Here is a 910,823-nt window from a genome sequence, read left to right as displayed (position 1 = left end):
CGATGCTCGACCCGCGCGTGCCCTGACGGACACCGAAGTTCCACACCAGATAGCCCACGGTGAGCACCGCGACCGCCCCGAGGAGCATGTCGGCCGCGCGGGAACTGGTCGCCGAACAACTCAGGCCGCCACCGTCGAAGGACACGCAGTCCCGGCCGGCGGTGCCCAGCGCCACGACCTCCCACAGCGTCCAGGCGATCACCACCGGGACCACGTCGATGACCCAGGCGACCGCGCGCACCGTCCAGGACGAGTAGGCGTTTCTCGACGAACTCCTCACGTGGCCTCCTGCGGACGACGACGGCACCGTACCGATGCGTGACGCCCGGTCGACCCGACCCGGGTCAGGTGCCCCGTGCAGAAGACCGCCCGCCCGCTGCTACGGCGTGGCCGGCGCGACGAGGCCGCCGTTCATCACCCGGTACGCGTACACCAGCAGCAGCGCCGTCACCGGCACGGTCACCAGGAGGCCGACACCGCACAGCACCGCGCCGACGAGCACCAGGACGACGGCCGCCAACCAGGTGAGCAGCACACCTCCGAAGTTCGCTTTGCCGGTCTGGAAACTGGACTTCAGCCCGTCCACCGGCGACATGTTGCGATCGAGCACGGCGATGATGGTGAACATCAGGAAGATGCTCGCAGCGAGCCCGGGCAGAATGCACAGCACGAAGCCGATCGTGGTGATGATGCCGACGAGCAGACCCGCGATGATGACGTTGCCGATGTTGCGGGGGCGGAAGAACGACCCGATGGACACCTCTTGCCCGTTGGCGATGTCGAGGACGCCGCCCAGGAACGCCGATTGAATCGCCGCCGTCACGATCAACGACAGGAACCATCCGATGATCGCGACCAGAACCCCGGCCGGGCCCGTCGCGGTGTAGGAGAACGAGAAGCCGTTGCTGTCGGACACATAGCTCGTGTCACCGGGTGAGACCAACGCCTGAACGACGTTGATCAGTGCCTGCAGGCCGATCACGATGAGCCCGAGCACCAGCGCGGCGACAATCAGCGGCACGGCGTTCTTGGTGAACTTGTTCCACGCCCAGCTGAGGCCGTCGCCCACGTTGTAGGACGGCGACTGGGGCGGGTAGCCCTGCGGTGAGGTCCCGAAGGCGCCCGGTTGCTGAGGCGCAAAACCGCCCGATTGCGGAGGCGCGTAACCACTCCCGGGCGGAGGGGGCGGCGGGTAGCCGCCCGGCGGAGGCGGTGGGTAACCCCCCGGAGGGGGCGGCGGGTATCCGCCCTGGGTGGGCTGCGATCCCGGCGGCGGAGGCGGGTAACCGCCCTGCGGTGGCTGGGAACCCGAAGGTGGAGGCGGGTAACCGCCCGGAGGGGGCGGCGGATAGCCGCCCTGCGGCGGCTGAGAACCCGACGGCGGCGGGGGGTAACCGCCCTGCGGCGGCTGCGACGCCCCTTCGGGCGGGTATCCGCCGGGCTGTGATGGGTTGTCCGACATCGGATCTCCTTCGCTCAGTGGGCGGTGGGAAGCGGTACACACACAGTTGACATGATCTTGTCCGCCACGGTCTGGCGCTTAGCATCCCACAGGGGATACAGCACTGCGACGAACCAGAGCAGTCCGCATGCCGCAAGCAGGAGCAGGTGACCGAACTCCCGGAGCAGCGACATGGCGAAACCAATTGGCCGGCCGTCCTTCTCGCCGATCAGCTGGAAACCCATGATCGACTTGCCGATGCTGCAACCGGTGACACCCTGCCGGTAGCCGAGGTTCCAGATCAGATAGGCCAGCGCCAGCACGGGAAACACCGCAAGCGCCGAAACTCTGCCGACGGTCGACGCATCGGCCCTGCAGAACTCGCCGAGATCGTATTCGTAGATGTCGGCGACGCACGTCGTCTCGCGGGTGGCCGTCAGCACCCCCCAGCCGATACCGATCAGCAGAGAGACGGGCAGGTAGTCGAGCAGCCAGGCGCACACGCGGGTCCGCCAGGGGATGAACGAGTCGGCAGAGGAACCCGCCGGCATGCCGGGCGTGGTCACGAAGCCAACCGACGCCGGCACGGGCCGGAGACCGCCGGGTGGCGGCGGCGGAGCGGTCATCGACGCCTTCCGTACGGGAACGAGCCTGCTCACACTACCTGAGAAAAACCTTAGAACCGGCGTTTCACGGCCGCGAGCCGATCAGGAGAACGCACGGGCCAGCGCGGCTATTGCCATCCGGCGCCGGTTGTCATATCGGGTCAACGGCGCACGTTGCCGTCGGACAGGAATCCCAGCAGGTCGTGCCGGGTCAGGACGCCCACCGGCTTTCCGTCCTCGACCACCATCACCGCATCGCAGTCCCGCAGCGTCTTGGCGGCGTTACTGACCAGTTCACCTGCGCCGACCAACGGCAGCGGTGGGCTCATGTGCTCGGCCACGGCGTCGGCGAGCTTGGCGCGGCCTTCGAACACGGCCGAGAGCAGCTCCCGCTCGGAGACGCTGCCGGCGACCTCCCCGGCCATCACCGGCGGCTCGGCGCCGACGACAGGCATCTGCGACACGCCGTACTCGCGCAGGATTCCGATCGCGTCACGCACCGTCTCAGACGGATGGGTGTGCACCAGATCGGGCAGCGCGCCGGACTTGCGCCGCAGCACGTCCCCGACGGTGGACTCTTCGACGGTGCCGTCCAGGCGGCTGCGCAGGAAGCCGTACGACGACATCCACTCGTCGCTGAAGATCTTCGACATGTAGCCCCGCCCGCCGTCGGGCAGCAGCACCACCACCAGCGAGTCCGGCCCGGCCCGCTCGGCGACCTGGACGGCGGCCACCACGGCCATCCCGCACGAGCCGCCGACCAGCAGCGCTTCTTCCCGGGCCAGGCGCCGTGTCATGTCGAACGAGTCCGCGTCGGACACCGCGATGATCTCGTCAGGGACCGACGGGTCGTAGGCCGAGGGCCAGAAATCCTCGCCGACACCTTCGACCAGGTAGGGCCGCCCGGTGCCGCCGGAGTACACCGAACCCTCCGGATCCACGCCGATGACCTTCACCCGACCGCCGGACACCTCCTTGAGATAGCGCCCGGCACCGGTGATCGTCCCTCCCGTGCCCACGCCGGCGACGAAGTGGGTGACCTTCCCGTCGGTGTCCTCCCAGATCTCGGGGCCGGTGGTCTCGTAGTGGCTGGCCGGGCCCATCGGGTTGGAGTACTGGTCGGGCTTCCAGGCCCCCTCGATCTCCTCCACCAGCCGGTTGGACACGCTGTAGTAGCTGTCGGGGTGGTCCGGCGGTACCGCGGTGGGGCACACCACGACGTCGGCCCCGTAGGCGCGCAGCACGTTCTGCTTGTCACCGCTGACCTTGTCCGGGCACACGAAGATGCACTTGTAGCCGCGCTGTTGGGCGACCAGCGCCAGACCGACTCCGGTGTTGCCCGAGGTGGGCTCGACGATGGTGCCACCCGGCCGCAACTCCCCGCTGGCCTCGGCGGCGTCGATCATCTTGATCGCGATGCGGTCCTTGGAACTGCCGCCCGGGTTGAGGTACTCGATCTTGGCCGCCACGGTGCCCGCCCCCGGTGTGACGACCGAGTTCAACTGCACGAGCGGGGTGTGGCCGATGAGCTCACTGATGTGCCGGGCGATGCGCATGGCTCTATCGTCCCAGGCCGGCTCCGCAGCTACCAGGTGGCCTCACGGATGTACTCGCCGATCTGCCGGATCGAGCGGGTCGCTTCCGACACCGCCGGCGCGCCCAACTGGAACACATGCATCTGACCTGGCCAGATCCGGATCTCGACCGGGACACCGGCCGCGGCGAGCAGACGCGCCGCTTTGCGCGCGTCACTGAGCAACACCTCCGATCCCGACACGTGGATCAGAGTGCGCGGTAAGCCGGGTTCGATGTGGTCGAGAGGCTCGTAGATCTGCTCGGGCGCGCCGTCGACGATGCGCTTGGCGGCCGCCTCTTCGATCAGCTCGACCAGCGCATGGAACGCCTTGTGCGGGAACATGGCGTCGCTGCGGACGTTGGGGTGATCCGCCCGGCCCTCGTTGTCGATCTCGAACAAGGGCGACATCGTGACCACGGCCGCCGGCGTCTCGCCTTCGTAGCCGTCGAGACCCTCGACGAGCAGGCGTTCCGCCAGCGCCAGCGACAGGTACCCGCCCGCGGAATCACCGGCCAGCACGATCTGATCAGGCTCGTAGCCCGTTTCGCGCAACCACCGGTAGGCATCGAAGCAGTCGTCGAGCGCCGTCCCCACCGAATGGTTCGGGATCATCCGGTAATTGACCACCAGGACCGGGCTGTCGGCGAACTTCGACAACGCCGCCACCAGCCGGCCGTGCGTGTTCACCCCGCAGGTCAGGAACGCCCCACCGTGCATGTACAAGATGACGCTGCGCTTGCCGTCGGCGGGCAGCACCCCGGACGCGCGGACCAGCTGCGCCGTGCAGTGCGGCAGGCCGATGGTCGCGCGCACCGTGCCGGCCGGCGGGCGCATGATGCGGGCGGCGAAATCAACCAGACCCCACGGCCAGGGCAGCCGGGGAGCGTAGCTGCCGACCATCAAGGTGGGCTTGATGGTCATCATCGCCGCCAGACTCATCAATCGACCGGCGAGACTGGGTCCGTCCTCGACCACTTCGACGGGAGCGCCGTCACTGACCGGAAACCGACGCGGTTTACGCGTCCTAGCTGGCCCAATGCCAACCCGGGCAGAGCCGGGAACCTTACTCGGTGCCGTCATCGCGACCACTTCCTACAGCGTCGTAGTGCCGGGATAAGCCGGGTTACTCAGACTAGCTCGTTACTTAGCTTGCCATTTGTAACCAGTATCACAATCGGTTAAACACTTTTGTTGCCGGACTCGATACCGCACTGTGATCGGCCACCCGCGGTGCATGGCGCTTTTCCGTCGCGTCGGGCCCTAAACTTGCGGTGTGGGCAGCACAGGCAATGCTTCTCGCTCCGGTCCTCGCAGGCCGCGCCGCTCCGCCATCGCGCTGGCAGCCGCGGCGACCCTGGCTTCGACGGGTTCGGCGTATCTCGGGGCCCGCAATCTGCTCAGCGGGCAGGCCGACCAGGCCCGACAGGTCATCCCGAAATCGTGGGACATCCCGCCGCGGGCGGACGGCGTCTACCGCCCCGGCGGCGGCCCGGTCGAGCGCTGGCATCGCGGCGTGCCCTTCGACCTGCATCTGATGATCTTCGGCGACTCCACCGCCACCGGCTACGGGTGCACCACCGCAGATGAGGTGCCCGGTGTGCTGCTGGCGCGGGGCCTGGCCGAGGAATCGGGCCGGCGCATCCGATTGAGCACCAAGGCGATCGTCGGCGCCACGTCGAAGGGACTGTCCGGACAGATCGACGCGATGTTCGTCGCCGGCCCGCCGCCCGATGCGGCGGTGATCATGATCGGCGCCAACGACATCACCAAGCCCAACGGCATCAGCCCGTCGGCGCGCCGCGTGGGCCGTGCGGTGCGCCGGTTGCGTGACAGCGGGGCGGTCGTCGTGGTCGGAACGTGCCCCGACTTCGGCGTCATCAAGGCCATCCCGCAGCCGCTGCGCTGGGTGGCGCGCAGCCGCGGCCTGCGGTTGGCCCGCGCCCAGGCCGGCGCGGTGCGGGCCGCAGGCGGGGTGGCGGTGCCGTTCTCCGATCTGCTCGCCCCGCACTTCTATCAGGCGCCCGAGGTGTTGTTCTCGTCGGACATGTTCCATCCCTCGGCGGCGGGCTACGCCCTGGCGGCCAAGCAGCTGCTGCCGGCCCTGTGCCATCAGCTGGGTGAGTTCGTGTGCGGTGAGCCGCCCGAGGAAGCCCTGGAATCCCGCACCGCCGACTCCGGTTCGCTGCTGTCACGGGTCACGGCGCTGAGCCGGTTGTGGCGGCGTTCCACCGGGGTGCCCGCTCCGATCGTGGTGAGCGCGGGCTAGGTTCGGTCACACGTTGTGAATCCGTTCCCGATCCCAGTCCCCGAGTTCTAGGAGCCCTCATGCCCGAAGCCGTCATCGTCGCCGCCACCCGATCCCCGATCGGTCGGGCCAACAAGGGCTCGCTCGTCTCGATGCGCCCCGACGACCTCGCCGCGCAGATGGTCCGCGCGGCCCTGGACAAGGTGCCCGCGCTGGATCCGCGCGACATCGACGACCTGATGATGGGCTGCGGCCAGCCCGCCGGGGAGTCCGGGTACAACATCGCCCGCGCCGTCGCTGTCGAACTCGGCTACGACTTCCTGCCGGGCACGACGGTCAACCGGTACTGCTCGTCGTCGCTGCAGACCACCCGGATGGCCTTCCACGCCATCAAGGCCGGCGAGGGCGACGCCTTCATCTCCGCCGGCGTGGAGACGGTGTCACGGTTCGCCAAGGGCATGGCCGACGGGGCGCCGGACACCAGGAACCCGATGTTCGACGACGCGGTCGCCCGCACCGAGCAGGCCGCCGCCGGCGCCACCGAGTGGCACGACCCCCGCGAGGACGGTGCGCTGCCCGACGTGTACATCGCGATGGGACAGACGGCTGAGAACGTCGCCGCATTCACCGGCATCAGCCGCGAGGACCAGGACCACTGGGGTGTGCGGTCGCAGAACCGCGCCGAGGAAGCGATCAACAGCGGCTTCTTCGCCCGCGAGATCGCCCCGGTGACGCTGCCCGACGGCACCGTCGTCAGCACCGACGACGGGCCCCGCGCCGGAACCACCTACGAGAAGATCAGCCAGCTCAAGCCGGTGTTCCGGCCCAACGGCACGATCACCGCCGGCAATGCCTGCCCGCTGAACGACGGCGCGGCCGCGGTGATCATCATGAGCGACACCAAGGCCAAGGAGCTCGGCCTGACGCCGCTGGCGCGCATCGTCTCCACGGGTGTCACCGGCCTGTCGCCGGAGATCATGGGGCTCGGCCCCATCGAGGCCGTCAAGAAGGCGCTGGCCAACGCGAAGATGTCGATCAGCGACATCGACCTGTACGAGATCAACGAGGCGTTCGCAGTCCAGGTGCTCGGCTCGGCCCGCGAACTCGGCATGGACGAGGACAAGCTCAACGTCTCCGGTGGTGCGATCGCGCTGGGACACCCGTTCGGCATGACCGGGGCACGCATCACCGCGACGCTGCTGAACAACCTCGCCTACCACGACAAGACCTTCGGCATCGAGACGATGTGCGTCGGTGGCGGCCAGGGCATGGCCATGGTGGTCGAGCGCCTGTCCTGAGGCCCTCTGGCGTTGAGACTGCAGTGAGAGCGGGAAAGTGCGAGTGACCACCGCGCCACACGCAGACGGTATGGGGGGGCTGGGGCCTCGCTCACATGTGAACGTGGGTTACCGACAGGGTGGTCCTGGCCGGTAGAGCCACAACCATGTGGGAGGCCCCAGTGTTACGTCAGCGTACGAGTGTTGGTTTGGATGTGCACGCACGATCGGTGATCGGGTGTGGATTTGATTGTGAGACCGGTGCGGTCGTCGAGCGGCGGCTATGTCCTGATCCTGGCGAGATCGGCGCCTGGGTGGCTACCTTGGCGGCGCCGGTGAAAGTGGTCTACGAGGCTGGCCCGACGGGGTACGGGTTGGCGCGACATCTGCTTGCTACCGGGATCGACTGCGTGGTCGCCGCGCCGTCCAAGTTGATCCGCCCCCAAGGTGATCGGGTCAAGACCGATGCCCGCGACGCACGTCATTTGGCTCGTCTGCTGTATCTGGGCGAGGTAGTCGCGGTGCAGATTCCGAGCCTCGAACAAGAAGCGGCACGCGATTTGGTGCGCGCCCGCGACGACTGCCGTGAAGACCTGATGGCGGCCCGTCATCGTCTGACCCACATATTGTTGCGGCGCGGCATCGTCTACTCCGGTGGGCACCCCTGGACCGGCAATCACGATGTGTGGTTACACCAACAGCGTTTTGACCATCCCGCCCAGCAACGCACCTTTGACGAAGCCCTGGATGCGGTGCTGGCCGCCACTGCCCGCCGGGATCGACTCGATGCCGCGATCACAGCGATGGCCGCCCACAGTGAATTCAGCCCGGTGATCACCCGCCTGGGGTGTCTGCGCGGCATCTCGACGTTGACTGCATTCGGAATGGCCGTCGAGATCGGCGACTGGCACCGACTCACGGGCCGCTCCATCGGCAACTACCTCGGGTTAGTGCCCACCGAGTGCTCCAGCGGGCCCAGCCGCCACCAAGGCGGAATCACGCGTACGGGCAACAAACACGTTCGTCGATTGCTGATCGAGGCCGCTTGGCAGCATCGCAAGCCCTACCGGCCTGGGGTGGGGTTGCGTCGCCGCTGGGCTGCTGCCTGCCCGGCCGCGCGAGCTCGTGGACAGGAAGGCAACTTTCGATTGCACCAGCGGTGGATCAACTTCGATCAGCGTAAGAAACGGCCGGTCATCGCCAACGCCGCCGTCGCGCGAGAACTGGCCGGCTGGTGCTGGTCGCTGGCGGTGATCGAGGACTGAACACCACCGGATAACACGTCCAGCACGGTATGGGATGAGGTGCCGGCGCGCGACGACACAAGTGACCCGCGATGAGACTGTTGAGCCACTCATGGATTTTGAACATCCGTGTTTGACGCTCGATGCGCAGACCAGCGGTCACTCATGCCGAAAGTCCCGTCCTGCGGTAACCAACCCGCGAATTTCAGACTTGACTCATCGCGTCGATCCACACCATCGATACGCCACACCTAAAACCACCACGTGCTGGCAACAGCGAAGCGGCGGCCGCAACGACGGTTACGGCCGCCGCTTCACCCTGCCTCTTGACAAACCTGCCCCCATATCAGTCTCAACGCCATAACGCCCACAGCGCAACGAAAAGGGCCGCCCACCGTGGTGGGCGGCCCTTCGCGCACAGGCTGCTAGTCCTGGTTGAAGTAACTCAGCAGGCGCAGGATCTCGACGTAGAGCCAGACCAGGGTGACGGTCAGACCCAGCGCGATGCCCCAGGCCGCCTTCTCCGGCGCGCCGGCGCGGACCATCTGGTCGGCGGCGTCGAAGTCGATCAGGAACGAGAACGCGGCGATGCCGATGACCACCAGCGAGAAGATGATCGCCAGCGGGCCGCCGCTGCGCAGGCCGAAGCCTTCACCGCCACCGACGCCGAAGAGCGCGAGCACGAGGTTGAGCAGCATCAGGGCCAGGGCACCGAACATGGCCGCCACGATGAAGCGGGTGAACTTCGGCGTGACCCGGATGGCGCCGGTCTTGTAGACGACGAGCATGCCGAAGAACACGCCGATGGTGCCGACGATCGCCTGGGCGATCATGCCGGGTCCGCCGGTGGAGATCATGTTGGCGAACACGAACGAGATCGCGCCGACGAACAGCCCTTCGAGGGCCGCGTAGCTCAGCACGATGGCCGGGTTGTCCTGCTTGCGGCCGAAGGTGGCCACCAGCACCAGCGCAAGTCCGCCGAAGGCGCCGACCAGCGTGAACGGCATGGCCAGTCCCAGGTTCTGGGACACCAGGAAGTAGGAGACGACCGCGACGGCGCTCAGCACGGCCAGCGTCATGCCGGTCTTGGTGACGACGTCGTCGATGGTCAGCGGGCGGGAGACACCGGTCTGCCGCTGGTCGGGGTACTGCTGGGTCGTGTAGGGGTCAGCCTGTACCGCTTGGGCACCGTAGCCGGCGGCTCCGGTACCGAACTGCGCGTATCCGCCCTGCCGCCCCTGGGGCAACGAACGGAATACCGGGTTGCTGCTCTCGCGCACCGTCGGTTCCTTTCCTGTGAATCCGAGTCGTGACGAACACTCAACGATCGAGTTTCCCGGTAGGTTCCCGCCGCGACCGAAGACCGCGCGATCCCTTCCCAGGTTCTTCCCAGGAAACCTTACCCGGGCCTGACCTGAGGCGGCAGACGATCTAGATTGCAGGGCGTGGACGAAAACGAGGATGTCCTAGTAAAGGTCGACGGTTCGGTCGGGCGCATCACGCTCAACCGGCCCAAGGCGATCAACTCGCTGACCCATCCGATGGTCACCCAGATCGGGGCGGCGTTGACGGCGTGGCAGGACGACGACGACGTGGCGTGCGTGATCGTCGACGGCGCCGGCGAACGCGGTCTGTGCGCCGGCGGCGACGTGGTGGCGATCTACCACAGCGCCAGGGGCGACGGCACCGAAGCCCGCCAGTTCTGGCACGACGAATATCTGGTCAACGCCCAGATCGGGCGCTACCCGAAGCCGTATGTGGCGATCATGGACGGCATCACGATGGGCGGTGGCGTCGGCATCAGCGCCCACGGCAGCGTCCGGATCGCGACCGACACCACGAAGATGGCGATGCCCGAGGTGGGCATCGGCTTCATCCCCGACGTCGGCGGCACCTATCTGCTGGCGCGCACCCCCGGCCTGCTCGGCCTGCATGCGGCACTCAGCGGCGCCCCGTTCACCGGCGCCGACGCGATCGCCATGGGCTTCGCCGATCATTTCGTTCCCCACGACCTACTCGAGGCATTCCTCGCCACGGCCACCGCCGACGGCCCAGCGGCGGCGGTGGCCGCTCATGCACAGGAGCCGCCACCCAGCCCCCTTCTGGCCCAGCGGGACTGGATCGACGAGTGCTACGCCGCCGACACCGTCTCCGACATCCTGGCGGCATTGGGCGACCGAGGCGGAGAGCCGGCCGCCAAAGCCGCCGAGCTGATCTCGTCGCGCTCCCCCGTCGCGCTGGCCGTCACGCTGGAGGCCGTCCGCAGAGCGGGCAGGCTCACCAGTCTGGAAGACGTGCTGCGCCAGGAGTTCCGCACCTCCTGCGCATCGCTGCGATCCCACGACCTGGTCGAGGGTATCCGTGCACAGTTGATCGACAAGGATCGCAACCCGAAGTGGTCACCTCGGTCGTCCGAGGCGGTCACTACTGCCGACGTCGACGCGTACTTCGCCCCGGCAGACCCAGACCTGAGCTTCGACTGACCCCTGAAAGGACGCCATGACATCTTTCGAGACCATCCTGGTCACCCGCACCGACCGAGTCGCCACCATCACCTTGAACCGGCCCAAGGCGCTCAACGCCCTCAACACTCAGGTGATGAACGAAGTGACCGGCGCCGCAGCCGAACTCGACGCCGACCCCGGCGTCGGTGCCATCATCCTGACCGGCAACGAGAAGGCCTTCGCCGCAGGCGCCGACATCAAGGAGATGGCCGAGCTGTCGTTCGCCGACGTGTTCGCCGCGGATTTCTTCGCCGCCTGGGGCAGGTTCGCCGCCACCCGGACCCCGACGATCGCCGCGGTCGCCGGCTACGCGCTGGGCGGCGGCTGCGAGCTGGCCATGATGTGCGACATCCTGATCGCCGCGGACACCGCGAAGTTCGGGCAGCCGGAGATCAAGCTGGGAGTGCTCCCCGGCATGGGCGGCTCGCAGCGGTTGACCCGCGCGATCGGCAAGGCCAAGGCGATGGATCTGATTCTGACCGGGCGCAACATGGACGCCGAGGAAGCCGAGCGCGCCGGGCTGGTGTCTCGGGTGGTGCCCGCCGACGCCCTGCTCGACGAGGCCAACAAGGTGGCGGCCACCATCGCCGGGATGTCGCTGTCGGCGGCGCGGATGGCCAAGGAGGCGGTCGACCGCTCCTTCGAGACCACGCTGTCCGAGGGCCTGCTCTACGAACGCCGCCTGTTCCACTCGGCGTTCGCCACCGACGATCAGACCGAAGGGATGGCCGCGTTCACCGAGAAACGCGCCGCGAACTTCACACACCGTTAAAGTGCCCTCGTGAGCGAACCAGGGACGGAGCAGAGGCCGCAGCAGCAGCCCGCGACGGGGTCTGACAGCGAGCCGTCCCCGGTCGCCACAGCGACGCCGTCAGCCACGGCCGGCCATCCCGAGTCCGAGCCGTCGACCTCCGACGAGCAGCGCACGCTGCCGTGGTGGCAGCGCCACTACACGTTCACCGGCAGCGCGGTTGGCCTGGTGTTCGTCTGGTTGTCGCTGACCCCGTCCCTGCTGCCGCGCGGCCCGCTGTTCCAGGGCCTCGTCAGCGGTGGCGCCGGCGCCGCGGGCTACCTGCTCGGGGTGTTCGGCGTGTGGCTGGTCCGCTACATGCGGGGCAAGGACAGCAGCCCCCCGGCCCCGCACTGGGCCTGGCTGGCGCTGCTGGTGGCCGGCCTGGCCAGCCTGGTGGGGATGGAGTTCTTCTTCCAGGTCTGGCAGAACGACGTACGTGACCTGATGGGCGTTCCGCATCTGCGTTGGTACAACTATCCGCAGGCCGCGGTGCTGGCGCTGATCGTCATGTTCGTGCTCGTGGAGCTCGGCCAGCTGATCCGCAAGCTGGTGCTGTTTCTGGTCCGCCAGCTCGAGCGGGTGGCGCCGCGGCGGGTTTCGGGGGTGGTGGCCGTCGGCCTGGTCCTCGCCCTGACCGTGGCTCTGCTCAACGGTGTGGTCGCCCGCGTCGCGATGGACTGGCTCAACAGCACCTTCGCCGCGGTCAACGACGAGGACTCGCCCAACTCTCCGACCCCGACGACGACGTTGCGGTCCGGCGGCCCCGGGTCGCTGGTGTCGTGGGCGTCGCTGGGGCACCAGGGGCGGATCTTCGTCGCCGGCGGGCCGACGGTGGCGGAGCTGACCGAGTTCAACGGTGCGCCCGCGACCGAGCCGATCCGCGCTTACGCAGGCAAGGACGCCGGCGACGACATCCGCGAGACCGCGCAGATCGCCGCTCAGGAGTTGTTGCGCACCGGTGGGCTGGACCGCGAGGTCGTCGCCGTGGCCACCACCACCGGCACCGGCTGGATCAACGAGGCCGAGGCCTCGGCGCTGGAGTACATGTTCAACGGCGACACCGCGATCGTGTCGATGCAGTATTCGTTCCTGCCGAGCTGGATCTCGTTCCTCGTCGACAAGGAGAACGCCCGCCAGGCCGGTCAGGCCCTGTTCGAGGCGGTGGACGAACTCGTCCGTGCCAGGCCCGAGGCGGACCGGCCCAGGCTGGTGGTGTTCGGCGAGAGCCTGGGTTCCTTCGGCGGCGAAGCGCCGTTCCTGAGCCTGGACAACCTGGTCGCCCGGACCGACGGGGCGTTGTTCTCGGGGCCGACGTTCAACAACACCATCTGGACCGACCTCACCGCCAACCGCGACCCCGGCTCACCGATGTGGCTACCGATCTACGACAAGGGTTACAACGCGCGGTTCGTGGCACGTCCCGACAATCTGGGCCGGCCCGCCGACCCGTGGGGTGAACCGCGGGTGGTCTACCTGCAGCACGCCTCCGATCCCATCGCCTGGTGGACGCCGGATCTGTTGTTCCGCGAACCGGACTGGCTCAAGGAGCGGCGTGGCTACGACGTGTCGCCGCGAATGGACTGGATGCCGGTCGTCACGTTCCTGCAGGTGTCCGCCGACATGGCGGTGGCGGTCAACGTCCCCGATGGGCACGGCCACGTGTACGTCCGCGACGTGGTCAACGGCTGGGCGGCGGTGCTACAGCCGCCGGGCTGGACGCCGGAGAAGACCGAACGCCTGCGCCCGCTCATGCACAGCGGCGAGAACTCCTAGACCACAACCCTTTTGAGGGCGTGGTAGCCGCCGATCACATCGGTGGCCCGGTGCAGGCCGAGATCCTTCAACGCGGCGGCGGCCAGGCTGGAGGTGTAGCCCTCAGAACACAGCACCACCCATTCGACGTCGTCACCGACCGCCTGGGGCAGTCGCGCGTCGCTGGTCGGGTCGCAGCGCCATTCCAGGACGTTGCGTTCGACGACCAGCGCGGCAGCCACCTCGCCTTCGGCGGCACGCTGAGCGGCGGGGCGGATGTCCACCAGCACTGCACCGCGGGCCAGGGCGGCGGGCACCTCCTCGGCCGGCATCCTGGTCAATCGGGTCCGCGCGGCGTCGAGCACCGCATCGATCCGGCTGGTCATCTAGCTGTCCTCCGGCGCATCGGTCAGCGTGGTCCGGGTGCGCCGCAACGTGTCCTGATCGGTGAGGTCGTAGTAGGACATCACCGTCAACGGCGGCGAATAGGCGTGCACGCTGAGAGTCGCTCGCCCCTCCGCATCGTCTTCGACATCGTGCACCCAGCCGAGCGGAAAGCCGGCCTGATCGCCGGCGACCAACGAGCGCTCCCGCAACCCTTCTCCGTCCCAGCGGGTTTCGCGCAGCGCACCGGACAGCACGGTGAGTGCGCCCAGTGAGCCGCCGTAGTCGTGCAGCTCGGTCGAGCGCTGGGGAACCCAGCTGATCAGCCAGACATCCAGTTCGTCGTCGCCGTGCAACCGGACGAACCAGCGCTCGTCACGAGGCAGGCCGTCGGCCGGGAAGAGATGGTCGTAGCGACCGCGCAGAACCTCGTCGGCGAACCGGTCGGTGGTGTGCAGCAGATCGGCCAACCGCAGACGGGTGGGCAGAACGGAGGTGGCAGACATGGGGGAACTCCAGGAACGGGACGAGGGAAATCGGGGTCGGCATCAGAGCCGACAACACTCCATCCACCAGGCCACGTCGTTCACGCCGACCAGTGTTGCATAGATTGACGGCATGCGCAGGTACCCCCAGTTCGCCGTGGGCGCTGTCGCGGTAACCGTGATATCGGTGAGCGGCTGTTCTCCGGACAGCGGTCCGGAAACGACGTCCCCGGTGCCGGATTCCCCGACATCGTCACCGCCGGGGACGACCACCGAGCAGGCCACACCGGCCCCGCCGCCGCCTGGCGAGGTCGCGATATCCCCAGGTGGGGTGACGACGGCGGTCGGCGCACCGGCGGAATCCACCGAGGATGACTACTTCCAGGCATGTATGGCCGCACGCACCTGGATGGAGCAGCGCGGCGATGACCTGCAGGCCCAGATCGAGCCCTATCTGGCGATGGTGCAGAGCACCCAGAACGCGGGTCCGGCGACATTCGGCGCACCGTGGTCGGAATTGTCTGCCGGCCAGCAATCCGCAGTGATCGTCGCAGTCGAGGCGGCCGCCGACAGGATGTGCGGCTAGCCCGGCTGGGCCGCGCACAATGAATCCCATGCGGGTGGCATTGGCGTTGGGCTCCGGCGGTGCCCGTGGTTACGCCCACATCGGCGTGATCAACGAGCTGCACGAGCGGGGCCACGAGATCGTCGGCATCGCCGGCTCGTCGATGGGTGCACTGGTCGGCGGCTTGGAGGCGGCCGGCAAGCTCGACGAATACGCGGTGTGGGCAAGCTCGTTGACACAGCGAGCGGTGCTGCGACTGCTGGATCCGTCGATCGCGGCGGCGGGTGTGCTGCGGGCCGAGAAGATCCTCGAGGCGGTGCGGGAGATCCTCGGCGAGGTGACGATCGAAGAGCTGCCGATCCCGTTCACCTCGGTGGCCACCGACTTGATCACGGGAAAGTCGGTGTGGATGCAACGCGGACCGGTCGACGACGCGATCCGGGCATCGATCGCCATCCCCGGCGTGATCACACCACATGTCCTCGACGGCCGGCTGCTCGCCGACGGCGGGATTCTCGACCCGATCCCAATGGCGCCGATCGCCGCGGCCCCGGCCGACGCGACGATCGCGGTGAGCCTGGGCGGTGACGACCCGGAGGTCTCACGAGGCGAACGGGAGACAAGGCCTTCCACCGACTGGCTGAACCGGATGTGGCGCAGCACGTCGTCGCTGTTGGACACCAAGACCGCGCGCAGCCTGCTCGACACGACCACCGGCCGTTCGGTACTGGGCCGCTTCGTCGACGCCGACGATCCCGACGACGCCGAGACCGTGGCCGCCACGAGCCTGCCGGTGGTGCCGCGGTTGGGCGGTTTCGAGGTGATGAACCGCACCATCGACATCGCGCAGGCCGCGCTGGCCCGCCACACGCTGGCGGCCTACCCGCCCGATCTGCTGATCGAGGTGCCGCGAACCGTATGCCGCAGCTTGGATTTCCACCGCGCCGACGAGGTCATCGAGATCGGCCAGGAACTCGCCAGCGTGGCGCTGAACAGCCTCGACGCCGGTGAGCCGGCGACTTAGCCGATCTGGTTCAGCGCGAAGCCGTAAGCCTCTTCGACCACATCGGTCTCCCCGCACACCATGTCCGGGCCCTGGGCCACGGTGCCGCGCAGCGTGGCGGCGTCCAAGGTCACGTGCCGGGTCCCGGGCGCGTCGGTGCCGTCTTCGCAGTCCCAGGCAGCGGGATGGGTGTAGGTGAACCGCCACTGCCCATCCACCAACTGCGCGTCAACGTTCACATAGCCTGTGTCGCTGACGACATGCGCGCATCCCGTCCCACAGGGAGTCACCACCCAGGTGGAGGTCGAACCGCCATCGGAGACGAAACGGAAGGTGCCGTTGAATACCGGGCCATCCGACCACGCCGGAGCGGAAAGCCCGAGTGTGCACCCGAAGCAGATGGCCGATACGGCGGTGACAGTGCTGAGCTTCACGTTCCCCCAAGGTCGTGTCGGTCGATGAGCGGATCATAGAGCGCTGCTGCACAACCTGTCTCGCCTACGGTGGGTGATGACCGGCACGTCACACGCCGAGGAACTCGGCCACTCGCTCCGCCTCTCGGCGCCCCTGCTCCCGGCCGGCCCGCGCCGACGGTGCCCGGCAGGCCGGGTCGAGGGGGTTGGGGCCGAAGGCCTGCACCGAGTCGGCGTCGGCGAAGATCGCCAGTGCCGCACCGGGAAAGGCATCGATCTCGTCGACCGCACCGCCGCCCCACGGGGACGGCGAATCGATGCCCGACGGCACGAGCGCGACGGCCGCGGCGCAGTCGCGCGCGGCGACCATGTTCACGGTGCTGCCGACGCCGCCGTCCATGAACCGGCGATCACCGATCGTCACCGTCGGCCAGACGCCGGGCACCGCACAGCTCGCCGCCACGGCATCGACGAGATCCACCCCGGATCCGTTGTCGAACACCACGAGTTCGCCGGTGTCGACGTCGATTCCGGTGACCCGCAGGACGCGTGACGGCCAATGGTGCGACGGCAGCCGGTGGGCGATGACCTCGCGGCGCACCGACTCGGCCACGGTATCGGTCTGCGCGGCGATCGCGCCGATCCTCTGCAGCTTCTGTACAGCGGTGGTGTCCGGAGCCAGCATGGCGCTCATGAACAGCTCGGTGATGGACTCCACCGACACACCGGGATGGAGCTCGTGCGCACCACCGGCGTCGGAGGTCTGCCGGTCGAAGAGCTCTTCGAGGCTCAGGCCGCTGCTGAGCTGGGCGGCGACCGTCGAACCCGCCGAGGTTCCGAGCAGCACATCACTGGCAAGCAGCGCCTCTCCCGCATCGGACCGCTCGTCACAGATGCCCTGCAACACCCCTGTCTCCCAGGCGATGCCGGCCAGACCTCCGCCGGCGAGGACCAAGGCACGGTCGAAGGTGGTCAGGCTGCTCTGCGCCACGGCAATCCTCTCGTTGTGTCGACCACGGCCGAAGGTCGGACGCTTCAGCCCAGCAGTTCCTCGGAGAGCTGCTCGAGAGCCTGCCGGGCATAGCCGCGCCACAGCACGGCGAACGCCGGCATCAGGGCCGTCGCGGCGCGCGTCTTCGGGTGGACCACCCAGTGCCAGGTCACCCGGGTGCCGGTGCCGACGGGAGCGAAACGCCACTGGCCCTCGATGTGGTCGACCAGTGGTGCCAGCGGACCGGTGATCCCGGAAAGCGTGTAGCCGAACCGGTTCGGCGGATCGAGCAGCGTGAGTTCTTCGCGCATGCTGCCGCCGCCGACCTGCACGACCGTGCGGGTCTGTCCGACGCTGTCCCACTCCCCGGTCTGGTCGCGGATCGCCTTGATCGGCGCGATCGGCCCGTACCAGCGGCGGAACAGCGTCGGCAGTGCTATCGGCAAGGTGCGATCGAAGGCTGTCGCGACGTCGACGGGAATCGCGCGCGAGTGCTCCATGACCTGGGGTGCGGGCATGGCAGCGATGCTAGATCAGCCGAGCCGGGGAGCGGCTCTGCCGCCGAGCAACGGCAGGTCCAGATAGGTGGCGATGCCCGGCGCGGCGGCACACACCGCGGGCACGGAGTTCACGCAGTGCGCGGCGGTCGCCACGATTCCGGACTCCGGGCCCTCGTCACCGAACTCCGACTGGAAGCCCTTGACCGACACGGTGAAGCTCGGGTCGCCGCGGACCTCCATCTCGTAGCGCTGACCTTCCGGACCGAAGTCCCAGGCGGGGTCGAGATCCCGTTCCCCCATGAGCCAGTTGACCGTCACACGCACGACGACGTCGTCGCCGACCAGCGCCTCCCAGTGGAACTTGCGGGCCGCGACCTGACCGGGCTCGATGACGCCCATCGGAGAGTCGATCGGCGCGGTGGCCACCGCGACTTCCTGCGAGGAACGCACCACCGGGTCGGCGGCGAACCCGATCTTGTCGACGATCATGCGCACCGACTGGATGAATCCGCCGTCGAGCAGCTTCTGCATGGGGCCGGTGAGCGCCTTCTCCGGGGTGTCGCCGAAGCCCATCACGTAGCGCAGCACATCCGGCGCCTCGTACGTGCGCAGGTCGGAGAATTCCTCGGCCCGGACGAACGTCACACCGGTCGACATCGCGGACAGCATCAGCGGGAACTTCTCGCTGATTCCGCCCGGGGCGATGCCCGTGCCGTGCAGCGTCGCGTTGCCCTCCAGCGCCGCGGCGCGCAACGGCGCCGCCTCCTTGTCCGACGGATAGAACCAGCCGACAGGGCTGACCACGTTCTTGCCCGAACGCAGCAGGGCGGCCACCTCGTCGGGGTTGGGCAGCAGGGGGGTGTAGACCACGGCGTCGGCGCCGAGGGCGAGGATCTCCTCGACGCTGTCGGTGGCGGCCACCCCCACCGGGTCGACGCCGGCGATCTCCCCGACGTCGCGCCCCGCCTTGTCCGGCGAGTGCACCCAGCAGCCGACCAACTCCAGCTCGGGGTGCTCGATGACGCCTCTGATCGCGGCGACGCCGACTCCGCCGGTGGCCCACTGCACGACCCGCAACGCCATGTCATCCTCCTGGTAGCCGCAAAACTAGAACACGTTCTACTAGTGGTCTACACCGATACTCGTCCAGGAGCACGCGAAACGGGCAACTGCGCATTAAGGTGACGGGGCTGGCACCACACACCGGAGGGAACCTCGATGAGCGACCCGAACCAGGGACCCCCCGGCGGCTCAGGGAACGACCGGGGCCAACCCGAGGACCAGGGCGCCACGCCCGGGCAGGGCTGGTCGCCGCCGACCCCGCAGCCGAGCTCGGCGTACCCTCCCCCGCCGCCGGGTCCGTCGTATCCCCCGCCGGGCGCGCCGCAGTATCCCGGCCCCGCCTATCCGCCGCCGGGTGGTGCGCACTACGGCGGCAACCCGGCTTATCCGCCACCGCAGGGGCCGCCCCCGGGCTGGCCCCAGCAAGGTCCGCCGCCCGGCGGGGGGCAGAACAAGGGCCCCATCATCGCGCTGATCGCCGCCGCCGTGGTGGGCCTGCTCGTCCTGGCCGGGGTCGGAATCTGGCTGGTCACGCGTTCGGATGACTCGGGGTCGGGCACCGCGGCCACCACGTCGCCCACCGCCGCACCGACCACCTCGGCGCGCGAGCCGACCCGGCGACCGAGGACCACCACTGCCGCGCCGTCGCCCGATGAGTCGCTCAACGCGCAACTGATGGGACTGTTGTCGGCGGGGCACGACGCGTCGAACTGCGAGCCGGTGTCGCCGGCGGGCACCGCTCTCGCCACGGTCGACTGCGGGCCGTCGAACTCGCCGGGCGGGCCGGCAAGCACGCGGTATTCGCTGTTCGGAGATCGGGCGACCCTCGACGCCGGGTTCGACCAGGCGATCGGCGTCAACGAGGAACTGCTCGAATGCCCGGGTAGCGGTCTCGAATCGCCGACGACCTGGCACTACACCGACACCCCTGACGACGTGGCCGGCAAGGTCGCCTGCGGCACCTACAACGGCAACCCGGACCTGGTGTGGACCAACGACGAGGAACTGCTGCTGGTCGACGCGCAGGGGCCCGACCTCGCCGAACTGCACGAGTGGTGGATCGAATTCGGCTGAGCGCGCTAAGTTCCCTTCGAGAACGCAACGCCGCGAAGGGAGGACGCTCATGAACCGCGTGTTCGTGGTGGGTGTCGGGATGACGAAGTTCGAGAAGCCTGGGCGGAAAGAGGGGTGGGACTACCCCCAGATGGCCCACGAGTCCGGCAGCAAGGCGCTGGCCGACGCCGGCATCGACTACACCGAGGTCGAGCAGGGCTACGTCGGCTACGTCGCCGGGGATTCCACGTGCGGCCAGCGTGCGCTCTACGAACTCGGCATGACCGGCATCCCGATCGTCAACGTGAACAACAACTGCTCGACGGGGTCGACCGCGCTGTACCTGGGCGCCCAGGCGATCCGCGGCGGGCTGGCCGACTGCGTGCTGGCGCTGGGCTTCGAGAAGATGCAGCCGGGCTCGCTGGGCGGCGGGGCCGACGACCGCGAGTCACCGATGAAGCGACACATCCTGGCGCTCAATGACATCGACGACATGCAGTTTCCGGTGGCGCCGTGGATGTTCGGGGCCGCGGGCCGTGAGCACATGCGCAAGTACGGCACCACCGCCGAACATTTCGCCAAGATCGGATTCAAGAACCACAAACATTCGGTCAACAATCCGTACGCGCAATTCCAGGACGAGTACAGCCTCGACGACATCCTCGGCGCCAAGATGATCTCCGACCCGCTGACCAAGCTGCAGTGCTCGCCGACCTCCGACGGGTCGGCCGCGGTGGTGCTCGCCAGTGAGGAGTTCGTCGCGCGTCACGAGCTGTCCGGTCAGGCCGTCGAGATCGTGGGTCAGGCGATGACCACCGATTTCGCGTCCACCTTCGACGGCAGTGCGGCCAACATCATCGGCTACGACATGAACGTGCAGGCCGCGCAGAAGGTGTACCAACAGTCGGGCCTCGGCCCGGAGGACTTCCAGGTCATCGAACTGCACGACTGCTTCTCGGCCAACGAACTGCTGCTCTACGAGGCGCTCGGGCTGTGCGCGCCGGGGGAAGCGCCGAAGCTGATCGACGACGAGCAGACCACCTACGGCGGACGGTGGGTGGTCAACCCGTCAGGCGGCCTGATCTCCAAGGGACACCCGCTGGGCGCCACCGGGCTGGCGCAGTGCAGCGAACTGACCTGGCAGTTGCGCGGCACCGCGGACAAGCGCCAGGTCGACGACGTCACCGCCGCGCTGCAGCACAACATCGGGCTGGGTGGGGCCGCGGTCGTCACCGCCTACCAGCGCGCGGAGCGCTGAAACGGCGGACCCTGCGTCAGCGATGTAACCGGCAGGTCGGGATCCTTCGGAGTTCCGTGGAGGTTCGACGATGCGCACGCTGGGAATCGTCGCAGTCGCGGTGGCGACACTGGTGAGTGCTGCCGCCGGTTTGGCCGCCGCCGACCCGCGCAATCCGCTCGACGTCATCGAGCAACTCGAGTTGGCGGGTTACACGGTCACTGTCGACCGCATCGGCAACGCACCGATCCAGGACTGTGTGGTGACCGGGGTGCGCAACCCGCAGCAGATCACCGTGCCCGCAGTGGTGATCGACGGCGCCGGCGGCCATGGCGGCCATGGCGGCCATGGCGGCCGTGACGACGGTGAGGTCGTCGATGTCGTCGTGCACCAGTCCATCTCGGTTTCGCTGGACTGCGCACGCTGATGCAGGGGGTGCCGTTGCGACAGTACGCATTGTGACGGATTTCGGCCCCGTTCGATCACAATGCGTACTGTCGCGGCACCCGAAGGCCGGCGACGCGCGAACGCGCGAAAAGGCCCGGCCGTCGGGGCCGGCCGGGCCTTCCCTTCGCGCGCCCTACACCGCCGCAGGGACTTTCGCCTGCGCCGGCTCGTCGACGTGCGAGGTCTGGGTGGCGTGGGAGTCGTCGAGCATGGTGATCTCGTCGAACGGATCACGGCCCGCCAGCACGGCATCCACCTTGGCCGTGTCGACAGTCTTGGTCCAGGAACCGACCAGCAGGGTCGCCACCGCGTTGCCCGAGAAGTTGGTCAGCGCACGTGCCTCGGACATGAATCGGTCGATCCCGACGATCAGCCCGACGCCGTCGAGCAGGTCGGGTCGGTGGGCCTGCAGCCCCCCGGCCAGCGTCGCCAGGCCGGCGCCTGTCACCCCTGCCGCGCCCTTGGACGCCACGATCATGAACACCAGCAGACCGATCTGCTCACCGACGGTCAGCGGGTCGCCGAGCGCGCCGGCGATGAACAACGACGCCATGGTCAGGTAGATCGCCGTGCCGTCGAGGTTGAACGAGTAGCCGGTGGGCACCACGACGCCGACGGTGGAGCGGTTCACGCCGAGATGCTCCATCTTCGCGATGAGCCGCGGCAGCGCGGATTCCGACGACGACGTGGACACGATGAGCAGGTATTCGCGGGCCAGGTAGCGCACCAGCTTGAAGATCGACACCCCGGACACCACGCGCAGCAGCGAGCCGAGCACGCCGAACACGAAGATCACGCAGGTCAGGTAGAAGCCCAGCATCAGTGCCATCAGCTGACCGACCGCGGCCCAGCCGGTCTGCCCGACCACGTTGGCGATCGCGCCGAACGCGCCGATGGGGGCCAGCCACAGGATCATCACCAACACCTTGAACACCAACTTCTGGAGGTGTTCGATCCCGCGCAGGATCGGCTGGCCCGCGGCGCCCAGGCCTTGCAGCGCGAAGCCGACCAGCAGCGCGACGAACAACGCCTGCAACACGCTGCCTTCGGTCAGCGACGAGAACAACGACGTCGGGATGATGCCCTGGACGAACTCCATCAGCCCGCCCGCTTCGTGCGCCTTGTCGGCGAGTTCGGCTCCCTTGCCGGCGTTCTCGGTCAGGTTCATTCCCGCACCCGGGTGCAGGAGGTTGCCGACGACCAGCCCGATGCCCAGCGCGAAGGTGGACATCACCAGGAAGTAGACGAATGCCAGCCCGCCGACCTTGCCGACCGTGGCGGCCTTGCGGACCGAGCCGATGCCCAACACGATCGTGCAGAAGATCACCGGCGCGATCATCATCTTTATCAACGCGACGAACATGGTGCCGAGCACGCCGACGCTCTTGCCGACCTCGGGGGCCATGATCCCGACCCCGACCCCGGCCAGCACGGCGACGATGACGGCGATGTAGAGCCAGTGCGTCCTGTCGCGTCGTTTGGGTGGCTGCGACGGCTGCGGCACCGTCGGCCGATCTGTCGTGGTCGTCATGATGGTGTCCTCCGGGCTCGGGTCGACAATGGGGTCTGCAAGGATGGTCGGCCAGGGCGTGAGCCAGGTCACGTTTTAGTTCATTGTTTTCACGTTTGCGGCGTACTTTCCCTACGTAATCCCAGGTGACCCACCACCGTCTTGGCCGCATTACGTGTAACTGGCGGCAGGCAGGCGTTACGCGCTGAGAAGGCCACCAGCAGGGGTGTGGGCTATGTCGTCCTCCATGGCGCGCCCTAGCTGAGGACACTTCGATCTGCTCCGGCGAATCGAAGAAGGTTAGGTCTCATCTTTAGTTCGCTATTGGTCCGCAATCCATCTCGGACTGAATGCGTAGCAGGGTAGGAAAGAGCAGCTCAAGACCCTAAAGTGGCGGCAGCGAGGCACCTGCCTCGGCTACCACAAGAGTTCGCTACAAGGAGCAAGCAATGTCCGAGACCGCTACCACCAAGACCGCCGCCAAGACACCGGCGAAGAAGATGGCAGCCCCCCAGGGGGTCAAGTTCGTCTACACCGCCACCGGGCGCGATGGCCGCGAGGCGCGACGCACAAGCGACAAGGTGTTCACCCACGCGGTGGACCTGGCCGACCCGGACGCCACCAGGGAGAGTGACCGCAAGGGCAAGATCGCGCGGTTCTTCCCGAATAAGGATCGCGCCGAGGCGTGGGCCGAGACCCAGCGGGCCGATGGCTACGACGCCAAGGTTGTGACGGCGCGGCCCGCCAACTGATGGATGCCTACTGGGTCAATTACGACCGCGGCCTGAACCGAGTCGCCTCTCACGGCGACTCGGTTCAGGCCGTCATCAGCATCTTGCGCGAGCACTTCGAGCCAAGCGCCGGTGATGCCTTCTTCCCCGACGGTGCTGATCGAACCCTGCTGGGGACGCTGTGTGATTCGGGCTGGACCGGAGTGTGGGTGCGCGCGTACTACCACTACGCCATCCGCGATCCGCACGGCAGCGTGCTCACTTACGTGGAGGGTGATGTGTACGGGGGGAATCACCCGTAGGCCAGCGAATACCAACCCCCCGCCGCGACACACAGCGGTGGGGGTTGTTTGTGCCTTTGACGCCGAGTTGCGGCTCCTCGCCGCCGTTCAAGCTTCGATCCGCGAGCAGGGTGGTCATCCATCCCCCGCACAAGTAGATGAGCTGCTAGACGAAAGGTCGGCAGCTTCCCGCCGCTAGCTCTTTCCGCGCAGGTCCTTGCGGGCGAGGTCAACGATCTCCGCGCAGAGCCGGTCGACCGCTTCGACATCTATTGCTGACAGCCGTCCGATTTCTCGCGCGACGCCAACTTCCTTCTGACGCCAATCCGCCGCCACTTCGAACTGCTTCTGAGCTATCGCCGCTTCCTTCTTTTCCTGGATGTCACTAAGCCGCTCCCTCTGTATCAGCAACTCGGGCATCCTCCTGAAACCGGCGTGAATGCCTTCCAACATCTTTGCCTTGCTGGTGACGATGTCCACTGCGTAGGCCAGCAGTGAGGACATGTCGAGATTGGGCCAAACTTCAATCACAGCCTCAACGACCGTGTACTGACGTATCTCGACGTCTTGGCCCACTGTGCGGCGGCTCGCTAGCCGAATAATCTCGCACGCACCGATTAGCCGCACGAGCGCGTCACTCTTGGACTCCCAAACCCGCTTCTCGAATTCAAGCGTCGAAGCGTGTTCTCGGTCGCCGCGCTTCGTCAAGGCGTTGATGATCAAACTCGCGACCGCCACCAGGCCGGACGACAACACCGCCGCCAAAGCAATCCAGTCCACCCTGGTTACACCCCCTCCCGAGGATTCTGCCTCACTCCACCTCCTACGCTGGGCTATGCCACACAAGCCAGCGGGGTAGGAAAAGCAATGCAACCTGAGCTTCGAGAAATTTACGACAACATTCGAAACATGGAACCGCCGGAGGCCCTGGCGACAGCGCGCGAGTTCCAGACATTCCTCCGCAATGCGGGCGACATCGACGGGGATGTCAAGGACCGGTTGATTGCGCTGTTGGTAAATCAGGTCATCCTTTTGGAAATACGCGTCGCAAAGCTGGAGTCTGCAGCGGGGGGCGCTTGACGCTCTCAGCGCAGTCCGCTAGCTCTCGCCACCGTCCGAGTTTTGGTTCTTCAGCTCGGCTGTCTGCGCGATGGCGGCAGCGATGATGGCGCGCATCTGTTCGGGTCGGTCCTTTTCGTCCAGCCTGCCAACCAGCCTTTCAGCACTCAGCAGATAGCTCTGCACCAGGGGTTGCTGGAAGTAATAGCGCATCTGCTCACGTGCGCCCTCTTGGACACGGATGAAGGTCGCGGCGATATAACCACCCGTCGCGGTACCCACAGCGGACACGATGGCCGCCGCGAACTTCGACGCGGCGGCGTCGGCAGTCACCGCGACGACGATGCCAGCGCCAACGGTGATGAGACCGAATATTGCAGCTCCGAGGGTCGCGCTATGAGCTGATGAAGCCTGCTTCTTGGCCATTGAGTCGTAAGCCTCCATCTGCTTCCGATTCAAATTCATCAGCCCCATCAGGTCATCCGGGCCGGTAACGCCATGTACCGCTTGGTCGACTTCGCCGCGTAACCTCTCGTCGAGCTCCCACGAACCTCCTCCGGGGAAAAATGCGACTATCATCGATAGTCCGAGCGTGAGGAATATCGCTGTGGCTAGCGCCATGTAGGTAAAACGCGGCTCATCTGGGGGGATTTTTTTCGCGAGCAACAGATAACCACCAGCAAGTCCGGCTAGGGAAGCCATGATTCCTGCTACCACCGGCACCGGGCTGTCTTCTAGTCTTCGCCAGAAAGATTTCCTCTGGTCATTCATCAGCTCGCACCCCTCCGTGAGATTACTGAGGTTATCGCGCGACTGCTGCTACCAACCGGGGGTTGTCACCCGCCACCGTTAGCTTGCCCTCATGGGTATCGGCAACATCGAGCGCCGCCGAGGCCAGTGGATCGTCACTGCACCCGACCGCTGCCCTCGTGGCCACCCGCTCGGCCCGAACCGGGTCCTCGTCGGCCACGTCACCTGCACCGGCCACCCTGTGGCGGCCACACCATCTGGCACTGCCGAACCTGCCCCGACGACGAGCAACCCGTGTATGGGCTGCACCTCACAGATGGCTGCTCAGTCCTCAACGGACCAGCGCGGGTCCGCAACAGCAACCGGCGCGCTATCCAGCCGCATGGTGAAATCTAGACGGCTACTTACAGGAGGTGACGGCTTTGGGGTTCCGACATATCTATCGCGAAGTACGCGACGCGTTGGCCAACCCCACTGTCGCCAACTGCCTCGCAGCGGCGGCCCTGATCTACACCGCCCTAACCTCCAAGCAGACTTCGGCCACAACCCGCCAAATCGAGACAGCGAATCGGTTAGCCGAGGAAGCCAATCGACTCGCCCGCGATGCGAACGACGTGGCCCGCGAACATGTTGCGACACAAGTCCGACAGACTAGACGTTCAGCTTGGTTGAAGGTCGGCCTGTTCCTCGGACTGGGAGCGATCTTGGGCTGTGCGACGTGGGTCGTATATCCACCCTTGGATAATCCGGGGCCGCTCTTAGCTCCCATAAAGGTCTCAATCGGGAATGAAATAGACAGTGCGCCAGACCGCTATGAATTGGACACGGCCTTCTTCGAGGAACGACATCTACGTGGAGGAGTCGCACTTGAGATAACTGTGTACTTCGCTCGCTACCCCGTGTACCCCGCTCGCCACCCCGCTGGCCACCCCGTCGGAGAAGTTCCCGTGACAATAGGCTTAGATTTGCCCTTCGGCGCGGGAACGATCAGCAGCTGTCACGGTGGACCCACAGACGATATGCGCGACGAGGTTAGCTGCCGCTTCTCAGAAGGCCATCCCGAGTACAACTTAAGCCCTCACTTATGGATTGACAGCGATATGTGGCCAGTATCTGGATTGGGATCTGAATGGGTCGGGTATGTGCGGGCAGATGTGTTCCTGGAGAACACAGTCGGAGTGGGTTGGAGAGAGACACGCTCAAGGGTTTTCGTCAATCTCCCGTCCTGCGGAGTCGTTGGTCCTAGGCCGCCGCTGCCAAACGACATCACCATCCCCCCGGCCTCGATGCACGCCACCTACGTCATTCCCGGAATGGAGAATCTCGCGTGGTCCGGAGTTCAACCCAGAACGTCGGACGGGAGGGACACAAACACGTGGCGATTCGACTGCAACAATCAACCACCAGGCCCCTTGATCGCCACACGACAAGGAGTGGACCAATTCGATTCGTTCCGCACCTTCGCCGCCGGTGCTTTGGTCGCTGTCGCCGCAGCCGCCTTGCTTGAAGCACTCGGCGAGGTCGTGGCCACCGTCGGCCGTCGCCGGGCGACTCGGCTCGTAAGCCAGCCGAAGCGCCGCCCCTAACCAACCCTTCCGGAAACCCTTCGCGCAACCCTTCGTCGAACCCTTCGCGAAGGGTTCAACAACCGAAAAACCGATCACCGCGATCCCTTTTGGGAGGGCTGTGGGCAGGCTTGATACCCCCTCTCTCAAGACCACGTGAGAAGCGACCGAACAAACGTCACCCACACTTGTTGTGGCCCTGAGAGAGGGGGTTGGTTCCTTCCGGTCGGGAGACGGTGTAGGAATCAACCCGCGCTATACGTATTACTTACCGAAGCGCCGGTCGCCGGGTATGTCCCGCTAGCTTCCCGAGGAGGCCATCCCCGTTAGGGGCCAGTTTGCATTCTCGGCATCGCTCTGCGCGTCTGGGGTTGGTGGGTCCGCCCTGAGTACCAACACCGAACTAGCGAGTTCTTGGGGCCGCAGTTGTCTTCTTCCATCCGGAGCAGCTAGCCGGGAGCCGTTGTGGTGCTTGCGCGTTGGCCGGGTCGACACTCCGGCTTCCACATCCGAGCGGTTAGGTCGGATTCGTATCTTCCAGGTGCTACGATAACCCTAGTTTGTTTCTGGTTGTGAACCCCTCGCCCTCCACGGGCGGGGGGTTCACTTTTTGTTTTACCGTCTACTCGGTCAGAAGTGTGGGACATCCCGTCACTGCGTGTTGGCAAAACTCACTACCCTGCAACATCTTTCGCAGCGTGCTACGCATTAGGTGGTGAGCCGACTACGGTCCAGCGTGGCTCATGGCTTCTCCCAAACTATGCCCATACATTGCAGCTACCAGTCAAAACGATCAAGCGGGAGAACGATGAGCGGCTACTACGGCCACACGACACCGACAGACACCGAGGAGCTTTGGGACGAAGTCCGCAAGCTGCGTCGGCGTGTTGAACAACTAGAGCGCGGGACTACCGGCGCGCCGCCCATATCGGCTCCACCTAGCGACGCGCGTTCTTATGTACCAGCTCGCGAGAGGCGTTGACCGTGGCTACTGATCAAGACCTGCGCCTGTGGACAGCGGCACACCGCAAGCTGCGCCGACTGGTGGGACCGGCAAGCCAGTATTCCTGTGTGGACTGTGGTGAGCAGGCGGCGGACTGGAGTTACCGCTACCGCACTGGCCAGCGGTATGCCCACAGCGCCGACCCTGCGGACTACGAGCCACGTTGCCGTCCATGTCACGGACGCCACGACGCGAAGCCTGTAACCGTCATCGACCGCGCCGTGGGGGCCACCATCCGCCACACCCGCGAGCGCCAGGGCATCACACAGGCGGCAATGGCGCGCCATATTGGCCGGTCATCGGGCCACTTGTCATCGGTGGAGGCTGGTCGCCGCCGCTTGGAGCCTGCATCTTTGGCCAAAGTTTGCAGTGCGCTTGGGATTAGCGGACTTGGCTACAGCGAGTCCGTGTTCACCGACCCATGCGCTTAAACGCAACGTCCACGTTAAACCCGTTGCTGTACAGAGCGACACGCGAGACTGCGCCCTACTTGCACACCCGCTCTGACGTGGGCATACTTCATGGTGTCGCGCCAGGAGTGTGTCTACACCACGATCTGGTCGGCAATCTCTCCCCTTTCGCTAGTTTGCTCAGAGGGGATTCTCCGTCTCATGGCCTGCGGCAACGCAGGAAGTTACGGGAAGCGGCTCGGTGCTCATCCCCGGCATCCTTCCCCTATGTCGGGTATGGCCCAGCGGCACTGCCTTGAGACTTCTGCGCAGAAGCGCAATCTCACACACTAGGGAGGCGTGATGCCTCGCAAGAATCTCGCCGAGCGTATGCGCGCCGCGCAGCTTGGCCTGGACCTGGCGCGTCACCGGCAGGACGAGGTTCTCGTCGGCTTCTACACCCGCGAGCTAGATCGGCTGCTGGACGCCCACCTCGACGGGGTTGAGCTTGAGGACATTCCGGTTCTCCCGACACCTCCGGTCCCCAGGACGCACAGGCTGAACGATGCCTAGCGCACCTCCAAGGGTCTGTGGCCGCTGCGGCGCTACCACCCCCAAGGGTGCTCGTTGTGGCTGTATCAAGCCCTGGGAGGGTGCTACGCGCCGCTCTGGTGGCGGTAGGTGGCGCAAGCTGCGCGCCGCCAAGCTCCGCGCCAACCCGATCTGTCAGTGGCCAGGCTGCCGCCGACCCGCGACCGAAGTAGACCACATCAAGCCGTTGGCTGAAGGTGGCCGCGAGTTCGACTGGGAGAACCTGCAATCTCTCTGCCACGAACACCATCTGGCCAAGACTGCGGCGGATGCACGTCGTGGCAAGTACCGGCCTCGTTAGGAGGCAACGTGGCTGACACCATGCTGGTTGAGGCGAGCGAGACGCACAGCGACGGCTCCGTCACCCTCTACGGGACGACCACCAGCGGAGAGCCGGTGGTCATCACCCTTCCCGGTGACGCAATGGTCTCGGTGGCGTGCTGCAAAGCCTGCGGGTCTCACCTGCGTCACCGCCGTTGTCCACAGTGTCACTAAGCGCAGCGTGCTACGCAATTGCAGTGTCCCACTGCATGTTACGTCCATTCCAATGGCGTTGACGGACGCGGAATAGGCACGCAAGCTTGTACTACGAAAGACCCGGGCGACCGCGCGAACGGCCCCCGGGGTTGGCCGAACTGACGAGGAGTTCGACACCATGAATGTTACTTCCGAAACCTGGCTTCCGATCCCCGGCTATCCCAACTACGAGGCATCGGACCAAGGCCGCATCCGCAGTCTCCCCCATGAGGTCCCGTCCCGTGGCGGTACCCGGATCTCCCCCGGTCGGGTCCTCAAGGCACGCAAGCGCGCAGACGACTACTGGCAAGTCGCGTTGTACATCGCGGGTAAGACCACCGTGAAGTACTTCCTGGTCCACGGTCTTGTTGCCGCCGCTCACATCGGTCCCCGGCCTGAGGGTTTCGACGTCTGCCACAACGACGGCGACCAGGACAACAACGCCGTGACCAACCTGCGCTACGCGCCGCACGGCCAGAACATTCGTGACCAGGTACGCCACGGCACCCACGCACAGGCCAGCCGGACCAAGTGCAAGTACGGCCACGAGTGGACCGAGGACAACATCTACCGTCATCCGACCAAAGGCCACCGGCTGTGCCGCGCCTGCCGTCGAGACCGCCGCAGGCAGAAGGTGGCAGCATGAGCACCCTCCTGGAGAGCCTGGTGGCTGAGCGCCGTCGCTGTGGTGGAGACAAGTGCAACGTCCGTCGCTGCAAGCGATGCCGCCGCTACCGGGAGTGGCTGGCCAAGGGCGGGAGGGCCGAAGCGTGATGCTGGCCAACCCTCTTGAGCTGCCGCCCAACCACCGGGTCATCCCCCATCTGCGCGTGGGTGAGCGGGTGGTGGCTGAGGTGGACGGTATCGAGTGCAGCCTCCTGGTGTCCCGCATTGACTTGGACGCCACTGATCGGCAAGGCGTCCCCGTGGTCGCCGTGTCCTACATCGCCCCCGTAGACCGACAGGAGAACGGCCCTCATGCGCATCAAAATTAACCAGAGCAACGTGGCCATCTTCACTGGTCCCGCAGTCACTGCCGGTGACTGGTTCATCTTCGACATCAACAACGGCGGTTACTACGGTGACGGCGAGCGCGAGGGTGTGGACAACTGGGTGGAGTTGGACGTGCCCGAGGACACAACGCCCACACCTGAACCTGAACCCGAGCCTGAGCCGGAGGGCGAACTCTGATGGCCGACACCCCTGAGCAGACCAGCGAGAAGAAGGCCAACAACAGTGCGCTCAAGGCGCGCGTCGAGACGCTGGAAGCCACGCTGAACCAAGTGGTCTGGCTGCACGCCGAACTGGCGCAGAAGCATGGGGAGCTGCTCAAGCTCATCACGCAGGCAGCGGCGCAGCAGATGGCAGCGCAGCTCCAACCTCAGGTGAACGAAGCCATTCAGCAACGCCTCCAAGAGCAGCTCGCTGGGGCGCTGACCAACGGCAACGCCGGACTCGCCAACCTTTTGACCTAAGCCCAACAACCCCGGAAGGCAACGCCCATGCCGACCAAGACCAAACCCTCGACAGACCGGACAGTCACGCTGTGGCTGTTAGCCGTCATCACACTTGCCTTCGTGGCAGGCGGATTGGCTGGCTGGTTCGTCTACGCGGTGGCGGACAACGCCCTTACGCTTATCACCGCCAGTTAGCTCGCAACGGTCTTAACCCCGGCGCGACCTTTAATCAGGACGGCGACGGAGTTTGCCGAGACGTGCTGCCACACCCGCTCTCAGTCTACTCAGCCTCGCACGCATGGCAGCGGTCATGAGTTCACGAAGCCCTAGTGCGGCTCCTACGACCACCCCGGCGATACCGACTGTCTTACCAATGGCCCCTTTGAGCGGTCCCGGCACTTCGCCGGTCAACAGCAATACGCTAGAGGCCAGGGCGAACACGCCGCCAATCACCAAGAGAACAAAGAGGCGACTGCGCGTGACAAGCGCCGCGACCATCAAGCCGTTGGCAATACACAAGAACAGGAAAGATAGACCTCCACGTCCTGACGGCGTAGCGATGTAGCCTGCGGCGACTGCGTAAACGTAGGCCACCAGCGCCACTACCCCAGTGGACAACGCCTGCGCTACAACATCCCGCCAGAAGGTGTGATCCCGAATCCACACCACCGGAGCCTCAACGGCTGACACGTCCTCCCGAGGGCGTGGCTTTATCCGCATCCGATCCGTCGGTCTCATGGGTCTGCGACGCGGTGCTGCCACACACCGAATGCTAAGCGACAAACCACAGCCCGCTATGTAACGACAAGCCGGGCTCACTACGACGAGACGAACTGCAACACCGTCCAAGTGAGAACCACCGTGAGGACGATGGGCAGGAACACCATGACCAGAATCAGGATGGTTGCTCGCCTTACATCTCGCCTGGGAGCCATGTCCCACCACAGCGGAGAGCGTCTCATTCGTGGATCTGGTCTCCAGAACTGAGCGACGATCAGCAGTGTCACGATCAATGAGGCGACGAAAGATACGCCCACGACGATGACGTTGAACACGAAGTTGTCGTTGGACGGCGGCGGTATTGTTCCCGCCGCCACGCCATACGTGTAACCGAGTCCAACGACGATGCCACCCGCAATGGTTTGCGTGGCCACGTCCCGCCAGAACTTCTCCTGGAACACCCAGCTGATGGGCGTGAAGAACATCAACATCACCCCCGCCAGGCGTCGGCCTGGTTCGTCAATGCGGCGCGCCCGCGCGATCTGCTCAGGGGTCGGCTCACGCCAACCATCCCCGTCCCCCTGAGGCTGCCCAGGTTCATCTGAGTTCGCCATGTCGGCCATCGTGCCGCATCTCAGGGGTAAGGGGGGTTCAAATCCCCAGCATCCGGCGGCCAGACCTGCGGGGCGGTGGCGTTCTTTTCGTGTCCACAAGTTTTGACCCAAGATTCCGGCCCAGCCCAGCCGGACGGCACTTTGACGACTCTGAAGGGGGTGACCCCATGGGAAAACGAGGACCTAGCGCGGCCCCCGCCCAGCTTCGGCTGCTGAAGGGCAACGGAATCGACAAGGACATCGCCGGTCGGCCAGTGAACACCGGCCCAAAGTTCCAGCGCGGCGCACCAGAACCCCCACAGTGGTTGTCTCGGCCTGCCCAGGAGGAGTGGGACCGCGCTGTTGCGGAGCTGGAGCCACTGGACCTGCTGAAGCCCGGTGACTACGCCGCGCTCGTAGTGCATTGCGAAACGTGGGCTACCTGGCTGCACAACATGGCCAAGGTCCGCAAGGAGGGGACGACGCTCGTCCACCCGAACGGCAAGGTCTACAAGAATCCCGCGCAGACTGTGGTGGAGACCGCCGCAGCCCAGTTGCGCAACAGCTGCCGAGAGTTCGGCCTGACCCCAGCGTCGGAGCAGAACCTGGTGGCTGGCCCGCCTGAGTCGGTCGATGACCGGACCGAAGACCCGTTCAGCGGGACAGGCTAAGCGCCGGTCTACAGCATGGGTCCGGGCCGACCTGGACAAGCTGAAGATCAGCCCAGAGGTGGCGTGGTACCTCGAAACCCGAGGTTTCAAGCCACCGACGTGCGTCCCTCTCATCAAGACGCCTGAGCCGAGCGCGGTTCGCGGCGCGGTGTTCGACCCAGACCGGGTGGACCGCGTGGTGAACGCCTTCATGCAGTTGCGCCACACCAAAGGCCGCTTTGCCGGTCAGCCGTTCCGGCCAGATAGCTGGCAGGTGGCCTATGTCCTCGCTCCGGTGTTCGGGTGGGTGGCCAAAAACAAGGACACCGGCCACTACAGCCGCATCATTACGACGCTCTGGGTGGAGCTGCCGCGTAAGAACGGCAAGACCACCCTGGCCAGCGGTATCGGCCTGTACCTCACCGGAGCCGATAAAGAGGCTGGCGCGCAGGTGATCTGCGCCGCCACGTCACGAGACCAAGCGAAGTTCGCCTTCGACCCGATGAAGCAGGTGGTGAAGGGGTCCCCACCGCTGCTCAAACACTTTGGGGCCTACCAGGGCAAGATCATCCACAAGCCCTCGAACTCCGTGTTCGAGCCGGTGGCGAATGTGGGTGACGCGCAACATGGCCGCGACCTCCACGGCGCGGTGATCGACGAGGTTCACCTCCACAAGACCAACGAGCTGATCGAAGCCATTGAGACCGGTACAGGCTCGCGGACGCAACCCCTGCTCGCCTTCATCACGACGGCGGACCAGGGGCGGCGGCATACCCCGTACGACCAGAAGCGTGAGCGGATCGAGAAGCTCGCGCGGCGGACGCTGAAGGACCCCACGACTTATGGCGTGGTGTTCGCGGCGGAGGCCACGGACGACCCGTTCGCCGAGTCCACCTGGAAGAAGGCGAACCCCGGCTACGGGGTGTCCCCCACCCGGCGCGGCATGAAGGAAGCGGCGACCAAGGCCAAGGACAGCCCGGCGGAGCTGGCCAGCTTCCAGCGCCTCCACCTGGGACTGCGGACCAAGCAGGAGTTCCGGTTCCTGGACATGGATGCCTGGGATGCCAACGCCTCCATCGTGAAGGTGGACACGCTCAAGGGCCGCAAGTGCTACGGCGGGCTCGACCTCGGCTCCACCTCCGACCTCACGGCCTTGGCGTGGGTGTTCCCAGACGGGGACGCCTTCGATGTCCTGCTGCGCTGCTGGGCACCGGAGGAGAGCCTGCCGATGCTCAACGACCGGACCGCCAAGGCGGCGACAACGTGGTGGAAGCAAGGGTGGCTCACCCTCACTCCCGGCAACGTCACCGACTACGACTTTATCGAGGGCCAGATCAACCGGGACACCGACGAGTTCGATGTTCAGGAGATCGCCTACGACCGCTGGAACGCGCAACAGCTGGTCAACAACCTGCTCACGGATGGCGCGCCGATGGTCACCATGGGCCAGGGCTACGCCTCCATGAGCGCGCCGACCAAAGACCTTCAACGGCTGCTGCTTCTTGGCACGCCGCAGGTCCCGATCATCCGCCACGGCGGCAACCCACTGCTCCGGTGGACGGTGGACAACTTCGCCGTAGCGATGGACGACGCCGGAAACGTCAAGCCGAGCAAGGCCAACGCCGCCGACAAGATCGACCCGGTAGTGGCCCTCATCATGGGCCTCTCTCGGGCCTTGGCGGCGCGCGCAACTGAATTCAGGTCTGCCTATGAAGACGGCGGCGGCCTGATGACCGTCTGAGAGGTCTGAGTGTTCAAACGTCATCCGGCCATCAGCCGCAAGGTCATGGTCTCGCTCTATAGCGGTACCGGCATCAGCGGCGTTCTCGTCCAGAAAGTCGGTCAGTGCCTGGTCCTCAAGGGCGCCACCGTCCATGAGCCAGGTACCGATCCGCAACCCGCTGACGGCGAAATCGTCATCGACACAGCGAACGTCGACTACCTCCAGGCGTTCTAAGGAGGCGTGAATGGGATTCGTCGTCTCTGAGGGATCGGTCCGCCAGCTCTCCCGGCTGGACCAGCCGCTGCCACCCCGCATGGTTCTCGGTGGCTACTCGCAGGACTACTTGGGTATCTGGCGGCGGCAGTACGCCGTTCGTACCACCGTCACCTTCCTGGCGCGCAACATCGCGCAGCTTGGCCTCCCGGTCTTCCGGCGCAAGGGAGACAACGACCGTGAGCGGCTCAACGGCCACCCGTTGGCCGAGTTGATCCGCCGTCCGAATCCGTGGACCAGCCGATACCGCTTCCTGGACAGCCTGGTCCACGACCTGGCCATCTTCGACGTGAGCTACTGGGTGAAGGCCAGAACGCCAGACGGCATGTCACTGCTGCGGTTGGACCCCGCGGCCACCCTCCCCAAGGGCAACGCCGGGTTCTACCCGGAGTGGTTCGAGTTCCGTGGGGTTCGGGGGATGCAGCAGTTCCCCGCTGACCAAATCTTGTTCTTCCGTGGCTACTGCGGCGGCTTGAGTGATGTCGGCGGGGTGCCGCCCATCGAGTCACTGCGCGCCGCGCTGGAGGAGGACTACTACGCCAGCAGCTCCCGCGCGCAGGTGGTCCGCAACGGCGCTCGCATCTCGGGCTACTTGAAGCGGCCAGCGGAGGCTACGTGGAGCGTTGAGGCGCGAAACCGCTTCCGGCAGCAGTGGCAAGCGCAGTACACCGGCAACGGACCGGAGGCGGGTGGCACGCCGATCCTTGAGGACGGCATGGAGTTCGTACCTGCCGCCATGACTCCGAAAGACCTGCAATACATCGAGAGCCGCAAGCTGCTCCGTGAAGAAGTGGCTTCGGCCTACTACATTCCGCCCCCCATGCTGGGTCTGCTGGAGAACGCCACCTTCTCCAACATCGTCCAGCAACACCGGATGTTGTATCAGGACACCCTCGGTCCCTGGCTCTCGATGATCCAAGACGAGATCGCACTCCAGCTGATACCGGACATGCCGGATAACGACGACCTCTACGTCGAGTTCAACCTGGCCGAGAAGATGCGCGGCGACTTCGAGCAGCGTCAGGCCGCCATCGTCCAGTCCGTTGGCGCGCCGTATCGAACCATCAACGAGGGCCGCGCGCTGGACAACCTGCCGCCCGTTGAAGGTGGCGACGAATTGATCAGGCCGCTCAACATCACCCAGCCGGGAGACCACAACCCCATCCCCGCTGAGGACGCGCCACTGATGACGCCCACTGAGTCCGACCCCGACGAAGACGACGACGAAGACGACGGCCTCAAGCATCTGCGCCACAACGGCTCGCTCGTCTCGATTGGACACAAGGAGGGCTGATGCTCACCAAGAACGCTGACATCAAGGTGAAGGCCGGTCCCGACGACGGTCTCGCAGAGGGCCAGTTCGTGGCCTACGCCAGCGTCTTCGGCAACCAGGACAGCTACGGCGACGTGGTGATGCCGGGGGCCTTCGCCGAGGACCTGGCGCGCTGGCAGAAGTCCGGGAATCCCATCCCGATCCTGTTCAGCCACAACATGAGCGACCCGGATTACAACCTGGGTCACGTCCTCTCCGCTGAGGAGGACGCGGTTGGCCTGAAGGTGACGGGTCAGCTGGACCTCGAAAACCCGAAGTCAGTTCAGGTGTACCGGCTGCTCAAGGGTCGGCGCATCAACCAGATGAGCTTTGCCTACGACGAGGTTGACTCCGGTCCCGCCACCCATGACGGCGCTGAGGTGTGGGAGCTGCGCAAGCTCAAGCTCTACGAGGTCTCGGTGGTCACCATCGGGGCGAACCAGGAGACCGAAATCCTGGCAGTCAAGCAGGTTCCCAACGTGGCGGAGCGCGCCATGCGGGACATCAAGGCAGGCCGCGTGCTGTCGGCCAAGAACGAGGGAGAACTCCGAGAGGCGCATGAGGCCATAGGCCGCGTCCTCTCTGCCCTCAACGGCACATCAGACGAGGAAAAGGCCAGCGGGGAAGGTCCGTCTCAGAAGGACAGCGTTGATCACGCTGCCGATGAGGCCAGCCAGAGCCCGTCCGTCGATACCTCGGCGCTGGAGTTGCTCAGCCTCGAAATCGAGCTGGGCGTCTAACCGAGAATCACAGATAGGAGCCACATCTCATGATGACGGCAACGAAGCTGGCCGACCTCCAGAAGGAAGGCCAGAAGCACATCAACGACGCTCGCGCCATCGCCGAGAAGGCAGGCGACGCGAGCAGCTGGGACGACCAGACCAAGGCGGATTACGACGCCGCCATGGCCAAGGGCCGCGAGACGCTGGAGAAGATCAAGGTCGCCAAGAGTGACCTGGCCGTGATGGGCGAGGCGAAGGCGCTGGCCGACGAGATCGGCGTACCGGACGCCAACAGCGAGAAGGACGTGCGCCAGCGCGCCAAGTCGCTGGGTCTCCAGATCGTGGAGTCACCGCAGTTCAAGAGCCTGATGGATGGGTTTGGTGGCCGCGTCCCCAGCGGCACGCGAGTCCAGTCCGCACCCATCCCGATCAAGTCGCTGATCACCGGCGCTTCATCCACCAGCGGCGGCGCATTCGTGGTCAATGAGCGCACAGACATCGTGGAGATGCTGGGGCGCAAGCAGCTCACCATCCGCGACCTGGTGTCGGTGCGCCGTACCGGCTCCGACGCTGTGGAGTACGTCCGCGAGACCAGCCACACCAACAACGCGGCAGTGGTGGCAGAGGCCACGAGTTCCGGCGCTCCGACTGCAGAGGCTGACACCGACACGGGCGCAGTCACCTTCACCAACGCCGTTGGTGGCGGCTACAAGCCGGAAGGCGCGTGGGCCTACGAGGTCGTGACGGCCAACGTCAAGACCATCGCGGAGTGGGTGCCGATCACCAAGCGGGCACTCGCGGATGTGGCGCAGCTGGAGGGTCTGATCAACGACGAGCTGGCGAAGGACGTGAAGGACGCTGAGGAGGCACAGATCCTCGTCGGTGACGGTTCCGGTGAGAACTTCACCGGCATCAACGGCACGTCGGGCGTCCAGACCCAGGCGTGGGCTACGGACTTCTTCACCACAACGCGCAAGGCGCTGACCAAGGCACGCACCGTGGGTCGCGTGAACCCGACTGCCTGGGTGCTGAACCCGGCAGACGCCGAGGCGCTGGACCTGCTGAAGGACGGCGAGAACCGCTACTACTTCGGCGGTCCCTACGGCGTTGGCCCCCGCACCCTGTGGGGTGTGCCGGTCGTGGAGTCGGAGAACCAGACCTCAGGCACGGGCCTGCTGGGCGACTTCTCCAAGGCCGTCATCTGGGACCGGGAGCAGACCTCGGTCACGATGTCGGACTCGCACGCGGACTTCTTCATCCGCAACATGATCGCGGTTCTGGCCGAGGAGCGGCTGGCGTTCGGCGTTACCCGCCCGACCGCCTTCGTCTCCGTGGACCTGACCGCGTAAGTGGCACTGATCGGAACGGGCGGGGGCTCACCATGGTCCCCGCCCGTTCCACCACAAGGAGGTCCCGTGAAGCGGTACGACGTGACGATCAACGGAGTGGAGACGACCCTCTTGCTCTCAGACGAGGACGCCAAGGCGCGCGGTCTCACTCCCACGGAGACCAAGAGCAAGGCTCCCGCCCACAAAGCCAAGGAGCCGCAGAACAAGAGCCGCACCACCGCAGACAAGCGGAAAGAAGCGGCTGACAAGTCGTTCCAGGCCAAGCGGAAAGCTGATGGCTGAACTGACCACACAGGACGTCCACGCCTATACCGGCGGACGGCTGGCCAGTAGCGCCGACGAGACGACGCGCCTACTCAACACGGCTCTAAATCTCGCTCGGCGGTACTGCGGCTGGCATGTCACCCCGGTACAGACGGAGACGGTAGTGATGGACGGACCAGGATCAACACTGCTGGTCCTCCCCACGCTGCAGCTGGAATCGCTGACCGCCATCGTTGAGGACGGCGTAACGGTGGACCTGGACTACGTGGGGCACTCCCCACGCGGCCTGCTGCTGAAGAAGCCTGGCTACGTCGGCGGCGGCAACGGCTACCGCTGGAGCAGCGCCTACAGCGGCATCTCCGTGACGATGACACACGGTTTTGAGGAAGCGCCAGAGTGGCAATCCGCCGTGCTGTCTTACGTGGACCGGACCTCGCTTGCCATCGGCAGCGTCGGCCAGCGCGAGAACGTGGGTCCATTCAGCTTCTCCGAGAAGCCAGCCGCAGCAGGCTCCGCCTTCACTGACGAAGAACGGATGCTGCTCGACCTCTACCGGCTGGAAGCGGCATGACCGAGACCGTCACCGTCACACCGAGCGGTGCCGGTCATTACGACAGTGACGGCAACCCCCTACCCACCGGGCAGCCGGTCACCCTCCCGACGCTGGGGATAGCGCCAGGCAACAGTGAACTCCGTTACGGCGTCGGCGGCGACCTGGACGACGTGCAGTTCACCGTCTACCTGGAATTGAACTCTCCCATCACCGACGACGACGAGATCACCGTGCGCGGCAAGCGTTGCCGAGCCCGCGTACAGGAGTGGCGAAGCCCCCGAACCAACCGAGGCGGTCTGGTTGTGCTCGCGCGCTCGACTACCGGAACGGAGGGCTGATGCCGAAGAAGGGTTTCACCCGAGACGCCAAGGTGATCGCCAGCATTCTCCACAACGACCCCGGTGGCCAGGCGGCGGTAGACGCGGCGGCAGAGCAGATCGCGGGCCGAATGAACGACGACGAAGCATTCGTCGACGAGCCGTACCACACCGACCGCTATGTCCGGCCAGTCCGCATTCCTGCTGACACGCAGGCCAAGTACGGAACGGGGACTCGCGCGGCCAATGGCTAGCAGCGATCCCGCCAAAATCGTCAAGGACGCGCTGGTTACGGCATGGACCGCAGCGCACCCAAGCTGGACCGCCACGCTGCGCGTGGACGACGACTACCTGCCTACTCAAGGCTCCCCCACCCTCCTGGTGGCCGATGACGGCGGTCCCGCCGTCCACAGCGGTCCCTGGATGGTGGGCAAGACACTGCGACGCATCACCATCCGCCTCACCGCCTTCGCCAAAGGCCGCGACGAGGCGCGCACGGTGGTGGACGCCGCAACCGACCACATCACCACATACCGCCCACCGGGCATTGCCCGGATAGAAGACGTCTCGGCACCTCTTGTCACGAGGGATCGAGCGACCGGCGCGTACCTCGCGTCGATCACGGTGCAGGTCATCGTGAGGCCAGTTACCGCATAGAGGATCGAAAGGACCTTTCATGCCTACTTTTGACACCACGAAGGTGCGGGTCTGGGAGACCGGTGACCTGTACATCTTCGACCCGGACGTGGACTACGTGGCAGCAACCCACGTGCCAGCGGACATCGACACCGCGCTGCACGCGGCGTGGCTGCCATGCGGCCTGATGCTGGGTGACCCCGGCGTGGAGATGCCGCGCGACATCGAGGAGTCCGACCTGAACGCTTGGCAGGCCAAGCGGTATCGGACCAAGTGGCGCAACGGCAAGATCGACGGCAACGCCACCCTCCTGGAGGACAACGATGTCGTCAACGACATCCTTGACCCGGAGAAGACGCCGCATCACGTAGCGCGCTACGTCGCCATGCTGTTCGTGGACAGCGACACCGGCTGGGTAGAACGTCGGTTCACCACCATGCGCGCCAACCTGTTCGCCGAGAACGATAACCACAACGAGGAGCCGGACGGCATTCCCATCCGCATCCGCTTCTACCCGGACAACACCAACAAGGTGTTCACCGTCCAGAAGGGGATTCCGGCGTGAGGCTCGTAGAAATCGAGTTCACCAAGGACACCTACGCGAAGGACGAGCACGGTCTCGAAGTCCCGCAGCGGCATAAGGGTCAGCGCGTTCGCGTTGACCCCATGTCCGCGAGGTCCTTTGTGGACGTCAAGAAGGTGGCCAAGCTCGTCGGCAAGCCGGAGGAGCGCAAGCAGGCCAAGGCGGCGGTGAAGGCAGTGCCGGAACCCGAGCCAGAGCCTGAGCAAGAACCGGCACCCGAGGGTGACAGCGCCTAACCCGGTAGAGGCTGAGGCCACCGGCCAGCAGTACATCACCGCTACCTATGAGGGGCGCGAGTACAAAGTGCTCCTCGACGTCGATGAGTGGCCGCTAGACCTGGTGGCCGTCAGCGTCGGCGTCACCGATGAGGGCCGACTGGTCCCCAGCTACTCGGTGCTCGCTATGGCGCTGCAACGGCTGCTGGGAGACCAGTGGCCTGACTTCATGCGGAACTTCCCCCGCCGCCGCGATCTCCTGCCTGCGTCACAGGCGTTTGCGGCGGCGGCGGGCTTCCCGTCAGAGCCGCGCGACCTTTCGTTCGGCTGCCTACCACGGCTTCTCGCTACCCTGGCCCACCGCCAAGACGCGGTGGAGGCCACGTTGGGTCAGATGGGCCTGGATTACCGAGATCGCTGGCGCTTCAACGCGGACGGCCAGCGCAAGCTCACCCTCCGCCAGATCAACGTCCGCCTCAGCTATGCCCTGCCCACCAGCCCGCTTGCCATCGCGCAAAACGACGGACGAATGCCCTTCACCAGTAGCGACCTGCTGCTGATGGACGTGTTTGAAGCACTGACGCACAGACCCCACCCCTCACGGCCCATGTCACCCGCCCAGAAGGCGGCGCGAGAAGCCGAATCGGCCAAGAAGAAGAAGGCGGTGGAGGACTACCGCCAGCGCCACCAGAACAGCCGCAAGAACACCGCTTTGGAGACCGCCAGAGCAAACGCCCAACAGTTAGGAAGGCACGCCCATGCCGACGCCCGCCAAGAAGGCCCCCGCCAAGACGGCCAAGCCCAAGGCCACGCTCCCCAACCCTGAGTTCGCCGAGATCACCTTTCGTGGCCACACCTTCGTGATCCCGCGCAATCGTGACAACTGGTCCACCGAGGGCCTGGCCTACCTGGCGGAGGAGAAGTACAACCTGTTCGTCAAGTACACGCTGGAGATCGCTAAGACTGGCCAGTGGGCCACCCTGTGCTCTCTGTGTCCGCGCCGCAAGGACTTCACCCAGTTCTTCGTCCTGTTCGGAAAGACCATCCAGGATGAGTGCGTCGGCTAACGCGCTGAACTCGGCGGTGGCTCATGCCTGACATTGGCTACTACACGCTCCCGGTAATCCTCTCCTTCGAGGGTGTCGACCGGCAGGTCAACAAGACCCTGGGCAAGTCCCTGGGTACTGCTGGGGAGCAAGGTGGCAAGGAATTCGCCGAAGGCGTCGCAGGCGGCATCAAGCGCGGCGAGCGCGATGTCGAACGCGCGCTAGGCAAGTACGAGCGGCTGTATGACAAGGTTGCCGACGCCACCGGCAGGGTTCGCACGGAGCAGGCCAAGCTCGACAGCGTAATGAACAGCGGGAACCAGGCCCGCATCATCGCCCAGACGGAGAAGCTGGAGAAGGCGCGCCGCGACGAAGCTCGCGCCATCAAGGACGCCGAGAAGGCATACAAAGGGTACGAATCCGCTGCCAAGGATGCCGCCAACGCCGGAGGCCAGGTAGAGGAAAGCACCCGTGGCATCGGCGTAGCCCTGAGTGGCAACCTGCGCAAAGCCGCATCCACGGCCAATGAGGCTGGACAGGAGGCGGGGAGTAACTTCATCGCTGGCTTCGCCCCTCCGCTTTCCAAACTCTCCGGCAAGGGCGGAATCATCGGCGCGGCAATCCTCGCCACCGTTGGTAGCTATTACGCCATCGGACGCCGCATTGCCGAGGAGACCTTCAAGGGCTTGGACGCGGAGCTGGCCCAGCGGCAGGTCCAGGCGCAGGTCGGCCTGGACGAGGACCAGATGGCCGTCGTCTCCGCAGCAGCAGGTAAGAGCTACGCCAACAACTTTGGTGAGTCGGTAGCGGACAACCTCAACCTCGGCGCGCTCGCCATCCAAGGCGGTTTGGTCAACGCAGACGCGAGCGAAGCTGAGATCAGCAGACTCATCAACCAAATCAACACCATCACCGCCCTGACGGGTGAGGACGCACAGGCCGTCGTCAGCGCCGCGTCTAAGGCGGTCAAGAACCAGCTCGTCCCTGATGTCGAGTCTGCCTTCGACCTGATCACCAAGGCGCAGCAGAACGGGCTAAACCTCGACTCTGACCTGCTCGACACCCTTACTGAATACTCCACGCAGTACGCCAAGCTGGGTATTGACGGGCCGCAGGCGCTCGGCCTCATCAACCAGCTGATGGAAGGCGGTGCCCGCAACACTGACCTCGCCGCTGACGCCATCAAAGAGTTCTCCCTGCGCGCCATCGACGGATCGGAACAGACCAAAGAGGCTTACGCAGACCTCAACCTCGACGCCGAGAAGACTGCTGCCACCATCGCCGCAGGCGGGCCAGCCGCCAACAAGATGGCAGACGAGGTTATCGACCGCCTGCTCGCCATCCAGGACCCACTGGAGCGCAACAGGATCGGCGTCGCGCTATTTGGCACGCAGTGGGAGGACCTGGGTGCATCCGTCAACAACCTGGACTTCTCCACCGCCACCCAATCCATCGGCGAGGTTACTGGGGCGACGGAGAAGGCCGCCGAGGTCATGGGTGGCGGTGCGGCCAACGCCATTGAGGGTGCGCGGCGCTCCATCGAGGTCTCAGCGCGGGGTATTCAGGCGTCCCTAGCTGAGTCGTTCGGTCCCCAGATCGAGGAGTGGGCCAACACCGTCAAGGAGCACGCGCCGGAGATCATCGGCTTCTTCGTCAAGCTAGCCGACGTTGGCCTTGCCGCGATGCAACAGATGGTCGAGGGCATCGGGCACGGCGTGGTCGCGCTGGGTGAGTTGGTCGGCGGCATCGGCAACACGCTCGGCGTACTTACGGAGGCCAACGCCCAGGTCCAAGACCTGCTCGGCCGCGATGAGATCGCCGAACAGCTCCGCAAGGACGCCCAAGAGTTCTATGGGATGGGCGAGGGCATCAAGGAAACCGGTCAGGGCATCCTGTCCTTCAGCGATGACCTCGCCGAAGGACGAGAGAACCTGCGCGAGAACGGGAAGATGGCGCAGGCCACCGCCGAGATGTACAACGCTCTCGGCGACAGCGTGAAGTGGCTGCCAGACGGCACAATCACCATTTCTGAGAACACTCCCGAGGTCAGGGAGAACCTCGCGGACCTCGGCCTGAAGGTTGAGGAACTGCCCGACGGATCGTTCAAGGTCGTCGCTGACACAGAGGAAGGCGAGCGACGCCTGAAGGAGTGGCGCGAGGCCGAGGAAGACGAAATTGTCGAGGTCAAGGTCGAACCGCAGATTGCGATGGACCCGGCCCAATTCAACGCTGAACTCCAAGAGTGGCTAGAGCGTGTACGCAGTGGCCAGGACCCCGGACCAATGCCCAACCTGCTGCCTGGCGCGGGCACTCCCTCGCCGCAGGTTGAGGACACCGGCGGCACCATCATGCCGTCCGCTGCGCGCGTGCAGGAGCAACTAAGGCAGCAGGACGCCAACTTAACCATTGGCAGCTACCGCGAGCCGGATGGGTACAACGAACACAGCTCCGGCACTGCTCTCGATGTGATGATTCCCAACTGGGATACGCCGCAAGGCAAGGCATACGGGGACAAGCTGCTTCAGCAGTACCTCCAGAACCCTGACGTCAAGTACATCATCTGGCGGCAGAAGAACTGGTATCCAGACGGCAAGACCTCTCCGAACGTGGTCGAGGGTGGCGACCCCACGCTCAACCACATGGACCACCTGCACATCAGGACGATCCAGAAGGGTGGCGGCGTCCCCGGAAGCCGCCGGGGCGATGTCATCCCCGCGCTGCTTGAAGGCGGCGAGCACGTCCTCACCCGCGACGACGTGAAGATGATGGGTGGCCAGCAAGAGGTCTACGCCTTCCGCCAGGGGTTGCGCAACGGGCTGCACTTCCAAAACGGTGGCGCGGTCCCCGATTGGGATGCCATCGCGCAGAAGGAGTCCAGCGGGAACTGGTCCATCAATACCGGCAACGGCTACTACGGCGGGCTGCAATTCGCGCAGTCCAGCTGGGAGGCGGCAGGTGGCCTTGAGTACGCGCCGCGCGCAGACCTGGCCACCCGCGAGCAGCAGATCGCCGTCGCCGAGAAGCTACTGGAGATGCAAGGCCCCGGTGCCTGGCCAAACACCTTCACCACCAAGGCAGCCACAGCCCCAGCCACCAATGGCTCCACCTACACCGGCCTACCCGGAAGCCCTAGCTTCGCAGGGACACCCGGCGTCGATCCGGAGACCGGTGAGCCCGGCTACTACGTCCCTGACCCTGACGAGATAGCCGATAAGGAGAATCAGCTCGCAGACGCGCGTGAACAGCTGCGCCGCGCTGAGTTTGCGCTCAATGAGGAGAAGCGCCAGCGCGCCGATGAAGAACTAAGCGCGACCGAGGAAGAAAAGCGCCAGCTAGACGAGCAGATACGCCAGGGCGAGTACGACCTGAACCGACAGAAGCGCGAGATCGCTGAGCTTGAAGGCGAGCTAGAGGAAACCCGGCGCGGCGAGTTCAAGACCGAGGAAGAACTAACGCCCAAGCAATACCAGAAGGACACTGCGACCGGCACGCGCGGTGGTAGTGACCCGCACTCCGAGTTCCTCGGCAACATGATCAAGACGGGCATCGGCGGCGTCCTCGAATCGTTCGGCATGGACGGAAGCTGGTTGCCAGACCTCTCCAGCCTCATGCCCGTTCAGATGGCCGGAAGTCTGCTGTCAGCTTTCGGCGGTCCCCTCCAAGGTGCCATTGATGGCCAGCTCGGCATCCAACAGCCAGGCTGGCGTCCCGGTATGCCCGTGGGGGACTTGCAGAACGACACCGGCATCGGTGACCCCCTCGTTCAGACCGGTGACTCGACCAGCATGTCGGCCTTCGGTCTGCCTAACGTGCAACTGCCACCTCAGGACGGCGCTCCCCACCTCACCGGTCCTGGCGGTGCGCCGACCGCGCCTGGTCCCACCATCAACATCGACCAGAGCCAGAACTTCAACAACAGTCCCCTCGGCTGGGACCCGAATCAGGTTGAGCGGCAGCGCCGCCGCACGCAAGAGCAGCGCGCCATCCCGCGTCTTGGGAGCTTCGGAGCGGGGGTAGGGAATTGACATATCCAGCACCAGGGACGCTGAAGTGGGGCGACCTGGACTACAACCTGCGCTGCGACCAGATCAACCTCAAGTGGATCGCCAACGACAAGCGTCCTGGCGACTGGCACATCGCCGGATTTATGGAGGGTGCGGAAGGCGCGGTGGCCACCGGTCCCATCCGGGGTCTCGTCCACGTTCCCTTCAAAGGCATCTGGCATGAACCGGCCTATGGTCCGCCGCGTTATGAGCGCAAGGTGGATGAGCGCCGCGAGGTGTCCATGCGCATCGCGCTGATGAGTGACAGCAAGTTCGGTTGGTTCGACACCGAGAGCCGTTGGTGGGACGGCATGGACGGAGAGAACCCCGGCTACCTGTCGGTCTTCACGCACCGCTACGGGGAGCTGTACATCCCCATGCAGCTCCTGGAGGCCAGCGAGACGCCGCTGGAGAACGACCCCACAGACGGTGACTACAACTGTCAAGAGTGGGACATCCTGCTAGCCGCAGACGGGGACCCGCGCTGGCGGCAGCCAGACCTGCGGCCACCGGATTGGGTTTACAAGCCTGGCACCGCTACGAGGATGATCAAGCGCGACGACGAGCTGCTCTCCCCAGAGATCGAAGTCGGGATAGGCAAGTTCAAGGTGGCCAACCGAGGCACCGAGCCGTCCTGGCCTATCTACACCGTTTCAGCGCCCGGTAGGTGCTGGCTCCCGAACGGCGACAACGCCGAGGGCGGCATGATCCGCATTCCCCGCCTTTTTCCGGGTGAGCACGTGGTCATCGACACCAACCCAGAGCACCGCATCGCCATCAGCGACAAAGACCCTAAGCCGACCTTCCTGAGCGAGACCATCGGTAACAGCGAGTTGCTGCGGCGGCTGTTCTCCGATGTAGCCGAGTCGGGCGAGACGATCCTTGAACGCTTCCACGGCCAGGGATTCAGCAGGCCGATAGCGCCGAACACGCTGGCCACCCTGCCGGTGTTCCACAGCGAACTTAACGCCCGAATCAGCGTGCGCCTGCCGCAACGGTTCGAGCGCGCCATCTCCTAACCACCTCTCCCCCTTACCGCCACTTGCCCAGCGAGTGGCGGGTACTTCGCGCTGCCTGAAGGGAGGTACGCACTGTGGCCATCCTGCAGGCTCCCGAGTTCAACACCATCGAGAGGCGACTGGCCGAGCGCCGCCACGCCTACCTCACCCAGCGGGTGAAGAAGCCGCTAATCCGACTGTGGAACAAGAACCACGACCAGATGGCGCAGATCACCATTCCCGAGACGTGGGACTGCGAGGAGATCGCGCACGACGACGGCATGGCGCGTATCGAGATCGTCGGCAAGGACAACGCCTGGATACGTGAAGCCATCTGCTTCGACACGGCAGCGGCAGAAGACCTGCACATCACCATCGACCCGGACCCGGACAAGCCCCACGACTGGAAGAACCGATGGGGCGGCAAGGTCACCACGATCAAGGACGTTGAGACCAAGGGCCAGGCCACAACGACCGAGATCACCGCCGTCTCCAACCGCCGCCACCTCTCCAAGATTCTCGTCGCTGCCACGCCACTGTTCCCCCACGCCGTTCAGCCAGTGAAGATGTTCCTGTGGGGCGGACCCTGCGTAACCACCTGCGCCACAACAGTTCTCATCAACCTATTCCGGCAGTACACCCTCAACGGCTACTGGCCCATCCCCCGCAACATCATGTCGCCCGAGACATGGCTGGAGAACCTGTCACCGCTGAACTGGCCGGTCCAGGTCATGCCGGTCAACCCCATCTTCGACCAGTCCCGCTGGGTCACCATCGGCGCGCGGTGGAAGGACGCCAAGACCGTCCTCACCCCCGTGATGAAAGACGCAGGCGTCATCTGCCACGCCTACACCTGGCTGCCCGGTGACCCGCCGCCGTACAGCCACGTCTTCGGTGAGGCGCTAGGTGAAATCCTCAAGCCCACCCGCGCCTGCGTCATCCTCAGCTTCGAGGACCAGTCGGGCGTCACCGGGCCAACCGGCACCGCAGTGGACGGCCTCGTCAACCTGTTCGCCGCCACAGCAGACGACCTGATCACCGAGCTGCTGTTCCCGGTCGACGGTGACGGCGACGGCGAGACCGACCCATTCATCCGCAAGATTCTGCAAGTCGCGCCCAAGCGACCACCATTCGTCTACCGCGACACCGGCTACGGCGGCGTGAACAGCCGAACCATGGTGATCCACAAGAGCCAGGCCACCGACATCGTGACGGGCGGCAAGAGCCCTCAGTGGGTCAACCAGGCCATCACCTTCGCCATCCGGTATGGCCTGAGCCAGTTGGCGCAGGTCATCAACTACGGCATCGGCGCATACCAGCAGTACGGCACAGAGGGTTTGGACAACCTCTACCAAGGCCAGCTTGATGACACCCTGCTCGCCTTCATCCCCTTCACCGACCCCCGGCGCTCAGCACAGGTTGGCCCCTACGCCTTCCGTGAGCACTTCGAGACGGGCAGCGGCAGCGCCTTCACCATCAACTCGACCTTCACGCTGCGCGAGGGCTGGTACAAGACACGGCCCTACACCTCGTTCAAGTTCGACGTGGGCGACGGAGCGCCCTACGTCCTGGGTGAGGACATCCGCCTCGGCTCCCGCGTGGCAGCGGAGCGCCGTGGCGTCGTCTACACGGACCAGATTCTCGCCATCCGCCGCAGCGGAGACCGCAATAGCAGCGGACGACCCGTCATCTCCTTCGGAGACGACAGCGCCGAGGAAGACCCGTTGGCGCGCGGAATCGCGACCATCGCCAACGTGGCCAACTTCGCCGCTCTACTCGCCGGTTCCGGCGACATGTTCTGAGCGCGCTACACATTGGCGCCCGTCACGCCGGGAGAACGGTCTCACAGCCGCTCTCCCGCCACCAGTAGCCGTACCCACCCCGCCACACCGGACTACCGCAGAACGCGGCGGTGTGGCGCGCCTGGACCCCTGACTTTTGCCCACCCCCCACGAAAGGCAACACGCCCATGCCTGAAGACTGCGAACACCTGAATCGGCGCATCCACTCCATCGGAGAGCCGGACTCCATCGGACGACGCACCGTAATCCTGGCCTGCAACGACTGCCACGCCGAGTTCCCGGTACTCACCACCCGTACCGACCAAGAACTGGCGGCAGAACAGTGACCGCCCCCGCGATCACGCCCGAGTCATTCCCCTACCGGCGCAAGTGGACCAAGGCGCAGATCGGCGAGATTCTCGCGCGGCATGAACGGTTGGCCGACGCCATGACAGACGCCGTGGGACCAGTGGGCCAGGCGCTGTACCTACCCCCGGACATGATCCACATTCTTGCGCTGCACCTGGCGCTGGCCGGTGGAGAGGTCCGAGACGAACTGGCCTACATCGTCAGCCGTCCCCTGCCGGTGGACCGAAACAAGCTCGCCTTCGCCGACGCCCGCGAATGGGTCCTCAAGCAGGAGTACGAGCCGGGACCCCCGGACCCCAATGAGACGGCGGCCAAAGCCAAAGCCGCAGCAGACCAGATCAAGCGGCAACTGACCCCAGAGGTCGCCCAGGCGCTCACCGCTCTCCTAGCCGAGCAGTTCAACCAGCACGCGCCGAAACCCGACACCCCGCAGGACATCGCGCAGGCACAGGCGATGGAGGCGGACATGCGTGAGGAGGAATCGTGACCATTCCTATCGAGCCGATCTACATTGGCGGCCACTCGGTTTACGTCAAGTTCTGGGCCATCGCGCGTAACCCCGGAGACCCGTCGCGCATCGAGGGCACCCTGACGCTGGTCGGCTCCGAAGGCAACCTCACACTCGATGCACTCGTGGGTCCGCAGGGTGTCCCCGGTACCCCCTCGCCGGTCATTCGACCCGAATGGGGTTCACCCGTCACCGATCCTGCCGACCTACCCCTGGTAGCCACGCTGGACGACTCAGACAACGGACGCGCCTGGTTCTTTGAGGACACCGGCAAGTGGTACGTCTACCACGAGGGCAACTACCACATTGTTGAAGGCTCGATCCCCGGCCCCAAGGGTGACACCCCCGACGTGTCGATCAGCGCCGAGGTGATCGAAGCCGAGGGTTCGGTCTACGGCGAAATCGAGGTCATCGAGTCCGGCACCACAGCTGCGCCCAACTTCCACTTCAAGATTCCCGGCGTCCCCGGCCCTGAAGGTCCGGCGTCGTCCATCGGCGAAGCGTCTGACTTCGATGACACCGACGCGCAACTGGGCAAGCTCGTCGGCGTCGTTGACAACGACCCCATCACCTACGGCCTGATCGAGCCGTCCATCCTGTACCCCAAGACCTACACCATCCCCCAGTCGTCGTTCATCGACTACAACGGCTCGGCGGGGCGGCAGCTCATCGCCTCCATCAACATTCCCGCGCAGAGCTTCGAGTGGTACCCCGACGTGGCAGGCCACGTCCGCATCCGCCGCAGCGGCCTGATCTCGACCGCTCAGCTGGAGATCGAGGTCCGCATCGGCAACACAGGCGTTGGCGCCGGAGAGTCAGAGCCACTGTGCGGCCTTGCGCCATACGACCCGACAACGCTGCTGTTCGACTCCGTCACCATCGCGCACATCCTGCCCCACTTCTCAGACGAAGGAGACCCACTGCGGTCCATCTCCCCTGATAGCTCCGTCGCCAGAGTCCCAGACGGACAGGCCAAGACGCTCTATGTATTCGTCCACAAGATCGGCGGCGTCGGCAACTACGAGTTCACCAACCCCGGCGCACAACTCCGGGTCAACCTGCTTCCGGTGGTGTAAGCGATGCCCCCACGCTTTGACAGGCGAGTGCCGGTTGACGACCACAACCCACTCGCCAACCTGCTCGACTTCAACGACATCGACAGCACCGCTGCCATCGCAGGCGACTCCATCCGCCTGTTCATCAACGGACTGCTCGACGGCGTAGTTGACTTCATCAATGACTTGACGGGTATCAACCTGGAGTCGTGGGACGCCTTTATCGCCTCGCTGTTCGACGGCAAGGGTATCGACCTAGGCTGGATCGCCACCGCGGTCAGCGATGTGGTCGACGACCTCTCCGACCTGATCTCAGATCTACTCACAAACCCTGTCGAGGTCATCGGCAACCTGGTCTCGTCCATGATTCCCGGTCTGGACGCCAGCAAGATCACTTCGGGCTCGTTCCCGCAGACCATGATCAACGGCCTTCTTGAGGCGCTGGCAAATCTGTTGCCATGGAACATCTTTCGCGGTACGCAGCGCAGCGGCGCGAGTATGCTGTTCGACCCGTCTGTCGAGGACGACTCGCTCGATGCAGAGCGTGCGCTGGGGTTCAATGGGTCAAGCGGTGTGTTCAGCCACTCGACTGAGCAGGCGCACACCGGCACGCGGTCGGTCAAGCATGTCGCGGCGGGTACGGGTTTCCCCTTTATCCGCATGACCCCAGGTCAGACCAACAACAACGACTTCGACAACTTCTTCTCGGTCCAGGCTGGGCGGCGCTACTTCATCTCGCAGTGGGTCTACTCGCCCGTCTCCAACGCGGGCACTGGCAACACCGCCCTCTATCTTGAGTTCCGGCTGTCGACCGATCCCAACAACGTCCGCACCTGGGTCGCAGCATCGTCCAGCAACCCGACTAAGGGGCAATGGGTCCAGCAGTCGGGGTACGTCACAGTCCCCGCTGGCTACGACCGGATGGGTGGTTACTTCGCCTCGGTGCGACCGGAGAACACCGCAGGCGACGTGTTCTACTTCGATGACTTTGAGATGTATGAGGTCACCGAAAGCCAGAACATCGTTCAGAGGATCTTCGGTGGTGTTGGGTCACTGGCCAGCACGATCCTCACAGCTGTCATCCCCGGCCTGGATACCTCGAAAATCACCTCGGGCACCTTCGCGCAGTCAATGATCAGCGGCCTTTCGACTGCCCTCTCGAACATCTGGGATGACATCACCGAGGGAGCCCAGAACTTCGCCCAGCTGGTTTCCGACCTGCTGAACAACCCGGTCGAGGTCATCAGCAACCTTGTCTCGTCCATGATCCCCGGCCTCGACGCGAGCAAGATCACCTCGGGCACTTTTGCTCAGACCATGATTAGTGGTCTGATCGACGCTCTGGCCAGCTTGTTGCCGTGGAACATCTTTAAGACGCGCGAGCGCGCCGGGACCAATCTTGTACCCGACCCAAGCATGGAGGACCCCGCTTTCGACGCCAACCGCACCTTCTCCAACACGAGCGGTGAAGCGGTTATGTCGACCGAGCAGGCCCACAGTGGCACACGGTCAGTCAAAATGACTTACCAGGACAGCTATCCCACCTTCTACCACACTCCATTTGAGAGTCTTGGCGGCACGATCTCGACCCACATGGCAGTGCAGCCGGGGCAGAAGTTCTACTGCTCGGCATGGGTCTACGGACATCCGGGTAACACTGGCAACAACCTTATCTACATCACGTCGGCGCGCACGTCACAGTCGGCGACTGGCAGCCATGTGGCATGGCTGAATGTGTCGGGTAACGCCATAGCTGGGCAGTGGACGAAGATCGAGGGGTACATCACGGTCCCGGCTGGAGCCGACAGGCTGCAATTGGGCACCAGTTTGCGGATCGGGATGAACCCCGGCGATGTCATCTATGTTGACGATCTAGAGGTCCGCGAGGTCACCGAGTCGCAGAACATCGTTCAGCGGATCTTTGGTGGCGTGGGCTCGACCGTCACCAGTATCCTCTCCGCCGTCATCCCTGGTCTCGACGCCAGCAAGATCACGAGCGGCGTGTTCCCGCAGGCCATGGTCAACATCACTACTATCGCGGCGAATGTGATCGAGGGTGTGCTGGACATCGCGCGCATCCCGGGACTGGCCGCATCCAAGATCATTAGCGGGCTGTTCGGCCCTGAGCGCATCGGCATCAGGGACTACGAGAATCTACTGGGGTCGGGTGGATTCGAAGATGATGCCCACGGTTGGGGTCTTACTGCGACCGAGGAGATTGCCACTGACCAAACCCACACAGGGGCGCGCTCGCTGAAGTTCTTGCCTGGGTCTGTCGGCATTTCCTGGGCCGGGGGTGCATCCGAGGCGTCTGGCACGATTGATGTACGCGAAGGCGAGCAGCTCTACTGCGAAGCCTGGGTGCGCAAGACTGCCGATTTCGCCGCCGCTGATGCCCGCCTCCGTATGGGAGCCAAGCAAAACGAGGTCGATGGCGGCATCAACATGTCCAACATGTTCTTCCGTCCAGGTGACATCCCCACGGCAGATGAGTGGCACAAGGTCACCTATACCAGCCCCGCCTACCCGGCTGGCACCATTGGCATCAACCCTCGCATCTTCATCAGCAACATGACAGCCGGTGCTCTCTGGGTCGACGACATCGTTATCCGCCGCGTCAAGAAAGAGTCCTGGATCGACAACCTGCCTGGCGGCAAGATCATCTCGACGCTGCTGTCGTCAGTCATCCCAGGTCTCGACGCCAGCAAGATTATCTCGGGTTCGTTTAGCCAGGCCATCGTCTCCGGCCTTGACGGGATCGTTAAGTGGTTGCGGGCGGGCTTCACCTCTGGACCGACGAATCTGGCTGCTGACTCCAGCTTTGAGTCAGATCTCTGGGGTGGCGTCAGGTCCAGTGAGCAGGCCCACAGCGGTATCTACTCACTCAAGCTAGTCGGTGCGGACAGCTACGTCACGGCGACCCTGACCCGCGACGAGAGCTTCGGCATCACCAATATCTCAGTCATTCCGGGCGACAAATATTACATCGAGGGCTGGATTTACCCGCATGTCGACAACGTTCAGACGACTGGCTCTGTTCAGAACACGGTGTTGCGATTCGAAGACTCTAGGGGTGTCAACTCCGTCACGTACATATCGGCTGGCGCGGGTGTCAATGGTCTGACCAAGGGTCAGTGGAACAAGGTCTCCACCTACGCCACGGTTCCCGCTGGGTATGACCTGATGCGCGCCTACGTTCAGGTGCCCAATAACATCCAGGCTGGCGAGGTCTTCTACTTCGACGATATCGTGATTCGTGAGGTCACCGAGTCGCAGAACATCGTCCAGCGCATCTTTGGGGCAATTGGCTCGACCGCCAACGCGATCCTCTCGGCGGTCATCCCCGGCCTCGACACCTCCAAGATCACCAGCGGCACATTCGCCCAGTCGATGATCTCGGGCCTGACGACGGCACTGTCAAACCTGCTGCCGTGGAACTGGTTCGTACACGACCGACGCGCTGGCACCAACCTTGTCTTCAGTCCAGACTTTGAAGACACCACCGTGGCCCGCCAGAAGTATTCGACCGGAACTGTGCTTGCGTACTCGACGGAGCAGGCGCACAGCGGGACGCGGAGCTTGAAGATTACCGCGCAGGCAAGCAACTGGGATGGCATTTCCCTGACGGCCCTTCCAGCTGACGCCCCAGGCTACTCCCGCTACTTCAAGGTGCAGGCAGGTGAAAAGTATCGCGTCAGCGCCTGGGTTCGTGCTCATGCGGGTAATAACAATTCGTCTGGCGGCAACGTCCGCCTGTTCTTGCGTTGGTCGTCCTCAAGCGGTACGCCGAGCGGGTACCTGGACTCTGGTGCGGCGGCAGGTGCCGATCACCTGGTGAACAATGACGAGCTAGCCGCTGGCGGCTGGTTCCAGATTCACAACGTGGGCACATGTCCAACAGATCGAGACCAGCTTGAGGTGATGCTCCTCAATGACACGTCGACACCCGCTGGCAACATCTACTACTTTGACGACGTTGAGGTTCGCGAGGTCACCGAGAGCCAGAACATCATCGAGAAGATCTTCGGCGGCATTGGCACCACGCTAAGCAACATCGTGGCGGCGGTAATCCCAGGTCTCGACGCCAGCAAGATCACGTCTGGCATCTTCCCGCAGTCGATGGTCAACATCACCGATGTTGCGGCTAGCGTCATCAGTGGTGTTCTCGACGTCGCCCGCATCCCCGGGCTCGCCGCATCGAAGATCGTTAGCGGCCTACTTGGCACCGCCCGCATTCCCGGCCTGGACGCCAGCAAGATCACGTCTGGCGTGTTCTCGCAGTCGATGGTGAACATCACCGACGTTGCCGCCAGCGTGATCTCGGGCGTCCTTGACGTCGCCCGCATCCCCGGTCTGGCTGCCTCCAAGATCATCAGCGGCATCTTCGGCAGCAGCCTGATTCCCGGCTTGGATGCCTCCAAGATTACTGGAGGCACCTTCAGCCAGAGCATGGTCAACGGCCTGACCACGGCCCTGTCGGATGCGGCGACAAACCTCCAGAGCTTGATCAACCAGATATGGACCGGCGTTTCTCGCCAGACGCTCGATGACGACAAGGACCTCCCAGACCTGTTCGACGTATTGGGCAACATCCCCGCCATCAGCGTCGGTGGCATCGGCGGCATGGCGAGCATCGCCGACACCATCACCGAGACGTGGACTCAGCTATGGGGTGGCCTGGCGAGGGAGATCGGTGAGGGCAAGTCCATCGCGGACGCGGCCAACGCTGCGGCAGTTGTTGCCGACAATGCTGACACCGCTGTGCAATTGGGTGAGTGGAACAACGCCATCCTTGGCATTCGCAACAACAACGGCTGGGGATCGGGCATGGACCCGACGGCGGTCGCCATGTTCCCGCTACCGGGATCAACGACTAACAACCTGAGCCAGAACCCTCAAGACTGCTACGCGAAGCCTGCCGAGGTGCCCATTGCCTTCTGGCTCGCAGAGGAAGACGCGTTGATCGGGTCGGTCTGCTGGTACGGGAAGGGAACCAGCGGGATCACCGCGTTCTACGTGGATGTCTACCGGATGAACTACGACACACAGACCATGGAGTTCCTCCACTCGTCCCACGACCTATACCCGCAGCTAACTAACGACTGGAAGTGCATCCGCTACAACATGGCCAGCGCAGACCGCGTCCAAGTCGCACACGGCGACGTTTTGGCAATTGCCTTCCGTCCGCAGGGTTCTGGTACGGCCTACCATTCAATGGCCTGCCAATGGGCAGGTTGGCTCCCTGCGGACACTAGCCAGGCCCCAGCTCGTCCATCTGCTCGGCGTACTGCAACGGTTGGTGACTTGGCGTTCAACGCCATCGACTACGCCGGGCACATCCCCTGGGCCGCGCTGGGCATCGTGGAGGGCGACGTTCCTCCGCCGTACTACGCGCCACGTACCGTAGAGATCACCTCGCAGGGCACCGGGATTGACTACGACATCCCCACGTGGGCTAACTACCTGGATGTTGTGATAATCGGCGGCGGCGGCGGCGGCAAGGGCGGCAATGGCGGTACGACGCAACCCGGCTACGGCGGCGAGGCTGGTACCTGGCAGACCGAGACCTTGGTGCGCGGCGTCGATTTCCCGGTTGGCGCGACGCAGATCATCTTCGATGTCGGGCCTGGTGGAGCGGGCGGGGCCAAGGAGCAGAACGGTTCTGCGGGAACGGCAACAGTGCGACGCGCCATCACGGGTGGCAAGGCAGCACTCTCCGCAGCCGGAGGCGCTGGCGCTACTCAGTACGGCTGGGGCAGCGACCCCATGCGGCAGGGTCGCTCCCCTGGAAATATGACCTACCAGGGCAGGAACTACGTGGGTGGCCTGGGCGGCAACGGCGGCGCGCCTGGCGAGGATGGATCGGCTCCGGGTGCCGGTGGCGGCGGCGGCAACGGCGGCATCTACACCATCGCCTATGCCGGTGGTGACGGTGCTCGTGGCCGCGCCTGGATCACGGCGAGGCAGAGCGCCTGACCGTTGTCCAGGTCGTAAGTGCTCGCCCTCCTGATGCTTGCAGTCGAGGTGCCAGCAGAGGGCGAGTCGCCAACTCACTGGGAAAACGTTGCACTCATCTGCGGCATCGTCGTGGCTCTGATGACGGCGATAGTCGCGCTGTACCGGGCTCGGCCTCAACGGGCATTAGACCAGGCGACCAAAGAGAAGATCGACGAGGAGGTCAAGCGCCTCCAATCCGCGCATGACCACCGGCGCACCATCCGCCTCCTGCGCCTTGAGCGCTATATCGACCGAGACATCCAATACCACCGCGAGATTGCCGAACTACTTGAAGTTGCCCAGGAGGAGGGGTTGCTTCCTCAGCACGTTCGGATTCCGAGCCCACCCGAACTGCCGCCATACGACGAGGACGACTAGAGACTCCCGTCCCGGTGCTGTTGAGCGACTGCCGCAATGGGCGGCGGCGGGACTCCGGCACCGGGACGGGCCACCAAAAAAGGCGTCCCCCGAGCGAATCTCGGGGGACGCCACCATGCCAGCCAAGTCCCAACCAGCCCTGCCAATCCGGACCTTAACTTGCCGCGACACGCCTGCCGCAACCTGCAATTGCTAACTTACCGCAGTTCATTACCCCATGTAGGAGAGTAATAATGCCCACCCTGACCTACTTCACAGCTAAGTTGAGGTATCAGGCCATCGTTGCTGATGAAGACTCAGACAGTGATGCCGACCCTGACACCAAAGGCTTCTTCGCGACCGTCATAGTCACCCCCTTCATCAAGGACGGTGACGGAACTGACGCTTCCGAGGTCCAGGCGGGCACGCTGAGTCCCGTCACCATGCTGGCGCTGGCACCCGTTAAGGCACGGCTAGACAACGGAATCCTCATGCTGCGAGTGGACCCGGACCGCGACGTGGACAACTACGCCAGCGCAAGCGCATTTCCCGCAACCGGCGTAGCAGACCAGCTGTACCGCGCCACGGATACCGGCCTCGTCTACGAATGGGATGGCGACTCCTACGAGCAGGTGGAGGACTACACCCCGGTGCGCCTCGTAGCGCAGACCGATGCTCTCGGCCTGCCTAATGGCGCAACGCTTAACTACCGCCTCAGCTTCGAGAACGTCGTCTACAACCAGCAGAACCAAGAGCTGGCCAGCTTCGCCTTCCAAGCACCCACTAGCGACGTGAAGCTCGACCTCGCTACGGTCCCGCGTGTCCAGGACGCGTGATGACCGCCTGACAGACGGCTAGCTGTCGACCATCCGTTTGAGGCAAGGAATCCGGCGCTCGCGGACCTTGGCATCCACACCAGGCCGCAACAGAGACACCCCGATCATGCAGCGCTCCCCCACTTGGGCACCGCAGTTGCGACACGGCTTGCCCAGTACGCGATCCCACACGCTGGCCGGAGGTGGACCCGTGACCCACTCCTCGCGGTCGCTCATGACGCTTCGGCTTCGCGGCCAAGTCGGTTCAGCAGGCGGTGGGAGGTGCCGTCACGCTCATTTATCGGCGCGCTGGTGAAATCACCAGGGACCAGCTGGCGGCCAAGTCGACCCTCTAGGCAACCAATACACAGGCAGCCGTGAGCCGGACCGTACTTGTTCCACAGGTCATCCTTGACGGAGTAGTACTCACCGATCTCCAACGTGTCGACGCCGCACCATATGCACTCGAAGCTTCCCAACCAGTCGAGCGCCTCGGCGCAGGCGTGGGACAGCTGGAGCTTGGTCACGGGGTCGTCCACCTCGGGGTCCCAACCCCAAGCGTGCTCCTCCAACGCCATCATGAGCAGCTGCAGGAACTCGTCGAGCTTGTAGCGGCGCGTGCTCATGACGCCTCCTGCGCAGCCTCGTCCTGCCACCGCAGTTGTCTGGCTTGGGACAAGCTGAACACACGCGGGTCCCTGTGCCGAATCTTGCGCTCCACAATCTGGCCTGCGTGAATCCAGCCCCGTGGTTGAAGACGGCCCTGGCGCAGCCACTTGTACAGGCGGTCGCGACTCACCGGCTCCTGCAACGTTTCCAACATCTCCAGCAGCATCCCCTCGGGCATGAGGTCGCGCGCCGTCTTAGCCGCCGCGCGGTTGCGCTCCACGTTGACGACCTGTTGGCAGCGCGGGCACTCCACCTCCTCCTGGTCGATGAGCGCGAATAGCGAAGTGGCGCACTCCACCGGAGCGCCGTGGCGGTCGTACCCCTTCACCGTGGGGCACGGCCCCGCGAAGGTCCGGTCCTTGCGGTCCAAGACCAGCGCGATGCGGCCACGGTGGGTATTGGGGCGGTCCGGGTCACCAACCCAACTCACCACCGCGTCATAGAACTGGCCAGCATCCTTGCGGACGGCCAAAGCGTTGAGGTGGTGGGTAAGCCATACGCACCGCTGAGCGGAGGAGGCGCTGTACCCCCTGGGGAGGCGTCGCCACCCGCGCAGCAGTGGCCCGATGAACCCTGTGGGTACGGACTGCGACGGCAGGAACTTAAGGCCCTGCTCTTTAGTCATCCGGTCGACCAAACTGGCCAGCTCATCGTCGATGTCACGGCGCAAGGACATCGCACCCACGTTGATCGCGTTGAGCGTCGAACCGTCCGACTTACCCACCGCGCCAACAGTCAGCCGGTCCTGACGACTGCGCGTCACATCCAACTCATTCAGCAAGTCCGGCAGCTCCTCCAGCATGTTGGCCAGCAGGCCACAGCACACTGAACACAGATACCGCTCCGACTTCGCCTTGCAATGCAGACAGCTAGCCATCACGCCTCCCCGGTCACTCGTCGCAGGAACTCTGCGTCGCGGCGCTCTTTGGCTAGTCGACGCCGCTGGCTCTGATTCATGCCGCCGAAGATTCCGTCCTTGAGGTCAGCGGCCAGCGCGTACTCCAGGCACTCGACCCGAACCTCGCAGTCCAGGCAGACCAGCAGGGCCTCAGCTGAACTCACTCGTCCCGGACCGATGTCGTCGGCGTGAAAGAAGATCGCCGGATCAACGCCGGTACCCGGACGGCAGGCGGCGCGATCCTTCCACCTCTCGTCGTGGGGTCCGTTCGCGATCCACTTCGCTATGACCTGCTCGATACGTAGACCCGCGCTCACGTTGCCTTTGGAACCCGCCACCCTCATGCCTTCTTCCGGCGGGCGGCTGCGCTCTTGTACGCCAGGCGCGCGAAGTACAGTTTGCGCGCGCTCTCGGCCTGCGCCAGTTGGTCCTTGGTCAGGTTGTCCACATCGAAGCCGAGCCGCTTGGCGTGCCACAAGACCTCGGCAGGCGATGCCTCACGAGGCGTCTGCATACGCCGCGTGCGGTCTGTCGTATTGGCCCAGCCGGTTAGGCCGCCGATGCTGGCAATGGCGCGCCGCTGTTGCGCTGAGAGGCCACGATGATCGACCTCATTGGTGGAATCCAACGTCGTTCTCCGGTGATGGTGAGAACCGCAGGAAGGCAGCAATTATCTGAATCGCTACCCGCCGTAATGCGGTCACCATCCCGGCGTAATGCCACTAGGGGGCCGGGGCGGTCTTGGCCGTGGGGGCTAGAAGCCCGAACGTGGCTAGGGTCCTCGCGCTGTACTTGCCACAGTACACCGCTCACGCCAGCGCGCTACGCGGGTTTCGTGCTGTGTCGCAACACTATTGCGTCGCGCGCTACAGATCCCCCAACCCCAAGGTGCGCGCCTCAGCTACTGCGCGCTCGCTGGCCGTCGCAGCCACATAGCGGTGCAGCATCTGTGGACTCTGCCACCCCATCACCGCCATAGCGCCGCCCTCCGAGCCGCCGCGTGACAGCCACCGCGTCGCCGCCGTGTGCCGCAGCCGGTGTAGCCGGAAGTTCTTGATCCCCGCCGCCTCAGCGCGGTCCATAATGGCGTCCCGCAGGCCGTGGTACGCGATGGTCCCCCGGTTGTTGTCCCCCAGCAGGAACGTCGGCGTGTGACCCAGCTTGTGCTTGCGCCGCATTCTCAAGTAGCGGTCGACCGCCTCACCCGTCTGCGGGCTGAACGGCGCGTACCTCCCCCGGCCAGTCTTCGTCTTGTGGATCATCACCAAGCCGCGTCCGGGGTCGAGGTCCTCCACCGTCAAACCCAGTACCTCACCAGCGCGCATCCCCGTCTCCACCAGGAGTCGCACAACCATCTCGTCCCGCCGGTCCCTGAATTCTTTACCGCTGCACGCCCTGAGCAGTAGCCGCAGCTCGTCATCGGTCAGCGCGTCGACCATCTTCACGTCTACCTTGGGTGCCTTCACCCCTAGCAGCGGGTTATCGTCCAGCTCACCCTCCTCGATCAGCCAGCGGGTGAACTGCTTGAGCGCCGAGAGGCGAAGCGTGGCGGTAGACGGAGCGACCCCACCCTCCATGATGTCCGCAACGAAACGTTGAACCAACTGTCGGTCAATCACGGGGGTGTGGCCATTGGCCTCACACCAACGGACGAACAGGCGCACGGCGATCTCGTACTGCTCAATTGTCGCCTTGCTCTTGCGCTGTGCGCGTAGCGTCAGGACCCAGCTCGGGGTCAGTTCGGCTAGGTCAGGTGTAGGAGGCGGGGATTTTGCTGACATGCCATTACGTTAGGTTGGCAGTAGCGTACTTGCCAGCTTCACGCCGAAATGCCGGTATAGTCCCAGGTGAGAGCGCAACACGACCTGATCAGCCAGGTAACTAAATAGTTCATTTCGTTCACGGTGGAAGGCGGTGCGGACGATGGCACCGACACCGCTCACCTCGGGCCGCCGCGGGTGGCCACGGTCGTTGGCGGGACAGGCGATCGCGCTGCAGGTCGTGGTGATCGCGCTGATCGTGGTGGCCGGCAGCGCGCTGGCGCTGATCGACGCCCGCGGCGACGGTGACGCCGCTGCGCGTCAGCAGGTGCTCGGCATCGCCACCGCGCTGGCCGACGCGCCGTCGACGGCCGAAGCGATCGAGTCCGGCCGCGCCACCGAGGTGCTCCAACCGGTGACCGAAGCGGTCCGCACCCACACCGACATCGCCTTCATCACGATCATGGCGCCCGACCGCACCCGTTTCACCCACACCGATCCCGACCAGATCGGTGGTGACTACATCGGGACCATCGCGCCGGCTCTGCGCGGTGAGACGTTCACCGAGGTCTACACCGGCACGTTGGGGCCGTCGATCCGCGCGGTCGCCCCGGTACGAAATGCGGCCGGCGACATCGTCGGCCTGGTCTCGGCGGGAATCCTGCAGCAGAGCCTGGCCGACCGCTGGCGGGCACAGTGGCCCGGCATCGCCGCCGTTGTCCTTGGCGCCGTTGCGGTTTCGGCCATCGGCCTGTGGGCGATCCGGCGTCGACTGCTCCGGCAGACCCACGGATTGCGTCCCGATGAGCTGCGCGTGATGTACGAACACCACGACGCGATCCTGCACTCGGTGTCCGAGGGGCTGATCGTGCTCGACGCAGACGGGGTGGCCTTGGTCAACGACGAGGCCCGGCGCCTGCTGGCGCTCCCGTCGGGAGCCGTGCGACGGGAGGACCTGCCCGAGTTCCTGCGATCGTTCAACCCGGGTGCCCGCGATGAGATCCACGTGACCGACGAGCGCGTGCTGGTGGTGAACCGGTCCCCTGTGCGGCTGCCCCGCCACCCGGAGTCGAGTCACGCCGAAGTGGTGACGATTCGCGACCGCACCGAATTGCAGGGAGCGCTGGGCGAACTCAACTCGTTGAAGGTGTTGACCGACTCGCTGCGATCGCAGGCACACGAGGCGGCCAACAAGCTGCACACCGTCGTGACGATGGTCGAGATGGGACGCCCGGATGAGGCCGTCACCTTCGCCACCGACGAGTTGGAACTGTCCCAGCGTCTCGTCGACCGACTCTCCGAGGCAGTGAGTGAGCCGGCGTTGGTTGCGTTGTTGCTCGGCAAGGCGGCTCAGGCGGATGAGCGGGGCATCGAGTTCACCGTCACCGAGGACACGCAGCTTCCGGCCGAGGCCGACGAACTGCTGCTGACGGGACAGGAGATGGTCACGGTGTTGGGCAACCTGATCGACAACGCCATGGATGCCTGCGACCGGGCCGAGCCGTGGGTGGAGGTGACCGTCCACCAGGATGCACACCGACTGCTGATCAGGGTGGCTGACAGCGGAGAAGGTATGGATGTCAACACCTTTGCCCAGGCGATGACGCGCGGCTACTCGACGAAGGTGGGTGAGGACGCTGACCGGCACGGGCTCGGTCTGGCGCTGGTGGCCCAGGTGGTCAACCGTCACGGCGGAACGCTGAGCGCCGACGTGACGTACGGCTCGGTGGTGACAGTGACGGTGCCCCGCTGATGATCTCGGTGCTGATCGTCGAGGACGAGGAGTTGATCGCGGAAGCGCACCGGTCCTACCTGGGCCGCCTGGAAGGCTTTTCGGTGCACGCGGTGGCGCACACGGCGCGTGACGCGATGCGCGCAGCCAGCGAGGCCGCCGCGGACGCGCGCGCCATCGACCTGGTGCTGCTCGACCTCGGACTTCCCGATGCAAGCGGAATCGCGCTGGCTTCAGCGTTATCCGGTCTGCGGCCGGCGCCGGACATCATCGCGATCACTTCGGAGCGCGACCTCGAGATGGTGCGAGCGGCGGTGGGGCACGGGGCGCTGGCCTACCTGCTCAAGCCGTTCACATTCGCCGCTTTCCGGGATCGCCTCGAGCGGTATCAGCGCTACCGGGAGGCGCTGCCGGCGGGCACCGACGCGGCCAGCCAGGCCGAAGTCGACCGTGCGCTGGCCGAATTACGCGTGAGCTCGGACCGGTCGACCGCGCCGAGATCGGGTGCGGCGTCGACGAACGACGACATCGCGCGCGCTGTCCGCGACAGCGGCGACGGCGGGATCACTGCCGACGAAGTGGCCAAACGTGTCGGGGTGTCGCGCGTGACGGCGTGGCGCTACCTCGAGCGCCTCGCCGACGAGGGAACGATGTCGCGCGCTACCGACTACGGGAGAGCCGGCCGTCCGAAAACCCGATACCAGTGGCGCTGACCGCACGCGAACATTGCGCGAGGTCCCAGGCGGGACGGGTCAGGCTGGGGCGGGCTGGAGTTCGCGGGCACGCGGGGCGCGCACGATGATCGGGTCGGTCGCCACGAACTGCGTGTACAGCTCCTCGATGGTCGAGGACACCGCGAAGACGCTCACCCCGCCGGCGTAATCAGCCGCATAGAGCCGAGAACCGTCGGCCGCCAACGCCACGCAGGACGGCCGCCCGGCGAGCGTCAACGACTCGACGATCTCGAGGCGCAGCGTGCACAGGACCGTCACGCGGTCGTAGTCGACGATGTAGGCGCGCGCCAGGTCGGGGCTCATGGCCAGCTGAGTGGGGGCTCCGCCCAGCGTCACCGTGTCGGTGACGGTGTAGGTGGACAGGTCGATGACCTGCACGGCACCTCCCACCGCGCGGTCAGAGGTCAACACGTAGACCGCGCTGCCGACGTGGGCGATGTCGCGGATCGGCGAACCGACCGGCACGACCCGGCGCACCCGTGCCGTCTCGGCGTCGACGATGATCAGCTGGCTGCCACGCTCGTCGGTGACGGCGGCGACCAACCGCTTGCCGGTGGGATCGACACGCAGCGCGTCGATGCCGGCGCCCGGACCGCTGCCGAGCTCGATGGTGCTGACACGCTCGGCGCCGGTGTCGATCACCGCGACCGCGACACGTCCTTCGTCGTCCTGGCCGGCGTACACACGCTGGCCGTCCGGGCCGACGGCGAGTGCGGTTGCCGGGCCGGCGAGTGGGAACGTGGCCGTGACGGTGCCGGTGGAGAGGTCGATCACCGACAACCGGTCCTCGTCCTCCGACGTCGTCGCCACGAACGCCTGGGCTTCGGATGCGACCGCGGCGACCGGTTCCCCGGCCACCAGGTGCGTGGCGAAGGACAGCGTCGCCGGATCGAGGATCGACACGGTGTCGTCACCGGGGTTGGTCACCAGAGCCCCGGCACTTCCCACGGCGAGATCGCCGATGGGGCCGCGGCCGATTGTGAGCTCACGCTCCCGAACGGCGGGATTCTGCCCAGCAGCCCCCAGCACCGCGCCAGTCACACCTGACGCAGATCTGCCATCGAGCACCATATGTCCCTTGGGCATCAAAATGTTTGCCATGTGTCGTGGTACCTCCACCGGCTGACCCAACGCCGGCCCTAGATTCCCTGTCGTTACGCCCGGATCGGGCGCGACCTGCACCGAGTGTAGCCACCGAAACCGACACTCCAATCGGGCGAATTCGCGGTCCGGCCCCGAAATCGCCACCCTTCTCAGGCCACGCTTAGAAATTTCTTCGTTATCGGCTCGTTATATTTCGCTAGCAATGGCGAAACACGACGTGAACAGCGCGGGAAGAATAGCGCGCTTCGCCTCTGATGGGCCGGTCTGTCAAACGTCGGATCACAGATTCTTAGCTTTCGCGCAAAAACTGAGCGCCAAATCACAAGGCGACATGCCGCAGTCGTCAGCGCCGGACGCTCCACCTGACGCCGACGCGTCACGGCGCCCGCCCCGGGGTACGCACGAGTTCGTCCCCCGATTAGCTGACATCCACGCGGGAGGACGGACCTAGGCGATCTCCGCCCCTCGTAGCGACGCGATGTGCGCCGAGGGAATCAGCCCCTCTGGATCACACAGCCCGAGCACGCGGGCGACCGCCGGGCTGGCCACGACGCACCATTCGACTCCGCCGCGGAGCAGATGCGCGTTGATGGCGTGCAGAGCCGACATCCCGTCGACGGCCATGAAACCCACCTCGGTGAGGTCGAGAACCAGGCCGGAGCAGCCGCAGGCGGCGCCACGAACCGTCGCGGCGAATTCTGCGGCGTTGACCGTGTCGATCTCGCCCGACACCGACACCGTGGTGTGCGAGGTGCGACCCCGCCCTCGGGTGCGGGAACCGACCTGCAGCGCCGTCGAACCGACCGAGAACTGGCGCCGGTCGGCGGTCCTGCTGCGGATGGAGGTGACTGTCATCGCCGTCCCACCACGCCTCAACCGCGCCAGGCTGTTCGGCGCTCCATGACGCGCACGCCCACTGTGTCTCGATCGAACTTCACGTTGTCCACGTCGGCGCTCCGCTCCACACCGTCAATCAGCCGAAGCGGACGTTCCCCGACGAAACGAAACTCAAACCTGCCACAGTCGGCGAATTATTCGGAGAAGCTCGTCAGGGCGACATCCAGCGACGAGAACACTTCGATGTAGTCGGCGATCCCGGTGATCTTGAGCGGTCGGCTGGTCGCCGGGCCATCGGCGACGACCGCGAATCGGGTGTTCTCGCCGAGGCGGTTGTGGGTCACCATCAGGACCTGCATCCCGGCAGAGGCGAGGAATTCGACATCGGTCATGTCGACGATCAGTCCTGCGGGCTTCCTCGCGGCGACGGTGTCGATGACGTCCTGGAGCTGCGGTGCGGTCAACATGTCCACGGCACCGGTCGCGGTGACGACGACGGTGGAGTCGGTGTCGCCGACTTGGCGTTGGCTGAATTGCTGCACGTGGCAAGCCTCATCTCTGGGTGTGCATCCGGAGGGGCAGGCTCCGGACGTGACGAGTGATCAAGACGATCTAGTGAGGCTTGACGTCTAAACCTGGCACCCAACCGCCTCCAGGTTATCGGAGACGCCGATCACGCGTGAGCGCTCGGCGGACGAAGTCGTCACCCGGCCTGAATGCCCAGAAGGCTACCGCAACAGCGTGGGCTGCCACCACCGCGTCAGGGGACGTGGGCCACCTGGGCGGCGCGCCGTTCCCGGATTCGTGGTAACGCGACGGATAGCATCCCCACAGACACTGCACAGGGAGGCCACATGCACGCCCGCTTCGCCCGTTTGTCGAGTGCGACCGCGGCGATCGCGGTGACGACCGTCGTGTTCGGTTCGCCGGTCGCGCAGGCCGCCGACGGCGACGCCGAGTTCCTGTCGACCCTGGCCGGCCTGGGCATCGAGTTCGCGACGCCCGACGAGGCCGTCGCCGCCGGCAACAACATCTGCGACATCGTCTCTGAGGGCAACGCCAACGGCATCGCACCGACCGAGATCCGTTCGGTGGTCGTCAACTCGATGGTCGGCGAGAGCCTCACCAGCGCCGAGGCCACCCAGGTGATGCTCAGCGCGGTGTCCGCCTACTGCCCCGAGTTCACCGCCGTCGTCGGCAGCTGACGGCGAGCGCCTCCGGCACTCGAGCGCATCGTCTCGCGATCTCCATCCAATCTCCAGACAACCTCCAAGCACCGGCCCGGCCCGGTCGAGACCATGGGTTCAGTCACATAACCCGTGGTCACGCCAGTGGCCCACCGATACAAGGAGTTCTGTCATGAAGAAGTTCATCGCCGCCACGATCCTGCCGGCCGGCGCCCTGCTGGCCTTGGCCACTCCGGCGACCGCTCAGCCCGGTTCGGCGGCCACCACCATCAACGGACTGGAAGCCCAGGGGTTCGACGTGCGCATCACCCGCGTGGGAAGCGCACCGCTGGACGCCTGCACAGTCACCGGTGTGCGCAATTCCGGGCGTCCGGCCCAACTCATCCCGTTCGACGACGACGACATCAACGTGTTCACCGTCCTGCCCAAACCGAAGGTCACCGTGTCGCTGAACTGCCAGGGTTGAGCGCCGCGACGTTCTTCAGGTGACGCCGACTCGACCATCGAGTTCGCCCGAGGGACGCGCTGCTGATCGCGCAGGCTTCATGAATCAGCGGCCGCTCACGCCGACGGCACGATGAGGCAGCCGTCGAACTCCTGTGCAGACCGTTGCCCGGCCGTTACCCGACTCATAGCGGGCACCCACCTTCGCCACACGCTGGGCCCATCAGGGCTTCCTACCGTCTGCAGCGCGGGAATTCGCCCGCGCACATCAACGGACAAGGAGAACACATGAACGTCACCGGCCTCGCGGCGAAAGCGTCGACCTTGGTGGGCGGTTTCGCGCTCGCCGGACTGTTGGGACTCGGACTCGGCAGCGCCGCTGCGGCCCCCGGGCAGCCGTGCGGCGCGCCGAACACACCTGCGTGCCAGGGCGCGCCTGGACCGGGTGGTTCTGGCAGCCCCGGTCAGGGTGGATGGCAGAACCGCGGCATGGACCAGGGGCGTGCGGACCACCAGCCGTTCAACTACAACGGCCAGCAGGTCCATCCGCTGCCCGCCGGGAACGGCGACGGGTGGGGGTTCTGGTTCCTGGGACGTTGGATCCGGCTGTAGCAATCGGCGCGTTTTGAGGCGTGTGGCCCGGCGCTCGACGGGCGCCGGCCCACCGCGCGCATCATCGGCGGCTCACCTCAGCCGATACGGCCGCCCACCGCGGGCGCATCGGCGGCTGACCGCGGGCGCATCGGCCGCGCGCGCCTCCCGGATGAGTCTCGACCTTCACTTTAGCCTTAGGGGCCGTGACCACTTTGCTCGAGCCTTCGCTCGCTGACCTGGACTTCGACCCGGAAATCCTGTGCAGCTGCCACAGGTTCTGCGGCCCACTCGCCCATCCGGCGACCTTCTGGGTCACTCTTTCCTGCGGATGCCCGTACCCGATGTGCCAGCGTGCGTTGCGGATGGCCAACGTGCGACTCAAGGTTCGAAGCCTGACCTGCCGGTTGTGCGAGACGGAGGAGATCGCCATCCGCTCGGTCGTCCGTATCTGACAATTACGTAAGGTTGCGCACAACCAAATCGTGGTAAACACGGGTCGTGGCCTCTCTTCGCATCGACGACCAGATGTGCTTTGCCCTGTACACCGCGTCGCGGACGATGACGGCGGCATACCGGCCTCTGCTCGCCGACCTCGGCATCACCTATCCGCAGTACCTGGTCATGCTCGCGCTGTGGGAGGACGGTCCGAGCAGCGTGGGCCAACTCTGCGAGCGCTTGAGCCTGGATTCGGGAACGCTGTCCCCGCTTCTGAAGCGTCTCGAAGCCACGGGTTACATCACCCGGCAGCGATCGATGGCCGACGAGCGACGCGTCGACATCGCGCTGACCCCTACCGGTAGCCGGCTACGCGAGCGGGCCGTCTGCATCCCCGAGCAGATGTTCGCCTCCATCGACATGTCGATGGAGGACGCGATGGGACTCAAAGACGCCCTGAAGCGGTTGACCACGGCGATTCTCGCCCATCAGAACAGCACCCCCCCGAGCGAAGGAGCGCACTGATGAAAACCCTGTACACCGCCGAGGCGCTGGCCACCGGCGAGGGACGCGACGGCCACGGGCGCACGTCGGACGGCAAAGTCGATGTGGCACTGAGCATCCCGAAGGAGATGGGCGGCGCAGGCACCGGGACGAACCCCGAGCAGTTGTTCGCCGTCGGTTACGCGGCGTGCTTCCATTCCGCGCTGCGACTGGTCGCCAGACAGGACGGCGCCGATGTCTCCGACTCCACCGTCGGCTCCCGGGTGTCGTTGGGCAGCAACGACACCGGCGGCTTCGTGCTGGCCGTCGAGCTGGAGATCACACTGCCGAACGTCGACCACGACACCGCCCAGGCGCTGGCCGAGAAAGCCCACCAGGTGTGCCCCTACTCCAACGCCACCCGGGGCAACATCGACGTCGTGCTGACCGTGACCGACGACTGAGAGTCCGGCTTCACGCGAAGTGTGACTTGTACACCTGCCCGTGGACGCCGACAGTCTTGTCGACGACCTGTGACACCGAGAAGTCTGCGGCGGCAGACAGGTACGCGTATGCGGTCGGGCGGTCCATGCCGCGATCGGTTTCCAGGAAGTCGAGGGCGTTGACGACCGCGCGCCGCATGGCCACGTCGAGATCCGTGCCGTTGCCGTTCAACGCTCCGTCAGGATCGGACAACCCGATCGGCACCCAGGCTTCCGCCGTCTCGGCGAACGGGTACCGGTAGGCCACCGACGGGGCATCACCGGAGCCCGGCTTGCAGACCGACAGACGGTAGCTGCCGCGCAACGAGCCCTCCATCGCGGTGAGGGCGACCTCGCCGTCACCCATCGCCATGTGCGGATCGCCGACATAGAACAGCGCGCCTTCGGCGAACACCGGCAGGTAGAACGTCGCACCTTCACCGAGGAGTCGGATGTCGATGTTGCCGCCACCGACAGTCGGCGGCACAGAATGCGCGGTCGCCGAAGTCGGGTCGGGATCCTGGGAGAACGCCACCCCCATCATCCCCATGAAGGGATTGAGCGGGAAGCGAACCTGCGCGTCGCCGTACTTCATGACGCCGTGGCCGTCGACGACCGTGGTGAAGGTCGAAACATTCCCGTAGAGCGCCGGATTCGAGTTGGACCGACCGTCGGTTCCGACCGGCGGCATCACCTCGCTCAGGGCTATCCCTGGCGGCGCGCCACCGTCGGACTGGCGGGCCAGCGCACCCTTGCCGTGCCGGCTCGACACGACGCCGTAGGGAACCCGCGGGGTCGCCTCCAGGATCTCGATCTTGAGCACGTCGCCGGGTTGCGCCCCCTCCACGAACACGGGTCCGGTGACCACATGAGGCCCGTCCTTGTCGAAGTTTCGCGGTGTGCGGGTGTAGTCCGCGGCGACTCCGATCGCATCATCGAGCACATCGGAGTCGGCGACGCCGTGAGCACCGAAGAACTCGACCGGGTCGCGGCCCTGGTCTTCGAGGACACCTTCGTGACTGACGGTGTCGATGGTGACCGTCTCGCCCGACGCCATCTGCATCGCCGGCGCGGTGTGCACATTCGGCACGTAGCCCCACAACACCTGATCCGGTGTGGACTGCAGGTAGTGATCACCGCTGGGCTCGCCCTGCCCGGGCTGCAGGATGGTGAAGCTGGAGGACGTGGCCGACGGTGCCGACGTCGAACCACCTGACGAGCAGGCCGACGCCACGCCGGCCACGCCGGCGCCGGCGCTGAGGGCCGCGACCGCGCGGACGAAATCGCGTCGGCCGAGCCCGGTCCACAACGATTCGGCCGCCTCGCGGGCAATCTCGCTCATCGCGGCCTCACCACCGGTAATCCAGGAACTTGCCGTCGAAGGTGACCACCACGCGGTCTCCGTCGGGATGTTCGCGACGGGCGATGTCGACCTTGAAGTTGATGGCACTCATGATGCCGTCACCGAACTCCTCGTGGATGAGCTCCTTGAGCGCCGGGCCGTAGACCGCCAGCGCCTCCTGGAAGCGGTAAATGGTCGGGTCGGCCAGCAGGGCCGGGTCGATACCGCGGGACGGCTGGCTCTGCAGGCTCTCCGCGACCGCGGAGTCGAGATCCAGCAGGGCACAGACCCGTTCGGCCTGCCCGGCCGGCATGGGGTGCTGGCCCAGCAGGGCCGCGACGCACCACACCAGCGGCGCATCGATCTCACCGGCGATGTCGGCCCAGCTCAGCTTCTTACGTATACGAGCTGCGATGATCAGTTCAGCAGCTTCCGACTTGGCCATGATCGGGGTCATGCGTTCGCTCCTTCGCGTTCCTTGGGCGTGGCGTCGAGGCCGTCGGGAACGAACAGCCGCGGCTTGCCGGTCCGGGCGTGGGTGGCGAACAGCGTCAGACCGACGAACGCCAGACCGCCCACCAGATTGCCGACCACAGTGGGGATTTCGTTCCAGATCAGGTAGTCGCCGATGGAGAAGTCACCACCGAGCATCAGACCCGACGGGAACAGGAACATGTTGACGATCGAGTGCTCGAAACCCATGTAGAAGAACAGCATGATGGGCATCCACATCGCGATCACCTTGCCCGACACACTCGTCGACATCATGGCCGCGACGACCCCGGTGGACACCATCCAGTTGCACAGAATGCCGCGGATGAAGAGGGTGAGCATGCCCGCCGCGCCGTGTTCGGCGTAGCCGACGGTTCGGCTGTGGCCGATCTCGCCGATCCGCTGGCCTACCTCGTTCGGGTCGACGCTGAACCCATAGGTGAAGACGATCGCCATCATGACGGCCACGGTGATCGCGCCGAGGAAATTGCCCACGAAAACCCAACCCCAGTTACGCAGCATCGAGCGGACCGTGACGCCGCGGCGCTTGTCCAGCAATGCCAGCGGCACCAGCGTGAAGACGCCGGTGAGCAGGTCGAAGCCGAGTAGATAGAGCAGACAGAACCCGACCGGGAACAGCACCGCACCGACCAGAGCGTTGCCGGTCTGCACCGTGATGGTCACGGCGAACGCGGCGGCCAGCGCCAGGATCGCCCCGGCCATGTACGCGCGGATCAGGGTGTCTCGGGTGGACATCGTGGCTTTGGCTGCGCCGGCATCGATCATCTTGCCGACGAAGTCCGAGGGACTCAGATAGGACATCAGGACACCTTCCGGGGAGTGGTCCCTCAGGTATTCCCTGGCCGTATTGCCGATCAGCAACGCCTCTTATACGTCCGTGTTGCCCCGTGTTGCCTGGTTATCACAGCGCGCGTTCTGCAGGTGTGAGGGTGGCACGTTTCACGTGCGCCCGATTTGACAACACTGCAGGCGTGGAGCAGATCAACGACCCGCCGGAAACGCCGAAAGACGCCACCCAGGCCACCGAGGGCCAGCGCGAGGAGCAGGACAAACTGGATCGCCAGGACGAAGACCCCGAGGGCCCCGCACGCAACCAGACCTACCGCGACATCCCCGACGAGAACTAGCGCGTCTTGTAGGCGACCGCGGCGCTCGACGGCCCATCCAGGGGGATGGTCTCAAACGACCGAAATCCTGCCGCGGTGCACCACTGCCGAAATTCAGCGGCTGTGTAATCGAACGCATCGCCGAACTCGATGAGCATGTTCAGCGACATCGTCAGGCCGAATGTGTTGGTGCGTCGCGCGTCATCGATCAGCGATTCGACGACGACGAAGGCCCCGCCGTCGGACAGCGCTGCATAGGCTTTGGCAATCAGTGCCCGCTTCTGGTCGAGGTTCCAGTCGTGCAGGATCATGCCCATCGTGATGACGTCGGCAGCAGGCACCGGGTCGGTGAGAAAGCTCCCCGCGACGGTGTCGATTCTGTCCGCCAGGCCACTGTCGGCGACTTTGCGGCGGGCGATATCGGTGACGGCAGGCAGGTCGAAGCTCACGCAGCGCAGATGCGGGTGTGCGGTGGCCACGATGCGGCTGAGCAACGCGTCCGCGCCACCGACGTCGCACAGTCGCACGTAACGATGAAACGGAAAGCGGGCAGCCAGCACCTCGAAATTGCGCCGCGAGGACGAGTCCATGGCGGCGATGAAGGTCTCGAGACGTTGCGGGTCGGCGTAGAGAGTCTCGAAGAACGGCCGACCCGAGTGCTTGACCTCGCTTTGCGCCCGGCCCGTCTTGAGAGCCTCCGTCAGGTCGGCCCAGTAGCGGTAGTTGCGCTCTTCCCAGATGTTGAGCAACCCACCCTGATACGCGGAACTGTTCTCGTCGAGGAAGTGGGCGCTCTCGGGGGTGTTCCGATACCGGGCGGCGGGGCCGTCACCGTCGCGGTCGAGTAGCTCCACCGACACCAGCGTGTCGAGGAAGTCGGTGGCGGGACGCAGCACCAGGCCGAGGCGTTCCGCGATCTCGCCTGCCGTCATCGCCTGGTCGCCGAGCACGGTGAACAGCCGCAGTCCCACGGCGGACAGCAACACCTTGGCGGTCGTGTATCCGCCACCGATGGCCATGATCCGGTCCGGCCGCAACTCGTCCATCGCCCGACCTCCGATCGGTGCTGTTCGACCCGTCAACCGTAACCGCATGCCCTCGCCGCGGGACCGGATGCGTCGAAGCCGTTGCTGCCGTGGCAATTCAGGCTTTCTCGGCGAGCGGCTCCTCCGGTGGCATCCGCTCGCGCAGGCTGTCGTAGATCGGCGGAGAACCGACCAGGTACGCGGTCAGCACCGCAGCCGCGGTGCCGGCCAGCATCGGGATCGCCGCCTCCGTCGTGGCCGTCATCTCGATGACGAGCACGATGGCGGTCACCGGGGCGCGCACTGTCGCGCCGAAGAACGCCGCCATGCCGACCAGCGCCATCGGGATCTGCAGACCGGTCAGGTCATGCGGCCACACCGCGTCGACGACGCCGACGAACAGCACCCCCCACAGCGCGCCGAGCGCCAGCAGAGGCGCGAACAGACCGCCGGGCACGGCGGCGGAGTAGGACAGCGGGCCGGCGACGAACCGCACGAGGAGATAACCGATCACCACCGGCAGCACGAAAGTCTGCCCGCCGAGGATCATCTCGGTGAGAGTGTCACCACCGCCGACGGCCAGCGGATAGACGAACATCGCCAGACCGACCAGAGCTCCGATGACGGCCGCCTTGACCGGCGCGGGCACCCGCCGGATCGCGCCGACGCGATCCAGGAACCACAGCACCAGCCGGTTGTACGCCGCTCCGAGAAGCCCGCACAGCACCCCGAACACCGCGAACAACCACAACCAGCGCAGCTGCGGGGTCGCCATCGGTTCGACCAGGAAGTCGGGCCGGTTCCCCAGCATCCAGCGCACCACGCCGACCGCGGTGGCCGCCGCGCACAACGTCGCCAGCACCGTTTTGACGCGGAACGACTTGGTGACCTCCTCGAGGGTGAACAGCGTGCCGCCGATCGGTGCGTTGAACGCGACCGCCAGCCCGGCACCGCCGAGGGCGGTCTGCATCATCCTGATCTCCGGAGCGGGCAGGCGGGCCCGCCGTGCCGCCTCGGCCCCCACCGCGGCACCCATGTGCACCGTCGGTCCCTCACGCCCCAGCACCAACCCCGAGCCGATGCCGAGCACGCCTCCGACGAACTTCGCGGGCACGAGCTTGATCAGAGGTGGGCGCGCCTCACCCCAGTAGACGGCCTCGACGTGCTGGATGCCGCTGCCGGCGGCCAGCGGCATCCACTTCACGATCAGCGAGGCGAGCGTCGCCCCGAGAGCCGCGGCGGCGATCGGGATCAACCAGTTGGGTCCGGCCAGCCCGTGTGCCCAGTCGACCATGTCGAGACGCAGCCGCTCAGCCTGGTCCAGGCACCAGCGGAACGCGCCTCCGACGACGCCGATCACGACCCCGGCCAGTACGGCGGTCAGGCAGATCAGGACCGCGCCGCGCATCGAGTCGTCGTACTCATGTGGACCGGGCCTCGACGTCGATTCGGTCATCGTGGAGTGTGAGTCCGTCCGTCGTGCTGCGGGATTCGCGGGTCGGTGCGCTGGGCCGCCTCAGTGTCGCACACCGTCGGCGTCGCGGCGATCGGCTCAGAGCACCGGCAGGAGGCGGCGCAGGATGGCGGCCGAACCCGCGGCGACCTCGTCGACGAACGCGGCGAAGTCGAAGCGGGACTCCCGACCGGCCAGGTCGGACAGGGCCCGGACGAGCAGCCAGGGGATACCGAACCCTTCGCACACCTGGGCGACCGCGGCGCCCTCCATGTCCACCGCGGAGCCGCCGAGTTCGGCGTGCAGCCGTCGACGGGCGGATTCGTCGTGCAGGAACTGGTCGCCGGTGAGCACCGTGCCGTAGGTGATGCGGGGTGGCTCGTCGCGCCCGCCTGCGCGGCGCGAGATCGCAGGAAGCGCATAACCCTCGAGGCGGTCGTGGACCCGCGCACGCAGCGCGGGGTCGAGGTCGTGGCCGAAGCAGTCGGTGGGGTTGATGAACGGCACGTGGCCGGCCTGATAGTGCGTCAGCCCGTCGGGTTCGATCACCCCGGCGTCATGCTGGACAGCCCGGTCGCCGATCACGATGTCACCGATCCCCAGCGCTGGGTCCAGCCCGCCGGCGACCCCGGAGAACGCGATTGCGCGGCAACCGAACCGGTCGGCCAGCAAGGTCGCGACGACGGCGGCGTTGACTTTGCCCATACCCGCCCCGACCAAGACCACCTCGTGGCCGTCGAGCAGACCCGCGTCGAAACGAGCGTGCGCGACCACGTCGCTTCGCGCCTGGTTCAGCTCGCGGGCCAGGTGCGCACGCTCCGGTTCGATCGCGCAGATCAATCCCACTGTCACGGAAACATCATCTCCCCCGCCAGCCCCAGCCATCCAGGTTGTGGACAGCATTTTCCCAGGATCGGTGACGGACGCCCCCGCCACGTTCGATAATCACCCGGTGACCGAACCGTCCCGCCCTCCTCGTTCACGCCGGCGCTTCCTGCGCCACCCTGCGACGATCGCCGGCCTCGTCGTGGTGGTCATCGTCGCCGGATTCGCCGCGTACTGGTTTCAGCCCTGGAAATTGTTCACCAGCACCACGGTCGACGAGGCCCCGCCCGCTGCCACCGCCGGGCAGGTTCCCGGCCCGCAGGTCACCGCCACCGGGGCCGCGGTCACCGAGGTGGTGGCCCAGGGCGATCTGGTCAGCCAGGAACACCCCACCAGCGGCACGGTGCAACTGCTGCGGTTGCCGGACGACTCACTGGTGGTGCGAATCGAGAATCTCGACACCAGCGACGGACCCGATCTGAAGGTGTGGCTGACCGACGCTGCGGTGTCGCCGGGCCTGGACGACGCGGGGGTTTTCGACGACGGTCGCTGGGTCGATCTCGGATCGCTCAAAGGCAACCGGGGCAGCGCCAACTATCCGGTGCCGTCGGACGCGGACGTCGACGGTCTGGACAGCGTCAGCATCTGGTGCGACCGATTCAACGTGTCGTTCGGCGCCGCCGAGTTGAATCCGCGCACCTGAACCGCATCCCGGTGACTTCCGGTCAGGTGGGCTGATCTCGTCGGTCAATGCTGTTGCGGTGCAGCGCTTTCCGTAGTGCGTTCGTTGCGGCTGGCCAGCCACTTGCTCAGCGGCACGGTCGACAGACCGTGCAGCACCACGGAAACCGCGATCGCAAACGAGACGTAGACGAAGACCCGCTCGTCACCCAATCGACTGGAGGCGTCCATCGCGTAGTACAACGCTGACACGCCGATAGGTCCGAACCAGCTCATGAATGCGAGCTCCTGGCGGGTGTGCAGGCTCCGGTATACGGGGCTGACCAGCCACACCGCCGCCAGGCGGCGCAGGAAGACCGCCGCCACCAGCCCAAGCAGCAGCACCGGACTCAGCGCCGCCCACTCCCCCACCGGCAGGAACACCCCCAGCAGCAGGAACAGCGGGATCATCAGCAGCCGCGTCAAGGCGTCGGCAACGGTGTCCTGCACCTCCTCGGCCGACTGCTGCACCACCTGACCGAACACCGCCGCGGTGATGAACACCCCGAGGATGCCGTCGGTTCCGATGAGTTTGAGCAGACCCAGCATGAACAGCCCGACCGGAATGGCGATGATGAGCAGGCTGCCCTGGTCGATGTAGCGGCGGTCTCGGCAGACGATGTAGGCCTTCCCGAACACCCAACCGGCCAGCGCCGCCAGCACGGCGGCGCCGAGCACCTTCCACAGCACCACCTCGAGCAGCCACTGGGTCCACGCCTGCCCCGTGGGTTGCACCGTCAACAGCAGCAGCGGCAACATCACGAACAGGAAGCCGAGGCCGTCGTTGACGCCACTCTCGCCGGAGAGGTTGAAGCGAACCCGATCCGGCACATATTTTTCGGCGTTGACGCCGGTGACGACCGGCGTGGTGGTGATCGGATCGGTCGGGGTCAACATCGCACCGACCAGCAGCGCAAGGGTCAACGGCAGTCCCACCGCGAGCAGGAGGCCGGCCGCCGTCAACCACATCACCGCCATGCCGGCGCCGATGATGCCGGCGATCCAGCGCCAGTTCTGTCTCCAATACCCGTGGGGCAGCCGTAACGCCACACCAACCAGCCCCACCCCGAGCGCGATGCGCGATCCTTCGGTCAGCAGCGGGTCGCGGTATTCGGCGAGCCGGTCGAAGGGAAGGGCGTCGAGGGCGTGTGGACCGATGGCCGCGCCGATCACGACCGCCAGCAGCGGCGCCGGCAGGCTCCAAGAGCTCAGCCGCTCCGAGAGCAGCACCAGTACCAGCACCACGCCTGCGCCCACCACGAGGGCGACATTCACCAAGTTCACGACTGCCTCAATCGTCGTTTGCTCACCAGCCCCTGCAGTCGTTTCCCGCTGTGTGACGATTAAACGCGACGGCGCTCACAGCAGCAGTCGGGACGCGACGGGCTGCTCGACGTCGACGGTGTGTGTCACGGCGGCCTCGATGGCCGCGGCGACGCCGGTGACCGCCGTGTCGACCGACATGCTGGGCATCCCGAGATTGCTTTCCAACGCTGCGACTTCGGGCAGCGCGGGCAGATGCAGCCAGGCGGCCCGGGACGGCGATCCGCTGGTCGCAAGGTGGTGCAGCATGCCGTACATGAGGTGGTTGCAGCCGAAGGTGCCGGCGGCGTCGGAGATGTCGGCGGGCACGCCGGCACGCCGCATCGCCAGCACCATCGCCTTCACCGGCGCAGTCGCGAGGTAGGCGACCGGGCCGCCGGGCACCGTCGGCGCACCGTCGAGAACACGGCCCGCATTGTCGGCCAGGCCGTAGCGGGCGCTGTCGTTGATGTTCTGCGCCACGCGTTCGACGGTGATCATCGACCGACCGCCGTATTCGCCGAGCATCACGATGAGGTCGGCGCCCACCTCATCGACAGCGGCGACCGCCGCGGTGATCGACTCCCAGAACACATTCGGCACGATCCGTCCGGTCACCGGAATACCCGCGATCACCTGACCGTCGAGGGCTTCGGTCACGAACTGGGCTGGATTGACCGGTGTGTTGCCGAACGGTCCGAAGCCGGTGACGAGCACAGCTGACATGGGTTTCGCTCCTTGGTCGGCGCTGCGTAATCCATTGTCGGCGATGTCGCGGCGTCGCGTCAGGCTTCAGTCCAGTTCGCCACCTCAGCCCACCGCCTCCAGCACATGGGGGCCCGGGCGCGACGTCGGCTTCGTCGTCGGCGCCGTCTTCTCCGACCAACCGGGCGGATTCAGCAGGTATCCCACGCGGCCGCGCCAGGTCTCGGCCCGCCACGCGTCGCCCACCATGGCGGCGAACTCGTGATAGTTCACCTTGACCGGATTGAACGTGTCGATGTTCGTGGTCAGACCGAACCGTACCGGCTCGACCTCCTCTGCGTAGCTGCCGAAGATCCGGTCCCAGACGATGAGAATGCCGCCGTAGTTCTTGTCCAGGTACGGGTTGTTGGCGCCATGGTGGACCCGGTGATGCGATGGGGTGTTGAAAACGAACTCCACGAGGCGAGGCAATCGGTCGACGCGCTCGGTGTGGATCGGGAACTGGTAGAGCAACACGATCGACTGCGCCAGAAAGATCATCCAGACCGGGATGCCGATCAGCGCCAAGGGCACATAGACGACGGACATCAGGAATGAGCCGGGGATCAGCCACGGCAGCCGAACAGCTGTCGACAAATTGAAGTACTGGCTGGAGTGATGCACGCTGTGGCCCGTCCAGAACAGTCGAACACGGTGCGACATCCGATGTTTGGCGTAGTAGGCCAGGTCGGCGAGGACCAGGGCGAGCGCCCAGACCCACCACTGCGAGGCCGACAGGGTCACCGGTGTCAGCGCCGCAGCGACGGCCACCACGGGCAGCTCGATGAATTTGTCCAGCGGCTTGACGACGCGGCCGATGCCATAGATCGACAGGCTCGTCGTGACATCACGCGCCGACACGCCGGCCTTGTTTCGGCCGCTTCTCGCCTCACCGACGGCATCGCGTCTCGGCTCACCGACGGCGTCGCGTCTCGGCTCACCGACGGCGTCGCGTCTCTCTCGGCGATAGGCGACAAACTCGACGGCCATCAGCACCAGGAAAGCCGGGATGGCGTAGACCGAAATCATCGAGATGTTCTGCAGATGATCCATCGATTCGCCTACTTCCGGCTCGCGCGGTCGGTGGCTTTGGGCATCCCGGCGATCTGCCAGGCCAGCGCCTGGCCGAACAAGTCCTCGGAGACCCTGCCGGGGTCGGTGCGTCGCTGCCGGACCAAGCCCTGGTACAGAGCGAGCACCACGACGGCGAACGATTCCGGCGTCACGCTGCGATCGACCCCGTGGTCCTCGAGCAGTTGCGCGAGGACGTCACGCAACATCGCGAGGGTCCGGTCGGTGCCGCGCGCGAGAATGTCCATGGTCTGCGGGTTGCGCACCGCGTGCAACCAGAACTCGGTCTGCAACGCGGCGGTCTCGATGTCCTTGTCCGCAGCCGCGATCAGCATCCGCCCGAGCACCGCCAGCGGGTCTTCACCCTGCTCGCGGGCATTGCCCATCGCCGCCACGATGGCCTCGACCCGCCCCGCGGCGCGCTGAGACATCAGCTCGCTGAACAGTTGCTCCTTGCCGGAGAAGTTCGAGTAGACCGCGCCGACGGAGAAGCCGGCCGACTCGGCGATCAGTTCCACCGAGGCCGCGCCGTAGCCCTTGCGCGCAAACACCTCTGCCGCGGCGTCGAGCAGGCGCTCTCTGGTCTGCGCCCTCGCCTCCGCCCGGGTCAGCCTGCGCAGTTTCCCATCAGATTCCATATCCAGATAGTAACCATTATTCGAATACGAATGGTTATGAACTGGCTGAGAGTTCGGGCCTCTGCGCTCGTGGGCCCTGTCAGCCCCCGACCACGCTGTTTGAATGCGCTGGTCAGTGGATAGACCGCTAGCAGCATGGATGAGAAAGCCGCGACTCGGGACGAGCTCCACCACGCCGCCAAGGCACTGGGGCTCGATCTGCCGGCCAAAGCCACCAAGGCTGAGGTTCTCGAGGCGCTGGCAAGCCCGGCGGCGCACAGAAACTCCGACGGTTACGAGGAAGACAGGCGTGACGGCGCCGACGACGGCGCAGAAGAGACGGACGCCGGCGGGCGGGTCTCGGCTCGCCCGGAGGATGCGTCCAGCCGCGACGGTAAGCCGCGGATCGCCTCGCAGATGGAGGCTTTTCGCGTCCTCGCCCAGGCGCGGGCCCAGGGTCAGATGGTGCCTCTGCCGCGCATGCTGACCGGAAACGACCGGCGCACCCACGTCCGCCAGACGATCCGTGAAGACCACCAGCTGCGGATCGCCCGGCACAACGAGGAAGCGTTCGGCAAGTTCGACAAGCTCGCGTCGTCGCGGTTCTCCTTTTTCCGGGGGACCGCACTGCTCTTCTACCGGGACATGGCCGGTGACGATTCGTGGATGCCGACGGTGCTGGCCGCCGGCGATGTCCATCCGGAGAACTTCGGCGTCATGCCCAACGCCGACAACGTCCCGATCTTCGGGATCAATGACTACGACGAGGTCTTCTACGCTCCCTTCACCTGGGACCTCAAACGCGGGGCGACAGGCTTCCTGATCGCGGCCGAGGAGATCGGCGACTACGGCAGCGGCAAGCGCCGCAAGATCGCACGGTCGTTCGTGCGTGGCTACGCCGACAAGGTCAACGTCTACGCCGCCGACAACACCGAGGAATCCGCCGACCTCCGCCGCGACAACGCGCCGGAGCTCATCGCCGATCTGTTCGACGACGCCACCTCCGGCGGCCGGGCCAAGTGGCTGACCAAGAAGTACTACAACGAAAACAAGACCGGCTTTCGCGCCAGCAAGAAGTTGGTGCCCATCACCAGCCGCCGCGACGAATTCCAGGAACTGATCGACCGTTACGTCGCCGAATCCGGGCTGGTGGTGCCGCCGCGCGCTGGGACGATGCGCGTCAAAGACGTCGCCGAGCGACGCGGCCAGGGCACAGCGTCGCTGGGGCTCGTGCGCTATTACGTGATGATCGAGGGGCCCCACGCCGACGCCTCCGACGATCTGCTGCTGGAGTTCAAACAGGCCCGTCGTTCTGCGCTGGACGGCCTGGTGCCGCACTCCGAGCACGTCGTCGACGGCAACGCCGACCGCGTCGTGCACGGCCAGCGCGTGCAGTTGGTCAGCGGGGACGTGTTCTACGGCAGCATCAAGCACCGCGGTATCAGCTTCCTGGTGCGGGAGCGGTCGTGGTTCCGCGACGACATCGATCTCGACGATCTGTCGTTCAAGAAGTGGTGTGAGTACGCCCGGATCTGCGGAGAGGTGCTCGCCCAGGCGCACGCGCTCTCCGACGAGGCCGGTCTGCTGGACCACGACGTCGAACCGGACATTGTCGATGCCATGGGGATCCCTGATCTTTTCGTCGACGACATCGTGCGCTACGCCGAGGAAGCCGACGAGAGATGCCGGCGCGACCACAACGGTTTCCGGGACGATCACGAGCTGGGCGCCTTCCGTCGCATCGATCTGGTCTACCGCTGAGGCTGGTGTTTGGGCCTCCGCTGCCCGAACTGGTCGTCGCCGTCACCGCTGTGCGCCGCGGGTCGCTGTCGTTGGCGGTCGGCGACATCCTCGGCGGCAACTCCTACGACCTGCTGATCTTGGTGGTGTTGGATGCCGTATACCGCGACGGCACAATCTATTCGGCGGTCGGGCCTGCGGAGATGGCCTGGGTGGTGTTGTCGATCGTGCTGGTGTCGACGCTGATTCTGGGTCTGCTCCGCCGCCAGAAGCATGGGGTGGGCAACGTCGGCTTCGAAACGGTCCTGATGCTCGCTGTGTACGCCGGCGGCGTCGGGGCCATCACGCTGTCCTGATCTCGCCGCATGCGTTGCGTGCGGTGAACGTCACTGCGAGCCGGCGGCGCACCCATCAGGCCGGCTTGCTCAAGCCGTCACGCTCACTCGATCTCGCCGCACTCCTCTTGCACCGAACTTCACCGTGAGCCGGCGGCGGCATGCCATGGTGGCACTCGTGCGCCCACCGAGTTTGCCCTCTCCTCCGTTGATGTCCCCGTTGTTCGGCGGCCTCTATGCCGCGGCGTACGGCGTCGGCGGTCAGCCGCTGGTACGCCGACTGGTGCAGAGCTACGGCCCGGTGATCGCGCTGCCGGTCCTCGGCTACGGCCGCGTCGTCGCCGTCGCAGACCCCGCCCTCGCCAAGCAGGTGTTCACCGCCAAACCCGATGTGCTGCTGGGCGGTGAAGGGGTAGGACCGGCCGCCGCGATCTACGGTCGGCGGTCGATGTTCGTGCTGGAGGAACCGGAACATCTTCGACGGCGCAAGCTGCTCACCCCACCGCTACACGGAGACATCCTGCGGAGCTACGTCCCGGCCATCAAGGCCGCTACTCACTCGGCGATGGCGTCCTGGCCGTCGGATTCACCCGTCCGGATGCTCGATGCCGGTCGCGACCTGACACTCGACGTGATCGTGCAGGTGATCTTCGGGGTGCATGCCGCCGAAGACATCGAACGGCTCGGAAAGCCGTTCGCGGACCTGCTGGACTTGGCACTGTCCACCGAGACCCCGGTTCGTTACGCGGCACGCCGGCTCGGCGCACTGCGTTCCTGGGGCACGCTGAGGGACGTCAATCGCAGGATCGACGAGATTGTGCTGCCCCTCATCGCCCGTCGGCGCGAGACCGCAGAGCGAGGTGGCGCCACCGACGTGCTGAGCATGTTGGTCGATGCACGCGGAGAAGATGGCGATCAGCTGTCGGACAACGAAATCCGCGCTGATGTCATCACGCTCATGCTCGCCGGACACGAGACGACGGCCACCACACTGGCGTGGCTGGTGGACCTGCTGGCGCATCACCCCGACGTGCAGCGGCGCGTACGCGCCGAGATCGGCACCGGACGTACCGATTACACCGAGGCGGTGATCAACGAGACCCTTCGCCTGCGGCCGCCCGCGCCGATTACCGGCAGGATGACCGCCGAGAAGTATCGATTGGGCGACTACACGCTGGCGGCCGGAACACGCATCGTCCTGCTGCTCGATGCCATCAACCGTGACCCGGAGACTTACCCCGACCCAGACACGTTCGATCCTGAGCGTTTCGTCGGGGCACGTCCGAACCCCTACGGCTGGGTGCCCTTCGGCGGAGGGATCAAGCGCTGTATCGGCGCCAGCTTCTCGATGTGTGAGCTGACCACGATCCTGCACACCATGCTCGCCCAAGCCGAACTCCGACCCGCGAACCGCCGACTGGAATCACCGGCCACACACGCCGCCCCGGTCATCGTCCCGCGCCACGGCTCCCAGGTGTACGTCAGTCCGCTGTCGCGTCCGGTCGAGGCGTCGGCCTGAGCCGTCATGCGGCGTCGCGGGTGCGAGGTTGATCGAGGTGTCGGCCGCGCCCGGTCATGCGGCGTCGCGGATGGCGAAGTCGATCAAGGCGTCGGCCGCGCTTCGCCCCGCGGCACCGGTCGACACGAGCTATGCGGCGTTGAAGGTGATGAGGTCGATGCTCAGGCCGTCTTCGATGATGCTGCGGCGGGTGACGGGGGTTCCGGGGGCGGGTGGGGCCAGGGAGTAGTAGGTCGCGCCGGTGGGGGTGGTGTAGGTGGCGCGGTGGATGCCGTTATGGTCGGTGGTGGTGACGGTCCAGCCGGGGGCGTTTTTGGCGTAGTTGCAGGTTTCACAGGTGCCCAGGCCGTTGCGCGCGCTGGTGGGCCCGCGGTCGCGGTCGGGGGTGGCAGCCTGAATGGTCCAGGTCGTGGTGGCGGATCGGGGCGTCGCAGTACGGGGTGCGGCAGGTGCGGTCGCGCAGGTCGATGAACCGGGCCAGCCCGGGTGGGAAGAACCGGGCCCGGGATTCCATCGCGACCAGTTGTCCGGAGGTGGGGTGGCGATACAGGCGGCGCAGGGTGGCTTGCGCGTTGGTTTGGGCGGCGGTCGCGGCGTCGGCGAGCAGATGACGGGCCACCGCCGCGGGTATCGGCCCGTAGCCCTGCACCCAGGCGGGGCTGGTGTCGGTACCGAACAGGGTGGTATCGGCCATGACCAGGTTCAGCGCCACCGACACCGGCGCGGTCGCGGAGTCGCCGGTGATGCGTTCGTAGAGGGTGTCGGCCATCACCTGCCCGCGCGAACGCCCATCACAGGTCACGTCGGCTTGGCGTTTGAGTGCGGCGTAGACGCCGACGCCCTGGGCCACGGGCAGCAGCGCGGTGACATAGACCATGGCATCAGGGGCCGGGCGGGTCCACACCGCCCGATCCGCCGGAGCCTTGCGGGCCCGCCCCACGACCGCGGCGGCATCCAACCGGGCGGCGATCGTCGCGGCTTCGGCGGCCACGCGCTGATTTCCCCAGCCGGTCAGCCGGGTCAGGTCGGCGCACAGCTCGGCGTCCAGTTCACGGCGGTGTTCGACACTCAGACAGGCCGACTCGCGCACGATCAGGGTGGCCCGCCGCTCCGAGAGCGCCCCGGCCTGCAGCGCGGCCAGGGTGTGGGGCATCTCGTGGGCCAGGGCCCGCGCGAACCCGAGGTGGCGGGCCCCGCATGCCGGGGCGTCGTGGCGGGCCAGGGCGACCTCGCTGGCCAGGCCCTGCCCCCGCCGCGCGGCCGGGATCCCGGCCGTCTTCTCGGCCGCCTCCCGTTTGGCCGCCCACAACGCGGTCGCGCGGGCCTGCGCGGCGGCCGCAGCCGATTTCAGGTGCTCGCAGCGCTCCACGACGGCGCGCAGCTCAGCCTCCGACGCGGCCGCATCGATATCGAACACACTTTCGAACACGAACCCGACGCTACACCCGGGCTCCGACAAGAATCGTTGAGCGGGTTCCGGGCGAGGATGGGCTCGTCCGTTCGACGCCGGTGATGACACCGCCGCCGACAAAAGCGGTGAGGCGACTCTTTCCTCCCAACCCGAAAGCGAGCATGATCGAGGGCACGACCCCCGGGAGGGCGTGATGCCAGACATCGCGTGGCCGCACAAATTCGACGCTGCGGCACTCGACGAAATCGCATGGGGTTTCCTGTGCTCCGAATATGCCGGGCATCAGGACTGGGACGCTCCCCTGGACCGCCGACTGGACACCTACCTTCGTCACCGAGGTCTCGAGCAGATTCTCAACGATGGCTCCGTGTACAACGCGGTGCTCGACCGTGTGATGGCGAACTTCCGGCGGGCCCGACGCAACGGCGTGCTCGAACCGCCCCATAGATGACCGGCGATGCCCGGGGCGGCCTGGTCTCATAGGCTCGAGGCGATGCTCTGGGAACGCGATCGGCGGCAACTGCAGGCACGGCTCACGAGACGCGCCCAAGCCGCCAAAACGAAACTCGAGCGTGAAGGCGCCGATCGCTTCGCGCAGCTGCCCCGCCCACTGCAGCAGGTCGCCAGGCTGATCTGGCATACAGGCCGCGGCGCGATCGACGACCGGGTGCCCGGCCTCGCGGCCGAGGCGGCACTGTTCACGCTGATCTCGCTTCCAGCGTTGCTGCTGGCCCTCATCGGATCACTGGGTTTCGTCGCCGCCACGCTGGGGCCTGAGGGCACGCAGGAATTCACCGAGCTGGTGCTCGGCATCCCGGAGTCTTTCCTGTCCGACCCGACCTATGCGGCGTACGAACGCGCGGTGAACACCGTGCTTGCCCAAACCCAAGGTCGGGTGGTCTCCATCAGCCTGGTGCTCAGCATCTGGACGGGGTCCCGGGCGATCAATCGCTATCTCGAGACCATCACCATCGCCTACGGTGTGCCTCCGCGCTCGGGCTGGCGGCGTCGACTGTTGGCGTTGGGCATGACCCTTGGAGCAATGGTCGGCGCGGTGGCGCTGCTGCCGCCGATGGTATTCGGACCGCGGCTTGTGGAATGGCTGGCCCCGGACGCTGTCGCGGATACCACGCTGCGTGTGCTGGATGTGATGTTCTGGCCCAGCGTCATCGTTCTTGTGCTGGCCGCTCTCGCCACGCTTTATCACGTCGGAGTCCCTTGGCAGACACCTTGGCGCCGAGACCTGCCGGGAGCCGTTCTGGCAGTTGTGCTGTGGCTGATCGCATCTGCAGGGTTGCGTGCGTACCTGACGATGAGCGCGAGCACGGACGCCGTGTTCAGTCAGCTCGCCGTACCGATCGCCGTGGTGTTATGGCTTTACCTCACTGCGTTCGCGGTGCTGCTGGGCGCCGAGTTCAACGCCGCCATCGAGCGGATGTGGCCGCACGACAGCTACCCGTGGCGGCTACGCCAGTTGCGGAGGCGGCTGATCACTCAGTCGAACGACGAGCAAGGAGAAGGACAGTGACGGACACCCCGCAGGACTACCCCCAGATGGCGGCCGCGCGGGGCCGCGTCGAGCCCTCGCCGCGGCGGGTCCGCGGATTTGTCGGCGACAAGCTGATCTTCGACACCATGTCGGCTCGTTACGTGTGGGAAGTGCCCTACTATCCGCAGTACTACATCCCGCTCGACGACGTCCAACCATCCGCTTTGCAGGACGACAACCACCCGCAGACAGTGCAGTTCGGCCCGTCGCGACTCTTCTCGGTGATCGGGCCGACGGCGACACACCAGTCGGCCGCCCGAGTGTTCGACGACGACGGCGGGCCGGTGAGCGGTCTTGTGCGCTTCGAGTGGTCAGCGCTGTCGTGGTTCGAAGAGGACGAACCGATCTACGGCCATCCACGCAATCCATACGCCCGTGTCGATGCGCTGCGCTCGCACCGGCACGTCACCGTGGCGGTCGACGGGGTTACTCTCGCAGAGACCCGCAGCCCCGTTCTGCTGTTCGAAACAGGTCTGCCGACAAGGTATTACATCGACCAGACCGACGTGACGTTCGAGCATCTGGAACCGACGAGCACCCAGACGCTGTGCCCGTACAAGGGCGTCACCTCCGCGTACTGGTCGGTGCGTGCGGGAGACGCCGTCCACACCGATCTGGCGTGGACGTACCACACGCCGTTGCCGGCGGTTGCCCCGATTGCGAACATGGTCGCGTTCTACAACGAGAAGGTCGACATCACGCTCGATGGGGTGCCGCTGCCGCGACCGCAGACACACTTCAGCTGACCGAGCGGCATAAACGCGTCGACGAGCGGGTACCCCGAGTCCATGCGAGGCGCCGCGTGGTGGGTGCCGACCACGATGGCCGTGGTCGCGGTTTCCGCATGCTCCGCGCCGCCTGCCGCTTTGGGAACTCGTACTGCTGAAGTCCGGATCGGCGACGGCTCAGCCGAGCGCTTCCCCGTCGTCTGCAATCAGTACCAGTGGCAGTGGATCATCGAGACGCCCGAGTCGGATCCAGGCTTCACCGCGATCGTGAACACCGGTGAAACCGTCACCGCCGAACTGGTGCATCTGCGCGGCGTGGACGGGTTTTCCGGCACGTTCGGCCGCGACGTCGTCGGCGAGGGCACAGCGCGCGTCGACAACGGCGTCTTCCACATCTCCGGCACCGCGTTCGGCGGGACGGAAGACGACCCGGCGGCGATGCTCGACCGAGATTTCAGCATCCGCACCGACTGCTGATCAAGCACTCAGACGCCTCCCAGCGCCAGCACCTCATCGAAACCTGCGCGCAGGCAGTCGTAGAAAAGGTCGGCGTCGGGGATCGCTCCGGTATCGACGTCGATTCCCAGCGCACAAGTATCGACGTAAGTCAGCAGGGTGACGTTGACCGCGGACCCGATCGTCGGACCGAAGGCATACTGCATCGTCACCGCAGCGCCGCCGAGAGACACCGGCACCGGAATACCCGGCACGTCACTGGCGAGAAAGTCGACGTGGCGCAGAATCGAACCGATGTACCACCGGGGCATCAGGTTCAACGCTCCGGCGATCAATTGTGTGTGCGGCAGCGACTTCTCGTGCCTCACCCGGTCGGTGCGGCCCCGGATCTCGCGGATCCGTTGGGCGGGATCGGTGATCCCGACCGGGATGTCGAAACGCATCAGCGTGATGTGGTTCCCACCCGGAGCGTCGCCGGCGACGCGCAGGCTGATCGGCATCGACAGATGCAACGCCCCGACGTTGACGTCGTGCTTCTCGTGATAGAGCCGCAAACCACCGGCCAGTCCGGCGACGAATGCGTCGTTGAGCGCGGCATCGCAGCGGTGCGCCGCGTCGCGCAGCTGCGGCATCGGCACCTCGAGCACGTCGAGACGACGGGTCAGGGTGCGGTTGGTCATCAACGGCGATCCGGTGTGATTGACCGGACGCACGGTGCGGTACACCGATGCGGCCAGTTCGGCCGCTGAACCCACGGAGCGTGCCGGGTTTCGGATCCCCTGCAAGACCAGCTTCGGAAGCGACGACAACGCGGCGGCCGTGCCGCCGAGGGCACTGACGCCGTACCGAGCAGCGTCGAGATACCCGTCCAGCGGAGACGGCGACGACGGTGCCGGCGGAGCCAGATCATCGGTGGACAGGTCGGACAGCCCGAACAGGGCCATCGCGATCTGCACTCCCCCGACACCGTCAGTGAGCGCGTGGTGGAAGGTGCACAGCACGGCCGCGCCACCGTCGGCCAACCCCTCGATCAACGTGATCTTCCACAACGGCCGCGCCCGGTCGAAGTCCTCCATCTGCGCCAGCCGGGCCATCTCGAGGACGTGGCCGAGGGAGCCCGGCGCGGGTGCGGCAATCCGGCGCATGTGGAAGTCCAGGTCGAACTCGGCGCACGGCTGCCAACGCGGCGGAGCCGACAACGGCGAGTTCACCACGCGCTGCCGCATCATCGGCAGTTCATAAGTGAGCCGCTCAACGCGGTCGCGCACCTCGGCCCAATCCGGCGATGCGTCCAGCAACAGGACCGTCACCACCGTCGACCGCAACCGCGGGTCGCTTTCCATGGACCAGGTGAATGCGTCACTGCTGCGCATGAATTCGTTCATCGTGTGCTCCTGCTCACACCTCACGGTAGGACGCGCGCCGAAGATTCGACAGGCTTTGCGCCCAGAGAGGACCTTGTGCCCTCGAGGTGACGACGCAAGTCCCGAAGAGTGCCACGGGGCAGCTTGCCAGAGCCGAAAGACCTCCAAGGCTGGGACGAAAGCCTCTTCGGCGTCGCGGGTGAGGCGGTGACAGTCAGAAAGCTGAGAGCGGCCCGGAACGAGGTGAACCGATGCGCCGATGCACCTGCTCCACCATCGCCGTCCTGACGGCGGTTGTGTCAGTGATCGGTCTGTGGACCGGCGCGATGGTCAACTCGGCGTTCGCTTGGTCGGCTACCGCGCTCATCATGGGCGGTAACTCCCACCCACTGAGTATCCCGCAGGACACGACGGAGTTCATCACTGACTACGTCGATTCAGCCGACACGTACTTCATCCGTCCGAGCGGTCTGTGTGACCGGCCGTGTGCCCTCGTGGCCGTCTACACCCCTGAAGAGTTCCGTTTCGTCACCGGCTTCTTCGACATGACCTTCGACCAATCGGTGGCCGTCGGACAAGCGAACCTCAATGAGTGCGTCAAAGGAAATCCGTGCACGGTGACGAGCGCGCCGTACGTCCACACCGACCTCCGCGCGCTGGCCGATAGCTCCTATGTGATCTACGGATACTCCGAAAGCGCCACGGTCGCGAGCAACCAGAAGCTGGACCTGATCGCGCACCCGACCTCGACTCCGGTGAGCTTTCTGCTGCTCGCGAACCCCAATCGGCCCAACGGCGGCATCCTCGAACGTTTCGTCGGGACGTACATCCCCATTCTGGGCGTGACGTTCAACGGGGCCACGCCGACGTTTTCGCCCCAGCCGGCGCCACTGACAACTGTCGACGTCGCCCGCCAGTACGACGGTTGGGCCGACTTCCCCACCAATCCGCTGAACTTGCTCGCAGACGTCAACGCCTTGCTCGGAACGGTTGTGCTGCACGGTAATTACTTCGGCACGACCGCTCCACAGTTACAGGGCCAGTATCGAGATACCACCTACTACCTGATCCCGACCGAGGTCGTCCCGTTGCTCGTACCGTTGACGTGGATCCCGTTGGTGGGCCGGCCGTTGGCGGTCGGCCTCGATCCTGCTCTGCGCGTTCTGATCGAGATGGGCTACGACCGCACCGTCAATCCGGGCGAGCCGACCCCGGCGCGATACTTGTACGTGCCGGATCTCGTGAAGGCCGTCGTCGACTTCCTCGTCGCGATTCCCACCGGCGTGGACAACGCGATCAGTGAGTTGACCGGAGATCCGAACTGCCGACCGTTGCACACCGAGATACCGAACAGCCCGTTCGGCGTGGGCGGGCCTCCGGTGTACACGGGTGCCGTCGACCCCTACGGCGAACCCGTGCCTTACGACACCATGCCGGCCGATACGGACACCGGTGGGGTCACCGCTGCCGACCATGCGCCGACCGTGCCTGGCGAAGCGCTGGAAGAGGACGCCACCGACGCATCTTTGCCTGGTGCAACCTCCAGCGGAGACTCGTTCGACCGGGGAGGAGACCAGCAGGTGCAGTCTGCTTCGGAAGTCAGCCTCACCGACACCGACACCGACACCGACACCGACACCGACACCGACACCGATGATGGGGTCGTGACGACTGAGGCGTGGACCTCCGAGATCCCCGTCTCCGAGAAACCCGCGCGTGAGGGCCCGCAGCCCGATATCTCTTCAGGCGAGGACAGCCGTGCGTCCAGCGATGATGATCAGGTCGCGGAGTCGTCGTTCGACCGCGTGTCTACCCCGCTGGATGACTCCGCCGAGGACGCCACGTCGTCGGACTCGGGCGGGGAGACCGCAGCCTGATCTTCCCCGCTTTCCTGCACGGCATCTGATAGCTGTGACTCATCCGTCTCGGTGAGCTCAGCAGCTTCTGGCTGTCCGGTGGCGAACGACGCCACAGCATCATCCGATGCGCTCTCCTCGCCGGGATCTTCCAAGTCGCGCGGCGCGGGACTCGGCCACGACCCCTCCGACTGTTCGTCGATCGCGCTTTCCACATCGCCTTCCAAGGCCGTGGGATCACTGCGATTGTCATTCGTTTCGGGCAGAGATCGGTCTGGCGCAGCGCCCGGGGCCTCTGGCTCCAGTACCGCCGACGAGTTCGGCTCGACGACTGCGACGCGCGGCTCGGCGGCAGCGGCGTTCACGGCGACCGAACTGGCGGCATAGGTGCCAATCCAGAACCGCCGGTAGGCCGAATCGATGATCGGCCTGAGCACGGCGTCGAAGAAGTCGATCAACCCTTGCGGCGCGCCCGATTCCACCAACGGCTGCAGCAGCGGCAGGACAGCAGTGGGGATGAGGACCGTAGTGGTGACGCCCCCTCGTGAGTTCGCGGTGCTGATGACATATTTCGCAGGCACTGTCTTGATGTCGTAGAAGGCGCTCGATACGTGGAGCTGCTCGGCGCCCATGACTGCATTGATCACCGCCAGCGGGTTCAGCCAGTTGTCCGGCCAGTCGGCAACCCCGTCATATTCGGCCTTGACCACGATGACGTCGTACGGAGTTTCGGGCACATCGTGGTAAGTGACGCCGGTGAGAAAGTAAAAGACAGGGCTGAGCGTTGCCAGGATGACCGCGTCCAGTTCGTCCGGTGATGGCGGATTCGGATCCTTTGCGAGTCGACGAAGAACCTCGATCACTACTGGAGCGCCCTCGGATACCCCTCCGATGGTTTTCGGGCCGGCGGTCGCATAGGTGGCAGCGTAGAGATTGTCGGTTCCTACCTCGAGGGAGTAGCTGAAGTCGTCCGGCAACCCGGGATAGGGAACGTTGACTCGCGTGTAATCAGCAAAGTGGCCGCCCATTGCCGATGCCATCTGTTCATCGGTGAGCGTGGCGTATTGCCCGGTGCCTCCGACAAGCAGCGCGGTCGCGGAGTTCGCGATAGCTGGACAGCTCGCCGCGAGGGAAAGACTGAGCAGAAGAGCCAATCGTCGCATGGTCGTTCCTTTTCGCCGCTGCGCTGGGGCGTTATACCTACCCAGGTATATTCACCCGCTTGTGACCACCGGGAAAAGGGACCTAAGTCCTCACTGATCTTGTTGCTTGAGTCGCCATCTGCGAATCACTTCGATATCGCGGCGGCAGTTACGCGAACCCCACGGGAAAGACCTTCCAGCACTAACGGCGGAGGCTGGGTCGACGTTTCCAAAGGCCTGCCGACACCACCCCGGCAGCCTTGTCGAAACCCAGCGTGCCGCAGAGCCTCCGGTCAGTTCCGCAGCACAGGATCCACTAGCAGCACCACTGCGTCGTGCGCCGGCTCGGGTGGCGCAGGTCGAGAGCGGCCGTTCGGCGCGACGGGCACGCCGTGCCGGATGGCGCTCGCGGTGTCGATTCCCCGCGCGAACTCGGCGGCAGCGTCGACGACGGACCTCATCCATGTAAGCATTTCCTCAGCCCTTTCATCTCACCGATCTGTGAAGTTCACGCCGTACGCTACTATACTGATCTGTGAAGTCAAGGGAAGGGGCCGACGGTGAAAAGCGATGAACTGCGGCTGACGCCCGGCGCGAGGCGCATCCTTGAGGTGGCGTCGCACCTGTTCTACCGCGACGGCATCCACGCGGTGGGCGTCGACACCATCGCCGCCGAATCCGGTGTCACGAAGCGAACGCTGTACGACCGGTTCGGCTCCAAGGACGCTCTGGTCGCGGCGTACCTGCGTCGGCGACACGAACTGTGGTGGCAGCAGTTCGAGCAACGTATCGCCGCAGCCGAATCACCGCGTGCGCTAGTGGTTTTCGATGCCTACCTCGACGACGCGACCATGGTCAGCCGCGGCTGCGCCTTCGTCAACGCCGCAGCTGAACTACCCCGCGATCACGCCGCCTACACCGCAATCCGCGAACACAAGCAGGCGGTGCGCGACCGGCTCGCCGAACTGGTGGCAGAGGACCGCCCTGACCCCGCCGAGGCGCGCCGGTTGGCCGAGCACGTCTTTCTCCTGGTGGAGGGTGCGATCGTGCACCGCGGGCTCGACGACAGCACCCAACCGATGGATACAGCGCGGGACATAGCCCGCGATCTGCTGAATCCGGAGCCGATAACGACCTAGTCGCTGAGTTGAAAACAACCAAGAAGACCGGACAACGTGAAAATATGGGCCTGTACCTCGACGAGGGGCGGTGCTGATGTCCGGGCACAACGAAACCAACCGCGGTCCGGTCTTCCTGCTGAGGGTGGCGGTCGCGGTCATCGGGCTGATCTTCATCCTCGGCGTGTATCCGTTGACGGTGGTGTGGCCGTCGGGCTGGGCGTGGGGACACGGATCGTCGCACTACCTGGCCATGATCATCGGCCTGTACGCCACGCTGGGCGTGTTCCTGCTGATGGCGACGCGTGATCCGCTCGCCAACCGAAGCCTGATCTGGTTCACGGCGGTATCCAGCGCGGTGCACGCCGTGATCATGGCCGTCCAAGCACTCGCGGATGCCGGCGAGCGGGGTCATCTTGTCGGTGACGTTCCCGCCTTGCTCATCGTCGCCATTGTTCTGGCGTTGTTGATGCGCCGCGCGGAAACCCCGCGCAGCATGACCAGCGCCCCGCACACACCGTGAAAGCCGCGATCGCCGCTGCGACGGCCGCGGTGCTGACGGGGTGTTCTGCACCGACCGCGGAAGCGGCCACGAGCCTCGACGGGACGACGTGGAGGCTGACTGAAATCCAATCCATGGACGACGCACAGGGCACCACCACAGTTCCGGCAGAGCAGCTGTACACCGTTGACTTCGGCGTCCGCGACGGCGAATCCGGCCGCGCCGCCTTCCAGATCGATTGCAACCGCGGCTCGTCGAGCTGGCAGGCCAGCGCCGATGACTCCGCCGACTCAGGACAGCTCGATTTCGGCCCGATCGCTGTCACCGAGATGGCCTGCCCGCCCGGATCGTTGGACCAGCGCGTGTCGCGGGCGCTGACGGCCGTGCGCAGCTACGTGCTCCAGGACGGGCGCTTGCACCTCTCCCTCTTCGCCGACTCAGGCATCCTGACCTGGGAGCCCACCGACTGAAACACGGCTCAGAAGCTGGCGTGCGGAGCGCCCATCCCAGGATCGATCTGGTGCGGACCCGACGCGGACGGGGCGATCGGGAAGTCGAAAATCGCAGTCGGAATATAGACGGTGGCACAGGAATTGGGGATGTCCACCACCCCGGACAGCCGGCCCTCGATCGGCGCCGAGCCCAGGAGCAGGTAGGCCTGCTCCGGGCTGTAGCCGAATTTCGTCAGATAGTCGATGGCGTGCAGGCACGCGCGCTGATAGGCCAGGTCGGAGTCCAGGTATTTCTGCTCGCCGTCGAGCGTCACCGACGTGCCGGAGAACGCGATCCACTCCGAGTACTGCGGATCGGTGTTGCCGGGCATGAAGATCGCATTCTCCGAAACCCCGTACGTCTGCATGCCGCCTTTGATGAGGTCGACATGCAGATCCAGGAAGCCACCCATCTCGATGGCGCCGCAGAAGGTGATCTCACCATCGCCCTGGGAGAAGTGCAGGTCGCCGAACGACAGATTCGCTCCCGGTACGAAAACCGGATAGAACACCCGCGTGCCCTTGGTGAGGTTCTTGATGTCCTGGTTGCCGCCGTTCTCCCGCGGCGGTGCGGTGCGGGCGGCTTCGGCGGCGACCCGTTCGAAGTCGTCACCGGTCAGCGAACCCAGTATGGCGTCCTGCGGTTCAGGCGGAAGAGCAAGGGGTGGAACGCGATCCGGGTCGGTCGCAATGAGGGCTCCCTCGCGGCGATTCCACTTCGCCAACAGCTCAGCCGACGGCGCGGTGCCCATCAGACCCGGGTGCACGATGCCGGTGTACTTCACCCCTGGGACGTGTCGAGACGTCGCGCTCTGCCCGGCGAAATCCCAGATCGCCTTGTATGCGTCGGGGAACTGATCGGTCAGGAATCCGCCGCCGTTCTGCTTGGCGAAGATTCCGGTGTAGCCCCAGCCCTGACCGGCCAGGGGTCCGGAATCCTCCTGAGGAATCGGGCCCACATCCAGGATGTCGACGATCAGCAGGTCTCCCGGTTCGGCTCCCTCCACCGCAAACGGCCCGGAAAGACAGTGCACACCTTTGAGTGGGGCATTGAGGATGTCGTCGGCCGAGTCGTCGTTGTGGATGGCGCCGTCGAACCACTCCCGGCAGTGCGCACGAAACGTGTCACCGGGTTTGACGGTGACCGCGGCCGGGATGTCCGGGTGCCACCGGTTGTGGCCGACGATCTGCTGATCAGTGAATTTCCTGCTGGAGTCAAGCGGATAGAGCAGTTCGGGCACGTCGTCCTCCACGGTCGGGTCTCCGAGCGGCTTACCCCTTCGAACCTAGACCTCTGTGAACGGTGTGGCCACAGCTCTCATCGTCTTATGGTGATATGTATGCCTTCGTATAGGTTTCGATGCCCGCAAGGGTGTCCCCCGTTCAGCGAACATCACCCGATCAGCGCACCACCGGAGACGGTGCCGTGCGCGGATTGCGGCCGGCCGGCGCGTCGGCTGATCGGATCACCGGCGCTGGGCGCGGGACGTAAGGCGGCCGTGCAGCTGCACGACGCCACCCGCGCGACAGCAGACATGCCGACGGTCGTCGACCGACTGCCGTCGAACACGCGGGCCACGCCCGTCAGCACCAATCCCCTCCATCGCAAATTGCCGCGGCCATGAGCGGGCCGCCAAGGCCGCACCACCCGATCTAGGGGCTGCCGAGGGCAGGACCGATGAAACGGCGGACCATCTCCACTTCGCTGTCGCGATCCCGCCCCGGCCACAACCACAGCCCCAACGTCGCCCGTATGAGCCACTGCGCGGCCGCCTCGTCAGGTCGACCGATGATCTCCTCGGCTATCGACGCGATCAGCCGCGAATCGGTGAGCCAGTCTCCTCCCAGACCGGGCACCACATTGTTCATGATCACGTGTCCCAGGGGTTGGGCACGAATGAGTTCGAGAGCGACCACAACCGCAGTCGCTACCCGTTCTGCCCCCTCGAGATCGACTATGGCCGCACGGACCGCGCCGACGACCTGCATCGAGAGCCGCAGGGTGACGGCCTCCATGATCTCGGTTTTACCTCCGACGTGCCGGTAGATCGTGGCCGGCGAGCAGTGCACCCGTTGTGCGAGCGCGCCGATGGTGAGTGCTTCGAACCCTTTCCGCAACACGATGTCTGACGCCGCTTGGTAGATCCGGTCCGCCGCGGCGGCGCTTCGGTCTCGCCCTACCAGCCAGTCGGTTCTCGCCATGCCCCATACAATCCCATGCTGCTAGCTCCGGTGGCTTTTCTTGCGGTTTGAGACAACATGACCCGCTTGTCGCAGTCGAAGGCGCTGGTGAGTGGCTTACGGTGAGACACAATCGGGTGTTGGACATGCGGTTGGCTTCGCAACATCAGCTCAGCCTATTGACCTTCGTCGCCTCGACTGGCCAGCCTGATGCCATGGACGGCAGGCGAGCACCGGCACTTCAGGCCGGGCACGAGTGCGCCCGGGCTCTGCCGAACCCTGACCGCAGGGTACGAGTTCAGACCGTCGCCCTGTTGGGGCCCTTCGGCACCAAGACGTGCAGCCGGACAAGACATGAGCGCTGAGGACTGTTCGAACGATGTCGTCGTCGCGCGGCTCTGAGCCAGCGAGCCCGGCATCCCGGCACCATGACGACGAGGTAGCGACGTCAGGGCCGCTCCTGTGAGTCGTCGTGGGGAAACGACGTCGCGGCCCCGGCGTCAGTATTCAGCGGTTCGGGTGGTTTCAGAGAGGACGTTTGCACAACGATGACGACAACTGACGACAGTGGGGGCGTTCTCACGTCCATACGCCCCTTCGGCACCGCGTTGCAGATGAATCTGGCAGCAGCACTGCGTACCAGACGGCTCGGGACCAGAGGTTGGCAAGGAGCCGTCAATACGGCGTACGACCCCCTCGACCCGGCCACGGCTGCCGACCCCTTCGCCGCCTACCGTGCCCTGCACAGCGGTGGCCGTCTCCACTACAACGCGAAGAGAGCAACCTGGGTCGTCTCCCGACTCGAAGACGTACGAGCTGCCCTGCGGGATACCGACAAGATCAACAGCAGTCAAGGTGTCACCCGCGTCCGCATGGCGGCCGACCTGGTCGTCCTCACCGACGGCCAGCAGCACAGCCGCCTGCGGAAGCAGGTGCAGCCCGCATTCACCAAGCGAGCTCTCGACAGCTGGCAAGCCATCACCGGTCGCCTCGCAACCGAACTCGTCGACAACATGCTCGCCAACCCAGGCTGCAACGTGGTCGAGGAACTCGCTATCCCCATGCCCTTGAGGGTGATTGCCGGCATCTTGGGCATTCCGGAAGCCGATATCGCTGACTTCCGCCGGTGGTCCGAGGGCGCGGTGCAGATGATCAACTTCACCCCGACGCCCAGCGGAATACTGGGTGGCGCGAGGTGCCTGGCGTCAGCTCTGGCGCTCCGCCGCTATTTCCTCAAGCAACTCGCCAGTGGCCACCTCAAGGGATCTGGCACCGTGTTGGGACGGTTGATCGAACACAGCACGGACGGCAACATGACCGATGAACAACTGTTCTTGATTTCGATCCTGCTTCTCATCGCCGGCAATGAGACCACCACAAACCTCCTCGGTGGGATGTTCGACGTCTTTGCTCGAAATCCCGAGGAATACGACAAGATCCGCGCCAATCCGGATCTCATTCCGATGGCCATCGAAGAGCTCCTGCGTTTCACCAGCCCGATCCAGAACCTGTACCGCTACACCTGCGCCGACTACGACATCGGTGATGTCACCATCCCCAATGGTTCACGGGTGCTGCTGTCCTTCGGCGCCGCCAACCGTGACCCGCTCGTCTTCGACGATCCCGACACCTTCATCGCCGACCGGAATCCGCGCATGCATGTCGCTTTCGGGTACGGCGCGCACATGTGCATCGGCGCACCGCTGGCCCGCATGGAAGCCGAAGCCGTGCTGCGCGAGCTTGTCGAGCGTGTCGAGCGGATCACGACGACGGGGCCTACCACCTGGTCGACCAACAGTTCGCTGCGGGGACCGACGGTGCTGCCGGTTCGCCTCCAGCAATGCTGACGAACACGAAGTCCCACTTGACGGGCCGCCGCGGGAAATGACGAGCCCACGACGCAGCGATCGAATTGGAGTCTTGCCGGATGGCGAAGAAGCACACGTGGGGGGAAAACGACGTTCCTGATCAATCCGGTCGGGTCGCGGTCGTAACGGGATCAAATACGGGCCTCGGGCTGGACACCGCACGGGTGCTGGCGAAGTGCGGAGCGCAGGTCGTGCTGGCCGTGCGCAATGTGGACAAGGGCACGGCGGCAGCTGACGAGATCCGCCGGTCAGTCCCGCGGGCGCAGGTCACGGTGCAGGAGCTCGACCTGGGGTCGCTCGCAGCAGTCCGCACCGCGTCGGCAGAACTGCGCGCCGCATACCCGCGGATCGACCTGCTCGTCAACAACGCCGCGGTGGCGTTCCCGCCGAAGACAACGACAGCCGACGGCTTCGAACTGCAATTCGCCACCAACCACCTCGGCCACTTCGCGCTGACGGGACTGCTGTTGGAGAACATGCTCGACATCGAGGGCGCCCGGGTGGTTGTGGTCGCAAGTTTGGACCACAAGCTCGGCGGTGCAATACATTTCGATGATCTGCAGTGGGAGCGCCGATACAGCGGCGCGCTTGCCTACGCCCAGTCCAAGCTCGCGAACTTGATGTTCTGTTACGAACTGCATCGACGATTGAGCAGAGCGGGGGCACCGCTCATCGCAGTCACCGCACACCCCGGATACACGAAATCTGATCTGTTCCGGAACATGTCGAAACCAGTCCATGCCTTGATGACGTTGTCCGGGCCGTTCCTCGGCCAGGATCCCGCGAACGGTGCATTGCCGCAGCTGTACGCCGCGACGATGCCCGACGTGCGCGGTGGTCAGTACTGGGGACCAGACGGATTTCTGGAGATGGCCGGTCGTCCCACACTGGTGCGGTCGAACAAGAAGTCCTATGACCAGCAGGCGCAAGAGCGGTTGTGGACCGTCTCCGAGGAGTTGAGTCGTGTCACGTATCCGATCTGACCACTACCACCCCGATCTGAGGGCCATCGCGCGCGTGCTCCCCCGTTCGCCGTTCAACAAGGTGACGCTGCCGGCGCTGCGGGCGTTGGCCAGACGCGCACCGTCGACCACCGAGGGCGTGGAGATCGTTGCCATCACGCGTAGTGCCAGTGTCCGGCTCTACCAACCCGAAGGCCCATGCTCGCACGGCGGCGCACTCCTGTGGATCCACGGCGGCGGATACGTTCTCGGAACGGCAGCCCAGGACCACACGCTGTGCCGACGGTTCGTCCGTCGCCTCGGCGTTCCGGTTGCGTCCGTCGACTACCGACTGGCTCCGAAAGATCCCTATCCGGCGGCCCTCGAGGATTGCTATTCGGCGCTGGCCTGGCTGGCGCGCCAACCCGGTGTGGTGCCCGGCCGGGTAGCGATCGGCGGCGCGAGCGCGGGTGGCGGTTTGGCAGCGGCGCTGGCTCTGCTGGCCCGCGATCGCGGCGACCCGACACCGTTGTTCCAGCTGCTGGTCTATCCGATGGTCGACGACCGACCGTCCAGTCGCCCCGGCCTCGCGTCTGCGCACCACCGGATGTGGAGTGAGAAGAGCGATCGGCTGGGCTGGCAGGCCTACCTCAAAGGCGCGGATCGCCGATCTGCCGTCCCGGCGCGGCACGACGACCTGTCCGGTCTTGCGCCGGCATGGATGGGCGTGGGAACGGTCGATCCGCTGTATGGCCAGGACGTGGAGTACGCACATCGGCTACGCGACGCGGGTGTGCCATGTCAGCTCGACGTGGTCGAGGGGGCATTCCACGGCTTCGACATCGTCGCCTCCAAGAAGCCAGTGGCGCAACGCTTTTTCGATCGGCAGTGCGACGCGCTGCACGCTGCGTTCGAACGCTGACTCGGGCAGGAGCCGAACCCCGACCTCAGCCGCGGACCGTCACTCGACGATGAAGACCGGAATCTGGCGGTCGGTCTTGGTCTGGTATTCGGCGTAGGGCGGATAGGCCTCCACCGCCAACTTCCACCAGTGCTCGCGCTCGTCGCCCTCGAGCTCGCGGGCCGTCATCTCCGACACCTCGGTGCCGTCTTGGACCGTCACCGCCGGGTTGGCCTTCACGTTGTGGTACCAGGCCGGGTGCTTCGGGTCGCCGCCCTTGGAGGCGACCATGGCATAGCGTCCGTTCTCCTCGACACGCATGAGGGGCACGTAGCGCTTCTGCCCGGACTTGACGCCGGTGGTGGTGAACAGGACGACGGGACGGTCGAAGACCTCGACGCCTTCGGTGGTGCCCTGTTCGAGGATGCGTTGCGTCTGCTCGCGAACCCAGTCGGTGGGGCTCAGCTCCGGTTGCTCAGTCACGCCCTGATTAAACGCGCTCGCGCGGGCCGCGTATTCCGGAACGGGTCTTTCAGTTCTTCGCCCACGCGGCGGCGGGGCCGGCGCGCAGATGCTGTGATGGAGTCATGACGACCTCGCTTCGACTGGTGGCGATGACCGTGGCCGCGCTGCTGCCCGGGGTGTGCGCGCCTCAGGCCGCTGCTCAACCCGATGCGGCCGCACCAGCGGACTTCGTCTCGCTGAGCGAGGTGGCGCCGTCCATCCTGCAGGACATTCGTTATGACACCGCGCACAACTTCACCGGTGAGCCCGTCGACGGCTACCAGGCGGCGATGTGCATCCTGACGCGCCCGGCGGCCGAGGCGCTGGCACGCGCCCAGGAGGTCTTCGTCGCGCAGGGCTATTCGCTGAAGGTCTACGACTGCTACCGCCCGCAGCAGGCCGTCGACGACTTCGTCGCCTGGGCCGCGGATCCGTCCGCACAACAGATGAAGGGCGAGTTCTACCCGTGGGTCGACAAGTCCCAGCTCTTCGCCGACGGCTACATCGCTGAACAGTCGGGGCACAGCCGCGGCAGCACTGTCGACCTCACCCTGGTCGCTCTGCCCGCGCAACCTCAACCGGCCTACGACCCCGGCGAGCCGTTGTCGGCGTGCACGGCGCCGGCACCTCGCCGGTTTCCCGACAACACCATCGACATGGGCACCGGCTACGACTGTTTCGACCCGTCGGCGCACACGTTGGCGGATGGAATCCAGGGTGAGCAGTTGACCAATCGACTACTGCTGAAGAAGGTTCTCGAGAGTCAGGGCCTCCAGAACTATCCCAACGAGTGGTGGCATTACACCTTCACACCCGAACCGTACCCGGACACCTACTTCGACTTCCCGGTCGCGCCGTCGTCCCTCGCCCGCTGAGACGCCAACGTCAAGCGGGGCGTTTAGCTGCACAGATGCCCGGGAATGCGACATGGCGAGCCCCGCCACGGGGGTTGAACAGATCTGCCCGGTGGGTGATGTCACCGGGCGGCGCCGTACGACCGATCGATACCGGAGGGCAGAAACCATGCCGATGACCAAGAAGAACGGCAAGCCGAAGAAGAGCGAATTGCCGAGCACACTGAAGAAGTCGGGCAAGAAGGCGCAGCGCACCTTCGCCAAGGCCCACGACGCAGCCGCCGAGGAGTACGGCGACGCCGAGCGCGCCCACCGCGTCGCGTACAGCACGCTGAAGCGCAAGTTCGAGAAGATCGGCGATCACTGGGAGAAGAAGGACAAGAAGGGTCCGTCGGATCAGCGTGCGCGCAGCGGCGGCCCGAACGCCAAGGGCAAGACCGCCGAGGGCGTGAACGCGAACGCGACCAAGAAGCACCTCACCGAGGTGGCCCGCCGACTCGACATCCCGGGCCGCTCCAAGATGGACAAGGGCGAGTTGGTGTCCGCGATCAAGAAGGCGAACCGGCGCCAGACCGCACAGTCTCGCTGAGGTCTGACGGCGAAATAGCCCGACCACCCGCTGACGAGTCCAGCGGCCAGAAGCCGTTGACCGGCGCGACCGCGAAATGCCGGTGAGGGCAGCGCCTGTCAGCGCAATTTGTGCTCGACAACGGTGGTGAGTCGTTGTTTGCGCACGGCCCCGGACACTTCCTCGAGCCGTACCCCGACTTCGTCGCCGGCGATCTCGAGGGTGCCGATCTGATTGCGGAAGTGCAGGCCAGTCGCCTCGCGCCACCGCAATCTCGGGGCGCTGATCCCGGCACTTCTGGCCAGTACCCGTCCCGCCGCCGCGGCAACGCGAGTGTGGCCCAGAACTTGCAGCAGCCGCTCGCCGAGCTGCAGATCTTTGCGCAGTCCCGAGCAGACCACCTGCCATACCGCTGTCGGGGACGTCGACGTGGCCTCGTCGGGTAACTGGACTTCGCTGACCCAACAGTGGTGGACGTCGCCACCGAGCAGCACGATCGATTGCGGTGGCGTGCCCCGCCGTCCGTGGGCGCTGTCGATCACCAGGGACTCCATGTCACGGAAGCTGCGCTGGAACACCGCCCAATGGTCGAGGTGGCCCTTCATGCGTGCCTGCTCGCCGAGGCCGCGCATCCGCTGCCCCCACGCTCCGTCGGCGACGGCTTCCGACCAGCCCTCGATGTCGTGGATGCCGTAGGGCATCAATACCGGCAACGACGAGGCGAGGATCAGGTGCCGGTAGTCGCCGTCGACTCGCGACGTGACCCAGTCCCACTCGTCGTCGGTGACCATCGAGCGTTGTCCTGGCTTCAGTTGCCGGCCGGTCCGTGAATCCACGACCACCAGGCGCGTGTCGCCGAAGTCGCGGCAATAGCTGAACCGGGAGCGGCCTTCGTCGCTCTCGGCGTCCTTGGCCATCTGGCGCAGCGCCGTGCTGCCATCGCGGGTGCGCCGGATCTCTTGGAAGGTTTCGTTGGCGGCGAGTTCTGCCGGCGTGAGGTTGCCCAGGTGCTGAAAGATCCAGTACGCCATCAGTCCCCCGGTGATCCGGGTCTCGTACCACGAGGTACGGCGCATCTCGGCCAACCACTGTGCCGAGATGTTCCAGCGGTCGTTGATTTCGTGGTCGTCGAAGATTGTCGAGGTCGGCAGCGTGGACAGGATCCAGCGCACCATCGGCTCGGTCCACGCGTCGCGATAGCCGATGCAGTATTCCTCGAAGTCTTCGAGGACGTCCACCGGTCCACCGGCGTGCACCTCACGATCGGCGACCTCTTCTTTGATGTCGTCGGGCACGTCGTCGGCGTAGAGCTGGTCACCCAGCATCAAGAGCGCGTCGGGCCACAGTGTGGAGGGCTGGTTGAGCATCCGGGCGCCGAACGCGCGCAGCGCATCGACTCCTTTCCCTTTGGGGTGCCAGAGGCCACGCCATGTGTAAGGCGCCCGTTGGGGCGCCGATGTCCGGCAGGACCCGAATGCCAGACGCACCGACCTGCCGGGCGGGATGAGCTTGATCTGCGGTTGAGGGAACGGGTAGTCGGGCGGTGGCCACGCCCGCTCGCCATCGAGGCGCACGTCGTACGGGTACTGCCGGTCGGGTTCGAGACCGTCGATGCGGACGATCGCGAAATGGTGGCCTTCGACCTCGAAAGTCTCGGCAGCACAACCGAGGATCTGCACCTCGCACGCCTCGTCGGTCTCCACCCAGACGGTGGCGTCGGTTTGACCGACATGACGCAGCATCGGGCCGACCCGGATTTCAGTCACGTCCCGCGGCTTCCCGGAGAACGGGATGACAAAACTCGCGGGTGGCGGGACGGCGGTGAAGGTCTTGGGCCCGCCCAGCTGAGGACTTTCCGCCCTGTCGAACCGCCGTGCATCCGAGAGACCATGACGCCCATGACCGAGCGGATGCTGATCGAATCGGTGATGCCGCGTGCCGACGCCCTCATCGCGGTGCACACCATGGTGGCCGCCGAGCCGGCCGCCACCTATCGCGCGGCGCGCGACCTCGACTTCCTCACGGTCCGCACACCGCTGCTGACGGCCGCCATGTGGTTGCGGGGCCTGCCGGGACGAGTGCGCGGCAACTCCGCTGCCCCGCCGGCGCGGCTGCAGCTGGATGACATGGCGGCCATGCCCGGCTGGCTCCTGGTCGGGGAACGACCCGGTGCCGAGATCGTGTTCGGCGCCGTCGGCCGATTCTGGCGACCGGTGATCGACTGGCTGCAGGTCGGCCCGGACGAGTTCGCGACGTTCGACGAGCCCGGGTGGGGCAAGATCGCCGCGAACTTCTCGGTGACCCCTTACGGCGAGCAGTACACGCTGCTGAGCTATCAGTGCCGCACCGTCACCACCGATCCCGACTCGCGGCGCCGGTTCCGGCGCTACTGGTGGCTGATCCGGCCGTTCGTCGGGCACATCATGCGGGCCAGCGTGGCAACCATCAAGGCCGACGCCGAGTCCGGCGGCTCGCCGGCGGCGCAAACCCCGGTCGTCGATGCCGTCACACCAGCGGGCAGGTTCGGCCCATGACCGCCGACACCGTCGCCTGCCCACACTGCGGGCAACGCAACCGGGTGCCGGCGGGCGGCCGCGGCAGGCCCCGCTGCGCGAAGTGCCGGCAGTGGTTGCCGTGGATCGTGTCGGCCGGGGACCGGGACTTCGCCGAGGCGGTCGAGAACGCGTCGGTGCCGGCGCTGGTGGACTTCTGGGCGACGTGGTGCGGCCCGTGCCGGATGGTCAGCCCGGCGCTGGAGCAGCTGGCCGGTGAGCGGGCGGGCTCGCTGAAGTTGGTCAAGGTCGACGTGGACACCGCGCCCGCGTTGTCGCAACGCTTCCAGGTGCAGGCCGTTCCGACGCTGCTGCTGATGGACGGCGGTCGTGTCCTGGCGCGCAAGTCTGGTGCGGCACCGATCGCAGCTCTGCGCAGCTGGGTCGACGAGGTCCTGTGACTCCACGGCCGGTGTCGGTACTCACAGTTGTTGCTGGCACGCAAACTGTTAGGGCACTATCAAGTCATGGCCACGACCGCGCGCGTCGACCCGCTGTCCCTGGAACAGCAGGTGTGTTTTGCATTGGCCGTCACCAACCGGGCGGTGCTTGCCGTTTACCGGCCGCTACTCGAGCCACTCGGCCTGACCCACCCGCAATACCTGGTGATGTTGGCGATGTGGGACCACCAGCGCTCCGCTGAAAGCGATACGCCGCTGTCGGTCAAGCAGATCGCCACGACGCTGCAGATCGACTCGGCCACCCTGTCGCCAATGCTCAAGCGCCTCGAGACGCTCGGGCTGATCATCCGCCGCCGCAACGCCGCCGACGAGCGCGCCACCGACGTCAGCCTCACCGACGCGGGCAGCGCGCTGCGGGCGCGCGCACTCGACATCCCGCCGGCCGTCGTCGCCCGGCTCGGCGTCGAGTTGACCGAGCTGGAGCATCTCCGCGACGCCTTGACCCGTATCAACGCCGCCGCGCTCACCGCCGGCGCATTGCAGTCCTGACCCGCCCACTGAAGGAGCCGACATGACCGCCAGCACCCCCAGCACGTGGCAGCGCCTCACCTATATCTATGGCCGGCGTCTGCCGAAGTCGATGCAACGGTGGGTCGCCGAGGACCTCGCCGGCCAGGGTGCCGTGCGCCGGCACATGATTCGCTACGCGATCCCCCCGCTGTTCGTGCTCGCGCCGTTCTGGCTGATTCCGGTCAATCTCTACATGCACCTGGAGATGACAGTGCCGATCTACGTGTGGGCGCTGTTGATGACGCTGGCGCTGAACAAGCCCTGGCGCCGGCATCGCCTCGCTGCGCACGGGCTGGATCCCAACCTGGTCGATGTGATCAAGCGCAAGCAGCAGGCCAGGATGCACGAGGACTACGAGCGCCGGTTCGGGCCACGCCCGCAAGAAGCCAAGTGGCAGTCCAACAGCAGCCCGTTCTGATGCGAGGGTGCGGCGTGGGCTCCGCCGACGCCGGTCGGCGACGCCGCGTACACATCCGCTGCTCCGAAGAAGTTGCCGACGGGGCCGCAGCGCTTCCCCGGAAACACGAGTCCCACAAGTAACAATGGCCACATGGGCGAACCCGCTGATACGCCACCAGTCGATGACGATGCGCACGCTTCAGCGGCGCCCGCGCCCGGGGTGACGCCACCATCACCGGCCCCGAAACAGACGCCGCCGCGCCCGAAGCGTCAGTGGGGCCGGACCGCCGCACGTCAGGCCGCCGCCGTCTCGTCGAAACTGGCCCCGGTCGTGCGCAGCGCAGGCGACCGGGTGGCCGCGGCGTCGGCCACCACACTCTTGCTGGGACTGCTCGGAGTGCTCCTGATCTCGAGCGTGGTCGCCGGATTGACCTCCGACGGCTCACTCGGCGTGGCCGCCACAGTCCTGTTCATCCCGATGCTGTCGGGGGTGATCGGCGCCATCGGCATGCGTTGTCTCGATGAGCGCCGCAGGACGCAGGCACAGCAGGACAACGAGCGCGAGGAGACGCGGACCCTGCAGCACATCGAGCACACCCTGGACTACGTCGATACCAAGCTCACCACCGCGTTGACCCAGTTCGGCACCGACCGCCACAACGAAGCGGTGATCGGCATGTTCCAGGCCAAGGCCGCCACCGAGCTGTATCTGGGCACCGATCGCCGGGCCGACGCCCGCTCCGCACCGGACTCCGAAGCCGAGGGCATCGACCTGGTGAGCCAGTACGGTCTCGCCGAGCTGCTGACCCCCCGCAGCGTCGGCAGCAAGTCGGACCGCACCTGCGCCTGAGGCGGTCGTTCGCCGTGGCCCCGGCTTCGTCTGTGCCGGCCGACGGGCACCACGTGGGTGTTCGCCGGTTCGGCAAACTCGGTGGCCGGCCGGTGGTCTGGTGCCACGGCGGGCTGAGCTCCGCGCTGGACGCCACGTTCTTCGATGCTGCCGGCAGGCAGCGCGGCGCCGAGGTGATCGCCATCGATCGGCCGGGCATCGGGCGCAGCGACTATCGTCACCTGTCGCACATCGGCCGATGGCCACACCTGATCGAAACGGTGGCTGACTCACTCGGCCTGGACCAATTCGCCGTCGCGGGTTGGTCCGCGGGCGGACCGTACGCCCTGGCGTGCGCCGCGATGATGCCCGAGCGTGTGCGCGCTGTCGCCACGTTGGCCGGGATGGCTCCTCTGGAGCACATCAGCCAGGCGTTCGAGTTGGGGCTGTGGGCAGACCGGGTTCTGATCCCCGCCGCACAGGTGTCGCCGGTTGTTGCCGCGACGCTGATCCGGGCGAGTCGTGCCGCGCCTGACCGCTACCTCGCCCGGGAGGTGCTTCGCACGGCGGGGCGCAGGGACGGGGCAGCGTTGAGCGGGAAGCCGCTGGGATGGGTGGTCGGCGCGGTGCGGGAAGCCACCGTCAACGGAGTGAGAGGTACCGCCGACGACTACCGCCGAATCGGCCGCGAGTGGGGATTCGAACTGGGGTCGGTCCGCCAGCACACCACGGTGTGGCAGGGCGACCAGGACGCCCTCGTTCCCGCGAAACATGCTCGCCGCCTGGCCAACTCGCTGCAAAACGGCACGTTGAGGATGGTGGAGTCCGCCGGCCACTACCTTCCCGCGCTGCTTGCCGACGCTGTCCTGCACGATCTGGCCCCGAGATAGGCGCCTGCCCTCGTCAACCGAGATCGGGCGCCCAGGCCACCCCGTTGATGTGGCTGCCGCCGTCGACGAACAGCGTGTTGCCGGTGACGTAACGGGATCCCTCGCCGGCGAGGAACACCGCGACCGGCGCGATGTCCTCGTAGGGGTCACCCATCCGGCCCATCGGGTTGGCCGCGTCGGCCAGTTCCTCCATGCCGGGATAGTCGGCCATGGCCCGCAAGAACGCCTGACTCTTGGCAGCGGGGCAGATGGCGTTGACGGTCACCCCGGTCGGCGCCCATTCGCGCGCAGCAGTTCGGGTCAGCGTGCGCAACGCCTCCTTGGCGGCGTTGTACTCCAGTGAGCCCATGTGCGCATTGACGCCGTTGAGGCTGCACATGTTGATTACTCGGCCCCAGCCGCGTCGTTTCATGGCGGGGTATGCCGCGCGCATCGCCCAGAACGGTCCGTAATAGCCGACCGCCATGCCGTGGGCCACCTGCTCGTCGGTTTTCGTCTCCACGCGGTTGAGCGCTCCCCCGCCCCACGCGTTGTTCACCAGGATGTCCAGCGCACCGTATTCGGCCAGCGCCGCGGCCACGGCGTCCTCGACCTGATCTCGTTGCGCCACATCGGTTTCGACGAACAGCCCACCGACCTCGTCGGCGACGGCGGCGCCTGCGAGGGCGTCGTATTCCGCCACCACCACCCGCGCGCCCTCGTGCGCGAAGCGCCGCGCGAGCCCGGCGCCGATACCCGCGCCGGCGCCGGTGATCAACGCGACCTTGCCGTGCAACGAGCCGGTCACCGGCCCCACCCGTTCAGCCCCACCGTAACCAGTTCGGCCGCCGCGCCGCTGCCGTCGAGTTGGCGCGCGGTGCGGTCGGTGATCTGCCAACGCTCGCCGTTCCGGCGCAGATTCACCAGATGCACCCCGGCGCGCAGGATCCGATAGCCGTGTTCGTCGCCTCGGACCACCAACACCGACTCACAGACCGCGACCGCGGTGTCACCGGTCACGGTGACCACCGGCGGCCCGAAGAAGTGGCAGCAGCCGCGGCGGATCAATCCTTGATGGGCCTCGGATTCCACCATCGCGGCGACGTCGGCGCGGCTGGACATCACCCAGTCGCCGACGTCGTAGGTGCCCTCGGGGGCCCAGAGGTCGGCCGCGGCTGCCGCGTCGCCGCTGTCGACCAGTGGTCCGTATGCGGCGATCATGCGGGTGATGGCGCGCTCGTCTTCCAGGGCCTGAAGTCGTTGTTCGAGTGCGTCGAGACGCTCTTTGCTCATATCGTCTCCTCGGTGATCTCGGCGGCCACTTCGCTGAGCGCGCCGAGTTGTTCGCAGTAGTGCTCGGCCGACTGCGCGGACACTGTGCAGGTGACGGCGGTGGCGCCGGCCGAGCGCAACGTGGTCAGTCGCTCCCGGGTGCCGGCGCGATCCCCCAGCGGGTCAACGGGCCGGCCGGTGGGCAGCACGACGTCGAAGGCTGCGGGGGCGTCCACCCGCGCGAGCATGTCGGGGATCTGCGCCGTGCGGAGTCCGAACGGCATCCAGCCGTCACCGAGCCGTACGGCGCGGCGCAGGGAGCGCAGCGTGCGTCCGCCGACCCAGATCGGCACTCGTGCCTGCTGGGCACAGGGGTGCACGGCGAAGCCGTCGAAGCGGTAGAACTCGCCGTCGAACCGGGGCCGGGTGGTCGACATCGACGCGCGCAGGGCCGCGATGGCCTCGTCGGCGCGCGCACCCCGCCGCGCGTAGTCGGCGCCGAGCAGGTCGAATTCGGCGGCCAGCGAACCCACCCCGACGCCGAGCACCAGTCGTCCGCCGCTGATGCGGTCGAGGGTCCCGTAGCGCTTCGCGATCTCCAGTGGATGGTGGTAGCCGAGCACCAGCACCGCGGTGACCAGCTTCAGCCGTCTGGTGTGCGCGGCCAGGAAACTCAACGTGGACAACGGATCCCAATACGTGACGCCGCGCCGTTCTACCTCATCCGCCGGTACGGCGACGTGTTCGGGGCAGGTCAGGTGGTCGAAGCCGTGCTCGTCGGCCGTGCGGGCGATGCGCGCGAGTTCCTCGGCGCCGGCGTGCTCCTCCCACGCGGAGGACACCCCGGGCAGCTGCATGACCACGGGCGTGGACAGTCCGATCCGCACGGTTTCGTTGTAGCCGTTCGGGTGGGCGGGTGGTGCTTGCGTCTCGGTGATCGGGACCGCTACCGTACCCGGGTAGAATCAATTCTCGTTTCTGGCGATGAGGTGGTGGATGACCGCAGCGCTGAGCGATCCCGCGCCGACCTCGATGCTGGACCGGTTCACCGTCATCATCGACTGCTTCGGCGGCGGCGCCCAGTTGTTGACACTCGACGAGATCGCCGGCCGCACAGGCCTCCCCCGATCGTCGGTGCATCGGATACTCGACCAGCTGGTGCGGCTGGGTTGGCTGACCCACTGCATTCGGGGTTACGGGTTGGGCGTGCGGGCGTCACCTTCCCCGGTCACAGCCGTCAGCGACCTGACGCTGCGCACCGCCGCCGCACCTTCACTGCACCGACTGCTGATGCGCACCGGGGCGGTGGTGCACCTCGGCGCGGTGGACCGTGGCGACATCGTCCACCTCGACAAACTCGGTGGGTCCGCGGCGGAACGGGTGCCCACCGCGGTAGGAGCACGGGCACCGGTCCACCGGGTTGCGCTCGGGATCGCCGCGCTGGCCGCAATGAGCCCGGAAGACGTCGAGACCGCACTCGAACAGGGGGGATCCGGTTTCCGGCCGGGACCGCGCTGGTGGGCTGAGTTGCACCGGGCCCGCGGCGGCGTGGTGGTCCGCGACGGCGACCACGGCGCCGGCATGGTGTCGGCCGCTGCCGGTGTCGGATTGGGCGCATCGGTCGGGATCGTCGTCGAGGCAACACGATTCACGCACCGGCACCGATCCCTCGTGGTCGAGGCCGCGGCGGGGATCAAGAAGGTTCTCGGGCGCGGTTAATCCGAGATACCGAGCAGTCGCTGCATCATCGTGTGTGTCCCCGCGACCACCCTGGCGCGGTCGGGATCGTTGCGCCGGATGACGTCCTCGGCGTTGCCGCCCGCGATGTGCACCGGCCCGTGGGGCAGCCGATCCAGTCCCTCCGCGGCGACCTCTGCCGGATCGGCGACCCGCAGGCCGGGAAGGTCGAAATTCAGACCCACCCGTTCCATGGCGGGCGTGCGGGTGACCCCGAGAACCAGTTCCAGCACGTCGACGTCGTAGTCACGCAGTTCCAGCCACAACCCCTCGGCGAAGATCCGCCCGAACGCCTTGACCCCGCCGTACACCGTGTGACGAACCGAGCCCAGATAACCGGCCATCGACCCGACCAGCAGGATGCCGCCACGGCGGCGGTCCCGCATCCCCCGGCCGTAGTGCTGCACCAACGCCATCATCGTCATGACGTTCAGGTCGACGACCCGGCCGAAGTCGGCCAGGTCCGCGTCGAGGAACTCCGCGCTGCAGGTGTTGGCTCCGGCGTTGTAGACGAGTAGACCGACCTCCAGACCGTCGGTGGCGGCCAATACCGAACCCACTGCCGCGGAGTCGGTCAGATCGACTGCCACGGTGCGTACTTCGACACCCAGCTCGCGGCAGGCCGCGGCGGTCGCCTCCAGCGGCGCGGGTTTGCGGGCGATGAGAACGAGATTCACCCGCGCCTGGGCCAGCAGCCGCGCGAATTCGGCGCCGACACCCTCCGAACCACCCGCGATCACCGCCCACGGACCGTACTTCGCATAGGACACGAGTTGATCGTGGCCGCGCGCGGCGCGTCTCGCCCGACCGGTCCCACTGATCGGTACCGCGTCGTCAGATCGCCGACCGAAATCCGATACTGGTGCGGTGGCGCGGATCGGTGACGGCCGGGCGCCCGCGCAGCCGGCCAGCGACGAGCAGCAGAGTCGGCGGGCAACCATCTTGACCGCGGCCATACGACTGGGCGCGGCAAAGCAACTCGACCGGATCCATGCACAGGAGATCGCCACCGAGGCCGGGGTTGCGTTGCGGACGCTGTACCGCTACTACCCGTCCAAGCACCATGTTTTCGCTGCAGTGCTCACCGAGAAGGTGTCTCTGTTCCGGCCGCCTGCACCGACCGGTGACACTGTCGACGACATCGCTGCGCTGATGGTCAAGGCCTGCGGCGATCTGCTGCGGCACAGACACCTTGCACACGCCATGGTCACCTCCACCCAACTCGTGCGGGCACACTCCGAGGACACGGACGACCCCACCCTGCGTGACCTCATCCTGCAGACTGCCGGCGCCGATGCTCCCACCGTCGAACAGGTACGCCGCGCACGGCTCATCCAACAGACCGCCTTCGGCATCATGACCTGGACTGTCGGTGGCGCACTGGCCGTCGAGGACGCGCTGGCCGACCTCGACACCGCCTGTCGACTACTGGCCTCCGGCGCGTTCTGAACACGTCACTTCCGACGAATCACATGAATGTTGTTTCACTGCGCACTCTGGTGGGAATCGCTGTGAGTGGAGGAACGACACATGACACTCAGCTCATCAACCACCGGTCGGCGACGTCGATATGCCGTGATCCACTCGGCGGCGATCATGGTCTCGGTTGTCTCGGGCACCTTCGCCCTGGTCGCGATGCTCGTCGGTTCACCACTCAGTTTCGGTCTCGCGTTGGCGCTGTGCGGTACAGGGTGGATCGTCACCCACTTCGTCGAGCGAATGGCCGAGCAGGACCGTCGGGCTGCACGCCGCCGGCATCGCCCGTTCGCGCATGACGGTCTCATGGAGGAAGGCTTCGTCGACGCGGACTTCGTCGACGCGGACTTCGTTGACGAGGATTTTCTCGACGAGGATGTCGTGGACGAGGACTTCCTGGACACGGACCTGGTCGACGAGGGCGTCGTGGACGACCGTTTTGCGCTCGAAGCCCGTCGCCGCACCCGATTCGCGGCGAGCCCACTAGAGGTCCGACGGTGCGAGGAGCTGCAGGACCGCCGGATTCTTCTGGTCTGACCGCCTAAACGGTTCAGCCGCCGATGAGCAGTCGGATCGCCGGTAACCGCGTGAACATCAACGAAGTCGCCGCCAGCGGTTGAAACTCAACGCTCGTAGGGGCGATCACGCTGCCGATCACCGCGCCGGTCGCCGGACCCTTGGGCGTCTCGATCGACACCGTCTGGCCGGGGGCGGCGTAGATGCCGGCGCAGTCCTCATCGTCGCAGAGGCCCGTCGTGGGATCGATTCGCCCGGCGAAGATGTCGTTGACCCACCCGGCGATGATGGTCTGCGCCGCCGCTTTGTTCTGCTCGGTCGGGAATCCCTGATACAGGTATGAGACGAGCTGGATGAGCCAGCTTCCGCCCTGCATCGAATCCAAGTGTTGGCCTTCGTCGAGGACGATCCCGTTGAAGCGTCCGGGCCGGTGGCCGTTGAGGGCCTCGTCCACTCGGCGGGAACCCTCCTCCCGAGGCGCACCGAGCTCGAGCACCGGGATGTCGACGCCCAAGCCGTCGAGTTTGTCCAGCGCCTGACCCAGCACATCTCCCGGCGGAGCCCCGTCGAGCAGGATGATGCCGGCGAGCCGGTTGGTCGCGCCGCTGGCGATCACCGCGTCGGCGTAGTACCCCGCCGCGCCCGCGGCCACTCCGGCACCCAGGGAGTGCCCGACCAAGGTGAATGTCTCCGGCAGCGCGGCGCCGGAGCCGTACTTCTTGGCGAAACCGGCGGCCACCGCACTGGCCGTCAGCGCCTCCCGGTCACCGAGAAGCAGATCGGCGGTGGCACGGTACACCTGGTCATCACCGAGCCAGAACCCATCTCGGACATACCGATTCGACGACAGTGTCGGCGCCACGACAATGCTGTTGGTGCGGTGTGCCAACCAGGACGCGGTGTAGCTGTACATCGGGCCGACACCGAGGTAGCCGTGCTGCAGGTAGATCAACCGCTGGGGCGGTTCGTCGGTGTCGGGGTAGTACCAGTCCGCGCGCACGTATCGGCCCTCGGTGATCTCCAGCCTCGAGCTGCGCACCGTCACGTCGGTGCCCGGTGCGGCGATCGGCGGTCCGGAGACGAAGCGGACGGCCACCCCGATGATGTCCATGACCAGGGACTGGATGACCTCTTGAAATGTTCGTGGCTGTGGCGCCGCCATCATCTGCGGGGCGCTCAGGGCCGACGACGTGCGTTGCGCGGCAACGGTATCGGCGGCCAACCGAGCCTCGGACGGGATCTTGGACACGGACTCCGGCTCAGCGGGTCCGGAGTCGCGGGGAGCGGCGGTGAGCGCGTCGGCCTTGCCGGGTTCGCCCTCGAGCACCTCTGGTTCGGCCTCAGGGACGACGGCGTCACCCTCGGACAGGTCGGCGGCTTGAGCCGTGTCGGTCACGTCGACAGTCGGCTGCGATGCGGAACCTGAACCGGACTCTCGGGTCTGCTCCTCGGCATCGTCGACCACATCGAGATCTTCGACGGCGTCGACGTCCTCGACTGCGCCGACCAGGTCCGACTCATCGTCCGCGTCCGAAGCATCGTCGGTGAGCTCTTCGGTGAGCTCCGTGTCGTCGGAGTCCTCGGCGTCGTCTTCGTCAGCGTCTTCCTCGCCGGCGTCAGAGGCTCCGACATCACCGGCCTGGTCGGTGTCGCTGGACTCGCCGTCCGAGTCATCGGCGGCCGCCGTGGTGGCGCTGTCGACGGAACTGGCGCTGCCGCCCGTGGTGTCGGTGTCCGCACTCGCGGTGTCAGCGCCCGCGATCAACGCCGCCGACATTCCGGCGGCCACCACGCCCGCACCCATCCAGACCGACAACTGCGCCATTGCACTCCCAATCTCGATAATTGACGGCCGAGTCAGCGGCCAGCCTCACGCTAGAACACCGCCGATCGCGAGTGAACACTTATGCCGAACATGTCATTTTTGTGCGCCGGCGCCGTGGAGTCCCGCAGCTGACCTCTGCTCGCAATGGGAGGCACGCCTCGTCGTTCTTCACGGCAACGCAGATCACGCAGTAGGCGCCCTAGCTCGTCAGCCGCAACACCGTGGCCCGACCCTCGCTCAGGAAGTCGATGACCGAGGTTGCGGCGCTTCGGGTTTGATCCTCGTCCGCGAGATCGGGGCCCAGTAGCGCGGCGACCGCCTGGCCCAGCACGCTCAACGGATCCCCGGCAGGACCCGGCCCCGGCTCGGGCCCCACCAGCGACAAGGCGGTACCGGTGATCAAGCTGTGCAGCGCGAACGCCTGATCGTCGGTGTCCCAGTCGGTCCGCGCCATCGCGTGGCGGCGCCAGACCGGGAGGACGGCGCTGATCACCGCGCCGGGGCCGAGCGTGTGATGCAGGGTGACCGAACGCGGGTGATCGGCGAGGATTCCGAGCAGGTCGTCGTCGTGGCGCTGAAGCGCAGCCAGCAGTGGTTGACTGGTCGCGGCCTCCAGCATCATCGGGCAGAACTGCGACGGCCGTGCGAGGTGGGGTTCGTCGGCGATCCGCCGAATCAGGTCGTCCAACAGCCCGAGGAAGCCGCGGCCGACGAGCCCGATGAGCAGATCTTCTTTGGTGGGCCAGTACAGGTAGACGGTGCCCTTGCCCACGTGCGCACGCTTGGCGACGTCGGCGACGGTGAAGCCGCGCGCACCACGGGACAGCAACAGTTCACTGGCCGACGCGAGCAGGCGGGCCGCCTTCGTCGACTGCTTCTCAGGCAGGTCCGCTGCCGGGGGGTTCACGGCGGTCAGTCTAGCGTCTGGAACAGGCTTTATGACTGTACTGACCAAAACGGTCGTTTGGTCAGTGGGTCAGGTATCGTGGCCTCAGCAGCCGGGGGGTGAAGGAGGAGCGATGATCGGCGAGCTTGTCGACAGACCGGCCAGGGTGCGATCCCTCGAGAAGGCGATCTTCACGTTCGCCGATGCGATAGCACCCGTCGTCGATATGTCCCGCATCTACGTCGACGGCCTCAGCGCCCTGCCACGAGACGGCCGATTCCTTCTCGTCGGCAATCACACGATGTCCGGTTGGGCCGAGGTGGTCCTGATCCCGTACTTCGTTCACCGCGAACTCGGCAGACGTGTGCGTGGACTGGCCACGCGGCAGCTGGCCGACGTGGGCGGCTTGACCCGCGACCTGCTGGAAGCGGCCGGAGCGGTGGTCGGTGACCCCGAAACCGGCGCTGAATTGATGCGCCGCGGTGAGACGGTGCTCGTCTTTCCCGGCGGCGGCCGCGACATGCTCAAGTTCAAAGGCGAGCAATACCAACTGTTGTGGCAAGGGCGAAGCGGCTTCGCCCGGCTGGCCATCGCCCACGAATACCCGATCATTCCGGTCGGGCTGATCGGCGGCGACGACGTCTACCACAGCGTCGTCGAACGCAACGGCACCTGGGAACGCGTGACCCGGAGGCTCGGCACCCGACTGCACGGGGTCAACAACGTCGGCATCCCCCTCATTCGAGGTGTGGGCCCCACACTCCTTCCCCGGCCGCAGCGAATGTACCTCCGTTTCGGATCCCCGATCGACACCACGACGCCCGCCCGGGCGAACGCCACCGAGTGGGAAGCCGCGGTCAAGCAGCGCACCCAGGCGTCCCTCGAGTCGATCCTCGGCCAGCTGCAGATCACGCGGTCGACAGATCCGTTTCGTCACCTCAACCCTTTCGCCTGGGCGCGAGCCGCGCGGGCCACGCCCTAGGGGCCGCGACCGGCAGTGGGCATCGCGCCGGTCGCCCCGTGGCAGTGCCGCCCGGCCGGGGGCCCGGTGACTAGTGCCGCACGGCCGGGAACCCGTTGACAGTGCCGCATAGCCGGGAACCCGTTGACAGTGCCGCATAGTGGGCGCCGGCCGCGGCTACCCTCGCGGGCATGGCACCAGCACGCGTCGCGGTCGTCGGAGCGGGACTGTCTGGGGCGGCGTGCGCGCAGGCCCTCAGGGAGCGCGGCATCGGCGTCGAAATCTTCGAGCGGGGCCGCGGCCCCGGCGGACGGATGGCCTCGCCGACCCTTCACGGCCGCCGGGTGGACATGGGGGCCGCGTACTTCACCGTCAACGATCCCGCGTTCGCCACCGTGGCCGAAGGGTGGGTCGGCCGCGGCATGGCCCATCGCTGGACCGACACCTTCGACGTGGTGTCCCCCGGTGGACGCGACTCCACCACAGGCCCCATGCGGTTCGCGACGTCTGACGGCTTGCGTTCGCTGGTGCGTGACCTCCTGCCTGACGACGTCCGCTTCGAACGGCCGATCGACTCTCTCGACGAGCTGTCTCACGACGCGGTGGTGTTGGCGATGCCCGACCCGCAGGCCGCCCGCCTGGCACCGGACGCCTGTGACTGGCTGGCGTTCGAGCCGGTGATCGCAGTGGCGGCCGGCTGGACCGAACGGCGTTGGGCTGTGGCCGATGCCGCGTTCGTCAACGACGACCCGGATGTGTCGTTCATCGCCGATGACGGTGCGCGTCGTGGCGACGGCGCACCAGTTCTCGTCGCACACGCCACCGCGGCACGTGCCCGCGCCCATCTCGACCGGCCTGAGGACGCGGTGGCGCCGGTGCTGGCTGCGCTGGACCGCACGCTCGGCGTCTCCGAGCAACCGGTGTGGACGCATGCGCACCGATGGACGTTCGCGAAGCCCGCGGGCACTCACGGCCAGGACGAGTTCGCGCTGATCGACGGTCCGCGGTTGGTAGGCGTCTGCGGTGATGCGTGGTGCCCGACCGGTGCCCCGCGCGTCGAATCAGCGTGGTTGTCGGGACAGCGGCTGGGGCGCGCGATTGCGGACGCGCTATCGGCGTGACGGCAACCTCCCGCGACGTCGGCATCCGGGCCGCCGCGAGTCCACGCTCCGGCTGGGCGCAGACCGTCCTTCCACGCATTTGCTGAAGAGCCCGTGCGGGCTGAGTCACCGGTGCGGTGGCGATGACCCTGCGGGCCAATCACGATGCGGTGACCGCGACGTCAACAGCCACCACGCCCGACACATGACCATGATTGGCGTGCGACTGTGCTGACTGGATTTTTTTCGAAGATGTAATATATTTTCCACAATGGCTTGTTTGCGGAAAATTACAGCAAGCAGATTCCGCGTTTACATGGTGTTATATCAACATAATGCGGGCTGAACCTCTGCAAAGTTGCGTTTGCCACACTCACGTAAATTAGAGAACTAATACTTTGCTCTATACGTGTCTGGATTACGCCCATATGCTTCCGATGCGCCGATCACGGCGAATCTCATCTTCTTCAGCAATCCAGGGGTATACATGCGTATCAACATGCGCAAAGCAGGCATCGCCTGCGGCACGGCATTTGCTTCGGTCGCGTTGGCCGTGTCCACAGCGACGGCCGGTTGGGGGGCCAGCTCAGCATTGGTGATCGGCGGGATTTCGACGCCGCAACTGTCGGACATGCTGATGTCACCGCTGCTCGGCGGCGCGCTGAAGAACCAAGAGCGTGTCAGCGTCAAGTGGCCCGCCGAGGCGGGCCCGTACACCGGACGCGGTGATCTCACGCTCGGCGCGTCGATCAACGTCGGGAAGGCGAATCTCGACGCCCAGATCGATGCGGCACTTGCTCGTCTCGCCAAGGATGCCAACGGCAATGTGCTCGGCGGTGAAAAGGTCACCGTCGTCGGCCTGTCGGCGGGGTCCCTCGTCGTCAACGAGGTGCTGCGCGAGATGGCTGCCGCTGACGACGCCCCCGACAAAGACCAGATCACGTTCATCGTGGTGGCCGATTCCAGCCGGCAGAAGCTGATCGACAAGGCGCGTTACAACAGCAAGTACGACTACACGTATCAGCCGGCTCCGGAGACCGCGTACGACATCGTCGTGGTCACCGGTGAATACGACGGGATGGCCGACTTCCCGGATCGCCCGTTCAACGTGCTGGCCATCGTCAACGCCATCGCCGGATCCATCTTCGTCCACGTCCCGGTGATGTATGCCGATCTGGCGAACGTGCCCGCCGAAAACATCACTGTGGACGTCAACGCCCAGGGCGGCACCACCACCCACTACCTGGTTCCGACCAAGAAACTTCCTCTGGTGCAACTGTTTCCGAGTCTGGCACCCCGGGAAGCGGAGCTGAAAGCCAAGATCGACAAGGCCTACAGCCGCAATGACGTGCCCGCCGTGGCGGCACGGTCGTTCGTCGCCGCTGCCCCCGTTCTGACGCAGGATGTCAACGACGTCCCCGAGGCACCGGTCGAGGGGTCCGGCGCCGACGTCACCGAGGACGAGGGCAGCGACGGCGCGACAACCGTCGACGCCACGGACGTGCAGGGGGATGACGAGGTCAGCCCCGTCATCGAGGACACCGACGAGAATGACGGTGCCGCCGATGACGAGGCCGCCACGGAGGCGACGCTGGCCGACGAGGCCGACGAGGCCGCCACGGAGGCGACGCTGGCCGACGAGGCCGACGAGGCCGACGAGGCCGACGAGGCCGACGGGAACGCTCGCGAGTCGGATTCCGAGTCGGACAACGACAGCGCCGCGGATTCATCCTCCGGTGGGGAGCAATCCTCGAGCGACGCCGGATCTGACTCGTCCGACTCCGCGGAGTAGATGCGGCGAATCCCGCAGCCCGAAGCCCCGGCATTACGCCGGGGCTTCGTGGCTTCTCGGCGACGCGATCGCCACGACGGCCGGTCGGATCTGGCCCAGCGCACGCAGGACAACCGGCGGCCGCCTGCGGCAGCGATTCGCCATTCTCGGCGAAGGGTATTTCCCCCTCATGACTGGAGCACAGGATCGCCCCGACAACGTCACCGTCGAGGTTGAGCACAATGACCGTGGGTGGATGGTCGTCCACATCGTCGATGGTGAACGCAAGCCCATCGAACCACCGCACCCCGACCGGGAATCCGCCGAGAAGGCGGCCGCCGTGCACGCCGCCAGCAGCGACCGGTGGACCGGCGCGGCGGAGGTCGTCTCGGCCGACGACCGTCCGACCGAGCTTCCCTAACCGCCACGACAACAGAGTGAGTCACCTTGAAACCCCTGTCGTCGACGCGGGGTCGCTTCACCACGGTGTGAGAACACCTCGCTGGTCCCCGCGACTTTCGATGTCGTATGTGGTTACCAACCCGGCCCTGACGTGTGTCCCCGACGCCTCCCGCGCTACCGCCGCTGCGATTGGCCGTGCTCGGCCGAGGGCCGTCCCAAGCAACCTCTCCCGCTGAAGCGGTGCGGGCCCAAACGGGAGAACCATCACAGCGCAATCCCAGTCGACCTACGGAAATCCCGAACCTGGTCGGGTGTGTTTCAGCTGGCAGATAGCTGGCGCCACGTGCGGACCAAGTGGCTGAATTCCTTCACCTGGACCAGCACGTGATCACGAGCGGCGTCCTCGGCGATCCCGGCGTCACCCCGGGAAATGGCGTCGGCGATGATTCGGTGCTCGGCCAGAGAGCGTCGCATGCGGTCGGGCACTCGGAGCTGTAAACGCCGGTACGGCTGCAGGACCCGCTTCAGCGCGTGGGCTTGCTGACGCAGGTAGTCGTTACCGCACGAGTCATAGACGACGCCGTGAAAACGGGCGTTGGCATAGTAGTAGGCGTCGGCATCGCCTTCGACCGCGTGGAGTTCACATTCCGCGAGGGCCGATTCGAGTTCCGCCAGGGCTGCCCGTTCGATACGGCCGGCGGAGAGCCTCGCCGCCATACCTTCCAGCTCGGCCATGACCTCGAAGCGTTCAGCCACTTCCGAGATGCTCAGCTCGGTGACGTACGTGCCCTGCTTGGGCCGGATCTGGACCAGCCCGGAGCGCTCCAGCGCCTGCAGCGCCTCCCGGATCGGAGTGCGTGAACAGCCGAACTCCTTCTCCAGCTGCGCCGGGTCCAGGCGTTCCCCGGGCCGATAGTGGCCGTCGAGGACGGCGTTCTCCAACGCATCCCGCACCCGCTGAGATTCCGGGATTCGAACCATTCGCCACCTCCTCGGCCCAGATTAACCAATCCCGGGGGTGGTGCAGCTCACTTTTATCCGTTATGGTCGATGTTATATATATCACGATCAAGAATGTATATGGGTTGCGTCACCTCGGCAGAGGTGCGAGCCGGACACCGGGGAAGGACCCACCATGAAATGCGTTGACAGCCGGTCACTGACCGGGCTGCTCGCGGCGTGCGAAACCCTGATGAGCGATGTCGGCGAAGCCTCCCTGCGGGCCATCGCGACAGCGGCGCTCAGCGCCTACGCCGACCTCGACGACGACGCCAAACTCCACTTCTTCAACCACATCAACACCGCCTACGACGTCGACGCCGAACGGGTTCGCACCGCGTTCCGGCAGTGGGACGATGTCCGCGAGACCGGCTCGCACGCCGGCGATGAGCTGATTGGGCTATTCAGCGCGGTCGAACCGGCCCGCCAACAGCTGCTCCGCCGGATGAACCACGCCCCGGGCGCGACACTGGCGCTGGTCGAGATGCGCTCGGACCTGCGTCGCCTGATGCACCGGCACCCCGGTCTGCGGCCCCTCGACCACGATTTCCACCATCTCCTCACATCCTGGTTCAACCGCGGATTCCTGCAGATGGCCGAGGTGACCTGGAACTCGCCGCCGCAGCTGCGCCAACACCTGCTGCGCTACGAAAGCGTCCACCCGATGGCCACCGACGCCGAACTTCGTCGACGCCTGCAACCCGATGATCGCCGCGTCTACGCGTTCTTTCACCCCGCGACCACAGACGTGCCACTGATCTTCGTCGAAGTCGCTCTCGTGTGCGGCATACCGGACCGAATCACTCCGCTGCTGGAACCGAATTCACCGCTCGACCCGTCGAACGCGGACACCGCAGCGCTGTACTCGATCAACAACGCGCTCGACGGGCTGGCGGGCGTGTCCTTCGGCAGCTTCCTGATCAAGCAGGTGATCGAGCAGGTCAGCGCAGAGCTCCCCCACCTTCGGCAGTTCGCCACCCTGTCACCGATCCCCGGCTTCCGGACCTGGCTCAACGCCAAGACCGAAACCAACCCCGAACTCCGGTCACTGTCCGACGAATTGGACGAGCTCCAGCCGGCCGACCTCAGCGCCGCCCGCGTCGCGAAGATCCACGACCGTCTGCTGTCCGCCCTGTACACCTACCTGGCCGTCGAGCGGCGCGAGGACGGACGCCCCGTCGACGCGGTCGCACGTTTCCACCTGGGCAACGGGGCCGCGGCGTGGCGGCTGAACTGGCCGGCAAATCCCAGTCCACGAGCTTGGCGGCAGTCCTACGGGGCGATGGTCAACTACCTCTACGAACCCGACCATCTCGAACGCCGCCATGAGGAATTCGTGCGTCGGCGCAGCGTCGCCGTCACGGGGCCTCTCCAGAGCCTCGCCGACGCACACCGCTGAACCACCACCAGAGAGGAACACCGCCGATGGCGCCCTACCCCACCATCTATCGAGCGTTCGCCGACCACGTTGCGCGCCAACCGAACAAAGCGCTCTTCGAACTACCCGACGGGCGAACCGTCAGCTACCGCGAGACCGCCGAGATCGCGCATCGCATCGCCGCCCGACTACTCGCCGACGGTGTCGCGCCGGGCGACCGCGTCGCGATGCAGGTGCCGAAATCACCCGAAGCCATCGCGCTGTATCTGGCCACCCTGCAGATCGGTGGGGTTTTCCTGCCGCTCAACACCGCCTACACCGGCGCCGAGATGCGGTATTTCCTCGGTGACGCGCAGCCCCGGGTCCTCGTCTGCGCGCCCGACCGTCATGGCGACTACGCCGATGTTCAGGAGGACCTCGTCGTCGAGACCCTCGGCGAGTCCGGCGACGGCACGCTGCTGCGCGACGAGGACCGCCACGAGGAGATCTTCGCCGCCGACGCGGCCGACCCGGCCGCCATCCTCTACACCTCCGGCACCACGGGACGGTCCAAGGGCGCGGTGCTCACTCACGGCAACCTGGCCGCCAACTGCGAAGCCCTCCTGGAGGCCTGGCAGTACACCGGCGACGACCGACTCATCCACGCCCTGCCGATCTTTCACATCCACGGCCTGTTCGTCGCGGCCAACATGACACTGGCGGCCGGCGCTTCGATGCACTACCTGCCCAAGTTCGACACCGAGGCCATCGTCGAGCTAATGCCGCACGCCACCGTGCTGATGGGCGTGCCCACCTTCTACACCCGCCTGCTGAAGAGCCCGCGGCTCACCGCCGAACACTGTGCGGCGATGCGGCTGTTCGTCTCGGGATCCGCGCCGCTGCTGGCCAGCGACCACGAGGCTTTCGCCGCCCGCACCGGCCACGCGATCCTGGAACGCTACGGAATGACCGAGACCGGTATGAACACGACCAACCCGTACGAGGGCGGTCCGCGCAAACCCGGAACCGTCGGCAAGTCCTTACCGGGCACCGAGATCCGAGTTGTCGACCGCGAGACCGGACAGTCACTACCCGACGGCGAGGTCGGCATCGTCGAGGTCCGTGGACCCAACGTGTTCTCCGGCTACTGGCAGATGCCGGAGAAGACGGCCGCCGAGTTCCGCCCGGACGGCTTCTTCATCACCGGCGACATGGGCCGCATCGACGATGACGGCTACCTCTGCATCGTCGGAAGAGACAAAGACCTGGTGATCTCGGGGGGATACAACATCTATCCCAAGGAGATCGAGGAACTGCTCGACAGCCACCCCAAGGTGCTGGAGTCCGCCGTGATCGGCGTGCCCCACCCGGAGTTCGGCGAGACCGTGGTGGCCGTTGTTGTCCCGACACCGGGCGAGCAGCCCCAGGACCGCGAGTTGCTGGACTACGTCGCCGGCGACCTCGCGCGGTTCAAACAACCCCGCGCGGTGCGCGTGGTGGATGCCCTACCCCGAAACGTCATGGGGAAGGTGCAAAAAGCCGAACTTCGCAAGCGTTACGCCAATCTGTTCGACGGCGTAGACGCCTGAAACCCTTCAACACAGGAGTACAAGATGGTTCTCTACGGAGTGGCAGCGTTGGCGCTCTGCATGCTCGCCGGCGCAGCGATCGGTGAACTGCTCGGCGTCGCGCTGGGTGTAGACGCCAATGTCGGCGGGGTCGGGTTCGCGATGATCATGCTGATCCTCGCCACCGACTGGTTGCGTCGAAAAGACAAGTTCCCCAAGGCAAGCGAACAGGGCGTGCTGTTCTGGAGCGCGATGTACATCCCGATCGTGATCGCGATGGCCTCCACGCAGAACGTCGCACAGGCAATCACCGGCGGTCCGATGGCGATCCTCGCAGGGCTCGCGGCGCTGGCCGCCGGTGCTGCGCTGGTTCCGGTGCTGGCCCGGATCGGCGAACCCGCCGAACCGCTGCCGCCACTGACCGAAGAAGAAAAGCAGGAGGCCTGAGATGGAACTTCTCAGTTCGGTATTCGAGAAAAACAACCTGCTGGTGGCCTTCGTGGTCGTCGGTGCCCTGATGCTGCTGTCGGGCTGGCTGTCGCGAACTCTGACCCGCGGCAGGCTGCACGGATCGGCCGTTGCGATCATCCTCGGACTGGCGCTGGCCTACTGGGGCGGCGTGGTGACCGGCGGTGAAGACGGGCTGGCCGACATCGCCATATTCTCCGGGCTCGGGCTCATGGGCGGAGCGATGCTGCGTGACCTCGCCATCGTGTCGACCGCCTACGGCGTCGATCTGAAAGAGATCAGGCGCTCCGGGGCAGCCGGCGCTCTGTCGATCGTGCTGGGCGTGGTGGTGTCGTTCATCGTCGGCGCTTGCGTCGCTGCGGCGTTCGGCTACCGCGACGCCGAATCGTTGGCGACCATCGGCGCCGGCGCCGCCACCTACATCGTGGGACCGGTAACCGGAACCGCGGTGGGCGCCAGCTCGGAGGTGATCGCGCTGTCGGTGGCTGCCGGGCTGGTGAAGTCCGTCGTCGTGATGGTCGGCACCCCGATGATCGCCCGGCTGATCGGACTGAACAACCCGAAGTCCGCCATGGCCTACGGCGGCTTGATGGGCACCACCTCCGGGGTGGCCGGCGGCCTCGCGGCCACCGACAAACGCCTGGTGCCCTACGGAGCGATGACCGCAACGTTCTACACCGGGATCGGCTGCCTGCTGGGTCCGTCGGTGTTCTACGTGGTGCTGAGGACCATCGTCGGCGGTTGAGACATCCAGTTCGCGGCGTCGTCGTCACCGACAGCCACCCGCACCCAGGAACGCGTCGTAGTGTCGCGCAGGGGGACGTGGTGAACCAAGCGGAAGGAGCGGCGGGTGTCTGCCCGAAACGACTACCGATACGTGGTGATCGGCGCCGGCGCGATCGGCGGCTGTGTGGGCGGGGTGCTGGCACGTGCCGGCGTACCCGTGGTAGTGGTGGCGCGGGGCCGAAACGCCGAGGTCCTGGCGACCGATGGGCTGACCCTGCGCACCCCCGACGGCGTCGTCCGCACGCCGATCGAGACGGCGTCCAGCCCTGATGGCCTGCACCTGACCGAGCGCGACGTGTTGGTGTTCGCCACCAAGACCCAACAGCTCGACGCCGCACTCGAGCAGTGGGTCGACCGTCCGGTGCACGCCTCCGATGGCACCGTGAGCACGGCGGGAGAACGCCTGCCCGTGTTGACCGCACTGAACGGAGTCGTCGCCGAAGAGAAGGCGCTGCGGTACTTCGCCCGGGTGTTCGGTGTCTGTGTCTGGTGCCCCGCGGTACATCTGGAGCCCGGCGAGGTGATCGCGCGGTCCTGGCCGGTGGTGGGCCAGTTTCACATCGCCCGCTGGCCGGCCTCGATCCGGACCTCGGCCGACGAGGAGTTTCTGGCCGACCTGGCGGCAACGTGGAGCACTGCGGGGATCGGTGTGCGCACGCCCGACGATGTTGCGCCGTGGAAGTACAACAAGCTGCTGATGAATCTCGGCAATGCCGTGGGGGCTCTCGCGCGCCAGGGCGCCGACGTGGGTGCGGTTGTCGGCGCAGCGGTTGCCGAAGGTGTGGACGTGCTGGGTCGCGCCGAGATCGACTTTGTGCCCTTCGAGACGTCGACCCTGGTCCGTTCCGAGGGGCCCACCCCCCGGCCGGTACCGGGGTTCGAGGACGCGCCGAACAACTCCACCTCCCAGTCGTTGAGCCGCCACACCGGCAACATCGAAACCGACTACCTCAACGGCGAGATCGTGCGCCTTGCGCACCGGTACGGCAGCGCGGCGCCGATCCACTCCGCGTTGACCCGCGCAGCGCGCGCAGCCTCGCGCGACGGGCACGGTCCGGGGCAGTATTCGCGAGAGCAACTCGCGGGCCTGGTGGGCCTCGATTCTCTCTCGGCGCAGCGGGGTTAGGCACCGCGCCTCGGCCTACCGCGGCAGGGAGGAGTAGTCGATCGGGTCGTCAGCGATCCCACGCTGCGTGCGGTGGGTGTCGTGACTCGCGTCGATACCGCCGGGCCCGGGCTCATGGGTGAAGCGATGCTGCGCGACCCCGCAGTCGTGGCCCGGCACGACACCGGTGCACCGGCCGTCTTCAGGGCAGTATCCCGAGAAAGGCATCGCCGACGCGAACCGAACCAAAGGACGAACGCCATGACGCCGAGTTGGGCGGTGAGGGGTGACGCGGTTCTCCTTCCGGTCGTGCGGCGGATCGTCACGAGCTTCCAGCGCGGGGACCGGGCGGTGAGCCTGCGCAGAAGACGACGTTCTGGACCGCTGCCGGAAACCGTGCGCCTCAGCTGGCGGCGCCGGGCTCGATGCTCGTCCACCGAAGGTACGTGTGGCCCACCGACCGCGCGTCGCAGCACGGGCCGTATGTTGTCGACCCGGCCGGCGGCGGCGGTGGCAGATCGTCGCCCGCATTGCACGTCAACTCTGTTGCCGTGCAATCCTATCGACGAGCATCACCGCAGAGCTATCGTGGTCACATGGCGCGCACCCGCCGGGCGGTGATCATCGCCGCGGCACTCGGACTGTCCTTCACCGCCGTGGGGGCCGGGCCGGCGTGGGCTGCGCCCGAACCGAACGATCCTGGCCCGCCGGTGATTCCGGCGCCCGTCCTACCCGAGCTGCCGTTGCCGGTGCTGCCTTTCCCGGCCGGGTTGCCGCCGTTTCCCTACCCCGCCGATGTCCCCGTCGTCGAGCTGCCTGCGGACATCCCGGCCGTCGAGTTCCCGTCCTCGGTGCCGCCGGTGCCGCTGCCCGCCCCCATTCCCGAGGTCGTCCTTCCGGCCGACATTCCCCCGATCCAGCTTCCGGCACCGATCCCGCGCGGTTTGTTGTAGTCCGGGCCGACCCTCTGAAGCAGTCTTTCTGACCACTTGCTCTCCCCGAGCGACGCGGCCCACCGCCGGCCCGGGCACCACACCACCCCACTCCCCTGACAGGCCACGTACCGTCGAGGACATGGTGCTGGCGCGGGAAGTGACGGCGATCAGGAGCGGCCTGGGCCGCGCGGTGTTCGGGATGGTCGCGGGCCCGGACGGGCCGGACAACCGGGCACGAATCCACGGCACGCCGGGTCCGCGGTGGTTCGCCGAGGACCGCCCGATCCGGCGCGTGCACGCCGACGCGTCGATGTTCGTCGGAGGATTGCGGGCGTTGCTGCTGCAGTCCCTGCACCCCTTGGCGATGGCCGGCGTCGCCGACCACTCCGACTACCGCGCCGATCCGTGGGGACGGCTGCAACGCACCAGCACGTTCCTCGCGGTCACGACCTTCGGACCCGACGCCGATGCGCAACGCGCCGTCGACAAGGTCCGCGGCATCCATCGCCGCGTCCGCGGGGTGACACCGGACGGCACTGCGTACGAAGCCGGCGATCCCCACCTTCTCGAATGGGTGCACATCGCCGAGATCGACAGTTTCCTGCTGGCCCACCAGCTCTACGGGGCCAGGCCGCTGGACCAGGCCGGCCGCGACGCCTACGTCGCCGACACCGCTCGCGTCGCAACCGCTTTGGGGGTGCTCGACCCGCCCCGGACCGAGGGCGAGTTGCGCGAACGGATCACCGCGTACCGGCCGGAGCTGCGCGGCACCCCTGCCGCCCGCGACGCCGCGCGCTTCTTGCTGCTGACGCCACCGTTGCCGCTGCCGGCACGCGCACCGTACGGGGTGCTGGCCGCCACCGCGGTGGCGATGTTGCCTGCGTGGGCGAGAAGACCGCTGTGGCTGCCGTACTTCCCGCCTCTGGAAGCAACGGCGGTGCGGGCGGCGGGTCGGGTGCTCGTCGGCGGCATCCGGTGGGTGATGACAGCCGGTCAGGACGAGCACACAGCGGGAAGTCCAGCTTCGGCAGCTCGGTGAGGTGACCCCGGTGCCCCGCTGTTGACCACGAGATCGGCACCGCTCGGAACATCCTCGGCCGCGCATCGCGTTGTCCGTCTCATGAAGGCGATCACCTACTCCGAAACCGGCGACTCCTCGGTTCTTCACCTACAGGACCGCGAGGTCCCCGAGCCGGACGCGGGGCAGGTGCGGGTCCGCATCGTGCTGTCCGGTGTCAACCCGACCGACTGGAAGCACAGGATGGGCACGAGCCCGGGCCAGCAGCTCGAGTTCCCCGAGGTGGTCCCCCACCACGACGGCGCCGGATTCGTCGACGCAGTGGGTGCCGACGTCACCGACCTCGCGGTAGGTGACCGGGTCTGGGTCTTCATGGCCCAGCATCAGCGCCCCGACGGTACAGCCCAGGAATACGTGGTGCTGCCCATCGCGTCGGTGGTTCCGCTGCCCGATGCCGTCGGTTTCGACGTGGGCGCGAGCCTCGGGGTGCCGGCGATCACCGCGCACCGGGCGCTGACGGTGGCTGAGAACTGGCCGTCGCGGCTGGCGCCCGGTGCCCTCGCGGGTGCGACGGTGCTCGTCGCGGGCGGTGCCGGGGCGGTCGGCCACGCCGCGATCCAGCTGGCCCGCTGGGCGGGCGCCCGCGTCATCACCACCGTCAGCACTCCCGAGAAGGAGGCGCTGGCGGCCTCGGCCGGGGCCCATCACGTCGTGAACTACAAAGCTGGGGACACCGCCGCGGCGATCCGCGAGATCGCGCCCGAGGGGGTCGACATCGTCGTCGAGGTCGCCCCCGGGACGAACGCGGCGCTCGACGCGGCCGTGGTGTCGAACCGGGCGACGATCTCGATCTACGCCAACGACGGCGGCGGCAGCGTGGAACTCCACATCCTGTCGAACATGTGGGTCAACGCTCGCTACCAGTTCCTGGTCCTCTACACCGTCGGTGACGACGCGCTGGCGAATGCGCGCGAGGACGTGGCCGCCGCGGTCCGCGACGGCGCCATGGGTGTCGGCGAGGCCAACGGGCTACCGGTGCATTACTTTCCGCTCGAGGACACTGCCGCTGCCCACGACGCGGTCGAGAGCGGAGTGACCGGCAAGGTCCTCATTCGGGTGAGTGAGTAACCGGTCGGGCCGTGCCGGCACGGCTGCGTATCCGCACTCGAGCGTTCCGCGCCAATAATCCATCCCGGCTGTCAGGCCGCAGCCCGTGGTCTAACGTCGGCGTCAGTGGCCGGCCGCGGTGGGGAGTGGAACTCGATGACGAAGAACCTCCGTCTGCAGGACAAGAGAATCGTCATCACCGGTGCGGCCTCCGGCATCGGGTACGCGGCAGCCGGCCTGATGGCCGCCGAAGGCGCCAGGGTGCTGATCGCCGACCTGAACGAAGACGCGGCCACCGCGGCGGCTGCCGACATCGGCAACGGTGCCGTCGGAGTGGCGGTCGACGTCCTCGACGAGGCTTCCATCCTGGCCATGATCGACCGTGCCGTTGCCGCGTTCGGCGGTATCGACGTGCTGTGCAACCACGTCGGCGGGAGCGACCCCCGTAAAGACCTCGACCTGTTGCGTCTCGATCTGGCCGAATGGGATCGCGCCATGGCACTCAACGCGCGCAGCACCGTCATCGCCTGCCGGTTGGCGATCCCGGTGATGATCGCCGAAGGGGGCGGCTCCATCGTCAACACGGTTTCGGTCGCCGGCCTGACCGGGGACACCCTGCAGTGCGCTTACGGTGCGGCCAAGGCCGCGGTCATCAGGCTCACCCAGTACATCGCGACGCAGTACGGCCCGAAAGGCGTGCGCTGCAACGCGGTCGCACCGGGCGCCGTCATGACACCGTCGCTGAGCGGCAACGTCTCCGCAGACGTGATCGACGAGATCCGCAGCCACAACGCCCTCGACATGATCGGCACACCCGAAGACATCGGCTGGGCCATGGTCTACCTGGCCTCGGACGAGTCGCGCTACATGACCGGGCAGACCCTGGTGCTCGACGGCGGTCTGACCGCTCAGAGTCCGATCGCGTCCAGTCGCCGGAAACTCCTCGATGACTGACCGCCGTCGGCGCCTCCTCGCCGGTCTCGTCGCGCTGTCACTCCCGACCGGATGCGCCGCGCAGAACACGGCACCTGAACTACGTCCGGGCCAACTCCTCACCGCACGTTCGCTGCTCACCACGGCAGCGCTGCCCAGCGGCGAGACCCAACTGATCACCTACGTCTCCGAGGACGCAGACGGTGAGCCGATCGTGGTGTCGGGCACCGTCACCCTCCCCTCGGCGCCGCCACCTGATGGCGGCTGGCCGGTGATCAGCTGGGCGCACGGCACCACGGGATACGCCGACACCTGCGCACCCTCGGCCGACACCGCTGATGGCCTGGTTCACGATTACGTCCGCGTCGTCCAGCCCATGCTGGACAGCTGGGTGAGCCGGGGTTACGCCGTCGTGCAGACGGACTACCAGGGGCTGGGCACACCCGGCGGACATCCCTACGTCGATGGCCTGAGCGAGGCTCACACCGTGATCGACATCGTGACAGCGGCGCGAGAGCTCGATTCCGATGTCGGCACAGATTGGGTGGCCGTCGGTCACAGCCAGGGAGGGCAGGCGGTGCTGTTCACCGCACAAGAAGCCGAGCAGCGCGACGGGGATCTCACCCTGAAGGGCGTGGTGTCGATTGCGCCGGGGGGCGTCGGGCTGAATCAGGCTGTCGACCTGATTCGCGAAGGAAGGCCGGAAGTGCAGTCAGCACAGAGGTTTCTTCCGCTGCTCGTGCTGGGAGGCGCGGTCATCGACCCGTCCATCGACCCCGACGAGGTGTTCTCCGATCAGGCTCGCGCCCTCCTGTCGACGGCGCGGACCGAGTGCGTCGCTCAGGTTCGCGCCCTGCCGCCCGTACCGCCGGGCCAGGTGTTCGCCCCCAGCGCTGACCTGACGCCGTTGCGGGCCTATCTCGACCAGCAGGACCCGATGCGCCTCACCCCCCGCGTCCTGGTGATGATGGTGCAGGGCACCGAGGACGCAGAAGTCGACCCGGCCGGCGTCGACGAGCTGGTGAAGACCCTGTGCAGCAGAGACGTCGCCGTCGACTACCGGGTGTACAACGGCCTCGACCACCGCGGCGTCATCGACCCAGCGGTGCCCGACATGCAGGGGTTCGTGGACGCCGTCACCAGCGGCGACCCAGTCGACACCTGCCGACGGTGAGCCGATCGACCCGTCCTCGGCCGTTCCGCGATTCCGGCGATGCGGCTCGCACGACCCGATGCCCCAGTCAGATTCGAACCGACAATGGCGGTATCGAGCCGCATCCTCGGCTGTTGAGTCCGACGCGGTACAGAGGTCAATTCACCGAGCCCGCATTCGTCATCAGCACGGCTGCCTCGTTGTAGGGAAACGCCCCGTAGAGCAGGCGAGAACGCGGTACGACGAGGTTCGCGGCTTCGGCCTTGCTCACCACCCGTGGGTTGACGAGCGCAATAGTCCGTCCACGCTTGCGCAGCACCGTCGGTCCGCCGGCCAGCACATTCTTCAACCAGTCCGTCTGCGGGCCGTAGCCGACGAGGACGGCGTAACCATCCTCGGTCTTGAATACCAGAAGGGGCGTCCGATATCGCTTACCCGACTTCCGCCCGACGTGCTCGAGAGTCCCGAGGTTGGGAAGCCAGGGTGTGATCGTGCGAGCCGCCGGATTGGTGACTCGCTTGTTGAACTCTGCGATTCGGCGAGGCACGCGCATTCTCGGAGTCTAGATATTTGTTGTGGTTCCTCGCTGCGCAGTGCTGACGCAGCAAGCGGCCACTGACAGAAATTGCTCACATGTTTGAGCCGCAGTCGCGCCTACCTGGGATTTTCCGGTGCCCCCAGTCGGACTCGAACCGACACTTGACGGATTTTAAGTCCGCTGCCTCTGCCAATTGGGCTATGGGGGCGTTGCAGTTCAGAGCCTAATTTAGGCCCTTTCCGCCTCGTCACGATGCTCTGAATACCGCAGTAATACCGCAGTGCTGTCGATAGCCTTCCCCAGGGCGTCCGCCACACCGCTCAAATCGTCATTGAGAAGATGGCCGTAGCGGTCGAGCGTCATCGCGGCGGTCGCGTGCCCAAGCAGTCTCTGCACGACCTTGACGTTAGCGCCTGCACTGATCGCCAGTGACGCCGTGGTGTGTCTCAGCCCGTGCGGTACCAGCCCGTCGATGCCGATATCAGCACACGCGTTGTCGAACGCCCAGCGGTATTCGCCAAGTGGAAGGAACCCGCCCTTTCGGCTGGGAAAGACCAGCGCGTTGGGGTCGGCGGGCAGCTCGGCCTTGAGCTTTTTCCAAACCGGTTCGGGCACAGGCACGTGACGATCCCGCTTCGTCTTAGTCGTTGACTCCACGATGCCCTTACCGGTGACGGCTGTTGCGGACGAGCGCACCGTCAGCATCCGATCCCCCACATGCCGGCGGCGCAACGCAACGGCTTCGCCGAACCTCAGTCCGCAGTACCCGAGAACGAGCGTCAGCGTCTCGAACCGATCAGCAGCCTTCGCCAGCATTAGCAGCTCGGCATGGGTCAGATAGCGCCGCTCACGCTCGCCTTGCTCGGGAAGATCTTCGTCCCGCTTGATCTCGAACGCGACGTTCTTCGCCACCTTGCCAGTCCGTTGGGCGTACTTCAGGACAGCGCCTACCAGCTGATGAGCTTGGGTGATCCGACTTGCCGACAGGCCGGTTCCGCGTTGCCCGCCGTCGACTGACAGCGCCCCTAGCCACGTTGAATATGATTCATAATTAATTCTTTTCAGCTGAACACTTTCCCACTTCGGCAGCACCACAGTGTCGAGCAACGAGCGATATCCGGCAACGGTTTTCGGCTTGCGGTGCTGTTTGGTGGCGAACCACTGCTCGGCCACCGATCCGAAAGTCTCCGCACTCTTCCGCGGATCGACATACTCGCCGCGCTGCACATCGGCGGTCAGCCCATTTAGGTAGGCCTGCGCATCCGGCTTACGCTGGAAACTCTTGGTGCGCTCGGCTCCACTGGCGTCAACCCACCTGACACGCCATCGCGACACCTTGCCATATACCGCAGACCGCTCAGTGCGCATCGCGCCGTCCGGCGCCTTGACTCGTTTGTGCCAGCGGTCGTCAATTCCCGCTCGCTCGTTTCGAGTCGTCATACGCTGAAAGTACCGCAGTACTCCGCTCCCCTCATCCGCTTCGTTGTCCGGAGGCCGGACCATGAGCCCGCCGAAGACGTCACGACCCCCGAGTCATTGAAAGGCTTTTCTTCAAGCGAATGTGGCTGTGGTCGTGGACAGACCGTCAAGTCACCAGTCACTGTTGGCTCAGGCGAACCGACCATAGCTGAGGAGTAATTTGATGGATTTGCTAGGAGCGAAGGAAGTTTCGGACATCACTGGAGTTCCGATGGGGACGCTGAGGTACTGGCGGCATTCGAATATTGGCCCGGCGAGTTTCACCTTGGGACGCCGAGTCGTTTATCGGAGGGCCGAGGTATTGCGCTGGATATCGGAGCGAGAGAGCGCAACCCGCCGCGGAGGCGGCGACGCCGCTTAGTGCCTGCGCACGAAAAAGACCTCGGGGACTAGCCGAGGCCTTCGTTCGAACCACCCGATCACGCCACACGGAAGTTCCTCATGAGAATAGCGCAGCATGCCCATAAGCGACAGCACCACGGGCAGGAAACCCTTTGAACGGCAGGGGGGAGGGGGACAAGAAGTCAGTCGCGGCACGCTTAGTCGATATGGCCCGGGAACGCTATGTTCTCGGAGTCTCAAAGGACGGCGAACCTTTTGGCGCCGAACGCAGTCGACCCCACCTCGCGATACTCCTGCGTGGTGGGAGGGCTGGCCTACGGGCAGATCTCGCCGCTCGCTACTTCACCGAGACCGGTGCGGTCGCCGGGGGCCAAGCACTTACCGACGCCACACTGATTTTGGAAGGTCTGGCGGCCACGCAGGCACCCGACAAGTTGAACCTACGCGTTGCCGACCACCACGGGACGATCTACATCGACACCGGAGATCCAAACGGTCAAGTAATCAAAGTCTGCGACGGAAGGTGGTCGATGGCTCCCACTGCGCCGGTGCGGTTCCTCCGAAATACGAAGCTGACGGGGGCGATGCCGGCACCAAGCTCCCGCGGGGATGTGACGAAGCTCTGGGAGTTCGTCAATGTCGCCGTTGAGGACCGCCCAGTTCTTCTCGCGTTCCTAGTAGCTGCTTTGGTTCAGTGCGACGTCCCGCATCCGGTACTAGCCCTGTTTGGCGAGCAAGGTAGCGCTAAAACGACATCGACACGGAGCTTGGTCGAACTCATCGATCCTTCGCCCGCCCCCTTTCGTCAGGCGCCGCGGGACGCGGACTCATGGGCGGTTGCCGCGTCTGGATCGTGGGTCGTTGCTCTGGACAACCTGTCGGCCATCCCGCCGTGGCTGTCGGACTCTTTATGCCGCGCTGCGACAGGCGACGCCATGGTGAAACGGTCTCTATATACCGATGCCGATCTGGCTGTCATCAAGTTTCGTCGATGCGTGATTATCAACGGAATCGACGTCGGCGCCATCCGACCCGATCTGGCAGAGCGGCTAGCGATCGTCGAGCTGCGACGCATCGACCCCAGAATGCGACAGTCAGAGGCCGAGATGCGACAGCGGTGGGAAACAGCTCTACCAGGTATTTTTGGCGGACTACTTGACTTGGCTGCCTCCGTTCACCATCGGTTGGATACCATCAAAGTTGAGGACTCGCCCAGGATGGCGGACTTCTGTCGCACGCTGGCGGCCGTGGACGAGATCTTGTCGACTAATGGCGTACGCCGGTACATGTCGCGCGCCAATCAGTTGTCTGAGGACAGTTTGTCCGTCGACCCGTTTATCGAACAGCTTCGCTCGCGGACATTAGAACCTGCTGTTGGTCAATCCGGCAGTGATTTGCTGATGCTGCTCACACCGGTCAACGACGACTGGCAACGACCGAGGGACTGGCCGAAGAACGGTCGCGACGTTTCTGGGCTGCTGCGTAGGCACGCACCCGCTCTACGCAACCTCGGATGGGTGATCGAAGATGATGGCGCGCGCAACCGCAGGAACGTACTGCTGTGGACAATCTATCCGCCGTACAAAGATGTTGTGGCTCAGCGAGCCTCGCAACCCTCGCGTCTCTCGCTTACGCAGATCAGCGAGAACGCGAACTTCGACCGGAGTCAGCAGAAAGTTTTGAATGCCGACGCGAAGGCTGGCGAGGGTCGCACGGCGGCAGCGTCGTGACCGTGCGCTGTGGTGCAGGGAATCAGGTGCCCAGATAGTTGATCGCATACCGTTTCGTCCGGTCTGATGATGCGTCAATACCGGCGAAGCGTCGACGTGTGGCAGCTCGCCTCGGTGGGTCGGCTTGGTCCTAGAGCTCATCCTGAATCGGCAGCAGCAGGGCGATGGCGTGACCATCCTCCGCCCGGATTTCGAATGAATCCCCTCGTTCGACGATCAAGAGCACTTCGTCGAAGTTCTCTAGGAGGTCCTGCATTGCAATGATCTTCACGATTGGTCCAAGGGTATGAGGTCACCGGTTACATGCCCGAGAGCAGTGAAGCACCGTGAGGCCAAAGACTGCCGCAGGCGCCACTCTCGCATTCGGCCTTGTATCAACTGGCGGAGCAGGTCAGGGCGTGGGAGGGCACCAAACTTCCTGGACTGCTCTGCAATCCGCGACAGCTTGCGGGTCTACGACCTCGATGTCACGAAGCACGGAATTACAATCACCCAAGGAGCACCCATGGTCGGTCAGTGCCTTCATCCAACTCACCAGCACGGTCATTGAACGAGTTCCATCCTCGGAAGATCCGGTAGCCCACGCACGACCAAACGTGGCGGCCGCACTGTCGAGAAACGCTCTGTGCACCACCCGATATGCTTTGTCGAACTCCGATCGAGCCATCCAACCGTACGCAACTAGTTGCGGCACACCGATTTCGCGTTCGATGACGCTTGGGCTCGCAAGGCGAAGGGCAGCGCTCCACTGTTCACGAGCGGTAGCCGGGTATCCGTGTGGCGAAGTGGGCTGAAGCATCAGCAGGTACCGACCGCCTTCCGAGTAATCGGCCCGTCGCCAATCTGGGTCTCGCCCGGGCACCGCTATAGCCGGGGGCGCATGCAGGGTCGTGCGGTCCCAGGTCGGCGGCGGAGGCTGTAGCGAAGCAATTGCGCACACTCTTTTTAGTGCTGAGCTGAGCTGTCTCAGCCTGTTCGCGTAGTCCAGCAGGGGATAACTCTTTAGTGAGGTGTAGTTGCAGCACAGCTCAACCTCAGTTTGAACGTGGAACTCGCGCGTCCAGGCACATGCTTGATCGACGACGTTCGCCAGATACGTATGCTGCCGCGCGAGCTCGGCGCGCCAAGCTTCACCATCTACCTCCTGAGGCAGCGAATCCATTGTCAGGATGAACCGCCTGCAGCGTCGAAAATTGCAGTGATCCAGCCGGTTTCCCGACTGTCGAGGTAGGCATGTGCTGCGGCGTAGATCATGTCTTCCAGCGGCAGGTCCGCCTGCATTGCCCCGCAGTTGTCGTCAGCTATCCACCCCAGGACCACCTCAAGCGCCCGGCAAATAAGCCATTGCCCCCTGTACTCTGCACAGACGGTGTCAGTGCGTTCATCTTCCCAACCCGGCTGCACCATTCCGATGCTGAACCATTGCTGCTGAACCGCTTCGGCGAAACGGGCGCGGTCCGAAGCGTCTACTCTGCCGTCTGCTGCAGCCGGCCATACCGAGTCGAAGTTCGGCGGAATTCGGGGGCCACCGTCGGCGACGATCGCAAGGCGCGCGTCGGAAACGATTGCTTCCGTGACCAGTTTGGCGGCTCGCTGGGTAAGCCCTCTGGCACGAAGTTGCGCTACACGCTCGAAAAGGTCGGGGTACTCCCGCTCCAATCGGTGCGGAGTATTCGCGTTGGCGATAGCGTCCCGTTTTCCGATTGAGGCGGGCATGGACATACCGGAGCAGGTGGCCCATTCAGCGCCCCAGCGTTGCGCGGCAGTCATGAGCGCTGTTACGTCAGACCAGGTGGTCGCTGCAGCGGCTAAGCGCCAGCCAGCCGGCTCCGCGGCCTTGACTTCTGCGAAGGCGATCAGTGTCGCAGCCGGATCGAGATTTCCGATCCATCGGCTACGAAAGCCCTCTCCAATAGCTTGGTCAGACCAGAGCATCCGCACGCCCTTCGGGACCACAATCCCCGCGGGGACGTAACCCGCACCGTGATGTGTCAGCGCCACAACATGCCGGTCGCCAGCCGCTGAATACATCAGGCCGACGGCCCACAGTGCGAAGGTTCGGCAGGATTCGGTGGCGTACAACAGTTCCCACGCCAACCGTTTAACCGTCTGTAGATCGCTCGACTCGTTGCGCCGCCGTTCCAAGTCCCGGGCCGCCGCGGCCGCTACCCGGGACGGCAGCGTCGCGGCGGGAGTTGTCAACGCTGCCGTCGCGACCGATGCGGCGGCAGGCGCCATTGAGGTGTGAGCGCCGCCAATCAATGGGACAGCACCGGCGGCCGGTGGAATTGCGGCCGGAACTGAAGGCGGCGGACCCAGCGGCCCCGGGGGCAGCAAGGGTGCTGAAACGGCTGGATAGGGATTAGTACTCGACACTACCTGCGGCCCGGCAATAGACGCTGGCACGGCACCCGTGGTCGCCCCTATTGACGGATGCCAGATTCCACTCGGAGATGCCGCCGGCTGCGCCGGTGTCGCAGTGGCTACGAAAGCAGGAATGCTAGTCGTCTGAGCGCCGGTGACCGATGACAGCGGCGCAGGACCACTTGCAGGCATGACCCCTTGCAGCGCGACAGCAGGAGACGGCGATGCAGATACTGCCGGTCGTACCGAACCCGACTGCGACATTCCTCCAGTGCCCGATCCCGGTAGCGGCGATGCCGAACTTCCGAACGCGGCCAACGAGCCTATGGAAGAGGAACGTCCTGGTCCGGCGAGGCCTACCCCACTGCTTCCGATGTCACCAACCGCGGCTACGGACGCAGGACTGGCGCTCTGCGCCGGGGGGTGCGGTGACAGCGATGAAGGACCAGGGGTAGGCCCGGTGCTGACTCGCGGCGCAGTGTTACCAGACCTGGATTCGGCATCAGACGGGTCTGGCACCGAAAGACGAGGCTGCGTATCACCGGTCTCCACTGCTGCCTCGGGCGGACGCTCAGGCGATTCGTCGGATCGCTTATCGGTCGACCGATCGTCATCGCCCGTACTAAACGGATCGCCATTCGGGGGTCCCTCCGGCAGAGGCGTAAATCCCTGGACGAATTGCACAGTTAAAGCGCGGATCTCATCGGCGGCCCCTACTGCGATTCCTCGCGCCCGCGCGGCAGCACTGGTAATGATGTTGATAGCCGTGGGACTTCTGCTCGGCACGTGTACCAGTTGTTGATGTGCCTCAGCATCAATCGTGTCAATCATCAGCTCAGCACTCATCTGGATCGCCGCAACACTCTGCATCAGATCAGCGGCAGCCTTATCCGCGTCAGCCTTATCGTCGGCCCGAACCTGAATACGCCTGTAGGCAGCGTGCATTGCTTCAAAACCATTTGACTGCGCCACACCGACAACCTGCAAGCCGTGCAAGGCGACCCGGTGAGCATCTACCGCAGCCGCAGTCGCCATCGCCAGACGACGTTGAGCAGCAGCCCGTCCTTCAGATTGCTCGCGGGTGACCGGCCATACATCGGGCGCCACGATGAAGCGTGAATAGCTACGAGCGGGTGGTGAAGCGGCCATTAGCCGACCCCCGTTGCTTCGCATGCACTTTCAGCGGCCCGCAGGGCACTCGAGTACTGATCAACCATGTCGTTGGAAACGGAGGCGGGTTCACGGCGCAAATCTGCGTCGACCACAGCCACGATCGAGCGCCGGACACCAGCGAGCGCATCAACAATTTCTCGTGGTACGCCTGGACCTAGCCGGGTGGCCATATAGTTCAACTCCGCACCCACCGCGCTGAAGTAGTAGCCCTGCACCCCCAGGCTTTGTGATGATTCCCAGTCATTGGCCCGGTCGACGCGATCGATGAAGGCGCCACGCGCAATCCCAACACCGCTCTTGAAGTTCCTCAGGCCAACACACGCCTCAATTGCTGCGTCGTGCTTTTCTGAGGGCTCCGCAGCAGACGTGGACGAGGTCGACGGCCTTATCGCGTGTTCAGTCTGCCCACGTGGGAAGATATTGAGACTCACAGCGAGTGACATGATGGCAACGACGGTGCTAACGACCGCGAGGTAGAACGCCAGCTTGCTCACAGTCACTCCACCACGGATTGAAGCTGTGTCGCGTTCAGTTCATCAACGACAACAAGGGAATTAACTGCTGCGGCCGCTGCAGTGCTCAACGCTTCAACACGCAGAAGAAGCCCCGCCGCGTGACCCTGCTGGGCAGCGACAGAAGTGAAGTCTGCGAGGCCGGCTGCGGCGTCGATGATGGACAGCCTGCCGCTAGCGATTGGACCGGCCGGTTCAACAGACGCGGCGTCTGAACCGGCCACGGCAGCTGCCGCAATTCCGCCCCATGCGGGCGCCGGCTGCAGATCTAGACGCTCCATGACTCATAAAGTACCGCTTCGCACAGACAGTTCACCACAGCTGAGCACACATTTGTTCAGCGGATAATCCCAGTTCAGTAGGCTGATCTGCAATTTCACGCAAACAGGGCACTGGCAGCCGCGTCATGTCCAAAACGTTTGATTCCAACCGAACTCTCATATGTCAGGATCAGTCACGCTGGGATTGACGCCGCCGCCTGTTTGCATGGCCAGCCATGCCTCATCAAGTGAAGGCGGAACACGACATGCTTCGCATCTGACGGGGTAGCGCCGAGCCAGGGTATGCGTTAACCCCTATTTGGATAGACCACTTTGGCGAGTTCTCGGGCGGCCTCAAATGTGCTGCGGTCCAACTCTTTACGCCGTGCCCGCTCAGCCACACTCGACAATAGTATCTTCATGGCATCCGCGTTTTGGAGCGCGAATTCTACCGCGTCGCATGCGGAACGAATTACCGGAGCGGTGGCGCCGTGTTGCTGTGTACTCGATGCACTTCGGACGGCAGCACGAGGAACCTCGACGATGCGAATCGGTTCTCCGTGCCGCTGTGCTGCTGTACGCGCCGCCGAGGCGTCTCTGCGGCACGTGTCAGAGCAATAGCGACGCGGACGCCCTCGCCGGGAAGTGACTTCGGGATCCAGCATGACCGCATCGCAACGGACGCACCGATTCGGATCGGATGTCGGGTAGTTGTCCGCTGCGATCGGTTGATGATGGTCAACGCCAATTGCGCTATGGCTCACCAAACTTGCGCCGTTTGCGCTTAGAGCCGCGGCGTTTCGAGACTCCGTTGCACGCTGCGCGCCGCCCTCGTCAGCACGCGCTCTGCGAAGGACATTTTGGAGGTCGCGAACCTCGACCTCCGCAAGAGTAGCGATCGACGCGATCGTCTGACCGCGGTCCCTCATCCGCCCGGTAACCGTTTGCAGGTTGACGAAGTGACTCACACGCTTGCGGGCTGCGTCCATGCGCACGTTTTCATTCACTTGATCGAGGCGCACACTCTCCCAAGCGTCAACGGCGCGCAGCCGCTGGAGCAGCACACGAACCGAGGCGGCATCGTCTACGTTGGCACGTTCAAGGTTCGCGCGTTTCTCGTTCGCCCTGCGCTGCGCTTCCACCGCACGCTTGCGCGCCCGCAACTTCTCACTTCCGCTCATAGACGCAAACGTAGGACGGGCCGCGCGCTATCGTCCACCACCACAGCCACATTCGCGAGCAACTAGGGCTGGCTGCTCGGAATCTCCGAACTGCCTACGATGCCACCGCGCCGTCTACGCAGGGAGAGTCGGTTAATACACCAGTCAGCGGCAAGCCGATTAACCGTCAGTCGTCGACGGTTGTTTCGCCCTCACGGCGGCTTATGTAGTTGCCGCGCGCCGCGCGCCTCTCTGCGTCGGCGACGTCAGCGTTGAACGTGGCGGCGAACTCTGTGTACTTGACGTCGAGCAGGCGCTCGTCAGGCGGCGCGGGTTGCACGGCGGCTGGAATTGTGAGGGCGTAGTAGGCGTAGCGGCTGTCGAGACGGTTTTCCGGCACCAAGGTGATTAGCCGTGGGGTGAGGCCGCACTCTGCCGCCAGGTTCCAAAACTCTTCGATGGTGAAGGTGGTGGTCGATGCGAGGTTTCGGTCGTAGGCTGTCCCGGCGAAGCCGCGGGTCCGACGATCGCTGGTGTGGTACTTGATTTGGACCAGCGCCGTGCCTCCGGGGGCCAACACGGTGCGGGCGATTTTAAGGATGGCCCGTACCGCGTTCGCGCCCGTCGTTAGCTCGATCACGTATAGACACAGGAAGACATCGCAGCTGCCCGCCAATCCGACGGTGGCTTGTTCGGGGCAGGCGAGGTCGATGCGCCGTGTCTCGACGGGTGTCGTGCAAGTTGCGCGGACTTGTCGGACGCATTCGTCGAGGTTTTCTTCGGAGATGTCGGCGGCGATGAAGCGCTGCGCATGGGGGGCGAAAGCCACGGCGTTGGCCCCGCCGCCGGCGCCCCACTCCATCACCGTGTTCGGGCTGGGCGAATTAAGGGCTCGGGCGAAGGTCTCATAGATCTTCCAATGGTCGTCACCAACCTCCAGCCAGGCTTGATCGCCGATTCCGTTGCGCCAGTGCGAGTTCGCTTCCCAGGCCGATCCTGTGGGCGCCGACCAGTAGCGGGCGGCTTGCCCGGCGATCCGGTTCCGGAATCGCCGACTTCCCGCTGCTGCCAGCGCTGCTGCCAGGATTCGCTCCCCTCGCACTGCCACGTCAATACCTCCGGTCAAAAACTTGTTTCCGGTTGCGCTGACAGTAACCGGCCTTACGTTGAAATGGCCGCCTTCGACGCCGGACCGACCCGGCCCGACGCGACGCCGCCCACTAACGACGCCAGTGATGAGCTGGGTGTCGGCGGCGAAGCATTTGCTGATTACAGATAGCGAAGGTGCTCCTGATTTCGGGCGCGGCGGGAAGAGTTGCAGACGGTTGACCGGCAAGTGGCGATGGTGCTTGACCGCGTGGCGACCTCTTCCGATTCAGCGGCGGGTGTCAACCGTCGCCATAGGAGCCCAGGGCAAGGCCATGTCGATCGGCTTCTGACATCATCTACTATCTCGGTACGTAGGTTGTAGACGCGAGGCGATTACTTTGCCGGGCCCCACGGTAGGGAGTAGATGTGCTCAAGTTCTGTTTGATGGCGGTATTGGCTGTGATGGCGCCGATGGCGGGACTGGGCTCGGCTGGGGCGGCGTCGGCGGCGGAGCACTGTTTGCACCGCTTTGGAGCGCATCAGCAGGTAGCGGACGGTGGTGGCATTCAGAGTTGGTCGGTCGCGGATCTGAAGAAAAGCGGTGATGTGCCTGACTTCCCGGTGGCCGGCCAGCTGTGGGAAGCGACCGCGACGGTGACGGCGATCTTGGGCACTTCGACACCGGTAATCCCCAACTTCGCCGCAACCTCTGTAGGCGCCCGCTACCCAGCGCTGTGGCAGATGGCCAGCCCGCGGGGAATTTCCCCGGCCACCTTGACTCAAGGGCAGACGGCCACCGGCAAGATCTACTTTGACGTCACCAGCGAGAACCCCATGGCGGTCACGTACACCGCCGGTGGCGCCAGGCCACTGATGTGGTGCTGCGGCGAGACGATGATGGCGATGCCGATGGACGCATGCCCTTGCTGCGCCAACATGAAGGAACCGTGCCCCTGCTGTGCGGGAAAGATGTAGGGACGAGCAGCCATTGTCTGGCGGCCGACCCGTGTGGCGGGCGGGCCAGACGGTGAAACCATGGGTCACGCGCTGCAGGTCTGCCAGGTTGCGATGAAAGCGAGCCAGGGATCTGATAAACCAGGCCGAATATTCTTAAGGGTCTTCTTTCCACGCCCTTGCCACGTGAGGCAACCGATGCCGTTCAGTAGATTCGAGACAGACGTCTATCCGCGCACCAAAGCCTGGTCAAGCGCTGTGGAGAGGTCTTCATAACTGCGCGGCTGGATGCGTTCGCCGTTGAGGAAGAAGGTCGGGGTTCCTTGCACGCCTAATGCGGTGCCGTCGGCGATGTCGAGCTGGATGCGTTCCAGGGTGGCCGGGTCGTTGTAAGTGTCGTCGAATGCGCTCATGTCCAGGCCGAGTTGCTGGGCGAAGCCGCGGAATACGTCGTCGGCGGGAGTCTGCTGCTCGCCCCATTCTGCTTGTGTCTCATACATTTTCCGGTACATGGGTTCGAGTTGGCCTTGTTGGGCGGCGGCCTCGACTGCGCGTGCGGCGCGCTCGGCGTTGAAGTGCGAGCGCAGCGGGAAGTAGCGCAGCACGAAGTTCACCCGGTCGCCGTATTCGGCGCGCAGCTGCTCAATGGCGGGATACACCGCGCGACAGCCCTCGCACTCGAAATCGAGGAATTCCACGAAGTAGACGTCGCTGTCGGGTACCGAGTTGAGCCGGTGACTGTTGTCCCGGACCGTCTGTCCGGCTGCCCCGTCGAGTTCGATCGGAGGTGCCGAGTCGGTGCCTCGGACCGAGAGGAACACCGCGGTCCCGATCGTTGCTAACGCGATAACGAAGACGGTCAGCAGAACGCGGGTGTTGGTCAGGATCGCTCCGAGACCTTTCATGTTCATATCGACGTACTTTAGTATATGGATATGAGTGAACCGGTGGATACCTGCGATCTGCTCTGCTTGGACCTGCCCCACGCGGAGTCCATTCGCGCCACGGTGCCCGATAGCGCCACCGTCCAGGCCGCCGCCGCGGCGGCGCGCGGCCTCAGCGATGCGACCCGGTTGTCCATTGCGGCCGCCCTGGCGGCCGGCGACGAATTGTGCGTGTGCGATATGGCCTGGGTGGTCGGATTGCCGCAGGGCTTGGTGTCCCACCATCTGCGCCAGCTCAAGAACGCGGCGCTGGTGTCGTCGCGCCGTCAGGGCAAGTTGGTCATGTATCAGCTGACCGAGCGCGGACGCGAGTTAACCGCAGCTGTTTTGCCGAGCGTGGCCGCAACTAGCGCTAAGGAAGCCAATCGTGTCTGATGCGTGCTGCGGGCCACGCAACGACGTCGAACCCGACGCGGGTCCCGAAAGGCTTTGGCAAATACGGGAATTGCAGTTCGCGGCGCTGGCCGCGGTGCTGCTCGCTGTGAGCTGGATTGCCGGGCGGGTCGGCTACGAGGGCATCGCACACGCCGTCGAGCTGGCTGCGGTCGCTGCCGGCGCGATCACGTTCGTGCCCGATGCGGTGCGCGGCCTGCGGCATGGCCGTATCGGGGTCGGCACGTTGATGACGATCGCCGCGATCGGCGCAGTCGCGTTGGGTCAGTTCGCCGAGGCCGCCTTGCTGGGCATCCTGTTCTCGATCGCCGAGGGCTTGGAGCACTACGCCGTCAGCCGGACCCGTCGCGGGCTGCGCTCCCTGTTGTCGCTGGTGCCGCCGAAGGCCTCGGTGCTGCGGGACGGCATCGAGACGACCGTTGCCCCCCAGGATCTCGTGATCGGTGACGTCATGGTGATCCGTCCCGGTGAACGGGCTGCCACCGATGGCACCATCCGAGCCGGTCAGACGAGCCTGGACCTGTCGGCGATCACCGGCGAATCGGTGCCCGTGGAAGCCGGGCCCGGCAGCGACGTGTTCGCCGGTGCCATCAACGGTGGCGGAGCGATCGAGGTCGAGGTCACCGCCCCGGCCGCCGACAGTTCCCTGGCGCGGATCGTGCACATCGTCGAGCAAGCCCAGGAACGCAAGGGCGCCGGGCAACGAATGGCGGATCGGATCGCCCGTCCGCTGGTGCCGGCGATCATGGCGTTGGCCGCGGTGATCGCCGCGGTGGGCGCGGTGTTGGGTGATCCGATGCTGTGGCTGGAACGGGCACTGGTGGTGCTCGTGGCCGCCTCACCGTGCGCACTGGCGATCGCGGTCCCGTTGACCGTGGTCGCGGCCATCGGGGCCGCCAGCCGCCACGGCGCCCTGATCAAGGGTGGCGCGGCGGTGGAAGAACTTGGCCGCATCACCGTCGTCGCCCTGGACAAGACCGGCACGCTCACCCGCAATCAGCCCCGCGTCGTCGAGGTGATCACCACCGATGACCTCAGCGACGCCGACGCCCTGCGGTGGGCAGCGGCCCTGGAGATGCGCAGCGAACACCCACTGGCCCAAGCGATCCTGACCGCCGCCGGCGACTCGCCGGCCGCCAGCGATGTGACCGCACTGGCTGGCCACGGTCTGCACGGTGACCTCGACGGCCACCGGTTGCGGCTGGGGAAACCCTCCTGGGTCGCCCCCGGACCACTCGCCGCTGACGTGGAGCGGTTGCAGGCCGCCGGCGCCACCGTGGTGGTGCTCGCCCGCGATGAACAGCCGGTCGCTGCCATCGCCGTGCGCGATGAACTTCGCCCCGAAGCCGCCGAAGCCGTCCGTCTGTTGAAGCGAATGGGCATCACGGTGGCCATGCTCACCGGCGACAACACCCGCACCGCGGACACGGTGGCCGCCGACGCCGGCATCACCACCGTGCACTCCGAGCTGCTACCCGAAGACAAGGCAGCCCTGCTGCCGACCCTCTCCACGGGCCGACCCATCGCCATGGTCGGCGACGGCATCAACGACGCCCCCGCGCTGGCCACCGCCGACATCGGCATCGCCATGGGCGCCATGGGCACCGACGTCGCCATCGAAACCGCCGACGTCGCCCTGATGGGCGAGGACCTTCGGCACCTACCCCAGGTGCTGGCCCACTCGCGCCACGCCCGCCGGATCATGGTGCAGAACATCGCGTTCTCGCTGGCCATCGTCGCCGTCCTGATACCGCTGGCCGCCTTCGGCGTCCTGGGCCTGGCCACCGTGGTCCTGATCCACGAAACCACCGAAATATTCGTCATCCTCAACGCCATCCGCTCCGCCCGCATCACCGCCCTTCCCGGCGTCACAGCGACAACCTTGCGAACCACAACCCACACCCTCGACATCGGCCCAGCACCCGTCCTCGACGACCCCTGCTGCAGCCCTCTACAGTCCGCGCAGACCCCCGCCACCAGCATCAGCCTTTCCCTGATCACCCCAGCCCCGGCACAGGATGAGCACGGGTGCGACTGCTGCGCCCCCACCGCATCTCCACCGGCCGTCAACGGCACGACCGCACCCACCAAGCGGACCAGCCGCCGATAGCCCCACCAAGCTCATCCCCACGACAGGAGCCAACTCAATGCCACGAATCAGTGAGCAGGCCCGCAAGGTCTACCGAGCGGAAATGACCGCCGCGAAACACGCCGCAGACCCCGCGACCCGGTGGCGACACTTAGAGCGGGCACACATCGCCTCCCAACCAAGTCCCTGGTTGCACACCTGCAACCACGCCGCCATGCTGGCGCTCGCACTTCGCCAACACGACCGCCGCGAAGCCATCGGCCAAGTCCTGCGCCTCATCGTCGCCGCCCCCGGCTCGATGACCGGCCGCTACCCGGTCGGCAACACCGGCCGCGTCAACGCGGGCCTCATGACACCCATGCCCATCCCAGACGACCTCGCCGCCGCCATCAAGCAACGGGTGAAGCCGAGACCCGTTCGAGACGACAGGGGTCTAATCTTCGTCTCGATGAATCAAGACAGGAACTGATTGGTCTCAAATTTTCAGAAACGAGACAGTCAACTAGTGACGTTCTTGCTCGGCGTCGTAGTAGTCGCGCGAAGCGGCCTCTCGATCGGAAGTGGCCGCTCTGCGATGACGTTGAGCTTTGGCCTTGTGCGCAGTGACGTCTCCGACGCCTGCTGACGGTGCTTGGTCGTGAACCTCGGCTGCCCGCTGATGTGCGTCGCCGGCGTGTTCGTGGAGATGGGCTGCGGACAGGTGGGCGTTTCGGCCCGCTGTTTCGCTTCCTCGGCGCGCTGTGTCGCGTGGTCGACGTCCTCAGAAGTGACCGAGTGTCCAGCTCCAAGATCGGCTCGCCGGTGGGCACGGCATCAACGCCAAGTGCGGCAGAAGAAACTCCATGCACTTTCGTCGATGTCGGCGGTCATCAGCGTCTTTGTCGACGTGAACCACGACGAAACCGGTGACCGGAAGGCCTGTCACGGCCGCGACCAGCTCGACACCTCAGCGCTGCTGCCGTGCCAACGCAGCTTCGCCTCACCGACACGCAGAGCGTCGCGGGGCCTGCTGTCCGGAACTAGACCAACGCCGACGAGCGTGACCGCCCGGCGCACCAATACGCCTCTGAGACACACCCGGGTAGCTGGCGACAAGCCACCCGTGCGATCAGTGGCCGCAGGGCGGTCGAAGAACACTACGGCAGAACTCGGACAACTATCTGAGCGCTGTTGGCGCTGCTAGCGGGCACGACACAGTACGGCGCCGAACCCGCGGTGGTGAACGCATCTGCAATGATCGAGCGAGCGCATTGCGCAAGGAGGGGCCACATGGCGAGGTCTGACCTAGTGATTGATCTGGTCGAGGCGCAGCTGGCGTTGGTCGTGGATGAGGGCGTCGTTTGTTCGTGAATGTTGACGTCAGGTTCGGCGGGTTCGGGTGTGGTGTGTTCGCGAATGTTGACGTCACTTGTCGGTGTTGTCGCGGCTGCGGAGTGTGTGGGCGAGGCGGTAGGAGTCGGTGCCGGTTTCGATAATGTTGCCGCCGAAGGTGAGCCTGTCGACGATGGCTGCGCAGAGTCGTGGGTCGGTGAAGGTCTTGGTCCATCCGCTGAAGGCTTCGTTGCTGGCGATGCCCACGGATGCTTTTTCTTCGCGTTCGGTGAGAACTTGGAAGAGCAGTTCGGCGCCGCGCTTGTCGAGGGCCATGTAGCCGAGTTCGTCGATGCACAGTAGGTCCACGCGGCCGTAGCGGGCGATCGTTTTGGTGAGCGTCATTTCGTCGGCGGCTTCGACGAGTTCGTTGACCAGTTTGGCGGCGAGGGTGTACTTCACCCGGAATCCTGCCATGGCCGCTTCGGTTCCTAGGGCGATGAGTAGGTGGCTCTTGCCGGTGCCGCTGTCGCCGATGAGGCAGAGGGGTTGGCCTTTGCGTACCCAGTCTGCGGTGGCCAGGGTGTTGATGACGGCGGGGTCGACGTTCGGGTTTGCGGTGTAGTCGAAAGTGCGAAGGGACTTTTCGCGTGGGAAGGCCGCGGCGCGGATGCGGCGTTCGGAGCGTCGGCGGGCACGGTCGTCACATTCGGCCAGGAGTAGTTCGGCGAGGAAGGCGCGGTAGGACTGCTGTTGGCGGGCGGCGGTGTCAGCGGTTTCGGGGAAGTGGGTTCGGATGGTGGGGAGGCGGAGCATGCGGCAGGCTTGGTCAATCGCGGCATCGGCGGCTTGTTCGGTGAGTCCGCGACGGGTGGGAGCGTTCATCGGCGGGGTCCTTTCGGTTGGCGTCTACTGTGTGCTCCGTCGGAGAAGCTGGTCATAGGCGGTGACTGAGGGCGGGGGCCGCGTGTCGATCGGCAGGTGGGTTAAGCGGCGCTGTGTCAGTGACGACACGGCTGGCATGTCGGTCGGCGGCGGGTCGGCGGTGGTGATGTCGCTGCCAGTCTCAGCGGCTTTGCGGGCTTCAAGGGCAACAGCGTCAGCGGTTAACGCTCCGGCTTGCAGGGCGGCGTTGATGCCGGCAATGACGTGGCGGTGGTCGGTATGTCGGTGCAGGAGAAGGACTTCGATGAGCGCGCGGGTGCCGGCGGTGTCGCCATGGGCTTTGCAGGCTGCAGCCCACCACGCGTCGTGGGCTGCGGTGAAGGTACCTGCTCGGCGGGCCTGCTCTAGTGCTGTCGCTCCGGGCAGGGCGCCGGGCTTGCGGACGAATGCTTCCAGGTAGTGGTCGAGGTCGAGGCGGGAGCCGCCTTTGGTGAGCAATCGCTCTGGCTGGCGACGAGTGTTCTGCCGTCGTAGACGGTGAGGTCTGATGCGTTGAGGAGTACTCGGGTTTGGCGGCCGATGAGCCGTGAGGGTACGGAGTATCGGTTGGTGCGGACGGTGATCTGGGAGTAGCGGTCCACGCGCGGTGTCACCCAGAGTCCTGTCTCGAACGTTTCTACGGGTAGCGGTTTGAGGAGTTGACGCTCGGCGTTGAAGGACTCGGCCACGGTGTGGGCGCGGTGGCCGATGCGCCGCAGATCGTCGGCCTGGTCGTAGCCGTCGATGAGTTCGTTGAGTTCGTGCAGTGACTCGACTTCCGGTACCGGCACGAGGTGATTGCGGCGGAACCGCCCGATGTCGCCTTCCACACCGCCCTTCTCGTGAGCGCCGGTGATACCTGGCTGGCAGTAGAAGGCGTCGATGTCGAAGTGCGAGCGAAACGCCACCCAGCGGTCTGTTTCGACGCGCTGGCGAGAGAAGCCGATTACCTGTGCCACAGCGGCTTTGAGATTGTCGTAGCGGATCTTACCGGCAGGCACTCCTCCGAGAACCTGGAACGCGTGCGCGTGGCCCTCGAAAAACGCCTCCTGACCTCCGGTTGCAGAGGCACGATGAACCGCTTTGCCCGAGTAGGACATCCGTAGGGAGAACAGGTGGCAGGTGGTGAGTTGACCACGTAACCGCACGCCGATCTCACCAAAGTCGACTTCGGCTTCGCGGCCGGGCAAATGGGTTTGCGGAACGAATACCCCGGGTGCGCCACGGCCGCATTCGATGCTGATCTCCGGTCGCCGTCTGGCCACGTATGCCCGCACTACGGGGTAGGACACGTCATCCATACCGAACTCAGTGCGCAGGCGGTCGACGATGCGGGTCACGGTGTGGCGTTGCTTGCGCGGCGCGTCGAGATCGGAACGCAGGATGTCGTCAATCGCAGGTTTGAACCCGTCGAGTTTGGAGGCTCTGGTGGGATAAGCAGCTCGCTGTTGGGGCCAGGCCGATGCGAGGGCGGATTGCACAGTGCGCCATCCGACGCCGTGTTTGCGTTGGATCTCTCGACCGGACAGGCCAGCGCGGGCATCGCGGCGTATCGCCGCGTGCAGCTCAACTCGTGAGTTCCGAGTCATCAGCGCCGGTGAACTCGGCCATCGCGTCGATCACTGCGGCCAGGTATGTGCTGATCTGCTGCTGACCAGCCACGTCGTGCCGGTCGCCGATCGAGTTGAGCGCCTCGACGAGTGGGCCGATGGCGGTTTGGGCACGCATGGCGGCCGTGTCGGTGACCTCAAGGATGACTCGGCGTCGATCGTGAGGGTCGCGATGACGCCGAACATAACCGGCACGTTCGAGTCGGTCAGCCAGCACCGTGGCCGAGGCCGACGACATTCCCAAACGCCGGCCCAGCTCGGCCGGTCCCGCGGGCGGTAGTCCCACGAGATGTTGCAACGCCGCCAAGTCGTTGAGGGGCAATCCGAGTTCACGGGCCATCAGTTGATTGATCGGCCCGGCGAGCCGGACGACGAGGGCAACCATGCTGGCCAGATCGATGCGGGTGGCGGTGGCGACAGGCATCGCGCGATCCTTCACTCTGTAAGGTGACTAGACATATCTAGCTAAATCTAGCGGAAACGGCGGCCATCTGATGCATATTCTCTTCACGACGCCACCGGCGCCGGGCCACGTCTATCCGACGTTGCCCCTAGTCGAGGAACTCGTCGACCGCGACCACCGTGTCACCTACATCAGCGCCGCATCGCTGGAAGCGGAGATCGTGCGAGCTGGTGCATTGTTCATCGATCTTGGATGGGAACCCGACACCACCACACTGGCCGCATCAGGATTTAGCGTTGACACTCTCAGCGCTGACCTGCGCGGGTTCCTGGCCGCCGCGCGCACGCTCACTCCCGGCCTGCTCAACGCGCTGGCCAACGATCCCCCCGACGTCGTATGCATCGACAATGTTCCGCTCGGCGGGTTCCTTGTCGAGCAGTTCGCGGCGTCAACGGTCTCTTTGATCGCGAACCTGGCCACCAACGAGGCGTTCCCACCCTCCGAACTGATCGACGGATTCACCCCGCATCACCCCGGTATGCAGCACTACTTCACCGAACTGGCCGACTGGTTCAGCACCCACGGTCTAGCCGTTCCCTTCGGCCCGAGCCGCGATAACGAGCCGGGACCGCCGTCGCTGGTGTTCATACCGCGGGAGTTTCAGATCGCCGGCAACAGCTTCGCCGAAAACGTCCACTTCATCGGCCCCTCGATGCCCAAGCGCGCCCGCCGCACCGCTTCCTGGGCGCCACCACACGATGACGCCCAGGTGCTGTTGGTCTCGTTGGGCACCGCCTTCAACAATCGACCCGAATTCTTCGCCTCCTGCGCAGAGGTATTCGCGGACAGCAGATTTCACGTCGTTCTCAGTCTTGGCACCCATATCGACCCCGCAGACATCGGAACGCTGCCACACAACATCGAGGCCCACCAAACGGTGCCCCAACTCGACGTGCTGCGCCACGCAACCGCATTCATCACCCACGCGGGAATGGGATCAACGATGGAAGCTCTGTACTACGAGGTGCCCACCATCGCCGTACCTCAGGTCCGCGAGCAATCAGTCAACGCCGCCCGCCTCGAATCACTCGGACTCGGAGTTCAACTCCCATCACCCACACCCGGCGACCTCCGCACCCTGACAGAAAAAGTAGCTGCAGACACGGTCATCCGGAGCGGCCTGGCGGAAATGAAAGAAGCGATCAACCGCGCCGGCGGTACAACCGCTGGAACCGGCATCATCGAAGCCGCCCGGCACCAACCGCCGTGACCCCGCGTGACGACCCAGTGACTCCAACATTCACGAACAACCAATCGGTCGCACAGAACGCGACGTCAACGTTCGCGAACAAACGACGTCGAGAAGTCCGCACAAAACCACGCAGCAGCGTGGCGACGTCGCCCGCTTTCGCATGCTGGTGGAGGCGATCATCGCCGAGGAGCGCAACAATCAGCACCATCTTGTGGCTGATCGTCTGTCCGAATTGATCACCACTGCCGGTGCTCGCAGCCTGCTCGCCCGTGATGACACCGCCCGCCAGGTCGCTGATCTGGTCACCGAAATTGTGCCTAAGCGGCGATTGTCAGAGGTGCATTTGGCGCCTGCCGTCACGGCGGCGGTGACCGAGATCATCGAGGAGCATCACCGTAGCGAGCTTCTCCGCAGCCACGGCCTGGAACCGCGTAACCGCATCCTTTTGGAAGGTCCGCCTGGTAACGGTAAAACCTCGCTTGCTGAAGCGTTGGCAGCGGAGTTGATGGTGCCGTTCTACGCCGTGCGTTACGAGGGAGTTGTATCTAGCTTTCTTGGAGAGACAACGAGTCGAATCGATCACGTTTTCGAGTTCGCAAGGACTCGGCGCTGCGTGCTCTTTTTCGACGAGTTCGACACCATCGCCAAGGAGCGCTCCGACGCGCACGAAACCGGCGAAATCAAGCGCGTCGTTTCGACGTTGCTACTACAGATCGATCGCTTGCCCTCCCATGTGGTCGCCGTCTGCGCGACCAATCATGGCGAACTGCTCGACCGCGCGGCATGGCGCCGCTTTCAGGTGCGGTTAATACTGCCTCCCCCGTCGCGCGTACAGGCCACGGCTTTTCTCGAGCAGCTGCGTATGCAGCTCGGCGGGAACCTCGGTATGGCGCCGCGCACCCTCGCCGACAAGCTCGCCGGCGCCAGCTACGCCGACATTGAGGAGTTCGCGCTGGATGTCATACGGCGCTATGTGTTGTCGCTACCCGATGGCCGTGTCGAGGATGTGGTGCGCGAACGGCTCAAGCAGCGCAACGCCATGAGGGAGATGTGACCTCTGTCCTCCGGCGCCCCGCACGGTGACGCGCGCTGTCCCGTCGACACTCTGAGCCGTTTCCGGACGCGAACAGCGACGTGCGCTACTGCCGCATCGGCGAGGTCTCAAGAGGAGCCGGTGTTGGTTATCGCCAAACGGCGGTGGTTGAGACTCGCAGACGAAGGGTCGCATCGAGCCATCTACGTAGGACGGCAGTAGTTGATGACGAATGAATCTCGGTCGTATTGAGATGTGGCCTCATGCAGCCAGTGTCGGGGGTGGCGCTGTCATCCTGGTTCGGTGGCGCCTAGGACAGCGAAGAAGACCGACAGCCGGTTAGCGGCTCGGCTTGCCGCGCTCGCCTCACTAGGTGCTTCTGTCATCCATTTCGCCGTCGTTCCCGCCCACTGGCAGGAATGGATGCCAGCGGGCCTGTTTTTCGCTGCCATCGCGCTGTTCCAACTGTTGTGGGCGCGGCTAGTACTCACCCGTACCACCACCCCGGTGCTAGCTCTTGGCATCTTGGTCAACCTTGCCGTTATTGCGCTTTGGTCCGTGTCGAGAACCGCGGGAGCGCCGCTCGGGCCCCACGCCGGTCAAGCCGAACTGATCCAAGCCGCGGACCTATGCGCGTTGCTGCTTCAGATCTATGTCGTCATGGGCGCTGGCTGGGTCTGGCACCGCGGCCTTCAAGGAGAACCGGTGCCCGCCTTCGGCAGTGCCATGGTGCTCCTGGGCGCGATTGGGATCGTCACGTTGGCGTCCACAGTGGGCGCTGCCTCTGGTCTACGGCACGGCCACCACGCCCCAGCCGGCGCTGAAGCAGGGGCTCATCACCACGGACCTGGTGCAGAGCAGACTGACGACCATCACAGCCATCCTGAACCATCCCCTGCAGCGCCCGCTGGGGAGCCCGCCTCCGATGATCACGGAACCGGTGCAGAACACGTCGACGACCATCACAATTACGATCCGGAGCCGACGTCTTCCCCGCCTGCCGTGCGCCCAGTCGAAGCTCCTGCACCAGGCGCTGGCTCTGGCGGCGCGCCTGAGCAGGCTACGCCCGTGCCCATCAGCGAGCCGCTTCCAGCGGCGACGCCGCTAGACGACCACCAAGACCACGACCATGTGCATTGACCTACGTCTGTATGGCCAATCCACGGCCTGACGGCTAGTTTCCGCCCGTCAGGTCTGCCCGCCCGATGGCGTCGCCCGGATGACGCACGATGTCGAGGGCCGACATTCCGATGCCGTAGGTGGATAACCATCGCCTCGGCCGGACTGCGATGAAGCACAGCTCAGCACTCTGAGAGACGATGCGCTCCTCGGCGGCGAGAATGCGACGGAGAAACCAGTCCGCGTGGAATGCCCCTCGCGCGTCGGCGTTTTCGTGGTTCAGTATTGTGGCCGACCCCGCAAACTGCACAGCTGCCGGCGGCATCATGGGGAGAAAGCGGTGCGGCACGGGAATGACGAAGGCTACCTGTGGGCGTCGTCGAATGTTTTTAACCTTGACGTTCGTAGTACGGGTCGTGATGTACAACGTCAGGTTTGTGCCTTCACCGGCCGCTGCGTACGTGACGGCCGTCGCGTGGGGGTTGCCGCTGCTATCGAGCGTCGACAGGGTGCCGAACGACCGTCGTCGAATCGAATTTTCGACAGTGGCGAGGTCGGTCACTGGTGCTCCTTCCTCCGCTTCCCCGGCTCCGATTGGGTGGCTTGTCGCTCAGCTACACGCCGTCTACGGCGCATCCGAAGGTACCGGCGGTCGACGGATAATTGAGAATTCGACCGGCGACTGCATTTGCTTTCTTCGTGCGAAGCTCCACATGGTTGGGAGCGGCGATTCGAACTTCACATGGTCGCCGGATGCTCCACATGGTGGGCCGTCCCCTAACGGTTGAGAACGGCGCGGGTGCTCGCCTCGGGCGTCAAATCGAGGCGGCGCAGAAGTTGCGCGTTGAGCGCGACGACGATCGTTGACAGTGACATGAGGATGGCGCCGACCGACATGGGCAGCACGATGCCGATGGGTGCCAGCACACCAGCAGCCAGGGGCACAGAGATGAGGTTGTACCCGGCGCCCCACCAGAGATTCTGTTTCATCTTGCGGTAGCTGGCGCGGGACAGCTCGATGACCGACAGCACCGAGCGGGGGTCGGAACTGGCCAGGATGACACCGGCGGAAGCGATGGCGACGTCAGTGCCGGCACCGATGGCGATGCCGACATCGGCCTGCGCCAAGGCGGGGGCATCGTTGACTCCATCGCCGACCATGGCAACCTTCTTGCCCTCGTGTTGCAGGGCAGCAACTTTCGACGCCTTGTCTTCGGGGCGCACCCCCGCGAACACCCGGTCGATGCCCAGCTGGTGGCCGACACTATTGGCGACGGCTTCGGCGTCGCCGGTGATCATGACGACTTGCACGCCAAGCTTGTGAAGCGCATCGACGGCTTCGCGGGATTCGGGGCGGATCTCGTCGGCCAAGCGCAGGCCGCCGAGCACCTCTCCGTCGCGGATGACGTGCAGAATGATGGCGCCTTCGCCGCGCCACGCGGTGGCCGCGGGGACCTCCTGGGCGCCGACTTCTTCGAGAAGTCGGGGGCCGCCCACTCGGATTTCGTGCCCGTCGACCGTCGCAGTCACACCGACGGCAGGAGAGGACGAGAAGCCGCTGGCGCGCGGCACCGTTAATCCCCTATCCTCGGCGGCTTTCACGATGGCCCGCGCCAGGGGGTGTTCACTGTCGGTCTCGGCGGCGGCGGCGAGCGCGAGCACGATGTCGCCGTCGTCGTCTCCGGTCGCCTCGACGGCGGTGACGGTGGGTTCGCCTTTCGTCAGGGTGCCGGTCTTGTCGAACAGCACGGCGTCGACAGTGCGCATACCTTCCAGGGCCAGCCGATCTTTGATCAAGACGCCGCCTCTGGCGGCGCGTTCGGTGGCGATGGACACGACCAGTGGTATCGCCAGGCCCAGCGCATGAGGGCAGGCGATGACCAGCACGGTGATCGCTCTTACCACCGAGGCATCGGGATTGCCGACGATTGTCCATGCCGCCGCGGTGATCGCGGCGGTGATCAGGGCGAACCAGAACAGCCAGCCGGCGGCCTTGTCAGCAAGGCGCTGGGCACGCGAGGACGAATTCTGCGCTTCGGTGACTAGGCGTTGGATGCCTGCTAGGGCGGTGTCGTCGCCGGTGGCGGTGATCTCGACCCGAAGCCCGGAATCGGTGGCGACGGTGCCGGCTGTGACGGGATCCCCGACGCCGCGGGTAACGGGCCGGGATTCGCCGGTCACCATGGACTCGTCCATGTCGGCGCGTCCGTCGACGATCTTGCCGTCGGCAGGGATGCTGCCGCCGGGTCGGACTACAACGACATCGCCGACGTGCAGGTCGGTCGGCGAGACGGTGACGGTGCGGTCGCCGTCGATCTTCTCGGCTTCGTCGGGAAGTAGTGCGGCCAGTGAGTCCAGCGCTGAGGTGGTCTGGGCCAGCGAGCGCATTTCTACCCAGTGGCCGAGCAGCATGATGACGATGAGAAGGGCGAGTTCCCACCAGAATTCCAGCTCGTGGTGGAGCAGGCCCAAGCTCGCGCCCCAGGACGCGAAAAAGGCGACGGTGATCGCCAGTCCGATCAGGAGCATCATTCCTGGTTTGCGGGAACGGACCTCGTTCAGCGCACCGGTGAGGAAGGGGCGGCCACCGACGACGTACATCACTGTCCCGAGCAGGGGCGCGATCCAGCGTGCGCCGGGGAAGTCGGGGACGTCGTAACCGAGCAGCATCGCGAACATGGTCGAGAACGCGACGACCGGTATGGCGATGATCAGGTTGATCCAGAAGAGCTTGCGGAATTGGGCCACGTGGTCACCGCCGTGGCCGCTATGGCCAGTGTGGCCGGTGTGATTGTCATGGCCGTGGTGTTCGCCGTGTGGGTGGGTGTCAGGGTGTGCGCTGGGGAATTGGTGGTGGGCGTGCCCGCCAGGGTGGGATGTTGCTACGCCGTGGTCATCGCGGTTTGTCATGTTCTTTCCTTAGGGGACTTCGCGTTTCAGTCGACGCGCATTGATGATGTGGGTGTTAGGAACGCACCAAGCGGGCGATGGCTTCAGAGGCTTCTGTGAGTTTGGCGTCAGCGGCCGGTCCGCCGGTGGCGGCGGCGTCACGGACGCAGTGGCGAAGATGGTCGTCAAGCAGTGCCAGCGCGACGCCTTGGAGGGCTTTGGTGAGCGCGTCTGTTTGGGTCAGGATGTCGATGCAGTACCGCTCCTCTTCGATCATTCTGCTGATGCCGCGGGCTTGGCCTTCGATGCGCTTCAACCGCTTGAGGTATTTGTCTTTATCGGTGATGTAGCCGTGGTGGGTGGTGCCTGTTGAGGGGCAGTGCCTGGTGTTGTCGGCGTGGGTCATGACGCTTTCCTTGTGCGTGGTGGTGACTAACTTCGGGTGCCCGGCGAGGAGTGCGCGACGAGGGTCGCGGTCATGCGGCGGAGGCATACTTGTCGGGGTCGCGGTCGAAACGTGGTCCGCATCCCTTGCAGCAGAACCAGTAACGCCGACCGCGATAGTCACGGAATAGTCCCGCCGCTTCGGCGACCGTCTTGTTCACCGGCGTGCCGGGCATCACGGGGCAGGTGGTCTCGTTCTGCGATCCGAGGTCAAGCAGGTTCCTCGCCGTAGGGTCGATGGGTGAGGTATCGATTTTGTCGGCTGCGCCGCTGCAGCAGCAGGCTGACGTGCGGTTCTGATTCTCGGACATTGGTTCTCCTCACAGGTGGCGGTGATTTAACTGGTGGTGTCGGCGGAAGTGGTTTTGAAGCGGCGCAGGCGCAGGCTGTTGCCCACCACGAAGACGCTGGAGAATGCCATTGCGGCTCCGGCCAGCATCGGATTGAGCATGCCCAGTGCTGCGACGGGGATCGCTGCGACGTTGTAGGCGAACGCCCAGAACAGGTTGGTTTTGATCGTCGACAGTGTTTCGCGGGACAGCCTGATCGCGTCAACGGCGCTGCGCAGATCACCGCGCACCAGGGTGATGTCGGAGGCCTCGATGGCGACGTCGGTGCCGGTGCCCATCGCCAGACCGAGGTCGGCTTGGGCGAGGGCGGGCGCGTCGTTGACTCCGTCGCCGACCATGGCGACCGTCTTGCCTTCGGCTTGGAGGCGTGCGATGACGTCAACCTTGCCTTCGGGCATGACTTCGGCGATGACGTCGTCGATGCCGACTTCGGCGGCGATCTGTCGAGCGACGGCTTGGTTGTCGCCGGTGAGCAACACGGGGGTCAGCCCAATGTCACGCATCTGCGAGATTGCCTGTGCGCTCGTCGATTTCACGGTGTCAGCGATGACGAGTACACCGCGCGCCTGCCCGTCCCACCCGACCGCTACCACGGTCTTTCCCTGGGCTTGCGCGCGGGCCTTGGCGTGGGACAGATCCGGGCTGAGGTGTTGCGCCCAGTCGGACAGCAGTGATTCGCGCCCAACGATGACGGCGTGTCCATCCACGATGCCGTGGACGCCTTTACCTTCGACATTCGCGAAGTCCTCCGGAACGGGCAGGGCCTGGAGTTCCTCGGCCGCCGCGGCGGCGACGGCTTGGGCGATGGGGTGCTCGGAGGCGTTCTCCAGGGCGCCGGCCAGTCGAAGCAGCTCCGCGCGTTCGGTTTCCGGCGCTGTGATGACATCGACCAGCGTCATTTTGCCGGTGGTGACGGTTCCGGTCTTATCCAGCACCACGGTGTCAACCTTGCGGGTGGATTCGAGCACCTCGGGACCTTTGATCAGCACGCCGATTTGTGCGCCGCGACCGGTGCCCACCAGCAGGGCGGTGGGCGTGGCCAGCCCGAGGGCGCAGGGGCAGGCGATGACGAGGACCGCGACCGCTGCGGTGAACGCGGCGGCGACTGAGAATCCCGCGCCCAGCCAGGCGCCGAGGGTGATCACGGCGATAGCGATGACGATCGGTACGAAGACGCCGGAAATGCGATCGGCCAGGCGTTGCACTTCGGCCTTGCCGGTCTGGGCGCGTTCGACCAGCTGGGCCATCTGCGCGAGCTGGGTGTCCGAGCCGACGCGAGTGGCCTGCACCACCAGCCGACCGCCGGCGTTGACGGTGGCACCGACCACGGTGTCGCCGGTAGCGACTTCCACGGGTACCGCTTCGCCGGTCAGCATCGAGGCGTCGACAGCCGAGGAACCGGACACCACCACGCCGTCGGTGGCGATCTTCTCCCCCGGGCGCACGATGAACTCGTCGCCAACCACGAGTTCTTCGATGGCGATCTTGGTTTCCGTCCCGTCGCGCAGGACGGATACGTCTTTGGCGCCTAGGTCGAGTAGGGCTCGTAGTGCCGCTCCGGCCTGCCGTTTGGACCGCTTCTCGAAGTAGCGTCCGGCCAGGATGAACGTGGTTACGCCGGCGGCGACTTCGAGGTAGATGTTGGCGGCGCCATGCGACGGCGCCAGGGTGAACGCGAAGGGATGCTTCATACCCGGCGTGCCGGCGCTGCCCAGAAACAGCGCATACAGCGACCACAGGAACGCTGACACGGTGCCCAGCGAAATGAGCGTATCCATGGTCGCGGTGCCGTGTCGCAGGTTGGCCCAGGCGGCCCGGTGGAATGGCCATGCTGCCCACACGACGACGGGGGCCGCCAGCGTGAGCGACGCCCACTGCCAGTACGTGAACTGCAGCGCCGGGATCATCGCCATCGCGACGACCGGCACCGTCAGGACGGCCGAGGCCCTCAGGCGGTGCCGCAGCGAGGCCAGTTCGGGGTCGGCGGTGTCCGCGGCGTGCGGGGTGTCACCGGATGCGTCGGAGGGCATCGGCGTGCGCGGTGTCGGGAGCGCGGCGGTGTAGCCCGTCTTCTCCACCTCGGCGATCAGCAGCGCCGGATCGTATCCGTCAGGCACCGTGACGGTGGCCTTTTCCGTCGCGTAATTGACTGTCGCGGCCACGCCGTCGAGCTTGTTGAGCTTGCGCTCGATGCGGTTGGCGCAGGAGGCGCAGGTCATTCCCCCGATGCGAAGTTCCACACTCGGGCCAGACACCGGTGTCGATGTCGTCATGAAGCCACTGCCTTTCAGTTTCTGATTCGGACGGGATAGCTCAGTGCCCGCCGGCATGGCCGGCGTCACGCGATGGCTCTGGCGCGGGCTCGTTGGTGCCACCGGGTGCGGCGTCGACGACGAAGCTGGCGGTGTGCACGGTGTCCTGGACTTTGAAGTCGAGGTAGAGCAGGTAGCGCCCCGCTGTGGGTGCGGTTGCCGCGAACGACACCGCAGGCCCACCGGTGCCGCCCGGTACCGGCTCGGCCCCCTCAGGGTGCACATGTAGATACGCCAGGTCTCCCTCACGCAAGGCGACGAGATGGCCGTAAGCCCCCAGGTAGGGCTGCAAGGTCATCACCGGCCGGCCGTCGCGCGTGACTGTCGCGGTGAGTTGGTGGGAGACGCCCGCGGTGAGTGCACCGTCCAGTTTCACGGTGTATCCGGCGATGTCATCCACGGTGCGTGTGGCACTCGCCACCGCCGGGACGAACGCGCCGGCCACCTGCACGGTTCGGGTGAGGGTGAGTTTGGCGCTGCCCGCCCCTGCGGGTTGGAAGTCGGCGAACACGCGGTAGGTGCCGGCGGCGTTCCACGTCCACGGCGTTGACCACGTGCCGGTGGCCGCGTCCAGCCTTGGGTGTACATGGGCGAAGTGCTGGCCGTCGGAACGGACCACGATGAGGTGCAGTTGCTTGTCGTGCACGGTCGCGTAGTCCAGCAGCGGCGTGCCGCCCGGGTCGACGATGGTGAAGCTCATCGTTCCCCGATCGTTGGGTGCGCTGGGGGACCGCACCGGGCTCAGGACGTATCCGTCTTCGGCCAACGACAACCCCGGCGGGTCGGCGAAGGGATCGACTGGCGACGCCTGCTCGGTCGGCGGCGCGCTGTGATCCGCTGCAGCATCGGAAGTTTGGGTCTGGGGAGATGTCGCCGCGGTATCAGGGACGACCGCTGCGGCGGTGACGTATGCAGCCGTGAACGCCACTGCCAGTCCGGCGCCAAACGCTGTCAATCGTCCCGCGGCGTTCATGCGACACGCACCGCCGAGTAGCCGGCCTCGTCGACGGCGTTGAGGATCTGCGCGTCGTCGACGGGACGGCTCGACGTCACGATCAGGGTGCCGGTTTTGGCGCTAACTTCGACGTCTTCAACTCCGGCGACCTCGCTGACCTCTTCGCGCACCGACAGCTCGCAATGTCCGCAAGTCATTCCTGTGACGGCGTACGTGCTCGTGCTCATCACCAATCTCCTATCCTCGACGGGTGTAGATACCCCTACCGGGTATACGTAAGAGAGCATATACCCCTTGGGGGTATGCTTCAAGGGTTACTTTCCGGGGTCATTGGTTTGGTGTCGACGCGCGTATCACTATCCCGGAACGACGGGAGGGATCAGTTGGTGGTGCGCGCGTTGCACGTCGGAGATGATGGCTGGCCCCTCATGGGGGAGGTCGTCGGGCGCGGCGAACTGATCATCATGCTTCATGGTGGGGGTCCGGATCACTACAGCATGCGACCGCTTGCTGACCGGCTCGCTGGCCGGTATCGCGTTGCGTTGCCTGACATTCGAGGGTACGGAGCATCGCGTTGTCCCGACCCGACGTTGCACCGATGGGATCAGTACGTCAGCGACGTCATTGCGATCGTTCACGCGCTCGATGACACCTGCGCCCACCTTGTCGGCGCCGGACTGGGCGGCACCATCGTTTTGCGGACGTGCCTCCAGCACCCCCGTATCGCCCGGTCGGCGGTGGTCATCAGTGCTGAAGCGATAGAGGACGATGCGGACAAAGCCGCAGACACCGATCTGATGGATCGTTTCGCCGAGCATGCCCGTTCCCGCGGTCTGCAGGCCGCCTGGGAATTGTTCATTCCTGATCTTCAGCCGCTGATCGCCAACCTGGTCGCTGAGGCTATTCCGCGCGCTGACGCCCACAGTGCGGCGGCCGCGGCGTCAATCGGTCATGACCGCGCCTTTGCAACGGTCGAGGACCTCCGGCGCATCGACACTGCGACGCTCGTCATCGCCGGCGACGACATCCGTCACCCCGAGTGCTTGGCCCACAGCCTCGCCGATGTCCTTCCACGAGGGGTCCTCGCCGAAGTTTCGATGTCCCGCCAATTCGTCAACGCTGAGGACATGGCACACGCTTTCGGCCCAGCGATCGAGAACTTCCTTCGCAGAACATCGGACCGGGACACTCGGGTCCATAAAGACTAGGCACTAAGGACGGCGGCAGCAGTGAGGGGCCTCACGCTCCGGCGGCAAGCCGCTCGGGGGCAGCCTGTCGCGGTGCTGTCAGCCGCAGCAGGACTTTCCCTCGCCGGCCTTGCCTGAGCGGCGCCCACTAGTGACACGACCCACCGCGCACAAAGCGATGCATTTGGCGATCGACCGTGCGGTCTGGCTTTGCACGAGCTGCCGAAATCTTTCTTGTACGCTCACCAGCGATACGCCTTCCAGTCGTCGGGCTACCCGCCCCGGGTGATACAACGAAGGTACCCCTGAGGGGTATACGGTACAAGGGCAGCCCGAGCTAGGCGCGGCGGTGGGTGACTGGCCCACGGCGCATATCCTGCATTACCCGTGGCGGCGGATGGCTCCACGCCTGATTCGATGTTCCCCGTTGCTGGCGCCGCGGTAAGTCGATTAATGGAAGGCCGTAGCATCGATTCGTGGCGATGATGCGGGATGGCGGTGGTATCACCGGTGAACCGCACTGGGGCGGGACTGCACTGCTGCGACCTGGGGTGTTGGCGTTCACCGGATCGATTGGCACCACCGACCTACACGCCCACCATGCCGTCCAGATTGTCACCGCAACAACACCTTTCACGATGCGTGACGAGCACGGCAACCAGCATCGCGGCACCAAGGTGGTCGTGCCCGCCGATGCGCCACACCGAGTCGAAGTCGGCGCGCCGGAGGGCACCGTAGTGTTCTTGGAACCGGAGTCTGCCCCAGGGCGCTCGGCGCACCTGCGCGCGCTTCGGTCCGGCTGGACTGTTGCTCCGGTGTTGACGTTCACCCGCCGACGTCCGTTGGCCGTCGTGGTCGACGAGCTGATCGATGTCCGTTCTCATTGAATCTGGGGCACATTTACTAGTCTGACCTGCATTGCCCCAGATTGGATGAGAATTTCGATCGCGACGTTTCTCATTGAATCTGGGGCTACCCTGCTTCCGCGCCCGGCTGCGAGCGCAGCAGGGTAGCCGGAATGGTCTCCTGTCGATTCCGTTGGCTCGGGTACGTCTTCGGTATAACTACTGTGATCGTGTCTCTCGTGACACACGATCATGATTCTGTGGTGCGCTCGCTCGTGTTGGTAGTTCGGGTGCCGGCTGCGGCCTTTGAGCACCTTGGCCACCGCCCGTTTTAGATTGTCATAGCGGATACGGGCCGGGACATCACCAAAGTGGTTGAACGCCAACACATGCCGATGCAGGAGCGCCTCCTGGCCCTGAGTGGTGAAGTTGCTCCGAGCTAGAGGGCGAACGCTCCGCCTTTGATGAGGATGAGGGCCCCGATTGTGATCAGTGCAACGGGCAGAACGATGTGGCCCCAGCGTGAGAGTGCTTTGGCGATGATCGGGTGGGAGGCGAAATATCGGCCGGCCGCGCACCAGATGGCCACACCGATGAGGAACACGATGATGTAAACACCGATGGTGGCGATCGTTGAGACGGCGAAGATCGGAACGTACACGCCGATGTTGTCGCCGCCGTTGGCGAAGGTGATGACTGCGACCTGCCAGGTGCCAGGCGTCAACAGTGTTGCGGGATCATCGGTCGGCGCCGGTTGGGTGCGGCGATCCCGCCAGGCCAGCCATGCCGCCCGCAGCCCCAACACGATGGGCAGCAGCCCGAAGTACGGCAGTGCGGCTGGAGGAAGCAGCGTGGCACCCAGGAGTGCGCCGCCGACCGAAACTGCCAAGATGGCGGTGAAGCCGAGGTACTGACCGGCGGTCACTCGGATGGCTGCGCCACGATGACCGGGCGCCTGGCCGAACATCACCGCGAGGACCACGATGTCGTCGATATTGGTGATGGCGAAGGTGGCGATCGCCTGAACGAGTGTGGCTGGGCTCAGCACGGCCAATGCGACCAGCTTCGAGTGAAATCCCACCGCATCGGGTGAGCCTACTGCTCAGCAGGCCCCGCGCTCCCGCGCACCAACGACCTCCAGTGGGGCGGAAATTCATGACGACTGCCGGGGTCAACGGACTTGACGAAATACATGCCTCCGGTGCCACGGAGGTGGCTCCTAGAGGTATCGACATACGTCATCGGCGCTGCATGATTCCGGGTCGACGCTTTCGGCGCCCTGCCGCAGCCGGGCGATGGTCTCGCGCAGTGCCACCAGTGCGCTGATCTGCTCGTCGAGGTCGGTCAGTCGGATGTCGAGCAGGTCGCGCACGTGCGTGCACGGCGCGTGGCCGCTGTCACGGATGTCGAGGATCTGCCGAATCTGGGCGAGGCTGAACCCGGCGGCCTGTCCCCGTCGGATGAAGCCGACCCGGGCGATCGTGTCGGCGGCATAGTCGCGATACCCCGCCGGGGAACGTTCGGCGGGCGGGAGCAGGCCTTCGTCTTCGTAGTAGCGCAGCGTCGCGGTGGTGGCCCCGGTCGCCTCGGCGAGCTTCCCGATTCTCACGATGTCTCCTCAGAACACTTGACCTTCAAGCCTACTTGAAGGTCAAGGATGGGTGCATGAGTCAGGGATTGGACCTCGCGGTCATCGGTTCCGGCGGCGCGGCGATGGCCGCGGCGATCCGCGCTACCGCGCTCGGCAAGTCCGTCGTCATGATCGAGCGCGGCATCTTCGGTGGCACGTGTGTCAACACCGGCTGCGTGCCGTCAAAGGCCCTGATCGCAGCGGCCGAGGCCCGGCATACCGCAGCCGACACTGCCCGGTTCCCGGGGATCGCCACCACGGCCGGCCCGGTGGACATGGCGGCCCTGATCGCCGGCACGCACGATCTGGTGGAGTCGCTGCGCTCAGAGAAGTACCTCAACGTGGCCGAATCGTATGGCTGGCAGCGCATTCAGGGCCAAGCGCGGTTCGCCGGAACCCCGGACGCGCCCGTCATCGAGGTCGGCGATGCCACCATCGAGGCCGAGCACTACCTGATCGCCACCGGCGCGAACCCAGTCATCCCGCCCGCATTCGAGGGCGTCGCCTACCTGACCTCGACCACCGCGATGGAAGTCACCGAGGTCCCGGAGTCGCTGCTGGTGATCGGCGGCGGCTACGTCGCGTTGGAGCAGGCGCAACTGTTCGCCCGGCTCGGGTCAACGGTGACGGTGCTGGTCCGCTCCACGCTGGCATCGAAGGAAGAGCCGGAAGTCGGCATGGCGCTGCTGGAGGTGTTCGCCGACGACGGCATCCGGGTGGTGCGCCGCGCCACGGTGAGCGAGGTCGAGCAGGCCGACGATCAGGTCACGGTCACCGCGACCATCACCGGCGGAACGCAGCAGTTCCGTGCCGCGAAAGTCCTCGTCGCCACCGGCCGCCGTCCGAACACCGACGGCCTGAATCTCGAAGCGGTGCAGGTCAAAACCGGCGAGAACAACGAGGTCGTGGTGAGCGACGGGCTGCAGTCGTCGAACCCACGGATCTGGGCGGCCGGCGACGTGACCGGGCACCGCGAGTTCGTCTACGTCGCCGCCCATCACGGCGCGATGGTCGCCGACAACATCTTCACCGACGCCGGCCGCAGGGTCGACTACCGCCATCTGCCCCGCGTGACGTTCACCAGCCCCGCGGTCGGTGCGGCCGGGACGACCGAGGCCGAGCTCCTCGCCGCCGGGACACGGTGCGACTGCCGGGTGCTGCCGCTAAAACATGTGCCGCGTGCGGTGGTCAACCGAGACACCCGCGGTTTCATCAAACTCGTCGCCGACGCCGGCACCGGCCGCATCCACGGCATCACCGCCGTCGCCAAGGATGCTGGCGAGATCGCCGCCGCCGCGGTCTACATCCTCGACGCCGCGATGACCGTCGACCAGGTCGCCGGGTCCTGGGCCCCGTATCTGACCATGGCCGAAGGCATCAAAATCGCCGCCCAGTCCTTCAGCGCCGATATGTCCCGACTGTCCTGCTGCGCATCCTGACGCATGGCTCACTCGAAAGGTTCCTGATGCCCAATTTCCTTGACCGCCTGACCATTCCGGAAGAGTCCGGGCTCGACCCGACGATGCTGGTGCCGTTGCTGCGGCTGCTCGCCGCCGGCGAGCCGGTCACCGTGGAGGCGCTCGCCGCGGCCGTCGGCCTCCCGGTTGACGAGGTGACCCGGCGTCTGGCCGCGGTACCCGACACCGAATACGACGAGCAGGGCCGCATCGTCGGCCAGGGCCTGACCCTGCGCCCGACCCGCCACCGATTCACCGTGGCCGGCCAAGAGCTCTACACCTGGTGCGCCCTGGACACCCTCATCTTTCCCACCATCCTGGACCGGCCCGCCAGCATCGAATCCGAATCACCCGTCAGCGGGCACCCGATCAGGGTCTCGGTCGGCGAAAACGGTGTCACCAGCGTGCAGCCCGAGACCGCGGTGGTCTCGCTGGTCAACCCCGACGACCTCACCTCGATCCGGTCCTCATTCTGCAACCAGGTGCACTACTTCACCTGCGCGCAGGACGCCGCGCCGTGGCTCGCCGAGCACCCCGAAGGTCAGATCGTCAGCGTCGCTGAGGCCCACCAACTCGGCGCAGCCCTGACCACACAAATCCTTACCCAGCTCCATACCCCGCCAACTGCCCACCCCGGCTGCTGCAGCTGACCAGCCGCACCCAACCTGATGAGGAGAAATCAATGAATCAACGTCCACGAAGAAATCCCGTGCTGCTGGGTGCGGCAGCGGTGCTGGTGACGGCCCTGTGTTGCGCCGCGCCAGTCCTGATCGCCGGCGGCGCGCTCGCCGCCGTGTGTGGACTGCTCGAGAATCCATGGGTCATCGGGGCAGCCGTCGCGCTGCTGCTGGCGGCTGTGGTCGCCTTCGCCCGCCGCGGTCAACGCGGCGATCACTGCTGTCCCGCCGACAGCCATTCACCCGCGACGCACACGCTCGACGACCTGACGAAAGGAAGCATCGACAATGTCTGAAACGCGTTCGTTTACACCCCACAGGTGGGCGGGCGTTACGGCTGTGATGCTGGCAGCGGGCGCGCTGACCGCGTGCGGCCAATCGGCCACAACCAGCAATCCGACCTCACCGCCACACGCCAACGCCACAACCCAGGCGACGGCGGCGACACTGACCACGGTGGACGGCAAAACCGTCGAACTGCCCGCTGCCGCCCCGACCGCGATCCTGTTCTTCTCCTACGGGTGCGGCGAATGCGTCGGCGGCGGTAAATCCCTGGCCGCTGCTCGGGCGGCCGTGGAGAAAGCCAGAGGCAGCGCCAAGTTCCTAGCCGTCGACATCGTCCCCACCGAGAAACCCGCCGATGTTCGCCACTTCCTGGACCAGATCGGCGGCACCAGCCTGCCCGCGGTCGTCGATACTAACGGGGCCCTGACCAGCCGCTACCAGGTGACCGCGCCGACCACCGCCCTCGTCATCGACCCGTCCGGGCAGATCAGCTACCGCGGCCACGCCCCGTCCCAGGATCAGATCCTGGCCGCCCTCGGCAGCAGCGCCGCACGGTGAACCTGCTCGCGCTCGCGTTTACCGCTGGCATGCTCGCCCCGGTCAACCCCTGCGGGTTCGCGCTGCTACCGGCGTGGATCACCGGCACCATCGCCACCGGCGGCACCGATGCGGTGCTCGTGCGGCTGGCCCGGGCACTGCGCACCGGGGCCGTCCTGACCATCGGGTTCACCGGCACCCTCACCCTCGCCGGTATCGCGATCAGTGCCGGTGCCCGGACCCTGGTGACGGCTGCTCCCTGGCTCGGGATCACGATCGGGCTCACCCTGGCCATCTTGGGCGGCTTCATGCTCACCGGCCGCACCATCGGTCTGCGTATGCCTGCCCGGACGCGTCATCGGCCGGACTCCCCAACAGCCGGTGGTGTGCTCGCGGCCGGAATCGGCTACGCCCTGGCGTCACTGTCCTGCACCTTCGGGGTACTGCTCGCGGTGATCGCCCAGGCCCAGGCCACCAGCGGATGGGGCGGTCTGCTGGCAGTGTTCACCGCATACACAGCCGGTGCCGCCACCATCTTGATGCTGGTCAGCGTCGGCACCGCCATCGCCGGCACGGCCCTGACCCGGCATCTGGGTATCCTCGCCCGCCACGGGACCCGCGTCACCGCCGTTGTCCTCATCGCCACCGGCGCCTACCTCGCGTGGTACTGGCTGCCCGCGGCCACCGGGCACACCGCCAGCGGCGGCAACCTGCTCACCGGCTGGTCGGCCACCGCGACCGGATGGCTGCAGGACCACGCCCTCCCGGCCAGCGTCATTGCCGCCTTCGCTGTGGTGGTCAGCGCGGTGGCCGCGTGCTGGACCACCCACCGCCGGCCAATCACCGGCAAGCAGCGCCGCCGGTGATGATTCACCGGCCGATACACCCAGCCAGATACCACTGTCCCTAACGATTAGAAAGCCGATAGATACAACCGTCGGACACAGTCAGATGCACACCACAAGTGCCTTACTGATAAGGCACATTCAAGACTGCCGACCCCTAAGCGCGACACGCCAGTTCTGCGCCGTCTGAGCGTGTCGTCAATACGGCAGTGGCGAATAGGCGTCGGTACTGCGCCCATTGCTCGACGGGGGTGGCGTCGGCATGGTGGGCGCCGGTGCGTTCGTTGATGCGGTCGAGCAGTAGCGTCGGCCAGGCGGGTTCCGTTGGCGTCCTGGGCTGTTCAACCCGAGGGCGAGCTGTGAGCAATGTTGCGGCTACGGCGATCACATCGGGGTAGGCCACCACGTGCGCTTCTAGGCCATTCTGCAGAATCCCCGCCGCCACGTGACGCTCTGCGTGAGCCCAGAAGACCAGGATGTGGCGGGCGTCGCCCAAGGCGTCATGAAGGTCGACCTCTGAATACTGACGGGCCAAGCGCCGATGCGTGCGCCCGGCACTGAGCACCGTGGGCCGGTCACGAAGATCCACCTGGTCGTCAAGAACGCGCGTTGGTGAACCGATCCAGCGTCGGTGACGGTGGCATACGGAGACATGTGCAGGCAGGTAGCAGTAGACGGGTTCGTGTATTCCCTTGCGTGCCATACATCTTTGACACAAAGGGCGGCGGAGATATTGCTTGAGCGCGGTGGGGTCGCCAGCAAGCCCGCAGAGACGGGACCGGATTACCTGCTCAGGTTGGCCGCTGACGACGGCCAACCAGTCCGGTCGCGGCCGGGCTGCGCATGATTCGGCGACATGGCCGCGCAGTGTGGAGACGCCGATATGGTTGGCGCGGGCCAGCCTGTCGATGTAGGACGATACGGCTTCCCAACGGAACGGTGCGATCGTTCGCGGGAGCCGCTGGTGTGGCACCGCTCATCCTGATCGGTCTGCCCGTCAACGTCGCCTCCCTGCTCGCAATCGCGGTGGCGATCCAGCTGCTGCTGCAGCACTCCAACGCCGACTACCGCGTGGGCCCCGCCAAGCACGTCTTGGCTCTCAACGAAGGCCACCGCTTCCATCACCTCAAGTGGGCCGGCATCGGCGACGTCAACTTCGGGCTGTTCACCCTGGTCTGGGACCACCTCATGCGCACCTACTCCTATAACCCCACCCGCCGATTCGACTCCACCCAGCTCGGCATGGCCGCACACCCCGACTACCCCACCGCGTACGGGCGGCAGCTGATACACCCCTTCACCCCCGCCGGAGGGTGCAGCCTCAAGTCCACCACCGCGACGAAGGACCCCACCGCGACGAGACCGACACCGGAGCAGGGCTGAGAGGGACCAGCGTCTAGCGCTCCCGGACCGTGATTGCCTCAAGCGTTCCCGATCAGCCCAGAACGCGTACTAGACCCATAGCCTTCTACGTGGCCTATTGCGCGCCACGGTCCGACGATCGACGAACAAAGGATCGGCAGCCCGTTCGGCGCCTGCCAGAGCTAGCCGGATGCCATGTCGGGCAGACCAGTGCGCAAGTCTGCGTCTTTACTGAATCTTCATCGAAGGACTAAGAAAGCCAAATGACGCATCAGCACACTTGAACCATATCCGTGAACGGTGCACCGCCGCCCGCGAACGGCTGTCGCGGCGCACGCAGTGCCCGCTCATCAGCGATGTCAACATTCGGATACGGAGACCACACTGATGCCGCAGGCGACTTGCCTCCCACCGTTTCGCAGGACGGCGCAGTGGCTGCGGACGGCCGTCCTGGCGATGGCGGTGCTGCTGATCGCGGCCGCGTGCAGCTCGTCGCCGGCCGCCGCGCCCCAGCCCGAGGTCATCACTGATAAAGGCACCCCGTTCGCCGACCTGCTAGTGCCCAAATTGCAGGCGTCGGTGACCGACGGAGCGATCGGTGTCGCGGTGGACTCCCCTGTTACCGTGTCCGCCGGTGACGGCGTTCTCGGCCAAGTCTCGTTGACCAACGAAGCCGGCGATCTCGTCGACGGACAGCTCAGCCCCGATGGCGTGTCCTGGTCGTCTGCCGAGCCGCTGGGCTACAACAAGCAGTACACCCTTCATGCCCAGGCCCTTGGACTGGGCGGCGCGACCACTACGACAGCGACCTTCGAAACCCACTCGCCCGACAACTTAACGATGCCCTACGTCCTGCCCAACGACGGCGAGACGGTTGGCGTGGGCCAACCCATCGCGATCCGCTTCGATGAAAACATCACCGACCGGATTGCGGCGCAGCAAGCGATCAACGTGACCACCACCCCCCCGGTCGAGGGAGCCTTCTACTGGCTCAATAATCGCGAAGTACGTTGGCGCCCAGCCGAATACTGGAAACCGGGAACAACAGTAGAGGTGGCGGTCAACGCCTACGGCGTCAACTTCGGTGACGGGCTACTCGGTCAGGATGACGTCACTACCCAGTTCACCATCGGTGACGAGGTCATCGCCACCGCCGATGACGCCACCAAAACGATGACTGTGCGGCGCAATGGTCAGACCGTCAAGACCATGCCCATCTCCATGGGCAAAGCCAAGACCCCGACCGATAACGGCGCCTACATCATCGGAGATCGTTACTCGTTTCTGGTGATGGATTCGTCCACCTACGGAGTTCCAGTCAACTCTCCCGACGGATACCGCACCGAGGTGGAGTGGGCGACCCAGATGTCCTACAGCGGGATCTACGTGCACTCTGCACCGTGGTCGGTGGGCAGCCAAGGCATCGCCAATGTCAGCCACGGATGCCTCAACGTCAATCCGGCCAACGCCCGATGGTTCTACGACAACACCCGACGCGGCGACATCGTTGAGGTCATCAACACCACCGGCCCCACGCTGTCGGGAACAGACGGTTTAGGTGACTGGAACATCCCTTGGGATCAGTGGAAAGTCGGCAACGCCAACCTCTGAAATCAGATCAGAAGCGGAGACTCACAACCGCCGCCTCCCAGTCACCTCGTGGCACCAGTTACGCGTGTCAGCAGGACGTTCGCATCCACCGAACCGGGTTTCGCATGCCGAGTGTCACCCAAGCATCGCGCGCCGTGGGGCCCACGCCGCACAGGTAGCGCAGCCCTTTCCGCTACGACACCTTTGGTTTGCCGCCCCCAGGTAACGGCGTTTTCACATGTCCGGACCACCGCTACTTCGTAGTCCCGCCATCGACGATCGACTCTTTCAGGCACCCATCGCAAAACACCATTCGCAATTTCAGCCGAAATTCCAGCATTGTAATTATGTTGCTGATGTTACTAATGAGGCATATGTGAGTTAGGCTGATCTACGTATTTGCTACGTATATCGTTGCTGCGCAGTATGGAACGCTCTGTTTCGCCTTTGTTGGCGAAACCAATCACCGGCGCTCCGACAGCCGAAAGAAAGAACGCCATATGGAACCGATGGCCCGATGCGTCCGCCCGGAGGAAGGCCGCGTATCTGCGTTCGGCTTTCGCCTGGCTGGGGTGATCGTTGCCGTCGTCGCGACGGTACTTCTGGCGTGCACGCCAGCAGCCTCCGCCGAGCCGACAGGCGGTCCGTGGGATCCACTCCTGCCCAAGATCCCGAGTGCGGGAGCGCCCGGCGATCCGGTTGCCATCGCCAACGCGTCCTTGCAGGCGACGGCCGTTGCCACCCAGACTGCGATGGATTTGGGGCGTAGCTTCCTGAGCAGTCTCGGACTCGTCAGTCCCGCGGCAAGCCCCCAAACGAGCGTCCGCGGCAACCGCCTCTACGGTGCCCAGGCGATCGAATACGTTATCCGCAGGGCAGGAACGCAGATCGGCGTTCCCTACTCCTGGGGAGGGGGCAGCCTCACCGGCCCTAGTCGCGGTGTCGACCAAGGCGCAGGCACCGTCGGTTTCGACTGCTCAGGACTGACACGATTCGCCTTCGCCGGCGTCGGAGTACTGTTGCCGCGATGGTCCGGCGACCAGTACAACGCTGGCCGCAAGGTACCTCCCGCGCAAGCTAAACGCGGTGACCTCCTGTTCTGGGGGCCCGGCGGAAGCCAACACGAAGCGATCTACCTGGGCAACGGAAAAATGATCGAAGCGCAACAAACCGGCGTTCCCATCAAGGTTTCACCGGTGCGTACCGCCGGGATGACACCCTACGTCGTACGGATTATCGAGACCTGACCGAACGCTTTCGCCACAGCTCCTCCCACCAAAAGCCTTGTCCGCACCGGGTAACGGTTCAGCCGGCCAGACAGTAGCCGATGCCGCGGACCGTCCGGACATAGCGCGGACAAGACGGGGCGTCACCGAGCTTGCGACGAAGATTGCCGATGTGCACACCCAGTGCCGACCGCCCGCCGGGCTGCGTTGCCCCCCAAAGGGCTTCCTGAAGTCGTCGGCACGTAACGGGCTCCCCTGGATCATCGGACAAAACCCGGAGGATCGCGAACTCCGTTCGAGTCAGCGATATGACGTTGCCGCGCTGATAGACCCGCCGGACCCCCACGTCGATCACCAGATCGTCGACGTGGCGTCGCTGCGCGCCGCCGTCCTCGCTGCGTTGGTGAGAATGCCTGAGTGTCCGCCGTATTCGCGTGCTGAGCATGTCGCGGGAGCCGATGGGAACCACTCCGACGCGCGATACCAGAGGCGCCACCTCTGTGTCGGCGAGCGCGACGACGCCGCACTGGGCAGCCTGGCGAACACGGTCAAGGACGACGGCGCCGTGCGCGGATGATCCCAGGCACACCACCACCACGTCGGGGTCATCGTCGCGCACCGCGGTGAGCGCTGCAGCGTGTGAGCGTGCGACGTCGACGGCGAACTCTTCGGCGCGCAGGGTGCGGGCCAACATGTCGGCGTAGATGCGCCGAGGTTCAACCAGCAGAACGCGAATGCGCCCAGCAGCTATCGCCGGAGAGGCAACGCTGCCCGAAGCGGGGTGCGGCTCGATGGTCGTGGCAGTCTCCTTGCCAGCGTGGGCCATTCACGGCGTGAAGGTGTTCGCGCGGATGCTGGAACCAGCATATCGCCATCTACGTAGTTATTACGTAGATGGCGATATGGGGTGTCGGGCATGTTCGCGTCTTCGGGTGTTCAGCGGGGGGTTTGCGGGCCAGAGGATGTCAGCTGTTCGGGTTGAAGTCGGCCGCGTCGGTCCAGCCGGAACAAGGCCGCTGCGGAGGCCAGCCCGATTGCCGACAGCAGAACCCACAGCAGCCAGGGTTGCCCGAGATCTCGGGCGGCCTGCATCAGCGAGCCGGTGGCCAGATTGCCGACAAGAATGCCGACTCCGACGATAGTGTTGTAGAAGCCATAGTGCGTTCCGATGAGACGGTTGTTGGCCAATGAGACGACGGTGTCCATCTCGAACGGGAAGACGGCCGCCGACCCGACCGCCAGCACCGCCGTGGCGACGAGTAGCGCGGTCGCGGCGGCGACTCTGCCTGCCCTGGTGTCATCGGGCAGCACGATCAGCGGCAAAAACGACGCCGCGAGGATCAGCATGCCGATCACCAGGGAGCGGCCGGCGCCCCAGCGGTGGGCGAACCATCGGGTGATCCGCATCTGGCCGAGGACGGCAACCAGACCCGAGACCACGAAGATCATGGCGGTGACAACGGAATCGTTGCGCGGAAACAGGTCTCGCGCCTGAAGCGGCAATGCCAGATAGACCTGGAATGACAAAACATACGACCCGATCATGGCCGCGGCGAAGAGCAGAAAGGAGCGGTTGGCCGCTACTGTTCGCCAGTCCTGCAGCACCGATGTCTTCTCATCAGGCGTCCCCGCGGCGCGGTGGGGCAATGCTAAGAGTTGGGCCACGGTCAGCGCTGCGAACACGACCGCTGCGGCGGCTGCTGTCATTCGGAAATCGACGAACATCAAGGCCAGCCCGACAAGGGGTCCGGCCAGGATGCCCGCCTGATAGAACACGTTGAACACCGCGAAGGCTTCCACGCGCCGTGGGCCCGCGTCGGCCGCCAGATAGGCGCGCACCGCAGGATTGAACAGGGCGCCGGCGAAGCCGGTTGCTGCCGAGGCGATCAGGACCGCCGGCAGCGATTCGGCGAAGACGAGCAGGCCGAATCCTGCTGTCCGTAGGACACATCCGCAAACGATGAGCGGTTTGTAGCCCAGCCGGTCTGCCAGAGTGCCGCCGATGAGAAACATGCCTTGCTGGGAGAAGTTACGTACACCCAGCACCAGGCCGATGGCCCACGCGGCCAGCCCCAACGGGCCGGCGAGGTAGCCGGCCAGGTAAGGCATGAGCATGTAGAAGCCCAGGTTGATGCCGAATTGGTTGATCATCAGCATCCGGCTGGGCCAACCAAAACTGCGGAAGGCTGACAGCAGGGTCATCGTGGCTGCACCTCGGTGGGGTCGACAACGGTGGTGCATCGCGTCCACGCCGTGACTGTCTGGGTCATCGGGTCCTCAATGGTGGCGGGATGCCGTGGGGGCGCTGCGTCGAGCAGGCCGTGGGCGCGGCAGTAGTCGTCGTTGTAGATGGTGTCGAAGTAGCGTTGCGGACCGTCCGGGAAGATCGCTGCGACAGTGGCTCCGGCAGGGCTATTGCGTGCGACCCAGCCTGCAACCAGGGCGACCGCACCGACGCTCCAGCCGCCACTGGCGTAGTGGGTGGCCGCCAGGGTGCGGCATGCCCACACCGACTCCGCGGGGGCAACCCAATGCACTTCGTTGAACGCTTGGTAGTCGACGTTGCCGGGATAGATGCTCGATCCCAGGCCGCGCATGAGCCGAGAAGCCGCGGGCTGGCCGAAGATCGTCGAGCCCACCGTGTCGACGCCGATCAGCCGCAGCTGCGGGTTGAATTCACGAAGGACGCGTGCGACGCCGGCCGAGTGGCCTCCGGTGCCCACCGAGCACACCAGGACATCAACGGCGCCGAGTTGTTCGTTCAGTTCCACTGCCAGGCCGCGGTAGGCCTCGACGTTATCGGGGTTGCTGTATTGATCGGGATGCCAGGCGCGTGGGTCGGTGGCCAAGATCTTCTGCACGCGGTCACGGCGGGCCTGCTGCCAGCCTCCCTGTGGGTGCGGTTCAGTGACCAATTCGATGTCGGCGCCGAACGCGGCGAGCATATTCTGGATGATCGGCTCCATCCCGGGGTCGGTGACCAACGTGACGGGGTGCCCGTAGACCGTTCCGGCTAGTGCGAGACCCAATCCCAGTGTGCCGCTCGTGGATTCGACGATGCGGGCGCCGGGGGCAAGTGCCCCGCGGGAGCGGGCGCGTTCGACCATGTGTAGCGCGGGTCGGTCTTTCATTCCTCCCGGGTTGAAGCCTTCGAGTTTGGCCCAAAAGCCCCGCTCTTCTGACGTGAACGGTGCGCTGATTCTCAAGACAGGGGTCTGGCCGACCATGGTGGCCGGCCGCTCGTTGCGGCCGCGTTGTGGCTGTGCCGATCGGGTGTGGGAAGTGCGTGCATGGCGGATTGGCAGGGCAGGATTCATCGATGAATGTCGCTTCTGTGAGGCCGCGACGATGCGCGGCGACTGACGGCAGGTAGCGGTCACCGGCCACCGTCGAAGACGACGGGGCCTGACGCTAGCCGATCAGCGGCGCGCGATACACAGGTGGGCGAGCACGTCGCGGCCGGTGCGCAGGGCGCGGGCGTTCCGTGGTGGACCGCGGATAGGCGCCTTCGCCGCCTGGCACCACAGCAGCGGAAGCACAGCCACGACGAGGCCCAACGCGAGCGCGATCAGGGAGACCGTTCCCCGCGGCAGGATCGCTTCGGCCAGGGTGTCGGGCGTGCACTCGGCGTCGGGTTGGGAGACGTGGGGGTGGTCGAGCTCGACAGACATCGGCGCGCCGACCGCACTGGCGGCCAGTGTGTGCGGTCCGTGCGCAGGTGCCGCATTCACGCCGGGCAGTGCCCACTCGGCTCCGACGATGACGGTCCAGAACGCGATCAACGCCGCGACGATGGCGCGGCGGCGTTGCTCAGAGTTCGCGTCGAAGTACTTCACGATGTTGCCGACTGTAGCAGCGGATCGGCGAATTCAGGCTCGGCCCCTGAGCCGATGCCGGGTTGTGATCAGACAGCGACCGCCGTTGCGCCGAGCCAACCGGCCGTTCCGTCGCATGATCGACTTCGCCCGATGCCCCTGCGAATACGCCCTTTTGAGGTTCCGCGAAGGAGATGCAATAGACCAGTGCGCTGCCTGTACCGCAGATCATCTACGGTTTTACTACGTAGATAATCTGCTCTCTATCGGCCCGCGCGCCAAGCGGTGTTTCCTTTGCTGACGGCCTACGCGCATTGGCTTCACCTGCGGAACGTGCGGCGGGCGTTGAGGCGCTAGTGGTGGCAGAGCACCTGAATGAGAGCGGGTGTGGCGAGCATGGCGGTGATCGCGGCTGTCAGGCAGATGCGGTGGCGCCATCGCACGTGCCGACGTGTCGGGGTGAGCAGGCGCTGCGCTCGCGCGATGACCGCTGTTCCCGCCGCGGCGAGGCCTTCCCGTGCAGGCGGGTGTTCTCCGGCCAGAGCAGATAATCCAGCCAACAGCGGATGCGTGCCGACGCGGCGCACGGCGGTGTCGTCAGCGCACATCTCCAGCAGTTCACCCACACGATGAGGGGCCGTCGCGAAAAGCGGAAGCCACGGCAGTGTGCCCCCCAAAGCGCGGAGCGCCATGAGGATGTGGTGGTGGCGCCCCGAGATGTGCGCGTTTTCATGCGCCAGAACCGCTTTGAGCTGTGATCGGTTCAACGACTTCATCGCCGCGGAGGTAACGATGATGGCGTTCGGGCGTCCGACCACGCAGTAGGCAGCAGGCCGGTCGGCCTCCACGACCACCACATTGGGATGGTCGGTGGGTCGGCCGACGATCCGCGCGGCATGCGCGTGCTCGTGACTTCGCGCCCGCAGCCGCGACAAGCAGCGACCGATCCGCATGACGACGAACCCTGATGTCAGGGTTCCTACCGCGATGAGAACAACAGAACCGATTCGTCCGGCCATGGGTGTGTGCTCGGAGAAGCCAAACAGCTCCAGGCACAGCGTCACGACCGCGCCCGTACGAATACTATCCGTCGTTGCGCCGATGACCAAGATCAGCGCGACGAGCCACGCCGCCAACGTCGCGGCGACGGTGGCCAGCCAGGCGGCCACTCCCATATGGGGGCTGATGCCGTGACTGGTCATCCGCCTCAGAACCGGTGGCGCCCACCAGGCCAGCGCGCTGCCATAGACGAGCAGCCACAGCGCGGCGGTCATCACCGACGCCCCTTGCGCAGAGCCGCCTTCAATTGAGCGGACTGCTCGGCGTTCATCTGCTCAACAAAGAAGGCCAGCACCGCATCGGTATCCCCGCCGGCGTCGAACGCGGCCTTCATCAAACGCGCGGAACGCTCCTCGCGGCTCATGGACGCCTGATACACGTACGCTTTCCCATCGCGCTGACGTTGCAACCAGCGCTTGCGGTACAGGTTGTCCATCGTCGACATCACGGTGGTGTACGCGATCTGGCGCCGTTGAGAGATCTCGTCGAAAACCTCACGCACCGTGACAGGCTCGGCGTAATCCCACACGCAATCCATGACCACCGCTTCGAGGTCGCCGAATCCTCGCTGTTCCATTTGCGCCTCTCCCGCTCTCCGCGACGAGCTGGCCTCCTCGCGCCCCGAGCCCCTTCAGCCCCCAATGTAGCCGCCGAGCTGGCAAAAGCCGCGATACGCCTCACCTCGACCGCATAGGCCAGCATCTCTGCACTACCGGCCGCGGCGCGTGAAACTAGCGCCCGTGGCGCACAGTCGTAACCGATCTGAGACTGTGACAGACGTTCCTCCTGATACCAAAGTGATGTACGTTCCGACTGAGTACTATCGTGCTACGTACTCAGCTCGATAGTAGAAGTGCCGCGGGCGCCGTTCGGCTTAGGTGCGCGGCTCGACAACGCTCACCCCAGCTGAGGAGATTCGATGCTGCGCCTCACTTCTTTTCTGAGTCTCTGCGCACTGACGCCGGCACTGGTAATCAGCGCCCCGGGTACCGCTGTTGCCGGTCACGACGGCACCCCCGACCGCGACGACGTTCCCTCATTGGTTGCAGCGGTCGCCGACGCGAACCAGCGGATGGCCGACGTCGGTAGCGACATTCAGATCAAGCAGGAGGGCGTCAACCGTGCCCTGGTCGAGGTCGCGGCCGCCCGCGACACCCTCGCGCAGGCCCGGCGCGACGTTGTTGCCAGCGACCAAGCCCTGACCGACAGCCAACACGCAATCGAGGCCGCGCAAGAGCGCTTCGACCGCTTCGCCGCGTCGACCTATATGAACGGGCCGTCGGGTGCGTTGCCGCTGGCGCAAAGTCCCGAGGAGATCCTGGCCGGGGCATCGACCCAGCAGACCCTCACTATCAGCTTTCAGCGGGTCCGCAACAACCTCCTGCGCCGGCAGACCGATCAGGCCAACAAGCTTTCTGCTGCGACGGCAGCGCGGGCGCGCGCCGAGAGCGCCGCCGCGGACGCCCAACGCCGCCAAGACGACGCGGTAGCCGCACTCCGGGACGCCCAACAGACGTTTACCGCACAGCAACGCGAGGTCGAACGGCTCGCTACCGAACGCGACTCCGCTCAAGCTCGACTGGAAGCCGCCCGACCGGTGGCGGCGACAGCCGCCGCGCCCAGTGCCGCGCAACCCGGCACTGTGCCGGCATCCGGTGCTCCGTGGGACCGCGGCACCACGTCGCCGGGGGGCGCCACCAAGGGGGGCCTGTGGGACACCACGTTGCCGATGGTGCCCAGCGCTAACGTGGCCGGCGACCCGGTGGCCATCATCAATGCCGTCCTCAAGATCATGGCGACCTCGGCGCAGCTGACGGCCGACATGGGCCGCAAGTTCCTCACCAAACTCGGCATTCTGTCTCCTGTCACCGCCGCCGCAGATCCCGGCATCACCAACGGACGCATCCCCCGCCTCTACGGCCGCCAGGCCTCAGAGTTCGTGATTCGCCGCGCCATGTCACAACTGGGGGTGCCTTACTCCTGGGGCGGCGGCAACGCCAACGGCCCGTCACGAGGCATCGACCAGGGCGCCAACACCGTGGGTTTCGACTGTTCGGGCCTGATGCTGTATGCCTTCGCCGGCGTCGGCATCAAACTCGACCACTACTCCGGGTCGCAATACAACGCAGGCCGCAAAATTCCCTCGTCACAGATGCAGCGCGGTGACCTTATCTTTTATGGCCCCAACGCCAGCCAGCACGAAGCGATGTATCTGGGCGACGGCATGATGATCGAAGCCCCCTACACCGGGTCGGTCGTCAAGATCTCGCCCGTGCGCACCTCCGGCATGACGCCCTACGTCACCCGCTTGATCGAATATTGACATCGCCGCGATGTCGAGCCGGTGGACCGGTCAGTGCGCCGCGGTGCGGCCGCTGCGGATCGGCCTCCTCGGGCACGTCAGGCCGCCCCGAACGACGCGGCCAGCGAGACGCATTGAATAGCGCCGTCGCGCCGGCGATCGCAGCCGCCCACAGCACCACGACCACGGCACACAGGATCAGCCACGCTTGCCACCCGAGACCGTTCGGGCACACGTCCATCAGCCAACGCATGTCAGGCCCTCCTCCACAGTGAGCCTCACCCCACCGCAGGAGGAAAACGGTATGAGTCCTGTGAAGATCTGCTGAAGATCGAGCCGCTCGGGCAGCCACGCCTCGTTACGGGCGCACCAGCAGGCACCATATGGGACATGCAGCACCACCACCTGGGCGCGCCTGAGAGCGCGAAGGGATACCGCGCGCTGGTCGTCGACGACGAACTCCCCCTAGCCGAAGTGGTAGCCAGCTACCTCGAACGCGAGCAGTTCGAAGCCGTCGTCGCCGGCAACGGTGTCGACGCAATCGCCGTCGCACGCGACCTGGATCCCGATGTCGTCATCCTCGACCTCGGCCTACCCGGCATCGACGGACTCGAGGTCTGCCGGCAATTGCGGACCTTCTCCGACGCCTACGTCGTCATGCTCACCGCCCGTGACACCGAACTCGATACCGTGCTCGGCCTCACCATCGGCGCCGACGACTACATCACCAAACCCTTCAGTCCCCGCGAGCTGGTAGCGCGCATCCGCGCCATGCTGCGGCGACCCCGCATCCTGCAAACAGCCGCCGCACCCGCCGAACGAGAGACAGCCCCGCCGCGCCGCTTCGGCGCACTGAGCATCGACGTCGCCGCCCGTGAGGTACATATCGACGACGAACTAATCCTGTTGACCCGCACCGAATTCGACATTCTCGAAGCCCTGTCCGCGCGGCCAGGAATCGTGCTGAGCCGCCGACAACTTCTCGAAATAATCCGCGACGAACCCTGGGTCGGCAACGAACACCTCGTCGACGTCCACATCGGACACTTACGACGCAAACTCGGCGACGACGCCGCACGCCCCCGCTACATCGCCACGGTTCGAGGTGTCGGATACCGGATGGGAACCGGACAGTGACTCCCCCACCTACGTCGACCCCTCGCCGGCGTCGACGGCCGGGCCGTCCCGGTATCGGCCTGCGACTCCTGGCGGCCCAAGCCATCGTGCTGGCGGCCGGAACGGCGACGACCGCGGTGGTCGCTGCCGTGGTCGGCCCACCGCTGTTCCGCGAACACCTCCACCGCGCCGGTGTCCCGATGGACTCCCTGGAAGAAGTCCACGCCGAAGAGGCCTACGGCTACGCAACGGTCATCTCCATCGGAGGCGCCCTAGCGGTGTCAGCACTGGCCGCCCTCGCGGTCAGCTTCTACGTCAGTCGACGCCTCCAACGCTCCGTCACCGAAGTCGCCGCCGCGGCCACCGATGTCGCTGAAGGGAACTACGACATCCGCGTGTCACCGCCGCGCCTCGGCGATGACTTCGACGCCCTCGCAACCGCATTCAACCAAATGGCCTCCCGGCTTCAAGCCGTCGATTCGACACGGCAGCAACTGTTCGGAGACCTCGCGCACGAGATCCGCACACCCGTGGCAGTACTCGAGGCCTACATCGAGGCACTCGAAGACGGTGTGCGCTCCTTGACACCCCAGACAGCAGCCATGCTGCGCGACCAAACCCGTCGGCTGGTGCGATTCTCCGATGACGTCGCCGCGCTGGCGAAGGCGGAGGAAAGTGCGGTGTCTATGTCCTACGCCTCCCTCGACGTGGACCGCCTAACCCGCCAGTGCGTCGCAGCAGCACAAGAACGCTATGACACCAAGGGGGTCAGACTGCACGTACACCTCCAGCAACCGCTGCCGCCGCTGTGGGCCGACGAACAACGACTGTCTCAAGTGTTGGGGAACCTGTTGGAGAACGCGCTACGGCACACACCGCCCGGCGGGTCGGTACACCTTCATTGTCTTCGTGACGGCGACCGAGTAAAAATCGCTGTCGCTGACACCGGAGAAGGGATCCCCGCCAAGCACGTCACCCGAGTGTTCGAACGGTTCTACCGGGCAGACACCGCCCGCGACCGCGAGCACGGCGGCGCCGGATTAGGTCTCGCCATCGCCAAAGCGCTCATCGAAGCCCACGGCGGATCCATCTCGGTAGCCAGCGCTGGACCCGGCGCCGGCGCAACATTCACCATCGCCCTGCCCATCACCCCGATACGCAGCGAGCACCACCCTGCGACGGCTGACTCAACGCGTCCCTGACGAGTGCCCCCTCCGCGCTACTTGTCCAACATTCCCTGCATCGTGTCGATCTCCGCTTGCTGAGAAGACACGATGTTGCGCGCCATCTCGACCGCCGCCGGGAACTTGCCGTTGTCAACTTCCTGCTGCGCCATCATGATCGCGCCCTTGTGATGCTCGATCATCTGCGTCAAAAAGAGTCGGCTTGCCTCAGCGCCTTGCGCGTTCTGAAGTGCAGCCATATCGGCCTCCGACATCATGCCCATACCCCCGCCGCTCATGCCCGGCATGTCACCCGCGTCTCCGCTGGGCATTTGATGGCCGGGCATGTCATGGCCGGGCATTGCGGCGGTGGTGGAAGCAGTTGTCGACGAGGAGGCTCCCCAGTCCTGCAGCCAGCCCTGCATCTGTTCGATCTCAGGACCCTGAGCGTTCTTAATCTCGTTGGCGAGTGACACTACGGCAGGATCAACTCCCTGCTTGCCGAGCAGCATGTCGCTCATCTCGATCGCCTGCTGATGGTGCGGGATCATGCCCTGAGCGAACGTCACGTCAGCATCGTTATGGGCAGCGTCGCGGCTAGCAGTACTGGGCGAAGCCGACGCCGACGCTGCTGCCGAGGTGCTGCTCATCGATGACGGAGACTCGTTTCCCGCATTCGAACAGCCGCTGATAAACAGGGCCGACACCGCAAGCGCCGCAACCCCGAATCCAAAACGCTTGTGCTGCATCGCACATCCTTCCTCGAACATCGTCGTGACACCGTGCCTCAACGGCACGCCCTCGCGCCGCCGCACTCAAGCGTCGGCAAGCCGGGTATGGGTCGGCTCGTGATCCGATGAAGATTTGATGAAGACGTTTCCAGCTGCGAAGAAGTGTTCGAGCTACCCACTGCCGCGTCACGCGGTAGCCGAAAACCGCCCCTCTATTATTGACTTACGTAGCCTGAACCTCGGGTTGTTACTGGAATGGTGCACATCCACGGCCTTGACATCAACCCGTCGAACGGCAGCTTTACGTGGCAACTCAATACTGCCCCTACACCCCTGAGCAAAATAAGGCGCCGCAGCTACTGCACCAGGCGGATCTTCCTCAATTACCGACAGACGGACGTCAGCGGGTCGACGGTCGTCATCCCTAGGAGGCTGCGCAGCGCCGGGCATGCTAGCTCTCTAAGCGTCGCGGCATCAGAAAGGTGTTCCACGGCATTCCCACGGTGGCGCGGACCAGCTGATCACGCGTGAACTGCATCCCGAGCTGGTTCTATTTAGAGAGTGCCTCCTTGATCGCGGTGCCGAGGTCTGCATAAGTTTGGATCTGCAGTTGCTCGCCGTTGAGGAAGAAGGTGGGTGTGCCCTGGACGCCGAGTGCCGTGCCGTCTGCGACATCCTCTTGGATCCGATCGAGCGTGGCCTGCGCGTTGTAGGCTTCGTCCCACGCGGCCATGTCGAGGCCGAGTTCCGTTGCGAATCCGCGAAATACGTCGTCAGCCGGTACCTGCTTCTCGCCCCACTGGTCTTGCGTCTCGAACATCTTCTTGTACATAGCCTCAAACTGGCCCTGCTGGGCGGCCGCCTCGACTGCGCGGGCTGCTCGCTCTCCGTTGAAATGGCCGGGCATCGGGAAGTAGCGCGCAACGAAGTTGACTTGCTGGCCATATTGGGTGCGCAGTTGTTCAACGGCAGGGAAGGCTGCGCGGCAGCCTTCACACTCGAAGTCGAGGAACTCGACAAACGTCACATCGCTGTCCGGAGCCGAGCTCAGGCGATGGCTATTCTCGCGGACCACCTGCGGCCCGCCTTCTGCCTGCGACGTCGGTGCAGATCCCCCGTCCCGGGTCGAGAAGTACACACCCGCGCCAATGGCGACCGTTATGGCGAGGAAGGCGGTCAGCAAAATTCGCGTCATTGGGTTCATGGTGCGTTTCCTTTCGCTCCGTAGCACTTCGCACGCGGAGCGATCTACGGTGTATCTACGTAGATAGTTCTACCATGGTGACGATCATCGGCGTCCGAGCGCCAGTCGCTTCATGCCCCACCAAGCGACCGGAGCAAGCACGATTACCGTCCACATGCCAGGAACATAGGCGAACACGCGATCGTTCAACCACGGAAAGACGAGGTAATGGGCCAACTCGGTGATGCCCATGGAAGTGAAGAACGTCCACGCGAGATAAGTTCCGAATGGGCTCTCGCGCTTCATCAACGGCGGGATCAATGACCACGCGCCGACCGAAACGATCACCAACGCAAGGACCGTCGGCGACAGTGTCGAAGGTTTGCTGGCCCCAGTGACATTCGATAGGAAGTCGAAGAAGCCGAACTGTTTCTCCTCGACGCGGTGGAGGACAAACAAGAACAACGCGATCCAGTATGGCGCCTTCACATCGGCCCAGTTTCCGTTGGATGGTGTCACCAGCCATAACACCAACCCGCCGGCGAATCCCACAGTGAAGATCAGCATGGTCAATGGTCCGAATGCCACCAAACCCAGCACCAGCGTTCCGGCACTGAGGCAGACCGCGAATAGAACCGAACTCAAAGACGCCTTACCTAACGGTTGCTTGGCGGCTCCAACGCCGTTGCCGGATGGCGGTTCGTCGCTCGTCCCGATAGTTCCGCCATCAGGTCGGGCGGAATCGCCATGGGAGTCATCAGGCCGACGGTGGCCCGGCCGGTGTTTCCCGGAGGATAGCGCCCGCTCAGCGAGCCTGGCGCCGCCACGGTCACCCGGAGCAGTTGTCCGAGTGCTTCGCGCCTATCCCGCTGGCACACCGCGAGATACAGCATCGCAGCGTGGTTGCGCGTGTGAAGCCAGGGGTAGGGCTGCGACACGATGTGAGCACGTTCTAGGTGCAGCCAGCGGTCATCGGTTGAAGCCGCTGCTCTGGCCGAGCCCATCTCTCGGTCATACAGTTCACGAACGTGAGCTGAGGGTCGAATCATGGTGTCTGCCGCCTTTCGGTGAAAGTCGCTTGCTTGCCATTCCTCTGTACGACTCAATTCATTCGCGGGTCGCGAAGTTCGGCGCGGACGATCTGAAACGGCACGGACCAGCTGCTGGCAGGGTGATGGTTAGTGACGACGAGGCGATGGTCGACGAACAGATCCGCAAGGCCGCTCCCCAGAACCTCTCGCGCATGCGCGCGCTCAATCAGTCCGATGTACGCCCGATAAGCCCGGCCAAGTTTGGGCGGCGCGTCGTGATCGATCGCGATAATGGCGCCACCGGGTCGAAGCACCCGAACGGACTCCTTGACTGCCTCGCGGCGGGTATCCGTGGGTAATTCATGCCAGCCGAAGACACTCATCACCACGTCGAAGGTGTTGTCGGGGAATGGGAGTATCGCAGCATCTCCTCGGTGAAGTGTGACGTTGCCAACTCCGCTGCGCCGCAGTTGAGAGCGGCCGACGGCGAGCATTTCCGGCGAGATGTCAATCGAATCAATTCTTGTATTGGGCCTGAGCTCGGCGACCAACCGTGACGCGTAGCCGGTACCGCCACAAAGCTCGAGCACTCTGCGCGGCCGCTCGGCCGCGACCTCCTGGGCGAGGCGCTGGTGCGGGCGACCGAGCATGAACCGATTGCCGGCCTCCAGCAATGGCCCGGCGAGGAGAAACTTCAGTCTGTTCCGCGTCCACCGTGACGACGTGCTCATGCTGTTTTGCCCTTCCGTGTTCACCACACCATACATAGTGACATTCGCATATGTCTATATGTTTCTACGTCAGCGAGCGTCGCTCAGCGACTGCAGGAGTGCGGGTATCCGCCGGCATGGCCGTCACCCGTTCCACGAGTCGATCGAATTCCTCGCCCCAGCCCGCGTTGTCGGTGCGCGCCAATCCCCCCATCTCGACCTCGGCGTGCTCCGAATCCAGTCCCTGCCGGATCTTGATCCACAATCGTCGGCGTCTGACGACCAGCGACACCAGAAGTCCCCCCATCATCGTGATGGCGAAGACCAGCACCCAAACCTGCGCCGGGTCGTAGGAGACCTGGAGGCTCACGAAATCTGTGACGGCGTCGAATCTGATGATGGTGCCATCGTCGAGTCGCGTTTGCTCTCCGAGACTCAGATTGACGCGCGCCATCCGGACGAGGCGGCCCTGGTCGATCATGCGTCTGTCGAGCGCGAAGATTGATTGCGGCCTACCGGTGTCGAGCCCCGTGTCACCTTTGTAAATGTCGATAGCCACTGCGGGGTCATTCGCGGCCGGGAATGCTGACGACAAGAGCGTGCCGTCGCGCTGCTGCGTAGGCGCGAGAAGCCCTTCAATCGCGATCTGGTTCTTGCGTCGCTCGCCAGGATCAGGGAACGTACCGGCCGGAGGATCGAATCTCAGTGCGCCCGCGGACAACAGCGTCTGCAGCTCTTCGGGCTGCCATTGCAATGTCTGGGTTCGTTCTTGCCCGTCGGGGAAGACGACCGTGAAGGTTGGCGCGTAGCCATGCCCCAGGAGGTAGACACGAACGTCGCCGACCCGAAGGGGGTAGTTGACCCGTAGCGGGTAGGACCGCCAGGTGCCGTTGATAAGGTCTTCGTCCGCCTGATACTCGACGTCCGCGGAAAATGAGGTCGCCTGACCGCTGGGTTGAAACTCGGCGTCGAAGTTGTTGACTCTCAGACAGATCGGATAGAGCGATGTGCCGTCAACGGTAGTTCCTGGCCGGAACGCGTCGAACGCGGCGGGCGACGCTGAGCACAACCCGGGCCGTCCGTCAGCGATCACGATGGCGTTTCCCTCGTAGGCAAAGAGTTTGCCCGCTGCCATCGCGACCAGGAGGCCGATCAGCGAGAAATGAAAGACGAGGTTCCCCGCTTCGCGCAGATAGCCGCGTTCCGCGGATAGCTCTAGAACATCGCCGTCTCTGCGTAAGACGGTGCGCCACCCGCGGAGTCGGCGCGACATCTCGTCGGCGACCGTCTGCGGATCCCCTATAACAGCGGGGTTCTGATGTTTGGGGAGTCGGCTGAGGTTGCGCGGAGCGCGCACGGGCGTGGCGCGAAGACTGCGCGCGTGATCGATTAACCGCGGCACCAGGCAGCCGATTAGCGATACGAAGAGCAGGACATAGATCGAGGTGAACCACACGCTGGAGAACACGTCGAAGATCTGCAAGCGGTCAAGCCATGGGGCGAGATTCGGATTGTCAGCGATGTAGCGGTCTACGGTCGTCGGGCTGACGGGGCGCTGCGGCCACAACGCCCCGGGAATCGCTGCAAGAGCCAACAAAAACAGCAGGGCCAGTGCGGTACCCATCGAGGTGAGTGTGCGCCACGTATTACGCACCAAGGCGCGAGCGCGTTTCATATCGGCAACGTCGTGTTCGTGACGAATGCGTCTCGGACCCACGTGACGAATTCATTCCACAGTCCGGTCACCAACGCGGCACCGACCGCGACGAGCATCACTCCCCCGACGATCTGGATGGTGCGCGTGTGGTCGCGCAGCCAACTCAGAGCGTGTATTGCACTCGCAGAACCCAAGGCGAGCAAGAGAAATGGGATGCCGAGCCCCATGCAGTAGGCGATGACGAGCACCATTCCGCGAGCAATGTTCGCGCCTTGGGTCGCCGACGCTACGGCGATGACACCGGTGAGCGTCGGCCCCAGACAGGGTGTCCACCCCAAACCGAAGACTGCTCCGAGCAGAGGGGCACCGCCGACCGTGGACAAGGATCGAGGGGTGAATCTGATGTCCCGTTGGAAAGTGGGGACGAACCCCATGAACACCAATCCCATGAGGATGGTGACGACGCCGCCGATACGTTGCAGCAGAATCTGATTGGCGATGACGGACGTCGTCAGCCCGAGAATCGCGATCGTTCCGAGCAGGAAGACGGCGGTGAATCCCGCAACGAACAGCGCGGCCGCCCCCGCCACGCGGAGTCGAGCGCTTCTGGACGCGCGGTCGGCCGACCGGTCATCGACGCCGACCACCGCGGCCAAGTACGAGAGGTAGCCCGGCACCAACGGCACGACACACGGCGATGCGAACGACACTAACCCCGCCAATACAGACACCAGGAGGGCGAGCGCCACCGGCCCAGTGGTGGCGATCTCGGTGAAATCGTTCACTGCCGCCTCCAACACGTCACGCCGTGACTGCGAACGCCCAAAGAGTGTCCTCACCAGAATGTCTACGTATCTACTACGTAGGTTAGTAACATTACGAACACTGGCAAGTTCTTGTCCAACACCGCAGTGCGACATCCCAGCGCAGACAGGTACCGTCTGTCCTACGTACTTCGTTAGTAGATTGCGATCGGGAGGCTGCAGCGTGGCCGATTCCACGTCCTCCGGCTTCGCCGCGCATGTTTGACGGCCTTGGCACGCTCCCGTTAGAGCCGCCCACACTCGGCACGTTGATCGGTTGGTACCCGACCGCCGTCCCGCTGTTCCCGGCGCTGGCCGCCCTGGCAGCCACCCTTTACCTTGTTGGTGTACTTCGCTTGCACAGGCTGGAGCGGCCGTGGCCCTGGCCGCGCACGGTGAGCTTCCTCTGCGGATGCCTCGCCCTGGCGGCGGTCACCGGGCTGGCGATCGAGGGATACGGATTTCGGCTTTTCAGCGCCTTCATGTTTCAGCACCTGACGCTGTCGATCCTGGTGCCGCCGCTGCTCGTGCTGGGCAGCCCGGGGGCCTTGCTGCTCAGGTCGACGCCCCATCACGGTGTTGGCCGGTTCGCACTCATCGTCGCCCTCGGCGCATTGCGCAGCCGAGCTGCGCGGATCCTGCTACACCCCGGCGTCACGATCCCGCTATTCCTGTTCAGCTACTACGGCCTGTACTTATCGAGCCTTTTCGACGTCGTGGCGTCGTCGTGGATCGGCCACACTGCCCTGGAAGCGTTCTTCCTCGCTTCCGGAATCTTGTTCATCGTGCCAATCCTGTCTGCGGATCCACTTCCGGTGCGGCAGTCGAACCTGGGCAGATTTTTCGACATCTTCCTGGAGATGCCGCTGCACGTGTTCATCGGCGTGATCTTGATGATGGCGCCACGGGCATTGACGACTACCTTCGCTTCGCCGCCTCCGGAATGGGGCATCGATCCCGTCGCAGACCAGGCCGTCGCCGGGGCCCTCGCCTGGTCATACGGGGAGCCCATCGCACTGTTGACGGTCCTGATCTTCGCCATTCGATGGCGGCGGGACGAGGAGAAGACGGCAGTGCGGCACGACATCGAAGGCGGAACCCATGATGAAGACCTGGCGGCGTACAACGCCTTTCTGCAACGTCTGCACAATCCTTCAGCCACTGACCCGGATTCCTCGTCGGACCGCACACCCTAGAAAGTCATTACAACGTCCGTTAGTATGTCGAGATGACCGAGTCAATGGACAGTTGCGATCTCCTCTGCCTCGATCTGCCTCACGCGGAATCAATCCGCGCATCACTCCCCAACCTGGCGGCGGTCGAGTCCGCCGCCGCGGCGTCCCGCGCCCTGGGCGATCCCACACGTCTGTCCATTGCGACCGCGTTGAGCAACGGGGACGAGCTGTGCGTCTGCGACATGGCATGGGTAGTCGGGTTGGCACAGAATCTCGTCTCCCACCATCTGAGGCAGTTGAAGATCGCCGGCCTGGTCTCCTCGCGGCGCAGCGGCAAGCTGGTGATGTACCGGCTGACCGAACGTGGCCGCCAGCTCGCCGCGGCAGTACTGGCTCCGATACGCGCCGAGGAGGTTGATCATGTCTGATGCATGCTGCGCGACCGACGTGAAGGATCCAGAGTCAGGGCCCGAACGGCTCTGGCGGGTCCGCGAACTGCAAATGTCAGCCGCCGCGGCGGCGCTGCTCGCCGTCGGCTGGCTGATCGGGCCCGCCGGCTATGAGCGCATAGCGTTGGCGACCGAGCTGATCGCCGCGGTCGTCGCGGCATCGACGTTTGTCCCCGACGCGATTCGAAACGCATGGCACCGCCGCATCGGGGTCGGGACACTGATGACCATTGCCGCGATCGGCGCCATTGCTCTCGGCCAGATTGCAGAAGCGGCCCTCTTGGGCATCTTGTTCTCGATCGCCGAGGGGCTGGAGCACTACGCCGTTACCCGTACCCGCCGGGGTCTTCGCGCGCTGTTGTCACTAGTGCCTCCGCAGGCCTCTGTCATCCGCGACGGTCACGAAGTGGTGGTGTCGCCGGAGGACCTCGTCGTTGGTGATGTCATGGTCCTGCGTCCGGGCGAACGCGCCGCCACCGACGGAACGATCACTACAGGCCGGACCAGCCTCGATCTGTCAGCCATCACCGGTGAATCCGTCCCTGTGGAGGCTGGCCCGGGCAGCGATGTCTACGCAGGTGCGATCAACGGAGGTGGAGCGATCGAGGTCAAGGTCACCGCCTTGGCCGCCGACAGTTCTCTTGCCCGCATCGTTCATATCGTCGAGGAAGCGCAGGAGCGCAAGGGCGTCGGGCAACGACTGGCGGATCGGATCGCACGCCCCCTGGTTCCGGCCATCATGGCGCTGGCCGCAGCCATCGCGGCCCTCGGGGCGCTACTGGGTGACCCGATGCTGTGGATCGAGCGGGCGCTGGTGGTTCTGGTCGCCGCCTCACCGTGTGCGCTCGCCATTGCGGTTCCTCTCACGGTGGTGGCGGCCATCGGTGCCGCCAGCCGCCAGGGGGCCCTTGTCAAGGGTGGCGCCGCGGTCGAAGAACTTGGGCGCATCAAAGTCGTCGCCCTGGACAAAACCGGGACGTTGACGCGGAACAAGCCTCAAGTGGTGGAGGTCGTCACCGTCGAAGGGACGACCGCATCGGAGGCTTTGCGGGCAGCTGCAGCCCTCGAATCACGCAGCGAACACCCTCTCGCACAAGCGATTTTGGCTGCCACAACCAACGTGCCGCCCGCTTCCGACGTCACCGCGATCGCCGGCCACGGCATCGAGGGCCGCATCGACGGAGCGCAACTGCGACTCGGTAAACCCAGCTGGGTAGCCCCGCTCTCCCTCGCCGATGACGTCGCCCGCATGCAGGGTGCCGGCGCGACCGTGGTGGTGCTCGAACGGGACGGCCGAACGCAGGCTGCGATCGCCGTACGCGACGAGCTTCGCCCCGAAGCTCCCGAGGCGGTGAGACTGCTGAGCAAGATCGGTATCGAGGTGGCGATGCTCACCGGCGACAATGCGCTGACCGCCAAGGCGCTTGCGAGGGATGCGGGGATCACGAGAGTCGAGTCTGAGCTCCTGCCGGAGGACAAGGCGCGAATGCTCGGCGAATTGTCGCGCGGTCGCCCCATCGCCATGGTCGGAGATGGCGTCAATGACGCCCCAGCTTTGGCCACTGCCGATATCGGGATCGCGATGGGGGCGATGGGCACTGACGTCGCCATCGAGACCGCTGATGTCGCGCTGATGGGTGAGGACCTGCGCCACCTCCCGCAGGTCCTGGCCCATTCCCGCCGTGCACGGCGAATCATGGTGCAGAACATCGGCTTTTCGATGGCAATCATCGGGTCTTTGATTCCGTTGGCGGCGTTCGGCGTGCTCGGACTAGCAACCGTGGTGTTCATCCATGAGGCTGCCGAAATTCTGGTGATCCTAAACGCAATTCGAGCTGCACGCACCCCATCATTGCCCGGGTTGACAGCGGCGCCCGTTAACAACTCGGCAGCGCATCACCTCAATATCGGTCAGGCGCCTACCCCCATTGACGCGTGCTGCGGTCCTGCCGTCGTCGCACCGCAACGCTCATCGCTGCCGTTGACCCTGATCGAACCTGCCCCTCAGGGCTCGCCAGATGACGGGTGTGACTGCTGCTCCGCGGTTGAATCCTCAGCGCCACAACAGCTAGAGATCAGCAACAGCGAACGGCGCGATCAGCGTTGACGAAAAAATGCCGACGTTGACGCCGTGAACGATCCCGACCCCGATCGCGCTAACCTTCCTTCCTCTGCGGCACTACCCGGCATCGGTGCGCGGACTGCGGCGGTCCTTGTATTCGCCTCGTCGGCCGCGGTGCTCGTCGTCGAGATCACCGCGCTGCGGTTGCTGGCGCCCTACCTGGGGCTGACGCTGGAGACCAGCACACTGGTTATCGGGATCGCTTTGGCAGCAATTGCTCTCGGCTCCTGGGCAGGAGGACGGCTTGCTGACCGCGGCGATCCTCGCCGCTACCTCGGGTTGTCTCTGGGAGTATCCGGCGCCGTGGTGGCGTTCACGCCGGCCGGAATTCGGATGGCGGCCGAATGGGCGCCTCCGACGCTGCTGCTCGTCGCTGCGCTGGCGATCCTGGTGCCCGGCGCTCTGCTGTCCGCGGTGACTCCGATGGTGACCAAGATGCGCCTGCTCACCCTGGCGCAGACCGGGACCGTCGTGGGACAACTCTCCGGACTAGGCACGATGGGCGCTATCGCGGGCACCGTCCTCACGGGGTTCGTGTTCATTTCGCGAGTGCCAGTCAGTGTCATTCTCATCGGGCTCGGCCTCCTGCTGGTTCTCGGTGGCATTCTCATCGAATGGCGCCTACGCCGCTGGAACACCAGGACCGCCATCGTGCTCACCATCGCTGTCTTCGGCGCCGGACTGGCCGGCTATACGGCTCCTGGCGGATGCGATGTGGAGACCAAATACCATTGCGCCCGGGTTCTTTCCGACTCCGAACGAAACACTGGCCGCACGCTCGTCCTCGACGGTGCGCGTCACTCCTACGTCGATGTACTGGACCCGACACTGTTGAAGTTCCTGTACATCCGCGCCTTCGCAGCGGTTGTCGACGGGGCCTTCCCGGCAGGCGAGCCGCTTCAGGCCCACCACCTCGGTGGGGGCGGGTTAACATTCCCGCGGTACCTCGCCGACTCACGGCCGGGAACCCAGAGCCTCGTCTCGGAAATCGACGGTGGTGTGGTGAACATCGATCGCGAACAGCTGGGATTGGTTTCCGACTCGGGTATTGAGGTCCGCGTCGAGGACGGTAGGCGCGGGCTGGCACAACTTGCCGACGACAGCCGCGATCTGATCGTCGGTGACGCCTTCGGCGGCGTCAGTGTGCCGTGGCATCTGACTACTGTGGAGGCGCTTGCCGACGTACGCCGGGTCCTCAAGCAGGATGGCATCTACGTCGCAAACCTTATCGACTACGGCAGCATGGCATTCGCCCGCGCTGAAGTTGCCACACTCACAGAGGTTTTCGACCATGTCGTCCTCAGCGGTGAACCCAACGACATCGGCATGAATTCGGCGGAACCCAACGGCGGGAATGTGGTCGTAGTGGCCTCTGATCGCCCCGTGGACCGTCGCGCGATACAGAGCATCTTGGACACCCGCCAGACGCAGTGGATCACGACAGCTGGTGCCGAACTCTCGACGTGGATCGGTAATGCCCGGGTGCTCACCGATGACTATGCGCCAGTAGACCAACTCCTTGATCCCTATCGGCGGGAACTGAGCGGGTCGTAGTCGGCGCTATGGCGGCGCCCGTCTGATCCGTTTAAAGACTCAAGAGAATTCGGCTGAGTTCGGTGGTCGTAGTGACCCCGTCCTCGTATCCGCCCTCGCCGCCGAGTGAGTTCATGATGGCCAACGTGTATCGCTGCTGTGGTCCGGCGAAGCCAACGGAGTTGACGACCCATCCACCTTCCTCCTGGGACCAGCCGTTCTTACTCCCGGGATTCATGGCCTTTCCCGCTCCCCACACTCCCCACTGCTGATCACCGACGACGCGTTGCATCTCGGCGACGACGGCGGCTGCGTTCGCCGGTGTGAGCTTGGTCAGGACGTAGTTCATCAGTCCGTCGAAATCGTCGGCAGTTGCCTTCTGATATCCCCAGTACGGATAGACATCACCAAAACCAGGCTGTGGTCGCACGTTTGGCATGCCATAGCGCGCGAAATTGGTGTTGAACACCTGTATCGAACCACCGTAGCGAGACCACAGCGCGTCAGCCGCAGCGTTATCAGAACTGCGCAGCATGTCGGCCATCTGCTGCCGGTCGGCGGCGGGCAGGCGAAGGGCACCAGCCTGTTCGCGCGAAAGAAGGTCAGCGACCATCGCAAGCTTGATCGTCGACGCGGTCCAGATCGGCGTGCCGGCCTCGGCATTGCGATATCGAGCCCCCGTCGCGCGATCCCGGAGGACAAATCCTACTGTTCCTGGCCGGGTGGCGATGTATCGCTCAGCGGCGGCGAAGCGATCACGCAACACACATTGGACATCAACGGAGGCACAGGACGAGCTCGTGTCGGGCTGAGCCTGGACACCGGCGGTCACGGTCAGGGATCCACTCACGGCGACGACGGTCGCCAACAACCTCCAGCAGAACGATTGAGCCACTACACCACTCGATTCCAGCCGCGACGCCACCGACCTGTCATCGCTTCTACTGCTTCAGTACGTAGGTAGGTGTAGCACGGACAACACCGTGAGCGGCGGCGCAACCGCGGTGTGTCGATAAGATCAGCGGTGTTTCAGCAACACGGAGATTCGGCGTTGTCACGCAGGGCCGAGACGGCAGCTCCCTCGGGCACATACGTTTGCGGCCGCCGGACAAACTGCTCAGCACAGAGCGGGGAACAGAACCAGTACAAGCGGTCCTCATGCGTCGCCGCTGAATGCCTGGCGTCAGCCGAAAGGTGTACGCGGCAGACCGGGTCGACGTGATCTTGGTGGCTGGACCCTGAGTCGATGATGACGACATCGACGGGCGCACGCACATTACGGATGGTGGTCGAGCCGATGTCCCTCACGAGGTCAGCAGGCACACAGGCACGCGAGGCGACGTCGCGTGTCGTCGCGACTTGTCCGCCGTGGGCGAGTCCAGCCAAGCGCGCTGCGGTATTCACCGTGGCACCAAAGATGTCACCGCGGCGCCAAATCACCGGGCCTTCGCTGAGGCCGGCACGTACCAACGGGAAGCCGGGAGTGCGACGGGCCGCCTCGCCGAGACGAGTGAGATAGGCAAGAGCCGCGTGGGCATCCGGCGCTGTCACCATGACGGCATCGCCGATGGTTTTGATGAGAGCATCGCCAGGGCCCAGGACTTCCGTCGCGATGGAGCCGAATTGATCTGCCAGTTCCGCAGCGCGGTGATCCCCATGGACCTCGGTTGAGTGCGGTGTAGCCTGACATGTCGGCGAAAATGACGACGGCCTTCGCGTCTGCATGCTCGAAGCCGCTCACCCGACACCTCCCGTCACGGTCACCGAACCCACAATACATGCATATATGCGCATATGTCTATGCGCTCGTTAGCGGGGCACACGCCTGTTTGTCCGACCCGGTCAGCTTCGGACTTCGACGTCGTCGATCCTCGTCACGTCGCCGTCTTCGGGTCCGTGGGCACGGCCGACGTGCGCTTCTCGACGCATCCGCTCGATCATGTGCGGGTAGTGCAGCTCAAATGCCGGACGCTCCGAACGGATCCGGGGCAGCTCGGTGAAGTTGTGCCGCGGCGGTGGGCAGCTGGTGGCCCACTCCAGCGAGTTGCCGAAGCCCCAGGGGTCGTCGACCGTGACGACCTCGCCGTAGCGCCAGCTCTTGAACACATTCCACAGGAACGGCAGCGTCGACGCACCCAGGATGAAAGCACCGATCGTCGAGATGATGTTCAGCGTGGTGAACCCATCGGTGGGCAGGTAGTCCGCATAGCGCCGGGGCATCCCCTCATTGCCGAGCCAGTGCTGCACCAGGAACGTGGTGTGGAAGCCGATGAACGTCAGCCAGAAGTGCACCTTGCCCAGGCGTTCGTCGAGCAGCCGGCCCGTCATCTTCGGGAACCAGAAGTAGATGCCCGCATAGGTGGCGAACACGATGGTGCCGAAGAGCACGTAATGAAAATGGGCCACAACGAAATACGAATCCGTCACCTGGAAATCCAACGGCGGACTCGCCAGCAGCACGCCGGACAGACCGCCCAACAAGAAGGTGATGATGAAGCCGACCGAGAACAGCATCGGTGTCTCGAACGTCAACTGCCCCTTCCACATCGTGCCTATCCAGTTAAAGAACTTGATACCCGTGGGCACGGCGATCAGGAACGTCATGAACGAAAAGAACGGCAACAGCACCGCACCGGTGGCGTACATGTGGTGCGCCCACACCGCCACCGACAGCGCCGCGATGCCCAGCGTCGCGTAGATCAGCGTCGTGTAGCCGAAGATCGGCTTGCGGCTGAACACCGGGAAGATCTCACTCACGATGCCGAAGAACGGCAACGCGATGATGTACACCTCGGGGTGCCCGAAGAACCAGAACAAGTGCTGCCACAACAGCACACCGCCATTGGCGGGGTCATAGACGTGGGCGCCGAGATGGCGGTCGGCGGCCAGGCCAAATAAGGCCGCCGTCAAGATGGGAAAGGCCAACAGCACCAGGATCGACGTCACCAGGATGTTCCAGGTGAAGATCGGCATCCGGAACATCGTCATACCGGGAGCCCGCATGCAGACCACGGTCGTGATCATGTTCACCGCCCCGAGGATGGTGCCCAGACCACCGACGGCCAGACCCATGATCCACAGGTCAGCACCCGCACCCGGCGAGTGGATCGCGTCCGTCAGCGGCGAGTAGGCGGTCCAGCCGAAGTCGGCAGCACCACCAGGGGTGACGAAGCCCGCGGTGGCGATCAACGCACCGAACAGGAACAGCCAGAACGAGAAGGCGTTCAGCCGCGGGAACGCCACGTCCGGAGCGCCGATCTGCAGCGGCAACACCAGGTTCGCGAACCCGAACACGATCGGGGTGGCATAGAACAGCAGCATCACCGTGCCGTGCATCGTGAACAACTGGTTGAACTGCTCGTTCGACAAGAACTGCAAGCCGGGAGAAGCGAGCTCCGTGCGCATGAACAGCGCCATCAACCCACCGATGAGGAAGAACGCAAAGCACGCGACGCAATACATCATGCCGATCAGCTTGTGATCGGTGGTCGTGATCAGCTTGTAGATCAAGTTGCCCTTGGGGCCGATCCGCGCCGGGAACGGACGCCGGGCCTCAAGCTCACCGATAGCGGAGACATCCAGTGCCACACCGACCTCCAGAGCTACGGGCCGGGTATTCACAGCCCGTCCATCTACTATCGAGCTTAGTAGATAAACGTCTGGGGTTGAAAGCCCCTATCGTCAGATGGATACAGGAGATGGATGCTCTCGCTTCCACGCCCATTCCGAACCCTCTTCGCCGCGGCTGTCACCACCGTGGTGCTTGCCGCGTGCACGGAGTCCGGACAGACATCGCCGGGTAGCGGAAGCTTCGACTTCGTCTCGCCCGGCGGAAAAACCGTGTTGTTCTACGACCCGCCGACGGACCGTGGATCCATTGGCGCAATGTCCGGTCCCGACTTGATGAACGACGCCACTGTCAGCGTGGCCGACTTCGCCGGCGACATCGTCGTGATCAACGTGTGGGGGTCGTGGTGCGCACCCTGCCGCACGGAGACACCGGAACTGGAGACCGTCCACGCCGAGTTCCAGAGACGTGGCGTTCAATTTCTCGGGATCAATGTTCGCGACAACCGTGAATCGGCACGCGATTTCGTCACCGATCGCAATGTGACGTACCCATCGATATTCGATCCCGAGATGCGCTCACTCATCGCGTTTGGGCGCCGCTATCCGACCAGCGTCGTGCCGACCACCGTCGTCCTCGACAGACAACATCGGGTGGCTGCGGTGTACTTGACGGCGGTACTTGCCGAGGATCTGCGGCCCTTACTCCAACGCCTCACCGCGGAGTCCTGAGTCGTCCGAAGATGGCCTGCGCCAGCCGTCGAGCAGATATCCAAATCCACTAGAAACGAGATCGGCGCGCAGTGCCGGACTTGGCCTGTGAGCACCAAGCCATTGACGTAAGACCTCTGCCTGCTTGCCGTGCGGCGCGTCCGCGGCGCCGGCGTCATCGAGGATGAAATAGCACAACGTTTCCCGCCCATAGCCCCCGAGTTCCATCGTGTAGTCGGCACAGCGCAGGTCCATTGCGGCCAGGTGGAGCTCCAACCACACGGGCATCCACGGGTCGCACGGATCCAATGGCGGCGAAGTAACGAACCACTCGTGAAACTCGTCAAATAGATTCCGCGGCAGCGGTATCCGACACCGCACCAAGGCGCGCACTGACGCGAGAATGACATGGACCGACTCCGAAGCGTTGAGTGCCACACACATCGTTGAACGCTCGGTATCCGATAGACATGAGTCAGCGACCTCCCACATCAATTCGGCGAGTGCAAACTCCTCGCGCATTCAGCCTCCGGCAGACCCGCTAGCACCAATGCCTTACTATCTCAGATAGTACTGAGTTAGTACGTAGATAAGCTGATCGAGCAAGAGGCGGACGATGGCAACTGGTACTGCGATCACCTCGCGGGTGCACTCGCTCAATCGTCCCAACATGGTGAGCATCGGCACCATCGTGTGGCTTTCGAGCGAGTTGATGTTCTTTGCCGGCTTGTTCGCGATGTACTTCACCGCCAGGGCTCAGGCCGAGGAGTGGCCACCGCCTCCGACTGAGTTGAACCTCACTCTGGCAGTGCCGGTGACTCTCGTTCTGATCGCCTCGTCGTTCACCTGTCAGATGGGGGTATTCGCAGCCGAGCGAGGCGACGTCTTCGGATTACGCCGGTGGTACACGGTCACATTCTTCATGGGCCTGTTCTTCGTGCTCGGCCAAGGCTACGAGTACTTCAAGCTCGTCGAAGAGGGCACGACAATCGCGAGCAGCGCCTACGGGTCAGTCTTTTATCTGACCACCGGTTTCCACGGTCTCCACGTCATCGGCGGTCTGATCGCCTTCGTCATGCTGCTGGCGCGCACCAAGATGAGCAAATTCACGCCCGCCCAGGCGACGTCAGCGATCGTCGTGTCCTACTACTGGCATTTCGTGGACGTCGTGTGGATCGCCCTTTTCGCTGTCATCTACTTCGTGAGATGAGATTCCAGCGTTGGCTGGCGGCCGCCGCCGCAGTCGCATGCCTAGCCATCAGCGTGCCATCAATCGCAGTAGCGCAGACCTCGCAGCCCGCCGCTCCGACAACTCATTCCTACGACGACTCCCATACGTCGGAGAACCGCAGCGAATCGCTGCCGGCGTTGTGGATCTTCGTCGGCGCCGTCGGGGGGCTCGCGCTCATCGCCACACTCCTCATTCGGCATAACGCCTCTGGCGGGCGCCATTCGACCACTCAGGAATGACAGATGACGGCGATGAGCACTGGGGCGAGGACCACCGCCGCCAGGGCTGAGATCGTTGCGATTCGCTCGCGCAGGAGGGCGCCGGCTACGGCCGGCACGGCGAGACGCTCAGCCCTGGCTAGCACGGCAGTGTCGGCCGCTCCGAGCGCGCCGTCTGCAGTTCGAGGGGCTCCCGCGAGAGCAATCAAGCCATCCAGAACAGTCTCACGTCCGTGACGGCGCGCCGCCGTATCGTCGGCACACATCTCGAGCAACCGACCTACCACTGCAACGGCGTTGGGAAGCAACGGGAATCTCGGCATCGAGGTTGCCAATGCTCGTAATGCCATCATGAGCTGAGGATGACGGCCCGCCAGGTGGGCACGCTCGTGGGCCAGCACTGCCGCCAGCTCTGCCTCGTTCAGTGTCGACATCGCTGCGCTGGTCACTACGATCGCGTCCGGACGTCCCACGACGCAATATGCGGCCGCGCTTCGCTCCTGGAGCACGACAACTCCCGGATGTGTCGACGGCGACCCGAGGATGTGCGCGGCGTGCGCATGCTCCCGGCTGCGCCGCCAGAATCGACGGACCGCGACCAGCGACCGGCGCGCCACCACTGACGTCGCGATCAATGCGGCAGCGCAGGCCACGATGATGGCAACGTGGCCGGCCCACCCCAGATGGTTGAGCGCCAGCAGTGCGTCCATGCAATAGCGCAAAGGGCCGGCGGGGTGGGGGCCAAAAACTTCAGCAAGCATGCCGACCGCGCCAACGAGCCACGCGGCAATAGCGATCACAATGGTCACCAACCACAGCACGACCGACAACCGAGGCGCTCCACCACCGCGTGACAGCCAGGAAAGAAGTCGCGGCCCCATCCACACCAGTGCTGCCCCATAGACCAGCAGGCAGAGTGCCGCGCTCATGATTTACGAGAGCGACGACTGACTTTGCGCAACGCCGCACGGAGTCGCTCCGACTCGTCGTCGTTCATCTGGCGCAGAAAGTAGCTCAAGACGACGTCGACGTCTCCCCCGTGCTGAAACGCGTCACGCATGAGTTGAGCGGACCGTTCTTCGCGGGTCATTGCCGCCCAGTAGCTATAAGCTTTGCCAACCCGTCGACGCTCCAACCAGCCTTTACGGTGGAGGTTGTCCATGGTGGACATCACGGTTGTGTAAGCGATATCCCGTTCAGCAGCCATGTCATCGAAGATCTCCCGTACGGTGACCTCTTCGCCGTAGCCCCACACGTGATCCATCACCGCCGACTCCAGGTCGCCGAATCCCCGCTGCTGCACCGCCCTGGCTCCTACCCGTCGGACAATATCTGCACCTTATGTTAGCTGCCAGCCTCGTCGAAGTGCGTCAAGCGACAAGCCGCCAAAGGCGGAGTCCCCGCGCATGCCAACGACCGAGCGCCTGATCCACCTGCACAACGCGGCTGCACGAGCGATCGATCCCCGACGGGAGCACCTTGCCCCGCCCACAGCATCATCTACTATCCGCCTACGTACTATTGTACTTAGTAGCCGGTGGCCTCGGCCACGACCCATTGCGCGCGGACATCAAGAGGAGACTTGCGGAGTGTCACTTTCGCATCGAATGCTCGGCAGCCAACCCGGACATCACGCGGGGATAATCCACAACCCACGCACGTACGAGATGCTCGCCAACCTGCAATTCCTCGGCAAGCGGCGACGGATATGGAGACAGTTCGCAACAGCATCTCGCGCCACCCTCGGCGAGAAAGTCATCGACATCGGTTGCGGGACCGGCTACTTCGCCGCGACACTCGCACCCATCGTGGGTAGCGGCGGTTTCGTCGTCGGTATTGATCCGTCCGCGCAGCTCATCCAGTACGCCGACGATCACACTCCCGTGAACTGCGGCTTCACCGTGACGGGCGCTGAGAATCTACCGTTCCCGGACGCAGCTTTCGACCTGGCCGTGTCAAGCCTCGCATTCCACCACATTCCCGAAGAACTCTGGCCCCAGGCCCTCAGTGAGATATTTCGCGTTCTACGACCAAGTGGCCGACTGTTCCTGGCCGACTACCGTCCGCCCGAGCGCCGCTGGGCGCAGAAGTTATTGAAATCTGTCGGAGGCGAGCAAGCCACGCACGACCCTCGGCCAGACCTCAAATCCGCGATTTTGACAGCCGCTTTCGCCATTTCCGACGTAGGCACATATCCTCGCATGCACCACATCGTGGCCTTCAAGACACAGACGGCTGCATGAGGTAGCACTCACGCCACCTCCACCCACCCACTTTCACGTTTGGCAGAGCGCGATGACCACGGCTGGTGCCGAGATGATGAGCGCCATCAATGCCAGCAGCACAACACGGTTGAGGGTTTCGCCGACTCCTCCGCCAGAGGTGCTGAGTCGGCTGGCACGCAAGGTAAACCCCTGGTCGGCGACTCCCAGAGCGCCGCCGGGCGACAGTCGATACGGCGCGGTGAAAACCAGCAGACTGTCCAACAGAGCATCGCGACCATGGCTACGGGCGGCGCGGTCGTCGGCACACATTTCGACCAAGAACTCGACGGTAGCCGCAGCAGCCCGGAATAGCGGTACTCGCGGCACTGATGACGCCAGTGCACGCAGAGTCATCTTGATTTGAGGGTGACGGCTCGATAGATGAGCACTTTCGTGAGCCAAGACAGCGGCAAGCTCGGTCTCCTTCAAACGCGCCACCGCGCCGGTGCTGACCACCACGGCATGCGGGGGCCCTGCTACGCAATATGCCGCGGGCTGATCGGCCTGGATGAGAAAGACTCCCGGATGCTCGGTTACTGATCCGAGAATCCTTGCTTCTCTAGAGATCTCACTGCTTCGCTCCCGAAATCGCCGTAACGTCAGGAAGACACGTTTGGCGATCAAGATGGACACTCCCAGGACAAGAAGCGCGGAAGCGACAAAGACGACGTGCCCACGCCAACCGAAGTGATTGAGCGCGAGAAACATATCCACACAGAGTTGCGCGGGCAGTGCCGCGTGTTTGATCAGGAGCTCGGCCATGACATTGACGCTGGCCGCCATCCAGGCGGCGAGGGCACAACCCACGGCAGTGAGCCAGACCGCCACGGACAGGCGCGGATTGCGTCCACTACGAGTCACCTTCTCAAGGACCGGCGGCAATAGCCAGGCCAGAACGAAGCCGTAGAGCAGAATGCAGAGGGCGAAATTCATGACGCCCGGTGCCGAGGCGCCTTGCGCACCGCAACCCGAAGTCGTTCCGACTCCTCGTCATTCATCTGACGCAGAAAGAAATTCAACACCTGATCGGCGTCGCCTCCGGAATGCAGCGCATGCGCCATCAGGTGAGCCGACCTCTCCTCGCGCGTCATCGTCGGCCAATAGCTATAGGCCTTCCCGATCCGCTTCCGCGCGAGCCACCCTTTCCGATGCAGGTTGTCCATCGTCGACATCACCGTGGTATACGCGATGTCTCGGCTCGCGACCAAATCATCGAACACTGTGCGGACCAACACGGGGCCCCCCGTTGCCCAGACCCGATCCATCACCGCCGACTCCAGGTCTCCAAAGCCCCGCTCCTGCACCGTCACTCCTACCGCGAATGTCGTCACAACGATGATTCCTTCAATATGCCCGCCGCTAACAAGTTAACCGCACGGGGACCACTTACGTACAGCGTCACCGCATTCAATTGGCCACTAAACCCCCGCGTCGAGGTCCCAGGTCTGTGACAAACGTGAATTGAGAGACCAAAGTGATATACGTTGCGTCCACGTACGTAGCTGCGTAGTAGATTGGCTCACCGCGGAGGCGAAAGGTATATCCCAATGGATCCGGCGCAAAGACCGGCACGATGGGTGCTAGCGCTGTCCATGGCTTCAAAGCTGGCGTTCAATTGGGTCGGCACCGCCACTGCAGAACCCGGCTCAGCGCAGGACAATTCCATCGCGCGACTGGGCGGAGATGTTGCGCGCGCCGATCAACGCCTCGCCGATCTGCAGGCCTCTGTCCACAGCCAGTCATGAGAGCGCTCGTCCAGGTCGAAAGCGCCCGCGCCGACAAGACTTCTGTCCAGACTGCCCGCAGCCGGGCCCAAGACGCCACCACCCGGATGGAAGACGCCCAGCGTCGGTCGACGAGTTCACCGCCACGCAGTACATGAGTGGACCCGCGGAGAACACGATCTGGGCCCCAAGCCGAGAAGAGGTCGTTTCCGTCGCGCGAACACAGCAGACGCTCGCGTTGGCCTTCACTCGAAGCCCGTAACGAGCTGAAAGCAGCGAGAACCGAACACACGAATCTCGAATCCGCGGCTCGTCGAGCTCAATCCGACGCGAGATCGCAGAACGTCTGGCGCAGAGTCGCTACGACGAAGCTGTCGACGCTGTGCGCGCCTCCGAGGATGCCTTTATCGCGCCACGGAGCGAAATCGACTCTGCCACCGACGAAGCGCGGACGGCGCGGGGGCGACTCGAGAAGGCCCGCAGTACCCCACCACCGTCCGAGCCGGGTAGCTGGGATTCTGCGCCCGACACCCAGGTCACTGGCACAGAGTGGGACACCGCCGTGCCGGCGGTTCCCGCCGCGGACCTCTCGGATCCGGTGGCGATTGTCAACTCGGTGCTGCAGATCTCGGCAGCGTCCGCACAAGTCACAGCCAGCCTCGGGCGGCAGTTCCTTGTCAAGCTTGGCTTGATAGCCGAACCCTCGCCCTCTGTTGCCGCCGTTCCTGGGCAGATTCCGCGCGTATACGGCCAGCAGGCAGTGGAATTCGTCATTCGCCGAGGCATGACCCAGCTCGGTGTCCCGTATTCCTGGGGCGGCGGGAACGCCAGCGGGGCCACCCGTGGCGTCGATCGAGGTGCTGGCACAGTCGGTTTCGACTGTTCCGGGCTCATGGTCTTCGCCTTTGCCGGGGTTGGCATCAGCCTTCCGAAATACTCTGGCGCGCAGTATGAAAAGGACCGCCGGGTGCCTGTGGGAGAAATGCGTCGAGGTGATCTGATTTTCTACGGCCCCAACGGCAGTCAGCACGTTGCGATCTATCTGGGTCAGGGCCAGATGCTGGAGTCACCGTTCACAGGCTCCCAAGTGCGGATCGCTCCTGTCCGCACCAGCGGGATGACCTCGCACGTCGTGCGACTCATCGACTACTGACAGTCGGTCAGCGCAGGGCGCTTCCGCTGATCCACTTCTCCCAAGGCACGGACCAGTCTCCGTTCTGCCACTGTTCCAGCGGTGCGCCGCCGGTATTGCGAATCTCCACCACGTCACCCGGGTTGGCAAACTCGTAGTACCACTCGGCGTTCTCTGCACTGAGATTCAGGCAGCCCGCTGACACGTTTGTGTTGCCCTGCGCCCAGACTGTTGCCTCACGCTCGTGGAGGTAGATGCCGTCGGGGCTGATCCGAACCGCGTGCGGGACGCTGATCTTGTATCCGGACGCGGAATCCACCGGTAGCCCGTACGTCGACGAGTCCATCAGGACGGGATTCTGCTTCTCCATCACGGTGTACACACCGGGTTGCGTCCAGAACGCAATAGTCTTGCCGCCGACGGTTTCCGTGCCGCCCCTGCCCATCGACGTCGGCATCGTCCGTATGAGGACGCCGTCTTCGTAGACGCTCACCTGCTTGGTGGTGTCGTCGGCGATCGCGATCCGCGATTGCCCGATCCGGAAACTGACCTGCTTGTCCTCTTCACCGAAAAGGCCATCCCCCAGGGGGGTGCCGTAGAGACCGGCCTTGACCGTCACTTCGGTGCCGGAGGGGAAGTATTCGCGCGGGCGCCAGTGTGCCTTTCGGTCGTTGATCCACGTCCAGGCACCCTCGATCTTGGGCGCCGTGGTGACCTGAAGTCGACGCTCGGCGGCAGCCTTGTCCGATATTGCCCTGTCGAATGTCGCCACGATGACAGTTCCGACGCCATAGACGCCGCCCTCCGAAAGGGAAGCGCCATTGGTCATCCCGAGTGTGACGCCGACTTGCGCCTGTGGCGAGACGGTGGAGAACTCCGAGACAGTGGTCACTGTGGTGGCGCCGCTGCCCTGGCCGGTTGCGCTGAGGGTGTATGTCCGTCCATACCCAAGCGGCTCGTCGGGCTGCCAGGCGCGGCCGCCCGCCGTCAACCGACCCGTGACTACTCGACCGTGTTCGTTCTGCATGCGCACGTCGGTCAGCGTGCCTGATGTCGCGGTCACCTTTACCGCGCCGACAGGCACAACATCGCTCGCGCCAGTTCGCGGAAGAATGTCGACCGCGGGCGGTTCGGGCACGGCCTTGGGCTTCTGTTCAGCCTCCAGAGCGCTGGGAGCCACCACTGCGTCAGACAGCCGAGACTTGAGCGCGCTTGTCTGCGATGCGGTCACAAGCACGCCGACCACGGCGAATACGCTCAGCGCAACTATCTTTCGGTGTCCAGCCAACACTTTCATCACAACTATCCGTCGGGGTGGTACCTCGTCAAATTACGTATCCACATAGTAGTTGGTCGATGCGGTGAAGGTGCGACGGCGCGACGACCAGCGGAACGAGTCGCCACACAGGTTCAGTACCGACGCGCGTTGTAGATCGGCGCCATCGTGATAGGGGCGACTTTGACAGGAGTCCCGTAGGTGGATGCGTGCACCATCATGCCGTCGCCGATGTAGATGCCGGCGTGGGAGGCGTCGCTGTAGAAGGTCACGATGTCGCCTGGAAGCAGGGCTTCCAGCGCCACAGGCTGGCCGCCACTGGCCAATGCCTGGCTGGAGCGGGGTAACGATTTGCCTTGCTGCAGGAATGACCACTTGATGAGTCCCGAGCAGTCGAATGCGTTGGGCCCATTCCCGCCCCACACATACGGGGAGCCCACTCGACTCAAGGCCGTCTGCACTACTGCAGCTCCGCCGCCGGTTCCTGCCGGCGGCCCCGGGACGGCGCCGTCAGGGTTCGGCATCGCGACGATATCGGACGGCGGTGGCGGTGCGGCCCCAGAAGGCGGGGGCGGTCCGGGCGCAGCGAGAACGGCGCGCTGCTCCGTGGTCAGAGCCGCATATTGTGCTTCGACACTTGAGATCTGAGTGCGCAGATCACCCTGCCGACGTTGAATGTCGGCGCGCACTTTCGCGGTGGCATCGGTCGCTGCACGCGCCTGCGCGGCAGCGACACGAGACTCGTCTTCGGCCGCGGCAGCACGGGTGCGCGCTGCGCTGAACTGAGTCATCGCGTCTCTCATCTGCCCGGACATCACTCGCTGCACAGACAGCCGGTCGAGCAGCTCCTGGGGTGAGCCGGCACCCAGCGTCGCAGAGATATTTCCGGAAGGTCCACTGACGTACTCGGCGACAGCGACGCGGTCAACAGCAGCTTGATAACTACGCAGATCCGCCGAGGCGGCCTCCGCTCGACCAAGATCCTCCGCCAGTTTCTCCTCAGCGGCTCGCTGCGCCTCGACTTTGAGGTCGAGATCCAATTCAGCCGAATACAACTCTTCGCTGGCTTGTTCGGCTTGTCGCGAGAGCTCCGCCATTCGCGCGAGCGCGTCCGCGGCAGGGTCTGCGCTGACCACGCCCGCGACGCTGGAGGCACCCACCGTCAAGACTGCAAGGGTAAGTAGAGCGATGACGCTTCGCAAAATCTGCGGCGGGCGCCCGTGTCTCAAAGCGACTGTCCTCCGGTGACCTTGATCTACGTAGTTGGTACGTAGATAACGGATCACACTAGAGAACGCTCACACTTTTGTCCAAACAATCAGCCCGCAGAGCATAGGCAAGGCCCGACCCGGGATGACTATGGCGGAATCCCCCGACAGGATTCCGCCATAGCGCCTTCGCCGGGATCAGCCCATACGCGGCGCCGCTCCCGACGTCTGGATAATCTACTATTCAACTTAGTAGATGGTTTGACGTTCTGCTTACGGACGCGTGATCCTCAACCGCCGAAGAGCAGGTACAACCCTGCGAACGTGTAGCCGACCATTGTCAGCATCATCGCCACTTGGCCGGTGATCTGATGATCCCGCGGCAACAGTCGCAGAGCGCGATCATGTGCAGACACCACCGCAACCATGTGTCCCACGACCACGCACGAGACCTTGATCGTCCAGAGCACCGAGGGATGCTGAGACAAGATGTAGCTGACGTCGTCCTGCGTAAGCCCGAGGAGCTGCCAGCCCAGCCCGAAAGGATCTGCTAGGCGCACGATCGTCTCTTGCCCGCGTTCAACGAGGTACGACAAGTAATGGGCGAAGATGTAGCCGACGACGATCGGAATAAGTGAATGCGCCAACTGTCCCGGAAGTTGCTGTCGCTGCTGTGGATTGATGCCCCCCGTCGCCCGAGCGGCGCCACAGAACGTCAGTCCGACGACGGCGACGAACACGAACAGTATCGCCGTCCGCAACGCTGTCGCGCCGCCGGCATCCCCCACGAGTGGAACTGCCGCCGCCGCGCGATCGACGAAGTTCCGAAATGTCGGGGACTGGGAGAAGCTGTCGAACGCCGTGGAGCCCAGCAATACCGCCAGAACTGCCACCGTTCCAGGTCGGACCGGCAGCGTCGGCAGGTGGTCGAGCGGATTGACCCACTCCACGCGTCCGGTGCCTCGGGCACGTCGGAAAGGCGACATCCGCGACACGGCCATGCTGTACACCTCGAAGGGGTCAGCGCGTGCGAACCACCGAGCGCCGAAGACCCAGGCACCGATCCCCACCACCGCCGCGTAGATCAATAGCCACAGCTTGATGGCCGTCAGCGAACCGGGGTCCGGGCTTGCTAGCTGTACTGACCACGGACGTTGGTGACGGCGTGGTGAGGTGACAAGACGAAGACCTCCGAGTGAAGTGCGAACTGCCTAGGAACGCACCAACTCACTTCGGAGGTCTTCGTGTCTCACCGTAATGCCCCTTTGTCCGAAACCGGTCGCCTGCGGCTGGCTCGTTGCGTCGTCGATGATGGCTGGTCTTTGCGTCGGGCTGCCGAACGTTTCCAGGTGTCGGTGTCCACGGCCTCGCGGTGGGCGGGCCGCTATCGCGAGCAGGGTGAGTCGGGGATGGCCGACCGCAGCTCACGCCCACACCACAGCCCCAATCGCACACCTACACGCACTGAGCGGCGCATCATTGGCGTGCGCGTCACCCGGCGGTGGGGGCCAGCCCGTATCGGCTATCTGCTCGGGATTCATCCCTCAACGGTGCATCGGGTGCTGAGCCGCTACCGGATCGCCAAGCTGCGCTGGCTCGACCGCGCGACCGGACGCGTCGTTCGCCGAATGGAGTCCGCAGGCTGCGGCGACCTGGTGCACGTCGATGTCAAGAAACTCGGCAAGATCCCCGCCGGCGGCGGCTGGCGCATGGTGGGCCGTACGAAGGGCAACCGCAACGCCAGGGCCGACAAGAGCAGCGGGGTGACCAACAAGTACGGCAACCCGGTCCGCGGTTACCACTTCATCCACACCGCCATCGACGCGCATTCGCGGCTGGCCTACTCCGAATTACTCGCCGACGAGGGCAAGGACACCGCCGCCGGCTTCTGGCGGCGTGCCAACGCGTGGTTCACCGATTGCGGCATCACCGTTCGAAAGGTGTTGACCGACAACGGGAACTGTTATCGATCGCACGTCTTCCGCGATGCCCTCGGCGATATCGAGCATCGTCGCACTCGGCCCTACCGGCCGCAGACCAACGGCAAGGTGGAGCGCTTCCATCGCACTCTGGCCGACGAGTGGGCCTATGCGCGGCTCTACACCAGCGACGCGCAACGCTGCGACGAATACCCGCGCTGGTTGCACACCTATAATCACCACCGCGGCCACACAGCACTCGGCGGTCAAGCACCAGCCAGCCGCGTACCTAACCTCTCAGGTCAGTACAGCTAGCTCGAGCCACACAAAGGCGAAGAGCCCCATAGCCGCCGGCCAGTAACCCCATCGTTGCGGATACGGGCGGGGTAGCGGTCCAAGGTCCCCTTTGCGGACGACTCCGCAGAACCGATACACGGTGCGCAGGGGAGACAGCAGGCGCCAGACGGGTCCGATGCACACCGACACCGCGACCAGCCCGACCCAGAGCAGGACGTAGAACGCGCCGGCCAGCGCATTGTCGCTGCCTTGTGGACCCCATAGGGCGGCCGCCGCCACCCAGAGGGCGAAAGTCAGTGCCGCTAGCGCAGCGATCCAACGCAGCACCGCGTTATCGACGGTCCGGGTTACCCACTCTGGTAACTCGCGGCCCGGCTTCGCCGGGTCGAAGCGCGGGTTCTTCCACGCGAGCGCGACGACGGCGAACGTCGCCGTAAGCGCCCACGCCGCGCCGATCAAGGCGAAAGACAGCGGTACAGGGAGATCTGTCGACCCGCCGACGCCATGGGCAAGGATGTCGACACGTGGGGTCACGGGCGAACTTGAATGGTGACGACAGTGCGGTTGACATCGTGGAGCTCGACGTCGACCTGACCAGGCACGTCGACGGTGAATTCGAAATTCTGGTCCGGGCGCGGTTCGACATTGAACGTGTGCTCAGGCACAGAATGCACGTGCAGCTGGTCGGCAACGTCGCTGGTCACCTGGAGCACGATCGGTTTCCCGATGGTCGCCTGGGTCTGCCCGTTTGTCGGGGTAACCGTGCCGCCGCTGATGGCGATTTCGACGATCGTGGCTTCTTCGGGAAGTGGCGCCTGATGAGCCCGCGGCGATTGGGTAGCGCCGGCCGCAGAAGGCGTGGGAGCCGCTGACGGACTGGTCGATGCCGAATCGGTCGTCGTCGAGCCGCAGCCGGCCAGCAGGACGAACAGCGCCACCGGGGCGAGGGTCACGACAGATCTGGCTGTTCAGTGGTCATGGGCGTTCGTTCCTCTCAACGACGGGATTCTCGGCGGAACCCGCATCTACAGCGGGTTCGCGACGACGATTTCGGCGCGCGATATAGAACACGACGCCGACAATGATCAGCGCGGGCGCAAACGCGGGCAGGGACATCCACAGCCCTACATCGGTTGCGAGATATGTGACTACGGGAGGCTTCATGATCTTCGAGCCGATTCCCTCGTCGCCGTGATCGCATCCCGATCAACCGCGGCGAACTTCAACATCTGCGACTCCCCACGACATGCATCAGCACCTACGTACTGTCTCCGTAATTCGCGTGGACGAAACATACCGGAACCTCCGGTACCGCGTACCGCTAGGTGAGTCGAACGCCTCGTCGGGCATCGATGGGTGCGAGGCCGAACATCTCGTGAAAAGCCCGGTTTGCATGGGAGCTGTCACTAAAGCCGGCGGCGTGTGCGGCATCGGTGATGGTTCCACCATCACGGGCCACCGCCATCGCACGAATGAGTCGACTCCACCGCACGTAGGCGGGAAACGACATACCGACCTCCTGCGCCATCAGCCGTCCGAGTCGGTCGGCGGACAGGTGCACCGCCTTGGCTACGTCGGTCAGCTTGACCGGGCCGCTGAGCATGTCGGGCAGCATGCCGACCACCGCTTCGACGCTGGGGTGCAGCGCGCCACTCGCCTGCTCCTTCGGCCCGACCAGTCGCGCAATCACGTCATCCGCAGCTGAGGAAAGAGGTTGTCTCGCATCGATGTTGAGGATGCCGGCACCGAGGCGCACCCATTCGTGGACATCAGGGCGGATAGTGCTGCCGAAGAGACGCGTCACTTGCCGGCCGACGACGCTCGTAGGTTCCAGGTACACCATCACTCCAGAGCCTGTGCCGGTGTCGATAGAGTGCGCAGCGCCCGCGGCGATCACCGCCGCAGACGCGGACAGCCTTTGGCCATCGGCGTCGGACAGGGATACCGCACCATCAGTGAGAGTCACAATCTGAAGGGCTGCGTGCGCGTGCTTGTGGGCCGAGCCGATCCGTCCCCGGAAAACGAGCCGCCCCGGCTCGATCAGCGCCTCGCCAGCCCACGTCACGTCCTTGAGTATGCCGTGTGCCGCCATCGCTAGGTTCAGATGCGCAATCCCGAGCGTCTCGGTATCGCCTACCGTGCGACTTCCTCGGGTGATACGGTCGCATCGTCGTTCATGGCACCGAATTTGCATGCGCCACTTGCCCGGAACGGTTCCGCCAGCTGCGCGAGATATCCCGCCGGGTAGTTGGGTTTTGCCGCCATGCCGAGATCATCCGAGCGAAAACGGCGGTCAGGATCGAAGGAGAACGTGCGCAAAGCGTGATCCCATGTCAACGTGAATAGTCCGAAGTTGACATCACCAATACCAGCCCACTTGAGGTGGTGGAAACGGTGGCCTTCGTTGAGTGCCAGCACTTTACGTAGAGGTCCGACGCGGTAATCGGCGTTGGAGTGCTGAAGCAGAAGCTGTACCGCGATCGCCACCGTGAGTACCTCTGCAACGGGTTTCGTCAACCCAAGGATCAGCAGGGGTGTGATGCCTGCCGCCAGTTCAAGTGCTCCGTGCAGCGGGTGCTTCATGAGGCCATTGAAGCCGTAGAAACGCTTGACACTGTGGTGGACAGCATGGAAGCGCCACAGCCACCCGACTCTGTGACTTGCCAGATGTACCAAAGTGACTCCAAGGTCGGTGACAAAGATTGCGATGACAACCTGAACAACAAACGGCAACGACGAAGGCCACCATGCACTGAATGGATTAAGCATCGCCAGGACGGGAACGACGAGCACAGTCAACAGCAACGACGTTTCGTTGATCAGAGCATGTGCGACATCGCGCCGACTGTCACTGATCGGCTCGTTCCAAACATCGCTGTAGGGCAACACCCGCTCAGCCGCGAACGACAAGCCGATCGCAATCAGAATGAGCCCCGCCATGCAGACCTCTGCCCACGCGGCGTGCGCCAACGCGATGGCTGCGCCGTTGACGCCTATCAACATGATCGGCGCATAGCCGTATCGGACGATCGTTGTAACCATGATTACAGCGTCGGCGCAGAAAGATGTCCACCGCTTGAACAGATCCGTTCAATCGCGAAGAGCTGGCGTTCAATGCTAATTAGACAACGAAGTAACGACAGCCAGCTGCTATAAGCCGTGCGGCGTCCCGCCACCTACCGGGGCGTGTTGTTATGCACGATAACGTTACGGTTTGGCGCCACGCTGACGCGCCTATAACGATATGAGAGTTAGCCTGATGCCCAAGCGCAGTCACCGGGAGCACACGACAGCGGGGATCGACTGCAAGGTGTTCGATCTTGTGCAATCCCTTGCAGAAGCGTGCTTATGCGGCAATGCGAGTATTTCATTGGGGTACCTTCGACGGCGAGACGCGGACGGCGACTGTCCAATACATAGGGTTCAGTGAAGATGTCCTCTTTCACGGGCGGCTGCATCGCCGAGGGGTGAGCATCACGGGGGATCGGCAAAGCTACAAATACATGACGGGCTTGCCGGTCCAGGCCTGCTCGGACCGATGCATTCCAGAACACCACCCGGCGGTTGGCACCATAGAGAAGCGTCGTGGATAACGACTGATATCCATAGCGCGGTTGACTTGTCCCCCACGACCCGATCGAGTCGATGCGACAATATGCGGGAATCGAATATGCAGGTTTACCGGTATTAGTCTGCTCATTGCATCCGGTGAATTTGGCATCCTCGCACGGTCAGGACAACAAACATTCCCCAGCCGAGCGAGCGTCCAACAAGAACGAGCTGCAAGACGCTCCCCTGGGGCGGGGAGCAGGCCGCCGCCCCTAGTTAAGGGTGCCGCAGTTCTCCGTAGCGGATAGGTGTCAGATCCTCGCTGTGGCTGACGTGGAGCTGACCGGGGCGGGTCCGTTGTTCGTAGGCGGTGATGACCAGCCAATTCCCCCGGCGGCAGGCACCAGTACGCCTTGCACATGCAGGAACCATGCGGCATGGCCCACCGCTTGGCACGCCGGCCAGTCGTCGCCATAGATGTCGTCGTCCTCGAGCCCCACCGCTTCGCGGGCGTCAGAGGTGATGAGATCCAGGACGGCCAGGTCGGTGGCCTCGATGGTGTGCAGTCGATACGAAGCTTCGAGCATCTTCTCGCGGGTCGTCGACGCCGCCCGCGCGGCGCGTTCTACTTCGACCATGCACGCTTGCGTGGAGTCGGCCAGATAGATCGCCGAGAAGAGTCCGGCAGGGTTTCCATCTTCCGCCGAATCTGCGCGCCCCTTCCCCGACAAGGGGTCACGGTGGGCGCCCCTGTAGCGAGCGCACGTGCCCGACCACCGGCTGGTGCCGCGCGCGTCGATGCGCTGCACCAGGTCCTCGTCGAGCGCATCGCTCACACGAAGATCCCTTCGGCCATGGCGTCGATGAGGGCCAAGACGCGCTGGTACTCGCCGTCACGCACCAGGTCGGCGGGCTTGGCGTGGGCCAGTAATCGATTCGGGGAGAACATCCAGACGTTGGCCTGGTCTCGGGGAAGCACTTCGGCCAGCGCGTCGGCGACGTAGGCCAGTTCGATGAGTCGTTGTTTGTTGAGTCGTTGTGGAACGACCTGTCCCGAGGTCCAGCGCGCCACCGAGCGCGCCGACGCGTCGACGATGTCGCCGACCTCTTCGTAGGTCAATCCCAAGCGCTCGATCGCACTCGACACGGTCGAGGCGAGCGCGTTAGCTCCCACATCGTCTGCCTGTCTTGCTTTTGTCTGCGTGTGTGTCATGCATTCTGTCATGAAACAACGCCCGAGGTCGAGAGGACGTTTTCACACGATGGGCATTCAGTTTCGGCTCGGACCCAACGACCACAAGCAGGTCGAAGATTTCCTGTCGCGTGAGCACGCTGGCACCGACGCCATCACCCTGGACACCAAAGCTGCACGTCACCAGGCCGCTGCGGCGGCAGCCGCCGTGGAGGCGGGCCTGCGGGTGTACTGGGAGCCCGCCGCTGAGCGGCTTGCCGACGAGGGCTTCGGCCTCGACAAGCTGCCGTGGACCGGCCGTCCCTACGGCATCAATGCCCTTGCCGAGGATCAATCGGCACGCCGCGCTGGTAGACCTGACGGTGCAGAAGCACCCGGAGCTCGTCACCCACGTCACGGCCCCGCACTTCTACGTCACCGACGAACGCACTGCACGACTGAACGTCGATCTCGCCGAACGCACCCGCCTGGCCGTCGGCAAGGACAAGCCCACCCGGGCCGTGATCGCCGTTCACGCTCAACGTCAAGTTCACCGACCTCAATAAGGAGTACGGCCTCACCGTCGAGAACGCGGTGCTGCACTACGCTCCCGAGCCGGTACCGAACGCCAACGCCAGCCTGACACTGCTAAAGCCACGCTGGACGATATTCAGCTGGGCACCATCACCCTTGACGACGCCAAGAAGCAGAACAAACTCACCATCGATGGCCAAGAAGCGTCGTTCAACGATTTCCTTGGCCTACTCGACACCTTCCCGTTCTGGTGCAACATCGTCACCCCATAGCCCGAAGCCGGCGTGGCCGTTCACCGAAGACTGACCTGAGATAAAACCGGCCCTAGCCATCGGCACCGATGGCACCTGTCCCAGATGTCGAGTCCGACACCGTGGGCCCGCACACCACATGGCGGTGAAACGCGCGATCTCCGAGGCGTGCGCCAGCCGGTCCACGATAACCTCGCCGCGCTCCTCAAGGACCGGTGAACCTAACAGCCGGCACCGACGTTCACCGCGGCCCGCGTATTCGGCCACCGCACCACGCCGCACGCCCCATCAGACAGCGTCCGCGTCGACACGACCGCGACCCCGCAGCCGCGCTGCGGCGACGCATCGCTCAGTGCGCCCAGCAGGCCGGCGGGAGTGCGGGATCGCGGCCCCGCGGCAGCGTCCCCGCGACGGCATCAACTTGCGCGCTGCCCTGCGCCGTCGCAACGCCGCGCCGAGCGCCCTTCTGTCGTCGGGTTCAGGACGTAGCGCACCCTTGAGACTTCCGTCGCCGCGCCACCGCCGAACCGTCACGCTGGCGCCGCTCCGGCCGGCGGTTCGCCCGCGTCCGGGCCGACCTCCCCGTCCGCCGCCGCCTCCCCCGTTCCGGACACATTCCGACCTAGTGCCTGCGAACCGTTCCGCGATACCGGATTTGCCGCTTTCGGCGCATGCCGTGCCATCACGCGAACGATTGCGATCCCGAGGTCGTGTTTGGTGGCGATCGTCGTCAGCGTCTCACCCCGCTCACGCATCCGTTCGACGGCCGCGCCCGCCGCTTCGCGATCGTCGCCTACCCGTTTAGCTTCTTCGCGCGCCAACTGCGCGTCGGCCTGCGCGCGCAGCTCCGCGCGCCGCTGCTTCTTCCACTCGCCAATCGCGTCGAGTTTGTCGATCGCGTGAAGCAGGATCGTCGCGTCCTTAAGGTTCGCCTTCTCCCGCGCCGCAAGCTCCTCGTTGGCGCGCCGAGCCGCTTCCACAGCCCGGCGCCGGGCCTCCGCCTTGGATGTTCTCGCTGCCGTCATGGTTGAGGACCTTAGAAGTGTTCGGGCCGTGCAGGCCACCACCACAGCCACATTCGTCGCCCACGACTTTTTTCGTCCGCCCTCCTGACCGCTTCACCGTCGCCACCCTCAACCCACCGTCACCCACCCCACTCGCCAACCACCGCACCCACCGCCAGCCGCCCACCTCACACCCCGTTTACAGCCCGCCGACAGACCACACACCTCTTGCACTATGGGTCGGAAGGTCGCGAATCAACCTGAAGTTGACGCGTATATCTGGCGCATGGGACCAGCGCCGGATGCGCTTCATTGAACCACTTTCGTGTTCCTCCTGGTAGACGGATTTCGCTCGCAGGTGTGGTAACTTGCGGTTGTCATTGACAACTCTAAGTTGACGATAGATGGAGGTTCTCTTGTGAGCGTTCCGGGGTCGGCGCACTTGGTTCTTGCCTCGGGCGTGGTTCACCTGGACGAGGCCAGCGCAGTCTTCGAAGCGATGCTGTCTGGGTGGGGTCGTCAACAGGCGTCTCGGCTACTCGCTGCTGAGGCCACGATCGAGCCGCGGCTGGCGTTGGTGCGGCGGTTCGCAGAGTTCGCCGGGGCGCCTCCGTGGGACTGGACTGCCGGCGATGTCGAAGACTTCACGGCCGCTTTGATGTCGGGCCCGGAACGCAAAGCACCGTCGACCATTCGCGGCTATCACATGTCGTTGCGGATGTTCTGCGACTACCTACTCGATAGCCGCTACGGTTGGATCGCGCAATGCGAGAACAGGTTCGGACGGATCCCATCGCAGGTCTGTCACGACTACAACACCGCCGCGCATCTGGTCGACTACGAGGGCAAGCCCGCGCGTCGCCCGTTCACCTACGACGAACTGGAAACATTGTTCGATTTCCTCGATGATCGCGTCGATGTTCTCGCTCGGTCCAGGAACAAAGGCGCGTTCGCGGCGCTGCGCGACGCACAGATGATCAAGACGGCCTACGCCTTCGGTTTACGCCGCCGCGAGCTGTGCTATCTCGATCTCGCCGACCTGCGTCCGAACTCGCGGATGCCGGCCTGGGGCACGTTCGGCGCCGTCCACGTTCGCTACGCCAAATCACGTCGCGGCAGCTCTCCCAGGCGTCGCACCGTGCTCGCCGTTCCGGAGTTCGACTGGGTGATCGACGGACTGCGCCAATGGGTCGACCACGGCCGCCCACTCCTCAGCCCCGGGAACCGTCAAGAGCTCTGGCTGACCGAGCGTCGACGGCGCGTGGCGACCAAGACCATGGATAGGCGATTCGCCGTCGCACGGGTGCAAGCGGGACTGCCTGCCGAGCTCACCTTGCACTGCCTGCGGCACTCCTATGTCACCCATCTGATCGAGTTCGGTTATCCGGAGCGGTTCGTCACCGAACAGGTGGGGCACTCGTATGCCTCGACCACCGCGATCTATACCTCGGTGTCCGACGACTTCAAGACCAAAACACTGCAGGCGGCGCTGCGCCGCGTCTACGGATCATCCACGACGACAGGTGAAGGCGGAGATGAGCACTAGGACCGTGCTGCGGTGGAACCTGCGTCAGCTGATGGCCCAGAACGGAATGTTCGCCACCACCGACCTTGTCGCACCGCTGCACGAGCGTGGCGTGGAGATCTCCCGACAGATGGTGCACCGGATCGCGACCAAGCCCCCGCAGCGCATCAATCTCGACCTGCTCGCCGCCCTCTGCGACATCTTGTCGTGCACGCCCAACGACCTGCTCGAGCTCGTCGCCGAACAAGTCCGTGAGGCGCCCGCGGTCAACGACAGCGGACCCGGCATCGGCGACCTGCGACCCATCCGCGCCACCATCCGCCGCCCCCACGACAACCAGTGACTCAGCGGGCCTGCTGGGAGTGTGCAAGCACCATCCGGCTAACCCCACTGACGCACGGGCGTCGCATCTGTGTCGCATGCCGTCGCAGACGGCACTATCACCCCGAGAAATGCCCGCGGTGTGAGACCGTGCGGCCACTGGCGTGGCAGCTCGACGATGCCATCGTGTGCGCCTCCTGCGCCGGTGTCGCATCGATCTTCACCTGCAGCGAATGCGGCCGCGAAGAACACCCCTACGGGTTCTACCGATGCGCCCGCTGCTTCCTACGCGAGCGCCTCACCGAGCTGCTCACCGACCCGATCAGCGGCACGATTCATCACCGACTACGGCCCGTGTTCGACGAACTGATCAACGCCGACCGCCCACAGACGGTGCTCTGGTGGCTGCGAAAGAAGCCCGGTACCGGCCCGCAGCTCCTTCGCGACATGGCCTGCGGAACGCGTGAAATCAGCCACGACACCTTCAGCGATCTTCCCTCGGACCGAGCCCACGATTACTTGCGCAGCCTCCTGGTCGCGGTCGGCGTTCTGGGCCCGATCGACATCCGCGTCGAACGGATGCTGCCCTGGATCGAGGACGTTGTAGCCGAGCTTCCGGCCGAAGACGCCGCCATCGTTCGCCGATTCGCGCATTGGCATGTACTGCGCCAGATGCGCAAGGCCTCCCACGAGAACCGGCTGACGAGATCGATGACCGATGCCTGCCGTCGTCGCGTCCGCGTGGCGATTCAGTTCATGGCGTTTCTGCACACCCACGACGCCACTCCGGCGACAGCGACACAGGAGATGCTGGAGCGCTACCAGGCGCTCCACCGGAGGCCGCTCACTGCCGAGTACGCCTTCCTCGTCTGGCTACGCCAATCCCGCATCAACACCACACTGAGGGTCATCGATCCGCCACGGTCACCTCCCTCGGTAACCGTCTCGGATTCCCAGCGGTGGGCCGCCGTCGGGCGGCTGCTGCACGACGACACAATCCGCCGCAAAACCCGCATCGCGGGACTGCTCACATTGTTGTTCGCCCAACCTCTTTCGCGCATCGTCGCCCTGCGATCAAGCCAAATCTCGATCTCCGACGATCACGCCGTGCATGTCGTCTTCGCCGCCATCCCCATCCAAATGCCTCCCCTACTCGACGACCTCATCCGCGAGCATCTGGAGCAGCAATGCGAAAGCCGCTACACCCCATCCCATACGGGCTGGCTGTTCCCCGGCCGACTTCCCGGCACCCACCTGTCCACCGAGAACATCCGCACCCAGCTCGTCGCGGTCGGGGTGAAACCCTACGAACATCGCAAAGCCGCGCTCTTCCAGCTCGCCAGCGACATGCCCGCACCCGTGCTGGCCGAACTGCTCGCGATCACCACCAAGAACGCAGCCGCCTGGGCCAAACTCGCCGCCCGCGACTGGACCGATTACGTCACCGAACGCGGCAGATCAATGCCGCATCGAAGGCGGAGCTAACTCGCAACAGCGATGTCGTAACCACTCCATGCCGCCGAGGCCACGATTCGCCTGCTCTCGTCAAAGTTGTTCTTTGTCAATCCTCCTCGCCACAAGTCAAGCAATCGAGAAACGGGTTCAAGCAGTTGCGCGCCCTCAAGCGTCTGAGACGCCGAACCGCGGGTGACCTGCACTTCGGGTAGCTCACTACCCTGCTGCGAGTCTCCGCACCTCGCTGTGGAACGGAAACCAGCGTACGGCCTCGCCGATGATGGCGACGAATGGTCCTTCGATGCCATCACCGACGCGATTTGCGAGAGGCGAAAAGGGCCCGAAGACCAGCCGGCTCGACATTGTGATTTCGTTGTGCCTAGCGAGCTGAGCGCGCCGGGCGGCCCGTCTTCTTGGTGGCGATGTTCGATTTTATGGCGTCGCTGTCGGTGTTGCGGTGGGCGGCGAGAAAGTCATCGACGATGTTCGCGCAGTCATTGTGAGTGATAGTGCGAAGCCCGGTCATTCGGGCGAAGGCGAGTGGTCCGACGAGTTGGCAAAGCGCCAGTTCCTGGTCGAAGTCGTTGAGTTCGGCTTGAGCTTTTGGGCTGGTGAGTACGGCGTCAAATGGTTGACGATATTGATCGACAACTCGGGTCCGTAGCGCCCCGGATGTGTGGCGGTCTTCCGCTTGGGCATTGGAGCCGGTGGGCCCCAATGAGAGCCACGCGAGTGTCGTGACATGCAGCGGTGCGTCGTTGAAAAGGGCGGCTTGGCGGCTGAGCAATTCGATCAGCTGCTCACGGAGGGGTCCGCTGGTCGGTGCCGGAGTGGTCACTTGTGGAAGTAGGCGTTCGAACGTGGCTGCCAGTAAATGCGACGAACTGTGGAAGTGGCGGTACAGCGTGGTTCGGGCCACTTTGGATGCTTTGGTGACGGCATCGATAGTGACCGCTTCCACCCCACCGGTGCTCAGTAGCGTTGCCGCAGCATCCAGCAGCCGGGTGCGTGACCGGATGAGCCGAGGGTCCACGTCGTCGTCAGGGACGGGCACTGCCTGACTGTCGCTCACTCGTTCACCTCGGCGGTCGATCTTCACGCGATGCTGTCACGGCAGTCTAGCAGTGTGGTACTAACGGTAGCGCAGCGAAACCGATCGTATTGGAGGGTGACGGTGCCCGAAAGCCTGTTGCCGCCCGAGCGGCTGCCCTCGCACACCACGACATGCATGGGTTGCGGCCCGGACAACCCCCACGGACTGCGGTTGGTGGTGCATCGTAGCGGCGACGCGGTGTACACCGATGTGACGTTCGATGAGCGCCATATCGGGGCCCCGGGCCTGGCCCATGGCGGGGCAGTGGCCGCGGCATGTGATGACGTCCTGGGCTTCACGTTGTGGATCGCCGGAACCCCGGCGGTGACCCGCACCCTGACGGTCGAATATTTGCGGCCGGTGCCGCTGCATCAGACCCACCGGATTACTGCCCACATCGTCTCTCGTGAAGGGCGGGCGCTGCATGTCACGGCGACAGGCACGGGTGAGGGTGGGATCGCCCGCTTCACCGCCAGTGCAGTGTTCATTGTCGTCAGCCCTGAGCACTTCGCCGCACACGGCGATGTCAGCGCTTTCGGCGATCTTCTGGAGCAGTTCTCGCGCCGCGGCGGCCTCGACCCGGAGCCGTCATGACTGTCCCTCAGGCGCGCAGCCACGGGAAAACCCCGCCTTCGGAAGCGAACTCGGTCGCTGCAGAGAAGCGAGCCGCTAACGCGTCGCGTTCACGCGCGTCCGCACGGCGCCGGGAGACCATTCTTGATGCAGCTTTGGTCGTGGCCGCGGCGGGTGGTTACGAGGCGGTTCAGATGCGGACAGTTGCCGAGCGGGTCGGCATCGCCGTCGGCACGCTTTACCGCTATTTCCCGGCGAAAACCCACTTGCTGGTGGCAGCGCTGACGCGCGAGTTCCGTCGACTCGACTCGGCCGGGGACTGGGCGAGTGGTGAGGGCACACCGCTGGAACGGCTCGAACGGCTCACCGCACATCTGCATGACCGCTGGCAGCGCGACCCATGGCTGACGACGGCCATGACACGGGCCTTCGCAGTCGCAGATACCCGCGCCGCCGCGGAACTCGACCGCGCGGCCGATGAGATCCAGATCCTGCTGGCCCGCACGCTCAGGGGCGGCGAGCCCACTCCTACCGATCTGCACGTGGCTGGGATCATCTCCGACATCTGGCTGGCCAACCTCGTGGCCTTCAGCGGCCACCGCGCGACAGCCGCCGACACCCGCGACCGCATTGACCGAGCCACCAGGCGCGTCGTGACCAGCGCTGCTAGGCCAGCCGTCTACCGGTAACGATACTGCTGGTATCGCAGCGATACTTTGCGTACTCTTTGGGGATACGGCTCAACGATGCGTCGAAAAGAGACTGCCATGTACACCCAATGGATCGAAAACCCTGTCGTACAACGCCTCTCGCTGCACGGCGGCCTGGTTCTGGATTTCGATGATTACAACGAAATCGTCATCTCCTGCCCCCTACTATTGACGCTTCCTGCCGTCGGCACCTACCCCATCGAGGCGGTGCGTATTGACCCCCTCAGGATCGCGACCCACGAACGCCCGCTGCTGAACCTCGCCGGCGCACTGTGCACCCAGGCCTGGTCCAGCGACGATGGAGGGCTACACCTGAGCTTCTCGCGCGGACATCGCATCGATGTCGATCCCGACGCTGAACAGACAGCGTGGGAGCTCTATGGCATGCGCCACGGCTACATGGCCTGTCTACCTCAAGGACGGGTACGCGTGGTCCGCCATGACCTCCCCGACACCGACGACGCCAACATCGTCAACAGCGTCAGGCAATCATCGGCGGGGTCGGCGCGGCAGACCCACTAATCCGGCCGCGGACACTGCGACGGGTCGACTTGGGCGGCAATACGTGGATCAGGTTGAACGTGGACAGGACCGCCCTGGCGACATCGAGGCGGGCGAGCATTCCCGGATGATGCTGTCGAGGTTTTGTTGCACGCGTTCGGCAGTGATGCCGACCGATGGTGAATACAGCATGATGTGGTCGAGGACGCCGTTGTACCGTCTCAATTGTTCACGGACCTCGTGCGCCGTCCCGGCGACACCCATGGCGTCGATCATCTCCTCGGACACAGCGGCGAACATCGCCGGGAAATCGCGCTGGGCGAATGCTTGCCGGATGGCTCGGCCTTCGCTGGCGAAGCCGTTCACATCGAGTACCGTCTCGTAGGATTTGACCGAGGAGTAGAACGCAATCTGCTGCGCCAGTTCGCGCCTGGCGACCTCGGCGTCGTCGTGGATGGCGCACATCACCATGGAAATGATTTCCACGTCATTGGGGTCGCGGCCGGTGTGCGCGGCGCCCCTGGCGATAGCGGGCCGGACGACCTCTTCGACGTAGGTGGTTGTGAACAGCGGATGTCCGGCTAGGCCGTCGGCCACCCGCCCGGCCGCCTCGCACATCCGGGGCCGGACACCGGCAGTGACGATCGGGATCGGCCTGCTGGAGGGTCCCACGTCGCCGGTCGGGGTGAGATTCATTCTGTAGAAACGGCCCTCGTGATGGATCGGGCCTTCATGCAGGTTCCATATCCGGCGCAGCAGCATCACGAGTTCTTCCATCCGCAGGGCGGGTGCGGAGGTGTCGGGCACGCCGTGCCAGTCGCCCATCATCCGTTTGGTGCCGTTGCCGATGCCGAGTACCAGTCGTCCGTTGGAGAGTTCGTCGAGGTCGCGCGCCTCGGTGGCCAGCACCAGGGGGCTTCGGCCGACGCCGTAGAGAATGGAGGAACCGATCCGACAGTTCTGGGTGCTGTTGGCCATCGCGGCCATGGAGATCGATCCGGACCGAGAATAGAACTCCGAGGCCCATACGGCGTCGAACCCGGCCGCATCAGCGGCCTGGGCGGTCTGGGCCAGTGACTTCAGATCCGCGCCGAGAACCGACAGGCCGTAGGTGCTCATGACTGGTCTCCTGTGCGCGGGCGCAGCCCGTCGAACATGACGGCGCTGAGGGTGCTGGCGACCACCGTCTCGTCGAGGTGGTTATCGGTGACCAGGTACATGAGTGCATTGATGGTGACCGCGCCGAACAGCGCAATCGACGTCGATCGCGCATCGGGCTGAGCGACGAGGGATCCGTCGCGGGCCCCTTCGATGAGCAGGGTTTCGACGGGTTGTTGGTAGGCGGTATTGATCATCTCGGCGATAGCCGGCATGCGGGCCGCTCGTCCCAATTCGCCGATGAGTGCACGGCATACCGCTGGCCGCTGCGCCATTGCCCGCAGTTGTGCGCGGATCACGAGTTCGAGGCGTTCGGCACCGGTGCCGCCGGTGTGCACGATCGCGGTCACAGCATCGAAGATGTCCTTGAGGAGGTCTTCGAGCAGGAAAGCAAGGATGTCCTCTTTACCGGCGAAGTAGTAGTACAGCGTCGCTTTCGGCACACCGGTCACCGCGGCGACGTCTTCGATCTTGGAGTCGTTGAGCCCCTTCTCGGCGAACAAGTCCGCCGCGGCGGGAAGCCGGTCAGAGATCTGACGTGGAATCTTGCGCATTGCCCCCCTGTCCCGTTCGGCCGGTTTAGACTGCGAGTCTAAACCGTCGTTACTTTGGTGGTCGGAGGTCTTGGTGGTCTCGGTGCAAATTCGTTACGACCCGTTCGACGCCTCGATTCTCAACGACCCCTATCCGACGTATCGGTCGTTGCGTGACACGGCTCCGGTGTACCGCGCCGAGGAATCCCATACCTGGGTGTTGAGCCGGCACGCCGACGTCCAGGCCGCAGCACTGGATCACGGCACGTACTCCTCGGTGGACGGCATCTTCCCCACCCCACCGGGATCGGACTTCATCGGCTCGTTCCTGCCGATGATGATCGTGATGGACCCTCCGCGCCACGACCAGTTGCGTGCCCTGGTGAGCCGGGCGTTCACTCCCCGGCGGGTGGCCGGGCTGCAGGGCGCCATCACACAGATGGCCGCGGAGTTGTTCGAGCGCCTCGACGAGGGCTCTGGTTCGGCGGACTTCGTGACCGACTTCGCCGCGATCCTGCCCGCCGCGGTGATCGCCGATCTACTGGGCATTCCCGCCACCGATCGTGATCAGTTCCGATTGTGGTCGAGCCAACTGGTCCAGGTCGACGTCAACCACGGACAAACCACCGACGCACTGACCGCCGCCACCTCGATCTACGCCTACTTCACCGACTTCCTCGCCGACCGCCGCCAAACCCCCCGCGAGGACATGATGTCGGCGTTGGCGAACGCCACAGTCGACGGGATCAGACTGACCGACGAGGAAGTCCTCGGCTTCTGCGCGCTGCTGCTCGTCGCGGGCTACGAGACCACCACCAATCTGCTGGGGAACTCCGCGGTCGTGCTGGCCCAGCATCGGCAGACCCGCCGACGCCTGGCCGCCGATCGAACACTATTGGGGCCGGCAGTTGAGGAGTTGCTGCGCTACGACTCACCGGCACAGGGACTTTCACGAACCCTGACCCGCGACGTCACACTGCACGACACGACCATGCGTCAAGGTGAGAAGGTGCTGCTGCTGTTCGGGTCGGCCAACCGCGACGAGCGCGCCTTCCCCGATCCTGACGTGTTCGACATCGAGCGCACCAGTGAGCACCAGGTCGCCTTCGGTCGCGGCATCCACTTCTGTCTGGGCGCGGCACTGGCGCGGATGGAGGCCCGCATCGCTCTGGATGCTCTGTTGGACAAGGTGCCCGACTGGGAGGTCGATCTTGAATCGGCGCGGCGGCTGCGGTCCGGACCGATCCGCGGCTACACATCGCTGCCCATCACTTGGACCACACCGGTCTAGCCCGTGCCCCTCCTCGACGACGCGTCGTGTGCATCACCGCGCGGCCAGGTTCTTCATCGCCGTCGATATCGAGCACTCCGCCGCGCACGGCGACCTCGGCGCATTCGGCGACATGCTCAAACGATTCGCGGGCTCGAACGGTGATCGACCCATGACCGGACAGGAGAAAGGGGCATGGTGGTGGCAGTGACATTCGCGCACTTCGATGAGCAGATCGCCGACCAGCTGCTCAGATCGCCGAACACAGCAGGTGGACTGTCGAGGTTTCTGAGCTTTCGGCACACCGAACTCGCCGCCGGTCGGCTGGTGGCAGAGATGGAAACCCGTGCCGAACTGCTCACACCCTTCGGCACCCTGCACGGCGGATGTCTATCGGCGATGGTCGACCACTGTCTCGGAGTCGTGTTCTACCCCGTCATTCCGGCCGGATCATGGGTCGCCACCACCGAATTCAAGCTAAACCTGCTGCGACCCGTGTCCACCGGTGTGTGTGTCGCCGTCACCGACATCGTGTCGCTGGGCAAGCGCAGTGGAGTGGCGCGCATCGACATTAGCAACGGCGACAAAGCCGTCTGCGTAGCCCAGGGCACGGTCACGATCGTGAACGCCGCGGGCAACGCACTATGAAGGCGCTTGCTGCCGGGCCCACGCTTCGGGCGGACGACGATCTCGCCAGGAAGGTGTCATGACCTCCGCCGTGCAGCATCGGGTCCGAACCCAGGACGGGATCGCCCTGGCTGCGGACTGCTACGGCCACGATGACGCCCGTCCCGTCGTGCTGCTCCTGCACGGCGGCGGCCAGAACCGGCACGCGTGGAGCACTTCAGCGCGTCGCCTCCACGCATGCGGATACACAGTCGTCGCCTACGACACCCGCGGTCACGGCGACAGCGACTGGGACCCAGCCGGCAGGTACGACATCGAGCGACTCGCGACCGATCTTCTCGCCGTGCGCGAGCACTTCAGCGCCTATACCGCCCCTGCGGTCGTAGGTGCATCCCTTGGGGGCATGACCGTGCTCGGCACGCATCTGTTGACATCCGGGGCGTCGTGGGCGGCGGTCGTCCTGGTCGACGTCACCCCGCGACTTGAATTCCAGGGCGCCCGTCGCGTGGTGACGTTCATGGCCGCACATCCCGATGGCTTTAGCACCCTCTCTGACGCCGCAGAGGTGATCGCCGCGTACAACCCCCATCGCTCGCGCCCGGCCAACGTCGACGGCCTGCGCAAGGTGCTACGGCAGCGTCACGACGGCCGCTGGATCTGGCGGTGGGACCCGGCATTCATTCACTCCAACTTCGACTTTCTCCGCGACGAATCGACCACGGGAACGGAGCAATTCGACGCAATCAGCCACCTGCTGATCGACGGAGCCCGACGGGTCAATGCCCCAACACTTCTCGTAAGGGGCCTCTTGTCCGACGTGGTCTCCCAAGCCACCGTCGACGAGTTCAAGCAACTGGTTCCCCACGCCGAGACCGTCGACGTATCCGGCACCGGACACATGATCGCCGGCGACGACAACGACGCCTTCGGCTGCGCCGTCACCGAGTTCCTCGGCCGGAACCTCCTGTAGGTCGCGACGTTGGTCGAGCACCATCGATCGGCCAGTAGTCAGAACCGATCTTGACTTCACAGCGCGCGAAGCGGAGCCCATGAAGTGTTCTTCGGTTAAGGCCGACTTTGAACTGTGCCGGGCTCTGGTCGAGCTAGACGCCACTACGCACTTGCTGGCCACCATCGGCGTCGAAGAGTTCCTTGGTCCAGCGTTCGAGGATTTCTGCGCTGTCCCAGTCGTCGGGATGAAATCCGGCGCGGGTGTAGGAGCGAAAGCGCGCAATTGCTGCTGGGCTGAATAGCGGGTTATGACGGAAGGCTCGAAGGCTGCGCAGCAAGCGCACCGGGTTGTAGGCGGAACGGTCACCAGCCAGAGAGCGGGTGGTCTGGATGACCAACTCGCTGAACAAGAGGAGGCTGGCGATCCGCATCCCCCAGACCCTGGTGCGTTCGCTTCCACCGACCGTCTCGTAGACATCGAAAGCAACGGCCTTATGCTCGCATTCTTCCAGTGCGTGCCAGAGCAGAATAGGCCGCACTTCGGTGTCGCCGATCAGTTCTTGAGCTTCGTCGCTGGTGAGAATGATCTCGGCGAATGTCGCCGTGTAGTGCTCGAGGGCGGCCGTCACAGCCAGGCGCATCTTGGGAGAAAAACGCTTCTCAAGTCGGCCAACCAGCTTCTTGACATGCCGATCGATCCCCTCGGTGGGATAGCCCATTGCTTGAAGCCGATCGTTGAGCAGCCGATGCTGGTGTCGGTGGGTGGCCTCTTGTGCGATAAACCCCTTGACCGCCTCCTTGAGGTCAGCGTCGCTGATGTGGTCCCGGTACTCGCGGACTGACCGGATAAAGAAGTCTTCGCCTTCGGGGAACGTGGCCGACAAGGTGGACACAAAGTGGCTCATCACCAAGTCGCCATCAACGAAGTGCTGCCGACTGGTCCCAGCAGGCATATCGAATCGAACACGGCGGGGCTTCGGGACGACCCGTGCGGTGGGCCGTGTGGACGAATCGTCGCTCATGTTGTTCTCCCATTCGCCAAGGACGCGCTGTCAATCTGACTCTAAGCCTTGTCAGAATTAGATGGCAAGCTATCCACGTGGTTTCGGCGCGGGTGTATAGCGGAATGTCCGCCGAGGAGCGTCACCGGAACCGGCGCACCCGTCTCATCGAGGCCGCAACGGAGTTGATCGGCACGCGCGGCGTTGCCGCCGCCACTGTGACTGCCGTCTGCGCTGAATCGGGTGTCACGTCACGGTACTTCTACCAGCACTTCTCCGACCGAGACGCACTCCTGCGGGCTGTCTACCAGCAGCTCTATGCCACCTTCCAGGAGGTGATAGTCGACGCGATCCCCGATGCCGGCGAGCCACCGGAGGTATTGGCGTACGCGCCAATCCGCAGGCTGGTCGGCATGATCGACAACGACCCGCGGCTGGGTCGGATCCTGTTCGTGGAATCTGCAACCGAGCCGCTGCTCCGAGAGCTACGCAGCGAACTAATGGCAGGTTTCACCGACCTTGTCTTGCGCGAAGCCAGACTTCACCTCGACATCGCCGACTCTGCCGTGGGGGTTGCCCATTTGGCTTCGACCTTGGGCGTGGGAGGGCTATTCGAAGTCTTGCGCCGCCGACTCGACGGAGAACTGGAATTCACCACAGATGAACTCGTTCAGCACTGCGCAGGTTTCCTGGGCAGCCTAGGCAATTACGTGCTGCTGCAGAACACGGGCCAGTCGGCCACAACCGAAGCGCAAACCTAGAGCTAGCGGCCCCGCTACGCGATGTGGCCGTGCGTGCGCCCGACGACCAACGTCCGAGAACAGCAACAGCAAGACCCTGAACGGCATCCAAGGCCAGTGTCGTCGACTTACAGCGTCAGCCCTGGCTTCCAGAAACCCACTGAGTGTTCGATCATTCCTCTGCCCACTGCGACCGTCGGCCCGGTCCCGACTCGATAGCGGTCGCCGGCCCCTTCGCCAGCCGCGCGCTTTGCGCGGCCTGGCGACGACGGCCCCGCCACCACTTGCACTACATGCGGTAGCGTAGCGATACCGATAGTATCGCTACGATTCGCTACTAGTGGAGGCCCAGTGACCGACGGCACTGCAGATTCCCCAGGCCAGGCCACGCGCCGTGGCCAGCGGGACAACGGATCCCCCAACCCGGCCGAAACCCGCGAGTACAGCGAACGGTTGGCAGCGCTAGCCCGATTCACCCTCCGCCACAAAGCGCTGGTCATCGGGGTATGGCTAGGCGCCGCGGTCGTCCTCGCGTTGCTGTTCCCCCAGCTAGAAACCGTGGTGCGCCAACAGTCGGTGGACCTCATCCCTCGCGATGCGCCGTCCTTGCAGACGGTTGACCGCATGAGCGCCGCTTTCGGCGAAGAAGGCTCAAAAACCATGGTGTTCGTCGCCATGGAAGACCCCAATGGCTTGACTCCGACTGCACGGCAGCGCTACGGCGAACTCGTGCGCCGGTTGCAGGGCGAAGGCAACCACGTCCTGCTGGTGCAGGACCTACTGTCCGATCCGATTACCGAAGCCCAGGCAGTCAGCGCCGACCGCAAAGCTTGGTACCTGCCCGTAGGTGTCACCGGCACCCTCGGAGACCCCACGGCCGCCGAATCGGTAAACGCGGTGCGCAACATCGCCGCCGAGGTCTTCACCGGCTCGACCACGACTGTGCAAGTGACGGGACCACCGGCAACCTTCAGCGACATGATCGCATCCGCCGAGCACGACCTGCTGCTGATCTCAATCGCTACCGCGGGCGTGATCGCCCTGATCCTGCTGATCGTCTACCGGTCGGTGTTCACCGCGCTGTTACCGCTGCTAGTAATCGGGTTGAGCCTGGCAGTCGGGCGCGGCGTGCTGTCCGCCCTCGGCGAGATGGGCATGCCCGTCTCCCAGTTCACCGTCGCCTTCATGACTGCGATCCTGCTCGGCGCGGGAACCGACTACACCGTATTTCTGATCAGCCGATACCACGAACAGCGCCGCGCCCAAGTACCCGCCGATCAGGCCGTCATCCACGCCACCGCCAGCATCGGGCGCGTCATCCTCGCCTCCGCCGCCACCGTCGCACTCGCGTTCCTGGCCATGGTCTTCGCGCGGCTCAGCGTCTTCGCCGCCCTTGGCCCCGCGTGTGCCATCGCCGTACTGTTCGGATTTCTGGCCACCGTAACCCTGCTGCCACCGGTGCTGTCGCTAGCCGCCAAACGCGGCATCGGTGAACCCAAACCCGATCGCACCCGCCGCTACTGGAACAGCGTCGCCGTCGCCGTGGTCCGCCGTCCCGTGCCACTACTCATCGTCAGCCTGGTCATCTTGCTCGCCCTGTCGGCAGCGGCAGCAACCATCAAAATCAGCTACGACGACCGCAAGGGCCAACCAGACACCACGGCCAGCAACCTGGGCTACCACCTGCTGGACCGCCACTTCCGCAAAGACGTCGTCATCAGCGAATTCCTCGTCGTGGAAAATCCGACCGACATGCGGACCGGCAAAGGACTGGCCGATCTTGACGAGATGGCCTCCCGCGTCTCCCAGATCCCCGGCGTCACCAAGGTTTCCGGAGTCACCCGCCCCACCGGAGAGCGCCTCGACCAAGCAGAACTGGCCTGGCAGAACGGCCAGATCGGCGACAAAATGGCCGGCGCCGTCGCCGAGGGCAACTCCCGCAAAGACGACCTCACCAAACTCACCGACGGCGCCGACCAGCTCGCCGACGGCCTCGCCCAACTCGACAGCACCGTGCGCACCGCCTTCACACCACTAGCCGGAATCCTCACCCAAGCCCAATCCGCAGGAACTCAGGTCAACCAATTCCGGCCGCTGCTGCAACAACTTTCCGCCACTGCCCCCGCCGTCGACCAAGCCATCCAATCCGGCCCAGGACTACGACCGCTGGCCAACCAAGCCCAAAACGCAATCACTCAACTCGACCCACTCGTCGGCGCCCTCAACACCTCACCCTGGTGCGCCACCACCCCACAATGCGCCCAAATCCGCAACCAGGTCCAGATCCTGGTCACTCTGCGCGACAACGGATTCTTCAACCAAATCGCCGACCTCGGGGACCGCTACGATCCCGCCACCAATGCCACCGTTGGTGGCACCCTCGCCAACGTCCAGAACGCAGTCGCCTCACTGGACAAGGCATTCGGAGCCCTGGGTGACCCCGCCGACCTGACCACAAATCTCCGCCGATTGCAGGACGGAATCGGACAGCTGACCTCCGGCGCCCAAGCACTCGCCACCGGCGTCCGCACCCTCGCCGACAGCAACATCGAAATGCTGTCCGGCATGAGCCAGATCGCCACCCAACTACAGAACTCCTCGCGCGCAGCGGCCGACTCCGACTCCTCGAGCGGTTTCTACCTGCCCGCCAACGCATTCGAGAACCGGCAATTCACCGACGTCGCCGAACAATTCCTCTCACCGGACGGCAAAACAGCGCGGTTCATGATCGAAAGCAGCCACGACCCATACAGCGTTGAAGCCATGGACCTCGCCAGCCGCATCACCGACACCGCCAACACCGCACGACCCAACACGTCACTCGCCGACGCCACCGTGTCCGTAGCCGGCTTCCCCGCCGTCAACTCCGATATCCAACGACTCCTCTGGGCCGACTTCGCACAACTAGCCATCGCCACCATCATCATCGTCGGCGTCATCCTGGTCCTACTACTGCGCGCACTCCTAGCACCGCTCTACCTACTAGGCACCGTCGTGCTCAACTACCTCGCATCACTCGGCATCGGCGTCGTAGTCTTCCAATGGGGACTGGGCCACGAAATCGCCTGGCCCGTACCGCTGCTGGCGTTCATCATCCTCGTCGCCGTCGGCGCCGACTACAACATGCTGCTCGTCTCACGGCTCCGCGAAGAATCCGGAACCAACATCCGCGTCGGCGTCCTGCGCACCGTGGCAAACACCGGAGCCGTCATCACCTCCGCTGGCCTCATATTCGCCGCCAGCATGTTCGGCCTCATGGTCGGCTCAGTCGCCATCATGATCCAAGCCGGCCTCATCATCGGCTTCGGGCTGCTGCTCGACACCTTCCTCGTGCGCACCCTCACCGTGCCCGCCATCGCCACACTCCTACGCGAAGCCAGCTGGTGGCCCACCAAAGCAACAAACCCGCGACCCGGTCAGACCAACCCAGGAGGCATTAAGGACGCACCTCACGTGCTGGTCCAGGAGAGGTGAAAAGCGAACAGAGCAATACCCGGCGCTACATGCCGACCAGCGTGAAGGCGTATTCACCCCGAATGAATACGACCCCTGCGCCGGTACAGCGGACCGCTTATCGACGGACGAAAACGGGTACGGCTGCCGATCGGCCCCCGGTGCTGCGAGGATGGCGAGGCTCGCTGACGTCCGACGTCTGCCGCGGCGACGCTCGTCGAAGGGCACGGATTGCATCTCGGAGGCCCCGATCATTAAGACCTGCGGAAAGCGGTTGAACGACCAGGCCAATGCAGAGAAGTCCGCGCTACCGTGCAGCAATGGCATCGACGGTCGGCGCTCTGTTCGCCGCGGCCGGTGTTCGGCGCCTCGGCGCCGTTCCGTGGCAGACAGCCGTGCCATCGGTGTGTCCGGGCGTTTACGTCGTGGCCAGAGTCTCCGACCCCGCCGGGCAGGTTTCAGGCGACGCGGACATCGACCTATCCGCGGTCAGACAGCTGTTGGAGATCCGCAAGGAGTTGACCCTAGACGGGCAGCGACCCTCGCCAGAAGCGCTGTCCGACCGGCTCATGTCAATGTGGCTACCAGACGAACCTGCGATCTACGTCGGGCTGGCTAGCTGTACTGACCTGAGAGGTTAGGTACGCGGCTGGCTGGTGCTTGACCGCCGAGTGCTGTGTGGCCGCGGTGGTGATTATAGGTGTGCAACCAGCGCGGGTATTCGTCGCAGCGTTGCGCGTCGCTGGTGTAGAGCCGCGCATAGGCCCACTCGTCGGCCAGAGTGCGATGGAAGCGCTCCACCTTGCCGTTGGTCTGCGGCCGGTAGGGCCGAGTGCGACGATGCTCGATATCGCCGAGGGCATCGCGGAAGACGTGCGATCGATAACAGTTCCCGTTGTCGGTCAACACCTTTCGAACGGTGATGCCGCAATCGGTGAACCACGCGTTGGCACGCCGCCAGAAGCCGGCGGCGGTGTCCTTGCCCTCGTCGGCGAGTAATTCGGAGTAGGCCAGCCGCGAATGCGCGTCGATGGCGGTGTGGATGAAGTGGTAACCGCGGACCGGGTTGCCGTACTTGTTGGTCACCCCGCTGCTCTTGTCGGCCCTGGCGTTGCGGTTGCCCTTCGTACGGCCCACCATGCGCCAGCCGCCGCCGGCGGGGATCTTGCCGAGTTTCTTGACATCGACGTGCACCAGGTCGCCGCAGCCTGCGGACTCCATTCGGCGAACGACGCGTCCGGTCGCGCGGTCGAGCCAGCGCAGCTTGGCGATCCGGTAGCGGCTCAGCACCCGATGCACCGTTGAGGGATGAATCCCGAGCAGATAGCCGATACGGGCTGGCCCCCACCGCCGGGTGACGCGCACGCCAATGATGCGCCGCTCAGTGCGTGTAGGTGTGCGATTGGGGCTGTGGTGTGGGCGTGAGCTGCGGTCGGCCATCCCCGACTCACCCTGCTCGCGATAGCGGCCCGCCCACCGCGAGGCCGTGGACACCGACACCTGGAAACGTTCGGCAGCCCGACGCAAAGACCAGCCATCATCGACGACGCAACGAGCCAGCCGCAGGCGACCGGTTTCGGACAAAGGGGCATTACGGTGAGACACGAAGACCTCCGAAGTGAGTTGGTGCGTTCCTAGGCAGTTCGCACTTCACTCGGAGGTCTTCGTCTTGTCACCTCACCACGCCGTCACCAACGTCCGTGGTCAGTACAGCTAGCACGTCTCTGCGGAATCGCGTGAGCCAGTTCTACCGGACACGCCTCGCCGCGAGGTCGCCGCACGCCGGAGGGTGGCCCCTCAAGTGCATCAAGGACTTGAGTACCGCCTGGGTGCACTTCGGTGAGTGCGCCAACGTGAAGGTCGCTGAGCGCAAGATGTTGGAATCTTTCATGTCAGCGTTGGGGCCTGTTGCGAGGGAACGCACGATCGATCCTGAACTTCCCTTGCCTTACGCGAATCTCGAGATCAAGGACTCCTCGAATCGCCGCCGAATCAAGCGACATGGAATCAGCGGTGCTAAAGCTACCCGCTGAAATGCAAGATACGAGACGCAAGCTGGCACCAATAGACCAGTGCCCAAACCCGTTCGGCCGGTTCAGTACGGATCCAGCGCCGATGCACATCCCGAGTCGGATCTTGGGCAGACAAAATCAGTTCGTCTCAGTCTCTTGCAGCTCACGAATGATTCTGCGACCGAATTCATTTACTCCGGTGATGCTGTAGTTCTCAGCTCGGGGGATGCTGTACAGGCCGCTGGATACAGGCTGTGAACCCACCAATACAAGTCCGGTTCTTACCAGAACCGCCTTCACCGCCGGTGGCTCGTTGCTAAGTGCGGTCTGCAGGGTTTCGTCGTTATTGCCGGGATCTTTTCGGTTCTCGTCATCGGCGGCTATGAGTCTGACAAGTGCGCGAACGTGCGGACCCTCAAGCTCGCGCAAGGCGGCCACGATGAACTGAGCGTCATCCATCTTCGTGTCGTCCGTTAGGGCATTCGCCACCACGCGCGCAAGATAGATGCGCTTACCGCTGTCTGCCGCCGACATCGCGGCTTGGATGCCATCCCAGAGCAGATTCTGGAGCCCCGGATCTGCCCGGACCTGTTCCAACAGTCGGTGTGCATCCACGAGATCGGCAACACCATCGACGAACTCTTCCGCACGACCTTGACGAGAATCGATCAGCCCCTGAACCACGGCGCCGGTTCCCGCGCCAACACCCGGCACACCAGCCTGCCAGCCGAGCACCTCCGCGCCGGAAGCAACCGCAGCTCGCACGACTATCTGTTTCCACGAAGGCACTTCTTCGTCGACCATGCGCCGATGCTATGCCGACGCTCGCGGCTGGAGCTGGCCTCGGCAGCGAATGCAGTCAGGCATGCGACCTGCAACCTCCCCGATCCAGTCGGCGCTAGCGGGTTGAATAGAGCGAGCGTAAGACGGCTCCCGACGGCGATAACGGCACGATCGGGGTTGGATCGAAGGAGTCAGCCATTGCCCGAAAGCCGGCACCGATACCTCTACGAACGCCTTGGCGATCACGATTTTCAGCAGCTCGTCAGCGCTCTGTTGGCAATACAGTTCCCCGACTACTGCCCGATGGCGCTGAGGCAGACCGACGGCGGTGTCGACGGTCTCCGCAACATCGATCCGGAGACATTACTGATCTATCAGGTCAAGTGGTCGGTCAGCGGCACGGAGAAGAACCCCGTCAGCTGGCTGGACGCGGTCGTGAAGAAGGAGCTAAACAACCTGCGCCAGCTAGCGAAGGACGGCATACGCAACTACGTCCTGGTGACCAATGTGGCAAGTACGGCCAAGCCAAAAACCGGCACGTTCTCCCAGCTAAACCGAAAGCTAAAGGAGCACGCCAAGAACGTCGGTTTTGACCAAATGACATGCATCTGGCGTGAGGCGCTTAATCCGTGGGTCGACAACGCTCCGGACTCGACAAAGTGGGCCTACGCCGACATGCTCGCAGGCTGGGATCTCATCCGATACTTGGTCGCTGAGCAGGTCGGCACCGCCAAGAACCAGGCAGACCGCAAGCTGATCCGCAAAATCGCCGCGGCGCAATGGGACGACGACCAGCGTGTCAAGTTCAGCCAGGCTGACGTCGACCGCGAAATGGTGGTGGACCTCTTCGTCGACGTCACCGCCGATCAGGTGCATTCCCCGACCGAAACCCGGATGCGATCAAGCGCGCCGACCCCACTCGGCGGAGCGGCCGCTCACCTGCTGCACTCACCAATACCGTTCACATTGGTGCGAGGCGCCCCCGGTCAAGGAAAATCCACTCTCAGCCAGTACATCTGCCAAGTGCACCGCAGCGCGTTCATCCCGGAATCGGAGCGGCCAGAATCGCTTCCAGAGCTGAAGAACCCTCGATTCCCGATCAGGCTGGACCTCAGCGACTACGCGCTCTGGCTCGCCGGCAACGACGTGTGGGACCACTCCGACGATCGCAGGCCGGCGACGAAGAAGCCACGCAAGGGTGAGCAGGCGGCCATCGAATGCTTCCTCGCCGACCTGTTGACCCATGACAGCGGCGGTATCACCACCACCGCGACAACCGTGCAGGACATATTCGAGCGAGTACCCAGCCTCGTCGTACTTGACGGTCTCGACGAAGTCGGCAGCGCCAGCATCCGGCGCAGGGTGGTCAACGAGATCGACGCGTTCGCCAGCCGGGCGAAGACTTACAGTGAGCCGCTGAAGGTAGTCGTCACCACGCGCCCCAGCGCCGGTGAGCTTGCGGAACCGTCGCCACACATGTTCGGGATCGTCACCTTAAACCAACTCACTGGTGACCAGCGGGCTGATTACCTACGCAAATGGTGCGCCGTCCGAGGGATCAAGAGCAAAGACGGTCGCGCGCTGCGCAGGAGCTTCCAAGAGAAGAGCCGCGAGCCCTACATTCATGAGCTCGCCGGTAACCCAATGCAGCTCACAATCCTGTTGGACCTTCTCCACCAGCAGGGGGCTGCCACCCCCACACAGCGGACCGACCTATACGACAAGTACGTTGACCTGCTCTTGGCCCGCGAAGCCAACAAGCACCCGAAGGCCGTCCGCGACCACAAGGAAGAGCTCCTCGAGATCATCCCGTTCCTCGGCTGGTACTTGCACGCACACACCGAAGAATCGCAGATCAACGGGCGCATGAGCATCGGCGATTTGAAAGCGGCGATGCGCCACTTCCAGCACACCTACGGCAACCGCGAGTCGATTGTCGATCAACTCTTCGAGGGCGCGAGCGACCGTTTGTGGGCTCTGACGAGCAAGGTGGATGGCACCTACGAGTTCGAGGTGTTGTCGCTGCGGGAGTACTTTGCTGCGCGGTTCCTCTACCGCACTTCAGGCGAGGACAACGCTGATTTCGACAGCACAACGGTGCTTCGGGAACTTCTGAGACGCCCGTACTGGCTCAACACCGCAAGGTTCTACGGAGGAAACGCTAAGGGCAGCGACGTTTACTCGTTGACCGCCGGGATCGAGCAGGAACTGGGGAAAACCTCAAATGCCCCGTCGTACCTCGCCGCGTGGGCGCTGCTCACCGATGGCGTCTTCCTGCGTCGTCCGCGTGAAGCTCGAAAGGTGCTGACCGCGCTTTGTTCGGACACCGGAAGCGCGATCTTGCTATCCGCGCTCGACCGCCGGGACATCGTTGCACTCCCTGAACTTCCCGACCTACCCGCCGACGACGGTGTCGACCCGACCTGGGCACGGCTGACGGCCCTAATCAGCAGGAATCCGAGCGATGTCGAGAACCCACAGCGTGTGCGAGTCCTGCGGGAACTGCTTAACCAATGCAGCGACTTTACGGCGTGGTGGTACCAGCAGCTCACTGCAGCGATTGGCACGACCCAGCAGAACGCGTGGCTCGCTGTCGGTGCCTGCTGTGAAGCTGGAGCCGGCATCACCTCGAAATTCGAGAACTTGGATCTGTCCAACGGCGCCGCCGAACTCTTCCTCAGTACCGGGCTAACCCCGGAGCGTGGAAGTTCGTTGGAGGCAGCTCTGCTCACCGCGGTGCTGGATGGGCAATGTCCCTGCGTCACGTCGACGCGCTCGATGCCTGCGCAGGTCGCGGTCGCCCTGGCGCCCGGAGAGTTCCTGACCAGCTCCACGACAGGCTTCATCTCCGGCGACGAGAGGGCGAAACGTCGCAGATCTGAGGCGATCAACCAGCTCAGAAGGGCCCGCTCACCGTGGGAGCAAGTCGGAAGGAAACGCACGTTTAGGTCCGGTTATAAGGCGAGCACATTTCCGTGGGCAGACACCGCCAAAGCGGTGTACGAGCAAGCCGGTCGTTGTTGGATCGCTACGGAGATCGCCATCATCGGCGCGGCCTCTCCGTTCGGACTCGCGTACAGGAAGTGCGCTGACGCTACGGCCTTTGGAACGATGAGCCACCCGACCGAGCTCCTTGCTCAGACCACCACGCACTCACGCAATCCCGGCTGGTGGCGGGAACAGCTGGAGGTCATCGACGACGGCGACCTAGGCCAAGCGGAATGGGCACTGGCCCTATGGTCCGTCGCATCAGGAGCCGTCGTCTCCGAACTCCTGCCGGAATTAACGCTCGTTCTCGGACAGCTCTCGGCGGGGCGACGACGTACGGTCCTCCGCGCGGCTGAACAGATCGCTCGCTTCGGCTGGCTGACAAACCGCCCCGTCACCGGCGACACGACCGACGCCGAATTGGCCGAACTCAATCGGCTCCGAGTGGCAGCACCACCGGCGGAGCGGCCAGGCAAGACCGAGGCTCTTGATCACACGACGATGCCTTCGCTCCTCAGCGTTGCCCGCGCCGAACGGTGGCTGAAGGTCGACAACGCGGCCGCCTACCGCTGAGGGTCCCCGCCCGCGCAACGACAGATACCGGCCGCGTACCGATCAGCACGCCCTTCACACTTGCGAGAGCGTTGCGATCCGCAATTGAACGTCACAGATGCTCCGTTTGATGCGAATGTTGCCCACCCCTCCTTTGGGCGTTTGCCAACACTAGCGCGTCAACCAGTACATTTCGGCCAACGGGTCACACGCTAGCCTGTTTGTGACGTAAGCAGCAGAACGCGTGCGCGCGACGAAAGGCGAGCTCCATGTCAGTCACAACGAAGATCCGCCGTCGACCTGCGCCGGCGATTGCTGTCGTTGGGTTCGGAGCCGCGGAGGCGTTCGCCATCAACAAGGTCACTTCGACGCCGGCCTGGTGGTGGTGGTTACTCCTCGTCGTCGCTCTCATTGGCGCAATCGGTTGTGCGGTGTTGGTGCAGCGCGCGCCTGAAAACGACGCTGGCCGCGATGACCCTAGCAACAAGGTGGAGGGCCCGGTGTCAGGCGGTAGCGCGATAACGCAGCAGTCAGCCGGTGACAAAGGACAGAATATTTCAGCCGACAACGGATCCTTCGCTGCAAACCGCGTGGACAAAATCGGCGACATCACGCTTGGAGGGCAGCGACCCACGGGCGACGATCCCAAGAACCGCTGACGTTTGTGACCTCCCCATCGGAAGGATCAGAAGCGCAGCAGCAAGGAGTGGCGGCCAACGACCACTCCGTCGCGATCGGCCAAGTGGGATCTCTCGGCACTCTGAATGTCGAAGCACGCACGGTGCATATGAATTTCCATGTGCCGGCCCCCAGCTCCTCCATTGCAGAGGCAGTTGGGCCGAGCCCCCTTGACACTGCAGATGCCGTATCACTCGGGCCTCTCGCCAGCACTGAAGCCCAGGGCCTGCTCGACAGAGCGAATCAGCTCGCTGCCGACGACCCACGTGCGGCGCTCGAGCTTTTCCGCGAGGTTCAAAGACGTTTAGTGGCTGCTGGTTTCCCGATTCACGCTGCAGAATTCGACCATCGGGTCGCGGCCCTGTGCGTCAGTACCGGGGAGGAAGACACCGCCGTCCGGCTGATGCTGCAATCGCTATGGGAAGCCGACATCTCTGGAAGCTCAATGCGCGCCGATCGGGTGCTCGGGGCGTTAAGGAATCTGGCGGGTTTTCCCGATTTCCCGAAAGGCTCAGAAGAACCCCTAACTGCGCGCCTGGGTGCTGCGGTCGAGATCGCCGAATTCGTCTCAGATCACCTGCAAACTCCTGTGCCGTTACCAATCGAAATCCCCTCCGAGGCAATATCACTGGTCGATGCGGAAGACCGTGCACGGACCGTCTTGTTCGCAGCAGAGAGCGCGCTAGGCGACGACAACCTGGCCTGGATCGTGAATAACCGCCAAGTGATCACGACGGCCGCGGACGAGATCGCGCATACCCTCCCGGAAATCGCGCTTCGTTTGAGACTGGCATCTGCGGATGCGACGGGAGAATGGGGCGACCTGCTCCACGCGTCAAGTTCTGGAATAGCGAGAAACCTCAAGGCATTGGTGCTCGCGCGACATGCGCGCCACAAGCTACTGCAGGCCGTGCCAATTGAAGCCGACCGGGACTGGCGCGCAGCAGTCAATGAGGCATGTCTGTCGGAGCGCTACACGGACGCTGCCGACTGGCTCTTGAGTCAGCGGTTCGTTGCGAACCGCTTCGGTGTGTTGGCCGACGACAAGTGGCACCCTCTCGCTCAGGCGCTGCTGAACATGCCATCCAAAGCCCGTATCGTGGCTGGGGCTGAGAGCGTTCGCGAACTTGGGCTAGCAGCTTTGCATTTCAATAGCCCGCGTATCGCCGCCATCAATCTAAGACGGCATCTACTTGAGGGAATACGGTCAGCGTCCTTCTTTGACGAAAGAGACGCTCGCGGGCTACTCGGAGCTCATTACCTCGCGTGCGGTGAGTTGCCCCTCGCTGCCTTCTACACCATCGGCGCCGGCAACTATAAGGAATCTCGGGACGTTGCCAAAGCTTTTGGCGACACCTACCACGATGTTACTGAGCTCATCAAGAGTCCACTATCGTGGGTGTGCGCATCCGCACTCGAATTCACAACTCAGCAAGCCGATCTCATCCCTGACAACGATCTCAATTCCGTCGTAGCGCAGGCGCTATCGACAATTGATGACGTCGCTTCGGGTGCACGGCTCGACTCTCCCGTCTTCAGTCCTCAGATGCGCCGATCTGCCTACGGCCTTCTGGCCGCCGTGTCTGAACGTCTTACCGCCTGTGACGCGGAAACCGTCCTCAAGCTGCTATCTGGGTTTGTCGAGTGCGAGAAGCACCACTACCGTCCCACTGACGAAAGCCACGTTCTCATCGCGGCCGGCATAGCTCAGACACACACCGGCGAGCTCCGTGGCGCCGCCGTTGAGCAACTAATCGGTCTCTACGGGAGGGCCTCTCACGCGTTTGGCGATTCGGCTCGCAGAGCGTTAGCGGCCAACTTCGACCAAGTCCGCGATCGACTCCATGAGATGGCGGAAGGTACCCACCTCGACGCTGCAGCTTTCCTCGCGTGGCAAGACCCCGCCGACACGACGACCGATGCTGCGCAAGCTGCTGCACAACGATTGTGTCAACCTGCGAAGAGCGGTCCAAATGGTTTTGGCGTCGGAACTGGGGCAGTCAACGACTCGCTGCTTGCCGCGTCCCTTTCTGAGCCAGAACGCATCAGCTGCATCGAGATGCTTTTTAAGAAGGCAGAGTCCTCGTGGGAACCGGCCACGAATCGCGACGATTACCTCCGCGCCGCCAGCAATCTCGTTAACGGAATTCCCGAGGATACCCGCCGCACATACTTCACGAAGGCGCTGTCGTTCGCTTCGGACATGCCTCATTCGAAGGCCGACGCTTTTCAAGCGTCCATGAGCAGTCCTTTGAGCGCAATGAGGGTCAATGACGGCAGTGACTGCAGACCGGCGGCGGTGTATCTAGCAGGCAGGCTCGCAGACACAGTCGAGGAGAAACAGCGGGTACGAGATGCAGCTCTCCGTCTCGTTGGTGTCGGAACGGACGAAGACTACAGAGTCACGAAAACCTTGCAGCTCGTCCAGTCTCAGCTTGACGGAAGTGTCGGCCTGCTTGCTCAGGGAAGTTGGACCCTGAAAAGTCTCGCGGCCATGTTGTGGGTCGAATCGACAACGTTGCCGGACGAGGTTGGTATTGCATTGAGCCGCGACCCCGATGTCCGAGTCAGAAAAGCTCTCGCCCGGGCCCTGAGTTCGTCACCGAACCGTGCCGACTCCATCGCGCGAATCACTCTTGCCCAAGACCCGCGGTGGTCAGTTCGCACACTGTCGAATAACCGCAGCACCGACAGATGAACAACGGCAGTAGCTCGCAAGGCGCTGAAATACGTGTCAATCAGCGTCATCGTATTACCCTCGGCAGCAACCGCCTACGGCGACCTCGAAGAGACACACAACAATTACCGGCGTCCACAGATACGACAGCAAGAATGCTGAAATTGAATACGCGAGGCAGACGGCACTCAGCGAAAATCCTACGGCCGGCGCAGCATTCCGATGCCGCCGAGCAGGTCGCCACCACCATCGTTGCAGCCGTTAGAACCACGCGGGGCGACCGCCGTGCTCAACGGAGCATCGCGCCGCTTGATCTCTTCACTGTTGCGTTCGCTCGCATAATCGAACGCGTCCCGCCCAACGTCCGCCGCCTGCCCGAACGCGGCGAATCTGCTCACAGGGTGTCGCACCCGACGTTCGATAACGTCAGCGCTGCAATTTTTACTCGGCTCGTTCGTAACTGCTTTTTCTCTGTGCCAGCTGACGGAGGACATGCTCAGGATCACGAACTTCTACCCCTCATACCGCAGTAGTTACCGCAGTGCTTTCGTTTAGACTCAGCTCCGGCCAACGCAGCCAACACCGTATCCGCAGCTAGAGGCATATCTCCCGACGGATTCCAGAACTGGCAAACACAACAAACGCCCAGTTCAGAGGATTTTAAGTCCGCTGCCTCTGCCAATTGGGCTATGGGGGCTGGCCGACGCTGATCCTATCGGCAACGTCAGCCGGCCCCGGAGCCCGAGTCAGCGCTTCGGGACTCCCGTCTACGACAGCGCACAGCCGACCAGCACCGGCCGGTGTCCCCTCCGAATCCATCACCCTTGTTGGCGGATCGGGCGAGGTTGCCGGGGACCACGGCGACAAGAGCGCGACGATCAACCGGACCGCCAGGACCGTGCCGCGGCGCAGCGCAAACCTGGCCGCGAGCAGGGTCTACGCCCCAGCCGGAAGCCCATCACCACCCGGTCGTCATACCGACTTGGGCACCTGCGCCCGGAACGTCTCGCGACCCCAGAACCCGTTGCTCAGCCCCGGTCCGGCGGTGTCATGGCATCAGCTCGTCGGCGGCTCGTAGGGAACTTCGGGATGTTCTCGGTGCCAATCCTTCTGACGGTCGTGGGTCTTGCGGTGATTCGTCACGACCCAGGTCATGCCGCCACCGATCAGCAGCACTGCCAGCACCACACTGATGGTGCCGAACATCGGCTCACCGGTGGCGAACGCGGCGAGACCGAAGAAGAACGCCACGACGCCGACGCCGGTTGCGATCAGACCCGGCGCGTTGACGCCGGCTTTCATGGTTTCACCCGCGTGTTGGCGGGCGGTGCGGGAATGATCGACCGGATCTAACGAATTGTCAGGCATGAGAGCTCCTTTCGCGGCCAAGCTAGTGCAGGGCGGATATTCCGTGTTCTTCAGCGTGCGGGCCCGATGCACCGCATTGCGCGCCACCGCAGCGGTGGCAACGGCCAAGGCCTCGGGCACCTCGTCGAGGTCGTCAGCGCCCTTGGAGTGCATGGGCTCACCGCTCCAATAGGTGCCGCCTCGAGCGGGGACGGTGGAACCGATGTCATTGACCGCCTGGAACACCTCGGCGGTGGTCTTGCGCGCAGTCCGCGGCATGGCCGCGCGCCGTCTCGAACAGGTGCTCGGCCATGAGTTGGCTACTCGACGGTGCCCGGCTCTTCTTCAGGCTGCATACCAGCCCCAGGGAGCGTATCGGTGTCGTCGCGGCAGTCACGCTCAGACGAGTACCCGAGCGATGCCCCGCAAAACGATCCGCGACACGGGGTCACAGGGACGCAACAATTCACCTCGCGCGGCGGGTCACCTGCTCGTCTTCCTCGAACGCCACCCGGTCATCGGGCCCGTCGCCGAAGAACCGGTAGCCGCCTGCGTGGGCATCCTCCATCAACTGGATTTCGTTGACAGTCAGCCACCGGTTGGCCGCCGGATCGGCGATGAGGTCGCCCTTGCGGATTTCGCTGGGCGCCACCGTCTCGACGTTGTCGTTGTCCACGCCGGCCTGCCTCAGTGGTCGCGCAGTTTGGAGATCAGCTTGTCCTTGGTCAGCCGCGAATAGCCATGCAGACCCAACTCTTTGGCCCGCTGCTTGAGATCACCGACGGTCCAGTAGTCGTAGGACTGTGACATGCCGCCGCGGCGTCCGACCGTGGTCGCACTCGTGCGGGCCGTGGCGTTGGCGACACGGGCCGCCTTCTGTTTGGAGTTTCCTTCGCGCCGAAGATCCTGGTAGAGCTTCTCGTTCTTGATCGATGAGTTCGGCATCGGCTCGCCCTCCTCTCGCTGTCACTGACTTCTAGGCTTCCCTCGCCAGCAGCGACCAAACACCGCCGCCTCAGGGCTGCAGGATGACCTTGACGGCGCCGTCCTGCTTCTTCTGGAAGATGTCGTAGGCGTGCGGTGCCTGCTCGAGCGGCACCGTATGCGTGGCGAAGGTGTCCACGCCCAGCGGGTCGTCGTCGGTGAGCAGCGGCATGATGTCGTCCACCCACCTCTTGACGTTCGCCTGCCCCATCCTGACCTGGATCTGCTTGTCGAACATCGTCATCAGCGGAAGCGGGTCGGCCATGCCGCCGTACACGCCGATCAGCGACACGGTGCCGCCCCGGCGGACGGTGTCGATGGCGGTGTACACGGCGTCGAGCCGGTCGATTCCTGCCGTCTTCATCATCGGCTTGGCGATCATGTCCGGCATGAACGCGGTCAGTGTCTGCGCCGCCTGGGCGACCCGTGAGCCGTGCGCCTCCATCCCGACGGCGTCGATCACCGAGTCGGTGCCACGCCCGTCGGTCATCGAGCGCACCGCATCCCCGACCGTCCCGTTGACCTGTTTGAGGTCGATGGTCTCGATGCCGCGGGTCGCGGCCCGCTGCAGCCGCTCGGGTACGCGGTCGACCGCGATCACCCGGAAACCGTGATGCTGGGCGATGCGCGCCGCCATGTCGCCGATCGGTCCGAGCCCGAGCACGGTCACCGATCCGCCCTTCGGCACGTCGGCGTACTCGACGGCCTGCCAGGCGGTGGGCAGCACGTCCGACAGGTAGACGAACCGCGAATCGGGCGGCCCGTCAGGAACTTTGATGTGGGTGAACTGGGCTTGCGGCACCCGCAGGTACTCGGCCTGCCCGCCGGGAACCGAACCGTAGAGCTCGGAATATCCGAACAGCGCGGCTCCGGTGCCCTGTTCACGCACCTGGGTGGTCTCGCACTGGGTGTAGAGCTTCTGATCGCACATGTAGCAGTGGCCGCACGAGATCTGGAACGGGATGACCACCCGGTCACCCACCGACAGCTCCGACACCTCGGAGCCAACCTCGGTCACCACACCCATCGGTTCGTGGCCGAGGATGTCGCCTTCGTTCATGAACGCGCCGAGCACCTCGTACAGATGCAGGTCGGACCCGCAGATGTTGGTGGAGGTGATCTCGATGATCGCATCGGTCGGCTGCTCGATCGTGGGATCTTTGACGGTGTCGACGCGGACGTCGCGGCGACCATGCCAGGTGACTGCCTTCATGACCTGCAGCGGTACCCGTCTCTTGGGCCGTGAAACCCCAGCCCGACAGGGCCAACGGCACGTTTCGAACGCGGCCTTAACGGCAACGCACACTGCCATGGTTGAAGCAGACGGCAGCGCCGCCTTCGACGATCTGGTCTCGCTGCTGGACTACCCGATGTTCATCGTGACCACTGCGTCCGACGGACACCCAGCCGGCTGCCTTGTCGGCTTCACATCCCAGACCAGCATCAACCCGCCGCGCTTTCTGGTGGGCTTGTCGCGCAAGAACCACACGTTCGGCGTCGCGCAGAGCGCCGACCATCTGGCCGTCCACGTCCTGCCCCGCGAGGAACTGCCGCTGGCCCGCCTGTTCGGTGGCACCACGGGCGACACCTCCGACAAGTTCGCCCAGTGTGATTGGCACACCGGTCCACAGGGCATGCCGATTCTGGACGCCGCACCGGCCTGGTTCGTCGGGCGCGTGCTGCGCCGATTCGACGTCGGTGACCACGTCGGCCACCTCGTCGAACCCGTCGCGGGCACCGCGCCTGAGACCCTCGGCGAGCTGATCTCGTTCTCCGACGTGCGTGATGTCAGCCCTGGACACAACGCATGACCAACCTGGCGACCGTGGCCCCCGGCACGGCTGTCGAGGACTACGGCTACCGTCCCGCGCCGGTGGGCGTGCGGGCGAACATGATCTTCAGCGCCGACGGGGCGGCTGGGTTCGCCGGGCGCGCCGGTCCGCTGTCCTGCCCGGCCGACCAGCAACTGCTGCTGGCGCTGCGGGCCTACGCCGACGTCGTTCTCGTCGGCGCGGGCACGGCACGCGCCGAGACGTACGGCCCGGTGAAACTCAGCGACGAACATCGCCGTCAGCGCGTGGAACTCGGCTTGGGGTCCGAGCCGCCGCCCCTGGCGGTGGTGTCACAGAGCGGGCGGCTGCCGGCGACGATGCTGAGCTCCTCACCGCAGCCGATCCTGCTCACCAGCGCCCGCGCCGCGCACACCGAACGCGTGGCCGAACTGCCCTGCGAGGTCATGGTGTGCGGTGAGGACAGTGTCAACATCACCGACGCGGTGGCCCAGCTGCGCAGCCGCGGCGACGGCCGCGTGCTGTGCGAGGGGGGTCCGACGCTGCTGGACGAGCTGGTCGCCGCCGATCTGGTGAACGAACTGTGCGTGACGATGGCGCCCGTCCTGGCCGGCTGCCAGCCCCTGGGCCAGGCCGCCGCGCCCATGGCTTCACCCACCCGGCTACAGCTCGATCAGACCTTGGTCGACGACGCGGGATACGTGTTCCTGCGGTACGGCCGCCCGTAACCCGGACTAATCAGGGCCGTGGTGCGGATATCCGGGATTCATCATGCCCGGGCCCCAACCACCGTCGTCCCAGTGCTCCGGACCCATCATGCCGGGCCCCCACGTCGGATGCGGTCCGCAGGCGACGTTCCAGCCGTCGGCGCCCCAACAGTTCGGATCGACCGGCCCCTGAACCGGCACATCGACGTGGCCGACCGGCAGCGCGTCCCCGGTGGCGACGGCAGGTGCGCCGGTGCTCAATGCGCCGATCAGTGTCGCGGCAGCGGCGACACCAACCGCAGTCCGCTTGGTGAACATGGCGTCTCACTCCCTCGCGTTTCAGCGCTGGTCCCGCAGAGCACTCATCCGGGCACGGAACTCGTCGCCGTCGATGTCGCCGCGGGCCAACCGTTCGGACAGAATGAGCTCCGGAGTCGGAGTCCGTGCCGCCTGTACTGCGCCGTCCTGCCGATCGCCGAGGTAACGCACCGCGAGCATGACCATCGTGACAACAAGCGCGACGAAGACGATCCCCACTATGGTGACGAAAAGCCATCCGGCCCAGCCGTATCCGCCGTGCCACATCCAGCTGTCGTGTTGGTGCCAGCCATCCATCGGGACGCTCCCCTCTCGCACGTGCGTTCCGGGTCAGTACAGAATGCGCCCGACGGTGGATGGCGTCACAGAGGCGAAGGTCCCTATCTGCTGACGCACCGCGGTATCGGCCGGGCAGGGTGACACCGCCGGCCAGCGCCGCAGACCCCTGACCGAGGGAAAACTACGGGGTCGGCGGCTCCGACTCCTGCGGTGCGGTCGGCTCCGTGCGCCGCATCGCCAACGGCAGCACCAACCAGAACCCGGCGAACACCACCAGCGCACTGGCACCGGCGACCATCGCGGGCAGCGTGCCCACCACGGTGTAGAAGATGATCATCGTCATCCCCGAGACCGCCAGGCCGAGCAGCAGCACACCGGCGTAGGCACTCTTGTGTGATGCCGACACCAGGCTGCGCAGCCGGTGCTGACGGAACAGCAAACGGTGCATCGCCACCGGCGCGACGAGCAGCGCGGTGGACAGCACCGCGGTGCAGACGGTCACCAGATACACCACCCGCATGGGTCCGCTGAGAATGTCGAACCGGCCCTGGAACGGCAGCGTCAGCAGAAAGCCGGTGAGCACCTGCACCCCGGTCTGCACCACGCGCAGCTCCTGCAGAAGGCTGTTCCAATTGCGGTCCAAGCGCTCCATCTCGGTTTCCCGGCGACCGCGGTAGAGCTGCTCGTCCTCGGTGCGGGGATCGCCAGCCATGGCCCGATCATGGCACGTCAACGGCCGCGCCAGCCAGGTTTGACCGGCAGGGGGCCCGGGTATGCGCCGAGTCGCCCGACGAAATCACACCTCTGTGGGAGCCGGCAATGAGCAAACTTTCCAGAAACCTCTACATCCCGTTGTCCACCGCCGCGAGCATCGGTGGTGGCTTGTTGGCCGGCAAGATCTTCAGCACCGTCTGGCAGCAGATCGACGACAACGACCCACCCGATCCGCAGGACCTCGAGCAACCCATGACCTCGGCCTTGGTGGCCGCAGCGCTGCAGGGCGTGGTGTGGGGTGTGGTTCGTGCCGTCGTGCAACGCGCCGGTGCGCACAGCTACCAGGCCATCACCGCGGAACGGCCGCCGACATAGCATCGTCACCCATCTCATAGCCGATCCACAGGTTCCGGTGAGCAGTCTCTAAGCCCCGTGTCGCACCGTGGGACCATGGCTCACACATCGCACGATCGGAATACCGCCACCCAGCGGATCTGGTGTGGCGCCCTCCTCGCACTCACCGGCAGCCTCGCGATCCTGTTGCTGGCCACGCCCGGAGCCGTGGCTCCGGCGCTCTACTGGGCGGTGTCGTCGGTCGCGTTACTGACCGCCCTGGCGGTGGTGGCCGCCGGCGAATGCGCCTGGGAGCGGATGGTCGCCAACGCCCGTGCCGCCGGCGTCGTAGCGCGCTGAGTCCCGGCGCTCGCCGCGGCGGTTCAGAAACCGAACGGTGAGCAGGATGCTGCCTGGAATCGCCAGGAGCACCAGCACTGCCAGCAGGTCGGCCATCGCGCACCTCTTCTCTCGTCGCGAATCGTCTGTCACGAACACCATCCCCATCTGTACGGGGCCCACGAACCGACCGACCGTCATCTCTGCGGATTCTTGACGCAGCACCCGCCCGTCCTGACGGCTCCTTGACGGCGCGCAAACAGACCGTCAAAACCCTCGCCGGGGCCGTCAAGAATCCGTCAAGGTCCAGCACTATCTGCAGTGACCGGGCATACGTTGGCCGCTGCCCCAGCACGGGGCGCGACAACGAACGCAGGAGTGCTGATACCCCGTGACGACCCTGATGTCGGCCGCCGGCTACCTCGCGCTGACAGTGGCGATCTTCGCCCTGTTCGGCCTGGCGCAGAAGGCGCTGGAAAAGTTGGAAAAGCTGTGAGCCAGAACATCATCGGCCTAGTGCTGGCCGCGCTGGCGACGGTGTTCCTGTTCGCGACGCTGCTGTTCCCCGAGCGCTTCTGATGAGCGCGATGTTCGTACTGTCGCTGGTCGTCGCGCTGGCCGCAGTCCATGTCCCGCTCGGCGACTACCTGCACCGCGTGTACACCACCAGCAGCGACTGGCGCGTCGAGACGACGGTCTACCGGCTGATCGGCGCCGACCCGAAGGCCGAACAGAACTGGGGGTCCTACGCGCGTAGCGTGCTCGCCTTCTCCGCGGTCGGGGTGCTGTTGCTGTTCACACTGCAACTCGTGCAGCACCGGCTGCCCTGGGCGCTGACCGACCCCGCCACCGAGATGACCCCAGCGCTGGCCTGGAACACCGCGGTCAGCTTCGTCACCAACACCAACTGGCAGGCCTATTCCGGCGAGTCCACACAGAGCCACCTGGTCCAGATGGCCGGACTCACCGTGCAGAACTTCGTCTCGGCCGCCGTCGGCATGGCGGTCGCGGTCGCGTTCATCCGGGGTCTGGCCCGCCGCGGCACCAGCGAACTCGGCAACTTCTGGGTCGACTTGGTGCGCGGCGCCTTCCGCGTCCTGCTGCCCCTCTCGGTGATCGGAGCCGTCGTCCTGCTCGCCGGTGGCGTCATCCAGAACTTCTCCGTCCACGAGCAGGTGGTGAACACCCTTGCGGGCAGCCAACAGACCATTCCCGGCGGGACCGTCGCCAGCCAGGAGGTCATCAAGGAGCTCGGCACCAACGGCGGCGGCTTCTTCAACGCGAATTCGGCACACCCGTTCGAGAACCCGACCGCCTGGACCAACTGGGTGGAGAACTTCCTGCTTCTGGTGATCGCGTTCTCGATGCCGCGGGTGTTCGGCCGGATGGTCGGCAGCCCCAAGCAGGGCTACGCCATCGTCGCGGTGATGGGCCTGATCGCCGCGGCGAGTGTCAGCCTCACCATGCTGGTGCAACTGCAGCACCACGGCACTGTCCCCACCGCGGTCGGCGCCGCCACCGAGGGTGTCGAACAACGCTTCGGCGTGGCGACGTCGGCGGTGTGGGCGGCCAGCACGACGCTGACCTCGACCGGTGCGGTGAACTCGTTCCACGACTCCTACACCAGCCTCGGCGGCCTGATGACGCTGTTCAACATGCAGCTCGGCGAAATCGCCCCCGGCGGAGTCGGTTCGGGCCTGTACGGGATGCTGATCCTGGCGATCATCACCGTCTTCGTCGCCGGCCTGATGGTAGGCCGCACCCCCGAGTATCTCGGGAAGAAGATCAGCCCGCGCGAGATCAAGCTGGCGGCAACGTATTTCCTCCTCACCCCGCTGATCGTGCTCACCGGTACCGCGGTCGCCATGGCGTCGCCCACCGCGCGCGCCGGCATGCTCAACACCGGCCCGCACGGCCTGTCTGAGGTGCTCTACGCGTTCACCTCCGCCGCCAACAACAACGGGTCGGCGTTCGCTGGACTCGGCGTCAACACCACCTGGTACAACACCGCCCTCGGAATCGCGATGCTGTGCGGGCGCTTCCTGCCGATCATCGTCGCGCTGGCCCTCGCCGGTGCGCTCGCACGGCAGGGCAGGGCCCCGGACTCGGTCGGCACACTGCCCACCCACCGACCGCAGTTCGTCGGCATGGTCACCGGCGTGACGGTGATCCTGGTCGGCCTGACCTTCCTGCCCATGCTCGCGTTGGGCCCCCTCGCCGAAGGACTGCACTGATGACACTGGCCACAGATCAATCCCCGACCCACTCCGGCACCGAACCGCAGTCGCGCGGCGCGCACCGCAGCGCCGTGCTCGACCCCCGTCTGCTGTGGGGATCGCTCCCGGATGCGGTACGTAAGCTGGACCCCCGCACGCTGTGGCGCAACCCGGTGATGTTCATCGTCGAGATCGGCGCGCTCTGGAGCACCGTGCTGGCCGTCATCGACCCGTCGTGGTTCGCGTGGCTGATCGTCGGATGGCTCTGGGCCACCGTGGTGTTCGCCAACCTCGCCGAAGCCGTCGCCGAAGGACGCGGCAAGGCCCAGGCCGAGAGCCTGCGGAAAACCAAGACCGCCACCACCGCCCGCCGCCTCACCGGCTGGGCGCCCGGGGTCGCCGGGGACGAAGAAGAGGTCGCCGCACCCCTGCTGCGGCAGGGCGACGTGGTCGTCGTCGAGGCCGGTCAGACCATCCCCGGCGACGGCGACGTCGTCGAAGGCATCGCCTCGGTGGACGAGTCGGCCATCACCGGCGAGTCCGCACCGGTCATCCGCGAATCCGGCGGAGACCGATCGGCGGTCACCGGAGGCACGACCGTGCTGTCCGACCGCATCGTCGTCACGATCACCCAGAAACCCGGTGAGAGCTTCATCGACCGGATGATCGGGCTCGTCGAGGGCGCCAACCGGCAGAAGACCCCCAACGAGATCGCCCTGAACATCCTGCTGTCGTCGCTGACGATCATCTTCGTGTTCGCCGTGGTCACGCTGCAGCCGCTGGCGATCTACTCGAAGGCGAACAACCCGGGCGTCCCGGACAGCCTGGCGCTCAACACCGACGGCGTCACCGGCATCGTCATGGTCGCACTGCTGGTGTGCCTGATCCCCACCACGATCGGGGCGCTGCTCAGCGCCATCGGCATCGCCGGAATGGACCGGTTGGTGCAGCGCAACGTGCTCGCCGTGTCCGGGCGCGCGGTCGAAGCCGCCGGTGACGTGAACACGCTGCTGCTCGACAAGACCGGAACCATCACGCTGGGCAACCGTCAGGCCGCCGAGTTCATTGCTTTGCAGGGGGTTTCACCGGAGGAACTGGCCGACGCCGCGCAGCTGTCCAGCCTGGCCGACGAGACGCCGGAGGGCCGCTCGGTCGTCGTGTTCGCCAAACAGCGCTACGGGCTGCGGGCACGTACGCCCGGAGAGCTGACCGGCGCGTCCTGGGTCGAGTTCTCGGCGACCACCCGCATGTCCGGCGTGGATGTCGACGGCCACTCGCTGCGCAAGGGTGCGGTAGCCGCTGTCGCGCAATGGGTGACGACCCACGGCGGTGACGTCGACGCGGAGGTGTCCGCGGTGGCCGACGAGGTCGCCGCCACCGGCGGCACGCCCCTGGCAGTCGGCGAGATCAGAGACGGTGCGGCGCGGGTCCTCGGCGTCATCGCGCTCAAGGACGTCGTCAAGCACGGCATGCGGGAACGGTTCGACGAGATGCGCCGGATGGGCATCCGCACCGTGATGATTACCGGCGACAACCCGTTGACCGCCAAGGCGATCGCCGACGAGGCCGGGGTGGACGACTTCCTGGCCGAGGCGACACCGGAAGACAAGATGGCGCTGATCAAGAAGGAGCAGGCCGGTGGCCGGCTCGTCGCCATGACCGGCGACGGCACCAACGACGCGCCCGCCCTGGCGCAGGCCGACGTCGGCGTGGCGATGAACTCCGGCACCTCGGCGGCCAAAGAGGCCGGCAACATGGTCGACCTCGACTCGGACCCGACCAAACTCATCGAGATCGTCGAGATCGGCAAGCAGCTGCTGATCACGCGCGGTGCGCTGACGACATTCTCGATGGCCAACGACATCGCGAAATATTTCGCGATCATCCCGGCGCTGTTCGTCGGGTTGTTCCCCGGGCTCGACCTGCTCAACATCATGCGGTTGCACAGCCCGCAGTCGGCGATCCTGTCCGCGGTGATCTTCAACGCGCTCGTCATCGTCGCCCTGATCCCGCTGGCGCTGCGCGGAGTTCGCTACACCCCCAGCAGCGCCTCGAAGCTGCTGAGCCGCAACCTGTCTCTGTTCGGGCTCGGCGGCATCATCGCGCCGTTCATCGGCATCAAGGCGATCGACCTCGTCATCCAACTCATCCCGGGAATGTGACCATGAAGCCGTCCAGCATCGTCCGCCAGCACTGGGCCGCCCTGCGCGCGCTGCTGGTGTTCACCGTCGTCCTCGGCCTCGCCTACCCCGCCCTGGTGTGGCTCATCGCCGCGCTCCCGGGGCTCTCCGAACGCGCCGGCGGCTCCGTGATCGAGGCCGACGGGCGCGTCGTGGGCAGCAGCCTGATCGGGCAGTCGTTCACCGACGCCGACGGCAACCCGTTGCCGCAGTACTTCCAGAGCCGACCGTCGGCCGCGGACTACGACGGGCTGTCGAGCGGGGCAAGCAACCTCGGCCCGGAAAGCGTCGTCGACACCCCCGAGGCGGCCAGCCTGTTGAGCACGGTGTGCACGCGCAGCGCCGAGATCGGCGAGCTCAACGGTGTCGACGGCTCGCGACCGTTCTGCACCGGCGGCGGTGTCGGGGCTGTGCTGTCGGTGCTCGGTCCCCGCGCCGCCGACGGCACCGTCACCGAACCGACCCGGGTCGTCAGCGTCAACGAACCCTGCACGACGACCCCGGCGCCGTTCGTCGCCACCTACGAGGGCGTGCGCGTCGAATGCGCCCGCGACGGTGAGGACTACAGCGCAGGTCAGATCGTGCCGATCCGCGGGTCCGCGCCCGCCGACCCCGCGGTGCCCGCCGACGCCGTCACCGCCAGCGGTAGCGGCCTGGACCCGCACATCTCGCCGGAGTACGCCGAACTGCAGGCCGGCAGGGTCGCCGCGGCGCGCGGGCTGGACGTCGACGACGTCCGCAGGTTGGTCACCGAGCACACCGAGGGCCGCACCCTGGGCTTCCTGGGTGAGCCCCGGGTGAACGTGCTGGAGCTCAACCTGGCGCTGGACCGGTTGAGCCGATGAGCGCGGTGCCTGCGGCGCCGCTTCGCGGTCGCGGTGGGCCCCGGCGTGGATGATGAGCATGTGACCTCGTCCGAGCGCCGCGACAAGCGCGGGGAGCTGCGCATCTACCTGGGTGCGGCACCCGGCGTCGGCAAGACCTACGCGATGCTCGGCGAGGCACACCGCCGGCTCGAGCGCGGCACCGATGTCGTCGCCGCGGTGGTCGAGACACACGGCCGCAAGAAGACCGCCGAACTGTTCGACGGCATCGAGACCGTCGCCCCCAAGCTGATCACCTACCGCGGGCGCGAATTCGCCGAACTCGACGTCGAGGCGGTGCTGGCGCGCCGACCGCAGGTGGTCCTGGTCGACGAGCTCGCCCACACCAACACCCCGGGCAGCCGGAACCCGAAGCGATGGCAGGACATCCGCGAGCTACTCGACGCCGGCATCACCGTCATCACCACCGTCAACGTCCAGCACCTGGAAAGCCTCAACGACGTGGTCACCCAGATCACCGGTATCGAGCAACAGGAAAAGGTGCCCGACGACATCGTGCGCGCCGCCGACCAGGTGGAGTTGGTCGACATCACCCCGGAAGCGTTGCGGCGCAGACTGGCCCACGGCAACGTCTACTCCCCCGACCGCATCGACGCCGCGCTGTCGAACTACTTCCGGCGCGGCAACCTGACCGCGCTGCGCGAGCTGGCGCTGCTGTGGCTGGCCGACCAGGTCGACGCCGCCCTGGAGAAGTACCGGGCCGACAACAAGATCACCGAAACCTGGGAGACCCGCGAACGCGTCGTCGTCGCCGTCACCGGCGGGCCCGAATCCGAGACGCTGGTGCGCAGGGCGTCTCGGATCGCCTCCAAGTCGTCGGCCGAGCTGATGGTCGTGCACGTGGCGCGCGGTGACGGGCTCTCCGGAGTCTCCGCCCCGCAGATGGGCCGCGTGCGGGAGCTGGCGACCTCGCTCGGCGCGTCGGTGCACACCGTGGTCGGAGACGACGTGCCCGCCGCCCTGCTGGACTTCGCCCGCGAGATCAACGCCACCCAGCTGGTGCTGGGCACCTCCCGACGGTCCCGGTGGGCACGGATCTTCGACCCGGGTATCGGCACCACCGTCGTGCAGCGCTCCGGCACCATCGACGTGCACATGGTGACGCACGAGCAGGCCGGCGGGCAGTCGGTGTGGGCACGGCTCACCCCGCGCGACCGGCACGTCACGTCGTGGCTCGCCGCGCTGGCGGTGCCCGCCGTGATCAGCGCGATCACGGTGCTGCTGCTGGACCGGTTCCTGGGCATCGGCGGGGAGAGCGCATTGTTCTTCATCGGCGTGCTGGTGGTGGCGCTGCTGGGAGGCGTTGCACCTGCGGCGCTTTCGGCGGTGCTGTCGGGCATGCTGCTGAACTTCCTGCTCACCGAGCCGCGGCACACGTTCACGATCGCCGACCCGGACAGCGCCATCACGATCGTGGTGCTGCTGGTGGTCGCGGTGGCGGTGGCCGCGCTGGTCGACGGCGCGGCCAACCGGGCCCGGGAGGCGTCCCGCGCCGCCCAGGAAGCCGAGCTGCTGGCACTGTTCGCCGGGTCGGTGCTGCGCGGCGCCGACCTGGACACGCTGCTGGAGCGGGTGCGGGAGGCGTACTCCCAGCGTTCGGTGAGCCTGGTGCGCGACACGACCGTCGTCGGCTGCGCGGGCAGCGACCCGTGCGTCACGGTCGACGACGCCGACACGGTCATCGACGTCGGCGCCGAGCACGAACCGGTGGACTTCCGCATGCTCATGGCCGGCCGCAAACTCGCCGCCCGCGACCGCCGGGTGCTTCTGGCGGTGGCCAATCAGGCGGCCGGGCTGGTCCGGCAGAAGGAGCTGGGCGAAGAAGCCGGCAAGGCCGTCGCGATCGCCCAGGCCGACGAACTGCGCCGCTCGCTGCTGTCGGCCGTCAGCCACGACCTGCGCACCCCGCTGGCCGCGGTCAAGGCCGCGGTGTCCAGCCTGCGCAGCGACGACGTCGGCTTCTCCCCCGAAGACACCGCCGAACTGCTGGCCACCGTAGAAGAATCCACCGACCAGCTGACCGCGCTGGTGGGCAACCTGCTGGACTCGTCACGGCTGGCCGCAGGCGTGGTGAGCCCGCAACTTCGCCGCGTCTATCTCGAAGAAGCGGTCCCCCGAGCGTTGCTGGGCATCGGCAGGGACACCCTGGACCGGGTGAAGGTGGACGTCGGCGACACCGTCGTCTACGCCGACAGCGGACTGTTGGAGCGGGTCCTGGCCAACGTGCTGGACAACGCGCTGCGCTACGCCCCGGATGCGCCGGTGCGGGTCACCGCGGGCCGGCTCGGCGACCGGGTGCTCATCGCCGTCGCCGACGAAGGCCCCGGCGTGCCCGGCGGCGCCGACCTGTTCGCCCCGTTCCAACGGCTCGGCGACCACGACACCCGCACCGGCGTCGGCCTGGGGTTGTCGGTGGCGCGTGGCTTCGTCGAAGCGATGGGCGGCACCATCACCTCCACCGACACCCCCGGCGGCGGGTTGACCATCGAGATAGACCTGCCCGCTCCCACCCCCGGGGCGCAGCCGTGACGCCCCCCAAGACCCGGGTGCTGGTCGTCGACGACGAACCGCAGATCCTGCGCGCATTGCGGATCAACCTGTCGGTGCGCGGCTACACCGTCGACGTCGCCGCCACCGGAACCGCGGCACTGCACATCGCCGCCGAACACAAACCCGACGTGGTGGTCCTCGATCTCGGCTTGCCCGACATGTCGGGCATCGAGGTGCTCGCCGGGCTGCGCGGCTGGCTCTCCGTCCCGGTGATCGTGCTGTCGGCGCGCAGCGACTCCTCCGACAAGGTCGAGGCCCTCGACGCCGGCGCCGACGACTACGTCACGAAACCCTTCGGCATGGACGAATTCCTGGCCCGGCTGCGGGCCGCCGTGCGCCGTGGCGCCAGCGGCACCGACACCGAGCAGCCCGTCGTGGAAACCGCGTCGTTCACCGTCGACCTGGCGGCGAAGAAGGTCGTCAAGAACGGCGCCGAGGTGCACCTCACCCCGACCGAGTGGGGCATGCTCGAGATGCTGGTGCGCAACCGCGGCAAGCTCGTCGGCCGCGAGGAATTGCTGAAAGAGGTGTGGGGCCCGGCCTATGCCAAGGAAACGCATTACCTACGCGTCTATCTGGCGCAGCTGCGCCGCAAGCTCGAAGACGACCCGTCACACCCGGTGCATCTGCTCACCGAGGCCGGCATGGGCTACCGTTTCCAGCCGTGACACCCGCGGCGCGTACGCCGCGGCTGCGCTCAACTGAGTCCGACGACTCGGTCGATGTCTTCGACACGGCCGCTGATCAGGATCAGGTCGTCGTACGCCAGCTCGGTTTCGGCTGTTGCATAGGTGAATTCACCACCCTTGGCCTTCACCGCCACGACGGTGACGTGATACTTCGACCGCAGCCGGGTCTCACTCAGCGGGGTACCGACAAAGGGATGCGGCGGACGCACCTTGGCGATGGCGAAATCGTCATCGACCTGCATGTAGTCCAGCAGCTGCCCCGACACCAGATGAGCGACCCGCTGGCCGGCCTCGCGCTCCGGGTAGACGACGTGCCCGGCACCGATGCGCTCGAGGATTCTGCCGTGATGGTCGCTGACCGCCTTGGCCCAGATGTCCTCGACCTCCATCTCCACCAGCATCGAGGTGATCAGGATGCTGGCCTCGATATCGGTGCCGACGGCGACCACGGCGCGATAGAACTCGTCGACGCCCAATTCGCGCAATGTGTCCAGATCGGTGCAGTCCGCGGCGACCACCCTCGTGAGATGCCCGGCCAGGCTCTGCACCAGCTTGGTCGACTGATCGATGGCCAGCACCTCGATGCCGCGACGGGTCAACTCCAGCGCTATCGCACTTCCGAAGCGCCCCAACCCGATCACCACAACCGGTTCCTTGTCGACGTCAGCCAACATTGATCCTTTCCATCGGGAGCTCGTAACGACGGCCGCGCTGTCGCAGCGCCAAGGCCGAAGCCAATGTGATCGGGCCGATGCGGCCGACGAACATCAGAACGATCAGCAGCAGTTGACCAGGTTGGGGCAGGTCCGCGGTGATCCCCGTCGACAAGCCGACCGTGCCGAACGCCGAGACCACCTCGAACAGCACTTCTTCGAACGCCAGCGACGTCTCGGCCAACAGCACGAAGGTCGACACCGCGACCAACAACACCGACACCAGCACCACCGCCAGCGCCTGACGCTGGTTGTCCGGCGGGATCTGCCGTGGACCGACATTCACCCGATCCTCGCCGCGTAGTTCCGCCCAGACCACCACGGCCAGCAGGCCGAATGTCGTCACCTTGATCCCCCCGGCGGTCCCCGCGGTGCCGCCGCCGATGAACATCAGGAAGTCCGTGAAGAACAGGCCCTCGGGTGTCATCGCACCGATGTCGATCGCGTTGAATCCGGCCGTGCGCGGCATCACCGCGGAGAAGAAGGCGGCCAGCAGCCGGGTGTTCGGCGGCAACGCACCCAACGTATCCGGGTTGTCGTGCTCGACGTAGGCAAGCGCGACCGTGCCGGCCACGAGCAGTGCCACCGTCACCCACACGGTGACCCGCGTGGTCACCGACCACGACTTCGGCTTGCGCCACGCCCTGGCCAGCTCGAAGATCACCGGAAACCCCAGACCGCCGACGATCACCGCACCTGCGACAGTGAGCATGATCCACGCGTCCCCGACGAAGCCGGTCAAGCTGTCTGAATACAGCCCGAAACCGGCGTTGTTAAACGCCGAAATAGCATGGAAAACACCATAATAGAGCGCCTCGCCGGAGGCCATGTCGGTGGTGCGCATGAACCGGACCGTGAGGACCGCCGCCACCACGAGCTCACTCGCGACGGCGAACAGGGTGACGTTGCGGACCACCCGGCCGATGTCGCGCACCGTCAACGCGTGAGTCTGCGCGGCGGCGATCAGCCGTGCACGCAGACCGAGCCGACGGGACAGCAGGACCAGGGTCAGCGAGGCGACGGTCATGATGCCCAGCCCGCCGATCTGGATCAGCACCAGGATGACGACCTCGCCGAACCCCGACCAGTACGTGGCGGTGTCGACGACGACGAGCCCGGTGACACACACCGCCGATGTGGAGGTGAACAGCGCCTCCATCACGCTGGCCCGCTCACCGGCTTCTGTGGCGATCGGCAGCGACAACAGCACGGCGCCCAGCGCGATGGCGGCGAGGAACGAGCCCGCGATCACCAGCCCGGGATGGCGGAATCGATCGTTGGTGGCCATCAGGCGCTGCCGGTCGCCGCGCCCCTAGCTCGCCGGCACCTCCGCGGCCAGCTTGATCAGCCGGTCGCGCACCAGATCCGGGCGCTCGTCGACGATGAAGTGCCCGCCGTCGATCAACTCCAGCGTGTAGTCGTCGGCGCGGGCCGTCTCGGCCGCGGCCAGTTCGGGCGCGATCGCGGCATCATTCTTGCCGAACAGCACCCGGGTCGGGACCGTCGACCGGCGCCGTTCACCGGATCGGGTCATCCGCGGAATCTCCCGGACCAGGAACGTGCGGTACGTGTCGCGGGCGGTGCGCGCCACCACCGGGTCGCGGAACCGATCGGAATACACCCGCGCCGTCTCCGCGTCGACCTCCGACACACGCCGGTAGGCGCGGTCCAGGAACCCGGTGTAGCGCTGCACCGGCACCCCGGCGATCGCGATCAGCGGCTGATACATCAGGAACCGCCAGGCGTGCCGCGCCATCACCTTCGGCGGCACCCACGGGTGCGCAATGTTCAACGCCAGGTAACCGTCGATGCGCTCGGGCACGCGCAGCGTGAGCAGGTGCCCAAGGAAACCGCCCCAGTCGTGCCCGACCAGCAACACATGCTCCAGACCGAGGGCATCCATCAACGCCACCAGGTCACTGACCACGTCCTCCTTGGCCCACTTGTGCGGCGCCGGGCCCGACCAGCCGTATCCGGGCAGGTCGGGGGCGATGATCCGCAACCCGGGGGGCGGGTCGGCCAGCAAATCCCGGTACACCCAGTGGTGCTGCGGCCAACCGTGCAGCGCCAGCACCGGACGACCGTCTTCCGGACCGGCCTCCGACACGTGGAATCGCACCCCACGCGCCTCCACGAAGCGCCGGCGTACTGCCCGAATGGATGGGGGTTGGCTCGTCATGACCCGAAGACTATCGGCAACGCGCTACGGTGCCGATATGCCCGGGTACCGCGACCTGTTCGACGCCAGCATCACCGACCCCGCCGGCTTCTGGGCCGACGCCGCCACGGCCGTCACCTGGACCCGCGAACCGCAGCGCATCCTCGACGACAGCAACCCTCCGTTCTACCGCTGGTTCCCCGACGCCGAGCTGAACACCTGCGCCAACGCCCTGGACCGCCACGTCGAATCGGGCCGCGCCGAACAGCCGGCGCTCATCTACGACTCCGCCGTCACCGACACCAAGCGCGTCTACACCTACGCCGAGCTGCTCGACGAGACCGCCCGCTTCGCCGGTGCCCTGCGCGGCCTGGGCGTCGGCAAGGGCGACCGGGTCGTCATCTACATGCCGATGATCCCCGAGGCCGTCATCGCGATGCTTGCGTGCGCGCGGCTGGGCGCGGTGCACTCCGTGGTGTTCGGCGGCTTCGCCCCACACGAACTGGCGGTGCGCATCGACGACGTGCGCCCGACGGTGATCGTGTCCGCCTCGTGTGGCATCGAACCCACCCGCGTGGTCGAGTACAAGCCGATGCTCGACGCCGCGATCGCCGCGGTTGAGCACCCGCCCACGCATTGCGTTGTGGTGCAACGTGACCGGCACCGCTGCAACCTCATCGAGGGCCGCGACGTGGAATGGGCCGACGTGATGGCTTCGGCTCAGCCGGTGGACCCGGTGCCCGTCGCCGCGACCGACCCGCTGTATGTGCTCTACACCTCGGGCACCACCGGCAAGCCCAAGGGCATCGTCCGCGACAACGGCGGCCACGCAGTAGCGCTGCTGTGGAGCATGCGCCACATCTACGACATCGCCCCCGGCGAGGTGTTCTGGGCCGCGTCCGACGTGGGCTGGGTCGTCGGCCACTCCTACATCGTCTACGCACCGCTGCTCCTGGGCGCCACCACCGTGCTCTACGAGGGCAAACCGGTCGGAACCCCCGACCCGGGCGCGTTCTGGCGGGTCGCCTCCGAGCACGGGGTGAAGGCGTTGTTCACCGCCCCGACCGCGATCCGCGCGATCCGCAAGGAAGATCCCGAAGCCAAGTACCTGGCCGACTACGACCTGTCGGGAATGAAATATCTGTTCCTGGCCGGCGAGCGCCTGGACCCCGACACCTACCACTGGGCCACCGACAACCTCGGCGTCCCGGTGATCGACCACTGGTGGCAGACCGAGACAGGATGGGCCATCGCCGCCAATCCGATGGGCGCCGAAGCACTTCCGATCAAAGCCGGCTCGCCGACCGTACCCATGCCCGGCTACGACATCCATGTGCTGCACGACGACGGCAACCGCTGCGAGGCGGGTGAGGAAGGCGCGATCTGTATCCGGCTGCCGCTGCCGCCGGGCACCCTGCCCACGCTGTGGAACGCCGAGGCGCGCTACGAGGCGTCGTATCTGTCCGAACACCCCGGCTACTACCTGACCGGCGACGGCGGCCGCTATGACGAAGACGGCTACCTGTTCGTCATGGGGCGCATCGACGACGTCATCAACGTCGCCGGACACCGGATGTCCACCGGCGCGATCGAGGAGGTACTCGCCACCCACCCGGCGGTGGCCGAGTGCGCGGTGATCGGCGTACCCGACGAGATCAAGGGGCAGGCGCCCCGCGGGTTGGTCGTCGTCAAGTCCGGCGCCTCCACCGACGGGCTGGCTGAGGAGCTGGTGCGGCTGGTGCGTGACGAGATCGGTGCCGTCGCGGCGTTCCGGTTGGTCGATGTCGTCCCGGCGCTGCCGAAGACCCGCTCGGGCAAGATCCTGCGCAAGACACTGCGCGGGATCGCCGCCGGCCGGGACGAACCGGTGCCGTCGACCATCGAGGACCCCGGCGTCCTGGACACCCTCGCCCCCATCCTGCGCTCCTGACCGGTTGCGCCGCAGGTGTTATCCGCGGCGCGAGGGTGGGTACCTCTTCCACACGATCGTCAATTTCGTCGACGTGGGAGGGAGGGTGGCTCGTGGCGTCACAACCCAAGTACATGGCGGTGCAAGGCGCGGCCCTGATCGTCGCGGCGGCGTTGACGTTGATCGGGCTGCTCGGCTTCATCCCGGGCGCCACCGCGAATGTCGGCGAGCTCGCATGGGCCGGGCAGCATTCGGGGGCAACGCTGTTCGGCGTGTTCGTGGTGTCGGTGCTGGTGAACGCGTTTCACCTGGTGCTCGGCGGTCTCGGGTTCGCGATGGCCCGGACGTATTCCGGTGCTCGCGCGTATCTGCTCCTCGGCGGGGTGCTCTACCTGGGCCTGTGGCTCTACGGGCTGCTGGTCGAGCGGGGCAGCGACGCCCACGTCGTCCCCCTGAACAACGCCGACAACTGGCTGCACCTCGGCATCGGCGCGATGATGCTGTTGCTGGCCGTCACCCTCGGCGGGCAGCGGGACCCGACGAAGCGGCGGATCCGGCGCCGTCCGCACCTCGGCGCGGCCGCCTGACCCGCGCCGGGGCACTGGGCCGTCGGCCCACCTAGGGACTCGCCGGGGCACTGGGCCGTCGGCCCACCTAGGGACTCGCCGGGGCACTGGGCCGTCGGCCCACCTAGGGACTCGCCGGTCAGACCTCTGCAGCGGGAGTACGGTTTCTGATGCAATTCGGGCTATTTCCATCACAATGCGTACTTTCGCGAGGCTCTCGCGGGCGATCGCGCGCTTCGCGGCGCTCGGGCGCTCGGGCGCTCCCGGGCGCGCTGCCCCACGGACAGGAAGTCGGTAAGCGGCGGCGAGAGCGGCACGAGCCGCAAGAGCCGCATCTCGGTCAGGCCTCTGCAGCGGGAGTACGGTTTCTGACGGAATTCGGGCTATTTCCATCACAATGCGTACCCTCGCGAGGCAAGCCCGGGTGCGCGAGACAGCTCAGCCGCTCGAAGCGCTCCCGGGTGCGCGAGACAGCTCAGCCGCTCAAGGCGCTCCCGGGTGCGCGAGACAGCTCAGCCGCTCAAGGCGCTCACCCAAGAGACAGCTCAACCGATCGACAGGGCGATGCCGTCGAGGATGTCGTGCTCGCTGACGACCAACTCGTCGATGCCGGTCCGCTCCTGCAGCGCCGCAGCCAACTCCTGCACCACGATCGCCCCGCCGCCGATGACGTCGACGCGGCCCTCATGCATCGGCCCCAGGGCGGCGCGCTGCTGACGGGTCATCACCAGCAGTTCCTCGCACACCGGCAGCAGCTCGTCGAACCCCACCCGGGACAGGTGAATGGCGTCGGAGTCATAGGTGGTCATCTTCAGCGCCAACGCGGCCAGCGTCGTCATCGTGCCTGCCACCCCCACCCAGGTGTGGGCCTGCTGCACCGGCACAACCCGCAGCGCCTCCTCGAGTGCCTCGCGCACCACGGCCCGCGCCGACTCGACCTCGTCGGCGGTAGGCGGATCGGAATGCAGGCAGCGCTCGGTCAGCCGCACGCACCCGATGTCGGCCGAATAGCCGGCCGCCACCTCCACCGAATCCGGGGAGCCCAGCACGACTTCGGTGGAACCGCCGCCGAGGTCCACCACCACGAAAGGCCCGGCGGCACTGTCGAGTTCACCGACCGCGCCGCGGAAGGACAGCTCGGCCTCCTCGGTACCGGTGATCACCTCGGCCACCGCGCCGGGCACCACCGCTCCCAGCACCTCGGCGGTCATCGCGAAGAACGCATCCCGGTTGGCCACATCGCGGGCCGCTGAGGTCGCCACCATGCGGACCGCCTCGACGCCGTGCTCGCGCATCATCTCGGCGTAGTCGACCAGAGCGAGCTGCGTGCGCAGCAGCGCGTCGGGCGCGAATTCGCCCGTCGCGTCCACCCCCTGGCCGAGCCGCACGATGCGCATCTCGCGGTGCAGGTCCGCCAGCCCGCCGCCGGAGACGTCGGCGATCAACAGCCGGATCGAGTTGGTGCCGCAGTCCACGGCCGCCACCCGCGTCACGTCCACACCGTCGGATCCAGGATCCCGGCCATCCCCGGTTCGGCGGCCAACACCGCCAACGCCTCGTCTCCGAATGGGTTCACTCCCGGTCCTTTCGCCAATGAGTGGGCAATCACGACGTGCAGGCACTTGACGCGATCCGGCATGCCGCCGCCGGAGAACGTCGTCCCCAGGGACTCGATCGCGTCCCGCTCGGCCAGATACGACTCGTGCGCGCGTCGATAGGCGGCGGCCAACTCCGCATCCTCCTCGAGGCGCTCCGTCATCTCCCGCATCAGACCCGCCGACTCCAACCGGCTCGCCGCGGCGGTCAGCGCCGGGTGGGTCAAGTAGTACAGCGTCGGAAACGGTGTTCCGTCAGGCAGTCTCGGCGCGGTCTTCACGACGGCTGGTTCGCCGTTGGGGCATCGATAGGCGATCTCGAGGACACCGCGGGGCTCTCGACCCAGCTGCCCGGCGACGGCGTCGAGATCGGCTTGCTCAACCACCGGGGGGCGGCGCGCCGGGCGCGGGTGGTTCGGGGGCAACGGGCGGCGGCGCACCGGGCGCACCCGGCGGAGTGGGCGGCGCCGTCGGAGGCGCGCCGTGAGGCTCGTCGGCGATGGTGTGCCACAGCGCGGTGTACCACGGGGCCCCGCTCGCGGCCTGCTGTGCCTGCTCGGCCGGCGACCCGGGCAGCTCCGCCTGCGGCGGCAGCTGCACCTGGTAGGGAATCTCGCCGGGCATCACGAACCCCAGCCGCTCACGGGCCTGCGCAGCGATGAACACCGGGTCGGCGAGCTTGTCCTTCTGCTGCTCGAGTTCGGCGATCTGGGCGCGCAACTGAGCTTCAGTGGCCTGCAGCTGCTTCATCTCCGTGCGCTGACCGAAATACGTGCGCACCGGGCCGGCGATCGTCAACGTCAGCACGCACACCACCGCGGCGAGGATCGCCGCCCGCCGCGCCGCCGACCCGAAGCGCTGCTCGGCGGCCTGCTCTGCCGATGTGGCGATGACCTCGCGCACCGAACCGGTCGCCGGCGCCTGGACGTCGTCCCCGCCGTGGGGTTCGACGGGCAAGACCTCCTTGCCCGTGCGTGGCGCGGCGTCCTTCGAAACGCCCGGTGCAGCGTCTTTCGGGACGCCGGCCGCCGCATCTTTCGCAGCGCGCGGCGCGGTACGGCGTGACGTCCCCCGCGGTTTACCCGGCCGGGACGCCGCACCCCGGCGCCTCGGGTCGGGCCGTTTCGCGTCGGGCACGGGCTATGTGGTCTCCGGCGTGTAGCGCGGGAAGGCCAGGTCCCCGGCGTAGCGTGCGGCGTCGCCGAGTTCCTCCTCGATGCGCAGCAGCTGGTTGTACTTGGCGACGCGCTCGCTGCGCGCCGGCGCACCGGTCTTGATCTGGCCGCTGCCGACCGCCACCGCCAGATCGGCGATCGTGGTGTCCTCGGTCTCGCCGCTGCGGTGGCTCATCATGGTCTTGTACCCGGCGTTGTGCGCCAGAGCGACCGCATCGAGCGTCTCGGTCAGCGTGCCGATCTGGTTGACCTTCACCAGCAGCGCGTTGGCCGCGCCCTTCTCGATGCCGTCCTCGAGCCGCTCGGGGTTGGTGACGAACAGGTCGTCGCCGACCAGCTGCACCTTGTCGCCGATCGCGGTGGTCAGCGTCACCCAGCCGTCCCAGTCGTCCTCGGACAGCGGATCCTCGATCGACACCAGCGGGTAGCCGCCCAGCAGATCCTCGTAGAACGCCGCCATCTGCTCGGCGTTGCGGGTCTCCCGCTCGAACGCGTAGCCGGTGCCGTCGGTGTAGAACTCGGTGGCCGCGACGTCGAGCGCGAGCGCGACGTCGGCGCCGACCTTCAACCCGGCGGCCTCGATCGCCGAGCCGATCAGATCCAGCGCGGCCTTGGTGCCGGGCAGATCGGGAGCGAAACCGCCCTCGTCGCCGAGTCCGGTCGCCAGACCCTGCTTCTTGAGCACCGACTTCAGCGCGTGGTACACCTCGGCGCCCCACCGCAGCGCCTCCTTGAAGGAGGGCGCGCCGATCGGGGCGATCATGAACTCCTGGACGTCGACGCCGGTGTCGGCGTGGGCGCCGCCGTTGATGATGTTCATCATCGGCACCGGCAGGATGTGCGCGTTGGGTCCGCCGATGTAGCGGAACAGGGGCAGCTCCGCGGCCTGCGCGGCCGCCTTGGACACCGCCAGCGACACCCCGAGGATCGCGTTGGCGCCCAGCCGGGACTTGTCCGGGGTGCCGTCGAGGTCGACCAGGGCCTGGTCGACCAGGCGCTGCTCGTCGGCGCCGAGACCGATCACCGCCGGGGCGATCTCGTCGAGCACCGCCTCCACGGCCTTCTGCACACCCTTGCCCAGGTAGCGCGGTCCGCCGTCGCGCAGCTCGACGGCCTCGTGCTCACCGGTGGAGGCACCCGAGGGCACCGCGGCGCGGGCGACCGTGCCGTCCAGCAGGCCGACCTCGACCTCGACGGTCGGGTTCCCCCGGGAATCGAGGATTTCGCGGGCTCCGACCTGCTCGATGATGGGCACTGGTGCCTCCTAGCTCTCGGGGACGTGACGGGTTGACGATCTCGGATCGGGAACGGCCTCGGCCATGAGCCTAGAGCGTGGCCGCTGCGCCGGCGTGCTCAGAGGGCATGTCCGTTCGCATAGGCCGTGGCCCAGTCACGGACGTTGCGCGCGTACTGGTCGGACAGGTTGTAGGCGCGCAGCGCATCCATCCAGCCCCGCGGGGTGGACAGATCCTTGCCGCGCCAGCACAGATAGCCCGCCGCCGACAGCGCGGCGTCGTCGATGTTGTCGGCGCTGATGTCGCCGTCGTTGTTGGCGTCCACCCCGTAGAGCCGCCACGTCTCGGGGATGAACTGCATCGGCCCCATCGCGCGGGCGTAGGGCTCGTCGCCTTTGTCCTCGACGGCCGGGTCGTGGCTGACGGAGTCGTGGTCGAGAATCTCCAGGTTGCCGCCGGTGCCGTCGAGCAGCACGCCTCGGATGGGGGGCGAGACGTCACCGTTGGCGGCGATGTCGGCCCCCCGGTAGGTGCCGTGATGGCTCTCCACCTGGCCGATACCCGCCAGCGTCGTCCACGCCAGGTTGCAGTCCGGATTCTCGACCTGAGCGACGCGGGCGGCGTAGGCGTACGCCTCCAGCGCCGTGACCGGGATGCCCAGCGCCGGGGCGCGCTCGGCGGCCCACTGATGCAGCTGGTCGGCGGGCCTGCCCGAGGCGTAGGTGTCGATCTGCGGAACCGGATCACCCGCCGGCGGCGGCACCCCCTCAGGGATGCGGCTGCCCATCTGCCACGAACAGCTGGCAGCCATGAGCAGCGCTGTCGCGCCGATCACGGCCACCGCCTGCAGCCACCGCACCCGCGTCACCGGTCTCCTCACAACCCACTCTGGTTGTCATCCATGTTCCCATGCAGTCAAGGAATTGCGGCTGACCTGCGCATGCAGGCGTGGGACGAGAAAAATCACGATCGCTGACGCCTCGGCGGCCGCGTCAGGTCAGGCACCTTTACGCGGGGTCACACGCTGGGCGGATCCGCCTCTTCTGTCCCCGGCCAGTGGGCGCGCCAGTCGTCGGCGCCGATCCCGGTCAGCGGGGCGCCGTCGAGTTCCTCGGCGACGTCGTCGCCGCGGCGGGCGGCGGCTGCGGCGCGTTCGGCGCTGCGTACGTCGTCCATGAACTCCAGCACCGCGGTGCGCAGCGCGTTCTCGGCGTCCACCTCCGCCGACACCGTCACCGAGGTCAGCTCCTCGGGAACCACATCGGCGGGCACCCCGGCCCCCTCGGCGCGGGCAAGCACCTTCTGGGCCAGCGCCAACGCCGGCTGGGCGGTGGGGATGTCGTCCATGCAGGATTCGCGCTTGGAGGTCTCCAGCGCTTTGCGCTGCTCCCACTGCGCCAGCTGGTCCTCCAGCGAGATCGACTCCCCCGCCAGCACCGCGGGCACCCGGTTGCCCAGCTTGCGGACCAGCGCGTCGGCGACGTCGTCGATGGTGAATGAATGCTCGGGGGCCTCTTCGGCGATGCGGGCGTGGAACAGCACCTGCAGCAGCACATCACCGAGCTCGTCGCGCAGTTCGCCGAGATCGCCGCCGTGCACCGCGTCGAAAAGCTCGTAGGTCTCCTCGAGCAGGTAACGCCGCAACGAATCGTGGGTCTGCTGGCTTTCCCACGGGCCGGCGGTGCGCAACCGGTCCATCAGAGCCACCGCGTCGACCAATCGCTCCCCGGAGGCCGCGGCCGGCGCCGCGATCACCCGCTCCCCGGCCGAGATTCGCGACAGCACCGAGGGGTGCTCGGCGTCGCTGGACAACAGCACCTCGGCGGGCTCACCGTCGTAGGCCGGACGCGCCGACGGCAGCGACCACGGCACCTTGATCGGCATCTCCTCGGTGTATTGCACGTCCCCGGACAGCAGCTCGATCGCCTCGACAGGGACCAGGGAGGGCCGGCGTGGATCCACCAGGACGACCGTCACCGCCGCTCACTCACGTGGTTCATCCGCCCGAGGCACCTCCGAACTTGGTTATATCAACTTCCTCGTCCGGTTTCCCGTCGTGGCCAGCAAAAACCCGGCCACGAACGCCACCAGGTCCAGGTCCCGGATCCGGGGCGAGCCCACCCCGCTGCCCGCCCGCGGAATCGGCACCTGCACCACCGAGGTGGTGGCCCGGTAGCTGGCGCCCGAGTAGAGCCGCTTGAGCCGCAGCTGCGCCGAATCGGCCAGGGTCATCGGCGAGATGCGCACCGTGGTCGCCGACGCCGCCCCGATCTCGGTGACACCGTGCGCGCGGGCCAGCAGCCGCAGCCGAGCCACGGCCACCAGGCGCTCGGCCGGCTCGGGCAGCGGACCGTAGCGGTCGACGAGCTCATCGACCACGGAGTCGATGGTCCGGTCGTCAGTGGCCGCCGCCAGCCGGCGGTAGGCCTCCAGCCGCAGCCGGTCGCTGTTGATGTAGTCCGGCGGCAGATGCGCGTCGACGGGTAGGTCGACCCGCACGTCCTTCGACTCCTCCGGTGTGGCAACGGTTTTCCCGTCCGCGGCGGCCCGGTACGCCTCGACGGCCTCACCGACCAGCCGCACGTACAGGTCGAAGCCGACGCCGGCGACGTGCCCGGATTGCTCGGCGCCCAGCACGTTTCCGGCGCCGCGGATTTCGAGGTCCTTCATCGCCACCGCCATACCGGCGCCGAGTTCGTTGTTCTGGGCGATGGTGGCCAGCCGGTCGTAGGCCGTCTCGGTCAGCGGCACCTCGGGCGGATACAGGAAGTAGGCGTAGCCCCGCTCACGCGAGCGGCCCACCCGCCCGCGCAGCTGGTGCAGCTGCGAGAGCCCGAAGGTGTCCGCGCGTTCCACGATCAGCGTGTTGGCGTTGGAGATGTCCAGGCCGGTCTCGACGATGGTGGTGCAGACCAGGATGTCGTACTCGCGGTTCCAGAAGCCCTCGACGGTCTTCTCCAGCTGTTCCTCGGGCATCTGCCCGTGCGCCACCACCACCCGCGCCTCGGGCACCATCTGCCGCACCCGCGCGGCCGCCTGGTCGATGGAGCGGACCCGGTTGTGGATGTAGAACGCCTGCCCGTCACGCAGCATCTCGCGGCGCAGCGCGGCGGCGACCTGCTTGTCGTCGTGCGGCCCCACATACGTCAACACCGGGTAGCGCTCCTCGGGCGGGGTGAGGATCGTCGACATCTCCCGGATGCCGGCCAAGCTCATCTCCAACGTCCGCGGGATCGGGGTGGCGCTCATGGTGAGCACGTCGACGTGGGTGCGCATCGATTTGATGTGCTCCTTGTGCTCCACACCGAAGCGCTGTTCCTCGTCGACGACGATGAGCCCCAGGTCTTTCCACGTCACCCCGGTCTGCAGCAGCCGGTGGGTGCCGATCACGATGTCGACGCTGCCGTCCTTCATCCCCTCCAGCGTGGCGCGGGATTCGGCGGGGTCGGTGAACCGCGACAGGCCCTTGACCGTCACCGGGAAGCCGGCGGTCCGCGCGGTGAACGTCTGCAGGTGCTGATCGGCCAGCAGCGTCGTCGGCACCAGCACCGCGACCTGCTTACCGTCCTGCACCGCCTTGAACGCCGCGCGCACCGCGATCTCGGTCTTGCCGTAGCCGACGTCACCGCAGATCACCCGGTCCATCGGAACCGGCTTTTCCATGTCGGACTTCACCTCGGTGATCGCGGTGAGCTGGTCGACGGTCTCGGTGAAGCCGAACGCGTCCTCCATCTCGACCTGCCACGGGGTGTCCGGGGCGAACGCGTGCCCCGGCGAGGCCTGCCGTTTGGCGTACAGCGCGACCAGCTCGGCGGCGATCTCGCGCACCGCGCGGCGGGCCTTGGTCTTGGTGTTGGCCCAGTCGCTGCCGCCGAGCTTGCTCAACGTGGGCGCCTCGCCGCCCACGTAGCGCGACAGCTGATCCAGCGAATCCATCGGCACATACAGCCGGTCGGCGGTCTGGCCTCGCTTAGTGGAGGCGTACTCCAGCACCAGATATTCGCGGCGTGCCCCGCCGACCACCCGCTCGGTCATCTCGACGAAGCGACCGATGCCGTGCTGATCGTGCACGACGAGATCGCCCGCCGTCAGCGCGAGTGGGTCAACGACGTTGCGCCGCTTGGCCGCCAGCTTCTTGCCCTCGGTGGCACCGGCGCGGTTGCCGGTCAGGTCGGTCTCGGTGATCACGACCAGGTTGGCGCCGGGCAGGACGACGCCGTCGTGCAGCGGGCCCTTGAGAACTCCGACGACGCCTTCCTTCAGCGGCGCCCCTGGCTCCAACAGCGTTGCCGGCGTGTCGGATTCGCCGAGTTGCTCGACGACACGCATGCACGTGCCCGCCCCGGGGGTGACGACGGCGGCGTGACCGCCGGTCATGACGTGAGCGCGCAGCATCGCGAAGATCTCGGCCAGGTTGTGCTGCTGACCGCGTGCCGACGGGGCGGGGCGGATGTCGAGCTGCAGCGCTTCCCCGGAGCCGCTGTCGAGCTGGCTGAGCGTCCACCAGGGATGCCCGCCGGTGCGGGCGTTGTCGCGTGCGTCGTCGAAGCCGAGGAACCCGGACGCGCCGAGGGCCTCGATGTCGATGGGCACGTCGCCGCCGACGGCGGCGGTCGACCAGGACGCCTCCAGGAACTCGCGGCCGGTCTTGATCAGATCAGCGGCGCGGGTGCGCACCTTCTCCGGATCGCAGATCAGCAGCGGGGCGCCGGCCGGAAGGTGGTCGGGCAGCGTCGCCAGCTCGGTCGGCTTGAGCAGCGGCAGCAGCGCCTCCATGCCGTCGACCGGGATGCCCTCGGCGAGCTTGGCCAGCATGTCGGGCACCGACCCCGGCACGCTGTTCTCGACGACCGGGTGCTCGGCGGCCAGAGCGGCGGCGCGGTCGCGGACGTCGTCGGTGAGCAGCAGCTCGCGGCAGGGCACCGCGATGACGACGTCGATGTCGATTTCGGGGATGGAGCGCTGGTCGGCGACCGAGAACATCCGCATCTCCGACACCTCGTCACCCCAGAACTCGACGCGCACCGGATGCTCGAGGGTCGGGGGGAACAGGTCGAGAATGCCGCCGCGGACGGCGAACTCGCCGCGCTTGCCGACCATGTCGACGCGGGTGTAGGCCAGCTCGACCAGCCGGTGCACGGTCGAGTCGAACGCGTCGGCCCCCGCGGCTCCGGCCGCGGTGTCGGGTTCCTCACCCACGGTCAGCGTCACCGGCTCGGTCCGGGCCAGGTCGGGGGCCATCGGCTGCAGCAGCGAGCGCGCGGTGGTGACGACGATGCGCACGGGTGGGCCCAGCCGCGCATCGTCGGGGTAGGCGAGGCGGCGCAGCAGCAGCATCCGCGCGCCGACCGTGTCGGTGCCCGGCGAGAGCCGCTCGTGCGGCAACGTCTCCCACGACGGGAACAGCGCGACGGAGTCGCCGAACACGCCGCGCAGCTCGGCGGTCAGGTCGTCGGCTTCCCGGCCGGTCGCGGTGACGACCAGCAGCGGGCCCGTCTGGGCGATCGCGGCAGCCGCGTAGACCCGGGCACTGGCCGGGCCGATGAGATCGAGATCGGCGGGCCGCTCGGCGGCACGGCGGGTCACCTCGTGCAGAGAGGGATCCCGTAGTGCCAGCTCGATGAGGCCCGCGATCGGGGTGTGGACATCGATGGTCCCCGATGCGGTCATGATGACTCCACTGTAAGCGTCTGCGACGACAGCCGTTCCTCCGGCATCCCACGTGGTGCGGGTCACGAAAGGAGGACGCGGCCCGCTTGTTTGACCGCTACTCCTGGTGCAGCACCGGGTCGGACTCCAGATGCGTCAGCCCGTTCCAGCACAGGTTCACCAGATGGGCGGCCACCACTTCCTTCTTCGGCTCCCGCACGTCGAGCCACCACTGCGCGGTCATCGACACCGACCCGACCAGCGCCTGCGCGTACAGCGGCGCGAGGTCAGGGTCCAGGCCGCGCCGGGAGAAGTCACCGGCCAGGATCGAGGCCACCTGGCTGACGGCGTCGTTGAGCAGGGTCGAATAGGTGCCCGAGGTGATGCTGGCCGGGGAATCACGGATCAGGATGCGGAAACCGTCCGTGTGCTGTTCGACGTAGGTCAGCAAGGCCAGCGCGACCCGTTCGACGCGTACCCGCGACCGGTTGTTGGTCAACGAGGACGTGATGCCGTCGAGCAGCGCGGACATCTCCCGGTCCACGACCACGGCGTACAGGCCCTCTTTGCCGCCGAAGTGCTCGTAGACGACCGGCTTGGAGACGTTGGCCCGCAGCGCGATCTCCTCGATCGAGGTGCCGTCGTAGCCCCGCTCGGCGAACAGCGACTTGGCGATCTCGATGAGCTGCTGGCGACGTTCACTACCGGTCATCCGGGCACGTGGAGCGCGCACCTCTTTCTCGGACCCAGCCACGGGCTCCAGGTTAGTTGCTTCGACTAGAGTCTCTGGGTGATCGGTCCGTCGTGGTGTAATCGGCAGCACCTCTGATTTTGGTTCAGATAGTTCAGGTTCGAGTCCTGGCGACGGAGCAGTGACCGCGGCGACCGTGCGCGGAATGCCGGCGCTGACCGGCGCGTCGAGGGGCAAACACGCACGCTCGCCGGGCGTGGACCGCGGGAAGGACTGTGATGAGTGAGGCCGCCGTCCTGATCCTCGCTGCAGGAGCGGGCACCCGGATGAAGTCCGACACCCCCAAGGTGCTGCACACCCTGGCCGGGCGCAGCATGCTGGCCCACTCGCTGCACGCGGTGACGAAGGTGGCGCCGCGCCATCTGGTGGTCGTCGTGGGACGCGACCGGGAACGCGTGGCGCCCGCCGCCCTCGACATCGGCAGGGATGTGGGCCGCGACGTGCAGATCGCCGTGCAGGAAGAGCAGCTGGGCACAGGTCACGCCGTGGTCTGCGGGCTCAGCGCGCTGCCCGAGGAGTTCACCGGGGTCGTCGTGGTGACCGCGGGGGACGTACCGCTGCTCGACGCCGCGACCCTGGCCGAGCTGGTCTCCACCCACAGCGCCGAAGCGGCGGTGGTCACCGTCCTGACCACCACCCTGCCCGACCCGACCGGCTACGGCCGGGTGCTGCGCACCCAGGACGGCGACGTCATCGGCATCGTCGAACAGGCCGACGCCACCCCATCGCAACAGGCGATCACCGAGGTCAACGCCGGGGTATACGCCTTCGACATCGCCGCGCTGCGCTCGGCGCTGAGCCGGCTGAGCTCCGACAACGCCCAGCACGAGCTGTACCTGACCGACGTCATCGCGATCGTGCGCGCCGACGGCCACGTGGTGCGCGCCCACCACGTCGACGACGCCTCGCTGGTCGCCGGCGTCAACGACCGCGTGCAGCTGTCCGAGTTGGGCGCCGAACTGAACCGGCGCCTGGTGGCGGCCCATCAGCGCAACGGGGTGACGGTCATCGACCCGGCCTCGACGTGGATCGACGTCGACGTCACGATCGGCCGCGACACCGTCATACGGCCCGGCACCCAGCTGCTCGGCAGCACCCGCATCGGGTCGCGATGCGAGATCGGCCCGGACACGACGCTGACGAACGTGACGGTCGGCGACGCCGCCGAGGTCGTGCGCACCCACGCCACGTCAGCTCAGATCGGTGACGAGGCCACCGTCGGCCCGTTCACCTACCTGCGCCCCGGCAGCAAGCTGGGCAGCGCCGGCAAGCTCGGCGCGTTCGTCGAGACCAAGAACGCCGCGATCGGCGCCGGCAGCAAGGTGCCGCACCTGACCTACGTCGGCGACGCCGACATCGGCGAGCACAGCAACATCGGCGCCTCCAGCGTCTTCGTCAACTACGACGGGGAGACGAAGTCGCGCACCACGATCGGCTCGCATGTGCGGACCGGCTCGGACACCATGTTCGTCGCCCCGGTCACGGTCGGCGACGGTGCCTACACCGGTGCGGGCACCGTGATCCGCGACGACGTGCCGCCCGGGGCGCTGGCCGTGTCGGCCGGCCCGCAACGCAACATCGAAGGCTGGGTACAGCGCAAACGTCCGGGCAGCGCCGCGGCCGAAGCCGCTCGACTGGCCGCCGAACGGCCCGCGGACACCGCCTCGTCCGATGACACCGCCTCGTCTGACGGCGGGAGCTAGCCGACCTCCTCCGGCGGCGAGAACTGGACGAACCCGTCCGGCGGCGAAGACTGGACGAACCCGTCCGACGGCGCGAGCTAGACGACCTCGGGACGGCGCCAGCGGCCGGCCAGCGCCTCCTCGGTGGCCAGCGCCAACCCCTCGAGCATCTCCCGCTCGGCAGGGTCGAAGTCCTGGCTGGCCACAGTGCGCCGCATCCGGGTCAGCTGGTTGTCGATGGCCGAGCGGTGCCGCGAGCCCGCACACCAGGCCAGATCACGCAGCAGCCGGGTGATCGCCGCGAGCACCGCCGCGTCCTCGGCACCGTAATGGCGCGGCTGGGTGACTGCCTCGTCGAGCAGGTCGGCCAGCCGCGGACCCTCGAGCACCACCCGCACCACGTCGTCGTCGTCGCAATACACCGAGGGGCCGAGCCGACGATCCGCCAGCCGGCACAGCAGCGCCGACAGGTGCCCGATGCCGTGCACCGCCGTCGTCGGATCGTTGATACCGGGCGAGAGCGCCTTGACCACCACGTCGGTCAGCTGCCGCACCGCGTAGCCGATGTCCTGCACCGGCGTGCGCTCGTCGCCGACCCGCACCGCCTCGGTCACGCAGTCGCGCACCGCCGAGAAGTCGTCGTCCTCGAGCCGTCCACCGCCGGCCGCCCACACCAGCGCCACCGGCGTGCCCTGGACCACCCAGTCCCCGGGCTTGCGTTGCAGCGCGACGACCGCCCCGGCGTCGGCCGCGGCACCGACCACGGGCTGGGCGTCAACCCCGGTGAGGAACCCTGTCCCGCTGCCGGCGACCGGCACCGCATCCCGCGGCGGGGCAGGCACCGAGTGCCCGTCAGACGATTCGTCCATCTGCTCGAGGCTGGCCTCCGCGTTGCGCAAGGCTTCGTTGAGCACCGAGCCGAGCAGCGTCTCCACCCGGATGAGCCGCACAAGATGCCCGAGGAACAGCACCAACGTGATCACGCTGATCACCGCGAGCAGAAAGCCGACCGTCACCGAGATCTGCGGCACGAACACCGTGCCGCCGTTGTCGCTGTCGCGCACGGTCCGCAGCACCGTCAACGCGTAGGCGAACGTCGCCACGAACAGCCCGAGCGTGCGCTGCACGAACCTGTCCCGGGCGAAGGTGCGCAACAGCCGCGGTGAGAACTGGCTGCTGGCCAGCTGCAACGTCACCAGAGTCAGCGAGAACGTCAGCGATGTCACCGTCATCACCGAGCCGGCGATGGCGGCGAGCAGGTCGCGCGCCGCCGCGGGGCCCCCGCCGAAGATCCACCTCGAGACCTCCGCGGGCATCGCACCGTCGAGCATCTGATCGAGCTCGGGCAGCAGCAGACCGGCCACGATGGCCACCGCGATGGCCATCGTCGGCACCGGCCACAGCCGGGTCCGGATCGCGTCGAGCATCCACGTTCTGCGGCGGTTGACCGCCGACCAGACGCGCACCTGCATCACCTCCGCGGGACCGTCGGACGTCGTCGTTCCCGTAGTGAGGCTACCGACTGGTAGCGTGCGGTCGCCGGATGTTGGCATTCCGGTAACCCGCCAGCGTATGGGTGTACGCGCTACGTACGATGGCCCCGTACAAATCACCGAGCCGAGGGCAGCCCGTGAGCCACGACTGGACTGACAACCGCAAGAACCTGATGCTGTTCTCGGGTCGCGCGCATCCCGAACTGGCCGAGCAGGTCGCCAAGGAACTCGACGTTCCGGTGACCGCGCAAACGGCCCGGGATTTCGCCAACGGCGAGATCTTCGTCCGCTTCGACGAGTCCGTGCGCGGCTGTGACGCGTTCGTGCTGCAGAGCCATCCCTGGCCGCTGAACCAGTGGCTGATGGAACAGCTGCTGATGATCGACGCACTCAAGCGCGGCAGCGCCAAACGCATCACCGCGATCCTGCCGTTCTACCCCTACGCCCGCCAGGACAAGAAGCACCGCGGCCGCGAACCGATCTCGGCGCGGCTGGTCGCCGACCTGCTCAAGACGGCCGGCGCCGACCGCATCGTGACCGTGGACCTGCACACCGACCAGATCCAGGGTTTCTTCGACGGCCCGGTCGACCATATGCGCGCCCAGAAACTGCTGACGGGCTACATCGCCGAGAACTACGCCGACCACGACATGGTCGTCGTCTCCCCCGACTCCGGCCGGGTGCGGGTGGCCGAGAAGTGGGCCGACTCGCTGGGCGGTGTGCCGCTGGCGTTCATCCACAAGACCCGCGATCCGCTGGTGCCCAACCAGGTCAAGTCCAACCGCGTCGTCGGCGACGTAGCGGGCAAGACGTGCATCCTGACCGACGACATGATCGACACCGGCGGCACGATCGCCGGGGCGGTGCGACTGCTCAAGGCCGACGGTGCGGCCGATGTGGTCATCGCCGCCACCCACGGGGTGCTGTCCGACCCGGCCCCGCAGCGCCTCGCCGACAGCGGCGCCCGCGAGGTCATCGTCACCAACACGCTGCCGATCAGCGAAGACAAGATGTTTCCGCAGCTCACGGTCCTGTCGATCGCACCACTGCTGGCCAACACGATTCGCGCGGTGTTCGAGAACGGTTCGGTGACAGGGCTTTTCGACGGATCGGCCTGACGAACCCGACGAGCGCTCGCGCGAGGAGACATGATGACGGCGCGGATCTACCACAACCCGAAGTGCTCGACGTCGCGCAAGACCCTGGAGTTGTTGCGCGACAACGGTGTCGAGCCCGAGGTCGTGCTGTATCTGAAGAACCCGCCGTCGCGGGCCGAGCTCGAGACACTGATCGCCGACGCCGGCATCGACGTGCGCACCGCGGTGCGTAAACGCGAATCGCTCTACAGCGAGCTCGGTCTGGCCGACGCGTCCGACGACCAGCTGCTCGACGCGATGGCCGAACACCCGATTCTCATCGAGCGCCCTTTCGTGGTGACCGACAACGGCACCCGGCTCGCCCGCCCGCTCGACAACGTCCGCGAGATCCTGTGACGCTGCGGAGGGCACTGGTGGCCGCGCTGGGGGCGCTGGTGGTCTCCGGATGCGCCACCGAAGCACCCGACTACCAGTCGGTGTGGTCGTCACCCAGCGCCACACCGGCGGCCCCGGCGCCCGATCTCGTTCCGCTGTCGAAGTTCCTCGAAGACTCCGGTGTCGTCGGGCAGCCGGTGTCCCCGGAGATGCTCGAGGACCTGACGGTGTCGATGCCGACCCCCGCAGGCTGGCAGCCCTACCAGGACAGCAGCCTTTCGCCGGGCACCCGGATGATCGCCAAGGGCAACACCTACCCGACGGCGATGCTGATGGTGTTCGAACTCGACGGGGAGTTCGACGTCGCCGAGGCGCTGACCCATGCCGACGACGACGCCCAGATGTCGCAGAACTTCCGGATGCTCAATTCCTCCACCAAGGACTTCGAGGGCTTCCCGTCGACGATGATCGAGGGCAGCTACGACCTGGCCAACAACCGGATGCACACCTACAACCGGGTCGTCATCGCCACCGGAGCACCGCCGGCGCGCAAGCGCTACCTGGTCCAGTTCACCGTCACCGGCTACGCCGAACAGGCCGTCGCGGACGCCCCCGACATGGAGAAGATCATCGAGGGCTTCACGGTCTCGGTGCCCGGCGCCGCACCCGCAACCCGGTGAGCCGCGCGTCCCGGCAGTAGCGTCCGCTGGACCGACCGGGGACGACGAGGGTGGACGTCGTCACCGTCGCTCGGGACGGTTCAACCATCCGACACGCCGCCCCGTCGGCTGCCCGGCCGGACGCACGACGGCCGACTTCACCGACCGGCGTTAGGGTGATGCCCATGACCGAGTGGACCGCCGCCGATCTGCCCTCTTTCGCCGGCCGCACCGTCATCGTCACCGGCGCGAACAGCGGCCTCGGGCTGATCACCGCCCGCGAACTCGCCCGCGTCGGCGCCCGGACCATTCTCGCGGTGCGCAACGTCGACAAGGGCACCGCGGCTGCCGCGGACATGTCCGGCGACGTCGAGGTCCGCCGGCTGGACCTGCAGGACCTGTCGTCGATCCGGGATTTCGCGGAAGGCTTCACGCTCTCCGGCGACCGGGTCGACGTGCTGGTCAACAATGCCGGCATCATGGCGGTGCCCTACGCCCTGACCGCCGACGGTTTCGAGAGCCAGATCGGCACCAACCACCTCGGTCACTTCGCGCTGACCAACATGCTGTTGCCCGTCATCACCGACCGCGTGGTCACTGTGTCGTCGATGATGCATCTGTTCGGCTACATCAGCCTGACCGACCTGAACTGGAAGTCGCGGCCTTACCTCGCCTGGCCTGCCTACGGTCAGTCCAAATTGGCGAACCTGCTGTTCACCAGCGAACTGCAGCGCCGACTCTCCGCGGCGGGGTCACCGCTGCAGGCGCATGCCGCCCATCCCGGCTATTCGGCGACGAATCTGCAGGGACACACCGGCAGCCGGTGGGGCTCCCGGGTCGCCGGCATCGGCAACAAGCTGATGGCCACCGACGCCGACTTCGGCGCCCGCCAGACGCTGTACGCGGTGTCCGCCGCGCTGCCGGGCGACAGCTTCATCGGCCCGAGGTTCGCGATGCGGGGACCGACCGGCCCGTCCCGACGCAGCCCGCTGGCCCGCAAGCAGTCCACGGCGCGGGCGCTGTGGACGCTGTCCGAGCAGCTCACCGCCACCGAATTTCCACTCTGAGCTCGCCGTGCGCTACCCTGGCTGGCGCGTCACGGCGAGGGTGGCCTGCTCAGCAGGGCCGCCGTTATCGACGGGATACCGCATCTTCGGTGCGCACCCTGGCCGTGCATGACCAATCGAGCAACGGCACGCTAGGAGAACCATGGCCACCAACAATCTGACCGCATCGGTCCGCACCGAGACCGGCAAGGGCGCCTCACGCCGCGCCCGCCGCGAAGGTCGCGTCCCCGCCGTGCTGTACGGCCACGGCACCGACCCCCGCCACCTCGAGTTGGACGGCCACGACTTCGCCGCCGTGCTGCGCAACGCCGGCACCAACGCCCTGCTCACCCTCGACATCGACGGCGAAGAGCAGCTCGCGCTGCCCAAGGCGCTCGACATCCACCCGATCCGCCGCACCATCACCCACGCCGACCTGATCGTGGTCCGCCGCGGCGAGAAGGTGACCGTCGAGGTCAACGTCGTCGTCGAGGGCGAAGCCGCACCCGGCACGCTGGTCACCCAGGACGCCAACACCATCGAGATCGAGGCCGACCCGACCTCGATTCCCCAGCAGTTCACCGTGTCGGTGGAAGGCGCCGAAGAGGGCACGCAGATCACCGCCGGTGACATCGCCCTGCCCGCGGGTGTGTCGCTGGTCTCCGACGCGGAGATGCTGGTCGTCAACGTCGTCGAGGCGCCGAGCGAAGAAGAGCTCGAGGCCGAGGGCGCCGGTGAGGAAGGCGAGGCTGCGGCCGAGGCCGACACCGAGACCGAGGGTGACGAGGCAGCCGAGGAATCGGCATCCGACTCCGAATAGTCCGGCGACGACAAACGCCTGAGATGGCCGATCCGCTTCTGGTGGTCGGCCTGGGCAACCCCGGGCCGAACTACGCCAAGACCCGGCACAACGTGGGGTTCATGGTGGCCGACATCCTGGCGGGCCGCCTCGGCGATGGCTTCAAGGTGCACAAGAAGTCGGGCGCCGAGGTGGCCACCGGGCGGCTCGCCGGCCGCTCGGTGGTGCTCGCCAAACCGCGGGTGTACATGAACGAATCAGGCCGACAGGTCGGCCCGCTGGCCAAGTTCTATTCGGTGTCCCCCGCCGACATCGTCGTCATCCACGACGAACTCGACATCGACTTCGGCCGGATCCGGCTCAAGCGCGGAGGCGGCGAAGGCGGCCACAACGGTCTGCGTTCGGTGGCGTCAGCGTTGGGCACCAAGGACTTTCAGCGGGTGCGCATCGGCATCGGCAGGCCCCCCGGACGTCAGGACCCGGCCGCCTATGTTCTGCAGCCGTTCAACACCGGGGAACGCGACGAGGTACCCACGATCTGCGAACAGGCCGCCGACGCGACCGAGCTGCTGATCGCCGAAGGACTGGAACCGGCCCAGAACACCGTGCACGCCTGGGGTTAACGCAGGTTCAGGCCACTGTCCACGGTCTTGACCGGCTTGTGGGGATAGCGTCTGCGCGCATGCCGCTCGGCGTCGGAATTCGGCAGGACGTACAGCGTTTCGACCTTGTCCTGCAAGGGTTTGAGAACCAGGTCCATGAATCCCTTGCGGTCATCGAGATACGGTTCGATGACGTCCTCGCCGGCCGGGCACACCGCCAGGCAGTACGCGGCCTTGTAGTTGGCCTTGAACGACAGACTCTGCCACATCGAGGCGTTTTCCGAATCCGTCACCCGGGAGCGGAAGTCCGCGGCGTCGGCACTGTCGGCGACCGTCTGGGCCCAGTCGGTGAAGCCGCCCATGAACTCGCGATAGTTGTGCACCGAGCAGGCCATGAAGTCGAAGTCGCCGTCCTTCTTGATCGCCCCGACCGGGCAGGCCGCCACACACAGCTTGCACTCCAGGCACGGCGAATAGTCCAGTGGCCGGCTGTATTCGGTGATCGGGGCGGCGACCAGGATGGTGCCGAGCAGCACGAAGTTGCCGAACCGCGGGTGGATGACGTTGCGGTGGATGCCCATCACGCCCATGCCGGCGGCCACGGCGACGGGCTTGTGCGCGATCACCCAGATCCGGCCCGGGAAGCGGTCCATCTCCATCGGGAACGTCGCCGAGGGATTGACCACGCGGTGCCCGGCATCCTGCAACACCCGGGTGATGCGGTGCGCCGCCTCGTTCATGATCTCGCCGCTGCGATGGAACTCCTGGTTGGCGACGCTGCGCGCGGTCGAGCGCACGTTGTCGCGATTCATCTTGACCACCAGCGACAGGTAGCTGAGCGCGCCCGGTAATGCCGCGTCGGCGTGGGCCCGTTCGTCGCCGAGCGCGGGGTCGTCGACCGCGGCGAAACCGACGTCGTCGACGCCGGCATCCAGGCACACCTGCCGAAGCCACGCGGCGTCCAGGGGACCCGGACGGGTCGTCGGACGGGCGCGCACAGCGCGCACCGTGGGGTGTTCGGCCAGTCGGGGCGGCAGCTTGGCGGTCATCAGCTGAGTATATATAGCTATACCCAGAGGCGGGCAACCCCTCGCGACGTATTCCTTGACAGGAATACGTCACGGTCTTAGCGTGGGCCCATGCACGCGACGGTGTTCGGAGCACTCGCCGAGCCGAGTCGGCTGCGAATCGTCGAATTGCTGCGCACCGGGCCACGATCGGTCGGCGAGATCGCCGAGTCACTCGAGATCCGGCAGCCGCAGGTGAGCAAACACCTTCGGGTGCTTGGCGATTCGGGGATCGTCGCGGTCGAGGCCATCGCCCGGCACCGCATCTACCACCTCGAGCGCGCACCGTTCGAGGAGATCGAGCGGTGGGCCGGCTCCTTCGAGCAGCTGTGGCACGCGCGCCTCGACTCCCTCGGCGCATTCCTCGAAACCCTCGATAATGCTGAGCACCAACAGGAATGACAAATCACACCCGCGAATCTGGAGACACCGCATGATCTTGCAGCTGTTCAAGAAGACCAAGCAACTCGACTTCGAGCGCACGTACCGCGCCCCGCGGGCGGCGGTGTGGCAGGCCTGGACCGATCCCGACATGCTGCGCCAATGGTGGGGACCGGAGAAGACGTTCATCCCCGAATGCCGGGTCGACCTGCGCGTCGGCGGTGAGCTGTATCTCGTCATGGAAGCCGGCGAGGCGATGGGCAAGTACGCCGGAACGCGCTGGCCGATGGCCGCCACCTTCACCCGGATCGAACCCACCGACCGGCTGACCTACGACGCCAGGTCGTGGACCGAGGGGGACGAGGAAGGCTCGACAATCCATCACACCAACGACGTGACCTTCACCGAATCCGACGGCACCACGACCGTCAGGCTGCACATCGCGATCACCCACATCGGTGCCAAGGCCAAGATGGCGGTCTTCGGCATGAAATTCGGCTACAAGGCGCAACTCGACAAGCTGGACAAGCTGCTCACCTCACGTTGAGACTGCGCTGGCCGCGACGAAATGCGAGTGCGTACCGCGCTGGCTGCAGTCCCAACGTGAGATCGGGCTCAGTCGGAGGTGCGGCGGCGGTAGGCATACAGCGCGAACGGCGCGAACACGGCCGTCAGCGCCAATGACCACAGCACCGTCGAGAGCACCGGATGGTGCAGCGGCAGCTGTGCGCTCGCCGGCGCTGGGCCGCCGTTGCCCCAGAGTTCACGCATGGCCTGCGCCAGCGAGGACACCGGGTTCCATTCGGCGATCACCCGCAGCCAGTGCGGCATCGGCTCGGTCGGCACGAACGTGTTGGCCAGGAACGTCATCGGGAACAGCGCGGTGAACATCACCCCGTTGACCGCCTCGACGGTCCGCATCAACGAGCCGATCAGGATGCCGAACCAGATGATCGCGAAGCCGAACAGCAACAGCAGCGCGAAGGCCAGCACCGCTTCACCCACGCTGTTGCGGATACGCCACCCGATCGCCAGCCCGGTCACCGCCATCACCACCACCCCCAACGAGGAATGGATCACGCTGGCGATGCTGCGCCCGATCAGCACCGAGGACCGCGAGATGGGCAATGCGCGGAACCGGTCGATGATGCCCTTCTCGACATCGGCGGTGATACCGGCCGCCACCACGAATGCGGAGAACACGATGGTCTGCGCCTGGATGCCGGGCAGCAGGAACTCCCGGTAGGACGCCCCACCGGTGTTGGTGATCGAGGCCCCGAAGACGAAGGCGAACAGCAACACGAACATGATCGGCTGCGCGGTGACGTCGCTGAGCATCTCCGGCATCCGCTTGGTGTGGATCATGTTGCGCTTGACCATGATCCACGACTGCTGTGCCAGGTTGGTACGGTGCGTCGGTACCGGACGCGGCGTCATCGGCGTCTGCGGCGTGGTCTGCAGCGCGGTCATGCGCCGACCTCCTCGGAGTCCTCGGTGCGATGCCCGGTCAGGGTCAGGAACACATCGTCGAGGCTGGGCCGAGACAACCCGATGTCGTCGACGCCGATGCCGCTGTCGCGCAGCCGGCCCGCCACCTGGATCATGTCGTCGATACCGTCGGCGGCCGCGGTCAACTGCCGGGCGGCGTGATCGACGAACACCTCGGCCCCGGTTCGGCGCAGCAGCGTCTCAGCGGCCGCCACGTCCGCGCCGGCGGTGACCGTCACGACCAGGCTGGCCCGGCCGGCCTGCTGCTTGAGTTCTCTCGGTGAACCCTCGGCGATGATCCGGCCGCGGTCGATGACGACGATGTTGTCGGCCAGCTGATCGGCCTCTTCCAGATACTGCGTGGTCAGCAGCAAGGTGGTGCCCTGGGCGACCAATCCGCGCAGTACGTCCCACAACTCGCTGCGGCTGCGCGGGTCCAGCCCCGTGGTCGGCTCGTCGAGGAACAACACCGGCGGCGATGCCAGCAGGCTGACCGCGAGATCCAGGCGGCGGCGCATCCCGCCGGAGTAGGACCTGACCGCCCGGTCACCGGCGTCGGTCAGCGAGAACTGCTCCAGCAACTGCTCACCGAGGAGGGCCAGATCACGGCGGCGGATGCCGTAGAGACCGCCGATCATGCGGATGTTCTCCCGGCCGGTCAGCAACTCGTCGACGGTGGCGACCTGACCGGTCAGCCCCATGTTGCGGCGCACCGCGTCAGGGTCGGTGCGCACGTCGTGGCCCGCGACGCGGGCGGTGCCGGCGGTCGGCTCGGTCAGCGTCGTCATCATCCGCACGGTGGTGGTCTTGCCGGCGCCGTTGGGGCCCAGCAAGCCCAATACCGTGCCGGCCGGCACGGCGAAGCTGACGCCGTCGACGGCGGTGTGGTCCCCGAACCGCTTCACCAGATCGATGGCTTCGATGGCCCACTGCATGGCGTCGACGGTATCCGCGCCGACCGACATCTGCCCAACCGTTTTCTTCTCCATCCCGTTCGAACCCTCGCCGCCCGGGTACCCGCCCAGCGTGGACGCGCAGTGGTTCAGCGCGCCGGAGTACTGGCTGGCCCGTGAGCTCGTGCAACGCGGCGTGGCCGCGATCTATCTGATCGCGTTCGTCGCGGCGGGCCGGCAGTTCCGCGCGCTCATCGGAGAACAGGGCATGCTCCCGGTCCCCCGGTTCGTGGAGCGCGTCCCGTTCCGCGCGGCGCCGAGCGTGTTCCAGCTGCACTACTCCGACCGGTTCTTCGCCGCGGTGTGCTGGTTCGGCGCCGCAGTCTCGGCGGGCGTCGTCGCGGGACTGATCGACGTCGTGCCGCTGTGGGCCGCGCTGGTGACCTGGCTGGTGCTGTGGGTGCTCTACCAGTCGATCGTCAACGTGGGGCAGCGCTGGTACGGCTTCGGCTGGGAATCGCTGCTGCTGGAAGCCGGATTCGTGGCGGCGTTCCTTGGCAATGACGACATCGCACCGCCGCTTCCCGCGTTGTGGCTGGTGCTGTGGCTGGTGTTCCGCGTCGAGTTCGGGGCCGGGCTGATCAAACTGCGCGGCGACGAATGCTGGCGCGACCTGTCCTGCCTGGACTACCACCACGAGACTCAGCCCATGCCCGGCCCGCTGAGCTGGTTCTTCCACCACCTGCCCAGACCGCTGCACCGGGTGGAAGTCGCCGGCAACCACTTCTCGCAGCTGGTGGTGCCGTTCGCGTTGTTCGCGCCGCAGCCGGTCGGTCCCGTCGCCGGCGTCGTCGTCATCGTCACCCAGTTGTGGCTGGTGGCGTCGGGGAACTTCGCCTGGCTGAACTGGCTGACGATCATCCTGGCCTTCGCCGCGCTCGATCACACGGCCTTCGCGTCGGTGCTGCCGCTGGGCGACCCGCCGCCGCAGGCCGGATCGCCGCTGTGGTTCGCGGCGCTCGTCGTCGCCGCTGCTGCGCTGACACTGGTGCTGAGCTACTGGCCGGTGCGCAACATGATCGGACGCGGCCAACGGATGAACGCGTCGTTCAACTCACTGCACCTGGTCAACACCTACGGTGCGTTCGGCAGCATCGGCCGGGTCCGCTACGAGGTCGTCCTGGAAGGCACCTCCGACGCGCTCGGTGAGGAGCCACTCTGGCGCGAGTACGGCTTCAAGGGCAAGCCCGGCGACCCGCGCCGGATGCCCCGCCAATGGGCGCCGTACCACCTGCGCCTGGACTGGATGATGTGGTTCGCCGCACTGTCGCCGAGCTTCGCGGCGGACTGGTTCCGCCCGCTGGTCACCCGGTTGCTGCGCAACGACGCGGCGACGCTGCGGTTGCTGCGGCACAACCCGTTTCCCGACGCGCCGCCGCGTTACGTGCGGGCGCGCCTGTACGAATACCGCTTCACCACCTGGCAGGAACTGCGCCGCGACGGGGCGTGGTGGCACCGCGAGCTGGTCGGTGAATACCTCCCGCCGGTATCCCTGGACCGGCAGCGGTGAGCGTCACCTGCGCGCGAGCGCTACCTGCCGTTCGAGGCTTCCGTCACTTCGGCGGTGGCGGCGGCGCGGGCGCGCCGTGCGGAGCCGGGATCTTCGGGTAGCTGCGCGCACCATTCACCGCGGTGTCGCCGGCCGAGGCCGACTCGGCGGAGCCGGAGCCGCCGGGCGCGGGGCGCCCCGGCGACGGATCCCAGCCGGTGTCGACGAGTTTGCGTTGCACGGCGATGGCCAGCCCCAGCAGGGTCGCGCCGATCAACAGCATCACCACCACGCCCCAGACCGTCCCCAGTTTGGCGGCGTTGCCCAGCAGGATCCCGTACCAGCCGAAGTCGGCGTCACCGAAGGTGGTGTTCTCTTCACCGAACGACCCGAGCACCCGCACCAGCAGCGCCGGCAGGAAGGTGATCAGCAGTCCGTTGACGAACCCGCCGGCGATCGCGCCCCGTCGCCCTCCAGTGGCGTTGCCGTAGACGCCCGCTGCGCCACCGGTGAAGAAGTGGGGAACCAACCCGGGCAGCACCAGCACCCAACCGAATGCCGGGCCGAGCCACAACGACAGCACGGCCAACCCGGCCAACCCGGCCACGAAGCTGGAGATGAAGCCGATCAGGACGGCGTTCTGCGCGAAGGGAAAGACGATCGGGGCGTCGAGGGCGGGTACCGCGCCTGGGACCATCCGCTCGGCGATGCCCTGGAACGCCGGGACCAGTTCACCGAGGATGGTCCGGACGCCGAACAGGATCACCGCGACCGCGACACCGAAGCTCAGCCCTTGCGTCACACCCATCATCAGGTAGTTGCCGACGCCGCTGGCCGCGCCGGCACCGGTGTCGTCGGCGAACGCCTGGAACGCCGTGTCCTGCCCGGCCCGGGCCAGATAGATCAGCGAGACGATCACATACATCAGCACCATCGACAACGCCGTCGCCACCATGGAGTCCCGCAGAAAGCGCAGGGATTCCGGCAGTTTGAGGTCTTCGGTGGATCGGCTCTTCGCACCGCCGACAAACCGACCGGTGATACCCGACGCGATGTAGCCGAGCGTGCCGAAGTGCCCGATGGCGATGCTGTCGTCGCCGGTGATGCGTTTCGTCCACGGCTGTGAGATGGCCGGCAGGGCGACCATGACGACGCCCAGCAGCACACCACCGACCACGACGACGGTGACCGCGGGCAGTCCCGAGGTCGCGAGCACGATGGTCAGCAGCGTGGCCATGAACAGCGTGTGGTGTCCGGTCAGGAACACGTAGTGCAGCGGGGTGAACCGCGCCAGCAACAGGCTGATGGCGAAGCCGAGGATCATCAACCAGGCGACCTGGCCGCCGAACTGGTCCTGGGCGATCCCGACGATGGCCTCGTTGGTGGGCACGACCCCCTTGGTTCCTGCGGCCCCCTGGATCATCACGCCCAGGGGTTGCAGCGACGACACGACCAGGGTGGCGCCCGCGCTGATGAGCAGAAAGCCCAACGTGGCCTTCAGCGCTCCGCCGATCACCTGGCCGGTGGACTTACGCAGCGCGATCAACCCGACAGCTGTGATGATGCCGATGAGATAGGCTGGTACAGAAAGTATTTCGTTGACGACGAACTCGGCGATGCTTACCAGCCAATTCACGATGAACTCCTTGGTGAGGTCAGACGTCGTAGGAGTCGCGCAGCGTGGAATCGATCTCGCGCGTGGAGGTGAAGTTCTCGATCACCTTGACGGGCACTCCCACATCGCCGAGGGTTCGGGCGATCTCGCCGGACGTCAGGATCAGGTCGGCTTCTTTGGCCCTGCCCTTGGCCGAGATGGTGTCGGTGGCCTCGACTTTGATGAACGGCGCCCACCCCCACGTGGACAGCACCTGCTCGAGTGTGTTCTTCAGGAAAAGGCTGGTGCCCAAGCCGTTTCCGCAGACTGTCAGGATCAGGTTCTTGGGCTGCGACGCACCGCTGGATGCGGGTGCCGACGCCGGCGCCGTGGAACCCAGCGCCGCGAGCAACTCGTCGGGGGTCGCCGCGGACTCCAGTGCAGCACGCCGGTCGGTGTCACCGAGTAGCTTGGCCAACTCGGCCATCGCGGTGTTGTGGGCTCCGGAGTCGGTGGCGGCCAGTGCGACGACCAGGGACACCGGGTCGTTGGTCTTGTGGCCGAAGGAAACTGGCTGGGCCAGTCGCACCCAGGACATACCGGTGTGGTGGACGGCAGGAGACGGTCGGGCGTGTGCAAAGGCGAAGCCCGGGGCCACCACGATGTAGGGGCCGTTGGTTTCGACGTTGTCGATCATCGACTGCGTGTAGGGGGCGTCGGCGATGCCGGCGTGTTCCAGTAATTCACCGGCCGCGACGATCGATTCCTGCCAGGTTTCCGCGGCCACGTCCAGCGCGATGCAGTTCGCAGACAGTAGCTCGAGCAGGTCGGCCATGGCCGAACCCTACCCAAACCCGTCGGCGCGGTTACCCGGTTTGCGCGCTCACCCGGCGACGAGCGCGCACGACCTGCCGGGAACAGCGACGCGCGGCTGCACAGACTCGCGCGTTCGCCGAACCTAGGTGACCAGGGAGACCGAGGTGGAGCGGCGCAGCTTGCCCGACGACGTCTTCGGGATGCTGCCCGGCCCGAGCACCACGACGTTGCGGGGGCGCACGTCCACCTCGGCGACGACCTCGTGGGCCACCTGATGCTCGATCCGGCGGACCTCGACCGGGTCCTGCCAGGCATTGGACTCGACCGCGACGGCGAAGGTCTCGCGGGAATGGCCGGCGTCCAGACGCACCGCCACCGCACACCCCGGACGCACCCCGTCCACCCGGCCGGCGGCGCGCTCGATGTCGGTCGGATAGATGTTGCGGCCGGCCATGATGATGACGTCCTTGACGCGACCGCAGACCACCACGTTGCCCTCTTCGGTCATGTAACCGAGGTCGCCGGTGTCGTACCAGCCGTGCTCGTCCTGCGCGGGGATGAACCCGCCCATGGTCATGTAGCCGGGCGTCACGCACTCGCCGCGCAGCTCGATCACCCCGACCCCGCGGGCCGGCATGACCTCACCGTGGTCGTCGATGACGCGGGCTTCGAGGTCGGTCAACAGCGGACCGAGTTCGGCAAGGCGCTTGGTGTGCCCCTTGGTCGCCGGGACCGCGCGGCGCAGCGCGGCCAGCAGGTCGGCATCGACCTCGTCCACGGTCAGACCCTGGCCGCACGGCGAGAACGACACCGCCAGCGTGGTCTCGGCCATGCCGTAGGCGGGCAGGATCGCACCCGGGTCCAGTCCGAACGGCTTACCGGCGTCCAGCAGATCCTCGACGTCGGCGGGCTCGACCGGCTCGGCGCCCGACAGTGCGAAGCGCAACGTCGACAGGTCGAACTCGCCGGGCTTGGCCTGGCGGCGCAACCGCTTGGCGAACAGCGCGTAGGCGAAGTTCGGCGCCGCGGTCATCGTGCCCTTGTACTTGTCGATCAGCTTGGCCCACAGCAGGGTGTCCCGCATGAAGTCCATCGGCGTGACCTTGACCAACTCGGCGCCGAAGTACATCGGGATGGTCAGGAAGCCGACCATGCCCATGTCGTGGAAACAGGGCAGCCAGCTGACCATGACGTCGGTCTCGACGTCGTACTGCGCGCCGATGAACATGGCCTCGGCGTTGGAGTAGATGTTGCGGTGGGTGATCTGGACGGCCTTCGGAGACCCGGTGGAGCCCGACGTCAGCTGCATCAGCGCCAGCTCGTCCTCGCCCACCTCGAGGGGGTCGACCGGATCGGCCGCCAGCAGGTCGTCCACCTTGAGGACGGTGATGCCCTTCTCCTCGAGCACCGGCACCGCCACCAGGAACGGTTCGGAGACGATGACGGCCTTGGCCTCGATCATCCCGATGACGGTCATCGTGTCCTCGGCCCACACCGCCAGGTCGGTGCGGGGGGTCGGCTGGTGCAGCATGGTCAGGCTGGCGCCACGCATCCACAGCCCCTGCGCGGTCGGGGCGATCTCGACCGGGAAACCCGCGAGCACGCCGACCGCGTCGCCGAGTCCGACGCCGGCCGCGGCGAGACCGCCGGCGATGCGCCGCGCTCGCTCGTGCACCTCACCCCAGGTGTGCCGAACCGGTTCGTACGGCTCGCCGGTCACCATTCCGCGGTTGCTGGTGCGGGCATTGCGGTACATCTTCTCGGTGAATCTGCTCACGACGACCTCCTCGCCGACATCTGCCCCGTCGAAAACGCGCTTTGTCCATGTTCCGCCTGTTGGGAGGCGTTTTCACGGAGGCGCGCACACATTTGGGGAGCGGTTGTGTCTCGAATCGGTGATGTCCCGAAGCCGCGATCAGATTCACCCAAGCACCCACCGAGAGTTCTCCCGGTGGGCAAGCTCGTTGCGTCCACTTCTCGACCGCTAGCTCTCACCGCCGATCATCTTAAGCAACTCTTAAGTAACTGCCAAACGATCGCGGCTTTTGAGGCATGAGTCACACCCGGCTGCGCCTCAGCTCGCCGGCGACGGCGTCGGCACGACGCGGGCACCGTGCACCGGCCCGCTGGCCACCCGGACCGTGCGGCACACCCCGGCGCCGGCGAGCTCGGTGCCGACGTCGAGCGCCGCTCCGGCCGACGCGCACAGGAACGCACACGTGGGGCCCGATCCGGACACCACGCCGGCCAGCGCGCCCGCCTCGAGCCCGGCGCGCAGTGTGCGGCGCAGCGAGGCATCGAGGCTCAGCGCGGCCGGCTGCAGGTCGTTGCCCAGCAGCGGCGCGAGCTCGGCGGGGTCACCCGAGGACAGCGCGGCCAGCAGCGGCTCCGGGCTCTCCAACCGGGGCGGCAGCGTGCGGCCACCCTCGGCGCGCAGCCGGTCGATCTCGGCGAAAACGGCCGGTGTCGACAGGCCTCCCGGCGAGAACGCGAGCACCCAGTGGAACGTGTGGCGGGTCAGCACGGTGGCGAGTTCCTCGCCGCGGCCGGTGCCCAGCGCGGTTCCGCCGTGCAGCGCGAACGGGACGTCACTGCCCAGCTGGGCGGCCAGGGCGTGCAGGTCCCGGCGGGGCACGCCGAGCTCCCACAGCTCGTTCATCGCGACCAGCACGGCCGCCGCGTCGGCACTGCCGCCCGCCATCCCGCCGGCGACGGGAATGGTCTTCTCGATCGAGATCGACACGTCCGGTGCGCGGCCGACGTGCTCGGCCATCAACTCCGCCGCCCGCCACGCCAGGTTGCGCTCGTCGGTGGGCAGCGAGTCGGCGCCCTCGCCGGTCAGCTCCAGCGACAACAGGTCGGCGGTGGTCACCGTGACCTCGTCGAGCAACGACACCGCGTGGAAGACCGTCGTGAGTTCGTGATAGCCGTCCGGGCGGCAATCACCCACATCGAGATAGAGGTTGACCTTGCCGGGGACCCGGACGGTCACCGAACCGGTGGGAACCCACTCCGGTGCCGTATTGCCGTCATGCGCGGACACCGATCGACAGTAACGCGCGCACTGCTACGCGTGAACTCCGGTCCGGTTCAGTGGACTTGGGTCTCTTCGTCCTCGACGAGTTCCCGGACGGGCTCGGGCTTGGGCACGACGTGCCAGTCCGAGGAGCGCTGCAGCAGCCGCACGAAGTCGTCGATGGCGAGCGTCTCCCCACGGCGCGACGGGTCGATGCTGGCGGCGAGCAGCCGGCTGGCCGACTCGTTGCCGGAGCCCGCCCACTCGGCGAACGCGTTGCGCGATGTCTTGCGCCGCTGCGCGAACGCGATGTCGATGAGGTCGAAGACCTGCTGCCGGAACTCGGGATCGGTCGGCCACTTGGACGTCTCGTAGCGGTCGATGCGCACCAGGCCGGAGTACACCCGCGGGATCGGCCAGAAGACGGTCGGTGAGACGCTGCCGTAGCGTCGCACGTTCCCGAAGAACCGCATCTTGGCGCTCGGCACGCCGTAGTCTTTGCCGCCCGGCTCGGCAGCAAGCCGCTCGGCGACCTCGGCCTGCACCATGACCATGACGGTGCGGATGCTGGGGAACTCGGCGAGCAGATGCAGCAGCGCGGGGACGGCGACGTTGTAGGGCAAATTTGCCACAACTGCAGTCGGCGGGTCTGGCATCTCGGATTGCTCAAAGGTCAAGATGTCCTGGTTGATGACCTTGAAGCGGTTCGCCTCGCTGTGCGAATGGTCGGCGATCGTGGTGGGCAGCTGACGTGCCAGCACCGGGTCGATCTCGACTGCGGTCACCCGTGCTCCGCGGTCCAGCAGCGCCAGGGTCAGCGATCCCAGGCCGGGACCCACCTCGAGCACATGATCAGACCTGTTGACGCCGGACGCGGACACGATGCGCCGCACCGTGTTGGCGTCGTGGACGAAGTTCTGACCGAACGACTTGCGTGGCCGGAAGTCAATCGACTTAGCCAGGTGTCGAATCTCGGTTCGCCCGAGGAGCCGAATTGTCATCGCGCACCGATCCTCCCGCTACAGGTCGGCCACGCTCCCCAACCTTGGCGCGCCCGAGTTACTTCAGCTATCGCGATCTGCTCTTCTCTCGTTGCCAGATCCGCTCGCTGAGCATACCTCAGACCACCGTTGCGCTCCCAGGTGTTTTGATCAAATTGAACGCCACCGAAATATCCGTTGCCCGTGTTGATCGCCCAATTACCTCCGGCTTCGCAACGAGCAAGGGCATCCCACGTCGCTCCATTGGACACCGCCGGCACTTCGGTGCCCGGTTTCGCGCCGACGCGGAGCACACCGTCGCGCGCAGGATTCACGACGACATTGGCTACTGGCAACCTGCCGGTCTCGACGCCGTTGACCGTGGAAACCGCGAAGGTGACGTCCTGGACGCCCGGCATCCCGGGGTCTTCGACGATCTGGCGGCTCATGTTCAGCGTCACGTCCTCGATGCGCTGGTTGTTCGGCGTGAGCGGCAGACGCTCGGTGACCTTCTCGATGCGCATCCGGGTGACGGTGATCTCCATGCCGTCGACGACGCGCGCCGACGGTGCCGGCACGACGATGTCGCTTTGCTGCAGCGGGGCACCCGCCGCCTCGAGCAGAGCCGCGACGTTGGGGGCGGCCAGATGCACGGTGCGCACCGCGCCGCCGTCGTCGAGCCGCACCGTTTTGGGGCTGACCACCGGCAACGCCATCCCACCCAGCGGGACGCGGGAGCCGCGCGAGGCGGCCAGCGGCGCCTTGTCGGTCATCCTCAGCTGCGCCAGCGCCTCGTCGACGGTGGCGGCGGTGGTCCACACCTGCTCGGTGCCGCCGCCGTCGGTGGAGATCTCCAACGGCCGGCTGCGGCGCAGGACGATGGTGTCGGACTGGTGCACGGGGCTGTCTGCGGCCGGGTAGAGGTCGTCGCGCTCGCCGACGTCGAACCCGTTCTCCTTGACGACGTCGATCACCCGGGACTTCATCGTCGGCACCGTCATCGAGGCGCCGTCGACGCTCAGCGTCACGGTCTTGTGTGCGGCGACGGCGGTGCCACCGGCAAAGACCAGCGCCAACAGCGTCGCGGCGACCAGCACCCGCAGCATGGGCGAGCGCGATTGATGGAGTTTGTTCACTGCATTCACGTCGTAAGACCCCGACTTAAGCACCATGGGCCGTCGGTAATCCGGCTCATGTTCGATCACAGAACGGTAACGAAAAGGCCTACGAGCGGCAACTTTCCCAGCCGTACACCCGATTCGCCGTCGCGGAGCTCTCCTCGGCGAGTTCCTCCGCAGGCCGGCCGACGAGTTCGGCCAACGCTCGCACAGTGTAGGGCAGACAGTAGGACTCGTTCGGCGCGCCTCGATACGGGTGCGGGGTCAGAAACGGCGCATCGGTCTCCACGAGCATCTGCCCGGCCGGGATCAGCGGGGCGGCTTCGCGCAGCTCACGGGCATTTCGGAAGCTCACGGTGCCCGACAGGCTGAGGATCCAGCCGGCGTCGACGCACGTGCGCGCCATCTCGGGACCCGACGAAAAACAGTGGAAGATCACGGTCTCGGGAGCGCCCTCGGCGCGCAGCACGTCGAGCACCTCGGCGTCGGCGTCGCGGTTGTGGATCATCAACGGCTTGCCCGTCCGCTTGGCCAGGTCGATGTGCCAGGCGAACGCCTCGCGCTGCTGCGCCGGTTCGGCGCACCCCTGCAGCCGGCCCGGCCAGTACAGGTCCAGTCCCGTCTCGCCGACCGCGACCACCCTTTCCCGGCCCGCCAGCTGCTCGAGCTCGGCCTTCGCGGCGTCGGTCAGCGCGTCCGCGCGGGTCGGGTGCAGCGCCACCGCGGCGTAGACCCGGGGATCCCAGTCGGCCGCCTGCGCGGCCCACCGGGCGGCGTCCAGGTCGTCGGCGATCGTCACGACGGCCGCCACCCCGGCCTGACCGGCCCGGTCGAGGATCACCCCCACGTCGGCGGCGTCGACGGCGCCGCACGCGTCGAGGTGGGTGTGCGCGTCGATCAGCCGACCGACGGGCTCCGGGATGGGAGGCGGCTCACGCCGCTCTTTCTGGGAGCTCACATCCGCCTACTTTAGGGTTGACCCTGACATGAGCCAGCCCTACTACGTCACCACGGCGATCGACTACCCCAACGGTGCGCCGCACATCGGCCACGCCTACGAGAAGGTCGCCACCGACGCCATCGCCCGGTTCAAGCGACTCGACGGCTTCGACGTGCGGTTCCTGACCGGCACCGACGTCCACGGCCAGAAGATGTCCGAGACCGCCGCCAAGCTCGGGGTGCCGACCGCCGAGCTGGCCCGCACCAACTCCGAGATGTTCCAGCGCATGCAGGAGCGCCTCGACGTCTCCTTCGACCGGTTCATCCGCACCAGCGACGACGACCATTTCCGCGCCTCCGAGGAGATCTGGCGGCGGATGAACGACGCCGGCGACATCTACCTGGGCACCTACGCGGGCTGGTACTCGGTGCGCGACGAGCGGTTCTTCGCCGAGGACGAGATCGAGGAACGCGACGGCGTGCGCGTCGCGATCGAGACCGGCACGCCGGTGACGTGGACCGAGGAGCAGACCTACTTCTTCCGGCTGTCGGCCTACGGCGACAAGCTGCTCGAGCACTACCGCACCCACCCGGACTTCATCGCACCCGACGTGCGGCGCAACGAGGTCGTCAGCTTCGTCTCGGGTGGCCTGCGCGATCTGTCGATCTCGCGGACGACCTTCGACTGGGGAGTGCCCGTCCCCGATCACCCCGACCACGTCATGTACGTGTGGGTCGACGCGTTGACGAACTACCTGACCGGGGTGGGTTTTCCGGACACCGAATCGGCGATGTTCACCCGCTACTGGCCGGCCGACCTGCACATGATCGGCAAGGACATCATCCGGTTCCACACGGTGTACTGGCCGGCGTTCCTGATGTCGGCCGGCATCGAGCTGCCCAAGCGGGTCTTCGCCCACGGGTTCATCAACGTCAAGGGCGAGAAGATGAGCAAGTCGGTGGGCAACGTGATCGATCCGCTGGCTCTCGTCGACGAGTTCGGCGTCGACCCGGTGCGTTTCTTCCTGCTGCGTGAGATCCCGTTCGGCCAGGACGGCAGCTACAGCGCGGAAGGAATCGTCGCCCGCATCAACGCCGATCTGGCCAACGAGTTCGGCAACCTCGCGCAGCGCTCGTTGTCGATGGTCGCCAAGAACCTCGATGCGACCGTCCCGCAACCCGGGGACTTCAGCGCCGCCGACCGCGAGCTGCTGGCCCTCGCGGATGAGCTGCTGGACAAGGTGCGCGGCCACTACGACGCGACCGCGATGCACCTGGCGCTCGAGGCCATCTGGTCGGTGCTGGGCGCCGCCAACCGGTACTTCTCCGCGCAGGAACCCTGGGTGCTGCGCAAGACCGACCCCGACCGGTTCGCCACCGTGCTCTACACGACGCTGGAGGTGGTGCGCATCGCCGCGCTGCTCAGTCAGCCGGTCATGCCGGCGTCGATGGCCACGCTGCTGAGCCTGTTGGGGCAACCCGAGGACCAACGGATGTTCTCCGCGATCGCGACGCGGTTGGCGCCGGGCACCGCGCTGCCCGCGCCCACGGGGGTGTTTCCCCGCTACCAGGCGGACTGAGTTCTTTCCTCTATATATGTGCGCTGGGTCACACCCGCTACCTGTGTGTGCTGGGTCACACCGTGTCACACTTCGGTCGTCCCCGGTGTCTCAAGGTCACCCCGGCTCGACAGGGAGCCGGCCGACCCGAGGAGTAGGCATGCCCACAAACCAGATCCACGTCGTCGTGCTCGGCGGCGGATACGCCGGAGTGATGGCCGCCAACCGACTCGAAACCCGCGACGACGTGGCCGTCACGCTGGTCAACCCGCGACCACACTTCGTCGAACGCATCCGCCTGCACCAGATGGTCGTCGACGGCGACCCGGCGACCCAGACCTTCACGACCGTGCTCAACCCGGGCGTGCACGTCGTCGTCGACAGCGCCGAGCACATCGACGCGGCGGCCCGGCGGGTGCGGCTGGCCTCCGGATCGGCGCTGGACTACGACTACCTGGTCTACGCCGTCGGCAGCACCTCCGCGACTCCGGCCGGGGTGCCGGGCGCCGCCGAGTTCGCCTACCCGATCAGCGAGTGGGAGCAGGCCCAGCGGCTACGCACCCGGCTGGCCGACCTCCCCCTGCAGGCGTCGGTCGTCGTCGTCGGAGCCGGGCTGACCGGTATCGAGGCCGCCGCCGAGTTCGCCGAGGCGGGCCGTGCCGTGACGCTGGTCAGCAGCATCATCGGTCCGTCGCTGAGCAAGCCCGCCCGCCGCTCGGTGACCAAACGGCTGCGCAAGCTCGGTGTCACGCTGATCGAGCAGAGGTCCGTCGCCGCGGTCGGTCCCGGCCACGTCGTGCTCGACGACGGCCGCACCCTGGCCAGCGAGGCGACGGTGTGGACCGCCGGGTTCGCAGTTCCGGCCCTGGCCGCCGCCAGCGGACTGACCACCGACGGCATCGGCCGTCTCGTCACCGACGAAACGCTGACCAGCGTCGACGACGAGCGCATCGTCGCCGCCGGCGACGCGTCGGCGCCGTCGGGACAGCCCTACCGGATGAGCTGCCAGGCCGGCCTGCCGCTGGGAGCGCAGGCGGCCGCGACGGTGCTGGCCCGCATCGCCGGCGACGTGCCCGCTGACGCCACCGTGCCGATGACCGGACAGTGCATCAGCTTGGGCCGGCGGGCCGGCACCGTGCAGCTGCAACGCCCCGACGACACCCCCGTCAATGTCTACCTCGGCGGACGCACCGGCGCGTTCGTCAAGGAGCAGGTGTGCCGCTACACGGTGAAGTGGCTGGCCGGCGAAGCCGCGAAGCCGGGGTCGTACAAGACGCTCAAAGGGCCCGCACGCACCACCGAACCCGCTGACGTCGCGGCGGCACCGTGACCGACGAGCACGCCGAGCGGTTCACCTCTCTGCGGCCTCTGCTGTTCACGATCGCCTACGAGATCCTCGGCAGCGCCACCGAATCCGACGACGTGCTGCAGGAGAGCTACCTGCGCTGGGCCGAGGTCGACCTGACCACGGTGCGCGACAGCAGGGCCTACCTGGCCCAGCTGGTCACCCGACAGGCCCTCAATGCGCTGCGCGCCCAGTCCCGGCGCCGCGAGCAGTACATCGGCCCGTGGCTGCCCGAGCCGCTGCTGACCGAGCCGGACCCGTCGGCGGACGTGGTGCTGGCCGAGTCGGTGTCGATGGCGATGCTGGTGGTGCTCGAGACGCTCAGCCCGGACGAACGCGCGGTGTTCGTGCTGCGGGAGGTGTTCGGCTTCGGCCATGACGAGATCGCCACCGCCGTGGGGCGGTCGGTGGCCGCGGTGCGGCAGATGGCCCACCGCGCCCGCGAACACGTCCAGTCCCGGCGCAAGCGGTTCGAACCCGTCGACCCGCAGGTCTCCGCCGAGATCACGGCGCGGTTCTTCACCGCGGCGGCCACCGGCGACCTGGACGGGCTGATGGCCATGCTGGCCCCCGACGTGGCGTGGACTGCCGACAGCGACGGCAAGGTCAGCGCGGCCCGCAGGCCGGTGCTGGGCGCCGACCGGGTGGCGCGGCTGGTGATGGGCTTCGCCCGGATGGCCGGCACGGATGGACGCGTCGAGCCGGCGGTCTACAACAGTGCCCCGGCGATGGTGCTGTACCTCGGCGAGCACCTCGAAGGGGTGGTGACGTTCGACGTCGAGGACGGCCGGATCACGAACTTCTATGCGATGCGCAACCCGGAGAAGCTGGCCTCGGTGATGGTGCCCCGTCAGATCGGCCGATGACCCCCACGCCGGCGGTATCTGTCGCGCTTGACGTCTGTCAGGCTTGACCGGTGCGTATCGAGCGGCTCGGCGACCTGGGCGACGGCCCGTCGGTGCTGCGGGCGCTGGCCACCGCGACCGGCCGGCTCGGCCTGCCGCCACCGGCCGCGCTGATCGGCGAGTGGTTCGGCTCTCGCGCGGTCATCGCCCCCAGCCTGAGCGCGTCGGCGGTGACACCGGGCGACGTCTTCGCCGCACCGCCGGGCGGTCGCTGTGACGGACCGGTCGGCGGCGGCTGGTTCGGCTACCTGTCGTACCCCGACGGCGGCGCCGACGGCCGCGGCCCGCGCATCCCGGAGGCCGCCGGCGGTTGGTCGGAGACGGTGCTGCGCTGCGACGCCGACGGCGTGTGGTGGCACGAAAGCCTCACCGGGACAGGGTGTCCGGGGTGGGTGCGCGACGCGTTGCATGCGCCGGCCGCGCGCCGGGACGCCTCCATCACCTGGGCCGGCGCCGACCGCGCCGCGCACCAGCACGGGGTACGGGAGTGCCTGGAGGCCATCGCGGCCGGCGAGGTCTATCAGGCGTGCGTGTGCACCCAGTTCACCGGCACGCTGCACGGCGACGCCGCTGATTTCTTCGTCGACGCGGTGACACGCACCTCGCCCGCCCGCGCCGCCTACCTGGCCGGTGACTGGGGTGCGGTGGCGTCGTTGTCCCCGGAGCTGTTTCTCAGCCGCTGTGGCGAAACCACGCGGTCGAGTCCGATCAAGGGCACCCTGCCCGCCGACGCCGACCCGGCCCAGCTGCGGGCCTCGGTCAAGGATGTCGCCGAGAACATCATGATCGTCGACCTGGTGCGCAACGATCTGGGCCGCGTCGCGCGGACCGGCTCGGTGACCGTGCCCGAACTGCTCGCCGTACGCCCGGCGCCGGGGGTGTGGCACCTGGTGTCGACGGTCGCCGCGCAGGTGCCCGTCGACGTGTCGATGTCCGATGTGCTGGCGGCGACGTTCCCGCCGGCGTCGGTCACCGGCACGCCAAAAGACCGGGCCCGCGAGCTGCTGCGCGCCTGGGAGCCCGGCCGCCGTGGCGTGTACTGCGGCACGGTCGGCCTGGCCTCACCGGTGGCCGGCTGTGAACTCAACGTCGCCATCCGCACCGTCGAGATCACCGCCGACGGCGCCGCGGTGCTGGGCGTCGGGGGCGGGATCACCGCCGACTCGGACCCCGGTCGGGAGTGGGAGGAGTGCCTGCACAAGGCGGCCCCGATCCTCGGCGAGGGTCAGCCGCGCGAGCGCAGGACGGCGTCGTAGAGCTCGCGCTTGGACGGGGCACCCGCGGTGGCCTCGACGACCTGCGCGCAGGCGTCCTTGACGCGCATGCCGGCACCGACGAGCCGGTTGACCTCCTCGACCAACGACTCGGGGTCCGCTGACGGGACCACTCCGGCCAGCACCACGCTGATCTCCCCCAGCACCCCGTCGGCCGCCCAGTCGGCGAGTTCGGCGAGCGTGCCGCGGACCACCTCCTCGTGCGTCTTGGTCAGCTCGCGGCACACCGCGGCGCGGCGGTCCGGCCCGAGAACGTCCACGGCGTCGCGCAGGCAGTCGCCCAGCCGCCGGGGTGACTCGAAGAACACGCAGGTGCGCTGCTCGCCGGCCAGCCCGGCCAGCCAGGTCTTGCGGGCGGACCGCTTGCGCGGGGCGAACCCCTCGAAACAGAACCGGTCGGCCGGCAGTCCGGCGACCGCCAGCGCCGTCGTCACCGCCGACGGTCCCGGCAGGCACTGCACCGGCAGCTGCGCCTCGACACAGGCCGTCACCAGCCGGTATCCCGGGTCGCTGATCATCGGCATGCCGGCGTCGCTGACCAGCAGCACCGTCGACCCGGCGCGGATGTCGTCGAGCAGCGCGGGCACCCGCGACGCCTCGTTCTGATCGAAGACGCTGACCACCCGGCCGGCGAGCCGGACCTCCAGCGCCTGGGCCAGCACCCGCACACGGCGGGTGTCCTCGGCGGCGATCACGTCGGCGCTGCCCAACGCGCGGACCAGCCGCGTCGAGGCGTCCGACGGCTGTCCGAGCGGCGTGGCGCCGATGAGCAGTCGACCGGCAGTCATGTCCGACAGCCTACGATCGCTGTCGTGACCGCCGCCCCGGCCGCAGAACGCGTTGCCAGCCCGCCCGCGGCTCCGGTGATCAGCCCGGGGCCGGTGACTCCGGTGGCCGACTTCGGACCGCTGGACCGGATGCAGGGCTGGGCCATGACCGCGGTGATCACCGCGCTGGCCGCGATCACCCGATTCCTCAACCTCGGCTCGCCCACGGATGCGGGCACCCCGATCTTCGACGAGAAGCACTACGCCCCGCAGGCCTGGCAGATGCTGGGTAACCACGGCGTCGAGGACAACCCCGGCTACGGCCTGGTGGTGCACCCGCCGGTCGGCAAGCAGCTCATCGCGATCGGGGAGGCCATCTTCGGCTACAACGGGCTGGGGTGGCGGTTCTCCGGCGCGGTGTGTGGTGTCGTGCTGGTGTTGCTGGTCGTGCGCATCGCGCGGCGCATCAGCCGGTCCACGCTCATCGGGGGCGTGGCGGGGCTGCTTCTGATCGCCGACGGCGTCAGCTTCGTCACCGCCCGCACCGCGCTGCTGGACGGTTTCCTGACGGTGTTCGTGGTCGCGGCGTTCGGCTGCCTGATCGTCGACCGCGACCAGATCCGCGACCGCATGCACAAGGCGCTGCTCGACGGGCGGATCGACGAAACCGTGTGGGGGCCACGGCTGGGCGTGCGGTGGTGGCGTTTCGGCGCGGGCGTGCTGCTGGGTCTGGCGTGCGCCACCAAGTGGTCCGGCCTGTATTTCGTGATGTTCTTCGGCCTGATGACGGTGGCCTTCGACGTCGCCGCCCGCAAGCAGTACCGGGTGCCGCGGCCGTGGCTGGGGACGTTCCGCCGCGATGTCGGACCGGCGCTCTACGCCCTGGTGCTGATCCCGTTCGGGGTGTACCTGGCCTCCTACGCGCCGTGGTTCGCCTCCGAGACCGCGATCGACCGCTACGAGGTGGGCCGCTCGATCGGGCCGGACAGCGTGCTGCCGATCCCCGACGCGCTGCGCTCGCTGTGGCACTACACCTACGGCGCGTACCGGTTCCATTCCGGTCTGACCAACGCCGACGGCAATCACCACCCCTGGGAGTCCAAGCCGTGGACGTGGCCGATGTCGCTGCGGCCGGTGCTGTATGCGATCGACTCCGAGAACGTGTCCGGCTGTGGGGCGCAGTCCTGCGTGAAGGCCGTCATGCTGGTCGGCACCCCGGCAATGTGGTTCCTGGCGGTGCCGGTGCTGGGGTGGGCGCTGTGGCGGGCGTTCGTGAAGCGGGATTGGCGCTATGCCGTGCTGCTGGTGGGCTACAGCGCCGGCTTCCTGCCCTGGTTCGCCGACATCGACCGGCAGATGTACTTCTTCTACGCCGCGACGATGGCGCCGTTCCTGGTGATGATCATCGCGCTGATCCTCGGCGACATCCTCTACAAGCCGGGCCAGAACGCCGAGCGACGAACGCTGGGCCTGCTGGTGGCGTGTTGCTATGTGGCGCTGGTGATCACGAACTTCGCGTGGCTGTATCCGATCCTGACGGGGCTGCCGATCTCGCAGCACACGTGGAACATGCAGATCTGGCTGCCATCCTGGCGATAGGTTTTCGCCGGACGTCACCACAGTGCTCGAACGGTAGCCGCGGAGGCGCCGACGCTACCGGGAATGCACGTTCGCGCACTCCCCCATGTCTAGAGCGGGTCGCGGGCGGCCGGGCACGACATGCAGCGTGGCCCACCGCGGCCGGTGCCGAGCTCGGAGGCGGCGATCGGCAGGACCTCGATGCCCGAATCGGCCAGCCGGGCATTGGTTTCGGTGTTGCGCTCGTAGGCCACCACCACCCCGGGCGCGAGCGCCAGCGTGTTGTTGCCGTCGTCCCACTGCTCGCGCTCGGCGGTCACCGGGTCCAGGCCGGTGTCGATGACGCGCAGCTTGCCGATGCCCATCGCGTCGGCCGCGGCGTCGACGAACGGCGCCGCGTTGTCGATCTTCACCCCCGAGCCGGTGCGCCGGATGGTGAACGCGGTCAACGTGTCCACGATGTTCGGGTACATCACCACCGCGTCGGTGTCGACCATGGTGCACACCGTGTCCAGATGCATCTGCGCGCGTTCCTGCGCAATCGGCACCGCCAACACGGTGTGGGCGAGGCCGTCGTCGAACAGGCTGCGGGCCAGCGCTTCTGCCCCCGCCGGTGTCGTGCGCTCCCCCACCCCGACCGCGAGGACGCCGGGCCCGAGCAGCAGTACGTCGCCGCCCTCCACCGGGGCCGAGCGCGATTCGTAGGCCCGCCTGGTGCCCAGGAAACGCGGATGGTGGGCGTAGATCAGGTCCGTCAGCGACGTCTCCCGGGCCCGGGCGGGCAGCGCGAGCGACGTGATCGCCACCCGCGGCCCGATCCAGACCGACGAGTCCCTGGCGAACAACAGGTTCGGCAACGGGTCGACGACGAAGTCGCCGCCGTGGTGCATCCGGCGCACCAGAGACAGCTCCCCCTCCCGGAAGGGCAACTCGTCGAACGTCATCCCGCCCGTCAGCACGTGGGCCAGCGACGGAGCGTCGAGGGTCCGCAGATACGCCGACAGTTCCTGGGCCAGCGGCACGCCGAGACGCCGCGAATTCACCGCCGCGGAGATGCCGTGCATACGGGCCGCACCGCTGTGGGCCAGCGCCTCGGTCAGCAGCTCACCGAGCAGCAGCACCTCGACCCCGCGGGAACGCAGCAGCCCGGCGAACGCGTCGTGTTCCTCCTGCGCCTTGGCCACCCACGGCAGACCGTCGAACAACAGTGTGTCGTTGTTGCGGGGGGTCAGCCGCTGCAACTCCGGACCCGGCCGGTGCAGGATCACCACCCGCAGCGTGCCGACCTCCGAATCACACCCCAGCGCAGCGCCTGTCACAGCTAGCACAGTAACCCCAAACCCCCACCTCAACTATGGTTTAGGTCATGGACCGGGCCCAGGAACTCACACCGGGCGAGATGGCGCTGCGCAGCGGGGTCGCGGTGTCCGCGCTGCACTTCTACGAGCGGGAGGGCCTGATCACCAGCAGGCGCACCAGCGGCAACCAACGCCGCTACAGCCGCGACATGCTGCGCCGGGTGGCGTTCATCCGGATGTCGCAGCGCTTGGGCATCCCGCTGGCCCGCATCCGGGAAGCGATGGCCACGCTGCCCGCAGACCGGACCCCCACCAGCAAGGATTGGGCGCGGTTGTCGGCGGCGTGGCGGGCCGACCTCGACGAGCGCATCGTCCATCTCCAGCGGTTGCGCGACAACCTGGCTGGATGCATCGGATGTGGTTGCCTGAGCCTGAAGGTCTGCGCGCTGGCCAACCCGGGCGACGCACTCGCCGAGGAGGGCCCAGGCGCCGTCCGCCTCTGAGATATCGAACGCCTGTGCGATAGACTGCCGGGCATGCAGCAGGCCCTGCAAAGCTCACTGTTCGACCACTCCGAGCGTCGCGAGCTCGGCCACGGCGCCTGGTTGGAGGTCCGGTCGGGTTGGCTCGCCCAGGACGGCGCGAGCGACGCTGTCGATGGAGCCCTGTTCGACGAGCTGCGCGACACCGTGCCCTGGCGCGCCGAGCGCCGGCAGATGTACGACCGGGTGCTCGATGTGCCGCGGCTGGTCAGCTTCGTGGATTTTCGCAATGATGCGGCGGATCCGCCCCCGCATCCTCGGCTCAAGCAGCTGCGGCGCCGCCTCAACGACGCCTACGCCGGTGAGCTCGGCGAGCCGTTCGTCACTGCGGGGCTGTGCCTGTACCGCGACGGTGAGGACAGCGTGGCCTGGCACGGCGACACGATCGGACGCAGCAGTACCGAGGACACCATGGTGGCCATCGTCGGCCTCGGCGCGACACGGGTTTTCGCGTTGCGTCCGCGCGGCGGCGGGCCGGCGCTACGGTTGCGGCACGGCCACGGCGACCTGCTGGTGATGGGTGGATCCTGTCAACGCACCTGGGAGCACTGCATTCCCAAGACGGCGCGGCCCACCGGACCCCGCATCAGCATCCAGTTCCGGCCGCACAACGTGCGTTAGCCCTTGACCAGCTCCACCGCGCGCGTCACCAGGTCGCGGGCCCGCCCGGTGTCGACCCTGGCGACCGGCTGGTCCGGCACGACCAGCGGATTGGCGGTGACGATGACGATGAAGGGCCCGAAGTTCGCCACGTAGTTGTACAGCTCACCGGTGCGCGGTCCGGCTTGGGTGGTGGTCTGCAGCACGCGGTGGGTTCCGACCGTTTCGGTGTCCTCGATCTGCGGGGCCTCGATGACCTCGACCAGTCCGCGGATGCCCGGTCCGGTGAAGGTGACCTTCTGGCACTGGTCGCTCGGGCGGTTGACCGGCACCGGCTCCGAGGTCTCCACGGCCATCACGATGTAGCGGACTCCGTCCCCTTCGGCGGTGGTCGCGGCCATGTTGCCCTGGACGTCGGGCGGCAGGGTCCGCTCGTTGGCGAGCTTGCCGCAGTCGGCCGGGTCGAACGTCAGCCCCTCGGGCAGCGTCTGCGGGCCCAGCAGCCGCGGGTCGATGGCCGCCGGGCCGACGGTGCTGGCCGTGAACGGCGGACCGAACGAGTCCTCGATGCCCGCGATGTTGGCGATGTCGGCGTCAGCCAGATCGGGTTGGCTTGCCGCGCACGAGGCCAGCAGCACCGCGCACGCGCTCAGGGCCGGCACGGTCAGCTTCGGGTTCGACATCGCCGCCAAATGTACCCGCGCGGAGCTGCTCAACTGCGCAGCGCCGACACGGTTTCCACCAGCAGGTCGGCCGCGAACGCCGCATCCAGGCGCGGGTACGCCGAGCCGGGATCGGTGACCAGCGCGACGAAGCAGACGAACTGTCCGAGGTGGGCGACGAAGGTGTCGGCCTCGGCGCGGGTCTCGGTTCCGCCTTCGACCACGGTGGTCGCCGCGGTGGCCATCCCGACGGTGTGGGCCGCCTCCAGGGCCGGGGCCGGCAGCTCGCGCACCGTTGCGCTGGTGTGTCCGGCCGTCGCCGTCCAGGACCGGCAGGCCGCCGCCTCGACGGGCGGGCCGGGCGCGTCGGTCACGGGCGGGCCGGGCGCGTCGGTGACGAGCGGACCGGGCGCGGCAGCGGCGACGACCGCGTAGATGATGCCGCCGGGCCCCGAAGCCGACCAGCCCTGCGCCGAGTCGGGACGCACGGGCGGGGCAGCCAGCTCGACGCACTGCGCGGGTTGCGCCTCGACCGGGCCGGCCAACCCCCACACCGCCAGCGGTGTCGGCGCGCCGGTGTAGGAGGCGACCTCGTAGCCCGGCGGGAGCGCGTGGCGGGCGCGGTCGATACGGGCAGGTTCGACGGTGAGGTCCCGCGCCGTCGTGTCCGCCGAGGGCGTGGGCTCCGGCGTTCCGGCACACCCGGCGCACACCATCCCGAGTGCAACCAGCGCAGCCGGCGGGGGCAGCCTCACAGGCCGTTGATATCACGGCGAACTCTGTGTGGCTGGCTGCAACACCGGCGTCGGTGCTGCGGCTATGCTGCGCTGACATGAGCACCTCCATGCGCGCCGGCGTCGTCGCCGCCGCTGCCGTCGCCCTCGCGGTCGGGTTGTCCGCCTGCGCGTCGGACACCGCGACCGAGGGTTCGGCCACCACCGAGCCGAGCACCGAAACCACCAGCGCAGCGCCGACCACGTCGGCCCAGGCCGCGGGCCCCGAATCCGGCCCGACGATGACGATCGACGAGTACGTCGCCCAGAACGACATCGTCCAGACTCCCGTCCTGCCCGACGACCCGGACGCACCGGCGGTGACGCTGCCCATCGCGCAGGGCTGGGAGGACATGGGCGACCAGAGCCCACCCGGGGCCTACCGCGCCATGGTGTTCACCGCAGACCCGGCGGCTGCCGCCGACCCGCCGACCCTGATCGCGACGATGTCGAAGCTGACCGGCGAGGTCGACCAGGCCAAGATCATGGAATACGCCCCCGCCGACGTCCAGAACATGCCGGAGTTCCAGGGGATGAACACCGGGCAGCCGAGCGACCTGGCCGGCTTCGACGCGACGTTGATCGGCGGGTTCTACACCAAGGACGGCACCACCCGGATGATCGCGCAGAAGACGGTGGTGATCCCGGCCGAGGACGGCGTCTACGTGCTCAACGTCAAGGCGGACGGCCCGGAGGCGCAGCAGGGAGCGCTGATCGAGGCGACGTCGTTGATCGACGAACAGGCCACCATCGTTCCCTGATCTCTCAGGCGCGCGAGATCCGTGACGCCTCGGCGATCTGCTCGGGCGTCGGCCGGACGCCGGTGTAGCGCTCGAACTGTTCGGCCGCCTGCAGGGCGATGACCTCGGCGCCGGTGATCACCGGGACACCGGCGGCGCGCGCGGCCGCGATCAGCGGCGTCTCCGAGGGCAGCGCGACGACGTCGAACACGGTGTGCGCGCCGGCAATGACGTCGTCGGCGAACGCCGTGTCGTGTTCTTCACTGCCCCCGGCCATGCCGATCGGCGTGACGTTGATCAGGATCTCGGCGCCGTGCCGACAGGGCCCGGAACTGTCGGCGGCGAATTCGTAACCGAGCCGCTCGGCCAGCGCCGGTCCGGCATGTCGGTTGCGCGCGACGACGGTGCCGGAACCGAAACCCCTGTCGGCGAACGCCGCTCCGACCGCGCTGGCCATCCCGCCGCTACCGCGGATCACCACCGTCTGTCCGGGATCGAGTCGACGGTCATCGATGAGTTGTTGCACCGCAAGGTAATCGGTGTTCGACGCGGTGAGCCTGCCGTCGTCGTTGACGATCGTGTTGACCGACCGCAACCTGGCAGCAGACGGCTCCACGGTGTCGACGAGACCGAGAACGTCTTCCTTGAACGGCATCGACACCGAGCATCCGCGAATGCCCAGGGCGCGCACCCCGCCGATCGCGGCGGCGATGTCGGTTGTGGTGAAAGCCTTGTAGAGGAAGTCCAACCCGAGCACCTCGTAGAGATGGTTGTGGAAACGGGTACCGATGTTGCTCGGCCGCCGGGCCAGCGAAATGCACAACCGGGTGTCCTTGCTCAGCGGCGGGCGGCTCATCCGACCGCCCGGATCACCTGGCGGGCCACGCCCCTCAGCTGGCCGACCAGCTCGGGGCTGAAGTCCAGATCGGCAGTCCGCGGTACGTCGATGACGGTGGTCACCACGCCGAGGTCATCGCGGTGCCATCGGGCGCCGAACTTGTCGAGGATGGCGCGCATCGGCTGGTTGTCGGCGAGCACTCGCGCGGTGAACCGCTGCACGCCGTCGTATTCCGCGGCCACCGAGATCGCGCCCATCAGGAACGTGCCGATCCCGCGGCCCTGGTAGTCGTCACCGACGATGAACGCGATCTCCGCCTCGGTCGGGTCGTCACCGCTACGGACGAACCGGGCGTCGGCCACCACCGGACCGTCGGGGCCGTCGGTCAACACGAACACGAAGTGTTCGAGGTAGTCGACCTCGAACAGATAAGCCATCAGCCGCTTCGACGGGGTGCGCACCGACTGGAAGCGCCGGTAGAGCGTCTCGCCGGAGAATTCGATCGGTCCGTTGATGGTGCGCTCGTTGTCGCCGGGCAGGACGGGGCGCAAATACAGCACGGTGCCGTCGCCGACCTGCACGGGGATGGGAGTGACGAACGCCGCGAGGCGCTGGCGGGCCGTGCGCACCAGCCGGTCCATCAGACCGGGAATTCCGAGCATCGTCGCGAATGCCTCGCGGCCGCCGACCCACCCGTGCAGCGGTTCGGTCGCGATGACGGTGGCGGTCCGGGGCGCGTCCCGGAGCAATGCGATCTCGCCGACGATCAGGCCGGGAGCGACCTCGACGACGGTGTCGTGCCCGTCGGCGCCGGTGTGGCTCACCTCGGCCCGGCCCGATCCGATCAACAGGAAGGACACCGCCAGCTCACCCTGCTGCATCAGCACCTGTCCTGCCGAGGCGGACAGCGGGCGCAACTCGGCGGCCAGCGGTATGAGCGCCTCGACTGGCACGCCGGCGAAAACACCCAGGCCGGCCAGGTCCTCCGCTCGGACAACGGTCAGGCCGGACACGATCCGAGGCTACGGCGGGATCACTGCGTCCGGCAAGGTAATCCGCAGGTCGCCGGCGACCCAACGTGACCTGCGTCGCGGATCGGTGCTCCGCGGTGCGTTTGCCCGCCCAGGCGATCGGCTACTTTTTCCGGTATGGACGGTCGCGAGTTGCTCGCCGACCGCTACGAGCTACGAGGAGTTCTCGGCCGCGGCGGGATGGCTGAGGTCCGCGACGGTTGGGACACCCGACTCGACCGCGCAGTCGCCATCAAGCTGCTGCACCCCACGCTCACCGAGCAGCCCGATCTGCGGCGCCGCTTCGACGACGAGGCCCGCGCAGCCGCCGGGCTCACCCACCCGAACATCGTGGCGGTGCACGACCGCGGCGAGCACGGCGGGATACCGTTCATCGTGATGGAGCGGCTGCCCGGCACGACCTTGGCCGACGTCATCGCCCGCGGACCGATGCCGCCGGCGCGGGTCCATGCGCTGCTCGACGAGGTGCTCGGGGCGCTGACGGTGGCTCACCGTGCCGGCGTGTTGCACCGCGACATCAAGCCCGGCAACATCCTGCTGTCCCCCGACGGCCAGACGGTCAAGGTGGCCGACTTCGGCATCGCCAAGACGCCGGGCTCCGCGCAAACCATGAATGGCCAGATCATCGGGACGATGGCCTACATGAGCCCGGAGCGGGTGGCGGGCGCTCCGGCTTCGGTTGCCGACGACCTGTACGCCGTGGCGGTGCTGGCCTACGAGGCGGTGCTGGGGCGGCGGGCGTTCCCGCACGACAACCCGGCGGCCCTGGCCCGCGCCATCATCGACACCCCGCCACCGCCGCTGGCGCGCCTGCGGCCGCAGCTCGGCCCCGCACTGACCGGCGTCATCGACCGGGCGATGGCGCGCGATCCTCGGCAGAGGTTCGCCACTGCCGAACAGATGCGCGCCGCCGCCGCCGGGGATGCCGCGGCACTGACGGCCGGTGCCCCGCCGGCACCGCCGGGCACGCGCCCGCTGACCACAGTGCAGCCTCCTCCTGGCACCGTCGCCGCACCGTCGGCCAGCTTCTACGTACCGCCACGTCGCCGTGGGCCGGCAACGACTCGCACGGCACTGCTGGCCGCCGCGGGCGTGGCGGTGGCACTGATGGTCTCGGTTCTCGCGCTGGTGCTCAATTCGGCGTCGCCCGCCACATCTCCCGCGGAACCGGCCGGCACCAGCACCCCGGTGGCCCCACCCCCGCCACCGTCCCCACAGACGGCGCCCGTCGTCGACCAGCCCCCGGTCGTCGACCAGCCCCAGAGGCCCGCGTTCACCGGCGAGGGGCCGGGCAAGAAGAACGAAAACGGCACGGGCAACGGAAACGGCAGCGGCCGGGGACACGGCAAGGGCAAGGACGACGACTGAACTCCGCGGCGTCGCTACGATCCGCAAGGACCGACGAGAGGACGACGCATGCGCACGGTGATCACCGGAGTCGACGGGGACGGCAGATCCTGCGTCGTCAGCGACGGTGAGCTGACGCTCGACCAGCTGGCCCCCGGATTCGCGATGGGCATCCCGTTCGCCACCGCCACCTGCCCGCCGCCGGCCCGAGCCGGCGGGTCGGCGCCGCTGATCGACCAGGGCATCGCGCCGGGTCTGGCGCGGTGGATGGTGGTCGAATTGGGCGCCGGTTCGGAAACCCCGATGCACCACACCGACACCCTCGACCTGCAGACGGTCCTCTCCGGCAGCGTCGAACTGGTGCTCGATGACGGTGCCCACCCGCTCGACGCCGGTGATCTCGTGGTGCTCGCCGGTGTGGATCACGCGTGGCGGGCCGGACCCGACGGGGCGCGGCTGAGCGCGGTGCTGATCGGCACTCCCCCGCCCGGCAGCGAGCCCTAGGCCGGAGCCGAGCCTGTCCACCACCGACGGCCTACCGGAGGCAGCGAATCCGGCGAGCGGGCTCGATCACATCGCCCGCGCGCAGAAGCGCACACTCACCGTCCTGGTCATCGCCCAGGTGTGCAGCGGAGCCGGCCTGGCCGCGGGGATCACCGTCGGCGCCCTGCTCGCCCAGGACATGCTCGACTCGACAGGGTGGTCCGGCCTACCCAGCGCGCTGTTCACGTTCGGGTCCGCCGGCGCGGCGCTGGCGGTGGGCCGGCTGTCGCAGCGGTGGGGCCGGCGCCCGGGGCTGGCGGCCGGCTACGCGGCCGGCGCGATCGGCAGTCTGGGCATCGTCGCGGCAGCGGTGCTCGACAACGTGGCGCTGCTGTTCGTGGCGCTGCTGGTGTACGGATCGGGCACCGCCACCAACCTGCAGGCCCGCTATGCCGGCGCTGACCTGGCGCAGCCCGATCATCGCGCCCGGGCCATCAGCACCGTGCTGGTGGCCACCACGGTCGGCGCGGTCGCCGGCCCGAATCTCGTCGGCGTGCTCGGTGACGTCGCCGCGGCGATCGATGTGCCGCGGCTGGCCGGGCCGTTCCTGCTCGCGGCGCTGGCCTACGGGTCGGCGGCGGCCGTCATCGCGACGTGGCTTCGTCCTGACCCGCTCACGTTGGCGGCGTCGCTGCCCGGGCCGGGCGTGGCCGGCGACGCGCCCGACCGGAAGGACGACGACGGGCCGACGTCCGTCAACCGCGCCGCCGTGGTCGCCGGCGCAGTGGTCATGGTGGTCACCCAGCTGGTGATGGTCGCCATCATGACCATGACCCCGGTGCACATGCAGCACCATCACCATGCCCTGTCCGCCGCCGGGCTGGTCATCTCGATCCATGTGGCAGCGATGTACCTGCCCGCGCCGATCTCCGGTGCGCTCGTCGACCGCTTCGGGGTGACGGTCGTCGGGATCCTCGCTGCGGCGGTGTTGGCGGCGGCCGGGGTGACCGCGGCTGTCGCCCCGCCGCAGTCGGTGCCGCTGCTCGCCGTCGCGCTGGCACTGCTGGGGTTCGGGTGGAGCCTCGGGTTGGTGGCCGGGACGACGGCGATCACGAACAACACCCCGGTGGCCACCCGCGCGCGCACCCAGGGCACCGTCGACGTGTTCATCGCCGTCGCGGGCGCCGGGGGCGGGCTCGCCTCCGGATTCATCGTTGCGGCAGCCGGTTTCACCTGGCTGGCCGCGCTCGGCGCAGTGATGGCGATGGTCATCGCGCCGGCCGTGCTGCTCAGGAAGCGCTGAGCGCCAAAAGATTTTGGTGAGAGCTGTGGCAGGTGACCGGCCCGGGCCCTGCGCGGCGATGCGGATCAGCCGTATGCCGGATAGCGGTCCTCCCAGATCGCCAGCTGCGCGGCGCGGTGCCCCCTGGCGGTACCGCTCTCAGGTCCCAAAAGCATCGTCGGCCCGCCGGCACCGTCGTAACGTTCCCAGGGCTCTCCGCCGCGGATGAACTCCAGCCACCGCTGCTGAATCGCCTCCGACATGCGGCGCGCCGCGTCGTCGGCGCCGGCCAACGCCGGCGCGGCGGCCAGGTTGCCGAAGACCAACGGCAGGCATGAGTCGTGGCAGGCTCCCAGTCCGGGCCGCGGCGACGGCCACTGAAGTTCGTAGCGAAACACCGCGTTGCCGCGCTGGGCATGTGCCCGCACGAATTGCTCGGTGGGCGCGGTGAAGTGGTAGTCGGTGACGAGTGCGCTGGCGAGGTCGCGCAGCGAGTTGTGGTCGGCGCGGTAGGCCGCCAGCACGGCGTCGACATCGTGGCCCTGCCCCGCGAGTGCCTGCGCTCGCTGCCGGACGTACCGCTCGGTGACGACATCCTGGTCCAGCGTCGCGTCGAAGATGCGCCACTCGTCGCGGGTCGTCCCTGCGAGCACGGGCATCGCCGGGATGGCACGCGTGCGGGCGACCACCAACGGATGTTCGGCGATGACGTCGCCGTCGATGCAGGGATGGAACGGGCCCTGCGGCGGCACGAATCCGGGGTCGATGCCGCCTTGCGCGGCAAGGATCTGCTCGACGCTCGGTTCGCCGGCGCGGCCGACGGCGCCGATGAACTGCTCGGCGACGGCTGAGGCGGCCGCGGTGGAGCGCACGCGTTCGAGGCCGCCGCTCTGCAGAATGGCCCGGTCGAACAGGTCGCACCCGCTCGCCATCAGGGTGGCCACCGCGATCGCGCCGGAGGACTGTCCCGCGGCGGTGACGGCATCGGGGTCACCGCCGAATGCGCCGATGTTCTCGCGTACCCACGACAGCGCGCATTTCTGGTCGCGCAGTGCCAGATTGGTGGAGCCGGACCCGTGCCAGTCGGGCGCGTAGAGGCAACCCAGCGCCCCGAGGCGGAAGTTCACCGTCACCACCACGACGTCCCCGCGCCGGGCCAGGCGCGATCCGTCGAGCAGGGCCGCGGACCCGTGCCCCTGGGTCTGCCCGCCGCCGTGCAGGAAGACCAGCACGGGGCGGCGGGCGTCGTCGACTGCGGGTGTCCAGATGTTGAGCGTCAGGCAGTCCTCGCTCATCGTCAGACCACGCTTGGCCAGCCGCTCGGGTGAGATGGCCTGCGGAGGGATGGGCCCGAATACCGTGGCATCCCGTATTCCCGCCCACCTCTCCGCGAGTTGCGCTGGACGCCAACGGCGCTCACCGGTCGGCGGGGCGGCGTAGGGCACGCCGCGGAACACGACGACGTCGTCGTTGATCTCGCCGCGCAGCGTCCCCTGCGCGGCGTGGGCCAGTGCCGTCACGAACGTTCCGTCAAGGGGTGCGCCCTGGCCATCTCACCGTTGAGCACCTGGCCGAGGAAATCGCGGCCCTTGAAGCTCACCACCTCCACGCGAAGTCCGCTGCGCGGGTCACGCAGGAACGCCACACCGGCACCGACGCGCTCCAGCTCCCAGCCGTCGTCCTGCAGGCGTGCGACGTCGTCGCGCCAGCGCTGGGCGTAGTAGCCGACGTGGTGCATCCCGCCGAGCTTCGGTGTGGCGAAGATCGAGTCTGCCGCATCGACGACCTCGATCAGCTCCAGGTACGGCGGGCCGGATGCCGAGAACGCGATGCGCACGGACTGGTCGTCGGCGGAGCCGTCTGGACGGGTGAAGCCGCTGCGCATCTCGAACGGCGGCGCCCAGGTGATCTGCATGGCGCCGGTGAGCGACTTCATCGCGGGCAGCAGATCGGGGACCAGGTGGCCGACGTGATAGACGTTGTCGAAAGCCGACGCGGCCAGCGTCTCGAGTGTGGGGTCCATGTCAGATCCTGTATCTGCGGCGGATGGCATCGAAGCGGGCCCGTAATTGCGCCGCCCGTTCGTCGGGCGTGACGCGGCAGGTGCCGGGCGGCAGGGCGCTGTCCACCTGCGCGCGTGGGACTACCGCGGTCCGCACCTCGGGCAGTTGCCGGCTTCCGATGACGCGCATGGTCAGATAACCCTCGGCGAACCGTTGGGTGTCGATCCAGTTGTGCACGCCGGGATCGTCGTGGGCCAACACCAGCCGCACCCGCCCGTCGGAGTCGACGACCGATCTGCTCGGCGTGTAGCTCACCGGCCGGTACAGATAGTCCATGCTGTTCCAGAACGCACCCATGTTGGTCAGCATCCAGAACTCGCCGTGGTCGGCGAACTCGACGATCAGCGCCTCGTCCGGCTCGAGCCGCCATGGCATCGTGACGATGAGCCGGCCGCGCCGTGCATCGCGTTGTTCTGCGGTACCCGAAAACCGTGCGCTGGGAAACACGTTGGGTTCGGGTTCGCCGAACAGTGAGCCGATCTGAAGTTCGCGGTCCGGCCAGTCCGTCATCGCCCCGGTCAGGAAGTCACCGGCCCAGCGCATCGAGGCGATGACGTCCTGCGGCGTCGGCACCGGGCGTGGCGTATCCATGTCGATGCGTTCGATGCTGAACTGCGCCGAGCGTTCCGCCCAGGAGTCGAAGCCCTGGCGCAGGAACAGCTTGCGCGAACCCGGGGTGGTGGGCAGCCAATTCGGTTCTCGCCGATCGCCTCCCACGTGCAGGACGAAGCTGCCGTCGGGTTCGGTGACCAGGTCGTCGCCGGTGAGGTTCGCCTCGGGGGTGTCGCCGAACGGCTCGTGCAGGTTCGGGTGATCGGCGCCGTAGTACACGTCCTTGTCGGGACGCGGCCCCTGCACGGTGAAGTTGATGAAGCGCGCCGTGCCGCGGTCGCCGGTGATCCGGTAGGTCGACGCACCGTCGATCCAGGCCTGCAGGTAGACGAAATCGGCGTTGTCGCCGCCGAGCTTGCGGCTCGGACCGCAGAACGGGTGGATCATCGGGTAGCGGGTGTTCCGGGTCTCCAGCGCGAGATCGTAGGCCTGACCGAGGTTCTGGGTCAGGTAGCGGAACGCATCAGCGCGTTGCAGGGCGTTGGCCGGCGAGGTGTCCTTGAAGGCGAGGTCGCCCGCCGCTTTGAGGCGGTCGCAGAAGTGGTGCCACGCCGCACGCAGCGCCTCGTCGTCTGTGTTGTCCCCGAAGGCCATCAGGGCCTCGCTGCGATGTCGATGCCGAACCGATCCCGGTAGCCGGCGAACTCCTTGTGCAGGTCGTGCACCGGTACGGGCAGGACGTCGGTGGAGTAACGGAACTTCCCATACCGATCGCCGCGGTTGGCGGCGAGGTAGTCGCGCATCCCCTTCTCGGTCGCGTCCGTGAACGGCACCCCGGCGAAGTCGTAGAAACCGCCGATGGTCGCGACCGGGTCGGCGACGAAGTCGCGGTAGCGGACGTGGTGGATACGCGGGTCGTCGACCAACGGGTCGGTGAGGTAGGCATGAAAGTTCGCCCGCGAGCCCTCGATCGTGGCCTGCGCGTACCGGCGCCAATCCAGTGTCCCGGCCAGGCTTTCGTTGATCTGGCCGAACGCCACGATCTGTGAGGCGAGCACCTGCACCGGGTCGCGGTGCACCCAGACGATGCGGGCATCCGGGTAGGTGTCGAACAGGGCTCGCAGACGGCGGCCGTGAAAACCCTTGAGTACCCAGCGCTTCGGCGGACGGGTGTATTGGATGTGCTGCAGCATCATGCGGTGCAGGGTGTATTGCGCGTGATGGTCCTGGGCGAAGTTCTGGATCGTGACCGGTACGCGCCACCACGCGCTGGGATTCATCGCGCGGAAGTCGAAGGCCCAGGTGCGTTCACACTCGGGCAGGCCGTCGCCGAGCAGATCGTTGTAGGGGTGGCTGACGATCCACGGGGGGATGCGGTCGAGGATCTCACGCCAGTCCGCGTCGGCCCGGGCCCGACGCGGGTCGTCGGCGTAGGCCGGTCCGGGTGGCGGCGAGGGGTACATGACCTCCCAGAACCGCAACGCGCGGGAATCCTTGTCCTCGGCAAGCAGGGCGTGCAGCAGCGTCGTCCCCGAACGTGGTTCACCGGTGGCGAACAACGGCGCGATGATCCGTTCTGCGGCAAGGGGCAGGCGGGAATGGTCGGCGATGAAACGCAGCCGGCTGGTCAGCAGTCCCGTGATCGTTTCCGTGGCCGCCTGCACGCCGGCGTCGTCGAGGCGGGCGCCGTTGATCCGGTCGACGACCAGCGCCACGCGCGCGGGTACGGTGTCGTCACCCAAGTCGCCGAGTCCGGTCTCGCGCTGCGCTGCGGCGACGAGGACGTCCGCGTCGAGGGTTGTCATCGGGCGCTTCCTGCGAGTCGCAGCAGTGCGTCCTCGACCTCGCGCACCTTGTTCGGCGATACAGCGGCGTAGGCCTGTCCGGCCATGGCGCTGTAGTCGAGCACCGAGACGACCCGTGCGCCCGCCTGGCCGAACGCCGCGATCTGTTCGGCGATCTGCTTGGGTGTGCCGTGCGGGACGACGGACAGGATCGCGGCGGGGTCGACCTCGTCGACGAGTCGCAGCAGTCTGTCGCGGGTCAGGGCACGCGGGTCGATGTCCTGGATGCCGCGCCAGCGCTGCCCCATCGGATGGTCATACCCGGCGGCCCGCAACGCATCGGCCGTCAGCTGCAACACCAGCGACTTCACCAGTGGGCGCTGCATGATCACGTCCAGTTCGTCGGGCTCACCGATGAGGCAGACCGCCATTTTCGCCGGGGTGATCGCATCGGGGTCCCGGCCCGCCTTTTCGGCGGCGTCCCGGATGCGCGCGAGTTGGGCGGCGAAAGTCTCCGGGCCGGCGCTGCCGGTGGGCCACCAGCCGTCGCCGAGTTCCCCGACGAGTCGCAGCATGCGCGGGCCGTTGGCCCCGATCCAGATCGGTGGCGGCCCGGTGTGGTGCGGCTCGGCGTCCAGCCGGGCGTGCTCGAGTGTGAAGAACTCACCCTCGAAATCGACCGGGCCCCCGGCACTCCACAGCAGCCGGATCAGCCGCACCGCCTCGGCGAATCGGCTCACCGTTTTCCGGTCGTCGAATCCGTAGGGGGCCAGGTTCTCTCGCTCGCCGGCACCCAGTCCCAGGACGAACCGGCCGTCGGAGAGGTGGCTCAGCGTCAGGGCAGATTGGGCAAGCATCACCGGGTGCCGGCGGACCGTGTCCACGACGCTGGTGGCCAACCGGGTCCGTGCGGTGCGCGCTGCGACGGCGCCGGCGAGGGGAAGGACGTCCAGATAGCGGTGCGGCGACGGCGACACCTCGGCGAGGTCGGTGAACTCTGGCGTCCAGATCGTGTCCGGCCAGAAGCTCACCAGGTGGTCGGGCATCCAGATGGAGTGGTAGCGGCCGTCATCGAGCTCGTCCAGAGCGCGGAGATCCAGCGGCAGAGTGGTCCGGAGGAACGCGGCCAGCTCCAGGGGCATGCAGCGCAAGCTACCGCAGGATGGGGGCTACGTCTGGCGAATGCTGTGCATATGCTCAGCAGCGCCGTGCGCGGCGAACGCCCAGCAACTGAAAGGGTCGACCGCCGACAGTGCGACTCGCAGGAAAAGTGTGCCCACCTAACAACGACTGGAGTTCGCCTTGCCGTGCCGGGTCAGAATTCACGTGCCGCTGAAAGTACTTGCGACGTATCCCGACTTCGAGGTCGACAGCACCCGAAGGTGCATAATCCACCAGAGCCGAGCAGCGAGCTCAACACGGCGGCGTTACCGATGGAGGGCCCCTTGAACTATCCGATGCCACCTTCGGGACCTCCTGAACTCGACTATCCGGGTCATCGGCCTCCACGGCGACGCGGGGCGCCGTGGCTGTGGCTGTTCCTGGCGATCGCCGTGGTGATCATCGTCGTGTTGTCCGTGATCGTGATCGCGCAGTTCACCAGCGACGATCCCACTCCACCGGCGTCGGCGCCGACGCAGTCAGCTCCTCCCGTTCAGCCGGCGCCTCAACCCAGCGTTGGGGCACCCGGGCCGAGCGTCGCCGGGACATCGATGACGTGTGATGGGTACACCGCCTCCGTTGACGAGACTTCACAACCCGGCTGGCACGCAACGATCAATCGGTTCGGCTTGGCCTATGCCGCTCCGCCCGATTGGACCGTCGCGGAATGCGGTGTCCGGACAGGCTGGGCCAAGCCCTGCCCCCAGGGCCAGTGCGTCGTTCGCGAGATCGGGGCAGTGTCCACGGTCGCCAACCCGGTATGCCCGAAACAGAATCTTGCGATGGCCGGTGTCACGGGTTCGGCGAACCAGGACATCACAGCCGCACTCGACGAGGAAGCGCAGACCGTACCGCTGATCTATTCCCAAGGCGACGTGGTGCCCGATGTGGAATTCGGGCCGGTACGCGAGTTCCTCATCGGGTCGTCTCCCGCGGTGCAGAGGGTGGCGACGGTGACCGGCATCGCAGCAGACGAATGCAATGGGTCGAGAGCATTTCACAGCATGGTTGTCACAACGGTGCCCGGAGTCGAGGGGTCCGTCGTCTTCCTCATCTCTCTGCGGGAGGGCGCTACCGCCTCCCCGAAGCCCGGAGTCATCGACGAGATGGTCAGGACGCTCCGAAGCCCGGCTTGACGGGCTGTTCCAGCCTGGCTTTGACGGGCTGAAAGACACGCCGACCGCTTAGCCGATCGACCCGGCGTCATCGCGGGAAACGCGCATCGACGCGATTTTCGCAAACATTGCCGTGGCGCAGTCCCACTGTCGCCAACTCGGTGAACGGGTGCTCACTGTGTCGGCACAAACTCCTGGTCATCGGGGATTTTTGCCCTTCGCAACGACCTCAGCGCCAGTGAACACTTGTTTGGATTTGTCCACTTACTCTCCGCGCCGGGGCGCTGTATTGCGATTTCTGATTCGCGAGTCATGCGTGTCCACTACACGTTGCTGAGCGATCAGCAAGCAGAAAACAGGCATTGAACTGTTCAAAAACCTCTAGGGCTACACCGCTTGCCATGTTATTGTTTCGATCGTCAAATTTTGCTAGACGCCAGCGTGGGTGTCGAGTTCGAGTCGTCACCTCGGAAATGCGTCGCCGCGAGACCAACGCCCTTGATGGGGCCTTGAGTGGTGGGAGAGGGACATTGGCTCATGGACGGCGTCACCCGGCCGAAGTTCGGACCAAGGCCCGTCACCGCAGGCAGAAGAATCCCAGCAAAGTTGAAGCCATCTTCCCAACCTTTCGAATCGGCGTCGACAGCGGTCTCCCGTCAAACCGGACCGCACCCAACGTCGCGGCGACCTACTCGCGGCACATCGGGCGCGTGGGCGCGCTGGCCGTCGCTCTCGGCGTCGGTGCGGCGATATCGACCGGGTACGGACTCGGAGTAGCGCGCGCCGACACCGATACCGACAGCGTTTCCAAGGACTCGCCGTCTGCCGACTCGTCACCGTCTGACGCGCCATCGAAGAATTCCGACAAGACCGAAACGGCGACTGATACATCCACCGAGCGTTCGGACTCGGACGAGGATGAAGAATCCGTATCGGAGGTGACCGATCCGGCGTACGCGGTCGACGATGACGATGACGATGACGTCGATGACGATGACGTCGACCTGGAGACCGATCACACCGAGACCGATCCTCCGTCCGAGGAGGGAGGCACCCTCGACGACACGGCGCCTTCGAGCATCCCGCCGGAAACAGGTTCGCCCGACTCGGCCGAGGCCCCCGGCACCGGAGAGCCCTCCGCGGTGCCGCAGGAATCTCCCGCGACGGCGCCGGAAGCCGAGAGCGTCTCCGACGCAGCCAGTTCAGGTGGTACGAGCCGGGACGAGCCCGCGCCGGCACCCTCATCTGCTACTGACATACAGGTCGACGCGGTGACATTGTCGCTCAGCGACGAGACAGAAACAGAAACCGCCTCGCTGCGCAACGACAGCGCACCGGAGGCCGGGATCGGTGGGCAATCAACGCCTCTCGATGGCCCGGCCGCTTCAGTGGCGGCAGGCTCCGTTGCGGGAGTCAATGTCCCGAGGGCGTTCGCTGCCACATCGCTCTCGCCGCTTCTCGTGCCGGAGCCGGTCAGTCCGTCCCGGCCGCAACTGTTGTTCGCGGTGCTCGGCTGGGTAGTTCGCGAGATACAGCGCACATTCTTCAATCGGGCCCCCGTCGTGCGCCCGCAGGAAACGACCCTCGTTCTTTCTCCGAACGAGACCAGCAGCCCGACACCGTTCCAGAGCTACGACCTCGACGATGACGGTCTTACCTACTTCGTGCCGGCACGGGGCGAAGTAGGCGGTCCCCTGCACGGGTGGGTCGAGGTGGATCAAGTCACAGGCACCTTCACCTATACCCGCGACGACGATTACGTCGGTCCGGATCAGTTCACCGTGACCGTGAGCGACGCCGGAAGCGGCCGCCACTTCCATGGGCTGCTCGGGTTTCTACGACCCGATCGGGGCCATACCGACACGGCGACGATCACACTCGACATCGTCGCCGCCAACAAGACGCCCGTAGTGAACAGCGACTCCTACACGACCGCGCAAGGCAGCTACGTGTTCGGCAACGTGCTGGACAACGACAGCGATCCCAGTGGTCAGACTCTCACTGCGTCAGTAGTTTCCGGGCCTGCCCACGGTGAACTGACGATGGCGCCCAACGGCGCGTTCCACTATTCGCCGGAACCGGGCTGGACCGGCGTCGACACGTTTGTCTACAGTGCGTCCAACGCCATGGTTGATGCCCGCGCCGTCGTCGGGATCACCGTCACCCCGGTCAACAGAGCGCCGGCAACCGCGGACGACTCGTACACCACGGACGAAGACACGACAGTCACCGGCAACGTGTTGGGCAACGACACCGATCCGGACGGGGACATGATCACTGCGACGGTGGTCCTGGCAGCGAATCACGGCGAGGTGCAACTCAGTTCCGACGGGTCTTTCACCTACACGCCGGATACCGATTTCAGCGGCACCGACACCTTCTCCTACGTCGCCTCCGATGGGTCGACGTCCAGCGCGCCCACCCTCGTCACAATCACGGTGACACCGGTCAACGACGTCCCCGTCGCTGAGGATGACAGCTTCACCATCAGTGAAGACAGCCGGTTGCACGGCAATGTTCTGTCGAACGATACTGACAGCGATCGAGATCTACTGACTGCTTCGCTTGCCTCGGGACCGGCTCACGGAAGCCTCACCTTGAACGCCGATGGGACCTTCTCCTACCTTCCCACGGCCAACTACACCGGGACGGACTCGTTCACCTACACCGTCAGCGACGGCACCTCCGCGGGCAACACGGCGACCGCCACCATCACGATCAGCCCGGTCAACGATGCCCCCGTCGCTAACAACGGTTCATTCAGCGTCAGTGAGGACTCGACCTACACGGGCAACCTGGACGTCATTGACGTGGACGGGGACACCGTCAGCACCGATGTCGTGACGGGCCCGGCACACGGCGCCCTGACGTTGAACGATGACGGCAGCTTCACCTACACCCCGGATGCCGACTACACCGGCGCCGACTCGTTCACCTACACCGGCACCGACGGGGTACGAACCACTTCGCCGGCCACTGTCACGATCACCGTGACCCCCATCGACGACGCTCCCACCGCTCGGGACGACACGTACTCCATGAGCGAGGACGGCATCTTGACCGGCAGCGTGCTGTACAACGACTCTGATGTCGATGGCGGCTCCCTGACCGCTGCATTGGTTTTCGCACCAATGCACGGCGCTCTCACCTTCAACGCCGACGGCTCGTTCACCTACACACCGCATGCCGACTATGCCGGGGCAGACAGCTTCGCCTACACCGCGTCGGACGGAACACTCACGAGCAACACTGCGATCGTGAGCATCACGATAGCCCCGACCAATGATGCGCCGGTCGCCGCCGACGACTTCTACAACATCGATGAAGACACCACCTTGACCGGCAGTCTGTTGACCAACGACTCTGACGTCGAGGGCGATTCGTTGACTGTGTCGATGATCGACGCCCCGCAGAACGGTGTGCTGGATCTCAACGCCGATGGCACTTTCAGCTACACGCCTTCGGCGAACTTCAACGGCGCTGATTGGTTCACCTACTCCACATCTGACGGCATCACCCCCAGCGCACCGGCGCTCGTCCTCATCGTCATCAACCCGGTCGACGACACGGTGGTGGCTACCGACGACACCTTCTCCATGACCGAGGACAGCTCACTGTCGGGCAACATCCTCTCCAATGACGTTGATATCGATGGTGATTCGTTGAGCGCCAGCCTCGTCGACGGACCCACCCACGGCGAACTGGTCCTCAACAACGACGGCACCTTCACCTACACCCCCGACGCCGACTACCACGGCACCGACAGCTTCACCTACTCCGCCACCGACGGCGTCGAAACCAGCACCGCCGCCACCGTGGCGATCACCGTCACCGCCGTCAACGACACCCCCGTCGCCACCGACGACGCCGTCACCACCAACGAAGATGCGTCCTTCTCGGGCGACGTGCTGTCCAACGATGTTGATGTCGACGGCGATTCACTGACCGCCACTCTTATCGACGGACCCGCCCACGGCGAACTGGTCCTCAACAACGACGGTACCTTCACCTACACCCCCGACGCCGACTACTACGGCACCGACTCGTTCACCTACACCGCCACCGACGGCACCGCCACCAGCACCGCCGCCACCGTCGCGATCACCGTCACCGCCGTCAACGACACCCCCGTCGCCACCGACGACACCGTCACCACCAACGAAGACACCCCACTCGCCGGCAACGTCCTGACCAACGACACCGACATCGACGGCGATTCACTCACCGCCACCCTCGTCGACGGACCCACCCACGGCGAACTAGTCCTCAACAACGACGGCACCTTCACCTACACCCCCGATACCGACTACTACGGCACCGACAGCTTCACCTACACCGCGAACGACGGCACGGCCACCAGCGCGGTGAGCACGGTCAGCATCACTGTCAGCGCCGTCAACGACGCCCCCGTCACGGCCGACGACACCGTCACCACCAACGAAGACGCGCCCCTCTCGGGTGATGTTCTGGCTAATGATGTTGATGTCGAGGGCGATTCACTGACCGCCAGCCTCGTCGACGGACCCGCCCACGGCGAACTAGTCCTCAACAACGACGGCACCTTCACCTACACCCCCGACGCCGACTACCACGGCACCGACAGCTTCACCTACACCGCGAACGACGGCACGGCCACCAGCGCGGTGAGCACGGTCAGCATCACTGTCAGCGCCGTCAACGACACCCCCGTCACGGCCGACGACGCCGTCACCACCAACGAAGACACCCCACTCGCCGGCAACGTCTTGACCAACGATGTTGACATCGACGGCGATTCACTCACCGCGGCCCTGGTCGGCGGACCCACCCACGGCAGCCTCGTCCTCAACGACGACGGCACCTTCACCTACACCCCCGATACCGACTACTACGGCACCGACTCCTTCACCTACACCGCCACCGACGGCACCGCCACGAGTGCGGTGAGCACGGTCAGCATCACCGTCACCGCCGTAAACGACACCCCAGTGGCCACCAACGACAGCGTCAACACCGACGAAGACGCGCCCCTCTCGGGCAACGTCTTGACCAACGATGTTGACATCGACGGCGATTCACTGACCGCCAGCCTCGTCGACGGACCCACCCACGGCAGCCTCGTCCTCAACAACGACGGCACCTTCACCTACACCCCCGACGCCGACTACCACGGCACCGACAGCTTCACCTACACCGCCACCGACGGCACCGCCACCAGCACCGCCGCCACCGTCGCGATCACAATCACCGCCGTCAACGACACCCCCGTCACAGCCGGAGATTCCTTCACCACCGACGAAGACACCCAGCTGGCCGGCAACGTCCTGACCAACGACAACGACATCGACGGCGATTCACTGACCGCCACCCTCGTCGACGGACCCACCCACGGCAGCCTCGTCCTCAACAACGACGGCACCTTCACCTACACCCCCGACGCCAACTACCACGGCACCGACAGCTTCACCTACACCGCCACCGACGGCACCGCCACCAGCACCGCCGCCACCGTCGCGATCACAATCACCGCCGTCAACGACACCCCCGTCACAGCCGGAGATTCCTTCACCACCGACGAAGACACCCAGCTAGCCGGCAACGTCCTGACCAACGACAACGACATCGACGGCGATTCACTGACCGCCACCCTCGTCGACGGACCCACCCACGGCAGCCTCGTCCTCAACAACGACGGCACCTTCACCTACACCCCCGACGCCAACTACGCCGGCACCGACAGCTTCACCTACACCGCCACCGACGGCACCGCCACCAGCACCGCCGCCACCGTCGCGATCACCGTCACCGCCGTCAACGACACCCCCGTCACAGCCGACGACGCCTACACCATCGACGAAGACTACCGATTGACGGCCAGCGTCCTCACCAACGATGTTGACGTCGAGGGCGATTCGTTGACCGCGGCCCTGGTCGACGGACCCACCCATGGTGAACTGGTCCTCAACGACGACGGCACTTTCACCTACACCCCCGACGCCGACTACCACGGCACCGACTCCTTCACCTACACCGCCACCGACGGCACCGCCACCAGCTCCCCCGCCACCGTCACCATCACCGTCAACCCCGTCAACGACGCTACTGTCGCCAACAACGATTCCTATTCGACCGGCGAGGACAGCAGTCTGCTGGGCAACGTGTTGACCAACGACGTCGACGTCGACGGCGACACCTTCACTGCCGCTTTGCTCTCCGGACCGGCTCACGGCACATTGGTCCTGAATCCCGACGGCAGCTTCTCCTACACACCCACCGCCGACTACAGCGGTGTCGACAGCTTCAGCTACCAGGTTTCTGATGGAACGGCAACGAGCAATACCGCCCTGGTGACGATCGCCGTGACCGCCATCAACGATGCTCCGAACGCAGTCGACGACAGCTACACCACAGACGAAGACATCCCGCTGTCCGGCAACGTGCTCGCCAACGACACCGACGCAGAAGGCGACAGCCTCTCCGCCACACTGGTTGCCGGACCTACTCATGGCACCCTGGTTCTGAACAGCGACGGCACTTTCACCTACACCCCCGACGCTGACTACACCGGCAACGACAGCTTCACCTACGCCGCCGGTGACGCAGCGCTGACGGATACCGCTCTGGTGACCGTTTCAATTACGTCGGTCAACGACGTGCCGGTGGCAACCGGCGACAGCTTCACCACCGACGAGGACACCCCACTCTCGGGCAACGTCCTCACCAACGACACTGATGTCGACGGGGATTCACTGACCCCCACACTTGTCGACGGACCCACCCACGGTGAACTGGTCCTCAACAACGACGGCACCTTCACCTACACCCCCGACGCCGACTACACCGGCGCGGACTCGTTCACCTACACCGCCACCGACGGCACCGCCACCAGCGCGGTAAGCACGGTCAGCATCACCGTCACCGCCGTCAACGACACCCCCGTCGCAACCGACGACAGCGTCACCACCAACGAAGACACCCAGCTGACCGGCAACGTCCTGACCAACGACACCGACACCGAGGGCAACACCCTCACCGCAACACTGGTCACCGGACCCAGCCACGGCGCCCTCACGCTCAACGCCGACGGCACCTTCACCTACACCCCCACCACCAACTACCACGGCACCGACAGTTTCACCTACACCGCCACCGACGGCACCACGACCAGCACCGCCGCGACCGTCACCGTGACCGTCAACGCCGTCAACGACATTCCCGTCGCCGTGAACAACAGCTACACCACCAACGAAAACACCCAGCTGACCGGAAACGTCCTGACCAACGACACCGACGCGGACGGGAACACCCTCACCGCAACACTGGTCACCGGACCGACCCGCGGCACCCTCACCCTCAACAGCGACGGCAGCTTCACCTACACCCCCACCACCAACTATCACGGCACCGACGTCTTCACCTACAAAGCCAACGACGGTATCGCCAACAGCACCACCGCAGTTGTCACGATCACCGTCACGTCAGTCAACGACGCCCCCTCCGCCGTGAACGACGCCTACACGACGAGTGAGGAGTCGGCCGTCAACGGCAACGTCCTGGCCAATGACACCGACGCCGACGCCGACACCCTCACCGCAGTGTTGGCCAGCGGACCCAGTCATGGCGCGCTGACCCTCAACAATGACGGCACCTTCACCTACACCCCGACCGCCAACTACAACGGCACCGACAGCTTCACCTACACCGCCACCGACGGCGCCGCCACCAGCAACACAGCTACCGTCAGCATCACCGTCAACCCGGTCAACGACGCTCCCACAGCTGCCAACGACGCGTTCACCGCCAACGAAGACACCCAACTCGCCGGCAATGTGCTGACCAACGACACCGATGTCGACGGCGACACGCTCACCGCAACTCTGGTCAACGGACCCAGCCACGGCGCCCTCACGCTGAACAGCAACGGCACCTTCACCTATACCCCGACCGCGAACTACAACGGCACCGACAGCTTCACCTACACCGCCACCGACGGCACCGCCACCAGCAACACAGCCACCGTCAGCATCACCGTCAACGCCGTCAACGATGCCCCAACCGCTGTCAACGACTCGGGTTCGACCAACCAGGGAATCGCGCTGAACGGGAATGTCCTGACCAACGACACCGACATCGACGGCAACACCCTCAGTGCAACCCTGGTGGCTGGACCCGCCCACGGCACCGTGGCGCTCAACAGCAACGGCAGCTTCACCTACACCCCCACCGCCAACTACAACGGCACCGACAGCTTCACCTACAAAGCCACCGACGGCACCGCCACCAGCAACACAGCCACCGTCAGCATCACCGTCATCGACAACGTCGCACCGACCGCGGTCGACATCCAGGCCACAAACGGCGGTGGACTGAACATCTCTGGGTACCTGGAGCAGGGGGACTCGATCACCTACACCTTCAGTGAGCCGATCAATCCCAATTCGATCCTTGCCGGATGGAACGGCACCACGACCAACGTGGTCGTGCGCGGCGACAACGGCGGCAGCAGCAACGACACGCTCCGGATCTACAACTCGAACAACACTGCCTTGCTGCCCCTGGGCACGATCGACTTGGGCCGAACCGACTTCATATACCAGATCGGCGGCAACGGCCCCATCACGTTCGGAGCCACCGGGACCGCCTCGACGATGACAATGAGCGGCAACACGATCACCATCGTGCTCGGCGATTACGACTCCCCAGCTTTCGGTGACTATCGGAACATCACCTTGGTTTTGACGAGCGGGTCGCTGAGGTGGTCGCCGTCGTCGGCAATCTCCGACCTCGCAGGCAACACGCTCTCGGGCGGCACGGCCAACGAGTCGGGGTCCTCCGACCGGGACTTCTGATGTCCAGGCCGCCAGATGTTTGCGCGGAGTGAGTGATTCACGATCACGACTCCCGTCGGGCCGATTCGCGACTCCTTGTCAGTCCGTCACCGGCCCCGTGTCGCCGTGCCCCATCCACTAACACCCCACCGAAAAAGGCCAGCAGCGCGTACGTCAAGTTCGTGGTAGGCGGCATCCGGTGCTTCCGCTGATGAGGGCGGCGACCTGCGTGCCGAAGCGCAGTGTGGTGCCTGTTTCACTGGTGAATTGCAGGTCGTGGTCATTGGGGTTGTCATTTAATAAGGTGGACCTCCACGCAGATGTCGAACCTTCTCATCGGTCCGGCAGTGCGCTCATGGGCATTCTCCGGCGTGCACCATGAAGCAGTCGGGACAAACCACTTCCTGCTTTTCCAGCCTGGCCGGATCATTCGCACCTAGCTGGACTTGTCCGAGCGGCGTCAGCAGGATTGTTGGGTCCAGGTTCCGCAGCTTGGCGAGCTTGGTGTTGATGTGTTGTGTCAGCTCTGGTGAGCGCCGGTAGTTCAAGAGCTCGCGGTAGAACCCAGCTTGCGAGGCGGCATCAGATGGTGCGGGCACTAGTTCGTCATCGAGTGACAGTCGCACCAGCCTGCGGACTGCAGCAACGCTCTCAGCATTGATCGGTTCCCGGCGTTAGTAGCTTCCTCGGCCATGTCGGCGTTGGTAAGCCCGCGCTTCATGCCGCGCAGCACCTTGGCGTAACGGGTTCGCGGATGGTCGATTAGGATCTGCTCGATTTCTGCCCTGATTGGATCGGCAGGGCTCCCGGCATGGGCGACTTCGCGCGGGACGCTGTCGGCGTGTTTGACGCCGGGCGAGTTGCGCTCTGCGATGACGCCCACCATGACCTGGTTTCCGGCTGCGGGGTCAACGGTCAGATGCATGCCCAACTCGGTGATCCTGCCGTCGCGTGGATGCCAGGCGCGGTCTGGGTAGGTGCGTCCTAGGAGTGGGTCGAGTGAGTCGATTGTCTGCTTCCAGAGGTTTAGCCAATTCCTACGTGGACCGACGACGAAGGCGAGTTCGAGCTTGACGGGTCCCAGGGGAAGCTCCCCCGCATCTGCGACGGCGGAGAAGATCTGCTCCTTGAAGGCGACGGTCGACGCTGAGGCGGTCGTTGTCGCGATCAGCACGTCTGTCGACGGCGGAGGGACTTCGCGAGCGGACTCGATCCGTGCGAAAGACCGCTCACTGTGTCGTTTGGTGCACCACACCGACACCAAGCCAGAGTCCTTCAAACGGTTGGCAAGTGGGTACGCATAGTTGTCGAGATCAGCCATGCCGAGAAGATCCCGTCCACGGGGAAGTCCCACATCAAGCCGGAGCGCCCACGGGCCATCAACTCGCAAATCGGTGAGCAGCGCTTCGGTGTCATCCAGGTAAGCCCTCAATCGCACCTGATCTGGATCATGGGCCTTATTCCACGACGCCAGCCGAGGCGCAACCCTCAGCTCATGGGCGTCGCCTTCCGGGCGGGCATACCAGCGCATCGCCACAACGTAACGGTGGACACCGACAGACGGTTCTAGGAATTTGGCGTGAAGCCGGTGACCCCGAACGCGCACAAGTGTCGTTCGACGGCGGCGGCGACGATCGCCTGGGCCTGGCTCAACGCCATGACGGCATCTTAGAACCATTCTGTTGACGTGAGTGTTGACGTCACCCAGAACCGAAGCGGTTTAGACCCCTTTGAACTGAACAAACTGTGGTGGAGCTAAGGGGAATCGAACCCCTGACCTACTCGATGCGAACGAGTCGCGCTACCAACTGCGCCATAGCCCCTGATGTCGCTAAGGAGGTTACCAGTCCCCCGCGCGGCTGCCGAAATCGCGCACTACTGCCCGGCCGCGCGGGGCAGGTCGTAGTGCCGCGCGAACGCGACGTGCTCGAGATGTTCGAACTCGGGGTCCTCGTCGTCGATCTCCAGGACCGCGGCACCGGGCCGGCGTAGCCGTGCCGGGGTGACGTCGAACTCCGGATCGGCGGTGTTCTCCACCCCCAGCCGGGACCGGGCGATGCGCTGCGCGCGACGGCGTCGCAGCTGCTCCTCGATGCGGGTCTGGCGGCGCAGATAGGCCAGGTAGAGCAGCGTCACGGTGGCTACCGCACCGAAGGTCCACCACATGGTCGACGACCAGGTGAACGCCGCGACTGCGCTGGCCAGCAGCAGCACCCCCATCACCGACAGGGTCCGCGCCCGGAAACGGTACTTGCGGGCCGTCACGGCTTCGGCGGTGCTGGATTCGTGCCGGCGCCGACGGGCCGCGCTGATCGAGTCGGCGATGCGCAGATCGCCGTCCGAGGGCGCTTCCAGACCGGAGGAGTCGTCGACGTACTCGTACTCGTCGTCCTCGGCGGAATCGGCGGAATCGGCGCGCGCCGCTTGAACCCCAGCGTCGTCGGAGACGTCGGCGTCCCGGGATTCATCGGTGTCGTCGGAGTCATCGAAAGCCAACTGGTCGGACTCGGCCGCCATCACGGGCTGCTCGACGGGCCTCGCCCGACCCGCGGGCAAGGCCTCCGAGTCCTCGACGACGTCGACGTCGAGATAGTCGGGCTCGTCCTGAGCCGCTTCGGCGGCCACCTTCACCACGGAGCGCTGCGGCGCCCGGGCGCCGTCGTCAGCACGAACATCGGCGCGAGCGTCCTCGAAGTCGGCATCGACATCGGCATCGATGTCCTCGTCGAGGTCGTCCTCGGACGGCCGCCAGTCCGGATCGCTGCGGTGCCCGGCCGCCGGTCCGCGCCGACGCAGCCGGACCGCGGTGCCGCTGTTGAGCACTCGGGTCGCCAGCGCGACGTCGCTGGTGCGTCGCACCGCGTCGCGCTTGCTGATCAGCATCGGCACCAGCACGAACAGCCAGAGCACGACGAGAGAAATCCAGAGAAGAGATTGGGGGATGCTTGGCATGGCGCCTGCTCCTTTCCCCATCAGGCTAGGTCTGTGACCAGCGCATCCGTGGGCGGCGCGCCGAGACAATTACACACCTGTAATTCACCGAGTACAAGCACCAACAGTCACATGTGTCACATCAGCAACAGAATCGACGTGGATCAGGTCCATGCGGCGCGACCGGCACGCACCAGCGTCGCCGCCACCGAGCCGTTCAACTCCTCGACCGTCAGCGCCACCAGCAGATGATCGCGCCAGGCGCCGTCGACTTCGAGGTAGCGCTTGAGCAGCCCTTCCTCCCGAAACCCCGCCTTTGCCAGCACCGCGCGGCTGGCGGCGTTCTCGGGTCTCACTGTGGCCTCGACCCGATGCAACATGACCGGCCCGAAACAGTGGTCGAGGCCCAGCGCCAACGCCGCCGTCGCGACTCCCCCGCCGGTGACGCCGCTGGCCACCCAATATCCGATCCATGCCGAGCGCAGCGCGCCGTGCGTGACGTTGCCGATCGTCAGCTGCCCGGCGAACTGACCGTCCAACTCGATCGCATACGGCAACATCCGTCCCCGCCGCGCCTCACCGCGCAGTCCCGAACACACCGACGGCCACGCGGAAACCGAATGCCGCACTTCCCAATCGAGCTCGGTGACCGGTTCCCACGGCTCGAGATGGGCCCGATCGGCAAGCCGTGCGCGGCTCCACTGCGCGGCGTCCCGAAGCCGTATCGGACGCAACTTCACCACCCCGGCCGCCACCCGCAGCGGGCCGGCGGGCAACGGCCATCCCGGATGCTGCGACCGCGAACTCCACAGGCTCATCACCACGCACCCGGCCGCGCGTCAGCCGCGCTGAGCCAGGAAGGCCACGTCGACGACCTCACCGGTACGGATCTGGTCGGCGTCGCTGGGCACCACCACCAGACAGTTAGCTTCAGCCAGCGTCGCCAGCAGGTGCGACGACGCACCCGGTGCGCCACCGAGCGCCTGAACCAGATATTCGCCGGTGTCCTGATCCCGCATCAGCTGCCCGCGCAGGAAACCCTTGCGGCCGGCCACCGACGTGATCGGCGACAGCGCCCGGGCCTGCACGATGCGACGCATCGGTTGCCGCTTGCCCAGGGACAACCTGATCAACGGCCGCACCATCATCTCGAACACCACCAGCGCGCTGACCGGATTGGCGGGCAGCAAGAAGACCGGCACACCGTCGGGACCGAGTTGACCGAATCCCTGCACCGAGCCGGGGTGCATCGCGATCCGAGCTACCTCCATGTCACCGAGCTCGCCGAGCACCGCGCGCACACCCTCGGCCGCGGCACCGCCGACCGCACCGGCGATCACGATGACCTCGGCGCGGTTGAGCTGGCCCTCGACGGTTTCGCGCAGTTGCTTGGGGTCGGTCGAGACGATGCCGACCCGGTTCACGTCGGCGCCGGCATCACGACCGGCGGCGGCGAGCGCGTAGGAGTTCACGTCGTAGACCTGACCGTTGCCCGGGGTACGGCTGATGTCGACGAGCTCACCGCCGACCGACATCACCGACAGGCGCGGCCGCGGGTGCACCAGTACGCGCTCCCGGCCGACCGCGGCGAGCAACCCGACCTGGGCGGCGCCGATGATCGTGCCGGCCCGGACCGCGACGTCACCGGGTTGAACGTCGTCGCCCGTGCGCCGCACATACGCCCCCGACCGCACGCCGCGCAGCACCCGGACCCGGGAGCTACCGCCGTCGGTCCAGCGCAGCGGCAGTACCGCGTCGGCGAGCGTCGGCATCGGCGCGCCGGTCTGGATCCGCGCCGCCTGACGGGGCTGCAGCCTGCTCGGGGTCCGCTCACCCGCCTCGATCAGACCCATCACCGGCAGGCTGATCTCGCCGTCGGCAGACGCCTGTTCATCCTCGTCGCCCTCGTCCTCCGGCGACCCGCGGAAACCGAGCACATCGACGCTGCGCACCGCGTAGCCGTCGATCGCAGCCTGATCGAAACCCGGCAGCGGACGCTCGGTGACCACCTCTTCGGCGCACATCAGGCCTTGGGCTTCGGCGATCGCCACCCGAACCGGGCGCGGTGCCACCGCAGCCGCGGCCACTCGAGCCTGCTGCTCCTCAACCGAACGCACAACATGCCTTTCTCACCTGAAGAGGCCCCTGGCCGGCGACGACCGGCCAGGGGCGGATGCGCTCGGCGCAGCAGCCGCTACTGCTCAGCCGACCCGGACGCGAGCCCCAGCCGTTCGATCAACCACCGGCGCAACTCCGGCCCGTAGTCGTCTCGTTCCAACGCAAAGTCAACCGCAGCCTTCAGGTACCCACCGGGATTTCCCAAATCGTGTCGAGATCCGCGGTGCACCACCACATGCACCGGGTGGCCCTCCTCGATCAGCAGCGCGATGGCATCGGTGAGCTGCAATTCGTTCCCCGCGCCGCGCGGAATCCGCCGCAACGCGTCGAAGATCGCCCGGTCGAGCACATATCGACCGGCCGCCGCATAGGGCGACGGCGCGTCCTCGGCCTTGGGCTTTTCCACCATGCCCTTGACCTTGAGGACATTGGGGTTGACCGCGTCGGGCACCGTCTCGACATCGAAGACGCCGTAGGCGCTGATGTCCTCGGGCGGAACCTCGATCGCGCACAGCACCGAACCGCCGCGCTTGGCGCGCACCTTGGACATGGTCTCGAGCACCCCGGTGGGGAGCACGAGATCGTCGGGCAACAGCACCGCGATCGCGTCCTCGTCGGGCGCGAGGCTGGCTTCGACACAGCTGACCGCATGGCCCAGGCCCAGCGGCTCGGCCTGCACGACGGACTCGACCTTGATCAGCGCGGGCGCGCGGCGCACCTTCTCGAGCATCGAATGCTTGCCGCGTGATTCCAGCGTCCCCTCGAGCACGAGGTCTTCGACGAAGTGCGCGACCACACCGTCCTTGCCCTCGGAGGTGATGACGATCAGCCGCTCAGCGCCGGCTTCGGCGGCTTCGGCGGCCACCAATTCGATACCGGGCGTGTCCACCACCGGCAGCAACTCTTTGGGCACCGTCTTGGTGGCGGGCAGGAAACGGGTTCCCAGCCCGGCAGCGGGCACGACCGCGGTGTGCGGAATAGGAACTTCAGGCCGATTCATCGTTCACACACTAACCTCTCTGCGTCTGTTGTTCTCTCCTTACCCGACCTGTCGAGGACTACGCAGTGCAAGCGACGAAATCACAGCTACGCAGCAGAATCGTGGCTGCCAGACGGCGGCTCGGCGCCGCTGAGCGCGAGCGGGAGGCGGGTGATCTGGCCCGGCACGCCGCGGAGTTGGTGCGGCCCGGCGAGACGGTGTGTGGCTATGTTCCGGTGGGGTCCGAACCGGGATCGCTGGCGCTGATCGACGTGCTGGTCGACCGCGGCGCCGTGGTGTTGTTGCCGGTGGCCCGCCGCGACGCCGGGAAGGTGCCGCAGCCGTTGACGTGGGGCCGCTACCGACGCGGCGAGCTGGTCGAGGCGCCCTTCGGCTTGCAGGAGCCCTCCCCGCCATGGCTGGCCGGCACCGCGGTGCGGGAGGCGACTGTGATCCTGGTGCCGGCGCTGGCGGTGGACCGGCGGGGCGCGCGACTTGGGCGGGGTGCCGGCTTCTACGACCGCACACTGGGACTGGCCGACCCGGCGGCCGCGTTGGTCGCGGTGGTCCGCGACGACGAGATCCTGGAGCGGTTGCCCGCCGAACCGCACGACGTGCCGATGACCCATGCGCTGACACCACGACGGGGGCTGGTGGAACTCGGGGAATCACCCGGCCCGCCTGGCGGTTCTAGCACTTAAGCAGGTAGAGTGCTAACAAGTTTGACTGTCTCGGAGGTTTTCGTGCCTACCTATTCCTATGCATGTACCGAATGCGACAACAAGTTCGATCAGGTGCAGGCCTTCACCGATGATGCGCTGACCGAATGCCCGCAGTGCAGCGGACGGCTGCGCAAGCTGTTCGGCAAGGTCGGCGTCGTGTTCAAGGGCAGCGGCTTCTACCGCACCGACAGCCGCGAAGACTCCAAGAAGAAGAGTTCCAGCAGCTCGGGCGGCAGCTCCTCCGAGTCGTCGACCTCCTCGTCGAGTTCGTCGGACTCGTCGTCGAGCAGTTCGTCCACCACGTCGGCGGGCAGCTCGTCGTCCAGCACGTCGTCGAGCAGCTCCTCGGCTCCCGCCGCAGCCGCATCCAGCTGACCCGAGTTATCCACAGCCGCTCCGTCGGGGGCAGACGCGATGAGGTATCGCGCTCTAGCGTGATGTCGTGGGCGACTCACTGGACCCGTCGCCGCTGCACCGCCTCAGTCGAGTGCTGCGGCCCGACTGGGTGCGCACCACAGCTGCCCGGCGGATGCTCGCGGCCGGTCTCGTCGTTCTGGCAGCGGTCGCAGCATTGCGTGACGATCCGGGCGGCCGGCAGAGCGATGTCCTCGTCGCCGGCCGGGATCTGACTCCGGGCACCGAGCTGACTGCGGCCGATGTCGTGGTCGAGAAGCGCAACGCGGACGAGATTCCCGACGGATCAGTCGCCGGCCTCGACGCGACCGCCGGGGCCACACTGGCCGGGCCGGTGCGTCGCGGCGAGGTGCTCACCGATGTGCGATTGCTCGGTCCACACCTGGCCGACGCCGCAGCGGGGCCTGACGCGCGGATCGTGCCGCTGACGTTGGCCGACGCCGCGGTGCTGGATCTTCTCCGGCCGGGCGACGTCATCGACGTGGTCGCCGCCGCACCGGAGGCCGGCACCGAGCCCAGACTGATCGCCACCGGCGCGATCGTCGTGCTGGTGTCGGCCGAGACGACCGGCCTGGTCGGCGGCAGCGGCAACCGGGTCGTGCTGGTGGCGTTGCCTGCTACGGCCGCCAGGACCGTGGCCGCCGCGGCCCTGGTCGACGCCATCGGGGTCACGTTGCACTGAGCAACAACACGGCACTGGGCAACAACACGGCACTGGGCAACAACAGCGAACTGAGCAAGAAATGGCACAGGGGAACAACACCGCACTGACGAAAATGGCGCACTGACGAAACCGTCCCAGACGAGAACGTGCACCGCCGAGAAACCCTGCACCGACGAAAAACCTTGCATCGACCAAAAACACTGCCGCCCCCGGCAATCCGGGGGCGGCAGTGGAAACTTCAGATCAGATCACCAGTCACCGATGGGCGGGCCGACCGGGTACTCGCCCTCGAACGCCGAGGCGGTGCCGCCGACCACGGCCTTGACGCTGTCGCGAACCTCGCCGAACGCGTTGAGGATGCCGGCGTCAGCCAGCCGCGCCTCCGAGATGCCGCGGGCAACCCCGAAGTCGTTGATCCGGATGACCGAGTTCTCCGAGGCCTGACGGCTCGTCACGACCGGGCTGGGACCGACCTCGTCGACCTCGGCGCTGGCCGTACCGCTGCCCAGGCCGACGATCGCGGCGGCGGCGGCGAAGGAGCCCAAGCCCACCAGACCCAGCTTCTTCGAACTGCGAGTGAGGGCTCTGGCGTATCCGGCCATCAGCGTTCCCCTTTTATCAGTGAGGACGCGCGCGTCCTCGTGGCATATTCAGGCTTCAACAGACTAGCAGTGAATTCACAGCGCCGCGCGGTTAGTTTGCGTTCCTCCAGATCGTCAAGACCCCAGTTCAACCGGTGTTAAGACACTGTTAAGCGGTGACGGCGCCCGGCCGGGTCGGCAGTGGCGAAACGGACGGCTCCCGCAGCCGGTTCAGCCGTGTTCTCGCCTGTGTCACCAAGCGTCGGCGACAAGGGTCGCCCGGCTTGACCGACTTCGTCGGTAACCGGATATGCAGGCGCTAACGTTCGAGATGTCCCGGCATCCCGGCCTGGCATTCACACGGACGAGAAGTGACACGGACGAGAAAGGCTCGCGCCATGCTGAAGGGCTTCAAGGAGTTCATCTCCCGCGGAAATGTGATCGATCTGGCCGTCGCGGTGGTCATCGGCGCGGCATTCACCGGCTTGGTCACCGCCTTCACCGAGAACGTGATCCAGCCACTGGTCGACCGGATCGGCGCCGGCCCGGAAGCGGAGTACGGCATCTTGCGGATCCCGTTGGGCGGCGAACAGTTCGTCGACCTGAACGCGGTGCTGTCGGCGGCCATCAATTTCCTCATCGTGGCAGCGGTCATCTATTTCGTGATCGTGGTGCCGTTCAAGAAGCTCAGGGAGCGTGACGTGAAGGTGGAGTCGACCGAGACCGAACTGACCCTGCTGACCGAGATCCGCGACCTGTTGCGCAACGGCGCCGACGGTGACGCCGCCGCGGCACTGCGCGGCGGAGAGTCGCCAGAGGCCCGGGAGGGCCGCCACGCCACACCCGAGTGACCGACCCGCCCACCGGTCATCTCATCGTCCACGCCTTGCCGTAGGTCGTGACACTGTCGCCGGCGGAGGAGACGAGCCGCGCGAAGGGACGCAGCACCACCCCGCCGGCCGCGCCGGTGATGGCGCCGTGCGCGTTGGAGATCGCCACGATTCCGCCCGGCCCGCCGACCTCGACCGAGATCGTCGCCGCTTCGAGGATCCCGGGCCCGTTGCCCAGGTCCACCGAGATCGACACGGCAGGGAGCAGCGGGGGCGTGTAGATGCGGTCGGCGAGGTTCTCGTCGATCCCCCAGCCGCCGAACGTGATGTTGGGTGAGGAGTACGCGAAGTCGACCGCGGTCCCCAGCGCCCACGGGAAGCCGACTTGGTAACCGAGCTCGAGGGTGCCGGTGAATTCGTGGGCGCCGTCGCCGATCACCAGGTACGCGGCGCGACCGGAGTGGAACCATTCGCGTGTCAGCCGGTTGCGATCCAGCGGGGACACCCCGTCGAGGAATGTGTCCCACTGTTGCACGGTCAGAGTCCGGCCGAGACCGTCGACCAGGCTGACGGCGTCGTCGAGCTCCGCGCGCGAGATACCCGAACCGGCGAACAGCGCCGCGCAGGCGCCGGCGATCGCCGTGAGGATCCGGGTGATCGCTCTCATGGAACAAAGAGCTTCTCAGATCTTCCGCGCTCGGCAGACACTCTTGCCGATCTTGTTCATCCCGACCGGCCGGCGTGGCCCATGGCCAAGTGTCAGTTCATGTTCCACGGTTCGCCGTAGGTGGTGACGCTGTCGCCGGCCGCCGAGATGAGCCGCGCGTAGGGGCGCAGCAGCACACCGCCGGCAGCGCCGGTGACGGTGCCGTGTGCGTTGGACACCGCGACAGATCCCCCGGGGCCGGTGACGTCGACGGAGAACGTCGCGACCTCCTGGATGCCGGGGCCGTTGCCCAGGTCGGCCGCGATGGACACCCCCGGCAGCAGAGGTGGGGTCACGATGCTGTCTCCCAGGCCGAGGAACGGGTCGTCATCTTGGGGTCCGAACCCGAAACCGTCATAGGCGATGTTCGGGGTGGTGTAGCTGAAGTTGATCCCCACCCCGAGCGACCACGGGAAGCCCACCTGGTAGCCCAGCTCCAGGGTGCCCTCGAAGTCCTCGGCGCCCTCACCGCTGACGGTGTAGGTCGCTTTTCCGGAGTGGAACCACTCCCGGGTCAGCCGGTTGCGGTCGAGCGGAAAGACACCGTTGAGGAAGGTGTCCCACTGCTGGATCGTCAACGTGCGTCCCTGCCCGTCGACCAAACTCAGCTGATTGTCGAGTCCGGCGTGGGACGTGCCTGCGCTCACGAACACCGCCGAGATGGCCAGTAGCAGCGCGGTCAATGCCCTACAGAATGTCTTCATTTCTCTCCAAGTGGTCACACAGCTTGTCCGGAAAATGGGCCCAGCCCCCGGCAGATGCCGAGGGCTGGTTCGGGTCGAGCGAGTGGTGCGGGGGAATCAGGGCGGACGGGTGGCGCCACTGCCACCGGACGGGGAGATCAGCCGCATGTCGCGGCGAACGGGGAGCCGCGGCGGGCACTCCAGGATGTCCTCATCACCTTGGAAGTGACCTCACAGTTTGTCCCCGAAAAGGCGTTAGCCCCCGGCAGGTGCCGAGGGCTAACGCGAAAGTGACTACGTGATCAGTTCATGTTCCACGGTTCGCCGTAGGTGGTGACGCTGTCACCGGTCGACGAGATCAGCCGTGCGAACGGACGCAGCAGCACACCGCCGGCAGCGCCGGTGACGGTGCCATGAGCGTTGGACACGGCGACCGAGCCACCGGGGCCCTCGACGTCCACGGAGAAGGTCGCGACCTCCTGGATGCCGGGGCCGTTGCCCAGGTCAGCCGAGATCGAGACGCCCGGGAACAGCGGCGGGGTCACGATGCTGTCGCCGAAGCCCAGCAGCGGGTCCGCGAAGTCCAGGCCGTAACCGTCGAACGCGATGTTGGGGGTGGTGTAGCTGAAGTTGATGCCGACGCCCAGCGACCACGGGAAGCCGACCTGGTAGCCGAGCTCCATGGTGCCCTCGAAGTCGTCCGCACCTTCACCAGCCACGATGTAGGTCGCCTTGCCGGAGTGGAACCACTCGCGGGTCAGGCGGTTGCGGTCGAGGGGAAAGACGCCATTGAGGAACGTGTCCCACTGCTGGATCGTCAACGTCCGACCCTGGCCGTCGACCAAGCTCAGCTCATTGTCCAGCCCGGCGTGAGAGGTGCCAGTGCTCACGAACAAAGCCGCGATGGATGCGACCATCGCGATCAGCACCCGACTGATTGCCTTCATGATCTCCCTTGTTGTCTAGGTCGGAACCCCCGGGCGGGGCACCGATTGTCCGTGCCTGGCTCTACCGCTACACCACACACTTCGCAAGGCGAACATGTGAGCGGAATTAGAAGACCCACATGCCGTTCTTACGAATCACTCATCGTTGACACGAGGAACATAACGGGGAGGCTTCGGACCGGCAACGCGTAGAGGCGGTGGTGTCGGACGACTCCACGAATTGCATGTCGTTTGCTGACGTCTCCCCGACAGCTGGCCGAACCCCCTCCACGCGACGACGGGGAGTGGCCGAAGAAACCGTCGCTGATCCTGACCCCGCATCTGGCTATTCGGAAACGAAGTCTCGAGTGTTACTGGAGATACTGACGAGGTTTTTTGCGAACTCACAGGTCAGTCATGGTGCGGCGGGACGTTGTCCCGCAGCCACCGCTCGTGACCGTCCTCGCCGTCCGGCGCCGCAGGGTCACGTTCGTCGCTCGTCGTCTCCGGCAGCGAATCCCCGAAGATGTTGTTAACTGCAATTCGCGAGTGCTTCGAAGGTTGCGACACGGCTCCACATTCCTGTGACGAACATCACAACGAGATCCAGATTGGAGTTCACCTGCTCGTAACTTCGCAGGTGAGGAAGTCAGCTTCCCAGCCCCTAGACAAACGGATGGGAGGAAGCCGACGCGGCTTCCTCCCACCATACCTTCAGCGAGTGGTACTCGATTAGATCTCCAAACTGGATAGCTGCGCGATGACCTGCGCGGCCAGCGGCCCCAGGGTGGCCATCCCGTCGCGCACCGCCGCACGTGAACCCGCGAGGTTCACGACCAGGGTGCTGCCGGAGATACCGGCCAGCCCGCGGGACACACCCGCGTCGACGATGCCCGCGGACAACCCGGACGCGCGCAGCGCTTCGGAGATGCCCAGCAACTCGCGGTCGAGAAGGTCGCGAGTGGCCTCGGGAGTGACGTCACGCGGGGTCACGCCCGTCCCCCCGACCGACACCACCAGGTCGACGCCGCCGATGACCGCGGTGTTCAAGGCATTGCGGATCTCGACCTCATCCGAGGAGACCACGACGACCCCATCGACCATGAACCCGGCCTCGCCGAGCAACTCCGTGACCAACGGACCACTGTGGTCCTCTTCATCACCGTGGGCGGTGCGGTCATCGACGACGATGACCAGGGCCCGGCCGACCAACGTATGAGCCTGTTCCATGGGCACAACCGTATAACTCGGCCCGGACAGCGGCGCAGCCACACGGAGCAGGCGGTCGGCCGGATCGGCGGACAGCGTCACTGGGCTGCCCTGCCGAGGGTGACCTGCACGGTCTGGGAGCGGCCGGACGGGTCGACGTAGGTCAGCGTCACGGTGTCACCGGGGGCCTTCGACCGCACCGCCGCGACCAACGCGTCGGCGCTGCCGATGACCCGGTCGTCGAGCTTGGTGACCACGACGCCGTTGGGCAGACCGGCCGCCGAGGCAGCGCCGCCGGAGGTGACCTCGACGATCTTCGCGCCGTCGATGCCGGCGTCATTGCCCACCTGCACACCCAGCGAGGCGCGCGAAGCCGTGCCGGTCTGGATCAGTTCGTCGGCGATCCGCTTGGCTTGGTCGACCGGGATGGCGAAGCCGAGCCCGATCGAGCCGCCCTGCGCACCGCCGGCGTCCGCACCCAGCGTGGCGATCGCCGAGTTGATGCCGACCAGTTCGCCGTTCATGTTGACCAGCGCGCCGCCGGAGTTGCCCGGGTTGATCGCGGCGTCGGTCTGGATGGCGTCGAGCACGGTGTTCTGGTTCTGCGCGTCACCGCCGGCGGCCACCGGACGGTTCAGGGCGCTGATGATGCCGGTGGTCACCGTGCCCTCCAACCCGAGAGGCGAACCGATGGCCACGACGTCCTGGCCCACCTTGAGCTCGGCCGAGGAGCCCACGGTGATGGGGGTCAGGCCGGACACGTTCTCGGCACGCACCACCGCGATGTCACTGCCGGGATCCGTTCCGACGACGGTGAACGGGGCGCTGCTGCCGTCGGCGAAGGTCACCTTGGTCTCCGCGCCGGACGACGCGGCCTGCGCGGCAGCCACCACGTGGTTGTTGGTCAGGATCAGACCGTCGGTCGACAGGATCACTCCGGAGCCTTCCTCGGACGCGCGACCACGATCCACCTCGAGCTTGACCACGCTCGGCACGACCTTCAGCGCAACCTGTTCGACCGACCCGGCGGGCACGCTGGCCGCAGGCACGCTGGGCGCTGCGCCCGTGGCACTGATGCCGGTGCTGTGGTCGGGGTGCACGAGCATCGCGACACCGCCGCCGACCCCGCCGGACAGCAGCGCCAGAGCGACGGCTCCGACGGCCAGACCCGTCCCGCGGGAGCGCTTGCGCGGTGTGTGCGGTGGTGTCGACCCGTCCGGACGCGGATACTGCCCGGGGCCCTGCGGCATCGGGGCGCCCCGGTAGGGGTCATTGCGGTAGGTGTCACTGCGGTAGGCGTCACTGCGGTAGGACTCGTACTGCGAGCGGAACGCCTGGCGCTGCTGCTCGGTCGCGTAACGCCAGTCGTAGGGCTGCTGGGGCCCGACCTGTCCGGGCGGCACTGATCCGTGCATACCGGGTCGCGGTCCCTGGTTCGGGTTCTGCGGGTACCTCGGGTATTCGGTCATGTCGCTGCGATGCTCTTCCTGAAGTAGGTGTCTTCGCCTGGATCAACGAAGGGATGACGCCTACAGTGCCCACCCGGGCTGAGAATCCACTTAGAGAACACTCGGCGCACCCCTAGACTTCTGCCCCACCATCCTCGCTGGTGACACGCGTCACGGAAGGGTCAGTGGCGGCGTGTCGTCACTTCGTCAGATGACAGTTCGGTATCGGCGGCCGCCGGCCGACCGGGCAGCACCACGTGCATCGCCGTGCCCGGCGGCTGCCCGCCCGGCACGGTGTCCTCGACCCGTAGCGAGCCGCCGTGCTTGAGCACCACCTGCTGCACGATCGCCAGTCCCAGACCGGATCCCGGCATCGCGCGCGCGGAGGCCGACCGGTAGAACCGCTCGAAGATCAACCCCCGCTCCATCGGCGGAATCCCCGGCCCCTGATCGGCGACGACCAGTTCGGCGTGCTGCGAATCGATCTGCCGGAGGCTGACCGCGACCCGCCCACCCGGTGGGCTCCACTTCGCCGCGTTGTCGAGCAGGTTGAGCACCGCGCGCGCCAACCCCGCGGCGTCCCCGTAGACCCGCCACGGGCTGGTCGTCACGTCGAACTCGATGTCGTTGCGGCGCCGACGAACCCGCTCGAGCGAACGGTCGATCACCTCAGACATCTCGACGATCTCGTGGATCACGCCTCCGGCGTCCTCGCGGGTGAGGTCCACCAGATCGCCCACCAGAGTGGACAGTTCCTCGATCTGGCCGAGTACGTCGGCGCGCAGATCGGCCATCTCATCCTCGGGCAGCCGGGGCCTGCCCGGCTCCATGGACACCATGAGCAACTCGACGTTGGTGCGCAACGACGTCAACGGCGTGCGCAATTCGTGCCCGGCGTCGGTGACCAGGCGGGCCTGCCGCTCGCGTGACTCGGCGAGCGCGCGCAACATCATGTTGAAAGCCTCGGTCAGACGGGCGAGTTCGTCGCTGCCGAACACTGGGATCGGACGCAGGTCGTCGGTCCTGGCCACTCGTTCGGCCGCCTGCGTCAGCCGGGCGACGGGCCGCAGCCCGGCACTGGCGACCATGCCGCCGGCGATGGCCGCCACCGCCACCCCGATCCCGCCGACGATCAGCAGCACCGTGGTCAGCCGTCGCAGGACCTGGTTGGTCGGTTCCAGACTCTTGGAGATGACCAGTGCCCTGTCGTTACTCAACCGGATGGCCAACACGCGCTGCTGGTCCACGGTGCGCAGCGACATCCGCAGCTTGCCGTCGATGACACCTTGCTCCGGAGGGCCCACCGGCAGCGTCTGACCCGTCTGGGTCGCGGTGTATCTCATCTGGCCGGGGATCACCAGCATGGCGTTGACGTCGGAGTAGGCCGTGCCTTCGATGGCCTTGCCCGGGTCGACCTCCAACGACCCGCTCTCGATCAGCAGCTTCACCCGGCTCTGCAACTGGTTGTCGAGGTCGTCGTAGAGGGCGCGCGCCACCACCGCATACACGGCGAAGGCCATCAACACCACCGCCATGACCACCATCGACATGGCGAGCAGCATCACGCGCCAGCGCAGTGACACCGAGCGGGTGACGGGCACCGGCGCCGGGGCGCCCGGCCAGGGGGTCATCGGCTGGCCGTTCGTCACGGGGGTGTCTCCCGGAGCACGTAACCCACCCCGCGCACGGTGTGTATCAGGCGCGGCTCGCCCTCGGCTTCGGTCTTGCGCCGCAGGTAGCCGACGTACACCTCCAGGGCGTTGCCCGAGGTCGGGAAGTCGAAGCCCCACACCTCCTCGAGGATGCGGCTGCGCGTCAGCACCCGGCGCGGGTTGGCGATCAGCATCTCCAACAGCGCGAACTCGGTGCGGGTCAGACTGATCGGCCGGTCGCCGCGCGTCACCTCGCGGGTCACCGGGTCCAGCGTCAGATCGGAGAACGTCAGCGCCGCCGACTCGACACCCTCGTCCGGGCCGGTCCGGCGTAGCAGGGCGCGCATCCGCGCGAGCAGTTCCTCCAGCGCGAAGGGCTTGGGGAGGTAGTCGTCGGCGCCCGCGTCGAGGCCGGCGACCCGCTCGGACACCGAGTCACGGGCGGTCAACACGAGGATCGGCAGATCGTCGCCCGTGCTGCGGAGCTGACGGCACACCTCGAGGCCGTCCAGGCGCGGCATCATCACATCGAGCACCAGGGCGTCCGGCCGATCACTGGCGATCAGATCGAGCGCCTCACGGCCGTCCTGCGCCAACTCCACGGAGTAACCGTTGAACGACAGGGACCTTCGGAGGGACTCGCGCACCGCGCGATCGTCATCAACGACAAGAATGCGCACCGCCACAGTGTCAACCCCGCGTCTGAGAGTGACCTGAGAGGCGCGCCGAGGGACTAGCGGCGGTCGAGATCAATCAGTCCCAGGCGGGCGGCCTTGAGCAGACGGCGCGGCACCTTGTGCTGCTGACCGGCGACAGTCACCGTGACCAGTCCGGTCGGCGTGGCCTTCCACTGCGCGCGCCGGCTACGGGTGTTCGCGCGCGACATCCTGCGCTTGGGCACAGCCATGATCAAGCTCTCCTCAGATATGGGGTGGCACTGCAGGCACGCCTGGACCTACCCGGCGCCGGCAATTGGTCACCAGGATAGCCGTTGGGCTGGGCGGGCTCCAAACTGCGGCGACGCAGGGACCGGACAGGGGCCGTCACCGGCGCAGACGTCGACACGGCCCCCTCTCGATGATCGAACGGATCAGCCGTCCATGCCGAGGCCGCCCGGAGGCATGCCGCAGCGGGCCCGGAAGTCGGTCATCGGCTGGCGAATGGCCTGCAGTTCAGCCTGGACCTGCGGGTTGGCCGACATGTAGTCCTGCATGTAGGCCGAACGCTCCTCACCGGACATATCGGTCATCGTGGACAGCTCGGCGTTGACCTCCGGATGGGTGAACAGATACGCCGACATCCCGGCGGACACACCGGAGAGGACCCCGGACATGTCGGCCAGGGTGCAGTTGGGCGGCTCGGCGGCTGCGGTCGCGGTGCTGCCCAGCAGCGCGGCACCGGCGATCGCCACGACGCCGGCAGAACGGACGATGAAGGACATACCCACTCCTCTTTCAGGTGTTCGAGTCATCTGTGTGCAGAATTGCAGAAAATTCAGTTGTCGGCGAGAGCCGGGTTGGGGGTCAGGAAGCCGCCGCCGAACTCGGGATCGTCGCGCTCGCTTCGTCCCGTGACCACGAGATCGAGACCGGTGTCGCAGTACGACATGAGGTCACACATCACGTCGGATTGCGGGAACGGCATCACCGGGCTCGCGCTGAGACCGCCGGGGACATCAGCGTTGGCCGCCGTCGCGGACAACAGTGCGGCGGCACATGCCCCCGCCACCACAATCGGCACTGCGCGGTGTAGGACCTTCCGCATCGTTCTCCCTCCTGACCGGTCGACATCATCGTTGGTCCGGATGTCGATCCCCCAAGAGGCCACACGCATCTCGAGATGGCTCCCCGAAATCGCAACGATCCGGCGCCGCGCCGGCCGGTGCGCGCACAACTGCGACTCCACCACCACGGCGAAATTTCGCTGTGCACTGACCGGGCGCGCGAGCGCAAGCCTACCCGAGTCCACGCCTCGGCGGGCCGAGACGATGCAGCCTTGCCGCGCAGGTCAGAGGCCATTGTTCTTCGCTGTCCGGATAGCCGCTCGGACAGTATTTGCCAAGGGGTTGACTCGGTACCGTCGGTACGAAGTAACCTACCGGTTGGTTGGGCGAGCATCCGGCCTGTGGGTTCACAAGGGAGTGCGCGTGGCGTCAGCGGTCCGCATCGGAAACTGTTCGGGCTTCTACGGCGACCGCCTGTCGGCCATGCACGAGATGCTGACCGGCGGCGAACTCGACTACCTCACAGGTGATTACCTGGCCGAGCTGACGATGCTGATCCTGGGCCGCGACCGGATGAAGAACCCGGAACGCGGCTACGCCAAGACGTTCCTGCGCCAGCTCGAAGAATGCCTCGGACTCGCGCGAGACCGCCAGGTGCGCATCGTCGCCAACGCGGGCGGCCTCAATCCGGCCGGATTAGCTGACGCGATCCGGACGCTGGCCGACACCCTGGGCGTTCCTGCCACCGTCGCGCACGTCGAAGGTGACGATCTGCTGCCCCGCGCCGACGAACTCGGTCTGGGCGCCCCGCTCACCGCCAACGCCTACCTCGGCGCGTGGGGCATCGTGGAGTGTCTCGACAGCGGCGCCGACGTCGTCGTGACCGGTCGGGTCACCGACGCCTCGGTCATCGTCGGTCCAGCCGCCGCACACTTCGGCTGGCAACCCGCCGACCATGACCGGATCGCCGGCGCCATCGCCGCCGGCCATGTCATCGAGTGCGGCACCCAGGCCACCGGCGGCAACTACGCGTTCTTCACCGAACTCGGCGACCTCACCCATCCCGGCTTCCCGATCGCCGAGATCCACGCCGACGGCTCGTCGGTGATCACCAAGCACCCCGGCACGGGCGGCGCCGTGACCATCGGCACCGTGACCGCGCAGCTGCTCTACGAGATCGCGGGGGCCCGCTACGCCAATCCTGACGCGACGCTGCGGGTGGACAGCATCACGTTGACCGACGACGGCGAGGACCGAGTGCGGCTCAGCGGGGTGCGCGGTGAGCCGCCGCCACCGACGGTGAAAGTGTCGCTCAACAGCCTGGGCGGCTTCCGCAACGAGGTGACGTTCGTGCTCACCGGTTTGGACATCGACGCCAAAGCCGCCCTGGTGCGGCGGCAGCTCGAGGCCGGCCTGACCGCCAAGCCGGCGGAACTGGAATGGACGCTGGCGCGCACCGACCACCCCGACGCGGACACCGAACAGACCGCGAGCGCGCTGTTGCGCTGCGTGGCCAGGGATCCCGACGCCGCGACGGTCGGCCGCCGCTTCTCGTCCGCGGCTGTCGAGCTGGCCCTGGCCAGCTATCCGGGATTCACCAGCACCGCCCCGCCCGGCGACGGTCAGGTCTACGGGGTGTTCACCGCGGCCTACGTGCCGGCCGACAAGCTCACCCACGTCGCCGTGCACGCCGATGGCACCCGCGTCGACATCCCAGCTACCACCGACACCCAGGAACTGGCACCGGTGCCGGAGCCGGCCGCGCCGCCCGCCCGGCCCGAAGGGAAGACCCGGCGGATGCCGCTGGGCCTCATCGCCGGAGCGCGCAGCGGCGACAAAGGGGGCAGCGCCAACGTCGGACTGTGGGTCCGCACCGACGAGCAGTGGGAGTGGCTGGCGAACACGCTCACGGTGGATGCGCTGCGCGGGCTATTACCCGAGGCAACCGACCTGCCGATCACCCGCTACCTGCTGCCCAACCTGCGCGCGGTGAACTTCGTCATCGACGACATCCTCGGCCAGGGCGTGGCGTACCAGGCCCGTTTCGATCCCCAGGCCAAGGGCCTGGGGGAATGGCTGCGCAGCCGATATGTCGACATCCCTGTCGACCTATGTGACACACCAGAGGAGTTGCTGCCGTGAGCATCTGGACCACACCCGAGCGCGACGACCTCCGGAAGACGGTGCGCGCCTTCGCTGAACGCGAGGTCCTCCCCCACGTCACCGAGTGGGAACACACCGGCGAGCTGCCGCGCGAGTTGCACCGTAAGGCCGCGGCGGCGGGGCTGCTCGGCGCCGGGTTCCCGGAATCGGTGGGCGGCGAGGGCGGGGACGGGGCCGACGCCGTGGTGATCTGCGAGGAGATGCACCAGGCAGGCGCCCCCGGTGGAGTGTTCGCGTCGCTGTTCACCTGCGGCATCGCGGTGCCCCACATGATCGCCTCCGGCGACGAGCACCTGATCGACACCTATGTGCGACCGACCCTGCGCGGGGAGAAGATCGGCTCGCTCGCGATCACCGAACCGGGCGGCGGATCCGACGTCGGGCACCTGACCACCCGAGCCGCCAAAGAGGGTGGCGAGTACATCCTCAACGGCGCCAAGACCTACATCACCTCCGGGGTGCGCGCCGACTACGTCGTCACCGCTGCGCGCACCGGCGGGCCGGGTGCCGCCGGGGTGTCACTGATCGTCGTCGACAAGGGCACCCCCGGATTCGAGGTCAGCCGCAAGCTCGACAAGATGGGCTGGCGGTCCTCCGACACCGCCGAACTGTCCTACACCGATGTGCGCGTGCCGTCCACCAATCTCGTAGGTGCCGAGAACACCGGTTTCCTCCAGATCGCCGCCGCCTTCGTCTCCGAGCGGGTCGGCCTTGCCGCACAAGCGTATTCGAGTGCGCAACGCTGCCTCGATCTGACCGTCGACTGGTGCCGCAACCGCGAGACGTTCGGCAAGCCGCTGATCGCGCGCCAGTCGGTACAGAACACGCTGGCCGAGATGGCGAGGCGCATCGACGTGGCCCGGGTCTACACCCGCAACGTCGTCGAGCGGCAGCTCAGCGGGGACGTGGATCTGATCACCGAGGTGTGCTTCGCCAAGAACACCGCCGTCGAAGCCGGCGAGTGGGTGGCCAACCAGGCGGTCCAGCTGTTCGGCGGGATGGGGTACATGGCCGAGTCGGAGATCGAGCGGCAGTACCGCGACATGCGAATACTCGGCATCGGCGGGGGCACAACGGAAATCCTCACCGGCCTGGCCGCCAAGACGCTGGGATACCAGGCATGACCGCACCGACCGGCGCAGCGGCCCTGCGGTCGACGATCGACCCGCGCTCGACGGCGTTCACCGAGGCCGCCGCGGCGATGACGGCCAAGATCGCCGAGTTGGAGGCCGAACACGCCAAGGCGCTCGACGGCGGCGGCGAGAAGTACGTCGCCCGACACCACGCCCGCGGCAAGATGACCGCCCGTGAACGCATCGAAGCGCTGGTGGATCCGGACTCGCCGTTTCTGGAGCTGAGCCCGTTGGCGGCGTGGGGCACCGATTTCACCGTCGGCGCCAGCGTCGTGGTCGGCATCGGGGCGGTCAGCGGCGTCGAATGTCTGCTGGTCGCCAACGACCCCACCGTCAAGGGCGGCACCTCCAATCCGTGGACACTGCGCAAGATCCTGCGGGCCAACCAGATCGCATTAGAGAACCGATTGCCGGTAATCTCGCTGGTGGAGTCCGGCGGCGCCGACCTACCCACCCAGAAGGAGATCTTCATCCCGGGTGGTCGGATGTTCCGGGACCTCACCCGGCTCTCGGCGGCCGGGATCCCGACCGTCGCCATCGTCTTCGGCAACTCGACCGCCGGCGGCGCCTACATTCCCGGCATGTCGGACCACGTGGTGATGATCAAGGAACGGTCGAAGGTGTTCCTGGCCGGACCGCCGCTGGTCAAGATGGCCACGGGTGAGGAATCCGATGACGAGTCCCTCGGCGGCGCCGAGATGCATGCCAGGACCTCCGGGCTGGGCGACTACTTCGCCGTCGACGAACTCGACGCGCTGCGCATCGGCCGACGCATCGTCGCCCGGTTGAACTGGCGCAAGGCGGGCCCGGCGCCAGGCCCGTTCACCGAGCCGCTGTTCGATCCCGCAGAGCTGATCGGCATCGTGCCGCCGGACCTGCGTATCCCGTTCGACCCGCGCGATGTGATCGCACGCATCGTCGACGGCTCGGAGTTCGACGAGTTCAAGCCTCTCTACGGCGGTTCGCTGGTGACCGGCTGGGCGACGCTGCACGGCTATCCGCTGGGCATCCTGGCCAATGCGCGCGGCGTGCTGTTCAGTGAGGAGTCCCAGAAGGCCACCCAGTTCATCCAGCTGGCCAACCGTTCCGACACCCCACTGTTGTTCCTGCACAACACGACCGGCTACATGGTCGGCAAGGCGTATGAGGAGGGCGGAATGATCAAGCACGGCTCGATGATGATCAACGCCGTCTCCAACTCGACGGTGCCGCACATCTCGCTGCTGATCGGGGCCTCCTATGGAGCCGGGCACTACGGCATGTGTGGACGCGCCTACGATCCCCGGTTCTTGTTCGCCTGGCCCAGCGCGAAGTCGGCGGTGATGGGCGGCACGCAGCTGGCCGGGGTGCTGTCCATCGTCAGCCGCGCGGCAGCCGAGGCCCGCGGCCAACAGGTCGACGAGGACGCCGACGCGGCGCTGAAAGCCGCGGTGGAGGCCCAGATCGAGGCCGAGTCGTTGCCGATGTTCTTGTCGGGCCGGCTCTACGACGACGGGGTCATCGACCCACGCGACACGCGCACCGTGCTCGGCATGTGCTTGTCGGCCATCGCCAACGCGCCGATCGAGGGGACGTCGAACTTCGGCGTCTTCCGGATGTGATGACCGTGAATCGGGCGCGCAACGCGACACTGAGGGTGCAGAAACGCGCCGAATTCGCCGGAGGAGAACGATGATCACCACGGTTCTGGTCGCCAACCGCGGCGAGATCGCCCGCCGGGTGTTCGCCACCTGCCGGCGCCTCGGCCTGCGGACGGTCGCGGTGTACACCGACCCGGACGCCGACGCACCCCACGTCGCCGAGGCGGACGCCCGGGTCCGCCTGGAAGGCACCCGCGGCTATCTGGACCACGCGCAACTCATCGCGGCCGCACACGCCGCCGGAGCCGACGCGGTTCACCCCGGTTACGGATTCCTCTCCGAGAACGCCGATTTCGCGGCCTCGGTGCAGAATGCCGGACTCACCTGGATCGGCCCGCCCGTGCCCGCCGTGGCGGCGATGGGCTCGAAGATCGAGGCCAAGAAGATCATGGCCGCCGCGGGCGTTCCGGTGCTCGACGAACTCGACCCGCACGCCGTGACCGCCGACATGTTGCCGGTGCTGATCAAGGCGTCCGCGGGCGGCGGCGGTCGCGGCATGCGGGTGGTGCGCGAGATCGCCGATCTCGCCGGCCAGGTCGAGGCCGCCCGTCGCGAAGCGCAGTCCGCCTTCGGCGACCCGACGGTGTTCTGCGAGCGCTACCTGGCGTCCGGTCACCACATCGAGGTGCAGGTGATGGCGGACACCCACGGCAGCGTGTGGGCGGTCGGTGAACGTGAATGCTCGATCCAGCGACGTCACCAGAAGATCATCGAAGAGGCACCGTCTCCCCTGGTCGAGCGCACCCCGGGGATGCGCGGGAAGCTCTTCGAAGCGGCCCGCCTGGCCGCCTCGGCCATCGGTTACACCGGAGCGGGCACCGTGGAGTTCATGGCCGACGACGAGGGCTCGTTCTTCTTCCTGGAGATGAACACCCGCCTGCAGGTCGAGCACCCCGTCACCGAACTCACCACCGGACTGGACCTGGTCGAGCTGCAGATCGCCGTCGCCGACGGTGCAGCGCTGGATCCCGAGCCGCCGCCGGCGCGCGGCCATTCCATCGAGGCCCGGCTCTACGCCGAGGACCCGGCGAAGGACTGGCAACCACAGGCGGGCGCAGTGCACCGGTTCGCCGTGCCGTCCGCCACGGTCCGCTTCGGCGGGATCGACCGCAGCGGCATCAGAGTCGATTCGGGCATCGAGGACAACTCGATCATCTCGGTGTTCTACGACCCGATGATCGCCAAGATCATCTCCTACGCGCCGACCCGCCGACAGGCCACGACCCTGCTCGCCGACGCGCTGGTGCGCACCCGCATGCACGGGGTCGACACCAACCGTGACCTGCTGGTCAACGTGCTGCGCCACCCCGCCTTCGTCGACGGTGCGACCGACACCGCGTTCTTCGACACGCACGGCTTGCCCGAGCTGGCCCGACCGGTTGCCGACGACCGCGCGGTCGGGCTGTCGGCCATCGCCGCTGCACTGGCCGATGCGGCTCACAACCATGACACGGCAACGGTTTTCGCCGGGTCCCCGAGCGGGTGGCGCAACCTCGGGTCGATCCCGCAACAGAAGAGCTACGACGACGCCGGCGGTCACACCCACGAGGTGCGATACCGCTTCCACCGCGACGGGGTGCGCATCCACGGGCACGACGACGTCACCGTCGTCTCGGCGTCGCGCGCGCGCATCGTGCTTGCCGACGGCAGCGTCGAGCGACCGTTCGACGTGTGCCGCTACGGAAGCGACGTCTTCGTCGACTCGCCGGCCGGCAGTGTGCGACTGACCGCCCTGCCGCGCTACCCGGATCCGGCCGCCGCGCTCGCCCAGGGATCGCTGGTGGCGCCGATGCCGGGGTCGGTGCTGCGCGTCGCCGCGACGGTCGGCGACGCGGTGACCGCCGGACAGCCGCTGATCTGGCTCGAGGCGATGAAGATGGAGCACACCATCACCGCCCCCACCGACGGTGTGCTGGTCGAACTCAACGTCGAGCCCGGCCGCCAGGTCGAGGTCGGCTCCATACTGGCCCGGGTCGACGCCGGGGACAACGAGAAGGAGATCCCGTGAGCGGTTTCATCGAGACCGAAGAACAGCAGGCCCTGCGCAAGGCGGTGGCCGCGATGGCCGCCAACTACGGCCAGGACTACTACCTGGAGAAGGCCCGCGCCGGTGAGCACACCGAGGAACTGTGGTCCGAAGCCGGCAAGCTCGGGTTCATCGGCGTCAACCTTCCCGAGGAGTACGGCGGCGGCGGAGCCGGCATGTACGAGCTGAGCCTGGTCATGGAGGAGATGGCCGCCGCCGGGTCGGCGCTTCTGATGATGGTCGTCTCACCGGCGATCAACGGCACCATCATCTCCAAGTTCGGCACCGAGGACCAGAAGAAGCGCTGGATTCCCGGCATCGCCGACGGTTCCATCACGATGGCGTTCGCGATCACCGAACCCGACGCCGGCTCCAACTCGCACAAGATCACCACCACCGCGCGTCGCGACGGCAGCGACTGGATCCTGTCGGGGCAGAAGGTCTACATCTCCGGTGTCGACCAGGCCCAGGCCGTCCTCGTGGTCGGGCGGACTGAAGATCACAAGACCGGCAACCTCAAGCCCGCACTGTTCGTGGTCCCCACCGATACACCGGGTTTGACCTACACCAAGATCCCGATGGAGATCGTCAGCCCGGAGTTCCAGTTCCAGCTGTTCCTCGACGAGGTGCGCCTGCCGGCCGACGCTCTGGTCGGTTCCGAGGACGCGGCCATCGCGCAGCTGTTCGCCGGACTGAACCCGGAACGCATCATGGGCGCGGCCAGCGCGGTGGGCATGGGCCGCTTCGCCATCGACAAGGCGGTCGACTACGTCAAACAACGGCAGGTGTGGAAAACCCCGATCGGCGCACACCAGGGCCTGTCACATCCGCTGGCGCAGAACCACATCGAGATCGAGCTGGCCAAGCTGATGATGCAGAAGGCGGCCTCCCTCTACGACGCCGGGGACGACGTGGCGGCTGCCGAGGCCGCGAACATGGCCAAGTACGCCGCCGGTGAGGCCTCGGTGCGCGCAGTCGATCAGGCGGTGCAGTCGCTGGGCGGCAACGGGTTGACCAAGGAGTACGGCATCGCGTCGGTGCTGACCGCTTCCCGGCTGGCCCGCATCGCACCGGTCAGCCGGGAGATGATCCTGAACTTCGTGGCGCAGACCTCGCTCGGCCTGCCCCGTTCGTACTGAGGGAGGCGTCCTGATGACCCAGCTGGTCCGGTTCGAGCGGGAGGGGCCGGTCGCACGGCTCACGTTGGATTCGCCGCACAACCGCAACGCCCTGTCGTCGGCGCTCGTCGAGCAGCTGCATGACGGGCTGACCCGCGCGACCGCGGAGCAGGGCGTGCGGGTGGTCGTGCTCGGGCACACCGGAGGGACGTTCTGCGCGGGCGCCGACCTGAGCGAGGCGTCGGCGTCGAGCAGTGATCCGGCCGAGCAGGCAGCCGCGCGGGCGCAGGAGATGACGCGGCTGTTGCGCCGGATCCTCGAGTTGCCGCTGCCGGTGATCGCCGAGGTCGACGGCCACGTACGCGCCGGCGGTATGGGCCTGGTCGGCGCGTGCGACATCGCGGTGGCGGGCCGGTCGAGCACCTTCGCCCTGACCGAGGCGCGGCTCGGAGTCGCGCCGTCGATCATCTCGCTCACCTTGCTGCCGAAGATGACGGCGCGAGCTGCCGGTCGCTACTTCGTCACCGGCGAGAAGTTCGGCGCCGACGTCGCCGCGGACATCGGCCTGATCACCGTCGCCAGTGACGACGTGGGGGCGACAGTGGCCGAGCTGACGGCCGCGATCGGACAGGGTTCACCGCAGGGGCTGGCCGCCTCGAAAGCACTGACGACCGCCGCCGTGCTGGACGACTTCGATCGGCGCGCAGAGAAATTGACGCAGCAGACCGCGACGCTGTTCGTCTCGGAGCAGGCCCGCGAGGGCATGCTGGCCTTCCTGCAGAAGCGTGCACCCGACTGGAGGTGACGACTCCTTACAGTTTGGTGAAGCCGCTTGCATGTCCCGACGTTCGTCGTAGGCTCGGGGTTGATGTCGAACTGTGCCCGCGCGACCCGCAGAAGGCTGCGATGACCCGGCCCGCTTCGCGGAACGGGTCGACGCGTGCTGCCGACACCGATCGCATCGAGGTCGCTCAGCTGCTGACCGATGCCGCCGCGTCCGGTGTGCTCGGACTGACCGAGTACGAGGACCGACTCGCCAAGGCTTACGCTGCCACGACGTACGACGAGCTCGACCGGCTGTCGAACGATCTGCCCGGTGCGGTGACTCGGGGCCGCAGGGGCCCGTGCCGGCCGGCCCCGTCGACGCTGCTGCTGGCGATCCTCAGTGGGTTCGAGCGCCGGGGCCGATGGAACGTGCCCAAGCGGATGACCACCTTCGCGTTGTGGGGTGGCGGCGTCATCGACATGCGCTACGCCGACTTCACCAGTCATGACGTCGAGATCCGGTCGTATTCGATCATGGGCGGGCAGACCATCCTGGTGCCGCCCGAGGTGAACCTCGACCTGCACGGCAAGGCGGTGATGGGCAGCTTCGAGCACGACGTCATCGGCGAGGGCTCGCCGGGCGCGCCGTGCGTGAAGATACGCGGCCTCTCGCTGTGGGGCAGCGTCGGCGTCAAACGCAAGAAGCGCAAACCCGCCTAACGGCGCCGTTTCGCACTGAGGTAATCGCCCACCACCGCGGCACCCAACCCGTCCAGATCGGGCACCACGACCCGACCGCCGACCCTGCGGGCGACCTGATCGATGAAGCGCGCCAGCCCCGGGTCGCTGCCGAGCCGGAAGATCGTCACCTGCGCACCCAGCCGGGCGACCTCGTCGAAACCGCGGACGGTATGCCCGATGGTGCGCGGGTGCGGCGGGTAATCGAAGAACACCGACGAACCCTCACCGCCGAAGTCCTCGAGGTGCGCCGTCGGTTCGCCGTCGGTGACGACGAGCACCACCGGCTGCGCGTTCGGGTGGCGCCGCAGGTGCCGGGTCGCCAGCGCCAACGCATGATGCAGGTTGGTGCCCTGTTCGTAGACGCCCTCCAACCCGGTCAGCTCGGCGGCGGTGACCGTGCGGGCGTAGCGGCCGAACGCGACGATCTGCAACGCATCGGAGCGGAACCTCGTGCTGACCAGGTGGTTGAGCGCCAGTGCGGTGCGCTTCATCGGCAGCCAGCGGTTCTCCATCACCATCGAGAACGACGTGTCCACCAGCAGCGCCACCGCCGCCTGGGTGCGCGTCTCGGTCTCGGAGATCTCGACGTCGTCGACCTCGATGCGCACCGGCACCGACCGGTTGAGCCGCTCCCCGGTCCCGGCCTGCCGCAACACCGCATTGGTCACGGTGCGGGTGACGTTCCACGGCTCGGTGTCGCCGAACTGCCAAGGCCGGGTGGCCCCGGTCAGTTCTCCCGCGGCGCCCGCGCGACGGGTGTCGCGCTCACCGTGACGGCCCGAGAGTTGTTGCGCGACATCACGCAACGCAGCCTGACCGAGTTGGCGCATCGCCTTGGGCGACAGCCTCCACTGGCCATCGGAGCCGCGGTCGAGGAACCCCTGGTTCATCAGGGCCCGTTCCAGTTCGGAGAGGGTACGGGCGTCCACAGCGGCGTCCTCGCCGAGCTGGCGGGCCAGCATGTCGAGGTCGACGTCGTCCATACTGGCACCGGAGTAGCTCTGCGACAGCTGCTCTGCGAGCTGCTCGAGTTCGGCGATGTCGGCCATCGCCTGTGCGCCCTCACCCATGCCCATCGGGTTGTCGCCGGAGAACCGCTGCGAGCCTTCCCAGTCTTCGCCGGGGCGGGCGGACTGCAGGTGCGCGTCGAGCCGGTTGAGCGCGTTCATCAACGACGGTGACCCGAAGGCCTGCTGCGCCAACTGATCCAGCTCAGCACGCTGCTGTTCGGACAGACTGTTGCGGAACCGCTGGGCGGCGGCAGCGCGCTGGGCCAGCGAGTCGAGCAGCTCGTCGATGTTGCGCGGGTTCTCCGGGAAGAACTCGCCGTGCTTGGCCATGAAATCCTGAAAGTCTTCCGGCGTGTCCTGGCCCTGAGCGTGCTTGTCCAGCAGGTTGTTCAGGTCGTCGAGCATCTCGTTGACCCGCTGGCGGTCCTCGTCGGTGGCGTTCTCGAGGGCCTGCTTCATGCCGGCGAAACGCTGATCGAGCATTTCGCGGCCGAGCAGATCCTTGATCTGCTCGTACTTCTCGCGGGCCTCCGCCGAGCGCCAGTCGTATTCGGAGAGCTCCTGCACTGCCTTGGCCGGGGACGGCGACAGCGCGTCCAGTTGCAGCTCGCCGAACCGGGCGTCGTCGTCGAGCGCGCGCGCCAACTCCTTGCGCTCGGCCAGCACCGCGTCATCGAGCAGCTGCTTGATCTCGGCCAGCGTTCCGTCGAGGTTGTTGCGCTGCAACAACTCCCGTCGGCGCCGGTTCGCCTCGGCGGCCAGCCGGTCGGCGCCGGGCATGTTCTTCGAACCGCGACGAAGCAGTTCAGACAGCGCCCGACGAGGCGAGGTGCCCTCCATGACGTCCTGCCCGATCGCCTCGAGCGCTTCGCGCAGGTCGACGGGCGGGGCCAGTGGGTCGGGCCCGCCGGTGTATCGCGAGTACCGCGATGTCCTCGATTGTTTAGACCCCACTGTCGCACTCCTCAACGCAGCTCGTACCTCGCTGCTTGGTCGTCGCGCTCCTAGCCATAGACCGTTTCGCCCTCGCCTGACACCTTGTCGATTCTCTTGGCCAGGTACAACGCCTCGAGGGCCAGTTCGATGGCCGCGGCGCGCTGGCCTTCGGTCTGCGCACCGAGGCGGCGCTGGATCTCGGCGACGGCGGGGACCTCGGGCAACGCGTCGAGCACCTCACGGGCGGACACCCGCTCGCCGGTGGTGACCGGCGATCCGCCTTCGACGGCCGTCACGATCGGCGCCACATCGATCCCACCGAGCAGCCGCTGAGCGGTCTCGGCGGTCGCCCGGCGCAACAGGTGCTCGAGCACGGCCTGCTCGCGGCCCTCCTCGCCGGATTCGAACTCCAGTTTCCCGCGCAGCACGTCGATGATGGTGCCGAGGTCCACGACGCGGGCCACCGGATCGGATTCGCCGAGCACCGCGCCGCGGTGCCGGGCCGACGCGGCGACTGTCTCGGCCGCGGCGATGGCGAATCGCGCCGACACCCCGGAACGTTGGTCGATCGACGTCGACTCGCGTAGCGCGCGGGCGAACCGCGCCAGGATCTGCAGCAGGTAATCCGGGACCTCGGCCGCCAGATGGGCCTCCTGGCTGATGACCCCGACCTCGGCGTCGAGTTCCTGCGGATAGTGGGTGCGGATCTCGGCGCCGAAGCGGTCCTTGAGCGGGGTGATGATGCGCCCGCGGTTGGTGTAGTCCTCGGGGTTGGCGCTGGCGACGACGAGGACGTCCAACGGCAGCCGCAGCGTGTAGCCGCGCACCTGGATGTCGCGCTCCTCCATCACGTTGAGCATGGCGACCTGGATGCGCTCGGCGAGGTCGGGCAGCTCGTTGACGGCGACGATGCCGCGGTGCGCCCGCGGGATCAGGCCGTAGGCGATGGTCTCGGGGTCGCCCAGGCTGCGGCCCTCGGCGACCTTGATCGGGTCGATGTCGCCGACCAGGTCGGCGACGCTGGTGTCCGGGGTGGCCAGCTTCTCGGTGTAGCGCTCGCTGCGGTGTTTCCAGGCCACTGGGAGGTCGTCGCCGGAATCGGCGGCCCGCTTGATCGACTCGGGGGTGATCGGGCTGTAGGGGTGCTCGCCGAGTTCGGCGCCGGCGATGACCGGGGTCCATTCGTCGAGCAGCCCGCTCAGGGCGCGCAACAGGCGCGTCTTGCCCTGGCCGCGCTCACCGAGCAGCACGATGTCGTGTTCGGCGATCAGGGCGCGCTCGAGCTGCGGGATGACGGTGTCCTCGAAGCCCAGGATCCCTGGCCACACCTCGGCGACGTCCACGCCCGCGCTGAGCTTGGCCAGCAGATTCTCGCGGAGCTCGGCCTTCACGCTGCGTTCGCGGTGTCCCGAGGCGCGCAGCTCACCGACGGTGCGGGGGAGATCGTTAGGTGAAGTCACCACTCCACGCTACGACTACATTCCGCGAGCTCGCGTGTCTGTCCCCGACACACCGCCACGAGCTGGCATTTTGTGCGCGCTGGACGGACACCTGCCGCACGCAGTCAGTGCCCGACGCGTCCGGGGACCCACTGCACGCCGTCAGTGCGCGAAGTGCCTGAGATCCATTGGACGCCGTCAGTGCGCGAAGTGCCTGGCGCCGGTCAGGTAGAGCGTGACGCCCGCCGCTTCGGCGGCCGCGGTCACCTCGTCGTCGCGCACGGATCCGCCCGGATGGACCACAGCCTTGACACCCGCGCGGGTGAGCGTCTCCAGACCGTCAGGGAACGGGAAGAACGCATCCGAGGCTGCGACCGCACCACCGGTGCGGTCCCCTGCCCGCTCCACCGCCAGCCGGGCCGCGTCCACGCGGTTCACCTGCCCCATGCCGACGCCCACCGTCGCGCCGTCGCGCGCGATGACGATCGCGTTCGATTTGACCGCCCGGCAGGTGCGCCACGCGAACACCAGGTCGGCAAGCGTCGTCGGATCGGCCGGCGACCCGGTGGCCAGCGTCCAGTTCAACGGGTCATCGCCGGCAGCATCCACCGCGTCGCGCTGCTGCATCAGCAGCCCGCCGCTGATCTGACGGAACTCGGTCCCACCGACCTGTGGCTCGGAGGCCACCAGCACGCGGATGTTCTTCTTCTTCGTCAGCACCTCGACCGCACCCGGTTCGTAGGCCGGGGCGACGATCACCTCGGTGAAGATGCCGGCGACCGTCTCGGCCATCTCGACGGTGACTTCGGCGTTGGCCGCGATCACGCCACCGAAGGCCGACAGCGGGTCACATTCGTGAGCCTTGCGGTGGGCGTCGGCCACCGACACCGAGGAGATCGCGATGCCACACGGGTTGGCGTGCTTGATGATCGCGACACAGATGTCTTCGTGGTCGAATGCCGCCCGCCATGCTGCGTCGGCGTCGGTGTAGTTGTTGTAGGACATCTCCTTGCCGTGCAGCTGTTCGGCCTGCGCGAGGCCCGGCCAGCCACCGTCGTCGCGGTAGAGTGCTGCGCCCTGGTGCGGGTTCTCCCCGTAACGCAGCACCGCGGTGCGCCGGAACGTCGCACCGAGCCACGGCGGCAACTGACCGGCCGTATCCGCTGCATCGGCACCCTGTTCCGGCGCCAGTACCGACTCCATCCACGAGGCCACCGCGACGTCGTACTCGGCGGTGTGCCGGAATGCCAACGCGGCCAGCTTCTTTCGTTCAGCCAGGGTGAACCCACCGGCCCGCACCGCAGCCAGCACCCCGTCGTAGCCCAGCGGATCCACCACGACGGCGACACTGGGATGATTCTTGGCCGCCGCCCGAACCATCGACGGCCCGCCGATGTCGATCTGCTCGACGCACTCGTCGACGTCGGCGCCGGAGTTGACGGTCTGGGTGAACGGGTACAGATTCACCACCACGAGCTCGAACGGGGCGACGCCCAAGTCGGCGAGCGCCGAAACGTGCTCGGATTTACGCTGATCGGCGAGCAGGCCGGCGTGCACATGTGGATGCAGCGTCTTGACCCGTCCGTCGAGCACCTCCGGGAACCCGGTGACGGTCTCCACTGGCGTCACCGGAACACCCGCGCCGGCAATGGTTTTGGCGGTCGAACCGGTGGACACGATGTCGACACCGGCGGCATGCAGCCCCTGCGCCAGCGGCACCAATCCAGTCTTGTCGTACACGCTGATCAGTGCGCGGCGGATGCGCCGCCGACCGTCCTCGCTCATCCTATGGTCGCCTTTCGTCCGGTCCAGGTCACGCCGCGGGTGGCCAGCGCTTCGAGAACATCCACCAGAAGTTGTCGCTCCACCACTTTGATCCGTTCGTGCAGGGTGGCTTCGTCGTCATCGTCGAGCACGGGCACGGCCTGCTGCGCCAGGATCGGCCCGGTGTCGGTGCCGGCATCGACCAGGTGCACACTGCAGCCGGTCACCTTGACCCCGTAGGCCAAGGCATCGGGAACCGCGTGGGCGCCGGGAAAAGCCGGCAGAAGCGCCGGGTGGGTGTTGACGACCCGGGCGGGGAATCGTGAAAGAAATTGCGCGCCAAGAATCTTCATGAACCCGGCGGATACCACCAGATCTGGTTCGTGAGCCGCGGTCGCCTCGGTGAGGGCAGCATCCCAGGAAACGCGGTCCGGGTGGTCGCCGAGACGCACCGTGAACGTCGGCACCGACGCGTCCGCAGCGACATCGAGGGCGCGGCACGCCCGGTCGGTCCCGACCGCGACAACCCGGGCCGGATAGTCGCCGACGGCGGACTTCAGCAGTGTCTCGAGCAACGAACCGGTGCCCGACGCCAGCACCACCAGCCGCGCCGGTGCGCTCGGGGGCACACGGACCTCTGGCTGCACGCCAGAGAGCCTAATAGGTGATCATTCGGTGCCGCGTCTGTGGTCGCCCGGTTCGTCGACGACGCCCCGGTCATCTGCTTCGTCTACCACGAAGTGCTCCTCGGGGTCCTCCATGACATCCCGGCCATCCGCTTCGTCCACGACACCCCGGCCATCCGCTTCGTCTACGACACCCCGGCCATCCGCTTCGTCTACGACACCCCGGCCATCCGCTTCGTCTACGACACCCCGGCCATCTGCTTCGTCTACGACACCCCGGCCATCCGCTTCGTCTACGACACCCCGGTCATCTGCTTCGTCTACGACACCCCGGCCATCTGCTTCGTCTACGACGAAGTGCTCCTCGGGGTCGATGTCCTCGAGATCCATCCCCTGGAGGTCCGGGCGGTGGGGCTTGCCCGTCAACACCGGCTCCCCGGCAGCGGCAGGTGACTCCGCTGAGGTGGCGTCCGCGCGTTCAGCGGGCGGGGACTCGACCTCCCCAACCTCATCGCTCGAGGGCTCCTCGGCATCAATGACGTCGCCGTCAGTCTCGGACTCGTCCCGCGGAGCCGGCTCCGGTTCGGTCTTCACAGCCGGCCGGCGCACCCGCGGCGCCAGGCCACCCGACATCGCCACGGTCAACCCGCCGATTCCGGCGAACCACAGAAATACCGCCGGCCCGAAGGTCGCCTGATCGACTCCGACCTCACCGAAATTGCCCAACGTCCCGCCGCCGGCATACCCCAGGAGTGCCATGGTCACCGCCGCCAGTGCCGCCGCCACCGCCACCTTCGCCAGCGCGGTCAGCGGGGGAAGCGGCCGGCGGGCACACTGCTGGCCGAGAGCGACTCCGGAAACGGCGGCGACGATCATCAGCGCAACCCAAACCGGGCCCAGAGGTGGGGTCGGCGCCGCGGCAAGTATCGGAAGCGCGGGGATGTCGCCGCCGAACACCGTGAACGAGCTGAACGTCGCCAGTCCCACATGCGCGCTGGACCCCACGGCCACCGCCGCCGCGCCCACCATGACGTTCGGTACGTACAGCACCGAAAGCACGGTCAGGCTGAACTGACCGAACACCGAGTCGGTGATCGCGTACAGCTCGTGCATCGTCGACCAGTGCACGACCAGCGACCCCGCGGTGATCACTCCGGACAGCCCCATCAGCGCCAACACGCCGGCTGCGGCAGCGCGAACCGCGTCGAACAACCAGCTCGGCAGCGGTGACGACCTCAGCATCCGCCGCCCGACCCGAGAACCGACCCCCACCACGGCGCCGATCGCGTGCACGACCAGCACCCCACCGAATGCGCGCAGTGCGTCGGGCGTCTGCAGGTCGGTCAGCACCGACGCGGCGTCATGGATGACCGCCAGACAGAGCGCCGCAATCAGAATCGGGCCGCCGACCGCCGAAGCCACCACCCAGCGCGTGACGAACCAGGATGCGCTCGTGGTGGCGGCGGCGGTGGTGCGCGCGGTGCCGTAGATCATCGCCAGCACCGGCAGCAGCGGCATCACCCCGAGCGCGCTGCCGGCGATCGAGACGGGAACCTGGTGGACGGCCAGCCACATGCTGGCGATCGCGCCGAACGCGCCGGTCATGTCGCTGTTGGCGATCAGCAGCTGAAGCAGCACCACCGCGGCGATGACGACCAGCGCCACGATCGACGGCCCGAAGGCGACCCGGAGCAGATCACGCGCCTGCCGGGTTCCGCCGGCCGGGCGGGGGGCGCCGCCCGGGTGCGGTCGTCTGGTCACGGGTGAAGTCGCTCCTCGCGAAAGCTCGGGCGCACGCCTCACGCGCACGCGCGGCTCAGACTACGACGACGACTGATCCGACTGCGGCGATGACGACTGGTGTTGCGCAGGAACTTGGGTCGTCGGCGCGTTGCTCGCCGGCGGCTGGCCGTACGTCGGGTATCCGGTCGGCGGAGTCGGAGGGCCCGACTGCGAGGACGGGCCGGACTGCGGTGCCGGCGCGGACCCCGAAGACGCCGGGAAGCCGCCGGTGGACGGGCCGGTGCTGGGGTAGCCGCCGTAGGGCGTCGGATAGCCGGGACGGCCCTGCTGCTGCGGCTGACCCTGGTGCTGTCCCTGCGGCTGACCGTAGTAGTGGCCGGGGTACTGACCGAAGTGCTGCGGCTGGTCGTAGCGCGGCCGCGGTGCGGGAGCGGTGAGGATGCCGGACTGGAACAGCACCACCACGACGGCGACCGCAGCCTGCAGCAGCGTGAACGCGATCACCAGGTACAGGCCCCAGTCGACGGTCGCTCCGCTGGGCTTCTTGATCACCTCGGCGATGACCAGCAGAAAGGCCAGCACCGCCCCGACAGCCGCGATCGGCGTGTAGTTCGGCTGCTTGGGCAGCAGGCTCAAACCCGAAAGCAGTCCCGCCAGCACCGCTGCGATGACCGCGAACAGCAAGCCCAGCGAGCTTCCGCTGAGCTGGCCCAGGCCCGGGAAATCCGACGCGGTGATGGTGAACTGCGGCGCGAACCCGGCCAGGTACACCAGCAGACCCAGCGCGGCGACGGCCCCGCTGAGGTATGCCGGCAGCTTGCTGGGGCCCTCAGCGCCAGGCCCGCTGTCGGGCACCCTGCTGAACTGCTGGGTCGGCGCGGCGAACTGGTTGGTCTGCGGCTGCGTGGGCTGGTAACCGGGGCCTCCGGGCGCGCCTTGGGGGTACGACATGGACTCTCCTGTGCGATACGGGCACCGCATCGTCGGTGACGGGCGGTGCCGACACGATCCGTCGGCGGGGCGACGGACAGCGTGGGCGATTCGGTCACCCACGCTAGCGCACCCCCGGAGCACCACTTCTGCACCTGGGCCCGCGCCCGGGACTCACAGCGAACTCACAAAATCACCGCCGGTGAGCGGCATTCGTCGCACATATCCGGTCTGCGCTGCGCAGCGCCCCCCTTGCGGTCCCGTATTGGAACACGTTCTAATTCTCCGCATGGACTTTGGACTGGTGCTGTTCACCTCCGATCGCGGGATCACGCCGGCGGCTGCGGCCAAGCTGGCCGACGATCACGGCTTCACCACGTTTTATGTGCCCGAACACACCCACATCCCGATCAAGCGCCAAGCTGCGCATCCCACGACCGGTGACGACTCACTGCCCGACGACCGGTACATGCGCACGCTGGACCCCTGGGTCTCGCTGGGCGCCGCGTGTGCGGTGACCTCCCGGGTTCGGCTGTCCACGGCGGTGGCGCTGCCCGTCGAACACGACCCGATCACGCTGGCCAAGTCGATCGCCACCCTCGATCATCTCTCCGGCGGCCGGGTCTCCCTGGGCGTCGGATTCGGCTGGAACACCGACGAACTGGCCGACCACAATGTGCCGCCCGGCCGGCGGCGCACGATGCTGCGTGAGTACCTGGAGGCGATGCGTGCGCTGTGGACCCAGGAGGAGGCCGAGTATCACGGCGAGTTCGTCGACTTCGGCCCGTCGTGGGCCTGGCCGAAACCCGTGCAGTCGCATGTCCCTGTCCTCGTCGGCGCCGCGGGCACCGAGAAGAACTTCAAGTGGATCGCCCGGTCGGCCGACGGTTGGATCACCACGCCCCGCGACTTCGACATCGACGCGCCCGTGAAACTGCTGCAGGACACCTGGGCCGGCGCCGGGCGCGAGGGCGCCCCGCAGGTGGTGGCGCTGGACTTCAAACCCGACCCGGACAAGCTGGCCCGCTGGCGCGACCTCGGGGTGACCGAGGTGCTGTTCGGGCTGCCCGACCGCAGCCCCGACGACGTCGCGGCCTACGTCGAACGCCTCGCCGGAAAGCTCACCGCCCTGGTCTGAGCGACAACGCACCGGTCCAGCGGGTAACGCCAACCCTGCGACGCCGCGATAATCCAGGTGTGACGACGACGTTGATCCGGCGGGGCGCCGCGGCCGCAGGTGCGGCCTTGGTCGCGCTGACGGTGGGCTGCGCCGACGCGGCCGCCGACCCGCCGCCGCAGATGCCCGACCTGTCGGGGTACCCGGCCGTCGACCCGGCGGAGTACATGCAGAGCTACCCCCGGTTCACCGGGTTCGACTTCGTCACGCCCGACGGACAGCTGTGCAGCCACAACACCATGAACTCACTCGACGACCCGAACCGGTTGACCTTGTCGTGCGAGGGGCCGCGACCGGACCTCGGGCCCGGGACCTGGCAGGTTCTGGTGGCAACCGACGAACCGGCGACCGTCGCTCCGTCGTATCCACCGCTGGACTCGGCCACGATCGCCGCCTCGGGCGTCAAGCAGCTGCCTTCGGGCCACAAGATCGTCTATCGCGACATCGAGTGCGGCGTCGACGATTCCGGCATGACGGCCTGCCGCGTGGGTCAGCACGGCTTCGTCCTGACCCCGACTGTGACGACGTTGTTCTGACGGTCCCGACTAGCGCAGCAAAGCGCGGTTGCCGTTGTCGGTGGACGTGACCGTGACTGCGGTGCCCAGCGGGTCGGCCTCGGCCAGGACCGCGACGAGGTCGGGGTCCTCGCTGGTCGCCATGAAGCGGGAGCCGTCCGCGTCGAGCCGCCCGACGATGATGCCGGTCCGCACGGGCCAGTCGTGGCGCACCGAATAGGTCTCGATCGTGCCCGTCCCGTCGGCGCGCTTGGTCACCGGCACCGTCGGCAGCGCGGCGACCTGCGCATTGAGCTCAGCGCTGCGGGACTGCCGCCACGGAGCCGGTTCGGTTGAGTAGACACCGGCCGAGTACTTGCTGGCGATCCCGCCGTTGGCGCCGACGAAGCCGAAACGACCCGGGGTGTCGCGCATCCGGGCGACGGTTTCGGCGATTGCGTGCAACGAATAGCTGTTGCCGGGGCCACCGAAGTACGGCAGTCCACCGGTGAGGGTCAGGCCACGGGGGTCCTCGGGCGCGAGACCCAGGGCGTCGCAGATCACGAACACCGGGAACGGGAAGCAGCTGTAGAGGTCGAAGGTGGCGACCTGATCGACATCGATGCCGGCCACCCGCAGCGCCTCGTGGGCCGCCATCGCCGATGCCGGGGCGGCACCGAGGTCCGCACGGTCGAGCAGGGGCTGCTCCACCAAATCGGAGTGGCCGTGCAGATAAACCCAGTTACGTTCCGGCACACCGAGTCTGCGTGCAGCGGCAACCGAGGTCACGATGGCGGCAGCACCCTGGTTGACGGTGTCGCGGGCCACCAGAAGACGAGGATAGGGATCGCAGATCATCCGGTTCTCGTCGGTGACGGTCTCGATCTCCTCCACCGACCGCTCCACCGGCGACGACGAGAAGGGGTTCTTCGCAGCGACTTTCGACATCGGCGCAAACAGTTCGGCCATTTCCCGGCGGTACCGGGCAACGCTGTGACCGAGACGGGCCCGCCGCGCGTTGTCGAGCAGCCCGTACTGCACCGGTGCGCCGGTCAGGCCGTGCTGGACGGTGTATTCGTCGATGTAGCTGAAGATCTGGTGGCCGCGGTCCTCCAGCTGGCCGTCGATGTTCTCGGTGAAGTCGGGTTTGTCGTCGCGGTCGGCGAAGTACTTGGCGGTGGAGCCGGCCTCGGAGCCCATGATCATCACTACGTCGGCCTCGCCGGCGACGATGGTGTTGCCCGCCTCTGTGACGAGCTTCTGCGGGCTCTGCCCGCCCACCGGTTCCAGCACCACCCGGGCCGGGTCACCGCCGATGCGTCGCATGACCGAACGGGGATAGTTGTTCGACTTCCCCAGCACGGCCGGCATCGGCCCGGAGATCTCGAACTGCCGCAGCCCGAACACCGTGTCGATGGCGGCGGCCACCTGCGCAGCGTCGGCGTCGGTGTCCTGCAGCGCCGCGCGGGCGGCGGCGGTGGCCAGCTCGACTGCGGACATGCCCCGGTAGTCGGGGTCGTCGATGCGTTCGGTGAACTGCCCCACGCCGATGATGACCGGTGTGCGCTCGTCAACTGCCATGTTCAGCTCCTCTTGAGTTACTTCGAGAGGCTAATAGAACGTGTTCCTGTCGGGCGACTCGGGGCGGCGGATCACAGCGTGTGCCGGTGCCTGAGACGCGTGCCCGTGCCTGAGACGGGTGGCCGGTACCTGAGACACGTGCCGGTACCTGAGACGTGCGCCCGTGCCTGAGACGCGTGCCGGTACCTGAAACGGGTGCCGGCCCCTGAGACGCGTGCCGGCCCCTGAAACGGGTGCCGGCCCCTGAGACGCGTGCCGGTACCTGAAACGGGTGCCGGTACCTGAAACGGGTGCCGGTGCCTGAAACGCGACATCGCACACGCGCGGAGACACGTGTGCGATGTCGGATGACGAAATCAGCGTCGCGACCGTACGGTTTGTGACGGGAAATCGAGGATTTTCGTCACAATCCGTACGCTCGCCGGACGCCTACTGCGATTCGAGGATCTCGCGGGCGAGCCTGGCCGTCTCCGACGGTGTCTTGCCCACCTTCACGCCGGCGGCCTCGAGGGCCTCCTTCTTGGCGGCAGCGGTGCCCGACGACCCCGACACGATGGCCCCCGCGTGGCCCATGGTCTTGCCCTCCGGCGCGGTGAAGCCCGCGACGTAGCCGACCACCGGCTTGGAGACGTTGGCCTTGACGTAGTCGGCGGCACGCTCCTCGGCGTCACCACCGATCTCGCCGATCATGACGATGACCTTGGTCTCGGGATCCTTCTCGAACGCCTCGATGGCGTCGATGTGGGTGGTGCCGATGACCGGGTCGCCGCCGATGCCGATGGCGGTGGAGAACCCGAGATCGCGCAGCTCGTACATCATCTGGTAGGTCAGCGTGCCCGACTTCGACACCAGACCGATCGGACCCTTGCCGGTGATGTTGTTCGGCGTGATGCCGACCAGCGACTCACCAGGGGTGATGATGCCCGGGCAGTTGGGGCCGATGATGCGGGTCTTCTGCCCCTTCTCGACGTTATAGGCCCACGCGTACGCGGTGTCCTGCACCGGGATGCCCTCGGTGATGACCACCAGCAGCGGGATCTCGGCGTCGATCGCCTCGATGATGGCGTCCTTGGCGAACTTCGGCGGCACGAACGCGATCGAGGTGTCGGCGCCGGTCTCCTTCATGGCCTCGGCGACGCTGCCGAACACCGGCAGTTCGATCTCCTTGCCGTCTTTGTCTTCATGCGTGACGGTCGTGCCGGCCTTGCGCGCGTTGACGCCGCCGACGATCTGGGTGCCGGCCTTGAGCATCAGCTTGGTGTGCTTGGTGCCCTCGCCGCCGGTGATGCCCTGGACGATGACCTTGGAGTCCTTGTTGAGGAAGATTGACATTCTGTTGCGCCCCTACTTGTTCGCCAGCTCGGCGGCCTTGTCGGCGCCGGAGTCCATGGTGTCGGCCTGGATGACCAGAGGATGGTTGGCCTCGGCCAGAATCCGGCGGCCCTCGTCGACGTTGTTGCCGTCGAGGCGCACCACGAGCGGCTTGTTGGCCTCGTCACCGAGGATCTTGAGCGCGTTGACGATGCCGTTGGCGACCGCGTCGCAGGCGGTGATGCCGCCGAACACGTTGACGAAGACGCTCTTGACCTGCTCGTCGCCCAGGATCACGTCCAACCCGTTGGCCATCACCTCGGCCGACGCGCCGCCGCCGATGTCGAGGAAGTTGGCGGGCTTGACCCCGTTGTGCTTCTCACCGGCGTAGGCGACGACGTCGAGGGTGGACATCACCAGCCCCGCGCCGTTGCCGATGATGCCGACCTCACCGTCGAGCTTGACGTAGTTGAGGTCGTTCTCCTTGGCCTTGAGCTCGAGTGGATCGGTGGCGTCGCGGTCCTCGAACTCGGCGTGCTCGGGGTGGCGGAAGTCGGCGTTGGCGTCGAGGGTGACCTTGCCGTCCAGCGCCAGGATCTGGTCGTCCGGCGTCCGGACCAGGGGGTTGACCTCGACCAGGGTGGCGTCCTCGGAGACGAACACCTCCCACAGCTTGGCGATCGTCACGGCCGCGGCGTCGAGCACCTCGGCGGGCAGGTGGCCCTTCTCGGCGATCTCCCGGGCGAACGCCTCGTCGACACCCTTGGTCGCGTCGACGGGGATGCGGGCCAGGCGGTCGGGCTTGGTGGCGGCGACCTCTTCGATCTCCACGCCACCCTCGACCGAGCACATCGCCAGGTAGGTGCGGTTCGCGCGGTCCAGCAGGAAGGAGATGTAGTACTCCTCGGCGATGTCGCTGGCCTCGGCGACCAGCAACTTCTTGACCACGTGACCCTTGATGTCCAGGCCCAGAATGTTGGACGCGTGGGTGAATGCGTCATCGGGGGTGGCGGCGTACTTCACGCCACCGGCTTTGCCGCGGCCACCGGTCTTGACCTGGGCCTTGACCATGACGGGCCGGCCGATCTCGGTGGCGATCGCCTTGGCGTCGTCGGCCGAGTCGGTCACCCGGCCCGGGGTGGTGGGAACGTTGTGCTTGGCGAACAGCTCTTTCGCCTGATACTCGAAGAGATCCATGGACTCCGGAACATCCCTGTCTGCGTCGACGGTAGAAAGTTTTGTGCCCGACGGGCTCCGGAGGAACTTTATCCACACGAGCGCGGCCGGTCGCCACCGCCCACCTCTCATGTGGTCGATCTCACCGGGCCCCCTGCGGTGATTCAGGTCACATTCGGCGAGGGACTATCGTCTCGGGTTGCCACAAGTATTGGGATTTGGTTAACGTCCCTGTGGTCTAGATAACGGTCCGATCACGACGGCCCATGCGGCTCACGACGAATTAAGGACTCCTCAGGTTGCCTCAGCATCGCGCGCGCCGGACAACTGCAGCCGTTGTGGCACCTGTTCCGTCCGAAAGCCCGTCCGAGGTCACGGACATCATCCCGTTCAATGAATTCGGGGATCTGGCCGAGCTCGACATGCTCTCGCAGGCCGCGTTCGACAAGGAATCGCAGGTCATCGCCGCCCCCGAGCTCGACGACCTGCATGACACCGACGATCTCGCGCCGCTGCAGCTGGCGGTCCCCTCGGAGTTCCGGGCCGAGCCGCGCGCCGAGCGCCGCACCCACGCCTACCGGGACAGCCACACCGACCTGAGCGACGGCACCGCCACCACCGACGTCATCGACATGCGCGGGCACCGCGCCGCGCACCGCAAGCCCGAGGTGCCGATCAAGGGCCGCCTGATGGTCGCGGCCATGGCAGTGGGGGCGACCGCCGCCGGCGCCTACACGATGTCCAACAGCACCCAGCAGAGCTCTGAGAGCACCGTGCTGGCCGCCGACCAGACGTCGACCGGCGGAGCGACCATCACCGGGTCCGTCGACGGCATGCAGGTGGTCACGGTGGCTCCCGCCGTCAACTCCGCGATACACGCCGAAGAGATCACCAAAGCCGCCGCCTACGCCCAGGAACGCGCCGAACGCGAAGCCCGCCTGATCCGCCCGCAGTTCGTGATGCCGACCCGCGGGGTGTGGACCTCCGGGTTCGGCTACCGCTGGGGCGTGCTGCACGCCGGCATCGACATCGCCAACGCCATCGGTACGCCGATTCTCGCCGCCGCCGACGGCGTCGTGATCTCGGCCGGCTACCAGGGCGGCTACGGCAACATGGTCAAGCTGCGCCACGCCGACGGAACTGTCACCCTGTACGGCCACAACAGCGCCGTTCTGGTCAACGTCGGGGAACGGGTCATGGCCGGCGACCAGATCGCCAAGATGGGCAACACCGGCAACTCGACCGGACCCCACTGTCACTTCGAGGTGCACCTCAACGGCACCGACCGGGTGGACCCGGTCGGCTGGCTGGCCAAGCACGGGCTCACGCCCGGCAGCTACGTTGGCTGAGTGGCCGACGGAGACACCTCACCGGACAGCGACGACAGCACCCGCATTCTGCGCCGCGCCCCGTCGAACACCGGGGCGCAACCGGCCGTCTCGCGACCACCGACCCAGTCGGACCCACCGACGTCGGACCCACCGACCGGATGGGTCCCAGCGCCGGGGCCGCAACCACCGATCAGGCCCGCTCCGCCCGCCGGAGCGGGACCGCCTACTGGACCGGAACCGCCCACCGGTCTGATCCGCCGACACCCCACCGGTGCCCAACCCGCCGTCGACGATCCTGCTACCCAGATCGTGCCCCGGGCCAAACCGATCGCCGTCGGTCCGTCCCGCGCGGCTCGGGCGGACCCGACCTCGGCGATCGCGACCTCGGTGGCCAGCATCGTCTCGGGATGGGCAACGGCCGTCATCGCCACCGATCTGATCACCGGCTGGTGGGCGACCGATCCGTTGTTCTGCGTCGCGGTGGGCTTCCTCACCACCATTTCCGCAGCAGCCACCATCGCCGGGGTCATCGCCCTGCTGTTACGCCAGCGCAACGGACGGCTGTTGGTGGTGGTGGGTGCGGTCATCGCACTGCTCATCTTCGCGAGCCTGTTCGTGGCGGGGGCGGCGCTGCCCGCGCTCGTCTACGCCATGCCGGTGCTGCCCCTGGCGTCGATCGTGGCCGCGCTGCTGCCCGCCACCGGCACCTGGAACCGGTCCGGCTGACTCGGAGCTACAGCTTGGCCACCGGCGCGTGGTTGTGCATCAGCTTCACCCGGCCCGCGCTGCCGAAGTCGATCAGCGACATCGCGGACTCACCGACGCCCGAGACCTCCTCGACCCGGCCCAGCCCGTACTTGTCGTGGGTGACGCGGTCGCCGGGTTCGAGCACCAGCAGCGGGCGTTTGGCGGCCGCCGGGCGCATCGGCGACGGGCGCGGCGTACCGAACCGGCCCGCGCCGCTCACCGGTGCCGACAGCGACGACGCCGGCTGCTCGGTGCGGCGCCAGTCGATGAGCTCCTGGGGGATCTCGCGCAGGAACCGCGACTCGGGGTTGAGCATCGGCTGCCCCCAGGACGAGCGCACCTTCGCCCGGCTCAGATACAGCCGCTGGCGGGCCCGGGTGATGCCGACGTAGGCCAGCCGCCGCTCCTCGGACAACTCCACCGGATCACCGAGCGCGCGCATGTGCGGGAACATGCCGTCCTCCCATCCGGTGACGAACACCACCGGGAACTCCAGTCCCTTGGCCGTGTGCAACGTCATCATCGTGACCACGCCTGCACCGTGCTCGGGGATGTCGTCGGCGTCGGCGACCAGCGAGACCCGTTCGAGGAACGCGGCGAGCACGCCGGTGTCCGGGATGTCCTCGTCCACCGGCTCCGCACCGTCCTCATCGGCCAGTGCTCGCGCGTTCGCGAGGTCGATGCTGAATTCGTGGGCGACGCTGACCAATTCGTTGAGGTTGTCCAGCCGCGCGAGGTCCTGCGGGTCGTTCGACGATTCGAGTTCGGCGCGATAGCCGGTGCGATCCAGCACCGCCTCGACGAGTTCGCCCAACTCCCCGTCCAGCATGCCCCGCAGTTCGTCGAGCAGCCCGACGAACCCCGCGATCGCCTTCTCTGCCCGCGTGTTGAGCATCGGCACCCGGCCCTCGGCGGCCGCAACCAGTGCGTCGTTGAAGTTCAGACCGGTGTTCTCGGCGTGCACGGCCACACAGGCCTCGGCCCGGTCGCCGATACCACGGCGCGGGGTGTTCAGGATGCGCCGCATGCTGACCGAATCGCCGGGGTTGTCCAGTACTCGCAGGTAGGCCACGATGTCGCGAATCTCGCGGCGCTCGTAGAAGCGCACTCCCCCGACGACCTTGTAAGGGATGCCGGCGCGGATGAACACCTCCTCGATCGCCCGGGAGGAGTTGTTGGTGCGGTAGAAGACCGCGACGTCGTTGTAGGAGAAGTCGCCGACGGAATCGGACAGGGCGTCGATCTCCTGCGCGACGAACCGGGCCTCGTCGTGTTCATTGTCGGCGACGTATCCGACGATCAGCTCACCCTGACCGGAGTCGGTCCACAGCCGCTTCTCGCGCCGACCGGTGTTGCGCGCGATGACGGAGTTGGCCGCGTTGAGGATCGTCTGGGTGGACCGGTAGTTCTGCTCGAGCAGAATCGTTGTCGCGTCGGGAAAGTCGCGTTCGAAGTCTTCGATGTTGCGGATCGTCGCACCGCGGAACGCGTAGATGGACTGATCGGCGTCGCCGACCACGCACAACTCGGCCGGCGGCACCGTGTCGGTGTCGGGCGCGCCCACTCCCACCAGTTCGCGCACCAGCACGTACTGGGCATGGTTGGTGTCCTGGTATTCGTCGACCAGGACGTGCCGGAATCGGCGCCGGTAGTACTGGGCGATCTGCGGGAAGGCCTGCAGCACCGCCACCGTCTCACCGATCAGGTCGTCGAAATCCAGCGCGTTGGCCGCCCGCAGCCGGCGCTGATACTCGGCGTACACCTCGGCGATGACGCGAGCCAGATCATCGGCCGCCTCGGATGCCTCGGCGGCGGCCTGCTCGGGCCCGATCAACTCGTTCTTCAGGTTCGAGATGCCGTTGGCCAGCAACCGAGGGGAATGGCGTTTGGTGTCCAGCCCCATGTCCTTGCCGATCATCAGCAGCAGGCGGCGTGAATCGTCGGCGTCGTAGATCGAGAAGTTCGAATTCAGCCCGGCCACCAGCGAGGCCTGGTTGCGCAGGATCCGCACACACGTCGAGTGGAACGTCGACACCCACATGCTGCGCGCCCGCGGACCCACCAGACCCACCACACGCTCGCGCATCTCCGCGGCGGCCTTGTTGGTGAACGTGATGGCCAGCACCTGCCCCACCCCCACGTCGCGAGCGGCCAGCAGGTAGGCGATGCGGCGGGTGAGCACCGCCGTCTTTCCCGAACCGGCGCCGGCGACGATCAACAACGGGCTCCCCTCGTGCAACACCGCCTGGCGCTGCTGCGGGTTCAACCCGTCCAGCAGCTGATCGGTGTCGCTCGCCGGGGACGTCATCGGAAAAGGTGCAGTCATATGCGGACAAACCTACCGCTGTGAACCGACACTCTTTGCGCTGGCACGGCAGGTAGTGGCACACTCGTTGGGTGCTCAACGCGCAGCCCGGCAACTCGCTCCTCACCCGAGGGGCTCAGCGCCGATTTTTCTACGGGTACCGGCCAGCGGTGCCCGTGGTCTAGCTGCTTCCCAGAGCCCCGCGGTCCGCTTCCGGATCCGGGGCTCGTTTCTTGTGTGAGGCCCGAAACCGGATGAGACCAGACCCTTCACACAACGGAAATTCGGAGAATCACGAGATGACGACGATGGAAACCGCTGCAGCCTCCTCGGACCCCTCCCAGGAGCTCGACGCCTCGGACATCGATGCCCTGCGCCAGGAGATCGACCGGCTCGACGCCGCGATCCTCGAGGCGGTGCAACGGCGGACCCAGGTCTCACAGCTGATCGGCAAGGCACGCATGGCCTCGGGCGGCACGCGGCTGGTGCACAGCCGGGAGATGAAGGTCATCGAGCGCTACAGCGTGCTCGGCGCGGAGGGCAAGAACCTCGCGATGCTGCTGCTGCGCCTGGGCCGCGGCCGCCTCGGGCACTGATCGCACACGCCGTCGGCGTGCTGCCTACGCGTCATCGCCGGTAGACGCACCGAGGCCACTCGAGCGTCACTTCGGCTGTATCGCCTCCACCAGCCACGGGGTGAGCCACTCCACCGCCTCCGGGGTGGGGTGCACCCCGTCGCTGCGCATCCGGATGCCGTCGACCTTGGTGGTGTAGTAGCCGTTGGGGCTCAGCTTCTCGTTCAGATCGGCCACGGTCACGTTGGGCCGGTCGTCGACGACACCGCGCAGCAGCTCGTTCCAGGTGTCGACCCGCTCCGGGTGGTCTTCGGGGTAGAGGCTGCCGTCGGGCTTCTCGGCGCGCCGGTTGTACGGCTCGGTGGTGACGACGATGCGCGCCCCGGTCGAGCCGAGGATGTCGAGCGCACGCCGGAGCTCGGCCCGCAGATACGAGTCATAGGCTTCGTCTCCGATGTGCGTCCAGCGTCCCTCGTTCATGCGGTCGACGATCTCCCACCGACCGACGATCAACAGCACCACGTCCGGGCGCTCGTAGGAGATCCGCTGACTCCACCGGCTGGGCCAGGCGTCACACTCCGGCTTCTGGTCGAGCTCTTGACCGACGTATTCGTACGGGCCGCCGCGGGCGATGCCGCAACCGATGGTCGTGTAATCGGCGAAATGCACGCCGGGCGTCGCCGGCAGATACCGCATCAGCGTCCACGCGATCGAGTCCCCGAACACCGCCACCCGCATGTCGCCGGGCGCGCCGGGACGCGGTGGCGGTGCGACCTCGACAGGGACCTCGGGCGCCACCAACGCCGCCGAATCGACCAGTGGTCCCGGCTCCGGTGTCTGGCGAGTCAGCTGCACCGGCACGATCGTCATCGCCACCATCGCCGCGGTCGCCGCCGAGGCGGCAGCCAGCGGCAGCATCGGCACGGAGACCGGCCGCCACTCCCGGATCGGCTGTTCGATCAGCCACCAGGAGATCGCGGCGACGGCGAGGGTCGCCGCACAGCGCAGCGCGAACAACTGCCAGCCCGTCACCCCGGTGCGCTCGCCGTTGACCAGCAGGAAGATCGGCCAGTGCCAGAGGTAGACCCCGTAGGAGATTGCGCCGAGGCCCACCAGCGGCCCGGTCGACAACAACCGCGCGACGGGGCCCTCCTGATCGAGCGCCACCGGCGCGATGACCAGCACAGCGGCCAACGCCACCGTGATCAGCAGGCCGTGCCGGAACTCCTCGGCGCTGCCGGTGGCACCGTGAGCGGCCAGCACGAGCACCACCAACCCGAGCGCGGGCAGCAGCCGGGCCGTCCAACGGGTCCAGCGGGAGCGCAGCACTGTGGCCCCGCTGGCCAGACCGCGCCAGTCCCGCACCAGCAGAGCCGCGGCGGCGGCGCCGACGAGCAACGCCTGAACGCGGGTGTCGGTGCCGAAGTACACGCGATTCAGCGACGCGTCCGCGGCCAGCATCATGCTGGCCGTCGCCGACGCGACCACCCCGGCGCAGGCGAGGACGAACACCGCCGTGCGCAGCGCGCGCGGGGTCAGTGGCGTGCCGCGACGGTAGGCCAGCGCCGCGAGTCCCGCGACCACAGCCGTCACCATCAGCGGCCACAGCAGGTAGTACTGCTCTTCGACGGCCAGCGACCACGTGTGCTGCAACGGCGACGGTGGCGCCCCGTGGCTGAAGTAGTCGGTGTGTTGGGCGACGAAGAGCCAGTTGGACATCCAGAACAGGGCGGCCACGGCTTCGTCGCGCACGTTGGCGGTGGCCTCTGCGGCGAACAGTTCGCGCGCGGTCACCACTGCCAGCACCATGACGATCAGCGCAGGCAGCAACCGCCGCGCCCGGCGAATCCAGAAGCCTTTCAAACCGATCCGGCCGGTGCGACCGACCTCGTCGAGCAGCAGCGAGGTGATCAAGAAACCACTCAGCACGAAAAACACGTCGACGCCGAGGAATCCGCCGGACATGCCCGGGACGCCGCCGTGGTCGGCGAGCACCAGCGCGACCGCGATGGCTCGGACACCGTCGAGCGCAGCGATGCCACGACCCGGGCTGACGTAGCGGTGCGGCCCCACGCGGATCGGCGCCGCACCCAGAGCAGTGCCGGTTTTGACGGCTCGGCCGTCGATCACGTTGAAGGGCCCTCCTTGCTGCTGTCGAGCAAGGAAGTTTATGTGTTCGCAAGGACCCGACCGGGGAGGCGCGCGGCTATCCGGTCCTGCCGGTTGGCCGGCTACGTGCTCCCGCCGGCGAGCCGACTATTTGGTCCCGTCGGCGAGCCGACTATTTGGTGAGGGCGATGTACTTGGTGTCGAGGTACTCCTCGATCCCCTCACTGCCGCCTTCTCTTCCGAAGCCGGACTCCTTGATGCCGCCGAAAGGCGCGGCCGCGTCGGAGATCACACCCCGGTTGACGCCCACCATGCCGGACTGCACACCTTCGGCGACGCGCAGCGCCCGGTCCAGCGATTGGGTGTAGACGTAGGCCGCCAACCCGTATTCGGTGTCGTTGGCCGCCGCGATGCCCTCCTCCTCGGTGTCGAACCCGGCGATCGGGGCCACCGGACCGAACACCTCCTCCTTGAGGATTCGGGCGTCGGCGGGCACGTCGGTCAGCACGGTGGCCGGGTAAAAATGTCCGGGTCCCCCGGGGGCGACGCCGCCGATGGCAACCGTCGCGCCGCGCGACACGGCATCGGAGACGAGTTCCGTCACCGTGTTGACCTGCTTGGCGTTGATGAGCGGACCGAGGGTGGCCGACTCGTCGAGCCCCTTGCCGAGGGTGAACTCGCTCATCCGTTTGACGAACTTCTCGGTGAACTCCTCGCGCACCGCGTTCGCCACGTGGAACCGGTTGGCTGCGGTGCACGCCTCACCGCCGTTGCGCATCTTGGCCAGGATCGCGCCGTCCACCGCGGCGTCGACGTCGGCGTCGTCGAACACCACGAAAGGTGCGTTGCCACCGAGCTCCATCGACGTCCGCAGCAGCTTGTCCGCCGACTGCTTGACCAGCGCCTTGCCCACGCCGGTCGATCCGGTGAAGGTGAGCTTGCGCAGCCGGCCGTCGTTGATCAGCGCTTCGGTGACCGCACCGGGATTGCTGGTCGGCAACACCGACAGCACGCCCTTGGGCAACCCGGCCTCGTCCATGAGCTTGGCCAGAAGCAACATCGTCAGCGGCGTCTCCTGGGCCGGCTTGACGATCATCGTGCAGCCCGCGGCGAACGCCGGGCCCATCTTGCGGGTGCCCATGGCGAGCGGGAAGTTCCACGGTGTGATCGCGTAGCAGGGACCCACCGGCTGCTTTGTGACCATGATGCGGCCGTTACCGGCAGGGCTCGGGGTGAACCGGCCGTCGATGCGTACCGCCTCCTCGGCGAACCAGCGGAAGAACTCGGCCCCGTAGGTGACCTCACCCTTGCTCTCGGCGACGACCTTGCCCATTTCGAGTGTCATCAGGGCGGCGATGTCGTCGGCGCGCTCGGTGATGGCCTCGAACACCGAGCGCAGAATCTCGCCCCGTTTGCGCGGCGGGGTCGCGGCCCACTCCGCCTGCACCTCACAGGCGGCGTCCAGTGCGGCAGCGGCGTCCTCCGCCGTGGCGTCGGCGACGGCGGTCAGCACCTGGTCGTCGGAGGGGTCGAGCACGTTGAACGTCGACGAGGACGCGCGTTCCTGCCCACCGATCCACAGCCCGGTCGGTACCGATTCCAGCAGTGCGGAAGTATCCATACCTCCATCATTTACCCCTTCGTCGGCTTGGCCGCACTAGGGTTCTGAACATGGGTTCTGACATCACTGCCACGACCGCATGGCAGGCACTGTCCCGCCATCACGCCGACGTCGCCACCACGAGCTTGCGTGAGCTTTTCGCCGAGGATTCCGCCCGCGGTTCCGAGTTGGCGTTGACCGTCGGCGACATGTACATCGACTACAGCAAGCACCGCGTCACCCGGGAGACGCTCGATCTGCTGATCGATCTGGCACGGGCAGCCGAACTGGAATCCAAGCGCGACGCGATGTTCTCCGGCTCGCATATCAACACCTCCGAAGACCGGGCGGTGCTGCACACCGCGCTGCGACTGCCCAGGGACGCGGCGTTGACCGTCGACGGGCAGGACGTGGTGTCGGACGTGCACGAGGTGCTCGACCGGATGGGTGAGTTCACCGACCGGCTGCGCAGCGGCGAGTGGCGCGGCGCGACCGGTGAGCGCATCACCACCGTGGTGAACATCGGCATCGGCGGTTCCGACCTCGGACCGGTCATGGTCTATCAGGCATTGCGTCACTACGTCGATGCCGGCATCTCGGCCCGGTTCGTCTCCAACGTCGACCCTGCCGACCTGGTCGCCAAGCTCCACGGGCTGGACCCGGCGACAACACTTTTCGTCATCGCCTCCAAGACGTTCTCGACGCTGGAGACGTTGACCAACGCGACGGCGGCACGCCGGTGGCTGATCGACGCGCTCGGTGACGCGGCCGTGGCCAAGCACTTCGTCGCGGTGTCGACGAACGCGAAGCTGGTCGACGAGTTCGGTATCGACACCGAGAACATGTTCGGTTTCTGGGATTGGGTCGGCGGGCGGTATTCGGTGGACTCGGCCATCGGCCTGTCGGTGATGGCCGCGATCGGCAAAGAGCGGTTCGCGGAGTTCCTGGCCGGCTTTCATCTGGTCGACGAGCACTTCCGGACCGCACCGCTGGACGCCAACGCTCCGGTGCTGCTGGGCCTGATCGGGCTCTGGTACAACAACTTCTTCGGTGCGGAAACCCGTGCGGTGCTGCCGTATTCGAACGACCTGGCCCGATTCGCCGCCTATCTGCAGCAGCTGACCATGGAGTCCAACGGTAAGTCGGTCCGCGCCGACGGCACCCCGGTGACCAGCGGCACCGGTGAGATCTTCTGGGGTGAGCCGGGCACCAACGGCCAGCACGCGTTCTATCAGCTGCTCCATCAGGGCACTCGGCTGATCCCGGCCGACTTCATCGGGTTCAGTGAGCCGACCGACGACCTGGCCACCGCGGACGGCGACGGCAGCATGCACGACCTGTTGATGAGTAACTTCTTCGCCCAGACCCAGGTGTTGGCGTTCGGCAAGACTGCCGACGAGATCGCTGCCGAGGGAACAGCTTCGGAGGTGGTGCCGCACAAGGTCATGCCCGGTAACCGGCCAAGCACCTCGATTCTGGCGACGAAGCTGACTCCGTCGGTGGTCGGCCAGTTGGTGGCGCTCTACGAGCATCAGGTCTTCGTCGAGGGCGTCATCTGGGGTATCGACTCATTCGACCAGTGGGGTGTGGAGCTGGGTAAGACCCAGGCCAAGGCCCTGCTGCCGGTGCTGACCGACGACGCATCGCCTGCCGAGCAGACTGATTCGTCCACCGACACCCTGGTGCGCCGCTATCGCACCGAGCGGGGCCGAACGGCATAATCTGCGCTAGCCAGAAGGTCCGCGAGCCGGCGCTCCCGCGAGCTGCGGCCCCGTCAGCCGGAAAGCCCGCGAGCGCGCGCGTCTGCACAGCGACGCGCCGCGTCCCATGGCATTTCGCGCGCGCTCGATCGGCGCCCGCTGTCACTCGTCGTCCGGGCGGGACCAGCCGAGGATCATCGCTGGGCTGCACCCTCCGACCAGCAGCACCGTCAGCGCCATCAAACCGCCGGCGTAGGCCATGTCGGTGTCGGTGCCGCCAGTGATGACGGAGCCGAAGATCAGGTAGAAGATCGGCACCAGCATCAGGTTCTGCGTGATCGTCAGCCCGATGGACCGGGCGTTGTTTCGCTGCGCCAACTCGTATTCATCGAGGGCGGCGTCGGGGGCGTCACCCTGTCGGCCGGAGACGATTTGCAGCATCAGCCACATCGGGAAGAACAGCGCGCAGGCGGGCAACCACAACAACGGAGCCCATTCGATACCGAATGCGCACATCACACTGACCGCGAACATGAACGCGAACGTGGCCCCCAACGCCGTCACCAGCAGGCGACGGCGGCTGCGCGTGCGCCATTTCGGCAGCGAATGGGCGTATGTCCGTTCACGTTTCGCAAATTGCCGGGTCCGGTAGTCCTGGTAGCGGTCGAGCAGGTTCGCGTCAGACATCGGTTTTCCCTCCGCGAGGTCGTAGATCTTTTCGGTAGAGCTCGGCGGACAGCGGCGTGAAGGGTTCCCGAGAGAAGACCGCTTCGACGGGCAGGTCGAACACCGCGCAGATCCGGAACGCCAGATCCAGACTCGGATAATGGTCGCCCCGCTCGAGCGCCCCCACGGTCTGGGGGTTGACGTCGATCAGCTCCGCGAGCTGCGCCCGGGTCATCGCCCGTTCGGCGCGCAGCACACCGATGCGGTTGTGGATGGGGAATGTTTCCCCGCGTCGTACCGGGCTCACCTAACTCATCATTGGGAAAACCCAACACTCTGTCAAGGTGTTCAAAGTTCGACTTGGCGATGCGACTGTCTTCACTGCGGCGCGTCGCTCACGATGGCATATCCCGAGTGTTCGCCGCCGACCGCACGCTGCACACGCGACACACCACACGGCAGCGTGCGGACACGCGCGTTCGCGAAGACAACTCCAGCTGGAGAAGCCGGTCAGGCGAAGCGCTTCGTGAGGCGTGGCGGCAGCAGCTTCATCACCTCGACCAGCGGCCACCACGGCCAGGCCGGAACGACGGCACGGCCCTTCTCCTTCTCGATGGCCTCCACCATCGCCTTCACGCCGGTCTCGTTGTCCACCATGAGCATGGTGGAGTTCGACTTCGCAGTCATCTCCGACTCGATGTAGCCCGGCTCCAACACCGTGACCTTGATCGGGCCAGACGACGGATACTCCGCACGCAACGACTGACCCAGCGACGTCACGCCGGCCTTGCTGGCCGAATACGCAGCCTTGACCCCGGGGACGCCGACATTGCCCAGCACCGAGGACACCAGCACCAGATGCCCGTGGCCCGACGCCTTGAACATCTCCAGCGCCGTCTCGATCTGCACCAGCGCGGCAACCAGATTGGTCTCGATCGTGGCCTTGTTGGCCCAGAGCTTGCCGCCGCCGAGTGGGTAACCCTTGCCGATACCGGCGTTGACGATGACGCAGTCGAGGCCGCCGATCTCCTCGGACAGCTCCGCGAAGACCTTGGGAACCTGATCGTGGTCGTTGACGTCGAGCGCCGCGATGGCCACCGTGATGTCGGGGTGGCGAGCCGTCAACTCGGCCTTGAGCTCGTCGAGGTTGTCCAGGCGCCGGGCGCACAGGGCCAGGTCCCGCCCCTTGGCCGCGAACTGGCGCGCCATCCCGGCGCCGAGTCCGCTGCTGGCGCCGGTGATCAGGATCTTCTGCCGAGTCATGCCAGCAGAATAACTTGGTTGAACAAGTCGCTCGGACGCCCTCTACGCTACTTCAGCAGTTTGGACATGCGCCGATCGGCGAGGATCTTGCCACCGGTCTGACAGGTCGGGCAGTACTGGAACGACTTGTCGGCAAACGACACCTCACGCACAGTGTCGCCGCACACCGGGCATGGCAGGCCGGTTCGGGCGTGCACGCGCAGGCCCGCACGCTTCTCCCCCTTCAGCGTGGCGGCCTGCTGACCCACGGACCTGGTCACCGCGTCGGTCAGCACCGAGATCATCGCGTCGTGCAGGGCCGCCAATTGCGCGTCGGTGAGCTTGTTGGCCGTCGCGAACGGCGAGAGCCGCGCCACGTGCAGGATTTCGTCGCTGTATGCGTTGCCGATCCCGGCGATCACCTTCTGATCAGTGATGACGGTCTTGATCCGGCCGGTGTTGCCGGTGAGCGCCTCGGCCAGACCCTGCGGGTCCAGCGTCAGCGCATCCGGGCCGAGGGCCGCGATCTGGGGCACGGCCATCGGATCGGTGACCAGCCAGACCGCGAGACGCTTCTGGGTGCCGGCCTCGGTCAGGTCGAAGCCGACCCCGCCAGTCCCGGCGTCGTCCCCGCCCGGCTTGCTCAGGTGCACCCGCAACGCAATCGGCCCCTTGCCCGGCTTGAGCGGCGCCGCGCTGAGCTTGTCCGACCAGCGCAACCATCCGGCCCGCGACAGGTGCGTGATGAGATGAAGCTCGCCGGCCTGCATACCGAGGTACTTGCCCCACCGGTTCGCCGCCGTGACCGGTTGACCGGCCAGCGCCGACACCGGCGGATCGAACGTCTTGAGCACGGACAGCGCTCCCACGTCGACGCGGCCGACGGTCAACCCGACCGCGTGGCGACGCAGGTGGTCGGCGAGCGCTTCGACCTCGGGCAGTTCAGGCATGAGTTCAGTCTGCCCTGACGACCAGCGACAGCACCCACGAGACGATCGACAGCACGATCGCGGCCCAGATCGCCGTCCACCAGAACTGGTCGATGGCCAACCCCCAGTGGGTCGTGTGCTCGGTGATCCACGCGGCGATCCAGAGCATGAACGCATTGATCACGACGTGGATGAGACCCAGTGTGAGGATGTACAGCGGGATCGACACGATCTGCACCACGGGTTTGATCACCGCATTGACCAGACCGAACACCACCGCGACGACGAAGATGACCCCCACCCGGGCGATCGTGGAGTCACCACCGACGAACGCGATGCCCGGCACGATGAGCGTCACCACCCACAGCGCGACCCCGGTGAGCGCGGCGCGCAACAGAAACGGACCCATGGCGGAAATACTGCCTTCCCGCGGCCGCGAACGTGCGCTGTTGCACGCCCGCGCCCCGGAGTGTCGGGCGCCAACACGCCCCCTCACCGACCGGGACGGCGTGCGCTCACGGACGAGGGTGCGGGTGCCAACTCGCCCGCTCACGGAACGGGACGGCATGCGGTAGGGGACGAACCCTCTCACCGGGCGTGCGGGACCGTTTGATCGAATGACGGTCATGTCCGTACTCGACTCCTTCCGCCTCGATGACAAGGTCGTCATCGTCACCGGCGCCTCTTCCGGGCTCGGCGTCTCGTTCGCACAGGCCTGCGCCGAAGCGGGCGCCGACCTTGTGCTCGCCGCCCGGCGGGTGGACAAGCTGCAGGAGACCTGCGAGCTGGTGCGCGCCGCCGGCCGCCGCGCCCTGGCTGTCGCCACCGACGTCTCCGAACCCGCCGACTGCCAGGCGATGGTCGACGCCGCGATGACGGAGTTCGGCCGCGTCGACGTCCTGGTCAACAATGCGGGCGTCGGCACCGCGGTACCGGCGACTCGGGAGACGCCCGAGGAGTTCAGGGCGGTCGTCGACATCAACCTCAACGGGTCGTACTGGGCGGCGCAGGCATGCGGACGGGTCATGCAGCCCGGCAGCTCGGTGATCAACATCTCGAGCGTCCTCGGCATCACGACCGCGGGTCTGCCGCAGGCGGCCTACAGCGCCAGCAAGGCCGCGATCGCCGGCCTCACCCGCGACCTCGCACAGCAGTGGGGAACGCGAAAGGGCATCCGGGTCAACGCGATTGCACCGGGCTTCTTCCAGTCCGAGATGACCGACCAGTACAAGCCGGGCTACCTGGAAAGCGTCATCGAACGGTCCGTCCTCGGGCGCACCGGCGACCCGGCCGAGCTGGCGGCCACCCTGGTGTGGCTGGCATCGCCGGCCGGGGGGTACGTCACCGGTCAGACGATCGTCGTCGACGGTGGGGTGAGCATCACCTAGCGGCCGATGTGTCGCCCCCAGCGCCAACCTGCCGCCCGCCTGCGCGACGGTTCCGCCCCCAGCGCCAACCTCCCGCCCGCCTGCGCCGCCGGATTCGCTCTGCCCGATCCCACCCCCGGGACTAGAACACGTTCTAATATCGGCTGTCATGCGATTCACCTACGCCGAGGCGATGACCGACCCGACGTTCTACATCCCGTTGGCCAAAGCCGCCGAGGCCGCCGGCTACCACGCCATGACGATTCCCGACAGCGTCGCCTATCCGTTCGAGTCCGACTCGACATACCCCTACACCCCCGACGGCAGCCGCGAGTTCCTCGAGAACAAGGCCTTCATCGAATCGTTCGTGCTGACTGCGGCGCTGTGCGCGGTCACGACACGACTGCACTTCAACCACTTCGTGCTCAAGCTGCCGATCCGGCCGCCCGCTCTGGTGGCCAAGCAGGCGGGGTCGCTGGCCGCGCTGTTCGACAACCGGCTGGGCCTGGGCGTCGGAACCAGCCCCTGGCCCGAGGACTACGAGTTGATGAACGTCCCCTACGCCCGCCGCGGCAAGCGGATGGACGAGTGCATCGACATCATCCGGGGACTCACCTCCGGGGAGTACTTCGAGTACCACGGCGACTTCTACGACATCCCCAAGACGAAGATGACACCCGCGCCCTCCCAGCCCGTTCCGATTCTGATCGGCGGGCACGCCGACGCCGCGCTGCGCCGGGCAGCGCGCAACGACGGCTGGATGCACGGTGGTGGAGACCCCGAGGAACTCGATGCGCTGCTGAAGAAGCTCGCCGTGTTCCGCGAGGAGGAGGGACGCACCGGGCCCTATCAGATCCATGTGATCTCGATCGATGCCTACACCCCCGACGGCATCAAGCGGTTGGAGGACAAGGGCGTCACCGACGTCATCGTCGGCTTCCGGATTCCCTACATCACCGGCCAGGACACCGAACCGCTCGACGACAAGATCCGCAATCTGGAGATGTTCGCCGAGAACGTCATCGCGAAGGTGTGACCATCGCGTCGACGGCGCGCGGCCCGAGCACGTGGTCGAGCACCGTCATGGCGGTTCCCAGCACCCCGCCTCGATCGCCGAGCGCTGACGGCGCGATGTGCAGAGACCGGGTGGCGAGCGCCGTTGCGTTGCCGTACAACGTTTCCCGCAGTCCGGCGACGAAGATGTCATAGGCGCCGGCGACATCACCGGCGACGATCAGCGTCGCCGGGTTGAGCATGTTGACCGCTGCGGCAAGCACTTCCCCCACATGCCGGCCTGCGTCGCGGATGAGTCTGCGCGCCACCGCGTCTCCACCGTGAGCCAGCTCGACGACGTCACGCAGATTGTGTACCGCCTGGCCGCTCTCTGTCAGCGTGCGAACCAGCGCCCATCCGCCGGCGACCGCCTCCAGACATCCGACATCACCGCAGCGACAGGCTTTCCCGGCAGCTGCGGTGGTCTTGTTGTGGCCGAACTCGCCCGCTGCCCTCATCGCGCCGCGCTGCAATGCACCGCCGGCGATGATGCCCGCGCCCAGGCCGGTCGAGGCCTTGATGACGAGCACATCGTCGGACCCACGCCCCGCCCCGGATCGCCATTCGGCGAGCGCGATGACGTTGGCATCGTTGTCGACGACCACCGGGGCTTCGGTCAGCGCACGGAGATAGGGCACCAGCGGCACCCCGTCCCACCCGCTCAGCACCGGGGAGTCGGCACTGCAACCGCGCCGCGGGTCGACCGTCCCGGGCAGGCTCAAGCCGACACCGAAGACCCGGGCCGGCGAGTACCCCGACTTCGCGAGAAGTTGGCCGAGGCGCGCGACGACGTCGGGCATGAGATCCTCGGGCCCGAAGCCGGGTTCCCGATCGATGTCGGCCGACGCGAGCGGCTCACCAGCCAGATCGCACGCCGCCAAGCGGACCCGACTTCCGCCGAGAGCCGCGGTCAACACGACACCGGCGGAGGCATTGAACGACACCAGCCCGGCCGGTCGCCCACCGGTCGACGGGGCTTGATCACCTTCGTTGACGAGCCCCAGCGCGGTGAGTTCCCTCACCCGCGCCGACACGGCCGTGCGGGACAACCCCGTGAGCTTTCCCAGCTCCGGCCTGCTGAGGCCCGCGTTACGCCTGATCAGCGCATACAACTCACCGACCGACCACGCGGACGACGATCGGTCGAGTCCCATGGCCGCACCCTAATCCACCCGACTTAGGCATTTCAAGTACATAAGTCGCGTTGAGAAGGACATTACTGAGTACTACATTAAGACAAATGAAGGAGCCCCGTTCGCTACTGGACCTCTCCACGGTGATGCCGGTCATCTCGCTGGCCGACGCCGCTGATGCGGTACCGGTCGCCCGTGCGATAGAACGGTCAGGGGTACCGCTGATCCTGGTCTCCCTGGACAACCCTGTCGGCTATGCAGCCATCGAGCGGATCGCCGCAGAGACACCGGAGATCATCGTCGGCGCAGCTGCGGTCACCGATCTGGATCAGCCTGCCCGGGCGCGCGACGCAGGTGCCGAATTCCTGGTCGCCGGTGTCGGGCACGCGCCGATGCGCGACGCGATGCGAGCCACGGAACTGCCGCACCTGCCGGGCGTCTCCAACGCCCTGCAGGCCATGGAATTGCTCGACGACGGCTACACCGACATGGTGTTGAACTCGGCCGGCGCCGCCGGGGGAATTCGCCAGCTCAAGACATTGGCCGCCTTCGCGCCGGCCGCGCGGTTCTGTGCGGCCGACGGGATCAGCCCCGGTGATCTGCCTCGCTACCTCAGCTCACCCAACGTGGGATGCGTTGCCGCGGACTGGGTGGCCCCCGTCGACGCCGTCCGGCGGCGGGACTGGGACCGAATCCAGCGGTTGGCCGAGGTTGCCCTGAAATTGTCCACGCCGACAGTCACCACCGTCCGCGCCCTGTGACCGCGACACTCGACCGGCCTGCGGGCTCCCTGTCGGTCGTCGCCCCCGACCCGGTGGTGCGCTGGCTGGCCGTCGTCGCACTGGCTCTGGGTGGATTCGGCATCGGCACCACCGAATTCGTGTCGATGGGCCTGCTGCCGGACATCGCCACAGGGTTGGGCGTCTCCGAACCCGTAGCCGGGCATGTGATCTCGGCGTACGCGCTCGGCGTGGTCGTCGGCGCACCGCTGATTGCGGCCCTGACCGCACGGATGCCGCGCCGCACGCTCCTGCTCGCGTTGATGGCGGTGTTCACGCTGGGCAACCTCGCCAGCGTCTTCGCACCCTCCTATGGCACTCTCATCGCCGCCCGTTTCCTCGCCGGACTTCCGCACGGTGCCTATTTCGGGGTCGCCGCACTGGTGGCTGCCCACCTGATGGGCCCCCAGAACCGAGCCAAAGCAGTCGCGCATGTGATGTCGGGTTTGACCATCGCGACCGTGCTCGGCGTGCCCACCGCGTCCTGGCTCGGCCAGGCCCTGGGCTGGCGTGCCGCGTTCGGCCTCGTCGTGGCAATTGGCGTGGTCACGCTGACCGCGTTGTGGTGTTGGTTGCCGCGGCACCTGCACACGATGCGCTCGACCAGCCCGCTCACCGAACTCGGCGCACTTCGGCGCCCTCAGGTGTGGCTGGCTCTGCTGGTGGGCATGATCGGCTTCGGCGGCATGTTCGCCGTGTACACCTACATCGCCACCACCATGACCGATGTGGCGGGACTGTCCCGCACGCTGGTTCCGGTCGCGCTCATGGTGTTCGGCCTGGGCATGGTCGTCGGCAATCTCGTCGGTGGTCGGCTCGCTGACGGGTCGGTCGTCCGCGCGCTGTACCTGTCGATGAGCGCGCTCGGTACCGCACTGGCGGTGTTCGTCTTCGCCGCACACAGTCCATGGACGGCGCTGCCGGTGCTGTTCGCCGTCGGCGCCGCGGGTTCGGCCGTGGCACCGGCACTGCAGACCCGGCTCATGGATGTCGCTCACGACGCGCAGACGCTGGCCGCGGCGCTGAACCATTCGGCTCTCAACATCGGCAATGCCACGGGTGCCTGGGTGGGCGGTCTCGTGATCGCCGCCGGGCTGGGATATACCGCCCCCGCCGCGGCAGGCGCGTTGCTCGCCCTGGCCGGCCTGATGGTGCTGACGGTTTCGGTGCTGCTGCAGCGGAGGACCTCCTCGTCCTAGAGTGGTCCGCACACCATGACCCTCACTATCGACGAGATCCAGGTCGCCGACGCACCAGATGCCTGGGCGCGAGCGGGCTTCACCGTCGATTCCGCCGGTGACGCCGTACCGTGCTGCCGAGTTGGCGGCGTCCGTATCCGACTGGTCGGCCCGCACCACGGCAGCGGAATCGTCGGCTGGTCGTTGGGCGGGCTGCCTGCCGGGTTCTCCGGCGAGCTCGACGGCATCGTCACCGTGCGTTCGGACGGCTGTGCGGCGGCGGTGAGCGCGTCAACGGATGTCAGCTCAGCGGCGCTGGCGGACGTCAACCCGGCGGCGGCAAGCACGCCCACGCACGCCCCTCGGGCGGCGCCTGCCGAGCATCCCAACGGTGTCACCGCGATCGACCATGTCGTGCTCCTGTCACCGGACCCCGATCGCACCGTGGCGGCCATGGAGGCTGTCGGCGAACGCCCTCGCCGGGAGCGCCACGGAGAACTCGGAGGACAGCCGATCCGACAGATCTTCTTTCGGCTCGGCGAGGTGATCGTCGAGGTCGTCGGCGCACCAGCTGCTGCCGGCGACGGCCCATCGACACTCTGGGGCATCACCTATGTCACCGCGGACATCGACGCCACCGCTGAGTTCTTCGGCGAGCACACCGCCGCGGTGAAGCCCGCGGTGCAACCGGGGCGGCGGATCACCACGGTGCGGCACCGCGAACTCGACATCTCGGTCCGCACGGCGATGATCTCGGCGAGGCACTGACCAACTGCCTGCTTACGTGTCTCCATTGCGTTGAGAATGCGCTGACGGCGACATCTTTTCGAACTTCGGCGCTGCTACCGCAGTCCCAACGCGGGGGTCGCCTATTCTCGGCGCATGCCTGCCCCCGCCGATGACGACGTCGTGGTCATTCACACCGACGGCGGGTGCCGCCCCAATCCCGGCCCCGGCGGCTGGGGCGCGGTGCTGCGTCAACGCCACCACGTCCGCGAGCTGTACGGCGGCGAGCCGGCGTCCACGAGCAACAACCGGATGGAATTGACCGCGCCGATCATGGCGCTGGAGGCACTCACGAGACCCGTCGTCGTGCACCTCTACACCGACAGCACCTACGTCCGGAACGGCATCACCAAATGGGTGCTGGGCTGGCAGCGCAACGGATGGGTGACCGCGTCGAAGCAACCGGTGAAGAACGTCGACCTCTGGCAGCGCCTTCAGACGGCCTGCGCGCGACACCGCGTCGAGTGGTTCTGGGTCAAGGGACACTCGGGTGTCGACGACAATGAGTTGGCCGACGCGTTGGCCACCCGCGGCTTGCGGGAGGCGCTGGAAGGATCAGCTGTAGCCGGCTGACCTTCGCGAGGGCCCAAACCTGCTTGGTGGTCGTGCCTGGTGGTCTTTTATGAATCGGCTATAGCAATTCGTATCAACCTTGACTTATATAAGTTGTGGCTGTAACTTCTGGTCCGTGCACGCGTTCGACGTCCTGGGCGACCCGGTGCGGCGGCGGATTCTGGAATTACTCGTCGATGGTGAGCAGTCGGCCGGTGCCATCACCGAGACGATTCGAGGCGAGTTCGACATCAGCCAGCCGGCTGTCTCTCAGCATCTGAAGGTGCTGCGGGACAACGGTTTCACTACGGTACGGCCCGAGGGGCAGCGGCGACTGTATGCCGTCGATCCATCGGCGCTGCAGCACGTCGATGAATGGTTGAACCGCTTCCGCAGGTTCTGGGCGCCCCGGCTGGACGCCCTGGATACCGAGGTCGCCCGCGGCAAGCGGCAGCGACGCATGGGTGAGCACATCAACGATCAAGGGAGACAGGACTGATGGACGTCAACCACCACGTCAACGCGGTGCAGCGTACGGTCGGCAGCCGGACCCTCGATGCCGGCGAGGCCCACGTCGTCACGCTGAGCCGCAGCTACTCCACCGACGCGGCCGACCTCTGGGATGCGTGCACCAACGCCGAAAGACTGCCGAGATGGTTTGCGCCGGTTCACGGTGACCTGAGCCTGGGAGGGAAGTACCAAGTCGAGGGCAATGCCTCCGGCACGATCCTCACCTGCGACCCGCCGCGCACCTTCACCGCCACATGGGAGTTCGGCGGCGGCGTCAGCTGGATCGAGTTGCGGATCGTCGAGGAGGGCCCCGAGCAGTCGCGAATGCAGCTGGACCACATTTCCTTGGTCGGTGACGAGATGTGGCCCCAGTACGGGCCCGGCGCCGTCGGCCTCGGGTGGGATCTGGCGCTGCTGGGCTTGGCCATTCACCTCGAGACCGGCGATTCGGTGCCCGACGACTTCAAGGAAGAGCAGTGGGCGACAACCGGAGCCGGCAGAGAGTACATCCGCGATGCCGGCGAAGGTTGGTACGCGGCGCAGGTGGCCTCGGGCGAGGATGCCCCGGTCGCGCGCCGCGCCGCCGACAACACCATCGCGTTCTATCGCGGTGACCCACCTCCGCAGCACAAGCGCTAGTGTCACTGCACTGCACTTTCCCGCGGCTGCCCGCCGCGGCTGCGGGAGAACCCGTACACCAGACAGGCTGCTCGGCGATGATGGGCATCGTCCAAAGACGAGTCCGCTTCCGCGGTTCGGCCTTGAAGCCTTGCGGCTGTTGGGCTCTCGAGCCGCGCGGTTATTCGGCCGTGCAGCGCTGGAACTGTCGGCGGTGAGGCACTACGGCGGTCAGGCGGCTTGCCCGTCGGGGGGTGCGGGTCCGCCGGGTTGGCCGGGGTTACTGGATTCGTCGGGTTTGTCAGGTTCGCCGGGGTCGCCTGGGCTGCTGGGTTCGTCGCGTTCTTCGGGTTCGCTGGGGTTGTCGCTCGGCGATGGTTCGGTCAGCTCGTAGTCGATCGGCGCGTCGGCCATCAGCGCGTCGTCGGTCAGCGCGTCGTCCATCGGCTTGTCGTCGATCGGCTGGTCGTCGATCGGCGCGTCGTTGATCGGCTGGCCGTTGATCGGTTCGTCGTCGATCGGTTCGTCGCCGATCAGCTCATAGTCGATCGGTTCGTCGTCGACCCGCGGGGTGTCGCCGGGCTGGTCGTGGTGACAGCTCGGGGTGGTTTCGGCGGCCCCGCCGTCGCTCTGCAGGCCGGCGTCTGGGCTGCAGGCCGGCTCCTGGTCGGGGGGTCGGAGGAGGCGTTCGGGGCGGTGGTAGGTGTTGATGCGGGTTTGGCCGGTGTCCAACGCTGGTGGGGGGATCCATTCGACTTCGCCGCGTTCGTTCATCCGGGTGCTCCAGCCCTCGGGGCCGACGGCGCGGTTGTCGGGTCCACAGGCCAGGCCGAGTTCGTCGACGTTGGTGTTGCCGCCGTCGGTCCAGTCGGCGACGACGTGATGGGCTTGGCTGCCGTAGGCGCCGACGGTGCAGCCGGGTTTGGTGCAGCCCCCGTCGCGGGCGATCAGCATGATCCGCTGGGCGGGGGAGGCGACCCGGCGGGCCCGAAACAACGCCAGCGCCGACCCGGTGGCCTTGTCGAACACCGCCAGGCTGTGATGGGCGTGGGCGGCCAGGCGGATCACCTCGGCGATCGGGAGGCGGGTGCCCCCACCGGTGACTCCGATCCCGGCCCGGGATTCCAGATCTTGCAGGGTGGTGCGGATGATCACCGACACCGGCAGCCCGTTGAGCTGGCCGAGTTGACCGCTCATCAGCGCGATCCGCAACACCGCGACCAGCGCATCATGCTGGCGCTGGGCCAGGCTGCGGTGGTCGTTGTCGATCTGGGCCTGCGAGGGCGTGCCGGAGGTGCAGGGTTGCGGGTCGTCGGGGTTACACATGCCCGGGGCGGCGTACTTGGCGAAGATCGCCTCCATCAGCGCCCACGCTTCGGGGGTCAGCTCCCCACTGATCGGGGTCATCGCATCGCCACGCTGCTTACCCTTGCTCAGTCCGCGGCGGCGGGCGCGTTCGGTGTCGTCGGGTTCGGGGCCGTCCTGATCGAGCAGGAACAACGCCAACTCCGCAGCATCGCTGACATCCTTGGGTCCGGCCCCGGCCGCCAGGCGCACCAGATCGGTTTCGAACTCCTCACGGGTGCCGGCGTCGACGAAACCGGGCAGCTTGGCCACCGCCTTGGCGATCACCACCACATGCTCAGCGTTGATCACACCCCGGGCCTGCGCGGCCGCGGTCGCCGGCAACACCGGCGGCAGAGCCTCCCCGGTCAACGCGTGTCGCGGCCCCAGCAGCGCCGCCTCACCCAACCGCCGCCCCGCCTCGGCGGTGGAGATCCGCCACCGCACCGCCAGCACCTGATTCCACGACTTGGCGCCCATCTCCTTCGCGGTGGTCTCGACCTGCAGACGGGCCAACAACCGATGCCGCAGGGCCGGCAGCTGACACCACACCGTTTCCAACTCATCCAGGGCGTCGACCAGATCCGCACGACCCAGCAGATCCACCCCAGCACCGGCCGCGGCGTCGACCGCGGCGCGCACCGCTGCGACCGCCTCCGACAACGCCGACCCTGACATGATTCGAACATACATTCGACGACTGACAAAAACGGGTGCCGGAGAATCCGATGTATCAGGACAGCGGTGACAGTTCTGTATCAGGACATCGGTGACAGTTGATGTGTCAGGACTTCGGTGACGGTTTGGGGCGTGGGCCGCGTGGTCGGCCGTTGCCGACGTATCTGACCCCAGGTGCGGGACGTGTGTGCTCGATGAGGACTTCGCCGTCGAGGTCGGCCACGGTGATGTGGTCGCCGTCGGTCACGACGAGGACTTCCTGGCAGGCGAGCCCTCCGTCGACTTTGTAGCGGACTCCGGCGAGCAAGAAGGTTCCGGCAGTGTTGAGCGTCATGACGCAGGTGCCCTGTGGAAGGGTTTCCGGCGCCGGCGAAGGCCGGCGTGGCTTCGCGGTGACGGTGAATAGGGGTCGGTCAGGCCTGGGGCGAGGAGGATCGACTCGGGGGGTGGCTTCCCATGCCGCCAGTGGCGTGATCCGCCCGGGTAGACCCTGATGGGGGCGTTCGGTGTTGTAGATGTGGTCGAAAGCGTTGATCTGGGCCTGCAGCTCGGCCAGTGTGCTGGCCAGCGGCTGCTTATCGAGGTAGCGGAACAATGTCTGATGGAAGCGTTCGTTCTTGCCCTGAGTTGTCGGCTTATCGGGCTTGCCGGTGATCGCTTCCACCCCCAGCCGCGAGATGTGTTTGACGAATCGGCCGAGGTATCCACGCCTGGAAGGGTTGAGTGCAATTCCGTTGTCGGACAGAAGCCTTTGGGGTACACCACAGGCGGCCACAGCCTTGTCGAACACGGCGATGGCCGCTTCGGCAGTCTCAGACCAGGCGGCATGGGAAGCGACCGCGTAGCGGGAATGGTCGTCGATGAGCTGAAAGATCACACACGTGCGCCCTGCGCTGAGCACGTACTGCGTGGCGTCGAGCTGCCAGCACGCATTCGGGGCCGGGTAAACGAACCGTCGCCATGCCGAGCGGGGTTTCTTCTTCGGCTCAAGACGAGCCACACCGGCCTCGCGGAAGATCCGTGCCAGCGCCGCCGTCGAGGGCACCTGCGGCAGGCCCATCGCGTGCATCTTGTCGTGCACGCTGATGGGGCCGTGGTCCAGGCCGGAGGCTTCCAGAGCGGCCCGCACTGCCACCGCCTGGGCTTGAGCTCATCGCTCAGTTTCGACGGGCTTGATCGAGGACGTCGCGTCCTGGGTTCGAGTACCGCGGCCTGCCCCTCGGTCTGCACTCGCGTGCGCAACGCATAGAACGACTTTCGGGAGATGCCATGCTCAATGCAGAACGTCGAGACCGCTCCGCGTGGCGCGTTACCGGGCCACTGCGAGATCGCCAGCCGGACGCGAGGATCGATGGGTTCATTGACAGCCACCTCCGCAGCCTCGACGTAGAAGTGTCACCACCAAGACCACCCAAACTGTCACCGATGTCCTGATGCAGAACTGTCACCGATGTCCTGAGAGATAACAACGGAGCTCCGATTCTGTTATGTCTCGAGACATCGGTGACAGTTCTGGTTGAGTCCCTTGAAGGCCTGATTGGTGAGAGGAGCCGCTGGAGGCACGTTGGTACAAGCCGCCCGCGATAAAAGACGCCATTCGGCGCCAATCACGACATGGACAAGATTCGACCAGCCGACGGACGCGCGTCAGAACCGGAACTACCGTGACTTCGGTCGGGTTCGGATAAGAGCGAGGGGTTCGGGTTCGACGTGCAAGACGGTGGATTCAAGAACGCAGACGCCCGGAGCCGATTTCTTCGCCAATACGAAGAAGTACGCGCGTTGAGCCCGGCACCCGATGCCGTCCACGACGTCAGAACCCGTTACGGAACTGTCCGGGTCTATCGACACGGCCCCGATCACGGCATCCTGCTCCTGTTCATTCCCGGCTTCTTTCTGACATCGGCGATGTGGTGGGCGCAGGTAGACGGCCTTGCGGGCGATTTCACCGTCTAAGCCATGGACCCGCTGGGTCAACCCGGGGCCAGCGTTCAGTCGAAAGCAATACGCACGCCCGAGGATTCCTCGCGGTGCCTCGACGCGACCCTCGACGGATTGGGGCTGAAACATGTCCACGTAGTTGGGCATTCGTATGGCGGCTGGCTGGCCACGCACACGGCGGCCCGGATGCCCGGTCGCTTGGCGACTTTGACCTTGGTTGATCCGGCCGCCACAGTCGCGCGGCTGTCAGCGCGGTTCTGGATGAGCCTAGCCCTCCAAGGGCGACCGAACACCCCGCGAGCCCGACGTGCAGCCCACTGGATCACTGGCCATCCCGCACTTGCGGAGCTGTTCGGAGCCGGATTCGCGCATTGCGCGCCACCGATACGGACACCGACGGCGCGTCTCATCAGCGATCGTGCGTTGCGCTCGGTCCACCTACCGGTCCAGGTTCTTCTGGCCGGCAATACTGTCCACGATTCGGCCACCGGCGTTCATCGAATAGGGTCCGTGGTCCCCGGCTGGCAATATCGCCTGTGGCCGTACAACTCTCATGCCCTGCCGATCGAACGTGCCAGCGAGATCAATGATTCGATACGTTGCTTCGTGGCAGAGAATCCCGTCTAGCTCACTCACTCCCCGACGCTGACGAAGGTGCAGGGACGAAGGTGCAGCGCGGGAGTACATCGCATTCCACGAGGTTGGAATGACCGCTGCGCAGACCAGCGCCCAGGACGCGGACCTCAGCGTGACGAATCGCCCGCGGGCAGCCACTTCCCCTCGACTACGCCGGGGGGTTCAGGGACTCGGCGATCCGATCGAGCAGTCGGATCAGCTGGCTTTGTTCCTCGCTGCTGAGGCAGCCGAAGACCTCCCCCGCGACGACGACGTAGTCACGCAGCCAGCTTCGCGCTTGCTCCTCCCCCGCGGCCGTGGTCGTCAGGCGTATCGCGCGCCGGTCGTTGTCGTCGACGCCGCGGGCGACCAGCCCATCGCGCACCAGGGCCTCCACCAGCGTCGACGCAGTACCCTGGCTGATTCCGACCTCCCTGGCCAGATCCGCGAGCCGCACCGGCTGCATGCGGGCCACTTCGGCAAGCAGTTTGGATCGCGGGGTCGAGACGCCGCGCTCCCCCAGGCGGTCATCGAATGCGCGCACCACCGATTTTCCTGCGCGTCCGAACACGTCGGCCAGGCGCCCAGCGCGCTGCGTCGACTCGCCTGACGCAGCGCGTCCACCCGTCGCCTCTTTCACGTTGACGACATACTATCAGTGCCCATATAGTTTGATATCAAATGATTTGACGTAGATTGAATGGAGACGCAGATGCAGATATTCGTCACGGGCGGCAGCGGATTCGTCGGCCAGCACCTGGTCAGGCGACTTGTCCGTGAGGGCCATGAGGTGCGCGCGCTCGCCCGCACAGACAGCGCCGCCGACCTCGTCGGCCGGCTCGGCGCTGAGCCGGTCCTCGGCGACCTGGCGGATCTGGTCAATGCCACACCGCCACAGTGGACGTCGGCGCTGCGTGGAGTAGACGCCGTCGTCCATGGCGCCGCCTACATGGCGTTCTGGGGCCGCGATGACGTGTTCCGCCGGGCCAACCTCGACCCCACCGTCGCTCTTCACCAGACCGCCGCCTCGGCTGCAGTGCCGAGATTCGTGTTGATCAGCGCCGCCAGCGTGTCCAGCGGCACCCAACGCGCGACGGTCGTCGACGAGCGCACCGACGAAGGTCGGCCGAACATCGCCTACAGTCGCATCAAGCTCGAAACCGAGCGCATTCTGCTCAGCGCGCTCACTCCGACGATGACGACAGTGGCCCTTCGGCCGCCGTTCATCTGGGGTGCGGGCATGTCGACCCTCGACGACTTCGTCGCAGCGGTGGAAGCCGGCCGATTCAGCTGGATCGACAACGGCAAGCACACGGTCGACTTCGTCCACGTCGACAACCTCACCGAGGCCGTCCACCTCGCCCTCACCGCCGGGCGGGCGGGCGGGGCCTATTACGTCACCGACGGCACACCCATGCCGGCCCGGGATTTCTTCACCCCGCTGCTGGCGACCCGGGGTGTCGACGTCAGCGCGGCCCCCAGTGTGCCTTTGGCGGTGGCGGCCCCTCTGGGAGCGCTCCTCGAAGCAGGGGCACGCTTGCTGCGTCAGCCGGAACCGCCGATGCTGACGAACTGGATCACCACGTTCATGGGCCGCGACCGTAGTTACGACATCACCGCTGCAAGAACAGAACTCGGCTACGCCCCGTCTGTCAGCCTCACTGATGGACTCGCAGAGATGGCAGACTCCCTCTCACGCTGACCTACTCCCACACGACATCGCCCGGTTCCTTGTCGGTTCGCAGCCCTCGCCAGCTCGGTTGCCGCAGCCGACCATCGGAGGTGCGCTCGCTGTAGCGCACCTCCCCGACCAGCTCCGGCCGCACGAACGTCACGCCGCGCCCGTCAGCCTTGGGAAGCGTGGCACTGAAGGGTGATTCGTCGGCACGCAGCGTCGCCAGCGTCTTCTTCAGCGACGCCAGTTCTTTGTCGGTGAACCCGGTCCCGACGCGGCCGACGAACTGCAGTCCGTCAGGACCAGGAACACCGAGCATCAGCGCGCCGATGCCACTGCTGCGCCCACCGTTGCCGACCCGCCAGCCGCCGATCACGACCTCCTGAGTGTTCCACAGTTTGTCCTTGATCCAGGACGATGACCGCCGCCCAGGCTGGTACGTCGAGTCACGCTTCTTGGCGATCACGCCCTCCCACCGTTTCGAGCGCGCCACCTCGAGAGCGTCGGGTCCGTTGTCGGCCTCGATCACCGCCGGCACGATCAGTCCACCCTGCTCGGCGAGGGCCTCGAGCACCCGGCGGCGATCAGAGTACTTGGCGCGCAACAAGGATCGCCCATCGAGTGCCAGGATGTCGAATGCCCAGAACTCGAGTCGGGTCGAGCGGGCGCGGTTCTGCATCTCGCGGAAACTCGGCACGCCGGATTCATCGAGGGCTACTGCCTCACCGTCGAGAATCACGTGGTGGTCGGCGAGGTCGGCGGCCAGTGCCTGCAGTTGCGGGTACTCACCGGTCACGTCCCGACCGCGACGCGAACGTAGCGAGAGCGAGCCGTGGTCGGCCTCGACCAACAACCGGTAGCCGTCCCACTTTCCCTCGAACGCCCACTGGCTCTTGGTGAGTCGTTCCACCGACCCTTCGGTGGCCAGCATCGGTGCCAGATCGGCGAAGGTGGGCCGGTTCTGCTCCTTCATGCGGTGCGCCAGCCAGTTCTTGCCGTCGGTCTGGATCAGCGCGTAACGACCCTCGATCTTCTGCCCGTGCAGCGTGACGATGACCTCACCGCCCTTGCCGGGCCCGTCCGGCGGATTGTCGCGGAACTTCTCCGCCTCATAGGTACCGGTGTCCCAGATGTAGACCTCGCCGCCGCCGTACTCACCCTTGGGGATCTCCCCGGCGAACGTCAGGTACTCCATCGGATGATCCTCCGTGTGCACCGCAAGGTGGTTGACCGACGGCGATTCGGGCAGGTTCTTCGGAACCGCCCAGCTGACCAGCACTCCGTCGCGCTCCAGCCGGAAGTCGTAGTGCAACCGCCGGGCATGATGCTCCTGGATGACGAACTTGTCGTTGCCGCCGACCGTCGGCGCCTCGGCGGGAACAGGCTCCGGGGTCTTGCCTCTGTCACGCATGCCGCGATAGGTCGTGAGTCGGTCGGGCACGGGCAACGCCTCATCGAGATCGGCGAGTAGATCGCCGTCGCGGTCCAGCCTGTCGAGAACCTCCTCGAACGTCAGGTGCCGCAGATCGGGATCGGACATCTCCGCCCAGGTACGTGGTGCCGCTACCGTCGGATGTTCGCGTCCCCGAAGCGAATACGGTGCGATCGTGGTTTTGTTCGCATTGTTCTGACTCCAGTCCACGAAGACCTTGCCGTGACGCAGGCTCTTGGTCATCGTGGCGGTGACCTGCTTGGGCATGGTCTGCTCCAGTTGCTGAGCCACGCGTTTGGCCAGCACCGAGGCGCCCTGCGAGCTGATCGGATCGTCCAGCGGAACGTAGAGATGCAGGCCCTTGCTGCCGCTGGTCAGCGGAAAGGTCCGCAAGCCGATGTCGTCGATGAGCCCCCGCACCTCGTGGGCGACCTGACACAGCTGCTGAAACGACACGCCCTCGCCGGGGTCGAGATCGAACACGATGCGCGTCGCCGGCCCCCTCTGTCCGTCGACGAACCGCCACTGCGGCACGTGCACCTCCAAGGCCGCCTGCTGTGCGATCCAGGCCAACCCCTCGACGGTGTCGATCACGGGATAGGTCGTGCTCCCCGACTTGTGCACGATCGTGGCGCGATCCAGCCAGTCCGGCGCCGAGGACGCCAGCTGCTTTTCGAAGAACGCCGCCTCGTCGACCCCGTTGGGCCAGCGCTTGCGCGTCACGGCACGGCCGGCGATGTGCGGCAGCATCGCTGCAGCGACGTCGACGTAATACTCGAAGACTTCTCGCTTCGTCGTCCCGGTTGCCGGGTACAGCACCTTGTCCGGGTTGGTCAGCTTCACCCGGTCATAACGGTCCACCACATCACGGTATTACCCGGTGGCGACGCGGTAGCGTCGAGAATGTGAGGGCACTGGTCATCGGAGAGGCGCTCATCGACGTCGTCATGCGAGACGGGCGGGTCGCGGGCGAACACGTCGGCGGCAGTCCGCTCAACGTCGCGGTCGGTCTGGCGCGGCTGGGGCGGGAGGTCGACTTCCTCACCCACATCGGCACCGACGACTACGGACACCGCGTCCGCGAGTTCGTCGAAACCGCGGGCGTGCACGTGGTTCCGGGCAGTGACACCGCTGAGCGGACCGCCACGGCGCGAGCGGTCCTCGACGAGGACCGCTCCGCGACGTACTCCTTCGATATCGACTGGCAGCTCAGCGGGACTGCACCTGTGCCACCCCCGTTGGTCCTGCACACCGGCTCGATCGCCACCGTGCTCGAACCGGGTTGCCTGGCCACCGCCGCGCTGGTGGACACCTATCACACCTCGGCCACCGTGACATTCGACCCGAACATCCGTTCGGCGTTGATCACCGACGCTGATGCTGCGCGGGACCGCATCGACCGGCTGCTGGAGAAGGCCGACGTGATCAAGGTCAGCGACGAGGATCTGCGCTGGATCGATCCCCGCCGCTCACCGGAACAGATCGGTGAGGCGTGGCTGGCGCTCGGCGCGTCGATCGTGGTGGTGACGCTCGGCGCCGAGGGTGCGCTGGCCATGTGTGCGGCCGGGAATGTGCGGGTACCAGCACCACGTGTGGAAGTGGTGGACACCGTGGGCGCCGGGGACGCGTTCATGACGGGCCTGGTCGACGCGCTGTGGTCGCGCGATCTGCTGGGCGCGCCGCGCAGGGCCGCCCTGGCCCGCCTCGACACCGACACCCTGACCGCCACCGTGCGCGCCGCAACCCTGTGCGCCGCCGTCACCGTCACCCGGGCCGGTGCCGACCTGCCGGATCGCGCTGCACTGGATACCGCCGGTTCATCGGAGATACTGGGCTGATGCGGTCCATCTGGAAGGGTTCGATCGCCTTCGGCCTGGTCAACGTGCCGGTCAAGGTCTACAGCGCCACTGAGGATCACGACATCAAGTTCCACCAGGTGCACGCCAAGGACAACGGGCGCATCCGGTACAAGCGGGTCTGCGAGGTGTGCGGCGAGGTCGTCGAGTACCGCGACATCGCCCGCGCCTACGACTCCGACGACGGCCAGACGGTCATCATCACCGACGACGACATCGCCAGCCTGCCCGAAGAACGCAGCCGCGAGATCGACGTGCTCGAGTTCGTGCCGGCCGGCGACATCGACCCGATGATGTACGACAAGTCGTATTTCTTGGAGCCGGACGGGAAATCGTCGAAATCCTATGTGCTGCTGGCCAAGACGCTGATGGAATCCGATCGCGTCGCGATCGTGAACTTCGCGCTGCGCAACAAGACGCGGCTGGCCGCACTGCGGGTCAAGGATTTCAGCAAGCGCGACGTGATGATGGTCCACACGCTGTTGTGGCCCGACGAGATCCGCGACCCGGACTTCCCGGTGCTGGACAAAGAGGTGGAGGTCAAGCCGGCCGAGCTGAAGATGGCCAGCCAGGTCGTCGACTCCATGACCGATGACTTCAATCCCGATCGTTATCACGACGACTATCAGGAACATCTGCACGAGCTCATCCAGGCCAAGCTCGAAGGCGGCGAGGCGTTCACCACCGAGGAAGAGCCGCAGGAGCTCGACGAGACCGAAGACGTCTCGGATCTGCTCGCCAAACTCGAGGCCAGCGTCAAGGCGCGCAAGGAGCAGGGCTCGGGCAAGGGCTCCGCCAAGAGCTCTGCCAAGGACTCCGGCCAGGACGACGCCGAAGACGATTCCGAGGACGACGGCAAGCCCGCGAAGAAAGCTCCCGCCAAGAAGGCCGCCGCCAAGAAGGCCCCGGCGAAGAAGTCGGCCGCCAAGAAGGCTCCGGCGAAGAAGTCCACGGCCAAGAAGGCCGCTGCCAAGAAATAGGTCACCGGAAGGCGATCACGCCGAATTCGCGCCAAACTAGAACAGGTTCTTGTTACGGTGACGCGCGTGATTCTCGACAGGTTCCGCCTCGACGATCGAGTAGCCGTGGTCACCGGCGCCGGGCGGGGCCTCGGCGCCGCCATGGCCCTCGCCTTCGCCGAAGCCGGCGCTGACGTGCTGATTGCCGCGCGCACGCAGGCCCAGCTCGAAGAGGTTGCCGAGCAGGTGCGCGGCGCAGGTCGGCGCGCGCACATCGTGGTCGCCGACCTCGCCCGGCCGGAGGACACCTCGTCGCTGGCCGCGCAGGCCGTCGAGGCGTTCGGCAAACTAGACATCGTCGTGAACAACGTCGGCGGGACGATGCCGGGCGCGCTGTTGGACACCACTGCCAAGGACATGCGCGATGCGTTCACGTTCAACGTCGCCACCGCCCACGCGCTGACCGCGGCGGCCGCCCCGCTGATGCTCGAGCATTCCGGTGGCGGCAGCATCATCAACGTCACCTCGACGATGAGCCGGGTCGCCGGGCGCGGGTTCGCCGCTTATGGCACCGCCAAGGCTGCGCTCGCCCACTACACCCGGTTGTCGGCGCTGGACCTGGCGCCACGCATCCGGGTCAATGCCATCGCACCGGGGTCGATCCTGACCTCCGCACTCGACATCGTCGCGAGCAACGAGGAACTGCGCACGCCGATGGAGCAGGCCACCCCGCTGCGTCGGCTCGGCGATCCTCTCGACATCGCCGCGGCGGCGGTGTACCTCGCCTCCCCGGCAGGTGGCTATCTGACCGGCAAGACACTCGAAGTGGACGGTGGCATCACCTTCCCCAACCTCGAGCTCCCGATTCCCGATCTGTGAGGACACCACCGTGGCCACTTCCAGCCCCAGCCCGATCCCCGTCGCCGCCGTCGGCACCGGAAACGTCGGTAAGCACGCGCTGACCCAGCTGATCAACGACGACCGCTTCGACCTCACCGCGGTGTGGGTCTCCTCAGAGGCCAAGGCCGGCAAGGACGCCGCCGAACTCGCCGGCCTCCCTGGGTCGACAGGAATTCTGGCGACGACCGACCTGGACGCCGTGATCGCCACCAAGCCCGCCTGCGTGGTCTACACCGCGCTGGCCGACAACCGGCTGATCGAAGCGCTGGAGGACTACCGCAAAATCCTGGCCGCCGGAATCAACGTGGTCGGTAGCAGCGCGGTGTTCCTGCAGTACCCGTGGCAGGTGATCCCCTCCGAGATGGTCACCCCCATCGAGGACGCCGCGAAGGAAGGTTCGTCGACGATCTTCGTCAACGGCATCGATCCGGGCTTCGCCAACGATCTACTGCCGCTGGCGCTGGCCGGCACGTGCCAGAGCGTGCAGCAGATCCGGTGCATGGAGATCATCAACTACGACACCTATGACAGCGCGCCGGTGATGTTCGACGTGATGGGATTCGGTGGCAGCCTCGACGAGACACCGATGCTGCTCCAACCCGGCGTGCTGAGCCTGGCCTGGGGCTCGGTGGTCCGCCAGCTCGCGGCCGGCCTGGGCATCGAGCTGGACGAGGTCACCGAGACTCACGTCCGGGTGCCGGCACCCGAGGACTTCGACATCGCGGCGGGTCCCATCGGCAAGGGCACGACCGCTGCGATCCGGTTCGAGGTGCGCGGCATGAAGGACGGCAATGTGGCCGTCGTGCTCGAACACGTCACCCGGCTGCGCGACGACCTTTGCCCGGACTGGCCACAGCCCTCCCAGCCCGGCGGGTCCTACCGGATCGAGGTCACCGGTGAACCCTCCTACGCTCTCGACCTGTGCCTGAGCAGCCCGAACGGCGACCACAACCACGCCGGCCTGGTCGCCACCGCGTCCCGGGTGATCAATGCGATCCCGGCGGTGATCGACGCGGCTCCCGGCATCGCCACGACGCTGGATCTGCCGCTGGTGACGGGGCACGGGCTATACGCTGGTTGACGAACCGAGCCGGAAGGACCGAGAAGATGACTGCGCGCTTCACCGCCCTGGCAACCCTGCTCGGAGCCGGCGTCACCGCCGCTGCGATCGCCGCCGCTCCGGCAGCCCTCGCCCAGCCGGCCTGCGACCAGACGAACCCCAGCGGCGCCGGGCAGACCGGCGGCGGGGAGGTGTGCCAGTCCCCCGGCAACGCCGAGATCGACGGCAAGCTGCCCACGGTCCAACCGCCCGGCTACCGCTACGGCGGAACCGGCGGGTTCCCGTGGGACGACAACATGTTCACCCTCTGATCGGCCCTTGATCGGCTCTGCGCCGGGCAATTTCGCGGGCGCCGGAGTGGCTTCCTGAACTGTGAAAGACCTGTAGGCTTGGCCCAACTCCGCTGGAAGGAAGAAGAAGATGAAGGCCCGCCTCACTGCTCTGTCCGCCCTTCTCGCCGGCGGCGGGGCCGCACTGGCCATCGCCGCCGCCCCCGCCGCACTCGCTCAGCCGAACTGTGAGCAGACCAGCTCCGGCGGTGGCGGCATGCAGGGTGGCGCGACCACCCTGTGCGAATCACCCGGCAACGCCCAGATCAGCTCGACTCCCCCGGAATACGCCCAGCCCTGGTACGGCGGCGGCATGTTCCCGTGGGACTACGGCATGTTCGTCCTCTGAGCGACAACCGGTCATGACACGAGCCACCCGCAGCGCGCTCGTCGCGCTGGCGGGAGTCGCGGTGGCCCTGGGTACCGCGCAGACCGCATCGGCCGCCCCGGAGTGCACGGATGTCGGCGAGACCGTGACGTTCTGTGAGACCAACGGCAGCACCCAGCTCATCACCACCCCGCCGCCCTGGAACTGGGGCGGCTGGCAGGGCATCGGTTTCTGGCCGTTGGTGGGCGGTTACGGGCTGGGCTTCGAGTAGCAGACGGGAGCTCTCGGCCCCGGCTCGGGACGGCTTGGTTGCCGGGCCCGTTACTCTTTTCTTCGTGACGCCGACCGAGCTGACCGTCCAAGGCTGAATGGCGGGCAAGCACAGCTACTTCGCGTACGGGTCGAACCTGTGCGTGCGACAGATGGCGCAACGATGCCCCGACGCCAGCGATCCGCGGCGCGCGATGCTGTCCGATCACGACTGGCTGATCAACGAGCGGGGCGTGGCCACCGTCGAGCGGTTCGCCGGCGCCGAGGTGCACGGTGTCATCTGGCAGCTGTCCGATCACGATCTGGCGACCCTGGACAGCGCCGAGGGAGTTCCGGTGCGATATCGGCGCGACGAGCTCACCGTGCACACCGACACCGGCCCGGCCACGGCGTGGGTCTACATCGACCACCGCGTGGAGGCGGGCCCTCCGCGACCGGGCTACCTGGAGCGGATCCTCGACGGCGCCCGCCACCACGGCCTGCCCCACCGCTGGATCGAGTTCCTCGAGCGGTGGGATCCCACCCGCTGGCCACAGCGCATTGCTGCACCGGATGCCGCTGCACCACAGTCCCTTTCGGAACTGCTGTGTGATTCCGCGATCCTCGAGCACAGCGTGTTGCGCTCGACGTTCGGCTTCCTTGCCATCCATGGCGGCGGTCTGGAACAGATGACTGATGTGATCGCCGAACGGGCGGCCGACGCCGCCGACGCCTCGCTCTACGTCGTGCGCCACCCCGACCACTACCCGCACCATCTGCCTTCGGCGCGTTACGACCCGGCGGAATCCGAGCGGCTGGCCGAGTTCCTCGACCACGTCGACGTCGCGGTCTCGCTGCACGGTTATGGCCGCGCGGGCCGCAGCACCCAGATCCTGGCCGGCGGCCGCCATCGCACGCTCGCCGCACACCTCGATCAGCACATCACGATCCCTGGCTATGAGGTCGTCACCGACCTCGACGCCATCCCCCGCGAGCTGCGCGGGCTGCACCCGGGCAACCCCGTGAACCGGCCCCGCGACGGCGGAACGCAGCTGGAACTGTCGGCGCGGGTACGCGGGGTCAGCCCCCGCAGCGGTTTGCCCAGCGACGACGGGCTGGCACCGGCGACGTCGGCGCTGGTGCAGGGGCTGGCGGCGGCAGCACGCTCCTGGCAGAGACGCTAGCCCCCGAATCACTGCGCTCGGCCACCCATCCACGGGGCGCACCGCTCCGAATGCCGGTATGTGGAACCCATCTACGCGGGGCAGCGACCAACGTCGATGACGACGAGGTCAGCGCCCTGGAATCCGCCGGATGCCGTGGCGGTGCCGACGTGACGACGGCCCTCTACCGCACCCGGATCACCCACCTGCGCCGTGCGCCGGTGCATCACTACTTCGAGCACCGCAGCTACAGCTGGTTCGTCGACGTCGACGCGCTGCCCCGGCTCCCCCGCTGGCTGCGTCCGTTTGCGACGTTCGACCCGCGCGACCATCTGTGGGGTTCCGATCAGGACACGTTACGCACCCGCGTCGAGTCGTTCCTGACCGACAAGGGCGTGGACCTGCCCGGTGGCAGGATCACAGCGCTGTTCCAGCCGCGGGTGCTGGGCTATGTCTTCAACCCCCTGAGCCTGTACTGGTGCCACGACGTGCGCGGAGTGCTGCGCCACGTCGTCGCCGAGGTCCAGAACCTCCGCGGCGAGCGCCACGCCTACCTTCTGCCCCCGTCCGGCGACCGGCCCGCGATGGTGGCCAAGAAGTTCCACACGTCCCCGTTCAACGATGTCAGCGGCCACTACCTGGTCCATGCACCCCAACCGGAAGACACGCTCGACGTCAGGATCTCGCTGCACCGCGACGACCACCCGGCCTTCGTCGCGACCATGCGCGGCGACCGGCGACGCGCGGGTGTCGGCCAGGTTCTGGCGCTGCAACTGGTGGCGCCGTGCGCCCCGCTGATGAACTCGATCGGCATGCGGGTGCAGGCCATCACGCTGCGGTTGCGGGGGGTGCCGCTGGCCTCACGCGGCGCCGAGAAACCCGAAAAAGCCGAGTCGCTGGTGCCCGTCGGCCGAGTTTCCATGAATAATGTTTGCGCACATTCCCTTTCACCACGGCTTGGCGGAAGCGGGGATTGACGTGACGACGTTGACGCAGGTGGCTAGGCTACCGCTCGTGACCGCCGAACTCGACGCATTGCTGCGCCAGGTGGCCCGTCGGGATGTCGACGCCTTCGCGGCGTTCTACGACCAGACCCGTTCCCGGGTGTTCGGCCTGGTCACCCGCGTTTTGCGGGACCCCGGATACAGCGAGGAATGCACCCAGGACATCTATCTGCAGGTGTGGCGCACCGCCGAGAACTACGACCCCGCCGCGGGAAGCCCGCTGGCCTGGCTGATGACGCTGGCCCATCGCCGCGCCGTGGACCGGGTGCGCTCGGAGCAGGCCGCCAGCACCCGGGAGTCGCGCTACGGCGCCGCCAGCATGGAGCCGCCCTCCGACCACGTCGCCGACACGGTCATCCTCAGCGACGAACGTCGCCAGGTCACCGAATGCCTCGCGTCGCTGACCGACACCCAACGCGAATGCATTCAACTCGCGTACTACGACGGGCTGACCTACGCGCAGGTGTCCGAGCGCCTGTCGGCGAACCTTGCCACCATCAAGTCCCGGATGCGTGATGCCATCCGAGGCCTGCGTCGATGCTTGGGGGCCGCGTGACCGGACCACATGCAGCTGAGCTGTTATCGCTGGCGACGCCCTACGCGTTGCACGCGCTCAGCGATGCCGAAGCCGCCGACGTCGAGCGGCTGCTCGACGATGCGCCGCCCGACGTCGCCGACGCCTTCCACACCGAGGTGCAGGCGGTGCGCGAAACGATGGCCGCGCTGGCGTCAGCCACCGCAGTGGAACCACCGCCGGAGCTCCGCGACCAGCTGCTGAGCCGCATCGCCGAGGAACCCGTGCCGCTGCGTCGTTCGTCGCAGGAACGCCGCTGGCCCCGCATGGTGCTGGCCGCGGCCGCGGTGGCGGTGGTCGGGCTGGGTGCTCTGGGTGTCGGCATGGCGCTGCGCCCGCCCACTGTGCCGTCGACCGCCGATCAGGTGTTCGCCGCGCCGGACGTGCGCACGGTGTCCGGGGAGATTCCCGGGGGCGGTACCGCGACGGTGGTGTTCTCTCGCGAACAGGGCTCCGGGGTGCTGGTGATGAACAACGTGCCGCCTCCGCAACCGGGAACGGTCTATCAGATGTGGCTGGTCGACGGGCAAGGGCCGCACTCGGCCGGCACCATGGGCCCGGACTCGGTCGCACCGTCGACGACCGCTGTGATCCCGGACCTGGGGTCCTCGCGGGCGCTCGCGTTCACCGTCGAACCACCGGGCGGATCGACCGAACCGACCAGCCCGGTGTTCGCCGAGTTACCGCTCAGCTAGGACTCTCCAGCGTCGCGGCGGCCGCCTCCGCCAGCACGTCGGACACCTCGTGGCTCCGCCGCCATGCCGCCTGCTGACGCATCGCGCCGTTGCCCCGTTCGGCCACCCCGGCCAACCCGGACGAGACCAGCTCGTAGTCGCCGACCTGCTCGAGCGCGGGGCGGACCCGCTCGATCAGCTGTTCCAGCAGCTGCCGGGTCGCCGCAAGGGCGTGCTCCTGCAGGTCGAGGCTGTCGCCGTCGAGACCATCGCGCGCGGCCTTCCAGTAGGCGGCCTTGAGGGCGAACGACGCCAACGGTTGCACCGGCTCGCCGCGTCGGTGCTCCTCGAGTGCGGTCATCACGCAGCCTCGGACCAGTGCGGCGAACGTAACCGACTCGGCGACCGTGGCGGGCACGTCGGCGACCCTGACCTCGATGGTGGGGAAGTTGCGGGAGGGCCGAACATCCCAATAGACCATGCCGTCGTCGCGGATCACCCCGGAATGGCACAGCATCTGGACCGCGGCGTCGTACTCGTCGGCCGAGTCGAACTGCGGCGGCGGGCCGGCGCTGGGCCAGCGCGCCCACAGCACACTGCGCCAGCTGGCGTGGCCGGTGTCGGCGTTGCGGTAGATCGCCGAGTTCGCGGTCAGCGCGAGCAGCAGCGGCAGCCAGGGCCGCAGCCGGTTGCTGACACCGATGGCCGCATCCCGGTCTGGGACGGCGACGTGCACGTGGCAGCCGCAGATGCCCTGCTCGTGGGCGATCATCCCGAAGCGCTCCCCGATGTCGCGGTAACGCGGGGTGTCGGTGACCGGGAACTGCGAGGGCAGGGTGGGCGGCAGGCCTACCGCCAGCAACTGCGCACCCGCGGCCTCGGCGGCGCCAGCCGCCACCGTGCGCAACCGCAGCAGCTCGTCGCGCAGGTCGGAGGTGTTCTCCACGACCGAGCTGGTGGTTTCGACCTGGCAACTGGTCAGTTCGAGTTGGAGATCGACGCCGTCGCGCGCCGCCCGGTCGGCCACCGCGCGGTTGAGCGCGACAGGGGCGCCCGACGTCGGGTCGACGAGCAGGAACTCTTCCTCGACGCCGAGCGTGGGTGTCGACCCCGTCGAAGACGCCACCGAAACTCCCTGGAAGAAATTTGATCCGGCCCGTCGGAGTGTGCACAACGGGCCGGATCATCGTGAAAAGTCGAAACCCTTTATGCCCAGCGCCCCTCGGGCTCAAACCTCAGGTCCTACGATCAATTTCGTGGCCAAGGGTTTCCGGTTCGGGGTCGGTGTCACGCGGGTGCGCTCGCTGGGCTCGCTGAGGGAGTCGGCGCGCCGCGCCGAGGATCTCGGGTTCGACGTGATGCACGTACCCGACCACCTCGGTGGCCCGGCGCCGTTCCCGGTCATGACGGCCATCGCGCTGGCCGCTCCGGCGCTGCGGGTCGGCACATTCGTCGTCAACTCGGCGTTCTACCGGCCGGCGCTGCTGGCGCGCGATGTCGGTGCGCTGCACGAGCTGTCCGAGGGCCGCTTCGAACTGGGGCTCGGGACGGGCTACGTCAAGGAAGAATTCGACGCGGCCGGTCTGCGGTTCCCCAGCGCGGGTGAACGGGTCGACCACCTGCGCGACACCTGCGAGTACATGGCCGAACACCTGCCCGACGTGCCGATCATGATCGCCGGCAACGGTGACCGGGTGCTGCGCATCGCGGCGCGCTGGGCCGACATCATCGGCTTGACCGGGGGTGACCGGCCCGCCGAACCCGGTGACGATCCACTGGCCGAGCGCATCGGATTCGTCCGGGACGCGGCCGGGGAACGATTCGACGAGTTGGAGCTCAACGTCGCCATCACCGCGATGCCGGTGGACGACTCCGGTGCGCCCGACCTGGCCATCGCCCGGCGGTCGCTGCCCGGCCTGACCGATGAGGAGCTGCTGCGCCACCCCGGTGTCCTGTCGGGCAGCACCGACGAGATCGCCGAACGTCTGCGCGGTTACCGCGACACCTACGGCATCAGCTACGTCATCGTGCAGGCGCGCCACGTCGAGGCGTTCGGCAAGGTCATCGCGCTTCTGAAGTAGTCCGTGCTGCTGAGGTGGCCCGGGCTTGTGAGGTAGTCACAGCCACAGGTAGAGCCCCGACAGCAGCGCCCACATCCCCACGCAGTACAGCTCGAACGCGGCGCGCAGCGGGATCGGCGCATGGCGCAGTTCCATGAAGTCCAGCCCGACCAGCCGAACCTTGACCGCGGCGATGGCCAGCACCACCACCCCCACCATCGAACCGGTGCCGTGTTCGGCCCCGACAGCCCACGACACGATCGTCGCGGCGACCAGGATCAGCCAGGTGACCCCGGCGCGGTTGCTCAGCAGCTTCAGCGCAGTCATTCAGCTCACCAGGTACAGCAGCGCGAACAGGACGATCCACAACAGGTCGACCAGGTGCCAGAAGCAGGCTGCACCTTCGACCAGCGCGGTACGGGTGACGCCGAGCTCGGCCCGCCGGGTCTGGGTGGCCATGAAGGCGAGTGCGCCGAGCCCCAGGCAGACATGGAACAGGTGGAGCCCGGTGAGGATGAAGTAATAGAGATAGAAGTGGTTGGCGCCGGGGCCGTGACCGGCGCCCGCGAGCGAGACGTATTCGAACGCCTTCAGCGCAATGAAGACCAGGCCGCACCCCATGGCTGCGACGACGGCGCGGGTGGCGAGGGTCCGCGCACCGGTGCGCGTCGCTGCCAGCGCGAGCACGACGAACAGCGAACTGGTCAGCAGCACCAGCGTGTTCAGCACGCCCACACCGAGGTGCAAGGTGGTGCGCGCGGCGTCGAACACGTCGGGTTCTTTCGCCCGCTCGACCAGGAAGGTGACGAAGAACGCGCCGAAGACGAGCATGTCGCCGAACAGGAACACCCAGGTGCCGCTCTCCCCGGGGATCCGGCGGGCCTGCCCAGGCGGCGCCGCCGTGGCGGTCTTGCCGGTCACGCCGGTGCCAGCGCTGCCTGCTCGGCTTTGATCGACTTCAGCATCACCGCCGTGGTGGAGAACAGCCAGATCACCAGCACCAGGCCGGGGATGTAGAAGGCGAACACGCCGTTCCAGGCCAGCGGACCGTCATTGAACACCACGACGACGCAGCCGGGCAGCGACAGGATGGCGACCCACAGGTTGAGGTAGCCGTACCAGCGCGGGAAGGTCGGCGGGTCACCCTGGTCGACGAACGCGGCGATGGCCAGCGTGACGTTCTGGACGATGATGGTGCCGACGATGCCGATGAACCAGAGCCAGAAGACGTCGTTGAGCGCCTGGGTCAGTTCGGCCGAGCGCTGTTCGGGGCGGTAGGCGGCCACTCCCAGGAAGAACTGCGGGAAGATCAACGCCGGGACGAACACCGTCGCGGCCATCAGCTGGGTCATCGACAGCATGCCGAAGCCGCCCTCGGCGCGGCGGATGCGCAGCACGATCGTCGCCAGGAACGGCAGCGCCAGCGCAGCGGAGAGCAGCGCGCCGGACACCCCGAAGCGCACCCAGAGCTTGTGGTCGGAGAAGAACGCGGCGATCTCATCGGCCGACGACACCGGCGACAGGGGTGGGAACAGCTGCGCGATGCCGGAGAAGCTGGTGCCGTAGAGAAGGATCATGATCGTGCCGGCCCACGCGCCGATTCGCTGCAGTGTCAGCTCCACGGCTGGCAGGCTACCGCCGCCGCTCCAAGTTTTGACACTTTTGCCATAACTCGGGATCGGCCGTTGTGGGCGCAACGCGTCGGCCGGGTAAGCTCCCAGCGGTCATGCCCTCGTAGCTCAGGGGATAGAGCACGGCTCTCCTAAAGCCGGTGTCGCAGGTTCGAATCCTGCCGGGGGCACTCTGTGATTTCGCAAGACTGTGATGTCGCAAGACATCGGAATAGCCGCGGACCTACTTCAGGTCCGCGGTTTTCCCGTTTGGGGCCGTTGGGGCTGCCGGTGGGGTGGTAGGCCCTGGCGGAGTCGCGAGTGACAGTCGCACACTCGTGGCATCTGGCAGATGGCCGTATCCCGATGCTCCGCGGCGACACACCGCTACACCGGGTCGATGTCTGAGCCGAATGAGTCAGGCATATAGCTGACGTCTGCGACCGACGAGCGCTCCCGCGAACAAACAACGCGCGTCACGACCGCGTGTCATGGCCACGGCCATCACCAGAACTGGTGCGAGCCAAAGCGGTGACGATCCCCAGCACCAGAAGGGCGATCCCCGCCGGAGCCCCGAATGCGACCAACGTGAGCCGCCCTTGAGGTGCTGTTGCGGTCAACTCCACCGCGGTGGTGACGATGGCGGCGAGAGCGGCACCGAATATGCCCAGCAGCAAGGCAAACCGTCCGTTCATCGACGGCCACCCGGGATCGCCTCCGGAGCGCCGGTCCCTTGCGGGGGCATCGTCAGCCACGTCGTGTCCCGGTACACCAGCCGCCCGGTGAACACCATCGACACCACGACGGCCGCCGTGAACAACCACGCGCTCAGAGCCAGTTGCACGCCGCCGCTGAGAGTGTGCCCACTGGTACATCCACCTGCCATCCGCGCACCGAAGAGCACCAGAAAGGAACCGGTGAAGGCAGCGAGTGCACGACGACAGGGCTGGTTCCGAACCGGTTACGCCAGGAAGGCGGTATCACGGAGCGGAAGGCGGTGAACCGCCCGCTGATGAATACCGACGTGATCATCGCGCCCACCATGACTCCGACGTCGGACAGCGGCTCCCACCCAATCCCACGAATCACCACAGTGGTGTAGTCGAAGTCCGGGAGCAGCACCGTACCGATCAGCCACGAGTACGTCGTCGACTGACCGAACACTTGGCGCAGGAACATCGAACCGACGACGACGAAAGCCACGGTCGCGGCGACGCCGAGAATCGCCCGCGCGTAGTAGTTGGTAAAGGGCACGGCCTCGGCGTTCACGCGCCGTTGCCGGGGGCCGACTCTTCGCCGTGCGACGTCGACGGCGCCTTCTGTCAGGAACGCCGTCGTGTCACGAATGAAGGCGCGGTCATGGTCGTCGACGCAGCCGGCGCCGAGGTGACGAAGGCAGCTGTGTGCTCCGCCTTTGTACCGCGGCAGGAAGTACAGGAGGGCGAGCACCACGGCGGCATAGCCCACGGCCACCGCCACCATCGGCCACGGTCGTATGTCGGCCACCGGCCCGGTCACCACCATGTCGCCGAAGTTCGCCGAGCTGATCAACCATTGACCCGGGGACGTCTGATAGAGCAACGTCCACGCGGCCGCACCCAGAAGCCCACCCGGAATTGCATAAAGCGCATCGCGGCGCCCCTCGCCAAGTGCAATCCACTCCGTGCCCGGGAAGTACCCGCCGATGGCGGCGCCCACCCCGAAGATCACCCCACCGAGTGCCACGCCATACACATACAGCGGCTTGGGATCGAAGTGCAGCGACAAGCCCTGAGCGTGCAGGCCGTAGAGCAACACCGCACCGAAAGCGGTGACGCTGGCGAAGCAGCCGATGAGCAATCGGTCGATCAGCCTGGCCGTGCGGATGACGGTCTCGGGATTACCGATTCCCCACAAGGACGCGGGGATGCCGAACGCGATCCCGACCGGAAGACCGACCCACAGCGGCGCGGTCACGCCTATGCCGGACACCGCGGACCCAACCACCGGCACCGGCGCGACCGGTGAGACACCAGAGCATCATCTGACTCATTCATTGGCCTGCCCTACTGAAGCCCGAATGACCGAACTGTACGCCCGGCCCGGTCACCCCTTGTCGTGGCGATACCAGAATGCTCAGCCGTCACCTCGGACTACCGTCGAGTGATCATGGACATCCTGCGCACCCCAGAATCCCGGTTCGCGAACCTGCCCGGCTACCCGTTCGCGCCGCACTACGTCGACGTCTCGGCAGCCGACACGACGCCGGTGCGGATGCACTACGTCGACGAAGGACCGCGCGACGGTGAGCCGGTCGTGCTGCTGCACGGCGAACCGACGTGGAGTTACCTGTACCGGACGATGATCCCGCCGCTGGTCGCCGCCGGCTACCGGGTGTTGGCACCCGATCTGATCGGGTTCGGCCGCTCCGACAAACCGACCCGCTTCGAGGACTACACCTATCTGCGGCACGTGCAGTGGGTGACGTCGTGGATCGAGACGCTGGATCTGACGGGAATCACCGCGTTCGTCCAGGACTGGGGCTCTCTGATCGGCCTGCGCATCGCCGGCGAGCAGGGCCAGCGGTTCTCCCGCCTCGTCGTCGGCAACGGTTTCCTGCCCATCGCCGACCGCCCCACCCCGCCGGCGTTCCAGGTCTGGCGCGCCTTCGCCAAGTACTCCCCCATTCTCCCGGCGGGGCGGTTGGTCGCGGTCGGGACCACCAGCAAGGTGCCCGCACCCGTGCGCGCCGCCTACGACGCACCGTTCCCCGACAAGCGCTACCAGGCCGGCGCGCGCGCGTTCCCGCAGCTGGTGCCGACCTCACCGGACAATCCGGCCATCCCGGCCAACCGGGCCGCGTGGGAGGCGCTCGGTCGTTGGGACAAGCCGTTCCTGGCGCTGTTCGGCAGCAAGGACCCGATCCTCGGTCGCGCCGATGCGCCGCTCATCCGGCACATTCCCGGTGCTGCCGGTCAGCCCCACGCGCGGCTGCACGGCTCCCACTTCGTGCAGGAGGACTGCGGACCCGAGCTGGCCGATCGGATGATCTCGTGGATGATGACCAAGACGTCATGATCATGTGATCCAGCTCACAGCGAGCGTACGCTGAAGGCATCTCTTCAGAAGAAAGGAGATGCCATGAAAGGCGCGCATCGCGACCCGGTGGACCACGCCCGCACCACGCAACCGCACGCCGGTGAGTCCTTCATCGACACGCTCTGGCTTCCCGGACTGATCCTCATCGGGATCGGCACCGTGCTGATCGCCGGCACCGTCGCCGCCACCGCATACGGCGAACGCGACGTGTCCATCGTGCTCGGTCTGATCGCCGGCGCACTGGTCACCGCCGGCGCCATCGCGATCACACTGGAACACCGGCGCGTCAAGCGGGTCGAGCGCCAGTGGCTGGCCGAACATCCCGAGCCTCACCGACACCTGCAGGCCAGTTAGTCAGCCGAGTTCCAGAACGCCGTCAGCGCCGCGTTGAACGCGGCGGGGTTTTCCCAGTGCGGAAAATGCGTGCCTCCGCTGAGGCCCTCGACCCGCGCGAAACGCGAGCCCGTGATCCGGTCTCGGATCCACTGTTGCGAGGCGATCGGCACGTTGACCGAGTCACCGGCGACGACCAATGTCGCCAGGTCTATCCGCGGAATGAGCGCGCGCCAGTCGTGCGTCGCGACATCGAAGATGAGGTCGGCGGCGTACCGCCGCTCGAACATCGCGACCTGATCGGACAGCCAGGCCAGCCGCTGGGCTGACACCCCGGGCGATGTCGTCTCGGCGAGGAAGCCGCTGCGCGGGTCGGGCCCCTCACCCCGAAGGAGGTCGGTGAAGGCGAACAGCGCGGCAGCGTCCATCGTGGCGCCGGCCTCGGCTGCCTGTGCATCGTTCCACGCGGGATTGCGCAGCGCGCAGGGCATCTGGTCGACGAACACCACAGAGCGCAGTCGATGGGTCCCGAACAGTTCCAGGTAGGACCAGATCACCGCGGCACCCATGGAGTGTCCCACCAGCCGAACGTCGTCGAGGTTGTGCGTGCTCAGCACCGCAGCGAGATCGGCTGCGAGGCGATGCAGGTGATAGCCGGCCGGCGGGGTGGACGATCGGCCGTGGCCGCGATGATCGATCGCCACCACCCGCCGCGACAGCGACAGCTCGGCCAGCTGAGCCGAGAACATCTGCGCGGTCAGCGACCACCCGGGCAGTAGAACCACGGCTGGGCCGGAACCGGCCTCCAGGTGGTGCAGCCGCACACCGTCACCGGTGATCGTCCACCCGGAGAGCGGACCGCTCACCGCAGAGACTCCAGAACGAACAGCGCCAGAAAACCAACGAAGAACTGCCTCGGCCGGGGTGGGCGCCACACCCCGAAGGCGCCCGCCAGCACCGGGAACACGACCAGCGAGGCCGCGGTTGTCACTGCACCGATGTCAGCCTCCTCTCAACGCCGACTCCTCATGAAGTGTGCGCTGGATCTACCGGCTTCGGCTCAGTTGTGGTGGAGGCGGTTACGTGCCCCGGGTCCGGATGACCTGCTCGGCGATCTCGGTCAGCTTGGTGTTGCCGTCCTGGGAGAGTCGGCGCAGCATGTCGAACGCTGCGACGTCGTCGATGTTGTAGCGCTCCATGATGATGCCCTTGGCCTGACCGATCCGGTCCCGCGTCGACAGCGCCGACTCCAGCTGTTCGCTCTGCCTACTGGCGATGATCGCCGCGGCGGCATGGGCGGCGAGAACCGCACCGATCGTCTCGGCCTCGGCGTCGAACGCGCCGGGCTCGAGCGCGAACAGGTTCAGGGCGCCCGCCGTCTGCGAGCTGGTGTACAGCTTGAACGACAACGCGCTGCGCACTCCCAGCGCCGCGGCCGCCGCCGAGTACATCGGCCAGCGTCGCTCGGTGCGCAGGTCGTCGCTGCGCACGATCAGCTCGTCGACCGCGGCCTCCACGCAAGGGCCTTCGCTGTATCTCATCTGCAGTTCGTCGAGCCGCTGCGGCAGCTCCGAGGTGACCCCGACCGATCGGAAACGACCGCCTTTGCCGATCAACAGGACTCCCGCGGCGTCGACCCCGGCGATCAGGTCCTTGGCCTCGGCGCTGACTTCGGTCAGCACCTCATCGACGCTGCGCGGCCCGGCGACGGTTCGGGCCAACTCGGCCATCCGCTGAGCCAGCTCGTGCTGGTTGGCATCAGTCATGAAAAACATTCCCTCCGGTGAGCAAGGTACACGGAGTCGGGTTTGCCGGAGGCCGCCGCGGGCAATGCACGGTCGAGGCAGAGGGGGCGGTCGACCGTTGCTTCTGCTCAGGTTCCGTCGGTTCAGACACGCAGCCGACGGAGCCGCCTCCTTTTAGTCACTCTGTTAGTTGTAGTACTGTTCGGCTGTGGCGTGGCCGGATGTCTGGGTGCTCGGCGGGTATCAGAGCGATTTCGCGCGCAACCTCCACCGTGAGGGGTGCGACTTCTCCGATCTGACGGACGAGATCGTGCACGGCACACTCGAGTCCGCCGCCATGGACGCGCAGGACGTCGAAACCGTGCACGTCGCCAACGCCTTCGGGGAGATGTTCGCCGGTCAGGGCCATCTCGGCGCCATGCCCGCCAGCGTCGACGACGGGCTGTGGGGCACGGCGGCGTCGCGCCACGAGGCGGCCTGCGCCTCAGGCAGCGTCGCGACCCTGGCGGCACTGAGCGAGTTGCGCTCGGGCGCCTGCCGGACCGCTCTGGTCGTCGGGATCGAACTGGAGAAGACCGTCCCCGGTGACGTGGCGACGACGATCTTGGGCGCGGCGGCATGGACCGGTCACGAAGGCGACGACGCCAAGTACATGTGGCCGCACATGTTCGATCGGGTGGCCGCCGAGTACGACCGCCGCTACGGACTCGACGAGGCGCACCTGCGGTCGATCGCGTCGCTGAACCTGGCCAACGCACGCGCCAACCCCCGCGCCCAGACCCGGGACTGGTCGGTTCCCGCCCCCCTCACCGATGACGACGTGATCAACCCCGTGGTCGAGGGGCGGCTGCGACGCTTCGACTGCAGCCAGATCACCGACGGCGGCGCCGGTGTCGTGCTGGTCACCGACGACTGGCTGCGGACCCACCCCAGCGCCCGTCCGCTGGCCAGGATCGCCGGGTGGGGCCACCGCACCGTCGGTCTCGGCCTGCAGCAGAAGCTGGACCGCTCGCGCGAGGACCCCTACGTCCTCCCCCACGTGCGGGCCACGGTGCTCGACGCGTTCGACCGTGCCCACGTCACCCTCGACGACGTCGACGGCTTCGAGGTACACGACTGCTTCACTCCCAGCGAGTACATGGCGCTCGACCACATCGGGTTGACCGGTCCCGGTGAGTCGTGGAAGGCCATCGAGAACGGCGAGATCGAGCGTGGCGGGCGGCTCCCGATCAACCCCAGTGGCGGTCTGATCGGCGGCGGGCATCCCGTCGGCGCATCGGGAATCCGGATGCTGCTCGACGCCACGCGACAGGTCAGCGGTACCGCCGGCGACTACCAGGTCGACGGTGCTGCGACGTTCGCGACCCTGAACTTCGGCGGCAGCACCTCCACCACCGTCAGCTTCGTCGTCAGGAGTGCGCCGTGACCCACGCCGAGATCGTCGGCAAGTTCCTGTCCACGCTGCCCGAGGACGACGACCATCCCTACCGGACCGGTCCGTGGCGGCCTCAGACGTGCGAGTGGGATTCCGACGACCTCACCGTGATCGCCGGACAGCTGCCGGCCGACCTCGACGGCGTGTATCTACGCAACACCGAGAACCCGCTGCACCCGGCGCTGAAGAACTACCACCCGTTCGACGGCGACGGCATGCTGCACATCGTGGGCTTTCGGGACGGGAAGGCTTTCTACCGCAACAGGTTCGTGCGCACCGACGGCTTCGACGCGGAGAACCGGGCCGGCGGGCCCCTGTGGCCGGGTATCGCCGAACCCGTCGAACTGGCCCGTGTCGACTACGGCTGGGGTGCAAGGACATTGATGAAGGATGCGTCGTCCACCGACGTGGTGGTGCACCGCGGGGTGGCGCTGACAAGCCACTATCAGTGCGGCGACCTGTACCGCACCGATCCCTGCACCGGCGCCGCGCTCGGCAAGGAGGCCTGGCAGGGTGGGTTTCCCTCGGACTGGGGGGTTTCGGCGCATCCCAAAGTCGATGAGCGCACCGGCGAGTTGCTGTACTTCAGCTACAGCAAGCAGGCGCCCTATCTGCGGTACGGGGTGGTCAGCGGTGACGGTGACGTCGTGCACCGCACCGATGTTCCGCTGCCCGGGCCGCGGTTGCCCCACGACATGGCCTTCACCGACAATTACGTGATCTTCAACGACTTCCCGCTGTTCTGGGATCCCGCGTTGCTCGAGCACAACATGCACCTCCCCCGTTTCCATCGCGACATCCCCTCCCGGTTCGCGGTGCTTCCCCGGCGCGGTGACACCTCCCAGATCCGCTGGTTCGAGGCCGACCCCACGTACGTCCTGCACTTCCCCAACGCGTTCGAAGACGGCGACGAGATCGTGCTCGACGGCTTCTACCAGGGTGATCCGGAGCCTGCCGACGACGGCGCAGGAACCAAGTGGCAGCGCGCCTTTCGTTTCCTGGCGCTCGACCGCATGCAGGCGCGGCTGCATCGCTGGCGCTTCAACCTCAGAACCGGTGCGGTACGCGAAGAACAGCTGACCGACACGATCTCCGAATTCGGGATGATCAACCCCGTCCACGCCGGCCGCCCCTACCGCTACGCCTACGCCGCCACCGCGATACCCGGGTGGTTCCTGTTCGACGGCCTGGTCCGCCACGACCTGCAGACCGGAGCGGAGGAGGCGTTCACCTTCGGTGACGGCGTCTACGGCAGTGAGACGGCGATGGCGCCCCGCCCCGGCGGCAATGCCGAGGACGACGGATACCTGGTGACCCTGACGACCGACATGACCGCGGACGCATCGTTCTGCCTGGTCTTCGACGCCGCCCGGGTGGGTGACGGGCCGGTGTGCACGATCGCGCTGCCCGAACGTATCTCGAGCGGCACCCACTCGACGTGGGTGGCCGGCGCCGAGCTGCGACGGTGGCGCGACACCGACACCGCGGCTGCCGCGATCGGACTCTGATTGCCCGACCAGCCCAATGCGGTCGCGAAGATGCTGGGCGTCCTCGGCGACGAGTGGACGCTGTTGATCATCCAACAGGCCCTGCTCGGCGGCCGCCGCTACGCCGAGTTCGCCGGGGCCTTGCCGATCTCGAGTGCGGTGCTGACCTCACGGCTGAAGTCGATGGTCGGCGACGATCTGCTGATCCGACGTGAGTATCAGACCCGCCCGTCGCGCTCGGAGTACCTGACCACGGCTCGCAGCCGCGCGCTGTGGCCGATGCTCACCTCGGTCTGGGCGTGGGAGCGTGCCTGGGTTCCCGACCACGCCCAGCCGCTACCGTCCATGCGGCACAGTCTGTGCCGGAGCAGCTTCGCACCGCGAGTGGCCTGCCGGGCCTGCGGTGAGGCCGTCGTCCACGGCGAGGTCAGCGCTCGGTGGGGGCCGACCGGATCGTGGCAGCGGTCGATCCCCGCGTCGGCCAACCGCCGCCGGTCACCACATCGGCGGTCGAGCGCGGGCGTGCTCTTCCCGCAGACCATGAGCGTGATCGGCGACCGGTGGGCCTTCGCTCTGCTGGTGGCGGCCTTCGTCGGTGTCAGCCGGTTCACCGACTTCCAGCAGCAGCTCGGCACGCCGCCGGGCACCATCGCAGCGCGGTTGTCGACGTTCACCGCAGAAGAAATTCTGGCCCGCCACGACGACGGTTACGCCCTGACAGAAAAGGGCCGAGCGTTCTTCCCGGTGTTGGTGTGCGCGCTGCACTGGGCGCAGAACGTCTTCGGCGATGCGCAGGGCCCCGCGGTCGTGCTGACCCACAACAGTTGTGGCCGGAGATTCGTTCCGGTGCTGGAATGCGACCGGTGCGGCGAACGTCTGCGCGGTCAGCACATCATCCCCGTGGCCGGGTGACAAGCATCGAAAACTACCGGCTTCAACCGCTGGCACTCTCGGGGTGCGAGTGCTAATCTCGCAGGTGCACAGTGATTTGGCTGCCCGCCGGGGTGGCGGGCTCTGACGTGACATAGGAGGTGGATTGCTGTGCTTCGCTTTGATCCGTTCAGTGACCTTGACGCTCTGACCCGGGGCTTGCTGACCAGCCAGACCGGATCGAATCGCTCCCCCCGGTTCATGCCCATGGACCTCTGCAAGATCGACGACCACTACGTCCTGACCGCCGACCTGCCCGGTGTCGACCCCGGCTCGGTGGACGTCAATGTCGACAACGGCACGTTGACGATCTCCGCGCACCGCACCGCCAGGTCTGACGAATCCGCGCAGTGGCTGGCCAACGAGAGGTTCTTCGGCACCTACCGGCGCCAACTCTCCCTGGGTGACGGCGTCGACTCCGCGGCGATATCGGCGACCTACGAGAACGGCGTGCTCACGGTGACGATTCCGGTGGCCGAGAAGGCCAAACCGCGCAAGGTCGAGGTCAGCCATTCCGGCAATCAGAAGTCCATCCAACCGACGACCGTCGAATCCGAGTAACCGGCCCGGTCAGCCGTTGCGGTCCAGCCGGAAGAGCAGGTTGGACCGCACGGCCGGCCATTCGATGTCCAGGATCGAATAGACCATCGTGTCGCGGCGCGATCCGTCGGGCAGCAGCTGGTGGCTGCGCAGCACGCCGTCCAGTTTGGCGCCCAACCGCTCGATGGCGGCACGGCTGGCCGCGTTGAAGAAATGGGTCCGGAATTCGACCGCGACACAACGCAATTCGTCGAACGCATGTCCCAGCATCAACAGCTTGGTCTCGGCGTTGACACCGGTTCGGCGCGCCGGCGAGACGTACCAGGTGTGACCGATCTCTAGGCGGCGGTTCGGCCCGTCGACATTCAGGTAACTCGACGAACCGATCAACGTGCCGCCCTTGTCGCGCACCACGAACGTCAGCCCGGTCGCCGGACTCTGCACCGTCAGCCGCGCATCGACCCAGTGCGCGGCCGAGCCGGCCTTGGGCGCGCCGGTGAACCACAGTCCGCCCAACTCGCCATCGGCAGCCACTGCGTCGATCTCCGGAAGATGCTCACGGCCAAGCGGTTCCAGACTCACCCAGCGCTGCCCGATCAGCGTCACCGGCTCGACCAGCATCGTCACGAGGCTCCGGGCACGGACGAGGGCGTCGACCGCCAGACCGCCAGCATCGTCCACACCGACAGCACCGCGGCAACCACGGCCACCGACCCGGCGACGTAGAGTCCGTAGGCGGCCGACACCGGCGGATAGACGTAGAGCCGGTAGTACCAGACGGCCAGGACCACGATCGCCACCGAAATGGTCAGCGCACCAGTGGAAGCCATTCGTGCTGAGATCCCGCGAGCCGCCATCGCCCCGGCAACGACCAGCGCCGCCGCCAGCAGGACGATCAGCTGACCGACGCCGAAGCCCGGCGGGGGCACCGGCATGACGCCGGCCACACCGCCGATGCCGTTGGCGCGTCCGCCGCCCGCGGCCGACGACCGCAGCCACGGCAACCATGCGCTGACGGCGACCACCAGCGCACACAGCGCGACCAGCCAACCCGGATACGCGCGAACCATGGGCAAAGACTACTAGGGTGAACCGATGAGCGATCTCCCCGAATGGGCGCGTCGGCTGGACCTTTCCCCGCACCCCGAGGGCGGCTGGTTCCGTGAGACCTGGCGCAGCGATCTGAGGATTCCGCAATCGGTGCTCCCGCCCGACTACACCGGTCCCCGCAACGCCGGAACCGCGATCCTGTTCCTGCTCATGCCCGGCCAACAGTCCGCCTGGCACACCGTTCGCAGCGCCGAGCTGTGGCTGTATCACTCCGGGGGTCCGCTACTGCTCGAGGTCGGCGCCGAGCAGCACGACGCGACGACGCACGTGCTGGGGGCCGACATCATGGCCGGTGAGAGCCCGCAGTACGTCGTGCCGCCCGGATATTGGCAGCGCGCCGTGCCACGCGGCGACGAGCCCTGCCTGGTCAGCTGCGTCGTCGTGCCCGGGTTCGATTTCGCCGACTTCGTCCTGGGCGCGTCTACCGACTGAGCAGCTCGACCGCGGCGGACACCAGCGCAGCGTTGTCCTCGGCGGTGGATCCGTCGGGCAGCCGCAGGGTGTCCTCCATGCCGATGCGGGTCTGCACTCCCCTCACTCCCGCGTGTTCGAGCAGTGGCCAACAACTTTCGTCGAGGCCATGCAGCAGAACCGGCGCCGGTGAGCCCGCCGCGCCCACCAGTGAGATCAGTTCGTCCGCCGTCGCCACGTCACCGTCGGGGCCCAGCTCGATCATCACCCGCATGCAGTGCGGGGCGATGTCCGACGCGGCCCACGACTCGGCGGCCTCGGCATGGAAGATGCCCACCTCGACACCCAGACCCCGGCCGAGGATGACCTCGGCGAGCTCGGGTGACCCGGGCTCGTGCCAGTTCAACGACGTGAAGTCGGGCAGCACGGTCCAGCTCTCGACGGCACGCAGCCGCTGCTGGGCATCGGGCAACGCCCAATACCCGGTCGTCACCCCCAGCGGCAGCCCCGGAGCGGCATGGCGCACCGCGGACACCGCCGCATCCACCTCAGCAGCCATCAGCGAGTCCACCCCGTCGGCGTTCTTGGGATGTATGTGCACCGCCAGCGCCCCCGCCCGGTGTGCCGCCACCGCTTCGGAGGCGAGCTGCTCGGGCGTGACGGGCAGGTGCGGATGCTGGTCCGGAGTGCGGGCACCGTTGATGCACGCCTTGACATAGATCTTGGGACTGGCCATCTCCCCATCTTCACCTCTACCCGCCGTCGCGCGCAGCGTGCCGGGCACGCTCTGGTAGCGATCGAGCGCCAAACACATGTTGTGGCCACCGAGGCCGAACGGATTGCGAGTCCGACGGCCTGGCCGTCGGGCTCGTCGTTCCAGGTGAGCGTCATGATGGGGGTGGGGACGTTCCGATACCGTGGCACGATGCCGACGACGCCTCCAGACCCGGTCCTGCAGGAGATGCGCGACGAGCACGCGCTGCGCAAATTGGTGCACGGATACTGCCGCGCCGTGGACCGTGGCGACAACGAGGCGCTGCGCGGGATGTACCACCCCGACGCGGTGGACGGGCACGGGGCTTTCTCGACGGGTTCGGTCGACGACTTCCTGGGCAGGCTCGCCGCGTCCCGTAAGCATCTGCGGTCGATGCAGCATCACATCACGACCGTGAACTTCGCGATCGACGGCGATCGCGCGGAGGGGGAGATCTACAGCATCGCCACCCACACTTTCGCCGCGAAACACGGTGAGACCGAGGTCATCGTCGGTGGGCGGTACCTCGACAAGTACCAGAAGCGCGACGGCACCTGGAGATTCCTCGAGCGGACCATCGTCACCGATTGGGCCCACGTGCACGACCCGTCGTCGGTGGACCTCGGTCACCCGATGGTCAGGGATTCTCCCAAAGGCAGTCTCGGCCCGGATGATCCGTCGTTCGCGTTGTTCTCGCTGCTGGGCGGCCGTGTGTGAGGTTCGCGTGGGCCGCCGTGACGTCGATCTCGGATCTACCCACCTTCACCTCTACCCGCCGTCGCGCAGCGTGCCAACTAGTAGCGACCGAACGCCAAACACACGTTGTGGCCACCGAAGCCGAACGAATTGCTCAGCGCATAGCGGTAGTTGCCCGGGCGCGGCGAACCGGCGACGACGTCCAGGTGCACGTCGGGGTCGAGGTTCTTCAGGTTGCGTGTCGCCGGCACCACCCCATGCCGCAGCGCCTGCAGCGTCAGCACCGCCTCCACCGCGCCCACCGCGCCTACGGAATGCCCGAGAGCGGCCTTGGGCGCGAACACTGCCGGGCGGTGCTCGCCCATCGCGTTGTTGATCGCCACCGACTCGGCCACGTCGCCGACCGTGGTGCCCGTGGCGTGGGCGTTGACGTGGTCGATGTCGCTGGGCTGCAGACCCGCCAGCTGCATCGCCCGGGTCATCGCGAACCCGGCCCGTCTGCCGTTGGGATCGGGGGCCACCATGTGGAACCCGTCGGAGGTGACACTGGCGCCCATCAGCCGCCCCAGTATCCGGGCGCCGCGAGCACGGGCGTGCTCCTCGGTTTCGATGACCAGCAGGGCGCCGCCCTCACCGAACACGAAACCGTCGCGGTCCCGGTCGAATGGCCGGCAGGCACCTGCGGGATCCTCGTTGTTGCGCGACAGCACGATCCGCATCTTGGCGAATCCGGCGATCGACACTGCTTCGATTCGCGACTCCACTCCGCCGCAGATCGCGACGTCGGCCTCACCGAGCACGATCTGGCGCCAGGCCGCCGCGATGCCCTCCGATCCCGACGCGCACGCCGACACCGGCGTGAAGACCCCGGCGCCCGCGTGCCGTTCCACCGCGACCGCGGTGGAGGCGCCGCTGGGCACATACATCGGCACCGTGTCGGGCGCCACCGCCTCGACACCGCCGGCGCGCAGGTCGTCGTAGGCGAACACGAGGCGCTCGACCCCGCCGGCACCGGTGCCGATCGACACCGCCAGCCGGCGGGTGTCGACATCGGGTTCGCCGGCGTCGCGCCACACCCTTCGCGACAGCACCATGGCCATCCGTTGCACGTAGGACAGGTGTTCGACCTCGTGCTCGGTCAACTGGTCGTCGAACGTCTCCAACAGATGTCCGCCGATCCGAACGGGCAGGTCATAGCGCGTGATGGACTCGTCCTCGAGCAGCCGGATCCCGCTTCGGCCGTCCAGCAGCGCCTGCCAGGTCGTGTCGACGTCGGTGCCCAGCGCGGTCGTCATCGCGACGCCGGTGACCACGACGTCGGGCAGCTTCCGTTGTGTCGCACTCGTCATCGCCATCTCACCCCCTGCCTATCTTGGCGCAGGGGCTACCCGCTACGTCAAGCCTTACTCATCCGTCAACGAACGACCGCAGCCGTCGAACCGGTGACCTGATCCGTCAAACGGGCAACCTCAGCAGCCTCGAGCAGCCACGAGCGACCTCAGCCGTCGACGAGCAGCCTCGGGCATGAGCAGGTCGCGTCACCGGTCGGCGAGCGATGTCAGGTTGAACCCGGCGCCGGTCGGATCGGCCACGGCCGCCAACCGCCCGTACGGGGTGTCCTCCGCGGCGCGCACAACGCTGCCACCCCGCTCGACGATCAGGTCGACGGTCTTGTCGACGTCGTCGGTGGCGAGGAACACCGACCACGTCGATGTGGTCTGCTCGGGCAGCACCGATCCATCCATCACACCCAGCAGCGCCTCACCGTCGAACAGGGCGGTGCTGTAGCGGAATTCGTCGGTGTCGGAGACGGTCTCGGTCTGCCACCCGAACACGTCGCAATAGAACTGCAGCGCCGCGCCGTAGTCACGGGTCGTGAGCTGGTGGTAGGCGGGCGCACCGGCTTCCCCGACCACCTCGAAGCCGCGGTGCCCACCGGGTTGCCACAGCCCGACCACCGCACCGGCGGGATCGACGAACACCGACATCCAGCCCTTGTCCTTGATCTCCATCGGCTCAGCGCCGCCCTCGGCGCACAGCACCGCGCCGGCCGCCGCGGCTTGCGTGAGGGTGGCCCGGATATCGGCGGTGTGCAGGTAGACGGTCCAGCCGTCCGGCATATCCCACTGCGGATCGTTGGCCATCATCCCGGCGACCGGCCGGCCATCGCACAGGGCGTTGAGGTAGCCGTGGTATCCGGGACCGTAGGACTCGAACGTCCAGCCGAAAACGGCGCCGTAGAACTCCTGCGCGGCGTCGAGGTCGGAGGTGGTGAGGTCGATCCAGATGGGTGCGCCGAGCGGGGCGGTTTCGCGGACGGGCATGACAGCTCCTCGAAAGTCAGGGATCACGACACCCGTGCTGACCGTCGCCGACCGGAAAACTCATCGACCCGTCGCGGCATCGCGGTGCCCCCGGTCGCGGATTTCCGCCCCGGGGCCGCCGCGATCGTGGGCTACGCCGGCGCGTAACCCAGCGTGGCTTTGGTCTCCAGGTACTCGTCGAACCCGAAGCTGCTCCACTCGCGGCCGTTACCGCTGCGCTTGTAGCCACCGAACGGGGCGTTCAGGTCGAAGCCGTGGTTGATCGCGACCGAACCGGCACGGATGCGCCGAGCCACCGCCCGGGCCGCGTCCAGATCAGCGCCCGAGACGTAGCCGGCCAGGCCGTACTCGGTGTCGTTGGCGATCTCGAGGGCCTGGTCGAGATCGTCGTAGCCGAGGATGCACAGCACCGGCCCGAAGATCTCCTCGCGCGCGATCGTCATGTCGTTGGTGACATCGGCGAACACCGTCGGTTTGACGTAGTAGCCCGTCTGCAGACCCTCCGGCCGGCCGGTGCCCCCGGCCACGACCGTGGCGCCGTCGTCGATGCCCTTCTGCAGCAACCCCTGGATCTTCTCGAACTGCGCCTGCGACGCCACGGGACCGATGGCCTTCTTGTCGGAGGGGTCACCGACCTTCACACCCTCGATGACGGTGCGGGCGATCTCCTTGGCCTCGTCCATCCGCGAGTTGGGCACCAGCATCCGCGAGGGCGCGTTGCAGCTCTGTCCGCTGTTGAGCATCATCGTGCTGACCCCGGCGGTCACGCTGTCGGCGAACGCGTCGTCGTCGAGCACGATGTTGGGACTCTTGCCGCCCAGCTCCTGCGTGACCCGTTTGACGGTGGGCGCCGCGTTGCGGGCGACCTCCACCCCGGCTCGAGTTGATCCGGTGAACGACACCATGTCGACGTCGGGGTGGCTGGACAGCGCCACGCCCACACCCGGCCCGTCGCCGTAGACCAGGTTGTAGACCCCGGCGGGAACGCCTGCGGCGTCGACGATCTCGGTGAAGATCTGCGCCGAGTACGGGGCGACCTCCGACGGCTTGAGCACCATCGTGCACCCGGTCGCCAACGCCGGGAACACCTTGCACGCGATCTGGTTGATCGGCCAGTTCCACGGCGTGATCAGCCCACACACGCCGATCGGCTCCTTGACCACGAGGGTGTTGCCGAGCTGCTCTTCGAACGAGAAGTTCTTCAGGACGTCGATGGCGGTCATGAGGTGACCGGCTCCCATCGCCACCTGAGGTCCGGCCGCCAGCGACGGCGGAGCGCCCATCTCCTCGCTCACCGCGTCTGCGAGGTCGCCCGACCGTTTCTGGTACTCGGCCTGGATCGCCTGCAGCACATCGAGGCGCTCCTCGCGGGTGGTCTGCGACCACGAGCCGAACGCCCTGCGGGCCGCCTGCACCGCGACGTCGACGTCGGCGGCCGATCCGATCGCGATGACGCCGGAGACCTGCTCGGTGGTGGGGTTGTCGACCTCGAGGGTGTTGGGCCGCACTGGATCGACCCAGGTGCCGTCGATGTAGAACTTCAGGTATTCGCGCATGACTCCACTCTCCCTCAGTCGGAACCGTTACTGGGTGCCTTCTGCATACCAGGTCCGGAAGCGGTCGTATTTGGGCATCTCTTCGGAGTTCGCCTTCGGGTCGATGCAGACGTGCACGACGGCCGGCTTGCCGCTGGCGTAGGCCCGCTGGATGGCGGGACCGATCTCGTCTTCTTTCTCGACGTATTCACCGTGGCAGCCGAAGCCCTCACCGATCTTGTCCATCCGGACGTCTTTGCTCCAGTGCACACCGGGCTGCGGTGAGGGTTGTTCGAAGGTGCGTTTGTACACGCCCACCTCCAGTCCCCACTGATGGTCCACCCCCACCACGCACACCAACGGAAGCTTCTCCCGCACCGCCGTTTCCAGCTCCGCGACATGGAACAGGAACGCCGAGTCGCTGGTGAGCAACATGACCGGCCTGCTGCGCCCCTCGGCCACCGAGGCGCCGACCGCGTAGGGCAGGCCGGTTCCGAGGTGACCGAAGTTCTGATTCCAGATCACGTCGCGGGGCTTGGTCTGCGAGTAGGTCCACTGGAAGATCACCGTGGCGCCGCCGTCGCGCACCATGATGCCGTCCTCGGCGAACTCGTCGAACGCCTTGGTGGCCTCCACGACGAAGCGCGCCGGGTGTACCGGCGTGCGTCCGCTCGGCGCCTCGTCGGCGACCCGCGCGAGCTCCGCGTCGTTCGCCTTGATCAACGTGTCGAGGCTGTCGGACGGAGAACGCGGGCTGTCTTTCAAGGCCTCGACGAGCTGGGGGACGACGCCGCGCAGGTCACCCACCAGCGGGACGTCGATCCGGCGGTTGACACCGATGGCCGTCGGGTCCTGCTCGACGAGCACCCATCTGCGATTCGCGTCGTTGTCTGCCCAATGCTGGGTGCGCCCGTAGTGCATGGGTTCACCGAGTTCGGTACCCAACGCGACACACAGATCGGACTCCTCCACCGCCTGGTTGGCCGCCGGCGAGAACAGATAGGGGAAGGTGCGGTCCTGCAGGCCGGGGATGAACGACGTTCCGCCCGAGGTCTGGACGACCGGGCAGGCCATCAACTCGGCCAGTTCCCTGACCTGTTGCTGGGTGCGCGAGGTGTGCACACCGTGGCCGACCAGCAGCACGGGGCTCTTGGCCGCGCGGATCAGCTCCACCGCCTCGGCCACCTCGCGGGCACCCGCGCCCTGGTTCACCAGCCGGTAGGCCGAGGGCTCGGGTGCGTCCCCGACACTGAGTTCCTCGAGGATCACGTGCGAGGGGAACTCCACATACGACGGGCCGGGGGTTCCGGACATCGACCGGCGAATCGCCTCGTGGATGATCTCATCGGTCTGGTCGGCGTACTCGATGGAGCTGCTGTACTTGACCGACGGCGCGAACAGGCCTTCCTGCTGCACGAACTGGATCCGGCCGCGGCGGACCCGGCGTTCGGTGACGCGGGCCCGCTGCCCGCCGAGGAAGATCACCGGCGAGTTCTCCACCAACGCGCACATCATGGCCCCGGCGATGTTGGCCACCCCCGGCCCCAGCGTCCCGATACACAGACCAGGCCTGCCCGTCATCCGGGAGGCCGCCTCGGCCATGAACCCGGCACTGAGCTCGTGGTGCGGCGCGACCACCGACCAGCCACGCGCGTGCGCCTCGGAGAACATGTGCACGAAGTTCGGGTCCGGAATGCCGAACAACGTGTTCACACCCTCGGCCTCGAACAGGTCGAGAATGCGTTGGTAGACAGGTACACCCATCGTCATTTCCTTTTCATCGGGTCGAGTAGCGCTGAGCGAGCTTCTTGCGTTGCGCGGCAGGGGAACCGAACAGTGAACGGTTCAGAGCGGCGCGTTTGAGGTAGGCGTGGATGCCGCTTTCCCAGGTGTAGCCGATGCCGCCGTGCAGCTGCAGCGCCTTGCCGGCGACGGCGACGGCCGTCGACGTGGCATGCGCCTTGGCCATGGCCGCCGCGATCTCGGTGTCCCCACCGGCGGCCACCAGCTCCACCGCGTCGGCGACGAGCCGGCGGGACACCTCGATGTCGACGAGCATGTCGGCACAGGCGTGTTTGACGGCCTGAAACGAGCCGATCGGGCGGCCGAACTGATGGCGCACCCGCACGTAATCGACTGTGGCGATGAGCATCTGCTCGGCGACGCCGAGGCTGTCGCAGGCGATCGCGACGGCGGCGCGGTCCAGCAGCGCGGCGACCCCCCGATCGTTGGCGAAGCCCAGCACGGTGGCCACCGGCGCGGCGTCGGCGGTGACGGTGGCCAGGTGGCGCGTCTCGTCGAGGACCGGTTGCGCCGCGACGGTCAGCTCCCCGCTGGGTACGACGGCCAGGCCGGTACCGGTGTCGGTGTCGGTGTCGGTGACGACGAGCAGGTGGTCGGCGCCGACGGCATCCGGGACGAACTCGGCGTGTCCGGACAGTCGGCTCCCGTCCAGCGCGAACTCGCCGAAGGCCAGCGCCATCCGGAGCTCGCCACGGGCCACCCGCCCGAGCAGAGCCTCGCTGTCGGGTCCTGTCGCCGCTGTCAACGCACCGACCGTCAGCACCCCGTTGCCCAGGTAGCCCGTGGCACCGGCGGCGCGACCGATCTGGTCGAGCAGTATCGCGGTTTCGGCGAAGGAGGCCCCGGCGCCGCCGAGGTCTTCGGGAACCTCGATGCCGACCCATCCGGCGTCGACCAGCTCCTGCCACCCCGGTTCGCGGTCTTTGGCCAGCAGGTCCCCGGCCACGGCGCGCAGCTCGTCATGGAATTCGGTGAAGTCGTCTGCCATCACGCCACACTCGGCTCCCGCGGCAAACCCAGACCGCGTTCGGCGATGATGCTGCGCTGGATCTCACTGGCCCCACCCGGAATCGTCCACTCCCACGATCCGACGAAATCCAGCACCCAGGAACCCGATTCCCAGCCACTGGACATCGGCTTGGTCAACGCGGTGTGCGCCTGCGGACCGCTGATCTCGGCGGCGAAATCGGTGAGGCGCTGCAGCAGCTCGCTGTAGTACAGCTTGACGATCGACGCGTCAGCCGGTCCACCGGCGACGCCTTCGACGACGCGCCGGCACATCCCGCGCAGACCCGTGATCTCGATCTCGAACTGCGCCAGCCGGTCTGCGACGACCGGGTCGTCGACGGGCGCGGTCTTCACCAGCCGACGGAACCCGGCATGGGCGAGACGCTCGGCCAGTTCCAGCATCGTCATCCCCCGCTCGGCGCCCAGTGTCGCCTGCGCGACCTGCCAGCCGGCGTTCTCGGCGCCGATCAGGTTGTCGGCGGGGATCACGACGTCGTCGAGGAAGATCTCGCAGAAGTGGGAGTCGCCGACCGCGTTGCGGATGGGCCGCACGTCGACGCCAGGCGTCGACATGTCCATCAGGAAGTACGAGATCCCCTTCCGCTTGGGGGCGTCGGGGTCGGTGCGGGCCAGCAACAGGCACCAGTCGGCGTGCCGAGCGCCGCTGGCCCAGAGCTTCTGGCCGTTGACGACGAAGCTGTCGCCGGTTCGGCGTGCGGTGGTGCGCAACGACGCGAGGTCGGAGCCGGCTTCGGGCTCGGAGAAGCCCTGGACCCAGATCTCCCCGTCGAGGATCGCCGGTAGATGCCGCCGACGCTGCTCCTCGGTGCCCGCCACCAGCAGCGTCGACGCCGCGTGGTGGATGCCGACGAACGCCAGCACCAGCCGCGGCGCGTCGTGGGCCGCCAATTCCTGGTAGAGCACCACCTGGTCCTCCACCGACATCACCGGATCGGCTCCTCGCGTGGCCGGCCCGCCGGCCCACTCCGCCGGCCAGTGCGGCACCGCGTACCCGGCACTGTGGAGTTCGGTGAACCAGGCCTTCTGAAACCGGACGAATTCTGCGTCGCCGACCCCGGATTGGGTCGAGCGCCAGTCACGCGGGATGTGGTCGCGGCACCATTGCCGGACCTCGCGCCGGAACCGGGCCTGTTGCGGTGAATCCGACGGATTGTTCGGCGTTTCTTCACCTTCGGCTGTGTTCATGCGAACAACCCCGCCAATCCTCGGCGGCCGGCGACATTCGTCAGCTCCTGACGCGTCGCCGAGAGCCCGAACGGCAGTCGCCGCAGCGGTTGGCTGTGCCGCGAAAGCCAGGACAGCGTGGTCTCGTCGCAGAAGCCGACCGCGCCGTGCAGCTGGTGGCACACCCGGAACACGACGTCGGCGGCCTCGATCGCCGCCAGCCGAAGCGCCAGCGCGTCCGCGACGGCGTCGGGACGGCCCCCGGCGGCGCTCCACAGCGTGTGCTTGGCCAGGATGTCCAGGCCGCTGCGCTCCACCTCGGCGTCGGTGAGCTGGAACTGCACCCCCTGGAACGACGCCAGCGGCTGGCCGAACTGCTTGCGCAGCGTGACGTGAGCGACGGTCAGTTCGATCGCGCGGTCGAGCATCCCGAGCAACGTCCAGCACGGCAACGTCAGCGCGAGGCCTACGTCGCCGGGGCCCGCGTCGTCGACTGACGACAGCTGCAGCTCGGTGATGAAGCCCGGCTGGATGTCACCGTGCCGGCTCACCATGGCACGATGTCCGGTCACGTCGACCGTCGCCCACCGCAGATCGAGCCCGGCCACCGCGGCGGCGGGGCGTTCACCGCCGACGACGATCAGACCGTCGGCGTCGAGGTCGGTCGGTGCGGCCAGGCGTTCGGCCAGCGGGTACGGCACGGCCCAGTATCCGGCGGCGCGGCACAGTGCCGCGGCGGCCTCGACTCCGTCGGTATCCGAACGCGGATCGAGTTCCCACGCGCCCAGGCCGGCGAGCACGGGGCCCACCAGGGATTCCCGCGCGCTGGGAGCTTTCTCGGCCTGGAGGACGAGCTCGTCACCGCCGGCGGCGTCGAAGGCATGCCGAGCCTGCCGACCGTATTCGAGCGCGTCATCGCTGAGGTCGAGGATCATGTCCGGCCCGCCAACATCGCCCGGGACAACAGGATCCGCTGCATCTCGATGCTTCCCGACGACACGGTGGACGCCTGCGAGTAGCGCCAGTGGTCCTCGACTTCGCCGAGGAACCACCCCGCCCGGGCGTCGGTGCGGCGGACCTCGGCGGCGATGTCCATCAACACCTCGGCGCTGTCCTGGTCCAGCTTCGTCACCGCGATGCGGTAGGCGGCGGCGTCACCCGGGGTGACTCGGCCGCTGTCCTGCAGCGCAACCACTCGATAGGCCAACAGCCGGGCCCGGCGGCAGTGCATGAGCATCCGTATCCACCGTCCCCGCAGCTCGTCCGACAGCTCGTCCCACCGCTCACCCAGCACCGCGGGCGCGGCGGCCAGCAGCCGTTCGCAGCGCGCGTAGCGGGCGATGCCGACCCGTTCGAACGACATCACGTCCTGCACGATCGACCAGCCCGCATCGACGGTGCCGAGTACGTCGGCCCCGGTCACCCGCAGGTCGTCGAAGAACACCTCGTTGAGGTGATGCGGCCCCAGCATGGTGCCGATCGGGCGGACCGTGATCGCGGGATCGTCCATCGGGACGAGGAAGATCGTCAGACCCTGTTGCTTCTTGGTGGTGGCGCCTTCCCCGATTCGGGAGGTGCGGGCCAGCAGGAAACACCACTGCGCCATCGTCGCGTAGGACGTCCAGATCTTCTGACCACTGACCAGCCAGCCGTCTCCGTCCGGGCGGGCGAAGGTGCGCAGCGACGCCAGATCCGAGCCGGCCTCGGGCTCGGAGAACCCCTGACACCAGATCACCTCGCCCGCGGCGATCGGCGGCAGATGCCTGCGCTGCTGCTCGGCGCTGCCGTGGCGCATGATGATCGGCCCGACCCAGTTGACGCCCATGTACTGCGCGCCTCGCGGCTCGTGGGCCGCCCACATCTCTTCGCGCACGACGGTCTGCTCCCACACCGATGCGTCCCCGCCGCCGAACTCCTGCGGCCACGCCAGACACAGCAGGTGCCGCTCGGCCAGGGTGCGGCAGAAGCGTTGCGCCGTCTCGAGATCGGCGGGGTCGTGCGTGAAGGCGCCCAAGAAGTGTTCCGGCACCTGCTCGGCCACCAGCTCGCGCAGCTCGCGGCGCAGGTCGCCGGCGCGCTTCCCCATGTCGAAATCCATCGCGTTCCCCTATCCCGAGCCGACCGTGTCGGGCGTGCCCAGACCCAGCTCGTCGAGGACGGCGGCGGTGTCGGCACCCAGTTCCGGTGCGGGTCCGCGTACCTTGCCGGGGGTGCGGGAGAACCACGTCGGCACACCTGGGAAGCGCACGGGGCCGTGCGGCGTGTCCACGGTTTCGAACAGGCCGACGGCGTTGAGGTGTTCGTCGTCGAACAAGGCGTCCGGGGTGTTCAACGGTGCCGCCGGAATCTCCAACTCCCGGAACAGCTTCAGCCATTCATCGGTGGTGCGCTCGGCCAAGGTCTGCGCGACCAAGCCGTAGACGGTGTCGATCTCGTTGGCCCGCGACTCCAGCGTGGCATACAGGTCGGTGGCCCACGGCGGCGCGACGGCGTCGATGAACGCGCTCCAGTGTTTGTCGTTGTAGATCAGCGCGGCGATGTAACCGTCCTTCGTCTGGTACGGCCGGCGGTTGGGCGCAACCGTCCGCGGGTAGACGGCCGGACCGAGCGGCGGGTCGAACATGGCGCCGTTGGCATGCTCGACCAGCATGAAAGAGGCCATGGTCTCGAACATCGCCACCTCGACCTCCTGGCCCTCGCCGGTGCGCTCGCGGTGGAAGAGCGCCATCGTCGTGGCGTACAGCGCGGTGAGCCCCGCGACCTTGTCGGCCATGATGGTGCCGACGTAGTCGGCCTCGCCGGTCAGCTGCTTCTGCACGGCGGGCAACCCGCACTCGGCCTGGATGGTGTCGTCGTAAGCCGGCCGGTCGCGATCGGGGCCGCGCCTGCCGTACCCGTAACAGTTGGTGTAGACGATCGACGGATTGATCGCCGCGACATCGTCGTAGCCGAACCCCAGCGTGGCGATCGCCTTGGACCGCATGGAGTGGATGAACACGTCGGCCCGCTCGATCAGCGCACGCATCGCGGTCTTGCCGCCCTCGGAGCGCAGATCCAGCACCACGCTGCGCTTGCCGCGGTTGACGTTGACGAACACGCCGCTCATCCCGGACACCGGGCCCACCGAGATGAATCGGGTGTTGTCCCCCTGAGGGGGTTCGACTTTGACGACCTCGGCACCCATGTCGGCCATGATCTGGGTGCAGTAGGGACCCATCACCATCGCGGTGAGGTCGACGACGCGTATTCCCGCCAGCGGTCCGGAGTCACCCATGCGTGACTCCGCGCGCAGCCATGCCGAAGCTGTACCGGATGTGTTCTGCGTGCCCGTCCGGCGCCGCCGGAAACATGACCGATCCTGCGGTGTCGCGGATCTGCGCCGCGTGGGTCTCGACGTCCTCGATGGTCCACGAAGGCCGGTAGACACCGGGGGTCTCGGCGATGTAGGCCCGAGCGATGCGCCCGGCGATGGCCACCAGCATCTCGCCGGTGATCGAACAGTGCTCGTGTGCCAGCCAGCCCACCGCGGGTGCGACGAGATCGGCCCCCATGGGCGGATAGGCGGAGGTGTCGAGCCCCTCGGCCATCCGGGTGACAGCTGCGGGAACGATGACATTGCATTTCACGTTCGACGGCGCGCCTTCGATCGCGGCGACGTTGGACAGGCCGATGATCCCCGCCTTGGCCACACCGTAGTTCGCCACGTCGTGGTTGCCGTAGAGGCCACCGATCGACGACGTCAGCACGATCCGTCCGTAATCGTTCGAGCACATCTGCGGGAACGCTTCGCGTACCACGTGGAAGGCTCCGCGAAGATGCACATCGAGAACGGCGTCGAAGTCGTGGTAGGACATCTGCGCAAGCGGGGAACGACGGACATTGCCCGCGTTGTGGATCAGGATGTCCAGGCGGCCGAAGTTGTCCAGCGCGGCACCGATGATGGCGCGTCCACCCGCCACCGTCGTCACCGAATCCGTGGAGACCACCGCGTGCCCGCCGGCAGCCCGGATCTCCCGGACGACGTCGGCCGCTGGTCGGTCATCGCGACCATCACCGCCCAGACCACCTCCGACATCGTTGACGACCACCTTCGCGCCGCGCGAGGCGAGCAGCAGGGCGTACTCGCGGCCCAGCCCGCGCCCGGCACCGGTCACGACCGCGACCCGGCCGTCGAACCGCAGGTCAGGCACGGAGTTCCAGCCCGTCCAGGTCGCCCTTGGCGCGCCACTCGGCGATCAGGTCGTCGAACGCATAGAAGCCCGGCGAGTAGAAGTCGCCGAGGAAGGATCCGTTACCCACGGCGCCGCCGCGGCCCTCGTTGTTGTAATAGCCGGGCGTGCAGGACAGTTCGAAGGCAGAGTTGTCGATCGCCAGTTCGCGCACCGTTGCCACCCACGCGTCCTGCCCCTCGCGGCTGGGTTCGACCGTGGTGGCGCCCCGGGTCTGCGCCTCGGCGATGATGTAGGCGATGTGCTGGGCCTGCTGTTCGAACATCGCCGTGGTGTTGGCCGATACACCGCCCTGGATGAAACCCATGAAGAACTGGTTCGGGAATCCGCGACTCGTCATCCCGTGCAGCGTCTGATACCTGTCTTTCCAGTACTCGAACAGCGACAACCCGTCGCGGCCGACGATGCTGTCGATCGCGTACCGGCGGCTGATCTCGGTGGAGATCTCGAAGCCACTGGCGAAGACCACGCAGTCGACGTCGTACTCGATGCCGTTGGCGACGATGCCGTTGGCAGTCAAACGCTCCACGCCTTTGGATTCCGAGACGTCGACCAGTGTCACGTTGGGTCGGTTGAACGTGGCCAGGTACTGCTCGCTCGAACACGGCCGCTTACACATGAACCGGTAGTAGGGCTTGAGCGCCTCGGCGGTGCCGGGATCGTCGACGATGGCCTCGATGCGGCGGCGCAGCCGCTCCATGATCTTGTAGTCCTCCTCTTCCCGGAAGGCCATGATCTGCTCGATGGTCACCGTGGTGGGGTCCTCACTGCCCGCGATGCGGGCGGTCAGGTTGCGGCCCAGCTCGGTCCAGAAGTCGCACACCAGGTCTGGCTCGCCGAACACCACGCCGACGAACGGTGACCAGTTGTGGAAGTTGCGCTTGCGTTCCTCCTGCCAGCCCGGCTGCAGCGTGGCCGCCCAGTCCGGGTCGGTGGCAGTGTTCGCCCGTTCGTCCACCGACGACGGCGTGCGCTGGAACACGAACAGCTCCTTGGCGTCGCGGCCCAGGTGCGGCACCAACTGGATGCCGGTCGCGCCGGTACCGACGAGTGCGACCCGCTTGTCGGCGAGCTTGTCCAGCCCGCCGTCGGCGTCACCACCGGTGTAGTCGTAATCCCAGCGTGCGGAATGGAACACGTGGCCGCCGGCGTCCCGGTACTCCTGGATGCCGGGGATACCGGGCAGCTTCGGCCGGTTGTAGGAGCCCTGCGCCATGACCACGAACCGGGCCGCGATCTCGTCGCCGCGGTCGGTGCTGATGCGCCAGCGCTTCGCCGAGTCGTCCCAGAGCAGCTCACGAACCTGGGTGGAGAACAGCGCACCGTCGTACAGGCCGAAATGCTTGCCCATGTTGCGGCAGTGCTGAAAGATCTCGGCGCCGTCGGCGAACTTCTTCGACGGCATGAAGCCGAGCTCTTCGAGCATCGGGATGTAGCAGTAGGCGTCGTTGTCGCACTGGATGCCGGGAAACCGGTTCCAGTACCAGACGCCGCCGAAGTCGCCGGCCATCTCGATGACCCGGATACCCTCGACCCCGGCCTTCTTCAGGTAGGCCCCCGCGAGCAGACCGGCGAATCCGCCGCCGAGGATGACGACCTCGGCGTTCTCGACGATCGGGTCGCGCGCGGTCACCGTGGTGTAGGGATCGGTCTCGTAGAACTCGGCGAACTCGCCCTCGAGTTCCAGATACTGGTCGGCCCCTTCCGGCCGTAGCCGCTTGGCGCGCTCCTGCGCGTACTTCTCGCGCAGCGCGTCGATGTCGATGTCGGCCGGGGTGTCGGTCGGCCCGCATGTCTCGGTCATGTGTTCTCCTCGTGCGAATTCGGCGCGCAAAGCGACGCTGAGGGTGCTTGCGCGCGCCGGATTCGCTAGATCTCGCGGGGCTCGCCGGTACCCATGTACTTGGACAGTTGGTGGTGCAGGTTCACTGTGCTGCGCTCCCGGTACGGATTGGGCAGCGTGCCCGGGAAGCCGGCCGACTTCATCCCCTGCTGCACGGCGGCCATGTTGGAGAAGTCCTGCGGCAGCACCGACAACCAGTTCGGGGAGTCCTTCGGGGTGTAGACCCACTCGGTCTGCGGCTCTCCGCCTTCGGGATACAGCTCGAACACCGCGACCTCGAAGATGCACTTGTCCGGGTTGTAACTCGGATCAGGGCGGGCGCTGTAGCACAGCGCGCTCGTCAGTCCCTGGCCCACCTGGAAGTTCGGGAAGAGCTGCCACGCGGTGCCGCTCTGCCCGAGGATGTCGGGCGGGATCGTCGGCCAGATCACCCCGCGGGCCTCGTCGTCGCGCCGCGCCGAGGCGAGCCAGTGCGCCAGGACCTGGTCGGCGGGGGTTCCTTCAGGCAATTCGTCGACCAACCGCTTGGCGGCGTTCACCAGCGTCTGCGTGGTGGTCGCGTTGGTCTCCTCCATCGTGTACACCTGCATCTCCGCAGTGGAGATACGCGGATCGCCCGTGCCGAGACGGATCTTGGACTTGGTCTCGTCCATGCCTTTCGGTGCGTCGTAGCCGATGTTGCTGTGCCGACCCTGCGCCTTGGCCCAGCCCTTGAACTCACCGAACTTGTTGAACTCCGGGTGGGTGGTGAACACGTGGTAGGTCTCGTTGAACGCCTCCATCGCGACTTTCCAGTTGCAGTCGAAATAGAGCCATTTGCGCCACTTGTAGCGCATGTTCTCCAGGCCGAACGGATCGAGGATCTTGTTGGCCGGGAACAGGTAGTCGGCCAGCGATTCACACTCGGGGTCCATGTTGACGAACAACCAGCCGCCCCAGGTGTCGACCTGCACGGGGGCGAGGTGGGTGTTCTCCCGCGTCAGCTTTCCGGCCCAGTCGTCCTGCTCACGGATGTGGGTGCAGGATCCGTCGAGACCGTAGGTCCAGCCGTGGAATCCGCAGACGAACGACTTTCGCGCCCGCCCGACGGCGTTCTTCGCACCGTCAGGGGTGTCGACCAGTTTGCGGCCGCGGTGCATGCACACGTTGTGATGTGCGGCAAACTCGTTGGGGCCCGTCCGTACCACGATGATCGAGTCGTCGAGGATGTCGTAGGTCAGGTAGCTGCCGACCTCGGGGATCTCCTCGACCCGCCCGACCTGCTGCCACACCTTGCGCCACAACTTGTCGCGCTCGGCACGCGCATAGCGCTCCGAGATGTACGCGTCGACGGAGATCGTGGTCGGCTCGGACAGGTCTTCCGCGATCTGACCCGTCGAATCATCCTCGGGCGCTTCGCTTTCGATGGCGGCGTCGAGGTCGGATTCGGTGTGCGTCACGTCATCTTCCTTTCAGAACCGGCTGATGGTGCTGCGGAACGACTCGTCCTTGAGGAACAGCGACGTGTTGTCCGCGCCGAGGTGGGTCCACTTCAGGTTCAGGCCGCCGTCGACCAGCAGGGTCTGCCCGGTGATGTAGCCCGACAGATCGGACAGCAGGAAAAGGATCGCGCCGGCCTGTTCCGCCGGGGTGCCCCGGCGGCCCATCGCGATGGCTGCGCGGTCGCGTTCGGGGTCGGCGTCGACGTAGGTCGCCGAGGCGGCGGTTGCGGTGACGCCGGGTGCGACGGCGTTGACCCTGATGCCGTCGAGGGCGAGTTCCACCGCCATGGTGCGGGTCATCGCCACCACCGCGGCCTTGGCCGTGCCGTACGCGATGTGGTACGGCGCGGTGTTCATACCGCTGATCGACGAAATCGATACGAGGGAACCGGGGTCGCCGTTGTTCCGGATCTCGGCCGCGACCGCCTGGCTCATGAAGAAGGCCGTCTCGAGGTTTGCCGCGAACAGTGCCCGCCAGTCGTCGCGGGTGACCCGGGTGGACGGCATCCAGGTGGCCGGCGCGGCGCCGCCCGCGACATTGACCAGGCCGTAGAGCCGGGCACCGGTGTTCGAGGCAGCGATGCGCACCTGATCGAGCACTGTGGCGACGCCGTCGTCGGTGGACACATCGGCGGACACGGAGACGACCGACAACCCCCGCGCGGCCAGCGGCCCGACGTGTTCGTCGAGGTTGGCCTTCGAGCGACTGACCGCGACGACGGTGGCGCCGGCCTCGGCGGCCATCCGTGTCACCGTCGTTCCGATGCCGCCGCCACCTGCGCCGGAGACCACCACGATGCGGTCGTCCAGCCTCAGCGCCGCTTCGGAGCCCACGTCACTTGTCCGGACAAAAAACGGTACTCTGCATAACGAAGAACACTATTCCGCAGCGGTTATGCAGCCGTCAAGGCTTGGCTGCTCAGCTCCCGTCCTATTGTCTGGACCAACTTCGGCTTGCTAACGTCCGGATGCATGAAGCCCCGGTACGCCGCGCCGAATCCCGTCACCGCCGAGGGTTGGCAGCTGCAGACGGTGACCGGCCCGAGCCGGCTGTTCGGCGCGAACGGGCTTCGCACCGGCCCGGACGATCGCGTCTACGTCGCCCAGGTGACCGGCAGTCAGATCAGCGCGCTCGACCTCGGGTCCGGGTCGCTGGAGGTCGTCAGCCCGAAGGGCGGCGACATCATCGCTCCCGACGACGTCGCGTTCGGCACCGACGGCACCCTCTATGCGACCGAGGTGATGGACGGGCGGGTCAGCGCCCGCGACCCCGCGGGGCACACCCGGGTACTGCGCGACGATCTGCCGTGCGCCAACGGCATCACCGTGCACGACGGGCGCCTGTTCGTCGGGGAGTGCCGCGACGGCGGACGGCTGATGGAGCTACCACTCGACGGTGGCGAGCCGCGCGTCCTGCTCGAGAACCTGCCCTCCCCGAACGCCATGGAAGTAGGCCCCGACGGGTTGCTGTACTACCCGTTGATGACCGCCAACGAGATCTGGCGCGTCGACCCGAACGGCGGCGAGCCGCAGCGCGTCGCCACCGAGCTCGGTGTGCCCGACGCGGTCAAGTTCGACTCGGCCGGATACCTGGTGTCGACTCAGGTGGCCAGCGGCCAGGTGCTGCGTATCGATCCCCGGTCGGGTGACAAAACGGTACTGGCACAGTTGAATCCGGGACTGGACAACCTCACCTTTGTCGGCGGCCGGTTGCTCACGTCGAACTTCACCGGCGAGATCACCGAGATCGGCTCCGACGGGCAGATATCGACGGTGCTGCCGGGCGGGCTGAACTGGCCCTTGGACCTCACCATCGCCGGCGGAACGCTCCACATCGCCGACGGCACGTACTTCTACCGAGTCGGCGCGAACGGCACCCTCGAGACGGTGGGCATGCTCTTCTCCCCGGGCTATCCGGGCTTCCTGCGCGGTGTCGACGCCGTCGGTACCGACGAGTTCGTCGTCACGACGTCCGGCGGCCAGGTGGCACGCTACCGGCCGGGCACCGGCGAAACCGAATTCCTCGCAACCGACTTCGATCAGCTCTACGGTGTCGCCGCCGCCCACGGCGCGATCGTGTTCGCCGAGCTCGGCACCGGAAAGGTGCACTGCCTGCAGTCGGGGCGGGCCGAGACGATCTGCTCGGGCCTGCACGAGCCGGTCGGGATCGCCTTCGACGATGACGGCGCGACGCTGGTGGCCGAATCCGGTGCCGGGCGGGTGGTTCGGCTCGGATCGGCGGGTCCGGACACCGTGGTGGACGGACTGCAGTGCCCGCAGGGCATCCATGTCCGCGACGGCCGGCTCTACATCGTCGACGCAGGCGCCAAGGAACTCGTCGAGTTCGACCTGGGCACCAAGGCGCGCACCACGATCGCCGGCGGACTGCCGGTCGGCGCTCCGCCCGGCGTCGAACCGAAACCGCTGAAAGGCATGCCGCCGTTCTCGGGTCCGCAGGGGCCCTTCGCCGGGGTGACCTGCGGGCCGGACGGCACTCTGTATGTGTCCGCCGACTCCGACGGTAGCGTCCTGGCGATCGGCCGGCGATGACGACGACCGCCGGCGATCATCGCTACCTCCAGGTCGCGCGTACCCTGCGCAAGGAGATCGTCGACGGCGTCTACCCGGTCGGCTCCCAACTGCCCACCGAACACGAGCTGTGCGAGCGGTTCGCCGTCAGCCGCTACACCGTTCGCGAGGCGCTGCGGCGGCTGCGCGACGACAACCTGGTCACCTCCAAACCGCGCGCGGGCACACTGGTGGTCCCCCGGCCGACGAACAACTCCTACGCCCAGGACGTCGTCTCGATCGAGGACCTGCTCGCCTTCGCCCAGGGTGCGAGGTTCGCCATCGACTCCAACGCCATGGTCACGGTGAATGCGGCACTGGCCGAACGCACCGGACTCGCATCTGGCACGCAATGGCTCGGAGTCGCCGGATATCGGCGCGTCGACGAGCACACCCCGCCGGCATGCCGCACCGAGTACTACATCAACCGCAACTTCGCGGCGGTCGGCCGGCTCCTGCAGCGTCACAGCGGGCCGATCTTCCCGTTGGTCGAGGACCTCTTCGGGGTCAGCATCAGCGAGGTGCACCAGGAGATCTCGGCGGTCGTGCTGGAGGCGGGTCTCGCCGAGCACCTCGAGGTCGGGCGCGGGACCGCCGCGCTGCAGATGCGGCGCACCTACATCACGTCCGACGGCGAGGTCGCCCAGGTCACCGTCAACATCCACCCGTCGTCGCGCTTCCGGCATTCGATGACCATGCGCCGAGTCCGGGACAACGGGTGAACGCCACACTAGCCGATGCGCTGCGCGCGAGCGCGCGTGACGCGCCGGGGCGGATCCTGGTGCGCGACGACGACAGTGTCGTGACGGCTGCTCAACTGCTGGACCGGGCAACCCTGCTCGCGCACGCCTTGACGCGGCGAATGCCCGTCGGCAGCATCGTCTCCTTCACGCTGCCCAACTGGCACGAGGCGGCGGTCATCTATCTGGGAACAACACTGGCCGGCATGATCGCCAACCCGATCCTGCCGTCGCTGCGCGATCACGAACTGTCGTTCATCCTCACCGATGCCAACAGTCGCGCGGTCTTCATTCCGCACGTCGTCGGTGGGCACGATTACGTCGCGATGCTCGATCGCGTCACCGCTGGGTTGCCCGACCCGCCCGAGGTGGTGGTGGTGCGCGGCGACGCCGGCGGCCACACCGCGTTCGCCGATCTGCTCGACGAACCCGCTGCCGGCACCCTGCCGGCTCTCGACCCGTCCGACATCCAGCTGGTTCTGTACACCTCGGGGACCACCGGCCGGCCCAAAGGCGTTCTTCACAGCCACGATTCACTCCACGCGCTGATCACCCAGCTCGGCCGGTCCTGGCGCATCGAGGCCGGCGACTCGTTCCTCGTGCCGTCCCCGGTCGCCCACATCGGCGGCTCGATCTACGCCTTCGAGTGCCCACTGCTGCTGGGCACGCAGGCAGTGTTGATGCAGCGCTGGGAGCCCGACCGTGCCGTCGCGCTGATGCTCGAGCACGGCTGCACGCACATGGCCGGTGCGACCCCGTTCCTGGAGGGACTCCTGGCGGCGGCCCAACGGGCCGATACCCGCCTGCCCGACCTGAAGGTGTTCATCTGCGGCGGCGCCTCGGTACCGCCGTCGCTGATCCGACGCGCCACGGAATACCTGGACAAGGCGGCCGTCAGCCGGGTGTACGGATCGACGGAGGTTCCGGTGACGACGGTGGGATCGCTCGATGACACCGAGCGGGCCGCCGACACCGACGGCCACCCCGGGATCGCCGAGGTCGCCATCGTCGACGGGGAGATCCGCTCCCGCGGACCGCAGATGTTCCGCGGGTACCTGCACTCCGAGGACAACGCCGCGGCCTTCGACGAGTTCGGCTACTTCCGAACCGGCGACCTCGGCCGGTTCACCGACGACGGGCACCTCGTGGTGACAGGCCGCGCCAAGGACATCATCATCCGCAACGGCGAGAACATCTCGCCCAAGGAAGTGGAGGACATCCTCGTCACGCATCCACAGATCGCCGAGATCGCGATCGTCGGTCTTCCCGATTCCCGCACCGGGGAGCGTGCCTGCGCGGCCATTGTCGCCTCCGGCGGCCGGGGCCCCGAGGTCGCCGACCTCCACGAGTTCCTGGTGGCGCACGGGGTGGCCAAGTTCAAGGTGCCCGAGCAGGTGCGGTTCGTCGACGCGCTGCCGAAGAACGACGCGGGCAAGGTGCTCAAGCACGTCCTCAAGGCCGAGCTGATCAAGGAGTCATGACATGCAGGTAGCGATCGTCACCGGTGCCAGCAGCGGCATCGGGTTCGGCTGCGCGACAACGCTGGCCGCGCAGGGGATGGCCGTGTTGGGCACCGGCCGGGACCCCGGCCGGTTGGCCGATCTCGAGAACGCGGACCCCGGGTCCGGCGAGATCGAGACGCTGTCGGTCGACCTGACCGCCGATGACGCACCGCAACGCATCGTGGCAGCGGCGCTGGACCGCTGGGGCCGCATCGACTTCCTGGTCAACAACGCCGGCATCGGCAGTCCCAAACCGCTGCACGAGACCGACGACGAGACGCTCGACCATTTTCTCGGCATCATGCTGCGGGCACCCTTCCGGCTGGCCCGCGACGTCATCGGGCACATGCAGCCCGGCTCGGCGATCATCAACGTCACGTCGACGTTCGCAGTCGTCGGTGGGCTGCGCGGCGGCGCCTACTCAGCGGCCAAGGGCGGGCTCACCGCGCTGACCACCCACATCGCCTGCCAGTACGGCCCGCTCGGAATCCGCTGCAACGCAGTGGCTCCCGGCGTCACCCTCACTCCGATGGTGGCCCACCGGCTGGAGGACGAACGGTTCCGCAAGATCAACACCGAGATGACCCCGCACCAGCGCCTCGGCCGAGTCGAGGACATCGCCTCGACCGTGGCGTTCCTCTGCTCCGAGGGCGGCAGCTTCATCAACGGCCAGACGATCGTCGTCGACGGTGGGTGGAGCTCGACGAAGTACCTGTCCGACTTCGCCCTCACCTCCGAATGGGTTCCCCGGGAGTCCGCCCGGTGAACCTGTTCGCGCTGCTCGACCAGGCCGCCACGCGCCACGGTGACCGGGGTGCGGTGTACCACGGTGATCAACAGGTTCACACCTGGTCTGCACTGCGGGAGCGGGCGCTGCGGCTGGCTGGATCACTGCAGGAGCTGGGACCGGGCGCCCGGGTCGCGGTGGCCGGCGAGAACAGCCCGCAGATCGTGGAGCTGATGTTCGCGATCTGGGCGGCCGAGTGTGTGTTCGTCCCGCTCAACTACAAGCTGCATCCGCGCGAGATGGACCAGATTCTCGATGATGCCGGCGCCGCAGTGGTTTTCGCTTCGGCCAAGATCGCGTCTGCGCTGTCCGACGTCACGTCGGTCCCGATCGAGACCATCGGGGCGGTCGAGTACCAAGAGCGTTGCACCTCGGACATGGCAGCCGTCCCCCGCACCACCGATCCGGCGGACCTGGCCTGGCTGTTCTACACCAGCGGGACCACGGGTCGCTCGAAGGGGGCGATGCTGTCCCATCGCAACCTGATGGCGATGACGCTGTCACACCTGGCCGACTTCGACTCCCCCGACGAGAATTCCAGCCTGATCCACGGGGCCCCGATGTCGCACGGCTCGGGCCTCTATGTGCCTCCGTACGTCCTGCGCGGCGCACGACAGGTGGTGCCGGCATCCGGCGCGTTCGACCCGGACGAGTTCCTCGACCTGTGCGACCTGCATCCCCGTTGCAGCGCATTCCTGGCGCCCACGATGGTGTCCCGGCTCGTCCAGACGGGTCGGCCCCGGCCGGCCAACCTCGAGACGATCGTCTACGGGGGCGGACCGATGTACGTCGACAGCCTCAAGAAGGCGCTGGCCGCGTTCGGCCCGATCTTCGTTCAGCTCTACGGTCAGGGCGAGGCGCCGATGACGATCACCGGCCTGCGCCGCGCCGACCACGTCACCGGCCAGGCCGACGGCGCCGGGTGGGCCCCCGACGAGGTGCTCGGCTCGGTCGGGTACGCCCGTTCCGGCGTCGACGTCGCGGTACTGGGGCCGGGCGGGACACCGGCAGGAGTCGGTGAGATCGGCGAGATCGTCTGCCGCGGAGACGTGGTGATGTCCGGCTACTGGAACAATCCGGCGGCGACGTTGGCGACGCTGCGCGACGGTTGGTTACACACCGGCGACCTGGGCTCCTTCGACGGCAACGGCGTGCTGACACTTCGGGACCGGTCCAAGGACGTGGTGATCAGCGGTGGCAGCAACATCTACCCGCGCGAGATCGAGGAGGTGCTGCTCGAACACCCCGGCGTGGTCGAAGCGGGCGTCGTCGGCGCGCCGGACGAGGAATGGGGCGAGGTCGTGGTCGCCTTCATCGTCGGCGACGCCACGCCCGAGGACCTGGACGCGCTGCTGTTGCAGCGAATCGCCCGGTTCAAGCGTCCGAAACGCTACGCGTTCGTCGACGAACTGCCCAAGAACAGCTACGGCAAAGTGCTCAAACGTCAGCTGCGGGATCAACTGAGCTGAGCGCAACTCGTCTGATCTGACCGGCGGCCGACCGAAACGCCGGTAGAGCGCATCAGGCGGCGGGTGCGCAGCTAACATGTTCGAGGTGGGGAGGGTGTCGGCCGTTCGGGCCGCGATCACACGCGCGCAGAAGTGGCCCGGTATTGCCCAGCCGGCGCTGTGGGCGCGCACCGCCGGGTCCAGTTTCGTGTTCGGCGGCGTGCTGGTGGCGCTGATCACCGCGCTGACCCCGACCTCGTTCGAGCACGCCGTCGTGCAGTACGCCAACGCCACGGCGGCCATGGCGATCGGGATCGCGGTCCTGCTCACCGGGCGGCGCGTCACGCTGGTGCAGTTTCACCTCCTGGTGGTCACCGCGATCCTGCAGATCACGCTCTCGGTCACGTTCGCAACCGGCGCGGCGGCGGTGTCCTTCGCGACGCTGTACGTGTTCGTCGGCTGCGCGGCGTTTTTCGTGGCGTGGCCCACCGCGGTGCTCTATCTGGGCCTCGCCATGCTGTGTTCGACCACTGCGCTGGCTGTGACCGGGTCCGTGCCGTGGTGGACGGGTCTCGTCACGGCCGCGACCACGGCCGCGGTCGGAGTGATCATCCTCGCCCTCGGGCAGGTGGTGGCGAAGGCAGAACTCGACGAGGTGACCGGTCTGCCCAACCGGCGCGGGTTCGATCGGATCCTCAGCGCCGAGGTCAGCAGGGCTTCATGGGAGAAGACCGGGCCGGCTGTGGTTCTGATCTGCGTGGACGCGCGCGCGGCGGTGCAGCAGGAGTTCGGCGATCGGGCCGCGGATGCGTTGATGCAGCAGTTGACGTCAGCCTGGCTCGGTGTGCTGGATCCCGGCCACGTGCTGGCACGGCGCAGTGACGGCGAACTCGCGTTGATGCTGCCGGCGACCACCGAGCACGACGCTTTCGCGCTGACCCTGCGACTCCGGCAGGAATGCACCAGAGAATTCTCTGCCGGGGTCAGCGCCTGGGCGGCCGGTGAATCCCCCACCCCGGTTCTCGAGCGCGCCGACGCGGCGCTTCGCCGCGCACGGTCCACCGGACGCAACCGCACGATGCTCGAGTCCTCCGAGCTGCCGCCGCTGGCCGTTCAGCTCAGAGAAGCGCTTGCCGCCGAAGACATCAGGGTCTGTTACCAGCCGGTGATGCGACTTGGTGACCCTGATGTCGTGATGGGTGTCGAGGCGCTGCTGCGGTGGTCGCCGGCGCTGGGGCCCGACCTGAATGCCGGTGAGGTGATCAGGGTCGCCGAGGACCACGATCTGATCGCGGCCCTCGATCAGTTCGTGCTGCGCCGGGCGTGCCTGGACGCCTGCTGGGTGCAGGGCCGATTCCCCGGCCTGCCACTGATGTTGAGCGTCAACGTGTCCGGCCTCGAACTGGTCAAGCGGGGCTATGCCGCCCGGGTCGTGGACACGCTGCGCGCCACCGGCTGGCCCGCCGACCAACTCGTGCTGGAGGTCACCGAGACGGTTCTCGACGTGGACCGGCCCTCGTCGATCAACGCCCTGCATGAGCTACGCCGCCACGGAATCCGCGTCGCCATCGACGACTTCGGCACCGGATACTCGTCGTTGAGCCGGCTGCACACGCTGCCGACCGACCTCCTCAAACTCGACGGTTCATTCGTGTCGTCGATCATCTCGCCGTCTGCTCCGCGCCTGCTGCAGGCGGTCGCGGGACTCGCCAATGCCCTTCATCTGCCCATCGTGGTCGAAGGCGTCGAGACCGCCCGCCAGGCGGCGGTGCTGCGCGACATGGGCTTCACGATGGCCCAGGGTTACCTTTTCAGTCGTCCGCAGAGCCGTGAAGACGTGGTCGAGATGATCAGACATCAAGCCACGGCCTCCGGGCCGGCGCTCGGCGGCTGAGTACACCACGCCGGACGCTCAGAATGCCCGCCAGGTCACCACGTTCAGTATCAGACCGTGACCGCTGTGGTCGTTCTTGACCCGCGCCCGGCCGGCTTCGTTGATGATCGTCCAGCCGTTGGCGGTGTACGTCTGGCCGACCCCCAGAGACATGGAGTCGGCGGCGGTGCCCGGAAGCGTTCCGGCCGCCCAGTAGGACTGTCCGGTGCCGTTCATGACCGCGAGGTTCAGCGGGGTGGAGCTACCGATCGAGTTGGGCGACGCCCCGAACGGGGCTCCGTTCGACATGCCACAGATGGCCATGGGTTGTCCCGCGGCGCCGTAGTGGGCGCTGACCAGACATCGCAGCCGCCCGTCCTGGACATCGACGAGTTGGTCGCCGTCAGCTGCGGTCGCCGACGGCGCCGGCAGACACGCACCGGCTGCGAGCATCATCAGCGCAGCCGCGGCCAGGTCACGAAGCATGCTGTCTCCAGAAAGAGCGAGATTCCGGTGTGTTCACCGATGCTGCCACGACCGTCTCGCTCGGCGCTCTCGTTTCGGGGTACTCACCCTTGCCCCAAGGGCGCGACACGCACAGCGATGTTGCCCTGCCGAGGCAGACCGGTGATCGGGTCGTAGTCGACCTCGGTGGACACCAACCGGCCGACGTTGGTTCCGCGCTCGCGGAACTCGTCGTCCTCATCCGGCAGGCCGCCGAAGGCGTGGTGCATCGCCACGACGTCGGGACGCACCGAGTCGTCGGATTCCAGCACGGCCGGCACGCTGTCGTGCCGGGAGGTGACCATGACCGAGCACCCGGATCGCAGGCCGAGCTCAGCCACTGCGTCGGGGTGCATGTACACCGGGTTGTAGGGCTTACCGCGATTCAGGGCGGCCAGCGCAGTGCCGGAGGAGTTCATGAAGTTGGGGTGCCGACGCGGGATGAGCCGAAACGGAAACGCCGAATCGGCTCTCGCGCCATCGACCTCCTCGTCGAGAACGGCGGCCAGTTCGGCCAGCATGTACGCGTTCCCGACGTCGAGCCTCGCGGTTGTGTCGGCATCACGCTCCTGCACCACCGCGTCGACGTCGAAGATCGCGCCGTGCGGGTGCCGCCGGACCTCGTCGAGCGGGATTCGCGCGGTCGCACACATCTGCTCGAAGAGCTCCTCGGTACTCAGCTCGGTCTCGCGGTTCATGGGTAGGACGATCGGCGCCGACTCCATGAACTTGCCACCGCCACCGCCGAAGAAGTTGACGAACCACAGCTCGAGATCCATCCGTTTGGTCAACCCGAGGAAGAACTTCCATTCCTCGATCAGGTCGGAGCCGGGCGGCGGGTCAACCACACGCGGGGTGTACTGCGCGTAGGCGGCAGGGATTCCGGTGCCGCTGGTGTAGTACTTGATCAGCTCGCTGCCCATCGTCATGGCGGGCGTTTCCATCTGCATCATCGGGGCGATCACGTAGTCGGCCAGCCGCGACGTCAGTGACATCTCCGTGTCGAGGGTGACCAGCAGTTCGAGGCTCTGTAGCGCCCGGTGCGTCTTGCGTTGGTCCGGCCAGGCCGCCATCGGATTGCCGCCGATGCAGATCAACGCCTTGACCTGACCGTCGCCCTCGAGCAGGATCTCGTCGGCCAGTGCGGCGGTCGGCATCCCGCACACGGCGTCGGTCAGGCCGCGTACGCGCAACTTCTCGCCGTAACCCCACCCCTCGTACGGAGGGTGCGCCTGCGCTTTGGCGGTGAACGCGGGCAACAACGCATTCGGGCGGGTCACCTTCTCACCGGCCCGTTGCCAACGTCCGCAGATGGTCGTCAGGCACAGGCACAGGTACTCGACCAGGTTTCCGTGCATCGCGAAGTTCGCCCCGGTGCCGGCGTTGACCATCCCGCGCTTCGTGCCGTAGGTCGCGAAGAGTTCTGCCGCTGCCAGAAGTTGCTCCAGCGGAATGTCCGCCCGTTCGGCCACGTAGTCCGGCGTGAAGTCGGAAACTGCGCGGGCCAGGTCTTCGAAACCTGCCACGTTCTCGTCGACGAAGGCGGCGTCGTGCCAGCCGTTGCCGATGATGATGTTGATCAGACCAGCAAGGATCGTCGCGTCTTCACCGGGTCGTGGCTGCAGATGGATCGCGGCGCGGGCGGCTGTCTGAGATCGACGCGGATCGATGACGATCAGCTTCATGCCGCGTGCGGTGGCCGCTCGCAGGTTCCGGGACGGATTCTGACCCGGGATGCCGATGGCCTTGGACACCAGCGGGTTCGTACCGATCAGCAGCCAGCTGTCGGCTTCGTGGAAGTCGACGTCGCCGCCCAGCCAGTGGCCGTGGGCGGCCAAGGCGATCTGTTTACCTGGTTGGTCGATCGTGTTGGCCGTGAAGAACATCGGCGACCCGATGCCGCGCATGAACGCGTTACCCATCAACGCCGACGCGGGATAGGGCAGGCCGTTGGTGCCCAGATACATCGCCACCGACCGCGGGCCGTGGGCAGCGAGGATTTCCCGAAGTTTCTCCGCAATCTCCTCCATGGCCTGCTCGGACCCGATCCGCGCGTAGGTGCCGTCGGTCTGGCGTTTCCGGCTGTGCAGGAGCCTTTTCGGATCGTTGTGAATTTCCGGCAGCGCCCGGCCCTTTGCGCAGGTGTAGCCCTGGAACATGGGGTTGTCCGGGTCGCCTGCGACCTTGGTCAACCGACCGTCGGTCACGGTGGCCAGGACACCGCAGTGAGCCGAACAGATGCGGCAGATACCCGGGTGGGTCGTTGTTTGTGGCATTGAGTCCGCACTTCCAGGGGCTGAGGCGTGGCTTCATCGCCATCGCCGAACCATGCTAAGCGACCGCTCAGCGCCGCGGAGGGTGTTCCGGCTGAACCGGGGCGGGCATCCACCAGATCAGGCCGCCGATCAGTGCCGGCGGCGGGATCCCCTCCAGTCCGATCGGGCCGCCGATCAGTGCCGGCGGCGGGATCCCCTCCAGTCCGATCGGGCGTCCGGGCCGCGGCACACCCAGTCGATTCCGTTCATCCGCCGCTGGACACACAGCCGGCCTCGGTGACTCAAGCGCCTCCATCCGGCGGATCTCGCCGAGGGCCGTTCAGGCGACGCAATCAGGTCTCACCGCGATGAACGCGTCGAGGTCGCCGGTCGCCGTGATGCCGGTGGAGAACTGCACTACCCTCCGCAGGAACGCCAACGCCTGGGATCCTGTTCGTCGGGTGGAATTCATCTGACGCGTAGCCCTGACTCGAGTCAACGTTGATCGGATGTCCCCGACGCCGCAAGAGGGCGGTTATTGTCTACGGATGGCCTCGTCGGACAAGCCTTCAGCTCGAGAGACCAAGCGACTCCAGACCCGCGAACGCCTGATGGGTGCCGCGGTGGCGGAATTCAAGAGATCGGGAATCGCCGCGGCCGACGTGGGTGCGATCGTGGCTGCGGCCGGTGTCGCGCACGGAACGTTCTTCTTCCACTTTCCGACCAAAGAACACGTCCTGCTGGAACTGGAACGCCGCGAAGAGGAACGCATCGCCAAACAACTCGCGCGTTTCGCCGCCGACAATCACGATCTTGCGCAGACATTCAGCGAGGCCATCCGCTTGATCGCGGGTTTGGAGCGACGACTCGGCGGGGTCCTGTTCAAAGACTTTCTCGCCCTGCACTTCTCTCAGACCCGCCCCCAGACCGATGGCGAGAACCAACATCCCGTGATCGTCGAGGTCGCCCGGGCGATCGAACGCGCCCGGAAACTGGGCGATGTCGACGGGGACGTCGATCCGTTCAACAGTGCCGTGTTCTTCCTGCTCGGGCTGTATGCGTTGCTCACCACCACGCACAACTGGCCCGAACAGAGCGCCATGATCGACGACTACCTACTCAGGAGTCTGCGCGGCATCGGCACGAAATAGTCGATTGACTACCCACTTACGCTGACTATAGTCAGCTTGCATGAACCTTCCCACGGCCCGCGAAAGTCGGCGTGGCGACAACGATGCACCGCATCGCCTCTCCACCAGCGGCCTGGACGAACACCTCGAGGCCTCACAGCGTGCGCAGCGCCAGGCGGACAAGTGGTTGATCTCCGGAAGTCTCCTCATCGGGACCGCCGCGTTGGGAATCTTCGGGCTACCGCTGTTCCTGCGCGGAGTGTGGCTTCTGCGCAAAGCCCAGCGCGACGGGCTGACGGTGCGGCCGATGCTGGTCACGCTCATCGGCTATCTCGTCATCATCGACGCAGCGATCAACACGGTCGGCTGGGCGCTCGACCTGGTCGCCAACCACACGATATTGGCCCGAGTTCTGTTGAACGGCTGGGGCAACATGTTCGATGCCGGGTACTTCTGGCACTACAACGAGTTGTGGATCGGTGGCGCCGCGGCCCCCGCAGAGAAGGCAATGGAAGTGGGGATGATCCTCACCGTCTTCACGATGCGCATCGCGGCCGCCATCGGCTTCCTGCAGATGAAGCGATGGGGACACCAGTGGATGATCATCACCTGCTGGATGGGTGTGCTGATCTGGTGCCTGTACGTGTTCAACATGACCATGTACGCCGACGTCCGCTTCGCCGGTGTCGTCCTGCCTGTGGTGGGGTGGTGGCTCTACGACATCTTCTACATCACACCTTTCCTCGCCATCCCCTATCTGCATTCGGTCAACCGCGAGGTCTTCTCCGACTGAACTCAATGACTTCACTCATTGACTTTGGTCAGCAATCAAACTACAAAAGGGAGCACGACGAGGGCTCGGGCGGGACGCGTCCACGCCAAGGAGGACTGACGATGGATTGGGTCTGGGAGATCCTGCGCTACGTGGCCGCGTGGGGCGGTACCGGCCTCATCATCTGGTTCTGGTACTGGATGTTCTCCAACCTCGGCACATTCTGAAAAGCTCTCGCCATCAACATGTCCGAGCTGACCGATGTCGCTGCCATGGCGATCGAACGGAGTTGTGCCCTGACCGCCGTGGCGCTGAGCGGCGGCCGTCGCGCCGGTGTACACCTGGTGACCGGACAGCATCGCCGCTTCGGCGTCAACGCGTCGCTCGACCTCGTCTACGTGCCCCATCCACCGACGGTCCGAGACTGGACCCGCAGAACCATGACATGTGGCGTGGCGCTGCAGTGTTCGCCGTCGAAAGAGGCTGTCGCCGGATACCGCCTCAACGAGCTGTCCGCCCGCGAATTACGGGCCCTCACGCTCGTCGAAGCCGGCGTCGCACTGGGCTGGATCACCGCGAACTGGCCGGGGCTGCTGCCTGAGATCGAGCGGATGATCCCCGGCCTACAGCCTCTACCCGCGGACATGGACGCTACCGCGATGTTCAACCGCGCGGTCGAGAGGGCACAAGCCGGACCGGTCCCCGACCCGGACCCGTTGCTCGGCAGACTTCCGCTGGCGTTGACATCGGCGCAGGGCCTCACCGACAAGATACGGCGAACGTTCGGCCGACTGCCCTGGACCACCGCACAGAAGAGGCTTCCGCGGGCACATTCCGTGCCGGCGGGTGGTGACGGCGGGGTACGTAACCCGAACCTCCCACCGCCCAGCAGACCGCACGACAACGACCTGGACATCACCCCCGACCACCGTCCCGGCATCCCCTATCCGGAGTGGAATGCGTGGACCGAGCGCTTCATGCCCGACCATGTCGCGGTCCTGGAACTGCCGCGCTCCGGCGGCACTCGTCCGCCCGGGACCGTCGCACCCGACATCAGGCGATGGTTCGAGAAGCACACCCACCGTGCCATGCACAGCCGTCTCGAGGACGGCTCGGACCTCGACGTCGACCAGTATGTCGCTCACTTCATCGACGTGACCACCGGCGAGGCGATCGAACCGCGAATATTCCGGGACCTACGACCGGCGAGCCGTGACGTCACCACCGCGCTCCTTCTCGATGGCAGCTCTTCTCTGGGCGTGCACGACGGCCGAATCTTCAAGCTGGAGCTGGCGTGCGCGGATGCTCTGTCGCGGGCGATGACCCTGGCGCGCGAACGACACGGCATCTTCACCTTCACCGGCAACACCCGCCACCGTGTCGAGATCAGCTGTCTCAAAGACTTCGCGGACCGAGGCTTCGTCCCCCCTGGTGAGCTCGGACTGTCGACTGGCGGGTATACCCGGCTCGGCGCTCCACTGCGCCACCTCACGAGCAGACTGCTCGACCAGCCGTCCGAGCGGCGGCTGATCATCGTGATCGGGGACGGCCTGATCTCCGACGAAGGCTACGAGGGCCGCTACGCCTGGGCCGACGCGGCGCACGCCGTGCAGGAGGCCCACGATGCAGGCGTCTCGATGTACTACGTCGGAGTCGGCCCCGTCACGGTAGACCCGCTTCCCGAAGTCTTCGGACCTCGTCGTTCTCAACGCATTCGGCGAATCGAGGACCTACCCCGCGTGCTCGCGCACGTTCATCGGGAGTTGGTGTCGGCATGACCACCTACGAGCAGCCACCCGAGGAGCAGATGACCGATCGATACCTGGCCAACGGTGACGAAGTCCAACTGTTCCAACGCGCATTCCAGCGCCGGCTGCCGGTGATGCTCACCGGCCCCACCGGCTGCGGCAAGACGCGATTGGTCGAGCACATGGGGGCGCAGCTGGGCCGACCTGTGGTGACGATCAGCTGCCACGACGACCTGACCAGCGCTGATCTCGTCGGGCGGTTCATGGTGACCGGCGGGGATGTGGCGTGGACCGACGGACCCCTGACCAGGGCGGTCAAAGCCGGCGCCATCTGCTACCTCGACGAAGTCGTCGAAGCCCGGCACGACTCTCTGGCTGTACTGCATTCGCTCACCGACCATCGCCGAACCCTCTATCTGGACCGGGCCGACGAGGTGGTGGCGGCACCCGAGACCTTCATGCTGGTCTGTTCCTACAACCCGGCGTACCGCAGCTCGCTCAAGGAACTCAAACCGTCGTTCCGCCAACGCTTCGTCACGCTACCGATGAGGTATCTGCCACCCGACCAGGAGTCCGCGGTCGTCGCGACCGAGACAGGTGTCGACGTGGCGACGGCCGATCGGTTGGTGCGGTGCGCCAACGCTATTCGCACCGCCGACGAAGCATTCCATTTCGAGCCCCCGTCGACCCGGGTTCTCGTCACCGCGGCGCACATGATCGCCGCGGGTGCCGCAGAGTTCGATGCCGCCGAAGCGTGCATCCTGGCGCCGTTGTCGGGCGACGGTGCCATCGCCGACGGTCTTCGCGAGATCACCGCCGCCAGCCTGGCCGACGCCACGAACACAGCCCGCTAGGGAGGGGAACGACACATGGTGGACCAGAAGGAACGCAAGCGCAAGAAGGCTTTGATCATCCTGCAGATCGTCATCTACGGCTATCTGTTCACGATGTTCTGCATCCAGCTGTACATGTCCTTCGCCAGAGGATGGTGGGACTTGTGAAACCCGTGACCGCACCGCCGGTCCCGGCGGGCGGCATCGAGCAGCATCACGAACAGTCCAGGCTGGCGCAGCGCCGGGCAGACAAGTGGATGATCACCGGCGCGGCACTCATGGGGATGTGGGCGCCGGGTCTGATCGGCTTCCTGATCTTCATGCGCGGGGTGTGGCTGCAGCGCCAGGCGCTGCAGGCGGGACTGTCCGTGCGCCCCATGATCGTCACGTTGATCGGCTACCTGGTGCTGATCGACGGCATGTTGAACAGTCTGGGCTGGGCCCTTGACCTCGTCGCCAACCACACGCTGATCAACCGCGTCCTGATGGTGGGCTGGGGCAACATGTTCGACGCCGGCTACTTCTGGCACTACAACGAACTGTGGGTCGGCGGAGCCGCGGGGCCCGGCGAGAAGTCGATGGTGTTCGGGATGATCGTCACGGTCTTCGCGATGCGCTGTGCAGCCGCGATCGGCTTCCTCCAGATGAAGCGGTGGGGACACCAGTGGATGATCATCACCTGCTGGATGGGCGTGCTGATCTGGTGCGTCTATGTGTTCAACATGACCATGTACGCCGATGTCCGGTTCGCCGGCGTCGTGTTCCCCGTCATCGGCTGGTGGCTCTACGACATCTTCTACATCACCCCCTTCCTCGCGATCCCCTATCTGCACACGGTCAACCGCGAGATCTTCTCGGACTGAGCCTCATTCAAGGAGCACGTTTGTGACCACCACTCCCGAAACCGACGCCGAGGCCAAGTCCGGGGACCTGCCTCCCGGGACCACGCCGTACTACGCGCGCATGCACCGCTACATCAAGCGCGCCGTGCTGGTCTGTCTTGTCGCGCTCGTCATCGAGGGAGCGTTCACGCTGCCGTTCATGGCCGTCTATTACGGGTACCCCACGCTGAGCCTCACCGAGATCTGCAGCGAGTTGCTCAAGGTGAGGTACTCCGACGACACCCTCGAATGCCAGGTCCCCTATCCGGCCTTCGGCCCGCCGGAAGGCGCCGAAGGCAAGGACACCGCCCGGGACGAGTGGGGGATCCAGCCTGTGCCGAAGTACCACCGCATCGGATTTCGTGAGTTGGTTCGCATTCATGAAGAGCGCGAAGCGCGACAAGCAGCCACCGAGCGCGAAGTGCGGCCAACAACACCAGACCAGCCATAGCGATGGCGCGATCAGCTGAGCACCACGCGCAGAACTGGGATCTGCGGCACGAGGACTTCAACGATCCGAATGCCCCGGACCTGCTGTACGACGTCTACGCGGTGATGCGGGAACGCTGCCCGTTCGCCCACACCGACACCCCCTTCCTCAGCGACGTCCCCGGCGGCGCCTGGGTGGCGACGCGATACGCCGACTGCCTGCGGATCGCCCAAGACTGGGAACACTTCTCCAGCAATCCGGCCGCCGGATCGGCCGACCACGTCGTCGGCGATCTGGTGGCATGGTGGACCCGCCGCGGCAGCAACAGTTGCGCAAGATCCTCAACCCGTACTTCTCCCCCGCGCGGATGAAGGCGCTGCGGTCCCAGATCGCCGCCGAAACCGACTTGCTCATCGACGGTTTCATTGCCGATGGCGCCGGCGATCTGGCTCACGTCGCCTGGCGTCAGCCGGGGATCGTGCTGTTCAAGTACCTGATCGGGATACCCACCGAGGAGATCGGAGTCTGTTTCGAGCTGACCGACACCGCGCTCAACGGTACGGCGGAACGAGAACGGATGGCGGCCTGGGCCGGCCTCTATCAACGTGTCGACGCGCTCGTCACGACGCGCTCCCGCGAGCCCGCCGGCGACGACATGATCGACGTACTGCTGCGCGGCGAGATCGACGGCGAAAGGCTCGCGCACGTCGATGTCGTCGGAAACGCGATGCTCCTCGTGCAGGCCGGACTCGAGACCACGGCCAACGCCATGTCTTTCGCCTTCCACCATCTGGCCACCCACCCCGGGGAGCGCGATCGGATGATCGCCGAACCCGACCTGGCGCCCCGCGCGGTGGAGGAGATGATCCGCTACGCCGGTTCGATCCACGGCCTGCATCGAACCGTCGTCAAGGACGTCGAGGTCAACGGCCACACCTTCCGTCGCGGCGAGACGGTGGTGGTGAACTTCGCCGCCGCCAACCGCGACGAGAGCGTTTTTCCCGGAGCCGACCGCTGCATCCTCGACCGTCGCGACAACCGACACCTCGGATTCGGCGCGGGCGTGCACCGATGTCTCGGCTCCAACCTGGCCCGCCTGGAATTCCAGGTCGGGGTGGAACGGGTCCTGCACCGGATACCGGACTTCGCCCTGCAGCCCGGCTCCGCACCCGAATTCCACGGGAACTCGATCACCCGCGGGTTCCGTTCGATTCCGGTCGTTTTCACGCCACCACGCCGTAGCGTCTGTGGCGTCGAATAGAGACGGGGAAGCAATGTCGGACAAGACCTACCGCGTGATCCAGTGGATGACCGGAGACGTCGGCCAGGCCGGCATCCGGCATTTCGCCGACTGCTCGACGTTCGAGCTCGTCGGCGTCCTGGTCCACAGCAAGGACAAGGTCGGCAAGGACGCCGGCGAGATCGCGGGGATCGAACCGATCGGCGTGATCGCCACCGATGACGTGGACGCGGTGGTCGCCACCGACGCCGACTGCGTGTTCTACACCCCGATCATCATGGACGTCGAGACGGTGTGCCGGCTACTTCGCTCCGGCAAGAACGTCGTCACCACCGCCGGGTTCTTCCATCCCACCGAGGACTTCCGCGCCGCCGGCGACCAGATCCGCGCGGCGTGTAGCGAAGGTGGCGCCTCGTTTCACGGCGGCGGGATCCATCCGGGGTACGCGGGAGACGTCCTGCCGCTCACCCTCGCCCGGGTCATGAGCAGGATCGACACCATCCACGTCTACGAGGTGGTCGAGGTGCTGAAGGACGCCCCGCTGGACCACATCGACTGGATGGGTTTCGGCAAGGACAAGGACGCCTTCCTGAGCGAACCGACGATTCTGGGGCTCGGCCTGCCGTTCTTCGCCCAGTCGATGCACATGCTGGCCGACGGGCTCGGAGTCACGATCGACGACGTCACCGCGGCCGAGGTCGACGTCGCGGTGGCGGTGGCGGACATCGCGCACGCCGAGGGAGCGATCGCCCGCGGAACGGTCGCCGCTCAGCGCCACGAGTGGACCGCGTGGGTGGACGGGCGGCCGCTGATCGTCTTCCACGCGATCTACGTCACCGGCGGTCCCGACCTGCTGGAACCGGCCTGGGATTGGGGCGACACCCGGTACCGGGTCGTCATCGACGGTGACCCGCCCACCGAGCTGACGATGCAGGGGGTGCGGCAACCCGACGGCACGATGGCCCACCCTGGTTACCCCTGGACCGCGATGGGTGCCATCAATGCGATTCCCGACGTGTGCGATGCGCCGGCAGGCTGGCTCACCCACTTCGACCTCGGACTGGTCAAGCCGCAGGGCCTGGTGCGCACGTGAGTCACCGCTTCGACCCCGATGTGCTGCAGAAGGTGGTCGAGGACGCCGCCGGCCTGCAGCTCGGCAGCCGCGAGCTGATACCCCGAACCGTGGAACTGCTCGCCGAGCAGTACCCCGACGTGATCGACCCGGCGCCGGGACGCTGGGTGGGCAGCAAAGCCGGCGGAGTCCTCGGCAAGGTGCGGTTCCTGTACTTCAGCACCCGCGAGTACTTGGTGATATTCGGCTCTCCGACTGGTACACAAGGCTTTTCCGGCCGCTACAAGCACGTGGACATCCACAAGTTCCTGCTCGCCGGCCGGATCGACTCCTACGACCTCGAGTCCGAGGACATCGAGCCCCTGCCTGCGGTGCTGCCCGGCGGACACACCTGCCTGCAGCGCGGACACGCGCGCGGTCTGACCATCCACCCCGGTTCCTGGCACCTCGAGTACGGCCGGGGCGCCGTCGTCACCACGCTGCCGTTCGCGATGGTAGACACGTTGGCGGTATCCCTGGAATTCGAATCGGTGCGTCGCTCGACGATCGAGTTCAGTCGGGTCATCGGGCGGCGCCGAAGGAGGTAGCTCATGCGGGTCGTCATCGCCGGTGGACACGGCAAGATCGCGGTGCTCACCGAGAGACTCCTGGCCGACCGCGGCGACTCGGTCGCCGGCTTCATCCGCAACCCCGACCACGCCGCCGACCTACAGCAGGCCGGCGCCGAACCGATCGTGGTGGACCTGGAGAGCAGCAGTGCCGACGAGGTCGCCGGACACCTGACCGGTGCCGATGCCGTCATCTTCGCCGCAGGCGCCGGGCCGGGGAGTGGAGCGGCGCGCAAACAGACCGTCGACCACGACGCGGCCGTGCTGCTGGCCGACGCCGCGGAAGCCGCCGGGGTGCGCCGCTACGTGATGGTCTCCGCGATGGCGGCCGACGCCGCAGCGCCCGATGACGCCGGCGACGAGGTGTTCGTCACCTACCTGCGGGCCAAGGGCGCCGCCGACGACAACATCCGGGCGCGGGCAGGGCTGCAGTCCACCATCGTGCGACCCGGCCGTCTCACCGACGACCCGGCCACGGGCAGGGTTGCCGCGGGAACGGACACCGGGTACGGCAGCATCCCGCGCGCCGACGTCGCCTCAGTGCTGGTCGCCGTGCTCGACGCCCCGCAGACGGCCGGCCTGACATTCGATGTCATCTCCGGGGACACCGGCATCACCGACGCCGTCGCCGGGCTGGGTGGCTAGGCCGCTGTCAATCGGTCAGGGCCGTCAGGCTGAGTCATCTGGCGGGGCCGTCAAGAAGCGCCGTCCGGCGGGCCTTCAGGTGGAGGGGGCGAAGACCGCCTTGAAGCGGTTCAACGACTCCTGGATGTCGCCCTTGAGCGCCCCGGCGACCACCATCCCGATCGGGCCGAACAACGCCGGGCCGCCGAGGTGCACGTCGAACGTCACCGTCGAGCCCTCCTCGCTCGGCTTGATCTTGCCCATCAGCTTGACCTTGACGCCGCCCTTACCATCGCCGTTGAGCGTCATCGACTCCGGCGGACGGTAGTGCACCACCGTCCAGCTCACCCGGTTCGGCATGCCCTTTACCTCGACGATCGAGTCGAGCTTGGTGCCCTTCTCGATCGTCTCGGGCAACGTCGACCGCCACACCCGGTGGATGGACAGCCACTCCCTGTACCGGGACAGATCCGACGCGCTCTCCCACGCCTGCTCAGGAGGCATCGGCACGTCGACGGAAACCGACAGTTTTGCCATGCGACGAATTGTGCCTAGGACGTCGGCGGGGCCGTCGGCGGGTCCTGCTTGCGGGGCGCAGCCGGTGGCGGCGAGGCAGGCGGCTCTTGACCGGAGTGCTGGTCGGGCGGCACCTGACCCTGCGCGGCGTTGTCGGCGACCGCCTTCTTGGCCGCGTCCTGCACCTTGTTCACGTGCGAGGCGTACTTGCCCTGCGTCCTTTTGTCGACAAGATCGCCCGCCTTGTCGATCGCGCTGTCCACTTTGTCGGAGTTCTTGGCGAGAAGATCCTTCGCCTTGTCCAGAAATCCCATGGTGCCAACCCTACCGCTGGCGGACCCGCCACAACCGGCGTTGTTCCCCCAGCACCGCGCCCTGGACCCACCAGATCACCTCCACGGCGATCGCGCCCAACAGACCGATGCCCAGCGCGGTCGACGTGATCGCCACATTCGACGGGTCGAGGATGAACAGCTCGCGGGCTGCCGGGATCGAGAAGATGACCACATACGCCAGGCCTGATCCCGCCACCAGCGCGATCCGCCACCATTCGTAGGGCCGCGCCACCACCGCCAGCACCCACAGCGCCGCGACCAGCAGCGTGATCAGCGCCGCCGTCGACGCCTGTGTCTGCTCGGTCTCGGTGGCCGCGCGCCCCTCGTAGGCCAGCAGGTACGACGTGAACGTCGCGGCACCGACGGCCAGCCCGGAAGGCAACGCGGCGGTCATCACCCGCCGGACGAAGCCGGGCCGGGCGCGTTCGTTGTTGGGGGCGAGGGAGAGGATGAAGGCGGGGATGCCGATGGTGAACCACGCCGCGATGGTGACGTGGATCGGCTGGAACGGGAACAGCAGCGGGTCGGAGCCGAACAGCTTGGCCGACAGGCCCGCGAGCCCGACCAGGATCGCGAGCAGCACCGAGTACACCGTCTTGGTCAGGAACAGATTCGACACGCGTTCGATGTTGCCGATCACCCGGCGCCCCTCGGCGACGACATAGGGAAGCGTGGCGAACCTGTTGTCCAGCAGGACGATCTGTGCGACCGCCCGCGACGCCGAACTTCCCGAACCCATTGCCACCCCGATGTCGGCGTCCTTGAGCGCCAGCACGTCGTTGACGCCGTCGCCGGTCATCGCCACCGTGTGGCCACGCGACTGCAGGGCGTGCACCATCGCGCGTTTCTGGTCGGGGCGTACGCGCCCGAACGTGGTGTGCGACTCCAGCTCATCGGCCAGCGCGGCCGGCTCCTCGGGCAGGTGGCGGGCGTCCATGCAGTCACCGTGCAGCCCCAGCGAGCCGGCCACCGCCCCGACCGATACCGCGTTGTCCCCGGAGATCACCTTGATCGAAACCTTCTGCGCGGCGAAGAAATCCAGTGTGTCGCGCGCGTCGGGCCGCACACGCTGCTCGAGAACCACCAGCGCCGCGGGTGTCACCGTGCCGGGGGCGCCGGGGTGGTCGACCGGCATATCCGAGGACCCGAGCAGCAGCACCCGCAGACCCTGCGCACCGATCCGCTCCGCCTCGGCGGCCGCCGCCGACCCGGGGTCGAGCAGCACGTCGGGTGCTCCGATCACCCAGTTGCCGTGCTCGCCGTAGGAGGCCCCACTCCACTTGGTCGCCGACTTGAACGGGGCGGTGGCGGTGGCCGTCCAGCCCGGCGGCATCCGGTAGGCCTCTGCGATGGCGGCGATGCTGGCGTTCGGCCGGGGATCGTCGGCGGCCAACTGCGCCAGGACGTCGGCGACGCCATCGCTGCCGATCTTCTCGACATCGCTGACCCGCATGCCGTTCTCGGTCAGCGTGCCGGTCTTGTCCGCGCACACCACGTCGACACGGGCAAGCCCTTCGATGGCCGGCAGCTCGTTGACCAGGCATTGCCGTCGGCCCAGCCGCACCACACCGACCGCGAAAGCGATCGAGGTCATCAGCACCAGCCCTTCGGGCACCATCGGCACCAGCGCCCCGACCATCCGGAGCACGGACTGCTGCCAGCCCGCATCGGTGGTGAACAACTGGGTGTAGATGGTCAGCAGCCCCGCCGGGATCAGCAGGTAGGTGATGAACTTCAGGATCTTGTTGATGCCGCTGCGCAGCTCGGAGCGCACCAGCGTGAACTTGCTGGCCTCCTCGGCGAGCTTCGCGGCGTACGCTTCCCTACCCACCTTGGTGGCGCGGTAGGCGCCGGTTCCGGCGACGACGAAACTGCCCGACATCACCGCATCGCCGGCATCCTTGGGGATCGGATCGGCTTCCCCGGTCAGCAGAGATTCGTCGACCTCGAGGTTGGCCTCCTCGAGGATCTCGCCGTCCACGACGATCTGGTCACCGGGGCCGAGCTCGATGACGTCGTCGAGCACCACCTCGCTGGGAAGTCGTGGCTGGGTTCCGGATCGCCGGCGCACCAGCGGTTTGGCCTGCCCGACGATGGCCAACCGGTCCAGGGTCTGTTTGGCGCGCAGCTCCTGGATGATGCCGATGGCGCTGTTGGCGATGATGAGCAGTCCGAACGCGCCGTTGATCACCGAGCCGGTGGACAACACGATGATCAGCAGCACACCCAGAATCGCGTTGATGCGGGTGAACACGTTGCCGCGGACGATCTCCGAGACGCTGCGCGCCGCCCGGGTCGGCACGTCGTTGGTCTTCCCCTGGGCGACCCGTGCGGCGACCTCGTCGTCGGACAGCCCGCCGGCCAGCGACAGGGTCACTTCACGAACACTCCGTTGTCGTCGTCGTCGAAATACTCCAGTGTCAGCAGGGGTCCGTCGAACGTCGCCCGCGACACCGTCCCCGGCGGCGCGTTCTCGCTGCTGATGTCGAACACGAAGACATCGCCGTCCCAGGGCTTCAACTCGTACACGCCCTTGGGGCCGAGCGTGAGCTCGAGCCTGCCGTCCCGTTGGGTGACCGTCGCCGGACCCCAGAAGTCATTTCGGTACGTGCCGGCGTAGGACGCCAGTGGCGCCGGCGGTTTCGGATCAGCGGGACGCTGCTTGCCGGCGAGCTCGCCCTCGGGTTTCTCCATCTGCTTGTAGAGCCCGGAGTACAGCGCGAACCAGTCCTGCCGCACGTCACCGAACTGCACGAGGTCGGCGAACGACGCGGTCAACGCCTCGGGCACGCCGATCGGGGTGGCGTTGGTCAGCACCACGATCCCAACGTCAGCCGAGGGCAGGATGACGAAGTTCGAGTTGGCACCGAGTTCGAAGGCACCGGAATGACTCAGCTCGGTGCGCGCACCCGACGTCGTGCCGACGTTGAAGCCGTATCCGTAGAAGCCCGACCGGGCCGCCGGCTCGTCACCCCGCGACGACACCACCTGGGGGGTGATCGCCGGCAGCAGCGCCTCGGGGTCGATCAGCTGTTTGCCGTCGTGCTGCCCGTCGGCCAGCACCATCGCCAGCCATTTGGTCAGGTCGTTGACCGATGAGCTGGCCCCACCGGCCGGGGACTGTTGCTGCGCGTCACGGACGTAGCGCGGGGTGTAGCCGCCGTCGAGGTGGATGTGGCCGACGGCCCGGTTGGGCCGGGCCACCCAGTCACTGAATTCGTAGCTGGTGGCCGTCATGCCGAGGGGACGCAGCAGCGCCTCTTCGGTGAGTTGCTCCCACGGTGTGCTCGCGCTGGCGGCGACGGCCTCCGCACCGGCTGTCAGCCCGAAGTTGGTGTAGGCGTAGGAGATGCGGAACGGGTCGAGCGGCAGCTGCCTCAGTCGCTCGAGCACATTGCGACGATCGTAACCAAGCTCCTCGAGCTGGTCGCCGGCATGGTCGGGCAGCCCCGACCGGTGGGAGAACATGTCGCCGACGGTGACCATCTGGGTGACGGAGGGATCCGAGAGCGCGAACCAGGGCAACTTCGACACCACCGGCGTATCCCAGTCGAGATCGTTCTTGCCGATCTGCTGAGCCACCACGGTGGCGCTCAGCGACTTCGACACCGACGCGATCTGGAACACCGTGTCGGCGTCGACGCGGTTGTCCTCCTCATTCGGCAACTCGTTGTTCTTGACCCCGAAACCTTTGGCGTACACCGTTTTTCCGTCATGCACCACAGCGACCGCCATCCCGGGGATGCCGGACTTCGCCATCAGGTCCTCGGCCATGCCGTCGAGGGCGCCCACCGCGTCGGCGACGGCGTTCTCCGGCAGGGGCATCGCCGGCATCAGCGGCGGCGGCACCGCGGACGTGGTCGGAGCCGCGGCCTGACCCGACGGAGCCGACTCGGGCGCCGACGCGGACGTCGTGGAATCACCGGAGTCCGTGGCGGCGCAGCCGCCCAGCAACGACACCGACACTGCGAACGCGACGAGGCGCGCCGGGGATCTCATGGTCGAAACGGTAGCGCGTCGCCGCGCCCTACATCTGCCACCACGGATCGAATTCCGACTCTGGGTCGACCCGGCCACCCGGGATGGGCACCGCGATCCGGACCTGTTCGATCTGGGAAGCGCCGAGCAGGCGATCTGCCGGTTCGCCCCACCGGTGCGGCGCCAACCGGAACGTCGCCCAGTGGATCGGCACCATCAGGCTGCGGTCGCGCTCCCCGAGGTCGAGATGGGCGCGCACCGCCTCCTCGGGATTCATGTGGATGTCGGAGAAGGCCGGGTGGTAGGCGCCGATGGGCAGCAACGTCAGGTCAAACGGCCCGAACTCTGCTCCGATCTCGGCGAAACTCTTCGTGTAGCCGGTGTCACCCCCGAAGAAGGCTTTGTTGGTCGGGCCGGTGATCACCCACGACGCCCACAGTGTGGTGTCGCGCGTGAACAGCCGTCCGGAGAAGTGGCGGGCGGGGGTGCACACCAGTGTCAGGTCGGCGATCCGGTGGGATTCGTTCCAGTCCAGTTCGACGATCCGGCTTTCCGGGATGCCCCATTTGCGCAGGTGGGCACCGATTCCGAGCGGCACGACGAACGGCGCGCGCTGCGTGCGGGCCAGCGCGATGACCGTGTCGATGTCCAGGTGGTCGTAGTGGTCGTGGCTGATCACCACCGCGTCGACCGCCGGCAGCGCCTCCAGCGGCACCGGCACCTCGTGCATCCGCTGCGGGCCCACCGCGCGTGACGGTGAGCAGCGCTCGCTCCATATCGGGTCGGCCAGCACCCGGTACCCGTCGACCTCGATCAGCACGCTGGAGTGTCCGAACCAGGTCGCGGCGGCCGCGGCGGGGACGATCTCGGCAGTCGGCGGTTCGGCCAGCGGGATCGGTTTCGGCGGTTTGCCGTGTGACCCCGCGTTGGCCAGGTCACGGATCAGTGCGCGCTGCACCTCACCGGTCGTCTCCGAGGGGGGCTCCAGGTTGACGAACTTGCCGTCGCGAAAGTTCGGCGAGTGGCGCGCCACCGGCGTGATCTCGGCCGGTCCGGCGCCCAACGAGGCGGGTGTGCCCTGCAACGCGCGCATCACCCAACCGCCGGCGAACAGCGACACGGTGCCGAAACCGAAGCGCAGCGCCGACCCCAGCACCGTCATGCTCCCCGGAAGTTCGGCGGACGCTTCTCGATGCGGGCGACCTGGGCTTCGATGATGTCCTGGCTGGCCCAGGCTCGGTCGAACAGCTCCTGGTGCGCCGGCCACGGATCCTCGTAGGCGCCGTCGTCGTTGAGGACACGTTTGGCGTGCTGCAAGGCCAGCGGCGCGTACCCGGCGATCTCCTGCGCCCACGCCTGCGCGTCGGCGAGGGTGCCGATGCGGTTGGCCATCCCGGTCTGCAACGCCGCGTCGGCGGTGAGCCGCTCAGCGGCCAGCAGCATGCCGCGGGCCCGCCCGGCGCCGACCAGCGACGTCAACCGCCGGATGCTCCAGTTGTCCAGGGCGATGCCGTACTTGGCGACGGGGAACTGGAAGTACGCCTCGGGGGCCACGACGCGGAGATCGCAGATCATCGACAGGATGACGCCGGCGCCGATCGCGGGGCCGTTGACCGCGCCGATGACCGGGATCAGCGCGGAGTCGATGGCGAGGTTCAGCGCGCGCGCCTTATCGGGCAGCTCATCGGCCACCCCCTGCCCGCCGGACAGATCCGCTCCGGAACTGAAGACGTGGCCGCCGCCGGTCAGGACGACCACCCGGACGTCCTCGGCGGCCGCCTTCTCGATCGCGTCCCGCAGGCCGTCGACCAACTCGGCGTTGAGCGCGTTGCGTCGTTCGGGACGCTGCATCTCCAGGGTCATCACGTGGCCGTCACGGGTCACTGAAATCATGTCCCCACACTATTAGCCTTTTCCTGTGAGCCGGATCGGTGCCCTGGAACTGCGCGACGCGCTGTTCGACGACGGGTCGTTCGTCAGCTGGGACGCCTCGGCCCTGGCCATCCCGATGTCGCAGTCCTATCGCGAAGAACTCGACGGCGCCGCCGCCCGCACCGGCCTCGACGAAGCCGTGGTGACCGGCGAAGGCCGGGTGTTCGGACGCCGAGTGGCGCTCGTCGCCTGCGAATTCGACTTCCTGGCCGGGTCGATCGGGGTGGCCGCGGCCGAACGCATCGTCACGGCCGTGCACCGGGCCACCGCCGAAGGACTGCCGCTGCTGGCGTCGCCGAGCTCCGGGGGCACCCGCATGCAGGAGGGCACCGTCGCCTTTCTGCAGATGGTCAAGATCGCCGCCGCCGTCGAACTGCACAAACAAGCCCACCTGCCCTACCTCGTCTACCTGCGACACCCCACCACCGGTGGGGTGTTCGCCTCCTGGGGTTCCCTGGGTCACGTCACCGCGGCCGAGCCCGGCGCCTTGATCGGCTTCCTCGGCCCCCGGGTCTACGAGCACCTCTACGGTGAACCGTTCCCGACGGGAGTGCAGACCGCGGAGAACCTGCAGCGCCACGGCGTGGTCGATGCGGTGCTGCCGCTGGCCACCCTGCGTGCCACCCTCGATCGCGCGCTCACAGTGGTGTCGGATCCTCCGGGCGAACCACCCGAGCTGCCGCACCCCGAGCCATTGCCCGACATACCGGCCTGGGAGTCGGTGGAGGCGTCGCGCCGACCCGACCGGCCCGGCATCAGCCATCTGCTGCGGCACGGGGCCACCGACCGCGTGCTGCTGTCGGGCACCGGATCGGGAGAGGCCGCGACCACGCTGTTGGCACTCGCACGCTTCGGCGGCCAGCCTGCCGTCGTCGTCGGCCAGCAACGGGTGGTCGGCGGCGTCGTCGGGCCGGCAGCACTGCGCGAGGCCCGTCGCGGCATGGCGCTGGCGGCGGGGCTGCGGCTGCCACTGGTCCTGGTCATCGACACCGCCGGGCCTGCGCTGTCCACCGAGGCCGAACAGGGCGGGCTGGCCGGTGAGATCGCGCACTGTCTCGCCGAGCTCGTCACGTTGGACACCCCTACGGTGTCGGTCCTGCTCGGGCAGGGCAGCGGCGGACCCGCACTGGCGATGGTGCCCGCCGACCGGGTGCTGGCCGCGCTGCACGGGTGGCTGGCACCACTGCCGCCCGAGGGAGCCAGCGCGATCGTCTACCGCGACCTCGAACACGCCCCGCAATTGGCCGGCGCGCAGGGCATCCGCTCGGCCGATCTGCTGCGCAACGGCATCGTGGACGCGATCGTGCCCGAGCATCCCGACGCGGCCGACGAGCCCAAGGCGTTCACTGCGCGGCTGTCGGCGACCATCGCCGTCGAGTTGCACCGGTTGCGTTCGGTGCCCGCCGAGCAGCGCCTGGCTGCCCGCCTGCAGCGCTACCGCCGCATCGGCCTGCCCTGAGTGATGTCGGTCTGGTCGCGAGGTGGCCCCACCACACCGGACGCACGAACCACGCGTGGATCCCCGCACTGGCGGGTACGGGCTGCGAAAGCCGCCTAGTCCACTGTGAGGTGACATCACATGCACGAGATGACCGATGGGCGCCCACCGACCGTCAAGTCAGCGCGAGCCGAGCAGCAGCCCACCACACGCACCGAGCGACGCGGGCTCGGCGCTGTGCTCAGTGATTTTCCCTGGGTTCATCTGGGCTTGGGGCTGTTCGGCAACACGCTGTTCGTCGTCGGCAGCGTCCTGTTCTTCTGGGAGAGTACAAAGACGCTCGGAGTCTGGCTGTTCGTGTTCGGCAGCTCCGGGATGCTGCTCGGGTCGGTCGGGGAACTGCTCGTGCGTATCGAGAAGAAGCGACGCCGTCACGAGGGCGGACAGGACAAGTGACCGGCGGTCGCAGCGCCCGGCGCCGGTATCCGGCCAGCGCTCATCCGAGCTGATCCAGGGCGAGCGCCAATACGAGGCCCATCGCGGCGGCGACGCCGGCCGACATGGACCCGTCCTTGAAGGCTTTCGGGAATACCTCAGTCGCCAGGGATGCCACCACCGCGCCGCCCGCCAGGCTCCTGATGAGCGCCAACACGACGTCCGGCACCCCGGCAAGCAGCAGGTTCCCTGCCAACGCGGCTGCTGCCAGGATGGCGGCAGTGCCAGCCCACAATGCGAGCACCTTGCCGTTGGATCGTCCACTGGCCGCCATCCCCTTCGCTCCCCCGGCAGCTTCCGGCAGATTCGACAGGAAGATGGAGCCGGACAGCGCCGCGACCTGCAGCGGACCTGCGCCGATGAGCGCCACCCCCAAGGCCAGATTCTCGGGTACACCGTCGAGCGTGATGGCCAGCAGGAGTCCGCCGCCGTTGTTGGATCCCTCCTTCTTGTCGACGAGGTGATCCAGCACGGTGAACACGGCGGCCCCCGTCAGGACCAGCAGAGCCACCGCCCACAGCGGGGCCTGTTCCGTCGCCGGCTCCACCAACTCCAAGATGACCGACACGATGAGCGCCCCGCCTGCCATCGCGACGATGAACCCTTCGAGCCCCTCAGGCAGAGACCCATAGATCCCCCACAACGCTCCGAGGATCAACGCCGCGGATACCACCACGATGACGGCGAGGGTCAGCATCAATTTTCTCCTCAGCGGCTTCGGTCAACGCCGAACGGGTCGTACGGTCTCTGCCCACCACCCGAGCGAGCCAGTGCCACACAATCATTGCCAGCCCGCGAGCGTTCAAACCTCGATGGGCGGGTGCAGCCGTTCCATCGTGTACTGCCGGTTGCGCCGGGCCGCCCAGGCGCTGGCGGCCAAAGATGCCACCATCAGCCCGGCCAGCACCGCGATCGCGACCCACAGCCGGGAATCCACCCCACCGACGGTCAACTGCCGTAACCCGTTGACCGCATAGGTCATCGGGTCGAACGGGTGCATGATCTGAAATGGTTTCGCGGTGGTCTCGACCGGATAGATGCCGCCGGCGGAAACCAGCTGCAACATCAGGAAGGCCAGTGTCACAACGCGGCCGACGGCCACGCCGAACAGGGCGTTGAACGCCTGGATGATCGCCAGGAACGTGCCGGCCACCAAAACCAGGAAAGCCACGGTCGCCAGCGGATATTCGGCGTTCAACCCGACGCCGAAGTGCACCACGACGTACATCACCGCGACCTGGCACACCGCCACCAGAAGACCGGGCCAATAGGACGCCAACACCACCCGCAGAGCGCCCAGACCGTTGACGATCGGCCGGGACTGCAACGGCGTCAACAACATCCAGATGATCAACGCCCCGATGAACAGCGCCAGTGGCATGAAGAACGGGGCGAACCCGGTGCCGAAGGTCGCCGCCGGGTTGGTGTTGACGATGTCCAGACCGACCGGTGCAGCCATCGTCTTGGCGACCTCGGTGCGTTGCTGCGGGGTCCACGACGGGATCAGCGTGGTGCCCTCTCGCAGTTTGGTCGCCAGCTCCTGCCCGCCGGCCTGCAGACGGTCGGCGCCGGCGGCGAGTCGGTTCGCCCCGGCCGCCAGTTCGTCGCCGCCGTCGGCCAACTGGACCAGCCCCGCGTTGAGCCGCTGGGCACCGGCGTTCAGCTCGTCCACCCCGTCGTGCAGTCGGGCGACGTCCGCGCGCAACCCCCCGTCGAGAGCTTTGGCGAGGAAGACCCGCAGCGAGCTGTTCGGGTCGCCGAGTTCGTGTTCGAGCTGGGCGGCGCTGTCGCGAAGCCGGGTCAGCCCCTCGTCGGTCGTGGGATCGATGCCCTGGGCGCGCAGCAGCCGCTGCGCACCGGCCAGCGCGTGGCCCGCGTCGCGGACGGCCGGATCAGGGTTGGCCTGAAGGAAACCCACGGCCTGGTCGACGATGGCGGCTGCCTGCGCACTGTTGACGTTCAGCGCGGCGACGCGCTCGGTGGTGGAACGAACCGCGCCCGAGAGGTGTTGGGCGGCGAGGGCGACGTCGGTGGGGTCCAGGTTCAGTTCGCCGACCCGATCCAGCACCTCGAGCAGCGGGCCGGTGGCGGTATCCACCGACGCGGCGAGTTGTTCGGTGCCGGCGGCCAATTGCGCCGAACCGGCACTTGCGGTGTCGAGACCGGTCGACAGCGCGTGCGCACCGTCGGCGAGACGTTGCGCTCCGTCGTTGGCGGTTCCCAGTCCGTCGGCGAGCTGCCGGGCCCCGTCGGCGGCCTGGTCGAGTCCCTCGCCGGCGTCGGTCAGGCCGGTCAGCACCGTCCCGACGGTCTGTTCACCGATTCGGGCGTTGACCTGATTGAGCACCTCGCGTGCGGCGTTCTGCCCGATCACCGAGGCGAGGTAGTTGTTCGCGTCGTTGAACGTGAACCGCAACTGGGCTTGCTGCGGCTGACCACCCGACGGCGAGGCCACGCGCTCGCTGAAGTCCGGTGGCAGCGTGATCGAGAAGTAGTAGTCGCCGTCGGCCACTCCTCGCGCCGCGTCCTGGGCGGACATTTCATGGAGGTCGAGCTGCCCGGAGTCCAGCAGCGCCCGGGCCACCTGGTCGCCGGCCCGCAGTGGCTGGCCCTGTGCCTGCGCCCCGCGATCTTCGTTGACCAACGCCACCGGCACCTTGTTCACCTCGGCGAACGGGTTCCAGAACGCCCACAGGTACATGGCCCCGTAGAGCAGCGGCATCACGATGATCGTGATCAGCGCGATGCGGGGCATCAGGCCGCGCGAGTAGCGCTTGAGATCGGTGCCCAGCGACATTCCGGCCAACATGATCACTCACCGCCGTTCTGCACGCCGGCCAGCTCGGTCCGCGATGCGTTGGGTACCTCGAGGTGGCGCACCGGACGGTCGGGGACGCCGTTGACGCTGGCGGTCACGACGGTCTGGGTGCGACCGAGTTCGACGAGACGGGTGACGAGTACGTCGCGGTGGCGGTCGCTGGTGACCTGTTCGAGGTTGCCGACGACCAGCAGGGGCGGCCGGCCGGTGTTGGCCAGCGCGATGCGCAGCAGCAGGCCGTCGAGTTCGCTGAGCTCCTCGACGTACTCGGTCAGCGGTGGCAGCGGCACGTCACCGAACACCGGTGCGCAGACTTCGGCGAGGTCGGCAGCGTCGGCCCGGCGCACGAGGCGGTACCACGGGGCATCCCAGCGCAACTGTTCGGTGATCAGGTCACGCACCGTGACCGACTCGGCGACGGTGTCGAGTTCGTCGACACCCGCGAGCGCCGCATGGGCGAAGATGTCGCGGACCCGGTTGCGGCCGAGGACGGTCAGCTCGCCGGATGCCGGGCGCATCCGGCCCGCCAGCGTCATCAACAGTGCGGTCCGCCCCGATCCGGGTGGGCACACCAAGACGGTGACCCCGCCGGACTCGACGTTCAGGTCGATCGGACCGTAGACCGGACCCCACGGTCCGCGCATCGTGATGGCCCGCGCGGTGATGGCCGGATCAGGGTGTGGCTCAGTCACCCCCTGATCCCACCACAGCCGCCTGGCGATTTCGGCGTGGTTGTCGTCGTTGATCGTCGACAACCACGCCGAAGTCACACCTCCGTCGACGGGCCGAACACGTCCAGCTCACGAATGACGGTGACGACGTCGGGAGCGTTCGTGACGTCGGTCAGCGTGAGGTAGAGCTTGCCGTCACGAATCGAGGTGCTTCCGATGCCGTCGCCGGTGAAGACCACCGCCGCCCCGCCGGCGCTGACGGCATACACGGTGGTTGTCGCAGAGTTGACTGTTCCCGTGGTGGTGTCGACCTCGTACGTCACGGCGTTCACATAGGCGCGGCCGTCGGGACCGAACACCGCGGAACTGACCTGCCCGCCGCCGAGGGGAATGTCGACCACGGAGGAGCCGATGAGCGCCACGGCCGATCCGACAGTTGCCCCGGTGTCGTAATCGGTGAGGGCAGAAGCGAAGACCGCCGAGTTGTCGGGTCCGGTCACCAATACGACGGTTCCCCCGCTGCCCACCGGAATCGGATCCGTGACCATACCAGTGGACAGGTTGACCAGCGCGGCCGTGTCGAAGTCTTCGTGCACCAGCACGCCGAACGGGGTGCCGTCCGCGCCGAACCGCAACCCACCGAGTGGGCCGTCGACCGGAATCACCCTCTCCACTCCCGCCGGACCGTAGACCCGCAGTTCGCCTTCGAACAGCACGTACGCGCGGTCATCCGGGCCGACCGCCACATAGGACTCCACGAGGGATTGCGGCTGCAGCACGTCGTAAATCCGCACCGGGTCACCCGCCAGGACGGTGCTGGACTGCGTTCCGTCAGCGGCGATCCTGATCAAAGAGGCGACGGTTCCGTCGCTGACGACCAGGTACGAGACGTGCTGACCGATGGCCGGCTTGCCGAGCGGCAGAGCATCAACGGCGAGTACCCGGCTGGTTCCATCCGACTCGACAACGAGCATCACCGCCCCCTCGGCGTAGGTGTTCACCGTCAACCGGGCGGTGCCGTCGGCGAGCGCTGCCGCAGCACCGTACGGCGAGCCCTGCACCACAGTCGACACGAACGAGTCGCCGCTCCGCGGGATCACCAGGATGCCGACCTGATCCAGACGATAGAACGCACTCGTGGGGTCGGTGGACGCCATGAACGCCTGATACGCGGTGCCGTCCGGGCCGACGACGATACTCGGCGAGGCCTGCGACGAGCCCGGCGGAATGTAGGCCGCAGCCGCGCCAAACCCCGTGTCATGGGTGGAGAATTGCCCCTCGGGGGTCACCCGGACCACGGACATTCTCGGTACCGGACCCGTCCCGTCACCCCGGTCGACGACGGTGAGCACCGTCAGGTATGCGGTGCCGTCCTGGCTGAACTGCGGTGCCGTGTAAGGGCTTCCCATGACTTGCTGGGTGGTCACCGACCCATCCGAGCGAACCAGCGAGATGTCCGTTTTCGCGGTGCCCGCCGCCAGCCCGGCGAGGTTGACGAGGAACAGATCGCCGCTGGGCCGCAGGATCGGTGCGCCGAAGGGAAGGGAGCCCGGGATGGGATCGGTCTCGAACGGCGCCCCCGCCGTCGGGATGATCACCACGGTCATGTCCAGCGACCCATCGGGGCTCTGGTTGAACAGCGTCAGGTAACCGGTGCCGTCCGCAGCGAACTGAACCGGTCCGGCTGCAGCTCCGGGGAACTGCGTCCCGTCGATCGTGAAGGCGGGGGCGACATCGACGGTCACCGACAACGCAGTGGCGCCGCCGTGGGCGTCGTCGACAGTGACGGTGAACGTGTCGACCTTGTCGGCCGCCGTGGCATCCGGTGCGGCCGCGGCGTCTCGCGCCGCCTGGGTCGGAACGTAGCTGAACTGACCCGTCGCAGTGTTCAGCGTGATGGCTCCGCCCTTGGCGGACGTGGCCGGCGCGCTGTAGGACAGCATGTCGCCGTCGGGGTCGGATCCGGAGACGATGCCGGCGACCACGCCGCTGCCCGTGTTCGGCTGCCCCGCAGTGTAGGTAGCGGCCGGCGCACTGTTGCTCGGGGCGATGGTGACGGTGACCGGGACCGCCAGCGTTCCGCCGCGGCCGTCGCTCACCGTCACATCGAAGCTGTCCTGCTTGTCCGACGGCGACGCGGCCGAGGCCGACGCCGCGTGCCGCGCCGCCTCGGTGGGTGTGTAGACGAAGCTGCCGTCGGCGGTGACCACCACCGATCCCTTCGTCGTCGTCGTGGACCCGCCGAAGGTCAAGGTGTCACCGTTGGCGTCGCTCGCCGACACCGTGCCGGTCACCACGCCTGCGTTTCCGGGTTGTCCGACGACGGCGTCCCCGTTGCTCGGAGCGCTGTTCGGTGCGGGCAGCACCGCTACCGACACCGTGACGGTGGCGGTGCCGCCGTGACCGTCGCTCGCGACGACGGCAAAGCTGTCGGTCTTGTCGGCCGCGGTCGCGCCCGCCATCGCGGCGGCATCGCGCGCCGCCGGAGTCGGGGTATAGCTGAACTGGCCCGTTGCACTGTTCAGCACGACCGTGCCCCCCTTGGCGGAGGTGACCGGTCCGGTGAAGGTCACCGTGTCGCCGTCAGGATCGGACCCGGACACCAATCCGGCGACCACGCCGTCAGCCGAATTCGGCTGTCCGGCAGCATAGGAAGCGGTCGGCGCGGCATTAGCAGGGCTCACGGCGACGGTGACAGCGACAACGAGGGTGCCACCGTTGCCGTCGACCACCGTGACATCAAAGCTGTCCTGCTTGTCGGCACTCGAGGCACCCGACGCCGCGGCATCGTGGCGGGCATCGGCGGTCGGGGTGTAGGTGAACGAACCATCGGGGTCGACGACCACCGACCCCTTGGCGGTCGACGTCGTCCCGCTGAAGGTCAGCGCGTCACCGTTGGGATCCGAGGCGGACACCACACCGGAGACGACGCCGTCGGAGTTCGGCGGGGACGCGGTGAACTCGCCATCGACCGGAGCGGCATTGCCGACCGCGGGCACGATGGTCACTGTGACACTGGCACTGTCCGTGCCGCCGTGTCCGTCGCTGACCGCGAAGGTCAACACGTCGGTCTTGGCAGCGTTCGGCGCATCCTCGGCGCCGGCGGCCATCCGCGCGGCCAGGGTGGGCGTGTAGGTGAACGTTCCGTCCCCGTGGTCGACCAGCGCGCCTTTGCCGGTCGAAGCCGGCGCACTGAAGGTCAGGGCATCACCGTCGAAGTCACGGGCAGTGAGCGTCACCGTCACTTCACCGCTGTTCTCATCCGGTGTGGTGGCGCGCACGCGGGTGATGCGTGGATCGCTGTTGCGCGGTGCGATGTTCACCGTTACGGGCACGATCAACGCGCCACCGAATCCGTCGGTGACGGTCACGTTGAAGCTGTCGGTGGTGGCCTCGGCGCCCGCGCCCTCGACCGCGGCGGCGTGGCGGGCTTCGGCAGTCGGGCGGTAGCTGAAGCGCCCCGACGAGTACACGACGACGCGGCCCTTGTCGGTCTCAGTCGACCCTGCGTAGGTGAGCCGATCGTTGTCGGCGTCGGTGGCGAGCACACGGCCGGTCACGGTCGCCGTCCAGCTGCTCGGCTCGCCCTGGACGACGTCATCGAGCTCGGGCCCCGCATTGTCGAGGGCGGCGATCTGCACCGTGAACCGCACGGTGTCGGTGCCGCCGTGCCCGTCGTCGACGGTGACGGCGAACGTGTCCCGTCGGTCCCACGACCATCCCGGCCGCTGACCCGCGTCCTCACGTGCCTGCGGAGTCGGGGTGTAGACGAAGCTGCCGTCGTCGCCGAACACCACGTCACCCTTGTCGACGCCGGTGACCCGGTAGCTGAGCACGTCCCCGTCGGCGTCGCGGGTGACGATCGTCCCCGTCACCGCGCCGGTGTCCATCGCGGGCAGCCCTACCGAGCCCGACGAGCGGGGACGGTCGTTGGCAGCACGGATCCGGACCGTGACTTCGACCCCGGTCACCCCGCCGTTGCCGTCGTCGATGGTGACCACGAACGAATCAGTCGTGTCCGCCTCGGCGGCTCCGTCCTTCGCCGCCGCGTGACGGGCGGCATCCGTCGGGGTGTAGGTGAAGCGACCGCGGGAATCGACCACCACGCTGCCTTTGGCGGTGTTCGTCGACCCTGAGTAGGTCACGCGGTCGAAGTCACGGTCGAAGCCGAGCACCTGTCCCGACACCTTGCCGGTGAACCACCCGGGGGAACCCACCCACGCCCACCCGGTGGGAGCGGTGTTGTCCTCGTCGACAGCAGTCGACGTGGCCGCGAATGTCCCTTCAGGCGCCGGCTGTTCGCGCTGTCCGAGCTGTCGACGCGCGAACGCCAACAAGCCCCACAGCAGTGGAGATTCGGACGGAACGTCCGTGTCGACCGCGTCGAACGGCGAGATCACCGGTGATGCGATTGATGCCAGCTCGGCCTGTTCGGTGCTCACCGCCGGAGACGCCGCCACGGGGCGCGGCTCTACGACAATGCCGGGATCGGTTGCTTCCGAACTGATTATCGGGTCATCCGCGTTGATCGGCTCGACGTCTCCAAGGTCGATGAGGACATCCGCGACGCCCTCACTGTCCGGTTCCGGACTTGGCGGAACTGCTTCGAAGTGCTGTACGGGCGCGCTCGAAGCACGATCGACCTCAGTGGCGTAGCGTTCGCTCTGATCCTCGACCGGTTCTGCGAGCTCCGCCTCGGGATCGTCGAAGCCGACGAGTTCCTCTGCAACGAAACCTTCTTCGCCTTCATCGGCAATGTCGATATCGGAGTCGAAGTCACCGTCACTGTCGCTGTCAACGTCGTCATCGAAGCCGGACTCGACACCGACACCAGCTGACTCGTCGCCATCAACCGACTGCGCATCGGCGGCGTCGAGGTCTGCGTCAGAATAATCCGAATCGTCCGCTCCAGCTGTCGTCCGTTCGACCGACGACGCGGCCGAGCCTGTTTCCGTTTCAGCGCAGGCGATTCCAGATGTCGACGCGACGGCCGTGCCGATTCCCAGCGCGATGGCCAAGGCACCCACCCGACCGACATAGCGTGAATAACCCATGATGTCCCCCCAAACAATCGTGGCAGTTTGCCAGGCTAGACGTATGGGGCGCGAAAACGGTAGCGAAACGACGAAACATCCGAAAATTTCCGCATATTTGAGGGCCGTCGCCCAGATGGAGTCACGTCAACGCGAGTGCGCTCAGCATTGCTGCGCAGGTCAGCACATGCAGCGGCAGCCGCAGCAAGCTCCGTCTTGTCCACCGCGTAGCTGCCGATTCGTTCACATCAGCAGGATCGGTTGTTTCGAACAGAACAGCTTTCGGGGTGAGGTCGACCGCCGAGAAGATTCGCAGCACGACCTGACCGGCCGCGGCCACCAGCAGCGCGGCGCGGACGTCGGGGGCGCCCCAGGCGGCCACCAGCGACACCGCGAGCAGCACTTCGAACGCGAGGTGCGCGGGCCGCCAGAAGCGCACCCGGGAGATCCCCCCGTTGCGGGCCTGCACGATGCCCGGCCGCTTGGGCCAGAACGGATCGACGACCAGCGCCTCGTAGACAGCTCCGCCCAGCACGATGCAGGCGGCCAGAGTCGTCATCGCGATCACCAGGACAGCAGGGGGCCACACGTCTCCCGATTATCCAAATGCCAGGATGTGGCATGGCCCACATCCAGCCCTTTCGCATCGACATCCCCGATGCCGACCTCGCCGACCTGCGACAGCGTCTCGCGCGCACCCGGTGGCCGGATCAGGAGTGCGTCGACGACTGGAGCCAGGGCATCCCGCTGGCCTACACCCGTGAGCTGGCCACGTACTGGGCCGATGAGTACGACTGGCGCTCACGCGAGGCCGCGCTGAACCGGTTCGACCAGTTCATCACGGACATCGACGGACTTCCCGTCCATTTCCTCCACCAGCGCGCGCCGCGGCATGACGCGTTCCCGTTGTTGATCACCCACGGCTGGCCCGGATCGGTCGTCGAGTTCCACAAAGTGGTCGAGCCGCTGAACGCCGCCGGGTTCCACGTGGTGTGCCCGTCGTTGCCCGGATATGGCTTCTCCGGCAAGCCGACGCACACCGGTTGGGGTGTGGAACGCATCGCGCAGGCGTGGGACGAGCTGATGGTACGGCTGGGTTATCAGCGCTACGGCGCGCAGGGCGGGGACTGGGGCGCCGCCGTGACCACCCAGATCGGTCGCAACCGTGGTCACTGTGTGGCCATCCACACCAACATGCCGCTGGGTCGGCCGCCCAAGGGTCTGCGTGACCCCAGCCCCGACGAATTGGCCGCCCTCGAGCGGCTTGACTACTACCAAAAGTGGGATTCGGGCTATTCGAAGCAGCAATCCACCCGGCCGCAGACGCTGGGCTACGGACTGGTGGACTCCCCTGTCGGGCAGATGGCGTGGATCGTGGAGAAGTTCTGGTCGTGGATGGACTGCGACGGCCACCCCGAGAACGTGCTCACCAAAGACGAGCTGCTCGACAACGTGATGCTGTACTGGCTGAACGGTTGCGGGGCGTCCTCGGCGCGGCTGTACTGGGAGAGCTTCGGCAGCTTCGGCGGCGGTGGCCCGGTGACGCTACCCACCGGGGTGGCCGCGTTCCCGAGGGAGGTGCTGCGCGCACCGCGGCACTGGTGCGAGGACAACTACACCATCACCCGGTGGACCACCATGCCGCGCGGCGGGCACTTCGCCGCGTTCGAGCAGCCCGAGCTGTTCGTCGACGACGTCGCCGCGTTCTTCAACGAACACCGCTGAGCTCACAACCCGAACAACCGGGCGCTCTCCTCGCGCATGTCCACCTTGCGGATCTTGCCGGTGACCGTCATCGGGAACTCATCGACCAGGTGTACATAGCGCGGAATCTTGTAGTGCGCCAACCGTCCCGAGGCGAAGGCACGTAGCGCTGCGGCATCCAGCGGCTCACGGTTCGCCTTCATCCGTATCCATGCGCACACCTCCTCGCCGTAGGTGTCGTCGGGCACCCCGATCACCTGGGCGTCCTCGATGTCGGGATGGGTGTAGAGGAACTCCTCGATCTCGCGGGGGTAGATGTTCTCTCCCCCGCGGATGATCATGTCTTTGATGCGCCCGACCACGTTGCAGTAGCCGTCGGGCCTCATGACCGCCAGATCCCCGGTGTGCATCCACCCGTCGGAATCGATGGCCTGGGCCGTCTTGTCGTCTTCGCGCCAGTAGCCGAGCATCACCGAGTACCCGCGGGTGCAGAACTCGCCGGGCTCACCCCGGTCGACGGTCTCGCCGGTATCCGGGTCGACGATCTTGATCTCTACGTGGGGGTGGGCCCGGCCGATGGATGCGGTCCGCCTCTCCAGGTCGTCGTCGATCAGGGTCTGGCAGGACACCGGTGACGTCTCGGTCATGCCGTACGCGATCGCCACCTCGGCCATGTGCATGTCCTCGATGCACCGCTTCATCACCTCGACCGGGCACACCGCGCCGGCCATGATGCCGGTGCGCAGTGACGACAGGTCACGGGCGGCGAAGTCGGGATGGTTCTGCATCGCGATGAACATCGTCGGGACACCGTAAACAGCTGTGCAGCTCTGCGATTCGATCGCAGCGAGCGTGTGCCCCGGATCGAACCCGGGAGCGGGGATCACGATCGTCGCGCCGTGCGTCGTGCAGCCCAGGTTGCCCATCACCATGCCGAAGCAGTGGTAGAACGGCACAGGGATGCACAGCCGGTCGCCGGGTCCGAGGCCGATCTGCCCGGTGACGAAGTAGCCGTTGTTGAGGATGTTGCGGTGCGACAGCGTCGCCCCCTTCGGGAAACCCGTTGTCCCCGAGGTGTACTGGATGTTGATCGGGTCGGTGTTGGACAGTCCCGCCTGGCGGGCCGCCAACTGCTCGACGCTGATTTGTGCCGCGGACTCTCGCAGTCGGTCCCAGTCGTCGGTACCCAGGAAGACCACCTGCTGCAGCGCCGAGGCCTCGGGCCTGATCTCCCCGACCATCGCCACGTAGTCCGAGGACTTGAACGACGTCGCCGAGACCAGCATTCGCAGACCCGACTGCTCGAGAACATAGGCCAACTCGTGGGTCCGGTATGCCGGGTTGATGTTGACCAGGATCGCCCCGATCTTCGCGGCGGCGAACTGGACGAGCACCCATTCGGCGCAATTGGGCGCCCAGATGCCGATCCGGTCCCCCACCGCCAGTCCCGCAGCCATCAAACCTCGCGCCAGCGTGTTGATTTCGTCGTCGAGTTCCGAGTACGTCCAGCAACGGCCGGTTGTGACCTCGACGAGGGCGTCGACGTGCGGATGCGCGGCGGCGGTGCGCTCGAAGTTCGCCCCGATCGTCTCCTCGAGGATCGGGATGTCGGTCGGGCCGGCATCGTAAGACTTCGTCGAGGTCATCACAGCAGCTCCTCGTAGCGGTACTCGGCAGGCAGCGGCGTGCCGGTGCGGTGCGCCTCCTCCTCGCGACGGCGCAGGTCCACACGACGGATCTTGCCCGAGATCGTCTTCGGAAGTTCGGCGAATTCGACACGCCGGACCTTCAGATACGGCGCGAGATGCTTGCGGCTGTGCAGCAGGATCTCCCGGGCCGTGTCGGCGTCGGGAGCCCAGCCCTCGGCCAGCGTCACATACGCCTTGGGTACCGACAGCCGCATGTCGTCGGGTTGGGGTACCACGGCCGCCTCCACCACCGCGGGGTGCTCGATCAACACGCTTTCCAGTTCGAACGGCGACACCTTGTAGTCCGACGATTTGAAGACGTCGTCGGTGCGGCCGATGTAGGTGATGTAGCCGTCCTCGTCCCGGCTGGCGACGTCGCCGGTGTGGTAGTAGCCGTCGCGCATGACGTGACCGTTGCGCTGCTCGTCGTCGACGTAACCGGTCATCAGGTTCAGCGGGCTGGCACACAGATCCAGGCAGATCTCGCCCTCGTCGGCCGCCCCGCCGGTCACCGGATCGATCAGCACCACCGGCACGCCGGGCATCGGTCGTCCCATGGAACCGGCCTTGACCGGCTGACCTGGCGTGTTGCCGATCTGCAGGGTGGTCTCGGTCTGGCCGAAGCCGTCGCGGATGGTCAACCCCCACGCGCGTTGTACCTGGGCGATGACATCGGGGTTCAGCGGTTCACCGGCGCCGAGGATCTCGCGCAGCTCCGGCGGCCGCTCCCCCAGCTCGGCCTGGATCAGCATCCGCCACACGGTCGGCGGGGCACAGAACGTACTGACGCCGGCGCGGCGGATCTGCTCGAGCAGGGCTGCGGCATCGAAGCGGGCGTAGTTGTACACGAAGATGGTGGCCTCGGCGATCCACGGGGCGAAGAAGCAGCTCCACGCGTGCTTGGCCCAGCCGGGCGAGCTGATGGCCAGGTGCACGTCCCCGGGGCGCACCCCGATCCACGCCATCGTCGACAGGTGCCCGACGGGATAGCTGACCTGGGAGTGCTGAACCAGCTTGGGGTGGCTGGTGGTCCCGGAGGTGAAGTAGACGAGCAGCGGGTCGTCGACCGCGGTGCCGGGTTCGAACGGGGCGGCGGACTCGACAGCCTCGGCGTCGGCGTAGGCACGCCAACCCGCGGCCGGACCCCCAACCGCGACGCCGGTGAACTCGGCGTCGAGGCCATCGAACTTGCCGATGTCCGACGCGTTGGCGATGACGAAACGGGCGCCGCCGCGGGCCAGGCGGTCGGCGATGTCGTCGGGGCCGAGCGCGGCCGTGGTCGGCAGGATCACCGCGCCCAGCTTCGACACCGCCAGCATCGACTCCCACAACTCCACCTGGTTGCCGAGCATCAAGATGACGCGGTCGCCCTTGCCGACCCCCAACCCCCGCAGCCACGTCGCGACCTGATCGGAGCGCCGCGCCATCTGCGCGAACGTCACCTTCTGCTCGGTACCGTCCTGCTCGACGATCCACAGCGCGGTGCGGTGGTTGCGGTAGCTGATGTCGCCGCCGGAGCGGTCTTGACCTGCGATCACGTCGAACCAGTCGGTCGCCCAGTTGAACTGCCCGGTGACTTCGGGCCACTGGAACGTGGCCACGGCCTTGTCGTAGTCGGTGATGAGGTCGACGAGCTGGTCGCGCGCGGTGCGATATCTGTCCGTGTTCGACATGGCTAATAGGATCTAGGTCACACCGGCCGGTCCACTACCCCCGAAAGTGGGTGAGCCCCGTGACCCCGACGCCTCGGTCCCTGCTGCGCCCCCGCGACGCCGACGCGCTGCGGGCGACGCTGCGCGCGGTGGCCACCGAGGGCGACGTTCCGGTGCTGTTCGGCGGTGAGGTCCACGGCGACACGCTGCTGCTCAGCGAGTTCGTCGGCACCCGCACCCAGAACCTGCGGGGTCTGGCGGTGCGGTCGAGTTCGGGGCTCGGTGGAGCCAGCATGGTGGCGGCCCGGCCGATGTCGGTGGCCGACTACCGACGCGCGGTCACCATCACCCACGACTACGACCGGCCGGTGCTCTCCGAAGGGATCCGCGCGGTACTCGCGGTGCCCGTGCTGGTGGACGGGCAGACCCGGGCCATGCTCTACGGCGCCTACCGCTCGTCGGCGCCGTTCAGCGGTCGTGCCGCCGACCTGATGATCACCTCGGCCCGCGCACTGGGCGACGAATTGCGCATCCGCGACGAGGTGGACCGACGACTGCGACTCGCCGACGCCCGGGCCCCGGCCGGCGCTCATCCGATCGGCGTGGAACAGATCCGTGAGGTCCATGCCGGGCTGCGCAGCCTCGCCGCCGACGCCACGCCCGCTCTGCAGCAACAGCTCCGCGACCTGGCCGGCCAACTCGCCGCTGCACTGGCCGGTGAGACCGCGCCGACCGGGGCGGTGTTGACCGTGCGCGAGCTCGACGTGCTGGCCGAGATCGCCCTCGGATGCACGAATGCCGAAGCAGCGCAGCGGCTGTCGCTGAAATCCGAGACGGTGAAGAGCTACCTGCGCAGCGCGGCGACCAAGCTCGGGGCACACACCCGCCATGAAGCGGTGTCCAAGGCGCGGCGTGCCGGGCTGCTGCCGTGAGGTAAACCGCCACTGGCCGAGATCCTTATCAGTTGTTCGCCCGGCGCCGCTGCATCAGGGCGGCACCCACCTGATAGAGCGGCACGCAGGCCCAGATGATCAGCAAAGAGATCATCAAACCCATTGGATAATCACGATCCAGGACGGTCGGGTTGTCAGGCTTGGCGCCGGGCGTGTCGAAGACCGGCACCGCAAGAAATATCAGGGTCGCCGAACACAGAGCAGCGACGGCGATGGGTGCCCACCAGCTCCCTTTGACCAGCCGGCGTCCCGTGTATCCGAGTACTGCACTGAGCGGCGCGAAGACGAAGTCGTGAACGATGACGCCGCCTCCCGCCCACACCGCGATCAACGCAATCGTTCTTCCCGGCAGATCAAGAACCAGCACGGCACCGTAGGCGGCCGCTGCGAGCCCCGCCACGACCAGCAGAATTCTGGAGGCGGTCACCGTCCCACCACCTCGATCCGAGAGAGCCACTTCGTCTGCAGAACGCCAGGGCGTGTCGGAGCGATGAGCCGGCATGGGTAGCCATGGTCGATGTCGAGGTCTTCGCCGTTGATCTGCAACGCGATCAGAGTTCTCGAGTCTCGAGCGTGCCGAGCCGGCAACACGGTCCGAGAGTAGGGCCCAGGTGGTTCCAGCGAGATCATCCGGACGTCGGCGTCCTCGGATCCGCCCACGGCAGCGACGAGATCGGCGAGAACGACGCCAGTCCATTCGGCATCGGCACTCCAACCTTCTACGCACGCAATAGGAAGTCGGTGAGTTGCCTGCGGCATGGCCTGCAGTTCGGCAAGCGTGAATTGCCGGGCTCTTTCACCGTTCACGACACTGAGCGTGTAGTCGGGGGCGCGTGCGGTCCGAAGCACCCCTGCGGCCGCAGCTGACCGATTGACCGGAACACCTTGCGGCCCTTCTCCTGACCTGGGAGCCAGGACCGCGAATCGACGCAGCCACGGGACCGTCTGACCCGCCGTGGCCAGGGTGGCGACACCGACGGCAAGACCCGCTCCCACCAGCACGGTCCTCCTTGACGGACCCACGGTCCCACCGTCGGCGACGTCTCCGATCGGTTCGCCGAGAGCACGTCTGATCACCGGGAGCTTCACGCCAATGTGGACGATCACTGCACCCGCAGCCACATAGGACATCGCGTAATGCGCCGTCGTGAAGAAGAACCCGAACACGTACCACTGCGCGATGTTGAGCAACCCGGTGACCAACTGGAAGATCAGTGCAGCGACGAGAACGAGGATCGACAACCGCTCCAACTGCCGGGCGGGGCCGCCGATCAGGGGGCGCTCGAACAGTTTCGGCCAGACCGACCAGAGTTTGACCACCAGAAGCGGTATCGCCGCGATACCGCTGATCACGTGAAGACCCTGAGTGAAGCGGTAGAGCCACACCGGCCGCGTCGGCCACCAGAACCACGGCTGCGGATGCTGGATGAAGTGACTGATCAACCCCGTCACGATGCACACCGCAACGGCGATGCCGAGCCACATGCCCACTCGGACCGTCACAGCCGTACTGCGAAGTTCAGAGAACCTGGGTTCGCGTACGGTCACCGCGGACCCGCCCCGGTGAACCGTGACGGCCGCGCGGGACGTGGATCGGTTCTCATTTCCATGTCGTTCTCCTGCAGTTCGAAAACTGCGTCAGCGGGACACCTCTCACGCAGCTGGCTTCGCACCTGATGCGAAATGTACCGATCAATACATTCTGTGTACTGTCTAGTACAGAAATGCCGCTTCGGCAAGGAATAAGGATCTACGTGAAAGTGGTCCATACAAGGGACCGCGGTCGGTCGAGGCCGTGTCGATCGAACGGACCACCGGTCCCCGCCGGCACGCACACCACCGTTCTATGGTTCTCCAGCCGAGCACGACTATGACCGCCGCCCGCGGCGTGCGATTCAAGCGTAGGCAGCCTAGTGTTCTGCTACGAGACCGGCGTCCCGATCTCAGCGCGCATTTCAGTCGGTGAACGTCGCAAGGGACTGCCGACGCCGGTCGACCACCAACCGGGTGACGTCGGGGCGCCCGTAGTGGCCGGCAGGGTCGAAATTCTGACGCTCGCGGCGCACTTCGCCGTGGTCGAGCGTCGCGACTGTCAAACCCTCCGTGGAGTCGATGGGGTCGATGACCCAGCTGCCATCCGGCGCAGCGATGCATGTTCCACCGGTACTGACCTGCTCGTCGCTGGCATCACGCATCATCTCGGCGCCTGGCATGGTGTCTGGTATGCCGTCTCGGCGCAGCACGCCCGACACCGAGATCACGTAGGAGCGCGACTCGAGCGCGATGAACCTGGTGATGTCCGCGGTGTCGTAGACGTCACCGGGCCACAACGCGATGTGGAGATTCTCGCCTTGGGCGTACAACGCTGTGCGCGACAACGGCATCCAGTTCTCCCAGCAGTTGAGAGTGCCAAAGGTGAACGGCGGCAGGTGGTGCGTCACAAGCCCGTTGCCGTCGCCGTTGGCCCAACTCAAGCGCTCTTCGTAGGTGGGGGTCAGCTTCCGGTGCACGGAGGCGATCTCACCGTTCGCGTTGACGGTCACCGCCGAGCAGTAGATGCTGTGACCTCCGCGATCCGCCGGCCGTTCAGCCACCCCGAGTACGACCGCGGTGCCGCCCCGCCGTGCTGCTTCGCGCACGCCGTCGAGATGGCCCGCTTCGATCTGAACGGCTTCCTGCAAGTAGAGCGAATGGATCTCTCGTTGCAGGTCGGAATTGAACTTGGCGCCGTCGGTGCGACCGAGCCAGAACGGATAGCCGGGTACGACAGTTTCGCCGAATACAACGAGTTTGCACCCTCGCGCGGCAGCCTCGTCTACGTACCCCTCGACCGTTGCCAGCGTCGCCGCGCGGTCCAGGAACGCAGGCGCCATCTGTACGGCACCGACGACCAGCGTCTGATCCCCATGGGCCATCGTCTTGCCTCTCGATCGATCCGTCGTTGACACGTCGCGCATCTCACTCCACATTCGCGGGCTCAGCGTAGACGGCCAGCCTGCGCGTGGCGGTGGCGCTGTGGGCGGCCATGCCCTCCGAGTCGGAGATGATCTGGACGGCTCGAGCCAGCGCGGGCGTCGCCGCGCGGGTGACCCGCTGGTAGGTGAGCGGCTTGAGATAACGCGACACCGAGAGACCGGCGCTGTGCTTTGCGCCGCCAGCCGTCGGGAGCACGTGATTGGTGCCCGCCATGCCCTTGTCGGAGTATGCGACGGTGCTCCACGGCCCCAGGAATATCGAACCGTAGTTGAGCAGCCGATTGTGGTACCAATCGTCTTCTGCGGTGATGACTTCGAGGTGTTCTGGCGCGAGGTCATCGATGAGCAACGCGGCGGTCTCTCGGTCTGCGGCAACCGTGACCATTCCGTAGTCCCGCCACGCGGGACCCGCGATCGGCGCGGTCGACAGGCCCTGCAACTGGCGTTCGACCGCTGCGACCACCGCGAGCCCATGAGCTTCGGATGTGGTGACGAGCGCAGCCGGTGAGTTCACGCCATGCTCAGCTTGACCGAGCAGGTCGGCGGCGACGAGCTCGGGGTCGGCGGTTTCGTCCGCGAGCACGGCCACCTCGGACGGCCCGGCGAGCAGGTCGATGGCGACCGTGCCGAACAGCTGACGCTTCGCCTCGGCGACATAGGCGTTGCCCGCACCGACGAGCATGTCGACGGGAAGCTCTCCGATCAGGCCAAATGCCATGGCCGCGAGGGCCTGCACGCCGCCGAGTACGAAAACCCGGTCGACGCCGGAGAGATGAGCGGCATAGACGACCGCGTTGTTGGCGCTTCCATCGCGCTGGGGCGGCGTGCAGGCGATGACTGTGGAGACATCGGCCGCCTTGGCCACCCCGACGGTCATGAAGGCTGACGCGGTCAGCGGGAAACGACCCGCGGGCAGATACGCCCCGACTCTGGCCACGGGAACGTAACGAGTCCCTGTGACCAGCCCCGGACACAGCTCGGTCTCGAAACCGACGAGATGGGAACGCTGTTCGTGAGCGAAGGCCTGGGTGCGCTCGGAACCGAGCTCGATGGCCTGCCGAAGGTCGGCAGGCAGTCGCTCGCCGCTCGCCGCAATGTCGCGGGCGGAGAGTTCGAAATCGTGTCGGTCGTCGTTGTCGAGTGCGCGACTGAAGTCGCGCACGGCATCGAGCCCCCTGCTCTCGATCTCACGGAGCATCGTGCTGACCGTATCGATCACCGCGGGGTCCCGCTGCGCGGCCGGGGCGTCTACCAGGGGCCGTTTGAGGTGGTGGAACTTGCCTTCTAAGCGCCCTAGGAGGAAAGGGGAATAACGCATGGGTTTGACAGTAGGGACCCGTCCTGTGCTGCACCAGAGAGTGATTCTCGGCGCGAAGCAGAGGTTTACGCTATGCCGAGCTCGCGACACACGGGCCCGGAAGTCCACTCGCGCGAATCCCCTGTAGGAGCGACCACTCTGGGAGGCAGCACCGCGGTGAACGTCGAGCAGCCGCGGCCACACCTCACTGATCGGCAGTGATCACGGCGCACTGTGTCACAACCCAACGGTCGGAATCCGCCCGCTACGGCACCGGTTCCAGAGTGCAACCGATCTGCCCCCAGCTGAACGACGTAGCGACCCCAGCAGCCCAATGGCTGTGTCGCCAAGGTGTGACGGGTCGCTGTGCGACCCGAATGTCGTCGGCAGCTCTCGTCTCCAGACTCGGTATGTGTCGAGCCACCGCCCCCCAGACCGGCGAAGGACGTCGACGACGACCGATTCGGGTCAGGCCTCGTGCGAAGAGCTGGTGCTCACCATCGCCCGCTGGGTGCGGCGAGAGAGTATCCCGAGGCGCCGATCTGTGAGACCCGACCGACACGGTCCGCCGACGTCAGGGGACGATGTCATCGCGGCGCTGCGCAGACACGCGCTCGCCGGTCGCAGAGTCCGCTGCGCTCCTGCGCGCGAGGGCGTATCTCGGACCCGCCTTCGATGCGGCGATACGTGTCCTCAAGATGAACACCCACCAGGCACCCGCCACCGCCATCGTCACGACAAAGACAATCGCGTTCGCCCGGAAGTCTGGGAGAAACAGCAGGGCCGACATGACGGATCCGAAGACAACCAGACCTGTCAGGTAAACCGGCACCCGGAATCGGCCGAGATCGAAGATCCCCGGCAGTCCTGCGGGAATCCGGTTGTGCGCATTCGCGAAGAGAAGTCCGCCGGTGGTGAGCAGGTAGACACAGAAGAATCCGAGAGCTGACATTCCGATGATGTACGAGAATGTCTGCTCGCTCGCGAGCGCCGACAGCAGGAGTGCAAAGGAGACCAGCCCGGTTGCCCACACCGCGTTTGTCGGCACCTTGTGCGTAGTCGACACTCGACGAAGCAGGTGCGACCCGGGCAGCATGTTGTCTCGGCCGAGGGCATACACCAGACGAGTGGCAACGAGCATGCTCGCGAGCACACACACCAGGATGTTCGTCAGCGCCAACGCGATCACGAATTTCGCGAACCAGGGCGAAACCTGTTGAGCGAACAGGTCGGTGATCGGCGATGCGCTGTCGGACAGTGTGGCGGGGTCCTTGATGACCAGGAGGAAGACGACATACATGAAGAACTCGACCGCAGACGCTGCCCCGAGGGCCAGGAACATGGTGCGCGGGATGGTGCGGCGCGCGTTCTTCGTCTCCTCTGCGACATCCGCTGCCGCCTCGACTCCGACCAATCCGAAGATGCAACCGAGGCTCGCTGTCAGCCAGACGATGACATAGGGCGATGTCGATCCAGCAGCTGCGCCGCCGGAGAAGAGGAAGTCGATGGCTTGGTGCTCGTCGGAGACGAAGAACGCGACGACTGCGATGAACGCAGTAGCACCGATCGTGACGACGAGTTCCAACGCAACACCGATGTTGTTCAGCATGGTGGCGAGTTTCACGCCGTAGACGTTGATTAGCACACACAGCAGCACCACGGCAATCGCGGTGAATATCTGCGCTTGAGTGGTCATCTCGATGCCCAAGAGGCTGCCGATGTATCCGGACATGACGAAGGCGACACCGGTGAAACCACTGATGAATCCGACGGCGCCCGCAAAACCGGTGAACCATCCGAGGCCGGGGTTGACGAGCCGGCTGGTCCATTGATACGCGTAGCCGGCCAGCGGAAGCTTGCCAACCAGATCCGCGGCGATCAGCGCCCACACGAAGAACACGGCAACTGCGAGCGGGAAAGTCCAGATGAAGGCCGGGCCGGCTGTGTTCAACCCGAACCCGAAGCCGGAGAACACCGCTGTGGTCGCGCTGATGACCGAGAAGCCCAAGAAGAACGACGAGACACCGCCCACCGACCGGCTCAATTTCTGGGTGTATCCCAACTCGCCGAGTTGGCGATCCTCCTCCGAGCTGTCCATCGCGGAATCTCCTCATCGTGCACGTCGCTGTAGTGGCTGGTCTTGGGTTTGAAGCCTAAAAAGGACATTGGGACAGGACAACCTTGTGAATTTCACCGACTGCTATCGTGTTGACCTATGGCTTTGTCGCTGATCCAGCTGCGTGTGTTCGTGACCGCCGCACGCAGCGGCTCCTTCACCGCCGCGGCCAAAGAGCTCTACATGTCCCAGCCAACCGTCTCGGAGACGATCAGAAGAGTCGAGCAGCACTACGGCACACCGCTTTTCGTACGGGGTGCGCGGCGGTTGATCCTGACTGCACCTGGCGAAGAGCTGATACCACTTGCAGAGCAGACACTGGCAGCCGCCGATGCGGCCGATCGCGCCTTGAAGGCAGTCACCGGGCTGCAGGGTGGCGTGGCATCGTTTGGGTTGCTACGCAACGCAAAACACTATGCGATGGCTGATCTGTTGACGTCATTTCACGGCCGCTACCCCAACGTCCGGCTCCGTGTCGTCGGCGTGAACTCCGCCGATGTCGCCGACATGGTTCGCGACGGCAGCCTCGAGGCCGGGCTCGTGGTACTGCCGGTGGACACTCACGAACTGCATGTGACACCGCTGTTCAAGGACGAGGTGATGTTCGCGACTTCTCAGGCCTGGCGCACTGATGCCGTCTCCATTGACGAACTCGCTGCCGCGAAGCTGATCCTGTACGACGCCCACGCGGGATGGCGCGACCCCACCCGCCGACAACTCGCCGAGCGCGCGCTGCTCCAAGGTCTCGAGCTGAATCCGACGATCGAAGTGGAGCAAGTCGACACGGCACTGGATCTCGTTGCCGCGGGAGCAGGAGAGACATTCGTCTCGAAGGCAGTGTCTGTCTCGCCGATCGCGCCGCCGGGCGTGAAGTACCTGCCGTTCTCAGAGCCGCTCTACGACACCGTCGCCCTGATCCAGAAAGAGTCGGCGATCCTGTCCCCCGCGACCAAGGAACTGGCACGGCTGGCGCGAGAAACCATCGCGAGCTTTCGTTCGGACGACATGCCGGAAGTGCGATACATCGAATCGCCGTAGGCCTGACCGCCCACCTCGGTGGGGCCGCCTGCAGCGCGTGGGCGCGTCAATCTTTCTCGCCGCTCGGGGACACAAGCGTGCGTGGCCACGCGCGGGTGCACTCCCTGGCGCTCGCAGCTCGCCGTGGCAACCCGGGTGCACTCTCGGCGTCAGGGTAGTGGGCAGCATCCGTCCCGCTCGTCATGCCAGCGCCTCCTGCCACGCCTGGTGCAGCTTCGCGTAACTGCCGTTCGCGGCGATCAACTCGGCGGGCGAGCCATCCTCGATGATGCGGCCGTGCTCGAGCACCAATACCCGGTCGGCGATCTGCACCGTCGACAACCGGTGCGCGATCACCAGCGCGGTCCGGTCGGCCAGCACCGTCTCCAGGGCCCGTTGCACCATCCGTTCGCTGGGAATGTCCAGCGACGATGTGGCCTCGTCGAGGATCAACACCGCAGGATCGGCCAGGAACGCCCGGGCGAACGCGACGAGCTGGCGCTGCCCTGCCGAGAGCCGTCCACCCCGCTTGGCGACATCGGTGGCGTAACCCTCCGGCAGGGCCTCGATGAAGGCGTCGGCGCCGACGGCCCGTGCCGCGTCGCGCACCTCGTCGTCGGTCGCGTCGGGACGGCCGAACCTGATGTTGTCGGCGATCGTCCCGCCGAACATGAAGTTCTCCTGGGTCACCATCACCACATGGTGACGCAGCTCAGCCTGTGCGACGTCGCGCAGATCCACTCCGTCGAGCGTCACCGACCCCGCCGTCGGGTCGTAAAAGCGCGTGACGAGTTTGGCGATCGTGGTCTTGCCGGCACCGGTCGTCCCCACCAGCGCCACCGTCTGCCCTGCCGGCACCGTCAGATCCAGGCCGGGCAACACCGGCCGGCCCGCGACGTACTCGAATCGCACATCCGCCAAGGCGATCTCACCGCGCACCGCGTCGAGCCGGCGGGGTTCGCGCGGGTCGTCGATGGCCGGCTGCTGCGCCAGCACACCCGCCAGTTTCTCCAGCGCGGATGCCGCCGACTGGAACGTGTTGAAAAACTGCGAGATCTCCTGCATGGGTTCGAAGAACATCCGCAGATACAGCAGGAACGCGGTCAACGTGCCGATCGTCATTTCGCCGTTCAACACCCGGTAGCCGCCGTAGAGCAGCACCACGCCGGTGGTGATGTTGCCGACCAGTTTGACGCCCGGCATGAACACCGCCAGCAGCCGGAACGTGCGCTCGTTGATCACCCGGTACCGGTCGGCGACGTCTTCGAAGATCTCCTGGTTGCGCGGTTCCCGCCGGTAGGCCTGCACAGCCTTGATGCCGGTCATCGTTTCGACGAACTGCACGATGACCAGCGCGGCGATCTCGCGCACCTCGCGGTAGGTCTTCGACGATTCGCGATGGAACCACGCCACCAGCACGACCAGCACCGGGAACGCGACCAGGCACATCAGCCCCAACTTCACGTCGAGGGTCAGCAACAGTATTGCCGTGCCGAACAGCGTCAGCACCGCGGTGATCAGACTGTCGAAGCCTGTTTCGAGCATGTCCTGGATGGCTTCGACGTCATTGGTCGAGCGGCTGACGACCCTCCCGGACGTGTAGCGATCGTGGAAGGCCACGTCGAGTCGGCCGAAATGCCGGAACAGCCGCCGGCGCAGCTCGAGCAGGACCTTCTGACCGGTTCGACCGGATCGACGCAGGAACACCATCCGGCTGGTGGCCTGCACGACGACCACGACCCCGAGTGCTGCGACGATGGTCAGCAGCGTGCGCGCCGAACCACCCTCGACCAGCGGCGGGATACCGTGATCGATGCCGCGCTGCACCAGGATCGGAACCGACAGCCGGGCAGCGTTTTCCACCACCACGATGACGGCCAGCAGCGCGACCGTCCACTTGTACGGTCGCAGCAGTGAACCCAGCAGCGCCCGCGCCTCCCGTCGACGGGGCTTCGTCTCGTCGATCGGAAGGTCGGCCTGCTCGGTGAACTTCCCGCGCCAGTCCGACACGTCGGTTCGCTCGTCGCGCGAACGTTTCTCACTGGTGGTCACGGCCGCCGCTCCAGGATCTCGTGCTCGAGCCGGTTGCCGTCGTCACCGTCGTCCGGCTCGAACATCCGCAGCCGGTCGATGCTGGTGCGGTCCTCGGGCCAGCGCTCGTCGGACCATTCGCAGTCGCGTTCGGCACCGTCGTCGAGTTCATCGTCCGCGGCCAACAGGTACCGGTATTCGGGTACCTGGGCGAGCAGTTCGGCGTGGGTGCCGACATGGGTGATGGTGCCGTGCTGCAGCAGCGCGACCCGGTCGGCGAGCAGCACCGTCGATGCGCGGTTGGCCACCACGACGCCGGTCACCGACTCCAGCACGCGCCGCAGCGCCGCCTCGACCACGGCCTCGGTGTGTACGTCCAACGCCGACAGCGTGTCGTCGAGTACGAGGATCTTGGGCGCCGCCAGAATCGCCCGCGCCAGCGAAAGGCGTTGCCGCTGACCGCCGGACAGGCTCATGCCCTGCTCCCCGATGCGGGTCTGCAGGCCGAACGGCAAGTCGTAGACGAATTGCGCCGCTGCGACCTCGATGGCTCGGCGCAGCTCGGCGTCGCCGGCATCGGGGCGGCCCAGCGCGAGGTTCTCGGCGACCGACATGGAGAACAACGTCGGGTCCTCGAAGGCGGTGGCCACCGTCTGCCGCAGCGCATCCAGCGTCAGCTCGCGGACGTCCGTGCCGTCGATGCGGATCTGGCCCTCGGAGACGTCGTAGAGGCGCGACATCAGCCCGACCAACACCGACTTCCCCGAACCGGTGGCGCCGACCAGGGCCAACGTCTCGCCCGGCTCGACGGTGAGGTTGACGTGGCGAAGGGCCCATTCCTGCGACGCGCCGCTATCACTGTCCGGCCCGCCGGACGGGGCCACACTGTCCGGCCCGCCGGACGGGGCCACACTGTCCGGCCCGCCGGACGGGGCCAACGGGGCGTCGTCAGGGAACCGGAAGCCCACGTCGACCAACTCCAGACGGCCCCCGCGCGGCGCCTGGTCACGCGGTCCGTCGGTGATGTCACGCGGCGCGTCGAAGATCTCGGCGATGCGGTTGGCCGCAGTGAACGACTCCTGGGTCATCGACAGCAGGAAACCCAGCGAGGCGATCGGCCACACCAGCGACAGCATCATCGTGATGAAGGCGACCAGCGTGCCCAGCGTGACAGAGCCGTTGCCGGCGGCGTATGCGCCGAAGCCGAGCACCACGATCAGTGTCAGGTTCGGGATGATCTCCAGCAGCGTCCAGAACTTCGCCGACACCGACACCCGGCCGAGCTGGGTTTCGTAGAGGTCGGTCAGCTGCCGGTCGAAACGGTCGTAGACGTAATCCTCGCGGCCGAACGACTTGATGACCCGCAGCCCGAGCGCAGACTCCTCGACGTGCGTGGCGACATGGCCCGCCTGGTCCTGCGCCTGCCGGGACAGGCGGGTGTACTCCTGCTGGAAGTGCAGCACCGTGAGCGTGATCGGCACGATGGACACCGCGACCACGACGCCCAGCGGCCAGTACATCACCAGCAGGATCGTGGTGATGACGGTGATCTGCAGGATGTTGAGCAACAGGAACGTCAGCCCGAAGGACATGAACCGGCGGATGGTGCCCAGGTCGTTCATGATCCGCGACAGCAGCTGCCCGGACTGCCAGCGACCGTGAAACGACATGGGCAGGATCTGCAGACGCGCGTACAGGTCTTTGCGGATGTCGGCCTCGACACCCATGGTGGCTCGCGACACCAGCCAGCGGCGGATGAACCACAACACCGCCTCGGTTATGCCCACCCCCATGGCGGCCGCGCCCAGCAACCACAGTCCCTGCTGGTCCTGATGGCGCACGGGGCCGTCGATGACGGCCTTGGTCATCAGCGGGATCGAGATCGTCGCGCCCAAGCTGGCAAGCGCGGTCAGCAACATCGCGATCCAGCGCACCCGGTAGGGCATCAGGTACGGCAGCATCCGCCACAGGTCGGAGCTGGAACGGGCTCGTCGCGGTGGCGGTGCGATCGCAGGCGCTTTGTTCAGCGCGGTCGGGCGGGCGTCAACCACTTAGAAGATCTTCCCATTGCCCGCAACTGGTTAACCCTTTCGCCGGAACGGAGTTGCGCGCGCAGTAGGCAGCGTGCGGACCGCGGGGAGCGCAGCTGCGGCGTTCGGTGCCGAACTGGGTGTGATAGAGCCCGGCGTAGCGACCGCCGCGTCCCAGCAGCTCCTGGTGGGTGCCGCGCTCGACGATGCGGCCGTCCTCGACCACCAGGATCATGTCCGCCGCGCGCACCGTGGACAGCCGGTGGGCGATGACGATCGACGTCCGGCCGCTGAGTGCCTCGGCCAACGCCTGCTGCACAGCGGCCTCAGATTCGGAGTCCAGCGACGCGGTGGCCTCGTCCAGGATCACGACCTGCGGGGACACCAGCAGCAGCCGGGCGATGGTCAGACGCTGCCGCTGCCCACCCGAGAGCCGGTAACCGCGCTCGCCGACGATCGTGTCCAACCCGTCGGGCATGTCGGCGACCACATCGGCCAACCGGGCCCGCCGCAGCGCCTCCCACAGCTGGTCGTCGGTTGCCGGCGGTCCGGACAGCTGCAGGTTGGCCCTGATCGACTCATGGAACAGGTGACCGTCCTGAGTGACCATGCCGACCGTGTCCTTCAGCGACGCGAACGTCACGTCGCGCACGTCCCGCCCGTTGAGCCGGACGGCGCCGCAGGCTCCGGTCTGATCGGACGGCCCGCCGTCCAGCGCCCGATCGGACGGCCCGCCGTCCACGTCGTACAGGCGGGCGATCAGCGCAGCGATCGTCGACTTGCCCGCTCCGGACGGACCGACCAGCGCCACCATCTGACCGGGCTCGGCGGTGAACGACACCCCGTGCAGCACCTCGTCGCCGCCCCGATCGTCGAGTTCGGCCACCTCCTCCAGCGACGCCAGAGAGACCTTGTCCGCCGACGGATACGAAAAGTGCACGTCATCGAACTGCACGGCGACCCCGCCGTCTGCCCGCCGGGGCACCTCGACCGCGTCGGGGGCCTCCCGGATCAGCGGCACCAGATCGAGCACCTCGAATACGCGCTCGAAGCTGACCAGCGCACTGGCGATCTCCACCCGCGCGTTGGCCAGCGCCGTCAACGGCGCATACAGCCGGGTCAGCAGCAACGCCAGCGCCACGATCGAGCCCGCCTGCAACTGTCCGCCCAGAGCCAGTGCGCCACCCAGGCCGTACACCAGCGCCAGCGCCAGCGCCGACATCAACGTCAGCGAGTTCATGAACGTCGACTGCAACATCGAGGTGCGGATCCCGATGTCGCGGACCCGTCCCGCACGGACCTCGAACTCGCGGGACTCCGCGCCGGGGTCACCGAACAGCTTGACCAGCGTCGCGCCGGGCGCCGAGAACCGCTCGGTCATCTGGGTGTTCATGGTCGCGTTGTGGATGGCCGCCTCCCGCGAGAGCCGCGCCATCGACGCGCCGATGCGACGGGCCGGGATCAGGAACAGCGGCATCAGGGCCAGCGACAGCAACGTGATCTCCCACGAGATGCTCAGCATCACCACCAACGTCAACGTGAGCGTGACCAGGTTGGACACCACTCCGGACAACGTGTCGGAGAACGCGCGCTGCGCCCCCAATACGTCATTGCCGAGCCGGCTGACCAGCGCACCGGTCCTGGTGCGGGTGAAGAACGCCACCGGCATGCGCTGGACGTGGTCGAACACCGCGGTGCGGAGATCAAGGATCAGGCCTTCGCCGATCGTCGCGGACAGCCAGCGGGTCACCAGTGCCACCCCCGCCTCGGCCACTGCCACGACGGCGATGACCACGGCCAGCATCACCACCACCGACGTGGTGCCCGGGCCGGTGATCTCGTCGACCACCCGCCCGGCCAGCAGCGGTGTGGCCACTGTGAGCAGGGCACTGACCACGCTGACAGCCAGGAAAACCGCCAGCTTGCCGTGATGCCGCTGGGCGAACCGCCAGATCCGGCTGAGCAGGCGTCGGTCGGCCAGCGAGCGCAACTCACCACCACCCGCCCGCGTCTGCCGGTACAGGGATTGCCGGGCAACCGTTTCCAAGCTCATGTTTTCACCGTAAAACCTGAACAAAGATTCAGGTCAAAGGCTTCCAGGCGTGCCGCGTGAGCCACAGCACGCCGCGGTCCGGAAACTGCGGGCCTTTCACACGGGCCGACGTGCCGAGGTCGGATTTCGTGCCGCACCGGCCGCCGGGCGTTGCCTCCGCCGGGCGATGGCCTTCATCGGGCAAGATGTCGGGCATGGACAGTGGTGTGAGCTCACCTCGCGTGCTCGTCGTCGACGACGATCCCGACGTCCTGGCTTCCCTGGAGCGGGGGCTGCGGCTGTCTGGGTTCGAGGTCTTCACCGCCGTCGACGGGGCAGAAGCGCTGCGCAGCGCCACCGAGACCAAACCGGACGCGATCGTGCTCGACATCAACATGCCGGTGCTCGACGGCGTGTCTGTGGTCACCGCACTGCGCGCGATGGACAACGACGTACCGGTCTGCGTGCTGTCCGCCCGGTCGTCGGTCGACGACCGGGTCTCCGGTCTGGAAGCCGGCGCCGACGACTACCTGGTCAAACCGTTCGTGCTGGCCGAGCTGGTCGCGCGGGTCAAGGCGCTGCTGCGTCGGCGCGGGTCGACCGCGACGTTCTCGTCGGAGACGATCACCGTCGGACCGCTGGAAGTCGACATCCCCGGCCGACGCGCCCGCGTCGACGGTGCCGACGTCGACCTGACCAAACGCGAGTTCGACCTGCTGGCGGTGCTCGCCGAACACAAAACGGCGGTGCTGTCCCGGGCGCAACTGCTCGAGCTGGTGTGGGGCTATGACTTCGCCGCCGACACCAACGTCGTCGACGTCTTCATCGGCTACCTGCGACGCAAATTGGAAGCCGGCGGCGCGCCCCGGCTACTGCACACCGTCCGCGGCGTGGGGTTCGTCCTCAGGCAGCAATAGGATCGGCCGCCGAACGACATGGTCGCGCTGTCCCGGATCTTTCGTCGCACACCGTCGCTGCGCACACGGGTCGCGTTTGCCACCGCTGTCGCCGCCGCGATCGTGGTCGGCATCGTCGGGACCGTCGTCTGGATCGGCATCACACAGGACCGCAAGGAGCGGCTGGACCGTCGCCTGGACGAGGCCGCCGGTTTCGCCATTCCATTTCTGCCGCTCGGCCTCGACGAAATTCCGCCGTCCCCGAACGACCAGGACGCCGTCATCACGGTGCGCCGCCCGGACGGGCAGGTCAGCTCCAATTCCAAAGTGGTCCTCCCCGAGCTGGACCCCGGCTACGCCGACACGTTCGTCGACGGGGTGCGCTACCGGGTCCGCACGGTCGAGCTGTCCGCGCCGGAGCCGATGTCGGTCGCCGTCGGCGCGACCTACGACGCGACGATCGCCGACACCAAGAACCTGCACCGTCGGGTCCTGATCATCTGCACACTCGCGGTGGCCGCCGGATCGTTCGGCGGCTGGCTGCTGGCGGCGTTCGCGGTCCGCCCGTTCAAGCGACTGGCCCAGCAGACCCGCCAGATCGACGCCGGCGACGAGCCTCCCGACATCGACATCCGTGGCGCCACCGAGGCCGTCGAGATCGCCGACGCCCTCAAAGGCACGTTGGAGCGCATCTGGGAAGAACAGGGCCGCACCAAGGCGGCATTGACCTCCGCGCGGGACTTCGCCTCGGTGTCGGCGCACGAGCTGCGCACCCCACTCACCGCGATGCGCACCAACCTCGAGGTGCTCGCAACGCTCGACCTGGGCGAAGAACAGCGCAAGGAAGTGGTCGGCGACGTGATCCGCACCCAGACCCGCATCGAGGCCACCCTCGGCGCGCTGGAGCGACTGGCGCAGGGCGAGTTGTCCACCGCCGACGACCACGTGCCGGTGGACATCACCGAGTTGCTCGACCGCGCAGCCCACGACGCGATGCGCGTCTATCCGGACCTGGACGTGTCGTTGGTTCCTGCGCCCACCGTCATCATCGTCGGGCTGCCGACCGGCCTGCGGTTGGCTGTGGACAATGCGATCGCCAACGCCGTCAAACACGGCGGCGCGACGCGGGTTCAGCTGTCGGCGGTCAGCTCCCGCGAGGGCGTCGAGATCGCCATCGACGACGACGGCGTCGGCGTGCCCGAGGAGGAACGCACCGTCGTGTTCGACCGGTTCTCCCGGGGGTCGACGGCGTCGCACTCGGGCTCGGGTCTCGGACTGGCGCTGGTGGCGCAACAAGCCGAGTTGCACGGAGGGACGGCGTCATTGGACGCCAGCCCGCTGGGCGGGGCCCGGCTGCTGCTGAAGCTGCCCCCGCCGACTTAGCGGGTGGCCAGCAGGTCGATGACGAATATGAGCGTCTTGCCCGACAACCGGTGCCCGCCACCGGCGGGGCCGTAAGCCTGCGCGGGCGGGATCGTCAGCTGGCGCCGGCCGCCGACCTTCATGCCGGGAATGCCGTCCTGCCAACCCTGGATGAGACCACGCAACGGAAATTCGATGGACTCGCCGCGATTCCAGGAGCTGTCGAACTCCTCACCGGTGTCGTACTCGACGCCCACGTAATGCACCTCGACGTTGGCGCCGGGGACAGCTTCCGCGCCGTCACCGACGATGATGTCCTCGATCACCAAGTCAGACGGTGGCGGGCCGTCGGGGAAATCGATCTCGGGTTTGGATGCCATGCCTCAGCCTAAACCGGAGCGCACCTCGTCGGGCTGCAGCCACTCGGTCGGCCTGAGCAAGACCACCTCCGGGATGATGCACGCAGCCGACAACCTGGTCGTCATCGCGACCACCTCGGCAACGTCACTCGGCGTGATCATCGTCGACGCGGCGACCTCCCCGCGGTAGCCGTCGGCCATCGGTGTGTCGACCAGGCCCGGGCAGACGGCGGTGGCCTTGATCCCCGACGGGGCCAGCTCGTCGTGCAGCGCTTCGGTGAAGCCGACGACGGCGGCCTTGGTCGCCGAATACGACGACAGGGTGGCCTCGCCGCGCTTACCGGCGTTGGATGCCGTGTTGACCACTTGCGCGCAGCCCCGTTGACGCACAGCCGCTTTGAGCAACGGCAGGGCTTTGTCGGTCAGCAGCACGACGGCGCGGATGTTGACTGCGAGCTGGTGGTCGAGGAAGTCGGCCGTGATGTCACCGACCAACCGGTGCCCGGATACCCCGGCATTGTTCACCAAGATGTCGAGTGCGCCGTGCCGGGCAGTGTGGAAGGCGACCACGTCGTCGAGGAAGGCTTCCTCGGTGACCGAGCCCGCCAGTTGCTGCACCGGTGGCCCGGACCCCTCGGCAACCTGACCCGCGGCGGCGGCGAGCTTGGCGGGGTCGCGGGCCACCATCGTGACGGCGAAGCCCTCCCGACGCAGCGCCCGGGTGACCGCCAGACCGATGCCGCTCGACGCTCCGGTGACCAGGGCGCTGCGCTCGTTCATGCGGCAATTACATCCTGTGCGGAGATCCGGCGCTCGGCGGGCCACCGACGGGGCACACTGGAGGCGTGGCCAAAGACGAAGACATCCTCAGCCAGGTCAACCAACTCGTCGCTCAGGAGCGCGAGCTCCGCGACAAGCTGCAACACCACGAGATCGACGAATCCGAGGAGCACCGCCAACTGAAGGCGATCGAGGTGCAACTCGACCAGTGCTGGGATCTGCTGCGCCAGCGCCGCGCGCTGCGGGAGACCGGTGGCGACCCGCAGTCGGCGCAGCTGCGCCCGGAAGGCGAGGTCGAAGGCTACCTCAGCTGAGGTCTCCTGCGAGCCGACATGCGTGACTTCGACGTCGTCATCGTCGGGGGCGGTCACAACGGTCTGGTGGCCGCCGCCTACCTGGCCCAGGCCGGTCGCCGCGTCCAGGTGCTCGAGAAGCTCGGCCACGTCGGAGGCGCTGCGGTGTCGGCGTACATCTTCGACGGCGTCGACGCCCGGCTGTCGCGTTACTCGTATCTGGTGAGCCTGCTGCCCCGCCGGATCATCGACGACGTCGGCGCCAGGATCCTGCTGGCCCGCCGGACGTACTCCTCGTACACGCCCAATCCCGCCGACGGAGGTCGCACCGGTCTGCTGATCGGGCCGCAGTCCACCTTCGGCGCGGTGGGCGCGGGGGCCGACGAGGCCGGCTTCACCGAGTTCTACCGTCGTTGCCGAGTCCTGACGACGCGGATGTGGCCGACGATGCTGGAACCGCTTCGCACCCGCGCGCAGATGTTCTCGATGGCGACCGACGCCGGACCCGACGCGAAGCGCACCTGGCGTTCACTCGTCGATCGTCCCATCGGCGAGGCGATCACCGAGGCAGTGGAGTCCGACCTCGTCCGCGGGGTGATGGCGACCGACGCGCTGATCGGGACGTTCGCTCACACCGGCGACGACACTCTGCTCCAGAACGTGTGTTTCCTCTACCATCTGATCGGCGGGGGCAGCGGGGACTGGGACGTCCCGGTCGGCGGGATGGGCGCGGTCACCGCGGCACTGTCAGTCGCCGCAACCCATGCAGGTGCCGAAATACTCACCGGCGCAGAGGTTCTCGACATCGATCCAGACGGACAGGTGCGCTACCGCCGCGACGACGACGAGTACTCGGTGACGTGCGAGCGGGTGTTGGCCAATGTGGGCCCAGCCGTGTTGGCCCGTCTGCTCGGCGACGACGATCCCGGCGTCACCCAGGGCGCGCAGGTCAAGCTGAACCTGATGTTGCGGCGGTTACCTCGCCTTCGTGACGACTCGGTCACCCCGGCACAGGCTTTCGGCGGCACCTTCCACATCAACGAGACCCACAGCCAACTCGACGACGCGTACCGCCGCGCCGTCGCAGGCGAAGTCCCCGACCCGCTGCCGTGTGAGATCTACTGCCATTCGTTGAGCGACCCGACGATCCTGTCGGAGCCGCTGCGTGCCTCCGGTGCGCAGACACTGACGGTTTTCGGGTTGCACACCCCGCACAGTCTCGTCTCCAGCTCGCCGCCCGACCTGCTCCGCGACACGCTGACCTCCGCGGCGCTGGCATCACTGAACTCGGTGCTGGACGAACCGATCCAGGATGTGGTGATCGAGGACCGCGCGGGGCGACCGTGTATCGAGACGAAGACAACCTGGGACTTGCAGAGCACGCTGGGAATGACGCACGGCAACATCTTTCACGGTGCGCTGCAGTGGCCGTTCGTTGACGCCGACGCACCGCTGCGGTCACCCGCGCAACGGTGGGGAGTGGCCACCGCCCACGATCGGATCCTGCTGTGCGGCTCCGGATCCCGTCGCGGAGGCGCGGTCTCGGGCATCGGCGGCCACAACGCGGCGATGGCGGTTCTCGGCCGCTGAGACGTGAGGGTCTCAGCCGGTCCAGGGCCCGGCGGCCGTATCGAGGATTCGTCGCAGCGCAACGAGATCGTCAGGGTCGAGCGACCTCAGAGACTGAGGCGCGGGGTCGTGAACCCCCTCGATGAGCCGCACCATGTCACGCCCGGCGTCGGTCAACGACACCACCTTGCATCGGCGGTTGTCCGGGTCCACCTCACGCACGACCAGACCGCGCTCCTCCAGATCGTTGACGGCGACGGTCGCCGCCGGAGCGTCGACGGTGGCCGCCGCGGCGATCTGCTTGACCGTCATCGGATGGCGATTGAGCCGCTTGAGGATTCGGATCCGGCTGAACGGCAACCCGGAGCGGTCGACGACCGCGCGGCGCCATCCGTCGCGGTTGTCGAGTACGAATGCGGACATCTCGCGCCACACCTGGTCGGCCAGGCCGTCACCGGACATCGGCGGCCTCCGTGGGTCGGTTCGTGCCCAGCACGAGTGGGGCCAGCCGATCGGCTGAGCGTTGGGCGCGTTCCGATGTCGAGTACAGGCCGGTGGCCAGGATCACCAGACCCAGGGCGATGCAGAAGAACCACAGCGGGTGGGCAGCCTTGGCGAATTCGGTGCCGCCGGTCGCCATCGCGGATCCCGCGATCGAACCGCACAGTGCCACCCCGATCGACACGCCGACCTGTCTGCTGGTGGACGTTACGGCCGAGGCCGCGCCGGCACGGTCCAGCGGCATCCCGCTGACCGCGGAATTGGTGATGGGAGCGTTGACCATCGAGAAACCGATGCCGAACACGGCGAAGACGATCAGCAACTCCCACACCGGTGTCGCCGCCGTGAGAAAGGTCAGCATCGTCGACGCCGCCGCGATCAGCGTCCCGGCCAGCACCAGCGAGGGGCGGGCCCCGTAGCGTCCGACCAACCGTCCCGACAGCGGCGAGAACATCAGCGCGCCCACCGCGATGGGCAGGTAGATCAGCCCGGTGTGCATCGCCGAGAAGCCCCGCTCGCCTTGCAGATACAGCGACATCATGAACAGGAAGGCACCCCAGGCGGCGAAGGCACAGATCGCGTTGATCACCGCGGAGGTGAACGGGATGCTGTTGAAGAATCGCAGATCGAGGAACGGGTCGGCGCGCCGCGACTCGTAGCGCAGGAACGCCACGAACGCGACCAGGGCGACCGCAGCGCTGACGACGACGCGCACGTTGCCCCATCCCAGCACGGGCCCTTCGATGAGGGCATAGACGACGCCGAACAAGAACAACACGGCCAGCAGCTGACCGATGGGGTCGACGGTGCGCATGGTGGCCGACTTGGATTCGGGCACGAACACCGCCGTCAGCACGATGGCAGCGGCACAGATGGGCAGGTTGATCCAGAACACCGACCGCCACGAGATGGTCTCGATCAGCAGGCCGCCGACGATCGGGCCCAGCGACATCGAGATGCCGACCACCGCGCCCCAGATGCCCAGGGCCCGGGCGCGTTCCACCTTGCCGGTGAAGATCTGCGAGATGATTGACAGCGCAACCGGATTCAGCATCGACCCGCCGATGCCCTGCAGTAAGCGGGCGGCGATGAGGGTCTCGATGGACGGCGCGAGGCTGCACGCCAGCGACCCGACCGCGAAGATGGCCAGGCCGGTCTGGAATACGCGTCTGCGGCCCAGTCGGTCGCCGGCCGCGCCGGCGAGCATCAGCAGCGAGGCGAGCACCAGCGTGTAGATGTCGACGACCCACTGCAGCTGCGCCGGAGTGGCCGACAGATCGGTGCGGATCGACGGGAGCGCGACGTTGACGATGGTGGCGTCCATCGACACGATGAGCAGGCTCAGGCAGCAGGAGACCAGGATGACGGCCTTGCGCCGCGGCGTCATCGCGCCGACAGTTTCATTCACACAACTATTGTGAAACTACAACCGTTCGGCTGGCAAGCGACGAGAGTGTGACGCTCGTGGCGATCGAGCGCCCGCAGAGCACCCGCTCATCGAGGCTGTGTCGGCGTGCAGACCCGCGCGCTCGCGGTGATTGGGCTAGCGGGAGTCGAGCGGCACGTACGGGCGCTCGGTGTAGCCGGTGTAGATCTGGCGCGGACGCCCGATCTTGTTCGGCTCGCCGTGCATCTCCCGCCAGTGCGCGATCCAGCCCGGCAGACGGCCCAGCGCGAACAGCACGGTGAACATCCGCGTCGGGAAACCCATCGCCCGGTAGATCACGCCCGTGTAGTAGTCCACGTTCGGATACAGCTTGCGCTCGACGAAGAAGTCGTCGGTCAGCGCGATCTCCTCGAGCGTCTTGGCGATGTCGAGGAGCTCGTCGTCACCGCCGAGCTTGCCGAGAATCTTGTCAGCCTGCTCCTTGACGATGCGCGCCCGCGGATCGTAGTTCTTGTAGACGCGGTGGCCGAAGCCCATCAGCTTGACGTTGTCCTCGCGGTTCTTGACCTTCTTGACGAAGGTCTTGACGTCGAAGTCGGCCTGACGGATCTTCTCGAGCATCTCGAGCACCGCCTGGTTGGCGCCACCGTGCAACGGACCCCACAGCGCGTTGATGCCGCCGGAGATCGACGTGAACAGGTTGGCCTGCGAGGAACCCACCAGCCGCACCGTCGAGGTCGAGCAGTTCTGCTCGTGGTCGGCGTGCAGGATGAACAGCATGTCCAGCGCGCGCACCATCTCCGGGTCGAGCTCGTAGGGCTCGGCCGGGAAGCCGAACGTCATGCGCAGGAAGTTCTCGACCAGCGTCAGCGAGTTGTCCGGGTACAGGAACGGCTGTCCCTCGGACTTCTTGTAGGCGTACGCCGCGATGGTCGGCAGCTTGGCCAGCAGCCGGATCGTCGACAGCTCGACCTGCTCGTCGTCGAACGGATCCAGCGAATCCTGGTAGTAGGCGCTCAACGCGTTCACGGCGCTGGACAGCACCGGCATCGGGTGTGCGTTGCGCGGGAAGCCGTCGAAGAAGCGCTTGAGGTCCTCGTGCAGCAGGGTGTGCCGCTGGATCTGCGTGGTGAACTTCTCCAGCTGCTCCTTCGACGGCAACTCACCGTAGATGAGCAGGTAGCTGACCTCGATGAACGTCGACTTCTCGGCGAGCTGCTCGATCGGCACGCCGCGGTAGCGCAGGATGCCGGCGTCACCGTCGATGTAGGTGATCGCCGACTTGGTCGAGGCGGTGTTGACGAAGCCACCGTCGAACGTCGTGTATCCCGTCTTGGCCAGCAACGAGCCCAGCGCGATGCCGTCGGCCCCCTCGGAGGCCTTGACGATGTCGAGCTCGAGCTCGCCACCGGGGTAATTGAGGATGGCGTGCTGCTCGGCTTCGGCGTTATCGGCCACTGGAATCCCTTCGCTGTCGATCAGGTCTATCCGGAGGTCACAAGTCTGTCTTCACGAGGCAGTCTGCCCACCACGAAACAACTCTGCCTACCAAAAGGTAGTCCCATTCCAGCAGTCACGCCCGCGGGGGGCACCGGCGGGGTCAGACGAGTTGCCGAAGCGGAGCGATCTGGCCGACGAAGTCGGTGTACGTCGCCTCGAAAGCGTCGATGAGGTCGTCGACGGTGATGCTGACGGCGTCGGTGAGGTCGCGCGTGGCGTCCTGCAGCGCGGTCATCAACAGGCCGCCCCAGACCGCGGCGACGAGCTTGACCCGACGGTCGTCGACGGTGGTGCCCATGCGCTGCGCGACGACGGCGTCGACCGGGTTGGCGCGGTACTCGATCGCGGCGTGCCGCAGCGCCGAGGAGGTGACGACGATCCGCAGGATCTGCAGCAGCCGCGCTGACGTGAAGCCGCCCACCGGAGCGGTCTTGGTGGCCTCGGCCATGCCGATGTAGGCGCGCCGCATCGCTTCGAAGTGGTCGATGTCGGCCGGTTGGCGGGCGAGTTGAGCCGCGGTGTGGTCGAGGATTTCGTCGATGAGCGCCAGCGCGATCGCGTCCTTGGTGGCGAAGTACCGGCTGAACGTGCGTGGTGACACGTCGGCGATGGCGGCGATCTGGTCGACGGTGGTCCCGTCGAGCCCCTGTCGTTCGCACAGACCGACCGCCGCGTCGATCAGGGTGGCGCGGGTGCGCAGTTTCTTGCGTTCGCGCAACCCCAGAACGGGCGCCCCCCTGTTGTCGGCCACCTCCACAATCTATCCCGCCTGACGTCGAGATAGATGGGAATCCGCTTTGCGCGAACTCCGGTGAACCGCTGTGGTCGACACCTACGGCTGCAGCCTCACCACCTGACCGCCGCTGAGCAGAACCCTGTTGTGCACCCGATTCTCGCGGCCCTGCCAGAACTCGACGACCTCGGGAGCTATCAGATAGCCACCCCAGTGCGGCGGCACGGGCACGTCCTCGAGGTCGGCGAACCGTTCGGTGACCTGGGCGAGCTGGCGCATCAGGTCCTCCCGCGACGCGATCGGGCGGCTCTGCGCCGACGCCCACGCCCCGAGCTGTGAGCCGCGGGGGCGGGTGGACCAGTACTCGGCGGTCTCCTGCGCCGACACCGTGACCACGGGGCCGCGCACGTGGACCTGGCGGCCCAGCTGATACCAGGGGAACGTTGCCGAGGCGTAGGGGTTCGCGGCAAGCTGCCGGCCCTTGTCGGACTCGTAGTTGGTGTAGAAGGTGATTCCTGTCTCGGACACGCTCTTGCACAGCACAGTCCTGGTCACCGGCCTGCCCTCGACGTCGACCGTGCCGACCACCATGGCGTTGGGCTCCGCGACACCGGCCTGGTGCGCTTCGGCCAGCCACGACTCCAGCAGCGAGACCCAACCAGAGGCTGGGTCGGCACCGAGCCAGGCCGGGTCCAGATCGGCGCTGCCGTCCTTCTCCGCCGATCCGTACTCCACCCGCATCCGCGCCAGATGATCAGAAGTGCTCACGTCACAACGTTACGTCGAGCGCTGCGGCGACAGCGGGGCCGACACCGGCGAGGACAGCGGAGCTCAGCCCCGGTGACGACAGCGGAGCTCAGCCCCGGTGACGAAGGCGGAGCTCAGCCCCGGTGACGAAACCCGACCTCGGCACCGCCCACGAAATTGGACCGTTGGCACCGCCGAAGAAGCCGGGTGCAAGAATCCACCCCATGACTGCGGTGCCGAAGGATTTCGCCCCCGGATTGGCGGGCGTGGTGGCGTTCGAAACCGAGATCGCCGAACCCGACAAAGACGGCGGCGCCCTGCGGTACCGCGGGGTGGACATCGAAGATCTCGTGGCCCATCGGGTCACGTTCGGCGATGTGTGGGCCCTGCTCGTCGACGGCCGTTTCGGCCACGGGCTGCCGCCGGCCGAGCCCTTCCCGCTGCCGATCCACAGCGGCGACGTGCGGGTGGACGTGCAGGCCGGATTGGCGATGCTCGCGCCGATCTGGGGCTATCCCCCGCTGCTCGACATCGACGACCAGACGGCCCGTGATCAGCTGGCCCGCGCATCGGTTATGGCGTTGTCCTATGTCGCGCAGTCAGCCCGCGGCATCTACCAGCCCGCGGTGCCGCAGCGCACCGTCGACGAGTGCGACACCGTCACCGCGCGGTTCATGACCCGTTGGCAAGGCGAGCCGGACCCCCGCCACATCGAGGCCATCGACGCCTACTGGGTCAGCGCCGCCGAGCACGGCATGAACGCCTCCACGTTCACCGCCCGGGTCATCGCCTCCACCGGTGCCGATGTGGCGGCCGCGCTGTCCGGCGCGATCGGTGCGATGAGCGGGCCGCTGCACGGCGGTGCGCCGGCCCGGGTGATCCCCATGATCGAAGAGGCCGAGAAGAACGGCGACGCCCGAGCCGTGGTCAAGGGGATCCTGGACCGCAGCGAAAAGCTGATGGGCTTCGGGCACCGCGTCTACCAGGCCGAGGATCCGCGGGCCCGCGTCCTGCGCGCCACCGCGAAGCGGCTCGCAGCGCCGCGCTACGAGGTCGCCGCAGCGCTGGAGCAAGCCGCGCTCACCGAGTTGCGGGAACGCCGTCCCGATCGGGCCATCGAAACCAACGTCGAGTTCTGGGCGGCGGTCATCCTGGACTTCGCTCAGGTTCCGCCGCAGATGATGCCGGCCATGTTCACCTGCGGACGCACCGCCGGATGGTGCGCGCACATCATGGAGCAGAAGCGGCTGGGCAAGCTGGTGCGCCCGTCGGCGATCTACGTCGGGCCGGGCCCGCGCAGCCCGGAGTCGGTTGACGGCTGGGATCAGCTCCACCGCTCATGACGACGCGCACCCGTGGCCGGCGCGGCGTGTTCGAAGCCGCAGCGGGTCACTTCGCCGATCTGGTCCGCTCCATCGCCGACGACCGCTGGGACGAGCCTGGACTGGGTGACTGGACGGTTCGCGACCTGGTCGGTCACACCTCGCGGTCACTGACCACGGTGAGCACGTACCTGCGTACCCAGGCCGTGAACGAGGATGTCTCGAGCGCGGTCGACTACTACGTCAGGATCCGCGACTACGCCGCCGGTATGGGTACCGACGCCATCGTCGAACGCGGCCGGCAGGCCGGCCGCGACCTCGGCGCCGACCCCGCCGTGGCGATCGATCACCTGCTCGCGCGCGTACTCGACGATCTCGATGGCGTCGACGATCCGCTGATCGCGGTGATCGGCGGGCTGGGCATCAAGCTGAGCAGCTATCTGCCCACCCGCACCTTCGAACTCGCCGTGCACGGCATCGACATCGCGCGGGCTGTCGGCGTCGACCGCGACCCGCCGGAAGAGGTGCTGGCCGACGCCGCTGCGCTGGCCGCTCGCATCGGCGTCGCGCTGGGCCAGGGACCGGCCGTGCTGCTGGGGTTGACCGGCCGAAGCGATCTGCCACCGGGGTTCTCGGTGGTCTGAGCCGAGGACCGGGTGCCCGGACCGCGATGACTTCTGGCGTCTTCTCCGGTCAACCTGTTCGGCCATGCCGACCACCGAACCGTAAGGAGAACCCATGGCGATCGACAACACCCCGATGCTCGTGCCGCACCTCGTCGTCGACGGCGCCGCTGCCGCGCTCGACTTCTACGCCAAGGCGTTCGGCGCCGAGGAGATGGCCCGGTTGCCCGGGCCCGGCGGCAAGCTCATGCACGCTGCGTTCCGGATCAACGGACACATGGTGTTCGTCAACGATGACTTCCCCGAGTTCTGCGACGGTCGGTCGAGCGCGCCGACGGCACTGGGTGGCACGCCGGTGACGGTGCACCTGCACGGTCCCGACGTCGACGCCAGGTTCCAGCGGGCGGTCGATGCCGGCGCCACTGTCGTCAGCCCACTCGAGGAGATGTTCTGGGGCGACCGCTATGGGGTCGTCCGGGACCCCTTCGGCCACCACTGGTCGCTGGCCGAGACCGTGCGTGAGGTGGACATGGACCAGGTCCTCGCGGAGATGAGCGCCGACGGTTAGTCGGGCAGGTACTGCTCGAGCAACCACCACGGCAGTGCGTTGGATTTCGTGATGCCGCTGAGCGCCGCGATGCTCGCCGGCTTCGGTGTCCGCTCGAACTCGGGGGTCTGCGGGTCGGATCCGTAGAGACCGAATTGGAGGTCGTAGCCGTCGGCCCACTCCAGGTTGTCGACGAACGACCAGTAGGTGTAGCCGCGGATGTCGGTTCCGTGGGCCACCAGATCCTGCACCACCACGATGTGGTTGACCAGGTAGGACGGTCGCTTGCTGTCGTCGTCGTCGGCGATGCCGTTCTCGGTGATCCACAACGGTTTGCCGTAGGACGCCGCGACCTCGAGGACCTCGCGGAATCCGCCCGGATCGGTCGGCTGGTTGAAGTCGCTGCAGGTCGGCGACTCCGCCGAGCAGCGGATGGGGAACCCGCGCAGGAACGGGAACCCCGGCACCGGAGCGACGCCGAAGCCGAACATCGGCTGCGACCCGTAGTACTGCACGCCCAGGAAGTCGACCTTGTCGGCCATGTGGGCGAAGAACTCGCCGTCGTCCCGGACGCCGTCGAAGTCGACGTCGACCCAGCCGTCGATGACCGCGTTGGGGAACCAGCCGTTGTAGTAGTGGTTCCAGGCGTCGGCGGCCTGCACGTCCAACCGGTTCGCCGCGTTGGCCGGCCGCGCCGGGATCATGTTGTGGGTGAACCCGACGAACGCCGCGGGCCCGTCAGCGGCGGCCACGGTGGTGTCCCAGGCGTGGATCGCGTCGTAGGCCGCGACGTGGCCGATGGCCTGGTTGACCAGGAACGTCGAGGCCAGGTCGGGGCGCAGGACCCCGGGCGGCCAGTTGGGCACCACCCACGGGATCGCCAGGAACTCGGTCAGCACCGGCGAGAAGGGTTCGTTGACCGTGGCCCAGTTGTCCACCTGGTCGCCGTACTTCCACGCGAGGTACGCCGCGTACTTCTCGAACTCCTGCGGCGTCGTCGACGACAGCCATCCGGCGGCCGGTGCCGGCAGCCCCAACTGGATCAACGGGCGGGCGACGATCGGGTCGTGCACCCACAGCGGCAGCGTGAAGTGGTTGACCGTCACCATCGGCTCGAGCCCGTGTGCGCGCAACGCGTCGAGCACCGCCCGGTAGTGGGCGACCTCGCCCTGATCGGCGAGCGCGTCGAGAGCCTGCAGGTCCGAGAGGCTGACGGTGCCGTTTTCGTCGGAGGTGTCGACGGCGGCGGTGGAGTTGGGGAAGATGCGGCTCCACTCGATGCCGATGCGGAAGGTGTTCATGCCGAGCTCGTCACGGGCCAGCGCCGCGTCATCCTCGTAGGACACGTAGGCTCCCGGCCCGTTCTCGGGGACGCCGCCCACGAGCCCGAGCAGCCGGTTCAGCGGGTCGTGCACCCAGCGGTACCAGTCCGATGCCGGGTCGACCGGGGAGCCCGGACCGCCCTCGGCCTGGAACCCCGAATGGGCGACACCCCAACGGAACTCGTCGGGGAACGTGAGATCGATGCCGGCGACGGGCTCGACGGTGACGGTGATGGTGCGCTCGATGCGGTCTCCGCCGCCGGGATAGAGAAGCTCACCGACGATCGGCACGAACTTCAGTAGCCCGAACAGACCGTGCACGTGCAGTCCGGCGTGCTCGTCGCTGACGAGCACGGTGAACGTGTCGGTTCCGCCCAGCGCGGCCGTCGCGTTCATCGGTCGGTAGACGAAACCCCCGTCGGCGTCGACGGTCACCGTGCCGCCGTTGAGAGGTCTTCCGATGACGGTGTAGGTCAGTTCGTCGCCGTCGGCGTCCTCGACGCCCACATTGCCGGTCACCACCACCTCACCGTCGACGGTGAGGCTCTGGGTGTACGGCAACGGGTTGGCCACGACACTGGGTGTGGAGTTGAAGAACTCCCGGCGCACCCAGGCGAGCAGTCCCCACGCCGCCGGGTCCGCCGAGGGGGCGGGCGGACCGGCGGTGAACGGCCGGAACACCGCGTCGACCACGCTGGTGATGAGGTCCTTGACGTAGGTCAGCCCGGTGCGCAGGTCGAACGCCGTGGGCCACGGCCGCCAGGAGGGCACCACGGGGTCGACCACGGCCGCTGCGGTGTCGGCGGTGTCGGCCATGGCGACCGTGGCGGAAGCGTGCCGCTCGCCGGCGATCGACGCGGCCGCCGTGTCACTCTCGATGGGCGCCGTCGGAACGAGGTCACTGTCGGTCACCGCGGCGCCGACCTCGTCGACGGGTGCGGTCTGCGCAGTGAGCCTGGCCGCGGCCGGCGATTCGTCGGTCCCGTCGATGTCGCCGGAGACGTCGCCGCCCCCGGGTTCGTCGGGTTCCTGGGCCTTTTCGACGTCCGGCGCATCCCCGCCGACGTCGGTCACGTCTTCGGCGAGCGGCCTCTCCTCGACGGTGCCGTCATCGTCGACGAGCTCGTCGTCATCGTCGACGAGCTCGTCGTCGACGGCGGGCACGGCCCCGCCGGCTGCATCGTGGCCGCTCGCGTCATCGACGCCGACGTCGATCTCCTCGTCGGGGATGTCCTCTTCGGCGAGGTGACCGTCGAAGTCGTCGGCGGTGCCGGTGTCTGCGGCGTCGATGTCGTTGGCCTCGCTGCCGGCGTCCCGCGGCGACCCCGTATCCGGGGGTGAGCCATCGCGGCCAGACGACGCGGACGTCGCCGGGGACTCCGCCGCGGCGGCCGGCCCGTCGGAATCCTCACTCGCCCATGCGACGCCGGTACCCGTGAGCACCGCGGCCCCGACACCCAGGGCCACCGCCAGGCTCCCGACCCGGCCGACGAACTGCGCAGCATTCATCCCCACTGCTTACCGCTGCCGGAGCCCTCGGGCAGGGCCTTTGGTGAAAGACGTTCAGCGGTGAAAGAGGTTCAGCGCAGCAGGCCGGCGAGCAGGCGCTGGTGCAGGGGCCGGCTCGGTGCGTCGGCGGCGGCGTCGAGCATGTCGGTCACCGCGGTGAACTTGTCCCGCGGGCGGGTGGCCCCGCCTCGGGTCCGCTCGGCGTCGTCGATCGCGGCCCAACCCCGGGCGTCGACCACGTCGGGTTTACGACCACGCACGAATCGGCCGATCGCCCCGGGCTTGTGGTGGGGGTCGCGCAGCCGACCCTCGTTGTAATCGGCCACCAGGTTGTGCACCGTCTCCGCGGCACACGACTTGTTGGTCCCGATGAAGCCCGTGGGCCCGCGCTTGATCCAGCCCGCCACGTACGTCCCGGCCACCGGCCGCTCCGACGCCGGTTCGAGTACCCGACCACCCGCGTTGGGCACCACGGCATTTTCGTCGTCGAACGGCAGCGCGGGGATGGCTTTGCCCCGGTAGCCGATGGAGGTCAACACCAAGCCGGCCGGCATCTGCTCGACCTGATCGGATCCAGTCACGGTGAACTCGACACCCGTGGCCTCGGTGTCGCCGAGCACCCGCGCGGGTGTCAGTCCGTAGGCGAGCCGGATGCGTGGCCGCGTGATCGGCGTGCTCGCCGATCCGAGCTTCGACAAGACCTCGAGCTTGTTGCGGGTCAACGCGTCGGTGGTGGCGGCCAGGTCGGCCAGAACGCGGTCGTGGTCGAGCGCATCGAGAACCACCTCGCAGGTAGAGGTCAGTCCGATCAGCTCTGGCAGCGTGAACGCCGAAGCCGCCGGCCCCCGGCGGGCCGCGATCACCACTTCCTGCACCTGCGACGCACGCAGCGCGGTCAGCGCGTGATCGGCGATGTCCGTGCACGCCAGCGTGTCCGGGTCGGCGGTCAGGATCCGCCCGACGTCCAGCGCGACGTTCCCGTTGCCGATGATGACGACGCGGTCACCGCTGAGGTTGACGGGGAGGTCGATGTAGTCGGGATGCCCGTTGTACCAGGCCACGACCTCGGTGGCAGTGGCTGTTCCGGGCAGGTCCATGCCCTCGACCTGAAGGCGCTTGTCGTTGGGTGCGCCGACCGCGTAGAGCACCGCGTGGTGGTGCTCGAGCAACTCATCGTGAGTGATGTCGGACCCCACCTCGACGTTCAGGTAAAACCCGAAACCGTCCTTGGCGGCGATCCTGTCGAACAGCCCGGTGACCCGTTTGGTGGTCTGATGATCGGGCGCGACACCGGCGCGGACCAGTCCGTAGGGAGTCGGCAGCTTCTCGAAGACGTTGACTTGCACGCCTTCCTGGGTCAGCAACTCATCGGCGGCGTACATGGCCGCCGGACCGGAGCCCACCACGGCCACCCGAAGTGGCCCACCGGGCCGTCGATACACCACCGGCGCGTCGAGCACCGGCGCCAGCTTCGACGTCGGTGGCAGCTTGCCCTCCCGCTTGGGGTAGAACGACGCGTTCAGCTCGATGAACGGCAACTGCTCGGGTGTCAGTTTCGTGTCGGGTGCGATGGCGCCGACCGGGCATGCGCTGACGCAGGCGCCGCAGTCCACACAGGCGGCCGGGTCGATGTAGAGCATCTCCGCGGTGGCGAAGCCCGGCTCGTCGGGTGACGGGTGGATGCAGTTCACCGGGCAGGCGTAGACGCACGACCCGTCGCTGCAACACGACTGGGTGATGACGTGTGGCATGAAGGAACCTCGGTGGGTCTTCCGGTTACGCGACCGGCGCCAGGTGCTGGCGCTGCGGCTCGCTGCGGTACCGGCTGGCCTTGCCGTCGATCCGGCAGATCCGCCACATCAACTTGGCCAGCGGGTTCATCAGGCCGGTGTCCTCGGCGAGCATGCGAACGTCACCGAACATGTCCCGCAACATCTTCCGCGAACCGGGCGACTTGAAGAAGATCTCCTTGCGCACTGAGCGCGGAATGTCGAATTCCTTCCAGAACGCGCGCGGCGGCACGATGATGGCCGAGCACAGCACGCGCATCACGACCGGGACGTACAGCGACAGCCAGAACCGCTTGCGGCGGGGCAGGTCGGGCACCCGCTTGCGCAGGTATTCGTGAGCGAACGAGATGTGGCGGGCTTCCTCGGCGACGTGGATCGCCATCACCCGCTCCATGATCGGATGCAGGGACTTGCCCTCGCGGAGCACGTTCTTCTGCGTGTGGTCGATCGGCTCCTCGCCGGCGAGGATGCCGAACCAGAACGGGATCGGCAGCGGCCCGGCTACCAACGGGATGGCCGGCTGGATCCACTTCAGCAGCCGCGGCATGCCCGGCACGTCGGCACCGATGTGGTTGACCATCTCCTGGAACATCATCGTGTGGTTGCACTCTTCGACCGCCTCGTGCAGGCAGTAGCGGTATTCCGGTGATCCGTTCGGGACCCAGAAGGCGTATTCCATCAGCCCGCGGATCAGGATCGATTCGAAGTGCAGGCCGACCTTGGCCACGTTGGCCTGCCGCCACATCCCGATCTCGATCTGCCGCTCGACCGGCTGCGACTGGTACCACGGGTGCTGGCCGATCGGATCCGTCGCAGGCAGGATCCAGCGTTCGTCGTTGGGGATGACGGCAAACTCGGGCGAATCCCAGTCGATGTCGGTGTAGGGGTTGAAATTGCGCCGCACCGACCCCTCGGACAGGGTGTTGAGCATGTCGACGTACTCGGTGTCGTCGAGGACGTCCATGTTCTTGCGCCAGCGCCGGATGACGCGCGTCCTTGCGGTCTTGACAGCCATTGCAGCCTCCCGTGCCGTTTTACATTCGTCTGCTCGCTGTCCAGTAACAGTACCCACGGTCCCAGGAATTAACCAGGCCCTTTTCCATGCTGTGCCCTAGCCGGGTTATCCACATCACATGTGTCCCAAATCACAGTAGTGGTCGTGGGGTGCCCGCATCCTGAGGGGTCGATGGCCGGTTCTAGGCTTGCAACCATGGCCGACGCCCCGACTTCGCTGACCATCCCGACCGAGCTCAAGCCCGCCGACGGTCGATTCGGGTGCGGACCGTCCAAGGTCCGCCCCGCACAGCTGCAGGCGCTGGCCGCGGCCGGTGACCTGTTCGGCACCTCACACCGCCAGGCGCCGGTCAAGAACCTCGTGGGCAGAGTCCGCGACGGCCTGCGTCAGCTCTTCTCCCTGCCCGACGGCTATGAGGTGATCCTCGGCAACGGTGGCTCGACAGCGTTCTGGGATGCCGCCGCGTTCGGTCTGATCGACACCCGCTCGCTGCACCTGACCTACGGGGAATTCAGCGCCAAGTTCGCCTCGGCGGTGGCCAAGAACCCGTTCGTCGGCGACCCGATCGTGGTCAAGGCCGACCCGGGCGGCGCACCCGATCCGGTCAGCGACCCGTCGGTCGACCTCATCGCCTGGGCGCACAACGAGACCTCGACCGGTGTCGCGGTGCCGGTGCACCGCCCGCAGGGGGCCGGCGACGCCCTGATCGCGATCGACGCGACGTCCGCGGCGGGTGGCCTGCCCGTCGACATCACCGAAGCCGACGCCTACTACTTCGCACCGCAGAAGAACTTCGCCGGCGACGGCGGGCTGTGGATCGCGCTGATGTCCCCCGCTGCGCTCGCCCGGGTGGAGAAGGTGGCCGCGGCGGGGCGCTGGGTGCCGGACTTCCTCTCGCTGCCCATCGCGATCGAGAACAGCGTCAAGAACCAGACCTACAACACCCCGGCCATCGCCACGCTGATCCTGCTCGCCGAGCAGATCGACTGGCTGCTCGGCAACGGCGGGCTGGAGTGGGCAACCAAACGCACCGCCGACTCTTCGGCGCGGCTCTACGCCTGGGCCGAGGCGACCGAGTACACGACCCCGTTCGTCGCCGATCCCGCGCTGCGCTCGCAGGTGGTCGGCACCGTCGACTTCGCCGACCACGTCGACGCGTCCGCGGTGGCCAAGGTCCTGCGCACCAACGGCATCGTCGACACCGAGCCCTACCGCAAGCTGGGCCGCAACCAGCTGCGCGTCGGCATGTTCCCCGCGGTGGAGCCCGACGACGTCAGCGCGCTGACTCAGTGCATCGACTGGGTTGTCCAGCGTTTGTAGCCGACCGCCGCGTGTCACCTCGGTTACGGACTGATAACACAGTAGGGTGACCAAAACATCGGGCCTGCGACAGCCCGGAGGAGGTCGACATGCGGGAGCTCAAGGTCGTCGGACTCGACGTCGACGGCAGGCGGATCATCTGCGAGACCGACGACTCCACCGAGAAGTTCGTGCTGCGCTCCGATGACCGGCTCAAGGCCGCGGTCCGTGGCGACAGAGTCGGCTCGAACCAAACCACGATCGATGTCGAGGTCCACAACGTGCTGCGCCCCAAGGACATTCAAGCCAGGATCCGCGCCGGAGCCTCCGTCGAGCAGATCGCCTCGGCCTCGGGCGCCGACATCGAGCGGGTGGAGCGCTTCGCGCATCCGGTGCTGTTGGAGCGCTCCCGCGCCGCGGAGCTGGCCACGGCCGCGCACCCGATCCTGGCCGACGGGCCGTCGGTGCTGACCCTGTTGGAGACGGTCACGACCGCACTCGTCGCGCGCGGGTTGAACCCGGACGACACCACGTGGGACGCCTGGCGCAACGAGGACGGCCGCTGGACGGTGCAGCTGGCGTGGAAGGCGGGGATGTCGGACAACGTCGCGCACTTCCGCTACGCCCCGGGCGCCCACGGTGGCACGGTGTCGGCCTTCGACGACGCCGCCTCGCAGCTCATCGACCCCGACTTCAGCCGGCCCCTGCGCCCCCTGGCGCCGGTTCCCCAGCTGGCGCTCGAAGAACCCGAGCAGCCCGCCCACCCACCGGTCGAGCAGCACATCGAGCCGGAGGAAGAGCCCCAGCCGGCGCCCAAGCCTGCGCGTGCGCGCAAGAGCAAGGCGCGCCCGGCCGTCCCCGCCTGGGAGGATGTGCTGCTAGGCGTTCGCTCCAGCGGCGGCGAGCGTTAACAGCACTATCCATCCGCCCGCGACACCGATCCCGGATCCCAGCACGAACCACCGCCACACCGGTATCGCCCGCCAGCCCCACACCGTCGGCGCCAACCCGCCCACCGCGATGAGGTTGAGCCCCACCGCGAGCAACGGGTGCACCCGGGCCAGACCGATGCTCAGCACCACGATCGCCGTCCCGATGACCGCGGCGACGAAGGCTGCGACCGTCAGTCCCGTCGCCCACGGCGTGGCCTCCTCACGTGTCCTCATCGGCCGGTCCTATCCCCGGTCCCGCTCGTAGAACGCCAACGCCGCGGCCGTGGCCACGTTGAGTGAGTCGGTCCCCCGCGCCATCGGGATACGCACTCGCACGTCACTGGCGCGCATGGTGTGCTCCTGCAGGCCAGGGCCCTCCGCGCCGACGAGGATCGCCACCTTGCGGTCGGCCAGACCGTCCATGGCCTCGGCCAGACGCGGCGCGCCCTCATCGGGCGTCATCGCCAGTAACCGGAAGCCCGCATCGCGCAACACCTGCAGGTCAGCCGGCCATCGTGCAGCCCGCGCGAACGGGACGAGCAACGCGTGCCCCATCGACACCCGCACAGCGCGCCGGTACAGCGGGTCGGCGCACCCGCCGCCGAAGACCACCGCGTCCACCCCGAGGCCGGCGGCATTGCGGAAGATCGAGCCGAGGTTCTCGTGGTCGTTGACCCCTTCGAGAACGGCGATCGTCCTGGCCCCGTCGAGCACCTGGGCGACGCTCAGCTCCGCGGCCCGCGACGCCGACGCGAGAACCCCGCGGTTGAGATGGAACCCGACCACCTCGGCCATCACGTCGGCCTCGACCCGGTAGTAGGGCGCCGACACCCCGGGTAGGTCAGCGCCGAGTTCGGCGAGTCGCCGGTCGGTGCCGAGCAGCGCGCGGGGAGTGAACCGCGACGCCAGCATCCGCTGGACGACCAGGACGCCCTCGGCGATCACCAGACCCTTGCCACTGGGCAGGTCGGGCCTGCGGTCGACACTGTTGAGGTCACGGAAGTCGTCGAGCCGCGGGTCGGCGGGGTCGGTGACGTCGACGACGTTCAACTCGGACACGTGGTGAGCCGTCATGCGGCGACGGTGTGACCAGCGGCTATCACAGCCCCGACACTACCCAGTCGGCGCCGCACCCCGTGGGTTAGGTTGACGGCATGACCGAGGAGACGCCGGGCGCGGCGGCGGAGAATCCGCAGCCACCCGAGCTGCCGGCCGCGTTGCTCGACCCGCGGCCGGTCATCGTGGCCATCGCATGCGGGTGGCTACTTGCGCTGGTCCTGTCGTTCACCGTCGAGTCGCTGCACACCTGGCGGCCGATCACCATCGCAGGGCTGGGTGTGGGCGTGCTTGGCACGTCGATATTTCTGTGGCAACGTCACGCCGTGCGCCGCGGGAGCCGCGGCGCCCAGCACGGCCTCACCTGAAGGAGAAGCTCATGGCAGCGCCGCTGTTGCAGGCACAGATCGACATCAACGCACCCGTCTCGCGAGTATGGGAACTGGTGTCGGATTTGGGCAACATGCCGCGGTGGAGCCCCCAGTGCCGCCTGATGAAGCCACTCGGCGGCATGCGCCAGGGCGCCCGCACCGTCAACGTCAACCGGCGCGGACTGCTGTTCTGGCCCACCACCAGCCGCATCACCGAGCTCGTCCCCGAGAAGAAGCTGGCCTTCCGTGTCAACGAGAACGGCACCGTGTGGAGCTATGAGCTGCAGCCCACAGAAGCCGGCACGCGGCTGGTCGAGACGCGCCACGCCGAGAACGGCGTGAAGCCGATCTCGAACACGTTGGTCAACTCGTTCATGGGCGGGGTGCCCAGCTTCGAGCAGGAACTGATCGAAGGCATGAACTCATCGCTGGCCCGCATCAAGGCCGCGGCGGAGAACTAGTCGGGCTGCTGCCCAGCCTCGTCGGCGGGTTGCTCCGCGGCTGCGTCGGCGGGTTGCTCTGCCGCCGTCTCGGCGGGTTGCTCTGCCGCGTCGGCGGGTCGCTCTGCCGCCGCGTCGAGGGGTCGCTCTGCCGCCGCGTCGACGGGCTGCTCGACGGCCTCCTCCGCGGGCTGCTGCACCGCCTCGTCGGCCGGCTCCTCCGGGGCCTCTTCGACAGGCTGCGCCGCGGCTTCCTCGGCCGCGCGCGCACCCTCGTCGGTGACGTCGAGGACACCGTCGTCGTACGGGTCGTGCAGCGGCGAACCAGTTCCCGCCGGCGCCGGAGTGTCCGAGTGTGCGCCGCAACCGAATTCGGCGTCGACCACGTGACCGTCGGAGGCGAACTCGTTGGCGCACACGCCGAACATCAGACCGAGCTCGCCGCCCAGCGGAACGTAGAAGCCGCAGTCGCGACAAACCCGCCGGGTGGCGCGCGCCATCGACGCCCCCGGGCCGTGGTCGCCGTCGTGCCATCGCTGTGCCGCGTCCCGGCGGCCCCACAGGCTCAACACCCGACGCCGGCCGAGTCCGACCTCGGTGGCCACCTCGTCGACCATCGGGTCACCGGTCGCCACGTAGCCGGGCACCAGGCGTGGGTCGTCGGGCGGCGGGGCCAACAGATCGCCTGGACTCAGATCCCCCGGCCGGATCCGTTCCTCCCACGGCACCCATTTCGGCGCCAGCAGCGCCGTCGGGCCCGGGACGAGCACGACTTCACTGATGGTTGCGTGCTCGGCGCCGGGGCACGCGGCCACCACGACGGCCCATTGCCAACCGCGATACCCGGGCAGCTCGGCGAGGAATCGGTGTGTCGCCGACGTCGGGTCCTCGAACTCGGCGCCGAGATACTCCCCCACGGTGCCCTCGCCGCTGTGTTCCTCGATCGCCGCACGCGCCGCGTCGACGGCGCCGGTCAGCACCGACTGCAGCCCGGGTGCGACGTCTCCGGACCACGGCGCGGTCACCGGCTCGGGGCCGGTGGCGCTCTGAGTCAGGTCCTGGTGAGAGGGTTCGGTCACGCTGTCCATTGCCCTCAATCTTGCCCGAAGGACACAACGACAAGCCACACCGGTTGCCCTTGCGCACCCTGTCGGCTCGATGAGGGAGAATCGACACGTGACCGGAGCGCGGCGTGATCCCCGGGACCCTGAGGGTCGGCAGGGTGGGCGCTACTACCCACCGCGCCCCCCGGCCGACGAGCACCCCGGCATGGCCAACTACCCCAGCGATCCCGGCCTGAACCCGGGTCTGCGCAGGCCGCGCCGCACCGGTCCGGATCGGCACAGCGACAATCGGTGGCTGCCGCCCCTCGATGAAAGCTCGCGCCATCGCGCCTCCGCGGAGGGCAGCTACGACGGCTCCGACGGCCGGTTGGGAACCGCCGACAAGATCACGGTGACGCGTGCCGCGGCCCATCGCAGCCGCGAGATGGGCTCGAAGATGTACGGCCTGGTGCACCGGGCCGCGACCGCCGACGGCGCCGACAAGTCGGGGCTGACGGCGCTGACCTGGCCCGTGGTCGCGAACTTCGCGGTGGACGCGGCGATGGCCGTCGCATTGGCGAACACGCTGTTCTTCGCCGCCGCCACCGGCGAGAGCAAGAGCCGCGTCGCGCTGTATCTGCTCATCACGATCGCGCCGTTCGCGGTCATCGCCCCGCTGATCGGACCGGCCCTCGACCGGCTGCAGCACGGCAGGCGGGTGGCGTTGGCGGGCTCGTTCGTGCTGCGCACGGTGCTGGCGGTGGTGCTGATCGCGAACTACGACGGGGCGACGGGCTCCTTCCCGTCCTGGGTGCTCTACCCGTGTGCGCTGGGCATGATGGTGCTGTCCAAATCCTTCTCGGTCCTACGTGGCGCGGTGGCGCCGCGCGTACTGCCGCCGACGATCGACCTCGTGCGGGTGAACTCGCGACTGACCATGTTCGGACTGCTGGGCGGCACGATGGCCGGCGGCGCGGTGGCGGCGGCCGCCGAATGGGGGTTCAACCTGTTCCAGATGCCCGGCGCCCTCTACGTGGTGGTGGCGGTCACCATGGCCGGCGCGCTGTTCTCCATGCGGATCCCCAAGTGGGTCGAGGTCACCGAAGGCGAGGTACCCGCCACGCTGGGCTATCACGGCGGTTCCGGTGAGTTCCTCCGCGAGAGCGCGCCGTCCCGCTTCGGCAAGGCCCGCCAGCCGCTGGGCCGCAACACCATCACCGCACTGTGGGGAAATTGCACCGTCAAGGTGATGGTCGGTTTCCTGTTCCTGTACCCGGCTTTCGTCGCCAAAGCCCACGACGCCGGCGGGTGGGAACAGCTGCGGATCCTCGGCTTGATCGGAGCGGCCGCGGCGATCGGCAACTTCATCGGCAATTTCACCGCTGCCCGCATGAAGCTCGGTCATCCGGCGCAGCTCGTGGTGCGCTGCGCGATCGCGGTGACGGCGGCGGCGCTGGCGACCGCGGTGACCGGCAGTCTGTTGGTGGCGGCCGCGGCCACGCTCATCACCTCGGGTGCCAGTGCGATCGCCAAGGCGTCACTCGACGCGTCACTGCAGGATGATCTGCCCGAGGAATCGCGCGCGTCGGCGTTCGGTCGTTCGGAGTCGCTTCTGCAACTGGCGTGGGTCGCCGGCGGCGCCACCGGTGTGCTGATCTACACCGATCTGTGGGTGGGTTTCACCACGATCACCGCGGTTCTGATCCTCGGGTTGGCCCAGACGGTGCTGAGTTACCGCGGCGAGTCCCTGGTGCCCGGCTTCGGCGGTAACCGCCCGGTGCTGGCGGCGAAAGAAGGTGTGCGCGACGACGCGACGATGGTGACCGGAGAATGAAGCGGGGAGTCGCCGCGCTCGCGGCTGTGGCGCTGCTGGCCTCGATCGGTACCGCCGTGCTGGTGTGGCGGCTGTCCAGCGACAGCGATCCGCACCTTCCCGAGATCTCGGCCTACTCCCACGGAGAGCTGACCAGGGTGGGGCCGTACCGCGTGTGCGAGGTGCTCGACCCGACCGATTGTGTGGTTCCCGCCTCGCAGGGCGAGTTACCGGTGAGCGGTCGTCACCCCGTCCAGTTGTCGGTGCCGCAGGAGGTGGCGAAAGCACCGTGGGTGCTGCTGCGCGCCTTCGAGGACGGCGACCGCGTCGAGGAGTTCCGGCCCGCCAGCAGACTCGCCGTGACGATCCCGACGGTTGACCCGCAGTTGGGCCGGCTGCGGGGCATCGCCGTGCAGCTGCCGACGTTGGTGCGCGACCAGGATGGCAACGAATTCCCGGTGCCGCACGCGGAATGGTCGGTGCGCACCACCTGGGATCAGCCCGCCGAGTGACCCTCGGGGACCCGCTCCCCTTCCCGCGTCGGCCCGGGAGGCGTTCCGTCACCGAAAGGCTTGCCGCCCAGCGCTTCCCGCCCGTGGGGCGTCAGCCAGTTGGACAGGTCGGGGCCCTTCGGGACCACACCTGTGGGGTTGATGTCGCTGTGCACGAGGTAGTAGTGCTGCTTGATCTGGACGAAATCGATCGTGTCGCCGAAGCCGGGGGTCTGGAACAGATCGCGGGCGTAGGCCCACAACGCGGGGAACTCGGCGAGCTTCTGGCGATTGGTCTTGAAATGGCCGTGATACACCGGATCGAAGCGGGCCAGCGTGGTGAACAGCCGCACGTCCGCCTCGGTGATCGTGTCGCCGACCAGGAACCGCTGCCCGCTCAGACGCTCTTCGAGCCAGTCCAAGGCGGTGAACAACCGGTCATAGGCGCGCTCGTACGCCCGCTGCGACCCGGCGAAGCCGCAGCGGTAGACACCGTTGTTGATCTCGGTGTAGACCCGCTCGGCCACCTCGTCGATCTCGGCACGCAACGGCTCGGGATACAGCTGCGGCGCGCCGCCGCGGTGGTGGGCCGACCACTCGGTGGAGAAGTCCAAGGTGATCTGGGCGTAGTCATTGGTGACCACCTGACCGCTCTCGATCTCCACCATCGCGGGGACGGTCACCCCCTTGGGATAGTCGGGAATCCGAGCGTTGTACGCATCACGCAGGTAGTGGATGCCCAGCACCGGGTCGACCTCACCCGGATCCAGATCGAACGTCCAGCTGCGTTCGTCGTGGGTGGGACCACAGAACCCGATCGACAGCACGTCTTCCAGGCCGAGGAGGCGGCGCACGATGATGGTTCGGTTGGCCCACGGGCACGCCCTGGCGACGATCAAGCGGTAGCGGCCGGGCTCGACGGGATAGCCGTCCCTGCCGTCGGCGGTGATACGGGTGTCGATGTAGTCGGTGTCCCGATTGAATTCGCCGTCGGAGCTCGACGGGTCGGCCACATAGCTCATGGGGTTCTTTCTACCCCCGCCGAGTCCGAACCAATTGCGCGCAGAGAGTCCGACTCTCCCGAGGTTCGGTCTCGCCGGCTCTCCCCGGCAGCCGCATCAGGCTCGCCGGACCCGCGTTTCAGGCGTCGAGCTCCCGAGCGACAGCCCGCACGACCTCGGAGACCCGGCGGGCCACCTTGCGGTCCGGGTAGCGGCCCTTGCGCAGTTCCGGCTGTACTGCACCCTCGAGCAGCGTGATCATGTCCTCGACCATGCCGTGCAGTTCGTCGGGGGTGTGCTTGTGCTCGGCGGCGGCCGCTTCGCGACGGGTCCGCGACAGGCTCGGGGGCGGGTCGATCAGCTTCAGGCTCAGCGCCTGGGGTCCGCGCCGCCCGGCGGCCACGCCGAACTCGACGCGCTGCCCCGCCTTCAGGGCCTCCACACCGGCGGGCAACGCCGAGGACCGCACGTAGACGTCCTCACCGTCCTCTTGCGAGAGGAACCCGAAGCCCTTCTCGGCGTCGTACCACTTCACCCGGCCGGTCGGCACTGGTCTCACCTGCTTGTCTGTCTGAAGCCATAAAGTAAGCGCCCCCGCCTGCGCCGGGACGCGTTCGGCCCTGATCCTACTCGGACGCCGCGGCGGCCAGCATCCCCTTATGTCGGTAGGCTGGCCGTCACCGCTGGAGGAAGACGATGCGACTGATACTCAATGTCATCTGGTTGATCTTCGGCGGCCTGTGGCTGGCTTTGGGCTACCTACTGGCGGCGCTGATCTGCTTCGTGCTGATCATCACCATCCCCTTCGGTTTCGCGTCGTTGCGGATCGCGTTGTACGCGCTGTGGCCCTTCGGGCGCACGGTCGTCGACAAACCCGGTCCGCGGCCAGGCGCGTTGGTCGGCAACGTCATCTGGATCATCGTGGCCGGTGTGTGGCTGGCGATCGGCCACATCACCACCGCCATCGCGATGGCCATCACCATCATCGGCATCCCGTTGGCCGTGGCCAACCTGAAGATGATCCCGATCTCGCTGTGGCCGCTGGGCAAGGAGATCGTGCCCGTGGACGAACGCCACACCCCCGCCGGAGCCGCCCCGTGAGCGTCGTCGCACTCGGGGTGCCCAGCGTGCACCGGCAGGCATCGGACCCGGCTCCGCCGTGTCCGACCGAAGGACCCCTGATCGACACCTTCGGCCGGGTGGCCACAGACCTGCGTGTCTCGCTGACAGACCTGTGCAATCTGCGCTGCACGTACTGCATGCCGGCAGAGGGGCTGGACTGGATGCCGGGCGAGCAGAAACTGCATGCCGACGAACTGATCCGGCTTCTTCGTCTTGCCGTGACCCGCCTCGGCATCACCAGCGTCCGGTTCACCGGTGGTGAGCCGCTGGTGGTGCCGCACCTCGAGGACGTCGTGCGCGCCACCGCTCGGCTTCGTCCACGCCCGGAAATCACGTTGACGACCAACGGTGTCGGGCTGGCCGCTCGCGCCGAGGCGCTGGCCCATGCCGGGCTCAATCGCATCAACGTCTCGTTGGACACCGTCGACCCGGCCCGCTTCAAGGCCATCACCCGCCGCGACCGGCTCGACGACGTGCTGGCCGGGCTGCGCGCAGCCAGAGCGGCGGGACTGGACCCGGTCAAAGTCAACGCGGTACTCGATCCGGTCACCGGCCTCGACGACGCGGTGGCACTGCTGGGCTTCTGCCTTGACGAGGGGCTGCAACTGCGCATCATCGAACAGATGCCGCTCGACGCGGGGCACTCGTGGCAACGCGACCGGGCGTTGTCGGCCGATGAGGTGCTCGCCGCACTGCGGACGCACTTCACGCTGACCGAGGACCCGGCACCGCGCGGATCCGCCCCGGCGCAACTCTGGCAGGTACACCGGCGCGGGCAGATGGCTGGACGGGTCGGCATCATCGCGTCGGTCTCGCAGGCGTTCTGTGCCGCCTGTGACCGCAGCAGGCTCACCGCCGACGGACAGGTGCGCAACTGCCTGTTCGCGCGTGAGGAGACCGACCTGCGCGCGCTGCTGCGCTCGGGCGCTGACGACGACGCACTCGAAGCCGCGTGGCGCGCTGCGATGTGGGCCAAGGCGGCGGGCCACGGCATCAACGACCCGGGCTTCGTCCAACCGGACCGGCCGATGAGCGCGATCGGAGGCTAGGCGGTGCGAGCCGAGACCACCGACGCCGAGGCGCGGGTCACCGTCCGCTATTTCGCGGCGGCGCGCGCCGCGGCCGGTGTCGAGGACGAGACGATCACCGTGCCCGCCGGGACGACGGTGGGCGAGCTGGTAGAGACGCTGCACAACCGGGGCGCGGGGCTGTCGGCGGTGCTGGCACGGTGTTCGTACCTGTGCGACGGAGTTGCGGTGCGCGACTTGCAGACTGCGCTCGGCGACACCCAGACGGTCGACGTTCTCCCCCCGTTCGCCGGGGGTTGACGGCCCGCCGGGGCCAACCTATTCCGTGATTTGCGTCACATAACGGAATGGTCACGGCATGGCTACGGAGCGGTTGAGGCAACCCGCACCTGCAGGAACAACAGGCCGTGCTGGGCATTTAGAGTTTTATTAGTATTTGCCCCGGTCAGAAACGCCGACGGCGTCAAAAGGTGACGGGATTCTGGTGACCGATTACCGTTCAGAACCAGGCCATCGACCCCCACATCGCGATGGCCCTGCCGCGTGACCAACTGCGCCTAACTCCATCCGTTGGCGCGCGGGGACAACGAGACACCACCTGGATGGAGGCGGGGGACCCATCGGTCCGCCCACACAACGGGACCCGGAGCCACTGGCTCCTTGGGGTGAAGCCGTCGCCGTTTCGGCGACGACGGCCGGGCTACCTCTCCAGCCCGAACCCGACAGCTGACCTCGCAGGCGCCGACGAGAGGACGACGCACACCCATGAGTGGACGGCACCGCAAGCCCGCTTCTTCATCCGTCAACGTCGCCAAGATCGCCTTCACCGGTGCGGTCATCGGCGGTGGCGGCCTCAGCCTCGCCGGAGCTGGCCACGCCGGCGCAGCGACCGACGGCGAATGGGATCAGGTTGCCCGTTGTGAGTCCGGCGGAAACTGGGCGATCAACACCGGCAACGGCTACCACGGTGGCCTGCAGTTCTCCCCCAGCACCTGGTCCGGCCACGGTGGTGGCGAGTTCGCCCCGGCGGCCTACCTCGCCACCAAGGAAGAGCAGATCGCCGTCGCCGAGCGCGTCCTGGCTTCCCAGGGCAAGGGCGCCTGGCCCTCGTGCGGCGGGCCGCTCTCCGCCGCAACGCCGCGCAACGTCGTCGACGAGCCGCAGCCGCTCGACGCGCCCGCCGTCAACGGCGAGCTTCCGCCGCCTCCGCCGCTGGATCCGTTCGCGCCGCCGCCCCCGCCGGCCCCGGCCCCGTTCGACGCGCTGGCCGCTCCCCTGCCCGCGCCGGCCCCCGACGCGATGCCCCCGGCCCCCGCGCCCGTGGACGCCCCGCCGCCCGCTCCGGAGCCGCTGCCGGCTCCCGCCCCGATCGATGCGCTGGCCGCGCCGCTGCCCGCGCCGGCACCCGACGCGATGCCCCCGGCCCCCGCGCCGGTGGACGCGCCGCCGCCGGGTCCGGTCGAGCCGCTGGCCGCACCGCTGCCGAAATCGCAGGGTCCGCTGATGCTGGACGTGCCGATGCCGGCGACATCGGCTCCCGCCCCGGCCGTGGAGGTCGCCGGTGTGACTCCGGCCGAGGCCCCGGCTGCCGATGCGGTGATCGCCGCCTCCAACTGGGACACCGCCCCCGCCCCGGCCGACCAGCCGCAGGTGTGGTCGCTCGGCGTCGACGCACCGCTGCAACCGGCACCCGCCGTCCCGCCGATGCCTGCTCCGGCACCCGCTCCGGCCGCGGCACCCGCTCCGGCTGCGGCACCCGCTCCGGCTGCGGCGCCCGCTCCGGCGGATCCGCTGGCACCTCTCGCGCCGCTGGCCGCCGCGCCCGTCCCCGCTGAGGCGTACGACATCGCCAATCAGGCGATCAGCGGCGACCTGCCGGTTCCGGCCGAGGTTCCTCATCTGGTGAGCCCGGAGAACCTTCCTCCTGGCACGACCGTCGACCCCACCCAGGTGGCCAACGACAGCGCGAACGTCACCTACCTGAAGGAGATCTGGCACGCGATCCAGACCCAGGAGATCTCCGGGCGGGATGCGCTGCTGGCCTTGACGCAGCGGCCGATGACGACGCCGGAACCGGGTGCCATGTCGCCACAGGCACCAGCCCCGATGCCGACCGATCCGGCTGCCGCTCCGGCGCCTGCTCCGGTTCTGCCGCCCGCCTGATCAGGTGACTCCGCGAGGCGGAGTTGACCCACTCGTCGGCGCCGAACAGGTGACTCCGCTATGCGGAGTTGACCCACTCGTCGGTGCCGTCGGCGAAGAACTGGTGTTTCCACACCGGTAGCGACTCTTTGACGCGGTCGACCAGTCGTGCGCACGTCTCGAACGCGGCGCCCCTGTGGTCGGCGGCAACGGCGGCCACCAGCGCGGCGTCACCGATGTGCAGGACGCCGACCCGATGGCTGACCGCGACGGCGCGCACGCCGGCTGACTGCGCGGCGACCTCGGCAACCACATCGGCCAGCGTCTGCCCCGCGGACGGGTGCGCCGAGTACTCCAGACGGGTCACCAATCGTCCCCCGTCGTGGTCACGCACCACTCCGGCGAAAGCCACCACCGCGCCTGCAGCAGCGTGGGCGACCAGCGCCTCGTGTTCGGCTGAGTCGATGGGCTCGTCGGTCAGCGCGGCGCGCAACACGGCGCTCACCGGGAGTGGTCCTTGCCGCGGAGCTGATCAAGCGCGTGGTCCAGGACGTCGGCGAGCACGCCCAGCCCGTCCTTGACGCCTCCGAGCGATCCGGGCAGGTTCACGAGCAAGGTACGGCCGGCGACACCGCACACCCCGCGGGAGAGCACCGAGGTGGGTACATGGGGCAGCCCGGACCGGCGGATCGCGTCGGCGAGTCCCGGTATCTCGTAGTCGAGCAGTGCGGCGGTGATCTGGGGAGTCGAGTCGGTCGGCGAGATGCCGGTCCCTCCGGAGGTGATGATCACGTCGTGTCCGTCGGCCAGCGCAGCACGAAGGGCCGCGTCAACAGGCTCACCGTCAGCGACCACAACGGGGCCGGGGGTCGTGATACCTCGGGCGATGAGCCAGTCGGCGATCACCGGGCCGCAGCGGTCCTCGTAGATCCCCGACGACGCCCGCGTCGAGGCGATCACCACAAGTCCCGAGCGGGTCACCGCTCCCACTTACCCGTCTTGCCGCCCTCTTTGTGCAAAACCCGGATGTCGTCGATCTCGGCGGCCCGATCGACCGCCTTGATCATGTCGTAGACCGTCAGCGCCGCGACACTGACGGCGGTCAGCGCTTCCATCTCGACACCGGTGCGGTCGGTGGTCCGTACGGTCGCGGTGATGGCCACCGCGGCGGGGTCATCGTCTGCACCGACGGTGAAGTCGATGTCGACACCGGTGATCGCGAGTGGATGGCACAGCGGCACCAACTCGCTGGTGCGCTTGGCGGCCAGGATGCCGGCCACCCTGGCTGTGGCGAGGGCGTCGCCCTTGGGCAGGCCGTTCGCGGTGATCATCGCGACCACATCGGGACGGGTTCGCACCACGCCGGCCGCCACGGCCACCCGCTTGGTGACGTCCTTGGCCGACACGTCGACCATGTGCGCGGCACCGGTCTCGTCGAGGTGCGACAGGCCGTCCGGCACCGTTACTTGTTGATGACGGTGGCCGACTGGATGAACGGCAGCTCGTCGGCCGGCAGCGGGAACGTCACGTCTCCGAACGGAGACAGGGCGCCTGTGCGATCGGCGGCCAGCTCGCTGACTGCGTGATCGTCAGGATCGCTCTTGGGCCAACCCGGGTCGACGTATCGGTTCTTCTTGTCATCAGCCACGGTGCCATTGTGGCAGGCCGATCACCGGCTGGCGAGGTCGGGAGGCTGCTTTACGCTGGTCGAGATGGGGGTTTGGACGAAGAGCAGACCGTGCCGATGAGGCCTTGGACGAAGAGCAGACAGTACTGATGAGCGCGAACAGCCCGGGCGTACCGCTGGGCGCCTGGTTGGCCGAGTTGGACGACGCGCGGCTGCTTCAGCTGCTGCGCCTCCGACCCGACCTCACCCAACCGCCGCCGGGCAGCATCGCGGCACTGGCGGCCCGCGCGGCGGCCCGTCAGTCGATCAAAGCCGCCACCGACGATCTCGATTTCCTGCATCTGTCCGTGCTCGATGCGCTGCTCACTCTGCACGCGGATACGACGGCCGTCACCACCGCCGACCTGACCGCGGCGTTCGGAGAGCGCGCCGACGGCCCGTCGGTGACCCACGCGCTCGAGAATCTGCTGGCACGGGCGCTGGTGTGGGGCGACACCTCCGGAGAGGGTGCGTTGCGCGTCGCCGCCGAGGTCGCCTCCAGCCTTCCGTGGTATCCGGGCCAGGCCACTGTCGAGAGCGCCATCCCGGAGACCGACCTGGCCGCGGCGCTCGAGAGTCTGGAAACCGATTCCCGGGAACTGCTGGACCGTCTGGTGGAAGGCTCCCCGGTGGGCCGCACCCGAGATGCCGCACCCGATGCTCCTGCGGATCGTCCCGTGCAGCGCCTGCTGTCGGCCGGCTTGCTGCGACGCCTCGACACCGACACGGTGATCCTGCCCCGCCTGGTCGGGCAGGTCTTACGGGGCGAAGCGCCGGGACCGGTCACGGCCACCCGACCCGATCCCACGGTGTCGTCGACGACGGCGGCCGACGTCGACGCGGTGGCCGCAGGAGCCGCCATCGACCTGCTGCGGGAAGCCGAGATCGTGCTGGAGACGCTCAGCGCGACGCCGATTCCGGAACTGCGCAGCGGCGGGCTGGGCGTGCGCGACGTCAAACGGCTCGCCAAGACCACCGGCATCGACGAAGACCGTCTGGGGTTGCTGTTGGAGATCACCGCCGGCGCCGGACTGCTGGCGCCCGGACTTCCCGACCCCGAACCTGCGGACCCGGCCGGACCGTACTGGGCTCCGACGGTCGCGACCGACCGGTTTCTGGAGTCGCCGACCGCCGTCAAATGGCATCTGCTGCTGTCGGCGTGGCTGGACCTGCCGGGTCGCCCGAGCCTGATCGGGCGGCGCAACCCCGAGGGCAAGCCGTACGCGGCGCTGGCCGATTCGTTGTTCTCCACCGCCGCGCCCCTGGACCGGCGGCTGCTGCTGCAGGTTCTCGCCGATCTGCCGCCCGGCGCGGGAGTCGACGCCGACAGTGCGTCGCGGGCGTTGGTGTGGCAGCGGCCGCGCTGGTCGGCACGACTGCAGCCGGAACCGGTGACTGACCTGCTCACCGAGGCCCACGCGGTGGGTGCGGTCGGTCGCGGCGCCGTGGCCACGCCCATGCGGCGCATGCTCGCCGGTGAACCCGAAGACGCGGTCGTCGCCGCGATGGACAAGATTCTTCCGGCGCCCATCGACCATTTTCTGGTGCAGGCCGATCTGACGGTGGTGGTGCCGGGCCCGTTGCAGCGCGACCTCGCCGACAGGCTGGCGGCCGTCGCAACGGTCGAGTCGGCGGGCGCGGCAATGGTGTATCGCGTCACCGAGGCCTCCGTGCGGCGCGCGCTGGACACGGGAAAGACCGCCGGCGAGTTGCATGCGCTGTTCACCAAGCATTCCAAGACCCCGGTCCCGCAGGCACTGACCTATCTGGTCGACGATGTCGCCCGCCGGCACGGTCAGCTGCGAGTGGGCATGGCTTCCTCGTTCGTGCGGTGCGAGGATCCGGCGCTGCTCGCCCAGGCCGTTGCGGCGCCGGCCGCCGAAGCGGTGGAGCTGCGGCAGCTCGCGCCCACCGTCGCGGTCTCCCAGGCGCCGATCTCCGAGGTTCTCGCTGCGCTGCGAACGGCCGGTTTCGCCCCGGCCGCCGAGGACTCGACCGGGGCGATCGTCGACCTGCGCAGCCGCGGCGCCCGGGTCCCGGCGCCGGGCCGACGCCGGACGTTCCGGCATCCGCCGGTGCCCACCGACCAGACCCTGTCGGCCATCGTCGCGGTGTTGCGCAAGGTGGCCTCGACCCCGCCCACCGGCATGCGTCTTGACCCGGCCGTGGCGATCTCGGAACTGCAGCAGGCCGCCCATCATCAGGAGTCGGTGGTGATCGGCTACGTCGACCCCGCCGGGGTGGCGACGCAGCGGGTGGTGGCGCCGATCAACGTGCGGGGCGGTCAGCTGACGGCCTTCGATCCGGCCTCCGGCCGGGTCCGCGAGTTCGCCATCCACCGTGTGACTTCGGTGGTGTCGGCGGAATCGGGATAATGGCTGGGATGACGTCCTACCGAGATCTCCCATGACTGACGGCCCGCTGATCGTGCAGTCCGACAAGACGGTGCTGCTCGAGGTCGATCATGAACTGGCCGGAGCGGCCCGCGCGGCGATCGCACCGTTCGCCGAGCTCGAGCGCGCTCCGGAACACATCCACACCTACCGCATCACCCCGCTGGCACTGTGGAACGCGCGCGCCGCCGGCCACGACGCCGAGCAGGTCGTCGACGCTTTGGTGTCCTATTCGCGATACGCGGTTCCACAGCCGCTTCTCGTCGACATCGTCGACACGATGGCGCGATACGGGCGCCTCCAGCTCGTCAAGCATCCCGCACACGGCCTGACGCTGGTCAGCCTCGACCGAGCGGTACTCGAAGAGGTGCTGCGCAACAAGAAGATCGCGCCGATGCTCGGTGCGCGCCTCGACGACGACACCGTCGTGGTGCACAACAGTGAGCGGGGCCGGGTCAAGCAGATGTTGCTCAAGATCGGGTGGCCGGCCGAGGACCTGGCCGGTTATGTCGATGGCGAAAAGCACCCGATAGCCCTCGACCAGGACGGCTGGGCGCTACGCGACTACCAGCAGATGGCGGCCGACTCGTTCTGGGACGGCGGCTCCGGTGTCGTCGTGCTGCCCTGCGGCGCCGGCAAGACGCTGGTCGGCGCGGCAGCCATGGCGAAAGCCGGCGCGACGACGCTGATCCTGGTGACCAACACCGTGGCCGGCCGGCAGTGGAAACGCGAGCTGATCGCCCGCACGTCGCTGACCGAAGAGGAGATCGGCGAATACTCCGGGGAGCGCAAAGAGATCCGGCCGGTGACCATCGCCACCTATCAGGTGATCACCCGGCGGACCAAGGGTGAGTACAAACACCTCGAGCTGTTCGACAGCCGGGACTGGGGCCTCATCGTCTACGACGAGGTGCATCTGCTGCCGGCGCCGGTGTTCCGGATGACCGCCGATCTGCAGTCCCGCCGGCGCCTGGGCCTGACCGCGACGTTGATCCGCGAAGACGGCCGCGAAGGTGACGTGTTCTCGCTGATCGGCCCCAAGCGGTACGACGCGCCGTGGAAGGACATCGAGGCGCAGGGCTGGATCGCACCGGCCGAGTGCATCGAGGTCCGGGTCACGATGACCGACAACGAGCGGATGCTCTACGCCACCGCCGAGCCCGACGAGCGCTACAAGCTGTGCGCCACCGCCCACACCAAGATCGCGGTGGTCAAGTCGATTCTGGAGCGCCACCCCGACGAGCCGACGCTGGTCATCGGGGCCTACCTCGATCAGCTCGACGAACTCGGCGCCGAACTGGATGCGCCGGTGATCCAGGGCTCGACGAAAACGGCCGAACGCGAAGCGCTGTTCGACGGGTTCCGCCGCGGCGAGATCCGCACACTGGTGGTGTCGAAGGTCGCCAACTTCTCGATCGACCTGCCGGAGGCGTCGGTCGCCGTGCAGGTGTCGGGAACCTTCGGCTCCCGGCAGGAGGAAGCTCAGCGTCTCGGACGGCTGCTACGGCCCAAGGCCGACGGTGGCGGGGCCGTCTTCTATTCGGTGGTGTCGCGCGACAGCCTCGACGCCGAGTACGCCGCGCATCGGCAGCGCTTCCTGGCTGAGCAAGGCTATGGATACATCATCAAGGACGCCGACGACCTGCTCGGACCGGCCATCTAGCGCCGGGATGTAACCAATGGCCTCCGACGTGCGAAATCATCGGTGGAGGACGCACGATGCGAGCTGACACGTTAGCCTCGACGCGAAGCCGACGGCCGCCTGGCGGTCACGACAGAAAGCACGGCACCGAAGTCATGATCGGACGACAGCGCTTCAGCGCACCGCGACCGACCCGGCTCGCCGGCGTGGCGGTCACCGCCGCCGCCCTGAGCATGGGCGCCCTCGGCCTGGCTGGGATGGCTTACGCCCAGCCCGCCCCGCCCGCGGAGCCGGGGGTTCCCCCGCCACCGGGGCAGCCGGTGTTCCAGCCCGTTGCAGGCGGTGACGCACCCCCGGTCGCTCCACCACCCGTCGGGCCGCCGATGGTCCCGGAGATCCAGAACCCGGGATACGGCCAGAACAGCAGCGGGGGCGGAGGCACCCTCGCCTTCCTGCGAGAAGCCTGGAACATGGCGCAGGACCCGTACGGATTCACCCAGATCCCGCCGGAAGGGTTGCCGACCTCGGCTCCGCCGCCGGGAGCCGGTCCGCCACCGCCGCTGCCGCCCGGCTATCAGTCGCTCAACGCGCCTGGTTCGGAGACCCCGCTGCCCGAGGCCGACCCGAGTGCCGTCGCACCTCCGCTGCCTCCCGGGTACTACCCGCTCAACGGCCCGCCACCGCCGGGATACTTCGATCCGCCGCCGCCGGACCCGATGAACCCGTTCGGTTCGGTGACGCCCATCCCGGCGCCCTAGCCTTCACAGACCTACTACACGCGCATGGGCCTGCTCGGTCGAACCGAGCAGGCCCATCGCCGTTCTAGATCGTCACGCCAAGCAGTACGGAAGCCGCCAGGCTCTTGACGTTGGAGTCGTCTGTCACCACCATCCTGATGGTCCGGATCTCCCCGGCATTGAGGAATCCGCCCGGCGTGGTGGCGTAGAACGTGACGGCCTTCAGCGCCGCTTCGTACTGCGCCTTGGTTGCCGTGCCCGACAGCGTCAAGGTGCGTGTACTGGCGTTCCAAGTGGCCGTGATCGGGTTGTTGGCCGGGGCGACGTAGCCAAGGACGTCACCATTGTTGTAGTTGTTCGAGATCTCCACGGTGGCGCCGAACATATAGTCCGAGTCAGCGTCGGCGATGTCCACTGCAGTGATCGGGTTGACCGGCGAGTTTCCTGCGCCATAGGCTAGAAGTCTGCCGATCGGCGTCACCAATGGCGGAAGCGGGTTGGCCACATTCGCCAGAACCGTTCCGGGCAGGACACTTTCGACACCGGTGTCGTCGACGACATTCACCGACACGGTCCGCACCAGCAAGGCCCCACCGGTCGCCGAGAAGGTCACCGCCTTCAGCGCCTCCTCGTACTGCGCCTTGGTGGCCACTCCCTGCAGCGTCAACGTCTTGCTCCCCGCATCCCAGCTGGCTGTGATCGGGTTACCGTTCGGCGCCACATAGCCGAGGGTGTCACCGGACTGCGCCATTAGGGTGATCTTCAGTGTGGCCTTGGACATGTAGTCGGAATCCAGATCGCCCACGTCGACAGCACTGATCAACCGGACCGGAGCCTTTCCGATGGTGTAGGTGGGTGCTCCGACCGGGGTAACGGTGGGCGCCAGCGAGTACCGTGCGCCGGCGAGCACCGAGGCAGGTATCAACGTGTTGACGCCCGTCTCATCGGTGAGGCTGATGGTGACCGATCGGACCGCGAGAATGCCTCCCGTGGCCGAGAACGTCACCGCTTCGATTGCCTGCTCGTACTGCGCTTTCGTCGCCACCCCGGACAACGTCAACGTCTTGCTTGCCGAGTCCCAGCTGGCTGTGATCGGATTTCCGTTCGGAGCCACATAGCCGAGCACGTCCCCGTCCTGCGCCAGCGTGGCGATCTTCAGGACGGCCTTCGACAACTGATCGGAGTCCAGATCGGTGATTGTCGCCGAGGAAACGAGTTTCACCGGCGCAGTCCCGATCGTGTGAATGGGAGCACCGAGAACGGCGATGCCCGGGGGAAGACCGATGACGGTCACCACCGCAGCCCCGGGCACCAGCGACGCCACCCCGGCGTCATCCACCAGCGACACCGAAATACCGCGAGCGATGCCACCTTCCGTGGTGGAGAACGTCACCGCCTTGAGCGCGTCCTCATACTGATCCTTGGTCGCCACCCCACTCAGCGTCAATGTCTGGGTGGCCGCATCCCAGGTCGCAGTGATCGGGTTGCCCTGAATTCCGCTGTAGCTCAGCACGTCGCTGCCCTTGCCGGCGGTCAGGATTTTCACCGTCGCCTCGGAAAGCTCGTCGGAATCCGCATCGGTGATCGTCACCGACGACAGCACCTTCACCGGAGACTTGCCCAACGTGAAGATGGACGTTCCCAACGTAGCGATGATCGGCGGCAACCCGATCACCGTCACCACCGCAGCGCCCGGCACCAGCGACGCCACCCCGGCATCATCCACCAACGACACCGACAGACCACGCGGCAGACCACCCTCAGTGGTCGAGAACGTCACCGCCTTGAGCGCATCCTCATACTGATCCTTGGTCGCCACCCCACTCAGCGTCAATGTCTGGGTGGCCGCATCCCAGGTCGCAGTGATCGGATTGCCCTGAATTCCGCTGTAGCTCAGCACGTCGCTGTCCTTGCCGGCGGTCAGGATTTTCACCGTCGCCTCGGACAGCTCGTCGGAATCCGCGTCGGTGATCGTCACCGACGACAGCACCTTCACCGGAGACTTGCCCAACGTGAAGATGGACGTTCCCAACGTAGCGATGATCGGCGGCAACCCGATCACCGTCACCACCGCAGCGCCCGGCACCAGCGACGCCACCCCGGCATCATCAACCAACGACACCGACAGACCACGCGGCAACCCACCCTCAGTGGTCGAGAACGTCACCGCCTTGAGCGCCTCCTCATACTGATCCTTGGTCGCCACCCCACTCAGCGTCAATGTCTGGGTGGCCGCATCCCAGGTCGCAGTGATCGGGTTGCCCTGAATTCCGCTGTAGCTCAGCACGTCGCTGCCCTTGCCGGCGGTCAGGATTTTCACCGTCGCCTCGGAAAGCTCGTCGGAATCCGCATCGGTGATCGTCACCGACGACAGCACCTTCACCGGAGACTTGCCCAACGTGAAGATGGACGTTCCCAACGTAGCGATGATCGGCGGCAACCCGATCACCGTCACCACCGCAGCGCCCGGCACCAGCGACGCCACCCCGGCATCATCAACCAACGACACCGACAGACCACCACGCGCAACCCACCCTCAGTGGTCGAGAACGTCACCGCCTTGAGCGCCTCCTCATACTGATCCTTGGTCGCCACCCCACTCAGCGTCAATGTCTGGGTGGCCGCATCCCAGGTCGCAGTGATCGGATTGCCCTGAATTCCGCTGTAGCTCAGCACGTCGCTACCCTTGCCGGCGGTCAGGATTTTCACCGTCGCCTCGGAAAGCTCGTCGGAATCCGCGTCGGTGATCGTCACCGACGACAGCACCTTCACCGGAGACTTGCCCAACGTGAAGATGGACGTTCCCAACGTAGCGATGATCGGCGGCAACCCGATCACCGTCACCACCGCAGCGCCCGGCACCAGCGACGCCACCCCGGCATCATCAACCAACGACACCGACAGACCACGCGGCAACCCACCCTCAGTGGTCGAGAACGTCACCGCCTTGAGCGCGTCCTCGTACTGATCCTTGGTCGCCACCCCACTCAGCGTCAGCGTCTGGGTGGCCGCATCCCAGCTCGCGGTGATCGGATTGCCCTGAATTCCGCTGTAGCTCAGCACGTCGCTGCCCTTGCCGGCGGTCAGGATTTTGACCGTCGCCTCGGACAGCTCATCAGAGTCCAGATCGGTGATCGTCACCGACGACAGCACCTTCACCGGAGACTTCCCCAACGTGAAAATCGGGGTACCCACCGTCAAAATCCCTGGGGGAAGACCGACGACGGTCACCACCGCAGCCCCGGGCACCAGCGACGCCACCCCGGCATCATCGACCAGCGACACCGACAGACCACGCGGCAACCCACCCTCAGTGGTCGAGAACGTCACCGCCTTGAGCGCGTCCTCGTACTGATCCTTGGTCGCCACACCACTCAGCGTCAGCGTCTGGGTGGCCGCATCCCAGCTCGCGGTGATCGGATTGCCCTGAATTCCGCTGTAGCTCAGCACGTCGCTGTCCTTGCCGGCGGTGAGGATTTTCACCGTCGCCTCGGAAAGCTCGTCGGAATCTGCATCGGTGATCGTCACCGACGACAGCACCTTCACCGGAGACTTGCCCAACGTAAAGATCGGGGTACCCACCGTCAAAATCCCTGGGGGAAGACCGATGACGGTCACCACCGCAGCGCCCGGCACCAGCGACGCCACCCCGGCATCATCGACCAACGACACCGACAGACCACGCGGCAGACCACCCTCAGTGGTCGAGAACGTCACCGCCTTGAGCGCCTGCTCGTACTGATCGACCGTCGCAGCCCCGGACAACGTCAGCGTGCGCGTCGCCGCATCCCAACTCGCGGTGATCGGATTACCGTCCGGCGCCACATAGTCGAGCACGTCGCTGCCCTTGCCGGCGGTCAGAATCTTGACCGTGGCCTCGGAAAGCTCGTCGGAATCCGCATCGGTGATCGTCACCGACGAGAACACCTTCACCGGAGACTTCCCCAACGTGAAAATCGGGGTACCCACCGTCAAAATCCCTGGGGGAAGACCGACGACGGTCACCACCGCGGCACCGGGCACCAGCGACGCCACCCCGGCATCATCGACCAACGCCACCGACAGACCACGCGGCAACCCACCCTCAGTGGTCGAGAACGTCACCGCCTTGAGCGCCTGCTCGTACTGATCGACCGTCGCAGCCCCGGACAACGTCAGCGTGCGCGTCGCCGCATCCCAGGTCGCGGTGATCGGATTACCGTCCGGCGCGACATAGCCGAGCACGTCGCTGCCCTTGCCGGCGGTCAGAATCTTGACCGTCGCCTCAGAAAGCTCATCGGAATCCAGATCGGTGATCGTCACCGACGAGAACACCTTCACCGGAGACTTCCCCAACGTGAAAATCGGCGTCCCCACCGTCAGGATCCCCGGCGGCAACCCGATCACCGTCACCACCGCAGCCCCGGGCACCAGCGACGCCACCCCGGCATCATCAACCAACGACACCGACAGACCACGCGGCAGACCACCCTCAGTGGTCGAGAACGTCACCGCCTTGAGCGCATCCTCATACTGATCCTTGGTCGCCACACCACTCAGCGTCAACGTCTGGGTGGCCGCATCCCAGGTCGCGGTGATCGGATTACCGTCCGGCGCCACATAGTCGAGCACGTCGGTCGACTTACCCGCAGTCAGAATCTTGACCGTGGCCTCAGAAAGCTCATCGGAATCCAGATCGGTGATCGTCACCGACGAGAACACCTTCACCGGAGACTTCCCCAACGTGAAAATCGGCGTCCCCACCGTCAGGATCCCCGGCGGCAACCCGATCACCGTCACCACCGCAGCCCCGGGCACCAGCGACGCCACCCCGGCATCATCAACCAGCGAGACCGACAGACCACGCGGCAACCCACCCTCAGTGGTCGAGAACGTCACCGCCTTGAGCGCCTGCTCGTATTGATCGACCGTCGCAGCCCCGGACAACGTCAGCGTGCGCGTCGCCGCATCCCAACTCGCGGTGATCGGATTACCGTCCGGCGCCACATAGTCGAGCACGTCGGTCGACTTACCCGCAGTCAGAATCTTGACCGTGGCCTCAGAAAGCTCATCAGAGTCCAGATCGGTGATCGTCACCGACGAGAACACCTTCACCGGAGACTTCCCCAACGTGAAAATCGGCGTCCCCACCGTCAGGATCCCCGGCGGCAACCCGATCACCGTCACCAGCGCGGCACCCGGCACCACACTTTGTATGTCGTGTTCGTCGGTGATGGATATCGAAATACCCCGCGGCAAGCCGCCCTCGGTGGTCGAGAACGTCACCGCCTTGAGCGCCTGCTCGTATTGATCCTTGGTCGCCAAGCCTGACAATGTCAGCGTGCGCGTCGCGGCATCCCACGACGCATTGATTGGACTACCCTCTGGCGCTTCGTAATCGAGAACGTCACCGGCTTTTCCGGCGGTGAGGATCTTGACGGTCGCTTCAGACAAGCGATCAGAGTCGGCATCGGTGATGGTGACCGAAGACACGACCTTCACCGGATCGCCGCCCAGACTGAAAATCGGTGCACCGACCGTCACGATCACCGGCGGCAACTGCACGATCGGATTGACGGTCACGGGGACCGTCACCGTCACCTCATCCGCCTCGGCCAGACCGAAAAGGCGAGCGATGCCGTGCAGGACCTTCTGGATAGCTCCGAGAGTGCCTGTGAGGTGCTCCGAGGAGTCGCTGATGACGACTTGAAAACTATCTGTAAGTGGGTCGCCCGCCACGATGCTCGTGGGGGTGTAGACGAACTTCCCGGTGATCAGTTCGCGGACGACCAGCCCATGCTCGGGCTGGATGATGGTGTACGTCAGTGGATCACCATTGGGGTCAGAAGCGTTGAGGTCGAACAAGACCTGTCCGGTCAAGATCTGTGACGACTCGATCGGGCCGAATACCGGCGACTTGTTGAAGAAGGTGTGCTCGATCTGTCGCCGCACCCACGCCAGCACCGCGTCCAACCACGGCGCCGGCGCCGGCGCCTCGGGGTCAGCGAATGGCGACACCACATTCGAGACAAGCGCGGAAACGACGTTGACGGTTTCGACGCTCTCCTCAGCCTCGGGAGCCGAGACAGCCAGCTCATCGGCGCTGTCACGGTTCACCGACTTCAGGGCCACAACGTCGGTTTGAGGGTCAGCGTCCCCGTCGGTCTCGTTGACCGGTTCGGACACCTCGTCGATCAGATCGTCCACTGGAACGCCGCTGTCCGGCTCGGCCGGTACCGGTTCGTCTACGGGCGAGTCAACTGAAGCGTCCTCGTCATCAACTTCCGCGGCGTCGTCGCCGCCATTGTCGATTACCGCTGGTGGCAGACCGGAGTCCCCGGCTTCGGATCCCGGCTCGTCGATGTCCTCGCCGTTCGTGTCGTCGGTGACGACGTCATCGTCGAGTTCTTCCTCGGCTGCGAGGTCCTCCTCGTCGTCGACATCCTCGGCGTCATCGATTGGGCTGTCATCGTCATCGCCGCCATCAGCCGGTTCGCCTGCGTTGGGATCGTCACCTTCCTCAGCCGCGTCCTCTCCGTCGTCGGACTGCTGATCAGCGGATGCGTCGCTACCCTGAGCATCCGAAGAGACCGAGGAGGATGTGTCAGCGTCGCTGTCGGCGTAGGCGACCCCGGCGGAGTTGGCGACGGCGAAGCCGACGCCCAGGGAGACGGCTAGTGCGCCGACCCTTCCGACGTGGAGAACATAGGTCGACGAGGTTTTGCGCACGTGCCTGGCGGCACCGCCCCCTCTGCTCGGGTCAACGAGGGATCGAGCCGACCAGAACCCCTGCATCGTTTCTTCCTCGCCCTGGAATCGGGCACGATGGCGTGCAGGGGTTGCGCACATTTACTGTCCTCCGTTTGGTGAGTCCGCAAGCCCCCCGGCTGTTGACGATCCATGACCCCCGCCCGCAGAAGTCCGACACTGGGCACCGCAACGGTCACCTCGGGTTGCGTCAGCACGCATCCACGTAGCATCGTCGCCGCTCCCAAAAACGGTCCTCTGTGCACACAACTGATGTGCTACACACCGCCCTGACGGGGCGAAGTAGTGCAGCCGCTCGTGAGCTTAAGTCAATATCGTGACTCGGATCACGATATTTGCCTGATATTTTGCGAAGGGAAACAATCAGTTACCACTCCGACAGGGATACGCCGACATATCTGCATTTCAATCGACCTTCGCCTACAGAACAGCAAACTATCACCGCCGCAAATATTGCCGCGGGCCGTGTAGTTCGAGGTCGCTAAAACCGCAGCACCTCGTCGGGCGACCGGCGGTGCACCGCCGCGTTTCCGCACAGTCCGAGCGCGCGTGACGTCCTCTCGTCATAGAAGTATCGTGACCTGCAACCTCGCGGTGGCGCTCGACTCTCCTTGCATGTCGGTGACCTCAAAGTCGATGTCCCGCGGCTGCAGGGCGCCGAAGGTCCCCCGGAACCGGAGCGTGTTGAGCACGCTCTGATACTCGGCGACGGTGCCCTGCCCGGTCAGTGAAAGCACTCCACCGGCATAGCCGGCCACGAGCGCCGAATCGGCGGTGTCGACGCTGAGACTGTCGTTCGAGCTCGGGTTGGTGATCGTGACACTCGCGCTCTGAAGGTACGAGGATGTGTCGACGATCAGCGGCACCGGAATGATCTGCAGCCCCAGCAACAGATTGCCGTAAGTGCCCACCAAGCTCAATGGTGTCAGAATCGGTGCGTTGTTTTCCTGAACGCTGACCGCAGCCGTGTCCTCGGCGCTGGTGCCGCCCTGGGTGTCCGTTACGGTGAAGGAGATCGTCCGAGTCGCGGTGGGAACATTTCCGTCTGCGGCGAACGTCACTGAGCGAAGCGCTTGTCGGTACTGGGCTACGGTCGCGGTCCCCGATAAGGTCAATGTCCCGGTTGCCTCGACGTACGTCCCCGAGATGGAGCTGCCCGAAGGGCTGGTGAATGCGAGTACATCGCCGTCTGTGAGGCCGTCGCTGATCTGAATCGTGGCTCCCTGCAACATGGTCGAGTCAAGGTCGATAATGGTGACGAGCGAGTCCACCACCACCGGATCGTTCCCAGCTGTGTACACCGGGCCCAGTAGAGATGTTGTCACCAACGGAGCCAGATTGACGGGAGCGGCAAGTACGGTGACCGCCACCGATCCTGGGAGGCTGGAACTGCCCTGAGCGTCGGTGACAACGATGGAGACTGTTCGAATTGTTGCGTCGGCCGACGAATCGGTCGAGAACGTCACTGAACGTATCGCCGCTTCATACTGAGCGACGGTTGCAGTTCCGTTGAGTGTCAACGTGCCGTTGTTGTACACGCCACTGATGCCGGACTGGGATGTGAATGACAATGTTTCGTCAGCATCGAGGTTGCCCCCTGTTATTGCGATAGTCGCTCCGCTCAGATTCTGCGAATCGACGTCGACCAGGTTCAGCAGGATGGCGATGTTCAGGGCGGGGTCCCCCGCGGTGTAGACCACGGCAGGGACAGTCGGCACCACAAGCGGTGGAACACTTTGGGGCACCGCAACAACCGTCACCGCGACCACACCGGGGAGGCTCTGTTGTGCCTGCGTATCGGTCACCCGGAACGAGATGGACCTGATTGCCGTCAGCGCTCCAGAACTCGTCTGGATGCTCACTGACCGGAGCAACTGTTGATAGTCCTCCAGCGATGCCTCCCCCGCGAACGTCAACACCCCATCGGTGAAGTTTGCGTCCACGTCCTGAGGAGGTGTTCCCCAGGTCAGTTCGTCGCCAAGTTCGAAATCACCAATCGTGACGGTGGCCGACTGAAGCGAGTCGGAGTCGAGATCGAGGATGATCAAATTGGCGTCGACTGGTACCGGGGTGCCGCCGGCCGAGTAGTTGACGTTGACCACGGATGCCAGAACCAACGGCGCAGCGCCCTCGGGTACGGCTGTCACGGTGACTGCGACGACGCCGGGAATGCTCTGGTTGTCTTGCCCATCGACCACTCGGAACGCGATTGTTCTGATCGCCGTCAGCGCCTCTGCCGTCGTCGCAATGTTCACCGAGCGCAACAACTGCTGATAATCGGCAACCGAGGCTGACCCCGTGAATGTCAACAATCCGTCGACGAGACTCGCTACCACGTTCTGCGGCAGGGTCCCCCATGTCAGCTCGTCGCCGGCTTGGTAACCACTGACAGTCACCGTGGCGGACTTCAAGTTCGCCGAGTCCACGTCAAGGATGATCAGATTGGCGTCGATCGGGATTGGCGTGCCGCCCGCCGAGTATCCGACGTTGACAATGGAGGCGACCACAACCGGCGAGACGTCCGTCGTCGGCGCCGCAAGCACAGTGACGAGTGTGGCCGTGGGAATCGCACTGGCAGTATCCGTCGAATCAGTGACGGCGAAGCTGACCGTCTTCACGCCAGCTGAAGCCGTCGAAATCGTCACCGATGACAGCAACTGCTGGTATGCGGTGACGGAGGCCAAACCAGTAAAGGTGAGGACTCCGTCGACAAAGTTGGCCTCGATACTCTCCGGCATCAGTTCAGTGGCGTAGTTGAGACTATCTCCGGCAGCGACGGCATCCTGGTCCAACGACACTGTTGCCGAGAGCAATTCCGAAGAATCCAGGTCGGTCACCATCACGACCGGGCTGACCACCACCGGTGAGCTCGTCGTGCCAGCCGCGACCGGCGAGGCCACCACCACCGGCGCCACCTCATTGCTCGGTGCACCCACCACAGTGACAAGGGTCGCTGCCGGCAGGACACTTTCGCTGCCAGCGTCATCGGTCACCGCGAACGACACCGTCTTCACCCCAGCAGTGTTCGAGGTCAACGTCACCGACGCCAACAACTGCTCATACTCAGCCACCGACGCCGCCCCGGTGAACGTCAACACCCCGTCGACGAACTCCCCCGCGACATTTTCGGGCAGGACGTCGAAGTCATAACCCAACACATCGTTGGCGTCATCGACGGTCACCGTCGCCGCCGACAGCACGTCCGAATCCAGATCCGTGATCACCACCACCGGACTGACAACAATCGGTGAGCTGGTAGTGCCCGCAGCCACCGGTGTCGCCACCACCACCGGTGCCACCACAGCACCCGGCACACCCACCACCGTCACCAACGTCGCCGCCGGCAAGATACTCTCGCTGCCAACGTCATCGGTCACCGCGAACGACACCGTCTTCACCCCAGCGCTATTCGAAGTCAACGTCACCGACGCCAACAACTGCTCATACACAGCCACCGACGCCGCCCCGGTAAACGACAACACCCCACCGGCAAATCCTGCAGACACCGTCCCCGGCAACAGACCGGCGTCATAACCCAACACATCGCCGACGTCATCAACCGTCACCGTCGCCGCCGACAACGAACCCGAATCCAGATCCGTGATCACCACCACCGGACTCACCACCACCGGCGAACCGGTGACGCCCGCAGCCACCGGCGAAGCCACCACCACCGGCGCCACCACAGCACCCGGCACACCCACCACCGTCACCAACGTCGCCGCCGGCAACGCACTGGTAGCACCCGAGCCGTCCACCACCTCAAAGGAAACGGCCTTCACCCCAGCAGTGTTCGAAGTCAACGTCACCGACCTCAACAACTGCTCATACACAGCCACCGACGCGGACCCGGTAAACGACAACACCCCGTCGACGAACTCCCCCGCGACATTTTCGGGCAGGACGTCGAAGTCATAACCCAACACATCGTTGGCGTCATCGACGGTCACCGTCGCCGCCGACAGCACGTCCGAATCCAGATCCGTGATCACCACCACCGGACTCACCACCACCGGCGAACCGGTGACGCCCGCAGCCACCGGTGTCGCCACCACCACCGGTGCCACCACAGCACCCGGCACACCCACCACCGTCACCAACGTCGCCGCCGGCAGGATACTTTCGTTGCCAAGCTCGTCCGCGACGACGAACGACACCGTCTTCACCCCAGCGCTGTTCGAAGTCAACGTCACCGACGCCAACAACTGCTCATACACAGCCACCGACGCCGCCCCGGTGAACGTCAAAACCCCGTCGACGAACTCCCCCGCGACATTTTCGGGCAGGACGTCGAAGTCATAACCCAACACATCGTTGGCGTCATCGACGGTCACCGTCGCCGACGACAGCACGTCCGAATCCAGATCCGTGATCACCACCACCGGACTGACAACAATCGGTGAGCTGGTAGTGCCCGCAGCCACCGGTGTCGCCACCACCACCGGCGCCACCACCGTACTCGGCGCACCCACCACCGTGACAAGGGTCGCTGCCGGCAAGATGCTTTCGTTGCCCTGCTGGTCAGCGACGACGAATCTCACCGTCTTTACCCCGGCTGCCGCAGAGGTCAACGTTACCGACGCCAACAGCTGCTCATACTCAGCCACCGACGCCGCCCCGGTGAACGTCAACACCCCGTCGACGAACTCCCCCGCGACATTTTCGGGCAGGACGTCGAAGTCATAACCCAACACATCGTTGGCGTCATCGACGGTCACCGTCGCCGCCGACAGCACGTTCGAATCCAGATCCGTGATGACCACCACCGGACTCACCATCACCGGCGAACCGGTGGCGCCCGCAGCCACCGGAGAAGCCACCACCACCGGCGCCACCACCATACTCGGCGCACCCACCACCGTGACGAGGGTCGCTGCCGGCAGGGCGCTTTCGCTGCCAGCGTCATCGGTCACCGCGAACGACACCGTCTTCACCCCAGCGCTGTTCGAGGTCAACGTCACCGACGCCAACAGCTGCTCATACTCAGCCACCGACGCCGCCCCGGTAAACGACAACACCCCACCGGCAAATCCTGCAGACACCGTCGCCGGCAACAGACCGGCGTCATAACCCAACACATCGCTGGCGTCATCAACCGTCACCGTCGCCGCCGACAACGAACCCGAATCCAGATCCGTGATCACCACCACCGGACTCACCACCACCGGCGAACCGGTGACGCCCGCAGCCACCGGCGAAGCCACCACCACCGGTGCCACCACAGCACCCGGCACACCCACCACCGTCACCAACGTCGCCGCCGGCAACGCACTGGTAGCACCCGAGCCGTCCACCACCTCAAAGGAAACGGCCTTCACCCCAGCAGTGTTCGAAGTCAACGTCACCGACCTCAACAACTGCTCATACTCAGCCACCGACGCGGACCCGGTAAACGACAGCACCCCACCGGCGAATCCCGCAGACACCGTCGCGGGCAACAGACCGGCGTCGAAGCCCAACACATCGCCGGCGTCATCGACGGTCACCGTCGCCGACGACAACGAACCCGAATCCAGATCCGTGATCACCACCACCGGACTCACCACCACCGGCGAACCGGTGACGCCCGCAGCCACCGGCGAAGCCACCACCACCGGCGCCACCACAGCACCCGGCACACCCACCACCGTCACCAACGTCGCCGCCGGCAAGATACTCTCGCTGCCAACGTCATCGGTCACCGCGAACGACACCGTCTTCACCCCAGCGCTATTCGAAGTCAACGTCACCGACGCCAACAACTGCTCATACTCAGCCACCGACGCCGCCCCGGTAAACGACAACACCCCACCGGCAAATCCTGCAGACACCGTCCCCGGCAACAGACCGGCGTCGAAGCCCAACACATCGCCGACGTCATCAACCGTCACCGTCGCCGCCGACAACGAACCCGAATCCAGATCCGTGATCACCACCACCGGACTCACCACCACCGGCGAACCGGTGACGCCCGCAGCCACCGGCGAAGCCACCACCACCGGCGCCACCTGAGTAGTCGGTGCACCCACCACCGTGACCAAGGTCTCCGCAGGAAGGGCGCTCGGACGCCCCTGGCCGTCAACGACGGCGAAGCCAACTGTCTTCACCCCTGCCGAATTGGAAGTGAGCGTGACTGAGGCGAGCAGCTGTTGATACCCAATCAAAGAAGCGGGCCCAGTGAATGTGAGTACTCCGTCGATATATTCGGCGGATACACCTTCGGGAAGTAGATCAGCATCGAAGCCAAGTACATCTCCGACGACCAGATCACTCTGGTCCAGAGACACAGTTGCCGAGGACAACTCAGTCGAATCAACATCAGTGATCAGAACAACCGGGCTGACGACAACCGGCGATCCGGCGGTACCCGCCGCTACCACTGCTGCGACCACGACCGGGGCGACCTGTGTAGCGGGCAGGCCGAGGACGGTAACCAGAGTCGCCGCCGGCAAGCCACTAGTGGTGCCCGAGGCATCGACGACGCCGAAGGAAACGGTCTTCACACCCGCATATGCGGCAGTGATGCTCACCGAAGCAAGCAGCTGCTGATAATTCGCGATCGATGCAACACCGGTAAACGTAAGAACGCCATTGGCGAAATTGGCAGCGACGCCCTGCGGTACCAGACCCGCGTCGAAGCCCAAAGTGTCACCGCCTGCTGCAGCATCTGCGTTCAAGGCAACAGTCGCTGAGGACAACTCGGTCGAGTCCACATCTGTGATTGCGATGACTGGACTCACCACGAGTGGCGTACCGGTCGTTCCGGCCGCGGCGGGTGCCGCCACAACCACGGGAGCAATTTGTGTCGCTGGGAAACCGAGGACTGTCACCAAGGTGAGCGCCGGGAGAGTGCTCGCCACACCTGATGCGTCAGCCACGGCGAAGAACACGGTCTTAACCTCGGCGGTGTCCGAGGTCAAGGTCACCGACGCCAACAACCTCTCATACTCAGCCACCGACGCCGCCCCAGTAAACGTCAAGACTCCTCCGGAGAAGCCAGCAGACACACTCCCGGGTAGCAGACCCGCGTCGTAGCCGAGGACATCACCAGCGTTGTCCACCGCTACCGTCGCCGAAGCCAACATGTCCGAGTCCAAGTCGGTAATGACGACGACTGAGCTCACCACGATCGCCGAATTCGTTGTTCCACCAGCCACTGGAGTGGCCACCACCACCGGAGCGACCGTCGCTGCGGGTAGGCCGATCACCGTCACGAGGGTGGATGCAGGTAATACGTTGGACGTATCGGTGGCATCTACGACGGCGAAACTGACCGACTTCAGTCCGGCCGTCTCTGAAGAAAGCGTGACCGATGACAAAAGCTGTTGATACTCCGACACCGAAGCAGCTCCGGTGAACGTCAACACCCCACCGACGAACTCAGCCGTGACGTCGTCAGGCAAGAAATCGACGTCAAAGCCCAGCAGGTCGTTAGCGTCATCGACCGTCACCGTGGCCGACGACAACGACTCCGAATCCAAATCCGTGATCACCACAACCGAGCTCACCACCACCGGCGAACCCACCACCCCGGCAGCCACCGGCGTGGCCACCACCACCGGCGCCACCACCGCACCCGGCACACCCACCACCGTCACCACCGTGGCCGCCGGCACCCCGTTCGGATTGCCTTGCGCGTCGGTCACCGCGAACGACACCGTCGACACGCCGGCTCCAGCAGCAGTCAACGTCACCGACGCCAACAACTGCCGATACTCCGACACCGAAGCCGACCCCGTGAACGTCAACACCCCACCGGAGAACTCAGCGGACACGTCCTCCGGCAGCAGTGATGTGTCATAGTCGAGCACACCACCCGAGTCAGGATCACCGATCGACACCGTCGCCGACGACAACGACTCCGAATCTAGATCCGTGATCACCAGGATCGGGCTCACCACCACCGGCGAACCCGCGACCCCGGCTGCCACCGGTGTCGCCACCACCACCGGCGCCACCACCGCACCCGGCACACCCACCACCGTCACCAACGTCGCCGCCGGCAACGCACTGGTAGCACCCGAGCTGTCCACCACCTCAAAGGAGACGGCCTTCACCCCAACGGTGTTCGAAGTCAACGTCACCGACCTCAACAACTGTTCGTACTCAGCCACCGACGCCGCGCCGGTAAACGTCAACAACCCGTCGGTGAATACCGCAGACACCGTCCCCGGCAGCAGACTGGCATCGTGGCCAAGCACATCGCCAGCATCGAAGTCGCCGATCGTCACCGTCGCCGAGGACAGCGATTCGGAATCCAGATCTGTGATGACCAGAGCGGGGCTCACCACCACCGGCGAACCCACCACCCCGGCAGCCACCGGTGTCGCCACCACCACCGGAGCCACCACCGCACCCGGCACACCCACCACCGTCACCACCGTCGCCGCGGGCAACGCGCTGGCATTACCCTGCGCATCAACAACCGCAAACGACACCGTCGACACACCGGCTCCAGCAGCAGTCAACGTCACCGACGCCAACAACTGCTGATACTCCGACACCGACGCCGAACCGGTGAACCTCAACACCCCACCGGAGAACTCAGCTGAAACGTCCTCAGGCAGAAGCGATGTGTCAAAGTCGAGCACATCGCTGGACTCAGAATCACCGATCGTCACCGTCGCTGACGACAACGCCTCCGAATCCAGATCTGTGATCACCAGGATCGGGCTCACCACCACCGGCGAACCCACCACCCCGGCAGCCACCGGTGTCGCCACCACCACCGGAGCCACCACCGCACCCGGCACACCCACCACCGTCACCACCGTCGCCGCGGGCAACGCGCTGGCATTACCCTGCGCATCAACAACCGCAAACGACACCGTCGACACACCGGCTCCAGCAGCAGTCAACGTCACCGACGCCAACAACTGCTGATACTGCACCACCGACGCCGAACCGGTGAACGTCAACATCCCACCGGAGAACTCGGCAGACACGTTCTCCGGCAGCAGTGATGTGTCAAAGTCGAGCACATCGCTGGACTCAGGATCACCGATCGTCACCGTCGCCGACGACAACGCCTCCGAATCCAGGTCAGTGATGACCACAACCGGGCTCACCACCACCGGCGAACCCACCACCCCGGCAGCCACCGGTGTCGCCACCACCACCGGAGCCACCACCGCACCCGGCACACCCACCACCGTCACCACCGTCGCCGCGGGCAACGCGCTGGCATTACCCTGCGCATCAACAACCGCAAACGACACCGTCGACACACCGGCTCCAGCAGCAGTCAACGTCACCGACGCCAACAACTGCTGATACTGCACCACCGACGCCGAACCGGTGAACGTCAACATCCCACCGGAGAACTCGGCAGACACGTTCTCCGGCAACAGATCAACGTCGTAACTCAAGACGTCGTCGGCGTCATCGACGGTCACCGTCGCTGAAGACAACGCCTCCGAATCCAGATCTGTGATCACCAGGATCGGGCTCACCACCACCGGCGAACCCACCACCCCGGCAGCCACCGGTGTCGCCACCACCACCGGAGCCACCACCGCACCCGGCACACCCACCACCGTCACCACCGTGGCCGCAGGCACCGCATTCGGATTGCCCTGCGCGTCAACAACCCTGAACGACACCGTCGTCACACCCGCAGAACCCGACGTGAGCGTGACCGACGCCAAAAGCTGCTGATACTCGGCCACCGAAGCCGAACCGGTGAACGTCAACACCCCACCGGAGAATTCAGCCGTGACGCCCGAGGGCACGAGATCGTCGTCATAGCCCAGCACATCGTCAGCGCCATCCACTGTCACCGTCGCCGACGACAACGCCTCCGAATCCAGGTCAGTAATCACCACAACCGGGCTCACCACCACCGGCGAACCCACCACCCCGGCAGCCACCGGTGTCGCCACCACCACCGGAGCCACCACCGCACCCGGCACACCCACCACCGTCACCACCGTGGCGGCAGGCACCGCATTCGGATTGCCCTGCGCGTCAACAACCCTGAATGACACTGTCTTTACGCCAGCTCCAGCAGCAGTCAACGTCACCGACGCCAACAACTGCTGATACTGCGCCACCGACGCCGACCCCGTGATCGTCAATACCCCGCCGGAGAACTCCGCGGACACGTCCTCCGGCAGCAGTGATGTGTCGTAGTCGAGCACATCACCGGAATCGGGATCACCGATCGTCACCGTCGCCGACGACAACGCCTCCGAATCCAGGTCAGTGGGGACTGTCGCAGTAAGGGTGTAAACGGCCTGATCGGCCCCGGTGTGTCGGGGCCGGAAAGGTCGCATGATGACCGAAACTGTCGTGGCTGTGGAGCTATCACAGAATCCCGATGATGAGGCCGCCGCAGCGGCCATTGCAGTCCCGGATAGCCGTGAGGTCGACGAGCTCGAGGTCGCCCGGGAGCTGGTGCGTCAGGCCCGCGAGGCCGGCGTATCGCTGACCGGTCCGGGTGGGTTGCTCAAGGCGATGACCAAGACGGTCATCGAGACCGCCCTGGACGAGGAATTGTCCGAGCATCTGGGCTATGACCGTCACGATCCGGCCGGGTACGGCTCGGGCAACTCCCGCAACGGAACCCGTGCTAAGACCGTGCTCACCGATGCGTGCGGGCAGATCGAGATCGATGTGCCGCGCGACCGGGCGGGCAGCTTCGAACCCGAGATCGTCAAGAAGCGTCAACGCCGCCTGACCGATGTTGATGAGGTGGTGTTGTCGTTGTATGCCCGCGGGCTGACCACCGGCGAGATCAGCGCCCATTTCGCCGACATCTACGGTGCGGCAGTCTCCAAGGACACGATCAGTCGGATCACTGACCGTGTGGTCGAGGAGATGACTGCCTGGCACACCCGCCCGCTGGAGCGCGTGTACGCCGCGGTGTTCATCGACGCCCTGCACGTCAAGATCCGCGACGGCCAGGTCGGCCCCCGCCCGGTCTACGCGGCAATCGGGGTGGATCTGGCCGGGCACCGCGACGTACTGGGGATGTGGGCCGGCGAGGGCGACGGGGAGTCGGCCAAGTACTGGCTGGCCGTGCTGACCGAGTTGAAGAACCGCGGGGTGGCCGACATCTTCTTCCTGGTCTGCGACGGACTCAAAGGGTTGCCGCAATCGGTAGGCGCGGCGTTTCCCGACACGGTCGTGCAGACGTGTGTCATCCATTTGATCCGCGGCACGTTCCGCTACGCCGGGCGCCAGCACCGCGACGCGATCGCCAAGGCGTTGCGACCGATCTACACCGCGGTCAACGCTGAGGCTGCAGCGGCGGCGCTGGACGCGTTCGAGGCCGAGTGGGGTAACCGATATCCGGCAGCAATTAGGTTGTGGCGCAACGCCTGGAGTGAATTCATACCGTTCCTGGACTACGACACCGAGATAAGGAAGGTGATCTGTTCGACCAACGCCATTGAATCGTTGAACGCCCGCTACCGGCGCGCTGTCCGGGCCCGCGGTCATTTCCCGACCGAGCAGGCAGCGCTGAAATGCCTATACTTGGTCACCCGGTCACTGGACCCGACCGGGACCGGACAGAAGCGATGGACCATGCGCTGGAAACCAGCACTGAACGCCTTCGCGATCACCTTCGCCGACCGCATGCCGGGCAGCGAAACCACCTAACCGAAGATGCCGCTTACACCGTTAATCTGACGGACCCGGTCAGTGATAACCAGAACGGGGCTGACGACGATCGGTTCGCCATTGAAGCCCAGAGCAGCAGGAGTGGCGACGATCACGGGTGGGACCTCGACGATCGGATTGACCGTCACGTTCACCATCAGCGCGACTTCATCAGGTTCGGCGAGACCGACGGCCCGCGCGAGGAAGTGGAATACGCCTTGTACCAGCCCGACCAAACCCTTGAGGTGCTCGCCCGAGTCGCTGATGACCACCTTGAAACTGTCGGTCAGAGGCTCACCGGTGACCACTGTCGTTGGCGTGTAGATGAACTCGCCGGACAATGGATCTCTGACCACAAGACCGTGCTCAGGTTGACTGATCTTGTAGGTCAACGGGTCCCCGTTGGGGTCGAATGCATTGAGGTCGAACAGCACCTGGCCGGTGACGACCTGACGGCCTTCGATCGGCCCCCATTCGGGACTTTCGTTGAAGAACGTGTGGGTGATCTGGCGGCGCACCCAGGCCAGCAGCGCATCGAACCACGGCGTCGGTGCGGGGGCCTCGGGATCCGCAAATGGCGACAGGACGCTCGACACCACCGTCGTGAGGACGTCGACCTCTTCGGTGGTTGCCTCTTCGGTTGTTGCGGCGGACGCCAATGGAATGGCGTTCTCGTCGGTTGCCGGTACTTCCACCTCGACCAGATCGCTGACCGTCTCAGCGGTGGTTTCCTCGACGGCGCCGGCGGCGACATCCTCATCGACCTCGGTCAGTTCCTCGACATCCGGCGCCGCACTCTCCGCATTGGCATCATCATCGACAACGACGTCACCCGACTGCTCCTCAACCGCGCCGTCGACGGACGCCGAAGACTCTTCACCAGCGGGCGGTGAAGTGGCGGTCTGATCCGCATCGACACCGCCATCGGCATCGGCCGGTTCTTCGACTTCGTCGACCACGGGGTCTTCTTCGTCGGCCTCGCCAGTGAGGTCCGAATCCTCGGATTCGTCATCCGTCGCGACTTCCCCGCCTACGGTTTCGTCGTCGAGGCCGGCATCGTCAGCCGGCTCTTCACCGCTCTCGTCACCATCGTCCGTGGCGTCGTCGCTCTGCTTTGAAGACTCACTGGTACCGGCAGACGACGAATCGGCGTCGTTCTCAGATCCAGGAGACGCCGACGGCTCCGACTCGCTGTCCGCGTGAGCGACCGCGGAGGAGTTCGCCACGGCGAAGCCCACCCCCAACGCCACAGCTAACGCGCCGACTCGACCGACATACCCGGCGAACCGGGACGAGTCTCGTCGCACGTGTCTCGGGGATCGCCCAGAACGATTTCGCTGCAGGGTGTCTTCAGCTAACCAGAAGGTGAGGTCGGGCGAGCTTTCCGACTTTTTTTGGGCACGACGATGACACGGCGTGGCACACATGGGTCCTCCGGTTGGTTTTTGCTGATAACCGGAGGCCGCATCCTCTGGGCAGCGCCCGGCATGAAGAAGTTGAGCCGAGCGCCCTTAGGGCGGTGTGCCGACTCGGTTCAGCCTCGTGAACCGCAGCGCCATTGCCGCTCCCCGACCTGTCCAGACCGGTGTCAACCGGTTTGCTGAAAGATGCGCCGACTGTTTGACGCGAACGTCACAGATCTGAGCCTAAGCGAACGGGGTGACGTACGTAACAATATTTGCGTCGGTCTTTGCGAAGAGAATCAGATAGTTGCATGTCAATGTATTTGCGAGACGCAAATACGCAGTTCAACAGTGGTTCAGGACGCGACCGACGAAACTATCGTTCGCGAAAATCGGTCAGTGACCTGATGCTTGGCCGATCGCTGCGATGACTTCGCGCTCGAACAGGTCGATGCCGGAGCGATCGTAGGCAGCCTCCGGGAAATAGCAGATGAGGTACTGGCATCCAAGGTTGCGGAGCCTTCCGATGGCCTCGACCAGCTGCTCTGGGGTGCCTGCGCCGGCTTGGGGGGTGCTCGTGGCGGCGATCATCGCGTCCGCCGCATCGTCCCCGGCCAGCTCGACCATCCGGGAGCGCACCCGCTGCAATCGTTCGCTGACCTCGGCCTCCGTGGCACCCACGACGACATTGATGTTCGCCGAACGCACGATGCGGTCGTAATCGGTGCCGACATCTCGACAATGGCCGGCCAGGATCTCCGACTTGTGCGCAAACCCTTCGGGCTCAGAAGTGAAGTTGGTGTATTGCGCGTACTTCGCCGCGATGCGCAACGTCACCTTTTCACCACCCCCGGCGATCCACAGCGGTATGCCGCCTTCCTGCAAAGGCTTGGGCTCGACGATGGCGCCGTCGACCTGGTAATGCTTGCCGTCGAAGCTGACGACGCCCTCGCGCCAGGCGTCGCGCATGATCTGGACACCTTCGTCCAACCGGCCCAACCGGACACCCGCAGTGGGAAAGCCGTAGCCGTAGGCCCGCCACTCGTGCTCGTACCAGCCGCCGCCGATGCCCATCTGCACGCGCCCACCAGAGATCAGGTCGGTGGTCGCGGCCACCTTGGCCAGGTACGCCGGATTGCGGTAGCTCATTGCCGTGCACATCTGACCGAGCTTGATCCGTGAGGTCGTGGCCGCGTATGCCGCCATCAACGACCACGCTTCATGCGTCGCCTCGTGGGTGGGGACCGGCACGGTGTGGAAGTGGTCGTACACCCACAGCGAATCCCACGCGTCCCTGCCGTCGACGTAGGTGGCGAGGTCGCGCATCACCGGCCACTGTTCACCCGGGTCGATACCGACCAGATCGAGTCGCCAACCCTGGGGAATGAACAATCCGAAGCGCATGGGTACGACAGTAGGCGCTCGCGCTGAAAGGCAGTGTCGGATGTCGACGCTACTGTCGCACCATGGCTCTTTCCAGAGATGAACGTGAGCAGTTCCTCGCTGAGCCGCACGTCGCGGCACTGTCGGTGAACGCCGGAGGTGACCGTGGGCCGCTGACGGTGCCGATCTGGTATCAGTACAGCCCTGGCGGCCAGCCGTGGGTGCTGACCGGGGCCGGCTCACGCAAACACCAACTCATCGAGGCCGCGGGATACTTGTCGCTGATGGTTGAACGGTCCGAGCCGACGGTGCGCTACGTCGCCGTGGACGGGCCGGTCAGCCGGATCGAGGCTGCCACCGACGACCAACTGGTCGAGATGACCGAGCGCTACCTGGCACCGGAAAAGGTCGACGGGTACCTCGACTACGCCCGCCGTGAGCTCGGTGAGAACGTGCTGATCGTGCTCGAGCCGCAGCACTGGCTCTCGGCTGATCTCGGAGCCGTGTAGCGCTACCCGCCCGGGTACAGCGCGGCGACGTCGCGCAGACTGACCTTGAGCGCCGGCGTGCGTGGCAGCTCCCCGACTACCACGACGGCGACGGGCACGTTGTAGACCGGAAGCGTCCGTCGCACCAGGTCTTTCAATTCCTCTGCCGAAGGCTCAGCGCCAGGGACCACCTCCACGGCGGCGAACGGCACCTGCCCCAAGCGGGCGTCGTCCACTCCGACCACGCATGCGTCTCGCACTCCGGGGTGCGAGATCAGCACGCGCCGAACGGTCTCCGGAAGAATCTTGAAGCCGCCGCGAATGATCGCGCCGTCAGCCCTTCCGTGCAGGGTGACGAACCCGTCGGAGTCGATGCTGGCGATGTCGGTGGTGCGTATCCAATTAGGCCCGATCGGCGCCACCTTGGCCTCCAACAGCCCGGGCTCCCCGGAGGCAACTTCGGCGCCCGTGTCGGGGTCGACGATCCGCAGTTGGGTGTCGGGCAGGGCCCGCCCCACGCTGTCACGCTTGGTCTGGGCGAACTCATCGAGCATCTCCGGCGTCCACGCGCACAACGATCCGGCGAATTCCGTTGCACCGTAGGCCAACCTGATGGGCACCTGGTAGCGCCGCTCGAACTCGTCGCGCGTCTCGGGATCCAGCGGCCCGGAGGCGCTGATCAAGAAATCCAGCGAGGCGAGATGGCTTTTGGGTACGTCGGCGTCGAGCAGCATGCGGATGACCGCCGGCTGCACCCCGGCGCGGACCACCCGGTGCCGGCGTACGACGTCGACCCAAGCCTCGACGGAGAACCGCTCGAGCATGGCGATCCGGCGCCCGTTGTACAGGCCTGCGATCAGCTGACACACCCCTATCCCACCGAACTGCCAGTACGCGAACTCCGGCGGCGCATCCGCTGGGGCGCGCTCACCGGCCGTCACGCTGAAGACGGTCCGCTCGAGCACGGCCGTGCGGATGGATTGCCGCTTGGGCGGCCCGGTGGTGCCGCTGGTCAGGATTTGTAGTGCCACACCGTCTTCGGCTTCGGCGTGCCGACGTGCCGAATCGCAGCGCTCGAGACCGGGTACCGGATCCACGGTCGGTTCTGTCTCAGAGAGCGCGAGTCCGGCGGACCCAGCCGATGACGCCGCACCTCTTACCGGGTCGGTCCAGTCCTCGCGGTCGGCCACCACCGCCGCAAGGGCCAGGTTCTCGATGTCGTGGGCGATGGCCTCGGCTGACTGGAACGAATAGATCATCGAGACGGCACGCCCCGCGGCCAGACATCCCGCGATCACCGCGGCGTGCTGGAGGCGGTTGCGAACCACCAGGCCCACCGGCGCGTCATCAGCCACCCCGGCGCGCCGAAGCGCCGAGGCGACAGCCCGACCATAGGCGGTGATGTAGTCGCCCGAGTACCAGCAACCTTCGAACTCGATGCACGGCTCCCCGCCGTAGCCCGCGAGCGCCGCCGCGAACCTTTCGGTAAACCCCTCCGGCACCGCTTCACCATACGCAACAGCCCCCGGCGTACCGGGGGCTGTTGGTCGATTCGGGTTAGGACAGCAGCGAATCCGGCGGGGTGAACCGCTCGCCGTACTTGGCGGCCAATTCCTTGGCGCGGGCGACGAACGCCGCCTTGCCGATTCCGCCGGCGCCCTGATAGCCGACGATGAACTGGGCCGAGCCACCGGTGTACGGCGGGAACCCGATGCCCATGATGGAGCCGATGTTGGCGTCAGCGGTCGAGGTGAGCACACCCTCGTCCAGGCATTTCTGGGTCTCCAGCGCCTCGGCGAACAGCATCCGGTCGATCATGTCCTGCAGCGGAATCTCTGCGCTGCCTGACTTGAAGGTGTCGGCCAGACCTTCCCACAGCCCGACCCGCTTGCCGTCGACGTACTCGTAGAACCCGGCGCCCTTGAGTCGCGACGGACGGCCGATCTCGATCATCTTGTCGACCACGGCTTCGGCCGGGTGCGGCTCGTAGGTGCCACCGGCCTCCTCGACACCCTGGCGGGTGGCGGTGGCGATCTTCTGCATCAGCTCCAGGTTCAGCTCGTCGGAGAGCTGCAGCGGCGGGGCCGGGTATCCGGCCTGAGAACCCGCCTGCTCGATGCTGGCTGCAGGTACGCCCTCACCCAGCATCGCCAGCGCCTCGTTGACGAAGGTGCCGATGACGCGGGAGGTGAAGAAGCCGCGGCTGTCGTTGACCACGATCGGCGTCTTACCGATGGCCAGCGTGTAGTCGAACACCCGGGCCAGCGCCTCATCGGAGGTCTTCTCCCCCTTGATGATCTCCACCAGCGGCATCTTGTCGACCGGGGAGAAGAAGTGGACGCCGATGAAGTCCTCCTGGCGCTTCACTCCGGTGGCCAGCCCGGTGATGGGAAGCGTGGAGGTGTTCGAACCCAGCACCGCGTTCGGCTCGACGATGTCTTCGATCTCCTGGAACACCTTGTGCTTGAGTTCCTGGTTCTCGAACACGGCCTCGATGACGAAATCGACACCCTTGAGGTCCTGCGGATCGGCGGTCGGGGTGATGCGGGCCAGCAGCGCGTCGGACTTCTCCTGGGTGGTCTTGCCCCGTTCGAGCGCCTTGGCTTCCAGCTTCTCCGAGTAACCCTTGCCCTTCTCGGCCGCCTCGATCGAGACGTCCTTGAGGACGACGTCGTAACCGGCCTTGGCCGAGACGTAGGCGATACCGGCGCCCATCATTCCGGCACCCAGCACGCCGATCTTGTTGATCTTGACCGGCTCGATGCCGTCCGGCCGTGAGCCGCCACCGTTGATGTGCTGCAGATCCAAGAAGAACGCCTGGATCATGTTCTTGGCGGTCTGGCCGGTGACCAGCGAGGTGAAGTAGCGGCTCTCGATGCGGGTGGCGGTGTCGAAGTCCACCTGCGCGCCCTCGACCGCAGCATCCAGGATGGCCCGGGGGGCGGGCATCGGCGCACCCTTGAGCTGCTTCTTCAGCAGCGCCGGGAACGACGGCAGGATCGAGGCGAGCGCCGGGTGCGAGGGGGTGCCGCCGGGCATCTTGTAGCCCTTCTGGTCCCACGGCTGGGTGTGCGCGTCCGGATTGGCTTTGATCCACGCCTTGGCGGCCGGGACCAGCTCGTCGACGCTGCCGACGAGTTCGTCGACCAGGCCGATCTCCTTGGCCTTACCGGGCTTGAACCGGGTGCCCTGGGAGAGCACCTCCATGAAGGCTTTCTGGATGCCGAACATCCGCACGGTGCGCGCAACGCCACCGCCGCCGGGCAGCAGGCCCAGCGTCACCTCGGGCAGGCCGATGACCACGCCCTTGACGTCGGCGGCGATGCGGTGGTGACACGCGAGCGCGATCTCCAGACCGCCGCCCAAAGCGGCGCCGTTGATGGCGGCGACCACCGGCTTGCCGAGGGTCTCCAGCGTGCGCAGGTCGGCCTTGATGAACTCGACCTCGGCGAAGGACTCGGCGGCGTTGTCGGGGCCGACGTTCATCATGCCCTTGAGGTCACCGCCGGCGAAGAAGGTCTTCTTCGCGCTGGCGATCACCACACCGGTGATCGAATCCTGCTCTGCCACAAGCCGCTCCACGGCGTTGTGCATGGATTCCTTGTAATGCTCGTTCATCACGTTGGCCGAACCGGTCGGGTCGTCCAGCGTCAGGGTGACGATGCCGTCGGCATCCTTGTCCCACTGAATGGTGTTCTCTGCCATTGTTGTTCGTTTCTCCTCGACGCCCGGATCAGACTCGCTCGATGATGGTCGCGACGCCCATGCCGCCGCCGATGCACAGCGTGATCAGCGCGCGCCGCGCGTTGCGCCGCTCGAGCTCGTCGACCATGGTGCCGGTGATCATGGCGCCGGTGGCGCCCAGCGGGTGGCCCATCGCGATGGCACCACCGTTGACGTTGAGCTTCTCGTCGGGGATGTTGAGATCCTTCTGGAACTTCAGCACCACCGAGGCGAATGCCTCGTTCAGCTCGAACAGGTCGATGTCGTCGACCGTGAGGCCGGCGCGGTCGAGCACCTTGCGGGTGGCCGGGGTCGGCCCGGTGAGCATGATGACCGGGTCGGCGCCGCTGGTCGCGGTGGCCACGACACGGGCGCGCGGGGTCAGGCCGGCGGCCTTGCCTGCGGACTCGGAACCGATCAGCACCAGCGCGGCGCCGTCGACGATGCCCGAGCTGTTGCCGCCGGTGTGGACGTGGTTGATCTTCTCCACGTAGTGGTACTTCTGCAGCGCCACATCGTCGAACCCGCCCATCGCGCCGACACCGTCGAACGCGGTCTTGAGCTTGGCCAGACCCTCCATCGTGGTGTCGGGGCGCATGTGCTCGTCATGGTCGAGCACGACCAGACCGTTCTGGTCCTTGACCGGCACCACGGACTTGGCGAAGTAGCCGCCGGACCAGGCCGCGGCGGCCTTCTGCTGGCTGCGCAGCGCGTAGGCGTCGACGTCGTCGCGGGAGAAGCCCTCGATCGTGGCGATCAGGTCGGCGCCGATGCCCTGCGGCACGAAGCCGATGCGGTAGTTGGTTTCGGGGTCGCTGGCCCACGCGCCGCCGTCGGAGCCCATCGGGACCCGGCTCATCGATTCGACGCCGCCGGTGATCACCAGGTCGTCCCAGCCGGAGCGCACCTTCTGCGCACCCAGGTTCACCGCTTCCAGCCCGGAGGCACAGAACCGGTTGAGCTGGAAGCCGCCGGTGGTCTCCGGAAGGCCCGCCACCAGGCCGGCAGTGCGGGCGATATCGCCGCCCTGGTCGCCGACGGGCGACACGCAGCCGAGGATGACGTCGCTGATCAGGGTCTCGTCCAGGTCGGGGTAACGCGACCGGATCTCGTCGATCAGACCGACGACGAGGTTGACCGGCTTGATCTCGTTGAGCGACCCGTTGCGTTGCTTGCCGCGAGGCGTGCGGATCGCCTCGTAGATGAAGGCTTCTTCGGACATGTGTGTCTCCAGGTCCTGTTCAGGGAACCGCGGACCTGTGGACAGCCCGGTCCGCGGGGAGGCTGCTCCTCTGCCCGCGATGCTAGCAGCCTCGCCCAACCCGTTGGTTGGGCCCCGGAGAGCCCGAACAGACGAACTCGCACGATCCCGGCGGGATCGTGCGAGTTCGGAAGATCCAGGGGCGGGCGTCGCCGCTAGTCCGGGCTGCCCTCGCTGTCGTCGAAGAAGGCCCACTCGCCGTCGTGCTGGACTTCGATGCGCCAGCCCAACTCGGAGTTGTCGGCCTTCTGGTCGACGAACCAGGCATGCGCGTCGTCCGCGCTCTCGATGTCCTTCGTGTCGACGACGTCACCTTTGGGGTTGAGCACTCGGTAGGTAGCCATGGCAGCGGTGTTCCCACGCGCGCGGTCTCGCACACCTGCCATCGGTCATGCTGACGGTGATGTCACCGATTCGGTGAGGGTGGGGTAATCGGTGTAGCCGTGCGGCCCGGCAGCATAGAACGTGGTCGCGTCCGGTTCGTTGAGCGGTGCGCCGGCGCGCAGCCGAAGCAGCAGATCCGGATTGGCGAGGAACGCCCGACCCACCACCGCGGCGCTGATGACGCCCCAGTCGGCCAGATTCTCCAGCTCGGCGAAATCGCTGTCGACGTCCCGCGGCGTGTTCAGCAGCAGCGTCCCGGCCCACTGGGTGCGCAACGTGGCAAACGCCGGCTGGGAAGGCTGGATGAGCAGGTGCAGGTAGGCGATGTCGAGCGAGGCGATCCGGCAGAGCAGCGCGTCGTAGGCGCTGACGTCGTCGATCTCACGCATGTCCCCCGCTCCGTTCCCGGGTGAGATCCGCAGCCCGACGCGCTGCGGGCCGATCTCCGCGGCGACCGCCTCGACGACCTCGGCGGTGAACCTGGCCCGGTTCTGCGCAGAGCCTCCGTACACGTCGGTGCGCTGATTGACGACGTCGGACAGGAATTCGTGGAGCAGATACCCGTTGGCCGAGTGGATCTCCACGCCATCCATTCCCGCGTCGATCGCGCGGCGCGCCGCGGCGCGGAAGTCGTCGACGATCGCGGCGATCTCGTCGGGAGTCAGCGCACGCGGGACCGGCAGTGGTTTCTTGCCCTCGGGGGTATGTGCGGACAGTTGAGCCGCGACCGGCGACGGACCCACCGTCTCCACGCCGCTGATGTCCGGGTGGGCCATCCGGCCGACGTGCCACAACTGCACGAACATGCGGCCACCTTCGGCGTGCACCGCGTTGGCGATCTCGGCCCAGCGCTGCTGGTGGCGATCGGTGTAGATGCCCGGGGTGTTGCCGTATGCACCGTTGGCCCCACGCGAGACAGCCGTCGCCTCACTGATGATCAGCCCGGCGGAGGCGCGCTGCGCGTAGTAGGTGGCGGCAAGTTCGGACGGGGTCGCGTCGGCCTCGGCGCGCGTTCTGGTCAACGGCGCCATGAAGATCCGGTTCGCGGCGACGGTATCTCCGACCTGAACGGGTTTGAGCAATGCCGAGTTCTCGCCGAGTTGAAACGTCATGACCCACTCAAGTGCACTCGGGCACGAATTCATTCCCGCGTGTCAGGCCAGTGCCCGATGGGTCGACGCGAGGTCGGCGAGCACGGACCCCGATACGAGCCCCCACGAGAGACTCTCTCCGGACGCAGCAAGGATGCGGCACGTTCCGTCTCTGACCTGTCGCGGACCGCGCCGAGGTATCACCCAGCACCCGCGGCTGGACGAGCTCTGGCGCGGCATGGGCGGACTTTCGTTTTGCCGCCGATTCAGACCGCAGTACCGCTGCCTGCCGGGAATCGCGCTCTGACCTGCTCGGCAGTTAATCCGTAGTCAGTGAGAAAGTAACGGTGCCTGGGCGCACCCGGGCCTTCTCTGCCCTGTGTAGCGGTCTGCTCGATGGCAAGCCTGGCCTCGTCCGTCAGCGGCAGTCCGAAGTGCCGATAAACGCTGTAGGCCGTCGCCACGGGGTCCGCCACGAATTCGAAGTAGTCGACATCGTAGAACTGATCGGGGTTGTGCGACGCGCGGGCCTGCCTGAATCTTTCGATTCCCCCGGACCAGGTGTCGAGGATGTCCTTGCCGATCTGCGGGCCGATGAAAGTGTTTGACCAACCTTCGGTGGAGTGTTGCGCTAGTGAACACATCGATGCGAGCAGAGTCTCTGGGGGACGGTGGCACTGCACGATCAGTGCGTCCGGGTAAACCGTCAGTATGGCGTCCAGCGAGAACAGATGACTGGGATTCTTGAGCACCCAGCGCTTCCCCACGTCGTTGACGCCGATCAGCTGCAGGTTGCGACGGTGCCTTCGATAAGAAGGCGTCCAGTCCTGCTTCTGCAGCCACTGTGCATAACTCGGGATGTGCGCCAGCGATTCGTACGACACGGAATGGATGGATTGGCGGAGCAGCTGCCAGCATTCTTCGAGAACATCCTCGGCAATGTAGTGCAGCCCCATGAAATCCGGATTCTCTCGGTTCGCCTTCGCGTAGTAGGCACGCAACCGGCGGTACTCGGGGTAGGCCTCCCACTCCTCGCGGGCAGGACGGGGTTGAGGATACTCGGCGAGCCAGAGTTCAAGTCCCTGGTGAGCGGGGTCTGCGCCGAGGAGTCGGTGGAGTGCGGTGGTGCCAGTGCGGGGCAAGCCGGTGACGAATATCGGACGCTCGATCGCAATGTTCGTCGAAGCCGGATAGTTTTTCCAGGCCGCCTCACTGAGCAGTCTCGCAACCAGCCCGCCGAGGAGATAGTGCCGCGTCATGGCAGCACCCAAGGGAGTGAAATCTGCCTCTTTGCGGTACGAGTCCAGCAGGACCTCCAAAGCGCCGCGAAAGTTGTCCTCATCGCTGCCGAAGTCGTCATGACCGGCTTTGTCGATCGCTTCGCCGCATAGGTCGTCCACCGTGCCGACGTCGGCTCTTGTTGTCACGATTTATACTCCCCACAGTTGACGTCGAGGGTTTGGCCGGTGATGCCAGAGGCCATTTCGCTGATGAAGAAGAGGATCGCCGAGGCGACGTCGTCTTCGGTCACCAACCGCTTCAGGTCGGAGCCTGCCGCGGCGGCGTTGTACACGTCGTCGATCGAGCAACCGGCGTCTCGGGCTTGTTGTGCGAAGTAGTCCTTGAGGACCTGGCCCCAGATGTATCCGGGAGCTACCGAATTGACTCGAACGCCCAACGGTCCGAGCTCGCTGGCCAGTGACTGAGACATCGCCAGCAGCGCCGACTTGGCCAACTTGTACGGACCGTATGTCGGGTCGGAATGTCGAATGACCATCGAGCTCAGATTGACTATCGAGCCGCCTGATTGGGCGAGCGCAGGTGTGAACGCCTGGGTCGTCCGCAACGCGCCGAGCACGGTCAGCTCGAGAGAATCTCTGAGGTGGGAGAAGTCGGTACCGGAAAACGGCTTCATCGACGGATACAAGAAGGCGTTGTTGATCAAGGCGTCGACCCTGCCGTACGTAGCGGTTGCGGTCTGGACCAGGTTTTCGACATCGGACTCTATGGTGATGTCGGTGGGCACGGCCAACGCCCGTCCTCCCGAGGCGATGATGTCTCGTGCCAACTCCTCGATGCGGGCGGCGGTCCGCGCGACGAGAACCAGGTTGGCACCCTCGTCGGCACATCGACGCGCAAGCGTGGTGCCCAACCCGGGGCCCACCCCGGTGATCACAACGACGGCGTCGCTCAGCAGCTCAGCCACGTTGTCAACCCAACATCCTCTGGCCGATTTGCCTCTGACGCAGCGCGATTCGCTCTAGCCAGTCGCCTTCGGAGATTTTGTTGCTCTCGTAGAAGGGGAGCGCGTCGGGAACCGCGGCGAATTCGACCACCTCGACCCTCGGACCGTCGGCCGCCGTCATCTCCCGCGCCAATCGCTGCCACCGGAACTGCAGATATCCGCGGGTATGGCCCAACGTTTCGACCCAGTTCGTTACTCCAGGGTTTTGGTCGGCGACGACGATCCTGATCATGCCGTCTGGATCAATCTGGGTCTGGGCGCCGTTGAGCGAAGTTTGGTGGTTGATGTAATCCAACGAGATGTACCACAAGCTACCCAGCTGAAAGCCCTGATAGGGGGCGTCATTCGCCGGCAACGAGATGACCAACGCCTGGTCCTCACTGATGTCATAATGGCCGGCAGAGGAGTACTGCGTGGTCAATCCACCGGGCGTGGAGCGGGGCGCCACCAACGTGTTGACCGGAAGGTTGAGATAGAACCACTTGGGAAATTGGAGCCAGGTCTGCACGCGGTTGATCAGTTCATCTGCAGCGCTATGGAATTGGTTCCGCACCTCATCCCGGGTCGGCCGCGGCGGCGCTGTACCGGCGGTGTCCGTCCGGTGCACCGCCAGCGATCCCCGCCTCTCGGACCAGTCGTTGTACACCTCGCGGATCACCAACTGCCCCGACCTCTTGGGTTCGAATCGCCATTCGAAACTTCCGTCCGGGGCAATGTCGAGTTCTCGGTCGTCGAAAGCCACTTCACTTTCGGGGACGGAGTCTGCGGTGTACTCGCCGGCGAGGTACTGAAAGCTGAGATCGGTGGTCGTCCCACGGGATCCGGTGACGACATACTCGCGTCCGCCTTTCATCCTGGTACCGAAGTACAGCGTGTCCGGGTTGTCGAGTCCCATCTTGGTGAACGGTCCGGTGCCCGTGAGCAGAAACGGGTGGTCCGGGTGCTGATTGAAGGCGAGGTGTGTGCAAGCGGAGATGCCGCCGGCCAAATACTGAAGACCCTCGAGCAGTTCAGCTTCGTCTTGTATGTGTGGTGCCGTTGCAACCAGTTCTTCGGCTGCGGCGATCGCGCGCGCCAGGGGATCAGACAGCATGTTTGCGATGCTAGGAGGAGTACCGATCGATCCGCTGTGGAGAAGTCCGCTCAGTGGCACGGTTTTTAGGTAAACATGGTCCTTTCACTGATGATTCAGCCTCCATCGGCAGATCAGCCCCCGGTACAACCGCTGACAGTGTTCGTCAACGGCAGCGGGCCACATCTAGTACTTCATCACGCCTCGGTCGATGGCGAGCTGCGAACCCGAGATGGTATTCGACGCGTCACTCGCAAGCCATGCGACCACATCGGAGACGTCCTCAGGTGCCATGAAGCCTGGACGGGCTTGCCCGGCAATTTGACTCGGCGGCTGAAAAGGCATGGGAGCGAAGCTGTGGAGAAAGCTCGGGTGGTTGGTGAACAGATCAGCCATCGCGCCGTGTTCGATCATCGGGGTGTCGACCGAGTAGGGATGAATCGAGTTGACACGAATGCCGAATTCCCCAACCTCCAAGGCGAGGGCATTGGTGAGTCCGACAATGCCGTGCTTGGACGCCGAGTAATGTCCGTTACCCGGTGTCGCCTTGAGGCCCGCCACCGAACTCACCATGACGATCGATCCCCCGTTGCCGGCCTCGATCATCGCCGGTACTGCTGCACGCACAGTTTTCCAGGCGCCCGACAAATTGACCTGAATTACGGTGTCCCACTGCTCTTCGGTCATCTCGAACAGGCGTCCCCAGCTCAGCACGCCGGCATTGACCACCAACACGTCGAGTCGTCCGAATTGCTCGATGCCCTCGGCGACCACCTGTTGTTGAGCGGCGAGATCGCGGACATCAGCTGTGCGCGCGAGGATCTTTCGACCGGTGGCTTCGACTTCGCGCACCGTCTCTGCAAGTTGCTCTGAGGTCGCTGGCGGGTAGGTGACGCTGTCGCAAACCGGCCCGCAGATGTCTGTCGCGATGATGTCGGCGCCATCGATTGCGAGGCGGAGCGCGTGTGCGCGTCCCTGAGCTCGCGCGGCGCCAGTCACCAACGCGACGCGCCCGTCCAACGGCTTGGCGGTGGTCATGAGTTCTGTCCTTCTACTCGGCGGGCAGCGCTTCTCCGCAGCCGCATCAGTTCATTGCAGGTGCACTGCGCCTAGGTTCTCGCTGTCTCAACTGGTGCGATCGGACCCCGCGCTGCCCGAAGTTCCTCGTTTGTGAGCAAGCGGCTATCGACCTGATAGCGGGCTCGATGCCGGGAGCCCGGCAAGTACGAGTTCGCTGCGGCGTTTGAGTGCAACTGCAGTGTCATCGAACGCGCATTTCACCCAATCGCCTGTTTCGGTCATGATGTCGCGAGCGAATTCACCGAGGAAGGCATCCGTGGAGTAGTACTGGCAATTCCCCTCGGCAGTGGGTTCGATGACTTGGTCCCGCCTTGCGGCATAGGGCGATTCAGGAGTTGCGCGGAGTTCCCAGGACAAGAGCCGTTCCGGTACGAACGCACACACATACTCGACGTTGATGAAAGTGCCGCCGGCGCCTGTGTAGTCGGCGAGCACCATCTCAACCGGTGCGCCCATTTCCAGAGTTGAAGTCGCCGACAGACAGAACGGATTCCACTCGGGGTACTGATCGAGATCTGTCAGGACATCCCACACCACCTTGCTGGGCGCAGCGATCTCGACCGTGACCGAGCGTACGAGTGTCGTCGAGTCATAGTCGGGTATGAACAGTTCGGACATTTGATACGGCCTCCACTTACTCGCCTCAAGGTCAGCTTGTCATGAGGCTGCGCGCGGATCGTCGTAGCGTACCGCTGAACGGGAAGTCCAGAGCCCCACGCACGGAGGAGTGCATGGCTGCCTGCGGGATGACCTCTCAGACAGCGTCATTCACTCGCGAACGCTGCGCCAACGGGGCCGTTGAGCATTGCTGTCTACGCGCCGGCCGTCTCTGTGGAGAGGTGCTCGCGTTTGATCTCCAGTGCGATGTCGATCAGCTGGTCCTCTTGGCCGCCGATCAGTTTGCGCTGCCCCGCGCGGTGCAGCAGCTGGTGGGCGGGCACCCCGTAGCGCTCGGACTGGCGGATGGCGTGCTTGAGGAAGCTCGAGTACACCCCCGAATACCCCATGATCAGCGCGTTGCGATCCAGCAGGCACTCGGCGGGCATCGCCGGAGCGACAACCTCCTCGGCGGCGTCGGCGATGTCGAAGAAGTCGATACCGGTCTTGACGCCGATCTTGTCGAACACCCCGATCAGCGCCTCGACCGGGGCGTTGCCGGCGCCGGCACCGAACCGGCGGCACGACCCGTCGATCTGCTTGGCGCCGGCGCGCACCGCCTCGATCGAGTTCGCCACCCCCAGGCCGAGATTCTCGTGGCCATGAAACCCGACCTGGGCGTCATCGCCGAGCTCGGCCACCAGCGCAGCCACCCGGTCGCGGACCCCCTCGAGCACCAACGCGCCCGCGGAGTCGACGACATAGACGCACTGGCAGCCGGCATCGGCCATGATGCGCGCCTGCGCGGCCAGTTTCTCCGGCGGGATGGTGTGGCTCATCATCAGAAAGCCGACCGTCTCCAAGCCGAGCTCGCGGGCCAGCCCGAAATGCTGGATCGACACGTCGGCCTCGGTGCAGTGGGTCGCGATGCGACAGATCGACCCGCCGTTGTTCTGCGCTTCCTTGATGTCTTCCTTGGTGCCCACTCCGGGCAGCATCAGGAAGGCGATCTTCGATTCCTTGGCGGTCTCGGCGGCCAGTTTGATCAGCTCCTGCTCCGGGGTCTTGGAGAACCCGTAGTTGAAGCTCGACCCGCCCAGCCCGTCGCCGTGGGTCACCTCGATGACCGGCACCCCGGCCGTGTCCAGCGCCGCGACGATGGCGCCGACCTCGTCCTTGGTGAACTGGTGGCGTTTGTGATGGCTGCCGTCACGCAGCGACGTGTCGGTCATCCGGATGTCCCACATGGGGTCGAAGTAGATGTCCTGCGTGCTCATGATTGGCCTCCTGTCGTGGAAAGGCTCGCTGCTGCCATCTTCTTGGCGACCTCCTCGCCGACCTTGGTGGCCGCGGCGGTCATGATGTCCAGGTTTCCCGCATACGGCGGCAGGTAGTCGCCCGCACCCTCCACCTCGATGAACGTGGTGACCACAGCCTGCCCTCCGGAGTTCATCGACGGATCGTCGAACTGCGGATCGTTGAGCAGCCGGTAGCCCGGAACGTAGGTCTGCACCTCTGCCACGACGTCGCGGATGGACTGTGCGATCGCATCGCGGTCGGCGTCCTCGGGGATCGCGCAGAAGATGGTGTCGCGCATGATCATCGGAGGATCGGCCGGGTTCAAGATGATGATGGCCTTGCCCCGCTTGGCGCCGCCGATGTTCTGCACCCCCGCACTGGTGGTCTTGGTGAACTCGTCGATGTTGGCCCGGGTACCCGGGCCGGCCGACGCCGAGGACACCGACGCGACGATCTCTCCGTAAGGCACCTCCACCACGCGCGACACAGCGTGCACGATCGGGATCGTGGCCTGGCCCCCGCAGGTCACCATGTTGACGTTGGGCGCATCCAGGTGCTCACCCAGATTCGCCGGCGGGATCACCCCCGGACCCACCGCCGCCGGGGTCAGGTCGATGGCCCGGATGCCGGCCTCGGCGTAGCGAGGCGCTGCGGCGCGATGCACGTAGGCACTGGTCGCCTCGAACACCATGTCAGGCTTCTCGGACTGGTTCAGCAACCAGTCCACTCCCTCGTGCGACGTCTCGAGCCCCAACTTGCGGGCCCGCGCCAGACCTTCGCTCTCTGGATCGATGCCGATCATCCAGCGTGGCTCCAGCCACTCCGAACGCAACAACTTGTACAGCAGGTCGGTGCTGATGTTGCCCGACCCCACAATCGCCACAGACTTCTTGTCAGTCATGAGCGGCTCCTTACTCGAAACTCAGTTGTACTGAACCCAACCCGCTGAACTCGGCCACGAAGTGGCTGCCCGGCGGGGCATCTATCGCACGGGTGCACGAACCCGGCAACACGATGTCGCCGGCCCGTAACCGCACCCCGAAGCTCTCCACCTTGCGGGCCAACCACGCCACCGCGGTGACCGGATTGCCCAGCACCGCGTCACTGCGCCCCTCGGCGACGACCTCCCCGTTGTTGGTCAGCACCGCGTCGATGGCCTTGATGTCGACGTCCTTGGGCGAGACCCGGGCTTCGCCGAGCACCCAGCCGGCCGACGAGGCGTTGTCGGCGATGGTGTCGCACAGCTTGATCTGCCAGTTGGTGATGCGCGTGTCGATGAGCTCGATGGCCGGGGCGAACGCCGCGGTGGCAGCGAGCACGTCGTCCTCGGTGCAACCGGCTCCTGGCAGGTCGTCGGCCAGGATGAATCCCACCTCGACCTCCACCCGCGGATACAGGTAGTTCGCACTCTGGACCGGCCGGTCCTCGAAGACCTGCATGTCGTCGAGCAGATGCCCGTAATCGGGCTCGTCGACGTTCATCATCTTCTGCATCGCCTCCGACGACAGGCCCACCTTGTGGCCGATCACCCGGGCCCCCTCAGCCACCCGCTGCCGGATGTTGATCAGCTGGATCTCGTAGGCATCCACCACGTCGATATCGGGCTGACCGTCGGTCAACGGCGAGATCGGAACCCTGCTGCGCTCAGCCTCAGCCAGCTCAGCAGCGAGCTTCTCGCGCACCTCGGCGGACAACATCGGGCCGCACCTCCTCAAATCCGTTGATCAACAGTCGTCTCCGCACACACCCCTCGGTGCACGGGCTCACCCGGAACTGGCGATTGCACGATTCTGCGGCTTTCGGCAGGAACGGGTAGTGGCGCGTCCACTGACCGGAAGTCGGCTGGCTCACACCCCCGCACGTCATCCCGCTCTGCGGCACCCAGGGGTGCGCTCCGTTGCGGCGATGAGGTGTTATCGCAAGATGACAGTCGACTACCGCGAAACGCGCCGTGAAGTCAGCACTCCGTCCGGAGTGCTGCGTTATCACGAGGCCGGTGACGGTCCTCCCCTCCTGCTGCTTCACGGGTCGGGCCCCGGCGTCTCCGGTTGGCGGAATTACCGTGGCAACCTCGGCGTCTTCGCAGAGCATTACCGCTGCCTTGTGCTGGAATTTCCGGGCTTTGGAGTCAGCGAGGACTTCGGTGGACACCCCATGCTCGACGCCCAGGATGCGGTGGTGAAGTTCATCGACGCGCTCAGCCTGGAAAGGGTGGACGTGATCGGCAATTCGATGGGTGGTGGTGTCGGCATCAACTTTGCCATCAACCACGGCGACCGCGTCAACAGGTTGGTGACCATCGGCGGCATCGGTACCAACATCTTCAGTCCCGGTCCGAGCGAGGGAATTCGGCTGCTTCAGGAGTTCACCGAGGAACCGACCCAGCAGCGGCTGATCGACTGGTTGCGCTCGATGGTCTATGACCAGGCCTTGGTGACCGACGAATTGATCGAGGAACGTTGGGAACTGGCCACCGATCCCGAGACGCTGACCTCGGCGCGACGAATGTACGGCAAGAAGGCCTTCGCAGCGATGACGGAGATGATGCGCAGCGCCGACTTCCCGATGCCTTGGGCGACGATGCATAAGGTTGCGGCTCCGACGCTGCTCACCTGGGGGCGAGACGACCGGGTCAGCCCACTGGACATGGCGCTGGTGCCGATGCGGACGATCCCGAACGCCGAACTGCACGTGTTCCCGAACTGCGGGCATTGGGTGATGATCGAAGCGAAGGCTGCCTTCGAACAAACCGTTCTGGCGTTTCTCAACGGCGCATAGCTCGGCGGAACCCGAGGAACCGCGCCCCGTACCGCGCCAGCCCGCGCGCGGGCAGCGGTGCGGGCCAGGAATCCGACCGAAAGTAGGCGTCCGATCCACCGTCGACGAAAAGTACACTTCCGCAGAGGAAGTCGGCCGAATCGGAGAGCATGAACACCATCCAATCCGCGAGATGGCCGGGGTCGCCGAACCCGCCGATCGGCACCGGGAACGCGTCGATGGCCTTGGCTTCCGTCGGGTCGGCCAACTGCTCGGCCAGCAATGGGGTCATCACGGCGCCGGGAGCGATCGCGTTGAGCCGGATCCCCAGGCCCGCCCACTCGCGCGAGACGGCCTGACGGCGTACCCATCGTGCGACCGCGATCTTCGAGGCGGCGTAGATCATCGGTGCCGACCGCTTCCCGAACCGACGAACCGCACGCAACGCCCGATCGGGATCGCTGGCCAGTAGCGCTCGGATTGCGCGCCGCGGCACCAGCGGAGTGACCGTGGTCGAGTTGCTGGCGACGACGACGACCTTCGCTGCGCCGGTCCGGCCGAGAGCAGGCCGCAGCGCGGTCAGCAGGTCGACGACACCGAAATAGTTGACCTGGGCGATCAGGTGATCTCGCCCCGGGACGGGACCGAGTCCGGCGGCCAGAACTGCCCCGTCGAGCGCCCCCGAGCATCGCTGCAGTACCGCCTCACTGGCGGCGCGGCGCCCCTGCGCGGTGGACAGATCGGCCCTCACATCGGCATCCTTGATGTCCACTCCGATCACCGAGTGTCCCACCAGGCGCAGCCGCTCGGCGGCCGCATGCCCCATTCCCGACGCCGAACCGGTGACCACATACGTTCCCATGCAGCATTCCTCCGTTCCCCGCGGCCTCGCGGATTGTTGGTATCCGTCGGGTTGCCGCTCAGCGCTACCCGCGTCCACGGGCAGCGCGGCGGCGGTGATGTAACCAGCTTCGTCGGAGGCCAGGAACAGACTGGCGTTGGCCACGTCCAGCGGGTCGACCGATTCCGATGATTTCGGCGCCCTCCTGAGCGAATCGCACCGCCTGGGCGCGACCGATACCCCTGGCAGCACCGGTGATCAACGCAACCTTTCCGCTGGGCCTGCCCACCGCTACGCCTTCTGGGTCAGGCCGGCGTCGACGACGATGCGCGTGCCGGTGATGTAGCGTGCCTCATCAGAGGCCAGAAAGCACACCGCGTTGGCGACATCGGCCGGCTCCACCCATGGCACCGGCAGCAGGTTGCGGCCGGCGAGCACTCGGGCGGCGTCAGCCTCTGACGGGTTCTCGATGTCGGGGCACAGCCGCCGGTAGGTCGCCTCGTTATGGACCATCGGGGTGGCCACCGCACCGGGATGCACCGTGTTGACACGGATCATGCGCGGACCCAGTTCGTTGGCCAGTGTGCGCGCCAAGCCCACGACGGCGTGCTTGCTGGCAGTGTAATGGGCTGTGTTGGCCGTGCCGCGAATTCCATTGGTGGAACTGATGATCACAATCGATCCGCCGTCAGGGCCGAAGTGCCGAACCGAGGCCTTGACGGTGAGCCAGACACCGGTGAGGTTGACGTCAAGAGTGTCTCGCCACGCCTGGGCACTCAGTTCCCAGGTCGGCGCACCGGGCGCATGGATGCCGGCGTTGGCGACGACGATATTCAGGCCGCCCAACTCGGCGACGCCGGTGGCCACCACACCCTCGAGCGCAGCCATGTCCCGGACATCGGCGACACCGGCGAAGCAACGACACCCTCGGCTGGTCACCGCCTCGGCGGTATCGGCCAGATCCGCTGGATCACCGACATCGACCGCGATCACGTCGGCACCGTTATCAGCGAGGCGTTCGCAGTGGGCGCGCCCGGTGCCGCGGGCCGCGCCGGTGACGACCGCTACTTTGCCGCCCAGCCTTGCCATTCACGAACCCTTGAGCAGACTGAATCCCTTGTAGCCGGCGTTGGCGACCTCCGCGCAGATGTCGAGGTATGCGGCAAAGCCGCCGATGAAGAGCATGAACACTCTCGGCTTGCCCGGCACGTTCGCACCCATGTACCAGGAGTTTGCTTTGGGGAACAGCGTCGCGTCGGCGCGCCTGTTACATTCGGCCACCCATTCGTCCACCGCGTCCGTGGTGGCCTCCATGGCGGCGAGGTCATGCTCGTCGAGGTAGTCGATCGCGTCAGCGATCCAGTTGATGTGAGCCTCGGCGTGCAACACCATGTTCGCCAGTACCGCGGGGGCACCTGGGCCGGACACGAGGAACAGATTGGGAAATCCGTCGACCCCGAGTCCGAGATAGGTGCGGGGTCCGTCCGACCAGTCGTCGACGAGCTTCTGTCCGCCCCTGCCGACGATGTCGATCTTGGCCAAGGTACCGGTCATCGCGTCGAAGCCCGTCGCCAACACGATCGCGTCGACGTCGAAATGCGTTCCTCCGACGACGATCCCGGTGGGATCGATCGACTCGATCGGCGTCTCTTTGACGCTGACCAGCTTCACGTTGGACCGGTTGAACGTCGTGAAGTAGTTGGTGTCGGTGCAGATTCGCTTCGTGCCGATGGGGTGATCATCGGGGATCAACAGCTCCGCGACCGCGGGGTCGTCGATCATCGCCCGCACCTTTTCCTCGTAGAACTTGCGGGCTTCCTCGTTGGCGTCGAGGTTGATCATTTGGTCGCTGAAGGTCTTCGAGAAGAGGACACCCCCCAGTTCCCAGCGCTTTTCGAAGGCAGCCCGCCGCTCCTGCGGGGACACCTCCATCGTCAGCTTCGGGTGCGCCACATGCGGGGAGCCTCCGCCGCTGCGCCACGACATCCGGCGCCGCTCGTCGTAGGTGGCCTTGGCGTGGGTGATCTCGTCGGCGCTCAGCGGCCGATTGCCGGCGGGCACGCTGTAGTTCGGCGTGCGCTGGAAGACGTAGAGCTGCGCCGCCTGTTCCGCGATGATCGGAATCGACTGGATGCCCGAGGAGCCGGTGCCGATGACGGCGACGCGCTTGCCTGTGAAGTCCACGCCCTCGTGGGGCCAGTGCGCAGTGTGATAGATGTCGCCGTTGAAAGTGTCGAGGCCGTTGATGTTCGGGGTCAGCGGTGCCGACAGCGGACCTGTCGCCATCACCACGAAGCGCGCCGAGACAGTCTCACCGCCGTCGGTGGTCACTGTCCAGAGCAGAGCTGCCTCGTCGAACACTGCCGAGACCACCCGGGTGTTGAACGTGATGCCGGTGCGGAGGTTCAGTTTGTCGGCGACCCAGTTGATGTACCGCAGGATCTCGCTCTGGGTGGCGTACTTCTCGGTCCACGTCCACTCCTGTTGTAGCTCATCGGAGAACGAGTAGCAGTAGTCGAGGCTCTCGACGTCACATCGGGCACCGGGGTACCTGTTGAAATACCACGTCCCACCCACCTCCGGCGCGGCCTCGAACACTCTTACCGACCGGCCTTGCTCCCGGAATTTGTGGAGGGCGTACAGACCGCCGAACCCGGCGCCAACCACGACGACATCGACCTGACTCTGATTCGCACTCACGCTGTGAAGGCTAGGACGTCCGCACGGAGCCCCCCGGAACGTCTCCCAGTGAATGGTCATCGGAAATTCGTCCCGTCCACTGGCAACCACCGCAGGATGGCTGGTCTGTTCTCGGTCACAATGCTGCGCATGAGCGACGTCGAAACGGGTAGCTGCGCCCTGGCTGCCCCCCGCGCGATACCCCTCACCGTCACCGAGGTGATCGAAGAGAGCCGGGATGCCCGATCGCTGGTATTCGCCGTACCCCGAGAAGACCGGGACAAGTTCGATTACCGGCCCGGACAGTTCTTGACCCTGCGCATTCCCAGTGACCAGACCGGATCGGTGGCGCGGTGCTATTCCCTGGCCAGCTCGCCCCACACCAGCGACGCGCCGAAGGTGACCGTGAAGCGCACCGACGGCGGATACGGCTCGAATTGGTTGTGTGACAATGTTTCCGTCGGCGACACCATCGAATCCCTGCCGCCGTCGGGAGTTTTCACCCCGTGCGATCTCGACGGCGACTTCCTGTTGTGGGCCGCGGGCAGTGGCATCACGCCGGTGATGTCGATATTGAAGTCCGTCCTCGTGGCAGGCTCGGGCCGTGTTGTGCTGTGCTATGCCAACCGCGACGAAGCATCGGTCATCTTTGCCTCCGAGCTGCGCGAACTGGCCGCACGCCATGCGAACCGACTCACCGTGCTGCATTGGTTGGAGTCAGTTCAAGGTCTGCCCAGCCGCGCGCAGCTGAGTAACTTCGCTGGGCTCTATTCCGGATATCAGTCCTTCATCTGCGGTCCGGCTCCGTTCATGGCGGTGGTCAAGGAGACACTGACCGAGGCGGGTATCCCACGCGACCACATCCACCTCGAGGTGTTCCAGTCCCTCGACGGGGACCCGTTCGCCGAAGTGGCTGTCGAGGCGGTTCTCGACGACGGCCAGGCGGCCGACGCGGAGGTTTCGATAGACGGACAGGTACACCACCTGCGTTGGCCGGTGGGCCGCAACCTCGTCGACACGATGGTGGCGGCCGGAATCGAAGTGCCCTACTCGTGCCGGGAGGGTAACTGCGGTTCCTGCGCAGCCACCGTCATCGACGGCCAGGTTGATCTCGGCAACAGCGGAATTCTTGAAGAAGAGGACATCGCCGACGGACTGTTCCTGGCCTGCCAGGCATGCCCGCTCTCCGACACCGTCAAGATCGAGTTCTAATGTGGCCTCGGCGCGTGATCGGCGTGGATTTTACCGAGTTTCGCCTCGATCGACCACGTGCAGGATGGTCGTGGGAGGCGGCTCATCGGCAGGACAAGTCAGGGAATCACTTCCGCTCACCGGGACAGCACCAGCGGGTATAACGCCTGCAAGGCCACCATTGTCGTCATGACACAACGGGTGATCGACAATCTCGCCGAGTTCGCCGAACAGATGCGTGGGCAAGCCGAGGAGGCCGAGAAGATCGGCAAGCTGACCGACGAGACGGTCAAGACGATGAAGCAGCTCGGCAACATCCGCCTGTTGCAACCCAAGAAGCACGGCGGGATGGAGGTCCACCCGCGCGAGTTCGCTGAGACGGTGATGGCCACCGCAGCCCTCGACCCGTCCGCCGGCTGGATCAACGGCGTGGTCGGTGTCCATCCCTATCAGCTCGCGTACGCCGACCCGCGCGTCGGTGCCGAGATCTGGGCCGACGACGTCGACACCTGGGTCGCCTCGCCCTACGCGCCCCAGGGCGTCGCGAAACCTGTCGACGGTGGCTACATCTTCAATGGTCGATGGCAGTTCAGCTCGGGCACCGATCACTGCGACTGGATCTTCCTGGGCGCGATGATCGGCGATGCCGAAGGCAAGCCGTTGATGCCGCCGCAGATGCTGCACATGATTCTGCCGCGCAAGGACTACGAGATCGTCGAAGACTCCTGGGACGTGGTCGGCCTGCGCGGGACCGGATCCAAGGATGTCATCGTCAAGGACGCGTTCGTACCGTCCTACCGGACGATGGACGCCATGAAAGTCATGGACGGCACCGCCCAACGCGAAGCCGGCATGACCGAGACGCTCTACCTGATGCCGTGGTCGACCATGTTCCCGTTGGGAATCTCCTCGGCCACGATCGGTATCGCCGAGGGTGCCCTGGCCGCCGCGTTGGACTACCAGCGCTCGCGGGTGAACTCCAGCGGCGTCGCGGTCAAGGACGACCCCTACGTGATGTACGCCATCGGTGAGGCGGCCGCCGACATCAACGCCGCCCGGCAGGAACTGCTGACCAACGCCGACCGCATCTACGACATGGTCGACGCAGGTAAGGACGTGTCGTTCGAGGACCGTGCGGCCGGTCGGCGCACTCAGGTCCGAGCCGTGTGGCGCGCCGTGTCGGCGGTGGACGAGATCTTCGCCCGCTGCGGCGGCAACGGCACCCGAATGGACAAACCGCTGCAGCGGTACTGGCGCGACGTTCACGTGGGTCAGGCCCACGCGATCCACGTCCCCGGCACGGTCTACCACGCATCGGCACTCAGTTCGCTCGGGGTGGATCCGCAAGGTCCGCTGCGGGCGATGATATAGGGAGGCGCGACAGATGAGTCTGATCAAGAGCCTCGGTTATGTCACCGTGCAGGCCACCGACATCCCGCGCTGGCGCCAGTTCGCCTTCGATGTCTTGGGCTTCGCCATCGGTACCGGACCTGATCCTCAATCGCTCTATTTGCGGATGGACGAGCGGGCCGCACGCGTCATCGTCACCCCCGGCGACACCGACAAGATCGTCACCGTCGGCTGGGAGGTGCGCGACTCGGCGGACCTCAATGAGGTCAAGCGCACGCTGGAAGCCGCCGGCACGCCCTACAAGGAGCTGTCGCTGGCCGAAGCCGACAGTCGTCGGGTCGAAGAGGTCATCGCCTTCGAGGATCCCGCCGGGACCTCGCTGGAGGTCTTCCACGGCGCCGTGCTCGACCACAGCCCCGTCGTCACCCCGTTCGGTGCCCGATTCGTGACAGGCGAGCAGGGCCTGGGCCACGTGGTGTTGCCGTCTTTGGACGTGCCCGCAATGTTCGACTTCTACACCGAGGTCATGGGATTCAAGTCCCGAGGCGCGTTCCGGGTGCCGGTGCCGCCGGAGTTCGGTCCCGTCCGGGTGCGCTTCCTCGGGGTCAATCAACGGCATCACAGCCTGGCCCTGTGCCCGGCGGCCACGCTGCGTGACCCCGGCGTGATCCACCTGATGGTCGAGGTCGACACCCTCGACGCGGTGGGTCAGGCGCTGGACCGCGTCAACAGGGACGGCTTCCAGCTGTCCTCGACGCTGGGCCGGCACACGAACGACAAGATGGTGTCCTTTTACGTTCGGGCGCCTGGCGACTGGGACATCGAGTTCGGCACCGAAGGAATGTGCGTCGACGAAAGCTACTACACCGCAGAGGAAATTACCGCGGACAGCTACTGGGGACACCAATGGGTCGATGACCTTCCTGCCGCGATGCGCCCATGACAGCTGACGTCGTCCCGGTCCCGGAATCCGAGATTCTGCGCTGGGATCACGAAGCGGATGTGGTCATAGCCGGCTACGGTGTCGCGGGTGCCGCGGCGGCGGTAGAAGCCGCGCGTGTCGGGGTCGATGTGCTGGTGCTCGAGCGAACCGGATCCTGGGGCGGTGCGGCGTCGATGGCCGGCGGGTTCATTTACCTCGGCGGTGGCACTTCGCTCCAGAAGGCCTGCGGCTTCACGGATTCGGTGGACAACATGGCCGCCTTCCTCAACGTGGCCATGGGTCCCGGCGCCGATGGGCGGCGGATCGCCGACTACTGCGAAGGCAGCGTCGCCCACTTCGACTGGCTCGTCGGCTGCGGTGTCCCCTTCAAGGAGGAATTCTTCGGGGAACCAGGCTGGGAGCCCATGGGCGATCAGGGCTTGATGTACTCCGGTGGCGAGAACTCGTTTCCGTTCAACACAATTGCCCAGCCCGCTCCGAGGGGCCACATCCCCCAGATGGCCGACAAGAAGCAGGGCGAGGCGTCGGCCGGGTTCATGCTGATGAAGCCACTGGTCGACACGGCGACGGCGGCGGGCGCACGCGCTCTCTACGACGTTCGTGTGCAACGACTTGTCGTCGCCTCTGACGGCCGCGTCGTCGGACTGGTGGCTCGCCAGTTCGCCAACGACGTCACAGTCCGCGCTCGCCGCGGCGTCGTGCTGGCCACCGGAAGCTTTGCCTACAACGAGGACATGGTGGCGCGGTACGCCCCGCGCATTGCGGGCCGGCCCGCGGCCTCGATCGAGCAGCACGACGGCCGGGCGATCCGCATGGCGCAGGCCCTCGGCGCCGACCTCGCGCACATGGACGCCACCGAGGTCGCCATTTTCGCCGACCCGCAGCAGCTGGCTCGCGGGATCTTGGTCAACGGCCGGGGACAACGGTATGTCGCCGAAGACACCTATGCGGGGCGGATCGGCCAGCTGACGCTCTATCACCAGGACAACACCGCATACCTGATCATCGACGGCGAGGCGCAGGACGAGGCGATGGCGTCGCTGTCGCCGAAACTGATGCTGCGTCCGCCCACGTGGGTGGCCGACACGGTCGCCGACCTGGAGGCCGAGATCGGCCTGGCTTCAGGAGCCCTGCAGGGCACCGTCGCCGCCTACAACGCGGGCGCTGCACGCGGTGAGGATCCGCTCCTGCACAAGAAGGCGCAGTGGCTCAAGCCGATCGGCTCCCCGGTCGGTGCGATCGACCTCCGAGAAAGCACGGGCGGCTTCACCCTCGGCGGCCTGGCCACCACGCTCGACGCGGAGGTCCTGCACGTCAGCGGCGATCCCATTCCCGGGCTTTTCGCCGCGGGACGCTGCTCGGCCGGCCTGGCGGCTTGGGGGTACGCCAGCGGTATCTCCCTCGGCGATGGCAGCTTCTACGGCCGCCGCGCCGGCCGCAGCGCCGCTGGGGCCTGACGACCTTCCGCGCCCCTCACCCCTCACCCCTCACCCTCAGGTGAGAGTTTGCCCAGTTCAGAGCGGTTGCCCAGTAGGGGCACCAAGCTTGGGCGATTCGGCACCCCTCCGAGATGGCGCATCTATGTGACAGCAGCCACAGCGATGTGATACTTCTATATTACCAATAGGCATATGCCTATTAGGCATTATCAGCCCACGGAGGATCCCGATGACCGTGACCATCGAAACCCCGGCGGCAGTCGCCGGGAAAGCAGCCGCCGAAACGCCCAGCGCCGTGATCGATCGGGTGTCGCTCGTGCTGGACGCCTTTGATGGACCTGGCCGGCTCACCCTCGCCCAGATCGTCCGCAAGACCGGGCTACCGCGGTCATCAGCGCACCGGATGCTTGAGCGGCTCGTGCAATTACGCTGGCTACGCCGCAGCGGCCGCGACTACGAATTAGGGATGCGGCTTGTCGAGCTCGGTTCGCTGGCCGTTCATCAAGACCGGCTCCACAAGGCGGCCATCCCGATGTTGCACGAGCTGCACGCTGCGACCGGACTCGTCGTCCATCTCGCAGTCCTCGACGGGCCCGACGTCGTCTACATGGAAAAGGTCGGCAACCGCATGGTCGCCGCCATCCCGACCCGAGTCGGTGGCCGCCAGCCGGCGCATTGTGCTGCCGTGGGTAAGGCGATACTTGCGTTCGCCGACAACCCGGACATCCTGACCTACGACAGCGATCTCCTGCCCCGCAGGACGAAGTACTCGATCTCGACCCCAGGTCAGTTGCGCACCGAGTTGCAGAAGGTCCAGGCACACGGCATCGCCTTCGACCGCGAGGAGTCGGTTCCTGGGTTCGGTTGTGTCGCAGCGCCTATCGGAGAACCGGGCGAAGCGGTTGCTGCCGTGTCGGTGTGCGGGCCCATGAACCAGATGAAGTTCGATCAGCAACTGGTCGCACCGGTTCGGATGGCGGCCCTGCGCATCTGGCGCGCCGTCGAAGGCGGCCCGATGCGCGTAGCGCCCACCTTGCAGCAGATCCGCCCGTTGCGTGGCGGCCCGATGCCGGTTCCGGCAGCCAAGACCAACCTGCGGCTCGTATGAGCGTCGACCCGCAGATCGCCACCATCCTGACGACACTCGACTCCGGTTTTCCGCCGGTTCACACGATGACAGGCGACGAGGCCCGCGCGGCGATCCGCTCGCGCTTCGTTCCCCCTGCCGAACCCGAGCCCGTCGCAGCGGTCGAGGAACGCACCGTCGCGGGCCCAGACGGATCAGTGACCGTGCGTATCTACCGCCCTGCCGCTGCGGCTGAAAAGGGCTGTCCCACATTGGTCTACGCGCACGGTGGCGGCTGGGTCTTCTGTGACCTGGACAGCCATGACGGGCTGTGCCGCGCATTCGCCAACGGCATGTCCGCCGTTGTCGTGTCTGTGCACTACCGCCGAGCGTCAGAAGAGGGCCAGTGGCCCGCCGCCGCCGAGGACGTATACGCCGTGACCGCGTGGGCGGCCGAGAACATCGGTGAGCTCGGCGGGGACTCATCGAACCTGCTCGTCGGCGGCGACAGCGCCGGGGGCAACCTCGCTGCCGTCACGGCGTTGATGGCGCGTGACCGTCGCGGCCCCGCCCTCGCCGGTCAAGTGCTGCTCTACCCGGTGATCGCCGCGGACTTCGACACCGAGTCCTATCGTCTCTTCGGCACGGGTTACTACAACCCCGTCACAGCCCTACGGTGGTATTGGGATCAATACGTGCCCGTGATCGCGGACCGGACCCACCCGTACGCGTCGCCGCTGGCCGCCCCCGACCTGTCCGGGCTACCGCCGGCGATCACTGTGGTCGCGGGGCACGACCCCCTGCGCGACGAGGGTCTGGCCTACGTCGAGGCGTTGGAGGCTGCCGGGGTGCCCAGCGTGTGCCGCTACTTCGAGGGCGGTGTGCACGGGTTCATGACCATGCCTAACTTTGACATCTGCCGCCAGGCCCGCGAACGGGTGTGCACCGACGTCACCGAGCTGGTGGGCAGTCCCGTCACGAATTGACGGCGCGGAGTCCAGGCACCTCGCTCGTCGCGGCCACTCCGTAGCGCTGCTGCGGGTCCAGCACGCAGTGAGTCCTACCGAACACGGTCACCATGCACCTGTTGTTGTGATTGCACCGGCTTCGCACGCTCGAGTCGGCGATCATCTTGTTGACCAGGTCGGGTTCCCGCAGCAGGGCACGTCCCATGGCGACGAAGTCGAAGCCCTCCCGCAAGCCGGTATCGATGTGGTCGCGGTTGGTGATCCCGCCGAGGAGAATCAGCTTGGTATTGCTGACGATCGGGACAAACTGCCGCGCGGCGGGAAGCATGTAGAGGTCTTGATAGGGGTAGCTTCCCATCACGCCCTTACCGAGGATCCGGACTCCTGGACGCAACATCGGCGGCATCACTTTCGCAAACTCCCGGACCGGGACATCGCCGCGGAAAAGGTACATCGGGCGGTACACCGAGGATCCCTGCGTCAGCTCGATGGCATCGAGCGCGGCGTCGGCGTCGAGAAGCTGAACTGTGCGCAGCGCCTCGTCGATCCAAATGCTGCCGGGCAAGCCGTCGTCCATGTCGAGCTTGGCGATCACCGCGATACGGTCACCGACGACGTCGCGGACCCGCCTCGCGATCTGACGGACCAGACGCGACCGGTTGTCGATGTCACCACCGTACTCGTCCTTGCGCCGGTTGATCAACGGGCTCAGGAAAGAGCTCGGCAGATACAGATGGCCGAAATGCAGTTCTACAGCGTCGAACCCGGATTCGACAGCGACCCGTGATGCGGCGGCGAACTGTTCGATTACCGACTCGATCTCGTCCCGCCGGATTTCACGGCAGTACGCGAACGATGTCGGGTTGACGAACCGACTCGGCGCCACCGCGGTGACCCCAGTCAGCTTTTTCGGCGCGACAACGCCGGCGTGGCCAAGCTGTGCCGAAATGGCGGCACCGGCATCGTGTACGGCGTCGGTAAGCTTGCGCAGGCCCGGCAGTGCATCACCGTTCATCACGATCTGTCCGGGGGCGCTGGCACCCTGAGGTGACACACAGCAGTAGGCGACAGTCGTCATACCGACCCCACCTTCGGCGAAGCTGCGGTGGAAATCGACCAGATCGTCGGTGACCCGACCATCCGGCGAACGGCCCTCTGAGGTCGCGGCTTTGATGACTCGATTACGAAGTAGGACAGACCCCAGCCGGACGGGGCTGAACGGATCCGTGCTGAGGTCGGCCATCAGAACACCGTCGATGTCAGGCGGCGATGCGTCAACACCCGTCTCCCGTTGGCCGGGATCACGGACCGCAGTAGATTGTCCGGTCCTTAATCTCGATGTCATGGCAGACGGTGAAGTCTTCGTCATCGACCGCGTGGTCAGCCGACCAGGGCGGGCCCGCGAGTTCATCGACAGATACCTGGCTGAGTATGCGCCAGGTGCCCGCGAACGCGGGATGACTCTGTGCACCGTTCTGGTATCACCGCCGATCTGGTACGCCACCGAGTCGAACACCATCACCATCACGTGGTCTCTACCCAGTGCTCGCGCATGGTGGGAGATGACGTGGAAGGGCCGTCCGGATCCTCAGGTGGGTGCGTGGTGGGACAGTGTGGAGGCGATGATCGCCGAAAGGGACCGCAGTGCCGCCTCAGCGTTCGAGGACGTCGAAAGACTCTGCGATGTATAGCGTCACCCGCCTCCTCGATGTCGCCGAAGCGGACTGTGCGCGGATACAGCAACTGGTTAACAAGCTCGCGCAGGAAAGCGGCGCCGCCCGGCATCTCGTCGCGCCCACGTTGCCGGGCAGCCGCAACGGCGGCGACGTCCTGGTTCACCTACGCTTCGATGACAGCGAACAGTGGGCCGCCGTGTCGGACGACTTCGATGCGGCGCTGGCCGATCCAGCGATCACTCGGGTCAACGGTGTCAGCTATCACGGCAGCCCCACCGTCATCGCCGACCGCGCACCCGGAACTGTGTACCGCACGCTGCTCCTGCGCGTGGAGCACGGTGTCTCGCCCGCAACCCAAAGCCGGTTCTGCGCAGATCTGGAACAGCTACCTGGCTATGTCTCCACGATCAGTGCATGGCAGCTGAGCCGGCCCGATCACGCCGTGGGCAACGCGTGGACTCACGTGTTCGACCAGGAGTTCAGCGACACCGACGGCATCATGGGCGCCTACCTCATGCATCCGATCCATTGGGCCGTCGTCGACCAGTGGTTCGACCCTGAATGCCCCAATGTCATCGTCCGCGAACGCGTGTGCCATAGCTTCTGCACAGACGGCGGCCGGGTCTTACGCTGACGCGCCTACAAACCCAGCGGCAGGATGTTCGGGTTCGCGGTGGCCGGTGGCTCCAGCGCCGGCAGCGTCGTGGTGCCGTCCAGGCTGCGCACCGTCATGCGGTGCGTCCAGGGGTAATGCAGGCTGAAAGCGATCAACCCGGTGCGCTCCACGGCGGGCCGATGGCACATCGCCAGCACCGTTTCGGCGAGATATTCCACCGGCTCGGTCGGGAACGTGTCCGGGATCAGGCTCGCCGCTCCGGGCGTCCGAACCGCACTCGAAGGCCCCACCACGTTGACGGCGATATTGGAATCGAGAAGTTCGGCGGCCACGCCCTGGGTGAACCGGTGCAACGCGGCTTTCATCGACGCGTACACGACATCACCGGAAGTTCTGTTGTACTCGCGGTAAGGGCGCACTGGTGCCAGCCCGGTGACAGAGCCTATGTTGACGATCCATCCCGCGCCCTGGCGCCGCATGTACGGAATCGCGTTCTGCGTCAACACGAACGGCGTGCGCACGTAGTGTTCGACCGTGCGGTCGAATGTCTCCAGTTCCATGTCTTCGACGATCGAGTAGTCGGCGTAGCCGGCGTTGTTGACCAGGATGTCCAGACGCCCTGTGTGGTCGACGACGTGATCGATCAGTGCCGCACGCTGCTGGGCATCCTCGAGGTCACACGCGACGCCGAACGCCTGGCCGCCCGCGGCCTCGATCAGCTCGATGGTCTCGCCGATGGTGCCGGGGATCTCGACACTATTTCCGGCCCGGGTGGACACTGACGGCTCATAGGAACGGGCGGTGACCGCTACCGTCGCGCCCTCGGCGGCCAGACGCTGGGCAATGGCCCGGCCGATGCCACGGCTGCTGCCGGTCACCAACGCTGTTCTACCGGTGAGGAGTGCAGTCACTGGAGACGAAGATCCTCTTCTTTGGGCGTGCGGTGGCTCCGCCAAACGTCGATCATGCGGAATGGAAAGGCTGTCACGATACGGCCGCCCCCGGAGCGGTAATAGGTATGCGCGGTGGGGGTGTGGCACCACACGGTCTCGGCCATCGCATCGTCGATCTCGCGGACGTAGGCTTCGAACGCCTCCGGTGTGACCTCCAGCGTCGCGGCGCCGCGCTCGGCCATCAACTGCAGGCACTCCATGACGTAATGCACCATGACCTCAACTCCGAAGTTGTGGCCGCCGCCGTGTCCGGGGCTGTAATTCGGTGCGGAAGAGATGAACATGTTCGGAAATCCCGGGACCAGTCCCCCGCGGTAGGCGCTGGGGCTGTCACCCCAAACCTCACGGAGTTCGACACCATCGCGGCCGCGGATGTCCACCGTGGACAGGAAGTCGAGGTAGTAGCCCGTGGCGTAGATGATCACGTCGAGGTCGATCTGGCGGCCGTCCTGGGTGACGATGCCGCGCTCGTTGACGCTGGCGGGTTCACTCGCTTCGACATCGACGTGCTCGCGGGTCAACGCCGCGTAGTAACCTCCGGGATCGCGGATGATGCGCTTACCGTATGGCGCGAAGTCGGGTGTGACCTTTTGTGCCAGTAGGGAGTCGGCACCGAAAACCCGGTCGATGTACTCGAGGCACATCTGCAGCAACACGTCGTTGGCCTTCGAGATGGACAGGTGCTCGGCCGCCCACTCGGGATCCCGGATGATGACGGGGTGGTTGTTGTCGGCGGTGCCCCAAAACGACTTCAGCCGTATCCAATTCGCATAGTACGGGATGTGCGCGTTGAGCCATCGGCGATGTTCCGGGACATCGTCGGTCAGCCGCTTCCTCGGTGCCACCCAGTGCGGCTGCCGCTGGAACACCGTCAGATGCTCGACCTCGTCGACGCAGGCGTCCACGATCTGGACAGAGGTGCATCCGGCGCCGATGATCGCCACCTTCTTGCCTTGCAGAGAAAGTTCGGGATCCCACTCGGCCGAATGGATGCTCACGCCGGCGAAATCCTCCCGGCCCGCAAGGTCGGGCCATCGGGGACGATTGAGGTAACCTGCGGCGGGCACAACGACGTTGGCGTACGACACATCCCGCGTTCCGTCGGCGTCGACGGTGTGGACCGCCCACATCGCGCGGTTCTCATCCCAGTGCAGCGCCACCACTTCGGTGCTGAACCGGGTTTTCTCACGCAGCCCATTCTTGTCGGCGACAGACTGCAGGTAGCGCTGATACTCAGCGCCCTGTGGGTAGTAACTCGTCCAGTCACCGTTGATGTCACGCGACAGGGAGTAGTAGGCCGACGGCGTGTCCACCCCGATACCCGGGTAGACGGCGGTGTACCACGTGCCGCCGACTTCATCGTTGCGGTCGATGATCTCGTAGTCGATGTCCGCAGCGGCGCATTCCAGCGCGGCCGCCATCCCCGCGATGCCGGCCCCGACGATGACCACCTTGAACCCCGCTGGCAGCTTTGCGTTCCGCGGCAGCACCGGCTGGGAAGGATGAAAGCCGCCCTGTTCCAGCAGCAGACCGACGTATTCCTCGCCGACCTCGGTACCCAGTGCCAGTGGGGCGATACGACTGAACAGGCCCGGATCATCGAACGCCACCGCGTCGCTGCGACGTGGCCCGGCCAGCGCGGCCGTCACCGCCTCCACAAGCGTCTCCAGTGTTTCCGGATCGGTGGTGCCGACCTGTTCGGGCGGATCCGGTGTGAAGGAGATCTTGGCCGCATACCGGTCCGCCACTCCCGGGTCGCCGGTCAGCTGAGCCAGTACCGCCACCAGTATCCCGGCGTCGGCTTTCCGCAGGTTGGCGCGCAGTTCCTCGGGGTCCACAGATTTCTCGGCGGAAGCCACGGTCACAGCGATCGTCATCGATCCTCCTAGGTCGTGGTTCGAGTATGGGATCGCCGCACGTGATTGGCTGCCGCGCTTTCTACTGAGCGGGACGTGGCTCGATCGCCAACCGACCCCGCCCCTACAGTCCGATTCATGGATGATCTTCATGCCGTCCTCGCCTCGGCACGAAGCCACGCGCTCGGCGACATTCCGCGCCGTTCGGCGCGCAGGAAGCCCGACAAGATCGCCATCATCGACGGTGACGTGGAGCTGACATTCGCCGAATTCGAGAATCTCGTCGACCGAGCAACCGCAGCGTTGAGCGACAACGGTTTCGATATGGGAGACCGCGTAGCGCTGTTGGCCCACAACTGCTGGCAGTACGCAGTCCTGGCGTTCGCGACCGCACGCGCCGGCGTGGTGCTTGTTCCGATCAACTTCATGCTCACCGCCCAGGAGATCTCCTTCATCCTCGACCACAGCCAGGCCACCGGCTTCATCGTCGAGGCCGACCTGATCCCGACGGCCGAGGCCGCGATGCAGCTCGCCGGGAAGGTCAAGACGACGAGCGCGCTCGTCCTGCCCGGCCAGCAGCTCCCGATGGGCTGGCAGGATTTCGCGCAGTGGTTGCAGACCGAGTCAGCAGCCCCGCACCCGCACATCGACGACGATCAGCTGATTCGGTTGATGTACACCAGCGGAACCGAATCACACCCCAAGGGTGCCAAACACTCCACCCGAAGTCTGATGGGCAACTTCATCAGTTCGATCATCGCCGGCTCCATGGAAGGTACGGACGTCGAGGTCCATACGTTGCCGCTGTACCACTGCGCCCAGCTCGACAACTTTCTCATCACAGACATCTATCTCGGAGCGACCAGCATCATCCTGCCGGGCGCTGATCCCGAAGCGGTGCTGCAAACCATCGAAAAATATCGGGTGACAAATTATTTCGCACCGCCCACGGTGTGGATATCGTTGCTGCGCTCACCCACCTTCGACCAAGTAGACCTGTCCAGCCTGCGCAAGGGCTACTACGGCGCCTCCGCGATGCCGGTCGAGATCCTGGCAGAGATGCGGGAGAGGCTGCCCAATCTGCGGTTGTGGAATTTCTACGGCCAGACGGAGATGGCCCCCCTGGCGTCGGCGTTGGGCCCCGACGAACAGGACGCTCACCCCGGTGCTGCGGGCCGGCCGGTGATCAATGTGGAGACGGCGATCCTCGACGACGACAACACCCCCGTCATGCAGGGCGTCGTCGGCGAAATCGCGCACCGTAGCCCCCATCTGATGCTCGGGTACCTCGATGACGATGCCAAGACCGCCGAGGCGTTCCGCGGAGGGTGGTTCCATTCCGGCGACCTGGGCTACTACGACGACCACGGCCTCCTGCACGTGGTGGACCGTAAGAAGGACATGATCAAAACGGGCGGCGAGAACGTCGCCAGCCGCGAGGTCGAAGAAGTCATCTACCGGCACCCCGCGGTCGAGGAGGCGGCCGTGTTCGGCGTGCCGCACCCGACATGGGTGGAGGCTGTGGTGGCTGCAGTGGTGACCCGCCGGGGCACGCAGCTGACCGAAGAAGAGGTGGTCCGGCACTGCAGAACACACCTCGCAGGGTTCAAGACACCCAAACAGGTCTACTTCGTCGACGCCCTCCCCAAGAATCCTAGCGGCAAGCTGCTCAAGCGACTCCTACGCGATCAATTCAGCAGCAGGTAGCCGGGGGCGTGTGACCGTCACCGCACCTGGTGGTGTCCGCTGGGCGGGAAGCACGACCTGCGCCGGACCCAGACGCCGATAACGTCCACGGCGATGCTTGGCGACGCGCAACGTCACCTAATGACTCAGCGCGTCGAACCGCTTTCTGAGCGAGAGGAATTCCGTCCATGACGCTGGCCCCGTTCAAGGGACGCATCGCCCGCTTCGACGAGCCGGGGCAGCCGTTCGCGATCGAGAACGTCACCCTGCCGGATGTCAACCCGGGCGAGATCCTGATCAAGGTGACGCGGGCCAACATCTGCGGTTCGGACGTCCACGCCTGGCATGGAACCTTTGCCACGCGAGGTCTGGGCGGACAGCTCCCCACCGTCCTCGGCCACGAGACGGTCGGCACGGTCGCGGCGATGGGTGCCGGGGTCGACACGGACTCGAACGGTAGGCACCTGGAAATCGGTACCCGCGTGGTATTCCCGTACTTCTTCAGCTGCCACTGTTGCCGAACCTGTTTGGCAGGTCGCCGGAATGCGTGCCTGAATCTCAGGATGGCAATGCTCGGGCGAGCCGACGAACCGCCCTACTTCGTCGGTGGCTACGCGGACTTCTTCGTGCTTCCCGCCGGCGCCGTGGTCTACACCGTCCCGGACACGGTCTCCGACGACATCGCCGCCGGCGCCAACTGTGCACTCGCCCAGGTCATGTACGGCCTCGAGCGGGTCGACCAGCAGCTCGGCGAGTACGTGGTGGTCCAGGGCGCAGGCGCACTGGGGTTGTACGCCGTCGCGGTCGCCAAAGCGCGAGGCGCGGCACAGGTCATCGCGATCGACGGAGTGCCCGAGCGGCTGGAATTGGCCACCGCGTTCGGCGCCGACACCGTCATCGACATCACCGAGGTGACGACCGAAAAGGAGCGGGCCAAGATCGTCCGAAAGCTCACCGACGGGCAGGGCGCTGATGTGGTGGTCGAGGTCGTCGGGCATCCCTCGGCCATCGACGAAGGCCTCAAGCTGCTCGGGCAGTTCGGCCGCTACGTCGAGATCGGCAACATCAACATCGGCAAGACCTTCGCGTTCGACCCGTCCCGGTTCGTGTTCGGCAACAAGACGATGGTCGGCGTATCCCTGTACGACCCGGCAGTGCTGTCACGCGCGCTGGCCTTCCTCGAGGAATACCAGCACCGGCTACCGTTCGAACGGCTCGCCACGGCGTGCTACTCCCTGGACGACATCAACGAGGCCTTCGCTGCCGCCGAGGACAGGCGCGACGTCCGTGCCAGCATCGTGCCCTGATCCCACCAACCCGGAGACACCAGAGTTGAGCAACCACACCTACAGCCGCACCGAGCTCTACATCGACGGTGCATGGGTGTCCCCCAGCGGGACCGACACCATCGACGTGATCAACCCCGCCACCGAGGAGGTCCTCGGCGCCGTACCCAGCGGCACCGACGCCGATGTGGATGCCGCCGTGGCCGCCGCGCGTAGAGCCTTCGACCCGACGATCGGGGTCTCCGAGCGGCGCGAACGCCTGGACGCGGTGATCACCTCGATGAACAAGCGGCTGCCCGATATCGCCGAGACCATCACCGCCGAAATGGGTGCGCCGATCCGCATCGCACAGTCCGTCCAGACCCAAGTGCCGCTCGCAGTGGCCCGCGGATTCGCCGATGCATTGGCCACGTTCGAGTTCGAGGAGCGCATCGGCAACTCGTTGGTCACCCGTGAACCCTACGGTGTCGTCGCGGCGATCACCCCGTGGAACTATCCGCTGTATCAGGTGGTGGCCAAGGTCATCCCTGCGATCGCGGCGGGATGCACGGTGGTGCTCAAACCGAGCAACGAGGCTCCGCTGTCGGTGTTCGAGTTCGTCGAAACACTGCACGACGCCGGCCTACCCCCAGGGGTGGTGAACCTGGTATCCGGGCCCGGGCGGGTCATCGGCGAGCGGCTCTCGGAGCACGAGGACGTCGACTTCGTCTCGTTCACCGGTTCCACCGGTGTCGGCAGCCGGGTCGGCGAACTGGCCGGCGGGACCATCAAGAAGGTGGCGCTGGAACTGGGTGGTAAGTCAGCCAACGTCATCCTCGACGGCGCCGACCTGAGCACCGCGGTGAAGGTCGGTGTCGGCAACGCGTTCCTCAACGGCGGCCAGACCTGCATGGCCTGGACCCGCATGCTGGTCCCGCTGTCGCGATACAGCGAGGCTCTCGACATCGTCGAGTCGGCCGTCGGCAAGTACACCGTGGGTGACCCGACCGATCCGGGTACCCGGATCGGTCCTTCGGCGTCGCAAAGCCAGCAGCAGACCGTGCTCGGCTTCATCGAACGGGCGTCGGGCGAGGGTGCGCGGCTGCTGACCGGTGGTGCCCAGAAAATCCGCGACGTCGGTTACTACGTTGCCCCGACGGTATTCGCCGACGTCGACCCTGCCTCGGAACTGGGGCAGGAGGAGGTGTTCGGCCCGGTCCTGGCGGTCATCCCGTTCCGCGATGCCGACGAAGCCCTGGAGATCGCCAACAGCACTGCGTATGGGCTCTCGGGTGCGGTGTGGGCGGCCGATGATGACACCGCGGTGGCTTTCGCCCGACAGGTGCAGACCGGCCAGCTCGACATCAACGGCGGTAAGTACAACCCGGCCGCACCGTTCGGCGGCTACAAGAAATCCGGTATCGGCCGCGAGCTCGGGCGCATCGGCTTCGAGGAGTACCTACAGGTCAAATCCCTGCAGCTGCCCTGACAACCGGCAGTCGTCCACTCACATAGCAGAAGCGAGCACCCTTGAGCACGTCACTCGACCCGCTGGTCGTCCAGACCGCTGATGCCGTCCAGACGTGGACGATCAACCTCCCGCGCGCCGGAAATGCCATCAGCGGGGGTGAATTCATCAGAGCATTTGAATCCGCAGTGGATGCGGCCAACACCAACACCGGGGTTCGGGCGATCATCCTCACCGGCGAGGGCAAGATCTTCTCCGCCGGCGGCAACGTCAGAGAGATGGCTGATCGGCAAGGCATGTTCGGGCTTGACTCGATCGCTCAGCGATTCGCCTACGTCGACGGTATTCAGCGGATCCCGCGAGCTTTGGCGCGGCTCGAAGTTCCCATCATCGCCGCAGTCAACGGACCGGCGATCGGCGCTGGTTGCGATCTCGCTGCGATGTGTGACCTGCGAGTGGCCTCCGATCGAGCTTCTTTCGCGGAGAGCTTCGTCCAGATCGGCATCGTGCCAGGAGACGGCGGCACGTGGTTCCTGCAGCGCGCGATCGGCTATGAACGCGCCGCCGAGATGACGTTGACCGGCGATAGAATCGACGCCGCCACCGCGTACGAATGGGGGTTGGTGAGCCGGGTGGTTCCCCACGGCGAATTGCTCATCGCAGCAAACGAACTCGCAACCCGCATAGCCAAAAACCCACCGCACACGCTACGAATGGCCAAGCGCCTACTGCAGGAGTCCCGAACGGGGCTGCTGGAGTCGACGCTGGGGATGGCGGCGGCCATGCAACCGCTGGCCCATCGAGACACCGAACACGAACAACGTATAGCTCGATGGCGGACATCCTGATGGCGCGCGCGCGACTCGTCCCCCCCGCCGGACTGGGCATCGCCGACACGGCCGCCCTACGCGCCGAGGTGCGCGCGTTCCTCGCCGACCAACGTGCCCAGCAGAACTTCACCCCGTCGGTCGATGCCTGGCTGTGTGGCTGGGACGAGGCTTTCACCAAAGCGCTCGCGGCGCACGGCTACCTCGGAATGACTGTTCCCAGAGAATACGGCGGGCAGGGCCGTTCGCATATCGAGCGATTCATCGTCACCGAGGAACTTCTGGCTGCCGGCGCCCCGGTGGCCGCGCACTGGATCGCCGACCGGCAGATCGTTCCCGCACTGCTCAAGAACGGCACCGAGGCTCAACGGCGCGAGTTCCTGCCCGGGATCGCCGCCGGCGAGTGTTTCTTCGGTATCGGGATGAGCGAACCGGATTCAGGGTCCGACCTGGCCAGCGTGCGCACCCGCGCCATCCGCACCGAAGGCGGATGGTCGCTGTCCGGCACCAAGGTATGGACCTCGGGCGCGCACCGCGCACATGCGTTCATCGTGCTCGCCCGGACCGCGCCGGCTGACCCCGCCCACCGCCACGACGGGCTGAGCCAGTTCATCGTGCGCTTCGACGGTCCGGGCGTCGAGGTGCGTCCGATCGTCTCGATGAACGGCAGCCATCACTTCAACGAGGTGATCCTCGATAACGCCTTCGTCGCCGACGACATGGTGTTCGGTGCGATCGGAGACGGGTGGCGCCAGGTCACGTCCGAGCTCAGTTTCGAGCGCAGCGGGCCCGAACGCGTGCTGTCCACCTTCACGGTGTTGGCCGAGACAACGGAGAACATGGCTGCGCAGAACATCCCGTACGACGCCGAGCTCGGCCGTCTGGTTGCCCGCGTCGCGGCATTGCACCACATGTCGACCGCGGTGGCCGGTGCGCTCGAACGCCATGAGCCCGCCGACGTGTCCGCGTCCGTGGTCAAGTTACTCGGGACCTCCACCGAAGGCGACATCGCCGACTTCGCCGATCTCCGCACCGGCGACGAGACCACCACCGGTGCCGGATTCCGCGACCTGATCGGCGTCGCCGTGGATCAGCGGCCGGGGTTCACGCTGCGCGGCGGAACGACCGAAGTACTGCGCGGCGTGATCGCGCGCGGGTTGGGGCTGCGATGACCACCTCGACGGATCCCAACGTGACGGTCGACACCGACCTGGTCGAGATGATGGATGGCGTTCTGGCCGCGTACCGCGACACTCACCCCCCGGTGGGCGCGGTGTTTCACGACTCCGAATTATGGAGCCAGCTGGATGAGCTGGGACTCGCGCGGCTGACTGGATCACCCGAAAACGGCGGCAGCGGAGCCGGCTGGGCCGAGTCCGCCGAGCTGATCTCGGCAGCGGCCCGACACGCAGTCCGGGTTCCGCTGGCCGAACACGACCTGTTGGCGTGCTGGGTTCTCGAGTCGGTGGGGCTGCCGGTCGACGACGCCGTCCGCACCGTGTGCCTGCTCAACGAATCCGGCACCGCCACCGGCGTCCCGTGGGCGGTATCCGCCCAGCGTGTCGTGACCATCTGGGCGGATGGCGAGGGCCACCGCGTGGCCGACCTTGATGCGGACGCCCTGCGAATCACAGCGGGCTGCAACGCGATTGGCGAGCCCCGCGACACCGTCGCCGCCGACCTGGCCGCGCTGGAGGCACAGGGCTCCGCCGTGTCGGATACGCTGGTGGCACAGCTGCGGCTGAAGGCCGCGCTGGTCCGCTCGATCCAGATCTGCGCGGCACTCGATTCTGCGCTGGATCTGACGATCGAGCACACCTCTTCCCGCGTGCAGTTCGGCCGCTCACTGTCGAAGTTCCAGGCTGTCCAGCACATGGTCGCCGACATCGCCGCTGAGGCGGCGCTGGCGCGAGCTGCCACCGAGGCCGCGTTGACGGTCGCGATAGCGAGCGACTGGGCGGCGGACAATCTCCCATTCTTGGTTGCGGTGGCACGTTCGTGCGCCGGGCATGCCACCTCGGTGGTCTCTCGCAACGCCCACCAGGCACACGGCGCCATCGGCACGACGATCGAGCATCGGCTCCACGAGTACACCCGCGCGGCGCTGGGCTGGCGTTCCGAGTACGGGTCGGTGCGGCATTGGGACGAGGTTCTGACTCGAGCCGCCCTGAGTGCGGGCGCATCTGGCCTGTGGCCGTTGATCGCCGACTGACTCCCCCGATTCGTGTTCCACTGACCGGTCAGCACCGTGTCGGGGATCACTGCTGCGCGGTTGACTCGTCGGCATGAGCAACCAGATCACGCTGCCCGAAATCCAGGAGTTCATCGCCAGCTTCTGGTACCACTACGACCAGGGTCAGTTCGACGTGCTCGGCAGCTACATCGCCGAGGAGATGACGTACCTGAGCCGCTCCGACTCCGGGAACTGTCCCTTTGAGGAGCTGTTGGCCGCCGAACTGAGCGGTGGCGCAGCAACTTTGGCGTGGCTGAGCAAGCACCGTGACGAGAACCCGTATCCGCTGCGGCACCACGCCACCAATATCTTCCGCACCGGTACGGATGGTCAGGTGACCAACGTCCGGTTCTACCTGTATGTCAACCAGGTCACCAACAACGTGCCCTTCGACGTGTCCTCCGGCGTTGTCGACGTCGGTATCCGGCGCGCCGGCGACAACCTGGTGCTGACGTCGATGACCGTCGTCCTCGACGCCGAGGACTCGATTCCGTTCGCCGAGCACCGAGCCAAGCTCGCCGCGGCCAACGCGTGACCGTGGGCACCGCCGACGCCCGCGAGACCTTCGGTGGCGGCATCGCCGTCATCACCGGGGCCGGCGCCGGCATCGGTGCCGGCCTCGCCCGTCACGCCCACTCCCTCGGGATGACCCTCGTACTCGTCGACGTCGACGAGCGAGCTGCCACCGCGCTGCGCGACGAACTGGTCGCCGACGGCGGTACCGCGCGTGTCGAAATCTGCGATGTCCGGGACGCCGAGTCCATGGTCACGCTGGCAGACCGCGTCTACCGCGAGATCGGCCCGGTGCGACTGCTGGTCAACAATGCCGGAGTCGAACAGTTCGGCTACCTGTGGGACACCCCGGTGGCGAACTGGGATCGTGTGATGGACATCAACATCAGCGGCGTGTTCCACGGGGTCCGCGCGTTCCTGCCGAAGATGATCGAGGCGGGCGTGCCCGCCTGGGTGTGGAATCTGTCGTCCATCGGCGGAGTGGCGGCCGTTCCGTTGCAAGCTCCCTACATCGTGAGCAAGCACGCCGTGCTCGCACTGACCGAATGCCTGCGACTGGAAGTCGAATTGGCCGGACACAGCGATGTCATCCGGGTACAGGCCGTGCTGCCCGGCGCGGTGAAGTCGAACATCTTCGAGGCCGCGGGCGGGGTGGACCCCGCCGCGGCAGGTGACTCGGTGGCCGCGGCCGAGTCACAACGCTCGGCGATGCTCGACATCAAAGCTGCTGCAATGGATCCCGTCGAAGCCGCCGCAGTGGTCTTCGAGCAGTCCGCGCAGGACGCGTTCTATCTGCTGACACAGCCCGAGTACGTGAGTTCGGCGATGGCCGAACGGGCCAACGTCCTGAGGACTCAGACACCGCCGCAGTTGCGCACGAAGCAGCGCTTCGACCCGGCCAGGCACTGAGGGCTCTCCGATGCAACATCGCCGTCGCCCGGTGCTCGATCCCGACGCCGCTGCCCGTGTCGCCGCATTCGGACCCCCGACGCCGATCCGGGAGCGCGGACTCCAAGCGGTGCGCGACTCGCTTGAAGCCGCCCCGCCCCCAGCCGATATGCCTGAGATGGCCGATATCACCGACGGTGCGGTCGCAGGGCCCGGTGGCCCCGTTCCGGTAAGGATCTACCGGCCGAAGAACGGCGTCACCCCGTCGCCGGTGGTCGTTCACCTGCACGGCGGAGGGCTCGTGATGGGTTCCAATCGGTCGTTCGAGCCGATGGCGAGGGAGCTGGCGGCGGCCAGCGGTGCCGCTGTGGTTGCCGTCGACTACCGACTGGCTCCCGAGAATCCACCACCTGCCCAATTGGAGGACGCCCTGGCGGTGACCCACTGGGTCGCCGAGCACGCCGAAGCGCAGGGGTTCGATCACCACAGGATCGTCATCTCCGGTGACAGCGCCGGCGGCGGCGTCGCCGCAGCGGTCACGCTGGCCGTCCGTTCAGGCGGCGGCCCCAAGCTCTTCGCTCAGGTGTTGATGTATCCCGGGGTGGACCGCGACATGGGGGCGGCTTCTGTGCTGGCAAACCTGGACGCGCCCATGCTTAGTCACGACGACATTGTCTATCTGCACGAGCTCGCCGACCTCGGCGCCGGCTCCGCGCACGACGCCCGACGCGTTCCGGCCTACGCCGCCGATCTGAGCGGACTGCCGCAGGCGATCGTGGTGACTGCAGAGCTGGATCCCATCCACGACTGGGGTGAGCGGTACGCCGCACGGTTGTGCGAGGCCGGCGTGCAGACAACGATGACCCGATACCCCGGCATCTACCACGGCTTCCTCATGCGCTCAGAGGCCACCGCACGCGGCAGATTGGCGATGGCCGAGATCGGTGCGCTGCTGCAGGCAAAGTTCGCCCACCCAGTGCTCTTCGAACCCGAGCTCTTCGAACCCGAGCCCTTCGAACCACCTCCCGGCGCCGATAAGGGTTGACTAACCTCCCGATGGCCGGACATCGCGGGTCCGGACATCGGTGAGCGCACTCACAATTGGCCATTGGACACAGCAACGGCGTGCATGTCGCCGGAACGACAGAGAAGGAGTGCTTGTGATGCTCACTGACGAGCGGCGAATGGAGTTGTCCGAAATCCTGCGTCCGGCGTCGCCGCCGCGCGAGATCGACAACGTGTACACCGAGGACCAGCGTGATCGCCTGCTCGACGTGGTACGCAAGGATGCGCCGTGGAACCTCATCATCGCCCAGCACTTTTCGTCGCCGGAAGAGTTGATCGCGACGATGAGCGGGAAGTTCCCGGAGGGATTCACCCCCACATTGGATCTGTTCCTGACGCCGACGTTCCGCGGTTTCCTGGCCAACTACGGCACCGTGCTGTACCCCGAAATCCACGACTGCTTCTACAACGCTCAATTCCTGGAGCAGGCCAAGTCCTACTGGGGTGCGGAGTACGCCAAGCCACAGATGATGCTGTTCAACATCAACGGCCCCTGCGCCAACCGCGACCCCGGCCACCTCGACTCCCCGAGTTTCCGCGGAGTGCGCTACGAGAACGCACCAACCTGGCTGGTCAGCGTCATGGGGAAGTCCGGGCTGTTCGCCGACTACATGATCAAGATGGCTCAGGTGATCACGTGGTTCTCTCACGATGAGGGCAGCGGCTTCACCTATTGGCCCGACGGCCCCCTCAAGGAGCCTCGCCGCGTCCTGCCGCCGGTCTACAACCGCGGTGTCGTGGTGCAGAACGAAATGCTGGTGCACCGCGGCGAGGCCAACGGTCCCCTGGACCAGCAAGTGCCGGCCGGCCTGGCTTTCCACACGGTGTTCGCCGGGGACCCGGACTCGCGTGACCACTGGCTGCTGCGCACCGACGACACGGTCATCGCGCGTCATCACACCGACGAACTGCGATTCCTGGTGCATTGGTCTGCGGAGGTGTTCGAGGACTACGACGAGCTCAAGAAGAACATGGACCATTCTGACGACCTGACCATCGACAAGGCGATCGACATGATGGTCGACGACCTGGCCAAGAAGGGCATCAAGCTCGACATCCCGAGTGCACCGTTGCACGATGCCGCCTTCATCGGCGCGCTCAACGCCGCCTACGACCTCGGCGGCCCGGCGATCTACCCCGAAGAGGCGCCGATCAGTGCCTTCCAGCTGGCCTGAGTCGTCATCGCGCTGCGCTGCGGTCCACACCCCTCGATGAGGCGGGGCTACATCGCAACGCACTGAACGCACCTGCCCGACAGGGACATCGGGTTCTCCTCAGATTCGTCGGTGTGGACCGGTGCGCAGTCACCCCGCACCGGTCCACACGACCGGCGCCGCTCGTTCATCACGTGGATGACGGCACCGGCATCAGCGGAATCTTCTTCATCGCACTCTCCCGTGGATCCGGTGCGGCGGCAGCTGCGGCGTGGTTCTCCTCGCCGCGTGTGTACGTCCACACGCAGAAGGGTTCTCCCTCGGCGAACGTGAAATCCTTGGGCGGCAGATTGATCGCCAACTTGCATCCCGGGAAGAATGGGGCCGAGATGCGTTGTTCGAAAGTGCAATTCATCCATGCCCGCTGCGGCGGATACAGGCCTTCGTCCAAGTACCGTTGCAGCACCTCGCAACGTCGCATGTTGAGAACGACGTGGTCCGGGTTGTAGACGATGTACTCACCTCCGTAGCCCAGCGTGCCGTCGATGCTGAGCACGGCCAGCTTGAGGAAGTCCACGACGTGCACGGGTTCGATATTGAGCACCTTCGCCAGCTTCGGGTACTGGTAGTCGATGATCATCTGGTACATGTCGGGGAGAGCGAGCCAGACCTCTTCTTCGGGGATGACCTTGACCCACTGGTCGATCAGGTAATTGTGACCCTTCAGGTATTGATCCCAGTAGGTTGTGATGAGGCGGATCAAAGCCGGCTTGGTCAGGTCTTCACTCTGAACGTCAAACGGAATGGCCTGGTATTGCGGGTTTTTCCAATCCCATCCGGGAGGCGCAATGAATCGGGCCATCGGCATCACCTGTCGCATCTCACCGCGTGACACGTCGGCGACGATGTCGATCGCCTTGTCGAGGCCGGCCTTGGGCGCATAGGTCTGAATATGGGCGTATGGCATGAAGACCAGCACATCCTCGAAGACGCGCGCGAGCTTGGCGAGGAATGCTTGTGAGAAATCTTGGATATTGCCCACTTTGCCCATGAAGTCGTGGGCGTAGTCGTCGTAGTTCAATTCGGCTTCTTCGCTTGCCGGCGCTGCTTCGTGGTGTGGTGGAGCGCCTTCGTCGGTCGCCATCTATGTCTCCTCATCGGGCTGGATGTTCGGTTGCCAAACCCGACTGCGTTGCGTCGCAGATCCGGGCCTGTCCGGGCTGGCAGCTTCTGCCTACTCGACAGATTCTGACACCGTGAGGTTAAGCACACCGCGGGACACCGGTACCCAAGTCATCCCGCTCAGTGGCACAGGTATGTGGGAGCACGCGTTCGGCGGTGCAGTGCCCGATAACATGACACCTGGCGGACGAGGCGACGATGCACCCGCGGAGATCGAGGAGTTCACGTGACGAGGCCCACGCTGACGGAACGGCGAGCCGACGAACTCCGCATGACGGTCGCGATGGCCGCCCGCGACATATTCCTGGCCGACGGCAACACGACAGCAACCGTCGAGCGAATCTGCGACGCAGCTCGCATCGCGCCGCGGACTTTTCACCGACACTTCGCGGCCAAAGAGGACGTGGTCCTGCCGCTGCTGAACAAATACGGCAGCCTGAGCATCCAGATGCTGCGTCAGGAGCCACTTTCCACCGATCCCCGCGAGGCCCTGGTGCGCGCGTTCAGCGGCGAAGTCTCCAAACGGGGTGAGTTCGATATCGACCGCAGATTCTTGGCGCTGATGATCAACGATCCGCAGTATCGCTTGCGCTGGCTCGACTGGGGTCAAGAATTCGTGCCGTCGATCACCGAATTCCTGTCCACCAGGTTCGAACTCGACGCTGATCCGTTCGGCCGAACCCTACCGGCGCACCTGGTGATCCAGATCTGTCGCCAGGCCTACATCCGTTGGGCCGACGAGGGTGATTTCGTGAATCTGGAAAGTACGTTACGGGTCGGCATGAACCTCGTCTTGCGCGGCCTCACGCCCTTACGTTCTGACTGAACGGCACCATCTGGCGGGCACCTGTCGCGTCATACGCCCGACCGGCGTGGGCAGCGACACCTTCGGCGGCGGAGGACAGCTACCGTGGCTCGTCGAGGACCGGCACTGCGCCCGTCCTCGCAGCGGCCTCTATCGAGGCGCGCAGCCTGGCGCACACCAGGAACAAGCCGGGTCGGGGCGTGACTGCGTCGGGATGCGCCATCGGCTGGCTACGTTCGCGGCACTGCGCCAACGCCACGGCGTCCCACTGCACGCTGGTCTGCTCCCAACTACTCTTGCGCACCAACACTTTCGCGCCACACGGTTGGCACGTGACCGGCGTCATCGGGGCATCACTGAGCCGGTTGTCCGGCCGGACGCTCATTTCGTCAGACCCACCAACCTCGGTAGCCGGTTGTTGGCGAGGTTATCCTCCACCTCTTTCATCCATGCTTCCCGCGGACGCGTGGTGTCGATCTCGAACTCGAAGCGGTCCACCATGTCCGGGGTCACGTCGGCGATGTCGACATAGAACTGTTCGTACCACCGACGCAACTGGTAGACGGGCCCGTCCTCCTCGCACAGGAGCGGATTGTCGATGCGGGCTTTGCGCCGCCAGATATGAACATCCTGCTCGAAGCCCATCTTGACGAAGTTTCCGAGTGCGACGGCCATCTGCGTGGCGGCCTCATCTGGAAGGTTCTCTGACTTTTCGACGATTATTCCGTACTGCAGCACAAAGGAATCCGCGTCGATCGGATAGTGGCAATTCAGCAGGATGGTGCGCTGATCGCCATGTTCGTAGTGGTACGTCAAATCATCGATCATGAACGACGGACCGTGATACGACGCGATGGACGTCGTACCGAGAATCTTGGCGCCCTCGCCGCTACCCAGGTCGGGGCGGGCGTCGCTCGTGTAGTACTGCGTGGCGACGTGGCCCTCGAAGATGTTCTTGAAGCCGGTGGGCAAACCGCCGTGAATGTAGAAGAAGTGCGCCATGTCGACGATGTTGTCGATGATCTCCCGGCAGTTGGTGTCGACGATCGTGGTGTACCAATGCCAGTCGGTCCAGTTGCTGCTGCCGACACCCTCGATGCGGGGAATGGTCACGTCGGCGGGCGGGGCTTTCTTCTCCGGATCGTTCCAGACGAACAGCATGCCGTCCTGCTCCATGGTCGGCCACGCCGCGGTGCGCGCGAGCTTGGGCACCCGCCGGCTGTACGGGATCTGCTTGCAGCGGCCGTCACCGCCCCAGCGCCAGTCGTGGAACGGGCAGGCGATCTCGTTGCCCTTGACCTCGCCGTCGGACAAGTCGCCGCCCATGTGCCTGCAGTATGCGTCGAGGACGTTGGTCTTTCCGTCCTCGCCGCGGAATACGACAAGCTTGGTGCCGAACGCGGTGATGGAGTGCGGCTTGCCGTCACCGAGCTCACGCATGAGACCCAGGCAATGCCATCCACGCGCGAATCTGGTCGGCGCGGCCTGAGCCTCGATCTGCCGAACGTCTGCGGCGCCGGCGGACTGCAACGATGTCATTCGGGCCATCCTCGCTGTTCAGTACGTACTTGGATGATCCTGTTGTAGCATCGGCACTCTCGCGGTAGTGGGTGCTGTTCCACTGACCGGGCACCGGGGGGATGCAAACGTCCCGCCACGGCCAGAATCGGGCGGTGACTGATCCGCAGAACATCACCGTCGATCTCCTCGTGGTCGGCTCCGGCACTGGAATGTCCGCAGCCCTGGCCGCCCACGAGCTGGGTATGTCCACTTTGATCGTGGAGAAGACGGCCTATGTCGGCGGGTCCACCGCCCGCTCCGGCGGAGCGTTCTGGTTGCCGGGAAGCTCGATTCTCGCCGACGCCGGTTCCGCGGACACTCCCGATAAGGCCCGCACCTATCTGGAGACGCTCGTCGGTGATGACGCCCCCGCCGAGCGTGCGCGCGCATTCGTGGACTTCGTGCCCGGCACCATCGACATGCTCAGCCGCACCACACCGATAAAGTTCATGTGGGCGAAGGGCTATTCGGATTACCACCCCGAGCAGCCCGGTGGTAGCGCTGTGGGCCGCACCTGCGAATGCAAGCCGTTCGACACGGCGGTTCTGGGAGCCGAACTCGCGCGGCTTCGCCCCGGGGTGATGAAGTCGTCGTTCCCGATGCCGGTGACCGGGGCCGACTACCGCTGGCTGAACCTGATGGCGCGCACGCCGGGCAAATCCTGGCCACGCATCATCCGGCGGGCAGCACAGGGCATCGGGGGGCTGGCGCTGCGCCGGCGTTACGCGGCCGGTGGCCAGGCGCTGGCGGCCGGGATGTTCGCCGGGGTCCTACGGGCCGGGATTCCGGTGTGGACAGATTCGCCGGTGACCGAGTTGTTCACCGACGACGGCCGAGTGAGCGGCGCGCTCGTGAATCGTCAGGGCACCGAGGTGACCGTCACGGCACGCCGCGGCGTCGTATTGGCCGCCGGCGGGTTCGACCACCTCATGAGCTGGCGGCACAAGTTCCAGTCTGAGCGGCTTGGTGAGCACCTGAGCCTGGGTTCTGAGGGCAACACCGGTGATGGCATCCGTTTGGCGCAAGATCAAGGCGCAGGCACCGCGCTGATGGACCAGGCGTGGTGGTTCCCCGCCTTTGCGCCACTGCCCGGCGGGGACCCGACCGTCATGCTGGCCGAGCGGTCCCTACCAGGGTGCCTGCTCGTCGATCAGACGGGGCAGCGCTTCATCAACGAAGCCACCGATTACATGTCTTTCGGCCAGGCTCTGCTTCGCCGCGAACAGGCGGGCAACCCGGTCGAGGTGATGTGGCTGGTCTTCGACCAGCAGTACCGGAACAGCTACCTGCTCGCCGCTGAGTTGTTCCCGCGTATGCCGATTCCGCAGAGCTGGTACGACGCTGGAATAGCCCATCGAGCCGACGATCTGAACACCTTGGCGCGCCAGATCGACGTCGACGAGCAGAAGTTCATTGCGACGATGGAACGCTTCAACGGCCTCGCCGACGCCGGCGTGGACTCCGATTTCACCAGGGGTGCGAGCGCGTATGACCGCTATTACGGCGATCCGACCGTCGTCCCCAACCCCAACCTTCGGCCGCTGACCTCAGGCCCGTTCTACGCCGTGCAGATCGTGCTCAGCGACCTCGGCACCTGCGGCGGCGTGCACACCGATGTCCATGCACGGGTGGTGCGGGAGGACGGATCGACCGTCGATGGTCTGTACGCGATCGGCAACACCGCGGCCAACACATTCGGCAAGACATACCCGGGTGCGGGCGCGACGATCGCACAGGGGCTCGTGTACGGCTACATCGCGGCGCAGCACGCGGCCGGTAGGCTCGCCTGAGCCGTTGCCGTTACTACGACGAACGACCTTCAGCATCCCGGACGTCGTCGGAATCCTCTGCAGCAATACGTCTCTCGAGTTCGTACCAATACTCGCGAACCGGGAACTGCACGCCCTCACCGCTCGCGCCGAATGTCTCTTCGACGGCGTCGAGGTCCTTGATGATCTGCAGCGCAAGTTCACGCTCGGCGGCGTAGTATTGCTCCGACCACTTCAGCGCCAAGCGGGCGTAGGACCACGCCGGCTGCTCACTGGTCCAACGAACCTCGGTGGCAGCAGCGCGCTGTAACTGTTCGGCGTAAGCCGCGTGCGCGGCAAGGACTTCGCGCAGGCGGCCTGGATTCAGCAGGTGACCGAGCATCACCCGCAACATCGGGTTGTGTTTGAGGGTGGGTGGCTCCACTGGATCCTCGTTGATCCATCGGGTGACGGCGGACAATCCGCTTTCGGTGATCTTGTACATCCGTCGGCTTCGAATGCCGGTGTCGACCCGCGAACTCACCAGACCCAGCTTTTCCAGGCGTTTGAGCTCGGAGTAGATCTGACTGTAAGCCGGGCTGGAGTAGAAGAAGCGAATCGCCCAATTGATCCACTTCTTGATGTCGTAGCCGGATAGTTCGGCTCCTCCAGAGAGCATACCGAGCAAAGCCCATCCAGTGGGCGACACCTTCAACCCATCCGCGGGCGCCTTGTCGGCTTCGTCCGTCATCGGGTAAGGCTAGCAGCGGCGATACCGCATCATCGCGGTCCTACCACTGACCGGGAGGACGCGTTGCGCATTTCGCGATCTTCAACGGAAAGTGACTACCGACGGACCAGCCCTACACCTCAAGGAGACCGATGACCGAGGAGCTGATGGAAGGCGGAAGGACCGCCCCGCTTGCTCCCGAAATGCGCCGGGTTCTCGGTCATTTCTGCACCGGGGTTGCCGTCATCACCGCATACGACGGCCGCAGACCGACAGGATTCACCTGCCAGTCGGTCACCAGCGTCTCCCTGGACCCGCCCTACATCTCGTTCTGCCCGGCGCAAACCTCGACGAGCTGGCCATCGATCCGTCAGATCGGCACGCTTTGTGTGAACATCCTCGCCGCTGATCAGAAGCATGTCTGCGCACGGTTCGCCACGCGAGGAAAGGACAAGTTCGCGGGCGTGGACTGGACTCCCGGCGTCAACGGTGCGCCGGCGCTCCTCGGGACATTGGCTTCTATCGAGGCTGATGTCGAATTCGAACACGCTGCCGGAGACCACTCGATCGTCGTGGCCAGGGTGACTGGCCTGTGGGCCCATGAGGAGCGCGAGCCACTGCTGTTCTACCGCGGCAGCTACGGCGGATTCGACGGCGCAGCGCATGCATGATTTCGAAGTCGAGCTCGACGTGTTGGTCGCAGGCTCGGGCGGCGGTATCGCAGGCGCGTACACCGCTGCACGCGAGGGGCTTTCGACTCTCCTGGTAGAGGCCACCAATCTGTACGGCGGTACCACGGCGTATTCAGGCGGCGGTGGAATGTGGTACCCCTGCAATCCCGTACTCGAGCGAGCAGGGACTGACGACACCATCGACGCAGCGCTGACCTACTTTCGCGCTGTCGTGGGCGACCGGACACCGGCCGAGTTGCAGGACACCTACGTCCGCGGTGGGGCGAAGCTCATCGAGTACCTGGAACAGGATCCCGCCTTCGAGTTCACGGTCTTGCCGTGGCCCGACTACTACGGCTCGGCGCCTGCAGCTCGCAACGACGGATACCGCCACACAATTCCGCTGCCGCTGCCCGATTCTGACCTCGGCCGCTACGCAGGTCTGGTACGCGGCCCCCTGGACACCGAGCGGCTGGGCACTCCAGCGCCCGGTCTGTTGATTGGAGGCCGTGCTCTGGTCGGCCGATTCCTTGCTGCGATGGACAAGCTGCCCAACTTCACCTGCTGGCGCAACGCACCGCTGATAGAGCTCATCACCGACGACAACCACGTGGTCGGCGCTATGGTCGATCACGACGGCAGCCCAGTGCGCATCAGGACGCGCCGCGGCGTGCTGCTGGCCAGCGGTGGGTTCGAACAGAACTCGGACATGCGCGCCCAGTACGGAGTGCCTGGACGTGCCGCCGACACGATGGGTGGGCCGGGCAGCACCGGCCTCGCGCACCGGGCAGCTATCGCCGCAGGAGCAGACACCGACTTGATGGACCAGGCGTGGTGGTCGCCTGGGATGACCCACCCGGACGGCCGCTCGGCGTTCGCGCTCTGGTTCACCGGCGGCATCTTCGTCAACCAGCAAGGCCACAGGTTCCTCAACGAGTCTGCCCCCTACGACCGCCTGGCCAGGGAGGTGCTTCGTCATATCGACGAGGGCTCAACAACTTTGCCGTTCTGGATGATCTACGACGACCGAGAAGGCGAGATACCTCCGGTCAAGGCCACCAACGTCTCGATGATGCACACCGACCGGTATCGTGAGGCAGGGCTCTGGCACACCGCCGACACGTTGGCCGGTCTCGCAGAGGCAATCGGCGTGCCGGCCGCGGAGCTGGAAGCCACTGTCGAGCGATACAACAAGATGGCCGCGGCCGGTGTCGATGACGATTTCCATCGCGGCGACGAGGCCTACGACCGAGCGTTCACCGGGGGCGAGTCACCGCTGGTTCCCGTCGACACACCGCCGTATCACGCGGCTGCGTTCGGACTGTCCGACCTCGGCACCAAGGGCGGACTGCGCACCGACACCCATGCCCGGGTCCTGACCGCCGACGGGACACCCATCGACGGTCTGTACGCGGCAGGAAACACGATGGCCGCTGTATCGGGCACCACTTATCCCGGGGGCGGAAACCCCATCGGGGCATCGATGTTGTTCAGTCATCTGGCGGCAATGGACATGGCGAGCCTGGGCGCCGCCCGGTGAGCGGGCCCCTCACCCCTGAAGAGGCCCAACGCGCCGAGGAACTGTACGGTCCGTTGACGCAGTCACTGCGCAAGCTCATCGACGTCGCAATCCGCAGCGAGGCCGACGAGCCCGACGTGACCAGAGCACATGAGTTGATCGAGCACGCTACCGAGCTGTTGAGCGCGCGCCTCGATCCCGAACCGTTCGGGGTACGCACGACGACCGAGGGCGGCACCCTCACCTGGGGCAACGTCGCCATCGGAGTGCGCAACGCCATCGCTCCCCCGCTGCAAGTGCGACAAGACGAAACAGGCAGAGCCACAGCGGAATTGACACTGGGCGCAGGGTACGAGGGCCCGCCCGGACGGGTGCACGGTGGTGTCTGCGCGCTGCTGCTCGACCACGTGCTGGGCGCTACCGCGCACCGGCCCGGCCGACCCGCAGTCACCGGCACCCTGACCATCCGATACCTCGCCCCCACCCCGCTCGGCCCGCTACGTGTCGAAGCATGGATCGACCGCGAAGAGGGATCGAAAACTTTCGCAGTAGGCCATATCACGAACACTGACGGCACTGCCAGCGTGCGGGCCGAAGGCGTGTTCATCCGACCGAAAGTGAGAGCATGAACGCACCACCGCAACCTGCGATCGACGGCTGGTTCGCCACTGACGGTGACGGCGGCGCCTACCTGATCGGCGGCAAGTGCAACACGTGTGGGACCTATGTCTTCCCGCCGCGCGCCAACAACTGCCCCAACCCGGCCTGCGACGGTGATGACCTGGCTCAGGTGCCGTTGTCGCGTCGCGGAAAGCTGTGGAGCTACACCGAGAACCGCTACGCCCCGCCCCCGCCGTATCCGTCCCCCGACCCGTTCGAACCCTTCGCCGTCGCCGCGGTCGAACTGGCCGACGAGGGCTTGATCGTGCTCGGCAAGGTCGTCGAGGGCACCCTGGCCGCCGACCTGAAGGTCGGCATGGACATGGAACTGACCACCATGCCGCTCTACGTCGACGACGACGGTGTGGAACGCATCGTCCACGCCTGGAAAATCGCAGGCGCATCGAGCACGGAAGGTGCAGCGCGATGACGACTCCCGAACCGGTGTACATCCTGGGTGCGGGCATGCACCCGTGGGGCAAATGGGGACGCGACTTCACCGAGTACGGCGTCGTGGCCGCCCGCGCCGCACTGGCCGAGGCCGGCCTGGACTGGCGCCAGATCCAGCTCGTCGCCGGCGCGGACACGATCCGCAACGGCTATCCCGGTTTCGTGGCCGGCGCGACCTTCGCCCAGAAACTGGGCTGGAACGGGGTCCCGGTCACCTCCAGCTACGCCGCGTGCGCCAGCGGATCACAAGCCCTGCAGAGCGCGCGCGCCCAGATCCTGGCCGGCCTCTGCGACGTCGCGCTGGTCATCGGCGCCGACACCACCCCCAAAGGCTTCTTCGCCCCCGTCGGCGGAGAACGCCGCAACGACCCCGACTGGCAGCGCTTCCACCTGATCGGCGCGACCAACACCGTCTACTTCGCACTGCTGGCGCGCCGCCGCATGGACCTCCACGGCGCCACGCTGGAGGACTTCGCCCAGGTCAAGGTCAAAAACGCCCGCCACGGCCTCAACAACCCCAACGCCCGCTACCGCAAGGAAGCCACCGTCGAAGACGTGCTGGCCAGCCCCGTCGTCTCCGACCCGCTGCGGCTGCTGGACATCTGCGCCACCTCCGACGGCGCGGCCGCGCTGATCGTGGCCAGCAAGAGCTTCGCCGAGAAGCACCTGGGCTCGGTCGCCGGCGTGCCGTCGGTGCGCGCGGTGAGCCTGCAGTCGCCGCAGTATCCCCAGCACCTGCCCGAACTGCCCGACATCGCCACCGATTCCACCGCCGTGGTCAACGCCCCCGAACGGGTCTTCAAAGACCAGATCCTCGATGCCGCCTACGCCGAGGCCGGCATCGGACCCGAAGACCTGAGCCTGGCCGAGGTCTATGACCTGTCCACCGCGCTGGAACTCGACTGGTACGAACACCTCGGCCTGTGCCCCAAGGGTGAAGCCGAGCAACTGCTGCGCAGCGGCGCCACCGCCGTGGGCGGCCGGATTCCGGTCAACCCCTCCGGCGGGCTGGCCTCGTTCGGCGAGGCGATTCCCGCCCAGGCCATCGCCCAGGTCTGCGAACTGACCTGGCAGCTCAAAGGCCAGGCCACCGGCCGCCAGGTCGACGGCGCCACCGTCGGCATCACCGCCAACCAGGGCCTGTTCGGACACGGCTCCTCGGTCGTGGTCGCGCGCTGAGCGCGCAATCGAGCCGAGGCGCGCTGAGCGCGCAATCAGACCGGGGCGCGCTGAGCTTCCCGCTTGACGCGAGCGTGCGTGTCAGCAGCAGACTCGCCGCGAGATACGCGGAGTTTGCGCACGCTCGCGCATTTGTCTACACACGCTCCCAGTGCGAGACGGCGATGGCGGCGGAGAACGTTTCATTCAGGTTGTCGGGCTACACCGGATCGAATGCCGAAATGAGCCATTCGCCGTCGACCTTGGCGAGGCTCACGATGACGCTGCTCGCGGTGTAGGCCGGTTCTGGACGGTCCCGGCTGACTGTTTCCTGATCGAGGAACACCAGCACCTTGGCTTCGGTGGGCCGGATTTCCATCACCGCCGCGTCGACTGCTCGCGCGCTGGCCTTGACGCCTCGGTCGCGGACCGCAGGAGCGACCACGTCTGTAGTGAACTTGCCGTAGTACGTGAGGAACTCGCCGGTCATCTGCGACTTGGCTGTCGCGAGGTCGGCGTCGATCGTATCGGGCGCATAGGACAGCAGCGCAACTGTCCTGCTGGAGGCTGCCGCAACTGCTGCCTGCTCAACGGCAGCGCCCGTTTGGCGCATTACCTGGTACTGGGTGAGATATACCGTCGTCAGCACCGCGGCCGAGCCGACCAGCACGACCAACACCAGCATCGAACACCAGCGCGACCTCGCCGTACTGAGAAAGGACCTCAGGGCGGAATGTTGTCGGCTCGCTTTCGGATCTGATGTCGGTGCGGTCTCGCCCAGGTCTTCGGACATCGTCAGTTCATCGACGGTCATGGGACGAACTCAACTTTGGACATCTTGATCTGATCGCCCTCCCGTTTCAGGTCGACGGTGAGTCGCCAACTCCGCGGCGCTTCCTGAGCACCTGCGGCGTTCGTCACCGTCGATGAGGCACTGACCAGGACGACGGCGGACTCGGCCGACGCCGTCTGCACAGCTGCGGCATTCGCTGTTGCCTTCGTGGTCACCTTGGCATCGGTGGCGACCTTGACGAAGTCGTCTGCGGCGCCCTCGAACTCGGCACGGAAGGGATCGACGGAGTTGTCGATGATGCGCTGTACGCCGGCCTGGGGGTCGTTGGAGTCGATCGACATCAATGTCACAACCGCCTGTTTGGCAGCCGCAGCGTATTCGGCGCGGGTGCGCTGCTCCTGTGTCACGGCATCATGTGCCCAGACGATGTAGCCACTGACCGCGAGCATCGCGACCGAGCACAGCAGCGCTAATCCGCAAGAAACTGTACGAATTCGTTGTCTACGCCGGCCTCCGTCAATCTTATGCAGCGCGGGGGCCAAATCCGGCTCCTCGGTGGCGTCGGCGACCGGGTCCGTCCCTGAACTCTGCTGCCCGGTTTTCGCATGCACCCGTACCGCCCGGGCCTTCGCTCGGGCGGCCACGGCCCGGGCCTCGGCTTTCGCGGCGTCGGCCTCGGCTTGCTCGAGAACGGCGATCAATTCTTCTGGGGTGAGTTCTTCGATGTCCGCATCGATTTCGCGGGTATCCCTGAGCTGTTGCTCCTCACCAACCGGTGACGTGGACTTCGACATACTCCAGCGTTCCCTTCATTGCCGACGCCGTGGGATGGCCCGACGACGGCACCCTAAATCGTGACGGCAGGCAGGTTCACCGAGGTTCCCACCCAGTGGGCCACGTCACATCCTGAGACGTCTACCAGTGTCGGATCGAGCACAGTGCCCCCTTGGGCCCGGCATCGGTCGATACCACCACGTCGTCGACGGACAACTCGCATCGGAAGCCCGGGCTCTGCGGCGACATCCCACTGGTCGCCGACACCATGGCCCAACGATTCGGGTCGAACAACGTCGCGTTGAGCACCCACGGCCGGTCGGGTCCGACCTCCACGGTGACCTTGGGGCTGAACATGTAGGGGTTGTGGCTGTAGTCCGCCCACGTCGGAGGGTCGACGTCGCGGAAGTAGATATCGGCGGACACCGGATGCGCGGTCGTGACTGTGTAGCTGATCAGGTGGGGCACAGGCTGCGCAAGAGCCGGCGGCACGGTCACCGCTCCCGTGACTACGGCGATCATCAGCACCCCCGACGCGGGTCTCACCCTATTCATCGTCACCCCGCCCCCAACGCGCGGCGCCATTATTCGATTGGCACATCAGAAAAAGTCCATCCAAGCCCTGCGCCACCCAGTTCTCGTAGCCCGTACAGCCGGTATTGAACTCCTTCACCCCGGCCATCGAGGGCGAACGGAAATACCGGGGCTCGTAACGGCGCGGCGAGCCGCAGAACACGAGCCGGCCCCAGGATGTCGTCCCGAACACGTAATAGGCGGTGTCCGAGCACGGAGCCCCCAGCACAACGCCCGGTTTGATCCCCGGCACGCACGAAGGACCGTCACACGATTGTGGCTGGGCGGCGGCAGGAGCCGCAGTGATCAGTCCCGCCGCGGCCGACGCGGCCGACGCGGCCACAACTACAGCTCCGATGCGCACGTCGATCACCGTGGCACGATCCGCGGCCGCCTGCCTCAGATTCGTCCGCTCAGTGGACATTCGATCGGCGGCTGCAGGCCTCCCGTGCTACTTTCCGAAGCTGCCGGGTTGTGTAGATCCACCGGTTTGAGGAGCAGGCGAAGATGCGTGGACCCGTTCGTGTCAGTAGCGTTGCCGCAGCCGTAGTCTGCAGCTCAGCCCTCCTTGCACCCACTGTTGCGGCGAACCCGCAATGGGGCCTCAACGGCACCTACACCGCGACCTCCAATGGCGAATGGGCACGCAAGAACGAGGTGTTCTACGAACAGGCGAGCTTGCGTAGCACCTGGACCATCGCCACTCAGTGCAGTTATCCAGGTGAGTGCACCGGCACCGTCGACAGCGAATGGGGCTGGAGTGCACCGATTTACCAGAAGAGTGGGGTCTGGTACGTCAAGCACACCGTTGAGAACTGGATCCCCTGTCAGGACGGCACGACGGCTCCCGGACTTCAAGTGTTCCGATTCAAGGCCATGACCCCTGAGGGGGGTATGGCCGATCCGACGTCCACAACGCTGGTCGGCGAAGATATCACCACCGGTCCCAGCGGGGCCTGTGGCGTGAACAAGGCTGTCTACATCAACATGCCGTTCAAGCTCGTCAAGGTCTCTTGACTTCGCGGTGACCATGCCGGGGTCACCGTCGTCACGGTACGTGTGCGCGCCTCCTTGTGACCACGCCGCCCGGATCCGGCGTCCGTGCCCATATCGGCTACTGAGGCAGAAGGTCTCGCCAACTTTGTGGCGCTCTGTCACCGAGATTGGTCTGCGTGAACACTTCGCCACCGGGTGTTGAGTACTGGCCGCTTTGCGGGTTGTAGGTCGCAACGGCGACCGGCGGGCCGTCCTCCCGTTGACCGAAGCTGCTCGGTGCCGCAGGCACAGCTCCTGGTCCCGGCGCCGGAGCGCGATTCGGCTGCTGCGGCGGTGGCGGGGTCCCTTGCAACGGCCCGAAGATCTGGTCACTGAAGTCGATGCGATCATCCGGCGGTACACCCTGGGCGAGGAGTCCCGGATCGATCGGGTACGGGCCCAGCACGTGCTGGCGCATCGCCAAGGGCTCGAAAGGCTTGTCACTCTCGCAGATTTCGACCGTGGGCGCGCGTTTGCCCGGCTGTTCCATGCAGGGAAAGTTGCGGGTTCCCCGCACCCCGATCGGCGAGTCCTGCGGCAGTTTGCAATACAGGCCGTCTGGCGTGTCCACATCGCTGAGGTCTGCCGGTGAGCGCCATGACGACGGCGGCAGGAATCCGACTGTGCACGCCGGTGGATCGCCCAGCGTCAGGGAGAACTCCGACAAGGCCATACCGGTGGGATTGTTCAGCGAGGAGCCGTACGACTGCGTCGCGGCCAGATACGGAGGGAGCAACACCAGCAGCTGCTCCAACGCCGGGTTGTACGTGACCCCGATCTGCCCCACCGTCGTCAGGTTCGCCAGGAGAACCGGCAACGTCGGCTTCACCTGAGTCAGCAGACGCGACGCTTCGTCCGCGGTTCCCGGGCCCGTCCGCAGGATGGTGCGAACCGCCGGGTCGTTGGCCTGGACCTGTTGGGTGATCCCAGCGAGGCTGCGAGCCCACGTGTCGATCGCATCGACGCTTTCTGCCTGTCCGTCGAGAAGCGGACGACCTTCCTCGACGAGAGTGCGCAACTGGTCACCGGTGACATTGGCGTCGGCCGCCAGCCGGGACGACGAATCAAACAACGCACCAAGGTCCTGGCCGGTTCCGTTCAATGCCCGGAACGATTCGTCCAGCAGTCCACTGAGCTTACCTTGCGGAATGCTCTCCACCAGGGCGCTCATCTGGTCGAGCATCGGTCCCACCGCGGGGGGGATCGAGTCGTTGTCTGCGGCGATCACCGAACCGTCTTCCAAATAGGGCCCGCTGTCGGACGCGGGGACGAGGTCGACGTACTGCTCGCCGACCGCCGAGACGCTACGCACGTTGGCTTGCAGGTCAGCCGGAATCCGCGGCGAGGTATCCAACGACATCGTGACCGTGACACCTTCACGCGTCGGACGAATATCGGTGACCTTGCCTACTTGGGTTCCTCGGTAGGTGACGTTGGAGAACTCGTAGAGCCCGCCGGTCGTGGGCAGTTGGAGCTTGACGCTGATGCGGCCGAACCCAAGCAATACCGGCGCCTGCAGGTAGACGAACACCATCGTGCCCACCCCGACCACAGAGGCAATCGTGAAGATCAAAAGCTGAATTCGAACAAACCGGGTCAGCATCAGTTACCTCCTCCGGTCAGGGCCGGAGCGGGGGTTGCGGGCTCGGCAGGCGCGGCGGCGCCTGCCGAAGGCGCGTCCATCAGCGGCGGTGGCGTCGCGACCTGCGCCGGAATCGGCGTCACCGGCGCTTGCAGCGGGTCCAGCGTGTACGACGAGTACCACGGGTCGCCCGGCGCAGGGACCATCGAGGCGTTCGCATCACCCCACCGGGTGCCCAGCAGGATGCCTCGCTTGAGCCTGGGGATCGTGAAGTCGAAGACAATGAACTGATTCATGTAGTCGCCGCGGATGCCACGGTCGATGAACTCCTGCGTGTACGGATAGGTCGGGAGGTACCCGAGGGCGGTCGCCAAGTCGGGTCCGATGTCGGCCAGCGCTTTGATGGTCGGCTCAAGGTTGGTCAGATTGCGCACGATGTCATCCTGCGAATCGTTGATCAACTGCGTCGCAGTAGAACTGAACACACCCAACTTCTCCATTGCCGTGGTGAAGCGCGGACGCTGCTGGTTGAGCACATCCAGGGCAGGCGGGATCCGCTCAAGAGCCTCGGTGAGCACTTCCCGCTGGCCGGCGAACGTCCTCGCCAGCCGATTCAACGCATCGATCGTCGCGACGATGTTGTCGCGCTGCGCGTCCAGCATTCCGACGACGTTGTTCATCCGGGTCAGCAGGTCTCTGATCTGGATCTGACGGCCGTCCAACGCGGCGTTGAAGTTTCCGATGATGTCACCGATCTGGGTCAGCCCTCCGCCGTTGACGACCAGCGACAGCGACAACAGGGTCTGCTCGGTGGATGGATACGTCGACGTCCTGTCGAGGACCACGGTCGCGCCAGGCTGGAGCCGGCCCGACGGCTCCTCCCCCACCGGCGGGTCGAGGGCGATGTGCATCGAACCCAACAGGCTGGTTTGGCCGACGGTCGCCACCGCGTTGGCGGGGACGACGACGTCAGGTTTGACCGACACGTCCACATCGGCGTGCCAGTCGTTCACGGTCATCGTACGCACCGCACCGACGACGACGTCGTTGAACAGGACCGGCGAATTCGACTCCAACGTACCGACGTTGGCGATCTGGAGATGATACGTCACTGCGCCTGCGCCGGTGCCTACGGTGCCGGGCAGCGGAAGTGAGTTGAGGCCGTCGAATGTGCAACCGGAGGTGGTCACGGCGACACAAACAGCGATCGCGGCCCATGTGCGCGCCGTACTGCGGGGATTGCGCGGCATCACGGGGCTCCTTGCTGCGCTGGGGCGGCTTCGGCGGGCAGCAACATCTCGTTGATGCTGCTGGGCCCGGGCGTCGCTGCGGGTGGCGGCGGTACGCCGGGCGGAATCGGCGCGCCCGGGTACAGGGCCGGCTGTGGGTTGGCGGGCAGCCCATGTGGCGCGTAGGCGCCAGGCGGGTGGGCGGGATCAGACCACCCCGGTGGCGGCGGAACGTCACCGATGCCGGTATAGGCCGACACCGCAGGCGGCACCTCGGCCGGCCCAGGCGCGGTTCCCCCGCCGCCGGGCGCGATCGCCGGATCAGAGTAGACGATGTTCTGCGGCGCCGGACCCAGATAGGCGTTGAACGGCAGCGGTAGGTAATTGAAGTTCATCAACCGCAACGCCGGTCCCAAGTACTGCGCGCACGCTTTCCCGGATTCTTCCGCCGTGACGTTCTCGACCGCGGCGATGGAGGAGCAGATCAATGTCACGGGATTGGCGAAGTTGTTCATCGCGAACGAACCGCGCGGGCCACCGGAATCCGGATTGTAGATGTTGTAGCCGTTGACGAGCGCGTTCGGCGCCGCGTGCAGGATGTTCTTCACGACCATGCTGTCGTCAGCGAGCACCTGCGTGACGTTGGCGAGGCGCTGAACCTGTTCGGCGGTCTGATCTCTCGAACCCTGGATGAAGCGCTGCACCTCACCGACGGCCTCCGAGAGCGTGGTGATGGCGGAGTCCAGTTCGGTGCGGCTTCCGTTGACCACGCTGGTCACGTCGGCGAGCCGGTCCTGAAACTGAACGATCTGAACATTGCTATCCCGCAACGCGGTAACAAAAACCTGCAGGTTCCTGATGACTTCCGCGATGTCACCGCTGCCCTCCCCGAGGACGCGGCCGACCCCCGAGAGCTGGCTGATGGTCTCCCGCAGCTTTTCGCCGTTACCGGCCATGGCGTCGGCAGTGGTGTCGATGAAGCGTCCCAGCGACGTCTCGGACAGGCCGGTGCCGGGGCCTAGCTCGGCTGCCAGTCGGGTGAGCTGTTCCTTGATCTCATCCCATTCCACCGGCACCGCGGTGCGGCTCTGGGGGATCTCGGCGCCGTCGCTCATAATCGGCCCACTCGTCTCAGGTGTGGCGCCCCAGGCGGGCGTCAGCTGGACGTAACGGGCCGATACCAGGTTCGGTGCCACGATGATTGCCTCGGCATCGACCGGGATCGGGATGTCGCGGTCCACGGCCAGCGTCAGCTTGGTCCGGGTCCCCTGCGGTTCGATGTCCTCGATGGTCCCGACCCGGACACCGACGACCCGGACCTCATCCCCGGCGTAGATGGCGGTAGCCGAACGGAAGTAGGCCGTGATAATTTTCGGGCCGAAGAACTGCTGATACGCCGCGAGTCCGGCCCCAATCACAGCCAACGCCACCAACATGACCGCCAGCAGCGGCCGGAGGCGTGACCGCCGCATCCGATCTACGCTCATCGTGAGCCTCCGGGGATTCCGTTGTACGGGAACGGGAACTCGGCACGCGGGCCGGCGTTGTCGGGAGGCTGCCCTGCGTCGGTACCTCGACGGAATCCGAGAGCGTAGTCGAGGAAAGGTTGGATCGCCGGGCCGGGGAGCAGGTTGGAGGCGAAACCGTTGTAGTAGAACCCGTTGTTGACCGCCTCCCCCTGGGTCACCTGATACTTCGCGAGGCCCTTGAGCGACGCCGAAATGTTGTCGCGGTTGCGTTCGAGCATCTCGGAGACGGTGTTGAGCTTCTCCAGGGTAGGGGCGAGCTCCTGTTCGTTGTCTGCCACCATGCCGGTTAGTTGTCGGGCCACTGCAGTTGTGCTGGCAAGCAGGTTCACGATGGCATAGCGGCGCTCCTGGAGGACCGCGAGCAGGTCGTTCGCGTTGAGGATCAGGGAGTTGACCTGGTTGCTGCGCTCCGAGAGCACGCCGGTGACGTCCGACGCGGCCCTGAGCAGGCTGCTCAACGATTCGTTGCGGGTGTTGAGCGATTTGGAGAGGCGGGTCACTCCGTCGAAGGTGGGCGCCAGCTGCGGCGCGATCCTCTCGATGGTGTCCGAGAGCGTATCCAGCGACTGGTTGATCGCGGCGGTGTCGGTGGCGGCGGTGTTGGAGGTGAACTCGCCGACGGCATCGGTCAAGGAATACGGAGATCCGGTTTGTGACAGCGGGATCACCCCTCCCGCACCGAGACTGCGACTACCGGCCGGTTCGAGGTCCAGGACCCGTTCACCCAGGACGGTGGCGATGCCGATGCTCGCCGTGGTGTCGCTGCCGATCGGTACCGCGCTGTTGACTGAGAACGTCACCATGGCCGCACCCCGCTCCAGGGTGATGTCGGAGACGGTACCGACGGTGACACCTGAGACCTTGACGTTGTTACCTGCGGACAATCCGCCGGCCTCGGCGAACACGGCTTGGTATCGGACTGAGGTCGCCATTGCCCACAGCTTCTGAGGTTGCAGACCCACCATGATGACCAGGGCGATGAGCACGACGCCGATGAAACCGGCCCGCACGAGTGAAGAACCACGATATTTCTGCATTACGGCTCGGCGCACCTTCCGGTGTTCTGGATGACCCACGGGAAATGGGCTGTGCGGCCCTGCAGATCCGATACCCGAATCGAAATGCCACAAAGATAGAGGTTCAACCAGCTGCCGTAGGAGCCGAGCCGAACCAGTTTGCGGTAGTTCTGCGGGGTCTTCTGCAACACGAGATCCAGCCGGGCCAAGTCGGTTTCGTTGGCGAGCAGCGGCGCTGTGCGGTTGATCTGATCGACCGTACCCGCCAGGGGTGGCCGCGCTTCGGTGAGCAGGCTGGCCAGCGAAGCCGTCCCGGCATCGAGGGCGTTGATCGACTCTCCGATGGGGTCGCGATCCTGGGCCAGGCCCGTTGCCAACCGTTCGAGCTGATCAACAGCTCCGGAGAACTTTTCGCCGTCCTTGGCCACGGTGGCGAGCGTGTCGTTGAGGGTGTCGATGAGCGCTTCGACGGTCTGACCGTTGTCGGCCAGGGTGTTGGTGAATGACGAGGTCCTGGCGAACAGGGACTCGAGGTTGCCGCCCTGCCCCTGCAGGACCTGGATCAGCGAACTGGTCAGTGCGTTGACGTCGTCGGGGTTCAACCCCTGGATGACGGGTTTGAGCCCGCCGAGCAACAGGTCGAGGTTCAGCGCCGGCTCGGTCCGGTTCTGGCCGATGCGCGAACCAGGTTCCTGGATTCGTGTGGAGCCGGGCTGGTCGAGCAGTTCGAGGTAGCGGTCTCCGACGAGGTTGAGGTAGCGCGCCGCGACCCGCGTGCTCTCGGTCAGCCTGACGTTGTCGTCTGCGTCGAACTCGACGATGACGGTGTTGTCGTCCTGCAGTTCGACACCTCGGACGGTTCCGATCCGAATTCCCGCCACCCGCACGGAATCTCCGGTCCGCAGACTGGAGGAATCGGTGAACACTGCCGAATACCGATTCGTCGAGCTCGACCGGTACTGCCCGAAGATGACGAACAGTCCAGCCGTCAACACCACCATGACGAGCCCGAAGATCCCGAACTTGATCGCCGATCTGCCCACGCTCGTCATCCCGGTTGTCCGATCTGTGGGGTGTTGCGAGGAGGTCCGTCGATCGGTCCGAAGAGAAGTTGCTTCAGGCCATCAGAGTTGAGCACGATTCCCTGGTTGCCGTACTGCGCTGGGTTGGCGCCCACGTCGGCGACAACGAACGGCGGGCTCTTCTGGAACGGAACCTTGGGCAGGTCGGTGCATTGTGGTCCACCGGAGGCAGCGACCTTGGGGAGGTTCTGTGGGTACCGGTATCGCTCCTGGCCGAGCACGATGGTCTGCAGGAGGAGACCGCCGGGCACCGGGGTACCGGGCGCTTTCGCGAGCTGAACTGCACCGCCCAGTCCGCAATTGAGGGCTTCGTGGTATTGATTCGTCAGGTCTGTGGTGGGCACTAGCAGGTCCATCACGGTCGTGATCGCCTGGCGATTGCCACCGATGACCTCATTGCCGTTGTCGGCCAACCCGATCACGCTGACGAGCAGCCTGTCCAGGTTGTCCTGTTCGTCGACGATCGACTGGCTGATTTGCGTCGTCGCCTCAATCGTGCTGACCAACTCGGGGGCGACGTCGGCGTAGATGTTGAGCACCTGCGGAGCCGTCGCGAGCTCGTGTTCCATGGAGGGAAGGCTCGGCTCGATCTTGGCGAGAAACCCGTCGAAGTCGGCCACCGTCTGACCGATTTGATCACCGCGGCCGCTGAAGGCGGTGGCCAATGCGCCCAGTGTCTCGTTGAGCTTTGCCGGTTCGATCTTGGCAAGCACCGTCGAGAGCTGCTCGAAGACTGTGTTGATCTCGACGGTGACATGGTCGGCGTCGAGCACCTGACCGGCCTGCAATGACTCCGACGACGGGTCGGCGGGTGGCACCAACTCGACGAACTTGGACCCGAAAACTGTCGATGAAGCGATGTCGACGTTGACATTGGACGGGATGATGTCCATGAAGGATGGGTTCATCGCGAGGCGGATGGCAGCCCGCCCGTCCGGTAGGGACTCGATCGAGTGCACCGAACCGACCTGCGCACCGTGAAGTTTGACCTTGGCGTCGGGATTCATCACCAGACCAGCCCGCTGGGACAGCACGGTGACAGGAACAGTGGTGGTGAAGCTGCCGCGGAACAGACCGACGGCGAGTCCGACGACAGCCGTGAGGGCGACCAGGGTCGCCACACCGATCAACGGCTTTCGCACGCTTGGTTGCATCGCCATCCGGTAGCCCCTACCCCGACAGGTTGAAGTTGCCGTTGGAGCCGTAGATCGATAGCGACACCAGCAGGGTCACCGAGATCACGACGATCAGAGAAGTCCGCACCGCGTTACCCACCGCTACCCCGACTCCGGACGGTCCACCGCTGGCAAAATAGCCAAAGTATGTGTGCACCAACAGGACTGCCATGGCCATCAAGATGGCCTGCAGGAACGACCACAGCAGGTCCTTCGGATTCAGGAATGTGGTGAAGTAGTGGTTGTACAGTCCAGCCGACTGCCCGAACAGGACAACGGTGGTCAGCTTGCTCGCTGCGAAGGACAGCATCACCGCGATCGAGTACAGCGGCGTGATCGCGATCATTCCGGCCACGATCCGGGTACTCACCAAGTATTCGACGGGGCGGATTCCCATCGTCTCCAGGGCATCGATTTCCTCGTTGATCCGCATAGCACCCAGTTGTGCAGTGACACCCGCTCCGAAGGTCGCGGCGAGTCCGATTCCGGCCACCACCGGTGCCGAGATGCGCACGTTGATGAACGCGGCGAGGAACCCCGTCAACGCTTCGATGCCGATGTCACCCAAGGAGCTGTAGCCCTGGACCGCGAGCGTGCCGCCGGCCGCCAGGGTCAAGAATCCGACGATGACGATCGTGCCACCGATCATGGCCAGGGTGCCTGCACCCATGCTGATTTCGGCTACGAGTCGGATGATCTCCTTGCGATAGTGAACGGCCGCGTGGGGAACCCCCGCGAGGGCCCTGCCATAGAACGAGGTGTGATCGCCGATGCGGCTCAGAGTGTCCACCGGACGTCGGATCTGCCGGCTCAGACGTGGATAAAGGGTGCGGGTCGCTGCCATGATCGCGGGCTACCCGGAGGTCATTCGGATGCCGATAGCGGTCACCACGACGTTGACGACGAAGAGTGCCATGAAGGCGTACACCACCGTTTCGTTGACGGCGTTGCCCACCGCCTTCGCGCCGCCGCCGCTGATACTCAACCCGCGGTAGCACGCGACGAGACCTGCGATCAAGCCGAAGAGTGCGGCCTTGACACACGAAATGATGACCTCGGGAACACCGGTCAACAACGTGATACCAGCTGCGAAGGCACCGGGGTTGACGCCTTGGATGAAGATCGAAAAGAAGTAGCCACCTAGGATTCCGATGATCACGACCAAGCTGTTGAGCAGCAAGGCGACCAGTCCGGACGCCAGCATCCGGGGCGTGACCAGACGCTGAACCGGGTTGATTCCCAGCACTTCGAGCGCGTCGATCTCCTCACGAATCGTGCGCGAACCCAGATCGGCGCACATCGCCGTCGCTCCTGCTCCCGCAACGATCAGCACGGTGACCATCGGCCCGACCTGGGTGACGGCGCCGAAGGCGGCGCCTGCGCCGGACAGGTCGGCGGCCCCCAACTCTCGCAACAAGATGTTCAAGGTGAAGCTGACAAGCACGGTGAACGGAATGGCCACCAGCAGGGTCGGCATGAGGGCGACGCGAGCAACGAACCAGGACTGCTCCAGGAACTCCTTGCCCTGGAACGGCCTCCGGAAGAGGAACTTCACGGCATCAGCCGACATGGACAGGAGCCCCCCGACCCCCTGCATCGGCGCCATCACACCAGAACCGAGTAAAGGGATCCCCGGGGACCAGCGGTCCGCGGCCTTGTTCGCCATGTGCCGCAGAACCTCCATCGATGACTCAACTGCAACTCCGCCGTTGCGGCCAGAGACACGTTGGCAGGTCGACATGACGTAGAACACATCGCGTCCCATCCACCGGGAACCGGGCCACGATGGGGCCGAATTGCACGTGAAGTTAGACAGCCGATGCCAGAGTCGGTGATCAATGCCGCAGAAATTCGACAGGAGCTGTGTTGTGACCGCTATGTCCGCGGAGTCGTCCCTCCCACTGCGCTACGCCGGACGACGGGTGCTCATCACCGGCGGCGGATCGGGGATCGGGCAAGCGTGCGCGCTGCGCATCCTCGCTGAAGGTGGCCACGTCGTTGCCGCCGACATCAGTAGTGAAGGGCTCGACGACACCTCCATCAAAGCGAGCACTCATGGCGACCGCCTGACGACTGTCGTCATGGATATCAGCGACGAGGATGCCGTTGCTGCGGGCGTAGCTGAGGCCCTCAACACGCTGGGTGGCTTGGACACGTTGGTCAATGCCGCCGGAATACTGCGCTCGGCGCACCTCGCACAGACGACGCTCGCCGACTTCGAGCAGGTTCTGCGTATCAATCTCATCGGGACGTTCCTCGTCACCCGAGAATGCATCGCGGCGCTGCACGAAGGCCGCCACGCCGCGGTGGTGAACTTCAGCTCCACCTCGGCGCAATTCGCCCACCCGTATATGGCCGCCTACGCGGCCTCCAAGGGAGGTGTGTTGTCGATGACACATTCTTGGGCCATGGAGTTCGCAAAGGCGGGTATCCGCTTCAATTCCGTACAGCCAGGGTCAATCTCGTCGGGCATGACTGATGGCACCGGGTCCTCGCGCCAAAGCGTCGGTCCGGGCCTGCCCGAGGACTCGGACTACGCCCTGTTCGGCAAGGTGGCGCCGATGCTGCCACTCGACGGAGGCGCGATCTTCGCCCGGCCGGATGCGGTGGCCGGCGTGGTGGCGATGCTGGGCAGCGATGACGCCTACTTCATCACGGGCACCGAGGTACGCATCGACGGTGGCTCGCACATGTGAGGCGGCGCGTCAGCAGGATCGGTGAGGTCAGCGGGGAGGCATGAAATGAAGGTCAGCACGTCGTTCTGGGTACTGCTCGTCGTCGCCGCGGCCCCGGTGTCCCTGGCATCGCCGTCGCACGCCGCTCCGTTCTTCGCCAACTATTCGCTCAACGTTCAGGGACGATACGACTTTCATACCTGGACGTGGGCGGTGAGCTACTGCATCCCGGACGTGCCGGACTGTCGACGCATCGACGCGATACCGATGCCCGTCGCAAAGGCATTTGAATATAGCGGCAACGCGCACCTCATCGACGGTCGCTACACGCTGGCTGTCGATGTCCCGGATGGTTTGCGTTGCGGCAACGTCTATTACGGACCGGTCATCGCGACTCACGACGTCTACACCTGGGACGCGACCACGCTGCAAGGGACGCTGAACTCCTCATTCGCCGCAGGCTGCGACGGGGCGCCGGGCGGCACGTTCACCTATCCCTTCTCGCTGGTGCGACTCTGAACTGTGCCTGCAGCAGTGAGTCCTTGGTCAATTCGAGGGGACTGGACGGGACGGGTGATACCCGATTCGAGACCCTCACGTAGACCGTCGACTACCGTGTCCTGACTCGCACCCTCAACCGACCCGGGCATCCACGACGTGTGGAGCACCGCGCCCGCTCTCGAGATCAGCGGCATGTGTCACGAGACGCGAACCATGCGGCAATTCGCCAGTTGAGTACGGCGACTCCGCATCTCAGATCAGGATTGCCAACGGATTTTCCATCCGCCGGACGAACGCCGCCATCCATCGCGCGGCGACAGCACCGTCGATGACACGGTGGTCGGCCGACAGGGTCACCGTCATCACGGTGCCGACGGCCAGTTCGCCGTCGAGCACCACGGGTTTCTGCGAGGCCGCTCCGACCGCGAGGATGCCCGAATGGGGCGGGTTCAGGATGGCTGAGAATGCGTTCACCCCGTACATGCCGAGGTTGGACACCGAGAAGCTGCCGCCCTCGAGTTCCTGTTGCTTGATCTTGCCGGTGCGGGCGCGCGCAGCAAGATCGGCCACCTGCGCCGAGACCGCCGACACGGACATCGTCTCGACTCCACGCAGCACCGGAGTGAGCAGACCACCCTCGACGGCGATGGCCACCGCGATGTCGACACCGTCGAACCGACGGATCGAGTCGGTGTTCCAGATCGCGTTCGCCTCGGGCACTTCGAGCATCGCCCCGGCCACCGCCTTGATCACGAAGTCATTGACCGAGATCTTGGTGGTACCGGCCGCGTTGACCGACGCCCGCAGCTCGAGTAACGCGTCGACCCGACAGTCCTGGGTGACGTAGAAGTGCGGCACCGTCGTCTTGCTCTCCGTGAGACGACGCGCGATCGCCTTGCGCATCCCCGTCAAGGGGATGTCGACATGGCCTGACGCAGCGGCCGCAGACGGGGCGGCCGCGGGCGCCTCCTCCGGCGGCACCGCGGTGGAGGACGGGGACGCCTGGCCGGCCGAAAGCCGCTCCACGTCACGGCGCACGATGCGGCCGCCCGGCCCGGTTCCGGTCAGCGTCTCGAGGTCGATCCCTCTTTCTCGGGCGATCTTGCGCACCAGAGGTGTCGCGAACAGACGGCGGCCGTTGGTGTTGACAGGGGCGTCGGTGACCGTTTCGATCACCGGCGCAGCGGATTCCGGATCTCGCGGCGACGCGGCGGTGACCGACGAGTCCGGGTTTCGCTCCGCCGCCTGGGTGGTTGAGGCCGGATCGAGGTCTGCAGCGTCCTCATCGGGCGCGGCCACCACAGCGATCGGCTCACCCACAGCGATGGTGGTTCCCGGTTCGGCGATCAGGCGCGCCAGAATGCCCTCGACCTCGGCGGCGTATTCGACCACCGCCTTCTCGGTCTCGATCTCGGCGATGGGGTCACCGATGCTGATCTGCTGTCCGACCGACACCAGCCACGTCTGGATGATCGCCTCACCGGTGTTGGCCAACACCTCCGGCATCCGCACCACGGTGGCCATCAGCGCTGCCCCATTCCGACGCGGACTCGTTCCAGACCGGCGACGATCTCCTCGGTCCCCGCGATGGCGGCTCGCTCGAGGACCTTGGAGATGCTCGGCGAGGCCTCCTCACCGCTGACCCGCTCGACGGGCTGGTCCAGCCAGTCGAACAGTCGGCGCTGGATCTCGTCGGCCAGCCAGCCGCCGTAGGAACTGCCCCGCGCCCCCTGTTCGACGATCAGCACGGCGTTCGTCTTGCGCACGCTCGCCTCGATGGTCTCCCAATCCAGAGACGCGCGGTCGAGCCAGCGCAAATCGATCAGCTCGGCGTCGAGGCCGGTCTGTTCGATCGCCTCGGCGCAGCGCGCCACCATCGACAGGTAGCTGATCACTGTGACGTCGGCACCGGCGCGCCGGATCGCCGCCCGCCCCGGCGGGATGATGTAGTCCAACTCGACGTCGGGCACCTTGTCGGCGATCGGATAGAGGTCGACGTGTTCGATCACCAGCACCGGATCCTGCAGCGCCAAGGCCGCGTTCATCAGACCGACGTAATCGGCCGCCGTCGACGGGGCGACGATCCGCCAGCCGGGACTGGTGGCGAAGATGCCGGCCGGGTCCATCAGGTGCTGCGACCCGTATCCGGATCCCATCGCCACTTTGGTGCGCAACACGAACGGCACCGGATTGTCGCCGCCGAACATGTGCCGAGCCTTGCCGATCTGGTTGAACACCTGGTCGGCGGCCACCCACATGAAGTCGGGGTACATGAATTCCACCACCGGCACGAAGCGGCCGTCGAGCGCCAGCCCACCGCCCAGGCCGGTGAAGGCGTTCTCACTGATCGGAGTTCCCACCAGCCTATGCTCGCCGTACTTGGCCAGCCCTTTGGTCGCACCGTTGGTACCGCCGCCCAGGCGGTGTACGTCCTCCCCGAAGATGACGATGCGCTCATCGGTCGCCATCCGGCGGTCCATCACCGCCGCCACCGCAGCGACGAATCGAGTGTCCCGCCAGTTGCCCTGGTAGCTGGTGGGTTCGAGAACCTCGAGCGAGTCCAATTCGCTGGCGTCGCCGCGCACCCCGACGTTGACGAAGCCCGGATCCGGCCATAGGTCAGGGCGGATCCGCCGCTTGCCCTCGGTTCCGGGATCGGGTTCGAGAAGGTGGGAGACCGCTTCGGCCATGGCCTGCTGACACTGCTTGCGCAGTGCGGCCACGCCGTCCTCGTCGATGTGGCCGAGCTTGATCATCTCGGCGGCCGTCCGGTCCAGCGGATCGCGGCTGCGCCATTGCGACTCTTCGGTCTTGTCGCGGTAACCGAAAGCGCTGCCCGGATAGGGACCGTTCTGGTGGAAGAACCGGTACACCTCGGCCTCGATCACCGCGGGCCCCTGGCCGCTGCGCATCCGTTCGGCCGCCTGCTCGGTGGCCAGGTGCACCGCGAGTGGATCCATTCCGTCCACCCGCCACCCAGGGATCCCGAAACCCTGGCCGCGCACCGACAGACGCGGGTCGGCAGTGATCTCGTCGACGCGGGTCGAGACCGCGTACAGGTTGTTCTCGATGAAGAAGCAGAACGGCAGCCGCCAGGCGGCCGCCAGGTTCATCGTTTCCAGCACCGACCCGATCTGACTCGAACCGTCACCGAAATAGCTGATCGTCAGATCCGTCGTGTCGCTGTGCTTTTGCGCCCACGCGTTGCCCGCCCCCATCGGCACCCCGCCACCGACGATCGCGTTGGTGCCCAGCGCCCCGGCTTCGAACCACTGCAGGTGCATCGATCCCCCGCGGCCGCGGCAGTAACCCTGCGCGAGGCCCAGAATCTCGGCGAGGGTGCGCTGCAACACCCGCTGGATCTTGGGGGTGATCGGCGCCGCGGGGTCGATGACTCCCCCGGCGACGTGAGTGAGGGCCTTGGCCAGGAACTGGTGGTGGCCGCGGTGGGATCCATTGACCGCATCGCTGGAACGCAGCCCGACGATGGATCCAACGGCGCCGCCCTCCTGCCCGATGCTCGAGTGCGCGGGCCCGTGCACCAGGCCCTCGCCCGCGAGTTCCAGCACGGTTTCCTCGAAGGCCCGGATCAGGTGCAGTTCGGCGAGCATCGTGCCCAGAAGCACCGGGTCAGCGGCTTTCCAGTCTTCTTCGGTGGTGGCGAGCTCGATCCATGGCGAACCCGTTTCCAGGCGGCTTTCGGTTGGCATGGCCCTCTTCTCCATCGACCGGACATCCACTGTCGCCAGATGTGACGTACGCCCCAACAGTAACGTTATTGGATCCACTTTGGCTACATCCGATCCAAAATCGCTTCATTAATCCCGCATCTAGGCGTATGGTCGGGACTATTGGATCCACTTAGGAGGACCGCAACGATGTCGCTGCCTGGACTGGTCGGTACCGACCACATCGGTTTCACCGTGCCCGACCTGGAGCAGGCCCACGATTTCCTGGTCCGGGTTCTGGGTTGCACGCACGTGTACACGCTGGGCCCGTACGCGCACGACGACGACTGGATGCAGGTGCACCTCAACGTCCATCCGCGCACGGTGATGCGCGAGCTCCGGTTCTACCGATGCGGCACCGGTGCCAATTTCGAGGTGTTCTCCTACGAACCCGCCGACGGACAGGCCCCGCAACCCCGCAACAGCGATGTCGGCGGACATCACCTGGCGTTCTACGTCCACGATCTCGACGAGGCCGTCGACTACCTGCGCGCTGAAGGAGTCCGCGTTCTGGGCGAGCCGACCGCCAGCGCAAACGCCAGCGAGGGGCAGCGCTGGGTGTATTTTCTGAGCCCGTGGGGCATGCAATTCGAACTGGTCAGCTTTCCCGGCGGCAAGGCCTACGAGGCCGAATCCGAAGTGTTGCTGTGGAATCCGAATCAGCCGGCGAGCTGACATGACACAGTCACCCGTGCGGGACGGGATCACCGGGACCCGCGTGGCCGACGAACTCCGTGAGGCGATCCTGCGCGGCACCTATCCGCCCGGCACCCGTCTGCGCCAGGAGGAGCTGGCCGGACAGTACGGCGCCAGCAGGGTGCCGGTGCGAGAGGCTCTGCGGCTACTCGAGTCCGAGGGCCTGGTGACCACGGTGGCCAATGCCGGTGCCTGGATCGCACGGCTGAGCATGCAGGAGTGTGTGGAGCTCTACCAGGTCCGCGAACGGATCGAACCATTGTTGTTGCGATACAGCATGCCCGAGCTCTCCGAGGGCCAGATCGACCGACTGGCCGAACTGGCCGACACGATGGCGCGCACGACCGATGTCGAACACTTCCTGGAACTGGACCGCGAGTTCCATCTGGGTAGTTACGCCGGCGCCGGCACCACGTTCCTGGGACCGACGGTGCAGCGGCTGTGGAACACCACCCAGCACTACCGCCGTGCCTTCACCCGGCTGCTCGACGACGAGAGCAACCGTATCGTCCACGACGAGCACCACATGCTGGTCGCAGCGATCCGCGAGCGTGACAGCGACGATGCCGAACGCGTTCTGCTGGGCCATATCCGTCGCACCCGGCGCCAATTGGCGCGCCACCCCGAAGTTTTCTCATGACCACCGATGAAGAGGAGTCGATATGGCGATCGCAACCGTGAATCCGGCCACTGGGCAGACCGTGGCGACCTTCGACGCACATGACAGTGCCGAGGTGGCACGCCGGATCGCGCAGGCCTTCGACGCCGCCCAGACGCTGCGCAGGACCACTTACACACAACGCGCCGAGTGGATGCACGCCACCGCCGACATTCTGGAAGCAGACGTCGAACGTGCCGCAGCGATGATCACGCTCGAGATGGGCAAGCCGATCGCCCAGTCCCGGGCCGAGGTTCTCAAATGCGCCAAGAACATCCGGTTCTATGCTGACAACGCCGAATCCTTCCTGGCGGCCGAGGATCTGGCCGATCCGGCCTCGGTCTCGGCATCGGCGGCCGGCACCGTATGGCAACCCCTCGGCGTGGTCTTGGCGGTCATGCCGTGGAACTACCCGCTCTGGCAGGTGATCCGCTTCGCCGCGCCGGCCCTGATGGCCGGCAACACCGGACTGCTCAAGCACGCGTCGAACGTACCCCAGTCGGCACTGTATCTCGACGAACTGTTCGAGAAGGGTGGCTTCCCGGCCGGTTCGTTCCGCACCCTGCTCATCGGCTCGCGCGAGGTCGCCGCGGTGCTCGAGGACAGCCGCGTCAAGGCCGTCACCCTCACCGGCTCCGAGCCGGCCGGTCGCTCCGTGGCAGCCACCGCGGGCCGCGAGATCAAGAAGGCCGTACTCGAACTCGGCGGCTCCGACCCGTTCATCGTGATGCCCAGCGCCGATCTGGACGCCGCCGCCACGGTCGCGGTCAAGGCACGCGTCTCCAACAACGGCCAATCGTGCATCGCCGGAAAGCGGTTCATCGTCCATGCCGACATCTACGACGCGTTCGTCGAGCAGTTCGTCGCCAAGATGAACGCGCTGACGCTGGGCGATCCGATGGACGAGGCCACCGACGTCGGCCCCTTGGCAACCGAATCCGGCCGCGCCGACGTCGCCGAGCTGGTCGACGACGCGGTGGCCAAGGGCGCGCAGGTGCTCACCGGCGGCAGCGCGCCGGATCGCCCAGGGTGGTACTACCCCCCGACCGTGCTGGCTGGGCTGAACGACGACATGCGGATCGTCATGGAGGAGACCTTCGGTCCGGTGGCCTCGGTGTACAAGGTGGCAGACCGCGAGGAGGCGGTGCGCATCGCCAACCAGACCACCTTCGGACTCAGCTCGTCGGTATGGAGCAACGATGCTGCCGAACAGGATTGGTTCATCGCCAACCTGGACGCCGGTGCGGTGTTCCTCAACGGCATGACGGTCTCCTACCCCGAACTGCCCTTCGGCGGTGTCAAGGATTCCGGCTATGGCCGCGAACTGGCTGCCGCGGGGATCCGCGAATTCTGCAACCTCAAGACCGTCTGGAAGGCCTGACCATGCCCCGCATCAGCTACGTCCGTCCCGAGAACGTCACCGAACCCGATCTGGCCGCGATCCTCGAGGAGTCGCGCACCTACGGCACCCCTAGACTGGAGAGCCAAGCCATCCGCGCCCACGTACCGGCGGTGCTGCGCACCTTCGCCGCAGCATGGCAGCAGACGTTCCGGGAAGGCGTTCTGGAGCATTCGGTCAAGGAACTGGCCCGGGTGTTCATCGCCAAGAGCCTGGAGTGCGGCTACTGCGCGGGGCAGCGGTCCCACCTGGGTGCCGAGGCCGGGCTGACCGAGCGCGAGTTCGACGACGTCATCGAGTTTCGTGACTCGACCGTGCTGGGCGCACGGGAGAAGGCGGCGCTCAAGTGGGCCGAAGCCATCGCCTGGGATCCCGGCCTCGCCGACGACGAGGTCTGGGCCGAGCTGCACACCCACTTCACCGAACCCGAACTGGTCGAGTTGGGCTATTTCATCGCGCTGACCATGGGGCAGCAGAAGTTCCTCAAGACCCTCGATCTGCGCCACGGCGATCTGGGCACCGACAGTCTGGCGGGACTCGCTCCAGCAGTGGCCGAATCACTGCAACCCTGACCGGCGCCCGACCCGACGACCCCTGACGCGACCGGGTGCGCCAGGGGCGAGGGCCCCTCGGCGCCGGTTCGATCGGGTGCGTACCGCCGTGTCGACGTGTGGGATCTCGACTTCCAGAACGAGGTGGCCGTGGACGAGTTGTCAAAATCGTTGCGGTGGTTGCGCAGTACTCGGCAAGCTCCCGGCCGTCCGCAGAGGACGGCCGGGAGCTTGTCCCTACCGGTTCGGGGTCAGTACTCGTTGGCGACGAACAGTTCCTGGGCGGGGAACTTGGTGAGGATCACCGGGCCGTCGTCGGTGACGACGACCTCCTCCTCGATGCGGGCCGCGGAGATGCCGTCGGAGGCCGGGGCGTAGGTCTCCATCGCGAACACCATGCCGGCCTGGATCTCCAGCGGGTTCTCCAGCGAGTTCAGCCGGGAGATGATCGGCCGCTCGTGCAGACCGAGACCCAGGCCGTGGGCGAACTGCAGCCCGAACGCCGCCATCTCGTTGTCGAACCCGAAGTCTTCCGCCTTGGGCAGAAGCCGCGCGATCTGATCCGACCCCACGCCGGGCCGAATCGCGTCGATCGACCGGTCCATCCACTCCCTGGCCTGCTTGTAGGCATCACGCTGGCTCTGCGTGGCGCTGCCGACCCCGAAGGTGCGGTAGTAGCAGGTCCGATACCCGTTGTAGGAGTGGATGATGTCGAAGAACGCCTGATCACCCGGACGGATGATGCGGTCGGTGAAGTTGTGCGGGTGTGGGTTGCACCGTTCACCGGAGATCGCGTTGACTGCCTCGACCTGATCAGAACCCATCTCGTAGAGCCGCTTGTTGGCCAGGGCCACGATCTCGTTCTCCCGCACGCCGGGCCGCAACGCGTCCACGATGTCCTGGTACACCCCGTCGACCATGGCCGCGGCCTGATTGAGCAGCATGATCTCGTCGGCGGACTTGATCACCCGCGCGTCGAGCATGCTCTGCTGGGCGTCGACCACGGTCAACCCCTGACGCTGCATCTCGAACAGGAACGGCGGCTCCACGATGTCCATCCCCACCGGGGCGCCGGCCAGACCCGCGTCGGCCAGGATGCCCTTGATCTCGGTGACCGCATCGCGCATCAAACCCGCATCCGGTGCCACCGCGCCGCGGAACCCGAGGAACCCCGGCCGCCAGTTCTCCTGCGGCAGCCACGGTGAATACAGCTTGTGATGGCGCACCGCCGACCCGAAGTCCCACAGGATCGGATCACCCTCGCGGGTGAGCAGGCAGTACCGGATCATCTTGTCGCCCAGCGCACCACCGATCCAGGTCTGCGTGGTGTAGCGGATGTTGTAGAAGTCGAACAGCAGGAACGCGCCGCACCCGCTGGCTTCCAGGGCGGCCTTGGCCCGACCGATCCGGTAGTCCCGCAGCCGGGCGAAGTCCACCCGCTGCTCGTAGTCCACCCCCATGTGGCCAGGTGCGCCGAGGGGACGCACCGCCACCGGTGGCGCCACCAACGCCGTCACGAATGCACCGCTGGGCTCAGACCGTCGTCGACGGCGACGTCCTCGGACTTCAGCTCGACCCCGGCTCCCCGAGCCACTTCGAGCAGCAGCGTGGCGAAATCCTCCTCCACGCCCACACCGGCGCCGGCGGCCTGCGCGATGATCTGGCGGGTCGCCGAGGCGATCGGCATCGGTGATTTCAGCTCGTCGGCGGCTGCCAGGCCGAGGTCGAAGTCCTTCTGCAACAGGCCCATGGTGAAGGTCGGGGTGAAGTCGAGGTTCACGAACGCCGGGGACTTGTACTGCGTGAACACCGAACCCATGACCGAGTCGTTGAGGAAGGCCAGGAAGTCCGCGCGACTCACGCCGCCCTTCTCCACGAGTACGGTGATCTCGGCCAGGCATTGGGTGACCACGCCCAGCATCAGATTGTGGGCGATCTTGACCAGCCGGGCCACTTCGCCCTCTCCGACATAGGTCACCCCACGGCCGAACACGCTCAATACGGGCTCGATCGACTCGAACACCTCGCGCGGTCCAGAGACCGCCACCGTGAGTTTGCCTGCGGCAATGACTTTCGGGTTCCCGCTGACCGGGGTCGCCAGGAAGTCGCAGCCGCGGGAGTTGGCCGCCTCCCGGATGCGTGCGCTGGCCTCGGCCGAGACGGTCGAGGAATCGGCGATCACCCGGGGTGACTGGGGGCCGGTCAGCAGCCCGCCGTCGCCGAGCATCACCTGCTCGAGGTCCTTCGAGGAGCTCACCATGGCGAACACCAGATCGCGATCGGCCAGGTCCACCGGCTGGGTGACCACCTTGGCGCCCTTGTCGGCCAGCGCGGCCGCCTTGGCCGCGGTGCGGTTGTAGACGGTGACGTCGTAGCCGGCATCCAGCAGCCGGGTGACGAGCTGGGCGCCCATACGGCCTGCACCGATCCAGCCGATCTTGATAGTTGAGGCAGACATGTTCGTTTTCCTTCTCTCGTTATGCCGTGGGCTGGGTTGCGGGGGTTTCGGTGGTACTGGGCGCGTGCACCGCACCCCCGAAGTAGAGATCGGCGATCTCCGGGTTGTTCAAGACGGTGGCCGCGGGCCCGGTGAGCAGCACCCGGCCGCTTTCCATCACGATGCCCGACGAGGCCATCCGCAGACCGAATCTGACGTTCTGCTCGACCATCAGCACGGCTTTGCCGGCTGAGCGCATGACCGCGACAGCTTCGTCGATCACGCCGAGCGACTTGGGATCCAGGCCCAGTGACGGTTCGTCGAGCAGCACCAGTTTCGGGTCGAGCATCAGCGAGCGGGCGAACTCCACCATGCGGCGCTGGCCGCCGGACAGGTTGCCGCACCGCACCCCGGTCTTGTCCCGAACCAGCGGGAACATGTCGAGCACCTGGTCGTAGCGCTGTCTGACCAGCGCGCGTTTCCTGCGGATGACGTAGGCACCCATCAGGATGTTCTCTTTCACGGTCAGCGTCGGGAACAATCCGTTGCTCTGCGGCACCTGGGTGACGCCGCATCCCAGCACCTCAGCGGGCGCCATCCCCGTGATGTCTCTGCCGTCCAGCAGGATTCGGCCTGCGCTCGGCTTGAGGATGCCGCTGACGGCGCGCAACACGGTGGACTTTCCGGCGCCGTTCGGTCCGACGATGCAGCCCAGGTCACCCGCCCCGACCTCGAGGTCGACGCCCTGGAGCACGTTCCCGCCGCCGTAGCCGGCGACCACGCCTTCGAGCCGGATCATGCTGGATTCCTCTCCACGACGGGAACGGTCGAACCCTTCGACGGCGCTTCCAGCAGGTAGTCGTCACCCAGATAGGCGTCGAGCACCAGCGGGTCCTTCTGGATCTGCTCGGGGCTGCCCTGCGCGATGACCGCGCCGCGGGCGAGCACCCGGATCGGGTCGCACAGATTCACCACGAAGGGCATGTTGTGCTCGACGAGCAGGAACGTCTTGCCGGAGGCGTTGAGCTCACGGATCAAGTCGCCCATACGCTCGATCAGCGTCGGGTTGATGCCGCCGGCGGGCTCGTCGAGCAGGATCAACTTCGGATCCAGCATCATGACCTGAGCGAGCTCGACGAGCTTCTGCTGTCCGTAGGACAGCGCCCCGGCGCGCGCGTCGCGGTAGGCCGCCATCCCGACGAAGTCGAGCAGCTCCTCAGCCCGGGCGGCCTCCGAGCCGCTGACCGCTCCGAGCCCCAACTGTCCGACCGAGAAGTCGCGCAGCGGAGCCACCACGTTCTCGAGCACGGTCATCTCGCGGAACAGCCGGGTGATCTGGAAGGTGCGACCCAAGCCGTGGTGAGCGCGCGACCAGGGGGAGATGTTGTCGATGCGCTGCCCGCCCAACAGGATTTCACCTCTGTCGGGGGTCATGGTGCCCGAGATCAGGTTGAAGACCGTGGTCTTTCCCGAACCGTTGGGGCCGATCAGCGCGGTGATGGACCCTTCTGGCACGGTGAAGCTGCAATCGTTGACGGCGTGGTTGCCGCCGAAACTCTTGTGCAGTCCGCGCACTTCGAGCAGGGTGCGTCCGGTGGGCTCCGGCTTGCGGATCTCGGCCCGCACCAGGGGTCGGTCCAGCGGGTTCAGCCGGGCGCCGGACAGGCCCACCGTCCCCTTCGTTCGCGCCTTCTCGATGTACGCCGCCAGCGTGGGCAGAATCCCCCGGGGCAGCAGGATGACCAGCAGCACCAGCAGGCCGCCGAACAGCACCAACCGGGCATTGCCACCGCCGAAGGCCTGGTTGGCGTAGATGTTGACCGGCTGGATGATGAACGCGCCGAGAACCGGTCCCCACAGGGTGCCCCGACCGCCGAGAATCACCGCGAGCACGATCAGCGCGCTGGTGATGATCGAGAACATGCCGATGGGGTCGACGAATGACAGGTAATACCCGTAGACCGAGCCGGCCATGCCGACGAACAGCGCGCTGAGCCCGAAGGCGAGCAATTTGTACACCGGAGCGTTGACACCGATGGTGCCGGCCTTGCCCTCATCCTCCCGAATCGCGATCAGACCCATGCCGAACTTGGTGCGCCGAATCCACCACGTCATCGCCAGCGACATCCCGAGCAAAACCACCAGCGCCAGGTGGAATGGCCAGTTTCCCCATGCCGCAGGCCAATCCGGCAGCGGCAGGGTCAGCCCGGCGGTCCCGTTGGTGACTCCCACCCATTCGATGGCGACGAACTGGATGAGGAACAGGAATGCCACGGTGATGATGACGAAAGCCGGGCCACGCGACCGGTAGGTGACCAGCCCCAGCAGCATCGCCACCACGGCTGCGACCACTCCGGCGATCGGCGCCCACAGCAGCGGTTGAACGTCGGGGAACCTGGTGGCCAGGATGGCCCCGACGTAGGCGCCGATCCCGATGAACGCACCCTGACTCAACGACAGGTACCCGGTGAATCCCGTGATGATGTTCAGCCCGCTGGCACCGATGGCCAGCACCAGCGACAGGATGACGATGTTCTGTGCGGACAGACTGGGCGACAGCGGGAACAACACGACCACCAGCCCAGCGGCGACGAGCACCGCACGGCTGACCCACTTGTGCAGTCCGGGATCCAGCAGACGAGACCTGTTGTCTCTCATGTCAGTATCACTCATGCGACCGCGTCCTCTCTGAGCCGGGTGCCGAGGATGCCCTGGGGCCGGGTGATCAGCACCACGATGATGACGAGGAACGGGACCGCGACCGGCCAGGCCGCCCCGATGTAGGCGGTGGCCGCCATCTCCCCCACGCCGATCACGAGTGCCCCGAGGATCGCGCCGGGCAGGCTGCCGAGCCCGCCGAGCACAACGATGGCCAGCAGACGGGCGATCCACTGGTAGTGCGTGCCGGGCAGGAACGGATAGATGGTGGACAGCATCGCCCCGCCGGCACCGAGGGTGGCGACCCCGATGGCGAAGGTGAGTGCGGCGATGGTGGCGACGCTGACACCGACCAGTAATGCACCGCCCTCGTTGGACGATGCGGCCCGGATCGCCCGCCCGGCCCAGGTGTGGTTGAGCAGCAGGTACAGCCCGCCCATCACCGCGACCGCGATGACCGCGGCGATGAGCATGGCTTGCGGGATGTAGATGGAGCCCAGCGTCAGTGAGGCGTCGGTGTAGGACACCACCACGGTGGTGGAGGTGTTGCCCCAGACGAATCCCATGATTCCCTCGAGCATCAACGCGATTCCGAACGTGGCCAGCACGGTCATCGTGACGTGGGCGCCGCGCACGTGCCGGATCACCAGCACGTACACCAGCCAGCCGAGACCGAACATCACCACCATCACGATCGGGATGGACAGCAGCGGGTCCAGGCCCAGGCTGCGCCACAGGGTGAAGGTGAGAAACGCCGCCAGCACCGCGAAGGCGCCGTGGGCGAGGTTGATCACCCGCATGACCCCGAAGATCAGGGTCAGACCCGACGCCATCAGCGCGTAGAGCGCTCCGACCAGCAGGCCGAGGATGAGCGTTTGGACAAGGGAAGTCATGGTTTACAGCTCCTCACTGGGGACGGACGCCCGACCGGCTCAGATGTCTCCGCCGTGCCAGCGCATGATCTTGTCCGAGGTGGCCACATCGGTCGGCAACACGACCTCCGACACCCCGCCCTGCCACTGTCCGACCAGGAAGTCGCCCCGCGGACTGCCGTCGGGATTCCAGCTGAGGTTCCCCAGCAGGGTCTCAACACTGTTGCCGCGCAGCCAGTCCGCCAGAGCCGCCTGGTCGTCCAGGGAACCGACAGCGGTGACGGCGGCGGCCAGCACCTGACCGGCCGCGAATCCGTCAGCGGCATCCTCGGGGGGCAGCTGGTCGAACTTGTCCTGGTAGCGCTTGACGAACTCGGCGTTGTCCGGGGTGTCGGCAAGTGGGCTGTAACTCATCGAGAAGAACACACCCTCGGCGTTCTGCGGTCCGACCGCGTCGAGGTACTGCTGACCGTAGGTGGGTGAGCTGCTCTGATAGAGGATGGAGGGCTCGTAGTTCGCCCGGTTCATCGACCGGATCATGTTGACCCCGTCTTCGAATTGTGCTCCCTGAACCACGATTTCAGCTCCGGCGTCGCGCATTGCGTTGACCACGGAGTCGAAGTTCTTCGTCGTCGCGGGGTACTGGTCCTTGTAGACGGTCTCGACTCCGGCGGCCGAGAGGATCTTCTCGGCACCCTCCACGACAGGTCCGGTGAACGGATCGTCGAGCGCGGGGTAGGCGGCGGTCTTGGGCCGCTGCTCCGGCGGTAGTGCGGCGATCCACTCAGCGAACACCTTGGCCTGATCGGTGGCGATGGCCTGCTGAGAGAAGAAGATGTAGGAGAAGCCGCGGTTGAACATGTCCGGCGACCCGCAGGACGGGCAGACGAACAGCATCTTGTTCTTCTCAGCGATTGCCGAGGCGGGGATGTTGAGCAGTGACGACTGACTACCCAGCAGCAGGTCGACCTTGTCCTGCGCGATCAGGTTGTTGTAGTTGCTGACCGCGGTCTCCTGCTGGGTGGCGTCGTCCTTGACGATGATCTCCACCGGCTTACCGAGCAGACCGCCGGCCTCGTTGGTCATCTCCACCCAGGTTTCGTATCCACGCTGGGTGTCCAGACCGCCCTGGCTGAACTCACCGGTCAGCGGCAACGAGGCCCCGATCCGGATGGTGTCGCCATCTCCGCCGCCGTCGGCAGAACATGCCGATGCGGTCAGCGCGATCGCCGCAGCTGCGGCGATCGCGCGAAAAGCAGTGGTGAAACGCATGTCCAACCTCTCTGTCAGACCGATTGCCCCGACGCGACCCTCACTGTAATGCAGGTCATATGCAATCGATTGCAGTGAATAGTCACACAGCAGGTATCCGGTGTCAACACCTTCATTCACAAGCACGCATGGGTCCGGTGGTCTAGCTGCAGGCGTTTTCCTGGAGAGGGTGTCAGCCCTGGTGGCCCGGGCTTCCCGGCCGCAGCCCTCGGCGCTATAGTCATTCGCAATCGATTGCAGCGCCGCGTCGGCCTGCCTGACAGTCACGGAGTGCTCATGACGATGATCGACAGCGCGACGGCCGACTCCACTTCCGCTTCTGCGACCCGCGCCGTATGGGGTGCGTTCATCGACGGTGCGTTCGTCGCGGCCGGGGACCTTCCCACGTTCGAGGTCACCGAACCCGCCACCGGCGCGCCGCTGGCCACGGTCGCCTCGGCCGACGATGCGCTCGTCCACCGGGCGGTCGAATCGGCCCGCGCCGCGCTCCCGGCCTGGCGCGCGCTGACCGGCCGGCAACGCGGGGCCTACCTCAAACAGGTCGCCGAACGCATCCGGGCGCACGCCGACGAACTGGCCGCGCTGGTGTCGCGGGAGAACGGCAAGCCCAAACGTGATGCCCTGGCCAACGACGTCGCGTTCAGTTCCAACTGCTTCGAGTTCTTCGCCGGACTCGGCGAAAGCCTGCCCGGCGAGATCATCGACCAGGGACCGATCGAGACGCGGGTGATCTACGAACCCTACGGCGTGGTGGCGGCCATCCTGCCGTTCAACTGGCCGCCCATCCACTTCGCCAAGAAGGGTGCTCCGGCGTTGATCACCGGCAACACCGTGGTGATCAAACCCGGCGAGCAGGCGCCGTTGACGGTGCTGCGCCTGGTCGAGATCGCCAACGAGGTGCTGCCCCCCGGCGTACTCAACGCGGTGGCCGGCCTGTCCGCCGGTGCCGCGCTCGCCGGCCACCCCGGGGTCGAGCGCATCAGTTTCACCGGCGCGACGGCCACCGGCCGCGCGGTGCTGCAGACCGCGGCGCAGAATCTGACCTACGCGACCATGGAGCTCGGCGGCAAGAACGCGCTGATCGTGTTCCCCGACGCCGACATCGATCTCGCCGTCACCGTCGCGATCGAGGCGATGTTCTACAACCAGGGCGAGGCGTGCACGTCGACCGCACGCATCCTGCTTCACGACGACATCTACGACCGCTTCGTCGAGCGCTTCGTCGCCGCGGCATGCGCGCTGGTCGTCGGCGACGGCCTGGACCCGCGCACCGATGTGGGCCCGATGGTCGACGCCAGACACCGGGACCGGGTGCTGGGTTATCTGCAGACCGCACTCGACGAGGGTGCCCGAATCGTCGGACAGGGAACGGTTCCCACCGAGGGGCGGTACCGGGACGGATACTGGGTGCCGCCCACTGTTCTGGTCGATGTGGCACCCGATTCCACTGCCGGACAGGAAGAGATCTTCGGACCGATTGCGCTCATCATGCGCTACGCGACGATCGACGAGGCCGTCGAGATTGCCAACGGCACCGACTACGGACTGACCGCGGCGATGATCACCCGGGACGAGGCGGCCGCGTGGCACATCGCGCAGCGACTCGAAGCCGGGATGATCTTCGTGAACAACTACATGCGCCGCTCGTTTCTGGGTTCCCCGTTCGGCGGCCAGAAGGGCAGCGGTTTCGGTCGGGAGAACGCCGCCGAGACCCTGCATGAGTTCGTCCGCTCCAAATCCGTGCGATTCCGCTCCGGACGCGCGGAGGTTCCGGTGTGGCCGCCTCGTGGATGACCTGGATCATTCCGGTGCGCCGCTGAGCACCCGGCGATGATTCTGGTCATCGCCGCGTTCGTGTCGATGATCGACCGCTCGGTGATGCCGCCGCTGGTGCCGGTGATCGCTGCCGACCTCGGATCCCCCGTCGACGGGATCGGCCTGTCCCTGACGGTGTATGCGATCAGCTACGCCGCGCTGCAACTGGGGTGGGCCACGCTGGCGGCCCGCTTCGGCCGGGTCCGGATTCTTCTGGCCTCCACGGTGATCGGCGGGATCGCGAACCTCGCTACGGCATTCGCCTACGACGCGCTGACCTACAGCGTGACCCGGGGACTGGCCGGGGCCGCCTTCTCGGCGACCATCACCACCGTGCTCATCTACTACGGCGACTCGCTGCCCATCAGGCAACGCGCGGTCGCCACCGCGAATCTCGCCGCCGCGATCTCGCTCGGCTTGGCGGCGGGAACCGTGGGGGCCGGCGCCATCGCCCAGTGGTGGGGCTGGCGGTGGGTGTACGTTGCGGTCGCGGTCGCCGCGTTGCTCCTGATCGCCGGTCTGGTCCGGCTCGAGGAACCCGCCGGCGCCGCCAGGGAGCGGCTCCTGCCCTCACTGCGCCGGCTCGCGCGCAACCGGTGGGCTATCGCGATCCTGGCCCTCACCGTCATCGAGGGCGCGCTGCTGATCGGGGTGTTCAACTACCTCGCCGTCGCACTGCAGGCGACCGGCGCCAGCGTGCTGGTCGCCGGTGCTGCCACGGCAGCCTTCGGCGCGGCGGTGGTCACGGTCAGCCAGCTGATGAGGTTGGTGCTGGGACGGTGGTCTGCCTGGATGCTCCTGCTGCTCGCCGGGCTGGCCATCATCGCCGCCTATATCGCTGTCGCCGTGCGCATCTCGCTGCCCACCGTGCTGGCTGCCGCGATCCTGCTCGGCCTGGCCTGGGCGCTGGGCCACACCACGATGCAGACCTGGATGACCGACGCGGTGGCCGACGGGCGGGCGATCGGGATGTCCTTTTTCTCCATCTCGTTGTTCGTCGGGGCGTCGCTGGGTGCAGGTGCGGGAAACCTGGCCGCCGGCACCCACCGATTCGAGCTGTTGTTCGCGCTGACGACGGTCGCGGCGGTGGGTTATGCGGCCGCAACCACCGTGGCCCGGTCGAGATACGTCCTGCGGGAATGACCGGGCGACACTCAGGCGACCAGCACCGCCGAGCGCACGATTTCGTCGAATCGTTGTGTCAGGCCGTCCAATTCAGCGACAGGCAGGAACCGTCTGCGCAGCTCGACCAGGGTCTCCAACGCCGAGGCCGGCACCGTGGCGTCGTCGACCAGGCCCCGATCCGGGTCACTCAGCACTGCCACGTGCTCGGCCGCGTCGGCGGGGTCCAGCCGGAGCAGCCGGGCTGCGGATTCACCGGCCCGCCCGGACAACTCGCCGGTGCGGATCGCTGCGGCCGTCTCGGCCAGCACCCCGGAGAGCCTGTCCACCGCGGCGGATCCCGGCGCCTGGCGCAGCCGTGCCAGCACCGTACCCAGGTAGGGGCCGAGCATCGTCACGTCGGCCAGCAGCACGGCTCCGTCGGAACGCGCCGCGAGCTCGTTGCCGGCGTTGAGCACGGTGAGTTCACAGTCACCGGCATTGAGCGCAGCGGCCCGCTTGGGGGTCGAGCCGAGCGCGACGACGTCGACGTCGTCGCGGTGCACCCCCAATTCTTCGAGCAGCGCGTAGGCGACGAACGCGAAGCCCGAGGTCGGGACGTCGACACCCAGCCGGCGCCCGCGGAGCCGTTCGGGTGCGCCGAACCCGGCACGGCTGGCGAGCACCAGACCCAGACCGCGGTCGACGCCGGCCACCACCTCCACATCGAGCAACTGCCCCAACGGGTTCGACGGCAGGAAGCGATAGGCGAGCGCGTTGTCGGGACTGGTGAACACTGCGTCGTAGGTTCCGCGGGCCAGGGCCTGGAACTGCGCCGGCGAGGACGGCACCGCGACATCGGTCACCGTCAAGCCTGCGGCCGCCAGTCGGCCCGTCGTCGTGGCGACGTCGAGCAGCACCGACGGACTGAACACGCCCAGGGTCAGATGGTCCACCGCACACCTTCGCAATCGATTGCAGCGATCCTAGCGGAACGGGCCGAACCGGGTTTCACCGGTCAGGTGCGGAAGGGACCCGTGGATCCCCGGACCACCAGCGACACCGGCAGGGTCAGCGTCGCCGCTTCCTGCTCGCCCACCTCGATGCCACGCAGCAACAGCCGGGCGGCCTCAGCGCCGATCTCCCGCAGCGGCATCCGCACCGTGGTCAGCGGGGGCCAGAAGTCACCGGCGAACGGCATGTCGTTGAAACCCACCACCGACACCTCGTCGGGGCAGCGCAGCCCCTGTACGCGCAACCGCCGAATCAGGCCCAGCGCCACCAGGTCATTGCCGGCGACCAGCGCGCTCGGCGCAACACCGTTGTCGGACAACAACTTTTCGGCCGCCTCGAAGCCGGCGTCTGTGCTCAGCGCAGTGGCATAGATGGTGTCGTGCTCGACGCCGGCCCGGGTAGCCGCCGCCTCGAACGCCTCGGCGCGGGTGCGGGTCGTGGAGAAGTTCGGCGGTCCGGCCACGTGGATGATCCGCGGGTGGCCCAGTTCGACGAGATGGGTGACCGCCAACTCGATTCCGCGGGCGTTGTCACCGGAGACCAGCGGGTAGCGCCCGACGCCCGAGTCGCGGTTGACCAGCACCACCGGAACATCGGCGGTGGCGGCCTCCTCGACCACCGGCTGGTCGTCGAGCCTGCCGGTGGCCAGGATGAATCCGTCGACCCTGCGCTGGAGAAGCGATTCGAAAGCCGACACTTCCACCTCGTCGTGCGAATCGGTGTTCGCGATGAGCACGGTGTAACCCTGCGCCTGCAACACGTGCTCGATACCGCGGATGATCGGCGGGAAGATCGGGTTCATCAGATCGGGGATGATCACGCCGATGGTCATCGACTTGCTGGTGCGCAGTCCGCGCGCCATCGCGTTGGGCACATAGCCGAGTTGACGGGCTGCCCGCTTGACCCGCTTGAGAGTTTCGGCGTTGACCTGGTCGCGGGTCTGGGCGTTGAGCGCCCGTGACACCGTCGCCTTGTGGACCTCGGCCAGGCGAGCCACGTCGTCGATGGTCACTCGTCGTGGCATGTACCGCGCTCCCCTGCCTCCCTGAAACGGCCCCCGAGCATTCGACTCCGGTTGACCGCCTGCCTTGAATGCTAGCGCCCAACCAATGCAATCGTTCGCAAGCGGGCGTCGCGACGGGGGTGACGCCGTCGGCCGCCCCCGAAAGCGTTGGCGGGTTTGCACCGGTCGGCGACTGGGCCCCACGGCGAAGCAATAGGCTCCGACTCATGACGGTCGAACGCCTGAAGCCCTACGCGGTGACCATTTTCGCCGAGATGTCGGCACTGGCGGCCCGGATAGGAGCGGTGAATCTCGGCCAGGGCTTCCCCGACGAAGACGGCCCCGCCGCCATGCTCAGCGCTGCTCAGCGCGCCATCGCCGACGGTGTGAACCAGTATCCGCCCGGCCTTGGTATCCCCGAACTGCGCCAGGCCATCGCCGAACAGCGCAGCCGGCGCTACGGCACGCAGTACGACCCGGACACCGAGGTGCTCGTCACGGTCGGCGCCACCGAGGCGATCGCGGCATCGGTGCTCGGCCTGGTCGAACCGGGCTCCGAGGTGTTGCTCGTCGAACCGTTCTACGACTCCTACTCACCGGTGATCGTCATGGCCGGATGCCACCGGCGTGCCGTTCCCATGCGCGCCGCCGGTGGCGGGTTCGCCATCGATGTCGAAGGCCTCCGGGCCGCGATCGGCCCCAAGACCCGGGCGCTGATCGTCAACTCGCCGCACAACCCCACCGGCATGGTCGCCGGCGACGACGAACTCCGCGCGCTGGCCGCCCTCGCCGTCGAGGCCGACCTTCTCGTCATCGCCGACGAGGTGTACGAACACCTCGTCTTCACCGATCCCCCGGGCCGTCGTCACCTTCCGCTGGCCAATTACCCGGGCATGGCCGAGCGGACCATCACCATCTCCAGCGCGGCGAAGATGTTCAACGTCACCGGCTGGAAGATCGGGTGGGCCTGCGGCCCAGCCGATCTCATCGCCGGTGTGCGCGCGGCCAAGCAGTATCTGAGTTACGTGGGCGGAGCGCCGTTCCAGCCTGCCGTGGCGCTGGCGCTCTCCACCGAGGACGCGTGGGTAGAGGCGTTGTGCGCGTCGCTGCAGACTCGACGAGACAGGCTGTCCGCCGCACTCACCGACATCGGGTTCGACGTGCACGACAGTTCCGGCACCTACTTCCTGTGTGCCGACCCGCGCCCGCTCGGCTACCACGACAGCACCGCGTTCTGCGCCGACCTTCCGCAGCGCGTCGGAGTCGCCGCGATCCCGATGACGGCGTTCTGCGATCCGGCCGCCGCCCATGCCGAGCAATGGAAACACCTGGTGCGCTTCGCATTCTGCAAACGCGACGACACCCTCGACGAAGCGATCCGACGACTGCAGGCCCTGCGCCCCGCAGGTTAGGCGGTGCCGCTGAGCACTCGCCGGCGCAGTTCCTCGAGCGCGACATCGAGCACCATCTTCTTGGCCTTCTTGACCAGAAAATGCGGTAGCGGCGCCGCCAGATCGAGGATGAGGTCGAACCGCACGCGGGTGCGGTCCTCCCCCTCCGGGGTCAGGTTGTACTCGCCGTGCTGGCCGCGCTGCTGGAAGGTCTGTTCGGCGTCCCACACCACCCACCGCTCACCCCAGTGGTATTCGAGGACTTCCTTGTCGGTGACGCCCATGATCTTCAACGTCGCCCGGACATGATGCGGTCTGCCGTCGGGATGGCGATCGAGCACCTCGGCGTCCTTGTGCAGCGTCGACCAGGACGACACCGCATCGATGTCGGCGAGCGCATCCAGGATCGCTTCCGGCGGGGCCTCGATCACCACTTCCCTGGATGCCCGAACCGCCATACCGGCAAATCCTAGCGATCGCGGCAGCCTCGCGCACCGGTTTGTGCAGCTAACCCCGATGCGCCGCTCACCACCCGATGGCGTCGGTGGGCGTCGCCTGTGCCGGCGGGGCACCCACCGCAGGGGCCGGGGTCCGGCCGAAGCGGGGCGCCGGAGCCGCCTGGTCGACACCGCCGCGGGTCACGATGGTGCCTCGTGCGCGCAGATGGTCGCCGGCGGCAGCCTCGGTCCAGGTGAGTACCGGCGTCACGCAGGCGTCACGCCCGGCGAAGATCGCGACCCACTCGTCGCGCGTTCGGGTCGCGATCCGACGCGCGAAGATCTCGTGCAGGGCCGGCCACGACGAACGGTCCATCTGCGGCGGCAGTCCGGCGTCGGCCAGCCCGAGGCCGTCGACGAGTTCGGCGTAGAACTGCGGTTCGATGGCGCCGACCGCGACATACCGGCCGTCGGCGGTCTCATAGGTTCGGTAGAACGGTGCCGCTCCGTCCAGCAGAAACGACTCGCGTTCGTCGGCCAGCGTCCCTAGGGCCTTCATCGTCCACGCGATCTGGGACAGGAGGCTGACACCGTCGACCATGGCGGCGTCGACGACCTGCCCCCGGCCGGAGCGTTCACGCTCGTAGAGCGCGGTCGTGATGCCGATCAACGCAAGCATCGAGCCGCCTCCGAAGTCGGCGACCAGGTTCAGCGGGGGAACCGGGGGGCGGTCGCGGTAACCGATGGCCGACAGTGCCCCGGTCATCGACAGGTAGTTGATGTCGTGGCCCGCCGAGCGCGCGAGCGGGCCGTGCTGTCCCCAGCCGGTGATGCGGGCGAAGATCAGCCTGGGGTTGACCGCCGCGCAGTCGTCGGGCCCGATGCCCAGCCGCTCGCAGGTGCCGGGTCGGAAACCGTCGATGAGGACGTCGGCCTTGCCGATCAGGTCGAGCAGTGTCGCGGCGGCGTCGGTCTTGAGATCGAGGTCGACGACGCGTTTTCCGCGGTGCAGCAGATCCGCGTCCTCGGCGGGCATCTGCAGGCCGCCCGGGCGACGGACCCGCACCACGTCGGCGCCCAGGTCGGCCAGCATCATGCCGGTGTGCGGCCCCGGCCCGATTCCGCCGAGCTCGATGACCCGGACGTCGGCCAGCGGACCCCGATTCACCCCTTGGCGACCTTGAGGACCTGCTTGCGAAGTCCCTCGGTGGCGGTCTCCACGCCACCTTTCATCGTGCGTTTCAGGATGAACCCAGGCATCGGCACCGACAGGTCGATCGCGATGTCGAAGCGCACGCGGGTCTTGTCGCCCTCCGGGGTCAACGTGTACCCGGCGTCCTGGGCCTTGAGCTGACTGGCGGATACGAGCGTCCAGGTGACCTCGTTGTCGCCCCAGGTGTACTCGATCACCTGTTCGTCGGTCAGCCCCGCCGCCTTGACGGTCATCTTCACCTGCTTGGGCCTGCCGTTGTCGTAGCTCTCGAGGATCTCCGCCTTCTGGTACTGCGGCGACCAGGTCGGGGTGGCCTCGACGTCGGCGATGACGTCGAGAATCTGTTCCGGTGACGCTTCGATCACGACCTCACGAGAATCCTTGGTTGCCATGGCGCGACGATAGACCACGGCGACATCGGTGTGGTTCGAGTTCACCCGACTGGGCGCCGTTGCGGCGATTACGCTTCGAATCGTGAGCCACGCGGTTGATCCCACGATCCCCCCGAGCGGCACGGGCTGTGTCGAATGCGAGGCCGCCGGCGGGTGGTGGGTGCACCTGCGGCGCTGCGCCGGGTGCGGTCACATCGGCTGTTGCGACGACTCGCCCTCACGGCACGCGCCCGCACACTGGCGCAGCACGGGGCATCCGGTCATCCGGTCCTTCGAACCGGGCGAGGACTGGTACTGGAACTACGACCGCGACGAGTACTACGTCCGACCCGACGGCACTGCCGACCTGGCGGCCCCACTGAGTCACCCGGCCGGACAGTCGGTGCCGGGGCCGCGGGAGCGGGTGCCCAAGGACTGGATGGCGCAGTTGCAGCGGCGCCGCGACTGAATGAACGGCGGCCCGCCGGGGTAATCCTGCGTCGTGACCAGAGACAAGCCCCAGACCACCGAGACCGACGCCGGCGCCACCGAGGCCGACGACGACGTGATCAGCGATCCCTCGAAGGGTGCCGAAGAAGGCGCCGACTGGGCCGACGAGGGCGGCGCCACCCCCAGCGGTCCGGCGACCTGACGTCAACAGCGCTCGGCCCCCTCGCCGGGCGAGGGGGCCGAGCGGTGTGCGTGAACTAGTCGGAGTCGCCCGATCCTCCATCGGACTCCGAACCGCTGCCGGTATCAGACCCGCCCGAGTCCGAACCAGTCGAATCCGCGTCGGCGTCCCCCGATTCACCGTCCTCCGAACCGGATTCATCGTCGCCGGCGTCACTGCCGCCCTCGTCGCCGGTGACGTCACCTTCGTCGGAGCCGTCCTCGGACGCCGCGGCATCAGCGTCGAGGTCCTCCTCCAATGCTGCGGCATCGTCGGAGCTCTCGGTCTCGTCGGCGAGGTCCTCGTCGGCCCCGGTCGACTCCGCAGAGCCTTCCGTCGGCTCGGCGGTACCTTCGCCACTCTCCTCGGACACCTCCTCGGTGCCGATCGCCGAAGATTCGTCCACGACCTCGCCCTGGGCGTCGGACGCCTCGCCCTCAGCGCCCGCGGCGACCTCTGCGGTCTCTTCGGTCACCGACGCGTTGACCGCGTCCACCGCGCCGCCGTCTCCGTCGGCGTCCTCCGAGGCGGCACCGGAATCAGCGGCCTGCTCGTCGTCTGTCTGCACGCTGGCCAACACCGCCGTGGGAACATCCGCCGGCCCGTTGGCCGCCGCTGCTGAGCCCTCCTCTTCGGGGGTGATGGCCGCCGCGATGGCCCTGGGCAGCGTCACGACGAGGGCATGGACCAGACCGTCTTCGGAGAACAGTCCGGGAAACACACTTCCCGCCAGATTCGTGTAGCCGTTGAGTACCGCACCGACGACGGCAGCAGGGATGTTGATGACCGCGTTGAGCGCCGCGCCGACGTCGCCGTCGCCCAGCGCATCGAAGGTCTCCTGGAGGCTGTCGCCGAATGCGTTGACCGGCGCCAACACCGTACCGAGCGCGCCCAGCGCGATGGGCAGCACGGTATTCGGATCGGTGACCGTCTTGACGACGTTCGCGAAGTTCTGCGCCATGGTGCCCGGGATGTCCAGCAGACCGCTTGACAGCACCGGGAAGGCGACGCTGATCACCGGCGCCAGGAACAGGGCCTGGGTCGCGGTTTCGATGGCACCGGCGATGTTGCCCGAGCTCAGTTGTTCGGCGGCGGTCTGGAGCTGGGCGCCCAACCCGAAGGCATTGTCCGGGGAGAGGTATTCCAGAAAGCCTCCGACGGCCCCGGTCGCCGCAGAGACCACCGCCTCACCGTTGCTGAGCTGGTTCAGGATGAACTGGCGGAGGATGGGTGCCGGATCTGACAACACCTCCTCGCCAAGCGAAGCCACGTTGCCATACGCAGAGGAGACCACCTCTGCCCACGCGGCGAGGGGGTTGACCGTGGTTGCGAGCTGCACGTTCGCGGTCGACACAGAAAACGCGGTATGGGTGTCCGTGCCGGGAGGGCTCAGCGGCGCGGCAACCATCGGCGAAATGGCGATGACGCTTGCTCCTGCCAGCGCAACACCCGAGGTGAGGTAGGACTTCGCAGCACGGTTCATCTTGTCTCCTTTACCCGAACGTGATCTGTGCCACGGCTGAACCTACTCCCGAGTAAGCCGATTTGTGATGGGAACGTCAATTTATTCTCGCGGTGCGTAAATCGAATAAATGCCTGCTCAGAGCCACTGATACGTAGGGCTAATTTGCTATCCAGATCTTTTGGATAGGCCGATTATTGGGTGTCGGCAATTTCGCGCCCCCAGGCCCTTTGTGCGTCACACCAACGCGGTCGCCCCGTAGGATTTAACTTCGCTGAAACATGGCGCGCACTGCCACTTTGTCGAGCGCACAGCTTTGAATACAACTTGCCGGACTTTGCCATTGGGGAGTGGCGCGCACGCCGAACGCTGTGCGCCCGGCGCGCGCGCACCGAAGCCGGGGCAAACCCTCACCAAGACCGGACAGGGGTTTGCTGGCTCCTCAGCGTGGCCGACCCGCAGAACCGCCGCATTCTTCACCGGTCGACAGAAGACTCGTGTCGTCGATATAGCTGACAATCTCCGCAACCCGGCGCTGCGGGCTCATCCAGGCGCTCAGCCGCGGTCGGCGAGCACCTGTTGGACGGCGTTGTAGCCAGGGATGAACGTGATGCCCGGGCCACCGTGGCACCCCGCGCTGCCCAGATAGAGCCCCTGCGTGGGTATCGGCTGATCGACATAACCCTTCGGCCCGGGCCGGTTCGGACCCATCTGCTCGGGGTGGATCAGACCGTGGCAGTAGTCGCCGCCGGGCGCACCGAACATCGTTCCCATGTGTTTGGGCGTGAAGGTGGTGTGCCGCAGGATCCGGCTCTCGAAGTCCGGTGCGAGCCGGGTGATCTTCTCGATGACCCGGCGCCCCATCTCGGACTTCATCTCGCCGTAGTTCAGGTCTCCCCCGATCGGAAACCAGAGCGAGAACGCCGACACCGCATGCTTTCCCGCGGGTGCGAGGCCGGGGTCATTGGCCGAGGGGATCTGTAGTGCAATCGCCGGATCGGCGGGCACCACACCGCGAGAGGAATCCTCCCACTGCTTCTGCAGATCCTCGGGTGTGGTGAAGATGCCGATCGCTGACTGGTAGTCGGGGTCGTTGAGCACCTCGTAGGGCTCGGCGAAGGTGGGGGGCCCGTCGAGGGCGAAGTGCATCTGCAGATAGCTACCGCGATGATCGATGTGGGAGAAGCGTTCCCGGATATCGCCGGGCACGGCGTTCGCGTCGATCAGACCATTGACGGTGAGGTCCGGGGCGACGGTGGAGACCACGATGGGAGCGCGCACCGTGGACCCGTCCTCGGTGCGCACCCCGGCGACTCGGCCGTCGGCGACCAGGATCTCCTCCACCTTGGTGCGCAGGCGCAGCTCGCCGCCGGCCGCGGTGAACATCTGCAGCAGGTGGTCGGTCACCGCGCCCATGCCGCCGTGGAACTTCTTGATCAGGGTCGCGTTCTCGTCGGGAACTGCGAGCCCGAACGCGAGCGCCGCAGCGCTGCCGGGGGTGGCCGGTCCGCGGTAGGTGGTGTTGACCGCCAGGAACGCCAGCATGCCGCGCAGCGCGCCGTGCTTCTCCTTGTCGGGCAGATACCGGTCGAGGACGTCGGTGACCGAGCCGAACAGCATGTCGGTGATGGCCTGGCGTTCGAATTCGTTTGTCGCGCAGGCATACATCTCGTCGAGCGACTTGGGCGGCTGCGCGGCGTCGAAGCGGCCCAGCGCCCGCGTGGGCGCCTGACACCAGGCCATCAGCCCGGCCATGCCGTTGACGGCGTCGGCGCCGTGTACCTCGTTGAGATGGTTGAGCAGCTTCATCGGGTCGGTGTAGTAGATCACCGGGTCGTCGCCGACTCCCCGCAACTGCACCGACATCACCTCGAGGTCGACGGTGGGCAGCTCCCCCAGTCCGAGCGCGTCGCTGACGACGGCCGAGGTGGGCACCTGCACCGAGCCGGCGATCTCGAAGCGGAACCCCTCGAACAACTCGACGGTGGAGGCCATTCCGCCGGCGTAGAGCTTGGCATCGAGACACAGGGTGCGCAGCCCGGCCTGCTGCAGCAACGCCGCGGCGGTCAGGCCGTTGTGCCCGGCACCCACGACGATGGCGTCGAAGTCCGTCATCGCCTGAGGCTGACACGGCGACGGATGTTTTGTCAATATTGACGAAACTTGCTCGGTGGGACCGGGCGGGGTCTAGAGGTGTTCGTCGATGCCGGTGCGCAGGAGTTGCAACGCGTGGCGGCAGAGGCGGTCGAGTTCGGGCAGCGAACGATCCTGACCGAGCATCCACACCTCCATCGCCCCGAACACCGCCGCGGCGATGCAGCGCGCGGTCACGGTGATGTGCATGCGCGCCCCGGTGCCGGGCGCGGGCGGATCGGCTCCGGCGAGGTGCTCTTCGATCGCCTCGGCGAAGTCGGCCTCGACCTGGCGGATGTGCCGGACGATACGGCCGGCGTCGAGTTCCCGCGCGCGCATCGCGGCGATCTCGGTGACTGCCCAGCCGTCGTAGGGCGACGCCATGATCGCCGACTGCACCGATTCGATGATCGACTCCTCGGGTGCCCGCGCCGCCAGCGCGGCCCGGAACCAGTGCAGGCCCGCGTCGTAGTCGGCGAACAGCAGATCGTGCTTGGACGCGAAGTGCCGGTAGAACGTGCGCAGTGACACGCCGGCATCGGCGGCGATCTGCTCGGCAGAGGTGTCCTCGACGCCTTGGGCCAGGAACCGCACCACCGCGGCCCGTCGCAGCGCCTCACGCGTGCGCTCGCTGCGCGCCGTCTGAGCAGGCCGGACCATGCTGCGTAAGGTACCGCCCTCAGTGGGGATGCGGACTCAGCAGCGCGATGGAGGCGTCGACGGCCTCCTCGGTGACGTCGCCCATCCGCCCGCCTTCCTCGACGGTGATGGCGGTCAACTCCCGCAAACCGCCCAGCAGCATGATGCTGCGCCGCCGCGACACCGGTCCGATGCCGGCGGCGCGGAACTCGTCGGTGGCACCGAGCGCGCCCACCATGTCGATGAAGTGGTCCATCGCGTCGCGTTGGAGTCCGCGTGCTGCCGCACCCAGCGCCGGCACGTCACGGATCCAGCTCAGCATCAGCGCCGAACGCGCCTCGGCGGACGAGATCCACGCCTCGACGGCCTGGCGGACCTGCTTCTGCCAGGGAGCGCTCGGATCGACCGCCCGCGAGATCTGGTTGATCTGATCGGCGTTGGCCTCGGAGAGCAGCGCGACGAAACACGCTTCCTTGCTATCGAAGTGTTCGTAGAAGGTGCGGCGCGAGGTTCTGGCCCGGCGCACGATGTCGGCGACGGTCGTCTTGGCATAGCCGTCGTCGGCGATGGACGCCTCCAGAGCATCGAGCAGGCGCTGGCGGAAGTCGTTCATGGCACGCCCATGATCCCACGCCTACGGGCAGTAGCTGCGGGTGGCGAAGCCCAGGGCCTGCCGGTAGAGATCGTCCAGGCCGCGGGCCTGGGCCACCGCGTCGGTGGCGGCGCTCAGATCGGCACGGCACGACGGAGCGTGCAAGGCGGGCCACTGCCCGGCCATCTCGGCGACCATCTCGCGGTTCAGCGCGTCGATCGTGGCACGCGAGGCTGCCAGATCGGGTGCGTCGGCGGGAGCCGTGGCCGGATCGAGCTTCCAGCCGGCGAGCCGGGCGTACTCCACAGCGACGGTCGCGTCGATCTGGTCACGGAACGCGGTGGTGACGTAGGCCGGGTCGATCCGCTGCGTGCGCGCCTCCTCGGCGACGGCGTCGAGCACCTGCTGCTCGCGCACCGGGTCCTGGATCAGTCCGCCGTCGTGCAGCTTGGCGGCCGCGACGGAGTCGGCGATCTGCAGGCGTTCGGCGGCGGCGTCCACCAGGGGGAGCAACGGATTCTGCGGCTGCGCTGCTGCGACCGGGGCAAGTAACAGAGCCAGGCCGAGGGCCAGGCTGGCGAGGGTGGAGACGATCCGCAGACTCATCGAGTGGCCAGGGCCGGGATCGAACCGGCGACCTTCCGCTTCTCGGTCGGCGATTCTCGACACGCTTCAGCCATTGCCAAAAGTCCTCACTACCAGCATGTTCGTCTACTGATTGACTGCCGTCCATTCTGGTCGATTCTCGGCGTGTCTCGGGTATATCCGACGAATAAGCGTCGGGATGGGCGGTCCGGCGCAGGATGCCGCTCTAGCCCACTCAACGGCCGTCGTGGCGACACCTTGCCCGTACAAGGAGGTTGCGAAAGGGACCGGGTTTGACGCCGGACCGCCCTGGTCTACATCGCCCGCACGCGGTAGCGGTTGAGGACCGCCTGCTCGGCCAGGGTCCAGCCGAACGTGCCCCGCAGGGTGAACTCGTACTCGACGTCGTCGACCTTCTTACGGGCCAACTGCTCACCGTTACCCGACAGCCGCGCGGCTGCGGTGGCGATGACGGCGGCGATCTCGTCGTTGGGTTCGTTATCGATGAAGCCGCGGCCGCGGGTGTATGCCTTCGCCAGGGTGGTGACGATGGGCAACACCACGGCCACGTCCCCGGATCTCAGGGACGTGACCGTGCCGGCGTCGGGGGCTGTCATCAGCTTCCGTCAGCGGTGAGAACGATGACGCCTTCGGGGTGCAGCAGCCCGAGGTCGTATCGGGTGACCACCCGGAGGCCGACCTGGTCGTACTCGGCGTACCGCTCGGTGAGGACGGTGACGCTGGGGGCGACGTCGCGGGCCACGGCCACCTGGGACATGTCCGCCAGGATCGCGGTGCCCTCGGGGAGCTTGTTCGTCACTGTGACGGGGATACCGAACAGCCGGTAGGTGGGGCCGGCGGTCATGTCGGCCTCGAGGAGATACTTCGAGCTGTCGGTGGCTTCTTTGAGCTTGCGCAGGGCGATGAAGTCGGCTCCGTTGACGAACCACCGGTTCGGCATGACCTCGGCGGCGACGGCCAGGCCGATCGCGTCGAGGAGGCTGTCGGCGTCGGTGACGTCGAGGGTTCCGGTCTGGACGTCGGCCTGTTCGATGATGCCGGTGATCGAGTCCGAGGCGCCCGTGCCCTTCAGCAGGGCGGTGTCGAGTGCGTCGGAGACGTCTTTGACGAGGCGGGCCTTGAGGGTGGCGTCGATGCCGATGACGGACTGGCGGACCAGTTCGTTGGTGTAGCGCAGGATCGTCTTGATGCTCTTGCGTTCGGTGGGCATCAGGGTCAGTTCGTCGAAGTCGACGTCAGCGTCGTCGGGGATGAGTCCGCCTTCGCCGATGAATCCGACGGTGGCGCCGGAGACGAGCTTGGGGATGCGCAGCACCCCGGAGGTGTCGAAGATGCGCGGCCCGGACGCCAGCACGACGCTGGCGGCTTCGAGGGGCTGTACGAGGAGCTGTGATACCTGGTCGGCGAGCAGCTCTGGATTGGTAGCAGTGGTTTCAGCCACGGGAATGTCCTAACGATGAAGGGGTTTCAGGTACCCACGTCGTCAGGACGTTGAAGGGGCCGCGCACCGGGCACGACCCCTTCAGCATACCCCACAGGGGTATCTATTCAAGTGGGCCGAGCGGAATCTCGTTATCCTCGGTCAGCTCTGCAACAAGCCCTACCTTGCTGACGGGCATGCTTAGAAACGCTTCGCCGCCACGAAAGAAGGTCACAAAGCCCTCTCCGATGTTGTAAGCGTCTGCCTCGATCACAATCTGGGGCCCCTGAACCTTGCGGAACCCCCACGGATCGGCATTCGTCGACATTGCCCCGATGGTGTACCTCTTCACCTTCGTATCCCTCCCTTTCATCCGGCTTTGCCGCGCAGGATTGCGGCGAGGTCCACGTTAGACCCGCGACCCGACACGACACCTTGGCCGATGTCACCAGTCGGGCGGCGGCTGGCCAGGTGCGGCTTGCGGTCGAGGAGATCATTGACCGCGGCAGTCAGCGCGTCGCGGTTGTCGAGGTGCGCCTCGTCGAACGGGAGATCAGTGGGGTCGGCGAGCTTGCCGGTGGCCCGCACCAACTCGGTATGCAGGCGTTGGGCGTAGGTGTCGCCCTTGGTGGCGCGCTCCCGGTAGCCGGCGGATTCGCGTCTCAGCCTCTCGACGTAGGAGCGAGGGAAGGTTTCCTCGGTGTCGGCTTCGGTTTCTTCGGCCGGCGTTTCCGCTTCAGTGTCGGTGTCATCTGCTACCTCTGAGGTTTCGGTTGAATCGCTGGTCTCGGTCACGGTGATGTCTTCGTCAGTGACTTCGGTGGGGGTGCCGTCATTCATTGGTGGTGTTCTCCTGTGCTCTGAGTCGGGTTACGGCGTCGGCCAGTTCTGTGGCCAGTTCGATGGCTTCGGCGGCGGTCATCATGTAGGTCAGTGCCCCGGTGCGTATTCGGACAGGGCGGCCTGTCTCCGGTGCGATAGTGACGGTGGGTTCTAGGTCTCGGGCGGCGAGCCGCATCAGGCCACCTCCGAGATCGCGCCTGCGGACCGGATCTTGGTGATCTCGTCGTCGCTGTAGCCGAGCTTGCTCAGCGCGTACGAGGCGGGTAGCAATCCCGCTTGGTAGAGCTTCACCACGGCGTCGGCTTCCTGGGCGACTGAGCGGGTGGCGGCGTCGGCCCACTGGACTCGGATGTCGTCGATCAGGTTGGGGTCGCGGCCATCCCGTACCGCGATCATGAGGCGGGCGACCTGTTCCCAAGCCCTCCCGAACTGTGCTTGGCGGGCCTCGGCGCGGGCCGTCAGGGAGGCTTCGGCGGCTCGCAGGGCGTCGGCTGAGGCGGGGTTGTCGGAGAACACCCCGACGTAGTGCGCCGGCAGCGTCGACACGGCCATGACCTGACCGAGCAGCACCCGCACGCTGGCTTCATACCCTGTGAGGTCGGCGGCGTTGAGCTGGCCGAACTTCGCTTCGTTGTTCTCCGAGATCATCGCCCGATGCCCCTCGGGGATGGGGTTGACTTCCCGCATCACCGGCTGCTCGTCGTCGTCGAGGACCGGGTTGCCGTCCTCATCGGTCACGGGTTCTTCGGTCAGCTCGATCCCGGTGGCCCAGCGGCGCGGCCGCCCAACGTATTCGGAAGTGACCATCATGTCGGCCAGGGACTTGTTCAAGGCGTCGACCAGCGGTCTGAGATCGTCGATCTCGGAGGAGCCGTAGTCGGTGACGATGCGGTCGGTGTTGCGCAGGTTCACCACGGGCACGACGCCGAGCGGGTTGGCGATCTCCTCGACGGTATTGAATCCTTGGGTGGTGGCGCCGGTCTGGTTGGCGCGTAGCCGCACGATCCGGTCGGGCAGGTACAGCGCGGCCTCGGTGGTGGTTTTCGTTTCCCACCGCTTCACCGCGGCCACGATCTGGCGGGTGCCGGGGTCCATCTGCGCGGCAACCTGACTGGCCGACTCGACAGTCACCTTGGGGCGGCCGAACTGGTCGGCCCACACGATCACATAGGAGTCGCCCAGCAGCAACGCTTCCCGGTGGGCGACACCGGAGGTTTGGTCGCAGTCGCAGCGCACCCAATCCGCCCACAGGCCAGCGTCTCCGGTGAATCCGGTGATGCGCAGCCGCTCGGCGAGGGCGGTGACGGCCAGGCGGGGAATGTTGGAAGCCATGATGCCGAACCGGTTGCCCAACGCGGTCTTGGCCTCCGGGGACAGGAACGCCAGGGGCTGTGTGCCGGTGTAGTAGCGGTTCAGCTCGGCGTAACGGGCCTGGGGTTCGTCGAGTCGCTGCATCAGCTCAATCAGCAGTTCGTCTTGGGTCATGAGGCAAAGCTCCTTACTCGTTTACGGGATTTGGTGGTGTGCCAGGCGGCACGGTCGAACGCCACAATGGCGGCGACGGCGGCGTCGATCTTGCGGGGCGACCCCTTCTTGTCCTTGGAGACGAGGTCGCCCTGCGGGGTGCGTTTCGCAACGCAGTGCGCAATGTGGGCTGCCATGCGCGGATCTCCGTCATGAGTCACGGTGTTCGTGACGACGGCTTGATACAGCCGGTCGGTGGCTGGGGCCATCCGGGCGGCGTTGGCGGTGTTCCACTCCAGCACCCGGCGTTCGCCGTGCCGCTTGGCCCACAGCTCGATCTCTGAGCGCCATCCCCACGGGTCGCAGGCCAGTTCGGCGACGTCGTACTTGGTGAAGGCGATATCGACGGCGCGGTCGACGTCCTCACGCGGCACACGCCAGCGCGGATCTCCGGGGTTCTCCCACAGACCCTCGACCCACAGGTGTCCGTCGAGGGTGCAGCCGACCAGGGCCGTGCTGTCGCCGGACGCGGAGCCGTCGAAGGCCAGGACGACACGTTCGCGGGGCTGAGTGCGCCTGTGGGCCTGGCAGGCGTCCCAGGCTCCCCACGGCAGCCACGCGTCCGCCCCGGTCACCCACTGGCCCAACCGGAGCTGCCGGAACACCGGCTCACGCAGCGTCCGCCGCGCGGCTTCGAGGCCGTCCTCGGCGAGGAACGGCTCCTCACACGCCAGAGCCGGATTGGCGGCACGCCATGCTTCCCGGTCGTCGGTGCGGCAGCCCTCCGGGGCACCGAACTCCTTGAGGTAGAACGCGGGGTCATCGCCCATGCGGCCGTGCTCCACGAGGCGCCACATGATGCAATCCGGCGACGACGAGGGCGTGCTGATCGCCAACGTCAGCGACTCCGGACGCTTCCCCGACACGCTCGTGACGGCTTCCCAGGTGGCCTCGGTGACGACATGCAACTCGTCCACGATCAGCAGCGACGGATCATGCCCATGCAGGGCACCCGGTTCGGCCGGCAGCGGCAACAACAGGCTGTCGTTGTGCGGGACGACGATCCGGTCCGCGAAGATCTGCGCCCGATCCTCGAGATCCGGGTTCAACTCGATCATCCGCCGCGCCATCCGCAGCGTAATATTGGCCTGACGCTGATCGGACGCAACCACCAACACCTCAGCCGACGGTGGACCGACGAACAACTCCGCGACCGCCAGCATCGCCGCCAAACCCGTCTTACCGTTAGCGCGGGCCACCGACACCAGACCCGTCCGAATACCCGGCGCGAACGCACCCGTGATGATGTCGGTCTGGAAGTCTCGCAGACGTACCGGCTTGCCAGCACCCACACCCTTCGGCACCAGCAGATAGTCCGCGATGAACGCCAGGCGGCGACCCGCTCGATCCTCGGGGAGCCCGGAGAAGTCCAGCGGCGCGGCCTTGATCTGGCCTTTTGGTCCGGCCTTCATGGGACACTCCCATCATGCCGTTCCGCGTGAAATTTCAGGACATCGTCCGCACCCACGAGCCCGTCTCCGTAGGGGATTACAAGCCCAAGCTCTACCGGGATGCCGGTGACTACTACGAGTTTCTTGATCACGGCACTCTCAAGGTGTTTGACGAGTCTGAGAACCAGACGATGTATTACGCAGCTGGCACGTGGGTCTACGTGGAGACCCTCGACGGGCAAGAACCCGGACCGCCGCCAGGAATCCACTGACATCAAGCCGCACCTCGCGGTGTGAGACGCAAACTTTGCCTGGGCCGGGGTCGCTGAGGGGGTACCCCCGGTGTCCCTCCCCTGGTGGCTGAGGGTCCGCGTGCGGCTCCGGCGGCGCGGTTGCATGGTCCGCAGCGGATGGCGATGTCCTGCAGCCTGATCGGCTTGCCGGCGGCTTTGCGTGCCCAGGCTTCGGGGCTGTGGTCGGCCTGTAGGTCTTCGGTGGTGCCGCAGTCGAGGCAGAACGGTTGGAGTCGTCTGGCGCGCTTGGAGAGTCGTTTCCAGTTGGCGTCGTAACCGCGTGCGGTGGCGTGGGTGGTGTGCTCGGTGCAGCGTGGGCCGTTGCAGGGTTGGCCGCAGTCGAGGCAGGTGGTGAGGGTCATCAGCTGGCCTGCCATTTCAGTTCGCATCGGATGTGGTGGTCGGTGGTGAGGTCGCGGACGGTGATGGCGGGGCCTTGCATTTCCCAGGTTCGGCCGTCGTGTCGGATGGCGTCGTTGGGGCCGATGTTCTTGGTGGCGGTGGTGGCTGGCAGGTAGGCGGTCGCGGTGAGGGTGACGACGTTCGTGGTGCCGTGGGTTTCGGTGGGGGTGTCGACTTGTAGTGAGCAGCCGGCCACGGTGGTGGTGGTCTCGGTGATGACGGGTGTGCCGAGTGGGCCGTACTCGCCTGTGGGTGTGCGGGTGATGACGTCGAGGGTGGTGTTGCCGATCATTGGTTGCCCTCGGCTTCCATGCCGGTGAGGCGTCGGATGCCGTTGTCGACGATGTGCATGCCGACGTCGGTGGACAGTCCAGGGACGAGGGAGATGTAGACGTCGATGAGGGCCAGGATGGTGGCGGTGAGTTCGTTCTGCTCTTGCAGGACGGCGGCGATGTCGTTGGTGTCTTGTCGGGCGTGGGCTGAGATGAGGCGTGCGGCTCGGCGCCATTCGTGGGGTACGAGGTTGTCGGGGTCGTAGTCGGGGTTGGTGTAGGTGTCGATGCCTTCGGCGAATGCGTGTTGCCCTGATTCGGTGAGGAGTTGGGCGGCGAGCGCGCTGAGGGTGGCGAGGACCGCGGCGATGAACTGGGCGGTTCGCCCGGTGTCGAGGGCTTCTTGGAGGGCGGCGTTGACGCCGTCGCGGTTGTTGTGGCAGCGCCATTTGAGGAAGACGCCTGCGCGTCGGTAGTCGCTGGCGTCGGCTGGGGTGGTCATGTCGATGTTCTCCTTGGGTGGGGTGGTCCAGTAGTCGTCGGGGACGAAAATCACGCGGCGGTTCATGAGGCGCGCTCGCTTGTTTGCTGTCGGCGGCGTTGGCGGCGTCTGCTGGTGATCAGCACAGGCGGCCGACCGCCTGCGGGCATGTCGGCGGGTGTAGGTCGTGATGAAACTGATGAATGTGATGAAATGGCTGGTAAAGGCTGGTTTTTGATTTCATCAGTTTCATCACTTTCATCACTCAGGGATTTGTCCGCTTTTTGCCCCTGACCAGTGTTTTCATCACTTTCATCAGTTTCATCAGTGGTATTTATGGGGACGTAGGCGCCGCGACCGGATTTGAGGATCAGACCCTTGTCGGCAAGGCGCCCGAGGGTGTTGCCAGCGATGACCGGACTGACGTCGAGGTAGGCGGCGAGATCCTTGGGGGTGGTCTCCTTCCTGGACTGGACGTACGCCAGCGCGGACAGTGAGCGATCAGCGAGTCGAGAGGTCTTCTTCTCGTGCGCGTCGGCGGCACGCTGGCGGGCAGCATTGGCTGCGGCGGCGAGATCTTCACCTTCGAGTGACCATCGGCAGTCGGTGACCGAGACGGCGTATTCGCCCTCGGCGATGTCCCGGCCGGTGACGCTGAGCGTGCCGCTGGGCGACTGACGATCGCGCGTGAGAGCGAGGGTGAAGTCAGCCGATCCGTTCACGCCCTGGGAACCGCTGATTGTGTCCATCCAGTCGTCGGCACCTTGCTTGCGGGTGTGGTGCACGGCCAACAGAGATGAGCCGGGGAAGGCGTCGGTGATGGCTTTGAAGTCGCGGCCGGCTTTGTAGTCGGCGAGGTATGGATTCTCACCGCGTGCCGGCTCCCGGCGGGCGACTGCGAACGTGTCGAGGATGACGAGACCGTTGGGATGCTCGGTCAGGAACTCGACGATCACTCCGGGGATGACGAGAGGCTGTACCTGGGTTGCGATGTGCAGGTTCTCCGTGGGTGTCCTGCCGAGTTGCGTCATTCGCGCTTTCAGGCGGCGGGGGCCGTCTTCGAGAGCAAGGAGGAAGACGGGGCGTTGCTCGACGGGGATTGACCCGAGTACGAATCCGCCTTCGGAGCACGCGAGGGCGATGTCCAGGGTCAACCACGACTTGCCGATCTTCGGCTTCCCTGCGATCAGGCCGAAGCCCTCGGTGATGAGTCCGGGGACGTGTTCGATCAGGTCGTCATAGACGGTCGTGTAGATGTCCAGCGCAGTCTTGGTGATGGACATCAGGGAGGGCGGACTGTCGGCGGCCCGCTTCTCGGCCGTGTGCCTGTCGCAGGACTCTTCCGGGTCGTGGAAGTCGTCACATCCGAGGCAGTACTTTTCCTGGCGGCGGCTCACGCGGACCTCCTGAGTTCGTCGATTTCTCTGCGCCGCTGGACCTGGCGGGCTACCTCGGTCCAGTTCTCGCCGCCGTGCACGTCCTCGGCGGCTTGGGCGCGTGCCTGTTGCCCGATCTCGACTTGCAGCACGTGGTGCTCGCCCGCGACGGCCAGCGCCAGCAGCTTTCGGGGGTCAGCGTCGTCGAGGGCGCGCCATGCTGGGGTGCCGGCCCACGGCAATGCGGTGTTGGCCTGAGATACGACGGCGGTGATGAATTCGTGGGTGGCCCACCAACTGACTTCCTGAGACGCGGGAGAACCCGCACCCCAATGGGTGCGGGTCTCCGCGTTGTGGGCTGCCGTCACCGCGTCAATCCCTGTTGGATGTCAGCGGCTCGGACAAGAGTGGCGGCGAGGGTTCTCGCGGCGTCGGAGCGAAGCCGGATGTTCTGCTCGACCCACTCCTCACCGATGCGCTTCTCGATGGTCAACTCGACACCGTCGTACCGTTGACCGTCCGGGGCGAGTTCACCTGACGTCATGGCGCTCGGGTGAGCGGTGGCCGTCGCGGTGACCCATATGCTCGGTTCGTGCCGGTCGTCGTCGAGCGGAATGGTCTTGACGCCGTGAATCATCCGCATGCAGTACGGAAAGTTGTCGTCGTGGGTCTCGCCGGTACCGCGGTGGTCGCACCACACGGCGTGGAAGTCGCTCCCCATCACCGCACCGCCTTGGTGTCGGCTTCCAGGGCGTCGGTGGCCTTGTCGATGAGGACAGAGGCGTTGCGCAGATTCCACAGCGCGTTGACGATGTCGACGAGGGCGAACATCGGGACGTCCTCGGGCATGTCGCGGATGACTGCGTTGATGTCTGCGCGGATCAGGTCGATCCGGTTGACGGCGTCGTCGAGAGGCTGGATGTGTGGTTTCATGGTGTTACCTGTTCTCTGGTGAGTGATGGGTTGTTGACGGCCTCGGGGTGGCAGCCTCGGGGTCGTCGTCTTTTCCGGGCCTGAGGTCCGGGGTCTTATCGGCCGCGGGATTGAGCCCGAGGTCGCAGTGCCATTCCTGAGGTCGCCTAAGCAGCATCGTGGCCGCCAAACTGCTCGTTCTCCCAGGCAATTAGGTCCGACAACCTGTAGCGGCAGTGCCGACCAAACCGGGCGTACTTGGGGCCTTTACCCTGCGATGCCCACTGCGCGAGCGTTTTCTCTGGCACCCGAAGTCGCTCGCCGACCTCCGGGCGCGTCAGCCAGTAGTCCTCGGATGAGGGCACTAGGGCCATCAGCTCCTCCTGTTGTGTTGATTTACTCAATTCGCAACCTTTCTTGCGTTGCTGCACGCAGCCTAACTCGGTCGCGTAGATTCCCGCAAGGGATGGACTAAGCTGCGTGCTATGCCACAGGGTTGGGAACCGGAGAATTGGGCAGAGGCGCAGGCGTCGAGGGTGGCCCGCGAGATCACTCGATTGCGCGGGTCGCGCTCTGCACAGTGGTTATCTGACCGCACAGAAGAGCTGACCGGCTGGCGGGTGAGTCGATCAGTAATCACCGACTTGGAGAATGGACGTCGTCGGCATGTAGGCGTGCACGAATTGGTGGTGTTGGCGTTGGCGCTATCGGTAGCGCCCCTCCAACTCCTCTACGGGTCTGACGATGGCGCTCAAATCGAGTATCGACCAGGTGAGATCGTTCCAAGGTTGTTGGCAGTACAGGAATTTTCCGGCATCACTGATCGGGCGATTGACGACTACGAGCGCCAAGTTGAGGCGCTTCGGGCCGCGGTCGAAGCTACAAACGCGGCAGCGCAAGAGATTGACAACATCCTTAAGGACAGGCTGAAGGGCGAGCGCCGTGGCCGGTAGACCACCTCTCCGTATTGGGCAGCACGGCAAGATCACCCGGGTGCAGGCCGCTCCGGGCGTGTGGGTGGCGCGTTGCCGGTACAGGGACCGGGACGGTGTGACGCGCCGTCTGGAGCGGATGACTCCCGCCGGGGTTGAGGACGAGTACGGTGCCGCAGCCGAAGAGGCATTGTGGAATGCGATTTTGGAGAGGCGGCCTCCAGGCACGGGGACGATCACTGGCAGCACGCTGGTCGGTGAACTCCTGGACCGCTATATCGAACGGTGCAAAGCGGATGGTGACCTCGCACCGAAGTCGGTCGACACGTACGAGGCCACCCTGAACACGGTCAAGTCGCGGTTCGTCGGCATCCGGGTCAGCGAAGCCGAACCCGGGCTGCTGGCCGACATCCTGAACGGCATTCGGCGCGACCACGGGGCCACGCGGCAGCGACACACGAAGGTGGCACTGAATGCGGTGCTGACTGACGCGGTGATGGCCGGTGCCCTGCAGACCAACCCGGTACGGGAGATTGTGGCCAGACGAAAGAAGAAGGCCGAGAAGAAGCGAGTGAAGGGTGCACCGGCCCTCGACGACGGCCAGGTGGAGACGCTCCTACACGCCATCGCGGAGTCCGAGGTGTGTCAGCAGAAGGATCTCCGTGACCCGGTGATCATGCTGGCAGGCACGGGACTGCGGCGCAGCGAGTTGCTCGCGCTGCGATGGGAGGACGTAGACCTCGACAATCGGGTGCTCACTGTGACGGGGTCGGTGGTGCGACTCAAGGGGCGGGGGCTGGAGCGTCAGGACACGACGAAGACGGGCGAGGACCGGTCGATGGCCCTCCCCCAGTTCGCCGTCGACATGCTGCACAGGCGCAAGGCTGGACGGCAAGGGCCGAACTCGGCTGGTGTGATTTTCCCGTCGTCGTCGGGCACGCTCCGAGATCCCGACAATTTCGGGAAGCAGTGGCGTGAGGTCCGTGACGATCTCGGACTACCTGAAGTGTCGAGCCATAGCTTTCGGAAGACGGTAGCGACGTTGATCGACGATCAGGGGTTATCGTCGCGCTTTGCCGCCGACCAGATGGGCCACGCACGGGTGTCCATGACGACCGACGTCTACATGGCCCGGAAGCAGGTGCATACGGAAGTGGCTGATGCTCTCGACCGCGTCATCGGTAAAAGAGGCGAATAAACGTCAGATTTTGAACGGGGACGAGGGGTAAACACCCTCTGAGGTGGCCAGGGCCGGGATCGAACCGGCGACCTTCCGCTTTTCAGGCGGACGCTCGTACCAACTGAGCTACCTGGCCGGACGGCACCGATCACTCGCTACCGAGTGCCTCGCCGCAATGGCGACCCTGACGGGACTCGAACCCGCGACCTCCGCCGTGACAGGGCGGCGCGCTAACCAACTGCGCCACAGGGCCTTACTGTGCGACTTCCGTCGAAACGGTCGCCACGCGTACCCCCTACGGGATTCGAACCCGCGCTACCGCCTTGAAAGGGCGGCGTCCTAGGCCGCTAGACGAAGGGGGCCAGCCGAATCTCTCCGGGGTACTCGCAACGTCGTTCCGTTGGGAGCTTCGATAGCTTAGGGTACCGAGCCCCAAATCCTCAAACGAGCAGCCCACCGCTATCCTTTTGCAGGACACCACGCCCCTATAGCTCAGTTGGTAGAGCTACGGACTTTTAATCCGCAGGTCCCAGGTTCGAGCCCTGGTGGGGGCACCAGCAGGAGCGCTGGCACCGCCGTCGCGGCGGTGTCAGCGGTAGTAGACCTCGTTACCGGAGGGGTATCCGCCGCCGGTGGTCGTGACGTGGACGTGGTCGTAGTGCCCGTATCCACCGGAGCGCGCGCCGCCGGGGGTGTAGTACACGCCGCGCCAGATGGCGTCCTGGATGCCGAAGCGCTCGGCGTTGTTCATCACGTAGGCCACGATCTGGTTGCCCAGCGCGATCCCCGTCTGCGAGCCCGGGTTGGGGATCATCACGTCGAGTGCGAGGCCGTCGGGATGCCAGCGCAGCGCGTCCTGGCGTACGCCGCCGATGTTGTTGATCTCGGGGAACACCGCACTGATGCTGCGGGCGGTGAGGATCGTGCGGACCTGCAGGCCGCGCTCGGGGGCGACGCCGGCGGGCAGGGTGCGGCTGACGACGCGCCAGCGGGAGGCTGCGAGGGCCGCTTCCTCCACGGGCGCACCCGCGTCGACGATGGTGACGGGGGCGGGCGGATGCGCGACAGGCGCGGCCACGATCTCGACGCAGCAGGGCGGCTCGGCGGCCGCAGCGTTGGGGTCGGCGGCCGGGGGGTTGGTGTCGGCGGCCGGCGGGGTGGCCTCCGCGACCGGCTGGGCGGCGATCTCGGCGACGGGACCCGGATCTCCCTTGCCGACCAAGAGGACGGCGGCCGGCGCGCACACCGAGGCCACATACACCGCCGGGTTGCGTCGCTTTTTGACTATCGAGTGACGACCCACGTCTAGCAAGATACGGAAAAAACCCGCAATGTACAGCACCGCGAGGCATTTCTGAATACGACGCGCGGATCGTTACCGGACCGGAATTGGCCGGTTAGCATCGCTCCATCCCAGGGTGGCACAGTGCGTCGTTCACGTCATTTCCCCAGGTCAGGCGCGCCGTTGGTCAGAGCGCCAGAAGCAGCGCGACAACTATGAGAACGGCCAGGACGGCTGCTGCGGCCGCCAACACCACACCGGTGCGTTGGACCCGCGCGACGGGCGGATCGAGGCTGGCGCGCATCTGCTGCGCGGTGGCGAAACGCCAGCGCGGATCCCGCGCCATCGCCCGTTCGATGGTGCTCACCAGAGCGGGGTCGATGTCCGGTCGCAGGGCACTGAGCGGCGGCAGCCGTCCGGCGTTGATGGCGTCGGCCAACGCGGCGAGGTTCTCCTGCGGATAGGCACGCCGGGCGGTGAGCGCCTCGTAGCCGACCACACCGAGGGCATAGAGGTCGTCACTGGCGGTGGCGGGCCGCCCGGCGATGCGGTCGGCAGGCAGATAGGCCATGGTCCCGAAGACCCGGTTCGTCAGCGTCTGCGGGGTGTCGGCGCTCTTGGCCACGCCGAAGTCGGCGATCTTCACTGCCCCGAACGGGGTGAACAGGATGTTGGCCGGCTTGATGTCGCGGTGCAGCACGCCGCTGGCGTGCGCCGCCTGCAACGCCGAGAGGACGTCGCGCAGGATGGCGCGGACGTGGTCGGCAGGGAGCGGCCCGGACTGCGCCAGGACGTCGGCCAGGCTCTGCCCGGGCAGGCGCTCCAGCACGATGTAGTGGCGGCCCTGGTGGACTCCGGTGTCGTGCACGGCGACCACGTGCGGATGGTTCACCACCGCGGCGGCCCGCGCTTCGGTGGCGAACCGGCGCCGGGTGTCGGGCTGGGTGCTCACGCCCGGGTAGAGCAGTTTGACCGCGACCGGGCGGCCGAGCTGGCGGTCCCATGCGTCCCGGACCTCGGCCATGCCGCCGCGGCCGAGCACGCCGCGCAGCTCGTAGCGTCCGCCGAGGACCTCCTGCTGCGCGTGCATGCTTTCCAAGCTAGCCAAACCCCGCGCTCGACAAACCTCACCACACCGCGTCGAGACTGCAGTCAGTGCGGGAAACTGCGAGTACACGGCGCAGCCGGCGCAGCACCGACGCAGGAGAATTCAGGCCGTCGGCGTAGGGCCGGTCAAGCCCACCCCGATGGTGATCTCGGGTTGGGCGGCGGGGTCGAGCCATTCCAGCACCGAGCGCATCTCCTCGCGCCCGATGGCCACGCATCCCCAGGTCGGTTCACCGTCGGACACGTGCAGGAATATGCCCGCCGACCTGCCCGGAATGCGCTCCGGGTTGTGGTCGATGAGCACGGCGTAGTCATAGATGCCGCCGGAGTCGTACAGGTTCTCGGCGTCGTCGGAGTCGATCTCGGCAGCGTGCACGTGGGTGTTGTAGGTCGGAGAGTCGACGTCCTCGTCCCACCAGTCCTCGTCGGTGGCCTGGAAATACGGCATCCGCGTGCCCGGGTTGGGTTCGCGACCGAAGGCCTGCCCGAGTGGGAACGTACCCACCGGGGTGCGGAACACATCGTCTTGCGGGGCACCGACACCGAGCTCACCCAGGTCGGCACGGACGGGCCCCAGCACCTCTCGCCAGTGCGCACCGTCGCGCTGGTAGGCCGTCAATGTGGCGACCGGCGAGTCGGCGGCCGGAGCGCTGACCACGATCAGCTGACGTGGCGCGGGCGGCTCTGCACCGGCGCCACCGGCCAGTGCTGTCGCGGCGACGAGAACCGCCATCGCAGAACCGAATCCCGCCCCCCGCGCCCAACGCATCGGCACACTGTAGCGGGAGCTCAGACCTCAGGGCTGTAGAAGTGTGGGTCGTCGCGGTATTCGACGGGCGGCAGGTTCCGGGCCGGCGTCTCCACCAACGGCGCATCCACCGGGAGTCGGCCGTGCGCGCGGTCCCAGGCCGAGCGTTTACGCGGGTGCATGAGCATGCGCTTGGGCAGCACCCGGGTCAGGCGGTAGATCGCGGTACCGAACGCGCGGTGCAGTTGCTCCAGCCGCGGCGACCAGGTGTAGCCCATCAGTTCGCGCACTGCGGGGTCGAACAGGCCGACGGTGGTGAAGTTGAAGAACTGTTGCATCGCGGCGACATTGAGCCGCCACATCCAGTCCGGCATCCATTCCAGCGACGGATGCTTGGGCATCGTCGACAGGTCGAGCACGGCCCGGGCGGCCCAGTTGTTCTCCAACACGTTGTGGCACATGTGGTCCCAGTACTGCTGGAAGTCTTCCCAGGACTTGGGCACGGGCCTCATGCTCATGCCGTACATCCGGTACCACTGCACGTGCTCGTCGAACAGTTGGCGCTTCTGTTCCTCGGTGAGGCCACCGCCCAGCCATTCCGCCGCCAGCAGCGTGGATTTGAAGAAGGTCGCGTGCGCCCAGTAGAAGACCTCGGGGTTGAGCGCGCTGTAGCGCCGGCCCTGATCGTCGACGCCCTTGATGCCGATGTGGTAATCGCGGACCTGCGCGCCCGTGGTGGGCGCCCGGTGACCGTCGAAGACGACGCCGCCGATGGGATACACGGACCGGAACAGGCGCGGCATCCGCTCCAGGAAGAAGATGGAGTGCTGCTGCACCGCGGCGCCCAGCTGGGGATGCATGTTCTGCATCGACCCCGCCCACGGCCCTTGCAGCATGCCGGTCCACTGGCCGAAGTACCGCCACGTCAGCGAGTCCGGACCCAACGGCTGCGGCGGAGCGTCGTAGCCGCCGCTGACCGGGCAGCCGGTCGCCAGGGGCTCGGGGTCATGGGCCGATCCCGTGGTCTCGGGGCCTGCCGCGGACGTATCTTGAGTCACTGGTCGAACTTCCCTCGAGAGGTCGGAGAGACGCGTACGCCTCACGAAATTTTGACTACATACGTTGTCATCGAGGAGCTTAGGAGAGCGGTGCCGTCCGGTCAACGACGCGGCAGGTGGTCGGGCGTCCCGCTGCGGGAGCGCCCCGCTCTTCGCCGCGACGAACTGCTCTCCGCCGGCATCACCCTGCTGGGCAGCCCCGGCGGCCCCGGCCTGACCGTTCGCGCGGTGTGCCGCGCCGCCGGACTGACCGAACGCTACTTCTACGAGAGCTTCACCGATCGCGACGAATTCGTCGCCGCGGCCTACGACGAGGTCTGCGCGACAGCCATGTCGACGCTGATGGAGTCCGACAGCCCGCGTAGCGCGGTCGAACGCTTCGTCGCCCTCATGGTGGACGACCCGGTGCGCGGCCGCGTGTTGCTGCTGGCACCCGAAGCCGAGCCGGTCCTCGCGCGCTCCGGCGCGCGGTGGATGCCCAACTTCATCGACCTGCTGCAGCGCAAGCTGACCCGGATCACCGACCCCACCGCGCAGGTCATGGTTGCGACCGGGCTGATCGGGGCACTCACTGCATTGTTCACGGCGTACCTCGACGGCAGGTTGCCCGCGACCCGCGAGCAGTTCATCGACCACTGCGTTGAGCTGTTGCTCAGCGCAGCCGGCCGCTGAAACCCCGCCCGACCTGGGTGCGCGCCGCCGCGTGGCGACTTGAATGTCACCGCCGTACACAGATATATTGACTGCAACCATCAGGTACAGATAACTGGGAGGTGTCGTGTCGAAAGACCTGACCGACCTACAGCTTTTGCGCGAACTCGAGCCCGTCGTCGAGCCCCTGGTCGACCGCCACATGCGGATGAAGAAGGACTGGAATCCGCACGACTTCATCCCCTGGTCGGACGGCAAGAACTACTACGCTCTCGGTGGCCAGGATTGGGACATCGAGCAGTCGAAGCTCTCCGAGGTGGCCCGGGTCGCGATGCTGACGAACCTGCTCACCGAGGACAACCTGCCGTCCTATCACCGCGAGATCGCGATGAACTTCAGCATGGACGGGCCGTGGGGTTTCTGGGTCAACCGATGGACCGCCGAGGAGAACCGGCACGGCATCGCGCTGCGCGACTACCTGGTCGTCACCCGCAACGTCGACCCCGTCGAGCTGGAGATGCTGCGCGTCGAGCAGATGACCCGCGGGTTCAGCCCGGGCCAGAACCAGCAGGGCGGACTCGAGTTGTTCGCCGAGAGCCTGTTCGACTCGGTGATCTATGTCACGTTCCAGGAGCTCGCCACCCGCGTGTCGCACCGCAACACCGGTAAGGCGTGCGAGGACCCCATCGCCGATCAGCTGCTGCAGCGCGTCTCGGCCGACGAGAACCTGCACATGATCTTCTACCGCGACGTCTCCGAAGCGGGCTTCGAGATCGCGCCGAACCAGGCGATGAAGTCGCTGCACAAGGTGCTGCGCAACTTCAAGATGCCCGGCTACACCATCCCGGATTTCCGCCGCCGCGCGGTGACGATCGCCTCCGGCGGGGTGTACGACCCGCGCATCCACCTCGACGACATCGTGATGCCGGTGCTCAAGAAGTGGCGCATCTTCGAGCGTGAGGACTTCAACGGCGAGAGCGCCCGGATGCGTGACGACCTCGGGGCGCTGGTCGAGGAACTACAGGAAGCGGTCGACAAGTTCGAGATCGCCAAGCAGCGTCGCGAGGAGCGGCTCGCTCAGATGGCCGAGAAGAAGGCCGCCAAGGAGCAACTGGTCGGCTCCTCCTCGGGACAGTGACGTCGGCGGCCCCGCCCACCCACGCACCGCTGTCGGCCCGATCCCCCTTGGAGATCGGGCCGATCGCGCTGCGGTCTCCTGTCGTGCTGGCCCCGATGGCCGGCGTGACGAACGTCGCCTTCCGCACCCTGTGCCGCGAACTCGAGTTGAGCCGCGCCAGCACCGTCAGCGGCATGTACGTCTGCGAGATGGTCACCGCACGCGCGCTCGTCGAGCGGCACCCGGTCACCATGCACATGACAACGTTCGCCCCTGACGAGTCACCGCGGTCGCTCCAGCTCTACAGCGTCGACCCGGCCAACACCTACGCCGCGGCGAAGATGATCGCCGACGAAGGCCTGGCCGATCACATCGACATGAACTTCGGCTGCCCGGTGCCCAAGGTGACCCGGCGCGGCGGGGGCGCCGCGCTGCCCTACAAGCGGCGTCTGTTCGGCGAGATCGTCCGCGCCGCGGTACGCGCCACCGAGGGCACCGACATTCCGGTGACCGTGAAGTTCCGCATCGGCATCGACGACGACCACCACACCCATCTGGATGCCGGCCGCATCGCGGCCGAAGAGGGCGCCGCCGCGGTGGCGCTGCACGCCCGCACCGCGGCTCAGCGCTATTCCGGTTCCGCCGACTGGGACCAGATCGCCGCGTTGAAGGCCCACGTCACGAATGTTCCGGTGCTGGGTAACGGTGATATCTTCGACGCTCGTGACGCGCTGGCCATGATGGCCGCGACAGGTTGCGACGGCGTGGTGATCGGCCGTGGCTGCCTAGGGCGGCCGTGGCTGTTCGCCGAGTTGTCCGCCGCGTTCACCGGGACTGCGCCCGCCGCCCCGCCGAACCTCGGCGAGGTTGCGCAGATCATTCGCAGACACGGCGAGTTGCTCGCTGCGCATTTCGGAGAGGACAAAGGCATGCGGGACATCCGCAAGCACGTCGCGTGGTACATGCACGGGTTCCCCGCAGGGGCGGACCTGCGGCGATCCCTGGCCCTGGTCAAGACCATCTCCGAGCTGGACGCGCTGCTCGACCAACTCGATCCGGAGGTGCCGTTCCCCGACGCGGCGAACGGGCCGCGCGGCCGCCAGGGGTCGCCGGCGTCGGTGTCGTTGCCCGAGGGCTGGCTCGACGATCCCGACGACTGCGCCGTGCCTGCCGGCGCCGAGGTGATGCACTCGGGGGGCTGACCCGTCGCAGCTCCGAGACGCTATCGAGACACTTCTGACGCCGGGCTTCGGCTGGCCCTCTCTCAGCATGTCTCAGTACGATGGACCTTTGATGTGCCTCGTCCCCGCGGCGGGGCTGTGACCAGTGCTTAACGACAGTAGGCAGGCAAGCGGCACCACGCGTGTCCGGTGCGCAACGGCGCGCACTCTTGCAGTCAGACGCCCACGGGAGCTGGAAGGCCGGTAGGAACATGAGTGACGGTGATCACGCCACTCCCGGCCGTCCGCCCTCCGGAGACGACCGGGTAGGCACCACGCCCGACGGTCACTGGACTACCGGACGCGGGTCGTCGACGCCAGACGACACGCCGCCGAACCGCCGAAACGATCCGGCCGCGAGCCCGGAGAAGTCCGCCCCACTGACCGTCGCCGAGCTGATCGCCAAGATCACCGGAGAGACAGCGTCCACCAATCCCCCGTTACAGCCCCGCACACGTCACCGCGCAGCCGCCGAGCCCGATCCAGAACCCGAGCCCGAGCCAGAACCCGAGCCCGAGCCAGAACCTGAGCCCTATCCGCTGCAGGACGAGCTCGACACCATGGTGCTGCCGGTCGCGGCGGCACCGTATGTCGACCTGCCCGACCTCACGGAACTGCGGGACCCGGCCGCACCGTCCGCCCCGTCCACCGCCGCGCCTGCACGGCGGCGTCACCCGCGCGCCGCGTTGGTGGGGCGGGCCGCCGCGGCACTGATCGCCGTACTCGCGCTGGCCCTCACCGGTGGGGCCTGGCAATGGCAGTCGTCCAAGAACAATTTGCTCAACCGCGTTTCGGCGCTGGACCCCGAATCCCGCGACATCGTCGACCCCAATGCCCAGTTCGGCGACGAGAACTTCCTGATCGTCGGCACCGACACCCGACTCGGGGAGAACGCCGACATGGGTGCGGGAACCATCGACGACGCCGCCGGCGCCCGGTCGGACACCGTCATGCTGGTGAACATCCCGGCCAACCGCGAGCGGGTGGTCGCCGTGTCGTTCCCCCGCGACCTCGAGATCGAACCGATGCTGTGCGAACCGTGGGACCCGCAGACCCGGGAGTACGGCCCGATAATGGACGAAGAGTCGCCCATGTACGGCAAGGACGAGGTCTACACCGAGTACAAGCTCAATTCGGCGTTCGCCGTCGGCGGTCCGAAATGCTTGGTGAAGGTGATCCAGAAACTCTCCGGCCTGCACGTGAACCGCTTCATGGCTGTCGACTTCGCCGGCTTCTCCAAGATGGTGGACGCGCTGGGCGGCATCGAGGTGTGCACCACCCAGCCGCTCGAGGACGGCATTCTGGGAACCGTGCTGGCCAACCCGGGCCGCCAGGTCGTCGACGGCCACACCGCGCTCAACTATGTCCGGGCGCGGCACGTGACCACCGAGGTCAACGGCGACTACGGCCGCATCAAACGCCAGCAACTGTTCCTGTCCTCGCTGCTGCGTTCGCTGATCTCCAGCGACACCTTCTTTTCGTTGTCGAAACTCAACAACGTGGTGAACATGTTCATCCACGACAGCTACGTCGACAACATGGACACCAAGGACCTCGTCGAACTCGGCCAGTCGATCCAGGGCGTCTCCGCGGGCCGTATTACGTTCGTGACGGTGCCCACGGTCGGCTATGCCGACGAGTGGGGCAACGAAGTTCCCCGTACCGACGACATGCGGGCGCTGTTCTCGGCGATCATCAACGACGACCCGCTCCCCGAAGAACGCAACGCGGACAACACCCCCGTCGAAGGCCCCGACTACCTGGCGAACTCGACCAACGGCGACCCCGCCACCGAGCACGGCGAGACGGTCGACGCCATCACCACCGACCCGTCCGCCGTCACCGTGCAGGTGTCGAACTCCACCTCCGAGAGCGGTCTGGCCAACAGCGCCGCCGACGAGCTCCAGAGCCACGGCTTCAACATCACCACACCCGACGACTACCCGGGCCCGCTGACGCGGACCACGGTGTTCTACTCCCCCGGCAACGAGAAAGCTGCTGCGACAGTGGCCTCGTCGTTTGCTGAACCCACCATCGAACGCGTGACCGGCATGGGAGACGTCGTGCAGGTGGTGTTGGGCAGTGACTTCAACGCGGTAGACGCACCCGCCCCGAGCGGCTCCTCCGTCCAGCTGCGGATCATCCACGGCGACGACGACACCCCCGTCTCGCTGCCCGAGGATCTGACGGTCACCAACGCTGCCGACACCAGCTGCGAGTAAGACCGACCAGTACGCTCGCGGCGGGTCTCCGACAGCATCCGGGCAGGTGGCATTCACCTTTCGTTCACCGGCCTAATCGTGACGACCAGCACGGTCAGCCCGTAGGCTTGGGTCATGCGTACCGCCTACCATGAGCAGTTGGATGCCCTGACCAACAGGCTGGCCGAGATGTGCGGACTTGCAGGGGTTGCCATGGAGCGCGCCACGCAGGCCCTCCTGCAGGCCGATCTGCCCCTGGCCGAACAGGTCATCACCGACCACGACCAGATCGCGACGCTGAGCGCACGCGCCGAGGAGGACGCCTTCGTGCTCCTGGCGCTGCAGGCTCCGGTCGCCGGCGATCTCCGCGCGGTGGTCAGCTCGATCCAGATCGTCGCCGATGTCGACCGGATGGGTGCGCTTGCGCTGCACGTTGCCAAGATCGCGCGGCGGCGTCACCCTCAGCCCGCGTTGCCTGAAGAGGTAAACGGCTATTTCGCCGAAATGGGACGTGTTGCGGTGGACCTGGGCCACAGCGCCCAGGAGGTGCTGTTGACCAAGGACCCGGAGAAAGCAGCCCGGATTCGCGAGGACGACGACGCGATGGACGACCTGCATCGACACCTCTTCACCGTGCTGATGGACCGCGACTGGAAGCACGGCGTCGCCGCGGCGGTGGACGTGACTCTGCTGGGCCGGTTCTACGAGCGCTTCGCCGACCACGCCGTCGAGGTGGCCCGCCGGGTGATCTTCCAGGTCACCGGCCACAACCCCGACGAGGAGCAACTTCCGGCAGCCCGCTGAAACCAGCCTGGAAAACACAAACCCCCGGGGAGCACCCCGGGGGTTTGTCGTTGCTCTGTTCGGCTCCGCCGTTTAACGCCGTTTAACCGAAGCGGCCCGAGATGTAGTCCTCGGTGGCCTTCTGCGACGGATTGGAGAAGATCTTCTCGGTGTCGTCGATCTCGATGAGCTTGCCCGGCTTGCCGGTGGCCTCGAGGTTGAAAAACGCCGTCTGATCGCTGACCCGGGCGGCCTGCTGCATGTTGTGCGTGACGATGACGATCGTGAAGTCCTGCTTGAGTTCCGAGATCAGGTCTTCGATCGCCAGGGTCGAGATCGGGTCCAGCGCGGAGCACGGCTCGTCCATGAGCAGCACGTCGGGCTGCACCGCGATGGCACGGGCGATGCACAGGCGCTGCTGCTGACCGCCGGACAGACCGCCGCCGGGCTTGTCCAGACGGTCCTTGACCTCGTTCCAGAGGTTGGCGCCCTTGAGTGACCGCTCGGCCGTCTCGTCGAGGGTCTTCTTGTTCCGAACCCCCTGCAACTTCAGGCCCGCCACGACGTTGTCGCGAATCGACATGGTGGGGAACGGGTTCGGCCGCTGAAACACCATGCCGATGGTCTTGCGCACACCGACCGGGTCGACACCGGCGCCGTAGATGTCGTCACCGTCGAGCAGCACCGAACCGGTGACATACGCCCCGGGGATGACCTCGTGCATGCGGTTGAGGGTGCGCAGCACCGTCGACTTGCCGCAGCCCGACGGACCGATGAACGCGGTCACACTGCGCGGCGGTACCGACATCGACACGTCGGCCACGGCGTGGAACGCGCCGTAGTAGATGTTGACGTCCTTGAGGTCCAGACGTTTTGCCATGGTGTCAGACTTCGCTTTCTCTAGACCTTCTTGGGGGCAAAGAATTTGGCGATGAACCGGGCGCCGACGTTCAGCAGCGCGATCAGCAGGACCAGGGTGAGGGCAGCGCCCCACAGGCGGTCCGTGGGCACCGGGTTGGCACCCGCGCCGGCCGACACCTGGTCGAACATCATGCCGGGTAGCGAGCCCTGGAAGCCGCCGAACATGTCGAAGTTGATGGACGTTGAGTAGCCCACCAGGATCAGCAGCGGCGCCGTCTCACCCATGACCCGCGCCAGCGACAGCAGGATTCCGGTGACGATGCCCGACAACGCGGTGGGGATCACGATCGCCGAAATCGTCTTCCACTTCGGCACGCCCAGTGCGTAGCTGGCCTCGCGCAGATCCATCGGCACGATCCGCAGCATCTCCTCGGTGGAGCGGACGATCACCGGAATCATCAGCAGCACCAACGCCAGTGACACCGCGAAGCCGGAGCGCTCGAAGCCCAAGGTGGCCACCCACAACGCGTAGATGAACAGTGCCGCGACGATCGAGGGCACACCGGTGAGGATGTCGACCATGAAGGTCGTCACCTTGCCCAGTCGGGTACCGCCGCCGTACTCGACGAGGAAGATACCGACGAACACGCCGACCGGGATCGAGATGACCGCACACACTGCGGCCTGCAGCAGCGAACCGACGATAGCGTGATAGGCACCGCCGCCGGGGGCGAACGCCGTCATACCCGACTGCGAGTTCAGCCACCAGGTGCTCGACAACACGATGCCGATGCCCTTGGCCACCACCGTATACAGCACCCAGGCCAACGGGACGAGGGCGACCACGACCGACGTCGTCACCAGCACGGTGGCCAGATTGTTGGAGAACTTCCGCCGGGCGCTGACACCCTGGAATGTGGGCGCCTTGACGGGCTGATCCAGTGTCGACGTCATGACGCGGACCTGTCCTTTCCGGCGACCGCGGCGCGGGCCAGCGAGTTCACCACGAACGTCAGGATGAACAGCACCAGACCGGCTGCGATGTAGGCACCCGCCTTGTACTGGTCGTTGAATTCCGATGCGGCAGAAGCGATCAAGCTGGCGAAGGTGTAGCCGGCATCGAACAGCGACCAGCCGAACGCCTCCTGGGTGCCGCGCAGGATGATCAACAGCGCGATGGTCTCGCCGAGCGCGCGGCCGAGACCGAGCATTGCGCCGCTGATGTATCCCGACATGCCGAACGGCAGCACGGTCGTCCGCACCACCTCCCAGCGCGTCGCGCCGAGCGCCAGCGCTGCTTCGATCTGACCGCGCGGGGTCTGCACGAACACTTCCCGCGTCACGGCGGTGATGATCGGCAGGATCATCACCGCCAGCACGATGCCGGCGGTGAAGATGGTGCCGCCACCGGCCACCGAGGCATTGCCGGTGGCGAACAGGAAGAACCAACCGCCGAGATTCTCGTTGAGCCACACCGCAACCGGCTTGAGCACCGGGGCCAGCACATACAGACCCCAGACGCCGTAGATGATCGAGGGCACCGCCGCCAGCAGGTCCACCATGTAGGCCAGCGGGCCCTTGACCCGGTTGGGTGCGTAATTGGTGAGGTAGATGGCGATGCCCAGGGCCACCGGCATCGCGAGGACCAGGGCGAACACCGAGACGAACACGGTGACCTGCAGCAGGTCGAGGATGCCGAACTGCATCGCCGACGTGTCCGTGGTGACCCAGTTACCGCCGTAGAGGAAGAAGTTCTCCTCGTTGCGGGCCAGTGCCGGGACCGCGCGCCACACCAGGAAGAACCCGATCGCGGCGATGAGCGCCACGATGAGGATGCCGGATCCCTCCGCCAATCCGCGGAAGATCCGGTCGCCGGGGCGGACCTTGGCGTGGCCACTGGGGTTGGTGGAAATGGGGTCCGGTTCGCCGAACGGCTCAGCCATCGCCGCCCCGGACCCCGCCTCCATCGGATTCGGTGTTGTCACGGATGTCGTTCCATCAGAAACCTTGTCGGTCATTCATCAACCTTGTGGGTCATTGTGTCAACACCATCCTCGCCGTTGCTCGGCTTCCGCGCTACGGAACTACGCAGACGAGCCGATGCCGTCGATCGCTTCCTGCAGGCGCTCGGTGAACCGCTCCGGCAGCGGCACGTAACCGGCCTCGGGCAGACCGGCCTGCCCCTGGTGCGAAGCGACCGTCAGGAACGACTTGACCGCCTCGGCGGTCTCGGCGGGATAGCCGTTGGAGCAGACCAGCGAGTAGGTGGCCAGCACCAGCGGGTAGGCACCCTCTTCGGTGGTGCCGTACAACGCCTGCAGGTCGAGCACCAGGTTGTTGCCCTCACCGGCGAAAGTTGCCGCATCGATGGCCTTGCCGGCCGACTCGTTGTTCAGCTCGACCGCGCCGCTGCCGTTGTCGATCTGGGCTGCGGGCAGACCGGCCTGGTCGGCGAAGCCCTTCTCGACGTACCCGATGGAGCCCGGGGTGGCCTGCACGGCCTGCACGACGCCGGACGACTTCTGCGCGCCCTCACCGGCGCCGCCCTGGAACTCACTGCCCGATCCCTTGGTCCAGGCTTCCGGTGCCGCCGCCTCGAGGTAGAGCTGGAAGTTGTCGGTGGTGCCCGACGAATCCGAGCGGTAGATCGGCGTGATGCCCTGATCGGGCAGCGTCTTGCCCTCGTTCAGTGCGGCGATGGCCGGGTCGTTCCAGTTGGTGATCCCGCCCTGGAAGATCTGGGCGATCACGTCGGCGTTGAGCACCAGGCCCTCGACGCCCTCGACGTTGTAGGCCATCGCGACGGGCCCGAAGACCAGCGGCAGGTTCCAGACCTCGTTGCCGTTGCAACGCTGCGTGGCCTGCTGGGCCTGCTCGTCCTTGATCGGGGAGTCCGAGCCACCGATGTCGACGTTACCGGCGACGAACTGCTCGCGACCGGCACCCGAACCGGTCGGGTTGTACGAGATGTTCTTGCCCTGGCAGACCTGGCCCCAGGTCTGGGCGAACACCGCCATGGCGTTCTGCTGGGCCGACGAGCCTTCAGCGGTCAGGGTGTCCTTGCCGCCGCACTCCTCGGCCGAACCCGCAGCCGCGGTCCCGGTATCGCCGCCGGTGTTCCCGGATGTGCCGGTGTTGTTGTCGCTACCGCACCCCGCGAGGGCCAGCGCGGCGATCGCAGCCGCCGAGACCGTCGTGCCGAACGTCTTGCCGATGCTGTTGAGCTTCACTTATCCCACTTTCGGTTGGCTCCAAACTCACGGGCAACGTATGCGCCCGTGGTGGACGGTTCGGGGATGCCAAGTGAACGCAAGGTGAACAGGTTTACCGACCTCACAGGTGAGCGGTCGGACCCGCGGCGTACGCGGCATCGGTGTTGGACACCTCGAAACCCAGCCGTCGATACGTCTTCACCGCGGCGGAGTTGTCGGCCTCCACATACAACATCACCGACGCGTCGTGCGGTCCGCCTGCAAGTTGGTCAGCGAGGTGATGCAGGCCGATCAGCGTCAGCACGTTGCCCAGACCCCGGCCCTGCGCCGCGGGGTCGACACCGACCACATAGACCTCACCCAACGACTCGGAATGCACCTTCGTCCAGTGGAATCCGAGTAGGGCGCCGTCGGCGTCGTCGTAGGCCAGAAAGAGCCCGGCCGGGTCGAACCACGCTTCTCCCCGACGCTCGGCGAGGTCGCTCTCGCTCCAGCCACCCTGCTCCGGATGCCAGGCAAAGGCTGCGTTGTTGACCCGCAACAGCTCGGCGTCGTCATCGGGACCGGAATAGGTGCTCACCCGCACCCCGGGGACAGCCGGCACGGCCGGCAGATCGTTCAGCGGGCGGCGCATCTGCAGCAGCTCGCGCGCCACCTCGAGTCCGAGCGCCGCGGCGGTGGCCCGCGCCGGCTCGAGGTTGCCGTGGGCCCACACCCGCGTGCCGGGCCCACCGGCGGGCAGCGCGGTGCGCAGCATCGTCGTCCCGACGCCGCGACGCCGCGCCGCCGGGTGCACGACCAGCTCCGCCATCGCCGGGCCGGCGTCGTCGGCGGGCGCGAGGTTGAGGTAAGCGGCCACCCGGTCACCGTCGGTGGCGAGCAGGTGCCGAGTTCGCTCGTGCGCGAGTTCGCGCAGGACCTGGTCACCGACCGGGGCCACTCCGTCTGCTGCTTCGGCCGCGGCGATCAGATCGCGAACCGACCGCTGGTCGGCGGCGGACAACCGTTCTCTCCAGCCGACCCGGGATGGCGCGGGATTCACTGACTACGCAACGCGTTGTCCAAGGCTTCGGGCACCCCGCCGTGGTCGAATCCGTCGATGCTGTCGGCACCGTCGTAGTCGTCGTCGGCCTCGGGATCGAGGTCGTCGTCGAGGTCCGATCCGGCGGCCGACGGGCGCCCCCGCGCGGGCCGGACCGCCTTGTAGCCGACGTTGCGGACGGTGCCGATCAGCGACTCGTATTCGGGGCCCAGCTTCGCGCGCAGCCGACGCACATGGACGTCGACGGTGCGGGTGCCGCCGAAGAAGTCGTAACCCCACACCTCCTGAAGCAGCTGTGCGCGCGTGAACACGCGGCCGGCGTGCTGAGCGAGGTATTTCAGGAGCTCGAACTCCTTGTAGGTCAGGTCCAGCGGACGACCGCGAAGCCTGGCGGTGTAGGTGCCCTCGTCGATGACCAGTTCACCCAGGCTGATCTTGCCGACGTTCTCCTGGCTGGCCATGCCGCCGCGGCGGCCCACCAGTAGCCGCAAGCGGGCGTCGATCTCGGCCGGGCCGGTCCCGGGAAGCAGGATCTCGTCGAGGCCCCATTCCACGTTGACGGCCACCAGGCCGCCTTCGTTGACCACCGCGACGACGGGCACCGACGTTCCGGTGGTGCCCAGCAGACGGCACAGACCGCGCGCAGCGGCCAGGTCGGTACGCGCGTCGACGATGGCCACGTCCGCGGTGCCGGCTTCCAGCAGCGACGACACCTCGGTCGGCGCGGTCCGCACGTTGTGGGCAAGCAGTGACAGTGAAGGCAGAACCGATTCGGGATGCGGGTCCACCGTCAGTAGGAGTAGGTCCAACTGGCCCTCCAACAGTCGTGGAGATCTCTCGCCGGGATCTCGCCGAGACGACCATGTCGCGGTGACTTCCCAGATTCATGCCTGACACACGGCCGTTACCCGGCCGATAGCTCTCTGAGGATAGCGCGCCACCTGCCGGTAAGCCGAGCCGAACCTGACTTGCGCATCCGGTGGGCGACAATGTCGGGGTGCGCAAGCTCGTGATCGGCATCTCCGCGGTCCTGGCCGCTGTCGTGGTCGGCGCCGTCGGCACGGACTTCGGAGCGGCGATCTATGCCGAATACCGCCTGGCCAGGAGCGTGCGCAGCGCGGCGGATCTGAACTCCGACCCGTCGGTGGCGATCCTGGGCTTTCCGTTCATCCCGCAGGCCATGGCCGAGCACTACGACGAGGTCGAGATCAAGGCCAGTGGTGTTGATCACCCCGTGGTGGGCAAAGCGTCACTGGAAGCCACGCTGCACTCGGTGGAGCTCGGCGATTCCTGGCTGGTGCCGCCCGACGCGACGCTGTCGGTCGAGAAACTGGAGAGCCGGATCATCATCGACTCGACACACCTGGGCCGGTTCATGGGTATCACCGACCTGCTGGTCGAAGCCCCGACCGACGAGGACGCCGCGAAAGTCACCGAATCCGGCATCTCCGCCCCGCGCGGGCTGGTGTTCACCGGAACCCCCGACAAGGCCGGCTTCGCCGACAGGGTGAGCGTCTCGGTGGACCTGTCGATGGCCGGGCCGGACCAGTCCACGCTGGTGTTCACGGCCACGGATGTGCTGACCGGCCCCGGCACCGCCGACCAGGACGTCCCGGAGGATCAGCTGCCCGCGGTGCTGGCCGCGTTCTCGGCCGGCCTGCCCGAGCAACAGCTGCCGTTCGGTGTGGCCCCGACCCACCAGGGCGCCCGGGGGTCCGACGTGATCATCGAGGGCATCACGGACGACAGGACCATCGACCTCGGCGAGTTCCGGTCGTCATGAGCTTCTCGTGGATCTTCGTCGTGGCGATCGTGATCGCCGTCGTCGGCATCGGGTTCGTCGTCAGTCAGCTGCTGCGTCTGCGCGCCGGGCTGAGCCGCGACGTTCCCGAAGCCACCGTCGTCGACCCGGCCGCTTTCGGGTTGTCACGCTCGGGGCCCACGATCGTGCATTTCACGGCTGAATGGTGTGGGCCCTGCGTCGCGTTGCGCCGCGTGGTCGAGGAGGTGTGCGCCGAGCTGCCGTCGGTCGCGCATGTCGAGATCGACATGGATGCCGATCCTGAGGCTGCGCGCCAACTTTCGGTGCTGTCGCTGCCGACGACGTTCGTCTTCGACAGCGAGGGCCGGCAACACTACCGCGCGTCCGGCGTGGCGACGGCAGCTGAGCTGCGGGGTGCAGTGGAGCCACTGTTGGCTTGATCACCCGGTCATTGGGTAAGCTGACTGCCGTGTCAGCCCGCCTCGAGCTCGTGCTCACGAAGCGCCGCGCAGTGGATCTGTGCCGCGTTGCGGGTTGTTTCTGTTGTTGTCGCAGCTGCTGAGTAGCCGCGCGCCTTCTTCTGCGTAGCGCTCTGCGAGCGGCCACGGCGATCTGCCGCGCCCAGCGATCTGACAACCCAACAGGAGCACAACCATGTGGCATATGCCGAACCCGATCATCAGCGCCGCTGTTGCGGTGACTGCTGGGCGCTCCCCCTCCGCACCACCCGATAACACCTGACCGGCAACCGAAAGGATTTCCTTCATGGCACGCTCCGACGTCCTGGTCACAGCAGACTGGGCCGAGAGCAATCTCGATGCGCCGAAGACCGTCTTCGTCGAGGTCGACGAGGACACCAGCGCCTACGACACCGGGCACATCCCGGGCGCCGTCAAGCTCGACTGGAAGACCGACCTGCAGGATCCCGTTCGGCGTGACTTCGTCGACGCGGCTCAGTTCTCCAAGCTGCTGTCGGAGCGCGGTATCGGCAACGACGACACCGTGGTCCTCTACGGCGGGAACAACAACTGGTTCGCGGCCTACGCCTACTGGTACTTCAAGCTCTACGGCCACCAGGACGTGAAGCTGCTCGACGGCGGCCGCAAGAAGTGGGAGCTCGACGCCCGCCCGCTGTCCACAGATGCGGTGACCCGCCCGGAGACCAGCTACACCGCCAAGGACCCGGACAACTCGATCCGCGCGTTCCGCGACGAGGTGATCGCGGCGATCGGCACCAAGAACCTGGTCGACGTGCGCTCCCCCGATGAGTTCTCCGGCAAGATTCTCGCCCCGGCACACCTGCCGCAGGAGCAGAGCCAACGTCCCGGGCATGTTCCCAGCGCCATCAACGTTCCCTGGAGCAAGGCGGCCAACGAGGACGGCACCTTCAAGTCCGACGAGGACCTGGCCAAGTTGTACGCCGACGCCGGGCTGGACGGTGAGAAGGAGACCATCGCGTACTGCCGTATCGGTGAGCGCTCCTCGCACACCTGGTTCGTGCTGCAGGAACTGCTGGGCCACAAGAACGTGAAGAACTACGACGGCAGTTGGACGGAATACGGCTCCCTGGTGGGCGCCCCGATCGAGTTGGGAAGTTAATCATGTGCTCTGCACCGAAACAAGGACAGGCGTTGCCCGCGGGCGTGGACCTGGAGAAGGAAACGGTGATCACCGGCCGCGTCGTCGACGGCTCGGGTCAGCCGGTGGGTGGGGCGTTCGTGCGTCTGCTCGACGGCTCTGACGAGTTCACCGCCGAGGTCGTCGCGTCGGCGACCGGCGACTTCCGCTTCTTCGCCGCGCCGGGCACCTGGACGCTACGCGCGCTGTCGAAGGTCGGCAACGGCGATGCCACCGTGGCGCCGACGGGCGCGGGGATCCACGAGGTCGACGTCAAGGTCGCGTGACGGAGTCACGCAAACCAGGCGCGGCGTGACGGAGTCACGCAAACCAGGCGCGGCGTGACGGAGTCACGCAAACCAGGCGAGGCGTGACGGAGTCACGCAAGGCGGCTGGAGCGTGACGGAGTCACGCAAACCCGCAGAGCCCGGTTTCACGTGCTGTCAATCGTGTGTTCCGTCGCTCTTGCTGGGAAAGTGCTGCGGATTCAGTGGTGGTCAGCGACGATATGGGGACTTCCCGCGCCGTTCGGCGCGGGTTGCCCCAGTCACCGCGCGGCCAGTCGCGCGTAGCGCAAGGACCCGAGAGATGAAGATCACGATCGCCTGGTTGTCCGCATCATTCGGGGCGGTTGCGCTGCTGGGCGCGCCGGCGGCGCTGGCCGCACCCGAGGACGATTTCCTCACCGTTATCTCCGGCGGTGGCATCACCTGGCCGGAGGACAAGACCCAGCAGGTCATCGAGACCGGATACGCCGTCTGCCAGGACTGGGCCAACGGGGCCACGTTCGAGCAGGAGGTCGCCGATCTGACCAGCGTCACCAGTTGGTCGGACTATCAGGCGGGCTACTTCATCGGCGCCGCGACCGGCTCGTTCTGCCCCGAGTACGAGTACAAGGTCAGCTGAGCAGCTGTGCTGACGGGTCGGCGCGGCCGGCAAGGCCGTAGCCGCCGGGAACGGTCAGCTGCGGGCGGCTAGACTTTTCTGCCGTGGTGCTGTTCTTCGAGATTCTGCTGGTCGTGGCGGTCGTGGTGATCACCTGGTTCGCCCTGTACGCGGTGTACCGCCTCATCACCGACGAGTCGTGAGTTCCGGCGACGAGGCGGTCGCCGCAGCCGCGGCACGCGCCAAGGAGACGGCCGCACGCAACATCCCGGCATTCGGTGACCTGCCGCTGCCGCCCGACACCGCCAACCTTCGCGAAGGTGCCGACCTGGACGATGCGCTGCTCGCACTGCTTCCGCTGGTCGGTGTCTGGCGCGGCGAGGGCGAGGGCCGCGGCAAGGACGGCGATTACCGGTTCGGCCAGCAGATCGTCGTCTCGCACGACGGTGGTGACTACCTGAACTGGGAGGCCCGGTCCTGGCGGCTGGACGAGTACGGCGAGTACGACAAGCCCGATCTGCGTGAGACCGGCTTCTGGCGATTCGTCACCGACCCCGCTGATCCGAACGAATCGCAGGCCATCGAGCTGCTGCTGGCCCATTCGGCGGGGTACATCGAGCTGTTCTACGGCCATCCGCTCAATCAGTCCTCGTGGGAACTGGTCACCGATGCGTTGGCCCGCAGCAAGTCGGGGCTGCTCGTCGGTGGCGCCAAACGCCTCTACGGCATCGTCGAGGGCGGCGACCTGGCCTACGTCGAGGAGCGGGTGGACGCCGACGGTGGCCTCGTGCCGCACCTGTCGGCCCGCCTGTCGAGGTTCATCGGCTAGTGCGGCGCATCAGAGTGTTGGCGGTGTTGGCCGCCGCAGCCACCGTGGCCGCTTGTTCGGGTTCGGCCGAACCGGCAGGTGAGCCCGGTTCCGAATCCACGCCGACGTCGGCGGTGCCCAGCGTGGGCCACGGCTCCCTCGCGTATTGCCTGCGCGAGCACGGCGTCTCGGCTGGTCCCGGCCCGATGCCCGGGCCCCCGCCCGGGGTGGACGTCCAGGTGTGGCACGAGGCGATGTCGGAGTGTTCGTCCCTGGCACCGGGTCCCGCGGGCTAGCAGCCCTCTCAGCTCAGCACTTTCTCGGCTCTGTCGGCAGACATGCAGCGCTCGGCTCTGTCGGCAGACATGGAGCGGCCCCCGAGCCGTGGTTCCTCGCCGGACAAGGCTGAGGGGCTCGGGGGCCGGGTGACTGCGGGGAATTCGCCAGCGCGCACAGGTGCGTCGAGCGCTTCCCGGCGCTGCTAGCTCGCAGCCACCTCACATGTCCATAAGTCACTCAATTTGTCGGACCACCTCCTTCCCTGTGTACAGGCGACCGTACCCGCGCTTCGCCACCGCGACAACCGATTTAATCTCTCAGCGATCGTGCAGGATCGCGGCGTCGATCAACGCGGCCATCTCGTCGGCCAGCCGGGCCGGCCGGAGCGGTTTGCCGTCGAGGGTGTGCACCCGCGCCGCCAACGTGATGCTGGACACCAGCCAAACCCCCTCTGCGGCATGGAGATCCGCAGGGGTCAACGCCTGGTAGTCGCAGTCGTAGCCCTTGGTGCGGGCGACCTCGAACAGCGCCTGCTGAGTGGTGCCCCGCAGGATCGGGTACCAGGGCGGCGGCGTGAGCAGGCAGCTGCGGCCCTCCTCCGAGGTCGTGGCGATCACCACGGTGGAGCGGGGCCCCTCGAGGATCTGGCCCTCGGCGCTGACGAACACCACGTCCCCTGCGCCGTGGCGTTCGGCATGGCGCAGCGCGGCCATGTTGACCGCGTACGACAGCGTCTTGGCGCCGGCGAGCAGCCACGGCATGCTGTCGACTCCGGCCGCGGGCAGTCCCCGCTCGAGCAGCACCGCTGCCAGCCCGTGGCGGCGCACCTGCGCCACCCGGTCGGGTACCGGGCCGATGGTCGCGTAGGAGGTGCCGGTCGGGTCGTGCTCACGACCGCGGCTGTAGACGAGTCTCAGCACGCCTTCACCGCCGCCGTCGGTGAGCCACCGCTCGGTCGCGATCTGCACCGCCGAGCGCCAGCTCGCCGGATCCGGGTCCGGGAGGTCGGCCATCCGGGCGGACTGCGCCAGCCGCGCCAGGTGAGCCTCGAGCAGGCAGGGAGCACCCTGGCGGATCAGCAGTGTCTCGAAGACCCCGTCGCCGCGGACCGCCGCCAGGTCGTCGGCGTGCAGCAGCGGCTGCTGTGGATCGTGCAGACGTCCGTCGAGGGTGACGACGACGCCCGGGGTATCGGCCATGAAGCAATCGTAGAGTTGAGGGATGTCTGCAGTTCCCGCTCCCGACCCCGGACCCGACGCCGGCGCGGTGTGGCATCACGGTGACCCGTTCGGCGAACAACGCGCCGCCGCCGACGGCGCGGTGGTCATCGACCGGTCGCATCGCACAGTGCTGTCGCTGACCGGCCCGGAACGTCAGTCATGGCTGCACAACATCTCCAGTCAGCACGTCAGTGCGCTGCCGGAGGGCTCGGTCACCCAGAACCTGAGCCTGGACGGGCAGGGCCGTGTCGAAGATCACTGGTGGCAGACCGAGCTGGCCGACCAAACCGTTCTCGACACCGAGGGATGGCGTGGTGAGGCCCTGCTCGGCTTCCTGCGCAAGATGATCTTCTGGTCCGACGTGACGGTCGAGCCGGCCGATCTGGCGGTGCTGACGCTGCTCGGTCCGGGGGTTGCCGAACCCGCCGTGCTCGCCGTGCTCGGTGTGACGACGTTGCCGGCAGAGGGCACCGCGGTCGCGCTGCCCGGCGGTGGCTTCGTGCGCCGTATCCCGGGCACCACCCCCGAGCTGGACGTCCTGGTCCCGGCTTCACAGGCCGCGGGCCTGCGCGAACGGCTGGTCGCCGCCGGGGTGCGCCCCGCCGGGGTGTGGGCCTATGAGGCGCATCGCGTCACCGAGCAGCGCCCGCGGCTGGGGGTCGACACCGACGAGCGGACGATTCCGCACGAAGCGGGCTGGATCGGCGGTCCCGGTGTCGGCGCGGTACATCTGGAGAAGGGCTGTTACCGCGGCCAGGAGACCGTGGCACGAGTCCACAACCTGGGCAAACCGCCGCGCATGCTGGTGCTGCTACACCTCGACGGTGCCGCCGACCGTCCAGCACCCGGCGATCCGCTACTGGCCGCCGGGCGCCCCGTGGGCCGGTTGGGCACCGTCGTCGACCACGTCGATCAGGGGCTGATCGCGTTGGCCCTGGTCAAGCGTGGCCTACCGGCGGATACCGAGCTGACCACCGGGGGCGAGTCCGCCGTCGCCGCCGCGATCGACCCGGACTCGGTGCCTCCCGCCGACGCGGTCGGCGCGGGCAGGCTGGCCGTCGAGCGGCTCCGCGGAACACGGTGAGCAGGACCACAGCACTCTGAGCACCCGGGCCTGCCAGCACCACGGCCTCCGGCACGGTAAGGTGTGGACAGGAAAATAAACACACTCAGATCGGAGCCGCCTGTTCATTGGGCCGCTCCGTTATTGCGCGAGGGGGTTCCCCCATGGGCCGCGGCCGGGCAAAGGCAAAGCAGACCAAGGTTGCTCGTGAGCTCAAATACAGCTCACCGCAGACCGATTTCGAGCGGCTTCAGCGCGAGCTGTCAGGCGCTTCCGACGATGACCGTTTCCACGGCAGCGACGGTGCACCCGACGAAGGCTGGGCAGACGAGGACGACTGGCGGCGCTGATCGAGCGCCGGTCGGCGCTTCGTTGTTCACAATCTGAGTTGTTCAGAGTCTGAGTCTGTTCAGAGTCTGGGTTGGTCAGAATCTGGGGTGTTGACCCACGAGCTCTGCGCGTGACCCGTCCTTGCTGCCCTTCATGACGGTTCCGAGGGGCCAACAGTTCAGGTGACGTGCGGTCAGCACGGCCAACGCGCGGTCGGTGTCCTCGGCGGCCACCACGGCGACCATCCCGACGCCCATGTTGAACGTCTTCTCCATCTCCGCACGTTCGATGCGCCCGCGCTGGGCGATCATGCCGAACACCGGTGCAGGCGTCCAGGTGCCCCGGTCCAGCTCGGCCACCAGGCCGTGCGGGATCACCCGCTCGAGGTTGCCGGCCAGCCCGCCTCCGGTGACGTGGCAGAAAGTTCGCACCTGCGTCTCGGCGGCCAGCGCCAGGCAGTCCTTGGTGTAGATGCGGGTGGGCTCGAGCAATTCCTCACCCAGGGTTCTACCGAACTCCTCGACGTGTCCGGCCAGATTCATGTGGTCGATCTCGAGCAGCACGTGGCGGGCCAGCGAGTATCCGTTGGAATGCAGCCCGGTCGAGGCCATCGCGATCAGTACGTCGCCGGGTTTGACCCGGTCAGGCCCCAGCACGTCGTCGGCCTCCACGACGCCGACCCCGGTCGCCGAGATGTCGTAGTGGTCCGGCGCCATCAGTCCGGGGTGTTCGGCGGTCTCCCCACCCAACAGCGCACACCCGGCGAGCACGCAGCCGTCGGCGATTCCGGAGACGATCTCGGCGACCCGTTCTGGCACGGTGCGCCCGACGGCGATGTAGTCCTGCAGGAACAGCGGCTCGGCTCCACACACCACGAGGTCGTCGACGACCATGGCGACCAGGTCGATGCCGACCGTGTCGTGCTTGTCCATGGCCTGTGCGACCGCCAGCTTGGTGCCCACGCCGTCCGTTGACGAGGCCAGCAGCGGCTCCCGGTAGTCGCCGCGGAGCGCGAACATGCCCGCGAAGCCGCCCAGGCCGCCGCGCACCTCGGGCCTGGTGGCCTTCTGGGCTAGCGGCTTGAAGAGTTCGACGGCGCGGTCACCGGCTTCGATGTCCACTCCTGCCGACGCATAGGAAATGCCGTGTTGTTCGGCGCGCTCGGTCATCGAGACAAAGGTTACCGTTCGGCGACTGCGGCCGGTATGCGCCGGTCGTCAGCCGACGTGACGGGCCAGCCATTCGTTGAGCGGCGCGGCCGCGCGCAGCGCGGTGACCACGCGATCCTTGGCCTTCCGGGTGCCCAGCCACGCACCGACGGGCCACGATTTCATCATCGCGAGGCCTTTGTGGCGCAGCAGCTCGATGCGCGGATGATCCTTGGGAAAGCCGCGGGGCGCTGTCTTGAGGACCTCGTGCGCCATCGTCTGATAGCCGGCCCGGTGCAGATCGGCGACGATGGACGCCAGCTCGGTTCCGGTGTCGTCGGCGTCCACGGCGGCGCGGAAGCGCGCCAACGCCGCCGGTTCGGGCATGTACAGCCCGCTGCCCACCGACAGGCCGTCGGCGGAGAACGCCACGTACCCCTTGCCGAGGGTAGCCGCGCAGGTGGTCTTGTAGGGCGTCTTGTCGGCGCTGAACCGCACGTCGCGATAGGGCCGAAACAGTTTGCCCTCGCCGAACTCGTCGGCCAGCTCGGCCAGCAGCTCTTCCATCGGCGCCTTGACCTGCTGTTCGTAGACCGCCTTGTGCTCCTGCCAGTACACCTTCGAGTTGTCGGCCTCGAGGCCCTCGTAGAACTCGACGGCTTCGATCGGCCATCCCCGGAACGCCATACCGATCATTGTGAGGTTCCGGCGCGGTTAGTCGGGTGGGGTTGCGGGCAATCCAGGTCCGCATCGGCAACGAAAGCCTCTACAGAGCATCTCGGCGACATCGACGGACGGAGCGGTAGTGACGGCTCAACTTCAGTGCCTGGTGACGGGCGCGACCGGCTACATCGGGGGCCGCCTGGTGCCCGAACTGCTCCGCCGCGGCCACAAGGTCCGGGCGATGGCGCGCAAACCCGCCAAACTCGACCGTGCCGACTGGCGCGACCAGGTCGAGGTGGTGCGCGGGGATCTGACCGAACCCGAATCCTTGACCGCGGCGTTTCAGGGCATGGACGTCGTCTACTACCTGGTCCATTCGATGGGCACATCGCGCGACTTCGTCGCCGAGGAGAGGCGTTCGGCGCAGAACGTGGCCGCCGCCGCCAAGGAGGCCGGAGTGCGCCGGGTGGTGTACCTCAGCGGGCTGCATCCGCCCGGCACATCTCTGTCGCGGCACCTCGCCTCGCGGGTCGAGGTCGGCGAGATCCTGATGGAATCGTCCGTGGAAACGGTCGTGCTGCAGGCCGGCATCGTCATCGGGTCGGGTTCGGCGTCGTTCGAGATGGTCCGTCACCTGACCGACCGGCTCCCGGTGATGACCACCCCGAAGTGGGTGCACAACATGATCCAGCCGATCGCCGTCGGCGACGTCCTGTACTACCTCGCCGAGGCGGCCACCGCGCAGGTGCCCGAGTCCCGCACCTGGGACATCGGCGGGCCGGACGCGATGGAGTACGGCGACGCGATGCAGGGATACGCCGACGTGGCCGGGCTCCGGCGGCGCGTGATGGTGGTGCTGCCGTTCCTGACGCCGACGATCGCGAGTTGGTGGGTGGGCCTGGTCACCCCGATCCCCTCGGGGCTGGCCCGTCCGCTGGTCGAATCGCTCGAATGCGACGCGGTGTGCCATGAGCACGACATCGACACCGTGATCCCGCGACCGCCGGGTGGTCTGACCGGCTATCTCGATTCGGTGCGCCAGGCGCTGAGCTCGGAGGGCTCCGGCGGCGACGGCGGTCGACGGCACCTGCTGCGGTTCAGTCCCACTGCACCTGAATGAGGGCCGGCGCTCAATCGATGACGCCGCTAGGGCCGGCTCTGGGTCGATGACGCCGCTAGGGCCGGCGCTGGGTCGATGACGCCGCTAGGGCCGGCGTAGTGCCGACGCGTTGTCGTTCTGGGCCTGGATCGGCACCCCGGTGCGTGCCGCGGTGGCCAGCATGTGCTCGATGACGTTCTTCCCCAGCGCGGTCTCGCCGGGCAGCTCGATCGGGTAGTTGCCGTCGAAGCAGGCCGAGCACAACCGGGATGCCGGCTGCTCGGTCGCGGCGATCATGCCCTGCTGGGAGATGTAGCTCAGTGAGTCGGCGCCGATGGCGTGCCGAACCGCTTCGAGCGTCTCGACCTCGTCGGAGTCCGCGTTGCCGGCGTTGGCGATGAGCTCCGCCGGGGTGGCGAAGTCGATGCCGTAGAAGCACGGCCACTTGACCGGCGGTGAGGCGATCCGCACATGCACCTCGACCGCACCGGCCTCGCGCAGCATGCGGATCAGCGCGCGCTGGGTGTTGCCGCGCACGATCGAATCGTCGACCACGATCAGTCGCTTGCCGCGGATCACCTCGCGCAGCGGGTTGAGCTTGAGCCGGATACCGAGCTGGCGGATCGTCTGTGACGGCTGGATGAAGGTCCGGCCGACGTAGGCGTTCTTCATCAGACCCTGGCCGTAGGGGATGCCGGATTCCTGCGCGTAACCTACTGCCGCCGGGGTCCCAGACTCGGGCACTCCGATCACCAGATCGGCGTCGACGGGCTTCTCCCGCGCCAGCCGCCTGCCGATGTCGACCCGGGTGCCGTGCACGGAGCGTCCGGCCAGCGTGCTGTCGGGGCGGGCGAGGTACACGTACTCGAACACACAGTTCTTGGGTGACGGGGGCGCGAAGCGGGTGGAGCGGACCCCGTCGGCGTCGATGGCCAGTAGCTCACCCGGTTCGATGTCCCGCACGAACGAGGCGCCGACGATGTCGAGTGCGGCGGTTTCGGAGGCCACCACCCAGCCGCGGTCCAGCCGGCCCAGCGCCAGCGGCCGCACCCCGTACGGGTCGCGGGCGGCATACAGGGTGTTTTCGTCCATGAACGTCAGGCAGAACGCGCCGCGCACCGTCGGCAGCAACTCCAGCGCGGCCTGCTCCAGCGACGAGTCCGCGGCGCCGTGGGCGAGCAACGCGCCCAGGATGTCCGAATCGGTGGTGGCGGTGGCGGCCCCGCGGCTGCCCATCAGCCCCTCTTCGCGGGCCCGGGCCGCCAACTCGGTGGTGTTGACCAGATTGCCGTTGTGGCCGAGCGCCACCCCGGTGCCCGCCGCGGTGTTGCGGAACACCGGCTGGGCGTTCTCCCACGTGGTGGATCCGGTGGTGGAGTACCGGCAGTGCCCGACGGCGACGTGCCCGTGCATGGCGGCCAAGGTCTGCTCGTCGAAGACCTGGCTGACCAGACCCAGATCCTTGAACACCAGGACCTGCGAACCGTCGGCGACCGCGATGCCCGCCGCTTCCTGCCCGCGGTGTTGCAGCGCATAGAGCCCGTAATAGGTGAGCTTCGCCACTTCCTCGCCGGGCGCCCAGACCCCGAAGACGCCGCATTCTTCTCTGGGCTCGTTGTCTACCTGCTCGGCGTGCTCAGCGGCCTCAGTCAACAGTGCTCCCTGGGGGCGGTGGGTGACGGGACCCAGTCTACGGTGAACAGCTGGAAAACGCGGAATCGACGGGTCGCGATTCCCGGAGTCGGATCCGGACTGCAGCCGGACTCCGTTGGCGGGATGTTGTTTTCGTCACTCACTCGGGCAGGCGGACCAGCGGCAGCGACGCCGCGATCTCGGTGGCTCGGGATCCCGACAGACTCAGCCGACCCGCGGCGCCGGCATCGGACACCGTCAGCAGGCCGGTGGCGAGCCGCAGCCAGGTGCGGGGATCGGTTTCGACCACGTTCGGCGGATTGCCCCGGGTGTGCCGAGGACCCTCGATGCACTGCACTGCCACGAACGGCGGGATACGGACTTCGACGGCAGCGCCCGGCGCCAGGGCCGCCAGGGTCCTGGCCGTGAGACGGACGGCGTCGGCGAGTTGCGCGCGGTCGGGGGCCGCGGCGGTGTCATCGCGCAGCCAGTCCGCCAGCGCAGCCACCGCGGCGCGAGTGGCGGCGGGGTCGACGTTACGAGGCACAGCCACAATCTAGGGAATTGGTCTCACGCGCGACCGCGACGGCGCTGAACTGCCAGCGCAGCAACCGCTCCGGCCTCGTTGACCGCCAGATGGGCCAGCATCGGCGCGGCGACGCTGGTGGACCTGCCGAACAGCCACCCGAAGATCCAGCCGGCCGTGCCGGTGGCCAGGACCGTGAGGATCACCGGCTGCCCGGTGGCCCGCGCGTCAGGTACGTGCGACAGCCCGAATGCGGCCGCAGCGAAGACACGGCCAGTGGGTTTGCCGAACACGTGGGCGGCCAGGATGCTCAGGCTCGCCCGGTACGCCACTTCTTCGGACCACACGGTGCCAACCGGAATGCGCACCAGCAGCCAGTGGCTGACCGGAGTCGGCAGCTTCTGCACCGCCATGCCCTCGCGCACGGCGGGGATCGCGGTGCCGACCGCGACCGCGAGCACCACCGGCGCCGCCGCCGAGGCGCCCCAGCGCAACCCCGACCACAACGCAGGCGGCCGCAGACCCAAGGGCGATGCACCGCTGAGCGCCCACACCGTGGTGCCGAACACCACGTGGGGCAGCGGATGCCAACGCGCCGGAATCCGCGCCGTCACGAACTTCCACCCGATCAGCGCAGCGGTCAGGGCACCCACACCCACCCATTGCCGCGTCATTCGCCGCCGATCATTCGCTGCTGCCGACGGGTTCGGTCGCGTCGAGTGCGGTGCGGATCCGCTCAGTGTCCGAGCGACTCCACCCGTCGGGCGCCGCGACGCCCGCCCATCCGTCGACGATGAAGTCGCCGTAGTTGTGGCCGTGTCCGCCGGGGACCGACACCGCGTTCGTCAGGTCGGCGGCGACCTGCCAGAACGTGACGATCGGGTACCACCGCATGGAGGCGGTGCGGTCCCGGCCCGCCGGCTCGGACAGCCAGTCGGGACGGGTGAACAGCAGGTCCTGCGACCACCAGACGATCGGATCGGAGGCGTGCTGCAGGAACAGCACGCGGGTGCCCTCCCAGGGGGGTGCGGTGTCCGCCGCGATCGCGCCCGCATCGTTGCCCTGCGAGAACCGCACGGTGCGACCGTCGTCGTAGCGGGGTTCGACCTCCGGCGTGCCCGGGTCGCGGCGCACCGTCAAGCCGTGCCACAGCGGGCTGGCGTTGGGCGGCCCCACCCACAGCACCGACGAGAAACCCATCCGGGAGATGTCGGGCAACCAGTCGAACGCGCCCTGCCCAGCCATCGATCCCAGGCTTTCGCCGTAGAGCAACAGCTTCGGGCGCTCGTCCTCGGGCAGCTGCACCCACCGGTCGTGGATGGCGTCGATCATCATCCGGCCCGCCTCCATCGACTTCTGTTGGTGGGCAAGGAAAGAGATCCAGCTCGGTAGATACGAGTACTGCGAACCGACGATGGCGGTGTCGCCGTTGTACATCATCTCGATCGCAGCGGCGGCGGTCGGGTTGATCCAACCGGTACCGGTGGTCGGCACGATGACGAGGACCTCCCGCTCGAACGCGCCGGTCCGCTCGAGTTCGCTCAGCAGCACGGCCATGCGCGCTTCGTCGGACTCGGCGGTCTGCAACCCGGCGTAGACGCGGATGGGCTCGGTGGCCGGGGCGCCGTTGAGCCGGGTCAGCTCGTCGGCGTGCGGCCCGGTGGCCACGAACGTGCGCCCCTGGTAGCCCAGTGTGTCCCACGGCGCGAAAGACTCTGGACTGCCTGACCTTTCGGCCTCCTGCGGTTGGACCACCCCGGCCTCGGTGGTGGCGTTCTGCGGCTGGAAGATGCGGTTGGCCCCGGCCAGGAAACCCCGCAGCAGCACACCGTTGACCAAAGTGATGACCAGCACCACGACGATGGCCGTGCCGATGAACAGCGCCAACTCGTCGCTGAGATGCCAGCGCCGGATGAAGAACCGCGCCATCGTCTTGATCAGGTCCAGCAGCAGCCGGGCTCCGGCGACGCAGAGGGCACCGACGGCCGCAGCGATCACCAGCGTGCGCAGATAGCTGAGCGTTCCCGGCCCCTGCATTCCCATCAGCGTCGACACCTGGCGCTGCCACGCGGCGGCGGGGATCACCATCAGCACGCAGGCTCCGACCGCCACGATCACCGTGGCCGCCTTGGCCGTTGCCGCGACGCGTGGCGGCGGTCGCCGCCAGCCGCGGCCGGCGATCAGGAATCGGCGGAACATCTTGACGACGAACACGCCGATGCCGTAGCCGATCGCGGCGTTGATGCCGCCGATGAGCCCGGCGAACAGCCAGTCGCGGGGCAGCAGGGACGGGGTGAGCGAAAGGCAGAAGAACAGAGCCGCGAACGCGATCCCGGTGAAATCCAGCCGCAGCAGCCGCCACGCCCACAGCAAGGCGGGGTGCTTGTCGGTCCGGTCGCGCTCCAGGACTGCCGTCACTCGACCAACCCGGTTACCCGAACAACCCGGGCAGCACGCCTTCCCACGTCCGCCGCAACTCAGCCAGGGTCACCGTGAACAGGTCCTGCACCTCGATCACCGGCTCGGCGGTTTCGGGGCCCTGGTCGACCACGCCCACACGGTTCGCGGGCAGGCCCCGCGCCTCGCACATCGCCGTGAACCGGCTCTCCTCGGTGCGCGGCACCGCGACCAGCACCCGTCCCGACGACTCGGAGAACAGTGTGACGAACGGGTCCCACCCGTCGGGAAGCACCAGCCGGCAACCGGTTTCACCGGCCAGGGCCGCTTCGACCACGGCCTGCATCAGGCCGCCTTCGGACAGATCGTGCGCGGCCGAGACGAGCCCGTCGCGCGACGCGGCGGTCAGCACATCGGCCAGCAGCCGCTCGCGTTCGAGATCGACCGCCGGCGGGCGGCCGCCCAGGTGATCGGCGGTGACCTGCGCCCAGATCGAGCCGTCGAACTCGTCGCGGGTGTCACCGAGCAGGATCAGCGTCTCCCCCGGCTCGTTGCCCAGCCCGGTGGGGATACGGCGGGTGACGTCGTCGATCACGCCGAGCACACCGACCACCGGGGTGGGCAGGATCGCGGTGGTCCCGGTCTGGTTGTAGAAACTGACGTTGCCCCCGGTGACCGGGATGCCCAGCGTCGCGGCGCCGTCGGCCAGCCCGCGGACAGCATGCGAGAACTGCCACATCACGCCCGGATCCTCCGGGGACCCGAAGTTCAGACAGTTGGTCACCGCGATCGGCGTGGCACCGGTGACCGCGACGTTGCGGTAGGCCTCGGCCAGCGCGAGCTGGGCGCCGGTGTAGGGGTCGAGCTTGGTGTAGCGGCCCGAGGCGTCGGTCGAGATCGCGATGCCGCGGCCGGTCTTCTCGTCGACGCGCAGCACGCCGCCGTCGGCGTGCTCGGCGAGCACCGTGTTGCCACGCACGTACCGGTCGTACTGCTCGGTGATGAAGGCCCGGCTGCACAGGTGCGGGCTGCCGATCATGGCCAGCAGCGTGGCCCGCAGCTCGTCGCCCGTGCTGGGCCGGGGCAGCGACGCCGACGTGTCGGCGATGAGCGCGTCCTGGGAGTCCGGCCGCTCGACGGGCCGCTCGTAGACGGGTCCCTCATGCGCGACGGTGCGCGGCGGCACGTCCACGACCGTCTCACCGTGCCAAGTGATTTCGAGCCGGTCTCCGTCGGTGACCTCACCGATCACGGTGGCCAGCACGTCCCATTTGCGGCAGACCGCGAGGAAGGCGTCGACGTTGTCCGGTGTCACCACCGCGCACATGCGCTCCTGCGATTCGCTGGACAGGACCTCCGCGGGGGTCATGTTGGCCGCGCGCAACGGCACCCGGTCCAGCTCGACCCTCATACCACCGTCTCCGGCGGAGGCGAGTTCCGATGTGGCACAAGATAATCCAGCGCCACCCAGGTCCTGGATGCCGACCACGAGGTCGTTGGCGTAGAGCTCGAGGCAGCACTCGATGAGAACCTTCTCGGTGAACGGATCACCGACCTGCACGCTCGGCAGCTTCTTGCGCCCCGAAGAACCGGACTCGTCGCCCCCGAACGTCTCCGACGCCAGCACCGACACCCCGCCGATGCCGTCGAGGCCGGTGCGCGCACCGAACAGGATGATCTTGTTGCCCGCACCGGACGCGAACGCCAGCTTGAGGTCCTCGGTCCGCAACACCCCGACACACAGTGCGTTGACCAGCGGGTTGCCGGCGTAGCAGGCGTCGAAGACCGTCTCGCCGCCGATGTTGGGCAGCCCCAGCGAGTTGCCGTAACCACCGACGCCGCGCACGACCCCGTCGACGACGCGGCGGGTGTCGGGGGCATCGGCGGCGCCGAAGCGCAGCTGGTCCATCACCGCGACCGGGCGCGCGCCCATCGCCATGATGTCGCGGACGATCCCGCCGACCCCGGTGGCCGCACCCTGGTACGGCTCGATGTAGGAGGGGTGGTTGTGCGATTCCACCTTGAAGGTGGCCGCCCACCCGTCGCCGATGTCGACCACGCCAGCGTTCTCACCGATGCCGGCGAGCATCGCAGAGCGCATCGCCTCGGTGGTGGTCTCGCCGAAATAGCGCAGGTGCACCTTCGAGGACTTGTAGGAGCAGTGTTCGCTCCACATCACCGAATACATCGCGAGTTCGGCGTCGGTGGGGCGACGCCCGAGGATCTGGCGGATCCGTTCGTACTCGTCGTCCTTGAGCCCGAGCTCACGGAAGGGCTGAGGCTGGTCAGGTGTGGCGGCGGCCCGTTCGACGGTATCCACCTCTTGGGTCAACCCAGACGTCACCGAGACAGTCTAGCCAGCGGGGCCACTCAGCCTCCGGCGACGCAGAAGGCGTTGCCTTCGGGGTCGGCCAGCACCACCCAGTCGAAGTCCTCGCCGAAGCTGTGCCGCCCGGTCTCCCGGGCGCCGAGACCGACCAGGCGTGCGACCTCGGCGTCCTTGTCGGCGGTGTGCAGATCCAGGTGCACCTTGTTCTTCCCGGGCGTCGGATCGGGCACGCGCTGGAAGCCCAACGCCGGACCGCCCTGGCGCACCACCATGACGAATTCTCCTGGCGCGACGGCATTCACCTCCCCCTCCACGACCTCGGACCACCACACGGCCAGGCCGTCGGGGTCAGCACAGTCGATGGTGATCATCGCCACATCCAGAGCCATGGGCTGACTGTAGGTCAGCCCGGTGACAGAAATGCGTGAAGCGCCGCGGAATAGTCGGCGACATCGGCGGCGCCCATCACCTCGCGCGCCGAATGCATGGCCAGCTGCGGCGCGCCGACGTCGACGGTCGGGATGCCGGTGCGGGCGGCGGTCATGGGGCCGATGGTGGACCCGCAGGGCAGGTCGGCGCGGTGCTCGTAGCGCTGCAGCGGCACCCCGGCCTGCGCGCATGCCAGCGCGAACGCGGCCGCGGTCCGTCCGTCGGTGGCGTAGCGCAGGTTGGGCTGCACCTTGAGCACCGGCCCGCCGTTGACCTCGATGAGGTGTCCGGGTTCGTGCCGGTCCGGGTAGTTGGGGTGGGTCGCGTGCGCCATGTCGCCGGAGGCCACCATCGACTCGGGCAGCCGGCGCAGGAAGTCCTCCCGGCCCCCGCCCGCGGCGAGGGTGATCCGCTCCAGCACGGTCAGCAGCAGTTCCGACTGCGCTCCGTGATCGGACTGGGAGCCGACCTCCTCGTGGTCGAAGAGCACCAGCACCGGCGTCACCGCGCCGCCGGCGGCAGCGGCCAGGAACGCCTGCAGGCCCGCGTAGCAGGTGGCCTGGTTGTCCAGCCTGGGGGCACTGACCAGCGCACCGTCGGCGCCTACCCGCCGGGAGGGGGCCAGGTCGTGGGTCATCAGGTCGAAGCCGAGCACCTCGCCGGCGTGGACGCCGGCCCGTTCGGCGACATGGCCGAGAAACGATCGGGTGCCCCCTCCCACGCCCCATACCGCGTTGACGTGGCGTTGCGGGTTGAGCTCGACCGCCTTGCGGTCCTCGGCGAGGTGGATGGCCAGCTGCGGCACCCGCAGCAACGGTTCGTCGATCCGGACCAACCGGTGCTCGACGGCATTGCCTGCCCGCACCGACAGCCGGCCGCTGACACCCAGCTCGCGGTCGAGCCACGAGTTCAGCCACGCACCGCCGTAGGGCTGCAGCGCCACCACCTGCCAGCCCGCCACGTAACGGTCCGGGTGCTGTTTGACCCGCAGGTTGGGGCTGTCGGTGTGGGCACCGACGACCCGAAACGGCCGGAACGCGCCGGCGTCGGCGGGTCCACCGGAGCGCCAGGCGATCAGCGAGCCGGCCCGCACGACGAAGTGATCTCCGACCGCAGGCCAGGGGTCACTCTCGGAGAGTTCGGTGAACCCGGCGGCCAGCAGCCGGTCGGCCGCGGTGCGGCACACGTGGAACGGCGAGGGGGACGCGTCGACGAAATCACAGAGTCCGTCGGCGGTCGCCGTGAGCGGAGAGAGCGCAGATTCAGCCATAGCAAGCTCATCCTTACCCCAAGAACAAGATCAAGTGCAGCTAGGGTGATCACGTGGTCCGCCCGCAGCCGGTTCTCACCCCGCTCAGTCCCGCGGCGATCTTCCTGGTGGCGACGATCAACGACATTCCGTCGGCGCCCGGGCGGGTCCGCGACGCCCTCGCAGAACTGTCCGGCCTGGTTCGCGCGGTCGGTTTCCGGGTGCCCGACGCGCAGTTGCGGCTGATCGCCGGCATCGGTTCGGCTGCCTGGGACCGGTTGTTCTGCGGCCCGCGACCGGCCCAGCTGCACGAGTTCGTGGAGCTCACCGGCGCCCGCCACCACGCCCCGTCCACCCCGGGTGATCTGCTGTTCCACATCAAGGGCGGCTCGCTGGACGTCTGCTTCGAGCTCGGCGGCCGGGTCCTCGCGGCGATGGGCGGCGCGGTGACCGTCGTCGACGAGGTGCACGGGTTCAAGTTCTTCGAGCAGCGCGACCTGCTGGGCTTCGTCGACGGCACCGAGAATCCGAACGGACCGGACGCGGTGGACGCGGTGCAGATCGGCGCCGAGGACCCCGAGTTCTCTGGGGCCAGCTACGTGCACGTCCAGCGCTACCGCCACGACATGGACGCATGGAACTCACTCAGCGTCACCGAGCAGGAACTGGTGATCGGCCGCACCAAACTCGAGGACATCGAACTCGACGACGCGGTCAAACCCACCAACTCGCACGTCGCACTGAATTCGATCGAGGACGAGGACGGCAACGAGCTGCAGGTCGTGCGCGCGAACATGCCGTTCGGCAGCCTCGGTGACGGCGAGTCGGGCACGTACTACATCGCCTACGCCGCGGATCCCGCCGTGACCGAGCGGATGCTGGTCAACATGTTCATCGGTGATCCGCCGGGCAACACCGACCGGATCCTCGACTTCTCCACCGCCGAGACCGGATCGCTGTTCTTCGTCCCCACCATCGACTTTCTCGACGATCCCCCGGAGCTCCCGGCAGAGAGCGCCGAGCTCGCGCCATCCCCCACGCCCCCTCCGCCCCCGGCATATCCGGGCTCGCTGGCGATCGGCAGTCTGAAAGGGCAACCGCAATGAACAACCTGTACCGAGAACTGGCACCGGTCACCGACGCCGCCTGGGCCGAGATCGAGCAGGAGGCCACCCGCACGTTCAAGCGGCACATCGCCGGCCGTCGCGTCGTCGACGTCAGCGAGCCGGGCGGTCCGGTGACCGCCGCGGTGAGCACCGGCCACCTGCTCGACGTGACCGCTCCCGGTGACGGTGTGATCGCCCACCTGCGGGATGCGCGGCCGCTGGTGCGGCTGCGGGTGCCGTTCACCGTCCTGCGTGCCGACATCGACGACGTCGAGCGGGGCTCACAGGATTCGGACTGGGACCCGGTCAAGGAGGCGGCCAAGAAGCTGGCCTTCGTCGAGGACCGGGCCATCTTCGAGGGCTACGAGGCGGCCCACATCGGTGGCGTGCGCAAGTGCAGCTCCAATCCGGCGCTGGCGCTGCCCGACGATCCGCGCGAGATTCCCGACGTGATCGCCCAGGCGCTCAGCGAGCTGCGGCTTGCCGGGGTGGACGGTCCCTACAGCGTGTTGCTGTCGGCCGACGTCTACACCAAGGTGGCCGAGACCACCGCGCACGGCTATCCGATCCTCGAGCACATCAACCGGCTGGTCGACGGTGACATCATCTGGGCGCCCGCCATCGACGGCGCGTTCGTGATGTCCACCCGCGGAGGCGATTTCGACCTCCAGCTGGGTACCGACGTGTCCATCGGCTACCTGTCCCACGACGCCGAGACGGTGCAGCTGTACCTGCAGGAGACCATGACGTTCCTGTGCTACACCGCCGAGGCGTCGGTCGCGCTGACGCCCTAAGCGGCCAGCACCGCGTCCAGCGCGGAGTAGAACAGGCCCAGCCCGTCGTCGGACGGTCCGGTGAGCGCTTCGGTGGCGTGCTCGGGGTGCGGCATCAACCCGACGACGCGACCGTTGGCGGAGCTGATGCCGGCGATGTCGCGCATCGAGCCGTTCAGGTTCTCGCGGTAGCGGAACACCACGCGTCCCTCGCCTTCGAGTTCGTCGAGCACGTTCTGGGCGGCGACGTAACGACCCTCGCCGGATTTCAGCGGCACCAGCAGGTCGGCGCCCTGCTCGTAGCGCGTCGTCCACGCCGTCGAGTTGGAGGCGACCTCCAGCCACACGTCGCGGCAGATGAAGTGCAGCCCGGCGTTGCGGGTCAGTGCACCAGGCAGCAGCCCCGCCTCGCAGAGCACCTGGAATCCGTTGCAGATACCCAGCACCGGCATGCCCCGCCCGGCGGCGGCGACCACTTCGCCCATCACCGGCGCGAACCGGGCGATGGCCCCGCACCGCAGGTAGTCACCGTAGGAGAAGCCGCCCGGAACGATGACCGCGTCGACACCCTTGAGGTCGGCGTCGGCGTGCCACAGGCTGACCGCCTCGCCGCCGGCGAGGCGCACCGCGCGGGCGGCGTCGATGTCGTCGAGGGTGCCGGGGAACGTGATGACGCCGACCCGGGTCATGCGCCGCTCTCCCTGCTGACCGTCCAGTCCTCGATCACGGTGTTGGCCAGCAGGGACTCGGCGATCTCGGCGAGCTTCTCGTCGTCGATGCCCTCGTCGACCTCCAGCTCGAATCGCTTCCCCTGCCGGACGTCGGAGACACCGTCGAAACCCAGCCTGCCCAGGGCGCCGACGATGGCCTGTCCCTGGGGGTCGAGGATCTCGGTCTTCGGCATGACGTGCACTACCACCTTTGCCACGGCGATCACTCTACCTGCGGCGACACCGCGTGCTCGCCCCACGCACGCCGAGGCGCCCGCAGCGGGTATGCATGAGGTCATGCAGCTCACACACTTCGGCCATTCCTGCCTGCTGGCGAGCTTCCCCGACGGGTCCGGCTCGCAGACCACGGTGCTGTTCGACCCCGGCACCTTCTCCCACGGCTTCGAGGGCATCACCGGTCTGTCGGCGATCCTGGTCACCCACCAGCATCCCGACCACGCCGACACCGAGCGGCTGCCGGCACTGATCGAGGCCAACCCGGACGCCGCGCTGTACGCCGATCCGCAGACCGCCGCCCAGCTCGGCGAGCCGTGGCAGGCCGTCAACGTCGGCGACCAGCTGTCGATCGGTCATCTCACCGTGCGCGGCACCGGCGGCACCCACGCCGTCATCCACCCCGAGCTACCCGTCATCGACAACATCTCCTACCTCGTCGGCGACGGCGAGCACGCTGCCAGGCTCATGCATCCCGGCGATGCGCTGTTCGTCCCCGACGAACCCGTCGACGTGCTGGCCACGCCGGCGGCGGCGCCATGGATGAAGATCTCCGAGGCGGTGGACTACCTGCGCGCGGTGGCGCCGACGCACGCCGTGCCCATTCATCAGGGCATCATCGACCCGGTCGCGCGACCGATCTTCTACGGCCGCCTCACCGAGATGACGGACACCGATTTCCAGGTTCTCGAACCCGAGAGCGGCACCGACTTCTGAGCGAATCGGGCGCGTTCGTGCACCGCCGATGTCGCGTTGCGCGCCGGATCCGCTAGGAAACCGCGCGGGCGGCGGCGCGCCCGGCGGCCCGCCCGGAGAACACGCACCCACCCAGGAACGTGCCCTCCAGCGACCGGTAGCCGTGCACGCCGCCCCCACCGAAACCGGCGGCCTCCCCCGCTGCGTACAGGCCCGGCAGCGCCTCGCCGTCGGCGCGCAGCACCTGCGAGTCCAGGTCGGTCTGCAGGCCGCCCAACGACTTGCGGGTCAGGATGTGCAGCTTCACCGCGATCAACGGCCCGGCTTTCGGGTCGGTCAGCCGGTGCGGGGCGACGACGCGGCTCACCCGGTCGGCCAGGTAGCCGCGCGCCGCGCGGATCGCGGTGATCTGGCTGTCCTTGGTGAAGCGGTTGGCCACTTCCCGGTCGCGGGCGGTGACCTCGGCCTCCACCGTGGCGAGGTCGAGCGGCTCGACATCGGGCACGGTGTTCATCGCGGCCACCAGGTCACGCAGCGAGTCGGCGGTCACGAAGTCGACGCCCTTGTCGACGAACGCGTGCACCGGCGCGGGCCCGTTGCGGGCCCGGTCGAGCACCGCGCGCAGGCTGCGGCCGGTCAGGTCGGGGTTCTGTTCCTGCCCGGACAGGCCGAATTCCTTGTCGATGATGCGCTTGTTGAGCACGAACCAGGTGTAGTCGTGCCCGGTGCGCGCGATGTGCTCGAGCGTGCCGAGGGTGTCGAAGCCCGGGTACAGCGGCGCAGGCAGCCGCTTGCCCGTGGCGTCCAGCCACAGCGACGAGGGCCCGGGCAGGATCCGGATGCCGTGCAAGGGCCAGATCGGGTCGTAGTTGGTGATGCCCTCGGTGTAGTGCCACATGCGGTCGCTGTTGATGACGTTGGCGCCGGCCGCCTCGGAGATGCCCAGCATGCGGCCGTCGACATGCGCGGGCACCCCGCTGAGCAGCTGTTCGGGTACGCGGCCCATCCGCGCCGGCCAGTTCTTGCGCACCAGGTCGTGGTTACCGCCGATGCCGCCGCTGGCCACCACGACGGCCTGCGCGCGGAACTCGAAGTCGCCGACGACCTGCCGGGACGACGCGACGCCGCGGGCAGCTGTGCAGGGCTCCAGCACCGCGCCACGCACCCCGACGACGGCACCGTCGTCGACGATCAGCTCGTCGACGCGGTGCCGGTAGGCGAACCGCACCCGGTCCCCGGTGAGCCGCCGCGCGAAGATGTCGACCAGAGCGGGGCCGGTCCCCCAGGTGATGTGGAAGCGGGGCACCGAGTTGCCGTGCCCGCGGGCGTCGTAACCGCCGCGTTCGGCCCAGCCCACCATCGCGAAGGTCTGTAGGCCCCGGTCACGCAGCCAGGCGCGCTTCTCCCCCGCCGCGAAGTCGACATAGGCATGTGCCCACTGCCGGGGCCAGTGGTCTTCGGGACGGTCGAAGCCTGCGGTGCCCAACCAGTCCTGCAGAGCCAGTTCGTGGCTGTCGCGGATGCCGAGCCGACGCTGTTCGGGGCTGTCGACGAAGAACAGCCCGCCGAACGACCAGTAGGCCTGGCCGCCGAGGTTGGCCGCATTCTCCTGGTCGACGATCAGGACGCGACGGCCGCGCTCGAGGAGTTCGCACGCCGCGACCAGACCCGCCAGCCCGGCGCCCACCACGATGACATCAGCTTGATCAGCCATGGCGCCAATCTAGCCAGTGCGGCCCCTCAGGCGGCGTCGGTCAGCACAGGTCGCTGCTGCTGCCAGGCGTACACCGTCGGTGCGCTGGCGTGCAGCAGCGCCAAGTCGACCGCGTCCAGCATGGCCTGGCGAGGTCCCGGACGGCGCAGGTGGCGGGCGGCGACACCGACGCGGACGATGCCGTCCCGGCGTGCGGTGCGCTCGGCCGAGAGCACCAGCGTGCGGCACCACCACGGCTCGGCCAGAAAACCCTCCCCGATGCCGAGAACCCGGGCGCGCACGGTGTCGTCACGGACCAGGTCGATGATGCCGCTCAGCCCGGCAACCAGACGGAAACCGTTTCGTGGCAATGCCTTCAGCGCTCCCTGCGAGACATTCCAGCCGGGCGCGGCGAACAGGCGGGTGCGCAGACCGAGGTGCTCGAGGATCCGGTCGGCGGCCATCAACCGCAGGTTGGCCTCGTGGGCCTGCAGGGTGGCGAACTCGCCGCGGCGGGCCTTGGTGGCGGCCTCGTCGTAACCGTGCAACACGATCGCGTCCCCACCGGCACGCCGATCCGCCAGCCAGCCGACCGTGTCGTCGTCGCGGTCGAGGCGGTAGCCGCCCTTCATCCGCGGCGCGACCAGGAACGACACCGGGACGCCGCGGTTGTCGAGGTGACCGCAGAACGCGGCGACGTCGTCGACGGTGCGGTCACTGATACCGGAGATCGAGACGATCAGTTGTCCTGCCACACCCGCAGTGTGGCAACTCCAGGTGTCCAGGCAGTGGACAACACGGCGACGGCGGGTGTCATCTTGCCGGCTCGCCTTCGCTGCCGACCGCTAGCGGGGCACGACCTCTTCGATCGCCGCGATGACCTCCGGGGCGTCGGGAGCGGTGCGCGGCCGGAAGCGCCTGACCACGGTGCCGTCCGGGGCGACCAGGAACTTCTCGAAGTTCCACTGCACGTCACCGGCTTCGCCCGAGTCGTCGGCCACCTTGGTGAGCGCGGCATACAGCGGGTGCTGACCGGGACCGTTGACTTCGGACTTGGCGAGCAGCGGGAACGTCACGCCGTAGGTGGTCGAGCAGAACGTCAGGATCTCGTCGGGGCTGCCGGGTTCCTGCCCCATGAACTGGTTGCACGGCACGCCGATGACGGTCAGCCCGCGCGCGGCGTAGTCCTTGGCGAGCCTCTCCAGCGCCTCGTACTGCGGGGTGAGCCCGCACTTGGACGCGACGTTCACCACCAGCGCGGCGCCGTCGGTCAGCTCGGCCAGCGTGGTGGGCCGGCCAGCGAGAGTCGTCAGGGGGATGTCATTCAGCGCTGAATCGGTCATGCACCCCGACGGTACCGGTGGCTCATTTCGTGAACAGCATCTGGGCCATCCGTTGCATCGTTGCCACGGCGTCGGCGTCCGTGTCGATCGCTTCGTTGAGCCACAGCATCGCGAACCCGTGCACCAGCGACCACGCCGCCAGCCCCGCGGCCTCGGGGTCGCCCTTGGCGCGGGGGTCGTCGAGCGTGGCCACACCGGCGGCCAGCTCCGAACCGGCGGCGGCCTGTGCGGCCACCAGTTCGGCGTCGTCGGGGTGGACCAGCGATCGGTCGAACATCACCTCGTAGTGACCCGGATGCTGCACCGCGAAGCGCACATAGGCCAATGCGGCGTGGGTGAACTCGGGTCTGGCGTCGGCCAGCGCCACCGCGAGCATGCGCCAACCCTGGGCGGCGAGTGCGGTGAACAATCCGCGGCGATCGGCGAAATGGTGGGCCGGAGCGGCATGCGACACCCCGGCCGCGCGGGCCAGCTCGCGCAGCGACAACCCGTCGGCCCCACGCTCGGCCACGAGGTCGGCGGCGTGCGCGAGGATCACGGCTTTCAAGTCGCCGTGGTGGTAGCTGTCCCGCTTCACCGCCCGATCATACCGAAATCTTGACAGTGCCTAGATTTCTTCTGCGCCGGCTTCACCCGTCTCGCCGGCTTCACCCGTCTCGCCGGCTGCGCCGGCTTCACCCGTCTCGCCGGCTGCGCCGGCGGTCTCCAGGAGCCAGGCGAACTGGAACGCCGTCTCTTTCCACCGCTCGTAGCGACCGCTGATGCCGCCGTGGCCGGCGTTCATCTCAGTCTTGAGCAGCACCCTGGCGCCTTCGGCCTCGGGATCTTGTTGCGCGTGCCGAAGTGCGGCGACCCATTTCGCCGGCTCGGTGTAGTAGACCCGGGTGTCGTTGAGCGACGTCATCGCCAGGATCGCCGGGTACTGGCGGGTCTCGACATTCTCGTACGGCGCATAGGACTTCATGTAGTGGTAGACGTCGGGATCCTCCAGCGGATTGCCCCATTCGTCCCATTCGGTGACGGTCAGCGGCAGCGACGGATCCAGGATCGTGGTCAACGGGTCGACGAACGGCACGCTGGCCAGGATCCCGGCGAACAGATCGGGCGCCATGTTGGCCACCGCACCCATCAGCAGGCCACCGGCGCTGCCGCCGTAGGCGACCATGTTCTCCGCTCGGGTGACGTCCGTGCCGACGAGATGGCTTGCCACGGAGATGAAATCGGTGAACGTGTTGCGCTTCTCCAGCATCTTGCCGTGTTCGTACCAGGGCCGGCCGAGCTCACCCCCGCCGCGGACGTGCGCGACGGCGAACGCCATGCCGCGGTCGAGCAGCGACAACCGGGCGATGGAGAAGCGGGGATCCTCGCACGCCTCGTAGGCACCGTAGCCGTACAGCAGCACCGGCGCCGGATACTGCAGACCCACCCGGTGCACGATCGAGATGGGCACCCGCGCCCCGTCGGAGGCGACCGCCCAATCGCGGCGCTCGACGTAATCCTGTGGGCGGTAGTCACCCAGCACGGGCTGCTCGCGAAGCAGGGTGCGCTCGCCGGAGGCCAGGTCCAGGTCGTAGATCTGCACCGGCGTGACGAATGACGTTGCGCCGATGCGCATCTTGGGCGCGCTCCAGTTCGGGTTCGCCGACAACCCCACCGACATCAACTCCGAGTCGAACGTGATGTCACTGGCCTGGCCGTATCCCGATTCGCCGACCGGCCACAGCTGGATGCGCGGCAGCGCGTCGGCACGGTAGCTGACCACGAGGTGCCCGTCGAACGCATCGACCGCATCGAGTCGCACATCTCCGCGGTGCTCGATGAGGGTGCGCAGGTCGGTCGGATCGCTGACGGGTGCGTCGACGAGCGTGAAGTTCTCCGCCCCGTCGTTGTGCAGGATGAGGAAGCGGTCCTCCCCGCCGACGACGGCGTGGTCGAGTGAGTACTCGATGCCGTCGCGGCGCGGCCACACCGTCTGGAAGGTGGCGTCGGGGTCGGCAGCGTCGGCGTAGCGCATCTCCGAGGTCACCGCGCTGCCCGCGGCGATCAGGACGTATTTGTTGCTGCGGGTGCGCCCGACCGCTACCCAGAAGCGTTCGTCGGGTTCGTGATACACCTGCTCGTCTGGGGCGTCCGAACCGAGTCGGTGCCGCCACACGGTGTCCGGCCGCCAGGCCTCGTCGACGGTCACGTAGTAGACGGTGTTGCCGTCCGCACCCCACGTCGCTCCGGCACCCACACCGGTGATCTCGTCGGCATACCGCTCGCCGGTGCGTAAGTCCTTGAACCGCAGCGTGTACCGCTCGTCACCCTTGACATCCACCGAGTAGGCCAGGATGTTGCCGTCGATGCTGACAGTGGCCGCACCCAGGGAGAAGAAGTCGTGGCCTTCGGCTTCGACGTTCTCGTCCAGCAACACCTGCTCGCCGGGGATCTCGGTGGCCTCGTCGAACTGGGGCGGCGTCCAGTCATCGGGATCGGTGACGGGGCAACGGCATTGCACACCGTACTGCTTGCCCTGGAAGCTGCGCCCGTAGTACCACCATGGTCCCCGCCGAGTCGGCACAGACAGGTCGGTCTCCTTGGTGCGCGCCTTGATCTCGTCGAAGATCTTCTGTCGCAACGGCGCCAGATCGGCTGTGACGTGTTCGGTGAAGGCGTTCTCCGCATCGAGGTAGTCGATGACCTCCTGGTCGGACTTGTCGCGCAGCCACTCGTACGGGTCGATGAAGACATCGCCGTGATGTTCGCGGCGGGTGTCGACCCGTTTGGCGACGGGTGGCTTCACGCGTTTCCTCCGATCCAGTCGTCGAAGCGCAGACCCGAAATACGTTCGTACGCTTCGATGTAGCGCGCCCTGGTGGCCGCCACGATGTCGGGTGGCAGCGGCGGCGGGGGTTGGTCCCCGTGCCGGTCCCAGCCCGATTCGGCTCCGGTGAGCCAGTTACGCACGAACTGCTTGTCGAAGCTCTGCTGCACCTGGCCCTCGGTGTAGTCGTCGGCGCGCCAGTAGCGCGATGAGTCCGGGGTGAACACCTCGTCGGCGAGCTTGAGCTCGCCGTGGGCGTCCACCCCGAACTCGAATTTGGTGTCGGCGACGATGATGCCCTTGGTCAGGGCGTGCTCGGCGCCCTGAGTGTAGGTGTGCAGGGTCCGGTCGCGGACTTCGGCGGCACGCTCGGCGCCGACGGCTGCGACCACGTCGTCGAAGGTGATGTTCTCGTCGTGCTGCCCGAACTCGGCCTTGCTGGCAGGGGTGAACAACGGTTCGGCGAAGCGGCTGGCCTCGGTCAATCCGGGCGGTAGCGCGATGCCGCACACTGCCCCTGTGTTCTGGTAGTCGATGAGCCCGGAACCGGTCAGGTATCCGCGGGCCACCGCTTCGACCGGAAGCATCTCGAGTTGTTCGACGACCAGAGCGCGGCCCAGCACGTCGGCCGGGATGCGTTCGTCGTCGGGCGGGCCGGCCAGGTGGTTCGGTGAGTCGACGAGGTCGAAGAAGAACACGCTCATGGCGGTCAGGATGCGGCCCTTGTCAGGAATCTCGGAGTCCAGGATGTGGTCGTAGGCCGAGATCCGGTCGCTGGCCACGAACAGCAGATGCCCGTCGTCGATGCGATAGAGCTCTCGGACCTTGCCGCTGGCCAGATGCTGGTAGTCGGACAGAGCGGGACGCATCGGGCCAGCCTAACGGTCGGCCCGAGCGCTTCCGTGTGCTGTGATCGATCCATGAGATCGCGGTGGGTTCCCTATGCCACAACGCCGGCACGCTTGATCCGGCAGGTGATCAGCGATGTCGTGGTCCTCACCTGGACCGTCATCTGGGTGATGGTCGGCACGGCGGTGCACTCGGCGGTGTCGGTGATCGCCGATTTCGGCTACCAGGTCCAGAGCGGCGCCAACGGGGTGGCCGGCAATCTGGATTCGGCGGGTGACAGCGCGGACGGGATCCCGCTGATCGGAGATGCGCTGGCCAGCCCGCTGACCGGGGCGGGTGACGCAGCGCGGGAGATCGCCGGCGCCGGTCAGACCCTGGGTGTCACGGCGGCGTGGCTGGCCTGGGTGCTCGCGCTGGCGGTGGCGGCGCCGCCGATCCTGGCGTTGATGATGCCGTGGCTTTTCCTCCGGGTGCGGTTCTTCCGGCGCAAGTGGACGGCGGTGACACTGGCTTCGACGGCCGCCGGTGAACAGCTCCTGGCGTTGCGCGCGCTGGCCAACCGCCCGCTGGCGAAGTTGGCCGCGGTCAGCGCCGACCCGGTCGGGGCTTGGCGCTACCAGGATCCGGTGGCGATCAGGGGTTTGGCGGCCCTGGAGCTGCGCGCCGCGGGCATCCGCGTCAAGGCGATCCCGAGCCCGGACTGAACGGGTCGATCACCCGAACATCCGCTTGAACGCGGTGCCGAACGGATGCCGTGCGGTCACCGAACCGAATCGGACGCGTCCGGTGACGACGACGTGCAGGTGCCGCGACGGCGGGCTGGTGGCCACCTTCACCGTGGTCGAGCCGCCGACCGTGGTGATCCCGTTGAGGTCGGCGGTCGCACCGTCGGGCAGCACCAGGTCGGTGGAGCTGAAGTAGTCGTCGACGTCGATGTGCACGACGGGGCTCTGCAGCACCGCGGAGGTGAAGTCGAGCGTCGTCGAGCACATCCGGGTGACCAGCCTCAGCCGAGGTGCGACAGTCCACTGGCCCTTGCGGGACACGCTCGACATCCAGCTACTCAGCACCTCCGGCGCCGCCGCGGCCGGCTCGCGGCGCACGTGAGGCAGATCGGCGATGACGGTGTCGAGCTCCGGACGGGTGCGCGCGGTCAGCACGACATCCAGCCGCTCGCTGTACTCGTCGAGCGACAGCATTCCCTGACCTACCGCATGTTCGAGGATCTTCGTCACCGCAGAGCGGTCGGCATCCGAAGCCCGCATCTGTGGTGATCGGTCGAAGTCGCCGGGGCCTGAACTCATGGGGTGAACTCGACGACGAGGTGGCGGATGCCGGTGTGCCGATTGCTGCGGGCCCACTCCACCGGAGCGGCGAGCCGCACCTCGGAATAACGTCCCAGGATCTCTTCGAACAACACCCGCAGCTCCAGGCGGGCGAGGTTCGCGCCGAGGCAGTAGTGCACGCCATGGCCGAAGCCCATGTGTGGGTTGGGCTTTCGCCGGATGTCGAAGAGTTCGGGGTCGGTGAAGACGGCGCCGTCGCGGTTGGCCGAACCCTCCCAGACGAGCACCTTCTGTCCCGGCTCCAGGGACTGCCCGCCGAGGGTGGCGGGTCTGGTGACGGTGCGCCGTTTGGACGGCGACGGGGCGGTCCAGCGGACCATCTCCTCGATCGCCGTCGGGAGCAGGGCGGGGTCGGCGCGCAGCTCGCGGTAGGCGTCAGGATGTTCGGCCAGTGCCAGCAGCCCGCCGGCGATCGCGTTGCGAGTGGTCTCGGCTCCAGCGCTGAACAGCAGGTTGAAGAACAGATAGCTCTCGATGTCCGACAGTTCGGGGTCGGCGGAGTTCACCACCACCGACAGCATGTCGTCGCTGGGCTGGGCCCGCTTGGCCGCGATCAGTTCCTGCCCGTAGGCATACATCCGGGAGCCGGCCTCTTCGACGGAGAGCCGGGTGATCGACGCCTTGCGCGATCCGCCGAAGTCGAAGCTCGGCTCGATCGCCTCGAACAGCCAATGGCGTTCGGACTCCGGCACTCCCAGCAGGATGCAGATCATCTGCATCGGCACTTCGGCGGCCACGTCGACCAGGAAGTCGAACGGTTCGCCGCGCGGTGCGTCGTCCAGCAGCCGGCACGCACGCTCACGCAGGTCGTCCTCCACGCGCCGAATCATGCGCGGGGTCAACCCCGAGCTGACCAGCCGGCGCACCGCGGCATGGCGCGGGTCGTCCATCATGTTCAACAGCTGCCCGGCGATCGGCAGGTCCTGCAGCAGGGTGCCGCCGAAGGGGCGCTCGCCGCCGGTCACCGACGAGTAGGTGTCCGGGTCACGCAGCACCGCAAGGGTTTCGGCGTGCGTGGCCACCGACCAGAAACCCTCCCCGTCGGGGGTGTTCTCGGTGGGTGGGTGCCAATACACCGGGGCCTGCTCACGGTGCAGCGCGAACAGGGCGTGGGGAAATCCTTCGGCGAAGTTGTCCAGGTCGGTGAAGTCGATCTGGGCAAGCTGCTGCGTCAGTGTCACAAGATGGCTCCCGAGGTGTACTTCGCGGCTTCGGGGTAGCGGCTCACGAGGTCGTCGACGGCGGCGACGACGCGGTCCACCTGATCGCTCGCCGCGCCGGTGAACGCCTGCTTGTCGGCCAGCGCGCCCTCGAGCGCGGCTCGGTCCAGCGGCAGTCGCGGGTCGGCGGCCAGGCGGTCGAGCAGGTCGGGCTCGGCGCCGCGTTCCCGCATCGCGAGCGCCACCGCGACGGCGTGCTCCTTGATGACCTCGTGGGCGGTCTCGCGCCCGACGCCGGCCCGCACCGCGGCGATCAGGATGCGGGTGGTGGCCAGGAACGGCAGATAACGGTCGAGTTCGCGCTGGATCACCGCCGGGTAGGCACCGAACTCGTCGAGCACCGTCAGGAACGTCTCGGTCTGCCCGTCGATCGCGAAGAACGCATCCGGCAGCGCCACCCGGCGCACCACCGAGCAGAACACGTCGCCTTCGTTCCACTGCGCACCGGCGAGCTCGCCGGCCATCGACGCGTATCCGCGCAGCACCACCTGCAACCCGTTGACCCGCTCGCAGCTGCGGGTGTTCATCTTGTGCGGCATCGCCGAGGAGCCGACCTGGCCGGGCGCGAAGCCTTCGGTGACCAGCTCGTGGCCGGCCATCAACCGGATGGTGTGCGCGAGCGAGGACGGACCGGCGCCGAGCTGCACGAGCGCCGACACGACGTCATGGTCGAGCGACCGGGGATAGACCTGACCGACGCTGGTGAGGATGTCGGTGAAGCCCAGAAAGGTCGCGACGCGGCTTTCCAGTTCGGCGAGGCGCTCGGTGTCGCCGTCGAACAGATCGAGCATGTCCTGCGCGGTACCCATCGGGCCCTTGATGCCGCGCAGCGGGTAGCGGTCGATGAGTTCACGCAGCCGTTGCAACGCCACCAGCATCTCCTGGGCGGCCGAGGCGAACCGCTTACCCAGCGTGGTCGCCTGGGCGGCGACGTTGTGGCTGCGCCCGGCCATCACCAACTCGCGGTAGAGGGCAGCCCGCTCGGCCAAGCGCGCGACGACCGCGACGCCGTGGGAGAACACCAACTCCAGTGAACGGCGGATCTGCATCTGCTCGACGTTCTCGGTGAGATCCCGGCTGGTCATGCCCTTGTGCACGTGCTCGTGGCCGGCCAGCGCGTTGAACTCCTCGATGCGCGCCTTGACGTCGTGGCGCAACACCCGCTCACGCGCGGCGATGGAGTCGAGGTCGACCGTCTCCAGCACTCGCTCGTAGTCGGCGAGCACGCCGTCGGGGACTCCCACACCCAGTTCAGCCTGCGCGCGCAGCACCGCCAACCACAGCCGGCGTTCGGCGACGATCTTGGCCTCCGGCGACCAGATCGCCACCATGTCCTCGCTGGCGTAACGGCTGGCCAACACGTTCGGGATACTCACGGACAAACAGCCTATCGGCCGTGCGGCACAGTAGAGCCGTGCACTTCGTCGGTCTGGACCTCGCCTGGGGTCAACGCAAACCCACCGGGGTGGCTGTCGTCGACGGCAGCGGCCGGCTCGTGTCTGCTTCTGCGGCCACCGATGACGCCAGCATCCGCGCCGCCGTAGGGACCTATACCGAGGGTGACTGTGTCGTCGGCATCGACGCGCCGATCGTCGTCACCAACCCGAGTGGGCAACGCCCTGCCGAACGCGCCCTGAACGCCGACTTCGCCCGCTTCCAGGCCGGCGCGCATCCGTCCAACACCGGGAAGCCCGAATTCGCGCACGGCACCCGGGCGGGGCGCCTGGCCGACGACCTGGAACTCGACATCGATCCGCACGGCGGCCGGCCGCGCCGTGCCATCGAGGTCTATCCCCACGCCGCCACGGTCGCGTTGTTCCGGCTGGGCCGCACCCTGAAGTACAAGGCCAAGCAGGGCCGCAGCGTGGCGCAGCTGCGCGCCGAACTGCTCCGGCTGATGGAGCACATCGAGGGGCTCGCCAGCGCCGACCCGCCGCTGCGCGTCGTCGACTGCGAGGACTGGGTCCAGTTGCGCGCCGCCGCCGAGAAGGCCGAACGCAAGAGCGAGCTGCGGCGCGTCGAGGACCCCGTCGATGCGGTGCTGTGCGCCTACGTCGCCTACTACTCCGAGCGCCGGCCCTCGGAGGTGACCGTGTACGGCGACGCGGCGACCGGCTTCATCGTGACGCCGACGCTGCCGTCGGATCTGGAACCGGCCCCGCCGGAACCCACGCCCGGGACCGTGCACGATGCCATCGCGACGTTCGCCGATCGTCGACCACAGCTGGCGCGGTCGACCGAGCACTACCTCTCGGTGGTCACCAGCCTGCTCGACGACGCCGGGATCAACTATCTGAGCGTCACGGCACGCACCAAGACGGTGGCGTCGTTCGCGGCGAAAGCCGACCGGCACCTCGACGGACGACGGCTCTACACCGACCCGCTCTCCGAGATCACCGACCAGATCGGGTTGCGGGTGATTACCTACCTGCGCGACGACGTCGCCGCCGTCGCCAATCTGCTTGGAGAGGAGATGCGACTGCTCGACGACCGCGACATGGGCGTCGAGACCGCCAGCGAGGGCAGGTGGGGGTACGCCAGCAGGCATCTGCTGGTGGCTGTCGAGGGCGAGCAACAGCCGGCGTCGGTGCAGGTCCGCACGATCTTGCAGCACGCCTGGGCGGAATTCGAGCACGACATTCGCTACAAAGGCTCGATTCCGGAGGAGGACGCACCCGATCTGGACCGCCGTTTCACGCTGGCGGCCGGTCTGCTGGAGTTGGCCGACCGTGAGTTTTCGGCCATCCGTGAGCGGCTGCGCTCCACCGGGCCTACGGAGCGCGCGCCGCTGGAGACGTCTGATCCGAGGATTCCGACGCCGGTGCTGGCGACCTACCTCGGCAACCGGTTCCCGGAGGCGGGTTGGTCGCGGACCGACCATTACGCCTGGATCGCCGGACTGTTGCTGGACCTCGGGATCGACTCGGTCGACGAGGTGGACGCCGTGCTGAACGGTGTGGACACCGACCGGGTGAACGCCTCGATGGGCTACCACTATCCGGCCGGCGCGGTGCGTCGTCTCGATGACGTGTTGCTGGCGGTGTTCGGTACCCGCTACATCGACCTGCCCGGCAATGCGCATCGTACGAAGCTGCTGCACAACAGGTTTGCCCGGATTTCCAGCATCGAATCCGGCAAGGCCGACTAGGTCCGGCTGGCTGGTGCGGGTGAAGGCCCAGTCAGAACGGGGGCGGCCTGTTGTGCTCGGCGGCTCTCTCCTCGTTGAGCTTGCGCTCCGCAGCGATGGCTCGGATCCTGTTCTGCGCGCGAGTTTGTCGACGCCGCGGCATCAGCGCGCCGCGCGCGTCACTGGAGTCGAGCTCCGGCGGGTCACCCGGCCACAGCTCGCCGGTGGGCCGGCACAACGAGGGAAACAGCAAGGCACTGCCCGGCTTTGTCGTGTAGACGTGCCCCGTTGGACTGGTCCAGATCACGGTGCCGTCGGGCAGCTGACGGTCGCGCCAACCGGTCGGCCCGCTCCAGAAGGTTTTCAGCAGATGATGAAAACGGCACAGGCACTTGAGGTTGGTGACAAGTCGTTAATACGTCCCAGTCCCGTGGGTTCGTTCGGACTGAAGGGGTTTCATCGGGAGCCCACGGTGTTTTGGTGTTGCGGGCCTGGCTATGGGGTGTGTTCGGGCAGTGTGAACCGTCTGTAAGTATTTGCATGGCTGGCCCTGTGCTGGCTGACAGGATCGCTGTCGCCCTCCTGATTGGGTGTGACTCGTGAATCGTCGGGCCCCCGTGAAGGGTGCTCTTCCGAGGATCTGTCCATCCGATCGGGGGCGGCAACGCCGGCCCGGTCCTGCTTCGGTGGCTTGATTGGAATCCTGCCCGACTCGTTGCCGCGGGTCGCACCCCTGTGTTACTAGTGAACGGCTGCTGGCCTCATCATCCGTTGTGTGACCTTCAGCATGACCCGTCTTGGCATAAAGCGGTAACAGCAGGCAAGTAAACTGTTCCGTGCACCCGATACAACGGTAGGGGTGGACTTAGAAACAGCACTAAGGGCAGCGTCTACAACTTGTTTTGGCGTCTGTCGCGCTTCCGACATGAACTGCTCACCCGAGCGTGCGAAAAACTCGGTCTCGGTTGGTCCCGGGCATACGGTCAACACACGGACGCCGGCTTCGCGGGTTTCCTGCCATAGAGCCTCGGTGAAAGAGAGGACAAACGCCTTCGTTGCTCCATACACCGCCATGCTGGGAGTTGGTTGGAACGCGGCGGTCGAAGCGATGTTGATGACAAGGTCGTGGCCTGCCTTCACCATTCCCGGAAGGAACCGCGCAGTCAGGTCTACTACAGTTATACTATTAAGTTGAATTTGCGCTAAATGCGTTTCAATATTCTGAGTCAAAAATCACCATGAATACCTGCGCCCGCGTTATTTATCAGAACATCGATATGCCGGTCGAGTAAGGCTACTTGCCGAGAAATCTCCGCTCCCGATTGAGGAGTCGACAAATCGGCTTCTATCAAATCAATACGGACGCGAGGTTTGCGCTTGTTGAGCACGTCGCGGACTTCAGCGAGCCTATCGGTATTACGTGCCACCAAGACGAGGTCGACCTCTCGATCAGCGAGCTGTGCTGCGAACTCTGCGCCTATGCCGCCGCTTGCTCCCGTAATTAGTGCAGTAGTTCCGGGTCGTATCATTTGCGTCTCCTTATATAACTAATGGCTTGCTTCTATTCGCCCGTGTCAACTTGTTGATGGCGCTCAGGATGATCAGCTCAGTGACTGCCACAACGAGCGGTAGGTCACGCGAGTCCCACCAGGCCAAGTTTCCTCAGGTCCGCTATCGTATTTCGCGACGAGGCCCGGAGTAATGTGCGGGATGGACGAGGTGCCATTACCCGATTCTCGGAGAGCTGTGGCAAATTTATCCGCCGGGACGGCTGAGCCGCTCAGCGCAGTTTGCGGTTGCCGGTAGCCGTCCATCAGTGTGTAGACGGAGTACTTCCGTAATGATTCTGGCAGTCCGCGGACAGCAGTATCGAACCGCATAAACCAATCACCATAGTGGTCGATGCGTCGGATCGGCTCGCCCGCTTCAATGAGCCAGTCGACGATGACATCCAACGATACGGCGTCTTCATGCGGGTTGACGACGTTGTACGAATGAAACCCTTCTTCGAACTGTGAGCCAAGTGCTGCAACTGCCGCAGCGACGAAATCTGCCGGCAGGCCGTCAAAGTGAGCGGTAATCCTGGATTCTGCGTTTTCGGCGGAATAGAAGGAGCGCGGTGCGATACCGGTCGCCAGGAGGCTCAAGATTAGCCGGGTAAAGGGGCTCTTCGCAGTTGAGGGTGTAGAGGTGATCGGCGCGTCGCTGCCGGATAGGGGTCGAGGTCTCTCGAAGATGAAGGTTCCTACACGCCTCATCCGAAAGACCTCGACGTGCCCAACGCTACCGGTCGAGCGGGCTTCGCCTGCGCTGACCTGACCACTTTCTGCCGCCTCGACGACCTCGGGTTGGAGGTGACCGGCCAGCAGGTCCACCCCGATCACGCGGTACTGGCGTGCCGAGTCACCGACGAGGACCGCTGGTCCGCCGCTGCGGCGAGGAAGGCCGTGCCCGTGACAGCCTCACCCGAGAACTGGCTCATGAGCCGTTCGGGCGCCCCACCACACTGCTGGTCACGATCCGTTGCTACCGCTGCGCCGGCTGTGCCCGTGTGTGGCGCCAAGACCTCAGCAACGCCGCCGAACCACGCGCCAAGCTATCCCGGAGCGCTCTGCAGTGGGCGCTCAAAGCCATTGTCTGCCAACACCTGACCGTCACCGGCGTCGCCGAAGCCTTGGCAGTATCGTGGAACACCGCCAACAACGCCGTCCTGGCCGAAGGCCAGCGAGTGCTGATCGCCGACCCGGCCCGCTTCGACGGCGTGCGCGTGATAAGGCAGCGTGAGATTCATCGACTTCACGCCAGCGCCGGTTCGGGCGCTTCAAAGCGATTCAGGCTGGTCATGTCGCCCCGACTAGGGAACTATGACGTCATGCCGACACTGATGGATGTGTGGGATTCCACACGGATGAGGTTGCTGATCGAACTGGATCGGGCTTCGAGCCTCTCCGCAGCGGCTGCTGCCATCGGAATCAGCCAGCCTTCGGCCAGCGAGCATTTACGTCTGTTGAACTCGGCAGCCGGCGAGCCCGTAGCCGAACGTTCTGGTCGGTCACTGGTACTGACCCCCGCGGGCCAGATCCTGGCACGCTGCGCTTCGCAGGCACTGGCCAGCCTCGCTGCAGGTGAATCAACGCTGGCCGCGCGCGCCGGATTGCGATCGGGAGTGTTATCCGTCGGCGCGTCGTCGGTGCCAGGTACTTACATCTTGCCCGCTGTCGTCGCGTCTTTCATCGCCCGCTGCCCAGACGTCGCCGTGAGGGTCTCCGTCGGTTCGACTGAAGCCGTGATGGAGTGGCTACACAAGGGGCGGATTACTCTTGCCATCATCTGCAGTGAGTCCAAGTTGCCCGGTCTTCGCTCCGAGAGCATCGGCGCTGACGAGATCGTCGGCATCTGCAGTCCCGGCGCAGTCGACATCTCCTCCGATGGCTGCGTTTCCCTCGACCAGTTGAAGTCTCGAACACTGTTGGTTCAGGAACATGGTTCGAGCACCCGTGCGCAAGCCCTGCGGCTGCACACGGCAGATCCGGGTTGGGGTGCGGTGTGGGAGATGGGCTCGATCGACGCGATCAAGCGCGTAGCTCGCCAGAGCACCGGAATCGGGTTCGTTTCCATTTATGCCATTACGGATGAGCGACGGCGCGGTGAGCTCGTCGACTTCACGGTCTCGGGGGTCGATTGGGGCCAGCGGGATGTCCGTGCGGTGACATTGCGGAACGTAGTCCAGGCACCCGCTGATCGATACTTCCAGGCGCTGCTCACCGAAGCGATCGCCAAGGGATCTGGAACCTGAGGCGTCGCCAGCCCGTAGCTGGCCACCGCTTCACCCTGCCCGCTGTGAATGTGCGCGTTGGCTACCGTCCACCTATTGGTAATTCCGAGGTCCGATCTCGGTCATATGCCATTTGCATATATACGACGCCGTTTCCTTGGCCTTTGATATCGGCTAATCCTATTCTTCGGTGGACGTCCAAATGGGCAGTGGGTGGACCAAGATTTAATCGAATGAGGTGCCAGATTGTCGTTGCGAGACAACGCTGTTGACGTCTTGATCATCGGCGCAGGGGTGGTGGGAACATCGATCGCGCGGGAGCTCTCGCTCCTCGACATCGACGTCGCCGTGGTTGAGCGATGGCACGACGTCGGAGAAGAGACGTCCAAAGCCAATAGTGGTGTGGCCAACTGCGGATGGTCGGCTGCCCCGGGCAGCCTGGAAGCGCAGCTGATCCTGGCTTCGGCGCCCCAGTGGGAGAAGATCGCGGAAGATCTCGGTGTCGCCTTCCGTCGTGTGGGAATCACGATGCTCGCATTGACCGAGGACGAGGTCAAAGAGTTGCCGAAGTGGGCCGAACGTGCCCAGAAAAACGGGGTCGACGCCCATCTCCTGACTGGGGACGAGGTGTCTCAGGAGGCACCGCACGCGTCCACCAAAACGCTCGCGGGCCTCCACATCCCCGACGAAGGCGTGGTCGACTCGGTGCGCCTATCGGTGGCCTATGCCGAGCAGGCTGCGCTCAACGGTGTCCGTTTCTACTTCTCGGAACCGGTCAAGAGCGCGAAGAACGACGACGGCCGGGTGTTGTCCGTCGAGACTTCACGACGAACCTTCCGGCCCAGGTTCGTGGTGAACGCCGCCGGGCTCGGTGCCGACCAGGTGTCGCGCGCACTCGGCGGCGAAGAGTTCACGGTCACGCCGCGACGCGGACAGTGGGCGTTGCTCGACCGCGAATTCGGCGCCCAGGTCCCGGGCATGCTGACCGGGGTCCCGGGGAAGCTTGGGCACGGCCCGATGGTGCTGCCCACCGCGCACGGCTCGGTGTTGTTGGGACCGACAGCCGAAGACCAAGACGACAAGCTCGACCGGTCAACGGATGAGGACGGGCTCGACGCCGTCCTGCGTCGGTGCATGGACATGATGCCGTCTATCGACTTGAGCTATGTGACCAAACGTTTTGCCGGCGTGCGCGCCAATTCCGATCCGACCTATCGCATCGGATGGTCGGAGTCTGCCGAGAATCTCTTGCAAGTCGCCGGAATTCGCTCCACTGGCGTCTCGGCTTCGCCGGGGATTGGCCCGTACGTGACCACCCTGCTCTGGGAACGAGGCCTTAGCACCCATGCGGCGCCGAATCCTGTTCGCACCCTGAGTTACTCTAGCCCGCTCTGGCAGGACCTGGATTGTGCACGCGCAGCCGCCGACCCGCTCGGGCGCACCGTCATCTGCGCGTGCGAGAAGGTCACTGCGGCTGATATTCACCAAGCGCTGTCATCGCCTTTGCCCGCGACGTCGATCGCCGGCGTCGCCCGCCGAACACACGCAACATGGGGCCGGTGCCAAGGTTCAGCGTGTCTGTCCGGTGTTTCGTTCATCACCTCGCTCTACACGGGCCATGAGCCCTGGCAGATCCCATATCACGAAGAAGGCTCCGACTTGGGGGTGGGAAACACCAATGACTGACGTGATGGTGGCCGGCGGTGGCCGCTGTGGACTTCACGCGTCCCGGATGCTGGCCGAACGAGGGTTGACGGTGACTCTGGTGGAACGACTCCCACAGGCCGGGGGGCAGGAGCCTGAGCGCGATGCGGCGACACTGGTCAAAGCGGCACAAGCCGCGGGTGTCAAGCTGGTCTTGGGCACGCTGGCAGTCGAATACCGTAACGGAAGCCTGTCGACACTGGGTATCGACGGCGCCACCAGCACCGCTATCACAGCGCTCGTTCTCGCGACTGGAACGCGACCCCGAACCCGAGCTGAGCTCAACATCGGTGGTGAGCGAGGAAGTGGCGTGTTGCCGGGATCAGCAGCCCTTCACTTTCTGGACGCCGGCTTACTGCCTGGCCGTCGACCCGTCGTTATCGGTGCCGGCGAGTTGGCGCATCACCTGAGCAGCAAGCTGCTGAGCAAGGGTGCTGAGCGAGTGACCGTGGTGACTGCCGGGCCGGGAACAGGTGTATGGCAAGCAGGCGTGCAGGTATACGACCAGGCGACTCCCAAAGCCGTGCTTGGCTTTCCGCGCCTTCACACTCTCGTGATCGAGACTGCGGACGGTCCTGTAGAGCTTCACGCGGACTCGGTGATCCTGGCCGCCGGGCGAATTCCTATGCGCAACATCGAGGGAGCCGTGTTCTCCGACGCTCCGACGGTCTACGAGTGCTTTTCAACGGCGGATCCAAAGACAGATCACGAGTCGCTGGCTGTGGCGACCGAAACCGTCCGTCAAATAGACAGCCGCCTCCGCTGAGGCACGAACACTGGAGAAGATCATGCAAGTCTTGTCGCCCGTAGGGAGATTCCCCGTAACCGTCGACGGTGTCCATATCCAAGACCGCCGTATTGTCGTGAAGGCCTCGCTGGGTGCGTGGCGATCCGAGGTCACGCTAGAGAGATCCGATCTACCACTGGTGTCCGTCGTTCTGGCAGTTCTGGGCGTTGTACCGCTGGCCGCCTTCGGTATCGGACGCTGGTCAACCTCCTCGAAACGGACGAAATAAATTGGCAAGCAACATTTTCAACGAGATCGTCAGTGCGGCGCTGGCCGGTCACTACGGCGTCCTGGGGCTCAATGTCTTTGATGAGTTGACATTGCGAACCGCCGTTGAGGCTGCAGAGGCAGAGAAAGCGCCGATCATCATCCAGACATCTGTGAAGACAGTGAAATCCATTGGCGCAAGGCGCCTATCGGATCATTTCAAGCTGGTATCCTCAGCTTCCGGATCGCCGGTGTCACTGCACCTGGACCACTGCCCGGACCGGGGTGTCATCTCAGAATGCATCCGCGAGGGCTGGGATTCGGTGTTGTTCGATGCATCCCACTTGTCGTTGGGCGAGGCGACTGCCCAGACCAAAGAGGTGGTGGAGGAAGCTCACGCCCGCGGGGTGAACGTCGAAGGCGAGGTCGAGGGAATCCAAGGCGTCGAGGACGGCATCGGCAGCGACGACGCTCCTACTCTGTACCCGCTCGAGAAGGTCATCGAGTTCATCAATGTCACCGGGATCGACTGTTTCGCACCAGCCATCGGAAACGCACACGGCCTCTATAAGCAAGAGCCCCAGCTGGATATCCAGCGGGTCCGGGATCTCGTCGCCGCCACAAACATCCCTATGGCCTTGCACGGCGGATCGGGACTCTCTGCAGAACAATTCGGCGAACTGATCGCCGCGGGGTGTGCAAAGGTCAACATTTCGACCGCATTGAAGCGTGCCTTTATCGAGGGATACCGAAATTATCTCACTGCGCACCCCTCGGCCGCGGAACCGCTGACAGTAATCGCGCAAGTACGGCAAGACCTTCAACAGATCGTGGTCCACTACATCCGACAGTTCGGCAGTGCCGGCTCGGTGTCGTCGTGAAAGCGCTTATTCTCGACTGCGATGGTGTTCTTGCCGACACCGAACGGGACGGCCATCGAGTCGCGTTCAATAGGGTTTTTGCGGAAAACAAAGTCGCATTCCAGTGGACCGACGAGACTTACCGGCAGGCTCTGCAGGTCGGCGGCGGCAAGGAGCGGCTACGCGCTCTCCTATCCCGAGAATTCCTCGAGCAACACGAACTCACCAATGGAATCGAACTCGAAACCCTGATCGCGACATGGCATCGGCGAAAGACCGAACTATATGTCGAATTGCTCGACTCTGGTGCAATTAAGGCTCGCTCCGGCGTTCGACGGTTGTCTCGCGAAGCGCTTCGACAAGGTTGGCTACTCGCAGTCGCGTCGACCTCTGCGCACGAATCAGTCCGTGCGGTCCTGAACAAGGTGATGGGAGCGGACCTGGCCGGCCACTTCACTGTGTGCGCGGGCGATGATGTTCAGCTGAAGAAGCCTGCACCGGACATTTATCTGCTTGCCCTCAATCGGTTGGGCGTCAAGGCCGGGGACGCAGTTGTTGTCGAGGACTCCGCGATAGGTGTACAGGCGGCGCTCACAGCCGGCATCACTGCTGTAATCGCGACACCAAGCACTTACACGATCCATGAAGATCTCAGCGCTGCAGCAGTGGTCGTCAGCGAGCTCGGAGACCCGGGCCAACCGATACAGAACGCTGGGAAAGGTTTGGACGAGAGCATGACTGACGGAGTAGTCGAATACAGACATCTATTAGAACTCCTGAACGTCAAGGCTCCGCATACAGAAGTGAGGGGTCATGCAAATAGTCAGTAACATAGTTCTCTACACCATGATGGCGTTCGTCCTCATCGGTGCTGCATTTGCGATACGTAACAGTGATTCCGGAATTGGGAAGGAATTTCTTCAAGGTATTCATTCCATCGGCCACTTGTTCGTCCCGGTAGCGGGGATCATGGCGTCCATCCCATACCTGACCACCGCGGTCGAGAAGGGCGCCGGGCCGATCTGGCAAGCATTGGGGGCCGACCCTTCGATCGCGGCAACCACATTCATCGCTTCCGATATGGGCGGGTATCAACTTGCCTTCGCTACGGCGGGTGATAGCGGAGCGTGGATCACGGCAATGGTGACAGGGTTCATGGCCGGTGCGACGATTGTGTTCACCGTCCCCGTTGGTCTCGCGATGCTACAGAAGACCGACCAGCGATACATGGCATTGGGCATCATGTCGGGCGTGCTCACAATCCCGATCGGGGTCTTGGTGACCATGGTGATCATAATGATCACGCGTCCGCTCATCCGTGGAGATGTGCGAACAACCGGGCCTTCGGAGACTGTGATTGACGGCCTCAACATTCAAGAGCTACTCGCCAATCTGCTCCCCCTGCTGCTGATCGTCGTAGCCATCGCCGCCGGACTGAAGTTCGCACCGGGATTTATGATCAAGGCGTTCATCATCTTTGGCCGCCTGATCGATGCGGCCGTGAAGATAATCCTCGCACTGTCGATCGTCGAGTACTTCACCGGTATCTTCACGAAGATGTTCGGAGCGTGGGGATTCGAGCCGATCATTGCCACGGCGGATGACCACTTCCGTGCCCTCGAGGTCGTCGGTGCGGTCGGAATCATGCTCGCAGGTGCGTTTCCCATGGTCTACGCGATCAACAAATTTCTCGCCGGGCCACTGAGCCGCCTGGGGAATCGGGTAGGAATCGGCGAAACCGGAGTCACCGGAATGCTCGGCGGTGCTGCAAATGCGCTCGCGCTCTTCCACGTCGTCAAGAACATGTCGCCGCGGGATAAGGTGATATCGATCGCGTTCGTGGTATGTGGTGGCTTCTTGCTGGGCGATCACCTGTCATTCACGGCCAACTTCCAGCCAAACTTGATCGGCGCTGTGCTCGTAGGAAAGCTGACTGCGGCCATTCTCGCCATCGTCCTGGCACGCTACATCGCGGTACCCACCGCTGAGCGATTGGCTCAGAAGGACGAACCGTTCCTCGACTCCGGCACACACGCGTAGCGGCCAGGGCGACCCATGACTAACTCAGATTCCACCGCACAGCGTGACTTGGAAACCGTCGTTCGAGCGCAATGGCCGAGCCGACCCTGGAAGTCGGTCGCGCTAGACGGCGGCATGACGAATCGTAATTGGCGGGTCACCGTCGAATCAGATTCCAGTGGCGCACAAGAGGATTTCGCCGTTCAACTGTTGCTCTCCAACGAGCTCGCAGCGCGTATCGGAATCAACCGCCACACTCAGAAGCAGGTAATGCCGATTGTCGAAGAACTGAAGCTGGGCCCGAAACTCGTGGCATGGCGACAAGGCGATCCATGTGCTCTGATCACTGACTTCCTCGAGAACGCCGGCGCATCCGGACCCGAAGACCGCTCGCGGGTAATCACCCTGGCTGCCGCCGCATTGTCTCGACTGCATAAGAACACCCGCGGGACTCGGTTGCGAAACTACATCTCGGACCCGTTCGATGGCGCTGAGTGGCTATTCCGGAGGGTCGAGGAATTGATCCCGCAGGCGTCCGCTCCCTTCACGTGGGCGATCGAATTGAGTAGGCGCTGCCAGCGGGCTCGAGGCACGTACGAACCCTGCTTGCTACACGCAGACCTTTCGGTTGGCAACGTGCTGGTCTCGCAGTCGGGCGTAAGCCTCATCGATTGGGAGTATGCGGGCGGCGGAGACAGGTTCTTCGATTGTGGTGATTTTGCCGAGAAGTGGGAGTTGAGTGCCGTCGAGGAACGCCAATTCGCCGACGAGTACAACTCGACGGGGGATTCACTCGAATATCTGCTCGCGGCTCTGCGAATGTATCGCTTCCACAGCCGCTTGCGCGAGGCGCTATGGGCGGCGGCGGCCAGCACCACGCACTTCACCGAGTTCGACCATTCCGCCTATAGCCGCGCCTGTATGACGCGCCTGGACGACATCGCCGCCAGCAAAGCGTTCCAAGACAGCCTAAGTCTGGTAAAAGCCACCACTGAGATAAAGGAAGTGCAGTGCTCGTAACATCCCTTCACCCAAACCTCGACTCCGCCACAGTGATCAGGGAACGACAGTTGCGGGTCGAGTCGGGGGCCTCGGAATACGTTCACGCAGTTCACCCCTCGATCCTGGCGCAGGTCGAGACTGGTTCGGCGGTGAATGTCTCTGCTCGCTTCCGCGAGGTTGTTGATCTGTTCGAGCCGAAGCGAGAATCCACACCAGCCGGTTTCCGTGTGGAGACCACCGGGACACACTCTGTCACCCTGGATCTCGTTCGCGATATCGGCTATGCCCGGGATGGGCAACGTAGGCCGACGTCATTGCTGTTCTCGGCAGACTCTGCCAACCCGTACGAAATCGCCGAATGTCGCGATCTGATTGCCAATGTGACCTGCAATCCGGGGATCGTCTACGACCTTTTTCTCAACAACCCGGAGGCCAACGTTGGCGGCCAATTCTCTGATCTCAACGAAGTGTTACAGGCAATAGGAGACGAGGTCGGCCCCGGGTGTGACATCTCCGTCGAACTCCACGATCCGTACGAACAGGACTTCGCCAAGATACTCGACGAGATTCAGATGTACGAGGATATCCTGTCGCGCTACCGCCTGGTGGTCAAAGTCCCTCATACAGGAGCGATCTCACCCTCAGCTTCGAGTCAGCTCCTGACTGGCGATGGTCTACTGAACAACCGATACTATGACGGATCTCCCGAGGATCTCCTACGCGGACATTCCTTGGCGCACAAGCTGCATGAGTTGGGTCACCGCGTCAACTTCACGCTTATGTTCGAGCCGTATCAGACACCTCTCGCATTGCAGATCCGGCCATATTTCATCAACGCTTTCATACGTAACCGGCTCAGTGCCACGCGTCGTATATCGGGGTTGCTGGCCGCATTCGAAGCCACTGAGGATTCCTGGTTCATCAGAGAACTTCGGCAGTACTTGATTGCGAACCACTACTTGGGTAAGGGCGACGCTGAACTCGACCTCCTTGAAACCCTGTCTCAGGCCAAGCGGATGGTGGCTTATCGCCACAATGAAAGCAGCGATGGCTTGGACAGCGCTCGTGCCTCAGTGCGCTGGCTGCGCGCATCAAATCTGCCTGATTCACGATTGATCGTCTGTTCTCTCGACGGAGACACGCTGTTCCCGATGGTGATGTCGATGCTGGTCGAGCCAGAGTTCATCGATCTCCAGGATCGCGTGTTACTCACGACTGATCCACGCTATTTGGCGCGCTGGGCGAGCAGCCCCCATGTCATCAGCTATCAACAGAGATTTTTGAAGGCGTGCGAAGGAAGTGTGTCACGAGTGCCTTCTTCCGCGAGTTGAGTGGCGAGAAGGGCGGGGTTTGACCCCGGGCACCGGATAGGTGTGGAGTCGTAAACAACTCTCCACGTGTTCCGCCGCGCTGCACTTTTCTGGGGAACCCCAGTTGGCTACGGGGCAGAACACCTGCCCGTCCGCTTGCGGCGTGCCCGGTGCCACTGGTCTTCGACACCTGACCTCACCGAATGTTTCATAGCCGGATCGTAAGCTGCCGTGCGTGGTCGCTGCGTAGCAGAGGGATTCAGCGTCCATATATCGCGTGGTGAATAGCGGTGGGACGAGTTGGCCTGTAAGCCGGATTCTGTACCTCGCCGGGATCTTCCGGCGAGGTGGCGACCATCCATCTGGACACACCGTCGCCGGGTGCCTCAAGCGGCCTACCCGCAAACTCGGGCGAGCAGCCCTTGAACGCTTGCGCAGCCACAACCAGGTTGCGGCCTTCTTGGCCTTGCTTCGGGTGGGGTTTACCTAGTGTCCTGAGTCATTAATTCGGGTGCAGTAGTTGGCGATGTTGGCCAGGATTTGGTCGGCGGTCTTGGTCCAGACGTAGGGCCGGGGGTTGTTGTTCCAGTGCTGGATCCAGGCGCGGATGTCGGCGTTGAGTTGGCGTACCGAGGTGTGGGTTCCGCGGCGCAGTTTCTTGGTAGTCAGTTCCGCGATCCAGCGTTCGACGAGGTTGAGCCAGCTGGAGCTTGTCGGTGTGAAGTGCAGGACGAACCGGGGATGGTTTGTCAGCCAACGCTTTACCGCCGGCGTCTTGTGGGTGGAGGCGTTGTCGAGGACGACGTGGCAGTCCAGATCGGCGGGGACTTCGGCGTCGATCTTTTTGAGGAAGGCCAGGAATTCCTGGCTACGGTGCCGGGCGTGAAGCGAGCCGATGACCTGGCCGGTGGCCAGATCCAACGCCGCGTACAGGCTCGACGTACCGTGACGGACGTAGTCGTGGCTGGCACGCGCCGGGGTGCCTGGCAGCATCGGGAACACCGGCGCGGTGCGATTGAGTGCCTGGATCTGGGTTTTCTCATCCACACACAGCACCACCGCGCGTTCGGGCGGGTCGAGGTAGAGCCCGACGACGTCACGGACCTTCTCCACGAACAAGGGATCTTTCGACAGCTTCCACGAGTCCTGTTTGTGCGGCGCCAATCCGAACGCCCGCCAGACACGGGAGACCATCGATTGACTCAACCCGAGATGCTCGGCCATCGACCGCGTCGACCAGTGCGTAGCGTCCTTGGGAGCAGACTCCAGCGTCTGGGTGATCAACGCCTTGATCTGCTCGTCACCCACGACCCGCGGCCGGCCTGGACGCGGTTCGTCGAGCAGGCCGTCACAGCGCAACTCCACGAACCGATTGCGCCACCGTTTCACCGTTGACCGCGAGACCCCCAGGTTGGCCGCCAACTCTGTGTTGGACCCGCCGTCGGCAGCCGCCAACACAATTCGCGACCGCAGTGCCAACCCCGCCGCACTGCTCCGACGCCGCGCCCACCCCTCCAACTCGGCACGTTCAGTATCGGTCAACACGATCGCAGCAGCCTGAGGAGTGGGCATGACCCAGTCTAACAACTGAGCCGTAATTAATGACTCAGGACACTAGCCATCCCGGTCACCCGGGATGCTGGTGCGCTCTTACCGCACCGTTTCACCCTTACCTCCCTTGCGGGTGGCGGTCTACTTTCTGTGGCACTGTCCCGCGGGTTTCCCCGGATTGCCGTTGACAAGCACACTGCTCTGTGACGTCCGGACTTTCCTCGATACCAGTAAAGAAAGTTCTCACATTGCAGGTCAGAGACGTTGGGTCCGTCAGATTAACGGTGTAAGCGGCATCTTCGGTTAGGTGGTTTCGCTGCCCGGCATGCGGTCGGCGAAGGTGATCGCGAAGGCGTTCAGTGCTGGTTTCCAGCGCATGGTCCATCGCTTCTGTCCGGTCCCGGTCGGGTCCAGTGACCGGGTGACCAAGTATAGGCATTTCAGCGCTGCCTGCTCGGTCGGGAAATGACCGCGGGCCCGGACAGCGCGCCGGTAGCGGGCGTTCAACGATTCAATGGCGTTGGTCGAACAGATCACCTTCCTTATCTCGGTGTCGTAGTCCAGGAACGGTATGAATTCACTCCAGGCGTTGCGCCACAACCTAATTGCTGCCGGATATCGGTTACCCCACTCGGCCTCGAACGCGTCCAGCGCCGCCGCTGCAGCCTCAGCGTTGACCGCGGTGTAGATCGGTCGCAACGCCTTGGCGATCGCGTCGCGGTGCTGGCGCCCGGCGTAGCGGAACGTGCCGCGGATCAAATGGATGACACACGTCTGCACGACCGTGTCGGGAAACGCCGCGCCTACCGATTGCGGCAACCCTTTGAGTCCGTCGCAGACCAGGAAGAAGATGTCGGCCACCCCGCGGTTCTTCAACTCGGTCAGCACGGCCAGCCAGTACTTGGCCGACTCCCCGTCGCCCTCGCCGGCCCACATCCCCAGTACGTCGCGGTGCCCGGCCAGATCCACCCCGATTGCCGCGTAGACCGGGCGGGGGCCGACCTGGCCGTCGCGGATCTTGACGTGCAGGGCGTCGATGAACACCGCGGCGTACACGCGCTCCAGCGGGCGGGTGTGCCAGGCAGTCATCTCCTCGACCACACGGTCAGTGATCCGACTGATCGTGTCCTTGGAGACTGCCGCACCGTAGATGTCGGCGAAATGGGCGCTGATCTCGCCGGTGGTCAGCCCGCGGGCATACAACGACAACACCACCTCATCAACATCGGTCAGGCGGCGTTGACGCTTCTTGACGATCTCGGGTTCGAAGCTGCCCGCCCGGTCGCGCGGCACATCGATCTCGATCTGCCCGCACGCATCGGTGAGCACGGTCTTAGCACGGGTTCCGTTGCGGGAGTTGCCCGAGCCGTACCCGGCCGGATCGTGACGGTCATAGCCCAGATGCTCGGACAATTCCTCGTCCAGGGCGGTCTCGATGACCGTCTTGGTCATCGCCTTGAGCAACCCACCCGGACCGGTCAGCGATACGCCGGCCTCGCGGGCCTGACGCACCAGCTCCCGGGCGACCTCGAGCTCGTCGACCTCACGGCTATCCGGGACTGCAATGGCCGCTGCGGCGGCCTCATCATCGGGATTCTGTGATAGCTCCACAGCCACGACAGTTTCGGTCATCATGCGACCTTTCCGGCCCCGACACACCGGGGCCGATCAGGCCGTTTACACCCTTACTGCGACAGTCCCGAGACGTTCTTTTATCCGCGACTTGATGGTTGGCGTCGGCTCGTGTTGCCACTGCCGGGCGGGCTGTCGACTGGGTTGCCGGTGGCGGTTGTCGTGCTGGCGGACGCGATGAGGCTGTGGATCGTCGCGGTGGCTGTTGATCTGCGGGCGTCGGATGATTGTCCTGGCTGCTTGGTCGTACGGGCGGCGGACGGAGGGTGAAGCGTAGCGACCGGCGCGGACGGGAGCGCCAGCGGACGGGAGCACAGGGAGCGAAGCGAAGCCCGCAGGGAGCCGCCAAAGTGACGGAACCGTGGTCAGAGATGAGGTGATGGCGTGCGTGGGCGACGACGTGCCAGTGCGGTGGTGGACACGACTGCCGAGAGCGTTCGGTGATTCGGCCCGGTGTCGGTGGCTGTGAGGTCGTCGGCACAGGTCCGTGCGCTGGCTGCGGTGTGTTGACGGCGCTGCCGTGGTGTGGGGATGCTGGTGGGTGATGAGTGCGGTGGCCGAGCAGACGCTACTGATGGAGATCACGGGCACGCTGGTGCAGGATTTTCCTGGCACTACCCGCGTGGACATTGATGCTGCGGTGCGGCGGGCGTATGCGCGGTTCGATGCGATGACCGCGCTCACTGAATTTCCCCACTGACGCTCATCGAAATTCCCCACCCGTGTGGCTCCGCCGAGAAGGGCGGGCCTCCCTCGAAGCTGCTGGTGTCTGACGCCAGTTGCTCCATCGAAGGAGGCCCGCTTTCTCATGCTCACATGGGAGGACGATGTGGAAGTACATGCCCTGCACAAACGTGGTTGGACGATCTCGGCGATCGCCCGCCACACCGGCTTCGACCGCAAGACGGTCCGCAAGTATCTGGCCGGTGACGGCACGCCCGGGGTCCGCGCCCGGCCCGACCCGGATCCATTCGATCCGTTCGTCGACTACATCACCGCGAGGCTGACCGAGGACCCGCACCTGTGGGCCCGCACCCTGTTCGACGAACTGGAGGACCTGGGGTTCGGGTTGTCGTATCAGAGCCTGACCCGCAACATCCGCGCCCGCAGCCTGCGCCCGGTCTGTGAGGCTTGCCGGACCGCCACGCAGCGCCCGAACGCGGTGATCCCGCACGAGCCCGGGGATGAAACCCAATGGGACTGGCTGGAATTGCCCGATCCACCGCAGTCGTGGGGCTGGGGCAAGACCGCGCACCTGCTGGTCGGCTCGCTGGCGCATTCCGGGAAGTGGCGCGGCTATCTGGCGCCCTCGGAGGATCAGCCGCATCTGGTCGCCGGCCTGGACCGCGTCACCCGCGGCCTCGGTGGACTCACGCGAGTGTGGCGCTTCGATCGGATGGCGACCGTGTGTGACCCCGGCTCGGGTCGGGTGACGGCATCGTTCGCCGGGGTGGCCAAGCACTACGGCGTCGCGGTGGCGATCTGCCCGGCCCGGCGCGGCAACCGCAAGGGCGTGGTGGAGAAGGTCAATCACACCGCCGCGCAACGCTGGTGGCGCACCCTGGCCGACGAGGCCACCGTGGAGGCGGCCCAGGCCAGCGTGGATCGCTTCGCCCGGGTCCGTGGTGACACCCGAATGCGGGCCACCGCTGACGGGCGGTCCTCGGTCGCTGTCGTGGCCAAGGCCGAACCGCTACACCCGGCGCCGGCGCAGGCGTATCCCGTCATCGTCTCCGAGCGTCGGACCGCGTCCCGGCAGGCATTGGTGCCCTACCGCGGCAATCGCTACTCGGTGCCCCCGGAACTGGCCGCCGCCCAGGTCGTGGTGTCCCATCCGGTCGGCGGCGAGTTCTGCGACATCGCCACCACGAGCGGGATCATCGTCGCTCGCCACCGGATGGCCGCCGACGGGCTTGGGGTGATGGTGCGTGACAGCGGGCATGTCATCGCCTTGGACACCGCGGCGATGGCCACCGCAGCCACCGGGCGTCCGCATCGCCGCAAGGAACGCATCCCACCGGGACCGGCCGCCAAAGCCGCTGCCGCGCAACTGCTTGCAATCAAGCGGCCATCCACCACCGCAATTGAAACATCGACTCCGTCAACCGATTCCACCGTCATCGACTTGTCCGCCTACGAGCGGGCCGCCCAGAACAGGACCATCCAATGACCGCCACGCCGCCCAACGCCACGACCACCACCACAACCGCCACCCAGGAGTCGCCGTCGGCGGCGGCGAGCCGCTATCAGCAGCTGCGCTCACACCTGGCCGAACTCAAACTCACCGCGGCCGCCGAAGCGCTGCCCGCGGTGCTCGACCAGGCCACCGCCGAAGGCCTGTCCCTGACCGTCGCATTGGAGCGGCTGCTGGCCGTGGAAGTCGAGGCCTCCACCGCCCGCCGACTGGCCGGCCGGTTGCGGTTCGCCTGCCTGCCCACACCGGCCACCCTGGCCGACTTCGACGTCGACTCCGCTGCCGGGATCGACCGCAAGCTCATCGACGAACTGGGCACCTGCCGCTACCTGGAATCGGCGACCAACATCCTGCTCATCGGGCCACCGGGCACCGGCAAGACGCATCTGTCCGTCGGATTGGCCCGCGCTGCAGCACACGCCGGCTACCGGACCTACTTCACCACCGCCGCCGACCTGGCCGCCCGGTGTCATCGCGCAGCGATCGAGGGGCGCTGGGCCACCACGATGCGGTTCTTCGCCGGTCCGACGCTGCTGGTGATCGATGAGCTGGGGTACTTGCCGTTGCCCGCCGAAGCCGCCTCGGCGTTGTTTCAGGTTGTCTCCCAACGGTATTTGAAGACCAGCATCGTCATCACCACCAACCGCGGGGTGGGAGCCTGGGGTGAGATCCTCGGCGACACCACCGTGGCCGCCGCCATGCTCGACCGCCTGCTGCACCGCTCGGTCGTCATCAACCTCGACGGCGAGTCCTACCGGCTACGCGACCATCACGCTGCCGCTGAAACCCTACGCCGGACCACCACCGGCACCCGCCAACAACTACACTGACCGCTGCTCACAGGTGAGGAATTTCGGCGAGCACAGCCGGGGATTTTCGATGAGCGCCGTCAGCGAGTCGGATCCGGGATTTCGTTCCGCTGTTTGTCGAGAAACGCGCGCGCCGCGATCCTCGGGAGCGGTGTTCGGCCGCTTTAGTCTGAGGCTTGTCTGAAGTCGCCCCCTGTCGTTAAGGCTGGGGGCGACGCCTCGTTTCGGGATACACCAGGGGCTGTTTCGGTTCGTGGCAGTGCTGTGTTCCGGCAGGTGGCGGGGGCCTTGCTGCGCTGCGGTGCCTAGGTTCGGCGCACCATGGTGAGGAGGTCGATGAGGGTGGCGGCGTGGCAGCCGAGGTGGTCGAGGGCGGCGTGCCCTTTGGCTTCGGTCGCCAGTGAGGGGTAGCCGATGACGCCGGTGGTGGTGTAGGCGCTGATGCCGAGGGTGGTCAGGTGGCGCCGGTCGGTGGCGGTGTGATCGGTCTGTGCCCAGCCGTCGCGCAGGTAGTCGGGGTGGCTGGCGAGGAGGATGGAGGTTTCGAGTTCGCCGGCGTGCATATCGTCGTGGTTGCTGCTGGTGATGGCGGCGGCAGTGCGGGCCTCGGTCCAGTCTTCACGACTCGGATACAGGCCCACGTTCAGCGGGCCGGCGGGCTGGTTGGCTTGCTGCACGACATTGGTGAGCACGGCGTTGCCGCCGTGCGCGTTCACCACAATCAACCCACGCATGCCCTGGCCGGTCAGGGACTGGCCGATATCGGCGATGATCGCGGCCAGGGTGGTGGCGCTGATACTGATGGTGCCGGGGTAGGCAGCGTGTTCATGTGAGCAGCCGAACGTGATCGGCGGCAGCGCTAGAACCTGGTGGTGCTCGGTGATGGCTGCGGTGATCGCGCAGGCGATCAGGGTGTCGGTGCCCAACGGTAGGTGGGGGCCGTGCTGCTCGAAGGCCCCCACCGGCAGCACCGCGACCGCGCTGGTCGCGGCGGGGTCGGTGGTGGTGAGGTCGGGGATGATGTCGTGGCTCACGACGGGTCTCCTTGGGTGGCGTTTCGGATGCGTGCACCGAGTGCTTGTAGCAGCGGGTCGGCGTCGTTGCGGCGGCGGTTACGCACGAGCGTGTGTGCCCGGGCAAGATGTCGGTGCGCGCGTTGTGAGGGTGCTGATTGGTAGGCGGGGATCGCGGTGTCGGCCAACACCAGCGCGAGGCGGTATTCGCGCACAGCGATGTAGGCGTGCAGCAGCCGCATATCGGCCACGGCGCGGTCGCGATGCTGCTGGGAGGTCCACTGCGCGTGATGACCGGTGAGCAGTTCCAGCGCCTTGTCGTTGTTGCCGAGCCGTAGATGCCCGGCGGCGATGTCGCTGGCCACATAGGCGGCGTGGGCATAGGGGGCCCGATCACCAGGCACCGGGTCGATATCACCGAGATCGAGTGCGGCGGCAGCGTGCCGGTAGAAACTGCGTTCATCACCATTGTGCAGCGCGGCCAGGGCCTGCTGGCGGGCAATGCTGGCCTTCAAGCGCCCCGCTTCGCGGCCCTCGACGAGTTCGGCGGCGTCGGCGGCCAGATCGACGGCCAGACTCGCCTCACTGTGGGCCAGAATGTTGGATTGGCGCATCAAGATCATCGCCTGCACCTCGGGGCTGGCCATCCGCAGGTGCAGAAACGCCTTATGCGTCAAAGTTTGGGCGGCGGCGTGATCACCGAGGTCTTGGGCGATCCAGCCGGCCACCTCGGCGATCGTTCCGGCCGCCTCAGTCACCGCGCGTTTGAGCCGTCGCGGCGCCGTTTTGATGAGGGCTTCGACGGTATCGAGATCACGTTCCACCAACGGGCGGGCGTGCTGCGGGCCGAGAGCATGTTCGGCCTCAATATGCGCCGAGCGTTGCGCCGTGATCACCGCCAGGATGTCCTCGTCGACAGGCAGCCGCAACAACAACGGGTGCGGCAGCGGTGAGGCGATCGGCACGCTGAACAATTCATCAGGCTCGCGGCCAAACACCGCGGCCAAATCGGCGCGCCACATGTCGCCGAACGCACCGCCACGCTCGATACTCAGAATCATCTGACGCAACGATTCCCGCTGCGGGATCTCGGTATCGCCGCGTAGCCGGCGAACGTTCTGCACCTCCACAGCCAGCTCATTGAGGCTGAACCCGTACTCGGCGCGCGCATCGCGAAGCCGCTGCGCGTTGCGCGCACGGTTCGGATCGGCGGCGGCCATCTTTCGATCATGCCTGACACATCAGCGCAGCTCAGCACTGCCGTGCGCGTGTCGGGGTGCTACCGGCTGTTACTGGCTGTCACTTCCGGCGACCACCACCCGAGGGCTGTCCTGGGATCGCGGCACACACGACCGCACACCACAACCCAGTAAAGGACAGCAGAACAATGCGTTTGAGAATCGATACCTCCGGGACACGGTTCATCGTCACCCGGGCGGCCGAGCCGCGACTCAACTTCGAGACGGGCAGCCCCAAAATCGACACCTCCACCGGCCTGCCCCAGCATTCGGTGCAGCTGCTGGCATTGGACGACACCGGCGGCGAAGTGTTGAACGTGACGGTAGCCGGAGACCCGAACGTCACGGTCACCCAACCGGTGTCGGTGACCAGCCTGGTCGCCATCCCCTGGGCGCAAGGTGATCGCAGCGGCGTGGCCTTCCGCGCCGATGCCATCACCGGCGCCACGACAGGTGAGCAGGGGTCGCGCACCCAGAAATAACACCCCGCGGCCGAGGCGCGGCACCAAGAGCGTGTCACGCCCGGCCCCGGGTCTGTCGTCGACCACTTCGCTCACGAAGGGCACCTGCAATGACTTCAAACAATAAGAACACCAACAACACTCAATCTGACAATGACGACTGGCTCGGGGATCTGGTCATGTCACTCTTCACCGCCGCGGGATACTTGCTGTGGTGGGCGGTGCTGTTCCCCGCCATCAGTCTCCCGATCATCGCCAGCCTGGCGCTCGGCATCACCCACGGACCCCGCGGCGGGATCGTCTGTGCGATCGTGTTCTGCGCCGGGTATGCGGGGTGGGCGTGGCTGGACCCGCGGTCGTTTCGCTCGTGGGTGACCGAACCGGTACGGCGCCGCTGGTTGACCTGGTCGCGCTACACCCGCGCCTGGGAATCGACATGCACCCTGCACGGACTGACCGCAAAACTCGGTGACCGCACCCTCACACCAACCCTGCGCACCGTAACGATCGGAAGAACCACCGATGTGCTGGCGGTGCGGATCGTCACCGGCCACTCCCCGACAGATTGGCACAAACAATCCGAGGCGCTGGCCGCGGCCTGGCGCGCCGACCGGATCACCATCACCGCCACCGCGCCCGGCGAACTGCGGATCACGCTGATGCGCGGGGATGTGCTGGCCGACCCGATCGCCCTACCGATGCCCACCCCGGCCACACCGGTGGATCTGGAGTCAGTGCGGGTCGGGATCACCGAAACCCGCCACCCCTGGCACATGCCGCTGTTGGGGCATCACCTCCTGGTCGCGGGCGCGACCGGCGCGGGTAAAGGCAGCGTGTTGTGGTCGCTGATCGCCGGGATCGCGCCCGGGATCAAGACCGGCCTGGTCCGGTTGTGTGTCATCGACCCCAAAGGCGGCATGGAACTGGGCGCCGGCGCACCCATGTTCACGGTATTCAGCCACGACGCCACCGACACCACCCTCGAACTCCTGCGCACGCTCGTCACGGTGATGCACGAGCGGGCCAATCGGCTGCGCGGCCACACCCGGCTGCACACCCCGACCCCATCTGAGCCGTTGTTTGTGGTGGTGATCGATGAGATCGCCGCACTCACCGCCTATGTGACCGACCGCAAGATCCGCACCGAAATCGAACAACTGCTCGGGCTACTGCTCTCCCAAGGCCGGGCGGTGGGGATTTCGGTGGTGGCCGCGGTGCAAGACCCCGCCAAAGACACTCTCCCGGTGCGGCAGCTGTTCACCGTCCGGATCGGGCTGCGGCTGACCGAAGCCACCCAAACCACCATGGTCCTCGGACAAGGCGCCCGCGATGCCGGGGCGGAATGCGACCGCATCTCCGACGCCACCCCGGGCGTGGGCTACATGCTCATCGACGGAACCACCCAACCCGTGCGGGTACGGGCCTTCCACGTCACCGACCACGACATCACCACCCTCGCCACACAGTTCCCGCGCCCCGCTCGGCGGCCGACACACAACCAGCGGCCACGCAGCACCGACAGCGGCCGGACGCCGAACGAGGGCACTGGTGAATAACCCCACACCACCACAACTCGCCCTGCCCGGCATTCCGGATACGGTCGACACCGCCACAGTGATCGATGAGATGGTGCGCCGCGCGGCCTCGATGGGGTACGAATCATGGTGGCGGCGTGCGGAATCGGTCGGCTTCTGCGCCCACCCCATCCAACTGGTCGGCGCCGATGAATACGGGCGGCAGCGGGTGGTATGGACGCGGTGCAACAACCGCCGCGCCCACATCTGCCCCTCCTGCTCGGACCTCTACGCCCGCGACACCTGGCAACTCGTGCACGCCGGTGCCGCCGGCGGCCACCACGACATGCCCATCACGGTGGCCGATCGCCCGCAAGTGTTCCTCACGCTGACCGCGCCCAGCTTCGGCCCCGTCCACACCACAGGCGATAGCGCGCACAAGCAGCGGGTGTGTCGGGACCACCATCGCACCGGTGGCTATCAGCGCTGCCGCCACGGAAAACCGTTGTGGTGCAGCACTGTCCATGACGATGATGACGACCAGGTCGGTCAGCCATTGTGTGCCGAATGCTATGACTATGTCGGGCACGTGCTGTTCACCTGGCACCTGCCCGAACTGTGGCGACGATTCACCATCGCCCTGCGCCGCGCACTCCGCAAGAACCTAAAAGCCGTCGGGGTCGACCCCGACTGGATCCGGGTGAGCTTCCTCAAAGTCGTTGAACTGCAAGCCCGCGCCATCCCACACATCCACACCCTGATCCGGCTGGACCCCCACGACGACAGTCAGCAGAGTGACTGGGAATCACCCGTGGGCGCAACCGAGCTCGCCGCGATCATCCAGCACGCCGCCCGCAGCGTCAGCCTGACCGTCAACGACCCCTGCGCGGACGATGGCGTGCGGGTGATCCTCTTCGGCGGCCAAATCGACACCCGCCCCATCACACCCACCGATCCGGTGAAGAAGGTGTCACCAGAGCAGGATTCGTCGACCGGTCGGTCACTGTCTGGCCGGCGGGTAGCGCGCTACCTCGCCAAATACGTCACCAAATCCCTAGCCGACCTCGGCATCAGCGCCCGCCGCCTGTCCACCGAAGCCATACCCGACCTGGACGTGTCCGAGCATGTGCGCGCAATCCTGACCACCATCAGCGATCTCGCCGACAGAGGACTCAGCGGCGTCAGGCGCTGGCTGCACACCCTCGGGTTCCGAGGTCACATCACCAGCAAATCCCGCCGCTACTCGACCACAATGACCGCACTACGCCAACATCGCGCCACCTGGACCCGCGAACAGAACGCGAAAAATACTGCACACCAGCACAACCCGGTCACCCAAGACGGGGACGGCGATGAACTGGTGGCGTGGGAGTTCGACCGCGCCGGCCACACCAGCCTCGGTGAGCGCACCCTGACCATCACCGCCGCACTACACCGCATCCAGCAACGACGCACTGCGTGCGAAGCGCTACAGAACCAGCGTCGTGACATGCAGGGCGAGGTGCCCGATGGCTAACCCACAGGCGCACGTGAGCAACCACCAAAGTGAAAAGTCCTACAGTCGTGAAGAATTCACCGCCTGGCTTGTGCAGTCTTGTGAGCGGCAACAGCTCGCGGTCACCATCACCAACCCGGCTGTTCTCGCCGATATCGCCACCCTGCTGCGCAGCACCTGACCGAACGTGGGCGAGCACTACCGATAGGTTGCCCGGTCAAGCATTGTTTTCGGTCTCTGGGCGCATCACGACACTTTGCGGTGGGCGGGGGCTGATGTCCAGGCCACAGCTGCAACGCGGGCGAACCCCGGTTCGCGCCTTGACGCCAGCCCCTGGCCGCCGCGCACCATCAGTCGCGGCCAGAAAACCCCCCGGCCAACGGCCCGCCGGCGACCGCATTGGTGTGGCGGTCGCTGGTGGGATTCCCTGCTCACGGTGTCCGAAGATCGCCACAACATGACCACGCGTCCCTTCGCTACGGCAGGACACGGCGCGTCGCACCCACGGTGGGCGCCGCACCGTCAGAATTGATCTCATGACTGGTTGGCATCGCCACGCAGCAGCAACGCTGCGCAGATTGTGGCAGCGCCCCGGCCGCACGGCCGACATCCACATGTGGCATCTCGACGCTGTCGCCACTTCCCGCGTCCAGGCGTTCCGCGACGAACGGGGACACGGCCTGGCACTGATCACCTTGCGCGACGGTGACCGCGGCGCCAGTCACGTTAACGCCGCCGAAGCCTACCGACGCACCATCTGGGCGGAGTTCTTCGGCAAGCACACAGCGCCGCCGACCCTCATCTTCAACCTGCTCAACCCGCGTCTTCGCTACAAGGGCTGGCCGAACGTCGTCGCGATCGACTACGACACCCAGGGTAGGTTCGCGCATTGCCGGGAGGTCGACGCCGAGGAACTGGCAACACTGCACCGTCTGGGCGCCCAGTGGGATCATGGCGGGGGATACGTCCCTTACACCCCGCCGCCTCCCACCCATGCCGTCGTGCTCCGGCGTATCCCGGTGCGTGAACTCCCCGGCAGCCAGCCGTTCCGAGACATGGGGCGTTACCTGGCCGTCGACTGGGCCGCAGCCAGCATCGCTGCCCTGCAGGGCAGCAGCGAACACGATCTGCCCGCGGACCTGCCGGCAGATATCGCTGAGGCCGCGCGGTCGTTGTGGTGGGACCCGATCAGCCTCATCCGCGAACCGGGCGAGCCCTTGAGGTTCATGAACGGTCAGCACCGCGCGGAGGCGATGCGCCAACAAGGCGCAGTCGAGACGATCGTCGAAGAACTGCGGCCGGTCGACGCCCGACCACTGCCGGGGGAGCTTCAGACAATCAGTGAGTGCTGAAGCCGCTTGGCTGATGCGGCATGGCGCCCTCTGGCCCAGCGAAGGCGTGCCGTTCACCTTCTTCACCCTGCCCCCACGAGCACGGCACCGTTTCCTCGGTCGGGATGGCTGTCCGACCCGGTCCTATGCGGGCCATATCGAGTGACAGCAAACCCGTCGACGCTGGCGAACAGTGTGGTGGTCAGGTGATACTGTGCTGGATAGCTATCTGTGGTCGAGGGGGATGTGGTGACAGATCGGCTGGCCGTTGACGCGGCGGGGCTCGATAAGGCTGCGGTCGGCAGTGCGGAGATCGCGCAAGGACTTGCCACCGACTCCGGTGGTAACGCAGGAGGGAGCCAGCCAAGCCATGCTGGTGTGGCGGCGCTGGACCGCGCGCTGGCCGCGCTGCGGGTTGGCCAATCCCGACGGGTCGCGGGCCAGGGCAGTGATCTGCGGACCGCGGCGACGGTGTACACCCACAGCGACGAGGCCGCCGCCGAGAACGTGACGAGGACTATATGAGCGCGGTGACAACACCAGTAGGTGCGCTACTGACGCGCTCACAGATCGAAACCTGGGACAGGACCCACCTTGAGCACGCGGCAGCGCGATGGCGAATATCAGCCAGTGAATCTGAGGAACTGTTCGAACAGCACCGCCGCAACATCGCCGCGCCCGGTGGCACCGACTGGGAAGGCACCGCCAAAGACGCCGCACTCGACCGGGTCACACAGGACACCAACGTCGTACGCGCGGCCGGTGACACCGTGCGCGCCGCTGCCGACCTAGCGCAGGCCGGCGCCGACGATCTGCGGGCGGCCCAGCGGGCTGCGCTGGAAGCGATCGCCGAAGCCGAAGCCGACGGGTTTCGGGTCGGCGACGACTTGAGCGTGACCGATACTCGGCGCCTCGATTTGTCGACCATCGCCGCCCGCCACACTGCCGCCGCCGAGCACACCGAGAACATCCGGTGGAACACTGAACAACTCGTAGCCACCGACACCCTAATCGGCCGGCGGATCACCGCCAAAGCCACCGAACTCGACGGAATCACCTTCGTCGAGGAGAACGGTGGCCACGACGGCACCGTCCAGCTCGTCGACAGCGAAACCCGCGATCGGGACGCCCGCCATCCCGACGGACGCGAACGCGATCCCGACGGCGAGTACGGGCGGCGGGTGCGCGACGATGGCTTGTTCCGGCGACCCGAAGGCGGAGACAGCGGCGGCGCTGACTGGCTCGACAGCGACTGGGCGGGACGGGCCATCCTCGATCGCTACCTGGTTGGCGGTGGCCGTGACTGGACCATCCAGGACAACCCCGAATGGTCGCAGTACATGATGGACCACAACGGGCTGGCCCGAGAACTCGACGGCCAGGTACGTGGCCAGGCGCAACAGTCACTCAACGAGTACTTGGCCGGCCACGGGGCGCAGCGTGACTACTCTGCGCAGTTCGCGGCGACAACGCAGAACGGCGAATCCATCACCGGATACCAGTACCTCAACGGCACCAACGATGACGCGGGCGGCTTCAGAATCAACGGGACAACCCACGTGGAACCGCTATCCGCCGGCACGTACAAGGTGACGGTCGACGGCGGCTATCAGTGGAACGACATCATCGATGCCAACGCTCAGTATGCGACGGACACGTTCAAAGACCGAATCGCCGAGATCATCACCCTCGGTCAGGCGCACCCTTACCAGATTCACATCGGCTGGCACAGTCAAACCGAGTTTGTCCTCGACCAAAGCGGAGCTTTGGTCACCGCGAAAGGCTACCCGTACCAATGACATTCCGAATCGTCACCACTGTGACGCTGGTACTCGCCGTAGCTGCGGCCGTTGTGGGCTGCGGCCTCTTCGGTCGCGACAGCGAGACCGATGAGCGCGCCGTGCGCCCCGGCGAACCGAAACCCTCGCCATCAGGGCTCTATACCGCCTACGCCGAGGACGGCGCTCCTCAGAACACCGTGAAAACGTTGGTCGATGTCATCCGCGACAAAGACGGCAACGAGGTCTACCGCGACGATGCCGCCTACAGCACCCGCCACGGCGTGCTGTTCACCTGGCTATCGACAGAACCTAATCAGCTGTGGATCCTGTCCAGCGACGTAGGAACCTTCCACGTCGCGCCCGACAACGACGGCACCTGGACAAAACAGCACGCAACCAACGTTCCCCCGGAGATCAAAGATCTACGTGGATACTGATCCCGAACGGGGGCGCACACCACCATCTCGCGCAGGCTGTCTATCGGCTAGGCACGCTGGCCGCCGCGTGCTTGCCTCGTGCGTCTGAGAACGGTCTCGGCGGATCACGTTCCGGCGTGAAGATGCCCAGCAACGCACCGTTCGCTGTGACCACGTCGCGACTGCTCGGGCAGACGGGGTCGTCCCCATTGCTAGTCCCGCCGCTGGCCGGGCAGACCCCTCGGTCGGCACACGGTTACCCGAGCGATGACGTCGTATCTGCCCCCGACGTTCGTCGGCCCCGACGCTCAACTGGTGGGCATCGGAACACCGACCTCATCAGGCATTTCGATGCATACGAACGGTCAACAGCGGGTAACCTCCCCGACATACTGTGATCTACAGTGGTGAACATCGCGATGCACGGGCAGTTTTCATTGTCGCCAAAGTCGTGTAGGTTGTAGTTAACAGACCCCGCCAGGGCTAGAGCGCAAGCTTCCCCAACCAGGCGGGGCTTTTTATTGGCTAGTATCCCCGGAATGGCCAAACCCGCACTGCCGATTGACAAGCAGATCGAGCTGCTGGTCCAACGAGGACTGCCCATCCCGCTGCCACCGGACGACGATTACGAGCAGCGCAAGGCCGAGTACCACGCAGCGGTACGCCTGCTGATCGACAACAACTACTACCGACTCTCGGGTTACTGGAGATACTTCCAGGTCCGGCCCGGACACGGGGACAACCGGTTCACCGCCGGCGGCACCGTGGCACAGATCACTGCGACCTACACTTTCGACCACGAACTTCGCTGCATCCTGATGGAGGGACTGTCGATCCTGGAAGTGACCTTCCGTTCGCGCTTTGCCTACTACATCGCAATGCATATGCCGGTGGATAGCTATCTGGAACCGGCGTCCTACATCGACAGGCGAGACCGCTACGGCAACGTTCTTCGCGATTTGCTGATCGCCGACATCCACGACGAACTCACCCGCTCAAAAGAGAAATTCGTGGCGCATCACACCGCAAAGAACGAGACGCCGCCGGTATGGGCAGCGGTGGAGGTGTTCAGCTTCGGAACACTGTCGAAGATGTATGGACTGCTCGATCAGCACACCGTGCGCACCGCCGTGTGCAAAACCTTCGGGTTTCCCCACTCCGGATTTACCGCATCACTCATGAGATCGATGGTCGTCCTGCGCAACATCTGCGCTCACCACTCACGTGTATGGCATCGCGTTCCCGACGTCCCGCCACCAGTACTCAACAAATTCAAGCACGTCGAGCCGCAGCTATATCAGACAGCCTCACCATGGGCATGGCTGGTGATGCTCGCCGACCTCGTCGACACCATCCGCAGGGACAAAACGTACTCGTCAAAGTTGTGGGCACACATCGACTCTCGGCCCGATCTCCGCGACGGGTACCAATATCCACGACACACCTGAAACGTTCGGCAAGCGGAGGGTTCCCAGTGGAGTGTTTCTGGGGCGCAAGCAAAGCCGCACGAGAAGCGCGTCGATACGTGTCAATCGTCGCCGACCTGGCCAGCCGCTCGCTCGGTGGGCGCGTCCCCGGGCGAACTGGCGATCGACCGACGCTGGCTCAAATCCGAGAAGCCAACGGCACGCCGAACGACATCTAGATGCGCCACGCTGGCTGGACGCGATTGATGTCGAGGCTGCGCGAGCCGGGGTTGCCGGGTGCGATGACGGCGTGATCGAGCACTGATTTGATGATGGCTTGTTGGCGGTCGATGTCGAGGTCGTCCCATTGGCCGCGCAGCACCTCGCCGCAGCCAGCCAGATCCACCACCGAGCTAGTGTCGGTAGCGTGCGCGATGTCGCGGCGAGCCTGGGCGATCCGCTCGGTGATGGGGTCGCGGGCGGCAATCCATTCCCGCGCAGACACCGCGCCGGCGGCATACAGTCCGGCAAGCTCATCCAAGCGGGCCTGGTCGGCTTCCAGCTGGGTCGCCAATGCGGCGACATCAGCATCCACACTGGACTTACCTGCCAATGCCTCCGCGAGCTGCGGGGAGTCCAACCGGGTCAACACAGCATCAGTGAGCAGTTCCTCGACCGGCGACGCCACCACCGTCAGACGGCCGCAGCCGCCGTGATCGGGGCCTTTCAAACACACGTAGCGGCGGACCCGGTTGTCTGGATTGCTGTGGCGTGCTTGGGAAAACAATCGATTCCCGCAGCGCCCGCAGCGCAACATGCCCGACAGAAGGTAGGTGCGTGGGGCGCGGGTTTTGGTCAGTGCCCGGGTCGCCATGCGGGCCAAGATGCGGTCGCGTTCGGCCGGAGTGATGATCGCTGTCCAGGTCGCGGGGCCGATCACCTCGCCGTGGTGCTCGCGCAGGCCAGCGATACGCCCGGAGGTAAGGATTTGGCGTACCGCGGAGGTCTGCCACGACTTCGCGACGGCCGGGGCAATGCCGGCATCGTTGAGCCAGATGGTCAATGACCGGATCGAGGCGCCGGCCAGGTAGCGGTCGACCATCTCGCGAATGACCTTGGCCTCAGCGTCGCGCAGGGTGATCTTGTCGGACTCGTACCCGAATGGGCGTACCGAGCCGTGCGGCAGTCCTTGTTCGGCGTTCTGCAACAGCTTGCGACGCACGCGGGCGGATTTGCGCCCGGATTCTTTGGCAGCAAACGCGGCAAAGATGCGGGCCATGAACAGCCCGTCATCATTACCCAGGTCAATGTCGGCGGTCACGGTAGCGACATCGCGCACGCCCGACGATTCACACAGCGTCACGAATTCTTCCAGTTCGACTGGCCGGCGGTGCAGCCGATCGAGGTTGTACACGATCACCGCATCCCGGGCACCGGATGTCAGGTCGGCCAACATGCGGGCATACTCGCGGCGCGGCTTACCGGAGTAGGCCGAAACGTCGTTGTCGACATATTCATCGCCGATCGGCCAGCCCCGATCGGCGGCGAGCTTGCGGCAATCTTCCAACTGCCGCGCCACCCCGAGCCCGGTGCCCTCCACATCCGCCGAAATTCGGGCATAGATCGCCACTGACCGCACCCCGACGCGCTGACCTGGACTCTTTACCTTCGCCATGAGGGTAGTTTACTAGCACCTAAGCTTCGACGGGTGAGTCGGTCCGATCGGATAAGGCACCGTGTGGTCGATGTCGGCCAGTGAGGCGGGCCGATCGCAGCCAGGGAACCGGCAGGTCAGGTCACGGCAGCGGACGAACGCGGCGGTGGCGGCAGATGGAGTGTAGCGGGGTTCGGGATCGGTGATCCCCGGGTGAAGCACCTCACGGAACCGGGCGCCGTCCATCACCTGAGCCAGGAGCCAGTTCGGAGTGACACCGGCACCAAATATGAAGGCCGGCAGAGCCTTCGGCGCCTTGCATTCAGCCGCGCCCGTCACGTCCGGCTCAGCTGCATCCGGACCAGCCACATCCGGTCCAGCCGCCCCAGTCATGTCAGCCGCGCCGGTCACATCCGGTCCAGCCGGCCCAGCCATGTCAGCCGACCCAGCCACGTCCGGTCCAGCCGACCCAGCCACGTCCGGTCCAGCCGACCCAGCCACGGCAGCCTCAGCCGGTCCAGCCGCCCTGTCGCGCGTCACTTCCTCGCAATCGCGCTGGGCATCGTCGTCGAGCCTGTGAGTGGAATCGGGATTTGAGGCATCTGCTGCTTCGGCTATGGCGGCCCGCTCGGCGATGACGTAGATGGTGGTGTCGCGGGCGGGCCGCCTGCCGGCCGCCTCGCAGCCCTCCGTGCCGCACTGACAAGGCAGGCTGTCCATCTCGAGACCGAGGGCCGCGAAGGCGTCGTTGCGTCGCTCGTCGAGGCTGCGCGGATCAGCCTCGCAGACGCTGTGAGCCAGGTCCTCCACCCGCGCTCTCATGGCTGCGGCGTCGGCGGCATTCATTCGCGCGTACAGGCTGGTGATGCCCGGAACGTCCTTCGGGCCGCCGAATTCCACCGTGCGTGACGAGCCCGATTCGCGGCTGCGTCGCAGCGCCCCCGGGTCGTGGCGGTCGACGATCGCGTCGATGGCACGTTCGACTTTGGGCGCCGACAGAGGTCCCCAGCCGGTGATCACCTCGGCGAGGTCTGCGTCCACGGCCGCCATCGCGGTCTCGTCGTCGATCAGGTAGGTGCGCCACACGATGGCGCGCACCAGGATGTCGTTGATCAGGCCGGCCTCGAACAGCGCCGCCACTCTGGGCAGCCGGTCACGCAATGCCACCCCACGGTGGGTCTGAGCCAACGCCAGCCCTTGCGTCAGATCGAGAGCGGCGGCCAGCTCGGCGGCCACCGCGGCATCCGGATCGACCCACCAGTCTTCTCGCTCCTCAGCAGCCAGACCGGTGCGGCGGGCGAAGAGTTCGGCCATCACCGCCAGCTTGCGCGCGCCCGCCGCGTTCTCCGCCCGCGCCCAGCCCCGCGCCGCGTCAACGAGCTCGCGCGCACTCAGTTTCCCCAGGGAGGGAATCTCCGGCAGCGATTCGTCGAACACGTGTTCGATTTTATGTCGACCCGCCGACATGCGGCCAACACAAGTTGGGCGCCCTGTGGATAAGTGTGATCACCTGTGATGGTCGGCGAGCCCTACTGAGGCACGCCGCCCCCGACGCGAGCCCCCCGAGCGCCAGACGGCACCCAGCGTCCGGCGCGAACTGTCGGCACTCGGAGTGACGGCGAGCGCCCGACTGCCGCTCAGTCCGGCCCGGACCCCAGGTGCGTCGGGTCGGTGATGTGGCCGTCGCGAATGCCGAGCTGCCGGTTGATCAACTGGGTGACGAAGAACAACACGATGCCGATGATCACCAACGCCCCGGCAACGAGGTACTGCTGCGCGGGTCGGCCCGACAGCGGCGTCACGAGATACAGCGAAACGAGGAAGCCGATGACCGGCAGCACCGTCGGGGTCTTGAAGTAGCCGCCGGCCTGCCGGACGTCGCGCCGGAGCACCAGCACGGCGACGTTGACAACCGCGAACACCGCCAGCAGCAGCAGGCTCGTGGTGCCGCCGAGCACCGAGATCGCGTTGTCGCTGGCGGCGGTCGAGACGTAGATGATCAGGCCGAACGCGATCACGGTGGTGAAGATGATGGCCGCCCAGGGCGAGCGACGGGTCGGATGCACCACCCCGAGTCCCGGTGGCAACACATGCTGGCGGGCCATCCCGTAGATCAAGCGGCTGGCCATCAACATGTTGATCAGCGCGGTGTTCGACACGGCGAACATGGTGATGAACGGGAAGATCTCGTCGATGGGCAGCCCAGGTGCGCCCGCTTTCACCACCTCGACAAGCGGGGTGTCGCTGGCCTGCAGTTCACCCACGGGCACGAGCGCCACGGCCACGATAGACACCAGGATGTAGACGATCCCGGCGATCGACAGACCTGACAGCAGGATCTTCGGGAACGTCTTGACGGGGTCTTTGGTCTCCTCGGCCATGTTTACCGAGTCCTCGAAGCCGACCATCGCGAAGAACGCCAACGACGTCGCTGCGGTGACGGCCATGAAGGTGTTCTTCTGGTCGGCGGTGTCGAACGCGACGACCCGCGAGAAGTCGACGTCACCGCCGCTGAACGCCCACATGCCGACCATGATCACGGCGACCAGACCGGTGATCTCGACGATGGTCAGCACCACGTTCAGCTTGATGCTCTCACCGACACCACGAAAGTTGATGGCTGCCAGCGCCGCCATGAAACCCAGTGCCAGCAGCGCCACCCCGAGCTTCGACGGCTCGGCCATGCCGATGCCCTCGAAGAAGTTCGCCGAGAAAGCACGCGATGCCGTTGAGGCCGAGGTGATTCCGGAGCACATGACCACGAACGCGACGAGGAACGTGACGAAATGGATGCCGAATGCCTTGTGCGCGTATAACGCTGCGCCCGCAGCCTGTGGGTACTTGGTCACCAGCTCCAGGTAGCTGAACGCGGTGACGGTGGCGACGGCGAAGGCGACCAGGAACGGGAGCCACGCCGCCCCACCGACTTCGCCCGCCACGTCGCCCACGAGCGCGTAGACGCCGGTACCGAGGATGTCACCGACGACGAACAACAGCAGCAGCCCCGGGCCCATCACACGCTTGAGCTCGGGGGTGTTCTCCTCGGTCTGCTGACCTGCGACCGACTCCGACATCGCGCCTCCCCCAGATGATCAGTTGTGCTCGGACACTACGTTGCGCTCGGTGCCGGTCAGCGCCGACACCTGGTTCAGAAAGGCAGCGGCGGCTCGCGGGTCCTGGTGCCGTTGCCAACCGAACGTCGTCGGCCGCTGCACGCGGTCGTGCCAGAAGTGACCCGGTTTCGACTCCGGACACGTCGCCACCAGCCACACCGCGGTGTCGGCTCCGTCCTCGGCGCCCCGCAGCAGCGGCTTGGTGACGCTACGAAACACCGGCAGGGCTTCGGCCACCCCCGGCGTCTCGACCCATCCCGGATGGGCACTGTAGACATGAACGCCGCTGCCCGTCATGGCCTTCGCCCATTCATCGGCGAGCACAACCTGCATCCGCTTCGTCCGGGCATAGGTCCGGACGCCGTTGTAGGGGCCGTCGCGGGATTCGAGTTCGTCAACCGACCAGCGTTGCAACGGTGCGGTGTACATCCCGCCAGAGGACATGAACACCACGGCAGCCCGGTCCGGTACCTGCAGCAGATCCAGCAGCTGCACAGTCATCAAGTGCGGACCCAGGACATGGCAGGCGAGCTGGATCTCATGCCCCTGCGGAGTTTCGTCGCGACGCTTGGGCATCAGGCCCGCGTTGTGCACCAACCCGTGCAGCGCGTCGACGCGGCCGGACAGATCAGTCGTCCAGCCCCGTACCGCGTCGAGGTCGGACACGTCGCAGACTTCTTCCACGACCTCCGCGTCGGGGACCGAGGCGCGGACCGCGCCTGCGCTACGGCTCACCCTGGCGGCGTCGCGGCCGAGCAGGTGCACGGTGGCGCCGAGTCGCGCGAAGCTACCGGCCATCGCCTCCCCGATACCCGACGTCGCGCCGGTGACCACCACCCGCTTGCCCGCCATGGCGTTCGTCGCCGGGTCAGCCGGCCACCACAGGCGGCGCACGCCGGAGCCGAGTTTGGTGTAACCCAGCACGACGGACCGGTCCAGCGCCGCGTCGACGACACCACCCAGGGATTTACCGATCGCCACGGACAGGGAAATAACCAAGCTGGTCACTTCGCAAACGAGACGATCGGCGCCAGCACGTCGATCACGCCGATCAACGTCGCTCTGGCCGTCTCGCGCGGACTCACTCCGTCACCGACGAGCGCGGCGACCACTGCTCCGTCGACCGCGCAGACGAGCGCGCTCACCAACTCGGGGCGCACACATCTGCCGGACCGCTCGATGATCTCGACGACGGCCTCGGTGCGCTGCTTGAGGATATGACGCTGCACATTGCGCAAACCCGGCTGCCGGGCACAGGCGATCAACCGCTCGTAGCGCGAGATGAGATATTCGCTGACCCGTTCGGGGCTGTCGCCGACGAGCAGGTCGACGAGGATGTCGGCGATGGACTCCGCACTGCGCCGGCGCCGGGACAGCATGGCGACCTTGTCGTGAAGCTGTTGCGTCTCCTGCGTTCCGACGTATTCGACCGCCTTGGCGATGAGATCGTCCAACGACGAGAAGTAGTACGTCGTCGACGCCAGCGGGAGCCCGGCCCGGCGCGCGACGGCTCGGTGGCGTACCGCGTCGAAGCCACCCTCGCAGAGAAGATCGGCAGCGGCGCTGACCAGCGCGCACCGCCGTCGTTCTCCCTTGGGAGTGACCGCAGCCGTCACTCTTTGCATGCTGCCAGTCACAGGGTTTGCGCATCGGCCTTTTGACCAATCACCAGCTAATCCTCAGCTCGGAGCGGTGGCATGATGGCGCGCATGTCTGCCATCAACCGCCGCGCGGCACTGCGCCTGGGGTTACGCACCGGCCTCGCGGCGCTGGGCGCCTGCACCGCGGGCTCCGCACTGGCGAGCACCCCCGCCGCAGCCGTACCGCCGGCACCTCTGGCACCACCGCGTCCGACGTACGAGTCGGGGTCGTTCAGCTCGGCGGCCCGCGGCGGTGCGTCGACCAACTGGATCATCGCGCGCCCGCCGGGGCAGACCGAGCCGCTGCGTCCAGTGATCCTTCTGCACGGCAAGGACTCCAATGCGCAGACGGTGATGTCGATGGGCGCCGAACGGTTTCTGGCTGACGCGGTGGCCGCCGGGGTGGCTCCGTTCGCGCTGGCTGCCGTCGACGGGGGGAACGGCTACTGGCATCGGCGCGCCTCCGGAGACGACTCGGGGGCGATGGTGCTCGACGAGTTCGTCCCGCTACTCGCCGACCACGGTGTGGACACGTCGCGGGTGGCCTTCCTCGGTTGGTCCATGGGCGGATACGGCGCGATGCTGCTGGGTTCCCGGCTCGGCGCGGCACGCACCGCAGCGATCTGCGCGGTCAGCCCGGCGCTGTGGACGAGTGCCGGTGCGGCCGCGCCGGGGGCGTTCGACGGGCCCGACGACTATGCCGCCAACAGCGTGTGGGGGCTGGCGTCGCTCGACGGCATTCCGTTGCGCATCGACTGCGGTGACGACGACCCATTTTCCGCGGCGACCCGGCAGTTCATCGCCCAGCTGCCGAATCCACCGGCGGGCGGCTTCACACCCGGTGGCCACAACGCCGCGTACTGGTCGTCGCAACTCAGCTCGGAATTGGTCTGGGCGGCGCCGTTGCTGACGGCCTAGACCGAGATCCGGCCCTCCTGAGCGGCGAGGCCGATGTCGCTGCGGAAGTGACTGCCGGGCAGGCGGATCGAGCCGATCCGGGCGTATGCGGCGTCACGCGCCGCGGCCAGGTCGTCACCGACGCCGACCACCGAAAGCACTCGGCCGCCGGAGGACACCACGGCCCCGTCGTCGCGCCGGGCGGTACCCGCATGCAGAACGCCGTCGCCGTCCGCGCCCTGGATGACGTCACCGACTCGCGGCCGGCCGGGGTAGTTCTCGGCGGCCAGCACTACCGCGACCGCCGCGCCGTCACGCCACTGCAGGGGCGGTTGGCCGGACAGTTCACCGGTGGCAGCGGCACGCAGCAGTTGACCGAGCGGGGACTCGAGCAGAGCCAGGACCGCCTGGGTCTCCGGATCGCCGAAGCGGCAATTGAATTCGACCACCGCGGGCCCCTGCGAGGTGACGGCCAGCCCGGCATAGAGCAGGCCTGAGAACGGGCAGCCGCGGCTGACCAGTTCCGCGGCAACGGGTTTGACGATCTCGTCGACGATGCTCGCCGTCACCTCACCGGGCAGCCACGGTAACGGGGTGTAGGCCCCCATGCCGCCGGTGTTGGGTCCGCTGTCCCCGTCACCGACCCGTTTGAAGTCCTGGGCGGGCAGCAACGGGACGACGACGTCGCCGTCCACGACGCAGAACAGCGACACCTCGGGCCCGTCGAGAAAGGACTCGAGCAGCACAGGATGACCGGCCTCGAGCAGGCTCGCGGCATGTGCGCGGGCAGCGTCGCGGTCAGCGGTGACGACCACGCCCTTACCGGCGGCCAGACCGTCGTCCTTGACCACCCAGGCCGCGAACCCGCCCGGGGGACCGAAGCGGTCCAGTGCGGTGTCGAGGTGGGCGGGGTTGTCGACGATCTCGCTGGTCGCCGTCCGTACGCCGGCAGCGGCCATGACGTCTTTGGCGAACGCTTTCGACCCCTCGATGCGGGCGGCCTCTCTGGTCGGGCCGAAGCAGTCGATTCCGGCCGCGCGCACCGCGTCGGCCACCCCGAGCACCAGCGGCACCTCGGGTCCTACGACCACCAGATCGGCGCCGATCCGGGTGGCCAGCGCGGTGACGTCCTCGCCGGACGTCACGTCGACCTCGTACTGGTCGGCCACGGCCGCGGTCCCGGCATTGCCGGGCGCGACCGACACCGTGTCGACCTCCGGGTCTCGGCGCAGCGCAAGCAGCAGCGCGTGTTCACGGGCTCCGGATCCGACCACCAGGACGTGCACAGGTCACCACCCTAATGCCCGCCCGCCAGGTGGGGCAGCCACCGCTCCCTCACTGACGCCGAGCGTCCCGGCACCGCGAACACCTTCGACGCCGATCGCTCGGCCATACAGTTTGTCGAGCTAGTGTATGGTCGTAGCGAAGTGTTGTACGTCACACAGGAGCGATCACCATGACCACCGCTGCGAGCTGCCCTTTTCTGCCCCGAGGCTATGACTTCACCGACCCCGACGTCCTCGTCGAAGGCATTCCCGTCGAGGAGTTCGCGCAGCTGCGCAAGACCGCGCCGGTCTGGTGGAACGAGCAGACCGACACGATCTTCGACGACGGCGGCTACTGGGTGATCACCCGTCACGCCGACATCAAGGACATCTCCCGCAACAGCGGACAGTGGTCGACCAACCGCAAGGGTGCGGTGATGCGGCTGCCCGACGGGGTCACCGCAGAACAGCTGGATCTGACCAAGGCGCTGCTGATCAACCACGACGCACCTGAACACACCCGGCTACGCAAGATCGTGTCGCGGCTGTTCACCCCGCGCGCCGTCGCCGCGCTCGAGGAGAAGCTGGCCGTCGCGTCCCGGGAAATCGTCGCCGCCGCGGCCGCCAAGAGCTCCGGTGACTTCGTTGCCGACGTCGCGATGAACCTGCCGCTACAGGCCATCGCGGATCTGATCGGAGTACCGGAGGCGGATCGCGAGCGGCTCTTCCATTGGACGAACTGCATCATGAACACCGACGACCCGGACTTCGACTCCGACCCGACCACCGCCAACGCAGAACTGATGGGCTACGCGTACACGATGGCTGAGGAACGGCGCCGCTGTCCTGCCGACGACATCGTGACGCGATTGGTCCAGGCCGACATCGATGGCGAGGCGATGGAGGACGTGGAGTTCGCGTTCTTCGTGATCCTGCTGGCGGTGGCCGGCAACGAGACCACCCGCAACGCGATGACCCACGGCATGAACGCGTTCTTCGACAATCCGGACCAGTGGGAGTTGTTCAAGCGGGAACGCCCCGACAGCGCAATCGACGAGATCATCCGGTGGGCCACTCCGGTGCACTGCTTTCAGCGCACCGCCCTGGAGGACGTCGAACTGGGCGGGGTGACGATCCGGGAGGGCCAGCGCGCGGGATTGTTCTACAGCTCAGCGAACTTCGACGAGGACGTCTTCGACCGGCCGTTCGAGTTCGACATCCTGCGTAATCCCAACCCGCACCTGGCATTCGGCGGCAACGGAGCGCACTACTGCATCGGGGCGAACCTGGCCCGCATGGAGATCAAACTGATCTTCGACGAGCTCGCCGACCAGGTTCCCGACATCGCCAAACTGGCAGAGCCGAAGCGGCTGCGCTCAGGGTGGATCAACGGCGTCAAGGAACTCGAGGTCTCCTACCGCTAGAACCTGCGTTGAGAGTGCATCCACGGCGGGAAAGTGCGAGTGACGCCCGCCGCCAGCGCAGCCTCAACGGTGAATGCCGGCGGTGGCTAGAGTGCATCCGTGCGCACCCACGGTTGGTCCGGAGCCAAGCCGGCCTCGGATGAGGAGGCCATCGCACGCATCCTGGACGCTGCCGGCAAGACCATCGAACTTCATGGCGCGGACTTCAGCATCAGCGACGTGGCCCGCACCGTCGGGGTGACCCGCCAAACCGTCTATCGCTATTTCGCCAGTACCGAGGCACTTCTGGTCGCCGCGGCGGTGCATGCGGTCGACGGATTCCTGGAGCGCTTGACCGAGCACGTCGCAGGGATCACCAGCCCACCCGAAGCGGTCACCGAAGCCGTGGCCGCTGCACTGGAGTGGCTACCCCGGGAGAAGTACATCGGAATGCTCATGGTGCCCGGCGGCTCCCAGCACGCCGAATCGGTCACCTCCGATGTGGCCCTGCGCTTCGCCCGCGACATGGTCCAGCGCCTCGACGTCGACTGGGCCGCGGCAGGTTACAGCGAGGCCGATCTCGAGGAACTGGCCGAGCACCTGCTGCGCATCATCCAGTCGTTCGTCATCGACCCGGGCCGACCGCCGCGCCGCGGTCAGGAGCTTCGCGCGTACCTACACCGGTGGGTCGGCAGGGCGCTGCGGCCGGGTTAAACCACCGTCAGCGGAAGCGACCTCCGGTCTTCGAAGACCCAGGATGCCCCACCCGAGACCTTGCACACCGAGACCTCGGAGAATTCCTCGGCAGCGGTGTCTGCGGTGACGACCCTTACTGTCCAATCGTTTTCGGTGCCGCTGAGTTCGGCCCGCAGGTGCGGGTCGACGGCCTGGACGATCGCCTGAACCGGCCGGTCGGCCGCGGGCGACACCAGTGAGATCCATGCTCCGTCGTCATGGGCCGGCGAGCGCCGCACATGCACGTACTCGGGATCGATGTCGGCGAAGACGTAGGCCGCCGGATTGAGTAGCGGGTGCAGCTCCAGCACCCGCAACGCGCCCTTGGCGTCGGAGGGAATTCCCAACGCTGCGCGAATACGGTCGGCGGCCACACCGGCGATACCGGTCAGCGCCTTGTATCGAATCGATTCCTCCAGCGCGACATCGCCGTTGGCGCGCGCACGGACCGCGAGATTGAATGACAGCACCAACAGGTGCATCTGCAGACACACTTCGTCGGCGATGCGCACCAACGCCGAATGGGAGAACGCACCGAAGTCCACGTCCGACAGCAGCGGCCCCGCATAATCGGCCAACCCGTCGTCGTCGCGATCGATCGGCTCGAGCACGGTGTTGTGCGCGTTGGTGGCCGCAACGATGTCGAGCTGCGGGATGAAGTCCACCTCGGGGTGGGAATCGTCGATGATCACCGTCCACGCGCAGTGCGGATGCCGGTCTGAGGGCGTGCGCGGCGGCCGGTGGATCGGACGCACCTGGCATCGACGATTGGTGGCGAGCGCGGTGGCGTCGAACGTCGGATCCTCGATGTCGTGGCACATCCCGCGCACGTAGTCCTCGCCCATCGGTTCCACGTCGAGCAGGGCGCCGCAGTGGTCGAGGTGGAACTCGCCGTGCCACCGGTCGTGCACGGTGTACCGAAAATCCATGAACTGCGGCGGCGCGCCGATGTCCAGCTGCAAACCCTTGAAAACGGTGACGATGTCGACGCCTTCGTAGTCGAGCGCCTTCTGCATCCGCTTGGTGTACAGCGGGCTGGCGCCGGCCCACTCCTCGATCGCGATCTGCAACATCTCCTCGCGGCCGAACGACGAGATGCACCAAGCCATTCCGGACCGGTCGATCAACTGACCGATGAGCAGCAACTCCGGGACGAGGACAGCGAGTTCCTCGCGGGAGAGCGCTGCGTACCTACTCATCACCGAGACGACCTCCCGAATGCATGTTCACCGCAGCGTTGACATTCGCCCGCTTGTCCTCGGCCTGCCCCTTCTCGGCAGCCTTCTTGCGCTGCTTGGCCACCTTGGAGACGACGCCGTCGAGCTTCGATCCGAGCGGAAAGCCCAGGTAGTGGGTCAGAAAGACCGCCATCTCCTTGAGCTCCTCGACGGTGAGCTCCCCGTTGGCCAGAGCGGCGTTGGCCTGGATCTCGGCCAGATCGGCATTGCCGACCGCGGTCACCACGGTCAGCGTCATCATCCGCTTCTCCCGCATCGACAGGCCCGGCCTGGTCCAGATGTTGGCGAAGAGGTGGTCGACGGTGAGGTCGAAGTACGGATCGCCCTCGACGTTGGGCATCTCCCAGCCGTACACCTCGTTCATCTTCTCCAGGCCTCTGCGGCGCGTCTCGTCCATCCGCGTTACTCCTTCACCGTCGAGGTCGTGTGTGGCACGCCGAGGCCGGCGGCCAGATCCCGCAGGGCGATTTCGGCCAGCGGAAGCTGCACTCCGTTGGCCTCACCGAGGCGCAAGGCCAGGCGCAGGTCCTTCTCCCCCAGCCCCCGGGTGTGGACGAACATGTCGTGAAGGAAGTGGTCCGGCGCCAGCGGGGTGGTGTCGTCGCGGTACATGATCGCGCCGGGCCCACCGCTCTGCTCGTCGCTGTGCCGCACCACCCGTCCGAGCTTCTGCAGATCGATGCCGGCCGCCTCCGCCAGGCGTTGCGCTTCGCACACGGCGGCGAAGCCGACGAAGGTCAGCATGTTGCGGGCCAGTTTCATCCGGGTGCCCGCACCTGGTTCGCCGGCCCGCACCACCATTGAAGCCCACTTCTTGAACACCGGCTTGACGATGTCGTAGGCCTCGTCGTCCGCACCGACCATGACGGCCAGTTCGCCCTTGTCTGCTGCACCGGCTCCACCGCTGACGGGGGCATCCACGACGTGGACACCCCTGCTGCGCAACTGGTCTGCCAGTTCAGGAGCGGTCTCCGGTTCGATCGTCGAGTGGATCGCGATGACGGTTCCGGCCTTGGCATGCTCACCGAGCTCGCCGACCACCTCGCGCACCTGATCGTCGTTGAGCACCGTCACGCTGATCACGTCGGCGGCGGCGACATCGGCGACACTGTCGGCCATCGTTGCCCCGAGCTCTGCCAGCGGCGTCATCGCGTCGCGGCGCACGTCGAACACCACGAGGCCGCCCGGCCAGTCGACCAGGCGCTTGGCCATCGGCGCACCCTGGTTGCCCAGGCCGATGTAGCCGAGCTTGGGTTCGCTCATGAGCGGATGATCTGTCCGCCGTCGACATTGAAGATCTGGCCGGTGATCCACTTGGCCTGATCCGAGAGCAGGAACAGGCACATGCCGACCAGGTCCTCGGGCTCGCCCATGCGCGACAGCGGCAGCTTCTTGACGATGTCCTCGACGATCTCCTGCGGAGTGGAGGTCCTGTTGGCCTCGGTGTCGATCGGGCCCGGGGCGATCGCGTTGACCCGGATGTTCTGGCCGCCGAGCTCGGTAGCCAGCTGCTGGGTCAGTCCGTTGACGCCGGCCTTGGCCAGGCCGTAGAAGTTCGAATACAGCCACGCCGCGGTCGAGGACTGGTTGACGATCGCGCCGCCGCCCCGCTTGGCCATCTTGCGGTACACGGCCCGGGTGCACACCAGCGCGCCGTCGAGGTTCACGCTCATGAACTTCTTGTAGTAGTCCCAGTCGACGGTGATGAGGAAGTCCAACTTCATCCCGCCGAAGATGGCGGCGTTGTTGACCAGGTAGTCGATGCCGCCGAACTCCGAGAGCGTCTGGGCTGCCATGTCTTTGGCGGAGTCGGGATCAGAGACATCGACCGGTACCGCCAAGGCCGTGCCGCCCTCACCCTTGATCCCGTCGACGACCTTCTGCGCCCCCTCGGTGTTGATGTCGGCGACGACCACCGCTGCGCCTTCGCGTGCCAACGCCTCGGCGTAGGCCTGGCCGATACCGCCGCCCGCCCCGGTGACGATCGCCACCTTCTCGTTGAACTGATCTCCGTAAAGTCCCACGGGTGCCTTCCTTGTCGGGTTCGATCCCTGTCGAGTTCGAGCGGAGTTACTGCGCTGCTGTGGCGATCGCCTTGATCTCGAGGTATTCCTCGAAGCCGGCCAGACCCATCTCCCTGCCGATGCCGGACTGCTTGTAGCCGCCGAACGGCATGTCCGCCGAGTACCAGACGCCGCCGTTGACGTTGACGGTGCCGACCCGCATCCGGGCGGCGATGCCGGCGGCCCGGTCGGCATCGGCCGAGAACACGGTGCCCGACAGCCCGTACGGCGAGTCGTTGGCGATGCGCACGGCGTCGTCGTCGCCGTCGTGTGCGATGACGGTCAAGACCGGACCGAAGATCTCCTCACGGGCCACCTTGGCGGTGTTGTCCAGCCCGGCGATCACCGTCGGTTCGATGAAGAAACCGGTGTCCCGGCTGGCGGGACGACCTCCGCCGCAGGCGAACCGGCCACCCTCGGCACTCGCCGAATCCAGGTAGCCCTGGACGCGGTCGCGCTGGCGCTCGGAGATCAGCGGGCCGCAGATCGTGCCCGGGTCGTTCGGGTCACCCGGCTTGAGACTACCCATGGTGGCGGCGGCGGCCTCCACGGCCTCGTCGTACCGGTCGCGCGGCACCACCAGGCGGGTGGTGATCGCGCAGCCCTGGCCGGCGTGCATCGAGGCGGTGAACGCCGCCATCGAACACGCTCCGGCGAGGTCGGCGTCGTCGAGCACGAGGAACGCCGACTTGCCGCCGAGTTCGAGGAACACCTTCTTCAACGTCGCCGCGCCGTCGGCCATCACGGCCCGGCCGGTGTTGGTCGACCCGGTGAACGACACCATGTCGACCCTCGGGTCCTTCGACAGCAACGCCCCGACACTGTGGTCGCTGGCCGTGACGATGTTGACGACACCGGCGGGGAAGTCGGTGTGCTCGGCGATCAGCTCGCCGAGCACCGCCGCAGCCCACGGCGTGTCGGGAGCGGGCTTGAGCACCAACGTGTTTCCCGCCGCCAGGGCCGGCCCGATTTTGGCGAGGTTGATCTGGTGCGGGAAGTTCCACGGCGTGATCGCGCCGACGACCCCGACGGCTTCGCGGGCGATCGTGCGGTGGGTCTTGATGCCCATCGGCGAGGCGATCCCGAGGTCACTGGTCCACTGGTAGGACTCGGCGGTGTCGGCGCAGAAGCTCAGGTCCTCCACAGGACCCTCGAGCTGGGCGGCCGAGGTCAGCATCCGGGGCGCGCCGACCTCGGCGATGGTCAGCTCCCGGAGGTCCTCGATGTGGTGACGCATGGCCTGCTGCAGCTGACGCAGGCAGCGCACCCGCAGCTCGGTGTTCGTCGACCAGTCCGTCTCGTCGAACGCCCGCCGCGCCGCCCCGATGGCCGCACCCATGTCCTCGGCACTCGCATCGGCCGCGACGCCCAGCGTTTCCTCGGTGGCGGGATTGACCGTGGGGAAGGTACCCGCACTGCCGGTGACGAGCTTGCCGTCGATGAGCAGCCGGCTCTCGCGATCGGCCAGGATTGCCATCCCACCTCCTGTGTCGTGAATCTGGACAACTGTCCGAGATAGTCGCTTCGAACGATAGACCCACACCATCGGACGAATCAAGGTCGGACGTCACGGAGACCAGCCGCATGCTGTTTCAACTGCATATTCACGCCGCTACTTGCCGGATGGCAGCAGGTTCCGATAGCTTGGACAAGTGTCCAGTGATGCTGTTGCTGCGCTCACAGATTCGACGCAGGGACCACCGCGCAACCGGCGGCAGGAAGAGACCTTCCGCAAGGTGCTCTCCGCCGGGATCGAGATGCTGCGCGAATCGTCCTACGCCGACCTGACGGTGCGCGCCGTGGCAGCCCGGGCGAAAGTGGCCCCGGCGACGGCGTACACGTACTTCTCGTCGAAGAACCACCTCATCGCCGAGGTCTACCTCGACCTGATCCGCAAGGTCGACTACTTCACGGATGTCAACGACACGACCAGCAGCCGGGTCGAGAAGACCCTGCGGGCGATGGCGCTGACGGTCGCCGACGAACCGGAGGTCGCCGCGGCGTGCACGACGGCACTGTTGTCCGGCAATGACGCAGCGGTGCGCGCGGTGCGGGAGCGCATCGGCAGCGAGATCCACCGCCGCATCCGGGCCGCGGTCGGCCCGGACCCCGACCCACGAACCCTGGCCGCGCTGGAGATGACGTTCTTCGGTGCGCTGGTCAATGCCGGCAGCGGCGCGTTCACCTACCACCAGATCGCCGACCGCCTGAGTTACGTGGTCGGTCTCATCGTCGGAGATGACAAATGAGACCCGTCGTCGGAGACGACAAATGAGACCCGTCGTCGGAGACGACAAGTGAGACCCAGCGTCGGAGAGGACCGATGACCATCAGCGACGTCAAGCTCGACCCGTACGACTACGACTTCCACGAGGATCCGTACCCGTACTACCAGCGGCTGCGCGACGAGGCGCCCTTGTACCGCAACGAGGAGCTGGGCTTCTGGGCGCTCTCGCGGCACCAGGATGTGCTGCAGGGTTTCCGTAACAGCACCACGTTGTCGAACAAGTTCGGCGTCTCACTGGACCCGGCGTCGCGCGGCCCGCATGCGTCCAAGACGATGTCCTTTCTGGCCATGGATGACCCGGACCATCTGCGACTGCGCACGCTGGTGTCCAAGGGGTTCACGCCGCGACGCATCCGCGAGCTGGAGCCGCGGGTGACCGAGATCGCGACCCGCCACCTGGACGCGATGTTGGAGAAGGTCCGCAGCAGCGACACCGTCGGCACCGTCGACTTCGTCGACGAGTTCGCCGGCAAGCTGCCGATGGACGTCATCTCCGAGTTGATGGGCGTGCCGGAGGCCGACCGGGTGCAGGTCCGGGCGTGGGCCGACGGGGTGATGCACCGCGAGGAGGGCGTCACCGACGTGCCCGCGGCGGCGGTGGAAGCGTCACTGAACCTGATCGTCTACTACCAGTCGATGGTGGCCGAACGGCGCAAACAGCTGACCGATGATCTGACCTCGGCACTGCTGGAGGCCGAGATCGACGGTGACCGCCTCACCGACGACGAGATTCTCGGGTTCATGTTCCTGATGGTGATCGCGGGAAACGAGACGACCACCAAACTCCTCGCCAACGCGGCGTTCTGGGGTCACCGCAACCCCGACCAGCTCACCGCTGTCTACGACGACCTGGACCGCGTCCCGCTGTGGGTCGAGGAGACCCTGCGCTATGACACGTCCAGCCAGATCCTTGCCCGCACCGTCGCCGGCGGACTGACGCTGTATGACACCACCATCCCGGACGGTGACGTCCTGCTGCTGCTCCCCGGTTCTGCGCACCGCGACGAGCGGGCGTTCGAGAACCCCGACGACTACGTGATCGGCCGGGAGATCGGCTCGAAGCTGATGAGTTTCGGTAGCGGAGCCCACTTCTGTCTCGGCGCGCACCTGGCCCGGATGGAGGCCCGGGTGGCGCTGGCCGAGTTGTTCAAGCGCATCAGCGGATACGAGGTGGACGAGGACAACGCCGTCCGCGTGCACTCGAGCAATGTCCGCGGATTCGCGCACCTTCCCATCGCTGTCCAGCTCCGCTGAAAGGTACTGGCAATGCCCCGTTTTGACCCGCTGCCCGACCGCCGACCCGCGCTGGTGGCCGGCGCCTCGTCCGGCATCGGTGCCGCCACCGCGATCGACCTCGCAGCCCGCGGCTTCCCGGTTGCGCTGGGTGCCCGCCGCGTGGAGAAGTGCCAGGGGATCGTCGAGACGATCCGCGCCGACGGCGGCGAGGCCATCGCGGTCCATCTCGATGTCACCGACCCCGACTCGGTGAAAGCGTGCGTCGAGCAGACCACCGCCGAACTGGGCGACATCGAGGTGCTCGTCGCCGGCGCCGGCGACACCTACTTCGGCAAGCTGGACGCGATCAGCACCGAACAGTTCGAGTCGCAGATTCAGATCCACCTGATCGGCGCAAACCGGGTTGCCACCGCGGTGCTGCCGGGCATGATCGAACGCCAGCGCGGCGACCTGATCTTCGTGGGTTCGGATGTGGCGCTGCGCCAGCGCCCGCACATGGGCGCCTACGGCGCGGCGAAGGCAGCTCTGGTGGCAATGGTCACGAACCTGCAGATGGAGCTGGAAGGCACCGGAGTGCGCGCGTCGATCGTGCATCCTGGTCCGACGAAGACGGGAATGGGCTGGAGCTTGCCCGCCGAGCTCATCGGGCCCGCTCTCGAGGACTGGGCCAAGTGGGGTCAGGCACGGCACGACTACTTCCTGCGCGCCTCGGATCTGGCGCGCGCCATCACCTTCGTCGCCGAAACCCCGCGCGGCGGCTTCATCGCCAACATGGAGCTGCAGCCCGAGGCGCCGCTGATCACGACAAGAGACCGTCAGAAGCTCAGGCTCGAAGAAGGAGGACTGGACTCATGACCACTGCAATAGTCCCCCGCGTCTCCGGTGGGGAAGACGAAGAGCACGGGCACCTGGAAGAGTTCCGCACCGATCCGATCGGGCTGATGAAGCGCCTCCGCGAGGAGTGCGGGGACGTGGGCTGGTTCCAGCTCGCCGGCAAGCAGGTCGTGATGCTCTCCGGCGCCGAGGCCAACGAGTTCTTCTTCCGCTCCAGCGACAGCGAGCTCAATCAGGCTGAGGCGTACCCGTTCATGACACCGATCTTCGGCGAGGGCGTGGTGTTCGACGCCGATCCCGAGCGCCGGGCGGAGATGCTGCACAACTCGGCGCTGCGCGGTGAACAGATGAAGGGCCACGCCGCGACGATCGAGAACGAGGTCAAGCGGATGATCGCCGACTGGGGCGACTCCGGCGAGATCGACCTCCTGGAGTTCTTCGCCGAGCTGACGATCTACACCTCGACGGCATGCCTGATCGGGCTGAAGTTCCGCAATCAGCTCGACTCGCGCTTCGCCAACTACTACCACCTGCTCGAACGCGGCACCGACCCGCTGTGCTACGTCGACCCGTACCTGCCGATCGAGAGCTTCCGCATCCGAGACGAAGCCCGCGCCGGACTGGTCGAGCTCGTGCAGGACGTGATGGACGGCCGAATCGCCAACCCGCCCAAGGACAAATCCGACCGGGACATGCTCGACGTGCTCGTCTCGATCAAGGACGACAACGGCAACCCCCGATTCTCGGCCAACGAGATCACCGGCATGTTCATCTCGTTGATGTTCGCCGGCCACCACACCAGCTCGGGTACGTCGAGCTGGACGCTGATCGAACTGCTGCGGCATCCCGACTACTACGCGCAGGTTCAACAGGAGCTCGACGACCTCTACGCCGACGGCCAGGAGGTGAGTTTCCATGCACTGCGTCAGATCCCGAAGCTCGACAACGCACTCAAGGAGACGCTGCGGCTGCACCCGCCGCTGATCATCCTCATGAGGGTGGCCCAGGACGAGTTCGAGGTGGCGGGGCACCCGATCCACAAAGGTCAGATGGTGGCCGCCTCGCCGGCCATCTCCAACCGGATTCCCGAGGATTTCCCGAATCCGGACAACTTCGATCCGGACCGCTACAACAAGCCGCGCCAGGAAGACCTGATCAACCGGTGGACGTGGATTCCGTTCGGGGCGGGAAAGCACCGCTGCGTCGGTGCGGCTTTCGCGCAGATGCAGATCAAGGCGATCTTCTCGGTCCTGTTGCGCGAGTACGAGTTCGAGATGGCCCAGCCCGCCGATTCGTACCGCAACGATCATTCCAAGATGGTGGTGCAGCTCGCGCGGCCCGCCACGGTCCGCTATCGCAGGCGAGTCAAGGACTAGGCCGATGGGCTGCTACCGAGTGGTGCTCGACGAGGACCTGTGCCAGGGACACGCCATGTGCGAGCTCGAGGCACCGGACGTGTTCCAGGTGCCCAAGCGCGGCGTCGTCGAGGTCGTCGATCCCGAGCCCCCCGACGAACTCCGCGATGCCGTGGAACTGGCCGTCGAGATGTGTCCGACCCGCGCACTGTCCATCGAAGAAAAGGAGTGAGAATGGCGTCACGCGAACAACTGGAGGACTGGGTCGAGCGGTGGCTGCAGGCCAACCGCGACGCCGAGGCGGCCGGTGACTGGAAACCCATGGCGGACTTCTACACCGACGACGCGACGTACGGGTGGAACATCGGTCCGAAGGAAGACGTCATGTGCGTCAACAAGGACGAGATCCGCGACGTCGCGCTCGGCTTGGAGATGGAGGGCCTGGAGAACTGGGTCTACGAGTACCAGAAGGTCCTGATCGACGAGAAGCAGAACGAGATCGTGGGCTTCTGGAAGCAGATCGCCCACAAGTCCGACGGAACCCGCGACGAAATCTACGGCATCGGCGGTAGCTGGTTCCGGCTGAACGAGCAGTTGCTGATCGAGTGGCAACGCGACTTCTTCGACTTCGGACATGTGCAGAAGGCGTTCATGAAGTTGATCGAATCCGGCGACCTCACACCGACGATGCAGAAGCGCATCGAGCGGTCGCTGGCCGGGGAGAAGTTGCCCGGTTACTACCCGCTGGGCGAGGCCCCCGTCCCGATTTGGTGAGCACACCACCAAGCAGTTGCTTGGGGGCGTTGTGATGTGGCTAACTAGAGCCTCTAGTCTGGAACCAAGAGCTCTAGCCGAAAGCAGGAGATATGAAGACCAAAGGCGCTCTGATCTGGGAGTTCAACCAGCCTTGGACCATCCAGGAGATCGAGATCGGCGACCCCGTCAAGGACGAGGTCAAGATCCAGATGGAAGCCGCGGGCATGTGCCACTCGGACCATCACCTGGTCACCGGCGACATCCCGATGGCCGGCTTCCCCGTGCTCGGCGGACATGAGGGCGCCGGGATCGTCACCGAGGTGGGCCCGGGCGTCGAGGGCCTCGAGCCGGGCGACCACGTGGTGCTGTCGTTCATCCCGTCGTGCGGCTCGTGTCCGTCATGCCAGGCCGGGATGCGCAACCTGTGCGACCTGGGTGCGATGCTGCTGCAGGGCACAGCGGTCTCCGACAACACCCACCGCATCCACGCCACCGACGGCACGCCCGTCATCCCGATGACGCTGCTGGGCACCTTCAGCCCGTACATGGTCGTGCACAAGAGCTCGGTCGTTAAGATCGACCCGTCCATCCCGTTCGAGGTGGCCTGCCTGGTTGGGTGCGGCGTCACCACCGGCTACGGCTCGGCGGTGCGCAGCGCCGACGTGCGGCCGGGCGACGACGTCGTCATCGCCGGCATCGGCGGTGTCGGCATGGGTGCGCTGCAGGGCGCGCTGAACGCCGGTGCCCGCAACATCTTCGCCGTCGACCCGGTCGAGTGGAAGCGCGACCAGGCACTGAAGTTCGGCGCGACCCACGCCTACCCCGACATCGTCAGCGCGATGATGGGCGTCGCCGAGATCACCGAGGGCCGGATGGCGTCCAAGACGATCATCACCACCGGTGAACTCAAGGGCGAGGAGATCGACAACTACCTCAACATCACCGCCAAGGGCGGTACCTGTGTGGTCACCGCGGTCGCCAACATGGCGAGCTCCGATGTCACGCTTAACCTGTCGATGCTGACGCTGCTGCAGAAGAACCTGCAGGGCACCATCTTCGGTGGCGGCAACCCGCACTTCGACATCCCACAGCTGCTGTCGATGTACAAGGCGGGCCGGTTGAACCTCGACGACATGGTGACCCGGCAGTACAAGCTCGAGCAGATCAACGAGGGTTACCGGGACATGCTCGAGGGCAAGAACATCCGCGGTGTGATCCGCTACACCGACGCCGATCGGTAGGTCCTCCGATGACCGACACCGCCACCCAGTCGCCCGTCGTCGCGGCGTCGCAGGGTTCGTGGCGCTGCGTGCAGACGGGCGACAAGGACGGCTGGCTGGCCCTGATGGCCGATGACGTCGTTCTCGAGGATCCGATCGGTGAGGCGGTCACCAACCCGGACGGCACCGGGGTGCGGGGCAAGGCCGCGGTGGCGGAGTTCTACGACACCAACATCGGGCCCAACCAGCTGCGCATCACCTGCGAGGAGACGTTTCCGTCCAGCAGCCCCACCGAGATCGCCTACATCCTGGTGCTCGAGACGACGTTCCCGAACGGGTTCGTCGCCACGGTGCGGGGTGTGTTCACCTACCGGGTGAACGACGCCGGGCTGATCACGAACCTGCGCGGCTACTGGAACATGGACGCGATGACGTTCACCCAACCGGAGGGTGCGGATTAGCGGGCTGCTGTCGGGCCGCGGCGCCGTCGTCGTCGGCGGCACGCGCGGCATCGGGCTCGCGGTGGCCGAACTGCTCGCGTCCCTGGGCGCGGGCGTCGTGGTCAACGGGCGCGACGACACGTCCGCCGACGACGCCGCGCGCCGCATCCCCGGCGCGGTCGCACTGGCCGGCTCCCCCGCCGACCCGTCCGTCGCCGATGCTCTCATCGCCACCTGCGCCGGCGAGTTCGACAGCGTCGACATCCTGGTCAACTGTGCCGGCACGGCCGAGCCACCCGGCTCGTCGATACTGGACATCACCAGCGCCCAGTTCCACGATCTGCTGGATGCGCATCTGGGCACCACGTTCGAGACGTGCCGCGCCGCCGCACCCCGGATGGTCGCGCAGGGCCGGGGCGCGATCGTCAACACGAGTTCGTTCGCCTTCCTCGGCGACTACGGCGGGACGGGCTACCCGGCGGGCAAAGGCGCAGTCAACTCACTGACGCTGGCGATCGCGGCCGAACTCAAGGAACACCGGGTGCGGGCCAACGTGGTGTGCCCGGGCGCGAAGACGCGGTTGTCCAGCGGCACAGAGTACGAGCAGCACATCACCGCGCTGAACCGGCGCGGCCTGCTCGACGACGTCAGCTTCGCGGGCGCCATGGATGCGGGTCCACCCGAGTACGTCGCTCCCACCTATGCCTATCTGGCCAGCGATCTGGCCGAGGACGTCAGCGGGCAGATCTTCATCGCCGCAGGAGGATTCGTCGGGAGGTTCGCGCGGCAGACGCCGGGCATCGTGGCCTACCGCGACCACCACGGCGAGCCGCCGTGGACGGTGCAGGAGATCGCGGCGCAGGTCAGGCCGTAGGCAACCGGTGATCCCGGAACTGCTTGCGCAGCTCCAGTTTGAGCACCTTTCCGGTCGCGGTGTGGGGCAGCTCGTCGAGGAACACCACGTCGTCGGGTAGCCACCACTTGGCGACCTGCCCGGCCAGATGCTCCAGGATGTCGTCCCTGGTAGGGCTTCTACCCTCGCGGGCGACGACCAGAAGAAGCGGGCGCTCCTGCCACTTGGGGTGTGGGACGGCGATGACCGCCGCCTCGGCGACGTCGGGGTGTCCCATCGCCGCGTTCTCCAGGTCGATCGAACTGACCCATTCGCCCCCGGATTTGATGACGTCCTTGGTGCGGTCCACCAACTGCAGGTAACCGTCCGCGTCGATGGTGGCGATGTCCCCGGTGGGGAAGAACCCTTCACCGTCGAGCCGCTCGCCGCCCTCGCCCTTGAAGTAGCCGCTGGCGATCCAGGGTCCGCGCACCCAGACCTCCCCGAAAGCCTGACCGTCCCAGGGCAATCGGTGTCCGTCCTCGTCGACGATCTTCAGTTCGACCCCGAACACGCCACGACCCTGCTTGAGTTTGACCTTCTGCTGTTCGCCGACAGGCAGACCCGCATGTTTGGGGAGCAGCCGGCCGACGACGCAGATCGGGCTGGTCTCGGTCATCCCCCATCCCTGTCCGCCCTCGGCGCCCAGATCGCGCTCGATGCGCTCGAGCATCGACTGCGACAGCGCGGAACCACCGATGCCGGCCCACTCCAGAACCAGTTCGCTCGGGTCGATCTCGGGATGCTGGTCGAGGTAGCCGAACAGCATCAACCACACCGTCGGAACGCCCTGCATGATGGTGACGCGCTCGTCTCTCATCAGCTCATAGACGCTCTCGCCGTCCAGATGCGGGCCCGGCAGCACCAGCTTGGCACCGACCATCGCCGCGGAATACGGGGTGCCCCAGGCGTTGGCGTGGAACATCGGGACCACCAGCAGCAGCGTCGCACCGCTGTGGATGTCGAAGGTGTCCCGCGACAGCGACAGCATCGCGTGCAGCACCGTCGACCGATGGGAGTACAGCACGCCTTTGGGGTTTCCGGTGGTGCCGGAGGTGTAGCACAGCGAGGACGCGCTGCGTTCGTCGAACTCGGGCCACTCGTAGTGGGTGGACTGCGCGGCGACGAACTCGTCGAAGCACAGCAGTCGCTCGGCGGGGATGCCGGGCAGGTCGGGCATGTGCTCGCGGTCGGTCATGACGACGTAGTGCTCGACGGTCTCCAGCTCGGGCGCCAGTTCAGTGACCAGAGCCGCGAAGGTGATGTCGAAGAACAGCACCCGATCTTCGGCATGGTTGATGATGTAGACGATCTGCTCGGCGAAGAGCCTCGGGTTGACGGTGTGCATCACCGCGCCGGAACCCGACACCCCGTAGTAGAGCGCGAGGTGACGGTCGCTGTTCCAGGCCAGTGTGGCCACCCGGTCCGCCGCCGAGATGCCCAGCTGGGCCAACGCGTTGGCCACCTGCTTGGACTGGTCCCTGATCTGCGACCAGGTGGTGCGTCGGACCGGCCCCTCGGGCAGGCGCGAGACGATCTCGGTGTCGGCGTGACATGCCGCGGCGTGCTCGATCAACGAGGAGATGAGCAGCGGGCGGTCCTGCATCAGTCCCAGCATGCGGTCAGGCTAGCCAGGACGGGCCGGGCATCGTCGCGCTTCGCCGGTTTCGCGAGGCCGCACCTGTTCAGGTCGACGGGCGGTTGCGCCAGCGACTCTGATAGGCCGCCTGCACCGCGGAGGCGGGTCGGCGCCTCGGCATGATCGCCTGTTCACGCTTGATCACCGATCGCATGGTCAGTGCGGTCAGCACCACCATGACGGCCGCGGGCACGGCGGACAGCGGCGAAGCCAGCAGTAGTTCGCTCAGTTCATTGGCATCCATGTGAGGTGTTCGTAGCCGGGATCGGGTGGGATGGGTCACACCCGACTTTTTCGTGTGCCGCCGCTCCTGGAATGCTCGTGGGATGGCCAGCATCTTCACCAAGATCATCAACGGCGAGATCCCGGGTCGGTTCGTCTACGAGAGCGAGGACGTCGTCGCGTTCCTGACGATCGAGCCGATGACCCAGGGGCACACCCTGGTGGTGCCGCGCGCCGAGATCGACCAGTGGCAGAACATCGAACCCGCGGTCTTCGCCCGGGTGATGGAGGTGTCCCAGCTCATCGGCAAGGCCGTGTGCAGCGCGTTCGACGCCGAGCGGGCCGGCGTCATCATCGCCGGCCTGGAAGTGCCGCATCTTCATGTGCACGTGTTCCCGGCTCGTGACCTGTCGGACTTCGGCTTCGCCAACGTCGACCGCAATCCGTCGCCGGAGTCCCTCGACGAGGCGCAGGCCAAGATCAAGGACGCGCTGGCTGACCTGGGCTGAGTACCGCCGCCTCGGCGATCCGGGGCAGGCTCACGCGGAAGCGGCAGCCCTGTCCCGGTGAGGTGGCCACCGCGACGCGCCCGCCGTGCGCGTAGACGAGCGAATCCACGATGGACAGGCCGAGGCCGGTGCCGCCGCTGGCCCGGGTCCGCGACGAGTCGGCGCGGTAGAACCGCTCGAACACCCGTTGGGCGTCTTCGGTCGACATCCCGGGGCCTTGATCGCACACCTCGATGACCGCGTCGGGTCCGTCGGTGCCCACCCGCACGGTCACCCCGGCCGTCTCGGGCGTGTGCTGCAGCGCGTTGGCCATCAAGTTGCTCAGCACCTGCCGCAGGCGGGCCTCGTCGCCGAGCACTTCGGGCGTCCCGGGGCCGTCGAACACCTCCATCCGGATACGCCGCTGCGGGGCGATGGACTGCGCGTCGTGGACGGCGTCGCTGGCCAGCGCCAGCAGATCCACCCGGTGATGTTCAAGTGGGCGTTGCGCGTCGAGGCGGGCCAGCAGCAGGAGGTCCTCGACCAGCAGCCCCATTCGGCGGGACTCGCTTTCGATGCGTCCCATCAGCATCTCCACATCCCGGGCGGCGCCCTGGCGGTAGAGCTCGGCGAAGCCGCGAATGGTGGTCAGCGGGGTGCGTAGTTCGTGGCTGGCGTCGGTGATGAAGCGCCGCATCCGGTCCTCGGATGTGCGGGCCTGCTCCGCGGACTGCTCCGAGGAGGCCAGCGCGCGCTGGATCTGGGCGAGCATGCCGTTGAGCGCGAGTGAGAGTCGACCGACCTCGGTGGCCGGGTCGCGTTCGGGGACGCGGCGGTCCAGTTGACCCGCGGCGATGGCCGCGGCCGTCTCCTCCACTTCGGTCAGCGGCCGCAGGCTGCGATGCACGACGGCGTAGCCGGCCACGCCGAGGACGATGAGCACGGCGGCGCCGATGCCGATCTGGGCGTAGATCAGCGCCCGCACCGTGGAGTTCACGTTGGACAGATCGATCGCGACGGTGGTGAGTTCACCGCTGAGACCGCGGACGGTCATCGCGCGCCACTGGGTGTCGGAGCCGTCGATGGAGCCGACGGTGACCGGCGCCGGCCCCACATCGTTGTCGGCGGGCAGACGCGGCTCGGTGTCCCGGTCGTTGACCGCCATCCAGATGAGGCCGTCGGGATCCATGCCGCGCACGTAGAAATCCGACGGCGGTCGCGCCGGGTTCGGCTCGACCGGTGAGGTGGGTATCCGCCTCGGCACCTGGGCCCAGCCCCTCGACGCGTCGAGCAGGGTGTCGTCCACGCGGTTCATCAGACTGTGCTGAAGCAGGGTCGTCACCGCGACGCCGGACGCCAACAGGCCCAGCGCCACCAGCACGAGCGTGGCGGCGACCAGTCCGACCCGAAGCGGGACGCCGCGCCTGACCTGAGCTGCCACGCCACTATTGTCCAGCGCGGCTACCTGGGTTCGCGCAGGACATAGCCGACACCGCGCAAGGTGTGCAGCAGACGCTTGTCGCCGGTGTCGATCTTGCGCCGCAGATAGGACACGTAGGACTCGACGACGTTGACGTCACCGCCGAAGTCGTAACGCCACACGTGGTCGAGGATCTTCGGCTTCGACAACACCGTGCCCGCGTTGATGATGAAGTACCGCAGCAGTGTGAACTCGGTCGGCGACAGCGACACGGGCTCACCGGCTTTCCACACTTCGTGGGTGTCCTCGTCGATCTCGATGTCGGCGAACGTGAGCCGCGAGGTCCGCGGTTCCTCGATGCCGCGGCCGGACCGGCGCAGGATGACCCGCAGCCGGGCCACGACCTCCTCGAGGCTGAACGGCTTGGTCACGTAGTCGTCGCCACCGAGGGTAAGGCCGGCGATCTTGTCCTGCAACGAGTCGCGCGCGGTCAGGAACAGCGCGGGGGCGTCGACACCGTCGGCACGCAGCCGGCGCAGCAGCCCGAAGCCGTCCATGCCCGGCATCATCACGTCGAGGATGATCGCGTCGGGGCGCACTTCGCGGGCCTTGTCCAACGCGGCCGGGCCGTTCGAGGCCGTGTGCACCTCGAAGCCCTGGAACTTCAGGCTCACCGACAGCAACTCGACGATGTTCGCCTCGTCATCGACCACCAGCACACGGGCCTCAGGGATGTTCTCGGGAACGGGCATGGCCATAGCTATCAATAATCGTCGGATCGCTTGGAAATGTGCTGCACGGTAACTGTGCAGTTCCTGTGAATCCGATGTTGCGTCGTCCCTAGACTGGGTAGATGAACCTCGCCAAATCCCTCACCGGGCTCGCGTTCGCGCCGGTGCGCGCCGGGCTGGCCGTCGCGGACGCCGGCATCACGGTGGCGACGGGTGCTCTGGACATCGCGCACCGCACGGTGGGCGAAGAGAAGGACGGGGTGCGGACGGGTCGCCCCACGTCGATGGCGCAGGTGCTCGGCATCGAGGACGCCGTCGAGCGAGCCAACCGGTTGGCCCGCCTGATGGACGAGGACCAGCCGCTGGGTCGCGCGCTGGCACCCGACGGCGCACTGGACCGGCTGCTGAAACCGGGCGGCGTCGTCGACCGGCTCACCGCCCCGGGCGGAGTGCTCGACCGGCTCACCCAGGACGACGGCGGGCTGATGCGGGCCATCGAGCCGGGCGGTCTGGTCGACCAGCTGCTGGACGAGGAAGGGCTGGTGGAACGCGTGCTGGCCGAGGACGGGCTGGCCGACCGCCTGCTGGCCGAGGGCGGGCTGATCGACAAGCTGACCGCCCGCAACGGTCCGCTCGAACAGCTCGCCGATGTCGCCGACACGCTGAACCGACTGGCTCCCGGGTTGGAGGCGCTGGAACCGACGATCGAGGCGCTGCGTGAGGCGGTGATCGTGCTCAGCCAGGTGGTCAACCCGCTGAGCAACATCGCCGATCGTATCCCGTTCCCCGGCAGGCGACCGCGCAGCCGGCCGGTCTCCCGCCCGGTGACCTCGCAACGGATTATCGACGCGGACTAGCGAGCCGATAGGCTTGGCCCCGCGCCTCCTTAGCTCAGTGGTAGAGCACTCGCCTTGTAAGCGAGCGGTCGTCAGTTCAATCCTGACAGGGGGCTCCAGACAGTAGCGTGTCCCCATGGCCGAGACCGGGTTGTGGATCGCATGGGGTGTGCCGACGCGCGGACGTGAGCGCAAGGCGCTCGACCTGCTAATCGAGACGCAGGAGTATCTCGGCGGCCTGCAGGCGCAGAACCGGATCGAGCGGTTCGACCGCGTGGTGCTCAAGCCGCAAAGCATCGAACTCGGTGGCTTCATCCTGATCCAGGGATCGGTCGAGCAGATCGACGCGCTGCGCCGCGACGGCGATTTCGAACTGTGGCTGCAGCGTGTGCAGTTGGTCGCCGACCAGGTCGGATTTGTCGACGCGTGGGTCGGTGACGGTATCGCCGACGCGGTCGACCTGTACGAGAAGGCGCTCGAACGGGTCGAGTGAGTGCGGCGAACGGGTTTGCCGGCTACCTCCCGATGCCCGCGGTGTTCCCCCGAACGCGCATGGTCACGGTAACGAAGTGAATGTTGTGACGTTTTGACTTTTTGCTGGCCGCCTCCGCGCGGATACGCTTCAATGGTCCCGACGACGGGGGTCGATCTGGGCTGGTTCGAAGGGGTTTCATGGGTGGCGCAGCATACGTCGGGCGGGTCGGCGGTCTAGCCGTCGCCCTGGGCGTCGGAACGGCAGTCTTCGCAGGCCAGGGAGTTGCCTGGGCCGATGACACGGATTCCCGCGGTTCTGCGGAGTCCTCGGAGTCCTCGTCAGCAACATCGGAGAACGCCGCCTCGGAGAGTTCGTCCTCGGGTTCGAGCGGCCCCACGGCCGGCACGTCCCGGGATGACAGTGGCGACGGCGATACGGACGGGTCCGACGCCGACGAGGCTGACGCCGGCGACGACGAGGCCGAGGACATCGATCTCGGCGTGGACGGTGACGACGCTGACGGCGGCTCCGATGACACCGCCGACGGCGACACGGCCGGGGACATCTCCGACGGTGAAGCCGCCGAGGAGCCCACCGACGAAGCGCCCCAGGGGGGCGCCGACGCGGAGGACCCCACGCAGGATGCAGACCCCGACGAGACGACCGAGCCTGATCCGGAGCCGTCCGCGGAGGCGGCCCACAAATCCGACCGCGGTACCGCCGAACCCGTCGACACCGCCACGAAGCAGCCTTCCGAGGCGGCCAGTGACACCGCCGCAGCCCAAGCGGAGACGACCGGCGCGGAATCCTCCTCCGCGGTCGACGATCCGGCCCAGGCACCCAAGGAGACCGGCAAGGTCGCGGTGTTCGCCAACGCCAGCACGCTGGCCGCCGCGACGACCACGACCACGACCAAGTCCCTGACCCAGCCGGTCGAACCGAAGAAGTACACCGTCGTCACCGCCGTGGTGAACGTGGTGAACAGCATGATCGACTGGGCCCGGCAACAGGCCGCGCCGGATCCCGGCAGCGCTCCGCAACCGCCGTTCATGTGGGCCCTGCTGTCGTTCGCGCGCCGCGAGTTGGAGACCCTGTTCGCCGCGCGCAGCGCCGATCAGCTCGCCCGCCGCGTTGCCGCGGCCCCCACCAGCCTGGCCCTGACCGCCGACCCGGCGGCCACCCTGGCGGCGGACCCCGCCGCAGCCGCCGCGCTGACCCCCTACTCGCCGTTCCTGAACCCTCAGCTCAGTGCGTCGACGAACTTCGTCAGCTGGGTCACCGGCCCCTACATCTACAGCGATTCGACCGAGGCCAACACCAACATCCGGTTCGACATCTACGGCACCGACGTCGGCACGATGTGGGACAACGGGATGGTCGACGATCCCAGCACCCCGTGGAACGAGCACCAGATCCTCATCGCCGTCGGCGACTCCTTCGGGAGCGCGAACATGACCGGTCGCCACATCTACAACTCGCTGTTCCGCAGCTCCGACGACGATCTCTCCGACGGCATGACCATCCCGGACGGGGAATGGTTCAACGGCAACATGTTCGGTGGCGCCCCGCTCGACGGTCCGACCCAGGCGCGGCCCATCATCAACCGGCCGTCGTGGCTGCCCAACTCGGTGACGCTGATCCCCACGGCGGGAGTCTCGCTGCCCACCGAGGTGACCGAGGAGACGCCGTTCGGCACCATCCAGTACGTCAGCTTCATGTCGGTGTCGAACTGGGGCTCGGCGGGCCGCTGGAGCACGAACTACTCCGCGATCGCCTACTCCACCGACAACGGCGAGAACTTCACCGTCGCCCCGGAAAGTGTCCGCTACAACTCGATCTTCAGCGGCAACAAGAACTTCCAGCAGTCGGCGTTCGTCAAGGGCGACGACGGCTACGTCTACATGTACGGCACGCCCAACGGCCGGCAGGGTGCGGCGTACCTGGCCCGGGTGACACCGGAGAACATCCTCGACGCCGACAAGTACGAGTACTACAAGAAGGCGTCGTCGGGCTGGTTCGGATCCAGCTCGGCCAAGTGGGTGAAGAACAGTCCGTCCTCGGCGTCGGCCATCATCGGCAAATCAGGCGGGGCGTGCGGGTCGACGAAACCGGGTTACACGGTCAGTGAGATGTCGGTGCAGTACAACGACTACCTGGAGAAGTACGTCGTCATGTACGGCGATCAGTTCAACAACGTGGTCATCCGCACATCCGACACCCCGCAGGGCGAGTGGTCGGACGCGACGGTGCTGATCACCCAGCAGTCCGGCGGTATCTACGCCCCGATGATGCATCCGTGGTCGCCGTCGACGGTCGGCACCGGCTCGGACCTGTACTGGAACCTGTCGCTGTGGTCGGACTACAACATCATGCTGATGCGTACCGACCTGACCAAGATCTGAGTGGCTCAGTCGGCGAACGATATCGACGCCGGCGAGCAGCCGACCACTTCGCTGTCCGGCGGGAACGTCGCCGGACGCGCCCCGGGGATGGTCGTCTGCCGATAGAACGCGTGACGGGTGTCCGCTGAGCATTCGAAGTTGGCGTTGAGCACCTCGAAGCTCGCCGGATCGGCACCCGCAATCACTTCGCCCATCCAGTAAACACGTTGCGAATCAACGGCATACGGCCCTTCGATCACCCGGAAGCTTGCCACGTCGGCATCGGTGATCTGCCGGTCGAAATAGAACGCGTGCTCGGCGTCTCGGGAGTAACCACCGGACAGCACCTCGAATGTCGACGGCGAGGCACCCCGGATGGGCCGGTTGTTCACGTACACCGAGCCGCCGTCTTCGGCGAACAGGTAGTCGTCCTCATCGGAGACGATCTCGAACTCGGCCGGGTCATGGGACAGCACCGCACCGTCGGGTGCGTAGACCCGCGAGCTGTCTTTGCTCAGGCCACCGGGGAGCAGTTCGAAATGCCCCGGGTCGGTGCTGATCGGCTGGTCGTGCTGGTAGACCCGCCGGCTGTCCTTGGCGAATCCGGGCCGCTCCAGCAGCTCGAACGACCTCGGCTGCGCCCCCGGCAGCGGATAGCCGTTGATGTAGACCTGGCCGCTGTCGCGCGCGTAGGTCCGGTCGATGATGTCGAAGGTGGCGGCGTCGGCATCGTCGATCTCGAAAGCCTTGCCGGGAAACGGATTCAGATAGTAGACGGCGTTGTCACGAACGTGGTACCCGGCTTCGTCGACGAGCGAGTCCGGCTCGTCGACGGTGCTGCATCCCCCCGACAACGCCACAGCCACCAGCACGGTCGCGGCGATGATTGTGCGCATCCCTCCATGGAAGCACTCAAATCACCGGAACATCGACGATCGGGCGCTGCACTGCGGCCCCGGGACCGTCGAAATGCCACCATTCGCCCGAGTACACGGTGAACCCGCCGGCTTCCATCGCCTCACGCAGGCGGGCCCGGTTGGCCCGGGCGACCGGGCTCACGCCGTCGCTGGCGTCGGCATGGCTGCGCGGCGTGAAGTCGTCGAAACCGGTGCCCATGTCGACCAGACCCGTCGCGTCGGCCAGCGTGACGTCCACCGACCGGCCCGTCTCGTGACTCTTCGAATAGGGGCCCGGGCGGGCCACCCAGGCGGGATTGGGGACCACCTCGAACATCGTCACCTGGACCGAATGCGGCCGGTAACAGTCCCAGAACACCAGCCGCTCGCCGCCCCGGCGCACCACCGCCGCGGCCGTGCGGAGTCCGGCGGCCAGCGATTCGTGCACCAGGCAGCGGGCCCCGGCCGGGTACAGCGGCGCCCCGACGAAGTTGGCGGAGGTGGCGTAGCGCAGATCGACGACCGCGTCGGGCACGACGCTGCGCACGTCGACGAACCCCACCGCGCGCGCAGCATCCGACACCGGCGGCACCTGGGCGGCCGACAGGGGCGCGGCCGCCAGCCCGCCAATAACCATGCCGCACAGCACAACGATGCGTCGCCCCAGGTTCATGAAGCCAGCCTAGGCATACACTGCGCAGGTGCGCGACGTACTCGACGAGCTGCTCGCCGTCTGGCGGGCCGGCGGCACGGCCGGGCTGTCGACCGTCGTGCGCACGATGAAATCGGCACCCCGACCGCCGGGAGCGGCGATGGTGGTGTCCCCGGACGGCACCGTCGCCGGCTCGGTGTCCGGCGGCTGTGTCGAGGCGGCGGTGTACGAACTCGCCGCCGACGTGGTCGCCAGTGGACGGCCCGAGTTGCAGCGCTACGGCGTCAGCGACGACGACGCGTTCGCAGTCGGGTTGACCTGTGGCGGCACCATCGACGTGTTCACCGAAGCGGTGTCGCGGGAGACGTTTCCTCACCTTCAGGCCGTCGCCGACGACATCGCCGCACACCGTGCGGTCGCGGTCGCCACGATCGTCGCCCATCCCGACTCCGCCCGGGTGGGTGCGCGGCTGGTGGTCGGCGCCGATTCGACCCTGGGCACCCTCGGGTCGGCGCGCGCCGACGCCGCAGTCGCCGACGACGCGCGCGGACTACTGGCCGCCGGCCGGTCGGCGGTGCTGACCTACGGCCCCGACGGCCAGCGCCAGGAGGCCGGCATGGAGGTCTTCGTCGCCAGCCACGCTCCCCCGCCGAGAATGCTCGTCTTCGGAGCCATCGACTTCGCCGCTGCGCTGGCCCGCCAAGCCGCGTTGCTGGGTTACCGGGTCACCGTCTGCGACGCCCGGCCGGTGTTCGCCACGGCCGCCCGATTCCCCGCCGCGGAAGAGGTCGTCGTCGACTGGCCCGACCGTTATCTGGCCGAACAGGCGCAACAGGGCTCGATCGACGACCGTACCGCGATCTGCGTGCTGACCCACGATCCCAAGTTCGACGTTCCCGTCCTGCAGGTCGCGCTGCGGCTACCCGACGTGGGCTACATCGGGGTGATGGGATCGCGGCGCACCCACCGGGACCGGCTGCGCCGACTGCGCGAAGCGGGACTGTCCGATGCCGAACTCGCCAGGCTGTCCAGCCCGATCGGGTTGGACCTCGGGGCGCGGACACCGGAGGAGACCGCGGTGTCGATCGCCGCCGAGATCATCGCGCGGCGCTGGGGCGGCGGTGGCCGACCGCTCACTGAGCTGGGCGGACGCATCCACCACGACGCCTGAACAGCGATGAGACATTCATGGTGGAAATGTCTCTCTCGAATACGATAACGTCACTCTCCAAGTGCAGAGGGGAGTGATCGAACTGACCGACACCGCCATCCACACCGACACCGGCACCATCACCGCGCGCTACGCCGGCCGACGGGTCGAGCGCGTCGAGGACAGCCGGCTTCTCACCGGTCACGGCTCGTTCGTCGACGACATCAGCCGTCCCGGCATGCTGCACGCCTGCTTCGTCCGCAGCCCGTTCGCCCGCGCCAGAATCCGCCGATTCGACGCCTCGGCCGCGCTGGCCCTGCCCGGCGTGCACGCGGTGTTCACCGCCGCCGACCTGAACCCCGACGTCCGGGAGGCGTGGCACGCGGTGGCCGGCAAGGACATCCCGGACACCCCGCGACCACCGCTGGCCGAGGACGAGGTCCGCTTCGTCGGCGACCCGCTGGCACTGGTGATCGCCGAGAGCCGCTACCTGGCCGAGGACGCCATCGAGCTCATCGACGTCGACTACGAACCGCTGCCCGCCGTCGCGGATTTCACCCGCGCCGTGGGCGGGTCCGCCGCCGGGGCGCCCGTCGTGCACGAGGCCTATCCGGACAACGTGGCCGGCGGAATGGGTGGGGCACCGCCGGACGAGGAGACCTTCTCCGGGGCCGCGCACGTCGCCTCGGCGCACATCTACCAGCAGATCCACGCGCCGGTCCCGATCGAGACCCGCGGGATGGTGGTGGACTGGCAGGCCGCTTCCGGTGATCTGACCGTCTGGGCGTCCACCCAGACCCCGCACGAGCTGCGTGCCTTCGCCGCGCGCCTGCTGGGTATCCCGGCCCAGCGGGTGCGGGTGATCATGCGCGACACCGGCGGCGGCTTCGGTCAGAAGGTCGTGCCGATGCGCGAGGACATGTGCGTGCTGCTGGCCGCCCGTCGCGTCTCGGCGCCACTGAAGTGGATCGAGGACCGCCGGGAGAACCTGATGACGGCCGGTCAGGCGCGCCACGTCGACGGCGACGTACGGATGGCGTTCGACGAGGACGGCACCATCCTCGCCGCCGACATCGACTTCCTCCAGGACGTCGGGGCCTACCCCACGCCGTATCCCGTTCTCACCACCGCGGCGATCGGGATGTTCTTCCCCGGCCCCTACCGGGTTCCGAAGGCCAGCTTCAACTACAAGACGGTGTTCTCCAACACCGCGGGCCTGGCGGCCTACCGGGGCCCGTGGCAGTACGAAACCCTCACGCGGGAAATCCTTCTCGACATCGCCGCCCGCCAGATGGGTCTGGACCCGCTCGAGTTGCGGCGCCGCAACATCCTGCGCGGCGACGAGATGCCCTATTTCAATCCGAACGGCATGCCCTACGACCACGTCGCGCCGGCGGACACCCTGGAGCAGGCGGTGAAGATCCTCGACCACGAGGGTTTCCGCGCGATGCAGGCCGAAGCGCTGGCCCAGGGCCGCTACCTCGGCCTGGGCTACTCGGCCTACATCGAGCCGACCGGCGCCGCCACCGGCCACCTCGCCTCCGAGGGCGCCACCATCCGGATGGAGTCGACGGGCAAGATCAACGTCTACGTCAACGGCGGTTCGACGGGCAACAGCATCGAGACGACGGTCGTGCAGTTGACCGCCGACGCGCTCGGTGCCGACATCCACGACGTCGCCACCATCCAGGGTGACACCGCCGTCACTCCGTACGGCGCGGGCACCCAGGGCAGTCGCAGCGGACCGATGACCGCCGGGGCGGTGCACGAAGCAGGCACGATCCTGCGCAGGCAGATCGTCGCGATGGCCGCGTCGAGGCTGGGCGTCGAGGAGTCCGCCGTGGAACTGTCCGGGTCCAGAGCACTTGTCCGCGAGGATCCCGGCACGTCAGTCAGCTTCGCCGACCTCGCCTACCGGGCCTATTACGAGCCCCAGCAGCTGCCGCCCGGGATGTCGGCGTCGCTGGAGGCGACAGCGCGGTTCACCTCTCCCCCCACCGCGCCGATCCACTGGGCCAACGCCACCCACGCGTGCACCTGCGAGGTCGACGTCGAGACCGGTCACGTGACGCTGACGCGCTATATCGTCAGCGAGGACGTCGGCCCCATGATCAATCCGAACGTGGTCGAGGGGCAGATCGCCGGCGGCACCGTACAGGGCATCGGCGGTGCGCTGCTGGAGCAGATGTCCTACGACGCTGACGGCAATCCGCTGTCGTCGACGTTCGTCGACTACCTGCTGCCCACCGCCACCGAGGTTCCGCCGATCGAGTACGGGCACGTTGAGATTCCCGGCCCGGGTGTCGGTGGCTACAAGGGCTGCGGCGAGGGCGGCGCGATCGGTTCCACACCCGCGGTGATCAACGCGATCAACGATGCGCTGGCGCCGCTGGGCGCGACGATCACCACCCTCCCGGCCTCCCCGGCAGCCATCGTCGAGGCCATCGAACAAGCGGCGAACTAGCGCCAGAGCGGAGTGATCATGGAGTTGGTCAACGAGTTTCGTGTCCCGGTTCCCTCCACGACCGCGTGGACGGTGCTGACCGACGTGAAGCGTGTCGCACCCTGCATCCCGGGCGCGCAGCTGCTGTCGGTCGATGGTGACGACTTCACCGGGGCGGTGAAGGTCAAGGTCGGCCCGATCACGGTGTCCTACCAGGGCGAGGCCACGTTCACCGAGAAGGACGAGTCCGCGCAACGGGTGGTCATCAGGGCGAACGGCAAAGAGACCCGGGGCAGCGGCAACGCCGCCGCGCTGGTCACCGCACAGCTGAAGGACGAAGGTGACGTCACCGGGGTGGTCATCACCACCGACCTGACGATCTCGGGCAAGGCGGCCCAGTTCGGCCGCGGCGTGCTCGCCGACGTCGCCGGCAATCTGATCGCGCAGTTCGCCAAGCGGCTGGAAGCCGACCTGCAGGACGGTGTCGCCGCGCCACAGTCGGCGACCACGGCCGCCACCGCGGAGCAGGCCACCGCTGCGGCCGCACCCAGCTCCGACGACTCGGTCGACCTGGTGAAAGTGGTGGCGCTGCCGATCGCCAAGAGGTACGCGCCCGTCGTCGCTGCGCTGGCCGGCGGCCTGGCCGCCGGCATCCTGATCGGCCGGCGCCGTCGCAGTCCCCACGTGCCACCCGCGATCGACGAGCTGCTGGCCGCGCTGTCGCGGCTCACCTCATGAAGGCCGCCCCGTTCGCCTACCACCGGCCCGAGTCGGTGAAGGAGGCCGCCGACATGCTCGCCGAATTCGGTGATGACGCCAAGGTGTTGGCCGGTGGCCAGAGCCTGGTACCGATGCTGGCGATGCGGTTGACGCACTTCGACGCTCTCATCGACATCTCCCGTCTCGACGAGCTGTGCGGCATCGATCTCGACGACGGCGCGGTGCGCGTCGGCGCGACCACCTCGCACGCGCTGGTCGGGATGGACGACGAGGTCGCCGACTCTGTCCCGCTGTTGACGATGGTCACCCCGCACATCGGACACTTCCAGATCCGCACCCGCGGCACGCTCGGTGGCGCGATCGCCCACGCCGACCCGGCTGCGGAATATGCCGCAGTGGCGCTGGCGCTCGACGCGGACATGGAGGCGCATTCCGCACGCGGCCCCCGGACCATCCCGGCTGCTGAGTTCTTCACCGGCTTGTGGGAGACCTCGCTGGCCTCCGACGAGATCCTCACCGCGGTCCGGTTCCCGGTGTGGGAGGCACGAAGCGGCTTCGCCGTACATGAATTCGCGCGCCGACACGGCGATTTCGCGATCGCCGGTGCCGTCGCGGCGATCCAGGTCGACGCTGACGACCGGGTGAGTCGGTGCGGGGTGGGTCTGCTCGGTCTGGGTTCGACGCCACTGCGCGGCACCGTCGCTGAAGACGCTCTCGTCGGCCGAACGGTGAGCGACCTCGACGGGGACGCCGCGCTCGAGATCGCCCGGTCGAGCATGGCGGCAATCCAGGACATTCCCGCCGATCTGCAGGGGTCCTCGGCCTACCGGGCCCGGGTCGGCGCGACGATGCTGGCGCGGGCGCTCTGCGAAGCCGTGGCAGCGGCGAGCGAGAAAGAGTGACGATGTACGAGACACCGGTCGAAATCGCCGTGAACGGCAAGCGGGTTCGCCACATCGTGGAACCGAGGCTGACACTGGCGGACTTCCTGCGCGAGAAGTGCGGTCTGACAGGAACCCACCTGGGCTGTGAACACGGCGCCTGCGGCGCCTGCACCGTGCTGCTCGACGGCCAGGCGGTGCGGGCATGCCTGATCTTCGCGGTACAGGCCGAGGGTCAGGACGTCACCACCGTCGAAGGGATCGCCGACGAATCCGGCGAGCTGTCGCCCGTGCAGTCCGCCCTGCGTGAATGCCACGGACTTCAATGCGGCTTCTGCACACCAGGATTCGTCACCAGTATCACCGCCCTGCTGCGCGACAATCCGTCTCCCACCGACGAGGAGATCCGCGAGGGCCTGTCCGGGAACTTCTGCCGGTGCACCGGCTATCAGGGCATCGTCAATGCGGTTCACCGTGCCTCTGAGATGACGGCAACGACTGCCACGGCTGAAATGACTGACCAGGCTATGAGCTGAGTGCCGGGGCCCGGTCCGTCCAGCCTGGCGCCTTCCCGCACCGGCTCACGGCCCGACCCCCTCAGACTGGCCCCCGCACGCGCGGGCCTCCTCTTGCCCTGGCTGCCCCCTCAGACTGGCCCCCGTCACCGCCCACCCCGGCTTCGTCTCGCCGACTGTGAATGCTCTGCGAAAAGTCCTGTAACTTCTCGCAATCAGTTCACGCTCGGCGACCGGCCGCTCCGGTACGGCACGCTCGGCGACGGGCCACTCCGGTACGGCACGCTCGGCGACGGGCCACTCCGGTACGGCATGCTGAGGACATGAGAATCGGATTCATCGGGCTGGGAAACATGGGCGCGGGCATGGCGGCCAACCTGCTGGCCGCCGGCCACGAGGTCACGGCGTACAACAGATCACCCGAGAAGGCTGCGGCACTCGTGGAGCGCGGCGCGACCGCGGTGACCACGATCGCCGACGCCTGCACTGGCGACGTCGTCATCTCGATGCTGGCCGATGACCCGGCCGTCGAATCAGTGGCGTTCGGCGAGGGTGACAAAGCCGGTATCCTCGCCGCGCTGCCGCAGGGCGCGATTCACGTCTCGTCGAGCACCATCAGCGTTGCGCTGGCAGACCGGTTGACCGCCGCGCATGCCGAGGCCGGCCAGCACTTCGTGTCCGCACCGGTGTTCGGCCGGCCCGAAGCGGCCGCCGCCGCGAAGCTGTTCGTGGTCGCTGCCGGAGACCCCGCTGTCGTGCAGGATCTCTCGCCGGTGTTCGACGCGGTGGGGCAACGCACGTTCGCCATCGCGCCGGACCCGAAGACAGCCAACCTCGTGAAGCTCTCCGGCAACTTCCTGATCGCGTCGGTCATCGAATCGCTCGGCGAGGCAATGGCTTTAGTAGGTAAGGCCGGCGTCGACAAGCAGCAGTATCTGGAGTTGCTGACCTCGACGCTCTTCGCGGCCCCGGCCTATCAGACCTACGGCGGGCTGCTGGCCCGACGGGAGTTCGAACCGGCGGGCTTCGCTGCGCACCTCGGGCTCAAAGACGTGCGTCTGGTCCTGGCCGCCGGTGAGCAACTCGAGGTGCCGCTACCGATCGGCAGCCTGTTGCGCGACCGCTTCCTGACTCTGCTGGCCGGCGGAGGCCGCGACCTGGACTGGTCGGCGCTGGGCGCGCTCGCCGAATGGGAGGCCGGCGGCGAGAAGCCGAGCCCGCGCTAGCCGGTCACGACTCCGCGCAATCCGTCGGCGCCGAACAGCGGCTCAAGCATCCCGGACAGGTCGGGCCCGCGGCGCAGCCCGTGCCCGCCGTCGACGTTGATGATCTGGCCGGTGATGAAACTGGCGGCGTCACTGAGCAGGAACACCGCCAGGTTGGCGATGTCCTCCACCTCCCCGACCCGCGGCAGCGGCGTGCACGCCCGGTAGTCGTCGCTGACCGCGGGCGACTCCATGATCGGGGCCACCATGTCGGTGCGTGTCAGACCCGGCCGGATTCCGTTCACCCGCACCGACGACGGACCGAGCTCGTCGGCGGCCACCATCATCAGGTGATCCAAGGCGGCCTTGCTGGGCCCGTAGGCGCCGAACCAGCGGTGGGTGTTGCTCGAGGCGATCGACGAGATCCCGATGAACGAGCCTCCCCCGCTTCGCACCATCTCGCGGGCGGCGTGCTTGAGCACGTACATCGTGCCGTTGATGTTCAGGTCGACGGTGTTACGCCACGCCGCCGAGTCGATCTGGGTGATCGGTCCGATTGTCTCCGAGCCACCGGCGCTGTGCACGACGCCGTCGAGCCGGCCGTGCCAGGCGGTCGCCGCTTCCACCAGGCGCGCCGCCTCGTCCTCGTTGGTCACGTCGGCGGGTTCGTAGATGACCTCGCCTGCGCCGTCTCCGGCCTGCCCGACGATCTCCTCGGCCGCGGCGGCCAGCTTGTCGGCGTTGCGCCCGGCCAGGACGGTGTTGCCACCCGAAGCGACGATGGCGGCCGCGGCACCCTTGCCGATTCCGCTGCCACCTCCGGTGACCAGATACGTCCGACCCGACAACGAAAGCAGCACGAGAACCCCTTCAGCCGTTCAACTGGAACAGGTTCTAGTTATACGTCACGGTTCGTCGCGGCGAGCGGGCTTCGGCGCTCCGAGGGTGCGCCAGTCCGGAACATCCGGCGGGAGGCCGATCGGATACCGGTTCTCGTTGTGGGCCGCCCAGTGGGCATGGCCGAGTTCGTGGATGTGGAACGCGTGGCGCAGCGCCTCGGTGAACCCCATCGCGTCGCTGGCGGCGTTCACCGAGTCCTTGACGAGCAGCGCCGCCATCGTCGGCCGCTCGGCGATGCGACGGGCGAAGTCGAGGGTCTTGTCCTCGAGTTCGGCACGCGGGAAGACCTTCGAGACCATTCCCAGCCGGTGGGCCTCGTCGGCCTCGATCGAATCCCCGGTCAGCAACAGCTCCTTGGCCTTGCGGGCCCCGAATTCCCAGGGGTGCGCGTAGTACTCGACACCCGGCATGCCCATGCGCACCGCCACCACGTCGCTGAACTTCGCGTCGTCGGCGGCCACGATGAGATCGCATGCCCAGATCAGCATCAACGCCGCCGAGATCGCGTTGCCCTGCACCTGGGCGATGGTGATCTTGCGCAGATCGCGCCACCGGCTCGTGTTCTCGAAGAAGTAGTGCCACTCCTGCAGATAGGTGCGCTCGGCCACCGCCGCGCGGGTGGCTCCGTTGATCCGGAAGCTGGGGTGCTGATCGGGGCCCGGTGCGCGCTCGGCGAGCGCGGCCTCCGAGCCCAGGTCGTGTCCTGCCGAGAAGTTCTTTCCGCGGGCGGCGAGGATGACCACCCGGACCTCGTCGTCGGCCTCGGCCCGGCCGAACGCCTCGTCGAGTTGGACCAACAGGGTGCGGGACTGCGCGTTCTGCGCCTCGGGCCGGTTGAGCCAGATCCGCGCGATGCGCCCGTCATCGAGGGTCTCGTAGGTGACCTGCTCATGGTTCGCCGATGCGGCACTCATGCTGTGCACACTACGTCCGAGCGGCTTGCTTACCAGCACTCACCTGCCGGTTGGCTACAGTTGTGCCATGCCTGCGAAATCTGATCCCGCCGACCTCGGCGACGTCGAGCCCATCGCCGACAGCACCGAGCGTCAGGCCCGCCGGGTGGTGGCCGCCTACGCCACCGACGCCGACGAATGCCGCGTCTTCTTGTCCATGCTCGGCATCGGTCCGGCGAAGCTCGACGCCTGATGACCGCCCAGAGCGGTCCCGAGGCCCGCTCCACGGGTGGCTCCCCTGCGCCGTCCACAGGGACGGCGGACTTCGTCGTGGTGGCCAACCGGCTGCCGATCGACATGATTCAGAAACCCGACGGCACCGTCGAGTGGAAGCGCAGCCCCGGCGGCCTCGTGACGGCTCTGGAGCCGCTGCTGCGCCGGCGCCACGGCGCGTGGATCGGCTGGCCCGGCGTACCCCAGGAGCCCGGCGATCCGAACGCCAGCGAGGAGCCCATCGAGCAGGATGGGATGTCGCTGGTCCGGGTCCGGCTCAGCGCCGACGACGTCGCCAAGTACTACGAGGGGTTCTCCAACGGCACCCTGTGGCCGCTGTACCACGACGTCATCGTCAAGCCGATCTACCACCGGGAATGGTGGGACCGCTACGTCGAGGTGAACCGGCGCTTCGCCGAGGCGACCGCGCGCGTCGCCGCCGAGGGAGCCACGGTGTGGGTGCAGGACTACCAGCTGCAGCTGGTGCCCAAGATGCTGCGCATGCTCAGGCCCGACCTGACGATCGGGTTCTTCCTGCACATCCCGTTCCCGCCCGTCGAGCTGTTCATGCAGATGCCGTGGCGTACCGAGATCACCGAGGGTCTGTTGGGCGCCGACCTGGTCGGGTTCCATCTGCCGGGCGGCGCGCAGAACTTCCTGATCCTGGCCCGCCGGTTGGTGGGCGCGAACACCTCCCGCGCGACGGTCGGGGTGCGGTCACGGTTCGGGGAGGTGCAGGTCGGGTTCCGCACCGTCAAGGTCGGTGCGTTCCCGATCTCGATCGACTCCACCGACCTGGACCAGAAGGCACGCAGCAAGAGCACCCGGCAGCGTGCCCGCGAGATTCGTCAGGAGTTGGGCAACCCCCGCAAGATCCTGCTGGGTGTGGACCGCCTGGACTACACCAAGGGCATCGATGTGCGGCTGGAGGCCTTCTCCGAGCTGCTCGCCGAGGAGCGGATCAACCGCGAGGACACCGTGCTGGTCCAGCTGGCCACCCCCAGCCGGGAGCGGGTGGAGAGCTACAAGGCCATGCGCGAGGGCATCGAGCGCCAGGTCGGCCACATCAACGGTGAATACGGCGAGGTCGGCCACCCGGTGGTGCACTATCTGCACCGGCCGGTGCCGCGCGAGGATCTGGTGGCGTTCTTCGTCGCCGCCGACGTCATGCTGGTCACCCCGCTGCGCGACGGCATGAACCTGGTGGCCAAGGAGTACGTGGCGTGCCGCAGCGACCTGGGCGGCGCTCTGGTGCTCAGTGAGTTCACCGGCGCGTCGGCCGAGCTGCGCCAGGCCTACCTGACCAACCCGCATCACCTGGAGGGCGTCAAGGACGCGATCGAGGCGGCGCTGAACCAGTCACCCGAAGAGGGCAGGCGGCGCATGCGAGCGCTTCGTCGCCAGGTCCTCGCGCACGACGTGGATCGCTGGGCGCGGTCGTTCCTCGATGCACTGGGCTCGGCGGGCAACGAGCGGGGTTCCGGTCAGATCGGGGTGATGTAGTCGATCAGCCACTTGCCGTCGACCTTCTTGTAGTCGACGCGTAAGCGGCTGCCGTCGTAGACGGGCTGGCGGGACTTGTCGGTCACGGTGCGGTTCATGAACACCATCACCGATCCCGAATTACGTTGCGCGTCCAGCACCCCCGCACCGACCACGTTGGCCTGGCTGACCAGTTGCCGCTCGCGAGCCTGCGGGATGATGTCCTCGGTGGCGCGTTCCTCGAACTCCTGGCGGTAGCTGGGGGTGAGCAACGGAAAGACGTCGAGGAGGCTGCGCTCGACGGTCTGGTAGTCGTAGCCGAACACCTTCGGGATCTGGTCGGTGGCCAGCGGTGCGAGTTCGCTGCGCGCTTCCTGCTCACCGGCGAGCTGGACCCCGTTCCAGTACAGTGCGCCACCGTAGGCCGCCAGCGCCACCACGCCCGCGGCGAGCACCACCGCGAGCGTCGACCAGAGCCGGACCGCCCTCATCAGTTACCGCCGTCGGGATACTTGAGGTCGTATCCGGTCATGTGACCGGCGTCGTCCTCGTGCACGATCACCCGCAGCCGGTACGGCTGGGAGGGCTTGTTGGTGCCCTCCATGTCCGTCACGGTCACCCGCACCGACACCAGGACCGCAGCGTTGTTCGTCACCTCGTCGATGTCCTCGAGCGCAGCGCCGTTGATCACGGCCTCCGAGCTGGCGTTGGTGTCGCGGAAGATCGCCTTGAGGTTCTCGACGTTGTTGTCCTGGCTGAGCATGTCCCGCAACGGCCCGCTGGTGCTGTTGACGAACCGGTCCACGCTGTCGTCGATGTTGTCCTGCGTGTAGCTGAACATGTTGACCACCAGCTGACGTGCGGTGTCGACGAAGCGCTGGTCACGGGCTTGCTCCGCCTGGGCCTCACGTTGGGAGGACAGCAGCAGCGCGGCGCCGGTCGCCAGGGCCGCGGCCACGACCGCCAGTGTCAGCATCGACACCAACGCCACCAGCCTGCGGTTGGCGGGGCGGCGCGGCGGCGGACCGGCGGGGCGGACCGGACGAACCTTGACCGTCGGGGTCGGTGCCAGCGCGACCGAACCTTCGGTGTCCGGTGACGCCGTGCCCGTGCCCGTGCCGGCCGGGCCCGCGGCCCGCGAGGCGCGCCGTCGCACCGGCCGGCCGGCCGACGCCGACACGTCGCGGGATTCCTCTTCGGACAAATTCGCCTTCTTCACGGCCCTTCCGGGCCTGGTCAGATCTGTTCGGGCGCCAGCATCAGGTCGACCCAGTTCTCAGCGGGCGCCAGTGCGTCGGTGCCGGGCGCGAAGATACCAGTCCCGCCTGAGGGATCGACGAACTCGCCGTTCTGGTCGTAGGTCGCGGTTGCCGGTCCGCTCGCCAGCGGCATCTCGGCGGGCAGCGGGCCCGGCGGCGCAGGCGCGGGTGCTGGCGCAGGCGCAGGCGCCCCGGGAGCCGGTCCGGGCGCCGGTGGGGTGCGGCCGTACGGCGGCACCACTTCGTCGGGCGGCGAGAAGTACGGCCAGGGCGGCGGCGGCGGCCCCACCTCGTTGGGCGGGTAGGGCAGCGGGAACGGCGCGTGCGGCGCAGGTCCCGGCCCCGGTGCCACCCCGGGCGGCAACTGCACCGACGGGGGGCCCGGATCCGGATCGACCTGTGGCGGGATCATCGGGAACTTGTTGGGCGGCAGGATGTTGCGGCCGTCCTCGATCGGTGTCCCGACCGGCACGGGCGGTCCGCGCCACGGATTGCTGCCGATCGGCACGTAGCCCTTGGGATCGCGGCACAGCTGGATGGTGGGCGCGCGCTTGCCCGGGAACTCCTGGCACGGATAGTTGCGCGCCCCGCGCACCACACTGGGATCGTTCTGCGGGGTCTTGCAGTACATGTCGGTCGGCAGTTCACGCAGCGTGGTGTCGGCCGGGGAGCGGATCTGAGTGGGCGGGATGAAGCCCACCGAGCACGGTGGCGCATCCCCCAGGTTGATCTTGAAGTCCAGCTTGCCGCCCTCGTCCGCCGGCAGCCCGGTGCCGACGGTGTTCAGCGCGGCGAGCAGGGCCGGGAAGACGACGAGGGAATGTTCCAGCGACTTGCGGTAGATGACGCCGATGCGGCCGAAGTTGGCCAGATTGGCGGCCAGCACCGGGAACGTCGGCCGGATACCTGCGAACGTTTCGTTGGCCACCTCGGTGGTACGGGGGACGGTCTGCAGCGTGGACCTCAGTTGCGGGTCGGCGTTGGCGACCTCGGTGGTCAACCGGGCCAACCCGTCGGCCATCGAGCGGATGTCGTCGCCGCTGCGCAGTTGCGCTTCCAGGAACGGGCCCGCCTGGTCGATCAACGACGAGGTTTGGTCGAAGTTGGCGTTGGCCTCGTCGACCAGCAGCCGCGCCGACTGGATCAGCCGGGCCAGTTCCGGCCCGGAGCCGTTGAACGCCTTGAACGTCTCGTCCAGAAGATCCTGCAACCGGGTATCACCGACGCTGCTGATCAGCGCGTCGGCCTCCTGCAGCATGCCGTAGATGTCCTGGCCGATCGCGGTGCGATCCACCGGGATCACCGCGCCGTTGCGCAGCGTGCCCGGCGCCGCCTGCTCCGGCGGGACCAGGTCGATGTACTGCTCGCCCACCGCCGAGACACTCTTGACGGTCGCGGTCACGTTCTCCGGAACCGGGGTGCCGCTGTCCAGTCGCATCTTGGCCACCACGCCGTCGTCGGTGAGCCCCACCGATTCGACCCGGCCGACGGTCACGCCGCGGTAGGTGACGTTGGCGTTCTGGTACAGCCCGCCGGCCGCGGTGAAGTTGGCGCTCACGTTGTAGGCGCCGATACCGACTGCCTCCGGGAGGCGCAGGTAGAAGATCGAGATGGCGCCGACGGTCAGCACCGTCACGATCGCGAAGATCGTGAGCTGGATCCGGGTCAGGCGATCGATCATTGCACCGGCCCGTCGTGCTGGGTCGCCGTGCCCGGCGGGATCTCGAACGGGTCCGCCGCCTGGCCGGACAGGTTCGAGTTGGCTCCGATCAGGAAGTCGGGCGTGTTGATGACATCGCTCATCCGTTTCATGTTCGGGTCCAGCCCCTTCGAGGTGGTGAACACGGTTTCACCGAGTCGGCGCAGCGTCAGATCGAACGTGACGAACACGTTGAGGTAGTCGCCGCGCACCGCCTTGCGGAGGTAGTCGTAGTGGAACGGGAACGTCGGCAGGAACTCGAGGCTCTTGATGAACTCGTCCGCATGGTCGTTGAGCGCCTTGATCACCGGGAACAGATCCTTGAAGTCCTCGGTGAAATCGTCCTTGGTCTGCTGCAGCACCCGGGACCCGACTTCGGCGAAGCTGCGCAGCGCGGCGAACGCGTCGACGATGTTGGCGCGGTTGCGGTTGAGCACCTCCAGCGCGTCGGGCAACGTGTCCAGCGTCCGTCCGAGGCTGTCCTGACTGCGTGCCAGGATCCCGGCGAAGCGGTTCAGGCCCTCAGCCGCGGCGATGATGTCCTCGGTCTGGCGGTCCAGTGAGGCGGTCAGCTCGGCAAGGCGTGGGATCAGTTCGGCGAAGGACCCCTGCCGGCCGGCGACGGCGTTGTAGGTCTCGTCCGTGATGTCCTGCAGCGCACCGAGATTGCCCTTGTTGACCACGACACCCAGTGAGGACAGCACCTCCTCGGTGGTGGGATAGCGACCGGTGCGGCTCATCGGGATCTCCGAGCCCTGCTTCAGCCGGCCCTCTCCGGGCTCGTCGACCGGTTCGGCCAACTCGATGTGCTGAGACCCGAGCAGCGACGTCTGCGCAACCCGCGCGATGGCGTTGGCCGGCAGGTTGACGCCCGGTTCGAGCGACAACTGCACGGCCGCATAGAAGGTCCCGTCGGGCCGCTGGACGGCGTCGATGCCGGAGACGCTGCCCACGGTGACGTCGTCGACCATGACCGGCGAGTTCTGCGGCAGGGTCGACACGTCGGGCAGTTCGACCTCGACCTGGAAAGAACCGGCACCGTGCCCGGCCGTGCCGGGCATGTCCAGTGAGTTGAGCCCGCCGAACTGGCAACCGGCCAACAGCACGGCCAACGAGGAGATGGTCAATGCTCGGCGCATCATCCGCCCGCTCCCGTCTGTGGCGCGGCGGGCTGCGGCACCGCCTGGTCGGGCCGCAGCGGACCCGGGATCGGCTGCGCCGGGACGGGCGCCGCCGGTGGGACAGGCGCTGCTGCTCCCGCTGCCGGTGGTGCGGCCGGAGCCGCTTCCGGCGCCGGTGGGGCCAGCAACGTCGACAGGTCGGCGTCCGGCGGAATCTCCGGCGGGGTGACGCCCGGGGCGTTCTGCCACTGCAGGTAAGGCACCGGCGTCTCGGCCTTGGCCTCGGTCTCCGGGGTGTCGTAGATGACCTGGCCCTTGTACGCCGTGATGCTGTTGATGGGGTGGAACAGCACCGGCGGGTAGTTCATCGTGATGCGCTTGAGCACCGGGCCCATCCGCTGGCGACAGATCTCGGCGCGCTTGTACTCGTCGGGGGTGGCCCCGATGTCGTAGGCGCCGCCGCAGATGAACTGCACCGGGTTGGCGAAGTTCGGCAGCGAGAGCAAGCCGGCGACGGTGCCCTGTGCCGGGTTGTAGATGTTGTAGAAGTTCGACAGACCGTTGGGCGTGATGTGCAGGACCTGCTCGATGTCGTCGCTGTGGTCGGTCAGGATCTGCGTGAAGTCGGCCAACTTGCCGACCTGGTCGATCAGCGCCTGGTTGTTCTCGCCGAGCAGCTCCCGGACGTCGGACAGCGCCTGGTTCAACGTGCCCAGGGTGTCGTCGAGGTTCGCCGAGCTGTCGGCCAGCACCTGCGACACCGACGCCACGTGATTGGTGAACTGCACGATCTGCTCGTTGCTGTTCGACAGCGCGTCGACGAGCACCTGCAGGTTACGCACCGTGCCGAACAGGTCGTTGCGCGAATCACCGAGGCGGCCTGCGGTCTGCGACAGCTCGCGCACCGCTTCCCGGAAGGAGTCGCCATTGCCGTCGAACGTCGTGGCGGCCTGGTCGATGACCTCGGCCAACGGGCCCTGTACCGAACCCTGCTGCGGACCCAGTTGGGCGCTGAGCTGGGTGAGCTGCTCCTTGACTTCGTCCCACTCCACCGGAACGGCGGTGCGGTCCAGACCGATCGCCGCTCCGTCGGCCATCGTCGGACCGCCGGTGTAGGCCGGGGTGAGCTGAATGAAGCGCGCCGCCACCAGATTCGGCGAGATGATGAGCGCCTTGGCGTTCTCCGGCACCTGCACGCCGTGGTCGACGCTCATCGTGATCTTGACGTCGTCGGCTCGTGGCTCGATGGAGTCGATCTCCCCCACCGGGACACCCACGATGCGGACCTCATCGCCGGGGTAGAGCCCGACCGCCGAGGTGAAATAGCCGACGATGGTGTGCCCCTTGCGGGTCGGCCAGACCAGGAAGACGCCGACCACCAGTGCGACGACCAATACGGCCGCCAAGCTCAGCCGCAGGGTGCGGTTGCGTGTCTTCGTCGTTGTCGATTCGCTCACGGTGACCTCGGCCTGATGATCAAGCGCTCGGCGATGAACCCGCGCAGGTAGTCGGCGAGGCTGTCGGGCAGCTTGCCGGGCTGGAAGTAGGTGTCGAGGAGTACCTCGGCCAGGCTGGCGGGGGGCAGACCGTAGAGGTTGATGTTGAACCCTGGGCCGTTGCCCACGACCTCGCCCAGCGCGGTGGCGTAGGGCGGTAGCCGCCGCAGCGCCTCCCCGATGTGTTCACGGCGTTCCAGCAGGTTGTCCATGACCAGGTTGAGGTTCTCCAACGCGGGTCCGAACTCCTGGCGGTTGTCGGCGACGAACCCCGAAAGCTGTTCGGACACATCGTCGATACCTGCGATCAACCGGCTCAACGCCTGACGGCGTTCGTCGAGCGCGGCGAAGAGCATGTTGCCGTCGACGATCAGCTGATTGACCTGACCGGCCCGCTGGGCCAGCGTCTCCGACACCCGCTGGGCGTGCCCGAGCAGCTGATCGAGAGCCGCATCGCGCTTGTTGAGGCTGCGGGACAGGTCGGCGACGCCGTCGAGCGCGCTGCGCAGCTGCGGCGTCGCATCTCGTAGCGAAGCGGTCAACGTCTGCAACGCCTGCTCGAACCTGGGCTTGTCCAGCTCGCTCGCGGTCTGCCCCAGGTCCTGCAACGCGGTGTTGAGCGTGTAGGGCGTGGTGGTGCGCCCCAACGGGATCGAGGTCACCGACCCGGCCCCTTTGGGGGTGACGGCAAGCGACTTCTCGCCGAGGACCGTGTCGGTCTTGATCGCCACCAGGGACTGGTCGCCGACCCGGACGTCACGGGACACGGTGAAGGTGACCTTGGCGCTGTCCCCGGCCAACTCGACACCGGTCACCCTGCCGACGTTGATTCCCGAGACGTTGACGTCGTTGCCGGGCGAGATGCCGCCGGCATCGCTGAAGAACGCCTCGTAGTTCTTGCCCTGCGGCATGAACGGCAGCCCGCTGTAGCCGAAGGACACCAGCACCAGGCAGGTGACCAGCACGATGCCGAATATCCCGGTGCGGAGCGGGTTCGCGCCGTCGGTCTTAGCCATTCTCGGAACACCTCCCCTTCGACGGGTCCGGCGGACCGCCGAACGGGATCAGGATGTCGCTGCCCGCGGGTCCGTTGATCTTCATCCGGATCGAGCAGTAATAGATGTTGAAGAACGCACCATAGGCGCCCAACGCGTTGAGCCGCAGGTAATTCTCGGCCAGCGGTTCGATCACCTTGTTGATGTCGGCCTTGCGCTCGTCCATGCGCTGCGCCAGCGGCCGGGCGTTCTCGATGACACCCTGGATCGGCCGGCGGGACTGCTCGAGCATCTCGGTCAGGTCGGTCTCCGCGGTGGCCAGCGGCCCGATCGCGCCGGCGATCGGATCGCGCCCCTCAGCCAGGCCGGTGAGCAGCTGCTGCAGCTGGTCGACGCTCGCGTCGAATTCGGCGCCCTTCTCGTCCACGGTGCCCAGCACGGTGTTGAGATTCGTGATGACGTCACCGATCAGCTGATCGCGAGCCGCCAGGTCCTGGGTGAAGGCACTCGTCGACGCCAGCATGTTGGACAACGCGCCGCCCTGGCCCTGCAGCAGTTCGATCACCGCGCTGCTGATCTCGTTGATCTTCTTGCCTTCCAGCCCTTTCAGGACCGGGCGCAGGCCGCCGAGCAGCGCATCGAGATCCAGCGCGGGCGCCGTGTTGTCCTTCGGAATCGTGGCGCCGGGTGCGAGCTTCACGAGATCGCCGGGCCCCGAGGTGATCTCCAGGTACCGGTCGCCGACCAGGTTCTCGTACCTCACCACTGCCCGGGTCGAGGTGTAGAGCTGGTAGCGGTCGGCGACGGTGAATGCCACGTCGACAGTGTTGTCCTCGTTGAGTGTCACGCCGTCGACGGTGCCCACCGGGACACCCGCGATCCGGACATCCTCACCGGATTTCAGCCGCGATGCGTCGGTGAACGTCGCGTGATACCCCTTGTCGGAACCGAAGCGGAACTCGCCGAAGACCACCACCAGCGATGTGGTCACCAGCAGCATGACCACGGTGAACACCGAGACGTTGATCAGCGTGCGATCGGCTCTCATCCTGCTCATCAGTAATCATCTCGCTCTGCGTACGCGCCGTTGAACAGGAACTGCAGCGTCGAAGGCGCGTCGAACTGCAATTCGGTGTTCGGCTGGAAGGGAACGTACGCGTTGTCGGTCACCAGGAACGGGGTGCGGTAGTAGGAACCGCCGTACTGCACGCCGGGCACGTTGGGCAGACCGCGGCAGTTCGGTCCGCCCGAGGCGTTCACGATCGGCAGGCTCTCCGGATACGTGTACGAGGGAGCGCCCGGGATGAAGCTCGACGACACGAACAGGCCCGGCCGGATACCGCCGATGATGGGCGCGAACGTGTCGATCGCCCTGGCGGTGCCGTCGATCGTGCAACCGATCACCGGCGAGTACTCGCTGGCGACGTCCAGCGGAGCCCGCAGCCGTTGGATCGCGGCGATGTAGTCGTCGGCGGCCGGCTCCAGGGTGGCCGTACCGTTGTTCGCCAGCCCGGTTGCCGCCAGTAGCGTCGCGTTCAGGTTGTCCTGCTCGTCGACCACCGTCTGAGCGATGGACGGAGCGTTGTCGAGGATGCGCGCGAGGTCGGGGCCGGCGTCGGCATAGATGTTCGCGACTCCGGCGGTGCGACGCAGGTCCTCCTGCAGCGCCGGCAGTTTCGGGTTGAACCGGCCCAGATAGGTGTTCAGCCCTGCCATCGTGGCACCCAGGTCGTCGCCGTTGCCGCGCAGCCCTTCGGCCAGCGCGGACAGCGTCGCGTTCAGGTTGATGGGGTCGATCTTGGTGAGCGTGTCGGTCAACGTCTGAAACAGCGTGTTGACTTCCAGCTGGACATCCTTGGCCTGGACCTCGGCGCCGGGCCGCAGCGACTTGCCCGAGGGGTCCTGCGGCGCGAGGAACTCGACGGCCTTGGCGCCGAAGATCGTGGTTCCCGCGATCCGCACCGGCGCGTTCGCCGGAACGTACTGCATCTCTGCGCTGCGGATCGCCAGCGTCAGTTTGGCCATGTCCCCGGCGTAGTCGATGGACTCGACCTCGCCGATCTGCACGCCCCGGTACTTGACCTTGGCTTTGGTCTCCATGACCAGGCCGGCCCGCGGCGAGAGCACCGTGACCTTGTCGGTCGGCGTGAACGCGGCGGTGTAGGAGAGGTAGGTGAACACGACCGCGGCGAGCACCACCGCGGCCAGGATGGCCGCAGCGATACGGACGTGGCTGCGCTTGGCGTCACCGTCTGCCATAAATCACCGACCTAACCCGACAGATTGAAGTTGCCGGACGCGCCGTAGACGGCGAGCGAGATCAGCAGGACGATGGTCACGACAGCGATCAGCGAGGTCCGCACCGCCTGGCCCACCGCGATGCCGACCCCGACCGGCCCACCGGAGGCGTTGTAGCCGTAATAGGTGTGGATCAGCATGACCGCCACAGCCATGACGATGGCCTGCAGGAAGGACCACAGCAGGTCGCTGGGTATCAGGAACGTATTGAAGTAGTGGTCGTAGAGACCCGCGGACTGACCGTTGATGTAGACGGTGGTGAACCGGGCGGCGAAGAACGCCGCCAGCACCGACAGCGCATACAGCGGCACGATCGCGATGAGGCCGGCGATCAGGCGGGTGGACACCAGATACGACACCGCATGCACCGCCATCGATTCCACGGCATCGATCTCCTCGGCGACACGCATCGCGCCCAGCTGCGCCGTGGCGCCCGCGCCGATGGTGGCGGCCAGCGCGATACCGGCGATCACCGGAGCCACGATGCGCACGTTCAGGAATGCCGACAGGAAGCCGGTGAGCGCCTCGATACCGATGTTGCCCAGCGACGAATAGCCCTGCACCGCGATGACGCCGCCGGACGCGAGCGTCATGAACGCGGCCACGCCGACGGTGCCACCGATCATCACCAGAGCCCCGGTGCCCATGGACATCTCGGCGATCAGCCGGATGGTCTCCTTGCGATACCGGGTGATCGCGTTGGGCACGTAGCGGAAGGTCTCGCCGTAGAACAGGGCCTGCTCACCCACGGTGTCGACAGCCCTGGGTACGCCGCGGAACAGGCGGCGGAAGCGCAGCGTGGCGTCATAACTCATCAGATTCGTCTCTTCTTCGCGCAAGCGCTCATCAGGGCACTCTGCTTCTTCGCGCAAGCGCTCATCAGGGCACTCTGCTTCTTCGCGCAAGCGCTCATCAGGGCACTCTGCTTCTTCGCGCAAGCGCTCATCAGGCCAGCACCCTTACTCCCACCGCCGTCATGATCACGTTGATCACGAACAGGCAGATGAAGGCGTAGACGACCGTCTCGTTCACCGCGTTGCCCACGCCCTTCGGGCCGCCCTGCACCGTCAACCCCCGATAGCAGCCCACCAGCCCGGCGACGACGCCGAACAGCAGCGCCTTGATCTCGGCGAGAATGAGCTCGGGAAGTCCGGTCAACACCGTCAGTCCGTTGATGAAGGAGCCCGGGTTCACCCCCTGCAGGAACACCGAGAACACGTAGCCGCCGGACAACCCGATCAGGCAGACCAGGCCGTTGAGCAGCAGGGCCACGAACGTCGAGGCCAGCACACGGGGCACCACCAGGCGCTGGATGGGGTCGATGCCCAGCACCCGCATCGCGTCGATCTCCTCGCGGATGGTGCGGGCGCCGAGGTCCGCGCAGATCGCCGTGGCACCCGCACCGGCCACCACGAGCACCGTCACGACCGGACCGAGCTGGGTGATCGTCCCGAACGCCGTGCCGGCGCCGGACAGGTCCGCCGCACCGATCTCGCGCAGCAGGATGTTGAGCGTGAAGGCGACCAGCACCGTGAACGGGATCGCGACCAGCAGGGTCGGCACCAACGAGACGCGGGCGATCATCCACGTCTGGTCGAGGAACTCCCGGAACTGGAACGGCCGGCGGAACGTCTTGACGAACGTCTCCAAGGACATTTCGACGAACCCACCCACGGCCCGCGCAGGCGCCGCAAGTTGTTCGATCACCTCGGCTCCGTTCTCCCAGCGGGCTCAGGTACATGCTGTGGCGAATAGTTCGACATCGGTCGCCGTAGACCTGAACCCACCCTGGTGTAAGCGCTCCACTTAGTGAGCCGGATCATACTAACTAGAACGTGTTCGCACTGTCAAAGTTCGGCAAAACCGCGCGAATCGTTATATTTCCCCAGCTCAAGGCATGGCAGGGCGATAGCTGCCTAGAACGTGTTCTAATGGGCGAGCCCGGTCGGTCATCGAGACTGTCAGTCTCGATCTCCGAGCCCCATCGCGGCCGAGAAACTCCGCTCCGGATCCCTGTCAGCAAAGTAGCTCCGCAACTCGTCGGACAACCGTGCCGGTTCCCAGATTTCTCCGTCGGCGCTGAACTGCCGCTCCGCGGTCGGAGCAGCAATGAGCGTCACCGTCGGACCATAGACGATGAACAGCTGTCCGTTGACCGCTTCGGAGGCGGGAGATGCCAGGAATCGGACCAGGTTGACCACATGTTCGGGCGACAACGGGTCGACGGCGCCGTCGGACAGTTCCGGCGCATCGCCGAACACCCCGGCCGTCATCGCCGTGCGGGCCCGCGGCGCGATCGCGTTGGCGCGCACGCCGAACCTCTCCAGTGCGCGCGCCGCCGACAGTGTCAGCGCGGTGATCCCCGCCTTGGCCGCCCCGTAATTGGGTTGTCCGACGGGTCCGGACAGACCCGCCTCCGAGGAAGTGTTGATGATGCGGCCGTACACCTGACCCGACCCGCCGTCACCGCCGGCCTTGGCTTTCGCCCGCCAGTAGGTCGCCGCATTGCGGGTGAGCAGAAAATGCCCCCGCAGGTGCACCGCGATGACTGCGTCCCATTCCTCGTCGGTCATGTTGAACAGGATCCGGTCGCGGGTGATGCCGGCGTTGTTGACGACGACGGCCAGCCCGCCCAGGCCGTCGGCCGTTTCCACCAGCTCGTCGGCGGTGGCGCGCTGGCTGATGTCACCGGCGACGGCAACGCCCTTCGACCCGACGGCGGCGATCTCGTCCATCACGTCGGACTTGTCCAGGGCCGGGGCCATGTCGTTGACGACGACGGTGGCGCCGGCCCTGGCCAGGCCGATGGCTTCGGCACGGCCGAGACCTGCCGCGGCGCCGGTGACGACCGCGACGCGTCCGGACAGATCGGTGTCGGAGGGAGAGTCAGCAGACTTGGGCGAAGACTGGGGAGAAGACAAAGTACGAATACCTCTAGTCGTGACGGATCAGGGCGGCGCGCGGGCACTCGGCGATGGCCTGCTCGGCCACCGCCTCCTCCCCCGGCGGCACGGGATCGGACTTCACCACGGCGTAGTCCTCGTCGTCGAGGTCGAACAGGTCGGGGGCTATTCCGACGCACACCGCGTTACCTTCGCAGCGGTCACGATCCACTTCCACTCGCATGAGAACCTCCTGTCGGTCCGGGCTGTTGGTCCGATGCCGTCGGGCAACCAGTGTGACACCACCCTGGACCCCAACACTAGAACGTGTTACAACCGGGGTAGCCCTGAGGTGCCACCAGGCATCCGAGAATGACATCTTTACCAAGGCTCGCAGACAAGTGAGGACGACGCGATGCGGATCGGCTACACGCCTGAACAGGAGGAGTTGCGCCGCGAACTGCGGGCGTACTTCACCAAGCTCATGACCCCGGAGCGAGCCGAGGCCTTGGCGGCCAGCGACGGCGAGATGGGCCGCGGCAACGTCTACCGCGAGACGGTGGCGCAGATGGGCAAGGACGGCTGGCTGACGCTGTCGTGGCCCGAAGAGTTCGGCGGACAGGCGCGTCCGCCGATGGACGGGCTGATCTTCAACGACGAAGCCGCGATTGCCAACGTCCCGGTGCCGTTCCTGACGATCAACAGCGTCGCGCCGACGATCATGCACTTCGGCTCCGACGAGCAGAAGCGGTTCTTCCTGCCCAAGATCGCCGCCGGCGACCTGCACTTCTCCATCGGCTATTCCGAGCCGGGTGCGGGCACCGACCTGGCGTCGCTGCGGACCACCGCCGTGCGCGACGGGGACGACTACGTCATCAACGGTCAGAAGATGTGGACGTCGCTGATCGCCTACGCCGACTACGTGTGGCTGGCGGCGCGCACCAATCCCGAGGCGAAGAAGCACCGCGGCATCTCGATGCTGATCGTGCCCACCACCGCCGAGGGCTTCTCGTGGACACCGGTGCACACCATGGCCGGCGTCGATACCAGCGCCACCTACTACCAGGATGTCCGGGTGCCGGTGACCAGCCTCGTCGGCGAGGAGAACGCCGGCTGGAAACTGGTGACCAATCAGCTCAACCACGAACGCGTCGCACTTGTGTCGGCACAACCGATCTTCGTCGCGCTCGGCGGTGTCCGCGAGTGGGCGCAGAACACCAAGGACGTGCACGGCAAACGCCTGATCGACGCGGAGTGGGTGCAGCTCAACCTGGCCCGGGTGCACGCCAAGGCCGAGGTGCTCAAGTTGATCAACTGGGAGTTGGCCTCGGCCACCGATTCCGCCCCGTCGCCGGCTGACGCGTCGGCGGCCAAGGTCTACGGCACCGAACTGGCCACCGAGGCGTACCGGCTGCTGATGGAGGTCCTCGGCTCCGCGGCGACGCTGCGCACCGATTCGGCGGGCGCGTTGCTGCGCGGCCGGATCGAACGGATGCACCGGTCCTGCCTCATCCTGACCTTCGGCGGCGGGACCAACGAGATCCAACGCGACATCATCGGCATGGTCGCCCTCGGGCTGCCCCGGGTGAACCGGTAGGAAAGGGCTGACACCACCATGGATTTCAACACGACCGAAGCCAGCGAGGACCTCGGCGGCCTGGTGCGCACCATCACCGAGTCGGTGTGCACGCCCGCACACCAGAAGGAGCTCGACGGTCTCGAGCAACGCTTCGACAGTGCGCTGTGGCGCAAGCTGATCGACGCCGACATTCTCTCCGCGGCCGCCCCGGAATCGCTGGGTGGCGGCGGGTTCGGATTACTCGAACAGGTGGCGGTGCTCGTGGCGCTCGGCAGGCAGATGTCGGCGGTGCCGTACCTCGAATCGGTGGTGGTCGCCGCGGCCGGGCTGGAGAAGTTCGGCGACGAGACCGTGCGCGAGCAGTGGGCGCGGCCGGCAGTGACCGGGGAGACGATCCTCACCGTCGCACTGGACGGCGACATGGGTGAAGGCCCCGTGCAGGCGCACTCCGCCGACGGCGGCTACCGGCTGACGGGCACCCGGACCCAGGTCAGTTACGGGCCCCTGGCTGACGCATTCCTGGTCCCCGCTGAAACCGACTCGGGTACAAAGGTTTTCCTCGTCGCCAAGGAAGACGCCGGTGTCACCGTCGAGGCGCTGAGCACGACGGGACGCGGCAGCATGGGCCATCTGGAACTGCGCGGGGTCGAGGTGGCCGGTGACCGGGTGGTCGGTGACGCCGAAGCGCTCGCCTGGCTGACGACGCTCGGCCGGTTGGGCCGCAGTGCGTTCCAGCTCGGCGTCGTCGAACGCGCGTTGGAGCTGACCGCGGTCTACGCCCGCGAGCGCGAACAGTTCGAGCGGCCGATCGGCAGCTTCCAGGCGGTCTCCGCGCGACTGGCCGACGGTTACATCGACGTCAAGGCTTTGCGGCTCACGCTGACCCAGGCGGCGTGGCGCCTCTCGGAGGGGTTGCCGGCGGACATCGACGTCAACACCGCTGCGTTCTGGGCCGCGGAGGCCGGGCACCGGGTCGCACACACGACCGTGCACGTGCACGGCGGCGTCGGCATCGACACCGACCATCCGGTGCACCGCTATTTCCTAGCCGCCAAGCAGACGGAGTTCGCGGTCGGTGGCGCCACCGGGGCGCTGCTGCACATCGGCCGCGAGCTGGCAGACACCCCAGCCTGATTCGCGCGTCACGGTGGACGAACCGACTGTCGCTTCCCTGCTGGAGCCGTTGACCGAGGTCGACGACCAGGGTGTGGCCGCGATAGGAGCCGGCGACACCGGTTCCGAGGCGGACACGGTGGTGTTCACCAGTTGGCGTGATCACATCCAAGCCGGCGCCGACCTCGCCGCAGCGCTGCGCGCCAGGCTGAACCCGGCCGAGCCACCCCACGTCGGGGTGCTGCTGGGCAACACACCGTTCTTCGGCACGGTGCTGGTGGCCGCCGCGCTGTCCGGGATCGTGCCCGTCGGGCTGAACCCCACCCGGCGTGGCGCGGCCCTGCAGCGTGACATCGCCCACGCCGACTGCCAACTCGTGCTGTCCGATGCCACCGGGCAGGACGTGGGCGTCGACGCGATTGATGTCGACTCTGCTGACTTCGCCGACGAACTGCGCGCCCACCGGGGCGCCGTCGTGAAGTTCCCGACGGTCGACCCCGACGATCTGTTCATGTTGATCTTCACCTCGGGAACCAGTGGCGACCCGAAAGCAGTGCGCTGCACCCATGAGAAAGTGGCGTTTCCCGGGGTGATGCTCGCAACGCGGTTCGGCCTCGGACCCACGGACACGTGTTACCTGTCCATGCCGCTGTTCCACAGCAACGCGATCATGGCCGGGTGGGCGCCCGCCGTCGCCGCGCAGGCGTCGATTGCGTTGCGGCGCAAATTCTCCGCATCCCAGTTCATCCCCGATACGCGGCGTTTCGGTGCGACGTATGCCAACTACGTCGGAAAGCCGCTGTCCTACATCCTCGCCACGCCGGAACGGCCGGACGACCGTGACAATCCGCTTCGGGTGGCCTACGGCAACGAAGGGGCACCGCGAGACCTGGCCCGGTTCCGGCACCGATTCGATGTCGACGTCGTCGACGGCTTCGGCTCCAGCGAGGGCGGGGTGTCGATCGCCCGCACGCCCGACACCCCGGAAGGCGCGTTGGGGCCGCTGGCCGCCGGTGTCGACATCGTCGACGTCGACACCGGCGAACCGTGCCCGACCGGTGTGATCGGCGAGCTCGTCAACACCACCGGCCGCGGCCAGTTCCGGGGCTACTACAAGGATCCCGACGCCGAAGCGCAACGCATGGCCGGCGGCGTCTACCACAGCGGTGACCTGGCCTACCGTGACGAGCACGGCTTCGCCCACTTCGCGGGGCGTCTGGGTGACTGGATGCGGGTCGACGGCGAGAACCTCGGCACCGCCCCGATCGAGCGGGTCCTGGCGCGCTACCCCGACGTCACCGAAGCGGTCGTGTACCCGATCCCGGATCCGAACGTGGGCGATCAGGTCATGGCAGCGCTGGTGCTGCCCGAGGGAATCGAGTTCGATCCCGGCGCCTTCGCCCGGTTCCTCACCGAGCAGGACGATCTCGGACCCAAGCAATGGCCCGCCTTCGTGCGGGTTGCCACTGCACTGCCCCGCACCGAGACGTTCAAGGTCATCAAGCGCACGCTCTCGGCCGAGGGCACCGATTGTGCCGACCCCGTCCACCAGATCCGGCGACCATGACCCCACCGACCCCGCGCCACACCGACATCGCCTCCATGCTGATGGACCGTGTCGGTGACACCCGGCCGGGGTTGCGCACCCACGAGCGCGACTGGAGCTGGGACGATGTGGTACGCGAGTCGGCGGCTCGTGCGGCACTGGCAACCGCGTTGCAGGACAGCCTCTTTCCGGACGCGCCCTGCCACATCGGCGTGCTGCTGGACAACGTCGCCGACTTCGTGTTCTGGCTCGGTGGTGCCGCATTGGCCGGCGCGACCGTCGTCGGGCTGAACCCGACGCGCGGATCGGCCGATCTGGCCGCCGACATCCGGCACGCCGACTGTGCACTGATCGTCACCGACCGCCGGGGATCAGAACGGCTGCGCGAGCTCGCGCACGGGCTGCCCGCCGAGCGTTTCCTGCTCGTCGACGAACCAGGCCATCAGCGCCGCGTCGACGCGCACCGCACCGACCCGGTCATCGCGCCCGCGGTGGACGGCACGCGCCTGATGCTGCTGTTGTTCACGTCTGGCACCACCGGTGCCTCCAAGGCGGTCCGGTGCAGCCAGGGCCGGCTGGCCCGCATCGCCTACGCCGCCGCCGAGAAGTACGGCCATCATCGCGGCGACGTCGACTACTGCTGCATGCCGCTGTTCCACGGCAACGCGATCATGGCGCTGTGGGCGCCCGCGCTGGCCGTGGGCGCGACGGTGTGCCTGACACCGACGTTCTCCGCCTCCCGCTTCCTGCCCGACGTCCGGTTCTTCGGCGCGACGTTCTTCACCTACGTCGGCAAGGCGATGGCCTACCTGCTGTCCACCCCGCAGCGCGACGACGACGCGGTCAACACCCTGACGCGCGGATTCGGCACCGAGGCCTCCCCGGAGGATCAGCAGGAGTTCCGCCGCCGGTTCGGCGCCGAACTCTTCGAGGGGTACGGCTCCAGCGAGGGCGGCGCGGTGGCGGTCGCAGACCCGGCTGCCCCGCCGGGCGCGCTCGGCCGTCCTGCGCACGCCGACGTGGTGATCGTCGACCCCGAGACGATGGCCGAGCGCCCGCGTGCGCTGCTCGACTCCGGCGGCCGCGTTCGCAACCCCGACGAGGCGATCGGTGAGATCGTCGACCGCCGCGGCGCGCGGGATTTCGAGGGCTACTACCGCAACGACACCGCCGACGCGGAGCGGGTGCGCAACGGCTGGTACTGGTCGGGTGATCTGGGCTACGTCGACGGCGACGGCTTCCTGTATTTCGCGGGGCGACGCGGCGATTGGATCCGGGTCGACGGCGAGAACACGTCGGCGGTGACGATCGAACGGGTGCTGCGCCGCCACCCCGCGGTGATCACCGCCGGAGCCTACGGTGTGCCCGACCCGCGTTCCGGTGATCAGGTGATGGCCGCCATCGAGGTCACCGATCCTGCCGTGTTCGACGCCGCCGGGTTCGCGGCGTTCCTGGCCGAGCAGGACGATCTGGGCCGCAAGGGCATGCCGCGACTGCTGCGGGTCTCAGCGGAGTTGCCCGCGACGGGCTCCAACAAGGTGCTCAAACGCGATCTGCAGGCCCAACGATGGCACACCGGAGACTCCGTGTACCGCTGGACGGGCCGCGGCTGTCCCGACTACCGCCTCATGTCGGACACCGACCGCCTCGACCTCGACGCCGAGTTCACCACGCACGGAAGGCAACACCATGTCTGAGTGGGACGACACCACCGATGTGCTGGTCGCCGGCTCGGGTGCGGGCGGTGTCACCGGGGCCTACACCGCTGCCCGCGAGGGGATGTCGGTCATCCTCGTCGAGGCCAGCGACCGGTTCGGCGGCACCACCGCGTATTCCGGTGGGGGCGGGATGTGGTTTCCCGGAAACCCCGTGGTCCGCCGCGCCGGCATCGAGGACGACGTCGACGACGCCGTGCAGTATTACGCGGCCGTGGTCGGTGACCGTACCCCGGCGGCGCTGCAGGAAACCTATGTCCGCGGGGGCGCGCCGCTCGTCGAATACCTGGAAGCCGAAGAGCGCCTGAAGTTCTCACTGCTGCCCTGGCCGGACTACTTCGGCGGCGCACCGAAGGCACGCGGTGACGGTATGCGCCACATCGCGGCCAAGCCGCTGAAGGTGGCCGCGGCCCCCGAGTTGCGCGAGCTGATCCGCGGACCGCTCGACACCGACCGGTTGGGGCAACCGGCGCCCGAGGATTACTTCATCGGCGGCCGTGCTCTGATCGCCCGATTCCTGCTGGCCACCCGGCAGTATCCGCATTCCTCCGCGCGCCTGGACACCGCGCTGACCGAGCTCGTCGTCGAGGACGGGCGGGTGGCCGGCGCAGTGGTGCAGACCCCGGAGGGCCGGCGCAGGATCCGGGCCCGTCGAGGCGTGCTGCTGGCCGCCGGTGGTTTCGAGCACAACGACGAGATGCGGGCCCGCTACGGCGTGCCCGGGCAGTCACGAGACAGCATGGGACCCTGGAGCAATCGGGGACTGGCCCACCTCGCGGGGATCGCCGTCGGCGCCGACACCGACCTGATGGATCAAGCCTGGTGGTCGCCCGGTCTGACCCACCCCGACGGGTCGTCGGCGTTCGCACTCTGGTTCACCGGCGGGATCTTCGTCGACGACGACGGCAGACGGTTCGTCAACGAGTCCGCCGCCTACGATCGGCTCGGCCGAGCGGTGCTGGCCGCGATGGCCGACGGCACGGTCACGCTGCCGTTCTGGATGGTCTACGACAGCAGTGGGGACGAGGAGGTCCCTGTCCCTCCGGTCAAGGCCACCAACGTGTCGATGGTCGAGCCGCAACGCTACGTGTCAGCGGGACTGTGGCGCAGCGCGGACACCCTCGAGTCGTTGGCCGAGGCGATCGGTGTGCCGCCGCAGAACCTGACCGACACCGTCGCCCGGTTCAACGAGTTCGCTGCGCACGGAACCGACGAGGACTTCGGCCGCGGGGACGAGCCGTATGACCGCGCGTTCTCCGGCGGCGCGTCGCCGCTGCACCCCATCGACCAGCCACCGTTCCACGCCGCCGCGTTCGGGGTGTCGGATCTGGGCACCAAAGGAGGTCTGCGCACCGACACGACGGCGCGAGTCCTCGACACGACCGGCCAGGTGATCCCGGGGCTGTACGCCGCGGGCAACACGATGGCCGCCCCCAGCGGCACCACCTACCCCGGCGGTGGCAACCCGATTGGAACCAGCATGGTCTTCAGCCATCTGGCTGTGCTGGACATGCTGAAAGGAAGCAGGCCATGAGCAGCGCAGAGATGCAGGGAGTTCGCGACATCGACCCCGGACAGGCCATGACCCGATTCGCCCGCGGGTGGCACTGTCTGGGATTGGCCGAGGACTTCAGAGACGGAAGCCCGCACGGCATCGACGCATTCGGCACCCGGCTGGTGGTGTTCGCCGACTCCGCCGGAAAGCTCAACGTGCTCGACGGCTACTGCCGGCACATGGGTGGGGACCTGTCCCGAGGCACCGTCAAAGGTGATGACGTCGCCTGTCCGTTCCACGACTGGCGCTGGGGCGGCAACGGTCGATGCTCACTGGTGCCCTACGCCAAGCGCACCCCGCGGCTGGCCCGTACCCGGGCCTGGCTGACCACCGAGGTGAACGGTCAGCTGCTGGTGTGGCACGACCCGGAGGGCAGCACTCCGGCGGCTGAGCTGGCCCCGCCGACGATCGAGGGGTTCGACGAGGGTCGGTGGTCACCGTGGCAGTGGAGCTCGATCCTCATCGAAGGAGCGCATTGCCGTGAAATCGTCGACAACAACGTCGACATGGCCCATTTCTTCTACATCCACCACGCCTATCCGACGTACTTCAAGAATGTGATCGAGGGGCACACCGCCAGCCAGTTCATGGAGTCCAAGCCGCGGCCCGACTACACCGCCGATCCGGACAAGCTCTGGGACGGAACCTATCTGCGTTCCGAAGCGACGTATTTCGGGCCTGCCTACATGATCAACTGGCTGCACAACGACCTCGCGCCGGAATTCACCGTCGAGGTCGCGTTGATCAACTGCCATTACCCGGTCACCCACAACTCGTTCATGCTGCAGTGGGGGGTGGCCGTGCAGGAGATGCCGGGCCTGCCCGGCGACAAGGCCGCCAAACTCGCCGCGGCCATGAACAAGAGCTTCGGCGAGGGCTTCCTCGAAGACGTCGAGATCTGGAAGAACAAGTCCCCGATCGAGAACCCGCTGCTGACCGAGGAAGACGGGCCGGTCTATCAGCACCGCCGGTGGTATCAGCAGTTCTATGTCGACGCCGCCGACGTCACGGCGGACATGACCGACCGTTACGAACAGGAAGTCGACACCACCCACGCCAACGGCCTCTGGCAGCAGGAGGTCGAGCAGAACATGGCCGCGCTGGCACGCAAGTTGAGTACTTCTACCCAATCCGGCTCGGCGGGTTCCTGACTTAGGCTTTCCGATGTGAAGCCCACCGCCCTGATCCGCTGCGCCGCGGCCGCCGTGGTGCTCGTGGCGACCGCCTGCGGCACGTCGGAAACCGAGTCCGGCACCCCCATCGCCGAATCGTCGGAAACGGCCACCACGACGACCACGACCAGCGCCGCGGCGGCACCGTCGCGGGAGCGCATCGCGCCGCGCGAGGAGTCCGCACCGGGCCCCGCCACGACGATCGCCGATTACATCGCCGAGCACGACATCCGCGAGACACCGGTGTTTCGTGGCGATCCCGGAGCCCCCACGGTCGACCTGCCGTTTCCCGAAGGCTGGGAGGACGCCGGTGCCGACACCCCGGAATGGGCCTACGGGGCGATCTACTATTCGGGCCCCGGCGCCGAGGAGTACACCCCGAGCATCGTCGCGCTGATGTCGCGGCTGACCGGGGACGTCGACCCCGACGCCATCATCGAGTACGCGGCGGGTGAATTGGCCAATCTGCCCGGTTGGGAACCACTCAGCCGGGGCCGGACGAGCACGCTGTCCGGCTTCCCCGCCTATCAGCTCGGCGGCACCTGGGTGCAGGACGGGGTGACCAAGGTGGTGGCCCAGAAGACGGCGGTGGTCCCCGGCAACGACGGGCTGTACGTGTTGCAGCTCAACGCCGATGGGCTGGAGAGCCAGCTCGACATCATCGGCCCGGCGACGGACATCATCGACGACCAGACCGTCATCACGCCCTGAGCATCGCCTCGATGAGGTGCGGACCGGGCTCGGTGAACGCCTCGCGCAGCGCCGCGGCCAGCTCCTCGGCGGTGTTCACCCGTCGGGCCGGAACACCCATGCCTTCGGCGAGCTTGACGAAGTCGAGGTCGGGATTGCCCAGGTCGAGCAGATCGGTGACCCGCCGGCCCCGGGAGTGCGGTTCGGCGACACCGACGTTCGCCAGCTCCCACCGCAGAATCTGATAGGCGCCGTTGTTGAGGACGATGGTGGTGATGTCCAGACTCTCCCGAGCCTGCGTCCACAGCGCCGAGATCGTGTACATCGCCGAACCGTCGGCCTGCAGCGACAACACCGGGCGGTCGGGCACGGCCACGGCCGCACCCACCGCGGCCGGCATGCCGTAACCGATGGCACCGCCGGTCAGGGTCAGCACGTCGTGCGCGGGCGCTCCCGCCGTGGCGTCGGGCACGGCGGCACCGGCGGTGTTGGACTCGTCGACGATCACGGCGTCCTCCGGCAACAGCGCGGCGACCGTCGCCGCCAACGACGCCGCGTCGAGTGCCCCGGTGGGCACCTCCGGCCGGGCGATGTCCGGCACCGGGGCGACGATCCCGGGCGCCAGCTCGTCGGCGAGTTGCTGCAGCGCCGCGGCCGCCCCGCGGGGGCCGGCCAGCGGGTGCACCGTGCAGCCCGCTGGAACCAGATCGCTGGGGCTGTCCGGATCGGGGTAGGCGAAGAACGACACCGGCGAGCGCGCGCCCGCCAGGATCAGGTGTGTGGCCCCGGCGAGCTGCTGCGCGGCGAACTTCGCGAAGTAGATCAGGCGTGGCACCGCAGGCACTCCGGCGCCGCGCTCCAGACGGGTGGGGAAGGTCTCGCAGAGCACCTCCGCGCCGGTGGCCTCGGCGAGACGGGCCGCCGCCGTCAAACCCGGCCGCCGCGTGGCATCGCCGCCGACCAGGATCACGGTCCGGCCGCCGGAACGCAGCGCCGCAGCCGCGGCCCGCACCGCGTCGGCGTCGACGACCGGATCGGGAAGCGGCGACACCGTGCCGGGCACGCCCCCGTCCGACCAGGACACATCGGCGGGCAGGATCAGCGTCGCGATCTCCCCACGACCGCTGGCGCGGATGGCGGCGGCTGCGTCGGCGCCGACATCGCCGGGGCGCATGCACCGGTGCACCCATCCCGACACCGTTGCCGCCACCGCGTCGATGTCGGATTCCAGCGGCGCGTCGAAACGCTTGTGGTGCGTGGCGTGATCACCGACCACCGTCACCATCGGGACGTGCGCGCGCTTGGCGTTGTGCAGGTTGGCCAACCCGTTGCCCAGGCCCGGCCCCAGATGCAGCAGCACCGCCGCGGGCCGTCCGGCCATGCGTGCGTAACCGTCAGCCGCGCCGGTGGCCACCCCCTCGAACAGCGCCAGGACCGCGCGCATGGAGGGGACGTCGTCCAGTGCCGCAACGAAGTGCATCTCGGACGTGCCGGGATTGGCGAAACAGACGTCGACCCCGTTGTCGACGAACGTGGTCAGCAGAGCCTGGGCACCGTTCACAGCCCAGGTATACCGCGGGCTCAGCCCTCGCGGATCGTGTCCAGCCGTTTCGTGGCTTCCTCGAAACCGGCCACCAGTTCGGCGATGATGTCGGCGACCGGCCGGATCTCGTTCATCCGGCCGACGATCTGACCGACCGGCATCGCCACGGCAGTGGGATCGGCCGACTCGCTCATCCGCTGATGCGCCTCACTGACGAGGATGTTCTGCAGCGGCATCGGCAGCGGCTCGGGAGCGTCGGGCGCATCCCAGGCATCGGTCCACCGGCTCTTGAGCAGTCGGGCGGGCTTGCCGGTGTAGATGCGGCGACGCACGGTGTCCGCGGAGGTGGCGCGCAGCATGGCCTCCTGGATCACCGAGCGACCCGAGTCCAGCCGCTCCCCGAGGTCGTATTCGGCCGACGTCAGGAACGCCGAGCCCATCCACACCCCTTGCGCGCCCAGCGCCAGTGCGGCCGCCACCTGCCGGCCGGTGCCGATCCCGCCCGCGGCGAGCACCGGAGCCTTGCCGTCGAGCGCGTCGACGATCTCGGGCCACAGCACCATCGAGCCGATCTCACCGGTGTGGCCACCGGCCTCGTGGCCCTGGGCGACGACGATGTCCACACCGTTCTCGGCATGGCGTAGCGCGTGTTTCGGCGAACCGGCGAGCGCGGCCACCGGTACCCCGGCCTCGTGCACCTGATCGATGACGTCCTTGGGCGGTGAGCCCAACGCATTGGCGATCAGCTTGATCGGATGCTTGAGCGCGACCTCGACATGGCTGCGGGCCACCGAATGCAGCCAGCCCAGCACGCCTTCGGATCGTGCCTCGTCCTCCGGAAGCGGAGGCACGCCCAGGTCGGCGAGCGTCTTGTCGACGAACTGGCGGTGCTCGGCCGGGATCAGTTTGTTGATGTCCACCGAGGTACCCTCGGTCGGGATCTTGGCGGGCATGACGATGTCGACGCCGTAGGGCTTGCCGTCGGTGTTCTCGTCCATCCAGCACAGCACGTTCTCGAGGTCGTCGGCGTCGTTGAACCGCACACAGCCCAGCACCCCGAGGCCGCCGGCCCGCGTCACCGCGGCCGCGACCTTCTCCGAGGGCGTGAAGACGAAGATCGGATAGTCGATGCCGAAGCGATCGCAGAGTTCGGTTCTCATGTTCATTCCTGCCTACGAGCTCGTTGCCGCGTGCTTCTCGTGCACTTCGTCAGCCGGCCGCTGCTCGGTGACGTCCTTGGCCCAGCGGTAGTCGGGCTTTCCTGCGGGCGAGCGCTTGACCTCGTCGACCAGCCACAGGCTGCGCGGCACCTTGTAGCCCGCGATCTCCTTGCGCACGAACGCATCCAGATCTCCCAGGCGCGGCTTGGCGCCCTCGCGGGGATGCACAACGGCCGCGACGTGCTGGCCGAAGCGCGGGTCGGGCACACCGACCACCAGCGCATCGAAGACATCGGGGTGGCCCTTGAGGGCGGCCTCGACCTCCTCTGGATAGATCTTTTCGCCGCCGGAGTTGATCGACACCGAACCGCGGCCCAACATCGTCACCGTCCCGTCGGCCTCCACCTCGGCGAAGTCACCCGGGATCGCGTAACGCACACCGTTGAACGTCTTGAACGTCTCGGCGGTCTTCTTCTCGTCCTTGAAGTAACCCACCGGGATGTGGCCGCACTTGGCGATGACACCGCGCTTGCCCGAACCCGGCTGGACCTCGTTGCCGTCCTCGTCGAGCACCTTGGTGTTCTTGTCGATGGTGACCCGCGGCCCGCCGGTGTGTGACTGCCCCTTGGCCACCACGCTCGAACCGCCGAAGCCGGTCTCCGACGATCCGATCGAATCGGTGATGATCCGATCCGGCAGCAGCTCGAGGAACTTCTCCTTCAGGCTGGTCGAGAACAGCGCCGCGGTGCTGGCCAGCAGGAACAGCGAACTCAGGTCGTAGGTGTTGCCCTCGTCCTGATGAGCCAGCAGTGCATCCAGCAGTGGCCGCGCCATCGCGTCACCGGTGAAGAACAACAGGTTGACCTTGTGCTCGTGGATGGTGCGCCACACCTTGTCGGCGTCGAATTCCGGCTCCAGCACGGTGGTCTGGCCCGAGAACAACGCCATCCAGGTAGCCGACTGGGTGGCCCCGTGGATCATCGGCGGGATGGGGTAGCGGACCATCGGCCCGCTCTCCTTGGCCTGGTTGGCCAGCCCGTATTCGTCGGCGATCGGTTCACCGGTTGCGAAGTCGGTGCCGCCGAACAGGACTCGGTAGATGTCCTCATGACGCCACATCACGCCCTTGGGGAACCCGGTGGTGCCGCCGGTGTAGAGCAGATAGATGTCGTCCTCGCTGCGGGGGCCGAAGTCGCGTTCCGGGGAGCCCTGCTCGAGTGCGGAGGAGAACTCGACGCCGCCGTAGCGCTGGAAATCTTCGTCGGTGCCGTCTTCGACCACGAGGATGGTCTTGACGTTCGGCGTCTCGGGCAGCACGTTGGCCACCCGGTCGGCATAGCGACGCTCGTGCACGAGAGCCACCATGTCCGAGTTGTCGAACAGGTACTTCAACTCGCCTTCGACGTAGCGGAAGTTGACGTTGACCAGGATCGCGCCGGCCTTGACGATGCCCAGCATCGCGATGACGATCTCGATGCGGTTGCGGCAGTAGAGCCCGACCTTGTCGTCCTTCTTGACGCCCTGGTCGATGAGGTAGTGCGCCAGACGATTGGCCCTCTCCTCCAACTCGGCGTAAGTCAGCGTCTCGTCACCCGAAATGAGGGCGACGCGGTCAGGCACGGCGTCGATGGCGTGCTCGGCGAGATCGGCGATATTCAGAGCCACAGCTCTAAACTAGAACGTGTTACATTTCGAGACAAGTCTGTGGCAACGACGCTGGAAGGCGGACATCTGTGAGCGACCCCGACAAGCAGGCCGACTGCCTCGTTGAGCAGCGCGGACACACCCTGATCGTCACCATGAACCGCCCCGAGGCGCGCAATGCGCTTTCCGGCGAGATGCTCTCGATCATGGTCGACTCCTGGGACCGCGTCGACGAAGATCCGGAGATCCGCAGCTGCATCCTCACCGGGGCGGGCGGCTACTTCTGCGCGGGCATGGACCTCAAGGCGGCCTCGGCCAAGCCGCCGGGCGACTCGTTCAAGGACGGCAGCTATGACCCGTCGCGCATCGACGGTCTGCTCAAGGGCCGCCGGCTGAAGAAGCCGCTGATCGCCGCTGTCGAAGGCCCGGCCATCGCCGGCGGAACCGAGATCCTGCAGGGCACCGACATCCGCATCGCCGGCGAGAGCGCGAAGTTCGGTATCTCCGAAGCGAAGTGGAGCCTGTACCCGATGGGCGGGTCCGCCGTGCGACTGGTGCGCCAGATCCCCTACACGATCGCCTGCGATCTGCTGCTGACCGGACGGCACATCACCGCCGCCGAAGCGCTGTCCTATGGGCTGATCGGTTACGTGGTGCCAGACGGCTCTGCCTTGGACAAGGCCATCGAGATCGCCGAGGTGATCAACAACAACGGTCCGTTGGCCGTGCAGGCGATCCTCAAGACCATCCGCGAGACCGAGGGCATGCACGAGAACGAGGCCTTCAAGCCCGACACCGCCAACGGCATCCCGGTGTTCCTGTCCGAGGACGCCAAGGAGGGCCCGCGGGCGTTCAAGGAGAAGCGGGCGCCGAACTTCCAGATGAAGTAGCCCGGGCCGTTTCGGCGGTCTTGGTTCGGTCGCGCCGGCTTCGACGGTCTGCTTTCCGGCCCGGCTGGTTCGGTCCGGGCGGGTCCGCTCGTTCGGTCCGGCCCACGACAACCAGCCCGCTCGCCCACCGTGAAGCCTCTGCGAAAATCCACGCGACTTTTCGCACTCACTTCACGCTCGGCGAACAGCTAGAGCACGGACGCGTGTCCGATCGGCTGATTCCGGCCCACGACAACCAGCCCGCTCGCCCGCCGTGAATCCTCTGCGAAAATCCACGCGAGTTTTCGCACTCACTTCACGCTCGACGAACAGCGAGAGTACGGACGCACGTCCGATCGGCTGGTTCCGGCCCGCGGCAGGTCCGGCCGGGCAGGTCCGGTCCGCCCCGCTCGCCCACCGTGAATCCTCTGCGAAAATCCACGCGACTTTTCGCACTCACTTCACGCTCGGCGCGCGGCGCTCGACGGACGGACGCACGGGCGGGGTCGTTCCGGCACCGGCGACGCAAGAGCGCACCGCCGAAGGGGCGCTACAGCACCCGGGCGGTAGGTGTGAACACGGCCGGCATGGATTCCAGCCCGCTGACGAAGTTCGCCGGTCGCAGTGGTAGCGCGGTGTCGTCGGCCAGCCGGAGATCGGGCAGCCGCGACAGCACCTTGGTCAGCATGATCTTCAACTCGAGCCGGGCCAGCTGGTTGCCCAGGCAGAAGTGGGTGCCGAAACCGAAAGCCAGGTGACTGTTCGGGTTGCGATCGATCCGGAAATTCTCGGGATCGCCGAACACCGACTCGTCGAAGTTCGCCGATTCGAACATCAGCATGATCTTCTCGCCGGCTTTCAGCGACGTGCCGTGGAACTCGGTGTCGGCGGTCAGCGTGCGGCACATGTTCTTCACCGGCGACGTCCAGCGCAGCATCTCCTCGATCGCCCCGGGCAGCAGATCAGGCTGCGCCACCAGCGCCTCCCACTGATCACGGTGACGCAGCAGCTGCTCGGTGCCGCCGGACAGCGTGTGGCGGGTGGTCTCGTCGCCGCCGATCAGGATCAGCAGCGTCTCGAACACGATCTCGTCATCCGACATGCGCTGGCCTTCGACCTCGGCGTTGACCAGCACCGAGAACAGGTCGTCGGTCGGGTTGGCGCGACGGTCGGCGATCACCTCCATCGTGAACGCGGTGTAGGCGGCGAACGTGTCCATCAGCTTCTGGATGGTCAGCTCGTCGACCGTCGAGGACAGTCCGCACACCAGGTCGTCGGACCACTGCAGCAACTTGTCACGCTCTTCGGGCAGCACGCCGAGCATGTCTCCGATGACGGCCATCGGCAGCGGCGCGGCGATGTCGCGGACGAAGTCGCACTCGCCGCGTTCACACACCGCGTCGATCAGCGCGTCGCACAGGTTCTCGATGGCCGGCACCTTGTCCATGACGCGCTTGCGGGTGAACCCGGAGTTGACGAGTTTGCGGCGCAGGATGTGCGCCGGATCGTCCATGTCGATCATGTACGGCATCCCCGGCTGGTCCGGCCGAATGCCGCCGGTGGACGAGAACAGCTCCGGGTTGCGCTCGGCGTCGAGCAGCGCCTGATAGGTCGTCGCCGCGGCCAGTCCGTTGCGGTCGCGGAACACCGGCTGGTTGGCCCGCATCCACTTGTAGGCCTCCCGTGCGTTGCGGTCGGCGTAGAAGTTGCCGTCGGCCAGATCGACGTCGAGGCCGGACAGTGTCGAGGTCATGACTTTCCTTTTCGTGGCTGCTTCGAGGTGCCGGGCTAGAAGACGCGAGAGTCGCCGAACGTCATGTCCACGTTGTCCGCCGAGCTGGACATCAACGCTCGCTTGGGCAGGCCGAGCGACGCGAGTTCGGCGGCGTAGGGATGGTCACCCAACCGCACCGTGACCCCGCCGGGCCGGTACCGCACCCCGGTCATCACCATCTCCCCCGGCGTCTCCCTGGTGACGCCGTCCAGATAGGAGTACGTCGAGTGCACCTGTTTGCGTCCGGTCAACGCCGCGGGCACCGGGAAGCCGGGCCGGAAGTCCATCCCGACGGCGAACTGCCCGTCGATCGTGACGTCGAAGCCGAACGACCGGCCCTGCCGGACTCCTGCTGAACCATCCGCTCCGCGAACCCCAGCCGAATCATCCGCTCCGCGAATGGTGAACTCCGACATCACCTTCGGGTAGCCCCAGATCGTGCGTCCGGCTTCCAGAGTGAAGGACTGATCGACCGGCAGATGGTGCACGAACGCGCCCGCCGACTGCAGCGCCGAGAACCCGCTTGCACGCGAGCCGGGCGGGTTGACCATGACGTTGGTGCCGTACTCGTAGTACGCACCCAGGTCGGTGTCCTCGTAGCGCATGAGCATCAGCACCACCATCGCCCGGTTGCGGGCGAACCGGCACACCTGCAGGCCGCTGTAGTCGATCATGGCCTGCGCGGCGTCGGCGTCCACGACGAACATCGCGGTGTGCTGGTGGGCGGTGCGCACCCGCACCGGCATGGTGAGCACCGTTCCGGCGATCGTGTGCGTGGACGCGTTCGTGGCTTCGGTCACACCGTCAATCTAGAACGTGTTCTAGACACACTGCAAGAAGTGTCTAGACCAGCGCGGCCAGATCCCGGATCTGTTCGGCCGAACGCGCGCCCACCACCATCATCGTCACCCCGGAGGCCTCCCACGCCTTGATCTGCTCCTGCACATACGCAAGGTCGCCCACAATGGCCGAATCGTCGACGAGTTCGTCGGGAATCACCTTGGCCGCCTCGTCCTTGCGGTCACTCCTGAAGAGGCGGGTGACCTCGTCGACGACATCGGCATAACCCATCCGCCGGTAGACGTCGGCGTGGAAGTTGGTGCCCTCGGCACCCATCCCGCCCACGTAGAGCGCCAGGTGCGGCTTCATCAGGTCCATGATCGCCGGCCGGTCGTCGGTGACGACCACCTGCGCGGTCGCGCAGATCTCGAACGTCTCGCGGGTGTGCCGCGCACCCGGGCGGGCGAAACCTTCGTCGAGCCACTCGTTGTACATGGTCGCGATGCGCGGGGAGTAGAAGATCGGCAACCAGCCGTCGGCGATCTCGGCGGCCAGTGCGACGTTCTTCGGCCCCTCGGCCCCGAGCATGATCGGGATGTCGGGACGTAGCGGGTGGGTGATCGGCTTGAGGTTCTTGCCCAGCCCGGTGGTCCCCTCCCCGGTCAGCGGCAACGGGTAGTGCGGTCCGTCGCTGTGCACCGGCGCTTCCCGGGCCCACACCTGCCGGATGATGTCGATGTACTCGCGGGTCCGTGCCAGCGGCTTGGGGAACTTCTGGCCGTACCAGCCTTCGACAACCTGCGGACCGGACACCCCGAGACCGAGGATGTGGCGGCCACCGGAGAGGTGGTCGAGGGTCAGCGCCGCCATCGCGCACGCGGTCGGGGTGCGCGCCGACAGCTGGATCACCGACGTGCCCAGCCGCATCCGCGTCGTCTCCCGGCCCCACCACGCCAGCGGTGTGTAGGCGTCCGAGCCCCAGGCCTCGGCGGTGAACACGGTGTCGAAGCCGACCTCTTCGGCGACGGACACCAGTTCGGCATGGTTGGTCGGAGGTTGCGCACCCCAATATCCGAGTTGCAGACCCAGTTTCATCCGATCCGCCTTTCCGGGAAGCCACAGCCGTCCCTTGAAACCATTCTTAGAACCTGTTCTACTCGATGCTGTGACCACCAGCCAAAGCAGCCCGGTGCAGATCGATCCGCATGAACCGCCACTTTCCGCTCCTCTGAAGCTGGCATTCGACTACACCCGTTCAGTCGGACCACTCCTCGGTCAGTTCTTCACCGCGCTACGCGAGCGGCGCATCGTCGGGGTGCGCGGTTCGGACGGACGCGTGTTGGTCCCGCCCGCTGAGTATGACCCCGTCACCTACGAGGCGTTGACCGAGGTCGTGCCCGTGGCCAGCGTGGGCACCGTCGTGTCGTGGACGTGGCAGTCCCACCCGTTGGAGGGGCAACCGCTGGATCGGCCCTTCGCGTGGGCGCTGATCCGCCTCGACGGCGCCGACACCCCGATGCTGCACGCCGTCGAGGCCGATGGACCCGACGCGATCAGCACCGGAGCCCGGGTACACGCCCACTGGGTCGACGAGCCGGCCGGCGCGATCACCGACATCGCCTACTTCTCGCTCGGCGACACCGCCGAAGACGTGCCGGAGCCGCCGGAGGGGCTGGACCCGGTGACGATGCTGGTCGTGCCCAGTTGGATCGAGATCCAGCACACCGCATCCCAGCCTGAGAGCGCGTTCCTGCGAGCGCTGGAACAGGGCAAGCTGCTGGGGGCCCGCACCGGCGCCGACGGCAAGGTGTACTTCCCGCCGAAAGAGGCCAACCCGGCTACCGGCCAGCCGCTCGACCAGTACATCGAACTGGCCGACACCGGCACGGTCACGACGTTCGCGATCATCAACATCCCGTTCGCCGGGCAGCGGATCAAGCCGCCCTACGTGGCGGCCTACGTGCTGCTCGACGGCGCCGACATCCCGGTGCTGCACCTCGTCGCCGACATCGAGGCCGACCAGGTGCGGATGGGGATGCGGGTGCAGGCGGTCTGGAAGCCCCGCGAGGAATGGGGCCTGGGCATCGACAACATCGAGTACTTCCGGCCGACGGGCGAACCCGACGCCGACTACGACACCTACAAGCATCACCTGTAAAGGGACTTTCGTGAGCAGAGAAGTTGCCGTCGTCGGGTTCTCGCACGCACCGCACGTGCGTCGCACCGACGGGACCACCAACGGTGTCGAGATGTTGATGCCGTGCTTCGCCGAGATCTACGACGACCTCGGCATCACCAAGGCCGACATCGGATTCTGGTGTTCCGGATCGTCGGACTACCTTGCCGGACGGGCGTTTTCGTTCATCTCAGCGATCGACTCCATCGGCGCGGTGCCGCCGATCAACGAGTCGCATGTCGAGATGGACGCGGCCTGGGCGCTCTACGAGGCCTACATCAAGATCCTCACCGGGGAGGTCGACACCGCGCTGGTCTACGGCTTCGGCAAGTCTTCGGCCGGGACGTTGCGGCGGGTGCTGGCGCTGCAGACCGACCCGTACACCGTCGCGCCGCTGTGGCCCGACTCGGTGAGCATGGCCGGGCTGCAGGCGCGCATGGGCCTCGACGCCGGCACATGGACCGAAGAGCAGATGGCCCAGGTCGCCCTGGACGCCCAGGCCGCCGGCCCGCGGGTGGACCGACTCGAATCGGGCGGAACCGTCGAGGAGTTGCTCGCCCAGCCGTTCTTCGCCGATCCGCTGCGTCGCCACGACATCGCACCGATCACCGACGGCGCGTCGGCGATCGTGCTCGCCGCCGACGACCGGGCCCGTGAGCTGCGCGAGCGCCCGGCGTGGATTTCGGGCATCGAGCACCGCATCGAGACGCCGGTACTCGGTGCCCGGGAGCTGACCACGTCGCCGTCGACGGCCGCATCGGCGGCCGCGGCCACCAACGGTGATACCTCCTCCATCGAGCTCGCCGAGATCTACGCTCCGTTCAGCCATCAGCAGCTCATCCTGACCGAGGCGATCGGACTGTCCGACAGCACGAAGATCAACCCGTCCGGTGGCGCGCTCGCCGCCAACCCGATGTTCTCGGCGGGCCTCGAGCGCATCGGCTTCGCCGCCCGCCACGTCTTCGCCGGCGAGGCATCCCGGGTACTCGCCCACGCAACGAGTGGGCCTGCGCTGCAGCAGAATCTGGTCGCGGTTTTGGAAGGGCGTTGAGACATGGCTGACGGAGCAAAGAAGAATCTCGCCGCCGTCCTGGGCACCGGGCAGACGAAGTACGTCGCCAAACGCAAGGACGTGTCGATGAACGGCCTGGTGCGCGAGGCCATCGACAAGGCTCTGGCCGACTCCGATTGCACGATGGACGACATCGATGCCGTCGTGGTGGGCAAGGCGCCGGACTTCTTCGAGGGCGTCATGATGCCGGAGCTGTTCATGGCCGACGCCACCGGCGCGACGAACAAACCGCTGATCCGCGTGCACACCGCGGGCTCGGTGGGCGGCTCGACCGCCATCGTGGCCGCGAGCCTGGTGCAGTCGGGCAAGTACCGGCGCGTGCTGACCATGGCGTGGGAGAAGCAGTCGGAGTCCAACGCCATGTGGGCGCTGAGCATCCCGGTGCCGTTCACCAAGCCGGTGGGCGCCGGCGCCGGCGGTTACTTCGCCCCGCACATCCGCGCCTACATCCGCCGCTCCGGAGCGCCGACGCACATCGGCGCCATGGTCGCGGTCAAGGATCGCCTCAACGGCGCGAAAAACCCACTGGCACATCTTCATCAGCCCGACATCACGCTGGAGAAGGTGCTCGAGTCGCCGATGCTGTGGGATCCGATCCGATACGACGAGACCTGCCCGTCCTCCGACGGCGCGGCCGCGTTGGTGATCGGTGACGAAGCCACCGCCGACGCGCGCGTCGCCGAGGGGCACCCGGTGGCATGGATCCACGCGACCGCGCTGCGCACCGAACCTCTCGCGTACGCGGGGCGCGACCAGGTCAACCCACAGGCCAGCCGCGACGCTGCCGCGGCGCTGTGGAAGGCGGCCGGCATCACCAGCCCCATCGACGAGATCGATGTCGGCGAGGTGTACGTGCCGTTCTCCTGGTACGAGCCGATGTGGCTGGAGAGCCTGGGCTTCGCCGCCGAGGGCGAGGGCTGGAAGCTCACCGAAGCCGGCGAGACCGCCATCGGCGGACGCATCCCGTTCAACCCGTCCGGCGGGGTGCTGTCGTCCAATCCGATCGGCGCGTCGGGCATGATCCGCTTCGCCGAGTCGGCCATCCAGGTGATGAACAAGGCCGGCGATCACCAGGTTCCCGGCGCCAAGAAGGCGCTCGGCCACGCCTACGGCGGTGGCGCCCAGTACTACTCGATGTGGGTTGTCGGCAGCGAGAAACCGGCCACCTCCGCCTCATGAGCCGAATGCAGTACACCTGCAGCGTCGCCATGGGCCCGGTCGACCAGCTCGTCGAGATCGCGCGCACCGCCGAGGAAGTCGGCTTCGATTCGATCGCGCTCCCCGACTCGCTGTTCTACATGGAAAAGCAGGCGGCCGATTACCCGTACACACCCGACGGGTCGCGGATGTGGAACGAGGACACCCCCTGGGTCGACCCGCTGATCGCCGCGGGTGCCATGGGCGCGGTGACCTCCACGCTGCGCTTCTACACCAACGTGATGAAGCTCGGCTCGCGCAATCCGTTGCTGCTGGCACGCCAGGTCGGCTCGGTGGCCAACCTGACGAACAACCGGTTCGGCTTCGGCGTCGGAATCGGTTGGGCACCCGAGGAGTTCGAATGGTGCGGGGTGCCCTACGCCAAGCGCGGCAAACGGGTCGACGAGATGATCGAGGTCATCAAGTTGGTGCTGGCCGGCGGCATGGTCGAGTTCCACGGTCAGTTCTACGACTTCGACCGCCTGCAGATGAGTCCGGCACCCAGCAAGCCGGTGCCGTTCTACGTCGGCGGACACACCGAGGTGGCGCTCAAGCGGGCCGCCCGGGTGGGTGACGGCTGGACCAGCGCGATGATGACGGGCGACCAGCTGGCCGAGACCATCGGCAAGCTCAACGCATTACGTGCCGAATACGGTCGTGCTGACGAACCATTCGAGTTCCAGGCGGTGTGTATCGACAAATTCGGCGTGGACGGTCATCGCGAGCTCGCCGAGGCCGGGGTCACCGACAACATCGTGATCCCGTGGGTGTTCGACGGTTTGGGTTTCGATGCCCCGATCGAGAAGAAGAAGGACTCGCTGAAGCGCTTCGCCGACACCTACATCCACTCGGGCTGGCAGGACAAGTAGAGCTCGTCGGACAATGGTTTCGGGTGTTGTGCCCGAGCTTGACGGATGTCGAGTTTCCCGTTGCCATCCGATGGGCTGTAGGCGTTGGTCGAGGACCTGTCGCCCGGTGCCAGCTCAACAGGATTCTCACCCCGGCGATTCCCATCCGGTCGTCCAGCGAGAGGACCTCATCGCGACAGCGACGTCAGCCGTGGATAGAGAATCGCGGGGCCGAGCCATCGTGTAACGAAGCGGCGTAGTGCGATGCCGTCGCGCTGTGTCCGTCCGGGATCAGTGAGAAGGGACTGAACTGTGCGCAACGTTATTTCGGCGAGTTCATCCAGCGCAGCGTCGTCGCAGAACCCGTGAAGTGCCCAATCAACGTCAAGACGGCGGAATACCGACAAGCAGAATGACATCGCGGTGTCGGAGGTGAGCGAGATGGCGGCTTCGCCCTCCGGTCGTCGCGTCAGGAGAGCTTCCAGCTGTGGATCGCCGGCGAGATTCTCGACGCCGAACGAGACGCTCTCGACAATCGCAGCGACCGGGTCGTTGAGGCCGTTGGCGCGTTCGATCACTTGGTCGATGAACCCGTTCACCGCACGCATCGCGCTGGCGATGAGAAGTGCGTCAGCATTCGGAAAGTAGCGGTACACCGTCTGGCGGGTGACACCGACCCTGCGGGCGACGTCGGCAAGGCGTATGGCCGACCCGTGCTGGGCGACCTCCGCGTCCACCGCATTCAGAATTCGCGAGATAGCCTCCTCGTCCGATGACGGTGTGACGCCCGCCCACCCACGACTACGCATGAGCGCCTACGAACTGTTCGCTGGTGAATTCGATCGGAAGCGTCGTTGGACCGGTCATACCCAGCAGAGACTTCCACGGTGCGGGACCGATGCGATGGGCGACGGGCAGACGCCGAGTCAGGACGACAAGCGCTTCGGCCAGTTCACGGCGTGCGAGGTTCGCCCCGAGGCAGTAGTGCGCGCCTCCGCCGAAGGTCATGATTGCCGGAACGTCCTTGCGCGAAATGTCGAAGCGATCCGCGTCGTCATAAATCGCCGGATCGCGGTTGGCAGCGAAGGTGTTCGCAAGGACAAAGGTCCCCTCCGGAAACAGGTAGCCGCCGAACTCGACATCCTCGACCGCAGCTCGTGGCGCGATACACGCTGCTGGTGAGTGGCGCATGGTCTCTTCGACCGCCTGCATGGCAAGCTCGGGGTGCTCACGCAGCTTCTGCCACTGATCTGGATGCTCGCAGAGAACCTGCACTGATGCCGCCAGTTGGTTTCGGGTCGTATCAGTCCCGGCCATCAAGAAGCCGGCCACCAACATCCGGAGTTCGTCGAGGTCGAGACGGTCACCTTCGCTTTCCGCGCGGATGAGCTCTGAGAGCAGATCGTCGGTCAGATTGGTTCGGCGGGCCGCGACCATGTCATCGACATACGCGTCGAGTTCGCGCCACGCGCCCATGATTGCCGCTTCGTCGAATGTGACGTCCGGCTGAAAGTTCAGCGCCTTGAATATCTCTTCTGTCCAGTCGGCGAACAGTTGCCAGTCCTCGGGAGGCGCACCGAGCACTGCGCACATCACCGGCGTGGGGTAGGGACGAGCGATATCGGTGACGACGTCGCACCGTCCTGCGTCTTCCACCCGATCGATCAGCGTATTCACCACGGCGCGGATCGTCTCATCCAGACGTGATGTTGCACGTGGGGTGAACGCCTTGGAGACCAGTTTGCGCAACCGGACGTGCGGTGGCCCATCGAGTCCCAAGAGGCTGTTGGCCATCTTGTCGTACAGCGGTCCCGACGTGATGCCTTGCGCCGCAAGCGTGATACCTGGCGGCAATTTGAACCTGTGGTCTCGCAGTATCTCGCGAACCAGGTGGTAAGACAGGATTTCCGGACCAAGGGGACCAATGGCGACAGGCGCTAGCGATTGCGCCTGCCGAGCAGCATCGACCACGTCGTGTGGCGTGGCAGCCAGGCTGTAGTCAAGGGTGGGCAGGCCAGCTTCAAAGACGTTAGGTGCGGTGCTGTGCGTGGCCATCCTGGCCTCACTTCCACTGAGACTATAAGACAGTTACGCAAGAAACGTATGACCAGACGGACGCTGCGGTCAATATCCAGTGATTAATCGCCTAAATATCGCGGCTCCAGGACCAGCGATCATACGTTTTGCCCATACACGTGCTACCAAGAGGAGTTGCTCCGACAGCGACCGTTCCCTTCGTGAACGGCGCCACCGGCTGGAACTCAACGCCGATGCCGGGCACCACCAAGGGCGGCTCGCAGGACCTATGGGCCGCTAGCCTTCCGAGTGGCCCGGCATCCACACCACACGGTGTTCACCAGGGCAGCCACTCCGGCGTCGTCCAGCGGCGCCATCCCCAGCATCAGCCGGTAGTACGGCGGCGACACCAGGGCGTCGACCGCGACCTCGACGTCGGTGCGGGCGGGCAGTTCCCCGGCCGCCACGGCGTCGCGCAGCGTCACGGCGACCGCCGCGCGACGCGGGGTGATCCACTGATCCATCAGGGCGCGCTCGATCGCCGGGTCGGATACCGAGGCGGCGATGACGTTACGCAGCAGCGGCCCCACCGCGGGATCGGCGACGAGGCCGAACAGCGCGCCGACGTGATGCTCCAACGCCTGCACCGTCGTGCTGCCGGGCGGACGCACGATCGTGTCCCGCACCGAGTCCAGCAGCCCTTCCAGCACAATCGCCGACGCGGACGGCCACCACTTGTAGATGGTTGTGCGACTCACCTCGGCACGTTTGGCGATGGCGTCCACCGTCGCCGCTCCCGGACCCCCGTCGAGCGCGAGGTCGGCCGCCGCGCGCACCACTTTCTCGCGGACGGCGGAGCTGCGGGGGCGACCGCGCCGGCTGACCATGCAGTCAGCTTATTGCCGCGGTTCTCCTGTTCCCGCAGACCACCGCGGTCAGGCAGCCGACCGCAGCGCACCCGCCCACCACGAACATCGTCGGATAGGACACCCCATGGGTTCCCGACAGGAACGCCAGGGCCGCCGGCACACCGAAGCCCAGATAGCAGAGGCTGTAGAACACGGCCGTCAGTCCCGCCAGATCGTCGGGACCCGCCATGTGCTGGACCTGCTGCAACCCGGCCAGAAGCGCGAGGCCGTAACCGGCGCCCAGCACGGCCGCCGCCGGCAGGGCCGCCCACACCGTCAGCACGGTGGCCGCCCAGGCGGCCATCGCCATCCCTGCGACCAGCAACACCAAGGCCGCCACCACACCGCCGATACCGTCGCCGACGACCCGCCGGCCCGCGTGCTGCACTCCGAAACCGACCCCGAGCGCGACCAGACACATCAGCGCCGAGAACGCAATGGGCGCCTGCGTGACGTGCTCGGACATCAGCGCAGGCAGCACGGCGTAGGCCGTCGCCCCGGCGCCGAACACCCAGGGTGCGATGGGTACGACGACGGTCAGGAACCGGCGCCTGACAGCGGCCGGCACCGCGAGATCGGTCCACCAGGCGCGCCCGGACCGGGTGGGGGTTCGGGTCTCCGGTGCGGTACCGAGCAGGACCGCGGCCGCGAGCGCCATCGCGATGTTGATCACGTAGGGCATCACCGCCGGCGCCGGTCCCCACTCGGCCAGGACACCCGCCGCCGCCGCACCGAGCCCGAACCCGGCCGTCAGGCTCATCGCGGCCCGGCGCGCACCCGATCCGCCGTCCCCGAATGGCGGGCTCGACAGCTCCTTGAGCCAGCTGCCACCGACCGCCATCGCCAGGCCCAGCGCGAGACCGCTGAACACCCTGCCCACAGCCAGGACCAGGGCCGAGTGCGCGCCGAGCGCCAGGATCAGCGAGCCGACAGCCGCCAGCACCGGCGCCGGCATCATCAGCGGTCTGCGGCCCAGGCGATCCGACAGCGCACCACCGACGAGCAGCGCAGGGACGATGCCCAGCACGTAGGCGAACAGCAGCAGGTCGACGGTCAGCGGGGAGAAGCCTGTGGTGTCGCGGTACATGACCAGCAGCGGGGTGAACTCGTTTCCGCCCCAGGCGATGGCGAAGGTGGCGGCGGCGACCGCCTGCCAGGGCCGGGGCCGTCGGTCGCCCTCGGCGCCGACGGCAGTCGGCGACGGGACCGCTGCATTAGTGAACACAGTGTCCACTATATCGACCTGATCGGCGCGGGACACACGGGTGTCGACCACGGGCCAGTGGGTACTCGGAGCCGAGAGGGTCTTTGGTCACTTTTTGCGCAGGTGAACGCCTATCGGATTGCGTCCACGCAGCGAAAAACTGTAACGTGTTCTAGTTAGAAGCCAACAACGGGAGGCCCGACGTGAGCACCGAGTCAACTGCGGGAGCCGCGACAATTCGCGAGATCGACACCGGCACGCTGCCCGATCGGTTCGCGCGGGGCTGGCACTGCCTGGGGCCGGTCAAGGACTTTCAGGACGGCAAGCCGCACGGCATCGAGATCTTCGGCACCATGCTGGTGGTCTTCGCCGATTCGCAGGGCGAGCTGAAGATCCTGGACGGTTACTGCCGGCACATGGGCGGCAATCTGGCACAGGGGACCATCAAGGGTGACGAGGTCGCCTGCCCCTTCCACGACTGGCGTTGGGGCGGCGACGGCAAGTGCAAGCTGGTGCCCTACGCCAAGCGCACGCCGCGCCTGGCCCGTACCCGCGCCTGGCACACCGATGTGCGGGGCGGTCTGTTGTTCGTCTGGCACGACCACGAAGGCAACCCACCGCAGGAAGAGGTCCGCATTCCGGACATCCCGGAGTGGGCCAGCGGTGAGTGGACCGACTGGAAGTGGAACACGATGCTGATCGAGGGCAGCAACTGCCGCGAGATCATCGACAACGTCACCGACATGGCGCACTTCTTCTACATCCACTTCGGGCTGCCGACGTACTTCAAGAACGTCTTCGAGGGGCACATCGCCAGTCAGTACCTGCACAACGTGGGCCGTCCCGACGTCAACGACATGGGCACCGCGTATGGGGACGCATCGCTGGACTCCGAGGCCAGCTACTTCGGCCCGTCGTTCATGATCAACTGGCTGCACAACACCTACGGCGACTTCAAGGCCGAGTCGATCCTGATCAACTGCCATTACCCGGTCACCCAGGATTCGTTCGTGCTGCAGTGGGGTGTCATCGTCGAGAAGCCCAAGGGACTCGACGACAAGACCACCGAGAAGCTGGCGACCGCCTTCACCGACGGCGTCAGCAAGGGCTTCCTGCAGGACGTGGAGATCTGGAAGCACAAGACCCGCATCGACAATCCGCTGCTGGTCGAAGAGGACGGCGCGGTCTATCAGATGCGACGCTGGTACCAGCAGTTCTACGTCGACGCCGCCGACGTCACTCCTGAGATGACCGACCGTTTCGAGATGGAGGTCGACACCACCATCGCCAACGAGAAGTGGCAGGTGGAGGTCGAGGAGAACCTGAAGGCCCGCAACGACGCTGCCGCAGAAGCCGAGCAACCCACCGAGGTCTCCTGATCATGGCTGCCGAGCAGCAGCCGCCCGACGTCGACCGGCTGGCCCGGTCCATGCTGTTGCTGCACGGCGGCCACGACGACGACCACGAGCACGGCCATGGTGGACACGACGGTGACAGTGGTGGGTCGTGGCGCAAGGCACCGGATTTCGCCTCCGACCCGGCGAGGGCGTCGGCGGTGGCCGAAAGCACCACACGGGACCGCGAGCGCTACCTCAACTCCGGTCTCGCGGAGGTGGATTGCCGACACTGCCATGTCTCGGTTCGGGTGAAGAAGCTCGGACCGGCGCACACGTCGGTGCAGTGGAGTTCCGCGGCCACGCAGCGCTGCGCCTATTTCACCGAGATCCGCGACTCCGGCGGCGACCCCGCCCGCGAGCGCGCATGCCCCCGGTTGTCGGACAGCATCCGGCATGCGGTGTCGGAGGGCTGCCTCGAGGAGTATTCCAGCGCCCCCTCCCCCGGCGACGGCTGAAGTCAAAGATCCCTGAAGCGTTCCGTGACCTGCTCCTCGGTCAACCCGTAGTCGGCAAGAGAGTAGGTGTGCTTGGGCGCCCGGGGGCCCTGCTTGCTCGCCTCATGGCTGGCCTGCATGGCCCCCCGGGCCTCGTCGGTCATGTCGATACCGAAGTGGCGATAGATCGCTTCGACCGTCGCCACCGGGTCAGCGATCAGGTCGAAGTAGTCCATGTCGTAGAACTGCGCCGGATCATGCTGGGCGCGAACAGTGTTGAACCTCTCCAACCCGCGCGACCAGGTCTCCAGCGAGTCCGCTCCGATGGTCTCCCCGACGAACTTCGTGGACCAGCCCTCCGTGGTGTGCTGCGCCAGCGAGCACATCGACGCCATGATGGTTTCCGCGGGCCGGTGGCACTGGATCACCAGCGCGTCGGGGTAGGTCGCCATCAGGGCGTCCAGCGCGAACAGGTGGCTCGGGTTCTTGAGCACCCACCGCTTCTCGACGTCGTTGAGGCCGATCAGCTGAAGATTGCGCCGATGCCGCCGATACGGCCGGCTCCAGTCCTGCTTGGCCAGCCACTGCGCGTAGGTCGGCACATGCGCCAGCGTCTCGTAGGACACCGAATGCAGCGACTGACGCAACAGCTGCCAGCACTCCTCGACTTCGTCGGCGGTCATGTAGTGCAGACCGGTGTAGTCCGGGTTCTCGTTGTGCGCCTTGGTGAACTGCGCGTCCAGCTGGGCGAAGACCGGGTTGTCCGCCCACGTTTCGCGCGGTGGACGCGGCTGCGGAAACTCGGCCAGCCACAGCTCGAGCCCTTGATGGCGGGGGTCGGCCGCCAACAGGCGATGCAACGCCGTCGTCCCCGTGCGAGGCAGCCCGGTGACGAAGATGGGCCGCTCGATCGCAACGTCGGCGTGCTCGGGGTACTGCTTGAACGCCGCCTCGGAGACCAGCCGGGCGACGAGTGCGTTGCGGACGAAGAACCGGTTCATCTTGCTACCGAACTCGGTCAGCGCAGCATCCCGGGCGAACGAGTCCAGCAACACCGCGAGTGCCTCGCGGTAGTTGTCGTCGTCGGCACCGAAATCGTCCAGGCCGCAGGCTTTGGTCGCCGAGGCGTGCAGGTCCTCGACGGTCCCCACATCGGTGCGCGCCATCAGGCCTTGTACTCCCCGCAGTTGACGTCGAGAGTCTGGCCGGTGATGCCGGAGGACAGGTCGCTGGCCATGAACAGGATCGCCGAGGCCACCTCGTTCTCGGTCGGCAGGCGCTTGAGGTCCGAGGCCGCCGCGGTGGCCTTGTAGATCTCGTCCACGGTGGTGCCGTACTTGCCGGCCTGGTGGTTGAAGTAACTTTCCAGCGTGCCACCCCAGATGTAGCCGGGCAGAACCGAGTTGACCCGAATCCCCTGCTCGCCGAGTTCGGTGGCCAGCGACTGCGACATGGCCAGCAGCGCTGACTTCGCCATCTTGTAGGCCCCGTACTTGGCCTGGGAATGGCGCACCACCATCGAGTTCACGTTCACCACCGACCCGTTGGCGTCGGCCAGGGCCGGTGTGAAGCCCTGGATCATCCGCAGCGCGCCGAACACCGTCAGTTCGATCGCCTCACGCATGTGCTCGAGCGTGGTGTTGGCCAGTGGCTTCATCGACGGGACCCGGAAGGCGTTGTTGATCAGCACGTCGACCTTGCCGTAGGCCTTGAGGGTCTCGGCGACCAGATTGTCGACCTGCGCGTCGTCGGTGATGTCCGTTCCCACCGACACCGCGCGCCGACCGAGATCGGTGATCTGCTTGGCGACGTCGTCGAGACGCTCGACCGTGCGCGCCGCCAGCACCAGGTCGGCACCCGCCTCCGCGCACCGCCGCGCCAGCGTGGTGCCCAGCGCGGGTCCGACACCGCTGATCACCACGACCTTGTCCTGCAGAAGCCCTTCGGATCCGGCCACCGTCAACCCACCATTCTCTCGCCGATCTGCCTCTGGCGTAACGCAATCCGCGCCCGCCAGTCTTCTTCTGAGATCTTGTTCGATTCGTAGTACGGCAGCGATTCCGCGACCTTGTCGGCCGCGACCAGCTCCACCGTCGGCCCGTCCTCGGCCGTCATCTCACGGGACACCCGCTGCCAGCGGAACTGCAGAAAGCCTTTGCGGTGCCCGAGCGTCTCCACCCAGTTGGTCACCCCGGGATTGCGCTCGGAGACCACGATCCGGATCTTTCCGTCCGGATCGGCTTGCGCCTGGGTGCCGTTCAGCGACGTCTGATGATTGATGTAGTCCAGTGAGATGTACCAGAGACTGCCCAGCTGGAAGCCGAGGTACGGCGCGTCGGTGACCGGCAGCGTGATCACCAGGGCCTGGTCGGGCGTCAGATCGAACTGGCCGGCCGACGAATACTGCGTGGCCAGGCCTCCGGGAGTCAGGCGAGGGGCCACCATGGTGTTGGGCTCGCTGTCGTTGTAGAACCACTGCGGAAACTGCAGCCACGTCTTCACGCGCTGCACCAGTTGCTTGCCCGCCACGGCGTAGCGCTTTTCGATGAGCTCGCGGGTCAGCGGAGGCGGCGCCGTGCCCGCAGTGTCGGTCCTGGCGATGGCGAAGGTCCCGCGCTGCGCGGACCAGTCGTTGTAGACCTCACGGATGACGAGCTGCGACGGCACCTCGGGGGTGAACCGCCATTCGAAGGTGCCGTCGGCGGCGATATCGAGCTTGCGGTCGTCGAACGCGGTTTCGCTGTCGGGCACGACTTCGTCGGTGTACTCACCGCCGAGCAGTTGGAAGCTCACGTCGGTGGTGGTGCCGCGCCGGCCGGTGACCACGTACTCGTGGCCGGGCTGCACGCGGGTGCCGAAATACATGGTGTCGGGGTTGTCCAGGCCCATCTTCGTGAAGGGCCCGGTGCCGCTGTGCAGGAACGGGTGGTCCCGGTCGTAGTCGAAGCCGACATGGGTACATGCGGCGATACAGCCCGCGAGGTACTGCAGCCCTTCGAGCAGGTCGGCTTCGGACTCGATGAACGGCGCGGCCGCCACGAGGCCCTCGGCCTCGGCGATGGCGTCGACCAGGGGCTGGGAATACATGCGGGAAGCGCCTCCACGGTTCAATATTGGACCGGACTGGTAGAGTTCTGATCCGAGATTAGAACGTGTTCTAGTTCGAGTCAACGTCGCTGGAGGGACGCATGGGTGGGCGAGCCTCGCCGCCGACGCAGCGCGTCGTCGATGTCCTCGATTTCCTGGCCCGGCATCCGCATGACCGGTTCGGCGTCTCCGAACTGGCCCGACGCGTCGGTCAGAGCAAGCCGACCTGCCTGGGCATCGTCATCACGCTGGCCGAATCCGGCTACCTGGTGCGCGACCCGGCCGACAAGACCTATCGGCTGGGCCCGTCGTTGATCTCGCTGGGGCACGTCGCACAGGAATCGATGCGGATCGGACCGCCGGCGCGTGACCAGCTGCGCCGGCTGTCCTCGGAGTTCGGCACCACCGCCGCGCTGGCGGCCGTCGTCGACGACCGCATCACGCTGCTGGAGTTGGTCGGCCCACCGGGTGCCGACGTCGGCGTGCAGGTGGGACAGAGTTACCCGTTCGCTCCCCCGGTCGGCCTGATGTTCGTGCTGTGGGACGACGACTCCTTGCGCGACTGGCTGGCCCGGGAACCCACCATTCCGCTGCGCACCGACACCGAGCGCCGCGACCGTGTGGTGGCCGACTGCCGACGCTCCGGCTATCTGGTGGAACGGCTCACGCCCGGCGGACGGCGGTTGTACGCGTTGATGGCCGGGGTGTCGGCCACCCTGCCCGACGAACTGCGCGCCCTGCTCGGCGAACTCGTCTCGGACATCGGTGAGCGCGTGTACCTGCGCGACACCGACGACGACGAGACCCGCCACGACATCAGCGTGATCTCGGCGCCGGTGTTCGACCACTACCGGCGGCAGGCCATGGTGGTGTCGATGCAGGTCGGGAAAGCGCTGACCGACAACGAGATCCGCGAGCGCGCGCGGGCGGTGGTGATGACAGCCGACGCCGTCACCGAGCAGCTCGGTGGCGCCAAGCCCGACGGGTGACCCGGTCGCTAGCTCGTCGCCGCGAGGGCGAAGGGCAGCACGGCGGGGGCGCCGGCCGCGCGTACGGCGCGGGCTGCCATCGTGAACGTCCATCCCGTGTCGGCCAGATCGTCGACCAGCAGTACCGGCCCGGCGAACGGACCATCCGGGGTGGACCAGGACCCCTGCAGGGCGGCCACCCGGTAGGCCGAGTTCACCGCGGTCACCGGCCGCCGCTGCGGGTGGTAGTGCAGCGTGCCGAGATCCGTCAGCCGACCGAGCTCGGCAAGCCGACGGGCCAGCGACGTGATCAGCTTCGGATGGGTGTCGGAGTCCAGGGCCATCACCGCGGTCGGCCTGGTGTCCCAGTCCCAGGCCGCCAGCACCTTGACCGCAGCCGCAACCACGTCGTCGGGCACCTCGGCGTCCTCCTCGGCGAGCAACCGGCGCAGCCGGGCGCCCCAACCCAGGTCGGTGAGCCGTCCGATGGCGCGGCCCGGGGCGGGGCCATCGGAGATCCGGCCGGACAGTTCGACGCCCAGCTTGGCCAGCCCGGTGGGCCACTGACGGCGGGGGGCGATCTCCACACCGGGGCGCATCAGCCGCTCGCGCGCATCGTCGGCGGCGGTGCTGTCGACGGCACCGTCGAACCGGGCCCCGGCACAGTTGTCGCAACGACCACACCGCTCCTGGGCCCCGAGTTCAGGGTCGTCGAGCTGGCGACGCAGGAAGGCCATCCGGCAACCGTCGGTGGACTGGTAATCGAGCATCGCCTGCTGCTCGCGCCCGCGGGCCTCCTCCAGAGTCCGATATCGCCGTTCGTCGTACTCCCACGACGTCCCGGTGGCCACCCAGCCACCCTTCACCCGGCGCACGGCGCCGTCGACGTCGAGCACCTTGAGCACCATCTCCAGGCGGGAACGGTTCAGATCGACCAACGGCTCCAGCGCGGGTGTCGACGTCGGACGATCCGGGTCGAGCGCGGCGATCACCGACCGCACCATGGCTTCCGACGGGAACGCGACCGACGAGAAGTAACGCCACACGTCCTGGTCTTCCCGCCCGGGCAGCAGCACCACCTCGGCGCTCGACGTCGACCTGCCCGCTCGTCCCACCTGCTGGTAGTACGCGATCGGCGAGGACGGCGCGCCGAGGTGGACAACGAACCCGAGATCGGGCTTGTCGAAGCCCATCCCCAGCGCCGACGTCGCGATCAGCGCCTTCACGCGGTTCTCCAGCAGGTCGGTCTCGAGCTGTTCGCGCTCGGCGGCCTCGGTGGCGCCGGTGTAGGCCGCGACCTGGTAACCGTGCTCACGCAGCAACGCCGCGACGTCGTGCGCCTGAGCGACGGTCAGGGTGTAGACGATCCCCGACCCGGGCAGCGCGTCGAGGTGGGTGGCCAGCCACGCCGCGCGTTGGGCGGGATTGCCCGCCTGCACCACCGACAGCCGCAGCGACTCGCGGTCCAGGCCGCCGCGCAGCACCAGCGTGTCGCGTCCCCCCACGCCGAGTTGCGCGGCGACATCTGCCACGACTCGGTCGTTGGCGGTGGCCGTGGTGGCCAATACCGGGATGTCGGCACCCAATTCGGCGACCAGCGTGCGGATGCGGCGGTAATCGGGCCGAAAGTCGTGTCCCCAGTCCGAGACGCAGTGGGCCTCGTCGACGACGACCAGCCCGGCATCGCGGGCCAGCGCCGGTAGCACCTCGTCGCGGAAATCGGGGTTGTTCAGCCGTTCCGGACTGACCAGAAGCACATCGAGGTCACCACCGCGCACCCGGGCGTGGATGTCCGACCAGTCCGCGACGTTGCTGGAGTTGATCGTCGCGGCGCGCACGCCGGCCCGGTCAGCTGCAGCGACCTGGTTGCGCATCAGCGCCAGCAGGGGCGACACGATGACGGTCGCGCCGAGCCCTGCCGCGCGCAACAGCTTCGCGGCGATGAAGTAGACGGCCGACTTGCCCCAACCGGTGCGCTGCACGACCAACGCACGGCGCCGCTGCACCACCAGCGCTTCGATCGCCGCCCACTGGTCGTCCCGCAGGACGGCCGTCGGGCCAGCGAGTTGTTCCAGGATCGCCTGCGCTTCGGCTCGAGTCGCCATGAGGCCCATCGTGCCGGGTGGCACCGACGAGCAAGTGCCGGGTGGCACCGACGAGCAAGTGCCGGGTGGCACCGACGAGCAAGCGCCGTGTGGCACCGACGAGTTGCGGTCTCCTCTGCCTAACGAACGACGAGCCAGATCGCTACGAAGTGACAGATCGCCGCTGCGGCGGTGAAGGCGTGAAAGAACTCATGGTGGCCGAAGGTCGACGGCCAGGGGTTGGGCCATCGTGCCCCATAGAGCAGGGCGCCGATGTTGTACAGAACACCGCCGGCGACGAGCAGCGCGACGACGGTGGTGCCCGCGCCCAGCACGAGTGTCTCGGCGAACCAGACCGCCACATATCCCAACACCAGGTAACAACACACGCCTGCCCACCGGGGAGCAGACGGCCAGCACATCTTGACGACCACACCTGCGCCGGCACCGATCCAGACGATCAGCAGCACATCCGCGCCGATGTCCGGCGGCATCGCAAGGATGGCCAGCGGTGTGTAGCTCGCCGCGATGAAGACGAAGATCGCGGAATGGTCCAGCCGCATCATCCACTTCTCCGCCACCGCGGATACCCATCGGACACGGTGGTAGGTGGCGCTGATGCCGAACATTGCAACAATTCCGACGACATACACCAGCACAGCGCCGACAGCGCGCGGAGTGGACGACACCCACGCGCTCAGTAGCAGTCCCCCGCCGGCCACAGCAGCTGCGACTGCGCTCACCAAATGTATGAGGCCGCGCGCACGCGGTGCAACGAGAAGAACGGTCAGTAGATCTCCGATGCAGTGGGTGCGCCGTCACCGGCAGCCGCAGAACCGCGGCACGTCGCGACCTTACCGCCGTGAACAGCCCAACCGGTTGCCGGTCCGATCAACGGCGAGTCAGTTCGAGTCGGTCTGTCCGCTCACACTGGTGGTGTACACATAGGCGGGCGCAGGCTCGAAGTTGGCCACCGGGGCAATGATGGCCGCTGACCCGAAGGCGAGCAGGCCACCGGCGAAAACGCCGAAGAGACTACGCCGCACGGTCCTGACAGACGCGGTCATGGAAGATCACTCCTCACGGTGTGCGAACAAGCTCGTACACCGTGCCTAGCCGATTCGGCTGCGCACCAAACTCCGACCAGGTCAGCGGGTCGGGAGCCAACTCCTCAGCCCGACGGAAGCGTCCTTGTCGTGACTGCCCGCCGCGGTCCTCAGCCGGTGTCTAGGACGGCGGCTCGACTCCTGCCGGAGTGCCTTCCTGGTTCTGGTTGAGGTTCGGGGTATCGACACCCGCCGCCGTCTGGGGCTGGGTCTGCCACACCGCGGCGGCCACCAGCGTCGGCGCCACATCGAACCCGCACTGCTCACTCAACGCACTCACCGGCTGGTGGATCGCCACCAGGTCATCTCTGACCTGGGGGTTCTGCTCGAAATACGCGTTGTAGGCGTCCTGGGCCTGATCCGGCGGCTGCGACGAGATGCTCGACAGCTGCGAGTTGGTCGGCGGGTTGGCGACCAGGTAGTCCCCCTCGGCCGCGGTGGCGGCGCTGACGGTGCGGGCCACGTTGGCTGCCGAGCAGTCGGGCGCGGGGTCGGGCTGCGCGGCGGCCGCCGGGGCCAGGATCGCCGCAGGGCCGAACACGAGTGCCCCGCCGGCAAGCACGCTGAACAGGCCACGGCGAACGGTCATCACGGACATGGTCATGAAATCCCCCACTATCGACGACGTTGTCGACGACCTGTCGGTCGCACGCGCCAGCGTATCCGCTCAGGTGGAACACCAGTCGAGAATCGGCGCACCAGGCGAACAAGGCCCCTGCGCCGGTGGGGGTGAGCGTGACCGGTCAGGCCGACGCCGAGTCCATCTCGCGTTTGATCTCCAGTGCGATGTCGATCAGCTGGTCCTCTTGGCCGCCGATCAGTTTGCGCTGTCCCGCGCGGTGCAGCAGCTGGTGGGCGGGCACCCCGTAGCGCTCGGACTGGCGGATGGCGTGCTTGAGGAAGCTCGAGTACACCCCCGAATACCCCATGATCAGCGCGTTGCGATCCAGCAGGCACTCGGCGGGCATCGCCGGAGCGACAACCTCCTCGGCGGCGTCGGCGATGTCGAAGAAGTCGATACCGGTCTTGACGCCGATCTTGTCGAACACCCCGATCAGCGCCTCGACCGGGGCGTTGCCGGCGCCGGCACCGAACCGGCGGCACGACCCGTCGATCTGCTTGGCGCCGGCGCGCACCGCCTCGATCGAGTTCGCCACCCCCAGGCCGAGATTCTCGTGGCCATGAAACCCGACCTGGGCGTCATCGCCGAGCTCGGCCACCAGCGCAGCCACCCGGTCGCGGACCCCCTCGAGCACCAACGCGCCCGCGAGTCGACGACATAGACGCACTGGCAGCCGGCATCGGCCATGATGCGCGCCTGCGCGGCCAGTTTCTCCGGCGGGATGGTGTGGCTCATCATCAGAAAGCCGACCGTCTCCAAGCCGAGCTCGCGGGCCAGCCCGAAATGCTGGATCGACACGTCGGCCTCGGTGCAGTGGGTCGCGATGCGACAGATCGACCCGCCGTTGTTCTGCGCTTCCTTGATGTCTTCCTTGGTGCCCACTCCGGGCAGCATCAGGAAGGCGATCTTCGATTCCTTGGCGGTCTCGGCGGCCAGTTTGATCAGCTCCTGCTCCGGGTCTTGGAGAACCCGTAGTTGAAGCTCGACCCGCCCAGCCCGTCGCCGTGGGTCACCTCGATGACCGGCACCCCGGCCGTGTCCAGCGCCGCGACGATGGCGCCGACCTCGTCCTTGGTGAACTGGTGGCGTTTGTGATGGCTGCCGTCACGCAGCGACGTGTCGGTCATCCGGATGTCCCACATGGGGTCGAAGTAGATGTCCTGCGTGCTCATGATTGGCCTCCTGTCGTGGAAAGGCTCGCTGCTGCCATCTTCTTGGCGACCTCCTCGCCGACCTTGGTGGCCGCGGCGGTCATGATGTCCAGGTTTCCCGCATACGGCGGCAGGTAGTCGCCCGCACCCTCCACCTCTATGAACGTCGTGACCAGCGCCTGGCCACCGGAGTTCATCGATGGGTCGTCGAACTGCGGATCGTTGAGCAACCGATATCCCGGCACGTAGGTCTGCACCTCGGCCACGACGTCACGGATCGACTGGGCGATCGCGTCGCGGTCGGCGTCCTCGGGGATCGCGCAGAAGATCGTGTCGCGCATGATCATCGGCGGATCGGCCGGGTTGAGGATGATGATCGCCTTACCGCGCTTGGCGCCGCCGATGTTCTGCACCCCCGCACTGGTGGTCTTGGTGAACTCGTCGATGTTGGCCCGGGTACCCGGGCCGGCCGACGCCGAGGACACCGACGCGACGATCTCGCCGTAAGGCACCTCGACGACGCGGCTGACGGCGTGCACGATCGGGATCGTGGCCTGGCCCCCGCAGGTCACCATGTTGACGTTGGGCGCATCCAGATGCTCACCCAGATTCGCCGGCGGGATCACCCCCGGACCCACCGCCGCCGGGGTCAGGTCGATGGCTCGGATACCGGCCTCGGCGTAACGAGGCGCCGCGGCGCGATGCACGTAGGCACTGGTCGCCTCGAACACCATGTCGGGCTTCTCGGACTGGCTCAACAACCAGTCCACGCCCTCGTGCGACGTCTCCAGCCCCAGCTTGCGGGCCCGGGCCAAGCCTTCGCTCTCTGGATCGATGCCGATCATCCAGCGTGGCTCCAGCCACTCCGAACGCAACAACTTGTACAGCAGGTCGGTGCTGATGTTGCCCGACCCCACGATCGCCACCGACTTCTTGTCAGCCATGAGCGGCTCCTTATTCGAAACTCAGATGTACTGAACCTAACCCGCTGAACTCGGCCACGAAGTGGCTGCCCGGCGGGGCATCTATCGCACGGGTGCACGAACCCGGCAACACGATGTCGCCGGCGCGTAACCGCACCCCGAAGCTCTCCACCTTGCGGGCCAACCAGGCCACCGCGGTGACCGGATTGCCCAGCACCGCGTCACTGCGCCCCTCAGCGACGACCTCCCCGTTGTTCGTCAGGACGGCGTCGATGGCCTTGATGTCGACGTCCTTGGGTGAGACCCGGGCTTCGCCGAGCACCCAGCCGGCCGACGAGGCGTTGTCGGCGATGGTGTCGCACAGCTTGATCTGCCAGTTGGTGATGCGCGTGTCGATGAGCTCGATGGCCGGGGCGAACGCCGCCGTGGCAGCCAGCACATCGTCCTCGGTGCAACCGGCTCCCGGCAGATCGTCGGCCAGGATGAATCCCACCTCCACCTCCACCCGCGGATACAGGTAGTTCGCACTCTGGACCGGCCGGTCCTCAAAGACCTGCATGTCGTCGAGCAGATGCCCGTAATCGGGCTCGTCGACATTCATCATCTTCTGCATCGCCTCCGACGACAGGCCTACCTTGTGCCCGATCACCCGGGCCCCCTCAGCCACCCGCTGCCGGATGTTGATCAACTGGATCTCGTAGGCATCCACCACGTCGATATCGGGCTGACCATCGGTCAACGGCGAGATCGGAACCCTGCTGCGTTCCGCCTGCGCGAGATCGGCGGCGAGTCGTTCCCGAACCTCGTCACGGAGCATTAGATGAATTCCCCTCGTTTTTCTGACCGGGCCAGTTGTTAGCTGGCCGGGCAATTCTATAACGTGTTCTACATGACTGGACAGGTGTATGACGTCGTCGTGGTCGGGAGCGGCGCCGCCGGCATGGTCGCCGCACTCACCGCCGCCCACCAGGGACTCTCGACAGTAGTCGTTGAGAAGGCCCCGCACTACGGTGGTTCCACTGCGCGGTCAGGTGGCGGAGTGTGGATCCCCAACAACGAGGTCCTGCAGCGCGACGGCGTCAAGGACACCACCGAGGCGGCGCGCACCTACCTGCACGCGATCATCGGAGACGTGGTGCCGGCCGACAAGATCGACACCTACCTCAAGCGCGGGCCGGAGATGCTGTCGTTCGTCCTGCGGCACTCCCCGCTGAAGCTGTGCTGGGTTCCCAACTACTCCGACTACTACCCCGAGACCCCGGGCGGCAAGGCCTCCGGGCGGTCGGTCGAACCCAAGCCGTTCGACGCCAAGAAGCTCGGCCCCGACCTCAAGGGCCTCGAACCCCCGTACGGCAAAGTGCCACTCAACGTGGTGGTGATGCAGCAGGACTACGTCCGACTCAACCAACTCAAGCGCCACCCCCGCGGCGTGTTGCGCAGCCTCAAGGTGGGCGTCCGCACGATGTGGGCCCAGGCCACGGGCAAGAACCTCGTCGGGATGGGGCGCGCCCTCATCGCCCCGCTGCGGATCGGTTTGCGTGACGCGGGAGTGCCGGTGCTGCTGAACACCGCCATGACCGACCTGTACATCGAAGACGGTGTCGTCGCCGGCATTCTGGTGCGCGACACCCAGGGGCCCGAAACAGCGGAACCGCAACTCATCCGGGCGCGTCGCGGTGTGATCCTGGGCAGTGGCGGGTTCGAACACAACGAGCAGATGCGGGTCAAGTACCAGCGCGCTCCGATCACCACCGAGTGGACGGTCGGGGCCGTGGCCAACACCGGCGACGGAATCCTGGCGGCCGAGAAGCTCGGCGCCGCACTGGATGTGATGGAGGACGCCTGGTGGGGCCCTACGGTGCCCCTGGTCGGTGCACCCTGGTTCGCGTTGTCCGAACGCAACTCGCCGGGATCGATCATCGTCAACATGGCCGGCAAGCGCTTCATGAACGAGTCGATGCCCTATGTCGAGGCGTGCCACCACATGTACGGCGGGCAGTACGGACAGGGCCCCGGACCCGGAGAGAACATCCCGGCTTGGCTGGTGTTCGACCAGCGGTATCGCGACCGCTACATTTTCGCCGGTCTTCAGCCGGGACAGCGGATCCCGTCGAAGTGGATGGAATCCGGCGTCATCGTCAGGGCCGACACCCTCGATGAACTCGCCGCCAAGACCGGCCTGCCGGCAGCAGAACTCACCGCCACGGTCGAGCGTTTCAACGGCTTCGCCCGCGACGGGGTCGATCAGGACTTCAAGCGGGGCGAGAGCGCCTACGACCGGTACTACGGCGACCCGACGAACAAGCCGAACCCCAACCTCGGCGAGATCAGCCAAGGCCCGTTCTACGCGGCGAAGATGGTTCCCGGTGACCTCGGCACCAAGGGCGGGGTGGTCACCGACAACGACGGCCGAGCACTGCGTGACGACGGCTCGGTGATCGAGGGCCTCTATGCTGCGGGCAACGTCAGCGCCCCGGTGATGGGCCACACCTACCCCGGCCCGGGCGGAACCATCGGGCCGGCGATGACGTTCGGCTATCTCGCGGCGCTGCACATCGCCGCGACCGGGCACCGGAAGGACTGAGCAATGCCCATCAACCTCGACGAGGCGATCGGCGCCGAGCTGGAACCGGTCGAATTCTCCTGGACCAGTAGCGATATCCAGCTCTACCATCTGGGTCTGGGTGCCGGCGCCGACCCGATGGACAAGCAGGAGCTGCGCTATCTGACCGACGACACACCGCAGGTGCTGCCGACGTTCGGCAACGTCGCGCAGAGTTTCCACATGACCGAGCCGCCTGCGGTGAAGTTTCCCGGCATCGACATCGAGCTGTCGAAGGTGTTGCACGCCAGCGAGGCGGTCGAGGTGCCCGGCCCGATACCGCCGGCAGGCACCGGTATCGCCGTCACCCGCTTCACCGAGATCTGGGACAAAGGCAAGGCGGCAGTGATCTGGTCTGAAACGACCGTCAACGATCCGGCGGGCACACTGCTGTGGAAGCAGAAGCGCTCCATCTTCGCCCGCGGCGAGGGCGGGTTCGGCGGCGACCGCGGACCGTCTACAAGCCAGGCCGCCCCGGAACGGGCCCCCGACTTCGAGCTGTCGGTGCCGACCTCGCCGTCGCAGGCTCTGCTCTACCGGATGTGCGGGGACCGCAACCCGCTGCACTCCGACCCGGACTTCGCTGCCGCTGCCGGGTTTCCCCGCCCCATCCTCCACGGCCTGTGCACCTACGGCATGACGTGCAAAGCCTTGGTGGACAACCTGCTTGACGGAGATGTCGACAGACTGAAATCCTTCGGCGCCCGGATGGCCGGAGTGGTTTTCCCCGGCGAGACACTGAAGGTAAGTGTCTGGAAGTCCGACGACTCCTACGCGGCAGTGGTGACTGCGCCGGACCGTGACGACGCGGTCGCGTTGGCGGGCGTGGAGTTCGTGCCCGCCTGACCCGTCACTGCTGACAGAGCTCGGAGATGCGCGCCGCGTCGTCTTGAGCGGCGTAGAGACGCTGAACCTGAGCGGGGTCATTGGCCGGCGAGCCCGCCAATTGGCCGATACCGATGTCCTGCAGGGTGGTCGCGAACGACCGCACGGATTCGGCAAGGTCGCTCGGCGTCGCGTCGCTCAGTTGCGTCAACAGATACTGCCCCCCGCCGAGGGTTGCCAGTCGGGCGTTCGCCGCGACCGCCTGCACGGCTACCGGGTCCGCACCCAGGTCAGCGTTCGTCTGCAACGAGACCGCGTTGCGCACGGTGTCGAAGGCGCCGCAGACGCGGGCGCCGGCTTCCTCGGAGGAGTCCTCGCCACCGGACGAGGCCTCATCGCCGGCGGAGGTCGCCTCGCCCGCGGACGGGGTGCTGAGCAGCGCCCAGATCGCCACAGCCAATGCGCCGACCGCGACGACGAGGGCCACCACGACGAGCCGGTCGGGACGGAGTGCAGAGGTTTCCGACATTGGGCGATCATAGCCTCACGTGAGTAGCGTCAAAGTCTGGTGCCGACAACCTTTTTGACAGCAGAGAGAGCGCCGGCCACAGCTGTGGCCGGCGCTCTTTCTGTCGTCGTCAGTATCGCTGGCGGTCAGGCGCTGTCGCCGCCGTCACTGTCACTGTCACTGTCACTGTCACTGTCGCTGCCACCGGATTCACCCGACGCACCGTCCTCGCCGCCGACGCCGCCCGAGCCCCCGGAGCCGGGGGTCGCGGTGCCGTTGGTCGATTCGGCGTCGCCGCCGTCACCGCCGTCGCCGGGGTAGCCGAAGAGTCCGCCGTTGCCGCCGTCGCCGCCGTCGCCGCCGGTGGCGTCTTCCTCGGCCTCGGCGTTGCCGCCGTTGCCGCCGTCGCCGCCGCCTTCGCCGAACACCCAGGTATGGCCGCCGTCGCCGCCACGCCCGCCGGTGGCTTCGCCGTCGGTGCTGAAACCGTTGCCGCCGTTGCCGCCTTCACCCGCGTTACCGACGCGGGAGCCGCCACCCTCGCCGCCGTCGCCGCCGACCGCGTCCGCGCCGCCGTAGCCGTTGGCGTCACCGCCGTCGCCGCCGAGGCCACCGTTGCCGGTGCCGGTCCATCCACCGGCACCGCCGGCGCCGCCAGTCGCGGTCTCACCGTCGGCATTGGCCTCGGCGTCACCCCCATCGCCGCCGTTACCGCCGAGGCCGCCGGTCATGGTGCCGGTGCCACCGCCGTCGCCACCCGCACCACCGGTCGCGCTTCCGTTGTCGGAGATGGCCGCTCCGCCTGCGCCACCGTGGCCGTCGGTGCCGACGAATCCGCCGGCCGCACCGCCGTCGCCACCCGCGCCGCCGATCACATCGTTCTGCAGTGACTCGTCGATCTCGGTGTCCGGATCATCGGCGATGTCATTCGTGTTCTGGTAGCTGCCGCCGGCGCCACCGTTGCCGCCCGTGCCGAAGCCCGCACCGCCCCGACCGCCGTCTCCGCCGGAGTACCCGACGTACACACCGGACGAGGTCTTGACGGCGCCGTCACCGGCGTCACCACCGTCACCGCCGAAGCCGAAGAAGTAGCCGCCGCTGCCGCCGTCGCCACCAGCAGAGGCCGCATAGCCCTCGCTCGCAAAGCCGTCACCGCCGTGGCCACCGTTGCCGAACCACCACCCGGCGTCACCGCCCTTGCCGCCGTGCAGGCCGTTACCGCCGTCACCGCCGAGCAGGCCGCCGTTGCCGCCGTTGCAGGCCGCGCCTTCACAGCCTTCCACCGCGTCCAGACCGTTGCCGATGAGCCAGCCGCCGTCGCCGAACATCGGTCGCAGCGCCGGGTTCGCGTCGGTCACCTCCTGGACCGCAAGCGCACGCTGCTCACGATCGCGGCGATCGCTGCCGCCGTTGAGCGACAGGAAGAGCGTGTCCTCCTCGTTCGACACCAGCTTGATGTCGTATTGCGTCGTCGCCGGAGTGGCGTCCTGAACCGCGAGGAACGCGCCGAGGCCCGCGAATGCGGCACCGGTGACTCCCGCGGTCACGTAGGCGCGAACCGCGGCCGGACGCGCGCGGTTCTTGGCATGCTTGGCCATGAAAACCCCCTAGACAGATATCGAGGTGCTGCCCATCTCCCCATTTGGCGGCAGCACCTGCATCTTTACAAAGATGTGATCAGAATTTATGGCTTTGCTGATATCCGTGTCAAGCGTTTCACGATCTTTGCCTAGTCAAGACTTTCGGCCGGTCCGGCCGCGAACAAAGTGCGCACGTCAACGCCGGTTTCTGACGTGCCGGCGTCCGGCAAGTGAACTCCTGGGTGCAGACAAATCGCAGATGAACCGGGGTAATGCTGCCGTGTCCACCTGACCCGATGTCGGCAACGGCGACGACCAGGCCGACGACGAGTCAGAACGCACGGTGAATACCCCGGTGGATATTCCTGGCGGCAGGATTTGCATCCAAAGCTTTTTCCATTTGCTGCCCGACACAGGCGTACCCACGAATGGCAATTAGCCGGTGCATGGGCCGCTGGCAAACAAAACGTAATTAGTGTGAATCCAGCCTGAAAAGCATCATCGACCTCCAGTGCGACCGCCGTCCACGTTTCCGGCTATTTCTCAGCCCCCTGCCCGTTGGTACCCGGAAAGGGGCAGAGCCGTGCTTACTCGGTGTGAACGCCTGCTACCTTGCTCGCGGGGGGATCACCTCGCTGCTCGATGTCACGAAAACAGGAGGACATGACGTGAAGATCAAGCCCGCTCTGGCGGCGATCACCACCGCAACCGCCGCGACTGTCGCTCTCGCGGGCGCGCCGACTGCAGCCGCTGACGCCGACATGCAATATCTCGGCGAACAGGGCGAACTGGTCAACGGCGACGTCGTGCAGGGCTGGACGGTTTCCGGCCTGAAGCCCAGCACCGACACGATCCCCTACCCGGTCGCCGGTACGTTGTGGGAGGCCACCGCCACCGACGAGGCCATCTCCGGCAGCGTCATCCCCATTGTGGCGAACCTGAACGCGCGCGCTGAGAGCGGACAGACCTATCGGGTGCTGTTCGGTGTCGCCACCCCGCAGGGAGTGAACCCCGCAACGTTGGCCCAAGGCGAATCCACCACGGGCAAGGTCTACTTCATTAGTGCCCTCAGTGCCTGAGTCACTTCCATCGGCGCTGCTCACAAAGTAGCGGACACGTTCGCGACACACCGCCGACAATTCTAAATGTTGTCGGTGGTGACCTCCATACTGATTGTCAGGATTTCCAGCTCTGTCGGAGTGGTGGCCCCGCGTCAACCAGCGGACCGCCGGGAATGTTGGTCGGTGTGCAGTAGGGAGATGTGGGATGCGGCTCATTCAAGCGCATGTAACGAAGTTCAAGAGCGTCGCAGACTCGACGCCGTTCAATATCGACAACGCCGTCACTGCGCTGGTCGGCAAGAACGAGTCGGGTAAGACCGCTGTTCTGGAGGCGATGTACCGAGCGAAACCGATATTCGGTGGGTATCCCACGGGCTTCGACGATCTCAGGGACTATCCTCGTCGGTTTCGAGCCCGCGACCGGAAGTCCATTTCGTCCACAAGCCCAGTGAAACTCCAGTTCGAGCTTGACGATGACGACCTCACAGTGATCCAGGACAAGTTCGGCCCGAGTGTTCTGACCAAACGAGCCGTAAGGGTCGGCCGGACCTATGGATCGTCGACCGCTGTCGTTGACGTCGACATTGATGAAGCGGCGGCACTCAAGCACATCATCGACGCGAGCGGCCTTGACGTGCAGAAGTACGCCAAGGATAGTCGCGAAGCAGTCGTGGCCGCACTCAAAGCAGACGAAGCAAGCGAGCCGGCTCTGCAATTGGCGACACAGCTCTCCGATCGTGACATCCGCGCCGAGATCCGTACCGCGGTATTCAAGAGGGTGCCGCGCTTTCAGTACTTCGACGAGTACAGCATCCTGCCAGGAGTGGTCAGCATCGAAAAGTTGCAGAGCACTGATGAAGACGACCTCGATGCCGGCGAGCGGACTGCGTTGGCATTGCTACGTCTCGCCGGTGTCGATACCGATGAGTTCACTGCCGAGAACTATGAGGAGCGGAAGGCTGCGCTGGAAGCTGCTGGGAACGAGCTCACCTCTGAGCTTTTCGAGTATTGGACCCAGAACGACAGCCTGCGTGTAGAACTTGATATCGAATTCCGGCCCGTGGATGGTGAGCCCACCCGACAGCCTGAGCCCTTCTTGCAGGTGCGTGTTCGTAATGACCGTCACCAGGTCACCTTGAATATGAGCCAGCGGTCGAAGGGCTTTATCTGGTTCTTTTCGTTCTTGGCAGCATTTTCCGAGTATGCCGACGAGGATAGACGCATCATCTTGCTTGATGAGCCAGGTCTGAATCTTCACGCGAAGGCGCAGGCAGATCTCCTGCGCTACATCGATGAGCGGCTGGCTCCCAGCCACCAGGTCATTTACAGTACCCACTCGCTGTTCATGATCTCGCCGACGAAGTTGGAGCGCTGTCGCACCGTTGAGGACTTGGACCCCACGGCGGGTTCAATTGTGAGTGAGGAGATTTGGAAAGCCAGGCCCGACACAGTTTTCCCGCTGCTAGGCGCGCTGGGTGTCGACATGGCGCAGACCTTGATTATCGGCTCCGACCAGCTGTTGGTGGAAGGTCCCGCTGATGTGGTCTACCTGACGATTCTGAGCGATCTCCTACGCTCTGAAGGCCGGACCGCACTAGATCCGCGATGGACTCTTACGCCAGTCGGTGGAATCGACAAGATCCCCACATTTATTTCGCTGCTCAATGGCACCGATCTCAATGTGACGGTTCTGATCGACGGTGCGGTTGGCGGCAACCAGCGGCTGAGCAGCTTTGTGGACCGCGGGCTGCTCGACAAGAGCAAGTTGATACCGTTGACGGAAATCACACAGACACGGCAAGCCGACATTGAGGATCTGTTCGACGTCGGCTGGTATCTGAAGCTGCTCGCCGCCGCTAAGGTCGGAAAGTTCGTCAAATCCAAACTCCCGCAAGGTGAACGGGTCGTCAAACAAGTTGAGGCGGAACTAGGTCACAAATTTGATCACTACCAGCCAGCCAATCATCTGTTGAGAAGGCCGGGAACCTTGGCCGATGAAATCGACGATGCAACGAAGGATCGGTTTGAAGCGTTGTTCGGTCGGTTGAACAACCTCTTGGTCTAACTTTGCTTGAGGCGGCGCTCTTTCGCCGCCACATGCCACCGCGGTTGATGGTGAGTCTGACGCGGCATGACCCGACCCGGATGGGAGTCGAATTGTTCCTCTATGGCGTGAGCTGGAATAGATTCATCAGATCTCCACCTTGTGTGAGCTTCTGGATCCGCTGCTGGAACTCAAGCCGTCGACGCGTAGCGTAGGTGTCTAGCGGCTCGCCGTTGATGGTCGCCCAAATCGCTGCGGTTACGGCTTGCCTAGCAAGTGTCGCGGCGAATCTCGCCACCGTACTGCAGGCTGCCTCCGACAGGGGCCCGCCGTGGATCGCCGCGTTTCGTGACCTTGTCAGGCGCTTCACCATGCCTTCGACGCGGTTGCGTTCGGCGTCGAATGCAGCCGCGAGCGCGGTTCCCGACGACAACGTGTCTTCGGTTTCGGCCAGCCGTCGCACGAGCCAGTGTTGGGCGTATACGCGTTTGAGCGTGGTGACGTGAGAGGCAACTTTGCGAATGTCGATACGTGTCCCCCATCCGGGAACGGTGATGTCCTTGCGTACAGTTTCCAACTCCGGGGGTGGTACTGCGCCGGGTGACCGGTCGGGTCGATGCGCCACAACTGCGGCGAACCCGTCATATCCCACGCGCCTCGCGAACGCGTTGACTGTATATTCATCGATCAGAAATTGGTTGATGTACTCGTTCCAGTGAAGCCTGTGGCCCGGCGCTGTCCAGGTGTTGCAGTGCTCGATGGCACGGACTGCCGCCAGCACTGTCGCTTCGGGATCAGACAGGGGTAGTTCGGTGAGAGCGGTGAAAAGCCGCAGCGCTGGTTGAAGATTCGTCGCAGCCTCTGCAGTGATCACCTTCCCCTTGGCATTCAGTTCCTCTAGATCCGTGGTGAAGTGATCGTTCTGATGGAAGACGGGATCAGGGCGCGGTTCCTTCAAACCCCATCGTGCCTCGGGGAAATAGGATGGCTCGCCGTCATAAAACAGGTAGCCGTCGAGGATCTTCCACATGCCGTCGTGGACGCCGACGACGGTCAGCACTGCAGCGAGGTATGTGCGTGCTGCATCAACTGCTCGATGGCGTTCGACGTTCGTGACGATGACTCGCGCGTAGACCAACTCAGGGTCGTACTCGAATCCGACACAGTCGTCGACCGAGTTGGAGACTTGGAGGTCGCGGATCTCGTCTGTAAGGAGTTCCTCGGGGACAACGTCAAGCATGTTCCTCGCCATGTCATGGTCGAGAAGTGCGCGTGCGAGGTCTATCGCGTCGTAGAACGTGATCCCTCCGTGCGTCACGCAAGCAACGTCCTTGATGAATCCTGGGGATAGGCGAAGCCACACGATGTAATTGCCTGTCGACGGGGGCAAGACGATGCAACGCTCCGCGAGGTCAGCGAGCTGTTGATCGGACAGTCGACTTCTAGCGTGCGGATTCGTGGTGGGTGCCTGAACGGCATCGCCAACCATTTCTTGTGCCAGCTCGACGCTGCTCGCCCCTCCGTGCAGGACGGACACAGCTGTCGAGATAGGGTTCCAATGGTTCAGGTCCTGGTTGCGATACTTGATCAGGCCCATCAGGGTGTCGCGAAGGAACGCAATCCGATCCGCCGGGAATCTGGTGTGGTCTAGCTTCCGGCACGCCGCGACAAGGTCCCGCCAGGCCGCCACCAGCAGCGCGTCACTGTCCAGCGCGCTGACGAGGACGCCGGCACGGATGCCGACAGCTGGGCGCTTCGTGTCGTCAAGTGTCGTTGTTCCCGCGGTGGTGACAAGCAGGCCACTGGTGATCGCCCCGACGACCGCCCTGCCGGCTATGGCGACCAAGGCTAGGAGCTCTGGTCCGATCCAGTCGAGACTGTCGGTGAGATCAGTAACCCTCGACTGCCAGTCGCGGATCTGTTGGCGGCCGTGGGGCCTCGCGTCGCTGCATGCAGCATCGATTTCTCGAACGATCGCATCCCAGGGCATGCGGCCGGACGTAGATGTCAACGACTCCTTCTCATCGGTGCACGCGCGCAGTTCCTCGAGCCAACGTTCACGCTGCTCGAACACTCGACCATCTCTCCTGTTCAGGCCAGGTCTACGTCCGACGGCTGTCGGTGCGACCCTATGCCCAGTAGCTGCACCCTGTGTCCCAGCTGCCCGCAGCTGACACTCAAGCGCCTCCCGTTCATCGCCAGTAGCGCACCGCACTCGCGGTTGCTAACCCGTTCCGGGCAGTCGCAGCAGGAGGCGTGCGCCACCCAAAGGGCTTGCCTCCAGCGATGCTGTTCCGCCGTGCAGCTCAGCCTGCTGGGCGACCAGTGCTAAACCTAGACCTGACCCGGAGCGCGAGGCAGTCGAGCCACGAGTAAACCGCTCGAAGACCGCAGCACGCTCCCGCTCGGGAACTCCATGGCCGTTGTCGTCTATGGCGATCTCCACGCCAGCAGTGGAACGGATTGCACTGAGCTGTATTTCGGTCGCGCGACCGTGCTTGACTGCGTTGGCGATGGCGTTGTCGATTACCAACCGCAGGCCCGCCGGCAAGCCCGACATACGTACCGGACCCGAGGGCAGTAACGATACCTGCAGGTCGGGATAGGTGTGCATGGCATCGTGCGCAGCGCGATCCAGCAACTCGCTGATATCGAATGGGACGTGGTCGCTGATTGTGGTCAGGTCGCCCTGAGCCAATCGTTCCAATGCCGTCAAGGTCGCCTCGATCCGGCTCTGGGTCCGGATGACGTCACCGAGAACTTCCTTACGTTGCTCGTCGGCCAGTTCTAGGGTGGACAGCACTTCTAGGTCAGTGCGCATAGCCGTCAGTGGGGTACGCAGTTCGTGAGAAGCGACAGCGGCGAAATCGCGCGCCGATTCCAGGGCTGCCTTTGTGCGTGCCAGCATGCCCTCGACGGCTTCGGCGATCTCCATTGCCTCCCACACGCCCCGAACCTGCACCTCGTCGGGATTGGATTGAGCGTTGATGGCGCGTGCCTGCTCGGCTAGCTGCCGGAACGGGTAGATCATGATCAGCCACATCACCCATCCGACAGAGACGGTTCCCAGCACGACTGCGCCGCAGATCAACAGCACGCGCATGTGCTGTTGGTAGATTTGACGTTGAGCTTCGGCGATCGGGGCAGCCACGGCGATCGAGGCCTGACCGGCCGTGAAGGTGTGAACTCGGTATTCAACCCCGTCGACGGTTCGTGTTTGTATACCCGGTGGGCAGCTTCGGCAAGACGATGTCATTGGGGATCGACGTGGTCGCGTCTCCGATGCGTGTGGTGCGTACAAGGCTGTCTGCTGGGATGTGCTGATCGGTGTTGGTGTTGTTCACCAGCGCGCCGATATCGCCGAGGCTGCTCACCGAGTCAAGCTGTTGGTCCAGCCGGCTGTACTGCTCGTTGGTGACACCGATCCATACCCAGGTGCCGATGGTGATGACGGCGACGATCACCAATAGCGCTGACGCGATCACGATGGTGCGAAGCGACAACCCTCTTGTGGGTAACCGGAGCAATCGATATACACGGTCGTTGAGGGTCACGGGGGTGCTCCTAGCATGAAGCCCACGCCGCTGACAGAGTGAATGACTCGTGGTGCGCCACCGGCTTCGAGCTTGTGGCGCAGATAGCCGATGAAATGGTCGACGACGTCAGTTTCTGCGGCGCAGTCGTAACCCCAGACCGACTTCAGCAGTTGGCTGCGCGACAACACCGTCGATTCGTGTTCAGCCAGCATCGCCAGCAGATCGAATTGCCGCCTGGTCAAGGCCACCTCGATGTCACTGACTCGTACGCATCTTCTTCGGAAGTCTATTTCCATAGGGCCCACTTCGATGCTTGGCAAGCAGCGCACTTCCGTGCTGCGGCTACGCAACATGGCTCGTAACCGGGCCACTAGCTGCGACAACGCGAAGGGCTTGATCAGATAATCGTCGGCGCCAACCTCCAGTCCAGCAATGCGATCATCCACCGAGTGGGGTGCCGACAGCACGCACACCGGAACCTCACCGTCTAGGTCTCGCATCGCGCCTAGGGCACGAATACCCGGCAGCACCGGCATCCCAATGTTCACCACGATCGCGTCGGGGCGGGCGTCGCTGACACTGCGTAGAGCGGCAGCGCCGTCACCGATCTTCGCAACGGCGAAACCCGACAGACTCAGTCCGCGTTCCAACGATTCACGTACATCGGCATCCTCGTCCACCAAGAGGACGCGCGGAGATCGCGGCCTATTGCCCATGCGCATATTCTGCCCGATCAGCTCTGACAAGCGACACCTCTGCTTCAGCGCATATAGCGAAATCGCATGGAACGCCGTGAGCCAGGTCGCCGGATTTCCAGACCGCCGCCACTTTCTTAGCATCCAGCACGCGCTGCGTTCGCGACGTCCGCGGCGAGCCTCCCGCCTGCCTCCGCGCGGCCGTGGTACTCCTGCGATCACGGGTTCCCAACGACACAGCAGGTGGGGTGGGCGTGGACGGTAATCGGTTCTCTGTTCGCAGGGTGCGGCATCGGGACGGTAGCCAGTCCTTCTGGATCTTCACTCCCGACTTGGAGGTTCACCGTCCAAGCCTGACGGTGTTGACGCGGTATGGGACATCGACCCAGCAGACCTATGCCTACAGCCTGGTCGATCATTTGAACTGGCTGCGGGCCAACGGCAAGACACCCGATGTCATCACCTTCGACGAGTTGCAGCGCTACATGAACGGCGTCACCGGCCAGGTCGACGGTGTCTACGGAGCGGCGTGGCGCCAGCCGACACGAAAGCCGATCGGCCCCTCGGCGGCTGGCAACGTGGCCACCGTAGTCAAGGCCTATTACCTTGCATTGGCGGCATCAGGCGGTGCCAGCCCAGAGTTGGCCGAGGCGCTGCGCTCCAACGCCGCTGCGCGACAGAGCAAGTCTGGGCGGCCGGGCCAGGGCAACCCGCTTGCACCGAAGGTGAACACACGGCGACCTCGATTCCTGCCGGACGAGACGGTCCAGGCGCTGTTCGAGCCCGGGGTGTTGACCTCAGCTCGCGATGTGATGGTCCTGACGTGGCTGCATGACGGGGGCCTCAGGGTGGGTGGCTTGTGCGGGCTCCGGTTCAGCGACCTTCACCTGCGCCGCAATCATGAGTGCGGTCAACGCGCCGATCCCCACATTCACGTGATCGGGCGCGACGACAACCCCAACGGTGCCCGCGCGAAAGCCTACGCGCCTACTGTCGCCGGCAGGGATGGCTCGGTCGTGGACGGCGTCATCCGGGCTGTCAGCCCGGACATGATCAGCACCTTTCACGCCTATCTGCTGGACGAGTTCCATCCGATCTCACACCTGGTCAATCACGAACAGGTTCTCGTGCACCTGGCCGGCCGAACTCCGGGTGCGGCGCTCGCTACGGCTGGTGTCCGCAAGATGCTGGCCAGAGCGTGCCGGAGGGCCGGACTGCTAGTGCAGGTGACCCCGCACGGCTTCCGGCACAAAGCGGCAGCGGCCTTGTACGCTGAATCGGACTTCAACGCCGAGTTAGTCGCCCAAGAGTTCGGCTGGACAAGCCCTCAGATGGTGACCGACCTGTACGGCAAATCCGCCAACCGCCATGCCATGCAGCATCTCCAGCAGGCCTGGGACGCAACAGCCCGGCCTCCGACCGAACCTTATCTCGAGCCGACGCCGGGATCAGAGGTCCCACAATGACTGCGGCGAAAGCGATCAAGGAAGCCGTAGCTCCGGCCACCGAGAGCGACTACCTCGGGCTGACTGTCGAACAACGCTATCACGTTGTCAGTCAACATTTCCCATCATGGTTGCTGACCGAACCGATCGAGTTTCCCCCGCACCACGAGACTTACGGGTGGGCATGCCGCGTCGAGGGCTGTGGCGGCCGCTTGTCACCAACGGAGACCCGCCTCATCTGCATTTCGCACGGACAAGAGTACCGACGTGTTCAGGACTCGGTCGGACTTGATGAGTTTGTGCGCACTGCCCAACCGGTGTCATCAAGCCGGACCGGATGGGCATTGTCACGCCGGCCCGATTGCGTGATCTGTGGCAGCAACCGTGAAACATGGAAGAGCGGCTACTGCAAGCATCACGGGGACCTCCTGGTAAAGGCGCGCCGAAGGGCCGGGCCTCAGAAACGAGCTCGTGACGAGTGGGTTAGCGAAGCCAGGTGGCGGCGACTCCAGCGCCCGATGCCCCCCTACGATCCGTGCTCGGTACCGCGCTGTGTCCACGACAGTGTGCGCAACATACATGTGGACGCCCAGGACCATCGGGTGTGTACCGGCCACATTGGGCAGTGGGACGACTGGCTGACCGCCGACGGCAAAGCACCAGGCCCGCACCGCTGGGCTGCGTTCGTTGCCTCTGCGGCGGTCCAAGAATCCGTGTCAGCAGCCAGCAGTCGCGGGCTGCTGACACTGGCAGCACTGCCCGACGGCTTGCAGAACGAGATCCGGTATGCCCTTCACCGTCACTCAAATAACCCTCGACGCACCGTATGGCGCCCCGCCGAGCTGCAGAAGGTTATTGACATCCTCGCCGCCAGTGGAGTGACGTCGCTAGGCGACTTCCGGATCGACGACCTCGCCGAGAAGTACGTCCGTAAGCTACAACGCCGGATCTGGTTGGACCTCCCGGCCGCAGCACGCAGCCTCATTGTTACCGAGGACATCGCCAAGGCTGCAGGATGGTTCGACCCGATCCTCGTCGGCAGCTCGCCGTTTTCAGCAACCACCAGCGGGGAGAACTCTCGCAGAGTCTTGGACCTGACCGATGTCTCGCAGGGCTGGCTGCGGGACGCGCTGTGGGAGTTCTTGCGCGACGAGGCGCTCAAGCCCACCGGGAAACGTCCCAGTCTCGGAACGGTTCGCAACCGGATCACCGGAATCGCCTTGCTCTCACAGATCCTATGGCAGAACCGCAACGACCATGGCGATGACCCGACCCGGCTGGGCAGGGTCGATGCCAAAGCAGTGAAGGACACCTGGGATCTGTGGTTCCGGGACCAAATCCCCATTCCTCGGCTGATGAAGCACAAGGGCAGAGGAACGAGCACCCTCACCGTCCTCACCCGCCACACCTACACGGTCAGCATGCGAACCGTCCTGCGGCACAGCCAGGAAATGCGCCGGACACCGCCGGGTATGGACTCCTTCATACTTGGCCTGCCGAGATACCCGCAGCCCGTCAATAGGCCGCGACCACGACCGCTGAGCGAGGACGACTTTCAGTTGCTGATCAGCGCTGAGAGCATCGCCGCTCTGGAAGCCCTCGACAGCAACGGTGTTGGGATTGCCGATATTTGGTTGACCCAGGCGTTTCAGGGTGGACGGATCAGTGAGACACTGAAGCTTCGGTTGGGCTGCGTTGGGCTCGTTGGCCGCGCCCAACCGTATATCTGGCGAGACATCAGCAAGGTCAACGTCGTGGACTGGGGAATGCCGTGTTACCTTCCTGTCTACGAACGGTTATTGCAGCGCCAGGAACTCACCCGGGCAAAGCTTCGTGCGCGCTATTCTACGGAACTCGCCGCGCTTGACGGACGTGGACGCGCTCAACTCGAAGCCTCGTGGGATCGCGACAAGCCGCTGTTTCCCGCAGCAATATCGAATCCCGACTTGACCTTTGAAGTGTCACAAACGGGGTTCCGCAATCCGTGGAGTCAGTGGTTTGAGGGTCTGGGCCTGAAGTGGGTTACGACGCATCAGACTCGATCTACTTTGGCGATGTCCCTGCTGGACAATGGCGCACCGCCGGCTTTGGTGCGCCAAGTGCTCGGGCACTTCTCCGAAGAATCCCTGGCGCACTACGCACGGTACAACGACGTGACCGTCAAGCGGCACCTGCAACAGGTGTGGGCCGCCGGGCCCGGCATGGACAAACCCGGCACCGTCTTGCTGCGCCCCAACGAGATCAACGCCGATGACTCTGCCGCCGCAGCTGCCCGCATCGACCTGACTATCGTCCCGGTTGAACATGGTCTGTGCCGGTACGGCCCGGTCGTCGGCGGCACCCAATGTCCGTGGCAGAAGAACTGCACTGACGGCCCCGATGGACCGTGCGAACATTTCGTGCTCACCGGCGCTGATCTGGCGTATTGGGAGCGCAAACGTGACCGCGACTACCACTTCGCCGAACGGGCGCCCACCGACGAGACACGTGACTACATCCTGAGCCGTTGGCATCCATGGGAACCCGTGCTCACCGGACTGCGTGAAGCACTCGACGAACTCGGCCTGCTTGAGGAAGCCGAGAAACTCGACCTGCGCGCGCCCGTGCATGACTACTTCGATCCGTTGTTTTCTGCCGGATTCTCCGTAACCGACCTGAACCGGCCCGCCAACAGCGACATGACGGCCCCGCCACCGCGAGTCAAGGGAGAATAAGATGGAAACCAGAACACGCCGTCGCCCCGTCGAAATGATCGAACGCCGTGCCGCCACGAGCGCCGAATGTGAACAGCGGGTACGCACAGCACTTACCAAACTCATCAAGACCGGCGCCCCGTTCACCGTCGAGAACGTCTGCGCCCTCGCGGGAGTGGGCAAGACGTTCATCTACGACAAGCGGCGCCGACAGCTGACCGAGGCCGTTCTGGCAGCTCGCGACGCATCACAGGCCAGCGCAATCGTGGCCGCCGATCAGAGACTCGAACAGGCTTCCGCGTCATGGCGCGAACGAGCACTGGATGCCGAAGCCCTCGCCAAGTCACTGCGCGCCGAGGTCAAGCGACGAGAAGCAAGGGTCAATGACCTGACCGGACAGCTTTATGACCCCGAAGGAAACCACCTCGCCGAAGAGAATGCCCGACTACGGGATGTAGTCAACAGTCAATCCATCAACCTTCACCAGGCTCAGAACGAAATCGCCATGCTTAGAAGGTCATTAGATGCTGCGAGGGCCAACGTCAAGCGAGAACGGGAGCGTAACGTCACACAGCTGTTCGCCCCCAATGGCCGCATGAGCTGACGCTTCAGGAGAGACCCATCCGGACCTGTTGGGTCGTCTGCGGCTCGATCACCTATTCGTCCAAAGGGGAATGAATCCCGTGGGCACCTCGACCGCGGCGGCTACCGCGGCTGGAGCCTGACCCACCGTTGAGCCGACTGGCACTGATCTTTCTGCGTGACATGTTGGTCTTCCGGCCGGCGCGGGGTGGGCACGAGGGACGTCTATTGGTGACAATGTGGCGATGGAAACGGAGTTGGTGGTCGCGGCGGCCCAGCCAAGAGTTGTCGACGATGACGTGGACGCAAACGTCGCCTCGCATGCTGAATCGATTGCGCGCGCTGAAGCCCGGTTGGTGGTGTTCCCTGAGCTGTCCCTGACGGGTTACTGGCTAAATTCGCTGCCGCTCGAATTCCATCGAGGCAGCCTAGGCTCTCTTGTAGATGCCTGTACAACAACGGATTCAGTGGCACTTGTCGGAGCTCCGGTGGTGACCGACCGCGGCCGCTGTATCGCGATGGTGCGCTTCGACCGTGACGGGGCGACCGTGGCCTACTGCAAGACGTTTCTGGGAGGCACCGAACACCAGCATTTCGGCCCCGGTGGTGGACCGCGGGTCATCGAAGTGGACGGCTGGCAGGTCGGTATGGGGATCTGCCGAGATACCGGAGTCGAGGAACACGTGCGTGGCACGGCCGCGCTTGGGGTGGATGTTTACGCCTGCGGTGTGGTCCACCACGAGACGGAACTGGCTGAGCAGCAACGCCGTGCACGCAGCATCGCCGAGACGTGTCAAGCACCGGTGGTGATGGCCAGCTTCGCCGGCCCCACCAGCGGTGGATACGCCAGGACCACTGGTCGCTCGGCTATCTGGTCGGCGGGCGCAGCCGTGCTGGCCGAAGCTGACAACCGCCCCGGCAGCATTGCCCGCGCCACGTTGACACGGTAACCATCCGTCGCATTTTCGCTGGCAGTGGGTCTAGGAGGGTTGGCGCGAGCGCGAGGACTCTGTTGCCGATTTCGACGATGTGAGCGTTGAAGGTGCCGTAGTCGTCGGAAGCCGGACGCCAGGTGTGTAGTCGGAGCGCGCGATTCCTCGCCTGCCGAGGCTCGACTTGGCGGGTCGCGGAATCTCGAGCTCGACACACTCTTACTGTTCGCTTAGTTTTCGAGTTTGCATCGTATCGTCGGCACGGTGTCCACCTTCAAACCACCAGTGCGGCGACTTAGGCGAACGCGTCTGAGTCAGCCGGGTCGACGGGTACACCGATGACGGGCCTGCTGCTGGCACTGCTTGGCCTGGCTTTCCTCGACTCCCTCAGTGTCCTCAATATCGGGGTGGTCTCAGCAGTTGTCTATGGCAGCCGCCTCAATCGGCAGTCCCCTTTACCCGGTGGTCTGAGCTTCATCGCAGGGGTCTTCGCCGTAACCTCCATCTTCGGCCTCTTTGCCGTACTCGGAATCGGTTTCGTGACCGACCTCACCAACTTCGAACTCACACCTACGGTCCGATACTGGGGTGAGCTGCTAATCGGGTTCGCGCTGATCTTGCTCGCCTTCTTCCCCCTGGTTGCACAAACTTCCGCTCCGGGCTGGGCCATGGCGGCCATGCGGCAACGCCCCTGGCTTCTTGGATTCCTCGGAATCGCAGTCGGTCTGGGCCAAGCGCCTACCGCGGTTCCGTATCTGGCTGGCCTAGCAATGCTTGCTGCCCAGCAGCCGCTACCACCAGCTTGGCCCGTGATCGTGGTTGCCTACTGCGCGATCGCGCTATTGCCCTGCATGCTCGTTCTGGCCCTATCGACGAGTCGAACCAGGCAAGCTGACCGGGTACAGCGTTGGCTAGTGCGCAATCTGACCCGATACGGTCCGATCGGAGTCCGCATTCTTTTCGTTGTTGCCGGTGTTGCTTTGGTCGCCGACGCGCTGATCCACCGCAACATGTGGTGAGCCTCAGCGGCCGTATCAATCCGGTATGCGACATCAGCGGTTTCTAGCGCGTCTGCCCCATTGCGCTTCACCGCGTATTGACCTTCACGGCAAGGCCAGAACGACAGTCGGGGTGTGCAGTTGGAGGGTCTTATCAGCCTCGCGAACGCGACCGATATCGGCCGTTCGTCACGCCAAGCAGAGGGCTCACGGCGAACGTGACGAACGTCAGTCACCCACGGCACTAAGTATTTCGACGTCACCGGTGAGGCACCCGACAGCGTCGTCTACAACGCCGGCGGCACCGACATGCTGGTGTGGGTCGAGGCTCCGCCCGCCCCGCCGGCGACCGGCCCCACCGGTGGAACCCCGGCCTCGACCGGCACGTACACCGCACCGGCCGAACCTGCCACCACGGAAACCCCGGCCCCCGAGGGCGATACCGACGAGGTTGCACCGGAGGGCGCCGAGGCGACGATGACGCCGGCACCGGCCGGCAGCTCCGGCACCCCGCTGCCCGAAGGCAGCTCGGGAACAACCCTGCCCGAGGGCAGCTCGGGAACGCCGCTGCCCGAAGGAAGTTCGGGAACGCCGTTGCCCGGCGAGGCCGCTCCGGCACCGGTTCCGGCCGCCGCCGATCCGGCGGCACCGGCCGGCAGTGCAGGAACGCCGCTGCCCGAAGGCGCCTCGGCCGCGCAGGCCCCGTCCGGCAGTTCGGGGACGCCGCTGCCCGAAGGCGAGCAGACCGCCCCCGCCGCCCCGGTCACCACGACGGTCGTGGCGCCGCCTCCGGCCTGACGGTTTCTCCGCGCCCTGCCGTCGGGTCAGGAGTGCGACGACCACCACGCGTAGAGCTGCACCATGTTCGGCCCCTGCGGGCCCGACTGGATCTCGCTCATCAGCAGCTGAGAGTCGGTCGTCCAGGCCACCGTTGAGGTGTTCTCGTCGAAGCCGCACACCAGGGTGCCCGCCACCTGTTGCGGGGTCGCGTTGCGCCGCCACGGACCCGGTGTTCACTCACCCATTCGACAATTGTCGAATGGGCGAAGGCGCATTGCGAAAACCGGGGGTGATCCCGCTGCTCACCACACCCGATAGTCGTGGGGTGGACCGGCCTCAAGTTCCACACCTCGGTCGACGGGCATGGTTGCCCACCTTCGGTGGTCGTCACTGGCGGGAAACGAACAACCAGGCAATGCTCGCCAAGGTACTCAGCGGGATCGTCGTGCGGCGTCACCGCAGTCACACGTGGGGGCGGCAGCGCCCGGGGCCTCCACCGACGCTCGACGAAATCCGCCACAAGCAAATTGATCTCGCCGAACGATCCTTCGCGCTACTGTCGCCTACCAGGGGTGATGGGACCACCTTCCCGCCGGCTGCAACACAACGACGACGCGCGAATCCGCACTGTATGCCGAATCAGAGTGATTTGGTCCCCCACCCGGCCTGCGGGTCACGATTGCTGATGGTTGCGGTCAGCGCGTTGATGGTCAGTGCGGGAGTCTGGTTGGAGTCGTCGACGAACCGAAGAACCATCGGCATAATGTATCCAGGACCACCGCGCAGTGCACCTTGCCATTATAGGTTCCGCGGATGGTAATGTCGTTGATTTACAACCGCTTTGGCACATCTCCTCGCACGGCTCGCGTCATATATTCAACGAGACGCGGCACTTTAGCGCACCAGACGTTCGGCGATGTCGGCGTACACCGCACCGAGTTTGTGCGGGGAGCTATGCTGCCGCGACGGGAACCAGCGGCAGACATCGACGCATAGCGACGAGATCGCAACCACGACATCGTCGCCACACTGTGCATGGAACTCGCCGGCGTCGATCCCGTCGGTGATGATGGCGCCGACATACGCCATGGTTTGGCGCCGCAGCGCGGCGATGGACCGGTAGTGCGACGGGGTCAGCCCGTGGAGTTCGTGGTGCACGACGCGCGCCTTCTTGCGGTTCTCCGCATGCCAGATCGTGAAGGTCGCTACCACCGCCTTGAGCCGTTCGGTGTGATTACCGGCCGCGGCCCTGGCCTGCGCATCGGCGCCCTTGATGGCCTGAAGCAAACTGCTGTGGCCGTCGAGGGCGATCGCGTAGAGCAGTTCTTCCTTCGACGCATAGTGGGGGTAGATCGCAGTGGCGCTCATGTTGAGCCGTTTAGTGATCTCCCGCGTCGAGCTGCCGCCGTATCCGGACTCGGCAAAGACCTCGATCGCCGCACACAGGATCCGCTCCGCGGCGGCGGACGAGGCGAGCCGGTCGGTGGTCATGGCGTGTGAAACTGTACCTCGTTCGTTGACAAGCCCGGCACATCATGCGACATTAACGCACGCTAAGAATATTAGCGCTCGCTAATGTTTTCGTTTCGCGAAAGGGTTCCCCGATGGCCGACTTCATCTCCCGGCGTGACGTCGACTTCCTGCTGTATGAGTGGCTCAACGTCGAAGAGCTGACCGAGCGCAGCCGCTACGCCGAGCATTCGCGCGACACGTTCGACGCGGTCTTGGACCTGTCCGCCGACATCGCCACCAAACGCTTTGCCCCGCACCGCAAGAAGGGCGATCAGGTCGAGCCCACCGTCGGCCCAGACGGCAAGGTCGTGCTCATCGACGAGATCAAGGATGCCCTGGACACCTTCGCTGAGTCCGGGCTGCTGGCCGGGTCGTTCGACGAGGCCGTCGGCGGTATGCAGCTGCCCGCGGTGGTCTCCGAGGCGGCCATGACGTTCTTCCGCGCCGCCAATCCCGCCACCACCTCCTACCTGTTCTTGACCATCGGCAACGCGAACCTGCTGGTCGAATACGGCACCCCCGAGCAGATCGACGCGTGGGTGCGCCCCATGCTCGAAGGGAAATTCTTCGGAACCATGTGCCTATCCGAACCCGAGGCGGGGTCGTCGCTGGCCGATATCACCACCAAGGCCGTGCCCGCCCGGGACGGCACCTACCGGATCGCCGGCACCAAGATGTGGATCACCGGCGGTGACCACGAGCTCACCGAGAACATCGTGCACTTGGTGCTAGCCAAGGCTCCCGGCGGTGGCCCCGGCGTGAAGGGCATCTCGCTGTTCGTCGTGCCGAAGTACCTCACCGACGGCACCCGCAACGACGTGGCGCTCGTCGGGCTCAATCACAAGATGGGCAATCACGGCACCACCAACGCCCTGCTCAACTTCGGCGACGGGACGCATCGACCCGCGGGCGATGCCGGCGCGGTCGGCTACCTGGTCGGCGAGGAGCACAAGGGCCTAGCGTATATGTTCCACATGATGAACGAGGCGCGGGTGGCCGTCGGGCTGCAGGCCACCGCCACAGGATACGCCGGGTACCTGGCCTCGGTCGAATACGCCAAGGCCCGCACCCAGGGCCGCCCGGTGAACGCCAAGGACCCGTCGTTGCCGCAGGTGGCCATCATCGAACACGCCGACGTGAAGCGAATGCTGCTGGCGCAGAAGGCCTATGTCGAAGGTGCGTTGGCGCTGGGCCTTTACTGCACCCGCCTGGTCGACGAGCAGCGTTCGGGCACCGAACCCGACAGCGCCCGCGCCCACCTGCTGCTGGAGGTGCTGACGCCGATCGCCAAGAGCTGGCCGTCGCAGTGGTGCCTGGAGGCCAACAGCCTGGCCATCCAGGTGCACGGCGGCTACGGCTACACCAAGGAGTTCGACGTCGAGCAGGCCTACCGAGACAACCGTCTCAACGCCATCCACGAAGGCGCACACGGCATCCACGGCCTGGACCTGCTGGGCCGCAAGGTGGTTATGCACGACGGCGCCGGGCTGACACTGCTGGCCGAGCGGATCACCGCGACCATCAACAAGGCCGAAACGCACGTCGGCACAAGGCAGCATGCCGATGCCCTGCGCGGTGCGCTTACCCGGCTGGTCGACATCACCGGCACACTGTGGGCTGCCGGTGATATCTCTGTGACACTGGCGAATTCGACGCTGTACCTGGAAGCGGCCGGCCATGTGGTGATGGCGTGGATCTGGCTGGAGCAGTTGCTGGCCGCCGCGGACGGCAACGGCGACTTCTACGACGGCAAGCGTGCCGCGGGCAGATTCTTCTTCACCTATGAACTGCCCAAGGTCGGCCCCCTGTTCGATCTGCTAGCCAGCCTAGATACCTCGACGGTGGATGCCGTACCAAGCTGGTTCTGATACCGCTACCCAGAAACCAGGGTCAGGTGGACTCAGTAACGGGGACTCGCCACCAACACCTCGGTCGAGCTGAACAGCTCATAGGGGGCGATCGCCACCTCCCGAACCCATCGGCGGCCCGCACCCGCGAACGGGACGCCGGCAGCCAACGACCGCCCAATGTCACCGAGGCGCGTTCCTGGCCGTGTCGCACCGCCCTGCGGGCCGCATCGTGGCGCCCGTCGGGCCGGCCAGCCGAGCACGTCGGCTTCCATCAGCTCCCACATGACCTGCAGTGTCCGGCATCCACCGCCATCGCAGCCGACCTTCCTGCACTTTCTCGGCGATCTCTGCCATCGCCACACTGATGGTCGGGTACGCGGCGACGGTCGCACCCACAGACGCCAACGATCAGGCGATGTTGACGGCGCGTCGCTGTCGCTGACGCGGTGATCGCGTGCGTGGTTGTGTCAGCGGCTTAGCTGCGATGGATGCTGCGCAATTGCCAGATCATCGTAGTCATCCTGCAAAGGGGGACGAAAATGGTCGCGCGTCAACGCTGCAGTTAGCAGTCACCGCACCGTGGTGATGCTGAGCTTGCCGTCCGCATGGTAGGCGCGCAGCAGCTTCTTGTCGAACTTCCCTACACTGGTGCGGGGAACCTGCTCGATGAACGTCCACTGTTCGGGAAGCCACCATCGTGGAACCTGTTGGGCCAGCCAGGATTTGATCTCTTGGGGCGCAATGTGGAGTCCATCCTGCAGCACGACCGCAGCGAGGGGGCGTTCTTGCCATTTTGGGTCGGGCACGCCGATTACCGCCGCCTCGAACACGGCTGGGTGCCCGGTCAGGATGTTCTCTAGTTGCACCGATGAAATCCATTCGCCGCCGGATTTGATGACATCCTTGGCACGGTCGGTCAAAGTCAGAAAGCCGTCGGCGTCGATGCGCCCGACATCCCCAGTGCGCAACCAGCCGTCGTGGAATTTGTCGTCGTCGGCACCCTGGTAGTACGCGCCTGTTACCCAGGGCCCGCGGACTTCCAGTTCCCCCACCGCTTGACCGTCGTGCGGCAGCACTGAACCGTCATCGGCGACGAGACGCATCTGGACTCCGCACACGGGGCGGCCTTGGGTCGTTCGCATCTCCTGTGCCCGCTCGGGCGGTGCCGTTGCCGACGGGCGTGCGATGGCGGCCAGCGGCGAGGTTTCGGTCATTCCCCAGGCCTGCAACACCGTGACGCCCAGGCGCTCCTCGAATGCCTCTATCAAGGCGCGCGGCACCGCGGAGCCGCCACAGACCACCAGCCGCAGCGATGAGAAGTCGCAGGTGCCGACGCGTCCCGTGTGGGAGAGGACGTCATTCCAGATTGTCGGTACGGCGCCCGCTATGGTCGGGCGCTGTTCGTGCACCATCCGGCTGATCGCCTCGGCCTGCAGGAATCGGTCGGGCATCAGCAGGTCGGCCCCTGCCATCAGCGCTGCGTAGGGCAGCCCCCATGCGTTGGCGTGAAACATCGGCACGATCGGCAAGACGCGATCGCCCTCGCCGATGCCCAGCCCGTTTGTGGTGCATGCGGCCATCGAATGCAGGTATAAGGATCGGTGGCTGTACACCACCCCTTTGGGGTCGCCGGTGGTGCCGCTGGTGTAACACATTGCCGCTGCGGAGGTTTCTTCGACTGCAGGCCAAGGGAACTCGTCACCCTCAGCGGCGAGCAGCTCGTCGTAATGGGCTACTTCGGGGCCGTTGCCCCGCAGCAGCTCGACAGCATCGCCGCCGCCAGTGACCACCACCGCCCGCACCGAGGGCGCATCCGCCAACAGCGGGGCCAGCAGTGGCGTCAGGGACGCGTCGACGATGATGACCGTGTCTTCGGCGTGGTTGACCACGTAGCGGATTTGATCGGCCGAGAGTCGGATATTGATCGTGTGCAGGACAGCACCCATGGCGGGTACCGCGCAATAGGCCTCCAGGTGTTCCTGGTTGTTCCACTGGAACGTGGCGACGCGGTCGTCGCCGGTCACACCGAGACGTCGCAGCGCCAAGGCCAGTTGGGCCGACCGCTGGCCGATCTGCCGGTAGCTTGCAGCGCGAAGGCCCTGTTCGGTGGCGCTGATCACCTGCTTGGCGCCGTGTACGCCGCTAGCATGCGCCAGGATCGAGGCGACCGACAGCGGAGCGGCCTGCATGGTGGAGTGCATCAGCGATTCCGCCCGCCACAAGCGATGTCGACCTTCACAGTTCGAGGTCGCTGCGGCCGTCGGCGGCCAGCATCGCGGTGTAGGTGGGAAAGAGCAGTTTGGCGGTGGGGACGAGCTTGATGACTTTCTGCACCGGGCCCTTGGCGCGGACCTGACCCTTGGCCATGGCCAGCGACAGGTTCACTTTGCCCTGCCAGAATCGGTTACCGGTGTCTGCCGACATGAACAACTCGACATCGGGTGTGATGTCGGTGGCGCCGGCGAGCACTGTTGCGTTGGGAAGGTCCACCGTCACAATCGCCTCGGGATCGGTGTAGTTGATTTGCAGCACAACACCCGAGGCGGACAGCTTGGGCCCGATGTCGGGATCTGCTAGGCCCTTCTCGAACACCCCGCCGATGTATTTGTGCACCTCTGCCTCGTCAGTGAAAACGCCCATGGCGGTGATCCTTTCGTGTCGTTGATCGCCAAAGCTGGAAGATCCGGGCTAGTCCAAGCCGATCCACACGGACTTGGTTTGGGTAAAGCCGAGCAGGGACTCCTCGCCAAGATCGCGCCCGTATCCGGACGCCTTGTAGCCACCGAACGGTGCCGCGGGGTCCAACACGTTGTACAAGTTGACCCACACAGTGCCAGCCTGAAGCTCCCTGGCCACTCGGTGCGCGCGTTTGAGGTCGTCGGTCCACACCCCCGCTGCCAGTCCGTACGCGCTGGCATTGGCCCGGCGCACCGCCTCGGCTTCGTCGTCGAAGGTCAACACCGACAACACCGGCCCGAAGATCTCCTCGGTGGCGATCGTCATGGCGTCGTCGACGTCGGTGAAGATGGCCGGCGTCAAGAAGTGGCCGTGACTCAGTGCGCCGCCGGGTCGCTGGCCGCCGCAGAGCAGGGTGGCGCCTTCCTGGGTGCCGGCGCGCAGGAAACCTTCAACGCGGTCGCGCTGGGTGGCTGAGACCAGGGGCCCCATCTCGGTGCTGTCATCGAGGCCGTGACCGAGCTCGATCGCCCGGGCCGCGGTCTCCAGCTCGGCGAGCAGTTCGTCACGCACGTCGCGGTGAACGAACAGGCGCGACCCTGCACAACACACCTGCCCTTGGTTGAGGAAGATGGCGGCCAGTGCCCCCTGGGCCGCGGCTTTGAGGTCGGCATCCGGGAAGACAATGTTGGCTGATTTGCCACCCAGTTCCAGGGTGAGTTTCTTGATGCTGGGTGCGCTGGCGGTGATTATCCGGCGACCGGTTTCCGTCGAGCCGGTGAACGACACTTTGGCCACCCGGGGGTCTTCGATGAGGGCCTGACCGGCGGAAGAACCGAGCCCGGTGACCATGTTGAGCACACCCGGAGGTAGTCCTGCCTCGAGAGCGATCTCGATCAGCCGCAATGCGGTCAGCGAGGTGTGCTCTGACGGCTTGAGCACGACCGTGTTGCCGGCGGCCAGGGCGGGCGCCACCTTCCACGACGCGATCAGCAGCGGAAAGTTCCACGGCACGATCGCGCCGATGACGCCCAGCGGTTCCCGTTGCGTATACACCAGTGCCTCGCCCACCGGCGGTGAGACGGGCAGGGTCTGGCCGCCAAGTTTGGTTGTCCAGCCACCGAAGTAGCGCCAGATTTGACTGACCAAGCCGATATCGATGTACAACGATTCCGTCAGCGGTTTGCCGTTGTCGAGCGTCTCGAGAGTGGCGAGTTCCTCGGCATGCGCCTCGATCGCGTCGGCGACGTCGAGCAGTATCCGGCCGCGGGCGGCCGGGCTCAGGCGACGCCAGTGTTCAAATGCCTCGCTCGCCGCGTCGACCGCCCGCGCCACGTCGATCGGACCACCCGCTGCGATGGTGGCCAATACGGCGCCGGTCGCCGGATCGGTGGTCACAGCCTCGGCTCCGTCGGCGGCCCCAAGCTTGTCAGCCCCGATGACGATGCTCGCCGACGCACCACGCAAAAACGTTTGCAGCGTCTCAGGTATGTCGATTGATAGCGTGGTCATCACAATTCCTTTGTTTGTCTGCATGTTTGTTGAACAGCGCGGCAAGCCCGCCGCGCTCTAGGTGGGCGCTCTGTGCAGTGTCCGGTGATGACTCACCGGACTCGGGTCTAACATGGTCACGGCCGGGATTGTCCGACTACGTTCCGTTCACCGGCAAAAGACGTCGATACGGCAGGTCTTGGTCACCGACTCTTCGCCAGCGGTGTCCATGTGGTGCGCATGAGTCTCCTGGAGCCGCTACGTTTCCCGGGCTCAGCGCGCGAACCATGCCCGAATCCTGGTCTCGCGAACGGCTAGGTGACCGTCCGAAGGCCCACTCAATAGCGGATGACGCCGCGGATATTTCTGCCCGACCGCATGTCCTCATAACCCTGATTGATGTCCTCCAGGTCGTACTCGGTGGTAATGAGTTCGTCGAGCTTCAATTGGCCGAGAGCGTAGAGCTCCAGCAACCGCGGAATATCGTGCTGGCCGTTGGATGAGCCGAATAGCGATCCACGGATCTGCTTTTCATATAAAGTCAGCTCGAGAAGGTTTGTCGTGATAGTGGTTTCCTCCGGGTGTCCGATCGCGGTGACCACGACGCGACCCCGCTTACCGATGAGACTCAGTTCTGGACCCACCTCGGCGCCCTCAGCGACACCGGTGGTGACGATGCAGACATCGGCAAGCCTGCCGCGGGTCAAGTCGCTGATCGCGTTCCACGCCTCATCGATCGATGAGGCGGTATGCGTGGCACCGAACTCATAAGACTTGGTGCGCTTGAACTCAACTGGGTCCACCACCATGATCATGCGGGCACCGGCGATGCGCGCTCCCTGGACCGCGTTCATGCCGATGCCGCCCGCCCCGATGACCACGACCGCGTCTCCCGCCCGCACCTCACCGGTACGCACTGCACTCCCGAAACCGGTGGTCACCCCGCACCCCACCAATGCAGCGGTATGCAGGGGAATATCGTCATCGATCTTGACCACCGACGCGGCAGGAACGACGGTGTACTCCGAAAACGTTCCGAGCAAACACATTTGACCGACGTCTTCGCCCCGCGCGTGAAAACGGTAGGTTCCGTCGAGTTGCGGTCCCAGCATCACCGCGGCGCCGGAGTCGCAGAGGTTCCCGATGCCGCGGGCACAGTAGGAGCATCGCCCGCAAGCGGGCAAGAACATCATCACGACGTGATCGCCCTCGGCGATATCGGCGACATTGGGTCCCACCGCTTCGACAACGCCAGCGCCCTCATGCCCGCCCACCAGAGGGTATGGAAAGGGAAGGTCGCCAGTAACGAGGTGCTCGTCGGAATGGCATAGACCGCTGGCGGCCAACTTGACGAGCACCTCGCCCTCACCGGGCGGATCCAAGTCGATTTGCTCCACCTGCCACTTCTCGTTCTGGCCCCACAGAACCGCAGCCTTCGTCTTCACTATTGATTCTTCCTCACATGTTTGATGTTGTGTGCCCATCGTCACAACGATGTGGCGCACACACCAGGGCCGCCCGTGCCATCAGTGGCCCACGAGTGCCACGCAGATCGAGCACGCCTCGCGCAGCCTTGCACGGCTCTCAGAGTCAGCTGCATGCGACCAGATTCGCGGCGCTCACTAACGCAACTAAAGTTTGGGCGAACGGGCCAGGCGCCGAGCCTGGTAATCGCTGATGTCTAGCAACCCGAACTTGCCCGCCAAGGCAGCAGCGCTGATCCGGTTGCTTACGCCAAGCTTATTTAGCAGCGTGGCCACCATGCGCTTGGCGGTTCGTTCCGAGACCAGCAATCGGTCGGCCATCTCCGCGTTCTCCAGCCCTGCCGCCAGCAACGTCCACAACTTCAGGTCCTGATCGGACAAATGCTCTAGCACTTCACTCGGGGGTCGGCGGGTCTGGGTCAGGAGGTCATCGAGGACGGCGCCATCGACAACCCGCATGCCTTCGGCGATCGTCCACAGAGGGCCTGCCAGCGCTTCGGGCCGTGCGGTCTTGGGCAGGAAGCCGTCGGCTCCGGCACGCAACGCTTCTTCGGCCAGGTCGAGATCATCGGTGCCCGACAGCGCGAGGATCCGGGTCGTGGGGCTACGGCCCTTGATGTGGCGGATCGCAGCCAGTCCTCCCAGCGGGGGCATGGTCAGATCAACGATCGCGACGTCAGCGGCGCAATCGGCGACGAGGTCGGCCGCCTCCTCGACATAGCTGGTTTGGCCCCCCACGGTGAAGATGTCCCCCCATTCGCGGGTGAGCAGCAAGGCTAGTCCCTGCGCAAACAGTTCGTGGTCATCGACGATAGCCACGACGATCCCTTTCCGGCCGCCGCTAGGCTTCATTGTGACGATGTTAGCCGCACCCCAGGATAAGGTCGATGAGACTGCATAACCGGGTCACCGCATTTGTCGACGGTGACGAATACGGACTGGCTCGCGTTGTGGTGGCAGTCCGGATGGCGGTAGTGGCGTCAGTCGGGGTGCTGGTGCTTGTGGGACCCGCCTGGGTTCGCCAGCACGTGCCCGCGGTTGTGGGCATTCTGATTGCGGCGACGGTGTACGCAGTGGTGCTGCTGGCCAACCCGAAATTCGAGGCGCGCCGCACCCGGTACTCCTGGGCGGTCGCCCTGGCTGACAGTGCCATCACCCTTGCCTGGATCGCCGTCACCGGTGGACCGCATAGCCCGGTGGTGGCGGTACTTCCCCTGGTCGTTATCGCATCGGCGGCCCGGCTGTCATTCATCGAGACTCTGCTGTTATCGACGCTTTTGGGTCTGGCGTACACCGCGGTGATCGTGCCCTCTTCATCGATGCCAGCAACGGCGCCCACCCCTTGGCTCCAGGCCAGCTGGTGGGCGTTGTATCTGTTGTTCGCGGCGGTTCTCACCGCGGGCCTGTCTACCTTGGCGGAGCGCGAACACCGCTCCAGACTGCGCGCTCTGGTCGAAGCCGAGACCCAGCACGCCGCGGCCGAGGAGGAACGCGATCTGCGTTCACGGCTGCTCACCTCTTACCAGTCCCAACAGGACGGGCTGCAGGTGCTGGTGCACGAGTTCCGCACCCCCATCGCCTCGCTGGAGGCACTTCTCGATGCACTGGCCGGCATCTCACCGATGACGGACGCCGACCGCAGCACCAGCCTGCAGCTGGCCAGCCGACACACTCGCCATGTCGTCGACATGCTCGACGCACTCTCCGACGTCGCGCTGAGCCGACGCCCCACCTTTTCTGGGGGCAGGGTACGCCAAGTCGACGTCGCGGACATCGTCACCGCAGCAGCCGATGCGGTAGGCCTCACTGCGCCACGCCTACAGCTTGCGATGACCGCCGACCTGACTGCTGTCGCGATCAACGCCCAGGGATTGCGTCGGGTGCTGACCAACCTGCTCGAAAACGCAGCCCGCCACGGCCGCGGCGCCCCGGTCGACGTCACGTGCAGTCGACACGGCAACGACCTCGTCATCGCCGTCGCCGACCGTGGCCCCGGAATCCCCGACGAGGATCTGGGAGAGCTGACAGCAAAGTACGTCAGTGCCGGCGGTCAGCGCGGCACCGCCGGTCTGGGACTATGGATCGTGCAGCAGATCACCGACGCAATGGGCGGTCGGGTGAATTTCGCCGCTCGCGCTGGTGGTGGGCTCGTCGCGACCTTCCGTGTTCCGCTGATCACCGCGCCGCAACCAGACCCGCCCCCCGCTCCGCGCTGGTAGTCCGGACAACTTTCCGCGGGCCTCGTCGGCCAGACGTCGGCGCCGCCAACGGCACGCAGCCCACTGGCCCACGCTGGCGTGATCATGGGAACGAAAGGGCGGCAGTCACCATCGCAATCACGATTCGCAACGTCCGGCGCAGCATGACGATCGGCTCCAGCCCGTCTGCGTGGGCACCGGATCGCCCCGGCAGCAACTTCGCCGATCGGCGGTAACTCGAATGTCCGGTGCGGCTCACGTCCGCATCCGGCCTCTTCCCGACGTGGCCCGCAGGGGTCATGACGTGGCCCGCGGGCCACTTGTCGTCGGCCTCGCCACTTATCACCCTTAATGGTGTTGAGGGTCACATTAAGCCGCGCGGGGTGCACGTCGAGGTGGAACAGCTCGGCGCGCACAACGGTTGGGGCGAGACATGTTTCCGCTCATGCGCCCATTTTTCTGTAGAGCACCAGGTTGAGAAGGGACCAACATGACCGAAATGACGGTGGCCGCCAACGACGCGACGAACGCGGCGTACGGGATGGCCTTGGAGGACATCGATGTGAGCAATCCCGTGCTGTTCCGGGACAACACCTGGCATCCCTATTTCAAACGCCTGCGCGAAGAGGATCCGGTTCACTACTGCAAGAGCAGCATGTTCGGCCCCTACTGGTCGGTGACCAAGTACCGCGACATCATGGCAGTCGAGACCAACCCGAAGGTGTTCTCGTCGGAGGCTAAAAGTGGCGGCATCACCATCATGGACGACAACGCCGCAGCATCGCTTCCCATGTTCATCGCCATGGATCCACCGAAACACGATGTCCAGCGAAAGACCGTGAGCCCCATCGTGGCGCCCGAAAACCTTGCCACCATGGAATCGGTGATTCGCCAGCGCACCGCGGACCTCCTCGACGGATTGCCGATCAATGAAGAGTTCGACTGGGTGCATCGGGTGTCGATCGACTTGACCACCAAGATGCTGGCGACGCTGTTCGATTTTCCCTGGGACGACCGCGCCAAGTTGACGCGCTGGTCGGACGTCACCACGGCGTTGCCCGGTGGCGGGATCATCGATTCTGAAGAACAGCGCATGGCCGAGCTGATGGAGTGCGCGACGTATTTCACCGAGCTGTGGAACCAGCGCGTGAATGCCGAACCCAAGAACGATCTCATCTCGATGATGGCCCATTCGGAGTCAACACGACACATGGCGCCCGAGGAATATCTCGGAAACATCGTGCTGCTGATCGTCGGCGGTAACGACACCACCCGCAACTCGATGACCGGCGGTGTGTTGGCCCTGAACGAATTTCCCGACGAATACCGCAAACTGTCCGCCAACCCGGCGTTGATCAGCTCTATGGTGTCGGAGATCATCCGGTGGCAAACACCTCTTTCGCACATGCGTCGGACGGCACTGGAAGACATCGAGTTCGGCGGCAAGCACATCCGCCAGGGCGACAAAGTCGTGATGTGGTATGTGTCCGGCAACCGGGACCCCGAGGCCATCGACAATCCCGACACGTTCATCATCGATCGCGCCAAGCCCCGCCAGCACTTGTCCTTCGGGTTCGGCATCCACCGCTGCGTCGGCAACAGACTCGCCGAACTACAGCTCAACATCCTGTGGGAAGAAATCCTTAAACGGTGGCCGGACCCACTGCAGATCCGGGTTCTTCAAGAACCGACCCGCGTGCTCTCACCCTTCGTCAAGGGCTACGAATCGCTGCCCGTGCGCATCAACGCCTGATGATCCACACCGGCGTGACCGAAGCCGTTGTGGTGGTCGGTGCCGGCCAGGCTGGCGCACAGACAGTCGCCAGCCTTCGACAAGGAGGGTTCGAGGGGCAGATCACCCTGCTCGGCGACGAGCCGGCGCTGCCCTATCAGCGCCCCCCACTGTCGAAGGCCTTCCTGGCCGGCACCCTCCCGCTGGACCGCCTGTACCTACGCCCTGCGGCGTTCTACCAGCAAGCCCACGTCGATGTCATGGTCGACACTGGGGTGAGCGAGCTCGACACCGAAAACAGACGCGTCCGGCTCACCGACGGCCGCGCTATCAGCTTCGATCACCTAGTGCTGGCCACCGGCGGCCGCCCCCGCCCGCTGGCCTGCCCTGGTGCCGATCACCCCCGCGTCCACTACCTTCGAACAGTGACCGACGTAGACAGGATCCGCTCCCAGTTCCATCCCGGGACACGGCTGGTCCTGGTGGGCGGCGGTTACATCGGCCTCGAAATCGCCGCGGTAGCCGCAGAACTCGGGTTGACCGTGACCGTCCTCGAAGCACAAACCACCGTCTTGGCACGGGTCACCTGTCCGACGGTGGCCCGCTTCTTCGAACACACCCACCGGCGAGCAGGAGTGACGATTCGGTGCGCAACCACAGTCACACGCATCCACGACAGCTCGTCCACCGCACGCATTGAACTCGATAGCGGCGAGTACATCGACGCAGACCTCGTCATAGTTGGGATAGGATTGCTCCCCAACGTCGACTTAGCCTCAGCAGCTGGGCTGACATGCGAAAGCGGCATCGTCGTGGACAGCCGTTGCCAGACAAGCGCACCTGGCATCTACGCAGCCGGTGACTGCACCCAGTACCCGAGCCCCATATACGGCCGACCACTTCACCTCGAGTCGGTGCACAACGCCATCGAACAGGCCAAAACGGCCGCCGCAGCGATCCTCGGCAGAGACGAGCCGTTCCGTCAAGTGCCCTGGTTCTGGTCAGACCAGTACAACATCAAACTACAGACGGCCGGCGTCAACGAAGGCTACGACGACGTGATCATCCGGGGTGATCCGGCCTCAGCATCGTTTGCAGCCTTCTACCTGCGCGCCGGGAAACTGCTGGCCGTCGATGCAATCAACCGGCCGCGCGAATTCATGGCGTCGAAAACCCTTGTCGCCGAACGCGCAGAGGTAGACCCGACGCAGCTCGCCGACGAGGGCCTCCCCCCCACAGCCCTTGCGGCGGCGGTAAGAGCCCCCACCCGCGCAACGTCCCCAACCTCCCTCTAACCCACTGATAAAGGAATCGAAATGCCAAAGATCACCTACATCGACTACACCGGTACGAGCCGCTGTGTTGACGCCGAAGACGACATGTCACTGATGGAAATCGCCGTCAATAACAACGTGCCAGGCATCGACGGGGACTGCGGCGGGGAGTGCGCGTGCGCGACATGCCATGTGCACGTCGATGCAGACTGGTTGGACAAACTGCCGCCCAGCAGCGACCAAGAGGTGTCAATGCTGGAATTCTGTGATGGCGTAGACCACACATCCCGACTCGGCTGCCAAATCAGAATCTGCCCGACTTTGGATGGCATCGTCGTACGGACACCAGCTGCACAACACTAGCTACCCCGACCCTGCGGGGGTTCTGCGGTGCCGCGGTCGTTGATGGCCGCGTTTGACTGTTGGTGGCGGGTGCCGGTGGTGGTTCGGCGCAGGGTGTCCGCGGCGGCCTGGTGGTCGCGTAGGCGGTAGGACTCGCCGTCGAGGTTGATGACGATCGAGCGGTGTAGTAGGCGGTCGAGCATGGCGGCTCCCACGGTGGTGTCGCCGAGGATCTCACCCCATGCAAAAGGCAGGTTGGAGGTCAAGATCAGCGAGGCGTGTTCGTAGCGGCTGGAGACGAGCTGGAAGAACAGGTTGGCGGCGTCTTGTTCGAAGGGGATGTAGCCGCCCTCGTCGACGACGAGCAGCCCGATGCGGCGCAGCTTGGCCAGCTCGACGGGCAGACGTCCGGCGTGGTGGGCGGTTTCGAGGCGGGCGACCCAGTCCACGGCGGTGGCGAACGCGACGCGGTGGCCGGCTTGAGCGGCCTTGATTGCCAGTCCGATCGCCAGATGTGTCTTGCCGGTTCCGGGAGTGAAGGCGAGAGACTGCAACAGTTGCGTGCGGTCTTGCCGTGTGAGGTGCGGGTGGTGGCCGAGACGCACCCGTTGTTCGGTCGGTTGCTGGCTGCGAAGTCGTTCAAGCGGTGGAACGGCGTGTTGTTGTTGGTGATCGATTTGCCCGACGGATCGCCGGGGACGATCCGCTGCGATGCCACTGACGTGTTGGGTGTCGTCGAGCTGGGCCTTCGGTCGGTGCTGGACCGTGCCGGACTGCGGGCGCTGCACCGGTTGGTGGTTCAGCTGGCGACGCGCGCCGAAGTCGGCGCGTCGACGGTAAACGCGCAAGTAGGTTCGCCTCGTCCCTGATCGCGGTCACGACTACACGAGAGTGAACCCACTTGCGCGCTATGAGAGTAGCTGTTCCACGCCAGCTTGCCCTTGGGCTGGCCGACTTACCCGTGCCGGCCTGCCGTTGGCAGACGCTTCCCGGAGACACCCGAACCCAGGTGCTGGCGTTGTTGGCCCGGCTGATCGCCCGCGGCGCCCTGGCCGAAGATCCGCACGCCCCGGCCGGTGACCGATGACGGGCCAGACGTCGGCGGGAGCATCGGTACCGACGCTGCTGTTGTCGACTGAGAAGGTCACCGCATCGCATCGTTCCCGAGACGCGTATGTGTATGTGCGCCAATCGACACCGTCACAGATGATCATCATGACGAATCCCTTGCCCGCCGATATGAGTTGCGTGAACGGGCTGTGATGCTGGGTTGACCCGCCCATCAGGTCGTGGTGATCGACGCCGATCTGGGCCGCTCCGGGGCGCAGACCGCGGGGCGGAACGGGTTCAAGGAGTTGGTCGCCGATGTCGGCCTGGCCCGCAACAACGCCGACTGGTATCAACTGCTGGACCTGTGCGCGATTACCGACACGCTGATCGCCGACGCCGACGGGGTGTATCACCCGGCCGATTTCAACGACCGCCTGGTGCTGGGGCTGAAGGGGACGATGTCGGAGGCCGAGCTGCACCTGATCCGGTCCCGGCTGACCGCAGGGTTCAAACACAAGGCGGCCAAAGGTGCACTGCGCCAGGGTCTTCCTGTTGGTTTGGACTACGACGAGGACGATAAGGTGGTGCTCTGCGCCGACGAGGCCGTACGAGAGGCGATCACCACGGTGTTCCGCCGCTTCGATGAACTGGGCTCCGCCCGCCAAGTGCTGATCCGGTTGCGTGAAGACGGTGTGCTGCTCCCGCGCCGGCGCAACGGTTCCAAGCGCATCTTCTGGGCCCAGGCCACCTATCCCGCGGTGCACGACTTGCTGACCAACCAGGCCTATGCCGGGGCGTTCGTGTTCGGCCGTACCCGCACTGAGAAGGGTCGACCCCGAGAGCGGGACCGTGCATTCTCGGGATCGGCTGGTGCCGCGCGCAATGGGAGGTCCTGATCCCCGATCACCATCGCGGGTTCATCACCTGGGAGACCTTCGAGGCCAACACCGCACGGCTGCGGGGCAACTGGCGCCGCCCCCGTGAGCTGGCCGGTGGCGCGGTGCGGGAGGGCCGTGCGCTGCTGCAGGGCTTGCTGCGCTGCGGGCGGTGCGGGCAGATCATGCAGACCAGCTATTCGGGCACCAAGGGCAACTGCCCACGGTATGTGTGCGCCCGCGCCAAACAGCTCTATGCCGGTGAACACGTCTGCCAGAGCATCGGTGGCGTCCGGCTGGAGAACACCATCCTCGATGAATTGTTCACCGTCCTGGAACCGGCCGCGCTGACCGCCACCGCCCAGGCATTGGCCGAGGCCGACACCCACCACCGGCGCGATCTCGCGGTGTTCGAGCTGGGAGTCGAACGAGCCCGCTACGAAGCCGACCGCGCGCAGCGTCAGTTCGACAACGTCGAGCCGGAGAACCGTTTGGTGGCAACGACATTGGAGAGCACACTGGAGACCAAGCTCGCAGCGGTCCGCGCCGCGGAGAACAACCTGGTCGCCCAACGCGCCCGGCGCCCGGTGGCGCTGACCGAACCGGAACTGGCCTGGATCACCACTGCTGGCGCCGACGTGCGGGCGGTGTCCGAGGCGCCCACCACCACGCTGCGCGAACGCAAACAACTCATCCGCGCGGTGATCGACGAGATCGCCATCACCGTGCGCGCCGAGCAACGCGTCGCGCAACTGCGGATCCTGTGGCAGGGCGGTGCCGACACCGAGGTATCGATGCCGATGACAAAGCCCGGCCAGCATTTACGGGTGACCGACGAGGCCACCGTGGCCCTGGTACGCCGCCTGGCCGAGCACTACGACGACCGCACCATCGCCGCGATCCTGGCCAAACAGAAACGCCGCACCGCCACTGGCCTACCGTTCACCCGAGCGCGGGTGGCGATCCTGCGCGCCGGCCACGACATCGCGGTCTACCAACCGCCGGTACCCGATGTCGGAGCCGACTGCGACGATGTCGTGGTGGTCACCATCACCGCCGCCGAACAGATCACCCCCGGCGCACCCTGGCGCATCCGCATCGACCAAGCCCTGCGTGATCGGATCTGACCCGAGGTGCCCGAGGGCTGGCTCGGCCTCGACGAGGCCGCCAAGACACTCGGCGTCGCCCGACAAACCGTGTTGCACAAGATCCAACGCGGCGAGTTGCAACCCGTCCACGTCAACCGCGGACGCCGCAAAGGGCTCCGTATCCAGGTCAAACCCGACCAACATGGACTGTTTGAACCGCCCTGGTCCTACTGGAGGCTCTGATGTGCCCTGGGTTCGGTGGTGTCGCCATACTTGGTTTTAGGCCACGGGTTGGGCGGATTGATGCAGCGGTTCAAACTCTATCGGAGTGCGCATGCCGAGGGCGGAATGGCGTCGTTGGCGGTTGTGGAAGATCTCGAGGTAGTCGAAGATCGCGTTGGCTAGTTCGATTCTGGTCTTCCAGCGTTTGCGGTTGAGTAGCTCGGTTTGCATTCTGCCCCAGAATGATTCGATCACCGCGTTGATGCTCCTATATCCGTCAAGCGGCGCATTCCATGGTCTGCGGGCTCACCCGTAGAGGGCGCATCAGGGACCAGATTTCGCGGGCGAGGAGTCGTTTGAGGCAGCGGATGATCTCGGCTTTGGTCTTGCCTTCGGCTGCGCGCCGAGCGACGTAGGCCTTGGCGGGTTCGTGATGCTGCATCCTGACGATGACGGTGCGGTAAAGCGCAGCGTTGGCCTGGCGGTGACCGCCACGGTTGAGCCGGTGGCGGGTCGTCATCCCCGAAGACGCGGGGATAGGTGCGACGCCGCAGAGTCGGGCCCAGGCCGGTTCGGAGCGGACCCGCTCTGGGTTATCGCCGGCGACGATGAGCATCTCGGCGGCAGTGTCGGCGCCAACACCGAACGCAGCCGAGAGCTGCGGTGCGATTGTAGTGGTGAGTTCGGCGAGCATCTTCTCGTGAGCGGTGATCTCGTCGTTGAGTTGTTGCCAGCGCCGCGCGATGGAACGAAGTGTGTGTTTGGTCGCCGCCTCCACTGTGGTCATCGAACCGGGTCGTAGTCCTGCGCAGCGGTGAATCAGTGCCATCTTTGATAGTGGCTGCAGTTGTTCGCGCAGACCCGCAGGAGCATTGACCAGGACTGCCTTGAGCGAGATCATCGCCGATGTCCGTGCTTTTACCGCAACGTCTTTCGCGACCTTGATGGTGCGGATCATTTCCACCACCCCGTCGGCGGTTTTGGGGATGGCGTCGGCGTGACCGGCCAGCACGGCGCGGGCTGCGTTCTCGGCGTCGAGGAAATCAGACTTGCCCCGCAATCGTCGGTCGCGGCGATCGGTGCGCATCACCTCCACGACACCGATATCACGGCGTCGGACCGCGGCGGTCAATCCGGCCCCGTAGGACCCGGTACCTTCGATGGCGAAGGTCAACAGATGCCCGTGGGTCATCGACCAGTCGATCAACTGGCCGTACCCGGCGGTGTCTGCGGTGAACTTCTCCTTGCCTAGGATTCCGCCGAAGTCGTCGAGGGCGACCGCGACGTGGATGTGCTTGTGGGTGTCGACGCCGATCACGACTCGACCGCGGCGCCGGTTGTGGTTCATGCTTGTCATTGCGACCTTCCAACGTGGGTTGTGACGCTGGCCGGTCGGGTGGACGGGACTGTGATGGGACCTGGTGAGGTCAGGCTCCTATGAGGTCACTGCCCGTCCGGCCAGCACCATGTGGTGCGGCCGCCTGGTGGACGACAGATCAACAGCCAGGACACCCAACCTCGGGGTCAGTCGAAAGCAAGAGTCAGGCCACCAGGCAGCCACGATCATTCTCACAGTCGAAGCTGTCCCCGACGGTACCGATGGAGGGCGCCGCGCCGATCTCGGCGAGCCGTTCACCATAGCGAATCGAGGTGTATTGCCTGGGTTCAACCGGTCCTTGCAACACCGGGTTATTGGAGTGAGCGTAGCTGCTCTTCGAACACCTCGGCAGGTGTCTTCCAGTCGAGGCTTTTGCGGGGTCGATTGTTCAGCGCGAGAGCGACCGCTTCGAGGTCTTCGGCGGACCACCGTGAGAGGTCGGTGCCCTTCGGGAAGTACTGGCGCAGCAACCCATTGGTGTTCTCGTTCGTCGGCCGCTGCCAGGGCGAGTGGGGGTCGGCGAAGAACACCTTCGTGCCCGTCTGGAGAGCGAACTGGGCGTGGCCGGAGAGCTCTTTGCCGCGGTCCCAGGTGAGCGTCTTTCGGAGCTGTTCGGGAAGCTTCGTCATTGACGCTACGAGCGCGTCGTTCATCGCGACCGCGCCGTAGCCGCCCAGCGCGGGACCGTTCTTGACCGGCGGTATCTCGCCATAGCCTTGCAGTCGCGGCAGGTGCACCAGCAGGGTCGAGCGGCTCTTGCGTTCGACGATCGTGCCGATCGCGGACCGGCCTGTGCCGATGATCAAGTCTCCTTCCCAGTGTCCGGGGACGGCGCGGTCTGCTGCTTCTGCGGGGCGCTGGGAGAATACGACGTCGGCGGTGACGTGTCCTTGCGGGCGGTTCTGCGTGCGAGCCCGTGGCTGGCGTAGTGCGCGGCCGGTTCGCAGGCAGGTGACGAGTTCGCGTGTGAGCGCACCACGGCCCTGGATGAACAGCGACTGGTAGATCGCCTCGTGGCTGATGCGCATGGACTCATCATCGGGGAAGTCGACCTTCAGCCGGTGCGCGATCTGCTCCGGGCTCCACGCAGTCGCCCACCGCCGGTCCTGGCGGTGGGGTTTGTTCAGCCCCTTCCATGCGGGCGGCTGCGGCCCGACAACGATGCTCCCGTCCGGGCGGCGTACGTTCCCGGCGAGCCGTTCCTGGACGTACTCGCGCAGCTTGTCGTTAGTCGCGAGCTTGGCCGTTTTCGGCCGTTTCGCCGTCTGCTGGGCCTTCCACTGCGCCACCAGCGCCCGGTACTCCTGCTTGCCGCTGCGCGTGGCCGCGTTGCGGCGCAGTTCGCGGGAGATCGTTGCCGGGTCGCGGCCGATCCTGCGCGCGATCTCGCGAACGCCGATCTGCTTGGCACGGAGCAGTGCGATCTCCTCGCGCTCCTCGAAGGACAAGTAGCGGCCGGTGGGCACGGCAAGCGAGATCGGTGGCATGCCGCCAGCGTGGCGAAACCAACGGGTTCCGACCGGCACGGACACGCCCACTTTCAGCGCCGCTTCGGCCGAGGTGATGCCCGTCGCGATCAGATGCCAAAACTGCCGCTGCACCGCCCGTGAGGGCTCGGGCCGCCCCGGCGAACGCATCGGCGGTCGCAACGCCCGATCCGAACGCCACTGCCGACGCGCACCCTCGGGCACATCGCTGGTCTTCGCCGCCCAGTCTTTCGTTGCCACTGCGCAACACCTCCACGGTCAAGGTGTTGCGACGACCAGTTGAATCCGCCCTGCACGCCGTGATCGCTGTGAACAACGATGCCGGCCTGCGGATCGCGATTAGCGATCGCCATGCCCAGGGCGTTGGTGACCAGGGCCGCGGTCTGGCTGGCGTCGATCGACCACCCGACGACTCGCCGGGAGAACGTATCGAGGACCACCGCGCAGTACACCTTGCCCTCATAGGTGCGGTGTTCGGTGATGTCGGTGACCCCAGCGGATTCGGCGCCTCCCTGGTGAACATCCGCTCGACCAGATCAGTCGCCGTCGGGGTCTCGTGTCGGCACCGAGGCCGCCGGTTGCCCGGCAGACCTTTGATGCCCGCGCGGGCCATCAGCCGTTCGACCTGATTGTGCCCAACGGCAAGGCCGAGCCCCAGCGTGAGCTCGGCATGCACCCGCCGGCCCCCGTAAGTGCCTCGCGAGGCGATGTGAACCGCCCGGATCTGCTCGGTCAGCCAAGCGTGACGCACTGCCCGCGCCGAAGGTGGTCGCGACCGCCATTCGTAGTAGCCGGACTCGGCCACAGACAGCAATCGACAGGCGGTCTGCACGGGCAGTCTCTCTGCGGCCATAGTGGCTATGGCCGCGTACCGCCTTTTGGGTCGTGCGGCTCCCGCAGCAGCTCACGGGCCCTTTTTAGGATCGCCACCTCAGTCTCGAGTTCCCGAATGCGCTTGTTGGCCGCGGCAAGCTCGGCCTGCTCGGCGCGGCTGAGACCCGGGAGCTGCCCGGTGTCGATCAGTTCCTGTTTGCGCCACCCGTAGATGGTCTGGTCACTGATACCCAGATCGGCGGCGATCTGGGCGATGGGGCGGCCAGCAGCCACCAGGTCGAGCACCTTGCGGCGGAATTCTTCGGGGTAACGCTTCGGCACGGACACGGCTCCTTCAACGGACGTCGTGACCCAAAGTCAAGCAAACCGACTCCGGACAACCCAGGGCACATCAGCATCCGTGATTTGCGCAGTGTCTCCGCCGTCATCCCCAACCGCTTCGACACCGCGGTGATCGCCGCCCACTCGCTCGGATAGTCCTCACGGTAATCCAGTACCAGCCGTACAGCCCTGGCTCGGGTCTCCGAGTCGTACTTGCTCGCCACGATATGCACCTTCCCAAGAAGAGAGGTGCGCATCAAACGCGGGAGGCTTCAATCACCCGGATGTGCGCGCTGCTGGAGCGTCTCGTTCGGGGTTCTACAAGTGGCGCACGGTGCAGGCGGCGGGGCCGTCGCCGGCCCAGCAGCGGCGCACCGAGTTGGATTCCAAGGTCGCGGCCTTCCGGACCGGGTCAGGACCTCTGACATCACCTACTTGCGCACCGGTGAGGGCTGGCTGTACCTGTGTGCGGTCCGTGACGGCTGCAGCCGGCGGGTGATCGGCTGGGCCATCGATGAGCACATGCGCACCGACCTGGTCGAGGCGGCTGTCGCGATGGCGGTGGCGATGCGCGGCGAGTTGGCCGAGCAGGTCGTGCTCCACGCTGACCGCGGCTGTCAGTTCACCAGCGCGCAGCTGGCCAGGTTCGCCCGCGATCACAACCTGGCCCGCTCAGTGGGCCGTACTGGGGCGTGCTGGGACAACGCCCAGCAGGAATCATTCTGGGGCACAATGAAAGTCGAGTTCTATGACCGCTACTTGTGGCCTACCAAGGCGGCCGCTAAGCTCGCCGTCGGCGACTGGATCGAACGGGTTTACAACCGCCGCCGGCGCCACTCGGCCATCGGAATGACCTCACCGGTCGACTGCGAGAACCGAATCACTCAGACGGCACAAGCCGCCTGACCCCGTGTCCACCAAACGGGGTCAAGCCCACTCCCTCGACTTTGCCGGTCGTCGTTGGTGAGCGTCGCTTAGTCAATCGGGCCGCGATGCCGTTGTCGCGCAGATCCGTTCGACGAGGACTTGAACCGGTAGTGGCCTGGTGAACGTGCCGGTGAACTATTTACCGCTGTCGGTCAGCACCTCGAACGGTGCTCCCCAGCGGGCGATCGCGGCGAGGAACGCATCACAGAGCAATGATCAGAACTTGTGGATGAGCCTCGGCGAGGGGGCGTGAAAGTGGGCGCACCTTCTCGAGGATGATCTGAATATCCGAGATCTGATCATTGCTCTACATCTGTGGCTCTACCGGCCGGGACCCATTTCCTGTCGGCAACCCACGTTCACATGCAGTGAGGCCCCAGCCTCCCATACGGTCTAGTCGATTGGTATGTCTGCGCAATGGGATGTGGTGGGTAACCCGTTGAAACGGTCGGCGATCCATCCCAGTGCGCGTTCGCCATCGACGAAGTAGGGCAGCAGGTGGTTGATCGCGAGTTTGTTGAGGAACGGCGGTTGGCGGTTGGTCCAGAATTCGACGTCGGAGTCTTTGGCGCACCAGTCCAGCGCGAGTTGACGTGAGCCTCCCCACGGGAAGAACGGGTCGAATCGGTTGGTGCTGATGAACACCGGTATCTCGGGCTTCAGTGTCCCGAGGCGTTGAGCGTTCAGAACGGTTCGCACTGCTTCTGAGCTGAACACCTCGGCGGGATCGACGGTGAAGTATTCGTTGAGGTGATGGAAGCTGAACGTCAGAACCCCTTCGACCACGCACATGGTTGACGAGCGGGTCAGCAGATCTTTGCCCTGATCGGATAGGGCCGGCAGAAGTAGCGGAGCGGCCTGCGGATACGCGGCGGCGATCCCGTTGAGGGCGTAGCCGAGCGCGACTAGGAAGATGCTGCCGTCGAGGAACGGCGGCAGTAGGGTCAGATCAGCCGGTGGGGCCCCGATCCACGCGCCGACCAGGTTCAGCTCGGGCGCATAGCTGGGTGCGAGTTCGGCCGCCGAGCCGGAGGCCTGCCCGCCCGAAGACCAGCCCCACAGCGCGACCGGCCCGTGCGGATCCAGCGTGGTGCCGGGCAGTTTCATCGCCGCGCGCGCGGCGTCGAGGAGGGCGGTGCCGGCGGCTTGTCGCATTAGGATCGGGACCGGGCCGGGGGTGCCCAGTCCGACGCCGTCGGTGACCACGACGGCGAATCCGCGCGCCACCATGGTGGCGATGAAGGTTTCCTCGTAGCCGAGGTGCAGGTCCAGGCCTGAGGAGAAGTGGATGCCCTGGTTGAACATCCGTGATGGGGCGCATTGATCACCCAGCCCGTACGGGCCGGTCGCGAAGGCGATCAGGGGCCGGGGTCCTTGGCCGGGCCAGGGGTTGTGCGGTTCGAAGTAGGTGCCCGTGACCGCGACCGGGTTGCCGCTGTTGTCGGTGCTGCGGTACACATGATCCGGGTGCCGTCGGCCACGTAGGCGCCCAGCTGGCCTGACGGTTCCAGCACCAGTGGTGAGGGCTCTGAGCGGATCAGATCGCCGGGCTTTGCGGCGGGCAGCGGGTCGGGGGGTGTAGAACGCAGCGTACCGGGACTCGTTGGATCCCCAGCAGTTGGGGTCGGGTTGGGGGCACTGCTGCTCGAACTGCGCCGGATCCGCGTTGACCGGTGCCGCTACACCCACCGACGGAATCACCATTACTAGCGTCGCCGCCAGCGCCGTCGCGGCACGTCGCAGCCAGCCCGGCCGGTCACCCACATGGTGGGACAGGAATCCGGGATTGGATTCGCTGGCGTTTGCCGCCACGCGATTTGCGGGATCGCGGGGGGTGGACGTCATCGACATTGTCAGGTGATTCCCTTCGTGAGCTGCATGAATCGGCGCTACTTCGCGGCAGTTGGGTCAGCGGCCGCACGCGACGTCGCCTCATTCTCGACGCGGGCGCAGGTGGGTGGGTGCGGTCAGCCCATGCTGCTTCCGCCGTTGACGCTGAGCACTTGTCCGGTGATGAAGCTGGCCTCCTCAGAGGCCAGGAACAGCACCGCGGCGGCGACTTCGTCGACGGTGGCCGGGCGTCGCATCGGGATGAGGCTGATGGCGATGTCGGTGATCGACCGGAATTCCTCGGGCAGGGTCCCGTCTGTCAGGCCGGCTTGGATCTCGGGTGTCAGAACGTAGGACGGCGCGACTGTGTTGACGGTGATGCCGCTGGTGGCGTATTCGCGGGCTAAACCGACGGCGAAGGCATGCACGCCGCCTTTGGCGGCGTTGTATATCGCGTGTCCGTTGAGGCCGTTGCGCACGGATTCGGCACCGATGTTGACCACGCGCCCATAGCCGGCGGCGAGCATGGGGGGAAGTACGGCCAGGGTGGAGTTGAGCGTGGTCCAGAGGTTATTGTCAATCGTGCGTCGAATCGTCTGCTCGGTGTGGTGATCGGTCGCGGTGATCACACCGCCGCCAGCGTTGTTGACCAGGATGTCGATCCCGCCCAGTTCCTCCAGCGCCGCGGTGACGAGCCGTTCACCGGCTCCCGACTGGCTTAGGTCCTCGACGTGGGCGGCCACGACGTGTGTGCCGTCGGCCGACAGTTGCGTCGTCGCATTTTTCATCGCCGTGTCGTCGGGTCCGGCCAGCAGCACCGCGGCCCCTTCGGCGAGGAATCGGCGGGCCACCCCGAATCCGATCCCGGTCGCGCCGCCGGTGATTACGGCGCGGCGGCCGGCGAGCCGACCGCCGCTCATAGGATGATGCTCACGGCGCCGGCGGGACGCAGCACCGTCATGTCCATCACCGCGCGCTTGTAACAGATCCGCAGGCCACCGTCGGCGCGGCGCAGCCGGTAGTCGTAGCGCCCGACAAAGTGATCGTCGCGGCCGTTGCGGAAGCGCCACACCGTGAAATAGGCGCTGACAGCGATCTCCTGGCCTGATTGGTCGAGGATGCGTACGTTGCTGACTTGGTGGCGGGTCGTGGCATGGGGGTATTCGCGGTGCGCTTTGCGGCTGTTGAGCCGGTCCACCCGGGCCAGTAGCCGGAACTTGTTGTCGTTGACCAGAACGAGGTCGCGATCCGGTTCCGGGTCGGGCAGATCGTTGGCCGGGATGATGTACTGTGCGTCGTCGGTGTAGAGCTGCGCCCATTCATCCAGGCGCCACTCGTCAAGCAGTTGCGCCTCCAGGTACAGCAGATCTTCCACGTCGCCGCGCTGCACCGCACCGCCCGCGGTCGCACCCGCCCCGGTCGGGGCGGTGGTGAGTTGTTCGATGGTCATGACACCGCCTCGCGCTGCGGGCTGACCTGCTCGCGCCACCGCCGCCAGAAGGCCCGCATCTGCTCCTCGTCGGTGGCTTTGGGCTCACGCGTCATGCCGCGGGAAATGTCATTCCATTCGACCCCGCCGCTGCCGAACCCGTCCTGACAGGACTCGAGGGCCTCGACGTCGTCGGGGGTGGCAAGCCCGCCGGGTCCCAAAAAGCTCAGGAAGCTTTCCAGCCGCAGCGCCCGCGCGTGCGGCGCTTCGGCTTTCGGGGCCAGATGCCAGGCGCTGACCTCCATGCGGTCGGCCGCGGTGGGCATGAAGGTGCGCACCGTGACCGCTTGGATGTCGTTGATGATCAGGTTGGGGTAGATGAACAGGTTACGGTTGTTCTCGGCCATCACCTCGGCGCGCTCAGCACCGTACAACTCGACGAGCCGGGAACGCATGTTCTCCATCTGCGGGCGCGCCTCTTCGCCGAACTGTTTTTCCCATTTCGCGATCGGCCGGCCCCACGGGGCTTTGTATTCCATCACGGCATGCCCCCGGCCTAAAGCCCGGCCCCGTCCGGCGAGCCCACCGGCCACCTCGATCCCCATGGAACTGAGGTACTTCATGTAGGTGTCGTGGGTGGGGGCGGCGTGGTAGCCGTCGATGCTGTTCTCGACGAGCAGCTTCCAGTTGGCGTTGATGGAATACTGGTTGGAACCCTTGACCACCGCCCAGTCAGACTCCGATTCGTCGACGAGCAGGTCGAGGTAGTCGCGGGCGCCTGCAAGATAGTCGACCAGACTCTCGGCGTCGGGGTCGAAGGTGACGAACACGAAACCGCGATACGACTCGACTGCGGCCACCGGCCGCAAGCCCATCTCCTCCATGCGAAACGCCGGCCCGTAGCCTTGTCGGTCGGGCACACCGACCAGGTCGCCGTCGGTGTTGAACGACCACGCGTGGTAAAAGCATTGAAACACTTTGCCATTACCCGAGTCGGTGCGGCACACCGTGGCGCCGCGGTGTGGGCAGGTGTTGTGCAACGCCCGGATCTGACCGGTCTTGGCGCTGCGCACGAAGATCAGCGGCCGCCCCGCCACCGAGCGGCGCACGAAGTCACCTGGGGCGGGGATCTCGGACTCATGCCCCAGGTACAGCCAGCACCGGTTGAACACGACCTCGCGCTCGGCTTCGAAAATCTGCGACGAGGTCAGCGCTGAACGATGAATACGGAACACCCCACCATCCGGGTCGTCGACAATGAGCTGCGTGGCAGCTGGTCCGATCACTTTCCTGTCCTTTCCTGACAGCCGCTGTGGTGCTGAAGGTTGTTCACGAGCCGGTCACCGCTCGCTGAAGTCACGCGTGGCGGGGCCGGTGTTCGCGGCTGGCCGCGAGGCCGGGGTATCGACCCATTGCGGCCAGCCGACCTGGGCGTTGGCGGCCATCGCCAGTTCTTTCTCGGCGGGGGAGGCGAACTGCTCATCCCAGTGCCGCAGCCGGGGCTTGGCGATCTTGGCTTCCCACAGCGGCGGAATGAGCGCGTAGACGAAGCACTTGAACGCGCTGGGCATCTGGGCACCCTCGGGCCGGGGCTTTAACTCGTGGTATTTGTAGCGGCTGTCGAAATGGTGCTCGATGTGGGTGGTGATCTCCATACCCAGCGGCCGGATGATCGCCCCGAGGTGGTTCCAGGCGTGATGCAGTTGGATCGGTGAGCCCGGCACCCGGACCATGCCGTAGTGCTGCAGATAGTTGAACCCCTCCGCCAACAGTTTCGAGAACACCATCGCCGTTGCGGCGACCGCCATTCCGATCAGCCCCGCGGCGGCGTACATCGCAGCGAACAGCGCAGTCAACAGGCCGACCTCGACATAGACGGCGTTTTTCGGGTGAAACACCGACATGTCGCGTTTGCGCAACGAGTTCACCGAGGTGACCACGCCGTCCTTCCACGCCCCATAGGACGCCTGCCACATGAACGCGTAGATGGTCTGCCCGCGCCGGGGTGTGTCGCTGTCGGCCTCGGTGCACAAGTCCAGATGGTGGGTCAGCTTGTGCCCAACATCGCGGTTGGGGTCCAGGAAGACGGTGCTGTACACCTTGGCGACGGCGCGTGGGAACAGCGAGCGCCGGTGCATCAACTCGTGCGCGATCGGCAGGTTGGGCACCGCGCCGATCCACCCGACCGAGAGCACCATGCCGACGACTTCGGCTGCGTTGACCGTCCCGCCCGGCAAAGGGACCGCAGTGTGCCCGGTCCAGGCGCCCAGCCGCAGCGCGAACAGGGTCCACACCGCGACCAGCAACGGCAGATGCAGATACAGCGGTACTTCGGCGAGCCAGGCCGCGCCCATGGTGCGGACCTTGTGGTCGGCGGGCAACACGATATCCAGCAGCATCAGGATCGGGAACGTCGCGATGCCGGCCCAGACCCAGCCACCGCCGAGCCACAAACCGGCCACGGTGACCCCGACGACCAGATTTACCAAGTAATAGCGTAAGGCGTCCATATTTTATACCTTTCTCATCGTCGGCGCATGTCAGGCTGTGGGTTAGTGGGGGTTAGTAGAGGACCACGGGTTTGATGGCGCGGCCGGCTTCGGTGTCCGCGATGGCGGTGTTGATCTCGGTAAACGGGTAGCGCTCGATGATCTTGTCGAAGGGGAAGCGTCCCCGCAGGAACAATTCGACCAGACGGGGGATGAACAGTCCCGGCACCGTGTCGCCCTCGATGATTCCCTTCACGGTGCGCCCGAACAGCAGGTGCATGAGGTCAAGGGACACCTCTTGCCCAAGGGCGTTGGCGCCGACCAGCCCGGCGGTGCCGCCGACGTTGAGCGCGGTAACGGCCTGCCGTAGGGTCGCTGGTAACCCGACGGCGTCCAGCGCGAAGTCTGCTCCTCCGCCGGTGATGGCGTGGATCTGCGCCTCGGCGTCGTCGGAGGCTTTCACGGCGTGGGTAGCGCCCAGTTCGACGGCCATATCGAGTCGCGACGCATTGAGGTCGACCGCGATGATCGGGTCGCAGCCGGCGATCACCGCACCCATGACCGCGGCCAGGCCGACCCCCCCTGCGCCGAACACCGCGATGCTGGCGCCCGCGGGCGGCGCCAGCGCGGTCAGCACCGCGCCGGCACCGGTTTGCAGACCGCAGCCCAACGGGCCCAGCAATTCCAGCGGCGCCCGCTCGGAGACTTTGACCGCGCCGCGCTCGGGGACGATCACGTGGTGGCTGAAGGAGGACTGGCCGAAGAAGTGGGCATTGAGTTCGGCGCCGTGACTGTCGCGGTAGGCCGTGGAACCGTCGGCGCGGCGGCCCCCAAAGTTCAGCGGTGTGAAGGCATCGCAATTCATCGGATGTCCGCTCACACAGTTGCGACACCTACTGCACGACACCGGCGCGAGCACCACATGATCGCCTGGGGCCAGCGAGCGCACCTCGGAGCCCACCGCCTCCACCACCCCGGCGCCCTCATGCCCGAGAATCGCCGGCGGACCGGGCGGCAGCACTTGGTCACGCACGATGATGTCGGTGTGGCAGATGCCGCTGGCCACGATGCGCACCCGCACCTCGTCGGCACGCGGCTCGCCGATTTGAACGTCTTCGATGTGGAAGGGCCCGCCCTTGCCTCGAACCACAGCCGCGGTACTAGTTATCGTCATCGAACGTCTCCTGGATGTCTCGATCAGTTACCGGATGCCGACGCGGCCAAATAGATGGACTTCTGCTGCTCGTAGGCGGCCAGCCCCTCCGGGCCCAGCTCGCGGCCCAGGCCGCTGGCCTTCACCCCGCCGAACGGGGCAGTGGGATCAGGTAGATAGTGGTTGATCCCGATCGTGCCGGTGTGCACGCGACGGGCCACCTCGACGGCACGCTCGGGATCGCTGGTCCAGATGGTGCCTCCCAGCCCGTAATCGGAGTCGTTGGCCATCCGCACCGCCTCGTCGACATCGGTGTACGGGATCAGCGACAGCACCGGGCCGAAGATCTCCTCCCGTGCCACTATGAAGCTGTTGTCCACGTCGGCAAATACCGTCGGCTCGACGAACCAGCCCTTGTCCAGCTGCGCGGGCCGGCCTCCGCCCGCGGTGACCCTCGCCCCCTCGGCACGCCCCTGGTCGATGAGCCCTTCCACACGCTGCCGGTGTTGGGCACTGGCCATCGGACCGATCTGCGTGTCAGGATCGAGCGCATCACCGACCGTCAACCCCTCCACAAAGCCGCTGAACACGTCCACGATCTGCGCGTAGCGGCTGCGCGGCACCAGAATCCGTGTGGAGAGATAACACGTCTGACCGTTGTTGAGCAGGGTCGCGCCGAACAGGTTCTGCACGCTGTTGGCCGAGTTCAGATCGGCGTCGTCGAGGATTATCGCCGCGGACTTGCCCCCCAGCTCCAAGGTGACCGGGCGCAGCATCCGCCCGCACGTCTCGGCGATCTGGCGGCCCGCACCGGTCGACCCCGTGAACGCGACCTTGTCGAGCCCGGGGTGCGAGACCAGATATGCGCCGACGTCGCGCCCACCGGTGACGATGTTGACGACGCCCGGCGGCAGCGCTGCCTCCTGCACGGCCTCGGCCAGCAGATAGCTGTCGAGCGCCGTCTCCGGTGAGGGCTTGATGACCACGGTGCAGCCGGCGGCTAGCGCCGGAGCGTATTTGAACGCGGCCAGCGTTTGCGGGAAGTTCCACGGCACAATCGCGCCGACCACGCCAACGGGCGTACGCCGCACCAGGGTGGTCCCACCGAACAACCCCGGACGGCGCTCCTCCGAGTCGCGGTCGCGCACCATGCCCGCGTAATAGCGCAACAGCGTCGCCGGGAACACCGCCTCCAGCTGGCGCGACACCGCGATCGGCATACCGTTCTGACTACTGACCCGATGCGCGATGTCCTCCCCCCGCTTGTCGAGCGCGTCGGCCAGCCTCTCCAACGCCTCGGCACGCCGCGCAGGCTCCCACCGCGACCAGCCCGCCGGGTCGTCGCACGCATCGCGCGCCGACGCGACCGCTGCGTCGACATCTGCCTCGGTGGCCTCCGGTACCTGTCCCAGCACCTCCTCGGTGCTCGCCGACACCACCGTGATGGGCGTGGCATCGCCCGAGGGAACCCATTCGCCGCCGATGAACAGCGAGTCGTACGCCAACGACATGTCGTCTCCTTTGACAAACAGACTGATGAACCGACTCACAACCTCAGAGCGGTGTGAAGCAGATCACGCACAGCCTAAAGGTTCCAACACGCGATAGTCAAGCCACATAACCAACTGGCCGCGTCCGGCCCGGCACGCGTTGCCCGACGGTCGTCTGTAAGCCGCCAGGACCTGGCCGGCCAGCGGCGGGTCGGGTAGATCCCATCGCGGCGGCCCACCGCGGTAGTACCGTGCGGCTGCTGCGGGGTCCTCGCGTTACACCAAACCGGTTGCTCAGGAATCGACGGGATCATCGCAGAGCGGGTCGGCTGGCCAGGCGGCGGTGCGAATTTCGTGGCGCCGATCACTCGTGGCGAAGTTTGCCGTCCGGGGAGTTTCCACTGCCGGGTGATGATGCCAGCAGGCGTTATGTTCGTTTACTTCTGGGCCGCGGCGAGTGCGTCGGCGATGCGGACGAACTTGGCACGCGGACGGGAGCTGTGGAGACCGCGTTGGCGTTCGGCGGCCTCGATCGCGCACCAGTCCTGCCAGGACAGCGGGTGGACACCACGTTCGGCCAGCAGGTCCGCCAGGGCGGTAGGCTCGCCGATGTCTCGGGTGAGCAGGCCATTGTCGAAGTCTGTCCATAGCCGTGTCACTGTTTGTTCGGCGCAGGCGCGGTTGGTCCCGATCACTCCTTGTGGTCCCCGTTTGATCCAGCCGGTGACATAGATTCCGGGTGTGGGTTTGCCGTCGTGGTCGTGCACGCGCCCGTTGCCGTGGGGGATCCGGCCGCTGGCCGGGTCGAACGGCACCCCGGGTATGGGGGTGCTGCGGTAGCCAATGGACCGCAGCAGCAGCGACGTTTCGATGACGACGGTGTGGCCACCTGGGCCCCGAACGTGCAGTGCCTCTACCCTGGTGTCACCGACGATCTCGACCGGTGTGGTGAGGAACCGGAACACGATTCGTTTGCGGGTGGGCGTCGGGGTCCGGTGGGCGAATTCACGGGCGATGTCGACCTTGAGCGCGGTTTCGGCGTCGTCGCCGGGAGTGTCTTCCAGATCGGCGTCCTCAATGACGACGTCGACACCGTCCAGATCGCCGAGGGCCAGGAACTCCCCGACCGAAAAAGCGGCGTCGCGGAGTCCGCGCCGCGCCAGGATGACGACCTCGCGGATCGCGCTGGTGGACAACCCGTCCACCGCGTGCTGGGCGATGTCGGTGCGTGCCAGCGCATCGGGCTCGGTCAGCATGATGCGGGCGATGTCTAACGCGACGTTGCCGTTGCCGATGATCACCGCCCGCTGGCCGGATAGATCGAATTTGGCGTCGGCGTGATCGGGATGGCCGTTGTACCAGCCGACGAACTCTGCGGCGGTGTGGCTGCCGGGCAGGTGTTCGCCGGGCAGCCCCAGGTCCCGGCTGGTGCTGGCGCCAGTTGCGTAGATCACCGCGTGATGGTGTGCGAGCAGCTCGTGGTGGGTGAGGTCGCGGCCAACCGCGACGTTGAGGTGGCACTGCAGGCGGGGATGAGACAGCGTGGTATCGAACAGGTCGGCGATGGCTTTGGTGTGTTGGTGGTCGGGTGCTACTCCGGCGCGCAGCAGCCCGTATGGCGTGGGGAGCCGCTCGAACATCGCCACCTGCACCCCGTCGATGCGGATCAGCTCGCCGGCGGCGTAGCAGCCTGCGGGTCCGGCGCCCACGATCGCCACGCGAAGCGACCCGGGCAGCACCGGGGCATGGTCGCGGCGCGGCGCCGGCGGGCCGGCCGCCGAGGGGTGGAGTTGGAAGTAGCGGGCGTTGATGTCAACGAACCGTTGCTGGCCGGGCGGCACTTCGTCTTGGTGGTAGATGGCGCCGACGGGACACTCTTGCACGCAAGCGCCGCAGTCGATGCACGCCGCCGGGTCGATGTAGAGCATCTCGGAGTCAGTGGAACCTCCCGGCGCGCCGATGGGCCCGATACAGTCCACCGGGCACACCGCCACGCAGCTGGCGTCCTTGCAGCAGCTCTGGGTGATCACATACGTCACGTGCGGCCTCTCAACAGCTCGTCGTTCTAGCGGGCTTGTGTGTCACAGCGGGCCTGCCGCGTTCGGCGAGTCGCGGCAGGCCCGCGGCAGGGCGCGCCAATCAGCGCAGGGCGACTGGTCGCGTTGATGTCTGGACGCCCTGGAGTGCGTCTCGCTCGCCGTTCGTCGCGGTCGGCGCCGGGGCCGGGGACGGGCACGCGGGGGCAGATTCGACCGAGCTCCGCAGCCGGTCCAGCAGCTGGGCCAGCTGTCGTAACTCCTCGCTGGACAACCCGCCGGTCAGCGTGTTGAGGTAACGCCAGTGGCGCGGCAGGAACCCCGCGAGCAGCGCTTCAGCGGCCGGGGTGATCTCGACCAGGAACGAGCGCCGGTCGTGAGGGTTGAGCACCCGCTGCACCAACGACCGCCGCGCCAGGGTGTCGATCAGGCCGGTGAGGTTGGCGCGCCGCACCGACAGCAACTCAGCCAGCTCGCCCATCGTGACCGGCTCCTGCACCCGGTGCAACACGCTAAGCGCCTGGAACTGGCCCAAGCTGAGTTTGTAGGGTGCCAGTTCCGCCGCGTGCGTGCGGTCCACCGCCGCGACCGCGCGGTAGAGCAACATCATCACGGTCAGCGACTCCGGGTCGAAATCATCGCCGGCCTCCTGTGCGCTGAGAGAAACTTGCTCGGGCACCGACAGCCCCGCTCGCCCGGCGGCGGCGTAGGCGGATCGATCGGCTGGCTGCATGCTCACCTGAGCTCCCTGTGCGAAGGACTTTGAGGACTCCGGCTGGAGTCTAGCAGCCAAAGCTTGTTGACCCAGATATTTATATCCCTGTACTATCTCGGTGGTCGAGGATCGTGTGTTACACACCACAGGAGGATGGTCATGGGTGACGTGCTGGGAATCGGGTTATCGCATTACCCGCCGCTGAGCGGCCGCGACGACGACATGGCCGCCCTGTTGCGTAAGGCTCTGGATGATCCGGGCATTCCCGCTGCGGAAAAGGATCCAGTGAATTGGCCCGAGTTGATGCGCCGGGAGTGGGGTTCTGACGAGGGGCGGTCGGCTGCCGCGGCTCATCGTGCCTGCCTGGTCGCCGGTTTCGAACGGGCCCGCAACGCCCTCGACGAGTTCGCTCCAGACGTCGTGCTGATCTGGGGTGATGACCAGTACGAGAATTTCCGAGAGGACATCATCCCTGCCTTCTCAGTGCAGGCCTACGATGACATGGAGGTCCGGCCGTGGGCGCACGCTGATCACTCCTCGGACATGGTTGACCGCCCCAATGTGTGGGGCGAGGCCGTTGACACGACGGTGTTCAAGGTGCGCGGCCGCCGAGACGTCGCCAAGCACCTGGTGAGTTCGTTGCTGGACCGCGGCATCGATGCCGCCTATGCGTATCAGCCGCTGCACCACCCGGGGCTGCCCCACGCGTTCCTCAATGCCATCCTCTATCTCGATTACCACCGCACGGGTTTCGACTATCCCGTCATCCCGTTTCCGATCAATTGTTATGGGCGGCGGGTCATCAGCTATCAGGGTTTTGCCAGCCGGGTCGATGACATCCGGGAACTCGATCCGCCCTCGCCGCATCCGGCGCGCATGGTGACCGTCGGCGCGGCAGTCGGCCAAATTATGGCCGAGTCGCCGTGGCGAGTCGCGCTGGTGGCGTCGTCGAGTTGGTCGCATGCCTTCTTGTGTGACAAGACCTGGCGGTTGCGGCCCGACACGGCCACCGACCGGTACCTGTACGACCGGCTTCTCGCCGGTGATGTTGACGCTTGGCGCGCGGTCTCGCTGACCGATCTGGAGGACTCGGGCCAGCAGGAACTGCTCAATTGGTTCCCGCTGCTGGGAGCCATGGAAGCACTCGGAACCCCGAGACCGTCTTGGACAGAGTTCATCGAGACCGACGTGTTCAACTCCAACAAGGTGTTCGCCCTCTACCAGCCCTGACCCGGGCTCACCATCCCTCCATGGGGTCGTAAAACAGTTTCGAGGTATCGAGTTTGATGGCACAGCCGACGGTGTGGTCGGAGCGGCTCGCGGGTCTGGCCCAGGGCAGGATCGATTTTCACACCCACGCGATCGACCCCGATCTGCCCGACGTCGGGGCGACGAACGCAGGGTGTTTTCCTCGGGTCGAGCGCACCGGTGAGCGCAGCGCCCAGATCGTCCTCGACGACCGGCTGTATCGCCGGATCGACGACACCTGCTGGTCGACTGCGGCGCGGATCTGCGATATGGATCGTGAAGGCATCGCCGTGCAGGTTCTTTCCCCGATCCCGGTGACGTTGTGCCATGAGCAGCCCGCGCCCGGTGCCGCGGAGTTGGCGCGCGCCCAGAACGACTTTCTGGCAGCCATGGTCGCCTCGGCGCCACACCGATTCTTGGCTCTGGGCGCGGTTGCGATGCAAGACCCAGCGCTGGCCGTCGCGGAATTGACCCGGTGCGTGACCGAGCTCGGATTCGTCGGCGTCGAGATCGGCACCCGCGTCGGAGCCCTCGAACTCACCGATGAACAGTTCGCGCCGTTCTTCGACGCCGCGTCGTCACTGTCTGCGGTGATCTTCATCCACCCGGTCGACCGCGACCTTGATCCGCGTATGAGTAACTTGGGATTAGGATTTGGCTTGGGCATGCCCACCGAAACCGCGGCCGCCGCCGCGCTGCTGTGTGCCGGCACCGTGCAGGCCGCACGCGCAGCGCGAATCGTCCTCGCGCACGGCGCAGGAGCGCTTCCGGCGCTGCTGCCACGCTTGGACCGCGGGCAACATCTCAGCACCGCCACCGCCACCGGGGAATCGTTCTCTCACGCAGCGCGCCGGTTGTGGTGCGATTCGTTGACCTACGACGATGCGAGTCTGCGACTCGCGGTGCAACGCTTCGGCGAAGACCACGTCGTGCTGGGCACCGACTACCCCTTCGCGGCGCGCGAACAACCCGCCGGCGCCGTCCTCACCCACCTCGAGCCACCTTTGCGGCAACGCATCGGCACCACCAACGCCTGCGCCCTGTGCGCGGGTGAGACAAGCCGACCTGTGACGGTCGGGACGTGACCGCGCTCGTCACCGCCCCTAACCGACACTCTGACTCCGGGCCTGGGAAAGGATTTTTACGATGACCACCAAAGTCGCGATCATCGGATCGGGCAACATCGGCACCGATCTGATGTTCAAGATCAAACGGACCTCAGCCGTTCTGGAAGTCGCCGCCCTCGTCGGCGTCGATCCGGACTCCGACGGTCTGGCACGGGCCCGCCGCCTGGGCATTGCCACCACGTCCGACGGGGTCGCTGGACTGATCGCGATGCCGCACTTCGCCGACATCGACATCGTCTTCGATGCGACGTCGGCCAAAGCGCACATCGCCAACGCCGAGGCGCTGGCGCCCTATGGCCGCCGGCTCATCGACCTCACTCCTGCGGCGATCGGTCCGTATACGGTGCCGCCGGTCAATCTCGAGCAGCACCTCGACGCCCCCAACGTCAACATGGTCACCTGCGGCGGGCAGGCCACCATCCCGATCGTGGCCGCCGTGGCCCGCGTCACCCCGGTGTGTTACGCCGAGATCGTGGCCTCCATTGCCTCGAAGTCGGCCGGGCCCGGCACGCGTGCCAACATCGATGAGTTCACCGAGACCACCTCCGCGGCGATCGAACACGTCGGCGGCGCGCAGCGGGGTAAAGCGATTATTATTCTCAACCCGGCCGAGCCACCGCTGATCATGCGGGACACCGTCTTATGCCTGACCGACCGTCTCGATGCGGGGATGTGCGACAAGATCCGCGCATCCATCGACGAGATGGTGGCCGAGGTCGCCGGCTACGTGCCCGGCTACCGGCTCAAACAAGAAGTGCAGTTCAGCGACCGGTCGGCATCCGATGATGTGCACACGCTCAATCCTGACCTGCAGCCGGCCGACCGCACCCAGGTCAGCGTCTTCCTGGAGGTGGAGGGCGCGGCCCATTACCTGCCCGCCTATGCCGGCAACCTCGACATCATGACTTCGGCCGCGCTGCGGGTGGCCGAACGCCTCGCCGCCGGCGAACCCACACACCGCACCCAGCCCACGGAAGGCCTCCGATGACAACACTCACCGACGAGGGCAGCGGGCCCCGGGTGTACATCCAGGACGTCACGCTGCGCGACGGCATGCACGCAGTGCGGCACCGCTACACCCTCGAGCAGGTCGGTGCCATCGCAGCGGCGCTGGACGCAGCCGGTGTGGACGCCATCGAAATCGGGCACGGCGACGGGCTCGCCGGCACCAGCCTGACCTACGGGCCCGCAGCCCACACCGACGCCGAGTGGATCGGCGCGGTGAGCAGCGTGGTCAAGCGGGCCCGCGTGACCACCCTGCTCGTCCCCGGCATCGGCACCATCAGCCAGCTCGAACGCGCCCACGACCTCGGCGTCACCTCGGTCCGGGTTGCCACCCACGCCACCGAGGGGGATGTCGCCGCCCAACACATCGCCAAAGCCCGCGAACTGGGCATGGACGTGTCAGGGTTTCTGATGATGAGCCACATGGCGCCACCGGATGCGCTGGCTGCGCAGGCCAAGCTGATGGAGTCCTACGGCGCCCACTGCGTCTATGTCACCGACTCCGGCGGGCGGCTGACCATGCACGGAGTCCGCGACCGGGTACGGGCCTACCGCGACATCTTGCAACCCGACACCGAACTGGGCATCCACGCCCACCAAAACCTGTCTTTGGCCGTGGCCAACTCGGTGACCGCCGTCGAAAACGGTGTCACCCGCGTGGACGCGTCCCTGGCCGGAATGGGTGCCGGCGCCGGCAACTGCCCCATCGAACCGTTGATCGCGGTGGCCAACATCTTGGGCTGGCAACACCACTGCGACCTGTTCGCTCTGCAGGATGCCGCCGACGATTTGGTGCGGCCCCTGCAGGACCGCCCCGTTCAAGTGGACCGCGAAACCCTCACCCTGGGTTACGCCGGGGTGTACTCCAGCTTCCTGCGTCACGCCGAACACGCCGCATCGACATACGACCTCGACACCCGCGACATCCTGCTCGAAGTGGGTCGCCGCGGACTCGTCGGCGGTCAGGAAGACATGATCGTCGACGTCGCCCTCGACCTCGCACGCCAGAACGGAAACCCCTGAGATGACCGCCAACACCGACACCACCAACCCCGCCATCGGCGCAACGGTTGACGCCGACGGAATCAGAACCAACTATCTGCATGCCGGCGACCCCGCCGCGGCACCGGTGGTGCTGTTGCACGGCTCCGGCCCGGGCGTGTCGGCCTACGCCAACTGGCGACTGACCATCCCCGCCCTGGCCGCCAGCCATCACGTCCTAGCACCCGACCTCGTCGGTTTCGGCTACACCCAACGCCCCGACGGGCACGACTACACTATGGACACCTGGATCGCCCACATCGAAGCGTTTCTCGACACGCTCGGACTCACGTCGTATTCGCTGGTGGGCAACAGCTTCGGTGGCGCGCTGGCATTGCGAATCGCCACCCGACATCCCGACCACGTCCAGCGTTTGGTGCTGATGGGCAGCGCCGGGGTGCCCTTCCCGGTCACCGAGGGCCTCGACGCGGTGTGGGGCTATCAGCCCTCGGTGCCGGCGATGCGCCGCGTGCTGGACTACTTCGCCTACAACCGCGACCTGATGACCGACGACCTGGCGACCGCGCGCTATCAAGCCAGCGTGCAACCAGGCTTCCACGAGTCCTACGCGGCGATGTTCCCCGCCCCCCGCCAGCGCTGGCTTGACGCGATGATCACCGTCGACGACGCCATCCGTCACATCCCATGTCCAACGTTGATTGTGCACGGCCGCGAAGACCAGGTCATACCACCTGACACCTCGCGGCGGCTGTTCGAGCTGATCCCCAACGCCGAACTGCACATGTTCGGACGGTGCGGGCACTGGACCCAAATCGAACACGCAGCGTCCTTCAACCGTCTGGTCGCGGCGTTTCTGGCCGACGAGCAATAACCCACCCGCCAGAGCCGAACCGGCCACCGCCCCGAGGACAACCCACCGTGAAACTCTTCTCCCGCAGCAAGAACCAGGGACCGCGCACCGCCACAATCATCGGCACCAACAAACAGTTCGAGGTGCCCGGCAAAGATTCCATCCTCAACGAGGCCTTGGCCGCCGGCATCGCGTTCCCGCACAGCTGCACCGTCGGCACGTGCGGCACCTGCAAATCCAAACTCCTCCACGGCAGAGTCCGCGAAATCGTCGACTCCGCCATCGCCTTGACCGCGCAAGAACTGCGCGACGGCTACATCCTGCCCTGCCAAAGCATCGCCCGCACCTCCATCGAACTCGACGTCGCCGGGCTCGCGGACATGCCCGAGCACCCCCTCGTCCACACCGGCGCGGTAATCAGCGCACACCGAGCCCTCACCCACGACATCGCCGAGATCACCGTCACACTTGAGCACGACCTGGAATACACCGCCGGCCAGTACGCCGAACTACGGATGGACGGCCTAACCGGCCCCCGGTCATATTCCTTCGCCACCGCCCCCGACGACGCCGACCGGCGCCGCGCCACTTTTTACGTCCGCCACGTACCCGGAGGGCAATTCAGCGACTGGCTGTTCGACACCAACAGGGAAGGCTCCCATCTACAACTAGCCGGCCCGTTCGGCGACCTCTGGCTACGCCCCGCCGAGCAGCCCCTACTCTGCGTCGCCGGCGGCAGCGGGCTGGCACCGATCAAGGCGCTACTCGAAGACGCCGCCCGCAGGGGCTGTGCGCGTCCCACGGTCCTGCTGTTCGGGGCACGGACACAGCGCGACCTATACTGCCTGGCCGAAATCGACGACCTACGCCGTGGCTGGAACGGTCAGTTCGAGTTCCGCGCCGTCCTGTCGGAAGAGCCACCGGAATCGGCCTGGACCGGTGCGCGTGGATTCGTCACCGACGCTATACACCAGCTCCCCACCCAGCTCCTGCACGACTGCCACATCTACACCTGCGGACCGCCGGCGATGATCGACGCACTCGAGGCCGCTATCGGCGAGACCCGCACCGACATCGAACATTTCTACGCCGACCGGTTCATCACCCGCTACCCCGGGGTCGCTCAAACACTGTGACCCGCGCCTACCAGCGCACAACACCAACAGGCGGCCAGCCCCGCCGAACCCACGACCACCACAAGCGAGGCACACGATGACGACCGAGGCGCGATCCCACGCGATCGACCTACTGCTAGCCGCGTATCGCAGCGGCGAGCCGATCGATCCGTTGACCGAACACTTTCCCGCCCTTGATGTCGACGACGCGTACGCGATCCAGGTGGGCCAGGTGCAGCGGTGGCTGGCCGAGGGCGCGGTGATCAAGGGGCACAAGGTGGGATTGAGTTCGGCAGTTATGCAGCGCCAGATCGGGGTGGATCAGCCCGACTTCGGTCACCTCACCGACACCATGTTCTTTCTGGAATCGCAGCCGATCGACTCGTCGACGTTTCTGGCGCCCAAGGTGGAGCCCGAGATCGCGTTCGTGCTCGGCAAGCCGCTGGCCGGGCCGGGAGTCACAGTCGCCGAGGCGATGGCCGCGGTGGCGTTCGTGACCCCGGCGCTGGAAATCATCGACTCGCGGATCCGGGACTGGAAGATCAAACTGGTCGACACCATCGCCGACAACGCGTCTTCGGGCGCGGTGGTGCTGGGCAGCACCGCCGTCCCGCTGACGCAGGTGGACGTCCGGCTGGTCGGCGGGGTGCTGCACCGCAATGGGGAGCTCGTGGGCAGCGGCGCCGGCGGCGCGGTGCTGGGCTCGCCGTTGAACGCGCTGGTCTGGTTGGCCAACACCCTCGGGCCCCGCGGGGTCGTACTCGAAGCCGGTCATGTGGTGCTGCCCGGCTCGGTCACGGCCGCGGTGCCGGTGACCGCGGGAGATGTGGTCACCGCGACGTTCGGCGGGCTGGGCTCGGTAACAGCCAGATTCACAGAACACAACAGAACTCGATGACACGCGCATCTTACGCAACCTATTGGTCGCGCACATCGCCGGCGCCCATCAGACCGGGCAATGCCGATACCGGCGCACTGGCCCAATCACAGCGACGCCTGCACATCCACGGCGACGACACGTCCGCGGTGGTTCGGGATTGCAGCGACCCGGCGCCGGCGGGTGAGGGCTGTCGCTTCGTGTCGGGCATCACGCTTGGCACCGACCCACCGCTCGATTCACCCGACGAAAGTTCCAACAGTCGCGTCCGGGTCGGAGTCTGGTTCTGGTTGAACGGAGCCGACCACTGCCCCGTCGGCGTCAATAACTGGGGCCGAGAACACGACCGCGACCGTGCGCGTGCCCGCACGCTCGCGGAAGACACGGAGGTGGCGATCCAATGACCGACCAATACGCAAGCCAGCAAACGGACGTGTGGGATGTCGCGCGGGCGGCGGCGGTGCTGATGGACGCGGAGGCGCAGCGTGTTGACCGCGGCCCGATCACGGCCGAGTGGGCTGGGCTGGACTTGGACACCGCCTATCGCGTGCAGGACGAGATCGTGTGTCGCAGGGTGGAGTCCGGTGAGCATATCGTCGGGGTCAAGCTCGGACTGACGTCACGGGCCAAGCAGCAGCGTATGAGGGTGGACTCGCCGTCGACCGCGTGGTTGACCGACCGGATGGTGTTGCCGGCGGGCGCGCCGCTGGTCGTCGAGCAGCTGATTCATCCGCGGGTGGAGCCCGAGATCGTGTTCGTCCTCGGCGAGCGGCTGTCTGGGCCCGGTGTCACCGCGGCGCGGGCGATGGAGGCAGTGTCGCATGTGTACGGCGGGTTGGAGGTCATTGACAGCCGCTACACCGATTTCACGTTCACCCTGCCCGATGTGGTGGCCGATAACGCCTCCTCGGCGCGGTTCGTGATCGGGGGTGTGGCTCGCAAACCCGACGAAATAGACCTCGCGCTGGAGGCGTGCCTGCTGTCGGTGAATGGTGAAGTCGTCGACTCCGCTACCGGCGCTGCGGTGCAGGGCCATCCCGGTGAGGCCCTGGCGTTGGCGGCCAACGCGCTGGCCACGCGGCAGCTGGCGTTGGAGCCGGGCTGGGTGGTGTTGACCGGCGGTCTGACTGATGCGGTGTTCGTCGAGCCGGGCAGCCAGGTCAGCGCCGAATTCTGTCATCTCGGCTCAGTGACATTGAGGTGTCAGTGATGCCACTGGTGGAAATCACTCTCACCGAAGGCCGCGACGCCCACCAGATCCGGGCGTTGCTGGCCGAGGTGCACGCCGCGGTGCACCGGGCGATCGGCGCCCCGGAGCCCAATATCCGGGTGGTGGTGCGGGAGGTCCCGGCCACCCACTGGTCGGCTGGCGGGATGACCCTGGCCGAACGCGCCACCACGACATCGACAACGACCACGGAGGCCTAACCGGGCATGGAGTTTTTCGGCCACATCATCGACGGCGATGAGGTCAAGTCGGCCTCGGATGCGACGTTTGCGTCTATTGATCCCTACACCCGCCAGCAGTGGGCCGAGGTCGCTTTGGGTGACACCACGGATGCCGCTCGCGCGGTGGCCGCGGCGCGACGCGCTTTTGACGAAGGGCCGTGGCCGCGCCTGGGATACGGCGAGCGGGGCCGAATCCTGCACCGGCTGGCCGATCTGATCGAGGCGCACGCCGATGAACTCGGCATGGCCGACACCCGCGACATGGGCAAACCGATCAGCCAAGCCCGCGGCAACGACGTCGCGCGTGCTGCGGCGAACTTCCGGTTTTTCGCCGACCATGCGCGGCTGGCCACCGCGGAAGTGCTGCCCATGGACAGCAGCCACCACGCCTACACCCGGTTTGAGCCGGCCGGGGTGGTGGCGGCCATCGCGCCGTGGAACTTCCCCCTGATGCTGGAGACCTGGAAGATCGCCCCGGCGCTGGCGTGGGGCAACACCGTGGTGCTCAAACCCGCCGAGGACACCCCCGCCTCGGCCACCATCCTGGGCAGGCTTGCCATCCAAGCCGGCATGCCCCCGGGCGCGCTCAACGTGGTGCACGGCTACGGGCCCGACTCTGCCGGGCAGGCGCTCACCGAGAACCCCGACGTCGACCGGATCACCTTCACCGGCGAATCGGGCACCGGCCGGATCATCGCCCGGGCAGCGGCGGGCAACCTGACACCGGTGAGCCTGGAGCTCGGCGGCAAAGGCGCCAACGTGGTGTTCGCCGACGCCGACCTTCACACCGCGGTGGAGTGGTCGGTCAAGGCGATCTTCACCAACACCGGCCAGGTGTGTCTGGCGGGGTCCCGGTTGTATGTGCAGCGCGACATCTACGACGAGTTCCTGCGCCGGTTCACCCAAGCGGCGCAGGCGATGGTGATCGGCGACCCCAAACAGGAAACCACCCAGATCGGCCCGCTGGCCTCTCAAGAGCACTACCGCAAGGTGCGCGGCTACGTCGAAACCATCGAGTCAGAAGGCGGTTCCATCGTCACCGGTGGGCTCGGCGAGGGCTGGGGTGTGTTGCCCACCGTCGTGACCGGACTGGGCCAGCAGGCCCGCTGCAGCCGCGAGGAGATCTTCGGCCCGGTGGCGGTGGTGATCCCGTTTGACACCGAGGCCGAGGCGATCCGGTTGGCCAACGACACCCGCTACGGCCTAAACGCGATGCTGTTCACCGAAAACCTGCACCGCGCCCACCGGGTCTCCGCCGCCCTGCGGGCCGGCACCGTGTGGGTCAACTGCTTTTTCGTCCGCGACCTGCGCGCACCCTTCGGCGGGGTCGGCGACTCCGGCATCGGCCGCGAAGGCGGCACCTTCAGCCGCGAATTCTTCACCGAACCCAAGGCCGTAGTCATGCAAATACAGCCAAGCTGACCCCGGCCGGGCCGCCCGCCGTGGCACACATAATCTGTTCTCCGTGTACTGAATAGTCGGCAGCGCCCTGTACCCGCCGCCACTCCAGCAGTGACGGTTCCTCGCAGACCCTCATCCCACCAAGAAAGCTGCACGCACGTTCATGGGTGAGCATCCGGAACCACTTTCGCCGCGGCGAAGCGCGCTGTCGCGCGAAGCGCCGTCCTGCCTCGGGTCGTCGGCGCCTCAGTCCATTCGTGCTGCGAGGCGCAACTCCCGGGAGAATCCCGCGTCGTGCTACTTCCCGGGCGCCAGCACCCTCATCCGGTCCAGAGATGACCTGTCGGTGGACCACTGTCGCGTCCAGGTCTATTGCGGCAGCGACCAGTGCGTCGCCCGAGGGTTGCCCTTAATCGGACAGTCCCCGTGGCATCGGAACAACGACGGTGGTCCCGGCGGCATCGTGGGTGAGTTCGGTGATCACCGCTGCAAGTGTTCTGATCTTGGCTTGTAGTTGAGTGTTCTCGGCGGCCAGTTGCTGATTGTGATCGCGGGCGTGTGCGAGTTGGCGTTGCACGGCCTCGATGCTCGGGGCAACGGGTCCGCACCCGACCGCCGCCTTGAACTCGTTGAGTAAATCGCTGTGATGTTCGTAGAGTCTTTGCCGTGGTACGCCCGATTCGACCGCCAGTGCCACGACGGTGCGTGCACCGGTGCTCCGCTCGGCATGGTTGTCTCGTAGGCGGCCGATGGCGGCCTGAACCAGTTGGCGTTCCTCCTCGTTTCGGGCGGCGCTAACGCGCACGGTGGTCATTCGTTGTCCCCGTCCTGGTCTGGGTTTGGCGTCGGGCGGCTGGATTCGTGGTCCGCGAGGGTCTTCAGGTGCTCGATCAAACGCGTCTGAATGCGTTGTCGCAGCGGTTCGGGCAGTCCGGGCGCCGCCATGTCCTGCTGGAGTGCGCCGACGTGCTCGCGAAGGTTGACGGCATCGCGGTCGGTGCGGGCGGCGTTGACGCAACCGAGCCGGCACCGGGTCCAGGAGGGTTCATCGGAACTATCGCTGGGTGGCAGGCAGGCCGCGGTGGCGCGTCGGAACACGCAGGTGAGGACCGCGCCGTGGTGGATCTGCAGGGCGGGGTTCGATAGCGCGGCGTTGACCTGACCGGTGGTGGTCACCGTCAGTCCCGCAAACGTGCGTGCCCGCGCGATGCGAGCCCGGTATTCCTCGGCGGCCGGACCAGAGACGTGTTCACCGGCCTCGAGGCGCTGGGCATCGTCGTGGATGGTCTCAGCGCGGTGCAGAAATCGTTCGAAGGTGATGTCGTCGGGAAATCCTGAATCAGCTCCACCGGCATAGCCGTGGATCATTTGTGTGTGCAGGTGGCCGTATTGCGTTGCGCCAGCGATGGTTCCGCCTGGCCGCCGGACGATGTGCCATGCCAGGGTCCGTCGCAGGCGCGGCACTTGAATGCTGCCGTACGGATCAGCAGGTATCAGCGGATGATCGACTACCGGAGCGACCTCTTGGTTGAACCAGTCGATGAAACGAGTGATGTCGGTGTTGATGGAGCCGGGTGTTCTCGTACGGGTGGCCCCGAAGAGGAACCGTTGCTGGGAGCACACGCTGAATGCCGGGAAGAGCAGGTCGCTGACCGTGATCTGTTCCAGGACGGTGACGGCGTGGGCGGTTTCGTCGGTGACGACCCACGGGATCGTGGCAGGTGACCGCTGTCGGCGCCCATCATCAGCCTTCAACTGCAGCCCGGACATGAACGTCAACTCCAGCGTGGGGTCGCGGCTGATGCATCCGCGCCGCAGGTTCAGGGCCTCGCCGGTCCGCACACCCGAGAGGTAGGCGATCACGAGGAAACAGGCAACCGTGACATGACGCAGCAGCCCGACGAGTTCTCGCGCATCGACTGGCTCGTCACGCCAGGGCTTGGTGCCGATGTGGTTGAATGTGTTGATACGCAACAGATTAACGTCTATCGGCAATCCGGATGCCGCCAACATGACCGGCGTCTCCTTCATGCGTTTCAGTTCGGTGTGGTGCATCCATCCGCCCACCGCCAGGCCCATCAGGTCGACACTGGTCACCTCACCGGTCCGGATCCCGGGAAGTGCGGCGTCGTTGCGGTCGAGTGCAGCGAGCATGCATTCGAGTTGGGCCTTGGTGGTCTCGAATACCGACACCGTGCGCGTGGGCGCCCGGCGGATGGCGGGGGCGATCTGGTGGGCAAGATGGCGCATCGCGAGCAGGTTGCGTGCGGCGGGAAGCAGGTCGGCTGCGATCGTGTGGGTGACCGCGATCGCCCCGGAGAGCAGCGGTTCCATCACATCCGGATGGATGCGGGGGGTGGTGTTGGGCTTGCCCCAAGAGGATTCGTAGTGGGCGAGTCCTCGTGCACTCGCACCGCCCCACAGCGGGCCCGCGGGGAGCCGGCACTGGGCGGGCAACTCCTCCCGATAGAGGTGTAGCCGTTTGATGGCTTGCAGCGCGCAGCGTTTGGTTCCGGCGCTCTCACCGGTGGCGTCGGTGACGTAATGCAGGTAATCGTCGAGGTGTTCGGTGCTGACCTGGTCGAACGATGTCACACCCGCGTCGCTCAGCCACGTCGTGAACCGCCGCAGCGGCACCAGCTCGCCCAAGATCGTCTTGACGTGCGGATGAAGCGATCGCGCACTGTCGAGCCGAGGTGCGTCATCAACGAGGTTGAGTAGAGCAAACAGGTAGAGCTTGCAAGCGTGGCGAAACGGCGCCGGGAACCGGCCCCAGTGCACGGCCTGCCGGGCGCTGTGCCGGTCTTTGATCGCCCCGGACAGATCCCACACCGGGTCACCGAATCGGCTCCGGACCCCCTCCACGTGCAGGGTGCGGTTCAGCAGCACCTCCGTTCCTGGGCCGATGCCGATACCGGCCACGACGTCGAGTGCTACAGCCGCGCGGGTCATGACGCTTCCAGGTGTCCGGCCAGCAAAAGATCCACTTTTCGATGATCGCCGTCGGTGATCTCGGCGCGCGCCGCCCTCAGCTGGGCCTGCTCGTACTCGGTGAAGATGTCGTCCAGTTGCGCGAGCGGACCCGCGTGATCGGCGATCCACTGCCCCAGCGGCATCTGCGTGCGCAGTTCGCGAAGCCGGTCGGCAACGACCAGTTGAACGGGCAGATGCCGCGGGAAGGCGCGGGCGTTGCTGCAGTCCAGACACGTCATGAACGACTGCCGGCACCGCTTCCCGTCGACCGGTGAGTGGTCAAAATCAGCGCAGGCGCCCAGCACCGCGTCGCGCCCGGATCCGTCGTCCTGGTTGTCTGGATGTGTCGTCATGGCACGGCGGGCCAGTGCTTGGGTGACCTGGGCATCGAGGGCCTCGCGAACGATCTGGAACCCCTCGTTGCGCACAGACTCCATACGCCCCAGATAACCGGCCAACGTCGCCGGGGTGTGCGCGATGGGCTGGCGGACCTGCTCCAGATAGGTCTTGCGCAGCCGATCCATACTGATCCCCAAGAGCAACTCGTCGTGTCCGGGATCGCCGGTCAGCCACGGCGTCATCCACCGCCGTCGCGCATCGAATCCGGAAGCGGTGCTGCTGATTCCGTAGCCGAACAGTTTCTGTTCGCAGTGGTCGGGCTGGGCACTGTAGTAGATGAACGCTTGCTGGTTTCCGGTCAGCGTGCGGGCCGGGTCGGTCAACTCCAGCAGCGACATGAACACCCCATAGGCCGTGGTGAGCGACGTGTTGGCCACTGCGGTGCGCCGATCCTGGCCAGCAAGCGGGCGCAGTTCGGGGCGCAGCGCGGTCACCGGCACCGTCATCACCGACCGCCTCCCACGGCGGGGCTTGTCGGCGCCGACGAACACGATGCCGGGTTCGGCAGGACTGCTGGCGTGTCGGTGCGGGGCAGCCAACGAGTCCAGCGTCGACAGGTTCAGCCCGGTCAAAGCCGCCAGCAGAACACCGAACGCCCATGCCTCACCGGGAGTCAGATGCAGCAACGACATCAGGCGGCATCCACCGGCTGCGGTCACCGCCCGCCGTGTCACGAACGCCCGGGCACCCGACGCGGTGCGGGGGAAGTCGCCCTCACGAGCGCAATGATCCAGCGCCTCGGCCAGACTGCGGCGCGGGTCGGCGCGGGGAAGGTGATCGAAACGCCCCCCACGATAATCGGCGACCATTGCCCAATGAGTCTCTAACCGGGTCCGCGCCCGCCGAACCATTCCCCGTGCCACCACGGTGATGCGGCGAAGCTCATCAGCGGAATACGGTTGTCGCGCCGTGTTCGTCTTTGGGTGACGCACGCGCGTGAACGCCTGACGCGTCGGCTGGGAGACAACAGGACTGCAGCGCAGCAGGGTCTTCAGGCCATGCAACGAGCCAGGGCCGCTGGGTACCCGACACGACAGAGCGAGAAGCCGGGCATCCGCAGCGGACATTTCAGCCAGCCCTCGTATGCCTGGCCGGTTGTCGGCCAGCCAGCAGCAGCCATGCCGGGCGGCCTGCCACAGCGCGCCGGCGCCCCGTAATCGCTTGGATGATCCCAGCACACCGGTGGCGTCCTCGAACGCAACCGCGAAATCGTGGCGGATTCCGTGGGTGCCCGGCATAGAGCCGAAGTCGAAGTCCTTGCGCTGCGTGCCGTCCTCGCTGACGAACGTCACGATCAGCCCGCGACGCCGCGATACCGGCCGCCACGACGGATCCGGCTGCGCCGCGGGGCGACCCGTCATGGTTGGACCGCCAACACGCGAGACTCGCCGATACCCACTGTTGCGACGAGACGTTCCAAGGCTTCTCGATCGTCGGCGTCCATCAGCGCGATGAGCTCCTCGACCTGCAATACCTGGAACGGTTCCAGGTAGACGCTGCGCGTTACTTCAGCGCTGCGATGTCCGAGGAGTGTCGCCAGGAGAAACCAGACGTCACCAAGCTGGTTGCGGAAGTCGCGCTGCTCCTCCCTGGTCAACATGTCGGTCCGGCGCCACGCGACGAACGTGGCGATGCAAAACCAGCGCAGCGCGAAGGAATGCCGCAGCATGTGGGGTCGACACCACAGCGGCGGACTTCCAGCTTCGGCAAGCGCTTTCGCGGCTCTGGTGTTCGCGCGGTCGAACGTCTTGTACCAGGAGTGTTTCCGCCGAGGTGTCCCGTCGTGATTGAGCCACAGCCACATCGGTTCCAGACCATCAGTGCCCCGGCGGAACAGTTTCATTCGCGTCGATGGCCCCAGTGCGTCCAGACGGACCCTACGAAGCGATCCATTCTCGGCGACGACCTCCAGTTGCCCGTCCCGCCGAACACGCTCAAGGACCCATCGGTCTGCGATGTGCTCATACCGACCGGCGTCCTGCGCGCGAGCGATAGCGGCTCTGCGACTACCTTCCTGCAGATAGAAGTGAACGTGCTGGACCACACGACGGCGCATCCAGAAGGTGCGACCGCTCCCATTCTTCGCGCAACGCGACGCGACGCGCGAACGCAGCAGTCCCTCAGATCCCGGCTGCGGCACCTCAATGGTCAACATTGCAGCCCACTCGCCAATTCGCAAACCCGTCCCGAACAACCCCTCCACGAACGCGACATCGCGATCCTCAGTTACTCCCCGCCAATCGTGGCGCGGCAAGCCTTCCACCGTGAACCCACGCAACCCCAGATTCCGCCATAACCGAAATGCCTGCGGCGTCAGCCATTTCACGTCGGATCTGCGCATCCCGGCGGGAGTGCTCTCCAGCGCGGCGTGACCCCCAATACCTCCAGACGTGGCGAGCGCGCGGGCTCGGACAGGGTTGTCGATTCCATGCTGCTCGGCCGCCCACCAGTAAAACCCGCGGATCGCCGCGCGATCGACGCAAAAAGTATCAGCGCTCACATGCTGTGGGTTCTCCCGCGCCGATAAACGCCACTCCTTGAAGGCAGCCAGTTCCGAGCGCGACGCCTGCCCCCATCCAACGCCCAGGACGTGCAGGAAATCCAGCCACACCTTCAACGACAAGGCATACCGACGCACCGTACCCGTCGCCCGTCCCCTCACCAGCGGGTCCCGCCAGTAGGCGTTCACCAGCGCATCCGCGCGGCCCCAGGGATCCAGAAAGAACGGGGTGCCGTCACGCGCACCGTTGCGCTTCGCCCACGCCGGGATATCGCCCAACCCAGGAACCACATCGTCCACGGGCGCAAACCGCTGCCGGAAATCGTAGAAATGAAGAGTCCAACCATCAGCCATGTCACCAGCCATCACCGGTTTTCCTCTCACCTCACGGGCGTTGCCCTCATCATCACCGACCCGAATCCCCGAACGCGTTCGACACGCCTGTCGGGCAGAGAACTGGTGACTGGATGTTGCCCGGGCAGTCGACCACCGCCAACGCGTCGACCACATCGGCGAACATCACTTCGAGCGCTTCTTCGTCGGTGGCCAGCGTGTACGTCGCCGACAGCGGGCCCCCCGGATCGTCGTTCTTCTGACACCTGACCGTCGCCGAGGCGCCGTCGCGCGGGGCCACCTCCTCGCAGGCACCTGGGGGGTAGCCGCGCGGAAGGATCCCGCGCAGGCGCTCGGCCGCCGCGTCGGACGCCTCCGTCTCCGGAACCTCGGAGCCCAACGGCGTCCCGGAGGCGATCGAACCGGTCGGCGTGTCCTCGGGGTCCGGCGCCGGCCAGAACAGCCACGCGAGCAAGCCGAGTGCCAGCACCGCGACCGTGGCCACGGCCACCAGCAGCACAGGGCGGCGGTCCTTGTGCACCGGCCGTGGATTCACCGACAGGGGGGCATCGAACCGGCGTTCCCCCGCACCGCCGGTCTGCGGCGCTCTGTTTTCGACCGGTAGCGGCCCGGTGTCGTCGTCGGGCGCCGGCTCGTCGGAGCTCATCGGGCCAAGCCTAGTTGGCCCCACAGTCCAGACGGGTGAGCCACACCTTCGTGGCGACCCCGGCTCAACCCAGGATCAGGCCGGAGGTGGGCACCCCGGTACCCGCGGTGACCAGAACATGCTCCACGTCCGGTACCGGGTTGACCGACGTGCCTCGCAGCTGACGGACCCCTTCGGCGATGCCGTTCATGCCGTGGATGTAGGCCTCACCGAGCTGCCCGCCGTGGGTGTTGATCGGCAACCTTCCGCCGATCTCGATCGCACCACCGCCGATGAAGTCCTTCGCCTCGCCCTTACCGCAGAAGCCGAGCTCCTCGAGTTGGATCAGCGTGTAGGGCGTGAAGTGGTCGTAGAGGACGGCGGTCTGGATGTCGTTGGGCGACAGACCGCTCTGCTCCCACAGCTGGCGGCCCACCAGGCCCATCTCGGGCAGGCCGAGCTCCTCGCGGTAGTACGAGTACATGGTGAACTGGTCGGCGCCGGCGGCCTGAGCAGCCGCTTCGATGGTCACCGGGCGGTGTTTGAGGTCCTTGGCCCGCTCCGGCGTGGTGACGACGATGGCGACACCACCGTCGGTCTCCTGGCAGCAGTCGAGCAGCCGCAGTGGTTCGGCGATCCACCGCGAGTTCTGGTGGTCCTCGATGGTGATCGGCTTGCCGTAGAAGTGCGCCTTCGGGTTGTTCGCGGCGTGCTTGCGGTCGGCGACCGACACTGCACCGAAATCCGCGCTGGTGGCCCCGTATTCGTGCATGTAGCGCTGCGCGATCATCGCCACCGACGCCGCCGGGGTGCTCAGACCATGCGGGTAGGACCAGCTGTACTCGACGCCGCGCGAATCGGCGTTGACGGTCAGACCCGTCATCACCTGTCCGAACCGGTGTTCCGAGCGCTCGTTGAAGGCCCGATAGGCCACCACCACTTCAGCGACTCCGGCGGCCACGGCCAGCGCCGCCTGCTGGACGGTGGCCGCCGCCGCACCACCGCCGTAACCGATCTGGCTGAAGAACGTCAGATCACCGATTCCGGTGGCCCGCGCCACCGCGGTTTCCAGGTTGGAGTCCATGGTGAAGGTGACCAGCCCGTCGACGTCCGACGGCGCGAGCCCAGCGTCGTCGAGCGCGTCGAGCACCGCCTCGGCCGCCAGGCGAAGCTCGCTGCGGCCGGAGTTCTTCGAGAAGTCGGTCGCGCCGATACCGGCGATCGCGGCCTTGCCGGAGAGCATCAGCGGTCCCCCAGTTCTTGTGATGAGCGCTCGCGCGAAGAACCGAGATCGAGCGTCGCCGTGGCGATGACGTGGTTGCCGAGGCTGTTGGCGCCGACGACCTTCACGGTGGCGACACCGCCGTCGACGGCGGTGACCTCACCGGTGAACATGATGGTGTCGTAGGCGTACCACGGCACCCCCAGGCGCAGCCCGATCGAGGTGATCCGTGCCGCCGGGCCCGCCCAGTCGGTGAGGTAACGCTGCACCAGACCGGTGTCGGTCAGGATGTTGACGAAGATGTCCTTGGAGCCCTTGGCCTGCGCCTTGTCCCGGTCGTGGTGCACGTCCTGGTAGTCGCGGGTCGCGATGGCCGTGGACACGATGAACGTCGGGTCGCCGTAGATCTTGAGTTCGGGCAGGGTGGCGCCCACCTCGAGAACCGGGGCCGCGCCGGGGGCGGTCATCGGGCGGCCTCCCAGGCGTACAGGGTCCACGCGGGGCTGATGTCGCTGTCGGGGAAATCGATATACGTTGCGCGCACCGGCATTCCGATCTGAACTTCGCTGGGGTCGACGCCACGTAGTTCGCCGAGCATCCGCACACCCTCGTCCAGCTCGACGAGGGCAATCACGAAGGGCAGGCTCCGGCCGGGCACCTTCGGCGCGTGATGCACCACATAGCTGTAGACCGTGCCGTTGCCCGAGGAGACGAGATAATCGGACGGCGCCACCCCTTCTTCGTGGTCCTTCCAGACCGCGGGCACCGGCGGATGCTGCAGGGAACCGTCTGGGCGTCGCTGGATCCGCAGCTCATGAGCGTTGACGCCGTCCCAGAAGAACTGGGTGTCTTTCGACGAGGCCGGCCGCATCAGCTTGTCCGGGTCCAGGTCCTCGGGGACGTCCGACTCCGCCTCGGCCCGAGGCTTGAACTTCATGATGCGCCAGTTCATCTCGGCGACGGTCTCGTCGTCGGTCGAACCGTTGGGCACTGTCCAGGTGATGAGCTGGTTGATGAAGAAGCCCTCGCCCAGCGCGGTCTGCTTGGGTCCCACCACATCGGTGATCTCGGCGTGAACGGTGAGTTGCTCACCTGGGGTCAGGTACCGGTGGTAGGTCTGCTCACAGTTGGTCGCCACCACTCCGACATAGCCGGCGTCGTCGAACAGGTTCATCATCTTCGAAAGCGGGTCGTCATCAGCGCGGCCCTGTCCGAGGCCGCCCATCGTCCACACCTGGATCATCGCCGGAGGCGCCACGATCCCGGCGTGCCCAGCCGCTTTGGCAGCCTCCTCGTCGACGTAGATCGGATTCTTGTCACCGATGGCGTCCACCCAGTGATGGATCATCGGCTGGTTCACCGGATCCCGGCCGGTACGCGGCTCGCTCTTACCGTCCGCCTTGATCGCGTCGATGCCCTGCTGCAGATCGGTGCTCACCGGATCACCCTCGGCACCTTCAGGCCCGAGGCGGAGATCATCTCCCGCATCACTTCGTTGACGCCGCCACCGAAGGTGATGACCAGATTGCGTTTGGTCATCTTGTCCAGCCAGTCGAGCAGTTCGGCAGTCTCGGTGTCGGCCGGGTTCCCGTAACCTCCGACGATCTCCTCGGCGAGCCGGCCCACTTCCTGGATCCGTTCGGTGGAAAAGACCTTGGTGGCCGCGGCGTCGGCCACGGCGATGGTCTCTCCGGAGGCGGCCACCTGCCAGTTCAGCAGTTCGTTGACCCGCCAGATCGCCTTGATCTGCGCCAGCAGGCGTTGCACCGCGGGCTGGTCGATCGGGGTCACCCCATCAGAACCTGGCTTCGAAGCCCACGTGTGCACCTGGTCGTAGATGCCGGCGATCCGTCCGGCCGGCCCCAGTCCGACCCGCTCGTGGTTGAGCTGGGTGGTGATCAGCTTCCAGCCGCCGTTCTCCTCACCGACCAGCATGTCGGCGGGCACCCGCACGTCGTTGTAGTAGGAGGCGTTGGTGTGGTGCGCCCCGTCCGACAGGATGATCGGCGTCCAGGAATAACCCGGATCCTTGGTGTCGACGATGAGGATCGAGATGCCCTTGTGTTTCGGCGCATCCGGGTCGGTGCGGCACGCCAGCCAGATGTAGTCGGCGTCGTGGGCGCCCGTGGTCCACATCTTCTGCCCGTTGACGATGAACTCGTCACCGTGACGAACGGCTGTGGTGCGCAGCGAGGCCAAGTCGGTGCCGGCCTCCGGCTCGGAGTATCCGATCGCGAAATGGATGTCGCCGGAGAGGATCCCGGGGAGGAACTTCTTCTTCTGCTCGTCGGTGCCGTACACCTGCAGCGTGGGTCCCACGGTCTGCAGTGTGACCAGAGGCAGCGGCACGTCGGCGCGGTTGGCCTCGTTGACGAAGATCTGCTGCTCGACCGGGCCGAAGCCCAGCCCGCCGTACTCCTTGGGCCAGCCGACGCCCAGCTTGCCGTCGGAACCCATCCGCTTGATGACCGTGCGGTAGGCCTCGTTGTGGCGGTCGGATTCCATCGCCGCGGCTTCGTCGGGCGTGATGAGCGTCGAAAAGTACTGACGCAGTTCAGCTTGCAGCTGGCGCTGTTCAGGGGTGAGTTCGATGTACATCAGGCTCCCACCAGATCGAGGCGATGCGTCGGACCACCCAGCAGCCGGGTGAGGTCCTTGATGGAGGAGTAGTAGCGGTCCATCGGGTAGGTGATGTCCATTCCCATGCCGCCATGCAGGTGGTGGCACAGCCGCATCGCCGGCGGCGCCTGCGACGTCAGCCAGTACCCGAGGATCGCGAGATCGTCGTCGGCGTCGAGCCCCTCGGACAGCCGCCACGCCACCGAGTCGGCGAGCAACGAGATCGTGCGCGAGGCGATGTACACCTCGGAGAGTTGCGCGGCCACGGTCTGGAAGGTCGACAGCGGCCTGCCGAACTGCTCACGGGTGGCGACGTAGTCGGCCGTCAGCCGCAACGCGCCGGCGACCAGACCGGCCGCAAGCGCTCCGGTGACGGCGAGCACGAGCTGGTTGACCCGCGTCACCGACGCGCCGGCGAGGACATCGGCTCCGTCGACGGCGACGCCGTCGAAGGTGACCACGTACTCGTCGGCGCCGTTGGACGCCGGCGTCTTCGCGGCGGTGACGCCGTCCGCTCCGGCGGGGACGACCACGACGCCGCTGTCGGTGGTGACGAGCAGCCACTCCGCCTGCTGCGCATACCCGACCGCGACCTTGGTGCCGGTGAGCTTGCCGTCAGCCAGCGCGACACCAGGGTGCTCGGGCAGGGCGCGCCCGGGTTCACTCAGCGCCAGCGACAACACCGCCCCCTTGCCCACGCCGGCCAGATAGCGGTCCTGCTGGGCGTCGTCGGCGAGATCCAGCAGCACCGCTGTCGCACCCAGCGTCATCAACGCCGGGCTGACGGTGCCGTGTCTGCCGATCTCGGTCAGCGCCGCCGTGATCTCGGCCAGACCGACGCCGTCACCACCCAGGCGTTCCGGGACGGCCAGTGCGGTGACCCCACCGCTGACCAGCGCGTCCCAGCTGTTGTCGCGACCGAGCACCGACGTCACCACGTCGGCGACCGCCTGCTGCCCTTCGTCTGGACTGAAGTCCACCCGAATCCTCCTTGATCCCGGGAAAGGTCAGTTACCTCGTCAGCTGGTGACCGGACATGTGCCGGTGAAGTCCACCTGCCAGTGCTTGATGCCGTTGAGCCACCCCGACCGTAGCCGCTCGGGCTCGCCGATCGGCTTCAGATCAGGCATGTGGTCGGCGACGGCGTTGAAGATCAGGTTGATCGTCATCCGGGCCAGGTTCGCGCCGATGCAGTAGTGGGCTCCGGTGCCGCCGAACCCGACGTGCGGATTCGGGTCGCGCAGGATGTTGAACGTGTGCGGATCGTCGAAGACCTCTTCGTCGAAGTTGGCCGAGCGGTAGGACATCACCACCCGCTCCCCCTTCTTGATCTGCACACCCGACAGCTCGGTGTCCTCCAGCGCGGTGCGCTGGAACGCCGATACCGGGGTGGCCCAGCGGATGATCTCGTCGGCGGTGGTCTCCGGACGGTCCTTCTTGTACAGCTCCCACTGCTGCGGGTTGTTCGCCAGCGCGACCATGCCGTGGGTGATCGAGTTGCGGGTCGTCTCGTTGCCGGCCACTGCCAGCATGATGACGAAGAACCCGAACTCGTCGTCGGAGAGCTTCTCGCCCTCGATGTCGGCCTCGATCAGCTTCGTGACGATGTCCTCGGTCGGATTCTTGCTCCGCTCCTCGGCCATCTTCATCGCGTAGGTGATCAACTCGAAGGACGACATGGCCGGGTCGATGTCGGCGTACTCCGGGTCCTCGCCGCCGGTCATCTCGTTGGACCAGCGGAAGAGCTTGTCGCGGTCATCCTGCGGGACGCCGAGCAGTTCGGCGATGGCCTGCAGCGGCAGCTCGCAGGAAACCCGCTCGACGAAGTCGCCCGTGCCCGCGGCCACAGCCTCGCGGGCGATGTTCTGAGCCCGTTCGTTCAGCTCATCCTTCAGGCGGCCGATGGCGCGTGGGGTGAAACCACGCGAGATGATCTTGCGCAGCCGCGTGTGCTGCGGCGCGTCCATGTTCAGCAACACGTTCTTCTGCAGGTCGATCGCGTCGCGGGTCATCTCCTGCGGCCACACCGGGATGGCGCCGTCGGGTGAACTGCCGAAGATGTCGCTGCGCTTGGACACCTCCTTGACGTCGGCGTGCTTGGTGACCAGCCAGTAGCCTTTGTCTCCGAAGCCACCCGTGCCACCGGGCACGTCAACCCAGTGGATGGGCTCGGACTTGCGCAGCTCGGCGAGTTCGGCGATGGGCAGGGCTTTGAGGTTGACGTCCGGATCGAGGAAGTCGAAGTCCGACGAGATCGGGCATGAGGACGGTCCTGGCATACGTGCGCACTCCTGTAGTTGCAACGTGTTCTAGTGCCAGTAAAACATGCCTCCACCGCAGATCAAAGGCGTGCGTGCATCGTCGCTTGTCAGAGTAATGAAACGTGTTCTAGCCTGGCGGAATGGGTAACCCTGTCATCGTCGAAGCCACCCGCAGCCCCATCGGCAAGCGCAACGGTTGGTTGTCAGGCCTGCATGCGACCGAATTGCTGGGCGCCGTGCAGAAAGCACTGGTCGAGAAGGCCGGCATCGACCCCGGCGCCGTCGAGCAGGTCATCGGCGGATGCGTCACGCAGTTCGGCGAACAGTCCAACAACATCACCCGGGTGGGATGGCTGGTGGCCGGGCTGCCCGACCACGTCGGCGCGGCCACCGTCGACTGCCAGTGCGGCAGCGGTCAACAGGCCAACGGCTTGATCGCCGGCTTGATCGCCACCGGCGCCATCGACGTCGGCATCGCCTGCGGCATCGAGGCGATGAGCCGGGTCGGTCTCGGCGCCAACGCCGGACCCGACCGCAGCATCATCCGGCCCTCGTCGTGGGACATCGACCTGCCCGACCAGTTCACCGCCGCCGAGCGGATCGCCAAGCGGCGCGGCATCACCCGCGAGGACATCGACCGCTTCGGCCTGGACTCGCAGCGCAAGGCCCAGCAGGCCTGGGCCGAGGGTCGATTCGACCGCGAGATCAGCCCCATCGAGGCCCCGGTGCTCGACGAGAACAAGCAGCCCACCGCCGAGCGGGCGCCGGTCACC

At 66.3% G+C, this 910,823-nt stretch carries 872 protein-coding genes, 9 tRNA genes, 1 other RNA gene, 27 pseudogenes and 1 riboswitch (2 of these 910 cut by a window edge); of the genes and pseudogenes, 439 read left to right on the top strand and 470 right to left on the bottom strand.

The features are described 5' to 3' along the window. The 5 genes from ACEWX3_RS07845 to ACEWX3_RS07825 all read right to left on the bottom strand — a co-directional run. Positions 1 to 280 carry the 5' portion of an RDD family protein gene (locus ACEWX3_RS07845; RefSeq protein WP_207069392.1) on the bottom strand. It extends 221 nt beyond the left edge of the window, so the window shows 280 of its 501 coding nt (coding positions 1-280); it begins with the start codon at positions 278 to 280; the stop codon falls past the left edge of the window. Between the two features lie 99 nt (positions 281 to 379). After that, on the bottom strand, positions 380 to 1,462 hold the full coding sequence (locus tag ACEWX3_RS07840) for a hypothetical protein (protein WP_374159116.1): 1,083 nt from the start codon (positions 1,460 to 1,462) through the stop codon (positions 380 to 382). A 14-nt stretch (positions 1,463 to 1,476) separates the two neighbouring features. Beyond that, positions 1,477 to 2,067, bottom strand: coding sequence for an RDD family protein (locus ACEWX3_RS07835; protein WP_374159115.1), 591 nt, complete (start codon positions 2,065 to 2,067; stop codon positions 1,477 to 1,479). A gap of 140 nt (positions 2,068 to 2,207) precedes the next feature. After that, a complete protein-coding gene (locus tag ACEWX3_RS07830; protein ID WP_207069251.1) occupies positions 2,208 to 3,602 on the bottom strand; it encodes a cystathionine beta-synthase in 1,395 nt (464 codons plus the stop codon). 29 nt (positions 3,603 to 3,631) lie between these two features. Further along, a complete protein-coding gene (locus ACEWX3_RS07825) occupies positions 3,632 to 4,702 on the bottom strand; it encodes an alpha/beta hydrolase (protein ID WP_374159114.1) in 1,071 nt (356 codons plus the stop codon). 193 nt (positions 4,703 to 4,895) lie between these two features. On the opposite strand from ACEWX3_RS07825, the gene ACEWX3_RS07820 reads away from it, so the two are divergent. The 3 genes from ACEWX3_RS07820 to ACEWX3_RS07810 all read left to right on the top strand — a co-directional run bounded on the left by ACEWX3_RS07820 (position 4,896) and on the right by ACEWX3_RS07810 (position 8,409). After that, positions 4,896 to 5,888 (top strand): SGNH/GDSL hydrolase family protein, encoded by a 993-nt coding sequence (locus ACEWX3_RS07820; RefSeq protein WP_221354955.1) that lies wholly within the window; start codon positions 4,896 to 4,898, stop codon positions 5,886 to 5,888. A gap of 59 nt (positions 5,889 to 5,947) precedes the next feature. Further along, on the top strand, positions 5,948 to 7,165 hold the full coding sequence (locus tag ACEWX3_RS07815; protein ID WP_207069254.1) for an acetyl-CoA C-acetyltransferase: 1,218 nt from the start codon (positions 5,948 to 5,950) through the stop codon (positions 7,163 to 7,165). 146 nt (positions 7,166 to 7,311) lie between these two features. Beyond that, the gene (locus tag ACEWX3_RS07810) at positions 7,312 to 8,409 is read left to right on the top strand and encodes an IS110 family transposase (protein WP_347221028.1); all 1,098 of its coding nucleotides are present in this window, start codon (positions 7,312 to 7,314) and stop codon (positions 8,407 to 8,409) included. A gap of 404 nt (positions 8,410 to 8,813) precedes the next feature. Here the strand turns inward: ACEWX3_RS07810 and ACEWX3_RS07805 are convergent, their stop codons facing one another. Next, positions 8,814 to 9,668 carry a Bax inhibitor-1/YccA family protein gene (locus ACEWX3_RS07805; RefSeq protein WP_152518351.1) on the bottom strand — a complete coding sequence of 285 codons (855 nt, stop codon included), beginning with the start codon at positions 9,666 to 9,668 and terminating at the stop codon, positions 8,814 to 8,816. Between the two features lie 165 nt (positions 9,669 to 9,833). Here ACEWX3_RS07805 and ACEWX3_RS07800 point away from each other — a divergent pair, with 165 nt between their 5' ends. From ACEWX3_RS07800 to ACEWX3_RS07790, 3 genes are read left to right on the top strand one after another with little or no spacing between them, the layout of a single operon-like run. Beyond that, entirely contained in the window at positions 9,834 to 10,871 is a 1,038-nt protein-coding gene (locus ACEWX3_RS07800) for an enoyl-CoA hydratase/isomerase family protein (protein ID WP_374159113.1), read from the top strand. A 16-nt stretch (positions 10,872 to 10,887) separates the two neighbouring features. Then, positions 10,888 to 11,664, top strand: a complete 777-nt coding sequence (locus ACEWX3_RS07795) for an enoyl-CoA hydratase (protein WP_207069256.1) — start codon at positions 10,888 to 10,890, stop codon at positions 11,662 to 11,664. Between the two features lie 9 nt (positions 11,665 to 11,673). Then, the gene (locus ACEWX3_RS07790; protein WP_221354948.1) at positions 11,674 to 13,458 is read left to right on the top strand and encodes an alpha/beta-hydrolase family protein; all 1,785 of its coding nucleotides are present in this window, start codon (positions 11,674 to 11,676) and stop codon (positions 13,456 to 13,458) included. Here ACEWX3_RS07790 and ACEWX3_RS07785 read toward each other — a convergent pair. Then, positions 13,455 to 13,823, bottom strand: a complete 369-nt coding sequence (locus ACEWX3_RS07785) for a rhodanese-like domain-containing protein (RefSeq protein ID WP_207069257.1) — start codon at positions 13,821 to 13,823, stop codon at positions 13,455 to 13,457. The two genes, ACEWX3_RS07790 and ACEWX3_RS07785, sit on opposite strands and share 4 nt — an antisense overlap. Then, positions 13,824 to 14,327 carry a cysteine dioxygenase family protein gene (locus tag ACEWX3_RS07780; RefSeq protein WP_374159112.1) on the bottom strand — a complete coding sequence of 168 codons (504 nt, stop codon included), beginning with the start codon at positions 14,325 to 14,327 and terminating at the stop codon, positions 13,824 to 13,826. 112 nt (positions 14,328 to 14,439) lie between these two features. Here ACEWX3_RS07780 and lpqV point away from each other — a divergent pair, with 112 nt between their 5' ends. Continuing rightward, positions 14,440 to 14,892, top strand: coding sequence for a lipoprotein LpqV (gene lpqV / locus ACEWX3_RS07775; protein ID WP_207069259.1), 453 nt, complete (start codon positions 14,440 to 14,442; stop codon positions 14,890 to 14,892). Between the two features lie 28 nt (positions 14,893 to 14,920). Next, positions 14,921 to 15,895 (top strand): patatin-like phospholipase family protein, encoded by a 975-nt coding sequence (locus ACEWX3_RS07770; RefSeq protein WP_374159111.1) that lies wholly within the window; start codon positions 14,921 to 14,923, stop codon positions 15,893 to 15,895. Here the strand turns inward: ACEWX3_RS07770 and ACEWX3_RS07765 are convergent. The 4 genes from ACEWX3_RS07765 to ACEWX3_RS07750 all read right to left on the bottom strand — a co-directional run bounded on the left by ACEWX3_RS07765 (position 15,892) and on the right by ACEWX3_RS07750 (position 18,861). Then, positions 15,892 to 16,308: a hypothetical protein gene (locus ACEWX3_RS07765; RefSeq protein WP_374159110.1), complete on the bottom strand. Its 417-nt coding sequence runs from the start codon at positions 16,306 to 16,308 to the stop codon at positions 15,892 to 15,894. The two genes, ACEWX3_RS07770 and ACEWX3_RS07765, sit on opposite strands and share 4 nt — an antisense overlap. 88 nt (positions 16,309 to 16,396) lie before the next feature. Then, on the bottom strand, positions 16,397 to 17,278 hold the full coding sequence (locus ACEWX3_RS07760; protein ID WP_374159109.1) for a patatin-like phospholipase family protein: 882 nt from the start codon (positions 17,276 to 17,278) through the stop codon (positions 16,397 to 16,399). Between the two features lie 44 nt (positions 17,279 to 17,322). After that, on the bottom strand, positions 17,323 to 17,796 hold the full coding sequence (locus ACEWX3_RS07755) for an SRPBCC family protein (protein WP_374159108.1): 474 nt from the start codon (positions 17,794 to 17,796) through the stop codon (positions 17,323 to 17,325). A gap of 15 nt (positions 17,797 to 17,811) precedes the next feature. After that, positions 17,812 to 18,861 carry a dihydrodipicolinate reductase gene (locus ACEWX3_RS07750; RefSeq protein WP_374159107.1) on the bottom strand — a complete coding sequence of 350 codons (1,050 nt, stop codon included), beginning with the start codon at positions 18,859 to 18,861 and terminating at the stop codon, positions 17,812 to 17,814. A 135-nt stretch (positions 18,862 to 18,996) separates the two neighbouring features. Here ACEWX3_RS07750 and ACEWX3_RS07745 point away from each other — a divergent pair, with 135 nt between their 5' ends. The 3 genes from ACEWX3_RS07745 (at position 18,997) to ACEWX3_RS07735 (ending at position 21,557) form a co-directional block, all read left to right on the top strand. Further along, complete coding sequence (locus ACEWX3_RS07745; RefSeq protein ID WP_374159106.1) at positions 18,997 to 19,914, top strand: hypothetical protein; 918 nt, start codon at positions 18,997 to 18,999, stop codon at positions 19,912 to 19,914. Between the two features lie 49 nt (positions 19,915 to 19,963). Then, positions 19,964 to 21,151: a lipid-transfer protein gene (locus ACEWX3_RS07740; protein WP_221354937.1), complete on the top strand. Its 1,188-nt coding sequence runs from the start codon at positions 19,964 to 19,966 to the stop codon at positions 21,149 to 21,151. A 70-nt stretch (positions 21,152 to 21,221) separates the two neighbouring features. Further along, the gene (locus ACEWX3_RS07735; protein WP_374159105.1) at positions 21,222 to 21,557 is read left to right on the top strand and encodes a hypothetical protein; all 336 of its coding nucleotides are present in this window, start codon (positions 21,222 to 21,224) and stop codon (positions 21,555 to 21,557) included. A 153-nt stretch (positions 21,558 to 21,710) separates the two neighbouring features. Here ACEWX3_RS07735 and ACEWX3_RS07730 read toward each other — a convergent pair whose 3' ends face one another. Continuing rightward, positions 21,711 to 23,108, bottom strand: a complete 1,398-nt coding sequence (locus ACEWX3_RS07730; protein WP_374159104.1) for a cation:dicarboxylate symporter family transporter — start codon at positions 23,106 to 23,108, stop codon at positions 21,711 to 21,713. A gap of 428 nt (positions 23,109 to 23,536) precedes the next feature. On the opposite strand from ACEWX3_RS07730, the gene ACEWX3_RS07725 reads away from it, so the two are divergent. Both ACEWX3_RS07725 and ACEWX3_RS07720 read left to right on the top strand, forming a co-directional pair. Further along, positions 23,537 to 23,839 carry a hypothetical protein gene (locus ACEWX3_RS07725; RefSeq protein WP_374159103.1) on the top strand — a complete coding sequence of 101 codons (303 nt, stop codon included), beginning with the start codon at positions 23,537 to 23,539 and terminating at the stop codon, positions 23,837 to 23,839. Continuing rightward, entirely contained in the window at positions 23,839 to 24,120 is a 282-nt protein-coding gene (locus tag ACEWX3_RS07720; protein WP_374159102.1) for a hypothetical protein, read from the top strand. The genes ACEWX3_RS07725 and ACEWX3_RS07720 overlap by 1 nt, the downstream gene beginning before the upstream one ends. 174 nt (positions 24,121 to 24,294) lie before the next feature. Here ACEWX3_RS07720 and ACEWX3_RS07715 read toward each other — a convergent pair whose 3' ends face one another. After that, positions 24,295 to 24,879 (bottom strand): hypothetical protein, encoded by a 585-nt coding sequence (locus tag ACEWX3_RS07715; protein ID WP_374159101.1) that lies wholly within the window; start codon positions 24,877 to 24,879, stop codon positions 24,295 to 24,297. 87 nt (positions 24,880 to 24,966) lie between these two features. Between ACEWX3_RS07715 and ACEWX3_RS07710 the strand changes: the two genes are divergently transcribed. Continuing rightward, positions 24,967 to 25,179 carry a hypothetical protein gene (locus tag ACEWX3_RS07710; protein ID WP_374159100.1) on the top strand — a complete coding sequence of 71 codons (213 nt, stop codon included), beginning with the start codon at positions 24,967 to 24,969 and terminating at the stop codon, positions 25,177 to 25,179. A gap of 18 nt (positions 25,180 to 25,197) precedes the next feature. On the opposite strand, the gene ACEWX3_RS07705 is transcribed toward ACEWX3_RS07710, so the two are convergent. Beyond that, positions 25,198 to 25,929: a hypothetical protein gene (locus ACEWX3_RS07705; RefSeq protein ID WP_374159099.1), complete on the bottom strand. Its 732-nt coding sequence runs from the start codon at positions 25,927 to 25,929 to the stop codon at positions 25,198 to 25,200. A gap of 2,528 nt (positions 25,930 to 28,457) precedes the next feature. Between ACEWX3_RS07705 and ACEWX3_RS07700 the strand changes: the two genes are divergently transcribed. From ACEWX3_RS07700 to ACEWX3_RS07665, 8 genes are all read left to right on the top strand, one after another. After that, entirely contained in the window at positions 28,458 to 28,907 is a 450-nt protein-coding gene (locus ACEWX3_RS07700; protein WP_374159098.1) for a helix-turn-helix domain-containing protein, read from the top strand. A gap of 321 nt (positions 28,908 to 29,228) precedes the next feature. After that, positions 29,229 to 29,438: a hypothetical protein gene (locus ACEWX3_RS07695; RefSeq protein ID WP_374159097.1), complete on the top strand. Its 210-nt coding sequence runs from the start codon at positions 29,229 to 29,231 to the stop codon at positions 29,436 to 29,438. After that, the gene (locus ACEWX3_RS07690) at positions 29,431 to 29,757 is read left to right on the top strand and encodes an HNH endonuclease (RefSeq protein WP_374159096.1); all 327 of its coding nucleotides are present in this window, start codon (positions 29,431 to 29,433) and stop codon (positions 29,755 to 29,757) included. The genes ACEWX3_RS07695 and ACEWX3_RS07690 overlap by 8 nt, the downstream gene beginning before the upstream one ends. A 354-nt stretch (positions 29,758 to 30,111) precedes the next feature. Further along, on the top strand, positions 30,112 to 30,618 hold the full coding sequence (locus tag ACEWX3_RS07685; protein WP_374159095.1) for an NUMOD4 motif-containing HNH endonuclease: 507 nt from the start codon (positions 30,112 to 30,114) through the stop codon (positions 30,616 to 30,618). Beyond that, positions 30,615 to 30,746 (top strand): hypothetical protein, encoded by a 132-nt coding sequence (locus ACEWX3_RS07680; protein ID WP_374159094.1) that lies wholly within the window; start codon positions 30,615 to 30,617, stop codon positions 30,744 to 30,746. Before ACEWX3_RS07685 ends, ACEWX3_RS07680 begins: the two co-directional genes overlap by 4 nt. 204 nt (positions 30,747 to 30,950) lie before the next feature. Further along, complete coding sequence (locus ACEWX3_RS07675; RefSeq protein ID WP_374159093.1) at positions 30,951 to 31,163, top strand: hypothetical protein; 213 nt, start codon at positions 30,951 to 30,953, stop codon at positions 31,161 to 31,163. Beyond that, positions 31,163 to 31,447 (top strand): hypothetical protein, encoded by a 285-nt coding sequence (locus ACEWX3_RS07670; protein WP_374159092.1) that lies wholly within the window; start codon positions 31,163 to 31,165, stop codon positions 31,445 to 31,447. Before ACEWX3_RS07675 ends, ACEWX3_RS07670 begins: the two co-directional genes overlap by 1 nt. 27 nt (positions 31,448 to 31,474) lie before the next feature. Further along, on the top strand, positions 31,475 to 31,624 hold the full coding sequence (locus ACEWX3_RS07665) for a hypothetical protein (protein ID WP_374159091.1): 150 nt from the start codon (positions 31,475 to 31,477) through the stop codon (positions 31,622 to 31,624). 623 nt (positions 31,625 to 32,247) lie between these two features. Here ACEWX3_RS07665 and ACEWX3_RS07660 read toward each other — a convergent pair. Next, complete coding sequence (locus ACEWX3_RS07660) at positions 32,248 to 32,772, bottom strand: hypothetical protein (RefSeq protein WP_374159090.1); 525 nt, start codon at positions 32,770 to 32,772, stop codon at positions 32,248 to 32,250. Positions 32,773 to 32,930: 158 nt separating this feature from the next. Here ACEWX3_RS07660 and ACEWX3_RS07655 point away from each other — a divergent pair, with 158 nt between their 5' ends. The 24 genes from ACEWX3_RS07655 (at position 32,931) to ACEWX3_RS07540 (ending at position 58,329) form a co-directional block, all read left to right on the top strand. Continuing rightward, the gene (locus tag ACEWX3_RS07655) at positions 32,931 to 33,413 is read left to right on the top strand and encodes a phage terminase small subunit P27 family (protein WP_374159089.1); all 483 of its coding nucleotides are present in this window, start codon (positions 32,931 to 32,933) and stop codon (positions 33,411 to 33,413) included. Further along, positions 33,376 to 35,133, top strand: coding sequence for a terminase large subunit (locus ACEWX3_RS07650; RefSeq protein WP_374159088.1), 1,758 nt, complete (start codon positions 33,376 to 33,378; stop codon positions 35,131 to 35,133). Before ACEWX3_RS07655 ends, ACEWX3_RS07650 begins: the two co-directional genes overlap by 38 nt. A 9-nt stretch (positions 35,134 to 35,142) precedes the next feature. After that, positions 35,143 to 35,349: a hypothetical protein gene (locus ACEWX3_RS07645; RefSeq protein ID WP_374159087.1), complete on the top strand. Its 207-nt coding sequence runs from the start codon at positions 35,143 to 35,145 to the stop codon at positions 35,347 to 35,349. Between the two features lie 10 nt (positions 35,350 to 35,359). Continuing rightward, entirely contained in the window at positions 35,360 to 36,682 is a 1,323-nt protein-coding gene (locus tag ACEWX3_RS07640; RefSeq protein WP_374159086.1) for a phage portal protein, read from the top strand. Next, positions 36,682 to 37,440: an HK97 family phage prohead protease gene (locus tag ACEWX3_RS07635; protein ID WP_374159085.1), complete on the top strand. Its 759-nt coding sequence runs from the start codon at positions 36,682 to 36,684 to the stop codon at positions 37,438 to 37,440. Before ACEWX3_RS07640 ends, ACEWX3_RS07635 begins: the two co-directional genes overlap by 1 nt. A gap of 32 nt (positions 37,441 to 37,472) precedes the next feature. After that, positions 37,473 to 38,771, top strand: a complete 1,299-nt coding sequence (locus tag ACEWX3_RS07630; RefSeq protein WP_374159084.1) for a phage major capsid protein — start codon at positions 37,473 to 37,475, stop codon at positions 38,769 to 38,771. A gap of 66 nt (positions 38,772 to 38,837) precedes the next feature. Further along, a complete protein-coding gene (locus tag ACEWX3_RS07625; protein ID WP_374159083.1) occupies positions 38,838 to 39,053 on the top strand; it encodes a hypothetical protein in 216 nt (71 codons plus the stop codon). Beyond that, the gene (locus ACEWX3_RS07620; RefSeq protein ID WP_374159082.1) at positions 39,046 to 39,606 is read left to right on the top strand and encodes a hypothetical protein; all 561 of its coding nucleotides are present in this window, start codon (positions 39,046 to 39,048) and stop codon (positions 39,604 to 39,606) included. Before ACEWX3_RS07625 ends, ACEWX3_RS07620 begins: the two co-directional genes overlap by 8 nt. Then, positions 39,603 to 39,926, top strand: a complete 324-nt coding sequence (locus ACEWX3_RS07615) for a hypothetical protein (RefSeq protein WP_374159081.1) — start codon at positions 39,603 to 39,605, stop codon at positions 39,924 to 39,926. The genes ACEWX3_RS07620 and ACEWX3_RS07615 overlap by 4 nt, the downstream gene beginning before the upstream one ends. Beyond that, the gene (locus tag ACEWX3_RS07610) at positions 39,926 to 40,159 is read left to right on the top strand and encodes a hypothetical protein (RefSeq protein ID WP_374159080.1); all 234 of its coding nucleotides are present in this window, start codon (positions 39,926 to 39,928) and stop codon (positions 40,157 to 40,159) included. Before ACEWX3_RS07615 ends, ACEWX3_RS07610 begins: the two co-directional genes overlap by 1 nt. Further along, a complete protein-coding gene (locus ACEWX3_RS07605) occupies positions 40,152 to 40,562 on the top strand; it encodes a hypothetical protein (protein WP_374159079.1) in 411 nt (136 codons plus the stop codon). The genes ACEWX3_RS07610 and ACEWX3_RS07605 overlap by 8 nt, the downstream gene beginning before the upstream one ends. 19 nt (positions 40,563 to 40,581) lie before the next feature. Next, positions 40,582 to 41,106: a hypothetical protein gene (locus tag ACEWX3_RS07600; protein ID WP_374159078.1), complete on the top strand. Its 525-nt coding sequence runs from the start codon at positions 40,582 to 40,584 to the stop codon at positions 41,104 to 41,106. After that, entirely contained in the window at positions 41,103 to 41,360 is a 258-nt protein-coding gene (locus ACEWX3_RS07595) for a hypothetical protein (RefSeq protein ID WP_374159077.1), read from the top strand. The genes ACEWX3_RS07600 and ACEWX3_RS07595 overlap by 4 nt, the downstream gene beginning before the upstream one ends. Beyond that, positions 41,347 to 42,165 carry a hypothetical protein gene (locus ACEWX3_RS07590; RefSeq protein ID WP_374159076.1) on the top strand — a complete coding sequence of 273 codons (819 nt, stop codon included), beginning with the start codon at positions 41,347 to 41,349 and terminating at the stop codon, positions 42,163 to 42,165. Before ACEWX3_RS07595 ends, ACEWX3_RS07590 begins: the two co-directional genes overlap by 14 nt. After that, on the top strand, positions 42,098 to 42,406 hold the full coding sequence (locus tag ACEWX3_RS07585; RefSeq protein ID WP_374159075.1) for a hypothetical protein: 309 nt from the start codon (positions 42,098 to 42,100) through the stop codon (positions 42,404 to 42,406). Before ACEWX3_RS07590 ends, ACEWX3_RS07585 begins: the two co-directional genes overlap by 68 nt. Positions 42,407 to 42,429: 23 nt before the next feature. Beyond that, a complete protein-coding gene (locus ACEWX3_RS07580; protein ID WP_374159074.1) occupies positions 42,430 to 46,410 on the top strand; it encodes a transglycosylase family protein in 3,981 nt (1,326 codons plus the stop codon). Beyond that, entirely contained in the window at positions 46,407 to 47,447 is a 1,041-nt protein-coding gene (locus ACEWX3_RS07575; protein ID WP_374159073.1) for a hypothetical protein, read from the top strand. The genes ACEWX3_RS07580 and ACEWX3_RS07575 overlap by 4 nt, the downstream gene beginning before the upstream one ends. A gap of 74 nt (positions 47,448 to 47,521) precedes the next feature. Further along, positions 47,522 to 49,228 (top strand): hypothetical protein, encoded by a 1,707-nt coding sequence (locus ACEWX3_RS07570; RefSeq protein WP_374159072.1) that lies wholly within the window; start codon positions 47,522 to 47,524, stop codon positions 49,226 to 49,228. A gap of 167 nt (positions 49,229 to 49,395) precedes the next feature. Beyond that, positions 49,396 to 49,554, top strand: a complete 159-nt coding sequence (locus tag ACEWX3_RS07565) for a hypothetical protein (RefSeq protein WP_374159071.1) — start codon at positions 49,396 to 49,398, stop codon at positions 49,552 to 49,554. Next, positions 49,551 to 50,063, top strand: coding sequence for a hypothetical protein (locus ACEWX3_RS07560; RefSeq protein WP_374159070.1), 513 nt, complete (start codon positions 49,551 to 49,553; stop codon positions 50,061 to 50,063). Before ACEWX3_RS07565 ends, ACEWX3_RS07560 begins: the two co-directional genes overlap by 4 nt. Then, positions 50,060 to 51,160, top strand: coding sequence for a phage tail protein (locus ACEWX3_RS07555; RefSeq protein WP_374159069.1), 1,101 nt, complete (start codon positions 50,060 to 50,062; stop codon positions 51,158 to 51,160). Before ACEWX3_RS07560 ends, ACEWX3_RS07555 begins: the two co-directional genes overlap by 4 nt. A 27-nt stretch (positions 51,161 to 51,187) precedes the next feature. Next, entirely contained in the window at positions 51,188 to 57,115 is a 5,928-nt protein-coding gene (locus ACEWX3_RS07550) for a hypothetical protein (protein ID WP_374159068.1), read from the top strand. 18 nt (positions 57,116 to 57,133) lie between these two features. Next, positions 57,134 to 57,514: a hypothetical protein gene (locus tag ACEWX3_RS07545; RefSeq protein ID WP_374159067.1), complete on the top strand. Its 381-nt coding sequence runs from the start codon at positions 57,134 to 57,136 to the stop codon at positions 57,512 to 57,514. A 233-nt stretch (positions 57,515 to 57,747) separates the two neighbouring features. Further along, complete coding sequence (locus ACEWX3_RS07540; RefSeq protein WP_374159066.1) at positions 57,748 to 58,329, top strand: hypothetical protein; 582 nt, start codon at positions 57,748 to 57,750, stop codon at positions 58,327 to 58,329. A 212-nt stretch (positions 58,330 to 58,541) separates the two neighbouring features. On the opposite strand, the gene ACEWX3_RS07535 is transcribed toward ACEWX3_RS07540, so the two are convergent. From ACEWX3_RS07535 to ACEWX3_RS07515, 5 genes are all read right to left on the bottom strand, one after another. Next, on the bottom strand, positions 58,542 to 58,934 hold the full coding sequence (locus ACEWX3_RS07535; protein WP_374159065.1) for a hypothetical protein: 393 nt from the start codon (positions 58,932 to 58,934) through the stop codon (positions 58,542 to 58,544). Further along, the gene (locus tag ACEWX3_RS07530) at positions 58,931 to 59,854 is read right to left on the bottom strand and encodes a hypothetical protein (RefSeq protein ID WP_374159064.1); all 924 of its coding nucleotides are present in this window, start codon (positions 59,852 to 59,854) and stop codon (positions 58,931 to 58,933) included. Before ACEWX3_RS07530 ends, ACEWX3_RS07535 begins: the two co-directional genes overlap by 4 nt. After that, complete coding sequence (locus ACEWX3_RS07525; RefSeq protein ID WP_374159063.1) at positions 59,854 to 60,219, bottom strand: WhiB family transcriptional regulator; 366 nt, start codon at positions 60,217 to 60,219, stop codon at positions 59,854 to 59,856. The genes ACEWX3_RS07530 and ACEWX3_RS07525 overlap by 1 nt, the downstream gene beginning before the upstream one ends. After that, the gene (locus ACEWX3_RS07520; RefSeq protein ID WP_374159062.1) at positions 60,216 to 60,503 is read right to left on the bottom strand and encodes a hypothetical protein; all 288 of its coding nucleotides are present in this window, start codon (positions 60,501 to 60,503) and stop codon (positions 60,216 to 60,218) included. Before ACEWX3_RS07520 ends, ACEWX3_RS07525 begins: the two co-directional genes overlap by 4 nt. 238 nt (positions 60,504 to 60,741) lie before the next feature. Beyond that, on the bottom strand, positions 60,742 to 61,656 hold the full coding sequence (locus ACEWX3_RS07515) for a tyrosine-type recombinase/integrase (protein ID WP_374159061.1): 915 nt from the start codon (positions 61,654 to 61,656) through the stop codon (positions 60,742 to 60,744). A gap of 142 nt (positions 61,657 to 61,798) precedes the next feature. Between ACEWX3_RS07515 and ACEWX3_RS07510 the strand changes: the two genes are divergently transcribed. Continuing rightward, complete coding sequence (locus ACEWX3_RS07510; protein ID WP_221354931.1) at positions 61,799 to 63,388, top strand: ATP-binding protein; 1,590 nt, start codon at positions 61,799 to 61,801, stop codon at positions 63,386 to 63,388. After that, positions 63,388 to 64,080 (top strand): response regulator, encoded by a 693-nt coding sequence (locus ACEWX3_RS07505; protein ID WP_207069268.1) that lies wholly within the window; start codon positions 63,388 to 63,390, stop codon positions 64,078 to 64,080. The genes ACEWX3_RS07510 and ACEWX3_RS07505 overlap by 1 nt, the downstream gene beginning before the upstream one ends. Before the next feature lie 39 nt (positions 64,081 to 64,119). On the opposite strand, the gene ACEWX3_RS07500 is transcribed toward ACEWX3_RS07505, so the two are convergent. The 3 genes from ACEWX3_RS07500 to ACEWX3_RS07490 all read right to left on the bottom strand — a co-directional run bounded on the left by ACEWX3_RS07500 (position 64,120) and on the right by ACEWX3_RS07490 (position 66,584). Continuing rightward, the gene (locus ACEWX3_RS07500) at positions 64,120 to 65,130 is read right to left on the bottom strand and encodes a hypothetical protein (protein WP_374159060.1); all 1,011 of its coding nucleotides are present in this window, start codon (positions 65,128 to 65,130) and stop codon (positions 64,120 to 64,122) included. Between the two features lie 522 nt (positions 65,131 to 65,652). Then, the gene (locus ACEWX3_RS07495; protein ID WP_374159059.1) at positions 65,653 to 66,060 is read right to left on the bottom strand and encodes an STAS domain-containing protein; all 408 of its coding nucleotides are present in this window, start codon (positions 66,058 to 66,060) and stop codon (positions 65,653 to 65,655) included. A gap of 176 nt (positions 66,061 to 66,236) precedes the next feature. Further along, positions 66,237 to 66,584: an STAS domain-containing protein gene (locus ACEWX3_RS07490; RefSeq protein WP_374159058.1), complete on the bottom strand. Its 348-nt coding sequence runs from the start codon at positions 66,582 to 66,584 to the stop codon at positions 66,237 to 66,239. Between the two features lie 312 nt (positions 66,585 to 66,896). Here ACEWX3_RS07490 and ACEWX3_RS07485 point away from each other — a divergent pair, with 312 nt between their 5' ends. The 6 genes from ACEWX3_RS07485 to ACEWX3_RS07460 all read left to right on the top strand — a co-directional run bounded on the left by ACEWX3_RS07485 (position 66,897) and on the right by ACEWX3_RS07460 (position 69,649). Further along, the gene (locus ACEWX3_RS07485; RefSeq protein ID WP_207069272.1) at positions 66,897 to 67,247 is read left to right on the top strand and encodes a DUF732 domain-containing protein; all 351 of its coding nucleotides are present in this window, start codon (positions 66,897 to 66,899) and stop codon (positions 67,245 to 67,247) included. Between the two features lie 154 nt (positions 67,248 to 67,401). Continuing rightward, the gene (locus ACEWX3_RS07480) at positions 67,402 to 67,695 is read left to right on the top strand and encodes a hypothetical protein (protein WP_207069273.1); all 294 of its coding nucleotides are present in this window, start codon (positions 67,402 to 67,404) and stop codon (positions 67,693 to 67,695) included. A gap of 266 nt (positions 67,696 to 67,961) precedes the next feature. Continuing rightward, positions 67,962 to 68,285: a hypothetical protein gene (locus ACEWX3_RS07475; RefSeq protein ID WP_207069274.1), complete on the top strand. Its 324-nt coding sequence runs from the start codon at positions 67,962 to 67,964 to the stop codon at positions 68,283 to 68,285. Positions 68,286 to 68,470: 185 nt separating this feature from the next. Next, on the top strand, positions 68,471 to 68,719 hold the full coding sequence (locus tag ACEWX3_RS07470) for a hypothetical protein (protein ID WP_207069275.1): 249 nt from the start codon (positions 68,471 to 68,473) through the stop codon (positions 68,717 to 68,719). Between the two features lie 46 nt (positions 68,720 to 68,765). After that, positions 68,766 to 69,227: a MarR family winged helix-turn-helix transcriptional regulator gene (locus ACEWX3_RS07465; RefSeq protein WP_207069276.1), complete on the top strand. Its 462-nt coding sequence runs from the start codon at positions 68,766 to 68,768 to the stop codon at positions 69,225 to 69,227. Next, positions 69,227 to 69,649, top strand: coding sequence for an organic hydroperoxide resistance protein (locus ACEWX3_RS07460; protein ID WP_207069277.1), 423 nt, complete (start codon positions 69,227 to 69,229; stop codon positions 69,647 to 69,649). Before ACEWX3_RS07465 ends, ACEWX3_RS07460 begins: the two co-directional genes overlap by 1 nt. 10 nt (positions 69,650 to 69,659) lie before the next feature. On the opposite strand, the gene ACEWX3_RS07455 is transcribed toward ACEWX3_RS07460, so the two are convergent. The 3 genes from ACEWX3_RS07455 to ACEWX3_RS07445 are packed head-to-tail and all read right to left on the bottom strand — an operon-like array spanning position 69,660 to position 72,323. Further along, the gene (locus ACEWX3_RS07455) at positions 69,660 to 71,009 is read right to left on the bottom strand and encodes an acetamidase/formamidase family protein (protein WP_374159057.1); all 1,350 of its coding nucleotides are present in this window, start codon (positions 71,007 to 71,009) and stop codon (positions 69,660 to 69,662) included. Between the two features lie 7 nt (positions 71,010 to 71,016). Then, positions 71,017 to 71,466 carry a cyanase gene (gene cynS, locus ACEWX3_RS07450; protein WP_207069279.1) on the bottom strand — a complete coding sequence of 150 codons (450 nt, stop codon included), beginning with the start codon at positions 71,464 to 71,466 and terminating at the stop codon, positions 71,017 to 71,019. Beyond that, complete coding sequence (locus ACEWX3_RS07445) at positions 71,463 to 72,323, bottom strand: formate/nitrite transporter family protein (RefSeq protein ID WP_207069280.1); 861 nt, start codon at positions 72,321 to 72,323, stop codon at positions 71,463 to 71,465. The genes cynS and ACEWX3_RS07445 overlap by 4 nt, the downstream gene beginning before the upstream one ends. A 170-nt stretch (positions 72,324 to 72,493) precedes the next feature. Between ACEWX3_RS07445 and ACEWX3_RS07440 the strand changes: the two genes are divergently transcribed. After that, the gene (locus ACEWX3_RS07440) at positions 72,494 to 72,649 is read left to right on the top strand and encodes a hypothetical protein (protein ID WP_207069281.1); all 156 of its coding nucleotides are present in this window, start codon (positions 72,494 to 72,496) and stop codon (positions 72,647 to 72,649) included. Here the strand turns inward: ACEWX3_RS07440 and ACEWX3_RS07435 are convergent. The 3 genes from ACEWX3_RS07435 to ACEWX3_RS07425 form a co-directional block, all read right to left on the bottom strand. After that, entirely contained in the window at positions 72,646 to 73,674 is a 1,029-nt protein-coding gene (locus tag ACEWX3_RS07435; RefSeq protein WP_374159056.1) for a methyltransferase, read from the bottom strand. The genes ACEWX3_RS07440 and ACEWX3_RS07435 overlap by 4 nt on opposite strands. Before the next feature lie 97 nt (positions 73,675 to 73,771). Beyond that, complete coding sequence (locus ACEWX3_RS07430; protein WP_374159805.1) at positions 73,772 to 75,061, bottom strand: ClC family H(+)/Cl(-) exchange transporter; 1,290 nt, start codon at positions 75,059 to 75,061, stop codon at positions 73,772 to 73,774. A gap of 144 nt (positions 75,062 to 75,205) precedes the next feature. After that, positions 75,206 to 75,991 (bottom strand): 5'-methylthioadenosine/adenosylhomocysteine nucleosidase, encoded by a 786-nt coding sequence (locus tag ACEWX3_RS07425; RefSeq protein ID WP_286183821.1) that lies wholly within the window; start codon positions 75,989 to 75,991, stop codon positions 75,206 to 75,208. Positions 75,992 to 76,058: 67 nt separating this feature from the next. On the opposite strand from ACEWX3_RS07425, the gene ACEWX3_RS07420 reads away from it, so the two are divergent. Then, positions 76,059 to 76,634 (top strand): DM13 domain-containing protein, encoded by a 576-nt coding sequence (locus ACEWX3_RS07420; protein WP_286183822.1) that lies wholly within the window; start codon positions 76,059 to 76,061, stop codon positions 76,632 to 76,634. A 44-nt stretch (positions 76,635 to 76,678) separates the two neighbouring features. On the opposite strand, the gene ACEWX3_RS07415 is transcribed toward ACEWX3_RS07420, so the two are convergent. The 4 genes from ACEWX3_RS07415 to ACEWX3_RS07400 all read right to left on the bottom strand — a co-directional run bounded on the left by ACEWX3_RS07415 (position 76,679) and on the right by ACEWX3_RS07400 (position 80,406). After that, positions 76,679 to 77,935, bottom strand: coding sequence for a cation:proton antiporter (locus ACEWX3_RS07415; RefSeq protein WP_374159055.1), 1,257 nt, complete (start codon positions 77,933 to 77,935; stop codon positions 76,679 to 76,681). A 75-nt stretch (positions 77,936 to 78,010) separates the two neighbouring features. Beyond that, the gene (gene pcp, locus ACEWX3_RS07410) at positions 78,011 to 78,679 is read right to left on the bottom strand and encodes a pyroglutamyl-peptidase I (RefSeq protein ID WP_374159054.1); all 669 of its coding nucleotides are present in this window, start codon (positions 78,677 to 78,679) and stop codon (positions 78,011 to 78,013) included. A gap of 84 nt (positions 78,680 to 78,763) precedes the next feature. Continuing rightward, a complete protein-coding gene (locus ACEWX3_RS07405) occupies positions 78,764 to 79,750 on the bottom strand; it encodes a sterol desaturase family protein (RefSeq protein ID WP_374159053.1) in 987 nt (328 codons plus the stop codon). Between the two features lie 8 nt (positions 79,751 to 79,758). Continuing rightward, complete coding sequence (locus ACEWX3_RS07400) at positions 79,759 to 80,406, bottom strand: TetR/AcrR family transcriptional regulator (protein WP_239342208.1); 648 nt, start codon at positions 80,404 to 80,406, stop codon at positions 79,759 to 79,761. 135 nt (positions 80,407 to 80,541) lie between these two features. On the opposite strand from ACEWX3_RS07400, the gene ACEWX3_RS07395 reads away from it, so the two are divergent. The 4 genes from ACEWX3_RS07395 to ACEWX3_RS07380 all read left to right on the top strand — a co-directional run bounded on the left by ACEWX3_RS07395 (position 80,542) and on the right by ACEWX3_RS07380 (position 84,208). After that, entirely contained in the window at positions 80,542 to 82,146 is a 1,605-nt protein-coding gene (locus ACEWX3_RS07395; protein ID WP_374159052.1) for a DUF2252 domain-containing protein, read from the top strand. A 5-nt stretch (positions 82,147 to 82,151) separates the two neighbouring features. After that, positions 82,152 to 82,481, top strand: coding sequence for a hypothetical protein (locus ACEWX3_RS07390; protein WP_374159051.1), 330 nt, complete (start codon positions 82,152 to 82,154; stop codon positions 82,479 to 82,481). Between the two features lie 190 nt (positions 82,482 to 82,671). Beyond that, complete coding sequence (locus ACEWX3_RS07385) at positions 82,672 to 83,979, top strand: cytochrome P450 (RefSeq protein WP_374159050.1); 1,308 nt, start codon at positions 82,672 to 82,674, stop codon at positions 83,977 to 83,979. 28 nt (positions 83,980 to 84,007) lie between these two features. Continuing rightward, positions 84,008 to 84,208: a hypothetical protein gene (locus ACEWX3_RS07380; protein ID WP_374160000.1), complete on the top strand. Its 201-nt coding sequence runs from the start codon at positions 84,008 to 84,010 to the stop codon at positions 84,206 to 84,208. On the opposite strand, the pseudogene ACEWX3_RS07375 reads toward ACEWX3_RS07380, so the two are convergent. Next, positions 84,109 to 85,408, bottom strand: a pseudogene (locus tag ACEWX3_RS07375) (DUF222 domain-containing protein). The gene ACEWX3_RS07380 and the pseudogene ACEWX3_RS07375 overlap by 100 nt on opposite strands. Positions 85,409 to 85,583: 175 nt before the next feature. On the opposite strand from ACEWX3_RS07375, the gene ACEWX3_RS07370 reads away from it, so the two are divergent. The 4 genes from ACEWX3_RS07370 to ACEWX3_RS07355 all read left to right on the top strand — a co-directional run bounded on the left by ACEWX3_RS07370 (position 85,584) and on the right by ACEWX3_RS07355 (position 88,144). Next, positions 85,584 to 85,841, top strand: a complete 258-nt coding sequence (locus ACEWX3_RS07370; RefSeq protein WP_207065814.1) for a hypothetical protein — start codon at positions 85,584 to 85,586, stop codon at positions 85,839 to 85,841. Positions 85,842 to 85,883: 42 nt separating this feature from the next. Further along, the gene (locus ACEWX3_RS07365) at positions 85,884 to 86,918 is read left to right on the top strand and encodes a YihY/virulence factor BrkB family protein (RefSeq protein WP_207065912.1); all 1,035 of its coding nucleotides are present in this window, start codon (positions 85,884 to 85,886) and stop codon (positions 86,916 to 86,918) included. Between the two features lie 26 nt (positions 86,919 to 86,944). After that, positions 86,945 to 87,685 (top strand): DUF427 domain-containing protein, encoded by a 741-nt coding sequence (locus ACEWX3_RS07360; RefSeq protein ID WP_374159804.1) that lies wholly within the window; start codon positions 86,945 to 86,947, stop codon positions 87,683 to 87,685. A gap of 75 nt (positions 87,686 to 87,760) precedes the next feature. Then, entirely contained in the window at positions 87,761 to 88,144 is a 384-nt protein-coding gene (locus ACEWX3_RS07355) for a lipoprotein LpqH (protein ID WP_221354898.1), read from the top strand. 8 nt (positions 88,145 to 88,152) lie between these two features. On the opposite strand, the gene ACEWX3_RS07350 is transcribed toward ACEWX3_RS07355, so the two are convergent. Beyond that, complete coding sequence (locus ACEWX3_RS07350; RefSeq protein ID WP_374159049.1) at positions 88,153 to 89,508, bottom strand: wax ester/triacylglycerol synthase domain-containing protein; 1,356 nt, start codon at positions 89,506 to 89,508, stop codon at positions 88,153 to 88,155. 230 nt (positions 89,509 to 89,738) lie between these two features. Between ACEWX3_RS07350 and ACEWX3_RS07345 the strand changes: the two genes are divergently transcribed. Further along, entirely contained in the window at positions 89,739 to 91,364 is a 1,626-nt protein-coding gene (locus tag ACEWX3_RS07345) for a PE-PPE domain-containing protein (protein ID WP_374159048.1), read from the top strand. Here the strand turns inward: ACEWX3_RS07345 and ACEWX3_RS07340 are convergent. Beyond that, entirely contained in the window at positions 91,265 to 92,506 is a 1,242-nt protein-coding gene (locus ACEWX3_RS07340) for a PE-PPE domain-containing protein (RefSeq protein ID WP_374159047.1), read from the bottom strand. The two genes, ACEWX3_RS07345 and ACEWX3_RS07340, sit on opposite strands and share 100 nt — an antisense overlap. A 272-nt stretch (positions 92,507 to 92,778) precedes the next feature. Further along, positions 92,779 to 92,946 (bottom strand): hypothetical protein, encoded by a 168-nt coding sequence (locus ACEWX3_RS07335; protein ID WP_374159046.1) that lies wholly within the window; start codon positions 92,944 to 92,946, stop codon positions 92,779 to 92,781. Positions 92,947 to 93,045: 99 nt separating this feature from the next. Here ACEWX3_RS07335 and ACEWX3_RS07330 point away from each other — a divergent pair, with 99 nt between their 5' ends. From ACEWX3_RS07330 to ACEWX3_RS07320, 3 genes are all read left to right on the top strand, one after another. Continuing rightward, a complete protein-coding gene (locus ACEWX3_RS07330; RefSeq protein WP_374159045.1) occupies positions 93,046 to 93,624 on the top strand; it encodes a TetR/AcrR family transcriptional regulator in 579 nt (192 codons plus the stop codon). Positions 93,625 to 93,700: 76 nt separating this feature from the next. After that, the gene (locus ACEWX3_RS07325) at positions 93,701 to 94,126 is read left to right on the top strand and encodes a DUF6632 domain-containing protein (protein WP_207065820.1); all 426 of its coding nucleotides are present in this window, start codon (positions 93,701 to 93,703) and stop codon (positions 94,124 to 94,126) included. Continuing rightward, on the top strand, positions 94,123 to 94,575 hold the full coding sequence (locus ACEWX3_RS07320) for an META domain-containing protein (RefSeq protein ID WP_374159044.1): 453 nt from the start codon (positions 94,123 to 94,125) through the stop codon (positions 94,573 to 94,575). Before ACEWX3_RS07325 ends, ACEWX3_RS07320 begins: the two co-directional genes overlap by 4 nt. Positions 94,576 to 94,583: 8 nt before the next feature. Here the strand turns inward: ACEWX3_RS07320 and fmdA are convergent, their stop codons facing one another. The 3 genes from fmdA to ACEWX3_RS07305 all read right to left on the bottom strand — a co-directional run bounded on the left by fmdA (position 94,584) and on the right by ACEWX3_RS07305 (position 96,798). Further along, positions 94,584 to 95,837 carry a formamidase gene (gene fmdA / locus ACEWX3_RS07315; protein WP_221355061.1) on the bottom strand — a complete coding sequence of 418 codons (1,254 nt, stop codon included), beginning with the start codon at positions 95,835 to 95,837 and terminating at the stop codon, positions 94,584 to 94,586. Between the two features lie 152 nt (positions 95,838 to 95,989). Continuing rightward, on the bottom strand, positions 95,990 to 96,187 hold the full coding sequence (locus ACEWX3_RS07310) for a hypothetical protein (RefSeq protein WP_374159043.1): 198 nt from the start codon (positions 96,185 to 96,187) through the stop codon (positions 95,990 to 95,992). 62 nt (positions 96,188 to 96,249) lie between these two features. Next, on the bottom strand, positions 96,250 to 96,798 hold the full coding sequence (locus tag ACEWX3_RS07305; protein WP_374159042.1) for a TetR/AcrR family transcriptional regulator: 549 nt from the start codon (positions 96,796 to 96,798) through the stop codon (positions 96,250 to 96,252). Positions 96,799 to 97,325: 527 nt separating this feature from the next. Between ACEWX3_RS07305 and ACEWX3_RS07300 the strand changes: the two genes are divergently transcribed. From ACEWX3_RS07300 to ACEWX3_RS07290, 3 genes are all read left to right on the top strand, one after another. Beyond that, a complete protein-coding gene (locus ACEWX3_RS07300; RefSeq protein ID WP_374159041.1) occupies positions 97,326 to 98,624 on the top strand; it encodes a cytochrome P450 in 1,299 nt (432 codons plus the stop codon). Between the two features lie 80 nt (positions 98,625 to 98,704). After that, a complete protein-coding gene (locus ACEWX3_RS07295; protein ID WP_374159040.1) occupies positions 98,705 to 99,628 on the top strand; it encodes an SDR family NAD(P)-dependent oxidoreductase in 924 nt (307 codons plus the stop codon). After that, positions 99,618 to 100,508: an alpha/beta hydrolase gene (locus ACEWX3_RS07290; RefSeq protein WP_374159803.1), complete on the top strand. Its 891-nt coding sequence runs from the start codon at positions 99,618 to 99,620 to the stop codon at positions 100,506 to 100,508. The genes ACEWX3_RS07295 and ACEWX3_RS07290 overlap by 11 nt, the downstream gene beginning before the upstream one ends. A gap of 39 nt (positions 100,509 to 100,547) precedes the next feature. On the opposite strand, the gene ACEWX3_RS07285 is transcribed toward ACEWX3_RS07290, so the two are convergent. Then, positions 100,548 to 100,970, bottom strand: coding sequence for a nitroreductase family deazaflavin-dependent oxidoreductase (locus ACEWX3_RS07285; protein ID WP_163678324.1), 423 nt, complete (start codon positions 100,968 to 100,970; stop codon positions 100,548 to 100,550). A gap of 104 nt (positions 100,971 to 101,074) precedes the next feature. Between ACEWX3_RS07285 and ACEWX3_RS07280 the strand changes: the two genes are divergently transcribed. Beyond that, on the top strand, positions 101,075 to 101,866 hold the full coding sequence (locus tag ACEWX3_RS07280; RefSeq protein ID WP_374159039.1) for a M15 family metallopeptidase: 792 nt from the start codon (positions 101,075 to 101,077) through the stop codon (positions 101,864 to 101,866). A 148-nt stretch (positions 101,867 to 102,014) separates the two neighbouring features. Next, on the top strand, positions 102,015 to 102,434 hold the full coding sequence (locus ACEWX3_RS07275; RefSeq protein WP_374159038.1) for a ChaB family protein: 420 nt from the start codon (positions 102,015 to 102,017) through the stop codon (positions 102,432 to 102,434). A 98-nt stretch (positions 102,435 to 102,532) separates the two neighbouring features. Here the strand turns inward: ACEWX3_RS07275 and ACEWX3_RS07270 are convergent, their stop codons facing one another. Next, complete coding sequence (locus tag ACEWX3_RS07270) at positions 102,533 to 104,179, bottom strand: alkaline phosphatase D family protein (RefSeq protein WP_374159037.1); 1,647 nt, start codon at positions 104,177 to 104,179, stop codon at positions 102,533 to 102,535. A 132-nt stretch (positions 104,180 to 104,311) separates the two neighbouring features. Between ACEWX3_RS07270 and ACEWX3_RS07265 the strand changes: the two genes are divergently transcribed. From ACEWX3_RS07265 to ACEWX3_RS07240, 6 genes are all read left to right on the top strand, one after another. Beyond that, a complete protein-coding gene (locus ACEWX3_RS07265) occupies positions 104,312 to 104,947 on the top strand; it encodes a hypothetical protein (protein WP_374159036.1) in 636 nt (211 codons plus the stop codon). Beyond that, positions 104,944 to 105,366, top strand: a complete 423-nt coding sequence (gene trxA, locus ACEWX3_RS07260; protein ID WP_207065831.1) for a thioredoxin — start codon at positions 104,944 to 104,946, stop codon at positions 105,364 to 105,366. The genes ACEWX3_RS07265 and trxA overlap by 4 nt, the downstream gene beginning before the upstream one ends. A gap of 66 nt (positions 105,367 to 105,432) precedes the next feature. After that, a complete protein-coding gene (locus ACEWX3_RS07255; RefSeq protein WP_374159035.1) occupies positions 105,433 to 105,915 on the top strand; it encodes a MarR family winged helix-turn-helix transcriptional regulator in 483 nt (160 codons plus the stop codon). 22 nt (positions 105,916 to 105,937) lie between these two features. Further along, complete coding sequence (locus ACEWX3_RS07250; protein WP_221354870.1) at positions 105,938 to 106,354, top strand: DUF5313 domain-containing protein; 417 nt, start codon at positions 105,938 to 105,940, stop codon at positions 106,352 to 106,354. 132 nt (positions 106,355 to 106,486) lie between these two features. Further along, positions 106,487 to 107,185 (top strand): hypothetical protein, encoded by a 699-nt coding sequence (locus tag ACEWX3_RS07245; RefSeq protein ID WP_374159034.1) that lies wholly within the window; start codon positions 106,487 to 106,489, stop codon positions 107,183 to 107,185. Between the two features lie 53 nt (positions 107,186 to 107,238). Beyond that, a complete protein-coding gene (locus tag ACEWX3_RS07240; RefSeq protein ID WP_374159033.1) occupies positions 107,239 to 108,054 on the top strand; it encodes an alpha/beta fold hydrolase in 816 nt (271 codons plus the stop codon). Between the two features lie 13 nt (positions 108,055 to 108,067). Here ACEWX3_RS07240 and ACEWX3_RS07235 read toward each other — a convergent pair whose 3' ends face one another. The 3 genes from ACEWX3_RS07235 to ACEWX3_RS07225 are packed head-to-tail and all read right to left on the bottom strand — an operon-like array spanning position 108,068 to position 110,192. Further along, positions 108,068 to 108,841, bottom strand: coding sequence for an SDR family NAD(P)-dependent oxidoreductase (locus ACEWX3_RS07235; RefSeq protein ID WP_374159032.1), 774 nt, complete (start codon positions 108,839 to 108,841; stop codon positions 108,068 to 108,070). Next, on the bottom strand, positions 108,838 to 109,326 hold the full coding sequence (locus ACEWX3_RS07230) for a nuclear transport factor 2 family protein (protein WP_374159031.1): 489 nt from the start codon (positions 109,324 to 109,326) through the stop codon (positions 108,838 to 108,840). The genes ACEWX3_RS07235 and ACEWX3_RS07230 overlap by 4 nt, the downstream gene beginning before the upstream one ends. After that, a complete protein-coding gene (locus ACEWX3_RS07225) occupies positions 109,323 to 110,192 on the bottom strand; it encodes an LLM class F420-dependent oxidoreductase (RefSeq protein ID WP_374159030.1) in 870 nt (289 codons plus the stop codon). Before ACEWX3_RS07225 ends, ACEWX3_RS07230 begins: the two co-directional genes overlap by 4 nt. Positions 110,193 to 110,301: 109 nt before the next feature. Here ACEWX3_RS07225 and ACEWX3_RS07220 point away from each other — a divergent pair, with 109 nt between their 5' ends. After that, positions 110,302 to 111,024, top strand: a complete 723-nt coding sequence (locus ACEWX3_RS07220) for an IclR family transcriptional regulator (RefSeq protein ID WP_374159029.1) — start codon at positions 110,302 to 110,304, stop codon at positions 111,022 to 111,024. On the opposite strand, the gene ACEWX3_RS07215 is transcribed toward ACEWX3_RS07220, so the two are convergent. Beyond that, entirely contained in the window at positions 111,021 to 111,812 is a 792-nt protein-coding gene (locus ACEWX3_RS07215) for an SDR family NAD(P)-dependent oxidoreductase (RefSeq protein WP_374159028.1), read from the bottom strand. The genes ACEWX3_RS07220 and ACEWX3_RS07215 overlap by 4 nt on opposite strands. A 97-nt stretch (positions 111,813 to 111,909) precedes the next feature. On the opposite strand from ACEWX3_RS07215, the gene ACEWX3_RS07210 reads away from it, so the two are divergent. Together ACEWX3_RS07210 and ACEWX3_RS07205 are read left to right on the top strand one after the other, a co-directional pair. Next, positions 111,910 to 112,491 (top strand): TetR family transcriptional regulator, encoded by a 582-nt coding sequence (locus tag ACEWX3_RS07210; RefSeq protein WP_374159027.1) that lies wholly within the window; start codon positions 111,910 to 111,912, stop codon positions 112,489 to 112,491. Between the two features lie 81 nt (positions 112,492 to 112,572). Then, positions 112,573 to 113,055 (top strand): hypothetical protein, encoded by a 483-nt coding sequence (locus ACEWX3_RS07205; protein ID WP_374159026.1) that lies wholly within the window; start codon positions 112,573 to 112,575, stop codon positions 113,053 to 113,055. Between the two features lie 13 nt (positions 113,056 to 113,068). On the opposite strand, the gene ACEWX3_RS07200 is transcribed toward ACEWX3_RS07205, so the two are convergent. Together ACEWX3_RS07200 and ACEWX3_RS07195 are read right to left on the bottom strand one after the other, a co-directional pair. Further along, positions 113,069 to 114,859: a hypothetical protein gene (locus ACEWX3_RS07200; protein WP_374159025.1), complete on the bottom strand. Its 1,791-nt coding sequence runs from the start codon at positions 114,857 to 114,859 to the stop codon at positions 113,069 to 113,071. Between the two features lie 199 nt (positions 114,860 to 115,058). Beyond that, positions 115,059 to 115,766, bottom strand: coding sequence for a TetR/AcrR family transcriptional regulator (locus tag ACEWX3_RS07195; RefSeq protein WP_374159024.1), 708 nt, complete (start codon positions 115,764 to 115,766; stop codon positions 115,059 to 115,061). Between the two features lie 112 nt (positions 115,767 to 115,878). Here ACEWX3_RS07195 and ACEWX3_RS07190 point away from each other — a divergent pair, with 112 nt between their 5' ends. The 4 genes from ACEWX3_RS07190 (at position 115,879) to ACEWX3_RS07175 (ending at position 119,998) form a co-directional block, all read left to right on the top strand. Continuing rightward, positions 115,879 to 116,727 carry a lysophospholipid acyltransferase family protein gene (locus tag ACEWX3_RS07190; RefSeq protein WP_374159023.1) on the top strand — a complete coding sequence of 283 codons (849 nt, stop codon included), beginning with the start codon at positions 115,879 to 115,881 and terminating at the stop codon, positions 116,725 to 116,727. Between the two features lie 170 nt (positions 116,728 to 116,897). Next, the gene (locus tag ACEWX3_RS07185; RefSeq protein WP_374159022.1) at positions 116,898 to 117,827 is read left to right on the top strand and encodes an NAD(P)/FAD-dependent oxidoreductase; all 930 of its coding nucleotides are present in this window, start codon (positions 116,898 to 116,900) and stop codon (positions 117,825 to 117,827) included. Between the two features lie 466 nt (positions 117,828 to 118,293). After that, complete coding sequence (locus ACEWX3_RS07180; RefSeq protein ID WP_374159021.1) at positions 118,294 to 119,598, top strand: PE-PPE domain-containing protein; 1,305 nt, start codon at positions 118,294 to 118,296, stop codon at positions 119,596 to 119,598. Between the two features lie 169 nt (positions 119,599 to 119,767). Then, positions 119,768 to 119,998, top strand: a complete 231-nt coding sequence (locus ACEWX3_RS07175) for a hypothetical protein (RefSeq protein ID WP_207065846.1) — start codon at positions 119,768 to 119,770, stop codon at positions 119,996 to 119,998. A gap of 299 nt (positions 119,999 to 120,297) precedes the next feature. Here ACEWX3_RS07175 and ACEWX3_RS07170 read toward each other — a convergent pair whose 3' ends face one another. Then, entirely contained in the window at positions 120,298 to 120,933 is a 636-nt protein-coding gene (locus ACEWX3_RS07170) for a GntR family transcriptional regulator (protein WP_322486622.1), read from the bottom strand. 181 nt (positions 120,934 to 121,114) lie between these two features. Here ACEWX3_RS07170 and ACEWX3_RS07165 point away from each other — a divergent pair, with 181 nt between their 5' ends. The 10 genes from ACEWX3_RS07165 to ACEWX3_RS07120 all read left to right on the top strand — a co-directional run bounded on the left by ACEWX3_RS07165 (position 121,115) and on the right by ACEWX3_RS07120 (position 131,429). After that, positions 121,115 to 122,377, top strand: coding sequence for a malonyl-CoA decarboxylase domain-containing protein (locus ACEWX3_RS07165; RefSeq protein ID WP_374159020.1), 1,263 nt, complete (start codon positions 121,115 to 121,117; stop codon positions 122,375 to 122,377). 26 nt (positions 122,378 to 122,403) lie between these two features. Beyond that, complete coding sequence (locus ACEWX3_RS07160) at positions 122,404 to 123,924, top strand: AMP-binding protein (RefSeq protein WP_207065849.1); 1,521 nt, start codon at positions 122,404 to 122,406, stop codon at positions 123,922 to 123,924. A 24-nt stretch (positions 123,925 to 123,948) separates the two neighbouring features. Then, positions 123,949 to 124,350, top strand: a complete 402-nt coding sequence (gene madL, locus ACEWX3_RS07155; protein ID WP_207065850.1) for a malonate transporter subunit MadL — start codon at positions 123,949 to 123,951, stop codon at positions 124,348 to 124,350. A gap of 1 nt (position 124,351) precedes the next feature. Next, positions 124,352 to 125,116, top strand: coding sequence for a malonate transporter subunit MadM (madM, locus tag ACEWX3_RS07150; RefSeq protein ID WP_207065851.1), 765 nt, complete (start codon positions 124,352 to 124,354; stop codon positions 125,114 to 125,116). 105 nt (positions 125,117 to 125,221) lie between these two features. Continuing rightward, positions 125,222 to 126,283 carry a ketopantoate reductase family protein gene (locus ACEWX3_RS07145; protein ID WP_374159019.1) on the top strand — a complete coding sequence of 354 codons (1,062 nt, stop codon included), beginning with the start codon at positions 125,222 to 125,224 and terminating at the stop codon, positions 126,281 to 126,283. 575 nt (positions 126,284 to 126,858) lie between these two features. Next, a complete protein-coding gene (locus tag ACEWX3_RS07140; protein ID WP_374159018.1) occupies positions 126,859 to 127,215 on the top strand; it encodes a hypothetical protein in 357 nt (118 codons plus the stop codon). A gap of 121 nt (positions 127,216 to 127,336) precedes the next feature. Continuing rightward, positions 127,337 to 128,236, top strand: a complete 900-nt coding sequence (locus ACEWX3_RS07135; protein WP_221354839.1) for an oxygenase MpaB family protein — start codon at positions 127,337 to 127,339, stop codon at positions 128,234 to 128,236. 81 nt (positions 128,237 to 128,317) lie between these two features. Further along, complete coding sequence (locus tag ACEWX3_RS07130; protein ID WP_374159017.1) at positions 128,318 to 129,343, top strand: NADPH:quinone reductase; 1,026 nt, start codon at positions 128,318 to 128,320, stop codon at positions 129,341 to 129,343. Positions 129,344 to 129,478: 135 nt separating this feature from the next. Next, complete coding sequence (locus ACEWX3_RS07125) at positions 129,479 to 130,276, top strand: SDR family NAD(P)-dependent oxidoreductase (protein ID WP_374159016.1); 798 nt, start codon at positions 129,479 to 129,481, stop codon at positions 130,274 to 130,276. Beyond that, positions 130,269 to 131,429 carry an alpha/beta hydrolase family protein gene (locus ACEWX3_RS07120; RefSeq protein ID WP_374159015.1) on the top strand — a complete coding sequence of 387 codons (1,161 nt, stop codon included), beginning with the start codon at positions 130,269 to 130,271 and terminating at the stop codon, positions 131,427 to 131,429. The genes ACEWX3_RS07125 and ACEWX3_RS07120 overlap by 8 nt, the downstream gene beginning before the upstream one ends. Before the next feature lie 136 nt (positions 131,430 to 131,565). On the opposite strand, the gene ACEWX3_RS07115 is transcribed toward ACEWX3_RS07120, so the two are convergent. The 3 genes from ACEWX3_RS07115 to ACEWX3_RS07105 all read right to left on the bottom strand — a co-directional run bounded on the left by ACEWX3_RS07115 (position 131,566) and on the right by ACEWX3_RS07105 (position 133,386). Then, on the bottom strand, positions 131,566 to 131,961 hold the full coding sequence (locus ACEWX3_RS07115) for a nitroreductase family deazaflavin-dependent oxidoreductase (RefSeq protein WP_221354831.1): 396 nt from the start codon (positions 131,959 to 131,961) through the stop codon (positions 131,566 to 131,568). A 119-nt stretch (positions 131,962 to 132,080) separates the two neighbouring features. Then, a tRNA-Leu gene (locus tag ACEWX3_RS07110) sits at positions 132,081 to 132,154 on the bottom strand. Between the two features lie 20 nt (positions 132,155 to 132,174). Continuing rightward, a complete protein-coding gene (locus ACEWX3_RS07105; protein ID WP_134055702.1) occupies positions 132,175 to 133,386 on the bottom strand; it encodes a site-specific integrase in 1,212 nt (403 codons plus the stop codon). Positions 133,387 to 133,588: 202 nt separating this feature from the next. Between ACEWX3_RS07105 and ACEWX3_RS07100 the strand changes: the two genes are divergently transcribed. Beyond that, on the top strand, positions 133,589 to 133,786 hold the full coding sequence (locus ACEWX3_RS07100) for an AlpA family transcriptional regulator (protein WP_011856752.1): 198 nt from the start codon (positions 133,589 to 133,591) through the stop codon (positions 133,784 to 133,786). Positions 133,787 to 133,973: 187 nt separating this feature from the next. After that, positions 133,974 to 135,497: an ATP-binding protein gene (locus ACEWX3_RS07095; RefSeq protein ID WP_232100372.1), complete on the top strand. Its 1,524-nt coding sequence runs from the start codon at positions 133,974 to 133,976 to the stop codon at positions 135,495 to 135,497. 130 nt (positions 135,498 to 135,627) lie between these two features. On the opposite strand, the gene ACEWX3_RS07090 is transcribed toward ACEWX3_RS07095, so the two are convergent. Both ACEWX3_RS07090 and ACEWX3_RS07085 read right to left on the bottom strand, forming a co-directional pair. Next, positions 135,628 to 135,768 carry a hypothetical protein gene (locus ACEWX3_RS07090; protein WP_374159014.1) on the bottom strand — a complete coding sequence of 47 codons (141 nt, stop codon included), beginning with the start codon at positions 135,766 to 135,768 and terminating at the stop codon, positions 135,628 to 135,630. 893 nt (positions 135,769 to 136,661) lie between these two features. After that, positions 136,662 to 137,594 (bottom strand): hypothetical protein, encoded by a 933-nt coding sequence (locus tag ACEWX3_RS07085; protein WP_268787755.1) that lies wholly within the window; start codon positions 137,592 to 137,594, stop codon positions 136,662 to 136,664. 1,053 nt (positions 137,595 to 138,647) lie between these two features. Here ACEWX3_RS07085 and ACEWX3_RS07080 point away from each other — a divergent pair. Further along, complete coding sequence (locus tag ACEWX3_RS07080; protein ID WP_231750900.1) at positions 138,648 to 138,824, top strand: hypothetical protein; 177 nt, start codon at positions 138,648 to 138,650, stop codon at positions 138,822 to 138,824. A 185-nt stretch (positions 138,825 to 139,009) separates the two neighbouring features. Here the strand turns inward: ACEWX3_RS07080 and ACEWX3_RS07075 are convergent, their stop codons facing one another. The 4 genes from ACEWX3_RS07075 to ACEWX3_RS07060 all read right to left on the bottom strand — a co-directional run bounded on the left by ACEWX3_RS07075 (position 139,010) and on the right by ACEWX3_RS07060 (position 142,302). Continuing rightward, the gene (locus ACEWX3_RS07075; RefSeq protein WP_231750901.1) at positions 139,010 to 139,528 is read right to left on the bottom strand and encodes a hypothetical protein; all 519 of its coding nucleotides are present in this window, start codon (positions 139,526 to 139,528) and stop codon (positions 139,010 to 139,012) included. 2 nt (positions 139,529 to 139,530) lie between these two features. After that, a complete protein-coding gene (locus tag ACEWX3_RS07070) occupies positions 139,531 to 139,827 on the bottom strand; it encodes a hypothetical protein (RefSeq protein ID WP_082753906.1) in 297 nt (98 codons plus the stop codon). A 287-nt stretch (positions 139,828 to 140,114) separates the two neighbouring features. Further along, entirely contained in the window at positions 140,115 to 140,987 is an 873-nt protein-coding gene (locus tag ACEWX3_RS07065) for a hypothetical protein (protein WP_163678418.1), read from the bottom strand. A 166-nt stretch (positions 140,988 to 141,153) separates the two neighbouring features. Further along, entirely contained in the window at positions 141,154 to 142,302 is a 1,149-nt protein-coding gene (locus ACEWX3_RS07060) for a class I SAM-dependent methyltransferase (protein WP_318264061.1), read from the bottom strand. Positions 142,303 to 142,499: 197 nt separating this feature from the next. Here ACEWX3_RS07060 and ACEWX3_RS07055 point away from each other — a divergent pair, with 197 nt between their 5' ends. Continuing rightward, entirely contained in the window at positions 142,500 to 143,030 is a 531-nt protein-coding gene (locus ACEWX3_RS07055) for an MPT63 family protein (protein ID WP_173838375.1), read from the top strand. Positions 143,031 to 143,236: 206 nt separating this feature from the next. On the opposite strand, the gene ACEWX3_RS07050 is transcribed toward ACEWX3_RS07055, so the two are convergent. Further along, positions 143,237 to 143,920 (bottom strand): thioredoxin domain-containing protein, encoded by a 684-nt coding sequence (locus ACEWX3_RS07050; RefSeq protein ID WP_046361646.1) that lies wholly within the window; start codon positions 143,918 to 143,920, stop codon positions 143,237 to 143,239. A 24-nt stretch (positions 143,921 to 143,944) separates the two neighbouring features. On the opposite strand from ACEWX3_RS07050, the gene ACEWX3_RS07045 reads away from it, so the two are divergent. The 3 genes and pseudogenes from ACEWX3_RS07045 to ACEWX3_RS07035 form a co-directional block, all read left to right on the top strand. Beyond that, positions 143,945 to 144,328, top strand: a complete 384-nt coding sequence (locus ACEWX3_RS07045; protein ID WP_046361678.1) for a metalloregulator ArsR/SmtB family transcription factor — start codon at positions 143,945 to 143,947, stop codon at positions 144,326 to 144,328. Then, on the top strand, positions 144,321 to 146,456 hold the full coding sequence (locus tag ACEWX3_RS07040; RefSeq protein WP_046361647.1) for a cation-translocating P-type ATPase: 2,136 nt from the start codon (positions 144,321 to 144,323) through the stop codon (positions 146,454 to 146,456). Before ACEWX3_RS07045 ends, ACEWX3_RS07040 begins: the two co-directional genes overlap by 8 nt. 37 nt (positions 146,457 to 146,493) lie before the next feature. Beyond that, positions 146,494 to 146,820, top strand: a pseudogene (locus ACEWX3_RS07035) (DUF3703 domain-containing protein); the annotation flags it as partial. Between the two features lie 1,019 nt (positions 146,821 to 147,839). On the opposite strand, the gene istB (ACEWX3_RS07030) reads toward ACEWX3_RS07035, so the two are convergent. The 3 genes and pseudogenes from istB (ACEWX3_RS07030) to ACEWX3_RS07020 all read right to left on the bottom strand — a co-directional run bounded on the left by istB (ACEWX3_RS07030) (position 147,840) and on the right by ACEWX3_RS07020 (position 150,704). Then, positions 147,840 to 148,631: an IS21-like element helper ATPase IstB gene (istB, locus tag ACEWX3_RS07030; protein ID WP_036368803.1), complete on the bottom strand. Its 792-nt coding sequence runs from the start codon at positions 148,629 to 148,631 to the stop codon at positions 147,840 to 147,842. Between the two features lie 24 nt (positions 148,632 to 148,655). Continuing rightward, positions 148,656 to 150,259: pseudogene (istA, locus tag ACEWX3_RS07025) on the bottom strand (IS21 family transposase). Beyond that, complete coding sequence (locus ACEWX3_RS07020; protein WP_051558306.1) at positions 150,237 to 150,704, bottom strand: MarR family winged helix-turn-helix transcriptional regulator; 468 nt, start codon at positions 150,702 to 150,704, stop codon at positions 150,237 to 150,239. The pseudogene istA and the gene ACEWX3_RS07020 overlap by 23 nt, the downstream one beginning before the upstream one ends. 70 nt (positions 150,705 to 150,774) lie before the next feature. Here ACEWX3_RS07020 and ACEWX3_RS07015 point away from each other — a divergent pair, with 70 nt between their 5' ends. The 3 genes from ACEWX3_RS07015 (at position 150,775) to ACEWX3_RS07005 (ending at position 154,108) form a co-directional block, all read left to right on the top strand. Next, a complete protein-coding gene (locus tag ACEWX3_RS07015; protein ID WP_024449040.1) occupies positions 150,775 to 151,953 on the top strand; it encodes a macrolide family glycosyltransferase in 1,179 nt (392 codons plus the stop codon). Positions 151,954 to 152,095: 142 nt separating this feature from the next. Next, a complete protein-coding gene (locus ACEWX3_RS07010; protein ID WP_374159013.1) occupies positions 152,096 to 152,989 on the top strand; it encodes an AAA family ATPase in 894 nt (297 codons plus the stop codon). 234 nt (positions 152,990 to 153,223) lie between these two features. After that, positions 153,224 to 154,108, top strand: a complete 885-nt coding sequence (locus ACEWX3_RS07005; protein WP_374159012.1) for a hypothetical protein — start codon at positions 153,224 to 153,226, stop codon at positions 154,106 to 154,108. A 34-nt stretch (positions 154,109 to 154,142) separates the two neighbouring features. On the opposite strand, the gene ACEWX3_RS07000 is transcribed toward ACEWX3_RS07005, so the two are convergent. The 7 genes from ACEWX3_RS07000 to ACEWX3_RS06970 form a co-directional block, all read right to left on the bottom strand. Next, positions 154,143 to 154,649, bottom strand: a complete 507-nt coding sequence (locus ACEWX3_RS07000; RefSeq protein ID WP_024444589.1) for a pyridoxamine 5'-phosphate oxidase family protein — start codon at positions 154,647 to 154,649, stop codon at positions 154,143 to 154,145. 215 nt (positions 154,650 to 154,864) lie between these two features. Beyond that, complete coding sequence (locus ACEWX3_RS06995) at positions 154,865 to 156,997, bottom strand: heavy metal translocating P-type ATPase (RefSeq protein ID WP_024444590.1); 2,133 nt, start codon at positions 156,995 to 156,997, stop codon at positions 154,865 to 154,867. Positions 156,998 to 157,052: 55 nt separating this feature from the next. Next, positions 157,053 to 157,382: a metal-sensitive transcriptional regulator gene (locus ACEWX3_RS06990; protein WP_011856766.1), complete on the bottom strand. Its 330-nt coding sequence runs from the start codon at positions 157,380 to 157,382 to the stop codon at positions 157,053 to 157,055. A gap of 70 nt (positions 157,383 to 157,452) precedes the next feature. Continuing rightward, positions 157,453 to 157,731, bottom strand: a complete 279-nt coding sequence (locus tag ACEWX3_RS06985; protein ID WP_024444591.1) for a YHS domain-containing protein — start codon at positions 157,729 to 157,731, stop codon at positions 157,453 to 157,455. 26 nt (positions 157,732 to 157,757) lie between these two features. Then, on the bottom strand, positions 157,758 to 160,043 hold the full coding sequence (locus ACEWX3_RS06980; RefSeq protein ID WP_073683355.1) for a cation-translocating P-type ATPase: 2,286 nt from the start codon (positions 160,041 to 160,043) through the stop codon (positions 157,758 to 157,760). A 40-nt stretch (positions 160,044 to 160,083) separates the two neighbouring features. After that, positions 160,084 to 161,055: a hypothetical protein gene (locus ACEWX3_RS06975; RefSeq protein WP_024444593.1), complete on the bottom strand. Its 972-nt coding sequence runs from the start codon at positions 161,053 to 161,055 to the stop codon at positions 160,084 to 160,086. After that, positions 161,052 to 161,264: a heavy-metal-associated domain-containing protein gene (locus tag ACEWX3_RS06970; protein ID WP_011856847.1), complete on the bottom strand. Its 213-nt coding sequence runs from the start codon at positions 161,262 to 161,264 to the stop codon at positions 161,052 to 161,054. Before ACEWX3_RS06970 ends, ACEWX3_RS06975 begins: the two co-directional genes overlap by 4 nt. A 156-nt stretch (positions 161,265 to 161,420) precedes the next feature. Here ACEWX3_RS06970 and ACEWX3_RS06965 point away from each other — a divergent pair, with 156 nt between their 5' ends. After that, a complete protein-coding gene (locus tag ACEWX3_RS06965; protein WP_024444594.1) occupies positions 161,421 to 162,245 on the top strand; it encodes an alpha/beta fold hydrolase in 825 nt (274 codons plus the stop codon). A 461-nt stretch (positions 162,246 to 162,706) separates the two neighbouring features. Continuing rightward, positions 162,707 to 163,096: pseudogene (locus ACEWX3_RS06960) on the top strand (AraC family transcriptional regulator); the annotation flags it as partial. A 412-nt stretch (positions 163,097 to 163,508) separates the two neighbouring features. Here the strand turns inward: ACEWX3_RS06960 and ACEWX3_RS06955 are convergent. Both ACEWX3_RS06955 and ACEWX3_RS06950 read right to left on the bottom strand, forming a co-directional pair. Next, on the bottom strand, positions 163,509 to 164,150 hold the full coding sequence (locus ACEWX3_RS06955) for a cadmium resistance transporter (protein WP_079481877.1): 642 nt from the start codon (positions 164,148 to 164,150) through the stop codon (positions 163,509 to 163,511). Between the two features lie 138 nt (positions 164,151 to 164,288). Then, positions 164,289 to 164,678 carry a heavy metal-responsive transcriptional regulator gene (locus ACEWX3_RS06950; protein WP_005148625.1) on the bottom strand — a complete coding sequence of 130 codons (390 nt, stop codon included), beginning with the start codon at positions 164,676 to 164,678 and terminating at the stop codon, positions 164,289 to 164,291. 56 nt (positions 164,679 to 164,734) lie between these two features. On the opposite strand from ACEWX3_RS06950, the gene merA reads away from it, so the two are divergent. The 8 genes and pseudogenes from merA (at position 164,735) to ripB (ending at position 172,699) form a co-directional block, all read left to right on the top strand. Beyond that, positions 164,735 to 166,138 (top strand): mercury(II) reductase, encoded by a 1,404-nt coding sequence (gene merA / locus ACEWX3_RS06945; protein ID WP_005148655.1) that lies wholly within the window; start codon positions 164,735 to 164,737, stop codon positions 166,136 to 166,138. A 26-nt stretch (positions 166,139 to 166,164) separates the two neighbouring features. Then, positions 166,165 to 166,806 (top strand): organomercurial lyase MerB, encoded by a 642-nt coding sequence (gene merB / locus ACEWX3_RS06940; protein ID WP_005148656.1) that lies wholly within the window; start codon positions 166,165 to 166,167, stop codon positions 166,804 to 166,806. A 32-nt stretch (positions 166,807 to 166,838) separates the two neighbouring features. Beyond that, complete coding sequence (locus ACEWX3_RS06935; RefSeq protein WP_005148657.1) at positions 166,839 to 167,129, top strand: hypothetical protein; 291 nt, start codon at positions 166,839 to 166,841, stop codon at positions 167,127 to 167,129. Next, positions 167,122 to 167,676 carry a redoxin domain-containing protein gene (locus ACEWX3_RS06930; RefSeq protein ID WP_024444597.1) on the top strand — a complete coding sequence of 185 codons (555 nt, stop codon included), beginning with the start codon at positions 167,122 to 167,124 and terminating at the stop codon, positions 167,674 to 167,676. The genes ACEWX3_RS06935 and ACEWX3_RS06930 overlap by 8 nt, the downstream gene beginning before the upstream one ends. Continuing rightward, positions 167,673 to 168,521, top strand: a complete 849-nt coding sequence (locus tag ACEWX3_RS06925) for a cytochrome c biogenesis CcdA family protein (RefSeq protein WP_024444598.1) — start codon at positions 167,673 to 167,675, stop codon at positions 168,519 to 168,521. The genes ACEWX3_RS06930 and ACEWX3_RS06925 overlap by 4 nt, the downstream gene beginning before the upstream one ends. Before the next feature lie 939 nt (positions 168,522 to 169,460). Beyond that, a pseudogene (locus tag ACEWX3_RS06920) lies at positions 169,461 to 169,883 on the top strand (sterol desaturase family protein); the annotation flags it as partial. Between the two features lie 366 nt (positions 169,884 to 170,249). Next, positions 170,250 to 171,473, top strand: a complete 1,224-nt coding sequence (locus ACEWX3_RS06915; RefSeq protein ID WP_374159011.1) for an Ig-like domain-containing protein — start codon at positions 170,250 to 170,252, stop codon at positions 171,471 to 171,473. A 479-nt stretch (positions 171,474 to 171,952) separates the two neighbouring features. After that, positions 171,953 to 172,699 (top strand): NlpC/P60 family peptidoglycan endopeptidase RipB, encoded by a 747-nt coding sequence (gene ripB, locus ACEWX3_RS06910; protein WP_374159010.1) that lies wholly within the window; start codon positions 171,953 to 171,955, stop codon positions 172,697 to 172,699. 58 nt (positions 172,700 to 172,757) lie between these two features. Here ripB and ACEWX3_RS06905 read toward each other — a convergent pair whose 3' ends face one another. From ACEWX3_RS06905 to ACEWX3_RS06880, 6 genes are all read right to left on the bottom strand, one after another. Then, positions 172,758 to 173,372 carry a response regulator transcription factor gene (locus ACEWX3_RS06905; protein WP_051226468.1) on the bottom strand — a complete coding sequence of 205 codons (615 nt, stop codon included), beginning with the start codon at positions 173,370 to 173,372 and terminating at the stop codon, positions 172,758 to 172,760. Between the two features lie 242 nt (positions 173,373 to 173,614). Next, positions 173,615 to 174,880, bottom strand: a complete 1,266-nt coding sequence (locus ACEWX3_RS06900) for an MFS transporter (RefSeq protein ID WP_024444603.1) — start codon at positions 174,878 to 174,880, stop codon at positions 173,615 to 173,617. Next, positions 174,877 to 175,995 (bottom strand): PLP-dependent cysteine synthase family protein, encoded by a 1,119-nt coding sequence (locus tag ACEWX3_RS06895; protein ID WP_024444604.1) that lies wholly within the window; start codon positions 175,993 to 175,995, stop codon positions 174,877 to 174,879. The genes ACEWX3_RS06900 and ACEWX3_RS06895 overlap by 4 nt, the downstream gene beginning before the upstream one ends. Before the next feature lie 102 nt (positions 175,996 to 176,097). Further along, on the bottom strand, positions 176,098 to 176,514 hold the full coding sequence (locus tag ACEWX3_RS06890; RefSeq protein WP_024444605.1) for a hypothetical protein: 417 nt from the start codon (positions 176,512 to 176,514) through the stop codon (positions 176,098 to 176,100). A gap of 332 nt (positions 176,515 to 176,846) precedes the next feature. After that, entirely contained in the window at positions 176,847 to 177,767 is a 921-nt protein-coding gene (locus ACEWX3_RS06885) for a M56 family metallopeptidase (protein ID WP_024444606.1), read from the bottom strand. Continuing rightward, a complete protein-coding gene (locus ACEWX3_RS06880; RefSeq protein WP_024444607.1) occupies positions 177,767 to 178,129 on the bottom strand; it encodes a BlaI/MecI/CopY family transcriptional regulator in 363 nt (120 codons plus the stop codon). Before ACEWX3_RS06880 ends, ACEWX3_RS06885 begins: the two co-directional genes overlap by 1 nt. A 342-nt stretch (positions 178,130 to 178,471) precedes the next feature. On the opposite strand from ACEWX3_RS06880, the gene ripA reads away from it, so the two are divergent. From ripA to ACEWX3_RS06865, 3 genes are all read left to right on the top strand, one after another. Beyond that, on the top strand, positions 178,472 to 179,875 hold the full coding sequence (ripA, locus tag ACEWX3_RS06875; protein WP_024444608.1) for an NlpC/P60 family peptidoglycan endopeptidase RipA: 1,404 nt from the start codon (positions 178,472 to 178,474) through the stop codon (positions 179,873 to 179,875). 369 nt (positions 179,876 to 180,244) lie between these two features. After that, the gene (locus ACEWX3_RS06870; protein WP_024444609.1) at positions 180,245 to 180,991 is read left to right on the top strand and encodes a response regulator transcription factor; all 747 of its coding nucleotides are present in this window, start codon (positions 180,245 to 180,247) and stop codon (positions 180,989 to 180,991) included. Continuing rightward, positions 180,988 to 182,172: a cell wall metabolism sensor histidine kinase WalK gene (locus tag ACEWX3_RS06865; RefSeq protein WP_024444610.1), complete on the top strand. Its 1,185-nt coding sequence runs from the start codon at positions 180,988 to 180,990 to the stop codon at positions 182,170 to 182,172. The genes ACEWX3_RS06870 and ACEWX3_RS06865 overlap by 4 nt, the downstream gene beginning before the upstream one ends. 17 nt (positions 182,173 to 182,189) lie before the next feature. On the opposite strand, the gene ACEWX3_RS06860 is transcribed toward ACEWX3_RS06865, so the two are convergent. The 7 genes from ACEWX3_RS06860 to ACEWX3_RS06830 all read right to left on the bottom strand — a co-directional run bounded on the left by ACEWX3_RS06860 (position 182,190) and on the right by ACEWX3_RS06830 (position 188,230). Then, a complete protein-coding gene (locus ACEWX3_RS06860) occupies positions 182,190 to 182,882 on the bottom strand; it encodes a DUF305 domain-containing protein (protein ID WP_024444611.1) in 693 nt (230 codons plus the stop codon). A gap of 532 nt (positions 182,883 to 183,414) precedes the next feature. Continuing rightward, positions 183,415 to 184,068, bottom strand: coding sequence for a thioredoxin domain-containing protein (locus tag ACEWX3_RS06855; protein WP_024444612.1), 654 nt, complete (start codon positions 184,066 to 184,068; stop codon positions 183,415 to 183,417). An 84-nt stretch (positions 184,069 to 184,152) separates the two neighbouring features. Continuing rightward, positions 184,153 to 184,647 carry an HXXEE domain-containing protein gene (locus ACEWX3_RS06850; RefSeq protein WP_024444613.1) on the bottom strand — a complete coding sequence of 165 codons (495 nt, stop codon included), beginning with the start codon at positions 184,645 to 184,647 and terminating at the stop codon, positions 184,153 to 184,155. 56 nt (positions 184,648 to 184,703) lie between these two features. After that, positions 184,704 to 185,096, bottom strand: a complete 393-nt coding sequence (locus tag ACEWX3_RS06845) for a DUF3703 domain-containing protein (protein ID WP_024444614.1) — start codon at positions 185,094 to 185,096, stop codon at positions 184,704 to 184,706. Positions 185,097 to 185,149: 53 nt separating this feature from the next. After that, entirely contained in the window at positions 185,150 to 185,836 is a 687-nt protein-coding gene (locus ACEWX3_RS06840) for a class I SAM-dependent methyltransferase (protein ID WP_234788711.1), read from the bottom strand. 37 nt (positions 185,837 to 185,873) lie between these two features. After that, on the bottom strand, positions 185,874 to 187,463 hold the full coding sequence (locus ACEWX3_RS06835; RefSeq protein WP_024444616.1) for a cytochrome c biogenesis protein ResB: 1,590 nt from the start codon (positions 187,461 to 187,463) through the stop codon (positions 185,874 to 185,876). Further along, complete coding sequence (locus tag ACEWX3_RS06830; RefSeq protein ID WP_024444617.1) at positions 187,460 to 188,230, bottom strand: cytochrome c biogenesis CcdA family protein; 771 nt, start codon at positions 188,228 to 188,230, stop codon at positions 187,460 to 187,462. The genes ACEWX3_RS06835 and ACEWX3_RS06830 overlap by 4 nt, the downstream gene beginning before the upstream one ends. 236 nt (positions 188,231 to 188,466) lie before the next feature. Here ACEWX3_RS06830 and ACEWX3_RS06825 point away from each other — a divergent pair, with 236 nt between their 5' ends. The 4 genes from ACEWX3_RS06825 to ACEWX3_RS06810 are packed head-to-tail and all read left to right on the top strand — an operon-like array spanning position 188,467 to position 193,548. Beyond that, a complete protein-coding gene (locus ACEWX3_RS06825) occupies positions 188,467 to 189,444 on the top strand; it encodes a cytochrome c oxidase assembly protein (protein WP_024444618.1) in 978 nt (325 codons plus the stop codon). Between the two features lie 32 nt (positions 189,445 to 189,476). Then, positions 189,477 to 189,851, top strand: a complete 375-nt coding sequence (locus ACEWX3_RS06820; RefSeq protein ID WP_024444619.1) for a metalloregulator ArsR/SmtB family transcription factor — start codon at positions 189,477 to 189,479, stop codon at positions 189,849 to 189,851. After that, entirely contained in the window at positions 189,844 to 191,979 is a 2,136-nt protein-coding gene (locus tag ACEWX3_RS06815; protein ID WP_024444620.1) for a cation-translocating P-type ATPase, read from the top strand. The genes ACEWX3_RS06820 and ACEWX3_RS06815 overlap by 8 nt, the downstream gene beginning before the upstream one ends. A gap of 24 nt (positions 191,980 to 192,003) precedes the next feature. Then, a complete protein-coding gene (locus ACEWX3_RS06810; RefSeq protein WP_064280687.1) occupies positions 192,004 to 193,548 on the top strand; it encodes a fused MFS/spermidine synthase in 1,545 nt (514 codons plus the stop codon). Between the two features lie 31 nt (positions 193,549 to 193,579). Here ACEWX3_RS06810 and ACEWX3_RS06805 read toward each other — a convergent pair whose 3' ends face one another. Further along, positions 193,580 to 194,377 (bottom strand): serine hydrolase, encoded by a 798-nt coding sequence (locus ACEWX3_RS06805; protein ID WP_370476083.1) that lies wholly within the window; start codon positions 194,375 to 194,377, stop codon positions 193,580 to 193,582. Positions 194,378 to 194,895: 518 nt separating this feature from the next. On the opposite strand from ACEWX3_RS06805, the gene ACEWX3_RS06800 reads away from it, so the two are divergent. Next, entirely contained in the window at positions 194,896 to 195,198 is a 303-nt protein-coding gene (locus tag ACEWX3_RS06800) for a hypothetical protein (RefSeq protein WP_024444623.1), read from the top strand. Between the two features lie 171 nt (positions 195,199 to 195,369). Here ACEWX3_RS06800 and ctaD read toward each other — a convergent pair whose 3' ends face one another. Next, the gene (ctaD, locus tag ACEWX3_RS06795; RefSeq protein ID WP_024444624.1) at positions 195,370 to 197,115 is read right to left on the bottom strand and encodes a cytochrome c oxidase subunit I; all 1,746 of its coding nucleotides are present in this window, start codon (positions 197,113 to 197,115) and stop codon (positions 195,370 to 195,372) included. 114 nt (positions 197,116 to 197,229) lie between these two features. On the opposite strand from ctaD, the gene ACEWX3_RS06790 reads away from it, so the two are divergent. Beyond that, positions 197,230 to 197,826 carry a TlpA disulfide reductase family protein gene (locus ACEWX3_RS06790; RefSeq protein WP_024444625.1) on the top strand — a complete coding sequence of 199 codons (597 nt, stop codon included), beginning with the start codon at positions 197,230 to 197,232 and terminating at the stop codon, positions 197,824 to 197,826. Here the strand turns inward: ACEWX3_RS06790 and ACEWX3_RS06785 are convergent. Further along, positions 197,797 to 198,327 (bottom strand): hypothetical protein, encoded by a 531-nt coding sequence (locus ACEWX3_RS06785; protein ID WP_064280689.1) that lies wholly within the window; start codon positions 198,325 to 198,327, stop codon positions 197,797 to 197,799. The genes ACEWX3_RS06790 and ACEWX3_RS06785 overlap by 30 nt on opposite strands. Positions 198,328 to 198,421: 94 nt before the next feature. Here ACEWX3_RS06785 and ACEWX3_RS06780 point away from each other — a divergent pair, with 94 nt between their 5' ends. Then, positions 198,422 to 199,015 (top strand): heme-copper oxidase subunit III, encoded by a 594-nt coding sequence (locus tag ACEWX3_RS06780; RefSeq protein WP_024444627.1) that lies wholly within the window; start codon positions 198,422 to 198,424, stop codon positions 199,013 to 199,015. A gap of 250 nt (positions 199,016 to 199,265) precedes the next feature. Here ACEWX3_RS06780 and ACEWX3_RS06775 read toward each other — a convergent pair whose 3' ends face one another. Beyond that, a complete protein-coding gene (locus ACEWX3_RS06775; RefSeq protein ID WP_024444629.1) occupies positions 199,266 to 200,183 on the bottom strand; it encodes a M56 family metallopeptidase in 918 nt (305 codons plus the stop codon). After that, positions 200,180 to 200,557, bottom strand: a complete 378-nt coding sequence (locus ACEWX3_RS06770; protein ID WP_024444630.1) for a BlaI/MecI/CopY family transcriptional regulator — start codon at positions 200,555 to 200,557, stop codon at positions 200,180 to 200,182. The genes ACEWX3_RS06775 and ACEWX3_RS06770 overlap by 4 nt, the downstream gene beginning before the upstream one ends. Positions 200,558 to 200,921: 364 nt before the next feature. Between ACEWX3_RS06770 and ACEWX3_RS06765 the strand changes: the two genes are divergently transcribed. Continuing rightward, entirely contained in the window at positions 200,922 to 201,497 is a 576-nt protein-coding gene (locus tag ACEWX3_RS06765) for a class I SAM-dependent methyltransferase (protein WP_160109705.1), read from the top strand. A 33-nt stretch (positions 201,498 to 201,530) separates the two neighbouring features. Here the strand turns inward: ACEWX3_RS06765 and ACEWX3_RS06760 are convergent, their stop codons facing one another. Further along, on the bottom strand, positions 201,531 to 202,451 hold the full coding sequence (locus tag ACEWX3_RS06760; protein ID WP_024444632.1) for a M56 family metallopeptidase: 921 nt from the start codon (positions 202,449 to 202,451) through the stop codon (positions 201,531 to 201,533). Next, complete coding sequence (locus ACEWX3_RS06755) at positions 202,448 to 202,822, bottom strand: BlaI/MecI/CopY family transcriptional regulator (RefSeq protein ID WP_024444633.1); 375 nt, start codon at positions 202,820 to 202,822, stop codon at positions 202,448 to 202,450. The genes ACEWX3_RS06760 and ACEWX3_RS06755 overlap by 4 nt, the downstream gene beginning before the upstream one ends. A gap of 802 nt (positions 202,823 to 203,624) precedes the next feature. Here ACEWX3_RS06755 and ACEWX3_RS06750 point away from each other — a divergent pair. Then, a complete protein-coding gene (locus ACEWX3_RS06750) occupies positions 203,625 to 204,395 on the top strand; it encodes an NlpC/P60 family protein (RefSeq protein ID WP_064280690.1) in 771 nt (256 codons plus the stop codon). Between the two features lie 7 nt (positions 204,396 to 204,402). Here ACEWX3_RS06750 and ACEWX3_RS06745 read toward each other — a convergent pair whose 3' ends face one another. From ACEWX3_RS06745 to ACEWX3_RS06735, 3 genes and pseudogenes are all read right to left on the bottom strand, one after another. Then, entirely contained in the window at positions 204,403 to 205,671 is a 1,269-nt protein-coding gene (locus ACEWX3_RS06745; protein ID WP_051226997.1) for an Ig-like domain-containing protein, read from the bottom strand. A 113-nt stretch (positions 205,672 to 205,784) separates the two neighbouring features. Continuing rightward, positions 205,785 to 206,879 carry a peptidoglycan hydrolase RipC gene (ripC, locus tag ACEWX3_RS06740; protein ID WP_207548301.1) on the bottom strand — a complete coding sequence of 365 codons (1,095 nt, stop codon included), beginning with the start codon at positions 206,877 to 206,879 and terminating at the stop codon, positions 205,785 to 205,787. Between the two features lie 269 nt (positions 206,880 to 207,148). After that, positions 207,149 to 208,000, bottom strand: a pseudogene (locus tag ACEWX3_RS06735) (hypothetical protein); the annotation flags it as partial. A 102-nt stretch (positions 208,001 to 208,102) separates the two neighbouring features. Here ACEWX3_RS06735 and ACEWX3_RS06730 point away from each other — a divergent pair. Then, on the top strand, positions 208,103 to 209,092 hold the full coding sequence (locus ACEWX3_RS06730) for an IS481 family transposase (RefSeq protein WP_099961896.1): 990 nt from the start codon (positions 208,103 to 208,105) through the stop codon (positions 209,090 to 209,092). Here ACEWX3_RS06730 and ACEWX3_RS06725 read toward each other — a convergent pair. From ACEWX3_RS06725 to ACEWX3_RS06700, 6 genes and pseudogenes are all read right to left on the bottom strand, one after another. Next, positions 209,087 to 209,608: pseudogene (locus ACEWX3_RS06725) on the bottom strand (hypothetical protein); the annotation flags it as partial. The gene ACEWX3_RS06730 and the pseudogene ACEWX3_RS06725 overlap by 6 nt on opposite strands. Further along, entirely contained in the window at positions 209,605 to 210,012 is a 408-nt protein-coding gene (locus ACEWX3_RS06720; RefSeq protein ID WP_318264064.1) for a hypothetical protein, read from the bottom strand. The gene ACEWX3_RS06720 and the pseudogene ACEWX3_RS06725, both read right to left, overlap by 4 nt. 383 nt (positions 210,013 to 210,395) lie before the next feature. Next, on the bottom strand, positions 210,396 to 211,166 hold the full coding sequence (locus tag ACEWX3_RS06715; protein ID WP_036466280.1) for a helix-turn-helix transcriptional regulator: 771 nt from the start codon (positions 211,164 to 211,166) through the stop codon (positions 210,396 to 210,398). Between the two features lie 41 nt (positions 211,167 to 211,207). Beyond that, positions 211,208 to 212,116: a sterol desaturase family protein gene (locus ACEWX3_RS06710; RefSeq protein ID WP_085176793.1), complete on the bottom strand. Its 909-nt coding sequence runs from the start codon at positions 212,114 to 212,116 to the stop codon at positions 211,208 to 211,210. 818 nt (positions 212,117 to 212,934) lie between these two features. Next, the gene (locus tag ACEWX3_RS06705; protein ID WP_370475987.1) at positions 212,935 to 213,459 is read right to left on the bottom strand and encodes an RES domain-containing protein; all 525 of its coding nucleotides are present in this window, start codon (positions 213,457 to 213,459) and stop codon (positions 212,935 to 212,937) included. Continuing rightward, positions 213,456 to 213,797, bottom strand: a complete 342-nt coding sequence (locus ACEWX3_RS06700) for an antitoxin Xre/MbcA/ParS toxin-binding domain-containing protein (RefSeq protein ID WP_011856840.1) — start codon at positions 213,795 to 213,797, stop codon at positions 213,456 to 213,458. The genes ACEWX3_RS06705 and ACEWX3_RS06700 overlap by 4 nt, the downstream gene beginning before the upstream one ends. A 332-nt stretch (positions 213,798 to 214,129) precedes the next feature. Here ACEWX3_RS06700 and ACEWX3_RS06695 point away from each other — a divergent pair, with 332 nt between their 5' ends. Together ACEWX3_RS06695 and ACEWX3_RS06690 are read left to right on the top strand one after the other, a co-directional pair. After that, a complete protein-coding gene (locus ACEWX3_RS06695) occupies positions 214,130 to 214,360 on the top strand; it encodes a hypothetical protein (protein WP_024449512.1) in 231 nt (76 codons plus the stop codon). Between the two features lie 25 nt (positions 214,361 to 214,385). Then, a pseudogene (locus tag ACEWX3_RS06690) lies at positions 214,386 to 214,600 on the top strand (alkyl sulfatase C-terminal domain-containing protein); the annotation flags it as partial. Between the two features lie 509 nt (positions 214,601 to 215,109). Here the strand turns inward: ACEWX3_RS06690 and ACEWX3_RS06685 are convergent. After that, on the bottom strand, positions 215,110 to 215,604 hold the full coding sequence (locus tag ACEWX3_RS06685; RefSeq protein ID WP_011856867.1) for a hypothetical protein: 495 nt from the start codon (positions 215,602 to 215,604) through the stop codon (positions 215,110 to 215,112). A 397-nt stretch (positions 215,605 to 216,001) separates the two neighbouring features. Between ACEWX3_RS06685 and ACEWX3_RS06680 the strand changes: the two genes are divergently transcribed. The 3 genes from ACEWX3_RS06680 to ACEWX3_RS06670 all read left to right on the top strand — a co-directional run bounded on the left by ACEWX3_RS06680 (position 216,002) and on the right by ACEWX3_RS06670 (position 218,914). Continuing rightward, on the top strand, positions 216,002 to 217,129 hold the full coding sequence (locus ACEWX3_RS06680) for a tyrosine-type recombinase/integrase (protein ID WP_046363131.1): 1,128 nt from the start codon (positions 216,002 to 216,004) through the stop codon (positions 217,127 to 217,129). Further along, complete coding sequence (locus ACEWX3_RS06675) at positions 217,119 to 217,451, top strand: helix-turn-helix transcriptional regulator (protein ID WP_024449211.1); 333 nt, start codon at positions 217,119 to 217,121, stop codon at positions 217,449 to 217,451. The genes ACEWX3_RS06680 and ACEWX3_RS06675 overlap by 11 nt, the downstream gene beginning before the upstream one ends. Positions 217,452 to 217,783: 332 nt before the next feature. Beyond that, positions 217,784 to 218,914 carry a hypothetical protein gene (locus tag ACEWX3_RS06670; RefSeq protein ID WP_374159009.1) on the top strand — a complete coding sequence of 377 codons (1,131 nt, stop codon included), beginning with the start codon at positions 217,784 to 217,786 and terminating at the stop codon, positions 218,912 to 218,914. 349 nt (positions 218,915 to 219,263) lie between these two features. Here the strand turns inward: ACEWX3_RS06670 and ACEWX3_RS06665 are convergent, their stop codons facing one another. Next, positions 219,264 to 219,956 carry a TetR/AcrR family transcriptional regulator gene (locus ACEWX3_RS06665; RefSeq protein WP_011856876.1) on the bottom strand — a complete coding sequence of 231 codons (693 nt, stop codon included), beginning with the start codon at positions 219,954 to 219,956 and terminating at the stop codon, positions 219,264 to 219,266. A gap of 102 nt (positions 219,957 to 220,058) precedes the next feature. Between ACEWX3_RS06665 and ACEWX3_RS06660 the strand changes: the two genes are divergently transcribed. The 3 genes from ACEWX3_RS06660 (at position 220,059) to ACEWX3_RS06650 (ending at position 221,782) form a co-directional block, all read left to right on the top strand. Beyond that, on the top strand, positions 220,059 to 220,571 hold the full coding sequence (locus ACEWX3_RS06660; protein ID WP_011856877.1) for a PaaI family thioesterase: 513 nt from the start codon (positions 220,059 to 220,061) through the stop codon (positions 220,569 to 220,571). Then, a complete protein-coding gene (locus tag ACEWX3_RS06655) occupies positions 220,568 to 221,239 on the top strand; it encodes a TetR family transcriptional regulator (protein ID WP_011856878.1) in 672 nt (223 codons plus the stop codon). Before ACEWX3_RS06660 ends, ACEWX3_RS06655 begins: the two co-directional genes overlap by 4 nt. A gap of 78 nt (positions 221,240 to 221,317) precedes the next feature. Then, complete coding sequence (locus tag ACEWX3_RS06650) at positions 221,318 to 221,782, top strand: DUF6188 family protein (protein ID WP_070351816.1); 465 nt, start codon at positions 221,318 to 221,320, stop codon at positions 221,780 to 221,782. A gap of 48 nt (positions 221,783 to 221,830) precedes the next feature. Here ACEWX3_RS06650 and ACEWX3_RS06645 read toward each other — a convergent pair whose 3' ends face one another. Both ACEWX3_RS06645 and ACEWX3_RS06640 read right to left on the bottom strand, forming a co-directional pair. Further along, positions 221,831 to 222,880, bottom strand: coding sequence for an LLM class flavin-dependent oxidoreductase (locus ACEWX3_RS06645; protein ID WP_011856880.1), 1,050 nt, complete (start codon positions 222,878 to 222,880; stop codon positions 221,831 to 221,833). Next, entirely contained in the window at positions 222,877 to 223,473 is a 597-nt protein-coding gene (locus ACEWX3_RS06640; protein WP_011856881.1) for a TetR/AcrR family transcriptional regulator, read from the bottom strand. The genes ACEWX3_RS06645 and ACEWX3_RS06640 overlap by 4 nt, the downstream gene beginning before the upstream one ends. Before the next feature lie 73 nt (positions 223,474 to 223,546). Between ACEWX3_RS06640 and ACEWX3_RS06635 the strand changes: the two genes are divergently transcribed. From ACEWX3_RS06635 to ACEWX3_RS06620, 4 genes are read left to right on the top strand one after another with little or no spacing between them, the layout of a single operon-like run. After that, positions 223,547 to 224,743 carry a cytochrome P450 gene (locus tag ACEWX3_RS06635; protein WP_011856882.1) on the top strand — a complete coding sequence of 399 codons (1,197 nt, stop codon included), beginning with the start codon at positions 223,547 to 223,549 and terminating at the stop codon, positions 224,741 to 224,743. A gap of 28 nt (positions 224,744 to 224,771) precedes the next feature. After that, positions 224,772 to 224,933 carry a hypothetical protein gene (locus ACEWX3_RS06630; protein ID WP_156442342.1) on the top strand — a complete coding sequence of 54 codons (162 nt, stop codon included), beginning with the start codon at positions 224,772 to 224,774 and terminating at the stop codon, positions 224,931 to 224,933. After that, positions 224,918 to 225,370, top strand: coding sequence for a PaaI family thioesterase (locus tag ACEWX3_RS06625; protein ID WP_011856883.1), 453 nt, complete (start codon positions 224,918 to 224,920; stop codon positions 225,368 to 225,370). Before ACEWX3_RS06630 ends, ACEWX3_RS06625 begins: the two co-directional genes overlap by 16 nt. 58 nt (positions 225,371 to 225,428) lie before the next feature. Further along, complete coding sequence (locus ACEWX3_RS06620) at positions 225,429 to 226,319, top strand: alpha/beta fold hydrolase (RefSeq protein ID WP_011856884.1); 891 nt, start codon at positions 225,429 to 225,431, stop codon at positions 226,317 to 226,319. 133 nt (positions 226,320 to 226,452) lie between these two features. Here the strand turns inward: ACEWX3_RS06620 and ACEWX3_RS06615 are convergent, their stop codons facing one another. Continuing rightward, positions 226,453 to 227,322 carry a metal-dependent hydrolase gene (locus ACEWX3_RS06615; RefSeq protein WP_011856885.1) on the bottom strand — a complete coding sequence of 290 codons (870 nt, stop codon included), beginning with the start codon at positions 227,320 to 227,322 and terminating at the stop codon, positions 226,453 to 226,455. Positions 227,323 to 227,426: 104 nt separating this feature from the next. Between ACEWX3_RS06615 and ACEWX3_RS06610 the strand changes: the two genes are divergently transcribed. After that, positions 227,427 to 228,062: a TetR/AcrR family transcriptional regulator gene (locus ACEWX3_RS06610; RefSeq protein ID WP_011856886.1), complete on the top strand. Its 636-nt coding sequence runs from the start codon at positions 227,427 to 227,429 to the stop codon at positions 228,060 to 228,062. 330 nt (positions 228,063 to 228,392) lie between these two features. Continuing rightward, entirely contained in the window at positions 228,393 to 231,515 is a 3,123-nt protein-coding gene (locus ACEWX3_RS06605) for an RND family transporter (protein WP_073683302.1), read from the top strand. A gap of 594 nt (positions 231,516 to 232,109) precedes the next feature. Here the strand turns inward: ACEWX3_RS06605 and ACEWX3_RS06600 are convergent. Both ACEWX3_RS06600 and ACEWX3_RS06595 read right to left on the bottom strand, forming a co-directional pair. After that, a complete protein-coding gene (locus ACEWX3_RS06600; RefSeq protein ID WP_099961896.1) occupies positions 232,110 to 233,099 on the bottom strand; it encodes an IS481 family transposase in 990 nt (329 codons plus the stop codon). Between the two features lie 545 nt (positions 233,100 to 233,644). Beyond that, positions 233,645 to 234,310 (bottom strand): hypothetical protein, encoded by a 666-nt coding sequence (locus ACEWX3_RS06595; RefSeq protein ID WP_024449596.1) that lies wholly within the window; start codon positions 234,308 to 234,310, stop codon positions 233,645 to 233,647. A gap of 177 nt (positions 234,311 to 234,487) precedes the next feature. On the opposite strand from ACEWX3_RS06595, the gene ACEWX3_RS06590 reads away from it, so the two are divergent. From ACEWX3_RS06590 to ACEWX3_RS06580, 3 genes are all read left to right on the top strand, one after another. Beyond that, complete coding sequence (locus ACEWX3_RS06590) at positions 234,488 to 237,850, top strand: NACHT domain-containing NTPase (RefSeq protein WP_024449595.1); 3,363 nt, start codon at positions 234,488 to 234,490, stop codon at positions 237,848 to 237,850. 248 nt (positions 237,851 to 238,098) lie between these two features. After that, positions 238,099 to 238,488 (top strand): hypothetical protein, encoded by a 390-nt coding sequence (locus tag ACEWX3_RS06585; protein ID WP_024449594.1) that lies wholly within the window; start codon positions 238,099 to 238,101, stop codon positions 238,486 to 238,488. A 47-nt stretch (positions 238,489 to 238,535) separates the two neighbouring features. Next, on the top strand, positions 238,536 to 241,205 hold the full coding sequence (locus ACEWX3_RS06580) for a hypothetical protein (RefSeq protein ID WP_024449593.1): 2,670 nt from the start codon (positions 238,536 to 238,538) through the stop codon (positions 241,203 to 241,205). 179 nt (positions 241,206 to 241,384) lie between these two features. Here the strand turns inward: ACEWX3_RS06580 and ACEWX3_RS06575 are convergent, their stop codons facing one another. The 5 genes from ACEWX3_RS06575 to ACEWX3_RS06555 all read right to left on the bottom strand — a co-directional run bounded on the left by ACEWX3_RS06575 (position 241,385) and on the right by ACEWX3_RS06555 (position 244,728). Beyond that, positions 241,385 to 241,582 carry a hypothetical protein gene (locus ACEWX3_RS06575; RefSeq protein WP_085172324.1) on the bottom strand — a complete coding sequence of 66 codons (198 nt, stop codon included), beginning with the start codon at positions 241,580 to 241,582 and terminating at the stop codon, positions 241,385 to 241,387. Positions 241,583 to 242,240: 658 nt separating this feature from the next. Further along, entirely contained in the window at positions 242,241 to 242,777 is a 537-nt protein-coding gene (locus ACEWX3_RS06570; RefSeq protein ID WP_374159008.1) for a hypothetical protein, read from the bottom strand. A gap of 220 nt (positions 242,778 to 242,997) precedes the next feature. After that, positions 242,998 to 243,207 carry a hypothetical protein gene (locus tag ACEWX3_RS06565; protein ID WP_221354816.1) on the bottom strand — a complete coding sequence of 70 codons (210 nt, stop codon included), beginning with the start codon at positions 243,205 to 243,207 and terminating at the stop codon, positions 242,998 to 243,000. Between the two features lie 11 nt (positions 243,208 to 243,218). Next, positions 243,219 to 243,476, bottom strand: a complete 258-nt coding sequence (locus ACEWX3_RS06560; RefSeq protein ID WP_374159007.1) for a Rho termination factor — start codon at positions 243,474 to 243,476, stop codon at positions 243,219 to 243,221. Between the two features lie 70 nt (positions 243,477 to 243,546). Beyond that, positions 243,547 to 244,728, bottom strand: coding sequence for a zinc-dependent alcohol dehydrogenase (locus tag ACEWX3_RS06555; RefSeq protein WP_374159006.1), 1,182 nt, complete (start codon positions 244,726 to 244,728; stop codon positions 243,547 to 243,549). Between the two features lie 97 nt (positions 244,729 to 244,825). Here ACEWX3_RS06555 and ACEWX3_RS06550 point away from each other — a divergent pair, with 97 nt between their 5' ends. Both ACEWX3_RS06550 and ACEWX3_RS06545 read left to right on the top strand, forming a co-directional pair. Continuing rightward, entirely contained in the window at positions 244,826 to 245,326 is a 501-nt protein-coding gene (locus ACEWX3_RS06550) for a flavin reductase family protein (protein ID WP_374159005.1), read from the top strand. After that, entirely contained in the window at positions 245,323 to 246,033 is a 711-nt protein-coding gene (locus ACEWX3_RS06545) for a pyrimidine reductase family protein (RefSeq protein ID WP_374159004.1), read from the top strand. Before ACEWX3_RS06550 ends, ACEWX3_RS06545 begins: the two co-directional genes overlap by 4 nt. A gap of 6 nt (positions 246,034 to 246,039) precedes the next feature. On the opposite strand, the gene ACEWX3_RS06540 is transcribed toward ACEWX3_RS06545, so the two are convergent. The 3 genes from ACEWX3_RS06540 to ACEWX3_RS06530 all read right to left on the bottom strand — a co-directional run bounded on the left by ACEWX3_RS06540 (position 246,040) and on the right by ACEWX3_RS06530 (position 247,321). After that, on the bottom strand, positions 246,040 to 246,330 hold the full coding sequence (locus ACEWX3_RS06540) for a hypothetical protein (protein ID WP_374159003.1): 291 nt from the start codon (positions 246,328 to 246,330) through the stop codon (positions 246,040 to 246,042). Between the two features lie 21 nt (positions 246,331 to 246,351). Then, positions 246,352 to 246,627, bottom strand: coding sequence for an SHOCT domain-containing protein (locus ACEWX3_RS06535; protein WP_374159002.1), 276 nt, complete (start codon positions 246,625 to 246,627; stop codon positions 246,352 to 246,354). 163 nt (positions 246,628 to 246,790) lie between these two features. Next, positions 246,791 to 247,321 (bottom strand): DUF6328 family protein, encoded by a 531-nt coding sequence (locus ACEWX3_RS06530; protein WP_374159001.1) that lies wholly within the window; start codon positions 247,319 to 247,321, stop codon positions 246,791 to 246,793. 107 nt (positions 247,322 to 247,428) lie between these two features. On the opposite strand from ACEWX3_RS06530, the gene ACEWX3_RS06525 reads away from it, so the two are divergent. The 9 genes from ACEWX3_RS06525 to ACEWX3_RS06485 all read left to right on the top strand — a co-directional run bounded on the left by ACEWX3_RS06525 (position 247,429) and on the right by ACEWX3_RS06485 (position 256,493). Beyond that, the gene (locus tag ACEWX3_RS06525) at positions 247,429 to 247,698 is read left to right on the top strand and encodes a DUF4235 domain-containing protein (RefSeq protein WP_207065865.1); all 270 of its coding nucleotides are present in this window, start codon (positions 247,429 to 247,431) and stop codon (positions 247,696 to 247,698) included. 75 nt (positions 247,699 to 247,773) lie between these two features. Next, complete coding sequence (locus ACEWX3_RS06520; protein WP_374159000.1) at positions 247,774 to 248,016, top strand: hypothetical protein; 243 nt, start codon at positions 247,774 to 247,776, stop codon at positions 248,014 to 248,016. 370 nt (positions 248,017 to 248,386) lie between these two features. Continuing rightward, a complete protein-coding gene (locus ACEWX3_RS06515) occupies positions 248,387 to 248,491 on the top strand; it encodes a potassium-transporting ATPase (RefSeq protein ID WP_374158999.1) in 105 nt (34 codons plus the stop codon). Beyond that, a complete protein-coding gene (locus tag ACEWX3_RS06510) occupies positions 248,488 to 248,574 on the top strand; it encodes a potassium-transporting ATPase subunit F (protein WP_374159802.1) in 87 nt (28 codons plus the stop codon). Before ACEWX3_RS06515 ends, ACEWX3_RS06510 begins: the two co-directional genes overlap by 4 nt. Then, on the top strand, positions 248,574 to 250,229 hold the full coding sequence (gene kdpA, locus ACEWX3_RS06505) for a potassium-transporting ATPase subunit KdpA (RefSeq protein ID WP_374158998.1): 1,656 nt from the start codon (positions 248,574 to 248,576) through the stop codon (positions 250,227 to 250,229). Before ACEWX3_RS06510 ends, kdpA begins: the two co-directional genes overlap by 1 nt. Further along, positions 250,229 to 252,373, top strand: coding sequence for a potassium-transporting ATPase subunit KdpB (gene kdpB, locus ACEWX3_RS06500; protein ID WP_374158997.1), 2,145 nt, complete (start codon positions 250,229 to 250,231; stop codon positions 252,371 to 252,373). Before kdpA ends, kdpB begins: the two co-directional genes overlap by 1 nt. 2 nt (positions 252,374 to 252,375) lie before the next feature. After that, on the top strand, positions 252,376 to 253,236 hold the full coding sequence (locus tag ACEWX3_RS06495; RefSeq protein WP_374158996.1) for a potassium-transporting ATPase subunit C: 861 nt from the start codon (positions 252,376 to 252,378) through the stop codon (positions 253,234 to 253,236). Between the two features lie 33 nt (positions 253,237 to 253,269). After that, positions 253,270 to 255,804, top strand: coding sequence for a DUF4118 domain-containing protein (locus tag ACEWX3_RS06490; RefSeq protein WP_374158995.1), 2,535 nt, complete (start codon positions 253,270 to 253,272; stop codon positions 255,802 to 255,804). Then, entirely contained in the window at positions 255,801 to 256,493 is a 693-nt protein-coding gene (locus ACEWX3_RS06485; RefSeq protein ID WP_374158994.1) for a response regulator, read from the top strand. Before ACEWX3_RS06490 ends, ACEWX3_RS06485 begins: the two co-directional genes overlap by 4 nt. A 29-nt stretch (positions 256,494 to 256,522) precedes the next feature. On the opposite strand, the gene ACEWX3_RS06480 is transcribed toward ACEWX3_RS06485, so the two are convergent. From ACEWX3_RS06480 to ACEWX3_RS06470, 3 genes are read right to left on the bottom strand one after another with little or no spacing between them, the layout of a single operon-like run. Further along, complete coding sequence (locus ACEWX3_RS06480; protein WP_374158993.1) at positions 256,523 to 257,185, bottom strand: TrkA family potassium uptake protein; 663 nt, start codon at positions 257,183 to 257,185, stop codon at positions 256,523 to 256,525. Next, positions 257,178 to 258,515 carry a TrkH family potassium uptake protein gene (locus ACEWX3_RS06475; RefSeq protein ID WP_374158992.1) on the bottom strand — a complete coding sequence of 446 codons (1,338 nt, stop codon included), beginning with the start codon at positions 258,513 to 258,515 and terminating at the stop codon, positions 257,178 to 257,180. The genes ACEWX3_RS06480 and ACEWX3_RS06475 overlap by 8 nt, the downstream gene beginning before the upstream one ends. Before the next feature lie 24 nt (positions 258,516 to 258,539). Continuing rightward, positions 258,540 to 259,406: an alpha/beta fold hydrolase gene (locus tag ACEWX3_RS06470; protein ID WP_374158991.1), complete on the bottom strand. Its 867-nt coding sequence runs from the start codon at positions 259,404 to 259,406 to the stop codon at positions 258,540 to 258,542. Between the two features lie 37 nt (positions 259,407 to 259,443). Between ACEWX3_RS06470 and ACEWX3_RS06465 the strand changes: the two genes are divergently transcribed. Further along, complete coding sequence (locus ACEWX3_RS06465) at positions 259,444 to 261,315, top strand: propionyl-CoA synthetase (RefSeq protein WP_374158990.1); 1,872 nt, start codon at positions 259,444 to 259,446, stop codon at positions 261,313 to 261,315. Positions 261,316 to 261,407: 92 nt separating this feature from the next. Further along, positions 261,408 to 261,881 carry a DUF4383 domain-containing protein gene (locus ACEWX3_RS06460; protein WP_207065876.1) on the top strand — a complete coding sequence of 158 codons (474 nt, stop codon included), beginning with the start codon at positions 261,408 to 261,410 and terminating at the stop codon, positions 261,879 to 261,881. Between the two features lie 524 nt (positions 261,882 to 262,405). Here the strand turns inward: ACEWX3_RS06460 and ACEWX3_RS06455 are convergent. The 8 genes from ACEWX3_RS06455 to ACEWX3_RS06420 form a co-directional block, all read right to left on the bottom strand. Next, positions 262,406 to 263,359 (bottom strand): exopolyphosphatase, encoded by a 954-nt coding sequence (locus ACEWX3_RS06455; protein ID WP_374158989.1) that lies wholly within the window; start codon positions 263,357 to 263,359, stop codon positions 262,406 to 262,408. After that, positions 263,350 to 263,841: a DUF501 domain-containing protein gene (locus ACEWX3_RS06450; RefSeq protein WP_374158988.1), complete on the bottom strand. Its 492-nt coding sequence runs from the start codon at positions 263,839 to 263,841 to the stop codon at positions 263,350 to 263,352. The genes ACEWX3_RS06455 and ACEWX3_RS06450 overlap by 10 nt, the downstream gene beginning before the upstream one ends. Continuing rightward, positions 263,834 to 264,592 carry a septum formation initiator family protein gene (locus ACEWX3_RS06445; RefSeq protein ID WP_374158987.1) on the bottom strand — a complete coding sequence of 253 codons (759 nt, stop codon included), beginning with the start codon at positions 264,590 to 264,592 and terminating at the stop codon, positions 263,834 to 263,836. The genes ACEWX3_RS06450 and ACEWX3_RS06445 overlap by 8 nt, the downstream gene beginning before the upstream one ends. A gap of 3 nt (positions 264,593 to 264,595) precedes the next feature. Then, complete coding sequence (eno, locus tag ACEWX3_RS06440) at positions 264,596 to 265,885, bottom strand: phosphopyruvate hydratase (protein ID WP_207065880.1); 1,290 nt, start codon at positions 265,883 to 265,885, stop codon at positions 264,596 to 264,598. A 98-nt stretch (positions 265,886 to 265,983) separates the two neighbouring features. Then, positions 265,984 to 266,733 (bottom strand): lytic transglycosylase domain-containing protein, encoded by a 750-nt coding sequence (locus tag ACEWX3_RS06435; RefSeq protein WP_152518456.1) that lies wholly within the window; start codon positions 266,731 to 266,733, stop codon positions 265,984 to 265,986. A 149-nt stretch (positions 266,734 to 266,882) separates the two neighbouring features. Further along, the gene (locus ACEWX3_RS06430; RefSeq protein WP_374158986.1) at positions 266,883 to 267,842 is read right to left on the bottom strand and encodes a nucleoside triphosphate pyrophosphohydrolase; all 960 of its coding nucleotides are present in this window, start codon (positions 267,840 to 267,842) and stop codon (positions 266,883 to 266,885) included. 48 nt (positions 267,843 to 267,890) lie between these two features. Beyond that, a complete protein-coding gene (gene mfd / locus ACEWX3_RS06425; RefSeq protein ID WP_374158985.1) occupies positions 267,891 to 271,535 on the bottom strand; it encodes a transcription-repair coupling factor in 3,645 nt (1,214 codons plus the stop codon). A gap of 97 nt (positions 271,536 to 271,632) precedes the next feature. After that, positions 271,633 to 272,226: a TetR/AcrR family transcriptional regulator gene (locus ACEWX3_RS06420; RefSeq protein WP_152519859.1), complete on the bottom strand. Its 594-nt coding sequence runs from the start codon at positions 272,224 to 272,226 to the stop codon at positions 271,633 to 271,635. A gap of 86 nt (positions 272,227 to 272,312) precedes the next feature. Between ACEWX3_RS06420 and ACEWX3_RS06415 the strand changes: the two genes are divergently transcribed. Next, positions 272,313 to 272,384 (top strand) — tRNA-Gln (locus ACEWX3_RS06415). A 99-nt stretch (positions 272,385 to 272,483) separates the two neighbouring features. After that, positions 272,484 to 273,968: a bifunctional UDP-N-acetylglucosamine diphosphorylase/glucosamine-1-phosphate N-acetyltransferase GlmU gene (gene glmU, locus ACEWX3_RS06410; protein WP_374158984.1), complete on the top strand. Its 1,485-nt coding sequence runs from the start codon at positions 272,484 to 272,486 to the stop codon at positions 273,966 to 273,968. Positions 273,969 to 274,045: 77 nt separating this feature from the next. Here glmU and ACEWX3_RS06405 read toward each other — a convergent pair whose 3' ends face one another. Further along, positions 274,046 to 275,419, bottom strand: coding sequence for a DUF2254 domain-containing protein (locus ACEWX3_RS06405; protein WP_373889039.1), 1,374 nt, complete (start codon positions 275,417 to 275,419; stop codon positions 274,046 to 274,048). Between the two features lie 158 nt (positions 275,420 to 275,577). Between ACEWX3_RS06405 and ACEWX3_RS06400 the strand changes: the two genes are divergently transcribed. The 6 genes from ACEWX3_RS06400 to pth all read left to right on the top strand — a co-directional run bounded on the left by ACEWX3_RS06400 (position 275,578) and on the right by pth (position 280,039). Continuing rightward, entirely contained in the window at positions 275,578 to 276,558 is a 981-nt protein-coding gene (locus ACEWX3_RS06400; RefSeq protein WP_152518461.1) for a ribose-phosphate diphosphokinase, read from the top strand. 33 nt (positions 276,559 to 276,591) lie between these two features. Then, the gene (gene arsC / locus ACEWX3_RS06395; protein WP_221354770.1) at positions 276,592 to 276,933 is read left to right on the top strand and encodes an arsenate reductase (glutaredoxin); all 342 of its coding nucleotides are present in this window, start codon (positions 276,592 to 276,594) and stop codon (positions 276,931 to 276,933) included. After that, positions 276,930 to 277,592, top strand: coding sequence for an LpqN/LpqT family lipoprotein (locus ACEWX3_RS06390; protein ID WP_221354768.1), 663 nt, complete (start codon positions 276,930 to 276,932; stop codon positions 277,590 to 277,592). The genes arsC and ACEWX3_RS06390 overlap by 4 nt, the downstream gene beginning before the upstream one ends. Positions 277,593 to 277,756: 164 nt before the next feature. After that, positions 277,757 to 278,638 (top strand): oxidoreductase, encoded by an 882-nt coding sequence (locus ACEWX3_RS06385; protein WP_374158983.1) that lies wholly within the window; start codon positions 277,757 to 277,759, stop codon positions 278,636 to 278,638. Positions 278,639 to 278,780: 142 nt separating this feature from the next. Then, positions 278,781 to 279,437 carry a 50S ribosomal protein L25/general stress protein Ctc gene (locus ACEWX3_RS06380; RefSeq protein WP_152518465.1) on the top strand — a complete coding sequence of 219 codons (657 nt, stop codon included), beginning with the start codon at positions 278,781 to 278,783 and terminating at the stop codon, positions 279,435 to 279,437. Positions 279,438 to 279,460: 23 nt separating this feature from the next. Then, a complete protein-coding gene (pth, locus tag ACEWX3_RS06375; protein WP_374158982.1) occupies positions 279,461 to 280,039 on the top strand; it encodes an aminoacyl-tRNA hydrolase in 579 nt (192 codons plus the stop codon). Here the strand turns inward: pth and ACEWX3_RS06370 are convergent. Continuing rightward, a complete protein-coding gene (locus tag ACEWX3_RS06370) occupies positions 280,036 to 281,067 on the bottom strand; it encodes an epoxyqueuosine reductase (RefSeq protein WP_374158981.1) in 1,032 nt (343 codons plus the stop codon). The two genes, pth and ACEWX3_RS06370, sit on opposite strands and share 4 nt — an antisense overlap. A gap of 90 nt (positions 281,068 to 281,157) precedes the next feature. Here ACEWX3_RS06370 and ACEWX3_RS06365 point away from each other — a divergent pair, with 90 nt between their 5' ends. Together ACEWX3_RS06365 and ACEWX3_RS06360 are read left to right on the top strand one after the other, a co-directional pair. Then, positions 281,158 to 281,487: an ArsR/SmtB family transcription factor gene (locus ACEWX3_RS06365; protein ID WP_374158980.1), complete on the top strand. Its 330-nt coding sequence runs from the start codon at positions 281,158 to 281,160 to the stop codon at positions 281,485 to 281,487. A 31-nt stretch (positions 281,488 to 281,518) separates the two neighbouring features. Beyond that, positions 281,519 to 282,013: an SRPBCC domain-containing protein gene (locus ACEWX3_RS06360; RefSeq protein WP_374158979.1), complete on the top strand. Its 495-nt coding sequence runs from the start codon at positions 281,519 to 281,521 to the stop codon at positions 282,011 to 282,013. Positions 282,014 to 282,081: 68 nt separating this feature from the next. Here ACEWX3_RS06360 and ACEWX3_RS06355 read toward each other — a convergent pair whose 3' ends face one another. Beyond that, a complete protein-coding gene (locus ACEWX3_RS06355) occupies positions 282,082 to 282,936 on the bottom strand; it encodes an ABC transporter permease (RefSeq protein ID WP_207065891.1) in 855 nt (284 codons plus the stop codon). Further along, positions 282,933 to 283,919 carry an ATP-binding cassette domain-containing protein gene (locus ACEWX3_RS06350; RefSeq protein WP_374159801.1) on the bottom strand — a complete coding sequence of 329 codons (987 nt, stop codon included), beginning with the start codon at positions 283,917 to 283,919 and terminating at the stop codon, positions 282,933 to 282,935. Before ACEWX3_RS06350 ends, ACEWX3_RS06355 begins: the two co-directional genes overlap by 4 nt. Before the next feature lie 61 nt (positions 283,920 to 283,980). On the opposite strand from ACEWX3_RS06350, the gene ACEWX3_RS06345 reads away from it, so the two are divergent. Then, a complete protein-coding gene (locus ACEWX3_RS06345; protein ID WP_374158978.1) occupies positions 283,981 to 285,417 on the top strand; it encodes a lipase maturation factor family protein in 1,437 nt (478 codons plus the stop codon). 43 nt (positions 285,418 to 285,460) lie between these two features. On the opposite strand, the gene ACEWX3_RS06340 is transcribed toward ACEWX3_RS06345, so the two are convergent. The 7 genes from ACEWX3_RS06340 to ACEWX3_RS06310 form a co-directional block, all read right to left on the bottom strand. Then, complete coding sequence (locus tag ACEWX3_RS06340) at positions 285,461 to 287,032, bottom strand: PTS ascorbate transporter subunit IIC (protein WP_221354750.1); 1,572 nt, start codon at positions 287,030 to 287,032, stop codon at positions 285,461 to 285,463. Positions 287,033 to 287,051: 19 nt separating this feature from the next. Further along, positions 287,052 to 287,825: a PTS sugar transporter subunit IIA gene (locus tag ACEWX3_RS06335; RefSeq protein WP_207065895.1), complete on the bottom strand. Its 774-nt coding sequence runs from the start codon at positions 287,823 to 287,825 to the stop codon at positions 287,052 to 287,054. A gap of 123 nt (positions 287,826 to 287,948) precedes the next feature. Further along, complete coding sequence (locus ACEWX3_RS06330) at positions 287,949 to 289,583, bottom strand: fatty acyl-AMP ligase (protein ID WP_221354746.1); 1,635 nt, start codon at positions 289,581 to 289,583, stop codon at positions 287,949 to 287,951. Positions 289,584 to 289,880: 297 nt separating this feature from the next. Then, positions 289,881 to 290,849, bottom strand: coding sequence for a 4-(cytidine 5'-diphospho)-2-C-methyl-D-erythritol kinase (locus ACEWX3_RS06325; protein ID WP_207065897.1), 969 nt, complete (start codon positions 290,847 to 290,849; stop codon positions 289,881 to 289,883). Positions 290,850 to 290,896: 47 nt separating this feature from the next. Then, positions 290,897 to 291,823: a 16S rRNA (adenine(1518)-N(6)/adenine(1519)-N(6))-dimethyltransferase RsmA gene (rsmA, locus tag ACEWX3_RS06320; RefSeq protein WP_207065898.1), complete on the bottom strand. Its 927-nt coding sequence runs from the start codon at positions 291,821 to 291,823 to the stop codon at positions 290,897 to 290,899. Then, positions 291,820 to 292,947 (bottom strand): resuscitation-promoting factor, encoded by a 1,128-nt coding sequence (locus tag ACEWX3_RS06315; RefSeq protein ID WP_207065899.1) that lies wholly within the window; start codon positions 292,945 to 292,947, stop codon positions 291,820 to 291,822. The genes rsmA and ACEWX3_RS06315 overlap by 4 nt, the downstream gene beginning before the upstream one ends. A 79-nt stretch (positions 292,948 to 293,026) precedes the next feature. Continuing rightward, a complete protein-coding gene (locus tag ACEWX3_RS06310) occupies positions 293,027 to 293,878 on the bottom strand; it encodes a TatD family hydrolase (RefSeq protein WP_374158977.1) in 852 nt (283 codons plus the stop codon). 28 nt (positions 293,879 to 293,906) lie between these two features. Here ACEWX3_RS06310 and metG point away from each other — a divergent pair, with 28 nt between their 5' ends. From metG to ACEWX3_RS06290, 4 genes are all read left to right on the top strand, one after another. Then, positions 293,907 to 295,439 (top strand): methionine--tRNA ligase, encoded by a 1,533-nt coding sequence (gene metG / locus ACEWX3_RS06305; protein ID WP_374158976.1) that lies wholly within the window; start codon positions 293,907 to 293,909, stop codon positions 295,437 to 295,439. 139 nt (positions 295,440 to 295,578) lie between these two features. After that, positions 295,579 to 296,748, top strand: coding sequence for an NAD(P)/FAD-dependent oxidoreductase (locus tag ACEWX3_RS06300; RefSeq protein ID WP_374158975.1), 1,170 nt, complete (start codon positions 295,579 to 295,581; stop codon positions 296,746 to 296,748). Next, positions 296,745 to 297,629: an RNA polymerase sigma-70 factor gene (locus tag ACEWX3_RS06295; RefSeq protein WP_374158974.1), complete on the top strand. Its 885-nt coding sequence runs from the start codon at positions 296,745 to 296,747 to the stop codon at positions 297,627 to 297,629. Before ACEWX3_RS06300 ends, ACEWX3_RS06295 begins: the two co-directional genes overlap by 4 nt. Before the next feature lie 50 nt (positions 297,630 to 297,679). Beyond that, positions 297,680 to 298,924, top strand: a complete 1,245-nt coding sequence (locus ACEWX3_RS06290; RefSeq protein WP_374158973.1) for an aminodeoxychorismate synthase component I — start codon at positions 297,680 to 297,682, stop codon at positions 298,922 to 298,924. On the opposite strand, the gene rsmI is transcribed toward ACEWX3_RS06290, so the two are convergent. Continuing rightward, a complete protein-coding gene (gene rsmI / locus ACEWX3_RS06285; protein ID WP_374158972.1) occupies positions 298,894 to 299,730 on the bottom strand; it encodes a 16S rRNA (cytidine(1402)-2'-O)-methyltransferase in 837 nt (278 codons plus the stop codon). The genes ACEWX3_RS06290 and rsmI overlap by 31 nt on opposite strands. Before the next feature lie 129 nt (positions 299,731 to 299,859). Between rsmI and ACEWX3_RS06280 the strand changes: the two genes are divergently transcribed. Next, positions 299,860 to 301,308, top strand: coding sequence for a dolichyl-phosphate-mannose--protein mannosyltransferase (locus ACEWX3_RS06280; RefSeq protein WP_286182729.1), 1,449 nt, complete (start codon positions 299,860 to 299,862; stop codon positions 301,306 to 301,308). A gap of 89 nt (positions 301,309 to 301,397) precedes the next feature. Here the strand turns inward: ACEWX3_RS06280 and arcA are convergent, their stop codons facing one another. Continuing rightward, positions 301,398 to 302,606, bottom strand: a complete 1,209-nt coding sequence (gene arcA, locus ACEWX3_RS06275; protein WP_374158971.1) for an arginine deiminase — start codon at positions 302,604 to 302,606, stop codon at positions 301,398 to 301,400. A gap of 47 nt (positions 302,607 to 302,653) precedes the next feature. On the opposite strand from arcA, the gene soxR reads away from it, so the two are divergent. Both soxR and ACEWX3_RS06265 read left to right on the top strand, forming a co-directional pair. Continuing rightward, positions 302,654 to 303,088: a redox-sensitive transcriptional activator SoxR gene (gene soxR, locus ACEWX3_RS06270; protein WP_152518486.1), complete on the top strand. Its 435-nt coding sequence runs from the start codon at positions 302,654 to 302,656 to the stop codon at positions 303,086 to 303,088. 33 nt (positions 303,089 to 303,121) lie between these two features. After that, positions 303,122 to 303,748: an alpha-ketoglutarate-dependent dioxygenase AlkB gene (locus ACEWX3_RS06265; protein WP_207065907.1), complete on the top strand. Its 627-nt coding sequence runs from the start codon at positions 303,122 to 303,124 to the stop codon at positions 303,746 to 303,748. On the opposite strand, the gene ACEWX3_RS06260 is transcribed toward ACEWX3_RS06265, so the two are convergent. Together ACEWX3_RS06260 and ACEWX3_RS06255 are read right to left on the bottom strand one after the other, a co-directional pair. Further along, entirely contained in the window at positions 303,745 to 304,410 is a 666-nt protein-coding gene (locus ACEWX3_RS06260) for a DUF5642 family protein (protein WP_152518488.1), read from the bottom strand. The two genes, ACEWX3_RS06265 and ACEWX3_RS06260, sit on opposite strands and share 4 nt — an antisense overlap. 29 nt (positions 304,411 to 304,439) lie before the next feature. After that, the gene (locus ACEWX3_RS06255; RefSeq protein WP_374158970.1) at positions 304,440 to 305,144 is read right to left on the bottom strand and encodes a DUF5642 family protein; all 705 of its coding nucleotides are present in this window, start codon (positions 305,142 to 305,144) and stop codon (positions 304,440 to 304,442) included. A gap of 77 nt (positions 305,145 to 305,221) precedes the next feature. On the opposite strand from ACEWX3_RS06255, the gene ACEWX3_RS06250 reads away from it, so the two are divergent. Next, positions 305,222 to 305,923 (top strand): LpqN/LpqT family lipoprotein, encoded by a 702-nt coding sequence (locus tag ACEWX3_RS06250; protein WP_152518489.1) that lies wholly within the window; start codon positions 305,222 to 305,224, stop codon positions 305,921 to 305,923. 4 nt (positions 305,924 to 305,927) lie between these two features. Here the strand turns inward: ACEWX3_RS06250 and ACEWX3_RS06245 are convergent, their stop codons facing one another. Both ACEWX3_RS06245 and ACEWX3_RS06240 read right to left on the bottom strand, forming a co-directional pair. Beyond that, positions 305,928 to 306,758: a shikimate 5-dehydrogenase gene (locus ACEWX3_RS06245; protein WP_374158969.1), complete on the bottom strand. Its 831-nt coding sequence runs from the start codon at positions 306,756 to 306,758 to the stop codon at positions 305,928 to 305,930. Next, a complete protein-coding gene (locus ACEWX3_RS06240) occupies positions 306,755 to 307,753 on the bottom strand; it encodes a GNAT family N-acetyltransferase (RefSeq protein ID WP_374158968.1) in 999 nt (332 codons plus the stop codon). The genes ACEWX3_RS06245 and ACEWX3_RS06240 overlap by 4 nt, the downstream gene beginning before the upstream one ends. A gap of 135 nt (positions 307,754 to 307,888) precedes the next feature. Between ACEWX3_RS06240 and ACEWX3_RS06235 the strand changes: the two genes are divergently transcribed. From ACEWX3_RS06235 to ACEWX3_RS06225, 3 genes are all read left to right on the top strand, one after another. Continuing rightward, positions 307,889 to 309,139, top strand: coding sequence for a serine/threonine-protein kinase (locus ACEWX3_RS06235; RefSeq protein WP_374158967.1), 1,251 nt, complete (start codon positions 307,889 to 307,891; stop codon positions 309,137 to 309,139). Positions 309,140 to 309,187: 48 nt separating this feature from the next. Continuing rightward, complete coding sequence (locus ACEWX3_RS06230; RefSeq protein ID WP_374158966.1) at positions 309,188 to 309,622, top strand: cupin domain-containing protein; 435 nt, start codon at positions 309,188 to 309,190, stop codon at positions 309,620 to 309,622. A 118-nt stretch (positions 309,623 to 309,740) separates the two neighbouring features. After that, the gene (locus ACEWX3_RS06225; protein ID WP_374158965.1) at positions 309,741 to 310,904 is read left to right on the top strand and encodes an MFS transporter; all 1,164 of its coding nucleotides are present in this window, start codon (positions 309,741 to 309,743) and stop codon (positions 310,902 to 310,904) included. A 65-nt stretch (positions 310,905 to 310,969) separates the two neighbouring features. Here the strand turns inward: ACEWX3_RS06225 and ACEWX3_RS06220 are convergent, their stop codons facing one another. From ACEWX3_RS06220 to ACEWX3_RS06200, 5 genes are read right to left on the bottom strand one after another with little or no spacing between them, the layout of a single operon-like run. Further along, the gene (locus tag ACEWX3_RS06220; protein ID WP_374158964.1) at positions 310,970 to 312,403 is read right to left on the bottom strand and encodes a carboxylesterase/lipase family protein; all 1,434 of its coding nucleotides are present in this window, start codon (positions 312,401 to 312,403) and stop codon (positions 310,970 to 310,972) included. Further along, positions 312,400 to 312,906: a VOC family protein gene (locus ACEWX3_RS06215; RefSeq protein WP_374158963.1), complete on the bottom strand. Its 507-nt coding sequence runs from the start codon at positions 312,904 to 312,906 to the stop codon at positions 312,400 to 312,402. The genes ACEWX3_RS06220 and ACEWX3_RS06215 overlap by 4 nt, the downstream gene beginning before the upstream one ends. 1 nt (position 312,907) lies before the next feature. After that, the gene (locus ACEWX3_RS06210; protein WP_374158962.1) at positions 312,908 to 314,152 is read right to left on the bottom strand and encodes a DUF1214 domain-containing protein; all 1,245 of its coding nucleotides are present in this window, start codon (positions 314,150 to 314,152) and stop codon (positions 312,908 to 312,910) included. After that, positions 314,152 to 315,303, bottom strand: coding sequence for a sulfotransferase (locus ACEWX3_RS06205; protein WP_374158961.1), 1,152 nt, complete (start codon positions 315,301 to 315,303; stop codon positions 314,152 to 314,154). Before ACEWX3_RS06205 ends, ACEWX3_RS06210 begins: the two co-directional genes overlap by 1 nt. After that, positions 315,300 to 316,424: an LLM class flavin-dependent oxidoreductase gene (locus ACEWX3_RS06200; RefSeq protein WP_374158960.1), complete on the bottom strand. Its 1,125-nt coding sequence runs from the start codon at positions 316,422 to 316,424 to the stop codon at positions 315,300 to 315,302. Before ACEWX3_RS06200 ends, ACEWX3_RS06205 begins: the two co-directional genes overlap by 4 nt. Positions 316,425 to 316,727: 303 nt before the next feature. Between ACEWX3_RS06200 and ACEWX3_RS06195 the strand changes: the two genes are divergently transcribed. Both ACEWX3_RS06195 and ACEWX3_RS06190 read left to right on the top strand, forming a co-directional pair. Further along, entirely contained in the window at positions 316,728 to 317,579 is an 852-nt protein-coding gene (locus ACEWX3_RS06195; protein WP_374158959.1) for a hypothetical protein, read from the top strand. Between the two features lie 917 nt (positions 317,580 to 318,496). After that, complete coding sequence (locus tag ACEWX3_RS06190; RefSeq protein ID WP_374158958.1) at positions 318,497 to 326,386, top strand: Ig-like domain-containing protein; 7,890 nt, start codon at positions 318,497 to 318,499, stop codon at positions 326,384 to 326,386. Positions 326,387 to 326,539: 153 nt separating this feature from the next. Here ACEWX3_RS06190 and ACEWX3_RS06185 read toward each other — a convergent pair. The 8 genes and pseudogenes from ACEWX3_RS06185 to ACEWX3_RS06150 form a co-directional block, all read right to left on the bottom strand. Continuing rightward, positions 326,540 to 326,659, bottom strand: a pseudogene (locus ACEWX3_RS06185) (LppA family lipoprotein); the annotation flags it as partial. Between the two features lie 59 nt (positions 326,660 to 326,718). Beyond that, on the bottom strand, positions 326,719 to 326,964 hold the full coding sequence (locus ACEWX3_RS06180; RefSeq protein ID WP_374158957.1) for a hypothetical protein: 246 nt from the start codon (positions 326,962 to 326,964) through the stop codon (positions 326,719 to 326,721). Beyond that, positions 326,964 to 327,896 (bottom strand): hypothetical protein, encoded by a 933-nt coding sequence (locus ACEWX3_RS06175; protein ID WP_374158956.1) that lies wholly within the window; start codon positions 327,894 to 327,896, stop codon positions 326,964 to 326,966. The genes ACEWX3_RS06180 and ACEWX3_RS06175 overlap by 1 nt, the downstream gene beginning before the upstream one ends. A 216-nt stretch (positions 327,897 to 328,112) precedes the next feature. After that, a tRNA-Ala gene (locus ACEWX3_RS06170) sits at positions 328,113 to 328,188 on the bottom strand. A 52-nt stretch (positions 328,189 to 328,240) separates the two neighbouring features. Then, positions 328,241 to 329,317, bottom strand: a complete 1,077-nt coding sequence (glpR, locus tag ACEWX3_RS06165) for a gephyrin-like molybdotransferase receptor GlpR (RefSeq protein ID WP_374158955.1) — start codon at positions 329,315 to 329,317, stop codon at positions 328,241 to 328,243. Positions 329,318 to 329,460: 143 nt separating this feature from the next. After that, entirely contained in the window at positions 329,461 to 330,114 is a 654-nt protein-coding gene (locus ACEWX3_RS06160) for a GNAT family N-acetyltransferase (protein ID WP_152518499.1), read from the bottom strand. 21 nt (positions 330,115 to 330,135) lie between these two features. After that, positions 330,136 to 331,413: a gephyrin-like molybdotransferase Glp gene (gene glp / locus ACEWX3_RS06155; RefSeq protein ID WP_374158954.1), complete on the bottom strand. Its 1,278-nt coding sequence runs from the start codon at positions 331,411 to 331,413 to the stop codon at positions 330,136 to 330,138. A gap of 77 nt (positions 331,414 to 331,490) precedes the next feature. Beyond that, positions 331,491 to 332,414 (bottom strand): UTP--glucose-1-phosphate uridylyltransferase, encoded by a 924-nt coding sequence (locus ACEWX3_RS06150; RefSeq protein WP_207065648.1) that lies wholly within the window; start codon positions 332,412 to 332,414, stop codon positions 331,491 to 331,493. A gap of 65 nt (positions 332,415 to 332,479) precedes the next feature. Here ACEWX3_RS06150 and ACEWX3_RS06145 point away from each other — a divergent pair, with 65 nt between their 5' ends. The 3 genes from ACEWX3_RS06145 to ACEWX3_RS06135 all read left to right on the top strand — a co-directional run bounded on the left by ACEWX3_RS06145 (position 332,480) and on the right by ACEWX3_RS06135 (position 334,211). Beyond that, positions 332,480 to 333,094 (top strand): 5-formyltetrahydrofolate cyclo-ligase, encoded by a 615-nt coding sequence (locus tag ACEWX3_RS06145; RefSeq protein WP_207065649.1) that lies wholly within the window; start codon positions 332,480 to 332,482, stop codon positions 333,092 to 333,094. A 42-nt stretch (positions 333,095 to 333,136) separates the two neighbouring features. After that, complete coding sequence (locus tag ACEWX3_RS06140; RefSeq protein WP_207065650.1) at positions 333,137 to 333,490, top strand: FmdB family zinc ribbon protein; 354 nt, start codon at positions 333,137 to 333,139, stop codon at positions 333,488 to 333,490. A 67-nt stretch (positions 333,491 to 333,557) separates the two neighbouring features. Then, positions 333,558 to 334,211 carry an SAF domain-containing protein gene (locus ACEWX3_RS06135; RefSeq protein WP_221354694.1) on the top strand — a complete coding sequence of 218 codons (654 nt, stop codon included), beginning with the start codon at positions 333,558 to 333,560 and terminating at the stop codon, positions 334,209 to 334,211. Between the two features lie 230 nt (positions 334,212 to 334,441). On the opposite strand, the gene ACEWX3_RS06130 is transcribed toward ACEWX3_RS06135, so the two are convergent. Continuing rightward, positions 334,442 to 334,795, bottom strand: a complete 354-nt coding sequence (locus tag ACEWX3_RS06130) for a hypothetical protein (RefSeq protein WP_207065652.1) — start codon at positions 334,793 to 334,795, stop codon at positions 334,442 to 334,444. Positions 334,796 to 335,172: 377 nt separating this feature from the next. On the opposite strand from ACEWX3_RS06130, the gene mscL reads away from it, so the two are divergent. After that, positions 335,173 to 335,625: a large-conductance mechanosensitive channel protein MscL gene (mscL, locus tag ACEWX3_RS06125; RefSeq protein WP_286182665.1), complete on the top strand. Its 453-nt coding sequence runs from the start codon at positions 335,173 to 335,175 to the stop codon at positions 335,623 to 335,625. A 16-nt stretch (positions 335,626 to 335,641) separates the two neighbouring features. Here mscL and ACEWX3_RS06120 read toward each other — a convergent pair whose 3' ends face one another. The 11 genes from ACEWX3_RS06120 to ACEWX3_RS06070 all read right to left on the bottom strand — a co-directional run bounded on the left by ACEWX3_RS06120 (position 335,642) and on the right by ACEWX3_RS06070 (position 343,992). Beyond that, positions 335,642 to 336,271, bottom strand: a complete 630-nt coding sequence (locus ACEWX3_RS06120; protein ID WP_374158953.1) for an MspA family porin — start codon at positions 336,269 to 336,271, stop codon at positions 335,642 to 335,644. A 92-nt stretch (positions 336,272 to 336,363) separates the two neighbouring features. After that, positions 336,364 to 337,014, bottom strand: coding sequence for an MspA family porin (locus ACEWX3_RS06115; protein ID WP_207065654.1), 651 nt, complete (start codon positions 337,012 to 337,014; stop codon positions 336,364 to 336,366). Positions 337,015 to 337,295: 281 nt separating this feature from the next. Next, entirely contained in the window at positions 337,296 to 337,940 is a 645-nt protein-coding gene (locus ACEWX3_RS06110; RefSeq protein WP_207065655.1) for an MspA family porin, read from the bottom strand. A gap of 390 nt (positions 337,941 to 338,330) precedes the next feature. Beyond that, entirely contained in the window at positions 338,331 to 338,489 is a 159-nt protein-coding gene (locus ACEWX3_RS06105) for a hypothetical protein (RefSeq protein ID WP_207065656.1), read from the bottom strand. Between the two features lie 162 nt (positions 338,490 to 338,651). Continuing rightward, entirely contained in the window at positions 338,652 to 339,149 is a 498-nt protein-coding gene (locus ACEWX3_RS06100; protein ID WP_163678671.1) for a molybdenum cofactor biosynthesis protein B, read from the bottom strand. 77 nt (positions 339,150 to 339,226) lie between these two features. Beyond that, the gene (locus ACEWX3_RS06095) at positions 339,227 to 340,597 is read right to left on the bottom strand and encodes a S1C family serine protease (protein WP_374158952.1); all 1,371 of its coding nucleotides are present in this window, start codon (positions 340,595 to 340,597) and stop codon (positions 339,227 to 339,229) included. 161 nt (positions 340,598 to 340,758) lie between these two features. Beyond that, on the bottom strand, positions 340,759 to 342,207 hold the full coding sequence (locus ACEWX3_RS06090; protein WP_374159800.1) for an ATP-binding protein: 1,449 nt from the start codon (positions 342,205 to 342,207) through the stop codon (positions 340,759 to 340,761). Positions 342,208 to 342,221: 14 nt separating this feature from the next. Beyond that, positions 342,222 to 342,908: a response regulator transcription factor gene (locus ACEWX3_RS06085; protein ID WP_207065658.1), complete on the bottom strand. Its 687-nt coding sequence runs from the start codon at positions 342,906 to 342,908 to the stop codon at positions 342,222 to 342,224. A 53-nt stretch (positions 342,909 to 342,961) separates the two neighbouring features. Beyond that, complete coding sequence (gene rpmF, locus ACEWX3_RS06080; protein ID WP_152518510.1) at positions 342,962 to 343,135, bottom strand: 50S ribosomal protein L32; 174 nt, start codon at positions 343,133 to 343,135, stop codon at positions 342,962 to 342,964. A gap of 183 nt (positions 343,136 to 343,318) precedes the next feature. Then, entirely contained in the window at positions 343,319 to 343,669 is a 351-nt protein-coding gene (locus ACEWX3_RS06075) for a heme-binding protein (protein WP_221354686.1), read from the bottom strand. Positions 343,670 to 343,722: 53 nt separating this feature from the next. Further along, positions 343,723 to 343,992, bottom strand: coding sequence for a hypothetical protein (locus tag ACEWX3_RS06070; RefSeq protein WP_374158951.1), 270 nt, complete (start codon positions 343,990 to 343,992; stop codon positions 343,723 to 343,725). A 382-nt stretch (positions 343,993 to 344,374) separates the two neighbouring features. Between ACEWX3_RS06070 and ACEWX3_RS06065 the strand changes: the two genes are divergently transcribed. From ACEWX3_RS06065 to ACEWX3_RS06035, 7 genes are all read left to right on the top strand, one after another. Further along, the gene (locus tag ACEWX3_RS06065; RefSeq protein ID WP_374158950.1) at positions 344,375 to 346,093 is read left to right on the top strand and encodes an acyclic terpene utilization AtuA family protein; all 1,719 of its coding nucleotides are present in this window, start codon (positions 344,375 to 344,377) and stop codon (positions 346,091 to 346,093) included. Then, a complete protein-coding gene (locus ACEWX3_RS06060; RefSeq protein ID WP_374158949.1) occupies positions 346,090 to 347,238 on the top strand; it encodes an acyl-CoA dehydrogenase family protein in 1,149 nt (382 codons plus the stop codon). The genes ACEWX3_RS06065 and ACEWX3_RS06060 overlap by 4 nt, the downstream gene beginning before the upstream one ends. Then, entirely contained in the window at positions 347,235 to 348,848 is a 1,614-nt protein-coding gene (locus ACEWX3_RS06055) for a carboxyl transferase domain-containing protein (protein ID WP_207065663.1), read from the top strand. Before ACEWX3_RS06060 ends, ACEWX3_RS06055 begins: the two co-directional genes overlap by 4 nt. A gap of 70 nt (positions 348,849 to 348,918) precedes the next feature. Further along, a complete protein-coding gene (locus ACEWX3_RS06050) occupies positions 348,919 to 350,895 on the top strand; it encodes a biotin carboxylase N-terminal domain-containing protein (protein ID WP_374158948.1) in 1,977 nt (658 codons plus the stop codon). After that, complete coding sequence (locus ACEWX3_RS06045; protein ID WP_207065665.1) at positions 350,892 to 352,052, top strand: acyl-CoA dehydrogenase family protein; 1,161 nt, start codon at positions 350,892 to 350,894, stop codon at positions 352,050 to 352,052. Before ACEWX3_RS06050 ends, ACEWX3_RS06045 begins: the two co-directional genes overlap by 4 nt. Before the next feature lie 13 nt (positions 352,053 to 352,065). Next, positions 352,066 to 352,836, top strand: coding sequence for an enoyl-CoA hydratase family protein (locus ACEWX3_RS06040; RefSeq protein ID WP_374158947.1), 771 nt, complete (start codon positions 352,066 to 352,068; stop codon positions 352,834 to 352,836). A gap of 101 nt (positions 352,837 to 352,937) precedes the next feature. Further along, positions 352,938 to 353,516 (top strand): DUF1707 domain-containing protein, encoded by a 579-nt coding sequence (locus ACEWX3_RS06035; RefSeq protein ID WP_374158946.1) that lies wholly within the window; start codon positions 352,938 to 352,940, stop codon positions 353,514 to 353,516. Here the strand turns inward: ACEWX3_RS06035 and ACEWX3_RS06030 are convergent. The 6 genes from ACEWX3_RS06030 to ACEWX3_RS06005 form a co-directional block, all read right to left on the bottom strand. Then, a complete protein-coding gene (locus tag ACEWX3_RS06030; RefSeq protein WP_374158945.1) occupies positions 353,513 to 355,501 on the bottom strand; it encodes a VWA domain-containing protein in 1,989 nt (662 codons plus the stop codon). The two genes, ACEWX3_RS06035 and ACEWX3_RS06030, sit on opposite strands and share 4 nt — an antisense overlap. Before the next feature lie 50 nt (positions 355,502 to 355,551). Further along, positions 355,552 to 356,943, bottom strand: coding sequence for a sigma 54-interacting transcriptional regulator (locus ACEWX3_RS06025; RefSeq protein WP_207065669.1), 1,392 nt, complete (start codon positions 356,941 to 356,943; stop codon positions 355,552 to 355,554). Positions 356,944 to 357,120: 177 nt separating this feature from the next. Continuing rightward, on the bottom strand, positions 357,121 to 358,707 hold the full coding sequence (gene purH / locus ACEWX3_RS06020; RefSeq protein WP_207065670.1) for a bifunctional phosphoribosylaminoimidazolecarboxamide formyltransferase/IMP cyclohydrolase: 1,587 nt from the start codon (positions 358,705 to 358,707) through the stop codon (positions 357,121 to 357,123). Continuing rightward, a complete protein-coding gene (gene purN, locus ACEWX3_RS06015) occupies positions 358,704 to 359,333 on the bottom strand; it encodes a phosphoribosylglycinamide formyltransferase (RefSeq protein ID WP_207065671.1) in 630 nt (209 codons plus the stop codon). Before purN ends, purH begins: the two co-directional genes overlap by 4 nt. 21 nt (positions 359,334 to 359,354) lie before the next feature. Then, the gene (locus ACEWX3_RS06010) at positions 359,355 to 361,073 is read right to left on the bottom strand and encodes a DUF6350 family protein (protein ID WP_374158944.1); all 1,719 of its coding nucleotides are present in this window, start codon (positions 361,071 to 361,073) and stop codon (positions 359,355 to 359,357) included. A gap of 60 nt (positions 361,074 to 361,133) precedes the next feature. Beyond that, positions 361,134 to 362,006 carry a DUF5336 domain-containing protein gene (locus ACEWX3_RS06005; protein WP_221354661.1) on the bottom strand — a complete coding sequence of 291 codons (873 nt, stop codon included), beginning with the start codon at positions 362,004 to 362,006 and terminating at the stop codon, positions 361,134 to 361,136. A gap of 268 nt (positions 362,007 to 362,274) precedes the next feature. Here ACEWX3_RS06005 and ACEWX3_RS06000 point away from each other — a divergent pair, with 268 nt between their 5' ends. Further along, on the top strand, positions 362,275 to 363,123 hold the full coding sequence (locus ACEWX3_RS06000; protein ID WP_163678717.1) for an LLM class F420-dependent oxidoreductase: 849 nt from the start codon (positions 362,275 to 362,277) through the stop codon (positions 363,121 to 363,123). Positions 363,124 to 363,182: 59 nt separating this feature from the next. Next, positions 363,183 to 363,698 carry a hypothetical protein gene (locus ACEWX3_RS05995; protein WP_374158943.1) on the top strand — a complete coding sequence of 172 codons (516 nt, stop codon included), beginning with the start codon at positions 363,183 to 363,185 and terminating at the stop codon, positions 363,696 to 363,698. A 9-nt stretch (positions 363,699 to 363,707) separates the two neighbouring features. Here the strand turns inward: ACEWX3_RS05995 and ACEWX3_RS05990 are convergent, their stop codons facing one another. The 3 genes from ACEWX3_RS05990 to sucC all read right to left on the bottom strand — a co-directional run bounded on the left by ACEWX3_RS05990 (position 363,708) and on the right by sucC (position 367,745). After that, complete coding sequence (locus ACEWX3_RS05990; protein ID WP_207065675.1) at positions 363,708 to 365,237, bottom strand: acetyl-CoA acetyltransferase; 1,530 nt, start codon at positions 365,235 to 365,237, stop codon at positions 363,708 to 363,710. Between the two features lie 429 nt (positions 365,238 to 365,666). Beyond that, a complete protein-coding gene (gene sucD, locus ACEWX3_RS05985; RefSeq protein ID WP_207065676.1) occupies positions 365,667 to 366,569 on the bottom strand; it encodes a succinate--CoA ligase subunit alpha in 903 nt (300 codons plus the stop codon). Between the two features lie 12 nt (positions 366,570 to 366,581). Next, positions 366,582 to 367,745 (bottom strand): ADP-forming succinate--CoA ligase subunit beta, encoded by a 1,164-nt coding sequence (sucC, locus tag ACEWX3_RS05980; protein ID WP_207065677.1) that lies wholly within the window; start codon positions 367,743 to 367,745, stop codon positions 366,582 to 366,584. 278 nt (positions 367,746 to 368,023) lie between these two features. On the opposite strand from sucC, the gene ACEWX3_RS05975 reads away from it, so the two are divergent. Together ACEWX3_RS05975 and ACEWX3_RS05970 are read left to right on the top strand one after the other, a co-directional pair. Further along, complete coding sequence (locus ACEWX3_RS05975; RefSeq protein WP_207065678.1) at positions 368,024 to 369,073, top strand: M23 family metallopeptidase; 1,050 nt, start codon at positions 368,024 to 368,026, stop codon at positions 369,071 to 369,073. Next, positions 369,074 to 369,781 (top strand): hypothetical protein, encoded by a 708-nt coding sequence (locus tag ACEWX3_RS05970; protein ID WP_374158942.1) that lies wholly within the window; start codon positions 369,074 to 369,076, stop codon positions 369,779 to 369,781. 7 nt (positions 369,782 to 369,788) lie between these two features. Here ACEWX3_RS05970 and pcrA read toward each other — a convergent pair whose 3' ends face one another. Continuing rightward, positions 369,789 to 372,128 carry a DNA helicase PcrA gene (pcrA, locus tag ACEWX3_RS05965; protein ID WP_207065680.1) on the bottom strand — a complete coding sequence of 780 codons (2,340 nt, stop codon included), beginning with the start codon at positions 372,126 to 372,128 and terminating at the stop codon, positions 369,789 to 369,791. Between the two features lie 233 nt (positions 372,129 to 372,361). On the opposite strand from pcrA, the gene ACEWX3_RS05960 reads away from it, so the two are divergent. Continuing rightward, on the top strand, positions 372,362 to 372,703 hold the full coding sequence (locus tag ACEWX3_RS05960; RefSeq protein ID WP_179967542.1) for a chorismate mutase: 342 nt from the start codon (positions 372,362 to 372,364) through the stop codon (positions 372,701 to 372,703). Between the two features lie 66 nt (positions 372,704 to 372,769). Here ACEWX3_RS05960 and ACEWX3_RS05955 read toward each other — a convergent pair whose 3' ends face one another. Then, complete coding sequence (locus ACEWX3_RS05955) at positions 372,770 to 374,776, bottom strand: acyltransferase family protein (protein ID WP_374159799.1); 2,007 nt, start codon at positions 374,774 to 374,776, stop codon at positions 372,770 to 372,772. A 187-nt stretch (positions 374,777 to 374,963) separates the two neighbouring features. Next, positions 374,964 to 376,412 (bottom strand): NAD-dependent succinate-semialdehyde dehydrogenase, encoded by a 1,449-nt coding sequence (locus ACEWX3_RS05950; protein ID WP_374158941.1) that lies wholly within the window; start codon positions 376,410 to 376,412, stop codon positions 374,964 to 374,966. Between the two features lie 50 nt (positions 376,413 to 376,462). Here ACEWX3_RS05950 and pgi point away from each other — a divergent pair, with 50 nt between their 5' ends. Continuing rightward, entirely contained in the window at positions 376,463 to 378,112 is a 1,650-nt protein-coding gene (gene pgi / locus ACEWX3_RS05945) for a glucose-6-phosphate isomerase (RefSeq protein ID WP_374158940.1), read from the top strand. 141 nt (positions 378,113 to 378,253) lie between these two features. Here pgi and ACEWX3_RS05940 read toward each other — a convergent pair whose 3' ends face one another. From ACEWX3_RS05940 to ACEWX3_RS05915, 6 genes and pseudogenes are all read right to left on the bottom strand, one after another. Further along, positions 378,254 to 378,778, bottom strand: a complete 525-nt coding sequence (locus tag ACEWX3_RS05940) for a hypothetical protein (RefSeq protein WP_221354647.1) — start codon at positions 378,776 to 378,778, stop codon at positions 378,254 to 378,256. Beyond that, positions 378,771 to 379,064, bottom strand: a complete 294-nt coding sequence (locus tag ACEWX3_RS05935) for a helix-turn-helix transcriptional regulator (RefSeq protein ID WP_374158939.1) — start codon at positions 379,062 to 379,064, stop codon at positions 378,771 to 378,773. The genes ACEWX3_RS05940 and ACEWX3_RS05935 overlap by 8 nt, the downstream gene beginning before the upstream one ends. A gap of 203 nt (positions 379,065 to 379,267) precedes the next feature. Beyond that, positions 379,268 to 380,020: an SDR family oxidoreductase gene (locus ACEWX3_RS05930; protein ID WP_374158938.1), complete on the bottom strand. Its 753-nt coding sequence runs from the start codon at positions 380,018 to 380,020 to the stop codon at positions 379,268 to 379,270. 47 nt (positions 380,021 to 380,067) lie between these two features. Continuing rightward, positions 380,068 to 380,541: a zinc finger domain-containing protein gene (locus ACEWX3_RS05925; protein WP_286182677.1), complete on the bottom strand. Its 474-nt coding sequence runs from the start codon at positions 380,539 to 380,541 to the stop codon at positions 380,068 to 380,070. A 165-nt stretch (positions 380,542 to 380,706) separates the two neighbouring features. Further along, positions 380,707 to 380,949, bottom strand: a pseudogene (locus ACEWX3_RS05920) (DNA-formamidopyrimidine glycosylase family protein); the annotation flags it as partial. Between the two features lie 4 nt (positions 380,950 to 380,953). Further along, the gene (locus ACEWX3_RS05915; RefSeq protein WP_374158937.1) at positions 380,954 to 381,337 is read right to left on the bottom strand and encodes a phage holin family protein; all 384 of its coding nucleotides are present in this window, start codon (positions 381,335 to 381,337) and stop codon (positions 380,954 to 380,956) included. Between the two features lie 217 nt (positions 381,338 to 381,554). Between ACEWX3_RS05915 and ACEWX3_RS05910 the strand changes: the two genes are divergently transcribed. Both ACEWX3_RS05910 and ACEWX3_RS05905 read left to right on the top strand, forming a co-directional pair. Then, complete coding sequence (locus ACEWX3_RS05910; protein WP_207065686.1) at positions 381,555 to 382,316, top strand: SDR family oxidoreductase; 762 nt, start codon at positions 381,555 to 381,557, stop codon at positions 382,314 to 382,316. Positions 382,317 to 382,464: 148 nt separating this feature from the next. Next, on the top strand, positions 382,465 to 383,331 hold the full coding sequence (locus ACEWX3_RS05905; RefSeq protein ID WP_374158936.1) for an LLM class flavin-dependent oxidoreductase: 867 nt from the start codon (positions 382,465 to 382,467) through the stop codon (positions 383,329 to 383,331). Here ACEWX3_RS05905 and ACEWX3_RS05900 read toward each other — a convergent pair. After that, positions 383,315 to 384,502: an ROK family transcriptional regulator gene (locus ACEWX3_RS05900; protein ID WP_374158935.1), complete on the bottom strand. Its 1,188-nt coding sequence runs from the start codon at positions 384,500 to 384,502 to the stop codon at positions 383,315 to 383,317. The genes ACEWX3_RS05905 and ACEWX3_RS05900 overlap by 17 nt on opposite strands. Positions 384,503 to 384,588: 86 nt before the next feature. Between ACEWX3_RS05900 and ACEWX3_RS05895 the strand changes: the two genes are divergently transcribed. From ACEWX3_RS05895 to ACEWX3_RS05870, 6 genes are all read left to right on the top strand, one after another. Further along, a complete protein-coding gene (locus ACEWX3_RS05895; protein ID WP_374158934.1) occupies positions 384,589 to 385,242 on the top strand; it encodes a ketohydroxyglutarate aldolase in 654 nt (217 codons plus the stop codon). Beyond that, entirely contained in the window at positions 385,239 to 386,459 is a 1,221-nt protein-coding gene (locus ACEWX3_RS05890) for an MFS transporter (protein ID WP_374158933.1), read from the top strand. Before ACEWX3_RS05895 ends, ACEWX3_RS05890 begins: the two co-directional genes overlap by 4 nt. 15 nt (positions 386,460 to 386,474) lie before the next feature. Beyond that, complete coding sequence (locus ACEWX3_RS05885; RefSeq protein WP_374158932.1) at positions 386,475 to 387,206, top strand: glyoxalase; 732 nt, start codon at positions 386,475 to 386,477, stop codon at positions 387,204 to 387,206. A 114-nt stretch (positions 387,207 to 387,320) separates the two neighbouring features. Next, a complete protein-coding gene (gene rnhA / locus ACEWX3_RS05880; protein ID WP_207065692.1) occupies positions 387,321 to 387,797 on the top strand; it encodes a ribonuclease HI in 477 nt (158 codons plus the stop codon). Positions 387,798 to 387,912: 115 nt separating this feature from the next. Beyond that, complete coding sequence (locus tag ACEWX3_RS05875) at positions 387,913 to 388,275, top strand: helix-turn-helix transcriptional regulator (RefSeq protein ID WP_207065693.1); 363 nt, start codon at positions 387,913 to 387,915, stop codon at positions 388,273 to 388,275. Continuing rightward, on the top strand, positions 388,272 to 388,925 hold the full coding sequence (locus ACEWX3_RS05870; RefSeq protein WP_221355038.1) for an SRPBCC family protein: 654 nt from the start codon (positions 388,272 to 388,274) through the stop codon (positions 388,923 to 388,925). Before ACEWX3_RS05875 ends, ACEWX3_RS05870 begins: the two co-directional genes overlap by 4 nt. 210 nt (positions 388,926 to 389,135) lie before the next feature. On the opposite strand, the gene ACEWX3_RS05865 is transcribed toward ACEWX3_RS05870, so the two are convergent. Continuing rightward, complete coding sequence (locus ACEWX3_RS05865) at positions 389,136 to 390,941, bottom strand: HNH endonuclease signature motif containing protein (RefSeq protein WP_374158931.1); 1,806 nt, start codon at positions 390,939 to 390,941, stop codon at positions 389,136 to 389,138. Positions 390,942 to 391,032: 91 nt separating this feature from the next. Continuing rightward, positions 391,033 to 392,255: pseudogene (locus ACEWX3_RS05860) on the bottom strand (integrase core domain-containing protein). A gap of 630 nt (positions 392,256 to 392,885) precedes the next feature. Between ACEWX3_RS05860 and ACEWX3_RS05855 the strand changes: the two are divergent. Next, positions 392,886 to 393,494 (top strand): alpha/beta fold hydrolase, encoded by a 609-nt coding sequence (locus ACEWX3_RS05855; RefSeq protein ID WP_374158930.1) that lies wholly within the window; start codon positions 392,886 to 392,888, stop codon positions 393,492 to 393,494. Between the two features lie 157 nt (positions 393,495 to 393,651). Here ACEWX3_RS05855 and ACEWX3_RS05850 read toward each other — a convergent pair whose 3' ends face one another. Further along, positions 393,652 to 394,122: a MarR family winged helix-turn-helix transcriptional regulator gene (locus ACEWX3_RS05850; RefSeq protein ID WP_221354627.1), complete on the bottom strand. Its 471-nt coding sequence runs from the start codon at positions 394,120 to 394,122 to the stop codon at positions 393,652 to 393,654. Positions 394,123 to 394,194: 72 nt separating this feature from the next. Here ACEWX3_RS05850 and ACEWX3_RS05845 point away from each other — a divergent pair, with 72 nt between their 5' ends. Next, positions 394,195 to 395,184, top strand: a complete 990-nt coding sequence (locus tag ACEWX3_RS05845) for an NAD-dependent epimerase/dehydratase family protein (RefSeq protein ID WP_374158929.1) — start codon at positions 394,195 to 394,197, stop codon at positions 395,182 to 395,184. 1 nt (position 395,185) lies between these two features. Here the strand turns inward: ACEWX3_RS05845 and ACEWX3_RS05840 are convergent, their stop codons facing one another. Then, positions 395,186 to 397,453 carry an ATP-dependent DNA ligase gene (locus ACEWX3_RS05840; RefSeq protein ID WP_374158928.1) on the bottom strand — a complete coding sequence of 756 codons (2,268 nt, stop codon included), beginning with the start codon at positions 397,451 to 397,453 and terminating at the stop codon, positions 395,186 to 395,188. Positions 397,454 to 397,494: 41 nt separating this feature from the next. Here ACEWX3_RS05840 and ACEWX3_RS05835 point away from each other — a divergent pair, with 41 nt between their 5' ends. The 11 genes and pseudogenes from ACEWX3_RS05835 to ACEWX3_RS05785 all read left to right on the top strand — a co-directional run bounded on the left by ACEWX3_RS05835 (position 397,495) and on the right by ACEWX3_RS05785 (position 405,706). Next, a complete protein-coding gene (locus ACEWX3_RS05835; protein WP_374158927.1) occupies positions 397,495 to 398,427 on the top strand; it encodes a carbohydrate kinase in 933 nt (310 codons plus the stop codon). Beyond that, positions 398,427 to 399,227 (top strand): annotated as a pseudogene (locus tag ACEWX3_RS05830) (Ku protein); the annotation flags it as partial. The gene ACEWX3_RS05835 and the pseudogene ACEWX3_RS05830, both read left to right, overlap by 1 nt. 264 nt (positions 399,228 to 399,491) lie before the next feature. After that, positions 399,492 to 400,283, top strand: a complete 792-nt coding sequence (locus tag ACEWX3_RS05825) for an SDR family oxidoreductase (protein WP_152518553.1) — start codon at positions 399,492 to 399,494, stop codon at positions 400,281 to 400,283. A 10-nt stretch (positions 400,284 to 400,293) separates the two neighbouring features. Then, positions 400,294 to 401,385, top strand: coding sequence for a diacylglycerol kinase (locus ACEWX3_RS05820; protein ID WP_374158926.1), 1,092 nt, complete (start codon positions 400,294 to 400,296; stop codon positions 401,383 to 401,385). Positions 401,386 to 401,411: 26 nt separating this feature from the next. After that, entirely contained in the window at positions 401,412 to 401,675 is a 264-nt protein-coding gene (locus ACEWX3_RS05815) for a hypothetical protein (protein ID WP_221354614.1), read from the top strand. 109 nt (positions 401,676 to 401,784) lie between these two features. Beyond that, on the top strand, positions 401,785 to 402,042 hold the full coding sequence (locus ACEWX3_RS05810) for a hypothetical protein (protein ID WP_374158925.1): 258 nt from the start codon (positions 401,785 to 401,787) through the stop codon (positions 402,040 to 402,042). Positions 402,043 to 402,055: 13 nt separating this feature from the next. After that, positions 402,056 to 402,292: a hypothetical protein gene (locus ACEWX3_RS05805; protein ID WP_374158924.1), complete on the top strand. Its 237-nt coding sequence runs from the start codon at positions 402,056 to 402,058 to the stop codon at positions 402,290 to 402,292. Positions 402,293 to 402,389: 97 nt separating this feature from the next. After that, positions 402,390 to 403,454: a poly-gamma-glutamate hydrolase family protein gene (locus ACEWX3_RS05800; protein WP_374158923.1), complete on the top strand. Its 1,065-nt coding sequence runs from the start codon at positions 402,390 to 402,392 to the stop codon at positions 403,452 to 403,454. A 149-nt stretch (positions 403,455 to 403,603) separates the two neighbouring features. After that, the gene (locus ACEWX3_RS05795) at positions 403,604 to 404,410 is read left to right on the top strand and encodes a DUF1365 domain-containing protein (RefSeq protein ID WP_374158922.1); all 807 of its coding nucleotides are present in this window, start codon (positions 403,604 to 403,606) and stop codon (positions 404,408 to 404,410) included. A gap of 1 nt (position 404,411) precedes the next feature. Then, positions 404,412 to 404,993 (top strand): sigma-70 family RNA polymerase sigma factor, encoded by a 582-nt coding sequence (locus tag ACEWX3_RS05790; RefSeq protein ID WP_221354607.1) that lies wholly within the window; start codon positions 404,412 to 404,414, stop codon positions 404,991 to 404,993. Next, positions 404,990 to 405,706, top strand: coding sequence for an anti-sigma factor domain-containing protein (locus ACEWX3_RS05785; protein WP_374158921.1), 717 nt, complete (start codon positions 404,990 to 404,992; stop codon positions 405,704 to 405,706). Before ACEWX3_RS05790 ends, ACEWX3_RS05785 begins: the two co-directional genes overlap by 4 nt. Here the strand turns inward: ACEWX3_RS05785 and ACEWX3_RS05780 are convergent. Beyond that, positions 405,699 to 406,811, bottom strand: coding sequence for a glutamate--cysteine ligase (locus tag ACEWX3_RS05780; RefSeq protein WP_221354603.1), 1,113 nt, complete (start codon positions 406,809 to 406,811; stop codon positions 405,699 to 405,701). The genes ACEWX3_RS05785 and ACEWX3_RS05780 overlap by 8 nt on opposite strands. Positions 406,812 to 406,941: 130 nt before the next feature. Between ACEWX3_RS05780 and ACEWX3_RS05775 the strand changes: the two genes are divergently transcribed. Beyond that, positions 406,942 to 407,766 carry an LLM class F420-dependent oxidoreductase gene (locus ACEWX3_RS05775; protein WP_221354601.1) on the top strand — a complete coding sequence of 275 codons (825 nt, stop codon included), beginning with the start codon at positions 406,942 to 406,944 and terminating at the stop codon, positions 407,764 to 407,766. A gap of 36 nt (positions 407,767 to 407,802) precedes the next feature. Here ACEWX3_RS05775 and ACEWX3_RS05770 read toward each other — a convergent pair whose 3' ends face one another. From ACEWX3_RS05770 to ACEWX3_RS05760, 3 genes are read right to left on the bottom strand one after another with little or no spacing between them, the layout of a single operon-like run. Beyond that, positions 407,803 to 408,072, bottom strand: a complete 270-nt coding sequence (locus ACEWX3_RS05770; RefSeq protein WP_207065712.1) for a cytochrome C oxidase subunit IV family protein — start codon at positions 408,070 to 408,072, stop codon at positions 407,803 to 407,805. Then, positions 408,073 to 408,666, bottom strand: coding sequence for a cytochrome c oxidase subunit 3 (locus tag ACEWX3_RS05765; protein ID WP_207065713.1), 594 nt, complete (start codon positions 408,664 to 408,666; stop codon positions 408,073 to 408,075). Further along, on the bottom strand, positions 408,663 to 409,322 hold the full coding sequence (locus ACEWX3_RS05760) for a hypothetical protein (protein WP_374159798.1): 660 nt from the start codon (positions 409,320 to 409,322) through the stop codon (positions 408,663 to 408,665). Before ACEWX3_RS05760 ends, ACEWX3_RS05765 begins: the two co-directional genes overlap by 4 nt. A gap of 151 nt (positions 409,323 to 409,473) precedes the next feature. Here ACEWX3_RS05760 and ACEWX3_RS05755 point away from each other — a divergent pair. After that, positions 409,474 to 409,546: transfer RNA gene (locus tag ACEWX3_RS05755), tRNA-Arg, on the top strand. Positions 409,547 to 409,831: 285 nt separating this feature from the next. Here ACEWX3_RS05755 and ACEWX3_RS05750 read toward each other — a convergent pair. From ACEWX3_RS05750 to ACEWX3_RS05740, 3 genes are read right to left on the bottom strand one after another with little or no spacing between them, the layout of a single operon-like run. Next, the gene (locus tag ACEWX3_RS05750) at positions 409,832 to 410,050 is read right to left on the bottom strand and encodes a hypothetical protein (protein WP_374158920.1); all 219 of its coding nucleotides are present in this window, start codon (positions 410,048 to 410,050) and stop codon (positions 409,832 to 409,834) included. Continuing rightward, on the bottom strand, positions 410,047 to 410,259 hold the full coding sequence (locus ACEWX3_RS05745; protein ID WP_374158919.1) for a YeeE/YedE thiosulfate transporter family protein: 213 nt from the start codon (positions 410,257 to 410,259) through the stop codon (positions 410,047 to 410,049). Before ACEWX3_RS05745 ends, ACEWX3_RS05750 begins: the two co-directional genes overlap by 4 nt. Then, on the bottom strand, positions 410,184 to 411,326 hold the full coding sequence (locus ACEWX3_RS05740; RefSeq protein ID WP_374158918.1) for a YeeE/YedE thiosulfate transporter family protein: 1,143 nt from the start codon (positions 411,324 to 411,326) through the stop codon (positions 410,184 to 410,186). The genes ACEWX3_RS05745 and ACEWX3_RS05740 overlap by 76 nt, the downstream gene beginning before the upstream one ends. 177 nt (positions 411,327 to 411,503) lie before the next feature. Here ACEWX3_RS05740 and ACEWX3_RS05735 point away from each other — a divergent pair, with 177 nt between their 5' ends. Together ACEWX3_RS05735 and usfY are read left to right on the top strand one after the other, a co-directional pair. After that, positions 411,504 to 412,412 carry a haloalkane dehalogenase gene (locus ACEWX3_RS05735; RefSeq protein ID WP_374158917.1) on the top strand — a complete coding sequence of 303 codons (909 nt, stop codon included), beginning with the start codon at positions 411,504 to 411,506 and terminating at the stop codon, positions 412,410 to 412,412. Positions 412,413 to 412,475: 63 nt separating this feature from the next. After that, positions 412,476 to 412,787, top strand: coding sequence for a protein UsfY (gene usfY, locus ACEWX3_RS05730; RefSeq protein WP_207065714.1), 312 nt, complete (start codon positions 412,476 to 412,478; stop codon positions 412,785 to 412,787). Here the strand turns inward: usfY and ACEWX3_RS05725 are convergent. From ACEWX3_RS05725 to ACEWX3_RS05715, 3 genes are all read right to left on the bottom strand, one after another. Next, positions 412,784 to 413,632, bottom strand: a complete 849-nt coding sequence (locus ACEWX3_RS05725; RefSeq protein ID WP_374158916.1) for an alpha/beta fold hydrolase — start codon at positions 413,630 to 413,632, stop codon at positions 412,784 to 412,786. The two genes, usfY and ACEWX3_RS05725, sit on opposite strands and share 4 nt — an antisense overlap. Further along, positions 413,629 to 413,757, bottom strand: coding sequence for a hypothetical protein (locus ACEWX3_RS05720; RefSeq protein ID WP_374158915.1), 129 nt, complete (start codon positions 413,755 to 413,757; stop codon positions 413,629 to 413,631). Before ACEWX3_RS05720 ends, ACEWX3_RS05725 begins: the two co-directional genes overlap by 4 nt. A gap of 88 nt (positions 413,758 to 413,845) precedes the next feature. Continuing rightward, complete coding sequence (locus ACEWX3_RS05715; RefSeq protein WP_207065716.1) at positions 413,846 to 414,532, bottom strand: GAF and ANTAR domain-containing protein; 687 nt, start codon at positions 414,530 to 414,532, stop codon at positions 413,846 to 413,848. Positions 414,533 to 414,719: 187 nt separating this feature from the next. Here ACEWX3_RS05715 and ACEWX3_RS05710 point away from each other — a divergent pair, with 187 nt between their 5' ends. From ACEWX3_RS05710 to ACEWX3_RS05695, 4 genes are all read left to right on the top strand, one after another. Continuing rightward, complete coding sequence (locus tag ACEWX3_RS05710; protein ID WP_374158914.1) at positions 414,720 to 415,937, top strand: acetyl-CoA acetyltransferase; 1,218 nt, start codon at positions 414,720 to 414,722, stop codon at positions 415,935 to 415,937. Further along, positions 415,934 to 417,454 (top strand): carotenoid oxygenase family protein, encoded by a 1,521-nt coding sequence (locus ACEWX3_RS05705; protein WP_374158913.1) that lies wholly within the window; start codon positions 415,934 to 415,936, stop codon positions 417,452 to 417,454. Before ACEWX3_RS05710 ends, ACEWX3_RS05705 begins: the two co-directional genes overlap by 4 nt. Positions 417,455 to 417,484: 30 nt before the next feature. Continuing rightward, complete coding sequence (locus ACEWX3_RS05700) at positions 417,485 to 418,345, top strand: winged helix-turn-helix transcriptional regulator (protein ID WP_374159797.1); 861 nt, start codon at positions 417,485 to 417,487, stop codon at positions 418,343 to 418,345. A 129-nt stretch (positions 418,346 to 418,474) separates the two neighbouring features. After that, the gene (locus tag ACEWX3_RS05695) at positions 418,475 to 418,924 is read left to right on the top strand and encodes an Hsp20/alpha crystallin family protein (protein WP_152518584.1); all 450 of its coding nucleotides are present in this window, start codon (positions 418,475 to 418,477) and stop codon (positions 418,922 to 418,924) included. A 9-nt stretch (positions 418,925 to 418,933) separates the two neighbouring features. On the opposite strand, the gene ACEWX3_RS05690 is transcribed toward ACEWX3_RS05695, so the two are convergent. After that, entirely contained in the window at positions 418,934 to 419,530 is a 597-nt protein-coding gene (locus ACEWX3_RS05690) for a GNAT family N-acetyltransferase (RefSeq protein WP_374159796.1), read from the bottom strand. Continuing rightward, positions 419,527 to 419,973 (bottom strand): hypothetical protein, encoded by a 447-nt coding sequence (locus ACEWX3_RS05685; RefSeq protein ID WP_374158912.1) that lies wholly within the window; start codon positions 419,971 to 419,973, stop codon positions 419,527 to 419,529. Before ACEWX3_RS05685 ends, ACEWX3_RS05690 begins: the two co-directional genes overlap by 4 nt. A gap of 25 nt (positions 419,974 to 419,998) precedes the next feature. Between ACEWX3_RS05685 and ACEWX3_RS05680 the strand changes: the two genes are divergently transcribed. Continuing rightward, the gene (locus ACEWX3_RS05680; protein WP_207065720.1) at positions 419,999 to 420,445 is read left to right on the top strand and encodes a cupin domain-containing protein; all 447 of its coding nucleotides are present in this window, start codon (positions 419,999 to 420,001) and stop codon (positions 420,443 to 420,445) included. Here the strand turns inward: ACEWX3_RS05680 and ACEWX3_RS05675 are convergent. Beyond that, positions 420,435 to 421,160: a 3-keto-5-aminohexanoate cleavage protein gene (locus ACEWX3_RS05675; RefSeq protein ID WP_374158911.1), complete on the bottom strand. Its 726-nt coding sequence runs from the start codon at positions 421,158 to 421,160 to the stop codon at positions 420,435 to 420,437. The genes ACEWX3_RS05680 and ACEWX3_RS05675 overlap by 11 nt on opposite strands. A 189-nt stretch (positions 421,161 to 421,349) precedes the next feature. Between ACEWX3_RS05675 and ACEWX3_RS05670 the strand changes: the two genes are divergently transcribed. Next, the gene (locus tag ACEWX3_RS05670) at positions 421,350 to 421,895 is read left to right on the top strand and encodes a nuclear transport factor 2 family protein (RefSeq protein WP_374158910.1); all 546 of its coding nucleotides are present in this window, start codon (positions 421,350 to 421,352) and stop codon (positions 421,893 to 421,895) included. Between the two features lie 77 nt (positions 421,896 to 421,972). Here the strand turns inward: ACEWX3_RS05670 and ACEWX3_RS05665 are convergent, their stop codons facing one another. From ACEWX3_RS05665 to ACEWX3_RS05605, 13 genes are all read right to left on the bottom strand, one after another. Beyond that, entirely contained in the window at positions 421,973 to 423,229 is a 1,257-nt protein-coding gene (locus tag ACEWX3_RS05665; RefSeq protein ID WP_373889036.1) for a beta-ketoacyl-ACP synthase, read from the bottom strand. Between the two features lie 183 nt (positions 423,230 to 423,412). Continuing rightward, entirely contained in the window at positions 423,413 to 424,198 is a 786-nt protein-coding gene (locus ACEWX3_RS05660) for a VOC family protein (RefSeq protein WP_207065724.1), read from the bottom strand. Between the two features lie 131 nt (positions 424,199 to 424,329). After that, positions 424,330 to 425,754: an aldehyde dehydrogenase family protein gene (locus ACEWX3_RS05655; RefSeq protein WP_374158909.1), complete on the bottom strand. Its 1,425-nt coding sequence runs from the start codon at positions 425,752 to 425,754 to the stop codon at positions 424,330 to 424,332. Between the two features lie 27 nt (positions 425,755 to 425,781). Continuing rightward, positions 425,782 to 427,497: a thiamine pyrophosphate-binding protein gene (locus ACEWX3_RS05650; RefSeq protein ID WP_374158908.1), complete on the bottom strand. Its 1,716-nt coding sequence runs from the start codon at positions 427,495 to 427,497 to the stop codon at positions 425,782 to 425,784. Between the two features lie 13 nt (positions 427,498 to 427,510). After that, complete coding sequence (locus ACEWX3_RS05645; protein ID WP_374158907.1) at positions 427,511 to 428,524, bottom strand: acyl-CoA dehydrogenase family protein; 1,014 nt, start codon at positions 428,522 to 428,524, stop codon at positions 427,511 to 427,513. Next, a complete protein-coding gene (locus ACEWX3_RS05640; RefSeq protein ID WP_374158906.1) occupies positions 428,524 to 429,750 on the bottom strand; it encodes an acyl-CoA dehydrogenase family protein in 1,227 nt (408 codons plus the stop codon). The genes ACEWX3_RS05645 and ACEWX3_RS05640 overlap by 1 nt, the downstream gene beginning before the upstream one ends. Beyond that, the gene (locus ACEWX3_RS05635; RefSeq protein ID WP_374158905.1) at positions 429,747 to 430,664 is read right to left on the bottom strand and encodes an acyl-CoA dehydrogenase family protein; all 918 of its coding nucleotides are present in this window, start codon (positions 430,662 to 430,664) and stop codon (positions 429,747 to 429,749) included. Before ACEWX3_RS05635 ends, ACEWX3_RS05640 begins: the two co-directional genes overlap by 4 nt. Next, entirely contained in the window at positions 430,661 to 431,827 is a 1,167-nt protein-coding gene (locus ACEWX3_RS05630) for an acyl-CoA dehydrogenase family protein (RefSeq protein WP_374158904.1), read from the bottom strand. Before ACEWX3_RS05630 ends, ACEWX3_RS05635 begins: the two co-directional genes overlap by 4 nt. A 9-nt stretch (positions 431,828 to 431,836) precedes the next feature. Further along, entirely contained in the window at positions 431,837 to 433,003 is a 1,167-nt protein-coding gene (locus ACEWX3_RS05625) for a CaiB/BaiF CoA transferase family protein (RefSeq protein WP_374158903.1), read from the bottom strand. Then, complete coding sequence (locus tag ACEWX3_RS05620) at positions 432,996 to 433,919, bottom strand: SDR family NAD(P)-dependent oxidoreductase (RefSeq protein WP_207065732.1); 924 nt, start codon at positions 433,917 to 433,919, stop codon at positions 432,996 to 432,998. Before ACEWX3_RS05620 ends, ACEWX3_RS05625 begins: the two co-directional genes overlap by 8 nt. Continuing rightward, positions 433,912 to 435,762, bottom strand: a complete 1,851-nt coding sequence (locus ACEWX3_RS05615; RefSeq protein WP_374158902.1) for a flavin-containing monooxygenase — start codon at positions 435,760 to 435,762, stop codon at positions 433,912 to 433,914. The genes ACEWX3_RS05620 and ACEWX3_RS05615 overlap by 8 nt, the downstream gene beginning before the upstream one ends. A gap of 65 nt (positions 435,763 to 435,827) precedes the next feature. Continuing rightward, complete coding sequence (locus tag ACEWX3_RS05610) at positions 435,828 to 437,240, bottom strand: SRPBCC family protein (RefSeq protein WP_374158901.1); 1,413 nt, start codon at positions 437,238 to 437,240, stop codon at positions 435,828 to 435,830. Between the two features lie 12 nt (positions 437,241 to 437,252). Beyond that, a complete protein-coding gene (locus tag ACEWX3_RS05605; RefSeq protein ID WP_374158900.1) occupies positions 437,253 to 438,116 on the bottom strand; it encodes an SDR family NAD(P)-dependent oxidoreductase in 864 nt (287 codons plus the stop codon). A 138-nt stretch (positions 438,117 to 438,254) separates the two neighbouring features. Here ACEWX3_RS05605 and ACEWX3_RS05600 point away from each other — a divergent pair, with 138 nt between their 5' ends. From ACEWX3_RS05600 to ACEWX3_RS05575, 6 genes are all read left to right on the top strand, one after another. Further along, positions 438,255 to 439,832, top strand: a complete 1,578-nt coding sequence (locus ACEWX3_RS05600; protein ID WP_374158899.1) for an SMP-30/gluconolactonase/LRE family protein — start codon at positions 438,255 to 438,257, stop codon at positions 439,830 to 439,832. After that, complete coding sequence (locus tag ACEWX3_RS05595; RefSeq protein ID WP_374158898.1) at positions 439,829 to 440,572, top strand: GntR family transcriptional regulator; 744 nt, start codon at positions 439,829 to 439,831, stop codon at positions 440,570 to 440,572. Before ACEWX3_RS05600 ends, ACEWX3_RS05595 begins: the two co-directional genes overlap by 4 nt. Further along, positions 440,569 to 442,071, top strand: coding sequence for an AMP-binding protein (locus tag ACEWX3_RS05590; RefSeq protein ID WP_374158897.1), 1,503 nt, complete (start codon positions 440,569 to 440,571; stop codon positions 442,069 to 442,071). Before ACEWX3_RS05595 ends, ACEWX3_RS05590 begins: the two co-directional genes overlap by 4 nt. Position 442,072: 1 nt before the next feature. After that, a complete protein-coding gene (locus ACEWX3_RS05585; protein ID WP_374158896.1) occupies positions 442,073 to 442,858 on the top strand; it encodes an SDR family NAD(P)-dependent oxidoreductase in 786 nt (261 codons plus the stop codon). Continuing rightward, positions 442,855 to 444,348, top strand: coding sequence for a long-chain fatty acid--CoA ligase (locus ACEWX3_RS05580; RefSeq protein ID WP_374158895.1), 1,494 nt, complete (start codon positions 442,855 to 442,857; stop codon positions 444,346 to 444,348). Before ACEWX3_RS05585 ends, ACEWX3_RS05580 begins: the two co-directional genes overlap by 4 nt. A gap of 94 nt (positions 444,349 to 444,442) precedes the next feature. Then, the gene (locus tag ACEWX3_RS05575; protein WP_374158894.1) at positions 444,443 to 446,221 is read left to right on the top strand and encodes an EAL domain-containing protein; all 1,779 of its coding nucleotides are present in this window, start codon (positions 444,443 to 444,445) and stop codon (positions 446,219 to 446,221) included. An 18-nt stretch (positions 446,222 to 446,239) separates the two neighbouring features. On the opposite strand, the gene ACEWX3_RS05570 is transcribed toward ACEWX3_RS05575, so the two are convergent. The 3 genes from ACEWX3_RS05570 to ACEWX3_RS05560 form a co-directional block, all read right to left on the bottom strand. After that, positions 446,240 to 446,686 carry a hypothetical protein gene (locus tag ACEWX3_RS05570; protein WP_207065742.1) on the bottom strand — a complete coding sequence of 149 codons (447 nt, stop codon included), beginning with the start codon at positions 446,684 to 446,686 and terminating at the stop codon, positions 446,240 to 446,242. 83 nt (positions 446,687 to 446,769) lie between these two features. After that, entirely contained in the window at positions 446,770 to 448,980 is a 2,211-nt protein-coding gene (locus ACEWX3_RS05565; protein WP_207065743.1) for a molybdopterin-dependent oxidoreductase, read from the bottom strand. 67 nt (positions 448,981 to 449,047) lie between these two features. Continuing rightward, positions 449,048 to 449,209 (bottom strand): hypothetical protein, encoded by a 162-nt coding sequence (locus tag ACEWX3_RS05560; RefSeq protein WP_374158893.1) that lies wholly within the window; start codon positions 449,207 to 449,209, stop codon positions 449,048 to 449,050. 298 nt (positions 449,210 to 449,507) lie between these two features. Here ACEWX3_RS05560 and ACEWX3_RS05555 point away from each other — a divergent pair, with 298 nt between their 5' ends. The 11 genes and pseudogenes from ACEWX3_RS05555 (at position 449,508) to ACEWX3_RS05505 (ending at position 458,318) form a co-directional block, all read left to right on the top strand. Continuing rightward, complete coding sequence (locus ACEWX3_RS05555) at positions 449,508 to 450,110, top strand: TetR family transcriptional regulator (RefSeq protein ID WP_374158892.1); 603 nt, start codon at positions 449,508 to 449,510, stop codon at positions 450,108 to 450,110. Positions 450,111 to 450,150: 40 nt separating this feature from the next. Then, positions 450,151 to 450,882: a hypothetical protein gene (locus ACEWX3_RS05550; RefSeq protein ID WP_374158891.1), complete on the top strand. Its 732-nt coding sequence runs from the start codon at positions 450,151 to 450,153 to the stop codon at positions 450,880 to 450,882. A gap of 224 nt (positions 450,883 to 451,106) precedes the next feature. Then, entirely contained in the window at positions 451,107 to 452,639 is a 1,533-nt protein-coding gene (locus ACEWX3_RS05545) for a nitric oxide reductase activation protein NorD (RefSeq protein WP_374158890.1), read from the top strand. A 29-nt stretch (positions 452,640 to 452,668) separates the two neighbouring features. Further along, entirely contained in the window at positions 452,669 to 453,463 is a 795-nt protein-coding gene (locus ACEWX3_RS05540) for an AAA family ATPase (RefSeq protein ID WP_374159795.1), read from the top strand. 15 nt (positions 453,464 to 453,478) lie between these two features. Next, a complete protein-coding gene (locus ACEWX3_RS05535; RefSeq protein ID WP_286182701.1) occupies positions 453,479 to 453,610 on the top strand; it encodes a hypothetical protein in 132 nt (43 codons plus the stop codon). Then, positions 453,595 to 454,305, top strand: coding sequence for a hypothetical protein (locus ACEWX3_RS05530; RefSeq protein WP_374158889.1), 711 nt, complete (start codon positions 453,595 to 453,597; stop codon positions 454,303 to 454,305). The genes ACEWX3_RS05535 and ACEWX3_RS05530 overlap by 16 nt, the downstream gene beginning before the upstream one ends. A 22-nt stretch (positions 454,306 to 454,327) precedes the next feature. After that, positions 454,328 to 454,774: a hypothetical protein gene (locus ACEWX3_RS05525; RefSeq protein WP_374158888.1), complete on the top strand. Its 447-nt coding sequence runs from the start codon at positions 454,328 to 454,330 to the stop codon at positions 454,772 to 454,774. A gap of 2 nt (positions 454,775 to 454,776) precedes the next feature. Next, positions 454,777 to 456,014: pseudogene (locus ACEWX3_RS05520) on the top strand (cytochrome P450). Positions 456,015 to 456,027: 13 nt separating this feature from the next. Continuing rightward, complete coding sequence (locus tag ACEWX3_RS05515) at positions 456,028 to 457,086, top strand: dihydrodipicolinate reductase (RefSeq protein ID WP_207065749.1); 1,059 nt, start codon at positions 456,028 to 456,030, stop codon at positions 457,084 to 457,086. Next, positions 457,083 to 457,652 carry an isomerase gene (locus ACEWX3_RS05510; RefSeq protein ID WP_374158887.1) on the top strand — a complete coding sequence of 190 codons (570 nt, stop codon included), beginning with the start codon at positions 457,083 to 457,085 and terminating at the stop codon, positions 457,650 to 457,652. Before ACEWX3_RS05515 ends, ACEWX3_RS05510 begins: the two co-directional genes overlap by 4 nt. Before the next feature lie 3 nt (positions 457,653 to 457,655). Continuing rightward, entirely contained in the window at positions 457,656 to 458,318 is a 663-nt protein-coding gene (locus tag ACEWX3_RS05505; RefSeq protein ID WP_207065751.1) for an NAD(P)H-binding protein, read from the top strand. A gap of 75 nt (positions 458,319 to 458,393) precedes the next feature. Here the strand turns inward: ACEWX3_RS05505 and ACEWX3_RS05500 are convergent, their stop codons facing one another. The 6 genes from ACEWX3_RS05500 to ACEWX3_RS05475 are packed head-to-tail and all read right to left on the bottom strand — an operon-like array spanning position 458,394 to position 465,019. Continuing rightward, positions 458,394 to 458,834, bottom strand: a complete 441-nt coding sequence (locus tag ACEWX3_RS05500; protein ID WP_207065752.1) for an SRPBCC family protein — start codon at positions 458,832 to 458,834, stop codon at positions 458,394 to 458,396. A 14-nt stretch (positions 458,835 to 458,848) separates the two neighbouring features. Next, on the bottom strand, positions 458,849 to 459,127 hold the full coding sequence (locus ACEWX3_RS05495) for an antitoxin (protein WP_348733415.1): 279 nt from the start codon (positions 459,125 to 459,127) through the stop codon (positions 458,849 to 458,851). Between the two features lie 10 nt (positions 459,128 to 459,137). Then, complete coding sequence (locus ACEWX3_RS05490) at positions 459,138 to 461,525, bottom strand: HAD-IC family P-type ATPase (RefSeq protein ID WP_374158886.1); 2,388 nt, start codon at positions 461,523 to 461,525, stop codon at positions 459,138 to 459,140. Continuing rightward, the gene (locus tag ACEWX3_RS05485) at positions 461,522 to 463,147 is read right to left on the bottom strand and encodes a serine hydrolase (protein ID WP_374158885.1); all 1,626 of its coding nucleotides are present in this window, start codon (positions 463,145 to 463,147) and stop codon (positions 461,522 to 461,524) included. The genes ACEWX3_RS05490 and ACEWX3_RS05485 overlap by 4 nt, the downstream gene beginning before the upstream one ends. A gap of 28 nt (positions 463,148 to 463,175) precedes the next feature. After that, positions 463,176 to 464,282 (bottom strand): MBL fold metallo-hydrolase, encoded by a 1,107-nt coding sequence (locus ACEWX3_RS05480; RefSeq protein ID WP_374159794.1) that lies wholly within the window; start codon positions 464,280 to 464,282, stop codon positions 463,176 to 463,178. A gap of 2 nt (positions 464,283 to 464,284) precedes the next feature. Beyond that, entirely contained in the window at positions 464,285 to 465,019 is a 735-nt protein-coding gene (locus tag ACEWX3_RS05475) for an enoyl-CoA hydratase (protein ID WP_374158884.1), read from the bottom strand. Between the two features lie 25 nt (positions 465,020 to 465,044). On the opposite strand from ACEWX3_RS05475, the gene ACEWX3_RS05470 reads away from it, so the two are divergent. Then, positions 465,045 to 466,517, top strand: coding sequence for a carboxyl transferase domain-containing protein (locus ACEWX3_RS05470; protein ID WP_374158883.1), 1,473 nt, complete (start codon positions 465,045 to 465,047; stop codon positions 466,515 to 466,517). Between the two features lie 120 nt (positions 466,518 to 466,637). Then, a complete protein-coding gene (locus tag ACEWX3_RS05465; RefSeq protein WP_374158882.1) occupies positions 466,638 to 466,952 on the top strand; it encodes a YrhK family protein in 315 nt (104 codons plus the stop codon). Positions 466,953 to 466,992: 40 nt separating this feature from the next. Here ACEWX3_RS05465 and ACEWX3_RS05460 read toward each other — a convergent pair whose 3' ends face one another. From ACEWX3_RS05460 to ACEWX3_RS05445, 4 genes are all read right to left on the bottom strand, one after another. Continuing rightward, positions 466,993 to 467,688 carry a ZIP family metal transporter gene (locus ACEWX3_RS05460; protein WP_207065759.1) on the bottom strand — a complete coding sequence of 232 codons (696 nt, stop codon included), beginning with the start codon at positions 467,686 to 467,688 and terminating at the stop codon, positions 466,993 to 466,995. Positions 467,689 to 467,793: 105 nt separating this feature from the next. Then, complete coding sequence (locus ACEWX3_RS05455; RefSeq protein ID WP_374158881.1) at positions 467,794 to 469,800, bottom strand: YhgE/Pip family protein; 2,007 nt, start codon at positions 469,798 to 469,800, stop codon at positions 467,794 to 467,796. Positions 469,801 to 469,802: 2 nt separating this feature from the next. After that, positions 469,803 to 470,453, bottom strand: coding sequence for an ATP-binding cassette domain-containing protein (locus tag ACEWX3_RS05450; RefSeq protein ID WP_374159793.1), 651 nt, complete (start codon positions 470,451 to 470,453; stop codon positions 469,803 to 469,805). 122 nt (positions 470,454 to 470,575) lie between these two features. After that, positions 470,576 to 474,922, bottom strand: coding sequence for an Ig-like domain-containing protein (locus ACEWX3_RS05445; RefSeq protein ID WP_374158880.1), 4,347 nt, complete (start codon positions 474,920 to 474,922; stop codon positions 470,576 to 470,578). Positions 474,923 to 475,090: 168 nt separating this feature from the next. Between ACEWX3_RS05445 and ACEWX3_RS05440 the strand changes: the two genes are divergently transcribed. Then, complete coding sequence (locus ACEWX3_RS05440) at positions 475,091 to 475,318, top strand: hypothetical protein (RefSeq protein ID WP_374158879.1); 228 nt, start codon at positions 475,091 to 475,093, stop codon at positions 475,316 to 475,318. Between the two features lie 337 nt (positions 475,319 to 475,655). Here ACEWX3_RS05440 and ACEWX3_RS05435 read toward each other — a convergent pair whose 3' ends face one another. Beyond that, positions 475,656 to 476,072, bottom strand: a complete 417-nt coding sequence (locus ACEWX3_RS05435; RefSeq protein ID WP_374158878.1) for a hypothetical protein — start codon at positions 476,070 to 476,072, stop codon at positions 475,656 to 475,658. A 62-nt stretch (positions 476,073 to 476,134) separates the two neighbouring features. On the opposite strand from ACEWX3_RS05435, the gene ACEWX3_RS05430 reads away from it, so the two are divergent. Next, positions 476,135 to 477,238 carry an epoxide hydrolase family protein gene (locus tag ACEWX3_RS05430; RefSeq protein ID WP_374158877.1) on the top strand — a complete coding sequence of 368 codons (1,104 nt, stop codon included), beginning with the start codon at positions 476,135 to 476,137 and terminating at the stop codon, positions 477,236 to 477,238. A 2-nt stretch (positions 477,239 to 477,240) separates the two neighbouring features. Here the strand turns inward: ACEWX3_RS05430 and ACEWX3_RS05425 are convergent, their stop codons facing one another. Then, positions 477,241 to 478,863: an AMP-binding protein gene (locus ACEWX3_RS05425; RefSeq protein WP_374158876.1), complete on the bottom strand. Its 1,623-nt coding sequence runs from the start codon at positions 478,861 to 478,863 to the stop codon at positions 477,241 to 477,243. Then, on the bottom strand, positions 478,863 to 480,578 hold the full coding sequence (locus ACEWX3_RS05420) for an AMP-binding protein (protein ID WP_374158875.1): 1,716 nt from the start codon (positions 480,576 to 480,578) through the stop codon (positions 478,863 to 478,865). Before ACEWX3_RS05420 ends, ACEWX3_RS05425 begins: the two co-directional genes overlap by 1 nt. A 50-nt stretch (positions 480,579 to 480,628) precedes the next feature. Here ACEWX3_RS05420 and ACEWX3_RS05415 point away from each other — a divergent pair, with 50 nt between their 5' ends. Beyond that, complete coding sequence (locus ACEWX3_RS05415; RefSeq protein ID WP_374158874.1) at positions 480,629 to 481,489, top strand: response regulator transcription factor; 861 nt, start codon at positions 480,629 to 480,631, stop codon at positions 481,487 to 481,489. A 28-nt stretch (positions 481,490 to 481,517) separates the two neighbouring features. Here the strand turns inward: ACEWX3_RS05415 and ACEWX3_RS05410 are convergent, their stop codons facing one another. From ACEWX3_RS05410 to ACEWX3_RS05390, 5 genes are all read right to left on the bottom strand, one after another. After that, positions 481,518 to 481,937 carry a hypothetical protein gene (locus ACEWX3_RS05410; protein WP_207065766.1) on the bottom strand — a complete coding sequence of 140 codons (420 nt, stop codon included), beginning with the start codon at positions 481,935 to 481,937 and terminating at the stop codon, positions 481,518 to 481,520. Beyond that, a complete protein-coding gene (locus tag ACEWX3_RS05405; RefSeq protein WP_374159792.1) occupies positions 481,934 to 482,995 on the bottom strand; it encodes a molybdopterin-dependent oxidoreductase in 1,062 nt (353 codons plus the stop codon). The genes ACEWX3_RS05410 and ACEWX3_RS05405 overlap by 4 nt, the downstream gene beginning before the upstream one ends. A gap of 470 nt (positions 482,996 to 483,465) precedes the next feature. Then, the gene (locus tag ACEWX3_RS05400) at positions 483,466 to 484,383 is read right to left on the bottom strand and encodes a carbon-nitrogen hydrolase family protein (protein WP_374159791.1); all 918 of its coding nucleotides are present in this window, start codon (positions 484,381 to 484,383) and stop codon (positions 483,466 to 483,468) included. Between the two features lie 85 nt (positions 484,384 to 484,468). Beyond that, entirely contained in the window at positions 484,469 to 485,803 is a 1,335-nt protein-coding gene (hisD, locus tag ACEWX3_RS05395) for a histidinol dehydrogenase (protein ID WP_374158873.1), read from the bottom strand. A gap of 553 nt (positions 485,804 to 486,356) precedes the next feature. Beyond that, on the bottom strand, positions 486,357 to 487,880 hold the full coding sequence (locus ACEWX3_RS05390) for an APC family permease (RefSeq protein ID WP_374158872.1): 1,524 nt from the start codon (positions 487,878 to 487,880) through the stop codon (positions 486,357 to 486,359). A 117-nt stretch (positions 487,881 to 487,997) separates the two neighbouring features. On the opposite strand from ACEWX3_RS05390, the gene ACEWX3_RS05385 reads away from it, so the two are divergent. Beyond that, a complete protein-coding gene (locus ACEWX3_RS05385) occupies positions 487,998 to 488,936 on the top strand; it encodes a LysR family transcriptional regulator (RefSeq protein ID WP_374158871.1) in 939 nt (312 codons plus the stop codon). Between the two features lie 180 nt (positions 488,937 to 489,116). On the opposite strand, the gene ACEWX3_RS05380 is transcribed toward ACEWX3_RS05385, so the two are convergent. From ACEWX3_RS05380 to ACEWX3_RS05365, 4 genes are all read right to left on the bottom strand, one after another. Continuing rightward, entirely contained in the window at positions 489,117 to 490,967 is a 1,851-nt protein-coding gene (locus tag ACEWX3_RS05380) for an ABC transporter ATP-binding protein (RefSeq protein ID WP_286182694.1), read from the bottom strand. After that, positions 490,964 to 492,907 (bottom strand): ABC transporter ATP-binding protein, encoded by a 1,944-nt coding sequence (locus ACEWX3_RS05375; protein ID WP_374159790.1) that lies wholly within the window; start codon positions 492,905 to 492,907, stop codon positions 490,964 to 490,966. Before ACEWX3_RS05375 ends, ACEWX3_RS05380 begins: the two co-directional genes overlap by 4 nt. Before the next feature lie 82 nt (positions 492,908 to 492,989). Continuing rightward, positions 492,990 to 495,029, bottom strand: coding sequence for an ABC transporter ATP-binding protein (locus tag ACEWX3_RS05370; protein ID WP_374158870.1), 2,040 nt, complete (start codon positions 495,027 to 495,029; stop codon positions 492,990 to 492,992). A gap of 28 nt (positions 495,030 to 495,057) precedes the next feature. Beyond that, complete coding sequence (locus ACEWX3_RS05365; protein WP_374159999.1) at positions 495,058 to 495,225, bottom strand: hypothetical protein; 168 nt, start codon at positions 495,223 to 495,225, stop codon at positions 495,058 to 495,060. Here ACEWX3_RS05365 and prrA point away from each other — a divergent pair. After that, positions 495,215 to 495,925 carry a response regulator transcription factor gene (gene prrA / locus ACEWX3_RS05360; protein WP_207065770.1) on the top strand — a complete coding sequence of 237 codons (711 nt, stop codon included), beginning with the start codon at positions 495,215 to 495,217 and terminating at the stop codon, positions 495,923 to 495,925. The two genes, ACEWX3_RS05365 and prrA, sit on opposite strands and share 11 nt — an antisense overlap. 18 nt (positions 495,926 to 495,943) lie before the next feature. Continuing rightward, positions 495,944 to 497,287 carry an ATP-binding protein gene (locus tag ACEWX3_RS05355; RefSeq protein WP_374158869.1) on the top strand — a complete coding sequence of 448 codons (1,344 nt, stop codon included), beginning with the start codon at positions 495,944 to 495,946 and terminating at the stop codon, positions 497,285 to 497,287. Here the strand turns inward: ACEWX3_RS05355 and ACEWX3_RS05350 are convergent. Together ACEWX3_RS05350 and ACEWX3_RS05345 are read right to left on the bottom strand one after the other, a co-directional pair. Next, a complete protein-coding gene (locus ACEWX3_RS05350) occupies positions 497,284 to 497,646 on the bottom strand; it encodes an FKBP-type peptidyl-prolyl cis-trans isomerase (RefSeq protein WP_207065772.1) in 363 nt (120 codons plus the stop codon). The genes ACEWX3_RS05355 and ACEWX3_RS05350 overlap by 4 nt on opposite strands. Positions 497,647 to 497,649: 3 nt before the next feature. Further along, positions 497,650 to 498,405, bottom strand: a complete 756-nt coding sequence (locus ACEWX3_RS05345; RefSeq protein WP_374158868.1) for an SDR family NAD(P)-dependent oxidoreductase — start codon at positions 498,403 to 498,405, stop codon at positions 497,650 to 497,652. A 65-nt stretch (positions 498,406 to 498,470) separates the two neighbouring features. Here ACEWX3_RS05345 and ACEWX3_RS05340 point away from each other — a divergent pair, with 65 nt between their 5' ends. Beyond that, positions 498,471 to 498,719, top strand: a complete 249-nt coding sequence (locus ACEWX3_RS05340; RefSeq protein WP_207065774.1) for a DUF2630 family protein — start codon at positions 498,471 to 498,473, stop codon at positions 498,717 to 498,719. Between the two features lie 18 nt (positions 498,720 to 498,737). Beyond that, the gene (locus ACEWX3_RS05335) at positions 498,738 to 500,288 is read left to right on the top strand and encodes a phytoene desaturase family protein (RefSeq protein WP_374158867.1); all 1,551 of its coding nucleotides are present in this window, start codon (positions 498,738 to 498,740) and stop codon (positions 500,286 to 500,288) included. 12 nt (positions 500,289 to 500,300) lie between these two features. Here the strand turns inward: ACEWX3_RS05335 and ACEWX3_RS05330 are convergent, their stop codons facing one another. The 5 genes from ACEWX3_RS05330 to pdxH all read right to left on the bottom strand — a co-directional run bounded on the left by ACEWX3_RS05330 (position 500,301) and on the right by pdxH (position 505,156). After that, positions 500,301 to 500,729: a MarR family winged helix-turn-helix transcriptional regulator gene (locus ACEWX3_RS05330; RefSeq protein ID WP_374158866.1), complete on the bottom strand. Its 429-nt coding sequence runs from the start codon at positions 500,727 to 500,729 to the stop codon at positions 500,301 to 500,303. After that, positions 500,719 to 502,155 carry an MFS transporter gene (locus ACEWX3_RS05325; protein WP_374159789.1) on the bottom strand — a complete coding sequence of 479 codons (1,437 nt, stop codon included), beginning with the start codon at positions 502,153 to 502,155 and terminating at the stop codon, positions 500,719 to 500,721. Before ACEWX3_RS05325 ends, ACEWX3_RS05330 begins: the two co-directional genes overlap by 11 nt. Before the next feature lie 156 nt (positions 502,156 to 502,311). Beyond that, a complete protein-coding gene (locus tag ACEWX3_RS05320) occupies positions 502,312 to 503,613 on the bottom strand; it encodes a citrate synthase (RefSeq protein ID WP_152518642.1) in 1,302 nt (433 codons plus the stop codon). Positions 503,614 to 503,755: 142 nt separating this feature from the next. Beyond that, positions 503,756 to 504,406: a TetR family transcriptional regulator gene (locus tag ACEWX3_RS05315; protein ID WP_374158865.1), complete on the bottom strand. Its 651-nt coding sequence runs from the start codon at positions 504,404 to 504,406 to the stop codon at positions 503,756 to 503,758. A gap of 81 nt (positions 504,407 to 504,487) precedes the next feature. Then, entirely contained in the window at positions 504,488 to 505,156 is a 669-nt protein-coding gene (pdxH, locus tag ACEWX3_RS05310) for a pyridoxamine 5'-phosphate oxidase (protein ID WP_374158864.1), read from the bottom strand. 203 nt (positions 505,157 to 505,359) lie between these two features. Between pdxH and ACEWX3_RS05305 the strand changes: the two genes are divergently transcribed. From ACEWX3_RS05305 to ACEWX3_RS05295, 3 genes are all read left to right on the top strand, one after another. Beyond that, positions 505,360 to 506,478: a citrate synthase 2 gene (locus ACEWX3_RS05305; protein ID WP_207065778.1), complete on the top strand. Its 1,119-nt coding sequence runs from the start codon at positions 505,360 to 505,362 to the stop codon at positions 506,476 to 506,478. After that, entirely contained in the window at positions 506,475 to 507,101 is a 627-nt protein-coding gene (locus ACEWX3_RS05300; RefSeq protein ID WP_374158863.1) for a maleylpyruvate isomerase family mycothiol-dependent enzyme, read from the top strand. The genes ACEWX3_RS05305 and ACEWX3_RS05300 overlap by 4 nt, the downstream gene beginning before the upstream one ends. 94 nt (positions 507,102 to 507,195) lie before the next feature. Further along, positions 507,196 to 507,648, top strand: a complete 453-nt coding sequence (locus tag ACEWX3_RS05295; protein ID WP_374158862.1) for a VOC family protein — start codon at positions 507,196 to 507,198, stop codon at positions 507,646 to 507,648. Here ACEWX3_RS05295 and ACEWX3_RS05290 read toward each other — a convergent pair. From ACEWX3_RS05290 to ACEWX3_RS05280, 3 genes are all read right to left on the bottom strand, one after another. After that, a complete protein-coding gene (locus ACEWX3_RS05290) occupies positions 507,645 to 510,458 on the bottom strand; it encodes a family 1 glycosylhydrolase (RefSeq protein ID WP_374158861.1) in 2,814 nt (937 codons plus the stop codon). The two genes, ACEWX3_RS05295 and ACEWX3_RS05290, sit on opposite strands and share 4 nt — an antisense overlap. 71 nt (positions 510,459 to 510,529) lie before the next feature. Beyond that, a complete protein-coding gene (locus tag ACEWX3_RS05285) occupies positions 510,530 to 512,209 on the bottom strand; it encodes a 4Fe-4S binding protein (protein ID WP_374158860.1) in 1,680 nt (559 codons plus the stop codon). Between the two features lie 25 nt (positions 512,210 to 512,234). Continuing rightward, entirely contained in the window at positions 512,235 to 513,263 is a 1,029-nt protein-coding gene (locus tag ACEWX3_RS05280) for a diiron oxygenase (protein ID WP_207065783.1), read from the bottom strand. A gap of 195 nt (positions 513,264 to 513,458) precedes the next feature. Between ACEWX3_RS05280 and serC the strand changes: the two genes are divergently transcribed. Both serC and sepH read left to right on the top strand, forming a co-directional pair. Beyond that, positions 513,459 to 514,583, top strand: a complete 1,125-nt coding sequence (gene serC / locus ACEWX3_RS05275; RefSeq protein ID WP_221354487.1) for a phosphoserine transaminase — start codon at positions 513,459 to 513,461, stop codon at positions 514,581 to 514,583. Between the two features lie 89 nt (positions 514,584 to 514,672). After that, entirely contained in the window at positions 514,673 to 515,473 is an 801-nt protein-coding gene (sepH, locus tag ACEWX3_RS05270; protein ID WP_207065785.1) for a septation protein SepH, read from the top strand. On the opposite strand, the gene ACEWX3_RS05265 is transcribed toward sepH, so the two are convergent. After that, the gene (locus tag ACEWX3_RS05265) at positions 515,441 to 515,728 is read right to left on the bottom strand and encodes a DUF2537 domain-containing protein (protein ID WP_207065786.1); all 288 of its coding nucleotides are present in this window, start codon (positions 515,726 to 515,728) and stop codon (positions 515,441 to 515,443) included. The genes sepH and ACEWX3_RS05265 overlap by 33 nt on opposite strands. 9 nt (positions 515,729 to 515,737) lie before the next feature. Further along, positions 515,738 to 516,568: an RNA methyltransferase gene (locus ACEWX3_RS05260; protein ID WP_207065787.1), complete on the bottom strand. Its 831-nt coding sequence runs from the start codon at positions 516,566 to 516,568 to the stop codon at positions 515,738 to 515,740. Positions 516,569 to 516,648: 80 nt separating this feature from the next. Here ACEWX3_RS05260 and ACEWX3_RS05255 point away from each other — a divergent pair, with 80 nt between their 5' ends. Both ACEWX3_RS05255 and ACEWX3_RS05250 read left to right on the top strand, forming a co-directional pair. Then, positions 516,649 to 516,918, top strand: a complete 270-nt coding sequence (locus ACEWX3_RS05255; RefSeq protein WP_207065788.1) for a DUF2530 domain-containing protein — start codon at positions 516,649 to 516,651, stop codon at positions 516,916 to 516,918. 11 nt (positions 516,919 to 516,929) lie between these two features. Continuing rightward, a complete protein-coding gene (locus ACEWX3_RS05250; protein WP_207065789.1) occupies positions 516,930 to 517,382 on the top strand; it encodes an SRPBCC family protein in 453 nt (150 codons plus the stop codon). On the opposite strand, the gene ACEWX3_RS05245 is transcribed toward ACEWX3_RS05250, so the two are convergent. Then, positions 517,379 to 518,449 (bottom strand): DUF3027 domain-containing protein, encoded by a 1,071-nt coding sequence (locus ACEWX3_RS05245; protein WP_207065790.1) that lies wholly within the window; start codon positions 518,447 to 518,449, stop codon positions 517,379 to 517,381. The genes ACEWX3_RS05250 and ACEWX3_RS05245 overlap by 4 nt on opposite strands. A gap of 70 nt (positions 518,450 to 518,519) precedes the next feature. On the opposite strand from ACEWX3_RS05245, the gene ACEWX3_RS05240 reads away from it, so the two are divergent. Together ACEWX3_RS05240 and ACEWX3_RS05235 are read left to right on the top strand one after the other, a co-directional pair. Further along, positions 518,520 to 520,238: an MFS transporter gene (locus ACEWX3_RS05240; RefSeq protein ID WP_374158859.1), complete on the top strand. Its 1,719-nt coding sequence runs from the start codon at positions 518,520 to 518,522 to the stop codon at positions 520,236 to 520,238. Continuing rightward, complete coding sequence (locus tag ACEWX3_RS05235; RefSeq protein ID WP_207065792.1) at positions 520,235 to 520,729, top strand: DUF2771 domain-containing protein; 495 nt, start codon at positions 520,235 to 520,237, stop codon at positions 520,727 to 520,729. Before ACEWX3_RS05240 ends, ACEWX3_RS05235 begins: the two co-directional genes overlap by 4 nt. Here ACEWX3_RS05235 and ACEWX3_RS05230 read toward each other — a convergent pair. Both ACEWX3_RS05230 and ACEWX3_RS05225 read right to left on the bottom strand, forming a co-directional pair. After that, positions 520,714 to 521,730, bottom strand: a complete 1,017-nt coding sequence (locus ACEWX3_RS05230) for a glutathione S-transferase family protein (RefSeq protein ID WP_374158858.1) — start codon at positions 521,728 to 521,730, stop codon at positions 520,714 to 520,716. The genes ACEWX3_RS05235 and ACEWX3_RS05230 overlap by 16 nt on opposite strands. A 118-nt stretch (positions 521,731 to 521,848) precedes the next feature. Further along, positions 521,849 to 522,259: a cold-shock protein gene (locus ACEWX3_RS05225; RefSeq protein WP_152518660.1), complete on the bottom strand. Its 411-nt coding sequence runs from the start codon at positions 522,257 to 522,259 to the stop codon at positions 521,849 to 521,851. Between the two features lie 146 nt (positions 522,260 to 522,405). Between ACEWX3_RS05225 and ACEWX3_RS05220 the strand changes: the two genes are divergently transcribed. The 4 genes from ACEWX3_RS05220 (at position 522,406) to ACEWX3_RS05205 (ending at position 526,022) form a co-directional block, all read left to right on the top strand. Next, complete coding sequence (locus tag ACEWX3_RS05220) at positions 522,406 to 522,810, top strand: YccF domain-containing protein (protein ID WP_152518661.1); 405 nt, start codon at positions 522,406 to 522,408, stop codon at positions 522,808 to 522,810. Continuing rightward, complete coding sequence (gene moaA / locus ACEWX3_RS05215; RefSeq protein ID WP_207065794.1) at positions 522,807 to 523,880, top strand: GTP 3',8-cyclase MoaA; 1,074 nt, start codon at positions 522,807 to 522,809, stop codon at positions 523,878 to 523,880. The genes ACEWX3_RS05220 and moaA overlap by 4 nt, the downstream gene beginning before the upstream one ends. Positions 523,881 to 523,883: 3 nt before the next feature. Then, complete coding sequence (locus ACEWX3_RS05210; RefSeq protein WP_207065795.1) at positions 523,884 to 524,159, top strand: MoaD/ThiS family protein; 276 nt, start codon at positions 523,884 to 523,886, stop codon at positions 524,157 to 524,159. A gap of 244 nt (positions 524,160 to 524,403) precedes the next feature. After that, positions 524,404 to 524,615: riboswitch (cyclic di-AMP (ydaO/yuaA leader) on the top strand. Between the two features lie 9 nt (positions 524,616 to 524,624). Beyond that, positions 524,625 to 526,022: a transglycosylase family protein gene (locus tag ACEWX3_RS05205; RefSeq protein ID WP_374158857.1), complete on the top strand. Its 1,398-nt coding sequence runs from the start codon at positions 524,625 to 524,627 to the stop codon at positions 526,020 to 526,022. A gap of 58 nt (positions 526,023 to 526,080) precedes the next feature. Here the strand turns inward: ACEWX3_RS05205 and ACEWX3_RS05200 are convergent, their stop codons facing one another. The 4 genes from ACEWX3_RS05200 to ACEWX3_RS05185 are packed head-to-tail and all read right to left on the bottom strand — an operon-like array spanning position 526,081 to position 527,649. Further along, on the bottom strand, positions 526,081 to 526,506 hold the full coding sequence (locus tag ACEWX3_RS05200) for a molybdenum cofactor biosynthesis protein MoaE (protein WP_221354465.1): 426 nt from the start codon (positions 526,504 to 526,506) through the stop codon (positions 526,081 to 526,083). Next, on the bottom strand, positions 526,503 to 526,982 hold the full coding sequence (locus tag ACEWX3_RS05195) for a molybdenum cofactor biosynthesis protein B (protein ID WP_207068866.1): 480 nt from the start codon (positions 526,980 to 526,982) through the stop codon (positions 526,503 to 526,505). Before ACEWX3_RS05195 ends, ACEWX3_RS05200 begins: the two co-directional genes overlap by 4 nt. Continuing rightward, complete coding sequence (moaC, locus tag ACEWX3_RS05190; protein WP_374158856.1) at positions 526,979 to 527,461, bottom strand: cyclic pyranopterin monophosphate synthase MoaC; 483 nt, start codon at positions 527,459 to 527,461, stop codon at positions 526,979 to 526,981. The genes ACEWX3_RS05195 and moaC overlap by 4 nt, the downstream gene beginning before the upstream one ends. A 2-nt stretch (positions 527,462 to 527,463) precedes the next feature. Then, positions 527,464 to 527,649 carry a hypothetical protein gene (locus ACEWX3_RS05185; RefSeq protein ID WP_152518668.1) on the bottom strand — a complete coding sequence of 62 codons (186 nt, stop codon included), beginning with the start codon at positions 527,647 to 527,649 and terminating at the stop codon, positions 527,464 to 527,466. 128 nt (positions 527,650 to 527,777) lie between these two features. Here ACEWX3_RS05185 and ACEWX3_RS05180 point away from each other — a divergent pair, with 128 nt between their 5' ends. From ACEWX3_RS05180 to ACEWX3_RS05170, 3 genes are all read left to right on the top strand, one after another. Then, complete coding sequence (locus ACEWX3_RS05180) at positions 527,778 to 530,042, top strand: helicase-associated domain-containing protein (protein WP_374158855.1); 2,265 nt, start codon at positions 527,778 to 527,780, stop codon at positions 530,040 to 530,042. A gap of 31 nt (positions 530,043 to 530,073) precedes the next feature. Next, on the top strand, positions 530,074 to 531,723 hold the full coding sequence (locus ACEWX3_RS05175) for a DNA repair helicase XPB (protein ID WP_152518670.1): 1,650 nt from the start codon (positions 530,074 to 530,076) through the stop codon (positions 531,721 to 531,723). Positions 531,724 to 531,857: 134 nt separating this feature from the next. After that, positions 531,858 to 532,460, top strand: coding sequence for a hypothetical protein (locus ACEWX3_RS05170; RefSeq protein ID WP_152518671.1), 603 nt, complete (start codon positions 531,858 to 531,860; stop codon positions 532,458 to 532,460). A 64-nt stretch (positions 532,461 to 532,524) separates the two neighbouring features. Here ACEWX3_RS05170 and ACEWX3_RS05165 read toward each other — a convergent pair whose 3' ends face one another. The 3 genes from ACEWX3_RS05165 to ACEWX3_RS05155 all read right to left on the bottom strand — a co-directional run bounded on the left by ACEWX3_RS05165 (position 532,525) and on the right by ACEWX3_RS05155 (position 546,616). Next, positions 532,525 to 534,948 (bottom strand): hypothetical protein, encoded by a 2,424-nt coding sequence (locus ACEWX3_RS05165; protein ID WP_374158854.1) that lies wholly within the window; start codon positions 534,946 to 534,948, stop codon positions 532,525 to 532,527. Continuing rightward, entirely contained in the window at positions 534,891 to 539,147 is a 4,257-nt protein-coding gene (locus ACEWX3_RS05160; RefSeq protein ID WP_374158853.1) for a hypothetical protein, read from the bottom strand. The genes ACEWX3_RS05165 and ACEWX3_RS05160 overlap by 58 nt, the downstream gene beginning before the upstream one ends. Positions 539,148 to 539,749: 602 nt before the next feature. After that, entirely contained in the window at positions 539,750 to 546,616 is a 6,867-nt protein-coding gene (locus ACEWX3_RS05155) for a beta strand repeat-containing protein (RefSeq protein WP_374158852.1), read from the bottom strand. A 1-nt stretch (position 546,617) separates the two neighbouring features. Between ACEWX3_RS05155 and ACEWX3_RS05150 the strand changes: the two genes are divergently transcribed. The 6 genes from ACEWX3_RS05150 (at position 546,618) to ACEWX3_RS05125 (ending at position 550,769) form a co-directional block, all read left to right on the top strand. Then, the gene (locus ACEWX3_RS05150; protein WP_374158851.1) at positions 546,618 to 546,968 is read left to right on the top strand and encodes a hypothetical protein; all 351 of its coding nucleotides are present in this window, start codon (positions 546,618 to 546,620) and stop codon (positions 546,966 to 546,968) included. Between the two features lie 72 nt (positions 546,969 to 547,040). Then, the gene (locus ACEWX3_RS05145; RefSeq protein ID WP_374158850.1) at positions 547,041 to 547,658 is read left to right on the top strand and encodes a hypothetical protein; all 618 of its coding nucleotides are present in this window, start codon (positions 547,041 to 547,043) and stop codon (positions 547,656 to 547,658) included. 81 nt (positions 547,659 to 547,739) lie between these two features. Further along, positions 547,740 to 548,048 carry a hypothetical protein gene (locus ACEWX3_RS05140; RefSeq protein ID WP_374158849.1) on the top strand — a complete coding sequence of 103 codons (309 nt, stop codon included), beginning with the start codon at positions 547,740 to 547,742 and terminating at the stop codon, positions 548,046 to 548,048. Positions 548,049 to 548,072: 24 nt separating this feature from the next. Then, positions 548,073 to 548,438: a hypothetical protein gene (locus ACEWX3_RS05135; protein WP_374158848.1), complete on the top strand. Its 366-nt coding sequence runs from the start codon at positions 548,073 to 548,075 to the stop codon at positions 548,436 to 548,438. 156 nt (positions 548,439 to 548,594) lie between these two features. Continuing rightward, a complete protein-coding gene (locus ACEWX3_RS05130) occupies positions 548,595 to 548,822 on the top strand; it encodes a hypothetical protein (protein ID WP_374158847.1) in 228 nt (75 codons plus the stop codon). A gap of 615 nt (positions 548,823 to 549,437) precedes the next feature. Beyond that, positions 549,438 to 550,769, top strand: coding sequence for an IS256 family transposase (locus ACEWX3_RS05125; protein WP_163676268.1), 1,332 nt, complete (start codon positions 549,438 to 549,440; stop codon positions 550,767 to 550,769). On the opposite strand, the gene ACEWX3_RS05120 is transcribed toward ACEWX3_RS05125, so the two are convergent. Both ACEWX3_RS05120 and ACEWX3_RS05115 read right to left on the bottom strand, forming a co-directional pair. Continuing rightward, entirely contained in the window at positions 550,766 to 552,007 is a 1,242-nt protein-coding gene (locus tag ACEWX3_RS05120) for a hypothetical protein (RefSeq protein WP_374158846.1), read from the bottom strand. The genes ACEWX3_RS05125 and ACEWX3_RS05120 overlap by 4 nt on opposite strands. Before the next feature lie 561 nt (positions 552,008 to 552,568). Beyond that, entirely contained in the window at positions 552,569 to 553,576 is a 1,008-nt protein-coding gene (locus tag ACEWX3_RS05115) for an LLM class F420-dependent oxidoreductase (RefSeq protein ID WP_374158845.1), read from the bottom strand. A 62-nt stretch (positions 553,577 to 553,638) separates the two neighbouring features. Here ACEWX3_RS05115 and ACEWX3_RS05110 point away from each other — a divergent pair, with 62 nt between their 5' ends. Next, on the top strand, positions 553,639 to 554,064 hold the full coding sequence (locus ACEWX3_RS05110) for a pyridoxamine 5'-phosphate oxidase family protein (protein WP_152518673.1): 426 nt from the start codon (positions 553,639 to 553,641) through the stop codon (positions 554,062 to 554,064). A 2-nt stretch (positions 554,065 to 554,066) separates the two neighbouring features. Here ACEWX3_RS05110 and ACEWX3_RS05105 read toward each other — a convergent pair whose 3' ends face one another. The 13 genes from ACEWX3_RS05105 to ACEWX3_RS05045 form a co-directional block, all read right to left on the bottom strand. Further along, positions 554,067 to 555,545: a class I adenylate-forming enzyme family protein gene (locus ACEWX3_RS05105; RefSeq protein ID WP_374158844.1), complete on the bottom strand. Its 1,479-nt coding sequence runs from the start codon at positions 555,543 to 555,545 to the stop codon at positions 554,067 to 554,069. Positions 555,546 to 555,600: 55 nt separating this feature from the next. Next, a complete protein-coding gene (locus ACEWX3_RS05100; protein WP_221354451.1) occupies positions 555,601 to 557,748 on the bottom strand; it encodes a 3-hydroxyacyl-CoA dehydrogenase NAD-binding domain-containing protein in 2,148 nt (715 codons plus the stop codon). 28 nt (positions 557,749 to 557,776) lie between these two features. Further along, positions 557,777 to 558,988: an acetyl-CoA C-acetyltransferase gene (locus tag ACEWX3_RS05095; RefSeq protein WP_207066645.1), complete on the bottom strand. Its 1,212-nt coding sequence runs from the start codon at positions 558,986 to 558,988 to the stop codon at positions 557,777 to 557,779. A gap of 194 nt (positions 558,989 to 559,182) precedes the next feature. Further along, positions 559,183 to 559,371 carry a hypothetical protein gene (locus tag ACEWX3_RS05090; protein ID WP_207066644.1) on the bottom strand — a complete coding sequence of 63 codons (189 nt, stop codon included), beginning with the start codon at positions 559,369 to 559,371 and terminating at the stop codon, positions 559,183 to 559,185. A 45-nt stretch (positions 559,372 to 559,416) separates the two neighbouring features. Further along, on the bottom strand, positions 559,417 to 560,523 hold the full coding sequence (locus tag ACEWX3_RS05085) for an alkene reductase (protein ID WP_374158843.1): 1,107 nt from the start codon (positions 560,521 to 560,523) through the stop codon (positions 559,417 to 559,419). 245 nt (positions 560,524 to 560,768) lie between these two features. Beyond that, positions 560,769 to 561,929: a sulfotransferase gene (locus tag ACEWX3_RS05080; RefSeq protein WP_374158842.1), complete on the bottom strand. Its 1,161-nt coding sequence runs from the start codon at positions 561,927 to 561,929 to the stop codon at positions 560,769 to 560,771. Next, positions 561,926 to 562,708, bottom strand: coding sequence for an SDR family oxidoreductase (locus tag ACEWX3_RS05075; protein WP_374158841.1), 783 nt, complete (start codon positions 562,706 to 562,708; stop codon positions 561,926 to 561,928). The genes ACEWX3_RS05080 and ACEWX3_RS05075 overlap by 4 nt, the downstream gene beginning before the upstream one ends. 4 nt (positions 562,709 to 562,712) lie before the next feature. Beyond that, positions 562,713 to 563,840, bottom strand: coding sequence for a hypothetical protein (locus ACEWX3_RS05070; protein WP_374158840.1), 1,128 nt, complete (start codon positions 563,838 to 563,840; stop codon positions 562,713 to 562,715). 165 nt (positions 563,841 to 564,005) lie between these two features. Further along, positions 564,006 to 564,857 carry a mycofactocin-coupled SDR family oxidoreductase gene (locus ACEWX3_RS05065; protein WP_374158839.1) on the bottom strand — a complete coding sequence of 284 codons (852 nt, stop codon included), beginning with the start codon at positions 564,855 to 564,857 and terminating at the stop codon, positions 564,006 to 564,008. 144 nt (positions 564,858 to 565,001) lie between these two features. Beyond that, positions 565,002 to 565,517, bottom strand: coding sequence for an SRPBCC domain-containing protein (locus tag ACEWX3_RS05060; protein WP_374158838.1), 516 nt, complete (start codon positions 565,515 to 565,517; stop codon positions 565,002 to 565,004). A gap of 194 nt (positions 565,518 to 565,711) precedes the next feature. Next, positions 565,712 to 566,773, bottom strand: coding sequence for a 4-hydroxy-2-oxovalerate aldolase (dmpG, locus tag ACEWX3_RS05055; protein WP_374158837.1), 1,062 nt, complete (start codon positions 566,771 to 566,773; stop codon positions 565,712 to 565,714). Next, on the bottom strand, positions 566,770 to 567,696 hold the full coding sequence (locus ACEWX3_RS05050; RefSeq protein WP_374158836.1) for an acetaldehyde dehydrogenase (acetylating): 927 nt from the start codon (positions 567,694 to 567,696) through the stop codon (positions 566,770 to 566,772). The genes dmpG (ACEWX3_RS05055) and ACEWX3_RS05050 overlap by 4 nt, the downstream gene beginning before the upstream one ends. A gap of 10 nt (positions 567,697 to 567,706) precedes the next feature. Further along, on the bottom strand, positions 567,707 to 568,492 hold the full coding sequence (locus tag ACEWX3_RS05045) for a 2-keto-4-pentenoate hydratase (protein WP_374158835.1): 786 nt from the start codon (positions 568,490 to 568,492) through the stop codon (positions 567,707 to 567,709). A 226-nt stretch (positions 568,493 to 568,718) separates the two neighbouring features. On the opposite strand from ACEWX3_RS05045, the gene ACEWX3_RS05040 reads away from it, so the two are divergent. Next, on the top strand, positions 568,719 to 569,573 hold the full coding sequence (locus ACEWX3_RS05040) for an alpha/beta fold hydrolase (RefSeq protein ID WP_374159788.1): 855 nt from the start codon (positions 568,719 to 568,721) through the stop codon (positions 569,571 to 569,573). Here ACEWX3_RS05040 and ACEWX3_RS05035 read toward each other — a convergent pair. The 4 genes and pseudogenes from ACEWX3_RS05035 to ACEWX3_RS05020 form a co-directional block, all read right to left on the bottom strand. Further along, positions 569,560 to 570,414: an SDR family oxidoreductase gene (locus tag ACEWX3_RS05035; RefSeq protein WP_374158834.1), complete on the bottom strand. Its 855-nt coding sequence runs from the start codon at positions 570,412 to 570,414 to the stop codon at positions 569,560 to 569,562. The two genes, ACEWX3_RS05040 and ACEWX3_RS05035, sit on opposite strands and share 14 nt — an antisense overlap. A 160-nt stretch (positions 570,415 to 570,574) precedes the next feature. Further along, positions 570,575 to 570,682, bottom strand: a pseudogene (locus tag ACEWX3_RS05030) (SDR family NAD(P)-dependent oxidoreductase); the annotation flags it as partial. Between the two features lie 2 nt (positions 570,683 to 570,684). Next, positions 570,685 to 571,482, bottom strand: a complete 798-nt coding sequence (locus ACEWX3_RS05025) for a mycofactocin-coupled SDR family oxidoreductase (RefSeq protein ID WP_374158833.1) — start codon at positions 571,480 to 571,482, stop codon at positions 570,685 to 570,687. After that, positions 571,483 to 573,093 carry a flavin-containing monooxygenase gene (locus tag ACEWX3_RS05020; protein WP_374158832.1) on the bottom strand — a complete coding sequence of 537 codons (1,611 nt, stop codon included), beginning with the start codon at positions 573,091 to 573,093 and terminating at the stop codon, positions 571,483 to 571,485. It lies immediately after the preceding gene. A gap of 129 nt (positions 573,094 to 573,222) precedes the next feature. Between ACEWX3_RS05020 and ACEWX3_RS05015 the strand changes: the two genes are divergently transcribed. From ACEWX3_RS05015 to ACEWX3_RS04990, 6 genes are all read left to right on the top strand, one after another. Next, a complete protein-coding gene (locus ACEWX3_RS05015; RefSeq protein WP_374158831.1) occupies positions 573,223 to 574,284 on the top strand; it encodes a 2Fe-2S iron-sulfur cluster-binding protein in 1,062 nt (353 codons plus the stop codon). A gap of 168 nt (positions 574,285 to 574,452) precedes the next feature. Then, positions 574,453 to 575,634, top strand: coding sequence for an acyl-CoA dehydrogenase family protein (locus ACEWX3_RS05010; protein ID WP_374158830.1), 1,182 nt, complete (start codon positions 574,453 to 574,455; stop codon positions 575,632 to 575,634). 13 nt (positions 575,635 to 575,647) lie between these two features. Further along, positions 575,648 to 576,556, top strand: a complete 909-nt coding sequence (bphC, locus tag ACEWX3_RS05005) for a biphenyl-2,3-diol 1,2-dioxygenase (RefSeq protein WP_374158829.1) — start codon at positions 575,648 to 575,650, stop codon at positions 576,554 to 576,556. Then, a complete protein-coding gene (locus ACEWX3_RS05000; protein WP_374158828.1) occupies positions 576,553 to 578,013 on the top strand; it encodes an FAD-dependent oxidoreductase in 1,461 nt (486 codons plus the stop codon). The genes bphC and ACEWX3_RS05000 overlap by 4 nt, the downstream gene beginning before the upstream one ends. Before the next feature lie 211 nt (positions 578,014 to 578,224). Further along, the gene (locus ACEWX3_RS04995) at positions 578,225 to 579,103 is read left to right on the top strand and encodes an IclR family transcriptional regulator (protein ID WP_374158827.1); all 879 of its coding nucleotides are present in this window, start codon (positions 578,225 to 578,227) and stop codon (positions 579,101 to 579,103) included. After that, the gene (locus ACEWX3_RS04990; protein ID WP_374158826.1) at positions 579,100 to 580,047 is read left to right on the top strand and encodes an alpha/beta hydrolase; all 948 of its coding nucleotides are present in this window, start codon (positions 579,100 to 579,102) and stop codon (positions 580,045 to 580,047) included. The genes ACEWX3_RS04995 and ACEWX3_RS04990 overlap by 4 nt, the downstream gene beginning before the upstream one ends. On the opposite strand, the gene ACEWX3_RS04985 is transcribed toward ACEWX3_RS04990, so the two are convergent. After that, positions 580,037 to 581,272: an NADH:flavin oxidoreductase gene (locus tag ACEWX3_RS04985; RefSeq protein ID WP_374158825.1), complete on the bottom strand. Its 1,236-nt coding sequence runs from the start codon at positions 581,270 to 581,272 to the stop codon at positions 580,037 to 580,039. The genes ACEWX3_RS04990 and ACEWX3_RS04985 overlap by 11 nt on opposite strands. Before the next feature lie 100 nt (positions 581,273 to 581,372). Between ACEWX3_RS04985 and ACEWX3_RS04980 the strand changes: the two genes are divergently transcribed. Together ACEWX3_RS04980 and ACEWX3_RS04975 are read left to right on the top strand one after the other, a co-directional pair. Then, positions 581,373 to 581,720, top strand: coding sequence for a hypothetical protein (locus tag ACEWX3_RS04980; RefSeq protein WP_374158824.1), 348 nt, complete (start codon positions 581,373 to 581,375; stop codon positions 581,718 to 581,720). Then, entirely contained in the window at positions 581,713 to 582,339 is a 627-nt protein-coding gene (locus ACEWX3_RS04975; RefSeq protein WP_374158823.1) for a Dabb family protein, read from the top strand. Before ACEWX3_RS04980 ends, ACEWX3_RS04975 begins: the two co-directional genes overlap by 8 nt. Before the next feature lie 5 nt (positions 582,340 to 582,344). Here ACEWX3_RS04975 and ACEWX3_RS04970 read toward each other — a convergent pair whose 3' ends face one another. After that, on the bottom strand, positions 582,345 to 583,232 hold the full coding sequence (locus ACEWX3_RS04970) for an SDR family NAD(P)-dependent oxidoreductase (protein WP_374158822.1): 888 nt from the start codon (positions 583,230 to 583,232) through the stop codon (positions 582,345 to 582,347). Then, the gene (locus ACEWX3_RS04965) at positions 583,229 to 585,151 is read right to left on the bottom strand and encodes a flavin-containing monooxygenase (protein ID WP_374159787.1); all 1,923 of its coding nucleotides are present in this window, start codon (positions 585,149 to 585,151) and stop codon (positions 583,229 to 583,231) included. The genes ACEWX3_RS04970 and ACEWX3_RS04965 overlap by 4 nt, the downstream gene beginning before the upstream one ends. A 117-nt stretch (positions 585,152 to 585,268) precedes the next feature. Here ACEWX3_RS04965 and ACEWX3_RS04960 point away from each other — a divergent pair, with 117 nt between their 5' ends. From ACEWX3_RS04960 to ACEWX3_RS04915, 10 genes are all read left to right on the top strand, one after another. Continuing rightward, positions 585,269 to 586,837, top strand: a complete 1,569-nt coding sequence (locus ACEWX3_RS04960; RefSeq protein ID WP_374158821.1) for an acyl-CoA synthetase — start codon at positions 585,269 to 585,271, stop codon at positions 586,835 to 586,837. A 167-nt stretch (positions 586,838 to 587,004) separates the two neighbouring features. After that, positions 587,005 to 588,123: a zinc-binding dehydrogenase gene (locus tag ACEWX3_RS04955; RefSeq protein WP_374158820.1), complete on the top strand. Its 1,119-nt coding sequence runs from the start codon at positions 587,005 to 587,007 to the stop codon at positions 588,121 to 588,123. A gap of 25 nt (positions 588,124 to 588,148) precedes the next feature. After that, positions 588,149 to 589,570: an aldehyde dehydrogenase family protein gene (locus ACEWX3_RS04950; RefSeq protein WP_374158819.1), complete on the top strand. Its 1,422-nt coding sequence runs from the start codon at positions 588,149 to 588,151 to the stop codon at positions 589,568 to 589,570. Between the two features lie 62 nt (positions 589,571 to 589,632). After that, positions 589,633 to 590,397 carry an enoyl-CoA hydratase-related protein gene (locus ACEWX3_RS04945; protein WP_374159786.1) on the top strand — a complete coding sequence of 255 codons (765 nt, stop codon included), beginning with the start codon at positions 589,633 to 589,635 and terminating at the stop codon, positions 590,395 to 590,397. Continuing rightward, a complete protein-coding gene (locus ACEWX3_RS04940; protein ID WP_374159785.1) occupies positions 590,397 to 591,548 on the top strand; it encodes an acyl-CoA dehydrogenase family protein in 1,152 nt (383 codons plus the stop codon). The genes ACEWX3_RS04945 and ACEWX3_RS04940 overlap by 1 nt, the downstream gene beginning before the upstream one ends. Then, on the top strand, positions 591,545 to 592,588 hold the full coding sequence (locus ACEWX3_RS04935) for an acyl-CoA dehydrogenase family protein (protein WP_374158818.1): 1,044 nt from the start codon (positions 591,545 to 591,547) through the stop codon (positions 592,586 to 592,588). The genes ACEWX3_RS04940 and ACEWX3_RS04935 overlap by 4 nt, the downstream gene beginning before the upstream one ends. 73 nt (positions 592,589 to 592,661) lie before the next feature. Next, positions 592,662 to 593,144, top strand: coding sequence for a polyketide cyclase (locus ACEWX3_RS04930; RefSeq protein WP_374158817.1), 483 nt, complete (start codon positions 592,662 to 592,664; stop codon positions 593,142 to 593,144). Continuing rightward, positions 593,141 to 594,031 carry an SDR family NAD(P)-dependent oxidoreductase gene (locus ACEWX3_RS04925; protein WP_374158816.1) on the top strand — a complete coding sequence of 297 codons (891 nt, stop codon included), beginning with the start codon at positions 593,141 to 593,143 and terminating at the stop codon, positions 594,029 to 594,031. Before ACEWX3_RS04930 ends, ACEWX3_RS04925 begins: the two co-directional genes overlap by 4 nt. A gap of 10 nt (positions 594,032 to 594,041) precedes the next feature. Next, a complete protein-coding gene (locus tag ACEWX3_RS04920; protein ID WP_374158815.1) occupies positions 594,042 to 595,055 on the top strand; it encodes an alpha/beta hydrolase in 1,014 nt (337 codons plus the stop codon). A 118-nt stretch (positions 595,056 to 595,173) separates the two neighbouring features. Next, a complete protein-coding gene (locus ACEWX3_RS04915; protein WP_374158814.1) occupies positions 595,174 to 596,250 on the top strand; it encodes a hypothetical protein in 1,077 nt (358 codons plus the stop codon). A gap of 169 nt (positions 596,251 to 596,419) precedes the next feature. Here ACEWX3_RS04915 and ACEWX3_RS04910 read toward each other — a convergent pair whose 3' ends face one another. Further along, a complete protein-coding gene (locus ACEWX3_RS04910) occupies positions 596,420 to 597,373 on the bottom strand; it encodes a hypothetical protein (RefSeq protein WP_374158813.1) in 954 nt (317 codons plus the stop codon). A 309-nt stretch (positions 597,374 to 597,682) separates the two neighbouring features. Between ACEWX3_RS04910 and ACEWX3_RS04905 the strand changes: the two genes are divergently transcribed. Beyond that, complete coding sequence (locus ACEWX3_RS04905; protein ID WP_374158812.1) at positions 597,683 to 598,237, top strand: TetR/AcrR family transcriptional regulator; 555 nt, start codon at positions 597,683 to 597,685, stop codon at positions 598,235 to 598,237. 79 nt (positions 598,238 to 598,316) lie between these two features. Here ACEWX3_RS04905 and ACEWX3_RS04900 read toward each other — a convergent pair whose 3' ends face one another. Together ACEWX3_RS04900 and ACEWX3_RS04895 are read right to left on the bottom strand one after the other, a co-directional pair. After that, positions 598,317 to 598,520, bottom strand: a complete 204-nt coding sequence (locus tag ACEWX3_RS04900; protein ID WP_374158811.1) for a hypothetical protein — start codon at positions 598,518 to 598,520, stop codon at positions 598,317 to 598,319. A gap of 77 nt (positions 598,521 to 598,597) precedes the next feature. Further along, positions 598,598 to 599,755: a Rieske 2Fe-2S domain-containing protein gene (locus ACEWX3_RS04895; protein ID WP_374158810.1), complete on the bottom strand. Its 1,158-nt coding sequence runs from the start codon at positions 599,753 to 599,755 to the stop codon at positions 598,598 to 598,600. A gap of 134 nt (positions 599,756 to 599,889) precedes the next feature. On the opposite strand from ACEWX3_RS04895, the gene ACEWX3_RS04890 reads away from it, so the two are divergent. Further along, positions 599,890 to 601,566, top strand: coding sequence for a 3-ketosteroid-delta-1-dehydrogenase (locus ACEWX3_RS04890; protein WP_374158809.1), 1,677 nt, complete (start codon positions 599,890 to 599,892; stop codon positions 601,564 to 601,566). 13 nt (positions 601,567 to 601,579) lie between these two features. Here the strand turns inward: ACEWX3_RS04890 and ACEWX3_RS04885 are convergent, their stop codons facing one another. Next, positions 601,580 to 602,275, bottom strand: a complete 696-nt coding sequence (locus ACEWX3_RS04885) for a PadR family transcriptional regulator (protein ID WP_374158808.1) — start codon at positions 602,273 to 602,275, stop codon at positions 601,580 to 601,582. A gap of 131 nt (positions 602,276 to 602,406) precedes the next feature. Between ACEWX3_RS04885 and ACEWX3_RS04880 the strand changes: the two genes are divergently transcribed. Genes ACEWX3_RS04880 through ACEWX3_RS04860 form a run of 5 tightly spaced genes read left to right on the top strand, consistent with a single transcriptional unit; the run spans position 602,407 to position 606,733 of the window. Next, positions 602,407 to 602,925, top strand: coding sequence for a flavin reductase family protein (locus ACEWX3_RS04880; RefSeq protein ID WP_374158807.1), 519 nt, complete (start codon positions 602,407 to 602,409; stop codon positions 602,923 to 602,925). Continuing rightward, entirely contained in the window at positions 602,918 to 604,465 is a 1,548-nt protein-coding gene (locus ACEWX3_RS04875; RefSeq protein WP_374158806.1) for an FAD-binding protein, read from the top strand. The genes ACEWX3_RS04880 and ACEWX3_RS04875 overlap by 8 nt, the downstream gene beginning before the upstream one ends. Then, positions 604,462 to 605,073 carry a PaaI family thioesterase gene (locus ACEWX3_RS04870; protein ID WP_374158805.1) on the top strand — a complete coding sequence of 204 codons (612 nt, stop codon included), beginning with the start codon at positions 604,462 to 604,464 and terminating at the stop codon, positions 605,071 to 605,073. Before ACEWX3_RS04875 ends, ACEWX3_RS04870 begins: the two co-directional genes overlap by 4 nt. After that, positions 605,070 to 605,534, top strand: coding sequence for a Zn-ribbon domain-containing OB-fold protein (locus tag ACEWX3_RS04865; protein ID WP_374158804.1), 465 nt, complete (start codon positions 605,070 to 605,072; stop codon positions 605,532 to 605,534). The genes ACEWX3_RS04870 and ACEWX3_RS04865 overlap by 4 nt, the downstream gene beginning before the upstream one ends. Continuing rightward, positions 605,531 to 606,733, top strand: coding sequence for a lipid-transfer protein (locus tag ACEWX3_RS04860; protein WP_374157021.1), 1,203 nt, complete (start codon positions 605,531 to 605,533; stop codon positions 606,731 to 606,733). The genes ACEWX3_RS04865 and ACEWX3_RS04860 overlap by 4 nt, the downstream gene beginning before the upstream one ends. A 199-nt stretch (positions 606,734 to 606,932) precedes the next feature. Here the strand turns inward: ACEWX3_RS04860 and ACEWX3_RS04855 are convergent, their stop codons facing one another. The 4 genes from ACEWX3_RS04855 to ACEWX3_RS04840 form a co-directional block, all read right to left on the bottom strand. After that, positions 606,933 to 607,526, bottom strand: coding sequence for a hypothetical protein (locus ACEWX3_RS04855; RefSeq protein ID WP_374158803.1), 594 nt, complete (start codon positions 607,524 to 607,526; stop codon positions 606,933 to 606,935). After that, positions 607,523 to 608,299 carry a hypothetical protein gene (locus ACEWX3_RS04850; RefSeq protein WP_374158802.1) on the bottom strand — a complete coding sequence of 259 codons (777 nt, stop codon included), beginning with the start codon at positions 608,297 to 608,299 and terminating at the stop codon, positions 607,523 to 607,525. The genes ACEWX3_RS04855 and ACEWX3_RS04850 overlap by 4 nt, the downstream gene beginning before the upstream one ends. A gap of 121 nt (positions 608,300 to 608,420) precedes the next feature. Further along, on the bottom strand, positions 608,421 to 608,834 hold the full coding sequence (locus ACEWX3_RS04845) for a hypothetical protein (RefSeq protein ID WP_374158801.1): 414 nt from the start codon (positions 608,832 to 608,834) through the stop codon (positions 608,421 to 608,423). Further along, positions 608,827 to 609,222 carry a hypothetical protein gene (locus ACEWX3_RS04840; RefSeq protein ID WP_374159784.1) on the bottom strand — a complete coding sequence of 132 codons (396 nt, stop codon included), beginning with the start codon at positions 609,220 to 609,222 and terminating at the stop codon, positions 608,827 to 608,829. Before ACEWX3_RS04840 ends, ACEWX3_RS04845 begins: the two co-directional genes overlap by 8 nt. Before the next feature lie 137 nt (positions 609,223 to 609,359). On the opposite strand from ACEWX3_RS04840, the gene ACEWX3_RS04835 reads away from it, so the two are divergent. Then, positions 609,360 to 609,869 (top strand): hypothetical protein, encoded by a 510-nt coding sequence (locus ACEWX3_RS04835; protein WP_374158800.1) that lies wholly within the window; start codon positions 609,360 to 609,362, stop codon positions 609,867 to 609,869. A gap of 97 nt (positions 609,870 to 609,966) precedes the next feature. Here ACEWX3_RS04835 and ACEWX3_RS04830 read toward each other — a convergent pair whose 3' ends face one another. Genes ACEWX3_RS04830 through ACEWX3_RS04795 form a run of 8 tightly spaced genes read right to left on the bottom strand, consistent with a single transcriptional unit; the run spans position 609,967 to position 619,166 of the window. Then, positions 609,967 to 611,490, bottom strand: coding sequence for an MCE family protein (locus ACEWX3_RS04830; protein ID WP_374158799.1), 1,524 nt, complete (start codon positions 611,488 to 611,490; stop codon positions 609,967 to 609,969). Continuing rightward, positions 611,490 to 612,719: an MCE family protein gene (locus ACEWX3_RS04825; RefSeq protein WP_374158798.1), complete on the bottom strand. Its 1,230-nt coding sequence runs from the start codon at positions 612,717 to 612,719 to the stop codon at positions 611,490 to 611,492. The genes ACEWX3_RS04830 and ACEWX3_RS04825 overlap by 1 nt, the downstream gene beginning before the upstream one ends. Next, positions 612,719 to 614,185, bottom strand: coding sequence for an MCE family protein (locus ACEWX3_RS04820; RefSeq protein WP_374158797.1), 1,467 nt, complete (start codon positions 614,183 to 614,185; stop codon positions 612,719 to 612,721). Before ACEWX3_RS04820 ends, ACEWX3_RS04825 begins: the two co-directional genes overlap by 1 nt. Then, a complete protein-coding gene (locus ACEWX3_RS04815) occupies positions 614,182 to 615,264 on the bottom strand; it encodes an MCE family protein (protein WP_374158796.1) in 1,083 nt (360 codons plus the stop codon). Before ACEWX3_RS04815 ends, ACEWX3_RS04820 begins: the two co-directional genes overlap by 4 nt. After that, positions 615,264 to 616,295: an MCE family protein gene (locus tag ACEWX3_RS04810; protein WP_374158795.1), complete on the bottom strand. Its 1,032-nt coding sequence runs from the start codon at positions 616,293 to 616,295 to the stop codon at positions 615,264 to 615,266. The genes ACEWX3_RS04815 and ACEWX3_RS04810 overlap by 1 nt, the downstream gene beginning before the upstream one ends. Beyond that, on the bottom strand, positions 616,292 to 617,485 hold the full coding sequence (locus ACEWX3_RS04805) for an MCE family protein (protein WP_374158794.1): 1,194 nt from the start codon (positions 617,483 to 617,485) through the stop codon (positions 616,292 to 616,294). The genes ACEWX3_RS04810 and ACEWX3_RS04805 overlap by 4 nt, the downstream gene beginning before the upstream one ends. 10 nt (positions 617,486 to 617,495) lie before the next feature. Then, positions 617,496 to 618,344, bottom strand: a complete 849-nt coding sequence (locus ACEWX3_RS04800; RefSeq protein ID WP_374158793.1) for an MlaE family ABC transporter permease — start codon at positions 618,342 to 618,344, stop codon at positions 617,496 to 617,498. A gap of 9 nt (positions 618,345 to 618,353) precedes the next feature. Further along, the gene (locus ACEWX3_RS04795) at positions 618,354 to 619,166 is read right to left on the bottom strand and encodes an MlaE family ABC transporter permease (RefSeq protein ID WP_374158792.1); all 813 of its coding nucleotides are present in this window, start codon (positions 619,164 to 619,166) and stop codon (positions 618,354 to 618,356) included. Between the two features lie 211 nt (positions 619,167 to 619,377). Here ACEWX3_RS04795 and ACEWX3_RS04790 point away from each other — a divergent pair, with 211 nt between their 5' ends. Together ACEWX3_RS04790 and ACEWX3_RS04785 are read left to right on the top strand one after the other, a co-directional pair. Then, a complete protein-coding gene (locus ACEWX3_RS04790) occupies positions 619,378 to 620,196 on the top strand; it encodes an SDR family NAD(P)-dependent oxidoreductase (protein ID WP_374159783.1) in 819 nt (272 codons plus the stop codon). Between the two features lie 45 nt (positions 620,197 to 620,241). Next, entirely contained in the window at positions 620,242 to 620,694 is a 453-nt protein-coding gene (locus ACEWX3_RS04785) for a hypothetical protein (protein ID WP_374158791.1), read from the top strand. Positions 620,695 to 620,928: 234 nt separating this feature from the next. On the opposite strand, the gene ACEWX3_RS04780 is transcribed toward ACEWX3_RS04785, so the two are convergent. Together ACEWX3_RS04780 and ACEWX3_RS04775 are read right to left on the bottom strand one after the other, a co-directional pair. Continuing rightward, positions 620,929 to 622,200: a dihydrolipoamide acetyltransferase family protein gene (locus ACEWX3_RS04780; protein ID WP_374158790.1), complete on the bottom strand. Its 1,272-nt coding sequence runs from the start codon at positions 622,198 to 622,200 to the stop codon at positions 620,929 to 620,931. After that, positions 622,200 to 624,386 carry an alpha-ketoacid dehydrogenase subunit alpha/beta gene (locus ACEWX3_RS04775; RefSeq protein WP_221354445.1) on the bottom strand — a complete coding sequence of 729 codons (2,187 nt, stop codon included), beginning with the start codon at positions 624,384 to 624,386 and terminating at the stop codon, positions 622,200 to 622,202. The genes ACEWX3_RS04780 and ACEWX3_RS04775 overlap by 1 nt, the downstream gene beginning before the upstream one ends. Before the next feature lie 168 nt (positions 624,387 to 624,554). Here ACEWX3_RS04775 and ACEWX3_RS04770 point away from each other — a divergent pair, with 168 nt between their 5' ends. From ACEWX3_RS04770 to ACEWX3_RS04755, 4 genes are read left to right on the top strand one after another with little or no spacing between them, the layout of a single operon-like run. Then, complete coding sequence (locus ACEWX3_RS04770; RefSeq protein WP_374158789.1) at positions 624,555 to 625,079, top strand: VOC family protein; 525 nt, start codon at positions 624,555 to 624,557, stop codon at positions 625,077 to 625,079. A 1-nt stretch (position 625,080) separates the two neighbouring features. Continuing rightward, on the top strand, positions 625,081 to 625,740 hold the full coding sequence (locus ACEWX3_RS04765) for a GntR family transcriptional regulator (protein ID WP_374158788.1): 660 nt from the start codon (positions 625,081 to 625,083) through the stop codon (positions 625,738 to 625,740). A gap of 22 nt (positions 625,741 to 625,762) precedes the next feature. Then, entirely contained in the window at positions 625,763 to 627,139 is a 1,377-nt protein-coding gene (locus tag ACEWX3_RS04760; RefSeq protein WP_374158787.1) for an NADP-dependent succinic semialdehyde dehydrogenase, read from the top strand. A gap of 2 nt (positions 627,140 to 627,141) precedes the next feature. Continuing rightward, complete coding sequence (locus ACEWX3_RS04755) at positions 627,142 to 627,729, top strand: carboxymuconolactone decarboxylase family protein (RefSeq protein WP_374158786.1); 588 nt, start codon at positions 627,142 to 627,144, stop codon at positions 627,727 to 627,729. 230 nt (positions 627,730 to 627,959) lie between these two features. Here ACEWX3_RS04755 and ACEWX3_RS04750 read toward each other — a convergent pair whose 3' ends face one another. From ACEWX3_RS04750 to ACEWX3_RS04725, 6 genes are read right to left on the bottom strand one after another with little or no spacing between them, the layout of a single operon-like run. Then, positions 627,960 to 629,225 (bottom strand): M24 family metallopeptidase, encoded by a 1,266-nt coding sequence (locus tag ACEWX3_RS04750; protein ID WP_374158785.1) that lies wholly within the window; start codon positions 629,223 to 629,225, stop codon positions 627,960 to 627,962. Beyond that, on the bottom strand, positions 629,222 to 630,166 hold the full coding sequence (locus tag ACEWX3_RS04745) for an NAD(P)-dependent oxidoreductase (RefSeq protein ID WP_207066635.1): 945 nt from the start codon (positions 630,164 to 630,166) through the stop codon (positions 629,222 to 629,224). The genes ACEWX3_RS04750 and ACEWX3_RS04745 overlap by 4 nt, the downstream gene beginning before the upstream one ends. Before the next feature lie 19 nt (positions 630,167 to 630,185). Continuing rightward, a complete protein-coding gene (locus ACEWX3_RS04740; protein WP_221354433.1) occupies positions 630,186 to 630,944 on the bottom strand; it encodes an ABC transporter ATP-binding protein in 759 nt (252 codons plus the stop codon). Continuing rightward, positions 630,941 to 632,818 carry a branched-chain amino acid ABC transporter ATP-binding protein/permease gene (locus ACEWX3_RS04735; protein WP_221354431.1) on the bottom strand — a complete coding sequence of 626 codons (1,878 nt, stop codon included), beginning with the start codon at positions 632,816 to 632,818 and terminating at the stop codon, positions 630,941 to 630,943. Before ACEWX3_RS04735 ends, ACEWX3_RS04740 begins: the two co-directional genes overlap by 4 nt. Beyond that, positions 632,815 to 633,696 carry a branched-chain amino acid ABC transporter permease gene (locus tag ACEWX3_RS04730; RefSeq protein WP_207066632.1) on the bottom strand — a complete coding sequence of 294 codons (882 nt, stop codon included), beginning with the start codon at positions 633,694 to 633,696 and terminating at the stop codon, positions 632,815 to 632,817. Before ACEWX3_RS04730 ends, ACEWX3_RS04735 begins: the two co-directional genes overlap by 4 nt. Before the next feature lie 39 nt (positions 633,697 to 633,735). Continuing rightward, positions 633,736 to 634,947 carry an amino acid ABC transporter substrate-binding protein gene (locus ACEWX3_RS04725; protein WP_207066631.1) on the bottom strand — a complete coding sequence of 404 codons (1,212 nt, stop codon included), beginning with the start codon at positions 634,945 to 634,947 and terminating at the stop codon, positions 633,736 to 633,738. A 276-nt stretch (positions 634,948 to 635,223) separates the two neighbouring features. Here ACEWX3_RS04725 and ACEWX3_RS04720 point away from each other — a divergent pair, with 276 nt between their 5' ends. Then, positions 635,224 to 636,741, top strand: a complete 1,518-nt coding sequence (locus ACEWX3_RS04720; protein WP_374158784.1) for an aldehyde dehydrogenase — start codon at positions 635,224 to 635,226, stop codon at positions 636,739 to 636,741. Between the two features lie 36 nt (positions 636,742 to 636,777). Beyond that, entirely contained in the window at positions 636,778 to 637,905 is a 1,128-nt protein-coding gene (locus tag ACEWX3_RS04715; RefSeq protein ID WP_374158783.1) for an MFS transporter, read from the top strand. A gap of 11 nt (positions 637,906 to 637,916) precedes the next feature. Here the strand turns inward: ACEWX3_RS04715 and ACEWX3_RS04710 are convergent, their stop codons facing one another. Further along, positions 637,917 to 638,819 (bottom strand): ABC transporter substrate-binding protein, encoded by a 903-nt coding sequence (locus tag ACEWX3_RS04710; protein ID WP_374158782.1) that lies wholly within the window; start codon positions 638,817 to 638,819, stop codon positions 637,917 to 637,919. 62 nt (positions 638,820 to 638,881) lie between these two features. Next, complete coding sequence (locus tag ACEWX3_RS04705) at positions 638,882 to 639,901, bottom strand: LacI family DNA-binding transcriptional regulator (protein ID WP_374158781.1); 1,020 nt, start codon at positions 639,899 to 639,901, stop codon at positions 638,882 to 638,884. A 206-nt stretch (positions 639,902 to 640,107) separates the two neighbouring features. On the opposite strand from ACEWX3_RS04705, the gene ACEWX3_RS04700 reads away from it, so the two are divergent. Then, positions 640,108 to 641,292: a pyridoxal phosphate-dependent aminotransferase gene (locus tag ACEWX3_RS04700; protein ID WP_374158780.1), complete on the top strand. Its 1,185-nt coding sequence runs from the start codon at positions 640,108 to 640,110 to the stop codon at positions 641,290 to 641,292. On the opposite strand, the gene ACEWX3_RS04695 is transcribed toward ACEWX3_RS04700, so the two are convergent. From ACEWX3_RS04695 to ACEWX3_RS04685, 3 genes are all read right to left on the bottom strand, one after another. Next, entirely contained in the window at positions 641,289 to 641,729 is a 441-nt protein-coding gene (locus tag ACEWX3_RS04695) for an SRPBCC family protein (protein WP_207066625.1), read from the bottom strand. The two genes, ACEWX3_RS04700 and ACEWX3_RS04695, sit on opposite strands and share 4 nt — an antisense overlap. 67 nt (positions 641,730 to 641,796) lie before the next feature. Then, on the bottom strand, positions 641,797 to 642,876 hold the full coding sequence (locus ACEWX3_RS04690) for a CaiB/BaiF CoA transferase family protein (RefSeq protein ID WP_374158779.1): 1,080 nt from the start codon (positions 642,874 to 642,876) through the stop codon (positions 641,797 to 641,799). Then, entirely contained in the window at positions 642,873 to 643,313 is a 441-nt protein-coding gene (locus ACEWX3_RS04685) for an SRPBCC family protein (protein WP_207066623.1), read from the bottom strand. Before ACEWX3_RS04685 ends, ACEWX3_RS04690 begins: the two co-directional genes overlap by 4 nt. An 82-nt stretch (positions 643,314 to 643,395) precedes the next feature. On the opposite strand from ACEWX3_RS04685, the gene ACEWX3_RS04680 reads away from it, so the two are divergent. Both ACEWX3_RS04680 and ACEWX3_RS04675 read left to right on the top strand, forming a co-directional pair. Continuing rightward, positions 643,396 to 643,761 carry a UBP-type zinc finger domain-containing protein gene (locus ACEWX3_RS04680; RefSeq protein WP_374158778.1) on the top strand — a complete coding sequence of 122 codons (366 nt, stop codon included), beginning with the start codon at positions 643,396 to 643,398 and terminating at the stop codon, positions 643,759 to 643,761. A 33-nt stretch (positions 643,762 to 643,794) separates the two neighbouring features. After that, complete coding sequence (locus ACEWX3_RS04675) at positions 643,795 to 643,944, top strand: hypothetical protein (RefSeq protein ID WP_207066621.1); 150 nt, start codon at positions 643,795 to 643,797, stop codon at positions 643,942 to 643,944. 55 nt (positions 643,945 to 643,999) lie between these two features. Here ACEWX3_RS04675 and ACEWX3_RS04670 read toward each other — a convergent pair whose 3' ends face one another. The 12 genes from ACEWX3_RS04670 to ACEWX3_RS04615 form a co-directional block, all read right to left on the bottom strand. Beyond that, entirely contained in the window at positions 644,000 to 645,445 is a 1,446-nt protein-coding gene (locus ACEWX3_RS04670; RefSeq protein ID WP_374158777.1) for a hypothetical protein, read from the bottom strand. 534 nt (positions 645,446 to 645,979) lie between these two features. Then, positions 645,980 to 647,539 carry an NAD(P)/FAD-dependent oxidoreductase gene (locus ACEWX3_RS04665; protein WP_207066619.1) on the bottom strand — a complete coding sequence of 520 codons (1,560 nt, stop codon included), beginning with the start codon at positions 647,537 to 647,539 and terminating at the stop codon, positions 645,980 to 645,982. Between the two features lie 72 nt (positions 647,540 to 647,611). Then, positions 647,612 to 648,217, bottom strand: coding sequence for a TetR/AcrR family transcriptional regulator (locus ACEWX3_RS04660; protein WP_207066618.1), 606 nt, complete (start codon positions 648,215 to 648,217; stop codon positions 647,612 to 647,614). A gap of 19 nt (positions 648,218 to 648,236) precedes the next feature. Further along, positions 648,237 to 648,809 (bottom strand): TetR/AcrR family transcriptional regulator, encoded by a 573-nt coding sequence (locus tag ACEWX3_RS04655; protein ID WP_152518708.1) that lies wholly within the window; start codon positions 648,807 to 648,809, stop codon positions 648,237 to 648,239. Positions 648,810 to 648,830: 21 nt separating this feature from the next. Next, positions 648,831 to 649,394 (bottom strand): chorismate mutase, encoded by a 564-nt coding sequence (locus ACEWX3_RS04650; protein WP_374158776.1) that lies wholly within the window; start codon positions 649,392 to 649,394, stop codon positions 648,831 to 648,833. A gap of 293 nt (positions 649,395 to 649,687) precedes the next feature. Beyond that, positions 649,688 to 649,990, bottom strand: a complete 303-nt coding sequence (locus ACEWX3_RS04645) for a hypothetical protein (RefSeq protein ID WP_374158775.1) — start codon at positions 649,988 to 649,990, stop codon at positions 649,688 to 649,690. Then, positions 649,990 to 650,835 (bottom strand): phage major capsid protein, encoded by an 846-nt coding sequence (locus ACEWX3_RS04640; protein WP_374158774.1) that lies wholly within the window; start codon positions 650,833 to 650,835, stop codon positions 649,990 to 649,992. The genes ACEWX3_RS04645 and ACEWX3_RS04640 overlap by 1 nt, the downstream gene beginning before the upstream one ends. A 103-nt stretch (positions 650,836 to 650,938) precedes the next feature. Further along, positions 650,939 to 651,166: a hypothetical protein gene (locus tag ACEWX3_RS04635; RefSeq protein ID WP_374158773.1), complete on the bottom strand. Its 228-nt coding sequence runs from the start codon at positions 651,164 to 651,166 to the stop codon at positions 650,939 to 650,941. 17 nt (positions 651,167 to 651,183) lie between these two features. Further along, positions 651,184 to 651,654: a hypothetical protein gene (locus ACEWX3_RS04630; protein WP_374158772.1), complete on the bottom strand. Its 471-nt coding sequence runs from the start codon at positions 651,652 to 651,654 to the stop codon at positions 651,184 to 651,186. Beyond that, positions 651,647 to 651,832: a hypothetical protein gene (locus tag ACEWX3_RS04625; protein ID WP_374158771.1), complete on the bottom strand. Its 186-nt coding sequence runs from the start codon at positions 651,830 to 651,832 to the stop codon at positions 651,647 to 651,649. The genes ACEWX3_RS04630 and ACEWX3_RS04625 overlap by 8 nt, the downstream gene beginning before the upstream one ends. Next, positions 651,832 to 653,142, bottom strand: coding sequence for a phage portal protein (locus ACEWX3_RS04620; protein WP_374158770.1), 1,311 nt, complete (start codon positions 653,140 to 653,142; stop codon positions 651,832 to 651,834). Before ACEWX3_RS04620 ends, ACEWX3_RS04625 begins: the two co-directional genes overlap by 1 nt. After that, the gene (locus ACEWX3_RS04615) at positions 653,139 to 654,593 is read right to left on the bottom strand and encodes a terminase large subunit domain-containing protein (RefSeq protein WP_374158769.1); all 1,455 of its coding nucleotides are present in this window, start codon (positions 654,591 to 654,593) and stop codon (positions 653,139 to 653,141) included. Before ACEWX3_RS04615 ends, ACEWX3_RS04620 begins: the two co-directional genes overlap by 4 nt. Positions 654,594 to 654,607: 14 nt before the next feature. On the opposite strand from ACEWX3_RS04615, the gene ACEWX3_RS04610 reads away from it, so the two are divergent. After that, complete coding sequence (locus tag ACEWX3_RS04610; RefSeq protein ID WP_374158768.1) at positions 654,608 to 654,844, top strand: hypothetical protein; 237 nt, start codon at positions 654,608 to 654,610, stop codon at positions 654,842 to 654,844. Between the two features lie 382 nt (positions 654,845 to 655,226). On the opposite strand, the gene ACEWX3_RS04605 is transcribed toward ACEWX3_RS04610, so the two are convergent. The 7 genes from ACEWX3_RS04605 to ACEWX3_RS04575 form a co-directional block, all read right to left on the bottom strand. Then, positions 655,227 to 655,559, bottom strand: a complete 333-nt coding sequence (locus ACEWX3_RS04605; protein WP_374158767.1) for a hypothetical protein — start codon at positions 655,557 to 655,559, stop codon at positions 655,227 to 655,229. Next, a complete protein-coding gene (locus ACEWX3_RS04600) occupies positions 655,556 to 656,107 on the bottom strand; it encodes a hypothetical protein (protein WP_374158766.1) in 552 nt (183 codons plus the stop codon). The genes ACEWX3_RS04605 and ACEWX3_RS04600 overlap by 4 nt, the downstream gene beginning before the upstream one ends. After that, entirely contained in the window at positions 656,104 to 657,417 is a 1,314-nt protein-coding gene (locus ACEWX3_RS04595) for an AAA family ATPase (protein ID WP_374158765.1), read from the bottom strand. Before ACEWX3_RS04595 ends, ACEWX3_RS04600 begins: the two co-directional genes overlap by 4 nt. Continuing rightward, positions 657,414 to 657,764 carry a DUF2742 domain-containing protein gene (locus ACEWX3_RS04590; RefSeq protein ID WP_374158764.1) on the bottom strand — a complete coding sequence of 117 codons (351 nt, stop codon included), beginning with the start codon at positions 657,762 to 657,764 and terminating at the stop codon, positions 657,414 to 657,416. Before ACEWX3_RS04590 ends, ACEWX3_RS04595 begins: the two co-directional genes overlap by 4 nt. Then, positions 657,761 to 658,117 carry a hypothetical protein gene (locus tag ACEWX3_RS04585; protein ID WP_374158763.1) on the bottom strand — a complete coding sequence of 119 codons (357 nt, stop codon included), beginning with the start codon at positions 658,115 to 658,117 and terminating at the stop codon, positions 657,761 to 657,763. Before ACEWX3_RS04585 ends, ACEWX3_RS04590 begins: the two co-directional genes overlap by 4 nt. Continuing rightward, positions 658,117 to 658,329: a hypothetical protein gene (locus ACEWX3_RS04580; protein WP_374158762.1), complete on the bottom strand. Its 213-nt coding sequence runs from the start codon at positions 658,327 to 658,329 to the stop codon at positions 658,117 to 658,119. Before ACEWX3_RS04580 ends, ACEWX3_RS04585 begins: the two co-directional genes overlap by 1 nt. Positions 658,330 to 658,475: 146 nt before the next feature. Then, positions 658,476 to 658,739, bottom strand: a complete 264-nt coding sequence (locus ACEWX3_RS04575; RefSeq protein WP_374158761.1) for a helix-turn-helix transcriptional regulator — start codon at positions 658,737 to 658,739, stop codon at positions 658,476 to 658,478. A 243-nt stretch (positions 658,740 to 658,982) separates the two neighbouring features. On the opposite strand from ACEWX3_RS04575, the gene ACEWX3_RS04570 reads away from it, so the two are divergent. Beyond that, positions 658,983 to 659,261, top strand: coding sequence for a hypothetical protein (locus tag ACEWX3_RS04570; RefSeq protein ID WP_374158760.1), 279 nt, complete (start codon positions 658,983 to 658,985; stop codon positions 659,259 to 659,261). Positions 659,262 to 659,358: 97 nt separating this feature from the next. Further along, positions 659,359 to 660,438: a tyrosine-type recombinase/integrase gene (locus tag ACEWX3_RS04565; RefSeq protein WP_374158759.1), complete on the top strand. Its 1,080-nt coding sequence runs from the start codon at positions 659,359 to 659,361 to the stop codon at positions 660,436 to 660,438. A 44-nt stretch (positions 660,439 to 660,482) separates the two neighbouring features. Here ACEWX3_RS04565 and ACEWX3_RS04560 read toward each other — a convergent pair. The 3 genes from ACEWX3_RS04560 to ACEWX3_RS04550 form a co-directional block, all read right to left on the bottom strand. Next, positions 660,483 to 660,556, bottom strand: a tRNA-Phe gene (locus ACEWX3_RS04560). 40 nt (positions 660,557 to 660,596) lie between these two features. Beyond that, positions 660,597 to 660,673: transfer RNA gene (locus ACEWX3_RS04555), tRNA-Asp, on the bottom strand. A gap of 36 nt (positions 660,674 to 660,709) precedes the next feature. Next, positions 660,710 to 660,782: transfer RNA gene (locus ACEWX3_RS04550), tRNA-Glu, on the bottom strand. 119 nt (positions 660,783 to 660,901) lie between these two features. Here ACEWX3_RS04550 and ACEWX3_RS04545 point away from each other — a divergent pair. Beyond that, positions 660,902 to 660,977: transfer RNA gene (locus tag ACEWX3_RS04545), tRNA-Lys, on the top strand. Between the two features lie 32 nt (positions 660,978 to 661,009). Here ACEWX3_RS04545 and ACEWX3_RS04540 read toward each other — a convergent pair. From ACEWX3_RS04540 to ACEWX3_RS04525, 4 genes are all read right to left on the bottom strand, one after another. Then, positions 661,010 to 661,723 carry a hypothetical protein gene (locus tag ACEWX3_RS04540; protein ID WP_374158758.1) on the bottom strand — a complete coding sequence of 238 codons (714 nt, stop codon included), beginning with the start codon at positions 661,721 to 661,723 and terminating at the stop codon, positions 661,010 to 661,012. Between the two features lie 166 nt (positions 661,724 to 661,889). After that, positions 661,890 to 662,792: a serine/threonine-protein kinase gene (locus ACEWX3_RS04535; RefSeq protein WP_374158757.1), complete on the bottom strand. Its 903-nt coding sequence runs from the start codon at positions 662,790 to 662,792 to the stop codon at positions 661,890 to 661,892. Positions 662,793 to 662,912: 120 nt separating this feature from the next. Next, positions 662,913 to 663,578, bottom strand: coding sequence for a L,D-transpeptidase family protein (locus tag ACEWX3_RS04530; RefSeq protein WP_374158756.1), 666 nt, complete (start codon positions 663,576 to 663,578; stop codon positions 662,913 to 662,915). Positions 663,579 to 663,598: 20 nt separating this feature from the next. After that, positions 663,599 to 664,615: an oxygenase MpaB family protein gene (locus ACEWX3_RS04525; RefSeq protein ID WP_374158755.1), complete on the bottom strand. Its 1,017-nt coding sequence runs from the start codon at positions 664,613 to 664,615 to the stop codon at positions 663,599 to 663,601. A 90-nt stretch (positions 664,616 to 664,705) separates the two neighbouring features. On the opposite strand from ACEWX3_RS04525, the gene ACEWX3_RS04520 reads away from it, so the two are divergent. The 5 genes from ACEWX3_RS04520 (at position 664,706) to phoU (ending at position 670,608) form a co-directional block, all read left to right on the top strand. Continuing rightward, positions 664,706 to 665,287 (top strand): TetR/AcrR family transcriptional regulator, encoded by a 582-nt coding sequence (locus tag ACEWX3_RS04520; protein ID WP_374158754.1) that lies wholly within the window; start codon positions 664,706 to 664,708, stop codon positions 665,285 to 665,287. Positions 665,288 to 665,393: 106 nt separating this feature from the next. Next, positions 665,394 to 666,404 carry an acyl-ACP desaturase gene (locus tag ACEWX3_RS04515; protein ID WP_207064594.1) on the top strand — a complete coding sequence of 337 codons (1,011 nt, stop codon included), beginning with the start codon at positions 665,394 to 665,396 and terminating at the stop codon, positions 666,402 to 666,404. Positions 666,405 to 666,451: 47 nt separating this feature from the next. Continuing rightward, positions 666,452 to 667,585 (top strand): tRNA dihydrouridine synthase DusB, encoded by a 1,134-nt coding sequence (gene dusB, locus ACEWX3_RS04510; protein ID WP_374159782.1) that lies wholly within the window; start codon positions 666,452 to 666,454, stop codon positions 667,583 to 667,585. A 230-nt stretch (positions 667,586 to 667,815) separates the two neighbouring features. After that, positions 667,816 to 669,825 carry an LCP family protein gene (locus ACEWX3_RS04505; protein ID WP_374158753.1) on the top strand — a complete coding sequence of 670 codons (2,010 nt, stop codon included), beginning with the start codon at positions 667,816 to 667,818 and terminating at the stop codon, positions 669,823 to 669,825. Between the two features lie 114 nt (positions 669,826 to 669,939). After that, a complete protein-coding gene (gene phoU, locus ACEWX3_RS04500) occupies positions 669,940 to 670,608 on the top strand; it encodes a phosphate signaling complex protein PhoU (RefSeq protein WP_152518715.1) in 669 nt (222 codons plus the stop codon). A gap of 82 nt (positions 670,609 to 670,690) precedes the next feature. Here phoU and pstB read toward each other — a convergent pair whose 3' ends face one another. The 6 genes from pstB to ACEWX3_RS04470 all read right to left on the bottom strand — a co-directional run bounded on the left by pstB (position 670,691) and on the right by ACEWX3_RS04470 (position 676,523). Next, the gene (pstB, locus tag ACEWX3_RS04495; protein WP_207064596.1) at positions 670,691 to 671,467 is read right to left on the bottom strand and encodes a phosphate ABC transporter ATP-binding protein PstB; all 777 of its coding nucleotides are present in this window, start codon (positions 671,465 to 671,467) and stop codon (positions 670,691 to 670,693) included. 20 nt (positions 671,468 to 671,487) lie between these two features. Beyond that, positions 671,488 to 672,402 (bottom strand): phosphate ABC transporter permease PstA, encoded by a 915-nt coding sequence (gene pstA / locus ACEWX3_RS04490; RefSeq protein WP_374158752.1) that lies wholly within the window; start codon positions 672,400 to 672,402, stop codon positions 671,488 to 671,490. Next, positions 672,399 to 673,466 carry a phosphate ABC transporter permease subunit PstC gene (gene pstC / locus ACEWX3_RS04485; protein ID WP_207064598.1) on the bottom strand — a complete coding sequence of 356 codons (1,068 nt, stop codon included), beginning with the start codon at positions 673,464 to 673,466 and terminating at the stop codon, positions 672,399 to 672,401. Before pstC ends, pstA begins: the two co-directional genes overlap by 4 nt. A gap of 66 nt (positions 673,467 to 673,532) precedes the next feature. Beyond that, on the bottom strand, positions 673,533 to 674,678 hold the full coding sequence (gene pstS, locus ACEWX3_RS04480) for a phosphate ABC transporter substrate-binding protein PstS (RefSeq protein WP_207064599.1): 1,146 nt from the start codon (positions 674,676 to 674,678) through the stop codon (positions 673,533 to 673,535). 103 nt (positions 674,679 to 674,781) lie between these two features. Next, positions 674,782 to 675,702 carry a mycothiol synthase gene (mshD, locus tag ACEWX3_RS04475; RefSeq protein WP_221354398.1) on the bottom strand — a complete coding sequence of 307 codons (921 nt, stop codon included), beginning with the start codon at positions 675,700 to 675,702 and terminating at the stop codon, positions 674,782 to 674,784. Then, the gene (locus ACEWX3_RS04470; protein WP_373889003.1) at positions 675,699 to 676,523 is read right to left on the bottom strand and encodes a response regulator transcription factor; all 825 of its coding nucleotides are present in this window, start codon (positions 676,521 to 676,523) and stop codon (positions 675,699 to 675,701) included. Before ACEWX3_RS04470 ends, mshD begins: the two co-directional genes overlap by 4 nt. Before the next feature lie 176 nt (positions 676,524 to 676,699). On the opposite strand from ACEWX3_RS04470, the gene lmeA reads away from it, so the two are divergent. The 8 genes from lmeA to ACEWX3_RS04430 all read left to right on the top strand — a co-directional run bounded on the left by lmeA (position 676,700) and on the right by ACEWX3_RS04430 (position 681,070). Then, positions 676,700 to 677,485 carry a mannan chain length control protein LmeA gene (gene lmeA / locus ACEWX3_RS04465; protein WP_374158751.1) on the top strand — a complete coding sequence of 262 codons (786 nt, stop codon included), beginning with the start codon at positions 676,700 to 676,702 and terminating at the stop codon, positions 677,483 to 677,485. Then, complete coding sequence (locus tag ACEWX3_RS04460) at positions 677,482 to 677,904, top strand: thioredoxin family protein (RefSeq protein ID WP_207064603.1); 423 nt, start codon at positions 677,482 to 677,484, stop codon at positions 677,902 to 677,904. The genes lmeA and ACEWX3_RS04460 overlap by 4 nt, the downstream gene beginning before the upstream one ends. 29 nt (positions 677,905 to 677,933) lie before the next feature. Further along, positions 677,934 to 678,026 carry an Ms5788A family Cys-rich leader peptide gene (locus ACEWX3_RS04455; RefSeq protein WP_372512029.1) on the top strand — a complete coding sequence of 31 codons (93 nt, stop codon included), beginning with the start codon at positions 677,934 to 677,936 and terminating at the stop codon, positions 678,024 to 678,026. Between the two features lie 203 nt (positions 678,027 to 678,229). Then, positions 678,230 to 679,063: a sulfurtransferase gene (locus tag ACEWX3_RS04450; protein WP_207064605.1), complete on the top strand. Its 834-nt coding sequence runs from the start codon at positions 678,230 to 678,232 to the stop codon at positions 679,061 to 679,063. Between the two features lie 2 nt (positions 679,064 to 679,065). After that, positions 679,066 to 679,368, top strand: coding sequence for a DUF1416 domain-containing protein (locus ACEWX3_RS04445; protein ID WP_152518725.1), 303 nt, complete (start codon positions 679,066 to 679,068; stop codon positions 679,366 to 679,368). 301 nt (positions 679,369 to 679,669) lie between these two features. Continuing rightward, a complete protein-coding gene (locus ACEWX3_RS04440; RefSeq protein ID WP_152518726.1) occupies positions 679,670 to 679,987 on the top strand; it encodes a DUF732 domain-containing protein in 318 nt (105 codons plus the stop codon). A 178-nt stretch (positions 679,988 to 680,165) separates the two neighbouring features. Then, positions 680,166 to 680,795, top strand: a complete 630-nt coding sequence (locus tag ACEWX3_RS04435; protein WP_152518728.1) for an FABP family protein — start codon at positions 680,166 to 680,168, stop codon at positions 680,793 to 680,795. Next, entirely contained in the window at positions 680,795 to 681,070 is a 276-nt protein-coding gene (locus tag ACEWX3_RS04430) for a hypothetical protein (RefSeq protein ID WP_207064606.1), read from the top strand. The genes ACEWX3_RS04435 and ACEWX3_RS04430 overlap by 1 nt, the downstream gene beginning before the upstream one ends. 300 nt (positions 681,071 to 681,370) lie before the next feature. Here the strand turns inward: ACEWX3_RS04430 and ACEWX3_RS04425 are convergent, their stop codons facing one another. Then, entirely contained in the window at positions 681,371 to 682,252 is an 882-nt protein-coding gene (locus ACEWX3_RS04425) for an aminodeoxychorismate lyase (protein ID WP_374158750.1), read from the bottom strand. Between the two features lie 22 nt (positions 682,253 to 682,274). On the opposite strand from ACEWX3_RS04425, the gene ACEWX3_RS04420 reads away from it, so the two are divergent. Continuing rightward, the gene (locus ACEWX3_RS04420) at positions 682,275 to 683,357 is read left to right on the top strand and encodes a folate-binding protein YgfZ (protein ID WP_374158749.1); all 1,083 of its coding nucleotides are present in this window, start codon (positions 682,275 to 682,277) and stop codon (positions 683,355 to 683,357) included. A 143-nt stretch (positions 683,358 to 683,500) separates the two neighbouring features. Then, a complete protein-coding gene (locus ACEWX3_RS04415) occupies positions 683,501 to 683,686 on the top strand; it encodes a DUF3073 domain-containing protein (protein WP_207064609.1) in 186 nt (61 codons plus the stop codon). A gap of 75 nt (positions 683,687 to 683,761) precedes the next feature. Here the strand turns inward: ACEWX3_RS04415 and purM are convergent, their stop codons facing one another. Next, positions 683,762 to 684,835, bottom strand: coding sequence for a phosphoribosylformylglycinamidine cyclo-ligase (gene purM, locus ACEWX3_RS04410; protein WP_152518733.1), 1,074 nt, complete (start codon positions 684,833 to 684,835; stop codon positions 683,762 to 683,764). A 48-nt stretch (positions 684,836 to 684,883) separates the two neighbouring features. Then, positions 684,884 to 685,501 carry a DUF2461 domain-containing protein gene (locus ACEWX3_RS04405; RefSeq protein ID WP_207064610.1) on the bottom strand — a complete coding sequence of 206 codons (618 nt, stop codon included), beginning with the start codon at positions 685,499 to 685,501 and terminating at the stop codon, positions 684,884 to 684,886. 118 nt (positions 685,502 to 685,619) lie between these two features. Here ACEWX3_RS04405 and ACEWX3_RS04400 point away from each other — a divergent pair, with 118 nt between their 5' ends. Continuing rightward, positions 685,620 to 686,597: an NAD(P)H-binding protein gene (locus ACEWX3_RS04400; RefSeq protein WP_207064611.1), complete on the top strand. Its 978-nt coding sequence runs from the start codon at positions 685,620 to 685,622 to the stop codon at positions 686,595 to 686,597. A gap of 84 nt (positions 686,598 to 686,681) precedes the next feature. On the opposite strand, the gene purF is transcribed toward ACEWX3_RS04400, so the two are convergent. From purF to ACEWX3_RS04365, 7 genes are all read right to left on the bottom strand, one after another. Further along, a complete protein-coding gene (purF, locus tag ACEWX3_RS04395; protein WP_207064612.1) occupies positions 686,682 to 688,229 on the bottom strand; it encodes an amidophosphoribosyltransferase in 1,548 nt (515 codons plus the stop codon). A 139-nt stretch (positions 688,230 to 688,368) separates the two neighbouring features. Continuing rightward, entirely contained in the window at positions 688,369 to 688,761 is a 393-nt protein-coding gene (locus ACEWX3_RS04390) for a sterol carrier family protein (protein WP_207064613.1), read from the bottom strand. Between the two features lie 17 nt (positions 688,762 to 688,778). Further along, a complete protein-coding gene (locus tag ACEWX3_RS04385) occupies positions 688,779 to 689,408 on the bottom strand; it encodes a CPBP family intramembrane glutamic endopeptidase (protein WP_374158748.1) in 630 nt (209 codons plus the stop codon). Between the two features lie 10 nt (positions 689,409 to 689,418). After that, entirely contained in the window at positions 689,419 to 691,140 is a 1,722-nt protein-coding gene (locus tag ACEWX3_RS04380) for an alpha/beta hydrolase (protein WP_374159781.1), read from the bottom strand. Positions 691,141 to 691,165: 25 nt separating this feature from the next. Next, positions 691,166 to 693,451 carry a phosphoribosylformylglycinamidine synthase subunit PurL gene (gene purL / locus ACEWX3_RS04375; RefSeq protein WP_374159780.1) on the bottom strand — a complete coding sequence of 762 codons (2,286 nt, stop codon included), beginning with the start codon at positions 693,449 to 693,451 and terminating at the stop codon, positions 691,166 to 691,168. Positions 693,452 to 693,501: 50 nt separating this feature from the next. Next, a complete protein-coding gene (locus tag ACEWX3_RS04370; RefSeq protein WP_207064615.1) occupies positions 693,502 to 693,849 on the bottom strand; it encodes a VOC family protein in 348 nt (115 codons plus the stop codon). Between the two features lie 14 nt (positions 693,850 to 693,863). Beyond that, positions 693,864 to 695,159 carry a M18 family aminopeptidase gene (locus ACEWX3_RS04365; protein WP_207064616.1) on the bottom strand — a complete coding sequence of 432 codons (1,296 nt, stop codon included), beginning with the start codon at positions 695,157 to 695,159 and terminating at the stop codon, positions 693,864 to 693,866. A gap of 53 nt (positions 695,160 to 695,212) precedes the next feature. Here ACEWX3_RS04365 and ACEWX3_RS04360 point away from each other — a divergent pair, with 53 nt between their 5' ends. Together ACEWX3_RS04360 and ACEWX3_RS04355 are read left to right on the top strand one after the other, a co-directional pair. Continuing rightward, entirely contained in the window at positions 695,213 to 696,244 is a 1,032-nt protein-coding gene (locus tag ACEWX3_RS04360; protein WP_374158747.1) for a Dyp-type peroxidase, read from the top strand. Continuing rightward, entirely contained in the window at positions 696,241 to 697,038 is a 798-nt protein-coding gene (locus ACEWX3_RS04355) for a family 1 encapsulin nanocompartment shell protein (protein WP_207064618.1), read from the top strand. The genes ACEWX3_RS04360 and ACEWX3_RS04355 overlap by 4 nt, the downstream gene beginning before the upstream one ends. Here the strand turns inward: ACEWX3_RS04355 and purQ are convergent. Both purQ and purS read right to left on the bottom strand, forming a co-directional pair. Next, entirely contained in the window at positions 697,035 to 697,706 is a 672-nt protein-coding gene (gene purQ / locus ACEWX3_RS04350; protein WP_207064619.1) for a phosphoribosylformylglycinamidine synthase subunit PurQ, read from the bottom strand. The two genes, ACEWX3_RS04355 and purQ, sit on opposite strands and share 4 nt — an antisense overlap. Further along, positions 697,703 to 697,945: a phosphoribosylformylglycinamidine synthase subunit PurS gene (gene purS, locus ACEWX3_RS04345; protein WP_152518745.1), complete on the bottom strand. Its 243-nt coding sequence runs from the start codon at positions 697,943 to 697,945 to the stop codon at positions 697,703 to 697,705. The genes purQ and purS overlap by 4 nt, the downstream gene beginning before the upstream one ends. Before the next feature lie 79 nt (positions 697,946 to 698,024). On the opposite strand from purS, the gene ACEWX3_RS04340 reads away from it, so the two are divergent. Beyond that, positions 698,025 to 698,678: an MBL fold metallo-hydrolase gene (locus ACEWX3_RS04340; protein WP_374158746.1), complete on the top strand. Its 654-nt coding sequence runs from the start codon at positions 698,025 to 698,027 to the stop codon at positions 698,676 to 698,678. Between the two features lie 52 nt (positions 698,679 to 698,730). On the opposite strand, the gene ACEWX3_RS04335 is transcribed toward ACEWX3_RS04340, so the two are convergent. The 6 genes from ACEWX3_RS04335 to ACEWX3_RS04310 all read right to left on the bottom strand — a co-directional run bounded on the left by ACEWX3_RS04335 (position 698,731) and on the right by ACEWX3_RS04310 (position 705,368). Further along, positions 698,731 to 700,371 (bottom strand): FAD-binding dehydrogenase, encoded by a 1,641-nt coding sequence (locus tag ACEWX3_RS04335; protein WP_207064621.1) that lies wholly within the window; start codon positions 700,369 to 700,371, stop codon positions 698,731 to 698,733. Between the two features lie 26 nt (positions 700,372 to 700,397). Then, positions 700,398 to 701,105 carry a DUF2334 domain-containing protein gene (locus ACEWX3_RS04330; protein ID WP_207064622.1) on the bottom strand — a complete coding sequence of 236 codons (708 nt, stop codon included), beginning with the start codon at positions 701,103 to 701,105 and terminating at the stop codon, positions 700,398 to 700,400. 90 nt (positions 701,106 to 701,195) lie between these two features. Continuing rightward, positions 701,196 to 701,693 carry a glutathione peroxidase gene (locus ACEWX3_RS04325; protein WP_207064623.1) on the bottom strand — a complete coding sequence of 166 codons (498 nt, stop codon included), beginning with the start codon at positions 701,691 to 701,693 and terminating at the stop codon, positions 701,196 to 701,198. Between the two features lie 22 nt (positions 701,694 to 701,715). Beyond that, positions 701,716 to 702,270 (bottom strand): TetR/AcrR family transcriptional regulator, encoded by a 555-nt coding sequence (locus ACEWX3_RS04320; RefSeq protein WP_374158745.1) that lies wholly within the window; start codon positions 702,268 to 702,270, stop codon positions 701,716 to 701,718. Between the two features lie 30 nt (positions 702,271 to 702,300). Next, entirely contained in the window at positions 702,301 to 704,478 is a 2,178-nt protein-coding gene (locus tag ACEWX3_RS04315) for a prolyl oligopeptidase family serine peptidase (RefSeq protein ID WP_374158744.1), read from the bottom strand. Then, positions 704,475 to 705,368: a phosphoribosylaminoimidazolesuccinocarboxamide synthase gene (locus tag ACEWX3_RS04310; protein WP_221354375.1), complete on the bottom strand. Its 894-nt coding sequence runs from the start codon at positions 705,366 to 705,368 to the stop codon at positions 704,475 to 704,477. Before ACEWX3_RS04310 ends, ACEWX3_RS04315 begins: the two co-directional genes overlap by 4 nt. Before the next feature lie 51 nt (positions 705,369 to 705,419). Here ACEWX3_RS04310 and ACEWX3_RS04305 point away from each other — a divergent pair, with 51 nt between their 5' ends. Beyond that, on the top strand, positions 705,420 to 706,052 hold the full coding sequence (locus ACEWX3_RS04305) for a hypothetical protein (RefSeq protein ID WP_207064627.1): 633 nt from the start codon (positions 705,420 to 705,422) through the stop codon (positions 706,050 to 706,052). 9 nt (positions 706,053 to 706,061) lie between these two features. Here the strand turns inward: ACEWX3_RS04305 and ACEWX3_RS04300 are convergent, their stop codons facing one another. Genes ACEWX3_RS04300 through purB form a run of 3 tightly spaced genes read right to left on the bottom strand, consistent with a single transcriptional unit; the run spans position 706,062 to position 709,290 of the window. Next, on the bottom strand, positions 706,062 to 706,652 hold the full coding sequence (locus tag ACEWX3_RS04300; RefSeq protein ID WP_286182451.1) for a DUF1707 domain-containing protein: 591 nt from the start codon (positions 706,650 to 706,652) through the stop codon (positions 706,062 to 706,064). Further along, complete coding sequence (locus tag ACEWX3_RS04295; RefSeq protein ID WP_374158743.1) at positions 706,649 to 707,875, bottom strand: cytochrome P450; 1,227 nt, start codon at positions 707,873 to 707,875, stop codon at positions 706,649 to 706,651. The genes ACEWX3_RS04300 and ACEWX3_RS04295 overlap by 4 nt, the downstream gene beginning before the upstream one ends. Further along, positions 707,872 to 709,290, bottom strand: coding sequence for an adenylosuccinate lyase (gene purB / locus ACEWX3_RS04290; RefSeq protein ID WP_207064629.1), 1,419 nt, complete (start codon positions 709,288 to 709,290; stop codon positions 707,872 to 707,874). Before purB ends, ACEWX3_RS04295 begins: the two co-directional genes overlap by 4 nt. Positions 709,291 to 709,328: 38 nt before the next feature. Here purB and relZ point away from each other — a divergent pair, with 38 nt between their 5' ends. Then, a complete protein-coding gene (gene relZ, locus ACEWX3_RS04285; protein ID WP_207064681.1) occupies positions 709,329 to 711,062 on the top strand; it encodes a DUF429 domain-containing protein in 1,734 nt (577 codons plus the stop codon). A 31-nt stretch (positions 711,063 to 711,093) separates the two neighbouring features. On the opposite strand, the gene ACEWX3_RS04280 is transcribed toward relZ, so the two are convergent. From ACEWX3_RS04280 to ACEWX3_RS04265, 4 genes are all read right to left on the bottom strand, one after another. Then, positions 711,094 to 711,294: a hypothetical protein gene (locus ACEWX3_RS04280; RefSeq protein ID WP_374158742.1), complete on the bottom strand. Its 201-nt coding sequence runs from the start codon at positions 711,292 to 711,294 to the stop codon at positions 711,094 to 711,096. A 488-nt stretch (positions 711,295 to 711,782) separates the two neighbouring features. Continuing rightward, positions 711,783 to 712,271, bottom strand: coding sequence for an SDR family oxidoreductase (locus ACEWX3_RS04275; RefSeq protein ID WP_306666500.1), 489 nt, complete (start codon positions 712,269 to 712,271; stop codon positions 711,783 to 711,785). Further along, on the bottom strand, positions 712,268 to 712,570 hold the full coding sequence (locus ACEWX3_RS04270) for an SDR family oxidoreductase (RefSeq protein ID WP_084182408.1): 303 nt from the start codon (positions 712,568 to 712,570) through the stop codon (positions 712,268 to 712,270). Before ACEWX3_RS04270 ends, ACEWX3_RS04275 begins: the two co-directional genes overlap by 4 nt. Before the next feature lie 72 nt (positions 712,571 to 712,642). Then, positions 712,643 to 713,416, bottom strand: a complete 774-nt coding sequence (locus ACEWX3_RS04265; RefSeq protein ID WP_185296625.1) for a hypothetical protein — start codon at positions 713,414 to 713,416, stop codon at positions 712,643 to 712,645. Between ACEWX3_RS04265 and ACEWX3_RS04260 the strand changes: the two are divergent. The 9 genes and pseudogenes from ACEWX3_RS04260 to ACEWX3_RS04220 form a co-directional block, all read left to right on the top strand. Beyond that, a pseudogene (locus ACEWX3_RS04260) lies at positions 713,315 to 713,814 on the top strand (ISL3 family transposase); the annotation flags it as partial. The gene ACEWX3_RS04265 and the pseudogene ACEWX3_RS04260 overlap by 102 nt on opposite strands. A gap of 69 nt (positions 713,815 to 713,883) precedes the next feature. Continuing rightward, positions 713,884 to 714,837 carry a LysR substrate-binding domain-containing protein gene (locus ACEWX3_RS04255; RefSeq protein ID WP_313883108.1) on the top strand — a complete coding sequence of 318 codons (954 nt, stop codon included), beginning with the start codon at positions 713,884 to 713,886 and terminating at the stop codon, positions 714,835 to 714,837. A 225-nt stretch (positions 714,838 to 715,062) separates the two neighbouring features. Beyond that, positions 715,063 to 716,502, top strand: coding sequence for an NAD(P)/FAD-dependent oxidoreductase (locus ACEWX3_RS04250; RefSeq protein ID WP_082902014.1), 1,440 nt, complete (start codon positions 715,063 to 715,065; stop codon positions 716,500 to 716,502). Further along, on the top strand, positions 716,495 to 717,286 hold the full coding sequence (locus ACEWX3_RS04245; RefSeq protein WP_067991389.1) for an FAD-dependent oxidoreductase: 792 nt from the start codon (positions 716,495 to 716,497) through the stop codon (positions 717,284 to 717,286). The genes ACEWX3_RS04250 and ACEWX3_RS04245 overlap by 8 nt, the downstream gene beginning before the upstream one ends. A gap of 251 nt (positions 717,287 to 717,537) precedes the next feature. Then, entirely contained in the window at positions 717,538 to 718,395 is an 858-nt protein-coding gene (locus ACEWX3_RS04240; protein ID WP_067991392.1) for a class II fructose-bisphosphate aldolase, read from the top strand. Then, positions 718,392 to 719,204, top strand: coding sequence for an HAD-IA family hydrolase (locus tag ACEWX3_RS04235; RefSeq protein ID WP_073908053.1), 813 nt, complete (start codon positions 718,392 to 718,394; stop codon positions 719,202 to 719,204). Before ACEWX3_RS04240 ends, ACEWX3_RS04235 begins: the two co-directional genes overlap by 4 nt. A gap of 19 nt (positions 719,205 to 719,223) precedes the next feature. Further along, positions 719,224 to 720,414: an ethanolamine utilization protein EutH gene (locus ACEWX3_RS04230; protein ID WP_374158741.1), complete on the top strand. Its 1,191-nt coding sequence runs from the start codon at positions 719,224 to 719,226 to the stop codon at positions 720,412 to 720,414. Between the two features lie 15 nt (positions 720,415 to 720,429). After that, positions 720,430 to 721,413 (top strand): phosphotransferase, encoded by a 984-nt coding sequence (locus ACEWX3_RS04225; RefSeq protein ID WP_073908056.1) that lies wholly within the window; start codon positions 720,430 to 720,432, stop codon positions 721,411 to 721,413. Next, on the top strand, positions 721,404 to 722,726 hold the full coding sequence (locus tag ACEWX3_RS04220) for a transaldolase (RefSeq protein ID WP_142242313.1): 1,323 nt from the start codon (positions 721,404 to 721,406) through the stop codon (positions 722,724 to 722,726). Before ACEWX3_RS04225 ends, ACEWX3_RS04220 begins: the two co-directional genes overlap by 10 nt. A 465-nt stretch (positions 722,727 to 723,191) precedes the next feature. On the opposite strand, the gene ACEWX3_RS04215 is transcribed toward ACEWX3_RS04220, so the two are convergent. From ACEWX3_RS04215 to ACEWX3_RS04205, 3 genes are all read right to left on the bottom strand, one after another. Continuing rightward, positions 723,192 to 724,277: an IS630 family transposase gene (locus ACEWX3_RS04215; RefSeq protein WP_036376233.1), complete on the bottom strand. Its 1,086-nt coding sequence runs from the start codon at positions 724,275 to 724,277 to the stop codon at positions 723,192 to 723,194. 33 nt (positions 724,278 to 724,310) lie between these two features. Then, positions 724,311 to 724,507: RNase P RNA component class A (rnpB, locus tag ACEWX3_RS04210), an RNA gene on the bottom strand. 52 nt (positions 724,508 to 724,559) lie between these two features. Next, the gene (locus ACEWX3_RS04205) at positions 724,560 to 725,891 is read right to left on the bottom strand and encodes an IS256 family transposase (RefSeq protein ID WP_163676268.1); all 1,332 of its coding nucleotides are present in this window, start codon (positions 725,889 to 725,891) and stop codon (positions 724,560 to 724,562) included. A 541-nt stretch (positions 725,892 to 726,432) separates the two neighbouring features. Here ACEWX3_RS04205 and ACEWX3_RS04200 point away from each other — a divergent pair. From ACEWX3_RS04200 to ACEWX3_RS04185, 4 genes and pseudogenes are all read left to right on the top strand, one after another. Next, positions 726,433 to 726,588, top strand: a complete 156-nt coding sequence (locus tag ACEWX3_RS04200) for a three-helix bundle dimerization domain-containing protein (RefSeq protein ID WP_374158740.1) — start codon at positions 726,433 to 726,435, stop codon at positions 726,586 to 726,588. Positions 726,589 to 726,696: 108 nt separating this feature from the next. Continuing rightward, the gene (locus tag ACEWX3_RS04195; RefSeq protein WP_070356439.1) at positions 726,697 to 728,058 is read left to right on the top strand and encodes a DDE-type integrase/transposase/recombinase; all 1,362 of its coding nucleotides are present in this window, start codon (positions 726,697 to 726,699) and stop codon (positions 728,056 to 728,058) included. Continuing rightward, complete coding sequence (gene istB / locus ACEWX3_RS04190; RefSeq protein WP_070356438.1) at positions 728,055 to 728,912, top strand: IS21-like element helper ATPase IstB; 858 nt, start codon at positions 728,055 to 728,057, stop codon at positions 728,910 to 728,912. Before ACEWX3_RS04195 ends, istB (ACEWX3_RS04190) begins: the two co-directional genes overlap by 4 nt. A gap of 62 nt (positions 728,913 to 728,974) precedes the next feature. Then, positions 728,975 to 729,064: pseudogene (locus ACEWX3_RS04185) on the top strand (three-helix bundle dimerization domain-containing protein); the annotation flags it as partial. A gap of 132 nt (positions 729,065 to 729,196) precedes the next feature. On the opposite strand, the gene ACEWX3_RS04180 reads toward ACEWX3_RS04185, so the two are convergent. Continuing rightward, entirely contained in the window at positions 729,197 to 729,925 is a 729-nt protein-coding gene (locus ACEWX3_RS04180; RefSeq protein ID WP_036376238.1) for a creatininase family protein, read from the bottom strand. Further along, entirely contained in the window at positions 729,922 to 731,124 is a 1,203-nt protein-coding gene (locus ACEWX3_RS04175) for a hypothetical protein (protein ID WP_067991398.1), read from the bottom strand. The genes ACEWX3_RS04180 and ACEWX3_RS04175 overlap by 4 nt, the downstream gene beginning before the upstream one ends. A 167-nt stretch (positions 731,125 to 731,291) precedes the next feature. Between ACEWX3_RS04175 and ACEWX3_RS04170 the strand changes: the two genes are divergently transcribed. The 9 genes from ACEWX3_RS04170 to ACEWX3_RS04130 all read left to right on the top strand — a co-directional run bounded on the left by ACEWX3_RS04170 (position 731,292) and on the right by ACEWX3_RS04130 (position 739,588). Then, entirely contained in the window at positions 731,292 to 731,624 is a 333-nt protein-coding gene (locus tag ACEWX3_RS04170) for a hypothetical protein (RefSeq protein ID WP_036376243.1), read from the top strand. 89 nt (positions 731,625 to 731,713) lie between these two features. Further along, positions 731,714 to 733,159: an FtsK/SpoIIIE domain-containing protein gene (locus ACEWX3_RS04165; RefSeq protein ID WP_036376246.1), complete on the top strand. Its 1,446-nt coding sequence runs from the start codon at positions 731,714 to 731,716 to the stop codon at positions 733,157 to 733,159. Next, positions 733,152 to 734,633, top strand: a complete 1,482-nt coding sequence (locus ACEWX3_RS04160) for a replication initiator (protein WP_229480067.1) — start codon at positions 733,152 to 733,154, stop codon at positions 734,631 to 734,633. The genes ACEWX3_RS04165 and ACEWX3_RS04160 overlap by 8 nt, the downstream gene beginning before the upstream one ends. Continuing rightward, entirely contained in the window at positions 734,626 to 734,793 is a 168-nt protein-coding gene (locus tag ACEWX3_RS04155; protein ID WP_165804665.1) for a hypothetical protein, read from the top strand. Before ACEWX3_RS04160 ends, ACEWX3_RS04155 begins: the two co-directional genes overlap by 8 nt. A gap of 355 nt (positions 734,794 to 735,148) precedes the next feature. Continuing rightward, positions 735,149 to 735,964, top strand: a complete 816-nt coding sequence (locus ACEWX3_RS04150; RefSeq protein ID WP_051558595.1) for a hypothetical protein — start codon at positions 735,149 to 735,151, stop codon at positions 735,962 to 735,964. 228 nt (positions 735,965 to 736,192) lie between these two features. Further along, complete coding sequence (locus ACEWX3_RS04145) at positions 736,193 to 736,468, top strand: hypothetical protein (RefSeq protein ID WP_036376325.1); 276 nt, start codon at positions 736,193 to 736,195, stop codon at positions 736,466 to 736,468. Beyond that, a complete protein-coding gene (locus ACEWX3_RS04140; protein ID WP_067991401.1) occupies positions 736,465 to 737,742 on the top strand; it encodes a hypothetical protein in 1,278 nt (425 codons plus the stop codon). The genes ACEWX3_RS04145 and ACEWX3_RS04140 overlap by 4 nt, the downstream gene beginning before the upstream one ends. Before the next feature lie 20 nt (positions 737,743 to 737,762). Then, entirely contained in the window at positions 737,763 to 738,161 is a 399-nt protein-coding gene (locus tag ACEWX3_RS04135) for a hypothetical protein (protein WP_185291709.1), read from the top strand. 518 nt (positions 738,162 to 738,679) lie between these two features. Continuing rightward, entirely contained in the window at positions 738,680 to 739,588 is a 909-nt protein-coding gene (locus ACEWX3_RS04130) for an Abi family protein (protein ID WP_051558597.1), read from the top strand. A 193-nt stretch (positions 739,589 to 739,781) separates the two neighbouring features. Here ACEWX3_RS04130 and ACEWX3_RS04125 read toward each other — a convergent pair whose 3' ends face one another. The 5 genes from ACEWX3_RS04125 to ACEWX3_RS04105 all read right to left on the bottom strand — a co-directional run bounded on the left by ACEWX3_RS04125 (position 739,782) and on the right by ACEWX3_RS04105 (position 745,938). Next, on the bottom strand, positions 739,782 to 741,221 hold the full coding sequence (locus tag ACEWX3_RS04125) for a recombinase family protein (protein ID WP_073908059.1): 1,440 nt from the start codon (positions 741,219 to 741,221) through the stop codon (positions 739,782 to 739,784). Between the two features lie 12 nt (positions 741,222 to 741,233). Then, positions 741,234 to 742,637 carry a DUF222 domain-containing protein gene (locus ACEWX3_RS04120; RefSeq protein WP_374158739.1) on the bottom strand — a complete coding sequence of 468 codons (1,404 nt, stop codon included), beginning with the start codon at positions 742,635 to 742,637 and terminating at the stop codon, positions 741,234 to 741,236. 200 nt (positions 742,638 to 742,837) lie between these two features. Continuing rightward, positions 742,838 to 744,274, bottom strand: a complete 1,437-nt coding sequence (locus ACEWX3_RS04115; protein ID WP_207064631.1) for an APC family permease — start codon at positions 744,272 to 744,274, stop codon at positions 742,838 to 742,840. Positions 744,275 to 744,292: 18 nt separating this feature from the next. Then, the gene (locus ACEWX3_RS04110; RefSeq protein ID WP_374158738.1) at positions 744,293 to 745,321 is read right to left on the bottom strand and encodes an SDR family NAD(P)-dependent oxidoreductase; all 1,029 of its coding nucleotides are present in this window, start codon (positions 745,319 to 745,321) and stop codon (positions 744,293 to 744,295) included. Continuing rightward, positions 745,318 to 745,938, bottom strand: a complete 621-nt coding sequence (locus ACEWX3_RS04105; protein WP_207064632.1) for a TetR family transcriptional regulator — start codon at positions 745,936 to 745,938, stop codon at positions 745,318 to 745,320. Before ACEWX3_RS04105 ends, ACEWX3_RS04110 begins: the two co-directional genes overlap by 4 nt. Before the next feature lie 72 nt (positions 745,939 to 746,010). Here ACEWX3_RS04105 and ACEWX3_RS04100 point away from each other — a divergent pair, with 72 nt between their 5' ends. Then, the gene (locus ACEWX3_RS04100) at positions 746,011 to 746,871 is read left to right on the top strand and encodes an esterase family protein (RefSeq protein ID WP_221354369.1); all 861 of its coding nucleotides are present in this window, start codon (positions 746,011 to 746,013) and stop codon (positions 746,869 to 746,871) included. Here ACEWX3_RS04100 and purD read toward each other — a convergent pair. After that, the gene (gene purD, locus ACEWX3_RS04095) at positions 746,868 to 748,136 is read right to left on the bottom strand and encodes a phosphoribosylamine--glycine ligase (RefSeq protein WP_207064634.1); all 1,269 of its coding nucleotides are present in this window, start codon (positions 748,134 to 748,136) and stop codon (positions 746,868 to 746,870) included. The genes ACEWX3_RS04100 and purD overlap by 4 nt on opposite strands. Before the next feature lie 170 nt (positions 748,137 to 748,306). Between purD and ACEWX3_RS04090 the strand changes: the two genes are divergently transcribed. Together ACEWX3_RS04090 and ACEWX3_RS04085 are read left to right on the top strand one after the other, a co-directional pair. Next, on the top strand, positions 748,307 to 749,539 hold the full coding sequence (locus ACEWX3_RS04090) for a cytochrome P450 (protein WP_374158737.1): 1,233 nt from the start codon (positions 748,307 to 748,309) through the stop codon (positions 749,537 to 749,539). Positions 749,540 to 749,638: 99 nt separating this feature from the next. After that, entirely contained in the window at positions 749,639 to 750,232 is a 594-nt protein-coding gene (locus tag ACEWX3_RS04085) for a TetR/AcrR family transcriptional regulator (RefSeq protein WP_374158736.1), read from the top strand. Here the strand turns inward: ACEWX3_RS04085 and ACEWX3_RS04080 are convergent. From ACEWX3_RS04080 to ACEWX3_RS04060, 5 genes are read right to left on the bottom strand one after another with little or no spacing between them, the layout of a single operon-like run. Continuing rightward, complete coding sequence (locus ACEWX3_RS04080; RefSeq protein WP_374158735.1) at positions 750,229 to 751,455, bottom strand: hypothetical protein; 1,227 nt, start codon at positions 751,453 to 751,455, stop codon at positions 750,229 to 750,231. The genes ACEWX3_RS04085 and ACEWX3_RS04080 overlap by 4 nt on opposite strands. Beyond that, entirely contained in the window at positions 751,445 to 751,888 is a 444-nt protein-coding gene (locus ACEWX3_RS04075; protein ID WP_221354359.1) for a carboxymuconolactone decarboxylase family protein, read from the bottom strand. The genes ACEWX3_RS04080 and ACEWX3_RS04075 overlap by 11 nt, the downstream gene beginning before the upstream one ends. Before the next feature lie 5 nt (positions 751,889 to 751,893). After that, complete coding sequence (locus ACEWX3_RS04070) at positions 751,894 to 752,754, bottom strand: NAD(P)-dependent oxidoreductase (protein WP_374158734.1); 861 nt, start codon at positions 752,752 to 752,754, stop codon at positions 751,894 to 751,896. After that, positions 752,751 to 753,515: an SDR family oxidoreductase gene (locus ACEWX3_RS04065; protein WP_374158733.1), complete on the bottom strand. Its 765-nt coding sequence runs from the start codon at positions 753,513 to 753,515 to the stop codon at positions 752,751 to 752,753. The genes ACEWX3_RS04070 and ACEWX3_RS04065 overlap by 4 nt, the downstream gene beginning before the upstream one ends. Before the next feature lie 46 nt (positions 753,516 to 753,561). Then, positions 753,562 to 755,031, bottom strand: a complete 1,470-nt coding sequence (locus ACEWX3_RS04060; protein WP_374158732.1) for an aldehyde dehydrogenase — start codon at positions 755,029 to 755,031, stop codon at positions 753,562 to 753,564. A 175-nt stretch (positions 755,032 to 755,206) separates the two neighbouring features. On the opposite strand from ACEWX3_RS04060, the gene ACEWX3_RS04055 reads away from it, so the two are divergent. The 9 genes from ACEWX3_RS04055 (at position 755,207) to ACEWX3_RS04015 (ending at position 762,556) form a co-directional block, all read left to right on the top strand. Further along, positions 755,207 to 755,803, top strand: coding sequence for a TetR/AcrR family transcriptional regulator (locus ACEWX3_RS04055; protein WP_207064642.1), 597 nt, complete (start codon positions 755,207 to 755,209; stop codon positions 755,801 to 755,803). Between the two features lie 74 nt (positions 755,804 to 755,877). Further along, positions 755,878 to 757,095: a cytochrome P450 gene (locus ACEWX3_RS04050; protein ID WP_374158731.1), complete on the top strand. Its 1,218-nt coding sequence runs from the start codon at positions 755,878 to 755,880 to the stop codon at positions 757,093 to 757,095. A gap of 12 nt (positions 757,096 to 757,107) precedes the next feature. Beyond that, positions 757,108 to 757,932 carry an SDR family oxidoreductase gene (locus ACEWX3_RS04045; protein ID WP_374158730.1) on the top strand — a complete coding sequence of 275 codons (825 nt, stop codon included), beginning with the start codon at positions 757,108 to 757,110 and terminating at the stop codon, positions 757,930 to 757,932. Further along, entirely contained in the window at positions 757,929 to 759,287 is a 1,359-nt protein-coding gene (locus ACEWX3_RS04040; RefSeq protein ID WP_374158729.1) for a cytochrome P450, read from the top strand. The genes ACEWX3_RS04045 and ACEWX3_RS04040 overlap by 4 nt, the downstream gene beginning before the upstream one ends. A gap of 4 nt (positions 759,288 to 759,291) precedes the next feature. After that, entirely contained in the window at positions 759,292 to 759,498 is a 207-nt protein-coding gene (locus ACEWX3_RS04035; protein ID WP_207064645.1) for a ferredoxin, read from the top strand. Between the two features lie 2 nt (positions 759,499 to 759,500). After that, positions 759,501 to 760,040, top strand: coding sequence for a nuclear transport factor 2 family protein (locus ACEWX3_RS04030; RefSeq protein ID WP_207064646.1), 540 nt, complete (start codon positions 759,501 to 759,503; stop codon positions 760,038 to 760,040). Positions 760,041 to 760,132: 92 nt separating this feature from the next. Then, positions 760,133 to 761,263, top strand: a complete 1,131-nt coding sequence (locus tag ACEWX3_RS04025) for an NDMA-dependent alcohol dehydrogenase (protein WP_207064647.1) — start codon at positions 760,133 to 760,135, stop codon at positions 761,261 to 761,263. A gap of 8 nt (positions 761,264 to 761,271) precedes the next feature. Next, complete coding sequence (locus tag ACEWX3_RS04020; RefSeq protein ID WP_207064648.1) at positions 761,272 to 761,703, top strand: nuclear transport factor 2 family protein; 432 nt, start codon at positions 761,272 to 761,274, stop codon at positions 761,701 to 761,703. Next, complete coding sequence (locus ACEWX3_RS04015) at positions 761,699 to 762,556, top strand: SDR family NAD(P)-dependent oxidoreductase (protein ID WP_374159779.1); 858 nt, start codon at positions 761,699 to 761,701, stop codon at positions 762,554 to 762,556. Before ACEWX3_RS04020 ends, ACEWX3_RS04015 begins: the two co-directional genes overlap by 5 nt. On the opposite strand, the gene ACEWX3_RS04010 is transcribed toward ACEWX3_RS04015, so the two are convergent. Beyond that, positions 762,546 to 764,192 (bottom strand): long-chain-fatty-acid--CoA ligase, encoded by a 1,647-nt coding sequence (locus ACEWX3_RS04010; protein WP_374158728.1) that lies wholly within the window; start codon positions 764,190 to 764,192, stop codon positions 762,546 to 762,548. The genes ACEWX3_RS04015 and ACEWX3_RS04010 overlap by 11 nt on opposite strands. 67 nt (positions 764,193 to 764,259) lie before the next feature. Further along, entirely contained in the window at positions 764,260 to 764,457 is a 198-nt protein-coding gene (locus tag ACEWX3_RS04005; RefSeq protein WP_152518778.1) for a hypothetical protein, read from the bottom strand. 82 nt (positions 764,458 to 764,539) lie between these two features. Here ACEWX3_RS04005 and ACEWX3_RS04000 point away from each other — a divergent pair, with 82 nt between their 5' ends. Next, entirely contained in the window at positions 764,540 to 764,944 is a 405-nt protein-coding gene (locus tag ACEWX3_RS04000; protein ID WP_221354345.1) for an HIT family protein, read from the top strand. On the opposite strand, the gene ACEWX3_RS03995 is transcribed toward ACEWX3_RS04000, so the two are convergent. Next, positions 764,916 to 766,364 carry a sensor histidine kinase gene (locus ACEWX3_RS03995; protein ID WP_374158727.1) on the bottom strand — a complete coding sequence of 483 codons (1,449 nt, stop codon included), beginning with the start codon at positions 766,362 to 766,364 and terminating at the stop codon, positions 764,916 to 764,918. The genes ACEWX3_RS04000 and ACEWX3_RS03995 overlap by 29 nt on opposite strands. 20 nt (positions 766,365 to 766,384) lie before the next feature. Further along, the gene (locus tag ACEWX3_RS03990) at positions 766,385 to 767,101 is read right to left on the bottom strand and encodes a response regulator transcription factor (protein WP_207064651.1); all 717 of its coding nucleotides are present in this window, start codon (positions 767,099 to 767,101) and stop codon (positions 766,385 to 766,387) included. A gap of 95 nt (positions 767,102 to 767,196) precedes the next feature. Here ACEWX3_RS03990 and ACEWX3_RS03985 point away from each other — a divergent pair, with 95 nt between their 5' ends. From ACEWX3_RS03985 to ACEWX3_RS03970, 4 genes are all read left to right on the top strand, one after another. Next, positions 767,197 to 767,931 (top strand): hypothetical protein, encoded by a 735-nt coding sequence (locus ACEWX3_RS03985; RefSeq protein WP_221354343.1) that lies wholly within the window; start codon positions 767,197 to 767,199, stop codon positions 767,929 to 767,931. Positions 767,932 to 767,954: 23 nt separating this feature from the next. Beyond that, a tRNA-Thr gene (locus tag ACEWX3_RS03980) sits at positions 767,955 to 768,029 on the top strand. Positions 768,030 to 768,046: 17 nt separating this feature from the next. Then, positions 768,047 to 768,403 (top strand): hypothetical protein, encoded by a 357-nt coding sequence (locus ACEWX3_RS03975; protein ID WP_207064653.1) that lies wholly within the window; start codon positions 768,047 to 768,049, stop codon positions 768,401 to 768,403. 179 nt (positions 768,404 to 768,582) lie between these two features. Further along, positions 768,583 to 770,787 (top strand): DUF4185 domain-containing protein, encoded by a 2,205-nt coding sequence (locus tag ACEWX3_RS03970; protein ID WP_374158726.1) that lies wholly within the window; start codon positions 768,583 to 768,585, stop codon positions 770,785 to 770,787. Between the two features lie 5 nt (positions 770,788 to 770,792). Here the strand turns inward: ACEWX3_RS03970 and ACEWX3_RS03965 are convergent, their stop codons facing one another. Together ACEWX3_RS03965 and ACEWX3_RS03960 are read right to left on the bottom strand one after the other, a co-directional pair. After that, positions 770,793 to 771,662, bottom strand: a complete 870-nt coding sequence (locus ACEWX3_RS03965) for a DKNYY domain-containing protein (RefSeq protein WP_374158725.1) — start codon at positions 771,660 to 771,662, stop codon at positions 770,793 to 770,795. A 16-nt stretch (positions 771,663 to 771,678) separates the two neighbouring features. After that, positions 771,679 to 772,335, bottom strand: a complete 657-nt coding sequence (locus ACEWX3_RS03960; RefSeq protein WP_374158724.1) for a M15 family metallopeptidase — start codon at positions 772,333 to 772,335, stop codon at positions 771,679 to 771,681. Positions 772,336 to 772,363: 28 nt separating this feature from the next. Between ACEWX3_RS03960 and ACEWX3_RS03955 the strand changes: the two genes are divergently transcribed. The 6 genes from ACEWX3_RS03955 to ACEWX3_RS03930 all read left to right on the top strand — a co-directional run bounded on the left by ACEWX3_RS03955 (position 772,364) and on the right by ACEWX3_RS03930 (position 779,249). Next, complete coding sequence (locus ACEWX3_RS03955) at positions 772,364 to 773,485, top strand: XdhC family protein (RefSeq protein ID WP_207064657.1); 1,122 nt, start codon at positions 772,364 to 772,366, stop codon at positions 773,483 to 773,485. A gap of 82 nt (positions 773,486 to 773,567) precedes the next feature. After that, positions 773,568 to 775,928 carry a xanthine dehydrogenase family protein molybdopterin-binding subunit gene (locus ACEWX3_RS03950; protein ID WP_374159778.1) on the top strand — a complete coding sequence of 787 codons (2,361 nt, stop codon included), beginning with the start codon at positions 773,568 to 773,570 and terminating at the stop codon, positions 775,926 to 775,928. A gap of 18 nt (positions 775,929 to 775,946) precedes the next feature. Continuing rightward, the gene (locus ACEWX3_RS03945) at positions 775,947 to 776,645 is read left to right on the top strand and encodes an SRPBCC family protein (protein WP_207064658.1); all 699 of its coding nucleotides are present in this window, start codon (positions 775,947 to 775,949) and stop codon (positions 776,643 to 776,645) included. Next, positions 776,642 to 777,529: a xanthine dehydrogenase family protein subunit M gene (locus ACEWX3_RS03940; RefSeq protein WP_374158723.1), complete on the top strand. Its 888-nt coding sequence runs from the start codon at positions 776,642 to 776,644 to the stop codon at positions 777,527 to 777,529. Before ACEWX3_RS03945 ends, ACEWX3_RS03940 begins: the two co-directional genes overlap by 4 nt. 2 nt (positions 777,530 to 777,531) lie before the next feature. Continuing rightward, positions 777,532 to 778,044, top strand: coding sequence for a (2Fe-2S)-binding protein (locus tag ACEWX3_RS03935; protein WP_374158722.1), 513 nt, complete (start codon positions 777,532 to 777,534; stop codon positions 778,042 to 778,044). A gap of 161 nt (positions 778,045 to 778,205) precedes the next feature. Then, positions 778,206 to 779,249: an NAD(P)-dependent oxidoreductase gene (locus ACEWX3_RS03930; RefSeq protein ID WP_374158721.1), complete on the top strand. Its 1,044-nt coding sequence runs from the start codon at positions 778,206 to 778,208 to the stop codon at positions 779,247 to 779,249. On the opposite strand, the gene ACEWX3_RS03925 is transcribed toward ACEWX3_RS03930, so the two are convergent. Further along, a complete protein-coding gene (locus ACEWX3_RS03925; protein ID WP_207064667.1) occupies positions 779,246 to 780,088 on the bottom strand; it encodes an SDR family oxidoreductase in 843 nt (280 codons plus the stop codon). The genes ACEWX3_RS03930 and ACEWX3_RS03925 overlap by 4 nt on opposite strands. A 45-nt stretch (positions 780,089 to 780,133) precedes the next feature. Next, positions 780,134 to 781,042 carry an enoyl-CoA hydratase gene (locus tag ACEWX3_RS03920; protein WP_207064668.1) on the bottom strand — a complete coding sequence of 303 codons (909 nt, stop codon included), beginning with the start codon at positions 781,040 to 781,042 and terminating at the stop codon, positions 780,134 to 780,136. Between the two features lie 67 nt (positions 781,043 to 781,109). Between ACEWX3_RS03920 and ACEWX3_RS03915 the strand changes: the two genes are divergently transcribed. Together ACEWX3_RS03915 and ACEWX3_RS03910 are read left to right on the top strand one after the other, a co-directional pair. Next, positions 781,110 to 781,274 (top strand): hypothetical protein, encoded by a 165-nt coding sequence (locus ACEWX3_RS03915; protein WP_098003178.1) that lies wholly within the window; start codon positions 781,110 to 781,112, stop codon positions 781,272 to 781,274. Further along, on the top strand, positions 781,274 to 782,797 hold the full coding sequence (locus ACEWX3_RS03910) for a trehalose-6-phosphate synthase (RefSeq protein WP_207064669.1): 1,524 nt from the start codon (positions 781,274 to 781,276) through the stop codon (positions 782,795 to 782,797). The genes ACEWX3_RS03915 and ACEWX3_RS03910 overlap by 1 nt, the downstream gene beginning before the upstream one ends. On the opposite strand, the gene ACEWX3_RS03905 is transcribed toward ACEWX3_RS03910, so the two are convergent. The 12 genes from ACEWX3_RS03905 to ACEWX3_RS03850 all read right to left on the bottom strand — a co-directional run bounded on the left by ACEWX3_RS03905 (position 782,779) and on the right by ACEWX3_RS03850 (position 794,770). Beyond that, positions 782,779 to 783,267 carry a mammalian cell entry protein gene (locus tag ACEWX3_RS03905; RefSeq protein ID WP_207064670.1) on the bottom strand — a complete coding sequence of 163 codons (489 nt, stop codon included), beginning with the start codon at positions 783,265 to 783,267 and terminating at the stop codon, positions 782,779 to 782,781. The genes ACEWX3_RS03910 and ACEWX3_RS03905 overlap by 19 nt on opposite strands. Continuing rightward, positions 783,267 to 783,980, bottom strand: coding sequence for a mammalian cell entry protein (locus tag ACEWX3_RS03900; RefSeq protein WP_374159777.1), 714 nt, complete (start codon positions 783,978 to 783,980; stop codon positions 783,267 to 783,269). The genes ACEWX3_RS03905 and ACEWX3_RS03900 overlap by 1 nt, the downstream gene beginning before the upstream one ends. A 32-nt stretch (positions 783,981 to 784,012) precedes the next feature. Continuing rightward, a complete protein-coding gene (locus tag ACEWX3_RS03895; RefSeq protein WP_374158720.1) occupies positions 784,013 to 785,716 on the bottom strand; it encodes a virulence factor Mce family protein in 1,704 nt (567 codons plus the stop codon). After that, positions 785,713 to 786,876 carry an MCE family protein gene (locus tag ACEWX3_RS03890; RefSeq protein ID WP_374158719.1) on the bottom strand — a complete coding sequence of 388 codons (1,164 nt, stop codon included), beginning with the start codon at positions 786,874 to 786,876 and terminating at the stop codon, positions 785,713 to 785,715. Before ACEWX3_RS03890 ends, ACEWX3_RS03895 begins: the two co-directional genes overlap by 4 nt. Further along, positions 786,873 to 788,312 carry a virulence factor Mce family protein gene (locus ACEWX3_RS03885; RefSeq protein ID WP_374158718.1) on the bottom strand — a complete coding sequence of 480 codons (1,440 nt, stop codon included), beginning with the start codon at positions 788,310 to 788,312 and terminating at the stop codon, positions 786,873 to 786,875. Before ACEWX3_RS03885 ends, ACEWX3_RS03890 begins: the two co-directional genes overlap by 4 nt. Continuing rightward, entirely contained in the window at positions 788,309 to 789,367 is a 1,059-nt protein-coding gene (locus tag ACEWX3_RS03880) for an MCE family protein (RefSeq protein WP_221354319.1), read from the bottom strand. Before ACEWX3_RS03880 ends, ACEWX3_RS03885 begins: the two co-directional genes overlap by 4 nt. Further along, positions 789,360 to 790,394 (bottom strand): MCE family protein, encoded by a 1,035-nt coding sequence (locus ACEWX3_RS03875; protein ID WP_374159776.1) that lies wholly within the window; start codon positions 790,392 to 790,394, stop codon positions 789,360 to 789,362. The genes ACEWX3_RS03880 and ACEWX3_RS03875 overlap by 8 nt, the downstream gene beginning before the upstream one ends. 8 nt (positions 790,395 to 790,402) lie before the next feature. After that, positions 790,403 to 791,605 (bottom strand): MCE family protein, encoded by a 1,203-nt coding sequence (locus tag ACEWX3_RS03870; protein ID WP_221354317.1) that lies wholly within the window; start codon positions 791,603 to 791,605, stop codon positions 790,403 to 790,405. An 11-nt stretch (positions 791,606 to 791,616) separates the two neighbouring features. Then, on the bottom strand, positions 791,617 to 792,459 hold the full coding sequence (locus tag ACEWX3_RS03865; protein WP_207064676.1) for an ABC transporter permease: 843 nt from the start codon (positions 792,457 to 792,459) through the stop codon (positions 791,617 to 791,619). Between the two features lie 130 nt (positions 792,460 to 792,589). Further along, on the bottom strand, positions 792,590 to 793,351 hold the full coding sequence (locus ACEWX3_RS03860; RefSeq protein WP_207065225.1) for an ABC transporter permease: 762 nt from the start codon (positions 793,349 to 793,351) through the stop codon (positions 792,590 to 792,592). A gap of 254 nt (positions 793,352 to 793,605) precedes the next feature. Then, positions 793,606 to 794,565 carry a 3-oxoacyl-ACP reductase gene (locus ACEWX3_RS03855; protein WP_374158717.1) on the bottom strand — a complete coding sequence of 320 codons (960 nt, stop codon included), beginning with the start codon at positions 794,563 to 794,565 and terminating at the stop codon, positions 793,606 to 793,608. Positions 794,566 to 794,578: 13 nt separating this feature from the next. Further along, the gene (locus ACEWX3_RS03850) at positions 794,579 to 794,770 is read right to left on the bottom strand and encodes a ferredoxin (RefSeq protein WP_152518816.1); all 192 of its coding nucleotides are present in this window, start codon (positions 794,768 to 794,770) and stop codon (positions 794,579 to 794,581) included. A 171-nt stretch (positions 794,771 to 794,941) separates the two neighbouring features. Here ACEWX3_RS03850 and ACEWX3_RS03845 point away from each other — a divergent pair, with 171 nt between their 5' ends. From ACEWX3_RS03845 to ACEWX3_RS03815, 7 genes are read left to right on the top strand one after another with little or no spacing between them, the layout of a single operon-like run. Continuing rightward, entirely contained in the window at positions 794,942 to 796,123 is a 1,182-nt protein-coding gene (locus ACEWX3_RS03845; RefSeq protein ID WP_374158716.1) for an acyl-CoA dehydrogenase family protein, read from the top strand. Positions 796,124 to 796,141: 18 nt separating this feature from the next. Then, the gene (locus ACEWX3_RS03840; protein ID WP_374158715.1) at positions 796,142 to 797,239 is read left to right on the top strand and encodes an acyl-CoA dehydrogenase family protein; all 1,098 of its coding nucleotides are present in this window, start codon (positions 796,142 to 796,144) and stop codon (positions 797,237 to 797,239) included. A gap of 13 nt (positions 797,240 to 797,252) precedes the next feature. Then, positions 797,253 to 798,785, top strand: a complete 1,533-nt coding sequence (fadD17, locus tag ACEWX3_RS03835) for a long-chain-fatty-acid--CoA ligase FadD17 (RefSeq protein WP_374158714.1) — start codon at positions 797,253 to 797,255, stop codon at positions 798,783 to 798,785. Beyond that, positions 798,782 to 800,461 (top strand): AMP-binding protein, encoded by a 1,680-nt coding sequence (locus ACEWX3_RS03830; protein WP_374158713.1) that lies wholly within the window; start codon positions 798,782 to 798,784, stop codon positions 800,459 to 800,461. Before fadD17 ends, ACEWX3_RS03830 begins: the two co-directional genes overlap by 4 nt. Next, complete coding sequence (locus ACEWX3_RS03825; RefSeq protein ID WP_374158712.1) at positions 800,454 to 802,013, top strand: FAD-binding protein; 1,560 nt, start codon at positions 800,454 to 800,456, stop codon at positions 802,011 to 802,013. Before ACEWX3_RS03830 ends, ACEWX3_RS03825 begins: the two co-directional genes overlap by 8 nt. 11 nt (positions 802,014 to 802,024) lie before the next feature. Beyond that, positions 802,025 to 803,185 (top strand): Rieske 2Fe-2S domain-containing protein, encoded by a 1,161-nt coding sequence (locus ACEWX3_RS03820; RefSeq protein ID WP_374159775.1) that lies wholly within the window; start codon positions 802,025 to 802,027, stop codon positions 803,183 to 803,185. Between the two features lie 15 nt (positions 803,186 to 803,200). Continuing rightward, positions 803,201 to 803,917, top strand: coding sequence for an LpqN/LpqT family lipoprotein (locus ACEWX3_RS03815; RefSeq protein ID WP_374158711.1), 717 nt, complete (start codon positions 803,201 to 803,203; stop codon positions 803,915 to 803,917). Here ACEWX3_RS03815 and ACEWX3_RS03810 read toward each other — a convergent pair. From ACEWX3_RS03810 to ACEWX3_RS03800, 3 genes are read right to left on the bottom strand one after another with little or no spacing between them, the layout of a single operon-like run. Further along, positions 803,907 to 805,457 carry an acetolactate synthase large subunit gene (locus ACEWX3_RS03810; protein WP_374158710.1) on the bottom strand — a complete coding sequence of 517 codons (1,551 nt, stop codon included), beginning with the start codon at positions 805,455 to 805,457 and terminating at the stop codon, positions 803,907 to 803,909. The genes ACEWX3_RS03815 and ACEWX3_RS03810 overlap by 11 nt on opposite strands. A gap of 20 nt (positions 805,458 to 805,477) precedes the next feature. Further along, positions 805,478 to 806,599, bottom strand: coding sequence for a nitronate monooxygenase family protein (locus ACEWX3_RS03805; RefSeq protein ID WP_152518826.1), 1,122 nt, complete (start codon positions 806,597 to 806,599; stop codon positions 805,478 to 805,480). Positions 806,600 to 806,611: 12 nt separating this feature from the next. Then, positions 806,612 to 808,264 (bottom strand): acyl-CoA synthetase, encoded by a 1,653-nt coding sequence (locus ACEWX3_RS03800; protein ID WP_207065215.1) that lies wholly within the window; start codon positions 808,262 to 808,264, stop codon positions 806,612 to 806,614. 134 nt (positions 808,265 to 808,398) lie between these two features. Here ACEWX3_RS03800 and ACEWX3_RS03795 point away from each other — a divergent pair, with 134 nt between their 5' ends. Next, positions 808,399 to 809,133, top strand: a complete 735-nt coding sequence (locus ACEWX3_RS03795; RefSeq protein ID WP_286182581.1) for a crotonase/enoyl-CoA hydratase family protein — start codon at positions 808,399 to 808,401, stop codon at positions 809,131 to 809,133. A 529-nt stretch (positions 809,134 to 809,662) separates the two neighbouring features. Here ACEWX3_RS03795 and ACEWX3_RS03790 read toward each other — a convergent pair. The 3 genes from ACEWX3_RS03790 to ACEWX3_RS03780 form a co-directional block, all read right to left on the bottom strand. Then, the gene (locus ACEWX3_RS03790; RefSeq protein ID WP_221354297.1) at positions 809,663 to 810,865 is read right to left on the bottom strand and encodes a cytochrome P450; all 1,203 of its coding nucleotides are present in this window, start codon (positions 810,863 to 810,865) and stop codon (positions 809,663 to 809,665) included. A gap of 35 nt (positions 810,866 to 810,900) precedes the next feature. Then, on the bottom strand, positions 810,901 to 811,632 hold the full coding sequence (locus ACEWX3_RS03785) for an acetoacetate decarboxylase family protein (RefSeq protein ID WP_374159774.1): 732 nt from the start codon (positions 811,630 to 811,632) through the stop codon (positions 810,901 to 810,903). A gap of 97 nt (positions 811,633 to 811,729) precedes the next feature. After that, a complete protein-coding gene (locus ACEWX3_RS03780) occupies positions 811,730 to 812,761 on the bottom strand; it encodes an LLM class F420-dependent oxidoreductase (protein ID WP_207065213.1) in 1,032 nt (343 codons plus the stop codon). A gap of 70 nt (positions 812,762 to 812,831) precedes the next feature. Between ACEWX3_RS03780 and ACEWX3_RS03775 the strand changes: the two genes are divergently transcribed. The 4 genes from ACEWX3_RS03775 to ACEWX3_RS03760 are packed head-to-tail and all read left to right on the top strand — an operon-like array spanning position 812,832 to position 816,980. Then, the gene (locus tag ACEWX3_RS03775; RefSeq protein WP_221354295.1) at positions 812,832 to 813,824 is read left to right on the top strand and encodes a Zn-ribbon domain-containing OB-fold protein; all 993 of its coding nucleotides are present in this window, start codon (positions 812,832 to 812,834) and stop codon (positions 813,822 to 813,824) included. Between the two features lie 10 nt (positions 813,825 to 813,834). After that, positions 813,835 to 814,893 carry a thiolase domain-containing protein gene (locus ACEWX3_RS03770; RefSeq protein ID WP_221354293.1) on the top strand — a complete coding sequence of 353 codons (1,059 nt, stop codon included), beginning with the start codon at positions 813,835 to 813,837 and terminating at the stop codon, positions 814,891 to 814,893. A 3-nt stretch (positions 814,894 to 814,896) separates the two neighbouring features. Continuing rightward, complete coding sequence (locus tag ACEWX3_RS03765; RefSeq protein ID WP_348727598.1) at positions 814,897 to 816,093, top strand: thiolase domain-containing protein; 1,197 nt, start codon at positions 814,897 to 814,899, stop codon at positions 816,091 to 816,093. A gap of 5 nt (positions 816,094 to 816,098) precedes the next feature. Further along, the gene (locus ACEWX3_RS03760) at positions 816,099 to 816,980 is read left to right on the top strand and encodes a TIGR03619 family F420-dependent LLM class oxidoreductase (protein ID WP_207065241.1); all 882 of its coding nucleotides are present in this window, start codon (positions 816,099 to 816,101) and stop codon (positions 816,978 to 816,980) included. Positions 816,981 to 817,147: 167 nt separating this feature from the next. On the opposite strand, the gene ACEWX3_RS03755 is transcribed toward ACEWX3_RS03760, so the two are convergent. The 4 genes from ACEWX3_RS03755 to ACEWX3_RS03740 form a co-directional block, all read right to left on the bottom strand. Then, positions 817,148 to 817,768, bottom strand: coding sequence for a TetR/AcrR family transcriptional regulator (locus tag ACEWX3_RS03755; RefSeq protein WP_374158709.1), 621 nt, complete (start codon positions 817,766 to 817,768; stop codon positions 817,148 to 817,150). Continuing rightward, entirely contained in the window at positions 817,761 to 819,014 is a 1,254-nt protein-coding gene (locus tag ACEWX3_RS03750; RefSeq protein ID WP_374158708.1) for a cytochrome P450, read from the bottom strand. The genes ACEWX3_RS03755 and ACEWX3_RS03750 overlap by 8 nt, the downstream gene beginning before the upstream one ends. Before the next feature lie 248 nt (positions 819,015 to 819,262). Continuing rightward, entirely contained in the window at positions 819,263 to 819,862 is a 600-nt protein-coding gene (locus tag ACEWX3_RS03745) for a TetR/AcrR family transcriptional regulator (RefSeq protein WP_374158707.1), read from the bottom strand. A 4-nt stretch (positions 819,863 to 819,866) separates the two neighbouring features. Next, entirely contained in the window at positions 819,867 to 821,108 is a 1,242-nt protein-coding gene (locus tag ACEWX3_RS03740) for an MFS transporter (RefSeq protein ID WP_374158706.1), read from the bottom strand. 215 nt (positions 821,109 to 821,323) lie between these two features. Here ACEWX3_RS03740 and ACEWX3_RS03735 point away from each other — a divergent pair, with 215 nt between their 5' ends. After that, on the top strand, positions 821,324 to 822,466 hold the full coding sequence (locus ACEWX3_RS03735) for a Rieske 2Fe-2S domain-containing protein (protein WP_374159773.1): 1,143 nt from the start codon (positions 821,324 to 821,326) through the stop codon (positions 822,464 to 822,466). Between the two features lie 2 nt (positions 822,467 to 822,468). Beyond that, a complete protein-coding gene (locus tag ACEWX3_RS03730) occupies positions 822,469 to 822,939 on the top strand; it encodes a hypothetical protein (RefSeq protein WP_221354281.1) in 471 nt (156 codons plus the stop codon). Positions 822,940 to 822,941: 2 nt separating this feature from the next. Here ACEWX3_RS03730 and ACEWX3_RS03725 read toward each other — a convergent pair whose 3' ends face one another. From ACEWX3_RS03725 to ACEWX3_RS03715, 3 genes are read right to left on the bottom strand one after another with little or no spacing between them, the layout of a single operon-like run. Then, on the bottom strand, positions 822,942 to 824,084 hold the full coding sequence (locus tag ACEWX3_RS03725; protein ID WP_374158705.1) for a sulfotransferase: 1,143 nt from the start codon (positions 824,082 to 824,084) through the stop codon (positions 822,942 to 822,944). Next, positions 824,084 to 824,875, bottom strand: coding sequence for an SDR family oxidoreductase (locus tag ACEWX3_RS03720; protein ID WP_207065205.1), 792 nt, complete (start codon positions 824,873 to 824,875; stop codon positions 824,084 to 824,086). The genes ACEWX3_RS03725 and ACEWX3_RS03720 overlap by 1 nt, the downstream gene beginning before the upstream one ends. A 2-nt stretch (positions 824,876 to 824,877) precedes the next feature. Then, positions 824,878 to 826,005, bottom strand: a complete 1,128-nt coding sequence (locus ACEWX3_RS03715; RefSeq protein WP_207065204.1) for a hypothetical protein — start codon at positions 826,003 to 826,005, stop codon at positions 824,878 to 824,880. A gap of 101 nt (positions 826,006 to 826,106) precedes the next feature. On the opposite strand from ACEWX3_RS03715, the gene ACEWX3_RS03710 reads away from it, so the two are divergent. Next, positions 826,107 to 826,994 (top strand): IclR family transcriptional regulator, encoded by an 888-nt coding sequence (locus ACEWX3_RS03710; RefSeq protein WP_374158704.1) that lies wholly within the window; start codon positions 826,107 to 826,109, stop codon positions 826,992 to 826,994. Between the two features lie 8 nt (positions 826,995 to 827,002). On the opposite strand, the gene ACEWX3_RS03705 is transcribed toward ACEWX3_RS03710, so the two are convergent. The 7 genes and pseudogenes from ACEWX3_RS03705 to ACEWX3_RS03675 form a co-directional block, all read right to left on the bottom strand. Then, on the bottom strand, positions 827,003 to 829,078 hold the full coding sequence (locus ACEWX3_RS03705; RefSeq protein WP_374158703.1) for an ATP-dependent DNA helicase RecQ: 2,076 nt from the start codon (positions 829,076 to 829,078) through the stop codon (positions 827,003 to 827,005). 119 nt (positions 829,079 to 829,197) lie between these two features. Beyond that, entirely contained in the window at positions 829,198 to 829,848 is a 651-nt protein-coding gene (locus ACEWX3_RS03700; protein WP_374159772.1) for a hemolysin III family protein, read from the bottom strand. A 111-nt stretch (positions 829,849 to 829,959) separates the two neighbouring features. Beyond that, entirely contained in the window at positions 829,960 to 830,124 is a 165-nt protein-coding gene (locus tag ACEWX3_RS03695) for a hypothetical protein (RefSeq protein WP_373889015.1), read from the bottom strand. 160 nt (positions 830,125 to 830,284) lie between these two features. Next, positions 830,285 to 830,752 carry a hemophore-related protein gene (locus tag ACEWX3_RS03690; RefSeq protein WP_374158702.1) on the bottom strand — a complete coding sequence of 156 codons (468 nt, stop codon included), beginning with the start codon at positions 830,750 to 830,752 and terminating at the stop codon, positions 830,285 to 830,287. Positions 830,753 to 830,906: 154 nt separating this feature from the next. Beyond that, positions 830,907 to 831,957, bottom strand: a pseudogene (gene dmpG / locus ACEWX3_RS03685) (4-hydroxy-2-oxovalerate aldolase). After that, positions 831,954 to 832,880 carry an acetaldehyde dehydrogenase (acetylating) gene (locus tag ACEWX3_RS03680; protein WP_374158701.1) on the bottom strand — a complete coding sequence of 309 codons (927 nt, stop codon included), beginning with the start codon at positions 832,878 to 832,880 and terminating at the stop codon, positions 831,954 to 831,956. The pseudogene dmpG (ACEWX3_RS03685) and the gene ACEWX3_RS03680 overlap by 4 nt, the downstream one beginning before the upstream one ends. A 10-nt stretch (positions 832,881 to 832,890) precedes the next feature. Then, a complete protein-coding gene (locus ACEWX3_RS03675) occupies positions 832,891 to 833,676 on the bottom strand; it encodes a 2-keto-4-pentenoate hydratase (RefSeq protein ID WP_221354259.1) in 786 nt (261 codons plus the stop codon). Between the two features lie 72 nt (positions 833,677 to 833,748). Between ACEWX3_RS03675 and kstD the strand changes: the two genes are divergently transcribed. Then, on the top strand, positions 833,749 to 835,443 hold the full coding sequence (kstD, locus tag ACEWX3_RS03670; RefSeq protein WP_374158700.1) for a 3-oxosteroid 1-dehydrogenase: 1,695 nt from the start codon (positions 833,749 to 833,751) through the stop codon (positions 835,441 to 835,443). Positions 835,444 to 835,446: 3 nt separating this feature from the next. Beyond that, positions 835,447 to 836,307, top strand: coding sequence for a MaoC/PaaZ C-terminal domain-containing protein (locus tag ACEWX3_RS03665; RefSeq protein ID WP_374158699.1), 861 nt, complete (start codon positions 835,447 to 835,449; stop codon positions 836,305 to 836,307). Between the two features lie 4 nt (positions 836,308 to 836,311). On the opposite strand, the gene ACEWX3_RS03660 is transcribed toward ACEWX3_RS03665, so the two are convergent. Both ACEWX3_RS03660 and ACEWX3_RS03655 read right to left on the bottom strand, forming a co-directional pair. Beyond that, positions 836,312 to 836,815, bottom strand: coding sequence for a hypothetical protein (locus ACEWX3_RS03660; protein ID WP_374158698.1), 504 nt, complete (start codon positions 836,813 to 836,815; stop codon positions 836,312 to 836,314). A gap of 125 nt (positions 836,816 to 836,940) precedes the next feature. After that, entirely contained in the window at positions 836,941 to 838,392 is a 1,452-nt protein-coding gene (locus ACEWX3_RS03655; protein ID WP_374158697.1) for a hypothetical protein, read from the bottom strand. A 650-nt stretch (positions 838,393 to 839,042) separates the two neighbouring features. On the opposite strand from ACEWX3_RS03655, the pseudogene ACEWX3_RS03650 reads away from it, so the two are divergent. After that, positions 839,043 to 839,432: pseudogene (locus ACEWX3_RS03650) on the top strand (MPT63 family protein); the annotation flags it as partial. A gap of 208 nt (positions 839,433 to 839,640) precedes the next feature. Further along, a complete protein-coding gene (locus ACEWX3_RS03645) occupies positions 839,641 to 841,500 on the top strand; it encodes an AAA family ATPase (protein ID WP_073911149.1) in 1,860 nt (619 codons plus the stop codon). A 100-nt stretch (positions 841,501 to 841,600) separates the two neighbouring features. Here ACEWX3_RS03645 and ACEWX3_RS03640 read toward each other — a convergent pair whose 3' ends face one another. From ACEWX3_RS03640 to ACEWX3_RS03630, 3 genes and pseudogenes are all read right to left on the bottom strand, one after another. Continuing rightward, positions 841,601 to 843,553 (bottom strand): hypothetical protein, encoded by a 1,953-nt coding sequence (locus ACEWX3_RS03640; protein ID WP_321181386.1) that lies wholly within the window; start codon positions 843,551 to 843,553, stop codon positions 841,601 to 841,603. A 150-nt stretch (positions 843,554 to 843,703) separates the two neighbouring features. Further along, positions 843,704 to 845,033: pseudogene (locus ACEWX3_RS03635) on the bottom strand (sensor histidine kinase). Then, entirely contained in the window at positions 845,030 to 845,731 is a 702-nt protein-coding gene (locus tag ACEWX3_RS03630; protein WP_073911235.1) for a response regulator transcription factor, read from the bottom strand. Before ACEWX3_RS03630 ends, ACEWX3_RS03635 begins: the two are co-directional and overlap by 4 nt. A 227-nt stretch (positions 845,732 to 845,958) precedes the next feature. Between ACEWX3_RS03630 and ACEWX3_RS03625 the strand changes: the two genes are divergently transcribed. The 7 genes and pseudogenes from ACEWX3_RS03625 to ACEWX3_RS03595 all read left to right on the top strand — a co-directional run bounded on the left by ACEWX3_RS03625 (position 845,959) and on the right by ACEWX3_RS03595 (position 853,158). Then, complete coding sequence (locus ACEWX3_RS03625) at positions 845,959 to 847,176, top strand: tyrosine-type recombinase/integrase (protein ID WP_374158696.1); 1,218 nt, start codon at positions 845,959 to 845,961, stop codon at positions 847,174 to 847,176. Next, positions 847,173 to 849,869, top strand: a complete 2,697-nt coding sequence (locus ACEWX3_RS03620) for a tyrosine-type recombinase/integrase (RefSeq protein ID WP_073911162.1) — start codon at positions 847,173 to 847,175, stop codon at positions 849,867 to 849,869. The genes ACEWX3_RS03625 and ACEWX3_RS03620 overlap by 4 nt, the downstream gene beginning before the upstream one ends. Position 849,870: 1 nt before the next feature. Next, positions 849,871 to 850,452: a hypothetical protein gene (locus ACEWX3_RS03615; RefSeq protein WP_073911167.1), complete on the top strand. Its 582-nt coding sequence runs from the start codon at positions 849,871 to 849,873 to the stop codon at positions 850,450 to 850,452. Positions 850,453 to 850,675: 223 nt separating this feature from the next. Beyond that, positions 850,676 to 851,380, top strand: a complete 705-nt coding sequence (locus tag ACEWX3_RS03610) for a carbon-nitrogen hydrolase family protein (protein WP_073911171.1) — start codon at positions 850,676 to 850,678, stop codon at positions 851,378 to 851,380. Positions 851,381 to 851,700: 320 nt separating this feature from the next. Beyond that, positions 851,701 to 852,381, top strand: coding sequence for a GAP family protein (locus ACEWX3_RS03605; RefSeq protein WP_073911176.1), 681 nt, complete (start codon positions 851,701 to 851,703; stop codon positions 852,379 to 852,381). 225 nt (positions 852,382 to 852,606) lie between these two features. Further along, positions 852,607 to 852,669 (top strand): annotated as a pseudogene (locus ACEWX3_RS03600) (DUF1942 domain-containing protein); the annotation flags it as partial. Then, the gene (locus ACEWX3_RS03595) at positions 852,670 to 853,158 is read left to right on the top strand and encodes a hypothetical protein (RefSeq protein WP_374158695.1); all 489 of its coding nucleotides are present in this window, start codon (positions 852,670 to 852,672) and stop codon (positions 853,156 to 853,158) included. Between the two features lie 26 nt (positions 853,159 to 853,184). Here ACEWX3_RS03595 and ACEWX3_RS03590 read toward each other — a convergent pair. Further along, positions 853,185 to 853,373, bottom strand: a pseudogene (locus ACEWX3_RS03590) (hypothetical protein); the annotation flags it as partial. Between the two features lie 661 nt (positions 853,374 to 854,034). Continuing rightward, complete coding sequence (locus ACEWX3_RS03585; RefSeq protein ID WP_105387578.1) at positions 854,035 to 854,631, bottom strand: TetR/AcrR family transcriptional regulator; 597 nt, start codon at positions 854,629 to 854,631, stop codon at positions 854,035 to 854,037. Between the two features lie 113 nt (positions 854,632 to 854,744). On the opposite strand from ACEWX3_RS03585, the gene ACEWX3_RS03580 reads away from it, so the two are divergent. Further along, positions 854,745 to 856,520: an acyl-CoA dehydrogenase gene (locus ACEWX3_RS03580; RefSeq protein WP_105387579.1), complete on the top strand. Its 1,776-nt coding sequence runs from the start codon at positions 854,745 to 854,747 to the stop codon at positions 856,518 to 856,520. Positions 856,521 to 856,573: 53 nt separating this feature from the next. On the opposite strand, the pseudogene ACEWX3_RS03575 reads toward ACEWX3_RS03580, so the two are convergent. From ACEWX3_RS03575 to ACEWX3_RS03550, 6 genes and pseudogenes are all read right to left on the bottom strand, one after another. Continuing rightward, positions 856,574 to 856,865: pseudogene (locus ACEWX3_RS03575) on the bottom strand (IS256 family transposase); the annotation flags it as partial. A 206-nt stretch (positions 856,866 to 857,071) separates the two neighbouring features. Then, entirely contained in the window at positions 857,072 to 858,703 is a 1,632-nt protein-coding gene (locus tag ACEWX3_RS03570; RefSeq protein ID WP_099250438.1) for a long-chain fatty acid--CoA ligase, read from the bottom strand. A gap of 34 nt (positions 858,704 to 858,737) precedes the next feature. Continuing rightward, positions 858,738 to 859,142 (bottom strand): SCP2 sterol-binding domain-containing protein, encoded by a 405-nt coding sequence (locus ACEWX3_RS03565; RefSeq protein WP_006438776.1) that lies wholly within the window; start codon positions 859,140 to 859,142, stop codon positions 858,738 to 858,740. 48 nt (positions 859,143 to 859,190) lie between these two features. After that, positions 859,191 to 860,690 (bottom strand): aldehyde dehydrogenase, encoded by a 1,500-nt coding sequence (locus ACEWX3_RS03560; protein WP_087140121.1) that lies wholly within the window; start codon positions 860,688 to 860,690, stop codon positions 859,191 to 859,193. 317 nt (positions 860,691 to 861,007) lie between these two features. After that, positions 861,008 to 862,114 carry an NDMA-dependent alcohol dehydrogenase gene (locus ACEWX3_RS03555; RefSeq protein WP_099250439.1) on the bottom strand — a complete coding sequence of 369 codons (1,107 nt, stop codon included), beginning with the start codon at positions 862,112 to 862,114 and terminating at the stop codon, positions 861,008 to 861,010. Between the two features lie 186 nt (positions 862,115 to 862,300). Continuing rightward, positions 862,301 to 863,005 (bottom strand): response regulator transcription factor, encoded by a 705-nt coding sequence (locus ACEWX3_RS03550; protein WP_099250440.1) that lies wholly within the window; start codon positions 863,003 to 863,005, stop codon positions 862,301 to 862,303. Between the two features lie 35 nt (positions 863,006 to 863,040). Here ACEWX3_RS03550 and ACEWX3_RS03545 point away from each other — a divergent pair, with 35 nt between their 5' ends. The 4 genes from ACEWX3_RS03545 to ACEWX3_RS03530 all read left to right on the top strand — a co-directional run bounded on the left by ACEWX3_RS03545 (position 863,041) and on the right by ACEWX3_RS03530 (position 867,720). Next, positions 863,041 to 864,372, top strand: coding sequence for a sensor histidine kinase KdpD (locus tag ACEWX3_RS03545; protein ID WP_301161362.1), 1,332 nt, complete (start codon positions 863,041 to 863,043; stop codon positions 864,370 to 864,372). Between the two features lie 469 nt (positions 864,373 to 864,841). Further along, complete coding sequence (locus ACEWX3_RS03540) at positions 864,842 to 866,104, top strand: cytochrome P450 (protein WP_105387583.1); 1,263 nt, start codon at positions 864,842 to 864,844, stop codon at positions 866,102 to 866,104. After that, on the top strand, positions 866,104 to 867,378 hold the full coding sequence (locus ACEWX3_RS03535; protein ID WP_301161361.1) for an NAD(P)/FAD-dependent oxidoreductase: 1,275 nt from the start codon (positions 866,104 to 866,106) through the stop codon (positions 867,376 to 867,378). The genes ACEWX3_RS03540 and ACEWX3_RS03535 overlap by 1 nt, the downstream gene beginning before the upstream one ends. Before the next feature lie 21 nt (positions 867,379 to 867,399). After that, positions 867,400 to 867,720: a 2Fe-2S iron-sulfur cluster-binding protein gene (locus tag ACEWX3_RS03530; RefSeq protein ID WP_105386639.1), complete on the top strand. Its 321-nt coding sequence runs from the start codon at positions 867,400 to 867,402 to the stop codon at positions 867,718 to 867,720. On the opposite strand, the pseudogene ACEWX3_RS03525 reads toward ACEWX3_RS03530, so the two are convergent. Then, a pseudogene (locus tag ACEWX3_RS03525) lies at positions 867,717 to 868,232 on the bottom strand (ATP-binding protein); the annotation flags it as partial. The gene ACEWX3_RS03530 and the pseudogene ACEWX3_RS03525 overlap by 4 nt on opposite strands. Positions 868,233 to 868,289: 57 nt before the next feature. Here ACEWX3_RS03525 and ACEWX3_RS03520 point away from each other — a divergent pair. The 5 genes from ACEWX3_RS03520 (at position 868,290) to ACEWX3_RS03500 (ending at position 870,955) form a co-directional block, all read left to right on the top strand. Further along, positions 868,290 to 868,568, top strand: a complete 279-nt coding sequence (locus ACEWX3_RS03520) for a hypothetical protein (RefSeq protein WP_208674132.1) — start codon at positions 868,290 to 868,292, stop codon at positions 868,566 to 868,568. A gap of 41 nt (positions 868,569 to 868,609) precedes the next feature. Then, positions 868,610 to 868,786 (top strand): hypothetical protein, encoded by a 177-nt coding sequence (locus ACEWX3_RS03515; protein ID WP_301161697.1) that lies wholly within the window; start codon positions 868,610 to 868,612, stop codon positions 868,784 to 868,786. A 202-nt stretch (positions 868,787 to 868,988) separates the two neighbouring features. Beyond that, positions 868,989 to 869,645 (top strand): recombinase family protein, encoded by a 657-nt coding sequence (locus tag ACEWX3_RS03510; RefSeq protein WP_369323037.1) that lies wholly within the window; start codon positions 868,989 to 868,991, stop codon positions 869,643 to 869,645. 104 nt (positions 869,646 to 869,749) lie between these two features. Beyond that, positions 869,750 to 870,751 (top strand): zinc ribbon domain-containing protein, encoded by a 1,002-nt coding sequence (locus tag ACEWX3_RS03505; protein WP_301161695.1) that lies wholly within the window; start codon positions 869,750 to 869,752, stop codon positions 870,749 to 870,751. A gap of 6 nt (positions 870,752 to 870,757) precedes the next feature. Further along, positions 870,758 to 870,955: a helix-turn-helix domain-containing protein gene (locus tag ACEWX3_RS03500; RefSeq protein WP_105386886.1), complete on the top strand. Its 198-nt coding sequence runs from the start codon at positions 870,758 to 870,760 to the stop codon at positions 870,953 to 870,955. A 36-nt stretch (positions 870,956 to 870,991) separates the two neighbouring features. On the opposite strand, the pseudogene ACEWX3_RS03495 reads toward ACEWX3_RS03500, so the two are convergent. The 7 genes and pseudogenes from ACEWX3_RS03495 to ACEWX3_RS03465 form a co-directional block, all read right to left on the bottom strand. Further along, positions 870,992 to 871,195: pseudogene (locus ACEWX3_RS03495) on the bottom strand (IS3 family transposase); the annotation flags it as partial. A gap of 16 nt (positions 871,196 to 871,211) precedes the next feature. Then, entirely contained in the window at positions 871,212 to 872,291 is a 1,080-nt protein-coding gene (locus ACEWX3_RS03490) for an IS110 family transposase (RefSeq protein WP_374158694.1), read from the bottom strand. A 332-nt stretch (positions 872,292 to 872,623) separates the two neighbouring features. Beyond that, the gene (locus ACEWX3_RS03485) at positions 872,624 to 873,799 is read right to left on the bottom strand and encodes an IS30 family transposase (protein WP_120313166.1); all 1,176 of its coding nucleotides are present in this window, start codon (positions 873,797 to 873,799) and stop codon (positions 872,624 to 872,626) included. A gap of 89 nt (positions 873,800 to 873,888) precedes the next feature. After that, positions 873,889 to 874,281: a DDE-type integrase/transposase/recombinase gene (locus tag ACEWX3_RS03480; protein WP_224188671.1), complete on the bottom strand. Its 393-nt coding sequence runs from the start codon at positions 874,279 to 874,281 to the stop codon at positions 873,889 to 873,891. 110 nt (positions 874,282 to 874,391) lie between these two features. After that, positions 874,392 to 874,652, bottom strand: a pseudogene (locus tag ACEWX3_RS03475) (IS3 family transposase); the annotation flags it as partial. A gap of 5 nt (positions 874,653 to 874,657) precedes the next feature. Continuing rightward, positions 874,658 to 874,960: a transposase gene (locus tag ACEWX3_RS03470; protein ID WP_301161693.1), complete on the bottom strand. Its 303-nt coding sequence runs from the start codon at positions 874,958 to 874,960 to the stop codon at positions 874,658 to 874,660. Positions 874,961 to 875,040: 80 nt separating this feature from the next. Beyond that, a pseudogene (locus ACEWX3_RS03465) lies at positions 875,041 to 875,178 on the bottom strand (IS3 family transposase); the annotation flags it as partial. 169 nt (positions 875,179 to 875,347) lie between these two features. Here ACEWX3_RS03465 and ACEWX3_RS03460 point away from each other — a divergent pair. Continuing rightward, positions 875,348 to 875,860, top strand: a pseudogene (locus ACEWX3_RS03460) (IS3 family transposase); the annotation flags it as partial. 414 nt (positions 875,861 to 876,274) lie between these two features. On the opposite strand, the gene ACEWX3_RS03455 reads toward ACEWX3_RS03460, so the two are convergent. From ACEWX3_RS03455 to ACEWX3_RS03415, 9 genes are all read right to left on the bottom strand, one after another. Continuing rightward, positions 876,275 to 877,339 carry a lipase family protein gene (locus ACEWX3_RS03455; RefSeq protein ID WP_374158693.1) on the bottom strand — a complete coding sequence of 355 codons (1,065 nt, stop codon included), beginning with the start codon at positions 877,337 to 877,339 and terminating at the stop codon, positions 876,275 to 876,277. A 509-nt stretch (positions 877,340 to 877,848) separates the two neighbouring features. After that, positions 877,849 to 878,631, bottom strand: coding sequence for an SDR family NAD(P)-dependent oxidoreductase (locus ACEWX3_RS03450; RefSeq protein ID WP_301161692.1), 783 nt, complete (start codon positions 878,629 to 878,631; stop codon positions 877,849 to 877,851). Next, entirely contained in the window at positions 878,628 to 879,161 is a 534-nt protein-coding gene (locus ACEWX3_RS03445) for an aromatic-ring-hydroxylating dioxygenase subunit beta (RefSeq protein WP_102810007.1), read from the bottom strand. The genes ACEWX3_RS03450 and ACEWX3_RS03445 overlap by 4 nt, the downstream gene beginning before the upstream one ends. Further along, a complete protein-coding gene (locus tag ACEWX3_RS03440; protein WP_301161691.1) occupies positions 879,158 to 880,426 on the bottom strand; it encodes an aromatic ring-hydroxylating dioxygenase subunit alpha in 1,269 nt (422 codons plus the stop codon). Before ACEWX3_RS03440 ends, ACEWX3_RS03445 begins: the two co-directional genes overlap by 4 nt. A 54-nt stretch (positions 880,427 to 880,480) precedes the next feature. After that, positions 880,481 to 881,650 (bottom strand): fatty acid desaturase, encoded by a 1,170-nt coding sequence (locus ACEWX3_RS03435; protein WP_301161690.1) that lies wholly within the window; start codon positions 881,648 to 881,650, stop codon positions 880,481 to 880,483. A 52-nt stretch (positions 881,651 to 881,702) separates the two neighbouring features. Beyond that, positions 881,703 to 882,803 carry an NAD(P)-dependent alcohol dehydrogenase gene (locus ACEWX3_RS03430; protein ID WP_102810004.1) on the bottom strand — a complete coding sequence of 367 codons (1,101 nt, stop codon included), beginning with the start codon at positions 882,801 to 882,803 and terminating at the stop codon, positions 881,703 to 881,705. A 23-nt stretch (positions 882,804 to 882,826) separates the two neighbouring features. Beyond that, positions 882,827 to 884,293: an aldehyde dehydrogenase gene (locus tag ACEWX3_RS03425; protein WP_301161689.1), complete on the bottom strand. Its 1,467-nt coding sequence runs from the start codon at positions 884,291 to 884,293 to the stop codon at positions 882,827 to 882,829. 416 nt (positions 884,294 to 884,709) lie between these two features. Then, entirely contained in the window at positions 884,710 to 886,311 is a 1,602-nt protein-coding gene (locus ACEWX3_RS03420; RefSeq protein WP_301161688.1) for an FAD-dependent oxidoreductase, read from the bottom strand. A gap of 100 nt (positions 886,312 to 886,411) precedes the next feature. After that, positions 886,412 to 887,041, bottom strand: coding sequence for a MarR family winged helix-turn-helix transcriptional regulator (locus ACEWX3_RS03415; protein ID WP_233209539.1), 630 nt, complete (start codon positions 887,039 to 887,041; stop codon positions 886,412 to 886,414). Positions 887,042 to 887,182: 141 nt separating this feature from the next. On the opposite strand from ACEWX3_RS03415, the gene ACEWX3_RS03410 reads away from it, so the two are divergent. The 10 genes from ACEWX3_RS03410 (at position 887,183) to ACEWX3_RS03365 (ending at position 897,118) form a co-directional block, all read left to right on the top strand. Next, positions 887,183 to 888,253 (top strand): extradiol ring-cleavage dioxygenase, encoded by a 1,071-nt coding sequence (locus ACEWX3_RS03410; protein WP_301161698.1) that lies wholly within the window; start codon positions 887,183 to 887,185, stop codon positions 888,251 to 888,253. 56 nt (positions 888,254 to 888,309) lie between these two features. Beyond that, entirely contained in the window at positions 888,310 to 889,356 is a 1,047-nt protein-coding gene (locus tag ACEWX3_RS03405; protein WP_105386720.1) for an amidohydrolase family protein, read from the top strand. Between the two features lie 61 nt (positions 889,357 to 889,417). Next, positions 889,418 to 890,386, top strand: coding sequence for an acetaldehyde dehydrogenase (acetylating) (locus ACEWX3_RS03400; RefSeq protein ID WP_105386719.1), 969 nt, complete (start codon positions 889,418 to 889,420; stop codon positions 890,384 to 890,386). Next, positions 890,383 to 891,426, top strand: coding sequence for a 4-hydroxy-2-oxovalerate aldolase (gene dmpG, locus ACEWX3_RS03395; RefSeq protein ID WP_208674136.1), 1,044 nt, complete (start codon positions 890,383 to 890,385; stop codon positions 891,424 to 891,426). The genes ACEWX3_RS03400 and dmpG (ACEWX3_RS03395) overlap by 4 nt, the downstream gene beginning before the upstream one ends. Before the next feature lies 1 nt (position 891,427). After that, positions 891,428 to 892,276: an alpha/beta fold hydrolase gene (locus tag ACEWX3_RS03390; protein ID WP_105389245.1), complete on the top strand. Its 849-nt coding sequence runs from the start codon at positions 891,428 to 891,430 to the stop codon at positions 892,274 to 892,276. Positions 892,277 to 892,323: 47 nt separating this feature from the next. Continuing rightward, on the top strand, positions 892,324 to 893,391 hold the full coding sequence (locus ACEWX3_RS03385) for a 2Fe-2S iron-sulfur cluster binding domain-containing protein (RefSeq protein WP_165804737.1): 1,068 nt from the start codon (positions 892,324 to 892,326) through the stop codon (positions 893,389 to 893,391). Between the two features lie 76 nt (positions 893,392 to 893,467). Continuing rightward, positions 893,468 to 894,268: a 2-keto-4-pentenoate hydratase gene (locus tag ACEWX3_RS03380; protein WP_105389243.1), complete on the top strand. Its 801-nt coding sequence runs from the start codon at positions 893,468 to 893,470 to the stop codon at positions 894,266 to 894,268. A gap of 379 nt (positions 894,269 to 894,647) precedes the next feature. After that, complete coding sequence (locus ACEWX3_RS03375) at positions 894,648 to 895,457, top strand: 2-keto-4-pentenoate hydratase (RefSeq protein ID WP_105389241.1); 810 nt, start codon at positions 894,648 to 894,650, stop codon at positions 895,455 to 895,457. Further along, positions 895,457 to 895,675 (top strand): 2-hydroxymuconate tautomerase, encoded by a 219-nt coding sequence (locus ACEWX3_RS03370; RefSeq protein ID WP_105389240.1) that lies wholly within the window; start codon positions 895,457 to 895,459, stop codon positions 895,673 to 895,675. The genes ACEWX3_RS03375 and ACEWX3_RS03370 overlap by 1 nt, the downstream gene beginning before the upstream one ends. Positions 895,676 to 895,681: 6 nt before the next feature. Then, positions 895,682 to 897,118 (top strand): aldehyde dehydrogenase, encoded by a 1,437-nt coding sequence (locus ACEWX3_RS03365; protein ID WP_105389239.1) that lies wholly within the window; start codon positions 895,682 to 895,684, stop codon positions 897,116 to 897,118. Positions 897,119 to 897,506: 388 nt separating this feature from the next. On the opposite strand, the gene ACEWX3_RS03360 is transcribed toward ACEWX3_RS03365, so the two are convergent. From ACEWX3_RS03360 to ACEWX3_RS03310, 11 genes are all read right to left on the bottom strand, one after another. Next, positions 897,507 to 897,911 (bottom strand): hypothetical protein, encoded by a 405-nt coding sequence (locus tag ACEWX3_RS03360; RefSeq protein WP_105389238.1) that lies wholly within the window; start codon positions 897,909 to 897,911, stop codon positions 897,507 to 897,509. Beyond that, positions 897,908 to 900,049: an integrase gene (locus ACEWX3_RS03355; protein ID WP_208676997.1), complete on the bottom strand. Its 2,142-nt coding sequence runs from the start codon at positions 900,047 to 900,049 to the stop codon at positions 897,908 to 897,910. Before ACEWX3_RS03355 ends, ACEWX3_RS03360 begins: the two co-directional genes overlap by 4 nt. Further along, on the bottom strand, positions 900,046 to 901,830 hold the full coding sequence (locus ACEWX3_RS03350; RefSeq protein ID WP_105389237.1) for a hypothetical protein: 1,785 nt from the start codon (positions 901,828 to 901,830) through the stop codon (positions 900,046 to 900,048). The genes ACEWX3_RS03355 and ACEWX3_RS03350 overlap by 4 nt, the downstream gene beginning before the upstream one ends. Then, entirely contained in the window at positions 901,827 to 903,335 is a 1,509-nt protein-coding gene (locus ACEWX3_RS03345; protein ID WP_105389249.1) for a site-specific integrase, read from the bottom strand. Before ACEWX3_RS03345 ends, ACEWX3_RS03350 begins: the two co-directional genes overlap by 4 nt. 40 nt (positions 903,336 to 903,375) lie before the next feature. After that, on the bottom strand, positions 903,376 to 903,969 hold the full coding sequence (locus ACEWX3_RS03340; RefSeq protein WP_374158692.1) for a hypothetical protein: 594 nt from the start codon (positions 903,967 to 903,969) through the stop codon (positions 903,376 to 903,378). A 64-nt stretch (positions 903,970 to 904,033) separates the two neighbouring features. After that, positions 904,034 to 905,191: a lipid-transfer protein gene (locus tag ACEWX3_RS03335; protein WP_374158691.1), complete on the bottom strand. Its 1,158-nt coding sequence runs from the start codon at positions 905,189 to 905,191 to the stop codon at positions 904,034 to 904,036. Continuing rightward, positions 905,191 to 905,637 carry a MaoC family dehydratase gene (locus ACEWX3_RS03330; protein WP_374158690.1) on the bottom strand — a complete coding sequence of 149 codons (447 nt, stop codon included), beginning with the start codon at positions 905,635 to 905,637 and terminating at the stop codon, positions 905,191 to 905,193. The genes ACEWX3_RS03335 and ACEWX3_RS03330 overlap by 1 nt, the downstream gene beginning before the upstream one ends. Beyond that, positions 905,634 to 906,608: a bifunctional MaoC family dehydratase N-terminal/OB-fold nucleic acid binding domain-containing protein gene (locus tag ACEWX3_RS03325; protein WP_374158689.1), complete on the bottom strand. Its 975-nt coding sequence runs from the start codon at positions 906,606 to 906,608 to the stop codon at positions 905,634 to 905,636. The genes ACEWX3_RS03330 and ACEWX3_RS03325 overlap by 4 nt, the downstream gene beginning before the upstream one ends. Next, positions 906,605 to 907,768: an acyl-CoA dehydrogenase FadE29 gene (gene fadE29, locus ACEWX3_RS03320; protein ID WP_207065186.1), complete on the bottom strand. Its 1,164-nt coding sequence runs from the start codon at positions 907,766 to 907,768 to the stop codon at positions 906,605 to 906,607. The genes ACEWX3_RS03325 and fadE29 overlap by 4 nt, the downstream gene beginning before the upstream one ends. Next, on the bottom strand, positions 907,768 to 908,769 hold the full coding sequence (locus tag ACEWX3_RS03315; RefSeq protein ID WP_207065185.1) for an acyl-CoA dehydrogenase family protein: 1,002 nt from the start codon (positions 908,767 to 908,769) through the stop codon (positions 907,768 to 907,770). The genes fadE29 and ACEWX3_RS03315 overlap by 1 nt, the downstream gene beginning before the upstream one ends. 39 nt (positions 908,770 to 908,808) lie before the next feature. Beyond that, entirely contained in the window at positions 908,809 to 910,068 is a 1,260-nt protein-coding gene (locus ACEWX3_RS03310; protein WP_221354241.1) for a cytochrome P450, read from the bottom strand. A gap of 122 nt (positions 910,069 to 910,190) precedes the next feature. Here ACEWX3_RS03310 and ACEWX3_RS03305 point away from each other — a divergent pair, with 122 nt between their 5' ends. After that, positions 910,191 to 910,823 carry the 5' portion of a steroid 3-ketoacyl-CoA thiolase gene (locus ACEWX3_RS03305; protein ID WP_374158688.1) on the top strand. The gene runs 531 nt beyond the window's last position, so only the first 633 of its 1,164 coding nucleotides appear in the window; its start codon is at positions 910,191 to 910,193; its stop codon lies beyond the right edge, outside the window.

Source organism: Mycobacterium sp. G7A2 (genome assembly GCF_041902445.1).
GTDB lineage: Bacteria > Actinomycetota > Actinomycetes > Mycobacteriales > Mycobacteriaceae > Mycobacterium.
The sequence above is the reverse complement of the archived record's forward strand: the minus strand, read 5'-3'. Positions and strand labels throughout refer to the sequence as shown.

Excerpts from the sequence above, each read along its gene's own strand:
- ACEWX3_RS07220 (WP_374159029.1), top strand. The coding sequence starts at position 110,302 with ATGACCGCAGCGCTGAGCGATCCCGCGCCGACCTCGATGCTGGACCGG.
- ACEWX3_RS06675 (WP_024449211.1), top strand. The coding sequence starts at position 217,119 with ATGAGCACTAGGACCGTGCTGCGGTGGAACCTGCGTCAGCTGATGGCC.
- ACEWX3_RS05905 (WP_374158936.1), top strand. The coding sequence starts at position 382,465 with ATGCGATTCACCTACGCCGAGGCGATGACCGACCCGACGTTCTACATC.
- ACEWX3_RS03785 (WP_374159774.1), bottom strand. The coding sequence starts at position 811,632 with ATGCCGGTGCGGGTGCGCACCGCCCACCAGCACACCGCGATGTTCGTC.
- ACEWX3_RS04215 (WP_036376233.1), bottom strand. The coding sequence starts at position 724,277 with ATGCCCACTCCTCAGGCTGCTGCGATCGTGTTGACCGATACTGAACGT.
- ACEWX3_RS06980 (WP_073683355.1), bottom strand. The coding sequence starts at position 160,043 with ATGACGACATCGACACCGGTGTCTGGCCCGAGTGTGGAACTTCGCATC.
- ACEWX3_RS04140 (WP_067991401.1), top strand. The coding sequence starts at position 736,465 with ATGAGCGCGGTGACAACACCAGTAGGTGCGCTACTGACGCGCTCACAG.
- ACEWX3_RS07600 (WP_374159078.1), top strand. The coding sequence starts at position 40,582 with ATGCCTACTTTTGACACCACGAAGGTGCGGGTCTGGGAGACCGGTGAC.
- ACEWX3_RS05330 (WP_374158866.1), bottom strand. The coding sequence starts at position 500,729 with ATGTCCGGTGACGGCCTGGCCGACCAGGTGTGGCGCGAGATGTCCGCA.
- ACEWX3_RS04650 (WP_374158776.1), bottom strand. The coding sequence starts at position 649,394 with ATGAGTCTGCGGATCGTCTCCACCCTCGCCAGCCTGGCCCTCGGCCTG.
- ACEWX3_RS03845 (WP_374158716.1), top strand. The coding sequence starts at position 794,942 with ATGCGGATCGGCTACACGCCTGAACAGGAGGAGTTGCGCCGCGAACTG.
- ACEWX3_RS06995 (WP_024444590.1), bottom strand. The coding sequence starts at position 156,997 with ATGACAAACCGCGATGACCACGGCGTAGCAACATCCCACCCTGGCGGG.
- ACEWX3_RS05255 (WP_207065788.1), top strand. The coding sequence starts at position 516,649 with ATGACCGAGGAGACGCCGGGCGCGGCGGCGGAGAATCCGCAGCCACCC.
- ACEWX3_RS06845 (WP_024444614.1), bottom strand. The coding sequence starts at position 185,096 with ATGATTCGACCCTCAGCTCACGTTCGTGAACTGTATGACCGAGAGATG.
- ACEWX3_RS04755 (WP_374158786.1), top strand. The coding sequence starts at position 627,142 with ATGCCCCGCATCAGCTACGTCCGTCCCGAGAACGTCACCGAACCCGAT.
- ACEWX3_RS06215 (WP_374158963.1), bottom strand. The coding sequence starts at position 312,906 with ATGGACCCCACACTCGAGACGCTGGCCGCGTCGGCTTTCGACAACGTC.
- ACEWX3_RS04705 (WP_374158781.1), bottom strand. The coding sequence starts at position 639,901 with ATGCCACGACGAGTGACCATCGACGACGTGGCTCGCCTGGCCGAGGTC.
- ACEWX3_RS04385 (WP_374158748.1), bottom strand. The coding sequence starts at position 689,408 with ATGACGCGGCAATGGGTGGGTGTGGGTGCCCTGACCGCTGCGCTGATC.
- ACEWX3_RS04450 (WP_207064605.1), top strand. The coding sequence starts at position 678,230 with ATGGCACGCTCCGACGTCCTGGTCACAGCAGACTGGGCCGAGAGCAAT.
- ACEWX3_RS05805 (WP_374158924.1), top strand. The coding sequence starts at position 402,056 with ATGACACGAGCCACCCGCAGCGCGCTCGTCGCGCTGGCGGGAGTCGCG.
- ACEWX3_RS03665 (WP_374158699.1), top strand. The coding sequence starts at position 835,447 with ATGCCCATCAACCTCGACGAGGCGATCGGCGCCGAGCTGGAACCGGTC.
- ACEWX3_RS07185 (WP_374159022.1), top strand. The coding sequence starts at position 116,898 with ATGGCACCAGCACGCGTCGCGGTCGTCGGAGCGGGACTGTCTGGGGCG.
- ACEWX3_RS04830 (WP_374158799.1), bottom strand. The coding sequence starts at position 611,490 with ATGCTGACCCGGTTTGTTCGAATTCAGCTTTTGATCTTCACGATTGCC.
- ACEWX3_RS03570 (WP_099250438.1), bottom strand. The coding sequence starts at position 858,703 with ATGCACTCCACCATGCAGGCCGCTCCGCTGTCGGTCGCCTCGATCCTG.
- ACEWX3_RS07015 (WP_024449040.1), top strand. The coding sequence starts at position 150,775 with ATGCATATTCTCTTCACGACGCCACCGGCGCCGGGCCACGTCTATCCG.
- metG (WP_374158976.1), top strand. The coding sequence starts at position 293,907 with ATGAGCCAGCCCTACTACGTCACCACGGCGATCGACTACCCCAACGGT.
- ACEWX3_RS05125 (WP_163676268.1), top strand. The coding sequence starts at position 549,438 with ATGATGACCGAAACTGTCGTGGCTGTGGAGCTATCACAGAATCCCGAT.
- ACEWX3_RS04695 (WP_207066625.1), bottom strand. The coding sequence starts at position 641,729 with ATGGCGGTTCGGGCATCCAGGGAAGTGGTGATCGAGGCCCCGCCGGAA.
- rpmF (WP_152518510.1), bottom strand. The coding sequence starts at position 343,135 with ATGGCTGTGCCCAAGCGCAGGATGTCGCGCGCGAACACCCGTAGCCGG.
- ACEWX3_RS05680 (WP_207065720.1), top strand. The coding sequence starts at position 419,999 with ATGAGCGATCTCCCCGAATGGGCGCGTCGGCTGGACCTTTCCCCGCAC.
- ACEWX3_RS07355 (WP_221354898.1), top strand. The coding sequence starts at position 87,761 with ATGGCCGTGGTCGCGGTTTCCGCATGCTCCGCGCCGCCTGCCGCTTTG.
- ACEWX3_RS07830 (WP_207069251.1), bottom strand. The coding sequence starts at position 3,602 with ATGCGCATCGCCCGGCACATCAGTGAGCTCATCGGCCACACCCCGCTC.
- ACEWX3_RS05815 (WP_221354614.1), top strand. The coding sequence starts at position 401,412 with ATGACTGCGCGCTTCACCGCCCTGGCAACCCTGCTCGGAGCCGGCGTC.
- hisD (WP_374158873.1), bottom strand. The coding sequence starts at position 485,803 with ATGCGTTATTCCCCTTTCCTCCTAGGGCGCTTAGAAGGCAAGTTCCAC.
- ACEWX3_RS07405 (WP_374159053.1), bottom strand. The coding sequence starts at position 79,750 with ATGGATCATCTGCAGAACATCTCGATGATTTCGGTCTACGCCATCCCG.
- ACEWX3_RS04230 (WP_374158741.1), top strand. The coding sequence starts at position 719,224 with ATGGCGTTCGTCCTCATCGGTGCTGCATTTGCGATACGTAACAGTGAT.
- ACEWX3_RS07525 (WP_374159063.1), bottom strand. The coding sequence starts at position 60,219 with ATGAGGGTGGCGGGTTCCAAAGGCAACGTGAGCGCGGGTCTACGTATC.
- ACEWX3_RS06130 (WP_207065652.1), bottom strand. The coding sequence starts at position 334,795 with ATGGCCGGATACGCCAGAGCCCTCACTCGCAGTTCGAAGAAGCTGGGT.
- ACEWX3_RS05305 (WP_207065778.1), top strand. The coding sequence starts at position 505,360 with ATGACTGCGGTGCCGAAGGATTTCGCCCCCGGATTGGCGGGCGTGGTG.
- ACEWX3_RS04115 (WP_207064631.1), bottom strand. The coding sequence starts at position 744,274 with ATGTCGGAGTCGGTCGCAGGTCAGCAGACCGAGGAGAACACCCCCGAG.
- ACEWX3_RS06560 (WP_374159007.1), bottom strand. The coding sequence starts at position 243,476 with ATGCCGAACTCATCGATCAAGAACGAGAAGCTCTACCAGGATCTTCGG.
- ACEWX3_RS04815 (WP_374158796.1), bottom strand. The coding sequence starts at position 615,264 with ATGCAGAAATATCGTGGTTCTTCACTCGTGCGGGCCGGTTTCATCGGC.
- ACEWX3_RS04820 (WP_374158797.1), bottom strand. The coding sequence starts at position 614,185 with ATGAGCGTAGATCGGATGCGGCGGTCACGCCTCCGGCCGCTGCTGGCG.
- ACEWX3_RS04720 (WP_374158784.1), top strand. The coding sequence starts at position 635,224 with ATGACGATGATCGACAGCGCGACGGCCGACTCCACTTCCGCTTCTGCG.
- ACEWX3_RS03515 (WP_301161697.1), top strand. The coding sequence starts at position 868,610 with ATGAGAGTAGCTGTTCCACGCCAGCTTGCCCTTGGGCTGGCCGACTTA.
- ACEWX3_RS05770 (WP_207065712.1), bottom strand. The coding sequence starts at position 408,072 with ATGACTGCGCTGAAGCTGCTGAGCAACCGCGCCGGGGTCACCTGGCTG.
- ACEWX3_RS04895 (WP_374158810.1), bottom strand. The coding sequence starts at position 599,755 with ATGACATCGTTGCAGTCCGCCGGCGCCGCAGACGTTCGGCAGATCGAG.
- ACEWX3_RS07020 (WP_051558306.1), bottom strand. The coding sequence starts at position 150,704 with ATGCCTGTCGCCACCGCCACCCGCATCGATCTGGCCAGCATGGTTGCC.
- ACEWX3_RS03705 (WP_374158703.1), bottom strand. The coding sequence starts at position 829,078 with ATGGCGACTCGAGCCGAAGCGCAGGCGATCCTGGAACAACTCGCTGGC.
- ACEWX3_RS05100 (WP_221354451.1), bottom strand. The coding sequence starts at position 557,748 with ATGGCAGAGAACACCATTCAGTGGGACAAGGATGCCGACGGCATCGTC.
- ACEWX3_RS07135 (WP_221354839.1), top strand. The coding sequence starts at position 127,337 with ATGGTGCTGGCGCGGGAAGTGACGGCGATCAGGAGCGGCCTGGGCCGC.
- ACEWX3_RS05800 (WP_374158923.1), top strand. The coding sequence starts at position 402,390 with ATGGCGGGCAAGCACAGCTACTTCGCGTACGGGTCGAACCTGTGCGTG.
- ACEWX3_RS03535 (WP_301161361.1), top strand. The coding sequence starts at position 866,104 with ATGATCCACACCGGCGTGACCGAAGCCGTTGTGGTGGTCGGTGCCGGC.
- ACEWX3_RS04175 (WP_067991398.1), bottom strand. The coding sequence starts at position 731,124 with ATGGCCGCCGCCGATCCGAACCGTGCGCGCAACGCGCAGCGGCTTCGC.
- ACEWX3_RS04200 (WP_374158740.1), top strand. The coding sequence starts at position 726,433 with ATGAGTGCGGTGGCCGAGCAGACGCTACTGATGGAGATCACGGGCACG.
- ACEWX3_RS04325 (WP_207064623.1), bottom strand. The coding sequence starts at position 701,693 with ATGACCGATTCAGCGCTGAATGACATCCCCCTGACGACTCTCGCTGGC.
- ACEWX3_RS03545 (WP_301161362.1), top strand. The coding sequence starts at position 863,041 with ATGAGACTGCATAACCGGGTCACCGCATTTGTCGACGGTGACGAATAC.
- serC (WP_221354487.1), top strand. The coding sequence starts at position 513,459 with ATGGCCGACGCCCCGACTTCGCTGACCATCCCGACCGAGCTCAAGCCC.
- ACEWX3_RS04305 (WP_207064627.1), top strand. The coding sequence starts at position 705,420 with ATGAGATCGCGGTGGGTTCCCTATGCCACAACGCCGGCACGCTTGATC.
- ACEWX3_RS06245 (WP_374158969.1), bottom strand. The coding sequence starts at position 306,758 with ATGAGCCGCCCGCCGCTGAGCAAGGACACCCGGTTGTGCATTTCGCTG.
- ACEWX3_RS07755 (WP_374159108.1), bottom strand. The coding sequence starts at position 17,796 with ATGCCCGCACCCCAGGTCATGGAGCACTCGCGCGCGATTCCCGTCGAC.
- ACEWX3_RS07665 (WP_374159091.1), top strand. The coding sequence starts at position 31,475 with ATGCCGACCAAGACCAAACCCTCGACAGACCGGACAGTCACGCTGTGG.
- ACEWX3_RS07785 (WP_207069257.1), bottom strand. The coding sequence starts at position 13,823 with ATGACCAGCCGGATCGATGCGGTGCTCGACGCCGCGCGGACCCGATTG.
- ACEWX3_RS04535 (WP_374158757.1), bottom strand. The coding sequence starts at position 662,792 with ATGCACGCGCAGCAGGAGGTCCTCGGCGGACGCTACGAGCTGCGCGGC.
- ACEWX3_RS05915 (WP_374158937.1), bottom strand. The coding sequence starts at position 381,337 with ATGGGTCCGTTTCTGTTGCGCGCCGCGCTCACCGGGGTCGCGCTGTGG.
- ACEWX3_RS03375 (WP_105389241.1), top strand. The coding sequence starts at position 894,648 with ATGACCGACCAATACGCAAGCCAGCAAACGGACGTGTGGGATGTCGCG.
- ACEWX3_RS05565 (WP_207065743.1), bottom strand. The coding sequence starts at position 448,980 with ATGCCACAAACAACGACCCACCCGGGTATCTGCCGCATCTGTTCGGCT.
- purQ (WP_207064619.1), bottom strand. The coding sequence starts at position 697,706 with ATGACCCGGGTCGGCGTCATCACGTTCCCCGGCACCCTCGACGACATC.
- ACEWX3_RS06785 (WP_064280689.1), bottom strand. The coding sequence starts at position 198,327 with ATGCGCGAGGAGTTTGCACTCGCCGAATTGATGTGGGAGGTCGCTGAC.
- ACEWX3_RS05400 (WP_374159791.1), bottom strand. The coding sequence starts at position 484,383 with ATGGCGCCTGCGTTCCTGGACCGCGCGGCGACGCTGGCAACGGTCGAG.
- ACEWX3_RS07230 (WP_374159031.1), bottom strand. The coding sequence starts at position 109,326 with ATGAGCAAAGAGCGTCTCGACGCACTCGAACAACGACTTCAGGCCCTG.
- ACEWX3_RS06710 (WP_085176793.1), bottom strand. The coding sequence starts at position 212,116 with ATGGTTACAACGATCGTCCGATACGGCTATGCGCCGATCATGTTGATA.
- ACEWX3_RS07795 (WP_207069256.1), top strand. The coding sequence starts at position 10,888 with ATGACATCTTTCGAGACCATCCTGGTCACCCGCACCGACCGAGTCGCC.
- ACEWX3_RS04645 (WP_374158775.1), bottom strand. The coding sequence starts at position 649,990 with ATGACAGCCCCCGACGCCGGCACGGTCACGTCCCTGAGATCCGGGGAC.
- ACEWX3_RS07835 (WP_374159115.1), bottom strand. The coding sequence starts at position 2,067 with ATGACCGCTCCGCCGCCGCCACCCGGCGGTCTCCGGCCCGTGCCGGCG.
- ACEWX3_RS05325 (WP_374159789.1), bottom strand. The coding sequence starts at position 502,155 with ATGACGCCGCGGCGCAAGGCCGTCATCCTGGTCTCCTGCTGCCTGAGC.
- ACEWX3_RS04445 (WP_152518725.1), top strand. The coding sequence starts at position 679,066 with ATGTGCTCTGCACCGAAACAAGGACAGGCGTTGCCCGCGGGCGTGGAC.
- ACEWX3_RS03805 (WP_152518826.1), bottom strand. The coding sequence starts at position 806,599 with ATGAGAACCGAACTCTGCGATCGCTTCGGCATCGACTATCCGATCTTC.
- ACEWX3_RS07400 (WP_239342208.1), bottom strand. The coding sequence starts at position 80,406 with ATGGAATCTGATGGGAAACTGCGCAGGCTGACCCGGGCGGAGGCGAGG.
- ACEWX3_RS06775 (WP_024444629.1), bottom strand. The coding sequence starts at position 200,183 with ATGAGCGCGGCACTCTGCCTGCTGGTCTATGGGGCAGCACTGGTGTGG.
- ACEWX3_RS06915 (WP_374159011.1), top strand. The coding sequence starts at position 170,250 with ATGCCGCAGGCGACTTGCCTCCCACCGTTTCGCAGGACGGCGCAGTGG.
- ACEWX3_RS05370 (WP_374158870.1), bottom strand. The coding sequence starts at position 495,029 with ATGAGCTTGGAAACGGTTGCCCGGCAATCCCTGTACCGGCAGACGCGG.
- ACEWX3_RS07650 (WP_374159088.1), top strand. The coding sequence starts at position 33,376 with ATGACCGGACCGAAGACCCGTTCAGCGGGACAGGCTAAGCGCCGGTCT.
- ACEWX3_RS05450 (WP_374159793.1), bottom strand. The coding sequence starts at position 470,453 with ATGCGCGGACCGTGGGGTCCGGTCTACGGTCCGATCGACCTGAACGTC.
- ACEWX3_RS05930 (WP_374158938.1), bottom strand. The coding sequence starts at position 380,020 with ATGACTCGGCAGAAGATCCTGATCACCGGCGCCAGCAGCGGACTCGGC.
- ACEWX3_RS06075 (WP_221354686.1), bottom strand. The coding sequence starts at position 343,669 with ATGTCCTTCATCGTCCGTTCTGCCGGCGTCGTGGCGATCGCCGGTGCC.
- ACEWX3_RS03405 (WP_105386720.1), top strand. The coding sequence starts at position 888,310 with ATGGCACAGCCGACGGTGTGGTCGGAGCGGCTCGCGGGTCTGGCCCAG.
- ACEWX3_RS03715 (WP_207065204.1), bottom strand. The coding sequence starts at position 826,005 with ATGTATTCCCAGCCCCTGGTCGACGCCATCGCCGAGGCCGAGGGCCTC.
- ACEWX3_RS06035 (WP_374158946.1), top strand. The coding sequence starts at position 352,938 with ATGACCCGGCCCGCTTCGCGGAACGGGTCGACGCGTGCTGCCGACACC.
- ACEWX3_RS03530 (WP_105386639.1), top strand. The coding sequence starts at position 867,400 with ATGCCAAAGATCACCTACATCGACTACACCGGTACGAGCCGCTGTGTT.
- ACEWX3_RS03310 (WP_221354241.1), bottom strand. The coding sequence starts at position 910,068 with ATGCCAGGACCGTCCTCATGCCCGATCTCGTCGGACTTCGACTTCCTC.
- ACEWX3_RS07105 (WP_134055702.1), bottom strand. The coding sequence starts at position 133,386 with ATGACGACTCGAAACGAGCGAGCGGGAATTGACGACCGCTGGCACAAA.
- ACEWX3_RS04020 (WP_207064648.1), top strand. The coding sequence starts at position 761,272 with ATGACCGACACCGCCACCCAGTCGCCCGTCGTCGCGGCGTCGCAGGGT.
- ACEWX3_RS04615 (WP_374158769.1), bottom strand. The coding sequence starts at position 654,593 with ATGAAGGCCGGACCAAAAGGCCAGATCAAGGCCGCGCCGCTGGACTTC.
- ACEWX3_RS05685 (WP_374158912.1), bottom strand. The coding sequence starts at position 419,973 with ATGGTTCGCGCGTATCCGGGTTGGCTGGTCGCGCTGTGTGCGCTGGTG.
- ACEWX3_RS04440 (WP_152518726.1), top strand. The coding sequence starts at position 679,670 with ATGAAGATCACGATCGCCTGGTTGTCCGCATCATTCGGGGCGGTTGCG.
- ACEWX3_RS06985 (WP_024444591.1), bottom strand. The coding sequence starts at position 157,731 with ATGTCCGAGAATCAGAACCGCACGTCAGCCTGCTGCTGCAGCGGCGCA.
- ACEWX3_RS07045 (WP_046361678.1), top strand. The coding sequence starts at position 143,945 with ATGAGTGAACCGGTGGATACCTGCGATCTGCTCTGCTTGGACCTGCCC.
- ACEWX3_RS03850 (WP_152518816.1), bottom strand. The coding sequence starts at position 794,770 with ATGCGAGTGGAAGTGGATCGTGACCGCTGCGAAGGTAACGCGGTGTGC.
- ACEWX3_RS06280 (WP_286182729.1), top strand. The coding sequence starts at position 299,860 with ATGCAGGGCTGGGCCATGACCGCGGTGATCACCGCGCTGGCCGCGATC.
- ACEWX3_RS06420 (WP_152519859.1), bottom strand. The coding sequence starts at position 272,226 with ATGACCGGTAGTGAACGTCGCCAGCAGCTCATCGAGATCGCCAAGTCG.
- ACEWX3_RS05110 (WP_152518673.1), top strand. The coding sequence starts at position 553,639 with ATGGCTCTTTCCAGAGATGAACGTGAGCAGTTCCTCGCTGAGCCGCAC.
- ACEWX3_RS05290 (WP_374158861.1), bottom strand. The coding sequence starts at position 510,458 with ATGAATGCTGCGCAGTTCGTCGGCCGGGTCGGGAGCCTGGCGGTGGCC.
- ACEWX3_RS07340 (WP_374159047.1), bottom strand. The coding sequence starts at position 92,506 with ATGCGACGATTGGCTCTTCTGCTCAGTCTTTCCCTCGCGGCGAGCTGT.
- ACEWX3_RS06160 (WP_152518499.1), bottom strand. The coding sequence starts at position 330,114 with ATGAGCCTGTGGAGTTCGCGGTCGCAGCATCCGGGATGGCCGTTGCCC.
- ACEWX3_RS07740 (WP_221354937.1), top strand. The coding sequence starts at position 19,964 with ATGAACCGCGTGTTCGTGGTGGGTGTCGGGATGACGAAGTTCGAGAAG.
- ACEWX3_RS03410 (WP_301161698.1), top strand. The coding sequence starts at position 887,183 with ATGGGTGACGTGCTGGGAATCGGGTTATCGCATTACCCGCCGCTGAGC.
- ACEWX3_RS05025 (WP_374158833.1), bottom strand. The coding sequence starts at position 571,482 with ATGGCAAGGCTGGGCGGCAAAGTAGCGGTCGTCACCGGCGCGGCCCGC.
- ACEWX3_RS03645 (WP_073911149.1), top strand. The coding sequence starts at position 839,641 with ATGCGGCTCATTCAAGCGCATGTAACGAAGTTCAAGAGCGTCGCAGAC.
- ACEWX3_RS04865 (WP_374158804.1), top strand. The coding sequence starts at position 605,070 with ATGAACGCACCACCGCAACCTGCGATCGACGGCTGGTTCGCCACTGAC.
- ACEWX3_RS03975 (WP_207064653.1), top strand. The coding sequence starts at position 768,047 with ATGGCCGAGACCGGGTTGTGGATCGCATGGGGTGTGCCGACGCGCGGA.
- ACEWX3_RS04665 (WP_207066619.1), bottom strand. The coding sequence starts at position 647,539 with ATGACGGACTTCGACGCCATCGTCGTGGGTGCCGGGCACAACGGCCTG.
- ACEWX3_RS05065 (WP_374158839.1), bottom strand. The coding sequence starts at position 564,857 with ATGACCACCGCCAAGCCGTTGGACGGGCGCGTCGCGTTGGTGACTGGC.
- ACEWX3_RS06100 (WP_163678671.1), bottom strand. The coding sequence starts at position 339,149 with ATGGAACAGGCTCATACGTTGGTCGGCCGGGCCCTGGTCATCGTCGTC.
- ACEWX3_RS06470 (WP_374158991.1), bottom strand. The coding sequence starts at position 259,406 with ATGACGAGCCAACCCCCATCCATTCGGGCAGTACGCCGGCGCTTCGTG.
- ACEWX3_RS04585 (WP_374158763.1), bottom strand. The coding sequence starts at position 658,117 with ATGGGGAGCGACTTCCACGCCGTGTGGTGCGACCACCGCGGTACCGGC.
- ACEWX3_RS05940 (WP_221354647.1), bottom strand. The coding sequence starts at position 378,778 with ATGTCTGACGCGAACCTGCTCGACCGCTACCAGGACTACCGGACCCGG.
- prrA (WP_207065770.1), top strand. The coding sequence starts at position 495,215 with ATGTCGGGCATGGACAGTGGTGTGAGCTCACCTCGCGTGCTCGTCGTC.
- ACEWX3_RS03960 (WP_374158724.1), bottom strand. The coding sequence starts at position 772,335 with ATGAACCTGGGGCGACGCATCGTTGTGCTGTGCGGCATGGTTATTGGC.
- rsmA (WP_207065898.1), bottom strand. The coding sequence starts at position 291,823 with ATGACAATTCGGCTCCTCGGGCGAACCGAGATTCGACACCTGGCTAAG.
- ACEWX3_RS03360 (WP_105389238.1), bottom strand. The coding sequence starts at position 897,911 with ATGACCACCGTGCGCGTTAGCGCCGCCCGAAACGAGGAGGAACGCCAA.
- pth (WP_374158982.1), top strand. The coding sequence starts at position 279,461 with ATGGCCGATCCGCTTCTGGTGGTCGGCCTGGGCAACCCCGGGCCGAAC.
- ACEWX3_RS07445 (WP_207069280.1), bottom strand. The coding sequence starts at position 72,323 with ATGTCCTATCTGAGTCCCTCGGACTTCGTCGGCAAGATGATCGATGCC.
- ACEWX3_RS05365 (WP_374159999.1), bottom strand. The coding sequence starts at position 495,225 with ATGCCCGACATCTTGCCCGATGAAGGCCATCGCCCGGCGGAGGCAACG.
- ACEWX3_RS07505 (WP_207069268.1), top strand. The coding sequence starts at position 63,388 with ATGATCTCGGTGCTGATCGTCGAGGACGAGGAGTTGATCGCGGAAGCG.
- ACEWX3_RS07695 (WP_374159097.1), top strand. The coding sequence starts at position 29,229 with ATGCCTCGCAAGAATCTCGCCGAGCGTATGCGCGCCGCGCAGCTTGGC.
- ACEWX3_RS03990 (WP_207064651.1), bottom strand. The coding sequence starts at position 767,101 with ATGGCCATGCCCGTTCCCGAGAACATCCCTGAGGCCCGTGTGCTGGTG.
- ACEWX3_RS06610 (WP_011856886.1), top strand. The coding sequence starts at position 227,427 with ATGTCCGCCGAGGAGCGTCACCGGAACCGGCGCACCCGTCTCATCGAG.
- istB (WP_036368803.1), bottom strand. The coding sequence starts at position 148,631 with ATGAACGCTCCCACCCGTCGCGGACTCACCGAACAAGCCGCCGATGCC.
- ACEWX3_RS05235 (WP_207065792.1), top strand. The coding sequence starts at position 520,235 with ATGAAGCGGGGAGTCGCCGCGCTCGCGGCTGTGGCGCTGCTGGCCTCG.
- ACEWX3_RS07305 (WP_374159042.1), bottom strand. The coding sequence starts at position 96,798 with ATGGCGAGAACCGACTGGCTGGTAGGGCGAGACCGAAGCGCCGCCGCG.
- ACEWX3_RS07165 (WP_374159020.1), top strand. The coding sequence starts at position 121,115 with ATGAAATGCGTTGACAGCCGGTCACTGACCGGGCTGCTCGCGGCGTGC.
- ACEWX3_RS07300 (WP_374159041.1), top strand. The coding sequence starts at position 97,326 with ATGACGACAACTGACGACAGTGGGGGCGTTCTCACGTCCATACGCCCC.
- ACEWX3_RS04025 (WP_207064647.1), top strand. The coding sequence starts at position 760,133 with ATGAAGACCAAAGGCGCTCTGATCTGGGAGTTCAACCAGCCTTGGACC.
- ACEWX3_RS06640 (WP_011856881.1), bottom strand. The coding sequence starts at position 223,473 with ATGCGCAAGATTCCACGTCAGATCTCTGACCGGCTTCCCGCCGCGGCG.
- ACEWX3_RS05750 (WP_374158920.1), bottom strand. The coding sequence starts at position 410,050 with ATGAACGGACGGTTTGCCTTGCTGCTGGGCATATTCGGTGCCGCTCTC.
- ACEWX3_RS03630 (WP_073911235.1), bottom strand. The coding sequence starts at position 845,731 with ATGGGCAATAGGCCGCGATCTCCGCGCGTCCTCTTGGTGGACGAGGAT.
- ACEWX3_RS06695 (WP_024449512.1), top strand. The coding sequence starts at position 214,130 with ATGCCCTTGCCGAGGATCAATCGGCACGCCGCGCTGGTAGACCTGACG.
- ACEWX3_RS03920 (WP_207064668.1), bottom strand. The coding sequence starts at position 781,042 with ATGAGTGCCGCATCGGCGAACCATGAGCAGGTCACCTACGAGACCCTC.
- ACEWX3_RS03615 (WP_073911167.1), top strand. The coding sequence starts at position 849,871 with ATGGAAACCAGAACACGCCGTCGCCCCGTCGAAATGATCGAACGCCGT.
- ACEWX3_RS05240 (WP_374158859.1), top strand. The coding sequence starts at position 518,520 with ATGAGGGAGAATCGACACGTGACCGGAGCGCGGCGTGATCCCCGGGAC.
- ACEWX3_RS07730 (WP_374159104.1), bottom strand. The coding sequence starts at position 23,108 with ATGACGACCACGACAGATCGGCCGACGGTGCCGCAGCCGTCGCAGCCA.
- usfY (WP_207065714.1), top strand. The coding sequence starts at position 412,476 with ATGAAAGGCGCGCATCGCGACCCGGTGGACCACGCCCGCACCACGCAA.
- ACEWX3_RS04980 (WP_374158824.1), top strand. The coding sequence starts at position 581,373 with ATGGCAGACGGTGAAGTCTTCGTCATCGACCGCGTGGTCAGCCGACCA.
- ACEWX3_RS04935 (WP_374158818.1), top strand. The coding sequence starts at position 591,545 with ATGACCACCTCGACGGATCCCAACGTGACGGTCGACACCGACCTGGTC.
- ACEWX3_RS06380 (WP_152518465.1), top strand. The coding sequence starts at position 278,781 with ATGGCCACCAACAATCTGACCGCATCGGTCCGCACCGAGACCGGCAAG.
- ACEWX3_RS04530 (WP_374158756.1), bottom strand. The coding sequence starts at position 663,578 with ATGCGTTGGGCGCGGGGGGCGGGATTCGGTTCTGCGATGGCGGTTCTC.
- ACEWX3_RS07205 (WP_374159026.1), top strand. The coding sequence starts at position 112,573 with ATGACACTCAGCTCATCAACCACCGGTCGGCGACGTCGATATGCCGTG.
- ACEWX3_RS04150 (WP_051558595.1), top strand. The coding sequence starts at position 735,149 with ATGACTGGTTGGCATCGCCACGCAGCAGCAACGCTGCGCAGATTGTGG.
- ACEWX3_RS03890 (WP_374158719.1), bottom strand. The coding sequence starts at position 786,876 with ATGATGCGCCGAGCATTGACCATCTCCTCGTTGGCCGTGCTGTTGGCC.
- ACEWX3_RS03610 (WP_073911171.1), top strand. The coding sequence starts at position 850,676 with ATGGAAACGGAGTTGGTGGTCGCGGCGGCCCAGCCAAGAGTTGTCGAC.
- ACEWX3_RS04810 (WP_374158795.1), bottom strand. The coding sequence starts at position 616,295 with ATGACGAGCGTGGGCAGATCGGCGATCAAGTTCGGGATCTTCGGGCTC.
- ACEWX3_RS05115 (WP_374158845.1), bottom strand. The coding sequence starts at position 553,576 with ATGCGCTTCGGATTGTTCATTCCCCAGGGTTGGCGACTCGATCTGGTC.
- ACEWX3_RS05700 (WP_374159797.1), top strand. The coding sequence starts at position 417,485 with ATGCTGGGCGTCCTCGGCGACGAGTGGACGCTGTTGATCATCCAACAG.
- ACEWX3_RS03445 (WP_102810007.1), bottom strand. The coding sequence starts at position 879,161 with ATGACCATCGAACAACTCACCACCGCCCCGACCGGGGCGGGTGCGACC.
- ACEWX3_RS06370 (WP_374158981.1), bottom strand. The coding sequence starts at position 281,067 with ATGACCGCCAAGCTGCCGCCCCGACTGGCCGAACACCCCACGGTGCGC.
- ACEWX3_RS06520 (WP_374159000.1), top strand. The coding sequence starts at position 247,774 with ATGGCTCACACATCGCACGATCGGAATACCGCCACCCAGCGGATCTGG.
- ACEWX3_RS05550 (WP_374158891.1), top strand. The coding sequence starts at position 450,151 with ATGAACCTTCCCACGGCCCGCGAAAGTCGGCGTGGCGACAACGATGCA.
- ACEWX3_RS05500 (WP_207065752.1), bottom strand. The coding sequence starts at position 458,834 with ATGGCAAAACTGTCGGTTTCCGTCGACGTGCCGATGCCTCCTGAGCAG.
- ACEWX3_RS03730 (WP_221354281.1), top strand. The coding sequence starts at position 822,469 with ATGGCTGCCGAGCAGCAGCCGCCCGACGTCGACCGGCTGGCCCGGTCC.
- ACEWX3_RS03865 (WP_207064676.1), bottom strand. The coding sequence starts at position 792,459 with ATGAGTTATGACGCCACGCTGCGCTTCCGCCGCCTGTTCCGCGGCGTA.
- ACEWX3_RS05585 (WP_374158896.1), top strand. The coding sequence starts at position 442,073 with ATGCAGGTAGCGATCGTCACCGGTGCCAGCAGCGGCATCGGGTTCGGC.
- ACEWX3_RS04670 (WP_374158777.1), bottom strand. The coding sequence starts at position 645,445 with ATGAACCGTGCTGCGAAGTCCTACCTCACCTCGGGTGTTGCGCTGGCA.
- ACEWX3_RS06475 (WP_374158992.1), bottom strand. The coding sequence starts at position 258,515 with ATGGCCACCAACGATCGATTCCGCCATCCCGGGCTGGTGATCGCGGGC.
- ACEWX3_RS07050 (WP_046361646.1), bottom strand. The coding sequence starts at position 143,920 with ATGAACATGAAAGGTCTCGGAGCGATCCTGACCAACACCCGCGTTCTG.
- ACEWX3_RS03710 (WP_374158704.1), top strand. The coding sequence starts at position 826,107 with ATGGGTGGGCGAGCCTCGCCGCCGACGCAGCGCGTCGTCGATGTCCTC.
- ACEWX3_RS03760 (WP_207065241.1), top strand. The coding sequence starts at position 816,099 with ATGCAGTACACCTGCAGCGTCGCCATGGGCCCGGTCGACCAGCTCGTC.
- ACEWX3_RS06090 (WP_374159800.1), bottom strand. The coding sequence starts at position 342,207 with ATGACCCCCTGGCCGGGCGCCCCGGCGCCGGTGCCCGTCACCCGCTCG.
- ACEWX3_RS03905 (WP_207064670.1), bottom strand. The coding sequence starts at position 783,267 with ATGAGGGCGGTCCGGCTCTGGTCGACGCTCGCGGTGGTGCTCGCCGCG.
- ACEWX3_RS03585 (WP_105387578.1), bottom strand. The coding sequence starts at position 854,631 with ATGACCACCGACCGGCTCGCCTCGTCCGCCGCCGCGGAGCGGATCCTG.
- ACEWX3_RS03655 (WP_374158697.1), bottom strand. The coding sequence starts at position 838,392 with ATGGCCAAGCATGCCAAGAACCGCGCGCGTCCGGCCGCGGTTCGCGCC.
- ACEWX3_RS05045 (WP_374158835.1), bottom strand. The coding sequence starts at position 568,492 with ATGTTGTCCGCCGAGGTGCGCGAGAAGCTCGCTGCTGAGCTGGCTGAG.
- ACEWX3_RS06905 (WP_051226468.1), bottom strand. The coding sequence starts at position 173,372 with ATGTTGGCCCGCACCCTGCGCGCCGAAGAGTTCGCCGTCGACGTCGCA.
- ACEWX3_RS04770 (WP_374158789.1), top strand. The coding sequence starts at position 624,555 with ATGTCGCTGCCTGGACTGGTCGGTACCGACCACATCGGTTTCACCGTG.
- ACEWX3_RS04460 (WP_207064603.1), top strand. The coding sequence starts at position 677,482 with ATGAGCTTCTCGTGGATCTTCGTCGTGGCGATCGTGATCGCCGTCGTC.
- ACEWX3_RS05485 (WP_374158885.1), bottom strand. The coding sequence starts at position 463,147 with ATGAGATCCCCGGCGCGCCTCGTCGCGTTCGCAGTGTCGGTGTCGTTG.
- ACEWX3_RS07295 (WP_374159040.1), top strand. The coding sequence starts at position 98,705 with ATGGCGAAGAAGCACACGTGGGGGGAAAACGACGTTCCTGATCAATCC.
- ACEWX3_RS06365 (WP_374158980.1), top strand. The coding sequence starts at position 281,158 with ATGCACGCGACGGTGTTCGGAGCACTCGCCGAGCCGAGTCGGCTGCGA.
- ACEWX3_RS06355 (WP_207065891.1), bottom strand. The coding sequence starts at position 282,936 with ATGACCGCGCTGCAGACCACGCCGCAGACGCCGATGACGCCGCGTCCG.
- ACEWX3_RS06230 (WP_374158966.1), top strand. The coding sequence starts at position 309,188 with ATGCGCACGGTGATCACCGGAGTCGACGGGGACGGCAGATCCTGCGTC.
- ACEWX3_RS07255 (WP_374159035.1), top strand. The coding sequence starts at position 105,433 with ATGGCCACGACCGCGCGCGTCGACCCGCTGTCCCTGGAACAGCAGGTG.
- ACEWX3_RS07495 (WP_374159059.1), bottom strand. The coding sequence starts at position 66,060 with ATGACAGTCACCTCCATCCGCAGCAGGACCGCCGACCGGCGCCAGTTC.
- ACEWX3_RS05435 (WP_374158878.1), bottom strand. The coding sequence starts at position 476,072 with ATGACGACTCTGGCCGCCTGCATCGTGCTGGGCGGAGCTGTCTACGAG.
- dmpG (WP_208674136.1), top strand. The coding sequence starts at position 890,383 with ATGACAACACTCACCGACGAGGGCAGCGGGCCCCGGGTGTACATCCAG.
- ACEWX3_RS07615 (WP_374159081.1), top strand. The coding sequence starts at position 39,603 with ATGACCGAGACCGTCACCGTCACACCGAGCGGTGCCGGTCATTACGAC.
- ACEWX3_RS05505 (WP_207065751.1), top strand. The coding sequence starts at position 457,656 with ATGCGGGTCGTCATCGCCGGTGGACACGGCAAGATCGCGGTGCTCACC.
- ACEWX3_RS04405 (WP_207064610.1), bottom strand. The coding sequence starts at position 685,501 with ATGGCGTTCCGGGGATGGCCGATCGAAGCCGTCGAGTTCTACGAGGGC.
- ACEWX3_RS06620 (WP_011856884.1), top strand. The coding sequence starts at position 225,429 with ATGACCTCCGCCGTGCAGCATCGGGTCCGAACCCAGGACGGGATCGCC.
- ACEWX3_RS06685 (WP_011856867.1), bottom strand. The coding sequence starts at position 215,604 with ATGACGGCAGCGAGAACATCCAAGGCGGAGGCCCGGCGCCGGGCTGTG.
- ACEWX3_RS03795 (WP_286182581.1), top strand. The coding sequence starts at position 808,399 with ATGAACCGCCCCGAGGCGCGCAATGCGCTTTCCGGCGAGATGCTCTCG.
- ACEWX3_RS03400 (WP_105386719.1), top strand. The coding sequence starts at position 889,418 with ATGACCACCAAAGTCGCGATCATCGGATCGGGCAACATCGGCACCGAT.
- ACEWX3_RS07750 (WP_374159107.1), bottom strand. The coding sequence starts at position 18,861 with ATGGCGTTGCGGGTCGTGCAGTGGGCCACCGGCGGAGTCGGCGTCGCC.
- ACEWX3_RS07510 (WP_221354931.1), top strand. The coding sequence starts at position 61,799 with ATGGCACCGACACCGCTCACCTCGGGCCGCCGCGGGTGGCCACGGTCG.
- ACEWX3_RS04685 (WP_207066623.1), bottom strand. The coding sequence starts at position 643,313 with ATGGCAACCAAGGATTCTCGTGAGGTCGTGATCGAAGCGTCACCGGAA.
- ACEWX3_RS06975 (WP_024444593.1), bottom strand. The coding sequence starts at position 161,055 with ATGAACGCCGCGGGACGATTGACAGCGTTTGGCGCCGGACTGGCAGTG.
- ACEWX3_RS04790 (WP_374159783.1), top strand. The coding sequence starts at position 619,378 with ATGTCCGCGGAGTCGTCCCTCCCACTGCGCTACGCCGGACGACGGGTG.
- ACEWX3_RS03380 (WP_105389243.1), top strand. The coding sequence starts at position 893,468 with ATGACGACCGAGGCGCGATCCCACGCGATCGACCTACTGCTAGCCGCG.
- ripB (WP_374159010.1), top strand. The coding sequence starts at position 171,953 with ATGGAACCGATGGCCCGATGCGTCCGCCCGGAGGAAGGCCGCGTATCT.
- ACEWX3_RS07430 (WP_374159805.1), bottom strand. The coding sequence starts at position 75,061 with ATGCGCGGCGCGGTCCTGATCTGCCTGACCGCCGTACTGGCCGGGGTC.
- ACEWX3_RS04010 (WP_374158728.1), bottom strand. The coding sequence starts at position 764,192 with ATGCTGGGACTGATGCAGGACCGCCCGCTGCTCATCTCCTCGTTGATC.
- ACEWX3_RS03725 (WP_374158705.1), bottom strand. The coding sequence starts at position 824,084 with ATGGCGCGCACCGATGTGGGGACCGTCGAGGACCTGCACGCCTCGGCG.
- ACEWX3_RS07630 (WP_374159084.1), top strand. The coding sequence starts at position 37,473 with ATGACGGCAACGAAGCTGGCCGACCTCCAGAAGGAAGGCCAGAAGCAC.
- ACEWX3_RS05735 (WP_374158917.1), top strand. The coding sequence starts at position 411,504 with ATGGACATCCTGCGCACCCCAGAATCCCGGTTCGCGAACCTGCCCGGC.
- ACEWX3_RS04930 (WP_374158817.1), top strand. The coding sequence starts at position 592,662 with ATGAGCAACCAGATCACGCTGCCCGAAATCCAGGAGTTCATCGCCAGC.
- madL (WP_207065850.1), top strand. The coding sequence starts at position 123,949 with ATGGTTCTCTACGGAGTGGCAGCGTTGGCGCTCTGCATGCTCGCCGGC.
- ACEWX3_RS07180 (WP_374159021.1), top strand. The coding sequence starts at position 118,294 with ATGCGTATCAACATGCGCAAAGCAGGCATCGCCTGCGGCACGGCATTT.
- pcp (WP_374159054.1), bottom strand. The coding sequence starts at position 78,679 with ATGTCAGCTGTGCTCGTCACCGGCTTCGGACCGTTCGGCAACACACCG.
- ACEWX3_RS05335 (WP_374158867.1), top strand. The coding sequence starts at position 498,738 with ATGCGTGACTTCGACGTCGTCATCGTCGGGGGCGGTCACAACGGTCTG.
- ACEWX3_RS05085 (WP_374158843.1), bottom strand. The coding sequence starts at position 560,523 with ATGACGTTTCAACTCGGCGAGAACTCGGCATTGCTCAAACCCGTTCAG.
- ACEWX3_RS05495 (WP_348733415.1), bottom strand. The coding sequence starts at position 459,127 with ATGGGATTTCTGGACAAGGCGAAGGATCTTCTCGCCAAGAACTCCGAC.
- ACEWX3_RS03745 (WP_374158707.1), bottom strand. The coding sequence starts at position 819,862 with ATGGTCAGCCGGCGCGGTCGCCCCCGCAGCTCCGCCGTCCGCGAGAAA.
- ACEWX3_RS04580 (WP_374158762.1), bottom strand. The coding sequence starts at position 658,329 with ATGAAACCACACATCCAGCCTCTCGACGACGCCGTCAACCGGATCGAC.
- ACEWX3_RS07565 (WP_374159071.1), top strand. The coding sequence starts at position 49,396 with ATGCCTGAAGACTGCGAACACCTGAATCGGCGCATCCACTCCATCGGA.
- ACEWX3_RS05465 (WP_374158882.1), top strand. The coding sequence starts at position 466,638 with ATGCACGAGATGACCGATGGGCGCCCACCGACCGTCAAGTCAGCGCGA.
- ACEWX3_RS07395 (WP_374159052.1), top strand. The coding sequence starts at position 80,542 with ATGGATGAGAAAGCCGCGACTCGGGACGAGCTCCACCACGCCGCCAAG.
- ACEWX3_RS05180 (WP_374158855.1), top strand. The coding sequence starts at position 527,778 with ATGAGCGCGAACAGCCCGGGCGTACCGCTGGGCGCCTGGTTGGCCGAG.
- ACEWX3_RS04355 (WP_207064618.1), top strand. The coding sequence starts at position 696,241 with ATGAACAACCTGTACCGAGAACTGGCACCGGTCACCGACGCCGCCTGG.
- ACEWX3_RS07705 (WP_374159099.1), bottom strand. The coding sequence starts at position 25,929 with ATGAATGACCAGAGGAAATCTTTCTGGCGAAGACTAGAAGACAGCCCG.
- ACEWX3_RS05925 (WP_286182677.1), bottom strand. The coding sequence starts at position 380,541 with ATGGCCGTGCCCCAGATCGCGGCCCTCGGCCCGGATGCGCTGACGCTG.
- ACEWX3_RS04605 (WP_374158767.1), bottom strand. The coding sequence starts at position 655,559 with ATGATCGGCAACACCACCCTCGACGTCATCACCCGCACACCCACAGGC.
- ACEWX3_RS04995 (WP_374158827.1), top strand. The coding sequence starts at position 578,225 with ATGACCGTGACCATCGAAACCCCGGCGGCAGTCGCCGGGAAAGCAGCC.
- ACEWX3_RS07655 (WP_374159089.1), top strand. The coding sequence starts at position 32,931 with ATGGGAAAACGAGGACCTAGCGCGGCCCCCGCCCAGCTTCGGCTGCTG.
- ACEWX3_RS06645 (WP_011856880.1), bottom strand. The coding sequence starts at position 222,880 with ATGAGCACCTACGGCCTGTCGGTTCTCGGCGCGGATCTGAAGTCACTG.
- bphC (WP_374158829.1), top strand. The coding sequence starts at position 575,648 with ATGAGTCTGATCAAGAGCCTCGGTTATGTCACCGTGCAGGCCACCGAC.
- ACEWX3_RS03580 (WP_105387579.1), top strand. The coding sequence starts at position 854,745 with ATGGCCGACTTCATCTCCCGGCGTGACGTCGACTTCCTGCTGTATGAG.
- ACEWX3_RS06855 (WP_024444612.1), bottom strand. The coding sequence starts at position 184,068 with ATGAACCCAATGACGCGAATTTTGCTGACCGCCTTCCTCGCCATAACG.
- ACEWX3_RS03825 (WP_374158712.1), top strand. The coding sequence starts at position 800,454 with ATGTCTGAGTGGGACGACACCACCGATGTGCTGGTCGCCGGCTCGGGT.
- ACEWX3_RS05660 (WP_207065724.1), bottom strand. The coding sequence starts at position 424,198 with ATGCCCGTCCGCGAAACCGCCCCGCTCGGCGCACCCATCTGGATCGAC.
- ACEWX3_RS07535 (WP_374159065.1), bottom strand. The coding sequence starts at position 58,934 with ATGAGCACGCGCCGCTACAAGCTCGACGAGTTCCTGCAGCTGCTCATG.
- ACEWX3_RS05010 (WP_374158830.1), top strand. The coding sequence starts at position 574,453 with ATGACACAACGGGTGATCGACAATCTCGCCGAGTTCGCCGAACAGATG.
- ACEWX3_RS04005 (WP_152518778.1), bottom strand. The coding sequence starts at position 764,457 with ATGGATGCCAATGAACTGAGCGAACTACTGCTGGCTTCGCCGCTGTCC.
- ACEWX3_RS07385 (WP_374159050.1), top strand. The coding sequence starts at position 82,672 with ATGTCCCCGTTGTTCGGCGGCCTCTATGCCGCGGCGTACGGCGTCGGC.
- ACEWX3_RS05650 (WP_374158908.1), bottom strand. The coding sequence starts at position 427,497 with ATGGGTGTACCTGTCTACCAACGCATTCTCGACCTGTTCGAGGCCGAG.
- ACEWX3_RS06790 (WP_024444625.1), top strand. The coding sequence starts at position 197,230 with ATGCTCTCGCTTCCACGCCCATTCCGAACCCTCTTCGCCGCGGCTGTC.
- ACEWX3_RS04920 (WP_374158815.1), top strand. The coding sequence starts at position 594,042 with ATGCAACATCGCCGTCGCCCGGTGCTCGATCCCGACGCCGCTGCCCGT.
- pstB (WP_207064596.1), bottom strand. The coding sequence starts at position 671,467 with ATGGCAAAACGTCTGGACCTCAAGGACGTCAACATCTACTACGGCGCG.
- ACEWX3_RS06935 (WP_005148657.1), top strand. The coding sequence starts at position 166,839 with ATGAATCAACGTCCACGAAGAAATCCCGTGCTGCTGGGTGCGGCAGCG.
- ACEWX3_RS07010 (WP_374159013.1), top strand. The coding sequence starts at position 152,096 with ATGCTGGTGGAGGCGATCATCGCCGAGGAGCGCAACAATCAGCACCAT.
- ACEWX3_RS07460 (WP_207069277.1), top strand. The coding sequence starts at position 69,227 with ATGAAAACCCTGTACACCGCCGAGGCGCTGGCCACCGGCGAGGGACGC.
- ACEWX3_RS07345 (WP_374159048.1), top strand. The coding sequence starts at position 89,739 with ATGCGCCGATGCACCTGCTCCACCATCGCCGTCCTGACGGCGGTTGTG.
- ACEWX3_RS04060 (WP_374158732.1), bottom strand. The coding sequence starts at position 755,031 with ATGGCAATCCTGGCCGATCGCGAGAGCCGGCTGCTCATCGACGGCAAG.
- ACEWX3_RS07780 (WP_374159112.1), bottom strand. The coding sequence starts at position 14,327 with ATGTCTGCCACCTCCGTTCTGCCCACCCGTCTGCGGTTGGCCGATCTG.
- ACEWX3_RS04030 (WP_207064646.1), top strand. The coding sequence starts at position 759,501 with ATGGCGTCACGCGAACAACTGGAGGACTGGGTCGAGCGGTGGCTGCAG.
- ACEWX3_RS03565 (WP_006438776.1), bottom strand. The coding sequence starts at position 859,142 with ATGGGCGTTTTCACTGACGAGGCAGAGGTGCACAAATACATCGGCGGG.
- ACEWX3_RS07670 (WP_374159092.1), top strand. The coding sequence starts at position 31,163 with ATGGCCGACACCCCTGAGCAGACCAGCGAGAAGAAGGCCAACAACAGT.
- ACEWX3_RS05960 (WP_179967542.1), top strand. The coding sequence starts at position 372,362 with ATGAGACCAGACCCTTCACACAACGGAAATTCGGAGAATCACGAGATG.
- ACEWX3_RS05355 (WP_374158869.1), top strand. The coding sequence starts at position 495,944 with ATGGTCGCGCTGTCCCGGATCTTTCGTCGCACACCGTCGCTGCGCACA.
- ACEWX3_RS05640 (WP_374158906.1), bottom strand. The coding sequence starts at position 429,750 with ATGAACACAGCCGAAGGTGAAGAAACGCCGAACAATCCGTCGGATTCA.
- ACEWX3_RS07120 (WP_374159015.1), top strand. The coding sequence starts at position 130,269 with ATGACTGACCGCCGTCGGCGCCTCCTCGCCGGTCTCGTCGCGCTGTCA.
- ACEWX3_RS06555 (WP_374159006.1), bottom strand. The coding sequence starts at position 244,728 with ATGAAGGCAGTCACCTGGCATGGTCGCCGCGACGTCCGCGTCGACACC.
- ACEWX3_RS05230 (WP_374158858.1), bottom strand. The coding sequence starts at position 521,730 with ATGAGCTATGTGGCCGACCCGTCGAGCTCCGACGGCGAATTCAATCGG.
- ACEWX3_RS04070 (WP_374158734.1), bottom strand. The coding sequence starts at position 752,754 with ATGAGCGAACCCAAGCTCGGCTACATCGGCCTGGGCAACCAGGGTGCG.
- dmpG (WP_374158837.1), bottom strand. The coding sequence starts at position 566,773 with ATGAGCACGCAGGACATCTACTTCGACCCCATGTGGGACATCCGGATG.
- ACEWX3_RS04100 (WP_221354369.1), top strand. The coding sequence starts at position 746,011 with ATGATGGCGCGCATGTCTGCCATCAACCGCCGCGCGGCACTGCGCCTG.
- ACEWX3_RS07275 (WP_374159038.1), top strand. The coding sequence starts at position 102,015 with ATGCCGATGACCAAGAAGAACGGCAAGCCGAAGAAGAGCGAATTGCCG.
- ACEWX3_RS05895 (WP_374158934.1), top strand. The coding sequence starts at position 384,589 with ATGAAGGAGCCCCGTTCGCTACTGGACCTCTCCACGGTGATGCCGGTC.
- purM (WP_152518733.1), bottom strand. The coding sequence starts at position 684,835 with ATGACCGAGCGCGCCGAACAACACGGCATTTCCTATGCGTCGGCAGGA.
- ACEWX3_RS04600 (WP_374158766.1), bottom strand. The coding sequence starts at position 656,107 with ATGAACCGCCGCGTGATTTTCGTCCCCGACGACTACTGGACCACCCCA.
- ACEWX3_RS04740 (WP_221354433.1), bottom strand. The coding sequence starts at position 630,944 with ATGATCCGGCTCGAAGGCGTGGTCGCCGGCTACGGCGGCGGGAACGTG.
- ACEWX3_RS05350 (WP_207065772.1), bottom strand. The coding sequence starts at position 497,646 with ATGGCATCCAAACCCGAGATCGATTTCCCCGACGGCCCGCCACCGTCT.
- ACEWX3_RS05430 (WP_374158877.1), top strand. The coding sequence starts at position 476,135 with ATGGCCCACATCCAGCCCTTTCGCATCGACATCCCCGATGCCGACCTC.
- ACEWX3_RS07115 (WP_221354831.1), bottom strand. The coding sequence starts at position 131,961 with ATGCGCGTGCCTCGCCGAATCGCAGAGTTCAACAAGCGAGTCACCAAT.
- ACEWX3_RS05070 (WP_374158840.1), bottom strand. The coding sequence starts at position 563,840 with ATGCTGTCTGATCCCCTGGCGCGCGCGATCGCCGCAGCCGAAGAACTG.
- ACEWX3_RS06535 (WP_374159002.1), bottom strand. The coding sequence starts at position 246,627 with ATGGATGGCTGGCACCAACACGACAGCTGGATGTGGCACGGCGGATAC.
- ACEWX3_RS07720 (WP_374159102.1), top strand. The coding sequence starts at position 23,839 with ATGGATGCCTACTGGGTCAATTACGACCGCGGCCTGAACCGAGTCGCC.
- ACEWX3_RS05635 (WP_374158905.1), bottom strand. The coding sequence starts at position 430,664 with ATGATCCTCGACCTCAGCGATGACGCGCTCGAATACGGTCGGCAGGCT.
- ACEWX3_RS06110 (WP_207065655.1), bottom strand. The coding sequence starts at position 337,940 with ATGAAGGCAATCAGTCGGGTGCTGATCGCGATGGTCGCATCCATCGCG.
- ACEWX3_RS03780 (WP_207065213.1), bottom strand. The coding sequence starts at position 812,761 with ATGAAACTGGGTCTGCAACTCGGATATTGGGGTGCGCAACCTCCGACC.
- ACEWX3_RS06545 (WP_374159004.1), top strand. The coding sequence starts at position 245,323 with ATGACCAACCTGGCGACCGTGGCCCCCGGCACGGCTGTCGAGGACTAC.
- ACEWX3_RS03540 (WP_105387583.1), top strand. The coding sequence starts at position 864,842 with ATGACCGAAATGACGGTGGCCGCCAACGACGCGACGAACGCGGCGTAC.
- ACEWX3_RS03365 (WP_105389239.1), top strand. The coding sequence starts at position 895,682 with ATGGAGTTTTTCGGCCACATCATCGACGGCGATGAGGTCAAGTCGGCC.
- ACEWX3_RS03550 (WP_099250440.1), bottom strand. The coding sequence starts at position 863,005 with ATGAAGCCTAGCGGCGGCCGGAAAGGGATCGTCGTGGCTATCGTCGAT.
- ACEWX3_RS07540 (WP_374159066.1), top strand. The coding sequence starts at position 57,748 with ATGCCCACCCTGACCTACTTCACAGCTAAGTTGAGGTATCAGGCCATC.
- ACEWX3_RS06055 (WP_207065663.1), top strand. The coding sequence starts at position 347,235 with ATGACCGCACCGACCGGCGCAGCGGCCCTGCGGTCGACGATCGACCCG.
- ACEWX3_RS07455 (WP_374159057.1), bottom strand. The coding sequence starts at position 71,009 with ATGAGCGAGATTGCCCGCGAGGCGGCCGAATCGTTGTGGACCGGGCTC.
- ACEWX3_RS04940 (WP_374159785.1), top strand. The coding sequence starts at position 590,397 with ATGGCGCGCGCGCGACTCGTCCCCCCCGCCGGACTGGGCATCGCCGAC.
- ACEWX3_RS06385 (WP_374158983.1), top strand. The coding sequence starts at position 277,757 with ATGACCGAGTGGACCGCCGCCGATCTGCCCTCTTTCGCCGGCCGCACC.
- arsC (WP_221354770.1), top strand. The coding sequence starts at position 276,592 with ATGACGGCGCGGATCTACCACAACCCGAAGTGCTCGACGTCGCGCAAG.
- lpqV (WP_207069259.1), top strand. The coding sequence starts at position 14,440 with ATGCGCAGGTACCCCCAGTTCGCCGTGGGCGCTGTCGCGGTAACCGTG.
- ACEWX3_RS05865 (WP_374158931.1), bottom strand. The coding sequence starts at position 390,941 with ATGTATGTTCGAATCATGTCAGGGTCGGCGTTGTCGGAGGCGGTCGCA.
- ACEWX3_RS07690 (WP_374159096.1), top strand. The coding sequence starts at position 29,431 with ATGCCTAGCGCACCTCCAAGGGTCTGTGGCCGCTGCGGCGCTACCACC.
- ACEWX3_RS07365 (WP_207065912.1), top strand. The coding sequence starts at position 85,884 with ATGCTCTGGGAACGCGATCGGCGGCAACTGCAGGCACGGCTCACGAGA.
- ACEWX3_RS07810 (WP_347221028.1), top strand. The coding sequence starts at position 7,312 with ATGTGGGAGGCCCCAGTGTTACGTCAGCGTACGAGTGTTGGTTTGGAT.
- ACEWX3_RS05760 (WP_374159798.1), bottom strand. The coding sequence starts at position 409,322 with ATGATCCTTCTCTACGGCACCAGCTTCTCCGGCATCGCGCAGCTGTTC.
- ACEWX3_RS05910 (WP_207065686.1), top strand. The coding sequence starts at position 381,555 with ATGTCCGTACTCGACTCCTTCCGCCTCGATGACAAGGTCGTCATCGTC.
- ACEWX3_RS05535 (WP_286182701.1), top strand. The coding sequence starts at position 453,479 with ATGGTGGACCAGAAGGAACGCAAGCGCAAGAAGGCTTTGATCATCCTG.
- ACEWX3_RS05570 (WP_207065742.1), bottom strand. The coding sequence starts at position 446,686 with ATGCTTCGTGACCTGGCCGCGGCTGCGCTGATGATGCTCGCAGCCGGT.
- ACEWX3_RS05950 (WP_374158941.1), bottom strand. The coding sequence starts at position 376,412 with ATGGATACTTCCGCACTGCTGGAATCGGTACCGACCGGGCTGTGGATC.
- ACEWX3_RS05090 (WP_207066644.1), bottom strand. The coding sequence starts at position 559,371 with ATGGCTACCTACCGAGTGCTCAACCCCAAAGGTGACGTCGTCGACACG.
- ACEWX3_RS06540 (WP_374159003.1), bottom strand. The coding sequence starts at position 246,330 with ATGTTCACCAAGCGGACTGCGGTTGGTGTCGCCGCTGCCGCGACACTG.
- ACEWX3_RS07685 (WP_374159095.1), top strand. The coding sequence starts at position 30,112 with ATGAATGTTACTTCCGAAACCTGGCTTCCGATCCCCGGCTATCCCAAC.
- ACEWX3_RS03605 (WP_073911176.1), top strand. The coding sequence starts at position 851,701 with ATGACGGGCCTGCTGCTGGCACTGCTTGGCCTGGCTTTCCTCGACTCC.
- ACEWX3_RS07100 (WP_011856752.1), top strand. The coding sequence starts at position 133,589 with ATGGATTTGCTAGGAGCGAAGGAAGTTTCGGACATCACTGGAGTTCCG.
- ACEWX3_RS05630 (WP_374158904.1), bottom strand. The coding sequence starts at position 431,827 with ATGGATTTCGACATGGGGAAGCGCGCCGGCGACCTGCGCCGCGAGCTG.
- ACEWX3_RS07140 (WP_374159018.1), top strand. The coding sequence starts at position 126,859 with ATGGCGCGCACCCGCCGGGCGGTGATCATCGCCGCGGCACTCGGACTG.
- ACEWX3_RS04775 (WP_221354445.1), bottom strand. The coding sequence starts at position 624,386 with ATGCCAACCGAAAGCCGCCTGGAAACGGGTTCGCCATGGATCGAGCTC.
- ACEWX3_RS05405 (WP_374159792.1), bottom strand. The coding sequence starts at position 482,995 with ATGTGGCTCGGCATCGCCGTTGCGGTGTGCATCGTGACGGGGTTGATC.
- ACEWX3_RS03660 (WP_374158698.1), bottom strand. The coding sequence starts at position 836,815 with ATGTCGGAAACCTCTGCACTCCGTCCCGACCGGCTCGTCGTGGTGGCC.
- ACEWX3_RS03435 (WP_301161690.1), bottom strand. The coding sequence starts at position 881,650 with ATGGACGCCTTACGCTATTACTTGGTAAATCTGGTCGTCGGGGTCACC.
- ACEWX3_RS07425 (WP_286183821.1), bottom strand. The coding sequence starts at position 75,991 with ATGGCTGGGGCTGGCGGGGGAGATGATGTTTCCGTGACAGTGGGATTG.
- ACEWX3_RS04300 (WP_286182451.1), bottom strand. The coding sequence starts at position 706,652 with ATGAGTTCAGGCCCCGGCGACTTCGACCGATCACCACAGATGCGGGCT.
- ACEWX3_RS05170 (WP_152518671.1), top strand. The coding sequence starts at position 531,858 with ATGATCGGACGACAGCGCTTCAGCGCACCGCGACCGACCCGGCTCGCC.
- ACEWX3_RS06050 (WP_374158948.1), top strand. The coding sequence starts at position 348,919 with ATGATCACCACGGTTCTGGTCGCCAACCGCGGCGAGATCGCCCGCCGG.
- ACEWX3_RS06585 (WP_024449594.1), top strand. The coding sequence starts at position 238,099 with ATGTCAGTCACAACGAAGATCCGCCGTCGACCTGCGCCGGCGATTGCT.
- madM (WP_207065851.1), top strand. The coding sequence starts at position 124,352 with ATGGAACTTCTCAGTTCGGTATTCGAGAAAAACAACCTGCTGGTGGCC.
- ACEWX3_RS07585 (WP_374159075.1), top strand. The coding sequence starts at position 42,098 with ATGCCGACGCCCGCCAAGAAGGCCCCCGCCAAGACGGCCAAGCCCAAG.
- ACEWX3_RS03755 (WP_374158709.1), bottom strand. The coding sequence starts at position 817,768 with ATGCGTAGTCGTGGGTGGGCGGGCGTCACACCGTCATCGGACGAGGAG.
- ACEWX3_RS03880 (WP_221354319.1), bottom strand. The coding sequence starts at position 789,367 with ATGGCTAAGACCGACGGCGCGAACCCGCTCCGCACCGGGATATTCGGC.
- ACEWX3_RS06550 (WP_374159005.1), top strand. The coding sequence starts at position 244,826 with ATGGTTGAAGCAGACGGCAGCGCCGCCTTCGACGATCTGGTCTCGCTG.
- ACEWX3_RS05545 (WP_374158890.1), top strand. The coding sequence starts at position 451,107 with ATGTCCGAGCTGACCGATGTCGCTGCCATGGCGATCGAACGGAGTTGT.
- ACEWX3_RS07435 (WP_374159056.1), bottom strand. The coding sequence starts at position 73,674 with ATGGACGAGTTGCGGCCGGACCGGATCATGGCCATCGGTGGCGGATAC.
- ACEWX3_RS06835 (WP_024444616.1), bottom strand. The coding sequence starts at position 187,463 with ATGAAACGCGCTCGCGCCTTGGTGCGTAATACGTGGCGCACACTCACC.
- rsmI (WP_374158972.1), bottom strand. The coding sequence starts at position 299,730 with ATGACTGCCGGTCGACTGCTCATCGGCGCCACGCCGCTCGGACAGCCG.
- ACEWX3_RS06200 (WP_374158960.1), bottom strand. The coding sequence starts at position 316,424 with ATGCCCCTGGAGCTGGCCGCGTTCCTCCGGACCACTCTGCCGCTGGAT.
- ACEWX3_RS04620 (WP_374158770.1), bottom strand. The coding sequence starts at position 653,142 with ATGACCCAAGACGAACTGCTGATTGAGCTGATGCAGCGACTCGACGAA.
- ACEWX3_RS06250 (WP_152518489.1), top strand. The coding sequence starts at position 305,222 with ATGAGCACCTCCATGCGCGCCGGCGTCGTCGCCGCCGCTGCCGTCGCC.
- phoU (WP_152518715.1), top strand. The coding sequence starts at position 669,940 with ATGCGTACCGCCTACCATGAGCAGTTGGATGCCCTGACCAACAGGCTG.
- ACEWX3_RS04875 (WP_374158806.1), top strand. The coding sequence starts at position 602,918 with ATGCATGATTTCGAAGTCGAGCTCGACGTGTTGGTCGCAGGCTCGGGC.
- ACEWX3_RS05285 (WP_374158860.1), bottom strand. The coding sequence starts at position 512,209 with ATGCCACACGTCATCACCCAGTCGTGTTGCAGCGACGGGTCGTGCGTC.
- ACEWX3_RS07480 (WP_207069273.1), top strand. The coding sequence starts at position 67,402 with ATGAAGAAGTTCATCGCCGCCACGATCCTGCCGGCCGGCGCCCTGCTG.
- ACEWX3_RS05300 (WP_374158863.1), top strand. The coding sequence starts at position 506,475 with ATGACGACGCGCACCCGTGGCCGGCGCGGCGTGTTCGAAGCCGCAGCG.
- ACEWX3_RS04050 (WP_374158731.1), top strand. The coding sequence starts at position 755,878 with ATGACCATCAGCGACGTCAAGCTCGACCCGTACGACTACGACTTCCAC.
- ACEWX3_RS07610 (WP_374159080.1), top strand. The coding sequence starts at position 39,926 with ATGCCGAAGAAGGGTTTCACCCGAGACGCCAAGGTGATCGCCAGCATT.
- ACEWX3_RS03415 (WP_233209539.1), bottom strand. The coding sequence starts at position 887,041 with ATGCAGCCAGCCGATCGATCCGCCTACGCCGCCGCCGGGCGAGCGGGG.
- ACEWX3_RS03430 (WP_102810004.1), bottom strand. The coding sequence starts at position 882,803 with ATGACGATAACTAGTACCGCGGCTGTGGTTCGAGGCAAGGGCGGGCCC.
- ACEWX3_RS03875 (WP_374159776.1), bottom strand. The coding sequence starts at position 790,394 with ATGAGAGCCGATCGCACGCTGATCAACGTCTCGGTGTTCACCGTGGTC.
- ACEWX3_RS06930 (WP_024444597.1), top strand. The coding sequence starts at position 167,122 with ATGTCTGAAACGCGTTCGTTTACACCCCACAGGTGGGCGGGCGTTACG.
- pgi (WP_374158940.1), top strand. The coding sequence starts at position 376,463 with ATGGGTTCTGACATCACTGCCACGACCGCATGGCAGGCACTGTCCCGC.
- ACEWX3_RS03620 (WP_073911162.1), top strand. The coding sequence starts at position 847,173 with ATGACTGCGGCGAAAGCGATCAAGGAAGCCGTAGCTCCGGCCACCGAG.
- ACEWX3_RS05675 (WP_374158911.1), bottom strand. The coding sequence starts at position 421,160 with ATGGCCAGTCCCAAGATCTATGTCAAGGCGTGCATCAACGGTGCCCGC.
- ACEWX3_RS06070 (WP_374158951.1), bottom strand. The coding sequence starts at position 343,992 with ATGCGGAAGGTCCTACACCGCGCAGTGCCGATTGTGGTGGCGGGGGCA.
- ACEWX3_RS06115 (WP_207065654.1), bottom strand. The coding sequence starts at position 337,014 with ATGAAGACATTCTGTAGGGCATTGACCGCGCTGCTACTGGCCATCTCG.
- ACEWX3_RS06780 (WP_024444627.1), top strand. The coding sequence starts at position 198,422 with ATGGCAACTGGTACTGCGATCACCTCGCGGGTGCACTCGCTCAATCGT.
- ACEWX3_RS04835 (WP_374158800.1), top strand. The coding sequence starts at position 609,360 with ATGCGTGGACCCGTTCGTGTCAGTAGCGTTGCCGCAGCCGTAGTCTGC.
- ACEWX3_RS05885 (WP_374158932.1), top strand. The coding sequence starts at position 386,475 with ATGACCCTCACTATCGACGAGATCCAGGTCGCCGACGCACCAGATGCC.
- ACEWX3_RS07250 (WP_221354870.1), top strand. The coding sequence starts at position 105,938 with ATGACCGCCAGCACCCCCAGCACGTGGCAGCGCCTCACCTATATCTAT.
- ACEWX3_RS07125 (WP_374159016.1), top strand. The coding sequence starts at position 129,479 with ATGACGAAGAACCTCCGTCTGCAGGACAAGAGAATCGTCATCACCGGT.
- ACEWX3_RS07815 (WP_207069254.1), top strand. The coding sequence starts at position 5,948 with ATGCCCGAAGCCGTCATCGTCGCCGCCACCCGATCCCCGATCGGTCGG.
- glmU (WP_374158984.1), top strand. The coding sequence starts at position 272,484 with ATGAGTGAGGCCGCCGTCCTGATCCTCGCTGCAGGAGCGGGCACCCGG.
- ACEWX3_RS04245 (WP_067991389.1), top strand. The coding sequence starts at position 716,495 with ATGACTGACGTGATGGTGGCCGGCGGTGGCCGCTGTGGACTTCACGCG.
- ACEWX3_RS04725 (WP_207066631.1), bottom strand. The coding sequence starts at position 634,947 with ATGCGTTTCACCACTGCTTTTCGCGCGATCGCCGCAGCTGCGGCGATC.
- ACEWX3_RS03485 (WP_120313166.1), bottom strand. The coding sequence starts at position 873,799 with ATGCCACCGATCTCGCTTGCCGTGCCCACCGGCCGCTACTTGTCCTTC.
- ACEWX3_RS07605 (WP_374159079.1), top strand. The coding sequence starts at position 40,152 with ATGGCTAGCAGCGATCCCGCCAAAATCGTCAAGGACGCGCTGGTTACG.
- ACEWX3_RS06625 (WP_011856883.1), top strand. The coding sequence starts at position 224,918 with ATGGTGGTGGCAGTGACATTCGCGCACTTCGATGAGCAGATCGCCGAC.
- ACEWX3_RS03345 (WP_105389249.1), bottom strand. The coding sequence starts at position 903,335 with ATGGCTGGTGACATGGCTGATGGTTGGACTCTTCATTTCTACGATTTC.
- ACEWX3_RS07200 (WP_374159025.1), bottom strand. The coding sequence starts at position 114,859 with ATGGCGCAGTTGTCGGTCTGGATGGGTGCGGGCGTGGTGGCCGCCGGA.
- ACEWX3_RS06870 (WP_024444609.1), top strand. The coding sequence starts at position 180,245 with ATGCAGCACCACCACCTGGGCGCGCCTGAGAGCGCGAAGGGATACCGC.
- ACEWX3_RS06495 (WP_374158996.1), top strand. The coding sequence starts at position 252,376 with ATGAAGCCGTCCAGCATCGTCCGCCAGCACTGGGCCGCCCTGCGCGCG.
- ACEWX3_RS04915 (WP_374158814.1), top strand. The coding sequence starts at position 595,174 with ATGCTCACTGACGAGCGGCGAATGGAGTTGTCCGAAATCCTGCGTCCG.
- ACEWX3_RS03840 (WP_374158715.1), top strand. The coding sequence starts at position 796,142 with ATGGATTTCAACACGACCGAAGCCAGCGAGGACCTCGGCGGCCTGGTG.
- ACEWX3_RS03910 (WP_207064669.1), top strand. The coding sequence starts at position 781,274 with ATGACCGCCCAGAGCGGTCCCGAGGCCCGCTCCACGGGTGGCTCCCCT.
- ripA (WP_024444608.1), top strand. The coding sequence starts at position 178,472 with ATGCTGCGCCTCACTTCTTTTCTGAGTCTCTGCGCACTGACGCCGGCA.
- ACEWX3_RS05220 (WP_152518661.1), top strand. The coding sequence starts at position 522,406 with ATGCGACTGATACTCAATGTCATCTGGTTGATCTTCGGCGGCCTGTGG.
- ACEWX3_RS03965 (WP_374158725.1), bottom strand. The coding sequence starts at position 771,662 with ATGCGCACAATCATCGCCGCGACCGTGCTGGTGGCTGTGGCGTTGTCG.
- ACEWX3_RS04905 (WP_374158812.1), top strand. The coding sequence starts at position 597,683 with ATGACGGTCGCGATGGCCGCCCGCGACATATTCCTGGCCGACGGCAAC.
- ACEWX3_RS05715 (WP_207065716.1), bottom strand. The coding sequence starts at position 414,532 with ATGACTGATGCCAACCAGCACGAGCTGGCTCAGCGGATGGCCGAGTTG.
- ACEWX3_RS04955 (WP_374158820.1), top strand. The coding sequence starts at position 587,005 with ATGACGCTGGCCCCGTTCAAGGGACGCATCGCCCGCTTCGACGAGCCG.
- ACEWX3_RS03370 (WP_105389240.1), top strand. The coding sequence starts at position 895,457 with ATGCCACTGGTGGAAATCACTCTCACCGAAGGCCGCGACGCCCACCAG.
- cynS (WP_207069279.1), bottom strand. The coding sequence starts at position 71,466 with ATGACCCCGATCATGGCCAAGTCGGAAGCTGCTGAACTGATCATCGCA.
- ACEWX3_RS07675 (WP_374159093.1), top strand. The coding sequence starts at position 30,951 with ATGCGCATCAAAATTAACCAGAGCAACGTGGCCATCTTCACTGGTCCC.
- ACEWX3_RS05425 (WP_374158876.1), bottom strand. The coding sequence starts at position 478,863 with ATGACCTCGACGAAGTCTTACGATGCCGGCCCGACCGACATCCCGATC.
- ACEWX3_RS06300 (WP_374158975.1), top strand. The coding sequence starts at position 295,579 with ATGCCCACAAACCAGATCCACGTCGTCGTGCTCGGCGGCGGATACGCC.
- rnhA (WP_207065692.1), top strand. The coding sequence starts at position 387,321 with ATGCCTGCCCCCGCCGATGACGACGTCGTGGTCATTCACACCGACGGC.
- ACEWX3_RS03330 (WP_374158690.1), bottom strand. The coding sequence starts at position 905,637 with ATGACCGCCCCCGGCGCGGCCCCGGTTCTCGAGGTGGGCGCCACCCTG.
- ACEWX3_RS05645 (WP_374158907.1), bottom strand. The coding sequence starts at position 428,524 with ATGGCAGACGACTTCACCGAATTCCATGACGAGCTGCGCGCCGTGGCC.
- ACEWX3_RS04795 (WP_374158792.1), bottom strand. The coding sequence starts at position 619,166 with ATGGCGAACAAGGCCGCGGACCGCTGGTCCCCGGGGATCCCTTTACTC.
- ACEWX3_RS03450 (WP_301161692.1), bottom strand. The coding sequence starts at position 878,631 with ATGAGCGGCGGTCGGCTCGCCGGCCGCCGCGCCGTAATCACCGGCGGC.
- ACEWX3_RS04040 (WP_374158729.1), top strand. The coding sequence starts at position 757,929 with ATGACCACTGCAATAGTCCCCCGCGTCTCCGGTGGGGAAGACGAAGAG.
- ACEWX3_RS04035 (WP_207064645.1), top strand. The coding sequence starts at position 759,292 with ATGGGCTGCTACCGAGTGGTGCTCGACGAGGACCTGTGCCAGGGACAC.
- ACEWX3_RS06970 (WP_011856847.1), bottom strand. The coding sequence starts at position 161,264 with ATGAGCACGAGCACGTACGCCGTCACAGGAATGACTTGCGGACATTGC.
- ACEWX3_RS04885 (WP_374158808.1), bottom strand. The coding sequence starts at position 602,275 with ATGACGGACGAAGCCGACAAGGCGCCCGCGGATGGGTTGAAGGTGTCG.
- ACEWX3_RS07175 (WP_207065846.1), top strand. The coding sequence starts at position 119,768 with ATGACTGGAGCACAGGATCGCCCCGACAACGTCACCGTCGAGGTTGAG.
- ACEWX3_RS03355 (WP_208676997.1), bottom strand. The coding sequence starts at position 900,049 with ATGACCCGCGCGGCTGTAGCACTCGACGTCGTGGCCGGTATCGGCATC.
- purH (WP_207065670.1), bottom strand. The coding sequence starts at position 358,707 with ATGAGCGAGGACGGTCGGCGGCGCATCCGCCGCGCACTGATCAGCGTG.
- istB (WP_070356438.1), top strand. The coding sequence starts at position 728,055 with ATGACCGCCACGCCGCCCAACGCCACGACCACCACCACAACCGCCACC.
- ACEWX3_RS03680 (WP_374158701.1), bottom strand. The coding sequence starts at position 832,880 with ATGGCTGACAAGAAGTCGGTGGCGATCGTGGGGTCGGGCAACATCAGC.
- ACEWX3_RS06005 (WP_221354661.1), bottom strand. The coding sequence starts at position 362,006 with ATGTCGTACCCCCAAGGCGCGCCCGGAGGCCCCGGTTACCAGCCCACG.
- ACEWX3_RS06895 (WP_024444604.1), bottom strand. The coding sequence starts at position 175,995 with ATGAATCCTGCCCTGCCAATCCGCCATGCACGCACTTCCCACACCCGA.
- ACEWX3_RS05625 (WP_374158903.1), bottom strand. The coding sequence starts at position 433,003 with ATGGGTGACTCCGGACCGCTGGCGGGAATACGCGTCGTCGACCTCACC.
- ACEWX3_RS03350 (WP_105389237.1), bottom strand. The coding sequence starts at position 901,830 with ATGACGGGTCGCCCCGCGGCGCAGCCGGATCCGTCGTGGCGGCCGGTA.
- ACEWX3_RS04170 (WP_036376243.1), top strand. The coding sequence starts at position 731,292 with ATGCGTTTGAGAATCGATACCTCCGGGACACGGTTCATCGTCACCCGG.
- soxR (WP_152518486.1), top strand. The coding sequence starts at position 302,654 with ATGGACCGGGCCCAGGAACTCACACCGGGCGAGATGGCGCTGCGCAGC.
- ACEWX3_RS05665 (WP_373889036.1), bottom strand. The coding sequence starts at position 423,229 with ATGGCGATGACGAGTGCGACACAACGGAAGCTGCCCGACGTCGTGGTC.
- ACEWX3_RS04075 (WP_221354359.1), bottom strand. The coding sequence starts at position 751,888 with ATGGACGAGACGCGCCGCAGAGGCCTGGAGAAGATGAACGAGGTGTAC.
- ACEWX3_RS04625 (WP_374158771.1), bottom strand. The coding sequence starts at position 651,832 with ATGCGGCTCGCCGCCCGAGACCTAGAACCCACCGTCACTATCGCACCG.
- ACEWX3_RS05205 (WP_374158857.1), top strand. The coding sequence starts at position 524,625 with ATGAGTGGACGGCACCGCAAGCCCGCTTCTTCATCCGTCAACGTCGCC.
- ACEWX3_RS05345 (WP_374158868.1), bottom strand. The coding sequence starts at position 498,405 with ATGAACGAGCGCAGCGCCCTGGTCACCGGAGCGTCGAGCGGCATCGGT.
- ACEWX3_RS04880 (WP_374158807.1), top strand. The coding sequence starts at position 602,407 with ATGACCGAGGAGCTGATGGAAGGCGGAAGGACCGCCCCGCTTGCTCCC.
- ACEWX3_RS07190 (WP_374159023.1), top strand. The coding sequence starts at position 115,879 with ATGATCGGCGAGCTTGTCGACAGACCGGCCAGGGTGCGATCCCTCGAG.
- ACEWX3_RS06825 (WP_024444618.1), top strand. The coding sequence starts at position 188,467 with ATGTTTGACGGCCTTGGCACGCTCCCGTTAGAGCCGCCCACACTCGGC.
- ACEWX3_RS05460 (WP_207065759.1), bottom strand. The coding sequence starts at position 467,688 with ATGCTGACCCTCGCCGTCATCGTGGTGGTATCCGCGGCGTTGATCCTC.
- ACEWX3_RS04700 (WP_374158780.1), top strand. The coding sequence starts at position 640,108 with ATGACGGTCGAACGCCTGAAGCCCTACGCGGTGACCATTTTCGCCGAG.
- ACEWX3_RS05845 (WP_374158929.1), top strand. The coding sequence starts at position 394,195 with ATGCAGATATTCGTCACGGGCGGCAGCGGATTCGTCGGCCAGCACCTG.
- ACEWX3_RS03690 (WP_374158702.1), bottom strand. The coding sequence starts at position 830,752 with ATGACCGTTCGCCGTGGCCTGTTCAGCGTGCTTGCCGGCGGGGCACTC.
- ACEWX3_RS06525 (WP_207065865.1), top strand. The coding sequence starts at position 247,429 with ATGAGCAAACTTTCCAGAAACCTCTACATCCCGTTGTCCACCGCCGCG.
- ACEWX3_RS04715 (WP_374158783.1), top strand. The coding sequence starts at position 636,778 with ATGATTCTGGTCATCGCCGCGTTCGTGTCGATGATCGACCGCTCGGTG.
- ACEWX3_RS07130 (WP_374159017.1), top strand. The coding sequence starts at position 128,318 with ATGAAGGCGATCACCTACTCCGAAACCGGCGACTCCTCGGTTCTTCAC.
- ACEWX3_RS05265 (WP_207065786.1), bottom strand. The coding sequence starts at position 515,728 with ATGAGGACACGTGAGGAGGCCACGCCGTGGGCGACGGGACTGACGGTC.
- ACEWX3_RS04000 (WP_221354345.1), top strand. The coding sequence starts at position 764,540 with ATGGCCAGCATCTTCACCAAGATCATCAACGGCGAGATCCCGGGTCGG.
- sucD (WP_207065676.1), bottom strand. The coding sequence starts at position 366,569 with ATGTCAATCTTCCTCAACAAGGACTCCAAGGTCATCGTCCAGGGCATC.
- ACEWX3_RS06150 (WP_207065648.1), bottom strand. The coding sequence starts at position 332,414 with ATGAATCGGCCTGAAGTTCCTATTCCGCACACCGCGGTCGTGCCCGCT.
- ACEWX3_RS03675 (WP_221354259.1), bottom strand. The coding sequence starts at position 833,676 with ATGCTCCGTGACGAGGTTCGGGAACGACTCGCCGCCGATCTCGCGCAG.
- ACEWX3_RS07055 (WP_173838375.1), top strand. The coding sequence starts at position 142,500 with ATGGCGGTATTGGCTGTGATGGCGCCGATGGCGGGACTGGGCTCGGCT.
- ACEWX3_RS03695 (WP_373889015.1), bottom strand. The coding sequence starts at position 830,124 with ATGACCGCGTCTGTCAGGACCGTGCGGCGTAGTCTCTTCGGCGTTTTC.
- ACEWX3_RS03830 (WP_374158713.1), top strand. The coding sequence starts at position 798,782 with ATGACCCCACCGACCCCGCGCCACACCGACATCGCCTCCATGCTGATG.
- ACEWX3_RS04780 (WP_374158790.1), bottom strand. The coding sequence starts at position 622,200 with ATGGCCACCGTGGTGCGGATGCCGGAGGTGTTGGCCAACACCGGTGAG.
- trxA (WP_207065831.1), top strand. The coding sequence starts at position 104,944 with ATGACCGCCGACACCGTCGCCTGCCCACACTGCGGGCAACGCAACCGG.
- ACEWX3_RS04845 (WP_374158801.1), bottom strand. The coding sequence starts at position 608,834 with ATGAATAGGGTGAGACCCGCGTCGGGGGTGCTGATGATCGCCGTAGTC.
- ACEWX3_RS05600 (WP_374158899.1), top strand. The coding sequence starts at position 438,255 with ATGAAGCCCCGGTACGCCGCGCCGAATCCCGTCACCGCCGAGGGTTGG.
- pstA (WP_374158752.1), bottom strand. The coding sequence starts at position 672,402 with ATGACGTCGACACTGGATCAGCCCGTCAAGGCGCCCACATTCCAGGGT.
- ACEWX3_RS06990 (WP_011856766.1), bottom strand. The coding sequence starts at position 157,382 with ATGACCCACGCCGACAACACCAGGCACTGCCCCTCAACAGGCACCACC.
- ACEWX3_RS07350 (WP_374159049.1), bottom strand. The coding sequence starts at position 89,508 with ATGAACGAATTCATGCGCAGCAGTGACGCATTCACCTGGTCCATGGAA.
- ACEWX3_RS05015 (WP_374158831.1), top strand. The coding sequence starts at position 573,223 with ATGAGCGACGTCGAAACGGGTAGCTGCGCCCTGGCTGCCCCCCGCGCG.
- ACEWX3_RS06260 (WP_152518488.1), bottom strand. The coding sequence starts at position 304,410 with ATGTCGAACCCGAAGCTGACCGTGCCGGCCCTGAGCGCGTGCGCGGTG.
- glpR (WP_374158955.1), bottom strand. The coding sequence starts at position 329,317 with ATGCCAAGCATCCCCCAATCTCTTCTCTGGATTTCTCTCGTCGTGCTC.
- ACEWX3_RS04825 (WP_374158798.1), bottom strand. The coding sequence starts at position 612,719 with ATGCCGCGCAATCCCCGCAGTACGGCGCGCACATGGGCCGCGATCGCT.
- ACEWX3_RS06235 (WP_374158967.1), top strand. The coding sequence starts at position 307,889 with ATGGACGGTCGCGAGTTGCTCGCCGACCGCTACGAGCTACGAGGAGTT.
- ACEWX3_RS07530 (WP_374159064.1), bottom strand. The coding sequence starts at position 59,854 with ATGGCTAGCTGTCTGCATTGCAAGGCGAAGTCGGAGCGGTATCTGTGT.
- ACEWX3_RS05515 (WP_207065749.1), top strand. The coding sequence starts at position 456,028 with ATGTCGGACAAGACCTACCGCGTGATCCAGTGGATGACCGGAGACGTC.
- ACEWX3_RS07370 (WP_207065814.1), top strand. The coding sequence starts at position 85,584 with ATGCCAGACATCGCGTGGCCGCACAAATTCGACGCTGCGGCACTCGAC.
- ACEWX3_RS04990 (WP_374158826.1), top strand. The coding sequence starts at position 579,100 with ATGAGCGTCGACCCGCAGATCGCCACCATCCTGACGACACTCGACTCC.
- ACEWX3_RS04805 (WP_374158794.1), bottom strand. The coding sequence starts at position 617,485 with ATGGCGATGCAACCAAGCGTGCGAAAGCCGTTGATCGGTGTGGCGACC.
- ACEWX3_RS06760 (WP_024444632.1), bottom strand. The coding sequence starts at position 202,451 with ATGAATTTCGCCCTCTGCATTCTGCTCTACGGCTTCGTTCTGGCCTGG.
- ACEWX3_RS07635 (WP_374159085.1), top strand. The coding sequence starts at position 36,682 with ATGCTCACCAAGAACGCTGACATCAAGGTGAAGGCCGGTCCCGACGAC.
- ACEWX3_RS05655 (WP_374158909.1), bottom strand. The coding sequence starts at position 425,754 with ATGCGCGAATACCTGAAGTTCTACATCGACGGCACCTGGGTCGATCCA.
- ACEWX3_RS04415 (WP_207064609.1), top strand. The coding sequence starts at position 683,501 with ATGGGCCGCGGCCGGGCAAAGGCAAAGCAGACCAAGGTTGCTCGTGAG.
- ACEWX3_RS05555 (WP_374158892.1), top strand. The coding sequence starts at position 449,508 with ATGGCCTCGTCGGACAAGCCTTCAGCTCGAGAGACCAAGCGACTCCAG.
- ACEWX3_RS03930 (WP_374158721.1), top strand. The coding sequence starts at position 778,206 with ATGCTCTGCGAAAAGTCCTGTAACTTCTCGCAATCAGTTCACGCTCGG.
- ACEWX3_RS06120 (WP_374158953.1), bottom strand. The coding sequence starts at position 336,271 with ATGAGAGCGATCACCCGGATCCTCACGGCGATCGCCGGCGCCTGCGCG.
- ACEWX3_RS07475 (WP_207069274.1), top strand. The coding sequence starts at position 67,962 with ATGAACGTCACCGGCCTCGCGGCGAAAGCGTCGACCTTGGTGGGCGGT.
- ACEWX3_RS03390 (WP_105389245.1), top strand. The coding sequence starts at position 891,428 with ATGACCGCCAACACCGACACCACCAACCCCGCCATCGGCGCAACGGTT.
- ACEWX3_RS04195 (WP_070356439.1), top strand. The coding sequence starts at position 726,697 with ATGCTCACATGGGAGGACGATGTGGAAGTACATGCCCTGCACAAACGT.
- ACEWX3_RS04340 (WP_374158746.1), top strand. The coding sequence starts at position 698,025 with ATGCAGCTCACACACTTCGGCCATTCCTGCCTGCTGGCGAGCTTCCCC.
- ACEWX3_RS04850 (WP_374158802.1), bottom strand. The coding sequence starts at position 608,299 with ATGTCGAAGTCCACGTCACCGGTTGGTGAGGAGCAACAGCTCAGGGAT.
- sepH (WP_207065785.1), top strand. The coding sequence starts at position 514,673 with ATGCGGGAGCTCAAGGTCGTCGGACTCGACGTCGACGGCAGGCGGATC.
- ACEWX3_RS05615 (WP_374158902.1), bottom strand. The coding sequence starts at position 435,762 with ATGACCGAGACATGCGGGCCGACCGACACCCCGGCCGACATCGACATC.
- ACEWX3_RS05455 (WP_374158881.1), bottom strand. The coding sequence starts at position 469,800 with ATGTTGGCCGGAATGTCGCTGGGCACCGATCTCAAGCGCTACTCGCGC.
- ACEWX3_RS06820 (WP_024444619.1), top strand. The coding sequence starts at position 189,477 with ATGACCGAGTCAATGGACAGTTGCGATCTCCTCTGCCTCGATCTGCCT.
- ACEWX3_RS03820 (WP_374159775.1), top strand. The coding sequence starts at position 802,025 with ATGCAGGGAGTTCGCGACATCGACCCCGGACAGGCCATGACCCGATTC.
- ACEWX3_RS04045 (WP_374158730.1), top strand. The coding sequence starts at position 757,108 with ATGCCCCGTTTTGACCCGCTGCCCGACCGCCGACCCGCGCTGGTGGCC.
- ACEWX3_RS06095 (WP_374158952.1), bottom strand. The coding sequence starts at position 340,597 with ATGACCGAATACCCGAGGTACCCGCAGAACCCGAACCAGGGACCGCGA.
- ACEWX3_RS07485 (WP_207069272.1), top strand. The coding sequence starts at position 66,897 with ATGCACGCCCGCTTCGCCCGTTTGTCGAGTGCGACCGCGGCGATCGCG.
- ACEWX3_RS04630 (WP_374158772.1), bottom strand. The coding sequence starts at position 651,654 with ATGAATGACGGCACCCCCACCGAAGTCACTGACGAAGACATCACCGTG.
- ACEWX3_RS06175 (WP_374158956.1), bottom strand. The coding sequence starts at position 327,896 with ATGCGCTGGTATGCCCGCCCGGAAGGCGACGCCCATGAGCTGAGGGTT.
- ACEWX3_RS06210 (WP_374158962.1), bottom strand. The coding sequence starts at position 314,152 with ATGGCCTTCGGGGACAACACAGACGACGAGGCGCTGCGTGCGGCGTGG.
- ACEWX3_RS05040 (WP_374159788.1), top strand. The coding sequence starts at position 568,719 with ATGACAGTCGACTACCGCGAAACGCGCCGTGAAGTCAGCACTCCGTCC.
- ACEWX3_RS04730 (WP_207066632.1), bottom strand. The coding sequence starts at position 633,696 with ATGACTTCCCTTGTCCAAACGCTCATCCTCGGCCTGCTGGTCGGAGCG.
- ACEWX3_RS06595 (WP_024449596.1), bottom strand. The coding sequence starts at position 234,310 with ATGGTCGACGAAGAAGTGCCTTCGTGGAAACAGATAGTCGTGCGAGCT.
- ACEWX3_RS07825 (WP_374159114.1), bottom strand. The coding sequence starts at position 4,702 with ATGACGGCACCGAGTAAGGTTCCCGGCTCTGCCCGGGTTGGCATTGGG.
- ACEWX3_RS03870 (WP_221354317.1), bottom strand. The coding sequence starts at position 791,605 with ATGGCAGACGGTGACGCCAAGCGCAGCCACGTCCGTATCGCTGCGGCC.
- ACEWX3_RS05000 (WP_374158828.1), top strand. The coding sequence starts at position 576,553 with ATGACAGCTGACGTCGTCCCGGTCCCGGAATCCGAGATTCTGCGCTGG.
- ACEWX3_RS03790 (WP_221354297.1), bottom strand. The coding sequence starts at position 810,865 with ATGACCTCGACACTGTCCGGCCTCGACGTCGATCTGGCCGACGGCAAC.
- ACEWX3_RS04425 (WP_374158750.1), bottom strand. The coding sequence starts at position 682,252 with ATGGCCGATACCCCGGGCGTCGTCGTCACCCTCGACGGACGTCTGCAC.
- ACEWX3_RS07325 (WP_207065820.1), top strand. The coding sequence starts at position 93,701 with ATGTCCGGGCACAACGAAACCAACCGCGGTCCGGTCTTCCTGCTGAGG.
- ACEWX3_RS06715 (WP_036466280.1), bottom strand. The coding sequence starts at position 211,166 with ATGGCGGCACACGGCATACTCAAGGACGTGACGTGGGCTGGCGAGGCG.
- ACEWX3_RS05280 (WP_207065783.1), bottom strand. The coding sequence starts at position 513,263 with ATGGCTGTCAAGACCGCAAGGACGCGCGTCATCCGGCGCTGGCGCAAG.
- ACEWX3_RS07580 (WP_374159074.1), top strand. The coding sequence starts at position 42,430 with ATGCCTGACATTGGCTACTACACGCTCCCGGTAATCCTCTCCTTCGAG.
- ACEWX3_RS04960 (WP_374158821.1), top strand. The coding sequence starts at position 585,269 with ATGGATGATCTTCATGCCGTCCTCGCCTCGGCACGAAGCCACGCGCTC.
- ACEWX3_RS07360 (WP_374159804.1), top strand. The coding sequence starts at position 86,945 with ATGGCGGCCGCGCGGGGCCGCGTCGAGCCCTCGCCGCGGCGGGTCCGC.
- ACEWX3_RS03985 (WP_221354343.1), top strand. The coding sequence starts at position 767,197 with ATGAACCTCGCCAAATCCCTCACCGGGCTCGCGTTCGCGCCGGTGCGC.
- ACEWX3_RS07065 (WP_163678418.1), bottom strand. The coding sequence starts at position 140,987 with ATGAGCGGAAGTGAGAAGTTGCGGGCGCGCAAGCGTGCGGTGGAAGCG.
- kdpB (WP_374158997.1), top strand. The coding sequence starts at position 250,229 with ATGACACTGGCCACAGATCAATCCCCGACCCACTCCGGCACCGAACCG.
- ACEWX3_RS04255 (WP_313883108.1), top strand. The coding sequence starts at position 713,884 with ATGTCGCCCCGACTAGGGAACTATGACGTCATGCCGACACTGATGGAT.
- ACEWX3_RS05390 (WP_374158872.1), bottom strand. The coding sequence starts at position 487,880 with ATGGACAGCTCGGAGGAGGATCGCCAACTCGGCGAGTTGGGATACACC.
- ACEWX3_RS06615 (WP_011856885.1), bottom strand. The coding sequence starts at position 227,322 with ATGAGCGACGATTCGTCCACACGGCCCACCGCACGGGTCGTCCCGAAG.
- ACEWX3_RS06885 (WP_024444606.1), bottom strand. The coding sequence starts at position 177,767 with ATGACCGCCGCGCTGTGGCTGCTCGTCTATGGCAGCGCGCTGGCCTGG.
- ACEWX3_RS03915 (WP_098003178.1), top strand. The coding sequence starts at position 781,110 with ATGCCTGCGAAATCTGATCCCGCCGACCTCGGCGACGTCGAGCCCATC.
- ACEWX3_RS07160 (WP_207065849.1), top strand. The coding sequence starts at position 122,404 with ATGGCGCCCTACCCCACCATCTATCGAGCGTTCGCCGACCACGTTGCG.
- ACEWX3_RS07710 (WP_374159100.1), top strand. The coding sequence starts at position 24,967 with ATGCAACCTGAGCTTCGAGAAATTTACGACAACATTCGAAACATGGAA.
- ACEWX3_RS04735 (WP_221354431.1), bottom strand. The coding sequence starts at position 632,818 with ATGAGTGATACTGACATGAGAGACAACAGGTCTCGTCTGCTGGATCCC.
- ACEWX3_RS06815 (WP_024444620.1), top strand. The coding sequence starts at position 189,844 with ATGTCTGATGCATGCTGCGCGACCGACGTGAAGGATCCAGAGTCAGGG.
- mscL (WP_286182665.1), top strand. The coding sequence starts at position 335,173 with ATGCTGAAGGGCTTCAAGGAGTTCATCTCCCGCGGAAATGTGATCGAT.
- ACEWX3_RS03935 (WP_374158722.1), top strand. The coding sequence starts at position 777,532 with ATGTACGAGACACCGGTCGAAATCGCCGTGAACGGCAAGCGGGTTCGC.
- ACEWX3_RS06745 (WP_051226997.1), bottom strand. The coding sequence starts at position 205,671 with ATGAAAGTGTTGGCTGGACACCGAAAGATAGTTGCGCTGAGCGTATTC.
- ACEWX3_RS06040 (WP_374158947.1), top strand. The coding sequence starts at position 352,066 with ATGACCCAGCTGGTCCGGTTCGAGCGGGAGGGGCCGGTCGCACGGCTC.
- ACEWX3_RS05050 (WP_374158836.1), bottom strand. The coding sequence starts at position 567,696 with ATGACTGACAAGAAGTCTGTGGCGATTGTGGGGTCGGGCAACATCAGC.
- ACEWX3_RS07280 (WP_374159039.1), top strand. The coding sequence starts at position 101,075 with ATGACGACCTCGCTTCGACTGGTGGCGATGACCGTGGCCGCGCTGCTG.
- pcrA (WP_207065680.1), bottom strand. The coding sequence starts at position 372,128 with ATGACTGCACCTTTTCCGATGACGTCCCCGGCGAGCGACACCGATCAG.
- ACEWX3_RS03765 (WP_348727598.1), top strand. The coding sequence starts at position 814,897 with ATGGCTGACGGAGCAAAGAAGAATCTCGCCGCCGTCCTGGGCACCGGG.
- merB (WP_005148656.1), top strand. The coding sequence starts at position 166,165 with ATGCCCAATTTCCTTGACCGCCTGACCATTCCGGAAGAGTCCGGGCTC.
- ACEWX3_RS05990 (WP_207065675.1), bottom strand. The coding sequence starts at position 365,237 with ATGGCAGTTGACGAGCGCACACCGGTCATCATCGGCGTGGGGCAGTTC.
- ACEWX3_RS04800 (WP_374158793.1), bottom strand. The coding sequence starts at position 618,344 with ATGGCAGCGACCCGCACCCTTTATCCACGTCTGAGCCGGCAGATCCGA.
- ACEWX3_RS06265 (WP_207065907.1), top strand. The coding sequence starts at position 303,122 with ATGCAGCAGGCCCTGCAAAGCTCACTGTTCGACCACTCCGAGCGTCGC.
- ACEWX3_RS04965 (WP_374159787.1), bottom strand. The coding sequence starts at position 585,151 with ATGACGATCGCTGTGACCGTGGCTTCCGCCGAGAAATCTGTGGACCCC.
- ACEWX3_RS05095 (WP_207066645.1), bottom strand. The coding sequence starts at position 558,988 with ATGTCCGAAGAAGCCTTCATCTACGAGGCGATCCGCACGCCTCGCGGC.
- ACEWX3_RS04985 (WP_374158825.1), bottom strand. The coding sequence starts at position 581,272 with ATGGCCGACCTCAGCACGGATCCGTTCAGCCCCGTCCGGCTGGGGTCT.
- ACEWX3_RS07070 (WP_082753906.1), bottom strand. The coding sequence starts at position 139,827 with ATGGAGCGTCTAGATCTGCAGCCGGCGCCCGCATGGGGCGGAATTGCG.
- ACEWX3_RS04225 (WP_073908056.1), top strand. The coding sequence starts at position 720,430 with ATGACTAACTCAGATTCCACCGCACAGCGTGACTTGGAAACCGTCGTT.
- ACEWX3_RS06350 (WP_374159801.1), bottom strand. The coding sequence starts at position 283,919 with ATGTCGGTCGGCGCGGATACCGTCGACGCCATGCAGTGGGCCATCGAA.
- ACEWX3_RS07660 (WP_374159090.1), bottom strand. The coding sequence starts at position 32,772 with ATGGCCGACATGGCGAACTCAGATGAACCTGGGCAGCCTCAGGGGGAC.
- ACEWX3_RS04610 (WP_374158768.1), top strand. The coding sequence starts at position 654,608 with ATGCCGTTCCGCGTGAAATTTCAGGACATCGTCCGCACCCACGAGCCC.
- ACEWX3_RS06900 (WP_024444603.1), bottom strand. The coding sequence starts at position 174,880 with ATGACCCTGCTGTCAGCCTTCCGCAGTTTTGGTTGGCCCAGCCGGATG.
- ACEWX3_RS04370 (WP_207064615.1), bottom strand. The coding sequence starts at position 693,849 with ATGGCTCTGGATGTGGCGATGATCACCATCGACTGTGCTGACCCCGAC.
- ACEWX3_RS07735 (WP_374159105.1), top strand. The coding sequence starts at position 21,222 with ATGCGCACGCTGGGAATCGTCGCAGTCGCGGTGGCGACACTGGTGAGT.
- ACEWX3_RS04505 (WP_374158753.1), top strand. The coding sequence starts at position 667,816 with ATGAGTGACGGTGATCACGCCACTCCCGGCCGTCCGCCCTCCGGAGAC.
- ACEWX3_RS06205 (WP_374158961.1), bottom strand. The coding sequence starts at position 315,303 with ATGACAACCCTCGACGCGGACGTCCTCGTCGCCGCAGCGCAGCGCGAG.
- ACEWX3_RS04910 (WP_374158813.1), bottom strand. The coding sequence starts at position 597,373 with ATGGCGACCGACGAAGGCGCTCCACCACACCACGAAGCAGCGCCGGCA.
- ACEWX3_RS07640 (WP_374159086.1), top strand. The coding sequence starts at position 35,360 with ATGGGATTCGTCGTCTCTGAGGGATCGGTCCGCCAGCTCTCCCGGCTG.
- ACEWX3_RS04420 (WP_374158749.1), top strand. The coding sequence starts at position 682,275 with ATGTCTGCAGTTCCCGCTCCCGACCCCGGACCCGACGCCGGCGCGGTG.
- ACEWX3_RS04270 (WP_084182408.1), bottom strand. The coding sequence starts at position 712,570 with ATGATACGACCCGGAACTACTGCACTAATTACGGGAGCAAGCGGCGGC.
- ACEWX3_RS03335 (WP_374158691.1), bottom strand. The coding sequence starts at position 905,191 with ATGCTCTCCGGCAAGGCCGCGATCGCCGGTATCGGCGCGACCGACTTC.
- ACEWX3_RS04365 (WP_207064616.1), bottom strand. The coding sequence starts at position 695,159 with ATGGCTGAATCTGCGCTCTCTCCGCTCACGGCGACCGCCGACGGACTC.
- ACEWX3_RS05670 (WP_374158910.1), top strand. The coding sequence starts at position 421,350 with ATGCCGACGACGCCTCCAGACCCGGTCCTGCAGGAGATGCGCGACGAG.
- ACEWX3_RS04310 (WP_221354375.1), bottom strand. The coding sequence starts at position 705,368 with ATGCGTCCCGCTCTGTCCGACTACCAGCATCTGGCCAGCGGCAAGGTC.
- ACEWX3_RS05295 (WP_374158862.1), top strand. The coding sequence starts at position 507,196 with ATGGCGATCGACAACACCCCGATGCTCGTGCCGCACCTCGTCGTCGAC.
- ACEWX3_RS06000 (WP_163678717.1), top strand. The coding sequence starts at position 362,275 with ATGGACTTTGGACTGGTGCTGTTCACCTCCGATCGCGGGATCACGCCG.
- mfd (WP_374158985.1), bottom strand. The coding sequence starts at position 271,535 with ATGACCGCATCGGGGACCATCGATGTCCACACCCCGATCGCGGGCCTC.
- ACEWX3_RS04975 (WP_374158823.1), top strand. The coding sequence starts at position 581,713 with ATGTATAGCGTCACCCGCCTCCTCGATGTCGCCGAAGCGGACTGTGCG.
- ACEWX3_RS04335 (WP_207064621.1), bottom strand. The coding sequence starts at position 700,371 with ATGGCTGATCAAGCTGATGTCATCGTGGTGGGCGCCGGGCTGGCGGGT.
- ACEWX3_RS05245 (WP_207065790.1), bottom strand. The coding sequence starts at position 518,449 with ATGGACAGCGTGACCGAACCCTCTCACCAGGACCTGACTCAGAGCGCC.
- ACEWX3_RS05175 (WP_152518670.1), top strand. The coding sequence starts at position 530,074 with ATGACTGACGGCCCGCTGATCGTGCAGTCCGACAAGACGGTGCTGCTC.
- ACEWX3_RS05540 (WP_374159795.1), top strand. The coding sequence starts at position 452,669 with ATGACCGATCGATACCTGGCCAACGGTGACGAAGTCCAACTGTTCCAA.
- ACEWX3_RS05810 (WP_374158925.1), top strand. The coding sequence starts at position 401,785 with ATGAAGGCCCGCCTCACTGCTCTGTCCGCCCTTCTCGCCGGCGGCGGG.
- sucC (WP_207065677.1), bottom strand. The coding sequence starts at position 367,745 with ATGGATCTCTTCGAGTATCAGGCGAAAGAGCTGTTCGCCAAGCACAAC.
- ACEWX3_RS04125 (WP_073908059.1), bottom strand. The coding sequence starts at position 741,221 with ATGGCGAAGGTAAAGAGTCCAGGTCAGCGCGTCGGGGTGCGGTCAGTG.
- ACEWX3_RS05420 (WP_374158875.1), bottom strand. The coding sequence starts at position 480,578 with ATGTCGAACACGGACAGATATCGCACCGCGCGCGACCAGCTCGTCGAC.
- ACEWX3_RS03895 (WP_374158720.1), bottom strand. The coding sequence starts at position 785,716 with ATGATCGATCGCCTGACCCGGATCCAGCTCACGATCTTCGCGATCGTG.
- kdpA (WP_374158998.1), top strand. The coding sequence starts at position 248,574 with ATGAGCGCGATGTTCGTACTGTCGCTGGTCGTCGCGCTGGCCGCAGTC.
- ACEWX3_RS06405 (WP_373889039.1), bottom strand. The coding sequence starts at position 275,419 with ATGCAGGTGCGCGTCTGGTCGGCGGTCAACCGCCGCAGAACGTGGATG.
- ACEWX3_RS07840 (WP_374159116.1), bottom strand. The coding sequence starts at position 1,462 with ATGTCGGACAACCCATCACAGCCCGGCGGATACCCGCCCGAAGGGGCG.
- ACEWX3_RS07265 (WP_374159036.1), top strand. The coding sequence starts at position 104,312 with ATGACCGAGCGGATGCTGATCGAATCGGTGATGCCGCGTGCCGACGCC.
- ACEWX3_RS04860 (WP_374157021.1), top strand. The coding sequence starts at position 605,531 with ATGACGACTCCCGAACCGGTGTACATCCTGGGTGCGGGCATGCACCCG.
- fadE29 (WP_207065186.1), bottom strand. The coding sequence starts at position 907,768 with ATGTACATCGAACTCACCCCTGAACAGCGCCAGCTGCAAGCTGAACTG.
- ACEWX3_RS05375 (WP_374159790.1), bottom strand. The coding sequence starts at position 492,907 with ATGCTGCCGTACCTGATGCCCTACCGGGTGCGCTGGATCGCGATGTTG.
- ACEWX3_RS06465 (WP_374158990.1), top strand. The coding sequence starts at position 259,444 with ATGCCCGGGTACCGCGACCTGTTCGACGCCAGCATCACCGACCCCGCC.
- ACEWX3_RS04155 (WP_165804665.1), top strand. The coding sequence starts at position 734,626 with ATGGCTAACCCACAGGCGCACGTGAGCAACCACCAAAGTGAAAAGTCC.
- ACEWX3_RS05035 (WP_374158834.1), bottom strand. The coding sequence starts at position 570,414 with ATGGGAACGTATGTGGTCACCGGTTCGGCGTCGGGAATGGGGCATGCG.
- ACEWX3_RS04655 (WP_152518708.1), bottom strand. The coding sequence starts at position 648,809 with ATGAACGACTTCCGCCAGCGCCTGCTCGATGCTCTGGAGGCGTCCATC.
- ACEWX3_RS05900 (WP_374158935.1), bottom strand. The coding sequence starts at position 384,502 with ATGGGACTCGACCGATCGTCGTCCGCGTGGTCGGTCGGTGAGTTGTAT.
- ACEWX3_RS04090 (WP_374158737.1), top strand. The coding sequence starts at position 748,307 with ATGACCACCGCTGCGAGCTGCCCTTTTCTGCCCCGAGGCTATGACTTC.
- ACEWX3_RS05250 (WP_207065789.1), top strand. The coding sequence starts at position 516,930 with ATGGCAGCGCCGCTGTTGCAGGCACAGATCGACATCAACGCACCCGTC.
- ACEWX3_RS06335 (WP_207065895.1), bottom strand. The coding sequence starts at position 287,825 with ATGGCCGACCTGCTCGAGCTACTGTCTGCGAACTGCATCGCGCTGGAC.
- ACEWX3_RS05475 (WP_374158884.1), bottom strand. The coding sequence starts at position 465,019 with ATGATTTCAGTGACCCGTGACGGCCACGTGATGACCCTGGAGATGCAG.
- ACEWX3_RS03490 (WP_374158694.1), bottom strand. The coding sequence starts at position 872,291 with ATGACAAGCATGAACCACAACCGGCGCCGCGGTCGAGTCGTGATCGGC.
- ACEWX3_RS07095 (WP_232100372.1), top strand. The coding sequence starts at position 133,974 with ATGGCCCGGGAACGCTATGTTCTCGGAGTCTCAAAGGACGGCGAACCT.
- ACEWX3_RS05260 (WP_207065787.1), bottom strand. The coding sequence starts at position 516,568 with ATGACGGCTCACCACGTGTCCGAGTTGAACGTCGTCGACGTCACCGAC.
- ACEWX3_RS07770 (WP_374159111.1), top strand. The coding sequence starts at position 14,921 with ATGCGGGTGGCATTGGCGTTGGGCTCCGGCGGTGCCCGTGGTTACGCC.
- ACEWX3_RS06765 (WP_160109705.1), top strand. The coding sequence starts at position 200,922 with ATGCTCGCCAACCTGCAATTCCTCGGCAAGCGGCGACGGATATGGAGA.
- ACEWX3_RS03750 (WP_374158708.1), bottom strand. The coding sequence starts at position 819,014 with ATGGCCACGCACAGCACCGCACCTAACGTCTTTGAAGCTGGCCTGCCC.
- ACEWX3_RS07245 (WP_374159034.1), top strand. The coding sequence starts at position 106,487 with ATGGGCGAACCCGCTGATACGCCACCAGTCGATGACGATGCGCACGCT.
- ACEWX3_RS06880 (WP_024444607.1), bottom strand. The coding sequence starts at position 178,129 with ATGGAACAGCGAGGATTCGGCGACCTCGAAGCGGTGGTCATGGATTGC.
- ACEWX3_RS04660 (WP_207066618.1), bottom strand. The coding sequence starts at position 648,217 with ATGGTCCGGCCTGCTCAGACGGCGCGCAGCGAGCGCACGCGTGAGGCG.
- ACEWX3_RS06655 (WP_011856878.1), top strand. The coding sequence starts at position 220,568 with ATGACTGTCCCTCAGGCGCGCAGCCACGGGAAAACCCCGCCTTCGGAA.
- ACEWX3_RS05060 (WP_374158838.1), bottom strand. The coding sequence starts at position 565,517 with ATGTCCGAACTGTTCATACCCGACTATGACTCGACGACACTCGTACGC.
- ACEWX3_RS06530 (WP_374159001.1), bottom strand. The coding sequence starts at position 247,321 with ATGGCTGGCGATCCCCGCACCGAGGACGAGCAGCTCTACCGCGGTCGC.
- ACEWX3_RS05595 (WP_374158898.1), top strand. The coding sequence starts at position 439,829 with ATGACGACGACCGCCGGCGATCATCGCTACCTCCAGGTCGCGCGTACC.
- ACEWX3_RS06360 (WP_374158979.1), top strand. The coding sequence starts at position 281,519 with ATGATCTTGCAGCTGTTCAAGAAGACCAAGCAACTCGACTTCGAGCGC.
- ACEWX3_RS05530 (WP_374158889.1), top strand. The coding sequence starts at position 453,595 with ATGGTGGGACTTGTGAAACCCGTGACCGCACCGCCGGTCCCGGCGGGC.
- ACEWX3_RS05855 (WP_374158930.1), top strand. The coding sequence starts at position 392,886 with ATGGACCCGCTGGGTCAACCCGGGGCCAGCGTTCAGTCGAAAGCAATA.
- pstC (WP_207064598.1), bottom strand. The coding sequence starts at position 673,466 with ATGACCGACAAGGTTTCTGATGGAACGACATCCGTGACAACACCGAAT.
- ACEWX3_RS04745 (WP_207066635.1), bottom strand. The coding sequence starts at position 630,166 with ATGTCTGCCTCAACTATCAAGATCGGCTGGATCGGTGCAGGCCGTATG.
- ACEWX3_RS04760 (WP_374158787.1), top strand. The coding sequence starts at position 625,763 with ATGGCGATCGCAACCGTGAATCCGGCCACTGGGCAGACCGTGGCGACC.
- ACEWX3_RS03595 (WP_374158695.1), top strand. The coding sequence starts at position 852,670 with ATGCTGGTGTGGGTCGAGGCTCCGCCCGCCCCGCCGGCGACCGGCCCC.
- ACEWX3_RS06650 (WP_070351816.1), top strand. The coding sequence starts at position 221,318 with ATGTACACCCAATGGATCGAAAACCCTGTCGTACAACGCCTCTCGCTG.
- ACEWX3_RS06860 (WP_024444611.1), bottom strand. The coding sequence starts at position 182,882 with ATGCAGCACAAGCGTTTTGGATTCGGGGTTGCGGCGCTTGCGGTGTCG.
- ACEWX3_RS07680 (WP_374159094.1), top strand. The coding sequence starts at position 30,615 with ATGAGCACCCTCCTGGAGAGCCTGGTGGCTGAGCGCCGTCGCTGTGGT.
- ACEWX3_RS03970 (WP_374158726.1), top strand. The coding sequence starts at position 768,583 with ATGGGTGGCGCAGCATACGTCGGGCGGGTCGGCGGTCTAGCCGTCGCC.
- ACEWX3_RS04205 (WP_163676268.1), bottom strand. The coding sequence starts at position 725,891 with ATGATGACCGAAACTGTCGTGGCTGTGGAGCTATCACAGAATCCCGAT.
- merA (WP_005148655.1), top strand. The coding sequence starts at position 164,735 with ATGAGTCAGGGATTGGACCTCGCGGTCATCGGTTCCGGCGGCGCGGCG.
- ACEWX3_RS03340 (WP_374158692.1), bottom strand. The coding sequence starts at position 903,969 with ATGAGCTCCGACGAGCCGGCGCCCGACGACGACACCGGGCCGCTACCG.
- ACEWX3_RS04765 (WP_374158788.1), top strand. The coding sequence starts at position 625,081 with ATGACACAGTCACCCGTGCGGGACGGGATCACCGGGACCCGCGTGGCC.
- ACEWX3_RS03560 (WP_087140121.1), bottom strand. The coding sequence starts at position 860,690 with ATGACCACGCTATCAATCGACATACCTGAGACGCTGCAAACGTTTTTG.
- ACEWX3_RS03940 (WP_374158723.1), top strand. The coding sequence starts at position 776,642 with ATGAAGGCCGCCCCGTTCGCCTACCACCGGCCCGAGTCGGTGAAGGAG.
- ACEWX3_RS07335 (WP_374159046.1), bottom strand. The coding sequence starts at position 92,946 with ATGAGGTCCGTCGTCGACGCTGCCGCCGAGTTCGCGCGGGGAATCGAC.
- ACEWX3_RS04165 (WP_036376246.1), top strand. The coding sequence starts at position 731,714 with ATGACTTCAAACAATAAGAACACCAACAACACTCAATCTGACAATGAC.
- ACEWX3_RS05385 (WP_374158871.1), top strand. The coding sequence starts at position 487,998 with ATGGCTTTGTCGCTGATCCAGCTGCGTGTGTTCGTGACCGCCGCACGC.
- ACEWX3_RS04855 (WP_374158803.1), bottom strand. The coding sequence starts at position 607,526 with ATGACCGTCGATGAACTGACGATGTCCGAAGACCTGGGCGAGACCGCA.
- ACEWX3_RS07620 (WP_374159082.1), top strand. The coding sequence starts at position 39,046 with ATGGCTGAACTGACCACACAGGACGTCCACGCCTATACCGGCGGACGG.
- ACEWX3_RS03945 (WP_207064658.1), top strand. The coding sequence starts at position 775,947 with ATGGAGTTGGTCAACGAGTTTCGTGTCCCGGTTCCCTCCACGACCGCG.
- ACEWX3_RS04130 (WP_051558597.1), top strand. The coding sequence starts at position 738,680 with ATGGCCAAACCCGCACTGCCGATTGACAAGCAGATCGAGCTGCTGGTC.
- ACEWX3_RS04785 (WP_374158791.1), top strand. The coding sequence starts at position 620,242 with ATGAAGGTCAGCACGTCGTTCTGGGTACTGCTCGTCGTCGCCGCGGCC.
- ACEWX3_RS07745 (WP_374159106.1), top strand. The coding sequence starts at position 18,997 with ATGAGCGACCCGAACCAGGGACCCCCCGGCGGCTCAGGGAACGACCGG.
- ACEWX3_RS03425 (WP_301161689.1), bottom strand. The coding sequence starts at position 884,293 with ATGTCGTTGGCGTACGACTCGCTGTTCATCGGCGGCGAATGGGTTCCC.
- kstD (WP_374158700.1), top strand. The coding sequence starts at position 833,749 with ATGACTGGACAGGTGTATGACGTCGTCGTGGTCGGGAGCGGCGCCGCC.
- ACEWX3_RS04105 (WP_207064632.1), bottom strand. The coding sequence starts at position 745,938 with ATGCAAAGAGTGACGGCTGCGGTCACTCCCAAGGGAGAACGACGGCGG.
- ACEWX3_RS07725 (WP_374159103.1), top strand. The coding sequence starts at position 23,537 with ATGTCCGAGACCGCTACCACCAAGACCGCCGCCAAGACACCGGCGAAG.
- ACEWX3_RS07515 (WP_374159061.1), bottom strand. The coding sequence starts at position 61,656 with ATGTCAGCAAAATCCCCGCCTCCTACACCTGACCTAGCCGAACTGACC.